Raw genomic sequence first — 922,746 nt, forward strand, 5'->3', positions numbered from 1 at the left:
TTTAGAATTTTTAATTTCTGAAGGCAATTGATCAAAGCCAATTCCTTTGGTAACCAATGGTTTTGGAACTTCGAATAAAGTTTCTGCAGTTGTTCTTCCGTACCAGTTTCCGCCTAGTCTAGAAACCAAATCCAGTTTCTTTTGGTCTAAATTTCCTTCTTCATTTAAAAACTCTTCTCTGATATGAATTTTTAAAACTTCACAGATGACTAAATTTCCAGCGCCACCTTCGTTTCCAAGTGGTTTTACTTCGATGACTTTACATTCAAAATTCACAGGTGATTCTGCAATGAGTGGCGGTTTTACCAACTCTGCTGGTTTTTTAGTTAATCCAGATTTAATAAATTCATCTGTACCCGTTTCATATTCTGTAGACGAAAGTGAAACTTGTTGAACCATATTAAAATTCACGTTTCCAATCACCACTTCTGGAACTTCTAGCACATTATGAAGCGTGTCTTTTGTAGAATTATCTAGAAATCTTCTGGCTGGAGAAAAAATCAGAATCGGTGGATTAGAACTGAATAAATTAAAAAAACTAAACGGCGAAAGATTCACATTTCCGTTTTTGTCTATGGTAGAAGCCAGTGCAATAGGTCTCGGAGCAACAGCCGTTTGCAAAATCATTTGCACTTGCATTGGTGACAATTCTGATGGATTAATTGTTTTCATTTCTATTAATTTCTATTTTAACACATTAGTCATATTAGAGTTTAGTTTTTTTGAAAATATTTAGAGCACATGAGATGAAAATCAAAGATTTTCATCTAGGTAAATTTTCAAAATTTCTACTAACAAAAGTTTCCGTTCCTTCGTTATATAAATTGTAAACATTAAAATTAACTAATATTGCTTTAGGAACTTGTAATAAGTTCATATAATTCATGGTTTGTGCCTTATGAATATTATGAATGTCATTCACGGATTTTAATTCTAATACGATTAAATTTTCAATTAAAAAATCACATTTTACTTTGCAATCTATTTGTTCTCCTTTATAATTAAAAGGAATTTCTAACTCTGATTTGAAACTGATATTTCTTAAAATAAATTCTTTTTCAAGGCATTTATGATATACTGCTTCATACAAACCGGGGCCTACTAATTTGTGAACTTCTATACAAGCACCAATAATGTTATAGGTGAGTTCGTTTATTATTTTTTGGGTTATTAGCATTTTAGTTTTTTTTAGTTTTTTTTCACTTTGAAAATATCGTTTTCAAAGCCTCATGTGTTCTACATATTCTCAATTATTTATGTATATCTGATGTGAATTATGTGATAAATTTTTCACTTTGTTAATGACACTTAAATGTAAATCATTTATTTTTTCATTTTGAAAATGAAGCTTCTAAAGCCTCATGTGTTCTAATTATTTTCAATCATTTTTCTTAATCTGATGTGACTTATGTGTTAAATTTTTTATTTTGCTGGCAAAACTTTTCCTCTTACTTCTCCGAAACCTACTCTTATTCCGTTTTTTTCAGAGAAACCTCTCATAATGATGGTGTCGTGGTCATTTATAAATTTTCTTTCGGTTCCATCTGAAAGTTTTAGAGGGTTTTGTCCGCGCCAAGTCAATTCTAGCATCGAACCAAAACTATTTTGTTCATTTCCAGAAATAGTTCCTGAAGCATATAAATCTCCAACTTCCACATTACAACCATTGATAGTGTGATGCGCCAACTGTTGCGCCATATTCCAGTACATGTATTTGTAATTGCTTTGGCAAATCAGGTTTTCTTCGCCGTTTTCTGGTTGCAAATACACTTCTAGGTTAATGTCGAAATTTTTATCTCCTTCAAATTTCAGATAATTTAAAACTTCAGGTTCTTGCTTAGGTGATGCAGTTCTAAAGGGTTCTAAAGCTTCTAAAGTCACCACCCAAGGTGAAATAGACGAACAGAAATTTTTCCCTAAAAACGGGCCAAGAGGAACATATTCCCAGCTCTGAATGTCTCTAGCGCTCCAATCGTTGAAAATCACCATTCCGAAAATCGCATCTTCGGCTTCTTGAGTAGAAATACTTTCGCCAATTTCTGTGTTTTTATTCAATACAAAAGCCATTTCTAGCTCAAAATCCAATTGTTTTGAAGCTCCAAAAATCGGTTTTTCTGCATCTGCAGGTTTCATTTGACCTTTTGGTCTGTGAAAATTAATTCCCGAAACCACGATAGACGAAGCGCGACCGTGATAACCTACTGGTAAATGTTTCCAGTTCGGGAGCAATGCATTTGCAGGGTCACGAAACATTTTTCCCACATTGGTAGCGTGTTCTATACTGCTGTAAAAATCAGTATAATTCTGTACGTGAAGTGGCATCATCATTTGTACTTTATCTAAATCATAGAAACATTCTTCTATGGTTTTTTCGTCATGAGAAAGCGATGAACCTTCTAATAAAAGTTCTTGAATTTTTAAACGAACAGCATTGGTTACTGGTTTTCCGAGTTCTATAAATTCATTGAGCGTGTAAGCTTCGAAAACGTTTTCATTTAAGCCTTCTATTTCGTCAAAAAATCCGTAATCGTATAAAGTAGCGAGGTCTATCACCATATCGCCAATTCTGGTACAACAAGCGATGTATTCTCTGTTAAAAACCGCTACGCCAAAAGGAATATTATGAATAGAAAAATCTGAATTTTGTGGATAATTTATAAAAGATTTCATGTCTTAAAATTTGTTTTAAAGATATAAAAAAGCCCGAAAACAAAAGAATTTCGGGCAATATTTCATTGTTTTTTTTATTTTACCAAAGCAGTGTCAATCCACTTTTCATTATTATTCATGTTGATTAAGAAAAGGATACCGTCTCTTTCTTGAATCATGAAATTGTACGTAAGCGGAATGCCAATTTTTTGACCTTCTAAAACGTCTGCTCTTACAGAAATGTAATTGTTATTTCTAATGAAATCACCAGAATACAGTTTGGTCGTTTTGCTCTGAGCAGAAGTATCGTTGATGAGCTCTACAATGTTTATATTTTTATCTGCTAAAAAACTTACAACGTATTTGTATACCAAAGTTCCTTTATTCTGAATGAGGACAAAGGTTTTGCCTTCTAAATTTACATTCAGTACTCTTTTTTCAACTTCTCTTTCACGTAAAAGTCGGTCAAGTCGAGCATTAATGTCTTCGTAGTCTCTAGTATTCGTTTTTTGAGCGAATGAAAAAGCGAATAAAAAGATGGTGAAAAATAAAATTATTTTTTTCATAATTTATAGGTTGCCTCTTCTGGCTTGTTCTCTTTCTAATGCTTCAAATAATGCTTTGAAATTACCAGCTCCGAAGCTTTGCGCGCCATGTCTTTCTATAATTTCGTAGAAAAGAGTAGGGCGGTCTTCTACAGGTTTTGTAAAAATTTGTAGAAGATAACCTTCTTCGTCACAGTCGATTAGGATTTCTAAGTCTTGAAGTTTTTTAATGTCTTCATCAATTGTTCCCACTCTTTCTGGAACCATTTCGTAGTAGGCTTCTGGTGGTGCTGAAAGGAATTCTACTCCTCTTGCTTTCAATTCTTTTACTGTTTTTATGATGTCTTTGGTCGCTACTGCAATGTGCTGAACTCCTTCTCCTTCGTAGAAATCTAGATATTCTTCTACCTGAGATTTTTTCTTCCCTTCTGCTGGTTCATTAATAGGAAATTTAGCAAATCCGTTTCCGTTGCTCATTACTTTTGACATGAGTGCAGAATATTCGGTGTTAATTTGCTTGTCGTCAAAACTTAAAATATTTACAAATCCCATTACTTCTTCATACCATTTTACTACAGGAATCATTCTGTCCCAACCTACATTTCCTACGCAATGGTCTACATAAAGCAATCCACAATCCGAAGGGTTATAATCAGATTCCCATTTTTCGTATCCTGGCATAAATGGCCCGTCGTAATTTTTTCTTTCGATGAACATGTGAACGGTTTCGCCGTAGGTATAAATTCCAGACATTTTTACTTCACCGAATTCATCTTTTAGCGTTTTGGGCTCCATGTAAGGTTTTGCACCACGATTTGTGGTTTCTTCAAATGCTTTGTACGCATCATCAACCCAAAGTGCAAGAATTTTTACTCCATCACCATGTTTTCTTTGGTGTTCACAAATCGGTGAGTCTGAAGATAAACCTGAGGTAAGAACCAATCTTATTTTTCCTTGTTGCACTACATAAGAAGCTCTATCTCTTATGCCAGTTTCTGGTCCTGCATAAGCTACGCTCTGAAAACCGAAAGCAGTTTTGTAATAATGGGCTGCTTGCTTAGCATTTCCTACATAAAATTCTATATAATCTGTTCCATTTATTGGAAGAAAATTCTCTGCCTGCGCTATTTTTTCTGCAAAAGTAAGTGTGCTCATTTTTCTCTTTTTATTTGGAGTTTGTTATGTGCCAAATTACAAATATTGTGTGATGCGCACAAAAAAAATCAACAAAACCTATCTTTTTGATAGGTTTTATTATGTTATAATGCGTGTGATTTAAATCGTTCGAAGCAGAATTTATCGAGCATTTCTCTGTCATCAGGATGAGCAATGTCAATGAGTAGTTTTGCGCGCTGTCTCATGTTTTTTCCATACAGATAAGCTACTCCATATTCTGTTACCACATAGTGAATATGACCTCTGGTTGTTACTACACCAGCTCCTTCTTTTAAGTAAGGAACAATTCTAGGAATTCCTTTTTTCGTTCTAGAAGTAAGGGCAATGATAGGTTTTCCACCTTCAGAAAGTGCAGCTCCACGAATAAAATCCATTTGTCCGCCAATTCCTGAATATTGATAAGTGCCAATAGAATCTGCACAAACTTGACCTGTTAAATCTACTTCTATAGCAGAATTGATGGCTACTAATTTTTTGTTTCTTCTAATGATGGATGGATTGTTTACATGAGTTACATCCATAAACTGGAAGGAAGGATTGTTGTCGATAAAATCGTATAATTTCTTTGTCCCAAAGCAAAACGCAGTAATGGTTTTGTTGAGATGTGTTCCTTTATATTTATTGTTTACTACGTCATTCGCAACTAAATCTATGATTCCGTCACTAATCATTTCCGTGTGTACACCTAAATCTTTGTGATTGTTAAGTGAACTTAGAACCGCATCTGGAATGGTACCAATTCCCATTTGAAGCGTAGATTTATCTTCTACCATTTCGGCAATGTATTTTCCGATGGTTCTTTCGTCATCAGAAACTTTCGCAGCGTAATCTACCGTTAATAAATCGGTTTCATGCCACACCATTTTATCAATTCTTTTCACATGAAGCATAGAATCTCCTAGCGTTCTTGGCATTTTAGGATTTACTTGTGCAATCACATATTTTGCAGAATCTACGGCACTTCTCGCTACATCTACAGAAGTTCCAAGGGAACAATAACCATGCTGATCTGGTGGTGAAACCTGAATAATAGCTACATCTAATGGAAGAATATTATTTTTAAATAAAATAGGAATTTCACTCAAAAAAACGGGAACAAAATCTCCTCTGTCACTGTTTACCGCTTCTCTTACTGGTGCCGAAACAAAAAGTGAGTTGATGTAAAAACTGTCTCTATATTCTGGTTTTGCAATTTCTACTTCACCTTGAACAGTGATAGAAACCACTTCTACATCTCTTAATCTATGGGCTTGTTTTGCTAATTCCGAAATCAAATAATTAGGAGTACAAGCACTCCCGTGAAAAAATATTCTTTGGTTGCTCTGGACTAGTGATAAGGCTTCTTCTGCCGTGACGTAATTATACATAATATAATCGTTTTTATGTTTCTAAACTTTTCAATTTTCTCTGTTTCCCAAAGTTACATTTTTATGAAGAATGTACAAGATGAGATTTATCAAATAAAGTTCTGATTTTTTGATAATATTGACCTGTTTTTGTGCTAAAGTGCATAAAAATAGGAATTTTTAACCCATAAAATTTTTAAATGTTTATTCGGGTTTTTTACTCTTGACTTCTGTCGTGTAAATAATTTTCTTCGGTGTCTAACCAACTGGTAGCGTAGGATTTATCTTCCACTTTCATCGCTTCTTCTGTAATTTTCAGTGGTCTGAAAGGATCTACCATTACCGCATATTCTTCGGTGAATTTTTTGCCAATGCTTCTTTCCATTGCGCCAGGATGAGGTCCGTGAACAATTCCGCCAGGATGAAGCGTGAAATCCATTAAGTCAATATGATTTCTGCTCATAAAATCTCCTTCAGTGTAGAAAAGAACCTCGTCTGAATCTATATTAGAATGATTATAAGGTGCAGGAATCGCTTGAGGATGATAATCGTACATTCTCGCCACAAAAGAACAAATCACAAAATTATGCGCTTCAAAATTCTGATGAATCGGTGGTGGTAAATGCACTCTTCCAGTAATCGGTTCAAAATTTTTGATATTAAATTTATAAGGATAGAAATAACCGTCCCAACCTACCACATCAAATGGATGCGTAGCGTAAATAAAATCCCAAATCAGGTTTTCCTTTTTTACTTTGATGAGAAATTCTCCTTTTTCGTCTTTGGGTTCTACAAAAGTGGGAGCGATAATATCTCTTTCGCAAAAAGGGGAATGTTCCAGCAATTGCCCGAACTCATTTCTGTATCTTTTTGGCGTATAAATCGGGGAATGTGCTTCTAAAAAGAAGAAGACATTTTCTGTAGTTTCTAACTCCACTTGATAAATCGTTCCTCTTGGAATGATAAGATAATCTCCTTTTTCGAAGTCTAAATTCCCTACAAAGGTTTTCAGTGTGCCTTTTCCTTCATGTACGAAAAGCAGTTCATCACATTCTGCATTTTTATAAAAATAATCAGTAGATTTTCTAGGCTTTGCCAATCCCATTTTTAAATCGTTGTTTAACAACAAAACTTTTCTACTTTCTAAATAATCATTTTCGGGAGTCACTTGTACACCTTTAAACATTCTCGGCGTGATGTTTCGGTCTACTGCAATTTTTGGAGTAACATCTTTTGGCGTTCCAATAGATTTAATCTGTGTAGGTCTGTGAATATGATACAGTAACGAAGAGATTCCGTGAAAACCTTCAGTCCCAAAAAGCTGTTCGTAATAGAAATTCCCTTCCTCGGATTTAAAAATGGTATGCCTTTTTTGCGGAATTTTTCCTAATGTGGTGTATCTCATTTCTACTGGTGTTCTGATTTTCCCAAATATAATAAAATTTAGAAATCTCACTCTATAAAAAACTCCCGATGGATTTCGGGAGGAGAAATGGTATTAGTTCAGTCGAAAAATTTAAGTGTTGATATAGTGGGTAAGATTTTCGATGACGTCTTTTTGGTGCAGTAAAACTTCGTCTAGAAGATCTTTTACAGAAATTAGACCGATGAGTGTTTCATTTTCTACCACAGGCAAATATCTCACATTGAGTTGAGCCATGATTTCCATGCATTTTTCGATGGGGTCATTCTTAGAAAGTTTTGGGAGGTCTGTTCTCATAATTTCTCTTACCGCAAGTTCCTTAGAACTTTTGTTGAGGAGCACAACTTGTCTTGCGTAATTTCTCTCCGAAAGAATGCCGAGATATCTAGTTCCATCCATTACAATAACAGAGCCTATGTTTTTGTCTGCCATTAATTTTAAAGCTTCGAAAACGGTTTTTTCAGGTTCGATGATGGCGAGTTCTCTTGATTTTCTATCAAGAATGTGTTTTATAGTTCTCATATTCATGTGGTTTTAGTGTGCTTCTAAAATTAATAAAATATTTTGAATATGAAATAGTTAGCGAAAAAAAATCTAAAATTTTTGAGAAAATATGAACCTGTGCGTACTTAAAATGATGGAAACTTATCTGCTATTGCGATGTACATAGCTTATTTTAACTTTTTGTAAAACGCAAAGAATTTTTAATGATTTTTTGGCAAGTTTAAGTGAGCAAGGTTGACGAATCAATTCGTTTTTTAAACGTAGGTTTAATCCAATTCGCTAGCGAATTTTACCTTTGTTTGCTTATTTTTTTACTTTAAAGTTTTAAAACCTTTGCGTTTCAAAAGGAAGAAATATTGATTTTTATTTAAGTCAAGGAAATTCCGCCCAGATTTCCGCTACTCATCATTAGGAAAGCAGCATTTGATTTTTCCAGATTTTGCCAAAAGTTTTTCAAATCATCCGCATTGGTAAAAACCTGTAAATTTTCCTTCCCGAAAGAATCTTTAATCAATTCAGGAGAAATGGGAGTCATATTTTTAATTTTCAAAGCTTCCAAATCATAGAAAACCACCGCTTCATCAAGTTGGGCTAAAGTATTTTTGTATTTTGGCAAAAACGCTGGATTGAGAGAAGAATAGGTGTGAAGTTCTAGAACTCCAACTTTCTTCATCGCGGGAAATTGTTCTGTAAAAGCGTCAACAGATGCTTTTACTTTGCTCGGAGCGTGTGCAAAATCTCTGTACAAAATCACATCATCATTTCTTTTTACCTTTTCTAAACGTTTCGATGCGCCAGAGAAACTCATCATAGCTTCGTAGAAATCTTCGTCTAGAATGCCCAATTGATTGCAAATAAGCCTTGCTCCTTCTAAATTCAGTAAATTGTGCTTTCCGAAAATTTTAAGCGGAATTTGCCCCATTTCTGTCTCTACGGAAGTTTTACCGTTTTTGGTTTCGTAGTTGGGTGTTTTGTAAGGCATTTTTCTGAAATAATTCTCCGCTTCGTCTACTAGTTTTACTACGGTTTCATCTTCTTCATTGTACACTAAAATTCCACCAGAAGTAATATTTTTAATGAAATTTCTGAAAGCGTCTACATATTCTTCCTCTGTTTTGAAAACATTGATATGATCCCAAGAAATCCCAGAAACCAAAGCGATATTCGGATGATAATGCAAGAATTTCGGACGAGAATCTATCGGCGAAGAAAGATATTCATCTCCTTCTAAGATGATGAAATCATTTTCCGAAGAAAGTTTAACCATGCAGTCAAAACCTTCTAACGGTGCTCCTACCATAAAATCTGTGTCAAAATGATGATATTGCAACGCATGAAGAACCATCGAAGTAATGGTAGTTTTCCCATGAGAACCTGCAATCACCACTCTGGTTTTTTCTTTGCTCTGCTCGTACAGAAATTCTGGATAAGAATAGATTTTAATGCCTAATTCTTGAGCTTTCAAGAGTTCAGGATTCTCTTTTTTGGCGTGCATTCCTAGAATGACTGCGTCTAGATTTTCAGAAATTTTCTCAGGAAACCAACCTAAATTTTCAGGAAGAAGTCCGTTTTTTTGCAATTGAGAAAGAGAAGGTTCAAAAATAGCATCATCTGAACCTGTGATTTGGTAACCTTTATTTTTGAGAGCTATGGCAAGATTGTGCATCGCAGCACCGCCAATTGCAATGAAATGAATGTTCATATTTCAATTAAAATTAAAAAGAGCCAAGTAAAAAGAGCCAAGTAAAATTTAATAAAATAAGTTTACTCGTCTTTTTTCTCTTGTTTTTTGCGCTCCTGATATTCTTTGTCATAATCGTGTAACACGTTATGTTCAGGTGTTTGCTCGATGGCGTGCATAATTTTGTTAAGAATATCTTCCGCCTTTTCGTTGTCGTAATCTATATCTAGTGGAGCTTTGAACTGCAGGGTAGGTTCTACACCTGTCACTTTTACTCTCAATCCTTTTTTGTCAAAAGCTCTACGGAAACCATTGATTTTGATAGGAATAACGATAGAACGTTGTTGCTGAACGAGTTTAGCCGTTCCTTTTCTACCTTGTGCAAAAGCAGAAGTAGTTCCTTGCGGAAAAGAAATTACCCAACCATTATCTAGCGCTTTCAGAATATTTTCTACTTCTTTTAAATCTACCATTCTGTTCACATTTTTTCCTTCGGCGCGCCAAGTTCTTTTTACGGTAACAGCTCCTGCCAATTTAAAAATTCTTGCCAAAATTCCTTTATTCATGGTTTCTTCTGCAGCTACGTAGTAGAAATCTACTTTTGGATTGAGCAGGTAAACAGGATTTTTGATGGTGTTCATATATCCGTTATTCACGGCACAGAAAACGTGGTACATTGCTGCTACATCAGCAAAATACGTTTGGTGATTGGATACGAATAACACATTGTTTTTCGGGAGGTTTACCAAATGCTCGGTTCCTGTGATTTTCAGTTTGTTGAACCCATTAAATCTTCTGTAGGAAATCATTCCCAAGATGAAGATGATAAATCTCTTTAAAAAGTAAATATTCCCGAAAGAATCTGTAAAAATGCTTTTCTTCGCCATTTTCAAGCAGCTATTAAGCTCGATTTTTATTAAACACAAATGATTTTTCTGCGCTATTAATTTTTAACCGAAAAAGTGACAAAAGCTATATTTGTTTTAAAGTTTCCTAAAATGAAAAAGATTAAACAATACTTTTTCTTCTTTTGAAAGACTTATTTTCAAGCTTTTCTTTTGTGGCTTTTGTGGTTTAAAAATTTTTTGATAATGAATTAAACATCAAAATGCAGATTGCAAATTTAAACATTTTTTAGCAACTCGTTCAATTCACTCAAAATCATAGAAGTGGCGCCCCAAATTTTGTGGTTTTGGAAATCAAAATAAGGAACTTTATATCCATTGGTTCGTGGCAATTCCATGGTTAAAGGTGGTTTTGGCAAATCTCGTATCACAGAAAGTGGAACTTCTAAAATTTCTTGAACTTCGGTTTGTTGGTGATTAAAATCTGGCCAAGTTTCGGTGTAAGACAGAAAAGCATACACGAAAAAATTACTTGGCGGGATATAAATAGGAGAGAGTTCTCTCACGATTTTGATTTGAGAAGTGGTAACGCCTATTTCTTCCCAAGTTTCACGGATGGCGGTTTCTGCAAAATCTGCATCGGTGTCATCTTTTTTACCACCAGGAAGCGAAATCTGACCAGAATGTCTGTCGTTCTCATTGTGCGTTCTGTGGATGAGCGGAAAGTGCCATTCTCCATTTTTGGGATAGAGTAAAATATTTACGGCGGCGTATTTAGGATTTTTGGCCAAAATTTCTTCTTGCGTGAGCAGAGAACGATAAGGTGGCGCATAATCTTTTTGCGCATCAAAACCGCCCAACTCTGCATCTTGCAACTGCTGTAATAGTATTTCTAAAGAATTTTGCATTGCTCAAAAATAGGGAATTTTTAGCAGAGCTTGTTTTAAAGGATTGTTAAATATTGATAAGATTTTCCCGAATCAAGTTAGGGTCTGAGTCGAGTTTCCTTTTACATTTGTTCGTGGTTTGTTCGTGATTTAGGGTACTTTTCCGTGGCTGATTCGAAGGAAACACGAACAAACCACGAACAAACCCAAAAGAAGAGTAGAAGAATTGACCGTTTTAGATGCAAAAAAATCCGCTGGTTGCGGATTTTTTTGAGTATTTGTTTTTTTTGTTATGGATTGTAAATTTTTATTTTCTGCTCATGCTTTATTGTTATGGGCACGAGCGTAGCGCTCGCGCCAGCGATGGGGCTTTCGTTGCTTATTATTCTTCTTCTTTTTCGTGGTAGTCGTCAAAATTTGCTTCTTCGTCATAATCCAAACTTGGATATTTGTCGTCAAAACGTGAATGCAGAACTAAATGAAGTCTCTTAAACAGAAAGCTCAAAAACTCTTTATCATCTTTGATGTCTACAGACAAACTTGTAATATGTTCTTTTTCATCTGTTGTTTTCTTTTTGTCTATACAGAGTAATGAAATATAATGATTTTCAGTTCCGTAAATTGAAAGTCCAATAACTTCAAACCTATTTAAGTCAAGTTTGAAATATTTTCCAAAACTTTCAAGACTATTTCCATATTTTGTACCTAGAAAATCCGAAATGTCTGCTGCTGCAGTTCCAACAAAGTCATTGTATTGTACGTCTGCTTTCATATTATTTTAATTGTCTTGTTATGTTTAAGAGTTTGTGGTAAAGTTTATCTTCCATTTCTTTTACTTCTTTGTATGCAGGAATTTTGTCCGTACTTACGTTCTCTTTCTTAGCTGCTTTTTCTAATTCTTTCAGGTCTTCTTTTACAAAGTCCCACGCTGCTTTTAAGTCAGCAATTGATAATTTTTCTATTTCCATTTTATTAAAATTTTCAAATTCTACGGTGTCTTGTTACAATGACGCACAACTCATAAATATGCACAATAATATTTCATAAATAACTGATTGTAAATATTTTATTAAGTAAAATCAAGTATAAAAATATTTAATTTGTGCAATGATGTTTCATGCTATTAATTTTCTACTAATTTAGAAAATAACTTTCAAAGAAAAATACGGAAAACCGTAAAATGTTAAAAATCATAAAATTATTTTCATCTTTTTTAAGAAAAGGTTTTTAACACCCCGTCTTTAACAAGTTAAAGACACCTCTCTAAAAGAGGGGAACCTGCGTATGTTTTAATGGTGAGCAGTTTATAAACAAAAAAATCGCTGCATTACTGCAACGATTTTATAATTTTTTAGAAATTTTCTTCCTCTCTAACTCTCCTCAAGGAGAGCACCGAAAATTTCATATTACTCATTAATTAGAGTAGCTTATGAGTTCTTTTTTGTCTGCATCGTAGAGTCTGTACTCCAGATATTTAAAAGAATCTCTTGGGATAATGGTAACCCATTTTTTGTACTTGATAAACCATTTCATTTGTTGGCTCATCAATCCTTTTGTAAGATATGCTTCTACAAACGGATGCGTGTGTAGGTATAATTTGCCCTTGTTTTTGGTAAAGAAATCTTTGATGGTTTCTTCCATGCGTTCTACCACAAAAATAGGAGCCAAGATTTCGCCGTCTTTGTTCGGGTTTTCTTCTTTGGTGTCTATTTGTTTTTCTGGTCTTACACGCTGTCTGGTGATTTGTATCAAACCAAATTTACTCGGCGGTAGGATTTTGTGCTTTGCTTTGTCGCGTTTCATTTCTTCGCGCAAGTGTTCGTAGAGCTCTTTTCTGTGGTCAGGATTTGGCATATCTATAAAATCTACCACAATAATTCCTCCCATGTCTCGCAGTCTGAGTTGTCTTGCAATTTCTGTAGCAGCCATTTTGTTCACGTTTAGGGCGTGTTCTTTATTGGCAGTGCCAGAAGAAATGTTGTTCCCCGAGTTCACGTCTACTACGTGCAGTGCTTCTGTGTGTTCTATCACGAGGTAAGCACCTTTAGAACTTGGGATGTTTACATGTTTTCCAAAAGATTGTTTCAGCTGTTTTTCTACATTGTAATATTCCAGAAGTGGAATGTGAGAATCATAAAATTGTACAATGTTTTTTCGTTCTGGAGCAATGACTTCAAGGTAATTTTTCATATCGTTTACCATCTGTTCATCGTCACAAATGATAGAAACGAAATCCTGATTGAAATTGTCTCTCAAAATAGCCGAAGCTTTGTCTTCTTCACTAAGAACTTTGGCAGGTGTTTTATTTTTTTGGATATTTTTGAAGCAAACGTTCCATTTATCAACCAATTGGTTCATGTCATTATGGAGTTCTGCAACTTTTTTTCCTTCTGCTACTGTTCTGATGATTACACCGAAACCTTCTGGCTTTATGCTTTCGATAAGCGTTTTGAGCCTTGCTTTTTCTTCGGTGCTTTTAACTTTTTTAGAGATAGAAACCTTATTATCAAAAGGGATGAGTACTAGAAATCTACCTGTTAAAGAAATCTGGGTAGAAATTCTGGGCCCTTTTGTAGAAATAGGTTCCTTGGTAATTTGCAATAAAACTTCGTCTTGAGCAGCCATCACTTTGTCTATAGTGCCGTGCTTGTCTATTTCTGGCTGAATTTGGAAGTTTTTAAGCGAAGAAGTTTGTTGTCTTTTGGATACCGTATCCTGTAAAAACTTGCGATAGGTAAGATACTGCGGACCGAGATCCTGATAATGCAAAAAAGCATCTTTCTCGTAACCTATATTTACGAAAGCAGCATTGAGATTAGGAGCTAATTTTTTAATTTTTCCCACAAAAATATCGCCTACTACAAAATCTGTATTCTGCTGTATCTCGTGGAGCTCGAATAATCTACCGTCTTCAATAAGGGCAATTTTAGAAGCATCATCTTCATAAGAGATTATTAATTCTTTCTTCATTTTCTAAAATTTCTTTTTAAAGTTTTTAATTAAAACAAAAATATAGTTAGTGCTCATTATAAAGATAAAAACACCAACTATATTATATTGTATCTAAACAGAAAAGATTATTTTTTCTTATGTCTGTTTGCTCTTCTTCTTTTCTTTCTTTTGTGGGTAGCCACCTTGTGTCTTTTTCTTTTCTTTCCGCTTGGCATAGTTAGAAATTTTTAAAAGTTAATATTTGAATTTTTTTTGAACCTAATTTATAAATTATTTTACAGCAACCTTAGTTTTAACTTTTTCTACGAAAGTTTTAGAAGGTTTGAAAGCTGGGATGTTGTGAGCAGGAATGTTGATAGCTGTATTTTTAGAAATATTTCTACCTGTTTTTGCTGCTCTGGTTTTGATTACGAAAGAACCGAAACCTCTTAAATATACGTTATCTCCATTATACATAGAAGTTCTGATTTCTTGCATAAAAGCTTCGATAACTTTTTGTGTATCATTTTTTTCTATTCCTAATTTGCTTGAGATGGTGTTTACCAATTCTGCCTTTGTCATTTCCTTTTTTGTTTTTATTTTTGGTGTGCAAATATAAAAAATATTTTTTGAAAAAGAAGAACAAATATACTGATTTTCTAAACATTGGTTTAAAACTCTTGAAATGGTATGATTTGAATGCGAGAGATTTACCTTGGCGAAAAACGAAGAATCCTTATCACATTTGGGTCTGCGAAATCGTTTTACAGCAGACTAGAGTAGAGCAAGGCAAGAATCATTACCTGAATTTTGTAGAAAGATTTCCTACGGTAGAATCATTATCCAGTGCAGAAATAGACGAAGTTTTACTCTATTGGAAAGGTTTAGGCTACTATTCCCGAGCGATTAATCTGCACAAAGCAGCACAACAAGTGATGGAAGATTTCGGAGGAACTTTTCCAGACTCCTTTTCTGAAATTTTAAAACTAAAAGGCGTAGGAAAATATACAGCAGCTGCGGTTTCTAGCATTTGTTTTGAGGAAAAAGTTCCTGCCATTGATGGAAATTTCTACCGAGTGTTGAGTAGAGTTTTTGCCGATGATTTTGATGTTTCCTCGCCAAAAGCGTATGCTTATTTCTATGAATTGGCTTTACTCATTATGCCTGAAGAAAATCCGGGGAACTTTAACCAAGCGATTATGGATTTGGGTTCAGAAATTTGTAAGCCTAAAAATCCACAATGTGAAATCTGTCCGATTCAGGAAAATTGTCTGGCCTACGAAACGGGAAAAGTGCTGGAATTTCCTGTGAAATCTAAAAAAGTAAAAGCGGTAGATTTAAAACTACACTATTATTATATAATGTATGAAGATAAATTCCTCATCAAACAACGAGATGATTCCTTTATTTGGAAGAAATTATATGATTTTCCAGAAAGTATTTCTCAGGAATTGGAAAATTTTGTCGTAGAGGAAAAAACAGTGTATCATAAACTTACGCACAAGAATCTTGAAATCAGTATTTCTAAAGTGATTTTACAGGATAAAACGAGTTTTGAAAAGTATGCTCAGAAGCATCAATTGCAGATTACAGATTACGAAAATTCTCATCAAAAGTCTTTTCCGAAACCTTTAGAAAATTATTTGAAGAAAACGTTTGAAAATTAAATCTTTAAACCTGGTTTTCGAGAGAATTCTTCCATAAAAAATTCTTACTTTTGCAGAATGTTTAAAAAATTAGCAGTCATTTTGTTAGCGTTTTCTGCATTGGCTTGTAGTGAAGAAGCAAAACCTAAACCCAAAGGTGAATTGCGTCTAGAATATCCACAGCCTCATTATCAAGCATTTACAAATCCATGTGCTTATACTTTTGAATATTCAGATTTTGCAGCAATAGCAGATGCTAAACAAGCATGTTGGTATAATTTGCGTTATCCCAAAATGAAAGCCAATGTTTTCATTACGTATTTTCAGGTGAAAAATGATTTTGATGCGCACGTAAAAGAAGTGGAAAAAATGGTTTACGGACATACCATTAAAGCTTCAGCTATCGAAACCAAGTCTTTTTCTTATCCTGAGAAAAAAGTTTATGGAAATGTGTATGAATTAAAGGGAGAAAGTGCTTCTAATATTCAGATTTTTATCACAGACAGTACCAGACATTTTGTAACAGCGAATTTATATTTTAATACAAGACCAAAACCAGATTCACTCGCACCTGCAGTAGATTATATTAAAAAAGACTTGCTGCACATGATTGATACTTTTCAGTGGAAGTAGTTTGAGTGGGAGAGTTGGAGAGTTGGAGAGAAAAAATAATATATAAAAACAATAAATAATATCTACATATGAAATTATTAGCAGTAGGAACTGTAGCATTTGATGCCATAGAAACGCCTTTTGGTAAAACTGATAAAATTTTAGGAGGAGCAGCTACTTATATAGGTTTAGCCGCTTCTGTAATGAAAACAGACGTGAGTTTGGTTTCGGTGATTGGTGGAGATTTTCCACAGCACTATTTAGATATGATGACTTCTAAAGGAATCAATATCGATGGAGTAGAAATGATTAAGGACGGGAAAACATTTTTCTGGAGTGGGAAATATCATAACGACCTTAATTCTAGAGATACTTTGGCTACAGAACTGAATGTTCTAGAAAATTTCGACCCAAAAATTCCAGAATCTGCAAAAGATGCCGAAGTTTTACTTTTAGGAAATCTGCATCCTGCTGTACAATTAGCCGTGTTAGATAGAATGGAAAAACGTCCACAATTGGTGATTTTAGATACCATGAACTTCTGGATGGATCTTACTTGGGATTTATTATTGGAGGTAATTGCTAAAACAGACGTTATTACCATTAATGATGAAGAAGCGCGTCAACTTTCTGGAGAATATTCTCTGGTAAAAGCAGCGCAAAAAATCCACGAAATGGGACCAGAATTCGTGATTATCAAAAAAGGAGAACACGGAGCATTGTTATTTAATGATGGAAAAATCTTTGCAATTCCAGCATTGCCATTAGAAGAAGTTTTTGATCCAACTGGAGCTGGAGATACTTTCGCAGGTGGTTTTGCAGCGTATTTGACTAAAAACCAAGAATTTACTTTCGAAGAAATGAAATCTGCATTAATTGTCGGTTCTGCAATGGCAAGTTTCACGGTAGAAAAATTCGGAACTCAACGTTTAGAAGAAGTTACCGAAGCCGAAATGATTGGCAGAATAAAACAATTTAAAGAACTCACCACTTTCGAAGTGAAACTTTAAAAACGTTTTGAAAACGCAGATTACCATGAATTTTCAACTTTTATTAAACGCAAAGTTTATAAAATTGAAATAAAATATCAAGAGAGCAAAGTTAGATTCGCTAGCGAATTGATAAAGCGAACGCTTAAAACGAATTTATTTGTATTCTTTGCTCCCTAAAATTGTTCATAGGATTAATAAAATCTTTGCGTTGTATAAAATTTAGATTGCAAAATAATTTTAAGAAATAATTAACTCCCTTTTAAATTTTATTTGAAAGGGATTTTTTTTAGCTTTGAGGCTGTAAATTTTTGGAAAGATGAACGTTAGGATTTCCAATTGCAATTGAAAATTGAAGAAAACATGAAAAAAACGTTAAGTTTAGTCCTCTTTTTAGCTTTTGTAAGCTATCAATCACAGTATCTTATTATAGGAAAAGACAGTATTTCTGTAGATAAATTCAAAACAGAAAATAAATATGGTTTAGAAAATTCTGGCATAGAAAATACCGTGAAAACGTATGTAGATTTTAAGTTGCTCCAGAATTTTGCTCTAGAAAAAAGAGCAGACACTTTAGGCTATTTCAAAAAAACAATGGCCGAAAAAGAGCAAGAACTTAGAGAAGAGAGCTTTTATCCTAAAGAAATCATGCAGTCTTCGCTTCAACAGTATTTTTCATCCAACTTGATTGAAAAGAAAATTCAGGTTTTCTATGTAGAAAAAACAGCTGACGATAAAAATGATTACAATCAAATCTATAATGACGTAAAATCGGGTAAAATTACCTTAGAAAAAGCGATTATAGATTACACTAAACAGAAACCAGAACCATTTTTTGTAAAATCTGGCAATGTAGATGTAGAACTGAATAGGCAACTAGAACTTTTGCAGCCTGGTCAGTTTACACAATTGGTCAATAGTGCTACAGTTGCGGCTTTTGCGAAGTTGGTAGACAGAAGACCTTCATTAGGTTACATTATTTTTGGAATGATTTCTTATCCTAAAAATGAGGAATCAGAAAAAATGAAATCTCAAATTTTTGAAGCGCTGAAATCTGGAAAAAAATTCGAAGAAGTAGCACAATTATACGGTTCTACAGAAGCTGAGAAGAAAAATGCAGGCGTAGTAATGGGTTCTCCAGTATTGCCAGACGCAGTTTATGAAGCTTTCAAAAATAAAAAGCAAGGAGAATACACCGAACCTATTTTAATAGGGGAAAAATATTTTGTGTTCAATTTGTATTCGGTGGTTCCTTATCAAAGTTCAGAAAAATACAATCCTATGTTCATTAGAGACATGATGGATTCGCCTTTTGCAGATGTGGCGTACAATAAATTGATAGAATCGTTGGTTAAATCTATAGATTACAAAGAATTCCCAGATTTCAAAAAAATTAAGAAATCATATCAGGATTATTTGGCTTTTAAAAATGATAAAGCAGTTTTGTATCAATTCAATAAAGATGTTTTCACTTTTGGTGATTTGAAAACGCTGTTGTCTGAAAATTTTAAAAATGCAGATAAATTAACGAAAGAACAATGGTCTGCTTTCCTTGATTCTAAAAGAGGAAATGATGTTTTTGCCGTTTATTCTAGAGATTTTGTCAAAAAACCAGAAATTAAAGAGCAATTGTTAAAAACTCAACAAAACTTATTGGCAGATTTTCTTTTCAGTGAGTGGATTGAAAAGGAACTCACCAACAAGCCAGAATTATTGGATGATTATTTCAAAAAAAATCAACAAAAGTATATTTGGGAAAAAAGAGCTGATGCAAGAGTGGCGATTTTAACCGATTTAAGCATAGAAAAAGACATCACCAAAGAAATTAAAGATGCTAAAAATTGGGATGCTCTCAATAAAAAATATTACGGGAAACTGAATGATAAGCAGCAACTCATGGTACATTTCGAAAAAGGTGAAATGTCTGAAAATGCAGAAGTTTTCCAAGTGAATAAAGTTCCTTTCGAAAAAGGGATTCAAAAAGTGAAACTGGGAGAGAGATTACTCATCATCGCTATTGATGGAATTTTACCGAGTTCACCCATGACCAAAGAAGAAGCCATGGAGGAATTAAGAGTAGATGTGAGAGAAGACATTTTAGCAAAAACGATTGCAGAACAACGTCAGAAAACAAAAATTGTAATAGAACCAAGTTTTAATGCTGAACTTGAGAAGAATTTTAAGAAATAATTATAATAAAAATTATAGGAAATCTCGCAGAGAATCATAATTTTGCAAATCAGTTAAAAATTTAACAATGATTAAAAACATGAAATATTTATTTGCATTGAGTTTTTTGGTAACCCTCATTTCTTTTAATGCAAATGCACAAGTGAAAAAAGGAGATTTAGTAGATGGAATTTCTGCAGTGGTAGGAGACGAAATCGTATTAGAGTCAGATATTTTAGAACAACAAAACTACGCTATTCAACAAGGTGCTGCACAAACCAATAAATGCGAATTTATGGAGCAGATTTTGAGCAATAAACTTTTGATTTATAAAGCGAAAAAAGATACTCTTATTCAAGACAGAACTGCTGCAATTAGAGCACAAGCTGGTGATAAATACAATCAGATTTTATCTCAGTTTCCATCAGAAAGAGCGATGCTAGATTCTTATAAATTCCGTTCTTCTTACGAAATGAAAAACGTGATTGAAAAAATGGATGTTGATAACTATTATGGTCAAGCTAAATATGCGCTAATCACCGATAAAGTAAACATCACACCAAATGAAGTAACCGATTTTTATAACGCTTTCAAATACCAATTGCCACAAGTAAAAGATGAGGTAGTGCTTTCTAAAATTGTAATGTTTCCTAAACTTACAGATGCGCACAAACAAGAAATCATTGATAAACTTAAAAAAATCAAACAAGATATTTTAAACGGAGAAACTTTCGAAAATAAAGCAAGAATCTATTCTGATGACCCAGGTTCAGCTGCAAATGGTGGTTTGTATACCAACATCGGAAGAGGAAAAATGGTGAAGATTTTCGAAGCTACTGCGCTTAATCTTCAAGAAGGAGAAATTTCTGATCCTGTAGAATCTGAATTTGGTTTCCATATCATTCAATTGGTGAAAAAATCTGGTAAATTGTACGATGCAAGACATATTCTTTTAAAAGCAGAACCAAATGCTGAAGAAATTGCCACTGCAAAAGCAGAAATGGAACAAATTAGAAAAGATATCCTTGAAGGAAAAACTACTTTCAAAGATGCTGCTTACAAGCATTCTGATGATAAAAATACCAAGTTTAATGCAGGGGTAATTCCAGCGGAAGATGGTTCAGACAGACAAGAAAAAATTAATCTTCCAGCAACTGTTGCTTATCAAATTGCAGGGGTAAATAAAGGAGATTTAACAGAAGTTTTCATGGATGAACTCAATCAGAAAAAAGCGGTAGTTTTAATGAAAGTGAATGACATTATTCCTGAACATTCTCTAGATATTGCTACAGATTTTGAAAGAATTAAAAGTTTTGCTCTAAACAAAAAGAAAAATGAAGTCTTAGAAAAATGGGTAAAAGAAAATCTAGCAGATACTTTTATCTCGTTAGACAACCGTTACAAAGATTGCCAGTTTAAAACCGATTGGAACAAAGCAGCAATCGTTAAATAATTTTAAAAATTTCCCACTATATCAATCCCGAAACTTTTCGGGATTTTTTATTTTAAATGGATTTAGATTTTAACAATAAAAATCGAAGATTTTTTTAAATGACCTCAGTTTCGAAGGCGTATAGAAATTCAAAATAAAATCCGTTAAAAATTCCTGCTGTTTGAACTCGTCAGTATGACGAGAGAGTTTCAGGGATTTTAGGATTTTATTTTTAATTTTAGCCGAAGAAAGTGAAGTCTTGATTTTGGGTTCTTTTCATCAAGGAAAAGAACATAATTAATTTTTAAAAATCTTATCTTTAAACAAAAAATTTCATGAACAGAATTACTCAACTTTTTAATATTAAATATCCCATTATTCAAGGAGGTATGATTTGGCATTCTGGCTATAAATTGGCTGCTGCGGTTTCTAATGCTGGTGGATTGGGTTTAATTGGTGCAGGAAGTATGTATCCAGATGTTTTAAGAGAGCATATTCAGAAATGTAAACTCGCTACGGATAAACCTTTTGGCGTAAATGTTCCGATGTTGTACCCTAATATTGAAGAGATTATTCAGATAATTTTAGAAGAAAAAGTCCCTATCGTTTTTACTTCTGCTGGAAATCCGAAAACGTATACTGAAATTTTAAAAAAAGAAGGAAGAAAAGTTGCACATGTAGTATCTTCTGTAAAATTTGCAAAAAAATGCCAAGAAGCAGGAGTAGACGCAGTTGTAGCAGAAGGATTTGAAGCGGGTGGACATAACGGAAGAGAAGAAACTACTACACTTTCTCTCATTCCGAATGTTCGTAGAAATATAGAAATTCCGCTCATTGCAGCTGGTGGAATTGCGGTAGGAAGCCAAATGAAAGCAGCGATGATTCTGGGAGCTGATGGTGTTCAAATTGGTTCTAGATTTGCCGCAACCGTAGAAGCAAGCGCTCATGAAAATTGGAAACAAAAAATTGTAGAAACTCAGGAAGGAGATACGCAATTGACTCTAAAAGAATTGGCGCCAGTTCGTCTCGTAAAGAATAAATTTTTCTATGAACTGGAAGAAATTTACAAAGAAGGAAAAGATATTGAAGCTTTGCAGGACAAACTCGGGAAGCGAAGAGCAAAACGTGGAATGTTCGAAGGAGATTTAGAAGAAGGCGAATTGGAAATTGGACAATCTTCTGCTTTAATCGATGAGATTTTAACGGTGGAACAAGTTTTTCAAAAATTATTGAAAGAGTTTGAGGAGGCGGATTTTTCTAAATTTTAAAAATTTTGATAGAAATAAAAAACGCTTTCAGGGTTTTAAACCCTAAAAGCGTTCGTCAAAACAAAGCCAGCGCTCCCAATTTGGGAGCGCTGGTTGTACAAAAAAATATGAAAACTCTGATTTATTATTTTTTATAATGCTCTAATGCTGCATGTAATTGCATAAAACCACCACCGTTAAAAAGGCCTTCTAAGCCGTTTTGAGCTAGAAATTGGCAAGCTTGTCCGCTTCTTCCTCCACTTCTACAGAAAATGATTTTTGGGCCTTTCATTTCCTTGATTTCGTCTAATCTTAAAGGAACAGTTGCTAAAGGTATATTTACAGCGCCTTCTATTGCGCCGTCCATTTGTAATTCTTCTGGTTGTCTTACGTCGATTAAGTGATATTCACCTGAATTTAAAATTTCTTCAAAAGTCATTTTTTATTTTTTTAATTATTATTCATTCATTTTTACAGGGCAAAAATAGAAAAAAACTTAACTTCGCACTGTAATTTATGTTACAGACTATAAATTATACCAAAATCATTGAATAAAAACGCAAAGTCGCTAGAAGAATTTATAAAAATAAAATCTTTTTAAGTCACTAGAAAATCATTGATTTTCCAAAATAAAACAAACGAAGTTTGTTAAAACTTTGCGTCTTAAAAACGTAAAAATAAAAAAAATATATTTGCGCCTTTGCGTTAAAAATTAATGAATTATTCTCAACTGATTAAGCAAAAAGCCGAAAAATTCGGGTTTCAATCTTGTGGAATTTCTAAAGCAGAATTTCTAGAAGAAGAAGCGCCACGTCTTGAAGCTTGGCTTAATAAAGGCTATCACGGCGAAATGAAATACATGGAAAATCATTTCGACAAAAGGTTGAACCCAATACTTTTGGTAGATGGTGCAAAATCAGTCATTTCGCTTTCTTATAATTATTTTCCTAAAGTAAAAATAGATGAAATCAATAATTTCAAAATTTCAAAATATGCTTACGGAGAAGATTACCATGAAGTCATCAAAGATATTTTAAAAGAAATGGTGACTGAACTGCAGGAAGAAATTGGTGAGTTTGGTTTCAGGGTTTTTGTAGATTCTGCTCCTGTTTTAGAAAAAGCTTGGGCTAGAAAATCTGGTTTAGGTTGGGTAGGGAAAAATGCGAATCTGATTACCAAAAAGCATGGTTCTTTCTATTTTTTAGCAGAAATTATTTGTGATTTAGAGCTAGACTATGATTTGGCGGTTACAGATCATTGTGGAAGTTGCAGAGCGTGTATAGATGCTTGTCCTACTCAAGCCATCGTTTCAGATAGAATAGTAGATGGCAGCAAGTGTATTTCTTATGCTACGATTGAGTTGAAAAACGAAATTCCAGATTATTTTAACGGAAAAATGGATGATTGGATGTTTGGCTGTGATGTTTGCCAAGATGTTTGTCCGTGGAACCGATTTTCTGCACCTACTTTACAAGAGAAATTTGCGCCTAATTTCCAAAAACTAAATTTTAGAAAAAACGAATGGAAGGAACTTACTCAAGAACTCTTTTCTGAAATTTTTAAAAAATCTGCGGTCAAAAGAACCAAGTTTTCTGGATTGATGCGTAATATTAACTTATTGAAGGATCATTCTTTGTAAGTTTTATAAAAATAAGAAATAAATTTTTACAAAGCTTTTTCGGAGCATTTACAATTTTAATTTTTCGTTTACCTTTATCTTCGAGAAAAAAATATCATGAAGAAATTCTTTAAAATTTTATTGAAAACCATTGTTTCTATTGTTGGATTGGTGGCTTTATATTTACTGTGTGCTTATTTATTGCCTTTTATAGAAATTCCAGCGGAAAAAACCAATGAGCCCAAAAATGTAGAAGCATATATTTTGACCAATGGAGTTCATACGGATTTGGTTTTCCCAGTGAAGTCAAAAGAAATAGACTGGAGTCAGAAATTTCCTTATGAAGATACGGTTGCCAAAGATTCTACTTTGAGATACATCGCTATTGGTTGGGGAGATAAAGGATTCTATCTGGATACGCCAGCTTGGGCAGATTTAAAATTTTCTACGGCTTTCAAAGCAGCTTTTTGGCTGGGAAATAGTGCGATTCATACTACTTTTTATAAAGAAATGAAACTAGGAGAGGATTGTAAGAAATTAGAGATGACTTCAGCGCAATATCAAAGGTTGATTAAGTTCATTGATGATGCTATGGATAAAAATGCTGAAGGAAATTACATCAACATCAAAACGAAAGCGGTTTACGGTAAAAATGATTCTTTTTACGAAGCAAAAGGCAGTTATAGTTTCTTATTTACCTGCAATACTTGGACGAATGAAGCTCTGAAAGTTTCTGGGCAAAAAGCTGCATTTTGGACGGCTTCTGATAAAGGAATATTTCAGCATTATCAGTATTAAATCCAATATTTTAGAATTGTCTATAAAAGAAAATTGATTTTTTGAAGAGAGCGTATCTCAATCAAAAAATCAATTCTTATAATTTTTCTGAATTCTTTTTGGTGGAAATTTAATTCTTACTTTAAATTTTTTCTGTGGTGTTTGTTTTTTGTGCATGGGATAAGTGATTTGTGTATTCTAAAATTAAGAAATAAATCATTTTCATGCACTTATATTAATAAAAATTAATATTTAGGGTTTCACTTTAAGGCTTACTGCTAAGTTTAAGTCGTCTTTTACACTTACCATTCCGCCAAATTTCTTAGGAGGAACAATGTCAAACTCGCTAAAACGAAGGGTTTTGTTTCCTACCAAAACCGAATCTTTAAGCGTGAGGTCTACAAAATATTTTTTGACTTTGTTCATCATTTTTACTTGTACATAAGCTTTGTAAGTGTTATGGTCTTTTTTGTCTAAAGATAAAAAAGTGATGTTAAGAAAAGGATATTTTTCTGCGTGAATAATATCTCTAAAATCATTGGTCATGATTCTGTTTTTACAATCGAAATCTTTTACGATAAGATTGATAGAAGTTTCTGCAAATTTGTTATTACTAGAATGGTTGAGTGATAGTGGAACAAGCTGATGGAAACTGTTATTTACACATTTAAAAGTATTGACATTGGTAGTGCCATTAATGCTTACGTAAGAAGTTTTTTCTTGTGCTGATACGTTGAGAGATAATAACAAAACCGCTGTTTTAAGCACTGTAGATAGCGTTTTCATTTTTATAATTTTTGAGTTGTTTTTATACTATAAAATTACGAAAAATTATAGTGGGAAATTTTTGATTTTTATCATTAAAAAAGGGGCAATAGATGCCCCTTTCTTTCATTTCTTCTATTTCGATTAGCGATTAGAATCCAATTGTAGCTTCGAAAACTAAACCATTGAATTTACCTCCGTAAAGAGCTGAAGTTGTACCCCAAGCTGCACTTTCGTTATATTTTTGGTTTACGTATTCTAATTTAGCTAAGATATTTTTAGTCATGAACCAACCACCTGCTAAGTTGAAACGGTCTATTTTTCTTTCAGCAGCACCGTCATAATCTTTACCACTTACAGTGTTATATTTAGTACCTACATAGAATTGTTCTTTTCCACCGAATCTGTAAAGTAATTCAGCTGCGATTTGGTTGTAAGAACCATCAGAATCTCTCTTAGTAGTTGCGTTTAAAGGTTTGTTACCAGAAACGTGTTCGTAAGTACCGAAGAATTCTAAACCTTGATATTTAACGAATGGGTTAATTTGGATAGCAGTCATTTCTTTGAAACCTGGGTCAAATCTACCAGTCAGGAAGTTAGAAGTTCCCATAGCATCAGCTGTAGTTAATAATACATAGTAGTATCTAGAACCAGCTCTGTCATCACCGAATAATTTACCGTTAGTATTTAAACCGTTAGTTTTGATCACTGAACCAGAAAGTCTGAATCTTAAATCTTCGCTAAGTTGTTTGTCATAAGCAAGTTTTCCGTAGATAGAAGGAGCGTTATCGTTAGTTCCTTTTACTGCAGTTTGGTTTAATTTACCGTTAGATGCACCAACCATACCCATGAATCCATTAGAGTAGTAGTAAACTTCCCCAAAAGCTTGAGTAGTGAAAGAATCCATAATGTTATTTTCTACGAAAGCATTGTTAATTGCTTTAGCATTGTCAGTTCTTCTGAAGTGAGAGTCACCGTAGTTAATGTCATCCATACCTATTTTGATTCTTGCATTTTTCATAAGACCACCTAGGAATCCTTGAGAAATGAAATCTAAGTTATCAATTTGAATGTAACCACCTTTTACCCAAGCTTCGTTGTGGTGTCTTGCAGAAAGATAAGTTCTTAAGTGCATTTTAATACCTTTAGCTAAATAAGCATTAAGGTCTAAGTTAGCAGTTGGTAAGTTGAAGTCAGCACCCATGTTTACAAGTGGAGCAGCAGTAGTTCCTTTTGTACTATGGTCTAGAGATTGGAATTGTAAAGCGAAATCACCACCTACAGATACTTTTACTCCATTGTATTCAGGAGCTTCTACTTTAGGGTCTTCGAATACGTTTCTAGTTGATTTTTCAGGTGCAAGATAATCTCTCATATCTGCTTCTTGTGCATAGAAAGCTGTGCTTGTTAATACAGTTGAAAGAACAGCGGCTTTAATCCATAAAGTTTTCATACTTTTTTTATTTAATTGTTATTCATATTTATTATTAGTTCGCTACGATATTTACGTTTACTGTAACAGCATCACCTGTAGTTACACCTAAGAAACCTGGAGTTTCCATACCGTATTCAGACATTTTTAAGCTTTCAGACCCAGTAATTTTATAAGAATTACCATTTTTTTCTACGTTTACAGTAATGTTAACGTTTTTAGTAACACCTGCGATTGTTAATTTACCAGCTACGTTGCTTTTTCCTACAGGTAAAGAAGCAGCAGTGAAAGTAATGTTAGGATTTGCATCTGCTTTTAAAGCTTTATAAGCTTTGTTGTCCATCATTTTACCTTTTTCACTTTTTAGGTTTTTACTAGCCATTACAAATTTTACATTAGTAATAGCATTACCATTTACAGTACCAGTGAATACTGCAGATGTAGAAGTCATTGTCCAATCGTGCATTGGAGATGTTCCGTTTACTGCCACTTTAAAAGATTTTCCAGTAACGCTTTGTGCATAAAATACAGCTACTGCTAAAAGGGAAAGTAAGATAAAAACGCGATTAATTGTTTTGGCTAAATTTTTCATATTTTTATTTTTTTTAAAATTTTATTATGAATTATTGAATTTTAACAATACAAAGATATGCTTATATTTTAAATAATTCCTAAAATTTTCTAAAATATTTACATGATATTTGTCAATTAGCTTATATTGTTATGAAATTCATAATAAAAAGAACTTTATATCTGATTATTATCATAAAATATGACATTGATATATATTAAATTAATAAAGAAACTAAAGGACCCTTAAGGATTATTTGAAAATTACCAATAAATAATGAATTATTACCAAAAAAAAAGAGAACTCTGTTAAAGAGTTCTCTTTTTGTACCCAGTGCCGGAATCGAACCGGCACATCTTTCGATACTAGAGTTTGAGTCTAGCGCGTCTACCAATTCCGCCAACTGGGCATTAAAAATTGGTGGTGCAAATATAGAATATTTTTATTTTAAAAAAAGAAAATTTCTAGAAAATATTTTCTTAAAACGCTATTTCTAGTCCATCATATGCAGGATGAACATTCTCTGGCGTCATCGCTTCTATCTCGTCATGGAAGCCAAATCTATTGCTAATATGAGTAAGATATGTAGTTTTGGGTTGTAGTTTTTCTACCAATTCTAGAATTTCAGGTAATATATAATGTGCAACATGTGGTTCATCTTTTCTTAAGCAGTTAATAATAAGAACATCTAAATTTTTCAATTTTTCTTGTTCTTCTTCCGAAATGAAACTGGCATCAGTAATATAAGCGAGGTTTTTGAACTTATAACCTAGAATTGGTAACTTATAATGTATTACTTGAATAGGAGTAATTTCTGTGTTTTCTATAATAAATGGTTTATTTCCTATTTCTGTGATTTCAAAACTCGGAGCGCCAGGATATTTGTCTTCTGTAAAAGCATACGGAAACCTATTTTGAATCTCTTTTCCTACTCTTGGCAAACAATAAATAGAAATATCTTTTCTTTTTTGGAAAATAATAGGGCGTAAATCATCTAAACCAATAACATGGTCATTATGTTCATGCGTAATTAATAAGGCGTCTAAATTGCTTTCTTGGTTGGTGAGCATTTGTTGACGAAAATCTGGACCACAATCAATAAGAATCTTTTTTCCATCATCATCCGTAATCATGACAGATGACCTTAGTCTTTTGTCTTTAGGATTAGTAGATAAGCAAACAGGATGAGTAGATCCAATCACGGGAATGCCTTGTGAAGTGCCAGTTCCTAGAAATTTCAACTTCATTTTTGGGTTTTTGTGAGATTTTGGTAAATTTACGCAAAATTTTATTCATGTCTGTAATTAAGCAATATCTTACTCCCAAGCAAAAGGCTTTAGCCATCAATTTAGACCCTAATATATATGGTACTTTTGCAGAAATTGGTGCGGGACAAGAGACGGTTCGTCATTTCTTTAGAGCGGGAGCTGCTTCTCAAACGATTGCAAAAGCAATGTCTGCTTATGATAAGGATTACAGTGATGCTATTTATGGTAAAGAAGATAAAAATAGATATGTAACCCAAAATAGACTGAAAAAAATGCTTCGTCATGAAGTAGGTCTTATCCAAGAGCGTTTAGATAAAGAAGAAAATGCACATCGTAAATTTTTCTCTTTTGCAAATACAGTAACTACCATTAATTATCAAAAAACCTTTTTAGGTCACGGTTGGGTAGGAATTATGTTTCAGGCGCAACCTGGTCAAGAGTACAGCGAAATTGTATTGCATGTAAAATTTAAAGAAAATGATGCTACACTTCAGCAAGAAACGCTAGGAAATCTTGGGGTAAACTTGGTTTATGGAGCATTTCATCTATATGACAATCCTAGAAGATTAATCAAAAGTTTGTATGATGATATTTCGGTGGATAAAATTGAAATAGACATGATTGATTTTCAGGGACCTGCTTTTCCTTATGTGGATAATCGATTGATGAGTCTTCAGTTGATTAAAAATTCTATGACAGAAGCGGTTATCTTCAATTCTGAGGGGAAAAACATGCTTCCAGCGGATTTATTGTATAGAAAAGATGTTTTTGCAGTAAGAGGAAGTTTCAGGCCAGTAACTTTGGTGAATGTAGATATGTTCGAAAACGGTCTAAAAATGTTCCTCAATGAAACAGAAGGAAAACCAGAAGATACCGTTATTCTTTTCGAAATTACAGTTTCTAATCTCAAAGCTTCCGGAAATTTAGACGAAAGAGATTTCTTAGATAGAGTAGATGTTTTGGCGAAATTGGGTTATACCGTGATGATTTCTAATTTCTCAGAATATTATAGATTAGTAGATTATTTCACTTCTTATAATGTAAGGTATACCGGAATTGCGATGGGAGTTAATAATTTATTGATGGTTTTTGATGAAGATTATTACAAACATCTTTCTGGTGGAATCTTAGAAGCATTTGGTAAGTTCTTCAAAAAAGATATGAGAGTATATCTGTATCCTTATAAAGATCCTAAAACACACGAATTGCTCACATCAGAAAACTTAAAAGTGAATGACAATCTTAAAGAATTGTATAAATATTTTAAACATAACAGAAGAATTGTAGATATTAAGGATTATAATCCAGAGCATTCTGAAATTTATTCTAGAGAAATTTTGCAGAAAATTTCGAATAGTGAATTAGGCTGGGAAGAGCAATTACCAGATGGAGTGGCGGCAATGATTAAAGAAAGAGGAATGTTCGGTTACAAAGAAGATATTACATTCGAAGAATATTAAAAATTTAAAAATTATGGAAATTAAAAAAAGACTTTCATCTATTATTGAAAGCCCAAGTCACAATACCACCGAAAAGTTAGAAAAAATCTGTCATCTTCTAGACCAAGAGTTTGATTATTTTAACTGGACGGGTTTTTATTTTAAAAATGGCGATAAGGAAGAATTGGTTTTAGGACCTTATGTTGGTGCAGTTACAGATCATACTGTAATTCCTTTTGGTAAAGGGATTTGTGGACAAGTTGCGGTTTCAAACGAAACTTTTGTAGTGCCAGATGTTTGGGAACAAGATAATTATTTGGCTTGTTCGCTAGAAACCAAAGCAGAAATTGTAGTTCCTATCATTAAAGATGGTGTAAATATTGGCCAAATAGATATAGATTCTCACAAAAAAGACCCTTTTACAGATGAGGATAGAGAATTGCTAGAATGGTTGTGTGCTGAATTGGCAAAGATTTTATAAAATTCTATCAATAGAAAATTATTCAGAAGCAGGAGTAGTCATATTCCTGCTTTTTAATTCAGTAATCATGTTTTTGATGACATTTGCGGTGCCTATTTTTATAGAATTTTCTGCACTGCCGAGTAATCTACCGCTTCCTTTATAAGTGTCATAAGAGTTTTCTATCACCAGTTCGCCGTCATTATTGTACATTTTCATGCTGATGATGACTTGATTAGAAAAAACGTATTTCCCAAGACCAACTTTAAAATATTTTACTTTCGGAACCAAGGCGATTTCTGCACCGTTATTTAGGCAAGATTCTTTGATCATATTCACATCTACGCTGTCATATTTAATGTTAGCATTATTGATGTGCATGATTTTGTAATTGCCGTAATTTTTCAATTCGTCAGAAACGGCACTATAAATAACATTATTGGTGGGTTCTTTTATTTCTTCGAAATTAGGATAAACTTCTGGGTCGAAATAGACAATTCTATCTACATGTTTTAGCTTAATAGAATGGTTAAGCTTCACCAAGGTGCTTCCTAAATTTTTGCAACTTATGATGATAAGGCTTGCCGCTAAACCACAGAATAGAATTTTTTTCATATCAAAAAGATGAGGCAAATTTACGCAGAATTTCAGTAAGTTATTTATAAAATTTAAGAATTTGTTAACATTATTACAGGAATGTCTTTAGAATCTAAGAATAAATTTTTCGGTTTAAAAATAAAGTTGTACTTTTGCACCTCGTTACATAATAATCATTAAATAATATTGGCATGTACTTAACATCAGAAAAAAAATCAGAAATCTTCGCTAAACACGGAGGAAACGCTGCAAACACAGGTTCTGCAGAAGGACAAATTGCTTTATTCACATTCAGAATTAACCATTTGTCTGGTCACTTAAAGAAAAACCACAAAGATTATGCTACAGAGAAATCTCTAGTTAAATTAGTAGGTAAAAGAAAAAGATTGTTAGATTATCTTAAGAAAACTGAAATTTCTCGTTATAGAGCAATTATTGCTGAACTAGGAATCAGAAAATAATCAGATACAAGAAAAACAAAAAAAGCAACTCAATTTTGAGTTGCTTTTTTTGTTAATTAGAGTGAGTTTACGCTCTACCTCTGGTAAATAAATTGATTATAGCAAGTAAAACTATTGAACCTACTGCTCCTGTAAGAATCTGACCAATTAATGCAGTTCCTAATACAGTTCCTAAAAGCCAATAGCCAATTGCACCTCCAATGATACCTACAATTATGTTTCCCACTAAGCCAAGGCTTCCACCTTTAAAAATTTGTGCTCCAAGCCATCCTGCTATAGCTCCAATAATTAATGTCCATAAAATTCCCATAATGTTTTGTTTTTAGTGTTAATATTAAGGCAAATGTATAGTATTATTTCCCTCAAAAAATTATTTATAAAAATGATATAAACAATTCTTGAAATTCTAAAAATCTAACTAATTTTAATGAAATTTTCTACTTTAATGTATGTGGCAATGAACTCAATATTTCAAAACCTTTTAAAACCTAATCAAACAAAATTCCGTATCTTTGCCATCGAAAATTTAAAGAGTTTAAATAATAACGCAATCAATACGGATTGCACAAGACAGTAAATTTTATGAATGCTCCAGAAGCAATTATTGAAAAATTTCAATTGAAAGACGGGAGAGAAGTCTCCATTGAAACAGGAAGATTAGCAAAACAAGCTAATGGTTCTGTAGTAGTAAAATGTGGCGGAACGATGCTCCTTGCAACAGTTGTAGCCAATAAAGACGCAAATCCAGGGGTAGATTTCTTACCTCTTACAGTAGATTACAGAGAAAAATTCTACGCGGGTGGTAAAATCCCAGGAAATTTCTTTAGAAGAGAAACCAAACCTTCTGATGATGAAGTTCTTACCATGAGATTAGTAGACAGAGTTCTTCGTCCGCTTTTCCCAGAAGATTTCCACGCAGAAGTTCAAGTAATGATTTCCCTCATTTCTTACGACAAAGAAGTAATGCCAGAAGCTTTAGCTGGTTTAGCTGCTTCAGCTGCTATTGCGATTACAGATATTCCTTTTAACGGGCCAATGTCTGAAGTAAGAGTAGTAAGAATTGATGGGCAACTTTCTATCAACCCAAGTATCGAAAATCTTAAAAAAGCAGATTTAGATATTATGGTAGGTGCTACCAAAGATTCTATCGTAATGGTAGAAGGTGAAATGAAAGAAATTTCTGAAGCAGAAATGCTAGAAGCGATTAAATACGCTCACGAAGAAATTAAAGTTCAAATCGAAGCACAAGAAAGATTAGCAGCCAGAATTCCTGCATCTCAAACCAAAAGAGAATACTGCCACGAAACGCACAATGAAGAAATTCGTGAGAAAGTTTGGGCAGAATGTTATGATAAAGTTTACAACGTAGCAAAAACTCCTTCTGCAAAAGAAGAAAGACACGAAAAATTTGCTGCAGTTTTAGAAGAATTCCTTTCTCAATATTCAGAAGAAGAAAGAGCAGACGTAGAACCATTTGCTAAAATTTACTACCACGATGTAGAAAAAGAAGCAATGCGTCAAATGATTCTAAACGAAGGAATCAGATTAGACGGTAGAGATCCTAAAACGATTCGTCCGATTTGGTCAGAAATCGATTATTTACCAGGAGCTCACGGTTCTGCAATCTTTACCAGAGGTGAAACGCAATCTCTTACAGCGGTAACTTTAGGTTCTGTGAAAGATGCCAACATGGTAGATTCTGTTGCCATTAATTACGACGAAAAATTCTTCCTACACTATAATTTCCCACCATTCTCAACAGGTGAAGCAAGACCTCTAAGAGGAACTTCAAGAAGAGAAGTTGGTCACGGAAACTTAGCTCAAAGAGCTTTAGCAGGAATGATTCCTCACGAAAATCCTTATACCATTAGAGTAGTTTCAGATATTTTAGAATCTAACGGTTCTTCTTCTATGGCTACAGTTTGTGCAGGAACTCTTGCATTAATGGATGCTGGTGTACAAATTACAAAACCAGTTTCTGGTATTGCTATGGGATTAATTACTGACCCGAAATCTGGTAAATTCACTGTACTTTCTGATATTTTAGGAGACGAAGATCACTTGGGTGATATGGACTTCAAAGTAACAGGTTCTGCAGACGGAATTACCGCTTGTCAAATGGATATCAAAATCCAAGGTTTAACCATGGACATCATGGAAACCGCTCTTAATCAAGCAAGAGAAGGTAGATTACATATTTTAGGAGAAATCCTTAAAACCATCGATAAACCAAGAGCAGATGTGAAACCTCACGCTCCGAAAATGGAAATTTTAGAAATTCCTAAAGATTTCATCGGTGCGGTAATTGGACCTGGTGGTAAAATTATCCAACAGCTTCAAAAAGATACAGATACTGTAATATCTATTGAAGAAATGGGCGAAATTGGTAGAATTGAAATCTCTGGAACTGACCGTGAGAAAATCAATGCTGCAATTGCTAGAATTAACGAAATTACTTTCGTGCCAGTGGTAGGAACAGTGTATAAAGGTAAAGTAGTAAAAGTAATGGATTTCGGTGCTTTCGTAGCGATTGCTAAAGGAACCGAAGGTTTACTACACATCTCAGAAATCGAATGGAAGAGACTTGATAAAGTTCCGTATGCAGAAGGTGATGAAGTAGAAGTGAAATTTATGGGTTATGATGATCGTAAGAAAATGAGACTTTCTAGAAAAGTTCTTTTACCAAGACCACCAAGACCAGAACAAAAGCCTAGAACTGAAGGAGAGGCTCCAAAACCAGAAGGAGAACAACCAACAGAACAAGCATAAAAATAGAAACTCTCGCAATTTTGCGGGAGTTTTTTTCTCACGTTTCCTTCACGCTATAATATTCTAAAAGTCTGTGAAGAAATTTTTTAAATCGTAGTTTTATAGTTCTCATATTTTTACTTTTTGGATGTTCAAAAATAGGGCTATCCTTTTTGTGATTCAATTACACTTTTGTGTGATTTTTTGATGAATTTTTTTAGAAAAATCTAAAAATGTTTTTCGGAGTGTATTCATAGATTGTCATTTTTATTTAGATTGTATTGATAATATTTAGTTAAATCTCTCAAAACATAAAAAATATTCTCATTTTTTGGTCGGTGATAAATCTCAAGCGTAAAATTTTCATGGTTTAGTCAAATTCTTGTATTTTTGAGAATAAACAAATTAAAAAATATGAGCTTTCCTACAGACTTAGAAATAGCGCAATCGGCAGATATTAAACATATTAGAGAAATTGCAGATAAAATCGGTATAGACCGAGAAGATTTAGAGTATTACGGGAAATACAAAGCGAAAATCCCTTTAAAATACATCAACGAAGAAAATATTAAGAAATCAAAATTGATTTTGGTTTCAGCGATTAATCCCACTCCAGCTGGTGAAGGTAAAACCACTGTTTCTGTTGGTTTATGTGACGGATTGAACAAAATCGGGAAAAAAGCCATCGCAGTTTTGCGTGAGCCAAGTTTAGGTCCAGTTTTCGGGATAAAAGGTGGAGCAGCAGGTGGTGGTTACGCACAAGTTATTCCGATGGTGGATATTAATCTGCATTTTACAGGAGATTTTTCGGCGGTAGAAAAAGCCAATAATTTACTTTCTGCATTGATTGATAATAATCTTCAAGATAAAAAAAGAAGCCTAAATATAGACCCTAGAACCATCGTTTGGAAACGTGTAATGGATATGAACGATAGAAGTCTTCGTCATATTGTAGTAGGTTTGGGCGGTTCTAATAACGGAATTACGCGTGAAGAAGGTTTCAATATTACACCAGCATCAGAAGTGATGGCGATTCTTTGTCTTTCTAAAGATTTCGAAGATTTAAAAAACAGATTAGGGAATATTTTCGTAGGCTATACTTTTGATAAAAAACCCATTTACGCCAGAGATTTGAATGCAGAAGGTGCTATGGCGATTTTATTAAAAGACGCTATTCGTCCGAATTTAGTACAGACTTTAGAAGGAAATCCTGCGATTCTTCATGGTGGGCCTTTCGCGAATATTGCGCAAGGAACCAATACGATTATCGCTACTAAAATGGGACTTTCTCTAGCAGATTTTGTGGTAACAGAAGCCGGTTTTGGAGCAGATTTAGGCGCAGAAAAATTCATGCACATCAAAGGATATTATGGAAATTTAAAACCAGATGCTTATGTTTTGGTGGCTACCATTAGAGCTTTAAGATATCACGGTGGTGCTAAAAAAGGCGAATACGAAAAACCGAATCTCGCAGCAGTAGAAAAAGGCATTGAAAACCTTAAAAAACATATTGAAAACGGCTTTAAATGGCAATTAAAACCAATTGTAGCGATTAATCATTTTGCTACAGATTCAGAAGAAGAAATCAATTTTGTAAAATCTGAATGCGAAAAACTAGGAGTGAAAGCCATTCTCGCAGATGAATTTACGATGGGTGGAGAAGGCATGAAAGCACTTGCAGAAGAAGTGGCGAGTTGTGCTTTTAATTGTGGTAATAATTTTAAACCTTTATATAGTGTAGAAGACTCTGTGGAGCACAAAATCGAAACAATTGCCAAAGAAGTTTATGGAGCAGACAGCGCTGTATTTTCTCAGAAAGCTAAAAATCAATTAAAATCCATTTATGAACTTGGACTGGATAAGCTACCGATTTGTATGGCAAAAACTCAAAAATCTTTAACTGATGATGAGAAAAAAATCGGAAGACCAACTGGTTTCAAAGTTACCGTTCGTGAATTTGAATTTGCAGCAGGAGCAGGATTCATTATCCCAATTTTAGGAGATATGATGAGAATGCCTGGTTTACCAAGTATTCCAGCAGCAGAAGGAATGAATATAGACAAAGATGGCGTCATTACTGGATTAAGCTAGTCTTTACACCATATAAAATAACAAACCGACTTTTTATAAAGTCGGTTTTTTTGTGAAATTCTGTAAATATTTATGGAAATTCTATAAAATATTTTCAATGGATTTGCAGAATCTTTGTATCAACAAAAAGCACCAATCACAAAATATAAAAACAAAATTATGAAAAATGTAAGATCAAAAATATTCACTGCGATTTTAGCTTATGTAGCTCCGATTGCTATTAATTATTTGATGAATAGATTTCTGAACAAGAAATCTAAACCGCAAGTAAAATCTACACTATAACACTATAGTTTCAACATAAATCAGTTTTCTCAATTATTTAATTTTTTAGCTCTCGAGATGTTATTTTGACTTTCGGGAGCTTTTTAGTGATAAAACTCAGATGTTTATTATTTGAATATTTCAGATAAAAACTGTAACTTTATGAAGTGAAAGATAATAACTTATAAAATGTAGGTGGTTTTTTTAAAGCCTCAATTTTATAACTATTTTCATAATTTTTAAGTTTTTATGTTAGACTTCGCTTGAGCCATTCAAGCGAAGTTTTTTATTGATAGAAGAAATTAAATATAGAAATTGAAATTTCTTAACATACATCAATGACTTCGTATCAGAAATAAGACTACTTTTGTCTCATTAAAAAATAAAAAGATTATGATTAAAAAAATTGCATTATCATTAGTACTAGTATCTGGACTAGCTTTTGGACAAGCTAAAAAAGTAGTTTCTTCTGACGTTCACTGGTGGGGTTATAAAATCGCTAAAACTGAAGCTTCTTCTCACGATGGAACGGTAAACGTGAAAAACGGAACTGTAGTTTTAAAGAAAAACGCTCTAGTTGGTGGTACTTTTGTATTAGATATGACTTCTATTAACGCTACTGATTTACAAGGTGAATATCAACAAAAATTAAACGGTCACCTTAAAAATGGCGACTTCTTCGAAGTTGATAAATATCCTACTGCTACTTTCAAAATCACTTCAGTGAAAAAAGGAGCTAATGGTAAAAGCATCGTTACAGGAAATCTTACTGCTAAAGGAAAAACAAACGCAGTTTCTTTCCCTGCTAAAATTTCAGTTAAAAACGGCGTAGTAACTTTAGAATCTGATAAATTTACTATCGATAGACAAAAATGGGACATAGCTTATAAATCTACTATGCAAGATGTAGTAGTAAAAGACGATATAGATTTGGTTGTTAAACTAACAGCGAAATAGTTTTTTTCAATTGTGTTTTTAGAGAATCCTAAAGAAAATTTCTTTAGGATTTTTTGTTTTTAATCTGTATATTTATACAGAATTACTAACCTAATAATCGTATGAAATTATATGTCATCAGTGGATTGGGAGCAAATGGAAGTATTTTTGAGTACATCCAGTTTCCTAAAAAGTTTACCGAAATTATCTACATCGATTGGGTAATCCCTAATTACAATGAAAGTTTTGAAAACTATGTAAATAGAATGGCCGAAAAAGTAGATGTGAGCGAAAAATTTTGTCTATTGGGTTATTCTTTTGGAGGAATTATGGTGCAAGAAATTCACAAACTGAAACCTGCAGAAAAAGTAGTGATTCTGGGAAGTATAAAGTCTGATAAAGAAATGTCTATTACCTTCCATTTGGCAAAAAGTTCTAGAATTTTTGCGAAACTTCCCGAAAGTTATTTCTCCGAAAAAACCATCAAATCTTATGCCTTTTTCAGAAAATTATTTGACCCCAATAATCCTAAACTTTGGCAATATTTCAAGGTGCAAAATCCTACTTATCTGAAATGGAGCATCAATAAAATCTTAGAATGGAAACATGAAGAGGATAAAAACGTTATCCAAATTTTAGCAGATAAGGACATTGTTTTTCCGGTAAAAAATTCTAAGCCCAATTATGTAATAAAAGGCGGAACACACCTTTTCCCTGTGACTAAAGCCAAGGAAGTTTCTAAAATTTTAGAAGAAGTTTTCAGCGAGTGATTATTTTTGGTTTTTCTGAGCTTTTTGTTTTTCCTTTTCTAATTTTTTAAAATAACCTCTGAAGAAAATATTATGTTTCAGCGCTTCCAGATTTTGGTTCAGTAAAACACTTGCCTGGTTCAGATTATTCATTGTAGAGTCTATATTTTTCACCAAATTGGCATCGTTAGAAAGGTAATTGATGGCGCCTTTTCCGTTTTTAGCATTGCTGATGGTTTCGTTTAGATTTTCTACAGTTTTATTGATATTTTGAGAAGATTCATCTAAGTGAGTTAGCGCTCTTCGCATTTTATTAGCAACAGCAGAATCTTTAAGAACCGCAACAATGTTTTCTTTGTCATTAATTCCTGCAAGAATTTTATTCACTTCATTAATGGTTCTCGTGGTTTCGTAGCTAGTTTTCTTAATGTTGGCAATACTGTTTTTAAGGTCAGAAATCCCATATTTCACGTCTTGACTTAGTGTTTTGTCATTCAGCAACATACTTAGCGTTCCTGTTCCGTTATTTATTTTTTCAGAAACTTCTAGAATATTAGCCGTAATTTGTTCAGCATTGTTATTGGTTTTGTTGAGGGTTTTGAGCAAATCTTCAGTAGTAAGTCTTTCTTCGACTTTTAGAATGTCTCCAGATTTAGCAAGTTCAGCATTTTCAGAATTTGGAGTGATATTGACAATCATATTTCCTACTAAACCATCAGAAGCAATACTTGCCACTGCATTTTTTTTGATGAATTTCATCGCACTTTTGTCGATATTCATTTCTACATTAATGAGCGTATCGTTGATGATTTCTATCCTCTTAACATAGCCCACATTAATTCCAGAAAAACGGACATTGTTCCCTTCTTGTAAGCCATTTACATTTTCGAAATGTGCTTTTAAGGTTTCGGTTTTTCCAAAAAATTGCTGTCTGTTTCCAATAAAATAAACAGCCATAATAAAAATGATGGTTCCGAGGATAACAAATATTCCGAGTCTTAATTTTTGAGCAACTGATTTTTCCATGTTTTTAAAAAACTTATTTAAAAAATGCTTTTACTTTTGGGTCTTGTGAAGTGGAAAGTTCGGCAAATGTTCCTTCTGCATAATTTTTTCCGTCAATCAGTAAAATCATTCTATTAGCAATAACTCTAGCACAGTCTACATCATGCGTAATGATGATCGATGAGGTTTTATATTTTTCTTGCACCGATTTCATGAGCAAGATAATTTCTTTAGAAGTAATCGGGTCTAAGCCAGTGGTTGGTTCATCATAAATGATGATTTTTGGTTTTAGAATAAGCGTTCTGGCAAGAGCAACTCTTCTTTTCATACCACCAGAAAGTTCATTCGGCATTAAATCAATTACATTTTTGAGTCCTACATTTTGCAGCGCTTCTTCTACCAAAGGCAAAGTATCTTTTACATTTCCAAACTTTGAAATATGTCTTCTGAGCGGAAATTCTAGATTTTCTCTCACCGTCATAGAATCATAAAGCGCACTTCCTTGAAATAAAAATCCAATGTCTGCTCTTATTTCGTCTAAAGCTTTCAGAGAAAGATGCTCTAATTTTTGGCTCATAATTTCAATTGTTCCGCTGTCTGGAATTTCTAACCCAATCAAACATTTTATCATCACCGATTTTCCAGAGCCAGATTTTCCCATAATCACCAAATTTTCTCCTTGATAAAGATTTAGGTTAAATCCGTCCAAAACTACATTGTCTCCATATTTTTTATAGAGATTTTCAATTTTGATTATCGGTTCATGTGCAGCATTAGGATTCATCTTATTCTATAAAAATATTGGTAATCAATACAGCGATAAAATCGATAACAAACAATAACATGGAGGAGTAAACCACCGCAGAATTGGCGGCAATTCCTACACCTCGTGTTCCTGATTTACATTGGTATCCTTTGAAACAACCTACCATTCCTATGGCAAAACCAAAGAAAAAAGTCTTGATGGTTGCAGGAAGCAAATCACTAAATTCTATATTGTCAAAAACTTGATTAAAATATTGTAAAAAAGAAACATCACCTTTCAGATTTTCTACCAAATAAGACCCGAAAATTGCGATAAAATCACTGTAAAAAACCAAAATCGGTAACATAGCAGTCGTCGCAAGAATTCTAGTCACCACCAAATATTTAAAAGGATTGGTTCCCGAAACTTCCATAGCGTCTATTTGTTCGGTTACGCGCATAGAACCTATTTCTGCACCTATTCCAGAGCCTATTTTTCCTGCACAAATCAGCCCAGTAATAATCGGCCCGATTTCTCTAATAATGGAAATACTCACCATGGAAGGCATCCAAGAAACAGCACCAAATTCCATTAAGGTAGGACGGGTTTGTAAAGTGAAAACCAAACCGATGATAAATCCCGTAACAGAAACTAGAAAAAGTGAGCGGTTACCAATGCTGTAACATTGTTTCAGGAATTCTTGAAATTCATAAGGCTTTTTATAAAATTCTTTTAAAAATCTTATGCTGAAATAGCTCATTTCGCCTATCTCTACGATGAAGTTTTTTAAAGATTGTACTATTTGATAAAAAACTTTCATAATAAACATTTAAGCTTCTATCAAATTTACTGAAATTTTTTGATTTATCCTTAAAATTCCTGTTAATTATTTGATAACAAAAAAAAACCGCAGTCATTTTTTATGACAGCGGAAAACTTTTTATTTTGCGACTTGTTTTTTTGGTGATTATTTTTTTCTTTTAAAATCTTCGTCTTTCATAACCATTTTATAAGCGAGCCATAATCCGAAAACCGATGCAATGATGAAGAAAAACATCGCTATAGAAATTCCAAAAATTTGAAAATTAGGAACTCTCATCAATAGAGATGAGCCAATAATTAATGCAGCAATAATAAGTGCGATGGAAATTCTATTGGCTACTTTCTGGAAGGCATCTGTAAATCGTTCTTCATCTATCGCATCTATTTTGAGCTGAAACTGATTCTGAGCTAAGTTTTCGGTGATTTTATTAAGTCTTTCCGGAAGATTTTCGGCTAATTTTTTGGTTTCTATCAATTGAGCAAAGAAATTTTCGGGTTGGGCTTCGTGAGCCATTTTTTTAACCATCATTTTCTCCAAAATCTGCTTCATACTTTCAGCCAAATCATATTGAGGAGCGAGAACCGCTACGATTTGGTCTAAATTCAATAAAATTTTTCCAAGAATATTCAGTTCTACCGCAATTCTAATTCCTTTTTCTGCGGCAATTTTATTCATTCTGATGAGCATTTTTCCCGTTTGCATTTCTGCGGCATTTCTGTTCTGAGAATCCAGTACAATTCGGTTGATTTCTTTTTTGAAACCAATAATATCCGCGTTTTTATCATCTTGACTGATTTCTAGAAGCACTTTAGAAACTTCTTCACCATTGTATTTGCTGATGGCAATGAGCAATTTCAAAATTTGTTCCTGCAAATTAGGACTGAATTTCGCCACCATTCCTAAATCCATTAAGGCAATTTTTCGGTCTTTGGTCAGGTGTACATTTCCTGGATGTGGATCTGCATGTGCAAAACCATCAAAAATAATTTGTTGAAGATAAGCTTCTACCAATTCATCAATGAGCACGGAAAAATCGGTTTCTGTTTTTTGAATTCCATGAACAGAAGTGATTTTTTGACCGTCCACGAAATCCATCGTCAGAATTTTAGAAGTAGAGTAGTCTAAAACAGGTTGAGGAATCACAATATGCTCAAATTTTTCTAGATTTTTGCCCAGAGCAATCAGATTTTGAGCTTCTCTGTTGTAATCTAGTTCGTGAATGAGAATATGTCTCATCTCGTCTAAAACATCGTTTATTCCGTATTTTTTGGCGGTTTTAGAATGTTTTACAGCAAGGTCTGACAATTCTTTCAGGGTGTCTAAATCTTCGAGGAAATTTTTACGAATTCCCGGTCTTTGAATTTTCACCGCGACTTCTTTTCCAGAGCGCAAAACCGCTTTGTGAACTTGCCCAATACTTGCCGAAGCCAATGGTTGGATGTCAAAACTTAAAAAAGCTTTGGAAATCTTCGTTCCTAATTCTTCTTCTACTATTTTTTGAATTTCAGAATACGGAATTTCCTCTACATCATCTTGTAGAGAAGCCAATGCCAATAAATAAGGTTCTGGCAATAAATCTGGTCTTGTAGAAAGAGTTTGCCCGATTTTTACATAAGTCGGCCCCATATTTTTAAGGTCTTCTACCAATTCTTCTGGCGAAGTGTAGCGATTAGACTCTTCAGAAAGTTCCTGATCTTCTGCCAATTCATCAAGCGCTTTGTCTGAAGCAGCTGATAAAATGTCGCTGTTTCTATATTTGAGCACCAAAGAAATAAATTTTTGGTATTTTTTTAGATTTTCGGGAATGATATTCATAGGAAATGAGTTGTTTTTTCAAGAGCAAATTAATTGAGAATAAGTGGCTTATCTGTTACAAAATTTGAAGGCGTATTTTCAAAATTTTAAGGATGAATAATTTTTTATGGTTTGCCTAATAATTTTATCTTTGTAAAAATCATTTATCATTAATCAATATGGAGAGTATTTCGGTTTTTGAAATCATAAAAGTAGGAATTGGGCCGTCTTCGTCTCATACAATGGGACCTTGGAATGCAGCGGAAATGTTTCTGAGTGAAATCAGAAGAAATCACCAGATTTCAGAGGTGGCAGAAGTGTATGTAGAGTTTTTTGGCTCTCTTGCCAAAACAGGAATTGGTCACGGAACAGACATTGCCGGAATGCTGGGTTTAAGCGGCGAAAATTTCAAAAAAATAGATACCGATAAAATAGATGCTAAAATTGCCGAAATCAAAAATTCTGGAAAATTGATTTTAGGAGCTGAAAAAGAAATTCCTTTTATTTATGGAAAACATTTGGTGTTGAATATGCAAAAATCACTAGATTTTCACCCCAATGGAATGATTTTCAAAGCGGTTTTTAACAACGGCGAAATTTTAGAAAAAGACTACTATTCTGTTGGTGGCGGTTTTGTGGCGACTCAAGAAGATAATTCTATAGAAAGTCACTGTATCAGAACACCTTACCCTTGTCATAAAGGCGAAGATATTTCAAAATATTGTGAAAAATTAGGCGTACAGAGACTTTCTGATTTGGTATACATCAATGAAGAAGCTTGGAGAACCAAAGAAGAAACGAGAAGTGAAGCACTTTACATTTGGCAACAAATTAAAGAATGTATTTACAAAGGCGTTAATAAAGAAGGTGTTTTACCAGGTGGACTTAATGTAACGAGAAGAGCTGCAGATTTCAATCGAAAATTATTAGGCGAAGACGTTATTTACAAAAATATAAACGAATGGTTTGCTGCGGTAAAAAATTCTCCTAAAGATTTCAATCAAATTACCCGTTGGATTTCGTGTTTTGCATTGGCTGTAAATGAAGAAAATGCCAGTTTTGGTAGAATTATCACGGCACCGACAAATGGAGCAAGTGGTGTAATTCCTGCGGTGCTCATGTATTCTCAAACCTTTACTGAATTCAATTCTGAAGAAGATATCATCAGATTTATTTTAGTAGCGGGAGAAATCGGTACGCTTTTCAAGAAAAATGCAACTATTTCTGCAGCAATGGGAGGTTGCCAAGCAGAAATCGGAGTTTCTTCGGCGATGGCGGCAGCTGGTTTAACAGAAATTTCGGGCGGAACTCCAGCTCAAGTAATGATGGCAGCAGAAATTGCAATGGAACATCACCTTGGTCTTACTTGCGACCCAATTGGTGGATTGGTGCAAATTCCATGTATTGAGAGAAATTCTATGGGCGCCATGAAAGCGATTACCGCTTGTCATATCGCGCTAGAAAGCGATCCTTCTAAAGCCAGAGTTTCTCTGGATGATGTCATCAAATCCATGTGGGAAACTGCGCTAGACATGAATTCTAAGTATAAGGAAACTTCTGAAGGTGGTTTAGCAGTTGCCGTGAACGTGGCAGAATGTTAATGAAATTTTGAGGAAGATAACTTCTATTTATTTTCTAAAAATTCTTAACTTGTGCCGTTGAATTTTTATCAATGGCTACCATTATCAAACCCAATATTGCTCCAGAATTGCTCTCACAACTTGACACAAAATTCGAGGAAGAGAAGCAAGTTATCGTGCACTGTGGTTTTCAGAATAATTATTTGATTGGAAATCTCGTAAGAATTTGGCGCACCACGTTCTTGGTAGATAAATTTACGGGACACAGAAGCCAACTTTTATTCTGGGAAAATATCTCGATGTTTCCTTACTGGACGGAAGTTCCGCCTGTGAAAGAATATTGGTTTACACTTATTTTTTCTGGATTGCCTAAAGATTGCAAACTCTTTGATTTCGTAGAAGAAATTCCGCAAGAAGGAGGTTTTCTGGTGACTGATATTGATAGAAATGAAAGCGATGTTTATACTATAAAATTAATTTAAATGAAGAAGATTTACCTACTTTTACTCTTAGTTTCAAGTTTTGCCTTTGGTCAAGGTCTTAAAAATAAAACCGATAAAAAACAATTTCCTGCAGAAATTCTAGAAATCGAAACCTTTCAAAAAGAACTTAATAAAGAATACAAAACAGAAGAAGAAACACCTTTGCGTGGTTCTAATTTCAAGAAATTCAAGTCTCATCCCTTTTTTCCTATTGATTTAAACTATCGTGTAAAAGCGAAATTGGTAAAAACTGAAAATGCGGTTCCTTTTGAAATTCCTACTTCGTCTGGAAGAACCAAAAAATACAGAGAATTCGGGAAAGCCTATTTCACGCTGAATGGAGTAGAACAAGTATTGACGGTTTATCAAAGTTTAGCTTTGTTAGATGACCCAGAATATCAGGATTATTTGTTCTTGCCTTTCAAAGATGAAACCAACGGAAAAGACACGTATGGTGGCGGAAGATATTTGGACTTAAGAATTCCTCAAAATGATGAATTGATTATTGATTTCAATAAAGCGTATCATCCGTTTTGTGCTTATAACGCTACCGATTACAGTTGCCCAATTGTTCCTCAGAATAACTGGTTGCAATTACCAATCGAAGCAGGTGTGAAATACCAAGATATTTGGTTTGAGCATTAATATTTTTAATAGGAAATAAATCTTAGAAATTTCAAAAAAAATTTGCTTATATACACAACAAAAAACACGCTCCAAAGCGTGTTTTCTAATATATATCTTAGCGTTCTTTGCGAAAAACCTTTGCGCCATTGCGTGAAAAAACATCACAAAGTTCACGAAGAAAAACACAGAGTTCACAGAAATTTTATGGCAAATATTTTAAAATTCAAATAAAATCTTAGCGCTCTTTGCGAAAAACCTTCGCGACTTTGCGTGAAAAAATCTATCTAACCACCACATTAATTTTATCCCAAAGAGCAGCATCAAAACCAGACAGTGCAAAATTAGGATTCTGCGGATCCGAAGCGTCGCCCATTCTGATGACCACCATATTTTTACTCGGAATTACATAAATTCTTTGGTCTTCGGCGCCCATTGCTGCAAACATACCTGCAGGAGCATTAGGAACTAAAGCTGTGGGATAAACCGTTTGCGAACCCGGAACCATATATTTGGATTTTCCATTGAGCCACCAAAGATAACCGTAAGAAGGATTGATATTTTGAGAAGTAGAAATGGCTTCGTTCAGATAAGTTTCATTGATGATTTGTTCGTTTTTCCATTTTCCTTTGTTCAGGAAAAGCAGTCCAAATCTCGCCATACTTCTGGTATTGCTATGATAAATGGTGAAAATAGTCCCGAAATTCCAGAAACCATCCATCCCGATTTTATTTTTCAGTTTAGCATTAAAATAATTCTCAAAAGTTTGGTTGCTAGAAGCTGCCACTACATCTATTAATTTCTGAAAAACATTGCTGTAAGACCATCTCGTTCCAGCATCTGCCAAATACGTGAGGTTAGATTTTATGACCCAATTGCTTTCGTCATTTAAGCCCGAAGTCATAGTAAGTAAATGTCTTGGCGTGATGAGGTTTTCTTTTTCCAGAGGTTCGCTTGTCCAGCCGTTTCCTAAATATTGAGAAACTTTATTGTTGATGTTCAGTAAACCTTCTTGTTGCGCAATTCCTGTGGTGGTAGAAACCAATGTTTTTCCTGCGCTGTTCCATGGCCAAGTTTCGGTAGCAGAATGCCCGTTGAAATATTCTTCCATCACAATTCTGCCGTTGACCAAAATCATAAAAGATTTAGAATGTTTTTCTGCCAAGAAATCTTTAAGCGGTTGCACTGCACTTTGGTTCCAACCGAGACTGGCGATAGATTTGGTTTCCCAATTGTTGTCTGTATTATTAGGGAAATACATTGTTTCTGTGGGAGTTGGCGTAGGTTCATCATTACTACTGCTACAACTTAAAAATGGGAGTAACACTAAAAGAGGTAGAAATTTTAAAATTTTCATCAACTGGTTTTAGCTCTTTGATGGGATTTTGGCGGGAAGGTTAAATTTTTTGTATAATAATGACTATTTCCATTTTTTAGTTAAAACAATAGTTTCATTATATGGTTTGTTTTCGTCTGGTAGTTTATCGATTTTCATCACTACAGGTAAATCAGCGGAGAGACCTGCCAAAATACAACCACCTTGAGGCAGAATTGATAAACTGTCAAAAGAAATTTTGTCTAAATAAGAAACAGTTCTTCCTATAGCTTCAATGTCTTTATTGTTTATTAATCTATGTAAAAAATAATTATGTAATTGAGAAATGATAGTATCTGAAATATCGAATGGTCTTTGACTTGATATTGTTAAAAATACACCAAATTTTCTTCCTTCTTTTATAATTTCTTCAAATGTTTCTAAACGATAATCTTTCCAAGTTTCACTTTCTCTAATTGAATTGCGGGATAGAATATTATGAGCTTCATCAACAATTATATTTAAATAGTTTTCTCTATCTAGATTATTTTTTTTAAAAAATTCGTAATAGTATTTGCAAATAACTAGTGGTATGATTTTTTTCATTTCAACATTCACATCGTTAAGATTTACCACAATTAAAGGTTTTTTATTAATGATTATTTTGTCTTCATTAGTTACAGCAAAGACTTTTGTTATTTCATTAAATTTTGATTCTAACCTATTGTATAATGGGCCTATATGTTCTTTTGAATAATATCCTTTTGTTATAACATCGAAATAATTGATAATTATTTGTAGTCTTATTTTTACAAAAGAATTCTGTTTAGACAGATCAATTACCAAGGATTGTACAATTTCTTTAAGTTTAAATAAAAACTCATTTGGCTTTTCACCATGTTTAATGTTTTCTAGTATCCAATTACCATAATCAGTTTTAAGACCACTTTTTAATCTATTTCTAACATCTTTTATATTTGGAAATACTGATGAGCTATTATTAAGTTTAAATAGTTCATCTAAAAAAAAGATATGAAAATCTTTATCCAAATTTCTACTTCCTTGAGTTAAAATAGTACTCAAAGTATTATAAATAAGAGCTTTAATTCCATTTTCTGTTTTTGTATGTTCAACTAAAGTTTTCTTAAAGAGTGAACTATTTAAAAATGGCTTTTGTGTTTGCTCAGTGGCTTTTAATAGTATTGACCAAAAGGTTAAATCATTAATTTCAGACTCAGGGATTGGAAATCTATCTTTGTCAGATTTTGAAGTGGAAAGAAAAAAGCGACTTTTTAATGCCTTTTCAACAATAATATTATCATTATCATTTTCAATAGCATATTCTCCATTAAAATCTATAAGAATAAATTTAGCATTTTTTTGAAAATTGGTATTTTCTTTATATTTATTAAGCAATTCATAATAAATTTTTGATAATGTATAAGATTTACCACTACCAGTATTCCCAAAAACACCAATATGACTTGCAAAAAGTTTATCAACACCTAGTTCAATTGGTGTATTTGTTTCGTTTAATAAATAACCAAGTTTAATTTTATCATCTTCTATTTTTGCAAAACTGTGAATACAATTAAATTCTAAATCATTTAATAAATAGCAATCATTTTCAATAAGTGGTAATTCTTTAAGACCTTGACGGAAAATACTGTTATCAATATATCCGACTAAAGTCACGTTTAAAAAACGCTTGATTTTATTATTTTTTGATGTGTAATTATTGTTTTCAAGGTTTTTATCTTCTGATATAAATTCTCCCTCTATTTTACCAATGATTTCATTATATCCTTTTGCTATTTTAACATAAGAACCGACAGACACGTTTTTTATTATTTTACCATCAAATATTAGGTGAGGTGCATTTTTATTTTTGTCAACTCTAACAAGTATGTTTTTTCCTTTTACCTCACTAACTGAACCTATTTTCAAAACTGATTCAGAAATAAAATTGTCGTTATTTATCTTGTTCTTCATCAGTTAATCTAGTTTTTATATTTTCTTTTTTAGAATTATTATCTTCTGATGCTTTAATCCTAATAGACAAATCAAGTTCTTCAGCAATTTTTAAAAAAACAGAATTAGCAACTTTTTTGAAATCATAACCTATGAATTCGGTATATAAATTTTTGTATTTTAGTTTTGTAAATAGATTTTCAATCTCTTTTTTTCCAGACTCATTAAAATTGAATACAATAACCAATAAAGTAGGATTTGAATTTAAAGCTCTTCTTGTAATTTCTCTTATATGTTCATCAGCAAATGAGAATCCTGTGACAAAAAGAACAGAATTTTCTCTTTCTAAAATATTTGAATACATTCTGATTTGCTCATAATACTCAAGCCTTAATGTCGTGTTTTCAAATTTTTCTTTAGTAGGATTAATCATTACAAGTTTATCATATTCTGTAACAAAATTTTCAAACAGTGTAATGTCAAAATCTTCAAATTTTTTACTAGAAACTTCTTTTTTTAATTCTGAGTAATTTTTGTGCTTAATTTTAATTTCTTTTTCATTATTCGATTCGGATATTAAAGAAATAATATGTTCTTTGGGTAATGTAATTTTATTTAAGATTTTTAATACATCACAATTCGGATTATATTTTATTTCTTTTTCATTGCTTTTATCCCAAGTTATAGAGCCGTGAAGTTTAAAAAGGTTAAAGAGTGGTAATTCAGAACTAATGTTGTATTGTGAGCTATTTTTAAAAAATGACTTTTGATAATTTGAAGTGTCAAATGTTTGACTAAATTTTCCACTAAAACCATCGTTAAATTCTAATCCTAATTTGTCTAAATTTTTATCAAAGAATAAATCCATATTAGTTGTAAAAATATTGACTTCTTTTGGAAGTAAATTATTTTTACGTTTAAGTACTATAATATTAAGTGCTTGTAGAAAATTTATATAGTTATTTAATGTTTCATTGAAATCTAGTAATTTTTCTTTGGATAACTCAAATTCGTTATCAATCAGTTTAGTATTACCCTTTATACATTTTTCATAATACCAAAATTTGATAGAAGCTTCTAAAACTTTATACCATTTTTGTGATTTATTTTCTTGAGTTTCATTTTCTAAATCGGTAAGAAGTTCTTCAATATTAGAAAGGGTATCTAAATAATTTCTTGAGGCTCCAGAGCCAATTAAAAAGTTGAAATGACTACTTTCTATAATTTTTAAAATTTTTTCATTATCCATTCTTGTGATTATTAATTCTTTACTAAATTAAAAAATAAACTCCACACTACATTAAGGAAAAACATAAAATGCTAAAAATCATCTAAATTTTTCTTAACACCCCGTCATTTCGATTCTCTGAATGCCACCCCTCTAAAAGAGGGGAGCCGCACTAAGAACATTACTTTATCATTTACCACAGCGTTTGTCATTCTGAAAGAATCTCTACATATAGTTGCGTTAAATTTAGATTCACTTTGTCGAACCACTTCGTTAGTTTTCTTACGGAAATCGAAGATTAGACGAAGTCAATGACAAAGTGTATTTTAAAAAGTTTTGAAAAGTAATTAAGAAAACGGAAAAGTGAAACATAGCCCAGATTGAGCATTTGTTTGAGCTCTTTTTAAATTTTTTGATGGATACCCTTTTTGCGTTTTAAACGCAGAAACCTAACAAAGTGGTTTGACGAAGTCAAAAGGTTTCTGCGATGGGAAAAATTTAAAAAAGCGAGTTGCGAAAGCTGGACTGAACGTCTAAGAAAACAAAAGCGTCTTGCTTCTAAACTTTCGCCAAAAACTCCTCAAAAATAGGAGAGATAGAAACGGTTCCGTCTGGTTGAATTTTATCCAGTTTTACCATTTCTATTTGGTTGATAGAACTCGCGTCAAAAGGTTTCTGAACGCGCACATAATTTTCGGTGAAGCCAAACATTTTTCCGTCTTTTTCTTCGTGTTCCCAAAGTACAGGCAAGGTTTTTCCTAATTGTGTTTGGTAAAATGCCATTTTCTTTTTCTCAGAAAGAATTCTGAGCATTTTGTTGCGTTTTTTACGTTCCGCAATCGGCACTACACCTTCCATTTCTACGGCTTCGGTATTTTCTCTTTCAGAATACGTGAAAACGTGTAAATACGTAATCGGCAGTTCGTTAATAAAATTATAGGTTTCTAAAAATTTCTCTTCTGTTTCTCCCGGAAATCCTACAACTACATCTACGCCAATTGCAGCATCGGGCATTACTTCTCTAATTTTAGAAACTCTGTCGCTGTACAATTTGGTAAGGTATCTTCGCTTCATTTTTTTGAGCAAATCATCGCTTCCACTTTGTAATGGAATATGAAAATGCGGTACAAAACTCTTGCTTTCTGCCACCAAATCTATGGTTTCGTCTTTTAGTAAATTCGGTTCTATGGAAGAAATTCTAATTCGTTCAATTCCCTCTACTTTATTGAGTTCTTTCACCAAATCTAGGAAAGTATGTTCGTGTTTTTTATTGCCAAATTCACCTTTTCCGTAGTCGCCAATGTTTACACCAGTCAAAACTATTTCTTTGATGTCTTTTTCGGCAATTTCTTTGGCATTTTTCACTACGTTTTCTACGGTGTCACTTCTAGAAATTCCTCTAGCCAATGGAATCGTGCAATAGGTACATTTATAATCGCAACCGTCTTGAACCTTCAAAAAAGCTCTGGTTCTGTCGCCAATAGAATAACTACCGATGAAAAAGTCTGTTTCTTCTATTTCGCAAGAGTGAACTTCGGCGTGCTGTTCAGATTTTTCTAAATCTTCGAGATAACTTAAAATATTGAATTTTTCTTTGGCGCCCAAAACCAAATCTACGCCTTCAATCGCAGAAATTTCTTCGGGTTTTAGTTGAGCATAACAACCAACTATCACCACCAAACCATCAGGATTGGCTTTCATCGCACGTTTTACATGAAGTTTACATTCCTTGTCAGCATTATCAGTTACAGAACAAGTATTGATGATATAAACATTCGCAGCATCGTCAAAACTTACTTTTTGGTAACCTGCACCAGTCAATTGTCTGGCAATAGTAGAGGTTTCCGCAAAGTTCAGTTTGCAACCCAGCGTGTGAAAAGCAGCGGTTTTTTTAGTGAAATTTTCCATAATAAATTGGGTGCAAATTTACGGAAAAAATATTTAGAATGAACTGAACAGAGGTTGAGAAGAAATTTTATCAAAATTAATTTCCCCATCCCTAAAAGTTGTAATTTTGATAAAATTTTAAAGATATTTTTCCAACCTTTAGGGTTGGGGAAAAGAAAAATTTCTTGGAAATGTTTTTTCATACAAAATCTAAAAACTAAAAATTTCCGAGTTTAGTGGCAATCAAAGTCGAATCAAAGTCGAGTCAAGTTCGGGTTTTGTTCGGAAAAAGTACCCGTTTTCCGAAGCAGACTCGACTGTGATTCGAACATGATTCGAACAAAAGTGGTTTTTTGGTTAAATTTTCGATGAAATGAGGTTTTAAAACAAAAAAAATCCACAAATTGTAGACTTGTGGATTTTTGGAAAGATAGTTTGAGTTTATATGGTTTTGTGTTTTGTTTTTATAGTTGATAAATTTTTTCAAAAGCTTCTTCTGGTAAATTCCAAGTGCAAGAAGGTGCTTTGTCATTAAGAACCGCCCATTTCTTATGTTCTAAGTCGAAAATTCTAACTCCACTTAGGTTCAGTTGGTTGGTTTTGTAAATATGTAAACTTACCGATAGCGTAGGTTTGTTGTTCACAATGCTGTGAATTCCGCCCATTTCTTCGGCAAAAGAAATGCCTTCTATCGCTACACCAGCGCCTTCATATTCTATAAAATCTTTGGTTTCTTTGTAATACACTTCTGTTAATTCACCTTTTAGGACTTTTATTTTTCCCTCGTAGTTTTTGTGGTCGTGAATCGCTGTTTTATTTTCAGCGCCCCATAACATGAGAATTGCTACTGCGTTTTCATTGTTAAAAACAGGGAATCTTTTATACGTTTTGGCAGGAACATCTAGTTCGTTGATTTTGAAAACTTGGTTGTAGTCTTCGAAACGGAATTCGAATAGTTTTTCTACAACGGTATTAAAGTCTGCCGAGACATTTTTTAAGTCTTCTAAAGTTTGGGCTAGGGGTTTAGTCATTGTTCTTTCCATAATTTTTACAAGCATGATTTTCAGTTGGTAAAATTATTAAAAACTGTGTTTTATGACACCGATTTTGAGATGATTTACATCATGCAAGATTGCTGATTTTATAAAAGAATTTATGATTTTTATCAAATTTTCTATTCTTAACATACATTCCGCTTCAGTTTTCTAAAAAAATAATACCTTTGCACCTGATTTTAAAGAAACGAAAAAATGGATTTTAAAAATTATCAGATGCCTTATAGCATCAACCCGAATTACAGCAAGAAAGTTGCGTATTTTTCGATGGAATTTGCCATTGATCAAGCATTGAAAATATACAGTGGAGGTTTAGGATTTTTGGCAGGTTCTCACATGAGAAGTGTTTATAATCTGAAGCAAGACACTGTCGGAATCGGTATTTTGTGGAAATTTGGTTATTATGACCAAGCTAGAAATCACGATCAAACGCTTAATCCAGTTTGGACTAAGAAAATGTACAGCTTCTTGGAAGATACAGGAATTAAATTCCAAATTGACATTCACGATGCACCAGTTTGGGTAAAAGTAATGTACCTGAACCCAGAAACGTTTAAAACTGCACCTATCTTTTTACTTTCTACAGATGTGCCAGAAAATGACCACGTTTCTAAAACCATCTGCTACAGATTATATGATGCGAATGAATCTACAAAATTGGCTCAATACATCCTTCTAGGAAAAGGAGGAGCTAAACTTTTAGACGAATTAAACCTAGAAAGAGAAGTATATCACTTAAACGAAGCGCACGGTTTACCAGCAGCATTCTATTTGTTGAAAAAATTCGGTGGAGATTTAGAAAAAGTAAAAGAAAGATTGGTTTTCACTACGCACACTCCAGAAGAAGCAGGAAACGAAAAACACAATGTACACACTTGTCACCAAATGTCTTATTTCTCTGGCTTAAGCTTAGAAGAAGTAAAGAAAATTGAAGGACAAGATAACGACCAATTTAACCACTCATTGTGTGCTTTGAGAATGGCAAGAATTGCGAATGGAGTTTCTCAGTTACACGGTGTAGTTTCTAACGAAATGTGGGGTAAATATCCAGGAATTTGCGAAATTAAAGCCATTACCAATGCACAAGATTTCAAATATTGGGCAGATAAACCACTCTATAACGCAAGAGAAGAAAGAGAAGACGAAGAATTCGATTTCAGAAAAAAACATCTTAAAAAGAGAACTTTCAGAATTGTAGCAGACCAATGTGGTAAATTGTTTGATTCTAAAGTATTCACCATGGTTTGGGCAAGAAGATTTGCAGGATACAAAAGAGCAGATTTGTTGCTTCAAGATAAAGAAAGATTCAGAAAATTATTGGAAAACAAAAAATATCCAGTGCAAATTATCTTTGCAGGAAAGCCTTATCCAGTAGATTATGCAGCGATTTCTACTTTCAATAATTTGGTAGAAGAAAGTAAAAATCATAAAAACATGGCGGTTCTTACAGGTTATGAATTGTCATTAAGTAAATCTCTAAAAAAAGGTTCTGATGTTTGGTTAAACAACCCAAGAGTTCCTAGAGAAGCTTCTGGTACTTCTGGTATGACGGCTTCTATGAACGCTTCTGTAAACCTTTCTACAGATGATGGTTGGATTCCAGAATTTGCAAAAAATGGTGTGAACTCTTTTGTGGTTCCAAAAGCAGATTATGCGAATATGAGCGTTTTCGATGTAGACAATTATGATATGAACCAATTGTATGACATCTTAGAAAACCAAATCTTACCAATGTACTACGAAAGACCAGATGAATGGAGACAAGTAGTGAAAAATGCAATGGATGATGTAAAAGAGCAGTTCAATTCTGATAGAATGGCTGATGAATATTACAAAATTATGTATAATAATTAATCCATATATTAATATTTTTTACGTCTGGGGCGCTTCCTTTGGAAGCGCCCCAGATTTTTTAGTACTATAATCATTTAGTATTATAAAAAATAATTTATCTTGTGACTATAAATTCAGTTTTCATAAACTGACCTTATCAGCGTATGTATTTTCATTTGTAGTTAGTATGATCACTTTATAAAAATCTAAAATAAATGGCTACCAGAAGAAAATTTTTGAAAAATGCAGGAATTTTATCTGCAATCTTGGCTTTGAATCCTTTAAAAGCCGAAGAAATTCTTCCAAAGAATAAAAAAATCAGAAAACCAGTCGTGCTTTCAACTTGGAGATTTGGTATTCAAGCCAATGAAGAAGCGTGGAAAGTCCTTTCAAAAGGAGGAAAAGCTTTGGATGCTGTAGAAAAAGGCGTAAGATTGGTAGAAGACGACCCGAATGAAAGAAGTGTAGGTTACGGAGGAAGACCAGACAGAGACGGAAGAGTTACGCTAGACGCTTGTATTATGGATGAAAAAGCGAATATTGGTTCGGTGGCGTCTTTAGAACATATCAAAAATCCAATTTCTGTAGCCAGAGCCGTGATGGAAAAAACGCCTCACGTCATGTTAGTTGGCGATGGAGCCTTGCAATTTGCGGTTTCTCAAGGTTTTGAAAAAATAAATTTGCTTACACCAGAATCTGAAAAAGAATGGAAAGATTGGCTCAAAACATCAGAATATAAACCTGTGGTAAATATAGAAAACCATGACACAATTGGTATGATTGCGCTTGATGAACACGGAAATCTTTCTGGAGCGTGCACAACTTCTGGAATGGCGTTTAAAATGCATGGTAGAGTGGGAGATTCACCAATAATTGGAGCGGGGCTTTTTGTAGATAATGAAGTGGGCGCTGCTACAGCAACTGGTCATGGTGAAGAAGTGATTAGAACTTGCGGTTCACATTTGGTGGTAGAACTAATGCGACAAGGAAAATCTCCTCAACAAGCGTGTGAAGAAGCAGTGAAGAGAATTTATAAGAATTTTGTGAATCAAAACCGTAATGTAAAAGACACTCAGATTGGTTTTATTGCCATCAATAAATTTGGTGAAACAGGTGCATTTTGTTTGCAAAAAGGCTTCAATTACGCGGTTCATACTCAAGAAAACAATGTTTTAATTGATGCCAAAAGTTTAATTTAAAATTTTTAAAAACGCAATCTTGAATCTAGGTTCTCGATTCTCAAATCTAAAAAATATATGTTAGAAATAGCTTGTTTTAATAAAGAATCTGCTGTTATCGCAGCAAAAGCTGGAGCGGATAGAATAGAGTTTTGTGCAGATTTTCATTTGGGCGGAACCACTCCTGATTTAGAAGATTTCAAAAATTTAAAAAAGGAAATAGATGTACCTATTTACGTGATGATTCGTCCGAGAGGTGGAAATTTTTTCTATTCAGATGAAGGCTTCAGTTTGATGAAACACCAATTGCAAAATTTTTATAACGCTGGAGCAGATGGTTTTGTTTTTGGAATTTTAGACCAAAATGATGAGGTAAACGAACAGCAATGCAAGGAACTTATCCAGTTTGCAAAAGGAAAACCATGTACTTTTCATCGAGCTTTTGATAGAACCAAGAATCTAGAAAAATCATTAGAAATGCTTATCAATTGTGGTTTTTCTACCGTTTTGACGTCTGGTGGAAAATCTAATGTAGAAGAAGGCAAAGAAATGCTCCAAAAATTAGTGGGAATTTCAGCGGGAAGAATAGACATTTTATGCGGAGGTGGTTTGCGTTCTTCTAACCTTGTTGAGATTAAAAATTTCACTCATGCCAAGAGCTTTCATTCGTCTGCAATTCTAGAAGGAGAAGTTGCCGATTTTCACGAAATAACAAGACTAAAATCATGTTTTTAGGACGTTTTCTATGAGGTTTAAATTGCTGAAAATCCGTACTTTTAGGGGAATTTTTTTCAAAGCAATTTTATTAAAATTAAACAACACAATATTTAAAATTTTCACACTATGAAATTTCCGCTTTATTTACCACAAATCGAAAATCCAGCAAACAATAACCTTTCAATTCTAGCAGCAGATGTAGGTGGAACCAAAACCAATATTGCACAATTTGTTTCGCAAAATGGCAAAATGGTTCTTCAGTTAGAAGAAACGTATACCACCAATCATCATAATTCTTTGACCGAAATTATTCTTGATTTTATAAAAAAAAATAATTTTGAGAAGCCAGATAGAATTTCTATTGGTGCTGCAGGTCCTGTAGTAAACGGAACTTGTCACACCACGAATATAAAATTTAAAATAGATGTAACAGAACTCAGTAGAGACCTACAAATAGATAAAGTCTATCTTATTAATGATTTAGAAGCTACGGCTTTTGGAATGACAGAGATGGATGATGAATTTATGGTGACCATGAGAAACGGAAATCCTTCTATCGGTGGTCATATTGCTATTTTGGCTCCAGGAACAGGTTTAGGTGAAGCTTGTCTTTTCTGGGACGGAAAATATTTAAGACCAATGCCTTCTGAAGGAGGCCACAGTGAATTTGCGCCGAGAACAGATGTAGAATTTGAATTGGTGAAATTTTTACAAAAAACCTACGGCGAAATCATCGTTTGGGAAAGATTGGTTTCTGGACCAGCTATTTACAAAATCTACGAATTTTTGAGAGATGTAAAAGGCTACGAAGAACAAGCTTGGCTTACCCAGAAATTAGCAGAAGCTAAAGATAAATCTGCCGTAATCAGTGAAACTGCAATGTCTGGATTATGTACCACTTGCGTTTTGGCTATGGAAATGCTGGTAGATTTTATGGCGAGAAGAGCCAATAATATGGTGCTGAATTATAAAGCAACCGGTGGATTAATTTTAGCAGGTGGAATTCCGCCAAGAATTTATAACTTTATCAACAAAGATAAAATAGAAGAAAGCTTCTTAAAATGTGACGAAATGGAACCGCTTTTAGCTGGAATTCCTATTTACTTAAACCTAAATAGCAAAACAGCATTATATGGAGCGGCATATTATGGAGCTTTTTCTGAATAATAACATTTAGAAAAATTTAAAAATTAAGGAATGAAGAAATTGTTTTTAACATTAGGTTTCTTGGGAATGATGCATTTTGGCTTTGCTCAAGAGATTACTCTAGAAAAAATCTATTCGGGTTACTACCGCGGCAAAAACATTGCAGGAATCGCTTCTCTTAAAAATGGAGAAAACTATGCCGTAATCGAAAGAGGCGGTATTGCAAAATATTCTTACAAAACCACTGAAAAAGTAGGCAATATTGTAGACGGAAGTTTTGAGAGTTATATTTTTTCTGATGATGAATCAAAAATTCTTTTGCAAAAAGAATCTGAGCCTATTTATAGACATTCATTTTTAGGGAAATTTGATGTTAAAGACCTTACTTCAGGAAAAATAATCAGTCTGAACAACGGAAATTTCGTTCAAGAGCCTAAATTTTCGCCAAATGGAAAATTAGTGGCTTATATTTCAGACAATAATTTATTTTATCAAGATTTAGAATCTGGAAAAATTACCCAAATTACCAATGATGGTAAGAAAAATTCAGTGATTAATGGATTGGGAGATTGGGTTTATGAAGAAGAATTCGGGCATGCAGATTTCTATCAGTGGAACAAAGGAAGTGACGCCATCATTTTTGTAAGATTTGATGAATCGCAAGTTCCAGAGATGAACATGCAGATGTATAATAAATCGCTTTATCCTACAGATTATCGTTTTAAATATCCAAAAGCTGGAGAGAAAAACTCAGAAGTTTCTGCGCATTTATATCAGGTAAATTCTGGTAAAACCATCCATTTAGATTTGGCAGGTTTCGAGAACTATTACATTCCTCAAGTTTTCAGTACTGCTAAAAATGATGAGGTAGCGATTGCCACTTCCAACAGACATCAGAATAAAGTAGAGATTTTAAAAATTAATACTGCTTCTGGAACCGTTTCTAAATTATTAACCGAAACAGACCAAGCTTGGATTGACACCGATAATCTTACGTTAGAATTTTTAGAAGATAATTCATTTTTATGGGCTTCAGAGAGAAGTGGTTTCAGACATCTGTATTGGTATGATGCGAAAGGAAAACTGAACAAACAAGTAACCAAAGGAAACTGGGAAATCACTGATTATTATGGTTTTAACCCAAAAACGAAAGAAGTTTTCTTACAAACAACCGAGAAAGGAAGCATCAATAAAGTGGTTTCTAAATTTAATATTTCATCAGGGAAATCTGTATTGCTTTCTCAAGCGGAAGGAAATAACAGAGCAGATTTTTCTAAAAATTTCCAATATTTTATTGAGACCAATTCTACTGCTAAAAAACCATTTACCTATACTTTAAAAGATGGAAACGGGAAATTTGTGAAAGAATTGCAGAATAATGATGCACTTTTAAGCAAATTAAATGCGGATAATTTGGTAACCAAAGAATTTATGATGATTCCGAATGAAGCAGGAGACCAAATGAATGCTTACATCATGAAACCGAAGGATTTTGACCCAAATAAAAAATATCCACTTTTCATGTTCCAATATTCAGGGCCAGGTTCTCAGCAAGTTTCTAATTCTTGGGATGGTGGAAACGGACTTTGGTTCAATCATTTGGTGCAGAAAGGATATATCGTAGTTTGTGTAGACGGTCGCGGAACAGGTTATAGAGGAACAAAATACAAAAAAGTAACCTATAAAAATCTAGGAAAATACGAAATAGAAGACCAAATTGCCGCTGCAAAATGGTTAGGAAATCAATCTTATATTGACAAGTCTAGAATTGGTATTTTCGGGTGGAGTTATGGTGGTTATATGGCAAGCTTAGCCATGACAAAAGGTGCTGATGTTTTCAAAGCAGGAATTGCAGTAGCGCCAGTTACCAATTGGAGATATTATGACAGCATTTACACCGAAAGATTCTTGCAAACGCCACAAGAAAATCCTGAAGGTTACGACCAGAATTCGCCTACAACTTTTGCGAAATTACTAAAAGGCAAATTCCTTTTGATTCACGGAACAGCTGATGACAACGTACATTTCCAAAATTCTATGGAATTTTCTGAAGCATTAATTCAAAACAATAAACAGTTTGAATTTATGGCATATCCAGACAAAAATCACGGAATTTATGGCGGACAAACAAGACCTCAATTGTATAAAAAAATGACTGATTTTATTTTGGAGAATTTGTAAAAAGTTGTACACTTAAAGATAAATTAAAACCGCAGAAGAAAATTTCTTTTGCGGTTTTTTATGGGCGTTTATCAATGTCTTGGTTTCCTTGGAAAACAGCATTTATACTAATTAATTTTCTATTTTCATCAACTTGATAGAAAATGATAAACGGATATTTTTTAAGAGGTAAACCTCTGAAATTTTTGTAATACCGTTGAAAAAAAGGATTTTGCTTGATTTTTTGTAGTGTTTGCTCATAATCTTTAACAAAATTTTGTGCAACTTTTAGAGAAGCTTCTTTTTTGTAATATGTAACCGCTTCTTTAATATGAGATTTTGCTAAAGACGAAATCCTAATTTTATAGTTCATATTCTTTCTTTAATTCAGCTAAAAATTCATCATGGTCTTGAAATTCAGAATCATCTAAATTTTCTTGACTGTCTAATATTTTTTTCTGATTTTCAGTGAGTTTGAACGTTTCTTCTTTTGATGAACTCTTACTTTCTTTGGAAATGTATTTCTCCTTCAAGAAATCAATATAGTCATTCACATTCCCTAAAAGTTCTTTGGGAAGTGTCTTTAGATTTTTTTCTAAATCTTTTATTGTGATTTCCATTTTTTTAGAATTTATTTTTATCAAAGTTAGAAAAATTTTTCATTCCATTTAAAAAACTTATTTTTGGGAAAAATAAATTTTATGAACAATAAACATCCAAAAGGTTTACCGTATTTGTTCTTCACAGAAATGTGGGAAAGATTCGGCTACTATTTAATTTTAGGAATTTTTGTATTATATCTTATCGAGCCAGAAGGAATGAGAGGAGGATTAGGTCTTCCTGATAAAATGGCAGATGATATCTTCGGGACTTACATTGCCCTTACTTATCTTACTCCATTTATTGGTGGTTTCTTAGCAGATAGAGTTTTAGGATACGTAAAGTCTATTTATTTGGGTGGTATTTTGATGGCTGCAGGTTACATTGGAATGGGCGTTTTCAAAGATTTACCACTTTTTTATACTTCTTTAGGATTAATTATTGTGGGAAATGGTTTCTTTAAGCCTACTATTTCTACACTTTTAGGAAATCTTTATTCAGACGAAAAATACAAAGCCAATAAAGATTCTGGTTATAACATTTTCTACATGGGAATTAATATCGGAGCATTCATCTGTAATATTATTGCAGCATTTATGCGTAATAAATTCGGTTGGGGAGAAGCATTTATCACCGCAGGAATCGGGATGTTGATAGGTTTAGTAGTTTTCACAGTAGGAATGAAACATTACAGACAAGCTGCAGAAATGAAGCCAGTACAAGAAGGAGATACCAAACTTTCTGAAATTTTGGTTAAAGTATTCTTACCTGCAATTATCGCGGGAGCAATCGGTTGGTTCTTACCAGGAGAAATCTTCGGAAGTGATAGTACAGATGCGTTTATTTTTGCATGTATTCCTGTTATTTATTTTTATGTTTCCCTTTATTTCAAAGCGAATCAGAAAGAAAAACCTGCAATTGGAGCATTGTTGTCTATCTTTTTAATTTCGATGTTTTTCTGGGCGGTTTTCAAGCAAAACGGAACGGCTTTAACACGTTGGGCAAACTATTATACCGATAGAAGTGTTCCTGCAAGTGTAGAAAAACCTTTGGAAGATATTTATATGGTTGACGGTAAAGATTTCAAAGACAAGGAAGTTTCTGTGTATGATGACCAATATCAAACTCAAAAAGATAAAGAAGGAAAAACTCTAAAAACACAAGGAAAAGATATTTATTTCAGAAATATTAAGCCTGAACAAAAAGCACAATTAGAGCAAAATCCTTCCCAGAAAGTGTTTTTATACAATACAGAATTATTCCAGTCCATTAATCCATTTTGGGTAATTGCGTTAACGCCAGTTATTGTAGCATTCTGGGCCATGCTCAGACGAAAAGGAAAAGAACCTTTAACGCCTACAAAAATTGTTTTGGGATTATTTATCTCGGCGCTCTCTTGTTTGGTGATGGTTCTCGCGGTTTATGCTGGTGATAATGGAGCCGTAAAAGTTTCACCGTGGTGGTTAGTCGCAAGTTATGGAGTGATTACGGTAGGGGAATTATGTTTATCACCGATGGGACTTTCTTTCGTGTCAAAACTTTCGCCAGCGAGAATCACCGCATTAATGATGGGTGGTTTCTTTTTGGCGAATTCTGTAGGGAATAAGCTCTCAGGAATTTTGGCAAGTACTTGGTACAGCTATGACAATAAGATGAATTATTTCTTGGTGAATTTTGCTTTACTCATCTTTGCGACTTTACTAGGAGCATCTATGCTAAAGCGTTTGAATAAAATTATGAAAGACCAAGGTCACTAATTAAGAAGATATAAGTCAGTACTTTTAGTGCTGACTTTTTTATTGACTAAACCAAAAAAAAACTATATTTGCTAGTCTTAACAAAAAATTAACAATAAAAATATGGATACAGCACAACAAAAAGGACATCCTAAAGGACTATACCTTTTATTCATGACTGAAATGTGGGAACGTTTCTCTTACTACGGTATGAGAGCAATTTTTATCTTATACATGACGAAAATGCTTCTTATGCCAGATTCTGATGCTTCTAATATCTACGGAAGTTATACAGGTTTGGTATACTTAACACCACTTTTGGGAGGTTATCTTTCTGATAGATTTTTAGGAAACAGAAGAAGTATAGAAATTGGAGGTATATTAATGGCTCTTGGTCAGTTTGCGATGTTTTTTAGTGCTTCTACTTCTGGTGGTGCTGCTATTTCATTAATGTGGGTAGGTCTTACTTTGCTCATCATTGGAAACGGTTTTTTCAAACCAAATATTTCTACAATGGTAGGTCAATTATATCCTCAAGGAGACAGAAGAGTAGATGCTGCATTTACCATTTTCTACATGGGAATTAACTTAGGAGCATTCTTCTCACCATTAATTTGTGGAACTTTAGCTGAAAAAATAGACTTCAAATGGGGCTTTTTAGCAGCTGGAATCGGGATGATTATCGGTTTGATCACTTTCGTAGCTCAAAAAAATAAACTTTTAGTAGATGCAGACAATAACCCTATTGGTATGCCTACTCAGAAATTTGGTGTAAAACAAGTAGGAATTGTAATTGCAGCAATAGCTCTTATTTTCTTCTTAATGAACTATAAAACCATGTTCAACAGCGAATTAGATATTATTGGATATTTAATTTACGGAGCGATGGTTGCAATGCCACTTATTATTTTAACAGATAAATCTCTTACAAAAGACGAGAGAGACAGAATTATGGTGATCTTCATTCTAGCGTTTTTCGTGATTTTCTTCTGGGGAGCATTTGAGCAAGCTGGAGCTTCGCTTACTATTTTTGCAGACAGACAAACAGATAGAACTTTATTCGGTTGGGAAATGCCAGCTTCTTACTTCCAATCAGTAAATCCATTAGCAATTATCCTTTTAGCACCATTATTTTCTTCACTTTGGTTAAGATTAGGGAATAGAGGTTTAGAACCTACTTCTCCTAAAAAAATGGCGATTGGTTTATCTTTAGTAGCTCTTGGTTATGTAGTAATTGCATTTGCAGTTTATGGTTTAGGAGCAATGGATAAAGTATCTATGTTCTGGTTAATCGGTCTTTATGTGATTCACACGATGGGGGAACTTTGTTTGTCACCAATTGGATTATCAATGGTTTCTAAACTTTCACCAGCAAGATTTTCATCATTATTGATGGGAACTTGGTTCCTAGCAAACGCTGCAGCGAATAAATTTGCAGGAACACTTTCAGCATTAATTCCTGGAGGCGGAGAAGGTGGAGAAGGCGCAGCTACTACCTCTTTCTTAGGTTTCCAAATTGCTAATTTATTTGATTTCTTCTTAGTATTCATCGTAATGTGTGGAGTTGCAGCAGCAGTTCTATTCGTGATGAGTAGATGGTTAGAAAAGAAGATGCACGGCGTAAATTAAAATTATCATAAAACTCACTAAAACCTCTGCAATGTCAGAGGTTTTTTTTATTTTCGTACTGCTTTGTCAAAGTTTAAAAATATTTGTCAAAGTTTTTAACAAGAAATACAATTAAAATGAATTTAACTCTCGAACAAATTCAAGATTTTAAAGGCAAATATCCTCGCCAGATTTGGTCACTCTTTTTCTCTGAAATGTGGGAACGTTTCTGCTTCTACGGAATGCGCGGAATGCTTGTGTTCTTCATGATTTCTCAACTTAATTTCGGAGACGAACAAGCCAATCTTCAATATGGAGCTACTCAAGCTTTTGTATATGCTTTTACTTTTGTGGGCGGACTTTTTGCAGATAAAATCCTTGGTTTCAGAAAATCTTTATTTTGGGGAGGTTTACTGATGATTGTTGGGAGTGTTATTTTATCCATAGATCCACACCAGTTTTTCTTTTTAGGAATTGCTTTTACCGTTGTAGGAACAGGATTTTTTAAACCCAATATTTCTACTATGGTAGGGAAACTTTATAAAGCGGGAGATTCTAGAACAGATGCAGGTTTCTCATTGTTTTATGCAGGAATCAACTTAGGCGCTTTATTGGGTGGTTATTTCTGTATCGCTATTGGTAAAGGCGAAATGTTTTCTAGTTTTATTCCAGAAGATAAAAGATGGAACGTAGCTTTCAGTTTGGCGGCTATTGTTATGGTGGTAAGTTTGGTGAATTTTATCTTTACTCAAAGAAGATTAGGACCTATCGGTTTACAGCCTCAAACATTAAATGCAGATGGAACTTTTTCACCTATGGCAAAATGGAAAGAATATGGAGTTTATGTCCTTTCTTTGGTTTTTGTACCAATAATTATGACGATGGTTTCTATAACCGAATACACAGATTTATTTATGTATATTGTAGGTCCATTGACGCTCATTTATCTTTTTTATGAAATGACAAAGGTTACACCAGCCGAAAGAAAAAAACTTTGGGCGGCTTTGGTTTTTATTATTTTCTCTATTCTTTTTTGGGGAATTTATGAACAGAGTGGAGGTTCTTTGAGCATTTTTGCTGCGAATAATCTGAACAAAGACTTACTAGGATTAGACCCGAATGGAGTGAACAATTCTGGAGGTGCATTTTTCATTATTTTCCTAGCTCCAATTATTGGTTTATTATGGATTTGGCTCAGTGAAAGAAAATTGGAACCCAATACTTTAATCAAATTTGGTTTAGGATTTATCTTTTTAGGATTAGGATATTATCTGCTTTTTGCGACTAAATTTTTCGCCAATCTTCAAGGGATAACATCATTAAATATTTTCACAATTGCTTTATTGGTCATTACTTTTGGTGAATTGTGTTTGTCGCCGATTGGTTTGTCTATTATGACGAAACTTTCTACTGAAAAGTTACAAGGAATGATGATGGGAATGTGGTTTTTGGCTTCAGCTTACGGACAATATGTTGCAGGAATTATTGGCGCAAACATGGCTTCAGCAAGAGAGGGTGCAACCAACTATGAAAAACTAATTACTTACACAGAAGGATATAAAGATTTAGGAATCTATGCTTTAGTAGCTGGTTTGGTACTGATTTTGATATCTCCTTTTGTGAAAAAATTAATGCAAGAGGTTCATTAACCACATAAAAACTACTGTATGAAAACTACTTTATCGATGTTTTTTCTTTGGGTGTTCAGTTTTTCCTTTTCACAAGTGAATTGGATGACGATGGAACAAGCGTTAACTGCTCAAAAAACCAATCCAAAAAAGATTCTCATCGATTTTTATGCAGATTGGTGTGGACCGTGTAAATTGATGGATAAACAAACCTATTCACATCCTATTATTTCTAAATACATCAATGAAAATTTTTACGCTGTAAAATTCAACGCAGAAGGCAATCAGACGGTTAATTTTTATGATAGGGTTTTTACCAATCCTGATTTTGCTAACAAGGCAAAAAGCAAAAATGCAATGCACCAGTTCGCGAAGTTTATGAATGTCAATGGATATCCAGCTCTGGTATTTTTAGACGAAAATGCTCAACCGATTACCAATTTGATGGGATTTTTCTCTGCCAAAGAATTAGAACCTTATATCACTTTGTTTTCTAAAGGCGAATATAAAAATATCAAAACCCGTGAACAATGGGAAAACTATCAGAAAAAATTTAAATCCAAGATTAAAGAGTAATTCGAGTTGTGATTTTTTGAAAAATATTTGCGAGGAATGAAATAATGAAGCAATCCACAGGATTTATCAATATTTTTATCAATAGCAACGGACTTTAGTCAGTTTTAGAAATCATAAAAATCAATTTGGCTTTAGCCAAAACATAATAAAAAGACTTTCATGATTGAAGGTCTTTTCTTTTTTAGTTTTGAACAAATTTCCTTAATTTCACATCGTAAAACTCACAGTTCACTGCGAAGCAAATTCACCATTGACATTAGACACTTCCATAGAATTTTTAAAAGGAATTGGTACAGAACGTGCCAAACTAATTGCTAATGTCTTAGATATTAGAACGGTGGAAGATTTTCTGCATTTTTTTCCGATAAGATATTTAGATAAATCGAAAGTCTATAAAATTGCAGATATCAAGGAAGATAATTTAGAAATTCAACTGAAAGGTCGGATTACAGAATTGCAGGAAATCACTTATGCTAAAGGGAAAAAACGACTTTCGGGGAAGTTTACAGACGGAACAGGAACACTGGATTTAGTTTGGTTTCAGTATTCTAATTGGATGAAAGAACAGATTCCCGTAAACCGAGAAATCTATATTTTTGGGAGAGTTCAGGAGTTTAACCATAGTTTTTCGATGCCGCATCCAGAAATTGAATTAGAAGATAAAAAATCGGCAGAAGAAAGACTCAGACCTATTTATCCAAGTTCAGAAAAATTGACGAAACGTGGATTAAACCAGAAGTTTTTTCAAACGGTTCAAGCTAACATCATTTCGCAGATTCCTCATTTGATAGAAGAGAATTTGCCAGTTTCCCTCATGAAATCTCTGAAATTGATGAGTCGTCAACAAGCATATCTCAACATCCATTTTCCACAAAATGCAGATTTTGCAAAACATGCAGACAGAAGATTAAAATTTGAAGAAGCATTCTTTTTCCAGTTGGGTTATGGTTTGAAGAAGAATTACAACAAAAGTTTTACGATTGGGAATCCTTTTCCGATAGTAGGCAAAAATTTCAATAATTTCTACGAAAATTTTCTTCCTTTTGAACTCACCAATGCCCAAAAAAGAGTGCTGAAAGAAATCAGAAATGATTTGAAAAAGCCTATTCAGATGAACCGATTATTGCAAGGAGATGTAGGTTCTGGTAAAACGATGGTGGCACTTTTAGCGATGCTTTTGGCGATGGATAATGGCTTCCAAAGTTGTATGATGGCGCCTACAGAAATTTTGGCAACGCAGCATTTTAATTCGATTGCAGATTTATTGAAGGAAACAGATGTTAAAGTAAGATTACTCACAGGTTCTACCAAAACCGCCGAAAGAAAAGTGATTCATGAAGAACTTTTAAACGGCGAACTTTCGATTTTAGTAGGAACTCATGCTGTTTTAGAAGATATTGTTCGGTTCAAAAATTTAGGATTGGCAATCATCGATGAGCAACATAGATTTGGAGTAGCACAACGTGCGAAACTTTGGGCTAAAAATAAAATTGCACCGCATATTTTGGTAATGACGGCTACACCTATTCCTAGAACTTTGGCAATGAGCTATTATTCTGATTTAGATGTTTCGGTAATTGATGAAATGCCTGTTGGTAGAAAACCAATTATCACAGCTCACCGAAGAGAAAAAGATAGAAATTCTGTCTATGGTTTTGCCAAAGAAGAAATTGCCAAAGGCAGACAAGTGTATTTTGTATATCCATTAATCGAGGAATCTGAAACGCTGGATTATAAAAATTTGATGGAAGGCTTTGAACATATTTCAGAAATTTTTCCGCTTCCAGATTATAATACCACCATGCTTCACGGGAAAATGAAACCCGATGAAAAAGATGCAGCCATGAATTATTTTGCCAAAGGAAAAGCAGATATTATGGTCGCAACTACCGTAATAGAAGTAGGTGTAAATGTTCCGAATGCTTCGGTAATGGTGATAGAAAGTGCCGAAAGATTTGGGCTATCACAGTTGCACCAGCTTCGTGGTAGAGTAGGAAGAGGAGCAGAACAAAGCTATTGTATTCTGATGACTGGCGATAAACTCTCCACAGAATCCAGAAAACGCATCAAAACCATGTGCGAAACCAATGACGGTTTTAAAATTTCTGAAGTAGACATGCAATTGCGCGGTCCTGGAGATATTCTGGGAACTCAACAAAGCGGAATGGTAGATTTTAAACGCCTAGATTTGGTAAATGATGGTAATATCATAAAAGCAGCAAAAGAAACCGTAGAACATTTGCTAAAAATAGACGGAAATCTACAGCTTCCGGAGCATCAAAGCCTTAGAAATTACTACGTTAAGCAGTATAAAGGCAAAAATAAATGGGGTAAAATCTCTTAATTTTTAATCAAAACTTAATAAAAATACCGATGAAATTTTCATCGGCATTTTTAAAAATTGAGTTGAAATGTTTTAAAATTTTATCCTATCACCGAAACGCCAATTAATTTACCGATTCCGAAAGTGATTGCTGCAGCCAATAATCCGAAAATAACTTGTCTGAAACCTGAATACCAAATGCTTTTTCCTGTGAAAAGAGTAATGGCAGAACCTATTAAAAATAAACCAACGGAACTAGAGATAGCACTCGCAATAATTGCTGGAGTTCCTCCTAAAAAGAAAAACGGGAAAAGAGGTAAAATTGCTCCAATTGCAAATAATACGAATGATGAAATTGCAGCTTCCATAGCAGAACCTTTCAGTTCTTCGGAGTTGATTCCTAATTCTTCTTTTACCAAAAATTGATGTGCAGAATTTTTGTCATTCATGAGTTCTATTGCCATTTGTGCGGCTTGATGAGCAGGAATTCCTTTCGCTCTGTAAATCAATTCTATTTCTTTTAATTCTCCTTCGGGATTTACTTCTAATTCATCCATTTCCAGAGACATCTGGTTTTCGTATAATTCTTTGGAACTCTGTACCGAAATCCATTCTCCTAATGCCATAGACAATGAACCTGCCAAAAGCCCAGCTAAACCTGCGAGCAGTACTTCTTTTTGTCCGCTACTTGCTCCTGCAACTCCCATAATTAATGAAAAGTTGGAAATTAAACCGTCATTTCCTCCTAAAACAGCTGCTCTAAGTGCATTTCCGCCAACAGAACGGTGTCTTTTTTCAAAACGAGAAAGTGCATTTCCACCGATTTTAGGATTATTTTGAAGAATATTTTCTAAAATTTTCACATGTGCTGTATCCGAAATAGATGCTTGAGTTTTAGTATTAACTCTGGCTTTTCCGATAGAGCTAGATAATGATTTTTCGGTATCCATTAAAACACCTAAAACATAATCATATCCTAGAATTCCTCCAATTTTTTTGAGAATTTTTGCTCTTGTAGAAGGTTTCGGCATGTCTTTTTCAGTGAGTCCTACTTTCTGTAAAAATGATACTGCGTGAGATTTTTCTATGGCGGACATTTGTGAGAAAATCTCTTTTACATTTTGGTCTTCTTCTTTCTCTGCTAATAAACCGTACAGAAAAGAAGCATCTACTTCGGTTTGGATGTTTTTTAAGTTCATTTTGTGGGTGTTTTGTGGTGTTATTCTTCTACATTTTTAAGTCCCATCAATAGATAATAAGCTCCTTTCGTTACAAATTTCTTGTTTTTTGCCTTTTCGTCAAGGTTCAAAATTTCTGTTCTCCCATTTTCCGAATTTCCTATGGTTATAGGAAACATTTTATAGGTTTTTGGTTGTACTTCTTCAAAAATATATTGTTTGCTTTCCCAAGTAACCACTGCATCGTCTGGAACAGTGTTACCGGTTTCAGTTTGGGTTTCTACTTCTGCATTCATGTAAGTTCCGGGAATTAAACTCTTATCATATTCTATAAAATGACAATGAATAATCACAGATTTGTCTGGCTGAAAATCTCTACCAATTAAAATAATATTAGCGGCGTATTTTTTATCAGGATTTTGATTGGTATAGGCAAAAACTCTTTGGTTCAAAGCAATTTTATTTAAATCTTTTTCAAAAACCTTTAATGCAAGATGAATATCTCCTGTGTTTACTACATCAAAAAGTCTTTCTGTAGGCGAAACATATTGTCCCATCTTCACATTTACACTAGAAATATAACCAGAAACTGGTGATGTAACTGCTACACTTCTTTTAATGTTCCCAGCGTTCAGATTATTCGGATTTATTCCAAGAGCTCTCAGTTTTTCGGCCATTCCTCTCATCAAAATATTTTGATTTTGAGCTTCAGTTTGTGCGAGTTGCATCGCTTTATCTGATGCGGCTTTGCTTTGATTTAATTCACTTTGTCTAGCATAATCTTTTTGTGCGTAACCTAAATTAGATTTTGCCAAAAGATAATCTTGCTGCAACTGAACAATCTGTGGATCTTCTAAAACAGCCAAAGTTTCACCTTTGTCTACATGCATTCCTGGCATATGACGAATAAAACGCACATAGCCACCACTTGGCGCAGAAACACTTGCTAAATTCTGTGGCGGAACATCTACAGCTCCGTTGAGGATTATTTTTGCTGAAATATCTTCGTATCCTAAATTTCCTGTTTCTATACCCGCATTTTTGATTTGGTTATCGTTCAGCGTAATTTGGTTTTCAGCGGCTACTACTTCAAATTCTTCTTTGGCAGTTTCTTCTTTTTTGCCACAAGAAAAGAGTAGAAGTGATATTGTTATAATTGAAATTATTTTTTTCATTTTTGATTCATTTTTTGCTTAAAAAATTAAAACTTACAATTGATTGAGGATTATTCTCCTCCAATCATTTTAGAAACAATTCCTTTTTTGTTGGTAAATTCTGCAATGGTAATTCCTACAAAGTGAAGGACGATGAATCCTGGCATCCAATAAATGGCTAGTTTGTGAATTTCTTCGGCTTTTTCTAGAATGTCTTCTCCGGCTAATTCAAATTTTAGCATCATACCAGTTGCAGCTTCTACCGCCACTAAAATGTAGAAAATAAAATAAATGGTTCCTTGGAATTTTTCTTTTCCAGAAGCCGTTTTAGAAAAAGGATTAGGAAATTTAATGCCTTTTACCAGCATATAAATTATCCTTAAAACAAAAGCAAAAACGAGTACATAAGCAAAGTTAACGTGCCACTCAAACATTGGATTGATAATGGATTTTGCAATAGCACGAACGCTTTCTTCTGGTAATTCTAAACCTTTAGCAGTAAGTTCGTTATTGATAGCAGCAGAAATGGTTTTTCTACCCATCCAATACATTCTTAAAAATCCAGTGGCTAATAATACTAACATTGAAATTGCGATAACCCAATGTATAATTCTATGTGTTGCGGTAAATTTTTTCATCTTTTAATTAATTTTCGCTTTTCAGCGCGTTGATTTCTATAATAATGTCATTGAGTTCTTTTAATCGATCTGTGTATTTGTTTTCAATTTCAAATGCTTGATTTACTAAAAGAGTCCATTCTAAATAATTGATTTCTCCGTTATAATACTGGTTATTGGCAGTTTTTAAAATGCTTTCGCTGTTTGCCAAACCTGTTTTTTGATAGTAAGAAATCTCATTCGTTAGTTTTTGATAAAGATTAAAGTTCTGTGTGTATTGATTTTTCAGTTTTAATGAACCCAGCTGATAATTATTTTCAGCGATTTGTTGGTTGATTTTCTGAGCTTCAATCACTGATTTTTGTGCAGAATTGAAAACAGGTAAACCTATTCCTACCATTCCAGAGTGAAACCTTGCCGAACGCTCATAGAATTTATTATCTGCACCATTTCCGTACATCGACATATTGTTGTACCCAATGTTAAAACTAGGAGTAAGCTTAGATTTTTCAGCTAAAAGTTTAGCGTTTTGAATGTTTTTTTCTTGCTCTAATTGTTTCAAAATAATTGGATTTCCTGAGAAATTTTCGCCAAGATTGTTAATGTCTAAAACAGCATATTTTTCTTTATCATTTTGGTAAAAAGTTCCATCATTGATGAGGAAATTAAATTTCTGCAAAGCAATTTCTCTGTCTTTTTCCAGTGCATTGAGTTGTAATTCTGCTTGACTTCTCAAGTTTTCGGCAGTCGCTTTTTCTAAGAGATTGCTTTCTCCTTTTTTCAGTCTGAGTTCTGCTCTTTTGTAATATTGAGAAAAGATACTGTCTGCTTTTTTGAGCAGTTTTTTCTTCTCGTCTAGATATTTTAACTCGTTGTAAATCAAAGAAATTTCTTTTTTGATTTGCCATTTATGAACATCCAATTGTAATGTAGAATTTTTATATTCTTCTGCTAAAACTTTCTTCTGACTGTTGTAAAATTTTGGCAATCTAATCGTTTGAGAAACCGAAAATTTATTGTCAACATAAGCTGAATTCATTTGCCCGATTTCTCCTGAAATCATCAATGGGTCAATAACGGTAGCAGAACGTTGCATTTTTTCTTGGTATTGTACCTTTAATGTTCCGTCTTTGATGGCTAAATTATTATCCAAAGCTTTATTGATGGCACTTTCTAGTGAAATAGGAGTTTGTGAAAACCCTATTCCAAAAATTAGAAAAGTGAATATTTTTAAAAATTTATCTTTCATTTTATTTGATTTATTTTTTACCACAGAGGTCACAGAGAAATTATTAGAGTTCACGGTGTTCTCCGTGAAATTCTTTGTGTCTCTGTGTTTAGATTTATAGTTGGTATCCATCTTCAGTATCTTCTATTTCTTGCAATTTTCTATTTTTTTCAGGGAAATGTGCCTCAAACCAAATGTACATTACTGGCAATAGATAAAGTGTAAGATAAGTGGCTAATAATAAACCACCAATTACAACTGTAGCGAGAGGTCTCTGCACTTCTGCACCTTCGCCAGTAGAAATTGCCATTGGCAAAAATCCTAAAGATGCTACAAAGGCAGTCATTAAAACAGGTCTTAATCTGGTTTTTCCACCGACAATCACTGCAGTTTTTAAATCTGGTTGTATTGTTTTTTGTCGGTTAAATTCCGAAATAAGAACAATGCCATTTAAAACCGCTACCCCAAATAATGCGATGAAACCAACTCCCGCAGAAATACTGAAATTCATATCTCTTAACCAAAGTGAGAGAATTCCTCCAATAGCGGAAAGTGGAATTGCAGAGAAGATGAGCAATCCGTATTTTACGGAATTAAACGCAAAATACAGCATCAATAAAATTAAAAATAAACTCACCGGAACTGCTATTGCTAAACGTGATTTTGCTTGTTGAAGATTTTCAAAAGTTCCACCATATTTTATGGAATAACCAGCAGGAAGTTTCAGTTGTTTTTCTACATTTTGTTGTAAATCTTCTACCGTAGATTGTATATCTCGGTTTCTTACATTGAAACCAACGATGATTCTTCGCTGAGCATTTTCACGCTGAATTTGGTTAATGCTTTCCTTTAATTCTACATTGGCAACTGTGCTAAGTGGAATTTCAATTCCAGAAGGAGTAGAGATGAGTAGATTATTGACATCGTCTACATTTTTTCTTTGGTTTCCATCTAAACGAACGACCAAATCAAATTTCTTTTCTCCTTCGAAAACAGATCCTGTAGCTTGTCCTGCAAAAGCAGTATTCACGATATTATTGACATCACTCACATTAAGCCCAAATTGTGACATGGCTTCACGTTTGTAAGTAATTACAATCTGTGGCATTCCGGAAACGGGTTCTACATAAATGTTTTGTGCGCCTTCAATTTTTTTGGAAATTTGACCTAATTTTTCAGCATAAACTTTTAAGGTGTCAAGATTTTCTCCAAAAATTTTACAAACTACGTCTTGTCTTGCTCCTGTCATTAATTCGTTAAATCTCATTGCAACAGGATATTGGAAAGAGTAGGTCACGCCAATCATATTTTTTTTCAGTTCGACAGACATTTTTTCTGAGAGTTCATCATAAGTTGTCGCAGAAGTCCATTCAGCACGAGGTTTTAAGATAATCATCATATCACTCGCGTCAATTGGCATAGGATCGGTTGGGATTTCAGAGCTTCCTGTTTTCCCTACAATTTTTTCAATTTCTGGGAATTTTTTCATTAAAATCTGAGAAGATTTTTGAACAGCATCTGTAGAAGTTTTCAGATTACTGCCTGGTAAAACTCTGGTGTCTACCGCAAAATCTCCTTCAGGAAGACTAGGAATAAATTCTCCTCCTAATCTGGTCATTATAAAAACGGCAAAGAAAAATACACCAACAATTCCGAAGAATATTAAGTTAGGAACTTTTAAAACTCTTTCTAATGATTTATCGTAGTTTTTCTCAATTTTTTCAATCATTTTATCCGAAATGGTCTTCTTATTGTTAATTTTTTTAGACAAAACAAGAGAACTCATCATCGGGATATAGGTTAAAGAAAGGATAAATGCTCCCAATAATGCAAAAATTACGGTTTGCGCCATCGGAATAAACATTTTGCCTTCTACGCCTTCTAAAGTGAGAATTGGTAAGTAAACGATAAGGATAATAATTTGTCCAAACACCGCCGAATTCATCATTTTGCTAGAAGAAGTATAGACTTCGTCATCCATCATGGTTTGAGAAATGCGTTGATTTTGATAAACTTTTAAATGTTGTAATCTATGCAAAACCGCTTCTACAATGATGACGGCTCCATCTACAATTAATCCGAAATCTAATGCGCCTAAACTCATTAAATTCCCCGAAACTCCAAAAATATTCATCATAATGATGGCAAAAAGCATGGAGAGCGGAATAACAGAAGCGACCAAAAATCCAGCACGCAGATTTCCTAGGAATAATACCAAAACGAAAACTACAATTAGTGCACCTTCTAAAAGGTTTTTCTCAACTGTTCCGATGGCATTATTTACCATTTTGGTTCGGTCTAAGAATGCATCTATTTTTACGCCTTCTGGTAAAGTTTTCTGGATTTCTTCTATTCTTGTTTTTACTTTTTTAATGACTTCGTTTGAGTTTTCTCCTTTCATCATCATCACCACAGCTCCTGCAACTTCTCCTTTTCCGTTGTAGGTCATTGCGCCGTATCTGATGGCTTTTCCGTATTGTACGGTTCCAATATTTTTAATCAAAATTGGAGTTCCGTCTTCTAAATTTTTAACTACAGTGTTCTCAATATCTGTAATTTTTCCCATTAATCCTTCGGTTCTGATAAATAGAACACTCGGACCTTTTTCTATATAAGCGCCACCAGTGTTTTGATTGTTTTTTTGTAATGCATCAAAAACTTCGGTCATGGTTACACCCATAGATTTCAGTTGAGAAGGATTTACAGCAACTTCATATTGCTTTAAATCTCCACCAAAACTCGCTACATCTGCAACTCCTTCTGTTCCTAATAATTGTCTACGAACTATCCAATCTTGAATGGTTCTGAGTTGCATCGCATTGTAACGGTGTTCATAACCTTTTTTCGGACGAACAACATATTGATAAATTTCTCCTAAACCTGTAGAAATCGGAGCCATAGAAGGCGTGCCTAAACTGGTAGGAATATCTTTTGAAACTTGCTGAAGCCTTTCTGCAACTTGTTGACGTGCCCAATGTAAATCTACTTCATCTTTAAAAACAATAGTGATTACAGAAAGTCCGAAACGCGAAAAACTACGCATTTGTTTAATTCCTGCAATGTTATTATTGGCTTGTTCTAGCGGAAAAGTGATGAATCTTTCTACATCTGGTGCTCCCAAACTTGGGGAAACGGTAATAATCTGTACCTGATTGTCTGTAATATCGGGTACCGCATCGATAGGTAATTTTCTTACCTCAAATATTCCATAAATGATTAATCCAAGCGTGAATAAAGCGATAATCAGTTTATTCTTGATGGAAAATTCTATGATTTTGTTAAGCATTTTAATTTAATTTATAGAGTGAAACGTCTCAAAACCAAATAGTAATGAGTTTTCTATACCAATAAATTAAATCAGCTCTGGCGGTTGAAAAAATGAAAGTAAATGTGGATTGATAAAACTTTCAGCGTAATGAAAGTTCTGGTTTTTTTCTTCAAAAAACTTTTTAGTTTGAGCTAAATTTAACTCAAAAGATTTAGGTAAATCTTGGATAGCAAAGCTAACGGAAGAAATTTCATGGGCTTTAAAAGGCAGTTTCATATCTTTTTCATAGTCACTGTCTTTTTGGCTACCGCTTAAATAATGAAGCACGATAAACCCAATAATACTGATGTTTTTATTTTCAGATTTATGTTCCTGATAATGTTCGATTAATGCAGGAATTTTCAATACTTCTTTTACCTCTGTAAAACTAAAGAGGTAAATTGTTAAGAGAAATATTGAAAAATGTCTTTTCATCTGAATATTTCACAAAGTTAGTGAAAAAATTAATAGAGAATGTCTATGACATGTTAAAGATATGATCATTTATGCATTCCATTCCATCAAGTAATCATTCATCACGAAGCCATTTCCAATGTCAAAGACACCTTCTTCATAGACTTTGAAGCCTTGAGAAAGATAAAAATGATAAGATGGATTTTCCTTGTTTACATTAAGAATAATTCTTTGGTCACCTATTTTTAGAATTTGATTTTTTAGAAATTGAATGGCTTCTTTTCCTAGACCTTTTCCTTTTCCTTCTTCGGTAATGTAGATTCTATGGAGTTTAGTAGTGTTTTCTTCATAATGATTTTCGAAGCCCATAATTCCATAGAAATTTTCTGCATCACCCAAAAGATAATAATGATAATTGGGATTATTAAATTGACGGATGATTTCTTCTTCCGAATACATTAAATCCAGCATAAAATCTATTTGTTCATGAGAAATAATTCCCGGATAGTGACTTCTCCAAGATTTTTGCGCTAAATCTTGAATTAAAGAAATGTCTTTTATAGTGGCTTTTTTTATCATTTTTTGAGTTCAGTAAAAAGTTGTTCTAATTCTTGATGCGGAATAGAAGTGTATTCGTTTTGATGAACTAATTTTTTGGCAAAATTTATTCTGTCATTCGTAATAGGATGAGTAGAAAGGATTTTAGGAATTTCTAGACCTTCTTTTTCTTTTAAAATCGAGAACAGTTCTTCTAAACCTTTTGGATTGATTTTATTTTTTCTAAGAATCTGATAACTTCCTGCATCAGAAGATTCTTCAAAATCTCTAGAATAAGATAGATTATTCAATTGATTGGCATTATCTGCAATAGTAGACATAATTCCGTTTACATCACCAGTTACAGCAGAAACAATAATGTAGCCAGAAATAGCTCTGGAAAGAATTTTGACGCTGTGTCTTTCTTTTACGTGAGTAGCTTCGTGACCAAGAAGTGCAGCTAACTGCTCATAATTAGAGATTTTATCTAAAATTCCTGAATGTACCAAGATGGTTCCGTTTGGCAAAGCATAAGCGTTGACTTCGCTGTCATTCACTACTTTGAAAGTCTGTTTTCTGGAAGTTTCAAAATCGATATTTGAAGCAAATTCTTGAAGGATTCTTGATTTTTTTTGATCAATTTCAAGAATACTTTCCATCTGGTTGTATTGAGAATCTCCTATTTTATTGTCAAATTCTACTGGCGTGATTTCGGTAACACGCTCACTCATCCAAGGAATCACAAAAACATAAAATAAAGCAATCGCAGCAACTACTGTAACGGTGGCAACTGCATAGAATTTAAATCCTAAATCTAGAATGTTTTGGTACCAAGAAATGTTTCGAGATTTTTTAGCAGATTGGTAAATAAGATTGATAACGTAAGGATTGTCTATTCTTAAACTCTCTGCATGATTCTCTTTTCTAGTAATGTAGAGTGTATCGCTATTTTTTTCAAAAGAAACTTCCTCGAAATTCCAATTGAGCTTTCGATTATTATAAAAAAAGGAAATTTTTTTTTCGGGCCATATTTCTAACTCTACGTCATAGGGTTTAGAAGTATGGCCGTCAAAATATTTACCATATGCTTTAGTAAAACTCATTTAGATTACTCCGCTTAAATCCATTACATCTAATGCTTCGTCTCCGAAAGCGTTTTTGTATTCTGCTTCAGTCTGTTGAATCGCATCTAAATCGATATCGCCATAAATCTGAAGTTTAGAAAACATAGTAGTTAAAGTTCTCACTTCTGCAAAAGCATAACCTAATCCTAACGTGAAAACAATAATAATTAAATTGATAATTAATAATTCAAAAATATCTCCTGCACTAAGGTGAGATTTGAATTTAACCTTTTTATCATTGTGATGAAGACTTAAATGGTCAAAATAAAAGTTAATGATGTCTCTTTGGAACCAAAAACTGTAAATTCCTAGTGTAATATAGGTTAAAATTATTCCTTTAAGATTAAGGAAAAAATAATCATCACCATTTGCATGATGTTTAAATGATGCGCTCCCAAATTTTACATTGCTCAAGGTATAATTTCTAAGGTGAATCGTCATCCAAGAACTGTAAATTCCGAAGGTAAGAATGGTCAAAAATAAATCTCTGAAATACATTTTTACCAAAGTGCTTCTGTCTCCTCTGTAACCGAATCTTATTCCTCTCCATGAAGTTCTAGACATTCTATATCTGTAAAATCCGTGAATAGCAAAAGGAATAATGCCTAAAATAAATGCATAGAATAAAAGAAGAATTATCACAGAAAGCGCAGCGTTTTGTGATTGTGCAGCAAATAAAAATGCTAAATACAGGAATAAAAACATTCCAAATACTTTAATAAAACCTACAAACATTTCTTTTCCTGTTCCAGAAAATTGAAATCGGTCATTTTCTAAGTAAGTGTTCGCGTACAAATATTTTAGGGTTCTTTCTTTTGCCCAAGGATAATATAATCCCAAAGTAATAACGGTCAATAGCCAGTTGACAACAACTACGCCAAAAAATTCGCTACCTTTTCCTCTGAAAGAAGAAGAGTAGTTTCTCATGTCAGTTTTCTCCATAAAAGTTTTCTTAGTTTATATAGTTATGATTGTTTTTTTATAAAAGTTGAGACGCGAAAAAATCGCGCCTCAATATAGTAAAAAATTGTTTTTCTGATTAAATTTTTGCCATTTCTGCTTTTATTTTTGCTTGTAAACCTTCAGAAGCAATAACTAGAGGCAATCTTAAGTAGTTTTTGATGATTCCTTTCTCTGCTAAAACGGTTTTAATTCCGCAAGGATTTCCTTCAGCAAAAATAAGTCTGGTGATTTCTACCAATTTGTTATGAATTTCATAAGCTTCTTTTACTTTTCCTTCGAAAGCAAGTTTTACCATTGTAGAAAATTCCTTAGGATAACCTTGTCCAATTACAGAAATTACACCATCTCCACCAGCTAAAGTTACTGGAAGTGTATATTCATCATCTCCAGAAACTAAAGAGAAATTTGCAGGTTTTTTTCTTAAAATATCAAAATATTGTAAGATGTTTGGTGCAGCTTCTTTTATCATAAAAAGATTAGGGAATTCATTCGCTAAACGCAATGTGGTAGAAGCCTCTATGTTTTGACCAGTTCTTCCTGGAACGTTATAAATAATGATTTGTTTTCCTGTAGAAGCTAGCATTTTGTAATGTTGATAAAGTCCTTCTTGGTTAGGTTTGTTATAGTAAGGAGATACCGATAAAACTGCATCGAAATCAGTTAAATCTGCTTCTTCAATTTGTTTTTTAACTTCTAGAGTATTGTTTCCACCGATTCCTAAAACCAATGGCAAACGTTTATTATTAATCTTTATAACGTGTTTTATAACTTCTTGTTTTTCTGTTGCAGAAAGAGTAGCAGCTTCTGCTGTGGTTCCTAGAACTACTAAATAATTGGTGCCATTTTCGATGTTGTATTCTACTAATCTCGTTAGCGAATCAAAATCTACTGATAAATCTTCGTTGAAAGGTGTTACTAATGCTACACCTACTCCTTTTAAGTTACTCATTGTTAAATTCTGTTATAAAAATTAATTTGTTCAAAATTAGTGAAAAATTTTTTTTCAGGAGCAAGAAGTTTACTAATTCTCATCACTTTTGGTCCCTCTTTTCGCTGCAATCTTTTAAAATTTTTTCACTCGGGTTTCATAAAATGAAAAAACCTGAAAATTTTAAAAGGATTTCGCTTCAAAAAGAGGCACGAGTTTCGCCGATTCCTTTAAAAATATAAAAAAACAAAGAGGCAATCGGGGCTATTTTTCACTCAAATTTCTTCGGTTCACGACCGCCAAAAAATCTATTCATAATAACAGATAATCAATTATATTTGCATTACAATTTTTATAAAATCATGAAAAATAAAATTTGGTTGTTGGCCATCGTTGCGCTCACTGCTTCTGCATGCAGAACTCCGCTTCAAGTGGCTCAAGTTCAACCGCAGAAAAATACTTCAATTACTTCTGAAATTGCAGAAAATCAGAATTTTGTATCCTATATCGCTCCATATAAAGCAGAGTTGGAGAAAAAAATGAATTCTAAAATTTCTTACACTTCTGTAGACCTTAATAAATCGGGAGATAATTCTAATTTAGGGAACCTTTTGGCAGATTTCACTTATGAAGGAGCAGAAGAATGGGGAAAAAAAAATGATATTGATGTAGATGCTGCAGTAATTAACATTGGCGGAATTCGTTCTACGATTGGTGCAGGAGATATTTTGACCAAACATGTTTTTGAAGTAATGCCTTTTGAAAATGAAGTGGTAATTGTAAAAATGAAGGGTAGTGATTTGAGAGGTTTATTTCAATATTATCTAGAAACACAGAAAAATAACCCTGTTTCTCATCTTTACATCGAAACAGAAAACGGTAAAATCAATCAAGCCTTAATCGATGGCGAAAATGTAGAAGATGAAAAGGTGTATTACATTGCTACGTCTGATTATCTTGCTTTGGGTGGTGATAATATGAAGTTTTTCAGCAAAGGAGAATTGATTTCTACAGGAATTAAATTAAGAGATTTATTTTTAGAATATTTCGAGAAAAATCCAGAAGTAAAAGCTAATAAAGACATTCGTTTAAATTTTAAAGGGAAAAACTAATGAACAGAAAAGAATTTTTAAAAACAGTAGGAGGCGGAACATTAGCACTTTCTTTAGCGCCTAATTTAGTTTTTGCCCGTCAAAAAAGTATTCTTGACAAAAATTCGGCTTATAAATTGACCGTTTTACATACTAATGACCAACACAGTAGAATAGAACCGTTTGATTCTAGTTATTCTAGAAATCCTAATCAGGGAGGTTTTGCAAGACGTGCTACCTTAATTCAGCAATTTAGAAGCCAAGAAAAAAACGTTCTGTTATTAGATGCAGGTGACATTTTTCAAGGAACACCATATTTTAATTTTTATGGAGGCGAACTAGAATTTAAATTAATGTCTATGATGGGTTATGATGCTGCAACTATGGGAAATCATGATTTCGATAATGGTTTAGAGGGCTTCTTGAAGGCTTTACCGAATGCTAAATTCCCTTTTATCACTTCTAATTACGATTTCAGCAATACCATTCTTGATGGAAAAACCGAAAAATATAAAATCTTCAAAAAAGATGGAATTAAAGTAGGACTTTTCGGAGTGGGAATAGAGTTAGACGGTTTGGTAGGCAAGAAACAATATCAGGAAACTAAATATTTGAATCCAGTAGAAATCGCACAGCATTATGCAGATTTTCTGAGAAAAGAAAAAGGTTGTGATTTGGTAATCTGTCTATCACATATTGGTTATGATTACCGAGATGATGCGGATAAAATTTCTGATAAAAAATTAGCAGCTCAAACGGATAATATTGATTTAATTTTAGGAGGTCACACTCATACTTTTTTACCAGAACCACAATCTTTTACCAATAAAAGTGGCAAAAACGTTTTGGTGAATCAAGTAGGTTGGGCTGGATTACTTCTAGGAAGAATAGATTTTTATTTTGACAAAAATAAGAGTTTACAAAATATTTCATGGAATAATCAAGTTATAGATGATAGCATTTTAGGTTAAAAATTGATGATGAAAAAAAATATATTAGTCTTTTTACTGCTCTTTTTGTATTTTTCAGTGTTTTCGCAAAACACCAATAGTAAGTGGAGCGATTTGTTCTCTTACAATAATGTTTTGGCTTTCAAAGAAAAAGACGGGAAAATCATTGCCGCAACTGAAAATGGAGTTTTTTATTACAACACCATTTCAGGAGAAATTACCAAACTTTCTAAAGCCAATGGTTTGCACGAAGTGAAAATTTCGGCTTTTGACTATGACGCAGCTACCAATACAGCTATCATAGGTTATAAATCTGGGAATTTAGATGTGGTAACTGCAGATGGTGTAACGTATGTGGTAGATATTCCGCTCTCACAAAGTTATACAGGAAGTAAAACGATTAATAATATTTCTATCAATGGAGACAAAGCCGTGATTTCTGTAGGTTATGGCGTTTCTATTTTTAACATCACCAAAAAAGAATTTGGGGATACTTGTTTCTTTTTCAATGGTACTTCTTACGAAAAAGTTTTAGAAGCCACCATAAAAGACAATACCATTTATGCAATTACAGAAAATAGCCTTAAATATCATCCGATTGATGTAACTTTTTCGGTGTACAGCAATTGGAATTCCGTAGCAGGAAATTATACCCAAATAGATTCTAAAACAACTTTGGTATTATCTAATAACAATACGGTGTATTATGGTAATGTGGGAAGTTTAAGTTCAATTCCGCAAAGTTTTACCAAAATTAAAGACATTAAAATTACCGATTCCCAAATTATTGTTGCAGACCAAACCAAAGTATACGCGTATACACTTACAGGAACTTTGCAAAAAACAATAGATATTGCAGAAGAAGTTAATACGGCTTTTGTTGTAAATAATCAAATTTATACAGGAACTAAACTTTCAGGAATTTATGACGAATCTAAAAACTCCTATAAACCAGATGGTCCATATTCTAACATTTCGTATAAAATTAGTCTTTTAGATAATCAATTGTGGGTTTCTACGGGAGGAAGAGATGGTTATAATACTCCGTTTTATACAGGTTTAGGGTATTATCATTTTGATGGTAATCAATGGAATTATCCTAATTATTTCAAAAGTTCTACTTTCGTTTGGAATATTTTAGATGTAGTTCCTAATCCTTCTAAACCTTCCGAAGTTTTCTTTGCCAATTATTCATTTAGAGCTGGAGAAAAAGGGATTTATAAAATGGATAATAATGTTTTTGTAAAAGCATATAACCAAACAGACGCTAATAACTTTTATAACAGACCTGCAGGTTGTGTTTTTGACGAAAATAATCAACTTTTTTGTTCGGTTGGTGCTTTACAAAATCAGAAATATACAGAAGGTGTCTATGTGTATGATAAATCTAATGATCAGTTTGTAATCAATTCTTTAGTTACTGCAGGAAGTACTCAAAAACCAATAATTAAAGAAGGCAAATTATTTATTCCATCTCCTTATTATAATCCGGGAGGTTTGATTATTTCTGATTATAAAAATACGCCGCTTAGTTTTTCAGATGATAAAACCATTTTGATTAATTCAAAAAATGGATTGGCAGCTTCTGGAACTGTTTCAGCTGCGATAGATAAAAATGATGACATTTGGGTAGGAACTAGACTTGGACTTAGAATTTTATCAAATGCTTCTAATGCAATTAATAATACTGATAATAAAGCAGAACCTATTGTTATTACTCAAAACGGAATTCCAGAAGAACTTTTTAAAGATTTGGTGATTCTTCAGGTAGAAGTAGATTCAGGGAATCAAAAATGGGTTTCTGTAGAAGGAGGAGGCGTATTTTACCTCAGTTCTAATGGCGAAAATACCATTTCGCATTTTACAAAAGTAAATTCTCCATTACCAAATGATATTGTTACAGATATAAAAGTTGACCCTAAAACCGGAAAAGTTTATTTTGTAACTTTTGATGGAATTGTGGTCTATCAAGGAGATGTAATCAATGTTTCTAGCGATTTTTCGGAGATAAAAGTTTATCCAAATCCAGTTGTTACAAGTCAATACCGAGGAAATGTAAAAATTTCAGGACTTGCCGAAAAAACCAATATTAGAATTACAGATGCAGCAGGAAACGTGGTGCATCAAGCAGTAGCAAGAGGCGGATATTACGAATGGAACCTCAATAATCAAAAAGGTATTAGAGTAGCCTCGGGAATTTATTTTGTCTTAATGACCAATGAAGATGGAACCGATAAAGCTACCGCGAAAATTGCAGTGGTAAATTAATGGATAAAAATACGGGTTTTTTACTCTCATATATTAAATACGGAGATTATGATGCCATTCTGCATTGTTATACATTAGAAAGCGGTTTTCAGTCGTTTTTCATGAGAGGAATATATTCTGCTAAAAACAAAAAGAAAGCTTTTCTCTCGCCACTTAATGAACTAGAAATTACCTTTTCAAGTCATCACGGCAACCTTCCAATGATTAAAAAGGTAGAACTGAATGAGAAGTTACCAGATGAGGTAAATGTTCATCAGAACGCGGTGATTTTTTTTCTTTCGGATTTTCTCAATCAAATTTTGAAGAATGAAAGTCAGCAAGTTGCTCTTTATCAAGAAATTAAGTTTTTCAAACAGAAAACTTTAGAGAAAAAGATGCATGCGCATTATTTTTTTCTGATTAGGATGCTTCAGTTTTTTGGGATTTCTCCATTGGTGTCCGAAGAAAAATTTTTAAATATTGAAAAGGGAGTTTTCCAAGAAGAAATTACTCAAAAAGAAGTAGATGAAGAACTGTCTTTTCTTTGGAAGAAAATTTTAAACCAAGAAATAGACGAAGATTTTATAATTGAAAAAAAATACAGAAAATCTTTATTAGATTCTATTTTACAATACTATAAAATGCACTTTCCAGAATTTTATTCGCCTAAGTCTTTGGCTGTAATTTTAGAAGTTTTTAAATAAAAAAAACGCCTAATTATAGACTGCACCCAAAAGTTTAGACAAAATTAAACAATATTCTCAAAGGAAAGAGTTCGGTACTGTACCGGACTCTTTCCTTTGAGATTGAGTCTTATTCTATCATTGTTGTAATAGTGAATGTACTTCACTATTTCGATCTTAAGTTCCTGAATGGAACCAAACTTTCTGGTATAAAACATTTCTGATTTTATCGTTCCAAAAAAGTTTTCTATCACCGCATTGTCCAAACAGTTTCCTTTTCGGGACATACTTTGAATAATACCTTTTTCTTTTAACAAGTTTTGGTAATGTTTCATTTGATATTGCCAACCTTGATCAGAATGTAGAATGATGTTTTGTGTAGATTTTACTTTTCTGAATGATTTCTTTAGCATTCTGATGATTTGGCTAAACACAGGTCTTTCAGATAAGTCAAAACTGACAATTTCACCATTAAATAAATCGATGATTGGAGATAGGTAAAGTTTATTACCCGATACATTAAACTCTGTAACATCGGTTGCCCATTTCTGATTAGGAGTGTCCGATTTGAAATTCCTCTGTAGAACATTGGGCGCAATTTTCCCTTGCTCTCCCTTGTAAGATTTATATTTCTTCACTCGGATAATACTCTTTAATCCTAATGTTTTCATAAGTCGTAAAACAGTTTTGTGATTAATCAAAATTCCTTTTTCTTTCAAAAGCAAAGTAATTCTTCTATAGCCCAACCTTCCTTTGTGACGATGATAAATCTGATTAATCATTTCTTTTATTTCCGCATATTTATCTTTCATTTGAAAGCGTTTTTGATAGTAATAAAAACTGCTTCTTGCCATCGATGTACAATGCAGCAGTACTGCTAAATCAAAGTCCTGCCTTAACTCTTCGATGGCTTTGGATTTTTCCTTTCCTGAATTAAGGCGTCTAACTTTTTTAAAATGGCGTTCTCGGCTTCTAAATAATAAATCCTCTCCAACAGTTTTTCCTCCCTTGTTAAGGGTTTGCCTGTTTTCTTTTTTTTTCGCTTGTAATTACTCATGGTTTTAGGTCTTCCTCTGGGTCTGTTTTCTAAACCTAAAATACCATTTTTTTTGTAATTACGCTGCCAACTAAGAATACTGGACTCCGCAGGAATATTAAACCTTCTCGACGCTTCTTTTAAACTTAAATTCTCTTTCTCAATTACTGATAAAATCTTTAATTTAAAATCTTTTGTGTAATGCGTATTGGAAAGCCGAACAAGTCCTGAAACTCCATAAAGTTCATAAAATTTTATCCATTTACGAACCAAGGAACCACAAACTCCAATGCGTTTTCCTAAATCGTCTGTTCCAATGTCCCCTTTGTGATATCTCTTTATAGCTTTTAATTTAAAGTCTACTGAATATTTACTTTTTCCCATAAAAAATACCCCTAAAAAGTGTCTAACTTTTTGGGGCAGTCCATTAGGCGGTTTTTTTATCGGGTTTCCGTTTTGTAAATTTGAAAATTGAAAACAAAACTTTTGTCTTTCATGCTTCCTAAATAAGGAAATGCGTCATCTCTAGCAAATGCGGCTCTTGAAGGTATGATAATTACACCTTGTAAATTATAGTTTTCACTATTTGGAATTTCACAGCTTTGGAAGTATTTTAAACCTTCTTGTAAACCCTCTATTTCATAGAAAGTTCTTGTGTAAGTCTTATTATAGGCAGTATTGTAAGCATTCAATACATCATCTTTAACATAATAATAAGATGGGTCGTATTCTGGATTTCCTGTTCCGCTAGTTACAGTATTTCTAAATGCAATTGGAGTTGAAAAACTTACAGTTCCTTTACTATCTTTTGTCGCAACATAGGTAGTTGTTTTTTGCAGAATAGATATTTTGTCTGTTGCGCCAATTGTTTTTCCATTAGTTGGAGTATATCTACTAATATAAACTACCCCAGAATTAAGTTTTATAACATTATAGTTAAATAGTGGCTTTTCATTATCATCCGCAGTAGAAGTGCTGCTAAAAGCTACTATGTTTCCTCTAGAATCAAAATAGTTATCTTTTAAAAATTTTTGGATAGCCTCGTCGTCATATGAGTTCTGTGTTTCTAGACTTACTTCTGGAGTTGTAGTGGTATTATCATCATCTTTTCTACATGAAGATAAGATAAGAGAAGTGAAAGTAAGAAACAAAAGTATTTTTTTCATAAGTTTTTTTATCCTTTAGATTTGTTTAATTAAATTGCTCGATATTTTCAATAACTGCAAAAGTATAAATAAATTATGAGAATTGATAAATTTTTATGGAGTATTAGGTTTTACAAAACAAGAAATATCGCAGCCGAAGAAATTAAGAAAAATAGAGTTTCTATAGGAGAAAATACCGTAAAATCTTCCAAAGAAGTAAAAGAAGGAGATATTATCAAGATAAGAAAAAATCAAATCGACTATAAAATTAAGGTTTTACAAATTCCCAAAAGTAGAATAGGAGCCAAATTAGTTACCCTTCATGTAGCAGACATGACCGAGAAAGAGCAATATGAATTGCTAAAACTCAGAAAAATGTCTCAGGATTATTATCGTACAAAAGGAGAAGGAAGACCAACCAAAAAAGACAGAAGAGATATGGATGATTTCTTAGAAACAGACCATGACGAAACTTCCATGACAGAAGATGATTGGGATTCTTTCTTTAAGGATGTAGTTGAAGAATAGTAGTGATTTCCTCTACTATTTCTTCTGGCGTTTTACGGTCGGTATCTACAACGTATTGTGCTTTATTGTAAAAAATATTTCTCTCAAAAAGATGCTTGGCGATAAATTCTGGTAAATCTTCATCACTTATTCTTGCAATAAGTGGTCTTTTTTCTTTTTGTTTAGATAATCTTTGAACCAGTGTGCCAATATTTGCTCTTAGATAAATGGTGATAGAATTATTATTAAGGATTTCCATGTTATTGTAGTAAACAGGAGTGCCACCACCTAGACTAATAATACAATTTTCCTGGGTAGCAAGTAGCTCTTCCAAAGTTTCTTTTTCTGACTTTCTAAAGTAGATTTCACCCTTTTTTTCAAAAATTTCAGGTATAGTCATGTTTTTTTTCTTAGAAATTTCTTTGTCGAGGTCAAAAATTTTAAAATTTATTTTTTCTCCCAATATTTTGGAAATGTGAGATTTACCGCTTCCCATATAGCCTACAAGTGAAATAATCATAATTTTATTTTGCACAAAGTTCTTAAAAAATTTTGAGAATTTAAAAAAAGGCGTATCTTTGCACCACTTTTTAACAGAGATGTTAAGGAGACCTGGTAGCTCAGCTGGTAGAGCAATACACTTTTAATGTATGGGTCCTGGGTTCGAATCCCAGCCAGGTCACAACAAAATTCCGTATACCCTTTACGGATTTTTTTTGCCTACGTGGTGAAATTGGTAGACACGCCATCTTGAGGGGGTGGTTTCCTAAGGATGTGCTGGTTCGAGTCCAGTCGTAGGCACGAAGAGCAAAAAATAAAAACTTAGAAATTTTTTTTAAATTTCAAAGACCTGGTAGCTCAGCTGGTAGAGCAATACACTTTTAATGTATGGGTCCTGGGTTCGAATCCCAGCCAGGTCACAATTTACGAAAGTAAATTTTTTTCATATTAATATTTTGTGATTTGGTGTTTAAAAGCCTTCAAGGTAACTTGAAGGCTTTTTATTTGTTTTTATCCTAAATGCATATTGTCTATTAATCTTACCGTGTCTGCATACGCTACTATAAATGCTCTGTATTTTTTATCTTCATCGATAGCATTTGCTTCTTTAAGTGTTTCTTCATCTGCAATGACAAAATACTCTAATTCGAAATTAGAATTTCTAAAAATATCAGTCACTTTTTGTTTAATTTCTTCCAGAGAAATCACTTTAAACCATTCTTTTACTTTTGTAAGTGTTTCGTAGATGATTGTTGCTTCTTTTCTTTGGGTTTCTGTAAGTCTTACATTTCTAGAACTCATGGCAAGTCCATCTTCTTCTCTTAAAGTGGGAACTCCGTGAATTTTTACGGGTAGTTTTGTTTTTTCTATCATTTTTTTGATAATGGCTAATTGCTGGTAATCTTTTTCGCCAAAGTAAGCATTGTGGGGTTGTACTTGTCTGAAAAGTTCTTCTACGATGGTTCCTACTCCGTCAAAATGACCTGGTCTGTATTTGCCTTCCATTTCGTTTTCGAGTCCGTCAAAATCATATTTTTTGCTGTTTAGTCCATCTGGATACATTTCTTCTACATTGGGAACGTAGACTGCATCTACACCTGCTTTTTCTAAAAGTTCTAAGTCTTTTTCTAAGGTTTTCGGGTACTTTTGAAAATCATCAGGATTGTTAAACTGGGTAGGGTTTACAAAAATGGAAGAAATAACCTCGTCGTTTTCTTTTTTAGCAGCTTTGTAAAGAGAAAGGTGACCTCGGTGAAGTGCGCCCATTGTTGGGGCAAATCCTATCTTTTTACCCATTTCTCTCTGTCTTTCAACATAATCAATCAGTGTTTTTTTGCTTTTCAGAACTTTCATAAAAATTGTATTTAGGGTAAAGTTATAAAAAATTGTTAATTAAAAGAAATTCGGTTATTTTTTTGTATTTTTGCATAATTAACCGTCTTTGTATAGAGAAGAAAAAAATATTATGCCGAATCAAAAGATTTTATACGTCACCACAGAGATGTTTCCATATCAGGAAGATAGTAATATGGCGATGATGGTGAACAAGATGGCACTGAAGATGCACCAAGAAGGCAATGACGTAAGAGTTTTTATGCCGAGATTTGGATTTATCAGCGAGAGAAAGTTTCAGTTGCATGAAGTGATTAGATTATCTGGGATGAATATCATTATCAATGATTTAGACCAGCCGTTAATCATAAAAGTAGCTTCTTTGCCAGGAGAAAGATTGCAGGTTTATTTCATAGATAATGAAGAGTATTTCAAGAGAAAACAATATTATCAGGATGAAGATAATCAACCGTTTGAAGATAATGATGAACGAGCAATTTTCTTTGCGAGAGGTGTGATAGAAACCATTAAAAAACTGAATTGGGTTCCAGATATTATCCATTTTAATGGATGGATGGCGTCATTTATCCCGATTTACCTTAAAAATTACTATAAGACAGATTCTTATTTTAACGATACTCAACTTGTACTTTCTGTGTACAATGAAAAAGATTTATCTCTAGGTGACAATATTACTGAAAAATTAAAGTTTGATAATATTGAAAACCTTAAAGCATTAGAAGAGCCTACCATCCAAAGTTTTGTAATAGAAAGCATGAATTTGGTAGATACTATTGTAAAAGGAGATGAATTTTTAGAAGAAAAACTAGACAAAGCCTTTGAAGAATCTAAAACACCTAAAAACGAATATGTAGACGGCGGTTCTATAAGCGAAATTTACTAATCACAAATCACATATAATTACTTAAATGATAAAAGAAATTCAGAATATCTTTAGGCTATTTTTTATTTTATTTTCGGGAGCTGCTATTACAGTAGCTTGTGAATCTGAGCCAGACGAATTAGGAATGCAATTTTTCCAAAACGGAACCGCTCAAGGAACAGAAGAAAGTTTCGATGTAGTAGCCTATAATGTTTATAATAATGATGCGCTAGAAGCAGATAATGATAAACTTTCAGAAGCTACTTTAGGTGCTTTTGATGAGCCTAATTTTGGGATGCAGAAATCATCGTATGTTACCCAAGTAAGATTATCTTCTTATGATCCAGATTTTGGAGCAAATGCTGTAGTAGATTCTGTAGTTTTACAGATGAAACCTCTTTACCAAACAGCAACCGATTCTGTGGTGACTAAAACTTATGAAGATTACATACACCCAGATAATATCGCTGCAAAAAAAGTAGTAACAAGTTATCCTATTAAAAAATACGGAAAAGCGAAAAGAAATTTTACCATCAACGTACATGAAGTTACCGATTTCTTATATTCTACAGAAACCAATTTTTATTCTAATCAACAAGTCAATACAGGAACTTTATTAGGAACCAAATCATTTGACGGATTCATTAGATCTATTAAAATTACTAAAGACTCTGATAATTCTGAATTATTCAGTAGAGATGCAGGATTAAGAATACCTTTAGATAAAGAATTTTTTCAATCTAAAATTATTGATAAAAAAGGGTCTTTTGAACTAAAAGATGTTGCAAGTTTTATTAGATATTTTAGAGGTTTAAAGCTTTCTGTTGTAGAAAATGATGGATATATTTTTAGTTTTAATCCTAATGAATTATCTGCTATTATCTATTATAAATATGATAAAACAGAGAATAGTACTACTACAAGAACTCAAGGAAATTACACCCTAGATTTAGGTTCATCTAATGTACATTTTAATCAAATTCAGTATAACAGAAGCAATACATTTGTTAATCACGTACCAAGTACTCCTAATACAAGTGGAGATGCTAAACTTTTCTTACAAGGAATGGGCGGTCCAGGTGCTGAAGTAGTTATTCCTGATGCCATTATTGCTAAGCTTAAAAATTTATATAAAAACGAAAAAGCAGGCTTACTTTCTGCTAAAATAAGATTGTATTCAGACGAAGTTTTATGGAATAATTCTTATGCTAAACCAGAAACGTTTGCTACTTTAGTAAAAACCATAGGTACAGATAATACGACTACATTTTCGTTTTTCCCAGATAAAGATATCTTTGCTTTTTCTGGAGTTTACAAAATGGTTAACGCAGTAGATTTAAATAAAAATCCTGCCTATTATGATATTGGTATTACTCAGTTTATTAAAAATATAGTAGAAAAAGAAGAAGCAAATAAACCAATTACTATCAATGTAGGTAGTTTCCAAACTTCATCTACTACTGGAGGGTTATTAGGAACAGATTATACGACTAAAGCGTATGCTCCTCAAAGAATTGTTTTAGTTGGAACAGATCCTAGCTTAGACGCTAACCCAAATCCTAGTAATACCAAATATGCTCAATTAAAAGTAATTTACTCAAAAAAATAATATAACTATGTGCGGAATTGTAGGTTATACAGGTTTTCAAGATGCTTATGATATTGTTATCAACGGCTTGAGAAGATTAGAATATAGAGGTTATGACAGTGCAGGAATTGTACTTGAAGATAAAAATAATAATTTTGAGGTTAAGAAAACTAAAGGGAAAGTTTCTGATTTAGTTGACATTTCTGAAAACTTAAAAGGAACTTCTCATATTGGGATGGGACATACAAGATGGGCTACTCACGGAGTTCCAAGCGATAGAAATTCCCACCCACATGTTTCTAACGATGGCAAAATTGCTCTTGTGCATAATGGTATTATCGAAAATTATGATACGATTAAGACCATGCTTATAGGCAAAGGTTTTACTTTTTTATCTGAAACCGATACAGAAGTTCTAGTTAATCTAATTCAATATATTTTAGATGCTCAAAATGTAGATTTTCCACAAGCAGTAAGATATGCTCTAAACGAAGTTTATGGAGCGTATGCAATTACCGTGATGCATCAGGACTATCCAGGTGTTTTAGTTGTAGGAAGATTAGGTTCACCATTAGCAATTGGTTTAGGAGATAAAGAATATTTTATTGCTTCAGATGCATCACCATTTGTAGAATTTACAAAAGAAGCAGTATATCTAGAAGATGGACATATGGCTACCATTTCTTTAGAAAAAGGAGTAGATATTAGAAGCATCAAAGAAAATGAAAAAATAGAACCAGCAATTCAAGAGCTTAAAGTAAGCTTAGAGCAAATAGAAAAAGGTGGTTATGAGCATTTCATGTTAAAAGAAATTTTCGAACAGCCAAAATCTATTCAAGATACATTAAGAGGTAGATTACTCGTAAATGAAGGCATTATAAAAATGGCTGGAATTTGGGATCACCTTGATAGAATTAATAAAGCAGAAAGAATCATCATCATTGCGTGTGGAACATCTTGGCATGCTGGTTTAATCGGAGAATATCTTATTGAAGAATTTGCAAGAATTCCTGTAGAAGTAGAATATGCTTCAGAATTTAGATACAGAAATCCCATCATTACCGAAAAAGATATCGTTGTAGCCATTTCTCAATCAGGAGAAACCGCAGACTCTATGGCAGCGATTAAATTGGCTAAAGAAAAAGGAGCATTCATCTATGGAATTTGTAATGTAGTAGATTCATCTATTGCAAGATTCTCAGATGCTGGTTCTTATACTCATGCTGGTCCAGAAATTGGAGTGGCTTCTACCAAAGCATTTACGGCTCAATTAACTATTTTATCACTTATCGCCCTTAAATTAGGCAAGCATAATGGTAATCTAAGTAATGCTGAATTCATGAGACTCATCACAGAGTTAGACAATATTCCTAAAAAAGTAGAAGAGGTTCTAAAATCTACACATGATTATGTGAAAGAAATTGCGCATGATTTTGTTAATTCTACTAATTTCTTATACTTAGGTAGAGGATTTAATTTCCCTGCAGCATTAGAAGGAGCACTTAAATTGAAAGAGATTTCTTATATCCATGCAGAAGGTTATCCAGCAGCAGAAATGAAACACGGACCTATCGCTTTAATAGACGAAAATATGCCAATTGTAATCATTGCTCCTAAAAAAGGTCATTATGATAAAATTGTAAGTAACGTTCAAGAAATTAAAGCAAGAAAAGGTAAGGTAATCGCTGTAGTAAATTACGGAGATGAGCAAGTTGCTTCTATGGCAGATTATGTAATAGAAATTCCAGAAACTTCAGAATGTTTCTCGCCAATAGTAGCATCTATTCCGTTGCAATTATTAGCTTACTACATTGCGGTTTACAGAGGTGCCAATGTAGACCAACCAAGAAATCTTGCGAAATCTGTAACAGTAGAATAAATTTTAATCAGATACAAAATATTTTACTTTAATTCTCGTTTAAAAAAAATCTTAAAGATTTGTTAAAAAAAAAATTAATTATATATTTACCGCTTTAAACTATAATAGTATAATGAAAAGAATGTTTCTTTTGATGCTTGCAGCATCTTTTGTGGTTTCATGTTCTAAAGGTGGAGGAAGAGCAAGCTCTGGAAAACCAGACTCTAGAGGAGAATTGGTGCCAAAAGAAAGTAAAAAATCTTTCGAGGCTCAAAGACCTTACGGTATGGTGGCCATTCCTGGTGGTTCTTTCGTAATGGGGCAGGCTGATGCAGACTTTACCGCAACACCAGAAAAAGCTCCTCTGAAAACCGTTACCGTTTCTTCATTTTTTATGGACGAAACAGAGGTAACCAATTCAGAATACAGACTCTTCGTAAACTATGTAAGAGACTCTATTGCAAGAACATTATTAGCAGAAGCTGCAGGTGATGATACCAATGAAGATGGAATAGGGAGATATGCTTTTTTAGCTAAAAAAGCGGGTGATGATGCAAACGCATATCAAAAATATTTAGAAGCTCAAGGTGATAGAGACGGGTACAATGATTCTAGAAAATTAGATTGGAGAGTGCCATTATACTGGAAAACTGGTCAATATCCTGACGAAAAATATGCAGAAGTAATGGAATCTCTTTACTTACCACCAGCTAAAAGAATTAACAACGAAAGACTTCTCGATACTCAGAAATTAAAATATTCTTACGAGTGGGAAGATATAGCAACTGCGGTAAAAGATAAAACAAGAAGTGCAAGCTATCTTAAAAAAGAAAGCATTGCTGTTTATCCAGATACAACAGTTTGGGTTAAAGATTTCAACTATGCATATAACGAACCTTTATTTGATAGATATTTTTGGCATAGAGCTTATAAAGATTATCCAGTAGTAGGAGTAACTTGGGATCAAGCAAGAGCTTTTTGTGATTATAAAACGAAAGCAAAAAGAGACTACGTAAAATCTGGTAAAAAAAGAGGAGACAATCCTATGAAATTTAGACTTCCAACAGAAGCAGAATGGGAATACGCAGCAAGAGGTGGTCTAGAAAATGCAACTTATCCTTGGGGTGGTCCTTATCTTACAGATGATAGAGGTTGTTATTTAGCAAACTTTAAACCGAAAAGAGGTAATTACATAGAAGATGAAAAGAAAGGGACTTATCCATATACAGCTCCAGTAAAAAGATTCCATAGAAATGGTTTTGGTCTATATGACATGGCTGGAAACGTTGCAGAATGGACGGAGTCTCCTTACAGCAACTCTACTTATCAATTCTCGTCAACTTTAAATCCTTACTTATCAAACCAAGCCTACAGAGAACTTAAAAAATCTGTAAGAGGAGGTTCTTGGAAAGATGTAGGTTACTTATTAATGACAGGCTATAGAGACTGGGAAAGAAAAGATTCTGCAAGAAGTTATATTGGTTTTAGAACTATTCAAGACGTTCCTGCAGGAACAGCTAGATTGAGAAGATCAAGCAAATAAAAAGTAAAAATTAAATTATCAAAAACTATTAAAAATCAAAGGTATGATTGGGAATCCGTTTAAAACTAAAGACACAACTTTAAATTTTATTTATTCAGCAGGTGCTGCTGTAGTAATCTTAGGAGCATTATTTAAGTTAAATCACTGGAATATTGGGCCATTAACTGGTACTTGGATTCTAGCAATCGGGTTAGGTGTAGAAGCTTTAATTTTCTTAATCTTCGCATTTGATGCACCAAAAGAAGAAGCTTCATATGCTTGGGAAAATGTTTATCCAGAATTATTAGATGCAGATGCTCAGCCAAAAGCTAGAAAAGTAGCTGCAGTAGAAACTTCTGACTTAGACGTTACCTTGTCAAATAAATTAGATAAAATGTTAGCTGATGCTAAACTAGATGTAGAATTATTCGAAAGACTAAAAACAGGAATTGATAAATTTTCTAGTTCTGTAGAGCAAATTAATTCTACGGTAGATGTATCACAAGCTACTACTAAATATAATGACCAATTGACTTTGGCTGCTAGTCACTTAGAAAGCATGAATGCATTATATGCACTACAATTAGAGCATGGTAAAGCACAAAGCGAAATGAGCAAAAAGTATGTAGAAGATATCCAAAAATCTGCAGACCAATCTCAGAAATTTAATGAAGAATTAGCAGGTCTTACATCTAATTTAAATAATCTTAATAGAGTTTACGGAGGTATGCTTTCTGCAATGAAAGCTTAATTTTCTTTCAATATTTTAATCAATAAAAATTTAAAAAAAAAGAATTAAAATGGCTAAAGGAAAACAAACACCTCGTCAGAAAATGATTAACTTGATGTATCTGGTTTTCATTGCGATGCTTGCAATGCAGATAGACCAAGAAATCATTAGATCATTTCAAGATACCAATCAATCTCTTACCGATTCTAGAACATTAGCAGAGAAAAAGAACGATATTTTTGAATTAACCCTTAAACAAAAAGCTGATAATTCACCAGAAACCTTTGGTTTGGCAAGTCAACAATACCAAGGAATGAAGAAAAATGCTGATGACTTAGTTGGTTTTATTGAAACAATAAAAGGACAATTAAAAACAGAAGCAGGTTTTGATGCTAACAAAAATGTAGAAGATAATTTTTCTTCTCTAAATAATACAGACGCTGTAACTAAAAAGTTCTTTAAGGGAGGAGATGCAGAGTTACCATCTAAAAATTCTGAAGAATTAAAAAATAAAATGGCTGCGCTTCAAAGCTATATCATTCAGAATTTTGGAAACAATAAAGATTTAGTTTCTGTAGTAGAGAGAGCTAAAAAAAGACTATCAACTGATGATGCTCCATACAAAAAACAGGGTAAAAACTGGTTACAGTATAAATTTTATAATCAGCCTTTAATTGCTGCTCTTTCTAATTTAGAGGTAATTCAGTCAGAAGCAAGAAACTTACAGTCAGATGCTCTTTCTTTAATGTTAAGAGAAAAAGTAGACGCAGATATTAAGTTTGATGCATTCGAAGCGGTAGTTGCTGCTCCAGATGTAATTATTCAAGGAGAACCAGCAGAAGCAAAAGTATTCATTGGTACTTATGATAGCAATTTACCAGGATTTGGTGTTGCTGGTGCAGATAGAACAGAAAACGGAATTGGTTATAAATCATTAGTTTCTTCTACTCCTGGTGAATATACTTTCAATGGTGTAGTTTCATTTAATGATGCTAATGGTAAAAAATTAGAATACAAATTCTCTCATCCATATAGAGTAGTTCCAGGTGCTAAAGAAGTAGCCTTCGAAAGTGGAGCTTTATTATCTGCTGATAAAATGAACGTTTTATACCGTGGTGTTCAGAACCCAATTTCTGGTTCTATCCTTGGTGCTGATAATAGCCAAACTACACTTACTGCAACTGGCGGAACAGTTACTAAAAAAGGTGGTGGATCTTGGATCATTACTCCAGGTTCAGGTAATACTACTACATTAACCATTTCAGGAAAAGGACCAAAAGGACAAACAATTTCTCAGAAATTTGAGTTCAGAATTAAAAATGTTCCAGCTCCTCAAGGACAAATTAGAGGTGAAAACGAGGTTACAATGCCAGCAACTTCTATTGCTAATCAAACAGTAGGTGCTGCTATCCCAGATTTCGATTTCCCTGTGTCATTCCAAGTAACAGGATTTAAATTTAAAGTTCCAGGAAAAGCTGCGATGTTTGTAAATGGTAACTCATTAAGCTCTGTAGCAGGTCTTACTAAGAACTTAAGATCAGGAGATATTTGTTACATTGCAGGTATTCAAGCAACTGCAACTGGTTTAGGAGGTCAAACGCTGAAAAAAATCAGTCCAGTTGTAATAAATGTTCAATAATTTAGTTATTAAGAATATACATATCATATCATTAAAATGAAAAAGATTTTAATTTTACTATTAGCATTAAGTGTTTTTTCTGTAGACGCGCAGACGAAGAGAAGAACTACGAAGAAGAGAACTGCTAAAAAAACTACAGTTGCTAAACAAGAAACTCCAGCTCCCGCAGTTGAAGCAGCTCCTGTTACTCCTAATGTTAATACTGAAGTTACAGCTACAGCACAACCAGAAGCTGATTTAGAGCCTATTAACTCATTATCTATATTAAATGCTAAGTCTCCTGCAGCTTTCAGAGTATACAGAGAGATTGGTACTATTAAGAAAGGTGATTCAGTTATTTCAGCTAGAAACAAGCCTATTAGCTATGGTTACATAGATGAAAAGGACGTGCTAAGAAGTATGGTGGTTTGGGAAATTATTGATATGAATGAAAAAATCAATCAGCCATTTTATCATAATGCTGACGGAATTGTTTCTCAAAATAAATCTTTATATCAATTGTTGATTGATAACATCATGAGTGGTGATATTAAAGAAGTGTATGATGATGAAATGTTCATGACTAAGTTGTCTCCTGAAGCAATTAAGCAAAGGTTATCAGTAACTAAAGAATCTGACTGGTTAATTGATAAAAGAAATGCTGGAGAAAAACTTACTCCAGAAGATATCAAAGCTGGAACAGACGTTATTGAAACTAAAACTGAAAGCGTAAAACTTCTTAAAGTTAAAGGAATGTGGTACGTAGACAGAAGAGATGGTCAAATGAAATACAGACTTCTAGGTATTGCTGCGATGGGACCAGATCCTACCATGATGGCAGAAAAAACTGCTGATGGTGTTTCTTTAGGTAACAAAGATGAATTAATTGATCTTTTCTGGGTATATTATCCAGATGCTAGAGAAGTTCTTGCTAACTCAGTAGTTTTCAATAGCAAAAACTTATCTTCAGATTTAACTTATGATGATATTCTTAATGCGAGAAGATTTTCTTCAATTATTTATAAATCAGACAATGGTTTAGGAACAGGAATCATTAAAGATTATATTCCTAATGATGCTGAAGAACAATTAGAAGAATCTGACAGAATTAAAAATCAAATTCTAGAAATGGAAAATGATATGTGGAATTATTAATCCAAATATCCTTATATAAACAAAAACCTAAGTATCTTTGCTTAGGTTTTTTTATTGACAATTTATGACGAAATCAGTAGAGTATATTATCGTAGGAGATGGTTATGCAGCAATTTTTTTAGCGCATCAATTCATTAAAAATAACAAATCATTTTTACTTTTTACCGAAGGCAAAAAAAGTGCATCAATGGTTTCTGCTGGAATGATAAATCCTGCAGTTCTCAAACGTTTTACCACATTTTGGTTGGCACAGGAACAAATCGATTCTCTTAAAAATACCATGACCGAAATTGAACAATATACAGGTCAAAATTATTTGATAGAAAAGCCTATTCTAAGAGTTTTTCATGACGAAAAAGAAAAAGAATTATGGCTGAAAAAATCAGATGACGAAAATTTAAAACCTTTCCTTTCCAAAGATTTTGTAAAACTTAATTCTGTCAAAAATCCATTTGAATGTGGAGTGGTGAATCAATCGGCTCGGTTAGATGTAAGTGGTTTTTTCTCAGATATGATGAACTTTTTAGAAAGTCAAAATTATCTTATCAAAGAAAAATTTGATTATCAGTTATTGAAACCAAATGATTCTACCTACAAAGATCTTTCGTTTAGAAAAATAATCTTTGCCGAAGGAATGGCGGTCAAAGAAAACCCATTTTTTGCTGAAATTCCAGTACATCAGAATAAAGGCCATCATTTAGAAGTTCAACTTTCTGTGCCTTTAGAAGATGGGTTTACGATTAAAAAGAAGCATTTTATTTTTCCATTGAACAACGGGAATTATTATTACGGTGGAACGTATGACCGTGAACAAATCCATCATAAAATAGACGATGTTGCTGTAGAAAAACTCACTAATGCTTTAGCAGAGTTTTATCCTCATGATTTTGAAGTAAAAGAGGTGAAATTTGGCTTTAGACCTACTGTTAAAGATAGAAGGCCGATTTTAGGAAATCATCCAGAATTTGGTAATTTATATGTATTTAACGGATTGGGAGCAAGAGGAATTCTCAATGGAAATTATTTCTCGATTAACCTATACCATCATTTAGAAAACGACGAAGAAATTCATCCAGAAGTAGATTTGAAAAGATTTCAATAAAAAAAAATCCGCAATAGTTTGCGGATTTTTTGCAGAGAAGAAGGGATTCGAACCCTCGATACAGTTACCCGTATACTACCTTTCCAGGGTAGCTCCTTCAACCACTCGGACACCTCTCTTTTTATCTGCTGGCAAAGGTAGAATTTATTCTTCAATTTCCGAAATTTCTCCACGCAGATTTTTCTTAAAATTTTCAGCAAAATCACCTGAGTAATTTGGATTATCAATTAAATGCATTGCTTTTGCCAAAGCACTTTCGGCAGTGATGTCATGACCGCTTATTGCGCCAATCTTTTTGAAAATATTACTGTTATTGTATTTTCCGATGCTTATTCCACCAGAAACACATTGAGAAATCACCACGATTTCAGTTCCGTTATTTCTGATTTTTTGAAGCACTTCTTCCGTTTTTTTATTGCTGAAAATCGTTCCAGAACCAAAAACTTGAAGAATTAAAACCTTGATTTTAGGAATTTGAGGTAAACTTTCTAAATTGATTCCAGGAAAAATTCTCCACAAAAGAATGCTGTCATTCAAATGTAAATCTACAGAAAAATCTTCTTGATGAGGCGTTCTGTAAAGCATGGTTTCTTCCACCTTCAAGTGAACACCAGATTCTCCTAAAATAGGGTAATTTGGACTGATAAATGCATCGAAATTCTCGGCAGAATATTTTAAACAGCGGTTTCCTCTCAATAGTTTATATTCGAAATAGAGCGCCACTTCTTGTACCACCGCTTCATCATTTTGATATAAACTCGCGTAATAAAGACTGGTAAGCAAATTTTCTTTGGCATCAGTTCTTAAATCCCCGATTGGTAATTGCGAACCCGTCAAAATCACAGGTTTTCTTAAATTTTTGAGCATGAAACTCAGTGCAGAAGCCGTGTAAGCCATCGTATCTGTTCCGTGAAGAATCAAAAATCCATCAAAAAGGTGATAATTTTCCTCAATCAGTTGAGCGATTTCCTTCCATTCTTCTGGTCCTACATCTGATGAATCCAAAGGTTCTGAAAACTGATGAACGCTTACTTCGCATTCCAGCAGATTCATCTCTGGGATTTTATTGAAAATATGATTGAAATCAAAAGCGCGAAGACTATTGGTTTCATAATCTTTCTCCATTCCGATGGTTCCGCCTGTGTATATGATGAGGACTTTTCTTTTCATGTAAAATTTTCTTTTTTGTAGAATTTTTCAGACTTTAAAGTTAAAAATTTAAAGTTAATTTCTAAAATATTTTGCAATTTTGCCAAATGATTCCTAAAAACAGACTTCAAGAAACTTTTGATTATCTAAAACAATTTCTTACTGATGAAAGATTGAGTAAAATAGAGCATTTTTCTCAGGAAAGTTCAGATTTTGTGCTTCCGGTGATGGAAGATGTGTATCAATTCCGTAATGCAGCAGCAATTGTAAGAAGTGTGGAAGCCTGCGGTTTTCATCACGTAGTTGCTTTGGAAGAAGAAAATGTTTAACCCAAATCTAAAGGTTACGAAAGGTGCAGAAACTTGGGTGAAAGTTGAAAAAATGCCTAATAATTTAGATTCTTTGAAGGAAATCAAAAACAGAGGTTATAAAATTTTGGCGGTTTCTCCAGAAAATAACGCGACCATGTTGCCTGATTACGAAGTGAAAGAACCGATTGCACTGGTTTTTGGGACAGAATTGGAAGGCGTTTCTGATGAAATTTTAGATTTTGCAGATGAAACTTTGGCCATTCCCATGTATGGTTTTACCAAAAGTTTTAACGTTTCGGTTGCCGCCGCAATTTGTATGTACGAATTGAAGCAAAAGCTTATGAAATCTGGAATTGATTATAAATTATCTGAAGAAAAATTACTAGAAATGAAAATCAGATGGACGGTAAATTCCATCAGAAGTGGCGAAGAACTTTTGGAAAGATTTTTGAAAGGTTAGTTCCACAGAGTACGCTGATGAAATATCAATAATTTTCCGCTAAAGAGAATTTGCTAAATCTGCTAATCAGCGAGAAAATTTTTAAAATTCACTTTTCTGAAAAAAATTGACTATTCACTTATTGACTTATAGTAATTCCACGCAGCTACGAAAATCCCTGCGGTTTCTGTTCTTAATCTTTGGTGCCCCAGTGAAACGGCTTTTATGCCTTTTTCGGCTAACATTTTAATTTCTTTTTCGGAAAAATCACCTTCTGGACCAATAAGGAAAGTAGGATTGGTCAATTCTGGAATGTCACTGAGGTTGATGCGTTCAAAAGCCACATCGCAATGTGCCACAAAAGTCATTTCCGGATTTACATTTTTAATAAAATCTGAAAGTTTTGTAACATCATTAATTTTTGGAAAGTGAAATCTTAAACTTTGTTTAGAGGCTGCAACAGCTTGTTTTCTGAGTTTGTCGATGTTCAGGTTTTTACGTTCTGTTTTTTCAGTATTCAGAATGGTAATCTCAGAAATACCCATTTCTGTTGCTTTTTCCACGAAAAATTCAATTCTGTCGATGTTTTTGGTAGGAGCAATCGCAATATGCAATTGTTTGGTAAGATTAGGGAAATATTCTTGAACTTCCGTAACGTTCAGACTGACTTTTTTCCCTTCAAAAACGAGGTTTCCTTTGGCGAGATTTCCTTTTCCGTCTGTCACAAAGATTTCTTCGCCTTCTTTCATGCGAAGAACTTTCACAATGTGCTGTTGCTCTTCGTCATTAATTTTTACATCTGGAATAATTTCGCCAAAGAAAAGTTTCATTTATTATTTTTTAAACAGTGAAACGATTTTTTTTACTAAAGTAATCACCAATACCATGATGACACCGCCTAAAATTCCAGCGCCAAATTCATTAACAATCGCAGGAGTAGGTAAATCTTCAATCAAATGATGTAAATATTCTACATTGTGTAGGAAAATTCCTCCAGCTACTAGAATTAAAGCAATGGTACCCACTACTCCTAAAATTTTAATTACCCAAGGCAACATATTGATAAGCAATTGACCAATGTTAAATAAAATTCCGCCTTCTTTTCTTGATTTTTTTTGCAGTTTGTAACCAGCGTCATCCATTCTTACAATTAAAGCTACAATTCCATAAACCCCAACTGTAGCGATGATTGAAACGACTGTAACTGTTAAAATTTGATTTAATAATGGTTGGTCTAATACAGAACCTAAAGCAATAATTACAATTTCTAAAGACAAAATAAAATCGGTGGTGATAGCAGATTTTACTTTTGCTTTTTCTGCAGCGATAGGATCATCCATCACATCTAAAGCTTCTTCGTGTTCTGTTTTGTGGTCATTCTTATGAAAGAAAAATTCTATAATTTTTTCGGCACCTTCATAAGCCAGATATAAACCACCAATCACTAAAATAATTTTGATGGCTGCAGGAAATAACCAGTTTAACCCAAAAATAATGGGTAAAATAATCAATTTGTTAAGAAATGAACCTTTGGTAATTGCCCAAAGTACAGGTAATTCTCTAGAAGAAAGGAAGCCTGTTGCTTTTTCGGCGTTTACGGCCAAGTCGTCTCCTAAAATCCCTGCGGTTTTTTTGGTTGCCAGTTTACTAGCAACTGCTACATCGTCCATCAATGCAGCGATATCATCTAATATTGCGAAAAATCCTGAAGCCATAATTGTTGAGTTATGAGTTAAAAGTTATGAGTTTGTTTAAAAATTTAAAATTACGATATATTATTATTTTTCATCATCCAACATCATTACATATCATATCTTGCAGTTGCGCTGGTTCTTAAATCTGTAAATTCTCCACGCTCGAATTTTAGTTTTGCTACCATGGCAATCATTGCTGCATTGTCTGTAGTGTATTCAAATTTTGGGATGTAAACGTTCCAGCCTAATTTTTCTACATTGTTCTGCATGGCTTCTCTCAAGCCAGAATTAGCAGAAACTCCACCTGCAATCGCTACTTCTTTTACATCGTAATCTTTAGCAGCTTTTTCTAATTTTTTCATCAGAACATCGATGATGGTTTTCTGAACAGAAGCGCAAAGATTTTCTACATTTTCTTGAATGAAATTTGGGTTTTCTTTCAACTGTTTTTGAAGGAAATATAAAACCGAAGTTTTAATTCCGCTGAATGAATAATCGTAGTTTTCGAGTTTAGGTTTTCCAAAAGTGAAAGCATCTGGATTTCCTAATTTAGCGAGTTTATCGATAATTGGACCTGCAGGATAATCTAATCCCATGATTTTTCCGATTTTGTCAAAAGCTTCACCAGCTGCATCATCAATGGTTTTCCCAATGATTTCCATATCAAAATAATCTTTCACCAAAACAATCATAGTGTGTCCTCCAGAAACGGTAAGACACAAAAATGGAAATTTTGGTGGCATCGGATTTGCATCTTCGATAAAGTGGCAAAGAATATGTGCCTGAAGATGGTTAACTTCAATCAATGGGACATCTAAACTCATCGCTAATGATTTGGCAAAAGAAGTTCCTACAAGTAGAGAACCTAAAAGTCCAGGTCCGCGAGTAAATCCTATGGCAGAAATATCTTTTTGTTGTATATTTGCTTTAGTGAAGGATTTTTCCACTACAGGAATAATGTTTTGTTGGTGGGCTCTAGAAGCCAATTCTGGAACTACGCCACCATATTCTTGGTGTACCGTTTGATTCGCTGCTATATTAGAAAGGATTTTATTTCCGTTAATAATGGCAGCAGAAGTATCATCACAAGAAGATTCTATTCCTAAAATAATTGGTTCATTCATAATTAATGGCAAATTTAGAAAATAATAACTCCGAAAACAACAAACCAATTTCAGAAAAAGTTGGTGAAAAAATAACTGATGTTGCAGAAGGCGTAAAACACACTATAGAACATCCTGTAGAAGCTGCCAAAGAAACTGTTGCTCAGGCTGTAGAAGATGTACAAAAGTTTTCTTGGTGGGCCAAATTGTTCCTTTGGTTTGCCGCAATTGCGTCTTTTTTATTTCTTACTTTTTTAATTATTATCAATCTTCCTGCAACTAAGGATCGTGCTGCAAATTATGCTTTAGGATTTTTGGAAGAAGACTTTGGAGTAAAAATTTCCAAAGAAAAAGTAGAAGTGAATATTCTGGGAGATGTTATCATTCATGGTCTTAGAATAAAAGACCACAGAAGTAATGATTTAATCTTTGCTAAGCAATTTAGAGCAGATTCTGACTGGTTATCAATCTTGAAAATTGGAAAATCTAGACAACTTGATTTCTCTACGTTGACGCTTTCTGAGGCAGATGTAAAAGTGGTGACTTATAAAGGTGATTCTATTGATAATTTTAACAGATTTATTACCAAATTTGATAGTGGAAAACCAAGTGATCCTAAAAAACCACCTTTCAAACTCAATTCTAGAGTTGTTATTTTAAATTCTAAAATTTCTATCATTAATCAAAATCATGATGGAGACGAAGGAAAATGGTTGCAAGCTGAAAATGTAAATCTTATTGCACCACATCTTAATATTTCTGGACCAGATATTTCTGCTAGAATTAATAATCTTAGTTTTAAGACCAAAAGATGGGGAAAAGTACACACTTTAGATACTTTTTCTACAGATTTCTCGATGTCTAAAGAATTTTTGAGTTTAAAGGATTTAACACTTTATACCGATCATTCGCTTTTACAAGGTGACCTTACTTTTCATTTAGACAAAGAAACCAAGTGGCAAGATTTCAATAATAAAGTGAATTGGGAAATGAAAATGAAGCGCGGAAGTGCTGTTTCAGGCTATGATATTTCCTATTTTGTTACTAAATGGGATAATTATACCGCCATCAATCTTTCGGGAGACATGAATGGACCGCTGAATAATTTCAGGCTCAATGATTTCCTTTTAACAGGCGAAAATGTAAATATTTACACGCCAAATACTAAGTTTAGAAATTTATTGAAAGGGAATTTTAATATTGTAACCAATAATATTTCTACCAATTTTACTTATCCTGCGCTTCGAGCGATGGTTCCGAGTTTCGTAGCCAATAAAATGAAGAATTTCGCAGATCCTTTCGGAAGAATTCAATACAAAGGTGCGGTAGATGTTACGCCAAAAAGAGTAATTGCCAAAGGAAATGCTATTACAACTATTGGTAGAGCAAATGCAGATATTGTTTTGTCTGATATTGACCAACAAAATCCTCGATATCTTGGTGTTTTAGACGTGAAAGATTTCAATACTTCTGCGATTACTAAAAACAATACGGTAGGTTTAATTTCGGGGAGATTTAATGTAGATGGAAGAGGTTTTGATGTTAATACCTTGACTTTAAGAACCAAATCTAATATTTCTAAAATTGATATCACAGGAAAAACCATTAACAATCTATATCTAGACGGAACGCTTGACAAAAAACAATATAACGGAATTATCACCATTAATGATGAAGAAGCAAAAGGAAAAATAACTGGAAAAATTGACTTTTCTACGCCAAGACTTTTTGCGGATATCAAAGGAAATATAGATTATCTTAATTTGAGTTATTTCGGAGTTCAAGGTAACGGAAAATCTGTTTTCAGTGGAAATATTGATGGGAAATTAGCTTTCAAAGATTTGAATGATATGAATCTTGATGCGCAACTCAATAATGTGATTTTCTATGCAGGTGACCAAAAAATAGACGTTCCGAATGGTAGCGTAAAAGCCTACTTCGAAAACGGAAATAGAATTGTAGATGCAGATATTCCGAATGTGGTAAAAGGAAACATTTCTGGAAAATATAATTTGGGAGATTTAGGAAAAATGTTCCAAAATGGTTTTGATAAAATTTTGGTCGGAAATCCACAAAGAAGATTGTACAAAGGTCAACAGTTTACCTATAATTTTGATGTGAGTCAAAAACTGGTGAATTATTTTGAGCCGAATTTAAAAATTCCTGAAGGTGCGAAAATTGACGGTTCGTATAACGGAAACACCAATGATTTAGTGCTGAATCTTAATTCGACTTCACTGAAATATATTTTGACTAAAAAACAAGAGATTTCTCAAGCAGACAGACTTTTGGCGCAAGCAAATCCAGAATATAAACTAGACGAAAACAAGGTGACCAAAGATTCTGCGATGATTAATAATATCACCATCAGAATCAATACAGCAAATCCTTCTGAACAAATTTTCGCCAATATTGGTAGGGTAGAATACAGCAAAAATGTATTAAAAGATGTAACACTTTTTGGGGAAAATGAGAATGATGAAAGATTGCATTTGATTGCTAATTTTAAACTTGGAACGCTAGAAGATGAGCAAAATGATGCCATGAAATCTTATGCCATTAATCTCAATCAAAGTGTAGATGCAAATGGAGATTATGTGGTGAAATTTAATCCAACAGAACTGAAGCTGAACAATTTTACTTGGAATGTAGACACCTCTCCAGAACTCAATCATAGCATAACTTATCGTAAAAAAACGGGAGATTTTCTTATTAAAAATCTTCGATTATATTCTGAGGACAGCGAATTATTTGTAAAGGAAGCGACTTATAAAGATGCCAAAGATTTCACCGCAGATATAGATGTGAAAAATGTAGAAATTTCTAAAATTTTAGATTTATTACCGAGCCAAAAAGGAAATCTTGACCTAAAAGGAATTGCCAATGGAAACATACAGTTGAAGATGAGCAAAACCAGCTTCGAACCTTTGGTTGATTTAAAAGTTAAAGATATTTTCTTAAGCGGAAAACAATTGGGAGATATGGTGATTTCTGCGAAAAATAGTGCTCAACCTAATATTTTTGACATTAATGCAAAAATCCTTTCTTCTGAATTTTTAGGAAAAAATCAATTAGAAGTTACGGGAACTATAGATAATAATACCACTTCTCCTACTTTAAATTTAACCGCAGATTTGCAAGAATTTAATCTTGGGTTTGTGCAAGCATTTGTGACTAATATATTCTCTAATTTCCGTGGGAAAGCAACTGGAGTTGTAGCGATTAACGGTCCGTTGAATGATATTAATTACGGCGGAGATGTTGCTTTAAAGGATTTTGGACTGAAAGTTAATTTTAATGGAGTAGATTATACTTTTGCTGATGCTACTGTCTTGTTGCAAAACGGAAACATTTTAGTTACTGAACCTGTGAAAATTAAGGATGGAAGAAATAATTCTTCGGGAACGCTTTCATTGGCGCAGATTAATTTGAGTAATCTTTCTAATATTGGAGCCAACGTCTTAATTACTTCGGATAATTTGATGCTTTTGGATACCAAACAAAGCGATTTTGATTTATTCTGGGGTAAAATTTATGGAAAAGGCGACTTGTATGTAGGTTTTGATAATGGGAAACTCAGTATTACTGCAGGTAAAGATACGCCAACAGATTCAGAGCCTTTCCAAATTTTGAATAACAGTATTTTCACTCTTAATAGTAATACCACTTCTTCTGTCGATGAGTTTAAAATGCTCAGATTCTTAAAAGAAGACAAAACAGGTGTGGTAAGTATTGATGAAGGAACGAAAAAAGGGGTAAATATGGATATTAACCTTCTTTTGAGTGTTGACAAAGGTTCTACTGTAAGTGTTTTGGTGGGAGATGATATCGGAGATATTGTGGTGAGAGGAGATTCAGATAAATTAAAATTTGTCATGAAACCAAATGGAAGAATTTCTCTTGATGGAACATATTCTGTGGAAAACGGAACGTATATTTCTAAAGCAATTCTAGAAAAAACCTTCCAAATTGATAAATTTAGTAGCATTTCTTGGGATGGAGATCCATTTAATCCGGCATTAAATATTACTGCAAATTATTACAGAACAGTTTCTAATGCTACAGAATATTTAGGCGTTGGTAATTTGCCGCCGATTAATGTAATGCTTCAAACAAAAATCACCCAAAATCTTAGAAATCCTAAAATTGAGTTTGATGTTCAAGCGCCAGATGTTTCTTCTCAGGTAAAAGAAGCTTTGACGGTAAGAATGAGCAATAATGACGAAAAAACGCTACAATTCGGTTCTGTATTGCTTCTCAATAATTTCAATACTTCTAATACAGGTGGATTTGGAAATATCAATATTGGGAATGTGGGTTCTGATTTGGGGTATAATTTGGTTTTAAAACAATTGGGCAACGTAATCAATACGATTAGTGAGCAGTTCCAAATTGACTTGAATTACATCAAAGGTGACCAAGCTTCTAATACAGCAGATAGAGCCAATATTGGCGGTAATTTTATTCTTTCGCCAAGAGTAACCTTAAAAACTGGTTTTGGAATTCCTGTTGCAAAAACCGAAAATACCTACGGAAATTATCTTTCTGGTGAAGGAATTATAGAATATGATGTGTCTAAGAAAAATGATGGTTCATTAATCCTTAGAGCTTATTCTAAGCCTTCTAACTTAGGTTTAGGAACTACGCTAAATTCTACAGCCAACCAAACCTATGGAGCGGGTGTAGTGTATAGTAAAAGCTTTAATAATCTGTTCAAAAAGAAAAATAAAGTGAAAGATTCTTTAAAGAATTCTAATAAAAATAAACCCGAAACCATTAAAATTGATTCTGCTAAGTAATAGATTTTTAGAAATTTTCTGATAAAAATCAATGTTTTTTTGTCAAAATAATATTTTATCATTTCAATTAAATTTCCTAAATTTGCAAAAAAAGATAGCAATTTTTATAAATTTAATAATCTAAAAATACTGGTATGAATTATCAATTAGATGAAATAGACAAAAAAATCTTAGATTTTTTAGTAGAAAATACAAGAATGCCTTTCACTGAAATCGCTAAACAGATGGATGTGTCTGCAGGTACTATTCACGTAAGAGTAAAGAAAATGGAAGATGCAGGAATTATCCTGGGTTCTTCTTTAAATATAGATTATGGTAAATTAGATTATCATTTTACTGCATTCATTGGAATTTTATTAACCAAATCTAACAGAACTCAAGAAGTTCTTAAAGAATTAGCGTCTATTCCAAATGTAGTAGAAGCAAGCGTAATTTCTGGTAAGTATAACATCTTCTGCAAGGTAAGAGCTAAAAATACAGAAGACGCTAAAAGAATCATTTATCAAATAGATGACATTCAAGATGTTATGAGAACTGAATCTATGATTTCTATGGAAGAGTTCCTAAGTGATAAAAATAGATTAATTAATGCTATTTCTGTTTAATAATTTATTATTTTCGCAAAGTATAAAGCTTTTGAATTTTCAAAAGCTTTTTTTATAAATTTAGAAAGAATGGAAGATAATTATTTTGACAATAATCCTCAAAAAACTACTTTTTTTTATGTTGCCATTTTCTTTATGGTAGCATTATCTTTTTTAGGAATAGGAGTAGATCTTACCGAGTATTTTCAGAAAACAGACATTAATATTCCAGTTTGGTATTTTTATTTGATTTTCGCAGTAGATATTATCGGACTTTTATCAATTGTGGGCATTTATTTTTATAGAAAAATAGGCGTAATCTTATTTCCAGTAGCAATTCTGTTTCATTTTTACTTGCATGAGTTTTATCTTTCTACCATGCTATATTCAGATTTGTTTACGCTGTTTTCTTATGTGGCATTAGGTTTATTGGCAATCATACCAAAATGGAATTTTTTCAAATAAGATAAAAAAATCCGAATAAATTGCTTAACTTTGATGTCGTAATGATGATTAAAATAACTAAAAATGTTTTCTAAAGCTTGCGAATACGCTATAAAATCGGTAATTTATATAGCACAAGAAGCTCTTGCTGGTAAAAAAACCAATGTAAAACAAATCGCTGAAGCTACAAACGCTCCAGAAGCTTTTGTTGCAAAAATTCTACAACCTCTTTCTAAGAAGGGGATATTGACGTCTAATAAAGGAAAACAAGGTGGTTTTTCGGTAGAATTAGACAAGATTGATAAGATTAAACTCATAGAAATTGTACTCGCAACAGATGGTCCAGATATTCTAACGAGATGTGCATTTGGTTTAGAAAAATGTACTTCAGAGAAACCATGTCCTTTTCACGATAAATTCAAAGGAATAAGGGAAGAATTAAGAGATTCTCTCAGTGAAATATCAGTCTATGATATGGCGCTTAAAACAGAACAAGGCATTGCCTTCTTAAAGAACTAGAGATAGTTCTTTTTTTTATTTCTAAAATTTAATTCGGATAAATTTGTCCTATTAAAATATTTTTGTATTTTTGTCTTGTCAAAAAAGAAAAAAATATGGAAATAAAAGACAAAACAATAGGCGGAATTGTAGCCGAAGATTTTAGAACAGCAGCTGTATTTAAAAAATACGGAATCGATTTTTGTTGCAAAGGAAATAGAAGTATAGAAGAAGTTTGTGCAGTGAAAAAGAAAAATCCAGAAGATATTTATGCAGATTTAGAAAGAGTAACGCAAAATGCAACTCAGAACATCGATTTTAAAGCTTGGGATTTAGATTTATTGTCAGATTATATCGAGAAAACGCACCACCGTTATGTAGAAGAAAAAACCATTTATTTGCTTCAGTTTTTAGATAAATTAAGAAGAGTAAAAGGCGATAGATATCCAGAGCTAATTGAAGTTCACGAATTGTTTAAACAATCTGCCGAAGATTTAGGAGCTCACATGAAAAAAGAAGAATTGGTATTATTTCCGTTCATTAGAAACATGGTAGAAGCAAAAAGAAGAGGCGTAGAATTACCAAAACCACATTTTGGAGCAGTAGAAAATCCAATTGAGATGATGAAACATGAACACGAAAATGAAGGAGATCGTTTCGAAAAAATAGCCCAACTTTTAAATCAATATACACCACCTGCAGATGCATGTAACACGCATCAGGTTACTTATAAAATGCTTCAGGAATTCGAAGAAAATTTACATACTCATATCCATTTAGAGAATAATATTCTGTTTCCAAAAGCAATTGAGTTGCAAAAAGAATTGCAAAATTAAATTCACTTTAATTGTTTTTTCAAAAAATAACCCTAGAAAAACTTCTAGGGTTATTTTATATGTTATGATAAGTTAAATTAAATTATCTTGCTAAAACTCTTTTTACCGCTTTTACTACAGCTTCTGCATCTATTTCGTATTTGTGCATTAATTCTGCTGGAGTTCCACTTTCTCCGAAAGTATCATTTACGGCAACAAACTCTTGTGGAGTTGGTTTTTTTCTAGATAACATTCCTGCTACAGATTCACCTAAACCACCTAAGTAATTGTGCTCTTCTGCAGTCACAATTTTACCCGTTTTTTCTACAGATTTTAGAATGATTTCTTCATCTAAAGGTTTGATGGTGTGAATGTTAATCACTTCACAAGAAATTCCTTCTTTTTCTAATTCTTCAGCAGCTAGAAGAGATTCCCAAACTAAATGTCCGGTTGCTACAATCGTAACATCTTTTCCTTCTTGTAGTAAAATTCCTTTACCAATTTCGAAAGGCATATCTTCTGGAATGAAAACAGGAACTACAGGTCTACCAAATCTTAAATAAACTGGACCTTCATATTCAGCCGCAGCTAGAGTAGCTTGTTTGGTTTGGTTATAGTCACAAGGATTGATAACTACCATTCCTGGTAACATTTTCATTTGACCGATATCTTCTAAAACTTGGTGAGTTGCACCATCTTCTCCTAAAGTTAAACCAGCGTGAGAAGCTGCAATTTTTACATTTTTATTAGAGTAAGCGATAGATTGACGAACTTGGTCTAAAACTCTAGAAGTTGCAAAATTAGCAAATGTTCCTGCGAAAGGAATTTTACCAGCAGTAGCTAAACCAGCAGCAATACCCATCATATTTGCTTCTGCAATACCTGTTTGTACAAATCTTTCTGGAGCTTTTTCTATGAATTTCTCCATTTTTAGAGAACCGATTAAGTCGGCACAAAGTGCTACTACATTTGGATTTTTGTCTGCTAATTCAGCTAAACCTGCTCCAAAACCACTTCTTGTATCTTTTTTTTCTGTGTATGTAAATTTCATGTGTATTAAATTTAGAAGAATTAATAATCTGCTTCGGTTTCTACATAAAGTTGAGAAAGTGCACTTTCTAACTGAGCATCATTCGGAGCTTTTCCGTGCCAAGAGTGAGATCCCATCATAAAATCTACACCTTGTCCCATTTCTGTATGAAGAATGATGGCGACTGGTTTTCCGTTTCCTGTTTTAGATTTTGCATGTTCTAAAACTGCAATTACCGCTTCTAAATCGTTACCGTTTTTCTCTTCTAAAACTTCCCAACCGAAAGCTCTTAATTTAGCATTTAAATCTCCTAGAGATAATACATCATCTGTATCACCATCGATTTGTCTTCCGTTATAATCTATTGTAGAAATTAAGTTGTCTACTTTTTTAGCAGCAGCAAACATTAATGCTTCCCAGATTTGTCCTTCTTGTAATTCTCCATCTCCATGAAGGGTATACACTAAAGATGAATCTCCATCTAATTTTTTAGCTAAAGCTACTCCTATTCCTACAGATAAACCTTGACCAAGAGAACCAGAACTCATTCTGATGCCTTCTAAATGTTCGTGTGTAGTTGGGTGACCTTGCAATCTAGAATTTAATTTTCTAAAAGTAGAAAGTTCAGAAATTGGGAAAAATCCGTTTCTTGCTAATGTAGAATAGAAAACGGGAGAAATGTGACCGTTAGAAAGGTAGAAATGATCTTCGCCTTTTCCTTCCATAGAGAAAGGGAGTTTGTAGTTCATCACTTTGCCATAAAGCGCTGTGAAATATTCTACACAGCCAAGACTTCCACCTGGGTGTCCTGAATTTACGGCGTGAACCATTCTTAAAATGTCTCTTCTGATTTGTGTTGCCTGAGCTTTTAACTCTTCAATAGATTTACTCATGATTTATAAAATAAGTTTTGCAAATTTACTAAATTTAAGGGGCATGAAAGAATTAAAAATGAAAAGATTTCTTACTTTTTGAAATAAAAAATTCGGCAATGATTTACCGAATTTTTTAAAATTTATTTCTTTCTGATGAGCCAAAGTCCTAAAAAGGTGATGATGCCGTTAATAATTAAGACTTCTATTCCTATTTGGTAGGCGTATTCTGCTTTTTCTAGATAAGTACTGAGTGCATAAGTGATGATGGGTGCCGCTAAACAAACCCAAAGTGTCAATTTATCTTTAATCTGATGTTTAGTCAGAATTCCAAATGCGAATAAGCCCAAAAGTGGACCATAAGTATATCCTGCGATTTTTAGAATTAAGCCAATGATGGATTTGTCATTGATAACTTTAAAAATAATAACCAAAATCAAGAAAATTAAAGTAAACGTTAGGTGAACTATTTTTCTGGTTTTAGAATTTTCAACTTCTGATTTTTGATTTCTGTTGATGCCTAAAATATCAATACAAAATGAAGAAGTAAGTGCTGTAATTGCACCATCTGCAGAAGGAAATAGCGCAGAAATAAGTCCAATAATGAAAACCACACCAATAATGGGCGACATTTTTTGGAACGCTAAAATAGGATATAAATCGTCTCCTTTTGCATCTACTCCAATTTGAGCAGCGTACATATAAAGAAGTCCGCCCATAAAAAGGAAAATGAAATTTACAATCACCATTACCACCGAAAAAGTGAACATGTTTTTCTGTGAATTTCCTAATTTTTCGATGGAAATATTTTTTTGCATCATTTCTTGGTCAAGACCTGTCATAGAAATGGTAATGAACATTCCTCCGAGAATTGATTTTAAGAAAAAATCTTTAGAATTAATATCTAAAACAAACATATTATCATAACCCAAACCTTGAAATTGAGTCCACGTTTCGCCAATTCCTAAATTCATTTTGGTAAGGATATAACCTACAGTAATAAGCAATGCTCCTAACATGAAAACGGTCTGCAAAGTGTCTGTCCAAACGATAGTTTTCACACCACCTTTAAAAGTATAAGCTAAAATCATTAATAAAATAGCGACAGAAATGGCAACAAAACTCCAAGAAATATCGGTAGCTTTCGTAATGTCATTATGGAAAATAAGTAAGTCTAAAATATTGATAACCAAATACAAACGAGCAGTGGCGCCTAAAGTTCTAGAAATAATGAAAAAAATAGCGCCAGTTTGGTAAGAATTAAACCCAAATCTTTCGTTGAGGTAAGTGTAAATAGAAGTGAGTTTCAGTTTATAATACAAAGGAAGTAAGACAAATGCCACTACAAAATATCCTAAAAAATAACCTAAAACTACTTGGAAATAAGTAAAACCACCTGTTCCTACCGTTCCAGGAACCGACACAAATGTTACTCCAGAAAGGGAAGTGCCAATCATTCCAAAAGCTACTAAAAGCCAGTTAGAATTTTTATTTCCTATAAAAAATGTTTGGTTATTTGCATTTCTAGAAGTGTAGTAAGAAACGCCAAGTAGCGCCAGAAAATAAACGGATAAAATTACTCCTACAAAAACTGGATTCATTGATTTGATTTTAAGTTGAGCAAATATAGTTTTTTTAGCGTTTTCAGAAAGTTATTTCAGGGAAAGATTTTAAGATTTCATATTATCGCCATCTCTGAAATGGAGTCTTCTAAAGACGAAACCAGATAAAATAGTGAGAATTCCCATCACCAAAAAAGTATATCGAAAAGCATTGTGAATGTTTCCTTTGATAAGTTGCGTATCACCTTCAAAAAGTTTTAAAATGATTAAACCAAATGCAATTCCAAATCCTATGGCAATTTGTTGATTTACAGAAATTAAAGAGTTTCCACTACTCGTGTGACTATCTCGTAAATCCGAAATAGAAATAGTATTCATAGAGGTAAATTGAATAGAATTAAAAAATCCTAAAACCAAAATTAAAGGTATAAACCAATAAATAGATGTGTTAATTCCTGGGATTGCCATTAAACAAATGAGTGTTCCAATAAGAAAAGTATTGAACATCAATGTTTTTCTGTAGCCAAAACGATTCAGGATTTTAATAACGGCAGATTTTCCAAACATGGCAGTGATTGCCATCGGAGCTACAATCCATCCAGAAACTACAGCAGATTGTCCGTAAGCAATTTGAATCATCAAAGGAATCAAAAGCGGAATTGAGCTTATGCCTAATCTGGTAGCTAGATTTCCTAAAAATCCCACTCTGAAGGTTCTTACCATGAATAATTCTAAGGGGAAAATAGGATTTTCTTCTTTTTTGGCGTGTCTGTAATAGAGATAAATAAAAATAAAACCCATTAAAAATACCAATAGAACAGGAGTTATATTTTTAGCATTACCCATCCATTCTAGTGATATAGAAAGCAACAAAGACGCTGCTGCAAAAAATAGAAAACCTTTAAAATCAAAATCTATGATTTTTGAAAAGTAATTTGGCATATATTTTACACTCAGCACAATTCCTAAAATTCCAATTGGTAGATTCATTAAAAATATCCAATGCCAAGAAAGATAATCTACCATATAACCTCCAATTAATGGACCGAGAACTGGGCCAATTAAAGCGGGGATAATGGCGAAATTCATCGCTTTCAATAATTCACTTTTGTCAAAAGTTTTGATAAGTGCTAATTTACCAACTGGTGTCATTAAACTTCCTCCAATTCCTTGTATGACTCTTGAAACAACCAAAACAGTTAAATTTGGGGAAAGTGAACACAAAAGAGAACCTAAACTGAATAGAATTAAAGAAATAATAAATACTTTTTTCGTCCCGAATTTATCTGCCAAAAATCCGCTAACAGGCATAAATAAGGCTAATGTCAAAACATAGCTGATAATAGCATTTTGCATATTGAGCGGTGACTCGTTCAAATCTTTTGCAATGGATGGTAGAGAAGTATTGAGAATCGTAGAATCTAGCATTTGCATAAAAATAGCAGTAGCCAATATTAATGGAAGAATTTTTTTGGTGGTTTCTATATTTTCAATCTGTGGTTTCATTACATCAAATTTACAAAAAATAAAACCTGCTAATTTGCAGGTTTTGATAGTTTATACTAATGGTTCTTGTTGGCTTAAACAATGAAAACTGCCTAATCCCCAAATAATTTCTGTGGAATCTATACCTACCACTTTTCTTTCTGGGAAACATTTTTGGATGATTTCTAAAGCTATTTCGTCTTTGCTACATCTATAAGTTGGTACAATAACATGCTTATTCGAGATGTAAAAATTAGCATAAGAAGCTGGCAATCTTTGGTCTTCCCAAATTACAGGATCTGGCATTGGCAACTCAATAATATTTAAAGGAGAGCCATCTAAAAGTTTCATTTCTTGCAATTCTCTGAGGTTGGTTTGCAGGATTTCGTAGTTTTCGTCTTCAGGATTATCTTCTACAACGGTTAAAACAGTGTTTTCATTCACAAAACGAACGGTGTCATCGATGTGTCCATCGGTATCATCACCAATAATTCCGTCACTTACCCAAAGAACTTGCTCTTGTCCGTAATAATTTTTAAGATATTCTTCAATTTCTTCTTTTGAAAGATGAGGATTTCTATTTTCATTCAAAAGACAAGATTTTGATGTCAAAATAGTGCCTTTTCCGTTAAATTCTACGCTTCCACCTTCCATTACGATTCCGGGATAAAAGACAGGAATGTCAAATTCTTTCCCGATTTTTGTAGGAATTACATCATCCAAATCAAACGGAGGATATTTATTTCCCCAAGCGTTATAACCCCAATCTACGATTGCTTTTTCTGGTTCGTTACCATTTTTATTAATCAAAAAAGCGGGACCGTGATCTCTGCACCATGCATCGTTGGTTTCGTGGAAATAGAATTCAATATTTTCGAGATTTGCACCAGCTTGCATGATACAATCCATCACAAATTTTCTCATTTCTTCGTCTTTTACATTAATTCTCACGAATTCGTCTTCGGAAAGAATTTTAATAAATTGACAGTAATAAGGATAAATTTCTTCTAATTTACCTGGCCAAGATTCTTCCTTATGAGGCCAAGAAAGCCAAGTAGCTTCGTGCTCTTCCCATTCTGCCGGAAAAACGTAGCCTTGTGATTTCGGGGTTTTTGTTAGATCAATCATTAGTCTTCGTCAATAAATCTTTTAACAATAGGTTGATAAGAATCTATTCTTCTGTCTCTCAAGAAAGGCCAGTGTTTACGGAAATAATCAGTTTGAGATAAATCTAATTCAGTAACTACTACTTCTTCTTGGTCGTGAGATGCGAGATACAATAATTTACCTTGAGCATTAGCAACGAAACTTCCGCCCCAGAATTTCATAGCACCATCTTGTTCAAAACCAACTCGGTTTACAGAAACTACAGGGACTCCATTTGCAACAGCGTGACTTCTTTGTATGGTTTGCCAAGCGTTATATTGGTCTGCGTTGGTTTCTTCGTCTTGGTCTGTTGCCCAACCAATTGCGGTAGGGTAAAAGAGGATATCAGCTCCCATCAATGCAGTGATTCTAGAAGCTTCTGGATACCACTGATCCCAACAAATTAAAACACCAATTTTCGCAAATTTGGTTTGAAAAACTTTATAACCTAAATCTCCAGGAGTGAAATAGAATTTTTCGTAAAAAGCAGGATCATCCGGAATGTGCATTTTTCTGTATTTCCCAAGATAAGTTCCGTCTGCGTCTAAAATTGCAGTGGTGTTGTGATACAAACCTTGCGCTCTTTTTTCGAAAAGCGAAGCAATAATTACCACGCCTAATTCTTTGGCAACAGCACTCAACGCATCTGTAGAAGGTCCAGGAATGGCTTCTGCTAAATCGAAATTGTCGTAATCTTCTACATCACAAAAATAAAGTGACGTGAAAAGTTCTTGTAAACAAACAATTTGAGCACCTTTTGCAGCAGCTTCTCTTATTTTTTCGATGGCTTTTTGCAGATTTTCGTTTTTATCTTTTACACAGGTCATTTGCACTGTGCCTACTTTTACTTTTGACATTTTTTGGAATTTTTAAATTTCTATTTTGATACAAATTCTATGCAAAAATATGATTTTTTTAATGCTTAATCAAATTATGGTTTTTAGTCTTACAAATTACAAAAAAGCCTGTTCAAATTTTATTGACAGACTTTCTTTTATTGTTTAAACTCATTAATCTCTTTCAATAGGATTGTTGTAATAATTTATTTTTTTTAGCAATCTTTCTTTGTATTCTTTGATAAAAGTTGGGTTTATTTCTGGATTTGCCACGTCAGCGCCTTGTAAAGGGTCTTTTTTATAATTGGTTTTAAGTTTTAGAAAATTTTCTTTAGATACTTTAATTGTTTTAATGTATTTTTCGTTGTGCGATTCTTGTTGGAAAGAACAATTTTCTTTGCAAAAATAATTTCCTTTCAATGTCCATGAATACTCTTTTTCTGAATCTTCAATTTTTACAATTAAACCTGGGAGTCCAAAGAATTTATATGGGCCATCATTGATGGGGATTTCGGTAGTAAACCAAGCATTCCATTTTCGTCCACCAAAATCTGTTGTGGCTTTTTGAGTGTTATAATTTTCTATTTTTTGATATTCGTTGCTAAGTATCCAATTAAAATTTATCTTTTCTACATAATTAAAATTCTGAACTTCTCCTATTACTTCTTTTTGTGTTACAATGCCATTTTCTTTAATAATTTTGACAGAGTTTTTAGGTGAATTATTGGAAAAGGTTTTCCAATCAAACAGTTCGAATTTAGAAGGGTTTTCGTTTGACGCAGTAATAATTGAATCATGAACAGCAAGTTCTTGGTTTAGATAAAGTGATTTGCCATCTTTAATATCAAGAACTGTAAGAAGTTTTTCAATTTTGCTAGAGTCTTTGTTTGGTTTATAGTTTAATTCATAATAAAATCTGTTGATTTGAGAAAATATTAAAATATTCAATAATAGAAAACTGAAAATAAAGGTTTTTTTCATGGCTTTGATTTTTCTATAAATTTAGTAAATTTTTTACATAAAAAAGTCTGCCCAAAAAATTTGGACAGACTTCTCTTCATATCAAATTTTGAATAACAATTTTTAATAAGAATCTTCATGAACGGAAATCACGGCTCTTCCGCTCGGATCATTCATTTTTTTGAAAGCTTCGTCCCATTCTAGCGCAATTGGTGTAGAACAAGCTACTGATGGAACGGAAGGAACGGTTAAAGCAGCGGTTTCACTTGGGAAATGCTCCTCAAAAATTGTTCTGTATCTGTATTCTTCTTTGTTTTGTGGAGTGTTTTGAGGAAAACGGAATTTTGCATTCGCCATCATTTCATCAGTCACTTCTTTTTCGGCAATTTCTTTTAAAGTGTCAATCCAGCTATAACCAACTCCGTCAGAAAACTGTTCTTTTTGTCTCCAAGCAATCGATTCTGGTAACAAATCTTCAAAAGCTTTTCTCAATAACCATTTTTCAATTTTGGGTTCGTGAGCAGTAACCATTTTATCCGCAGGATTTACGGTCATGGCAATATCCATAAATTCTTTGTCCAAGAAAGGAACTCTTCCTTCAATTCCCCAACTCATCAATGCTTTGTTGGCTCTCAAACAATCGTATAAGTGTAATTTCCCTAGTTTTCTTACCGTTTCATCATGGAATTCTTTAGCATTGGGAGCTTTGTGAAAATATAAATATCCACCAAAAAGTTCATCGCTTCCTTCACCAGAAAGTACCATTTTAATTCCCATTGATTTAATCACTCTCGCCATTAAATACATCGGTGTAGAAGCTCTTACTGTGGTTACATCATACGTTTCGAGGTGATAAATTACATCTTTTACTGCGTCTAAACCTTCTTGAACGGTAAAGTGGATTTCGTGGTGAACAGAGCCAATATGTTCCGCAGCTTTTTGTGCAGCCGCCAAATCTGGAGAACCTTCTAAACCTACTGCAAAACTGTGTAATCTAGGGTACCAAGCTTCTTGTTCGTCTCCACTTTCGATGCGTTTTTTTGCATATTTTGCCGCAATTGCAGAAATAATAGAAGAATCTAAACCTCCAGAAAGTAAAACTCCATAAGGAACATCACTCATCATTTGTCTGTGTACTGCATCTTCCAATCCTTTTCTAATGGCAGCAATGCTGGTTTCATTGTCTTTTACATCTTCAAAATCTTCCCAATCTCTTTTGTACCATTGTTGCAATTCTTGACCGTCTTTGCTGTATACAAAATGCCCTGGTAAAAAAGTTTCAATTTTATTACAAACGCCTTCTAAAGCTTTCAGTTCAGAAGCTACATAATAGTTTCCGTGTTTGTCCCAACCTTGATAAAGCGGACAAATTCCCATGTGATCTCTTGCGATTAAATAAATATCATTTTCAATGTCATAAAGTGAAAATGCAAAAATCCCGTTGAGTTTTTCAATAAAATCTTTGCCATATTTTCTATAAAGTGCCAAGATAACTTCACAATCAGACTGAGTAAGGAATTCATAATCAGGGAATTCTTTTCTGAGTTCTTGGTGGTTGTAGATTTCGCCATTTACTGCCAAAACTACTTTTCCGTCTTTTGTAAATAGAGGTTGTTTCCCAGAAGTTGGGTCTACGATTGCTAGTCTTTCGTGAGAAAATACGGTTTTTTCTGATTGGAAAATTCCGCTCCAATCTGGACCGCGGTGTCTAATTTTTTTAGACATTTCTAATATCTGAGGACGCAGAGCGTCTGTTTTTTGTTTCGCATCAAACAAGCATACAATTCCGCACATATCTTTTATAAATAATTTTAAAGTTGATTAAATGTTTACGTTTCGTATGCAAAAATAGATTTAAAGTTTATAAATAAAAATAAAATATTAAAATTGGTTAATTATTTTAACTAATTAAATTTAATTTAGAAATATTTTAATTTAAACGCTTGTTTTGAAACAAGGATGCGAATTTTTTTAAGTTGAAAAAATAAAAAAAGCAACCTTACATAAAGGTTGCTTTAGAAGCTATGTTTTGAAGTTTATTTAAACTCTCTCAATCAGCGCCATGTAAAATCCGTCAAAACCTGTACTTGGCATTACTTTTTCTTCTTTTACTAATTTGAAATCAGGATTGTTTTTCAAGAAATTTTCTACCTGTTCATTGTTTTCACTTGGCAAGATAGAACAAGTGGCGTAAACCATTTTTCCACCTTTTTTAATGATTTTAGAATAATCTTGAAGAATGGTTTCTTGCTCTTTTCTAATTCTATCGATGAAATCCTGGTCTATTTTCCATTTAGAATCTGGGTTTCTTTTCAAAACGCCTAAACCAGAACACGGTGCGTCTATCAAAAGTCTGTCTGCTTTTTCGTGAAGTCTTTTGATGACTTTATTATCTGTAATTTCTCTGGTTTCTATATTGTGAGCTCCCGCTCTTTTTGCTCTACGTTTAAGTTCGGCTAATTTCCAACCGTGAATATCCATAGCAATGATTTGACCTTTGTTTTCCATCAAAGCAGCAAGGTGAAGGGTTTTTCCGCCAGCTCCAGCACAAGCGTCTACTACACGCATTCCTGGTTTTACATCTAGAAATTCTCCAATTTTTTGCGAACCAGCATCTTGTACTTCAAAAAAGCCATCTTTAAAAGCCGAAGTTAGGAACACATTTTTCTTTTCTTCCAACTGCACTGCATTTTCGAAGCCTGGAACTTGAAAACTTTCTACATTTTCGTGTTTTAGTTCTTCGATTAAGTGTTTTGTTGAGGTTTTCAAAGAATTAGCACGCAAAATAGTTGGCGCTTGTTCATTTAGCGCAATCATTTCTTTTTCCCAGTTTTCACCAAGTTCTTTTTCTAAAGTTTCTACCAACCAATCTGGGATAGAATGTTCAAAAGCTTTAGTAGGAACGGTTCCTTTCTTTAATTTGGTAATAATATCCGCAACTTTTATCCCTTGAAATTCTTCGAATTTTTTATATTCTGTTTCGCTCCAAAGCAAATAGGCTAGTATAAGTCTATAAATGTTATTGGGTTTTGCGCCTTCTCCAATGTAATATTCTAGGCGTTTTTTCCAACGGATAATGTTGTAGAAAATTTCAGAAACTACTTTTCTGTCATCGCTTCCCCATTTTTTATGAGCTTTCAAAAGTCTTTCTATAACTTTATCTGCGTATTTATTTTTTTCGAAAAAAGTTTCTTGTAGTGCATCGTGAATACCGATGAGTAGATTTCTGTGGATTAATTGCATAGTTTCTGAATTGCTTTCGGCAGTCGGCTTTCTGCTTTCTGCTATTTCTTTGCAAAAATAAGGATAAAAAGCTAATTAACAATTATTGTATAACTTGTTGAAAATAATCTTTTCTTTTTGTTTTGATTGAATTTAGAATTGATTTCTGATTTATCTTTTAAAACGATTGAATCATTCTCTTTATTAATAATTATTTGATGAAAAGGAAAACTATCTTCACCGCCACCATAACCAATACTCCCAAATATTCTAAATGTTTCTTTAGGTTTAATAATAGCAGAATCTAGTTCTCTACCATAAATATTTTTGTCATATACTCTTATAGGTGGATTGGTATATATATAAATATCTTTTTCTGAATTATTACTTATGTAATATGCATAACCAGGATCACATGAAATAAAAGTGAATAATATGATAATAAAAATAAAGTATTTCATGATTAAAAATTTCTTTAAAATTAAGAATATTTTTTATATCAAATCAAAAACTTCTAGCATCCATTCTTCCATCTTCAATCAAATTAATATATTTGCCGAAAATCAAAATAAATGAGAAAACTACTATTAGGAACATTATTTTTACTGAGTTTAAGTATGAATGCTCAGGAAGATGACACGCAAAGAAGAAACATTATCAAAACCAATGTTACTGCATTTGCTTTTAAGAATTTTCAATTGAATTATGAAAGAGTTTTTACCAAAACATTTTCACTGTCTGTAAGTTATGGAATGATACCAGAAGGTAAATTGCCATTTTCTTCACTTTTACCCAATGATAGTGAGGTGAATTTAGAAGAAGTAGAACTCGGTGGAAGCAATGCTACTTTAGAAACCAGATTTTATTTAGGAAAAAAAGGTTATGGTCATGGTTTTTATTTAGCTCCTTATTATAGATATTCTACCTTCAAAGTTTCAAATTTTACAGAAACCATAGATGTGGAAATCAATGGAGTAGTGTATGATACCGTAGACGTTACTTTCAAAGGAAATTCTACAGCTCACAGTGCAGGTTTGTTAATCGGTGCGCAATGGTTTTTAGGCAAAAAAGATAATTTCGTTTTAGATGCATGGTTTTTAGGTGCTCATTATGGAACATCAACCGGAGATTTAGATGGTATTACAGATAGAACATTAACTTCAGTTGAGCAACAGCAAGTTCAGGATGAATTAGACAACTTAGATATTCCAGTGGTAAAATACAAAGCTACTGTAAATGCAAATGGTGCTAATCTAAAAGTAGACGGACCTTGGGCTGGTTTAAGAGCAGGGATTTCTTTAGGTTACAGATTTTAAAGTAACTTTGCAAAAAATAAAAAAATGAGTGAATTAATGCCTTGCCCAAAATGTGGAAGCGAATTTACCTACGAACAAGACAATCTTTTGGTTTGCAGTCAATGTTTCCACGAGTTCGATCCTGCAGAAGTAGGTGCAGAAGATAAAATTTTCGATAGCAACGGAAATGAATTGCAAAATGGTGATTCTGTGGTAGTTATTAAAGATTTACCAGTAAAAGGAGCGCCAAAACCTGTAAAAGCTGGAACTAAGGTGAAAAATATTAGATTAAGACCAGGTTCAGATCACAATATCGATTGTAAAATAGATGGTTTCGGAGCAATGGCATTGAAGTCTGAATTTGTGAAGAAAGCTTAAGAACATTTTAATTTGCACAAATTTTCTCGAATTACTCAAATTACTGATTTGGCAAAATTTGTATAATTCGAGGAAATTAGCACAATTTCTAAAAAAAAAGGAAAGATTTGGCAGGGTTCTTTTCTAAGACTTTGATTGTTCGTATGAAACGAATCTAATTTCAGTCCATCAAGGCAGAAAGAGAATTAACCAAAAATTTCCTTACGTTTTTCAGGGAAGACAAAATTAATAAATTTTCTAGAAATAAAATGAAATTTTAGTTGGATGTTCTAAACGATGAATTTTAAACTCAACTTTTACCTTTACCTAATCCTTAATCTCAACCTTAATATTTCCCTCCAATTTGTTTTCTGAATACATAACAAGCGGAATATTATGAACTAAAATCTTGTTCCAATAATGGTTTCCTGCAAATCTGCTTTCTACAATTTGAGCATCTAAACCATTTTCGGTGATTTTAATTTGATGCGGGAAGAAATAATTTTTAGAAACGTTGAGTACAGATTTTTCTTCTTCGGAAATGGTATTTACTTCGCCCAGAAGTTTTGCTACATAAGCATTATAAGGATTTCTGAAAGTTTCTTCAGCGTTGTCATTTTGAATCAATCTTCCTTCTTGTAGTACAATAATTTGGTCTGTCCAAGGAAGAATTTCTTGAATTTCGTGAGTAGAAATCATCACAGAAAGTTCATGTTCTTTAGCATAATTAAACAAACGCTCTCTCAATTCCATTTTTCTGGAATAATCCAAATTGCTGAAAGGTTCATCTAATAAAAGCAGTTTTGGCATTACAGAAAGCGCTCTCGCAATCGCAACTCGCTGTTGCTGACCACCACTTAAATTTTTTGGCAAAACATGAGCGTAATCTTCTAGTCCAACTACTTGTAAAAGTTCCTGAATTTTTTGCTTTTTCTCGGAAAGATTGGTGTTAGAAATAAATTTCCCAATATTTTCGGAAACAGTAAGATAAGGCATTAAATCATAATTTTGAGAAACCAACTTCATGCCGAGTTCTCCTGGAACAATGTTTCCTTTCGGTCCGAAAAGTCTTTCGTCTTCCAAATAAATTTCTCCGCTTTGCCAATCAAACAAACCGTAAATAATATTAAGAAGAGTAGATTTTCCACAGCCAGATTCGCCAGCCAAAGCAATAATTTTACCTTTTTCTACAGAAAGATTGATATTTCTGAAAAGTAAAGTTCCGGGTTTGTAACCGAAATATAAGTTTCTAACATTCAAAAGCATATACAAAAATAAGCATAATAAAAGAATTTTTGAAAATTTGAAGAGAAATTTCTTACTTTAGCAGAAGTAAAATGATAAAAAACAGTTAAAAATGAAAAAGAATTTATATAGCGTTTTTGGAGTTTTAGTCCTCTCTTTTTTAGTGATTTCTTGTGGTAAAGATAAACCTGTAACCAGCGAAGCCAATGAAGTTTTAACCGAAACTGACGGTGTGCTCTACAAAGTAGACACCATGAACAGTAGAATAGAGTGGAAAGGTTATAAAGTGCTAAAGTCTGATCAAACCACACATTTCGGAGAGATAAAATTTGAAAGTGGAGATGTTACTGTAAAAGATGGTAAACTGCAATCAGGAAAATTCGTGGCAGATATTACCACACTAGAAAATATAGATTTAAAAGATGACCAAGAAATGAAAGCTAAATTAGAAGGTCATCTGAAAAGTGGAGATTTCTTCGAGGTAGAAAAATTTCCTACCGCTTCTTATGAAATTACCAAAGTAACCAAAAATGCAGCTGGAGATTACAACACGCTTTTAGAAGGAAATCTTACGATTAAAGGCATCACAAAACCAGTTCAGTTTAAAGCAAATGTAACGGTAGCTGACGGAAATGTAAGCATTGCAAGTGAACCAACAGATATTAACAGAGAAGATTTCGGGTTGAAATTTGAACTTCCTCTAGAAAATGGTTTGCTAAACAAAGAAATTAATCTTCAGATTTTGGTAAAAGCTTTAGAAAGCAAGTAATTCTCAAGAGCCAAGTAAAAATAACCAAGTGAAAAAAATAGGAACTCGCAGTTTTGTGAGTTCTTTTTTTATGACTTAAGTTCGGGATTATTCTGTGATGGTTTTTGTGGTTAAAAATTAAAATCCGTATTTTTGCAATTCTATAAAACAAACCGATGTTAGATAAGATAGATGAGTTATTGAAAGAAGTGCAAGGTTTTACTTCTACTAACAAAGACGAAATTGAACAATTTCGTATCAAATTCAATGGGAAAAAGGGAATTTTAAATGATTTTTTCGAAAAATTTAAAGAAGTTCCGAATGAACAGAAAAAAGAATTTGGTCAAAAAATCAATACACTCAAACAAGCCGTGAATACTAAGTTAGAAGAGTTGAAAGAAGCTACTTCTAGCCAAATTATTATCGAAAAAGAAGACCTTACGAAACCTGCTTTTCCGTTGGAATTGGGTTCTCGTCATCCTATTAATTTAGTAAAAGGCAGAATTATTGAGATTTTTAAATCTATTGGTTTTGCAGTTTCTGATGGACCAGAAATAGAAGATGATTGGCACAATTTTACTGCGCTTAATTTACCAGAATATCATCCTGCAAGAGATATGCAAGATACATTCTTTATTGAGCAAAATCCAGATGTTTTATTAAGAACGCATACTTCATCGGTGCAAATTCGTCACATGGAAGAAAATCAGCCGCCAATTAGAATTCTTTCTCCGGGAAGAGTTTTCCGTAACGAAGCGATTTCTTCTCGTTCACACTGTATTTTCCACCAAATAGAAGGTTTATATATTGATGAAAACGTGAGTTTTGCAGATTTGAAACAAACTTTACAGTTTTTCACTACAGAACTTTTCGGAAAATCAAAAATCAGAATGAGACCTTCTTATTTTCCTTTTACAGAACCAAGTGCAGAAGTAGATGTTTATTGGGGATTGAATTCTGAAACCGATTACAGAATTACCAAAGGAACCGGTTGGTTAGAAATTATGGGTTGCGGAATGGTAGATCCTGCCGTTCTTAAAAATGTAAATATCGATGCGGATAAATACTCTGGTTACGCATTCGGAATGGGAATTGAGAGAATCGTAATGTTGCTTTATCAATTGGGAGACATCAGAATGTTTTTCGAAAATGATAAGAGAATGCTAGAGCAATTCGGGCATTTATAAATTAGAATTTATTATTGAAATTTTCAGAAATGATAAAAAGAAAGCGTTCAAAATTTTTTGAACGCTTTTTTATTTTTAAGATTTTTTGAACCAATTTTTTGCTCTGTTGTAGTCTAAGAAATAAGTAATTCTGAGCGAAATATTGTTAATCATAGGTTCGTTAAATAATCGGTCAAAATTATCTCTCATGCTTAATCTCGCTACATCTAAGAAATTTTGAGCTTGATTTCTATACAGTAAAGTCAGCTGTGAACCTGGCGCAAACCACCAACTGTAACGTAAATCCAAGTTCCATGAATTGAAGGTTCCATCTTTGTTTTCGGCGAAAGTAGTGTCTGGATTGAGTTCTCCATTATCTTTTAACGTGTAAAATTGTCTGTAAGCAACTTCCGAAAAATAATGACGGAAAGTAAGGTTAATCGCCATTTTTTCATTAAAAGTATATTGAGAAGAAACACTGTTTTCTACTGAATTTCTTAATCTTCGGCCAATGAAAATGTTCGTGGCATCTTTTCCTACAAATCCAGTTTCATTATTGAAATTAGCATAATTTAAAGTGTGGAAAATAGAGAAATGGTCATTAAATCGATATCGGGTATTGATTTCTGAAATGTACGTAATTCTCTTGTCTTCGTTATATTTATAAAATTCTACAAAACCACCGATTTTGAATTTTTTTCTTTCGTCTGTATTGGCAAAAACCCATGGATTATACATTGCCGGAATGAAAAGATATTTTCCGAAGGTTCTAGGTTCGTAAATGTCATTGGTTCCGATAGGTTTTACCATCAATCCTCCTCCGAAATTGAAAAACTTTTTATTGGTAATTTGTAAATTTTGGTGAATCACGAAATCTGCAAATAAATCGGTTTCTAATCTTCTGTTATTGTTTACTTTAATACTGTAATTCAATTGATTGATATTGCCTTTTGGTTGCAAATAACGGTAATTATAATTGGCGCTATAATTCACATAATTGGTTTGTCCAGTAAATCCAAGATCGTTAATGTCATAATTTTTATCTCTCAAGAAAACTTCTGCGCCGAATTGATGCCCTTTAATAATTTGGTTAAAACCAGCACTTCCTTCAAAACCGAATTTTTGTTTTTGATTTTCGAAAACCCAACTTCCCTCTGTAGAACCGAATACAGAAAATGTATTTTTCTTATTGGTTAAGTCAAGGAAAACTCCAGTTGCATTAGCATCTCTGAAATCTCCGCTTCTCATCACACTTGTATTGATGAGGGAAACCGAAGAATTTTCACGAAATCTTTGGTCTAAAACAAAGACATTGTAATTCGCCAAAGGTTCTGTTACTTCTTTTCTGATTTCGCCAGTGTTGATATTTCTGATGGAAGCTTCCGTTTTTTCGGTAATGGCATTGAAAAATCCAATTCCTAAGCCTTTTTTGGTTCTTCCTGAAATTTTAGTAGCGTTAAAAAGTTTTACTTTTTCTGGATTTTCTGCAAATTCTTCATCGGCTGCAAGTTGAGGAAACTTACTTGGGAAACCACCAATTCTTCTGGAATAAAACATATTTCCTTTGTTGAAAAGCTCTGTTCCTTCATTGAAAAACGATCGCTGTTCACTGAACTGTTGTTCAAATGGTCCTAAATTTAAAACGGTAGCATCAAAATTGGCTTGTCCAAAATCGGGAATTAAAGTGGTGTCTAGTGTAAAAGCGTCATTAATTCCATATTTCACGTCCATTCCGCCATTGATGTTGGTAGTGGTTTTTCCGTCAAAATAATTTACATAACTCGAAAAATAAGGAAGGAATGACAATCTGGTAGGCGTTTGTATATTTTCTACGCCGTTTAGAATTCCGTCATATAATAAGAAGCTTCCTTTTTGATTATTCACATGATTCCATGTATAAGCGGTTTGCAATCGATTAATTTGTCTGAAAAAATTAATTCCCCACTGTTGTTTCTCGCTTTTAGGAAATCTCATCTCGAAATATGGGATTTTCATCTCAACAGACCAACCGTTTTCTAAAATTTTCACGCCAGAATACCAAATTCCGTTCCATGAAAAATCTTCACCATTTTGATTGGTAATTTTGCTGTCTGCTTGTACACCTGCTGCAGTTACAAAGAGTTCTAAACTCTGCTGTTTATCATTATATCCATTAATAAAAAGTACGAAGAAATCATCATTTCCTATATTGTCTCTTTCGGTGAGTTCTTTCCCGATTTTAGAAGGTTCTTTATCATACATCATCGCAGAAACATAAATCCCAGTATCGTCATAAGCGACTTTTACTTCTGTTTTGAAATCAGGATTTTCAGCTTTGCCATTATTAGGTCTTAGTTCTATAAAATCATTGGCAATAGGTGCGTTTTTCCAAATTTCATCATCTAAAATTCCATCAATCTTTGGCGCTTTTTCTGCTCTTACCGCGTTGATGGTTTTCCGGGTAATGTTTTCGGTTTTTTCTTCTTGTGCCGAGGAAAAACCAACAAAAAGAAAAGTGAATAAGATGATGATTTGAACTTTCATGTATTTTTTATTTAAAGAAATTAGTTGCAAAAAATTTTCATTTGTTTCAATTAGAACAACTAATCTTTTAGTTTTATTACATTAAGTACAAAAAAATCCTACAAAAATTGTCGGATTTTATATTTCAAGAAATTTATTTAGAAAAATTCAAAGGATATTTTACGTTGGCATATCCGTCTAAACTTGCTTTGAGAGAACCTACTAAAAGTTCTGCTCTAATTTCTACGGGAACGTGGTTTTCGTCATTGGTGACCCACATCGTAACGCCTTCTTGAGATTTAAAAATTCTACCACTCATTACGTAAGGTTTGATTTTAAGGCAAGAAATATCTCCAAATTTGGTAGTTTTGTTTTCTACAGCAACCACTTTTAGCATAAAAGGATAAGACTCGTCATCAATCCAAACGTTCATTTTAATATTACTTCCTACTTTAAATTTAGATTTGTCCATGCTTCTAAGGTTGTAAAAAGAAGAAAGCATATCTTGAATTCCTCTCATAGTTTTAAAATTTTTAGAAGTTTGGTCTAATTTATTGGTTAGGGTAAGAGATTGATTATCATGGTTAAATTCGGTTTCATAATGTCTTCTGTAACCACCTTCCGAAACGTTTCTAACATAATAACTAGGCAATCCAGTAGCGATATTGATGTAACTTTCATACACATCATCCACTTTGAAGAAAGCTCTTACCGCACCAGTACTTTTCCCAATTCCTGTCACTCTGTAATGAGGTTTTCCTTTATAAGTAATTTGGTTGGTGGTAAGAGTTGCTGTTCCTGCATTTAAGAAACCATAATGTAATCTATAAGAGAGTTTTTCACCACTTTTGATATTGTCAATTTGTGAAAAAACAGTGATTGAAATTAATAAAAATATAAAATTGAATATTTTTTTCATAATCGATTTTTAAATATTTATTTCTTCGCAAATTCTTTGCCAAAATTTTAAAGCGGCAATTTTACGCATAATCAGTTGTGACAAATGTCATAAAAGTTACATAGGCCAAACCACAAAATTTGCTATATTTGCAAAAAATGAAAAGTTTTTATTCGTAATTCAAATTTACAATAAAAAATATATAAATGATAAATACAGATTTATTGATTATCGGAGCCGGACCAACCGGTCTTTTTGCTGTTTTTGAGGCAGGTTTACTTAAAATTAAATGTCACATCATAGATGCATTACCACAACCAGGTGGTCAATTGGCAGAACTTTATCCTAAGAAACCAATTTTTGATATTCCTGGCTATCCATCAGTGTTGGCAGGTGAATTGGTAGATAATTTAATGGAACAAATTAAACAGTTTGAGCCTGGATTTACCTTGGCAGAAACTGCAACTACTCTTAATAAATTAGAAGATGGAACGTTCGAAGTGATTACCAATAAAGGTACCGTTCACCGTGCAAAAGCTGTGGCAATTGCTGGTGGTTTAGGAACTTTCGAGCCGAGAAAACCTTTGATTGACAATATTGCAGACTACGAAGAAAAAGGAGTAGAATATTTTGTGAAAAATCCTGAACATTTCAGAGATAAAAATATTGTAATTGCTGGTGGTGGTGATTCTGCACTAGACTGGAGTATTTTCTTATCTAATGTGGCAAAATCTGTTACGCTTATTCACCGTAGAAATGAGTTTAGAGGTGCTCTTGACTCTGTAGAAAAGGTACAAGAACTTAAAAACGCAGGTAAAATTAACTTAATTACACCTGCAGAAGTAATTGGTCTAAAAGGTGATGGTCATATAGAAGCTATTACAGTAGATAAAGAAGGTGAAATTTACGATTTAGCAACCGATTATTTTATTCCGCTATTTGGATTAACTCCTAAATTAGGTGATATTGCGAATTGGGGATTAGAAATTGAGAAAAATGCGATTGTGGTAAATAACGCTTTGGATTATCAAACCAATATTGAAGGCGTTTATGCAATTGGCGACGTGAATACTTATCCAGGAAAATTAAAACTAATTTTGTGTGGTTTCCACGAAGCAACTTTGATGTGCCAAAGTGTCTACAATAGAATGAATCCTGGCAGAAAATATGTCTTGAAATATACTACTGTAAGTGGAGTAGATGGTTTTGACGGAACCAGAAAAGAAGCCGAAAAAGCAGTAGTGAAGAAGATAGACTAAATTTTTAGTATTTGGTACTGAGTATTTTGGTAGCTAGACTTTTTACCAATTACTAATTACCAACTACCAATTACCAAAATACAACTACTAAAATGTTAGACGTAAACATAAAAATTACAGATAGAAACGGAGTTACCCATGAAGTGGTAGCGCCAACAGATATGGCGATGAACTTGATGGAAATCGTGAAACTCTATGAATTAGCAGAAGAAGGAACCATTGGTGTTTGTGGAGGAATGGCAATGTGCGCATCTTGTCAATGCTATGTAAATAGTGATACTCCGCTTCCTGAAAAATCTGATGAAGAAGAAGCGATGCTTTCTGAAGCTTACAATGTAAAAGAAAATTCTAGATTAGGTTGTCAAATTCACATTACAGAACATTTAGAAGGTCTGGAAGTAGAGTTGGCTCCTTATGAATAAGGAAATTTAAAAAATAAAGTAAGAGCAAGTTATGACTTGTTCATCAAAAATAAAAAGACGCAACTTAGTTGCGTCTTTTTTATGGATAATTATTTGATGTTTAATTCTTTAAAGGAATATTTTTCAGAATTTCTTGTAAATATTTCCAGAATTTTTGAGTAGAAGGAATATTCGCTCTTTCGTCTGGAGAATGCGCTCCTCTAATCGTAGGACCGAAACTTACCATTTCCATTTTTGGATAATTCGCTCCAATAATTCCACATTCTAAACCAGCATGACAAGCAACAACGTGAGGTTTTGCCCCGAAATCTTTCTCGTAAATTTCTGTCATAATTTTAATGATTTCTGCACCTGGTTTTGGTTTCCAACCTGGATATGAACCCGAAAAGTCAACTTGCATTCCTGCTAGTTCAAAAACAGATTTCAGTTGTTCGGCAACAGCCATTTTGGTAGATTCTACCGAAGAACGAGTTAAGTTTAAGATTTTTAAACCACCGTTTTTCAATTCTACTCTTGCAATATTGTTAGAAGCTTCTACTAAATCTGCAACGTCTGGAGACATTCTGTATACACCATTGTGAGCAGATTTTAAAGCTAAAATAATTTTTTTAGAGTCTTCTACAGAAAGTCCGTTCTCTATATTTTCAGCGGTAGCGAAATTGATTTCTAAATCTTTTTCAACCGAAGCAAATTCTTCTAAAATATCAGATTTAAGGGTTTCTAATTTCTGTAAATATTCAGAAGTGTTATTTACAGCAACCAAAGCGTGAGCTTCTCTAGGAATAGCGTTTCTCAATCCGCCTCCGTCAATAGAAATCAATTGAATTTCGTTAGAAATTCCTGCATAAAGCAATCTTCCAAGAATTACATTAGAGTTGCCAAAACCTTTATGAATATCCATTCCAGAGTGACCTCCTTGTAAACCTTTGATTTCAATTTTTACAAAATTAGATGAAGTGGAAGTCAGATTATAGTTTGCAGAAGCCGTTACATCGATTCCACCAGCGCAACCTATATCTATTTCGTCATCTTCTTCTGTATCTAGATTTAATAAAATTTCTCCTGTCAATTGACCTGGTTTTAAACCAAGCGCACCCGTCATTCCCGTTTCTTCATCTATCGTAAAAAGAGCTTCAATCGCAGGATGAGCTATATCTGTACTTTCTAAAATGCTCATAATAGCTGCAACGCCAAGTCCATTGTCTGCACCTAAAGTGGTTCCTTTTGCTTTTACCCAATCTCCGTCTACATACATTTCGATTCCTTGTGTGTCAAAATCGAAATCTACATCATTGTTTTTCTGACAAACCATGTCAAGGTGAGATTGTAAAACCACGGTTTGACGGTTTTCCATTCCTGCGGTTGCTGGTTTTTTGATGATGACGTTTCCTACTTCGTCTACAGAAGTGGGTAAACCAAGATTTTCGCCAAAATTTTTAATAAAAGCGATAACTCTTTCTTCCTTTTTAGAAGGACGTGGAACGGCATTAAGCGCCGCAAAGTTTTTCCAAATATTTTGAGGTTCTAAATGGGTAATTGACATATAAAATGATTTCTTACAAAGATAATGAATCGTGAAAATGTAAACATAAAAAAACCTGCAAAATGCAGGCTTTTCTTTTATTTTTTAGCAAGTAAATCTACTTGTTCGTAAATTTTTTTCTTATATTGTTCTAATTCTTCGCCGTATTTTTCTAAAAATAATCGAGCGCTCATTCCATAAACTGCTTTGTTAATGGTAGTAAAGTCTTTTTCGTTTTGCTTCATCAGCGTTTCATAATCTTCTGAAGAAAGTTCTGCTTTCTTTGATTTAATGTATTTTCTGATGTCAAAATAATATTTGCTAATTTCTAAATCTGCTTCATTGTTTTTAAACGAAGCATCATTCATGGTAAAATAGCTTTGATAATTATCGCTATCTCTTTTTACATTGTTAGAAGAAGAATTTTGTTGCGCAAAAGAAAGCACAGAAACTATCATTGCGGAAAGTAATATTAGCTTTTTCATAATTTTTTGGATTTTATCAAAGATAATAAATATTTTTTGATTTGATGTTAACCTTTTGCTCTTTCTAATAAAACCATCATCATTAGGCTTAAAACCACTAAAGTTTCATCTTCATCTGCAATGTCATTGATTTGGTCTAACTGAAATTTTCTACCAAAAAATGAAGGCATTTTCTTCAAACGGTAAATTTCCTTCCCGTTATTATCATGAACGATATAAGTAGGATTGAAAAAATAACCTGTAAAAATTCCCAAAATTGGAATTTCGGTAAAGAATCCGTCTATAATTTTTACCCAAGCGTTTTCTTCCTGAACTTTATATTTTTGGTTGTCAAAAGCATCTAAAACAAAATATGTTGCCTTCCAAATAGAGCGCATTCCTTTTCTGGCGATTTTTCCTAAATTCTTTCCAGTGTGGTCTGTTATCGCATAACTTGCGTTAAAATCTATCCATTGATTAGCTCTTATTCTAAAGTTTTCCTGCGTTCTGCTTTCGTTATTGTAAACAACTACATCTTCTTTTAGTTTGAATAATTTTTGACGAACATAAGCCAAAGAATTTCCGTTTTTGTCAGAAATATTGAAATCACTCGCCAATGTAGAAATTTTGAATTTTAAAAATAGCGGATACTGAAGATTCTGCATAGAAATATATTTTGGATAAAGATAATTTTAAATTTTCAAATTTTCAGATTTTCAAATTAAAAAGTACATTTGTATAATGAATTTTCCCAGTAAAGTTTTAGAAAAAGCCGTAGAAGAAATTTCTAGTTTGCCCGGAATTGGTAAAAAATCTGCATTGAGACTTGCTTTGCATTTGCTTCGCGTTCCAGAATCTCAAGGAATGGCACTAGGTAAAGCCATCCAAAAATTGGTAACAGACATTAAATATTGTCAAGAATGTCATAATTTTTCAGATGAAGATATTTGCGAAATTTGCAGTAATCATAAGAGAAATGATGAGGTGCTCTGTATTGTAGAAGATGTAAGAGATGTCATGGCGATAGAAAATACAGCAAAATTTAATGGTAAATATTTGGTTTTGGGAGGTAAAATTTCTCCTATGGAAGGAATTGGGCCGCACCAGTTGAATATTTCTTCTATTGAAAGAAAACTGAATGAAGGAAAAGTAAAAGAATTGATTTTTGCGCTTTCTGCAACCATGGAAGGAGACACTACAGCGTATTATTTATACAAAAAATTCAAAGAGTTTCCGGTGACTTTTTCTACCATTGCTCGTGGAATTTCCGTAGGTGATGAACTAGAATATGCAGACGAAATTTCCCTAGGAAGAAGTATTGTGAACCGTTTGCCTTACAACGAGTCTAATTAATTATAAATTATTAATTCTGTGTCTTTTGGAAGCTGTTTTTTAAAATTTTTAAGAGACTCAAGTAAGTCATTTTTTAAATTACTATTTTGGGGAATATAAAAACTTACTTTGTTATCACCGAATACTTGATGATGTAGATTTTTTAATTCTGCAATTTTTACTCTAGTCTTCATTTTATCATTGGAAAACCAGCTGTCGTAAATTACCATTAAATCATAATTTACATGATTTAGATAGTATTTATATTGTTCTGGATTATTTTTCTTTAAAATTAAAATATTAGTAGAGCCTAGTCCCATTAAATCTATAATTTTTACATCTGAGAAGTAACAAATTGCACCAATATCATTTGCGATTACAGTTTTTATTTTTTTATTTTTTTGTAAAAACATCCCTATTTGTACTTGTTGACTGTAAATATTCTTTGCAGAAAATTCTAAATCTTTTTCAGATTGTAAAAATCTAGGTGTGAAGAGGGCAAAAATGAGTAATATAGTAGTTAAATAATATCTGTTTGTGTATTTTATTACGTTTTTTTTAAAAAATAATGGAACAGATACGATAATTAAAGTGAGGAGATACGACTCATATCTGTATAACCAATTAAATTTTGCAAATAATGAATGTAATATAATAGTAATGAATATTATTAAAAAAGTATCATTTTTTAATAATATATTATATGATTTTTTATAAAGTTCCTTTTTCGTTTTTTTATTAAGCGTAAAATTTAAAAATATAATAGTGATTAAAAACAATATAATTGAAATTATAATAATCTTCCCTATAATGCTGGTTTGCTGAAAAAAAACGAAAGGATTTAATGATAAGTTACCTTTAACTAATAAACTGTTTGGGAAAAAAAATCCACCTTTTTTTATGGAAAATAATCCAAAACTTATAACTGGGATTAATGATAATATTAAAATTGTGATGGCTTCTAAATTTCTTTTTTTTATCAATAGAAAAATTATTGCTGGAAATAATATAAATAAGCTTTCGTATCTAGAAATAATTAAAAAGAAGGATGAAAGATAAACAAGGTATAGATGGTTATTTTTTAAGTAATTACTTTCAATCCATTTAAATAAACTTAACCAAAAAATTGTGATAAAAAATATATGCAAAATATGTTCTAATCCCGTAACTGTTTGTATTTTTAATAAAACAATGAAATATAAGCCAGTAAATATAGATGCTAATACTATTGGTTCATCTTTGTAATATAAATAAATAATTATTAAAAATAAATTTGCAATGAATATGTTTAGATATAATGATACAAGTGGATTGTTCTCCCATAGATTCATTAAAATTGACAATAAAATGCTAAAAAATGGAGATGATGAAGTACTACTGAATTCATATCTAGTAATACCCCAAACTTCATGAAAACTAATGTTTTTAGCTATACTAAGATGGATGTAACTATCGTCTAAAGGATAATAGTAATCTCCAAATTTTTCTTTTAAAGCGTTTATGTAATTTATGACATCAAAATTGAAAATTACTATTGCAAGTATTAAGATAAAGAAGGATAAATGTATGTTTTTTTTCATTAGAGTATGAGTATAATACAAATGTAAATAAATTTAAAGTATGCTATATTTTTGTATCAAGGGTAGTTTTTGTATTTTAGTAAATAAATTTAGAGATGTATAATTGCTCCATAAAAAAAATAAATGTTTTATTATTAATTTATTTGTTTATAAATAGCTTATTTATAATAAAATATACTCCCAATTTTGAAATTTTTATATTAATTATCTACAATTTATTGATTTTTAATTTATTGTGTTTCTATGATAAAATAAACTTAAATGAAAAGATATTTGCATTTATCTTTTTCATGTTTATTATAGTTTTTTTTCTTTTTACTATTTATCTAAACTATTCTGTAGACGGTAATACTCTAAATGTAGATCGATGGTCAGCTCTGGAAAATGGAGCAAAAGCTCTAATTAATGGAGATTATCCGTATAATTTCTTAAGTCACATGCAGCATAAATCATCTAATTTGCCAATGCTGATGATTTTAGGATTGCCATTTTATCTTATTTTTGGGAGTGTAGGATACTTACAATCTTTTTGTTTTCTTCTTTTTGCCTTTTTAATCTATAAGATGTTTAAATCATACAAAGAAAGGTTATTAATACTTTTACTCATCGTATTATCTCCAAGTTATGTATATGAAGTATACACCAAAAGTGATATGATGTCTAATTTTATAATCTTGCTATTGGGAATGTATTTAATTTTGAGAAACCTAGAGCAAAAGAGTGCAAAAAAAATAATAATTTTAGGATTATTTTCTTCTATGCTATTCTTAACAAGAATATCTAGTGTGATTCCGTTACTCTTGGTTTTATTTTATCCATTCATAAGTTTTTCTTTAAAAAATAAATTAATTTTTATAATATCATCTCTTACAACTTCTATCATTATATTATATATAGGTTTTCATAATGCAAATAATTTTTCAGAAATTGTAAAAAATAATCCTTTTACAGTTCAGGCTACTAGGCAACCTTTATATATTACTCTAAGTTTTGTAATTTTATCTGTTCTATTATCTTTTAGGATTAAAGTTAAGTCACAATATTATAGTTTTTCTGGACTTTTATTGTTTATGATGATCTTCATTTTCTTTATTATAAGTTTATTAAATTATGGATTACAAAATGTTATCGCGAATTCCTATTTTGATATCAGTTACTTTAATATGTGTATGCCCTTTGTTATAGTGTCAATTGGGTTAATGTTTTTTAATAATAAAAGATTAAAATTGTGGTCTCTGTAATTATTCCTCTATATAACGCGGAAACTACCATTTTAGCAGCACTAGAATCGGTAAAGAATCAATATGGTAATTTTGATTTTGAAATTATAGTAGTGAATGATGGCTCTACAGATTCTAGTATATATAGAGTAAAGGAATTTATAGAAAAAAATCCAGAACTCAATATTCAGTTGATCCATCAGGAAAACAAAGGGGTTTCTTCTGCAAGAAATGCAGGGCTTCAATCTGCCAAGGGTGATTTTTTGGCTTTTTTAGATGCAGACGATGTTTGGCTTCCTCATAAAACTGCTGAACAATTAAAAATATTACAACAGCTTTCGTTAGATGCTGATTTTATTTCATGTAGAATTAATGATAACAAGTTGCTTTTTCCTTACTTTTCTAATAATAAATTAGTGAAAGTTACATTTAGAAAACTGCTCATTAGAAATGGAATTCCTACACCTACAGTAATTTTTAAAAGAAAAGTACTTTCTAACACAGGTCTTTTTGATGATAATCAGAAATTTGCTGAAGACCACAACTATTGGTTGAAAATTTCACTTCATAACAAAATGTATATATTAGACGAGAGTTTAGTGATTGCTGGAGGTGGAAAAAGAACTTTTGGTGTTTCTGGTTTATCAGCTAATTTGAAAAAAATGAAAAAAGGTTTTGCTAAAAATATTTTAGAGATGTATGAGGGTAATAGAATAAATGTAATAGAATATTTTTGTTTGAAATTTTTTTATGAAGCAAAATATTCGTTACTTTTAGTTAGACAATTTTTTTTTAATCTCAATAAATAATTCTATGAATATATTGATAACTGGTGGCGCTGGCTTTATTGGGAGTAATCTTAGTCTCAGACTTTTAGAAAAAGGTTATCAGGTAACCGTTTTAGATAATTTATTGCCTCAAGTGCATGGCGAAAATCCAGAAGAAGAATCTCCGCTATTTCAGAATATTTTAGGTAAAGTAAATTTTATAAAAGGAGATGTAACCAAAAAATCTGATTGGCAAAAAGTTCTTAATAATCAAGACGCAATTATACATTTAGCTGCATTAACAGGAACAGGACAATCTATGTATCAGATAGATAAATATACAGATGTTAATGTTTCTGGAACTGCAAAAATGTTAGATGTTTTAGTAAATGAGAGTCATCAAATTAAAAAAGTTATTCTAGCATCTTCTAGAGCAGTTTATGGTGAAGGAAAATATTTTCATAAAGATTTAGGAATTGTTTATCCGGAATCTAGAAAATTAGGTGATTTAGAAAATGCTGATTTTGAAGTAAAAAGTAACATGGGAGAAATCCTTACACCGCTTCCTACAGATGAATCATCCTCACTTCATCCTATTTCAGTGTACGGAATTACAAAACAAATTCAAGAGCAATTGGTGATGTCTGTCTGTAGTTCTGTCAATATTGATGCAGTGGCATTAAGATTTCAGAATGTATATGGTGCAGGTCAATCTTTACAAAATCCTTACACAGGAATTCTATCTATTTTTTCTAGTCAAATATTGAATGATGAAAACCTCAATATTTTTGAAGACGGAGAAGAATCTAGAGATTTTATTTACATAGATGATGCAGTAGAGGCCATTATCTTATCACTTGAAAATACGGATTTAAATAAAGAAATTTTTAACATCGGTACAGGAATCTCTACAACCGTTTTAGATGTGGCAAAAACTCTTAAAAAATATTATAAAAAAGATATTGAAATAAATATTTCGGGGCAATTTAGAATAGGAGATATAAGGCATAATTTTGCAGAGATTTCTTGGGCTCAAAAAAAATTAAATTTTTATCCAAAAATTTCATTTGAAGAAGGGATTAGAAAATTTACAACATGGGTTCTTAAACAAAAAAAAGGTAAAATAAATCTTAATCAATCATTGAATGAGATGAGAGAAAAAGGACTTTTAAAATGATTCAACTGAAGAATAAAAAAATACTTTTTGTTTCCGTAAGTTTTTTTAATTACGAAAAAGCTATTGTTTCTAAACTCGAAGAATTAGGAGCAATTGTAGATTTTTATGACGATAGACCATCTAATTCTCTAATTAATAAAGCTATTGTACGATTAAATAAGAAATTAATTTCTTCTAAAATTAATCATTATTATAAAAAAATTTTAAAAGAAATAAATCAAGAAAATTATGATTATTTTTTACTAATCAAAGGAGAAGCTACACCTCGTTTTTTTGTGAAAGAATTGAAAGCTCGTCTTCCTAAACTCAAAACAATTTATTATACTTTTGATTCATTTACTGAATATCCTCATCTCGTTTCACATTTAAATGATTTTGATGAAAATTTCACTTTTGATAGAAATGATGCTCATAAATATGGATTGCATTTTCGTCCCTTATTTTTTTTAGATGAATATTACAAGAAGAGAAAGGAAATAAAATCTCCAGAAATTGATATTGCATTTGTAGGGAGCGCACATACAGACCGATATATTATTGGAGAGAATGTAAGATGCATAGCAGAAAAACTTCAATTAAAAACTTTTTTTTATTATTATGCTATGGATAAGTTTGTTTTTAAGTTAAAGAAAATATTTGATAAGAATTTGCAATATTTCAATATAAAAAAACTGAGTTTTAAAACACTTTCTCATCAGCAAATCATTGAAATATATCAAAAAACAAAATCCGTCTTAGATATCAATAAACCCTTTCAAAATGGATTAACCATTAGAACTTTTGAAGTTTTAGCATTAGGTAAAAAACTCATTACCACAAATGCAGATGTAATAAATTATCCACTTTATCATCCACAAAATATTTTGATTATAAATAGAGAAAATATAATCTTAGAAAAATTTTTCTTTGAAACAGAATTCAAAGAAATTGAAAATGAAATTTTACAGAAAATGTCTTTAGAATCTTTTATAGAGTGTCTTTTTGTAAAAAATCAAGATGAATATTGGAACAATCAATAAAAAAGCGATTCAGAATTTCTGAATCGCTTTTTAAATATCGTAAATAATAAATTATTTCGTAGCAGTTGGTTTTTGAACCGGAGCTTGTGGAGCTGATTGAGCAGGAGCTTTAGCTTCTTTTTTCTCTGGAGCATTTACGTCTTTAATTTGTACGCTTGGTTTTGCAGTAAGCACTACGCTTAAGAAAATCAATGAAACAATGATAATCGCTAATACCCAAGTTGCTTTTTCCATAAAATCATTCGTTCTCTGTACGCCGAATTGTGCAGAAGAACCGCCAAACGTAGCAGATAAACCTCCACCTTTTGGGTTTTGTGCCATTACAATAATAACTAATAAAACACAAGCTATGATGATTAACACCATGAAAAGACTAAATATAGTACTCATCTTATATTAAAATTTTTGAGTTGCAAATGTAGTGATTATTTTTATAAAATTTGTAAAATATTATAAATTAATTTGTTGGTAAAGGTGCGCCAACTGGAATATCACATCTGTGACCGGGCTGTCCGTGTGCCGGATTCATTCCAGCTGCTATTGTTGTAGAACCAGCGTTGTTTTGTGGTGCAGCAATAGGAGCAGTAGTAGTGGTTTGATTATCAGTAGTTTTTACCGTTGTAGCTTCAACTTTTTTAGAATTTAATGGAGCGCCAACTGGAATATCACATCTGTGACCGGGCTGTCCGTGTGCAGGGTTCATACCAGCTGCTACTGTTGTGGAAGAGTTGTTGTTTTGTGGTATAGCTACAGGAGCAGTTTTAGTCGTTTGAATATCAGTGGTTTTTACCGTTGTAGCTTCTGCTTTTTTAGAATTTAATGGAGCGCCAACTGGGATGTCACATCTGTGATTTGGTTGTCCGTGTGGTGGATTCATTCCTGGAGCAGTTTGTTGTGGCTGGTTGACTGAATTGGTGGCAATAGGCGCAGAGTTGTTCATTGTGATAGGCGCAGAATTCTGAGCACTTGTCACATTTGAGGAATCAGAAGCACTTTTTTGCTCATAAGAAGCCAATTCAGGAGAAAGGGTTTCAGGAGTTTCATTTTTTTTCTGACAAGAAACCAAAGTGAGCGTTAGAATGACTAAATATATTTTTTTCATATTTTTATTTAAATCAAGACGTTAATATTAATTGGATAACTTTTAGTGGTAAATCTAAGTAAAATTTAGATTTATATTTTAGAAATTCTAGTGGTAGCGTTATTAATTGTTCAGCTCTGAATTTTGTAAATATATTTTTAGTAGAAGTACTAAAATATTTTGTAGTTTCTGTATTTTTTTTTGTATTCAGGATTTAGATTCAAGTAATTTAGAGAGTCTTTTTTTATTAAAAATTTAGCATTGATAAATTCCGTGATTATTTTTGAATTTGGTTTTGGCTCACAATTTTTTGAAGTCATTCTCATTTTATCATAATTTTCTGAAATATTTAAAGAAAAGTCATCAATTATTAGACATTCATTTGGTTGCAATGAGTTTAATGTCAAAGTATCGTTGTTTAAATCCCATATTCCTTCAGAATAACTCTCACTTAAATGTCCAGTTTCTGAATATTTAAATTCGTGATTAGCGTAAATACTCAAAATTGCATTTGAATATGGATATCGAATGACTTTCCAATCACGTATAAAATTTTCTTTTCTCTTAAATTCATCTTTGCTTTCTTTTGAGCAATTTATCAAAATTAGTAATAGAAAAATTAATGAATTTTTTTGAAACATTGTTGGTATAGTATTTCTGCTAACGGTTCGGCGGATTTGCGAAGTCCCGAGAAGGAAGTTTACTTCCGTTCTTGGGATTTTGCAAATTCACAGATGTGCGAAGTTCGCGTAGCGACGAGCAACATCTGCGGATGTAATCCGCCGAACCGATGTGGCAAAAGGAGCGGAGCGGATTTTGCCACATCACTCAAATATACGAAAGTATTTTTGATAGCCAAAAGCTTAATCAAAATCATCATGTCTTGTCCTGAAATAGCTATACACAAAAATAGAGTATATGCAATCAAAAGAAGAGAGATTTTTAGCTCGCGAGAGTAAACAGAGTCATTACGACAAACGATTAAAAAAACAAATTGTTCAAGAGGTAGAATCAGGATTACCGAGAAAGGAGGCGATTCGGCTCTATAATTTAGGCCAATCCACCTTAGATAGTTGGATGCGAGATTTTGGTTCGCCTAACTACCTAGAAAATTTGAAACGTCGAACGTACACAGGACTAGAAAAACGTACAATAGTTACAGCGATAGAACAAGGTCTATTAACGATACAAGAAGCCAAGATAGCCTATAACATAAAGACAGACAAAGTAATTCGTAATTGGATAACACAGTACAAATCAGAAAAAGTCGAACTTTGTATTGGAAATAGTTCTATAATGGGAAATAAAACCACACCTAGGAAAGAACCAGAAAAAGAGTCTTTGGAGAAAGCATTAAAAGAAGCGGAGCTTAAAATTAAAGCCCTCAATACGCTTATTGATGTAGCCGAAGAACAGCTCAAAATAGATATTAGAAAAAAGTCTGGTGCCAAGCAGTCATAACAATGAAAGAATTCTATCCTAAATTGGGAATAGGGTTCTTGTGTAGATTGTTTGGCAAAACAAGACATGCCTATTACGATGGGCTTTGGCGAAAAGAAAACAGTCTGATAAAAGAAGACATAATCCTTCAAGAAGTTCGTACTATTCGTCGGGATCTGCCACAAGTAGGGACCCGTAAACTACACTATATGCTTCAAAATCAACTAAAATCTCATGCCATCAGTTTTGGCAGAGACTATTTATTTGATTTATTGGCAGCGCATCAATTGTTGATTAGAAAACGGAAACGTAAAGTCATAACAACAGATTCAAGACATTGGATGCGAAAATACAGTAATCTCATCAAAGGAATGGTCATAAATCGGCCAGAACAAGTATGGGTAAGTGATATTACCTATATCCGATTAACCCATCAATGGGGCTATTTGAGTTTAATTACCGATGCCTATTCTCGAAAAATTATGGGCTACAGTTTTCGTCAAGACCTATCGGCAGAAGGATGTATTGATGCTTTGAAAATGGCACTTCATAATCGATTGTATCATCATCCTCTCATACATCATTCCGATAGAGGTTCGCAATACTGTTCCCAGAATTATGTAGATTTATTATTAAAAAATAATATTGCCATCAGTATGACAGAAAATGGTAATCCTTATGAAAACGCATTAGCAGAAAGAGTAAATGGCATTATAAAGAAAGAATTTAATCTTTATACAAGCGCATTAGGTTTTGAACAAACGAAGAGACAGGTGAATGCAAGCATTTTGTCATATAACCAACTCAGGCCTCATGCAAGTTGTGATTATTTAACCCCTCATCAAGCCCATCTAAAATCTGAACAATTAAAGAAAAGATGGAAAAAATACAATAAAAAATTTAATGATAAAAAAACAATGGTATAGTAAATTTAGGATTAAGAATTATATTTGTATAACTAAAATAGGATTTATTAAATAACCTGTATAGTTATTTTAGGACGACACATCACCCAACCCAAAGCAATGTCAAAGGAAAGTCAAAGGAATTTATAAGGAAAGGGTAATGAATTTCTGCTTGTACTTTTTTTGAAGAATTTTTCACAAAATAGCAGAAAAAATAAAATGACAAGACAAAAACAGAAACCACATTAGGGTTTGGTTTTACTCAAGTGGCAGTTTCGTTCGAGTTTTGTTCGCAAAAAGTACCCTTTTTCCGAAGCTGATTCGAACTTGATTCGAACAAGACTCGAACAAATGTCTAAAAAAGTACCTAAAAAGGAGCGAAAACCAAAAGATAATTTCTATTCCATGACCATTACTTTAATCAATTCCTCATTCTATTAAAATAATTTCCAACTCCCATCTTCCAAACTCCATCTTCCAACTCCCAACAAATTTTCATAAATTCGCAGCAGAAAAATTTGCAGTAAAATATGGATTATTTGAAAGGATTAAACGAACCTCAGTATGAAGCAGTTACCACTTTGCACGGACCACTCATGGTTTTGGCAGGAGCAGGTTCTGGTAAAACGAGAGTTCTTACGATGAGGATTGCACATTTAATTACCAACGGAATTGATCCTTTTAATATTTTGGCGCTTACTTTTACCAATAAAGCCGCCAAAGAAATGAAACTCCGTATTGCAAAAGTAGTAGGAGAAGGAAATGCTAAATCTCTTTGGATGGGCACTTTTCACTCGGTTTTTGCTAGAATTCTGAGAAGCGAAGCGCATTATCTCGGTTTTCCTTCTAATTTTACCATTTATGACACGCAAGATTCTCTCAATGTTCTCAAAAAAGTCTTGAAAGACCTCAATATTGACCAAGAATTATACAAACCAAAAAAAGTTCAAGCTAGAATTTCTAGCTATAAGAACAATCTCATCACAGTTCGTGCCTATCAGAATAATCCAGAATTAATCGAAGCAGACGAACGTGCAAATATGAAATACATTGGCAAAATCTACGAGAAATATGTAGAACAGTGTTTCAGAAATGGTGCGATGGATTTTGATGATTTACTCTTGAGAACCAACGAATTATTGACCAGATTTCCAGAAGTTTTAGCCAGATATCAAGATAGATTCAGGTATATTTTGGTAGATGAGTACCAAGATACCAACCATTCTCAATATTTAATTGTAAAAGCACTTTCTTCAAAATTTGAAAATATTTGTGTGGTAGGAGATGATGCGCAATCTATCTATTCTTTCCGTGGTGCGAATATTTATAATATTTTGAACTTCAAGAAAGATTATCCAGACGCCAAAACGGTTTCTCTAGAGCAAAACTACCGTTCTACGCAGAATATTGTCAACGCTGCGAATGTAGTGATTGCCAGAAACAAAGAACAGTTCAAGAAAAATGTATTCAGTGATAATGAAGTAGGCGATAAAATAAAGGTTTTCAGAGCGCTTTCAGATGCAGACGAAGCCAATTTTGTGGCGAATAACATTTGGGAACAGCACAACGCGAACCAAAGAAAATTTACAGATTTTGCGATTCTTTACAGAACCAATTCACAAACCAGAGCTTTCGAAGATGCGCTGAGACGTAAAAATATTCCGTACAGAGTTTATGGCGGTTTAAGTTTTTACCAAAGAAAAGAAATTAAGGATTTGGTAGCATATTTAAGACTTTTGGTCAACGAAAATGACAGCGAAGCTTTGCTTAGAGTTATCAATTATCCCACTCGTGGAATTGGAGAAACCACCCAGAATAAATTGATTGTTTTTGCAGATTCACAAAATGTGAGTTTGGCAAACGTTTTAGATAATTTAGGAATTTATGCACCACATTTGGGTTTTAACAATGGCGTGATTTCTAAATTGGCAGATTTTTGGAGCATGATTAAAGCCTTCCAAGTGATGCTAAAAACCGAAAATGTGTACACCGTTGCAATGGAAGTTGCCCAAAGAAGTGGTTTAATCAAGTTTTTGAAAGACGATCAAACTCCTGAAGGAATTTCCAGAGTAGAAAACGTGCAAGAACTCATGAACTCTATGCAAGGTTTCATAGAGGAGCAACAACAGTTGGAAGATGGAGACCCAAGTTTGTCGAGTTTCCTAGAAAACATTGCCCTTTCTACAGACCAAGACAAGAAATCTGAAAACGAAGACCAGGTTTCTTTGATGACGATTCACTTGTCAAAAGGATTGGAGTTTCCAGTGGTTCATTTGGTAGGTTTAGAAGAAAATTTGTTCCCAAGTTTTATGAGTTCTTCCACGCGTGAAGAATTGGAAGAAGAGCGAAGATTGTTCTACGTAGCTTTAACCAGAGCCGAAAAACAAGTGTTCTTTTCTTATGCCGTTTCCAGATTTCAATGGGGTAAAATTACCGATGCAGAACCTTCCAGATTCTTAAGCGAAGTTGATGAAGAATATATAGAATTCTTAAATCCAGTGGTAGAAAGCAGATTTGTAAATAAATCTGGGTTAAGTTCTGATATTTTCGGAGATAATTTTTCAGAACCGAGATTCTTCAAAAAAGCAGAAAAGAAAAAACTGCCAAGTTCTGATGAGCCAAAACCTTTACCTAAAAATTTAAAACCGGTTGCTTCAGCAAAAATCATCAACCCGAGCGGAAATTCTTCTCAAGATATTGAAGTAGGAGACAGAGTTCGTCATGATAGATTTGGAGTAGGAGAAGTAGTTTTTCTTGATGGAACTGACCCAGAAAATATTAAAGCTAAAGTAAAATTTGTAACAGAAGGAGAAAAAAATCTAATCCTAAAATTTGCAAAACTGACGAAAATATAAACGAAAAAAACGTGCAAATAAGCACGTTTTTATTTTAATAAGAATTTCTAATTGTTCTTTGCGAAAAATCTTCGAGTCTTTGCGTGAAATTCATAAACTTTATTTCACCAATTCTTCAAATAATCGTTCAAAAGTTTTGTCAAGATCTTTAGATTTTCCAGGATGAGGTCTTGAGGTTTGAATGACTGCGCTTCTTACTGCAGTGAGCCAACGAAAACGTTCAGGAATATCTAGCAAAGCTATTGGCCCACCTTCTTTTTCGCCTTTGGCAACTTTTTGAAAGTTTTCCAGATTTTTGAAAACTTCTTCGTAGTCTAATTTGCTGTGCATCAGTTGGAATTTATCTTTACAGAGATAAAATTCAACTCTTATGTATTTTTCTTTCTTAGAAAACATCACCAATCCTATGTTGAAAAATTCTTCTCTTTCAACCTTAGGAACAAGTCTTATGACTGCGTATTCGTAAATTTTATCCTCTTGCATTTTTGGCTTCGTTTAAAAAGATTTCTGAATGTTCTAATCTGGTTTTCAAGAAATTAAAATAAATTTCTCTTATTTCTTCTGGCGATTCATCGGCATCATTCCATTGCAACCAATCTTCAGGAATTAAATTCACAATCGTTCTGAAAACGTCATCATTTAAAACCGATTTTGCAAAGGCATCAGCTTCGTCTAATTGGCTGGCTTGAGGAAGCAAAACGTGGTCTTTTACATATTTGAAAGGTGTTTTCGCAGCGGTATCAAAATTTTGCCAAGAGTGATGGAAGTAGAAGGAAGCTCCATTATCAATCACCCAAAGTTCTTTGTGCCACCAAAGCAAATTAGTATTCTTAAAAGTACGGTCAATATTAGTAATAAACGCATCTAGCCAAACAATTTTGGAAGCCAAAAGTGCATCAATTTTCATACTTGGATCGTAGGCAATCGCTCCCGAAAGATAATGCAAACCTAAGTTAAGACCTTCGGAAAACTTCAATAAATCCTGAATTTCTTCATCGGCTTCTGTTCTCCCAAAATCAACATCGAGATTGGCAAAAACCAATTCTGGAATTTTCAATCCTAAAACTTCCGCAATTTTTCCGCCCAAAAGTTCAGAAATCAGCATTTTAACACCGTGACCAGCACCTCGAAATTTCAAAACGTATTTAAAATCATCATCCGCTTCTGCTAATGCAGGTAGACTTCCACCTTCACGAAGCGGAAGAATGTAACGCATTACCGTAACGTTCCTTAAATTCAAATCTTTCATTGAGCCAAAAATACGATTTATTTATAAAATTTGGATGAAAATACATCCAACTTTCAGCCCAAAAAACTTTTTACTGGGTTCTTTTTACTTGGCTCTTTTTATTACCTTTGTTTTATGACAAATTCTGACAAAAGACTTTTTCTCATCGATGCTTATGCGATGATTTTCCGCGGTTATTACGCCCTGATTAGAAATCCTAGATTAACTTCTAAAGGTTTTGATACGTCTGCTATTTTTGGATTTACCAATTCATTAATTGAGTTGATTAGAAGAGAAAAACCTACACATTTGGCTGTGGTTTTTGATGTAGGAAAAGAAAATGTGAGAACCGCAGATTTTACAGAATACAAAGCCAACAGAAGTGACACTCCAGAAGCGATAAAAAACGCAGTTCCATACATTCACAGGATTTTAGAAGCTATGCATATTCCAATTTTGGGAGTAGAAGGTTATGAAGCAGATGACGTGATAGGAACGATTGCCAATAAAGCCGAAAAAGAAGGGTACACCACGTTTATGGTAACGCCAGATAAGGATTTTGCGCAGTTGGTTACCGATAAAATTAAAATCTACAAACCGGGTTTAAAAGGTGGCGATGTAGAAATTTTAGGCGTGGAAGAAGTTAAAGCCAAATACGAAATTGAAGACCCAAAACAAGTCATCGATTTTCTGGCAATGATGGGAGATGCGGTGGATAATATTCCAGGATTGGAAGGAGTGGGCGAAAAAACTGCCATGAAATTTTTGAAAGAATTTGGCAGTATAGAAAATCTTTTGGCAAACACCGACCAGCTAAAAGGAAAACTCAAAGAAAAAGTTGAAAACTCTGCAGAAAGAGGGATTTTGTCTAAAAAATTGGCAACGATTATTTGTGACGTTCCCGTTGAATTTCACCAGGAGCAATACGATTTAGATATTCCAGATTTTGAAAAAGTTCGTGAGATTTTTGACGAAATAGAATTCAGAAGGTTGTATGAGAATTTGTATAGGGCTTTTCATGAGCAATCAGAAATCAGCAATCAGCAATCAGCGAATGAAAGTGATTCAAAACCAGTCTCGCAGAATGCGGAAAGCGGAAAGCAGAATGCTCTACAATTAGACCTTTTCGCAGATTTCGAAGCGCTAGAACAATCTACTTCTACTACGCTCAATATCGAAACTACGGATAAAATTTATCAATACATTGATACCGAAAAAGCTCAGAAAATTTTAGTCAAAAATCTTTTGGCACAAAAAGTAGTTTGTTTTGATACAGAAACGACTTCGCTTAATGAAATGGAAACCGAACTCATCGGGATGAGTTTTTGTTACAGAAAAGGATTGGCTTATTACATTCCGATTTCTGAAAACCAAGAAGAAGCGAAGAAAACGTTAGAAATTTTCCGTCCGTTTTTTGAGAAAAAAGAAATTTTAAAAATCGCTCATAATCTTAAATTTGATTATAAAGTTCTGAAGCATTACGGTGTGGAAGTAGAAGGAGCGATTTTTGACACGATGATTGCCCATTATCTTCTAAATCCAGACGGGAGACACGGAATGGATTATCTTTCAGAGATTTACCTCAATTATAAGCCTGTCTCTATTGAAAGTTTAATTGGCAAAAAGGGTAAAAACCAAGGAACTTTGCGTGATGTTTCGTTAGAAGAACAAACCAATTACGCTGCGGAAGATGCAGATGTAACGTTTCAACTCTACGAAATTTTTGCGCCTCAACTGAAAAAAGAAGGGGTAGAAGATTTGTTTTACCACATCGAAATGCCATTAATGCGCGTTTTAGCTAAAATGGAATTTGCGGGAATTTCTTTAGACGAAAGTTGGTTGATTCAAGAAAGTAAGGATTTAGAAAACGACTTGAAAAACCTTGAAACCAAAATTTTTGAACTCTGTGGCGAAGAATTTAACATGAATTCTCCGAAACAACTCGGTGAAATTTTATTCGAAAAGTTAAAACTAGACCCGAAAGCGAAAAAAACCAAAACCGGTCAATACGCTACTTCGGAAGATATTTTGCAGAAATTGGCTTCTAAACATGAAATTATACAATACATTTTAGAATACAGAACCTACCAAAAATTGAAATCAACGTATGTAGACGCATTGCCGAATCAGATTGACAAAGACACGAAAAGAGTACATACCAATTTCTCGCAAACTACTGCTGCTACAGGAAGATTGGCTTCTCTGAACCCAAATTTACAGAATATTCCGATTAGAACTTTACGTGGTCAACAAATTCGTGGTGCTTTCGTGGCAGATAAAGGAAACAAACTTATTTCTGCCGATTATTCTCAGATAGAATTGCGCTTGATTGCAGAAATTTCGGGTGAAGAAAACATGATTAAAGCCTTCCAAAATGGCGAAGATATTCACGCTTCTACTGCGGCAAAATTATTTAAAATCCCAATCGAAGAAGTAACAAAAACGCAGCGTTCACAAGCTAAAACTGTGAACTTTGGAATTATTTATGGTCAAGGTGCTTTTGCTTTGGCAGAGCAAACTGGACTTTCACGAACGGAAGCAAAACAACTCATCGATTCTTACTACGAAACCTATCCTAAATTGAAAGAATTTATGGCAGAACAAGTTGCGAAAGCCAGAAAATTAGGATATGTAGAAACAATTTTGGGCAGAAAACGCCATTTGCAAGACATCAATTCTAATAATTTTGTGGTAAAAGGTCACGCCGAAAGAAATGCTGTAAATGCACCGATTCAAGGTTCTGCTGCAGATATTATCAAATTGGCGATGATTAAAATTCAGGAAGTTCTGGAACAGGAACATCTGAAAACCAAAATGCTCTTGCAAGTGCATGACGAATTGGTTTTTGAAGCACCAGAAAATGAAGTAGAAACCGCCAAAAAACTGATTAAAGAAAATATGGAAAATGCCTACAAAACTGAAGTTCCTTTATTGGTGGAAGTTGGCGTGGGTGAAAATTGGTTGGAAGCGCATTGATTTTGAGAGGGAGAATGGTAGAGTTAGAGAATGGTAGAGTTAGAGAGTGGTAGAGTTGGAGAATTGGAGAAGTTGCTTTTCTAAAAAATCAAAATTTATTTTTAAAAAATTGCTTCGTAGAAGCAAAAGGTTTGTAGAAAAAATATAGAATTTGAAAGGAAGTTCCGTAGGAACGATAGATTTTTAAGATTTGGAATTTATTCCAAACATTAGAGTTTAAAAGATGTTTTTGCTTCGTAGAAGCAAAAGGTTTGTAGAAAAAAATGTAGATTTTGAAAGGAAGTTCCGTAGGAACGACAGATAATTTGAGGTTTTGAATTTATTCCAATAACAAGTATTAGTTTCAATAGGAACGGGCTTTAGCCCGTTTTAAAAATAAAAAAATCAATTGGCTTTAGCTAAAATTTAAAAATACCAAATACCAAATACCAAATACCAAAATACGAATTACTAATCAAAAAAATATGAAAACAGTTGTCCTTTACGAAACCGCACCAGATACAACTATGGAGAAAATGATGGAAGTTTTTCCTGCGCATCAAGCCAATGAAGAAATCTTTGTAAAAGCTGGAAAAATATTGGGAATTGGTCCGTTTGCAATTCCGGGAGAAGGAGCGATGGCGATTTTTACAGATAGAGAATCTGCTGAAGAATTTGTAAAAGGAGACCCTTTTGTAACCACAGGTTTGGTCTCGAAAGTAATTATTAAAGAATGGCATGACGAATTAATGTAATCCATGAAGTTTCTTATTGTAATTCCCGCTCACAACGAAGAAGAGAACATACTTCCGTGTTTAGAATCGCTGAAAAATCAGACGTTTCAGGATTTTAAATGCGTCATTGTGAACGATGGTTCTACGGATAAAACTCAAGAAATTGTAGAAAATTTTATTAAAAGTGTCACGCTGAGCGGAGTCGAAGCGTTAAGTTTCAAAGTTTTAAATTTAGAAAAATCCGAACATCAACCCGGCGCAAAAGTCGTGAGAACCTTCAATAAAGGTTTAGAAACCGAAAATTTAGAAAATTTTGATGTGGTTTGTAAATTCGATGCAGATATTATTTTCCCTGACAATTATTTAGAAAAAATCAACGAAGTTTACGAAAAAAATCCAAAAGCAGGAATGGTTTCTGGTTTGGTTTATATTAAAAAAGGCTTCGACTCCGCTCAGCCTGACAAAAAAGACTTTACAACTTCACAACTTCACGATTTTACCAATCAAAATGAATGGACTTTCGAAAACTTATCTTCCAAAAATCACGTTCGTGGTCCTATAAAGTCTTACCGAAAAGAACTTTTCCAGAAAATGAATGGATTGAGAGCGGTTCTCGGTTGGGATAATATAGATGTGATGCTTTGTAAAATGCACGGATTTGAAACAGTAACACTTCAAGAACTTTGGGTGAAACATCTTCGTCCAACTGCCTATAAATACAAATCTCAAAAAGCCCAAAAATTGGGAGAATATTTTTACAATATTGGGCTTAATTTTCCATTAGCTGCTATTTCTTCGGCAAAATCTTCTTTGAAAAATAAATCGATTTCTGAGTTTTTTATCACCATGAAATCTTTTTTAAATCAAAAAAATGAAAGGATTTTAACCAATGAAGAAATTGCATTTATCAGAAATTTGAGATGGAATGAAATGTTTAAAAAAATTATGAAATCATAAAATATGAAAAATCTACAAATACTCTTTTTACTATTCTTTGGATTGTTTTCCGCACAAAAAAAAGCAGATTTAATTGTTTACAATGCTAAAATTTATACGGTAAATCAAAACTTTGAGATTGCTGAAGTCATGGCGATTTCCAAAGGGAAAATTGTAGCAATTGGAGGAAAAGAAATTCTAAAAAATTATACCGCTACTCAAAAAATTGATGCTCAACAAAAGCCCATTTATCCGGGTTTTATAGATGCACATTGCCATTTTACAGGTTATGCAACAGACCGTTGGAAAAGTGATTTGGTTGGCACTAAATCTTGGGAAGAAATTGTAGAAAAAATCAAAAAATACAGTGAAACAGCTCCTAAATTTTGGTTGTACGGAAGAGGTTGGGATCAGAATGATTGGGCGGTAAAAGAATATCCAACCAAAGAAAAACTAGATGAATTGTTTCCTAATCGTCCGGTTTATCTAAAAAGAGTTGACGGTCACGCTGCAATCGCTAATCAAAAAGCCTTGGATTTGGCCAAAATTACAACCGAAACTAAAATTTTGGGTGGAGATATTGAACAAAAAAACGGAAAATTAACTGGGATTTTAGTTGATAATGCGATGGATTTGGTAGAAAAAGTGATTCCAGAGATTGAAGATGATTTGGCTATCAAATATTTCGGGGAGTTGCAAAAAGAATGCTTTGCTTTCGGTTTAACTTCGCTTCATGATTGCGGAATTTCTGAACATACTTTGTCGCTTTTAGAAAAATCTCAACAGCAGAAAGTGTTGAAAATGAATGTTTTTGCACTTTTAAGTGACAATCCTGATTATTACGAAAAATGGGCTAAAAAAGGTCGATACACGAAAGGAAAAATCACAGTTGGCGGTTTTAAAGTTTATGCAGATGGAGCTTTGGGAAGTAGAGGTGCGTGTTTGCTCAGCGATTATCACGATAAACCAAAGTGGAGAGGTTTTCTATTAAGCGAAAAATCTCATTTTGAAAATTTAGCTAAAAAATTGGTTAAGAGTGACTTGCAAATGTGTACTCACGCGATTGGTGATTCTGCCAACCGAGAAATTCTGAAAATTTATGGTGATGTTCTAAAAGGTAAAAACGATAAAAGATGGAGGATTGAACATGCACAAATTGTAAATCCTGCTGATTTTCAATATTTTGGAAAATACAATATTGTTCCGTCTGTTCAGCCAACTCATGCTACTTCAGACATGTATTGGGCGGAAGAAAGATTGGGAAGTGAACGTATAAAAACAGCGTATGCTTATCAAGATTTGTTGAAACAAAACGGTTGGGTTGCATTGGGAACTGATTTTCCTGTGGAAGACATCAATCCGTTTAAAACGTTTTTGGCTTCGGTTGCCAGAAAAGATGCGCAGAATTATCCTGAAAATGGTTTCCAAAAAGAAAATGCTTTAACCAGAGAACAAACCTTGCGCGGAATGACAATTTGGGCGGCAAAATCGGTGTTTCAAGAGAAAGAAAGAGGAAGTTTAGAAGTAGGAAAAAATGCAGATTTTATTATTTTGAACCAAGATTTAATGAATATTGATGAAAGAGATATTTTGAAAACTAAAGTTTGGGAGACTTGGGTTGATGGGAAACAAGTTTATTTTAATTTTGATATGGATAATATAATAGTGACAGATAAAAAGATAAAAAAACAAAGCTATTAATTTTTGAAAAAAATCGCTTACATAGAACTCGATACTCACGCAGAAATTGCGCTGAATTTTATGGAATTGATTCAAGATTCCAAAGCATTTTCTGTGGATTATTATTTCAGTGAAAAAATTCTGAGATTCTTCGGCTTCGCTCAGAATGACAAATTGCCTGAAAATATCAAAAAAGCAACTCCAGAAAATCTTATCCAACAACTATCAACCGACAACTATCAACTCATTATCATCGGAACAGTTCATCGCTATTTCAATGTTTTTGAGGAAGTTGCGGAGAAATTTAATACTTCTATTATTTGTCATAATTTGAATTTTGTGAAGGCTTCAAACTTTGATTTGTTGAGTTCTGTTTTCAAAGAAGATTTTCAATTTCGTTTGAAATTATTGTTGAAAGAAGGTTTGTTGAGGAAGTCAAAAGTTTATGAAAAAGCAAAAAATCTTTTGGTTTTAGACCGAGGCTTCGACTCCGCTCAGCCTGACAAATATAAATTCTTACCGATTTTTTACACCAAATTTTTAGAAAAACCTAAAAATGAAACTTATACTATTGTCATTCCAGGTGCGGTTTCACAAAAAAGAAGAGATTATGAAAAGGTATTGAAGTCAATTATAAAATTTCATTTTCCTTTCGAAATTATATTTTTAGGAAAAGCCTCTGGAAAAGAGTTAGAAATGCTTCAAGATTTTGAACAATCAAAACCAGAAAATATTTCAATAAAATATTTCAAAGAAAAAGTTCCACAAGATGTTTTTGATGATTATATGCAAAAAGCAGATGTTTTGTGGTGTTCGATTCAACAAGAAACGGAATTTTTCAGTCAAAAAGAAATCTATGGAATAACTAAAATGAGTGGAAACATTGGCGATGCTGTTAAATTCGGAAAATTGGCAGTTTTTCCAGAAGATTATCCTTCAAAATATTCTTTTATTATTCCAGAAAAAGGAAGTCTAGGAGATTTTCTATTTACCAAAAAAGATGTAGATTTTTCAGAATTTAGCAAAGAAAAAGTCCTACAAGAACTAGAAAAAACTATTTTTGCACTCTTATAATTCATTCATGAAATTCTATCAACTTCTCACAGAAGCGTCACAATATATCATTCCTCAGTTGTACAAACAGAGGTTTTTTAAGAAGCAGAATCAACTTTCTCGCGAAAATATTATTTCCAGAAAAGTAGAACCAGAATTGCTTTGGTTGACCGAATTTCTTCCGAAAGATGCCGTTTTTATAGATGTTGGCGCAAACGTGGGACATTTTATTTATCAATTAGAATATCATCTTTTTCCTCAAAATATTTATGCTTTTGAACCGAATAAATCTTTGAACAGAAGATTGAAAAGGCTATTTCCGAAGGTTAAATTGTTTTCGGTGGCTTTGTCAGACGAAAATACGGTGGCAGAATTTAAAATTCCAGTTTTGAAAGGTGAAAAACTGAATTCCAGAGGAACTTTGCAGACTGATTTCAGAGAAGAAAACGAAGAAAAAACCATTATTCAAAAGGTGAAAGTGGTAAAACTAGATGATTTTAACCCAATTCAAAAATTAGAAAAAGTAGATTTCATCAAAATAGATGTAGAAGGAAACGAGATGAAAACGCTTTTCGGAGCGAAGGAAACAATTTTGAAATTTAAACCAACGGTAATGGTAGAAATGGAACAGCGTCATCACCAAGAACCTGTTTGGAACTTGATTTCAGAAGTGGAAAATTGGGGTTTTGAAGCGCATTATTTAGAGAGAAATACTTTTGAATTGAAAAGACTGACAGAAGAGTTTATCAAATCTCAAAATGCTATCTTTGTAAAAGATTACGAAAATTACGTTAACAATATTATATTTATTCCTCAATCTTAACCTTTGCCTTAACCTGATTTATGAGCGTAGTAGCCAGACAAAGTTTTAAATATTCTATCATAGGATACCTTGGTTTTTTACTAGGAACTATTTCTGCTATTTTCATATTTCCGTTTGATATGGTTTTCTACGGAAAACTGCGTTTCGTTTTATCGGCTACTTTAATGTTGGTTCCTTTTGTGGTTTTCGGGTTGAGTTATTCTAATGTTTATTTTTTTGGGAAAGCCAAAGAAGAAGGGAAACATCAAAATCTTTTTAGCCTTTCTTTAGTTGGTGTTGGGATTAATTTCTTGATTTTTTTACTCGGATTTTTTGCTTTTTTCTATATTTTTTCTTCGTTTCAAGAAGATTCTGAGTTATGGGATATGAAACGATTGATTTTGCCAATGGTTTTGGTGATGTCGCTTTCCGCAGTTTTTAACCGATATATTTCTAATTTCAAAAGAATCGTTGTTCCGAATATTTTTGAAAATATTTTCCCAAAATTAGCCAATCTTGGAGCGTTTTGTCTGTTCTTTTTCTTAGGAACTTCTGAAAAAATCTCTTACGCATTTTTCTTAGGCGTTTTTGTGCTCGGATTGATTGGTTATGTTTTGTATACCAATAAATTAGAAAAAATAGAGCCAGATTTCAGTACAGATTTTGTTAAAAAAGACAAACTTTGGAAAGAAATCCTGAATTATAGTTTTTATGGATTTTTAGGAAATTTAGGAAGTTTCTTAGCACTGAATATTTCCAATTATATGATTGGGGAAAAGCTTTCTTTCGAAGAAAACGGAATTTACAGCACGGTTTTTTCGGTGGTGCAACTCATCAGCATTCCATCAATGGGATTGTATAATATTTCTGCGCCCATTATCAGTAAACATTTTGCTGATGACACCATTAAAGACCTTGATGTTTACTATAAAAAAACCTCACTGAGTTTGTTTTTTCTAGGTTTGGTGCTATTTTCTTGTATCGCAGTTGGTTATCCTTACCTCACGGATTTCATGCCAAAATCTGGAAAATTATTACTGGAAGCGCAACCGCTAGTTTGGGTAATTGGTTTTGCACTGTTGTTTGAATTGGCAACAGGTTTTAACAGTCACATTATTTCCATGTCAAAATTTTATCGATTTAATATTTATGTGATGTTGTTTTTGGCGGTTCTTACCACGAGTCTCAACTTTTATTTCATCAATAAAACCAGTTTAGGAATTCTGGGAATTTCTATTTCTTACGCCGTTTCATTGACGATATTTAACTTGACCAAAATTGCGTTCAACTACTATCAATTCAAGGTTTATCCTTTTACGATAGAGATGTTGTACAGCGTGATTTTAGCAACTTTAGCCATTTCTTTGGCGATTGTTTTGCCTAATTTTTCAAATAGTTTTTTGAATTTGGTATACAAACCAGCTTTGGTTCTCATCATTTTCTTTGTAGGGAATCACTTTATGAGAATTTATCCTTTAGATAAATTTTTAACCAAAGATTTTCTAAAGTCACTTTTTAAGTTTTAAAAAATCCCAAATCCCCAATCCCAAATCCCCAATCCCAAATCTAAAATCGTAAATATTCAGGGCAATCTTTTTCTGCCTCTACTTTTGCCAAAGCAAGAAAAAGCCGGGCTATCCATTACAATCTTTTTATAAATTTTCCCAGATTATTGTTTCACAAAAAATTTATAAAAAGGATTTTCATTACTATCCCTATTGCAAAAACATATACCATTTAACCAATTTTACTGATAAAATTCATAAAAAAAACGTAAATTTGCACATACTTAAATATTTATGGAAAGCGTAAAAATTCACGACAAGACTTTCGTTCCTTATCTTAAGCACAACGAGCTGCAAGAGGTTATCAAAGAATTAGCCCTTAAAGTTTACGAAGATTATAAAGACGAAGTTCCTGTTTTTGTAGGAGTTCTAAATGGGGTAATTATGTTTTTTTCAGATTTTCTGAAATATTATCCTGGCAAATGCGAAATTGCATTTTTACAAGTAAGTTCATACACTGGTACACAATCTACTGGTATCGTTTACAAAAAAATGGATTTAACTAAAGATGTAGAAGGCAGACATATTATCCTGATGGAAGATATTGTAGATACAGGTAATACTCTAGAAAGTCTATTCGAATATTTTAAAAATACGCAGCGTCCGAAATCGCTAAAAGTAGCTTCACTTTTAATGAAGCCAGAAGTTTTCAAAAACAGATTCCCGATAGATTACGTAGCCAAAGAAATTCCTAATAAATTCGTGTTGGGTTATGGATTAGATTATGATGAATTAGGAAGAAACTTACCAGATTTGTACCAATTAGAAGATGGTAGAATAAATCATTGATTGCAGTCAGCTTTCTGCAATCAGCAATCAGCAAAAAAAACTAATAATCAAAATGCGTGATTATAAAAAATATGATATTTGGAAATTGAGTCATTTATTGACTTTAGAAGTTTATAGAATAACTGAAAGTTTTCCAAAAGAAGAAATATTTGGGCTTACATCGCAGATTAGAAGAGCATCAAGTTCTATAGGAATAAATATAGTAGAAGGTTGTGGTAGAGGAAGTGATGAAGATTTTAAAAGATTTTTGAGAAATGCATCTGGTTCTGCATTTGAAGTAGAATATATACTTTTGCTCTCAAAAGATTTGAATTATATATCAGAAGATAAATTTTTAGAATTAACTCCAAAAGCAGAAGAATTAAAAATGAAAATCTCAAAACTAATTCTCAAAATTGAAGAAGATATCAATAAAAAGAAAAATAGATAAATAGTATTAACCAAAAAAAATTGGCATTGCAAAGCTGAAAGCTAAAAGCAGATTGCCGAATGCTAAAAATGATAAACATCGTTCTATTCGGTCCTCCAGGAAGTGGTAAAGGAACCCAAGCACAAAACCTAATTGAAAAATTTAACCTTAAACAAATTTCTACAGGTGATTTGTTCCGTTTTAACATGAAAAATGATACGGAATTAGGAAAATTGGCTAAATATTATATTGACAAAGGAGAATTGGTTCCAGACCAAGTAACCATTGATATGTTAGTAGATGAGCTTAAAAAACCTACAGATACTAATGGTTTTATTTTCGATGGTTTCCCAAGAACTTCTTACCAAACTGAAGTTTTAGACCAAATTGTAAAAGAACAATTAAATTCAGAAATTTCTGTATGTCTTTCACTTATCGTAGAAGATGAAATCTTAGTGCAAAGATTAGTAAAAAGAGGTGAAACTTCTGGCAGAGTAGATGATAGTGAAGAAAGCATCATCAGACACAGAATAGAAGAATATTATACTAAAACTGCTGAAGTAGCAGAGTTATATAAACAACAAGGCAAATATGTAGAAATTAATGGAGTAGGAGAAATCTCTGAAATCTCTGAAAAACTTTTTGCCGAAGTAGAAAAAATAAAATAGATTTTTAGGTAATAGGATTTAGGAAATAGCATTGAAATTTCAAAAAAACTAAATCCTAAATCCTAAACCCTAAATTCTTATAAAACATGAGCAATTTTGTAGATTACGTAAAAATACATTGTAAATCAGGTCACGGTGGTGCAGGTTCTGCGCACCTTCGTAGAGAAAAATACATTCCCAAAGGTGGACCTGATGGTGGCGATGGAGGAAGAGGAGGACATGTTATTATGAGAGGAAATGCTCAGGAATGGACATTGCTTCCACTTCGTTATACGCGTCATGTAAAGGCAGAACGCGGCGAAAATGGTGGTAAAAACCAATTGACTGGAGCTTATGGAGCAGATGTTTACATTAATGTTCCTATTGGTACCATTGCCAAAAATGAAGAAGGCGAGATTATTGGTGAAATCATGGAAGATGGTCAAGAAATCATCATCATGAAAGGAGGAATGGGAGGTCTTGGAAATGAACATTTTAAATCTTCTACCAATCAAACTCCGCGATATGCACAACCAGGAATGCCTGGAGAAGAAGGTTATGTGGTTTTTGAACTCAAAATTTTAGCAGATGTAGGATTGGTAGGCTTTCCAAATGCTGGAAAATCTACACTTTTAGCTGCTGTATCTGCGGCAAAACCAAAAATTGCAGATTACGCTTTTACTACATTGACTCCCAATTTAGGAATTGTAGAATACAGAAATTTCAAGTCTTTTGTAATGGCAGATATTCCCGGAATTATTGAAGGAGCTGCAGAAGGAAAAGGCCTTGGTCATAGATTTTTAAGACATATTGAGCGAAACTCTATCTTGCTTTTTATGATTCCTGCAGATTCTGAAGATCATTACAAAGAATATCAAATTCTACTGAACGAATTAGAAGAATACAATCCAGAATTAATAGATAAAGACATTATCGTTTCTATTTCTAAATCTGATTTGCTAGATGATGAATTGAAAAAAGAAATCGCCGCAGAGTTTCCAGAAAAACTGAAACCGCTTTTCTTTTCAGGAGTTACGCAAGAAGGTTTGGTAGAACTGAAAGATGTAATCTGGAAAAAATTACACGGATAAAAAATAAAGAAAGCGTTCATTTTTGAGCGCTTTTTTCATTTATTTCTAAAAGACTATCTTTGTCCCATTATTCGCGGCATTCTTTAGCCAAAGTAGAAGATACTTTTTCAAAAATCTGTAAATATTCACAGATTTTTTGAGCAAAAAATGTTGAAGTAAAATACTTCGCCCGCACACATTTTTAAAATTTAAACATTTGTTATTTACAGATTTACAATTGATTAAGCCTATCCTTGATGCGCTTACCCAAGAAGGTTATGAAAAACCAACACCTATTCAATCACAAGCGATTCCACATTTATTAGAAGGCAAAGACTTATTAGGAACAGCTCAAACAGGAACCGGAAAAACCGCAGCATTTGCCATTCCTATTTTGCAAAATCTTTATCATAAAAACACCAAAAACCATCAAATTAAGGCTTTAATTCTTACACCAACCAGAGAATTAGCGATTCAAATTGAAGAAAGTTTCAAAGCTTACGGAAGACATTTGCCGCTAAAAACTTTGGTGATTTTTGGAGGCGTAAAACAAGGCGCTCAAGAACAAGCGCTGAAAAAAGGTGTAGATATTTTGGTAGCCACTCCAGGAAGATTACTTGATTTCATTAATCAAGGCATTATTTCGCTCAAAAATTTAGAAATTTTTGTTTTGGATGAAGCAGATAGAATGCTCGATATGGGTTTTGTTCACGATGTGAAAAGAGTAGTGAAGTTGCTTCCGCCGAAAAGACAAACTTTGTTTTTCTCAGCGACTTTTCCTAAAGAAATTCAGGAATTGGCGAATTCTATGCTTCATAATCCTGTGAAAGTAGAAGTTGCGCCTGTTTCTTCAACTGCTGACACGATTAATCAATCGATTTATTTTGTAGAAAAAGACGACAAATTAGATTTGTTGACACACATTCTTCAAGACGAAAAGTTAGACCAAGTATTGGTTTTCGCCAGAACAAAACACGGTTCTGATAAAATCGCCAGAAAACTCCATAAAAGCAATATTTCTGCTGAAGCCATTCACGGAAATAAATCTCAAAACGCCAGACAAAACGCTTTAAGTAATTTTAAAAACAAGAAAACAAGAGTTTTGGTGGCGACTGATATTGCTGCAAGAGGAATTGACATTGACGATTTAAAATATGTGATTAATTTCGAGCTTTCAGACGTTTCTGAGACTTATGTTCACCGAATTGGTAGAACGGGAAGAGCGGGAACAGAAGGTACTTCTATTTCGTTTGTAGATGGTCTGGATTTAGTGAATTTAAGAAACACCGAAAAACTCATTGGTAAGAAAATTCCTGTGGTGAAAGATCACCCTTTTCATCCTGAAAAATTAGTTGAGCAAAAAAGAGATTCTAATAACAAACCTTTTGTTCCTAAACCTAAGCCTCAGAAAAAAGAAGACATTAACTTTAAAAAACCGAAAAAGAAGGTTTTCTATAGAAAGAAATAAAGTAAAAATGCCACGAATGCACTAATCTTTTATGCATTCGTGGTGTTTTAATTTTATAGAGTAGAAAAAATATTTGTGCATTTGTGGCAAAATCATCTCCCGAAAATACGATGTGCGTTTTCGGTAGTGATTCTATCAATTTCTGCAAAATCTTTATTGTAAATATTGACGAGTTTTCCAACGACCAAATCCAGGTAAGAACTTTCATTTCTTTTGCCACGGTGCGGAACTGGTGCCAAATAAGGCGAATCTGTTTCCAGAACAATTTTTTCTAAAGGAATTTCATGTAAAAATTGGTCGATTTTACCATTTTTAAACGTAACAACGCCACCAATTCCGAGAAGGAAATTTAAATCTATTGCATGTTTTGCTTGTTCTAAATTTCCAGAAAAACAATGGAAAATACCTCTTAATTTCGGGTGTTTTTTACGTTCTAAAACCTCGAAAGTTTCATCAAAACTTTCTCTGGTATGAATGACAATAGGTAAATCTCTTTCAATTGCCCAATCTATCTGTTTTTCAAAAGCTTTTATCTGAATGTCAAGCGTAGTTTTGTCCCAGTATAAATCAATTCCGATTTCACCAATGGCTGGGAAACTTCTTTGATTCAAATAATTTTCTACAATTTCTAATTCTTTTTCCCAAGTTTCTGGTTTTACATAACAAGGATGCAGCCCCATCATTGCGAAAATTTGATTGGGAAATTCTGCTTCTAATTGAAGCATTTTTTCATGAAATTCTGAATCGATGGCAGGAAGGTAAAACTCTGTTACGCCCTTATTAATGGCGCGTTTTATCATTTCTGTTCTGTCTTCATCAAATTCTTCTGAATATAAGTGTGTATGTGTGTCAATCATTATTTACAAATTTATTTGTATTCTGTCATTCTGAACGAAATAAAATGGAGTGAAGAATCTCTTGTTAATAGATTCTTCTGAACTTCGTTCGTAATCTTCATTTAAAGTTTCACTTTTTATTTGATTATGCTATGCTCTATTCAGAATGACAAACATGAATTTATATTTTCATTTTCATGAGTAAGTCTGTTTGTACGTCTTCTCCGAGAACAAAGTCATGTTTTCCGAAGATTTCAAAACCATTTTTTTTGTAAAATTTTATAGCTCTGTGGTTTTCTTCCCAAACACCAAGCCAAACATATTCTAAATTCTTTTCTCTTCCGATTTCTATGGCTTTGTCATAGAGAATTTGTCCGATTTTTTGACCTAAAAACGCTTTTAAAACATAAATTCTTTCAATTTCGAAATGGTTTTCTTCTAATTTTTCGGTTTGAGCATCTTTGAAATTCAGTTTTAAGTAACCCAAAATCTCACCATTATTTTCAGCGAAATAAAACTCAGAATTTGGTTTTTCTAACTCAGATTTTAGCTTTTTAATGCTCAGATTTTCATCCAAATATTTTTGCATGTCTTCTTCTGTATTCACTTCTTCAAAGGTTTCCTTGAAGGTTTGAATGCTGAGATTTCTAAGCGTTTCTAAATCGTCAATATTGATTTTTCTGATTTTCATATTTTAGGTTTTGGCTAAAGCCCGTTAGTATTGATATAAATTAAAATATCTTATGCTTCACTTTCTGTTGTTGAAGTGCTATTTTTTCTTTTAATTTTTCTAAAAATTCCAAATATTTTGGAGATTTTTCGTCATTTGGGCGGTGTTCTAGTGCTGCTTTTATTTTGTAGTTTTCAGTTATGAAATCTTTTACTTCTTCTGAAAAATAAGCATTCCCGAATTTTTCCCAAATGTACTGAATCGCTTGTTGATTAGGATGAATTAAGTCTTCTTTGTAAAATCTGTAATCACGCAAATCGTCCATCATGATTTCGTAAATCGGTAAATAATGACAGTTTTTGAAATGGGGAAGTGTTTCATGAAGCGCACAAATCAGCTTAGATTTACTTAATTGATTTTCGGTGATTCCATCTTTGGTATGTCGAACTGGTGAAACCGTAAATAGAATCTGAACGTCATTTTCGCAAATATCTTTCAGATTTTCTAGGGTTTCTGTGATGGAATTTTTCAATTCTTCATCAGTTAAAAGTCTTTTTAGAAAGAACTTTTGCGGAATTTTATGACAGTTCGCCACCAATTGATTTTTAGGCAAAAATTCATAGATAAATGAAGTTCCGTAGGTGATTATCACCCAATTGGTTTTTTGTAGAAATTGATTTCCTGTTTCTATGTTTTGATTGATTCTTTCTAGGGTTTTATGTGCATAAAAACTGTTGAAAGAAGTGTGATGATTCAGCGAAATGTACTCTTGATTATAGAGGATTAAATCTTCTTCCTTGTACTTTTTGCAATCGTGTAGATTTTGGATGGCGATATTCAACGAAAATGGGTTGAAAATCGTTCCAAAAGGATTGCAAAGCGTTTGCATTTGTCCGTTTTTGAGCAGTTGAGACATTTCTGCAGCAAAGCAAGAACCGACAGAAAAAATGCTGTCGGTTAAAAGGATTTTCTTTTCAGAAATAGGAATATGGACTTCTGTTCTGAATTTCATTTTAAGAGTTTCTTCTCAATAAATAATTAGCCAATTCCATGAAAGGTTTTTTCTTTTCTTCTGGTGCGTCTATTTTTTTTAAGAAATCGTGACCTATTTCGTTGTGTTTTTGAATCAGTCTAAGTACTTTTTCGTCTACTTTATTTCTTCTGAAAATTTTCTCTACGCTGTAGATTTTGTCTACATTTTCAGTTTTTTTAGAATACCAAAAATCGAGTTCTTTTTTCTCTGCTTCATTGGCATGTTCCATCGCAAGAAGATAAAGCACGGTTTTTTTGTTTTCATAAATATCACCAGCGTGTTTTTTACCGAATTGCTCTACATTACCGAAAACATCTAAATAATCATCCATAATTTGGAACGCAATACCAATGTGTTTTCCGAAATTATAAAGAAGTTCTGCGTCTTCTTTTTTAGCACCAGCAATGAGTGCTCCAATTTGGAATGAAGCGGCACTTAGAACTCCTGTTTTGTTGGTAATCATTTCTATGTAATCATCATAGGTTACGTTTTCCATCGTTTCGAAGTTCACATCCATTTGTTGACCTTCACAAAGAACAGCACCTGTTTCAGAGAAAATTTTAATACATTCTTTGAAAAGTTCTGGTTCTAAATCTTCAAAAAATTGGTAAGCTTTTATCAGTAATGCATCGCCAGAAAGGATGCCGATATTAATTCCGTGTAAAGTATGAATGGTAGGTTTTCCTCTTCTCAGTGGTGCTTCATCCATAATATCATCATGAATGAGTGTAAAATTATGGAAAAACTCTATGGCAAGAGCGGGTTTGATGGCTTTTTCAATATTTCCACCAAAAAGTTCGTTAGCCATAAGAACCATGATAGGTCTTAATCTTTTTCCGCCATGAGAAATGATGTAATTCATGGGTTCGTAAAGTTCGGTTGGCTTATTTTTGAAGGAGTGTTTTTCAATTGCTTTGGCAACTATTTCTTGATATCTGTCTATGAATTCCATACATGTTAATTTTTACAAAAATACAATTCTTAAGGTTTAAAAAAAAGAAAAACTACTTGTAAAGACAAGTAGTTTTAATATTATTTTAAAAATATTATTTTTTATAAAGCGATTACACCAAGATAGCATAATGCTGCAATAACTGCACTGATAGGAATAGTAATTATCCATGCCCAAAGTAAACTGATGGTAACTCCCCATCTTACTGCAGAAACTCTTTTGGTAAGTCCTACACCAATAATAGAACCTGTAATGGTGTGTGTAGTAGATACAGGAATACCAAGGTGATCGGTAAGGAATAAGGTAATAGCACCAGCTGTTTCAGCACTTACACCTTCTAATGGAGTCACTTTAGTAATTCTAGTACCCATGGTTTTTACAATTTTCCAACCACCACTCATTGTTCCTAAACCGATGGCCAAGAAAGATACAAATGGTACCCAAATGTAATCTGTGGTGAAGTGATTAAAACGATCAGCACTTTCCATAGTGGCATATACATCTGTACCACCAATCATATTTACGTGGTAATAAATAACTGCAGCACCTATGATTCCCATTACTTTTTGAGCGTCATTTAATCCGTGACCTAAACTGAAAAGTGCAGAAGAAAACAACTGCCATTTTTTAAATTGTTGATCAGCTTTGTGAGGATTAGATTTCTTAGAAAAATACACAATGATTAAAGTAATGATTACCGAAACAATCATCCCGATAATTGGTGCTAAGAAGATGAATAAAAAGATAGGAATTACCTTTTCATATTTAACCACATTCTGTGTAAAAAGTTCCGAAAAAGCAAGTTTTAATTTTTCAATGATGGTAAAGTCTGGATGAGCTAGAGCTACTGCATTGTAATCTAAAACTAAAGCATGCATAAGAGCAGCACCTAAGAAACCACCAATAAGTGTGTGTGATGATGATGAAGGAATACCAAACCACCAGGTTAATAAATTCCAAGCGATAGCCGCAATCAATCCTGAAAAAATTACTTCTAAGGTAATGTAATTTTCATTTACTGTTTTGGCGATGGTATTACCGATTTTAAATTCTCCGATGACGTATGCTGCAAAGAAAAATGCAACAAAATTCCAAAATGCAGCCCATAATACTGCCTGAAACGGCGATAATACTTTAGTAGAAACTATGGTTGCAATAGAATTCGCGGCATCGTGGAAACCGTTGATAAAATCAAAAATTAATGCAAGTGCAATAATGATGATTAATAGTAAGGGAAAATCCATTCTCTATAAATTTTTAAGGTTAATGAAAATAGATTTATGCGTATTTAATAACAATGTTTTCAATGGTATTGGCTACGTCTTCCGCTTTATCAGTTACGATTTCTAGATATTCTAAAACTGATTTTACTTTAATGATTTTGATAGGGTCATTGCTTTCAAAAACATCTACAATTCCTTGACTTAGTACATCATCTGCAATGTTTTCGAAAGAATTTATTTTGATGCAAGATTCTTTAACTTCTTTAGGATTTGCAAACTCTTTTAAGTTTTTAATTGCGTTTTGAATTTCTACACAAGATTTGTAAATCAATAAAGAAAGCTCTGAATATTGTTTTACTTCAGGGCTCTTGTATAAATAGATGTATTTAGCTGAAGCAAATAAATAATCTGCGATGTCATCTAAACCAGCTGCAAGATAATTAATATCTTCTCTGTCAAAAGGAGTGATGAAGTTTTCACCTAATTGCACAAAAATTTCGTGAGTAAGATCATCCATTTGATGTTCGTAATCACTCATTTTTTTTAACAAAGTATCATCATTGATGTCAAAATCTTTAATTCCTTCGTGAAATTCTTTTGACATGTCTATCAATTTATCTGCTACTTGTTCAAACAATACAAAGAAAATTTTGTCTTTTGGTTGAAATGCTCTGAAAATGTTTCCAATTCCCATTGTTTTATATTTAATTATAATTTGTTGCAAATTTCTGAAAAAAATGTGGTGCGAAGGTTACAGTTTTGTTAAGTTTTATTAACATTAACTTAATCTGCTACGTTGTAAGGTTCGTGATGCCCGAGTTTAGCTCTGTCTAAGGTGAAATTAAATGCTAAATACAAGAAATGTAAGCTTCTAAGGTTAGGACTAAGTTCTCTTTGCCACATATAGCCTAGATTGGTAGAAACGCTTGAATTAAATACATATCCTACACCTCCGAAAATTCTATTTCTCTTAAATAAATCTCCATTTGGACCAATGAAAAGCTCGTCAAAAGCATTCGCAAAAATGGTTTTTGGAGCCATTTTATCACTGTTAAGAGGCAGTGTTAATGCAGTTCTGAATCTGTATCTTTCGTCATTGGTGTTTACGTCTGTAATTGCGTTATGAAAGAAACGTTTTTCGAGACGTATTCTATTGTCAATCTTTAATTTATCTAAATTAATGGAATAAGTGTGCTGTAACCAAATTCTGAATTCTTCATTGGCAATTCTGCTTTCTTTGTAGGTTGCGTATCTTCCTAAACCTACGAAAAATTGGTTGCTTTTATCAAGATTATAACCTATTCCTCCTTTGATTTCGTAATAATCGGGTTTGCTAAAATCTTCTATCGAACGTTCTTGTAATTCTAAGTAAGCATTCCATTTTGGACTATGTTTGTAATTGAGTGAAACTACTGCAAAACCAGAAAGATGTTCTGAACTATTGGTTTGAGATTTTGCGAAAATAGCAAAAGTAAAAATGAAGATAATGCAAAATTTGCGTATCATTAGAATGCTTTTTTTGAGTGTTGCGAAGCTAATCATAATAAAGAAAATTAATGTTACGGTAATGTTAAATTAACATATAAAATAAATGTTTACCATAACTTTAAAAGTTTTATCTCTATACAAATGTACACAAAATAAAAAAACGCTACCGAAAAAGTAACGTTTTTATGTTATGTAAGAAAAAATTAGTTGGCCACTTCGGCGCGCATATCTTTTCCTTTGAATTTCTGTGTTTGTAAACCTTTTAGAACTTCGTCTTTAAAAGATTTTTCAACTTCGAAGAATGAGAATTTTTCTAGAATTTCTATATCACCTATGTCTGCACGTTTTTTAGATTTAGCCGTAGCTTTATTGATGATTTCTAGCATGTCCATTTTCTTTAGATTATCTCTTTTACCAAGGTTAAAGAAAAATCTGGTCATGTTTTCGTTTCTGCGTTTTGGTTTTCCACCTCTTTCTCTTCCTCCGTCTCTGTCCGAACGTCTTTCGCTTCTGTCTCCTCTGTCTCTGTCTCTTCCTCTTCCTCTATCACGGTCACGATCTCTTCTACTGCCTCTGTCATCTCTGTCATTAGATAATTTTTGGTCTGCCAAATCTTGTTTGTCTTTATAGAAAAGCGCTAAATCTCTTAGCTGAAGTTGAAGCAACTGGTGAACCAATTCTTCTTTAGAGAATGCAGATAAATCAGGGATAAGGCTGTCGTCAAAAGTGAAAAGCTCTTCGTGTTCTGTAAATAACTTTTCAAAAACACCTTCTACTTGAGCTTTGATGATCTCTTCACCCGTTGGAATTTTCTTCTCTACAATTTCAATTTTTGTAGAAAGTTTAATTTGTTTTAGTTTTCTAGATTCTTCAGGTTTAATTAAAGACATAGAAATACCATCTTTACCAGCTCTACCAGTTCTACCACTTCTATGTACGAAAACTTCTGGATCATCTGGAAGCGAGTAGTGAATAACGTGCGTAAGAGAATTTACATCTAAACCTCTAGCTGCTACGTCTGTTGCAACCAAAATGTCAATGTTTTTCAAACGGAATTTTTTCATTACCGTATCTCTCTGCGCTTGAGATAAATCACCGTGAAGTGCATCTGCTGCATAAGCATTTTGCATCAAGAAATCTGCAACTTCCTGAGTTTCCATTCTTGTTCTACAGAAAATAATAGAATATTGATTAGGATTAGCATCCAATAATCTTTTTAGAGCTTCTTTTTTCTGTCTGTAGCCTACCACATAATATTCGTGCTTAATGTTTTTCTTAACTTCATTAATAGAACCTACAGAAATTCTGTGTGGATTGGTCAAATAATTTTTGGTAATACGTTCTACCTCTTTGCTCATCGTAGCAGAGAAAAGTAACGTTTGTTTTTCAGAAGGAGTTTCGTTTAAAATAGTTTCCAAATCATCTTTGAAACCCATAGAAAGCATTTCATCAGCTTCGTCTAAAACGAGCCAATGGATTTCTGAAAAATCTAAAGCTTTTCTACCAATTAAATCAATTACACGTCCTGGAGTTCCTACAATAATCTGTGGTTTCTCACGAAGTGAACGAATTTGGTCTGTAATACTGCTTCCTCCATAAACTGCGGTAGTTTTTAGGTTAGGAAGGTATTTTGTATAGTTTTTAATGTCTTTGGTAATCTGAAGGCAAAGTTCACGAGTAGGGCAAAGCACTAATAACTGGATTTTACGACTTGCGTCGTCTATCATATCCAGAATCGGAAGCGAAAATGCTGCTGTTTTGCCTGTTCCTGTTGCCGCAAGTGCGATGAGATCGCGAGTATCCGAAAGGATAAAAGGAATAGTCTGTTTCTGGATTTCTGTCGGCTGTTCGTAGCCGAGTTCGCCAATTGCCTTCAATAAATCAGGACTTAAATTGGATTCCGTAAATAAATTCATTTAAAGATCGTCTATAATAATTAAGTTGCAAAGATAGTGATTTTATTTTTAATAAAAAAAATAGGGTTTTATTGGGGATTTTTTAATGTGCTTTGAATGTTGGGTGATGGATGATGGAAGAGGAAGAGTGTTGATAGAAATTAAAATTTTTGCTCTTTAAGAGCAAAAGGTTTGTAGAAAAATGATTTGTTGTTAAATTGAGCTCCGTAGGAGCGAAAGGTTTCTGAGAAATTCATTAATTTTGAAAAAATAAATTACAGTATGCAATCATCCACCCTTCAATTTCTTAGAAATTTAGAAAAGAATAACAATAGAGAATGGTTTAATGATAATAAAACGCTTTATCAAGAAGCGCAACAAGATGTGATTTCTTTTGTGGAGAAATTAATAGAAGAAATGGCGGATTTTGATGAAGAAATGGGAAAACTAGAGGCTAAAAAATCTGTTTTTAGAATTTATAGAGACACTAGGTTTTCTAAAGATAAAACACCTTATAAAACCAATTTCGGAGCGGGTTTAGGAATGGGTAAAGGCAATAAAATTTCAGGATATTATTTGCATATAGAACCCGGAAAATCTTTTTTGGCAGGTGGTGTTTATATGCCAGAACCATCAGTTTTAAAGACGATAAGACAAGAAATTTCTGCTTTTGGTGACGAGTTCAAAGCGATTTTAGAACAAGATGAATTCAGAAATTATTTTCGTGGATTAAGTGTAGAAGATAAACTGAAAAAAGTGCCTCAAGGTTTTGAAAAAGATGATAAAATGGCTGAATATTTAAAACTCAAGCATTTTATCGTAACGCATCCCGTCTCTGATGAGCAATTGCTCAGTGAAAATGCGGTTAAGGAATTTGCTAAAATTTTCAAAGCCATGAAGCCGCTCAATGATTTTTTACAAACGCCTTTTATATAAAGAAAAAGTCAGAGTTTATAAGCTCTGACTTTTTTTATTTTGATAACTCATCTATTGTTTTCTGAATTTCTGGATCTTCTGGAGAAATCGCATAATATTTAGCAATTCCAGATTTTTGATTGACAATTAAGTATCTCGGAATCCAGTTGAGGTCTATGTAATTATTAAAATCATTTTTCCAACCTACATGAAACCAATAATTTTCTTTTTGAGTCATTTCATGTTTTTCTAATCCCTTTTTCCAAGCTTCTTCGTTTCGGTCTAGAGAAAGGAAAATAAACTTTACATTCGGATTTTTATCTTCTAATTCCTTAGCTTTTGGCATTGCTTTTAGACAATCTCTACACCAACTTGCCCATAAATCGATTACAACAATTTTTCCTTTATTTTGGTCTAAAATTTTAGAAATACTGATGGTTTTACCATTAATATCGGTTACTTTTTGAGCCAAAGCTTCTTTAGAAAATTTGGTTTTCAAAACTTTTGGAACTTGTTGCGAGACTCCCCAAGCAAAGATAAGAAGCGCAAACAATAGGATAAACTTTTTCATATTTTTTAAAACAGAATTTTAATTATAACTTTTCATACAAAACTATGCCAAATTCTGAATCTATAGAAACTTTTCCGTTAGTAACTTTTGCAGTTTTTCCGCTATAAGCGTCTCTTAATCTCGTTCCGTTCTCGAAAATTCCTGCTACAGAAACTTCTTTTACGCCAGGATTTAAGTCTAAACCTACTAAAACTTTATCGTCTTTGTAAGTTCTGGTAAACCAATACGGTGAATTAGAAACCATCTGATGTTTTCCAGCACCTACTGCTGCGTGATTTCTACGGAACTGACCTAGTTTTTGCCAATGTGTTAATACTTTTTGGGTTTCAGGATTGTTTTTTACCTCGTCCCAATTCATATTGCTTCTTAGGTTGGCATCGCCAATTGCGCCTTCCACGATTAATTTTCTAGCGGTTTCGTCGCCGTAATAAACTTGCGAAATTCCTGGAGCGAGTAGAAGTTTTGTTCCCGCTTCGTAATTTCTTTTTCTTTCTTTGTCAAAAGGATCGCCGTCATCGTGAGAAGAAATATAGTTCATTACGGTGTTTCCAGAAAGGTCTGCGTGCAAAATTTGATCATAATTGCTGAATATTTCTTCATAAGATTTATTGGCATCTCCTTTGAAATCGAAATTAATTAAAGAATTCAATCCGTTTTGATAATAATTGACTTTTTTATCTCCAAAATCATACAATCTTTTCTGAGAAATTCCGTAACCATAAAGTTCTCCAATGGTGAAGAATGGTGAGTTGTCTAGAATTTTTTTAGGATTGTTCAATTTATATTCAGCAAAAGCAAGGTCGCAAACTTTTTTGAAATCTTTCCAAACGTCTTCATTGGTGTGTTTCAGGGTGTCTATTCTGTAACCATCAATTCCATATTTTACGATATAATCAGCAAGCCATTTCATAATGTAATATTTTGGCGCTCTCGGAAATCCAGTTTTCACGAAAAATACATTCAGTTCAGACATTTCTTTTTCGTAACGGCCTTCTTTTCTCCACTTTTGTTCTAACATTGGCGGAAGTCCTACATTTTCATCACTTTCAGTAATTACATCTGGTAAATTTTTAACCAAAGTACAAGCGGTAGTCATTTCATAAGAATTGTAAGTACATTGTGGTTCTGTTCTTACCCATTTATTAGGATATTCTGGGTCTACATAAGTAACAGGACCAGTGTGATTAATCACGGCGTCTAATACTATTTTTATTCCGTTTTGGTGTGCTTTTTCTACCAATTCTTTTAAATCTTCTTCAGTTCCAAAGTTTGGGTCAAGAGCGGTCCAATCTTTTGTCCAATATCCATGAAAAGCATAAGTAAGACCTGTTCCTTCATCAGTTGCGCCGTGAATTTGTTCTACAATTGGAGTGAGCCAAATCGCGTTAATTCCTAATTTATTGAAATAACCTTCATCTATTTTTTGAATAACACCTCTTATGTCGCCACCTTCGAAACCTCTTAAAACGGCTGCTTTTTCGGTTCTATTGAAATTAACATCGTTGTCAGGATTTCCATTGTTGAACCTGTCAGTTACTGCGAAATATACATTGGCTCCTTTCCAATCAAATGATGATGGAGTTGTGGTATTTTGTGATGCGCAGCTTGCTAAAAAAGCGAATGCGGAAGCTAAAACTATTTTTTTCATAAAGAATCTAATTATTTAAAATGAAAGCAATTTTAAGGCTAAATTTCTTTAACTCAAAAAAATGGCGGCATAAATTTAAGGAATATTCACGAAAAGCGGCTATCAAAAGGAATGAAATTTTTCATGTTGTAAATTCGTGAAAACTTAATTTGGCGATACGGTTTTTTACAATTACCTTTGTAAAAATCTAATAAAAAATTCTAAAAATTTATGTCAACTTACGTTGTTGTTGGTCTTCAATTTGGAGATGAAGGTAAAGGAAAAATTACCGATGTTCTTTCAGCTAAATCAGATTATGTAGTTCGTTTTCAAGGCGGTGACAATGCTGGTCACACTGTTTATGTAGGCGAAGATAAGTTTGTACTGCATTTGCTTCCTTCTGGAGTTTTACAATGCAAGGGAAAATGTATTATTGCGAATGGAGTAGTGGTAAATCCTAAAGCTTTTTTACGAGAAATAGGACAGCTAGAAGCTAAAGGTTATAAAACTGACCACGTTTTTATCAGTAGAAGAGCGCATGTAATTATGCCTTATCACATCATGCTCGATACTTACAGAGAAGAGGAATTGGGCGGAACGCAGATTGGAACGACCAAGAAAGGAATCGGACCTTGTTATGAAGACAAAATTGCAAGAGTAGGAATCAGAATGATTGACCTCTTGAATCCAGAAGTCTTGAAAGAAAAAATTGAGAAAAATCTTAAAATTAAAAACAATCTTTTCGAGAAATATTTTGGAAAACCAGCCATGAGTTTTGACGAAATTTACAATGAATTTTTAGAAATTGGAAAACAACTTCAAGATAGAATTGTAGATACAGAATTAGAATTGAACGAAGCGATTCGTGATAATAAAAATATCCTTTTCGAAGGAGCGCAAGCATTAATGCTTGATATAGATTTCGGTACTTATCCTTACGTAACTTCTTCATCGCCTTCTACAGGTGGAGTTTGTACAGGAGCAGGAGTTCCGCCAACTTCTTTGCAGAATTTAATTGGGGTTTCCAAAGCGTATACTACTAGAGTTGGTCACGGTCCTTTTCCTACAGAATTAGACAATGATTTAGGAGAGCACATCAGAAAAGTAGGTCATGAATACGGAGCAACTACAGGAAGACCAAGAAGAACGGGTTGGTTAGACTTAGTAGCGCTTAAACACGCTTGTATGATTAATGGTATCAATAATTTAGTGATTACTAAACTAGATGTTCTTACAGGAATTGATACTTTGAAAATCGCTACGCATTATAAAACTGAAGACGGAAAAATTATTGATTATTTCACTTCTTCTACTACAAAATTATACGATTACGAAGCAATTTATACCGATTTGCCAGGTTGGACAGAAGATATTACCACGGCTAGAACTTTTGATGAATTGCCAGAAAATGCTAAGAAATATATTGGTTTTATAGAGGAATATCTAGGAATTAATGTATACTTGGTTTCTGTAGGTCCAGAAAGAAGTCAAAATATTATAAGAAAAGAATTATTCTAATCATAATTTAAATAAAATATTGAAAATCACGCTTTTGGCGTGATTTTTTGTTTTAAAATTGTGTTATTTTCATTGAAAACAAATAAAACATTGAATTTTAAATAATTTTTTGGCAAGGTAATTGAATTACTCTAATTACTTTTTGCAAAAAGATAAAAAATTAATAATCGTGTTTGAAATTTGTTTAATCTAAAAAATCACACAATGAGCAAAAATTTCTTTACTTATGACCCGCATCAAGCGCTGAACGAAGTTGTTTTCGAGAAGAGAAACAAAGAATATGGAGCGTATGCTCTACGAAACGAAGCTAATGTCTTTCTAAAAAAGGCTTTATTTATAGGAGTTGGATTATTTGGTCTTTTAGCAATGACGCTCTTAGTTATTGCGAATTTAAAACCAAAAGCAATTGAAAATCCAGTTTTTGTAGATATAAATATTAAAGATCTTAATTTACCAGAAGATGTAGTAGAAAGACCAATACCTAGAGTTATTCCTCCGAAAGCTCCTGTTCAGGTAAAAACGCAGAGTTTAACTCCGCCTACTCCAACCAGAAACGCTGTAAAAGAGGAAACCATTAACCAAAAAGTAGATGATGCCGTAATTTCTACGACTACAACTCCAGGAGTTGCCGTTACCAACCCTAATCAACATGTAGCTACTGGAACAGAAAACGGAAAAGAGATTGTAAAAGAAACGCCTGCAAAACCTAATCCAAATGAAATTGTAAAGAATGTAGATGTAGAAGCAGATTTCATCGGTGGAGTTAATGCTTTTAGAACAAAAGTTTTACAAAATTTTGATTCTAGTGTCGTTGAAAATGAAACAGGTGAAGTGGTAAAAGCAGTGGTAACTTTTGTGGTAGAAAGAGACGGAACAATTTCTAATATTAAAGTTTCTGGAGAGAATACAGATTTTAATAAAGAAGCAGAAAAAACGATAAAAGGAATTAAAGGAAAATGGAATCCTGCAAAATTTCAAGGCGAAAATGTTCGTTCTTATTTTAGATTCCCTATTTCTATGCAGTTCGAATAATCATTTAGAATATTTAATTTCAAAATTGTATTAATCTATAGCAATTCATTTAATTATCCACATTTTCTAAAAATTGTGGATAATTTTTTTGTGCTTTAACCCTTTAATTCACAATAGTTTAATATTTTTGACAGTTATTAACATTCAACCGAATGACTATTTATTGTATTTTTGGAAACTAATTCATTTTTATGGGAAAAATTATTGGAGTTGCCAATCAGAAAGGAGGCGTAGGTAAAACCACTACTGCAGTGAATTTAGCAGCTGCGCTTGGCGTTTTAGAGAAAAAAGTTTTATTAATTGATGCAGATCCACAGGCTAATGCTACCTCAGGTTTAGGAATAGAAGAAGTAAATTATTCTACCTATAATTTATTGGAACACAGTGCAGATGTGAAAGATTGTATCCAAAAAACTTCATCTCCAAATTTAGACCTTGTACCTTCTCATATTGATTTGGTAGCAGCGGAAATTGAGTTAGTAGACCGTGACAAGAGAGAATATATGCTTAAAAAAGCATTAGAAGAGGTGAAATCTGAGTATGACTACATCATCATCGATTGTGCACCAAGTTTAGGTCTTATTACGGTAAATGCACTTACTGCTGCAGATTCTGTAATCATTCCAATTCAGTGTGAATATTTCGCACTAGAAGGTTTAGGCAAATTATTGAACACCGTGAAAAATGTTCAGAAAATTCACAATTATGATTTAGACATCGAAGGTTTATTACTTACCATGTACGATTCTAGATTAAGACTTTCTAATCAGGTGGTAGAAGAAGTAAATACGCATTTCCCAGAAATGGTTTTCGAAACGGTAATTTCTAGAAATGTAAGACTTTCTGAAGCGCCAAGTTTCGGAGAAAGCATCTTGATGTACGATGCCGAAAGCAAAGGTGCAATTCAATATATTCAATTGGCAGAAGAGGTACTTCTGAAAAACGAAAAATTACAAAAAGCATAACATTTTTAGAATTGAGAAGAAATTTTGTTTGTTCTCATGACTAATGACTTATCATACAATATGAAAGACAAAAAAAGAGCAATGGGACGTGGTTTGGGTGCTATTTTAAGTGCCGAAAGCAAAAGTAACATTAATTCTGCAACAGATACAGGAGCCGAAAAATTAGTAGGAAACATGGTAGAAGTAGCATTAGAAGATATTTATCCTAATGCAACTCAGCCAAGAACTTATTTTGATGAAACTGCCCTTAATGAATTGGCTCAATCGATAAAAAATCTTGGAGTCATTCAACCTATCACTTTAAGAAAAGATGGTGATAAATTTGAAATTATCTCTGGGGAAAGACGTTACAGAGCTTCTAAAATTGCTGGTCTTACTTCTATTCCTGCTTACATAAGATTGGTAAATGACCAAGAATTGCTAGAAATGGCTTTGGTAGAAAATATCCAGCGTGAAGATTTAGATGCAATAGAAGTAGCACTTACTTATCAAAGATTATTAGAAGAAATAGGTCTTACTCAAGAAAATTTAAGTTCTAGAGTAGGAAAAGAAAGAAGTACGATTACGAATTCTATTCGTTTGTTGAGGTTAAGTCCTGAGATTCAAAATGCGATTAGAAGCGGCGAGATTTCTGCAGGTCATGGTAGAGCAATCATCAGTGTAGAAGATGCCGAACTTCAACAAGAACTTTTCAAAAGAATCATCAAAGAAGGATTAAACGTAAGACAAGCTGAAAAAGCAGCTTCGGAATTTAAAAATCCTAAAAAATCTATCCAAAAAACAGAAAAAGAACTTCCGAATCATCTAAGAAAAGTAGAAAAATCATTAGCTGATGTTTTAGAAGTTGGGGTAGAAATAAAATCTTCAGGCAAAGGAAAAAAAGGGAAAATCATCCTTGATTTCAATAACGAAGATGAACTGAACAAAATCCTTTCACATTTTAATTAATGAGAGCAGTTTACTCCATCATATTATTGTTGTTCTTTGGGTTGTTTTTTTCTCAAGAAATTAAACCTTTTGACACCATCAAGACCGAAAAACAGGTAGTTGAGGAAATAGAAAAAGCCAACGTGAGCACCATTCAAAAATACAATCCTACAAAAGCAGGGTTGTATTCTGCTGTTTTTCCGGGCCTTGGTCAATATTACAACAAGAAATATTGGAAAATCCCAATTGTTTGGGGAGCTGTAGGAACTGGAGTAGGGATTATTGTGTATAATGATAAGCAATATCGCCGTTATAGAACAGCGTTTTTAGCGGAGTTAAATGGTCAACCTCACGAGTTTGATGATTTACCTTATGTAGACGCTACAGTTCTAGGAAATACACAAGACAGAGCCAAAAGACAAAGAGATTACGCCATCGCCATTACCGGAGTTTTATATATTTTAAATATTGTAGATGCGGTAGTAGATGCACACTTATACGACCAAAAGAAAGACCCAGATTTAGCCATTAAACCTACCATTATTTACGATGATTTAGGCGTAGCAAATGGTAAAGCTGGATTGTCTTTGAGTTTTAGATTTTAAAAATTAAAAAAATGAAAATAGCATTAGTAGGTTACGGAAAAATGGGCAAAATCATTGATGAAATTGCCACAAAAAGAGGACATGAAGTTGTAGCAAGATTAAATGAAACGCCTACCAAAGAAAATCTGAACAATCCAGATGTAGTGATAGAATTTTCTCAGCCAGAAGTAGCTTTTAGCAATATAAAGACCTGTTTAGAAAATAAAATTCCAGTAGTTTGTGGAACTACAGGTTGGCTAGAACAAAAACCTGCCATCGAAAAAATAGCCTTAGAAAACGAGACTGGATTTTTATACGGTTCTAATTTTAGTTTAGGTGTGAATCTTTTCTTTGCTTTAAATGAAAATTTAGCAAAATTGATGCAGAAATTCAGTGATGATTATACCTGTCAGCTCGAAGAAATTCATCATATTCATAAAAAAGATGCTCCAAGTGGAACTGCAATTTCTATTGCAGAAGGAATCTTCAAACATTCAGACTATAATTCATGGAAATTAGATGAAACTGAAGGGACATCTTTAGGAATTGAGGCAATTAGAGAAGGAGAAGTTCCGGGAACACATAGTGTTTACTATCGTTCGGAAGTAGACGAAATAGAAATAAAACATACTGCTTTCAATAGAAACGGATTTGCATTAGGTGCAGTAATTGCTGCAGAATGGTTGCCGGGAAAAGTTGGGAATTTTGGAATGAAAGAAGTTTTAGGACTTTAATCTGAGTTTAATTTACAGAGTTAAACCTTGAACCCTGAACTTTAATGTAACAAATCACGAATTGCATTACTAATTACACATCACATATTAATCATAGAAAATGGATTACATCTTACAATATTCTATTTTTATACTGATTTTATCAGTTTTATTGGGACTTTCGTCTTTTAAATTATATCAAAAAATGGGTTACAAAGGCTGGGAAGCTTTTGTTCCTTTTTATAATTACTACATCATTCAGAAAGAAGTAGGAGAACCAAAATGGTGGGTTATCTTGGCTTATTTGCCAATTGTAGGACCTATTATGATGACTGTTTTCCATTTGTTTTTGATGAAAAAATTTGGAAGAACTTCAGCGCTGGAACAAATTCTTACTGCGTTGCTTCCTTTTATTTATTTGGCGTATTCGTCTTATTTTCAGTTGAATAAAGTAGACAGATTTGCGGTAGATGATCCAAAAGCTAAAAAGGAATCTTTCTTAGGTTCTATCACTTTTGCTGTAGTTTTTGCTACGATTATTCACGCTTTTGTTACCCAACCATTTGCCATTCCTACAGGTTCTATGGAAAGAACTTTATTGGTAGGAGATTTCTTATTCGTAAACAAATGGAGCTATGGTTTTAGAATGCCAACAAGACCGGTTGCATTGCCATTTCTACAAGGAACTATTATGGATACTCAGAAAGATGGAAATCCTAAAAACGACCCAAAATCTTATGTAGATGCCATTAAATTGCCTTATTTTAGAATTGGTGAATTCAAAAAACCTAAGAAAAATGATATTGTAGTTTTCAATTATCCGGGAGATTCCGTGCATACAGCGATAGATAGAAAAGATCCTTATGTAAAACGTTGTGTAGCGGTAGGTGGAGATGTGGTAGTAATGAGAGCAGGGAATTTATACATTAATGGCAAACCAGAAGTTCAAATGGCAGATGCTGAAGTTCAGCGTTCTTACACCATTTATACACGTTCAGAAATAGATATCGATTATTTATGGAAAAATCTCGCCTATTTACCGATTACTGATGAAGGTGAAACCAAAGACGGATTGCATTATTATCAATTTCAAGGGTTGACTAAAGATTTATTGGCTCAAATTAAAGCCATTCCTGAATTTGTAAAGGCTGAAGAAGTTTTAGGCGAAAAAGGAAAAGGAGCAATTTCTTACTATCCAGTTTTAGACGAAAACGGTCAATATGTAAATGATGGAACAGGTCACGCTTTAATGTCTAAAAAAGTAGATGTTTCTCAATCTATTTTTCCGATTAATAAACCTTGGAACCAAGATTGGTACGGACCTCTCACTATTCCTAAAAAAGGAGATGTGATTACCATTACTCAAGAAAATTTACCAGAATATAAAAAACTGATCACAGAATTTGAAGGAAATATTTTAGAATTCAAAGGGGGTAAATTCTATATCAATGGTGCTCAAACTGATAAATATACCGTAAAACAAGACTACTATTTTATGATGGGAGATAATAGAGATGCTTCTCTAGATGCTCGTTTCTTTGGTTTTGTTCCAGAGACGCATATTGTAGGAAGCCCTATGTTTACTTGGCTTAGTTTACAAGGAACTTTTGACGAAGGTCCTAAAAAAGTAAGATGGGAAAGAATGTTCAAAGCAACAAACACTGGCGAAAAAGATAAAACTTCTTATTGGTGGGTTGCAGCTGCAATTTTAATCTTATTCTTCGGTTGGGAATTTTTTGTAAAACTTTTCAAAGGGAAAAATAAAGAAGAAGAGTAGAATTTTATAGAAATTTGAAAAATTGACATACCCTTTTTGCGTTCAAAACGCAGAAAGGGTTTTTTGATATAATCACATTTATTTTTTTAACTTTGGACACTCAATTTTAGAATGAAAATGAAAACGGTATTACCTATATTTTATTTGCCGCCAGTTTCTTGGTTTGCAGAATTTTTAAAAGAAGAAAACGAAATTCTTCTGGAGCAACATGAGAATTTCCCTAAACAAACCTATAGAAGCAGATGCAATATTTACGGTGCCAATGGTAAATTGGCGCTCATTTTGCCAATTCATCATAACGGAAAACGTGCGATGAAAGATTTAGAGCTTTCTTATGCTGAAGATTGGCAAAAACTCCACTGGAAATCCATTAAAATTGCTTACCAAAGTTCGCCTTATTTCGAGTATTATGAAGATAAGTTGAAGCAGGTTTTCTCGGTACAGCCTACATCTCTTATTGAATTTAATCTCAATGCTTTGAAAATCATTCTTCAAATTTTAAAAGTTGAAAAAGACTTTTCACTCACCACGGAATTCGAAAAAACACCAGATGCAGTAGATTTAAGAGAGCGTTTTTCAGCAAAAAAAGAGTCAGAATATCATTTGCCAGAATATTACCAAACGTTTAGCGATAAATTAGGATTTATCAAAGATTTATCAATACTAGACGTGGTTTGTAACATTGGTCCAGAATCTGCTACGTATATTAAAAAAGTAACTCAATCCATACAAAATATATCATAATGAAAAGAATAATCATTGCAGCTGCATTTTTAGCAGGATTTAATTTTGGGTTTTCGCAAGAAACCAAAACTGAAGATAAAGATTTGATGACTTGGTATCACAAAGATTTTTCTACAACAAATGTTTACGGAGTCAATACTCAAAACGCATATAAATTTTTTGAATCAAAAGGTCTAAAACCTAAAACAGTAGTGGTAGGTGTAATAGACAGTGGTGTGGAAGTAGACCATCCTGGTTTAATAAAAAATATGTGGAAAAACGTAAACGAAGTTCCTAATAATGGTAAAGATGATGATGGGAACGGTTACTTAGATGATGTTTACGGCTGGAACTTTATCGGGGGTAAAAATGGAGATGTAGAAATTGACAATTTAGAAGTAACAAGAGTTGTAAAACAATACAAACCCGTTTTTGAAGGGGCGAGTTCAGAAGTGAATAAAGCCAATCAAGCAAAAATGCCTACAGAATTTGAGATGTATCTTCGTGCAAAAGATATGTACAATAAAAAAAGTGTAGAAGCTAAACAGCAGTTTCAGTTTTATTCAGAATTTGCAAAAGTGATTCCTAGTGTAGCAGCTACTTTAAAAGGAAAAACACTGACTAAAGAAAATTTAGATTCTATTAAACCAACTACACAAGAAGAAGCTAGAAATCTTTCGATTTTAAGTCAAGTAGTAAATGATCCTACTATGGTTGGGAAATCTCAAGCAGAAGTAGAAGAATTTTTAAATAAAGAAATCAAAGGTGCTCTAGAATATTTCGAACCTCAAGCTACAAAACAGTATAACTTAGATTATGATCCTAGAGCAATTGTAGGAGATAATTATCAAGACAAAAAAGAGAAATTCTACGGAAATAACCATTACGAAGGTCCAGATGCACAACACGGAACTCACGTTGCAGGAATTATTGCAGGTTATCCTCAAGGAAATGAAGTGCAATACGGAGTTGCCTATAAAGTGGCAAAAATTATGACGGTAAGAGCGGTTCCAAACGGTGATGAACGTGATAAAGACATCGCAAATTCTATTCGTTATGCGGTAGATAATGGTGCTAAAGTCATTAATATGAGTTTTGGAAAGCCTGTTTCTCCTGAAAAAGAATTGGTGTGGGAAGCATTCCAATATGCTAAAGATAAAGGCGTTCTATTGGTAAAAGCTGCTGGAAACGAAAACGAAGATATTCAAGAAAATCCATATTTCCCTACTAATTTTAAATCTACTAAAGACGAGAAACCTTTCATTAACAACATGATTGTAGTAGGTGCAAGTACCAATAATAATGAATTTTTAAGAGCGGGATTCTCTAATTTTAATCAAAAAATGGTGAATGTTTTTGCGCCTGGTGATAAAATTTATTCTACCGTTCCAGATGGTAAATATGAATATTTACAAGGGACTTCTATGGCTTCTCCAGTTGTAGCGGGAGCTTCTGCAGTTTTATTGGCTTATATGCCTAATTTAAAACCAGAGCAAGTAATAGAATCTCTAGTAAAGTCGGTGAATAAGTCTGAGGTAAATGCAATGTTGCCAACCAATACCAACAATAGATTTGATTTAATTTCAGAATCTGGAGGAGTGATAGACTTATACAAAGCGGCACAATACGCTTATACACATTTCTACAAAGCGGCTCCTGCAAAACCAGTGAAAAAGGCGGTGCTTAAAAAGAAAAAAGTAGTTAGAAAAAAATAATTAATCATACTAATCAATTGAAAGGCTGTTTTTTACAGCCTTTTTTATTTGTTGAATTTTAAGAAAAGTTTATAAGATTATCATATTGGCACAGTTTTTACAATTAACTTCATAACTTTACATTTATAAATAACAACCAAATTTAAGATAAAGATGAAAAAAGTACTATTGACTCTAGCTTTCGGCTCATTATTTGCCGTTTCTTGCTCTTCTGTGAAAAAAGCAGAAAGTGCTCAAACTTCTAGAGCAGAATTTTTAAAAATGAAAGGTGATTGGGAAATTACCAGTGTAAATTATGATAAAGGATATCAAATAAAGCCTTTTGACGAAGGAGCAAATGCTCAGTGTTTTGTAGGAAGTCATTGGAGACTTATCCCGAATAATTATTCTGGAGCGTATACCATAAAAGGTGGTGGAAACTGTCCTACAGTAACTCAACCTATTAAATTTGAAGTAACCAGAGATAATGAATTTAAATTCAAGAAATTAGTAGCTGATACTAAAGCTAAAAATGTAACGGCTGGTTATATTTTACAAATCGAAAAACAAGACACAGACAACTTTACCTTGGTTCAAAGCGTTCCTTTTGAAGGAAATGTAATTAAAGTATATTACAATTTTGTAAGAACAGGAATGGAACAAAAATAACTTTTTAAAATTTAAAAAAATTATGAAACTAATCAATAAATCAAGCGTAGCAGCATTATTTTTATCATCAGCAATGGTGTTAACCAGCTGTGAAGCCATTCAGAATGCAAATAATACTCAAAAAGGTGCCGTAATTGGTACGGCTGCAGGTGCTGTTTTAGGCGCTGTAATCGGGAATAATGTAGGAAAAGGCGGTAACGCTCCTCAAGGTGCCGTATTAGGCGGTGTAGTTGGTGGAGTAGTTGGTGGAGTTATCGGTAATAAAATGGATAAACAAGCCAAAGAAATTAAAGAAGCTTTACCAGGAGCAGAAGTGGTGAGAGTTAATGAAGGAATTAAAGTAACCTTATCAGAAAATACAGTAAACTTTGATTTTGACTCTTCTAATCTTACTTCAGTTGCAAAAACCAACCTTAATAAATTAGCAGAAGTCCTTAAAAACAATCCTGATACCAATATCAATATTTACGGACATACGGATTCTAGAGGAACAGATGAATATAACCAAAGTTTATCTGAAAGAAGAGCAAATGCAGTAGTGAATTATTTAGTTTCTCTTGGGGTTGCAAAATCTAGATTATTTGCAATGGGAGTTGGTGAAAAAGAGCCAGTTGCAGACAACGCTACAGATGCTGGTAGAGCTAAAAACCGTAGAGTAGAGTTTGCCATTACTGCAAATGAAGAAATGATTAAAGATGCTCAACAAGAAGCCAAATAACATACATAAATCATAATCCACTTAAATCGCCTTGTTTGCAAGGCGATTTTTTATTTTTTTATTCTTAAATTTGTATAGTATAATAACTTTTGATGAGAAAATTTTTAAAACTTTTACGTGTAGAACAATGGGTAAAAAACCTTTTTGTTTTTACACCACTTTTCTTTTCGGGGAATGTTACACATGTAGATTTAACGCTAAAAAGTATTTTCGCTTTTTTAGTTTTTTCATTTACAGCTAGTTCTATTTATATATTAAACGATTACACAGACATAGAATCAGACAAAAAACATCCAGAAAAAAGCAAAAGACCATTAGCAAGTGGAGCGATTTCTAAAACCACAGCTAAAATTATTTTTGTACTTCTTATTTTATCTGTTGTTTTATTGGTTTTCTTTGGTGGAGATTATTTCCAGAGAAATCTTACCAAATTTTCTATCATCATTGCCTCTTATTTCTTCATGAATATTGCTTATACTTTTAAGCTAAAACATGTCGCCATTATAGATGTTTGCATTATTGCGTTAGGATTTGTGCTCAGAGTTTTAGCGGGAGGTTATGCTACAGGAATTGTCGTTTCACAATGGGCTATTTTATTAACCTTTGTTTTGGCTTTGGTTTTAGCGATTGGTAAAAGAAGAGGAGAGCTAATAAACGCCGAAATTTCTGGGAAAACTAGAAAAGCACTTGATGGCTATAACGTACAATTTGCAGATATTGCCCTTTCTATTTCGGTAACATTGGCAATTGTTTGTTATCTTATGTTTACCTTAACTCCTGAAGTTCAAGAAAAATTTGGGGTAAGAGTTTTTTATACTGTTTTGTTTGTAGTTTTTGCTTTTTTAAGGTATTTACAGCAAACTTTGGTGTATAATAAAACAGAATCACCTACTAAAATTGTCTACAAAGACAGATATATACAAATAACCATTCTCATTTGGTTAATAGCATTTTTGTTATTAATATATTTAAAAAAATGAAACCAGATTTCGTAAAAAATGTTTCTACTTGGGGCAATCATCCCATAGTAAACAAACTGTTCAAAGCCGAAGAAGACTACAGTAAAATCAGAGAATATCTTAGACAAAATAACGAAGTTATTGCGTATGGAAATGGCAGATGCTATGGAGATTCAGCCTTGGCTGAAGCCATGTTTTCTACAAAAAAATTAAATAAATTCATCAGTTTTGATCGTTTAAATGGCATTTTAGAATGCGAATCTGGAGTTTTGCTTTCTGAAATTTTAGAAATTACGGTTCCTCAAGGTTACTTTTTAGCCATCACGCCGGGAACTAAGTTTATTACGCTTGGTGGAGCAATTGCATCAAATATTCATGGGAAAAATCACCATGCAGAAGGAGCATTTTCCGAATGTGTGATTGAGTTTAAAATGATGGTAGAAGATGGCGAAATTATCACGTGTTCTAGAGAAGAAAATGCAGAGAAATTTTGGGCTACTTTCGGAGCAATGGGACTTACTGGAATTATTCTTTCTGCAAAAATTAAACTTAAAAATATAGAATCGGCTTATATTCGTCAAGAGTCAATTAAAGCTGAAAATCTAGACGAAATCTTACAACTTTTCGAAGAATCAGAAGACTGGACTTATACCGTAGCTTGGATAGATTGCTTGCAAAAAGGTAAAAACATCGGAAGAAGTATTCTAATGAGAGGGGAGTTTGCATTGAGAGCAGAATTGCCCCAAAAATGGCAAGAAAATCCATTGAGATTAAAGAAAAAATTAAGTCCTGCCATTCCGTTTTATTTTCCAAGTTTTGTGTTGAATAGTTTTTCCGTAAGAGCTTTTAACTTTTTGTATTTCAATAAACAAAGACAGAAAGTAGTTAAAAATTTCATAGACTACGAAACTTTTTTCTATCCTCTTGATGCGATTAATGACTGGAATAAAATCTATGGAAAAGGTGGTTTTATTCAATATCAAATGGTGATTCCAAAGGAAAAAGGAAAAGAAGGCATGAAAAAAATCCTAGAAACCATTGGTAGAAGTGGACAAGGTTCTTTTTTAGCAGTTCTTAAACTTTTTGGCAAAGGAAATCCAGAAGCGTATAATTCTTTCCCTTTTGAAGGCTATACACTCGCTTTAGACTTTAAAATCAACAGAGAATTAAGACAATTGGTAGATAATTTAGATAAAATTGTAGAAGATTTTGGCGGTAGAATTTACTTGACCAAAGACAGCATGAGTAAATCTTCACTCACCAATTATCTGAAAAATGTAGACAGTTCTAAATTTGTTTCGCTGCAAAGCAAAAGAATAAAAAGAGGTTCTTAATAAAAAAAACTAAATCATTCATAACTAATTCATTACATATGATTATTCTTGGTTCCACATCAGAAGTTGCACAAGCATTTGTAGAAAAAGCATTAACTGCTGGTGAAAAATTTCCTAAAATTTATCTGGTTACTTCTAGCCGAGAAACCACAGAACGTTTTGCGCAACATATCGATGTGAAATTTCTACAGCCATCAGAAATCATAGAATTGGATTTGACTCAAGAAATCAATTATTCTGTTTTTGAAAATATAGATTCAGATTTGCTTTTCTGTGCCACTGGTTATTTAGGTTTGGGAACCGAAGATGGTTTATATGATGATAAAAACACAGAGAAAATCATTGACATTAATTATGCAAAATTGGTTCCTGTAATCAATTATTTTGCTAAAAAAATGGAAAGCAAAAGAAGCGGAAACATTATCGCGCTTTCCTCTGTAGCTGGAGATAGAGGAAGACAAAGCAATTTCATCTACGGAAGCGCAAAAGCAGCTTTTACCGCTTATTTAAGTGGATTGAGAAATTATCTTTTTCCTCAAAAAGTTCATGTGATGACGGTAAAACCAGGTTTTATGGAGACCAAAATGACCGAAGGTTTACCACTGAATCCAAAACTTACCGCAACACCAAAACAAGCTGCAGAATGCATTTATAAAGCCTATAAAAAGCAAAAAAATATCGTTTATGTTTTGCCTATTTGGAGATTAATTATGCTCATCATCATTCATATTCCTGAGTTTATTTTTAAGAAATTGAAACTGTAATTTTCTATTCATATCTTGTCGTTTTACCAATGAAAAAACTATATCTATTTGATTTTGATGGAACACTTACCTACAAAGACACCATGTTTTTGTACTTGCATTTTTATAATGAAAAAAAATATTTTTGGAATTTTCTGAAACACATTCCGCTTTTTGTTTTGGTGAAATTACATTTGGCGAATGCAGAAAAAGTGAAAAAAAGTTTCATCAGTTCTATTCTAAAAGGGGAAAGAGAAGAAAAAATCAATAGAGTTTCTCAAGAGTTTCTCAATAAATTTTATCCGAAAATCATCAGAGAAAACGCTTTAGAATTTATCGAAAATATTGATAAAGAAAACACAGAAAGTTACTTAATAACCGCTTCTCTTGATATTTGGGTAAAACCTTTTGCCGAGAAAATGGGAATGAAACTTTTGGCTACAGAAGCTCGTTTCGAAAACGGAATTTTCACTGGGCATTTCAAAACCAGAAATAACAATGGTAAAGAAAAAGTAAACCGAATTAAAAAAGAAATAGAAGGCAAAAAGTACGATAAAATCATCGCTTTTGGGGATACTTCAGGAGATTTACCTATGCTTTCTCTCGCGCACGAATCTCATTACAGATTTTTTCATTAATTTCGTCGCATAAAATTCTAAAATTGAGAAATTAAGATTTTCTGTCTTAATGCTCACAAATATTTCCTAAAAATGACACAGATATATTTAGATAATGCTGCTACTACACCACTTTTAGACGAAGTGATAGATGCGATGGTAGTGGTTATGAAAAACAATTTCGGGAATCCTTCTTCTACACATACCCTTGGTCAAGAAGCCAAAACAATTATAGAAGAAACCCGTAGAAAAATTGCCAATGAACTCCATGTTTCCCCCGCAGAAATTATCTACACTTCTTGCGGAACGGAAGCTAATAATTTAATTCTGAAATCTGCGGTAGAAGATTTAAAAATCGAAAGAATCATCACTACAGAATTAGAACATAAATGTGTTGCAGAATCGGTAGAAAACCTCAAAAATTTTAAAAATGTAGAAGTAATTTACCTCAATATCAATGAAAAAGGAGATGTAGATATAGAGCAATTACAGCAGCTTTTGAAGTCTTCAGATAAAAAGACTTTGGTGTGTTTAATGCATGCCAATAATGAAATTGGCAATCTTTTAGACCTTGATAGAGTTGCGGATATTTGCAAAGAAAACGGAGCGTATTTCCATTCTGATACGGTACAAACGATGGCGCATTTACCTTTGGATTTTTCTAAAACTTTGGTAGATTTTGCCAGTTGTAGTGCTCACAAATTTCACGGGCCAAAAGGTGCAGGTTTTGCTTTCATCAGAAAATCTACGCACTTAAAAGCTCAAATTCATGGAGGAACTCAAGAGAGAAATTTAAGAGCTGGAACAGAAAACGTGGTAGGGATTGCAGGATTAGGAAAAGCATTTGAAATTGCGACTGACAATTTAGAGAAATTCTCTTCTCATATTCAAGAAATCAAGGATTACGCCATCCAAAGACTTTCAGAAAAAATTCCGGGAATTCTTTTTAATGGAAGAAGTGCAGAAAGTGATAAGAGTCTTTATACGGTATTAAGTGTGTCTTTGCCTTCACAAAATCCTTTGATTGGTCTGCAGTTAGATATGAAAGGAATTGCAGTTTCACAAGGAAGTGCATGTAGTTCTGGAGCAGCAAAACCATCATCTGTACTTTCTAAAATTTTAAGCGAAGAAACCCAGCAAAACACAACTCCGCTTAGAATATCTTTTTCTCATAAAACCATAAAAGAAGAAATAGATGCTTTAGTTAATGCATTGGTAGAAATCTTGCGATTATAGAAAAAGATAATGGTTCGCATAGACAATACTTTTAAAAATTTGGCAAGAATATTGTAAATTTGTAACCTGAAATCAATAAATAAATAGAAACAAATATTAAAGAATTATGGCAGTAGAATTAACAGACAGCAACTTTCAAGAATTGGTATTAAATTCAGATAAACCAGTATTAGTAGATTTTTGGGCAGCTTGGTGTGGACCATGTAGAATGCTTGGACCAATCATTGAAGAACTTCATGATGATTTCCAAGGAAAAGCGATAGTAGGAAAAGTAGATGTAGATAATAATCAACAAGTATCTATGGATTACGGAATCAGAAATATCCCTACTGTTTTGATTTTTAAGAACGGAGAAGTAGTAGATAAATTCGTAGGAGTAGCTCCTAAAGCGGCTATTGCAGAGAAATTAAATGCATACTTATAAAAATAATATAGTTGAAAATGAATGCTTTCCGTTTTGGAGAGCATTTTTTTTATAAAAATATTTGCAGTATTCAAGAAAAGTTGTAATTTTGCCATCACGAAAAAAGAGCAATGTTCTTTAATTAAAAGATCCGGTAGTTCAGTTGGTTAGAATGCCGCCCTGTCACGGCGGAGGTCGCGGGTTCGAGTCCCGTCCGGATCGCAAAAAGTTTATCAATTACTTTTCAAAAAATTGATCCGGTAGTTCAGTTGGTTAGAATGCCGCCCTGTCACGGCGGAGGTCGCGGGTTCGAGTCCCGTCCGGATCGCATAAAGCTTTACAAATTTTGTAAAGCTTTTTTTATTTTATTTCCGTTTCTTTTTTATCATTTCTAAAATTAATAATTTTATAAAAATTTTAAAATGAAACTGGTTCACATCAAAGAAATTGTAGTAAGCGACGAGCATTTAGACCAAAATAATCATGTGAATAATGTTCAATATGTGCATTGGGTAGAAGAAATGGCAAAAGAACATTGGGATATTTTAAAAAATAGTACTCCTTTTGCAGATGATTTTTGGGTGCTTTCTGACCATCATATCCAGTATAAGAAGCAGGTTTTTAAAGGTGAAGTACTTACACTGAAAACGTATCCCGAAAAACCAGAAGGAATAAGACAGCCTAGAAAAGTAGAGTTTTATAGAGGTGAAGAATTGGTGGTAGATTCTAGAACGTTTTGGGTCTTAATTGATAAAGGCACACAAAAGATAAAAAGAATTGAAAATGATTGGTTAGAGTTTTAAATTTTTTAGGAAATTTTCATTTTGGCTTCATTTTTTCATATCATTGTAATAGATTCAAAACCCAATAGATGTATTTTATTAGATTATCATTCTTTTTTTTCGTTATATTTTTATTAATTCAGTGTGATAAAAAATCTGCTGATGAGGTAAATGCTGAGCCAGAAAAATCTTCAGATTCTTTGAAAATTCTCGAAGAAAAGAAAAAAGAAGAAATTTCAATTTCTTATCATCCCGAAATTATCAATCATCAAGATTCGGCACTTGCGGAGTTTCAAAATAAGTATTCTGAAGAAGAAATTCATGCTATTTTAGCAATTAACAGGCTCGATTTTAAAAACAGATGGAGAGCAGATACTTTGGTAGTTCCAGATAAGATTGTGAAAGATTTTAATGTGTACAGTCCTTTTCCTAAATACGTTTCTGAGGCAAAAAATATTAATAAATTGGCTCTTTTTAGTTATCCAATTCACGCTTACGCGCTATATGAAAATGGAAATCTCATAAAATGGGGGCCAACGAGTATGGGGAAGAAATCTTCACCAACTAAAACTGGACTTGGATTTACCAATTGGAAGAAAAAAATAGCAATTAGTACTTCAAATTCTGAATGGAAATTAAGATGGAATTTCAATGTTTTTAATTTTCATGGGATTGGTTGGCATCAATACGATTTACCAGGTTATCACGCGTCTCATTCTTGTATGAGATTGTTAGAAGAAGATGCACTTTGGATGTATTCTTGGGGAGAACAATGGATTTTAGATGAAAAAGGAACCAAAATTTTAGCCAAAGGAACCCCTGTAATTATTTTTGGAGAACCAGATTTTAAATCAAAACCTTGGAAAGAATTATTGAAATCTTCAAAAGCAAATGATTATTCTGAAGCTCAGATTAATAATGAAATAAAACCTTTTTTAGAAGAAATTATGAAGCAACAAGATATTAGAAAAGAATATTTGCAGAGCAAAAGAGATTCTTTGTAAAAAAAAATCTTCCTGATTTAATAGAAATCAGGAAGAATGAATAATGGATATGTTGAAATATCTCTAAAATAGAGTAGTAGCTATTTGAATTCTTGCAAATTTGCTTGTAGGATTCCACATAGTAGTCATAGAAACAGGTAGTTTTTTATTAAATACCGTGATGTTTTTGCTAGCGGTAACCCCTACATTTACTACTTGGAAATTGTTTTCTCCGTTTCCGTATAGAGAGTAGTTTCCTTCTTTTCCGTTGAAGACAAATGCGCTTCCAACGAAACCATTTAAATTAACAGTTGAATTTTTAATGAATGGATAAGAAAGTTCTACATAAGTAGAGTATTTATTTTTATCATAGTCTCCATTGTCATTGTAAAGAGCATCTGCACTACCATATAATAAAACGTCTGCTTCAATTTTTAATGGAAATTTTTCGGGGAGTTGATAAGATGTTCTAAGGTCTATAATGTGTTTGGTTCTGCTTTTTGCGTATCCATAAATATCGTTTGCACCTAGATAAGCTTCTCTTCTAGAGTTGTATAAATCCCAAACGCCGATAGATAAATTATTCTTTTCATATTTTAAGAAATAGTTAATCTCTTTATAGTGGGTTCCATCTGCTTCGTTAGAGATAGAAGTTCCGCCCCATACGCCAAGTTTCAAAGATTTTTCTTTGTTAAGAGATAAACTTGCCATTGCAGAAACCATTGGTTTGTCTGAGATGATTAAGCCTCTCCAAAGGTGATTGGTTTGTATGCCAGCCGTAAATTCTAAAGGGCTTTGTTTTAAGCTGTCTGTCTGAGCGTAAGATATAAATGGAAGTATGAGTAATCCAATTTTTATAAATTTTTTCATTCTTTTTTTGATTTAATAAAGTTGAATAAAAACTATTGCAATGCAAGGTAAAGTAGTGCTGCTAATACTGCGCCTGTTAATGGTGCAATAACAGGAATCCATGCATATCCCCAATCGCTGCTGCCTTTTACAGGAAGAATAGAATGCATAATTCTAGGGCCTAAATCTCTTGCAGGGTTTATTGCATATCCAGTAGTCCCACCTAATGCTAAACCAATTACCCAAACGATAATAGAAACTGGTAATGCTCCTATAGTACCTAATCCTATTTTTGCGTCTCCTGTTACTTCTGTTGAAAAAGATGGACCTGCAATATAAAATACGGTAAATACTAAAACAAAAGTTCCTATAAGTTCTGAAATAAAATTAGAAAAAGTATTTCTGATGGCAGGGCCTGTACTGAAGCAAGCTAGTTTTCCTCCTTCATCTTCTGTAATTTTGAAATGGTCTTTGTAGAAAAGCCATACCAAAAATGCGCCTATCATTGCTCCAATCATTTCACCTGCTAAATAAGTAGGAACGCTTTCCCAAGGAAATAAACCTGCTGTTGCTAAGCCTATAGTAACTGCTGGATTAAGGTGTGCTCCGCTAATTGGGCCAGCGATGGTAACGCCTGCAAAAACTGCAAATGCCCAAACTGTGGTAATTACAATCCAACCAGAATTGTTTCCTTTTGTATCTTTAAGTACTACGTTTGCTACAACGCCGTTTCCTAAAAGAATAAGAATTGCTGTGCCGATGATTTCGGCTATAAATGGTGTCATAAATATAGGGTATTAAATTAGTTATTTTATTGGTTATTCTTCAATCCAATTTCTTGTTCTTTCCACCGCTTTATGCCAATAGTGCAATTCCTTTTCTACTTGTTCTTTATCTCTTTTTGGATAGAATTCTTTATCTACAATCCATTGATTTTGAATTTCTTCTATGTTTTTCCAGAAACCTACTGCTAAACCAGCAAGATAAGCTGCTCCCAATGCTGTAGTTTCTAATGTTTGAGGTCTAATAATTTTAAATCCGAATAAATCTGATTGAATTTGCATTAAAAGATTACTTGCAGAAGCGCCACCATCAACTCTTAATTCTACACTTTCTTCTTTTGCATCTGCTTCCATAGCTTTCACTACATCATATACTTGGAAAGCAATACCTTCTAATGTTGCTCTTGCGATGTGTGCATCTGTAGTTCCTCTGGTGATACCGAAAATTGCACCTCTGGCATATTGATCCCAATATGGAGCTCCAAGTCCTGTAAGAGCTGGTACAAAATATACGCCTCCGTTATCTTTTACGGTATCTGCTAAAGAGTTAACTCCTGGAGCTGTTTTTACTACTCTTGCTCCGTCTCTTAACCATTGAACTGCTGCTCCTCCTACAAAAACACTTCCTTCTAATGCGTAAGTAGTTTCTCCGTTAATTTTCCAAGCTACAGTTGTAAGTAAATTGTTTTCTGAGTAAACTGCTTTGTTTCCTGTGTTCATTAATAAGAAACAACCTGTTCCGTAAGTGTTTTTTACCATTCCTGGTTTTGTACACATTTGCCCAAATAATGCTGCTTGTTGGTCTCCTGCGATACCAGAAATCGGAATTTTTGTTGAAAATAGAGTAGTAGAGGTTTCTCCGTAGATTTCGCTACTTTGTTTTACTTCTGGTAAAATAGCTCTTGGGATGTCTAAAAGTTGTAATAATTCTTCGTCCCATTCCATTTTATGAATATTGAAAAGCATGGTTCTACTTGCGTTAGAAACGTCTGTAATAAACATTTTTCCTCTGGTAAGTTTCCAGACAAGCCAAGTATCTATTGTTCCGAAGCAAAGTTTTCCTTCTTCAGCTAATTTTCTAGCTCCTTCTACGTTGTCTAAAATCCATTTCAGTTTTGTGCCAGAAAAATAAGCATCTAAAATTAAACCTGTTTTTTCTTTAATTAATTGAGCTTTACCTTCACTTTTTAATTGGTCGCAATATTTTGCAGTACGTCTATCTTGCCAAACGATTGCGTTGTATATAGGTTCGCTGGTTTCTCTGTTCCAAACTACGGTAGTTTCTCTTTGGTTGGTAATTCCAATAGCTGCAATTTCTTTTCCAGAAACACCAGTTTTGGCGATTACTTCTGCGGCAACGGAGATTTGAGAAGACCAAATTTCGTTAGGGTCGTGTTCTACCCATCCTGGTTGAGGAAAGATTTGTTCGAAAGGTTTTTGAGATACTTCTACAATTTGACCGCTGTGGTCGAAAACGATAGCTCTAGAAGATGTGGTTCCTTGGTCTAAAGCTAGGATTAATTTGTCTTGCATGATGTTTATTTATTTTAGAAGTGTTACAATATTTCTAAATATGTGTATGGTATATTTCTGCAATATTTTTGAAACTTTCTATTTGGTTTTTTTGCCAAACTTCATCCTTTCCAAGTTCTTTAGCCATTACTTCGGCAACAATTGGAGCAATCCTTACAGCCTCTTTTTGGTTTAGAAGTAATAATCTTGTTCTTCTAGATAAAAAATCTTCAATGTTAATTGCCATTTCTTTTTTTACAGCCCAAACAATTTGCGCTTTAATAATGTTTTGTTCTTTGCTAATTATCTCATTTCCGTTTTCAATTTCTTTTGATAATTCTAATATTTTTTCTTTGTCTGTACCATAGTAATACATTGGATCTTTGTAATCTATGTCTTTTCTGTATCCATGAATTTTAAGATGTTCTGTATTGCTTTTTTTATGAGGAACTTTCATAATTTCTTCGGCTTTTTCTACTACATCTTCGCCCATTTTACGGTAAGTTGTCCATTTTCCACCAATAATACTTACCAATCCAGATTTTGAAGTGATTATTTTGTGGCTTCTAGATACTTCTTTGGTTTTAGCGCCTTCTTTGGTTGCCGCTAAAGGTCTTAAACCTGCGAAAACGCTCAAAATGTCTTTTCTTGTTGGTGCAGGATTCATATATCCTCTTGCTGTTTCTAAAATGAAATTAATCTCTTGCTCTGTTGGTTTTGGCTCTAGAGATTCTTGTTTTACAGGAGTGTCTGTAGTTCCTAAAATAATTTTATTGTGCCAAGGAACTGCAAAAAGAACTCTTCCGTCTGATGTTTTTGGAATCATGATTGCAGAATCTGTTGGACAGAATTTTTTATCAATCATAATATGCACACCTTGACTTGGGCTAATGGTTTTGTCGTCAGTTCCGTGATCCATTTTATTAATATCGTCTGCAAAAACTCCAGTTGCATTTACGATTACTTTCGTTTTCGTTTCAAATTCTTTACCGGTTTCGGTGTCTTGAAAGATTACTCCGTTCAATTTTCCGTTGGCGTCTTTTTTAAGTTTAATAACTTTAGCATAATTTAAAACTGTAGCACCGTTTTCAATAGCGGTTTGAGCCATGTTTAGGGCAAGTCTAGAATCGTCGAATTGTCCGTCGTGATAAAGAATTCCTCCTTTTAATCCTTCTTTTTTGATGGTTGGTAATCTTTTTATCGTTTCTGATTTGCTAATCGGAACAGATTTTCCTAAGCTGAGTTTACCAGCTAAAAGATCGTAAAATTTTAAACCAACTGTGTATAATAGTTTGTCCCTCCAAGTGTAAATTGGGATTACGAAAGAAAGATTTTTGGTAAGATGCGGTGCGTTTTGAAGTAATAATCCTCTTTCTTTACATGCTTCTCTTACTAGGTCTACATATCCTTGAGCTAAATATCTTACACCTCCGTGTACAAGTTTTGTACTTTTACTAGATGTAGATTTTGCAAAATCACTTTGTTCTAAAAGCAAAGTTTTATATCCTCTTGTTGCAGCTTCAATTGCTGTTCCTAAGCCTGTGGCTCCTCCTCCTATTATTACGAAGTCCCATGTTGTTTGGTTTTGGTCTTCGAAGTTCTTTAAAATTTCTGTTCGTAACATTTTATTAAATTTTCTTTTACAAATCTATAAAAAAGAAATAATACGAAACAATATGATTTTCGTTATATTTTGATTTTATTTGAAAATTCTTTTGGTTTGTTTTTGTTAAAATTATAAAAATTTTATTTAAATGCTTGACTTGTATACTTTTAAATGGTTGATTTGTTTTATTTTAATCTTTGAAATGAAACGAAAGTTGATAAAAGTCATAATAATATGTAATGTTTCGATTGAGAAACTATTTAATTTGTTTTGCTTTGTTAAGTTTGCTATATTTGAATGAATATTATTTTAGCTATGAATATCACACAAAGACATCAGGAAATTCTAGCTGTAATAAAACATGAGAAATATATTACAGTATCCGAAATATCTAAGCTACTTGGTGTATCAGAAGTTACCATTCGAAAGGATTTTAATTATCTGGAAGAGAAAAATTTAATATATAGACATCACGGTGGAGCTAGCCTCAATAATCCTTATGTGGTAGATTTGCCTGTAAGTCAAAAACAAAACATTAAGATTGAAGAAAAGAACCGAATTGCTGAGAAAGCTGTGGAGTTTATAGAAGATAATGATGTGGTGATTTTAGGCTCTGGAACTACCATCTATAATATGGTGAACTATATTTCTAAAGAAAAAAATATCACTGTTATTACTTCATCTTTGTTAATTGCTGCAAGATTATGCGAGTTTCATAATGTTACGATTATACAATTGGGCGGAAGTGTAAGATATTCTTCGCAATCTACAGTAGGACCAAATGCACAAGAAATGATGTTGCAATTTTCTGCAAATAAATTGTTCTTAGGAGTTGACGGGATTGATGAAGATTTTGGTGTTTCTACTTCTAATATTGAAGAAGCGTATCTAAATCAAATAATGATTAAAAATACTACCAAAACATTTTTGCTTTCGGATGAATCCAAATTTGGGAAAAAGGGTTTAGGTAGAATTTGCAGTCTGAAAGATGTAGATTGTCTTATTACCAATCAAAAAGTTGAAGAAAGTTTTGAAAGTGTTTTGAAAAAATTTGGAGTTAATATTATTGTTACAGATTAATAAATCCAATTTTTTATAAATCTTCAATTGTTTTTTCTGCAAAATTTTTGAGTTGTTCCATTTCGGTTTTTGCTTTTTTCTGACCGATTTTTGTGGCCAAAAAAGTAAGCAATAATAAAACCAATGCAAAGATAGAAAGATAAATTGCCCAAGGAAAATCTTGGCTGTTAATTTGTTTCGTTACAAACCAAATGGTGATAAAAAACATGAAAATAATAGAAAAAATGAAGTAAAGGAACATAAAAAAAGTCCAAACGGCTGCACTTGGACCAAAAGTTCCTCTGATAATGGTTTTTTCATCTTCGTTTTCTGCTCTGAGTGAAAGATAAGGTTTCCAAAATTCATTATGAGCGGTTTTTACCCAAATAGAAGCCACTTCTTTATTGGTGTTTCCTTGGATTTCAGTATTTTTTTGAAGTTCGGTTTTTAAATTCAATTCAAAATCCTCTTTACTCAAATCAGTTTCTAATTTGAATCGAGGTCTGGTTCTGATGGTATTGATTTTTTTATCCATTAATTTTCTTGATAAGGAATAGGGTCTTTTAGAATAAATTCTTTGATTAAAGTTAATGAATTTCTTAGAAGTTTTAGGGTAATTGTTTTTTCTTCTTCAGACATGAAAACCTCATTGATTTGTTGAAGAGTCATGTCAGAAGTCTTTTTACCATTGATTTCTATAAGTTTGTCTCCTTTTTTGATATCTGCTAAAAATCCCGGTGAGTTTTCTCTAACTCCAGCCACAGAATATTCTGGTTTCAACACAAATTTGTATTGAAATTCACTCGCGTCTTGAATTCTTATTGTAGTTCCTCTGTCGTTATTTGTAGATTCTGGAAGTTTTGGAAGTTCAACTTTTACCAAATCTTTTTCCCATTTCATGCCATCATGTTTGATATCTAAACCACTCATGTTAAATCTGAATGGTTCTTTGATGGATTTGTTTTTTTTGATGAAAAATAAGCCATTCTTATAGTCGAAACCAATAGTAAATCTTTTTAAAACATCTGCGCCGATAGAACCAATTCTTTCTTTTACGAAATTCATAGATTTTACCGATTCTTCGCTCGGCATTGCTACGATAGGTTCATTTAAAATATTATTTCCAAGTTTCAGCGCGTGGATTCTACTGCGTTTTCCATAGATGTCTCCATTAAATCCTCTTCCGAGAAAATCATCTATATTAGGTCTATTATAGTTGAAATTAGGAATTCTATTAGGGAAAAGCCACATTGCATCACTATTTCCTAAGTCAATGAGCATTTTTGCGGGAAAAAACTCCTTGGTTTGCTGTACTTCGGCAATGTGATACGGTTTTTGGGATTCTACACTTATAGGTAGTTTCTCAAATTTTCTGAAAGTTTTCTCAGAATAATATTTTCTATTGTAAACCGTAATAATATGCCTTTCGAAATCTATTTTTAGAGGATTATTTTTAAAAAAATGATAACCGATGATGCCATTTACAGGAATTCCTACGTGAGAAGAAAAATTGAAGTCTTCGTCTAAGATGATGTAAATTTCGTGACTGAAATCAATTAAAGTTTTATTGACTTCTACTTTGTTTTTCGTAGATTTTATGCCTTCTATATAACTGCTTCCGCCAAGTCCTGTAAATTTTATTTTTTCTACATTTTCGAAAACTACTTCTTTATTTTCTAAGCTAAAAAGTAAAGTTTCGGAAACGCCAGTGTCTAACAAAAAAGTAAGGTCTACATTATTGACTTTTAAATCCAGAAAAACTAAATTGTTAATTTGCCGAAAAGGAATGTTTACCTTTTTATTATCCTCTAATATCTGAAAGCCATCCTGAGCATTGATGGATAAAGAAAAAATCAGAAAAAGAAAAGATAAGATTTTCATAGTCTGAAATTACAAAGAATATTTTAATAAAATTCAAAATATTTTGCAGATACATAAAAAAACTCCTCAGAATTTCTGAGGAGTTGTAGTATAAATTAATTTTTAGTCTTCCATCTTTCGATTTCTAACTTCCAACTTTTTAGTATCTGTAGTATTCTGGTTTGAAAGGACCTTCTACTTCTACACCAATATATTTAGCTTGTTCTGGAGAAAGTGTTTCTAACTCTACGCCTAATTTTTTAAGGTGAAGTGCTGCTACTTTTTCATCTAAATGTTTTGGTAACATGTACACTTTGTTTTCGTAAGCTTCAGAATTTGTCCAAAGTTCAATTTGAGCTAAAGTTTGGTTGGTAAATGAGTTAGACATTACAAAACTTGGGTGACCAGTTGCACAACCAAGGTTTACCAATCTTCCTTCTGCTAAAATGATGATTTCTTTACCATCTACATTGTAAATATCTACTTGTGGTTTTACTTCAGTTTTTGTATTACCATAGTTATCGTTTAACCAAGCCATATCAATTTCGTTATCAAAGTGACCAATATTGCAAACGATGGTCTTATCTTTCATTTTTTTGAAATGTTCAGCTCTTACGATATTAAAGTTACCAGTAGTAGTGATTACAATATCAGCATTTTCGATTACAGTGTCTAATTTTTTCACTTCGTAACCTTCCATAGCTGCTTGTAAAGCACAGATTGGGTCAATTTCTGTAACCGTAACGATAGAACCAGCTCCTCTAAATGAAGCAGCAGTACCTTTACCTACATCTCCGAAACCACAAACTACCACTCTTTTACCAGCTAGCATTACGTCTGTAGCTCTTCTGATTGCATCTACAGCAGATTCTCTACAACCGTATTTGTTGTCGAATTTAGATTTAGTAACAGAATCGTTTACGTTAATTGCAGGCATTACTAGAGTTCCGTTTGCCATTCTTTCGTATAGTCTGTGAACACCAGTAGTTGTTTCTTCAGAAAGACCTTTGATTCCAGCAGTTAATTCTGGGAATTTGTCAAAAACCATATTGGTTAAGTCGCCACCATCATCTAAAATCATGTTTAATGGTTTTCTGTCTTCTCCAAAGAAAATGGTTTGTTCGATACACCAATCGAATTCTTCTGCATTCATTCCTTTCCATGCGTAAACTGGGATTCCAGCAGCAGCAATAGCAGCAGCAGCGTGATCTTGAGTAGAGAAAATATTACAAGAAGACCAAGTTACTTCTGCACCAAGGTGAACCAAAGTTTCGATGAGAACAGCAGTTTGAATAGTCATGTGAAGACAACCTGCAATTCTAGCGCCTTTTAATGGTTGAGAAGGGCCATATTCTTCTCTTAACGCCATTAAACCTGGCATTTCTGCTTCAGCCAATTGAATTTCTTTGCGTCCCCATTCTGCTAGGGAAATATCCTTAACTTTGTAAGGTAAATATTGAGTTTTAGTTTCCATTAATTGAAAAAATTTTTGCAAAAATACAATATATTTTTTTAAAAAATTTGAAATAATTACAGTTAAAATCTATCATAATCATCCATTAAAAACTCCACTACAGAAAAATCCATAGCAGAGTTTCGGTTGATAGAAAAAACAATATATTATTTCCAACCTCCGCCTAAACTTTTATAAATTTCGACTACAGAGGTGAGTTGGTTTTTCTGTGCTTCTACAAGTTCTATTTTAGCATCTAATAAATCTCTATTATTCATCAATACTTCTAGATAGTCTGCTCTAGAATTTTTGAAAAGAAGTTGAGCAATGTCTATAGATTTTTCTAATGCTTTACTTTCTTGGTTTTTTAATTCATAGTATTGATTAAGGTTTTTGATTTTTGACATTTTGGTAGAAACCTCTAGGTAAGCGTTCAGTATGGTTTTATCATATTCATACAATGCTTCTAGTTGTTTAGCATTGGCATACTGAAAATTGGCTTTAATTGCAGATTTATTAATCATTGGTCCTGCTAATTCACCAGCAAGGTGATAGGCTACTGATTCTGGAAATTTTACCAAATAATTTGGTTTAAAAGCTTCCAAACCTAGCGAAGCTGATATTCCCAAAGAAGGGTAGAACTCTTTACGAGCCACTTCTACATCTAATTTTGAAGCGGTAAGTTCATATTCTGCTTGTCTAATGTCTGGTCGATTTTCTAGCAATTGAGAAGGAATCCCTGTAAAAATTTGTTCAGGAAGTGGTGGCATCATATTTTCGGTAGAACGTTCAATATTTTGCGGAAATCTTCCCGTTAAAGCATTAATTATGTTTTCTTTTTCGGTAATGTCTTGTTTGATGACATATTCTTCGGCTTTTGATTTTGCTAATTCTGCCTCAAATTTTTTGACCGCTAGTTCGGTAGTTGCCGCTGCTTCTTTTTGAATTTTTGCTATTTCTAGTGCCTTTTCATTAATTTGAATATATTGATGAATAATATCTAACTGGCGGTCAAGAGCAATAAGTTCATAGTAATTGTTTGCAATTTCTGCAATTAAATTGGAGAGAATGAAATTTTTCCCTTCTACAGTAGACAGATAATGAGCTACAGCAGCATCTTTTTCGTCTCTCAATTTTTTCCAGATGTCTATTTCCCAACTTGCATTTAATCCGCCTTCATAATTAAATAATGGGTCTGGAATAGGGTGGTCTCCTTCCATATTGGTGCTTGCGTCACCAGCGCCTTCACTGGTATATCTTCCTGCTTTTTTTACGCCAATAGAGCCACCTGCATTTACAAAAGGAGAGAGTTTCCCTTTTTGATAAAGAACATTGCTTTTGGCCATTTCTATTTCTTGATATGTTTTCATCAGTTCTTGGTTATTAACAAGAGCTGTTTCTATCAATTTTTGAAGATTTACGTCGGTGAAAAATTCTTTCCAAGGAGTATTTCCTATGTTTTTCGTTTCATCATTACTAGATTGAGCGAAATTTTTAGGGAGATTTTCTTTCGTTTCATCTTTAATCACGGTAGGCATAGGTGCTTTACAACCTATTAATAATATGGTGAAAAAAGAAAGGCTTATGTTTTTATAAAATCGGTTCATTATTGTCAATTTCTTCGGTTAAAGGTTTTTCGTCTTCGTGTTCTGCCATTCTAAGTTTATCTGAAATCACTCCGAAAAGGTAATATAAACCTGGAATAATGATAAGTCCAAAAACGGTTCCTATTAGCATTCCTCCAGCAGCGGCTGTTCCTATGGTTCTATTTCCTATAGCTCCTGGTCCAGTTGCTATGGCTAGTGGAATAAGCCCAGCAATAAATGCAAATGAAGTCATCAAAATAGGTCTAAAACGTAAAGTAGCTGCTTGTATGGCTGCTTTGGCAATTTCTTCTCCAGCAGCTCTTCTTTGTACAGCAAATTCTACAATTAGTACTGCATTTTTCCCCAATAAACCTATGAGCATAATCATGGCAATCTGTGCATAAATATTATTTTCTAAACCAAATAATTCTAAGCACAAAAACGCTCCGAAAATCCCAATTGGTAAGGATAAAATAATTGGTAATGGTAAAACAAAGCTTTCGTATTGTGCGGATAATATGAGGTATACAAATCCTAAACAAACTAAGAAAATATAAACGGCTTCATTTCCTCGGCTTACTTCATCTTTAGAAATACCTGCCCAATCAATGTCAAAACCTCTAGGTAAAGTTTTTTCGGCCACTTCTTTTATGGCATTAATCGCTTCACCACTACTGTATCCTTCAGCGGGATTACCACTTACCTCAGAAGAATTGTAAAGATTATGACGAGTAATTTCAGACATTCCATATACTTTTTCTAAGTGCATAAAATCTGAATAAGGAACCATTTGGTCTTTGTCATTTTTAGTGTACAATTTGAGTAAATCTTGCGGCAATGCACGATATTGTGGCCCAGCTTGAACAATCACCTTGTAAGGTCTGTCAAATCTTATAAAACCTGTTTCGTAATTAGACCCAATAAGTGTAGAGAGATTATCCATGGCTTTTCCTACACTTACTCCTTTTTGTTCTGCCATATCATTATCTACTCTCATCATGTATTGAGGGAAACTTGCGGAATAAAAAGAAAAGGCATTGCCAACTTCTGGTCTTTTTTTAAGATCTTCTACGAATTGTTTGCTCACTTCTTCCATTTTATGATAATCACCACTGCCAGCTTTATCTAATAAACGAAGTTCAAAACCTCCTGCTGCTCCATAACCTGGGATAGAAGGTGGCTGAAAAAACTCAATATTAGCTCCTGGAATTTCTTTGGCAATCTCTTCTAACTGTTCTATGATTTCTGTAGCAGAATGTTTTCTATCACTCCAGTTTTTAAGATTAATTAAACAAGTCCCAGTATTAGAACCTGTTCCTTCGGTAAGGATTTCGTACCCGGCTAATGAAGAAACCGACTGTACACCTTCTATCTTTTCCGTTTTTTTCTGCAGGTCTAAAGCAATTTTATGCGTTCTCTCTAAGGTAGAGCCTGGCGGAGTTTGTACTATGGCGTAAATCATTCCTTGGTCTTCTCCAGGGATGAATCCAGAAGGAACTTTGTTACTCAAGAAAAATGTTCCCAAACAAAAAATCAATAATATCGGAAGAGTAAACATTTTCTTAGTCACAAATTTTTGAAGTAATCCTTCGTATTTATTTGCACCTCTGTTGAAGAAGTTATTAAATCGATCTAGAAAATTATTGACAGGTGTTTTCTTTCTTTTTTTTCCGTGATTATTTTTAAGAATTAAAGCACATAGAGCAGGGGTTAAAGTAAGAGCAACTAACCCAGATAGAATAATGGCGGAAACCATAGTAATGGAAAATTGTCTATAAAAAACACCTACAGGGCCAGACATAAAAGCAATAGGGATAAATACAGATGCCATTACCAAAGTGATGGCAATGATTGCACCGCTTATTTCGTGCATGGCTTCTTCAGTAGCTTTTAAAGGAGAGAGATTTTTTTCTTCCATCTTGGCATGTACTGCTTCTATTACTACTATGGCGTCGTCTACTACTACCCCAATTGCCATAACTAATGCAAATAATGAAATAAGATTTAAGGTAATCCCAAATGCAGACATTACTGCGAAAGCTCCAATTAATGAAACGGGCACGGCAAGTGTAGGGATAATGGTGGAGCGTAAATCTCCTAAGAATAAAAATACAACAATTGATACCAGAATAAACGCCTCGAAAAGAGTATGAATTACTTTTTCCATAGAAGCATCTAAAAATCTTGAAACATCATAACTTATTTCATAATGCATCCCTTTTGGGAAATCTTTTTTTTCTAATTTGGCCAAAAGTTCTTTTACATCTTTAATTACTTGACTCGCATTAGAGCCATAAGATTGCTTAATGGTAATTGCAGCAGAAGGTTTCCCGTTTAAGGTAGAGTAGATGTCGTACATCATGCTTCCAAATTCTACATCTGCTATGTCTTTTAACCTTACAAATTCTCCATTAGAATTCGCTTTTATAATAATGTTTTTGTATTCTTCTTCTTTGGTAAATCTACCCGGATATTTGATGACATATTCAAAACTTTGTGAGACTTTACCAGAACTTTCGCCAGTTCTTCCCGGAGAAGCTTCTAAACTTTGTTCGTTTAAGGCTTCCATTACTTCGTCAGCAGAGATGTTGTAAGCAGTCATTCTATCTGGCTTTAACCAAATTCTCATGGCGTACTGTCGGTCTCCTAAAATATCTGCAAAACCTACACCATCTATTCTTTTGAGTTCTGGAAGAATATTGATGTCAGCATAGTTGAACAAGAATTTTTGGTCTGCTTTCTTGTCATTACTATAAAGGTTTACATACATCAACATGTTGGGTTCTTCTCTGGTGATTTTCACCCCTTCTCTTACAACGATTGGCGGAAGTTTATTAACTGCAGACGAAACTCTGTTCTGTACATTTACTGCAGCAATATTAGGGTCTGTTCCTAGGTTAAAAACCAATTGTATAGAGCCTTCTCCGTCATTTCCAGCATCAGAAGTCATGTATTTTAAACCGGGAATTCCATTCAGAGATTGTTCTAATGGAATGATTACCGATTTTACCATTAATTCATTATTAGAACCAGGATATTCTACCGTAATATTTACTTTGGGTGGCGAAATAGATGGAAACTGCGTCACTGGCAATTCTATGAGAGCAAGCGCACCAAGAAACACTACAATCAATGAAATGACTATAGAGAGAACGGGTCTTCTTATATATTTATTAAACATAATTTTTCAAAGGATTTAAGAAATTAATTCGCTTTTATTTTTAAAGATTTAAAAACTTCTTGTGGGTTTACAAATTTTATTTGTACTTGTTGATTGTCTTTTACTTTTTGTACGCCTTCTAGCAAGAATTTTTCATTTTCTTGAAGTCCGTTTGAAACCACGTAAATATCTGGTAGTTCATGAGCAATCGTTATTTCTCTAGACTTTATTTTTCCGTTTTGGTCTACTACAAAGACATATGTTTTGTCTTGAATTTCGTAAGTTGCTTTTTGTGGAATCTCTAGAATATTCTCCAGAGGCAATGACATTTTTATTTTTCCTGTTTCTCCGTTTCTTAGTAATTGATTAGGGTTAGGGAACTTAGCACGGAAAGCTATATTTCCTGTCTCACTATCGAATTCACCTTCTATGTTTTGAATAAATCCCTTTTCTGGGAAAAGTTCTCCGTTTGCCATGACCAGATTCACTCCTTTGTCACCTCTTTCAGCAGCATGCATTTGATAGTTAAGATACTCTGGTTCAGAGAGATTGAAGTATGCGTAAATGCCAGAATTGTCTGATAATGAAGTAAGTAAATCTCCCTCATCTACCAAACTTCCTAATTTTAAAGGAATTCTATTGATAATCCCTGAAAATGGCGCTCTAATGGTGGTAAAAGATAATTTGGTTTGTGCCAGTCTTAATTCTGCTCTTGCTGCATCTAGTTTTGCTTTTGCCATTCTTTGTTCGTTTCTAGAAACTACATTATTTACCGATAGTTTAGTTGCATTTTCTAGTTCTATTATAGATTGGTCTACTTCGGCTTTTGCTTTCATCACTTCTGCCTGTAGAATTTGAGGCATAATTTGAAACATGGGTTGTCCTGCATGTACATATTGACCTTCGTCTACGTATATTTTTTGTAGAAATCCTTTTTCCTGAGCACGAATTTCAATGTTTTTAGCAGATTGAATTTTGGCTACATATTCTTTAGTAATATCTGTATTTGTTTTTAAAGGAATAGTAGCTGGATAAATGGAATTTTCTACTTTTTCTTCTTTTTTTTCTGAACAGCTTAATGCCAGAAATAATACCATTAGACTTGCTAATGATGTGATTTTTTTGATCATCATATGATTTGAAAATTTTTATGAAATTTAAAATGATAAAATGCACATAGTCAATGATTAATGACTTGTGTGTAAAGAATTTTTCTCTTAAAGAAGAGAAATTTTAAGAAAGGAAAAATGGAGGAATCAAATTCGCAGATTACGAACCAGAATGTAAATTTTAGATTGTAGAGTGAGTAAGATTTTGTTTCTTAATTCTATTTTCTTCCAAATAAAATCATTGGGAATATTAAAATTAAGATGATAAAGATTATCCGTTAGAGAAAAATCAGAGAAACTTCCAGTATGTGAAAGTTCTTCTTCATCTAGTTCAAAAATTACATTATCTAAATCTTGTAATTCATCTGAAATGCTGATGAAATTATTGTCTGCTGAATGTTTTTCTATGTTTTTGTGTGAAGAAATTTTCTCAGCAGAAAAAGTTTTAGGAGAAACATGAAGTTTTCCTCCTACTAATAAAAGCAGGAGAATATTGGTAATAAAAAATTTAGTCCAAGTCTTCACGTAGTATTTTTTCAAGGGACAAAATTACTATTATATTGAATAGTTAAATCATGATTAACAAAAATTAACATTCTTAAACTTTTAAATTAAATGTTTTAAAAAATTATAGAATTGAAATTATTTAGTAATTTTACCGTAAAATAAATATATGCCCTTCTATCATGATTATTCTGATGAAAATGCTGTAATTCTTTACTGGAAGTATAGTGATGACGATGAATTTAACGTAGAAGAACTCATAGAACCCGAAAATCTGGAAAAAGCCAAAGATTATCATCCCAAAAAGTTATTAGAACATTTGATGGTAAGAAAAATGCTCAAAATGCTACTTCCAGAGCACAAAATTCTCTATAAAACCATCGGCGAACCTTATCTCTGGCCAGATTCTGCACATATTTCTATCACGCATTCTTTTCCATTTGCTTCTCTAGCGGTTTCTAAAAATAGAGTAGGAATAGATTTAGAGAAAATAAGTTCTAAAATTCTAAGAATCAAAGATAAATTTCTACACGAATCAGAACATATTTGGACGCAGGACAGAGAAAATGAAGTAGATTTATTGACGATTATTTGGGTCATCAAAGAAAGTCTTTATAAAGTTCACTTGTCTAAATATTGGTCGTTAAAATCTCATTATCAGGTATTTCCTTTTGATGTCAATAACCTTTCTGAAATAAAATGCAGAGTTTTTGATGATTTTTTCAGTCATGATTTCACTGCAAAAGTTTTTAAGATAGAAGATTTTTATTTCGCCATCGTAGAAGAAAAACGAGATTTAGATAATTAATCAGTCACTTTTTCTGCAATTTTTCTTTGGTCACGAGCTTGATTATAAATCAGTTCCAGTAATTCTCTGATGTTTTTGAGCTCAGTAAGATGAGAAATATTTTTAGGATCTCGTCTGTCATAGAATTCATTTTCGGTGATTTCTTCTTTTCTTTTTTCTAAAAGTTCATTCACCAAATCTTCTGGCGTGAGTTTGCTTTCTGCAAAATCATCTTTTTTAATTTCTTGTTTTTGCAAAATAGCGATGGTACGTGAAAGTTCAGCATTAATCTTATTTTTCCAATTTTCGAAGTCTATTTCACGATAAACTGTATTTTTTTGTGCGTACTGAGAAAGAGATGCGCTGTAAGCGGTAAAAAGGTGAGAAGTGGTCACGAATTGGTGAACGTTTTCTAGATTTTTCTGTTGACCTTTTGGGTCAGAAAGCATTTTCTGGAAATTATCAGAAAGATTGGCCAAACTTACCACAGCGTGTTTCCGGCTGATTTTATAGTCTTGAATAGGAATGTGTTTTTGCTGAAGAATCTCAATGATATTATTCAAATATTTATGATTGGCAAGGATGTAATTCAGCATAAAAGTTCTATTTTTCTGATGTTCCCAAACGGGTAAAACCAAGTAAGAAACCAGAAATACAATGACTCCAGCAATTGCTGTGTCAATCAATCTTTCCATAAAAAGTTCTGAGAAATCTTCTGGTTTTAGAAAGTTGAACATCAAGAAAATATAAATCGTCATAAAGAAAACAGACCATGCATATTTATCTTTGAGCAAGCTGAAAGTGAGTACCAAACAGATTAAGAAAATCACAAATTGTGTAAGAGGATTGGTGATGAAATAAATCACAAACAATCCAGCAGCAGCACCGCCAATTGTTCCATATAATCTGAGGATATTTCGGTGTTTGGTAATGCTATAAGCTGGTCTCATAATCGCCAAAATGGTGATGAGAATCCAGAACGTTTTTTGAATATGAAAAATTTCAATTTTTGAAATGGCGTAACCCACTAATAATGCGGTAGTTATTCTTACGGCGTGTCTGAAATGATTGGATTTGATAGAGAAATTTTCTAGGAAAACTTTTGAGTTAAGTTTTTCATCTTTTTGTACAAATTTTTCTAAATCTAAGCCTGTAGAAAGGCTTTTTGCCAATTTAATATCTTGAGATTTTAAAAGATATATTTTTTGAGTTTCTTCTGAAATGGCAGAAATTCTGTGCATGATTTGTCTCAAAATCATGAAATCTTCTAGCGTTTCAGCGTTCAGGTGTTGATTTCTGAGTTGGTAATATTCTTCGTGTAAGGCATGAAGTTCTGCCGAAATATCAGTAATGGGAGTGGTTTTTAATCCACCTTGAATAGAAATCCCGATGTGAACCAATTCATTCGATAATAAATTGAGGTAATTGTGGATTTTTTCTAAAATATTTTTATTTCCAAAGGTATTTTGCAGTTTTCGGTAGTCGTTGGTTGAAGTGAGTAAAATCTCGTAAAGGTCAAGTGAATTGAGGAAAAGTTGAATCAATAATCTACTGGTAGAAGTAGATTCTCTTACGATTTGTCGGGTTTTGAAAACTACTTCTCTTGTCGCTTCTTGATGTTCTTTGATTCTGACTTGCAATGCAAAAATTTGCTTGTACAAAACATCGAAATCTGGCTTAGAATGGTAAAAATGAGCTTTTAATTTCAAATAATTACCGAGTTCTATGTAATTTTCGCCAATCATTTGTTCTGCCAGTTTATAAGGTTTGATAACTGTTACCAGCATGAAAACCAAGATGAACCAAATTCCACCTAAAGTAAAAACCAATGCATTATAAAACGCAGAATGAGCACCAGGAGCGCCATCTATAAAAATGGCTAAAACGACTAATGTGAGGGAACCAACTGCTGCTAAACGTTGTCCATAAACGCCTAACATGGTGAAAAACATCCCAAAAATGATAATTTCTAAAAAAATAAGCGGTGGGAAATCTTTCAACAATCCTGCAATGAGCGAGACAAAGAAATAAAATCCAGAGGCAACTATCAGTGCGTTCCTTCTTCGGTGAAAAGGACCTGTAGAATCCGTAAGTGCTAGGAAAAGGGTTCCGAGTGGAAATAAGAAAAATTCTTTTAGTAAACCTAAATACGCCAAAATAATACTAGGGATTACAACGGCTAAAGCAATTCTGGTTCCTGAGTAAATATATTGACTGGTGACAAATTTTTTAAGTTCCGAAGCATAATTCATTTTGCAAAGATAGCAATTGTCTCGTAAGTCTGAGATTCTGGAATATTACTAAACTCTGAATTTTTGTAAAAAAACACCGCGCCGAATTGAAAATTCGGCGCGGTGAAAAAAATATTTTATTCTTCTACTACTTCTGCATCTGGTGCATTTTTCTTTACAGATTCTATTCCGTTATCTCTTGCTGCTTCAGATTCGTAAAGTTCACTTGTTCCAATGATTTGCCCGTTTCCAGCTTTCAAGTTGAACATTGGCTTCCCATTACTACTTTCTTTTCGTTCATATTTTGCATCATCAGAAGCGTTCTTTTTCACAGATTCTACACCGTTTTCGCAAGCAGCTTTCGTGGTATAAACTTCGCTGGATAAAATTACTTGTCCGTTTCCAGCTTTTAGATCAAATTTAAAACCAGTTGCAGTGGTTTTTATTACAAATTTTCCCATAATGTTTTGAAATTTAGTGATAATCAAAGTTATAGAAAAATAAAAAAATCTCAATAAGAAATTGAGATTTTTTAAAATATTTAAGAAGTTTCTTTATTTAGTTGAAATTTTTCTTTTATACTTGATGAAAATTTTAAAATTAATTTTAATAATCTTCGTTGTTGTAAGATTCTTCGCCAATGTTCCAAGTAAGTCCGAATCTTAAAGTATTATCAAGAGCAGTATTTACTTTAGAAGTATTGATGAGGTAAGATAAATCTAGACCAAAAGAGTTGTAATTAAGACCTACACCTACAGTTGCGTATTGTCTTGCTCCTTGAATTTCACTCTCTCTGAAATAACCTGTTCTCACCGAAAAAGCATTGTCATAAGAATATTCTAAAGAGCCACTGTACATAATACTTTCTTTATTGCTGAAAGACTTACCAATTCCTTCTATTACACCCACATTTGGAACGTTACCTGTTTCGTCTGGACCAGGAACGAGTAATTTAGAAGCTTCTAGAGTTAAACCTACTTTGTTGACTTCGTCTAAAAATAAATCGTAACCAGCTCCTAATCTGAAAGTGGTGGGTAAATATGAACGTGAATTTTCGTCACCAGTGTAATCTAATCTTGGACCTAAATTTTGAATTGCCCAACCAGCTCTTACTCTTCCTTCATAATCACCAAAACTGGTGTGTTTGAAAGTTTGTAAATATCCAGAAACGTCTACTGCGAATGAATTTCCTGGTTTAAGTGTGCTTTCAGAACCAATTCCACCAGATAAATCAGAACGGATATATCTTCCTGTTACTGCCATAGAGTAGGTGTCTGATAATTTTAAAGCATAGGCTACATCTATTGCAAATTCATTAGGTTTTGCGGTTCCTTCATTTACCACTTCGCTTCCTACTAATCTGGTAAGGTCTACAGAGCCCATATTGAAATAATAAATACTTGCAGAAAGAGATGAACGGTCTTCTTCTCCTAACATAGTATTATAACCTAGATATAGTAAAAATACATCGTTGGTGAGTTTTCCCATCCATGGAGTATAACTTACGGCAGCAGAAGAGGTATTTCTACTAAACGGAAACTTAGAAGCGTTCCAAAATTGTGAAAAAGCATCTGCGCTTGTTGCTACACCTTGGTCTCCTAAACCTCCAGCTCTAGCATCTGGAGAAATCCTTAAAAAAGGAGCTCCTGTAAGCACAGGATAAGTATTTTGTGCCATCGCCAAACTTCCGATTCCAATACTTAGTCCTAAAAAGAGTTTTTTTGTTAATTTCATATTTGTTTTTTCTATTTTAAAATCACTAATTTTTCTACTAAAGAGGCAGTTCCTTTACATTTTTCTTGATTTTGACTCTTTACTAAAACTTTGTAAATATAAGTTCCTTTACCAACTGGAGCGCCAAAATCATCATTTCCGTCCCATTCTATAGCAGTTCTGTGTGTTCTATATCCTTCTAAAAATGGAGTAGAAGTCACTGTGGTGCTGAATGTTCGTACTAATTTTCCTGTGATGGTATAGACTTGAACATTTACATCTAAAACATCATCACAATTGTGTTCAAACTGTATATACGTTTTATTGGTAAAAGGATTCGGCCAATTTAGTAATTTTTTAACAACTAAATTTTCGGCTTCAGGGTCTCTTACTACAAAGTTTAACGTTTGAGTAGTCGAATTATTGTTAATGTCCCAAACTTTAAAGGTCAATTGGTGATTTCCAGGTTTTAAATTCTGGAAAGGATAGAGTACAGAGCCTTTCTGATAGTCTAAGAAAGAAGCGTTAATACAGCCATTTCCTGTTCCCGGAGTATAAAAATCGTTCAGAACAGTGGTATTGATAACTTCGCCGTCAAGAACTACGGTGATGTCATGACCAATTCCCGAACCTGTAGAGTTAATTCCTGTATTATCTGTTACACAAGCCAAAAGATTAGGATTAGAGTCGGTAATTCCTCCATCTACAAAATTGGTATTGTTTAAGTACAATTGAACTTTTGGAACTTCATTATCATTAATTCCGTTTGGATTAATATCTCCAACTTTTTGTGTTTTATTATTGAAAACATCAAAAACATTATTATCTGCATAAGCCAATATTCTACCGTCTCCCACAGTATAATTGATGTCTTTTGGCATATAGAATTCTACGGTGAAAGTTCCATTGGTAACCGTTCCAGAAGCTTTCACAATCGGGCTTCCTTCTTCGAAATAATTAAGAACTGGAGTTAAGTTTCCATCATTGTTGAGGGTTTTCTTGGCTAATTTTTTATCAAAAATATTGATGACTACTTTACCATTAAAAGTATTGTCAATCGCTCCTGATTGATTATTAACATGCCCCGTAATTTTCACAAAATCTAACGCTCTTAGTTGACCAACAACTGGTGAATCTATATTGTCTATGCTGATGAGATTTTTCGGTCTGCTGAGTTTAAGAGCGGGATCACCAAGAAGATTTATTTTCAAGTGGTTTGAATCTGTTCCGTATTCAGTTTTTGCTGCGATGAAAGCATCTCCTACTGATAAAAAGTCATTGTTGTATAGTTTAAAGAGATTTCTGGTGAACGTTTCTGTAAATAATCTTCCATAAACTACAGCAATTGCTCTAGAAGAAGTAATCATAGAATTGGCTCCACCTTGTGGTAATTTCATCAATTGTTCTCCTGCAGATGAAGTATTATGGTCATCCCAAAGTGTAAATTCACAAGTAATGGTACTGACTAAAGGAAATCTGCTGTAAGCGTTATTGTAATTATTAAAAGCTGCAATTTCTTGAGTGGTCAAAACTCTTTCTTGCGCCCAACCGTTAATTCCTCCATGTCCGAAATAATACACATATAAACTGTTGCTCATTGCATTCGTAATGGCTTGGTTTACTTGTGGAAATCTTTGTCCACCTGCTGTACTTTGACCAGGAAAAGCATCTAAGTATAATTTTTTGATATTATATTCTGGTTTGTCTGTATTTCCTTCAAAATTATTGACTAAAACTGTGTTCATCACATCATGGAAAGTTCCTTTGAGATAAGGATTCGTACTGGTGTCTACACGACTGTCTTGGTCATCATCTACCACGAAATTCATTTTTAGTCTCCAATCTCCAAAAGGCGAAGATTGTCCAGGAACTGCATTGTAATAAGAAAGCGTTTTATCAACTAAATTTTTTGCTTCAGCAATATTTTCTGCAGGAAGTCTTCCTACTGGAATATCTGGTAAAATAGCATAAATATAAGTGGTGTTTTGAGGAGTAGTCATCCCGAAATAGTCATCGGTTACAAATGAAGCTTCGTAGTTTTCACTATAATCACTTTGATAACTTGGGATATAGTTTTTATTATTGGTGGTAATATTTCTATAATCAAAAGTAGTATCTCCTAAGATAAGTACATATTTTAGTGTTCCAGCTGGAGTGTTTAGTTTGGTAATAAAATCTCTAATCGCCGTTAAGTCTTGTCCACCAGAAGAAAATTCATTGTAAATTTTCTTCACATCAGCTACTTCTACATGATAATTTTTTTGAGTTCTGTAGTAATTGGCAATTCTTTCGGCTTGTGGAGTGAAATCGCGAGTGGTAACGATGAGGTAGTCTACATTCCTCAAACCAGATAAGTCTTGATTGTCTACTTTTTCAACAAAAAGTGGCTCAAAAGACGCAGAATTTTTAAAAGCTACAAATTCATTGTTAAAATATGGAGAATTTGTAGTATATCCGAAAGAAAATTGCGCTCCTGAAGCTTTATTGACTATTTTTTTAGCGTTTGTAATGTCTGAAACATCCCAAATTTGCTCTACGTTTGTGGCGTTTTCTACCGTAAATCCGAAAGTCTCTCCAGAACCTGTAGGAATTTCAAAAACTCTGAAATTCATCTGTGCATCATTGTATACAAGGTCTTGTTTGTATTGAACTTCGGCATAATCCAGATAATAAGCAACCAAAGGATTAGAAGATTCTAAAGTATAATCTATTTTCAGGGTAGTTCCGCTTAGATTTGACGCAGAAGTTTCCCAAGGAATTTCTTTGATTTTGATTTCTGGGGAATTACTGACTGTAAAACTGCTGCTGTTTTGTCCATTGATGCTGTAAGTAATTTTGTCATTGGCAGCATTCTTCACATAAACCGAAGATTTTATTTTTACAGTATCAGTAGGTTTAATAGCGGTTCTGGTAGTAAAAGAAACCGATTTATTGGCATTAAAAGCATCTCCCACCCAAAGTCTACCAATATTCAAGAAATTGGTTTTTTCTTCATTGATAAATTGATAGTCGTCATAACGCGTGTAAACTTTGGAAGATGGCGCAATATCCGAAAGAGTTACTCTTTTCCCTTCTCCTTTGTCAAAATTAATGAAGTAATAAGAGAAATTTTCATAGATGTTTACACTGTTATCGCTAATGTGAGTGAGTCTGGTTTCGTTACGTTTATATCCACTTCCGTTATTTACATTGTAAAGATTATAACCATTTGGACCTTGAGCGTAGAAAAGTGCATAGTCATTTTCGTCCCATTTTCCATCTTCTTCACCGATAACTTGTATCGCGTTTTCTTGTAAAGCAGCATATCTGAAATCCTGATTGAATTCTGGCAATATTAAGCCACCATTTCCATATATTCTGAAATTTTTAGGATTAATACTCGATGGATTGATGCCATTATCTCTAAGGAATTTTGTTGTGATTTTGAAAACTCCAGACTTGTCGACTTTAATTTTATAGAAATTCCCAGATTTTAAAGGATTTTCGGTAGTGCCAATTAAATCAGAAGTTCTAGAAGTTCTTTGGTTATTAACCGTTTTTTTTACCAGTTCAAAAGAGGTTAATCTATAAAGAGTATTTTTATCTTTTTTAATGGTGGCAATCACTACATTGGTGAGAAATTGTCCGTTGATGGTTTGTTTTTGACTATTAGAGTATGCAATTTCTTTAGTGGAAACATTATCAGCAATTAAACCGTATACTTCTTTAGCTGGAATTTTTTCCCAAACTAAATTTTTAATATCATATTGAGAAGATTCCTTTTCTTTTTTAGAAAAAGTGAGATAAGGAACTCCATTAATTACAGAATAATTTTCGTTTTTAAAAAATGGAAGATTGTATTGGAAGGTTCCATAATCCATTATTTTGTTTCCTTCCCATTCTATCGTAGTTTTTTGACCGAATAAATGGCTAGTAAAAAGTACAAAAAGAAGTAGTAATAAATTTTTTTTCATAGTCTAAAATTGCGCTACAAAATAAACGAAAAAAACAAAATTTTCATATCAAACAATAAAATAAATTTTAATACGTTAAAAAAAACATAAAAATCTTACTTTTGATGTTTGATTAATAAAATAAATTATTTTTCTTTGTAGCTCGAAATTATCTAAAACAATTATGAAAAAACTAAAGTTTATTTCATTGCTTGCACTAGGCGCAACATTGCTTCTAACCAGCTGTGGTGGAGGCGGTAACGTAAAAAGTGGAGGCGGAACCAAAAAATTTACCAGCAAAACAGGTTGGAAGCCTAATGACACGAAAGGTTGGTTCTTTACTGGTAAAAAACAAAAACCAAAAGGATGGCCAGGAATGGTCTATGTAGACGGAGGTACTTTTACCATGGGGTTGGTAAAAGACGATGTAATGCATGATTGGAACAATACCCCAAGAAGAATGCAGGTAAGTGCATTTTTCATCGGTGAAACAGAAATCACTAACTATGAATATAGAGAATATGTAACTTGGCTTAAGTTTGTATTTCCTCCATCTGATCAAAGTTTTAAAAATATTTATACAGGTGCTTTACCAGACACATTAGTTTGGAATAACAAATTATCAAGAAATGATTACGCGGAAACTTATTTCCGTGCTCCTGAATATGATTACTATCCTGTAGTAGGAGTTTCTTGGCAGCAAGCTTCTAGATATTGTGATTGGTTAACGGATAGAACCAATGAAAGAGAGTTAATGAATCAAGGACTTATTGATAAAAGTTATTACGCTAATGATGGTAATAATCAAGGTCCGAATGCATTTAACTTAGACAAGTATAAAGCTAATGATCCAGAATTAGATGCTTATTTGAACAAACAAAGACAACAACAAAAATCTGGTATCAAAACTTCTAACGCAAGAATTCAAGCAGCAAATAGAAACGCAACCGCAGGTTTAGTAACTAAATTCCGTCTTCCTACAGAAGTAGAATGGGAATATGCAGCGCTTGGTTTACAAAAAAATAGAGAATACAACAACTACCTAGGAAAAGAACCTGAAATTGAAAAACTTCGCGGAACCAAAGGTAAAAACAGAGGAATGTACCTAGAAAACTTTAAACAAGGTAGAGGTGACTATTCTGGCGTTGGTGGTTGGAATAATGATGGTTCTCCTACAACTGCAGACGTGAGAGAATATCCATCTAATGATTTAGGAATTTATGGAATGTACGGTAACGTAGCAGAATGGACTGCGGATGTTTACAGACCAATTATAGACGAAGAAGCGAGCGATTTCAATTACTACAGAGGAAATATGCCACAGCAAACCGTGAAAAATGCTGATGGAACTTATAAAAAAGTTGATCCTAAAGATATGAAGTTCGAAAGATTAGCGGATGGTAGAGAAATCTACAAAGGCTTACCTGGAACTTATGAGAGAAAAACTGTAGAAGATCAAAGAAATTATAGAGATGGTGATTTCATGTCTTCATTAGAAGCTGGTTATGGAAAAGAAGTAGACAGTTCTATGGCAGAATACAATATGTATAATTCTCCTAAAACTCAATTCATTGTAGATGATAAAGGTAGAGTAATCTTGCAAAAAGATAATAAGCCTAGAACAACTAAAGTTTCTAATACGGTAAGAGTTGTAAAAGGTGGTTCTTGGATGGATACTGCATATTGGTTAGACCCAGGACAAAGAAGATTCAAAGAAGAATCTAAATCTTTCGGATGGATTGGTTTCCGTGTAGCACAAGATGCTAGAGATACCAACAATAAGAGAACGAAGAGATAAAATTTCTTTTAAATAATTTAAAATCCTTTCCTTTTTTGGAAAGGATTTTTTTATTTTTACCACATGAATATTACAGATTTTTATGCGCTTTATTTACAAGCCAATAAAGTAACCATAGACAGCAGAAAAGTTGAAAAAAACGATATATTTTTCGCTTTTTCTGGTGATAATTTCAATGCGGCTACTTTAGCTGAAACAGCTATGGATAATGGCGCTCTTGCAGTAATTGTAGAAGATGAAAATTTTGAAAATACCGCTAGAAATATATTTTATGTAAAATCTACTCTTGAATTTTTACAAGATTTAGCAAAACATCACAGAGCACAGTTGAGAATTCCTATTATTGCTTTAACAGGAAGTAATGGGAAAACTACGACCAAGGAAATCATTCATGCTGTTCTTTCGCAGAAATACAATACTCAATATACTTTTGGGAATCTCAATAATCATATTGGTGTTCCTTTAACCATTCTTTCCATAAAACCAGAGCACGAAATGGCGGTGGTAGAAATGGGTGCTAATCACCAAAAAGAAATTGAATTTTTATGCACCATTGCTCAACCTAATTTTGGATATATAACCAATTTCGGGAAGGCGCATTTAGAAGGTTTCGGAGGAGTAGAAGGTGTAATCAAAGGAAAATCTGAATTGTATGATTACCTTAAATCGAATAATCAATTTGTGGTAGTGAATGAAAACGATCCGATTCAAGTTGAAAAAACAGATGGATATGATTTGGTGATTCCTTTCGGAAGAAGAGATTCTGAGTTTTATTTCGAGAAATTTACAGAGAATAATTGCGTAGGAATTATTTATAATGAGGTAGAAGCACTTTCAAAACTTACAGGAGATTACAATTTTACCAATCTTTGTGCGGCTACCAGCTTAGGTTTGTATTTCGGTATTGATTTTAATTTAATCAAAAAAGCCATTGAAGAATACACACCAACCAACATGCGTTCGCAAATCGTGAAAAAAGGAGACAAAACCTTGGTTTTAGACACTTACAACGCGAATCCTAGTTCTATGAAAGTTTCTCTGGAAAATTTCAATGATTTTATTGGACCTAAAACCATCATCATTGGTGATATGTTAGAATTGGGCGAAGAAAGTGTAACAGAACATTCTCAAATTTTAGAATTGGCAAAATCCCTTAATTTTGATGAAATCATTACAGTTGGTCCACATTTTAAAGAAGTAAATACTTCTGGAGTGGCCTTTTTAACCACTCAAGATTTAATCAGTTATTTAAACGAAAATGAAGTTCATTCGCAGAACATATTGCTGAAAGCTTCACGAGGAATCGCACTCGAAAAAGCTTTGGAATTCATTAAATAGAAAAGAAAAGGTGGAAATTTAAATTTCCACCTTTTTTATATTGCAAAAACCTCGCTCAAAATCAGTTTGATGTTTTTAAAAGTATTGGGTAAAACTTCGTCGTTAATTTCGGTTTGCGTTTTCCATTCTACTTTTGTAATTCCTTCTTCGGTTTGAGGAATCGGTTCTTTTTGACCTACATAAGTCATTTTAAACCAATGCGTGGCTTTTAGAATTCTTTCCTCTTTTCCTTGTTTTTTTTCTTTGTAAATATGGAAAGTAGTATTCACAAATTCTTGTAAAATAAGCTCTGTAAGTCCAGTTTCTTCTTCTAATTCTCTTAGCGCAGCATTTTCTAGAGATTCTTCTGGCTCTATTTTACCTTTCGGTAAATCCCATCTTCCTAATCGGTGAATGAAAAGGATTTTATTTTCTTGGTTGAAAACAATTCCACCTGCTGCTTCCACAACTCGTAACATACCCGTCAATTCTTCCCAAATTTGCTCTAAATTCTCACCGTAAATATTAATTTCGGAGGTAGAAGTATTTTCGAGCAAATCTATGGCGATTTCCAAGGTGGTGGTTTCTTCATAAGGCAAGTTCTTCTCAATGGGAATTGGAGATTTACTGATGCTTAATCTTTTTTCATTGACAAAAACTTTATACATTTGTAATTATATTAATTTTTACAAAAATATTAAAAAAATGAATTTAGAAGGAAGAAAAGTTATAGTAAATAAATCTTCTGAGCAACTTTTTCAAATGCTTAAAAATCCTGAAGATTACAAACACTTAATGCCAGATAGTTTAACCAGTTTTGAGCACAGAGAAGATGGCTTTAAATTTGGTTTAAAAGGAATGCCAGAAGTTGCCCTTAAAATCGCTGAGTTGGTAGAAGGTCAGAAAGTAGTTTTGAAGTCTGCAAGTTCTTCATTGGATTTTTCACTTACAGGAAACATCTCTCCAGTAAACGAAAACCAAACAGAAGTTCAGTTATTATTCGATGGAAATTTTAATCCATTTATCAAAATGATGGTAGAAAAACCATTACAAAACTTCTTAAATGCACTTACAGACAAGTTAGAGCAATTATAAAAGCGTTTAAACGATAATTAAAAGGTTTTAGATTTCTTCTGAAACCTTTTTTTATACCAATATTCCGCTGCAATGATTCTCTGAACTTCCTGTTGCTGAACAAAGTACATTTACCTCATTTCTGATTCTTAAAACGCCCATAAAAGCAAAGATTAAAGCTTCTTTGAAGTTGATTATGTTTTCGTCTGGAACAATGAGTTCTGTATGAGATTTTTCTTGTATTTTTTCTAATAAATAAGTATTGAAAGTTCCGCCACCAGTTACTAAAACAGTTTTGAGCTGATTGTCATTAAAAACTTTGGCAATTTGTTCGGCAATATGTTCGGTAAAAGTAGCGATGATATTTTCAGGAGTTTCGTCTTTTAACAAAGGAAAAACCTCTGAGTTTACAAATTCCACACCGAGTGATTTTGGAGCTGATTTTTGATAAAAGGTTAAAGCATTCAATTGCTCTAAGATTTTGAAATTAATTGCGCCATTTCTGGCAAAATCACCGTTTTTATCATAGTTTTTGCCTAATTTTTCAGCAAAATAATTCAAAACTACATTGACTGGCGAAATATCAAAAGCAATTCTTTGATGGTTTTTCTGTAAAGAAATATTAGAAAATCCGCCCAAATTGAGACAAGCATCATATTGCGAAAATAAAAGTTCATCGCCGATGGGAACTAATGGAGCGCCATTTCCGCCCATTAAAACATCTTGACTTCTAAAATCGTAGATTACGGGCTTTTTGGTGATTAATTTTATGGCTCTTCCATCACCGATTTGTAAAGTGAATTTTCGTTGCGGTTGATGAAAAACAGTATGACCGTGAGAAGCGATAAAATCTAAATCAGTAATATTATTTTTGGAAATAAATTCTTTTGTTTTTTCGCCGAGATAGAAGCCATATTCTTTGTCTAACGCCAATAAATCTTCAGCCGAAAGTAGAATAGCATTTTGCAGCAGATTTTTCCATTCTGGATAGTAAGGAATGGTTTCGGTTTTTAGAATTTCAAATTCCCAATTGGTAATATTTTGGAATTTTGCATAGCAAATGTCTAAACCATCAAGGCTGGTTCCAGACATTAAACCAATGGCGAAATATGTTTTCATGAATTAGAATTAATAAACCACAAAAGATACAAAAGATTTCTAAGGAAAATTTCTTCAAAAGTAAAAAAAGTAAAATATAAACCTAAAACTTTATCTCTACCTCTACCTTTACCTCAATCTCAATTTCCAGAATTCGGCATTTTCTTCACATTGAAGTCTCCAGAATTGTTGTAGAAGGTATATTCAGAAAAATCGTCTTTTGCATTCATTCCATTTGCCGCTACAAAAATTGAACCGTCTTTATCTGTAATGAAAACGGTGTCTTTAGTGTACATTCTTTGTTTTGCTTTGTCCCAATAAATAGACTGCATGGCAAAAGTTTGTCCTTCGTTATTAATGACTTTTACATTTCCTCTGGCTTCGTAGAATTGTTTTTTGTCAATCATTTTGGCATATTTTGCCCAAAGTTTTCCTGGAGTTTTGGGTTTTTTTGAATCATAGAATTCCAGATAGAGTCCCTTTCTTACCACTACATAAGGAGTGTCTACAAATTCATATTCTTCTAGCAATGGTGCTTTAAAACGCACTTTTACCATTCCAGAATCTTTTTTTACAATGTCTGCATTGTAGATGATTCTAGAAGCGAAATTGGTGCTTTTTTTATCGTTTACTTTAGCCAAATCTTCTTCGCAAGAAGTCAAAGCAAAAAATATAGCCAAACCTGAAAAGGTGACTATATTTTTAAATAATATTCTTGAGAATTTTTTTTGCATTTTTATAGATTTAACTATAAAATTTATGAATAAGTGTATTGTTCGGTTTATTCGTAAACTCTTTTCTGGAACCATTTATCAGCAAAATTAATTCCAACTTTTACGTTGAAGAAATTCTGTTGGATAAGATTGTTTTCTAAAGTTCCTCTTCTACCAAATTCTAATCCTAAATCTATACCGCTCATTCTTACTGCATTTGATTTTTCGAAAGGTAAAGTAACTCCAGCAGTGATTCCGTATTGGTTAATATTGGTTCCGTTTACGTTTAGATTTCCTTTTTCATAGAAAGCACCATATCTATAAACTACACGGTTAAGATAGCTTCTGAAGTCATTATAATTTGGTAAATACCAACCACCTGCAGAAATTCTATAAGAATCTTGGTAAGAAAAAGGCTGACCTAAAAACATGGTAGTAGAACCTTTCTTATAATCGATTTGAGCAGAAGCAAACCATTTTGCATCATGACCATAACCAATCCCTAAAGAAGCTTCTGTAGGAATAAGATTTTTGTCTTCGCTGGTTTTCTTTTCTATTTCGGTAACGTTTAATTTTTGGTCTAGATAATAGTAATAAGTGCTGTTTAAGAACTGAGTTTTTACATTACCAGTGGTTCCAAATGTATAGGTAGCTCCTAAGGTAAGTTTTTTATCGTTTTTAAATTTTTTCTGATAGGTAGAACCTAGCGTAAAGTTGAAAGTTTTGATTTTATTAGAAGTTTCAAAACCATTAATCAGTTCAGCATTAGAATAAGCCAGTTCTTCTACATCTGATAATTTTCCGAAGTAGAAATTACTTCTTAAACCTACTGCAAATTCTTTGTTTACTTGATAACCAAAAGCTGCTTGAATAGTACTTAGCGTACCTTCACCATAAAAACGATTTGCTTTTACAGTACTGTCTGCAAGAATTTTAGAAGTGATAATATCATATCTTTTAGAACTGTACGGTTGATATCCTAATCCAAATTTCAATTTTTTAGAAATGGGGAAAGCAATAGAAATATTAGAAAGATAATTAGAATGTTTATTAGCGCTTAATCCATTAAAATCAGATTTTAAAGATTGGTTCTCATTGGTCATTTGAACCCTGAAAGAAGTAAGCTCTAGATTGGTGTTTGCAGCAGGGTTTTTAAAGTTAAAACTATTGTTGAAATCCCAAATGTAAGCAGTGTTTATGCCGCCCATTGAATTGGTTTCTACTGAGTTATCATATTTTACTTCGCCGATACCAAATGCTGCATAAGGAGAATTACCTAAACTTTGCGCTTCTACACTTAAACCAACAGCAATGAAAGGTAAAAGAAAAATTCTTTTTATCATTATCTTTTTTAATTAATGCGCAAATATCTTAATTATTACTGAAACGTGAAAGTTAATAAGCGTTAAATTTCACAGTATTAAAGACGAATAGAGTAGAAATTTTTATAAAATTAACTCAAAATCAAAAAAACTTGTAGCATCCGTCTTTTCACTTCCCGCCAAATTCTTATCTTTGAAACTATGAATTGGGAAGAAATTGTAGGACAAAAAAAAGTTATAGAAACGCTTAAAGATGCAATAGATAAAGAAAGAGTAGGGCATGCTCAGTTATTTATTGGCGAAGAAGGTTTCGGCGTTTTACCATTGGCTCTGGCTTATGCTAAAGAAATTCTCAAAAGAGAAAATGAACATGCCGCTTCTAAAGTAGAGCATCTCAATCACTTAGATTTACATTTTAGTTTTCCCGTTTTTACAGAAAAAAACAATTCTTTGAGTCAAAGATTGTTTGAGGATTTCAGAAATATGATTATAGAAAATCCTTACGCTTCCATTAATGATTGGAATGAAGTGTTAGACGCTCAAAACAAGCAATTGTTTATTTCTGCTGATGAAGTAGATGCTCTGAATCAGAAGTTTGCGCTAAAAAGTTTCGAAGGTGGAACTAAAATTCTCATTGTTTGGCGAGCCGATAAAATGAATGTGACAGCAGCCAATAAATTTTTAAAATTTCTAGAAGAGCCACCTAAAAAGACCATTATTTTGCTTCTTGCAGAAAAAATAGACACCATTTTACCTACTATTTTATCAAGATGTCAAGCCATAGAAGTCCCTAGAATAGATGACGAAAGTCTAGAACAAGGAATCAAAAATCAATTTGATGTTTCCGAAGAAAAAATAAAAGAAGTCATTCATCAAGTGCAAGGAAATTACAATACCGCGCTACAATTGCTTCAAAATGATTCTGCGAATGAAGAATTTGAGGAACTTTTTATCGATTGGGTGAGAAACGCTTTCATGGCGAAAAAGAAACCAGAAGTTTTGAGAAATATCGTTTTGTGGGGAAGAAATATCGCTTCTTGGAACCGAGAAAAACAGAAAAATTTCTTAGATTTTTGTTCTGAGATGTTCAGATTGGCATTATTGCAAAATTATGATGCAGAACATTTGGTTTACAAACGTTTATCTAAAAACGGATTCAACTGGGAAGCGTTTACCAATTTTATTCACGGAGCTAATATTGTAGATATTTTAGAAGAAATCTCCGATGCTGATTTGCATCTTTACAGAAATGCAAATGCCAAAATTGTTTGGACAGATTTAGGCATAAAATTAACCAGATACATTCACCGAAGTGCATAAAAAAAATCCCGAAATTTTTAGACTGCACCCAAAAGTTTAGACAAAATTAAACAATATTCTCAAAGGAAAGAGTTCGGTACTGTACCGGACTCTTTCCTTTGAGATTGAGTCTTATTCTATCATTGTTGTAATAGTGAATGTACTTCACTATTTCGATCTTAAGTTCCTGAATGGAACCAAACTTTCTGGTATAAAACATTTCTGATTTTATCGTTCCAAAAAAGTTTTCTATCACCGCATTGTCCAAACAGTTTCCTTTTCGGGACATACTTTGAATAATACCTTTTTCTTTTAACAAGTTTTGGTAATGTTTCATTTGATATTGCCAACCTTGATCAGAATGTAGAATGATGTTTTGTGTAGATTTTACTTTTCTGAATGATTTCTTTAGCATTCTGATGATTTGGCTAAACACAGGTCTTTCAGATAAGTCAAAACTGACAATTTCACCATTAAATAAATCGATGATTGGAGATAGGTAAAGTTTATTACCCGATACATTAAACTCTGTAACATCGGTTGCCCATTTCTGATTAGGAGTGTCCGATTTGAAATTCCTCTGTAGAACATTGGGCGCAATTTTCCCTTGCTCTCCCTTGTAAGATTTATATTTCTTCACTCGGATAATACTCTTTAATCCTAATGTTTTCATAAGTCGTAAAACAGTTTTGTGATTAATCAAAATTCCTTTTTCTTTCAAAAGCAAAGTAATTCTTCTATAGCCCAACCTTCCTTTGTGACGATGATAAATCTGCTTAATCATTTCTTTTATTTCCGCATATTTATCTTTCATTTGAAAGCGTTTTTGATAGTAATAAAAACTGCTTCTTGCCATCGATGTACAATGCAGCAGTACTGCTAAATCAAAGTCCTGCCTTAACTCTTCGATGGCTTTGGATTTTTCCTTTCCTGAATTAAGGCGTCTAACTTTTTTAAAATGGCGTTCTCGGCTTCTAAATAATAAATCCTCTCCAACAGTTTTTCCTCCCTTGTTAAGGGTTTGCCTGTTTTCTTTTTTTTTCGCTTGTAATTACTCATGGTTTTAGGTCTTCCTCTGGGTCTGTTTTCTAAACCTAAAATACCATTTTTTTTGTAATTACGCTGCCAACTAAGAATACTGGACTCCGCAGGAATATTAAACCTTCTCGACGCTTCTTTTAAACTTAAATTCTCTTTCTCAATTACTGATAAAATCTTTAATTTAAAATCTTTTGTGTAATGCGTATTGGAAAGCCGAACAAGTCCTGAAACTCCATAAAGTTCATAAAATTTTATCCATTTACGAACCAAGGAACCACAAACTCCAATGCGTTTTCCTAAATCGTCTGTTCCAATGTCCCCTTTGTGATATCTCTTTATAGCTTTTAATTTAAAGTCTACTGAATATTTACTTTTTCCCATAAAAAATGCCCCTAAAAAGTGTCTAACTTTTTGGGGCAGTCCATTTTCTCGGGATTTTATTTTTACTAAGCTGCTTTTTCTTTTTTAGCGGCACAACAAGATTTTTTGTCTTTGTTAGCTTCAGCTTTACAGTCTTTTTTGTCTTTAGAAGCGCATTCTTTCTTTTCTTTTGCGCTACATTCTTTTTTATCTTTTGCTGCGCAACAAGATTTTTTCGGTGTTTCTTGAGCCATTCCTAATGTAAATACTGATATGGCTAATACGGCGATGATTCTTTTCATATTTTTAGAAATTATTTTGTTGAATTTTATGCAATATTAGTAAAATTTGATAATATTTTAATAAAGTGATTTAAAAATCACCATTTTTTTCTTCTTACATATATAAAGGTGATAATCACGATGAGTCCCATCAAACCTAATGTGGCAAAATACCCATAAGGTTTTGTGATTTCTGGCATATACTCGAAATTCATGCCATAAACTCCTGCAATAAAAGTAATAGGCAAGAAATAAACCGAATAAATGGCGAGCATTTTCATGACCTGATTGGCTTTTTGGTCAGAGAGTGCCAGAAACATGCTCATTAAGTTATTGGTTTGTAGATGCAAATGGTCGAAATCACTAATGGCATCTTTATAACTGTCTTTCAAGTCCTTTATTTCTACAGAATCTAGAGGTAGTTTTTCAAAAGAACTCACCCAATCTGATGAAAGATTCAGCACTTTCAGATTGAGTCCTACTTTTCTTTTGAAACGATAAAGCCTTTTCAACTGTGCAGAATTAGAAACGTTTTTTAGAAAAACTTCATTTTCCATTTTATCTAATTGGTCTAGAAGAATCTCGTTTTCTTGTTCAAAGGAAATAAATATTTTTTGTCCTAAATGAAGTGCTAACTGATAAGGAGTTTTGAAATTTTCTGGGTGAATTGCTATTTCTTTCAAAAGGGATTTTATCGCATCGTTTTCTATTCTGTGTACCGTAAGAATGAGATTGTCTTTCAAGAAAATTCCTAATTTGGTACTTACATCACTTATGGTATTGAGGATGAGTCTTTCGGTAGAAGTATTTAATCTGGTCAGGAAAAATTTTAGATTGCCATTGTCTTCGAATTTTGGCAAGTGATTCGGGTCTATACAGTCTTCTAACCAATAGTGATTGATATCATATTTTTTAGAAATTTCGGCAATGTCTTCTTGCTTCATTTCTAAAATATCTATCCATTCATATTCTATGGTTTTGTGAAGTGTACTCTCTATCATGGTCTAATTGCGTTAATTTTATCAAATGTATAAATTTTTATAAATCTATAAAGACACATGAGTAAATAATTATTTATTAAACATTTTAATACATGATATTTATGACTCATGTTAATTATATGTTAAAAATAAAATCTTACTTTTGTACCCCACAAATTTTAAAAACTTTATGATTAAGAGTGTAATAAAAGGATATGGTTATTATGTTCCTGAGAATGTGGTAACTAATGACGATTTGTCTAAGTTGATGACTACTAATGATGAGTGGATTACGGAGAGAACAGGCATCAAAGAGCGCCGTCACAGAAAAAATAGAAATGACAGCGAAGAAACGACAGCGTTTTTAGCAAAAAAAGCAGCTGAAAAGGCTCTAGAAAAAGCAAATCTAACGGCTAAAGATTTAGATTTCATCGTTTTTGCAACTTTAAGTCCAGATTATTTCTTCCCAGGAAGTGGTGTAGTTTTACAAGAAATGCTAGGTTGTGATACCATCGGTGCATTAGATGTAAGAAACCAATGCTCAGGATTTGTTTATTCTATGAGTGTTGCAGATGCCTTTATCAAAGCGGGAACTTATAAAAATATATTAGTTGTAGGAGCTGAAGTTCATTCTTTTGGTTTAGATTTTACTGATGATGGTAGAGGTGTTTCTGTAATTTTCGGAGATGGAGCAGGAGCGATTATTCTTTCTGCAAGTGAAGACGAAAACGAAGAAGGTGTTTTAGCAGTAAACATGCACTCAGAAGGAAAATATGCTGAAGAATTAGCAGTTAAATTTCCAGGAACCAAACTAGGTTGGATGGATAGAGTTCTTTACGAGCCAGAAGCTGTAGAAAGACAAGATATTTATCCAGTGATGAATGGTAATTTCGTGTTTAAACATGCGGTTTCTAGATTCCCAGAAACCATGATGGAAGCCTTAACTAAAGCTGGAAAAACTCCAGAAGATTTAGATATGTTCATTCCACATCAAGCGAATTTGAGAATTGCTCAGTTTGTTCAACAAAAATTTGGTTTGCCAGACGAAAAAATATTCAATAATATTCACAAATACGGTAATACTACAGCTGCGTCTATTCCTATCGCATTGTGTGAAGCTCTAGATCAAGGAAAAATTAATAAAGGAGATTTGGTTCTTCTTTCAGCTTTCGGAAGTGGTTTCACTTGGGGAAGCGTACTTTTCAGATATTAATTTGATTAATCCATGATAATTAAGACCTTTCAGTATTTTCTGAAAGGTTTTTTTTGTAACTAAAGTGACAAAATCGAAAAATAATTACCCTCTTTTTATTAATTTTATATGATATTTATCAAAATTGATAAATGTCAGCAAATAATAAAGGAATTTATTATAAGGTAGTTTGTAATTTTGTTCCAGAAATTATAAGAGAAAAATAACAAATTAATATATTATGGCTACAACAGCAAAAAATGAAAAGTATGTATATTCCTTCGGAGGTGGTAAAGCCGATGGAAATGAGTCAATGAAGAATCTACTTGGTGGAAAAGGTGCTAATTTAGCAGAAATGGCAGGTCATAAAGATCTTAAACTACCTGTTCCTCCTGGTTTTACCATCACTACAGAAGTATGTACGTATTTCTACGATAATAAAAGACAATATCCTTCTACATTAGAAAAGCAAATAAAAGATGCACTTGCTCAAGTTGAAAAATTAATGGGCAAAAAATTCGGAGACGTTAAAAATCCTTTATTAATGTCTGTTCGTTCTGGTGCTAGAAAATCTATGCCAGGAATGATGGATACCGTTCTTAATATTGGTCTTAATGACGAAACTATCCAAGGTCTTATCGCAGAAAGCGGTGACGAAAGATTTGCTTACGATGCTTACAGAAGATTGGTAATGATGTATGCAGACGTAGTAATCGAAAAAGCAGGTGGTATGGAACCAGCAAAAGGTATTGGTATCCGTAAAATCATGGACGAAAGATTAGAAGAAGTTAAAAAAGAAAAAGGCGTAGAATTAGATACTGATCTTTCTGCTGATGATCTTAAAAAATTAGTAAAAGAATTCAAAGCTTTAACTAAAAAACACCTAAAACAAGACTTCCCTGAAACTCCATGGGATCAATTAATGGGAGGTGTAGGTGCTGTATTCGCTTCTTGGAACGGAAAACGTGCAATTGAGTACAGAAGAATCGAAAGAATTCCAGATGAATGGGGAACTGCTGTAAACGTACAAGCTATGGTATTCGGTAACATGGGTAATGACTCTTGTACTGGTGTAGCTTTCACTAGAAACCCAGGAAACGGTGAAAATAAATTCTATGGAGAATATTTAGTAAATGCTCAAGGAGAAGACGTAGTAGCAGGTATCAGAACTCCAGCTCCTATCAATCAATATTCTAAAAATGACCACAGTAAAAATTTAACTACTTTAGAGAAATTCATGCCAGAGCAATATAAAGAGCTTGATGAAATTCAACAAAGATTAGAAAAACACTACAAAGACATGCAAGATATAGAATTTACCATCGAAAAAGGTAAACTATACATGCTACAATGTAGAGTGGGTAAAAGAAATGGTGTATCTGCAGTAAAAATGGCTGCTGATATGTACAAAGAAGGAATGATTGATGCAGAAACTGCAATCCTTAGAGTAAATCCTAATCAGTTGGTAGAATTATTATTACCAATGTTCGACCCAGATATCGAAAAAACTCATAAAGTAATTGCTAAAGGTTTACCAGCTGGTCCTGGTGGTGCTGTAGGTAGAGTAGTATTCTCTTCAGAAGATGCTGTAGAATGGGCTTCTAAAGGAGAAAAAGTAATCCTAGTAAGAGAAGAAACTTCTCCAGAAGATGTAGATGGTATGCATAAATCTGAAGCAATTCTTACTACAAAAGGTGGTATGACTTCTCACGCAGCTTTAGTAGCTAGAGGTTGGGGTAAATGTTGTATCGTAGGATGTAGCGAAATCTCTATCCACGATAAAGAAAAATATTTTGTAACCAAAGACGGTAAAAAAATAAAAGAAGGAGATTGGGTATCTCTAAACGGTAGTAAAGGAACTGTTTACGAAGGTTCTTTACCATTAATTGATGTAGATTTAAATAAAAATCAATCTTACAAACAATTAATGACTTTAGTAGATAAATACAAAACAATGGGTGTAAGAACCAATGCTGATACACCTAAAGATGTAGAACAAGCAACTTATTTTGGAGCAGAAGGTGTTGGTCTTTTCAGAACTGAACACATGTTCTATGGTGAAGGTAGTGATAAACCATTATTCTTATTAAGAAAAATGATCATGAGTGACACCGAACAAGAGCGTAAGTCAGCACTTAATGAATTATTCACTTTCGTGAAGAGAGACATTAAAGCTACATTAGAAGTAATGAAAGGAAATCCAGTAACCATCAGATTACTAGACCCACCATTACACGAATTCGTACCTCACGATAAAGCAAAATTACAAGAGCTTTCTAAAGAGTTAGGTGTAAGCATGAGCATCTTAAACAGAAGAATTCTTGCATTACACGAAAACAACCCAATGCTTGGTCACAGAGGTGTACGTTTAGGAGTTTCTTATCCAGAAATTACCGAAATGCAAGTAAGAGCAATCTTCGAAGCAGCAGGTGAATTACAAAAAGAAGGCGTAAAAGCATTCCCAGAAATTATGATTCCTGTAACTTGCGGTAGACACGAACTTTCTCACCAAAAAGCAATCGTAGATAAAGTATACGACGAAACTTTAGAGAAATTAGGAGTTAAAAAAATTCCTTACCTATACGGAACCATGATTGAAATTCCTAGAGCAGCGCTTAAAGCAGATTCTATGGCAATGGTAGCAGACTTCTTCAGTTTTGGTACTAATGACTTAACTCAAATGTCTTTCGGTTTCTCTAGAGATGATATCGGTGGATTCTTACCTAAATATCTAGACCTTAAACTATTACCTGGAGATCCATTCGTATCTATTGACCAATCTGGTGTTGGTGAATTAATCAAAATCGGGGTAGAAAGAGGTAGAAAAACAAAACCTAACTTAAAAGTAGGTATTTGTGGTGAGCACGGTGGTGATGCAGAATCAGTGAAATTCTGTCATTCTATCGGTATGAATTATGTAAGTTGTTCTCCATTTAGAGTTCCTATCGCTAGATTAGCTGCTGCACAAGCTGCAATCGAAGATAAAAAATATGTGAAAACTTCATAACAATATTTATAATTAACAATGATAAGCCGCGTAGAATTTTCTATGCGGCTTCTCTTTTTACTAAATTTAAGAAACATTTAACCTCCTAAAACTTTGTACTCTCGTTTACTTGCAGTAAATTAGTGTGTTTATTTAACATTCCTAAAAACACTAAAATCACCATGACTTACCAAGTAGTGCCTCATTCTCTTTTTTCTGAATTTGATATCCATCTTTTCCGTGAAGGAAAACACTTTAAACTCTACGAAAAAATGGGTTCTCATAAAGTAGAAATAGACGGTAAAACAGGAATTTATTTTGCTGTTTGGGCGCCTAATGCTAAACAAGTTTCCGTAATTGGAGATTTCAATAATTGGGATTCTAGAGTTTCTGAACTTAAAATCCGTTGGGATGGTTCTGGGATTTGGGAAGGCTTTATAGAAGGCTTAGATTTTGGTGTGATTTACAAATATGGCATTCAAACATATAGCGGTGCCTATTTAGAAAAAGGCGATCCTTATGCTTTAAAGTGGCAACAAACCATTCAAGCTGCTTCTATTGTAGATACTACTTTCTACGAATGGAAAGACCAAGAATGGATGAAAAATCGCCATCAAAACAATTCTTTAGAATCTCCTATTTCGGTTTATGAAGTTCACTTGGCTTCTTGGATGAGAGGAACAGATGATCCTAATCGTTTTTTCACGTATAGAGAAATTGCAGAAAGACTAGTTCCTTATGTGAAGGAAATGAATTTTACACATGTAGAATTCATGCCTGTGATGGAATATCCTTTCGATCCAAGCTGGGGTTACCAAATTACAGGTTTCTACGCAGCGAGTTCTCGTTTTGGAACGCCACAAGATTTAATGTATTTAATAGAAGAATTACACAAAAATGAAATTGGCGTAATTCTCGATTGGGTTCCTTCTCATTTTCCGGGAGATGCCAATGGTTTGCATTATTTTGATGGAAGTTTCCTCTACGAACACGAAGACCCAAGAAAAGGATTCCACCCCGATTGGAAATCTCATATTTTCAACTACGGAAGAAACGAAGTAAAATCTTTCCTGATTTCTAATGCTTGTTTTTGGCTCGATAGATATCATGCAGATGGTTTACGTGTAGATGCAGTTCGTTCTATGCTAGAATTAGATTATTCTAGAGCAGATGGAGAATGGGAGCCAAATAAATATGGAGACAATAGAAATCTAGAAGCGATAGATTTCATCAAAGAGATGAATACAATTGTGTACAGAGAATTTCCAGATATACAAACGATTGCAGAAGACAGCAGTGATTTTCCTAAGGTTACCAAACCTATTTATGATGACGGATTAGGTTTCGGAATGAAATGGATGATGGGCTGGATGCATGATACTCTTGATTATTTCGAAGAAGATCCTATTGCTAGAAAATATCATCATCATAAACTGACTTTCAGTACTATGTACATGAATAATGAAAACTACATGTTGCCATTATCTCATGACGAAGTAGTACACGGAAAAAGCAGTTTGATTTTTAAAATGCAGGGTGACGAATGGCAGAAACATGCCAATTTGAGAGCATTGTACACGTATATGTACACGCATCCAGGTAATAAATTGCTTTTCATGGGTGGTGAATTCGGGCAAACTCACGAATGGGATTTTAGCCAAAGTTTAGATTGGCATCTTCTACAATATCCAATACATCAAGGATTGCAGAATTTTGTAAAAAATTTGAATACGGTTTTCAAATTCGAAAAAGCACTTTACGAAAATAATTTCAATCCATACGGTTTTGAATGGATTGAAGCAGATGATGCAGATAATTCTATCTATGTTTTTCTAAGAAAAGGAAAATCTGAAGATGAGGTGCTCATGTCTGTATTGAATCTTACTCCTAGAACTTTCGATTATAAAATTGGGATAGAAGAAGGAACAAAATGGAAAGTGATTCTCAATTCAGATGCTCCAGAATTTGGAGGAAGTGGAGTAGTTCCAGAAATCAAATGGTACGAAGAAACTCCATGGAATAATAAACTCAATTCTATGATTGTTACTTTGCCTCCGCTTTCAGGAATTATTTTAAAGCAAACGGAGAAAACTAAAAAGAACCAAGCAAAAAGCAAATAATAACTTATAATTTATAACTCATAACTCAAACTTAAGATGAAAGTCTTCCATTTAAGCGTAGAATGTTTTCCGGTAGCTAAAGTAGGCGGTTTAGCAGATGTAGTAGGTGCGCTTCCTAAATACCAAACTAAAATGGGAATTGATGCCAAAGTAGTAATGCCTTGGTATAATAAACCATTTGTAAACGAAAACGAATTCGAAGTAGTTTTTGATGGTTTTATTCATCAGATTCATCACATGTACCAAGTTTTGGTCATGAAAGAAAAACATAATGTTTTAGGATACGAATTGTATTTGGTGAAAATTCCTGGATTGCTAGATAGAGACCAAGTCTATGGTTATTTTGATGAAAGTCAACAGTTTATCGCGTTTCAGCATGCGGTTTTGCATTGGCTTTCTGCTATGGAAATTCGTCCAGATGTCTTGCATTGTCATGATTATCATACCGGTTTAGTTCCGTTTATGGTAGAGTATTGTCAGGATTTTGATTTTTTAAAAGGCGTAAAAACCATAGGAACCATTCATAATGGAGAATATCAAGGTACGATGGATTGGCAAATGTCTAATTATATGCCACGTTTTGACGCTTGGAAATGGGGACTGCTCGATTGGAACGGAAGAATTAATCCTTTGGCGACTATGATTAAGTGTTGTCATGAATTTACTGCAGTTTCTCAAGGTTATATGCATGAGTTGTTTGAAGATGCGCAAGGTTTGCAAGACTTAATCAGACAAGAACACAGAAAAGCACATGGAATAATCAATGGAATAGATACAGAAGTTTGGAATCCTATGACGGATATAATGCTCAACGATCATTATTCTAGAGAGAACTTTGAAGAAGGAAAAGAAAAAAATAAAAAATGGCTTTGTGAAGAATATGGTTTGAATCCAGAACTTCCGCTTTTTGCTTTTATTGGAAGATTTGCTGGCGAAAAAGGAGCAGATATGTTACCAGATATTGTAAGAAGAAGCATTTCTGAAACCGAAGGCGCTTTAAATATTCTCATTTTAGGTTCTGGAAATCCGCAAATAGAAAATACACTGAAACAACTTCAAGAGGAATTTCATGTGAATTTTGCGATGGATTTAGGATACAAAGAAGCTTTGTCACACAAGATTTACGCAGGTGCAGATTTCTTATTGATGCCTTCTCGAGTAGAACCTTGTGGATTGAATCAAATGTATGCCATGAGATACGGAACTATCCCAATTGTACGTTATACAGGTGGGTTAAAAGATACCGTAACAGACATTTCTTCAGGAGGTTATGGTTTAAATTATACTTTCCCAGGAACAGATGATGCTGTACATGCCATCAAAAGAGCGCTGTATTTATATGATGACAAAGAAGAAATGCAAAATTTACGAAAAACAATAATGAATTTGGACTTTTCTTGGCAGAAATCTGCTGAAAATTATGTAAATTTATATCGTAAAAAATGATTTATAAGAAGTTCTTTTTTTTAATAAATTTAATATTTTCAATTTTAGTATTTTCTCAAAAAATTACTGTTGCGAATTATTGTACCATAAAAAATGTTTCTTTAAATGATAGATTATCGAAATATTTGTGTATAAAATTTCTTCCTAATAATAAGTATGAAGAAATTTTTTCGATGGACGTTAGAATTATTATTTCAGGTGATTATAAATTGCAGAAAGATTTTCTTATTTTGAAGGAAAATGAAAAAGATAGTACAGTTTTTAAAATTGTAAAGATTGATAATTCAAAATTGATATTGAAAACTAATAAAAAAAGAATTGTACTTTATAGACAAAATTAAAATAAAACCACAAAATATATGAAACCAAGTGTTATATCTATTGTATTAGGAGGAGGTAGAGGTAGTAGATTATTTCCTCTTACAGATAAGCGTTCTAAGCCCGCAGTTCCCATCGCAGGGAAATACAGATTAGTAGACATTCCTATTTCTAATTGCCTTAATTCTGGCTTTAATAGAATTTTGGTGCTCACACAGTTTAATTCGGCATCGCTTAATTCTCATATCAAAAACACCTATCACTTTGATATTTTTAGCAAAGGTTTTGTAGATATTTTAGCAGCTGAACAAAGCACAGATAACGAAAATTGGTATCAAGGAACAGCAGACGCAGTAAGACAATCTATGCGTCATTTAGACAAATATGATTATGATTATATTCTCATTCTTTCTGGTGACCAATTGTACCAGATGGATTTCAAAGAAATGATAGATTTCCATATTGAAAATGGCGGAGACATCACCATTGCTACCATTCCTGTAAACAGTAAAGATGCTACTGGTTTTGGAATTTTAAAAGCCAATGACGAAAACCAAATCACTTCTTTCATAGAAAAACCATCTGCAGATTTATTGCCAGATTGGACTTCTGAAGTTTCTGATGATATGAAACAACAAGGTAGAGATTACCTCGCTTCTATGGGAATTTATGTCTTCAATAAAAAAGTTTTGAGAAAAATGTTTGAGGAAGACAAAGGAGATGACTTTGGCAAAGACCTCATTCCAAATGCAATCAATAACGGATATAATACGCTAAGTTACCAGTACGAAGGTTACTGGACAGATATAGGAACCATCGGTTCTTTCTTCGAAGCGAATATGGATTTAACCAATGAATTGCCAAAATTCAATATGTTTAGCAATTCACCTATTTATACAAGACCTAGAATGTTGCCACCTTCTAAAATCAATGGTTCTTTCGTAAATAAAGCCATTTTTGCAGACGGTTGTATTATCATGGCAGACAAAATAGAGCATTCACTCATTGGAAACAGAACCAGAATAGAAAAAGGTAGTACCGTCATTCGTTCTTATATCATGGGAGCAGATTACTATCAAAATACTGAAGACATGGCAGAAAATGATGCTAAAGGCATTCCAAACATTGGCGTAGGTAAATACTGTTACATAGAAAATGCTATTTTAGATAAAAATTGTCATATTGGGAATAACGTAAGAATTATCGGTAGCAAACATTTACCAGATGGAGATTTCAAAACGCATTCTATAAAAGACGGAATAATCGTGGTGAAAAAAGATGCCATCATAAAAGATGGAACAGTGATACCATAGAGTTTTTTTATTTTTAGGAAATCGGGCTTGTAATTTTTTTGCAAGCCCGATTTTTAATTCTAAATTTGCTCAACTAAAAATTAAACAAATGAAAAAAATCAAATTTTTATTCACCGTAATGGCTGTGTTCTTTATGAGCCAAGTTGTTTCTGCGCAAACCAGCGAATGGAAAGAAAAAACTGAATTTCATAAAGTGATGAGTCAAACATTTCATCCCGCGGAAGAAGGAAATTTTGCACCGATTAAAAGCAGAATAGATGAAATGGAAACCAAAGCAGTTGCTTTCAAAAACTCAGAAATTCCAGCAGATTTCGGTAATAAAGATGCCATTAAGAAATCTTTGAAAAAATTAGTAAAAGAAACGAAAGCTTTCAATAAAAAAATTAAGTCTGGAGCATCAGATGAAGCCCTTAAAAATGATTTTATGGCTCTTCATGATACATTTCACACGATTGTAGGTCTTTGCAAAGCAGAAGACGAGCACGAACATTAATCTATAATTATATGTAATGAGTAGTCTGCAAAAGATACAATTTGCTGATTACTCATTATTTTTTAACCTATATTATGCGTTGGTATAAATTTGTAATTTACATAAGTATCTTTTTGTTTTCGGTGTATGCCGTTTCTATGCTTTTTGTAGAAGAAAGCAAAAGTTTTACCATAGAAAAAGAAATTAATTATCCTATTGATAAGGTTTTTCCTCAGTTCAATAATTTGCAGAATTTCACGCAATGGAATGAATTTTTTGTTTCAAAAGAAGATTACACTTTCGCATATTATACACCTTATGAAGGACAAGGTTCTTCTTTGAATTATCAGAATAAGAAAAATGAATCTGATTATGGAGATTTTTTCATTCGTTATGAGAATCCTTTTTCTACGCTAAAATATCAATTGTTCGAAGGGAAAAACGTTAATCCATACAGTATTAATGTAAAATTTGTTCCACAAGGAAATAAAACCAAAGTCATTTGGTTTGTTCATACGCCTAGATTGCCATTTTTGAAACGTTCGCTTAATCTGCTTTCAGAAGATTTTGTAGCGGGAAATATAGACCAATCTATGGTAAATCTATCTCAACTCTTGAGTGGAAAAGTAGACAAAGAAATCTTACTTTCTAAAATTAAATATGATACACTCATGGTCGAAAAACAAAACGGTCAATTGCTTTTGGGAATCAATGTTTCGAGTGTGAATAAAAAAGGAGATTTAATTAAAAATATAGAACTGAATCACAATAAAGTCATCAGTTTGGTAACCAAAGATTTAGGTAAAAAGGAAGATGAATTTGGAGTTCCTGTTTTAATTACAGAGCCAGGAAGTTATAAAGACAAAGAGGTTTCTTATTTCTATGGAGTTCCCGTGAAAAAAAGAGAAGGACTTTCTGATAATAATTTCAATTTCCGCACTTTGAATGCTTCGGAAAACTATTACATGTATTACAAAGGGAGATATGAAAATAGAATAAAAGTGATTGCTCAACTCCTGCAAAAAGCTCAAAAAGACAGCATGAGAAATGGTCAGTTACAAGAAACTTTCATAGAAGCTCCGAATGCCAAAAAAGAAGTGACCATAAAAATTTCTTTGCCGGTTTATAGATAGTTCAAAATTCTCATTTTTAACTACTTTTTAACAAATTTTAATTTTATTTAACGATTTTTTAGATTGCATAGATTTTTATTATGTAAGCTATACCTTTTTACCATCTTTTTAAGTTCCTCAATTCGCTTTTTTTTAGTAATTTTGCCTGAACTATACTTCTAACAAAGAAAAAGGCGGAAAATGGACAGATTTTCATTTCTAAATGCAGCACACTCTCAATTTATTGAAGATTTATATCAGCAATATTTAAAGTACCCAGATTCTATAGAACCTTCGTGGAAATCATTTTTCCAAGGTTTTGATTTTGCACTAGCAAATTATAGTGATGATGAGGTTTCTATTACCCAATTAACTTCTAATGTAGTCGCTACTGGGAATATTCCAGAAAACATTGAAAAAGAATTCAAGGTAATCAATTTAATTAATGATTACAAAAGACGTGGTCACTTGTTTACCAAGACCAATCCAGTACGTGAACGTAGAACGTATTCTCCAGATTTATCGATAGAGAATTTTGGTTTATCTCCAGCAGATTTACAGACCAAATTTAATTCTGCTAAAGAAGCTGGACTAAATGGTGCAGCTACACTTCAAGATATCATCAATCATCTAGAAAAAGTTTATTGTGATTCTATCGGGGTAGAATATATGCACATTCAGAGTGTTGAAGAGAAAAAATTCATCAGAGAATGGATTAATGTGAATGAAAATCACCCAACTCTTTCTGCAGCTGAGAAAAAAGAGATTTTACATAAACTAAATCAGGCAGTAGCTTTCGAAAACTACTTGCACACGAAATTCGTAGGTCAAAAACGTTTCTCTCTAGAAGGTGGGGAATCATTAATTCCTGCGCTTGACCAATTAATTTCTCGTTCTTCTCTTCATGGAGTAGATGAGGTAATTCTTGGGATGGCTCACAGAGGTAGATTAAATGTTTTAACCAATATTTTCCAAAAATCTTACAAGCAGATTTTCTCAGAATTTGAAGGAAAAGAATTTGAAGAAGATGTATTCTCTGGTGACGTAAAATATCACTTGGGTTCATCTAAAAAAATAACTACAGCAGCTGGTGAAGAAGTAAGAATTAACTTAGTTCCTAATCCGTCTCACTTAGAAACCGTAGCTTCTTTGGTTGGCGGAATTTCTAGAGCTAAAATAGACCACACTTACCAAGGAAATGCTAAAAAAGTCTTGCCAATTGTTATCCATGGTGATGCTGCAATCGCAGGACAAGGAATTGTGTACGAAGTAGCACAAATGATGACGCTAGAAGGTTACAAAACGGGTGGTACAGTTCACATTGTAGTGAATAACCAAGTTGGTTTTACCACCAATTATTTAGATGCTCGTTCTTCTATTTACTGTACCGATATTGCTAAAGTGACTGATTCTCCAGTAATGCATGTAAATGCAGATGATGTAGAAGCAGTAGTTCACGCTATTAGATTTGCAGCAGATTACAGAGCACAGTTTGGTAAAGATGTATACATAGATTTATTAGGGTACAGAAAATATGGTCATAATGAAGGAGATGAACCAAGATTTACCCAACCTAGTTTATATAAATCTATTTCTAAACACCCTAATCCAAGAGAAATTTACAAGAAAAAACTTGTAGAAGAAGGAGTGGTTTCAGATGCTGTAATGTCTGAAATGGAAAAAGAATTTAAAAATTTACTAGACCAAAACTTTGATGAAGCTAAGGAAATCGAAAGAAATACCATGGCGATTTTCATGGAAGATGACTGGAAAAATTATGCTTCACTAGGAAAACTTCAGCAAGTTTTAGAAAATTATAATACTACTTATGATGTAGAAAAGCTAAGAGAATTAGCCGTTAAAATTTCTACATTACCAGCAGATAAAAAATTCATCAATAAAATTTCTAGATTATTCGAAGCCAGAGTGAAAATGGTAGAAAATAATGCTCTAGATTGGGCAATGGGTGAATTATTAGCTTACGGAACACTTCTTACTGAAGGCAGCACCATTAGAATTTCTGGGGAAGACGTAGAAAGAGGTACTTTCTCTCATAGACATGCAGTGGTAAAAACAGAAGATAATGAAGAAGAATACGTTCCATTAAAACAAGTTTCTGATAACAAATTTGATATTTACAACTCTCACCTTTCTGAATACGGTGTTTTAGGTTTTGACTACGGTTATGCGATGGCCTCTCCTAATACTTTGACGATTTGGGAAGCGCAGTTCGGAGATTTTGTAAATGGTGCTCAAATTGTTATTGACCAATATTTAGTTGCAGCAGAAGAAAAATGGAAAATTCAGAACGGTTTGGTAATGCTTTTACCTCACGGTTTCGAAGGACAAGGTGCAGAACACTCTTCGGCAAGATTAGAAAGATTCCTCAACTTATGTGCAAACGGAAACATTATTGTAGTGAATTGTACTACACCTGCCAATTATTTCCACTTGTTAAGACGCCAACAAAAATTCCCGTTCAGAAAACCGTTAGTGGTAATGACGCCTAAATCATTGCTTCGTCATCCAAGAGTAATTTCTACGGTTGAAGAATTAGCAAACGGAAGTTTCCAACCGGTAATTGATGATGCTACAGCTCAACCAGAAAAAGTAGAAAAATTAGTGTTCTGCTCTGGTAAATTGTACTATGAATTATTGGCGAAGAAAGAAGAATTAAATGATGACAAAGTTGCTTTGGTAAGAATTGAACAATTATATCCATTGAATCCAGAAATTATTCAAGGTATTTTCGATAAATATTCTAACAGAAAAGAATTTGTTTGGGCACAAGAAGAGCCAGAAAATATGGGAGCTTGGACGTATATGTTGCGTAATTTCCGTAACGAAAACATTCAAGTGATCGCTCCTGTTGCAAGTGGAACTCCAGCTCCAGGAACTCATAAGAAATTTGAGAAAAACCAAAAAGGAGTTATCAATAGAGTTTTCGGAGTAGCAGAAGAAAATGTAGATTTGGTAAGACCTATTACCACGGTAAATGACTAAATCATGAAAAAAATTATTTACATCTTATTATTGAGTTGGTCCATCGTTACTTTTGCACAATCAAATGTAAAAGTAATAGAAAATCAGTTCTTAGATTATAATCAATTGATTGTAAAAAAAGATTTTTCTAAAGCATTAGACCAATATGCTCATGAAGGATTTTTGAAATTTGTACCAAAAGAAACCATGGTGCTTATTTTTGATAAGATGTTTAATGATCCTAACATGAAATTTTCATTGGAAGTTCCTACCATTTTAAAAGTGGAAGAATATCCTCAGAAAATACAAAATGTATCTTATGCTAAAATTTTTTACTCTCAAAAAATGAGTGTAGAATTAGCAGATGTGGTAAATGCAAAAGATGCCGAAGAAAAACAAAAGAATATCAATCTTTATTTAGGTGCTTTTAAATCACAATTTGGTGATGGAAATGTAGTTTTCAACGAAAAAAACAATCAATTTGAGGTTATGTCATACAAAATGGCAGTTGCCAACTCTAATGAAGGTAAAAATTGGAAATTTACAGTAGCCGAAAAACAACAAGTAGAACTCTTAAAACAATTTCTTCCAGAAGAAATACTCACTGATTTAAAATAAAAAAATACATACAATGTCAATACTAGAAATGAAAGTTCCTTCTCCAGGAGAATCAATCACAGAAGTAGAAATAGCAACTTGGTTGGTAAAAGACGGAGATTATGTAGAAAAAGATCAAGCAATTGCTGAAGTAGATTCAGATAAAGCTACACTAGAACTTCCAGCAGAACAAGCAGGGATTATCAGCCTAAAAGCGGAAGAAGGAGAAGTAGTAAAAGTTGGTCAAGTCGTTTGTTTAATTGATATGAGCGGAGCTAAACCAGAAGGTGCAGCTGCACCAGTTGCAGAAGTTCCAAAAGCTGAAGAAGCTCCAAAAGTAGAGGCTCCAAAACCTGCTGCTGCTCCAGCTGCTACTTATGCTACCAATTCGCCATCTCCAGCTGCTAAAAAAATTCTTGACGAAAAAGGAATTGATGCTGCTGCAGTTTCAGGAACAGGTAGAGACGGAAGAATTACCAAGGAAGATGCGCTTAATGCAACTCCTGGTGTTCCAGCAATGGGTGTTTCTTCGGGTAACAGAGCTCAAACCACTACTAAACTTTCAGTTTTAAGAAGAAAATTGGCGGCAAGATTGGTTTCTGTGAAAAACGAAACAGCAATGTTAACGACTTTCAATGAAGTTGACATGTCAGAAATTTTCAGAATCAGAAAACAATACAAAGAAGAATTCGCTGCAAAACACGGAGTAGGTCTTGGATTTATGTCTTTCTTTACAAAAGCGGTAACCAGAGCTTTACAGATGTATCCAGATGTAAACGCAATGATTGATGGAGATTATAAAATCAACAACGAATTCTGTGACATTTCTATCGCGGTTTCTGGTCCTAAAGGTTTAATGGTTCCTGTATTAAGAAATGCAGAAAACCTTACTTTAAGAGGAGTAGAAGCTAGCATTAAAGAACTAGCAACCAAAGTAAGAGACGGTAAAATTACCATCGAAGAAATGACAGGCGGTACATTTACCATTACCAATGGTGGTGTTTTCGGTTCTATGCTTTCTACACCTATTATCAATCCACCTCAATCTGCAATTTTAGGAATGCACAACATTATTGAAAGACCAGTTGCGATAAATGGCAAAGTAGAAATCAGACCAATGATGTATTTAGCAGTTTCTTATGACCACAGAATTATTGATGGTAGAGAATCTGTAGGTTTCTTAGTTGCGGTAAAAGAAGCGCTAGACAATCCAGTAGAAATTCTAATGGGTGGCGACGAAAGAAAAGCGCTAGAACTTTAATTTCTTAGAAAATAAAGTCATAAATTTTAAGTATTTATGAAATAAATAACTCCCGCTGATTTTTCGGCGGGATTTTTGTTATCTTTATTTCATCATAAAATTTTAAAAATGTATTCTTCAATTACTCAAAACATCAAAGTTTCTGTAATCCCAGAATATGATGTGAAAAATTCCTTTCCTGCAGACAATCGTTTTGTTTTCAGATACAATATCGTCATAGAAAATCTAGGAAATGATGCAGTAAAACTCATGAAAAGAAGATGGCTGATTTATGATGTAAGTTTTGGTTTTACAGAAGTAATGGGAGATGGCGTAATCGGTATGACTCCAGAATTACAACCAGGAGAGTCTTTCAGCTACTTTTCTAATGTAATTTTACGCTCTGGAGTAGGAAATATGCAGGGAAACTACATTTTTAAAAATTTAGAAACTTTAGAAACTTTTGAGTCTGATATTCCTAAATTTAATTTGGTTTCAGAAGTCCTTTGCAATTAGTTTTAAAATAAAAATTCAAGTGAAGAAGTCGGAGCTGTTGTTCTGACTTTTTTATTTTAGAAATTATAAAACTTTCAAATTTTTGCTAAAAAGCGCTGATAATTCATCATTTTCGGTAATCAGAAGTCTTTCAAAAGCCAATAAAGAAAGCTTCGCACAAACTTCTGCATCAGCTCCAGCTCTGTGATGCGTAAATTGTATATCATGACAATTGGCGAGGTTTTTTAAACCATAGCTTGTCAAATTTTTCCAAGATTTTTTGGCAATCTGTATGCTGCAGAGATATTCTGTTTTAGGCTTGAAAATACCATAATAATCAAGGCAACTGCGCAAAACTCCTGCGTCAAAAGAAGCATTGTGAGCTATCATAAGATTTCCGTAGAGCAAATCTTCTATTTCGTACCAAATTTCGTCAAAAGTAGGAGCGTGAGCTACATCTTTTGGATGAATCCCATGAACATTGATGTTGTGTGGATTGAAATAAGGGAAACTCGGCGGTTTAATGAGCCAAGTTTTGGTTTCTACAATTTCAGAATTTTCTACCACGCAGATTCCCAATTCACACGCAGAGTTTCTCTCGTGAGTAGCCGTTTCGAAATCTAATGCAACAAAATTCATTTTTTAATAGTTTAAAATTCTAGAAATAATTTGATGATAAAATAATCTTCCACCCAACATCCATCATCCATCAACCATCAATTATAAAAAATGCTTAAAAATCAACCATTTAGTTTGGTAATAGTCTTTAATTTGATGTTTGCTTCTTAATTTTAGACTTTCGGCAAACATTCCATAAAAACCAAAATGTGCTTTAAGTACCGCAATTAAGTGAGGAAATCCATCTTTCATTCCGAAATAAATTCCTGCAATTCCGTCTAAAACCAATCTTAATGGAATAATCCAAAAAAGACTAGAAGTAGGCAAATTTTTAAGAAGCATGGTCAAATTGTTTCTAAAATTAAGAAACGTTTTTTGTGGAGATTGCTTGTTAAGTGTTCCACCACCAACATGAAAAACGGTAGATTTTCCGCAATAATAAATTTTTCTTCCCGCATTTTTGAGACGCCAACATAAGTCTATTTCTTCTTGATGGGCAAAAAATCTTTCGTCAAAACCTTTCATCTTCCAGAAATCCTCTCTTCTGATGAATAATGCACAACCAGTTGCCCAAAAAATTTCTGTTTCATCATCATATTGTCCCAAATCTTCTTCTATCGTTTCGAAAACTCTTCCTCTACAATACGGATAACCAAGATGATCAATCATTCCACCAGCTGCACCTGCAAATTCAAAATATTTAGAATTTTTAAAAGCCCTAATTTTAGGTTGAATAGCAGCAATATCAGGATTTTTCTCAAAAAGTTCTAGAATGGGTGTAATCCAATTTTCGGTCACTTCTACATCAGAATTTAGCAAACAATAGATTTCTTCATTTATATGTTGTAAACCTTCGTTGTAACCACCTGCAAAACCAGAGTTTTTAGCATTGATGATGATTTTTACCGTTGGGAAATATTTTTCTACAAAAGCAACGGAATCATCTGTAGAAGCGTTGTCTATTACATAAACCGTAGCTTCGTCAGAATATTCTAACACATTGGGTAAGAATTTTTCTAACCATTTTTTTCCGTTCCAGTTGAGTATTGCAATTGCTAAGGTTGGCATCATCATTTATTCGTCATAATGTTTTATAGCATCTTTGTACTTCCATCTTTTGTGGCTCCAAAGCCAGTTATCAGGATTTTTATTGATGGTTTTTTCTAAATTTTTATGAAATTTTTTCACCACTTCGTATGGTTCAAATTTATCGTTGTCTGGTAAAATTTCGTGATAAGTAACCTTGTAATGTCCTCTTTTTACTTTTTCCATTTCGCAATAGACAAAAGTTACATTCATTCTGCTAGAAAGTCTGTCGTAGCCGATAAAAGCAGGTGTTTTTTGATTTAGAAATTTCAATCCGAAATTTACCATAGAAATATGTGGCGTTTGGTCTGCTACAAACATGTAGGCAGAATTTCCGTCGTTAGGATTTCTAAGAATATGTTTCATTACATCATCCGCTTCTAGAGCTTCATTACCATATCTGCTTCTAATTTTTCTAATTTTTTCTTCCCAAAAAGGATTTTGCATTTTTCTGTAAATAGGGAAGCATTTTTCTTGAGGAATAATTGTTGCCAAAGAATTAAACCATTCCCAATTGAAAACATGACCAGAAAGCATCATCACATTTTTTTGTTTTTTTTGAGATTCAGAAAAAACTTCTAAGTTTATATGTTGAACTCTTTGGTGTAAAGATTCATCAGAAATTGTAAAAGCTTTGAGGGTTTCTACAATATAATCTGAAAAATTATGATAGAATTTTTTCGAGATTTTCTTTATTTCTTCGTCAGATTTTTCTGGGAAAGAATTTTTTATATTTTCAAAGACTACTTTTTTTCTGTATCCTGCAATGTAATATAGGATAAAGAATATAAAATCTGACAAAACATATAAGATTTTTAAAGGTAGTTTAGAAAAAAGTAAAACTATTTGGAATAATATTTGGTTCACAATTCAAAATTAATTTGCAAATTTACAAAATCATTAAACGTAATTGTATAAAAATGTAAGATATGAAAAGAATTGTGATGAATTTAGCTTTTGTAGGATTGCTTTTGCCGGCATTTTCTTTGGCACAAACTACTGCTGAAGCAGAAGCTGCAAAAATTGAAGCTAAAAAGAAAGCGGAAGAAGAAAAAGCTGCGTTGCCAAAACCTTACAACGAAACCGAAAATGCAGAAGCTAAAATTGCAGAATTGGTAAAAAAAGCCAAAAAAGAGAATAAAAACATCATGCTACAAGCAGGAGGAAACTGGTGTATTTGGTGTTTGAGATTTAATAATTTCGTGCAAACTACCCCAGAATTAAAGAATCTGGTAGACGAAAACTACATTTATTATCACCTCAATTATTCTCCGAAAAATAAAAACGAGAAGATTTTTGCACAATACGGAAATCCAGGTGAGAAATATGGCTATCCTGTTTTTATTGTTTTGGATAAAACGGGTAAAATGATTCACACGCAAGATTCTGCGGTTTTGGAAGAAGGAAAAAGCTACAGCTTAGACAAAGTAAAAGCATTCTTCGAAGCTTGGAAACCTAAAAAATAATAAAAAAGAGTTGAAATTTTTCAACTCTTTTTATTTGTAAATTCTTACAATAACTTTTTCAAAATATTGAGTTTAGCATCAGAATAAGGAGGGTATTTCAATTCTGGCTCCAAATAATTAGATTTTTTGAGGATTGCTTTTTGGTGAGAAAATGCAATAAACCCAAATTTTCCATGATAATGCCCGATTCCAGAATTTCCTACACCTCCAAAAGGAAGTCTGTCATTGCTCAAATGCATCAAAGTATCATTGATGCAGCCGCCTCCAAAACTCAATTTCTCGGTGAAAAGTTCTTGTTCTTTAGCATCATTGCTGAATAAATAAGCGGAAAGCGGTTTTTCACCTTCCACTACGGTTTGCATGGCAGTTTCTAGATTTTTATACGTCAAAATCGGTAAAATCGGTCCGAAAATTTCTTCTTGCATTACTGCATCATCCCAAGTTACGTGGTCTAAAACAGTAGGAGAGATGTATCTTTTTTCACGAATGGTTTCGCCTCCGAAAACCACTTTTTCGCGGTCAATCATCTTTTCTAATCGGTCAAAATTCCTCTCGTTGATGATTTTACAATAATGGTCTACGTTATCAGTATAGTTTCTTTTTTTGATTTCTTCGATCAGAACTTTTAAAAATTTTGCTTTAATATTTTCTGCAACATACAGATAATCAGGCGCTACGCAAGTTTGTCCCGCATTGATGAATTTTCCCCAAACAATTCTTCTTGCTGCAATGTTTAAATCAGCTTTTTCGGTCACAAAAGCTGGAGATTTTCCGCCCAATTCTAAAGTTACTGGCGTTAAATGTTCTGCAGCAGCTTTGTAAACGATTTTTCCAACTCGCGGACTTCCCGTGAAAAATATTTTGTCAAATCTTAGTTTTAAAATCGCTGTGGTTTCTTCTACACTACCTTCTACCACATATAAAAATTGAGCATCAAAATTTTCATTGATGAGTTTTGCCATGGCTTTCATCGTGTTTTCAGGAAGTTCGCTGGGTTTAATCATACAAGTGTTTCCAGCAGCAATTGCTGCAATAACTGGTGTTAAAGTCAATTGATAAGGATAATTCCATGCACCGATAACTAAACAGTTTCCAAGCGGTTCAAACACGATTTTGCTGCTTCCCAATTGGTTCACAATATTGGTAAGAACATTTTTGGGCTTGGCAAAAGATTTTAAATTTTTTAAGTAATAGTCGATGTCTTTATAAATAAAAGAAATTTCGGTTCCGAAAGTTTCAAATTCAGACTTGCCGAAATCTTGATAAATGGCATCATACAGTAATTTTTCATTGCTTTTTACTACTTTTTTCAGTTTTTGCAATTGTGCTTTTCTGAAATCTAAATCTTTGGTAGCTTGACTGTTAAAAAAAGTTTTCTGTTGTTGTAAAATATCAGCGTAATTCATTATTTTAGACATTGATTTTCACAAAGATAAAATAAACTGTAGATTTTTGATGCAATATTTTCTCGGTTTTCAAAAGACTTTATGTGAGAGATAATAGTTTTTAGAATTTTAAAGAAAACGAATGCTTTTCTGAAGTATCTTATCCCTTTGAATAAAAGAAAAATTAATTGATATGGATTTTAAAAATAAAAAAGTACTGATTACGGGTGGTTGCTCTGGAATTGGTAAAATCATGGCAAGAAAATCTTTGGAAAGAGGAGCCTCTAATTTGATTATTTGGGATATTAATGAAGAAGGTTTAGCCAAAACCAAAGAAGAATTTGCAAAATTTGGGAAAGAAATTTCTACGTATAAAGTAGATGTTTCTAACTTAGATGAAATCAAAATCGCTGCACAAAGAGTAAGAACAGAAGTGGGAAAAGTTGATATTCTCATTAACAATGCTGGAATTGTAGTAGGGAAATATTTCCATGAACACACCCACGAACAAATTCAGAAATCTCTATTAATTAATACGAATGCTTTAATGCACATTGCACTAGAATTTTTACCAGAAATGATGAAAGAAAACTCTGGAGCCATTTGTAATATCGCATCTTCAGCAGGATTGATTTCTAATCCTAAAATGTCTGTTTACGCAGCTTCGAAATGGGCAGTAAACGGTTGGAGTGATTCTTTACGATTAGAAATGCAACAACTAGGCAAGAATATTTCTGTTACTACAATTATGCCTTTTTACATCAACACAGGAATGTTTGACGGAGTGAAATCTAAATTACTTCCGATTCTAGAACCAGAACCAACTTCAGAAAGAATTATCAAAGCTATAGAAAAAGGAACTAAGATATTGGCAATGCCACTTCCTTATTGGTTTATCCGTTTTTCACAAGGAATTTTACCGATTCCAGCCTTCGATTGGGTGATGAAAAATGTCTTTGGAATTTATGATACCATGAAGGATTTTACGGGTAGAAAATAAATATGAAACGCAGGAAAAATTTCCTGCGTTTTTTTGTTAAAAGTTAATTAAATGTTAATTTTCTTTAAATAAATTGGTGCCAAAAGCATTATTATTGTATTTTTGGGCATCTAAAAAAAGTAAAAAAAGACCTTCGATGAATTCTTACAAAAATCCATTAGAAGAGCGCTATTCTAGTGAAGAAATGCTCTTCAATTTCTCACCTAATCAGAAATTTAAAACTTGGAGAAAACTGTGGATTGCGCTCGCAGAAATAGAAAAAGACCTCGGTTTAGACATTACCGATGAGCAAATTGCTCAGCTCAAAGAACATTCAGAAAACATAGATTTCGAAAAAGCAGCACACTACGAAAAGAAGTTTCGTCATGATGTGATGGCGCATGTTCATACTTACGGAGATGTTGCTCCATTAGCTAAACCAATCATTCATTTAGGTGCAACTTCGGCATTTGTAGGAGATAATACAGACCTTATTCAAATTAGAGATGGACTGCAAATTATCAGAAAACAATTGGTAAACGTCATCAAAAATCTTTCTGATTTTGCACTTCAATATAAAGATTTACCAACGCTTGGTTTCACACACTTTCAACCAGCACAGTTAACTACGGTTGGGAAACGTGCCACACTTTGGTTGCAATCTTTACTTCTGGATTTAGAGGAATTAGAATTTTTCCTTGAAACGCTTAGATTTAGAGGCGTAAAAGGAACTACAGGAACTGCAGCAAGCTTTTTAGAGCTTTTTAACGGAGATTATTCTAAAGTGAAACATTTGGACAAAGAATTGTCAAAACGTTTTGGTTTTGAGAAAGTTTTCGGAGTTTCTGGTCAAACTTATGATAGAAAAATTGATGCAAAAGTTTTGGCGTTATTGTCAAATATTGCACAATCTGCCCATAAATTCACCAACGATTTAAGACTTTTACAGAATTTAAAAGAAATAGAAGAACCTTTTGAGAAAAATCAAATCGGTTCATCTGCGATGGCTTACAAACGTAATCCGATGCGTTCTGAAAGAATTTCTGCATTAGCAAAATATGTGATGTCATTGCAAAATTCATCTGCAATGGTAGCCGCTACTCAATGGTTCGAAAGAACTTTAGATGATTCTGCGAATAAAAGATTAACGATTCCTCAAGCGTTTTTAGCAGTTGATGCTATTTTATTGATTTGGAATAACATTATGAATGGAATCGTAGTGTACGAAAACAGAATTCATAAACATATTATGGAAGAACTTCCGTTTATGGCGACAGAATACATCATCATGGAGGAAGTAAAAGCAGGTGGTGACCGACAGGAAATTCACGAAGTGATACGCGTTCATTCTATGGAAGCCTCGAAAAAGGTAAAAATGGAAGGCAAAGAAAACGACTTAATAGAAAGGATCATGAATGATGATTCCCTGAAATTAGACAAATCGAAATTGAAAGAGGTTCTAGACCCTAAAAATTTCATCGGCTTCGCACCTATCCAAACCGAGGAATTTGTTCAGCAAGAAATTCAACCTGTTTTGGAAAAATACGCCGACTTAATTGGCTTAGAATCAGAACTAAAAGTATAAATTTGTGCAGCGTTGTCGCTGCACTTTTTGTTTGAAAAGTAATAAATCTAATATTTAAATCTGACATCTGATGTCTCATAAAAAAAGAATTTTCGTAGAAAAAAGAGGAATTTTCGATGTAGAAAGTCCTAAAGTTTTAAATGAAATTAAATCTATTTTGCCAAACATTCAATCCGTGAAAGTCTTTAATATCTATGATATTTTTGGCTTAGACGAATTGGAATTTGAAAAAGTAGTCAATAATACTTTTGTCGATCCAGTGGTGGATATTTTGCATCATGAAAATCCTGCAAAAACCATTTATTTTGCAACAGAATTTCTTCCTGGTCAATATGATCAAAGAGCAGATTCTGCACAGCAATGCATCGCATTACTTACTGGAAATGAGAAGTCTACCGTGAGAAGTGGTAAACTGATTGAATTACAAGGAATCAATGAGGCTGATTTGTTTAAAATCAAAAATTTGCTTATCAATAAAGTTGAATCTCAAGAAAAAAATCTTGAAATTTTAGAAATTCCTGCGGAAGAAACTCCAGATAAAATTAAAATTTACGATGATTTTAATGATTTAACAACTCAACAACTTCAAGAGTTCTACAATAATCACGGTTTCGCCTTTGGTTTTGATGATTTACAGTTCATTCAAGACTATTTTAAATCAGAAAACAGAAATCCTACCGAAACCGAACTGAAAGTTCTCGATACGTATTGGAGCGACCATTGTCGTCATACAACTTTTGAAACGGAACTTACTGATATTCAGTTTGAAGGAAAGTTCAAGGAGACTTTAGGAAATATTTTTAATGATTATTTAGAAAAAAGAAAATTCTTGGGCAGAGAAGCTAAGCCTATTTCTTTTATGGATTTGGCTACAGTTTGCGCAAGATATTTCCATAAAACAGGAAAATTAGAAAATTTGGTGATTTCTGATGAAATCAACGCTTGCACGATAGAAATTGAAGCTGAATTTGACGGCAAAAAAGAACCTTGGTATTTACTTTTCAAAAACGAAACGCACAATCACCCGACAGAAATTGAACCTTTTGGTGGCGCTTCTACTTGTCTTGGTGGTGCAATTCGCGATCCTTTGTCTGGAAGAGCTTTTGTGTTCCAAGCGATGCGTTTAACTGGTGCTGCAGATGTTTTAGAGCCAATTTCTGAAACTTTACCTGGTAAATTACCACAAAGAACCATTTCTAAACAAGCGGCAAATGGTTATTCTTCTTATGGAAACCAAATTGGTTTGGCTACAACTCACGTTTCTGAAATTTATGACGAAGGTTATAAAGCGAAGAGAATGGAAGTTGGTTTCGTTACGGGTGCTGTTCCAAAAGATTGGGTGAGAAGAGAAAAGCCAGCAGTTGGCGATGTGGTAATTGTTTTGGGTGGAGCAACAGGAAGAGATGGAGTTGGCGGTGCAACGGGAAGTTCTAAAGAGCAAGACGAAACTTCAATTCATACCATGAGTTCTGAGGTGCAGAAAGGAAATGCGGTGGAAGAACGTAAAATTCAAAGATTGTTCAGAAATCCAGAAGTAACGAAGTTGATTAAAAAATCAAATGATTTTGGAGCGGGTGGAGTTTCCGTTGCGATTGGCGAAATTGCTGATTCACTGGAAATTAACCTCGATGTTTTACCTTTGAAATATGAAGGGTTAAATGGAACGGAACTCGCTATTTCGGAATCTCAAGAAAGAATGGCGGTAGTGATTGAAGCTCACGAAAAAGAAAAATTTATCAGATTCTGTGAAGCAGAAAATATAAAAGCCGTTGAAGTAGCAAAAGTTACCGATTCTGGAAGAATGCAAATGTTCTGGAACGGACAAAAAATTGTGGATTTAAGCAGAGCATTTCTCGATACAAGTGGTTGTAGCAAATATCAAAAGGCAAGGATTGCCCATTTACAGGGAATTAACTCAAATTCTATTGAGTTTAATGAAGAGAATTTCTACAAAATTTTAGCAGAAAAAAATACCGCTTCTCAAAAAGGATTAGTCGAAATGTTCGATTCTACGGTGGGAGCAACTACAGTTACGCTTCCTTTTGGAGGAAAATATCAAACTACCGAAGCTGAAGGTTGTGTACAAACTTTACCGATTCTCAATGCGGAAAATGTAGAAACAGTCTCTTTGGCAAGTTGGGGTTTTGATGCAGAAATTTCCAAGCAAAATTCTATGATTGGGGCAAGTTTAGCAGTGGTAGAATCTGTGGCTAAAATCGTAGCAATGGGCGGTAATTTTAGAAATATTAGATTGAGTTTTCAAGAATATTTTGAAAAATTAGGCAATAATTCAGAAAAATGGGGGAAACCTCTCGCTTCACTTTTGGGAGCTTATGATGCACAAATGAACCTTGGTTTAGCGGCAATTGGAGGCAAGGATTCTATGAGTGGAACGTACCAAGATATCAATGTTCCGCCAACCTTAATTTCCTTTGCTTGTGCTGATGGTAAAAAATTAAACACCATTTCTCCAGAGTTCAAAAAAGCGGGAAATTTTATCTATCATTTTCATCATCAAACTCAAGAAAATGGATTGCCTAATTATGAAACTTTAGTTGAAGTTTTTGATTATATTTACCAAGGAATTCAAGACAAAAAAATCGTTTCTGTGAAAACCATTAAAGATGGTGGAATAGCAGTTGCTGTTGCCAAAATGAGTTTTGGAAATCTTCTTGGTGCAGAAATTTCAGTTGAAGAAAAATTCTTACTCGAAAAAAATATTGGAGGTTTAATCATCGAATCTACAGAAAAATTAGACAGTGGTTTACTTCAATTAATAGGTGAGGTTAAAAATTTAGAAATACTCAAAATCAATGATTTAGAATTTAATATCAAAAAACTACTTGAAGTAAATTTTGGAACATTCGAAAATTTATTTCCAACTAGAGAAAAGGAAAGAATTCAAATTAATTTAGATGAAAATCTAAACGGAACAGAGAAAAAATCAATCAATATTATTTCTCATAAAATTGGAACACCAAGAGTTTTTGCTCCAATTTTCCCAGGAACCAATTGTGAGTACGAAACACAAAATGCTTTCAGAAAAGAAGGTGCATTAGTAGAGAGTTTACCACTGAAAAATTTAACTCATCAATTGCTTGATGAAAGTATAGAGGCTTGGGTAGAAAAAATTAAACAGTCGCAAATTCTAGTGTTTTCAGGAGGCTTTTCAGCAGGTGATGAACCAGACGGTTCGGCTAAATTTATTGTGAATGTTTTGAAGAATGAAAAAATGAAAAATGCAGTTCACGAATTGCTTTCCAGAGACGGAATGATTTTGGGAATTTGCAACGGTTTTCAGGCTTTGGTAAAATCTGGTTTGCTTCCTTACGGTGAAATCAGAGATTTAGATGAAACATCGCCAACTTTAGCGCACAATGCTATCGGAAGACATATTTCTCAGATGGTAGATGTAAAAGTCATCAATGATGATTCTCCTTGGTTAAAGGGAATGAAAGGCGAGGTTTATACCATCCCGATTTCTCACGGTGAAGGTAGATTCATGGCTTCGGAAGAAGTGCTGTTAGATTTATACAAAAAAGGTCAGATTGCTACGCAATATATCGACACAGATGGAAATGTAGCGCATGGAATGCCATTTAACCCTAATCAATCACTGTTCGGAATTGAAGGAATTACAAGCGAAAGTGGTAAGATTTTTGGAAGAATGGGACATCCTGAACGTTTTGCAGATGGTTTGTTCAAAAACATTCCTACCGCAAATTATCATAATATTTTCAGAAACGGAGTAGAATATTTTAGGTAAGGACAAGTCGAGACTTGTCTGAAAATCGCAGATTTTCAAATAATATTAAAGGAGAGTCGCGGAGCGACGAACGATTTTTTAAGGTTGGAATTTATTCCAACAAACAAGATAAATAATAAAAATCTCAATAAAATGAATAAAGGTGAAATGCTTTACGAAGGAAAAGCAAAACAAGTTTTCGCAACAGAAAATCCAGAAGAAGTAATCGTAAAATTCAAAGACGATGCCACAGCGTTTAATGCACAAAAACGTGGAAGTTTCGATTTGAAAGGCGAAATGAACAACGCTATTACGACACTTATTTTTGAATATTTACAAGAAAAAGGAATCCCAACTCATTTCATCAAACAATTGAATGAAAGAGAACAGTTGGTAAGAAAAGTGAGTATTATTCCTCTAGAAATGGTGGTAAGAAACTACGCTGCGGGAAGCATGGCACAAAGATTAGGAGTAGAAGAAGGAATTAAATCTCCAGTGACTATTTTTGACATTTGTTACAAAAAAGACGAATTGGGAGATCCTTTGATTAATGATTATCACGCCATTTTCTTGGGAGCTGCTACTAAAGAAGAGTTGGACGAAATGTATGCTTTAACTAACAAAATCAATGAGTTACTGAAAGAATTGTTCGATAAGATGAATATTATTTTGGTGGATTTTAAAATAGAATTAGGAAAAACATCTGATGGTAAAATTATTCTCGCGGACGAGATTTCTCCAGATACCTGCAGACTTTGGGATAAAGATACCATGAAAAAACTCGATAAAGATAGATTCAGACGTGATTTGGGCGAAGTAACCGAAGCGTACGTAGAAATCTATGAAAGATTGAAAAAAGCTCTAGGAAAGTAATTGGTATCTAGTATTTAGTAATTGGTATCTAGTAATTGGTATTTAGTATTAAGTTTTAAAAAATAAATTTTATGCACAATTATAAAAAACTGAATGTATGGATTTCATCAATTTCCCTTGTTAAAAATATATATAATTTAACCAGAAAATTTCCGAAGGAAGAAATGTTTGTTTTGACTCAACAATTAAGAAGAGCTGCAATTTCAATTCCTTCTAATATTGCTGAAGGTGCGGGTAGGAATTCAAACGCTCAGTTTAAGAATTTTTTACAAATTTCAATTGGTTCTTGTTTTGAAGTAGAAACTCAATTAATTATTTCAAAAGAATTAGAATACATTTCAGAAGAAGAACTAGAGACCATTTCTAAAGAATTAGATTCAATAATGAAAATGAATCATAATCTCCAAAAAACGTTGTAATGAAATTAGAATTTCAAAATTATTCAACTATATCCAAATATGCTTTTGAAAATCGTTATAATGATTTTCAAAATACCAAATACCAAATACCAAATACCAATTACCCATTTGATAAAATGGAAGAAGAATGCGGTATTTTTGGCTTGTATTCTGATAATGAAGTAGATACATTCTCGCTTTCGCAGTTCGGGTTGTTTGCTTTGCAGCATCGTGGACAAGAAGCTTGCGGTATTTCTGTTTCTTCTCAAGGTAAAATTATTACGGTAAAAGATGAAGGTTTGGTGTTGGATGTTTTTAAAACCATTCCAAATCCAGAAGCATTATTGGGAAATGCAGTGATTGGTCATACTCGTTATACCACAGCTGGAGATAAAAAAACCTATAATTTTCAGCCATTTTTTGCAAAAAATGAGTACGACCAAATTATTTTGTCGATTGCTCATAATGGTAATTTGACCAATGCGCAAGAACTCAAAGCAGAATTAGAAGCGGAAGGTGTAGTTTTTAAAGCAACTTCAGATTCTGAGGTGATATTGAGATTGATTCAGAAAAATCTGGATTTAGGATTGCGTGGTGCGATAAAAGCAACCATGGAAAAAATAGAAGGCGCTTATTCCGTTGTAGGAATGACTAGAAATAAATTTTTTGCCTTTAGAGATTTTCACGGAATTCGTCCTTTGGTTTTAGGAGCGATAGATGAAAAAACTTTCGTTTGTGCTTCTGAAACTTGTGCATTAGATGCAGTTGGAGCGCAGTATGTAAGAGATATTCTTCCTGGTGAAATTGTTTACACTTCTGAGCATCACGAAGGTTTACAGAGTTTCTTGGTTAAAGAAAATTGCGAAAGAAGAATCTGTGCTTTTGAATATATTTATTTTGCAAGACCTGATACTACTTTAGAAGGGATTAATGTACATGAAATCCGAGAAAAGTCTGGTGAAAAAATTTGGGAACAAGCTCCTGTAAAAGCAGATGTTGTGATTGGAGTTCCAGATTCAGGAGTTCCTGCTGCAATTGGCTATTCTAAAGCTTCTGGGATACCATTTAGACCAGTTTTAATTAAAAATAGATACATCGCAAGAAGTTTCATTGTTCCGTCTCAGGAATTGAGAGAAAGAGTAGTGAATTTGAAACTGAATCCTATAGTTGCTGAAATCAAAGGCAAGTCAGTGGTCATTATTGATGATTCTATTGTAAGAGGAACAACTTCTAAACGATTGGTGAAAATTTTAAGAGACAGTGGAGCGAAAGAAATTCATTTCAGAAGTGTTTCTCCGCCTATTATTGCACCATGTTTCTTAGGAATTGATACGCCGAAAAAAGATGATTTAATCGCCGCAAATATGTCTGTGGAAGAATTAAAAGATTATTTGGGAGTAGACAGTTTAGAATTTTTGAGCATTGATAATTTAAAAGTAATTTTAGGTTCTTCTGACCATTGTTTCGGTTGTTTTACAGAAAAATATCCAGTAAGCAAGCCAAAAGAAACGCATTTGTTTGATTAATCTTAAACATATAAGCAATAAAAAACTCGAGAATTTCTCGAGTTTTTTTGGTAAAGATAGGTTGTATGTATGAAAGTGTTAGTGTTCTAAAAGTTGAAATCAAGACCTACTTGCAAGTTATTATTCTTAGAATTGCTTAAGAAATAATCGGTTACGTTTCCATCTTTTCCAATTCCTGTTAAACCGAATGTATAACGAGCATTGATGCCTAAATTTTCATTGATTTTAAGTCCAGCGCCAACTCCAGCTCCTACATTAAATCGGTTTAAATAATCCATGTTAATGTTGGTAGAAGGTGTGATAATGGTGTTTAAACTTTGGTTTGCCGAAAGCATGTAGCTGAATTCTGGTCCAACTTCTAAATATAAATTACTTGGCAAATTATACTGTAACATAATTGGTAATGAAAGGTAATCTAGTTTAGTAGTTGTAGAAACTTGACCTATAATTCCTCCAAAATCATATAAATCTGTTTTTGCGCCCATTTGGTTGTACACCAATTCTGGTTTAATGCTGTAAGATTCTGTAATCGGGAAAGTAGCAGTTACACCTGCATATAATCCAGTTTTCATTTTCGTGTCTACTGCGGTAGAAGTATTAGAAATGTCTGATAAGTTAAGACCTGCTTTTACTCCAAATTGTTGAGCAAAAGAAAGTGAACTTGCTAAAACGGTTAATCCCAAAAATATTTTTTTCATAATCTTTTATTTTTCTTAATTAAATAATTGTTTAATGTTTTCATATTTCCAAAGAGCATGCCAAAAATTGAACTGAATTTTTAACTCGTTGATTTACAATACTAAAAAAGCCGAAGAATAATCTTCGGCTTTTATTTTTTTTCATCAAGTGTTCTTTATTAGAACTTTATATTTAAACCAACTTGAAAAGCGTTGTTTTTATTTTTCGCGTCAGCTGCTGGTCCTGATTCTTTAGTGATATCGCTGAAACCAGCTACATATCTTGCGTTTAGACCTACATTTTTAGAAATGTCAAATCCTAAACCTAAACCAACTCCCATGTTGAAACTATTGAAGTCTTCTTTATCCAATTCTGTTACTGTTGAAGAAGAACCGTCATCAAATTTTTGTTTAGCATTAACTAAAAATCCAAATTCTGGACCTGCTTCTAAGTAAAACTGTGGAGTAGCTTTATATTGGAACATTACTGGTACTGCTACATAATCTAAGTTAAGGGTAGAAGAATAAGTAGTTCCTAATACGGTAGAAGATACTTTAGAACCTAAATTGTTATATAAAACTTCTGGTTGAATGCTGAATGATTCTGATACTGGAACGTTCATAAATACACCTGCGTAGTAACCTACTTTTGATTTAGTGTCATCAAATCCTTCGTCTGAAATAGTTGAAACGTTCATACCTGCTTTTGCTCCGAATTGCTGTGCAAATGTCAATGAGCTTACTGCTACTGCAGCGGTTAAAAATAATTTTTTCATAATTTTAAATTTTTTGTTCTTATTAATTTCTAATTTCTAATTTTTAAGTTTTATGTTTTTGTCTTTGCAAAGTTTCAATTTTTTTAAAAGCTTCTTGTTATAAAATTTTAAACAATTGTTTCAAAATTTTTGCTCCACTCTTGTAAGCTTTATTAAAACTGAAAAGTTGTTCAGATTTCTAAGGCAAAGTTGTAGCATTTTTTAAAATTTTATTTTACAAAATTTTCATTGTTTTTTACAGAATTCCATAAAAAAAGTTTGGCCAAAGCCAAACTTTCAAATATGTTGCCAAATAACCTTTGGTTAATGGGTTTTGTTATGTTATGCATTGATGTTTCTGTAATACTCTAATGCTTGTTCTATATGCTCTTGACTTACTTTGTAATCATAGTTACATTTGCCTAAACCTTCTAGAATAGAGAAATTAATCTTTCCATGGTCATTCTTTTTGTCATTAAGCATCAACGAGATAATCTCTTCATTGCTAAATGCAGAAATCGAAATATATGGATAGTATTTTTGAATATTTTCAATAATGTGTTGTGCTTTTTCTGGAGAAATAAGATTTTCTAACTCCGAAATTTTCGTTTCGATAATCATTCCGAGCGCTACTGCTTCACCATGTGGAATTACGTGGTGTGTTTTCAGGCAAAGGCTTTCTACAGCGTGACCAATGGTGTGACCAAAATTTAATATTTTTCTAAGACTTTTTTCTTTGTAATCTTTTACCACCACATTTTCTTTAATCATCATAGAGTTTTCGATATGCGGAGCAATATTTTCGGGTGTAAGTTCTTCTATGGTAATGAGATCGTTCCAGTGAGAAACATCTGCAATTAAGCCATGTTTCAGCATTTCCGCAAAACCACTTCTTAATTCTACAAAGTCCAATGTTTTTAAAAATTCTGGATAAACCAAAATATGCTCTGCTTCTGCAAAAGTTCCTACAATATTTTTGAGATACTGATGATCTATTCCTGTTTTTCCTCCAATAGAAGCATCACACATCGCTAGAAGTGTAGTAGGAATATTGATGAAAGAAATTCCTCTCTTATAAGTAGAAGCTACGAAACCGCCCAAATCGGTAATCACACCACCTCCTAAATTGAGAAGTAATGATTTTCTATCCGCTTCAAAATCTGATAAAATCTCCCAAAGTTGTACCACCGTAGAAATATTTTTAGCATCTTCTCCTGATTCTATTTCTATAATTTCAAAGTGAACATCTGTATCTAGATTTCCTAAAAGTGTAGGAAGGCAATGTTGATGAGTGTTTTCGTCTACCAAAATAAAAATCTGACTTGGATTTTTATCTTTTATATAAGTATTAAGTGCCGAAAATTCTGAGTCTAAAATAGAAAGCATGCAAAAAATTTTTGCAAAAATAACAATAAAAAGCACACCAAAATTTTGGTGTGCCGTGATTTTTGTCTTGTATAACAAAATTATTGTATACAAATGTATAATTATTAGACCTGTAAAAATCATGAAATTTATATTTTAGTAATTGCATAACAATCATTAAATTTGGACGTCAAATAATTATATATGTCAATTTTCAACGATACTAAAATTGCTTTTGCTGAAAAGTCAACAGCGCAACTAGAAAAAGCCAAGTGGATGTTTACCGCTATTAAATATCCTAGCCTTACGAATGTGGGAATTAACGTTTTGAATTTCACCATTAAAAACAATTTTCCTTTTGTAACAGATTTGGTGAAAAATACCCTTTTTGAGCAATTCTGTGGTGGCGAAACTCGCGAACAAAGCATGAAAGTGGTAGATAAAATGTTTAAGCATCATGTAGGAAGCATTTTTGATTATGCCATCGAAGGAAAGGAAGAAGAAGCGGCTTTTGATACAACTTGCGAAGAAATTAAAGAAAACATAAAATTTGCGATAGGTAATCTCGCTATTCCTTTTGTGGTTTTTAAACCAACAGGTTTTGGTAGATTAGATCTTTATGCAGATGTTTCAGCGGGAAAAGAATTAACCAGTTCCGAGAAAGAAGAATGGAAACGTGTAAGAAACCGTTATGAAGAAGTTTGCAAAATGGCTTATGACAATAAGGTAATTCTGATGATTGATGCAGAAGAGTCTTGGATGCAAGATGCAGTAGACCATTTGGTAAACGAGATGATGGAGAAATACAACAAAGAGAAAGCCTATATCTGGAATACAATCCAAATGTACAGAACTGGAAGATTAGAATATTTGGCTCACGATTTAGAGCGTGCAAAATCTAAAAACTATTTCTTGGGGTATAAATTTGTTCGTGGTGCATACATGGAAAAAGAAAGAGAACGTGCTGCCGAAAAAAATTACCCAGACCCAATTCAGCCAACAAAAGAAGCGACGGATAATAATTATAATGCAGCAGTAGATTTTGTTTTAGAAAATTTAGATAGAGTAGCAGCATTTTTCGGTACACACAACGAGAAGTCTACAGAATTAGCCATTGATAAAATGAAAACGCTTGGTTTAGCGCATGATGACGAAAGATTACATTTTGGGCAACTCTACGGAATGAGCGATAATATCACGTATTGGCTCGGCGAAAACAAGTACAATGCTTGTAAATATTTACCTTACGGTCCGGTAAAAGATGTAGTGCCTTATCTTACCAGAAGAGCACAAGAAAACACTTCTGTGGCAGGACAAACAGGTCGTGAACTTTCATTGATTCAAAAAGAGTTAGAAAGAAGAAGAAAAGAAAAGTAATTTTTTCAGAAATTTTTCAAAATATCAATACAAGCGGATGTCACTTTAAGCGTAGTCGAAAAGTAGTCCGCTTTTTTTATGAATTTGGTTATCAGCTTTAGCTAAAACTTAATTCTCTTAATTCATTTATTAAATTTAAATTAAAGGAAACTTCGCGTTCTTTGCGTAAAAACTTTGCGACTTTGCGTGAAAAATCAATTCTAAAATCCGTATTTTTGTAAAAATCATCATCAAATCGTCAAATCAACACATCGCCGCATTGACTTTCGCACAAATTATTTTACCGCTTAATCTCAAAGGAACTTTTACCTACAAAGTTTCCGAAGAATTTTTGTCGAAAATCGAAGTAGGAATGCGTGTTTTGGTTCCTTTTGGAGGAAAGAAAATTTATACAGGAATTGTTGCAGAAATTCATCATAATGAACCTGAAACTTTTTTGCCAAAAGACATTCATTCATTGCTAGATGCAGAACCTATTGTTCCAAAACAACAATTAAAATTCTGGAATTGGCTTTCGGAATATTATCTCTGTAATATTGGCGAAATCTATCGTTTTGCGTTTCCAAGTTCTTTAAAATTAGAAAGTGAAACCTATCTGAAACGAAATCCGAATGAAGAAATAAATTGGGAAGTTCTAGACGCCAATGAAATCTACTTGTTGCAGGCTCTGGAAGTGAAAAGCCTCGTCAGTTTGTCTGAAATAGAAGCGTTTATTCCTAAAAAAGAAATCGTAAAAACAGTAAAAGCGCTCATCGACGAACAGCTGATTTTAATAGACGAAAAAATCTACGAAAAATACAAAGCCAAAGAAGTAGCTTATCTTAAAATTGATGAAAATATTCTCGGCAATCTGTCAGAAATTCTGCAAAGTTTAACCAAAGCCAAAAAACAAAAAGATTTGTTTTTAACGATTTTGGAGGTTCAACAAACACAAAATCAACCGCTGCGAAAGTCTCAATTTTTTGAAAATGGAGTTTTCAATGCTTCGCATTTAAGAGGTTTGGTGGAGAAAAATTTGGTACAGGAATATTATCTTCAGAAAGATAGAATCGAAACGTATGAAGGAGAAATAGAAAATCTGGAAAAACTTTCAGAAGTTCAAGAAAAAGCTTTGACAGAAATCAATGAAGGTTTCTGTGAAGGAAAAAATGTCTTGCTTCATGGCGTTACCAGTTCAGGGAAAACACATTTGTATCTGGAAAAAATAGAAGAAACCATAGCTAATGGAAAAAATGTGCTGTTTCTGCTTCCTGAAATTGCTTTGACCAAACAAATAATCCAAAGATTAGAAAAAAAATACGGAAAACAACTCGGTTTTTATCATCAAAAACTCACAGATTTCGAAAAAGTAGAAGTTTGGCGAAAAGTGAAGAATAATGAGATTAAAATCCTCATCGGAACCAGAAGTTCGCTGTTTCTACCGTTTCAGAATTTAGGCTTAATCATCATTGATGAAGAGCATGATGCTGCTTACAAACCTCGTGAAGTAAAACCGTTTTTTAATGCAAAAGATGCCGCTTTGGTTTTGGCAAATTATTATCAAGCGAAAGCGATTTTGGGTTCTGCAACGCCATCCGTAGAAAGTTATTACGCCGCCAAAAATGGTAAGTTAAAATATGTTTTCTTAGGAGAAAGATTTGGCGAAGTGGCTTTGCCAAAATATGAAATCATCAATTTCAAAGAAGCGCAAGAATCGAAGCTTTCAGTAGGTCATTTTTCCCAGTATTTAATTGATAAAATTTCTGAAAATTTAGAACATAAAAAGCAAACCATCATTCTGCACAACAGAAGAGGATACGCAAACGTGGTAGAATGCGAAAGTTGCGGTCATGTTACTTATTGCAGCAATTGTGATGTGGTGATGACCTATCATAAATCTACCAATGAGCTGAAATGCCATTACTGTGGTCACAAAGCGCAAAAACCTAAAATTTGTCCGAAATGTCAAAGTACAAATCTCAATACTCGTGGAATTGGTATAGAACAGATTGAAGAAGAAACGCAGAAAATTTTTAAGGAAGCACAAGTAGAGAGAATGGATGTAGACAGTATGCGTAAGAAATTTGCCTACGAAAAACTCTACGAAAAAATAGAATCTGGCGAAGCCGAAATCGTGGTAGGAACACAAATGATTTCTAAAGGTTTGGATTTTGATAATATAGAATTGGTGGCTATTCCTAAAGCAGATGCACTGTTGTATGTTCAGGATTTCAGAGCGGAAGAAAGAGCCTATCAATTGATTACGCAGGTTTCGGGAAGAGCAGGGAGAAACTCTGGGAAAGGTAAAATTTATATCCAGACTTATAATCCTTATCATCCACTCTTTGAATTGATTAAAGAAGAAAATTCTGCCAAAATTTATGAGCATTTCCTCAAAGAAAGAGAGCAATTTTTGTATCCACCTTTTGTGAAATTGGTTTTAATAGAGCTCAAACATAGAAAAGAAGAAAAATTGCAGAGAGCTTCTCAGTTTTTAAGTTCGGTTTTGCAAAAATATTTGCCTTTGCCATGTATTTTAGGACCAGAAAAAGCACCGATTGGTAAAATAAATCTCTTATATCAGTATCAAATTTTGCTCAAATTACCAAGAGGCAAAAAGTACCAAGAATACAAGGATTACTTGCTGAAATCTTTAGAGGAATTTCAAGAAATTACCGCTTATAAAAGCATTAAAATAGATACGTTTGTTGATTTTTAACAAATTTTAACAATTCTTGGGACAGTTTTAGCTATACAAGAAGAATAGGAAATGGCAATAATTTATAAATTTGTCCCGTTAGAATATTGAAAATCTGATTATTATAAAGTCTAAAATGAGAGAATTGAAAAGAATAGCTATTGCTGCAACTGTGCTTTTGCAAACCGCAGTTATTGCCCAAACTTCATCAGTTTCTTCTAATATATATACCGAAAAAAGTGGAATAGGAAGTGCTGGAATAGAAAAACCTGTGCTTTCTCCTAAAGAACAATTAGAAGAAAATATAGAAAAAATGAAAAAAGACCCTCTTTTGCGCAATGCAACTTGGGGTTTTGTAGTCTACGATACCAAAAAGAAAGAAGTCATCACCGGTTATAATGAAGACAAACCTTTGATTCCGGCTTCTACTACCAAATTGCTTTCTACCGATGCTTCCATGTCACTTTTGGGAGGAAGATTCAAATGGATTACTCAATTAGAATATTCTGGAACCATTGACGAAACGGGAACGCTTAACGGAAATCTTTTCGTGATTGGCAGTGGTGATCCTTCAATGGGTACAGGAAAAGCAGGAGCGTGGTCTTATTCTCAAATTATCAGCGATTATTTAGCTAAAATTTCTGAAGCAGGAATTAAAAAAATCAATGGAGATATTGTAGTGCAAACTGCTGTTTTTCAAGATGTAAGATTAGAATTGCCCGAAAAAATAGTTTGGCTAGAGCATAACAATTACTATTTACCAGTAGGAAATACCAATAACATCAACCCAAAAAACGAGAGAATTGCAGTAAAAGCAAAATCGGTTTTTGACACTTCAAAAAGATATTTTTACGTTTCTCCTTACATGCATAAAATGGCTTTCACCGAAAAATTTGAAGCCAATAATTTAATTACGACGATTCCTGCAGCTCCAGCTTTATTGGCCAATAATCTTAGAGCGAGTTTGATTAAAAATAGAATTCCTATTTCTGGAAAAGTCATCAATAGAGTGACTGACCCAAATCCTGAAGAAAGACAGTTTTTAGCGAAATATTCTTCGCCTACAATGGTGGATATTATTTACTTTACCAACCAAAAAAGTGATAATGCTTTAGCAGAATCTCTGTTGAAAACGGTAGGTTTTTACAAAACAGGAAATGTTTCTTTAGAATCGGGACGAGAAACCATCGTGAGACATTTAGAAGAAAAAAGATATGATTTTGATGGATTAGTTTTAGCGGATGGAAGTGGTTTGTCAAGAGCAAATAAAGTAAAACCGATTTCTCAGGTGAAGTTTTTGGCAGAGGTAATGAAAGAGAAATATTATGACGATTTCCTTAAATCTTTGCCTATAGCAGGAGAAACAGGAACACTGAGAAGAATGTTTAAATCTGGTAACAATTACGGTCAAATTTTCGCCAAAACAGGAACACTCAATGGGGTAAAATGTTTGGCAGGTTACATTAAAACTAGAGACGGAAGAATTCTTTCTTTTTCTTTGTTAATCAATGGTTATTTAGGTTCAGTAGACCAAATAAAAGCCAGAATGGAACAATTACTGGAACCTGTGATTGATTTGTAGTAAATATGAAGATTTTTCCCATCCTTTAGGATTTTGAAGGAATGAAAAATCTTAAAATTTCAAAGAAACCAACACTTAGAATATATTGAAAGCCTTCTTTTATGAGGGCTTTTTTTATTACATTTGTGAAAATCAAAAAATCTAAAAAATGATTTCAGAAAAATACCTTAAACACTTACAAAACGAGCTAGAAAATATCGAAAACGACGGATTGTACAAGCGTGAAAGAATTATTACGTCTCAGCAGTCTGCAGAAATTGTAGCCAATGGAAAATCATTATTGAATTTCTGTGCCAATAATTATTTGGGACTTTCTAATCACCCAGAAGTGATGAAAGCATCTCAAGACATGATTGCTTCTCACGGTTACGGAATGTCATCGGTACGTTTTATCTGCGGAACTCAGGATATTCATAAAGAATTAGAAGCGAAAATTTCTGAATTTTTAGGAACCGAAGATACCATTTTGTACGCAGCAGCTTTTGATGCAAATGGTGGGGTATTTGAACCGCTTTTTACAGAAGAAGATGCTATTATTTCAGACGAGTTGAACCACGCTTCTATTATTGATGGAGTTCGTCTTTGTAAAGCAGCGAGATACAGATATAAAAATAATAATATGGAAGATTTAGAAGCACAACTTATTGAAGCTTCTAAACAAAATCACCGTTTCAAAATCATCGTAACAGATGGAGTTTTCTCAATGGACGGAATCGTAGCAGATTTAAAAGGTGTTTGCGATTTAGCAGAGAAATATGATGCGTTGGTAATGGTTGATGATTCTCACGCAACAGGTTTCATTGGTAAAACAGGTCGTGGAACACATGAAGCCAATGAAGTGATGGGAAGAGTAGATATTATTACTTCTACCTTAGGAAAAGCTTTGGGTGGCGCTTTGGGAGGTTTTACTTCTGGTAAAAAAGAAATTATCGACATGCTTCGTCAGCGTTCGCGTCCGTATTTATTCTCAAATTCTCTAGCTCCAGGAATTGTAGGAGCAGCTTTGAAAGTTCTAGAAATGCTTTCTAAAGACACTTCATATCGTGATAAAGTCATGGAAAACGCAGAATATTTCCGTACGGAAATGAAAGCCAAAGGTTTTGATATTCCTGATGGTGATGCGGCGATTGTTCCGGTAATGTTATATGATGCGAAATTAGCGCAAACTTTTGCAGAAAAAATGATGGAAAACGGCGTTTATGTCATCGGTTTCTTCTACCCAGTTGTACCGAAAGGAAAAGCAAGAATTAGAGTTCAGCTTTCTGCGGGACATACCCGTGAACATTTAGATAAAGCCATTGCTGCTTTCGAAAAAGTAGGTAAAGAATTAGGCGTTATTTCTTAAAAATTTAGATTCTTTAAGAAAGTTGCGGAGCAACGAACGATACATAAGCATCGGAATTCATTCTGATGTAAAATATAAAAATCAATGAAAGCGGACTTTAGTCCGCTTTTTTGTTTTAAAAAATTCTTTGGCTTTAGCCTAAACTTAAATTTTCCTCTCGCAAATTGTGCAGATTTTGCTGATTATTATAATTTGCTAAATTTGAAAGAGTTTTCAATATTTACCGTTCCGTAGGAACGTAATGTGTGTAGAAAATCAGAAACAATAAAATGCGTTCAGTAAGAACGCTATGTTTTTCTATAGTCCGCTTTTTTGTTTTGAAAATTCCTTTGGCTTTAGCCTAAACTTAAATTTTTCTCTCGCAAATTGAGCAGATTTTGCTGATTATTATAATTTGCTAAATTTGAAAGAGTTTTCAATATTTACCGTTCCGTAGGAACGTAATGTGTGTAGAAAATCAGAAACAATAAAATGCGTTCAGTAAGAACGCTATGTTTTTCTATAGTCCGCTTTTTTGTTTTGAAAATTCCTTTGGCTTTAGCCTAAACTTAAATTTTTCTCTTGCTGATTTAACCGATTTAACAGATGATTAAAAATAAAATCTGCTTAATCTGCACAATCTGCGAGAGTTTTTTACTATTTAAAAAAGAGAAGTTTATCAATAGAATTGGAGTTTAAAAAATCCGCTTTTTTAGTTTCTTTTATTAAGATTAAATGGTTTTACTTTGGTAATGACCAATCCACTAATATAGTTTCGGTCTTGGTAAATCCAAACGCTTAAAAATTGAATATCAGGATTCTTTTCCGTTTTGGTGTTGAAAACATATAATTCCACAGGATCTGTTGTCAATGAAGTTTTATGGATATAAGCAGAATTAAAATCTTGCAATTCTATTTTTCCTAAATCGGTTTCGTTTTTTTGACAGATATAACTTAACTTTTCCTCTAAAAACATCTCAAATTTCTTCGCAACATTGAATCTCTCAAAAGAGGTAAAGTTTTTATTTTCACATTTATTGAGAAACTCTTGAATAAAATTTTTGGCAATGGTTTGTCTTTCTGTATTGATGTTTTTATCTGAAATTTTCTTGTAAAAATTTTGAGCATTAAGAAGTTGACTAAAAAATAAGGCAATAATGATGAGGTTTTTCATGGTAATTAGTTTTTTGTGAAAAAGTTTTTATTTTTTATAAAATATGATGCCACATCTCTTAATATGTTCTTTTACTTCTTCATTTTCAATGTTTTTATAAATCAATAAATCAAAAGTATAAGGTAATAATAAATTATCTAATTCAATATTGATTTGATTTAAAATTCTAAGATTTATGTTACCAAAAATCACCAAATCTATATCAGAGTTATTACGGTAATTTCCTTTGGCTCGTGAACCAAAAATAATAACTTTTTCTATCTCTTGATTTTGAGAAAAAATTTTATGAATATTTTCAATTTCGGTATCTAAAAGTCCAAATTTCATCATTAAAACAAATCTATTTGTTTATTTTGATCTAATTTTTCTTGCATTGTTTTCTTAAAATCTTCAAATGCATCATAATATTGATTAATGATTGCGGCATAGATTTCTTCTGCGGTTTCTTTGTCATACGTGTGAGAAGTTCTATTTCTGTTCTGTATCATTTCCATCCAAAGATGCCCATTTTTGATTAAATTCATTTTAAATGCTTCTCTGGTTGCATCTCTAGAGCCTCCTATTTCTGTATTTCCTTGATAATAGGCATAATCCTTCATTACGTTCCATGCTAACTCATGAGTATATTCAAAACGTTGGATTAATCCTTCTTTCATCATTTCATTTAATACTTCATCTAAATTATCTTCCTCATTTTGATAATCTTCTCTAATGTATTCTATTGATTGCTGAAGTTTTTCTAGCGCTTTTTTATAATTAGAAAAACGCTGAATCCATCTTATATCTCTTTCCATATTACAAATGTAATTAAAAATTTAAGTCTTATTCTTTTAAGAAACCATATTCATACACTTTTGGTTCTATTTTTTTGGCTAGAATTTTTAGAGCAGAACGTAGTTCTGCAATGAGTTTCATATACGTTTCATCACCACTTTTATTGTTCATCTTTCCTTTTTCGTTGCGTCCTTGGAAATGTTCTCTAATGTCATACAAACTAGCATTTACGTTATAAACACCCCGTCTTCCAACTGCGTTGGAATCCACCCCTCTGAAAGAGGGGAATTCTTGAGTGTGATAATATTTCCAAAGATTTCTACCCGCATCAAAAACAAGTTTAGCTTCTTCTGAAAATTGCAATTTTGTAGACAACCCTTTCAGAGTTTCAAACTCTGAAAGGGTTTCTTTTTGTGAAAATAAATCTACATTTTGATTTTCTATTTTAACTTTTCCATTGATAAAATCTGTCATAAAATTGCTTTCAAATTTACTTCTAGCGTTTACTTCTGCTTCGGTAAATGGAATCCAGTGGTTGGTTCCAAATTGTGATTGTATATTATTAGAAAACAAGGTAAAAGCAAGGCAATCATTTTGGAATTCTATGTCGGTTTTCCAACCATCATTTGGAAAAAGAAATTGGTCTCGGTCATTATACCAAGTTGGATTAATGGATTTTCTAACAGCATAATAAATAGAAGAAATATTTAAATTATCTTCATTAATTTTGAAATAAATTCCATGACGAGTTCCTTCTAAATTTTGTATTGAAATTACATTATTGTTTTGAAAATCTGGAGCATCACCCATTAAAACACCAATAAATTTTTTTTCTTTCTTTATTTTATAGATATTTAGCCATTGATTAATTTTTCCTTTAATATCGTCATATGAATATATATTTTTATTTTTGAAAAAATCTCCATTTCTTTCATATAAATCAGAAAAAATATAATTGAATTTTTCTTTTATTTCTAAATTCCAAAAAAAGAAACCAATTGGAAACTGACCTTTTACATTATCAAAAGAATCGGCGGGAACTTCAAAAATTTTTTCGAGCTTCGCTCGAAATACTTCTCGGAAATCCAAGAAGTTAGAAGATTGCAAATTTTTCAAAGTTGAAAAATTTGCAATCTTACAAGTAGGGATTTCTTGATATATTCTTATTAAAAATTGAGTAAATAATTCTTTACTTGCCTTACCTAAAATGTTTTTATATTTTATATAAGTTTTATTATCTGTAGAAGTTTTTGGTTTACTTTTACCAGTTCCAATTCTTTCTTTTACATTTCCTGCTTCCGCATAAGGAGGATTTATATACACCACCAATTTCTTGCGTTTTTCTTCGTCTGTAATAATGTTGTACAAATCATCGGGTAATTTTCCGCCTTTAGATTTTGGCAGAAATTCGTCATTCAAAAAATCAAACTGAAATACATAATCATGCAATAATATAGCGCCGTTTTCTATACGTTCGTGCATTGCATTTACATCAGATTGGTCTAGTGTAGAAGCAAAAATGTGGTATTTATTAGTAAGCCCAGCCAATAAATTTCCAGTTCCTGCAGCGCAGTCCCAAACATAATATTCTTCTTGCCAATCTTCTCCCAAAACTTCAGCAATGTATTTCTGCGACAGTTCCACCCAAATTCTTGGTGTAAAAAAAGCACCTTTTCTCTCTCTAATATCTTGCGGAACGAGTAAATCTTTTCTTTCTAAAATATAATTCTGAAATTCTTCAAGAGGCGGTCTTTTGTATTTTTTCCAAAATTGTTCGTAAGGTTTTTTATCCTTGAAAGGAATGGTAGCATTAAACAAAGATTTCAGATTTTCTTTGGCAATTTCATAATGCCCGTTTCTGAAAACTACAAAAAGATTTTCAGAAATTGGCGTATCATCTTCTATTACAGGAGTTCCTTTGTCATCTACAAATAAATCTGCTAAAAAAAAACTATTGTCTAAAATGTTTTGTTTTTTACCATCTTCCCAATTAAAATCTATATAAGGTTTTACTTGTTCTACCCAGCGTAAATAGATAGGGACAAAATTGTTTTTATTAATTAGAATTTTACCAGATTCTGTAGCCTTTGCAAGATTATTTTTAATGAAAAACTTGAGTTCTTTTTCATCTTTTAGAAAATCATACAAATAATCATTTTTGTCTAAAGATTTTTGTACATGTTCTCTAATAATTGCAAATTCTTTGGTGTTTTGATTGCTACTGGTAACATTCCAGTTAAAATCATTGAGCGAAAAAATGTTTAATACAGCGTTATAAGGAATAAAAGCAATCTTTTTGCCATCAAAAGCTCCTAAAAAAGCAGGAGGTAAAGTTTTGTCAAAAGTTTTAGCTTTACCAATGGTTAGAATTAATTGTGCAAACATAGCAATCACATCATAATCACCAGTTTTAGCTTCTGCCCAAAGTAAATTTATATCATCAAATAATTGAGTTTGTTTTGGGTTTTTATTTTTCGGAGTAATGCAGAAATCTATATTTCCTAAAATTTTGTAATCGTATTCTGAGAAAAAGTCGTCTCTTACTTTAATTTTAATTTCTTCTTCTCGGATATTTGCGTATTTCATTTGTTGATTATTATTTTTTAATGGTCAAATGCAATCACTTATTACAAGCGTTTTTGATTTTGAACATTAATAAAAGTGATTTCATGGTTTATAAAGTAATTCTTAAATCCAAATATACAAAAACACTCGCAATTTTTCCCTATTTTCGCCAACTCATAACTCAATCAAATGTTCAGCAAAGAAGAAGATGCTAAAATAAAAAAGGAATTTTGGACCAGTTTCGGGAAGTCGTTTCCGAGAAAATGGATTTTGTATGATACTAAAATCAAAGATTTCGCCTTTAAATTCTATTGTGATAACAAAAAAGCTGAGGTTTCTATAGACATAGAAATGAAAGATGAAATCTTCCGAAATGCTTATTATGAAAAGCTTTGGTCTTTAGAAGGAATTTTAGAAGATGAACTGAAATGCGAGGTGTATAAAGATGAATTCTACACCTTAGAAAACGGAAAAGTGATTTCCAGATTTTGGGTAGAAAAACATAGCGTTTCCATCTACAATAAAAACACTTGGCGAGAAATTTTCGAGTTTTTTGTCGAAAAAATGACCGCTTTTGAAATGGTGTATTATGAATATGAGGAGTTTATAAAAGATGTGTAAAAGAATCAAGTAAAAAGTAAAAAGAGCCAAGCGAAAGTACCCAAAGTATTCACATGGTTTTTAAGTTTTTAAAGTATATAAAGACGCTTCGTTTTTTTTAAACGAAGCGTCTTGTTTTATCTCAAAAAAATCTTTGCGACTTTTGTGAAAAACTATCACAAAGTTCTCAAAGGCATCACAAAGTTCACAAAATTAAGATTCTTGAGACGCTTTGCTTTTCAAAGCTCACTTTTAATTATTATACAAAAAACTCTACGAACTCTGTGTTAAATAAAATCTTTGCGAGCATTGCGTAAAAATCTTTGCGATTTTGCGAGAAATAATTCCGTGAAAATCTGTGTAATCTCTGAGAACTATTGCCCAAATTTCTTCTTTCTCAACCAGAAGAAAACTCCACCCAAAATTCCTAAAATTGCCAAAGGTGTCAATAAATTAAACCATTGCCAGTTTGTTTTTTCTTCGTCTATTCTTCTTCTGTCAAGCAAGCGAGATTCTATATTTCTGTTTCTTAATTCAATTAAATTAGAATCATCGAGAAGCCAATCTAAGCAATTTCTCAGAAATTGTTCGTTTCCGTAAAGTTGGTCGGTCAATAAATCTGCTCCCAAAGGTAAGTTTTGACCTTTCATCATTTGATTTCGGCCAACATCACCATCAGAAATAACAATCATTTTATTGTTTCCAGCAACTTCATTTTTAAAATTAGGGAAACCGTTTTTCTCACTTCTATTCGCATACGCAGAAGTAAATTTACCTTCTAAACTCACCGCAAAAATCTTAGGAGTTGTAGGTTTTTCCATTACAGAAAGACTGTCAAGATTCGCCATTTCTGATAGTTCTACATAATTAGGAACCGACTTAGTAGTGGTTCTTTCACTCGATTCGTAAAGCACTTGAGTTTTGATATTTTTTCTTCCTAACGTATCAATAGCCGTTGGGAATTCAAATTTTACAGGATTGATGTTTTTGGTAATCGGATTGTTGTTTTCATTAATTCCCAAAGGAAAATAAGGCCAAATTAAGTTGGTGTATTGAGGATTTCCTGCCACTTCGCCAACTTGCAATCTAATCAAAGCAGATTTTTGGAAATCTTTAATCAATGGCGCATTGATTCTCACGCCATAATTAAAGAAAAAATCAGTCATATTAATGTCGATAGGATAAGCCATGAGTTTTTTCTTGGTCATCAAAGTATCCATTTCTGCATTCACGGCGTCAATCATCCAAAGTGTTTTTCCTCCGTTCATAATGTATTGGTCTAGAATCACTTTTTCACCATCAGTAAAGGCTTTTCTAGGCTTTGCAATCACCAAAGCATCCATTCTTTCTAAATTCGGAAGATCTTCTAAAGTCAACTCTTTTTTGTTTACAGGAATTACAGGACCAGCATTGTAATTTTCGAGCGTCATGTCCATAAAACTACGGAATTCATCTACTCTTAATTCATCTTGATTCACCAAAACACCTACGTTTTTCTTTTGGTCTGCCACCAAAGATTTAATGGTAGATGCGAAGTTAAATTCCAGATTTTCAATGGATTTGGTTAACTGTTCCGCTGCATCTATTCCCATTTGATTGGTAATGAGCGAAATAGAAGTTCCGTAACCTTTATATTTAAGTGCTGCGTAAGGAAAAAGCACGATTTGAGAAACTTTTCCGTCTTTCATATCGGGCAACATAGAAGGTTGCATTCCCATTGCTTGAAGCGTGTCTTGAGACATTTTGGTCGCAATAGGATCTATGAATTTATAGTCTATTTTCGGATTGATTTTTCTGAATTCTTCCAAAAGAAACTGCGTTTCGTTCTGCAATTGCTTAAAACTTGCAGGAAAATCACCTTCCAGATAAACTTCTACAGTCAGTGGTTCTTTTACAGACTTCAGCGTTTCTACCGTAGCATCAGAAAGGGTGTAACGCTTTTCTTTAGTCAAATCAAAACGATGAGAAAATACCCCGAAAATCCCTAAAAATAGGATGATGGCTGGAATAATATATTTTAAATTTTGTTTCATTTTTTATTTTAAATTTTAAACCACAAAAGAGACAAAAGCTTTTGTTGCTTTTTAAGTTTTTCAAAAGTAAAAAAAAGGAGAATTTTCTTTTTTTACTTTTGGCTTGCTTTATTTTTCAATCAATTCTTTGGTTGCTTTTGCGGTTAAATAACTATTTCTTCTTCTCCACAAAAACCTTTGCCAAAAACAAACTCAATCCAATCACCAACAAGAAGTAAAATACATCTTGTGTATCAATCAAACCTCTTGTAAAGGCAATAAAATGATGATAAAAACCAAGATTTTGAAGCAAATAATCTGCGCCTCCCAACAACTTGAAATTGGCCAATTGTTCTATCCCAAAGTATAAAATGAAATTCAGGAAAACGCCCAATAAATAAGCCATAATTTGATTCGAGGAAAGTGAACTTGCCAAAATCCCAACCGCAGAAAATGCTGCAATGAGAAGAATAATCCCAAAATAGCTTCCCAATGTAGCTCCTAAGTCTAAATTTCCTGCGGGAACGCCTAAAACGTAAACAGAGTAGAGGTAAACCAATGAAGGGAGTAAACATAAAATCCCAACCAAAAATACCGCGAAAAACTTCCCAGAAACGATTTCTGAAATGCTTAATGGTTGAGAAAAAAGCCATTGCAATGTTCCGTTTTGTTGTTCTTCAGCAAAAGATTTCATGGCTAATGCTGGAATAATGAACAAAAACAACCATGGTGAAAGCGTGAAAAAGCTCTGCAAACTGGCTGTTCCGATTTCTAAAATATTGAAATCATTCTCGAAAAAAAATAAAAATAAGGCAGAAATCAAAGAAAATGCACCGACGATAATCCATGCACTCCAATTCCCGAAATAACTCCAAAGTTCTTTTTTAAATATTGCAAACATACTTTTGTCAATTTTTGCTTCTCAAGTCAATTTATTTTATAGTGAATTGCTTTGCGTTAATTTTTTAATTCACTTTTCACAGCGTAGCGAATTTACTTTTCACTTTTTTTCTTATTCACCAATTTTACCGTCATCATAATCACAAACACAATAACGAAAAATCCTGTAATTAATTGCCACCAATTTTCAATGGTCAAAGATTTTAAAATTACTGTGAAAACCACTAAAAATAGAAGAAATGTTGCAATTTCATTGGCTTGTCTTAATTTGAGATTGGCGGTTTTTAGTTCACCGTTTTGTAGGTTTTTTATTTCTAATACTTTTTTCCAAGACCAATAATGGTAGATGAAAAGTCCTATGAGAAAGGCTATTTTCAACTGAAACCAAGACATTTGTAAAAGTGTAGGGTTCATTAAAATTAAAATTGTTCCAAAAATGGTCATCAAAACAAACGCAGGAACCGTGATAATATTCCATAATCTTCTTGCCATAAAAACATATTGCTCACGTAAAATTTCTTTTTTAGGACTTTCGAAAGCATCAGTGTCTTTGTAATACACAAAAATTCTTACGAGATAAAAAATTCCCGCAAAATAACTCACCATAAAGATGATATGCAGCGCTTTTATGATTAAATAAGTCATGGTAATTTACGATTTACGATTTACGATTTATAATTTTTCTAACATCCAACATCTAACATCTAACATCTAACATCCAACATCTAACATCCATCATCTAACATCTAACATCCAACATCTAACATCCAACATCCATCATTCAAACTGTATATACACCTTATCACCCACTTTTAAACCAAAAAGTGAATTGGCACCATTGTTTTTTGTACCTTTATAAATGGTAATTTCCAGCAAATCTTGACCATTAAAAAGAGCAGAAGCTTTGCCATGATATTCGTTTTCTTTTTCCCAGTCGGTGACGATGTCTGTGTATTTACGGTTGATGTTTTTCAGTAAAATATTTCGAATGTTAATCTCAAAATTGTTGAAATTCACCATTGTTTTATCAAAAATTAATTTGCTGATGTTGGTTACACAATTCCCGAAATTGTCAATGTACATCACTTCGCCAATCAGCATTTTCTCAGGTTCATTAAAATAAGGTTTTGCAAAAGTAGTACACTTGTATTCCTTAATTTTTCTACCGATAAGTTCTGGCAAACCACCTTTGGTTAAATGTGCTGCAACGGGAACGAAAATATCTACACTGGCAAATTTCACTTCGTCGTCAAAACGATTATTGATGGTAATTTCATAAATGGCTTCTGGTTTTTGGTCAAAAAAAGTGAGGCTCATCAATCCATTGTCTGCTGTAATGAAATAATGCCCATCCATTTTTACTAAAAGATTTTTGCGGTCTTTGTGAAAAAAACTGTCCACGGAAACAATGTGTACACTCTCTTTAGGGAAATGCGCATAAGCATTTCTAAGAATATAAGCGGTTTGTATTAGATTATAAGCCCCAATTTCATGGGTGATATCAATAATTCTAGCATCGGGATTAAGCTGGAGAATGCTGCCTTTAATGGCTGAAACTCTGTGGTCTAGATTTCCATAATCTGATGTAAGGGTAATTATTGGCATTTTTAATAGTAAAAATTTGAAAAAACAAAGATATTGCTTATTTTTGGTAAGATAAAATTTTTAAAAATATAAACAATTTGTACGAAATCACTTACGAACTCACAGGAATAGACACTAAAACGTTTTATGGTGTTAACAATCAATATTTTAATTTATTGAAATCTTCTTTTCCTACGCTGAAAATTACGGGGAGAGACAATTTTATTTTTGCAATGGGTAATCAAGAAACGCTAGATGTACTCCAGCAGAAATTAGATGATATTGTGAGTTATATTTCCACCAATAATTCTATTGGACTCAAAGATTTAGAAAATATTCTCAAAATAAAAAGTGAGGAGGAAAAACAATTGGTTTTTGACCAAGATATCATTGTAAAGGGTGTAAATGGTAAAATCATCAAAGCGAAAACCACCAACCTTAAAAAATTGGTCAAAGAAAGTGAAAAGAAAGACATGGTTTTCGCCATCGGTCCTGCAGGAACAGGGAAAACTTATACCAGTGTAGCATTGGCAGTGAGAGCATTGAGAGATAAAGAAGTCAAAAGAATTATTTTAACCAGACCTGCAGTAGAAGCAGGGGAGAGTTTGGGATTTTTACCTGGCGACTTGAAAGAAAAACTCGATCCTTATTTACAACCGTTGTATGATGCGTTGAGAGATATGATTCCTCACGAAAAATTAGAAGGTTTTATCGAGCGCAAAGTGATAGAAGTGGCGCCACTAGCTTTTATGAGAGGAAGAACGTTAGATGAAGCTTTTGTCATTCTAGATGAAGCGCAGAATACCACACATTCTCAGATGAAAATGTTTCTAACGAGAATGGGCATGAATGCTAAATTCATTATCACTGGAGACCCAAGTCAGGTAGATTTGCCACCAAAACAACATTCTGGGCTAAAAGAAGCGATGAGAATTCTAAAAGGAGTTCATGAAATAGGTTTTGTACATCTTACCGAAGAAGATGTGGTAAGACACCCTGTAGTGAAAAAAATTATCTTGGCTTACAACGCCGAAGAAAAAAGACAAAGAGAAGAATAACAAATATTTACAGAAAAAATATAGATAGAAAAGCGAATTTTAATTCGCTTTTTTTTATTAATTTTTCTAAAAAGTGAAAATAATTCATAAAATTCTTGATGGTTTAGGTTATTTTTTTTAATTTTGTTTCTGTTAATTAAATACTAATAAATTATGAAAAAACTATTTTTAGTTGGTGCATTAGCACTTTTCGGAGCTATGAATGCTCAAAAATCATCAGAAGCAACTTCTAAAGGAAAATGGGTTATAGAAACTAATGCAGGGTCACCTTTACATTATTTAGGTGGGAGTACTGCTTTTAGTTTGACATCTGTAGATGGAGAGACAATTTGGAATGTAGGAGCAGAAGGAGGTTATTTTGTTGCCGATAATCTTGCTGTAAAGGCTGGTTTAGGTTTAGGTGATTTTGGTGAGGATAATCTTACAACTTATAGAGTAGGAGTTCAGTATTATGTTAATAGTAAATTTCCTCTTGCTGCGGATTTTACAGGTGCCAGTACTGGAGATGAAAGTATAAACTATTTTGGTGTTGAAGGTGGTTATGCTTGGTTCGTTGCTCCTAATGTTGCTCTTACCCCAAAATTGAGATATAATATTACATTAGATGATCAAAAAGCTCCAAGTTCTTTTCAAGGCTTAATCGGTTTTTCTTTATTTTTCTAAAAATCAAAAAAAACAAAACGCTCCGAAATTTTTGGAGCGTTTTTTTATATAAATATTTTTAAGACTATTTTCCGAAAAGTTTGCCGCCCATTCCTGGCATATTAGGCATTCCTTTACTCATCATTTGCATGAGTTGTTTTCCTTGAGGACCTTGCATCATCTTCATCATTTTGCTCATCTGTTCGAATTGTTTCATCAGTGCATTTACATCTTCTAATTTTCTACCAGCACCTTTAGCAATTCTTTTTTTACGGTTCATGTCAATCACAGAAGGTTTTCTCCTTTCTTCTGGAGTCATAGAATAAATAATGGCTTCTATGTGTTTGAAAGCGTCATCATTAATGTCTACATCTTTTATGGCTTTTCCTACACCTGGTAACATTCCCATTAAGTCTTTCATGTTACCCATTTTTTTGATTTGGTTAATCTGCGTTAAGAAATCATCAAAACCAAATTCATTTTTAGCGATTTTTTTATGAAGTTTTTTAGCTTCTTCTTCGTCAAATTGTTCTTGAGCTCTTTCTACTAAGGAAACTACGTCTCCCATTCCTAGAATTCTGTCTGCCATTCTTTCTGGGTAGAACAAGTCTAGAGCTTCCATTTTTTCGCCAGTAGAAATAAACTTAATAGGCTTATGAACTACAGAACGAACAGTAAGCGCAGCACCACCTCTGGTATCACCATCTAATTTGGTTAGAACTACACCGTTATAATCTAAAACATGGTTAAAGGCAAGAGCTGTATTTACGGCATCTTGTCCCGTCATGGCATCTACTACGAAAAGGGTTTCGGTAGGTTTTACGGCTTGGTGAACGTTTCTGATTTCGTTCATCATAGCTTCATCTATGGCAAGACGACCTGCAGTATCTATAATCACTACATCATGCTTGTTTTCTTTAGCAAACTGAATAGCGTTTTGAGAAATTTCTACAGGATTTTTATTTTCGATTTCTTTGTAAATGGTTACGCCTACTTGGTCTGCAAGAACCGTTAACTGGTCTATTGCAGCAGGTCTGTAAACATCACAAGCAACCAATAAAGGGTTTTTGCTTCTTTTTTGTTTTAAATAGTTGGCGAGTTTTCCAGAAAAAGTAGTTTTACCAGAACCTTGTAACCCGGCAATTAAAATAATGGTAGGTTTGTCAGAAAGATTGATGCCTTCCTGAGTAGTACCCATCAATTCTACCAATTCATCATGTACAATCTTGGTCATCAATTGCCCTGGAGTAATAGAGGTAAGCACGTTTTGTCCCAGTGCTTTGTCTTGAACTCTTTTGGTAAGGTCTTTGGCTACTTTGTAATTAACATCGGCATCTACTAGAGCACGGCGAATTTCTTTTACCGTCTCTGCTACGTTAATTTCTGTAATTTTTCCGCGGCCTTGAATGTTTTGTAAGGCTTTATCTAGCTTGTCCTGAAGACTATTAAACATAGTGAATGATTTTTTAAGATGTGCAAAAATAAGGAATTTTGTTGACTTGTTTCTCTAACTCCTAAAAGATTTGTAAACCAATAGAATAAAATTTATTGATTTTTACCTTTTGAAAAATCTAAATCAAGAGAAATACGTTTTTTAAAAAGAAAAACAAAAAAAAAACGACTTCCTAAGAAGTCGCTTTTGTGTATATAGAATACCAAAAAGAGATTATGCTAATTTTACTTGAATAGCGTTTAATCCTTTTTGTCCTTGTGTTACTTGGTACACAACTTTGTCATTTTCTTTAATTGTTCTAGTGCTTAAACCAGAAGAATGTACAAAAATGTCATCTCCTCCGTTGTTGGGAGTAATAAATCCGAAACCTTTTGTTTCGTTGTAAAATTTTACGGTGCCTTCTTGCATAGTAATGGGTTTTAAATAGACATTTTTTACAATGTCTTGGTTAATGGATTAAGAAGCAGTAAACCTAAGTTTCTTATTTCTTAACGGGTAATAGCGATTTTGCGCAATATATGGAGTAAAGAGAAATAGTTTTGAAATAGTATTCCAAAGATGATTTCTCGTTATTTTACCAATTCAATGTTGATTGCCGAAAATCCTTTCGCAGATCTTTCTTTCTCGAAAGATACTTTGTGCCCTTTTTTCAGGATTTCTCTTGCATTATTTTGGTGGAAAAACACATTTTCTTTTGAACGATCTTCGGTGATGAAACCGTAACCTTTTTCACTTAAGAAAGTGATGATTCCAGACTTTCTAGTTTCTTCTTCAGGAATAGGAGCAGCTCCTAATTGAATATCGTCTAGAGAAACCTCTTGTCTTTTTTCTGGCGGAGTAGTTGTAATTCTTCCGAACTCATCTACATAGGAAAACATATCTTCTAGTTCTTTTCCTTTGTTGTTGTTCGCTTTACGCTCTTCACGGCGCTGTGCTTTTTCTTTTTGTTTTTGAATTTTTTTCTTAAAGTTTTCTTTTTTTGAGAAAGAATCTGCCATAAATAATGTTCTGTTTGTTTTTTAATGAATGATGAAACCAATGAATATTGGTGTATTGCGTGCTATAAGAAATCTGCTAATTTTATAAACAGAGCGCTTATATCATAAGGATCAGGGGAACTTCGTCCAGGTTATTTTGCCTTGTTTTGCTTTCAGGGTTATGTGCATCTGTGAGGTGTTATTCTAAAAAGGGACGCTGAAAAAGCAAAAACTGAAAAAGAAATAAAAAAATATTCTAAACTGTAACAGATAGCAAAGGCAGTAACCTATTTTATAAATTATTCTACAAAGGTACACTAAATAAATGACGTGACCTAATGATGAGTTTTTGGGGGAGGATTTCACTGTGATTAGGGTTTGGGTTGAATCAAGTGGCAGTCAAAGTGCAGTTTTGTTCGGAAAAAGTACCGTTTTTCCGAAGCTAATTCGAACTTGATTCGAACAAGACTCGAAGGAAAGTGGAAAAAAGGAGTGTGAATGAGTGTTTTTTTTGGAGATAATAAGAGAGGGTGATGTCTAAATGAACAGCAACTGAGGTGCAATTATCCTGCCTTTATCCTACAATTATCGAGGAAGGGTGTAGTAAGGATGTGACAATTAAAAAAGTCCCACCGAAGCAGGACTATAGATTTTACATCTACGGCATATAGCCTTATTGTGATAAGATTAAAGATTAGAAATTTTAATCATACTACAAATATAAATAAAAATTTATTGTAAAAGATTATGGTTTTCCGTATTGTGCAAAATTTTCTTTTTGCTAATTTTATAAATTCATAAAATAAAACTAATACTTATGGCAAAAATTCTAGGATTAGACTTGGGAACGAACTCTATTGGGTGGGCGATTGTAGAAAAAAATAATAGTGATTTTACTTTAATAGATAAAGGCGTTAGAATATTTTCTGAAGGAGTTAAAACAGAAAAAGGGATAGAGCGTTCACGTGCTGCTGAACGTACAGGTTACAGAAGTGCAAGGAAAATAAAATATAGAAGAAAATTAAGAAAGTACGAAACTTTAAAAGTTCTTTCTAAAAATAGAATGTGTCCTTTACAAATAGAAGATGTAGAAGCTTGGAAAAAATCTGGGTTTAAAGACTACCCATTAATTCCTGAATTTTTACAGTGGTTAAGAACAAATGATCATGAAAATGTAAATCCTTATTTTTTTAGAGATAAAGCAAGTAGAGCAAAAGTTTCTTTGTGGGAATTAGGTCGAGCTTTTTATCATATTGCCCAAAGAAGAGGCTTTTTAAGTAATAGATTAGACCAGTCATCAGAAGGTGTTTTAGAAGAACATAATCCGCAGATACAAAGTTTAATTGAAGATTTAGAAGAAACGAGTACTATTTTGAATGAAGTAAGAGATTATTACATTAATCTAGGCTTGTTAGATGGGGTAAAAGGGGATTTCAAAAAGGAATTAGATGAAGGAGAAAAGAAATTGAAATCTTTATATAATACTTTAATCGCTATCATAAAAAAGAATGAGAATGATGTTCAAAAATGTAAGGATGAAATCATTAAAAGGCTCAATAAAAAAGAAGATTTAGGTAAAGTAAAAGGAAAAATAAAAGATATCTCTCAAGCAATGCTTGATGGTAATTTTAAAACATTAGGACAATATTTTTATAGCCTTTACAATAAGGGAAAAATAAGGAATCAATATACCTCTAGAGAAGAGCATTATTTACAAGAGTTTATAACTATTTGTAAAGTTCAGGGGATTAATGGGATTAATGATGAAGAGATTCTACCAGAAAAAAAATTCACCGGCTTAGCAAAAGATTTGTACAAAGCAATTTTCTTCCAAAGACCTCTTAAATCACAAAAAGGATTAATTGGTAAATGTTCTTTTGAAAAAAATAAATCAAGATGTGCCATTTCTCATCCTGATTTTGAAGAATACAGAATGTGGAATTATCTTAATACGATAAAGTTTGGCACTCAAAGTGATAAAAAGTTACGATTTTTAACCCAAGAAGAAAAGCTAAAGTTAATCCCTAAATTTTACAGAAAAAACGATTTTAATTTTGAGGTTTTAGCAAAAGAATTAATAGATAAAGGAGCAACGTTTGGCTTTTATAAATCTTCAAGAAAGAATGAATTTTTGTATTGGTTTAATTATAAACCTACCGATACTGTTTCTGCTTGCCAGTTTTCAGCATCTCTTAAAAACGCAATAGGTGAGGATTGGCAGACTAAAGTTTTTACTTATAAAACATTAAATTCTGAAAAGAAAGAAGTAATAAGAACTGTAGACTATAGAGATTTATGGCATCTTTTATCTGCATCAACTTCGGATATTTATTTGTATGAATATGCAAAAGAAAAATTGGGCTTAGAAGATAAAAGTGCAAAGACATTCAGTAAAATAAAGTTGAAAAAAGACTTTGCTAGCTTAAGTTTATCCGCCATAAATAAAATTTTACCATATATAAAAGAAGGTTTATTATATTCTCACGCTGTTTTTATGGCGAATATAGAAAAAGTGGTAGATGAGCATATATGGAAAGATGTAAAAGAAAGAACTATCATACAAAATGAAATTTCTAAAATAATTAAAAGTGATGTTTTTGAGAGAGAAGTAATAAATATAATCAACGGACTAATTAAAAATAGTAAAACAGAAGGGGAGAATTATGCTGAAGAATCTAAAAATATTTTTAAAACAGAATTTGATAATGCTATTGCTAAGATTTTTGAAAAGAATAATGATATTGAGTTTAATCAACCATTTCTAGATGATACTTATCTAAAATATGTAGAGGAACTGAAAAAATTTGATAAAGCAAGAAGTTTTTTACCCGTTCCAAGATTAGATGAAAAAGTAATTCAATTTTTATTAGGAAACAATAAAGATGGTATGGTTTATTGTTCGGATAAAAATAAAACTAAAAAACTATATCATCCTTCTGATATTGAAATTTTCAAAAAGAAAATCATTAAAGATGAGTTTGGAAATGAGAAAATGGTTTTAGGAAGTCCTCTCACTACATCAATTAAAAATCCTATGGCTATGAGAGCTTTACATCAATTGCGTAAAGTTCTTAATACGTTAATTTTAGAAGAACAGATTGATGAAAATACTAGAATTCACATAGAAATGGCTCGTGAATTAAATGATGCCAACAAAAGAAAGGGAATTCAGGATTATCAAAATGAGAACAAAAAATTCAGAGAAGATGCTATTAAAGAAATAAAGAAACTCTATTTCGAAGAATGTAAAAAAGAGGTTGAGCCTACAGAAGAAGATGTTCTTAGATATCAACTTTGGATAGAACAAGATAAAAAAGAAATTTATGAGCAAGGTAAGAGTATTAGAATTAGTGACATTATAGGAAGTAATCCTGCATATGACATAGAGCATACTGTACCAAGAAGTATTTCGCAAAATAATTCGTTGATGAATAAAACACTTTGTACTCCGCGTTTTAATAGAGAGATAAAAAAGCAGAAAATGCCAATTGAATTATCAAACTATGAAGAGATATTGCCACGCATTGAGCATTGGAAAAAAGAAGCGGAAGACCTTACAAGACAAATTGAATCTATTTCAAAATCTATAAAATCAGCATCAACCAAAGAAGCAAAAGACAAAAATATAAGAAGAAGACATTATCTTACTTTAAAACGTGATTATCTAAAAGGTAAATATGACCGTTTTATATGGGAAGAACCAAAAGTTGGTTTTAAAAACAGCCAGATTCCTGACACAGGAATTATTACCAAATATGCACAAGCGTATCTAAAATCTTATTTCAAAAGAGTAGAAAGCGTAAAAGGGGGTATGGTTGCCGAGTTCAGAAAGCAATGGGGAATACAAGAAAGTTACATAGATGAAAATGGTTTTAAACATTATAAGGAAAAGGACAGAAGTAAGCACACACATCACACTATTGATGCCATTACCATAGCTTGTATGACCAAAGATAAATATGATGTATTAGCACAAGCTTGGACTTCTGAAGATGAACAAGATAAGCAAAAAGCAAAAACTCTCATGTCAGAAGCCAAACCTTGGAAAACTTTTAAAGAAGATATTGAAAAAATAGAAGAAGAAATTTTGGTTTCTCATTTCACTCTAGATAATGTTAAAAAACAATCTAAAAAGATTGTGAGAGTTCGTGGTAAAAAACAATACGTAGCCGAAATAGAAAGAGATGTAAATGGAAAAGCCATGGCAAAAAAAGATGCTAATGGTAAAATTATTTACAAACTCAATGAAAAAGGAGAAAAAATACCAAGATTACAACAAGGAGATACCATAAGAGGTTCATTACACCAAGATAGCATTTATGGAGCGATTAAAAATCCTTTAAATCAAGAAGAAATAAAATACGTAATCCGCAAGGATTTAGAAAGTTTAAAAGCAAATGATGTAGATAATATTGTAGATGAAACAGTGAAGCAGAAAGTAAAAGAAGCTATAGAAAATAAGATTTTACTACTTTCTTCTAATGCACAGCAAAAAAATAAATTAGTAGATGATGTTTGGCTGAATAAAGAAAAACAAGTACCTATAAAAAAAGTAAGAATTTATGCCAATTCTGTAAAAAATCCTTTAGAAATAAAAGAGCAAAGTTTATTGTCTAAATCCAGAAAAGAGCATAAACAAAAAGTCTATGGACAGAATGATGAAAATTATGCCATGGCAATTTATGAATTAGATGGTAAGAGAGAATTTGAATTAATTAATAATTTTAATTTAGCTAAACTTATCAAGCAAAAAGAAGGTTTTTATCCTCTTAACAAAGAAAAAGAAGTAAAAGGAAAAAAAGTTTTATATCCAATAGCAAAAAGTAATTATAGAGATGTTGTTTTAAAACGAGGTCAACAAGTTGTCTTTTATGACAAAGAAGTGGAAAATCCAAAAGATATTTCAGAAGTTATTGATTTTAAAGGGAGAATCTATATAATTGAAGGTTTATCTATTCAAAGAATTGTAAGACCTTCAGGTAAAATAGACGAATATGGTGTTATAATGTTAAAATATTTCAAAGAAGCAAGAAAAGCAGATGAAATAAAAAAAGATAATTATAAACCCGATGGAGTTTTTAAATTAGGAGAAAATAGGCCAACAAGAAAAATGAATCATAGCCAATTTACAGCATTTGTAGAAGGCATTGATTTTAAAGTATTGCCAACTGGAAAGTTTGATAAAATTTAATTTTCTGGGAGTTCTTTGACATTAACGGATAATCATAAGCAACCAAACCACAACGGAGTTTCGGCGATAGCTCACTTCGTTGTGGTTTGATTAAAGATTAGAAAAAACGATATTGGAACAGTACGAACTGGACGCCGTTACCAAGTTGTGGTTTGATTAAAGATTAGAAAAAACGATATTAATTTATCAATACTCAATTAACCTTAAAGGTTGTGGTTTGATTAAAGATTAGAAAAAACGATATTAAGAGCTGATGAAGCAGGAAAGCTTTCCGTGTTGTGGTTTGATTAAAGATTAGAAAAAACGATATTAATTATAAAAAACTTCCATAGCCGGCTCCAGTTGTGGTTTGATTAAAGATTAGAAAAAACGATATTTTTGACAAGTTTCAAGGAAGTTCCGTTATCGTTGTGGTTTGATTAAAGATTAGAAAAAACGATATTAGTTGGCTCGCTACCTTCTAATAATCAATAGATTAATGATGAAATATCGTACATAAAAATGCTTCTTTTTTGCCTTGATACAGCAAGATTGAAGCATTTTTTGGTTTCTAATGTTGTGGTTTACAAACACCAAGTAATTATTTTTTATAGGAGTGTTTGTGAATCTCCCTTTGGTCGATTTGATTAAAGATTAGAAACCGAGGAACGAGGTTCGACGAAGTCAAAAAACGATATTAGTTGGCTCTCTACCTTCTAATAATCAATAGGTTAATGATGAAATATCGTACATAAAAATGCTTCTTTTTTGCCTTGATACAGCAAGATTGAAGCATTTTTTGGTTTCTAATGTTGTGGTTTACAAACACCAAGTAATTATTTTTTTATAGGAGTGTTTGTGAATCTCCCTTTGGTCGATTTGATTAAAGATTAGAAACCGAGGAACGAGGTTCGACGAAGTCAATTAAAGATATTAGTTGGCTCTCTACCTTCTAATAATCAATAGGTTAATGATGAAATATCGTGTATAAAAATGCTTCTTTTTTGCCTTGATACAGCAAGATTGAAGCATTTTTTGTTTTCTATGTGTTGAATTTTTAGTTTTTAATAATCAATAGAAACGGGCTTTAGCCCGTTTTGAAAATTAAAAGATCTAATGGCTTTAGCCAAAAGTTAAAAGATAATTTTTTTCTCTAAAATAGTTCTAATTGTACTGGCTGAGGTGATTTTGGTACTTCGGATTTTCCCCAGAAATTAATGATATTTCCGTATTGTTTATCGGTAATGCGCAGAATGCTTACTTTACCTAATGGTGGTAAGAGTTTATTAATTCTTTTTTCGTGTACATCTGCACTTTCGCTACTTGCACAGTGTCTTACATATACAGAATATTGCATCATGCTATATCCATCTTTTAGCAGATTATTTCTAAATCCAGAAGCGTTTTTTCTGTCTTTAGGAGTTTCGGTAGGTAAGTCAAAGAATACAAATAGCCACATAATTCGGTATCCGTTTAGTTCCATAATTTGGGATATTTTATTTTTTTTCGCTCGCCAGTGAAGCATTGCTGTAGAGAACTTGCTGTTTTTTGTAAGCCTACCATCATCGGACTTTTTTCATCTTCGAAATAGAGTGTTCTGGTTAAGATTTGTAGAAGTTCAGCCTTTAGTTTGGTATTGAGTTCTTCTTCATCATATTGGTTAATGATTTCAAAAACTTTTTCGTCTACCATAGGTCGAAATGGTTCCATAATGTCATCTGCCAAAGCAAAAGCATTGTATTTGCTTTTATGATGAATTCCTAAGGTATTGAGTAGTCCGCTTCCAGAGAGTGCTCTAGCTGTAGCAGCTCTTAGAATAGCATAGCCGTAGTTTAAGAAATTATTAGGATAATCTCCGAAACGTTCTCTTTTAAATTTTTTAAACGTGCTGTTTTCAAAGAACGCTTTCCAGTAAATATTGGCAGCTGTAGCTTCCATATTAGAAGTGTCTCCGCTCAAGACTTTGGAGGCGATGAAGTCAAAAGAATTTTTCTCACCTGTTATTTTTTCTAAAAGAATTCCTTGGTTGGTAATTTTTTCTATAATGGTTTGTTGCCACAGTTGTTTTTTTAATGGGACACTGGCTTCAATTTGGTTTTTGAAAATTTCTTGTTGAATGTGATGGCTATTCAGGTTAAGAAACATGCCATTAGGAAGATGGTTTTTGCCACAAATAATAACCGATGTGTTATTTTCTACTAATAAGTTCATTGCTGGCATACTCAGAAAAATTTCTGGATGGTCTATTACCAAGAATCCTATTTCTTCTATTGGGATAGAGCTTTCTCGTATTTCAGATTTTATAAGGAGTTGTAGATTTTTAGTAGTGATTGACGCTTTATTTTCTAAAAGGATGGTTTTTTTAATCATGGCAAATTTTTATAATAAATATACGAGGATTAGTCCAATTAAAATTATGGTTTTCCGTAATAGTACAAATCAGCTTTCCCCTGTAAGAAAAAATCATTCACAAAGCTTGTAAAAACTACAATTCCCAAAATAATTTCCCCACCAACCTGATCTGCTGTATCTTTGTAGAAAATACTAGAAATTGAATCTTAGAAAATTAGCCGATAAACAAAACATCTTTTTATTTTTATTGTTGGTAATGGTTTTAGCAGGAAAACTCATTCCTTACCAAGAATCTTACCATCAAATTTTTAACTTAGAACAATTCATCGATTGGGGAATTGCGGGAATTTTCCTTTTATATGGGCTAAAACTCAACTTGAAAGAAGTCCTGAAAGATGTCTCCAACTGGAAGTTGCATCTATTGGTTCAAGCGGGAACTTTCATTCTTTTTCCTGCATTGGTATTGGTTTTTTATCCAATTTTTAAAGATTCGCCATACTTCCAAAGTTGGCTTTCCGTATATTTTTTAGCGTGTTTGCCTTCTACCGTTTCTTCATCGGTAGTGATGGTGTCTATTGCCAAAGGAAATGTGACTTCTGCTATTTTTAATGCATCTATTTCTGGACTTATTGGCATTGTGATGACACCTTTGTTGATGGGGTTTTTCTTAAATGCTCAAGCTGCCGAAAGTCATCAGTCTGAAATTATCCAACAACTCTTACTCAAAGTTCTTTTGCCGATTATCTTGGGAATTCTGCTCAATCCAATATTTAAAAATTGGGTAACGAAATACAGTAAAATCATTGCAGAATTTGACCGTCTCATTATTTTACTCATCGTTTACGAAAGTTTTTCTAAAGCATTTATCGAGAATATTTTTTCTACCGTTCCTTCTCTGGTTTTTGTAGTGATTACACTTGCGGCAGTAGCGCTTTTTTTTATCGTATATGAGATTTTAAAACGCATTTCGCATCGATTAGGTTTCAGCAGGGAAGATGTGATTACCACTGCATTTTGTGGCTCCAAAAAATCTTTGGTTCATGGCAGTTTATTTGTGATGATACTAGGAATTCCCGAAGAACAAAAAGTTCTTTTCCTATTGCCGATTATGATTTACCACAGTTTCCAATTGTTCTATGTAAGTGCTCTCGCCAATAAAATCGCAAAAAGCAAAGTTTAAAACCAATAAACAATTTATAATACGAAATAACACTATTAAAAAACTAAAATTCATAACCACCATAACCACCATAACCACCATAACCATTATAACCACCGTAACCACTATAACCTTCCTTAAATTCCCTCATTTTCAAATTTTCAAATTCTCTTATTAAATTTTCTTAAAAAGCTTCTTTCAATGTTAAATCCTCAATCTCCCAAAGATGAGAGTTTTAGATGTTTTCACTCTTTTTCTTTTAATATTTTGGCAAAATAACATTCATTTTTGATTAAAATTTGGTTGACGAATAATTTAAAGAATGTTAAAAGCTTGTTAAAATACTTAACCGTTGCATTAGAATACTTTTGAGCTTAAAAAAAAGTAAAATGCAAAAACGAACACAGCAGATTATTTTATTAGCTGCTCTAGGTCTGGTAAGTGTAACCAACTTACAGGCGCAATCTAAGAAAGCAAAATTAGATTCCGTAAGAAACATAGACGAGGTAGTAGTAACTGCTTTGGGAATCAAAAGACAAGACAAATCCCTAGGCTATGTAGCAGAAAAAGTGTCATCAGAAGAGTTTGAAAAATCACAAAACAACAACTGGGCACAAGCGTTAGAAGGAAAAGTGGCAGGGCTTAAAATCCAAACAGCAGGTGCAGGTCCTCTAGGAAGCTCTAAAATCACCTTGAGAGGAAGTATTTCCATGAATTTGGATAACAATGAAGCGCTTATCGTAGTAGACGGAGTGCCATTGGGCGGAACCAATACAGGAACAGGAAACGCAGCGTATGGTGCAGGTTCTGGAGGAGATTTACCAGTAGATTACGGGAACAATTTTAACAGTATTAATCCAGATGACATCGAGAATGTAACGATTCTAAAAGGTGCTACTGCTTCTGCATTATATGGTTCTAGAGGTGCAAATGGAGCCATCATGATTACTACAAAATCAGGGAAAAATAAGAACGGAAAAATAAGAGTAACCCTTAATTCTTCTACAAGTTTTGACACCGTTTTGAAATGGCCAGATTGGCAATATGAATACGGTCAAGGAACATTGGCAAAAAATAAAGACGGTCAGTTTTACTATTCTTATGGCGCTTCAGCTGATGGAGTGAGTACAGGAGGAACCAGTAGTGCATTCGGACCTAAATTTGATGGACAATATTATTTTCAATATGACCCAACCGTAGAAGGACAAAGTTTAGAAAGACAATTGTGGAGACCTTATAAAGACAATGTTAAAGGTTTTTGGCAAATGGGAACGACTTATTCTAATAGCATCAGTATCGAAAGTTCTAATGATAAAACTTCTTTCCGTACTTCATTAAGCGCCGTAAACAATACATGGATGATGCCGAATACGGGCTTTGACAGATTCAATTATGCTTTGTCTTTTGACCATAAACTAAGCAAGAAGTTAAGAGTGGCCACTAAATTTGCCTATAACTACACCAAGAGTGATAATTTACCTTCTACAGGCTATAACAACCAATCGATTTCTTATTTCATGATTTTCCAGAATCCAAACGTTGATTTGGCTTGGTATGAACCGATTTGGAAAAAAGATAAGTATCAGGTAGACCAAATTCACCCTTTCAGTACCTTTATAGATAACCCTTATCTTATCGCTTATGAAATGCTGAATGGAGTAGACAAAAAATTAATCACTGGAAACATTACCGCTACTTATAATTTCAATAATAATTTTGAAATGATGCTAAGGTCTGGTATTGAAATCACAGACGAAGAAAGAACAACCAAGAGACCTTACAGTTCTGCCAATTACCTTCAAGGATACTATCGCGAACAATACATTAAAAATTCTGAGTATAATACAGACTTACTTTTTACGTATAAAAATAATTTTGGGAAATGGGGCGTTTCTGCTTCAGCAGGGGGGAATATCAGAGCAAATGAATATGTGCTGAATGATTACAGAGCCATCGGTCTTAGAGTTCCTGGGATTTATCAATTAACCAATGCGATTTCTCTAAATACAAGAATTGCTCAACCCAATGATAAAGAAACTAATAGTGTTTACGGTTTAGCGTCATTCAATTATGATAACCTTTGGTTTGTAGATTTCACCGCAAGAAACGACTGGAGCAGTACTTTACCAAAAGCCAATCGTTCTTATTTCTACCCATCGGTTGCTACTTCTTTAATTCTTTCAGATGTTTTGAAAATGAAATCGAAAAGCTGGAATTATTGGAAGTTGAGAGCTTCTTGGTCTCAAGTAGGAAACGATACACAACCGTACAAATTACAACAGTTTTATAATACCAGCGATTTTGTAGGTTCGGCAGAAAATATTGCCAATTTCCAAAACCCTAATCTGAAACCTGAAATGAACCAGAACATAGAAGCAGGGATGGATTTCAGTTTCTTCAAAAATAGATTAACGTATAACGTAACCGTTTATCAAAACAGCACCAAAGACCAAGTTGTAAACGTACCGTCTCTTATTGAAACAGGATATTCTACACGTACCATTAATGCTGGTGAAGTAAGAAATAGAGGAATAGAAATGACTTTGAATGCAATCCCCGTGAAAAATAAAAATTTCCAATGGAATGTTACCGCAAACTGGTCTATGAATAAAAACAGAATCATGTCTTTACCAGCAGAATTCCAAGGGGAACCATATACCATGGGAAGTGTAGGGGGAGTAGTATTCTTTAATGCAGTAGTTGGAGGTTCTCTAGGAGATATGTACGGATATAAATTACAGTACGCTCCAGATGGTCAAGTGATTTTTGGTAGCGATGGTCTTACTGCCAAATCTACAGAAATAGAATATGTAGGAAATGCCTATGCAAAATGGAGAGGAGGTTTACAAAACGCTTTTAAATACAAAAACTTTTCTTTAAGTTTCTCTTTTGACGGGCAATACGGAGGTAGAGTTTACTCACAGTCTCACCATAAAATGTCTGAGCAGGGAAAACTTACCCATACTTTGGTAGGTAGAGATAATCCAAACGGAACGATTGTAGGAGTAGGAGTGGTGCAAAACCCAGATGGATCTTTCTCTCAGAATACCAAAGCGGTAACCCTTACTTCTTATTATGCAGATTATTATAGAAGAGCCAATGTGGAAACCAACTCATTTGATGCGTCTTATCTGAAACTAAGAGAAGCCAATATCACATTCTATTTCCCTAAACAAATCGTGCAGTCGCTGAACATGTCAGACTTAAGTTTATCCTTATTTGGTAGAAACTTATGGATGTGGACCAAGTTCCCATTATTTGACCCAGAAGCAGCTACATTGAACGATTCATCAATTACTCCGGGAGTAGAAATAGGGCAACTTCCTACTGCCCGTACTGTAGGAATTCAACTTAATGCTAAATTCTAATCGACAACTATGAAAAATATATGGATAAAAGCAGTAGCGTTCTGCGTAATTTCTCTAGCCGCTCCTTCTTGCAGCAGGTCTTTTGAAGAAATCAATACCGATACCAGCAAGATTATAGAACCTACTCCTGCAAGCTTATTAGCTCCTATTCAATACAATATGGCTTCTAATGCCTATTTGAGAGCCAATGATTTCACTTTTGATATCATGCAGATTGCAATAGATTTTCCAGGAGAAGGAAACAATATTTCAAGATATTACGTTACCGAATCTACAGGAAACTCTTATTGGAATACCTCATACAAATGGCTCATGCAAATAAAACAAATGCAAGACTTGGCAGTTCAGCAAAACAATAAAAACTATCAGGCGATTTCGATGGTGATGAACGCTTGGTTATATTCTAACCTTACCGATACTTTTGGAGATATTCCGTTCTCTGAAGCTTCTAGAGTGGAAGAAGGCATCACTCAGCCAAAATTCGATAAGCAAAAAGACATTTACGTTAAATTATTAGATGATTTAAAAACTGCAAACGCTCTTTTTGTAATCAATACCACTTTAGCAGGACAAGATTTATTCTACAACGCGAATAATGATGTGAATGGAATCACGTATTGGAAAAAATTCTGTAACACGTTATCTTTAAGATTATTAACCAGAATTTTAAAGAAAAATGGAGAGATAGATGTCTATGCTAGAATCCAAGAAATAGTAAACAATCCTACCGTTTACCCCATCTTTCAGAGCAATGCTGAAAGTGCCTTGATGAACGTTACAGGCGTAGCGCCTATGCTTCCGCCATTGGCAAGACCTCAAGATTTTACTTCTTATAGAGCGGTAGGGGAGTTTTTTGTGAATACATTAAATGACAACAAAGACCCGAGAATGGCGCAGTTTTTCACGCAAGCCAAAAACTTAAGCAATAACCAAAATATCGGGTACAAAGGTGCTCCAGTTGCTTACATGAACGGAACTACGTTTACTTATCAGCCTTCAAACTTTAACCAGAATTTAGCTAAAGCTCCACTTAAAGTCTTGATTTTACCTTATGCAGAGTTGCAGTTCATTCTTTCGGAATTAGCATTCAGAGGAATCATCACTGGAAATGCTCAAACGTATTATGAAAATGGAGTAAAAGCAGCGATTGAACAATGGGGAGCTGTGGTACCAGCCAATTATTTTGCAAATCCTAAAGTGGCTTATGATGGAACTTTAGAAACAATTATGTTGCAGAAATATGTAGCGCTATTCTTTGTAGACCAGCAACAGTGGTTTGAGCATAAGAGAACAGGTTACCCAGTTTTACCCAACAATGGCGGATTGTTGAATGACGGTAAAATACCACAGAGATTATTATATCCTACGCAACCAAAAATATTGAACAGTGCCAATTATAATGCAGCAGTTCAATCATTAGGAGGAGATAATATCAACGTTAAAGATTGGTGGAATCAATAAAAATTTAAAAAAAGAATACATTTTTTACAAGCGATGATTAGCTTTGTAGAAGATTTGTAAAGATATTCAATATGAAAAAATTAATTCTTTTGGCCACTTTGGTAGGCGCTAATTTTTACCACTCACAGACTCAAGTGATTGCACACAGAGGTTTCTGGAAAACCAATCCTACAACTGCTGAAAATTCTATTGCAGCGCTTAAAAATGCTCAAAAATTGAAAGTGTATGGCAGTGAGTTCGATGTGAGAATGACCAAAGATGGCGTTCTGGTCATCAACCATGATGAACACATCAATGGAGTTGAAATTGCCACTTCAGATTTTAAAAGTTTGAAGAAACAGAAACTCTCAAACGGCGAAAATCTGCCTACTTTAGAAAAGTATTTGAAGCAAGGCAAAAAATCTGCGGTAAAACTTATCCTTGAGATTAAACCTGCAAAAACTCCAGAATTGGAAACCGAAATGGTAGAGAAAACGCTGGCAATGGTAGAAAAATTCCACTTGCAAAATCAGACGGAGTATATTTCTTTTAGTCTGCATATTGCCAAAGAATTAAAAAAGCAAAATCCTAAAGCCTTGGTGCAATATCTCGCAGGTGATCTTTCGCCACAAGAGATTAAAAATTTAGGAATTGATGGCGTAGATTATCATTATAATGTATTCTTAGAAAAACACCAAGATTGGATAGAACAAGCCAAAAATTTGGGCGTTATCACGAATGTGTGGACCGTAAATGACCCAGAAATCTATAAAAAATTGTATGATGCTGGTGTACAATTCGTAACCACCAATACACCAGATGTATTTTTAAATATCAATAAATCCAGAGAATAGCTTCATAACCATTGAATATACTCTCATAAAATTACAAATCAACAAATGAAACAATCATTTTTAATGCTTTTCTTGTGTGCTGCATTTTCTTTCGCACAGCAACAAGCAACAGGATATGTCTTCGAAGACGCCAACAAAAACGGAATCAAAGACCGTAAAGAAAAAGGAATTGCCAACGTTTCTGTTTCCAATGGAGTAGAAGTGGTAAAAACAGACGAAACAGGAAAATATGCTTTGCCTGTAGAAAACGACAATATTATTTTCGTCATCAAACCAGCCAATTATGCTACGCCGAAAAGCAACATGCAATTGCCTCAGTTCTACTACATTCATAAACCTGAAGGTTCGCCAAAAGATATGAAATATGCAGGAGTAAAACCTACAGGAAAATTGCCAAAAGAAATCAACTTTCCTTTATATGTACAAAAGGAAAACACACAATTCAAAGTATTGGTGTTTGGTGACCCTCAACCGTATGATGAAAAAGAAATTGATTATTTCAGAAGAGGTATTATCAATGAGGTGAAGAACAATAAGAAAGATGCGGTTTTTGGCATCAGTTTAGGAGATTTGGTAGGAGATGATTTGAGTTTACACCCGCTCTACATTGATGCGGTTAAAGAAATCGGTTTGCCTTGGTACAATGTGATGGGGAACCACGACATGAACTACGAAGCGAAAGAAGATAAATTATCAGACGAAACTTTCGAAGCGAATTTTGGCCCAAATAATTACGCTTTCAATTATGGGAATGTACACTTCATCGTTTTAGATGATATTTTGTATCCAGACCCAAGAGATGGGAAAAGTTACTGGGGTGGTTTCAGAAAAGACCAGTTGGATTTTGTAGAAAACGACTTGAAAAATGTAAATCCTAATCAATTGGTGGTGTTTTCATTCCATATTCAGTTGACGCCAGAAAATGATGGAGACAAACACTTTAGAATGGAAGACAGAAAAAGATTGTTTGAGATTTTAAAACCTTTCCAAAATGTATTGATGATGTCTGCACATACACACAAGCAAACCCAATTGTTCTACGGGAAAAAAGAAGGTTGGGAAGGCATCAAACCGATTCATGAATTCAATGCAGGAACCACTTCTGGAGACTGGTATTCTGGAACGGTAGATGAATTAGGCGTACCAAAATCGGTGATGAGAGACGGAACAGAAAGAGGGTATTCTTTTGTGAGTTTTAATGATAATCAGTACGAAATCACGTATAAAGTAGCAGGAAAACCAGAGGATTATCAAATCAATCTTTGGGTGCCTAAAGTAGTTCCTTTCAAAACGAAAAATGCAGCAAGAATTGTAGCCAATTTCTTTATGGGAAGCAAACAGGATAAGGTAGAATACAGAATAGATAATGGCGAATGGAAAGAAATGGATTATACAGAATCTATAGACCCAGATTACACCAATGATGTATTGAAATGGGATACTACACAAGAACTGTTCACAGGAAGAAGACCAAGTAATCCAGAAGCTTCTAAACACATTTGGACGGCTCCTTTTTCTAGAAAATTAGAATTAGGAACCCACGAAGTAGAAGTAAGAGCCAAAGACCGCTACGGAAAAACGTACACCACAAAATCTACTTTTGAAGTGAAAAACTCAACATTGATTCCATAAATGCTAAAAAAAACATTGTAAAAAGAAAAGCCAACGATAAGTTGGCTTTTCTTTTATGTTTTGAGGTTGTTATTTTGAGATTTTAAGGGAGTTGAGGAATGGTTAGCTATGTTAAATGCATATTGGTAAGGCATATTTTTGCTGTAATCCAAAGAGGAACTCCTTTTGTGAAAACTTACCAATTTATAACTAAAAAACTTATTTTTTTATTTGTTTTTTGTCATAGAATATCTTTACCGCTTATTTTAGCTACGCTTCCTTCGGTAGCCAGATTTCCGTAGAGCATTTGCAGATGTCCGTTTGCTTTAACGGGATTTTCTAAGGGAAGAAATACTTGCTGACCTTCGGTTAAATCCTGCACCGATTCTAAATTTTCGGCAATGGTTTTTCCGGTGACCGTTAAGCAATCGCCGTGAAGTAAATTATGTTTCAATAAATACTTCATCACTGCCGGAACACCGCCTGCTTCATGCAGATCTTCCATAAGGTATTTTCCGCTCGGTTTCAAATCTGCCAATACGGGAACACGGTTGCTAATTTTTTGGAAATCATCCAAACTAAGTTCTATATCTACCGAATTTGCCATAGCGATCAGGTGCATTACGGCATTGGTAGAACCGCCCAAAACGGTGACCATCGTCATAGCGTTTTCAAAGGCTTTTCGGGTCATAATGTCTTTGGGTTTGATGTCTTTTTCCATCAATACTTTAATAGCCTTTCCTGCATCAAAACATTCGATTTTTTTATTGCTGCTCAACGCAGGATTGGATGAACTGTAAGGTAAACTCATTCCTAAAGCTTCAATAGCTGATGCCATCGTGTTGGCAGTGTACATACCTCCACAAGCTCCTGCACCCGGACAAGCGTTTTTAATTACTCCATTGTAGTCTTCATCCGAAATCGTATTGCTGATTTTTTTACCCAAAGCTTCGAAAGCCGAAACGATATTGAGCGATTCGCCTTTCCATTTTCCGGAATAGATGGTTCCGCCATACACCATGATAGCAGGACGGTTTAATCTTCCCATAGCGATGATAGAACCCGGCATATTTTTATCGCATCCCACAATTGCTAAACTGCATCGTACCACTGTGCACTCACCACTGTTTCTATAGAATCTGCAATGATATCTCTTGAAACCAAAGAGAATCGCATTCCATCTGTTCCATTAGATATGCCATCACTTACGCCAATGGTATTGAATATCAAACCGACTAAATTTTCTTGCTGTACACCGGCTTTTACTTCTTTTGCCAAATCGTTGAGATGCATATTGCAGGGATTTACTTCGTAACCCATACTCACAATTCCCACTTGTGGTTTTTGCAAATCCTCTTCCGTTAATCCTATGGCATAAAGCATGGCTTGTGCTGCAGGTTGGGTTTCATCTTGCGTGATGATTTTGCTGTATTTGTTGAGTGTTTTCATTAGTTGAAAGGGTTTTGTTTTAATGGTTCTCTGACCAAAAGTGAATAGGCATTTTGAAGTTTTTTACCCAAGGAATCGTTCCAGTTTGTAGGAAATTGATAATCATCTACCGATGCTATTCCCACCACTTCGGCAGCTGTTCCACAGTAAAATGCGCTGTCGGCTTGGAACATATCTTCTTTGGTAAATTTACCTTGTTCTACCTCTAGATCTAATTCATCTGCTAATTCCAAAACCGTAGATCTGGTGATGCCTGGAAGGATATTTCCCAATTGCGGCGTGAATAATTTCCCATCTTTTTCAAAAAATAAATTCGCTCCCGGACCTTCGGCCAAGAAACCATCGCTATCCAAAAGTAAGGCTTCATCAAAACCTTTTTCTTTTGCTTCGGTAGTTGCCAAGATAGAATTGACATAATGACCGCAGATTTTTGCTTCGATATGGATGGATTTTGGATGCGGGCGACAATAGGAAGAAACAGTTAACCGCAGTAATTTTTCACCTAAATAAGCTCCCCAATCCCACACAGCGATCATCAGCGATACGCTCGTAGGTTTTGTCAAACTCATATTTGGCGCGCAATACACCAATGGTCGGATGTAGGCATTTTTTAAATTGTTTTTTTCCAGCAATTCGTAGGTGGCTTCAACTAATTCTTGCACCGTATAATTGAAAGGAATTTTCACCAGTTCGCATGATTTTTTTAGGCGCTCGTAATGTTCTTCGGCTTTAAAAACCTTGGTTCCGTGTTCTGTTTCATAAGAACGGATGCCTTCAAAAGCACCATAACCATAATGAAGGGTTTGACCATACAGATCGGTTGAAGATTCGGAGGCTTTTACAAATTTTCCGTCTAAATAAAGCACTGTTTCGTTGTTGAAATACATAGTTGTTTTGTTTTTTTTAATTGAGTTGATATTTGCTATTAAGGAATAAAAAAAGCCTTTCCCGAAAGTGAGAAAGGCTTACAATTTGGTATACAGCAGCATTCCTCACGGTGGCGAGCTAATAATAATGCTGATAATAATAGTATTGTTATATGATGTCATAATGATCTTGTATGTTATTGTTCCATAAAAAAAGCCTCCAGATTTCTCGGGAGGCTTTCAAATATATCTTTCGATTACATTAAAATTATTCCTCCCCGGAATGTGAAATCACACCCGAAATAATAATAGAAGAAATAATAATTGAATTGTACATTTTTTTATTTTAACGTCACAAACATAAGCATGTTTTTTTTTATGAGCAAATTTTTTATGCTTTTTTTGGGTAGGAATTAAAATCCGTAGTCAAGAATATAGTTATGGGTACCGTTGCGCAAAATTAAATGTGCTGTAAAAGCATTGGCTTGCGTGTCGGCTTGCAGCTCTTTTTATTTTGCAAAGTGTTGGCATTTTGTTTGGTAGTGTTTGTTGTTGAGTAGTGTTTTGGGGTTGCACCTAACGGTTCGGCGGATTTGTGAAGTCCCGAGAAGGAAGTTTGCTTCCGTTCTTGGGATTTAGCAAATTCACAGATGTGCGAAGTTCGCGTAGCGACGAGCAACATCTGCGAATGTAATCCGCCGAACCGATGTGGCAAAATCCCCGATTCGGCGTAGCCAAAGGAGCGGAGCGGATTTTGCCACATCGGAAAAAGTATTGGCGAAGTGCGGGCTTTCGAAGAACAAAAAGTTCAAGAAACACCAAACGTAGCGAATGCTTTTTCAATACTGCTAACTTACAAAAAAATGCAGAATTGAAAAACATGAGCGGATTAATATTACTGCTTTTCGATTTTGCACTTCTCCCCGTATTTTGCCAATACAATGTTATATGCAGCCTTTTTAGTTTTATTTATTTTCTTTAATATTTGCCAAAAGATTTGGAACAGCAAAACTTAAAGTAAGTCCCAAAATTGTAATTAGTAATCCTGATATCCAAGAATTTTGATTTTCCATTTCATTTTTTAAAGATTCTATTTCTGTTTTGTTGATTTCCCTTAAAGATTCATCACTTTTTTCTAATTGAGAAATGTCGTTATTCATATTAAGTAACGAAAGTGTTTTTTCAGGATTGTCTGAAATTCCTTTTTCAATAACTTCTATTCTATTTGTTAAATCTGCTATATCCGAATTTACAGGGTTATTCTTGGACGAACTTACATTTTGATTTGTTTTTTTGTCAATTTGATTTATTAATTTTTTCAAATTTTTTATTTCAGTTTTAATCGAATCACAATTGCAAGATGATGAAAAAGTTGGGGAGTTGTTTGTTTTTTTATTCAAATTTAGTGAGTAAACAACAGTAATTATTCCAACGACAAGACTTAAAATGGAAAGCATTGAGCTTAACCACACTCTTTTTTTTCTTTCTTTTAATTCTCCAATTTTAGATTTTTGGATTCTTTCTTTTTCAATTTTTTCTTCAGTTTTTTGCTGTGATACAAGGGTTTCATATCTTGGGAATTCATCATCTGGAATTAGTTTTAGGGCCCCATCTGTCAATTCGAAAATTTGAAAATCTTTTCCAAATCCAAAACTTAAAACTAAATAGACAGGTATATCTTCTTGTAAATTTGATAGAAAATCATCTTGATAATAGTTTATTTCATTAATTAAATCACTTTTTTCCCAAGTTGAAGATTTAAATTCAAATAAACATAAAAAATTGTCATTTTCTGTATCAATAACTAATAAATCAGGTCTGAATTTTGGGTGAATTTTAGAGGATTTGAATTCAAACAATAGACTATTTTCAGGATAACCTTTTGATAATAAAAATTCTTTAAAAATATTTAGAAATTGTTTTTCCATAAGCGATATAAGGTTGCAGATAACGGAAAAAGTATTGGCGAAGTGCGGGATAAATAGAACGAAAAGTTCAATTTAGACCAAACATAGCCAATATTTTTTCAATGGAACTAAGTTAACCAAAAATGTGGAATTGGACAATATTGGCGGCTAAAAATGTAGAGCAGTTCAACTTAGACTTTAACCCCGCATTTTGCCAATACAATGTTATCTGCCGTTTTTTTTATTTTTCAATTTTCACATCAATATTTAGCGCTGGTTGTGCAATAGTTTTTTTCAACCAAGGACCATAAAAATTTCGATAATAAACATTCTTAAACATTGCTCCGCTCAAATAGATCCATCCATCGAATCCATTCATTACTTGGATTGTTACAAAAAAATCCTGTTTGTTAATCCAAACATTTTTATCACTAACATCAAAAGAAAATGTTCCGTCTTTTATTTTATCTTTTGTTAATTCAATAGTTAAATTTTCGTTTAATAATGATATATCTGGAAGTCCGTCTTTTTTTGAATAAATATTGAAATTTATCAAAAGTGGTTTGTCAGTTTTCAAATCCACAATATTTAGATTAATTTTTTGCAATTTTATATTTTTGTTATTATTAAAATCTACACCAAATTCTTTTGATTTGTCTTCTTTGCTTCTTGCTGGATTAAAGCCAAATTGAACTTTTTTAGTTTTTGCATTTGTCCCCCAATTTTTTTCATAATATTTTTTGGGATTCAAAACCACTTCCTGAATTTCCACAACCTTTTCATTCAGAGAAATTGTATGATTTCCATCTATGAAGTTTTGTATTGATTGTGAAAAATTTATAAAACCACCAATTTGAACGGTTAAATTTTTGTTTCGGTCAATATTTGTCAAATCAATTGAATAATTGCCATTTTCATCAGCAATTGCTCCAAAATTTTCATTTTCAATTCCAATTCTTGCGAATGGAATTGGTTCGTTATTTTCTTTTGAAATAATTTTTCCATTAATTGTTTGTGCAGTAAGAATTCCGTAAAATAATATTGTGAAAATTCCAAAAGTTTGTTTCATTGACGTTGTTTTTTTAAAATGGCAGATCGGTTCGGCGGATTTGCGAAGTCCCGAGAAGGAAGTTTGCTTCCGTTCTTGGGATTTAGCAAATTCACAGATGTGCGAAGTTCGCGTAGCGACGAGCAACATCTGCGGATGTAATCCGCCGAACCGATGTGGCAAAAGGAGCGGAGCGGATTTTGCCACATCGGAAAAAGTATTTGCGAAGGGCGGGCTAAATTTAACTGAAAGTTCAATTTCGACCGAACGAAGCAAATTGCTTTTTCAGATTGTTAAATTACAAAAAAATACAATATGAAAAGCAAGTTGCGACTAAATGCATCGGGTTTTTCTATTATCTATTCAACCCCGCCTTTTGCAAATACCATGTTAGCAGAAGTTTTTTATTCAAATAGTTTATTAGAAAAATTAGAGATTTTATAATAACTTTTTTCAAGCAATTCAAATAAGTCATAGCTATAACTATTTAAAATAAAAGTTTTATTTTCTATAATTTCAAAGTCATATTCTGGAGAAATCTCTCCTTTTTTTATTATTTTGACATTTCCATCTAAAATATGAAAATCGTCTATAGATTTTCCATTGAAAGTACATCCTGTCATTTGAAAATTTAGTTTGTTGAAATTATTTGTTCCTTCTTTAAACCCAATTCCTGGAATATTCAGATTTGTAAGTATTTCTTCTTTTTTTATATTTGTTTCAATATCTAGACTTTTATTGTGTTTAGCTTCATTTGTTGCTTCACACATTGTCGTTAACCATTCATCATTACATTTATGAGGCTGTAATTCTTCAATGTACGAATAAATATGTGGAAATTTGTCTTCTAGTATACTAAAATTATTTTTCTGAATACTACGTCTAAATATTTCTTCTGACTTACCGTAAGGGAAATATACTTTGCTGTTTTGTAATAATTTTTCTCTATTAATATATTGTGCACAATATTCTAATGAACTTCTTAAGTTTTCTAAAATATTTTTTACAGTAATTTTTGAAACTATGGAATCCTTTTTTAGAGTAATAATCTGTTGTTTAGTATGCTCTAATAATTCTTTTACATCATCTCTATACATAATATGTTTATAAAATTTCTGCTAACGGAAAAAGTATTTGCGAAGGGCGGGCTAAATTTAACTGAAAGTTCAATTTCGACCAACCGAAGCGAATGCTTTTTCCGTGGAACTAAACTACGAAAAAATTGTGGAACGAAAAAGCAGGCGCGACTAAATGCAACTGGTAGTTCTATTAAATATTCAACCCCGCCTTTTGCAAATACTATGTTGTACGCAGTGTTTTTATTCAATTAGTTTTTTTAATTCAGTTGCTATTTCTTCAATGCTATAAATTGCTGTATTTAAAGCAACTTTATCTGCTAATGTTGGACTAAAAGATAGAACTTCATCTCTTGTCACGTTATGCCAAATTGGAAGTATGACTTTTACTCCATTCATTTCTCTTGCAACTAATCCATTTAATTCATATTCAGTCCAATTTTTTTTGAAAAAATCTCTTGATAAAACTACAATTCCATATTTTGATGATTTTAAACCTTCATCTATTTTTTTTCGTAGACTGTCTCCAATTTTCATTTGAAATTTATCGTACCAAATTTTTACATTCATTTTTTGTAAAGTTTCAGCAAGAGGTTGGACAAAAGTTTCTTTATCTTCTGTTGCGTGTGATATGAAAAAATCATATTCTTTACTTTCTTCAATTTTCATTTCTTGTTTGGCTGAATGAATTTGATTTACAAGAGTGGTTAATATTTCTTTTTGACTTGAAATGTCTGTTTGTAATTTTGATTGTAGTCTTTCTTGTTCTCGTTGAAAGTTCGCTTGATCTCTTTGAAATGCAAGTTGTTGTTTTTGAAAATTTTCTTGTTCTTTTTTTAGTTTATCTTTTTCTTTGTTTTCTTCTTTAGATAAATCTTGTTTAGCTCGAACTAAATTATTTGTTTTAGTTGCAATTTTTTTATGCAAATCGCTTTTTGCACTTTGAATTCTTAGAATATCAGATTGGTATCCTTGAATTTGTCTTTGTTTGCTTTGTAATGTAGAAGTACTTGTTGAGTTATTTATTGAACGATTTACAGAATCTATGTTTTTCTGTTTGTCAAATTCTTTTTTAGTCTCATCGGCTATTTTTTTCTGTAAATCAGCTATTTCTTTTTCGATTCGAACAACTTTGTCGTAGTATTGTTTTACACTCATTTTTTTCTAAAATTACGGCTAACGGAAAAAGTATTGGCGAAGTGCGGGCTTTCGAAGAACGAAAAGTTCAAGAAAGTTCGGACGTAGCGAATGCTTTTTCAATACTGCTAACTTACAAAAAATTGCAGAATTGAAAAGCATGAGCGGAATATTATTTCTGCTTTTCAATTTTGCACTTCTCCCCGCATTTTGCCAATACACTGTTAGCTGCAGGTGTTTTTAGAATTTATATTCTCGACTATTAATAAATGAAGAGTTATATGAATATAGATAAGCTAAAATAATAGTCAAAACTACATAGATAGTCAAAACTCCATAGCTTTTAGTTAAAATCAATGCAATTATTGAACTAAATAACATTATTCCATTAAACAGGTGAATTCTTCTAAAATGACTTGGAAGGATTGATTGCATTCCTTTAGAATATTCATTAATTATATTGAAGTCATCTTGTATAAATAATATTGCAAAATTAAGTATACTTAGATAAACTATTTTATATTCAATTATTACAAAGTATTCAGCAATTGCAATATTTAATATGTAAAATGCAATTTGTGCAAAATATAACGTTTCTCTATTTTCTATTTTTATGGATAGATAATAGTTACTAATATGTCTAATTGGAAAAAGTGCTAAACTTAAAAAGGGTAAAATCTTCCGTTCTAAAGTTTCTGTATAAATATATTTGAACAAATTCCAAAGAATCATCACTGAAGCAAGTCTGATAGGAAGTAGTCCCATAACATTTTCCTTATTAAACCACTCTGTTAATGATGTAATTCTAATGTTATAAACAGCATTAAAAATCGAAAAAAAGCCAAAAAAAACACCAATACAGATTATTATAGTGATGAAAAAATATGCAAAAAAAGAAATTTCAATAGTACGATAGTTTAGAAAATTACTGTTGATTTTGAGAAAAGCATTATTAAAAAGAAAGAAAATTACCAATGTTAAGATAAGTGAGAAATATACTCCCGTATTATAACTTTGGTTTATAACGTCTGATACATAATACCAATCAAAAATTCTTAAATTTCTTATAGTGAAATTATTATCAAGCTTTATTAAGAAAAAATAGATTAAAGCAAATATTGCATATGTATAACAGAATGCTAAAATTCTGTAGATTATGAAGGATAGAAAAGCAATGAATTGTATTAATCTACCATTACTATATTTGTTAAAAGAAAATTGATCTAATATATTTATAGAGTTTGATAATATTATTAAGAGGCTATAGATTATTACAGGTAGTAAGTAAATATGTATTTTTTCATATTGAATTATAAATACCTGTTGTGCATTTAGGAATTAAGAAAGAAAAAGATTGTCCATTTGATTAAAAAATCGTATATTTAGTTGATTACCAAGTCATTAAATATATGAACAATCTCATTCAAAATTACAATATTATTTTAAAAGAATTGACAAATACTTGTAAACATATAACTACAACCAAGCAAATTAGGCTTCCAAAAATGTCTGATTTGGAACTTGTGGCACTTAATGTTACTGCGGAATACATGTCAATTAACTCTGAATTACAGCTGTTTAGATGTATTTCAGGAACCGATTTGGACGGAAAAATTGAAAGAAGTGTCTATAATAAAAGAAAGAGAAAACTTTTACCTTACATTGAAAAGATCAGAGAAACTTTAAGCAACAATTTTTCGGATTTTACCGATGTATTTATTGTAGATTCAACGCCAATTGAAATATGCAAAATTAGTAGAGCAAATCGCTCGGCAATCTGCGCAACAGATGAAATTAAACCTTCTTTTGGATATTGTGCTGCACAGAAGTCAAGATATTTTGGTTATAAACTTCATGCAGTTTGCGACAAGAATGGAATCTTTCATTCTTTCGATTTTTCACCTGCAAACGTTCATGATGTTAATTACCTTAATGACATTAAAGAAAATTTTCAGAATTGCCTGTTAATAGGAGATAGAGGATATATCAGCAAAGAAATTCAAATGGATTTATTCAACTATTCTAGGATAAATCTTTCAGTCCCAATGCGCAAGAACCAGCATAATTTTGTGGAGTTTTCAAGAACAAAATCTAAAATCAGAAAACGTATTGAGACCAATATCTCGCAATTGTGCGGACAGTTCACAATCAACACCAACTTTGCAAAAACATTTCAAGGTTTAGCAACAAGAATAGTATCGAAAATAACTTCTTTTACGATGATTCAATACCTAAATTTCTTCGTATTTAAGAGAAGTTTGAACAAATTAAAAATTAATTTGTGCTAAATGCACAATAGGTTATAAATATATTTTTATCAAAAAATTGTTGATTTAAATCTGTAAAATCTGTTAATTTATTAACCGCCAAATAAATTAAAAAAGAGAAGGCTGTTAATTTTATTGTTTTAAAAACCATTTTTAAACTAAAGAGATGTCTAATGCGCTCTGCAAAACTTCCATAATTCATTAGGAATGTTTCATTGTAGATTTCAATTAGTAAAATAATTATACAGACAAAAAATAATAAATCTATGCCAAACATTTAGAGTTTTTAGTTTTTATACACTTGCAGCTAACGGAAAAGTATTGGCGAAGTGCGGGAAGAAGTGAACTGGAAGTTCAATTCAGACCAAACGGAGCCGATATTTTTTCCATGAAGTGAAATTACATAAAACTAACGAAATGGAAAAATAGCGGCGGCGAAAATATTACAAAATTTTATATGAAAACTTTCCCCCGCATTTTGCCAATACGATGTTAGCGGAAGTTTTTATTTTAAATCTCTATAAAAATTATTCATAAAATGCTTTTCATTGACCAATGATTTTAACCAATTTATTTCATTAATATTCTTTTCTCTGTGAGGATTTTTTGATTTGTAATAGCCAACTTTTTTTTCAAATTGTTCTTTTTCTATTTTCTCGAGAACTACACGAATATCTTCAGCAATCTGTTCATATTGATAAGCATATTCGTGTAAATTGAAAGTCTTTATATCCGTTATTATATATCTGTGTACAACTTTATTCCTTTTATTATATAATTCAAATAATTTGTCATACACAATTTGATTAATTATTTGAAGTTCTAAAGCTTTTTTATAAATCTGTTTTTCCATTATTGGTCTGTCAGATTCATCTTGAAACAAATATTCAAGCCTGAATAAATCAGTTTTTTCTGAAATTTGATATTTTAAAACTATGGCTAACCTTAAATAAGCATCAATTTGATTCGCATTTAATACAATTATTTCTATTGGAGATTTATTTTTAAATGCTTTATATTTTAAATCAAATGTTGCAGCTAAAGCCGCATTAAATTTTTCAAACCTAAAAAAATGTTTTGCTTGTAATCTGCTTTTGGGTTCAATACACATTAGTGAGCTTAGCACATTCTCAACTTTATCAATTTCTTTGTTTATATCTTTTTGATTTACTTTCTTTGGTTGGTAAATATATTTTGCCATAAAAAAATAATCTTGAACAGTTGTTGCCCAAGTTATAATTTTAAAATTGTCGTTATCTTCTAATATTCCTTTTTCAAATTTTAGATTATTCTGGAAATAATTATGGTTATTTTTAAATCCTTGATATTTATCTTTTTCTTTTTTATAGTAACTAAGTTGAAAGCAGCCTAATGAATTTTTAAAAGGTTCAAAGCTGAAAGGAGATTCATTTTTAAAGCCAAATATTTCATTTCTGTAATCCCAATCAATAGGAATTTGAATTTCGAAGACACCATCAGGAGCTGTAAAAATTTTCATAGTGTTTGTATAAAATTTCCGCTAACAGTTCGGCGGATTTGCGAAGTCCCGAGAAGGAAGTTTGCTTCCGTTCTTGGGATTTAGCAAATTCACAGATGTGCGAAGTTCGCGTAGCGACGAGCAACATCTGCAGATGTAATCCGCCGAACTGATGTGGCAAAAGGAGCGGAACGGATTTTGCCACATCGGGAAACGTATTGCTGAAGTGCGGGCTTTTACACCTGAAATTTCTACTAAAAACTGCACGAAGCAAAAAATGTTTTCCGCTGACTAAATTAATAAAAAAATGGAGGCGGAAACATTTTTTGCGACTAAATTTCACAAAATCTTCAACGCAAGAGCCTTCAATCCCGCATTTTAGCAATACGATGTTATGTGATGTGGCAATTTTCCATAATTTTTTATTCAGTTAGATTCAGTTTTCAGAAGTTTCATTCAGCAACATTTTCAAAATTCAGCGTCAGTTTTAAAACTCAAGCACGAATTTATTCACACAGTTAAAATTTCAGAACGCTAAAATTCAAAAATTTTTTCGGAAAGATTTTGCGTAGGATTTTCAGTCAGAATTTTTATTTTCAGGAAGTTTTTTCACACAGAATTTATTCCGCAGAGTTATTTTGACGCGTTAAATTGTTTTCACGCACATTTTCCGTTAGTGATATGGTGTCAGAAATCAGTTTTTTTAAGTCAAGTCCGCAATTTATTCAGTCAGTCAAGTTTGAAAATGAATTCAGACCTTGTTTTCACGCATTTTTGGTCTGGATTCAGTTTCTTTTTTATTCACTCAAAATCGTGGAGTTTATTTCGGAGCGTGATTTTTGATGCCATATCACATAACGGGAAACGGCTTTGCGAAGGAGCGGAAATAGAAGCACAAAAGTTCAGTTTAGCACTACCGTAGCGTAAGCCATTTTCTATTTGCTAAATTACAAAAAAAGGAAATAAAAATGGCTTATGCGGTGATATAATTACTGTCGTTGAATTTTGCACTTAACCCGCTCTTTTGCAAAACCGATGTTACCTGCTGGCGTTCTTTCGGTTTCATTTCGCCAATTTCAATATTCTATATGCCCCTCTTGCCACAACTACAAATACAATAGCTCCGATAATCAAATCGGGATAACTCGAGTTTAACCAATTGACCAAAATTCCCGCAACGATAACTCCCGAATTGATTATAACATCGTTTGACGTGAAAATCATCGAAGCCTGCATATGTGCTTCTTTGCTTTTGTTCTTTTGCAACAGGTAAAGACAAAGTACGTTTGCTATCAATGCCAAAACAGAAACAATAATCATTGTTTTGAAATCGGGCATCGCTTCTATTCCGATAAAACGTCTGATAACTTCAACAAAACCGATAACGGCTAACAGGATTTGAAAGTAACCTGCAAATTTGGCGATATTGTTTTTTCTTGCAATCGTACCCCCAACAGCAAACAAAGCCAATGCGTAAACGATGGTATCGGCAAGCATATCCAAGCTATCCGCTACCAATCCCATTGAGTTGGAAAAAATACCGAACAACATTTCCAATCCAAAGAAAACGAAATTGATAATCAATACCGTCCATAGTAGTTTCCGTTGGCTATTGCTTGTATCTGTTTCAACAACTGCGTTAGTTTCTTCGGTTGAAATCAGCGTTGTATTTAGGTTCAAGGTTTCCAAAGCCGAAAAAATCGGCTCTGGGTTTCCACTATGGTAAACATTTAGTTTTCTATTGGGAATATCAAATTCCAATGACTTTACCGTATCAAAGTTTTGCAGTTTCATACGGATTAATTGCTCCTCACTTGGGCAATCCATTTTTGTTATATTAAATATGGTTTTATTCATCTTCTTAAAGTCTAAATTTTATTCCCCCGTTAATTACAAATCCGTCCAATGGTGCATAGATGTCTTTAAAAACAGGGTTGGTTATTGTGCCTGTATAAATGTTGTTAAAACGGGTCTGCCTTGTATCAAGGAAATTTTCAAAGTTGATGTACAAAGAAAATCTTTCCCAAATTTTTTCAGCCATAAAGCCACACATCACATAGTCTTTACCTGTTGTTCCGTCATTGAGCTTTTGCGGACTAAAATAATAGGCTTCCAAACCAATCTTCCATTTATCCTCTATTTCATACATCAGTACAGAGTTAATGCGGTGTTTTGGTGTTAATGGATTTTCGGTATTTATTCCGTTTTCAATCAATCGGGTATGGGTAAAGGTGTAGCCCAAAAACAATTTAAAATCATCATAACCGATTTTGATATTGGTTTCTGTTCCTTTGGTATGAATGTAGCCCGATGAATTGATGAACTGATATGTATTTGTAGCTATATTTTGAAGCAACAAAGGATTATCCAAATAGGTGTAAAAGAATAAATGATTTATGCTGAATGTCCAATCATCGCCAATATTAATACGGTAATTGATGTCTGCATTTGCTCCGTAGCTCTTTTCTAATTTATTGGTATTATCGTCAATAGGCATTACATTTTGATATTGTATGCGTTCGCTTTCTTCCGTAAAAATGGTTGGTGTTTTGTAGCCAAATCCGCCTCCGATACGTGAAGTCAATCCGTTAGCAATCTGAAACAGTGCCGATATTCTTGGCAAAAAACAGCTCCGTAATCTATCACGTAATCCGTTCTTAAACCTGTTTCCAATTGAAGCCAATCCGTAGCCTTAAAAGAATTTTGAACGAAAGCCCCGAATGTGGTTTGGTTGTAATCTCTTAACGGAAATGCGGTCATCTGCTTTTCTTTAAAATTGTCCGTCCAAATATTAACGCCTGTTACCCATTCTGACTTTTCTTTGCTGTGGGTATAGCTTGCTTCCGTAAAAGTGGCTGTTTGCGTTCCCTCAAACTCGTAATTGGGAATAGCTGTATTGCGGTTAAAATAACTTACGCTGTTCTTTATCTGTACAAAACTGTTTTCGTTTACCGTATGGTCAAAAACAAATTGGGTAGAATAGCGTTGTGTTTTGTTTTCTTCAAAATATTGGTGTGTGTTATCGCCTTTGCCTTTGATGTAAAGCATATCGCCACCCAAACGGTTTTCAATGGTGGTGTTAATGCCGAAGTTCATTTTTGTTTTATCATTGAAGTAAACAAATAATTTAGGGTTCAGTACATACCTTTCAAATTGGGGAATGGCAGAAAGCCCAATTTGTGCAGGGTCGTAAGCTCCGTTGCGATTATGCGAAGCAAATATTGTCGTTCCGATTTTCTTAAACTTCTGTCCGTAAAAACCATTGATGTCTAAACCCCTGCCCGATGTTCCGTTTAAATGAAAACGCAAATCCCTTTCTTCCGTTGGTGTCTTGGAAATCAGATTTACCAAACCTGCTATTGCTCCACCACCGTACAGCGTAGATGTTGAACCTTTAATAACTTCAACCTGCTTTAAGTCAAGCGGTGGAATTTGCAACAAACCCAATCCGCTCGAAGCACCCGAATAAATAGGAAAACCGTCTTTTAAAATTTGCGTATATCGTCCGTCAAGCCCCTGAATACGAATACTTGCATTGGCACTTGTGGGCGATGTGGTTTGTACGTGGATGCCTGTGCTTTCTGCCAAAAGCATACGAATATCCCCTGCTTTCATATTGCCTTTTTCGTCTAACTCCTCACTTCCTATAAACTCAATACGTGTGGGGATATTTTGGATAGTTCTTGTACTTCTTGTTGATGAAATAACGATTTCTTCCAAATCTACCGATTGTTCATAAAGTAGGATTTCAATCGGAGCTGTATCTTCTAACGGAAAATTAAAGCTGTCGGTACGTTGGGCAAAACCGATATAACTAAATTGAATTTCTTGCAAACCGTTTGCAATACCTGTTAATATAATATGTCCGTTTTCATCGGAAATTGTGGCGATTGTAGTGCCTGTTACCTGTGCGGTTACGCCCATTAAAGGCTCTTTTTTTTCGCTGTCTTTAATTACAGCTTTGAACGTATTTTGTGCATATACACAAAGGTTGAGTGTCATAAAAAATGACACAAAGAGTATTTTTTTCATTGAAAAAATAATGCTTAGTATGAATAAATGAATGATAGCGGTGTGATACACCACCTACAATTAGTTTGTGCCGAAAGCACTACACATTAAGCAAGTTGAGGGGGATGCCAAATAGAATAAGGAAAGTCTGAAATAGGCGGTGTTGGCATTGTGCCTAATTTTCTTTGGGGTTCTTTTACTGAATGTTTAATCGAAAAATGAAAGTTGGTTAAAACAAATCCCGTACAGGTGTTGCAGTTAAAAAAAGGCGAACAGCAACTGCAATCTTCGTCTTGTTCGTTTTGTCCTTGCTCGGTGGTATGTTCCTGCATACATTTATCCTCAATAAAAGACGGTACGGCTGATAACAGCAATACATAAACGACTAATATTAAAGATATAAATTTCATTTTACAAAGTTAGGTAAAAATTGTTTCGTTATTTTTTGATTTTCCCGAAATGTCGTTTTTTAGCACGAACGTTGTTTTACGCTTGCAGGTAACGGACGGACGGGAAAGGGCTTGGCGAAGGCGGGGATAAGATAGACGGAAATTCCAACTAAACCCGAACCGAGCAAAAACCATTTTCGTTTTTTCAAAATTACAAAAAATAAAAAAACGAAATGGTTTTTTGCGGCTAAAAGTGCTGAAATCTTCTAAATGATAACTCTCAACCCCGCTTTTGCCAAACCCATGTTGTGCGCAGTATTTTTAGTTCGGCGACTTGGATTTAACTCGTTAAATTCAGGTCAGAGAATTAAAAATCAAGCACGACAATTTTTTTCACGCACGAAATCGAAAAGATTTTCAGAATTTTATTCGCGAATTTTAGAAAAGCATTCACGCAGAATTTATTCACGCCTTTAAGCGCAAATTTGTAAAAGTCAAGCACAATTTTTGATACTCAAATCCGTAAATTTTTCGTAAAGTTTTTTTCTGGATTTAGGAAAATCAGCGCAAAGAATTTCAGATTTCAGTCAGTTTTAGAAGTTTAAATTCAAGTCAAAATTTTGATTTTACAGACCGAAATTTCTAATGATAACTGCCCTTCAAAATATTGCGCACAACGACTCGGCGGCTTTGCGAAGTTTTCACAGGAAGCTTTGCTTCCATGAGAAAATTTTGCAAAAGCGCATGATGTGCGAAGTCCGCGAAGCGGAGAGCACATCAGGCGGTGTGAGCCGCCGAGTCGATGTGGTCGGAAGTAGCGGAGCGGATTTCGACCACATCGTTTTGCGGCTTGGCGAAGGTGGCGATTTAACCACAAATGTTCATACGAAGCACACACTTCAAATTTACGAAAAACTGTCATACGAAGCACTGAACCGCCACTTTTGCCAAACCGCTGTTAGTGGCTGGGCTTCTTTGTTTTCCGTCTGTCAGCAACATTTTTTGTCCTGCTGAATTGGTGGACAAGCAACACTTCCGTAGCTACAATAAACACAGCAGTCGCCTTGTTTTGGTTTTAGAACTTGTTTGCATTTTTCACATTCGTAAAAATATTGGCAAGCGTCTGTCGGCATTGTTTCTTCTTTCTTATGTCCGCAGTTGGGGCAAGTTATTGTTGATTGTAATTTGATTTCCATTTTAATTTTCTTTTTTGTCGGTTACAAAATATCCTGTTGAGTTTATTGCTTTTTCGATTTCAGAAATATTTGTTTTTGAGTTGTCAAATTCTATGATTGCATTTCCATTTTCATATGAAGCGTTTGAACTTATTATTCCTGTCAATTTATTTACTTCGTGATTTACGTGTTCTTCGCAACTCGCACAAGTCATTCCGCTAATCGTAAATTTTACTTTTTGAATATTGGATTTGTCCACTACTTTGATTTGCTTTTCTTTCTTTGGGTAGAAAATGCTTGAATAGTATGGAAAGGCAAGCATAACGATTGCAAATGCTGTTACAATTCCTAAAAACATTTTCGACTGAATGAATTTTGGTTTTTCTTCTGTCTCACAGTTGCAGTCAATTTGCTTTTTAGGTTTCAACTTTTGATACCAAGCAAAACCAAGAACCAAAATTGTCAAGCCGATAAAATACGGTCTGAAAGGTTCGAGCCAAGAAAAAGTAGAAGCAAGTCCGCTTGTTCCTGCTACTAAAGCCAAGACTGGAGTAATACAACACAATGAAGCTGCAATTGCTGTTAAAAGTCCTGCTCCGATTAGTTTTTTGTCTGTTTTCATAATGTTTCTAAAATTTTGTTTTCGTCAAGTATTTTAAAAAATGGTTTCAGCATTTTTTCATACTCTTTTGTCAATGAGTAAAAAATGGTTTGTGCTTCTCGTTCGGTTTCAATTAGTTTTCGGTCTTTGAGTTTTCGCAAGTGTTGTGAAATTGCCGAAATTGTCATACCAAGAATGTCGCTCATATCACAAACACAGAGTCGTTTTTCTTCATATAATAGAAAGAGAATTTTCAGTCTTACGTTGTTTCCCGCTAATTCAAGTCCGTTCGATAAATAGTCAAACGAGCCGTTGAGTTCTGAAACTCGGTTTTTACAGCGATTTATTTGTTTAATGTCCGCTTGTTGTCGTATGCAAGAATTGTTGTCCATATTGCAAAGATAGTTAATTTGTTTATTTAAGCAATTACTAAAATACAAAATATCAAAAAGAACCCGATTTGTCTGTCGGGTTGTGTCGTCATAGCCTTGCCACTAACGGTTCGGCGGATTTGCGAAGTCCCGAGAAGGAAGTTTGCTTCCGTTCTTGGGATTTAGCAAATTCACAGATGTGCGAAGTTCGCGTAGCGACGAGCAACATCTGCGGATGTAATCCGCCGAACCGATGTGGCAAAAGTAGCGGAGCGGATTTCGACCACATCGGGAAAGGGCTTGGCGAAGGCGGGGCTAAGAAATCCTAAATTTTCTATAATCACCAAACTAAGCAAAAACCATTTTCGTTTTTTCAAAATTACAAAAAATAAAAAAACGAAATGGTTTTTTGCGGCGAAAAGTGCTGAAATCTTCTAAATGATAACTCTCAACCCCGCTTTTGCCAAACCCATGTTGTGCGCAGTATTTTTAGTTCGGCGACTTGGATTTAACTCGTTAAATTCAGGTCAGAGAATTAAAAATCAAGCACGACAATTTTTTTCACGCACGAAATCGCAAAGATTTTCAGAATTTTATTCACGAATTTTAGAAAAGTATTCACGTAGACTTTATTCATGCAGTTAAGCGCAAAATTTGTAAAAGTCAAGCACAATTTTTACAATCCAGTGGAATTTTTGTAGATTGATTTTAATTATTTTGCGCATTTTTCAGTCAGCGTTTTGAAGAATTCAGCGCAATTTTTGATACTCAAATCCGTAAATTTTTCGCAAAGTTTTTTTCTGGATTTAGGAAAATCAGCGCAAAGAATTTCAGATTTCATTCAGTTTTAGAAGTTTAAATTCAAGTCAAAATTTTGATTTTTCAGACCGAAATTTCTTTTTGATACCGCGCTTCTAATATTGCGCACAACGGGAAACGCATTGGCGAAGTGGCGGATAAATTGGGCTAAAAGTTCAATTTAGCAGTGACGTAGACGATGTGTTTCCACAGAAGCTAAATTATTAAAAAAAGCTGAATGTGGAACACATTCGGCGGCTAAATATGCAGAAAGTTTCTATTTTGCACTTAACCCGCCATTTTGCCAATGCGATGTTATGCACAGTTTTTATTTTTTATTCTTTTTTGTACAAAATAGATTAAAGTCAATAAACTTATTAAGCCAAATAAAATTAATGGTAATTGTATTTTGTCTTTTTTTATTTTCTGATTTATGCAGTTAATATTAAGATATTCTTTTCCATCTTTAGTGATAGAAACTATGTTTTCAGTAGTTCTAATTCCCTTATTAGGGTCGATTTTGAATTCAATTTCTTGTCCAATAGTTATTTCTCTTTTGAAATTTTCAAAGTCAAAACATTCATAATATTCTGGTAATATTTTTAATAATCGGTTGTCATTTTGAAGCCTAATATTATAAGAAATACTCCATTTGTTTTTAGGTTTGAATCTTTCAATATGAATAATTTTTCCTTTTTCACTTTTGATTTCGGGCACATTGATATTCTGCTTAAATAGTGTAGAAACTAAAACAGTTAAAATTAAAATTACTCCAATTGAAATTCCGATAATTTGACTTATCCTTTGCATTAAAATAAAGTATGAAGTTTCTTACTCGCTTCTGTGGTAAAATTGTGCATAACGGGAAAGGGCTTGGCGAAGGCGGGGATAAGATAGACGGAAATTCCAACCAAACCCGAACCGAGCAAAAACCATTTTCGTTTTTTCAAAATTACAAAAAAATAAAAAAACGAAATGATTTTTTGCGGCGAAAAGTGCTGAAATCTTCTAAATGATAACTCTCCGCCCCGCTTTTGCCAAACCCATGTTATGTGCAGTTTTTTTTATAATGTTTGTTTTCCAACAATAAATTCATCCCAATATTTTTGTTCAGCCTTTTGTTCTTCAGTCATTTCTTCAAATTTTAAATCAGACATTCCACTAGGCGAATAAAATTTCCATTTCCAAGATGGCTTGTGTTTAATAAATAAATTTTGCTCTTTAAACTCGTCGTGAATATAAATTCCGCAAAAAAGCCTGACTATTAAAGCGATAATAATTATGAAAAATATAGTGAGTTTAAATTTCATACGTTTTTTATTTATGATTCCCTAGATCTTTTCAGACTTTTTTCCAACTTTTTGTTATTAAGTTCAGAATGATAAGAGGTGGAAAATAGTAAAAGATTCCAATAACAATATAGTAATATGAGGTTTCAATAGCGTCCTAAATAAAAAAATAAGAAGGAATTAAAGTAACTCAAAGTATCTTTGAGGTTGCACAACAAAAAAACCTTCTTATGGATTCAAAATTAACATTATTTTCCCAAATCATTTCAAAAATAAACCGAGGGATTTTCAAAAAAATAGTAGTTGAGAAGAAAACCGATTACCGAAATAAAGGATTTGATAGTTGGAACCACTTAGTTTCTATGCTTTTCTGTCATTTTGCCAAAAGCACTTCGGTTCGGGACATTTCCAACGGACTTCGCAGTGCCACAGGAAACCTGAATCATTTAGGGATAAAAACAGCACCTTCCAAATCTTCTATTAGCTACCAGAATGGAAAACGAGATGCAGATTTGTTTAAAGACGTGTATTTCAAACTATTAGAACAATTAGGACAGCACACGAAAGAAAGACGGATAAAACTCAAAATAAAAGTTCCTGTCTATTTATTAGATTCTACCCTTATTTCTCTATGCCTGTCTTTGTTCGATTGGGCAACATATCGAACTAAAAAAGGAGCCGTGAAAATGCATACCTTACTTGAATATGACGGGAAACTTCCTGTTTATGTGAATATTACCAAAGGAAGTGTTGCTGATAACAAGGGAGCGGAAAACATTCCTTTGGAAAAGGGAGCAGTCATTGTTGCAGACCGATTCTATAACGATTTTCCAATGCTCTCTATTTGGGACAGCAAAGGTGTTTTCTTCGTAATAAGACATAAAGAAAATCTGAAATTTGAAACTTTACAGGAACGAGAACTTCCACCAAAAGGAGCTCAAAGCATCCTAAAAGACGAAGAAATAGTACTCTCAAATCCTTTATCCAAAGAAAAATATCCAAAAAAATTAAGAAGAGTGGCTATTTGGGATAATGAAAACAAGCAAACCATTGAAATGATTTCCAATAATTTCTCTTGGGCTGCTTCTACCATAGCAGAATTATACAAGCAAAGATGGCAAATTGAGATCTTTTTTAGAGATATCAAGCAGTTGCTTCACATCAAAACCTTCATTGGAACTTCTGAAAATGCAGTGAAAATCCAAATTTGGACGGCACTTATCACTATTCTCATTCTGAAATACCTGAAATCCATCGCTAAATATAATTGGCAATTATCAAATCTGGTAGCTTTTATCCGATTGAATATTTTTGTTAAAATTAATCTTCAATTTTGGCTCGACAAACCATTTGAGCAACCGCCTGAAACCCCCAAAAACTATTATCAAGGGGTTCTTTTTTGAAATTAAATGTAAAGCTAAATGTAAAATAGGTATTTAGGCTGTTTCTATTTTTAATAATTTTTATTTAGGACAGTATTGATGAGGTTTCAATTATTGTTTCATATACAATATCGTTCCTATAATTTCTATCAAGAAGATATGCACATAAAAACAAAAGAAGTCCGATACTAACTTGAATTATTAGTGATTTATTTAATATTCTAACGACTTTTTTGAAAGTAAAATCGAAAAAAAGTCTGTTTTTCCATGCAATTGTCAAAACAGGAATTAGGAATAGTAAAATTGTTAGAATTATTGTTTGAAACATTCAAATCTTAATTTGTTAACGGGTCTTTGGATAAAATTGCACATAACGGTTCGGCGGATTTGCGAAGTCCCGAGAAGGAAGTTTGCTTCCGTTCTTGGGATTTAGCAAATTCACAGATGTGCGAAGTTCGCGTAGCGACGAGCAACATCTGCGGATGTAATCCGCCGAACCGATGTTGCAAAAGGAGCGGAGCGGATTTTGCCACATCGGACGTTTCGGGGCTTTGCGATGGTGGGGCAATCGAAGCACAAATCTTCAATTTTGCACAAAAGTTCAATCGAAGAACAACCGTTGAACTTTGCAGCTTCGCCCCACTATTGCAAAACCCTTGTCGTGCGATTGTGCTGTTTTCAATACTTATTTTTCCAAGTTTCAATTATATTTTTGTTCCAAAGTTTTTTTGCAAAATCTAAAAATACTTTTGGTCCATCAGAAAAGGCTTTGTCAATTTTATATTCTCCTCCCATATACATCTCATTTCCGTCATCATCAATTCCGTGCATAACTTTATTTTCACCTCTTATTGCAAATTTTTGCTGTCCCTCATACATTATGATTTTCATATCAGAAGGACTTACATCTCCGTGGCAAACAGTTTTATACATCAACCATATTTCAGCAACTCCATTATTGTCAAGGTCAGTTATTTGAAACGTATTATTAATAAATTCAGCAACAATATCAACAGGACAATCACTTATGTAGTCATAAACTTTCCAAGTTTGTTTAGCATTGTTGTTTTCTACAATAAAATGATAGGCAAAAATTTCTGCATCTCCTCCGTCATTTTCGTGTTTGAATTTTTTACTCTCATAAATACCTGTTTCAGTTGTAATGACAATGTTTTCTCCCAAGTTATCCGTCCACTTGATTGCATTTACAATTTTTCCCTCATATTTTATATCGTTAGGAAGTTCACTGACGTTAAGTATAATAGGGTTGATTTTTTTGATTTCAGAAGTCAAAACCGAGTTATCTTCTAATTTTTTTTCAGGTTCAGTCTGTTGGCGATTTTTGGTTTCGTTTCCACAAGATTGGAAAAGAAAAACTGCCAAAAGTATTATGATTAGTTGTTTCATTTTCTATCGTTTCAATTTTTGGACAGCTGTTAGTTAAGCATATCGCACAACGGTTCACGGCTTGGTGCAGTGCGGGATTTTTAGTACTACCGTACATATGAAGAACAAAAGTTTGATTACGTACAAATGCTGATACGAAGCACTTCGCCCCGCATTGCACCAAACCGATGTTGGCGGTTCGCCCTTTTTGTCTGTATGTTGTTTCCTCATTCATTTGTCAATGCCGTTTTTTGCACCTTTTTTGCCATTTTTTTATTCAAGTTGTTTTATAAATTGTATTGCTTTTTGTAAGTCAACGTAACAATAGTAGAAAATAGGTTTGTTGCCTAAATTTATTACCCCATAACGACAATCACCTTTTTGAATGGGTGTCAGTTCAATGTCGTAAGTGAAAGTGTATTTGATTTTATTTCTCACACGACCATTTTCAAGTTTGAAAATCTTATCAAAGATAACTTCATAAAAATAGGGTTTTGCAAGTTCCATAGAAATTCGACCAAACTCCTTTTCGGTTATCAAGTCTTCAATGTCTAAATATTCAAAATTGTTTTGTGGAATGGATAATGTTTGTGATAGATTGAGAAAGATGTTATGTAAAAACTTGTTGTTGAATTCAGGCAAAAATTCAGGGTTTAAACCTATGATTGGATTAAACTTGCTTCTAAATGAAATTGGTGAAGAATATATAATATAACTACTCATTTTCTGTAATGTAAAGTTCTTGTAGTTTCAAAAAATTTCGTTTGTAAACGGTAATTTTTGATTTGGTAAATAGTTGATTAACTCCTGTAACTTCTTCAAAGTCTTTTTCCTTGTCGTCAAAAAAATAAGGTATCCAAAATTCCGAAAAAGTCCAACTACCTAAATAATTTAATTGCAATGCAAGTTCATATACAAGTTGTTTTTTAATATCAAGATGTCTTTCTTCTGATAAATTTTTCGCACAACAACTTTCTTCTGTGATATATTTGTAATCTATTACGTCAAAATTAAATATACAAGGCTTTTTCTTCATTAAATCACGAACTCCTTTAAACTTAGAAAAATAATTGTTTACTCGTTCTAAAAATTCATTGGAATCTTCTGCTCTAATGAATTTATTCTTATCATCACTTGGATTGCTTCTATATCTTGGATTTTTATTTAGGAATTCATCGTAAAGAGCATCAAGTTCATAAAACTCATGATTTTGTTGTCTCGGGGATAATTTAAGGTTTTGATGTCCCATATAATTCCACGTAAATATGGAATAGATTTTTTCAAAATGCTCACGTCCAATAGTTCCATCAAAATTTGTGTAAACAAGGTCTGGTCGTAATTTTCGTCTCTTGTCAGTATGTGAATTTATTTGCAAATAAAAAGGGCTATCAAAGTCGTTAAAGGTTTCAATTACGCCTAATCTGTCTGCAAATAGTAATTGAGTTTCTATAAGTCTGTCCTGTGCATCTGCAAAACATAATTCTTCCCACAAAACCGCAAAGTTGGAAATGCCCCAAACATTACCTTCTTCATCATCAGGATTTTCATTTTCACCGTATAAAAATTTGTAAATCGCATCGTAGAAATGCCAATAATCGCTGTCTTTATATGGTGTTGTTCTGTCTATTTCATCTAAAACGTCTTTTAGAATAGCTATTGTTTCTTCAAAAGTTTCTTCTTCAAAGATTGAACTGTCGTGAGTTAAATACCTTTCTCTAAATTCATTTGAAAGTGTTCTTACTCTATTGCTTTCAATTGCTTCTTCTAATGCATGTTTTATTTCAGAATATATAAAGCAAAACATTTCTATAATTGTGGGACTATCTGTATCAATAATTTTCTTAGGAAATTCCATTTCGTCAACGAAAACTGTTTCTTCATCAACAAAAACGGCTTTGTGTAAATAACGATGAATTTTTGTATAATCAACTTCATTCGTCCGTGAGAGTTTGTTTTTGATTGTAAGAATTAGCAATTCGTTGTAAGCATCAAGAATTGCATCTAACATATTAAGTTTGGAATAAGAAATAGTTTCTCCGTCTTTACCTTCTAACGAATATCCGTTTTCTAATTCGCTAAATCCATCAAGCTGATTTTCGTCTGAAAGTTTCTTTTTTTCTTCAAAGAATTTTCGGTATGTTTTGTATGTTCTAAAAAACAAATTCTTTACAGCCGAATATTTATCGGCTGGGAATTGCTGAAACCCTTTTGGCAATTGAAATTCAAACTTGTCGGTTTCTTTGTTTTTCTTAATCCCAACAAATGTGTCTTGCCATTCTGACGATTTATATGAAAATGTAAGCTCTTTTAGGTTCAGCATCAGTTAGCTATTTTTTTCACGATTGCGGTATTAAACTCTTTGTAAAACCGTACAAAATCACCGAAAGTAACAAGTTCGTTTTTCGTAATCGGATTATTTACTCTAATTGGACTTGAATTTAATAATTCTAAAAGAGGTTTCTTTTCATTTGAAAACACACTATCCCACAAGAAAAACATTAGTTTGTTTCTTATGGCTTCGTGTTGGATTGTGTCACCTTTTATGAAATAGTAACCTATTTGCTTATCCTCAATTCTTCTGATTTTGTCTGAATGACTTTTGATAAAATTATTGGTTGTATCAACCATTTTTTTCCAAAGTTCTCTGTCAATAGGTCGTAATTGACTGTCTATGTCATTAAAATAGTTTGAAGCTGGCGGATTGATGTCAATAAATTCCCAATCCCAACGTCTTTTGAATGCACTATCCATAAAGTAAATAGAATTGTCTGACGTGTTCATTGTGCCAATTATTGAAAGGTTTGGCGGAAGTTTTACCTTTCTATTTACTAAGTCAAAATTGAGATAAGGTATTTTTTCTTGTAGCGACTTTAATTGTTTCAAACCATCGTGAGGTCGTAATTTGTATTCGTCAATTTCACCTTTATTGTCGTAAGTAAATTTTACGCCAATAAGTTCTAAGAGTTTTAGAAACTCAAGTTGAGTAATATTTATATCGTAGCTACTCCAACCATCATCTTCTCTGTCTAATAATTGAAAAACTGTACCAAAAATTGCAGCTGAATTTCCTCTGTTAATCTCGTCAATAACTAAAACAACATTTTGAATTTCTCCTGTTAGTTCTCCGTCTTTGTCGTATGCTTCGTGAATGTTCTTTAATGCTTTTGCTAACGCAATTAAAAAATGTCCCTCAAAAAATTTGTATTCAACTTTCCCATTGTCTTTTGTATGTGGCACTAATTTTCCTAAAAAGTCACCATATGTATATTCAGGGTGAAAAACAGTTTTGATTTTGTTTTCCGATGAAGTTATCTTTAGTTTTTGCGGAATTAATTCTTTGTCAACTTTGTGACTTTTTCCTGTTCCCGGACTACCGAAAAGAATTTTCTGAATATATGCCATCGCTTTGTTAAGTTAAATTTTATGTTTTAAATGTCTTTCTTTTGTTCGTTCATTGTCTTGTTGTTTCTTGTTAACCGTGTCGTCCGTAGGGTGACCGCCAACGGAAAAAGTATTTGCGAAGGGCGGGCTAAATTGGACGAAAAGTTCAATTTCGACCAACCGAAGCGAATGCTTTTTCCACGAAACTAAATTACTAAAAATATGTGAAGTGGAAAAGCAGGCGCGACTAAATGAATCGGGTATTTCTATTAAATATTCAACCCCGCCTTTTGCAAATACTATGTTATCTGCAGGCGTTTTTATTTTTCTGTGAATTTATCAATGTTTTTGTCAATATATTCTACAACGTGTTTATAATATTCTTTTTTAAATTCCTTGTCGTAATAATAATCTTCTAATTTTTCAGCCGACTTAATTTCGGCATATCCATCTGTGAATGCTTTCCATCTTTTTTCCCAAGACTTATTTTCATCATTAAAAATTTGCTTTCTTTTTCCATAACTGTCAGCATTTCCCATTAGTTCATTTAAGCATTTTTCATAATCATTTTTCAGTTTTGGAAGTTTTAATTCTTCAAAAGTTTCTAAAACAGCAAAAGCAAATTCAGGTTTGTTAAAAAAGAATTGGTTAACTCCGCCGTTGTCAACGTCTCCATTAAAAACCAACATACAATAAAAGACTTTTTGAGGCCGATTTAGTTTATTGAAAAAATCTTGATTAGGCATTTCCTCTCCTGCAATTTTTGGTAATTTATCAAAATATTCATACATATATTCCCAAAATCTATTATCATATTCATCGAAATTTTGCCAAGAATATTTTTTGTCTAAATTTTCTAGAAATTCTTTGTTATATTTTGGTGCATAAATTACTTCGGTTTGATTTCCATCATCTAAACTATAAAAAGCAACACTTTCATCACTTTTAACGTAGTTATTTACAATTTTTTTTCGCTGTCTTATAAAAAAAAAGTATTCCGATAATTATTGATGTTGTAATTGCAATAAAAATTATGGTTTTATTCATATTCTTTGTTTTAGTGAGGGTTCTGATACGCTTGCAGATAACGGAAAAAGTATTTGCGAAGGGCGGGCTAAATTGGACGAAAAGTTCAATTTCGACCAACCGAAGCGAATGCTTTTTTCGTGGAACTAAACTACAAAAAAATTGTGGAACGAAAAAGCAGGCGCGACTAAATGCAACTGGTAGTTCTATTATTCCTTCAACCCCGCCTTTTGCAAATACTATGTTATACGACGTTTTTCTTTTCCAAATTATTTATTTTTTCAGCAACTTTTAAACAGTTTTCGTAATTTCCGGAAAGACCAATTAATTCAGTTTCAATTTCGTAAAGTTTTTCTGCAATTTTAGCTGAATCAGATTTTGATTTTACAAGTTTGAGAATTAGTGGTGTATAACCTTGATATTCATCTCTTGGAGCATCATCGTTAATTCCAATTGGATCCCAATATTCCCATAAAATTTGGTCAATTTGTTGATAAAGATTTAGAAATTTTCCCTTGCTTCTAAATTTTTCTTTTAACTCATTTTTGTCAAGGTTATAATTTCCATTTTCAAGATAATCTTTCCATAATTGAACATTTTTTAGATTTATGTCGTATCCAATTTTTGAATTATCCCAATCGAAAATAACATTACTAATTTCATCTCCATTCCAATCAAAATATTCAGAAGCAATCAGTGAAAAAGCAATAGTAGTCAAATCTTCGCTGTCAAGTTTTCGAGTAATAAAATCATTACATAATTTTATCAAATGTTCTTTCTGAATTTCAAATTCTCCATCATTGATTTGTTGGATATAAACACTTGTTGTATCACATCCAGTTTTTGTTTGGCTATTTTTTACGTCAGATTTTAGCTCATCTATCGTAATTTTATTCTCAAAATATTCTTTTAATTTCTGTTCGGTCATTTTTGGTGAAATGTCGTATAACGGAAAAAGTATTTGCGAAGGGCGGGCTAAATTTAACTGCAAGTTCAATTTCGACCGAGCGAAGCAAATTGCTTTTTCAGATTACCAAATTACAAAAAAAAGTAATATGAAAAGCAAGTTGCGACTAAATGCATCGGGTAGTTCTTTTAAAGTTTCAACCCCGCCTTTTGCAAATACTATGTTAGCTGTAGTGCCTTTTTAGGATTTAATAAATTCATCTCTTATTGTTTTGAATTCTTCGAAGTCAGCTTTCAAGTCTGTCAAAGTTGGGTCATTATGAATTTCTTCTGGATTACTATGTCCTTTTATGAAACCACAGCATCTCTCAAATACTTCATTTAACTTGTCTTTGTGTTTATTTATTTTTTCACCATTCACTTTCATAAATGAGGTTAAAGCAACATTTTTTTGATACCTTTTAATTGTCCCTTGAAATATTTCTGTTTCAACACAAAGTTCAATCGCTGAACGCAAAAATCCATATCCGTCTTCTGCAACATCAACTTCTTGTCTGTCTTTTGGTGTGTTGTTTATTAGTGTGTTAATTTTTGAGATATAAGTGGTAGTTTTATTTAAGTCTTCAGCATCGGAAATAAAACCTGTTTCATCGTAGTTATTTTTTGAGCTATGAAATTTATATTGCAGTGAACTATAGCTTGGTTGTTTGCTAAAAAATAAGAAGCTATTAAATAATAAAACACTATGTGTAAATACTACCACTTGTCTTTCACTAGAAAGTTTAATAAGTCTTTTGGCAACATCATCAATAATGTTATGGTCTAAGCTATTAACGGGGTCGTCAAAAATTACAGGTGCTTTGATATTGTCTAGTTGTAATTCTGTTAAAAACTCTGAAAGTGCTATTGCTTTTTGTTCGCCTTCGCTTAAAATTTCTAAAAGTGAGTGTGAATTTATTCTGTGAGAAATTTTTGAATTACCCCTTGTTGTTCCAAAGTTCAAGTCAATTGATATATGCCCTTTCTTAAAGGATTTTAATTCTTTTTTAAAAATTGTATTAAAGTTTTGTTGAATTAACTCTTCTCTTGCTTCTGTTGTTTTCCTGCTAATTGAATTTGTATTGAAGCTATTATAGTTTGAATTTAAGGTTGCAATAGTCTTATGGTTTAAAATGCAGGTTCTAATTTCATTTATTTTTGTACTTAATAATTTTCTGTCTTTTAATTCCGCAATTTTCGCTTTTAGTTGTATTTCTTTTGTTGAAATATTTGAAAGCAAATCATTTTTTTGAATTAAACTAGCACTTAATTCAGTTTTCTTGTCAGTACAAAATTTAATGTATTTAGCGTAGTCTAAATTAAAAGGTGTTTCATTTGTTACTGTGTCAGATATATAAACTTGTTTTAGTTTTACTAATGTATTCTGAAATTCAATTAATTCACTAGGTTGAATAATAATTTTATTTTCATTGTCGAAACCAAATGTTGCTTGACTTAATGTAAAATTTGTGTCAATTTGAGAAATTAAATTTATTGCGTCTAATTTTTGCTGTTTTAGATTACTTAAATTTTCTTGAGTTTCGTCGTTTAAGAGTTTTCTATAATTTTTTAATAATTCGGTTGCAGGATTTTGAAGTGGCTGTAAGCAATAAACACAATTATTCCCATTTTCGGGATAGTTTCCCTTGTCAATTATTTTAATGTATGCTTCAGCTGATTTAATAAAATTGTCAAATTCTATTGATTGGTAGAATTCTATACCGTGAGTTTCTGCAATTTCTTTTATGCCTTTGTTTGCTTGGTTTTCAAGCTCATTTATTTTAATATTTCTTTCACTTAATATATTCCATTCATCTTGGTTTAAACTCTTTTGGATATTTTGGATTTTATTAATTATCGTTGTTAATTCAGAGATTGAAGCAGTTATGGTTTGAATATCTCTTTGAAGTATGGTTTTGTTTAAATTAGTTAATTCACTTTCTGAATCCTGTAGTTCTTTTTCTTGAATATTTGTAAAACTTGAAAGCTGATTTAATCTTTCTTCGGTCGAATTATTTGATAATGTTGATATAAATACTTGTTGTTGGGTTCCATTATTTAATAGGTTTGTCCAATTTAAAGTAGTTGGGTATTTTGCAATCTCAATATTAACTAGATTTTCAAGTTTATTCAATTCTGTAGTGATTAAATTGAATAAATGAAATCCTATAGGTGTTACAATTAATTGTCTATCATTAAGTGAAATTGAAACACAGTTATTATTGAAAACTGAAATATTTTCTAATTCTTGAATTGTATTTTTTCCGTTCCAATTAAATGTTTTAGCTATTGAGTTAGCTTTGAAATTTATTATAGCTGATTGTGGGACAGCTGTTTTTGAAATGTCAGAAAGTATATTATTGTAAGTATCATAACTAAATCCAAGTGTTTTTAAAATTCTACCATATCCTGTCTTTCCTGTCCCATTTTCTCCAAATACTACAGTTAAGTTTGGACTGAAATTTATAGTTTGATTTTTTGCAAGTCGATTAACCCCTGAAACATCTGAAAGTGATATTAATTCAATTTCTTGATTAGTTGGTGTATAATTAGGTTTTGCAATTGTAATCACTGGTAAACCACTTAATAAACTTATTGATTGGAGAAAATAATCAAAAATTGTTTTTGTATCAGTTTGAGAAAGTTCACCTTCTGTCGTAACAATTTTGCTTACCAATAATTCTGCCCAAGTACCTTTATTTTCAGTCCACTCCCAAAGGAAGTCTACAATTTCTTTTTTATTTATTGAGGTCGAACTCATTTTTTATTTTGTTTTTTGTCGAGTATTCAATTTTTACAGGGTTTCTTGTGGCATTACAGCTAACGGAAAACGGCTTTGCGATGTGGCGCCAAAGAATTTCCTGTTTTTCTATTTTTACCAAAATTACAAAATATTCTGACAAGTTCTAATAAAAACTTTCCGCGCCATATTGCAAAACCGATGTTGTGTGATGTGTCTTTTTGATTTTCCGTGTTTTTTGGTCATTTTTTGAGATTTTTTTAGAAGCTTTCTTAATTTTCAAACGAAAATTTACCTAAAATCTAAAATTTTTAAAATTCGTCTTCTCAAATTTTGCGAAAATTTAGCCGGCATTTTTTGTCAGCGTTAGTTTTGTTCACCAAGTTTGTAAAATTCAGCGCAAAGAATTTCTGTCAGCGTTATTTTTTGTCAGTTTCATTTTTCGGCGTAATTTTTTTTCACAGCGTTAAAATTTTCAGCCAATTTTTCCAAATATTTGTCAAATTTTACGCAGTTTTTATTCCGCATTTTAGGAACGTAAGAATTTAATTCCGTTGGAAGATATGTTACCGAAAATTTTGTTAATATTCAGATTTTGGCTTTTTATTTCAGTCCGTTTTAATAGAAAATGAATTCAGACCTTTTGCGTAAGGAGTTTTGGTCTGGATTCAGTTTCTTCCAAGATTCAAAAATTCAGAAATTTGTTTGTCAGCGAAATTTTTGGTGACATAGCACACAACGGGAAAGGGCTTTGCGAGGTGCGGGCTACTGCAACTGGAAGTGGAGAGGAGACCGAACGCTAGCAAAAACTTTTTCCATTTTTTAAAATTACGAAAAAACTAAAAAATGGAAAAGTTTTTTGCGGGTATTTTCTGAAAACTTTCTAAGATTTCATTCAACCCCGCATCTTGCAAAACCCATGTTACCTGCAGTATCTTTAAGGTATTTGATAATTATAGATTAGAGTTTTTAGTTTACTATTTTTAAAAATCATTTCGGCAGAAAACTCAAGTCCGTCATGTACAAACGGTTTTAGATTTCCAAATTCGTAATTATTTCGGTTCTCGTTCATTGTGAAAGTCCAATATAAAGTTTCATTTCCATTGTTAATTTTCGTTGAATCAGGTTTTCCATAAATTTTTTCCACGAATATTTTTGACATTCCGAGTTTAATTTTCTTGTCTGTTTGAATTTCAGTTGTTTCAATTGAATTTAAAGAATCTTCAACCATTATTTTATCTGCTTTCATAAGTTCAATCAGTTTTTTATTCTTTAAAGGTTCATCTGTCAAAATTAGCGTTGTAATTGAATAATCAGTGTAAGGAATGAAAAATAATTTTTGATTTTTAAATCTGAACCATTTTGAATTTTCTCCATTTGCAAATTTTTCAAAGTCTGTTTCAGATAAATGTATGAAATCAGGAAAGATAGTTTTTTCTGCAATCTTTATTTTATTTATTTTTGAAAGTTTTTCGGAATTAACCTGTTCACTCTTGTTGTTTTTTGAACAAGAAACAATGAAAAATATTGCTAAAACTCCTTTTATGACGGCTTTTGTCATGATATTGCAGGTAACGGTTCGGCGGATTTGCGAAGTCCCGAGAAGGAAGTTTGCTTCCGTTCTTGGGATTTAGCAAATTCACAGATGTGCGAAGTTCGCGTAGCGACGAGCAACATCTGCGGATGTAATCCGCCGAACCGATGTGGCAAAAGTAGCGGAGCGGATTTCGACCACATCGGTTCACGGCTTGGTTTTCGGCGGTGATTAGAAGCGGAAACCGAGTATAAACACAAAACTAAATTAATTAACAAATAGTGCTACTGATAACATTCGACACCGCTGAAACCAAACCGATGTTATCTGTAGCCGAAATTTCACAAAGATTATGAATTTAAAAACTGTGATTTTTGCAAGTGAAATAAAAGAATTTCAAAGTCAAGTTGGATTTTATAAGTTGGTAAAAGACATTTATTTAGCCAATGAAGATAGATGGATAAAATGTGGTGAAATTATTTTAATTAAAGATATTTTTTTAACAATTTCTGGATTTGATAACGGATATAATAATTATCAAATTAATATAAAAATAAAAATTTTTGATGGGGAAGAATTTGAACTGAAATTAACTGAAAATGAGATTAAAAATTACACAGATTTACAAAAAAGATTTAGGAGTAAATTTTTATCCATATAGTTTGGTTTCGGTTACAGATAACGGAAAGGGGCTTTGCGAGGTGCGGGCTACTGCAAACTGAAAGTCGGGAGGAGAACCAATCTCTAGCAAAAACTTTTTCCATTTTTTAAAATTACGAAAAAACTAAAAAATGGAAAAGTTTTTTGCGGGTATTTTCTACAAATTTTCTAAGATGTCCTTCAACCCCGCATCTTGCAAAACCCATGTTGTATGCAGTGCTTTTTATTTATTTGGATATTTAACGGCTTTATCAATTTCTATTGGATTATATTCCTTTTTCATTCTTTCTTGCGCCATTTTTGTCAATTCTTTAAATTGCTCTTTACTTGTAACTTTTACGCCATAAACTCTAAATTCTCCTTCAGCATTAGGATTATAACTTTCACGCATATCACGAAGTGGATCATTGAAAAATTCCAATTGTTTTTTTTGTATAAATTTTTCATTTGTTAAGATTGCTTTTTGACCTGCAAAATTTTCAAGAAATTCGTTGGTATTATAAGTTTTTTGAAGTTTCCAACTTTTCAACAAATTAAATGAAAAATTTTGTTTATCGTCATAAATTTCAAAAATCAATCCTGGAAGTCCGCGAAATTTATAAGGACCTTCATTTAAATTAATTTCGTTTGAAAACCACGCTGTCCAATTTCTACCGCCGAAAGTTGTTTTTGCTTTCTGAAGGTTATATTCTCCTGATTTTTTAGTTTCTTTTGTCAATTTCCAATTCATTTTGTCATTTGTTTCAAAGACAAAGAAACTGTCAAGTAATACATAATTCAAATTGTTGTAGGTATTTTTCTTTCTCTTAATCGCTGGAAAATTGCTATCCCAATTTGCACTATTAAAATTTCTCACTTTATTCAAAGAGTCCGTTTCAGCATATTCGTAAGAATAGAATTTTACTTCGTCTGGATTTACGTCCAAAGTCATATTTGTTTTTTCGTAGTTATTTATGGTTGAGTCTGGCTTATATTTAAACTCATAAATAAATCTGTGAGTTTGAGAAAAACAATAAATTGAGGTAAAAAGTAATGTTAAAAAAAGTGTTTTCTTCATTTTAAACGGTGTTTTTGGTAGCATTGCATACAACGTGCCGCGTATTGGCGATGGGCGGGATTTTTAGCACTGAACTTTAATCGAAGAACAGAAGTTGAATTTTGCACTTCCGTTGATACGAAGCCGTTCAGCCCGCCTATTGCCAATACGATGTTGTACGACGTAGTTATGTTTTGGGTTTTAGTCCAGCTAAATATTTTCGTATGTCATTTTCTAATTTATCCGGGTATTTGTACTCTAATTTTTTTGACAATTCAGTTCCTATTTCTGAAACTAAATCAGTCATTGAAAATAGAGCAGTCCAATTTTCCTTTATATCGCTCCCTGAAAATGTTTGTTCTGTTTTAGCCCACATTTCCTGGTTAAGATACTTTTTGAAAAGTCGTCCATATTTATTGGTCGTTATGTTCCAATTGTGTTCACTTGCAATGTGCCATTCAATTAAAGGAATTAAATATTCTGTGCGAATAACGGTTTCCGACATAAATTTCGCATAGAATATTTCATCTCTCACAAGACACTTTGCCACGTAAGTTGTGTCCCACCAAAAATCGTTTATTAGATTTTGAAACTCTTTTTCAGACGGTTTTTTGATAATGGAAATTTGATAAGTTGGTTTCAGCATTTGCTTTGTAATACCATCTTTATCAATTAAAATTTTATAACCAATATCCCAATCTTCTGGTAATTCTTTCTCTTGCGTTTCCTTTATAAATTTTGATTTGCTGTAAAGTTTAAAATCTACTTTCACACCGTCTTCATAAAGTAGCATTTTCATTGCGTGTTTATGGTTAAAACAACTTTCGTCTTCTTCAATCATAGCAATTGGATTTCCGAATTTAAGCGTCCAGCTTTTGTCTGAAATGTAATTTGTATTATCCTCAAAAACAAATTCAATGTCTAAATCACTAAATTCGTCAACAAGTGCTAAAGGATTTACAAGTGAACTTGTCAGAAGAAGAACTCTTACATCTTCGTTTTTCTCCGACCATTCTATAATTGTTCTTAACTTTTCTTCTCTGACTTTCATTTTGTTTGGTTCGGTTTTACTATGTCGTACAACGGAAAAGGGCTTTGGGAGGTGCGGGCTACTGCAACTGAAATTCGAGATGAAAACCGAACGCTAGCAAAAACTTTTTCCATTTTTTAAAATTACGAAAAAACTAAAAAATGGAAAAGTTTTTTGCGGGTATTTTCTAGAATATTTCTGAGATTTCCCTCAACCCCGCATCTTGCAAAGCCCATGTTATAGGCAGTTCTCTTTTATCAAATATTATTTTGGTGCTTTCATTATATCAGAAAATTTAAGTTTTTTTCGAATTTTCAAAATTTCATAAAGTTTATCTTCTGTCAATTCCGTAAGTGGAATCTCATAACTACTGTTTTTTAATAATTCTTTCAAATCTTTTTCATAAGAATCGTAAAGCTTCTTGTGTTTAGAAATTCCAGTATTTAAAAATTTCTTTAACTCTTCAATCTCTTCTATATTAGAGTGCTTTTCAAATAATTCTTTGTTTTTAAAAATTTCAAACTGTATTAACCTATTTCTAACCTTTCTTTCCTCATTAGTGGTTAAATATATAAGAGCATTTATCCATTGATTAAGGATTAGTTTTTGATTAATGTCAGCACAAATATTATAACACATTTTAAGCCACATTACAATTTCTTTTTTATAAGAAATTTCATAAACATTTTCTTTTAAATGCAAATTTTTTGTAATATACTCATCTCCAAATTGAGTAAGGTATATTATTCTAAAATTTTCTGGCGAAACATATTCTTTTAAGCAATATTCATAGTACCTTTCTAGCTGTTTCTCTTGATTTTTTGCATAAACTTTATTTTCAATCAGAATTGCTTTTTTAGAAGGTTTTTCTTGTTCTAATATAATATCAATTCTTCCTGATTCAATTTCTTCATTATATTTTTTTGTATCAATTTTAGCTTCAACTTTGACTTTATAACTGTCCAATGTAAATCCATCATCAAAAACTATTTGAACAAATTCTTTAAAAAATTCATTACTTTGAGAATGATAAATACTTTTCGGGTTTAATAAATCAGAAATTAGATTTGATTGAGTTTTTACTTCATTTTTTGTAAGTTTTAGAATTCTGAAAATATTGTAACCATCAAAATCTTTACAATCATAATTCTTTTGTATTTGTCTTATCTTAGAAATAAATTTTTTCATTTATGTGATGTTTTTAAGTAGAATTGCCTATAACGGGAAAGGGCTTTGCGAGGTGCGGGCTACTGCAACCGGAAGTGGAGAGGATAACCGAACGCTAGCAAAAACTTTTTCCATTTTTTAAAATTACGAAAAAACTAAAAAATGGAAAAGTTGTTTGCGGGTATTTTCTACAAATTTTCTGAGATTTACTTCAACCCCGCATCTTGCAAAACCCATGTTATCTGCAGGCATTTTTTAGTGTGTTGAAGATTTAGAGAAAAAGTTCATAACAAAAACACCTGCAACAATCAAAATAATTCCAATAATTGCTGGTAAATCCAAAGATTGTTTAAAGATAATTACTGAAATCAATGCAGTTAAGACAATTCCTAAACCTCCCCAAATCGCATAAGCAATTCCTAAAGGTATTGATTTTAATGCTTGAGAAAGGAAGAAAAAGCAAGCAATATATGCTATTATTGTTATTGTCGTGGGTAAAAGTTTTGAAAATCCGTCAGATGCTTTCATAAAACTTGAACCTAAAACTTCAAGAACAATCGCTAATGCTAAATATAAATATTTCATTGTTTGTTATTACTTTTTGTTAAGATAAAATTACTATAATTTAAATTCTTAGATAGTTTTTTTGTGAAATTCCTTCTATGAAATGGGTTTGGATATGCTTGCAGATAACGGAAAAAGTATTTGCGAAGGGCGGGCTAAATTGGACGAAAAGTTCAATTTCGACCAACCGAAGCGAATGCTTTTTTCGTGGAACTAAACTACAAAAAAATTGTGGAACGAAAAAGCAGGCGCGACTAAATGCAACTGGTAGTTCTATTATTCCTTCAACCCCGCCTTTTGCAAATACTATGTTATACGACGTTTTTCTTTTCCAAATTATTTATTTTTTCAGCAACTTTTAAACAGTTTTCGTAATTTCCGGAAAGACCAATTAATTCAGTTTCAATTTCGTAAAGTTTTTCTGCAATTTTAGCTGAATCAGATTTTGATTTTACAAGTTTGAGAATTAGTGGTGTATAACCTTGATATTCATCTCTTGGAGCATCATCGTTAATTCCAATTGGATCCCAATATTCCCATAAAATTTGGTCAATTTGTTGATAAAGATTTAGAAATTTTCCCTTGCTTCTAAATTTTTCTTTTAACTCATTTTTGTCAAGGTTATAATTTCCATTTTCAAGATAATCTTTCCATAATTGAACATTTTTTAGATTTATGTCGTATCCAATTTTTGAATTATCCCAATCGAAAATAACATTACTAATTTCATCTCCATTCCAATCAAAATATTCAGAAGCAATCAGTGAAAAAGCAATAGTAGTCAAATCTTCGCTGTCAAGTTTTCGAGTAATAAAATCATTACATAATTTTATCAAATGTTCTTTCTGAATTTCAAATTCTCCATCATTGATTTGTTGGATATAAACACTTGTTGTATCACATCCAGTTTTTGTTTGGCTATTTTTTACGTCAGATTTTAGCTCATCTATCGTAATTTTATTCTCAAAATATTCTTTTAATTTCTGTTCGGTCATTTTTGGTGAAATGTCGTATAACACTCAAATATACGAAAGTTTTGCGAAAGTGCAAATTTTTTGATAAATTTTGACTATATGCTATATATTCAGTGTTTTTTGTATATATTTGGTTTCGTATTTCGTATAGAGATTTATAGAATTTATTGCACTCTATTTTTTAATCTACACAAAATGCGAAGCCTGTAAAGATAAATAAATGGATTTTAATTTATACAAATTCAGTATAGGAGAACACTATTCTAAAAAAGTCATTTGGATTACTTTTCCCAAAGATTATACCTTGATTAAGGAACTTAGAGAGCGTTTCTCGTCTGTAAAGTGGAGCAGTACTCATAAAGCATGGTATTTGCCAGATTTACCATCTATACGTACTGCTTTACAAATTAATACTAGCGAAATAGGAGATGAACTTATAGCAAGTATAGCACCTAATAACCAAGAAGCTTTTTTGCGGTTTAGAAATCAATTAAAACTAAAAGCGTATAGTAAGAATACCATTAGAACCTACACTACAGAATTTGCGCATTTGCTTAGAACAATTAAGCATTACTCTGTAAATGAACTTACACAAGAGAGATTGAAAGATTATTTTCTATATTGTATTAAAAAAGAAAATATTAAAGAAAATCATCTCAATAGCAGAATTAATGCAATAAAGTTTTATTTCGAAAAAGTGTTGCACAGGGAAAAAATGTTTTTTGATATTCCACGTCCTAAAACACCAAAACGGCTTCCTAAAATGCTCACAAAATCAGAAATTAAAAAGATTTTCAAGCAAACATCTAATCCTAAACATCTCCTCATGCTCCAGCTTTCTTATGGAATGGGTTTAAGGGTTTCCGAAATTGTAAATCTTAAAATAGAGCATATTAATTCTGAGGATATGCTGGTTTTAATCGCTGGTGCAAAAGGAAAAAAAGATAGGTATACCAATTTGCCAGAGTCTATATTACCTCTATTGAGAACTTATTATAAAGAATACAAGCCAAAAGATTATCTTTTCGAAGGTCAATACGGTGGTGCATATTCGGTGAGAAGTGTACAGATGGTTTTTAAAAATGCACTCAAAAATGCTAAAATCAACAAAACCATTGGTATACACGGTTTGAGACACAGTTACGCCACTCATCTTATAGAAAGTGGGGCGGATATTAGATTTTTGCAAGAACTTTTGGGGCATAATTCTATTAAAACTACCCAAATCTATACCCATGTTACAGATGTTTCTAAATCAAAAATAAAAAGTCCTCTTGATTTTTTATAATTGTCTCCAAAAAAATTCCATTTTCAGCTCTCCCAAAGGAAAGTCAAAGGAAAGTCAAAGGAAAGTCAAAGGAAAGTATAACTAAAGGGTAGCCAATCATACATAAAATCTTCTTTTAAAATTATGAAAAGGGGAGTGCTAGTCTTTTTAATTCTATAAACATGACATTTGTCATATTTTTTGTCATTCCGCTCAGATTTATATAGTTTTACACCAAATTAAAAACAATGGCTCTACAAGACCAAAATACTCCGAAAACTCCTGAAGAACAGAAAGAAGAATACAAAAAAAATCCTATGCGCTTGTACGGAATTTATTCTTCCATCGTGTTTCAGATGTTGGCCATCATTGCTTTAGGATTTTGGGGCGGGAAGAAAATTAATGATTATCTAGAATTGCCCAATGATTTATTAACCGTTGCCATTGGTTTATCAGGATTAGGATTAGCCTTGTACAGTACCTTAAAACAATTAGAAAATATAAACAAATAATACGCATGAAACAGTCTACCTCTTGGTTATACATTGTTCTATTTATTTTGGTCTTTTTTTTACATTTTGCGATATGGCAACTTTATGTAAATGACTTTCAAGTGATATTTATTCGCTATTATCTTTTCTTAACTATTTTATTTATGATGGTCATTACCATTATGTCTATTGTCAAAAAGATTTATCCAGAGTATATCGGTTTTACTTTTATGGGGCTCATGCTCTTTAAGTTGAGTGTTATGTTCTTGGTAATGAATAAGTTACAATTATCCGAAGTGCCATATCACAAGTATCATTTTATACCGCCTTACTTGGTTTCTTTACTGTTAGAAACTTTGTTCGCAATCGGTTTATTGAAAGAACAAAAAAATAACTAATTCATACTTTGTTAATTTGTTTTTTTATCATATTTTTGCAAAACTTTTAAAATAACATAAATCAATGCTGAAAAGAGGAGTTTTATTAATCGGTTTTTTATCTACATTTTCACTTTCTTTAGCGCAACATCACGAAGCTGCAGCAGAAACTAAACCTGCTACAGAAACCAAAGTGGTAAGTGCCGAAGAAGCAGAAAAAGAACAAATAAAGAAAGAAAATAAGGAGTTTATAGACCATCACTTGTTAGATGCTCACAGCTTTGATATTATGGTGGAAAAGAAAGCAGACGGTACAGAACACCACATCGGTTTTCCACTTCCTGTTATTTTCTATGATGAAGCAAACGGTCTTCATGCATTCATGAGTTCAAAATTTCACCACGGTAAAGAATTGAAAGATGCTCATGGCAAAAAATACAACGTAGTAGAAAGCAAAGGTGCAAACTACGCTCTTTACCACGAAAAAATTGTAAAAACAGACGCTTCTGGTGCTATTACTTTAGATGACCACGGTCACGCTACCAATGCAAAAGTTTTAGACTTATCTATCACGAAAAGTGTTTTAATGATTCTATGTGCATCATTATTGATGATTGTAATTTTTGGTTCTATGGCTAGAAATTATAAGAAATCACCAATTCCTACAGGTGCAGGTAAATTATTCGAACCACTGGTAATCTTCATCAGAGATGAGATTGCGATTCCAAACATCGGACCGAAATATCACAAATATATTTCTTATTTATTGACTATTTTCTTCTTCATTTTATTCCTGAACGTATTTGGTTTATTACCTTTCGGGATTAATGTAACAGGGAATTTAGCCATTACAGCTGCTTTAGCAATTTTTACCTTCATCATTACACAGTTTACGGCAAACAGAAACTATTGGCAACACATCTTCTGGATGCCAGGTTTACCGTTCTTAATGAAATTGGTAATGATTCCTATCGAATTAATCGGGATGATTATTAAGCCGTTTGCATTGTTAATACGTCTCTTTGCAAACATGTCAGCAGGTCACATCGTAATTATGTCATTAATTGCAATGATTTATTACTTCCAAAATGTAATTGCAGGCGTTGCATTCCCATTCTTAACATTTGTATTGTATTTATTAGAGATATTAGTAGCATTCTTACAAGCGTATATCTTCACCATGCTTTCTGCGGTTTACTTCGGAATGGCTAATGAAGAACACCACCACGAAGAAGCTCATCACTAATAAGAACCAAGTGAAAAGAGCCAAGATAAAAGAGTTAAGAGCCAAGTAGAAAGTTATCATTTTGAACTCGTAACTCGGATCTCGAAACTCAAAACATAAAAGTAGAAACTAATTTTTAAAATTATATATTATGGAAATTCCAAAACTAGTAGGTGCAGGTTTAGTAGTAATCGGAGCAGGTTTAGGTATCGGTAAAATCGGTGCTGCTGCTTTAGAAGGTATGGCTCGTCAGCCAGAACAAGCTGGTAAATTACAAACTGCAATGCTTATTGCTGCTGCACTAGTTGAAGGTCTTGCATTTGCTGCATTATTTGCTGTAAACTAAGACTCAAAAAAATAGCACTCACCCGTAACGGTTGGTTACGGGAAGTGTTTTTAAAAATTAAATAAAAAAAATATATAAAAATCTTATGGGATTATTAGAGAATTTTTCGTCAGGTTTGTTCATCATTCAGTCAGTTATTTTCTTGATACTTCTTTTCGTGTTAGGAAAATTTGCATGGAAACCTATCCTTACTGCTTTAAATGAGAGAGAAGTTTCTATTCAAGACGCTATTAACCAAGCTAAATTGGCTAAAGAAGAAGTTGCAAATCTTAAAGCAGACAATGAGAGAATCATCCGCGAAGCTAAAGCTGAACGTGATGCCATCTTAAAAGAAGCAAGAGAGTTAAAAGACAAAATCGTAGGTGAAGCAAAAGACCTTGCAAAATCTGAAGGAGACAAAATGATTGAACAAGCAAAACAATCAATCAATGCTGAGAAAAATGCAGCGATGGCTGATATCAAAAATCAAATTGGTTCTCTTTCTGTAGAAATTGCAGAAACTATTCTAAAACAAAAATTAGATAATGCTGATGCTCACAACGCATTAGTTGAAAAAATCATTAATAAATCTAACTTAAATTAATATGCTAACCTCTAAAGTAGCGAAAAGATATGCACAAGGTTTACTAGACTTTACTCAAGAGTCTGGGAACACGGCTTCTATTTTTTCGGAAATGAAAGATGTAGTAAAGATTTTTAATGAATCTAAAGAATTAAAAAACTTCTTTGCTTCGCCAATCATTGACGCTAAAAAGAAAACCAAAGCAGCCTTAGAAATCTTTGCTCAGTTTTCACAATTAAGTAAGAATCTCATTACTTTGGTGATTAAACAAGGTAGAGAAAGTCATCTGCAGCATATAGCACAAGAGTTTATCAATAAAGTAGAAGACTTACAAGGCGTACAGAGAGTTACCTTAACCGTAGCTTCTGAACTGTCTCAGAAAAATGTAGAAGACATTGTAAAATCTTCATCTTTAGTAGACCATACTAAAAATTACGACCTAAATGTGGTAGTAAACCCTGAAATTATTGGCGGTTATATTTTAAGAGTAGGAGACCAACAGGTGGATACTTCTGTAAGAACTAAACTAAGCCAAGTGAAAAAAGAATTTCAATTAAATTAAGTTAAAAAACCATAAAATGGCAGAAATAAATCCGGCTGAAGTTTCAGCAATTTTAAAACAACAGTTAGCCAACTTTGATACACAAACAAATGTAGAAGAAGTGGGTACAGTATTACAAATTGGAGACGGTATCGCTCTAGTTTACGGTTTAGAAAACGTACAATACGGTGAATTGGTAAAATTCGAATCAGGAATTGAAGGTATTGTATTAAACCTTGCAGAAGACAATGTAGGTGTTGCACTTCTTGGAGAATCTAAAAGAGTAAAAGAAGGAGATACTGTAAGAAGAACCGAAAGAATCTCTTCTATTAAAGTAGGAGAAGGTCTTTTAGGAAGAGTAGTAGATACTCTAGGTAATCCTATCGATGGTAAAGGTCCTGTAACCGGAGATCTTTATGAAATGCCACTAGAAAGAAAAGCTCCAGGAGTAATTTTCCGTCAACCGGTAAATGAACCACTTCAGACAGGTATCGTAGCAATTGACTCTATGATTCCAATCGGAAGAGGACAAAGAGAGTTGATCATCGGAGATAGACAAACTGGTAAAACTACCGTTGCTATCGACACTATTTTGAACCAAAAAGAATTTTATGATGCTGGTGAGCCTGTATTTTGTATCTACGTTGCTGTAGGTCAAAAAGGTTCTACTGTAGCACAAATCGTAAAAACTTTAGAAGATAAAGGAGCTTTAGCTTATACCGTAGTGGTAGCAGCAAACGCTTCAGACCCTTCTCCAATGCAGGTATACGCACCAATGGCGGGAGCTGCAATCGGAGAATTTTTTAGAGACACTGGTAGACCAGCATTAATCGTTTATGATGATTTATCTAAACAAGCAGTAGCTTACCGTGAGCTTTCTCTATTATTAAGAAGACCACCAGGTCGTGAAGCATATCCTGGAGACGTTTTCTACCTTCACTCAAGATTATTAGAAAGAGCTGCTAAAGTAATTAAAGATGATACCATCGCTTCTCAAATGAACGATTTACCAGAATCATTAAAACCAATGGTAAAAGGAGGTGGTTCATTAACGGCTCTTCCAATCATCGAAACTCAAGCAGGTGACGTATCAGCATATATTCCTACCAACGTAATTTCTATTACAGACGGACAGATCTTCTTAGAGTCAGATTTATTCAACTCTGGGGTGAGACCAGCGATTAACGTAGGTATTTCTGTATCGAGAGTAGGTGGTAACGCTCAGATTAAGTCTATGAAAAAAGTTTCTGGTACATTGAAACTTGACCAAGCGCAGTACAAAGAATTAGAAGCTTTTGCTAAATTTGGTTCTGACTTAGATGCTGCTACTATGGCAGTTATCGCAAAAGGAGAAAGAAACGTAGAAATTCTTAAACAACCAGTAAACTCTCCACTACCTGTAGAATCACAAGTAGCGATGATTTACGCAGGAACTGAAAACTTATTAAGAAACGTTCCTGTAAGAAAAGTAAGAGAATTCCAAGTAGAATACGTAGACTTCTTAAAAAACAAACACCCAGAAGTAATGGCTGCTCTTAAATCTGGTAAGATTGATGACAGTTTAACAGGTGTTCTTAAGCAAGTAGCTACAGATTTAGCTTCTAAATATAACTAAAATTAGTTGATGGTTTTTGGTTGATAGTTGACGGAATTTTCTAAGACTAGCAACCAACAACCGACAACCAACAACTAAACTAAATATGGCAAATTTAAAAGAAATTAGAGGAAGAATAACTTCTATTTCATCTACAATGCAGATTACAAGTGCAATGAAAATGGTTTCGGCTGCGAAACTGAAAAAAGCACAAGATGCCATTGTAATGTTAAGACCTTATTCTGAAAAACTTCAAGAAATCATTCAGAATGTAAGCGCAAGCTCTGATTCTGATAACGTTTCTGCTTTTGCACAAAAGAGAGAGGTGAAAAAAGTACTATACATCGCTATTACTTCTAATAGAGGTTTGGCAGGTGCTTTTAACTCATCTATTATCAAAGAATTAAATCACAGAATTTCTAATTCTGCTGTAGAAGTAGAAGTGTTAACCATCGGGAAAAAAGTTTTTGATGCTGTAAAGAAAAACAGAACAGTATATGATAATCAAAGTGCCATCTTTGATCATGTGAGTTTTGAAAAAGTATCAAAAGTGACTTCTGCTGTGATGAAGGATTTCAGCCAAGGAAAATTTGATGAAGTACATCTAATTTATAATAAATTTTTAAATGCTGCTAATCAAGAAGTAAAAACTGAACAGCTATTACCAATATCAATGCCGGAAACTGATGGTAATGCAAACAGTGATTATATCTTTGAGCCCAACAGAAACGAGATTTTGGATAGCCTAATTCCTAAATCTATTAAAACGCAAGTGTACAAAGCAGTGCTAGATTCTATCGCATCTGAACATGGAGCGAGAATGACAGCGATGCACAAAGCGACTGATAACGCACAAGCACTTAAAAATGATTTGGTAATTTTCTATAACAAAGCGCGTCAAGCTGCGATTACCAATGAAATTTTAGAAATCGTTTCTGGTGCAGAAGCACTTAAAAATAGCTAAGAAATATTTCTTTTATACGATAAATGAAAGGGTGTCAACTCAGGTTGATGCCCTTTTTTATGAGGATGAATATAATAAGTTCATTTTATGAGTTCACTATAGACATTTAATTTTGTTTATAATGATTAACTTTACTTAGTTTTTCTTATCCAAAGGAAATTAGTTAAAAAGAATAAAACTAAAAATTAAAATACGTAATTAAGCGTATTGTATATCATGGGGTTTGGGTGTACTTTTGAACTGTAGATTTAAATAAAGCATTACACAAAAGTGTAATTGATTCATAAAATAAATCGTTTTAAATTTGCACCGTAATAACCCAAAACACAAATGATGATAAATTTTCTACTGCAGTAAAATTAAGGTTATTATGTAAACTGCAGTAGAAATTTTTTTTTACAACAGGAAGTAGTAATTTTCTTCATATTTCGATTTTTAGACCAAAAAAAGGGTGCGTTTACGCACTCTTTTTTATTAAACTTTTATATTAAAAATAATCATATATTTGCATAGATTAATCAATTCACAATTTTTTATAAATGGATTACGATAGTGTCGTCAAACTTCTTATTGCATTATTACTTGTATTATTAAACGGGTTTTTCGTAGCGGCGGAATTCTCCATCGTTAAGGTTCGTTATTCTCAGATTCAAATCAAGGCTGCCGAAGGAAACAAAATGGCGAAACAAGCCGAACACATCATCAAACATTTAGATGCTTATTTATCTGCTACACAATTAGGGATTACCTTAGCTTCATTAGCATTAGGTTGGGTAGGAGAAAGCGCTCTGGAACATGTTTTCCATGGGGTATTCTCTTATTTCAATATCAATATTGCACCTACTATGATTACGACAATTTCTGTAGTAACCAGTTTTTTAATCATTACCGTAATGCATATTGTTTTTGGGGAGTTAGTGCCTAAATCTATTGCCATTAGAAAATCAGAAGCCACTACCTTATTCATTTCTGCACCATTAAGATTATTCTACAATATTTTCAAACCATTTATTTGGTTAATGAATTTATTCTCAAATGCTTTTTTGAAATTAATAGGAATCCATCCTGCTTCCGAACATGATATTCACTCTACAGAAGAACTTCAATTGTTGGTAAAACAATCAGCTGATAGTGGAGAAATAGAAGAAGAAAACTACGAAATCATTAAAAATGCTTTTGATTTTACAGACCACACTGCAAAACAAGTGATGGTGCCTCGTCAAAATATTATTTCTATTGATATAGAAGATGATAAAGAAGAAATTCTAAAACAAATCATCGATTGTGGATATTCTAGAATTCCAGTGTTTCAAAACTCGATTGATAACATTATAGGACTTTTCTACACCAAGGAAATCATGAGAGAATACATCAAAAACAAAGACCTTGATTTAAAAGAGTTTTTGAGAGAAGCATTCTTCGTGGTAGGAAGTAAAAAGATTTCAGATTTATTAAATGTTTTCCAACAAAAGAAACAGCATTTAGCCATCGTTATCGATGAATTTGGAGGTACAGAAGGTATTCTTACTTTAGAAGATATTTTAGAAGAATTGGTAGGCGAAATCCAAGATGAAGAGGATGATGAAGATAAAATTGTAGACCAAGTAGGCGAAAACGTTTTCTGGGTAAAAGCAACTCAACCTTTAGAAGAAATTAACGAGTGTTTGCCGAAAGAATTATCAGAAGTTGGTGAATACAATACTTTAGCTGGATTTATCCTGCATCAATTAGAAGATATTCCAGAAGAAAATCAAGAGTTCGATATCGATGATTATCATTTCAAAATTTTGAAAATGAATAATAAGTCGGTAGAACTGGTAGAATTGGTCTACGAACCAAAAGATATTGTAGATGACTTAACCGAAGAAATTAGCGAAATCTAATTAATCTCAACCTTTACCTCAAAGTTAACTTCAATCAAAATGAAATTTTACGATAATCCTCAAAGAGAATATCAGGAAGAAGTAGCGCTTCTAGAACAGGAAGACGAAGTCTACAAATTAGTGCTGCATAATGATGATGTAAACACTTTTGATTTCGTAATAGAGTGTTTAATCGAAATTTGTAAACATACGCTAGAACAAGCCGAACAATGCACCATTTTGGTACATTACAAAGGCAAATGCACCGTGAAAACAGGTAGCATGGAACTTCTAAAACCCATGCACGAAAAATTAATTTCCAGAGGTCTTACTTCTGAGATTGTATAAATAAAAAAACTCGTTCCAAAATTTCGGAACGAGTTTTTTGTTATCAAATTTTCTTTAACCTAAAAACGAAATTTAATAGTTGTTCTATTTGTACAATTTTAATTTTTGAAATTGACAAGCTTATCAATTGCGTCGGGCTTTAGCCCGATGAAAAAGTAAAAAAAAATAAATGGCTTTAGCCAAAACCTAGATAAAATTTGGCTAAAGCCAATCTTGTATTGGATTAAAAAAAACGGGCTAAAGCCCGTTCCAATTGATATATTAAAGTGATGGATTTAATGGTATTTTGAATTAAGATTAGAATTTCACCTTAAAAACTTTCGTTTCCCCATTTCTAATCACGGTAACTTCTTTTTCGTCTCCAGCATTGAGTTTTGATAGACAATCCATATAAGAATAAACTTCTGTGATTTTGCAATCTCCAATTTGGGTAAGAATATCTCCAGACTGAATTCCTGCAAGTGCAGCAGGTCTGTTATCAGTAACACCGTCAATGTGCAAACCATCTTTAGAATCTGCATAACTTGGCATAATTCCCAGTGTTACTTTGTATTTTGGGACAGATTTGGTAGAAGTAGTTTTAGTCTTTGTAAACGGAATTTCAGATTTCTGAGAAAGTTCATTCGCAATACCAAATACATAATTGGTAATAGTTTTTACGCCATCGAAATTTATTTTATCACTGTCATCACTTGGTTTGTGATAGTCTGCATGCGTTCCCGTAAACAAGAATAAAACAGGAATATCTTTCAGATAGAAGCTGGTATGATCAGAAGGACCAATTCCAGATTCATCAAGTGTAATATTATAACCTGCAGGTTTCACTTTTTTTACCAAATCTGGGAAAATAGGAGAGGAACCTACACCTCCTACCGTAAGGTTTTTATCTTTGTCTAATCTTCCTACCATATCCATATTAATCATGGTCACTACATTAGGATATTGAGATTTTACATTTTCTGCAAATTTTTTAGAGCCAATCAGTCCGTCTTCTTCCGCTGAGAAAAGTGCAAAAACGTAATTTACTTTTTCCTGAGTCTTATTTTTGGCAAAAATTCTCGCCAATTCCATCACTGCCGAAACGCCAGAAGCATTATCATCTGCACCATTGTGAATTTGTCCGTCAGAATTCATCAGCGTTGATTGATGATGTTGGTTTAATCCTAAATGGTCGTAATGTGCGCCAATGACAATCGTTTTAGCGGCTTTATTGTCTAAATATCCTATCACGTTGGTTCCTTTACTTGGAGTAGAAGAATTTTCATCGTGTGGATTGAGTTTAATGGAATATTCAAACGGCTGTAAATGGGTTTTAAGACCTAATTTTTTAAAATATTTCTGAATATAATTGGCGGCTTTTTGCTCTCCTTCACTTCCTGCTAATCTGCCTTGTAATTCGTCACTGGCAAGAAAACTAAGATGATTTTTAAGTTGAGTTTCGTTTACATTTTCTGCTTCATCTGTGTCTACCCAATCTGCGATGAAAACATTGGTTTCTCTCGGTTTAGACTGATTTCTATTGCTGCTGAAAACCAATTTTTTCCCATCTTTAGAAAACATCGGGAACGCATTGAATTCACTTTCGTAGGTGATTTGTTTCAGATTTTTTCCTTCTAAATCTATGGTGTACAACTGGAAATCATAACCTCTCGTAGAATGATGATTACTGGAGAAAATAATTTTCTTATCATTTGGAGTGAAATATGGCGCCCAATTCGCTTTTCCAAGGTGTGTAATTTGTTTTAAATCTGTTCCATCAGCATTGATGGTGTAGATTTCCATATTGGTAGGAGCAACGAGATTTTGAGCCAAATAATCTTTGTATTCTTTAATTTCGGCAACGGTTTTTGGTCGAGAAGCACGGAATACAATTTTTTTAGAATCATGAGAAAAAAACGCACCACCATCATATCCTAAACCGAACGTAAGTTGTTTCAGATTTTTCCCGTCAATATCCATCGTCCAGAGTTCTAAATCGCCAGTTCTGGTAGAAGTGAAAACAATTTTTTTACCGTCTGGAGAAACCACCGCTTCTGCATCATAACCAGGAACATCTGTCAATTTTTTAACAATTTTACCGCTCAAATCTGCCATATAAATGTCAAATTCTGGATAAATAGCCCAAAGATATTTTCCGTCTTTAGAAACAGGCGGAGCTGGACAAGCGTTGCTCGCTTCATGCGTAGAAGCGTAGAGAATATGTTGGTTATCTGGCATAAAGAAAGAGCAAGTAGTTCTTCCTTTTCCTGTAGAAATTAATTGTAAATTATCAGATTTTTTAGAATAATCCTTCGATAAATCATAGGCGAAAATCTGGTCACATTCTGCTCCCAAATTTTTATTGGTGACTTGCATCGTCAGGAATTTTCCATTGGGCGAGAAATACGCTTCGGCATTATCTCCACCATCAGTCAATTGCTGAATGTTTCTAAGATTTCTTTCTTGTGAAAATAAGAAAACACTGTTAAGCAGTGCAAGAACGATTACATTTTTCTTCATATGCGTTTTTTTAGAAAGGATAACCAATCGAGAAGTTGAAAGTTGGCTTAAATGGTTTTATTTTGTCAAATACCCATCTTTCGCCTTTTGGCTGATTTGGGTCGTGTAATTTGTAGGCTAAATCTATTCTTACGGTAATGTAGGCTACATGCATTCTCAGACCGAAACCAGAACCCAATCCCATTTGAGAAATAAATTTATTGAACTTAAATTCATCGCCAATTCCTGAATCTTTGGTGCTCCAAATGTTTCCAGCATCTGCAAAAACGGCTCCTTCAAACATTTCATTAAATGGATATCTGTATTCTATGTTGGTGGTCAATTTTACGTTATCCATCATATAAGCTCTCACTTTTTGGTCGATTTGTGTATCGGCAGGACCTAATCCTCCAAAAGCAATCCAAGCTCTGATGTCATTACTTCCGCCATTGAAATACGAACGGATAAATGGCATGTTGCTAGAATTTCCATAAGGAATCCCTACACCAATAAATTGTCTTACAATAAACTGTGATTTGTTTTTGAAAGTGAAATATTTTCTCGCATCAATATCGAATTTCACAAACTGAGAAATCGGAATGCCGAAAATGGTTTTGCTATTCGTTAAAACCCCAGAATCCGTATTGTTTTTACTGAAAATACTCAATAAATTCCCAGCCAATTCTACTTTAGCATCCAAAAAGAATGGGTTTTGATAGCCTTTTTTCCCGATTTCATTATAGATATAATTGTAAGCCAAAGAATTGATGAGAACGTCTTGAGTTAATCGGTCTTTTTTAATGGTAGACTGTCTGAAATTGAGCAATAAATCTAAACCAGTTGGCGAAAGACTATTCGCAAAACCTGTATCATTAAGCAATAATCTAGATTTGGCTTCAGTGTCTAAATTAATAGCACCTGGATTATAGATATCATAGAGATTAAAAATTCCGTCTTTAATATCTCCTTCCGTTTTGAATAAATCATAATATTTATCCTTATTTCGAGTAAATGAAAACTGAGTGTTAAAAACAGATAATCGATGAGAAATCACTTCATTCACCGTGATAAAATAATTCAATCCAGCGTTCACGTTGATTCTGTCCATTCCAATATTATTCTGTACAGAAGCACCTAAATTCACTGTAGAAACAGGCGAATATTTGTTTGGGACGAATTTTTCGGTGTTAAAAGGCAAGAGCAATCTTGGGAAATTCAACCCAAATTGAAGGGAATATTCAGAAGCGTTAAACAACGCATTAGGATTTTTTTCATCGAAAACGGTACCAAAAGTTCCAGAAACACTTCCCGTAAAGTTTTCGGCGCCACCAAAAATATTTCTCGCCGTTAATTCTGCTGATGGCGAAAAGCCAAGATTCAAAATTTGAGAATAATGTAAATCGAGCGCCGTTTTAAAATTGTATTTCGGTAACGGAATGAGTTTGTATTTTACATTGATAATTGTATCATTCGGATTGCTGTATTTGTCTGGAGAAGCTTTATAACTGGCAATGCTGAAATTATTAAGCGCTAGGAAATTTCTTTTGGTAAGGTCTAGATTTTTTTGGTTGTAAATTTCACCTTTTTTAAGCGTAATAGGTCTCCAAAGTGCTTTAACCTTGTATTGGTCATCTATTCTTTTGATGATGGCATTTTCGTATTCTTTTACGTCTACATTGGCAGTGTCGGTAAGTTTTTCTAAATATTGAATTTCTACGTTACCTATAGTATACTGTTTATAAGGTGTTTTTAGCGTGTCTTTCAAAATATCCATGGTGAGTGGAACTTGCTTTCTGCTTTGCAAAGTGTCTGCCGTAAAATAAATTTCTCCACCATCTCTATTGAAGCTATAATAACCTTTTTCTTGCATGAGTTCGGTAATTCTTTTGACCTCGTCTTCTAATTTTTCTTGGTCTAGAATAGCTCCAGATTTTACTTTAGATTCTGTAATTTTTTGTTCGTAAATATTTCGGATGTTTTCGTAGGGAATATTGTAGTAATATCCGTTGATATAAGTAGGATCTTTGTACGTGATTTTGTAATTGGCTTGTGCTTTTTTTGCTGCAGAATCTAGTTTATGAGAAAAATCGACATGAGCGTCCCAGAATCCTTTATACACCAAGAATTTTTTAATAGAATTGGCACTGGTTTCGGTTTTTCCTTGCTCTAAAATAATAGGTGGTTTTCCTAAAGAATGCCAAACTCTGTTCCAAAACAAACTATTGCCCTTCAATTCTGGATGATTGTATTTCACATAAAGAGAATCTCTGAGTTTTTGATTTCTCATTTGTCTCGGAAACGTTTGATACTCGTTTAGAATGCTGTCATATTTCGCATTCGCCATGTTATAAATCCATAAACGAGTAGGGAACAAATAGAGGTCTTTTTTATTGGGTTTTTGACTGACAAAATTCGGGATTTCTTCATCGAAATCTTTTCGGTCTACATATTCAAAATTATTTTTGGTCAATAAATACTCACCATTCGGAACTTTCTTGGTACTGTTACAAGCGTAAAGAAACCAAACCAGGATTGCAAAAGATAAAAATATGTGGTATTTTTGAAAATATTTAAAAAAATGCTTACTGCTCATAAAATAAAAGTTTTTCAGTCTCTGGACAAAAAGAAGTTCAGACAAAAATACAATTTGTTTTTGGTTGAAGGTAACAAAATAATCCAAGAGTTGAAACATTCTTCTTACAAAATTCAAGAAATTTTTTCTATTCAACCCGAAGATTTATCCTTTCCCGAAACAGAAATTCATCCTATTACAGAACGTGAACTGAAGAAAATTAGTTTTCTGCAAACACCAAAAGATTCTGTAGCGGTAGTAGAATTGCCTTCTCCTGAAATGCTAGAGCAACAGAAAATACAGATTATTTTAGACGGAATTCAAGACCCGGGAAATCTGGGAACCATCATCAGATTGGCAGATTGGTTCGGAATTGAGCAGGTGATTTGCAGTCAAGACACTGTAGATGTGTACAATCCAAAAGTGATTCAGTCGACCAAAGGTTCTTTTGCTAGAATCAATGTGGTATATACCGATTTAACAGAATATTTGGCGAAAACAGACGCAGTAAATATCGGTACAGACATGGTGGGCGAAAATATTTATCACTTTGATTTTCCTGAGAAATTCAATCTTATATTAGGCAATGAAGGAAACGGAATGCGACCAGAAGTTGAAAAATTGGTTTCCCAAAACATTACCATTCCACGATTCGGACAAAAACAATCTACCGAAAGCCTCAATGTTTCGATGGCGACAGGAATCATTCTAGGGCAGATTTTTTCTAAAATTTAGAAATGAGGGATTAGGATTTAGAAATTAGTTTTGAGAAAAATGTTTATCTTTAAAAGCTAATTTTATGTCAACCTTTACCTCAACCTTTACCTCTTTTAATGCCAAAAATCGCCTTTTTCATCAATCCTACGATTAGGCATTTCAAGAAAATTGAAATCGACATTCAGCATCATTTTCTCAATCAAGACTATCAGTTTTTTATTTCAGAATATTCTGGGCATTTTTTAACCTTGCCAAAAAGAGCGGTGGAAGAAGGTTTTACCCATTTTATAGCAGTAGGTGGAGATGGAACACTGAATGAGATTGTGAATGGCTTAATAGAAGCGTTTCGTACAGAAAATGGCTATGATTGGGAAAGGATTTCTCAGATAAAAATTGGAATTTTACCATCAGGAAGTGGTAACGATTTTATCAAAAATCTAGGTTATACAACCATTGACGAATTGCAATCGCTTATTGCAAAAGATTCCTCTGCGCTTGTAGATGTGGGTTTTGCGGAATTTTTGAACCGAGAAAAACAAAAAGCAGAACGTTTTTTCATCAATGTTTCAGATGTAGGAATTGGGGGAGAAGTAGTCATCAGTAAAGAAAGATTGCCTTTGGTTTTTCCGGGCGATGTGAATTATTTCATCGCCATTATTTCTACTTTTTTAATGTACAAAAAGAAGACCATCAAGGTCACCGCCAAAGATTTTACGTGGCAAGGAAAAGTGCTGAATTATGTAGTAGCCAATGCCAAATATTTTGGGAATGCTATAGGAATTGCGCCTCATGCAGAGATTTCTGATGGCGAATTTGCTATTACCAATGTGGGAGACATCAGCTTGTTAGATTACTTCAAAAATATTGGAACGGCTAAAAAATGCAAAAAAATCAATCATCCACAAGTTTCTTATACTTCGGCTCAGGAAGTTTTCATTGAAAATGCAGATGGTCTAGCTTTAACCATTGATATGGACGGAGAATTCATCGGTTATGCACCGGTAAAATTCACTTGTCTCCAAGAAAAACTGCGTTTTTTGAAGTAAAAATTATTCTTTTACTGTTTTTCGTTCATCATCAGGATTGGGGGAATTTTCCTCGATTTTAATATCTTGTTTTTTGATGTAATGAATAACTTTGAACAAAATTTCAGATTTTAAACTGTTTCCGGGCGCGTTTACATCAGTCGTTTTGAACCAATAAGCACCACGCAATTTTATTTTTTCGCCATCTATTTCCTGTACATAAACACTTGCATGAGGATTTTTCTCTACTTCTTCAAACGAATTGATGATGTACAAAATATCCTTCATCACTTTTTCTAAATCTTCGGAATAATCTACATTAATGAAGAATTCACTTCTCAAAAGTTGGTTGTACGTGAAATTTTCAAGTGGATTTTTAAGAATAATAGAATTGGGAATGAAAACATCTTTTCCGTCAAGAGTTTTAATATTGGTTTCTCTGAGCGACATTTTTTTAACTCTGCCTCTCATGCCTTGTACTTCGATTAAATCGCCTATTCTAAAAGGTCTTCTAAACGCCATAAGAATACCTGCCAAGAAATTTTCGCCAATATCTTTTAAGGCAAAACCTACAATAAAAGTGGTGAGCGCAGTTCCTGCCAGAATTTTATCGGTAATGTTTCCGTAGCCCAAAATCCCCAAACAAACAATAATCAGAAAGATGGTAAGGATAAAAGAAACGATATTCACCAAGAAATCTGTTACGATAGAATCTTTTGATTTTTCGTCTATGAATTTAGTAACAACTTTTGAAAATAGTTTAATGGCGAAAATTCCCGCAATAAAAACCAAAATTGCCAACAAAATTGCAGGCAATTGACCAAGGAAATTTTCCCATGAATGTTGTATTGTACTGCTGAAATCTACAAATTCCTTTTCCATATTATAAAATTTCTTCTAGGCTTTTTAAAACTTCACGTTCTTCGTATTCTTCTAATTTTTCTCTTAAAAATTTTAAAACAAAGGGAGCCAAATAAATAAGCGCAATGCCGATTAATTTTTTCTTCCAACTGGTATGATAGAGGTTTTTCTTCGCAAAATTGGTCACTACGGCTGCCAATCCTATTTTGATGGCATTTTCGGCGATGCTTCCTACAACGTTTTGAGTATTGATACCTATTTTTTCTTCGCCGTATTGGTTAACTTTTGTTTTAATATAATTTTCGGAAACGCCACCTGTTGCAAAACTTAGAATTTCTGCGGGTTTTAGTTTTAATCGGTGTTCTCCGTTTTCGTCTGTCTTATCGACTAAAAATTGGTCGGTGAATCCATGAGTGATGGCACTTAAACTTTCTTTAGGATTTTTAAATGCTGCGATATCTTCTAACTCGGCAATTTCTTTTCTTAAAGTTTCCTTGCGTTTTCTTAAGTCTTCTAAGTTTTTCATGTCATGGAATTTTAATCGTTAAACAGCATTTCTATGGCCTTGTTGGTAATGATTTTTTTAATGTAATTTCTCATTAAAAAGACCAATAAAATGAGCAATAAATAGAATCCTGCAAGAATGAGGAAGCCATAAGCAAAGTTGTGGAGCCAATTTCCTAAGAATAAACCTAAACTCACGTTTAACAAAAAGATAAAGAAAATGGCAAGAACAGAGATAATCATTACAGGTACTGAAACTCCAATAATTTTAAGAGATTTCTCGGTAGCATCTAGCTTTACGAGTTCTATTTTTTTTTCTGCGTAATCTTTGATGAGGTCTATCATGGCAAATTTCTTTGTTTAAAGGTACAAAAAAAGGAACTTTTATGATAAGTTCCTTTATAAAATTTTATAAAAACTTTATAGATTATTTTAAAGCATCTAGCTCTGTTTCTACTTCTTTTACTACTCCCGAAGCTTTATTGGCTGCGGTATGTTTGTATTTTTCGTAGCTATCTTTTACGCTAGAAACTACTTTATCTAAATTTTCTTTTGCCTTGTCAGATAGATTTCCGTATTCCGACTTTACTTTTTCAGATACTTTATCGTATTCGTCTAAAGCTTGATCTTTCAAATCATTCGCTTTAGCTTTTAGTTTTTTTCTGGTTTCTTTACCTTCTTCTGGAGCGTAAAGCATTCCTAGAACTACACCTACTGCAGCACCTGCTAAAAGTCCTGCAATAATTCCTGCTGTATTTTTACCTTTTCCCATTTTGTAATAATTTAGTGTTAATAATTTATTTTCGTTTACCTCTTCATTCTCACAACTTCTATACCAAATATAAGGAAAATTTTCACAAATTTATGTTAAAATTGTATGAATAGATTCTATTTATTATTTCGAAATATGTGATAGAATCAATGCTATGGTTTCTTCTTTGTTCAGTAAAGTATTGTCTATCAAGATGGCGTCATCTGCTTTTTTTAGTGGAGCTACCGCTCTTTCGCTATCGATTTTATCTCTGGTTTTTAGGTTTTCGTAAACTTCTTCTCTAGAAATATCTACGCCAGAATGTTGCAGTTCTAGATGTCTTCTTTTGGCTCTTTCTTCTGGACTGGCGGTGATGAAAAATTTATAATCTGCATTAGGCAAAATAACGGTTCCTATGTCTCTTCCGTCCATAATTACACCACCTTTTTGAGCTAAATTTCGTTGAAAATCAAGTAAAAAAGCTCTCACTTCTGCCTGTTTTGCAACGAGGCTTACATGGTCAGAAACTCTAGGTTCACGAATTTCTTTATCAATGTTTTTGCCATTGAGGAAAAGCTCTAAAACGCCATTATTTAAAATAAATTCCAAATGAATTTGGTCAAATTTTTCAAAGAGTGACTTTATGTCTATTTCTTGGCTGTCATTAAGGCAGTTTTCTAATGCAAAGAAAGTAATTCCGCGATAGAGTGCACCTGTATCTATGTGAATAAGATCTAATTTTTTTGCTATTTTTTTAGAAATAGAACTTTTTCCGGTAGATGAAAATCCGTCAATAGCAATAACTGGTTTTTTGTTCATGCTACAAATTTCGTTAAAGTTTTTTGAATTTGAAAATTACTAAAAGAAAAACCTTTTATCTGGTTTCTGTATTTAGAGAAGAATAAAAGAGTTGGGATTTATGTTTTTGGGAAGTTTTTTTTAATGAGTTGTGGAATGTTTACTTATGTTAGATGTAGTGTTATTTTTTTTGCACATTTTTCATAACAAAATTAATCAATTCATTTTTCTCGATTTCTTTCATTGGTTTTAAGTCAAGGAGATATTCATAAGAGTCTTTTATGTTAAATTGTGAAAGAAAAGGCAATCATCTAAATAGTGAAAACTTTTAATTGCGTTCCAATTTACAGTAGTTTCAGTCAAATCAGTTTTAAAATTTAAAAAATCATCATTAATGCTAATTTTGCTTGATTTTAATTTCTCAATATTTTCAAAATATATTTTTTTCTGACTTCTATATTTAAAATAATGATTTCCAATATAAAAAAGAATTATTATTGAAATTGTTAATAGAACGTAAATTGTATTCTGATTAAATCGTGAAGATTTTTCAAATTCTGGATAGAAAAATAGAAGTTGTTGAAGACAAGTAATAATTATAAGTACTATACAGAAAAACAATAATTGGATATTTGTAAAAGATTTTTTCCATCTTGACTTCCAGTAAACTTTATTTTTCCTAAATATAGATTCAGATGTTTGATTTAATTCTAAGTTCATTCGGCGGTTTTTGTTAGGTGTAATTCTAATCTTTTAATCTATTTTTCAAATCCATTTCAGCTCCCAGAATTCTCTCGATTTCAATTTCTTGAAGGTTCAGAATACGATAGAAAATAATATGTTTATGAGCTAAAAATCCAAATATTTCTGAATCAATTTCTGGGTATTTCTTTCCAATATTCGGGTTTTCAGAAATCATCTCACAATAATGAATGATTTCGTTGTAATATTGGTCAGCTTGATTTTCAGACCAAAATTCAAAAGTATATTCATAAATTTTAGAAAGATCTTCTACTGCCTTATTCGTAAAGAAATATTTAGCCATTATTTTTCATTTTGGCTTTAAGTGATTCTAAATGAGTTTTAGGATTAAAATCTTTTGCAATTCCGCTTTCAATTCCTTCACGAATTGCATCTTTAAGAATTTGAACTTTATGTTCTTCTTCTTCTAATAATCTTAATCCAGCACGAATGACTTCGCTTGCGTTTTTATATCTTCCTTGAGCAACTTTTGAGTCAACAAATTCCTCAAAATAATTTCCCAAAGAAACAGAGGTGTTACGTCCCATTTTTCTTAATTTTTAAATTAATTAATTCAAAATTACCAAAAATTGGTAATATTTACAAATTTAACTCAGCAAATTTCTATTCGCATTTCAAAGTTTTGGTTATGAAAAAACAAACCTCGCTTAAAAATACTTAAACGAAGTTAAAATTTTATGTTTTAGAAAATTATTTTTTGAAAAATGGGAATGGTGGAATAGTTATGGCCGTTCCGCGCTTTAAATAACAGATGATCTAATGTGAAAAATTGGAGCATTACAATCTTCATCATCAAGGCTAATACTTTCCCATTCTTTCCCGGCGTCAAATTCTAATTCACAATATTCTAAATAACAAACATGAGCATTGAATATTTTCATCATTGAAATAACAGCAATTGGATATAAGACCATTTCGTCAAAATCATAGGCTAATTCAATTATACTTTCAGATTCATCATATAGATTAATAAATGTCTTAAACATTCTCCAAGATTTATCTTTACTTTCATCTAAATGATTGGTTCTTCCAATTTCTTCTTTAATTCTTTTATATAAAGATCTCCAATATTCTTCTAATTCGTTTTGCATTACTGGAATGAATTTAGATTTCTTTATACCAGCATCTACATAAATTTCAGACCAAATATACTCATCTGTTTCTGTATATATTTCATTATAACTATTATTTTCAATATAGTATTTTAAATACTCAGTTAGACTTTGATAACAACTTATCTCAAAGGCTCCCTCTTTAGTTTTAATGTATATAATATGATCTAATGCTTGTGCTTCATATTGTTTTCTTGAAAGGTTGCTATGTAATTCAAATGCTTTTAAAAAGGCCGAATAATTAGGGACATCATTACCGCTATTTCTATAGTCAAAGATAAATTCTTGAACGTTTTCAATATTATTATTAACGATAGACTTGACTTCTGTAACTAACTTATCAAAAGACCTAGCACTTTTGTTCATTTTTTCAAACCGGGAATGAATATATCTTTTAAATTCAAGTAGTGAATAATAATATTGGGATTCCCAGTTCAAGAATGATTCTTCTTCATCCCATTCATTTTTTTTTGGTTTATAAAATAAATTGAGTTCTATAGTATTCTTTCCATAACAAATGTTTATATGAATTGAGTCTGCTTTTTCGTGAGATTTACTATAATTTATTGTTAGTTCATCGTGACTTTTTTTTAAAGAAGGTAAATTAGTAATATTTAGTCGCTCATTATTTTGAAAATTGAATAATGTATTTGCTATTATTCCTTTTGATTCTTCATTCAAAATATTTTCAAGAGGAATATCTAGCTTCCAATTTTTAGTAGTTTTTGTAATGAACTTATTATTGTATTCCTGCCAGTAAATTTTATCTGAGCTACTTTCTTGAAGTATTATAAGTAATGGATAATTTTCAATAATAGCGTTCCAGTAATGATAGTGTCTTTCTGAAAAATAAAATGTCAAGAAGTTTCTCTTCCGTTGGAAATTGCTTTCTCCACCTTTGATTTGTAATCCGAAAATATTTACTTTACCATTTTCGTCCATTGGTGTTTCTACAATTGCATCAACTCCTAAATCAACTACGGGTTGTTCTCGAAAAATCCAACCAAATTCGGTGAAAAATTTCGCTGTATCGTATATGGCTTTTCTTTCGGTTCTAAAATGATTCAACTGTAAAATTTATTGTTTAAGTAAGCGATAATTTTTTAATAAATTTCAAATAACAGTTCGGCAAATTTGCGAACTTACTTAATCCAAATATACAAAAGTTTCCTTTCTATTCGTTTTCTAAAATCTAAAATAATCAACGTCTATTCCCAGAAAGTTCTACCAAATCCAGCATTAAGCCAATTTGGTTCACATTGTCGGCGTTGTGATAACGAACATGGGAATAATCAAACTTAAAAGAAGAGATTTTGATTCCAAAACCAAAACTCAATCCAGAGAAATTTCTTTGGTCCAGAACCGCAAGTTCGTTTCCGCGTTTTACATTATAACCCATTCTAATGTTGAAGGCTTGTTCAGGAAACAATTCGATTCCGCCAGAAAGATGGTCCATCAATTTTCTACCAAAACCAACTTCTTTTCCATTAATATCATACGATTGAGAAATATTGAATTGTTGCAAATCATGATAAGTAATGGTGTAAGCCAAAGGAAATTCTGGCAAAATTCTGGTGTAACCGATATCTGCTCGGAAAGGCAATTGTTCTTTGATTCCGTTGTAAGATTTGATTTGATAACCAAAATTTCTGAAAACCAAAGCTACCGTTTCTTTGGATTGTTCGTTGTGATAAGTCACTCCAGCATTGGCAGAAATGGCAGAAGAAGTATAATTGTCGATTTTAGAAGTCAGGTAATTCACATTGGCACCAATCGTGAAATCATCATCAAACTGATAGGCATAACCTACGCCAAGTGAAGCATCCATTGCAGAAAATTCGCCATTTACATTCCCGAATTCATCAGTTCTGGGGGTTTTTCCGAAGTCCAAAACTCTAGCATTGACGGAAATGAAATGTCCTGCCGTTAAATCTTTCACGTAATTAATGCTTCCTAAATGAGAACCCGCAATGTAAGAACCGTAATTAATCCCGATTCTATTGTCCATGTCTAGATTCATCAAAGCAGGATTGATGGCTGCAAAATTCACGTCATAATCACGTACAGAAACCGCATCACCACCTAAAACAGCTTGTCTGGCAGAAACGGGAACATTGAGAAAAGGATAAACCTTGGTTCCAGTTTGTGCAGAAGCCCATAATGCGAATAAACAGAAAGATGTGGTAAATAGTTTCTTCAAAATTTCAATTATAACTTTGCAAAAATAATTTATTTTACACTTTAACAAAAATTAAATGTGAAAACATAATTCTATTAACGAAATTCTTTACGATTCATTATATTTGCAGTAAATTTATTTTTTGCCTCAAATCTATACTTTTTGAGACACCATTTTTGATAAAAATATAACAATGAAATACAAAAGAGTTCTTTTAAAATTAAGCGGAGAAGCTTTAATGGGTAGCAGACAATACGGAATTGATAACGATCGATTGGTAGAATATGCTAAAGAAATTAAAAAAGTAGTAGATGCAGGCGTAGAATTAGCAATTGTAATAGGAGGAGGAAATATTTTCCGTGGAGTAGCAGGAGCAGCCAAAGGTATGGATAGAGTGCAAGGTGATTATATGGGAATGTTGGCTACCGTAATCAATGGGATGGCGTTACAAGGCGCATTAGAAGATCAAGGCATTAAAACCAGATTGCAATCTGCCATCGAAATGGACAAAGTAGCAGAGCCTTTCATCAAAAGAAGAGCAGTAAGACACTTGGAAAAAGGAAGAGTGGTGATTTTCGGAGCGGGAACAGGTAACCCGTATTTTACGACAGATACTGCTGCTACATTGAGAGCAATAGAAATAGGTGCAGATGTAATTCTGAAAGGAACGAGAGTAGATGGAATCTATGATTCTGACCCAGAAAAAAATGCTGATGCAGTAAAATTCAATTCGCTTTCTTACGACGAAGTTTTTGAGAAAGATTTAAAAGTAATGGACATGACTGCATTTACCCTAAGTAAAGAAAATAATTTACCCATCATTGTTTTTGACATGAATAAAGACGGGAATTTATTAAAAGTAGTCTTAGGCGAAGAAGTAGGAACTCTTGTGAATATATAATGTGTAACTTATCAAATTTTCAATATACAATGGAAGAATTAAACATGATTATGGATATGGTAAAGCAAGAAATGGATGCTGCAATTAAGCACCTTGATCACGCTTTCCAAAAAATTAGAGCAGGTAGAGCTTCTACGTCTATGGTTCAAGATGTTGTGGTAGAATATTACGGAGCAATGTCGCCTATCAATCAAGTTGCGAATGTATCTGTTCCAGATGCGATGACGATTTCTATTCAACCATGGGATAGATCAGCGATTAACGCCATTGAAAAAGCGATTATCAATTCTAACCTTGGTTTTGCGCCTTCTAACAATGGAGATACAATTATTCTAAACGTTCCGCCATTAACTGAAGAAAGACGTAGAGATTTGGCAAAACAAGCGAAAGCGGAAACCGAGCAGACCAAAGTAACCATCAGAAATGCTAGACAAGATGGTATGAAAGAACTTAAAAAATTAGATGGCGTTTCTGAAGACATCATCAAAGATACAGAAGCTAAAATCCAAGAACTGACAGACAAGTATGTGAAATTAGCAGACGAACATCTTAAAGCAAAAGAAACAGATATTTTCAAAATCTAATGCTATAAACATAAGCAAAACAAAAAACTCCAGAATTTTGGACTGCCCCCAAAAAGTTAGACACTTTTTAGGGGTATTTTTTATGGGAAAAAGTAAATATTCAGTAGACTTTAAATTAAAAGCTATAAAGAGATATCACAAAGGGGACATTGGAACAGACGATTTAGGAAAACGCATTGGAGTTTGTGGTTCCTTGGTTCGTAAATGGATAAAATTTTATGAACTTTATGGAGTTTCAGGACTTGTTCGGCTTTCCAATACGCATTACACAAAAGATTTTAAATTAAAGATTTTATCAGTAATTGAGAAAGAGAATTTAAGTTTAAAAGAAGCGTCGAGAAGGTTTAATATTCCTGCGGAGTCCAGTATTCTTAGTTGGCAGCGTAATTACAAAAAAAATGGTATTTTAGGTTTAGAAAACAGACCCAGAGGAAGACCTAAAACCATGAGTAATTACAAGCGAAAAAAAAAGAAAACAGGCAAACCCTTAACAAGGGAGGAAAAACTGTTGGAGAGGATTTATTATTTAGAAGCCGAGAACGCCATTTTAAAAAAGTTAGACGCCTTAATTCAGGAAAGGAAAAATCCAAAGCCATCGAAGAGTTAAGGCAGGACTTTGATTTAGCAGTACTGCTGCATTGTACATCGATGGCAAGAAGCAGTTTTTATTACTATCAAAAACGCTTTCAAATGAAAGATAAATATGCGGAAATAAAAGAAATGATTAATCAGATTTATCATCGTCACAAAGGAAGGTTGGGCTATAGAAGAATTACTTTGCTTTTGAAAGAAAAAGGAATTTTGATTAATCACAAAACTGTTTTACGACTTATGAAAACATTAGGATTAAAGAGTATTATCCGAGTGAAGAAATATAAATCTTACAAGGGAGAGCAAGGGAAAATTGCGCCCAATGTTCTACAGAGGAATTTCAAATCGGACACTCCTAATCAGAAATGGGCAACCGATGTTACAGAGTTTAATGTATCGGGTAATAAACTTTACCTATCTCCAATCATCGATTTATTTAATGGTGAAATTGTCAGTTTTGACTTATCTGAAAGACCTGTGTTTAGCCAAATCATCAGAATGCTAAAGAAATCATTCAGAAAAGTAAAATCTACACAAAACATCATTCTACATTCTGATCAAGGTTGGCAATATCAAATGAAACATTACCAAAACTTGTTAAAAGAAAAAGGTATTATTCAAAGTATGTCCCGAAAAGGAAACTGTTTGGACAATGCGGTGATAGAAAACTTTTTTGGAACGATAAAATCAGAAATGTTTTATACCAGAAAGTTTGGTTCCATTCAGGAACTTAAGATCGAAATAGTGAAGTACATTCACTATTACAACAATGATAGAATAAGACTCAATCTCAAAGGAAAGAGTCCGGTACAGTACCGAACTCTTTCCTTTGAGAATATTGTTTAATTTTGTCTAAACTTTTGGGTGCAGTCTATTTTCTGGAGTTTTTTTATTATAAAATCTTGAATCTCATATCTAGAATCTCATATCTAGAATCTCACATCTAGAATCTAGACCTATTGATACCTTTCATGCTCTCTTTCTTTCACAAACTTGCTCCAAAGAGGCTTGGTCAGTGCTTTGTATTTTTCTACATCGAAAACTTGAGAATCGGTAAGCGCTTTATACGTGAGCCAAACGCCAAAAGGAAATAAAACCAAATTAGAAAGCCAAGCTCCGAAATAAGGATTGAGTTTTCCTTTCCATGTAATATTTTCTACGGTCAAATTCATCACATAGAAGACAATAAAAATGATAATTGCAATCACCACAGGTAAACCTACACCTCCTTTTCTGATAATAGAACCCAAACTTGCGCCAATCATAAAGAAAATAAGACACGTCACGGAATAAGCAATAATCCCTTGCTGATACATGATAATCTTATTGTAATATTTTACAATATCTAAGATTTGGGTGTCCTTATTCTTTTTTTCGTTTTGTAGAAAAGAAATTTTAGTATAGGCTTGATAGAGAACTTCTAGTTTTTTATCTTCTTTTAATTTTTCTATCGCAAAAGGTTCTGTTGGTTTGGCAGGATTTTTAATTTTGTCGATGTAAGTCACATAATTATTGGTTTGTCCTACCATTTCAGAGTTAATGGAATTAAAACTAAAATCGTTTTCTTTCTTAACTTTTACAATCGTTTTATTAATCTCTTTATAATTTTGAAAACGGTAATCGTCTGTAATTTTTTCGTCTTCTATGGCTTTGTTGATGACATCACTCACATCAAAATGCTGAACCAGAGAATCAAATTTTACCGATTGACCAGGCTGTTTCAGTCGTTCTAAATAATTTTTATCTTGAATATTATCTTCGAAAATATAGCCATCATATAAAACCAATTTCAAATAATTTCTATTCGCAGCAGGTGTAAATTCACCTTTTTTAGCAATGATAGTTCTTTGGTCTTCATAAGCATTGGCCACTTTGTGCACAAAAACGCCTTCTAAATGTTCGCCGTTTTCCCCATAAATTTTGTCAAATTTTACTGTTGCTCCAGGCAATGAGTTGATGAATTGTCCCGCGGTAAAGTTGATGGCGGGTTTTGTAGCGGCAATATTGTACATCATGTTTTTGGCCTTCCTCTGAAAATCTGGAATCACATTATTCGAAAACACAAAAAGCATGATAGAAAGTAAAGAAACGATGGCAAATAAAGGCATCATAATTCTGGTGAGGGAAATTCCCGCAGATTTCATGGCGGCGAGTTCATAGCGTTCCCCGAAATCTCCAAAAGTCATAATGGAAGCCAAAAGAATCGTGAGTGGTAATACCATTTTGACAACGTTTACACTCAGATAAAACAAGAATTTTACAATTTCCCAATTGCTTAAGCCTTTTCCTGTAAACTGCGAAAGCTGAATCCATACAATATTCACCATAAAGATGAAAAACAGCACGCTGAAAATAAATAGAAACGGCCCGAAAAAGGTTTTTATAATATATTGATCGAGTTTCTTTAACATTTGCCAAAATTATGAAAAAGTCACAAAAGGAATGGCTTTTGTGACTTTAATTTAACTTATTTTTTGAAAATTATAATTCTGTAATGAGGTAATTCTTGTACTTGTTTTTATCAAAGCTAAAAGTAGAAGCACTTAAACTTTGGTTTTCTTTGTATTGATTTACGGTAATCACGGCTAAATCATTGCCTGATGAAGTCTGTATAATTTTAGCAATCTGCTTTTTAGGCGTATTGATGTACAAAACCACACTTTTTACTCCATTATCTTTTACAGGAACCATTTTGATGAGGTCTAGGCCGCCACTTTTTCCTGCATAAGTTACGGTGTAGCCTGTTTTGTATTCATCAAGATAATTGATAGGGGAAAGCGCTTTTTCTGAACCATTCGGTTGAGCAATTGTCACTTCTTGGTCTTCTTTAGAAATGTTGTACACTTTTTTTCCGTCAAAAATCTGCTCATTTCCCATAATATTGAGTTTATATTGAGAAGGAGTAGAGTAGAAGATTCCCGTTTCGGTTTTGCTCACTTTTCCAGTTCCCGTTCCGTAAGAAAACTTGAAGTACGTATTTTTCTTGGCTTTATAATTTTTAGAAACGGTTTCTAAAATAGTTTTGGCTTTAGCATCTACTTTTTGCGCAAATGAAAAGGTAAAACTTCCAACCAAAGCACTTGCTAATATAATCTTGTTAAAATATTTCATGTTTTTATTTTTAATGATTCTTGGTGTAGATTTCAAAAAGCGAGCCAAGTATTAGTATGGTTTTGATAAATTATCAATTTTAATACTTTTTAATTTTTTATAGGAAATTTTAAGAAAATCTTCGATATTATTTTCGATAACTTCAAAATTTTTTTCTTCTACTAAATAATCAATCCACTGTATTCTATCTTCAATATGATTGTAAGTCCACGCAACTAATGTCAAATTCCATTTTTTAGAATTTATACCATCTATTTCAAAATTTGGTTGAATTAAAATTGCTTTGTTTATGCCGTTTTCAATCCAATCAATTCTTCTTTCTTCAAAATAATTTTGAGGAAAAGGTCTGTCAATTGTTAATTGTGCAAAAATGTTTTTTGCGAAAATTTTTAAAGTTTTATCTATGTTTACAAAAATACTCATAATATAACATCCAGCATCCATCATCCCACTTCCAGCAAAATTACTTCCTCAATTCCTCCAAGAAACTTTCCAGAGAATTTAAATCAGAAATCATGACTTCTCTTGCTTTTGCACCGTTAAAACCTCCTACAATTCCTGCAGCTTCTAATTGATCCATAATTCTACCAGCTCTGTTATAGCCCAATTTTAATTGTCTCTGAAGCATAGAAGTAGAACCTTGTTGTGTAGAAACAATAATTCTCGCCGCTTCTTCGAAGAGTTGGTCTTTTTCATTCGGGTCAAAACTTCCCACTGTAGAAGTGGTTTCTTCCCCTGAATATTCCGGCAACATAAATGCAGAGGCGTAACCTTTTTGTTCGCCAATGTATTCTGCAATTTTTTCCACTTCTGGAGTATCTACAAATGCACATTGCAATCTCAATAAGTCATTTCCGTTAAAATACAACATGTCACCTTTTCCTATCAATTGTTCTGCACCTGTAGAATCTAAAATCGTTCTGGAATCTACAGAAGAAATAACTCTAAAGGCTGCTCTCGCTGGGAAATTGGCTTTAATCATCCCTGTAATCACGTTTACAGACGGTCTTTGCGTCGCTACAATCAAGTGAATTCCTACTGCTCTTGCCAATTGAGCTAATCTGGCAATTGGGAGTTCTACTTCTTTTCCTGCCGTCATGATAAGATCTGCAAATTCGTCTACCACAAGAACGATGTAAGGCATGTAACGGTGACCGTTTTCAGGATTCAATTTGCGCTCCGTGAATTTCTTATTGTATTCCTTAATATTTTTACAAAAAGCATTTTTCAGCAAATCATAACGCGTATCCATCTCTATACAAAGAGAATTCAACGTGTTAATCACTTTATGCGTATCCGTAATAATAGCGTCTTCACCATCTGGAAGTTTTGCCAAGTAATGTCTTTCAATTTTAGAATACAATGAAAGTTCTACTTTTTTAGGGTCTACCATCACAAATTTCAATTCTGATGGATGCTTTTTGTAAAGTAGGGAAGTAAGAATGGCGTTAATCCCAACAGATTTTCCCTGTCCAGTTGCTCCCGCCATCAATAAGTGAGGCATTTTGGCTAAATCTGCCACGAAAACTTCGTTAGAAATCGTTTTCCCGAAAACTACTGGCAAATCCATATCTGCATTTTGGAATTTCGGCGAAGAAATAACACTTCGCATAGAAACCATCGAAGGATTTTTACGCGGAACTTCTATTCCTATCGTTCCTTTTCCTGGCATCGGTGCGATAATTCTGATGCCAAGAGCAGATAAATTCAAGGCGATGTCATCTTGTAATTTTTTGATGGCAGCTACTCTGATTCCCGCTTCTGGAACGATTTCGTAAAGCGTAACCGTTGGACCGATGGTTGCTTTAATTTCTGCGATGCCTACGTTGAAGTTTTTCAGTAAGCCAACGATTTTATTTTTATTTTCTTCGAGTTCGTCTTTATTGATGGCGATTTCTTCGTTGCCATATTCTCTTAAAAGTTCAATTTTTGGCATTTGGAAATTCGCCAAATCCAATTTATGGTCATACAAACCGTGTTTGTCTACCAAATCCTTAGCTTTTCTTTCAGAATCGTCTAAATCTTCCTTCACTTCTTCAATGCTGAAAGCAATATTGTCTGCAGGCTTTTCTTCTTTTTGAAAACTAAAACCTGTAGGTTCTAAATCTTTTTTAACTGGAATATTGATGGGACTTTCAGCTACAACTGGCGGCGCTTCAAAACCTGTCTGGTTAGGCGTTTTAATGGTTTCAAAAGTTTCTGCTTTTGGAGCTTCAACTTCCGAAGTGACTTTTAGATTTTCAAAATGAGGTTCTTCTTTCAGTTCTTTGTCTGCTTCGAAATCTTCATCTGCATCATAATCTGGGGCAAATTTATCTTTAATAGAATCGATTTGATTTTTAATAGAACTCGGTCTTAGATTAAATTCTAAAACAAAATAAAGGATAATAGCCGCTAAAAGCGTCATCCACAATCCGAAATCACCAATAATAGAAGCCAAATATTCTTGAATTTCATTCCCGAAAACACCACTTAATGTTCCGTTTCCTTTGGTGATGGCGCCCATAAGAATAGGGAGCCAACAAAGGAAAAAGAGAGAGTGGGAAAGGGTTTTCCAGATTTTAAAATAGTTTTTCTTCAAGATTTGGAAACCTAAAACCATCATCAAAAAAGCCACAATGAAAGCAGCAATCCCGATACTGTCGAAAATAAAAATATTCCCGAGCCAATCTCCCACTTTTCCAAAAATATTAGAAGATTTAATGCTTTTATCCAACATTGCACCGGTCTGACTTTGGTTAGCCTTCCAGTTCAGTAAATAAGATGCAAAAGATAGTGCAAACACTACCGATAAAAACAAAAATAAAAGTCCGAAAAAAATTCTGGGTTTAGAGAGCGTCTTGCTTTCTTCTACCTCTTGTCTATTGTTAGATGCTAATTTTGCCATAATGTGATAACACGCAAAGGTAATATTTTATATGAAAAATGAAAACATTTGAAATCGTTTTTAATTCTAAAAATAGTAACTTTTTAGCTAGAAATAGCATTTAATTTTCTGATATTGAGGTCTTCAAATAGAAAATGAGGATTCGTCTTTTAAGAGATTGAATTTTTATACAGAGAAATCAAATGGTTCAATGCATCAAAGAAGTAAAAAAAGCAAAAATTTTATAAAAATTTTAACACTGTTATAGATAAAATCCAACTATCAAAATTCGCTAATTCAATTTATAGAATGTATTTTTGTGCAGTTTAAAAATCTATAATGAAAAAACTGATTAATATTCTGATTTCTACGAGAACAATGGCTGTTTTATTGTTCGTTTATGCTTTTGCAATGGCTTATGCCACTTTTGTAGAAAACGATTACGGAACACCCACTGCCAAAGCTTTAATCTATGAAGCAAAATGGTTCGAAGTAGTAATGATTTTACTTATCCTCAACTTTATTGGTAATATTAATAGATACAGACTTTGGAAAAGAGAAAAATGGCCGTTATTGGTGTTTCACTTGGCTTTTATCTTTATTTTTATTGGGGGTGCAATTACCCGTTACATCAGTTACGAAGGGCAAATGCACATCAGAGAAGGAGAAACTTCTAATGAAATTATTACTGATAAAAATTTCTTTAAAATTCAAATCGAAAGAGGAGGCGACCGTCTAAGCTATGCTGAAATTCCATACATGATGGCTTCTCAAGAACCACTCATTGCGAAAATTATTCCACACAGATTTAAGGCAAAGTATGATTTTAATGGGGAACTTGTTCAGGTAGAACAATTAGAATATATTCAGAGAAAAAAAGACAGTTTAGTTGTTAGCGATTCAGGAAAAGAATATCTTCATTTGGTTTCAACCAATGATAATGGAAGAGAAGATATTTATTTAGGTTCTGGTGATGTAAAAAGCATCAATGGATTCCTAGTTTCTTTCAACAAAGGAATAGAAGGTGCAGTAGAATTCAAACAGGAAAACGGAAACCTATTCATCAAAACACCTGTAGAAGCCAATTATATGACCATGGCAACTCAAGCGACTGGTGTGACCAAGAAAGATGAGTTTCAACCATTGGCTTTGAGAAGTCTTTATACCATCGAAAATTTAAAATTGGTAGTTCCAGAACCTTTGAAAAAAGGAAACCTAATTGCCTATTCTGGAGATAAAAAAAGAGACCAAAATGTTCCTGATATGTTAAAAGTTTTGGTAAAAGGTCCTAAAACAGAACAAACCATCGATTTGTCAGTAGAAAAGGGAAATCCCAACGCCTTTAAACAAATGACAATTGACGGATTAAACATCATTCTTGGGTTCGGACCGAAAGTGTATCAAACTCCATTTGCTTTGAAATTAGATGATTTTGTGATGGAAACTTACCCAGGAAGTGATTCTCCATCTGCGTATGAATCTCACGTTCAAATTGTAGACGAAGGCAAACAAACGCCTTATAAAATTTATATGAACCACGTTTTAAACCACAAAGGATACAGATTCTTCCAAGCGAGTTTTGATCCAGACAGACAAGGAACTGTACTGTCGGTAAACCACGATTTTTGGGGAACTTTGGTAACATATATTGGCTACGCATTCTTGTTTTTAGGATTATTTGTAGCACTTTTCTGGAAAGGAACACACTTTTGGAAACTGAACCAATCTCTAAAAGACATGGCGAAAAAGAAAGTAGCGATTTTCCTTTTATTGTTCTCAATGGTGGGGTTAAATGCTCAAGAGCATCAACATAAAGAAGGAGATGTACATGCTGAAGCTGCGCCAACTGCTCAACCGCAAAGTGTGCCTCAACAAATGGTTCATGCTGAAATTTCTAAAGAGCATGCTGATAAATTCGGGTATCTTCTCGTACAAGGTTTTGACGGAAGAATAGAACCGATGAATACTCAAGCATTAGATGTTTTGAGAAAATTAGCCAAAAAAGAAAAATGGGGAGAATTGAACGCGAACCAGTGGTTTTTGTCGATTAACATCAATCCGATGGCTTGGATGAATGATAAAATCATCAAAATAGGAACAAAAGGTGGCGAAGAATTAAAGAAAAAAACCAAAGCCAACGAAGATGGCTATACTTCTATGATGAATCTTTTCGTAACCGATGCGATGGGAATGCCGAAGTTCATTTTAGAAGAAGATTTCAATACGGCTTTTAGAAAAAAACCTGCGGAACAAAGCAATTATGATAAAGAAGTGATTTCTGTAAACGAAAGAGTACAAGTTTTCTACGGATTGCTTTCTGGACAATATTTTAGAGTTGTTCCTATTCAAAACGACCCTAATCATACGTGGAACTCTTGGCTAGATGCAGAGCAAAAAGCAGATCCACAAGCACAAAACGTGATTGCACCTTATTTCATCAGCGTAGTAGATGCTTCTAGAAATGGAGATTGGACAAAAGCAGACGAAGCGCTAACCAAAATTCAAGAATATCAAAAAACTTGGGGTAAAAATGTACTTCCTGATGAGAGCAAAGTGAGTCTTGAAGTTTTTATGAACAAAGCTAATCTAAACTTTTGGTTATTGATTTTCTATACCATGATTGGTGGTTTATTAATCGTTTTAGGATTTATAGAACTTTTCAAACCGAATAAAATATTACACAAAGTAATCAAATCTATCATTTACATCGGAGTAGTAGGGTATTTCCTTCACTTCTTAGGATTAATTGGTAGATGGTACATTTCTGGTCACGCTCCTTGGAGTAATGGTTACGAAGCCATTGTATTTATTTCTTGGGTGGGAATTTCAGCAGGTTTAATGCTGTATAGAAATGCGAATGCACTCATTCCAGCTGCAGGATTTATGGTGGCGGTAATCATGATGGGATTTGCGCATGGAGGTTCTCAATTAGACCCTCAAATCACACCATTAGTACCAGTATTGAAATCATATTGGTTAATTATTCACGTTGCGATTATTACCAGCAGTTATGGTTTCTTCGCTTTGTCGATGATTATTGCAGTGATTTCATTGTTTTTCTATATTATTTCAAGTAAAAATACATTTGATAAACACGATCATTCTACAATAAAAGAATTAACCATCGTTTCAGAAATGTCCCTAACCATTGGATTATTTGCATTAACTGTTGGGAATTTCTTAGGGGGAATTTGGGCAAATGAATCTTGGGGTAGATATTGGAGCTGGGATCCGAAAGAAACTTGGGCATTCATCTCTATCATTGTGTACGCATTTGTATTGCACATGAGATTGGTTCCAGGTTTGAGAGGGAAATATGCCTTCCACTTAATGACCATGTTCGCATTCTGCAGTATGGTAATGACCTATTTTGGAGTGAATTATTACCTTTCTGGATTGCATTCTTATGCAGCAGGAGATCCTATTCCTGTTCCAGCTTGGGTGTACATCAGTATTGGAGTAATGACGGCATTAGGATTAGGTGCTTATTACAAGTACAAAAAATTGACTGCAAAGTAATATAAAATTCAAACCTTTATCTTTAATTTTGATAAAGGTTTTTTAATAATAATTTTAATGGAAAAGAAATATAAAATTCAGAAAAATCCTTTTGTAGTGCCTACTACAGATGGTAAATTAATTCAAGAACATTGGGGAAATTCTACAGGGAATGCTCAGATTTCTATTGCACATATGGTTGCGCCACCACATTGGAGCGAACCGCATCAAACGCCAGAATTTGATGAATTTACCATCATTATGAGAGGAAAAAAACAGTTTGAAATAGATGGGGAAACAATAGTTTTAGAAGCTGGACAAAGCATTTTAATCCAAAAAGGGGCAAGAATTCGTTACAGCAACCCTTTCGAAGAAGAATGCGAATATTTAGCCATCTGTTTGCCTGCTTTCTCTATGGATTTGGTAAATAGAGAAGAATAAAATATTCAAAATTACACCCTTTAGGGAAGGGGAAAATGATTTTGAATATTTAGCCATTTGTTTGCCTGCTTTTTCTATGGATTTGGTGAATAGAGAAGGATAAAGTATTCAAAACTACGCTTTATAGAAAAGAGAAATAATTTTGAGAAAGATTTTTTATGGATAAAAGATATAAAAATTCACGAAAAATTAATTCTATTTATTGCATAATATTATATTTTTGTAAAAAAGTTAAAAATTTGATTTCATATACCATTTATCAAAATTCTGAAAGTGCAGAATGGGTGACCTTTGTTCATGGAGCAGGAGGAAGTTCCTCTATTTGGTTCAAACAAATTCGCGAATTTCAGAAGAAATTTAATGTCTTATTGCTCGATTTACGAGGACACGGAAGTTCTAATAAATTAAAGGCTAAGAAATACACCTTTCAATCCATTGCACATGATATTTTAGAAGTTATCGACCATCTTAAAATCAAAAGTTCTCATTTTGTGGGGATTTCTTTAGGTTCTATTGTGATTCGTCAGTTGGCAGAAATGCGTCCAGAACGTGTAAAATCTATGGTAATGGGAGGAGCCATCCTGAAAATGAATTTCCGTTCGCAGATTCTAATGAAAATCGGCAATATTTTTAAATACATTTTACCATATTTGGTTTTGTATCGTCTTTTTGCCTTCATTATTATGCCTAAGAAAAACCATAAGTCTTCTCGAAATCTCTTTATCAATGAGGCAAAGAAATTATACCAAAAAGAGTTCATTAAGTGGTTTAAATTGACCACAGAAATTAACCCAGTTCTGCGTTGGTTCAGACAAAAGGAACTGAATATTCCTACTTTTTATGTGATGGGAGAAGAGGATTATATGTTTTTGCCATCGGTGAAAGAAGTGGTAAAAAACCACGAAAAATCATCGAGTTTATTGGTGATAGAAAACTGCGGTCATGTAGTCAATGTAGATGCTCCACACGTTTTTAACAGCAAAGTGATACGATTTTTAGAATCCCTCAAAAGATCTTAAATTCATCCAACATCCATCACTTGTTTTAACTTTGTTAAAACATAGCGCCTTAAAAACATGAGAATAATAAAAGAATAAAATAGCGCCTTTGCGTTAAAAAATATCAATCTACAAAATTACTTTTGTAGATTTTTTTTATGGTCAAACTTCCAAAATACAGGATATTTTAAAAATAATTCTTATTTTTGACTTCATTTTTAGATAAAATTTATGAAGTCACTCGATAAATTAGATTACAAAATCCTCAATATTCTGCAAGAAGATAACACGATTGCCATCAAAGATTTGGCAGAAAGAATCGGTTTATCTTTTACACCCACTTACGAAAGAGTAAAGTCTCTCAAAAACAATGGAATTATCAAAAAATATGTAGCCATCGTAGATAGAGAAAAAGTAGGGTATGAACTGGTGGCGTATTGCAACGTAACCATCAAAAATAAATCAGTCGAAATTTTGAGAGATTTCGAGGAAAAACTCAATAAATGTCCTGAAATAGTAGAAGTAGTGAGTGTTTCTGGAGTGTATGATTACATGATTAAAATTGTAACCAAAAACATCAAAGAATACAATGATTTTGTAGAAAAAACATTTACCAATTATCCGCACATCGGAGATTATCACAGCAGTATTGTACTGTGTACGGTAAAAGAAGAAACCAAAATTTTCTTGTAAAATTTTTGAAATAAAAGATAGAAAGTCACATCATCACGATGTGACTTTTTTGATGGAATATGTTTTTGATGAATTTAAAATTCTAATCCTAAATTTTTAAGTTCGGTTTCTAAATTCATTTTTTCATTCACATGAACTGTAATGAAATCTAAACTTTTTGCCGTTTCGATGTTGTGGAAATTATCGTCAATAAAAACAGATTCTTCGGCTTTTATTTGATAACGGTCGAGGAGAACTTCCCAAATTTTAGGATTCGGTTTGATGAGTTTTTCTTCGCCAGAAACTACAATTTTTCCTTCAAAAACATTGAAGAATTCATAATTAGCCAAAGCGTAAGGGAAAAACTCTGCCGACCAATTCGTGAGCCCGAAAAGTTCATATTTTCCTTTTAATTTTTGTAAAACACTCACGTTTTCTGGAATGTCTGAACGCAACATGATGTGCCAGTTTTCATAATATGCCAATATCTCTTTTTCCCATTCTGGATGCTTAGAAATAAGCAAAGCATTGGCTTCGGCTACGCTTCTGCCTCGGTCTTGTTCCGCATTCCATTCATTGGTGGCAATATTTCCCAAGAAATATTCCATTTTTTCGTCGTCATTGAAATAATCTCTGAAAAAATAACGCGGGTCCCAATCCATAACCACACCGCCAAAATCAAAGATGATATTTTTGATATTCATGTTTTTCTTATTTTAAAATTCTACATTTTCGAAATGATAGTTTCCATTTTCAAATCTCGCAGCAATATGCTGTAAACCATTGCTCAAAATAATTTTTTCAGCACCAATCACCGAATTGTATCGGGCAATTTGCTCAAAAGTTTGTTCGGTAAGGGTAATGTGCGGTGCTTTGAGTTCTACCAAAATTTTAGGAGCTGTTTTTTCGGTAATCAAGAGGTCTATTCTCTTGATGGTTCCGTTTAATTCTAGTTTTTTTTCGAGAATTAATGCAGATTTTGCATACTTTTTTACCTGGGTGAAATAGTTTACGAAATGCTGTCTTACCCACTCTTCAGGAGTGAGAACCAACCAAGATTTCCTTACCATATCATAAATAAAAAACGTATCTTTGTCTCGCTTGATATCAAAAACAAAATCTTCTTTAAAATTTAATTTCGGCAGCTGCATTCAGATGAAAGAATTAGAACAGATTTTCAAACATATTAAAAATAGGGAATTTTTACCCATCTACTTTTTCCATGGCGAAGAAGCTTTTTTTATAGACGCAGCTGTAAAAGCATTAGAAAATGATGTGCTTACAGAAGACGAAAAAGCTTTTAACCAAACCGTAGTCTATGGCAAAGATACCAATTATAATGATATTTTGGCACTTTCTAGACAGTATCCTATGATGGGAGACAAGCAACTCATCATCGTAAAAGAAGCACAAGACTTAAAATTAAATGAAGACGAATCTAGAATTTTAGAAAACTACGCCACAAATCCTGTGGAATCTACCATTCTGGTCTTTGCACACAAGCATAAAAAAGTAGACAGCCGAAAAAAAGTGTTCAAAGTTCTAGACAAAGCAAATATGCTCTTTCACAGCGAACCTGTAAAAGATTATAACTTGGCGAAATGGATAGAAGACGAATCTAAAAGCCTTCAAATAAAACTAGCGCCAGGAATTGCTCAACTATTGGCAGATTACTTGGGAAATGACCTTTCTAGAATTTCCAATGAGCTCAATAAAATGAAATTGGTGCTAAAAGAAGGAGAAGTTTTAGACGGTAAACTCGTAGAAACGCACATTGGGATTTCTAAGGAATTTAATGTTTTTGAATTGCAAAAAGCACTCGGAAAAAAAGACAGCAATCAAGCCTTCAAAATTGCGTATTACATGGGAAAAAATCCCAAAACCAATCCTATTGTCATGACCATAGGAAATCTCTATAATTTTTTCAGCAATGTAGTGATGTATCATACCGTAGCGAATCAAGGCCAAAGTCTCATCGCATCAGCATTGGGTGTGAATCCATTTTTTGTGAAAGATTATGCAGAAGCGGCGAGAAATTATCCGTTGAAATTTTCGACCAGAGTTATCTCCGTTTTGAGGGAAATTGATTTAAAATCAAAAGGTCTAGGTGCGGTAAATATGGAGGAAAGTGAACTCTTAAAAGAAATGGTCTACAAAATTGTAAACATTGATAAAATCAAAAGCTAAAAATGATTAAAAATATCTGGAAACAAATCATTTTACTCATTCTTCGTTTACAAGGCGAAGCAGATACCAGTCGGTACAAAGTCATTAAAACCAAAAATAATATTTTGGTTTCTCTAAGAAACGAATTCAAAAATTTTTTACTCATCACCATCGGTGTATTTTCTGCAGGTTTTGGTTTCAAAGGATTTCTTTTGACCAATAAATTTATAGATGGTGGCGCAACTGGGATTTCGTTGTTGGTTTCTGCATTGACAGAAATTCCGATTTATTACTTAATTCCGCTCATCAACTTGCCTTTCATTATTATGGGGCACAAAACGGTGGGAATCAATTTTGCAGTAAAAACGGCGCTTGCAATTGGTGGATTGGCTTTGGTTTTAGCCAACGTAGACTTCCCAAATGTGACCAATGATAATATTTTAGTGGCGGTTTTTGGTGGTTTCTTTTTAGGAGCAGGAATCGGTTTGTCTATTAGAGGAGGTGCTGTAATTGACGGAACTGAAGTTTTAGCATTATATTTAAGTAAAAAATTAGGGACGACTATTGGAGACGTCATTATCATCATCAATGTAATGATTTTCTCTGCTGCAGCGTACTTTTTAGGCGTTGAGATCGCTTTGTATTCCATGATTACGTATTTGTCTGCTTCTAAAACACTCGATTTTATTGTAGAAGGAATTGAAGAATACATTGGGGTAACCATCGTTTCTTCAAAATGTGATGAGATTAAAGAAATGATTTACAATAAATTAGGAAGAGGAGTTACCGTTTATAATGGTAAAAAAGGTTTTGGAAAACGAGGAATGAAAGAAGACAATGATATTATTTTTACCGTGATTACTCGTTTAGAAGTGAGCAAACTGACCACGGAATTAGAGAAAATTGCGCCTACCGCATTCGTGGTGATGCACACGGTAAAAGATACCAAAGGTGGAATGATTAAGAAAAGACCATTGAAACATTAATTTCAACCTTTCATCATATAAAAATTTTCAAAATTGGAAAGTCAAATCAAAAATTGCTTTCATTGAAAAAATTCATCAGCGAATCATCATCAAAACAATAAAATTCACGAAATTTGCAACTCAAAAAATAACAACCCTTATATTCTATGGAAAATAATATATTAGATTGCGTGATTGTAGGTTCTGGACCATCTGGTTATACTGCTGCTATTTATGCAGCCAGAGCAGATTTAAAACCTGAATTATACACTGGTTTAGAGCCAGGAGGTCAGTTGACGACTACCACCGAAGTAGAAAACTTCCCAGGTTATCCAAACGGAATTACAGGTCCTGAAATGATGATGGATTTGCAAAAACAAGCCGAAAGATTCGAAACCAAAGTACACTATGAAATGATTACGAAAGTAGAATTTTCTAAAGAAGTAGGGGGTGTTCATAAACTTTGGGCAGGCGAAAAAGAAATTTTAGCAAAAACAGTGATTATTTCTACAGGAGCTACTGCAAAATATTTAGGTCTAGAAGATGAGAAAAAATATTCTGGAGGTGGAGTTTCTGCTTGTGCTACTTGCGACGGATTTTTCTATAGAGGCAAAGATGTAATCGTAGTAGGAGCAGGAGATACTGCAGCAGAAGAGGCTACTTATCTTTCTAAATTGTGTAACAAAGTAACCATGTTGGTAAGAAAAGACCATTTCAGAGCTTCTAAAGCAATGATTCATAAGGTAAACAATACACCTAATATCGAAGTGAAATTCAATCATGAATTAATTGCTATCGAAGGCGAAAACAGTTTAGTAGAAAGAGCAGTGGTCATCAATAACCAAACGCAAGAAACGTCTAAGATTGATGTTCACGGTATTTTCATCGCGATTGGTCACAAACCGAATACTGATGTTTTTGCGGGTCAAATTACCTTAGACGAAAACGGTTACATCATCACCGAAGGAAAATCTTCTAAAACCAATTTACCAGGCGTTTTTGCAGCAGGAGATGTACAAGACCACATCTACAGACAAGCGATTACAGCAGCAGGTTCTGGTTGTATGGCAGCCATAGATGCTGAACGTTATTTATCAGAATTAGAATAATTCTTTTGAAAACCTTAGTTTACATATTTTTAGGAGGCGGATTAGGGAGTGTAATGCGGTATTTGGTATCGTTTTACACTTCCAAATTCCTTTCTATTGGGAGTTTTCCTCTCGGAACATTCTTGGTAAACCTCATCGGATGCTTTTTAATAGGTCTTTTTTCGTCTTATTTTATTAAAGTAGACAATTCCCTTAAATTTCTATTGATTACGGGTTTTTGTGGTGGTTTTACCACGTTTTCTACTTTCGCAGCAGAAAACTATTCTTTATTACAAAATCAAAATTATATCGTGCTTATTTCTTATGTTTTATTGAGCATAATCTTAGGAATTATAGCAGTAATATTAGGTTTTCAGGCAGCAAGTAATTAATTTTTGATGTTGAAAATTAATGCGTTATAAAAAATGTAGAAAAATCTAAAAAAATAATTTTGTCATAATTTAAAAAGGTCCTATATTTGCACCACTGAAAACGAGATAATCGTTTCTGGAGAAATGGCAGAGTGGTCGATTGCGGCAGTCTTGAAAACTGTTGACTGTAACAGGTCCGGGGGTTCGAATCCCTCTTTCTCCGCTAAGTAAAATATAAATTTTACCAAAACCCTTTAAAATGTAAGTTTTAAAGGGTTTTTTGTTTTTAGTAATATCATAAATAACTAAAATAATTCAATCTGTAAGGGTGTAATTTAAGTTAAAAAAAATCAGAAAATTGTCTATCACTATCTGATAGTTTTCTGATAAATAAAAACATATCATAATATCTTCTTCCGATATTAAAGCAGATTGACAATTAAACTGGTACATTAAAGTGTAATAGTTTAAGATTTGAAAAAATCAATATCACTTGGATAGCCATCATTATTAGGCTTTTTCTATCTTTTTTGCTCAGATTAATTAAAATTTAAACGGTTCTAATAAATTCTAATTTAAAACTTTCATTTAAATCTAATCTTTTTTAAATTCGCTGAAAATTATTTCAATGATTTATCTTAAAATAAAAAAATATTGTTTTATTTTTTTTATTCTTGGAACTTTGTTTTCTTGTAAAAAAACTGATTCTCATCCTGATATTAATGAGAAACTTTTGCGAATATTAGATGATAAAATAAAGCACAAAAAATATTATGAAATTAAGAAAAAGAATCATATTCAAAAGTTAAAAAAAGAGGCTCTGCTATACAAAAATAATGATAGCATATCTTATCATCTTAATAATCTTATTGTAGAAGAATATCTAGGTTACCAATGTGATTCTGCATATATATATTCTGATAAGAATAAAGAAATAGCCATCAGGAATAATAACGAAATTTGGTTATATAAAAATTTATTACAAAGATCAGTATTACTATCTACCACTGGGTTATTTGTGGAATCGAAAGAAATTTTGGATCATATAAATCCTGAAGCTCTACCTTCACCATTAAGATTTTCTTATAATTCTGCTTATGAGTGCCTTTATTCTAATCTTTCTGATTACAGTGGAGGAGATAGTCCTTATAATAAAATTTACAAAAATAAATTGGCAGCTTATTATAATTCTGCATATAGAGCTTTAAAACCAAGTGACCCATTTTATTATCTTTTTTTAAGCCATAAAAATAGGATTGATAATAATTGGAAGCTTTCAGGTCAAAATATTGACGAATTTTTGAAAACTACAAAACCAGGGACTAGATTACATGCGATAGGGAGCTTTTGTAAGGCTGTAATAGATGGTAAACTTGGTAATATAGAATCTCAGGAAAGATGCTTGATATATTCTGCAATCTCTGATATAGAATCTTCTACTAAAGAAAATCGCTCTATGCAAGATTTAGCAAGTATTTTATACCAAAAAGGTGAGACTGTTAGGGCTTATAAATATATACAATCTTCTCTAGAAGATGCTAATTTTTATAATGCAAGGTTCAGAAATATACAAATAAGTAAAGTGCAGCCTATTATTGAAGAGACTTATCTTCAAACTATAAATACCCAAAATAAACAATTGAGATGGTCTATCTTTTTAATTAGTATTCTATTTGCAGGACTTGGTATTACAATGTATTTTATTTACAAACAACTTAAAATGATTGCTAAATCAAGAAATGAGCTTTCTAATACCAATTCTGTTTTAAAATCATTAAATAATAAATTAGATGAAGCCAATCATATAAAAGAGGAGTATATTGCATTTTTTATTAGACAAAACTCAAATTATTTAGAAAAATTTGAAAGATATAAAAAGCTAATTTCCATTAGATTATCCACAGGTCAGTTAGATAAATTATCAGCAATGGTTAATGATAAAAAAAATGAGGAAATGGATTTGAATGAATTATATCATAATTTTGACCAAGCATTTTTAAGAATATATCCAAATTTTGTAAATGAAGTAAACAAGCTTTTAAGAAAAGAAGATGTGTATAACTTAAAAGAGGGAACTCTTAATACAGAGCTTAGAATTTTTGCACTCATTAGACTTGGTATTAATGATACGAATCAAATCTCAGAGTTTTTAAGATATTCTTTACGAACAATTTACAATTATAGGAGTAAGGTAAAGGCTAAATCGGTGATTGAAAATGATGAATTTGAAGCTAAAATTATGCAAATAGGGTCTATTATTACATCATAGTGTTTACTTTTTTATATAAAGGTTTATTTTTTAAGTAATTGATTTTCAGTATTTTTATTTATTTTTTTTTATAAATTATTTACCTAAGGCTTACAATTCTAAATTGTGAGCTTTTTTCTTGCTTTAAGGGGAATAAATTAGCAACATAAAATTAACAGATGTTAATACTATTTTAACAATCTAAAACTAATTCTTTCACATTATGAGAAATCATTATATTTTTAAAATCATTAGTTGTATTATTCTTTTTTTATTTTCAGCTAATCATTCTTACAAATCTCAAAATCCTTACAAAGCACCTCTCTATTGGAATCCTTATGAATATCATATTACGAGAGAAATGGCAGGTGTTCAGGATAATTATCTTAGTGAACAAGCTTTATCTGATAACATTAATTGGCTAGAGCAAAACCTAAAATCTTATGGATATAATATGGTTTGTATGGACGGATGGGGTGATACAAGTCAAATTAATGAAAATGGCTACAGGAAAAGTCATTCATCTCATTGGCAGCATGATTATGCATGGTGGTCACAATATCTACAGAGTAAAGGTATGACGCTTGGAATGTATGAAAACCCTCTTTGGTTACATGTGGATGCTAATGATACTAACAAGAAAATTGTAGGAACTAATATTAACGTTTCATCTCTTCTTGATGCCAATGAAAATTCATTATGGTTCAAATGGGTGCAGGTGGATAGACAAGGAGCTGAAGAATATGTAAAAGGATATGTAAAATATTATGCTGATATGGGCATTAAATATTTGCGTGTAGATTTTCTTTCTTGGTTTGAGTCTGGATATGACAGAAATCTAGGAACAGTAGGCCCACAAAGAACAAAAGCTCAATATGAAAAAGCTTTAAGATGGATGCGTGAAGCCTGTGATGCAAACGGGGTATATTTGAGTTTAGTAATGCCGAATCTTTTTAATACAGCAGAATTAGAAAAACAATATGGTCATCTTTTTAGAATTAATGAGGATGCAGGCGAAGGTACTTGGTATAAATTTAGTGATAAAGACAGAGGTCATCGTTATACTACTTGGTCACAATATGCCAATGCATTTGATGGATTTATCTATTGGTCTCAGGTAACGGGAAGTAATAAAGTACAATTAGATGGAGACTTTCTTAGAATCAATACTTTTGCGAACGATACAGAAAAACGAAGTGTAATCTCATTGAATATTCTAGCTGGGGGTCCTGTTACAATTGCCGATCAATATGATACCATCGGGAATGACCTTTGGTTATACCAAAATACAGAATTATTAGAACTGAATACTGCAAAATTTGTAGGAAAACCATTAAGCAATGATCCAACCAATTCTAATAGCCAAATATGGAGAGGGCAATTGAGTAATGGAGATTGGATTATTGGTTTTTTTAATAGAGAAAATACGCCACAAGTACGTTCTATGGATTTTCTCAATCAGCTAGGTGTTTCTGGACAAGTGATGGTAAGAGATCTTTGGCAGCACTCTAATTTGGGTAAGATGAGTAATATTTCTCTAACAGTACCTCCGCACGGATGTGTTGTCTTAAAGTTAACAAAAAATTCTTCAGAATCATGTAATAGCCAAACAATTACTTTCCCAACAATTCAGAATAAAGATGCAAACGATTCTCCTTTTTCTCCATCAGCGACATCTTCCGCCGGTCTGCCTATAATCTACGAAGTTACTTCAGGACCTGCGAAAATTGTAAATAATCAAATCGAACTAACTGGAATTAATGGTATTGTTTATGTGCAAGCAAAACAATCAGGAGGTAATGGATATTGTGCTGCATTTCCACAATTACAGAGTTTCAATGTATCTGGTGGCCATTATTCCCAAATGTATGTAGGTGGTTCTTTTAATAATTGGAATCTTAAGCAAATGACTTCTGAAAATGGTATCTGGAAATTAAAGAACCAAGTGTTTTTGGCGGGAGATTATGAATTAAAATTTGCGAACACAAACAACTTCACTGGTCAGGATTGGGGTAATTCTAATGGATTAAATGGAACGGCTCAACAAACAACAGGAGGAGGGGCTAATATCGTTTTTACCATAACAAATCCAGGAACTTATACCATAGATTTTAATGATATTACCCTACAATATAATATTACATTTACGCCGAATCATCAGCTTAATATGTATGTAGGTGGTAGTTTTAATAATTGGGGACTTCAGCAGATGACTCTTCAAAATGATGAATGGACTAAAAATAATATACCTTTTTTAGTTGGGAATTACGAGCTAAAATTTGCTAATACATCTGATTGGTCAGGAAATGATTGGGGAGATGAAAATGGCCTTTCTGGTTTTGCCAAGTTAACTACTGGTGGTGGTGCAAATATCAAATTTAATATTGAAACTGCGGGTAACTATAATATTAAATTCAATGATATGACTTTGTATTATAAAATTTATGATGCTAGTACTCTTTCTGTTAATGACATATTAAAGAAAGGGGTGCAGATATATCCTAATCCAGCAGAAAACAGCTTTTTTATTTTGTCTGAAAAAGATGCAGTAAAAAGATATGAAATTTATGATATGAGTGGGAGGATGATAAAATCTGAAAATACTATTTGCACAAAATGCGATATCAATATTTCAGGTATTGCAAGAGGAAATTATATACTGAATGTTTATTTCGGTAATCAAATCGTGGGGCAAAAATTAATTATAAAATAAAAATCTCTCATAAATGAAACTAAACTATTTGAGTAGTACAATTGCAATTGCTGCTTTATATCTTTCTGGAAGCCTATATGCACAGAAATCTGATACATTGAAAGAAAAGACAATAGAAGAGGTAGTAGTAATTGGCTATGGAAAAGCAAAAGCAAAAGATTTAACAGGATCAGTTTCTTTAATTAATCTTAACAAAACAGGGAATCAACCAGTTGCCGATATTGGGCAAGCAATTCAAGGACGTGCATCAGGGGTAACTGTTATTAACTCAGGAGAACCTGGTAGTAACGTTACTTTCCGAATTCGTGGAACTGGAACTATACAGAATAACAATCCATTGATTGTGGTAGATGGGATGCCTTTAAATGGAGGCCTTAATCAGATTAATATGAGTGATGTAGAATCTATTAACATTCTTAAAGACGCTTCTTCTACCGCAATTTATGGTTCTAGAGGTGCTAATGGTGTTGTAATGATTACTACCAAAAGAGGTGCGAAAGGTGGTATTCTTAATTTTGATACTTTTACTGGAGTTCAGAGTGTGAGTAATATGATTAAGGTTTTGGATGCTTCGCAGTATGCACAACTTAATAATGAAATGCTTGCAAATGGCGGTTTGACGCCAAATCCTGAGTTTGCAAATCCATCTTCTCTAGGTGCTGGTACCAATTGGTTAGGAGCACTTTTTAATCCATCTATTCTTTCTAGTTATTCACTTTCTTATGGTGATAGGTCAGAGAAAAGTAATCTATATGTTTCTACTAGTTATTTTAATCAGAAGGGTGTTGTTCTTAATACCAATTATGACCGTTATATTGTTCAGATAAACGGGGATACAAAGCTAAAATCTTTCCTTAAGGTAGGAAATAGTGTAAAATTACAACACGATATTAAGAAAAATGGCTCTTATGACATCAAAGGAACTATTCTTTCTCTTCCTACAAGACCAATTTATGATGCTAATGGTAATTGGGCAGGACCAGGAAGTAATCCATTATTGTACGGAGATATAGATAATCCTATTGGTAAGGCTACAATTGTTGAAAACTCTACCAAAGGTTATAATATCCAAGGAAATATTTATGCAGAAGCAGAAATTATTAAGGATTTAAAATTCAAATCCTTAGGCGGTATTGAAACCAATATTTGGTATAATAGGACTTGGTCTCCTAAATACAGTTGGGGAGTAAAATCCCAAGAAAATTCTTATTTATTTGAAGGTTCTAATAGAAGTATAACTTTGCTTTGGGACAATACTCTTACTTATGACAAGACAATTGGTAAGCATCACATCAATGCGGTAGTTGGAAGCAGTGCGCAAAATAATAAATACAATTATTTGAGTGCATCGGTTCAAAAATTTGCTAGCGATAATACACAGCAAATTGATAATGGTATTTTACAACCTGTACAACACGGGAATGCTTCAGAATGGGCAATTATGTCATACTTGGGACGTGTGAACTATAATTTTGCAAATAAATACTATGTAACGGCTACTATACGTAGAGATGGATCTTCTAGATTCGGGATGGATAATAGATGGGGTTGGTTTCCTTCTGCTGCTTTGGCTTGGAGAATTTCTAATGAAAATTTCTTAAAAAATTCTAATGTAATTAATAATCTAAAACTAAGGCTAGGTTATGGTATTACAGGAAATCAAGAGATCGGTAACTATTCTTTTTCTTCTTCTTATAATACCTATCTGTACAATTTTAATAATTCTTATGTAAGTGCTGTTTTACCCACTGTTTTACCAAACCCAAATGTTAAGTGGGAAGGGCAGGAGCAATATAATGCTGGTTTTGATTTGGATCTTTTCAATAATAGAATCAGTTTAATTGTAGATGGCTATGTTAAAAATACTAATGATATGCTGGTTCCAATGTCTGTTCCCGTAACTTCCGGATATTCTGATGTTTACGTACCTTCGATCAATGCCGGTAAAATTCAAAATAAAGGTTTTGAAGTTACTTTATCTACTAAAAATATCATCAAAAATGATTTTAAGTGGTCTTCAGATGCTGTTTTTTCATATAATAAGAATAATGTAGTAAATATTAATAGTGATACTCCTATCATTACGGCAAGTGGAGGTTTTAATAGTGCCATAGGTCTCATTAAGGAGGGGTATCCTGTAAATGTTTTCTACGGATATATTACTGATGGTATATTTCAGAATCAAGATGAGGTAGATCGTCATGCCGTTCAGATGCCTGGATCAAATTCAGCTACCAGTACTGCACCAGGAGATATTAGATTTAAAGATCTTAATAATGACGGTGTTATCAATGATAAAGATCGTACAGTAATTGGAAATCCTAACCCAAAATTTACCTTCTCTTTAAACAATACCTTCAATTATAAGAATTTTGATTTAACTATATTCTTACAAGGAAGCTATGGTAATGATATTTTCAATGCCAACAGAATGTACACAGAGGCAATGTCTATTATTCAAAACCAAAGTACAGCAGTTCTAGGCAGATGGACAGGCGAGGGAACAAGTAACAATATTCCGAGAGCAATTTATGGTGATCCTAACCAGAACTCAAGAGTGAGTGACAGATATATAGAAGATGGTTCATACCTTAAAATTAAAAATATTAATCTAAGTTATACACTTCCAAAAGCCGTATTCGGACAAAATTTTAATTCTGTTAAAATATTTGTTTCGGCACAAAACCTTGTCACTTGGACGAAATATTCGGGTTTTGACCCCGAAGTTCCAGTAAATGGGATAGATAATGGGACTTATCCTATTACAAGAACAGTTTCTTTAGGTTTAAATATAGGATTTTAAATAATAATTACAATGAAAAAGATAAAAATTGCATTATATGCATTACTTACACTTACTATGGTAAATTGTAGTGATGATTTTCTAGATAAAACACAGCCAGATACTATTAATACAGGTAATTATCCTAAGACAGGAGAAGAACTTATCACTTTAGTTAATGGTGCTTATCAACCATTACAACGCCCGAAGCTTTATAACATGAGAATGTGGACCAGTGATATTTTTGCAGGCAACAGTATTGTAGGAGCTGGTGGTGGAGATGATGGGTTGGAAACTACACAACTTTCCAATTTTGTTACAAGTACAGATAATCAAGGTGTTTTAGACCTATGGAGAGGTCCTTGGCCAGGTATTCTTTCTTCAAATATAATTATTAAAACCGCACCTGCACTTAATATTGATGAAACCATTAAAAACAGATGTTTAGGTCAAGCCTATTTTTTGCGCGCTCATTATTACTTTATTCTAGTAAGGTTTTTTGGTGATGTTCCCTTGGTAACTGAACCACAAGACGTAAATGGAGATTTGTATCCAGCAAGAGCTCCTAAAACGGAAATTTATAAATTAATTATTTCAGATTTAGAAAAGGCAATTCAATTTTTGCCTACCAAACAGCAATATGGCGATAGTGATAAAGGCAGAGCTACTAAAGGTGCTGCTATTGGGGCATTAGCAAAAGTATATCTCACACTAGGGCAATGGCAAAAGGTAGTAGACCTTACAACACAGCTAGAAGGTATGGGATATGCATTAAATACAGACTATTCTGATAATTTCAATATAAATAAAGAAAACTCTGTAGAGTCTCTTTTCGAGGTACAATATGCTTCTGATGGTGGTTATGATTTTTGGAGTAACGAGAATCAAGCTTCTTGGACAAGTACCTTTATGGGACCACGCGGCGCTAATTTTGTCGCTGGAGGTTGGGGCTGGAATCAGCCTACCCAAGAATTTGTAAATAGTTATGAAGCAGGAGATAAGAGAAAAGAAAAAACTATTTTCTACGAAGGTTGCCCAAATTATGACGGCAAAGAATACAAAGCCAATTATTCTCTTACAGGATATAATGTTAAAAAATTTTTAGTGCCTTTATCAGCTTTTCCTTCATATGATAATAGTCCTCTTAATTTTCCAATTATGAGATATTCGGAAGTTTTATTGATGAAAGCAGAAGCTCTTAACGAACTAGGGCAAACTTCACTTGCAATCGTTCCATTGAATTTGGTGAGAGGAAGAGCTGGTTTAGCAGCTGTAACGTCAGGACTTTCACAAACTGCTTTTCGTGATAAAGTATTGCATGAAAGAAGAATGGAATTGGCATTTGAGGGACAAAGATGGTTTGATCTAATTCGTGTAAATGATGGTCAGTACGGATTGAATTTTCTTCACTCTATAGGAAAAACTAATGCATCAACTAAGCACCTTCTTCTTCCTATTCCTCAGATAGAAAGAGACAGAAACCCTAACCTTACTCAAAATCCTGGATATTAAAAAACACTATTATGAAAACAATCAATCATATAAAAAACTGGAAAAAATCAATTTTTTGGATTATTCCTATGTTGTTGTTGGGTATTATAGCATGTAGAGAAGAACTTAATCAAGAAAATTTTGAAACAAGTGAACTATCTGTAAAAACCTCAGAAATAACAAAACTTTTGCCCAATATGTACAATTCTAAATTTACATTTAGCTGGACTGCAGGCAATAATCAAGGAACTAACTCTGCCATTACATATAAACTTGAGTTAGATAAAAAAGAAAATAATTTTTCAAATCCTCAAACTTTTGAAATTGGCAAAAATATTTATTCTTATGATCTTCTTATAGGTGATCTTAATTCATTATTGATAAATAAATTTGGCGCAAATCCAGATAAATCTATTATAATGCAGGTTAGAATTACAGCTACTTTCGGAGATACTTCTGTAGAACCGCAGACTGCTATTACAGATTTTACACTTACTCCTTTTAAACCTTTTACAAATACTTTATATATAGTGGGTGATGCAACTCCAAATGGTTGGGATATCACCAAAGCAACAGCACTTACGAGGAGTTCTAGTAATCCTGCGGAATTTACCTACTACGGACAACTAAAGCAAGGGAATTTTAAATTTGCAGTAAATCAAAATAGCTGTTGGTGTCAAGATTTTTATAATAAAGATGCAAATGATGATACCAAAATAATTTACAATGAAGGCGGAAATGGGGTAGATTTACAATGGACAATTGATAATGCGAGTTTATATAAAATTACAGTAAATCTAATTACACAAAGCATTAAAATTGAAAAAATGAGTGGTCCCCAGTTTAATGATATTTGGATTGTAGGTGATGCATCCCCAAGCGGATGGGATGTTAATAATCCAGTTGCTTTCAAACAAGATCTTACAAACCCTTTTATTTTTACTTTAGAATGTAGCCTTAATGAAGGAAATTTTAAACTTTTGACTGGTACAAAAGGTGATTGGTGTGGTGAATGGTATCGTCCTTTGGTAGATAATCAGGATTTATCTGCTACAGGTGTAGAGCAAAACTCAGGCTGTACAAATGATAACAAATGGAAAGTTACATCAGCAAGTGCAGGCAGATATAAAATAACGCTTAATACTGCTAGTAATAGTATAAAATTTGAGCCTGTAAATATCTATTTGATTGGTGATGCTACTCCTAACGGCTGGAATATGGGAAGTCTTACTCCTATGCAGAAAAATGGTAGCGTTTATACTTGGACAGGTCAACTCAATCCTGGAGAATTTAAGTTTACTAAATTCAATTCCAATTGGTGTGATGGAACTGAGATAATAGCCGAAACAGCTAATCAGACTATTGCAAATACAGCTTTTAAATTAAGAGATAATTGTCAAGGAGATGATAATAAATGGAAAGTTTCAGCTTCTGGTACCTATACTATAACCTTAAATTTAGATACTAATTCGCTTGAAATTAAGTAGTTTTTCACACTTTATCGCATGGCTATCTTAGCCATGTGATTTTTTTAAATTAAAATTTTGATAATAATCATTTTGAAAATTAAATCATGAACAAAAGGTTATTTTATATACTTATAATATCGTTGTTCTCTTCAAAAATGCTATTTGCAACCGAATGTACATCTTATACCAAGAAAGGAAACCAGGTGACATTCAATGGCAAGGATGGTTCTAAACTTTCTTTGACAATGAATAGCAATTCTGTTATAAAAATATGGTTCGATAAATCAGGGAAATTAACTCGAACCAATCCTTCTTTTGCTGTGGTTAATGAGAAACTTGAAAATATTGGAGATATCGGTGTTAATGAAGAATCCTCAGCATACGAAATTTTTACCTCAAAACTTCGTATACGGATCAATAAAAATCCAATGCAGATTCAGATTTTTGATAAGTATCAGAAACTGATTTACAGCGATTTCAAAGACCAAGGGCACGTTTCCGATGCCAAAGGTGTAAAAGCCTGCAAGGTTCTTCGGAGTGATGAGCAGTTTTTCGGATTAGGTGAAAAAACTGGAACGCTTAACCGCAGAGGAAAAAATTACAAAATGTGGAATAGTGATCGCCCTTGTTATAGCGTTACCGAAGACCCGATTGCAAAGAGTATTCCGTTTTTTATGAGCAGTTACCGTTATGGAATTTTTCTGGATAATACTTATAAAACTGAATTCAAGTTTGGAACTGAATCGTCAGATTTTTACTCATTCGAAGCTCCAGATGGCGCATTTGTCTATTATTTTATTTATGGAAAAGATTACAAAGAGATTCAGCAACAATACATTGCACTGACTGGGCAGCCGATTATGCCTCCAAAATGGGCTTTGGGTTTTGCACAAAGTCGCGGACTTTATACAAAAGAGAATCAGGCATTAGAAGTTGCGGCAGAATTTCGTAAAAGAAAAATCCCGATTGATATTATTTATCAGGACATCGGTTGGACTCAAAACCTTCAAGATTTTGAATGGAGAAAAGGCAATTATACCAATCCAAAAGCAATGCTCAAAAAACTGAAGGATAATGGTTTTAAAATGATTGTTTCTCAAGATCCTGTTGTTTCTCAGAAGGATAATAAACAGTGGGCAGAAGCTGATAAGCTAGGGTATTTTGTGAAAGATGTCCGTACCAACAAGGCTTACGATATGCCGTGGCCGTGGGGCGGGAATTGTGGAGTAGTAGATTTTACCATTCCCGAAGTTGCCGACTGGTGGGGGAAATATCAACAAAAACCTATTGATGATGGAATCAGCGGTTTCTGGACAGATATGGGAGAACCAGCGTGGAGCAACGAAGAAGATACTGACCGCCTGAATATGAAACACCGCATCGGGATGCACGATGAAATTCACAATATTTATGGTTTGACCTGGGACAAAGTGGTAAAAGAGCAGTTTGAAAAAAGAAATCCCAATCAGCGTATTTTTCAGATGACACGTTCAGCTTATGCCGGATTGCAGCGTTATACATTTGGCTGGACTAATGATAGCGGAAGCGGAAGTGATGTTCTGGATGGCTGGGCGCAAATGGAAAATCAGGTTGCCGTTGGTATTTCCGCAGGTTTGGGAGGAATCCCGTTCTGGACAACCGATATTTCTGGCTATTGTGGTGATATAACAGATTATCCTGCAATGGCAGAACTCTATACAAGATGGATGCAGTTTGGTATATTTTGTCCATTAAGTAGAGCACATCATGAAGGAGATAATGCCGTAGAACCTTGGATGTTTGGCGAAGTGGCAGAGAAAAATACTAAAGCAGCGATAGAATTGAAATACAAGTTGTTCCCATATCTTTATACCTATTCCAGAAAGGCACACGACACCGGATTGCCAATTACCAGAGGCCTTTTTATGGAATATCCTAACGATGCGGAAGCAGCAAAAATCGATAATCAGTTTATTTTTGGGGAAGAATTATTAGTGGCTCCTGTTCTCAAAAAAGGCGAACGTGTAAAACGAGTTTACCTTCCTGAAGGTGAATGGATCGATTTTAACGATAAAAAAACCGAATATCTGGGTGGCGAAAAATTGCCTTACAAAGCACCGCTCAATACCATTCCGATTTTTGTGAAAAAAGGATCGATTATTCCGATGATGCCCATTATGCAATATATTGGCGAGAAGAGAGATTATCCTGTAACATTCCATATTTTTCCCAATTATGAAGATGAAAAAGCAAGTTTCACATTGTATGAAGATGAGGGCGAAAATCAGGATTATCTCAAAGGTATTTTTTCATTAACATACATCGTTTGTACCACCGTCTCCAGTGGTTTTAATATCGATATTTCACCTGAGGATAAAGGTTTTTATCAATCTGATAAAAGAAATTTTGTACTTAGCATCCTAACGGATAAAAAACCAACTTCGGTTTCCATCAACGGAAATGCGGCAACATTGGTTCCGTTAGAAAAATTAAATATCGATAATGATTTCTCACAACAATGGAGCTGGGATGAAAACGGAAAAAAATTGCTATTGAAAACACCGGATCAAAGAAAGAAAATAAATATTAAAATAAATAATTAATTAATAGAAAATGAAGAAGTTATTACTGCTAATTGCAATAAGTTTTACAAGCCTTGTTTTTGCTCAGAAACTACAGTCGCCAAACGGAAAATTCGTTATGAATTTTTCTGTTCAGAGTGGTGGCTATCCGTCCTATCAGTTAAATTATAAAGGAAAAGAGATTGTAAAACCCAGCAAACTTGGATTTGTGTTGACGACCAAAGATGCTCAGGCCAACGATCCCCGAAATTTTTTAAATAATAATTTTGAAGTTGTTGGCTCAAAAACAGCCTCTTTTGATGAAACCTGGAAGCCGGTTTGGGGCGAGGAAAAAAGCATCAGAAACCATTATAACGAGATTTTAATCAGTCTAAAGCAAAAAGGGACAGACCGCTTAGTGGATGTTCGTTTCCGTTTGTTTGATGACGGTTTGGGATTCCGTTATGAGTTTCCACAACAGAAAAATCTGGTTTATTTTACCATTAAAGAAGAAAAAACCCAGTTTGCAATGACAGGAGACCATACTGCCTATTGGATTCCAGGAGATTATGATACTCAGGAATACAATTATACAACATCCAAACTCTCCGAAATCCGAGGACTAATGGATAAAGCTTATCAAAAGGGGAATGCTTCTCAAACCTCATTTTCGCCAACTGGTGTTCAGACTTCATTGATGATAAAAACTGTGGATGGAATCTACATCAATATCCACGAGGCGGCTTTGATTGATTATTCTTGTATGCATTTGAATCTAGATGATAAAAATATGGTTTTCGAATCCTGGTTGACACCTGATTCTCACGGCGACAAAGGTAAAATGCAAGCGCCACGCCACACACCTTGGAGAACGATTATCGTGAGCGATGATGCCCGTAAGATCTTAGCATCTAGAATGACTTATAACCTGAATGACCCTAGCAAAATCACCGATACATCGTGGATTAAGCCAACCAAATATGTTGGAGTTTGGTGGGAAATGATTTCCGGCAAAAGCAGTTGGGCTTATACCGATGAGTTTCCCTCTGTACAATTAGGAATCACCGATTATGCCAAAGCTAAACCAAATGGAAAACACGGTGCTAATAACTCTAATGTGAGACGATATATTGATTTCGCTGCGAAAAACGGATTCGATGCTGTTTTGGTAGAGGGCTGGAATACTGGCTGGGAAGATTGGTTTGGGAACGATAAAGATTATGTTTTTGATTTCGTAACACCTTATCCAGACTTTGATATTGCTGCACTTAATACTTATGCCCATTCAAAAGGGGTAAAGCTCATTATGCATCACGAGACTTCTGGATCTATCAGAAACTACGAACGCCATATGGATGCAGCTTACAAACTGATGAACAAATACGGTTATGATGCCGTAAAAAGTGGTTATGTAGGGAACATTCTGCCGATTGGTGAAACGCATTACAGCCAATGGACTAATAATCATTATCAATATGCGATTGAAAAAGCAGCAGACTATAAAATTATGGTCAATGCTCACGAAGCTGTTCGCCCAACAGGTATAGCGAGAACGTATCCAAATCTTATCGGGAACGAAGCTGCAAGAGGAACAGAATATCAGGCTTTTGGTGGTGACAGAAACAACCCGAACCACGTAACAATCTTGCCTTTTACCAGATTAATTGGTGGACCTATGGACTACACACCCGGGATTTTCCAGATGGATGTTACCAATGGTTCCCACGTTAATGCGACTATCGCCAACCAATTGGCATTATATGTAACGATGTACAGCCCATTACAAATGGCAGCGGATTTCCCTGAAAATTACGAGAAGTTTGCGGACGCTTTCCAATTTATCAAAGATGTGGCGGTAGATTGGGATGAGAGCAAATACTTGGAAGCAGAACCAGGACAATACATTACCGTTGCCAGAAAAGCTAAAGGTTCTGACAAATGGTTTGTAGGAAATGTAGCCGGTTATACCCCATTTACATCAAAAATTTCTCTGGATTTCTTAGATGCCGGTAAACAATATATCGCAACCATTTATTCTGATGCAAAAGATGCGGATTACCTGAAAAATACGCAGGCTTATAACATCCGCAAAGTGGTGGTTACTAAAAAATCAAAATTGGAGCAGGTATCTGTTGCTGGTGGTGGTTATGCCATAAGTATAATACCTGTATTGAATAAGAATGAAACTAAAGGATTATTAAAATTATAATCTAAGGATTTAGTTTTCAATGATTAATTTGATTTAGCAACATTTATAGATATTTGGTATACAAATTTTTTTATTATGTTTTAATACCAATATAAAATTTTATATACAACGATAGAGAAAGTGCAAAAAAAACACTCGTGTCAGAGTGGTTGGACTTACTCTATCGTTGTATCACAGATGTCGCGGATTTGTAATCTGTGACCAGTAATAAGTGAAAACGCTAACTGTAAAAAGGTTAGCGTTTTTTGTTATAAAGATTTAAATACTGTTTCAATTCTGCGTGTAATATCATATCCATTACTTAACATTTACAAATGATAAAATCGACAAAATCTATCTACTTTAGTTCGTTTTGTTCCGAACTAATTGGTAAATTAGCGCCTCAATTCATTTCTAAATGAAAAATAGCCTACAAATAGAGCCTCAAGTATATCAAGAATTAGTAGATTTCTATGGTCAACTCTTTGATATGCCACCACTTTCTGCAAAAATTTACGCTTACCTTGCTTTCGACTTCGAAAGAAAAGGATTATGCTTTGATGATTTGGTAGAAACTTTCTGTGCGAGCAAAAGTTCAATATCTGCTAGCATTAATTTTTTGCTCAATGCAGAACTCATCAAATCACTCAATAAAATCGATGAAAGAAAGAGATATTTTCTCATCAACGAAAGCTTTATCAACATCAGATTCGAAGAAATTGTCATGCGCATGAAACGAGAAATCAAAATTTTAGACCAATTAAGTGAGTTTAGAAGAACTCAGGTCAATAATACCGAGTACGAAAAACGATACTCACTTTATAAATCCCTTTTAGAAAAAAACATTGCCAATATTCAGGAAACATTAGACAAATTATAAATTATGAAAAAATTGAATCATATGAAAAATATTTTTTTACTCCTCATCTTATCACTCCTATCGGTCATTTCTTGTAAAAAACAAGAAGAGAAAAAAGACGGACCAAAACCTTATCCCGTAATCAGTGTAGAAACCAGAAACGTAACAGGATATGATGTCTATCCTGCTGCGATAAAAGGAGTGGTAAATAATGATGTTCGTGCAAAAATTCAAGGATATATTACTCAGGTTTTAGTAGATGAAGGCCAATATGTAACCGCTGGTCAACCGCTGTTCAGACTAGAGACCAACATGCTAAGCGAAAATGCAGATGCTGCAAAATCTGGAATTACTGCGGCACAAGCCAATGTTTCTGCGGCGAGAGCAGCTGTAAATGCTGCGCAAGTAGAAGTAAATAAATTAAAACCTCTCGTTGAAAAAAATATCATCAGCAACGTACAATTGCAGACGGCTTTAGCAAATTTAGCAAGAGCACAAGCACAATTGTCACAAGCAGTGGCTTCTCAGCAACAAGCATCTGCCAATTATAAATCAGTACAAGCGAATATCAATTATTCCATCATCAGAGCGCCTATTTCAGGAATTGTAGGGAAACTGCCACTGAAAGTTGGAAGTTTAGTTGGCCCTTCGGATGCTACACCATTGACTACCATTTCAGATACCCGTTCTGTATATGCATATTTCTCAATGAATGAAAAAGAATATTTAGATTTCTTAGAAAAATCTTACGGAGCTACAGTGCCTGAGAAAATCAAAAATCTACCCAACGTAGAACTGGAATTAGCCAATGGAAGTATGTATCCAGAAAAAGGAAGAATAGAAGTGGTAACAGGTCAGATTGATCCAGCTACAGGAACCATTCAGTTCAGAGTAGGTTTTCCTAATCCTTCTAAATTACTCACCAACGGAAACAGTGGAGCCATCAGATTTCCTAAATTCTATGACAATACTCTAGTGGTTCCAGAAAGTGCTACCTATGAGCAACAAGGAATGGTTTACCTATTCAAAGTAGAAAAAGATACCGCTAAAAATACAGTTATTGAAGTTCAGGACAGAATTAATAACATGGTCATCATTAAATCTGGTGTAAACAAAGGTGACAAAGTAGTAGCTGCAGGAATTGGCGGACTAAAACCAGGAACGGCAATTATTCCGAAGCCTGCAAAATTTGATAGTATTGTACAATCTATAAAACCGCTTTTCTAATGATAAAGAATTTCATCAACAGACCGGTTTTATCAACCGTAATTTCTATTCTCATCGTTATTTTAGGGGTGCTGGGATTGATGGCTTTACCCGTGACTCAATATCCAGATATCGCACCGCCTACAGTAAGCGTATCGGCAAATTATACAGGAGCCAATGCAGAAACGGTGATGAAAAGTGTAGTAGTGCCGTTAGAAGAACAAATCAACGGGGTAGAAGGAATGAGTTATATTACTTCTTCTGCAGGAAATGATGGTTCGGCGAACATTCAGATATTTTTTAAACAAGGAGTAAACCCAGATATTGCTGCGGTAAACGTGCAGAATAGAGTAGCCAGAGCTACACCGCTTTTGCCAAGCGAAGTAACGCGTTCTGGAGTGGTAACACAAAAACAACAGACCAGTGCGCTTATGTACCTCTCTTTTTACTCAGAAAATAAAAAAATAGATGATGTTTATCTTCAAAATTATTTGAATATCAATGTCATTCCAAACATTAAAAGGATTAATGGAGTAGGTGATGCTAACGTAATGGGTGGGAAGAATTATTCCATGAGAATTTGGCTAGACCCAAATAAACTAGCTGCTTATGGATTGAATCCTACAGATGTTACCGCAGCGATAAACGAACAGAGTAGAGAAGCGGCAGCAGGTTCTATCGGTCAAAACAGTGGAAGTTCTTTTGAATACATCATCAAATACGTTGGGAAATACAACAGCAAAGAACAGTATGATAATATCATCATTAAGTCTTTAGGAAACGGACAAAACCTCATGCTGAAAGATGTGGCCAAAGTAGAATTGGCCGCACAATCTTATACAGGAAGAGGGGAAAACGGAAATTCTCCAGCCATCAGTATGGGGATTTTCCAAACGCCGGGTTCTAATGCACAAGACATCATTAATGACATCAAAGCTTATCTAAAAACAGCCGAAAGCGACTTCCCAGAAGGGATTCATTATACGGTGAACTTTGACACCAATGAATTTCTGGATGCCTCTATCGAAAAAGTAGTCCATACCTTAATTGAAGCGTTTATCTTGGTATTCATCGTGGTATTTATTTTCTTGCAAGATTTCCGTTCTACATTGATTCCGGCAATTGCAGTTCCCGTATCGATTATTGGAGCGTTTTTCTTCCTGAATCTTCTGGGATATTCTTTGAATTTATTGACGCTTTTTGCCTTGGTTTTAGCGATTGGTATTGTGGTAGATGACGCCATCGTAGTAGTAGAAGCAGTACACGCCAAAATGGAACACGGCATCAGCGATGCCAAAAAAGCAACCATAGAAGCCATGCACGAAATTACAGGAGCAATTATCTCGATTACTTTGGTAATGGCAGCCGTTTTCATTCCCGTGACTTTTATTGAAGGACCTACAGGTGTGTTCTATAAACAGTTTGGGATTACCTTAATCGTGGCGATTTTAATCTCAGCAATCAACGCATTAACATTGAGTCCAGTGTTGTGTTCTTTATTTTTGAAACCTCAACATCATGATAAAGAATACGAAGAAAAAACCACCATGGGAAAATTCTTCCACAGATTTAATGCAGGTTTCAAAGCATCTACAGATCGTTATGGGAGAGCATTTGTGTATCTCATTAGACACAAGAAAGTGACCGTTATTATTTTTGCCATTACCATGGGAATTTTATGGTGGGCAAATGCTTCCATGAAAAAAGGTTTCGTTCCGAATGAAGACCGCGGAATCATCTTTACAGATGTTCAACTTCCAGCAGGGGCTTCCATGGAAAGAACGTATAACGCATTGAAGGCAATTCAACAAAAAGCCTTACAAATTCCAGGAGTGAAAAACGTAACCATTTCTACAGGAAGAGGTTTCTTATCAGGAAACGGAAGCAATAATGGTTTGGCGTTCATCAGACTAAAACCTTTTGAAGAAAGAACCAGTGACGACGAAAAAATAGAAAACATCACCAAAAAACTCTTCGGAATGGCAGCTACCGTTCCAGATGCGAAAGTAGTGTTTTTCCAACCGCCTTCTGTTCCAGGTTTTGGAAGCAGTGCAGGTTTTGAAGCGGTTTTATTGGATAAATCGGGTGGTGATTATGCAGATTTAGACAAAGTGACGCAAGAATTCATCGGAAAACTCATAGAAAGACCCGAAATTGAATTTGCGCAGACTTCTTTTAACACCAAGTATCCTCAGTATCAAATGTCGATTAATGTTCCAGTTGCAGAGCAATCTGGCGTTTCGGTGACAGATATTTTGAATACCATGCAAGGTTACATCGGTGGAATTTATGCGGCAGATTTTACCAAATATGGAAAACAGTTTAGAGTGATGGTACAAGCTTTACCAGATGCCAGAAAATCTCCTGAAAGTTTAAATGCCTTGTACGTAAAAACCAAATCTGGAGTGATGGCGCCGATTTCTCAGTTTGTAACCTTAGAAAAAGCTTATGGCCCGCAATCAGTAAGCCGTTACAACTTATTCACTTCCGTGAAAATTACTGGGTCTAATGCACCGGGTTACAGTACCGGAGACGCAATTAGAGCAGTACAGGAAGTAGCAGATGGTGCACTCAACCAAAACTATGAAGTAGAATTTACAGGTTTGTCAAGAGAAGAATTAGCTTCTGGCTCTCAAACACTGTTGATATTCCTCTTAAGTTTGGTATTTGTGTATTTCATTTTAGCAGCGCAATATGAAAGTTATATCTTACCGCTAATTGTGATTATTTCCCTTCCATTAGGAGTGATGGGAGCGTTCTTAGGTCAAAAATTAGCAGGCTTAGAAAACAATATTTACTTCCAGATTGCCTTAATCATGTTGGTAGGTTTATTGGCGAAAAATGCCATTCTAATTGTAGAATTTGCAGTGCAAAGACGTCATCACGGTGAAACCTTAGTCATGTCTGCTATCAATGCAGCTAAAGCGAGATTAAGACCGATTTTAATGACTTCTTTTGCGTTTATTTTTGGTTTATTGCCTCTGATTTTCGCAACAGGAATTGGAGCCGTAGGAAACCGTTCGATTGCAACAGGAGCAGCCGTAGGTTTATTGATAGGTACATTTTTAGGATTGGTGGTAATTCCTGTATTATTCGTGATTTTCCAATATTTACAAGAAAAAATCACGCCGCCTAAAAAACTGGAAATAAATCTGTCTGAATAATTTAAAAACGTAGTTTATGAAAATAACAATCCATAAAATCATTCTTATATTTTTCGTGAGTTTTTTGGTGGTGTCTTGTCACACAAGACAGAATTACCAAAGAGCTAACGATGTGGTAGACGAAAAGCTTTTCAGAACAGATGCTTTGCCAAAAGATAGTCTAAGCATGGCAAATCTCTCTTGGAAAGAAATTTTTACCGATGCTGTTTTGCAAAATCACATCGCCAAAGCTTTAGAAAATAATCTAGACATAAGAATCGCTTTGCAAAATATTGCGAGTGCAGAAGCCTATCTAAAACAGTCAAAAGCAGCGTATCAACCTACCATTTCTGTAGGACCTGATTATTCTTTTAATACTTCTTCGCTGAATACGCAGTTTGGACAAATTGTGGGAGAAAGAAGATACATCAATCAATTTGATATTACGGCAAATCTAGGTTGGGAACTCGACCTTTGGGGAAAACTAAAAGGTCAAGAAAAAGCGCAATATGCAGCATATTTGAGTTCTGTTGCAGCGCATCAAAATGTAAAAAGCAATTTGGTGGCTTCTATTGCGACAGCGTATTATCAACTCTTAGCTTTTGATGAACAGAAGAAAATTTTCAGCAATACCATAGAAATTCGCAAAAAGAATTTAGAAACCACCAAAGCATTAAAAGAAGCCGGAATTGTTTCGGAAGTGGCGGTTCAACAAAGTGAAGCATTGGTGTATAACGCAGAAGCTTCTTTGGTGACTTTAGACGTTCAAATTCAGATGTTAGAAAATACCATTTCTTTGTTAATGGGTGAACCTTCTCACGAAATCGAAAGAACATCACTCAGTACCCAGAATTTTGCACTCAATACAGATGTAGGTTATCCAAGTGCACTTTTGGCGAATCGTCCTGATGTAAAACAGGCAGAATTTAACCTCATCAATGCTTTTGAACTCACCAATGCTGCGAAAGCACAATTTTACCCTAGTCTTAGAATCACAGGAAGTACAGGAGTACAATCGGTAGATATTGACAAGTTATTCAGTGCCAATTCTGTTTTTGCCAATGTTTTGGTAGGTTTGGCTCAACCGATTTTGAACAAAAGACAAATCAGAACCAATTACGAAGTAAGTCTTGCGAATCAGGAAAGAGCTTATCTAAATTTCAGAAAAACGATTCTCAATGCAGGTAATGAAGTTTCGGATGCGTTGAAAATGTATAATGCTCAAGACCAATTTATCGCTTTTAAGAAAAAAGAATTATCAGCGTATGATAAATCGGTAGAGTTTTCTCAGGAATTGGTGAATTACGGAATGGCGAATTATTTAGAAGTGTTGAATGCCAACGTAAATAAACTCAATGCCGAAATTAACATTGCCAATGCTCAATATACCAAATTACAAGCAGGAGTAGAATTATACCGCGCTTTAGGTGGCGGTTGGAGATAAGAAATTGTTTTGAAATTTTTGTTAAAAAGGCGTTCAATGCTATGTTGAGCGCTTTTTTATGCTGAAAATGAGAGGGTTTAGTCTTTTTTGAATTCAATGGTAAAGTCATTTAAAATTTTGTAAATTGCAGAAGGTAAAATATTTTTGCGATGAGTTTTATTATAGATCAAGAATTTAGTTTTAACACAAATGCTGAGTTAAAAAAATACAAAAAAGATGAGCTTATCCAAAGCGAAGGAAATTATTCGCATTCGTTTTATTATTTGGTAAAAGGAGAACTTTCTGTCTTTCACTTTACCGAAGAAGGTAAAGAATTTTTGCAACACAAAGTGTTTGACCAAAGTTTTTTCGGGGAGCCAGCGGTTCTGTTAGGGAGACCTTTTCCGGGAAATGTAGTGGTGACTTCAGAATGTGCAGAAGTTTACAAAATCAACAAAGATAATTTCCTCAATTATCTGAAACAAAAACCAGACTTACTCATAGAATTTACCAAGTCTATTGCCGAAAAATCCATTAGCAAAAGCAATTCTATTAAAAATATTGTTTTCCTGAATCCTGAGAACAGAATTTTCAGCCAACTCTGCGATTATAAAAAGCAAAAAAGCTGTGGCGAAGAAAAAATTCTGATAAACATCACCCGAAAAGAACTTTCGAACATGACGGGTCTCAGAACCGAAACCATCATCAGAACCGTAAAAAAAATGGAAAGAGATGGCAAGTTAGAAATCAGAAATGGTAAAATTTATTTCTAGCCGCTGTGATTACAGTCATAGAATGAGCGTTTTAATTTCTCTAATTTTAGGGCATGAAAAATCAAGCATTCTTACTTAAGTTTTCTATTTTCAGTTTTGTAATCGTTGCGATTTTAGGCGTATTGATGCGCTATAAAATTGCCTTTTCTTTGCCTTTTGTAGAACAAAAACATCTGCAAGAAGCGCATTCTCATTTTGCTTTTTACGGCTTCATCACTTCTTGCATTTACATTTTAGTAGCACAATATCTAAGCAAAACCGTAGAAGAAATTCAGATGAAAAAATACCAAATATTGATTGGGGTTAATTTTTTCGCTTCTTACGGAATGCTGTTGAGTTTTCTCTATGCAGGATATTATTGGTTGTCCATCATTTTTTCCACCATCGCTTTGCTGAATAGTTTTGTGTACTATTTTTTCTTGTACAGAGACCTTAAAAACCTTCAGGAAACCTCCAAAATTTGGTTTTTAGCGGCTTTTTTCTTTGCCGTATTGTCTTCATTAGGTGTTTTTACATTGAGTTATATGATGGCGAGTAAAAATGTGGTACAGGAATTATATTTAGCGTCTACCTATTTTTATCTGCATTTTCAGTACAACGGATTTTTTATTTTTTCATGTTTAGGTTTGCTCTTTTATCACCTGAAAGAAAAAGGAATTCTGATCAGTTCAAAAGAAAACAGAAATATATTTTGGTTGTTGTTTATAGGTTGTTTCGTAGGCTTTGGTTTATCGGTTTTATGGTTGAAACTGCCTGTTTGGATTTATCTAGTCATTGTTTTAGCAACACTTGCTCAAACTCATGGCGCTTTTGTGTTTTTTAAATGGATAAAAAATCAATGGCCAAAGATAAAAACCACTACCAATGCTTTACAGAGATTTGTTTTCATCTATGTAGGCTTTGCTTTTGCGGTGAAAATTTTATTGCAGTTGGGTTCTGTCATTCCAGCGGTTTCTCAATTTGCGTTTGGTTTTAGAAACGTGGTAATTGCGTATTTACACTTGATTTTATTGATGTGTGTTGCGACTTTTTTATTGAGTCAAGTCATTCAAAATTTTAAAACTAGCCCAAGATTAAATGCTGGATTAAAATATTTTCTATTGAGCGTTTTTCTAAATGAATTTTTATTGGGATTAATGGGCATTTTCTCGATAAAATATGTAGCGATTCCTTTTGCCAATGAATTTTTATTCGGAATCTCTGTACTCATTTTAATCTCCATTCTAATCATCTTCAACACCTTAAAGGAAAAAAACAATTAAACCCCCTTACTTTTTTATAAATCCAAAAAAGGCTCACTGAATTTCAGTAAGCCTTTTTGTTGTTTTTAGAATTTGGAAAACTGTAGTTTTTATCTCTGTGGCTGAACCTGTCGAAGCCACAACACAAATAAATCCGTTCAGAAAAAACATTTTAAAACACACGCTTCATCAATTCGCTAGCGAATTCCCACTTTGCTCTCTTAATAACATTGTTTTAAGTTTAAAACCTTTGCGTTTCAAAAAAAATTCAGAAGAAACCAAATAAAAAAAATCCCAAGTCTTATGACTCAGGAGTTTTAAAGAATATTTGAATAAAGGGAGAGAAAATAAACGCCGTTTTAGTCATAATGGAACCTGCATTTGGCAATTAAAATTTGTTCTTCCTCGTATTTATAGATTAATCGGTGTTCCTCATCAATTCTTCGTGACCAAAATCCAGAATATTTGTGTTTTAAAGGTTCGGGTTTTCCGATTCCTTCAAACGGATTTCTCGCAATATCTTTTAGAAGTTCATTAATTCTTTTTAGCTTCTTTTTGTCTGTTTTCTGCCAATAAAGATAATCTTCCCAAGATTCATCTACGAAAATGTACTTCATTATTCTTCAATTAATGGTTTTTCAAATGAATTGCCTTGGTTAAGTTTTTCAATGGCAGCATCTAATCGCTTTTCATTGATACGTGATGATAATTCGTGATTGGTAGCCATTAAAGAATTGTATTCTTCAAGAGAAATAACCACAATCCCCGAATCTTTTCCACGATTTATGATAAGAGTTTCAAAATTCTTCGCCACTCGATCTAAATAATTTTTGATGTCTTTTCTGAAATCAGAAATGCTAGTTACAATCATTTTTGTACTTTTATTCGTACAAATATATGTACAAATTTTCATATTTGAAAATATCAGAATGTTTTTTTGAAGTTTTGTGAATAAACACCGCAACCGCAAGAATCCTTTTGAGTGGTTTCAATTATTCCAAACTTTAAACTATCTCGCTCATTTGTGACCCTTGATATATATATAAATTTATACACACGCTTCATCAATTCGCTAGCGAATTCCCACTTTGCTTTCTTAAAAACATAAGAATTATAAAAAATCTTTGCGTTTCAAAAATAATTCAGATTCCTAATCGTGAGCAAAAAACATAACCTTGTCATTCTGAACGAAGCGCAGCATAGTGAAGAATCTCTTCAAAAAGCAAAATATTTCAACTTCACGTCTTCACAATTTCCAATGTTCCTCAGAGTCCTCAAAAGCGCCACCATTTCACCACATCTCCGAGAACTTTGTGATAGAAAATATACAATTTCCACAAAGCTTCATAGCGAATGAATTTCGCCAACTTTGCTTCCTTAAAAATATAAGAATAATAAAAAACCTTTGCGTTAAAAAAATTGCAAAAGATGCTATAAAAAAAAGACTTACTAAAAATCAGTAAGCCTTTTGTTGTGAAAAACCTAAGTAATAATTATTGTGGTAAAATAACGCCATCTACTACGTGTACAATTCCGTTAGAGGCAGGAACGGTAGCAATAATATTAACCGTTCCATTGATGGTAGGTTTGCCATTCACCATTTTAATAGTAATATTTTTACCGTCTACCATGCCTAAAGATTGACCGTCAGTCATTTGTTCTGTTTTAATCACTCCTACATAAGTGTGGTGTCCTAAAATATCACCCAATTTACTGTTGTTTTCAGGTTTTAATAAATCATCAACTGTTCCAGCAGGTAATTTATCAAAAGCAGCATTTACAGGCGCAAAAACAGTAAATGGACCTGCATTACTGAGAGAAGTAGTGAGTCCCGCTGCTTCTACTGCGGTAACAAGGGTAGAAAGATCTTTATTTCCTGCCGCTAATTTAACAATGGTAGGTGCAGAATCTTCGTCTACTACAGCTTCTTGACCACCAGCTACAGTTTCTGTAGAGGTTGAGGTTTCAGTGGTAGCCTCGGTTTTGTTGCAAGAGATAAGTCCTAGAGCAACACAAGAAAGGATTAGAAATGTCTTTTTCATATTTTTATAAAATTTTAAATAAAATTACGAGCAAACCCAGTCATGCTTTTATGATTGTAATCATAAAATAATGGCTTGAAAACGTGAGATTTATCAGAGAATTGAAAAGAGCTAAATTGATATAAAAAAAATCTTCCCAAAGAGGGAAGATTTACAAAAAAACACAAATGATGAAAATTATAAATCTTTCTTATTAAACTTGATATAAGAGAGCAGAAAAGGGACTGCAATCCAAATAAAGAGAATCACCATAGAAATTCCCATTCCGCCACCTGAACCAAAAATATCTTTAAAAACTGCTCCAGAATAGCCGAGCATCGCTGAAATATTGAGTTGCAAGAGCACGAAAATTCGAGCAAGACCAATAGGGTTTATTGCTGCCAATGTCGCCATGATTCCTTCAATGGGATAATCCGAAAATTGGAACATGAGAACCAATAAAATGCCGTCATAAATTATAGCGAAAAACAACCATACAAAAATCGAAATTCCTATTCCTTTAGCTCGGTCTCTACTTCCAATCGAAGACAACATAGCAAATGCCGTGAAAATAACCGAAAGCATTACTCCAATGATAATAAGCGAAAACCCTGTTTCTATAGAAGAATAAAGCAAAATAGGAACGCCACAACCAAGTAAATACGCCAGAATCAATGCAGAGGAAAGTCCGATAAAAATATTCAACCAAATTTTACCTCTTGCAATGGGTTGACTGAGCAATAATTCTATAAACTGACTGCTGTTATACACATAAATCGTAGAAAAAATAATGCTCACAAGTGGAACCACCAATAAAACGATATTGAGCAAACTCAACGTAGCTTTGGTATAATTGCTATCTAATCCCAATACTGACCATGAAATAACAAAGAGGAGTAGGGTATACAACAAGACGATTTTATTCTTTAAAATGTCGAAAAAGATGAATTTTGCGATATTGTTCATGGCTTCATTTCCTTTAAAATACTGATGATACTTTCTGAGATTTTTTCGGTTTTTCTTTCGGTCATTAATTCTTCTACAGATTGGTGAACAATGACTTTTCCTTCATTCATAAAAACAATTTCACTCACGATATCATCCAATTCGCTCAAGAGGTGAGAGGTGATAATGATGAGTTTTCCTTTGTTTTTTTCTTTGATGATTTTATTTTTTAAAATTTCAGAAGCGAGTGGGTCTAAACCTGCCGTAGGTTCATCTAAAATAATAATCCCAGGATTGAATAAAAAAGCCAAAACAGCACTTACTTTTTGGGTAGTTCCGCCAGAAAGCGTGCGCATTTTTTTGTCGAAGATACTTTCCAGTTCGAAAGCTTCTAAAAGTTCAGTATCCAATTCGTTTTCAGAGACTTTTCGGGTATCTTTAATCATCTGAATGGTTTGTGCGATGGTCATATTTTCAGGATATCGACCAATTTGTGGCATGTAACCAATATTTTTTCGGTAGAGATAATGTTCTTTTACGCTTTCATTATTGACCAAAATATCGCCATCTTCTACTACATTTAATCCGAGAATACATTTAATAAGGGTGGTTTTTCCGCAACCATTGGGACCAATGAGTGCAACAGAATGCCCATCATTAAAGCGAATATTCACCTGATTAAGCGCAGTGAACTTATTGAATTTTTTGGTTAAATTTTTTATTTCAATCATAACTTTTTATAAAAATAATTTTTAAAATCACAAAACGGTGCATCAATTCACCATTCACCATTCATCATTTCACTCCATCATCACATCACTTCATTAGCTTTCATCTGCGGCTTCTCATCTACAAAATTCTCAGGAGTAAGACTTGGAATTAAGCGTTCGGAACGATCTAATATCTCCACGAAAAAAGCTCGGTACAACAACATAATCATAGGATTTTGTTCAGAAAGCACGGAGTATAAACTCAAGGGATGAAATGGTACATCGCCAATTTGGTCTTTGTCTAGATCATAACCTTCGTATTTGTCCCAATGATTATTTTTAAAAATATTCATCACAAGACTTCCACTCGTGCTCACATCGAAAGTATTATTTTCGAAATTATTCTTCATGAGACGGTTTTCCATGCAATTGGCATTGAGTTTTATACCCCAACCGTTGTTTGAAAATTGATTGTTGTTAAGGTCAACTTTAGAAGTGCCATCCATAAAAATGGCAGCGGTGTTGTTATTAAAAATATTGTTTTTGATTTTACTGAACGTAAGGTCTTTGAGCAAAAGTCCATAAACGCCATCTCCCCAGTTATCGAGGAATTTATTTTTGTACATGCCTACATTTCGGCTGTACATTACAGCAACTCCAGCGTCATTATTCTTAAAAATATTTCCGGTGTAGACATTGTTATGCGCGAACATAAAGTGCAACCCATAACGTTTATTTTTTTCAGAAATATTTCTAAAAACAAAGGTGTTGTTGGCTTTTTCTAAGTAAATGCCGTCTTTGTGACCAGAAATATAATTGTTTTTGATCCAGATTTCTGCACTGGACCAAACGTGAACGCCATCACCGATTAATTCTTGAGATTTTCCTCTATTGGTGGTGATTTTATTGTTTTGAATCAAACATTGATACCCTCTCTGTATGGTTATCCCGAAGTAATTGTTCTCGAAAATATTATTTTTAATGGTGGAAAACTGACTGTCATATAATCGAACAGCTCCTATGTTTTTCACTTCGTCTTCCCCAGAATTGATGATTTTAAAACCTTGCAAAAGAATTTTATTCGCTCTTAGAGAAACAATTTCGTACTTCATTTGACCGTCCAAAACAGGTCTACCGATTCCAATCAGGGCAATAGATTTTTGGATGTTGATGTTTCCTTCTCTGTAATGTCCTTTTTGCACCAAAATCGTATCGCCATTTTGAGCTTGAGCAAGAGCAGAGTTAATGGTTTTATAAGCTTGATTTTTACCTACCACAAGCGTTTTTGCTGAATGATAAACAAAATTCAGGAGGAAGAAAAAAGATAATATTTTGGATAAATTTTTCAAAATGTTTCAAAAAAATAGGCTTTGCTAAAAATACTAAAATGAACTATTGGTATTGATTTTTTAAACGCAAAGCAATATAATATCAATATTATTATAGTGAGCAAAGTTTACGAATAAATTCGTTTAAAGCGTTCGCTTTATCAATTCGCTAGCGAATACCAACTTTGCTTGCTTAATGTTTTTATATTTTTTAATAAAAAAACTTTGCGTTTCAAAAACATAAAAATTAATCATTTTTATAATGAATTACAATAGAAAATACGGATTTTTCACAAAGCCTAAAAGCTATAAGTTAAAGTGAAATTTATTGTTCTAGGAAGCTCGCTCCTAATTTTTGAGCTTCTTCTTGGGCTTTGGTTTTGTCGATAAATGCAGCTACATTACCATTCATAGGGCTTTTTATGGCACCACCTGTGATTAGGGTTGCTTTTTCTAGTGGGAACAATTCATTGGTAATAAAATCTGGCACATACAATTTGGCTTGCCCTACCTGCTCAGCATTTTCGGTGGCATAACTTTGCATACAGTTTAGGTCATCGAATTTATAGATTCTGCCTTTTTCTGTAATAAGTTCTGTGGCGAATTTAGGGTCTTCTATTCCCATTTTGCAAAGTTCACACTGGTCTTTCCCGAAGTTTATTTTTTCTGGACCTTTCGGTGAACAAGAAAAAAATAGACCTAAAAAGATGATTCCTAGAATGTTAAATAAATTTTTCATTTTTACATTATTTATTAGAAGATTTTATTTCTAAATAAGATAAAACAACAAGGATAATTCCTACACCAAACATAATCCAGCCACCAATATCAGGATAAGAATACGCACCGAAGTTCAGAAGTTGTTTAAAGCCGAAAAGTGGTGGTTGGTAACTCATGCCCGGAACTACAATCGCTGCATTGGGATTAAGGTTATGACCGTAATCGTACTCCCAAAGATAGAAATCTACCATGAAAGCTACTCCAAATATAAGAAATAAAGCGGCAAAGAAATAAAGCCATTTCTTATTGTTGAGGAATACGGTGAGAAATGCCAAAGCGGCAAAGAATCCTAACGCATATGGTAAAATTTTAAATTCCCAAAAATCTTCCTGATGAATTTCTTTCATCCCGATGTAATGGTTCAGTCCATTGATAATTTCGTAGTCTCCTGTGATTTTGTTGGCATGGAGAAACATGCCCAATCCTTCTGGATATTGTGGAGCTTCTAGATAAATGGCCCATAAAGGAACGAAGATGCTGATGATTAATCCAATTCCGCTTGTAATAAGCAAAATTTTAGAGAGTTTGGATAATGAATTATTTTTCATTGTTTTTAGATTGTAATAAGAAGTTCTTATAGTGTGTAACTTTTGTTACAGAAGTAAAAAAGGGCAGTAGAAACCGCCCTTTTAGAAATTTATTTTGTGACTGCTGTTTTCACAGGGCTTTTAGCGTTATCCGCTTTATTATTGAGGCTGTAAGTAAGAGGAACATTGCTTCCTGCTGGAGAAACTCTTACGTATCCTTGCATTTCTTGGTGTAATGCAGAACAGAAGTCTGTACAATACATTGGGTACATTCCTGGTTTTTTAGGAACCCATTTTAGAGTAGAAGTTTCACCTGGCATAATCAATAATTCAGCATTTTGATTGCCTTTGATAGCGAATCCATGCGGTACATCCCAGTCTTGTTCTAAGTTGGTCACGTGGAAGTAAACTTCATCACCTACTTTGATACCTTCAATATTATCTGGAGCAAAGTGAGAACGGATAGAAGTCATATAAACATGTACTTTATTACCTTGTCTTACCACTTTAGATTCTGCTTCACCTTTAGTAGCATAAGGGTGTTTATTGTCTGCAATGTTGTAGAACTTCACCTGTTGGTCTTTGATCAGAGAAGCTGGAACAGCTTGTGCATAGTGTGGTTCACCAAAAGTAGGGAAGTCTAATAAGAGTTTCATCTTATCTCCACTAATGTCATACAACTGTGCAGATTGGGTTAATTCTGGACCTGTTGGTAAGAATCTGTCTTTTGTAATTTTATTATAAGCAACGAGATATTTACCGTAAGGTTTTTTAGTATCACCACCTACTACCATTAAGTGACCTACTGAGTAGAAAGTTGGTTGTCTGTCAAGAACTTTTAATGTTTTAATATCCCATTTCACCACTTCAGAAGAAACGAAGAATGAAGTATAAGCATTTCCTTTTCCGTCAAATTCTGTGTGTAATGGGCCTAAACCTGGTTTCTGAACTTCACCGTATAGAGTAGATTCATATTTTAAGATAGGAATACCATCATATTCACCTGCAAATTCTTTGTTTTCAATCGCTTTAAGCATTTTGCTGAAGCTGTGAACTGGGATAAGAGCGGCTAATTTACCAGAACCTACAATGTATTCACCAGTTGGGTCTACGTCACAACCGTGAGGTGATTTAGGAGTTGGCATGAAATAGCAAATATCTTTTAATTCTTTAGCAGAAAGTACAGTCACTTCTTGCTCCATTTTAGAGGTAGCAGTTTGAGTTTTTTCATCAAATTTATTGTGAGCATACTGCGTTTTTACTTTTCTACCTTTACCAGCTTTTAGATATTCTTCAGCTTTTTTCCAGTTTACCGCCATGATAAAGTCTTTATCATTTTGAGAAGCATTAACTTCTAATAAAGAATTCGCTTGTTCTGAATTATAGCAAGAGAAGAAGAACCAACCGTGAGATTTTCCTTTACCAGCGTGAGAAAGGTCAAAGTTTACACCCGGAGCTTCAATTTGGAATGATAAATTCATATCGCCAGTTTCTTTATTAACTCCGATGAAAGAAATCACTCCTTTGAAGTTTTCTTTGAAAGAATTAATAGGAACGTCTCCGTTCATGTCATCTGTAGGAACAGCAAAACGAGTACCTGCCACTACATATTCTGTATTTTCGGTAATAAATGGAGAAGAGTGGTTACCAGCAGAGTTCGGCAATTCTATAATTTCCTCAGTTCTGAAAGTTTTAAGGTTTACTCTTGCCACACGTGGAGTGTTATTCGCATTCGCAAAAATCCATCTTCCGTCTTGTTCACCATTCGTTTGAGATAATTCTAAGTGGTGTTGGTCATCCCAAGGAATAAAACCGTGTGAAGTTTCTAACATAGGCTTAGTTTCTTCACTGTAACCATACCCATTTTCTGGATTTACAGAGAAAATAGGAACTACTTTCAATAATCTACCGCTCGGTAAACCATAAACGTTCATTTGTCCGTTAAAACCACCACTCACGAAATTGTATACCTCATCATATTTTCCAGGAGCTACATATACTTTTTCTGCGGCGTCACCACTTACTGCGGTTTCTGTACCTTTGGGTTTACAACTGCCTAAAAATGCTAATGAAGCAAAGGCCGAAATACCAAATAACTGAATAATTTTCATATATTTATTTTTATAGTCTATCTAAATTATTTTGCACCGTCGATTTCTCTCATGTACTCTAGAATTTGTCTTGCTTCAGTTTCATTAAGCCCTTGGTTTGGCATTCTCACTAAACAAATTTCTAATTGTTTTTGTAATTCTGGGTCTACACTAATCATAGGATCTGGATTGCTGATGAAGTTCATAATCCAATGGGGAGTTTGTCTTGTAGTCACTCCTTTCCATCCCGGACCTACTAATTTTTCTTCTGTAGGTTTATGACAAGAAGTACATTTTACCTCTGCTACTTTCTTCCCTTCAGCAGCCATAGCAGCGTCAAATTTGCTCACATCTACGTTGCTTTCGTCATATTTACCTAAACCTCTTTTCGGATCGTATTGTCCTGATTCAGATGATGCACTAGTTTCCGTAGTAGTAGCAGATGTTTCTGTAGATGAGGTAGATGCAGAAGCGTCTGCAGGCTTGTCATTACCACAGGAAACCATCGCGAAAGCCATCATAGGAAGAACTAGAAATTTCAAATTTTTCATATATTTTTATTTTTAATATTAATTTGATAACAAATTTAATGTTGTTTAACACTTGGGATTTATGACTTGAGTCATAAGATAAACATGACTTTTATTAGCAAATTTGCACCTGTAAAACAGAAGAGCATTTTTGTGATTATTTTTAAAAATAATGACTGCTCATATAGTGGACTCATTTCTTTCAAAAAACAGTATTAAATCAATATGAAAAATAATTGGATAATCTTGGCAATGTTCGCTTTCTTGATTTCTTGTAACAAAGAATCATCGACCACAGAAAATTCGCCGGTGATAAGTGATAAAAATTCTAAAGAAGTTTCTTTAAAACAAGAGGCAAAAACATTGACCAATGATAAAGGAGAAAAAATAGTGGTAACGTATTTTGCCGAAGGAATCGACCTTGCGATGACCCTTAAAAAGAATGATGAAGAAGAACACAAATTGGTGGCAAAAGGAACAAATTCAAAAGGTGAACCTATTTTTACAGATGGTTTTTATGCTTGGGAACTGTCTGATGATGGAAATTCAGGAAGACTCACAGACAAGCAAGGAAATGTAAGTGTTTTCAAATAAATAGCTTTATTACGTTGTTTAAAAAATCCTCAAATTGATTTCAATTTGAGGATTTTGTTTTTGTTATAGAATGCGGAATCGGGAGTCAAGGTTGGAAAAAAGAAAATTATTGCCACAAATTATTTTATTAAACGTTTTTAAATAAAATGTAAAACGGAGGTAAAAACTGCCTCATAATTATGAATTGTGTTGCAAGATGTCCTAGGAAACCGCAAGCGTTAAGAAAATGAATAGCCTTTTCGTTAAAAAAAGTCTGCTGTTTAAGCTCGGCATTCTGCCGAGTGAGTTTCAGAGTTTTTAGAAAAGACTATTCATTTTTAGCTGAGGATTTCCAGACTTGAATTTTTGGTTCTTTTGGTTCAAGCCAAAAGAACATTCAAAAAAATCACCACTACAAACGAATCCCACTTTGCTGCGCAAAGTCTCCAGACTTTGAGTTCCAATGTTCCTCAGAGCATTCAAAAACGCCATCATTTCACCACATCTCCGTGAACTTTGTGATAGAATATATACAATTTCCACCTCGCTTCAGAGCGAATGAATTTCGCCAACTTAGCATACTTAAAAAAGTAATGAAAGAATAAAACTTTTGCGTTTAAAAAATAAAACAAAAGAGCATAAAAATAATTTTCATACACGGTGGCTGAGCGTAGTCGAAGCCACACCACAAATAACTACGTTCGGAAAAAACATTTTAAAACACACGCTTCGTCAATTCGCTAGCGAATTCCTACTTTGCTTCCTTAAAAACATAAGAATAATAAATAATCTTTGCGTTTCAAAAATAATTCTTCCACTGAAACAGATTCCTAATCGTGAGTAAAAAACAGAACCATGTCATTCTGAACGAAGCGTAGAGTAGTGAAGAATCTCCAATGTTCCTCAGAGCCCTCAAAAACACCATCATTTCACCTGCTCTCCGTGAACTTTGTGATAGAAAAAAGTCTGTTTAAATAACAATTCCCATAAAGCTTCAGAGCGAATGAATTTCGCCAACTTAGCTCACTTAAAAAGCAATTCAATAATAAAAACCTTTGCGTTTAAAAAATAAAACAAAAGAGCATAAAAATAATTTTCATACTTGGTGGCTGAGCATAAAAATAATTTTCATACACGGTGGCTGAGCCTGTCGAAGCCACACCACAAATAAATCCGTTTAAAACACACGCTTCATCAATTCGCTAGCGAATTCCTACTTTGCTTCCTTAAAAACATAAGAATAATAAATAATCTTTGCGTTTCAAAAATAATTTTCCCACTGAAACAGATTCCTAATCGCAAGTAAAAAACAGAACCATGTCATTCTGAACGAAGCGTAGAGTAGTGAAGAATCTCTTCATCAAGGAAAAAGTTTTTCTACACCTGCCAACCGAAAATTCGTGACCTTTCCAGAACATCTCCGATGTTCCTCAGAGCCCTCAAAAACGCTATCATTTCACCTGCTCTCCGTGAACTTTGTGATAGAAAAAAGTCTGTTTAAATGACAATTCCCATAAAGCTTCAGAGCGAATGAATTTCGCCAACTTAGCTCACTTAAAAAGCAATTCAATAATAAAAACCTTTGCGTTTAAAAATACCTCAATCTCAAAAATCTCTCATGTCTTTCAAACTAACCTTCTCAAATTTTCAGCAGCTTTCAAAATAGTTTCAGGCCTTTTACTGAAGCAGAATCTAATCACTCCCGTGTTTCTTTGGTCTTGGTAAAACGAACAAAGCGGTATCGTTGCAACATGGTACTCTTTCGTGAGCCAAATGCAGAACTCCTTATCAGGTAAATCAGAAATGTTCTCATAACTGGCAATCTGGAAATAACTTCCTTCTGATTTTTCCTTAAATGTAAAAGGCAAATCTTTAAATTGTGCTAAAAAGAAATCTCTTTTTTCCTGCAAATACTGTTGATTTTTTTCAGGATTAAAAACCTCTAAATATTTCGCCAAAGCATATTGAGCAGGAGTATTCACACTGAAACTGATGTACTGATGCACTTTTCTAAAAGCTTTGGTCAATTCTTCACAAGCCAAAACATACCCAACTTTCCAACCCGTGAGATGAAACATTTTCCCAAATGAAAAAATCGCAAAACTCCTATGTCTAAGTTCCGCATGATGAAAAATACTATAAAATTCAGCGTTATCAAAGGTAATCAAATCATACACTTCATCGGAGATAACGATAATCTCGGTGCCTTTAATGAGTTTATAGAGTTTTTCAAAATCTTCTTTTCTCCAAATTTTTCCCGTAGGATTATGTGGGGAATTGATGAGGATAGCTTTGGTTTTTTCTGTAATTGCTGCTTTTATTTTCTCAAAATCGGGTAAAAAATCTTCATTCAAAGAAACCAAAACAGGTTTTGCACCATTCATTTCAATCGAGGGAATATAGCTGTCATAAGCTGGTTCCAGCACTATCACTTCATCGCCAATTTCTAAAATCGCAGAAAGCGCGGTGTAAATTCCATAACTCGCTCCTGGTGTAATCGTAATTTCCGAAGCAGTAAAATCTATCGGATTTTTTCTGGCATGATTAAACGTGATGAGGTTCTCTATCAACGCAGGAAAACCAAAACTAGGAGCGTATTGATTAAAATTTTTATTCGTTCCTTCCGCAAGAAATTTTTTCAAAGCCTCATCGATATCATCATCAGGAAAACCTTGAGACAGATTCACCGCTCCAAATTGTTGGGCAAGTGCCGTCATTTCAGAAAAGATGGTAATTTCGGCTCCGTGATGTTTTATGGGTAATTTCATTTTGATAGTTTATTCAAAAATAATCTTTTTTCCCTTTGAAAAACCTCCTTTTTTACCAAAATCTCCATCAACTAAATCCCTCATCCTAAACTCATAACTCATAATTCATAACTCACAACTTACGCCTTCACGACTCATCAACTTTACGACTTTACACGCAACCCATATCATTTCAACAAGTCTCAGCTAAGGAACAAACAAATTTGAGTAATGTCACATAGTAGGTTATAGTATAGTTGTAGTATAGTTGAAGTATAGTAAAGGTACTGATGAAGAATGTTAATGACATATCTTCTTCATCTCAAAAGAAGGGGAGAGTCTATTATCAAATCACTAAGAAATACAGAAAAACAAAGATTAATCTTAGCTTTTGTAAGGGATTTTGGTATTTATTTCCTAAAAAAAAACTATTTTTACTTCATTAAAAATTATGATAAGATGAAATTGACAAGAATTTTTGTTCCAATAGTAGCATCACTGGTATTGTACAGTTGTGCTTCTAATAACCTATCCTACGAAGGAAAAGCTTTTAAAACCGCCTATGAATCCATCAAGGCAGATGAACTGAAGAAAAACCTAATGGTCATTGCTTCAGACGAGATGGAAGGCAGACAAACCGGCTCTGAAGGTCAAAAAAAAGCAGGCGTTTACATGATAGATTACTATAAAAACTTAGGCGTTTCTTATCCAAAAGCATTGGGAAATTATTATCAAAAAGTCCCAAAAGAAGCTCTAAAAAGCAGAAGAGGTGAGCTTCCTGATTCAGAAAACATACTGGCATTTATAGAAGGGACAGAAAAACCAGAAGAAATCATCGTGATTTCTGCACATTATGACCACGTTGGAACCAATAATGGAGTAGTGTACAATGGAGCAGATGACGACGGAAGTGGAACAGTTGCGGTAATGGAAATCGCAGATGCATTCCAACAAGCCAAGAAATCAGGAAAAGGTCCGAAACGTTCCATTCTTTTCTTACATGTAACAGGAGAAGAACACGGCTTATTGGGTTCTAAATATTATTCAGAGAATCCAGTATTTGATTTAAAGAACACTGTGGCAAACCTAAATATCGACATGATTGGTAGAAGTGATAAAGAAAACGAAGGCAAGAATTATGTCTACGTCATCGGTTCTGATATGCTTTCTACTGAATTAAAAAAAATAAATGTAGCAGCCAATAAAGCCACTCAAAATCTAGAACTCAATTATAAATATGATGATCCTAATGACCCAATGAGATTATATTACAGAAGTGACCATTATAATTTTGCGAAACACGGCATTCCTGTAGCGTTTTTCTTTGACGGAATTCACGAAGATTATCATCAACCAACAGATGATCCGGAGAAAATAGATTATACATTACTTCAAAAAAGAGCACAACTCGTTTTTGCAACCGCTTGGGAACTAGCCAATCGCAAGGAGAGAATTGTGGTAGATAAAAAGTAGTTATAGAATTGTAGAATGGGAGAGCGATAGAATTGTAGAGGTAATTTTTTAAGAATTTTTATTTTCTATGATTCCCCAATTCTACCATTCTCCCACTCAAAAAGTAGCCTCAACAGGAATCGAACCTGTATCTAAAGTTTAGGAAACTTCTATTCTATCCATTGAACTATGAGGCCAAAATATCATTCAAAAATATAAACAAATTTTCAATACCGACGGACTTTAGTCCGACATTTTTTTTGATTTTTATCAGTTGAAAATAAAAATAAAAGATTTTTTTCATTGACCTCAGTTTCGCAGGCGTTAAAAAATTGAAAATAAAATTCGTTAAAAAATTCCTGCTATTTGAAATTCGTCAGAATGACGAATGAGTTTCAGGGATTTTAGAATTTTATTTTCGATTTTAGCCGAAGAAAGTGAAGTCTTGATTTTTGGTTCTTTTCATCAAGGAAAAGAACATGTGTTAAAATGACATTAAAAGAACCCACTCTTTAGAAGCAGGTTCAGTAGATAAAGACATCTCATTTTTTTAGTTAAAGCCAAAAGAAAAGGGAAGCCGACGATGCTTCCCTTAAATTTTTATCTCAAATTTAATGATGATTTCTAGTGAATTGGATACAGAAAAATGCATAACTTTTATTTTTCTGATTTAAAATTACAAATTATTCTAAATCAATATATTAACGGAATGTTAATATTCACATGTTCTGCACATTTTTTTTGTTTATAAATATTGCTGTGCAAATTCTAATGCTCTTTTTTCAGTGTAAAAAGCATTGTTTTGATCCATAAATCCTACATGTCCACCAAAGTCAGGAATCTCTAAATGTAAGAAAGAGTTGACTAATGCTTCTTCTTTAGGAAAGCAACTTTCAGAAAGAAAACTATCATTTTTAGCATTGATAAGAAGTGTCGGAATTTTAATATTCTTTAAAAACTGCTTGGAACTGCATTTTTCATAATAATCAAAAGCATCTTTAAAACCATTAACCTTTGATGTGTAAACATCATCAAATTCCTTTAAATTTTTAATATTTTGAATTTCTGATTCAGTTAAAAATTCTGGAAATCTTTTGCACTTGATTAGTGTTTTCTTTTTTAAGGTTTTCAAGAAATTGTTAGCATACACAAGATTTCTTCTCGAGGTTAATTTGTACATAGAACCTTTCAAATCGATAGGTGTAGAAATAGCGATAATCGCTTTTATTTTCTCAGAAATGTTTCTGTTTTCACCAGCGTATTTTAAACACAAATTTCCACCAAGACTAAACCCTTTCAGAATGACTTTTTCATAGTTTTTAGAAAGCACCTTTTCTATCACTTCTTGCACATCATCTGTTCTTCCAGAATGGTAAGAATAATGAACTCTATTGCTTTCTCCGGAACAATCTCTGTGATTTACAGCACAACAATCAAAGCCGTTTTCATTGAAAATTTTGGCTGCTCCCAACATATAATGTCTTTGTGCGCTGCCTTCTAAACCATGAAATAAAATAACACAACGGTCAGTTTTTTCTTGGGCAAAACTCCAATCTAAATCCAGAAAATCGCCATCAGAAAGTTCTAGTCTTTCTCTTTGTTGAGTTACACCAGTAACTTTTCTAAACAAAGCACTGTAAATCGTAGAAAAATCTCCATTTCTGAAGATTTTTTTAGGTTGATATTCGGAAGGAAGAATAGGCATTTTATTACAATTTTTCAGCAACAAACTTCGCTGTTCTAGAGAATTTATCTTTTGCTAGATCTTCTGGAGTTCCTGCAAAGACAACTTCGCCACCGTGTTTTCCTGCATCTGGACCAATGTCTATAATATAATCAGCAGACTTAATAATATCTGGCTGATGTTCAATGACAATCACAGAATGTCCTAAACCAATTAATGCCTGAAGTGATTTCAAAAGTTTATTAATATCATGAAAATGCAATCCTGTACTTGGTTCATCGAAAACAAAAAGCGTTTTTTCTGTAGTCGAACCTTTTACCAAAAACGAAGCCAGTTTTACCCTTTGAGCTTCACCACCAGAAAGCGTAGAAGAACTTTGACCGAGTTGCAAATATCCTAAACCAACATCTTGAAGAGGTTTAAGTTTTGTCACAATTTTTTCTTCGTGGTTTTCAGAGAAAAATTCAAGTGCTTCATCTACAGTCATGTGTAAAATATCAGAAATATTTTTTTCATCATATTTTACTTCCAGAATTTCATCTTTGAAACGAGTTCCATGGCAATGTTCGCATTCCAACTCAATATCTGCCATAAACTGCATAGAAACCGTAATTACACCTTCTCCTTTGCATTCATCACATCTTCCACCATCTACGTTGAAAGAAAAATGTTTAGGTTTCAAACCTTGAACTTTTGCAGATTTTTGCTTCGCAAAAAGGTCTCTGATGTCATCGTAAGCTTTGAGATACGTTACAGGATTAGAACGAGACGATTTTCCGATTGGATTTTGGTCGATGAGTTCTATATTTTGAATCACTTTTTTAGGAAATTCCACCGAATCGTAATCGGCTTTTTTACCGCCCATTCCTAATTCAATTTGGATGGCATTCGTCAAAATTTCTTTCATTAAAGTAGATTTTCCACTTCCAGAAACTCCCGAAATTACGGTAAGAACTTCCAATGGAACATCTACATCTATGTTTTTAAGATTATTTTGTCTAGCTCCTTTTATTTTGATGAATTCTTTCGGTTTTCTTCTGGTTTTTGGAACTTCTATTTCTAATCTTCCCGTTAAATATTTCGAGGTCAAAGTATCTGCATCTTTCAATTCCTTGAAATTTCCTGCAAAAACCAATTCACCGCCTAAAAATCCAGCTTCTGGACCAATGTCTATAATATAATCCGCTGCTTTCATCACGTCTTCATCGTGTTCTACCACAATCACCGTATTTCCTAAATCACGAAGATTTTTAAGAACTTCAATTAAATTTTCGGTGTCTCTAGAATGCAGACCAATACTTGGTTCATCGAGGATATAAATACTTCCCACCAAAGAACTTCCGAGCGAAGTCGCGAGATTAATTCTCTGTGATTCACCACCAGAAAGCGTGTTAGAAGTTCTGTTTAAAGTCAAATATCCTAAACCAACTTTATTCAAAAATTCTAAACGAGTGTTGATTTCGTAGGTTAATCTTTTGGCGATTTCCGCATCATGTTGGTTGAGTTTCAGGTTTTTCATCAATGGTAACAATTCGTCCAAAGGAATTTCTACCAAAGATTGAATGTCATGACCATCAATTTTCACATATTCTGTTTCTGGACGAAGGCGTTTTCCTTCACAAGTTGGACAAAGTGTTTTTCCACGGTATCTGGAAAGCAAGACTCTGTACTGAATTTTGTACAAATTTTCTTCCAACATTTTGAAAAAGTTATCAATGCTCGGGAAGTTTTTGTTTTTATCGCCTCTCCAAAGATAATTTTTCTGCTCTTTTGTGAGTTGATGATAAGGCTTATGAATAGGGAAATCTTTTGCTTTTTTGATGAAATCTCTTTTCCATTCGCTCATGGTTTCACCACGCCAAGAAGCAACTGCATCTTCAAAAACGGATAAATTTTTATTAGGAATCACCAAATCTTCATCTATGCCGATGACTTTTCCGTAACCTTCACATTCCGGACAAGCGCCATAAGGATTATTAAAGCTAAAAAAATGAACATTGGGTTCGTTAAACGTAATGCCATCGAGTTCAAATTTATTTGAAAATTCTTTTACGTTTTCGGTTTCAATTTCTTTTAAAGAACAAGTTCCGTGACCTTCATAAAACGCCATCTGAACAGAATCTGCCAATCTTTGAAGAAAATGTTCATCATTATCATAAGAAAATCGGTCAATCACGAGATGAATTTCCATCGATTCTTCTGGAACGAAACCAAAACTTTCTAAATCTTCAATATTCGCAAGGTTTCCATTGATTTCTAATCTTGTAAAACCTGCAACTTTCAGTGTTTTTAGTTGTTCTTTGAATTTTTTGACTTCAAATAGAAGCGGCGCTCTCAGAAGAAAAGTTTTCCCTTCATTTTTTTCGATATAATCGATCACATCTGTCACCGAATCTTTTTTCACTTCGTCTCCAGAAATAGGAGAGTAGGTTCTGCCAACTCTGGCAAAAAGCAATTTCAGATAATCATAAATTTCGGTAGAAGTTCCTACAGTAGAACGAGGATTGCTAGAAATTACCTTCTGTTGAATGGCAATAGAAGGCGCTAAACCTTTGATATCATCAATTTTTGGTTTTTCTAATTTACCAAGAAACTGTCGCGCGTAAGAACTCAAAGATTCTACATAACGTCTCTGTCCTTCCGCATAAATAGTGTCAAAAGCAAGCGAAGATTTTCCGCTTCCTGAAACACCAGTAATCACGATGAGTTTGTTTTTCGGAATCAGTACATCTATGTTTTTGAGATTATTAAGATGTGCGTTTTTTACGAAAAGATGTTTTTTGATATCGATTTCTTGAGTTGTAGTCATAATGAATTGAAGAAGAGCAAAATTACGGAAAAATTACCAAATTTTGAAAGGAGAATTATGGATAAAACATGTAAACTTTAACATGAAATAATTTGAAAATTCAAAAAAAAATGCAATATTTGTAGTTCAAATTGTAATTAAAAAAAGTAATTATGAAAAAATTCATTAATCACCTAATTACACATTTGATGAAAATGAGATAGCTAGAGAATTTATCTAGTAACTATAAAGGACGCAGATATTTTTTGTGTCCTTTTTTATTGGTAAAAAATTTTAAGAATTTTAATTTTTTTACTCTAAATTTTTCATATAAATTTGGCCGATTTTTTATGAAAAATTAAAATATGAAAAAAACAATTTTAAGCGCAGCTCTGTTGGCACTTTTCGTAAGTGTTCATGCGCAAGAAAGAACAATTGATGAGGTAGAATTAACTGGTAAACTGGTGAATATGCCTTTCAAAAAATCTAATGTAAATATCACAGTTATTACAAAATCTGAAATTCAGAATAGTCCCGCTCAAAGCATTGAAGAAGTAATTGCCTATTATACGGGTGCAGATATCAGAAAACGTGGTGCAAATGGCGTTCAGACCGATATTTCTCTCAGAGGAAGTTCTTTTGAACAAGTTTTGGTTCTGGTGAATGGCGTGAGAATGAATGATGCGCAAACTGGTCACAATACCATGAATTTTCCGTTTGATTTGGCTTCTGTAGAAAAAATTGAAATCTTAAAAGGTCCTGCTGCAAGAAGATACGGACAAGGAGCTTATGCTGGTGTAGTAAATGTTGTAACTAAAGTTTCTGCAGAAAACAACCTAACAATTAATGGTGAAGTTGGGGATTTTTCTACGCATGGTTTCGGTGTTGCTGCGAATTTCGGGGGCGAAAAATTTAGAAATTTTATTCAGGTTAATAATACAGAATCAGATGGTTATCGATACAATACCGATTATAAAATTAAAAATATCTGGTATCAAAATCAATTTGATATAGAAAACGGAAAGGTAAAATTTCAAGCTGGAATTCAAGAAAAAAAGTTCGGAGCCAATGGTTTTTATGCTTCGCCAGCTTTCAAAGATCAATATGAAGAAGTGCAAACTTCTTTAGTGGCGGCTTCTCTAGAGAAAAATGTGAACGAAAATCTAGGTTTTGCAACGCGTTTGTATTGGAGAAGAACACAAGATATGTATTTATTCATCAGAAATAATCCTGCAGCGTACAGAAATATGCACATTGGGAATAATGTAGGAATTGATGCGAATGTAAATTACAAATCAGAACTCGGAATTACAGGATTGGGAGTAGATGTTAGAAAAGAATTTCTAGAAAGTAACCGATTAGGAAGCAGAGAAAGAACCGTAACCAATGCTTTTCTAGAGCATCATTTGTCGTTTTTTGATGAAAAATTAAACATTACTCCGGGAATTTCTTTCACGAGTTTTAGCAATGATAAAACCTATTTTTATCCAGGAATTGATGCAAGTTTTACCAACGGAAATTCTAAATTTTTCGGGAATTTTTCTAAAGTGAATAGAATACCTACTTACACCGATTTGTATTACGTAAGTCCTTCTGAACAAGGAAATGCGAATTTGGTTGCCGAAGAAGCATTAACAGGAGAGTTTGGTTATATTTTCAAAACCAATAAAACTTTGCTCAAAGCATCTGCGTTTTGGAGAAAATCTGATAACGCTATTGATTGGCAAAAAGCAACGCCAACTTCACCTTGGACTGCACAAAACATTGGAAAAATTGAAACCAAAGGTGTAGAATTAGAAGCAGATTATCAGTTCGCTTCATGGATTGGAACTTCTGTAGGTTATACGTATATAGATAATCAAAGATTAGCCAGCAACATTGTTTCGAGATATTCTTTAGACAATTTAAAGCATCAGTTTGTAGCGAAGTTGAGAAATAAATTCGGAAATTTTTCGAATGAATTGATTTACAGACATAATGATAGGGTTTCTCTAGGAAGTTATAATCTATTAGACAATAAATTAAACTACAATGCAAAACAGTTTAATATCTACGTTTTGGTGAATAACATTACGAATGTAAAATACACAGAAACTTCTCTGGTAGAAATGCCCGGAACGTGGTTTCATTTAGGTTTTACCTATCAATTTAAATTATAATGGTTAAATCCCGAGAAAAAATCTTTTTTCGGGATTTTTTTATAGAAAATGCCCATTAAAAAAGAAAAATTTCGTTACTTTTACCAAAGTAATAATCATTTTAAAAACCATGAAAAAACTTATTATTCTTTTCTTTTCCATCTTTTCATTGTTCTCTTATTCTCAAGAAGATTTTAAGAAAAAAATAGCGCAAGATGCTTGTAAATGCATTGGAGAAATAAAATTGGAGAAAAAATCTAAAGAAATGATGCAGATGCAATTAGGCTTGTGCTTTATAAAAGCATCAACTCCTTACAAAGATCAAATCAAAAAAGAATATGGTATTGATTTGTCAAAAGATATTTCGAATGAGTCTAAAATGGAAGAATTGGGCGAAAAATTGGGAATACTCATGGTTTCAGAATGTGCAGATACTTTTATCAATTTTGTAGACCAGTCTGGTTTTGCTGATGAATATGCTCAAGAATCTTCTACAGAAGTAAATTCAGCGGAATTTATGAATGGTGAAATCACCAAAATAGAAAAAGATACCTTCGTTATTTTTTATTTAAAAGGCGATAATGGTATTTTAACCAGATTTTATTGGATTTCTAATGTAGATTCTAATATAGAACTCGAAAAGAAATATCAAGATTTAGTAGGTAAAAAAGTAAATCTCACTTATTACTCTGCTGATATCTTTGACCATAAAATAAATGACTACAGAAAAGTCAATATTCTCTCAATGTTGAAAACTGAATAAAATTTAATGATTTTCGACTTTGTCTATTATTATCAAAATTGTATCTTTGTATACTTAATAATTTTTTAATTTATGAAATTTATAGTTGCAAGTGGCGAATTACAGAAAGCTCTTAACGTGGTAAGTGGTGTAATTTCTAGTTCGCAGTCAAGACCCATTTTAGAAAATTTTCTTTTTGAATTAGAAAATGAAATTCTAAAAATAACTGCTTCTGATGGCGAAACCACACTTATTACTTCTCTTGCTGTAAAATCTGATGATCAAGGCAAAATTGCTGTTCCTGCAAAAATTTTTCAAGATTTAATTAAAACTTTTGGAGACCAACCGCTTACTTTTTCAGTGAAAGATTCTGAGTCTGGTGAAGGTGGTCTTTTAGAAATTTTAGACGAGAAAGACAATTACGAAGTAGCGCTAGATAATGCAGAAGATTATCCAGAATTACCAGAATTTGATGCGTCACAAAAAGTTACGCTAGCTTCTGGAGTTCTTGCAGATGCGCTAAGCAATACCTTGTTTGCAACAAGCAACGATTCTCTAAGACCTGTGATGACGGGAGTTCTTTTCCAATTTACAGAAAAAGAAACCAATTTCGTGTCTACGGATTCTCACAGATTAGTGGTGTATAAAAGAACAGATGTTACCAATAAAGAAGCGGTAGAATTTATCATGCCGAAGAAACCTTTGTCTATTTTCAAAAATATTTTGTCAAATTCTAATGACGAAGTTACCATCGAGTTTAATGAAAATATGGCGAAATTCACTTTCGGAGAAAATATTTGGATTTGTAGACTAATAGACGGGAAATATCCTAATTATTCTGCAGTAATTCCTAAAGAAAATCCGAATGTTTTGACGGTAAACAGAAACTTATTGTTAAGTTCTATCAGAAGAGCAAGTATTTTATCAAACAAATCTACTAACCAAGTTAGATTTAAGCTTTCTGGTAATGTGTTACATCTTCATGCAGAAGATACAGAATACGCAAACAAAGCAGATATGAATATTCCTTGTGATTATAAAGGTGAAGACATCAACATTGGTTTCAGTTCTAAATTTTTAACAGAAATGTTATCTGTTTTAGGTTCAGAAGATATCACGATGAAAATGTCTCAACCAAACCGTCCAGGAATTGTAGAGCCAGTTGACGGTCTAGATGAAAACGAACACATCTTAATGCTTTCTATGCCAGTAATTGGAATGTAATATTTTTACAAGAGCCAAGTAAAAAGGCAAAAGTAAAAAGTTAAAATATCAATAGAGTCGTCCGAAATTTCGAGACGACTTTTTTATTGAATTATAATTTGGCTTTAGATGAAACCTAATTTGCAATTCTAAAATTTCCTAATCTCTCAAAAAATCACGATATTTGCAAACTTATAAAAGTTATTTGTTTTTTGATATCTCAAATCTCAAATCTCAAATCTCAAATCTTTTTAAAAAATGAAAATCTCAAACAATTGGTTAAAAGACTTTATCAAAACAGATTTAGCAACAGATAAAATTGGTGCTTTTCTTACCGATATTGGTCTTGAAGTAGAAGGAATAGAAAAATTTGAATCTGTAAAAGGCAGTTTAGAAGGAATCGTAGTAGGTAAAGTTTTGACTTGCGAACAACATCCTAATGCAGATAAACTCAAAAAAACTACTGTAGATATTGGTGGTGGCCAAATTTTAGAAATTGTTTGTGGCGCTCCTAATGTTGCTGCTGGTCAAACCGTTCCTGTTGCTGTAATTGGTACTAAAATCTATGCAAAAGACGGCAGTGCTTTCGAAATGAAAGAAGTAAAAATTCGTGGAGAAAAATCTCAAGGAATGATTTGTGCAGAAGATGAGTTAGGACTTTCAGACGATCACGGCGGAATTATGGTTCTAGACGAAGAAATCTACCAAGTAGGAGAACCTTTTGCAAAATATTTTAATTTAACCAATGATGAGGTTTACGAAATCGGCTTAACACCAAACAGAACAGACGCGATGTCTCACTATGGTGTAGCAAGAGATTTACATGCTTTTCTTTCAACCAATGGTTTAAAATCTGAATTCGAAAAAGTTTCTACAGCTTTAGTGAGTGCTGAAAGAGAACATGGTTTTGAACTGGAAGTAGAAGATGAAGCATTATGCCCAAGATATATTGGTGCTGTAATCGAAAATGTAAAAATTTCAGAATCTCCAGAATGGTTGAAAGACAGATTAAAAGCCATCGGACTTTCGCCAATTAATAATGTAGTAGACATTACCAATTATATTTTACATGGTTTTGGTCAGCCACTTCATGCTTTTGATGCAGATAAAATTGCTGGTAAAAAAGTAAAAGTAGGCGTAAATGATGCAGGAACTAAGTTTGTAACTCTTGATGGAGTAGAAAGAACGCTTAATGGTTCAGAAATCATGATTAAAGACGGAAACAACAAGCCAATGTGTATTGGTGGGGTTTTCGGAGGAAATGATAGTGGCGTTTCTGAATCTACAACCACAATTTTCTTAGAGTCTGCATATTTCAATCCAGTAGCGATTAGAAAAGCGGCTAAAGCTCATGGTTTAAATACAGATGCTTCTTTCCGTTTCGAACGTGGAGTAGACCCTAACAATACCAGAACTACAATTACTCATGCCATCAAAATGATTGAAGAAATCTCAGGTGGTAAAAAAGTAGGAAATCTTTTAGAATTTTATCCTAAAAAAATAGAAGACACTAAAGTTATTTTTAGATACTCTCAACTCGATAAAATTTTAGGAATTAAAATTCACAGAGAAAAAGTAAAAGAAATTTTAAAATCTCTAGAAATTTCTGTTCTTAATGACATTCCAGACGGTTTAGAATTGTCGGTTCCGGCTTACAGAGCAGATGTGACCAGAGAAATAGACGTGATAGAAGAAATTCTTAGAATTTACGGATATAATAAAGTAGATGCGCCTCAAAAAATAGCATTTACTCCAGTTAAACTAAGTGTAAATGACCAAGATGAACTAGAAAATTCTTGGGCAAGAACGCTTCAGAGCAATGGTTTCAATGAAGTGATGAACAATTCATTAACCAGCGTAAAAGACGAAACCAATGCTGTAAAACTCTTAAATCCTTTGAGTGGAGATTTAGCTTTTATGAGAAAATCTTTATTAGAAGGGCTTTTAGGAAATGCAGTTTACAATATCAACCGTAAAAATCCAGACATCAAATTCTTCGAATTGGGTAAAATTTATCACAAGTTCGAGAAATATGAGGAAAGAAAACAATTAGCATTGCTTACAACTGGTAGAACGTATGCAGAAAACTGGTTGATGCCAAAATCTGCCTCTGATTTTTACATGCTAAAAGCTTATGTGAAAGTACTTCTTGACCGATTAAATCTAGTTACAGAAGAAAAATCTTTAGAAGATGAAAGATTCGGTGATGCTTTAGAAATTACAGCAAATGGAAAAACTATTGCCAGATTAGGAAAAGTATCTCCTAAACTATTGAAAGAGTTTGATATAGACCAAGATTGCTTCTATGCAGAGATAGAATTAGAAACTTGTCAAGCGCTTAGAAAAACAGATAATTTCAAATTCGTAGATATTCCGAAATTCAACAAAATTAGAAGAGATTTAGCGCTATTGGTTGATAAAAATGTTTATTATGCAGATTTATATGCTTCGGCGAGAAAAAATAAATCTAAATTCTTGAAAAACATCAATCTATTTGATGTTTACGAAGGCAAAAACTTACCAGAAGGCAAGAAATCTTACGCGATGAGTTTCGAGTTGTTAAACGAGGAAAAAACCTTAGAAGACAAAGAAATTACAGAAGTGATGAACTCGCTGATTAAGAATTTCCAAAAAGAATTCAACGCAGAATTAAGATAATTTAGTAAAAATTTAAGTCGAGATGAGAATAGAAATCTCGACTTTTTTCTTACATTTGAATAATAAATATCTTCATATGAAAAAAATATTTTGGGCACTTTTGATTTCTACAACTGTGATTTCGTGTGCTACAATTTCTAAAATTGGTTCTAAACAAGAATCTGTAGCCAATACAAAATGGACTTTGGTAGATAATAATTTTTCAGGAGCGAAAGCACCTACTTTAGTGATAGAAGGAAAGAGAATTACAGGAAACGGAGGTTGCAATAACTATTTTTCTGATGTGGTGATTACCGCTTCAACTGGAACTTTTGATGTGGGAAATATCGGAGCTACTAAAATGGCTTGTGATAATATGATGACGGAGCAAAGTTATTTCACAGTGTTAGAACAAGTGAATAAATATGTAGTCAATGAAGGTTATTTAGAACTTTATAAAGATAATTTATTGCTATTGAAATTTAAGAAACAATAAAAAAATCCTCGAAAATTATTTCGAGGATTTTTTATGATTTAGTCTTCATCTTCTTCGTCATCATACTTAGCTAACTCTTCGTCGCACCATTTGAATGCTTGTTCTACTACTTGAGTAGCTTCGTTAGCGATGGTTTCTTCGTCGTCACCTTCTAGATCATCTAACCATTCTACCTCTTCTTCTTCTACGTTTAGGATGAATCTTGGGTATTCTGTGTGTACTACAAATAAATCTTCTGGAAATTCAGAATTATCTGCCATTAAAAATTTAGGGAGTTTCATATTTTTAGAATTTTAATTTCTTAAGTACAAAGTTAATGAAATTTATTTATTGAAATTTGTTTTTGTTCATTTTCACTTTAGATTCTATCTTAAATTTTGTTAAAACTTCTTTTTTCAAAGAATCTTCAGGCTTTTCGGTGATGTAAACTCTTGGGTTGATGGTACTGATGATTTCAGAAATTTTAGAACTGCTGAAATTTTCGTCTTTAATGGGGCGGTAATAGTAAATTTTACTGTCCATAAGATTTTCTTTAACCAAAAATTCCTTCATTAGTTTTCTGTTTTCCAAATAATTACCTCTGGAAAGCCAACTGAACACGAAACCTGTCATTAAACTTAAAAAAGCGATGGCAAAAACCAATTTTCCGAAAATTTGATGAAGTTTTTTGAAATAAATCAGCCATATTCCGAAAGTAAACGGCGCCAATAAACGATAATCTAAAGCATCTGTTTGATAAAAATATTGAATCAAAAACGAACAAATGATCCCGAAAACCGATAAGAAAACCATCATTTTTTCTGTTGCCGAAAGTTTATTTTTGATGAAAATAAAGGTAAAAAATGTGATATTCAAAAAGCCAATTCCGAGAATTCCTACATTCAGAATTCCACCATTAGGATTGAGAATATGTATGAAAGGATTGAAACTCGTTCCTATGGCTAAAAAGAACTCTTTTACGAGCAATGAAGTGGGTTTTAAGCCAATTTCTAAAAATTTATTGACGTAATTTTGGTTAAAAACATCAATAAAGAAGAATTTATAACCTGCAACAAAAGCCAATCCGATAATACTCGAAATGATGTAAATTTTTGCGAAACTTTTCTTGTAATTCAACACTCCGAAAGCAAATAATCCACCAATGAAAAACAAACCGCTATAACGAATGTTAAACAGCAAAATAACGGATAGACTCAATAAGAAAACGCTCAGAATTTTAGAATATTTCTCTAATAAAACATTTCTTGCCACATAGAAAAATACAAATAAAAAGGGCAGAAATAATGTTTCGCTAAGTGTAGCTGCAAACAAGGAAATCATAGAGAATAAAGCCCCAACTAAAAGACTTTCTCTCCAATAAAATTTCTTTTTCCTAGCGAAAAACACCATGAAAAGGTAACACAATATTCCCACAATTTTACTTGACCAAAATTCATCTGTAAACACAGTGAAAACCTTTATGAATAAAGGATAAAGCAGTGGAGCAGTAGTATTGTCGATTTCTGGAAAAACGTGCGCTTGTCTCATAAAACGGATAGAATCTGGCGTGACTCTTCCTTTTTCGTTGAGCAAAAAACGCAATACAATCATCACCAAAGTAATGATGAATACTGAGATTTTTAAATATTGTTCTTGAGTTCGGTTTCGCATAATAAAGTACTTCTCCTTAAGGAGAAGGATTTAGGTTGAGGTTATTTCGCAAACATTTTCGCTACTTTTTCTGCTTTTTTAGATTCTGAATAGTCATAGAAACCTTCTCCAGATTTCACGCCTAATTTTCCTGCAGTTACCATATTTACTAATAGTGGATTTGGAGCGTATTTAGGATTTTTGAATCCATCATACATAACATTGAGAATTGCCAGACAAACGTCTAATCCTATGAAATCTGCCAACTGAAGCGGTCCCATTGGATGAGCCATTCCTAATTTCATTACGGTGTCAATTTCTTCTACACCTGCAACTCCGTTATAAAGGGTTTCAATTGCTTCGTTAATCATTGGCATTAGAATTCTATTCGCCACAAAACCAGGATAATCGTTCACTTCTACAGGAACTTTTCCTAAAGTTTTAGACATCTCAAAAATGGCATCAAAAGTTTCTTTAGAAGTAGAATAACCTTTGATGATTTCTACCAATTTCATAATCGGAACAGGATTCATAAAATGCATTCCGATTACTTTTTCAGGACGCTTTGTAGCCGAAGCAATTTTAGTGATAGAAATAGATGAAGTATTGGTAGCGAGAATACAATTTTCTGGCGCCAATTCATCCATTTGTTGGAAAATTTTCAACTTCAAATCTTGGTTTTCTGTTGCAGCTTCTACGATTAAATCTGCGTTTCCGCAAGCGTCCGAAAGCGCTGTAAAAGTGGTAATATTTCCAAGAGTTTCAGTTTTTTGTTCTTCGGTAAGGTTACCTTTTGCAATAATTCTGTCTAAGTTGGTAGTAATGGTTTTAATTCCTCTATCTAATGCTTCCTGCGAAACATCTACCAAATTTACTTTAAAACCAGTTTGAGCAAAAGTATGGGCAATTCCGTTTCCCATGGTTCCAGCTCCGATTACAACGATGTTCTTCATATGTTTATTCAATATTTAAAATTCAAGATTTAATTTTATGCGTTTAGTTTGTCATTGACTTCGTCTAATCTTCGATTTCCGAAGGAATCTAAATTAAAAATGAGGTATTAATTTATAAAATCCTTTGTTATAGGTGTTCCAATCAATCCATTTGTTATTACAATTAAAAACCTCAATTGTTTCATTAATCTTATATTCTTTATTTCAACTGTTTGCATTTGACAGTCTATGTATCTCAGTTTCGTTATTTATCGTAATGTATGGATAGTAGATTTGTGTAAAATTATTTCTTAAAATTTGAATTTTTTCTTTTCTAAATTCAATTATTTTAGCGTTTTTTTTTCGTTGAAGAATTTCTTTTTCTTAAAAATCTACTTTTTTCAATAATCTGAAAAATAAAAATCAGAAGAATTATTACTATTATAAAATACATAAATTTTTAAATGAATTTAGATTCCTTCGGAATGACAAAAATAAGGGTAAACTTTACTTCCAATTAAAAAGAACCCTTTTTTTTCTTTTTTACTCAATCTAATTAAGAAATTTCTTTTATTTATTTTTAAAAACTCTCTCAAAAATCCCAAAAGTACACCCAGAACAAGTTTCAATTATGGCATTTCTTTGCTGGATATGGTTGTATATTTTTTCTTCTATAGGTTCTAGTTTAATCAAATTGTTTTTTAGTAAATATTGAATTTGATTATAACCCCACATTTGTTTTTCTAAATTAAATGATTTCATCCATTCTACATATTTTTCAGCATTTTCAGGATTTCTTAATTTTATTTCGTCGATTTTATTTGCTCTTGTCATTTCGTAACCGCAGCCATCACCATAAATTTGTTTATTAGTCAAATCGTTGATAAAATCAGTTAATGAAAAATTTGTTTTGTAAAAATCATTGTGAGAATTCATATAAATTTGAAATTCTGAACGAAATTTTCTTGATGAAAGTTTATCTTTTCCTGCATAAATAATTAAATTCCCAATAGGCATTTCATTGAGGTAAAATTGATGTATTTCAGCCTGTGGATATTTTAAAGTATTTTCACTGCGATAAACAAAAGTTATGTTGAAAATTAATTCTCTCAATCCAAATTCAACATCTCTGGAAACAGTTTGATTAAATTGTTTGATTTCAAAAATGTTTTCAAATTTTTCTGTTTTGATATTCTGAATTTTTGTGGAATCAGCACTAAAAATAAATTGTTCAAACTCTGATTTTACTTTTTCATAGTCAGAATTTTGACAAAATAAATTTGTGAAGACATTAATAAATAATATCAAAAATATTTTTCTCATAATAGTTTAGATTGACTTCGTCGAACCACTTCGTTAGGTTTCCTATGGAGTAACAAAATTGCGGTTAAAATTGTTTTCTAAAAATACTACTTTTCTAAATTCTCAAAAACCACTTTAGAAATATCCGAAATCATTTTACAATTCACTTCCCAAGTTTCCATAGAATCACTTACAAAAATAGCAATAGCATAGGTTTTTCCGTTGGGTAAAGTAATGATGGCAATATCATTTTCTGCACCAGTTAAACCTGCATTATTTTTCCCGGAAGAACCTGTTTTGTGTGCGACTTTTGCAGACTTTGGTAATTGTTCTACAATTTTATTTAAACCTGTAGAAGTTCTGTACATCACACCCAACAAAAATTCTGTAGATTTTTTAGACAAAATTTTGCCTTTATAAAAATCCTTCAACAATCTTGTGGCAGATTTCATGGTGGTGTAATTTTCGTATTGGTTTTTCCATGCACTTTGCATAATCTCTTCATTATAAACAATTTGCGTATCTTTTGCACCTTTATAAATCAGAAAATCATGAACTACTTTTGGTCCGCCAATCAATCGTAAAAGAACATCGCAACCAACATTGTCGCTCATTGCAACAGAATATTCTATCAATTCAGAAATGGGCATTTCAAAATTTCCTTCTGGATTTTTTTCTCGAATTGGGCTCCAAGTATTGGGTAAAAGTTCAGATTTTTTGATGAATACTTTTTGGTCAAGACTTAGTTTTCCTTGATCTACCAAGTCCAAAACCGCCAAAGCAATATGATATTTAAAAACACTTTGCATCGGAAGTTTTTTCTCCGCATTATTGTTGTTGTATTGAAATGGAAAATCTATTCCCAAAACAGAAACTGCAACTGTAGCTTTTTTTCCTTCGGTAATTTTAGAAATTTCTTTTTTCAGTTCGGCTTTTTGTGCGAAACAAAAGATTGAAATGAGTAGAAAAAGTATGGTGAGTTTTTTCATTTTAAAATTAAATGTGTTAGAATCGTCATTGCGAGGAACGAAGCAGTCTGTTTTAGAAAATCATTTAGATTCCTACGGAAATCGAAGATTCGACGGAGTCAATGACAAACTTTGTGTTTATTATTTTTGCAAACTTCCAGCTTCCAGCATCCAACTTCCAGCCAAATTACGAAATCAACTTCATAATCTCCAAGGCTACTTTTAGCGCTTCTGTTCCGTCTTCTAATGAAACTTCTACTTCACGGTTTTCATTAATCGCATCAGCAAAAGAATTCAGTTCGTCTAAAATTGCGTTATTCGGTTGAATGTTAGGATATTCAAATAAAATTTGAGATTTTTCGCCATCTGCATTTTCGATAATCATATCAAAATCGGTAGGATGTTCTGGCGCTTCTTTCATTCTGATGACTTCTGCTTTTTTCTCCAAGAAATCTACAGAAATATAAGCATCTTGTTGGAAAAATCTAGATTTTCTCATCGCTTTCATCGAAATTCTAGAAGTAGTCAAGTTCGCTACGCAACCGTTTTCAAATTCAATTCTGGCATTACAAATATCTGGTGTTTTAGAAACCACGCAAACTCCACTTGCGTGAATGTTTTTCACCTTAGATTTTACAATAGAAAGCAAAATATCCAAATCGTGAATCATCAAATCCAGAACCACCGAAACATCAGTTCCTCTAGGATTAAATTCTGCCAATCGGTGAATTTCGATGAACATAGGATTTTGGATGAAATCTTTGGTAGCGATAAACGCAGGATTGTATCTTTCTACGTGTCCTACTTGAGCTTTTATGCCGTTTTCTCTGCATTTATAGAGAATTTCTTCCGCTTGTTTCAGCGTTTGAGTTACTGGTTTTTCTATAAAAAAATGAAGCCCTTTTTCTATGGCTTTCATTGCGTAATCGTAATGATAAACTGTAGGCGTAACGATGTCTAACATGTCTATTTCCGCCAATAAATCATCAAAATTTTCAAAATATTTGTATCCGAACTCTGCTTCTAGTTTTTTTCCGTTTTCTACATCTTTGTCGTGAAAACCTACGAGTTCATATTTATCTGATTGATTAAGAAGTCTTAAGTGAATTTTTCCAAGGTGACCAGCACCTACTAAACCTGCCTTTAACATAGAAATTTTGTTTCTTCAAATTTAATTGATTAACGCAAAGTTCGCAAAGAATTTCTTTAAATAGTTTGAAAATATTTTTAGGTACGCAAAGATTCATCTAAGATGAATTGCAATGCACGCAAATTTATATAAATTCAGCGTTCATTTTGTATAGAAAATCTTTGATTTTCACCTTTGCGAACATTGCTGAGCGAAGCGACTTAAAAATTAAACGAAATCAAAAATAAATCTTTGCGTTTAAAAACTTTTCAAGTATTTTTGTGAAATGCAGGACTCATTTGTACATAAAGGAAAACGTAAAATTTTAGTAGAATATCTACGCGAAAAAATTGGAATTTCAGATGAAAATGTGTTAAAAGCCATTAACGAAGTTCCGCGTCATCTTTTTTTAGAAAGTGTTTTTGAGGATTTTGCTTATGAAGACAGAGCATTTCCTATTGCGGCCAATCAAACCATTTCGCATCCTTCTACAGTTGCCGAACAAACCGAATTGTTAGAAGTTCAGGAAAAGGAAAAAATTCTGGAAATTGGTACAGGTTGTGGGTATCAAACTGCGGTTTTGGTCACCATGAATGCTTTTGTTTACACGATAGAGAGACAAAAAGATTTACACGATTTTGCACAGAAAAAATTGCGTGAAATGCATCTTCGTCCGAAATTTCAAAGTTTTGGAGATGGATTTTTAGGTTTGCCTACTTTTGCGCCGTTTGATAAAATTTTGGTGACTTGTGGAGCAGAAATTCTTCCCATAGAATTGTTGAAACAACTGAAAATAGGTGGGAAAATGGTGATTCCTATGGGAAAAACAGACGAACAAATCCTCTATAGGTTTACCAAAATTTCTGAAAAGGAATTTGAAAAAGAAGAATTCGGAGCGTATAAATTCGTGCCGATGTTGCAGGATAGAAATAAATAAAAATGATGAAAACTTTTGAAGATATCGTTCATTACCGCCGTTCTGTAAGGCATTATCAAAATGTAGAAATTGATGCAGAAAAGGTGAAACATTGTATAGAATTGGCTACTTTATCGCCCAATTCTTCTAACATGCAATTGTGGGAATTTTACCACATTACAGAGCCAGAAATTTTGAAAAAATTGGCGGTTGCTTGTTTAAGTCAGGAAGCAGCAACTACTGCAAAACAAATGGTGGTTTTCGTGACGAGACAAGATTTGCACAGAAAAAGAGCCAAAAAAATGGCAGAACTAGAAACGCAAAACGTCTTGAAAAATACACCTCCCGAAAAACAAGAAAAACGCATTAAGCGTTGGCAAATGTATTACGGAAAAGTAATGCCGTTTTTGTATTCTAAATTTCTAGGAATTCTGGGAATTTTTAGAAAAATTTTAGTCAATGTGATTGGTGTTTTCAGACCAATTACCTATCAGGTTTCAGAAAATGATGCGAGAGTAGTAGTACATAAAACGTGTGCTTTGGCAGCGCAAACCTTCATGTTAGCGATGAGCAATGAAGGTTATGATACGTGTCCGATGGAAGGTTTTGACAGCAGAAGAGTGAAAAAGATTCTGAATTTACCTTTTGGTGCAGAAGTGAACATGATTGTTTCATGCGGAATAAGAGATGAAAAAGGAGTTTGGGGCGATAGAATGAGAGTGGATTTTGAAGAGGTTTATAAAAGATTATAAATTTTGATTTTAAATTGAAATTTTATCGTTGAATATTTTTAAGGTTTTGTTCCGTAGGAACAATATCTGTGTAGAAAATAATAATGTATTTAAGTGGCGTTCCGTAGGAACGCTATCTTTTTTATAGAAATTTGGTTTTTATTTTTCAATTTTAATATCTTTAAGAACTTATATTTTTAGAATAATTACATTTAAAATTTATAATTAAAAATCTAAATTAAAAATGAATTTCCAACAACAGATACAACAAGGAATTCCAACAGAATTGCCTCAACCAAAACCATACGAAACCCAAATTAATCACGCTCCGAAACGTAAAGAAATTCTCAATGAAGAAGAGAAAAAGTTAGCGCTAAAGAATGCTTTACGTTATTTCGAACCGAAATTTCACGCAGAATTGTTGCCAGAATTCAAGGAAGAATTGGAGAAATATGGCAGGGTTTACATGTATCGTTTTCGTCCAGATTACGAAATGTATGCAAGACCGATTTCAGAATATCCAGGGAAATCTTTAAAGGCGAAATCTATTATGCTCATGATTCAAAATAATTTGAGTTATGCAGTGGCGCAACATCCTCATGAATTGATAACTTACGGTGGAAATGGTGCGGTTTTCCAAAATTGGGCGCAATATCTTTTGACTATGAAATATTTGTCAGAAATGACAGATGAGCAAACGTTGGTGATGTATTCTGGTCATCCAATGGGATTATTTCCAAGTCATAAAGATGCTCCAAGAGTTGTAGTTACGAATGGAATGGTGATTCCTAATTATTCAAAACCAGATGATTGGGAAAAATTTAACGCACTGGGAGTTTCGCAGTACGGACAAATGACCGCAGGAAGTTATATGTACATTGGTCCACAAGGAATTGTGCACGGAACTACAATTACAGTTCTGAATGCTTTTAGAAAAATTAAAAAATCGCCAAAAGGTGGACTTTTTGTGACTTCTGGTTTAGGCGGAATGTCTGGAGCTCAACCAAAAGCAGGAAATATAGCAGGTTGTATCACGGTTTGTGCCGAAGTAAATCCTAAAATTACCAAAATTCGTCACGAACAAAAATGGGTTGATGAAATTCACGAAAACTTAGACGAATTGGTTGCTAGAGTGAGAAAAGCACAAGAAATCGAAGAAACTGTTTCTTTGGCTTATCTCGGAAATGTGGTAGAAGTTTGGGAAAAATTTGACCAAGAGAATTTAAAAATCGATATCGGTAGCGACCAAACTTCACTCCACAATCCTTGGGCTGGAGGTTATTATCCTGTTGGAATTTCTTTTGAAGATTCTAATAAGATGATGGCAGAGCAACCAGAATTATTCAAGGAAAAAGTTCAGAAAAGTTTAAGAAGACACGCAGCAGCAATCAATAAACACACTTCAAAAGGAACGTATTTCTTTGATTATGGAAACGCTTTTCTGCTTGAATGTTCCAGAGCAGGAGCCGATGTTTTAGCAGAAAACCCAACTTTGGGAAGAGAGTTTAAATTCCCAAGTTACGTTCAAGATATTATGGGACCGATGTGTTTTGATTATGGTTTCGGACCGTTTCGTTGGGTTTGTGCTTCAGGAAAACCTGAAGATTTACAAAAAACCGATGAAATCGCTTGTGAAGTATTAGAAGAATTGATGAAAAATTCTCCTGGGGAAATTCAGCAACAAATGCAAGACAACATTACTTCGATTAAAGGAGCGCAAGAAAATAAATTGGTAGTCGGTTCACAAGCCAGAATTTTGTACGCTGATGCAGAAGGAAGAATGAAAATTGCAGAAAAATTCAATCAAGCGATAAAAAATGGTGAAATAGGACCAGTGATTTTGGGAAGAGATCATCACGATGTTTCTGGAACGGATTCACCTTACAGAGAAACCTCTAATATTTATGACGGAAGCCGTTTTACAGCAGATATGGCGATTCATAATGTAATTGGTGATAGTTTCCGAGGTGCAACTTGGGTTTCTATTCACAATGGAGGTGGAGTTGGTTGGGGAGAAGTGATTAATGGCGGTTTCGGAATGTTATTGGATGGTTCTGAAGATGCCGACCGAAGATTAAAATCAATGCTTTTTTGGGATGTAAACAACGGAATTTCCCGCAGAAGTTGGGCAAGAAATGAAGGTGCAATCTTTGCGATAAAACGCGCAATGGAAGCAGAACCAAATTTGAAAGTTACTTTACCGAATTTTGTGGATGAAGATTTGTTTTCCTTGGAATAAATTCCAAGGTTGTAGAAATTGTTCGTCGCTTTTCGTCTCAATTCACAGCTAAGCGAACTATGAAATACACGTTCCGTAGGAACGTTATGTGTGTAAAAAATATTAACCATAATAAAAAGCGTTCCTTAGGAACGCAATGTAAAAAATGAATATTCATACACAATTTACATTTTATCATTTTTTTGATTTTATTCAATATTTTATTGATGAGAATTTAACATTTCTTAATGTAGAGTACTTAACTATAAGAAAATTAAAATATTAATCTCCCTTTTTTTCATAAGGGAGTTTTTTTATAAATAACAATTATAGTAAAATTCTATACTAAAAATAATTAATTAGATAAATAACTTACTAATTTAGCACTGTAATCAAAAAGTAATTATTATGAAAAATTTAATTAAAAAAATTGGTCTTGTTCTTTTAGGAACATTTGTTTTGACTTCTTGTTCTGATGACGATGATAATTATGACAAAAATGTATACAATATTGTAGCAAAAGATGCAGATTTCTCTAATCTAAAAGCGGCAATAGATAAAGCAGGTTTAGCAACTACTTTACAATCTAGTGGAACTTTTACTGTTTTTGCACCTTCTAATGCTGCTTTTACGGCTTTTCTTCAAGCAAATGGTTTTGCTTCTTTAGAACAAGTTCCAACTGCTACATTAAAAGAAATTTTATTAAACCACGTTCTTTCTACTGAAGTTAAAGCTGCGCAGGTTACTACAGGTTATGTTTCTACTTTGGCAAAAGGTGCTGCTTCTAGTTCTAGAAATTTAAGTATGTACATTAACACTTCTAATGGTGTTAAAATCAATGGCGTTTCAAACGTTACCAAAACAGATATTGACGCAACCAATGGTGTTATTCACAAAGTAGACGCGGTAATTGGTTTGCCAACTATCGTAACTCACGCTACTGCAAATCCTAATTTCACCACTTTAGTTGCCGCTTTAACCAGAAATGATATGCCGAATTTTGTAAGCATTCTAAGCGGAACAGCTAATTCACCATTCACTGTTTTTGCTCCTACTAATACTGCTTTTTCTGGATTGTTGACAGAACTTAATCTTTCAGGATTGAGTGCTATTCCACAAGCTACTTTAGAAAATACTTTGAAATATCACGTAGTAGCAGGTGCGAATGTAGCTTCTACAGATTTAACCAATAATATGATGGTTACTACCTTCCAAGGTGGAAAATTTACCATAACCACAACTGGTGGTGCAAAAATTACCGATGCCAAAAATAGAGTTTCTAATATTGTGGCTACGGATGTACAATGCTCTAATGGAATTATTCATGTGATTGACAAAGTCATTCTTCCATAATTTTATAGTTTTTATAATGGTTGTTTTTAAGGGGAAATGACGCTTTCTATAAGCGTCATTTCTATTTGTTATCGTGTTTTCTAAACAAATGTTTTATTTTTACTAAAAAATATATTTTGATGTATAAAAAATTAATTATCAGTTTATTTTTATTAGTGACCACCGTAGTTTTGGCACAAGTTGGGAGTGTTACCATTTCGGTTTTTGATGAATTTTCTAAAAAGCCACTTTCTGCTAACGTTTCTATTCAAGGAGGTAAAGATGAAATTTTCTTCGGGAATGGAAGTGTTTTAATTCCAGAAATACCTACAGGAAACTATAATTTCAGAATTTCAGCAGAAGGTTATGATGATGGCTTTCTGAATGATATCAACGTAGTTCCTAATCAGAATCTTACTTTTTCTATCGGATTAAATAAATCAGCAAAACAAATTCAGGAAGTTATTTTAACTAAAAAATTATACAAAACCACAGCAGAATCTCCTGTTTCTTTAAGGAATATTACTGCGGAAGAAATTCAGAAAAATGCAGGTTCTAACCGTGATGTTTCGAAAGCAATTCTAAGTTTTCCAGGAGTGGGAAGTACAGCAACTTTCAGAAATGACCTTTTTATCAGAGGAGGAAGTTCTGCAGAAAATAAATTTTATATCGATGGAATAGAAGTTCCCGTGATTAATCACTTCCAAACGCAAGGAGCAAGTGGTGGACCAAGAGGAATTATCACCGTAGATTTCATTAAAGATGTAGATTTTTATAGCGGTGCTTTTCCTGCAAAGAGAAATGGCGTTTTGTCTTCGCTTTTTGAATTTAATTTAAAACAAGCTAGAAAAGATAAACTCGGGTACAAAGCGATTGTAGGTCTTGATGATTTACAATTGATGATGGATGGACCTCTGAGCAAAGACCAATCATGGAGCGGACTTTTTTCTGTAAGAAAATCTAATCTTCAGTTGCTGTTCAAAGGAATTGGTTTGCCTTTTTTACCAAGTTATTATGATGCAACTTTCAAAGTGTCTAAAAAATATAAATCTGGTGACGAATTGTATTTCATAGGTTTAGGAGCAAAAGACCAATTTGAATATAATTTTGATGCTAAAAAAACACTTAATAATCTTACTTTGATAGACAGATTGCCGAATTCTCCACAGTGGAATTATACGATTGGAGCTGGTTATAGACATTTGGTGGAAAACGGAAACTGGTTATTTACTTTGAGCCGAAATATGCTGGATAACCAAGCGATTAAATATTACAGAAATATAGAAACTCCAGATAATTTATTGTACAATTATCAGTCTAGAGAAGCCGAAAATAAATTGAGAATTGATAGAAATTTCAGTTGGAATGATTATCAATTCAGTGCAGGAACCAATATTAATTTCGCAAAGTATACCAATGATTCTACCGCGAAACAAGTCAATCAAAATTCGGTAGATTTTGATGTGATAAACTCTGAATTAAACCTTGTTCAATACGGATTGTATTTACAAACTGCGAAGAAATTTTTCGAAAATAAAGTGCAAGTTTCTCTTGGTGCGAGATTAGATGCAAGCAATTATTCTGATTTAACCAATAATCCTTTAGAACAATTTTCTCCAAGATTTTCATTGAATTATAAATTTGCAGAAAATTGGGCGTTTAATTTTAATACAGGGATTTTCTATCAACTTCCAGCTTACACAAGTTTAGGACTGAAACTGAATGATGCTTTGGTGAATGAAAATTCTTTAAAATACATCAGAAATGCACATTTAGTGGGTGGTTTAGAATTTAATGGAAAAGACAATTTAAGAATTACCGTAGAAGGTTACTATAAAAAATATAAAAACTATCCTTTCTCACTCAGAAACCAAATTTCTCTAGCTAATTTAGGCGGAGGTTTCGGAGTGGTAGGAAACGAACCTGTGGATTCTAGAGGTTTCGGAGAAACGTATGGTTTTGAAATTTTAGCTCAAAAAAGAACGTTGAATAATTTCTACGGAATTGTAGCCTATACTTTTGGGAATTCTAAATTTTCTAATGCTAATGGAGATTTATTGCCTTCAAGTTGGGATTCTAAACATATCCTTTCTTTAACTACAGGAAAATATTTTAATAGAAATTGGAATGTAGGTGCAAGATTTAGATTACAATCTGGTTTACCAGAAACACCTTATGATTTAAACAGAAGTGCTTTGGTTAATATTTGGAACATTGCCAATGGTCCAGTTTCTAATTTTGCACAATTAAATACTTTGAGAGGAAATGTAGCGCATCAATTAGACATCAGAGCAGAAAAAAAATGGATTTTCAGCAAATGGCAGTTTACATTTTATGTAGATGTGGTAAATGTTTATGGTTCTAAAAACGCCAGCAATTTGCCAGTGGTAAATCTGCAAAGAGATGCTTCGGATAACGGAATTATTGCCAATCCTAATGCTCCACAAGATCAACAGTATTATTTGTTAGATGTAGGAGAGTCTGACAGAAATATGCCACTTCCTTATTTCGGATTTATATTTGAATTTTAAAAACTCAAACCTTCAAGGTTTTTAAAACCTTGAAGGTTTATTTTCCTTTGATTTCTTTCAGAATCCATTCTAATTCTACATCTTTTCGTTCCAGAATTTGTTGAAAAGTAGGTTTTATTTCTACATCTGGAGTTACACCCTTCATGGTATGAGTGAATTCTATATTGGGCTGAACCAAAAACAATCCAATCGGTAATTTTAGTTTAGAATGTGGCAGTTTTTGAGTGCTATAAATTCCAGCAACTGTTCCGTCATTGGCGCCACCGGTTTCTTCTCCTATAATCATGGCGCGCTTGTCGTTTTTTAATTTTGCAGAAATTATAGAAGATGCAGAAAAACTGCTTCCGTTGATGAGAACATAAATTTCCCCTTCGAAAGCATCTTTTTTAGGCTTTTTCGGGGTGAAAATGTTCTGAGATTTTAGATAATATTTGTCGTTTTTATGACGAACCATCAATAAACTGGTTAATTTAGATGGCAAATATCCCACAGCTGCGATCGGTTTCAGATAATTTGGAAAGTGCGAAAAATAATCAGCATGAGTAATGGAAGTTCTATTAGCTACCTCTAAATCATTGATGAATCTGAATTTATCTTTTGCTAAATAGCTGTACAAATTCGTAATTTCGGCAAGAGAACCACCCAAATTATCTCTGATGTCTAAGATGAGGTATTTAGATTTCGCTTTTTTTATTTCTCGAAAAGTTTCTCTGTAAAATTTTTGAGAATAAGTCCCTGAAAATGTTTTGATTTTAATGTACGCTATGCTGCTGTCTTTTTCTAAAAATTTCAAATTTCTGTTGAAACTTTTAGTCACAGGATTATAGTCTTTGGTTTTCTTTTCTTCTGTTGGTTTTTTATCGGTTTTTTCCTTCTTTTTATCTTCTTTTGATTTTTTTTCTCGGGTAACGAGTTTTTGGTCAAGAGTATATTCGGATTTTAAATCTATTTTCACGCTGTCCATTATTCCATATTCTACCGTGAAAAAAGTAGGAAATCTTCTCGCCATCGAATATTTTTGATAGGTGGTGTTATAACCATCACTGGTGATAAGTGGTTCGTATTTTTTAAGCAGTTTTTCTATTTCTATATTGTTAATGGCAATAATTTCTGAACCGTTTTTGATATTGGCAACTTTTTCTGGGTTGTCTTTTACATAGAGTTTGTCGTTTTCTACATAATAAGATAACCTTCCTAGAAGTCCTTTTTGTTCTTTGAGTTTTTTAATTTCCTTCTTGGTAAGTTTTTTCTCTGGTGGAACCAATCTTAAATGACCTTGTCTCACTTCAGCAACAACTGGTGCAAGTTTAAAATAAAATTCTAAAGGTTTTAACGGTTCATGAATGGTGTTTTTAACACTATCAAATTTATAATCTAATTTCTCTTTGGGAATATAAGTATATAGAGTAGGGTGAAGTTTCTGAAGTTTTATATAGGCGTAGTCTATATCTTTTTTTAGCTTTTCGCTGGAAATGGGCTTTTCAAGACGTTTATTGTATTTTTTTACTGAAATACAAGAATTTAGAGTGAAAATAAAGAGGAGGAATGCAATTTTTTTCATAAATTTATTTGTTCAAAAATAAGATTTTTTAAAAAGATTATCAATAGTTATAATTTATTGAAATTTTATTTTTGATTGTCAAAATCTATAACTTGAATTTTTTTAATGAATTGAAATTATACTTTACGAGACCATTAAACTTTTAATTTTGACAAAAAATAATCAATATGAGTACATCAGAGCAAGGGAAATGTCCATTTCCACATCATGAATTACCAAAAGAAAACAACCCTCATCAAGGAGAAACTATTCACAGTAAAAACGAAGAAAACCCAATTCCAGTGGCAGGAATGTCATTAGGAAATTCAGGGAAATGCCCTGTAATGCATGGTGCAAATACAGGCAGTGACCAATCAGTAATGAGTTGGTGGCCTAAAGCTTTAAATCTTGATATTCTTCATCAGCATGACAAGAAAACCAATCCTCTAGGAGAAGAATTCAATTATGCAGAAGAATTTAAGAAATTAGATTTAGAAGCCGTAAAAACAGATTTAAAAAATTTAATGACCGAAAGCCAAGATTGGTGGCCTGCAGATTGGGGACACTATGGCGGTTTAATGATCAGAATGGCTTGGCATTCTGCTGGAACGTATAGAATTGCAGACGGAAGAGGTGGAGCGAATACAGGAAATCAACGTTTTGCACCGCTTAATTCTTGGCCTGATAATGCTAACTTAGATAAAGCGAGAAGATTGCTTTGGCCAATCAAAAGAAAATACGGAAACAAGCTTTCTTGGGCAGACCTTATGATTCTAGCAGGAAACATGGCTTATGAATCAATGGGACTTAAAACCTTTGGATTTGCAGGTGGTAGAGAAGATATTTGGCATCCAGAAAAAGATATTTATTGGGGAAGCGAAAAAGAATGGTTAGCGCCAACTGGTAGCGAAGGTAGCCGTTATTCTGGAGAAAGAGATTTAGAAAATCCTTTAGCTGCAGTAATGATGGGATTAATTTATGTAAATCCAGAAGGTGTAGATGGAAACCCAGACCCTCTAAAAACCGCTAGAGATATGCGTATTACCTTCAAGAGAATGGCAATGAATGACGAGGAGACTGTAGCACTTACTGCAGGAGGTCACACTGTAGGAAAAGCTCACGGAAATGGTGATGCTTCTACATTAGGGCCAGATCCAGAAGAAGCAGGTTTAGAAAATCAAGGTTTTGGATGGATGAATCCTAAAGGTGCAGCTGGTAATACGGTAACTTCTGGTATTGAAGGAGCTTGGACTACTCATCCTACAAGATTTGACAATGAATATTTTGAATTATTGTTAAAGTATGATTGGCAATTAACCAAGAGTCCAGCTGGAGCTTGGCAATATGAACCAGTAAACATTGCTGAGGAAGATAAACCACTAGATGCGCATAATCCTAATGTTCGTAGAAATCCTATGATGACAGATGCAGATATGGCGCTAAAAGTAGACCCAGAATACAGAAAAATTTCTGAAAAATTCCACCAAGATCCAGCATATTTCCAAGAAGTATTTGCAAGAGCTTGGTTTAAATTAACTCACAGAGATTTAGGTCCTAAATCTAGATACTTAGGAGCAGATGTTCCTGCAGAAGATTTAATTTGGCAAGACCCAATTCCTACAGTAGATTACACGCTTTCTGATGCTGAAATCGAAGAATTAAAAACTAAACTTCTTAATTCTGGATTAACTAGAACAGAACTCATCAATACAGCTTGGGATTCTGCGAGAACTTTCCGTGGTTCTGATTTCAGAGGTGGAGCAAATGGTGCTAGAATTAGACTAGAGCCTATGAAAAACTGGGAAGGAAACGAACCGGCAAGATTAGAAAAAGTCTTAAATAAACTTACAGAAATTCAGTCAACTTTAGATAAAAAAGTAAGCATTGCAGATTTAATCGTTCTTGGAGGAAGTGCAGCAGTAGAACAAGCAGCTAAAGATGCAGGTTTTGATGTAAAAGTTCCATTTGCAGCAGGAAGAGGAGATGCTACACAAGAACAAACAGATGTAGAATCTTTCGAGGAGCTAGAACCATTACACGATGCATACAGAAACTGGTTGAAAAAAGATTATGTGGTAACTCCAGAAGAATTGATGCTAGATAAAACTCAATTACTTGGTCTTACAGCTCCAGAAATGACGGTATTAATTGGCGGTATGAGAGTTTTAGGAACCAATTACGGAGGAACTCAGCATGGTGTATTTACCGATAAAGTGGGAGTTTTGACTAATGATTTCTTTGTAAATCTTACAGACATGAACTTCAAATGGGAGCCAGTTTCAGAAAATCTATACAATATTGTAGATAGAAAATCTGGCGCTACTAAATTCACTGCAACAAGAGTAGATTTAGTGTTTGGCTCTAATTCTATCTTAAGATCTTATGCAGAAGTATATGCGCAAGATGACAACAAAGAGAAATTTGTAAATGATTTCATCAAAGTTTGGACGAAGGTCATGAATGCAGATAGATTTGATTTGAAATAAATTTTTTTGTTTTTTATTACTATTTAAACGGGCAATATTGCCCTTTTTTTTATTTTAGTACATTGGTGGAAAATTTTTTTGTAACATTTTTACAACTTCTTTACTAACTCCATAGAAACGCTAATTAATGAAAACTTTAGAATCAGAATTTTTAGAAAAAATAGAAAGTCATAAAGGAATGATTTTCAAAATTTCTAAAATGTACGTAGATGGTAAGGAAGATAGAGAAGATTTGTTTCAAGAAATCATTTATCAACTTTGGAAATCTTACCAAAACTTCGAAGGCAAAAGTCAGTTTTCTACATGGTTATACAGAGTAAGCATTAATACAGCACTTACTTTTCTTAACAAAGAAAAAAAGAAAACCGATAATGCTTCTTTAACCGAAAATATAGACGTACAAGACGAAAATTCTGACGAAAAAGAAACGCAATTAGAATTTTTTTATAAAGCAGTTCATGAACTCAATCCTGTAGAAAAAGCGCTGATTTTTTTATTTCTCGAAGGCCAAAGTCATAAAGAAATCGCCACCAATCTTGGGATTACAGAAGTTAACGCACGTGTAAAACTCAACCGAACCAAAGAAAAATTACAACAAATTATTAAAAATTACGGCTATGAATTTTGATAAATTACAAGAACAATGGCAAAAAGAAGAAGTTTCTACACCGGAAATTTCTCTAGAACATCAGCATAAAATAAACAATCCACTCCAGAAGATTAGGAAGAATATGAAAATGGAAATATGGTTAAATGTTTTTAGTCTAATTTTACTAATTCCTCTTTCAAAAGTTTTTAGTGAAAATCCTTTTTTAAGATGGACAATGATGATGGTGTTTTTTTTTATAATATTTTTTTTCACTTTTAAGTTTTATCTATTTTATATAAAAACAAAAGATTATTCAATTGATACATTAAATAATTTATTAGAGATTAAGTTTGAATTAAGAACTTTAAAAGAATTATATCAAGCTTACTATGTGAGTAGTATTCCTTTTTTTATGGGGATGTTATTTTTGTTTTTAGGTAAACATGATTTTTTTAAATATGAAGATCTTATAATGCACTATGCTCCGTTTATTGTCTTCTTTTCAATAGTAGCTTTAGTTATAGGAATTGGTGTATGGTGGTTTGAAAATTATTACGGAAAATACATCAATCAAATCGAAAATATTTTAAATGAACTAAAATAAAAAATAATGAAATCAATTTTTAAAGCAATCTATAATAATCAGGAAATTAGAGTAGAAAATTCATGGTTTGGCGGCGAAAAATTATTTGTAAATAATGAACTTCAAGATGAAACTGTAAATTATTACACGCCAGCAAGATTAACAGGCCATATCATTGAAAACGGCAACAAATTACCCATTAAAGCCAATTTATATTCCAGTGGAATTGGAGTGAAATGTAGTTTGTTTATTGATGATAAAAAAATTAAAACCCATAAAGTAAAATAACAAAATCCGAGAAGTTTTTCTCGGATTTTGTTTATAATTTAAAATCTAAATTTTAGAATTTTATAAAGAATCTACAATTGCATTTAATGTAGCAGAAGCTCTCATAGCTGCGTAAGTTTTTGTAGAATCTGGTTGATAATAACCACCAATGTCTTGCGATTTTCCTTGCGCTCCAATCAATTCTTCATTGATTTTTGCTTCGTTTTCTTGCATTGATTGAGCAATTGGAGCAAAAGTAGCCGCTAATTCAGCATCTGCAGTTTGGTTTGCCAAAGCTTCAGCCCAATACATAGCCAAGTAGAAGTGAGAACCTCTGTTGTCTATTCCGCCCACTTTTCTTGCAGGAGATTTATCTGTTGCTAAGAATTTAGCATTCGCTTCGTCAAGAGCATCAGCTAAAACTTGAGCTTTAGGATTATTTTGAGTCTGAGAAAGGTGCTCTAAACTCGCTTGTAAAGCTAAGAATTCACCTAGAGAATCCCATCTTAAATAACCTTCTTCTAAGAATTGTTGAATGTGTTTTGGTGCAGAACCACCAGCTCCAGTTTCAAATAAACCACCACCGTTCATCAATGGAACGATAGAAAGCATTTTAGCAGAAGTTCCAAGCTCTAAAATTGGGAACATGTCGGTTAAATAATCTCTTAAAACGTTTCCGGAAACCGAAATCGTGTCTTTGCCTTCTCTACCTCTTTTTAAAGTTTCGAGCATGGCATCTTTTACATCCATAATTCTGATGTCAAGACCCGTTAAATCGTAATTTTGAAGATATTTTTCTACTTTTTTGATGATTTGTGCATCGTGAGCTCTTCCTTTGTCTAACCAGAAAATAGCTGGAGTGTTAGAAAGTCTCGCTCTGTTTACCGCTAGTTTTACCCAATCTTGGATAGGAGCATCTTTGGTTTGGCACATTCTGAAAATATCACCATTCTGAACGTTTTGTTCTAAAAGGGTAGTTCCGTTTTCGTCTTCAATTTTTACCGTTCCTTCTCCAGAAATCTGGAAAGTTTTATCATGAGAACCGTATTCTTCAGCTTTTTGAGCCATTAAACCTACGTTTGGAACCGTTCCGAAAGTAGTTGGGTCTATTGCGCCGTTTTGTTTCATTTCTTCAACAATAGCATCATAGAAACCAGCATAAGTTCTGTCTGGAATAATACAAACGGTATCTTCTTCTTTTCCTTCTTTGTTCCACATTTTACCGCCACCTCTTACTAAAGCAGCCATAGAAGCATCTACAATTACATCTGAAGAGACGTGGAAATTGGTAATTCCTTTATCAGAATTTACCATCGCAATTCTTGGTCCGTTTTCAATCGTTTTTTCGATGTCTGCTTTTATTTCAGCTTCTTGAGCATGACCAGCAATTTTTTCGAAAAGGGTAGCTAAACCAAAGTTAGGATTAATGTCTAATTCATTGAAAGTTGCTGCATATTTTTCAAAAACATCTGCAAAATAAGTTTCTACAATCGCCCCGAAAATAATTGGGTCAGAAACCTTCATCATTGTTGCTTTCAAGTGGGCAGAAAGCAATACATTCTTTTCTTTTGCTTCTTTGATGGCTTCTTTTACAAAAGATTTTAATGCAGCAATATTCATCACAGAAGAATCGATTACTTCACCAGCTTTTAAAGGAGCAAAATCTTTTAAAACTTTAGATGAACCATCATTTCCGTAGAATACAATTCTGTATTTGCATTCGTTTTCTACAGTGGTAGAGTTTTCAGTACCGTAGAAATCTCCATTATTCATGTGAGCAACAGAAGTTTTAGAATCTGCAGTCCAAACTCCCATTCTGTGAGGATGTGCTTTTGCGTAGTTTTTAACAGCTTTAGGCGCTCTTCTGTCTGAGTTTCCTTCTCTTAGAACAGGATTTACAGCACTTCCTAAAACTTTAGCATATTTTTTATTGATAGCAGTTTCTTCTTCGGTTTTTGGTTCGGCAGGATAATTAGGTACTGCATAACCGTGTTTTTGTAATTCTGCAATCGCTTCTTCTAATTGCGGAACAGAAGCAGAAATATTCGGTAATTTAATGATATTAGCTTCTGGTTTAGTCGCTAATTCTCCTAATTCTGCAAGTGCGTCTGCAGTTTTTTGTTCTTCTGTTAAATATTCTGGGAAATTTGCCAAAATTCTTCCAGCCAAAGAAATGTCTCTAGATTCTACATTAATTCCAGCAGTAGAAGCATATTTTTGAATGATTGGTAATAATGAGTGAGTTGCCAACATTGGCGCTTCATCTGTATACGTATAGATGATTGTTGAATTGTTAGACATTATATTTCTGAGTTTTTAATTGTTTAAAATTAAGAAGTTAGCAAATTTAGTGTTTTTTATAGAAAATATGAAATACATGTATTTATAATTCCTTTTATTTATTATGGGTAAAAACTATATCTTTGACAAAGTATAAAAAATAAAAAAATGGCAAATATTACATTACAAGGAAACGAAATTCACACTTCAGGAAATTTACCAGAACTAGGAACTGTAGCACAAGATTTTACATTGGTTGCAGAAGATTTATCAGAAAAAACATTGTCTGATTTTGCTGGTAAAAAAGTAGTACTTAATATTTTTCCGAGTATCGATACAGGAGTTTGCGCAGCTTCTGCTAGAAAATTTAATGAAGAAGCATCTGCTTTAGATAATACAGTTGTGGTAAATGTTTCTAAAGATTTACCATTCGCTTTAGGTAGATTTTGTGCTTCAGAAGGACTTCAAAATGTAATGAATCTTTCTGACTACAGAGGAAACTTTGGCGAGACTTATGGTTTAACGATTGTTGACTCTCCGCTTAAAGGTTTGTTAAGTAGAGCAGTGGTGGTTTTAGACGAAAACGGAACTGTAAAATATACAGAGCAAGTTCCAGAAATAGCTCAAGAGCCTAATTATGCAGCAGCTTTAGAAGCTGTAAAATAAATTTAAATTTTTTGTGTAAGCGCACTTTTTAGTGCGCTTTTTTAATTTAAATGAATAAAATATGGAACCACTTATAGTAAATGCCACCATCAATGCACCAATAGAAAAGGTTTGGGCGTTTTTTACCGAAGCAGAACATATTGTGAATTGGAATTTTGCACACGAAAGTTGGCACTGTCCGAAAGCTGAAAACAACTTAGAAATTGGTGGCGAATTTTTCTATACAATGGCTGCTAAAGACAAATCAGCAAGTTTTGTTTTTCATGGGACTTATACGGAAATCATTCCGCTTCAAAAAATAGAATATCATATAGAAGACGGCAGAAAAGTAGAAGTGTTTTTTCATAAAATTGACGAAAATACTACTGAGGTTTTCGAACGCTTCGAGCCAGAAATGATTAATGCTTTGGAAATGCAAGAACAAGGATGGCAAAGCATTCTCAATCAATTTAAAAATTATACAGAAGGAAGCTCTTAGCGGTTTCCTTTTTCATAAAAACTTATTTTTATATTTTTGCTCCTCAATCATCAATCCATTGAAAGACTACTACTATTTTCTAGGAATAAAACCGAATGCTTCTTCTGAAGACATTAAAAAAGCGTATCGTAAACTTTCGCTGAAATATCACCCTGATAAAAACGAAAATGATGAGTTTTTTACAGACCGTTTCAGAGAAATAAAAGAAGCGTATGAAACTTTGATGGATGAAGATTCTAGAAAAGTTTATGACCAGAGATTTGGGAGTTTCCAAAGAAGTCAAAAATCAATGCTTCCTCCAAAAATTAAAAACTTTCACGCCGATAAAATTAGAGCACAAAAAGGCGACGAAATTACCATTCATTGGCAAACTTATGATGCAGATTTGGTGAAAATCACGCCATTTGGTTTAGAAAAGTCTCAAGGCGATAGAAAATTTAGAATTAAGGAGTTTGATAAAGAAGGTAAGTTTCAGATTATTCTTCATGCTACCAATACTTTATTGCATAAAACAGTAGTTCAAGGAATTACCATCACCGAAGTTTCTGGGGAAATAAAAACATCTATAAAAGAGGATGTTCCTGCTCAAAATTCTACGTCTGTACCACAAAAAAAGGAAGAGGTTAACGCTCGTTTTTATTATAAGTTATTGGCTATTATCCTTTTAGCAATAGCTCTGTACTTGGTTTTTCTTCAATAGTTTTCATAGAAAAATAGAATTTTACCATTCATAAAAAAATCCTTATTTTTACGAAACTTACAAAAAGTAAAAATAATACCTAAAATTTTTATGAACACACAGCAATTTGTGAACCGTCACATCAACTTCAATGAAGCTGATAAAAACGCTATGTTGCAAAAAATTGGCGTTTCTTCTGTAGAAGAATTAATTTCTCAAACTATTCCAGATGCAATTCGATTAGAAAATGAATTAGATATTTCTGCTCCTTTATCTGAGTACGAAATGCTTCAGCATTCTAAAGAGTTGGCTGCTAAAAATCTAGATTATGATACTTACATTGGTTTTGGTTATCATAACAGTATTTTGCCAAGTGTTATCCAGAGAAATATTTTAGAAAATCCTAGTTGGTACACCGCTTATACACCTTATCAAGCAGAAATTGCACAAGGTAGATTAGAAGCGTTGCTCAATTATCAAACATTAATTACCAATCTTACTGGTTTTCATTTAGCGAATGCTTCTCTATTAGATGAGGGAACTGCAGCTTCTGAAGCCATGAGTATGTTCTTTTCAAACAGAACAAAAGACCAGAAAAAAGCAGAAGCCAATAAGTTTTTTGTTTCTGATTTGGTTTTACCTCAAACCATTGCGGTTCTTAAAACCAAAGCTGATGGTTTAGGAATAGATATAATTGTTGGTAGTCATGAAAATTTTGAGCTTAATGCAGAATTTTTCGGAGCTATTTTACAATATCCGGGTAAAAATGGTGTTGTGATTGATTATACGGGGTTAATTTCAAATTATAAAGCATTGAATCTTCAAGTAGTAGTGGCTTGTGATCCGCTTGCTTTAGTGAAATTAAAATCACCTGCAGAAATGGGAGCTGATTGTGCAGTGGGAACTACGCAAAGATTTGGTATTCCATTAGGTTATGGTGGTCCTCACGCTGCGTTTTTTGCTTGTAAAGAAGAATATAAACGTGATATTCCGGGAAGAATTATTGGGGTAACTCAAGATGCATACGGAAAACGTGCTTTGAGAATGGCTTTGCAAACCAGAGAACAACACATTAAACGTGAAAAGGCAACTTCTAACATTTGTACAGCTCAAGTTTTATTAGCGGTAATGGCTTCTATGTATGCTGTTTATCACGGTAAAGCTGGTTTAGAATATATTGCAGACCAAATTCATTTTAAAACCAATGCTTTAAGAGATGCGCTATCTGCTTTAGGATATGATACGGTGAAAGAGCCAGTTTTTGATACGGTTAAAATCAGTATGTCTGAAGAAGAAAAAGATAAGTTAAAGAGATTAATGCTAGATCATAAAATCAATTTAAATTATTTTACTGAAGGTTTTGTAAGTATTTCTATCAATGAAACTACAACTACCGAAAAGATTGATAAAGTAGTGGCTGCTTTTGCACAATTTAAGCAAAAACAAGGTTTCAAATTAGAGCCAAAAGCGGTTTCTACACTTCCAGAAAATTTATTGAGAAAAGACGATATCTTAAAAGAAGAAGTTTTTAATAAATATCATACAGAGACAGAATTGATGCGTTATATTAAGCGTCTCGAAAGAAAAGATTTATCATTGACGCATTCTATGATTTCTCTAGGTTCTTGTACCATGAAACTGAATGCAGCTACAGAAATGATTCCACTTTCTTGGGAACATTGGGGCGCAATTCATCCGTTTGTGCCTATTAACCAAGCTGATGGTTATCAGAAATTAATCAAAACTTTAGAAAAAGATTTGGCTACGATTACAGGTTTTGCGGCAACTTCACTTCAACCAAATTCTGGAGCTCAAGGTGAATATGCTGGTTTGATGGTAATTAGAGCATATCAAAAATCTATCGGTCAAGGTCACAGAAATATTTGTTTAATTCCTCAATCTGCTCACGGAACCAATCCTGCTTCTGCGGTAATTGCAGGTCTTAAAGTAGTGGTGGTAAAAAATCTAGAAGGCGGACAAATAGATTTCGAAGATTTAAAAGCTAAAGTGGAAGAGCATAAAGATAATTTATCTGCTTTCATGATTACTTATCCATCTACTTATGGTTTCTTTGACGATAACGTAAAAGAAATTACAGACTTAATCCACGAAAATGGTGGTCAAGTTTACATGGATGGTGCAAATATGAATGCTCAAGTTGGCTTCACTTCACCAGGAAATATCGGTGCAGATGTTTGTCACTTAAATCTTCACAAAACTTTTGCAATTCCCCACGGTGGAGGTGGACCAGGAGTTGGACCAATTTGTGTAGCAAAACATTTAGTGCCTTTCTTGCCTCAAAATCCTAATATTCCAACAGGTGGAAGTCAAGGAATAGATGCTATTTCTTCTGCGCCTTATGGTTCTTCGTTGGTTCTTAATATTTCTTATGCGTATATTAAAATGTTAGGAGCAGTTGGTTTGAGAAATTCTACAGAATTTGCAATCATCAACGCAAACTATTTAAAAGAAGTTTTAGCAGAGCATTTCCCAATTTTATATGCAAATAAAAAAGGTAGAGTTGCTCACGAATGTATTGTAGATTTCCGTCAGTTTAAACCACTAGGAATTGAGGTGGCAGATGTTGCAAAACGTTTGATGGATTATGGTTTCCATGCTCCTACAGTTTCTTTCCCAGTTGCTGGAACGTTGATGATTGAGCCTACAGAATCAGAATCTAAAGCGGAATTAGACAGATTCGCTGAAGCTTTAATTGCTATCAAAGCAGAAATTGAAGAAATTGCAGAAGGAAAAGCAGATGCTCATAATAATGTATTAAAAAATGCTCCGCATACAGAACAAGTAGTGATTTCTGATGCTTGGGACAAGCCTTATTCTCGTGAAAAAGCAGCTTATCCGCTAGAATGGGTGAGAGAACATAAGTTCTTCGCTTCTGTATCTAGAGTAGATGAAGCTTTCGGAGATAGAAATTTGGTTTGTACTTGTGAGCCAATAGAAAGCTACATGTAAGATAAACGTAAATTTTACAGATATTTTAAATCGCTAAATTCATTTTTAGCGATTTTTTTTGTTTGTAGATGTCTTGTTTGTAAAATCTTCATAATCAATGGTTTTATATTAATGCGTTAAGATTAAAACAAATAAAAACTGTCAAATAAGATTATTTTAACAATAAATTATCTTTTAATTATTTAAAAATAAAGATAAAAAATCTTTTATTTGAACTTTATTTGTATATTTGCACTCTAAAACTATTTATTTAAATGGAATTTATCATTAGAAAAACAACCGCTGATGATTTTTGTTTTGCAGACGAGATTGTAAAAGAAATGGAAGAGTCTGCCAAAATTAGAGGAACTGGTATCGCTAAAAGATCTCCAGAATATATTAAGGAGAAGATGGAAAAAGGCGATGCGGTTATCGCAATCACACACAATGGAATTTGGGCAGGATTCTGCTATATCGAAACATGGACCAATGGTGACTATGCTTCTAATTCGGGATTGATTGTTTCGCCAAGGTATAGAAATATTGGTTTAGCAAGTAGAATTAAAGAATCTGTGTTTAATGTGACCAGAGAAAAATATCCAAATGCTAAATTATTTGGAATTACCACAGGTTTGGCGGTAATGAAAATTAATTCAAGGTTGGGTTATCATCCTGTTCCTTTTTCGGAACTTACGCAAGATGATCAGTTTTGGGATGGTTGCCAAAGTTGTGTCAATTATTCTATTTTACAAAGCAAAGGAAGGAAAAATTGCCTTTGCACGGGAATGTTGTTTGTTCCCCCAAAAGATAAAACGAAGAAAGATTTAAATTACTATTTGAATAATTTTTAGAAAAAAAGTAAAAATGAAAAAAGTTGTTTTAGCATTTAGCGGAGGTTTAGATACATCTTTTTGCTCAGTTTATTTGCAACAAGATTTAGGCTACGAAGTTCATGCAGTTACGGTAAATACAGGTGGTTTTAATGCAGATGAAGTAGAGAAGTTAAGGGAAAAAGCGATGCTACTTGGTGCTAAAACTTTTACGTGTCTAGATGTAGTGAAAGAATATTACGATTCTTGTATTCAATATCTGGTTTTCGGAAATGTTCTCAAAAATAATACTTATCCACTTTCTGTAAGTGCAGAACGTACCATTCAGGCGAAATCTTTAGCAGAATATGCGCTTAAAATCGGTGCAACAGCCATCGCTCACGGAAGTACAGGCGCAGGAAACGACCAAGTTCGTTTTGATGGGATTTTCAATATTGTTTGTCCGCAAATGGAAATCATCACGCCGATTCGTGATTTGAAACTTTCTCGCGAAGCGGAAATTCAATATTTAACAGAAAAGGGATTTTCAGGTGATTACACCAAATCAGTATATTCTATTAATCAAGGTCTTTGGGGAACTTCGGTTGGCGGAAAAGAAACGCTTACTTCTCATAGCAATTTGCCAGAAGAAGCCTATCCTTCTCAATTAAAGAAGCGAAATCCTGAAAAATTGACTTTAGAATTTGAAAAAGGACATTTAATTAAAATTAATGACCAAAAATTTTCTCATCCTTCCGAAGCGATTGTTAAATTGAATGAAATTGCTTCAGAATTTGCGATTGGTAGAGATACTCACGTTGGCGATACGATTATTGGGATTAAAGGTAGAGTAGGTTTCGAAGCAGCTGGTGCTATTTTAACGTTAAAGGCTCATCATTTGCTGGAAAAACACGTGCTTTCTAAATACCAATTGATGATTAAATCTCAAATGGCAGATTGGTACGGAACTTGGCTCCACGAAGCTCTTTTCTTAGACCCTGTGATGCGAGATATTGAAAAATTAATGGAAAACTCTCAGAAAAATGTTACAGGTAAAGTGTTTGTCACGCTTCTTCCTTATCGTTTTGAACTGAACGGAATTGAGTCTAAATATGATTTAATGACTTCTAAATTCGGAAGTTATGGAGAAATGAATAAATCTTGGAGCGGTGAAGACGTGAAAGGTTTTTCAAAAATTTACACCAATTATTTGTCGATTTATCATCAAGTAAACGCTGAAAATAATGATTAAAGCAGGAATTATTGGTGGAACTGGTTATACTGGTGGCGAACTGATTCGTTTGTTGCTCAATCATCCCAATGCAGAACTTTCGTTTGTGACGAGCTATTCTAATGTGGGAAAAAAAGTAACCGATTTACACCAAGATTTAATCGGAGAAATTGATTTAGAATTTATTGATAATTCTACCGATGCAGATGTTCTTTTTCTGGCTTTACCTCATAAAGAAAGTAAAATTTGGCTCGAAAATAATAACATTGGAAACGCAGTTGTCATAGATTTAGGAAACGATTTCAGAATTGGAGAAACGTATCAAGGAAATGCTTTTGTTTATGGACTTCCAGAATTGAATTCGACTCAATTGAAAGGGGCGAAATTGATTGCAAATCCTGGTTGTTTCGCTACTGCAATTCAATTAGGAATTATTCCAATTTTAGAAAATCAAGAGGTTTCGGAAATTTATACTACAGGAATTACTGGCGCAACTGGCGCTGGAAAATCACTTTCTGAAACCACGCATTTCAGTTGGAGACAAAATAATATTTCGGCGTATAAGACTTTAACGCATCAACATTTAGGCGAGATAAATTTTCAATTAAAAGACTTGAGTAAAGTGCCATTTTCGGTGCAATTTGTTCCATGGAGAGGAGATTTTGCGAGAGGAATTTTTGTGAGTTCTACATTCAAAACTTCACTTTCTTTAGAAGAATTGTTTGAATTGTATGAAAAATTCTACGAAGGACAAATGTTCACTACGGTTTCAAGAAAAGAAATCAATCTGAAACAAGTAGTCAACACCAATAAGTGCTTGATTAATATTGAAAAAAACGGAGATTTTGCAGTAGTGCATTCCGCTATTGATAATCTCTTGAAAGGCGCTTCAGGACAAGCTATTCATAATATGAATATATCTTTCGGGTTTCCCGAAAACGCAGGTTTGAAACTCAAATCTATCGCTTTTTAGCAATAAAAAGTAAAAATGAAAGGTACTTTGTCAAAGCTCTTTTAATTTAAAATTAATCTTTGACAAAGTTTTTAAAAATCGTAAATCAAACATCGTAAATCATAAATAAAAATGAAACTTTTTGATGTATATCCTCTAATAGACGTAACTCCAGCAAAAGCTGAGGGAAGCTATTTTTGGGACGAAAACGGAACAGAATATCTAGATTTATATGGCGGTCACGCCGTGATTTCCATCGGACATTCTCACCCAACGTATGTAAAATACATTACAGAACAACTCAACAATATCGGTTTTTATTCCAATTATGTGAAAATTCCGATTCAAAATCAAGTCGCTGAACAACTCACCAAGTTGTCTGGTTATGACGATTATACCCTTTTCCTTTGCAATTCTGGTGCTGAAGCCAATGAAAATGCCATTAAATTGGCTTCTTTCCACACCGGAAAAAAGAAAATTATTTATTTTTCTGGAGCTTTCCACGGAAGAACTGCAGCAGCTGTAGCTTGTACAGACAATCCGAAAATTGTAGCACCAGTCAATCAATCCGAAAATTTCATCAAGCTTCCTTTCAATGATTTGGAAGCTTTGGAAAATGAATTCAAAACCAATTCAGATATTGCTGGAGTTATCGTAGAAGGAATTCAAGGTGTTGGTGGTGTTCAAATTCCAACTACCGAATTTTTACAGAAAATTCATCAATTGTGTAATGAGAACAATGCAGTTTTCATCGCAGACGAAATTCAATCTGGTTTCGGAAGAAGCGGTAAATTTTTCGCGCATCAAAATGCTGGTGTGACTCCTGATATTATTGCTATGGCAAAAGGAATGGGAAATGGTTTTCCTGTTGCGGGAATTTTAATTTCTCCGAAGTTTAAAGCTTCCTACGGTTTACTCGGAACTACTTTTGGAGGGAATTTCCTAGCTTGTGCTGCTACCAAAGCGGTTTTAGAGGTGATTGAAAAAGAAAATCTATTGCAAAACGCTCAAGAAGTGGGAGATTACTTGGTTTCTTTGCTTCAAAATCAAAAAAATATCAAAGAAATTCGTTATCAAGGTTTGATGATTGGGATTGACTTGGCTTTTCCTTGCAACGAAGTAAGAACTCGATTGGTTAAAGAATACAAAATGTTGACAGGTAATGCTTCTACACCAAATACTTTGAGAGTTTTACCTGCTTTGAATGTGAAAAAAGAAGACGTGAAGAAATTTGCAGATGCTTTAATCCAAATTTTAAACGAATATTAGAATTTTAGATTTAAGATTTTGGATTTACAATTTTTGGATATTAAATTTCCATAAATCTCTAAAAATCTTTTTAATCTGCGGGAAACCATAAACACAAAGCTTAGCGAAGCATTTATGCCTTTGCTTTCTTAAAATAAAACATAAATTAATATTAAACCTTTGCGTTTAAAATAAATATAAAATGAAACAGTTTCTATCTATAAATGACGTAGAAAATCTTGAAAACCTCATTCAAGATGCTCTAGAATACAAAAAAAAACCCTTGAAGGACGAACATTTGGCTAAAGGAAAAACCTTAGGCTTAATCTTTATGAATTCTAGCCTCAGAACAAGGATGAGTACTCAAAAAGCGGCTGAAAATTTAGGTTTTAAAGTGATGACTTTCAATGCTGGACAAGATTTTTGGGCTTGGGAAACTGAAGATGGAGCAGTTATGAATGGCACTACTGTAGAACATATTAAAGATGCGGCTACGGTTATCGGACAGTATTGTGATGTTGTGGCAATCAGATGTTTTGCAGATTTAAAAAATAAAAAATCAGACACCGAAGAAAAGATTTTAACGCTTTTCCAAAAGTATCTCAATAAACCATTGATTTCTATGGAAGCGGCTACCAGACATCCTTTGCAGAGTTTGGCAGATACCATTACCATTAAAGAACAATGGAAGGAAACCAAAAAACCGAAAGTGGTTTTAACTTGGGGACCTCACATTAAACCAATTCCACACGCTGTTGCCAATTCTTTTGTAGAATGGATGAATGCACAAGATGTAGATTTTGTGATTACACATCCTGAAGGTTTAGATTTAGACCCAGCTTTTGTTGGCGATACTCAAGTGGCTAATAATCAAGAAGAAGCGTTGAAAGATGCTGATTTTGTGTATATTAAAAATTGGAGTTCATTTAATGATTACGGAAAAGTAGCAGAAGGTTATGATGATTGGATGCTTACCGAAGAAAAAATGAAAATCACCAATAACGGAAGACCAATGCATTGTTTGCCTGTCAGAAGAAATGTAGAAGTGAGTGATGAGGTTTTGGATTCTGAACAATCATTGATTTTTGAACAATCATACAACAGATTGTTCGCTGCACAAGCAGTTTTGAAAAATATTTTGTAATGTTTTTCTCGCTGATAAAGCAGATTTGGCAGATTAATAAAATTGTAAATATATCAGCTTAATCTGCTCAATCTGCGAGAGAATAAAAAAAAATAGAAGTGCAAAAACAAGAACTATACATCATCAAAATTGGTGGAAACGTAATAGACCATCCAGAAAAGTTAGGAGCTTTCTTGAAGGATTTTTCTGAAATTCAAAAACCAAAAATTCTAGTTCACGGTGGTGGAAAATTAGCCACCAAACTAGCCGAAAAACTAGAAATTCCACAGGAGTTTTTTGAAGGCAGAAGAATCACCAATGAGGAAACTAGAGATGTTGCGGTGATGGTTTATGCAGGTTTAATCAATAAAAATATTGTGGCTGCTTTACAGAAAAATGGTTTAGATTCTATAGGTTTTTCTGGAGCAGATGCCAATCTTATTCCAGCGCACAAAAGACCTGTGAAAACCATAGACTTCGGTTGGGTAGGAGATGTAGAAACCGAAAAAATTAACGCTAATTTTTTAGAAAAAGTAATTTCTGAGGATATTTGTCCTGTTTTTTGTGCCATTACACACGATGGAAAAGGTAATTTGCTCAATACCAATGCAGATACTATTGCGTCGAGTTTAGCAGTTGCTTTATCCGCACATTTTGAAGTAAATTTGGCGTATTGTTTTGAGAAAAACGGAGTTTTAGAGAATGTAGAAAATGAAAATTCAGTTATTGCTAAAATAACGCCAGAAACTTACATTCAACTCAAAGAAAAAAATATCGTCAATGACGGAATGATTCCAAAAATAGATAACGCTTTTGCAGCAATAGAAAAAGGCGTAAAATCCGTTTTTATCCTCAAAGAAACTTTTTTGAAGAAACTAATTAATGAAAACAACAGAACCAGTGGAACAGAAATCACCCAATAATTTTTTAGAACTTGGCGAAAACGCGGTTGAATTGCTCAAAAACCTCATTTCTATCCCTTCTTTCAGCAAAGAAGAAGACAAAACGGCTGATTTAATCGAGAAATATCTTCAAGAAAAAGGGGTAAAAACTCATCGTCAACAAAACAATGTTTGGGCTTTTAACCAAAATTTTTCTCCCGAAAAACCTACCATTTTGCTCAATTCTCACCACGATACGGTAAGACCTAATTCTGGTTATACTTTAGACCCTTTTACACCGATTGTTAAGGATGGTAAACTTTACGGTTTAGGCAGTAATGATGCAGGTGGAGCTTTGGTTTCTTTGATGGCGACTTTTTTATATTTTTATAATGCTAAAGATTTAAAATACAATTTCATTTACGCAGCAACTGCAGAAGAAGAAAATTCGGGTTTAGATGGAGTAGAATCGGTGCTTCCGCATTTCGGAAATTTAGAATTTGCAATTGTAGGCGAACCTACAGAAATGCAAATGGCAATTGCCGAAAAAGGCTTGATGGTGGTAGATTGTGAAGCTTCGGGAACTTCTTCTCACGCTGCTCATTTTAATGATGATAATGCCATTTACAACGCTTTGAAAGATATTGAATGGATTAAAAATTATCAGTTTCCGAATACTTCTGAAGTTTTAGGAGACGTAAAAATGACGGTTACGGTCATTAATGCGGGCAAATTGCATAATATGGTTCCTAATACGTGTACTTTTACCATAGATGTTAGAACTACAGACCAATACAGCAATAGAGAAGTGTTGCAAATTATCAGAGAAAATATAAAAAGTAAAGCAGAAGCTAGAAGTTTTAGGTTAAATTCTTCGTCTATTTCTGTGGAGCATCCTATTGTGAAGGCAGGTTTAGAATTGGGCAGAACTACTTACGGTTCGCCTACCACTTCAGACCAAGCTGTGATTCCGTTTCCGTCGCTTAAAATGGGACCAGGTTTGTCTTCTCGTTCTCATAGCAGTGACGAGTTTATTTATGTAGATGAAATTTTAGATGGTGTAAAAATTTACATTCAATTACTATCAAAAATAGTTTTTTAAAATAATTTGGGCAGCTTTTTCCGCCTTCCGCTCCCAATCTTTTTTTTGCCAAAGCTTTTCCAGCCGCAAAAAAAAGGATTTCCGCTCAAGTCGGGCTGCACCTTTCAACAATGGTAACTGAGAAAGTATTGTTGAAAAATATATAGTTATAAAATTATATTTAATTATAAAAACATTAAGTTTTTCATTAAGAAATTAAGTTTATTAAAAGAATATTTAAGGATATTTTATCTTTAATTCATCAATTTGCCAAAGGCAAAAACTTAATTGTCTTAATATCTTAATATAGTCTTAATGGTAAAAATTAAACTTTTAACTTAAATTTATTAATTTAAAAGTTAATAAGCCGCGAAGCGGCGAAATCAATAGCATAGGGCAAAGCATTATGAAAATGTTAAGATAACAAAATAGCCCTGAAAGGGCGAAATCGAAAGAAAAATTGTTAAAAATAAAACATATAAATTAATTTGTGTCTTTGCGTTTAAAAAATACAAAAATGAGCAAAAAACTTTGGCAAAAAAATAATTTATCCGAAAATCAGCATGCTGCTTTGGTAGAAAAATTTACCATTGGCAGAGATGCAGAATTTGATTTGCAACTCGCAAAATACGATGTTTTGGGCAATAAAGCACACGTTAAAATGCTTTCAACTATTGGTCTGATTGAAGAATCTGAATTGCCAAAAATTTTAGATGAATTAGATAATATTGCACTTCAAATAAAAGAAGGAAAATTTGTCATCGAAGAAGGAATAGAAGATGTGCACTCTCAAATAGAATTTCAACTGACGCAGAAATTAGGAGATATTGGTAAAAAAATTCACTCTGCGCGTTCTAGAAATGACCAAGTTTTGGTGGATATTAAACTCTTCCTCAAAAACGAAATTCTAGAAATTAAAGATTTGGTAAAAAATCTTTTCCAAACTTTACAAAAATTAAGCAATCAGCATCAAGATAAGCTCATTCCCGGTTATACACATTTTCAAATTGCGATGCCTTCCTCTTTTGGACTGTGGTTTGGAGCTTATGCAGAAGCTTTGATAGACGATTTAGAAATGCTTTTGGCGGCTTATAAAATCACCAATAAAAATCCTTTAGGTTCTGGCGCTGGTTATGGTTCTTCGTTCCCGATTAATCGTACTTTAACTACAGAATTACTGGAATTTGAAACACTGAATTACAACGTAGTTTATGCACAAATGACACGCGGAAAATCTGAAAAAACTTTGGCAATTGCCATTTCAGCTATTGCGCATACTTTGAGCAAATTAGCGTATGATGTTTGTTTGTACATGAATCAGAATTTCGGATTTATCACATTTCCAGATACTTTCACTACGGGAAGCAGCATTATGCCACATAAAAAAAATCCAGATATTTTTGAATTAATTCGTGGAAAATGCAATATTTTGCAAGGTATTCCTACGGAATTAACATTGTTGACCAATAATTTACCTTCTGGTTATCACCGAGAAATGCAATTGACCAAAGAAGTGCTTTTTCCTGCAATTAATACCATCAAAGATTGTCTTTACATTACGGAATATACCTTGAATCACATTCAAGTAAAAGATAATATTTTGGAAGACGAAAAGTATCAATACCTTTTCAGTGTGGAGAATGTAAATGATTTGGTTTTGAATGGAGTTTCGTTCCGTGATGCTTATGTGCAAGTTGGTCAAAGTATTGAAAATCAAAATTTTGAACCTCATAAAAATTTAAATCATAAGCACGAAGGAAGCATCGGAAATCTTTGCAACGAAGAAATTAAAGAAGAATTCTCAAAAGTTTTTGAGAAATTTAAATAGGATGGAGTGGAATAATTGAATTAAAAAAGCTTTAAACTGTATTGGTTTAAAGCTTATTTTTTTTAGACGAATTTTTCTCATTTTCCATATCCAGTTGATGTTCTTTTTCTAAGAGTTTATAAGTGTTTTCTCTTTTGATTTCGTTCAGAACAATACTGCTGTGATATTGATAAATATTTGGAGTATTTGCTAATACATTGGTAATGAAATTGTTATATGTATCAATGTTATTGGTGGCGATTTTCAACATATAGTCATAAGTTCCAGACAAACTGAGGACTTCTTGTACTTCATCATACTGTCTAATTTCTTGCTCAAATTCATCTAGCGATTGCTTCGATTGATTTCTAATCGTCACGTTACAGTAAGCCACTAAATCGATGCCTATTTTCTTACGATTGAGAATAGCAGCATATTTTTCTATAAAACCATTTTTTTCTAAATACTTAATTCTGTCGTAAGTTGGGGTAAAAGATAAGCCAATTTTCTCGCCGATTTCTTTTACCGAATAGTTAGAATTTCTTTGAAGTAAATCTAATATTTGTAAATCTTTTTGATCTAAATTTTGACTCATTAGCTTTATTTATAGTGGTTCAGAAACAAATATACACTAAATTTTTTAATTTTTTTAACAGAATTCTTACTCGTTGAAGTAAAACTTTAGCTTAAAAACATTTTCAGAAATTTTATTTTACTCTTTTTTTACATTATGTAAAATATTTTCTAAAAGGTCTATTTAGGTTTTCTGAATTTCGAGTAAATCTTGTTGATAATGAATGATTAAATGGTCTATTTTTTCGTGTAATTCTCTGATTTCTAGTTCACTTTTTAAATTGATTTTGTAATCTTTTTTGGCGCGTTCTCTATCTTTTTCTTCTTGTCGGTTTTGGCTCATCATAATCACAGGAGCCTGAATTGCCGCAATACAAGATAAAATTAAGTTCAATAAAATGAATGGATAAGGGTCAAAACCATGATTAGAAAGCCAAAAAACATTCAGTGAAATCCAAGCAACTAAAAAGGTCATGAAAAAGATAATAAATCCCCAACTTCCCCCGAATTCGGCTACTTTATCTGCCAATTTTTGACCAAAAGTAATTTCTTGCTCATCTTCTTCCACTTCTGTAGAAATCATGGTGTTTTTAGAAACAGATTGAATGACTTGTTTTTCTACTTCGGTTAGGTTTCCTAATTTTTTGTTGAGAAATTCAGAGATATATTTTTCTCGGTATTCGTTCATTTCTTCAATGCTCAAAAAACAACTTTTAGAAAAATTTGGATGCGTTTTATTGATAAAATGAAGCAAAGATTGTCTGATATTTTTAGCGGAAATTTTTTCGTTTTCAGGAAATTCTTTCCCAGATAAATCACTTCTGAAAGTACTCATATTGATTAAATTTTATGAAGTTTTTACTGTGCTTAAACACCAAAATAGAGATTGGTTTTTTTAGAAATTTTCCATTTTCCATTGATAAATTCTGCGCTAATGCTTCCTGAACCTTTTTGATCAGCATAATCTATATCATAAGTATTAGGATAGAATTTATTTTCAGAAATTTTGCTGTATTTTACACTGAAAAAATGGTCTAAAACATCTTCTTTAATAGGAATTTGTTCTTCGGTGTTATAAAAAAGGAATTTTCTATTTTTGGGATTGATTTGATTGAAATAATCACAGTCGGTCAAGACTTCTGTGAAACTGTAATGCGTTTTTGGCGAAGTTTCATCTACGATGGCTTCGTACATTGCAGAGAATTTAGAAGAAACAGATGCGTATCGAGGATTAGCATCCTCGAAATCATTGACTCCATCATCATCACTATCTTTTTGGGTTGGATTTAAACCAATGAATTGTTCAAACAAATCATTGTAACCATCTTGGTCACTGTCTTTTTTAATTTCAGCAAGTTGAATAGAAAATTCTACATTATCTTTTATCATTTCATATTTTGGCAAAATAGGAAAAGACGAAAGTCGAGTAACTTTCACGATGCTTCCGCTTAAATGAACAGCATTCTCACTCAAAAATGTGAAATTAGGTGCATTAAAATCGTAATTCACAAAAGCATTTTGGGTAAGTCCAAGAAAATAAGGTTTCGCTTTTTGATTTCCAGTTTTTTCGATGAGCCAAAGTCCGTATTTATTTTTGGCGAGTGCAAATTCTCTATTTCTTGCTAAATATTCAAATTCAGGAAGTTCTTCATAAAACTTTTTGAAATAGATTTTATATTCATTGGTTTTTACATACTCTTGTTGTTTTTTTATTTCAATTTCATTGTGTTTTAGAACATTTTCAAAGCTGTTTTTGTGTTCATTGGTTACAAAATGAATATGTTTCGGAAAATTCTGTAAAATATCTTCTTTTGATGGTTCTACATATTGCTTTTTGGGAGTTTCTTTACCCACTTTTACAATTTGGAAACAATTCTCTTCAATAGATTTCTGATTGAAAGTTTCTGGTTTTTTATCGCAAGAAATAATCGCCGCCAAGAATAAAAAATTTAAAAATTTCATAGCTAAATTTTTAGATATTAAATTTAAGACTTATTTTTGAATTAGATTATGATTCTAAACACAATTTTTACCAATCAGAGAACCGGAAATCACGTTCAGAACATTGTTTCACGTACAGATTTCCAGAGAGATTTTGACCGAATTATCTTTTCTTCGGCATTCAGAAGATTACAAAATAAAACTCAGGTTTTCCCGCTTCCAGGAAGTGTTTTCGTGCACAATCGTCTCACGCATTCGCTAGAAGTTTCTTCTGTGGGTAGAAGTTTGGGGAGTCTTGCAGGCGAATTTATCGTTCAAAATTTTGAAAACGAACTCACCGAAGATTCTAAAAATTTCTATCTCTATAATCTCAATAATGTGATTGCAGCGGCTTGTCTTTGTCATGACATTGGCAATCCAGCATTCGGACATTCTGGTGAAGATGCAATTGCTAGTTTTTTTGAAAAGAATGAATCAGAATTAAAGCCAAAATTCACTGAAAAAGAATGGGCAGATTTGGTAAATTTCGAAGGAAATGCCAATGCTATCAGAATTCTTACTCACAAACAAACGGGTAAAGACGAAGGTGGAACTCAGCTTACCTATACTACTTTGGCAAGTATTGCCAAATATCCTTGCGAAGCGATTGCTAAGAAAAAAGGTCACGTTAATCGCAAGAAATTTGGGTTTTTCCAAAGTGAAAAACAGACTTTTCTGAATATTGCGAATGCTACCAAAATGATGGTGGAAAGCGAAGAACCAACGATTTTTAAACGTCATCCTTTTGTTTGGCTAGTAGAAGCAGCAGACGATATTTGTTATAACATTATCGACATGGAAGATGCGCACCGATTGGGAATTATTTCTACTGCTGACTGCGAAAATCTTTTCATGGATTTGATAAAATCTGTCAACGAAAAAGATGCGAAAAGAAGTGCTGAAAAATTGCTTTTATTTTCGAATAAAAATGAGAGAATTTCTTATCTGAGAGCCAAAGTGATTAATGCACTCATCAATAAATCTACAGAATTATATCAACAACATTTCTCTGAAATTATAGACGGAACTTTAAATAAAGCTTTGCTAGATATTTTTAAATCTGAGAGTGAATCTTTTCAAGAAGTGGAACGTTTTTCTATCGAAAAAATATATGGTCACAGAAGTGTGGTAGAAATAGAAAATGCTGGTTACAACGTAATGTATGAACTTTTGAACCATTTTATTCCGCCGATTATTAAAGAAAAATCAGAGCGTAAAGGTTTTGAGAAAAAAGCATTACAATTGATTCCTTCACAATTTATCTATGAAGATGGAACGGTTTATGAGAAAGTTCTCGGAGTCCTGGATTTCGTTTCTGGAATGACGGACAATTTTGCAACAGATTTGTATAGAAAAATTAAAGGAATTGATATAGGAATGACGATGTAATTTTGTAAGAGCCAATTAAAAAGAGCCAGGAAAGAATTGTTAATAATGAATTCTCCAAGTTTTACAAATCAGCAAATTCACGATTTCACGACTTCACGACTTTATAATTTCACGAGTTTAGAAATATTTCGTAACTTTAAAGAACATTTCAAGACTTATTAGAAAATATATAAAAACAATAAACTATGGAAGTATTAGGCGTTTTAGTCTTTTTGGGACTCGTTATTTTATTCACTTCTTTTTTCACTGTAAAACAAGAAACAGCGGCAATTGTAGAGCGTTTTGGTAAATTTCAATCGGTAAGACAATCTGGTCTTCATCTTAAAATTCCTTTTGTAGATCAAATTGCAAAAAGAATGAATCTTAGAATTCAGCAGTTAGACGTGATGATTGATACCAAAACTTTGGATAATGTTTTCCTTAAAATGAAAGTTTCTGTGCAGTATCAAGTGATTAGAAATCAAGTTGGTGATGCGTATTATCGTTTAGAAAATCCTCAAGATCAAATTACATCTTATGTTTTTGACGTAGTAAGAGCCGAAGTTCCTAAACTAAAATTAGACGATGTTTTCGTGAAAAAAGATGACATTGCAATTGCGGTAAAAGGTGAGTTGCAAGAAGCGATGCAATCTTATGGTTATGATATCATTAAAGCATTGGTGACAGATATTGACCCAGATGAACAAGTGAAACATGCCATGAACAGAATTAATGCTGCTGAACGTGAAAAAACAGCTGCAGAATATGAATCTGAAGCGCAAAGAATTAGAATTGTAGCCGTTGCAAAGGCAGAAGCTGAATCTAAAAAATTACAAGGTCAAGGTATTGCAGACCAACGTAGAGAAATCGCAAAAGGTTTAGAAGAATCAGTAAGAATGCTGAATAATGTGAATATCGGTTCTCAAGAAGCATCTGCATTAATCGTGGTGACACAGCATTATGATACGCTACATTCTGTAGGTGCAAACAATAGAAGTAACTTGGTTTTATTGCCTAATTCTCCTACTGCTGCAAGCAATATGCTTAATGATATGATGGTAGCCATGACTGCGGCAAATAAATTAGAACAAGCAGATCAAGGAAAAATGCCACCTCCACCAAAACAACATAATCATTAATCATAAAAAATCCCGAGAAATAGACTGCACCCAAAAGTTTAGACAAAATTAAACAATATTCTCAAAGGAAAGAGTTCGGTACTGTACCGGACTCTTTCCTTTGAGATTGAGTCTTATTCTATCATTGTTGTAATAGTGAATGTACTTCACTATTTCGATCTTAAGTTCCTGAATGGAACCAAACTTTCTGGTATAAAACATTTCTGATTTTATCGTTCCAAAAAAGTTTTCTATCACCGCATTGTCCAAACAGTTTCCTTTTCGGGACATACTTTGAATAATACCTTTTTCTTTTAACAAGTTTTGGTAATGTTTCATTTGATATTGCCAACCTTGATCAGAATGTAGAATGATGTTCTGTGTAGATTTTACTTTTCTGAATGATTTCTTTAGCATTCTGATGATTTGGCTAAACACAGGTCTTTCAGATAAGTCAAAACTGACAATTTCACCATTAAATAAATCGATGATTGGAGATAGGTAAAGTTTATTACCCGATACATTAAACTCTGTAACATCGGTTGCCCATTTCTGATTAGGAGCGTCCGATTTGAAATTCCTCTGTAGAACATTGGGCGCAATTTTCCCTTGCTCTCCCTTGTAAGATTTATATTTCTTCACTCGGATAATACTCTTTAAACCTAATATTTTCATAAGTCGTAAAACAGTTTTGTGATTAATCAAAATTCCTTTTTCTTTCAAAAGCAAAGTAATTCTTCTATAGCCCAACCTTCCTTTGTGACGATGATAAATCTGCTTAATCATTTCTTTTATTTCCGCATATTTATCTTTCATTTGAAAGCGTTTTTGATAGTAATAAAAACTGCTTCTTGCCATCGATGTACAATGCAGTAGTACTGCTAAATCAAAGTCCTGCCTTAACTCTTCGATGGCTTTGGATTTTTCCTTTCCTGAATTAAGGCGTCTAACTTTTTTAAAATGGCGTTCTGGGCTTCTAAATAATAAATCCTCTCCAACAGTTCTTCCTCCCTTGTTAAGGGCTTGCCTGTTTTCTTTTTTTTTCGCTTGTAATTACTCATGGTTTTAGGTCTTCCTTTGGGTCTGTTTTCTAAACCTAAAATACCATTTTTTTTGTAATTACGCTGCCAACTAAGAATACTGGACTCCGCAGGAATATTAAACCTTCTCGACGCTTCTTTTAAACTTAAATTCTCTTTCTCAATTACTGATAAAATCTTTAATTTAAAATCTTTTGTGTAATGCGTATTGGAAAGCCGAACAAGTCCTGAAACTCCATAAAGTTCATAAAATTTTATCCATTTACGAACCAATGAACCACAAACTCCAATGCGTTTTCCTAAATCGTCTGTTCCAATATCCCCTTTGTGATATCTCTTTATAGCTTTTAATTTAAAGTCTAATGAATATTTACTTTTTCCCATAAAAAATACCCCTAAAAAGTGTCTAACTTTTTGGGGGCAGTCCAAAATTCTCGGGATTTTTTTGTTTTGCAGAGCCACGAAGTGGCGATGAGAAATAAGATAGGATTTTAATCCTATTTTTTAATCAAATAAATATTTCTCATCATAATCTACTTTATTCTTTCTTAAAATTTCTAAAATTTCATTTTCAAAATGATGTTGTTATTAATTTCTTTATTTTAAATAATTTGATTTTTTAAAAGTTAAAAATAAAATAAAAATAATATTTATAATTGGGATGAGAATTAAGATGGAGTATAATTTTGATAGCTTTAAATTATTTAATCTTCCAATTGAATTAATAATACTTAATAAACACATAAACATATAGAAGAATATTAAAATATGTATGTCATCATTTTTTAAAAGTTGTAATGAGTTTAGTTTGTTATTAAATAAGAGGATTATTAAAGCAATCACTGTTTGATTTATAAAAAATTCTATTCTATTAAAACTAAATTCTTTTATTTTATTTGTTAAATTACTATGTTTTTTTCCGTACATGAAATAAATTAATAATCCGCATAAAAACCATAATCCGAACCAAAACCAGTTGTTGTGCGTCATTCCTGTTAATAAATACAGACAAGAAGTTAAGCCTAATAATGGTATTAGAGAAAGGTTTTTGAGATAAGACAAAACTACTAAAGCTAAATTAATAATTAAAAAAATGATGATAGAAAGCCTAAATTCACCTTCATGCTCATCTGTAATGTTCCATAAATTATGGAAAAACTCTGGCTGCCAAAAATAGAAACCTACTAATCCACCGATAAATAATATAGGGAAAATATATTTAGCATTGATGTAAGGCAAGTGAAATCTACCTTTTAATTTTTCTTTTTGTGGCATCAATAAAATTCCTCCATTTACCAATACAAATGCGAAAATAGTTCCGATACTGGTAAAATCTAAAATAAAGGTTTTATCCGTAAATAAAATAGGTAAACCAACAGCAACTCCTGTAATAATAGTAGCGAAACTTGGAGTTTTATATTTTGGGTGAATTTCTGCAAATTTTTTCGGCATTAATCCATCTCTACTCATGCTCATCCAAATTCTTGGCTGTCCCATTTGGAAAACCAATAAAACCGTAGTAATCGCTACAATAGCGGTTACAGAAACCACAAATTCCATCCACGGAATATTTGCATTTTGAGCAGCGAAAATAAAAGACAATGGATCGCCGATTCCTTCAAATTTTCTGTAATCTACAATTCCTGTTAATACTAATGTCAAAACAATATAAATTGCGGTACTCAAAACCAAAGAAATAATCATTCCTTTTGGTAAAGTTTTTTCGGGATTTTTGGTTTCTTCAGAAAGTACGCTCAATGCATCAAAACCGATGTAAGCAAAGAAAACACCTGCTACAGCACTCATGACTCCTGTAAAACCATTGGGCATAAAAGATTTCACACCTTCATTGTTCGTAGGAACCCAATTTTCAGAATTAATGTAAAAAATCCCTACAGCAATAATTAAAAATATTACAGCTAACTTTAAGATAACCAATAAGTTATTGAAATTTCTACTTTCTTTAATCCCGATATAAACCAACCAAGTGATTAAAGCATTAATAATCAGAGCAGGAATATCTACGATAAATTTAATTCCAGCAATGATGGGAGCAGATTTCCATGCGTTTACCAATTCTTGATTTTGAGAACCTGCCATAAATGCTTTTTTGGCTTCTGTATAACTGGTACTCAAATAATCTGGAATTCCGAAACCTAATCTTTCTATAAAAGACGTAAAATAATCACTCCAAGAAAAAGCGACATAAATATTTCCAAAGGAATATTCCATAATCAGCGCCCAACCAATAATCCAAGCGATTAACTCGCCGAAACTGGCATAAGCATAAGTATATGCACTTCCTGCAGTAGGAATTCTACTGGCGAATTCCGCATAAGACATTGCCGTAAAAGCACATGCAATAGCACAAATAATATAGAGGGAAATTACACCAGGTCCGCCTCGGAAAATAGCCTCACCTAAACTACTGAAACTCCCAGCTCCAATGATGGCAGCTAAACCAAAAAATACAATGTCCCAAGTACCGAGAGCTCTAATCAGTTCAGATTTATGCTCTTTTCCAGTGTAATGTTTTCTTCTGAAAAGTTGATTCATTCTTGATTTTTAAAATAACAAAGTAACAAATGTAATTAAAAATCTGAAAAATGTAGATTTATTTGTCTTTTTTATCTCTTTTTTTAGATAAAAAATTTGATTCTTAATCCTTAAAAAACTTGCTTCTACAATAAGTTTTCTGTATTTTCGTTCTAATTATTACAATTCTAATTCATCAAAAATAATGAATCAAAGAAATAAAATTTTATTGCTATCGGCCATTTCATTATCTGGTCTTTCGATGGCTCAACAATCACAATTTTTCGCAGACAAAGAACAATATCGTTTTAACCTTGCCGAAAATCTTTATCAAAATAAAATCTACGCTGCTTCACAATACGAATTTTCTAGACAGTATTTTTTTAATCAAAATTTAGAAAATTCTAAGAAAGAAACTGCCCGTTTTTTCAGCAATGTTATCGGTGTAATTTTAGCTCAAAATCATGCAGAAGACGGTTTAGATGCTTTTATCAAAGATTATCCTAAATCTGCACTTTTTGCTCAGGCGAATTTGCCTTTAGCGGATTATTATTTGGCTAAAAAGGATTTTCCTAAGGCTTTAGAAACGCTTCAAAAAGTCAATCAATATCAATTAGATAAACAGGAAAACACACAGTATATCTTGAAATTGGGATATGCCAAATTCATGACGGGCGATTCTAATGGTGCAATTGATGCATTGGAAGAAGCGTATAAAAATGCCGAAGAAAAAGGTGATATTGCGTATATGCTGGGACATTTATACTATGCGAACCAACAAAACGAAAAGGCTTTTCAGTTTTTCGATGAAATTAAAAATAATGAAAAGTACGCCAAGTTGGTAAAACCGTATTATGTACAGTTGTATTTTAATGAAAAGGACTATGAAAAAGCCATTGTAGAAGGAAATGATTTGCTCCAAGAAGATATTTCTTCAGCTTATAAAGCAGAAGTTCACAAAATTATCGGCGAAAGTTATTTCATGCAAAAGCAATATGCAGAAGCGTATCCTCATTTAAAAGCGTATTTGCAAACCCAACAAAACCCTTCGGAAAGTGATTTGTATGAAATGGGATTTGTAGCGGCAAATCTTCAAAAATTTGATGAGGCGATTTCATATTACAATCAGTTGGTGAATTCTAATTCTGCGTTTTCCCAAAATGCTTATTATCAATTAGGTAACGCCTATTTAGAAGTTGGGAAAAAGCAAGAAGCTTTGGCTGCATTTCGTTCTGCGAAGGAAATGACTTATGATAAAAATGTCTCGAAATTAGCTCACGAACAATACGCCAAATTGAGTTATGACATCGGGAATCCGTTTGAAAGTCCGCAAATTGCTATTAAATCTTACCTCGAAAAATATGGTTATTCTAAAGAATTAGAGCAACTTTTGGTGAAATCTTATTTGTATTCTGGAGATTACAAAGGCACCATAAAAGCCATCGAAGAATTGACTGGAGTTGATTCTCAAACGGAAAAAATCTACCAAGAAGTGCTGTTTTTATACGGAACAGAACTCTTTAACAAAGGCGAACTAGACGCTGCAGAACAGAATTTCAAGAAAAGTTTAAAATACAATCTTAATAAAACCTTCAACTTAAGAGCGCAATATTGGTTGGCGCAGACTTATTATCAAAAAGGAGATTACGCCACTGCAATTTATGGTTTTGAAAAGTTGGATAGAAATGAAGAGGAGTTTCCAGAAAAGCGACAATTGAGCTATGATTTGGGTTATGCTTACTTCAAATCTAAAAATTTTCCAAAAGCTAAAGAATATTTCAAAGAATATCTGAAAAATCCCAAACCAGAGTTTAAATCTGATGCAGAATTGCGTTTAGCAGATACTTATTACGCAGGAAATGAACTGAATGAAGCGATTGCAATTTACAATAAAACAGAAGGTGCCAATGATTACACGCAGTTCCAAAAAGCAATGGCTATTGGTTTTAAAGGTGATACAGAAGCTAAAATCGTTGAATTAAAGAAATTGATTTCCAATTATAAAAACTCTGAATATCAAGATGATGCGTATTATGAATTGGGAACTTCTTATGCTTCGATTGATCAGTTTCAAAATTCTAGTGATGCGTTTTCTCAAGTGATAAAATTGAGCACTGATAAAGATTTGGTTGCCAATGCAGAAATCTACAGAGCGCAGAATTTCGAAGACTTAAACCAACCAGAAAAAGCTTTAGCTGAGTTGAAATCTCTCGGAAATAAATATAAAAATACAGCTTATGCAGAAAAAATTGTTGCCGCAGCAAAACCGATTTATTTGAAAAACGGAGACGCTTCTGGTTACGAATATTTTGCAAAAAACATGGGCGTAAATATTGCTCAAACTGATTTAGACGAAATCAATCTTTCTTTGGCTCAACAACAATTTGCGAAGAAAGAATACGCGAAAGCTATTCCGAATTACGAGAAGTTTTTAACCCAAAATCCAACGGGCGAAAAGTTCTATCAAGCACAATATGAATTGGGCGAAAGTTATTATCAAACCAAGAATTTTACGAAAGCCAAATTGGTTTTAGGGGAAATTGCCAATGCTCAAAATGATTACCAGGAAGATGCTCAAGTAAGAATTGCTCAGATTTTATTGAGTGAAAACAACAGTTCTGAAGCGAAAATTTATTTGGAAAATCTCGCCAACTCATCGAATGTGACGATTAAAAATTTCGCGAGTATAGAATTGATGAAGATTTATGCAGAAGAAAAGAATTTTTCACAAGCAGAAAAATTTGCGAATGAAGTCCTGAAATATTCCAAAAATTCAGCAGCAGTTTTAGAACAGGCGAAGGTTATTAAAGCCAGAAGTTTGATGAATCAAGGCAAAGATAAAGACGCACAAACTGCTTATGCTGCGTTAGAAAAATCTGCAAATACAGAAGTTGCAGCAGAAGCACTTTATGCAAAAGCGTTTTATCAAAATAAAGGAAAGGCTTTCAAATCTTCCAATGAAACCATCTTTAAACTAGCGAATAATTATGCTTCAGAAGAATTTTGGGGTGCAAAAGCTTTGGTGTTGATGGCAAGAAATTATTTGGCGCTGAAAGACAACTATCAAGCAAGTTATACTTGTGATCAAATCATAGAAAACTATCAAGATTTCCCAGAAATTGTTTCAGAAGCTAGGGAAGTGAAAGCGATGATTAAGTAATTTGATAATGAATTTAACTGTAAAGAAAATGAACAAAAACATAAAAATATTATCTCTCGTTTTGGTAGGAATTTCTCAGTTTTCTTTGGCTCAAATCAAAGAAGAAAGATTGATTCTCGACAGAAAACGTGAACCTGAAGTGAAGAAAATCGAAAAGAAAAAAACTTCGGTAGAAACAGAGAAAAATTATCCTCCGAAAGAAAAAGAGCAGGAACCTGTGGAATATAAAATTACCAATGTTCCGATGGTTTCAGATTTTAAAACATCTACGATTGAAGGAGAAGATATTTCCCCGAAATTCAATACAGACAGTCAGAGAAACTATTTTCAGGCAGGGTATGGCAATTATTCTAAATTTCTGGCAGACGGAAATATTTCTCATCAGTTAGACAAAAATACAGAAGTGGGAATAGACGTTCACGGAATCACTACGAATGGTTTAGAAAAAGAATACGATTGGAGTTCTAAGCAAAGTGATTTTAATGTGGCAGCGTTCATTACCTCGAATACAGAAAAAGGAAAAGCCAATATTTCCGCAGATTTTGGAAACCATAACTACAATTATTATGGTATTTACACCTTGAAACCAGCTGCGGATATTGATTTAAAGCAAAGTTACAATGAATTGAAAATCAATGGTTATTATGATTTTTTCAAAAACAATTGGATAAATGACATCCGATTTAAATCGTCTATGTTGGTAGACCATTTCGATGCGAAAGAAACTTCTGGTGAAGGTCAAATCAACTTTTCGAAATATGATTTGCCTCTTTTTTCGGCGCAAGACATGAAAATTAATGCAGATTTGGGCGTGAAATTATCGACTCAAACATCAACTTTTGAATTGCTGAACAAAAATGAATCCCAATTTTTGCTTTTTGCCATGACTCCGAAACTGTCTTTCTACAAAGGAAATTCTTATTTGGCAATTGGTTCAGATTTTTCTTTCATCAACGGAAAAAATGCGGATAAAAACACACCAGAAGCTAAAGCCAACAATTTCAGATGGTTTCCTTTTGCAGAAGTATTGTATGAAGCTACTGAACAATATAAATTTTACGCAGGAATAGATGGTGGTGTAAAAATGAATTCTTATTCGAGTTTATTGCAAGAAAATCCGTTTTTGGTATCAGATGTTGTGCTGAAACCTACAGAAACCAAATATCACTTCTATCTTGGTTTAAAAGGAGATGTAGAACAAACCTTTAAATATGATGTAAATGCGGGGTTCAGCGAACTTAGAAATGCGCAATTTTTCAAAGCGAATGATTTATTTGACTATGTAAACACGCTTAATCGTTCTGCTTATAATTTTGCGAATACTTTTTCAGCGATTTATGATGACGGAACATTGAGCGAGGTGAAAGGAAGTGTACAATATTTCCCGTTGCAAAATTTGGTTTTAGATGCAGAACTTCACTTCATGAAATTTAAATTAGACCATCTCAATGAGGTGTATTATAAACCAGTGGTTCAAACTACAATTGGCGCGAAATATTCATTGTTGGACAGAAAGTTAAATCTAGGTTTCAAAGGGATTTTTGTGTCAGAAAGGTCTACTAATTCTTTCAGTGTAGTGACTACATTTCCTGAGTTTTCAATTCAAGAAAAAACCAAAGAATCTTTGCCTTCTTATTTAGATGTAAACCTGAATGCTGATTATAAAATCAATAAAAACTTCACCGTTTTTATAATGGGAAACAACTTGTTGAATAAAAAATACGAACACTATTTAGGTTACAAAGTTCTTGGAGCACAAGTTTTGGGCGGTTTAAGGATTGCTTTTTAAAGGGAAACCATTATTTTTGCAATCTAAAATCTAAAATTATAAATAAAACAGGCCGCATAGTTTAATGGATAGAACTACGGATTTCGGCTCCGTCAGTGAGGGTTCGAATCCTTCTGTGGTCACTTTTTAATGCTTTTTGTGCATTGAATTTTTAAAATAAAGAAAATCAGTCATCTATATTTTAAAACGCAAAGATTTATTTTATAAAATTCTTTTTTAGTGAGCAAAGATTTCCCAATGAATTGGGATGATGAAGCGAACGATTCAAAAGTGAATTGATTCACTTACTTTGCTTTTTAATCTTTAACATACAGAATTACTGTACTTTGCGTTTTAGAAATATTTCTAATAGAGAACTGATTTTTGATATTTATTTAATCAATAGAAACGGACTTTAGTCCGTTTTTTTTATTTTTGGTAAGATAGTTGGCTTTAGCCAAAACCTGAAAATGAACTTTTTAGCAATTTAAACTGACAATTTTCATATGGAGAGTTGTCTTTTTTTTGTGTAACTTTAATGTATTAAAAAAATGTTCAACCATTTAATCTTAACAATATGGAAAATCATACATTAACTCACGAATTCCCAGAATATGTTCAAAAAATCGCAGAGCTGAAAGCTTCAGATGAAAAATTCTTAAAAATGTATGTGAACTACGAAGAAGTGAATGCACTGATTTCTCACTACGAAGAAGGCGAACAAAATCACACCACTGATGAGCATCTTACAGATTTAAGAAAGAAAAGAGTTCATCTGAAAGACGATATTTATAATTATTTACATCAGAATTAATTTCTGAAACTTTTACCGAAAAAATATAATTAAAGCGACTCAAAAGGTCGCTTTTTTATTTTAACTTAAATATTTAAAAGAAAAAGTTTCCCTCTTTCAAAGGGGTGGCATTCCGAATATCGGATTGACGTGGTGTTTTTATATTTTTTAAAAAAACACTAAAAGTGCATTTCTACTTGGCTTTTTTTACTTTTTAATTGGCTCTTTACAAAATCATCGTCAACTGTATCCTCTTTCTTGCTTCGTCTATTTCCAGAACTTTTACCTGAACGTGCTGATGCAATTTCACCACTTCATTTACATCAGATACAAAACCGTCTTTCAGTTGAGAAATATGCACCAAACCACTTTCTTTAATCCCTAAATCTACGAAACAACCAAAAGCGGTGATATTATTCACAATTCCGGGTAAAATCATTCCGATATGCAAATCTTTGATGGTTTTTACATTTCGGTCAAACTCGAAGACTTTAGCAGATTTTCTAGGATCTAATCCGGGTTTTAAGAGTTCTTTCAAAATATCTTTAATTCCTAAAATTCCAATATCTTCGGTAATATATTTTTCTGGATTAATTTGGTCAATTTTCTCTTTATTGGCAATCAATTCTTCAGTTTTTAAACCCAAATCTTTCGCCATTTGTTCTACAATTTTATAAGCTTCAGGATGAACTGCCGAATTATCCAAAGGATTTTTAGCATTTTTAATCCTTACAAAAGCTGCCGCTTGTTGATAAGCTTTTTCACCTAACCTTGGTACTTTTTTCAAATCTTTTCTGGACGTGAAAGCGCCATTTTCTGCTCTGTAATTCACAATGTTTTCTGCCATTTTTTCGCCAATTCCTGAAACGTAGGATAGGAGAGATTTACTTGCGGTATTCAGGTTGATTCCCACAGAGTTTACACAAAAAATCACGGTATTGTCTAGTTTTTCCTTGAGTTTAGTTTGATCTACATCATGTTGATATTGTCCAACTCCAATTGATTTTGGGTCTATTTTTACGAGTTCTGCTATAGGATCAGAAAGTCTTCTGCCAATAGAAACCGCACCACGAACCGTCACATCATAATTCGGGAATTCTTCTCTGGCAATTTTACTCGCAGAATACACAGAAGCGCCTGCTTCAGAAACCACAAAAACCTGCAAATCTCTGTCAAAACCAATTTTCTTGATAAACTGTTCCGTTTCTCTACTTGCCGTTCCGTTTCCTATGGAAATCGCTTCAATATTGCAAGAATTGACCAAAGATTTTATCTTTTTCATCGCCATTCCCGTTTCGTTTTGTGGAGCATGAGGAAAAATGGTTTCGTTGTGTAAAATATCGCCTTTTTCATCCAAACAAACCACTTTACAGCCTGTTCTGTAACCTGGGTCAATCGCCAAAATTCGTTTTTCACCAAGCGGAGCAGCCAATAATAATTGTTGAAGATTTTCTGCAAAAACGTCAATCGCTTTTTGGTCGGCTTTTTCTTTGGCTTCCTGCAAAGTTTCATTGGAAATGGCAGGTTCCAACAATCTTTTGTAAGCGTCTGCAATCGCCAATGCTATTTGTTGGGCGCACTCGTTTTGGCTTTTAATCACAGCATTTTCCAAGATTTCTAAGGCTTCTTCCTTTTCTACTGAAACCGAAACTTTTACAAAACCTTCGTTTTCAGCTCTTAGCATCGCTAGCAATCGGTGAGAAGGTGTTCTGTTCAAAGGTTCTTGCCAATCAAAATATTGAGAGAATTTCTGTGCGTCTTCTTCATCTTTTTTGTCCCGAAACTTCGGGACGACTTTGGCAGAAATCACCGCTTTTCTTTGGAAGAGTCTTCTCAGATTTTTACGGATGTAAAGGTTTTCATTGAGCCATTCTGCAATAATATCTCTTGCACCTTGCAATGCTTCGTCTTCATCGGCAACATCTTTGTTCAAATATTTGGAAGCGAGATATGCTACATCATCCGATTTTTGAGACATAATGATTTTTGCCAAAGGCTCTAATCCTTTTTCTCTTGCAGCATCAGCTTTGGTTTTCTTGCGTTTTTTATAAGGAAGATAAAGGTCTTCCAATTCCTGTAAGTCAAAGCTTTGATTGATTTTCTGTTGAAGTTCTGGCGTTAAAGCATTTTGTTCTTCTATTGATTTTAAGATGCTTTCTTTACGTTTTACAATTTCATCAAAACTTTTATTGAGTTTAAAAATGTTTTCGATGGCTACTTCATCCAGATTGCCTGTTTTGTCTTTTCGGTATCGGGCGATGAATGGAATGGTACAGTCTTCAGCAAGTAACTGAAGCGTGTTTTCTATGCTTTTGCTAGGAATGGGTAAACGTTCCTGAATGTATTTCTCTACGGTCATTCTCTCAATTTTCAGTGTGCTAAAATACGAGGTGTTTTTGGAATAATCAATTTTTGGGTGTCTTGTTTTGTCCACTTTTGACCAGTTTTGTCTGTGCTGCTTTTGGTTTTCTTCGAGAGTTCTTCGATAATTGTTCGGGTGTTCTTCGGAAAAAAAGATGTTTTTCCGAAGAACTGTAGAAGAAGAGTGGGAGAAGAGTAAAAGAATTGAAATAAATGATACATATAAAAATGAGTTAAATCTCATAGAATTAGAGCCTGTAATTAAATTACTAAATAGAGAATAATAAAAGATGGTTTTTATTTAAAATTTCTTAATTTTGAGAAAACTTACTATGAAACTTATAAACATAAAATTACAGATTGCGTTAATTACAAATGATGATGAATAAGTTTGGCTCAAAGTCGGGAGAATCTTTGCGCAGCGGGTGGGTTAGCTGAAACCAAGTAAGTGCATCGTACACAATTATCATCTAATATATTAGTTAATGTATTTGAAAAATTAAATAAAAAAATTAAATAAAAATGAAGTCACAAAAATTTTTTATTAAATACAAATGTATTATTAGATTATGTATGGCATTATTGATTGTTTCTAGTTGTAACCAGTTTGACAAATCTGACTCGAAAATTGCAATCAAAAAATATGTACAACGGACATTTTATCAACCTAAAACATATAATGCAATAAGATACTATCCACCAATGGAAATGAAAGTTTCTACTGATCCAAAAGACAGAAACAATTCTTCATTATCAGAAGACAAAAATAAAATTGTGGATGGTTGGGGAATTGCAGTTGATATAACTGCAATGACTCGTAATGGTGATGTAAGTAGTCAATCGGCCGCATTCTATCTTAATGCGAAGTGCGATAGTGTAATTTTCTCAGATGTCGCACCACAATTTTTGAAAGCAGATTCTTTAAGTATTTTTGGTTCAGTACGCTAATACTCCCCCCGCTGGTGCGAGCGTCTCGCTCGTACCCATAACAATAAAATATGAGCAGAAAATATAAATTTCACGAAAAAGATGGTGCTTATTTCATAAGCTTTGCTATCGTATTTTGGATAGACCTTTTTACGCGGATGGAGTATTTTGATATAGTAATATCCCCCCGCTGGTGCGAGCGTCTCGCTCGTACCCATAACAATAAAATATGAGCAGAAAATATAAATTTCACGAAAAAGATGGTGCTTATTTCATAAGCCCCGCTGGTGTGAGCGTCTCGCTCGTACCCATAACAATAAAATATGAGCAGAAAATATAAATTTCACGAAAAAGATGGTGCTTATCCCGCTGCGCAAAGTTTGCAACTTTGAGCAATGATAGAATATAAAAACTAATAACCAAGAAAACTTAAGTAAAAATAAGACCAGCTACACAAAGTCCCCCGCTGCGCAAAGTCTCCCGACTTTGAGCAACAATAAAAAATAAAAAAATGAAAGAAGGCTATACCATAAAAGACCAAGAAAAACCCCACTTTATTACCTGTACAGTAGTAGATTGGATAGATGTTTTTACAAGAAAGGTTTATAAAGATATAGTAGTTTCATCATTAGAATATTGCATAAAAGAAAAAGGGATGGTTTTGTATGGTTATGTGATAATGAGCAATCATATCCATTTAATAGTACAATCTAAAGAAGGTAGATTATCAGATTTAGTAAGAGATTTTAAAAAGTTTACCGCAAAAAATATTTTAGAAGCCATACAAACAGAACCAGAAAGTAGAAGAGAGTGGATGCAGGCTTTATTCAAAAAAGCAACAGAAAGCCATACAAGAAATAAAAATTACCAGTTTTGGCAATATGGCAATCACGCAGAAGAAATATATAGCTTACATTTTATGTGGGACAAGCTAAATTATATACACTTAAATCCAATAAGAGCAGGTATTGTAGAAAAAGCCCAACATTATATTTATTCATCAGCGAGTAATTATACAACGGGTAAAGGATTAGTAAATGTAGAATTGGCAGATAACCCAGTAATTAATACAAGCAAAACAAATGAATTTTGGAAATATAGTAATTATGATGAGTAGGTTTGGCTCAAAGTCAGGAGACTTTGCGCAGCGGGTGCTGATGGAAGTTATTCATTTTTCTTTAGAAGCGTAGCAACAGATGGACATACATTAGAAATGATCTATCATAGCCCTACTTCTAATATCAACTTAGCTACTTTAAAAACAATTTATCCATTAAATTTTTAAATATGAATTATTCAATCTTAAATCAGTATGGAATAACTTTCCAAAAACAAAATAATGGTAATATTAAAATTAAGGCAAACTCTAAGAGTTTAGATAATTTTTTCTATATGCTATGTAGAGATGAGCAGAAACTTAAAAGACTAATTTTTACACTTAACCAAGTTATAGCTAATGGGTATAATTCAATATCTGAACAAGATAAATATTGGGATATTGAAATTGGTTTACAAGTTTATACAGGAATAATACATAGTAATACTGAATTTGATTTATATTTTGAGAATGAAGAAAATGAAACTTATCCTTTAAATGATATAAAAGAAATTTTTTCATCTTTATTGGAACTTTTATCTTGAAAATTTCAAATATAATATTATCTAAATATGACAATTCAGTATTTACAGAAACTAAGAGATAATAATAAAATGGACGGTTTTACAGATGAAGGACTATCTTTATCCGAAATTGCTCAACTCGAGCAGTTATGTAACAACGGAAATCCATTCCCTCAAGTACTAAAAGAACTACTATTTTTAGCAGGAAATAGTTGTAATTATTTAGACTACAGTATTTATGACAGTCAACAAGAACTACAGAGTGAAGAAAGGTTAGAACTACAGGAATTATATGGGATTACAATTACAAGACCCTATTTTTTTGTGGATTTATCTTCAGTTGGTTTACCTGCATTTATTTTTCTAGATGAAGGAGATAATCCTCCTTTGAACCAGCTTGAAAACCACCCTACTCAAAGTAATTTTTATCGTAGAACTGGAGGAACCTTGCAAACATTAATTAACAGTAGAATTCAGAATTACTTAGAAGGATATAATCCTTTTTAATTATGACAATAGATTATTTACAAAAGCTAAGAGATATTCCAAGTGATGGAACAACAAATAGGGGCATTTCCCCGCTACGCAAAGTTTACAACTTTCAGCAATGATAAAAAGTAACAAATGAATTTTGCTAACAACACAATAAACCAAATACATTATACCCCCGCTGCGCAAAGTCTCCCGACTTTGAGCAACAATAAAAAATAAAAAAATGAAAGAAGGCTATACCATAAAAGACCAAGAAAAACCCCACTTTATTACCTGTACAGTAGTAGATTGGATAGATGTTTTTACAAGAAAGGTTTATAAAGATATAGTAGTTTCATCATTAGAATATTGCATAAAAGAAAAAGGGATGGTTTTGTATGGTTATGTGATAATGAGCAATCATATCCATTTAATAGTACAATCTAAAGAAGGTAGATTATCAGATTTAGTAAGAGATTTTAAAAAGTTTACCGCAAAAAATATTTTAGAAGCCATACAAACAGAACCAGAAAGTAGAAGAGAGTGGATGCAGGCTTTATTCAAAAAAGCAACAGAAAGCCATACAAGAAATAAAAATTACCAGTTTTGGCAATATGGCAATCACGCAGAAGAAATATATAGCTTACATTTTATGTGGGACAAGCTAAATTATATACACTTAAATCCAATAAGAGCAGGTATTGTAGAAAAAGCCCAACATTATATTTATTCATCAGCGAGTAATTATACAACAGGTAAAGGATTAGTAAATGTAGAATTGGCAGATAACCCAGTAATTAATACAAGCAAAACAAATGAATTTTGGAAATATAGTAATTATGATGAGTAGGTTTGGCTCAAAGTCAGGAGACTTTGCGCAGCGGGGTTCTAGTAATCTAAAAAAGCATAATAATTATATTGGAGATTTTAGGTTGTCTAGGGTTTTGTATGATGGAAACAAAGCAATAATTTTAGTTTTTAATACAACAAATAATAGTAGGAATATTTTATTTTTCAAAAAAAATAATGAAAAATGGGTATTGTTTTTAAAACGTGGAATACCAATTAGATATAAAAATCAAGAGGTTGTTTTCTGATAAAAAGTACTAATAATTTGAAGTCTATTATTTGAATTATAGATAGGTTTTAATTTTCATAAAACCACTTAAAGATTATTTAAATGAACAAAATTAATTTATAAATTTATCCCGCTGCGCAAAGTTTGCAACTTTGAGCAATGATAAAAGTAACAAATGAATTTTGGAAATATAGTAATTATGATGAGTAGGTTTGGCTCAAAGATGAGGATTTTTCGCAAAGGCATTTCTAGTCTAGAACAAAAACTATTTAATTTACCAGTTCTTAATTCATCATTTTATTCAAAATCTTAACCTACCCAAAGGAAAGTCAAAGGAAAGTCAAAGGAAAGTCAAAGGAAAGTATAAGTAAAGGGTAATGAATGTCTCTAAAATAGTTTTATAAATAATTGCTATTTACTTGATTGCTACTTGCTAGTTAAAGGCAGGATAGTTGCTTATTCAAAAAAATACTGTCAAAAATCACAAGATTATCTTTGTTAAAATAAATTATAAACAAAATTATAGTGGTAAATTTGAAGAAAATTTAAAAACAAAGATTTTATCAAAAAAATTGATAAAATACATAAGAAATTGATATTAAAATGAAAAGAGTATTAGTAGCAACAGGAGGTGGAGATTGCCCAGGATTAAATGCGGTAATGAGAGGGGTAGTAAAAAGAGCATCTCAAGAAAAAGATTGGGAAGTGGTAGGTAGCATCAATGCATTTGATGGAGTATTAAAAGAACCAACAGAAATTATGGTTTTAGATGATAAAACCGTAGCAGGAATTCATAAAGACGGCGGTACCATTATAGGAACTACCAACAAAGGAGGGCCTTTTGCTTGGCCTTACAAAAATAAAGATGGAGTTTGGGAAGCGGTTGACAGATCAGATGAAATGATTCGCAAACTGCAATATTTAGGCGTAGATGCCGTAATCAGTATTGGTGGTGATGGTTCGCAAAGAATTTCTCAACAATTATACGAAAAAGGACTCAACATTATCGGTGTTCCAAAAACCATTGATAATGATTTGTCTGCTACCGATTTTACTTTTGGTTTCCAAACGGCTGTGCAAATCGCAACAGAAGCGGTAGATAGATTGGTCACTACTGCTGCAAGTCACAACAGAGTTTTGGTGCTGGAAGTAATGGGTAGATATGCCGGTTGGATTGCTCTTCACGCTGCCATTGCTGGTGGTGCAGAGGTTTGTTTGATTCCAGAAATTCCTTATGACATCGAAAAAGTGGTAAAAAAACTCAATAGCAGATTCAATAAAGGAAAAGGAAATGCTATTGTAGTAATAGCAGAAGGGGCAATACCAAAAGGTGGAAGTTTACTTTCTGAAGTGAGTGATGAGGTAGGATATGAAAATGTAAGATTAGGAGGGGTGGCTCATAAATTGGTTCATGATTTGAAATCTATTGGTTTTGAAGCAGATATGCGCGAAACTGTTTTAGGACACTTACAAAGAGGAGGAACGCCAACTGCTTATGATAGAATTTTGGCAACTCAATTTGGGGTAAAAGCATTCGAAATGGTGCTCAACGAAGAATACGGAAAAATGGTTGCTTATCGCCATCCCAATATTATTTCGGTGCCTTTTAAAGAGGCGATAGACCGTCCAAATTTTGTAGATCCTAATTGCGATATGGTAAAAACCGCAAAAGGAGTAGGTATTAGTTTTGGGGATTAATTAAGATTTTATTTTATTAACTGAAATAAAAGCCAGCTTCATTTTCTTGAAGTTGGCTTTACTTTTTGAAAGGTTGAACGATTTTGAGGGTTTCTGATCTATAATCTATAATTTTCTCTTATATCGATTTATTCACCTCTTTCTTTAGATTTTATTCATCATCATAAATCATTTAGGCGGTTTTATTTTCTTAATTTTGCAGGTATTATAAATATAAAATTATGAATTTAAAAGGTAAAAATGCACTCATCACTGGTGGCGGAAGAGGTCTTGGGAAAGCAGTAGCTGTAGCTTTGGCAAATGAAGGCGTAAATGTAGGAATTACAGGTAGAAATGAAGAACATCTAAAATCTACCGTTGCAGAATTGGAGAAATTAGGAGTTAAAGCAGCGTATTCTGTTTTTGATGTGGAAGAAATGGCTCAGGTAGAGCAAGGAGTGGCTTCTATCGCTTCTCAATTGGGTGGAATAGACATTTTAATCAATAACGCTGGAGTAGGAGACTTTGGAAGTTTCGAAGATATGCCAGTAGAAACTTGGGAAAAAGTAATGAAGGTAAATCTTTTTGGCGTGTATTACGTAACAAAAGCAACTTTGCCTTATTTGAAGCAAAATAAAGAAGGAGATATCGTAAATGTAGCGTCAACTGCTGGTCTTAAAGGCGGTCCGAATATGTCTGCGTATTGTGCTTCTAAAGCAGCGGTAATTTCACTTTCTCAGTCTTTAATGGCAGAACTTAGAAAATTTAATATTAGAGTAATTACTTTAACGCCGAGTACTATTGCAACGGATATGAGTATAGAAGGTAAACTTACTGATGGCAACCCAGAAAAAGTGCTTCAGCCAGAAGATTTCGCAGAATGGGTGAGAGATATTTTGAAAATGAACAGAAGAGCAATGATTGCTAGTGCTTCTATTTTCTCTACCAATCCATAAGAATTTTATCTACCATATTTAAAAAATCCATCAAGAGCGATGGATTTTTTGGTTTCAATAGTTTACATTTGGAGTGAACAATTCTTTTGTTTGCAATTTAGAATGATAAAAATATGAGTGAGATTTTAAGACGTCAAATTGAGAAAATTACGCCATTAACTGACCAGGAGTTCGAGTATATTCTGTCTCATTTTACCTTGAAAAAATTTAAAAAGCATCAGATTTTAATTCAAGAAGGAGATACCGTACAAAATGATTATTTTGTGATGAATGGTTTGTTAAAAGCATCTTACCTTAATCAAGAAGGGAAAGAGCACATCATGCAATTTGCAATGGAAGATTGGTGGATTACCGATTATCAGGCGTATTTTAATCAAACGGAAGCTACTTTTACCATTGATGCATTAGAATCTACCGAAGTACTTACTTTGTCTCTCTATAACCGAGAGAAACTCTGTGCAGATATGCATAAAATAGAACATTTTTTCAGGAAAAAGTCTAATAATGGTTATATCGCACTCCAAAGAAGGATTTTGTCTTTGCTGAATAGCAATGCCAAAGAACGCTACGAACAATTTATTTCTCAATATCCTACACTTTTACAACGATTGCCCAAAACATTAATCGCTTCGTATTTAGGTGTTTCCAGAGAAACCTTGAGTCGGCTTTCGGTGTAATGTGATGTAGGTCACAAAAAAGTTGTGAGGTAGGTCCTGTTGTTTGTGGGGAGCTACATTTACCTTTGCACTATCAAATCATTAAAAAATCAATAGTAAAATGAATTACAACAAGTTTTTATCAAAGATAATTTTCTTAACGAGTTGTATTCTTTTTTTAGGAATCAACATGGTAAATGCACAAACAATAAAATCTAACAAAATGAGCAAAAAAGTATTATTCGTGGTTACGAGCCACGACAAATTAGGAAACACTGGTGAATCTACCGGGTATTATTTAGGTGAAGTTACGCATCCTTGGGCTGTATTAGTAGATGCTGGTTACGAAATAGATTTCGTGAGTCCAAAAGGTGGAAACCCTTCGTATTATGGAAATACTCCAGATGATAAGGTTAATGAAAGATTTTTAGCAGATGAATATTATCAAAATAAAATTCAGAACACCATGACGCCTTCAGAAGTAAATCCTGATGAATATGTGGGGATTCTTTATGCGGGAGGTCACGGTACGATGTGGGATTTTGCAGATAATGAAGAATTGGCAGTAATCGCACAAAAAATCTACGAAAAAAATGGAATCGTAAGTGCGGTTTGTCACGGTCCTGCTGGATTGGTGAACATTAAACTCAGCAATGGAAAATATTTGGTAGATGGCAAAAAAATCAATGCTTTTACCAACGAAGAAGAAGCTGCTGTGAAATTAGATGAAGTGGTTCCATTTAGATTAGAATCTAAATTAATAGAACGCGGAGCCAAGTTCGAAAAATCAGGTTTATGGCAAACACACGTTGCAGTAGACGAAAGAGTGGTAACAGGACAAAATCCTCAATCTGCTCATGCAGTTGGCGAAGCTGTTTTAGAAGAACTTAAAAAACTTCAATAATTGATAATAGAAAAGAGACTTATTCAGTCTCTTTTTTGTTTTTTTTTAGCGGTTGCTAGTTTTTTATGCTTTGCTTTTATGGGATTAGCATAATTCCACAAAATTTTAATTTTCCATTTTCTTTTATAAAAGTCAATAGCGCACCAGCACCTTCAAATCCTGTTTTAGAATCTGGTTTGGCTGTTTGAAAGCCTAGAGTATATTGTTGGTTTTCAGAATCATAATTGATTTTGCTTTTTCGTAAACTTTTATATTCTAAAAAAGGAATAATGTATTTTAAGTAGTTTGTAATTTGTTTGTTACTAATGTTAGATTCTAATAAATCAGTTTCACAAAGTGAACAATAAAAATTCTCACAAAAAAAATCAGAAATTTGAATTTCACTCAAACTTTTATTTTTGTAATTTTTTTGTATTGTTTTTACATTGCTTAAAATCTCCTTTTTAATTTGTATTAGGTTTTCTTGTGCTTGATATAAAAAACAGATTGAAAAACAGATTAGAAATAAAATTCGTTTTGTCATTTTTAGCAGTTTTTGATAGTAATGAGTATAAATCCAAATATACAAAAGTTTCAGAGAAGTATAATTTCGGAATCTAATATCTCTGCTTAATGTTAGTCTCGTGTCAGTCTCGTGTCAATCCCGTGTCAATCCCGTGTCAATCCCGTGTCAAACTAGTGTTATTAAAAAGCCGGTAAATGTTTTTATTTTTAAAGATTGTTGATGAATAAGATTTATATTTTTAAAATTTCTTACAATAAGTTTTCTAAAATCTAGAGTCTCAAAATGATTTCATTATCAATGTTTTAACGAATTGTTAATCTTGTATCTTCATACTTCCATCTTCCAATTTTTTTCACTACTTTTGCACCTTCAAAAAATATATATGCAAAATATCAGAAACATCGCAATTATTGCCCACGTAGACCACGGGAAAACCACATTAGTAGACAAAATTATCCATGCTACTAATGTTTTCAGAGATAATCAAGAATCTGGAGATTTAATTATGGATAATAACGATTTAGAAAGAGAAAGAGGAATTACCATTCTTTCTAAAAATATTTCGGTTACGTATAAAGATACTAAAATTAATGTAATCGACACTCCTGGTCACGCCGATTTCGGTGGTGAGGTAGAGCGTGTTCTTAAAATGGCAGATGGTGTTATTTTGTTGGTAGATGCTTTCGAAGGACCTATGCCACAAACTCGTTTCGTTTTGCATAAAGCTTTAGAATTAGGGCTTAAGCCTATTGTAGTTATCAATAAAGTAGACAAAGAAAACTGTCGTCCAGACGAAGTTCATGATAAAGTTTTTGATTTATTCTTTAACCTAGATGCTACCGAAGAACAGTTAGATTTCCCTACTTTCTATGGTTCTTCTAAGCAAGGTTGGTTCAATACTTCTTTAGAACCTACAGATAATATTTTACCAATTTTGGATGGGATTTTACAATATGTTCCAGCTCCAAAAGTAGAAGAAGGGAACTTACAAATGCAAGTAACTTCTCTAGATTATTCTTCATTTTTAGGAAGAATTGCAGTAGGTAAAGTAACCAGAGGTTCTATCAAAGAATCTCAGTGGATTGGTCTTGCACAAGAAAATGGCAATATCCTTAAAGGAAAAGTTAAAGAATTATATATTTTTGAAGGTTTAGGCAAGAAAAAAGTTACAGAAGTTCAAGCAGGTGATATTTGTGCAGTAGTAGGTTTTGATGCGTTCCAAATTGGAGATACTTTCGTAGATTTAGAAAATCCAGAACCATTGACTAGATTGTCTATTGACGAGCCTACGTTGAACATGACATTCTCTATCAACAATTCTCCTTTCTTTGGTAAAGACGGTAAATATGTAACTTCTAATCACTTGAAAGAAAGATTAGAAAAAGAATTAGAGAAAAACTTAGCATTAAGAGTTGAACAAACCGAAGATGCAAATACTTTCTTAGTTTTTGGTAGAGGTATTCTTCACTTATCTGTTTTAATTGAAACGATGAGAAGAGAAGGTTACGAGATGACGATTGGTCAGCCACAAGTAATTCTTCACGATGTAGATGGAGAAAGCCACGAACCATACGAAAGTTTAGTAGTAGATGTTCCAGAAGAATATGCTTCTAGAGTAATCGATTTAGCTACGCAAAGAAAAGGTGACCTTCACATTATGGAAACCAAAGGAGAAATGCAACACATGGAATTCGAGATTCCTTCAAGAGGTTTAATCGGGTTGCGTTCTCAAATGTTGACGGCAACTGCTGGTGAAGCGATTATGGCGCACAGATTTACAGATTATAAACCTTTCAAAGGAGCGATTCCGGGAAGAAATAATGGGGTTTTGATTTCTAAAACACAAGGTCCTTGTACAGAATATTCTATCGCGAAATTACAAGATAGAGGTAAGTTTTTTGTAGATCCGGGCGAAGAAATCTATGCAGGGATGATTATTGGTGAGCAAAACAAACCAGGAGACTTAGTCGTAAATATTGTAGAAGCAAAACAATTGAATAACATGCGTGCTGCTGGTAAAGATAAAGACGGAAACATTGCTCCAAAAATCTTATTTTCACTAGAAGAATGTATGGAATACATTCAAGCAGACGAATGTATTGAAGTTACTCCAAACTTCATCAGAATGCGTAAAAAAATCCTTTCTGAAGAAGATAGAAAACGTGCGGAAAGAAACGCGAAATAATTATATTTAAAAGTTCCTTTTTTTAAGGAACTTTTTTTGTAAAATTTGAATACAAACACAATGAAATACATCTTAAGAATTACTTGTTCCGATCAAAAAGGCTTAATTTATAAAATCTCGAATGTCCTTTTCGAGGAAGGTTTTAATGTAGAAAGAAATGACGAATTTGTAGATGCCGAAAAGAATCATTTCTTTATGAGAACAGAGTTTTCTGGCGATTGCAAAGTAGAAGAATTGAAAAATAAACTTCAAAATATTTTGCCAGAAGATGCCAAACTAGAATTGTCTCTTAAAAAAGTGAAAAATGTAGTAATTTTGGTGACTAAAGAACACCATTGTCTTTCGGATTTATTGATCAGAAATGAATTTAATGAAATGAATTTCAATGTTTTATCTGTTATTGGTAATTATGAATTGCTGAAAGATTTAACCCAAAAATTCAATGTTCCTTTTCATTACGTTCCCGCAGAAAATATTTCTAGAGAAGAACACCAACAAAAAATTGCAGAAATTCTAGAAAACTACGATTTTGATTATATCGTTTTGGCGAAGTTTATGAGAATTCTTACACCAGAATTTGTGAAAAAATTCAAACACAAAATTATCAACATTCATCATTCGTTTTTGCCAGCATTTATTGGTGCAAACCCATACAAACAAGCCCACGAAAGAGGTGTGAAAATGATTGGCGCCACTTCACATTTCGTAACCGATGATTTAGATGAAGGTCCAATTATTTATCAAGACATCATTAAAGTAAATCATTCTCAAAACGCAAAAGATTTAGCCAAACTTGGCAAAGAAGTAGAGAAAAAAGTTTTAGCAGAAGCTTTGAAATTGGTTTTCAATGACAAGGTTTTTATTGATGAAAATAAGACAGTGATTTTTGAGTAAATATTTTATTGTAAATTAAAGATTTATAGTAGCTGAATTAAAGATTTGAATATAATATTCAATTTAAAACGTTATCTTTGCAAACCTTTAAATTATTGGTTCAGAAAAACTTTGAACCTTAAACCTTAAACTTTGTACCTTATATATGAAATGTGGAATTGTAGGTTTACCAAACGTAGGTAAATCAACCTTATTTAACTGTTTAAGCAACGCCAAAGCACAATCTGCTAACTATCCGTTTTGTACAATCGAACCTAACTTAGGAACAGTTTCTGTACCAGATCCTCGTCTTTTTGAGTTAGAAAAATTGGTAAATCCAGAGCGTGTTTTACCAGCAGTAGTAGAGATTGTAGACATTGCAGGATTGGTAAAAGGCGCTTCTAAAGGGGAAGGTTTAGGAAACCAGTTTTTGGCAAATATCAGAGAATGTGAGGCAATTATTCACGTTTTAAGATGTTTTGATAATGGAAATATCGTTCACGTAGAAGGTTCTGTAGATCCAATGAGAGATAAAGAAATCATCGACATAGAACTTCAGTTAAAAGACCTTGAAACACTTGGTAAAGCAGTTGAAAAAGCTAAAAAATTCATTAAGTCTGGTAAAAAAGAAGATATTTTAACGTACGAAACGCTTCAGAATTTACAAAAATTTGTAGAAGATGGTAAAAATGTTAGAGAATTCCCTACAGATGATTTAACTCAATCTATTATTGATGAGGTTCATCTTTTAACCAAAAAGCCAGTACTTTACGTTTGTAACGTAGATGAAAATTCTATAAAAAACGGAAACGAATGGATTGCTAAAATCGAAGAAATGGCAGCTAAAGAAAATGCTGAAGTAGTAGTTTTAGCAGCACAAATCGAAGCTGATATCAATGAACTGGAAACTTTCGAAGAAAGACAAATGTTCTTAGAAGAATTAGGTCTTGAAGAACCAGGAGTAAACAGACTCATCAGAAAAGCATACGATTTACTGCACCTTCAAACGTATTTTACAGCGGGAGTTAAAGAAGTAAGAGCTTGGACAATTGGTAAAGGTTGGACTGCTCCACAAGCTGCTGGTGTAATTCACACTGATTTTGAAAAAGGATTCATTAGAGCAGAAGTTATCGGTTATGATGATTTCGTGAGCTATGGTTCTGAAGCGAAAGTAAAAGAAGCTGGAAAAATGAGAGTAGAAGGTAAAGAATACATCGTGAAAGATGGTGATGTAATGCATTTCCGTTTTAACGTGTAAATTTTTATAAAGAAAAACATAATTATATTAAATCGAGCAAAGTAATTTGCTCGATTTTTTTTGTAACGATTTCAATGGTTTCAAAACTAATTGTAAAAATAAAAAAATGAACAATCACGAAATAGACTACAAAATTCACGGAGAAGAATTGCAATGCGTTGAAATAGAATTAGATCCACAAGAAGCAGTGATTTCTGAACCCGGAAGTTTTATGATGATGACAGATGGTATCCAAATGGAAACTCTTTTTGGCGATGGAACAGAAACTGGTGGATTATTAGGAAAATTATTCTCTGCAGGGAAAAGATTGTTGACAGGAGAAAATCTTTTCATGACAGTTTATACCAATACTTCTTATCAGAAAAGACAAGTGACCTTTGCTGCGCCTTATTCTGGGAAAATTATTCCTCTAGATTTGTCTGATTTAGGTGGAAAAGTGATTTGTCAGAAAGACAGTTTTCTTTGTGCTGCAAAAGGTGTTTCTGTAGGGATAGAATTTCAAAGAAAATTAGGAACTGGCCTTTTCGGAGGAGAAGGTTTCATTATGCAGAAACTAGAAGGAGACGGAATGGCTTTTGTGCACAGTGGTGGTTATGTGGTAGAAAAAGTCTTACAACCCGGTGAAATTTTAAAAATCGATACAGGTTGTATTGTAGCGTTCACTCAAACTGTTTCTTACGATATTCAGTTTGTTGGCGGAATTAAAAATACCATTTTCGGTGGAGAAGGTTTATTCTTTGCACAATTACAAGGTCCAGGGAAAGTTTGGATTCAGACGCTTCCTATTAGCAGATTGGCAAGCAGAATTTTACAATATGCAGGTCCTTCTGGAAGAAGAGAAGAAGGAAGTGTGTTAGGAAAATTAGGAAATATGCTCGATGGAGACGGATTTTAATATTTAACTATTGATTTCAAAAATAAAAGCGAACTTTTTAAGGTTCGCTTTTTTATTTTAATCGCAATTTCCATCGATGTCACAAGAATCTCCAGAATTGATGAGTTGTAAACCTTTGTCACCGCTAGAAAACTCTTCCCAAGTTTTTTCTAACGCTTCTAAGAATAATTCGGGTTGTTGTGCACCAGAAATTCCATATTTGTCATTAAGCACAAAGAAAGGAACTGCATTAATTCCTAATTGTGCAGCCAATTGCATATCTTGTTTTACGAGATAACCTAATTCATCAGATTGTAAGGCGTTTTTAGCCTCATCTTCAGTGATTCCAATAGATTTTGCCAACTGAATCAATGTTTCCTCATCATCGATGTTTTTTCCGTCTAAAAACTGTGCTTCAAAAAGCGCTTCTTCCATTTCATTGGCTAAATTTTTAGTTTTTGACAACTGAATCAGCAAATGTGCTTTGTAAGAATTAGCTACTTTAGAATCATCAAAATTAAAGTCGATTCCCGCTTCTTTTCCAGCCATTGCTGCACCTTCATGCATGGCTTTTGCTCTTTCTATGGTAATTCCTTTCGCTTTCGCAAAATATTCATAAGGATTCACATCTGGCTGAGTTACCAATTGTGGGTCTAATTGAAAACTGTGCCAAGTGATTTCTAATTTTTCGGCGTAAGGAAATTTTTCTAATGCTTTTTCAAATTTCTTTTTTCCTACAAAGCAAAACGGACAACGAACGTCGCTCCAAATATTTATTTTCATAATTTTCCTAATTTGAGCTACAAATATAGTTTAGTTTAAACGCTATTGCATTGATGTATGATAAATTCTCACTAAAAAAACTTTTCCACAAAATTTCTTCCATAAATTTAGTTTCGTTAAATTTGTGAGTTATTGGTTTTAATTAACTTTCACGCGGTAAAGCAGGAAATATATGAGTGAGAATCTACAGGTAAATTATTCAGAAGAAAACATACGAACGCTCGATTGGCAGGAACACATTCGTCTTCGTCCTGGTATGTACATTGGGAAACTAGGAGACGGTTCTTCTGCAGATGATGGGATTTATATTTTATTAAAGGAAATCATTGATAACTCTATCGATGAATTCCGTATGAAATCTGGAAAAAGAATCGAAATTAAATTAGATGAAGGTAAAGTAACCATCAGAGACTTTGGTCGTGGTATTCCTTTAGGAAAAGTAGTAGATGCGGTTTCTAAAATGAATACGGGTGGTAAATATGATTCTAAAGCATTCAAAAAATCTGTAGGTCTTAATGGTGTAGGTACTAAAGCGGTAAATGCACTTTCAGATTATTTTAGAGTGCGCTCATTCCGTGATGGAAAAATGAAAGTGGCAGAGTTTTCTAAAGGAAATATCACCGAAAATCATCCTGAAACCGATACTTCAGACAGAAACGGAACCGAAATTTCTTTTATTCCTGATTACAGTATTTTCACGCATTTTAAATTCAGAAAAGAGTACATCGAAAGAATGCTTCGCAATTACGCGTATCTGAATCCAGGTCTTAAAATTATCTTTAACGGAGAAACGTATTACTCTGAAAACGGATTAAAAGACCTGTTGGAAGAAGAGTTAGAAGGCGAAATTCTTTATCCAATCGTTCACTTGAATGATGAAGACATAGAACTCGCGATTACCCATTCTGATAAATCACAAACCGAAACCTATTTCTCTTTCGTAAACGGACAAAACACTACACAAGGTGGAACGCACCTTAATGCTTTCCGTGAAGCGTATGTAAAAACGATTAGAGAATTTTTCAACAAAAACTTTGAAGCAGCAGATATTAGAAAATCTATTATTGCAGCTATTTCGATTAATGTAGAAGAACCTGTTTTTGAATCTCAAACCAAAACTAAACTCGGCTCTAACGATATTGGCCCAAATGGTCCTTCTGTAAGAACTTTTATTATTGATTTCTTAAAAAATAAACTCGATAATTTTTTACACAAAAATCCAGAAGTTGCCGAAGCAATTTTAAGAAAAATCATCATTTCTGAAAGAGAAAGAAAAGAACTTTCGGGAATTCAGAAACTGGCAAGAGAAAGAGCGAAAAAAGTTTCGCTTCACAATAAAAAATTGAGAGATTGTAGACAACACTACAATGACCAAAAAGCGTCTAGAAAATCTGAAACCATGATTTTCATTACTGAGGGGGATTCTGCTTCTGGTTCTATAACCAAATCAAGAGATGTAGAAACTCAAGCGGTGTTTTCATTGAAAGGAAAACCTTTGAACTGCTATGGTTTGACCAAGAAAATTGTGTATGAAAACGAAGAATTTAACCTTCTTCAAGCTGCGCTGAATATTGAAAATAGTTTAGAAGATTTACGATACAATCATGTTATCATTGCTACCGATGCCGATGTAGACGGAATGCACATTCGATTGTTGATGATTACGTTTTTCTTACAATTTTTCCCTGATTTAATTAAAAATGGACATTTGTATATTTTACAAACGCCACTTTTCAGGGTGAGAAATAAGAAAGAAACCAGATATTGCTATTCTGAAGAAGAACGATTGAAAGCACTGAATGAATTAGGCAAAAATCCAGAAATTACCCGTTTCAAAGGTTTGGGAGAAATTTCACCTGATGAATTTAAACATTTCATAGGGAAAGATATTCGTCTAGAACCAGTAGTCATTGGTAAAGACAGCACCATTAATGATTTGTTAGAGTTTTACATGGGTAAAAACACTCCAGACAGACAAACTTTCATTTTGGAAAACTTAGTGGTAGAAGATCCAGATATTGATAAAAAAGAGGTTCTGAACGACGCATCATAAAAACAATAAACTAAAAACCAACCAATGAGATTAAGCAATAGAAGTAGAATACCTATTTATAATTTTGTCCTTACATTAATTAATGTATTGATTGTGATAGGTTTAGCTGGTTTTATTTTAGAAAAGACCAGATTGGCAATGTTCGGTAACGAAAGTATATTATTTGTCCTGCTTCCTGTTTTATTGCTGATTCTTTTTTTGATGAGAGGCAGACAGATTTTCGAGTATGATAGTGATGGAGAAGCGGTAAATTTTAAAAATCGAAATATCATTCCTTTCCTTAGCAAAGAGATTAGAGATGAGTTTCCCAAGTATAAAATTCTCTCTTATGAAGTGGTAAATGCTATTTTTTTTAAAAAACTTTTTGTTAAAATAAAAAGCCGAAAAGAGCATCATCAAGCAATTATTTTGAAGTATGACATCTCATATCTTACGGATAAAGAAATAAAAGATTTAAAATTTTCTTTGAAAAAAATTATAAAGGCTAATAAAGAAGCAAACAGAGAAGGTAAAACGCAAGGTTAATAATGGAAGGACACGAGCACAAGGAAGAATCCTTAAAAAAAGTATCAGGTTTATACAAAGATTGGTTTCTAGATTACGCTTCTTACGTAATTTTAGACAGAGCCATTCCGTCTATTTATGATGGTTTTAAGCCAGTACAGCGTAGAATTATGCATTCTATGCGCGAATTAGAAGACGGTAGATATAATAAAGTTGCCAATATTGTAGGAAATACCATGAAATATCATCCTCATGGTGATGCTTCTATTACGGATGCAATGGTACAAATTGGTCAAAAAGAATTGCTCATTGATACCCAAGGAAACTGGGGAAATGTCTACACAGGAGATTCTGCTGCTGCAGCCAGATATATTGAAGCAAGATTGACTCCTTTTGCTTTGGAAGTGGTTTTCAACCCGAAAACTACAGAATGGAGCAAATCTTATGACGGTAGAAATAATGAACCGATTGACTTGCCTGTAAAATTCCCGTTGCTTTTGGCTCAAGGTGTAGAAGGTATTGGGGTAGGACTTTCTACCAAAATTATGCCTCATAATTTTAATGAATTATTGAGTGCATCTGTAGCTTATTTGAAAGGCAAAAAATTCGAACTCTATCCAGATTTTCAAACGGGAGGTTTATTAGATGTAAGCAATTATAATGATGGTCAACGTGGCGGAAAACTTCGTACCAGAGCCAGAATTATTCAAAAAGATAAAAATACACTTTGCATTACCGAGCTTCCTTTTTCTAAAAATACAGGAGATTTAATAGATTCTGTAATCAAAGCCAACGAAAAAGGGAAAATCAAAATCAAAAAAATTGAAGACAATACTTCTGATAAGGTAGAAATTAATATTCATTTAGCGAATGACGTTTCTCCAGATAAAACCATCGATGCGTTATACGCTTTCACCGATTGCGAAGTTTCTATTTCGCCGAATGCGTGTGTTATTGTAGGCGACAAACCAGAGTTTCTTTCGGTTTCTGAAATTCTAAGAAGAAATACAGACCACACTGTTTCTTTGCTGAAAAAAGAGTTGGAAATAGAACTCCACGAACTCGAAGAAAAGTGGCATTTTGCGAGTTTAGAGAGAATCTTCATTGAGAACGAAATTTACCAGGAAATTAAAGGTAAAAATTCTAAAGAAGAAGTCTATGAAGCAATTGATAAAGCGCTGAAACCTTTCATTAAAAAACTGATGAGAGCTATTACGGTGGAAGATATCATCAAGTTGACAGAACTTCCTTTCATGAGAATTTCTCGTTATGACAGAGATAAAGCCGAAGAAAATATCCTCGCTTTAGAAGGTAAAATGGAACAGGTGAAACATCACTTGGCGAATCTGATTGCTTATGCCATCGATTATTTTACCAATATTCAGAAAAAATACGGAAAAGACAAAGAGCGTAAAACAGAACTTAGAGTTTTTGATAACATCGATGCTACCAAAGTCGTTTTGGCTAACGAAAAATTCTATGTCAATAGAGAAGAAGGTTTCATAGGGACTTCGCTTAAAAAAGACGAATACGTTTTTGATTGTTCTGATATTGATGACATCATCACCTTCCAAAAAGACGGAACCATGAAAGTGGTAAAAGTAGAAGCCAAAACGTTCATCGGAAAAAATATTGTACACGTTGGCGTTTTCAAAAAAGGAGACAAACGTACCGTTTACAACATGATTTATCGTGAAGGAAAAGAAGGGCCTTACTACATGAAACGTTTTTCTGTAACGGGTGTTACCAGAAATACAGACTATAAATTGGCTTCAGACAAAAAAGGTTCAGAAATGTTGTATTTTTCTGCCAATCCAAATGGTGAAGCAGAGACGGTAACTGTTTTATTGAAACCAAATTCTAGAGTTAGAAAAAATAAAATTGAGATTGATTTCTCAGAATTAGCGATTAAAGGAAGAGATTCCAGAGGAAATCTCGTAACCAAATACGCCGTGAAGAAAGTCGATTTAAAAGAAGAAGGCGTTTCTACTTTGGCTCCTAGAAAAATTTGGTTTGATGATACGGTTCGTAGACTGAATGCAGACGGAAGAGGTACATTATTAGGCAGTTTCAAAGGTGATGACAAAATCTTAACCATAAATCAAAATGGTGAAGCCAAATTGGTGACTTTTGACTTGCTTAATCGTTTTGATGATGAATATTTAATTCTCGAAAAATGGAAGCCAGAACAGCCGATTACGTGTATCTATTTTGATGGCGAAAAAGGAATCTATTTTATCAAACGTTTCTTGCTGGAAAACACTACAAATGTTCAGCATTTTATGCCAAGTGAACATCTAAAATCTTTCGTAGAATTTGTGGGAACTTCTGATGGTTGTACTGCAGAAATTATCTTCCCGAAAGATAAATCAGGCAAAGAAAAAGAGCCAGAAATCATTAATATTGATGAATTTATCGCCGTGAAAGGTATTAAAGCCATCGGAAATCAGTTTATCAAAGAGAAAGTAAAATCTATTAACATCACTATTCCAGAACCTTTGGAAGAAGAAATTATTGTAGCAGAGGAATCTGAAAGTGAAGAAGCTAATGCAGATTCTGAAGTTAATGAAATTCCAGAAGAAGGTCAAATCGGAGATTTATTCTCCATTGATGAAAATAACGAATAATTAAAAAAGTATGCATCCAATATTATTAATAATCTTAGCCATAACTGTAATTATCAGTATTATGGGATTCCAAAATATTCAACTTTTTGAAAAATATAAGTTCAATGTTTCGGCGATACAATACAGAAAAGAATACATCAGATTGCTTTCTGCAGGTTTTCTTCATGCAGATTGGGGACATTTGTTTTTCAATATGTTGACGCTGTATTTCTTTGCACCAATCGTTTTATATGTATATGGTGTTTCAGGATTTTTGTTGGTTTATTTAGGGTCAATTGTTATTGGGAATTTATTTTCCTTGTATTTGTATAAAAGACAAAGTTGGTATTCGGCAATTGGAGCAAGTGGTGGTGTTTCTGGGATTTTATTTGCAGCAGTAGCTTATGCGCCTAACGAAATCGAAGTAAATTTCTTACCAGGTTATATTTTTGGAGCTTTGTATTTTGGATATTCGGTTTACATGATGCTTAATCCAAGACCGCATGATAATATTGGTCACGCTGCACATTTAGGTGGTGCTGCTTTTGGATTGGTTTATGCAGTTGCACTAGAACCAGAAATTGCCATGAATAATGCAGTTTATTTGCTTGTGATGTCCCTTCCTTTGATTTACATGAGCTACCAAGTTTTTGTGAAGAAGAAAATTGGGTAGATTCTAATTAAAGAATTCAAAAATAAAGAAATAGTAAGTCGGATTTTGTCCGACTTTTTTATTATAAATAATCTGCAAAATTTGCTTAATCAGCGAGAGAAATTACTTTCTTCCCATCACAAATCTATCGTTTCCAGATAAATCTTTTACCAATTCGCTTTCTGAGAGATTTTTGAATAATTCAAGCGTTTCATTTCCTAATTTTTGATTGATTTCAAGGAAAAATAAACCGTTTTCATTGAGATGATTTTCACAGTCTTTTGCAATTTTTCTGTAGAAAATAAGTGCATCAGAAGTTGGTGAGAATAGTGCAATATTGGGCTCAAAACCTTTTACAGAATCTTCGATTTCCGTATTTTCATCAATGCCAATGTAAGGAGGATTAGAGATGATTACATCATATTTTTCGGTCAAATCTGTATTCAGATAATTTGCTTTTAAAAATTTAATTTCAGTTTGATGAAAGTATGCATTTTTTTGCGCAATTTCAAGTGCTTTTTCAGAAATATCGATTGCTGAAATTTCTGTATCAGGGAAATGTTTTTTCAAAGTAATTGGGATAATTCCGCTTCCTGTTCCAACATCTAATAATTTTAGATTTTGGATTTTAGATTTTAGATTTTTAATTTTTGAAATCGCCAATTCTAGCAATTCTTCTGTTTCAGGACGAGGAATTAAGACGTTTTCATCTACAAAAAATCTATTTCCATAAAATTCGGTATATCCCAAAATCTGTTGATAAGGTTTTCCTTTTTTGAGTTCTTTAGTTACTTTTTCAAATTCCAAAGCCAGATTTTCTACTTTTCTTTCTTGAAAATCTTCTAAGAAATATCGGTAAAGAATTCTGCTTTCTTCTTTGGAATAAATAGTCGTTAAAGCTTCGGAAAACGCGTGGAAATAATCTTGAAATTGCATTTTACAAAATTATATAAATTATCCTAAATATTCTGTAATATGTTTCGGAGCTTAAACTCTGAAATTTGTCAAAAAATAAAAATAATGATTACTAGAATCAAAGAATTACCAGATAACATGGTAGGATTTTTAGCCACAGACGAAGTTTCAGCAAAAGATTTTATAGATGTAGTAATGCCAGAAGTAGAAAAATTTATCGAAAAGAAAGATAAGTTGAATTACATGTTGGTCATCGAAACAGATTTATCCAAATTTACAGCAGGAGCTTGGTTTCAAGATGCAATGTTGGGCGTAAAAACATTAACCAAATGGAACAGAGCAGCCATCGTTTATGATTCTGAAACAGTACAAGATTTTACAGAAATTTTTAGCAAAATTATGATTGGCGAGTTTAAAGGATTTGATAAAAAAGATTACGATACAGCCATAAAGTGGACTTCGGAACAAATTGACCTTTAATTTTTAACATCAAAAACTCTTGCTATGAACGAAAATAAAAATCCTCAAATTACCTTAACCAAAAGCAGTTCTGTTTCGGAAATTCTACTTGAAAACGACAACAATGCTAAAGAAATTTTTAAAAATTTAAAACAAAATCTCTACAACGTAGAGCATTGGAACTTGGTTAAAGACAAGGAACATTGTCATTTTCAACTCTGCAACAAGCATGGAGAAGAAAAAATGGGAAAAATAGAAAATGGCGACCTGATTAGAATCTGCGTTACCGATGAAAACCAGAAAACGACTTGCTATGATTGGTTTCAAATAAGAGATTTAGAAGAAACCAATTTTCCAGACGAACAAATCATTAGTTTTCATCTCAATCCGATGATGAGTTCTCAATTGGTCATTGAAAAAAAGAATAGAAGCAAAAAAAGATTGGCAATAAATTCTTTTTCAATTAGAAGACTGAGAAATAAAATTATTACAGAAATAGAAGAAACTAACGAAATGATTAATCTAGAAACGGTGAATTTTTATCACAAAATCAGAAATCTTTTCTTAGGATTTAATGGAGTTCTAAATATTAAAACGTATTAAACAACACAAATACATTATATCAATCACCAAATCACAAAATTTATGTCAACCCAAAATTTATTTCAAAAAGAAGCTATAGAAAAGCTTAAAGAGCTTTCAGAAAAAGCGAGAACGTGTATGTTTGTGACCGAATTAGACCAATTACCATCCAATTCTAGACCGATGAGTTTGCAAGAATGTGATGATGAAGGAAATCTTTGGTTTATTTCGAGCAAAGAAAGCAATAAAAATATGGAAATCGAAAGAGATCCTAGAGTTCAACTTTATTTTATGAATAATAGCGACAGCGAATATCTTTCTGTATTTGGCAAAGCGTTTATCTATGATGATAAATCTACAATAGAAGAAAAATGGAGTGCTTTTGCCAATGCTTGGTTTGATGGAAAAGATGACCCAAATGTTTCTATTCTGAGAATTGCACCTGAAGATGTTTATTATTGGGATACCAAAGCTGGTAAACTCGTTTCTTTATTGTCATTTGCTACTGCGATTGTTACTGGTAACAAAACCGATAACAGTGATGGAGTAGAAGGACAAATTTCAATCTAGAAGCACTCTACATATATCGAAGTCCGCAATTTATTGCGGGCTTTTTTTTACCATTCAATTAACTTTTCAGCGGTAATAATATATTTTTTAAAAGTAGAACTTTGCTTTTTCTCAAAATTGATGTCAAGTCCCGTAAATTGAGAAAATGCAGGCAAAATAATTTGATTTTCCGAGACTAAAAAGCAAGGAAATTTTAATTTTTGTCTGTTTTGTGCTATTAAGGTAACGCCTGGATGAATATGTCCCCCAATTTGTGGTTTTTGAAGGGAATCTAAAGATTCGTGAGAAAAAATAAGATTTTCGGTTTCATAAATTTCAGTTTCTTCCATTCCGAATTTTTCTGAAAATCTGTCGTGATTTCCTTTCACGAGCAACCATTTTATCGTGTTAAAATCCTCAAACCATTTTCTGAAAATTTCTATTTCAGAATTCAGTTCTGCGTGAAATAAATCGCCAACAATGATTATCTTTTTAGGTTCATAATGTTTGATTACTTTTTGGAGATTTTCTAAATCTTTTTCAATCACACCATTCGGTAAAGCAATTCCGTTTTTTCTGAAATGTGCGGTTTTTCCTAAATGTAAATCAGACAAAATCAAGGATTTTTCTTTGTCCCAAAAAATACTTCGGTATTGATTGAGCTTCAGCTGTTCACCAGCAAAATTTATAGAAATTTCAGAAATCATGTTGCAAAAATACGAGAAAAATTATCGAGAAAAACGATTTCTTTTTTTTGGAATTCCAGCGGTTTTCATTCTTTCGATTCTGGTCAATAAATCTTCACTAGAAAGCGATTGACGAAGACTGTCTACTTTTATAGGGAAACTCAGCGGTGTAAATTGGGTGGTTTTCTCGAATACAATTTTAGAAGCCGAAATTCTCTCAAAAGCTTCTCTTAACCGTACTTCTTCTAACTGGTTGTTAAAAACTTCGGTGTAAGCTTGTCTCAAAAGCAAATTATCTGGTTCGTAATCTTCCAATACCTTAAAAATAAGGTTTGACGAAGATTGAATGCTTTTAAATTTCTTTTTATTGCCGTAATAATTTTGTAAAACCAAGCCAGAAATCACCGCAATATCTCGAAATTTTCTTTTGGCCATTTCCGCAGCATTAATACTTGCCATTACATCTTGAATGAGATTTTCTTTGCTCAATATTTGTTGTAAATGCTTTTTTTCTAATGGAATTGGTTGGTCGCTGCTTAGTTCGAAACCGTAATCATTCATCGCCATGGTAAAAGAAATTGGGAAAATTTTAGAAATTCTGTACGCTACCAAAGCAGACATCACTTCGTGAACTAATCTTCCTTCAAATGGATACATAAAAAGGTGATTTCCGTATTTGTTTTCAATGAGTTCCACCAAAAATTCATCCGATTTCGGAATGTGAGAAACGCCTTCTTGGTCTAGAAGCAACGGTTGTAGAAATTTTAGTTCTTTTTCTTTAGGATTTGGTGAAAGAGAATCGTTCAGTTTTTCTCGTAAAAAATGAGACAAATAGGAAGTCATAGGTAATCTTCCACCTGCATAACTTGCCGCAATTCCGCGTTTTTTTGAGCTTAATTTTACCTGAACTTCTTGCTCTTTGATATTCACAATTTCTAAAACTCTTCCTGCTAAAATAAAAGCATCTCCTTTGTTCAAACGGGAAATAAAAAACTCTTCAATCATGCCAATGTAACCACCACCGAAAAATTTCACTTTCATCATTACATCACTTACAATCGCACCCAAATTCATACGATGAAGCATCGCAATTCTTCTGCTTTTGACTTTATAAATTCCGTCTTCTATGACTACTTTTTGGAATTCTTCATAACTTTTCAGTGATTTTCCACCAATGGTGATGAACTGCAAAATCCATTTCCATTCATCATCTGTCATTTCTCGAAAACAAAAGGTTTCTTTGACTTGTTTTTTGATTTCTTCTTCTCTAAAACCTTCACCAACTGCCAAAGTCACGAGAAATTGCACCAAAACATCAAAAGCTAAAACAACTGGCTCTCTTTTCTCGATTTGATTCTGTTTATGCGCTTCTTTCAACGCTGCCACTTCTATCAATTCCAAAGAATGAGTAGGAACGAAATAAATTTTAGAAGTTTCAAAAGGAGAGTGTCCGCTTCTTCCCGCTCTTTGTAAAAATCTTGCAACACCTTTACTGGAACCGATTTGAATCACGGTATCCACAGGTTTGAAATCTACGCCCAAATCCAAAGAAGAAGTAGAAACTACCGCTTTTAAATAACCCGAAGCTAAATTATCTTCAATCCAATTTCTGAGTTCAAAATCTATCGAACTGTGATGAATCGCAATTTGACCAGCTAAATTTGGATTGACTGCCAATAAATTTTGATACCAATTTTCCGCTTGATTTCTGGTGTTGGTAAAAATGAGAGTAGTCTTGCTTTGGTCGATAATCGGAAGAATTTTTTCTGTCATTTTGCTTCCCATGTGTCCAGCCCAAGGCAAAAGTTCTAATTCATCTGGCAAAACGGAAAGGATTTCTATTTTCTTTTTTTCTTTGGCGAGAACTATTTTTTTTGGAGTTTCATAAGGAACTAAAACGTTTAACGCTTCTTCTAAATTTCCGATGGTGGCTGTTAATCCCCAAATTTTCAAATTTTTAGAAATGCTTCGTAAATGCGAAAGTGCCAATTCTACCATCACGCCTCGTTTTGACGAGAGCAATTCGTGCCATTCATCTACAGCGACACATTGTAGATTTTCAAAAAATTTGGTTTTAGATTTTTGAGCGAGAAGTAAATGCAAACTTTCTGGAGTTACTACCAAAATTTCGGGCATATTTTTGGTCTGTTTTTGCTTTTCTGATGCAGAAATGTCGCCGTTTCTCACACCAACTGTCCAGTCTAATCCAATTTCATTTATAGCAGTTTGCATCGCTTTTGCAATGTCTTTGGAAAGCGAACGAAGTGGAGTGACCCAAAGCAATTGCAGCCCTTTTTTGAAATTTTCTGGATGATTGAGGAAATTATGGATAACAGCTAAAAATACCGAAAATGTTTTTCCAAAACCAGTTGGAGCCACTACCAATCCTGAGAAATTTTGAGCATACAAATCCCAAGTTTCCTCTTGAAAAGAAAACGGTTTTTGACCTTTTTCGTTCATCCAATTTTGGATGATTTGGTAACCTTGGGTTTTATTAATTTTCATTGAATTGCTTTGTACAAGTCTCGACTTGTCCCTACATTATTAAACTTTTTACGGTTTCTATGGTGTCTATTTCTTCTACGGTTTTGTCTTTTCGCCATCTTAAAATTCTTGGAAAACGCACTGCAACACCAGATTTATGTCGATTGCTGTAGCCAATTCCTTCAAAAGCAATTTCGAAAACCAATTCGGGTTTTACGGTTCTCACTGGTCCGAATTTTTCTAAAGAATTATTGCGGATAAATTTATTGATTTCCATAATTTCTTTATCTGTTAAACCAGAATATGCTTTGGCAATGGTGACGAGTTTTTCGCCGTCTTTTATCGCAAAAGTATAATCTGTATAATATGCGCTTCTTCTTCCAGAGCCTTTTTGCGCATAAATGAGTACCGCATCAATCGTGAGTGGAGCAACTTTCCATTTCCACCAATCACCTTTTTTTCTTCCCGCATGATAAATGGAATTTTTACTTTTCAACATTAATCCTTCTGAGTTGATTTCTCTAGATTTTTCACGAATTTCATGAAGTTCTTCCCAATTATTAAAATCGATAATTTCTGACAATCTGAGATTTGAAATTTGAGATTTAAAATTTTCAGCATTTTGAATGAGATTTTCTAATTTCTGTCTTCTAACTTCTAACTTTTCATTCCGTAAATCTTCAAAATCAAGTTCTAATAAATCATAAACGTACAAACCAACGGGAATTTCTTCCATCATTTTTTTAGAAACATTTTTTCGATTCAGACGTTTTTGCAAGTCATTAAAATTGAGAACTTGACCTTCTTTAATGGCTAGAATTTCTCCATCTAAAACGAAATTTCCAGAGATTTTTTTGATGTTTTCTACGAGTTCAGGAAATTGTTCTGTTACCAATTCTTCGCCACGACTCCAAATGAAGATTTCTTCATTTCTTTTGATGATTTGTCCACGAATTCCGTCCCATTTGTATTCTATTTGCCAATCTTTTGCTTCTCCCAGCTTTTCAAGTTCATTTTCTAATGGATAAGCCAGACAAAAAGGGTAGAGTTTTGATGCGTCTGTATTGATGTTTTCGCCATTAATCAATTCAGAAAATTGAGTTTCTTCTACTTTCCATTTTCCGATAATGGTATGCATTAAAGCGTTTTCATCAATTCCTGAATATTTTGAAAGTGCGTTCACCAACAATTTATGAGAAACGCCAATTCTGAAACTTCCGCCAATTAATTTGTTGAAAATTAATCGTTCTTGCATATCAAGGTTTTTCCAGGCATTTGTAACGAATTCTTTTTTTTCTTCATCGGTTTTATCATGTAACGCGATAATTTCTTTCATCCAAACGGAAAGTGATTGGTCAATAGAATTTTCAGAAGGCGGCAGTAAAAGTGCGATGGTTTCGCCTAAATCGCCTACAGAAGCGTAACTTTCTAAAAATAGCCATTCTGGAATTCCAGAAATTTCCATTGCCCAAAGTTTTAGAAAATTGGTTTTTACAGGTCTTTTTGGTCGTTTTCCTGTGAATAGTGCAATCAGCCACAATTTGTCTTCTTCTGTTGCGGTAGAAAAGTAATGTACCAACGCCGAAATTTTGTCGTTGGTCTTATTAGACGTTTCTAACGTAGAAAATAATTGTGAAAATTGCTTCATGTGTTACAATTCTGAATTTGAGTTTTCTTCTTGATTTCCGGGTTCTATATTGTCGTCTCCTTGTTCTTCTTCGCCAAATTTGGTTTTCACCACTTCGGCAGCAATTCCGATTTCATTTAAATATTTTGAGAAAATTTCGGTAGAACCATGAGTTACATATACTTTTTCGGCTTCTGTTGATTTTACCGTTTCTAATAATCCGTTCCAATCGGCGTGATCCGAAATCGCAAAACCGGCATCTGCAGATTTCCAGCGTCTTCTTCCTCTCACTTGCATCCAACCAGAACAAATTGCGGTAGCAGCATTTGGAATTTTTTTAATCATATTCGTTCCCAATAAAGCTGGCGGAACGATTACGATTTGATTTTCTAGTGCTTTTTTATCATCAATTTCTAAAAGTTGAGTTTCTGGTAAAATCAATCCAGTAGAAGTAATAGCCTCATTCAATCGATGAATAGAGGAATGTACATGAATGTTTGCGATTCCTTCTAAAGCTTTCATTAAACGTTGCGCTTTGCCTAGAGAATATCCAAAAAATACAGATGTTTTGTTCATTTTTTGGTTTTCTATCACCCAATTTTGAATTTCTTGGTTGATTTTTTCTACCGATTTCCACTGATAAATTGGCAATCCAAAAGTAGATTCAGTAACGAATTCATTGCATTTTAAAATTTCAAAAGGTGTAGAAATTCCATCATCTTGAATTTTATAATCTCCAGAAATTACCGTCACAAAACCTTTATATTCTAAACGGACTTGTGCAGAACCAACAATATGACCAGCAGGATGAAAACTTAATTTTAAACCGTTGATTTCTAGTGTTTCACCGTAAGCTAAACTTTGAACCGAAATGTCTTCGGAAATTCTTGATTTTAGGATGGGTTTAGTCTCGTGAGTACAAAGATATTCTTGCATTCCCCATCTTGCATGATCTGCGTGAGCATGCGTTATCACGGCTTTCTTTACAGGAAACCAAGGGTCTATGTAGAAATCTCCTTTCTTACAATAAATGCCTTCTCTGCGAAATTCTATCAGTTTCACGATTTTTAAAGTTAAAAAAAACCGATGTTGAAATCGGTTTTTTATGTGAAGTAAAAGTATAAATTATTTTGCTTTAGTATTCAGATTGGTATCTGCAATTTGAGTTAAATGTTCGTCACATTTTTTCTCTTCTTTTAAAGTGGCTAATAATAATTTTAAACTTTGTTTGTATCCTAATACTTTTGCAAATGCTGCGAGTGTACCATAAGAAGCAATTTCGTAATGTTCCATTTTTTGAGCTGCAGCAATGATTCCTGCATCACGTACTGCACCCATTTCAGTTTCTTCCATAATGCCTTTTCCTTCTTCTAATAAGCCTTTCATGGCATCACAAACAGCAGCTTGTGGTTTTTTTCCTAATTCTTTGAAACAGTCTTCAATTCTTTTAATTTGATTTTCTGTTTCTTTCATGTGGTCTTCTAAAGACTTTTTGAGTTCTGGAGAACTTGCATTTTTATGCATTTTCGGCATGTTTTTCAGGAGATTTTTCTCTGCCCAATACAAGTCTTTTAGTCCATCTTCAAATAAATCTGCTAAATCTTTTGCAGCGTCTTTTTTAGCAGGAACTTTTTCTGCTTTTACAGTTTTTACTGCATTAGTTTTAGGAGTTGAAGTTTTAGTTGTCGTCTTTTTTGTTTTTGTAAGAGTTGCCATACTTATCTTTTTTTAAATTAATAATTTGTGATTGTGATATGGCAAATTTCTATCTTTCCAGAGGACTTTTTCTTATATTTTATTTGAAAATTATTATAAAATTACCTTACAAAAACCAATTTTTGGTTTGTTGATAATTCTTCGTTAATCAAATAATTTTCATAGTTAAACGCTTTTACATCATTCAATGTTTTGGCATTGGTTTCAGCGCAAAATCTAGCGACTAAACCTCTCGCATGTTTGGTGTAAACTACGATGGTTTTCAGTTTTCCGTTCGGTTGAGTTTGGTAAAATTCAAAATCTACAACAGGATTGTTGAGTTTTTTTCTGTTGATGACTTTCCCGTATTCATTGCTTGCTAGATTGAGCAATAATTCATTTTTTTTGAGTTCTGCATTGATGTGCTCTGTGATTTTGTCACTCCAAAATTCGTACAGATTTTTATAGTTTTCGAATTCAAAATTTCTGCCCATTTCTAAACGGTAAAGCATTACTTTGTCTGATGGTTTTAATAATCCATACAAACCAGATAGAATTCTATGATTTTTTTGAAGATAATCCACAGCGTCTTTGCTTAAAGTTTTTGTATCAAGACCTCTGTAAACCTCTCCTGTAAAAGCAAAAAGAGCAGGAGCAGATTCTTTGGCAGTTGGTTTGGGTTTCCAAACTTGGTTTCTGTGCCAGTTTTCATCTGCTAATTTCGCGGAAATTTCCATTAATTCTGATAAATATTGTGGACTTTTTTCTTTGAGATAAGAATGAATTAAAGTCGCTTCTTCTATGAATTTTGGAGTGGTAGATTTCAAAAATTCTGTAGAATTTTCTACATTCATCAGTTTTGCTGGAGAAGTAATGATTTTCATGAAAATTTTAAATTAAAACTTTAATTTTTAGATTTTGAATGTTCAAAAATAAGACAAATTTTGATTTTTGCCGACTATTACTATCATAGACGAAAACTGCGCCCCGACTGAAGCGGAACTCTTTTTAAAATTTTTTGATTTTCCGAACTTTTTATATTGAACGAACTGAAAATTTTAAAAAAGTGGGAGCGGAAGGCGGAACTTGGCGCCCAAAGTCTTAGAATGAGATTTTACAGAATTCCTTTTCCTTCTCTCAGGATTTCTGGTTCTCCACTGGTTAAATCTACGATGGTAGAAGCTACGTTATCTCCGTAACCAGAATCGATGACAATGTCCACCAAATGGTCGTATTTCTCTGCAATGAGTTCTGGGTCGGTAGAATATTCTATGACTTCGTCATCATCTTTTATGGAAGTAGACGCGATGGGATGACCTAATTTTTCCACAATTAACTGCGGAATTGGGTGGTCTGGTACACGAATTCCGACTGTTTTTTTGCCTTTGTAAGCCAATGGTAAATTTTTATTGGCTTCTAAAATAAAGGTAAAAGGTCCTGGAATTTTAGATTTTAAAAGTCTGAAAGTAGACGTTTCTATAGGACGGGTAAATTCTGAAAGATGGCTGAGATTGTTACAAATAATAGAAAATTGCGCTTTGTCTAGTGTAGTATTTTTAAGACGAGCGAGTTTTTCCATGGCTTTTACATTGTAAATATCGCAACCCAACGCATAAACTGTGTCTGATGGATAAATAATCAATCCACCATCTTGCAGCGTTTTAATCACCTCATTCATGTAATTTTCTTGAGGATTATCTGGATATATTTTCAGGATTTTTGCCATACTCAAAGGTAAGAAATAAAAAAGAGAATCAAAAATTTTTGATTCTCTTCTTAAGCTTAGTAGCGAGAACAGGACTCGAACCTGTGACCTTCGGGTTATGAGCCCGACGAGCTACCTACTGCTCCATCTCGCGTTATTGTGTTGCAAAGATACGAATAAATTTTAAAATTGCAAATCTTAATTGAAAATTGAATTTAAGGAATTGAAAATGAGCTAGAAAAATTTTATTTCAAGTTTTTTAAAATAAGAAAAAGTAGGCTAATAGAGTAGTGAAAAACACATGAAAACCATTAAAAATCATTCAATATTATTATTTCAATCATTTTCTTTGTCTTAATTTAGCTGAAAATTTTACAATGAAAAAGTTTTTTCTGTTCAGTATTCTTTTACTTTTAGTAACTTGTAGAAATCAAGAAGAAAACAATCCTATAACTCCAGATCCTCCGTTATTTCAACAGGCTTATCAACCGCCTTATTTTCAAACAGATTCTCAAAAATTCATTTATGATATTGATGCTTTGCCCGAAATTACGGTAGAAGTTTCTCTTGTAGAATGGAATAAATTTTTGAATTATTACGACCAAAATCCTAATAATGAAGAATATGTAGCTGGAAAATTCACTTGGGTGAAAAACGGAACTACAGAAATTTTAGATAATATAGGATTAAGATTGAAAGGAAATACCAGCAGAAGAAGACCGGAAGGAAATCCCGGAGAAACGCATAATGCGACCAATCCAGATTGGCATCATGCAAGTTTTACCGTGAGTTTCAAGAAATATAATAAATCCCAACTCTTTCATAATTCTGAAAAAGTGGTGTTGAAATGGTTTAAAGATGATGCCATGTATGCCAGAGAAGTCTATTCTTATGATTTATTTGAGAAATTTGGAGTTTGGACTGCGCCACAATCCAGTTATTGTAAACTTACCATTAAAGTGACTGGAGATAACAAAGCCGCTTATTTTGGAGTTTATCAGTTGCAAGAACCTGTTGACGATGTTTATTTAGCCAATAGAAGTACATTTTTTTCTACGACTGGAAATTTATGGAAAGCAAATTGGGGAGCGAGTTTTAAAGATGCTTCCACTTCGAATATGGGAATTGAAGATGTGACTTTAACGTATACCAATACACCAATTTACGATTACAAAGGAAGTAAATCTAATTTGGAGACAGCCAAAACACAATTAGCAGATTTCATCACGAATGTTAATTCCAAAAATGGAGATGATTTTAAAACTTATATTTCACAAAAAATGGATGTCAATCTGTTTTTGAAAACCTACGCAGTAAATGTAATGGTAGGAATGTGGGACGATTATTGGAATAATTCTAATAATTTTTATTTCTATTTTGATGCTGCAGGAAAATTTTATTTCATTCCTTATGATTATGACAATACTTTGGGAACATCTCTTCTGATGACAGATTCTGGCATTCAGAATCCTTTAACTTGGGGAAAAAGCGACCAAAATCCTTTGGTTTCTAAAGTTCTATCTATCCCTGAATACAAAACACAATACGTAAAATATCTTAATGATTTGATTGACAAAAAATACGATTTATTTTATCTCGATTACAGTCAACAAAGAATTCAAAAGTGGCAAAATATGATTTTCGCACACGTTTCTAATGATACTGGAGAAGATATGACCATTACAGATGTTCCTGCATCTTGGGGAAATTGTGGTTTCTACAGATTAAGAGGCAATAGTTCTACCGATAATTATTTCGTGAGAAAGGCTGCAAGTATTCCCAAAAATTAATTTATTCTATTGTATTTCAGTTTGTTGTAAAAATTTAACAATATTTTAACTAATTTTTTAGTGATAAAAGAAAATCTTTTCTAAATTTGTATCACTAAATAATTAGTTATGATTTCTTTTTTGTTTAACTTGATTTTAGAAATAGTTAATTTCTTCTTATCAATAATGATGTAATGATTATGACAGCAAAAACACTTACAAAAGCAGAAGAACAAGTAATGCAATATCTTTGGGAGCTAGAAAAAGGTTTCTTAAAAGATATATTAGAGCTTTTTCCAGAACCGAAACCTCATACCAACACTGTTTCTACCATTTTAAAAATTTTGATGGAAAAAGAGTTTGTAGGGCATAATGTTCACGGAAGGCAACACGAATATTTCCCGCTTATTTCTAAAGAAACCTACAGCGGAAAATCCATAAAAAGTTTGGTTAAGAACTATTTTGAAGGTTCTTACAGAAACGCAGTTTCATTTTTGGTAGAAAAAAATGAGATGAGTGTAGAAGATTTAGAAATGCTTCTCAAAGAACTTAAAAAATAATGAGTAAGAAGTGTAACAGCTTCATTATTTGCAATTACTTATTAATCAACACTTAAAAACAAAAACTATGGAAACAATATTCCTGTATTTTGGAAAGATGATTTTAGTTTCGGCAGTGATGTCGGCATATTATCTTTTGTTTCTTCGCGACAAAACTTTTCACCATTATAACAGATTTTACCTTCTGGGAACGATGGTTTTAAGCCTTTTGTTACCGCTTTTGAAAGTAGAATATTTCACTATAGAAACCGATAGTAGAATTTTATTATTGCTGAATCAATTCAACCAAAATTCTTCTCAAGAAGTTGAAAACACTTTCAATTTTTGGGATTTTGGAGCTTTGATTTTGGGAATCGTTTCCTTTTTTCTTTTGGCTAAATTAACTTTAGGATTGGTGAAAATTCATCAACTCAAAAAAGAATTTCCGAAGGAAAGCATAGAAGGAATTACCTTTTATAACACCAATTTGCATGATGCTCCGTTTTCGTTTTTTAGAAATTTGTTTTGGAAAAAATCGATTCTGATCAACTCAGATTTAGGAAAACAAATCCTGAAACACGAAATGGTACACATAGAACAAAAACACAGTTTTGATAAACTGTTTGTCCAAATTATTCAATCGCTGTTTTGGTTTAATCCAATTTTTTACTTCATCAAAAAAGAAATCACCCTTATTCATGAATATTTGGCAGACAAAAAAGCTGTGAAAAACGCGGACACTAGAGCATTTGCGCAGATGCTTTTGGCAAGTAATTTCTCCGGAAATGTATTGCCAGCAACCAGTCCGTTTTTATCATCAAACCTTAAAAAACGACTAAAAATGCTTACACAAAAAAATACAAAATACAGTTATGCGCGTAGAATTTTGGCTTTGCCAATTCTTTTCGGAGTTTCCTTTGCGCTATTGGTAAATGCTAAAAATATTGAAATTAAAAAGCAAAATAAAGCCATAGAAATTGCAGTTCAGGAACTTAAAAAAGATACCGTTAAAGAAAAAGATGTGCAAAAACTGTTAGAAGCTCAACAAGCGAAAATTAATAAAGCTTCTGAAAAAATCAAAAAAGAGAACGAAAAAATAGCTACACTTAGCGAACAAACTCGTAAAAAATCTGAAGAGTTACAGAAAATTGCCAAAGAAAAAGGTGCAGATAGTTATGATTATGAGTTGAAAGCCAAAGAATTAGAAAGTCTTGGAAACGAAATTGATAGAATTGCTAATTCTGAAGCTTATCAGAATAATTGGAAAGAATTTGAGTTAAATTTTACTGAAATGGATAAGGTTTTTAATTCAGAAGAATTTAAAAATCAATTCAAAATGAATGAGGAAAAAATGAAGGAGCTTGAAAAGAAATTTAATTCTAAAGAATTTAAAGATAAAATCATCAGAATTCAGAAAGTGAGAACTCCTCAAATGATGGATGTAGAAGTTCCAGTTCCAATAACTCCACCTATAAGTATAGAAAAGTTAAAAAACAGCCCAAATTCTAATCTTACGAAAGAAGAAATCAAAAAATTAGATAAACTGTCAAAAGAAAGAGCCGAACTTTCAAAAAAACAAGCAGAACTGGCTAGAAAACAAGCAGAAATTGCCAAACAACAGGCAGAAATTTCTAGAAAATATGCTCAAAATAATCCTTGGGGGATTAGAACTCCAGAACCTAAAAGCGGAAAGATAATTATTATGTCTGATGCTAAATTTAAAGATGATAATGGTAATGTAAAAGGAAGAGTAATTAATAAAAATTCTGACGGAATTACTATTAGTTTTAGCGGTATTGAAAAGTCTAATTCAAGTATTTTTAATGATAATACCAAAATCTACATCAATGGTAAACTTTCTACCAAAGAAGAAATGGATAAATTAAATCCTAATGATATTGCTACGGTAAACGTAAATAAAAACGTGAATAATGGCAAAGAAGAAAGTGAAATAAGAATTCAAACCAAATAAAATTTCCTAATCAATCCTTCAAGGATACTAAATCCTTGAAGGATTTTAAAATTATAATATGAAAAAATTACTTTTTACTTTTTTATTGATTTCAGCATTCTTTTCGGCGCAGAACAGATTTATCTATGATTATAAATTTGTGACGGATTCTACCAACAAAGCGGATTTGAAATCAGAACTCATGTATCTGGATATTTCTGAGAAAGGCTCTAAGTTTTACAGCAGAGAAGTGTACGTTTCGGATTCTATAATGACGGCTGCTTTTGAGAAGCAAATAAAAGCGACAGGAAGTATGAATGTAGATATGAAAGCCATGTCTATGAGAAAAGGAAGTGTACGCTATAAAATTCATAAAAATTACCCTTCTTTCGAAACGTATTCATTAACCAGAAGCGGAATGGATGCTTATAAAGTTTGGGACAAAAGAAAAATTCAATGGAAAATTCTTCCAGAAAAACAAAAAATAGGAGAGTTCGAGGCACAAAAAGCGGTTACGGAATTTGCAGGAAGAAAATGGACGGCTTGGTTTACCGAGGAATTGCCTTTTCAAGATGGTCCTTATAAATTTAGAGGATTACCAGGATTGATTGTGAAGTTGGAAGATGCTACTCAATCTCACGTTTTTGAGCTAAAAGCAGTAGGAAAATATAAAGAGGAAATTCAAAAAGTTTCTGAATTTGTAGGTAATGATAAATATATAGAAGTTAATCAAGAACAATACAAAAAAATATTTCTAGAAGACCGAAATGATCCAGCAAAATCTATGAAAATGGCGATGGCAAATGGAGCAGTACTTCAGTTCAGAGACCAGAGTGGAAACGAAATTTCTGCATCGGAAATGATAAAAAGAAGAGAACAACAAGTCAAAGAAAATAACAAGCGAGACAACAATCTTTTAGAGTTAGACTTACTACAATAACAAATGAAAAATCCTGAAAATCTAAATTTTCAGGATTTTTTTTATGTTTAATTTTTAGCAAAAATTACATCATCTTTTTAGAATCTGCAATAAATTGAGCTAAACCGTTATCAGTTAAAGGATGTTTTAGCAATGATAAAATCGGAGCAAGAGGTGTAGTTACTACATCTGCACCAATTTTTGCACAGTTGATAATGTGCATAGAATGACGGATAGAAGCTGCTAGAATTTCAGTTTTGTAATCGTAGTTATCAAAAATAATTCTAATTTCTTCGATTAACGCTAATCCGTCTGTAGAAACATCATCTAATCTTCCTAAGAAAGGAGAAACGTAAGTAGCACCAGCTTTTGCAGCAAGAAGCGCTTGTCCAGCAGAGAAAATTAAAGTACAGTTGGTTTTAATTCCTTTATCTGTAAAATATTTTAATGCTTTAATTCCGTCTTTAATCATAGGAATTTTTACCACGATATTTGGGTGAATTGCCGCCAATTCTTCTCCTTCTTTTATCATTTCTTCGTAAGTAGTACTTAGAACTTCCGCAGAAATATCACCATCTACGATTTCGCAAATCGTTTTGTAGTGATTTTTAATTGCTTCAGCTCCAGAAATGCCTTCTTTCGCCATTAAACTTGGATTGGTCGTTACACCGTCTAGAATTCCTAAATCTTGTGCCTCTCTAATTTGGTCTAGATTAGCTGTATCAATAAAAAATTTCATGTTAAAATTATTTTTTGCAAAGATAAGGATTAGGGATTAGTTTTAAGGAATTAGTTTATAGTTTTTTTGGCGCACATTTCCAGCTTTCGCTACTCGCTTCCCAAAAAATCCAAACCAAAACCTTCGCTTTTTTTGGGAGAGCTCAAACATGCCGCTCAATCTGGGGCGCAATTTTGGTTTAATTTTCACATTTTTCACATAAATTTGCCGACTAATATTTAACATTTATAACTTATCACTCATCATTTATAACTCCATGAACGTTTTATTAGCTTCTACCTCTTCACTTTTTGGTGGGAAATATTTAGAATATATAAAAGAAGAAATTGCCGAATTATTCAGCGGAATAGACGAAATTATCTTTATTCCTTTTGCAAGACCAAGCGGAATTTCACATGAAGAATACACGCAAATTGCGAGAGATTTTTTTGAACAAATCCATATCAAAGTAAAAGGATTGCATGAATTCGAGGATAAAATGGCAGCGGTAAATGAAGCAAAAGGCTTTTTTACTGGCGGCGGAAATACTTTTCTCCTCGTGAAAACCTTACACGAAGAAAATTTAATGACCGTTTTAGCAGAAAATGTAAAATCTGGTAAACCGTATTTAGGAACTTCTGCAGGAAGCAATATTGCAGGCCTTAACATGAAAACTACGAACGATATGCCAATTGTATATCCGCCAAGTTTTGATTGTATGGGATTGGTTCCGTTTAATATCAATCCACATTATTTAGACCCAAATCCAGATTTGAAGCATAACGGAGAAACCAGAGAAACCCGAATTAAAGAATTCCTTACCCAAAATGAAGTGAAAGTAGTTGGTTTAAGAGAAGGAAACTGGATTAGAGTCCTTGGCGATAAAATTACAACAGAAGGAACACAACTAACTAGAATTTTTGAAAAAGGAAAAGAACCGTATGAATTGGAGAGTGGGAGCGAGTTGTAGAATGGGAGAGTTGTAGAATGGGAGAGAAAACGAGTGTTTTTTTTAATGGATAGAGTTTGTAGATTTTAAAAATTATTTATTCCGTAGGAATGTAATGTGTGTAGAATTTGCTAATTAATAAAAAAGCGTTCCGTAGGAACGCAATATTATAAGATTAATTTAAACAAAAAATTAATTAATATAAATCAAATTTTAGTCATCATTTTTGGTGAAATTTTTTTTTGATTTTTTTGAATGATTTTTGTCATCTCACTTTTTTATTTTTGTTTTTTTTGCTTATTCCTTCCAATTTTTTTGGATGAGTTCCATTAAAAAATCAGGACATCTAGACACTTTGTTGGTTGTAGCGTCTAAGAAAAATAGAGTAGTAGATGCTTCTGTGATTTTTTGTTTAGAATCATTATAAATTTCATATTCGAATTCTATTTTCACTCCCGGAACTTTTTTTACATAAGTGTGAATTTCTAAAATTTCGTCATAAAAAGCAGGTTTTAAATACTTGATTTTATACTCTGAAACCGGTAGCCAAATCCCGCGTTTTTCGATTTCATCGTATGAAATTCCAAGGATTCTAAACAGCTCAACTCTAGCAACTTCTAGGTATTCTGCATAGTTGCCATAGTAGACATATTTCATAGCGTCTGTTTCTCCGTAACGTACTCGTAATGTGTGAGTTGTGTGTATCATTTTAACTTTTCTTTAATACATACAAATATATTTTTAAAAAAGCAATACCCCAAAATTTTTTTAAGAAAAAATTATTTTTCATATTTGTCTTCCCGATAAAATTAATCAGAGAAAAATATTTAGCAGAGAAAAAAATGGATCAAAACTTAGGCTTGATTTGGGAGCGTTGTCTTAAATTTATGCGAGACAATTTGAGCGCTTCTGAGCATGAAGATGTAAAAAAACTAGAACACTCATTCGACTTATTGTTTGACAGGGTACAACCTGTGTCATTAATTAACCACAATCTTACATTGTTGGTTCCTTCTGACTTCTATAAAGAATATATAGAAGAAAATTACCTTTCTCTACTCTCTGCAGCTCTCAAAAAAAATATCGGAAAAGGAGTTAAATTGTGGTATTCTGTAATGGAAAATAAACCACAAGGATTAGAAAAACCCGCTACTCAAAATTATAAAGGGATTTCTGTACAAGCTCCGAAAGTTCAAGAGGTGCTTCCTACCACAGTTTCTAAAAGTTTAGTGAATCCTTTTGTAGTTCCAGGAATTAAAAAGGTAAACATAGATGCTAACCTTAACCCAAATTTATCATTTGATAATTTTGTAGAAGGCGAGAGCAATAAATTTGCATGTACCGTAGCAAAAACCATTGCTAAAAGACCTGGTGCAACTTCATTTAACCCATTATTTATTCATGGTGGAGTAGGTGTAGGAAAAACGCACTTAGCTCACGCAATTGGTTTAGATATTAAACAGAATCTTCCAGATAAAGTTGTTTTATATTTATCATCAGAAAAATTTATCCAGCAGTTTGTTTCTGCGGCAAAAGCTCAGAATAAAACAGATTTTGGTAATTTTTACCAAATGGTAGATGTTTTGATTATAGATGATATTCAATTCCTTTCTGGTAAAGCTGCAACTCAGGATATGTTCTTCCACATTTTTGATCATTTGCATCAAAACGGAAAACAAATTATCTTAACTTCTGATAAAGCTCCTGCGGATATTCAGGATATTCAAGAAAGAATTGTTTCTCGTTTTAAATGGGGATTAAGTGCAGAAGTAAAATCTCCAGATTTTGATACAAGAAAGAAAATTATCGTAGATAAACTTCACAGAGATGGTATTGTTTTAAAAGATGATATGGTAGATTTTTTAGCTGGAGAAGTGAAGTCTAACGTGAGAGAACTCATTGGAGTGATTAATTCTGTAATTGCACATTCTATGATTTCTAAATCAGATTTAAGTCTAGACTTATTAAAAGAAACCATTAACAAGATTGCGGCGAATCAAAAGAAAACCATCAATATTCCATACATTCAGGAAGTGGTTTGCGAATATTTCGGGATTCAAAGAGAGCAATTGCTTTCTAAAACCAGAAAAAGAGAAATTGCATTGCCTAGACAATTAGCGATGTATTTCGCAAAAGAATATACTAATGCTACTTTTACCAAAATTGGCGAAGAAATGGGAGGAAAAGACCATTCTACGGTAATGTATGCTTGTGAAACCATCAGAGATGTTTCTAAAATTGACAAAGAACTGAAGAAATATCTAAAAGAAATTAAAGATAAAATCTTTGAATAAAATTTAGGTCTTTGACCTATTGATAATAAAAATATTGAGGAATTTTTTAAATGTTAAGTTTGAAAAATTCCTTTTTTAATTAAATGACGACTTACTTATGAAAATTTTAATGGTTTGCCTCGGAAATATATGCAGAAGTCCATTAGCAGAAGGAATTTTGCGTTCTAAAATTTCAGAAAAACATACGGTTGCAAGTGCAGGAACGATTTCTTTTCATGAAGGAGAACATCCTGATAAACGTTCAACCAAAATTGCCAAAGAATATGGCGTAGATATTTCTCATCAAAGAGCTAATTACTTCACCGAAAAGCATTTAGAAGATTTTGATAAGATTTTTTGCATGGATTTAAAAAATTTAGAAGATGTATTGTCAAAAGCCAATTCTGAGGAACAAAGAAGTAAAGTTTTTTTGATTATGGAAGAAGCTGGCGTTTTATCTGATGAAAAAATAGAAGTTCCAGATCCGTATTATGGTGATATGAGTGATTTCGAAAAGGTATATCAAATGTTAGATCAAGCTTGTGAAGCGATAGCTGAAAAGTACAACTTGAAGTAAATTTTCTAAAAATTGATTACTTTTATCTCTAATTAAATTTTTTAAAAACATGTTGTTTCTAATCCCAGCTTATTTATCCGAAGAATCTCCGATAGACTATTTTGCGCCATCGATTAAAGAATATATTCTTAAAACCGATTATTTTTTCGTGGAAAACGAAAAAACAGCCAGAAAAGTCATCAAATTTTTTGCACCAGAAAAAAAACAAAGTGATTTAAAACTTTTTCTTTTGGATAAATATTCTGAATCTAATGATTTAAAAGAAGCACAAAAACTCATGAAATCTGGTCAGGATTTCGGATTGCTTTCTGAAGCAGGATTGCCTTGTATTGCAGATCCTGGAAATTTGATGGTAAAATGGTGTCATGAGAACAATATAAAAGTTATCCCAATTAATGGGCCGAGTTCTATCATTTTAGCTTTAATTTCGAGTGGTTTTAATGGTCAAGAATTTACCTTTCACGGATATTTGCCAATTGATAAGGAGCAAAAGAAAAAGCAGATTTTGTTTCTAGAAAATCAAGTTCAAAAGTCAGGATATTCTCAGATATTTATGGAAACTCCGTACAGAAACAATCAACTTTTGGAAGATTTAATTAAATTTCTCAATCCTAATACGAAACTTTGTATCGCAGCAAACATCAATCATCCAACCGAAGAATTTATCAAAACCTTAAAAATCTCTGATTGGAAAAATAAAAAACCGGAACTTCATAAAATTCCGGCGGTATTTGTTTTGGGAAAGTAGATTTATTTTTTCTTGTAAGTATAAGTGTATCCGTCGTTTACATCATCACTTAGAATCAATGTTTTTTCTTCATTGTTTACAATCATTTGGTCTGGTGCATTAGAAAAATCGATGTAAACTCTTTCGTAATGTTCTAAGTTAGAGACATTTTTATAAAGAGAAAATGTACCTTCATTGTTTACTGTGCCATTAGTAGTAATGGTGTATTTTTTATCAGAATCTAATTTCATAATAATGGTTTTTCCACTTGAAGCAGGTGTTTCTGTAGTGTTTCCAACTCCACCTATAGAAGAAACCCATTCCCATTCTCCAACTACTGGACTCACATCTGTATCGTCTTCACTTCTACAAGAAAAAACAGCCAAAACTGCGAATATTGCAAAGATTAAATTTTTCATATTTTTTATTTTCTACAAATTTAGGTATTATTTTCTATCAATTATATTGAATAATATCATATTGAGTTTCAGTTTTGGTATTCTTTTTTTTAAATTAATTCGTTATTAATAATTTACGATGAAGGTTTGTTATGAATTTAAAATTTTAGGACAATGTTAATATGGAATTCCGATTTTCTTTAATATAAAATGCAAAAGCCAAATTGGTCCAATCAATAAAAACTGTAAATCCTTTAAGAAACTCGGTTTTTTACCTTCAATTTTATGACCAATAAACTGAAAAATCCATGTGATAACGAAGATTGTTAAGTAAATAAAAACTGGTTTTTCAAAAATTTCATTAATTATTGAAGTGCAATAAAACATTAACAAAACTATAAAGAACATTATTATTCCTATAGTCTTAGATAATCTAAAATAGAATATTGTTAAAAATATTATTGACGATATAGAAATTAAACTTAGAAATAAATCACCAAAATTCAAATGAGTTATTGTCCATTCTGTGTATTGAGAAGTATTATTTAATGTTTTAGTTGTTGCTGATCTAGGAATAAGACTGATAAATCCTACTATGGTAAAGAAAATTAAAGGAACACAAATCCAATGAATGAATTTATTGGTTTGGTTTTGGTGACTTTCTGCGTATTCTGCGAACAGTTGGTCTATTTTTCTCATATTTTTTTAAATTTTACTAAAAGTAATAAATCCTTTCTAAAGTCAGAATATTTTTTGAAATTTTAAATTATGTGATTCCTAATTAATATTTTTGCAAAATGAAAGACTTAATGGGACGCGCGATTTGGGATTATTATTACCAAGAAAATTCTGAAGATTTACAAACCGAAACTTCTATTTCAGAACTGGATGATTTGCCAGTTTCTTATCTTTTCAGAGATTATCAAGAAATGAATGCTTTAGAAAAAAAAGCATTGGATTTGTCTTTTGGTAAGGTTCTAGATGTAGGTTCAGGAGCAGGTTCACATAGTCTTTATCTGCAAAATGAAAGAAAATTAGAAGTAACTGCACTAGATATTTCTCCGAAATCTATTGAAGTTTGTAAAGCAAGAGGTGTGAAAAATGCGATTTGTGAAGATTTGCTTCAATTTTCTGAAAAGAATTTTGATACCGTTTTGCTTTTGATGAATGGAACTGGGATTTTTCAAAGTTTAGAACACATTGACCAATACTTGCAAAAACTGAAAAGTTTAGTTGTTGAAAACGGACAAATTCTCATAGACAGTACGGATATTCTGTATATGTATGACCATGATGAAGATGGCGGAGTTTTGGTTCCTGCAACAGGTTATTACGGAGAATTAGACTATTATTTGCATTACAAAGGAGAATCTGAACTGCCAATGAAATGGTTGTATTTAGATTTTGATACCTTAGAAAATGCTGCGATTGCTAATGGTTTTAAAATTCAAAAAGTAAAACAACTAGAAGATTCTTATTTGGCTCAACTTACGTTAAAGTAAGGTTTATTCTACATTCCAAAGTAGAAAATTGATGATGTCAATTCTTTTTCTTTGGTTTTCATCAAATAAATCTTGGAAAATTTCAAAACGATAAGGAACCGTCAGTGCAAATTTATCTCGATTAATTTCGTCTGTGATTTTAGAAAGTTCTATATAGGTTTCGTTCGGAATTTGTTTGGTAATTTCTAGGAAAAGTTGGTTGTATTTTTGTTTTTCTTCGTCAGTGATTTTTTCGTCTGATAAAAGATTTCCTCTGTTGAAGAAGACAGCGTTGATATCTGGATAAGATTCACCTAAAGACTTTAGAGTAATGGCTTTGTAAAGTTCATCGTCATTAGAAATTTTATTAATTATTTTTAACTCATTATTAATTTTAGCAAAATAATTTATACTTAATTTTTTTAAGTTTTGTTTCAATTCATATGATAAATTTAGACTTTTTCTTTTGTTAAGATAATTTGCTTTTAACTTATATTTTTGTTGCTGATAAAAATTAATTCTTCTATCAGAATCATTTAACAATAAATTTTGAGCTTTAAAATTCCCCAATCCAAAAAATAAAAAGCAAAGTAGAAGTGATTTTAAAAGTTTCATGGTAATACATTTAACTTTGTCAAAGATTCCTTTGCTTCGCAAAAACTTTGACAAAGTGTGATATTCAAAAATAAAAAAGATTTCGGAAATATCTCCGAAATCTTTAATTATTTAATTGATTAATTTTTTATTATCCAATCTCAATTCCGTTTTCAACGGTTTCATCAGGTGTTACAAAACTCAATTTTCCATCAGGTTTGGTTGTTAAAAGCAACATTCCTTGAGATTCAATTCCACGGATTTTTCTAGGAGCCAAGTTCAACAAAATCATCACTTGTTTTCCTACCACTTCTTCTGGCGTAAAACTCTCTGCAATCCCAGAAACTACGGTTCTTACATCTACACCAGTATCTACTTTTAGTTTTAATAATTTATCTGCTTTTTCTACTTTTTCAGCTTCTAAAATAGTGGCAGTTCTTAAATCTATTTTGGTAAAATCGTCAAAAGTGATTTCTTCTTTCATAGGATTTGCGTTAGGATTGGTTTTTGCGTTAGATATTTTGGTGTTTTCTAATTTTTGAATTTGAAAATCAATGGTTTCATCTTCAATTTTTGAGAAAAGAAGAGAACTTTCATTGATTGTGTGTCCTGTTTTTACGAGAACTTTAGCATTTTCAACTTCTTGCCAAGAAATTTTCTCGGTATTGAACATTTTTAACAATTTTTCCGAAGAAAAAGGCATGAAAGGCTCGCATAACTGAGCTAAACCAACCGCAATTTGTGCTCCTACAAACAATGAATTTGCCGCTTTTTCAGGATTGTCTTTAATGGTTTTCCAAGGTTCTTCTGTTTGTAAATATTGATTTCCGAAACGTGCTAAATTCATTAAAGCTGAAAGAGCATTTCTAAATTCATATTTGCTTAAATATTCATTAATTTCTTTTGCAGCTTTAGAAATTTCAGAAAGTTCTTCTGCGTTTTCATTTCCTGCAGGAATCACTCCATCATAATATTTGTGAATGAGCACAGCAACTCTATTGATGAAATTTCCGAAAATTCCTACTAGTTCAGAGTTATTTTTGGTTTGGAAATCCTTCCATGTAAAGTTATTATCCTTAGTTTCTGGTGCAGATGAAAGCAATGCGTAACGCAAAACATCTTGTTGACCAGGGAATTCTTCTACATATTCGTGCGCCCAAACTGCCCAATTTCTAGAGGTAGAAATCTTGTCATTTTCAAGATTTAAAAATTCAAAAGCAGGAACATTAGTTGGCATAATGTATTTTCCGTGAGCCTTCATCATTGCAGGGAAAATAATACAGTGGAATACAATATTGTCTTTCCCGATAAAGTGAATTAAGTCTGAATCTTCAGATTGCCAATAATCTTCCCAGTTTTTGCCGTTTTTTGCAGCCCATTCTTTGGTGAAAGAAATGTAACCAATTGGCGCATCAAACCAAACGTAAAGCACTTTTCCTTCTGCATCAGGAAGTGGAACTTGTACGCCCCAATTTAAATCTCTGGTCATTGCACGTGGTTTCAAACCATCATTGAGCCAAGATTTTACTTGTCCGTAAACATTAGGTTTCCAATCGTCTTTATGACCTTCAAGAATCCATTCGTTTAAGAAATTTTCATATTCATTTAAAGGTAAATACCAGTTTTTGGTTTCTTTAAGTACAGGAACGTTTCCACTCAATGCAGATTTTGGGTTAATTAATTCTGAAGGAGAAAGGGTAGAACCACATTTTTCGCATTGGTCACCATAAGCTCCGTCATTTCCGCATTTTGGGCAAGTTCCTACAATATATCTATCGGCAAGAAATTCGCCAGCTTGTTCATCATAATATTGTTCTGAGATTTCTTCTGTAAATTTTCCGTTTTCGTACATTTTTAGGAAGAAATCTTGAGAAGTTTTTTTATGATTATCTGAAGAAGTTCTAGAATATTCATCAAATGAAATGCCTAAGTCTTCAAAAGATTTTTTTATGATTGCGTGATATTTATCTACAATATCTTGAGGAGTTACGCCTTCTTTTTTTGCTCTAATAGTAATAGGAATTCCGTGTTCATCTGAACCACAGATAAAAGCAACATCGCTTCCTAATCTTCTTTGGAAACGTGCGTAAACATCAGCAGGAATATATACTCCTGCCAAATGACCGATATGAACAGGACCGTTTGCATAGGGTAATGCAGCGGTAATCATTTTTCTCTTCTGCATGGAAAATTTTTTTGCAAAGATAAGGTTTTGTTTGCCTTTTTGGAAAATTTTGACTTCTTGGTTAATATTTTGGTGAAAATTTTCTTTATTAACATTTGCTTAACATATGAAATTGCTAAACATTCGTTTGAAATATTGTGAAATCTTATATTGTCTCATTAGTGAGATAATAGAAAAGAATTAATTGATTTACAATGTTTTAGCTTTTAATTCGTACAAAACAGACTGATTATTATCATAAATTATTAACAATTTTTATATAAATTTAATAAATATTCAAAAATTTCATAAATTGGCTGTGCCTAATTGTGATAGCAATTATGCGATGTGAAAAATGAATATTAATCCTTAAATTTTATTTTTGTGAGAAACTATAGTAAAGTTTTAAAAATTGCTCCAGCTTTTTTATTGGCAGGAACAATTATGCTAGAAGCTCAACAAAGAGATTCAATCAAACAAAAAGACATTGAACAAGTTGTGCTTATTGGTTACGGTAAACAAAAAAAATCTGACTTAACAGGGTCTATTACAGCCTTAAGTGAAAAAGATTTTAATAAGGGAGCAATTACAAGTGCGGAAGGTTTATTAAATGGTAGAACGTCTGGGGTTGTTGTAACTCAGTCTGGTACACCAGGTAATGATGCCGTAATTAGAGTAAGGGGCGGTTCTTCTCTATTAAGTAGTAATGATCCTTTAATTGTTATTGATGGTTTGCCAGTAGAAGGCGGATTGTCCTCAATTAACCCTAATGATATTGAATCTTTTTCAATATTAAAAGATGCTTCTTCCACAGCAATTTATGGTAACAGAGGTTCTAATGGTGTAATTTTAATTACTACAAAAAAAGGTTCTAAAAAGAAATTACAAGTTTCTTTTAATTCTTTTACTACTTATAATACATTAGCTAAAAATGTTGATGTGTATAATGGAGATCAGTTCAGGGAAATTATTAATACAATGGCTCCTGATAAAGCGAATTTATTGGGGACAGCTAATACAAATTGGCAAGATTTAATCTTTAGAAACACAGCTTCTTTCGATAGTAATTTGTCTTTAATGGGCAACTTATTTGATAAGATTCCATCTAGATTAAGTATTGGTCATACAGAAAATGAAGGTCTTCTTTTGACATCTAATTACAAAAGATCAACTGCTTCTTTTACTTTGAACCCAACTTTATTTGATAATCATTTAAAGCTTAATATTTCTGGTAATTATACTTATGCGTTTAGAACAAACGCTGATGAAGGTGCTATTGGTAGCGCAATATCTTATGACCCTACCCAAAGTCCTTATGATGCACAAACACCTTTTGCTGGTTATAGAGAATGGTATCAGCAAGATGGAGCTAAATACTTTTTCCGTGGTACATCAAACCCACTATCTCAGTTATTAGAGAGAAGAAATATTGGTAATCATCATAGATTTTATGGAAACATTAACTTAGATTACAAATTTCACTTTTTACCAGAGTTAAGATTAATTGTAAATGCAGGTATAGATAAACAAGAAGGTGATGGCAAAACAGAAATTAGTTCTTTTGCAAGAGCAGGTTACTGGAATGGTTTACCTGTAGGTAATTATACTGAAACAAACTATGATAATTTTAACAAAAATCTCAATACTCAATTAAACTATATTAAAAACTTTGGTAAACTAAGTTTTGATTTATTAGGAGGTTATGAGTATCAAAATTTTGATTATAAAAATTACAATTCTGCCAATCAATTATTATATGTACTAGATCCTAATAACAACGTTGCGGATACTTACACTGATCCAGGTGTTAACCTGCAAGCATTTTTTGGAAGATTAAATTTAGGATGGAATAATAACAGATATTTAGTAACTGTAAATTATAGAAGAGATGGTTCTTCTAGATTTTCTAAAGAAAATAGATGGGGTAACTTTGGAGGTGCAGCATTTGCCTGGAAGATGCATGAAGACTTATTTAAAGACAATAGTACTATTAATGAGCTGAAACTAAGATTAAGTGTTGGTGCTGTAGGTCAACAAGATATTGGTGGATATAAGATAGATTACTTTAAGCAGTATGATGTTTCTACCAATGCCTACTATCAATTTGGTACAGGAGCGAATACATATTACTTAATAGCAAGACCAAAAGGATACAATCAAAATCTAACTTGGGAATCTAGCACAAAATATAATGCTGGTTTAGATTTTTCATTATTTAGCAGAAGATTATCTGGAAATGTAGATGTTTATTTGGCAGATACTAAAGATTTATTATCCATAGTTGCGGAAGGAGCATTACAGAATTTAAGAGTCTTAGGTCCTAAAAACATTGGTTCTCTACAATCTAAAGGTTTAGATTTTAATTTAAACTATCAAATGTTTAAAAAAGAGAATTTTACTTTAGATGTTAACTACAACTTAAGTTATAATCATTTAGAAATTACAGAATTATTTACCGATAATATTCCACAAGGAGGAGTGGGACTTGGTGGTTATGTACAGACTCACAAAGTTGGTCTAGCTCCATTTTCTTATTGGGTATATCAACAGGTTTATGATAGTACAGGCAAGCCAATTGAAGGAGTGTATGTAGATAGAAATGGTGATGGTACAATAGACAGTTTTGATAAATATAATTACAAAAAACCTCAAGCAGACGTTACAATGGGCTTAATGATTGATGGTACATTTATGAAAAACTGGGATTACTCAATGGCTTGGAGAGCAAGTTTTGGTAACTATGTATATGATCAAGTAAATGCAGATAGAGCATACTTTTCAACAATTAATAATGTTGTAGATAATACCTTAGCAAATTCACCTTTAGATTTTGCAAAAACAGGATTTGCATTTGCTAATAAAGAAAGTGATTACTATATTAAAAATGCAAGCTATCTAAAATTAGATAATGTTACTTTAGGTTATACCATTAGGAATAACAACTTCATTGGTGATAGAACCTCTTTAAGAATATACGGAGGTGTGCAAAACGCATTAATTATAAGTGATTATAAAGGATTAGACCCAGAAGTCTTCAATAATGGTCTAGATGGAGTAATTTACCCTAGAGCTAGAATGTATATGCTTGGAGTAAACGTTAATTTTTAATTTAATCAATTTAAAATAATATGAAAAATATATTAACAAAAGTAAAATGGTTAGCATTTTCAGCATTATTATTTACCGCAGTTTCATGTTTAAATGATTTAGATGTTTCTTTGAAAGATGATGATTCTTTCTCGGTAGATAATTATTTTAACAATCCTGATAATCCAGAATTACCTTATAAACAGTTTTTAGCAAAAATTTATGGTGGGTTATCTTTATCTGGTCAAGCAGCTCCTACAGGAGATTCAGATTTACAATCATTAGTAGATGAAGGATTTTCTCAGTATTTAAGAGGTTACTGGCAGTTACAAGAGCTTACTACGGACGAAGCAATTATTGCTTGGGGAGAATCTGATAACCCAACAATTAAAGATTTAAACTTTAATACATGGAATGCAGATAATAAATTTAATGAAGCATTTTTTGCAAGAGTTTACTATCAGATATCTGTAGCAAACGAGTTCTTAAGAGAAACTACAGATGAAAAATTGAATTCAAGAAAAGTTTCAGAAGATCTTAAAGCTAAAATTAAAGTGATGAGAGCTGAAGCAAGATTTTTGAGAGCTTTATCTTATTATCATGCTATCGATCTTTATGGTAATTCTCCTTTTGCAACAGAAGAAAATGCTTTAGGTTCTGTACCAGTAATGAAAACCAGAGCAGAAATGTTTGATTATGTTTTAAATGAACTTAATACAATTGAAGCAGATCTTCCTGCTCCAAGAGCTAATGAATATGGTAGAGCTGATAAAGGAGCTTTGTGGATGTTAAAAGCAAAACTTTTAATTAACGCAAAAGTTTACACAGGTCAAGATAAAAGCACTGAAGCTTTAGCTGCTGTGAACAGTGTATTAGGTGCGGGCTACAGCTTGTCACTTGACAGAAATAATTTATTTGCGGCAGATAATGATGTTAACGGAGCTCAAAAAGAGATTATTTTTCCTGTAAGATATGATGGCGTTAAAACTAAATCTTATGGAGGTATGACTTATTTAATTCATGGAAGTACTAATGATGCAGTTGCTAAAACCCTAGGTATTGATTTTGGATGGCAAGGTTTCAGAGCTAGAAAAGAATTTATACAAACTATTGCAGGTGACCCACGTGTAAATGTTGTTTCTGGTACCGATTCTGAAGAAATTACAGACTATTTAAAATTTGCGCAAGGTAAAAAATTAATAAAATTTACTAATAAAACATCTGCAGGTGTATCAGGTCAAGATCCTACTTTCCCAGATACAGATTTTCCAATGTTTAGATTGGCAGATGTATACTTAATGTATGCAGAATTAGCGGTTGTAAATGGTAAAGGAGACAAAGCTACAGCTCTAAATTATATTAATGATTTAAGATTAAGAGCTGGCGCAAATCCAGTAACTCTATCTGCGCTTACTCCAGACTTTGTTTTATCGGAGAGAGCAAAAGAGCTTTATTGGGAAGGTCACAGAAGACAAGATTTAATAAGATTTGGAAAATATACTTCTGGTTATAACTGGCAATGGAAGGGCGGTTCATTGAATGGTTCTGCTATAGCTGATTATAGAGCTTTATTCCCAATTCCTACAAAAGAGATTAGTTCTAATTCTAATTTAATTCAAAATCCTGGTTATTAATCAGCTTTGACAAATATTATGTTATGAAAAAAAATATAATTAATAAAATTTTATTCGTTTTTATTGCAATATTTAGTTTTATTGCATGCGAAAATAGAGAGTTAATTACCGTGGATAATCAATCAGCGCCAATAATGCTAGATATATCTGCTGAAAAATTGGTGTTGGATGAAAATTTTCCAAGCAACCCTGGTTTAACTTTAAGTTGGGATGTTGCAACCTATACAGTTCCTACTGAAATAAAATATAAAATAGAAGTGTCTAAAGATGAGGCGTTCACTACTCCTTATACATTAGGTACAGTTGCAGGTTCTGTTAGAGCAACTACTTTTTCAGTAGAACAAATGAATCAGGCTGCTCAAGGAATTAATTTAGAGCCTAATGTCTCTGCTAAAATGTACATTAGAGTTTCTTCTTACTTAGGTACAGTAAGTGAAAATTTAGTAACTAAATCTAATGTTACCAGTTTAATGATTACACCATATGTATTAAAATATCCTGATTTTTATCTTGTAGGTGGTGCTACTTATGTTGGTTGGACCGCTGAGAATGCTCAGATTCTTCATAAAAAAGATAACTTATCTTATATCTATACATACTTAGAAAATAATCAACCCTTCAGATTTTTAGGTCAACAAAGTTGGAATCCTATTAATTATAGTGTTGATAAAGAAGGTACTAGAGCAAATTATAGATATTTCAAACAGCTTTCTGGTAACTTGCTTCAAGAAGGTGATGAAAACATGAAATTTACAGGCGATACAGGCATTTATAAAATAGTGATTGATGCAACTAAAAATATTCAGTCTTTAAATATTACCGCATCTCCTGTTTTAGGATATGATTTTCCTGAAGTTTATCTTGTTGGTACAATTAATGGATGGGATGCAGCAAACGCTATTGCTATGACTAAAGTTTCATCTGGAAAATTTGAATACACAATGAAATTAGATAATGGAGCTGCTTTTAAAGTTCTAGGTCAAAAAGATTGGAAAGAATTAGAATGGGGTAATATTTCTGGTTCAGGAAATTCAGGTTTCTTAGGTCCTAAAGGTGATAATGGAGAAATCAAATTTGATGGTGGTGGAAACACGTATAAAATTACAGTAGATATTAAAGCTGGAGTTTATACCATTGTTCAACAATAATTCAACAATAATTATGAAAAATATAATAAAATTTTTATCATTGGTTCTATTATTGCCGTTTGTTCTTCATTCTTGTAACAACGAGGATTATAGAGACTGGACAAAAGCAGAGCCTTCTTTTAAATTATATGATACGAGTTTAGGAAGCAATGTATTATATTCAACAATGGAGAATAATCCATTCAGACTTACTTGGGATAATTTAAACGCGGCATCATCTTATGATATTGTGTTTTCTAATTCAAGTGATTTTACAATTAAAGTAAAGTTAGGTACATCAAATAAAAATACTTTTACTACTACAATAGGTGCTCTTAATACAGCTTTATTGCAAGCTGGATATTCACCATATTCAATTAAAAAAGTCTATTTTAGAATAGAAGCAGGTTCTAATGTTTCTCTTCCTATTGCTTTTGATGTGCAACCTTATCCTGTAGAAGTACCTGTAATTACAGCACCTACGGCAGGTAGTGTAATTACTTTGGATGCAAACAATCCAACAGGTATTGCAAAAACCATTACTTGGAACGATTATTCTTACGGAATTGATGTAAAATATCTTGTAGAGGTTTCATTATCAGGAGCTAATAAATTTAAAGAATTAGGCACTGTTAATAATCTTAAACTTATTAATGTAACCAATTTTGATTTAGATAAACTTCTTCTAAGTGTTGGTGGTACAATTGGTGTACAAGGTAATTTTGATATCAGAGTATCTGCAATTACGAAATTAGTAGATCCAGAGATTATAAAATCTTCTGCAATTGTAACTTTCAAAGCAACTCCATATCAACTTTCATCATTTATTTATGCGCCTGGAGGCTATCAAGGTTGGAATCCTGAGACTGCAAACACGCTAGTTTCTGCTACAAGTAATGGTACGTATTTCGGATTTATTAATTTCCCTGCTGCTGGAACGGAGTTTAAATATACTCAAAACAGAAATTGGGATGTTAACTGGGGAGATAATGGTGCAGATGGTACCTTAGAACTAAACGGATCTAATTTACTTTCTCCTAGTGCAGGTTATTATAAAGTAACTGTTGATACTAATAGTTTAACACACTCAATGGTACCTTATTCAGTAGGCCTTGTTGGTGGTTTCAACAGTTGGGGAAGTAGTCCAGATGCACAAATGGAATGGGATGATTCTATCCTTAAATTCAAAATAGTAGTTACTTTACCTGCTGGTGAATTCAAATTTAGAGTGAACAGCGATTGGGGAGAAAATTACGGTGATGATGGTGCAGATGGAACACTTAATGCAGGTGGTTCTAACTTAAACATTACTTCAGCTGGAACTTATACCATTACATTTGATCCATTCAATATGGTTTATACTATAAATTAGGTGTAATATATCATACAATTTTATCATAAAAACTGTTGCTTTATAGCAGCAGTTTTTTTATATTTAATGTTTTTTTATTTTTTATTGAAAAATTCCTAAATAATTATAATACAAATATTTAAAGTATGAAATTGATTAAAACAAGTGCGCTTCTGGCTTTACTTTCTGTAGCAGGTATCAACGCACAGTCTCTAAAATCTCCAGACGGAAATTTCGAAATGAATTTCCAACTGAAAAATGGAGTCCCTTATTATCATCTGAATTATAAAGGAAAAACAGTCATAGAAGATTCTAAACTAGGTCTTCGATTGATTAAAGATAATACCATCGCTTTTGACAATGTCAATAAACTTCCAGATGGTAAAAATCTCAATTCTGACTTCGAAAAAATTGCAGAAAACAGAGATTCTAAAAACGAAAATTGGGCTCCTGTTCTTGGAGAAAAAAAATATTACACCAATCATTACAACGAACTTTCGGTTACATTGAATCAACCCAATGAAGACCGAAAAATCATCGTTAAATTCAGACTTTTTAATGATGGACTAGGTTTCAGATATGAGTTCCCTCAACAGAAAAATCTTAATTATTTCGTTGTAAAAGAAGAAGATACCGAATTTAATTTTCCTTATGATTTAAAATCTTGGTGGGTTCCTGCAGATTATGATACTCAGGAATATAGACCTACAACCAGTTTGGTTTCTCAGATTTCTACAAAATGGGAAAGCAGTTTTGATAGTAACGCCTCTCAAACTTTGGTTAAAAATGCAGTTCAATCGCCTCTTATGTTGAAAAAAGAGGTTTCTGGTAAAGAAAAACCACTGTATATAAACCTTGCAGAAGCTGCTGTAATCAATTATCCCGCTTCTCATCTTGAAGTAGATTCAGAAAATTTTGACTTCAAAACCCATCTTACTCCAGATGCTCAAGGTGCTAAAGGTTATATGCAAACACCTGCAGTAACACCATGGAGAACCGTAATCGTTTCAGAAAAAGCAGAAGAAGTACTAGATTCTAAAATGATTTTTAACTTAAATGAGCCAACGAAATACACGGATACTTCTTGGATTCATCCTGTGAAATATATTGGAGTTTGGTGGCAAATGTTCGTTCCAAACCGTGGAACTTGGAATTATACCAATATCGATAATGTACATCTTGGCGTTACAGATTATTCTAAAACGAAACCAAACGGAACACACGCTGCGAATAATGACAATGTTAAAAAATACATCGATTTCGCTTCTAAACATGGCTTTGATGCTGTTTTGGTAGAGGGTTGGAACGAAGGTTGGGAAGATTGGTTCGGAAAATCTAAAGAATTTGTTTTTGATTTTATTACACCATATCCAGATTTTGATATTAAAATGCTGAATGAATATGCTCATTCTAAAAATGTAAAACTCATCATGCATCATGAAACTTCTGCTTCAGCAACCAATTACGAAAGATGGCTTGACCCAGCTTTTAAATTGATGAAAGAACATGGTTATGATGCGGTGAAAACCGGTTACGTAGGAAATATTATTCCTAGAGGAGAACATCACTATTCTCAGTGGATGATTAACCATTATCAAAGAGTAGTAGACAAAGCTGCAGAATATAAAATCATGGTTAATTCTCACGAAAGTGTTCGTCCTAGTGGTTTAAGCAGAACTTATCCGAACTGGATTGCTGCAGAAGCTGCTCGTGGAACAGAATTCGAAGCGATGGGAGGAAACAATCCAGACCATACTACCATTTTGCCATTTACAAGATTTATGGGTGGACCAATGGATTACACTCCAGGAATTTTCCAAACACAATACAATTATTATGATGCTAACAGTAAAAATTTTGCCAATACTACTTTAGCTAAACAATTAGGATTATATGTGGTGATGTATTCTCCACTTCAGATGGCTTGTGATTTACCTGAAAACTACGAGAGACATTTAGATGCTTTTCAGTTCATTAAAGATGTAGCGGTAGATTGGGATGATACCAAAATTTTATCAGCAGAACCTGGTGATTATATTCACACCGCAAGAAAAGCGAAAGGTTCAGAAAATTGGTTTGTAGGAGGTGTTACAGACGAAAATGCTAGAGATTTCACTGTAGATTTTTCTTTCTTAGAAAAAGGAAAAAAATACGAAGCTACTATTTACGAAGATGGTAAAGATGCTGATTACGTAAAAAATCCGCAGGCTTATAACATTTACAAAAAAGTAGTAACCAATGGTTCTAAAATTAAGGTTCACCTTGCAAGAAGCGGTGGTTATGCTATTTCTTTAAAGCCTATTAAATAGAATCAATAGAGACGGGCTTTAGCCCGTCTAATAATAAAAAAATATAATTGGCTTTAGCCAAAACTTATCAAAAATGAAAAAACTAACATTTTTATTTCTGTTCATCACAACATTTTCCTTTGCTCAATTCCAAAGAGTAGAACCTGCTTTTTGGTGGAAAGGAATGAAGAATCCTGAACTTCAGATTTTGTTATATGGCAAAAATATTGCCCAACAAAACATAGAACTTTCAGATGGAATTCAGATTAAGGATTTAACGAAGGTAGAAAATCCTAATTATGTGTTTATCACCATTAATACTAATGAAATTAACACGCCTAAATTCAAAATTTTCCTTAAAAACGGTAAGAAAACCATCAGTACATATCAGTATGAATTGAAGGAGAGAACGCCAAATTCATCTGCACGTGAATCTTATACTTCTAAAGATGTTTTCTACCTAATTATGCCAGATCGTTTTGCCAATGGCGATGAAAAAAATGATTCTAGCAAGTCTCTCATCGAAAAAGCAAATAGAAAAAGTGAAGGAGGAAGACATGGTGGTGATTTAAGAGGAATTATCAATAATCTAGATTATCTTAAAAATCTTGGAGTGACTACACTTTGGCTTACTCCAGTTTGCGAAGACAATGAAAAAGCGTATACGTATCATGGTTATGCACAGACTGATTTGTACAAAATAGATGCGAGATACGGAACCAATGAAGAATACCGTGAACTTTCTACTGAACTCAAAAAAAGAGACATGAAATTAGTGAAAGATTACGTAACCAATCACTGGGGAGTTTCGCATTGGTTGATTCAGGATTTGCCTACTAAAGATTGGATTCACTGGTTTGAAGATGGGAAGAATGGTTTCAAACGTTCTAACTACAGAACCAATTCTCAAATGAATCCTTATGCTGCAGATGTCGATAAAAAAGTCGCTTTAGATGGTTGGTTTGATACCACAATGCCTGATCTTAACCAAAGTAATCCATTGGTTTTAAAATATTTAATTCAAAATGCAATTTGGTGGATAGAATATGCGCAGTTAGACGGTTATAGAGTAGATACTTATCCTTATAACGACAAAGATGGAATGGCAAAATGGTGTAAAGCGATTACAGATGAATATCCTAACTTCAATATTGTAGGCGAAACTTGGATGTATGACCCAGCTCAAATTGCTTTCTGGCAAAAAGATTCTAAAGTTGGCGAAATAGAGAATTACAATTCTAATTTGCCATCGGTAATGGATTTTATGTTGTATGAAAACCTTCCAAAAGCTTTACAGGAAGAGGAAAATTGGGACAAAGGAATGATTAGACTTTACAATTCTTTTGCCAGTGATTTCTTATTCCCAAATCCTAAAAACATGATGGTTTTCTTCGAAAATCATGATACTCCTAGAATCAATGAAATGTTCAACGGAAATCCTGCTTATTATAAATTGGCTTTAACAATTGTTTCTACCATTAGAGGAATTCCACAGTTATATTATGGTTCAGAAATAGGAATGCGTGGAGATAAAAACAAAGGAGATGCAGACATCAGAAGAGATTTCCCAGGAGGTTGGAAAGGTGATGCTCAAAATGCTTTTGTTTCTAGAACACCAGAGCAAAATGAGTTTTTTGATTATACCCAAAAATTATTAAACTGGAGAAAGTCTAAAGATGTTATCCACAATGGAAAAACCAAAAACTTTTCGCCAGAGAGAAATGTTTACGTTTATTTCCGTTATAATGATGAGGAAAAAGTAATGGTAGTCATCAACAGCAGTGATAAAGAACAAATCATCGAAATGAATAGATTCCAAGAAATGGTTCCTTCTAGTTTTACAGCAAAAGACGTAATGAAAGATGCTACGGTTCAAATTAAAAATTTGTTAACTATTCCTGCAAAATCTTCATTGATTTTAGAAATAAATAAGTAAATTCGTTAAAAATAAATAAAAACTATATTATATGAGTAATACACAGAAAAAACCACTCTTGTCTTTCTGGCAAATCTGGAACATAAGTTTTGGTTTTTTGGGAGTGCAAATTGGTTATTCTCTTCAGAATGCGAATACCAGTAGAATTCTTTCGGCAATCGGTGCAGATGTACATCATTTAAGCTATTTTTGGTTGGCAGCTCCTCTTGCAGGACTTTTTGTACAACCTATTGTAGGTCTTTCTAGTGATAAAACTTGGACGAGATTAGGTCGTAGAATTCCATTTATTTTAGGTGGAGCAATTGTTTCTGCGTTGGCAATGTTTTTTATGCCAAATTCTGAACATTTTGCACAATTATTTCCTGCCGTTTTCTTCGGAGCGATGATGCTACTTTTCATGGACGTTTCTTTTAATGTTACCATGCAACCATTCCGCGCTTTGGTAAGTGATATGGTAGACGAATCTCAAAGAAATAAAGGATATTCTATCCAAAGTTTTTTAATTAATGTAGGAGCGGTTTTCGGTTCACTTTTACCATTTTTATTAACATGGTGGGGAATTGCAAACGAACCAGAAGCTGGTCAAAAAGTTGCACCTACTGTAATTTGGTCTTTCTATATTGGTGGAGCAGTTTTATTGGCTTCGGTTTTATGGACTTCTTTTAGAACGAAAGAATATCCGCCAGAAGAATATGCGAAATACAATAATTTAGAAGAAAAAGAAAACGAAAATCCAGAAAAAGTAAGTTTCTTTACTTTGATTAAAAATGTACCAAACGCCATGAAACAATTGGCTGTTACACAGTTTTTTTCTTGGTTTGCATTGTTTTTAATGTGGGTTTACACTACACAAGGAATTGCTCAAAATATTTGGGGAACTACAGATGCTACCTCTAATGCTTTTAACGAAGCAGGAAACTGGACCGGTGTAATCTTTGCCGCTTATAGTGTTTTTGCTGCTTTATTCTCTTTAGTGATTACTCCATTAGCCGATAAATACGGAAGAAGAAATGTTTATGTTGTTTCTCTTATTTTAGGCGGACTTGGTTTATTATCCATGCTGTTTATTAAAGACAAAAACCTATTATTCTTACCAATGATTGGAGTAGGTATAGCTTGGGCAGCTATTTTAGCATTGCCTTATGCCATTTTATCTTCTAAACTTCCAGCAAAACAAACAGGAGTTTACATGGGAATTTTTAATGCCACCATTACTATTCCACAAATTGCTGCTGGTTTATTAGGTGGAGTTTTACTTTCTGCTTTAGGCGGAACAGCTATTAACATGGTTGCTTTAGCAGGAGTTTCTATGGCAGTTGCAGGGATTGCAGCACTTTTAGTCATTAAAGAATAATCTTCTCAAAATATTCACTTCATAATCCGTCAATTTTTGGCGGATTTTTTGTTTAAATTTATCTATTTTTGTGATTTTTAACAAAAATATAGTGAATTTAATACCTTTAAAATTGTAATTTTATTAAATGTATAATAAAATTTAAAAAAGGTTGTATAGTTAAAAAAAAGTGTATAAATTTGTCTCATTAAAATTGATATGAAAAATTACTTCAATATTATTATCACTCTTATTATTGTCATTATTGGATTACAGTAGTGAGAGATGGTATGTTGAATTTTATGAAATAATTATAGAAAAAATTTGAAGCCATCCTCCAAAAAAGGATGGTTTTTTTATGTCAGATAAAAAAAATTGAGAATCAATGAAAAAGTATGATGGAAGTGTATAAAGTTTAAAAATTCTAAAAACAAAATAAAGTTTTGAAGAAAATTAAAAAAATTATCAATAATAATTAACTAAAATTACCCAAACAAAATTAAAAATGTCTAACACAGAATTAAATAAATATTCAAAAACACTCACACAAGATCCTACGCAACCCGCTACTCAAGCTCAATACTACGGAATTGGCTTTACCGAAGAAGATTTTAGCAAAGCACAAGTTGGTATTGCAAGTATGGGCTACGACGGAAATACCTGCAATATGCACCTCAATGATTTAGCAGAAATCGTAAAAGATGGTGTGAAAAAAGAAAATTTAGTAGGCTTAATGTTCCACACCATCGGAATTAGTGATGGAATGACCAACGGAACAGACGGAATGCGTTATTCTTTGGTAAGTAGAGATATTATCGCAGATTCTATAGAGGCAGTTTGCGCAGGACAATATTACGACGGCGTAATTACCGTTCCTGGTTGTGACAAAAATATGCCTGGTTCTCTTATTGCAATGGCGCGTCTTAATCGACCTTCTATTATGGTTTATGGAGGAAGTATAGAAGCTGGACATTATAAAGGAGAAGATTTAAACATTGTTTCTGCTTTTGAAGCATTAGGAAATAAATTAGCAGGTAAACTTTCAGACGAAGATTATAAAGGAATCATTAAACATTCTTGTCCAAGTGCAGGAGCTTGTGGTGGAATGTACACAGCCAATACAATGGCATCTGCAATCGAAGCTTTAGGAATGAGCTTGCCTTACTCTTCATCTTATCCTGCGTTAAGTCAAGAAAAGAAAGACGAATGTTTTTACGCAGGACATTATATAAAAATTTTGTTAGAAAAAGACATCAAACCATCTGATATAATGACGCAAAAAGCATTCGAAAATGCTTTGAGAATAATTATTGTTTTGGGTGGAAGTACCAACGCTGTTCTTCACTTTTTAGCGATTGCTAAAAGTATTGGTGTGAAATTAACGATTGATGATTTCCAGAAAATGAGTGACGAAACGCCATTTTTAGCAGATCTTAAACCAAGTGGTAAATATCTGATGCCAGATTTACACAAAGTTGGCGGAGTTCCTGCGGTAATGAAATATCTATTAGATTTAGGTTTGCTTCACGGTGATTGTATGACGGTTACTGGTAAAACGATAGCAGAAAATTTAGCATTAGTCACTTCAATTATAGAAAGAGATCAAGACATCATCAGAGATATTAAAAACCCGATTAAAGAAACAGGGCACATCAGAATTATGTACGGAAATTTGGCAGAAAGAGGATGTGTTGCAAAAATTACAGGAAAAGAGGGTGATTATTTCAAAGGAACTGCGGTGGTTTTTGACGGAGAAAAACAATTCATCAAAGGAATTGAAGACAAAAAAATAAAAGCAGGAAATGTAGTCGTTATCAAAAATGAAGGGCCAAAAGGTGCTCCCGGAATGCCAGAAATGTTGAAGCCAACTTCTGCTTTAATGGGAACTGGTTTAGGTAAAGAAGTAGCACTCATTACCGATGGTAGATTCTCTGGTGGAACTCACGGTTTCGTTGTGGGGCATATTACTCCAGAAGCTTTTTTAGGCGGATTGATTGGTTTGGTGAAAGATGGAGACGAAATAGAAATTGATGCAGAAAAAAACACCATCAATTTATTGGTTTCTGAAGAAGAAATTGCAGCGAGAAAAGCGGCTTTCGTACAACCAGATTACAAAGTAAAATTCGGGGTTTTATACAAATATGCAAAATCTGTGGCAGATGCTTCAGAAGGTTGCGTTACTGATTTATAAATTTAATAAAAATTTCAAAAAAAATAAAATGAACACACTGGAATTAAAAGGAAACAAAGAACCTGATGAGCAGAAAACTCCAGTTGAAATTTCTGGTTCTCAAGCGGTTTTAGATGCAATGATTTCCGAAGGAGTAGATACTATTTTCGGTTATCCAGGAGGCGCAATTATGCCAATTTATGATGCATTGTATGATTATAATGACAGACTGAAACATATTTTGGTTCGTCACGAACAAGGTGCTATACACGCAGCTCAAGGGTATGCCAGAAGTTCTGGTAAAACGGGTGTTGTTTTTGCAACCAGCGGACCTGGTGCTACCAATTTAGTCACAGGTTTGGCAGATGCAATGATTGATAGTAACCCAATTGTTTGTATCACAGGACAGGTTTACGCTTCGCTTTTAGGAACAGATGCTTTCCAAGAAACAGATGTGATTAATATTACCACACCAGTTACCAAATGGAATTATCAGGTTACTGATGCTTCCGAAATTCCTGAAGCTATAGCAAAAGCTTTTCATATTGCAAGCACTGGTCGTCCTGGTCCAGTTTTAGTAGATATTACCAAAAATGCTCAATTGCAATTGTTTGAATATTTAGGATACAAAAAATGCAGTCACGTAAGAAGTTACAGGCCAGAACCAGAAATAAGAAAAGAATTTGTAGAGCAAGCTGCCGAATTAATTAATAATGCTAAAAAACCTTTTGTTCTTTTCGGGCAAGGGGTGATTTTAGGACAAGCAGAAGAAGAATTCAAAAAATTTATTGAAAAAATTAATGTTCCTGCTGCTGCAACTGTAATGGGATTAAGCGCATTGCCAACTGATCATAAATTGCACGTTGGTATGCTAGGAATGCACGGGAATTACGCTCCAAATGTAATGACTAATGAATGTGATGTTCTCATTGCCATCGGAATGCGTTTTGATGATCGTGTTACAGGTAGATTAGATAAATATGCTAAACAAGCTAAAGTTATTCACTTAGATATAGACCCTGCGGAAATTGATAAAAATGTGAAAACTACCGTTCCTGTTTGGGGAAATTGTAAAAAAACAATTCCTATGCTTACAGAATTGGTGAAAGAAGCAGATCATAGTGATTGGTTAAACAAATTCCGAGAATTAGAAAAAGAAGAAATTAGAGAAGTTATTCAAGACGAATTAAATCCAACGGGAGATATAATGACGATGGGAGAAGTTATTAAAACTTTGAATGAGCTTACCAACGGAGATGCCATTATCACTACTGATGTAGGACAACACCAAATGGTAGCTTGTAGATATGCTAAGTACAATAATTCTAAGTCTAGCGTAACTTCTGGAGGATTAGGAACAATGGGATTCGGACTTCCTGCTGCAATCGGAGCTTGGTACGGAGCGCCAGAAAAAACGGTAGTTGCTATTATTGGTGACGGCGGTTTCCAAATGACTTTACAAGAATTAGGAACCATTATGCAATTTGGTGCTAAGGTTAAAATTTTAATTCTTAACAATGAATTTTTAGGAATGGTAAGACAATGGCAACAATTATTCCACGATAAGAGATATTCTTTTGTAAATATTACCAGTCCAGATTTTGTGGCTTTAGCAAAAGCATATTACATAGACGGACAAAAAATTTCTGAAAGAAAAAATTTAAAATCTGCTCTAGAAGCAATGTTAAATCACGATGGAGCTTATCTGCTAGAAGTTATGGTAGGTAAAGAAAACAATGTTTTCCCAATGGTAGCACAAGGTTCATCAGTTTCTGAAATTCGTTTAAAATAATTATCAAAATGGAAAGAAAAGAATTCACCATCACATTATATACAGAAAATTCTATTGGTTTAATCGGAAGAATTTCTGGGATTTTTTCAAGAAGAAAAATTAATATCGAAAGTTTGAATACTTCGCCGTCTGAAGCAGAAGGAATTCACCGTTTTACTTTAGTCATCCACGAAACTGAAGAGGTAGTAATGAAAATTTGTCGTCAGTTAGAAAAACAAATCGATGTTTTGAAGGCATATTTTAATACAGATGACGAAATTGTTTGGCAAGAACAAGCTCTTTATAAAGTACCAACTAGCGTAGTAGCAGAAAAGGTTTATGTAGAGAGATTACTTCGTCAGTACGGTGCTTCTACCGTAGTAATTCGTGAAGATTATATTGTTTTTGAAACAGCAGGACATCGTGAAGAAATCGATAGATTGACTGAAGAACTCAATAAGTACGGATTGATAGAATTTGTACGTGGAGCTAGAATTGCCATCATTAAAAAAAGTGCAGGTTTCCACGAAAAATTATTAGAATTTGATAATAGAGAACCTTCTAGAGCTATTGTAGAAAACGAATATCTAGACCAAAGAGACGATGTTTTTACAATGTAAATTAGATTTCAGATTTACGATTTCAGATTTGAATTTTAATCAAACAATTTCAAACTAAATCAAACAATTCAAACAAACTCAAACAAACTCAAACTAAAATAAAAGTTTTAAACAAATTAAAAAATGGGAAATTATTTCAATACACTTTCACTTCGTGAACAATTATTACAATTAGGACAAGCAGAATTTCTAGATGGTTCAGAATTTTCTGACGGTGTAGAAGCGCTTAAAGGTAAAAAAATCGTAATTGTAGGTTGTGGCGCGCAAGGTCTTAACCAAGGACTTAACCTTAGAGACAGCGGTTTAGACGTTTCTTATGCGCTAAGAAAAGAAGCCATTGAAGAAAAAAGAAGCTCTTGGAAAAATGCTACCGATAATAATTTTAACGTAGGAACGTATGAAGAACTCATTCCAACTGCCGATTTGGTGATTAATTTAACACCAGATAAACAACATACTGCGGTTATCAATGCTGTACAACCTTTAATGAAACAAGGCGCAACTTTGTCATATTCTCACGGTTTCAATATTGTAGAAGAAGGAATGCAAATTCGTAAAGATTTAACCGTAATTATGGTAGCTCCTAAATCTCCTGGTTCTGAGGTTAGAGCAGAATATGTAAGAGGTTTTGGTGTTCCTACTTTAATTGCAGTTCACCCAGAAAATGATCCTCAAGGAAAAGGTTGGGCAGAAGCTAAAGCATATTGCGCAGGAACTGGCGGTCATAAAGCTGGAGTTCTTAAATCTTCTTTCGTTGCAGAAGTAAAATCAGATTTAATGGGAGAACAAACCATTCTTTGCGGATTATTGCAAACTGGTTCTATTCTTTCTTTTGATAAAATGGTAGAAAAAGGAATTGATGCTGGTTACGCTTCTAAATTGGTTCAATATGGTGTTGAGGTAATTACAGAAGCTCTTAAACACGGCGGTGTAAGCGGAATGTTCGATAGATTGAGCAATCCAGCAAAACTAAAAGCTTTTGAAGTTTCTGAAGAATTAAAAGACATTATGCGTCCATTGTTCCAAAAACATCAAGACGATATTATGTCTGGAGAATTTTCTAAAACAATGATGGAAGATTGGGCTAACGGAGATGCAAACCTTTTAAAATGGAGAGCCGAAACTGGCGAAACAGCTTTCGAAAAAACTCCAGCTGGTGATGTGAAAATTGCAGAACAAGAATATTTCGACAATTATACATTGATGGTGGCTTTCGTAAGAGCAGGTGTAGAATTGGCTTTCGAGACAATGGTAGATGCAGGCATAAAACCAGAATCTGCTTATTATGAATCTCTTCACGAAACGCCTCTTATTGCTAATACGATTGCTCGTAAAAAATTATTCGAAATGAATAGAGTAATTTCTGATACGGCAGAATATGGTTGTTATTTGTTCGATCAAGCTTGTAAACCTTTGTTGGGAGATTTTATGAAAACTGTGGAAACAGATTTAGTAGGTAAAAACTTCAACGAAGGAAAAGACGGTTCTGTAGATAATGTTACTTTGGTTGAGGTAAACGAAATCCTTAGAAATCACCCTGTAGAAGTAGTAGGTAAAAAATTGCGTAAAGCAATGACGGCTATGAAATCTATTAAAACGGTTTAAAACTATCAATTGGAACGGGATTTAACTCGTTTCAAAAATAAAAATATTGTCACTCTGAGCGAAGTCGAAGAGGAGTCAAAACTTAAAATTGAATGTCAACCACAATTTTAGAAATCCAAAACTTAAATTTTCAATACGGTAGCAATATCGTATTGAAAAATTTAAATTGGAAAATAAATAAAGGCGAAAATTGGCAAATTGGCGGGCCAAGTGGAACAGGTAAAACGACTATAGCCAAAATAATATCCGGAGAAATTAAAAATTTTGAAGGAAACATTAAAATCAATTTTGATGAAAATTCAGAATTAAAACAAAAAGTTGTTTACGTTGCTAATTGGTATCAATTCACCAATTTAGAAGGCGATAGAAATTTTTATTATCAGCAACGTTACAACAAATTTGCAAAAAACGACACACTCACGGTTTTTGCAGAACTCAATCATTTTGCTCAAAAAGAGCAACTTGATTTTAAAAATGTAGAAAAATATTTAGAAATTTTTGATTTTCAGAATTTCAAAGAACAGCAGTTGATTGAACTTTCGAGTGGTGAGCACAAAAAACTACAGTTGGTAAAAGCTTTTTGGTTGAAACCTCAAATTTTGATTATAGATCGGCCTTACACAGGTTTAGATGTGAAATCAAGAAAAAACTTAAACCAAATTTTTGAAAATTTAACTCAAGAAGGAATTACGCTTCTCTTGATTAACAATGATGATGAAGTCCCAAGTTGTATCAACCGTTTTGCAGAAATTAAAAATGGAAGTTTTTTAGAACTCACTCATCATTCAGAAATTACCAAAGGCGAAGAAAGAATTACTAAAGAATTGCCTTATTTTCTTCAAAAACCACCAAAAACCAATGCGAGGGAAATGGTAAAATTAGAAAATGTAAATGTTTCTTATGGAGAAAAAAAAGTGTTGAAAAACATCAATTGGCAACTTAACGAAGGTGAAAGATGGCTGTTGCAAGGACCAAATGGTTCTGGAAAATCGACTTTGCTCAGTTTGTTAAACGGAGATCATCCTCAAGCTTATGCTAATGAAATCTATCTTTTTGGCAAAAAAAGAGGTTCTGGCGAAAGTATTTGGGACATCAAAGAAAAAATAGGAATTATTTCTCCAGAATTACATTGGTATTTTGATTTGAATGCGAATGTAGCACAAACCATCGCTTCAGGTTTTTTTGATTCAATGAGTTTGTATCAAAAATTGAGTTTCGAGCAACAACAAAAATTAGAACAAATTCTTCATTTTTTTGATTTAAAAGATGATAAAAATAAAAAATTAAATACACTTTCTCTAGGGAAACAAAGATTGGCACTTTTGGCAAGAACCATCGTTAAAAATCCAGAATTATTGATTTTAGACGAACCTTGTCAAGGTTTAGATGTTCAGCAAACCAAATATTTCAATAGAGTAGTAGATGATTTATGCAAAAGTGGACACACGTTGATTTATGTAGGACATTTTGAGAGCCAACTTCCCGAAAGTCTCTCCCATAAATTAATTTTAGAAAAAGGAGAAATTAAAAATGAAAAATTTCAATGAAAGAATTATGATGAAAGAACAAACACCTTATTTAACGATAGATTCTATAAACACAGCAAGAGAAAAAATTTCCACAGCCGCGAAATTAACTCCGTTACAAGAGAGTTTCCGATTGTCTAAAGTTTTTGATGCCAATATTTCTTTGAAAAGAGAAGATCTGCAACCTGTTCGTTCGTATAAATTAAGAGGAGCTTATCATAAAATTAAAAGCCTTTTCGAACAAGGGAAAACCAATGGCGGAGTAGTTTGCGCAAGTGCAGGAAATCACGCTCAAGGTGTAGCATTTGCTTGTAATGAGCTTAAAATAAATGGCGTGATTTTTATGCCAATTACCACTCCAAAACAAAAATTAGAACAAGTAGAAATGTTTGGTGGTGATTTTGTGAAAATTAAATTGGTAGGAGATACTTTTGATGCTTCTAAAAATGCCGCAATTGATTATAGCGAAAAAAATGGAGCTGCATTTATTCATCCTTTTGATGATCCTCAGATTATTGAAGGGCAAGCTACTTTAGCAATGGAAATTTTAGAACAAACCAACGAAAAGATTGATTATATTTTTGTTCCAATTGGTGGTGGTGGTTTGTTGGCAGGTATTGTTACGGTGTTTTCGGTGCTTTCTCCTGATACTAAAATTATTGGCGTAGAACCAAAAGGTGCTGCTTCTATGAGAGCGTCTATTGATGCAGGTTACAACGTAGAATTACCGAAAATCGATAAATTTGTAGATGGAGCTGCGGTACAAAAAGTAGGAGATTTAACCTTTGAAATTTGTAAAGATTACATCAGCGATTGCATTAGTGTAGATGAAGGAAAAATCTGCGAAACCATTCTAGAAATGTACAACAAAGATGCAATTGTGCTAGAACCAGCTGGTGCTTTGTCTATTTCGGCTTTAGAGCAATATCAAGAAATGATCAAAGGTAAAAATGTGGTTTGCATCGTTAGTGGAAGTAATAATGACATTACCAGAATGGAAGAAATTAAAGAAAGAGCTTTGCTTTACAAAGGCGTGAAGCATTATTTCTTGGTTAAATTTCCGCAAAGACCAGGTTCTCTTAAAGAATTTGTTTTGGATGTTTTAGGTGAAAATGATGACATTGCTTTTTTTGAATATACCAAAAAAAATTCCAGAGAAACCGCTTTAGCAACCGTTGGTATCGAACTAGCAGATGCTTCAGATTTTGAAGGATTAATCCAAAGAATGAAAGAACGTGGTTATTTCGATACGTATTTGAATGATTCGCCTAATATTCTCAATATATTAGTATAAATTAAATCCAAATCCTTTTAGAATTTCTGAAAGGATTTTTTTAGCTATTTGAAATGGTTTGATATTGTTTGATATCGTTTGAATTTGTTTGATTTCGAACTTCCAACTTCCATCTTCTAACTTCTGACTTCCTTTCTTACCTTACATCAATGTAATCAGATTCTTACCACAGTATCTTTGTACTCGTAATCAGAATAATCGCGACGATTATTTAAATTAAATTTTTAAAATGAAAACAACAGTACATACCGCAGATAGCAGAGGATTTCAAAACCACGGTTGGTTGGTTGCTAATCACAGTTTTAGCTTTGCCAATTATTACAATCCAGAAAGAGTACATTTTGGCGTTCTTAGAGTGTTGAATGACGATTTTGTAAGCGCAGGAATGGGCTTCGGAACGCATCCTCATTCTAATATGGAAATTATTACCATTCCACTTTCAGGAGAATTGCATCACAAAGATTCTATGGGAAATTTTGGAGCGATTAAGAAAGGGGAAATCCAAGTAATGAGTGCAGGAACAGGAATTCAACACAGTGAATTTAACGGAAGTAAAGAACAACCCGTAACTTTATTGCAAATTTGGGTGATTCCTAATAAAATGGGAGTAGAGCCAAGATATGACCAATTAAAAATTTCTGACAATGCCATTGATAATGAATTTCAACAGATTATTTCTCCTAATCCTAATGATGAAGGAAGTTGGATTCACCAAGACGCTTGGTTTCACTTAGGAAATTTCACCGAAAAATCTTCTAGAACTTACCAAGTCAAAAAAGAAGGAAATGGAGTTTACGTTTTCGTTATTTCAGGAAGTGTAAAAATAGGCGAAACTATTCTTGGACAAAGAGATGCTTTAGGAATTACAGAAACAGAACATTTTGATTTAGAGATAGATAATGATTCTGAAATTTTATTGATAGAAGTTCCAATGAACTTGCCTAAAATCTAAGAAAAAATAATTTAAAACACCTAAAACACATGAAAATACTAGCATTTGCAGGAAGCAATTCTTCCACGTCTATCAATAGACAATTAGTTACGTTTGTAGCACAATTTTTTACTACTCACGAAGTAGAAATATTAGATTTAAACGATTTTGAAATGCCTATTTACAGTTCAGACCGTGAAAAAGCATCAGGAATTCCTAAATTGGCTTATGATTTTACAGAAAAAATTGATCAGTCAGACTTTCTTTTGGTTTCTTTAGCAGAACACAATGGTAATTTTTCGGTAGCCATTAAAAATATAATGGATTGGGTTTCTAGGATCCCCAATCGAAAAATTTTTGGTGAAAAGCAGATGTTTTTATTGGCTACTTCTCCGGGACAAAGAGGCGGTGCAAGTGTTTTAGAAATAGCAACCAAAAGATTCCCTTTTGATGGAGCTACCGTTGTAGAAACTTTCTCTTTACCTTTCTTTTATGAAAACTTTGACTCAGAAAAAGGAATTTTAAATAATGAACTTCAAAGAGCGCTTTTAGAGAAAGTAGAAAAAATTAAATCAGAATTTTTTTAAATTTATTTGTCTTTGTTCAATAAAAAATATAATTTTGCGAAATCAAATTCCAAACAAATTGAATATTAAATCGCAACATTTTGGCTCTTGTACATTCCAAGAAATTGGGAAGCTAAAATATGCAGCAAAATAATTGAGGCCGATAATCAGAACGATTGTCGGCTTTTTTTGTATCATTTGTTTTTGATTTTCAATGCGTTTGCAGTTTGAAATAAATCTAGTAAAAACCTGAATCTTGCAGGTGAAAGTCCTGCAAGTTATTCAGAAAAAAAAACAAAAAGAAAAATGAATAATACGTATAAATCAGCTGGCGTAGACAAAGAAGAAGGCTACAAAACCGTAGACAAAATAAAATCTGCAGTAGCCGAAACGCACAATAAAAATGTACTGAACAATCTAGGAAGTTTTGGAGCTTTCTATGAAATTGGTGGCTATAAAAATCCTGTTTTGGTTTCTGGAACTGATGGAGTAGGAACCAAATTAAAAATTGCACTAGATACCAAAAAATATGATTCTATTGGTGTAGATTGTTTCGCAATGTGTGCCAATGATATTCTGTGTCATGGTGCAAAGCCTTTATTTTTCTTAGATTATTTAGCTTGCGGAAAACTAGATGCAGATGTAGCAGCAGAAATTGTTCTAGGAATGGTAAATGCTTGCAAAGACAATGAGTGCGCATTAATTGGTGGCGAAACTGCAGAAATGCCAGGAATGTATCAACCAGGAGATTATGATGTGGCTGGTTTCTGCGTAGGAATTGTAGAAAAAGACCAAATTATTGATGGTTCTAAAATAAAAACGGGTGATAAAATCATCGCTTTACCAAGTTCTGGTTTTCACAGCAATGGTTTCTCATTGGTAAGAAAAATTTTCCCAAATTTTGAAGAAGAATTCGAAGGAAAACCTCTTTACGAAACACTTTTAGTTCCTACGAAACTCTATTACAAAGACGTTTTCAAACTGAAAGAAAATGTAGAAATTTCAGGAATTGCTCATATTACAGGTGGCGGTTTAATCGAAAACGTTCCAAGAATTATTCCAAATGGATTATGTGCGAAAATTGACACTTCTAAAATCCAAATTCCAAACGTAATGTTAGAATTAGAAAAACGTGGAAACATCGAAAGAATGGAGATGTTTGGTACTTTTAACATGGGAGTAGGAATGGTTGTAGTAGTAGATGAAAGTCTTGCCGAAAAAGCACTTTCTTTAATCGAAGACGCTTATTTAGTAGGCGAAATCGTAGAAAACGAAGAGAAAATTCAATTAATATAGAAACGAGATTTTAGATAAGAGATATCAGACAAAAATCTGAAATCTGAAATCTGAAATCTGAAATCTAACATGAAAAATATTACAGTTTTAGTTTCGGGTTCTGGTAGCAATTTACAGCGCATCATTGACTGTATTGATAATGGAGAAATTCCCAATACAAAAGTCAATTTGGTGGTTGCAGACAGAGATTGCTATGCTTTAGAAAGAGCCGAAAATCATCAAATTCCGAATCAACTTATCAAAAGAGGAAAAGATTTCTCTGAAAACTTAGAAAAACTTTTGCCCGAAAATACAGATTTGATTGTATTAGCTGGTTTTCTATCGATTCTAAGTAAAGAATTTTGCGAAAAATACAACGGAAAAATCATCAATATTCATCCTGCTTTATTGCCAAAATTCGGTGGAAAAGGAATGTGGGGACATCACGTTCACGAAGCGGTAATTGCAGCCCAAGAAAAAGAAAGTGGCGCAACTGTCCATTTTGTAACTTCTGGAATTGATGAAGGCGAAATTATTCTTCAAGGAAAATTTGAAATTGCAGAAAATGAAACTCCAGAAACTTTAGCACAGAAAGTGCATCAAATCGAGTACGAGATTTTCCCGAAAGCGATTGATTTGGTTTTAAATAAAAGAGTTCCATAGGAACGACATATTTTACAGAATTGGAATTCATTCCAATGATTTAATAAAAAAAGTATAAATAAAAATGAAAAAACGAGCATTAATCAGTGTCTCCAACAAAAGCAATCTTATTGATTTTGCCAAATTTTTAGAATCTAAAAATTACGAACTCATTTCTACGGGTGGAACCTTCAAACATCTTAAAGAAGCTGGACTTAACCCAATTCAGATTGATGAAGTGACCAATTTTCCTGAAATGTTAGACGGAAGAGTAAAAACCCTTCATCCAAAAGTTCATGGTGGACTTCTTGCGGTTCGTGATAATGAAGAACACATGAAAACCGTTCAGGAACATGGAATAGAACTGATTGATATGGTAATTGTAAACCTTTATCCGTTTTTCGAAAATGTAAATAAAGAAATTTCATTAGAAGAAAAAGTAGAATTCATCGATATTGGTGGACCATCAATGCTTCGTTCTGCAGCTAAAAATTTCGCTTCTGTGACTGTGGTTACCGATGTGGAAGATTATGCTAAAGTTCAACAAGAAATTTCTGAAAACGGGGATACTACAATTGAAACTCGTAAAAAATTGGCAGGTAAAGTTTTCAACTTAACTTCTGCTTATGATGCGGCAATTTCTCAAATGTTGTTGAATGAAGAATATCCTGAATATTTACAGGCTTCTTACCAAAAAGTTTCTGATTTAAGATATGGCGAAAATCCTCATCAATCTGCAGCGTATTACGTTTCTACCACTGAAAACGGTGCGATGAAAGATTTCGAGATTTTAGGAGGCAAAGAACTGTCTTTCAATAATTTGAGAGATATGGATTTATGTTGGAAAGTGGTGAATGAATTCAAAGATGAAATGGCTTGTTGTGCCGTAAAACATTCTACACCTTGTGGAGTTGCCATCGGAAATTCTGCTTTAGAAACGTATACCAAAACTTTCGAATGTGACCCGATTTCTATTTTCGGGGGAATCATCGGAATGAATTACAAAGTAGATGCTGCAACTGCGGAAGAATTGAATAAAACTTTCCTTGAAATTGTAATGGCAACTGATTTTGATGAAGAGGCGCTAGAAATTTTGAGAAAGAAGAAAAATCTTAGAATTATAAAAGTCAAAAATCCAGTTTCAGACAAAAAAACTTGGGTGAAAATAGATGGTGGAATTTTGGTTCAAGATGTAGATGACCAATTTTCTACAGATTTTAAAGTAGTTACAGAAATCCAACCAACAGAACAACAAGAAAAAGCACTTCTATTTGCTCAAAGAGTGGTGAAATATGTAAAATCAAACGCTATAGTAGTTTCAAACGGAATTCAAGCTTTCGGAATTGGAGGCGGTCAAGTGAATAGAATTTGGGCTACAGAACAAGCGATTTCTAGAGCTAAGGAAAAATTCAGCGGCGATTTAGTTTTGGCTTCAGATGCATTTTTCCCATTCAGAGATGTAGTAGATTTCTGTGCTAAAGAAGGAATTACAGCGATTGTACAACCTGGCGGTTCTGTAAAAGATGAAGATTCTATTGCAGCCGCTAATGAACATAAAATTCCAATGATGTTCACAGGAATGAGACATTTCCTACACTAATTAAAAATTGAAGAATTAAAAAATTAATTTTGACTTAAAATCAAACAAATTCGTAAATTTGATAAAATCAATATACCAAATACTAACATACCAAATACCAAATACAAAAAATGAAAGTATTAATAATAGGAAACGGAGGTAGAGAATCTGCTATTGCAAAAAAATTATCAGAAGATAAAAGAATCAGTCAAATGTTTTTTGCAAAAGGCAATGCTACAACAGAAAATTTAGGTAAAAACTTACCTTATGACAGTGTAGCAGAGTTAAGAGATTTTGCTCTTAGAGAAAAAATAGATTTCACATTCGTAGGTCCAGAATTACCTTTAGTTAATGGTATTGTAGACGAATTTCAGAAACATAATCTCAAAATTTTTGGTCCTACAAAACGTGCCGCAGATTTAGAAGGAAGCAAAGCTTTTTCTAAAAAATTTATGCAAGATTATGGTATCAGAACAGCCAAAGCTGCTATTTTTGATTCTTATGTAGAAGCAGACCAATATATCCAAAATCATTCTTATCCTTTGGTGATTAAAGCAAGTGGTTTAGCAAGCGGAAAAGGAGTAGTTATTTGTGAAGACAAAGAAACTGCGCATCACACTTTGCACCAATTCATGATTGAAAGAATTTATGGAGATGCTGGAATAAAAGTTGTCGTTGAAGAGTTTTTACAAGGTTTCGAAGCGTCTATTATTGCTTTTTGGAATGGCGAAAAAGCTTTTCCATGTGTTTCTGCCAAAGATTATAAGAAAGTAGGAAACGGAAATACTGGCGCAAATACTGGTGGAATGGGAACTGTAGCTCCAAGTCCAGAATTTACGGCAGAGCATTTAGCAGATTTTAATAAAAATATTTTAGAACCTACCGTTAAAGGAATTAAAGACAAAGCACTTGATTTTGTAGGGATTATATTTTTTGGCGTTTTGGTACAAGATAATCAATGTTATTTGTTAGAATATAACATGAGATTTGGCGATCCAGAAACGCAAGTCATCATGGCACTTTTAGAAAATAATTTGCTGGATGTTATCCATGACTGTATCGAAGGAAAAGATTTAGATTTACAGTTTTCAGACAAGAAGGCGATTTGTCTCGTGATGTGTTCTGGCGGTTATCCTGGGAATTTTGAAATCGGTTACGAAATCCAAGGTTTAGACAAGGTGAAACACAGTAATGTTCTCTTTGCAGGAGCAGAGCAAATTGCAGGAAAAGTGGTCACCAATTCTGGTAGAGTGCTAAATGTAGTTGCAACTGGCGATACTTACGAAGAAGCCCGCGAAAAAGTCTATGAAGATGCTAAAACACTTCATTTCGACTACGCATTTTACAGAGAAGATATCGGAAAATTTTAATAAAATGAGGGAATTTTCCCTCAATTTTTTTAGGAGCTAACCCTGCTTTTCGCACTCGCTTTTTTAGAAATTTTTGCCTGATAAATCATCTAGAAATTTCTAAAAAGAGCTCAGACAAATGCTTCAATCAGGGCTAGTTACGCTTAGAAATAATAAGTAATTTTTGTAAAATTTAAGATTGAGTTTTAGCTCAATTTTTAACTTTCAATTAAATAAAATGAATAAAGGAATCATCATTTTGGACTTCGGTTCACAATATAACCAATTGATTGGTAGGAGAATACGCGAAATGGAAGTATATTCGGAAATTCTACCTTTTAATACCTCTTTAGAAGAAATAAAATCCAAAAATCCTGCGGGAATTATCCTTTCTGGAGGTCCGAGTTCTGTAAATTCTCCAGATGCACATTTGGTAGAAAAAGAATTATTCGAATTGGGAATTCCAGTTTTGGGAATTTGCTACGGAATGCAACTTACAGCACATCTTTTGGGCGGAAACGTAAAAAAAGGTGAAAAAGGAGAATACGGAAAAGCAACTCTAGAAATCACGAAATCTAATCCGCTTTTTACAGGAGTAAGTAGATTTTCTACCGTTTGGATGAGCCATTTTGATGAAGTGGAAACTTTGCCAGAGAATTTTGAAATTTCAGCAAAGTCTGGAGTAATTGCAGGGATTTTTAACGAAAAGAAAAATATTTATTGTGTTCAGTTCCATCCAGAAGTTTCGCACAGTGAATTTGGAGCTAGAATGCTCGAAAACTTCGTTTTCCAGATTTGTAAAGCAGAAAAAAATTGGAAACTGACCAATTATATCGAAAAAACTGTTGCTGAAATCCGTGAAAAAGTAGGAAATGACAAGGTCATTCTTGGGCTTTCTGGTGGTGTAGATTCATCTGTAGCTGCGGTTTTGATTCATAAAGCTATTGGTGACCAGTTGCAATGTATTTTTGTAGATACTGGGCTTTTGCGTAAAGATGAAGGCAAAAAAGTAATGGAAAATTACGGAGAGCATTTCCATATGAATATTGATATGGTAGATGCTTCAGAAAGATTTTTGTCAAAATTAGCTGGAGTTTCAGACCCAGAAGAAAAACGAAAAATCATCGGTAGAGAATTCGTAGCCGTTTTCGATGAAGAATCTCACAAATTTGAAGGCGCTAAATTTTTAGCTCAAGGAACCATTTATCCAGATGTTATTGAATCTCAATCGGTAAAAGGTCCTTCTGCAGTGATTAAATCTCACCACAATGTAGGTGGATTGCCGGAAGAAATGAAACTTCAACTTCTAGAACCGCTTCGTGAATTATTTAAAGACGAAGTAAGAAAAGTTGGCGAAGAATTGGGAATTCCGCATCATTTGGTTTACAGACATCCATTTCCAGGACCAGGTTTAGGAATCAGAGTTTTAGGAGAAGTAGATGCCGAAAAAGTGAAAATATTACAAGAAGCAGATGATATTTTCATAGAAGAATTGTATAAAAATGATTTGTATGAAAAGGTTTCTCAGGCTTTTGTGGTGTTACTTCCCGTAAAATCTGTTGGAGTAATGGGAGACGAAAGAACGTATGAATACACCGCTGTAGTTCGCTCTGCGAATACTACAGATTTTATGACGGCAACTTTCAGTCATTTTCCTTGGGAATTTTTAGAAAATGTATCGAACAGAATTATCAATGAAGTGAAAGGAATCAATAGAGTCGCTTATGATATTTCGAGTAAACCACCAGCAACAATTGAGTGGGAATAAATTGTAATATAAGAAGATTACACTGATTGATAAATTAAAATCCTGTTGAAAAACTTCAACAGGATTTTATTTTTTAGTTTTTGCTTCCGCCACTGTCTTTTTCTACATTGGTTTTAGAATTTTCTTTTACTTTCTGGTTACCGAAACGTTTTACGAATGTAAGAGAAATGCCTCTTGCGTCCCAAATGTTAGAATTTCTGAAAGATCCTATTTCTGTAAAAGTGGTTCTGTCAAATTTTGGAGACATAAAGATGTTACTTAATCTCAAACTAGTTTCAATTTGTGATTTTGGAAAAATCTTTGTGGCTGAAATATTATGAAAAAGCATCGTGTTATTGGCAAAAGAATTTCCGCTATGCTGATTAAATATCCCTATCCAAGCATTAATGTTTATGTTTTTATTCAGCAAATTGGTGTAAGAAATGTTAGTAGAACCGCCGATATTACTAAAATAATTTTTCGCATTGATGATATTGTTTTTTGCATAAAAATCACTGTTATCTGTATAACTGTAATTAATACTCAGATTTACATTTAATTTGTTTTTTAGGAAGGTTTGGTTGGTGTTAAAATTAACATTATATTTTTTAACAGCGCCATTAAAATTAATAGGAATATCTATAGTTTTTCCATCATTTATATAAAAGGTGTTCCAGTAATCTTGATTAGAAAACATATAAGAAGTAGAAATATAATATTTTTTATAGAGACCAAATTTAAGTTCTACTCTGTTGCTTGGATTAGGTTGTAAATCCATATTTCCTTGGCTGTACGTTCCATTACTATTGGGCATTAAAAAAGGATTGAATTCTGCGTAATAAGGTCTCCAAATTCCTCTGTTGTAAAAACTGCTGATGTTAAAATTTTCTGTTAAAGTATATTTTAATAAAATATCAGGAAGCCAAGTTCCGTAAGAATTTGTTTTCTCAATACTTCCTACATTTTGTATTATTTTATAATGAATATATTCATATCTGAGTCCAATTCTGGTTTCTAATTTTTTGAAAAAAGTTTTGCTTACATTGGTATATACAGAATTTAGATTTTCTAGATATTGAAATCTATTGCTTTTAGAATGATCAAGATTCCAGTTGTTTTGGTTTAAAAGATAATAATCATTAGGAATTACATTGTTTTTAAAATCTATTTTACCACCCATTTCTAGATTAATTCCTGATTTTTCAAATGGTTGCGTGTAATCTAATTTTAGATAATAATTTCTGTTTTGGTTATCACTTACAATTTTACTTCCAGAAGAAATTGGAGCAATTTCTTGACTTAAAATAAATTCATTATTAGATTCTTCATTGTAATAATTGACCCCTAAATTAACATCAAAAATTTTATTTTTTACCTTGTCATAATATTTGTAAAAAACATTGCTGCCAATACTTTTATGGTCTCCGTTAGTGGATTGGTTTTGGGTAAAAGAGTTTTGAAAAACAGTATCTAAATAACTGCTGCCAACAGCAATAGCATTGTTGTTATATTTATACTGAAAGTATTCTAAAATTAAACCTATGTTGTTTTTGCTATCTAGTTCTAGCTCTGAAGTCGAAGAAAAAGTAGGAACTTTATTTAGATTATTACTATCTGTAATTACGTTTGTTAAAGATTTATTAGCATAAATATAGTTTTCATTTGTACTGCTGTACACATATTCTCCATTACTATAACCGCCTGATAAAGTTTGGGTAAAATTTTTCTTGTGATAATTAAGGTTAAAATTAGAATATTGTGAGTTCTTTTTATTCTGAGTATTGCTTAAAGAAACGCTTCCTTTTACACCTTCGTTTTCTAATTTTTTTAGAATAATATTAATTACAGAACCCGCACTTTCATATCTTGCAGAAGGATTTGTAATCACTTCTATTTTCATGAGATTATCTGCAGGAATGGTTTTTAAATATTCTTTTAGTTCTTTTCCAGTAAAAACAGATTTTCTATCATTAATGTAAACCGTTACATTTTCACCTTCAGATTTTAGCGTTTCGTCATTTTCAACACTAATTAAGGGAGTCATTTTTAAAACTTCCCAAGTTGTATTACCTGCCAAAATAGAGCTGTTTGCTACATTAAAAACGGTGCGGTCAACTTTATTTTCTACAGTAGGTTTTTTTCCGACCAAAACGACTTCTTTTATTTCTTTCTGTGTTGTACTGTCTTTTTTAGTTTGAGATAAAGTTAAAATAGTGCATAACATTCCTGATGTTACGAAGATTTTTTTCATGATTATTGGTTTATAGAATATTATTGAGCGGTGAAAATACCAAAATCAATGTTAGTATTTCTATCATTCTGTCTTTTTAATTTTATTTTAACACATATAGTATTTCTAAAATGATAATTTTAACAATTTTTATGTTACTTTTAGTTAAAATTTTTATTTTTGAAATAAACAAAACATAAATGATTATGAAAAAAATAGCTTCTATTTCGTTTTTTCTGATGGTTAATTTCTTGTTTTCTCAAACTTCTGAAGTGAAGATAGAAGGAGATTATAACGGAGATGGCAAAAAAGAATTTGCATACGCTACGGTTTCAGATTGTAGTGATGAATGCGAAGGGAATTGTATTACTACCATTCATTTTTCCGATGAAAAAATTAAACCGATTACCATCAAAAATGCTAAAAACGGCGATATCTATAACCTGAAAGATTTAAACAATGATGGCGCAGATGAAATAGGATTTTATCCGAATTGGTGTACCAGTTGTTGGCATTCTTTTTATGTCTATACTTTTAGAAATAATGAATCGAAATTCTTGGTAAAACCTATTCCTACGCATTGTTTGCAGTGGGAAGAAAATAAATTTCCGATTGAAAAAGATCCTCTGAAAAAAGGATTTGTAAGAATTACTTCAAGTGTTTGGAAAAATGATAAAATCAAAGTAGAAACCAAATCTGTGAAGCTCAAATAATGATTTTTGTCTTATTTTCTTAAATTATTTTCTGCTTAGCATAATTTAGTCCTTTTTGAATGATAATTTTGCATCTTCAAATTTAAATGATTGTTTAAAATTAATGAAGATGAAGAAAATTCTTTTATTCAGTTTTGTATTGTTCAGTTTGGCGATTTTTGCACAAAATGATTCTAAAAAAGACACCATTTCTAACTATTCTAAAATCTTAAGAAACACCAGTTTTAGCGGTTTGTTGCAGACCAGATATTTGGTTTCTCTCACAGAAAATGTAGATGTAAACGGTGTAAATATAGCAGACCAACAGAAATTAGTATCCAATAGTTTTAACGTAAGAAGAGCAAGATTTTTATTAAAATCTAAAATTAATGACCGTTTTGACTTGGGAATGATGCTTAATTTTGCGGAGTTTAACAGCAGTAACCTTACCGGAAAAGTCCTAGAACAAGCTTTTGTAAGATATTCTCATAATAAGCATCTCAAAATTCAATTAGGGCAGTTCCGTCCGTATTTTGGGATAGAAGACGAAATTCCGAGTGAGTTTATCAAGTCTGTAGATTTCTCAAATGGTTATTATTTATTGGGGAAAAACGGTTGGCAAAGTTTCCAAACTGGAATTGCTGTTTATGGTGATGTCAATAATGCTAAAAATCCTTTGAAATATTACATAGGAGCTACCAATGGAAATTCTCGTGGTTCTGAAATTGATAATGACCAAAGCAAACACGTTTATGCCAGATTAGAAAAGGATTTTAAAGAAAATTTAAAAATTGGAGTGAATGGCGGAATTGGCAGTTACATCAATCAATCAGGAAATGTAATCGGGGCAGATGTAGAAAAAACCTTTGCCATCAATCCGAAATGGAATCTAGAAATCATCTCAGAATACAAAGAAGGAAACAATTTTTCAGAATTTGGAGTTTCTAAGCTTTCGCCAAAACCAGAGCTGAAAGATTTTAGATTCAGAAGTTTTTATATCAATCCTATTATTCGATATAATCTGAATTCCCCAAGACTAAGAAGCATAGAATTCTCTAACCGATATGAATATCTAAATCCTAACTATCAATTAGAAGGCAATGTAAGAACTACTTTTACGCCAATGCTTACATTAGAATTCGCTGACCAATATTTTGCTTGTTTGCAAATAGGAGCCATGATTGATGATTACAAGAGAAATGTTCCACTTACTTCAGAATATGATCATACTACTATGTTCGTACAAGTTCAGGCGAGATTTTAGTGATAAAAAGCATTTTTTCTTTTCTAAGAAAACCCTTATTTTTAGAAAAATTTTTAAAATGAAAAAACTAATAATCTTATTAACTATTCTCAGCAATTCATTACTTTGGGCGCAATCGGAAGAAAATAATACCATCACTTTTAATTTTGAAAATACGTCTGTTGCTCTTCCTCAATCTAGTTTCTACAGTACTTTACAAATTTTAGATATTAGAAAGCAAAAAGAAGATGTAGGTTTTGTGAAATATGGAGGTCAAAATTCCAAGAAGAAACTATTGCTCTCTAAAACGATAGAAAATATTTTTAAAGATTATTTTAATCAATTGTTACCGCAAAATTCTGTTTCTAAAAATCTTACTTTTCTTTTGAGAGATTTCTATATTTCAGAAACGCCTAATCAAGCTAATTTTCTATTAAAAGGAGCATTTTTTGCTCAAGAAAATGAAACTTACCACTTAATCTCTAAAGTGGAAAAGAAAATATCATTTAATAGCACGGATAAACTCATATCACTTCAAAAACAAGTTAATAATTTGATTTCTACTGAAATCAAAACCGCTATGGAATCTAATAATTTTCTATTGGAAAGAACATTTACATTAAATGATATGATTTCTTATGACGACATAATGAAAAGTGAAATTCCATTGTATAGTAATAATAAATATCCAGACGGTATTTACAAAAGTTTCGAGTCTCTTAAGCATCTGAAGCCAGATTTTCCTATTCAGGAAATTGTTTTGTCGCCTTCAGGAATTAAAAAAATTAAATACAAGGACAATTCTGGAGAAATTGTCAATGCAAAACCTATTGCTTATGCTATTATTAAAGACAATAATATTTATATCAAGGGACTTAATTTCTACGGAGTAATCAAAGAAAAAAATAATTTTTACTTCGTAGGAGAAGTTATTCAAGGTCCTTCTTTTGGTGATGTACTTCTAGGTACTGCAATTGGTGGAGTAGGAGGCGGAATTGCTATGTCACAATCTACTACACTTACCTATAAATACAGAATAGATTACGAATCTGGTGAGTTTGTAAGAGATTAAAATTTTTGCTCTATTTTAAAAATCGTATTTTTGCCAAATGAAAGTATCATTTGCAGATTTTGATTTGCCAAAACAACTCAACAGCGCTTTAGAAAAATTAGGAATTTCTGAGCCTACTCCTATTCAGCTGAAATCTTTTTCCCCAATTATGTCTGGAAAAGACGTAATGGGAATTGCACAAACCGGAACCGGTAAAACATTAGCTTATCTTCTTCCAGTTCTTAAAACTTGGAAATACAATAAAAACGGAAGTCCAACTGTACTTATCCTTGTTCCTACGCGTGAATTAGTGGTGCAAGTTGCCGAAGTTGTAGAAAAACTGACAGAAGATATGTCAACTAGAGTTTTAGGCGTTTATGGAGGCGTAAATATCAATACTCAGAAACTTTTGGTTTACGAAGGTGTAGATATTTTGGTGGGAACTCCGGGAAGAGTAATGGATTTGATGAAAGATGCTGTTTTGAACTTGAAAGATCTAAAAAAACTGATTATCGATGAGTTTGATGAAATGCTTTCATTGGGTTTCAGAAGACAGTTAGAAGATATTTTCACGATGATGAGTGAGCGCAGACAGAACATTCTTTTCTCTGCAACGATGACGGATGATGTAGATGCCATGCTAGACGAATATTTCAAAAATCCTCAGGAAATTTCTTTAGCAAGAAGCGGAACTCCACTCGAAAAAATAGCTCAATCTGCTATTCCGGTGAAGAATTTTAATACCAAATTAAATCTATTAGTTCACTTGTTAAGAACGCAGGATGAATTTGAGAAAATTCTAATTTTTGCCAATAATAAGAGACACGCCGATTTAATTTTTAATAAAATAGACGAAGAATTTCCGGGAGAATTTGGGGTGATTCACTCGAATAAATCTCAAAATTTCAGATTGAGAACCATGAAATCTTTCTCAGACAATGAATTGAGAGGAATTATTACTACTGATGTTATGGCGAGAGGTCTTGATATTCCAGATGTTTCACACGTTTTTAACTTTGAAATTCCAGAAGTTCAGGAGCAATATATTCACAGAATTGGTAGAACGGGTAGAGCAGATAAAGACGGAATTGCGATTTCTTTTTACACGCCAAAAGAAGAAGAACGTTTCATAGAACTGGAAATGTTTATGAACAAGGAAGTGAAAAGAATAGAATTTCCAGAAGAAGTGAAGGTTTCTGAGGTGAAAATTGCTTCGGAAAAAGAAGTTGTAGTGATGAAAAATCCTGTTCAGTATAAGAAAATTGAACCGGGATCTGCTTTCCACGAGAAAAAAGATAAAAATAAAAAAGTGAATCTTGGTGGACCAAGCAAAAGAAAACCACCCAAAACCAAACCAGGAAACAGAGCTCAAGCAAAGGCAAAATCTATTGCAAAGAGAAAAAAGAAATAATAAAAAAACCGCTCCGAATTTCGGAGCGGTTTGTTATTTTAAATAAGGATACATCACTTTGGTCCAGATTTTATAGCCTTCAGGTTTCATGTGTAGCATGTCTTCTAAGTATAAATCTTTTCTAATGCTGCCATTTTCATCATTCATGCTTTCTGTGACGTCTATAAATTCTGCATTTTTCTTAGCATTCATGAAGTTTTGAATTTTTTTATTCACTTGCTTCATAGTCGGCCAAAATTGTTCTCTACTTGGTGAATATTTGATGGAAACGTAAGCGATGTTGGCATTTGGATAATGAGCTCTTACCGTTTTATAAAATTGTTTAAATCTTTTAAATACTTCTTTTGCAGAAGGTTTTTCGGCATGTGCAATGTCATTTTCGCCGCAATAGATGATCACTTGTTTTGGTTGATAAGGATTGAGTAAATCTTCGGCATAGTAATTTAGATTAAGCAATCTAGAACCTCCAAAAGCTCTATTGATAATGGTTTTATCAGGAAAATAATCTGCTGCGTCTTTCCACATGGTAAAAGATGAACTTCCTAAGAAAAGTATAGCATCTTTTGGTGGTGTTTTTTCTGAATCTAATTTTTTAAAATGTTGAATGTCGTCATAAAAATCTGCTTTTTGAGCAGCTAGAGAACCGAAAATGAATACAAAAAAGAGGAATGAAATTTTAAGAAAATTCTTCATGATAAAAATATTAGGATAAACTTTTCAAATTTTGGGAAACCTAAATTACTTATTGAGCAATTCTCTTATGAAATTCATCAGTTTATCAATATCATTTTTAGTTGTAGCAATTCCTACAGAAATTCTTGTTGCGCCACGCATTTTTCCTAAAAATTTAATCATGTCTTTATAATCACCTTGTTCGTGAGAAGAGTAGTAGGTTGCTAATTCATTGTCTGTTAGGCAATTATTAACTTCGTCAATACCGGGATTGCAGAAACAACCTGAACGCAACGAAATGTTATGTTGATTTGCCATTTCTTCTATTTGCTCGAATTCATAACGAATGCCTTCTTCGTTATAAAACCCTAAAATAATGGTTCCTCCAAGATTCTGATGGTCTTTTGGTCCGAAAATCTGAATTAATTTTCTACCATTATCGTGTAGTAAACTTTCTAAATTTTCGAATAGATATTTTCTGAGCGAAGCAACTCTTTCATTAATGCGCTGAATTCCTATATTTTCGATATAATCTAAACCAATTTTTACCGCAGGAATGTCTAAATAATTGAGCGTTCCATCTTCGAATCTCTCGTGGTTATTAATCAAAAAATGATGAATGGCATTTACCGAAACCAAACTTACGGTTCCACCTGCAAACCATGGTTTTTGTAGTTTTTTAAACTTTTCTTTATTTACCAAAAGGCAACCAATTCCTGTAGGATAACCAAAAATTTTATAAAAAGAAACACAAACAAAATCTGGTTTTACTTCCTTTAAGTCTAATTGATTCGTTGGTACAAATGCTGCTGCATCTAGTAAAACATCCCAACCTAAATCCTGTGCTTTTTTAATCCAAGACAAATCGTGTTTCACGCCAGAAACGTTTGACTGTGCAGGAAAAGCGAAGAGTTTATTTTCAAAATTTTCAGATTCTTGAAGTTTTTCCATCACGAAATTTTCGTCCATTCTTAAATCCTGATAATAGATAGGAGCGTACGTTACTTTTCCACCTTTTGATAGACAAAATTGACGAATTCCATTTACAGAATTATGGTTGTCTGCAAGAAGTAAAAAATGTGATTTTTCGTTGAAAGGATAAGATTCTCCTACAATTTTCAATGCATTAGAAGCGTTTTGGGTAAAAATGCAGTAATAATCTTCCGCATTGAAGTAGTCAATTACCTTTTGTCTTGCTTCTTCTACCAATTTTGTAGACAATTGAGAAGTAGGATTGGTAGAATGCGGATTGCCGAGAATATTATTAATCAGCAAATCTTGATGTTCCAAAATCTGTGATTTAGCATAGAGATTTCCTCCCGTAAAATCTAGATAAACTTGCTTGTGTGTATCTAAACGTTTGTATTCTACATTTCTCAGAATTTCGAAGAAATCATTGTGTGCTAAAACGGTCTTATTCTCTGCTAATGCATTCATTTTTACTTTTTTTCAAAAATAAAAAAAAAATCACAGAATTCTCTGTGATTTTGTGAAAGTTATTTTGAGCATATAATGAACGAGTTCATTAGTACGCCATTTCTACGATTTTTTTAGCATCTTCAGGTTTTACAATGCCTTTTTCGCCAATCGCTAACCAATTTCTCGCAATAAAAGCTTCTTGAATTTTTTCTGCTGTTCCTTGGTAGTCTTCAGTGTATTCAGATAATTTGGTTTTTATCCCTAAACTTTGGAAGAAAGCTTCCATTTTTTCTATTCCTTTCAGCGCTTTTTCTTCAGTAGTGCCTTCTGTTACATTCCAAACACGTTCTGCATATTGTGCTAATTTTTCTTTTTTAGCCTCAAAATTATAACGGTAATGAGAAGGTGCAATAATGGCTAAAGTTCTAGCATGGTCTATACCAAATTGAGCAGTTAATTCGTGACCAATTCCGTGAATTGCCCAGTCAGAAATGACTCCTTTTTGAATCAATCCATTTAAAGCCATGGTACAACTCCACATAAAATTAGCAGCTGAATCATAATCGAATTCTTCTTCCATCATTTTTGGAGCAATTTCTTGTAAAGTTTGTAAAATGCTTTCTGCAAAACGGTCTTGAAGTGTAGCAGAGGTTTTTACAGTCATATATTGCTCTAAAACGTGAGTGTAAGCATCTGTAATTCCGTTTGCAATTTGTTTTTTAGGAATTGAACGAATCACTTCTGGATCTAAAATAGAAAATTGAGGGAATAAGCCAGGACCTCCCATTCCTAATTTCTGACCGATTTCTCTTCTAGAAATTACTGCACCAGAATTCATTTCAGAGCCTGTTGCAGGAAGCGTAAGTACAGAAGCAAATGGCAAACCTTTTCCCTCTTCAGTTCTAATTCCATTTTTTAAAATATCCCAAGGTTCTCCTTCATAATTGGCTGCTGCAGAAAGGAATTTAACTCCATCAATTACAGAACCACCACCTACTGCTAACATGTAAGTGATGTTTTTTTCTTTGATAATTTTTAAAGCTTCTAATAAAACTTCGTATTCTGGGTTTGCAGGAATTCCACCAAATTCTTCCCAGTTGTAGCCTTCTAATGCTGCTTTTACTTGGTCGTAAACGCCATTGGTTTTAATGCTTCCGCCTCCGTAAAGTACTAATATTTTTTCTGTTTTCGGGATTTCTCTAGAAATTTTAGAAATTTCGCCTTTACCGAAAATAATTTTTGTAGGATTTTTAAATTCAAAATTTAACATATCAATAAATTTTTTCCCAAAATTACGAAATAAGATTCCGAAAGTGATGAAAATTAATAAAAATTTAAGATTGAAAATTTCAATTATATGCTATAAATAAAGAGTTTTTCATACCTTTGTTTCATGATTAATGAAGCCCGCTTAGAAAAATTTCGTCAGGTTGTAGAGAATAAATTTCAGATTTATAACAGCTTGTTTATGAGCCTTCCGTATGATAAAATGACCAACATCGGAATGCTTTTGCCGTTTCTTTATGAAGAAAGTAGAAATGGTTACGAAGAAGGAAAATCTCCAGAAGAAATTGTAGAAGAATTCTTCAAAAAACATACAGAAGTTACTACAGAAGAACAGAAGCAGGAACTGCTTTTTAAGATTATTCAATATATCGAAAGGCAAGTGGTACTTTTTGACAGTATAGAAGATGCAGCTTTTCAACAGTTGCATTCAGAAAGTGATGCTGGAACGGTAATGCAGTTGCATGAAAGAGCTTTGCAAGAACATAAATTAGGAAAAGTTCGCGAAAAGTTAGAAGATTTTGCCGTAAAAGTGGTTTTTACAGCGCATCCTACACAGTTTTATCCGAATGCTGTACAAAGAATTTTGCATGATTTGCGTTCTGCTATTTTAAAAGATGATATCAATGAAATAGACCTTTTGCTTCAGCAGTTAGGGAAAACTCCTTTTGTAAATAAAGAGCGACCAACTCCGCTAGATGAAGCATTAAGCATTATTTTCTACTTGAGATATGTGTATTATGATACAATTGGTGAATTGTATAAAAAACTGAAACAATCTTTCGGAAGTGAAGATTTTGAAATTCATCAAGACGTTTTTCAATTAGGTTTTTGGCCAGGAGGAGACAGAGATGGGAATCCTTTTGTGACGGCAGATGTTACGCTGAAGGTTGCCAATGAACTCAGAAATTCTATTCTCAAAAATTATTACAATCATTTAAAAGATTTAAGAAGAAGATTAAGTTTTAGAGGCGTTTCAGAAGTTTTAGAAAAATTGAGCAATGAATTGTACAATAACATTTTCAAAAACGAAAACTCTATTTCTAGCGAAACGATTTTAAAATATTTATCAGAAGCAGAACATATTCTGAAAACGCAACATAATGGACTTTTTACCAATATTTTGGTAGATTACAGAGACCGAGTTAAGATTTTTGGGACACACTTTGCAACTTTGGATATTCGTCAAGACAGTAGAATTCATCAAAAAGTGATAGATGAATTGGTTACGAAATATTCTAAACAAAAAGTTGCAGAACTTACCAATTCTGAAAAAGTAAATATCTTGATTTCTGAACATATTCTGGCTCTTCCTGATGATTTCGAAGATGAAATCATCCGAGAAACGCTGAAAAGTGTCATCAATGTTAAAGAAATTCAGGTAAAAAATGGCGAAAGAGGAATGCACCGTTACATTATTTCTAATTCTGATACCGTAGAAGATGTGATGAATGTTTTCGCTTTATTTAAAGTTTGTGGTTATGAAGATAAAGATATCAACATAGATATTGTTCCGCTTTTTGAAACCATGGAAGGTCTTGCGAATGCAGAAAAAGTGATGCAGGATTTATACAATGATGAAGTTTATCAAAAACATTTGGTGAAGAGAAAAAACGTGCAAACAATTATGCTCGGTTTTTCTGATGGAACCAAAGATGGTGGTTATTTAAAAGCCAATTGGGAAATTTATGCCACAAAAGAGAGACTTTCTAAAGTTTCTGAAGAGAATGATGTAAAAGTGATTTTCTTTGACGGTAGAGGAGGGCCTCCAGCTCGTGGTGGTGGTAAAACGCACCAGTTCTACGCAAGTCAAGGAAAAACAATTGCCAATAACAAAATAGAATTAACAATTCAAGGTCAAACCATTACTTCGGTTTTTGGAAACAAAGATCAAGCGAAATATAATTTTGAGCAACTTTTGACTGCTGGAATCGAGAATGAAGTTTTTAAAAATCACAAAAAAGATTTAACCGAGAAAGAAAGAACTTTAATTGAAGAATTGGCAGAATTGAGTTACGAAAAATATGTTGATTTAAAGGAAAATCCACTTTTTGTGCCTTACTTGCAAGAAATAAGTACGCTTCAATATTATGGGAAAACCAACATAGGAAGCAGACCTAGTAAACGTGGTGCAGGAAATGAATTGAAGTTTGAAGATTTAAGAGCCATCCCGTTTGTGGGAAGTTGGAGCCAATTAAAGCAAAATGTACCAGGATTTTTTGGTTTTGGAACTGCAATTAAAAAATTAAAAGACGAAGGCAGAATAGACGAAGTAAAAGATTTATTCAGAAATTCTGATTTCTTTAAAACTTTGGTGCTTAATTCTATGATGGCGATGAATAAATCTTATTTTCCTCTAACCTATTATATGAAAAATCATCCTAAATTTGGGGCGTTTTGGCAAGTTTTGTTCAGTGAGTATGAATTGTCTAAAGAAATGATGTTCGAAATTACAGGTTTCCATAGTTTGATGGAAGAAGAACCAGTAGGAAGAAAATCCGTGAAAATTAGAGAAAAAATAGTGCTTCCGTTGTTAAGTATTCAGCAGTATGCACTCATGAAATTACAGAAAAACGAAGGAGATAGAGTAACGCTCGAAAAATTAGTTACTCGTTCCCTCTTCGGTAACATTAATGCGAGTAGAAATTCGGCATAGAAGAGCCAAGTAAAAAGTAAGCCTTCAGAAAATCTGAAGGCTTTTTTAAGAGTTTGTTTTAATTATTCTTTGATGAATTTTTCTACAGTTTCAGAAGAAGAGGTTTTGATTTTTAAAAAATACAGTCCTTTTTCTAATTTCTCAATATTAATTTGATTGGTTTTTGATTCGAATAAAAATTGGCCTAAACTATTATAAACATATATTTTTTCAATTTTTTGAGTAGAAGAAATATTGATTTCTTGTTTTGCAGGATTAGGATATACAATTGCCTTATTTTGTGAATAAAACTCATTTGTTTTTAGGAAAGATGAAAGAACTTGCCCAAAATTTAAAATTCCATAACCTAGTTGGTCAGTATAATTAGGGTATAGAGATGCAGTTTGTCTCAAACTATTTTTCAATAATTCTCTGTTAGTAGAGTTTGGAATAGCTTGTAATAAACAAGCAATACCACCAGCAGAAAGTGGGGTAGCATAAGAAGTTCCATTTCCAGGATATGCACCATTATTATATGCAAAGTAGGTAGAAGTTGCTCTAGCAGAAGCATCTGGTTTAACTTTTCCTACAGAATTAGGTCCAAAAGAAGTAAAAACTGAAGGATTTCCTGTACTATCTACACCTCCAATAGTAAAAACTTTTTCGTTATCTGCAGGTGTTACAATGTATTTCCATGTTAAGTTCCCTTCATTTCCTGCAGCTACTACTACTATTATTCCTTTTTCTGAAGCAATTTGTGCACCTCTTGCAATAAATGAAGTGGTTCCATTCATTTGAGAATAAGAATAATCATAACGGCTGTCATCAAAAAAATCTGCATAACCTAAAGAGGTAGAAATAAGATCAACTCCCTTTCTGTCAGCTTCTTCTGCTGCTTGAATCCAATATAATTCTTCTTCAGGAATTTCTTCATCGCCCACTTCCGTTGCATATAAATAAAAGTCTGCATCTGGAGCTGCTCCCACAAAAGTCCCATCAAGATAACCTCCAATTATTCCTAAGCAATTGGTTCCGTGATTATTGAGAGAAGTGTTGTAAACATCTGTATTTTTTGAGATGAAATTATAAACGTGTTTAATTTGATTATTGCTTCTCATTCTAGCAAATGCAGAACCCGTATTTACTGTTGGAAATCCCGTGTCTATGACTGCAATGGAAACTCCAGTGCCTGTAAAACCTTGTACATGAAGTGTTCTCAAGTTTACTTGTTCTATTTGAGCTAAAGAATTTCCGTAATTGAAACTTATTTTAGAAGATAAATTTTTAGGGAATTTCTCTTTTTTAGAAATTTTTCCAGCAGAGTTGTTTTTTACAAAACTTTCTACTTTTAATACATAGGGTTCGGCTTGTAATTGTGCAATTTGAGTTGAAGTAGCATTCACGGCAACACCATTGAGCCATTTAGATTGATCATTAACTGTAAATCCCAAATTTTGTATATTCTGAATGTAAGAGCTTTCTATTGGAGCGTCTTGAGCAGTAATAGCTATTCCAAGGTTGGTTCTTCTGTCAATGGCTTTCTGCGTTAATTCTGAAAGAGGATTGGTTAAAAAATAAGATGCATTTGGTTTGTCTTTGAAGTAAACAAAAACCAATTCAGTTTGTGAAAAAGCAAAACTAAAAAAGAGTAGAAAGTATAATTGAATGATTTTTCTCATTTTTTCAAATTTATACGAATTTAAAATATTTTTGACAATATCTATTTTAAAAAAATTCACTTATTTTTCCTTACAATTTCCGTATTTTTGCTAAAATTTTTAGAAATGAAAAAAATCCAAATGGTTGACTTGCAAAGTCAGTATCAAAAAATAAAAAATGAAGTTGATGAAAAGGTGCTTAATGTAATGCAAAGTGCTATGTTTATCAATGGTCCAGAAGTTCAGAATTTTCAAAAAGAATTAGAAAATTATTTAGATATAGAACACGTAATTCCTTGTGCAAACGGAACAGATGCTTTGCAAATTGCGTTAATGGCGTTGCATTTAGAACCTGGTGATGAGGTAATTACCGCCGATTTCACTTTTGCAGCTACAGTAGAAGTAGTCCATCTTTTGAAATTAAAATCAGTTTTAGTAGATGTGGATTATGATACATTTAATATTGATATTGACAAGCTAAAAGCTGCCATTACTCCAAAAACTAAGGCGATAATTCCTGTTCATTTGTTCGGGCAATGTGCCAATATGGAAGCGGTTTTAGAAGTGGCAAAAGAACATAATTTGTACGTTATTGAAGACAATTGTCAAGGAATTGGTGCAGATTACAAATTTGCAGACGGAACTACCAAAAAATCTGGTACAATGGGAACTTTAGGAGTTACTTCTTTCTTTCCGTCTAAAAATCTAGGTTGCTATGGTGATGGTGGTGCTATTTTTACCAATGATGATGATTTGGCTTATAAAATCAGAGGAATTGTAAACCACGGAATGTACAAAAGATATTATCACGACGAAGTAGGTGTAAATTCTAGATTAGACAGCGTTCAAGCTGCGGTTCTAAGAGTGAAACTTCCGCTTTTGGATTCTTATAATGCTGCAAGAAGAAGTGCTGCAGATTATTATGACAAAGCTTTTGCAAATCATCCAAACATTTTAACACCGAAAAGAGCAGAAAACTCTACTCACGTTTTCCATCAATATACACTCAGAATTTTGAACGGAAAAAGAAACGAATTACAAGCATTCTTAGCCGAAAAAGAAATTCCAGCGATGATTTATTATCCAGTGGCTTTGAGAAAACAAAAAGCATATTACCAAGAGTCTAATGATGCGGATTTTGTAAATACTGATAAATTATTAGACCAAGTGATTTCTTTACCAATGCATACAGAATTAGAAGAGGAGCAATTGAAATTCATTACAGAATCTGTATTGGAGTTTATGAAATAAAATTTTTTGACTTTGTCAAAGATTCCTTTACTTCGCAAAAACTTTGACAAAGTAACAAACATAAATTTATGACAATACTCGTAACAGGTGGATTAGGATATATAGGTTCTCATACTGTGGTGGAACTTCTCAACAATAATTTTGAAGTAGTCATCATTGATGATTTATCCAATACCGAAAGATTTATTCTTAAAAATATAGAAGAAATCACTGGCAAAAAACCTATTTTCTATCCTTTTGATTTAAAAAGAAAGGAATTACTGAAACAAGTTTTTGATGCTCATCAAATCGAAGGTTGTATTCATTTTGCAGCATATAAAGCGGTGGGTGAATCTCAAGTAAAACCTATTGATTATTACGAAAATAATTTGTTTTCGCTGATAAATCTTTTGCAAGAAATGAAAGAAAGAAATATTTCTAATTTTATTTTTAGTTCAAGTTGTACGGTTTACGGACAAGCGGATACAATGCCAATCGACGAAAATACACCTCTGAAATTACCAGAATCTTCCTACGGGAAAACCAAACAAATGGGCGAAGAAATTCTGAAAGATTTTGCAATCGCTCATCAGAAAAAAGTCACTTTGTTGAGGTATTTTAATCCAATTGGAGCGCATCCATCTGCGAAATTAGGAGAATTGCCAATCGGAATTCCAAATAATTTGGTTCCTTATGTAATGCAAACTGCGGCGGGAATTCGTGAGAAACTTTCGGTTTGGGGAAATGATTATCCTACCGAAGATGGAACTGCAATCAGAGACTATATTTATGTAGTAGATTTGGCAAAAGCACATGTAAAAGCTTTGCAGAAGTTAATTTTTGAAAACTCTGAAACGGTTATAGACATTTATAATTTAGGAACAGGAAAAGGAAGTTCAGTTCTTGAAGTGGTTCATGCTTTTGAAAAAGCCAATGATGTAGCTGTTCCTTATCAAATTTGTGAAAGAAGAGCAGGAGATATTACCATTGCTTATGCAAACGCTGATAAAGCTGAAAAAGAACTCGGTTGGAAATCTGAAACTTCATTGGAAGAAGCACTCAGAACCGTTTGGCAATGGCAGAAATATTTAGAAACCAGAGAAATTTAAAAAACTATGAAAACTCAAAAAATAGGGATTACTTTTTCGTCATTTGATTTGCTTCATGCAGGTCATATCAAGATGTTAGAAGAAGCAAAAACGGTTTGCGATTATTTGATTGTTGGGCTGCAATTAGACCCAGCTTATGACAGACCTACTAAAAATAAACCTACTCAAACGGTTGTAGAACGCTATATTCAGCTAAAAGCAGTAAATGCAGTAGACGAAATCGTTCCCTATTACACAGAGCAGGATTTAGAAGATATTTTAAGGTCTTTTGTTATTGATGTGAGAATTATTGGTGATGAATATAAAGACAAAGATTTCACTGGAAGACAATATTGCGAAGAAAAAGGAATTGAAATTTATTACAATAAAAGAGACCACCGATTTTCTTCCACAGATTTAAGAAAAAGAATCTACGAAGCCGAAAAAGCGAAGTTAGATAAATAAAAAAATCCGAGAAATTTTTCTCGGATTTTGTTTTTATTACATTGGTGGCATTTGGTCATCGCCGCCATTGTCATTATTGTTAATGTCTTTTTTACGTTTTTGACTTTCTACTTTTTCTCCTTGTTTAAATCTGTATGAGAAAGAAAGTGCAAATTGTCTTGGTTGCCACTGCATGTAGTTTTCACGTGTAAATTCTGCAGTTCTTGTTACATTTCTCATTGCTCTGGTATTAAATATATCCTGAATGTTAAATGTAATTGTTCCATTTCCTTTTAAGACTGTTTTAGAAGCACCAAAGTTAATGGCATACATATCTCTTCTATCGGTACTTTTGGTGTTTTCTGCACCTCTGTAGAATCCTTGTAACTGAAAATTAAAGGTTTTGTCTACTTTAAAACTTGTAGTGATTCTAGACCTTACAGATAATCCGCTTCCTTCAAAAGACATTGGTTCTGATAAAATATTACTATCAAAATATATACCTTTATTAGTATATCCAAATAAATCAAAATTACCCATTAGTCTTAACCATTTGTTTGCTTCCCAATTGAAGTTAAGGTCTAATCCGTATCTGTCATTAGTTCCAAGGTTAATAGGTTTCGTGTTAAATACACCTTTGTCAGCAAATACAAGCATTTTAACATCATCTTCTGTATGTTTGAAATAAAGAGTAGGATTGATGGTTAATTTATTTTTTGAAATGCTGTATCCTAGTTCAAATGAATCTACATAAGAAGGATTTAAATCAATATTTCCTAAAAATATGTTTTGATTGTCAGAATAACTTGGATTAGGAATCATAAAGAAAGAACGAGGTCTATCTATTCTTTTAGAGTAGTTAACAAGAATTTGGTTGCTCTTGGTGATTTCATAACTTAAGAAAACACTTGGGAATAAATTATTATAACTCTTGTTTTTATCAATGTTATCTGTAGGAATAAGATTTTGATATTTAATATCGATATTAGAATATTCATTTCTAAGACCTAATTGATATCCTAGATTTCCAATTTTGCTTTTAAACTGTATGTATGCAGCATTAAAAGTTTCTTTATAATCTGCATCATAAGTATATTTAGGTAGGTAAGCAAAATTAGAATTTGCAGATAATCTTTCTTGAACATCATTAGAGTAATTATTAGAGTTAATATCTAATCTATAACCAGCTTCTAATTTAGATTTATCACCAATCGGAAGTTCATAATCTACTTTACCAATGACGTTTTTGTTAGTAGTATTTTGGTTAATTTTATCTTCTAAGACTAAAATGTTATTGTCTTTTTCGTCTACGTGAGTGTCATTTTCTGACTTATTTTTTTGTAGACTTAATGATAATGAAATGTTTTGTCCGTTGTTATCAAATTTATGATCCAATCCGAAGTCTCCTTGTAATGCAAGATTGTCATTATTTCCTCTATTCTCTCTTTTAGTAAAAGATTGAGTTCCATCTAAGAAATAATAATCGTAGTTAATATCTCCAGTATTTTCACTGTTAAATTTTCTAACTGTTCCCGACATGTTTACAGAAGTCTTCTCATTTATATCATAAATGAATCCTGTAGATGCATTATAGTTTTTATTTTTATTCTTAGTAACAGATTCTAAGTCAAAAGAAGTTCTGTCTTTAGGATCTACTGCATTGAAATAATTAGCCTTGTTTGTATTAGTGTTTTCAGATTCTCTATAACCACCACCACCATTTAGAAACCAAGTTAGGTTTCCTTTTCTAATGCTGAGATTAGTATTAAGATTGGTTTGTGGCAGATAACCTAGTGTACCTGTAACACTTCCGTTAAGACCAACTTTTTTATTCTTTTTTAAGATAATATTTAAAATTCCAGCTGTTCCACTTGCTTCAAATTTAGAAGAAGGATTGGTAATTACCTCAATTCTGTCTATTTGATCTGCGGGAATAGATTGTAATGCATTTGCGCCATCATCTATACCAAGTAAAGCAGAAGGTTTTCCATTAATCAAAAATCTTACATTAGAGCTTCCTCTCATAGAGACTGTTCCATCTGTATCTACAGAAATTGAAGGTACATTTTGCAAAACATCTTGAAGGTTTCCACCTTTGCTGATAATATCTTGGTTTACATCATACGTTCTTTTATCGAGCTCTATTTTGTAAGGTTTTGCAGTAGAAGTAAGGGTAACTCCTTCTATATCTTTGGTTTTAGCGTTGGTAACTTGTTGTTCAGATTCTATTTTGATATTTCCTAAATTAGGATTTTCCCCGATACTTTTGGTAACCACTAATTTTTTAAAATCTACTGCATCAATGGTGATTTCATAGTTTCCAGGAATAAGGTTGATGGTAAAGTTTCCTTTCTCATCGGTTAAGGTAGCATCGCTAAAAAGAGCAGCATTTTCTTTTACGGTTTTATTGCTAAAAAAGATAGAAGCATACGGAACGGCATTGTTTTGTGCATCTACAATTTTACCTGAAATTTGTTGTTTTTCTTGTGCAAAAGCTATTGCAGCAGCAGAAAGAACGAGTGTTAGACCTAGTGTTTTTTTGGTAATTAAATTTAGAATTTCTGTTTGAATCATCTTCATTAATTTTTGTGTTGTGAAGCTCAAGTTTTCGCTCCAGATTATTTTTTTAAATTTTTAATAAATAAAAAGATTTCTGTGAATTAGACGCAGAAATCTTAATTATGTTAAAATTAAAAAAGTTAAATTTTTGTTAATTTATTGAGTAATGTTTTTTGAATTGAGCCAATCTTGATAAGCTTTTGCATTCGCAGCGTGTTCTACATCATTGTCTGTAAATTTATGATAACCCATTCTTTTTGGGTCGGCACACATAAAAATGTAATTGTTATTTTCTGCGTTTAGAACAGCGTCTACAGAATTTTTGTCAACCACGCAAATTGGTCCCGGTGGAATTCCTTTTACTGCATAAGTATTGTAAGGAGAAGGGAAGGAAAGATGCTTGTAAAGCACTCTTTTAATATCTTGAGTAAAGTTATTTTCTTTGTTAATTGCATAAATTACAGTCGGGTCAGATTGTAGTTTCATTCCTTTTCTTACACGATTAAGGTATAATCCTGCGATGGTTTTTTGCTCGTCTGTTTTACCGCCAGATTCTTTGTAAACGATAGAAGCTAAAGCATAAATTTCTTCTCTAGAAAGGTTGAGTTTTCTCTCTTTGGCAAGTCTTTCTTCGTTCCAAAATTCTTGATATTGATTTTCGAATTTTTCAAAAAATTCCGCAGGTTTTACCGTCCAAAAGAATTGATAAGTATCTGCAAAGAAGTATTTTTTTAAATCTTCGGCGTTATTATAACCTTTAGAAACTGCTATTTTATTGAATTCTTTTACAAAAGTTAAAGAATCTGCTTCTGTTTTTCTAGAAACTCTTCCTATCATTTGATAAACATCATTGAAATCTCCAATTCTGAAACTGCTTTCTGTTTGGTTTCCAGCTTTAATCATGTTTACCAAGTCTGTGTTGTCCGTTCCAGACTCAATTTTATAACGACCGGGTTTAATTTTTTGGTCAAGATTTTTCTTTAATGCTACTTCTTTGAAACTTTCTTTATTTTTAAGATAAGGTGAAATAGAATCAAGCACTTGTTCGAAATTTGCACCCGTTGGAACAAGAATATAGCCTTCTTTTGCTACGTTCCCGAGTTTATATTTTTTCAAAAAATTAAATGCAAAGTATCCGCCAATCAAAAAAACGATTAGCCCAATAACAGCGATGATAGAACAACCTTTTTTCATAAATAATTATTGCTTTCTGCCTTCAGCTTTCAGCTTTTGGCATTTATTTTTAGTTAGCTGATTGCAGAATGCTGACAGCCGATTGCATTATAAATTGATTTTTCCTTTGAAAACTTGTTTTGCAGGACCTTCTAGCCAAACGTTTTTAAAACCGTTTTCTTTTTCTTCTGCATATACTTTTAGATTTCCGCCCAGAACTTTTACATCTACTTTGTCTACATGATTTTGAAGCATATATACCAGTGAACACGCAGTTACACCCGTTCCACAACTGTAGGTTTCGTCTTCTACACCACGTTCATAAGTTCTCACGAAGATTTTATTTTCATCCGTTTTTTCTACAAAATTTACATTAATGCCTTCTTGAGCGTATCTTTCAGAATTTCTGATAGAATTACCATTTTTGTAAACATCGAAATTTTCTAGATTTTCTACATATTTCACAAAATGAGGAGAACCCGTATTGAGTTCAAAATTTTCATCAATGTTTTTAATATTTTCTACATCTATCATTTTCAGTTTAACCGTTCCGAAATTCATTTCGGCTTCATGTAAACCATCGATAGCCATAAAAGTACATTTATCTTCGAAAATGTCTAAAAAATGAGCAAAAGCTACAATGCATCTTCCACCATTTCCACACATAGTAGATTCATTTCCGTCTGAATTGTAATACACCATTTTGAAATCTGTTTTGAAATCACCTTCTGCTGCATTTTCTAGTAAAATAAGTCCATCACCACCAATTCCGAAACGTCTGTCGCAGAGTTTTTTGATGATTTCTGTATCTTTTGGGAAACTTAAGTCCCGATTGTCTATCATTACAAAATCGTTTCCTGTTCCTTGATATTTATAAAAATCTAGTGTTGTCATTAATTTTTAAAATTGAAATAATGAATAAATTTGCAAATATATCTTAGATTATTAGAATTTTTACATTTTTTTGATTGATTTTTTCCATTCTAAATATCCTAAATAAGCCATTGCCGTAAAAACCAAATATTGCACCGAAGTAATTCCTAATCCTTTGTAGAGCATCATCGGAATGCAAATAAAATCACCGATGATCCAAAAAATCCAGTTTTCTATTTTTCTTTTTGCCATGAGCCACATTCCTACTAAAAATATAGAAGTGGTGAATACATCTAACCAATTTGCCCAATCGAGATGATGCAGTCCTAAATTTACATTTTCAGTAGAAAAATGATTGTCAATTGCTGGTTTATAATAATAAATAACGGTGACTAATACTAAACTGAAGACAAATAAAACTGTGGCAAAAATCCATTGTTTAAAGTTTGCCCACGAAACTTCTACGTGGATATTATCTTCTGAACTCGCTGACCAAAGAATCCAGCCATAAATGCTCATAATCGTATAATACACATTAATCATTGCATCTCCTAAAAGCCCAAAATTAAAGAGTATATAGACATAAAGAGCCGTAGAAATTATACCTGTAGGATAGACCCAAATATTTTTTTTGATGGAAAAATAAACACTCAGCAATCCGAAAATAGCTGCGGTTACTTCCAGAAAAATCTGAAAATTGGTGTAGGTTTCGTAAGGTTTGAAAAAAAGTTCGTACAAATTCATTGTTTCAAAGATAAAGATTTCGTTTAGAAAATAAGCGAGGAATTAAAAATTTAAAGATTCGCAAAAAAACAAATAAAAAAATGATAATCTTTCAAAGCTATTATTTGCGGAAATCTACCATCTCTGTTAAAAAATTGAATAAAAGTTCTTAATACTTCTAAAAAATTTATATTTTCGTGAATTCTAAAATGTAAAAAATTGATTTAATATGTCGAATATTTGGATTAAAAAGCCGATGGAAGCTTATGAGGCAGACATCAAAAAGAGTCAGCTGAAGAGAGTTCTCGGAAAATGGAGTTTAACAGCCATAGGAATTGGAGCCATTATTGGTGGTGGTATTTTTGTATTGACAGGAACTGGTGCATATTATAATGCAGGTCCAGCTCTTGCACTTTCTTTCGTAATTGCTGGGATTGCTTGTGTATTTGCAGCACTGTGTTACGCAGAATTTGCATCGATTCTACCCGTAGAAGGTTCTGCTTATGCTTACGCTTATGGAACAGTAGGAGAGATTTTCGCGTGGATTATTGGATGGGGATTGATACTAGAATACGCAATGGGTTCTATGACGGTGGCGGTTTCTTGGTCAGGATATTTTGGGAAATTACTCAAAATGTTTGGCTTGCATCTTCCAGCTTGGTTAACTACCGATCCTCAAACATATTTAGCAGCAGGAAATTCAGGTTTTTCCATGAATTTACCAGCGTTTATCATTGTTCTAGTAGTTATTTCTATATTATTGAGAGGAACTAAAGGTGCTGCAAAAGCGAATAATTTTATTGTAATGCTTAAAGTAGCTGCGATTATTTTCGTAATTGTAGCAGGTGCATTTTTCATTGATCCAGCTAACTGGACGCCTTTTATTCCAGAGCCAACTGTAATTACTGAAAACGGAGTTTCGCATAGTGCTTATGGTTATGCCGGAATTATAGCGGGAGCATCTGCCATTTTCTTTGCGTACGTAGGTTTTGATGCGGTTTCTACACAAGCTGGTGAAGCCATTAATCCTAAAAAAGATGTACCATTTGCTATTATTGCTTCTTTATTAATTTGTACTTTATTGTATATTTTAGTTTCATTGGTTTTAACAGGAATGATGCATTATTCAGATTTCAATCCACTAGGGAAATATCCAGATGCAATTAAAGCTCCAGTAGCTTATGCGTTTGATATTGCTGGTCAAGCTTGGGCAGGATACATCATCACAATTGCTGCTACAGTAGGTCTTATTTCTGTATTGATGGTAATGATTATGGGACAATCTAGAATTTTCTTAGGAATGTCTAAAGATGGTTTAATTCCTAGAACTTTCTCTAAAGTGAATGCAGAAACAGGTGTTCCAAGTAAAAACTTAATGATTCTTGGTGGAGTTATTTCTGTAGTTGCAGCTTTTACACCAATTAACGATTTAGCACACATGACAAGTTTCGGGACGCTTTTCGCGTTTACGATGGTTTGTGTTGCAGTTTGGGTTTTGAGAGTAAAACAACCTAATCTTCAAAGAAATTTTAGAGTTCCTGCATTGCCAGTAATTGCAACTTTAGGAATTTTAATTAATATTTATTTGATTATTAATTTAAGTATAGAAGCACAAACATATTCTGCAATTTGGTTGTTGTTTGGTTTTGTGATTTACTTCTTATACAGTAGAAAAAATTCTAAACTTCAAAATGGTGGTTTCGGTGAAACTTTCAAAGCGGAACAAGAGCCTTTAGAAGAAATAGAAATCGATATTGATAATAAAGATTAACAAATTTAAATCCCACTTTTGGTGGGATTTTTTATTTTTGTAAAAAAGTAAAAATGAAAAGATTAATATTCACCTTTTGTTTGCTAGCTCATGTTTTTTTGACGGCTCAAAGTCTAGAATTTTCGGCTTTAGCAGATAATTATAACATGAGTGTAAGAGCGATTCAGATTTGGCAAAATAAAGTGTATTACGCTGCTACAGATTCTAAATTTGGATATATTCATTTGAATGAACCCACGATTAGAAAGCAAATGAAATTATCAGATGCAAATCTTCAATTCAGAACTCTGGCACAAACAGATGATTTGTTTTACGTCGTAAACATTGAAAGTCCTGCGACTTTTTATAAAATTACCAAAAGTACTTTTACGGCAGAAGAAGTTTTTACCGATACCATAAAAACTGCATTTTATGATGCTTTCATGTTTGATGAAAAGGGAAGAGGATTGGCAATAAGTGACCCAAGAAAAGAAGGAAAACCTCATTTTAGAATTATTTCGAGCAAAAATTATAAAAACGAAGACGGAATTATGCCGAAATATCAAGAAGGTGAAGCGCATTTTGCAGCGAGTAATACCAATATTGCAATGAAAGGAAATACCGTTTGGATTGCAACAGGAGGAACGGTTTCTAGAATTTTTAAATTCAATTGGGATAAACCTTATTTTTGGAATGTTTACAATACGCCTTTTGTCAACGGGAAATCATCTACAGGAATTTATTCTATAGATTTCTTTGACGAAAAATTCGGGATTGCAGTTGGTGGTGATTATACCCAACAATCAGAAAATATTAACAATATCGCTACAACTTCAGATGGTGGCGAAACCTGGCAAATTCAAGCTTCTGGAAAAAATGGAGGATATAAAACATGTGTTAAAATTCGTCCGAAATCTAAAGGAAAAGACATTATTGCAGTGGGAGACCAGAATATAGAATTTTCTAGCGATTATGGAAAAACTTGGAAGACGATTTCACAAGAAAAAAATCTTTACGTTTGCGAATGGATAGATGAAAACAGTCTCGTTTTTGCAGGGAAAAATAGAATTTTAAAAGCAATTTTTAAATAGTTTCCCACAGATTTCACAGATTTTTGCAGAAGATATTCACAAAATTAATAAACGTTATCTAAGTTGTCTGTTAGAAATGACTAAATAAACCTTATTTTTGCAATTCTAAAATCTAAAATTTAGAATTTAAAATTTCCAAAAAATGAATTCTTTAATCGATAAATATAATATTCCGGGACCTAGATATACTTCTTATCCTACCGTTCCTTACTGGGATAATGATGGTTTTACTTCTGAACAATGGCAGAAAACTGTTATTCAGTCTTTTAACGAGAGTAATGCTCAAGAAGGAATTTCTATTTATATTCACCTTCCTTTTTGTGAGCAATTGTGTACTTTTTGTGCTTGTCATAAACGTATTACCAAACAACATTCTGTGGAAACACCTTATTTAGAAAGTGTTTTAAAAGAATGGAATCTTTATCTTAATCTTTTTGAAGAAAAACCAAAACTTAAAGAATTGCATCTCGGTGGTGGAACTCCTACGTTTTTCTCACCAGAAAATTTGAGAATTTTACTAGAAGGAATTTTTAGCACCGTAGAAATTGCCGAAAATCCTGAATTTTCTTTTGAAGGTCATCCAAACAACACTACAAAAGTACATTTGCAAACTTTGTATGATTTAGGCTTTAGAAGATGTAGTTTCGGAGTGCAAGATTATGATGAAAAAGTTCAGAAAGCCATCAATAGAATTCAGCCTTTCGAAAATGTGAAAAACGTTACAGAATGGGCTAGAGAAATTGGTTATAAAAGTGTTTCTCACGATTTGGTTTTTGGTTTGCCGCACCAAACTTGGGATGCAATGGAATTTACCATCAAAAAAACTTTGGAATTAAAACCAGATAGACTAGCGTTTTATTCTTACGCTCACGTTCCGTGGATAAAAGGAGTTGGTCAACGTGGTTTTGACGAAAATGATTTGCCAAGTGGCGAAGAAAAACGTAAACTCTACGAAAATGGCAAAAAACTGTTAGAAGAATTAGGTTATATAGAGGTTGGAATGGATCATTTTTCACTCGAAAAAGATGATTTGTACCAATCTTTAATTCATAAAAAACTCCACCGAAATTTCATGGGCTATACATCGAGTAATACTCAATTGATGGTCGGTTTAGGAATGTCTGCGATTTCGGATTCTTGGTATGCTTTTGCTCAAAATGAAAAAACGGTGGAAGAATATCAAAAAAGAGTAGAAGAGGGAATTATTCCTGTGGTGAAAGGACACATCTTAAACGAAGAAGATTTAAAATTAAGAAGACATATTCTCAATTTAATGTGTCAGTTAGAAACTACTTTTACACCAGAAAATTCTTTTGAAGAATTACCAGAAGCATTGAAAAAGCTACAAGAAATGCAAGAAGATGGTCTGGTAGAAATTTCAGAAAATACAGTGAAAATTACCGAAAAAGGTAGAGTTTTCACTAGAAATGTTGCCATGGCTTTTGATTTAAGAATGATGAGAAAAATGCCAGAAACCAGATTGTTTTCGATGACGGTTTAATCTGAAAAATCCATTAAAATATATTGAAAAGACGCAATGATTTGCGTCTTTTTTGTTTTGAAATTGATAAGATTTTTTTGAATTTGGGATTCCTTTGTCGCTTTATTACCTGAATTCTGTGAAATATCTTCAAAAATCATGTAAACAAAATTTTTATTTCAACTGATAATCATTATATTTGCCGACTATAATTTTAAATGTTGTAAACTATAAACAATGCAAGGAAAAGGACTTATTACGATTGTAGCGATTGTTCTTGGGCTTATTTGTATCAACGAGTTGTTGCCAACTTGGTATGCAAGTAAAATAGAAAACGAAGCCAAAGCTATTGCTGGTGAAGACGAAGCAAAATATAATAAAGAAATTGCGCGTCTATCTAAAGATACCATCCATTTAGGATTCACTCAGCTGAACTATCCTGAAGCTAAGCAGAAAGAAATGAAGCTTGGTTTGGACTTAAAAGGTGGTATTAACGTTCTATTAGAAATTAACCAAAGAGATTTAGTAAATGATTTAACCAATTATTCTACTAATCCTATCGTTATAGAAGCGCTAGACAGAACAGATCAAGTTCAGAAACAGTCTACAAAACCTTATATTGAAGATTTTTTCACTCAGTTTGACTTAGTTAATCAAGAGAAAAAAGCTGGTCTTAAATTGGCTAGCCCAGAAGTTTTTGGAACTCAAAAATTAAGTGGTCAAATTAAATTCAATACTACAGATGATCAAGTAAAATCTATTATTAGAAGTAAAATTGATGCTTCTGTAGGAACTGCATTTGAAGTAATTAGAACCAGAATTGATAAAATGGGAGCGGTACAACCAAACGTACAACGTGTTCCTGGTACTGGTAGAATTGCGGTAGAAATGCCAGGTATTAAAGATAAAGACAAAGTGAAAAAAATGCTTTCTACTTCTGCTAAATTGCAGTTCTGGGAAGTACAACAAATCAACGAAGTTGCTCCTTATTTAGAAACTCTATCTAAAATTGTTCCAGCAAAAGCAGATTCTCTTGGTGTTGCTAAAAACACTAATTTAATCAACATGCTTCAGTTGAATACATTGAGACAAGCAGGTGTAGGTAACATCAAGCTTTCTGATACTTCAGCAATGAACAAAATTCTGAATAGCGAAATTGCAATAAAACTGAGACCAGCAAATCTTAAATTTACTAAATTCATGTGGGCTTATAAACCAGATGCTGCTGATCCAGATAATTTAGTACTTTATGCTATCAGAGGTAATATCAATCAAAAAGCTCCAGTAGATGGTGCGGTAGAAACGGCTAGAATTAACTATGATAATCTTGGTAGAATTGTAGTAGACATGCAAATGGATACTGAAGGCACTAGAGACTGGAAAACACTTACTGAGAAAAACGTAGGAAAACCAGTTGCAGTAACTTTAGATAACATTGTTTACACTGCTCCAAATGTAAATGAGCCAATTCCTTCTGGTAGATCTCAGATTTCTGGAAGTTTTACTCAAGAAGAAGCTAAAGACCTTACAGACGTATTAAGCGCAGGTAAATTGCCAGCTTCTGCTAAAGTTGTTCAGGCTGATGTAGTAGGACCTTCTCTTGGTCAAGAATCTATTTCTGCAGGACTTTGGTCTTTCTTTATTGCATTCCTAATTATTGTAGTATATATTATTTTCTACTATGGTGGTGCTGGTGTTTATGCGATTATAGCAATGATATTTAACCTATTCTACCTTTTCGGAATTATGGATTCTATCAATGCTACACTTACTCTTCCTGGTATTGCTGGTATTGTATTAACCATGGCAATTGCGGTAGACACAAACGTAATCATCTATGAAAGAACGAAAGAAGAATTATTTGCAGGTAAATCTATTAAACAAGCATATACAGACGGTTTCAAACATGCACTTTCTGCAATTATAGATGGTCACCTTACTTCATTGCTAACAGCATTAGTATTATTTATCTTCGGAACAGGACCTATTAAAGGTTTTGCGGTAACTACAGGTATTGGTCTTATCATGACTTTCTTTACTTCTGTATTGTTATCTAGAGTGATGATTTTCCATAGATTAAATAAAGGAAAAGGACTTTCTGTTTGGACTCCAATTACTAAAAACTGGTTCAGAAATGTATGGATTGATTTCATTGGTAAAAGAAAATATGCTTACATTGTTTCTGCAATCCTTACTGTTGCGAGTTTATTCTCCATTTTTAACTACGGTTTCAAAACTGGGGTAGATTTCAAAGGAGGTAGAAGTTATGTAGTAAGATTTGATAAAGATGTTGAAGCTACTAAAGCTCACGAATCTCTTGCTAAATTATTCGTTTTAAATGGTGAATCTCAAGCAGTAGATGTTAAAACTTTTGGTAATGCAAACCAATTAAAAATTACAACTGACTATAAAATTGATGATGAATCCATAGAAGCAGACCAAGATATCGAGAAAAAACTATATGAAGGTCTAAAACCTTTCTTATCTCCAAATACTACATTTGCAGATTTCAAAGATGCTCATGGTGCAGAATTAGGAATTGTTTCTTCTTCAAAAGTAGGACCTACAGTAGCAGATGATATTAAAACTGGTGGTACTTATGCTGTATTAGCTTCTTTATTAGGAATTTTCATTTATATCTTATTCAGATTTAACAAATGGCAGTTCTCTTTAGGTGCGGTAGCAGCATTAGCTCACGATGCCATTATCATTCTTGGGGTATTCTCATTCTTTAAAAATATCATGCCTTTCAACATGGAGATTAACCAAGACTTTATCGCTGCGATTCTTACAGTACTCGGTTACTCGATAAATGATACCGTAATTGTATTCGACAGAATTAGAGAATATTTGAAAGAGAAAAAATCTCTTACTTTAGCGGGATTGTTTGATGACTCTATTTCTAGTACATTAGGTAGAACTTTCAATACCTCATTTACTGTTTTACTAGTAATTATGGCTATATTCTTCTTCGGAGGAGATAATTTAAAAGGATTTATGTTCGCATTATTCTTAGGTATTTTCTTCGGAACTTATTCATCTGTATTCATTGCATCTGCACTTGCATACGATTTCCTAAAAACAGGAAAAGAAGAAGCTCCACACGAAAGAACAACCACAGAAAAATAAATAGAAGCGCTCGAAAGAGCGCTTTTTTTATGAGATAAACTGATATATAAAAAGTTAAAAAATTTCTAGAAAATCGAAAAAGATGTATCTTCGCTTTCTGTATGAAAAATTCGAATAAAACAGCTGCGATTTGGTTTATATTTATCACCTTAATCATTGATATTACAGGTTGGGGAATTGTAATTCCTGTTGTGCCTAAATTAATTGAAGAATTGATTAATGGAGACGTAAGCGAAGCTTCTAAATATGGAGGTTGGCTTAGTTTTTTATATGCTTTCATGCAATTTCTTTTTGCACCAGTTTTAGGTAATTTGAGTGACAAGTATGGAAGAAGACCGGTTATTTTATTTTCACTTTTAGGATTTTCTATTAATTTTTTCATTCAAGCTTGGGCGCCAACTATTTTTTGGCTGTTTGTAGGTCGTATTTTTTCTGGAATTACGGGAGCAAGTATCACTACCGCTTCTGCTTATATAGCAGATATTTCAGATGATAGCAATCGTTCTAAAAACTTTGGAATGATAGGTGCGGCTTTTGGTTTAGGATTTATCATTGGACCTGTAATTGGCGGATTATTAGGACAATTCGGTTCTAGAGTGCCATTTTATGCAGCCGCTGTTTTATGTTTGGTGAATTTCGCTTACGGATATTTTATATTGCCAGAAAGTTTAGGAAAAGAGCATAGAAGACCTTTTGAATGGAAAAGAGCCAATCCAGTGGGTTCATTATTAAAAGTAAGAACACATCCTGAAATTTTAAAACTTTTTGTTGCTTGGTTTTTGGTGTATTTGGCGAGTCATGCGGTACAAACCAATTGGGCGTATTTTACGATGTACAAATTTGCTTGGGACGAAAAAACAGTAGGAATTTCTCTTGGAGTGATGGGGGCTTTTACCGCTTTTGTTCAAGGTTTTTTAATTAGAAAAGTTCATCCTAAATTGGGGAGTGAAAGAAGTATTTTATACGGAATTATGTTTTACTGTACCGGAATGTTGCTTTTTGCATTCGCTCAAAAAGAATGGATGATGTACGCTATTCTAGCCATTTATTGTTTAGGAGGAATTGCTGGGCCAGCTTTACAGTCGGTTATTTCATCTAAAGTTTCACCTAAGGAACAAGGTGATTTGCAAGGTGCTTTAACAAGTGTCATCAGCATTACGTCAATTATTGGACCGCTTCTGATGACTCAGATTTTCTATTTTTTCACTCATCCAGATGCTAAAATTAAACTTTTAACCTTTGAATTAAAGCCTCCATTTCAGTTTTCTGGAGCGCCATTTTTCCTAGGATTTGTGTTAATGGCAGTGAGTGCTTATTTTGTTTATTACGTTTTTCACAGAAAAAAGTAAATAATTATTAATTAATAATTTAAATTTGCAGAATGGAACTAAGTTTTGGAGAAATGCTGATGATTGCTTTGGTAATCGTCGTTTTATTTGGACCTAATAAAATCCCTGAAATTGCAAGAGGATTGGGACAAGGAGTGCGTAAAATGAAAGATGCGATGGAAGATGTAAAATCGGAAATCATGAAGGAAACAGATAATCCAGTCTCGGAAATAAAGCGTGAAATAGAAAAAGTAAAAAAAGCAGCTCAAGAATACGATCCTACCGAAAAAATAAAACAAGAATTAGATTTAAGAAAACAAATCGAAGGAAAATCTTCTGATGAATTGATTCAAGAATCTAAAGAAGAAATCAATAAATTAAGCGACGAATATCAAGGCCCCGTTTCAAGATAATGGAAGAAATTATTTTAGAAGACAAACAAGCCATGATTTTCCTAAACAATTTAGGAAGTTCTACTTTTGATCCGTTCTGGATTTTGGTTTCAGAAAAATGGTTCTGGATTCCGCTTTATGTTATTTTTTTATATTTTCTGTATAAAAATTTCAATAAAAAATCTCTGTTCTACATATTGCTTTTTGTAGCATTAGGAATTACAGCTTCTGACCAAGTCGCCAATATTTTTAAATTTGGTTTTGAGCGATTAAGACCTTGTCATGATCCATCATTAGAAGGTTTATTGAGAGAAGTAAAATGCGGTGGTAAGTTCGGGTTTTATTCTGCGCACTCATCTAATTCTTTTTTTGTAGCGACTTATCTTACCATACTTTTAGGCAAAAAAATAAAGCAATTGTCTTACTTTCTATTTGTTTGGGCAGCAATCGTTGCCTATAGTAGAGTATATCTCGGAATGCATTTTCCTGGAGATATTATCATAGGCGCAATGATGGGAATTCTTCTGGCTTTATTCTTTGGAACTTTAGCAAAAAAAGTCATCAGAAAATCAGAAGTTAGTACTCATAACTCATAACTTTAATCATTATGATACGGCTTTCCTTGTAGGATTTGGTCTGCTCGGTAAATCTGTTCTACAAAGAATAATCGAATCATCTGATGCGTGAAAGTCATTTTAGAAATGGAGATTTTTTCATTTGCTCTTTGATACATTTCTTCTGAAAAACCATAAGCTCCCCCACTAAAAAACAGATTTTTTTGATGGAATTGTTTTGATAAGAATCTAATTTTTGGGCAAATTCTCTACTGGTAAATTGTTTTCCTTTTTCGTCTAAAAGTACTACCAAATCTGTGTTTTCTATAATATTGAGAAATAATTTAGCTTCTTCTTTTTTAAGTAAATCAGGCGTGAGATTTCTGGCATTTTTAACATCTGGAATTTCTGTAATTTCAAAATTCCAATGTCTAGGAAGTCTTGTAAGATAGTAATTGATGAGATTTTTAATTTCTTTATCGTCAGTTTTGCCTATGCAGAGTAAATTAATTTTCATTCCTTATCTTTGTACAAATATAAAATAACGATTTTGAAACTTCCTACTTTCCTTAGAAAAATTCATCGTTTTTTAGATGGCATACATTTGCCCATGTTAGGCATTTCTCTTTGGGAAATGTTTGATATTTATGTAAAAGGAGTTTTTAAAAACCGATTGATTGCGAAAGCTTCTGCCATTTCGTGGAGTTTCTTTTTAAGTTTATTCCCGTTTTTATTGTTTTTGCTTTCCATTTTACCTTATTTACCGCATTATGACAAGCTTCAGTTTTATATTTTTGAAGTATTGATGCATAATGTATTTCCTGCGCACATGCATGCAGATGTTACGAATTACATTACCAAAAGTATCGTTCCGAATATGAAGAGCATCAGTAATTTCACGATTATTTTTGCTTTGATTTTTGCAACCAACGGAACTTTTTCTCTCATTGATGGATTTAATGACCACACCGAAGAAAAACGAACCGATGTTTATGAATATATTTTGTCTTTTTTCATCACGATTGGTTTTATTGCGATTATCTTTTTAGCGCTTTTCGGCGTGTATTATTCTGAGGTCGTCCTCAAACTTTTTACACCACAATATGATATTTCTTGGTTTGTAGATAATTTATCTAAAATCATTGGTTTTGTTTCCTTTCCATTGTTTTATTTCTTATTGTTGGCTTTGTTTTATTGGGTGGGAACAGCTAAGATTGCCAGATTTAGACAAGCGCTTCCTGGTGCATTTTTCACCACGATAGTATTTGTGATTACTACGTATTTCTTTGCGGTTTATGTAAGTAAATTTGCCAGATACAACGTTTTATATGGTTCTATTGGTTCGATTATTTTATTAATGGTTTGGGTGAATTTAAATGTGATTTTACTTCTTTTAGGAAATGAATTGAATATCGCCATCAGAAAACTCAGAATTGAGAAAATTTTGGCAGATGAAATGAAACATGAAGTAGAAGAATATCACCAAGAAATCGAAAATTTACCCGAAGCAAGTTCTGAACATACCATCAAATTAGATTCTGAGAAAAAATCATAAAAAAAAACTTCAGCAAATAAATTGCTGAAGCTCGAAACACAAGTGGAATAAAAATTTAATCCTTAAAATTTATATTCTACTCCTAAAGTTATATTTCTAGGTTTTGTGGTAAAACCGATGACATCTGTATAACTGGTATTCAATACGTTTCCTACGTTTAAGTAAGTATCTAGAGATTTGGTGATTTTCTGATTGATATTCAGGTTAAACAAATGAAACGCTTCTAATTCTACGTTTTTTGTGCTAAAATTACTGCTATCATAGTACGCATCATTTCTTTTTGAGGTAAATTGATAAGAAATATTGATTCTGTTATTTTTAATCGGTAAAATTTCTAAAAAAGCATTTGCTCTTTGTTTTGGCGAACGCAATCTTGTTGCAGGATTGTCTTTTTCAGCGAAAGAGAAATTACCACCTACATTTACTTTTTCATTGAAATGATATTGAACTCCTAATTCTACACCTTTTACTTTATTGCTGTCTACGTTTAAAAATTTCCCAGCATAAGTGTTGAAATCTACAATATTATACACGAAAACATCTTTTTCTTTTCTGCTGAAAACACTTGCATTCAACACAAAAGTTCTGTCTTTCTTTCCAAAACTGAAATCCAATTCATGCGAAGCATTGGTTTCTGGTTTTAAATCAAAATTTGGCAAAACATAAGGCAATGAACCGTAAGATTGATAAAGAGTAGGTGCTATAAATGCAGTAGCATAAGAATAGCCTATTTTTAGGAAATTATCGTCTAAATCTGTTAAAATAAATGGATTTACGCTGTAAACAAAGTGATTGTCGTACTTAGAATGATTGTTCAATCGTGCACCTAAATCCAAATGAAAAATTTGATAAGCTAAATTTGCATTGGCAAAAACATCAAAATTACTGATTTCGGTTTCGCCTAGAGTCAATACATTTTGCATGGAAGTTCCGCCCCAAGGTAAAGATTTAGAACCTAAATTCTGAGTTTCATACTGAATTCCCGCTACTAAATTGATATGCTCTGAAAATTGAGTCTGATTGTACAATTCTGCAAAAATATTTTGACCTTGATAGCTGTATTGGTCTTGATAGGTATTATTGTTGAGATTTCTCACGATTCTTTCATTCGCAGAAATTCTAGAATTAAAAGTGATGTTTCCTTTGTCGTATGAATATTGAGCATTGAGTCCGCTGAATTTTTGCGTGTCATTGCCTTTGTATTTTCCATCTTCAAAAGCACCATTGTCAAAATCATAATAATGATGTTGATAACCAGCGTTTACAGTTACATTGAAATTTTGAGTGCTGTAACCTACAGTAGCATTTGCATTTTGCTTTTCAAAACCATCTTTATCGAAATTTTCTCCAAGAGCTGCCGAAATTCCGTCTGATTTTTCATTAGAACCAGAGAATTGATAATTCCAATGATTGATTTTTCCTTGAGCGCTGATATTTTGCCCAAAAGTTCCGAAACTGCCAATTCTTGCTCCAATTCTTCCTTCTAAAGCTTGTTGAGAAGATTTTTTAGTTTTAATGTTAATCACAGAAACAGTAGCATTAGAACCATATAAAACCGAAGATGCTCCATTCAGAATTTCTATAGATTCTATATTTTCTGATGCAAAAAGTCTAAGGTCTGTAGCGGTATAATCATTTCCGGTAACGTCTTTTAACGGAATTCCATCTACTAAAATCAAAACGTTGGCTAGTTTTCCACCTCTAATTTTTAGAGATTTCGGTTCTGGACCATTGTTGAAGTTTCCAGTGATTTGATAACCAGAGACTTGGTTAAGGATTTCTGCTGCGTTTTGTCCTTTGAATTTTTCTAAATCTTTAGAAGTAAGGAGTTGAACATTTTTACCTGTTTTGTGAAGCTGCTGCTTAGCTTTTGTTGCAATGGTAACTTCTGGAATTAGTTTTTCTTCTTTTTCTTGAGCTGACAATTGTGAAATTCCCGTCACAAAGAGAATTCCTGCGAAGATTAAGTTTTTCTTCATTGTTAAATTTTAAAGTTAATGACTGCTATCAATAACTTTCTGGAAAAGAAATAAAGAAAAACCACAGAAGAACTGCATTTTTTACAGGATTTCTCTACTTTTCCTCCGAAAGTATTGATTATGAATGTTTTTGGCAGGTCTCCTGACTTTCGCATTTTTTGCACCTTCTCATCTTTTCAAATAAGATAATGGCTTTTTTGCAAAAAATTCCTTCGGTTTTCATCGAAGCACGATTTACAGTTGCGGGGACAGTTTCGGATTTTCACCGAATTCCCATTTTAATTCCGACAAACATCGGAAACCAAAAGCATTGCAAATGTACGTTTAAACCAGAAATTGTGAAAATTTTTGGTCTATATATTTCAAAAAAAATAGAAAACCCTAAGGTTTTCTATTTAGATTTTATAAAAAAGAAGCATCAAACGAGAACGGAAGTAAATCTTTAATCGAATCACATTTATAAACCGCTCCATCAATTCCAGAAAAATAAATTTCTATCGGCTCATTTTGCTTCGTCTCATATTCTAGTAAGCTCTGTCTGCATGCACCACAAGGTGGAGTGGCAGTAGTAAAAGTCTCTTCTCTAGATGGTCCACCAATAACGTATAATTTTTTAATTTTTACGTTCGGATAATTGGCACCTATATTAAAAACTGTGACTCTTTCTGCACATAAACCAGAAGGATAAGCTGCGTTTTCTTGGTTGTTACCGGTAACAATTTCTCCGTTTTCCAGAAGAACAGCGCAACCTACATTGAAATGAGAATAGGGAGCATAAGCGTTTTTTCTAGCATTGATAGCTGCTTCATGAAGGGTTTTCTCTATGTCTGAAAGTTCGTTTCTTTCTATTTGAGAAAATTTAATTCTTAATTCTTTTTCCATTTTAAAAAAATCGGAAAGTAAAATTACAAAAATTTTGTGAAACCAAAGAATTAATCGTGATTTTCTGCGTAAAAATGATAAATTTGGGCTCAAATTAATTTTATAAATATGAAACTTTTTACCCCAATTAAGTTTAGAAATTTAGAAATAAAAAACAGAGTAGTCATGGCGCCTATGTGTATGTATTCTGCAGAAAATGGCGTAGTGAATGATTTTCACTTGGTACATTATGCAACTCGCGCTTTTGGTGGAGTAGGATTAATCATTGCAGAAGCGACTGGTGTAGTTCCAGAAGGTAGAATTACGGATAAATGTGCCGGAATTTGGAATGATGAACAAGCTGAAGCATGGAAAAAAATCGTAGAATTCATCCATCAAAATACAGAAACCAAAATTGGGATTCAATTAGGTCATGCTGGTAGAAAAGCTTCTACTTGGAATGGCAAACAAACTTCTTTAGAAGAAAACGGTTGGATTACAGTTGCTCCTTCAGAAATTCCTTATCTAGAAGGTGAAAGAACACCTCATGCTTTGTCAAAATCTGAAATTTCAGAATTGGTAAACGCTTTTAAAGAAGCTGCAGTAAGAAGTGTGAAAGCAGGTTTTGATGTGATTGAAATTCATGCTGCACATGGTTATTTAATTTCTCAGTTTTTATCTCCTTTAAGTAATGTGAGAACTGACGAATACGGCGGAAGTTTAGAAAACCGAGCGAGAATTTTACTAGAAATTGTAGAGGCTGTGAATGAAGTTCTCAACGATAATGTTCCTTTGTTTGTAAGAATTTCTGCAACTGAATACGCTGAAAACGGTTGGAATGTAGAAGATTCCGTAGCGCTTTCTAAAATTTTGAAAGAAAAAGGTGTAGATTTAATTGATGTTTCTAGCGGTGGAAATATTTCTGGTGCTAAAATCAATGTTTTTTCTGGTTATCAAGTTCCTTTTTCTCATCAAATCAAGAAAGAAGCAGAAGTAAAAACTGGTGCAGTCGGCTTGATTACCAATGCAACTCAAGCCGAAGAAATTTTGCAAAAAGATGAAGCAGATGTAATTTTGTTAGCAAGAGAACTTCTGAGAAATCCATATTTTGTAGCAAAAAGTTCTTGGGAAAATAATGAAGTAAGTTTCTTCCCACCACAATACGAAAGAGGTAAGCCTTAGAACAAAAAAGGGGTTCTAAATTTTAGAAACCCTTTTTTATGCTTAAATATTTTCTTTATAATCAGAAATTGTGACTTTCTTTTTAGCTAAAAGTTTCAGTAAAAAGTAACCAGAAAATCCAGAAATAGCAGAAGCTACCAAAATCGCAAATTTAGCTTCGTCTTGTATTTCGGTGTGTCCTTTGTAAGAAAGCAACGCGATGAAAATAGACATGGTAAAACCAATTCCTGCTAATAAACCTGCACCAATCATTTGAGACCAATTGCTTTTTTTAGGTAAATCGCTTAGTTTTAATTTGATGGCAATGAAGGAAAAAAGATTGATTCCTACTACCTTTCCTAGAACTAAACCTAGAATAATTCCGTAGCCGAAATTGCTAAATAATCCCTCTATCATTCCGCTTTTAAACTGAATATTAGTATTCGCTAATGCGAAAATCGGCATGATGAAATAATTAACAGGTAAGTGTAATTTTTCTTCTAATTTTTCTAAAGGCGAGATTTCTGTAGTGCTTTCATTTGTAGGAATTGTAAATGCCAATAAAACCCCTGCGATAGTAGCATGAATGCCACTGTGATGCATAAAATGCCATAAAAATAATCCTGGAATGATGTAGAAAATATGTTTTTTAACTTTGAAAAAATTTAAAAGAATTAAAAGAAGTAAAACTGCACCACTCAAAGCTAAATATGTGAATTCTAATTTCTCTGTATAAAAAATCGCAATCACAACAATTGCTCCCAAATCGTCTACAATAGCTAGAGCAGTAAGGAAAATTTTAACAGAAGCGGGAACTCTTTTCCCCAGCATTGAAATAATAGCGAGAGAAAAGGCAATATCTGTTGCCATAGGAATTCCCCAACCATTTTGGTATTCTGTTCCGTAATTAAAAAATACGAAGATTAATGCAGGAACAACCATTCCACCAATTGCTGCAAAAATAGGAAGAGATGCGTTTTTAAGGCTAGAAAGTTCTCCTTCTATGAGTTCACGTTTAATTTCTAAACCTACCAATAAGAAGAAAATTGCCATTAAACCATCATTAATCCAAAGACTTGTAGAATAAGGTCCAATTGGATAATTTAACAGATTTTGAAAATCATCTCCTAAACTAGAGTTGGCAATCATTAATGAAACGATAACACAGATAATCAATAAATTTCCTGAAGATTGTGCTATTTGGAAAAATTTTTTAAAATAATTGGTAATCAGCATATTTATATTCTTTTTACTTGGGTTACACTCAGTACATTTCTGAGTTGTTTTAGTGTTTCTTCTAGTTGGCTTTTGTTTTTAACTTCTAGCGTGATGGTTCCTAAGAAAATACCGTCATTACTTTCGATAGAAATACTTTTCATATCAATATTCATGGCATTACTTATCACTTCAGTAATGTCATTAACCAATCCTTTTCTGTCGATTCCTTCGATTTGTATTCTCACTCTGCTGCTGTAACGTTGTTCATTAACCCATTTTGCAGGCATAACTCTATAATCGTAATTGGCTCTAAGGTTAATCGCATTAGGACAATTGTCATTATGAACTTTAATTCCGTCTGAAATCGTGATAAATCCAAAAATTTTATCCCCTGGAATTACGGTACAACATTTGGCAAAGCTATAATTCAGTTTTTCTTCATCTTTACCGAAAACGATTAAGTCTAAATCTGAGGTTGGACTTTCTTCGTGAGCAGTATTGATGTTGGATGATTTTCTAAATCTCTGGAAGAAATTTTTCAGAGCACTTTTAGAATCGGCATATTTTTTTAAATCTGTTGTATCATAAGTACCATCGTAGAATTTTAAAAATAAATCTTGAGAGGTTTTATGATTAAAAAATTTCTGAATATTATTCACTTCTTCCTCGGAAAAGTTAAGTTTTGCGTGTCTTAATTTTCTTTGGAAAATTTCTTTTCCTTCTGCAACTTGTCCGTTTTTTTCGGAGTTAAGCGCGGCTTTGATTCTAGATTTTGCTTTAGAAGTGATAACGATATCTAACCAATCTTGCTTTGGTTTTTGATTTTGAGAAGAAAGAATGTCTATTTGGTCACCGTTTTGCAAAACGTAAGAAATAGGAACCAGTTTTCCATTGATTTTTGCGCCTAAACATTTCATTCCCAAATCGGTGTGAACCGAAAACGCAAAATCCAGAGCTGTAGAACCCACTGGTAAAATTTTAATTTCTCCTTTTGGTGTGAAAACAAAAACTTCTTTGGAATAAAGGTTAAGTTTAATATTATCCAAAAGTTCAGTGGTAGAAAGGTTTTGTTGTTGTTCGATGACTTCTCTAATCTGAGAAACCCATTGTTCGAAGTTTCTATCGTCACTGTTTTGTTTGAAACCTTCTTTGTATTTATAATGGGCTGCAACACCTTTTTCAGCGATTTCGTCCATTCTTTCAGAACGAATTTGAACTTCAATCCATTTTTTGTCAGGACCTAAAACGGTCAAATGTAAACTTTCATAACCTGTAGAACGTGGATTGGTAATCCAGTCGCGCATTCTTTGTGGATTACTGTGGTATAAATCGGTAACGATGGAATAGATTTTCCAAGCGATGAATTTTTCGTTTTTAGCGTCTGATTTATAAATAATTCTAATTGCGTAATTGTCAAAAACCTCTTCAAAAGGTACGTTTTGCTTCAGCATTTTTCTATAAATAGAATTGATGGCTTTAGCTCTTCCTTTGATGGTAAAATTGAGATGCTCTTCTTTAAGTTGCTCCGAAACTTCTTTTTTGAACTCTTCTACATATTTCTCGCGATTATCTTTGGCAAGTTCTAATTTATTGGCAATGTCGTAATAAACATCTGGATTGTTGTATTTTAAAGATAAATCTTCAAGTTCTGATTTTATGTTATAAAGTCCTAATCTGTGAGCAAGAGGAGCGTAAATGTAAACCGTTTCTGAGGCGATTTTCTTTTGTTTATCATCTCTCATGCTTTCAAGAGTTCTCATATTGTGCAGTCTGTCTGCAATTTTGATGAGAATCACGCGGAAATCTTCGGAAAGCGTTAAAAGTAATTTTCTGTAATTTTCAGACTGAACCGAAATGTTTTGATGGTTCATTACCGAAATTTTAGTCAATCCGTTAACAATATTTGCTATTTTTTGACCAAAAATTTTCTTGATGTCTTCATAAGTATATTCAGAATCTTCAATCACGTCATGAAGCAATGCGCAAGCAATAGAAGTGGCTCCTAAACCGATTTCATTGGCAACAATTTTTGCCACTTCGATAGGGTGATAGATGTAAGGTTCGCCCGTTTTTCTTCTTTGGTCTTTGTGAGCGTCTAAAGCAATATCAAATGCTTTCCTGATGAGTTTATTCTGTTCTTCATCAAGAGTTCTGTACGTATTAGAGATTAAATCTTTATAGCGATACTGAATTTCTTTATTTTCTTTTTCTAAATCATAAACCATCTTTGAGCCTCTTTAATATTACGAAAATACAAAAAAAAGCTTTAAGATAAAAGCTTAACTGTAAATCCTAAAAAGAAAACCCGAAAATAAATTTCGGGCTTCGTATGAAAAATTAATTTGATATGAAGAATTATGTGTTTGAACTTACTTCAGAATTTATTCCTGTGCTCATTTCAGAATGAGAAGTTTTAATTTCTGGCATCGCGTAAATAAGCGCTTTTGCTTTTAGGGCAACTACTTTTTTAATGTAATCTAAATCTACTGCTTCTGCAAAATCTACTTCGGGTAATTCATAAGTGTTTACTACTTTGTTTTCTCTGAAAGCGTCTTTTGCTAATTGTAATTCAGTGTCATTATTAATCGCCACACTAGTTATCAAAGAATCTACAGCGGTAGCTTCTTGGTCTATGTCATCAGTGAATAGTTTGCTCCAAAAAGATTTTTCTACTGGTTTACTTTGGTTAAGGTAAACAATGTAATCAGAGTCTTTGAAACCTTTTTTTTCTAAACTTTCAGAAACTGCTTTTGCTTGGTCTTGGCTTCCGAAGAGCCCTACAATTGTGTATGACATAATTTTAAAAATTTTAGTCGGTTAATTATGATTTAAATATACGCTAAAAAAATGATAATAAAATGTTAAAAAATAAAAATTTAATATAAAATTGACAAAAATCATTTTTTATTTTATTAATTAAATAATTGTTTAATAAATTGACATTGCTAATAAATCATTTATTTCTTTGTTTTTTTAATTATTTAGGAGGAAGTAATCCATTTTATTTTCTTTATATTTGAAAAAACAATTATTCTTTATGAAGAAATTTTTTGCCTTTATAACGGTTTTTTGCTTGCAAATATTTTATTCACAGTCGGTTACACAGAATTTAGATAAAGCAGTTCAGTCACTTTTGGCGTCTTCTCCTATGTATTCTGGGAATCTTTCTTTTTATGTAGCAAATGAAAGCGGAAATTTTGTTTATGGATATCAAGGAAACAAAGGATTGTCTACCGCTTCTACCATGAAAATCTTTACAGCTGCAGCGGCTTTAGAGACTTTAGGAAAGAATTATCAATACAAAACTCAAATAGCCTTCGATAAAAATCTGTATATTTTTTCAAATGGAGATCCTACTTTGGGAAGTTGGCGATATGATGGTTATAAACCAGAACATTTTATTTCAAAAATCATAGAAACACTCAAGTCTAGAAATATCAAAGAAATTCCTGGAGATTTGGTTATAGATGATTCGTACTTTGATTTTCAAAAAATTCCTGGAGGATGGCCTTATAATGACATTGGGAATTATTACGGAGCTGGAGTTTGGGGCGTAAATTGGAGAGAAAACCAATTTGACATCAATACTTTTGGTAAAGATTTTAAAAATTTCAATATCAATTTAGAAGGTGTACATTTTGTGAATGATGCAAAAACAGAAGGAACTTCTGACAGAAGTATCATTTTTACGACTCCTTATAATGATGTGGCGCATGTAACGGGCACGCTTCCTGCAAAAAATATAACGATTTCTGGAGCTACACCTAATCCACCAAAACAATTGGCGCTAGAAATTGTGGCAGAATTAAATAAACAAAATATTGCTTTTAACGGAAAAATCATCATCAATTCTGAAAGATTAATTGAAGGTCAAAATCCTTTAGCATTTCCTAAAAATAAAGTGATTTTAGAATATTTGTCGCCTACTTTAGATAAAATGGTCTTTTGGTTTCTGAAAAAAAGCATCAATCTCTACGGGGAAACTTTTGTGAAAACTATGGCTAAAGAAAAAACAGGAAATTCATCTTTTGAAATTGGAATGAAATACCTTAAAAATTTCTGGAAACAACGTGGAATAGATGAGAGAATGATTAATTTTGTAGATGGAAGTGGATTGTCTCCGCAAAATTATGCTTCAACGAGAGCCGAAGTTTTAGCTTTGATTTGGGCAAAAAAACAACCTTGGTTTTCTGAATATTTTGAAGGATTTCCAGTGCAAGGAAATGGTATGAAAATGAAAAGCGGAAGTATAAAAGATTGCAGAGCTTTTGCAGGTTATCATACTTCTAAATCTGGTCAAAAATATGTTTTTGCAATTATTATGAATAATTATCAAGCCAATGATTTGAGTGATGCGCTGTATAAAGTTTTGAATCACTTGAAATAATTCTGAAAAATTAAATTTTAAATTATAAATTCTTGAGAAACAACTTTATTTCTAAGATAAACAACTGGTTTGTGTTTGTGCTATTAACGATAATAGTTGCAGGATTGGCTGTTTCTTCTAATTTCTTAATCAATCATCTTAGGAAAAAAGAAACCGACAGGATAAAATCGCTTGCTACTGCGGTAAAATATCTTCAAGACAATAATGTAGATTCTCGATTGAATGACTTGTCACTCAATGTTATCGACGAAAATAAAGACATTCCCATCATTATTACCGATAAAAATAGAAATCTGATTGAAAGTAAAAACATCGACGAAGAAATCTTAAACAATCCCGAAAAACTGAAACAGAAAATAGACGAAATGGATGATAAATATCCTCCATTTGAAATTCAGTTGCCCAATTTTAATAACCAATTCGTGTTTTACGACAACTCAGATTTACTCAATTATTTGCGTTATTATCCTTATGCATTAGGTTTGTTTATTGGCTTGTATCTTTTATTTTCTTTTTGGTTTTTGCGCACCATCAAAAAATCAGATGAATCCATGTTGTGGGCTGGTTTAGCTAAAGAAACTGCTCACCAAATCGGAACTCCGCTTTCTTCTATGATTGGTTGGGTAGAAGTGATGAAACTCGATGCCAATAGAAATGACGATGGTTTACGGGAAATCAATAAAGATATCAATCGTTTAAAAACCATTTCTGAGCGTTTTTCGAAAATTGGTTCGGTTCCAGAATTGAATGACTTGAATTTAAAGGAAACGGTTCAACAAAACTTTGATTATTTGAAATCTAGAATTTCCAGAAAAGTGAATTTTGAACTCAAAGTTCCCGCAAGAGAAATATTGATTCCTCACAATAGAATTTTGATGAGTTGGGTGATTGAAAACCTTGTGAAAAATGCGGTAGATGCGATGAGAGGAGAGGGAAAACTGGAAATTTCTCTTTATTCTAAAAATAATTACGTTTTAATAGATGTAAAAGATTCTGGCTCTGGAATGACCAATACGCAAATGAGAAGTGCTTTCAAGCCAGGTTATTCTACTAAAAAAAGAGGTTGGGGTCTCGGTTTGTCTTTGGCAAAACGTGTCATCAACGAATATCACAATGGTGACATCAAAATAGCAGAATCCGAAGTAGGAAAGGGAACTACTTTTAGAATTGTGCTGAAAGCGTAGAATTTTTGTTTCAAGTTTCGGGTTTCACGTTCCGAGTTTATTGTACTAATTTATAATTCCGTAGGAATTGAAGGTTTGTAGAAAATTTGCAAAAAGAAAATAAGTTCGGCTCCGTTAGGAGCCGAAGGTTTTAGAAATCATATCTAAAGGTAAAGAAATCATCTTTAAATTCATTAATAATTTTTAAATCAGTTTTCTTTTCATTAAGTATTTTTTCTATTTCTTCAGTTTTATGACTATAATGTCTCTTATTTAAAAATCCTACAGATTTAATTTTTTTATGTTTTATTATAGGATTTAAGTCACCGCTTTTAATATTGGTATTGACAAATCTAAAATCAATTAAATCTGGAAGGTTTTCTAAAAAATCAAGATTTTCTATTTCTCCGCAGTTATTTAATGAAAGTACTTTTAAATTTTTCAGTTCAATTAGCTCTGTTTTAAATGTAAATTTTTTTGATTGATTTACATGTAAAATTTGAAGACTATTTTTTAATTTAGAAATTCCAAAATCTGTTAACAATTTTGTGCAATAGTGTAAATCTAATCTTTTTATTGTTTGAATATTTTGAAATGTTTCAAAATTTTTTAAACTAGATGAATTTAATTCAAGATATTTAATGTTCTTATAATCTATTAAATCATTTAGATTTTTTTCTTTCATGTACCAAAAAATGAAATATTCGGAATTAAAAGGGTTATCATTGTTAGATAAAAGTTGATTTTTTTTATAATCCTTACTAAATAATAGATTATTTTCAATTTTATCAAACCAAATTGTATTGAATCTCCAATCCATGTCAAGTAGTTTTAAATCTTCACAAATTCCACAAAATAATTATCATTAAACTTCACCTCTTTTTTGTCTTTCAGTTTAATAGTTTGCCAATCTTTGGTTGGAGTTAGAGTTGTATTCTCTATTCTAATAGGCAAGTTGAAACCTTCTACAGTATTCGTCCATCTGTATTTTAACGTTTTTCCGTTTTGAGAAAATTCTAAAGTTGGAATTTGAGTAGTTCTTAAATATTGGTCAAAAACAGTGGAGAAATTTATTCCAGATTTTTCAGAAATATAATTTTCAATTTGCTGAGTAGTTACTGTTTGATGATAAAAATCTTTACCAATTCCTCTTAAAATTTGTCTGAATTTTTCATCATTATTTATCGCAGTTCTAATCGTGTGAAGCATGTTTGCACCTTTGTAATACATGTCACCACTTCCTTCGTTTCTTACACCGTATTTCCCGATAATAGGCTTGTCGTTTTCAATATTTTGTCTGATTCCTTTAATGTACAATTCTGCTTTTTCTATGTTCAAATAATTTTGAGTAAAAAGCGTTTCTGAGTAACAAGTAAAACCTTCATGAATCCACATGTCAGCTTGATCTTTTGCGGTGATGTTGTTCGCAAACCATTCGTGACCAGATTCATGAATAATGATGAAATCCCAATTTAATCCAACTCCAGTTCCAGATAAATCTCTACCAAGATAACCATTTAAATAATGATTTCCGTAAGCTACATTAGACTGATGTTCCATTCCTAAATAAGGCGTTTCTACCAATTTATAACCATCTTCATAGAAAGGATAAGCTCCAAACCAATATTCAAACGCTTGAAGCATGGGTTTTACCTGAGTAAATTGTTTTTTGGCTTTATCTAAATTGTAAGAAAGTACATAATAATCGCAATCAAGTTTACCTTTTTCGCCATCATAAATTTCAGAAAAATGTTCAAATTTCCCAATGGTAGGAACAATGCTGTAAAGATTGATAGGGTTTTTGACTTCCCAAGTGAAAACATTTTTGCCTTTTTCTACGGTTTGAGAGATTAATTTGCCGTTTCCAACTCCTATTAAATCTTTTGGCGTAATAATTTTCATTTCTATGCCTTCATCTGGCTCATCATTCCAAATGTCTTTTGAAGGTAACCAAAGGCTGGTTCCGTCTCCTTCTTGCGCTACAGAAATCCAAGGATTTCCTTGTTCATCTTTGGTGAAAACCCAACCACCATCCCAAGGTGCGTGTTTTGCGATTCTAGGATTCCCGAAATATTCTAAAATCATGTAATATCTTTCTCCTTTTTTGAAACTTTGTTGAGTTTCTATAAAAATGAAATCGTCTTCAGTTTTTACTTGGGTATAATTAAAATTTCCCATGAAATTTTTAGAATTCATAGGCTTTTGAAGGTCTAATTGAAACGTAGGGTTTTCTACATCTTTGGTAATTTCAAAGAAAATGGTGTTTTTCCCGCTGACTGATTGATCCTGAATATTAGGTTCTACACTGAGTTCATATTTTTTGACGTCCCAAAAATTTCTAAACGCCGTATCAGAACCTTTTAAAGTATCTTTTTTGGTGAAAGTTTGTGCAAAGCTGATTTGACTAAAAACTAAAAGAAATAAACCGATTTTTTTCATGAATAAAATATTTTCAATGTTTAAAAATAACAAAAACCACGCAAAATCGCGTGGTTTAGTGTATAAATTTATTAAATTTTTCTAGTGTCTAAGATCTAAATCTAACATACTATTTTCTTACAAAAGCAGCTACATCTTCTGCTGTTACAGGATTTCCGCCCAAAATGATTAAACGCTCTACTACGTTTCTCAGCTCACGAATGTTTCCTGTCCAAGAGAAATTTTGAAGTGCTTTTATCGCTTTATCATCAAATTTTCTAACTGCATTTCCTTGTTCATCTGCAATGATTTGAGCAAAATGTTCTACCAAAAGCGGAATGTCTTCCTTTCTAGCATCTAATGGTGGTACATAAATTTCTATCACAGAAAGTCTGTGATATAAATCTTCTCTGAATTTTCCGTCTTCTATTTCTTTTTGTAGATTTTTATTGGTTGCAGCAACCACTCTTACATCTACTTTTATTTCTTTGTCACTTCCTACTGGTGAAACTCTGCTTTCCTGAAGCGCACGAAGAACTTTGGCTTGTGCAACCAAACTCATGTCGCCAATTTCGTCAAGGAAAATAGTTCCTCCATTTGCTAATTCAAATTTACCTTGTTTGTCTTTTATAGCGCCTGTAAATGAACCTTTTACGTGACCGAAAAGCTCAGATTCTATTAATTCTGATGGAATTGCCGCACAGTTTACCTCAATCATTGGTCCTCTGCTTCTTTCACTTTGTGCATGAATAGAATGGGCTACCAGTTCTTTACCAGCACCATTTGGACCCGTAATGAGAACTCTTGCATCTGTAGCAGCTACTTTTTCAATCATATTTTGAATTTTAGAAAGCGCTTCAGAAGTACCAATCATTTGGTATTTTTTGTTGACTTTTTTCTTGAGTTGAGTATTCTCTTTTTGAAGAACTTTAGTGGTTTGAACCAAATTTTTACGGTCAAGAGCATTTCTTACGCTTGTAATCAATCTATTAATATCAATAGGTTTTGAAATAAAATCGTAAGCGCCATCTCTTAAAGAATTTACAGCAGTATCAATATCAGCATGGCCAGAAATCATGACAAAAGTAGTGTCTGGTTTTAATTGAAGTGCTTGTTTCAAAAGTTCTGTACCAGAAAGTTTTGGCATTTTTATATCTGAAATCACCAATGCAAAATCATCTTTTTCGATGAGTTTGTAGGCTTCTAAACCATCTTCTGCAACCAAAACTTCGTAATTGGTTAATTCATCTGATAAAATACTGTGCAGTACACCAGAAATTGCTTTTTCGTCTTCTACGATTAATACTTTTTGCATAAGGCAAATTTAACAAATAATATTGGAATTTAATTTTATAGAATTTTACATAAAGATTTCCAAATTTTATACCAAGATTAATAATTTCTCACTCCAAAAATGGCAGAACCTATTCTTACAGAAGTAGAACCACATTCTATTGCAAGTGCAAAATCGTCACTCATTCCCATAGAAAGTGTTTCGAGTTTTCTGAAGGTTGAAAGTTCATCGAATAGAGATTTTAGAACTAAAAACTCTGATTTAACTTGATTTTTGTTGTCTGTGAATGTTGCCATTCCCATCAAACCAAGAATTTCAATATTTGGGTATTGATGTTCTAAATAATTACTGAAAATTTCTTTGGCTTCAGCGATTTCAAGACCATATTTGGTTTCTTCTTCGGCGATTTTTACTTGAAGTAAAACTTTAATTTTTCTATTGTTTTTTACTGCTTCTTTGTTGATTTCTAATAATATTTTTTCAGAATCTACACTTTGTATGGTATCTATAAAAGGAGCAATATATTTTACTTTATTGGTTTGTAAATGACCAATTAAATGCCATTGAATATCAGCAGGAAGTTCGTTTACTTTGGTTAAAAGCTCTTGTACTTTATTTTCTCCGAAAACTTTTTGTCCGCAATCATAAACTTCTTGTATTTTTTCCACAGGATGAAATTTAGAAACAGCAACTAATTCTACGTTTGCTGGAATTTGGGCTTTTATTTTATGGTAATTTTCTTGAATAGACATGATTTTGAATTTCTTTTTCAAATTTATGAAGAAAATTTTGGTTTAGAAAATTATATATCGTAATATTACAATATGAAAATATAAAAATATGGGAATTTCTAAAACTGAGCATTTTACAGAAGAACAAAATGAAGTGGCAAAATTAATGAAAGCGCTTTCTCATCCTGCTAGAATTGCGATTGTAGAATATTTACTTTCTGTTGATACTTGTATTTGTAATGATATTGTAGACGAGATAAAATTGGCACAACCTACAGTTTCTCAACATCTTAAAGAACTGAAAAATGCAGGAATTATACAAGGGGAAATTGATGGAAAAGCGATTTGCTATTGTATTAATCCAGATACATTGAAGAAAATGGAGCATTTTATTTCTGAAATTTTCAGAAAAATAGAAAAACAGAAATCTTGTTGCTAATGTTCTTTTGATAACGAAAACGGAACTAGCCCTGATTGAGCGGTATGTTTGAGCTCTTTTTATTTTTTCAATGTGAGCGGAGTCGAAGAATCTAAAAATAAAAAAGCGAGTAGCGAAAGCAGGAAATAGCTTCAAAAAAAATATCTAAAATTTATCTTTAAAATTTAAAAAAATGAATTCTAACGAAGAAATCAAAGAAATGGTAAAGCAAAAATATGCAGAAATCGCTTTACAAAACCAAGATACTAACGCTTCATCTTGTTGTGGAAGCGGTGGTTGCAGTACAGAAGTGTACAATATAATGACGGATGATTATGATCATTTGGAAGGTTATAATCCTGATGCAGACCTAAAATTAGGTTGCGGTTTGCCAACAGAATTTGCCAAAATTAAAAAAGGCGATTACGTAGTAGATTTAGGAAGTGGAGCAGGAAATGATTGTTTCGTAGCGCGAGCAGAAACTGGCGAATCTGGAAAAGTGGTGGGAATAGATTTCACTCCTGAAATGATAGAAAAAGCTAGAAATAATGCAGATAAATTAGGTTTCAATAATGTAGAATTCCGTTTGGGAGACATTGAGAATATTCCTTTGATGAGCAATGTTGCCGATGTTGTGGTAAGCAATTGCGTGATGAATTTGGTTCCTAATAAACCAAAAGCTTTTGCAGAAGTTCAAAGAATTTTGAAACCAACTGGTCATTTTTCGATTTCTGATATTGTTTTGGTGGGAGATTTACCCGAAAAAATTAAAAATGCTGCAGAAATGTATGCTGGTTGTGTTGCTTCGGCAATTCAAATGGAAGATTATTTGAAAATTATCGAAAATTCTGGTTTCAAAAACATTACTTTACAGAAGAAAAAACCGATTATCGTTCCAGATGATATTCTAAAAAATTACCTGAACGAAGAAGAAATTCAGCAATATAAAGATTCTACCACCAGAATTTACAGCATCACTGTTTACGCAGAAAAAGTAGTGGGTTGTTGTACTCCAAATTCGGGTTGTTGTTAAATTATTTTTTTTAAATCCTTGAAGGATTGCTTACTTTAAACTATGGAAATAAATAAAAAGCAACATTGGGAAAATGTTTTCGCCACCAAAAAAGAAACAGAAGTAAGTTGGTATCAAGAGAAACCTGAAACTTCTCTACAATTTTTTGAAAGAAATAACATTCCAAAAACTGCCAAGATTTTAGAAATTGGTGGTGGAGATAGTTATTTGATTGATAATCTATTATTGCAAGATTATGAAAGTCTTACTTTACTTGATATTTCAGAAAATGCAATAGAAAGAATCAAGAAAAGACTAGGCGAAAAATCAGAAAAAGTACGTTTTGTAGTGTCTGATATTTTAGATTTTTCTTCAATAGAAAAGTTTGACGTGATACATGATAGAGCGAGTTTTCATTTTTTGACCAAAGATGAAGATATTCAGAAATATGCTACTTTGATGAATGATATTTTAAAAGAAAACGGACTGTATTTTGTGGGAACCTTTTCAGAATCAGGACCTCTAAAATGTAGCGGTTTAGAAATTACACAATACAGCAAAGAGAAGTTCTTGAAAATTTTCGGAAATGATTTTTCGCTGCTCCATAGTTTTGAAGAAGTTCATAAAACACCTTTTGAAACCACACAAAACTTTATTTTCTGCGAATTCCAAAAGAAAATGTAACTTTATGTAATGAAAAAGTCCAAATTCAAAATCCATAAAATGGATTGCCCTTCAGAAGAGCAAATCATCAGAATGAAGCTCCAGAATTTCAAATCGATTGAAGCTTTGGATTTTGATATTCCCAATCGGGAATTATTGGTTTTTCATCATGAAAATGAAGAAGAAATTTTCAAACAATTAGAAACACTAAATTTTGATACACAGCATATTTCTACAGAATTTACGCAAGAAAAACTCCAAGAACACAAAAATCAAACACAATTGCTTTGGAGTGTTTTAGGAATCAATTTTTTCTTTTTTTTGCTAGAAATTTTCTATGGTTTTTGGTCTAACTCTATGGGATTAGTTGCCGATAGTCTAGATATGTTGGCAGATAGTTTTGTGTATTTATTGGCTTTATTTGCAGTTGGAAAAGCCATTGAAAGAAAGAAAAATGTTGCCAAAATCAGCGGATATTTTCAGTTGATTTTGGCAATTTTAGGTTTAACAGAAGTTTTGCGAAGATTTTTTGTAAAAACAGAAGTTCCAGAATTTCAAATGATGATGCTTATTTCGTTTTTAGCATTATTAGGAAACGCAGCTTGTCTTTATCTTTTGCAAAAAAGTAAAAGCAAAGAAGCACATATTCAGGCGAGTGTAATCTTTACCAATAATGATGTGATGATCAATCTAGGAGTGATAATTGCTGGGGTTTTAGTCTATTTTACACATAGCAAAATGCCAGATTTAGCCATTGGAACTCTTATTTTTATCTTGGTGACGAGAGGCGCTTTTTCGATTTTAAAACTATCAAAATAAACACATGAACATAAAAATTAGAGAAATAATTTCTCAACTTTCCACGGAAAGGATTTCGGAGGAACGAAAAATAATCCTTCAACCTTTAATTGAATTTATCTCTTCTAAAATATCTAAAAATGAAGAAGTTAGATTAAATTTTATTTGTACTCATAATTCCAGAAGGAGCCATCTTTCACAGATTTGGGCACAAACAATGGCGAATTATTATCACATTGAAAATGTTTTTTGTTATTCTGGTGGAACAGAAGCGACAGCCATGTTCCCGAAAGTTGTAGAAACGCTTACAAATCAAGGTTTTGAAATTTTAAAATTATCAGAAACTGAAAATCCTGTTTATGCAGTAAAATTTGCCGAAAATGAACATGCGGTGATTTGTTTTTCTAAAAAATATAATGATGATTTTAACCCGAAATCAGCATTTGCCTCCATTCTCACGTGTGATTCTGCAGACGAAAATTGCCCGATTGTTTACGGTGCAGAAGCTAGAATTCCAATAAAGTACGAAGATCCTAAAAAATCTGATGGAACGCCTGAAATGAATGAAACATATTTCAACAGAAGTTTAGAAATTGCTACAGAAATGAAATTTGTCTTTGAAAATTTAAGAAAACCATAAAACAAACTCATAAAAATTAACATGAAACCCAAACTAAAATTTCTCGACAGATATTTAACATTATGGATTTTTTCAGCAATGATTTTTGGAGTTTTGCTCGGAAAATTTATTCCAGCAATTCCAGAAATCATCAATCAGTTTTCTAGTGGAACGACTAATATTCCATTAGCAATTGGTTTGATTTTGATGATGTTTCCACCTTTAGCTAAAGTAGATTATAGTCTTTTGCCTATGGCTTTTAAAGACCGTAAAACGATGGGAGTTTCTTTGTTGCTCAATTGGATTATTGGTCCGATTTTGATGTTCGTTTTGGCAATTATTTTCCTAAAAGACGAACCCAATTACATGGTTGGATTGATTTTGATTGGTTTAGCAAGATGTATTGCAATGGTGATTGTTTGGAATGATTTGGCTTCTGGAAATCGTGAATATGCCGCAATGTTAGTGGCGTTAAATAGCATTTTTCAAGTGTTTACGTACAGTTTTTACGCTTGGTTGTTTATTAATTTTTTACCTCAATATTTAGGTTTTGGAAATTTTGAAATTTCAGTTCCCATGAAAGATGTAGCAATAAGTGTTGCCATTTATTTGGGAATTCCTTTTGTTGCAGGTTTTTTGACAAGATATTTCTTGATTGCTCAAAAAGGAAAAGAGTGGTACAATAGAGTTTTCGTTCCGAAAATTTCGCCCATTACTTTGTATGCATTGTTGTTTACAATAGTGGTGATGTTCAGTTTAAAAGGCGATAAAATTGTAGAATTGCCTTTTGACGTGATTAAAATAGCGATTCCATTGGTGATTTATTTTGTTTTGATGTTTTTCACCAGTTTCTTTATCAATCGTAAATTAGGAATAGATTATGATAAAAACGCTTCGGTTTCTTTCACCGCTACTGGAAATAATTTTGAACTCGCGATTGCAGTTGCCATAGCCGTTTTTGGGATTCATTCTAAAGAAGCTTTTGCAGGAGTAATTGGACCACTCATAGAAGTTCCGGTGCTAATTTTATTGGTAAAAGCAAGTCTTTGGTTAAAGAAAAAATGGTATAAATAAAGCGAGAATAAATCTCGCTTTTTATTTTAATAATCGTTCTCTCAAAATCTTCATTCCTTCTGTAGCAGATGTTTTCAAGAAATTTTCGTGTTTGGTGAACTGGTTTTCTAAATGAGGATCAATTACATAAATTTCACAATTTTTTGGAACGTAATGAATCAATCCAGCAGCTGGATACACTTGCATAGAAGTTCCTATCACGATGAAAATATCCGCTTCTGAAGCAATTTCGGCAGCAATTTCCATTTCTGGAACCATTTCGCCAAACCAAACAATATGCGGACGAAGTTGGTTTCCAAATTCATCTATATCTCCCAAATTACAGTCATTTTCCCAATCATAAATTTTGGTTTCATCATTTACCGAACGTACTTTTTTAAGTTCACCATGAAGATGTAGCACTTTTGTAGAACCCGCTCTTTCGTGCAAATCATCTACATTTTGGGTGATGATATGTATATCAAAATATTGTTCTAATTCTGCAAGAATTTCGTGAGCGAGATTGGGTTTTACTTCTTTCAGTTGTCTTCGTCTCAAATTATAAAAATCTAAAACCAACTGAGGATTTCTGGCAAAACCTTCTGGCGAAGCTACATCTTCTATTCTGTGATTTTCCCAAAGTCCGTTAGAATCTCTAAACGTAGAAATTCCGCTTTCCGCAGAAATTCCTGCGCCAGATAAAACGACGAGTTTCTTTTTCATTAATTTATAGTTTTGCCACTAATACACGAATTTATGAAATATTTGTGCATTTGTTGCAATTTTAATTAAATTTTCAACTTCACATTATTCAATCTCAGAGAATTGGCAATCACCGAAACCGAAGAAAAACTCATAGCAGCAGCGGCAAACATTGGAGACAATAAAACGCCAAAAATAGGATAAAGCAAACCTGCAGCAATCGGAATTCCGAGGGTGTTGTATGCAAAAGCAAAAAACAAGTTTTCTTTTACATTTTTCATCATTTTTTCGCTCAAAATTTTAGATTTTGCAACACCAGAAATATCGCCTTTCAGTAAAGTAATTTCTGCAGAATTCATCGCGATATCGGTTCCTGTTCCCATGGCAATTCCTACATTAGCTTGTGCAAGAGCAGGAGCATCATTGATTCCATCGCCAGTCATGGCTACAATTTTTCCTTGAGTTTGGAGGTTTTTAACCTCGTTTATTTTGTCTTGAGGAAGACAATTCGCAAAATATTTTTTGATGCCCAAATTTTCTGCAACGTGTTTTGCAGTGGCTTCGTTGTCTCCCGTCATCATGATAACTTCAATGCCTTTATTTTTTAAAAATTGGATGGCAGATTTTGCATTTTCTTTGATTTTATCTTTAAAGCCAAAAACAGCAACAGCTTTTCCATCAATCGTTAAATATGAAACTGTATTTGCATCGTTTTCTAAAATTTGGGCTTTTTGAAGTAAATTTTCAGAAATTTCAAAGTTATTTTCTTTGAGATAATGAATATTTCCAAGGAACAATTTTTTACCATCAATTTCTCCTAAAATTCCTCTTCCTGAAATATTTTTGAAGTTTTTAACCTCTTTTAAATTGTCATTCTGAGCGGAAGCGAAGAATTTAGCTTTATCTAAAACAGCTTGTGAAAGTGGATGTTCAGAATTTTTATTGAGAGAAGCCGCAAATTGCATTGCTTCATTTTCCGGAATATTTTCTGTGAAAATTTGTGTCAAAGATGGCTTTCCTTCGGTTAAAGTTCCTGTTTTATCGGTGATAATTACGTTAACTTTTTCTAAATTTTCTAAAGCTTCTGCATTTTTAATCAAAATTCCGTTTCTCGCACCTTTTCCAATACCTACCATTACAGACATTGGCGTTGCCAAACCCAAAGTGCAAGGACAAGCCACAATGAGAACCGCCAAAGCATTAACCAAAGCAAAAATTGCCCGATTTTCTCCCCCGAAAAAGTACCAGAAAATGAAAGTTAATACTGAAATAGCAATCACAACGGGAACAAAAATTTTAGAAACTTTATCTGTGAGTTTTTGGATTGGCGCTTTGCTTCGACTTGCTGAGTTGACCATTTCAATAATTTGAGAAAGTAGCGTGTCTTTACCAATTTTCTCTGTTTTCATGAGGAAAACTTGGTTTCCGTTGATGGTTCCAGAAGTGACCTTGTCGCCTAATTTTTTTTCTGCAGGAATCGGTTCTCCAGTAATCATGCTTTCGTCAATGGTTGTGTTTCCTTCAATGATTTCGCCATCAACAGGGATTTTTTCTCCTGGTTTTACTTTAAGAATATCTCCAATCTTAACTTCTGAAATTGGAATATTTTTTTCTACATTATTCTGAATAAGATGTGCTTCTTTTGGCGAAAGATTCATCAACTCTTTAATCGCATTTCCTGTTTTTTGATGGGCTTTTGCTTCCAGCATTTGTCCAAAAATCACCAAAGTTAAAATCACAGCTACCGCTTCGAAATACAACGGAACTTCGTTATGGTTTTGCATGAATTCGTGAGGAATTAAACTCGGAAAAAATAATGCGAAAATGCTGTAAACGAAAGCTGCACTTGCTCCTAAACCAATTAATGAAAACATATTAAGATTCCAAGATTTAAAAGAAATCCAAGCTCTTTTGAATAAAAACCAACCTGTGAAAAACACAACTGGAAGCGTGAAAATCAATTGTAAAATCCCAGAAACTCTTGAACTAAAAGGAAACTCAAAAAACATTCCGCCCATTGATAAAATAAAAACGGGAAGCGTAAAAGCAACCGAAATCCAAAATTTCTTTTGCAGATTTTTATAGGTGTCATCTTCAGATTCATCGTCATTTCCTGTGATTTTTACCAAATCCATTCCGCAAACTGGGCAACCTACATTTTCGGGATAGGTTTTATCGCCTTCACAAAACATGGGACAATAATATTCACCCAATTTTTCTGAAAAAGTTTCCACATGATGTTCATGTTTAGTTTCGTGATGCTGCTGATGCATTCCTTTCTTGCGATTTTCTTCTTTTTCTTCAATCGGAACGCAGTACATATTGCAAACAGGGCAACGTTTTCCTTGCACGAAATAGACTTTATCGCCTTCACATTCCATCGGGCAATAATAAACCGAACTTGGCGAAACTCTATCTTGAGGTGGAATAAATTCTGTAGATTTTGGTTTTTCTGGGTCTTCTAAAACGTAGTTTCCTGCATTTTTGAGTTCAGAATTAAGTTTTTCTAAGTCAATTTCTTGTTCAGAAGATATTTCAACAAAATTTCCTGCGAGATTTACATCTGCTTTTATTCCTTCTAAATCATTTAAAGTAGAAGAAATTTTTTTCTGACAACCTTCGCAAGACATTCCTAGAACATTATATTTTTTGGTATTCATCTTTCTTAATTTTGATACAAATTTCAAAATTAATCAAATAAAAACCATTATCAAATCTTGGTAGAATGTTATGAAATTTAGATTTTAGTTTTTAACGCAAAGTCGCAAAGATTTTTTAATAAATTACTGCTTTTAAGTTCGCAAAGGCATTTTACTTCGTGGAAGTTTCTATTTTATTTCGCAAATTTATAAAGTAAAAACCTGATGTGCATTTGTAAAAAGAATTTAAATAATTGATTATCAATTAAAACGCAAGGGCGCAAAATTAAATTATTGGTCTTAAGCTAAATTAAGGTGCAAGAAAATCAAAGATTTTCATTTTTAACAAAGTTAAAAATTTGCGTCTTAAGAGCGTAAAGTTTTAAATATCAATAATTTGCGACTTTGTGTTAAAATATTCTCAAAATGTACAACAGGTAGTAAAAATAAATAGTGAACTAAATAAAATCAATCGGAAGTCTCTTTTTTTCTTTGAGTTCTTGAAATTGTGATGGCGAAAATCCTGTGATTTTTTTGAATTGTTGAGAAAGATGTTGAACCGTTTTATAACCTAATTTATCGGCAATCTGAGAAAGGGTAAGTTCGCGATATATCAAAAGTTCCTTTACTTTTTCAATTTTTTGAAGGATAAAATATTGTTCTAAAGTGATGTTTTCTGTTTGTGAAAAAACCTTAGAAATACTGCTGTATTCTTTGTTGAGTTGCTCGGAAAGGTATTTAGAAAGCAAGAAATCTTCATTAATATCAAGATTCTGAACTTTTTCTAAAATAAGTTTTTTGATGGTTTCGATTTGTTTCTGTGAAGCATCTTCTAGAATTTCAAAACCAATTTTTTTTAGATTTTCGTTGAGTTTTTCAAACTGATTTTTTGAAATTTCTGTAGAAATATCCACCCAACCCAAATTGACCGAAACGAAATCAATTTCAGAATTTCGGAAAACATCTTCTACCGCAGTAATACAGCGGTTACAAACCATATTTTTAATAAAAATTTGCATTTATCCTTTGCCTAATCGGTCTTCCACATATTCCACTTCGGTTTTTCCGTGGGGTTGTGGATTTCCATTTTCATCCAAAGATACAAAAACAATTTTGTCAATAGTAATAATAGTTTGGTGTGTCATTTTGTTTCTTACCTCGCAGCTAAGCGTAATAGAAGTTCTCCCGAAATTGATTACTTCAATCCCGATTTCTATAATATCTCCTTGTTTTGCAGAATTTACGAAATTAATCTCGGAAATATATTTGGTAACGGTTTTGGGATTTTCTAATTGAATAATAGAGTAGAGTGCAGCCTCTTCGTCTATCCATTGTAGTAATTTGCCTCCAAAAAGAGTATGGTTGGCGTTTAAGTCTTCTGGTTTAATCCATTTTCTAGTGTGATAATTCATCTTCATTAATTTTCAAAGCACAAAATTATGCTATAAATATGAACTGAGTGTGAATTTAAAATACTTTCTTTTCATTAATTGTATTGAGGGAAACTATAATTGTATAGATGTGAAGGTTCTGTTTTTACAAATAATTGCTTAAAAATTGACGAGATAATTTTAACTTTGATAAAAATTAAAATTATGGATTTTTCTAAAATTATTGTAGGGGTAATGCGATGGGGAATTTGGGGCGCTAATCATTCTGAATCTGGGGTTCAAAAACTAATTGAAACATCATTAGAAGAAGATTTATATACTTTTGACCATGCAGATATTTATGGAGGTTATACCACCGAAGAATTGTTTGGGAATGCTTTTTCGGAAATGAAAATTGACAGAGAAAAAATTCAGTTGATTACCAAATGTGGAATTTGTATGCCTTGTGAAAAGAAGAACTTTCCGTTGAAATACTATAATTATTCTAAAGAATATATTCTAAATCAGGTAGATGAGAGTTTGAAAAATCTAAAAACTGATTATATAGATTTGCTATTATTACACAGACCGTCTCCACTCATGAATCCTGAAGAAATAGCTGCTGCATTCGGAATTTTGAGAAGTTCTGGAAAAGTAAGAGATTTCGGGGTGAGTAATTTTTCTGTGACTCAGTTTGATTTAATTTCTAAATATTTTCCGCAATTGGTGACTAATCAAGTAGAAATTTCTTTGACGGAAACCAAAGCTTTTTATGATGGAACGATTGACCAAATGATGATGAAAAAGTTGCAACCTATGGCTTGGAGTGTGATGGGAAGTTATTTTGCGGAAGATTCTGAAAGAACAGCGAGAATAAAATCTGTTTTGGGTGATTTGTCTAAAAAATATAATGCAGACGAAGCACAACTATTGGTGGCGTTTCTTCTAAAACATCCTGCTAAAATTTTACCGATTATAGGAACATCTAAAGCGGAAAGCATAAAATCTCTTAGAAAATCTCTGGATATAAATTTAACAATAGAAGATTGGTTTAGCCTTTTAGAAGCCAGTTTGGGGCATAAAGTGCCTTAGAATTAGGTAGAGGTAAAGGTAAATGTAAAGGTTGAGTAGTTTTTTTGAGGTTGAGTGGTGTTTTATAACGTGAGTTTGCGTGAGTGCGAAGCGATTTGTCTGAGCTCTCCCGAAAATTTATTTTCGGGAAGCGAGTGAGCGTAGAACGACCTATTTCACAGGGGTTTAGGCTTTTGGGAATAGGGCACGCCAAAATAAAAATTGTTTATGTCATTTATTGTTGTATCTTGCGAAAGATTTCTTATAAATGTTTTTCAAAATAATGTTCATTCGTTTTTTGTCATCTTTTATAATTCAATCATTTAGGACAATTTTAATTTAATTTTTTTTAACAATGAACATTTTTGTTTCAAACATCAATTACGTAACTAAAGATTATCAGTTACAAGATTTATTTTCAGAATTTGGCGAAGTTACTTCGTGCAAAATTATTACAGACAAAGAAACAGGTAGAAGTAGAGGATTCGGATTCGTAGAAATGAGTGATGAAGAAGGTCAACAAGCAGTTGAAGCTCTTAACGGTAAAGAATTTAACGGAAAAGAACTTAATGTTTCTGAAGCGAAACCAAGAGAAGAAAAACCAAGAAGAAGTTTCGATAACAACAGAGGTGGTGGTTACGGAAACAGAGGTGGTTACGGAAATAACAGAGGTGGAAACGATAGAGGTGGAAGCCGTTGGTAAACAATCTTTTTTCAAAGAAAAAAATGAAGCGACTCAGGAATGAGTCGCTTTTTTATTGAGGTAAATAGGAATTATTTTTTCTTGACTAAAATGACCATGTCTCTCACAGAAATATTATCTTTTTTGTTGACTTTATTGTTGATGATTTCTGAAAAATATACTTTTAAATGATACTGGTGCAAATCAAATTCTGTAGAGATTTCTTCCAATGGAGTACTGAGTTGGTCTGCATTATCTTTTTCTAATTGTTTTTTGAGAAATGGAGTTAAATCATAAGATTTAGTAACTTTAGTAGGTGATTCTAAATCAATGATATATCCTGAGAAAATATAACCATCTTTAATTGGTTTTGTCTTTAGCATATAATCGTCTAATTGTTCTTCATTTTGAATATCAATATTGCTGAAAACAATAAGTTTTTCGTAGTTCTGAATATCATAATTTCTTTTGTTAGAAAATACACCTTGATAATCGCTTTTGTAAGCATTAACTTCTTTCGATTTAATGATGTTTTGGAAAGAAATTCTTATTTCTGAGTTCACCATATATCTTTCTTTTTCTAATATTTTTTTGAATTTAGAAAGATGAGTTTTTGGGATAAAACTCAGTAGAAATGCTTGTTGTTTTCTTTCGTTCAGAAATTGAAATTTATTTGCAACTTCAGTTGCTACTGAATCTTGAATCGCTTTTTCAAAATTAATTTTTCCTTTTTCTAAAAGTTGGTTTTTGGTTAGAATCTGTTGTAATTCTGTTTTTTGACTTCTTTTAGCGGTAGAAAAAGCATTAACATAAGGAAAAATCAATGCAAATACACCGAAGATAAACAGTGAAATCGGTACAAATTTAATGGTCGCTTTTTTGTAAAAAATAAAATAAAAAACTACTGTGGTAAGCCAAATTGCCAATAGCAAAACGAAATATCTCGGTTCTGTATAACCATATTCTAAAATTCTAGTAAAAATCGCTACAAAAAGTAAAACCAATAATGGAATAAGCGTGTAATAGAAAATTTTGGAGAAAACTTTTACCCAAGATTTTGCAGATTCTTCTTTCAGAGGATGAACCAAAAGCAATGCTAAAATTCCGACCACTGAATAAATTAAAATAAGATAAGAAACCCAGCCTCGTGGTAATTCCCAGTTAATCAATATTTTACCAGCGTAAAAATATAAAATGGTTACATAAATTAATAATAGCGGAATAAGAACAAACTGTGTGAAAAATTTCAGAATTTGAGGGTAGTTTCCGTCTTTTTCGAGTTGAAAAATTCCTTTGTCGTTAAAAATTAGAAAAATGAAAGTGCTTCCTGAAATGGCTAAAAATAGTATGGTTTTAGGGTAAAGATTGTTGTTAAAATTGAAGTCAAATAATTTGTCAACCGCCAAAATCGCTAAAACAACTCCCAAAACCAAAACGCCTGTGAAAACGGCGGTTAAAAAAATGTTAATGAATAAATTTTTATTGAATTGCCAAAAATTAAGTTCTGGTTTTTTATTCAAAAATCCTGAAAATGAAACGAATAAGTGTGATAAAATGACCAGCGCAAAAATCACGAAGCCATTTACTTCTGTAAATTGCTTTTCGGAGTTTGGTAAATAAAAATAAAACCAAACCAAAAATGCTGCTCCCAAAATTTCTAAAAGAAAACCTTTGCCAATTCTTTGAGAGAGCATTTTAATACCAAACATTAGCGAAATTCCCAAACATCCGGCAAAAGCTAATTTGGTTACTAAAAATTGATTGTCTTGATGGTCAATTTCTATTGCAACAACCGCAGAAATAGCTGCAATAAGCGCTGCGGTAAGAACCATAGGATATCTTAAAATAATATCATCGGTTTTTCCCCAGATTTCTTTAAATTTTGTAATCATGATGTATGCTTTGAAGTTGGAAAAAGGGTGTTCTATTTCATAAACTTCTCACATTTACATCCATTATCCAACAGAATTATTTTTTCTTTTTCTTTTTCTTCTTTTTGTCTTTTTCCTTTTCTTTTTCAGGCATAGATAGTTGAACCATCCCTTCGTTCATTAAGTCCACTAACAAAGCATTAGGATTATTATCGTAAAAATTTAGAATGAAGTTTTTTAACAGTGTTTTTTTATAATTTTCTTGAGTTACAGAGATTTCATATTTATGAATTCTTCCTTCAGAAGCAGGTTTTAGATAGTTTTTGGTAACCAAATTTTTCAAAAAAGTAGAAACGGTGTTTTGGTGTGGTTTTGGCTCTGGAAAAGCTAGCATAATGTCTTTAAGATAAGTAGGGCCAAGTTTCCAAATGATTTTCATGACTTGTTCTTCGCCAGAAGTCAAGGATTTAAGATTTTCCATATTCTTGAAATTGAGTTATAAATGTAGTGAAAAATTTAAGTTTATAGAAATGTCTGAATATTAAAATATAAGTAAGCTAAAGAAACCACTGTTGCGATAAATGCTCCCATTATCACTTCTTTCGGCGTGTGTCTTTTCAGAATAATTCTAGAAATGGCTACAAATGATGTAAGAACGAACCAAATAATGCCCAAAATAGGATTCAAAGAAAAGAATAGCGCTGTTACAAAAACATTAAAAGCGGTGTGCATAGAACTTTTGATGAAAAAATTACTGATGTGCATAATCAGCATGAGAATGAATAAAAAAACAATGATGAAAAGCAAATCTGTTCTTTGCTTTGTGAAATACAAAACCCCTGTATAAATTGCAATGACTATAAAATTAAATAGATAAAGGCCGTTTCTCTGTTTTCGGTCAGACACATCCATGTTGGTGTAGTTTCCTTTTTTTACATTCCAGCCAATCCATGAAAAAATAGGAATAACTACTAACGCAATCATCAATAAAATATTGAATAAAGATTCTTCCCAAGTCATTTTTACGTATGCAAAACAAATAAAGAAGATTAACAGTGAAAAAAGTGGATTGAGTAGGTTAGAAATTACTTTAGAAAGGAATACAACAGCAGAAAAATTTTTCTTAGACATGGATTTATAAATGTTTTTTCAAAAATATAATATTTAAAGAAACAAATATCATCATTATTTGTGACATAAGTTTTCTTATAAACAAAAGAATTTTACTATTTTTGCATATTATTCAGAAAAATGCTCTTTAAAGGCATTTTAAATTTTGAAAAATCAACAAATTAAAACTTATCAATGAAAGAGTTTTCTAAAGAAGTTTATTTGCAATGGTATGCAGATATGACAATGTGGAGAAGGTTTGAAGACAAATGCCGTTCTCTTTATCTAAAACAAAAAATTAGAGGTTTTTTACACTTATACAATGGCCAAGAAGCTATTCCTGCAGGATTTGTACACGCGATGGATCTTACTAAAGATGCTATGATTACAGCATACAGATGTCATGTTCATCCTATGGCAATGGGAGTAGACCCTAAGAGAATTATGGCTGAATTGTGCGGTAAAGCTACGGGAACTTCTAACGGACTAGGTGGTTCTATGCACATTTTCTCAAAAGAGCATAGATTCTACGGAGGTCACGGAATTGTAGGTGGTCAGATTCCATTAGGAGCTGGTATTGCATTTGCAGATAAGTATTTTGAAAGAGGTGGAGTTACCATTTGTTATTTTGGTGATGGAGCTGTAAGACAGGGTGCTTTACACGAAACTTTTAACATGGCAATGAACTGGAAACTTCCAGTAGTTTTCGTGGTAGAAAATAACCAATATGCAATGGGAACATCAGTTTCTAGAACTGCAAACCACGAAGATATCTACAAGTTAGGTTTAGGTTATGAAATGCCTTGTATGCCTGTAGATGCTATGGATCCAGAAAAAGTAGCAGAAGTAGCTTACGAAGCTGTGGAAAGAGCAAGAAGAGGAGACGGGCCTACTTTCATAGAAGCTAGAACTTACAGATTCAGAGGTCACTCTATGTCAGATGCTGAACCTTATAGAACTAAAGAAGAAGTAGCTCTTAAAAAAGAAGAAGACCCAATCGTTTTAGTTAAAAACAGAATTTTAGAAAACAAATGGGCTACTGAAGAAGAATTAGCAACTATCGAAGAAAAATCTAAAATGTTTGTAGAAGAATGTGAAGCTTTTGCAGAAGAATCTCCATATCCAAGTGCAGAAAAAGTTTATGAATATGTTTATTCTGAACCAAACTATCCATTCTTAGATAAATTAGAAAATTAATTTTAAATTCATTTGAAATTTGAAATTTGAGTTTGAAATTCTTTGAGTTTTAAATCTCGAATCTCGAATCTCGAATCTCAAATCAATATAAAAATTATGGCTGAAGTAATTACAATGCCCAGACTTTCTGATACAATGACCGAGGGAAAAGTATCAAAATGGCATAAAAAAGTAGGTGATACAGTAAAAGAAGGCGATGTTTTAGCCGAAATCGAAACAGATAAAGCCGTTCAAGATTTTGAATCAGAATTTAACGGTACTCTTTTATACATTGGTACAGAAGAAGGAAATAATTCTCCTGTAGATAGCGTTTTAGCAATTATAGGAAATGCCGGAGAAGATATTTCTGGTTTAGTTTCAGGAGGTAATTCTGCTCCTCAAACAGAAGAAAAGAAAGAAGAAGTTGCAGTTTCTGCACCAGAAGTTTCGGCTGTTTCAGCAGAAATTCCTGCAGGTGTAGAAGTAATTACTATGCCTAGACTTTCTGATACCATGACTGAAGGAAAAGTAGCTAAATGGCACAAAAATGTAGGAGATGATGTAAAAGAAGGGGATATTCTTGCAGAAATCGAAACAGATAAAGCGGTTCAAGATTTTGAATCAGAATTTAAAGGAACGCTTCTTTACCAAGGAGTTTCAGAAGGAAACGCAACAAATGTTGATGAAATTTTAGCCATTATTGGCCCTGCTGGAACAGATGTTTCTGCAATTGTTGCAGGTGGTGGAAAAGTTGCTGCTCCAGTTGCTACAGAAGCTCCAAAAACAGAATCTGTACCAGCAGTAAATGCTACAGTTTCTACTACAACTTCTACTGGCGGAAGAATTAATATCTCTCCTTTAGCTAAAAAAATGGCTTCAGAAAAAGGAATTGATATTTCAACCGTTAAAGGAAGTGGAGACAACGGAAGAATCGTTAAAAAAGATATTGAAAATTATCAACCAAGTGCAGCTCCAGTTCAGCAAACTGCTGCGGTTTCTACAAGTGTAGCTTCTGCTCCTGCTGCTCAAGTGGCTATGAATTTCGTAGCAGGTGAAACTACAGAAACCGTAAACTCTCAAGTAAGAAATGTAATCGCAAAAAGACTTTCTGAAAGTAAATTTACTGCGCCTCACTATTATTTAATGGTAGAAATCAATATGGATAAAGCTATCGAAGCTAGAAAAGAGTTGAATAGTTTACCAGATACTAAGGTTTCTTTCAATGATATGGTGATTAAAGCTACTGCTTTAGCATTGAGAAAACACCCACAAGTAAATTCTTCTTGGGCAGGTGATAAAATCATTCACCACGGAAATATCAACGTAGGTGTAGCAGTTGCAATTCCAGATGGTTTAGTAGTTCCAGTTCTTAAAAATGCAGATTATATGAATTATAATCAAATTTCTGCATCTGTAAAAGATATGGCTTCTAGAGCTAAATCAAAAGGTCTTAAAGCGAATGAAATGGAAGGTTCTACTTTCTCTATCTCTAACCTTGGTATGTTTGGAATCGAAACCTTTACTTCGATTATTAACCAACCGAATTCTTGTATTCTTTCAGTAGGTGCAATTATTGAAAAACCAGTGGTTAAAAACGGTCAAATCGTGGTAGGAAATACTATGAAACTTTCTTTAGCTTGTGACCATAGAGTAGTAGATGGCGCTACAGGTGCACAATTCTTACAAACTCTTAAAACTTATTTAGAAAGTCCGTTGACTATGTTACTGTAAAATTTTAAAATTTTATATATCTAAAATCCTTTCATTTTTGAAAGGATTTTTTTATTTTGGCGTATCTTGTTGTAAAATCCATTGCAATTCCCAAGTTATTTTATAAAAAGACCGTGCTTTTCGCTGCAAATTAAGGAACGAAATTCGCCAATTCCTTTCAAAATATTAAAAATATTATTGGCAATTCCTCATTCATTTACGCTCGCTTCGCTCGCGCCATTTCATTGCGGGATTTAAGCTACAATCACTTACGCGAAAGTATTTTTTTATTAAATCTTTCATTTTCATTTCTCTTTGAAATTATAAAAGCATCCATATTTTAAAAATTTTAAAAAATCTAAAATCTAAAATCTAAAATCTAAAATCAATTTACTATTTTTGAAGTATGATTAAAGCGAAAAATATTCACAAATCTTACGGTGATTTAGAAGTTCTAAAAGGAGTGGACTTAGAAATAAAAACAGGCGAAATTGTTTCCATTGTTGGAGAATCAGGAGCTGGTAAATCTACTTTGCTACACATTCTGGGAACTTTAGATTTGCCTTCTCATATAGATAAATACGGAACTGAATTAACAATTGGTGATCAATCATTCCTAAAAATGAATGACAGGGAAATTTCTAAATTTAGAAATGAAAACATAGGATTCGTATTTCAGCATCATCAGTTATTACCAGAATTTACAGCTTTAGAAAATGTTTTGATGCCAACGAGAATTTCTGGAAAAAACGAAAAAGAATCTATGGACAAAGCATTTCTTTTGTTCGAGGAATTACACATTGCACATAGAATTCAGCATAAACCAAAAGAACTTTCTGGTGGTGAAGCGCAACGTGTAGCTGTAGCCAGAGCTTTAATCAATTCTCCGAAAATTATTTTTGCAGACGAACCCACTGGGAATTTAGATTCCAAAAATGCAGATGCACTGCATCAACTTTTTTTTGATTTAAGAGACAGATATAATCAGACTTTTGTGATTGTAACACACAATAAAGAACTGGCAGAAAGTACCGATAGAAAATTAGTCATGAAAGACGGACTTATTTTATAAAAAAACAAGTCTTAACTCAACCTTTACCTTTACCTTAAGAAATGTCGATAAAATTCCTTTCTGAAGATGACAGACCAAGAGAAAAATTTCTTTTGAAGGGTAAATCTGCGCTTTCAGATTCAGAATTACTGGCGATTATTTTAGGAAGTGGAAATACAGAAGAATCTGCGGTAGAACTCGCTCAGAAAATTTTGAAAAGTGTAGATAATAATTGGCAGAATCTGAGTTTACTTTCCATAAAAGATTTGATGAAATTCAAAGGAATTGGAGAAGCAAAAGCCATTTCTATTGCTACAGCGCTGGAAATTGGCAGAAGAAAAGCATCGCAAGAAATTCCTGAAAAATTGATTATCAAAAGTTCGGAACAGGCTTTTAAAATACTTTTGCCACATCTTTCCGACCTCAGAACAGAAGAGTTTTGGGTAATTTTCTTGAACCAGAAAAATCAAGTGATTAAAAAAACTCAAATTTCAAAAGGCGGAATTTCTGCAACTCATGTAGATGTGAGAGTGCTCTTTAAAGAAGCTTTAGAAAATTTTTCCACGAATATTATAGTGGCGCATAATCATCCAACAGGTGTTCTAAGACCAAGCGAAGCAGACATTAGAATCACTAAAAATATTCAAAATGCTGGCGAAATTTTAGATATTAAATTGCTTGACCATATCATCATTGGCGAAAATTCATTTTACAGTTTCGCAGAAGCAGGTTTATTATGATAAAGCGACTGAAATATGAAGAAATAGATTGGCAGAAATATCAAAATTGTTTAGATAATTCTGAACAAAAAATATATTCTGCTGAAAAAAAATTTCTAGATGTTACTGCTAAAAATAATTGGGATATGCTCGTTTTTGATGATTATAAGGCGATAATGCCTGTCCCTTTTATTAAAAAATTAGGACTTAAAATAGTGGTAAATCCTAAGCTTACACAGCAACTTGGTGTTTTTTCTCATAAAGATTCTGTAGATATAAATGAGCTTTTTTTAGATTTTTTACAGAAAAATTATAAAGTCTGGTATTATGCTTTTAATGAAAAAAATAGTTTCAAAACTGAACTTAAAAGAAGAAAAAATTTTGTTTTAGAATCTGATTCTTACGAGAATATTAGAGATAAATACTCTCCAAAAAGAAAAAGAAAGCTAAGGTTAAATCCTGATGTAGCAGATTTTTCTGAAATTAAAGAAAATGTATATTTTGAAGATGCTAAAAAATTCATTGAAAATAACTTGCTTGGTGCAGAAAATATAAGAGATAAAAGTAGTTTTTTGGAGATTATTCAAAGATTTTATGAAAATAAGTTGATTGATTTTTATGGCTTTTATTTTAAAGGAAGATTGATAAATTTAATAGCAATTTATCAAGAAAAATATACATCAGTTTTATTAGGAACTTATAATTTAAAAGAATTAGTCAAATTTAATGGAGCATCAAATTTAATTGATTATGCTATTAAAAAAAATATAGAATTAAGAAATTTTGATTTTGAAGGAGGAGAATTACCAAACATGGAAGAGTATTTTAGAGGTTTCAGGGCTGCAGTAAAATCTTATCCTTATATAGAAAACTCTAAGATTCAGTTGCTTAAATCGTATTTTATTAGACAATAATTATTCCTATCTTTGCACCCTCAATTTTTCGTAAAATGAATTTTGAAAATATGCTTCCTTATGCTTTTGCATTAATCATTGCGCTCCCAATAATTTTTTTATTGAGACAATTTGTTTTTACTTATATCAATCTGAAAAACAAAGAGTTAAAACTTTTGGCGGTAAAAGCAAATGGAGATTTAAAAATGCAAGCCTACGAAAGAATGACGCTTTTTTTAGAAAGAATAAAACCATCGAATTTGGTGAATAAGTTTGATAAAGACTTAGCGATTCATGAGTTTATTTATCTTTTAGAAAAGAATATTACAGAAGAATTTGAGTATAACAGTTCTCAGCAATTGTATATTTCTAGAAATTCTTGGGAGAATGTTGTAGCATCTAAGAATAATGTGATTCAGTTGATGAGAAAAACTTACGAAAGTCTTAGTAATACTGCAAGTTTACAAGATTTCAAAACCATATTTTTAATGAATTATGTAAATGGCGAAGATTTTATAGCAAACACTATAGAAGATTTAAGAAGAGATGCCATTTTATTATCTTAACTTTGTAAAAATTAGAAACAAGTATAATTATGATTCCAAATTTTAAAGCACATCCGTGGCATGGAGTTTCTGCAGGAGATGATGCTCCAAATGTGGTAACTACTTTCATAGAAATAGTTCCAGCAGATACAATTAAGTATGAAGTAGACAAAAAAAGTGGATATTTAAAAGTAGACAGACCACAGAAATTTTCGAATATTATTCCAGCATTATACGGTTTTATTCCTAGAACGTATTGCCACGAAGAAGTTAAAAAATTAGCGATTAGAGAAGGAGCAGTAGATGTTTCAGAAGGAGACCACGATCCATTGGATATTTTAGTGTTAAGTTCACACAATATTCATTCTGGAGGTTTATTGATGGATGCGATTCCAGTTGGCGGTTTTAAAATGATTGACAAAGGTGAAGCAGATGATAAAATCGTAGCAGTAATGGTAGGAGATCAAGTGTATGGTCATATCAGAGATATTTCTGAATTACCACAAGCTGAAGTTTTCAGACTAAAACATTACTTCTTAACTTACAAAAATCTTCCTTACGAAGAAGCAACTTGTAGAATAGAAGAAATATACGGAGCTGAACATGCTAAAGAAGTAATTGTAGCTTCACAAAAAGACTATTCTGACAAATTTGGGGGAATTATGTAAAAACCGAAATTTGAGTAAATTTACAAAATCTAGCGAATATTCGCTAGATTTTTTTGTTTTATTTTCAGTACTTTACGATATAAATCATAACTTAAAAAATCTTAAATCTAAATTTGTTTTTTGTGTTATTGTTTTTACTATATTAGTCCCATCAATTGTTAACAAAAATTAATATTCTATGAATTTACTATTTTATTTAGTACCTCTTTTTGGTGTCATAGCCTTACTTTACACCTTCGTTCAAAGTTCTTGGGTAAGTAAGCAACCAGCAGGTAATGACAGAATGAAAACCATTAGTGGTCATATTGCAGATGGAGCGATGGCTTTTCTAAAAGCTGAATATCGTATCCTAACTTATTTTGTAATTGTGGTAGGTATATTATTGGGAATTATGGGATTTAGCAATGCTAATTCTCATTGGAGTATAGGAATAGCATTTGCTGTAGGAGCTGTTTTTTCGGCTACAGCAGGTTATATAGGAATGAAAATCGCTACGAAATCAAATGTAAGAACTGCAGAAGCAGCTAAAACTTCATTAGCTCAAGCGCTTAAAGTTTCTTTTACTGGAGGTTCTGTAATGGGAATGGGAGTTGCAGGTCTTGCTGTTTTAGGCTTAGGTTCTTTATTCTTAATTATTAAACAAATTTTCGCGCCAGAAGCCAGTGTAGACTCTCACGAAATGGAAAGAGCCATCGAAATATTGACTGGTTTTTCTTTGGGAGCAGAATCTATTGCTTTGTTTGCAAGAGTTGGTGGTGGTATTTATACCAAAGCAGCAGATGTAGGTGCAGATTTAGTAGGAAAAGTAGAAGCAGGTATTCCTGAAGATGATCCTAGAAATCCAGCTACCATTGCGGATAATGTAGGAGATAATGTGGGAGATGTTGCAGGAATGGGAGCAGATTTATTTGGCTCTTATGTGGCTACTGTTTTAGCAACAATGGTTTTGGGAAGAGAAACTTTATCGGTAGATAATTATGGCGGTTTCGCTCCAATTCTGTTACCAATGCTTATTGCAGGAACTGGAATTGTATTTTCTATTATAGGAACTTTCTTTGTTAAAATTTCTGACAAAACAGAAGATACTACTGCAAAAGTTCAAAAAGCATTAAACATTGGGAACTGGGGAAGTATTATTCTAACAGCGGTTGCTTCGTATTTTTTAGTGAATTTCATTCTTCCTGAAAATATGACATTAAGAGGTTTTGAGTTTACCAGAATGGGTGTTTTCGGAGCGATTATGGTAGGTTTAGTAGTGGGAACATTGATGTCTATCATTACTGAATATTACACAGCAATGGGAAAAAGACCTGTAACAAGTATTGTGAAACAATCTTCTACGGGACACGCAACTAATATTATTGGTGGACTTTCTGTAGGAATGGAATCCACATTATTACCTATGATTGTACTTTCTGCGGGAATTTGGGGTTCTTATCTTTGTGCAGGTTTATATGGAGTAGCTATTGCTGCTGCTGGAATGATGGCAACGACAGCCATGCAATTAGCGATTGATGCTTTCGGACCAATTGCAGACAATGCAGGTGGAATTGCAGAAATGAGTGAATTGCCAAAAAGTGTAAGAGAAAAAACAGATATTTTAGATGCTGTAGGAAACACTACTGCAGCTACTGGAAAAGGATTTGCTATTGCTTCAGCAGCACTTACAGCTTTAGCATTATTTGCAGCATTTGTAGGAATTGCAGGAATTGATGGCATCGATATTTATAAAGCAGATGTTCTGTCAGGGCTTTTTATTGGGGCAATGATTCCGTTTATTTTCTCATCATTAGCGATTAACGCAGTAGGAAAAGCGGCTATGGCAATGGTAGAAGAAGTAAGAAGACAGTTCAGAGAAATTCCAGGAATTTTAGAAGGAACTGGGCAACCAGAATATGATAAATGTGTTGCTATTTCTACGGATGCTTCTATCAAAAAAATGTTATTACCAGGTTCTATTGCTATTGTTACGCCATTATTAGTTGGTTTTATTTGGGGGCCTGAAGTTTTAGGAGGATTTTTAGCAGGAGCTACTGCAAGTGGAGTTTTACTGGGAATGTTTCAAAATAACGCTGGTGGAGCTTGGGATAATGCGAAAAAATCTTTTGAAAAAGGAGTAGATGTAAATGGTGAAACATATTACAAAGGTTCTGAAATGCACAAAGCTTCAGTAACAGGAGATACAGTAGGAGATCCGTTCAAAGATACTTCTGGACCTTCAATGAATATTTTGATTAAGTTAATGTCAATTGTTTCTTTGGTTATTGCACCTACATTAGCATCTATGTTTGCCGAAAAAATAGAAAAAGACAGACAACATAAAATTGAAACCATGATTTCAGCCTCTCAAAAGAAATCCGTTTCTATGACTAATTGTAATACAGAATGTATGAAAGAATGTTCCACTCAAGGAAAAAATTGTGAAACCGAACATTTCCAATGTTGTAAATAAAAATCTAACCGTCGTATTTTTTACGGCGGTTTTTTTTGAAAAACTTTGTCGTTTTAATTTTTAAAATTTCATTTATTTCCCTATTTTTGACCAATGGAAAATTTTATCGTATCCGCAAGAAAATATCGTCCGCAAGAGTTTGACACTGTTGTAGGGCAATCTCACGTTACAGATACCTTAGAACACGCCATAGAAAATAGTCAGTTGGCTCAAGCGTTGCTTTTCTGCGGACCTAGAGGTGTAGGAAAGACTACTTGTGCTAGGATTTTGGCTAGAAAAATCAACGAAAAAGATGGTTCTACCTCAGAAGACGGATTTGCGTATAATATCTTTGAATTAGATGCTGCTTCTAATAACTCAGTAGATGATATTAGAGATTTAACAGACCAAGTTCGTTTTGCTCCACAAGTTGGGAAATATAAAATTTATATTATAGACGAGGTTCACATGCTCTCTACAGCGGCATTTAATGCTTTTCTTAAAACCTTAGAAGAACCACCAGCTCACGCTATTTTTATTTTAGCAACTACCGAAAAACATAAGATTATTCCTACCATTTTATCAAGATGTCAGATTTATGATTTCAAAAGAATCACCATCGAAGATATACAGGAACATCTTAGAAAAATTGCCGAAAAAGAAGGCGTAAATTATGAAGATGATGCATTGTTCTTAATTGCTCAAAAAGCAGATGGAGCACTGAGAGATGCACTTTCTATCTTTGATAGACTTACCACTTTTACTCAAAAAAATATTACACTTGCTAAAGCTGCTGAAGTTCTCAATATTCTAGATTACGATCAATATTTGAAAATTGTAGATTTAGCAAAAGAAAATAACATTCCGGGAATTCTTACCGCTTTTAATGATATTGTTAAAAAAGGTTTTGACCCACATTTATTTATTGGTGGATTGGGAAGTCATTTCCGTGATTTAATGATGGCTCAGAATGCTTCTACACTTGCTCTAATAGAAGTAGGTGAGAACACGAAACAGAAGTTTTCTGAACAGAGCAAAAATTGGAGTGCACAGCAACTCATAGATGCTATAGAAATCTGTAATCATGCAGATATTAATTACAAAAATTCTAAAAATCCAAGATTAACGGTAGAAATCGCTTTGATGCAGTTGGCCAGTCTTACTGCTGCGAAAAGTGATGATAAAAAAAAAAGTTCTTAATTCTAGCACCACTTTTTCGTAAAAAGGAAACCGAAAAGCCAAAGGTAGCTCCAGAAAAACCACAAGAAACTTTACCGTCAACTAAAAAAACAGAAGAATCTGTTCCAAAAACCGTTCAAAAAATTACTGAACCCATTGTTAAGAAAACCATTGTTTCAGAATTTAGTATTCTTGCTACGCTCAATAAAAAAGAGGAAGAAGAAGTAGTTGTCACTCCTCAGAAAAAAGAAGAAGATTTACCAGACCATCACTTCACCGAAAAAGATTTACAAACAGAATGGCAAATTTTTCTAAATGATTTATTTATAAAAGACCAAGTCACTTATTTTGCCGTAAATACTGCAAAACTTCATAAAAAGGAAGAAAATGTTGTGGAGATTTTATATCCTTCAGATTTGGTAAAAACTGAGTTTGAGAAAATTCAAGCACAATTTTTCAATCATTTCAAGAGAAAAGTCAATAACTACAAAATAGAAGTTTCTTACCGAGAAGACAAAAAACTCATCAAAAAACAAGAAACGAAAAGAGATATTTTCCAGAAATATGTAGAAATTAATCCTGTTTTAAAAGATTTAGATGAATTGATGAAGTTAGATTTAAGTTAAAAATTCCATATCATGTTTAGACTATTAGATTTACACAAAGGAGAAGAAAACAAACAAAAAGTTTTAGAAAACGTAAAAGATAATATTTCTTTTTCTGGTTCTAATTTATGGATTCTAATGGCTGCTATTCTTGTAGCATCTGTAGGTCTTAATGTAAATTCTACAGCAGTGGTGATTGGAGCCATGCTTATTTCTCCTTTGATGGGACCTATTGTAGGCGCTGGTTTTGCACTTGGTGTTTTTGATTTTGAATTACTGAAAAAATCATTAAAAAATTTGCTTATTGCTACCATTGCGAGTTTATTAGTTTCTACCATCTATTTTTATATTAGTCCTTTCAAAGAAGCTCAATCAGAATTATTAGCCAGAACATCTCCCAATATTTATGACGTGCTAATTGCATTTTTTGGAGGTTTAGCTGGTGTTATTGCAATAACTAGAGTGGAAAAAGGAAATCCTATTCCTGGGGTTGCCATTGCTACAGCTCTTATGCCACCATTATGTACAGCAGGTTTTAGTTTGGCAACAGGTAATTTTAAGTTCTTTTTTGGAGCATTATTTCTTTATACAATTAATTGTGTTTTTATAGGGATTTCTACATTTTTAATTGTTAAATTTCTTAAATATCCATCGGTTAAATTTGTAGATTTAAAGGAGAGAAAAAGAGTGCAAAATTTGATAACTCTACTTTCTTTACTGGTTCTTTTGCCAAGTATTTATTTTGCCTATTCATTATATAAAGAACAGGAATTTAGGATTAAAGCAGACCAGTTTATTGAAAAAGAATTTATAGAAAAAGGTAATACTTTGGTTTACAAAAAAATAAATTTTTTAAGCAATCCTCGAAAAATAGAATTGGCTTTCTTAAAGAGAAATTTTACTCAAGATGAAATAAAAAAAATGAACCAAAGTCTTTCAGAAATTGGTCTAAATAATACCGAACTTATTATTAAAGCTAATAATTACCAAAATTTAGAAGTTTTAAAAGACGATATTCTTAATGAAATCAATAAAAATTCTGAAAGAGATAAAGAATTATTGGCTTTAAAAAGTCAAACTTCATCTTTAGAAGATAATATGCAGTTGCTTAAAGAAGCTCAAGTTTTGTTTCAAAATATTAATGCGATAAATGTTTCTGAACTCAGTTTTGCACAAGGTGATTCATTGGTTGAAAAACCTGTACTAATTTATCAATCATCAGAAAATCTTACAGATGAAGACCAAATAAAACTGAAAAAATGGATTGAGAAAAGACTCAATAAATCAAATGTAGAAGTGTATAAATAAATTTTAAAGCTTCAAATCATGTAAAAAAATATTCAATGAATTTTCATCACAAAAGATTGCTGGTTCCCATTCGGAAAAATTTTATTGTAAGAAATCTACTTTCTTATTTTAAAAACTTATACCAAAGAACCACTTATGCCAATTCTACCCTCAAAAAGCAGTTTCTACAGTTTTTACCCTTTTTATTGGCTTCTTTTATTACTGGTTTTGTAGCATTTTTGTACAGTAAAATATTCACTTTTTCAGAAAAATGGTCTCACGAAATTTTTCATCAGAATAAATTATATATTTTCATCATCACGCCTTTGAGTTTTTTCATTTCTTGGTTTTTTGTCAGAACTTTTGCTAAATATTCAGCAGGAAGCGGAATTCCGCAAGTCATGGCTTCAGTAGAATTGTCAAAACCAAATACACATCATCTTGTTAAAAGATTTTTGAGTTTAAGAATAATCATCATCAAAATTTTAGCAAGTGCCGTAAAAGTTTTTGGTGGAGGAATTGCAGGAAGAGAAGGTCCAACCATACAAATTGCGGGTTCTATTTTTGTGGAAATTCATAAAAGATTGCCAAAATGGTGGGTTCCAATTTCCGAAAAAAATGTAATGATTGCAGGAGCTGCTTCTGGTTTAGCCGCAGCTTTTAACACACCACTTGGCGGAATTATTTTTGCGATTGAAGAATTAGCCAAAACTCATATTAAGTATATTAAATCTCCACTTTTTGTAGCAGTTATCATCGCTGGTCTTACTGCGCAAGGTTTTGGTGGCAGTTACTTGTATCTAGGTTATCCTAAAACCAATTACTCTGGTTGGCTGGTTTTTGTAGGAATTTTTATTACGGCTATTGTCGCTGGATATTTTGGAAGTAAAATGTGTAGCATTATCATTGCAGTGATGAGTTTTTTTGAGAGATTTAAGAAAAACTATCAACAAGTTTTTATTGTTTTTTTCTGTGGATTTTTTGTGGCAACTTTCATCTATTTTTTCGGAACCGAAGTTATGGGTTCTGGGAAAGAATTAATGGAAAGACTGCTTTTCACCTCAGATAAATCGGTAGAATGGTATTTACCTTTTTTGAGAATGAATGGTTTAATTGCTACTTTCAGTTTTGGTGGAGCAGGAGGCGTTTTTGCCCCTTCATTAAGTTCTGGAGCAAGTTTTGGAGCGTTAATTGCTCAGTTGTTACAATTAACAGGAGATAATGCTAATTTATTGATTTTAATTGGGATGACTGCTTTTCTTACAGGAGTAACCAGAGCGCCATTTACCTCTGCAATTATTATTTTTGAAATGACAGACAGACATAGTATCATCTTTTTTCTACTGTTAGGAGCAGTTCTCGCTTCTTTGGTTTGTAATTTTGTAACCAAGAGAGCTTTTTATGATGTTCTGAAAGAAAAATACATCGAAAAGGTTCTAAATCAAGAAAATATTGAAAAAAAATAATAACAAATAGTCGTAATTTTCTATATTTGAAAAATATTTCAAAAAAGAACATAATTGAACACGCTTTTTGCGTGTTCTGTATTTTATAAAAGTTGTAAGAATCACGAAGTATGAATTTAAAAGATTTACAAAACGATTGGATTAATGAGTTCTCGAAACCATTAATTATAGCAGGACCTTGTAGTGCAGAATCAGAAGCACAAATGATGGAAACTGCACAAAGATTGAAAGATAGTGGCGCAGAAGTTCCCGTTTTTAGAGCAGGAATTTGGAAGCCAAGAACCAAACCAAATGGTTTCGAAGGAGTAGGAGTTATCGGTCTTAATTGGCTTAAAAAAGTAAAAGACGAGTTTGGTTTCAAAACAGCAACCGAAGTTGCTAATGCTCATCACGTTTATGCAGCTCTAGAAGCAGATGTAGATATTCTTTGGATTGGAGCGCGTTCTACGGTAAATCCTTTTACCGTTCAAGAAATTGCTGTTGCGTTAAAAGGAACCAATAAACCTGTTTTGGTTAAAAATCCGGTAAATCCAGATTTAGCACTTTGGATTGGTGCTTTAGAAAGACTTTTAGGTCAAGATGTGAAAAACTTAGGCGTTATTCACAGAGGATTTTCATCTTATCAAAAAACAAAATATAGAAATTTACCCAACTGGCAAATCGCATTAGATTTTAAACACCAATTTCCGAATATCCCAATGTTTGTAGACCCTTCTCACATTTGTGGTAGAAGAGATTTGCTTTCAGATGTTACTCAGGAAGCATTTAACGTAGGTTACGAAGGAGCGATGATAGAATCTCACTGCAATCCAGATGCAGCTTGGAGTGATGCCGCTCAACAAATTACGCCAGAAGTTTTGGCAGAAATGTTAGGAAATCTACAAATCAGAAACTCTGATATTTCTGGATTTGATGAAGAAATGGGCAAACACAGAGCTTTAATTTCTGATATTGACTTTCAATTAATAGAATTATTATCAAACAGAATGAAAATTTCTGAAAAAATTGGAGCGTTGAAGAAAGAGAATAATATCGCTATTTTCCAGCCAGACCGTTGGAAAGTGATTGCAGAATATGCCTCTGCAAGAGCCGAAGAATCTGGAATGGGCAAAGATTTTATAGAAAAAGTTTTCAAAGCGATTCATGAAGAATCCATTGAAGTTCAAAACAATATCATGATTGATAAATAACAAGAAAACACGCCGAAAAGCGTGTTTTTTTATTGTGAGAAGATTTCGTAAATTGCACAAAAGAAATTCGTTTTGAAAGGACTCATCACAAAATCTACAGGAAGTTGGTATCAAGTTTTAGATTTGGAAACTAGGCAAGTTTTCGAGGCGAGAATTCGTGGGAAATTTAAACTCATAAAAACCAGACTCACCAATCCTTTGGCTGTGGGTGATTTTGTAGAATTTCAATTGGAGAAAGATGATATTGCGTGGATTACCAAAATAGAACCTCGAAAAAATTATCTCATCAGAAAATCCGTGAATTTATCTAAAGAAGCACACATTATTGCGAGTAATCTCGATTTGGCGTGTATTATTTTCACCTTGCAATCTCCAGAAACGTCTTTAGGATTTTTAGACCGATTTTTAGCGTGTTGCGAAGCGTATAATATTCCAGTTCTCATCCTTTTTAACAAAATTGATTTATTGAATTTCGAAGAAGTGGAATTGGTTGAGGAATTACAAACCATGTACGAAAATTTAGGTTATCAAACGTTGCAAGTTTCTTCTGCTGAAAAACTGAATTTAGATAAACTTCAAGAAATTTTAAAAGATAAAACTTGCGTTTTCTTTGGTCATTCTGGAGCTGGAAAATCTACTTTGGCAAATGCACTTCAACCTGATTTGAAATTGAAAACCAACGAAATTTCTGAAACGCACAACAAAGGAAAGCACACTACTACTTTTGCTCAAATGCATTTTTGGCATTTTGGAGGTGCTGTAATAGACACACCTGGAGTTCGAGAATTTGCAATGATAGACGTAGAAAAAGAAGAAATTCAACATTATTTTCCGGAAATTTTTGAGAAAGGAAGAGAGTGTAAATTTCATAATTGTAAACACATCAACGAGCCAAAATGTGCTGTTTTAGAGGCTTTAGAAACGGGTGGAATTCTAGAAAGCAGATATATCACTTATCTTAAGTTGATGGAAGAAGCGGAGGAACAAAATCAAATGTAAAATTTGATGTTACCGTTCCATAGGAACGAAATGTGTGTAAAAAGTTGATTACAAATTTTTAGCGTTCCGTATGAACGAAATGTTTTTTATAATGAGTTTTCAATTAAATGTTTTCAGAAAATTTGGCCTGAAATTTGTTGAAAATCAGTATATTTATATAGAAAAAGTTTTTTTATTATCTTTGCAACACCAAACATAGAATAGATTAATGACCAACCCATTATTTTACGCTAAAATATTGCTTTTCGGAGAGTACGGAATCATAGAAGATTCTCAAGGATTAACCTTACCGTACAGTTTCTACAAAGGCACACTTAAATTCTCTGAAAATCAAACTGATTTCGAAAAAAAATCAAATGAATCTCTATCTAAATACGCTCAATATTTATCTGAATTAAATCTTCCAGAAGCTTTTAAAATTAATGTGGAAGCCTTCAAAAAAGATATCAAAAAAGGATTATTTTTTGATTCTAATATTCCGCAAGGTTATGGAGTAGGAAGTTCTGGAGCTTTAGTAGCAGCTATTTTCGAAAAATATTCTTTCATTAAATACAATCCTGAAGAAATTTCTAAAAATCAGTTAAAAGATTTGAAAAAAGTTTTCGGAGAATTAGAGTCTTATTTTCATGGTAAATCTTCGGGAATTGACCCATTGATTTGTTACATGAACCTTCCGATTCTCATTGAAAACAAAGAAAGTGTAGACAAAGTTTCTATTCCAAAAGAAGAAGCTGGAAAAGGTGCAATTTTCTTAATAGATTCTGGTTCTGTAGGCGAAACTGGACCGATGGTTCAAATTTTCTTCGAAAAATTGAAAAATGAAGGTTTCAGAAAAACTTTGAAAGAAGAATTCATTAAGTACAATAATGCTTGTATTGATACTTTCTTGAACAAAGAAATGACGCCGTTTTTCAAACACTTGAAAGACCTTTCTAAATGGGCTTATGTTCATTTTAAACCGATGATTCCTACCAATCTTTACAATGCTTGGAAAAAAGGTCTTGATACCAATGCTTATTACTTGAAACTCTGCGGAAGTGGAGGAGGAGGTTATATTCTTGGTTTTGCCAAAGATTACGAAAAAGCAGACAAAATGCTAGAAGGCTTCAATAAAGAAGTGATTTATAGATTTTAGTTTTTGTAAAGTTGATGATTTGTAAAGTCGTTTAAAAAATTCTTTATAGACTATAATTCTACGACTTACAAATTAACGACTTCACGACTTTACATTAAAATGAGTAACAATCCCATTCTTCATCGTTTATCTCAATTGGTGAGTTTGCTTTTAGGAGCAAGGATTTTTGTATTGGCATTGTTTACATTTACGTTGTATGTTTCTACCTTTTTTCTTTTTAACCAAGAAGAAAGTCTCAGAAAATTTGTTTTCGATTATAAAGTTCATGGAATTATTTTCTGTGCGATGCTGAGTATTGCAGCAGGCGGAATTATCAACCGCTTTTATGACAAAGAAAAAGATGAAGTAGAAAAGCCATTTAGAAGCAGATTACAAAGTTTTTTAAAGGAAAAATATTTCTTGTACAGTTATGTTATTCTCAATGTTTTTTCATTGGGGATTTCTGCGGTTCTTTCTTGGAGAATTTTTATATTTTTCTTGATTTATCAGTTTATCATTTGGTTTTACAGTCATAAACTGAGCAAAATGCTCATTATTAATAATCTTACTTTTGTGAGTTTAACATTGTATCCTTTTTTTGGATTATTGGTGTATTACAAGCATTTTTCGTACAAATTATTTTTAATGGCAGCGTTTTTATTTTTAATTATGTTGACCATTGATTTGATTAAAGATGTCTTGACGAGTAATGTAGATAGAGTTTTTGGCTATAATACAATTGCTAATGTTTTTGGGAAAAAAGTAAGTTATATCGTTATAGGATTTGTGATTTTTGCAAATGTTTTGGTGTCTATTCTGTTGCTTTTCTTCATCCCGAAAACCAATTATATGTTAGGTTACTTTTCATTAAGTATTCTTTTTTTCGTAATGATGAGTTTTCCTATTCTTACGTATCAAAAATCTAAATTATTCTGGGTGATTAATTTCTTTAGAATTTGGGTTTTTGTTGGCGTAATTTTCATGTTGATCAATGGCATTTTTGAAAGGTTTTAATCTTTATTAAATGCTTGAATTGCTTCTAAAGCGTTATTATTGAAATCCCAAAGTGCTTGATTTTCCCAAGTAGAGCCGTTAGTTGCTTGATTTCCTTTGAAGGCAACCCATTCTCCTCCCCAATAACAGAATCCAGAACCATTCGGAACTGATTTTACCAATGATTTGATGGCGAGAATATAATTTTTTTGACCAGAAGCAGTAGCGTCATAATCTGCAACCAATTGATTGCTTTGTCCCACCACATTATTGGTCCAATCATTCCAACTTAGTGTAAAAGGATAAGAGGTTTCTGCCAAAATGATTTTTTTGTTATACGTTTGGCTTAGTGTAGTGAGCTTGGTTTTTAAATCAGTTAAAGACGTTCCATGATATACAGGATAATAAGAAATGCCTATATAATCATAATTTAGATTTTTAACTTTATTAAAATACCAATCTGCTGAATTAGAAATTCCTGCAAAATGCAACATGATTTTAGTAGCACTATTGGCTGTTTTCACGCTTGAAATAGCAGTATTTGTTAATTCTAAATATTGTGTTTCATTGGTAGAAAGTTTTCCTTCTGGCCAAAGAAATCCATCATTGGTTTCATTTCCTATTTGTATAATTTCGGGTTTTATTTCGGTAACTACTTGTGTAGTGTAAACGCTTACCGCTGATTTTAAATCAGAAAAATTTAAATTTTGCCAAGCTACAGGTTTCGTTTGATTGCCTGGATCTGCCCAAGTATCAGAATAATGAACGGTGAGCCAAACTTTCATTCCGTGGGTTCTAACTTTAGTTGCCAGTTGTTTTACTTCAGATAAATTAGAGTGTCCGTTACTAGGATTATTCCAAAGACGAATTCTAATATAATTTACTCCAGCATTTTTTAAAGTAAGTAATGGCTCTTGCACAGTATTATTGTACTTAAAAGAAACTCCTGCTGCTTCTATTTCTGGTAAAAATGATAAATCTGCAGCTCTTATAAAACTATCTTCTGTAGGAATTGGAGTAGGAGTAGGTTCTGGATTATCGCCGCCAGAACTACAAGAAATAAGTGCTAATGTTAAAAAACAGAAAATTAACTTTTTCATTTTCTATGAAATTATAAATTGGAAGGTTGTATTTTGTTGGTATGTTTCGCCTTTTCTTAAAATAGCATTCGGGAAATCTTCGTGATTAGGAGCATCTGGAAAGACTTGAGTTTCAAAACAAATTCCGCTTTCTGTGTGATATTTTACCGATTCTTTATTTTGAAGTTCATCAGAAGTTTTTCCGCCTACGTAAATCTGTACCGCAGGTTGGTCTGTGTAAACCTTCATGGTTACACCATTTTTCACACTTTCTAAAATAGCTGCAGGTTCTGTATTGTTCTTTAAAACAAAACAATGGTCTATTCCAGCCACTACATTTTTAGAACTTCTGAAATCAAAAGCGTGGTTTTCCATAGGAATAAAATTTCCTGTAGGAATATTTTCTGCATCTAATTCTAAGAATTTTTCAGCGTTGATTTGTAATTTTTGATCAAGGGTATTTCCTGAAATTCCATCAAGGTTAAAATAAGCGTGATTGGTAAGGTTTAGAAGCGTGTCTTCTGTAGTAGTTGCTTTATATTTTATATTTAATTCGTTTTCGTCTGTTAAAGTATAGGCTACTTCTATGGTAACATCTCCAGGATAAAATTCGTTGGCTTTACTTACATAAGAGAAGGTAAGTGTATTGGTTTCTTCGTTGTAGTTTTCAAAATTCCAAGCGACGTTACTTAATTGGTATTTTCCGCCGTGTAAATGGTGTTTCCCGTGATTTTGGTCTAATTGAATGGTTTTTCCGTTCAGTTGAAATTGAGCGTTTTTAATTCTTCCTGCAAATCTTCCTACCACTGCATTAAAATATGGAGAAGCTCCCATTTCGAATGCTTTAATATATTCATCAATCGAATGAAATCCTAAAACCACGTCTATTTTACCATTTTTGGTAGGAACGTAGAGCGAAAGTAGTGTTGCACCATAATTAGTGAGGTATGCTTCTACACCATTTTTATTGGTAATTTTGTATAGTGATATATTATTTTTGACTGGTGTAATAATTACATTATTTTTAGAATGCATAGATATTTTTAAGATTTCAAAATTAAGTATTAGTTTGATTAAATTCTTTTTTTTGGTGAAAAATCATAATGATTTATGACAAAAATGTTAAAACTTATTTTTGTACCTTTGCAAAAATTTATTATTTATGAGCAGAGAAAGAAATTCAGGGAAAAGTAACAATAGAAATTCTGAGAGGAGACCTTCCTCACCTAAAAGCTCAAAACCTTCATTTGATAAACCAAAGAGAACCAGAGGAACTGACACTCCAAAAAGAGGTGGCGAGAAAACTTTTGATTCTAGAGAAAAATATGTAAAAGGTGATTTGAAATTAAGCAAAAAGCCTTTCAAAAAATTCGAAAAAGACGAAGACAAAGCAAAATCTTTCGTTCAAAAAAGACGTCTAGAAAAACTAGCGAAATCTGAGAACAAAGAAACCATTCGTTTAAATAAATACATTGCCAATTCTGGAATTTGTAGCAGAAGAGAAGCAGATGAATTAATTACTCAAGGTTTGGTAGAAGTTAATGGTAAAGTAATCACAGAATTAGGTTACCAAGTACAGAAAACAGATAGAGTAGTTTTTGACGGACAAGGAATTACACCAGAAAAACCAGTGTATGTTTTGTTAAATAAACCAAAAGGTTATATTTCTACAACCAAGGACGAAAAAATGCGCAAAACCGTAATGGATTTAGTGGCAAATGCTTCGCCATATCGTTTATTCCCTGTTGGTAGATTAGACAGAAGTACTACTGGAGTTATTCTATTGACGAATGATGGACACATGACTAAAAAATTGACGCATCCATCATTTAACATGAAAAAAATCTATCACGTAACGCTTGATAGAAAAATCTCTAAGGAAGATATGCAAGCTATTGCAGACGGAATTAGATTAGAGGAAGGGGTAGCAGAAGTAGATGCGATTTCTTACATCGATGGAAAACCTAAAAATGAGGTGGGAATAGAAATCCACATTGGTTGGAATAGAGTGGTTCGTAGAATTTTTCAGAAAATGGGCTACGAAGTAGAAGCGCTAGACAGAGTAATGTTTGCGGGACTTACCAAGAAAAATGTAAAACGAGGCTACTGGCGAATTCTTACAGATTTAGAAGTCAACAACCTGAAAATGTTGTAAGAAAATAAAGAAATTATAGAGCGTTTTATAACGCTCTTTTTTATTTTTTTGCGTTAAAAAAGTGAGAAAATCTTTACACAATCTTTCAGACGTAAACGAAATTATCAATAGAATACATCTTCTACATGAGAATTCTCCTAGAAAATGGGGAAGCATGACTGTTTCTCAAATGATGGTGCATTGTGCTAAAATTCTAGAAGTTCCCAATAAAAATTTACAACTGAGACATCCCCATTTTTTGATTCGGCTTATTGGTGTAGCAACCAAGTATGAACTCAGAATTTTCAATAACGGAATTCCTCATAATATGCCCACTTTCAAAGAAGTGATAGTGAACGAAACCTGTGATTTTTTAGAAAGTAAAAGATATTTATTGGCAACTTTAGATGAATATGTTTGGAATGCATCACAAAATAATTTACCCAAAACTCACCAATTATTCGGGAAAATGACGAAATTTGACTGGGGATTTTTAGAGTATAAACATCTTCATCATCATTTAAAACAATTTAATGTATGAGTATTTTTAACAATATATTTGGCGGAAATTCTAATGGCTCTTCTCTGAAAGAGTTTTGGAACGAAATACAGTCTTCAGAAGATTTAGAAGCCGCAGTAGAAGCATCAAAACTAGGAAAAGTAGTGATTTTCAAACATTCTACCAGATGCATGATTAGCAAAACAGTTCTTAGAAATTTTGAAAGACAAATAGAGTCAGAATCTGTTGACTTGCTAAAATTTTATTATTTAGATTTATTAAATCATCGAGATATTTCTAATGAAATTGCCCAAAAATTTTCGGTGGTTCATCAGAGTCCACAAATTGTAGTCATAGAAAACAGTCAAGTTATTCATCATGCTTCTCATGATAATATTGATTTAAGTCTTATCTTAGCATTATAAAACAAAAACAATTGGAAAATTTTCAATTTCAAATTTCTAGATTACTTGATGCTCCTATAGAAGTTGTACAGTTTTGTAGTGAGAAAATCAAAGTTAAAAATGTGCAAAAAGGCGAGTTTTTCTTACAACCCGGCGAAGTATGTAATGATACATTTTTTGTGAATAAAGGCTTACTAAGAATGTACAGTATTGACAAAAACGGAAAAGAACATATCTTGCATTTTGCTCCCGAAAACTGGATTTTAGTAGACCGAAGTAGTCTTTATCTTAATCAACCTTCAGATTATTACATAGATGCGGTAGAACCTTCAGAAGTTTTGGTGCTTTCGCCAGAATATTTTGATTTTTTAGCGGAAAATCAACCTTCAGTTATTGCAAAACAGAATGTTCTATTGCACAAACATGTAAGCAGTCTGCAGAGAAGGATTACCCAATTATTGGGAGCCACTGCAGAAGAAAGATATGTAGATTTTTTGAAGACTTATCCTAATATTTTTGAAAGAGTTCCGCAATGGATGGTGGCGTCTTACCTAGGGATTACCCCAGAAAGTTTGAGCCGTGTGAGAAAAGAATTGGTTCGGAAAAAATAATTTTCTATATTTATCAAAAAAACACAAATGGAATTTAGTAAATTGGTCAAAGGATTCGAAGTCTCTGAAGAAGGGCATAAAATCGGACATATCGAGTTTAATATTGTAAATGGAGTGATGAAAATTACTCATACAGAAGTAGATAAAGAACATTCTGGTAAGGGAATTGCCACAGAATTGGTGAAAATTGCTGTAGAATATGCAAGGCATAAAAACCTAAAAGTGAAACCACTTTGTTCTCTTGCTTCGCATGTATTGAAAAAGGATGATTACTCAGATATTTTAGAATAAAAAAAGGAACTTCAATTGAAGTTCCTTTAGTTTTTGATTATTTTTAGAAAACCATTTCAGGTACATTATCATCAATGATTAATTTTCCAGCAGTTGCTTTTTTAATATCGTCTACAGAAACTCCAGGAGCTCTTTCTAAGCAATGAAATGCGCCATCTTTAACTTCGTAAACGCCTAATTCTGTTACGATTTTTTTAATACATTTCACTCCAGTTAAAGGCAAAGTACATTCTGGTAAAAGTTTGCTTTCGCCATGTTTGTTCACTTGTTGCATGGCTACGATGATATTTTTCGCCGAAGCAACTAAATCCATTGCACCACCCATTCCTTTCACCATTTTTCCAGGAATTTTCCAATTGGCAATGTCTCCATTTTCAGAAACTTCCATTGCGCCAAGAATTGTTAAATCTACTTTTTGAGCTCTAATCATCCCAAAACTTGTTGCGCCATCAAAAATAGATGCACCTTTTAATAAAGTAACGGTTTGTTTTCCTGCATTAATAAGGTCTGCATCTTCTTCACCTTCATAGGGAAAAGGCCCCATTCCTAGAATTCCGTTTTCAGATTGTAACACTACATTAAAACCTTCAGGAATATAATTAGCCACCAAAGTTGGTATCCCAATTCCAAGATTTACATACGTGTTGTTTTTTATTTCTCTTGCAATTCTCATTGCAATTTGTTCTTTTGTTAAAGCCATATTTTAATATTTTAACACATGAGTCACATTATATTATAGATAAAATTGATGAAAACTAGAACATATAAGGTTTTGAAAATTAAAGATTTTCAACTAATGTATTCTTTAAAAATTCTTATTAGTTTTCAATTTTTTTAAAATCTAATGTGTTTATTATTTTTTTGGTCTTACAGTTCTCTGCTCAATTCGTTTTTCATAATTTTCGCCTTGGAAAATTCTATGAACATAAATTCCTGGAGTGTGAATTTGGTCTGGGTCTAGTTCGCCAGCTTCTACCAATTCTTCTACTTCGGCAATGGTAATTTTACCAGCCATCGCCATCATTGGATTAAAATTTCTAGCGGTAGAACGATAAATGAGATTTCCTGCAGTATCGCCTTTCCAAGCTTTTACAATAGCGAAATCTGCATCAAAAGCATATTCTAACAAATAATCTTTTCCATTAAAATTCCACACTTCTTTTCCTTCGGCAACTTCTGTTCCTACACCAGCTGGAGTAAAAATTGCGGGCATTCCGTAACCTGCTGCCATACAACGAGTTGCTAAAGTTCCTTGAGGAATCAACTCAACTTCTAATTCTCCAGAAAGCAATTGACGCTCAAATTCAGCATTTTCGCCAACGTAAGAAGAAATCATTTTCTTAATTTGCTTTTTTTGCAACAATAAACCCAATCCGAAATCATCTACACCAGCATTGTTAGAAATACAAGTAAGGTTTTTAACTCCTTTTTTTACGAGTTCGGCGATAGAATTTTCAGGAATTCCGCATAAACCGAAACCACCGAGCATAATGGTAGCGCCGTCTTGAATATCAGCACAAGCTTCTGTTACGTTTTTTACTGTTTTGTTAATCATTTGATTTTTCGTTTGCTCTAAAATACAAATTTTTTGAAATCTAAAATAAAAAACGCTTCCAAGTTCTAATCCCTTGAAAGCGTGATTTTATCATGAATTTTGGTTAAAAATATTTTAAACTCATGTTTGGTTTTATTTGAAGCAAAGTTTCATAAATGAGTTTAATAACATTGGCTACATCTTCTTTGGCAACCATTTCTACTGTAGTGTGCATGTATCTTAATGGTAGAGAAATCAGTGCAGAAGGAACACCTCCGTTAGAAAATGCGAAAGAATCTGTATCGGTTCCTGTTGCTCTGCTCAAAGCATTTCTCTGGAATGGAATTTTCTTTTTCTTAGCGGTATTTGTGATTAAATCTCTGATGATGTGATGAACAGAAGGAGCATACGCAATTACAGGTCCGTCTCCACATTTCATGTGACCTTCTTTTTTCTTCTCGATATGTGGAGTAGTGGTATCATGAGTAACGTCTGTAACGATAGCGATATTTGGTTTTATAGTTTGTGCAATCATCGTTGCTCCATATAAACCAACTTCTTCTTGCACAGAATTGGTGATGTATAATCCGAAAGGTAATTTCTTTTTGTTTTCTTTTAAAAGTCTAGCTACTTCTGCAATCATAAATCCGCCCATTCTGTTGTCTAGCGCTCTACAAACGAAATATCGGTCGTTGAGTTCAAAAAATTCATCTGGATAAGTAATCATGCAACCTACATAAATTCCTAATTTTTCTACTTCTTCTTTAGATATACAGCCGCAATCGATGAAAATATTTTCAATTTTCGGAACTGGTTCATGAGGATTTGCGCTTCTGGTGTGAATCGCTGGCCAACCGAAAACACCTTTTACAATGCCTTTTTCTCCGTGGATGTGTACCGTTTTAGAAGGCGCAATCATTTGGTCAGAACCTCCGTTTCTGATTACGTAAATCATTCCGTCATCAGAAATGTAATTTACGTACCAAGAAATTTCGTCGGCATGAGCTTCTATCACTACTTTGAATTCCGCTTCTGGATTGATGATTCCGTAGCAAGTTCCATAGTGGTCTACTCTTATTTCGTCTACATAAGGCTTGATATAATCTGCCCAAATTTTCTGTCCGTTCTGCTCAAAACCAGTTGGAGAAGCAGTGTTCAAATATTTTTCTAAAAATTTTAAAGATTTATTTTCAAATTTCATATAAAGGAACGATTTTTGTGATACTTAAAATTAAATTTTAATTCAGGTAAAAATAATGAAATTTCAGAACATTTTCACCATATTTCTTTTGTTGTTTAGCTTATCATTTCAGGCTCAACAAGATACTATAAAAATAGAATTGAAGGCACTAAAAGATGTTCCAAAAGAAAAACTTCAAAAAGATGATTTTGGGAATGTTTTTTATTACGACGAAAAGCAAAAAGCTAGAATTTACGAAATCAACGGAGAAAAAGTAGTGGTGATGGATGAGTTGCTTCTCATGCAGAGGCCGCATTTTAATAATCAACTTGACCGTAATTTCTATTATTTCCTCAATAAAAAATTGAATAGAGTTTATCCTTACTTTATTACTGCTCTAGAGCAATACAGAGATATACAAGACGAACTTTCTAAAATAGATGATGAGAAAAAAAGAGCTTACATCAGAAAAAGGCAAGAAGGGCTCGCCAATCAATATGAAACCCAATTAAGGGATTTGACCACTACAGAAGGTAGGATTTTTGCCAAATTAATGCACAGAGCTACTGGAAAAACTGTGTACGAAATCATAAAAGAATTACGTGGAAACTGGAGTGCTTTTTGGTGGAATGTAAAAGGAAATATTGCAGATGTAGACATTAAAGAACCTTATGATCCGCATGCTAATAGACAAGATGCTTTTGTAGAATCTCTTTTGTACTCTAACTGGAATTTAGGATATTTGCAGCCTTATGAAGGATACAGGGATTTTAAAATCAAAAAATAACATGAAATTTTTATTCAAACTATTATTTACGGTAAGTATTTTATATTCAGCAGAAGCTTACTCATGGGGAATTATTGGGCATAGAACCATCGCAGAAATTGCAGAAAATCATATTTCAAATAAATCTAAGCGTAAGCTTAAAAAGATTATAGGAAAACAAAATCTAGCTTATATTGCTAATTGGCCAGATTTCGTAAAATCTGATACGCTGAATACTTATAAAGAAACAGAAGTTTGGCATTATGTGAATGTAAAACCCAACCAGAATTTTACAGAATTTGAGAAATCTTTAAAAGAACTTAATACTCCCAATCTTTACAATCAAATTATTAAGCAAAAAGAAATTATCGCCAATAAAAATTCATCAAAAGAAGAAAAAATTGTAGCGCTTAAGTTTTTGGTTCATTTAATGGGAGATTTACACCAACCTATGCACGTAGGAAGAGCGGAAGATTTAGGAGGGAATTTAATCCAGTTAACTTTCAATAGAGACCAAACGAATTTACACAGTTTATGGGATACAAAATTGGTAGATTATCAAAGATATTCATATAAAGAGTTTGCTAAAGTGCTAGATTATAAATCTAAAGAGGAAATCCAAAAAATACAAAGCGGAACTCTTGAAAATTGGTTGTATGACAGTTACACGAAAGCCAATAAAATCTACACGCAGACTAAACCAAATGGTGTTTACAGTTATGATTATAATTATAAATTTTCAGGATTGTTAGAAGAACAATTATTAACAGGTGGATTAAGACTAGCTAAAGTTTTAGACGAAATCTTACAATAATTTTTCTTTCAGTTTCTGAAATACGATTTGATCAATAGGCAATTCTAATGGGTTTTCTTCATGTAAGGAAATCCATTTTATTTTTTCAATACTTTCATCTAAAATCTGCAATTCGTCTAGATTTAAAATATCTACCTTATAATATATAGTTAGCAATTGCTCGTTTTCTCTAAATCTAGAAACCAAAAAATCTTCTTGAGTGTAAAAATGTTCTACAACATTTATTTTTAGGTTAAGTTCTTCTGCAAATTCTCTGTGAAGGCATTCTAAGGTTCCTTCGCCAAATTCTAAACCGCCACCTGGTAATTTTATCAATTTTTGTCCGGCATAACCTTCATCTAGAGCCATTATTTCTTGATTTTCATTAATGTAAATGGCGTAAACTCTTATGTTGATTTTATCTATCATGTTTTATTTTTTTTTAATTTAATTGGCTCTTTTTACTTTTAACTTGGTTCTTTCAAAACGGCATTAATCATTTCGCGTTTTCCTTTTGGGCCTTCTAATTTAGTGACTTCAAAATTAAGTTCCTTCAGAATTCTTCTCACACTTCCTTTTGAAGAATAAGTAGTGAGTAGTCCACCATCTTTCATTTTGCTTTTTACGATTTCAAATAGCGGTTTTTCCCATAAGTCTGGCTGAACTTTTGCACCGAAACAATCATAATACACCAGGTTAATTGCAGGTAAATTTATCTCTTTTATCTTGAAAAAGTCCAAATTGTATTTAGTAAAGAAGAAGTTTGGCAAAATTTCATGTGTTTTATTCCAATCTAATTCATGGATTTTTTGATAAATTTCTTGTGCATTTTCGAAAGTAAAATGCTTTGCATAGTTCAATTCTACGATTTCTTCATTATTTACGGGATATTTTTCGAATGTGAAATAGTGAAAAACATGATTTTTATCATTTTTCAAATATTCATTAATTGTGACTAAAGCATTAAGACCTGTACCAAAACCCATCTCTAAAATGTTTATTTCGTAATCATAAACATTTTTTAATCCGTTTTTTATAAATACATGTTCTGCTTCTTGGATGGCTCCATTGTGAGAATGATAGCATTCATTTAAATCATTGATATACAATGTTTTGCTTCCATCTAACGTGGTTTTTATTTCTCTTTTCAAAGTATTTTTTGTCAAAAATAAATTAAAATTTTGATATTTAAAAAATTATATTAAATTTGTAGAAACTCAATTAAAATTTTTAAAATGATAATTCAAAAAACTTCAAACTCAAGAATTGGGGAATTTGACCCAGAAAACATTGGATTTGGTACAGCATTTATAGATCATATGATTGTATGTGAGTACGAAAATGGAAAATGGGGTGAAGTAAGGCTTATGCCATATGGTCCGCTACCTTTTACACCAGCAATGATGGGCGTAAATTATGGGCAAGCTTGTTTTGAAGGAATGAAGGCTTATAAAGATAAAGATGGTGAAGTGTATCTTTTCCGTCCTGAGAAAAATTTCGAAAGAATTAATAAGTCAGCAAAGCGTCTTGCAATGCCAGAAATCACCGAAGAAATGTTTATCGGTGGTCTTAAAGCATTAGTAGATATGGATAGAAATTGGATTCCTTATGGAGAAGGAAAATCACTATATATTAGACCTCTAATTTTTGCAACGGAAGAAGCTTTAAAAGCAAGAATTGCTAATAAATATATGTTTGCCATTGTTGCAACTCCAGTGCAAAGTTATTACACAGAGCCAGTTTCTGTTAAGATTTCTGATTTTTATTCTAGAGCTGCAAGTGGTGGTGTAGGTTCTGCTAAAGCTGCAGGAAATTACGCTGCTTCATTTTATCCTACAAAATTAGCTGCTGAAGAAGGTTATGAGCAAATCATCTGGACAGATGATGCTACTCACAAATATTTTGAAGAAAGTGGTACAATGAACGTTTTCGTAAGAATAAACGATACAATTTATACTCCACCAACTTCAGAGAAAATTCTAGATGGAGTTACTAGAGATAGTTTCCTTCAACTAGCAAAACATAGAGGAATTGACGTAAAAGTAGAGCCGGTAGAAGTAGCTAAAGTTCTAGAAGCGCATTCAAAAGAAGAGTTAATTGAAGTTTGGGGAGTAGGAACTGCTGTAGTAACTAGCGTTTTCAAAGCGATTGGTTACAAAGACCAAAAATTAACTTTACCAGAACTTTCAGAAGAAGAAAGTTTCGCTTTAACTCTTAAAAAAGCATTGGTGGATATTCAAACCAATAAAGCTGAAGATCCTTTTGGATGGAGAGTGAAAGTAGAAAAGCATATTTTAGAAACTGCTTAGAAATAAGACTTTAAATATTTTAAACCGAGGAAATCTTTTCTCGGTTTTTTCGTTGTTATTTATTGAGTAATTAGTATTTTCGCAGTCAATATGAAAAAGGTAGTTTTCATTTCATTATTATCACTTTTGTCTTGTGTTAAAAATTCACCAGCTCATCCTCCAGTTGGTGGTGTTTTGTCACAAGAAGACTTAAATGTATCTAAAAATAGAGCAAAAAATCTCAATTTATTAGAAAGAAAACAAATTCAAGATTGGATAAATCAACAAGATAAAAAATTCTATTCTACAGGACTAAATTATTGGACGGATATTAGTGATTCTGAATCTAGAACTAAGAAAAAAGATGGTGAATTGGTTTCGTATGAATATGATTTGTATGATTTTAACCAAGAAAAATTATATGAAAAGCCTAACCAAAATATAGATGCTCCATTAGGAAAATTCGAAGAATTAAAAGCGGTAGAAGATGCGGTGCGTTATATGAAAAAAGGAGAACAAGCTACACTTTTAGTACCTTCAGTTCTGGCTTTTGGAACTTATGGCGATGATGAAAAAATTCCAAATGACATGCCATTAATCATTAAAATTAAAATTTTATAAATCCATAAAATGAAAAAAATATTTTTATTAACTATTGCAATTATTACTTTAATTAATTGTACTCCAATTTATAAAAAAATGAATATAGACAAAGATTTTTACAACGGTCTTCAAGACGGTGTGTATGCTAAAATGGAAACTTCTAAAGGCGAATTGATTATCCAATTTTTTGATCAAGATGCGCCAGTTACAGTAGCTAATTTCGTAGGTCTTGCACAAGGAACTATTGAAAATAAAGCAAAAGCAAAAGGAGTTCCTTATTATGATGGAATTGTTTTTCACAGAGTAATAAAAAACTTTATGATTCAAGGAGGTGATCCTCAAGGAACAGGAATGGGAGATCCTGGTTATAAGTTTGATGATGAGAAAAACGACCTAAAACACGAAGGAAAAGGTTATCTTTCTATGGCAAATTCTGGACCTAACACAAATGGTTCTCAGTTTTTTATCACAGAAGTTCCTACGCCTTGGTTAGACGGAAGACATACTATTTTTGGTAAAGTAATTAAAGGAGAAGATGTAATTGATACGATTGCTAATTCTGAAACCGGTGCTCAAGATAGACCAAAAGAAGAAATTAAAATTGTAAAAGTGACTGTTTTCACTAAAGGTGATGCTTACGAAAAATATGATGCTGCTAAAATCTTCAATGAAGGGAAAGCGAAAATCCAAGAAAACAACAAAGCTTACATCGCTAAACAAGAAGCAGAAGCTGCTAAAAAATTAGAAGATTTAAAAGCTGGAATGACTAAAACTGCTTCTGGTTTACTATATAAAATCACAAAAACTAATCCAGAAGGTAAAGCTCCAAAAGCTGGAGACATGGTTTCTGTACACTACGCTGGTAAATTAACAAACGGACAAGAATTTGATAATTCTTTCAAAAGAGGTGAGCCAATTGAGATTCCAATCGGTGTTGGTCAAGTAATCAAAGGTTGGGATGAAGGAATCCAACTTCTAAAAGAAGGAGAAGCGGCTACTTTATTGATTCCATCTGAATTAGGTTACGGAACAAGAGGAGCAGGAGGTGTAATTCCACCAAATGCTTGGCTAATCTTCGATGTGGAATTGGTGAAAGTAAAATAATATTACTCCTAATATATTTAAGAAAAACGTGCTTTTTAGCGCGTTTTTTATTTTATTTATTAACTATTATTGAAAAAAATAGACAAAAGTCTTTTTATTTTAGACAAAAGTCTTATATTTGTGTAAATATTTATGAGATGAAAAAGAATAAATTTTATACGCAAGAAGAAAAAGAAGTGCAACTTGTACAAGAAACTACTGCTTTCTATGGTACTTCCGTAGGTTTTACTTCTATTGATGACAGAAGCGTCTTTGCTATTATAGATTCTATTAATAAAGGTATTTCTTTTACTGCTTTTGAAAATATTATAAAAAAATACAGTTTTACGCTCCAAAATTGGGCGGAGTTTTTACATATTTCTAATAAAACCTTATCTCGCTACCAAAAAGAATCAAAAACTTTTGATGCTTTACAGTCAGAGCGTATTATGCAAATAGAAATTTTACACAGTAAAGGCGAAGAAGTTTTCGGCAGTAGAGAGAATTTTTCTACTTGGCTAGAAACAGAAAACCTTGCTCTAGGAAACATTATACCAAGGGATTTACTTAAAAATTCTTTTGGCATAAATTTATTAATGGATGAATTAGTTAGAATTGAGCATGGTGTTTTAGCTTAAGATAGATACAGAAATGATTGTTTTTAGACTTTCAAAAGCACAATTTGCCAATGATTTATCTGGAAAAGGAGCTGAATTGGTTGGAGGAAGATGGAATAGTAGAGGAAATGCTATGCTGTATACTTCTCAAAGTATTGCGCTTTGTGTTACAGAAATTGCAGTTCACGTTCCACTTGGGATTTTACCAAAAGATTATCAATTGGTACATATTGAAGTTCCTGATGAAGATTTTTTAGAATTGAAAAGATTACCAAAAGGTTGGCAAACATTTCCGCACTCTAATTCTACTCAAATGTTAGGAGATAAATTTCTGAAAGAGCAGAAATTTTTGGTACTGAAAGTTCCTTCTGCGACAGTTCAAGGTGAATTTAATTATTTGGTGAATCCGAGACATAAAAATTTTAATCAAATTAAAATTTTGAAAATAGAAAGTTTTAGTTTTGATGAAAGGCTGTTTAGAAGATGATTATTGATAAATACCTTCTTTATATTTTAAAATTTGAGTTTTAAAAGATTTTAATACTTTTTCATTACAATCGCCAGTTTTTGAATTTTTACCAGTTAAGAATCTTTTCTCAATTTTTGTTCTTATTTTTAAATTTTTGAAACCATTTGTCTCTGATTTTTCAAAAGAAATATACCCTGTTTTTTCTTCAAATTCTCCATTGCAATTCAAATCCCATTCTCCATGATATTCATTTATCGGATAATCTAGAATTCTTTTAATACTGTCTTTTTTCTCATAAAATAATAAAAAATTTTGACTTGAATATGGGTTTGGTTGGCTATTATTTCTAAAATTTAATCTAATACCAAAAGCCTTTAAGTTTTGTTTGATTAAATAATTTGCTGTGTCAATTTCTGTTGAAGTTAAAGCTATTGCATCAGATGATATAGAGTTTATATCAATATATTTTTTTAAAATTTTTCCATTAATATCACAAATTATAATTATTAAATTGTAGTTAATAAGTCCAATGTTTTGATTATTAATGATTGGTAAACATAAAATATAATTTGCTGAATTTGGTATTTTTTTTTCAGAATAAACAGTTTCATCAAAATTTTCAATTTTAATTTTTAATGATTTTAGAACATTTTCTTTTCTTTGATTTTCTTGAGAATAACAAATTATTGATATAAAATATATTGCGAAGATGAAAATTTTTCTTAATATTTGGCGAGATTAATTTTTTTAAAATTTAAAAATGAATAACTTCGCTGAAATTACAAAATTTCTATGATTTTAAAAGAATTTACTTCAGAATTAGATAAACTATTTTCGCTGAAACAAGCTGAAGATTTTGATAATGTAGGTTTGCTTTGTGGTAATCCTGCCAGAGAAGTTTCGGGTGTTTTGGTTTGTCATGATGCGCTAGAAAACGTTGTAGATGAGGCTATTTCGAAGAATTGTAATGTGATTGTAACGTTTCACCCTATTATTTTTTCTGGGTTAAAATCCATCACTGGCAAAAACTATGTAGAACGCGCAGTTCTAAAAGCCATCGAAAATAAAATTGCGATTTACGCGATTCACACAGCTTTTGATAATGATTATTTCGGGGTGAATTATAGAATTTGTAATGAATTAGGCTTGAAAAATCAAAAAATTCTGATGCCAAAGTCAGAAAATCTTTTGCAATTGGTAGTTTATGTTCCGTCTGATTATTCAGAGAAGGTGAAAAATGCTTTATTTGAAGCAGGTGCAGGAAATATTGGTTTCTATGATGAATGCAGTTTTTCGGTGAAAGGAAATGGAACTTTCAGACCGATTGAAGGTTCTAATCCATTTTTGGGAACTTATAATGTGAGAGAAAATGCTGATGAAGAAATGATTTCTGTGATTTTTGAAGGTTTCAAAAAGAATCAGATTTTGTCTGCGATGAAATCTGCACATCCATATGAAGAAGTGGCGTATCAACTTTATGCTTTAGAAAATGATAATCAATACGTTGGCTTAGGAAGATACGGAGAATTAGAACAAGAAATGGCAGAAAAAGATTTCTTAAAATTCGTGAAAGAAAAATTCAATTTAGAAGTGATTCGTCATTCGGAGTTTTTGAATAAAAAAATCAAAAAAGTAGGCGTTTTAGGTGGAAGTGGAGCAAGTGGAATTTCGGCAGCAAAAGCTTCTGGATGTGATGCTTACTTAACGGGAGATGTAAAATACCACGATTTTTTCCAAAGCGAAAACCAAATGATCATCTGTGATATAGGACATTTCGAGTCAGAACAATTTGTTGCTGAGCAATTAGTTGAGATTTTGTCGGAAAAATTTCCTACATTTGCATTCTCAAAATCCACAGAAAAAACCAACCCTGTAAATTATTTCTTTTAAGATATGGCAAAAAAAACTGTAGAAATTTCAGTAGAAGAAAAATTAAGAGCCCTTTATGATTTACAAATCATAGACTCTAGATTAGACGAAATCCGCAATACAAGAGGTGAATTACCAATTGAGGTAGAAGATTTAGAAATCGAAATCGAAGGTCTTAACAAGAGAGCACAAAAATTCGAAAACGAAATTAAAGACTTAAATGATGACATTAATAACAAAAAAGAAGTTATTAATCATTCTAAATCTTTGATGGAGAAATATAAATCTCAACAAGACAACGTAAGAAATAATAAAGAATTCGAAGCGCTTGCTAAAGAAATAGAATTTCAGGATTTAGAAGTTCAGTTGGCTGAAAAGAAAATCAAAGAATTTACTGCAAAAATCGCTCACAAAAATGAACTTTTAGATGAGTTGAAAGGTAAAATCGGAGAGCTAGAAAATCACTTAAACTTCAAGAAAAACGAACTTGATGCTTTAATTTCTGAAACTCAAAAAGAAGAAGATTATTTATTAGAAAAATCTAAAGAATTTGCAGAAAAAATAGACGAAAGACTATTAGCTTCTTACAAAAGAATTAGAAATAATTCTGGAAACGGATTAGCAGTAGTAGGTCTAGAAAGAGGTGCGCCAAAAGGTTCATTCTTTACCATTCCGCCACAGAAACAAATGGAAATCGCTCAGCGTAAGAAAATTATCATCGATGAGCATTCTGGTAAAATCTTGGTAGACGATGAGTTGGTAATGGAAGAGAACGAAAAAATGGCTTCTATCATTAAATTCTAAAAATGTTAAATCAATATAAATTCCGTTCTTTTTGAGCGGAATTTTTTATTTTTGCCTAAAACTGATGATATGAAAGAATTTGCGAATGCCAAAATGGATAAATGGACTTTGTTTTACACCATTTTATACATTTTTTTCTCTATTGGAATGGTGGTTTTCATGTTCGAAACAGAAGAATCTAAATTCCCAATAATTTTGGTGGGCAGTATTCTCTCAGGAGCTTTTATTTTTACTTATTTCATGATTCCCAAAATCAGTTTGAGTGAAAATGCAATCCATGTAAAAAATGCTTTTGTTAATTTTAAAATTTCAATTCAAGATATTTCTTATGTTGAAAAAGTAGAAAAACTAGGATTAAACATCAGAACATTTGGAGCAGGAGGCGTTTTTGGTTATTTTGGCTATTTTAATGGCAATGATGTTTGGTACGTAACCAATATTTATAAAAAAGTAAAAATTACCATGAAATCTGGGAAAATCTATATGTTTTCACCAGAAAATACAGAAGATTTTATTCAACAAATCACAAACCTAAAATCTAAAATTTAAAGTTATAATGATACAATTACTTGATAAAATTCATCACAAAGATTCTAAAAATTTCTTTTTAATTGCTGGCCCTTGCGCTATTGAAGGCGAAGAAATGGCATTTGAAATTGCCGAAAAAATTGTTAATCTTTCAGATAAATATAAAATTCCTTACATTTTTAAAGGAAGTTTTAAAAAAGCCAACAGAAGCAGAGTAGACAGTTTCACAGGAATTGGTGACGAAAAAGCTTTAGAAATTATCAAAAAAGTAGGAGAGCATTTTAATATTCCTACTACTACAGATATTCACGAAAACGCTCATGCAGAACTCGCAGCTTCTTATGGAGTAGATGTTTTGCAAATTCCCGCGTTTTTGGTTCGTCAGACAGACTTGGTAGTAGCTGCAGCAAAAACTGGGAAAGCCGTAACTTTGAAAAAAGGACAATTTCTTTCACCAGAATCTATGAAATTTGCGGTACAAAAAGTATTAGATTCAGGAAATGATAAAGTAGCGATTATCGAGAGAGGAAATTCTTTCGGATATACAGATTTGGTAGTAGATTTCAGAGGAATTCCTACCATGCAACATTATGCGCCAGTGATTTTGGACGTTACGCACTCTCTTCAACAGCCTAATCAAAATTCAGGAGTAACAGGAGGAAGACCAGAATTGATAGAAACCATTGCCAAAGCTGGAATTGCAGTAGGAACAGACGGAATTTTCATTGAAACACATCCAGATCCTTCTTGTGCAAAATCAGACGGAGCGAATATGCTAAAACTGGATTTGCTCGATGATTTATTAGGAAAACTAACTCGAGTAAGAGAAGCAATCTTATAATATTGAACCAAGCAAAAATGCTTGGTTTTTTCTTTTGAAAAACACAAAAAATTCTTAAAATTTACCATTGAAATAATTCTTTATCAATTTGATTAAATTTTATAAATTTATCCTTTAAAATATAACCTTTTGAAAAAGCTCATATTATTCTTAGTTCTTACATTTCCAGTCTTTATTTTTTCACAAATTAATTTGAAAATTTTAGACGATAACGGAAGTCCAGTTGCTGATGTAAAAGTCACTTATAACAATCAAAACTTTACCACCAATGCGCAAGGTTTTGCTAAAATTCCTGTAGCTGAAACAGAACAAATATTGACGGCAGAAAAGGAATCTTATGTTTCTTTTACCAAGAAAATTAATCCTAAATTAAGATACCAAAACTTAAATGTTTTGATGGTACTTTCCATTAAAACCAAAGAAATTAAAGAGATTACCTTCCGGGGAAAAGGAAAACCAAAAAATACTGACCTAACTTCTCTTGAAATTTCTGCAAAACAAGCTCAGATTGTAGCTTCGCTTTCTGGTGGTGTAGAAGGTTTGATTAAGTCTTTACCTTCGGTAAATTCTAATGCAGAATTGTCATCGCAATACATGGTGAGAGGTGGTAATTATGATGAAAATTTAATTTACATCAATGATATTGAGATTTACAGACCATTTTTAGTGAGAAATTCTCTACAGGAAGGAATGAGTATCATCAATCCAGATATGGTTTCTATGATTAACTTTTCTGCAGGTGGTTTCGAAGCGAAATATGGTGATAAAATGAGTTCTGCGCTTAATATTTATTACAGACAACCTTCAAAAACTGAAATTTCTGGCGAAGCAAGTCTTATAGGTGGAAGATTGTCTCTAGGTTTAGCTTCTAAGAATAAAAAATTATCTGCTTTATTCTCAGGAAGATACAGAAACACCAATTTGGTTCTGAATACGTTAAATGAAGATACAGATTTTAATCCTCAATATTTTGATTTTCAATCGTATATCAATTATTACATCAATGATAAATGGTCGGTTTCATTTTTAGGATATTGGTCAAAAAATGACTATGAAATGATTCCAAATTACAAGGAAGTAGATTTTGGAACCGTACAACAGCCGATAAAATTATTGGTAGGCTATGAAGGAAAAGAAGATGATTCTTATAAAAACATGATGGGAACTGCTTCTATCACGTATAAACCAAGCAAAAAATTAAGTGTAACGCTAGATAATTTTGCTTACCAAAACAGAGAAAGAGAATATTATACCATTGCTTCAGGTTATTTATTGCAAACCTTTGATCCTGTGACTGGAGACCCGAATTCTAGTTATGATGCAGGAGGACAAATAGATCAGGCAAGAAATGATTTATTAGCAAGAACGTATGGAAGTCAATTAAGAGTAAAATTTTCTCCAAATGCGAATACAGATATAGAAGTAGGTGCAAAATTCGAGAAAGAAATGCTTAAAGACCTTACCAATGAATGGCAATTGGTAGATTCTTTAGGATACAGCACACCAAGAACTTATTTGAATCCAGGAGTTTTAGACGCGTCTGATTTAAAATTGAAATACAATATTTCTGGAAATAACGAAATCAACCCTTCGAGAATTTCTGGGTATGCACAATTTTCCAAAAAATTATTTTGGGGAGAAAACAGAGTTTTCATTAATGGTGGAGTAAGAGCGCAACAATGGAGTTTTAACAAAGAAACTTTAATTTCACCAAGAGCACAATTTGCGATAAAACCAGATTGGGATGCAGATATGCTTTTCAGAATTTCGGGAGGAGTTTATTATCAAGCGCCTTATTACAAAGAAATCAAAGATTTAGACGGAACATTTAATGAAAATATTAAAGCTCAAAAATCAATTCAACTTATCTTAGCAAATGATTATGAGTTCAAAATGGTTGACAGACCATTTAAATTGACCACAGAATTGTATTACAAAAAAATGAATGATTTAATTCCGTATTATATTGATAATGTTAGGATTAGATATTCAGGAAAAAATAATTCCGAAGGTTATGCTTATGGAGTTGATACCAGATTGTTCGGTGAATTTGTTCCCGGTGTAGATTCTTGGATTTCTGTAAGTTATGCCAGAGCAAAAGAAAATATTGATGGAAGAGGCTATATTGCAAGACCAACTGACCAAAGATTTAGATTTTCGATGTTTTATCAGGATTACATGCCGAAATTTCCAAGCATGAAAGTTAATCTTACTTTATTATTTGCAAGCGGTTTACCAAATGGAGCTTCATTATTTGCAGACCCTTATGAATACACCAAAACTTTACCTTCTTATAAACGAGTAGACATTGGTTTAGAAAAAGTTTTTATCGACCAAAAAGACAATAAAGCAACGGGTGATTTCTGGAGAAAATGCAAAGAATTATCATTAGGTGTACAAATTTTTAATGCTTTCAATATTAATAATACTATTGCTAATCAATGGATTACTGATGTTAATTCAAGTTATATTTATCCAGTTCCTGTAAGATTAACGGGTAGGTTTTTTAATGTGAAATTAAATTTCAAATTTTAATTCATTTTCTTCAAGATGAACTTTATTTAAAGAAGAAAATCAAAAAAACTGCAGAATTTTTTAAAAATATTGTTACTTTTGAAACTGTAAAAATTAATAAATGAGAAGAATAGTTAAAGTTTTAAGTCTTTTGTCTTTTATTTTCTTGGGAACTCAAGTTGCCAAAGCACAATTGTATGATGTGGCAATTGGTGGACAAGTAGATACAGGTGTAGGAGAGTCTTTAGTAGGAGTTTCTATAAAATATCAACCTTTTCAGTTTGTAGCCATAGAATTTTCTGGAAATTATGGAGGTGGATTTACAGCTTTACAAGTTATTCCTCAGTTTGTTTATACTATAAGCGAACAAACAGACGGACTTGCAATTTATGTAGGAGCTGGTCCATCATATATTACAGGTGGTCATCCTGCGAAAGTTAAAGCCTTTAATATTGTAGGAGTTGCAGGAGCAGAATTTGAATTGGTAGATTATCCTATTAGTTTCTTTGCAGATTGGAGACCAAGATTTTACCAAGAAGACCCAGGCTTTTATAATACTATGCAAATAGAAAAAGGTTTCGAACCAGGAAGATTTAGTTTCGGTTTAAGATATACTTTCTAACAATTTTATAAAAAATAAAAGTCTTGAAATTTTTCAAGACTTTTTTATTTTTAGTTGGACTGAGCTTTAATTCTTTTCTCAGAAAGATTTCTAAATCTTATCACCAAAAGCACCGCAGAAATGGTAAGTCCAATTCCCAGAGCTATCCACATTCCGAAAGCGCCCATCTTCATAGGAACCGTAAGATAATAACCTAATGGAATGGTGATGACCCAATAAGCGATAAAGGTAAGAATTGAAGGGATTTTCACGTCTTGTATTCCTCTAAGACAACCAAGTGCAGTCACCTGAATTCCGTCTGATAATTGAAATAATGCAGCAATAATCATCAATTGAGACGCCAATTCTACTACAGCAATGTCTTCTTTTTTAGTGAAAAATGTTGGTAAAACATCTTTTCCAAGAATAAAAACCAATCCGCACATTAACATAAAGATAAAAGCGATTTTTAAGTTGTTAAAACCGACTTTTTCTAGATTTATAAAGTCTTTTTCGCCTAATTTTCTTCCAATCATTACCGTAGAAGCTACACTGAATCCTACACAAAGATTAAATGTGAAACTCGCCATAGATAGCGCAATTTGATGTGCAGCAATGTCTTTGGCAGAAATCAATCCGCAGATAAAAGCGGCACCAGCAAAAGCCGTTACTTCAAAAAACAATTGCAATGCAGTAGGAAAGCCTAATCTGATTAGTTTTTCGAACATTTCTTTGGTGAAATCCTTTATTTTCAGAGAAAAATCTTTGATGTATCTTCTCGTTTTTTCTTCTTTAATCAAAACATAATACAAGAAAACCATCATGGCAACTCTTGCAATAAAAGTAGCCCAAGCTGAACCAGCAACTCCCATTTTAAAATGTTCTATAAAAACATAATTGAGGATAACATTAATAACATTCGCGAAAATCGTGGCTTTGGTTACTCCAATTGTAAAAGAAAGTCCTTCTGAAACTTCTCTCATCGTTTGAAAAATCATAAATGGAATGATACTTAAGGTTACGATGGAAAGAAAGGTAATGGTATCGGGTAAAATTTCTTTTGGCTGATTCAAATAAGGCATAAGTGGAATGATTCCAAAAATCAAAAGCATTAAAACAAAAGCCAAAATGATATTTACCACAAATCCATGTCGGAAAATGCTGTTAATTCTGTTGTGATCATGTTGAGAATGTGCTTCGGAAACTAATGGTGGAATCGCCAATGAAAAACCTAATCCAAAGATAAAAATAGAGAAAAACATAGCGTTTCCAAGAGAAACTGCTGCCAATGCTTTTGCGCCAAGAAGTTTCCCTACAATAATATTATCAAACAAGTTTACAGAAACTTGCCCTACTTGTGTAAGCATTACTGGGAGCGCAAGTTTTAAGGTTTCTTGCGTAAATTGTTTATTGAGAAATTTCATTTGTTAATTTTAATGGTTAAGACTTTCTTTTGGCCAATTCTTTTTGTTCTGCTTTTTGAATTTTTTTGTAAACATAAATGCTCATCAAAACACTAAATTCATACAAAACTAAAAGCGGAAATGCTGCAGCCAACATACTGAAAACATCTGCAGGAGTTACAATTGCGGCAACTACCATAATAACTACAATCGCGTGTCTTCTGTACGTTTTTAAAAATACAGGCGTCAAAATTCCTATCGTTGTCAAAAAATAAACGACTACTGGAAATAAGAAAACCAATCCCATTCCTAAAACCACTTGCAGGAATAGAGTAGTGTAATCTGACAAGTCAAATAATTGCGTGATAGAATCTGAAATGGTAAACAACATTCCAAAATTGATTGCTAATGGAAGGATAAGATAATAACCAACTAAAGCTCCTATTAGAAATAAAATCCACACAAAATTAATCACAAAAGAAGAATTTTTTCTTTCTTTAGGATGAAGTGCTGGACTGATGAATCTCCACAATTCCCAAATAATATAAGGAAGTGCCAAAACCATTCCTCCGAAAATAGAAACAGACATCATTACATCAAATTGTTGCAATAATTTTTTCTGTTGAACTTGAAATGTATCTGGCAAAACGAAACTTTCGTGGCCAAAAAATTCCTGAGAATAATGATTGATCACTCTAAAAGTAATAAAATCATTTTTGGTAGGTGCAAAAAACACATGATCCATTATCCAATTGATATTGAAACCTACAATTAGAGCTCCAATAATAATTGCGATAATACAACGAATAAGATGCGCTCTTAGTTCACCAACGTGCCCTAAAAAGGACATTTCTTTTTCTTCTGCCATATATTTAAGTTCCGAATTTTCGGATTTTATTTTTTATTATTTAAACTTACAGTCTAATTCTTTCTTATAAGAAATGTTTTTTTTCTTGATTCTTGGCTCTTGATTATTGTTTCTTCTAATTAATCCCTTCATCTAACAATCTATGTAAATCGATAATTCCGAAATAATTTCCATTATCAGTTACAATCAATTGACCGATATTGTTTTGTTTCAAAACAGTCATCGCTTCTTTTGCAAGTGCATTTTTGTCAACCGTTTTTGGGTTTGCAGACATTAAATCTTTTGCTAAAATTCCGGTAAGATTTTCAGTTTTTAGAAGCATTCTTCTTAAATCTCCATCGGTAATTACACCAACTATTTTTTCTTGGTCTGTTACCACCGTTATTCCATGCTTAGAACTTGAAATTGAAAAAATTACATCTTTTATACTAGAATTTACTTCAACTAAAGGTCTCTGTTCAGAAACGAATTGTTCTACTCTTGCCGTTAAGTTTTTTCCTAAACTTCCACCTGGGTGAAACTTTGCAAAATCTTGGTCTTTGAAATTATTCAGTTCCATTAAACAAACTGCTAAAGCATCACCAATTGCCATTTGAACCGTAGTAGAACTTGTGGGCGCTAATTTATTAGGGCAAGCTTCCACTTTTACCGAAGAATCTAAAACCACATCAGAAGCTTCTGCCAATTTAGATTTTAAATTTCCTGTCATCCCGATGAATGCCGAAGAATAATCTTTTAAAAATGGCAATAAATACACTACTTCTGGCGAATTTCCAGAGTTAGAGATGCAAAGCACCACATCATTTTTCTGAATTACGCCTAAATCTCCGTGAATTGCTTCTGCAGCGTGTAAAAACTGAGAAGGAGTTCCTGTAGAATTTAAAGTTGCTACAATTTTATTTCCTACGTGTGCAGATTTACCGATGCCTACTACAATCAGTTTTCCTGTAGAATTATTGATGATGTTTACCGCTTTTTCGAACTGTTCATCAATTCTATTTTTAAGCGATTCTAGCTCAGTAACTTCTACTGCAATAGCGTTTTTGGCGAGGCTAATAATGTCTATTTTTTCCAAAATACAATTTCTTAGATTTATTTATTTTTAAGAAGACAAAAATTAAGATTTTTTAAATTTTTAAAAATTTTCAAATCTCATTAAAAAGTTTTATCTTTGGTAAGATGCAAATTTAGTAAAACTTACTTGAACAGATGAAGACTAAACATGAAGATTTAACAAGTGCACTAAAAAAATATTTCGGATTTTCTACTTTTAAAGGAAGACAAGAAGAAATTATTTCCACCTTATTGAGTGGTAATGATGTTTTCGTATTAATGCCAACTGGCGGTGGTAAATCGTTGTGTTATCAACTTCCTGCACTTCTTTCAGAAGGAACTGCTATTGTAGTTTCTCCGCTGATTGCTTTAATGAAAAACCAAGTAGATGCCATTAATGGTATCTCTGCCGAGGAAGGAGTAGGTCATGTCCTGAATTCTTCTCTCAATAAAACCCAAACAAAACAAGTTTTTGATGACATCAAAAGCGGCAAAACCAAGTTGCTCTATGTAGCTCCAGAAAGTTTAGTAAAAGAAGAGTACCTTAATTTTTTAAAAGAAATAAAAATTTCTTTCGTGGCGATAGACGAAGCGCACTGTATTTCGGAATGGGGACATGATTTCCGACCAGAATACAGAAATCTCAAATTAATTATTGATAAAATTGCAAAAGTTCCTGTAATTGCATTGACTGCAACTGCTACACCAAAAGTTCAGGATGATATTCAGAAAACTCTAGGAATGAACAATGCATTGGTTTTTAAAGATAGTTTTAATAGACCTAATCTTTACTACGAAATTCGTCCTAAAGTAAATGTAGACAGAGAAATCGTAAAATTTATCAATCAACACAAAGGCAAATCAGGAATTGTTTATTGTCTCAGCCGAAGAAAAGTAGAGGAATTCTCTCAGTTATTGCAGGTAAATGGAATCAATGCATTGCCATATCACGCTGGTCTTGACCAAAAAACCAGAGTAGCTAATCAAGATAAATTCTTGATGGAAGAAGCAGATGTAATTGTTGCTACCATTGCTTTCGGAATGGGAATTGACAAGCCAGATGTAAGATTTGTCATTCATTATGATATTCCAAAATCGCTAGAAAGTTATTATCAAGAAACAGGTAGAGCTGGTAGAGATGGAGGAGAAGGTCATTGCCTTGCTTTTTATGATCCAAAAGACATTGAAAAATTAGAAAAATTCTTAGCTCAAAAACCAGTTTCTGAACGTGAAATCGGACTTCAACTTTTGAATGAAGTAGTAGGTTATGCCGAAACTTCTATGAGCAGAAGACAATATTTACTCTATTATTTCGGAGAAGAATTTGACCCAATCAATGGTGATGGTGCTAAAATGGATGATAATTCTGTAAACCCACCAAAACTGAAAGATGCTTCTAAAGATTTGAAAAAAGTCTTGGAAATCGTAAAAGATTTGGAAGAAAAATTCAGAACTAAAGATTTAATTTCGATTATTTCGGGAAAAGAATCTGCCACTACCAAAGCTTACAAATTAGAGAATTCTAAACATTTCGGGATTGGGAAATCTGAAAATGACAATTATTGGAAATCCATCATCAGACAAGCTACTGTACAAGGTTATTTGACTAAAGATATAGAAACTTACGGCGTTCTGAAACTTTCTGAGAAAGCTAAAAATTTCCTTTCTGGAAAAGAAACTCCAGAATTTATGATTGCCGAAGATAGAGAATATGATTTGGCAGCGATAGCAGATGCAGAGCAAGTTCAAGTACAAGCTGGAGGTGGTCTTGACCAAAATCTTTTCGCTCAGTTAAAAGAATTGAGAAAAAAAGTAGCCAAAAAACATGGCATTCCTCCTTATACGGTTTTTATGGATCCTAGTTTAGAAGATATGACTGTACAATATCCAATTACGGTAGACGAAATTGCAAAAGTTTACGGAGTTGGTGAAGGAAAAGCTAAAAAATACGGAAAAGAATTTGCAGAATTCATCGCGAAATATGTAGAAGATAACAACATTGAGAGAACTCAAGACATGGTACTAAAAACAGTTGCCAATAAGTCTTCTCATAAGGTTTTTATCATCCAAAATACCGACAAAAAAATAGATTTAGAAGACATTGCCAAAGCGAAACATCTGAGCATGGATGATTTGCTTTCTGAAATGGAATCTATTGTTTATCAAGGGACTAAACTCAATATAGATTATTACATAGAAGAAAATTTTGACGAAGATATTGTAGATGATTTTATGGATTTTATGAAAGAATCTGAAAGTGATTCTATGAAAGTTATTTTATCAGAATTTGGCGATGATTTGTCTGATGAAGAAGTGAGAATGCTTCGAATTAAGTTTATTTCTGATGTAGCAAATTAATAATTGAAAAATATCTAATTCCCACAGATTACACAGAAAACACAGATTAATTTCTGTGAAAATTTGTGAAATCTGTGGGAAAATAATTTATGAAAAAATCTATCCTTTTTATCCTTCCAGATCTTAATGCAGGTGGTGCAGAACGTATTGTGACGACCATTGCCAATCATTTGCCTAGAGAAAAATTCTCTCTGAGCATTTTATTGTTGAGAAAGGAAGGTTTGTATTTAGATTTTTTACAAAATGATGTAGAAATTATCGACATCAAAACACCAAGAATTAGAAATTCTCTAAAACCGATTTTACAACAAATTAAAAAAAGAAAACCAGACATCGTTTTCAGTGGTTTTGGGGAAGTAAATGCTTATTTATCATTATTTATTAAACTTTTTCCTAAAATTAAATTCATAGCCAGAGAAACCAATGTCGTTTCTCAACATGTTACCAGAAGAGAAATCAGATTTTTTTATAAATTTTATAATAACTATCAAAAAATCATTTGTCAGAGTGATGATATGATGAATGATTTGGTAGAAAATTTTAAGATTAAAAAAGAAAAAATCATTAAAATCAACAATCCTGTAGATTTCAGTTTTATAGAAGAAAAATTAGAAAATGCTACGAAGCCTGAAAGCTATCGAGAAGGTTATAAAAATATTGTCGCCATTGGAAATTTGTCTTCAAGAAAAGGTTTTGATAATTTATTGAAAGTATTTAATAATCTGAAAGATAATAATATTATATTACATATTTTAGGAGACGGTAAAGACAAAGAATTGCTTTATCTATTGAAGCAAGATTTAGGTTTAGAAAACGTGATTTTTCATGGAGTTCAAAAAAATCCTTATCCGTTCTTAAAGTTTGCAGATTTATTTGTGTTAAGTTCCAGATATGAAGGATTTCCGAATGTTTTGCTAGAAGCAGGAGCATGCGGAACGTATGCTTTAGCCAACAATTGCAAAGGTGGAATTAATGAAATTATTCAACCGAAAATCAACGGAGAAATTTCAGATATAGAAAATCATGAAGAATTTGCAACAAAAATTCTAGAAATTTTGAACGAAAATCACGATTCGGAAGCGATTAAAAATTCAATACAATCTAGATTTTCTAAAGAAATGATTTTAGAGAAATATTTTGAGGCTTTTGAAAGTATTGTTTCTCACAGATAACACAGATTTTCACAGAAAAATTTAACGAATGTTTAAAATCTTATAAATCTGTGCATCTAATAGAAATAAAATCAATTTGAAAAAAAATTAAGTATTAATTTAAAAATCATATCATTTTTTTTTATCAATTCAAATTTGTAAAATCTGTGCAATCTGTGAGAGAAAAATTCCGTATTTTAGCAAAAATTAAGTTTTAATAAAAAATAATATAAAATGTCACAATTTGATGTTACTGTAATTGGTTCTGGACCTGGAGGTTACGTAGCTGCATTAAGATGCGCACAATTAGGTTTCAAAACTGCTCTTATCGAGAAATATTCTACTTTGGGAGGAACTTGCTTAAATGTAGGTTGTATTCCGTCAAAAGCACTTTTAGACAGCTCAGAACATTTCGAAAATGCAAAACATAATTTTGCAAATCACGGAATTATTATCAACGAACCTCAAGCTGATTTGGCAAGAATGGTGGCTCGTAAAAACGAAGTAGTAGATCAAACTACCAAAGGAATTAATTTCTTGATGGACAAAAATAAAGTAACTGTTTTTGAAGGTTTGGGTAGTTTCGAATCTGCTACTCAAGTAAAAGTAACGAAAAATGATGGTTCTTCTGAAATTTTAGAAACCAAATATGCAATTGTTGCTACAGGTTCTAAACCATCTACTTTGCCTTTCATCACTATAGATAAAGAAAGAATTATCACTTCTACGGAAGCGTTGAATTTAAAAGAAATTCCAAAACATTTGGTAGTAATCGGTGGTGGTGTTATTGGTCTAGAATTAGGCTCTGTTTATTTGAGATTAGGTTCTCAGGTAACCGTTGTAGAATATATGGACAAAATTATTCCCACAATGGATGGCGCTTTGTCTAAAGAATTGACTAAAGTTCTTAAAAAACAAGGTATGAAATTCATGCTTTCAACTGGAGTTCAATCTGTAGAAAGAAACGGAGATTCTGTAAAAATTACAGCGAAAGACAAAAAAGGAGAAGAAGTAAGTGTAGAAGGAGATTATGTTTTAGTTTCTGTAGGTAGAAAACCTTACACAGAAGGTCTTGGCTTAGAAAAAGCTGGAGTAGAACTAGACGAAAGAGGAAGAGTAAAAGTAAACGACCATTTACAAACTAATGTTGCCAATATTTATGCAATCGGTGACGTAGTAAAAGGAGCTATGTTGGCTCACAAAGCGGAAGAAGAAGGCGTTTTCGTAGCTGAAACTTTAGCAGGTCAAAAACCACACATCAATTATAACTTAATTCCAGGAGTTGTTTACACTTGGCCAGAAGTTGCAGGAGTGGGTAAGACCGAAGAGCAATTAAAAGAAGAAGGAGCAGCTTATAAAGTAGGTTCTTTCCCAATGAGAGCTTTAGGAAGAAGCCGTGCTTCTGGAGATGTTGACGGATTAATTAAAATTTTGGCTGATGAAAAAACAGACGAAGTTTTAGGTGTTCACATGATTGGTGCAAGAGCTGCAGACTTAATTGCAGAAGCTGTAACTGCTATGGAATTCCGTGCTAGTGCAGAAGATATTTCTAGAATGTCTCATGCACATCCTACTTATGCAGAAGCGATTAAAGAAGCTGCATTAGACGCTACAGGAAAACGTGCGATTCACATGTAATTTTTGATTGAAAAATTTAAAAATTAAATAATTAAAGATAAAAGAGAAGTTTCGGCTTCTCTTTTTTATTTGGGCAGCAATTTCCTCGTTCCGCTCCCGCTTTTTTGTTTCGCTTCGCTACACAAAAAGAGCTCCGCTCAACTCGGGCTGCAATTCGGTTATCATTTAGAAAATTTCTGCAACTTTTTTTTGTACATTTGATTTTTATGTTTCTCGCAGATTGCGCAGATTTTGCAGATGATTGAAAATAAAAAATCTTTTGAATCAGCCAAATCAGCGAGAGAAAGTGAAAAATTCTAAAATATCACCATTTCAAAAAAATTAAAAATATGATTACAAAACCTATATTTCCATGTCTTTGGTACGATGGAAAAGCCAGAGAAGCTGCAGATTTTTATTGCCAAATTTTCCCTAATTCTAAAATCCTTTCGGATAATGGAATGGTCGTGAAATTTGAACTGAACGGAAGAGAATTCATGGGATTAAATGGCGGCCCGAATTTCAAATTTGATGAAGCCGTTTCTTTTTGCATAGAATGCGAAACACAAGAAGAAATAGATTACTATTGGGAAAATTTACTGAAAAATGGAGGAAACGAAAAAGTTTGCGGTTGGCTTACAGACCAGTTCGGAATGTGTTGGCAAGTCTATCCAAAGATTTTAGTTGATATGATGAATGACGCCGAAAAAGCACCAAAAGCAGTAGAAGCATTTCAGAAAATGATAAAATTTGATATACAAGCTTTACTTGATGCTGTGAAATAAAACCTTACCTTTGCAAAACTTACCAATTATCAATTATAAAAATGCAGTTAGGAAAAACTCAAACTTTAAAAATCGCAGAAAAAAACACCTCTGGACTTTTCTTAGAATCTCAAACCGGTGAAAGAGCTTTTTTGCCTAAAATTTTTGCAGACGAAAATGCAGAAATAGGTGATGAAATATCAGTTTTCGTGTATCAAGATGATTCTGCTTTGAAAGCTACTACAGAAATTCCGCTTTGCGAAGTAGGAGAGTTTGCAGTGATGACTTGCGTGCAATCTTTGCCAAGTGGCGCTTTTATGGACTGGGGAATTATCAAAGATTTATTTATTCCTTACAAGCAACAAAAAGGTAAAATTCTCGAAGGAAAACGTTATTTGGTGTACGTTTATGTAGATGATGTTTCAGACAGAATTACAGGAACCACTAAGTTTAAGAGAAATCAATCTTACGATAATGTTCCTTTCAAAAAAGGGGAAGAAGTAAATCTTATCATTGCAGGAGAATCAGAAATTGGTTTCAATGTAGTGGTAAATAAAAAATATTTGGGCTTAATTTACAGTTCGGATGTTTTCAAAAAATTATATCCGTTGTCTGAAGAAACAGGCTACATCAAAACCATCAGAGAAGACGGTAAAATAGATGTTACCCTTCAAAAACAAGGTTATGAAAACAATCATGATGAATTTCAACAAAAAATTCTTCAGAAATTAGAAGAAAATTACGGAATTCTCTATCTCTCAGACAAATCAGAACCAGAAGAAATAAAACAAGAACTGCAAATGAGTAAAAAGAATTTCAAAAAGGCAATTGGCGGTTTATACAAAGACCAAGTCATAGAAATTCTGGAAGACAAAATCAGACTCATCAACGAAGAATAAAACAAAAAGAGCAGAAATTTCTGCTCTTTTTTAGTTTCTATTTTTAATTAAAACATAACCTTGTAAAATTCGTCCGTCTGAAACTTTCAGAACATACCAATACGTTCCAGTTGGTAAAATTCTGCTATTAATTTGTCCGTTCCATTCAAAAGTACCATTAATTATTTTTTTCAAAACAGCAGTGCCAAATCTGTCTAAAATAGTGATTTCTGAGTTAAGATAATTTTCCATTCCTGTGATTTTCCAAGTGTCATTTATACCATCAGAATTAGGAGTGAAAGTATTCGGAATATCAAAAATGGTAAAATTCATTTCGCCAATAATACAGCCCAATTTTGTTTTTACATAAACCGTATAACTTCCATTATTTAAATTCGTAAATTCTGGGTTATTTTGCCAATTTGAATTATCTAAAGAATAAACGAAATCACCATTTGCCGAAAGTAAAACTTTCGCATCATTATTCGTGATTTCCACTTTTAAAATATTGGCTAAAATAGATTGATTGACTAGAGTAGAACTTGTATTTTTACAATCAGAATTATTGGTTACTTCTACGGTGTATTTGCCAACTTCTGAAACATTTAAAATCTGAGCATTAGAAATAGGAGTTGGGGTTCCTTCTTTTGTCCAAACATAAGATTTAAAGCCAGAACCAGCGTCTAAATTTACCGAAAGTCCTCTACAAAATTCTGCATTCACAGGAAGATTAACAACAGGTTTTGGATTGAGTTGAAGCTTTAATTGAACCATTTTCCAACAACCATCTGCACTTTTCACTTTTACATTGAAAATATTAAAACCAATGATGAGATTTGTATTGGCAAAATCAGCAATTGGATTGTTGTTTTGGTCATAATATTCAAAAATATAAGCTGAAGAACCTGTGATGATATTTTCTTGATATTTTCTTAAATCTTCGGTTTTAGAATTGGCGGTAGTATCATTGCAAAAGGTTAACTGATAATCATTTGCAGGAAGTGAATTGGCAGTTAAAGTGACTTTAATTTCTAGTTTTGGACTTTCGCAATTATTTAAAGTTTGTGTAACAAAATACGATGTATTGTTTTGAAGAACAGTTGTGTTAGACAAGACATTTCCTAAGTTATCATAAAACTTCAACGAAGTTCCTGTTACAGCCAAATCTTTAATCTGAGCATTTCTGGAATTACAAAAATCTTGATTTGTATTTCCTGTAGGAAGTGGAGTAGCATTTACTTTTACTTGAATAGAAATCTTATCACTTTCGCAACCATTAATGGTTTGTGAAGCGTAATAAGTAGTTCCATCAATCAATGGAGTTGCAGTATTTAAAACATTTCCAGAGTTATCATACCAAATAATATTATGGCCAGTTATCTGAATGTCTGAAATTTTTGGAGCATCAATCGCACAAAAAGTTTGTGACGAACTAGCAGTTGGTAAAGCAGGAGAAGTAATAATTACTTTTTGAGTTTGCGAGAAAGTATTTCCGTTTTCATCATCGTATTTCCAAGTGATGTTGTAAGTTCCGGGAATAGAATATTGCAAAGCATCTGTAGTAGTAGCCGTAATTTTACCAGAACAATTATCTGTTGCAGTAGGAATAGTAGAAACTACAGTATGACAGTCTCCTGTAATATCTGGTAAATTTGTAATATCTGGATTTGGAGGTGTTTTGTCTTCTACTTTAACTTCTACGGTATAAGTTCCGTCACAATCGCCAGTTCCAGAAATGGTACAAGAATATGTTCCAGAATTTGCAGAAGTAGCATTCGGTATAATTGGATTTTGGTCTGTAGAAGTGAAACCATTTGGTCCAGTCCAAGAATAAGAAGTTCCGCCAGAAGCTTCAAGTTTTATAGCTGTGTTTGGGCAAACTGGGGAGTTGGAAGTCACAAAAACATTATTGGTGCAATCTTGGAATTTACTAACAAAGTATGAAGTTCCATATTCTGGTTGTGTCATAAACACGCCAGAAGTAGCATTAACAGTTCGTCCTTCTCCAAAAAGATAGATAAAATTGTTTTTGTAATAAATACTGTAACTAGGTGTATAATAACTTCCCCAAATTAATGTACCGTTGGTATCAAATTTCGAGAAAAATCCGTTATGATTACCAATATCTTTATAATAAGCATTAGGAGTAGAAATATCTGTTGAGTTATGAGAAGTTCCAGATATGTAAACAGTTCCATTATTAGTTACATTTAGAGAAAGAACTACATCTTCATAACGTGTATTTGCACCATAATATGTTCCCCAAATTCTTTTTCCATTTTCATCAATTTTTGCTATAAAAATATCACTCTCATTTCCTCCAAAAACACTTTTATGAGAACCAGATGTAGCAATATTGGCATCTGCACTAGTATTTCCTGCTATGTAAATGTTTTTATTTCGATCTGTTCCAATCCCATATATAAAATTATTTTTATCATGAACGCCACTTACGGGAAACAAAAGATTTCCGCCATAATACGTTCCCCATTGTTTTTTAAAATTAGAATCAAATTTTATAATGAGTGAATTATAGTTACCAATTATATTTGGTTGATGAGTTCCTACAGTACCTTCATTAGAATTCCAAAAATTAGTAACCCAACCAGAAATAAAATAATTATTATCAATATCCACAGCTGTATGATAAACAGGTCCTATAAGATAACTCCCGTAAATATGATTTCCTGTTTTTGAAAATTTTGCAAAAAAACCATTATTCCAATTACCAAGGGAAGTAATATAACCATCCGTAGTAGCAATTCCGGTTTTGCTATTTGCCTTTCCGCCAATAAATAAATCTTCATTCATATCCAGACTTAGCGAGTAGATGTCGTCAAACCCATCATCTCCAAAATAAGTTCCCCAAATTCTTTGACCAGTATTATTAAATTTCATAATTATTCCTTCTCTAGTTGAGATAGAAGCAAATTGTTTATGAGATCCTGGAGTTGTTATATTGTTGGGAATTGTTCTTAAATCATCCGCAGCATTACCTACTATATAAATTTCTCCAGAGGAATTAATTTGAAAGTCATTAATAATACTAGAAAATGCACCACTTGTGTAGATTGTTGAAGGATTACCAATTAGAGTTGCCCAATTTCTACTTCCATCTGGATTGAATTTTGTTAAACTAGCATATTCATCTAAATAATATCCAGAAGATTGAAATGCACCAGTAGTTGCAAAATTATTTATATACCTTACACAAGTTGTTACAAAAATATTATTCTGGTAATCTGCTCTAATTTTTTTTATACGACTATAATAGGAATCTCCATAATAAAATGTCCCCCAAATCCTTGTAGGAACTGGGTCTATAACCACTGTTTTATCAAAAGAATCTTGTGGAGCAGCAAACCCGAAAACTCCGTTTTCCATTTCCCTGAACTGAACAGATAAATCTGTTTTTTTAGAAGGTTCTTCCATCCAAGAATGCGGTATGTTTTCTTGCATCTCTCCAAATCTTAGATTCATAGAGAGTTTTCCATCTTTGAGTTTGGTTTTTGCTCCTTTAAATTTGAGTTTAATGTCAGAAATTTTTCCTTTTGGATGGATGATGAAGTTATATTCTATGGTTTTAGCACTATCTTTTGGTTTGAAGAAAACCAAATCTATATTGGGATAGATGTTTTTATAAGTAATTTTTTGGTAACGGTGAACTTCTGTTACGCCTTCTGGTTTATGGGGAATGTTGTAGTAGTTTTCATAATCCGTAGATTTTCCTTCTGCTATGATTTCAGGGTTTTTATTGGCATTTAGAAAGTCTATGTCCACTCTATGAAACTTAAATTTATAGTCAAACTCATCTTTTGGTTTTCTATCAAGAGCAGTTAAAGAATTTTCGACTTTAGATTTTTTCTTTTTCGTTTTTTCTACTTCGTAAACGTCGTAAGAAAATCCTTCTTTTTTGATTTGAACATTTAGTCCACCAGAATTGAATAAATATTTAACTTTAGAATTGGCATTTCCCTTTTGGTCAATGATTTGACCTTTGTTTTCATAAAAATAAAAATCAGATTGCGATTGCAATTTTTGCTGAGAAAACACAGAAATAAAAAACGAAAATATAAAAAGAAAATAGATTTTTTTCATGGTTAATTTTAGACCTTCAAATCTACTAATTTTCCTCTTTTCTTACAATCAGAATAAAATCTTCTTCTAAAAATTTATACCCAAAATCATACACAAAATAATATTGAGCGCCGTTTTTATAGGTTTTAATATTGGTGAAATATTCGAAATCAAAACCAGCAACCGAAAGTTTATTTCTAGTAGTTTTGGCTTTGTTTTCTACAAAATTTTGTTCAGAGAGAATCTTGAAATTCTTGCGCAGTTTATTGTTAATATTGCGCATAAGGTTGGTTTGGTCTTTGTTCTGTTTATTGTTATAGGCATTTCTACAGGCATCACTGCAGAATTTCTTATCTATTCTGCCCATGATTTTTTCGCCACATTCTAGACAGTTTTGCATGGTATTAGTTTTTAGTAAAGATAAAAAAATCCGTTTGTAAACGGATAATATTTTTAAGAAAGATTTATTTCGATTTTTTTAAATACCGCAGTTTTAAAATAATTTATTACCTGCGCTTTCTTTTCATAAAAATTATGAAGATGAGGAATATTAATATTGCAAAAACTGAATAGAGAAAGATTTTGAGTAATCCATTTTGATGCATCAGTAAGTCTATATCTCGTTTTTGTCTTTCAGTCTGTTTATTTGGAACATTTCCTTCATAATTTAAGTCAAATATTACTTTATCCTCTTGATTCGCTTTTTCAACTTCTATTTCATGCTCTTTCTCTAGTTTTTCTAATAATTCTAAATCTTTTTGAGTTACTTCTGAAAAGGGTTTAGTTTTAAAACAATATTCTGAATAGATAAATCCTGTGTCAGGTTCTATGTAACCAAATATTAGATACTCTTTATTTTGGTCAAAAAATAAATCACAAGATCTTAGTTGAGAAGAAAATATAGTTGCCGAAGTATTTTCTAGATATAAACCATCATAATAATCAAGTTTATAAATTTTTCCTATTCTTACATTACTTAATTGATTCTGAAGCGTTTTAAAACCTGAAGGAACTTTTTTAATGTCATTTATTTTTCCAATAAAAACAATCTCAGCATATTTAAATGATTGCTTAATATCTAAGTCTTCGCATTTGCATCCAAAAATACTTATTGAAGTCATTATAAAACAAAGTGAAAATATTTTGATAATTGTTTTCATAGCAATTAGTTTTTAATAAAGATAAAAAAATCCGTTTGTAAAGGGATAATTTTTTTTGATTTTTAATATTCGATATAAATTAGAATGTTTCAGAGTTTGTTTTTGACCCAAAATTTTATCTTAAGTTATATTACATAAGTCTGTCTTAAAGTTTCAATTAATTCTCCAGTTTCTGTAATATTTTCGAAATGAAGATTTATATTTTCTCGAACTTTTGGATATTCATCAATAAATTCAAGATTCTCAATCTCACTTAAATTAAATTGATTCATTATATTTCTGAACTTCTCTTCATTATTTCCCCAATATTTTAGATATTTACTTTCATCTACATATATTTCTGTTAAATTCTCATTATCATGATAAATTAATCCCCAAATTAACAAAGTGTCATGAATTAACTCCGTTTTATAATCTTCTAAATATTTTAAAATTTCAAATTTATTTTCATAAAATCCGTAATTGATTTCAGAATCTATATATCCAAAAATTAAAGCACAGTTTTCTGGAAGAGTTTCTTCAGACAAAGTAATTATTAAACTCCAAAGCTGCGGATTATCAATATTTATTTCAGCATAAAATTCAAATGGTAAATCAATGTTGTCAGGATTGTCATCTTTAGGCTTAAAAACATAACCTGGAACAATATTCGCATTTTTGCTTTCTCTTAATCTTTCCAATACAGATGAATTCATAGGAAATTCATTTTCTTCTGGGAATCTTATTGTTTTTGGTAATACTAGCGTTGGTTTTGTCATAATTACTGATGAAAATCAAATATACACAATAATCACAAAAATTTAAAAAACATATAAATAATTGATTTTCAATTTTAAAAACTCATACAAACGACTACAAATGGATATAAATGACTAAATACCGACTAATATTTCGCTTTCGTCACAACTTTGCCACAGAGATTCGAGGGGAATACAGAACGACTCGTTTCTAACGTTTAATTTAAAATTTAGTATTATGTCTTTAAGAAACAAAGTGACGCTTATTGGTCACACCGGAAAAGAAGTAGAAATCGTAAATTTCGAAAAAGGAATGAAAGCTACAGTTTCATTAGCAACCAACGATTATTACACCAATTCTCTTGGCGAAAAAGTAGAAGAAACTCAATGGCACAATTTGGTTGCTTTTGGTAAAACGGCAGAGATTTTTCAAAAATACGTGCAAAAAGGAAAAGAAATTGCCATCGAAGGAAAACTTACCTACAGAACGTATGATGATAAAGACGGACAAAAACGCTACATCACCGAAATTAGAGTAGAAGAAGTCTTGCTTCTAGGAACTAAATAAAGGAGAACACACAAATGAAATTACAGCCTTGTCATTTTTTGGCAAGGCTTTTTTTTATTTGTAAAATTTTTGTCATTTTGAGCGCAACGAAGTGGAGTCGAAAAATCTTAATTGATTTTAATTAGATTAAGCTCTAGTCATTATATAAAATTTAAACGCAAAGACGCAAAATATTTTTTTTCAAATGATTGCGTTTTTAAGACGCAAAGTTTTCACAGACTTCGTCTGTATTAAAATTGAAAATCTTTGATTTTCTTGCGCCTTAAAAACAATTTTAATGAAAATTTTAATTGCGCCTTTGCGTATTTTGATATAAATGAATTATTTACAAAATTTTTGATAATATACTACGAGTTAGATTCTTCATTGCATAATGCTTCACAAAATTTCATTCAGAATGACAAAAAAAATTAGAAAAATTGTAAATATCAGCTTGATAAATTTGCCAAAGCAAATAAATCTTTGCTTACTTTCAATAGTCATAAAATTATAAAATCTTTGCGTTTTTTTGAAATCAAAATATTTAGAAAAAATTTTCACTATTTTTGAAATATGAAAATCAATATCAGACCTATTCAACCATCAGACAATGCTATTTTAGCCAAAATCATCAGAAGTTGTTTCCATGATTTCGAAGTAAAATGTACTGCAGGAACTGTTTACACAGATCCTACAACAGATGATTTGTATTCGCTTTTTCAAACGCCTAAATCTCAACTTTGGGTAGCAGAAGCAGAGGATAAAATCGTAGGTTGTTGCGGAATTTTTCCCACCGAAAATCTACCGAAAGGTTGTACAGAACTTGTGAAATTCTACATTTCTAATGAAGGAAGAGGAAAAGGAATTGGCAGATTATTATTAGAAAAAACCATAGAAACCGCTCAAGAATTGGGATATTCGCAGATATATTTAGAAAGCATTCCCGAGTTTTCTACCGCTGTTTCCATTTACGAAAAACAAGGTTTCCAATACCTGAATCAACCACTGGGAAATACAGGTCATGATGGTTGCAATCTTTGGATGCTGAAAGAAATGAGCAATGAACAATAAGCAATGAGTAATTGTTTTAAAATCGTTATTTTTGCATAAATTTTCAGATTACTTATTACTCATTACCAATTACTCATAAAAAATGAAGCCAAGTTTAGCGAAAGGAACCAGAGATTTTACAGCGCAGGAAGTTTACCGTAGAAAATATATTATCAATACTTTACAGAAGAATTTTGAACTCTTCGGATTCCAACCTTTGGAAACGCCAAGTTTTGAAAATTTATCAACTTTGACGGGGAAATACGGAGAAGAAGGAGACCGATTGATTTTTAAAATCCTCAATTCTGGAGACTATGCTGCGAAAACAAAAGACGAAGATTGGAATGCTAAAAACTCTCAAAAACTCATCGCTCAGATTTCAGAGAAAGCTTTAAGATATGATTTAACCGTTCCTTTTGCACGTTTTGTAGCCATGAATCAAGGAACGCTTACTTTTCCTTTTAAACGTTATCAGATTCAACCAGTTTGGAGAGCAGACAGACCTCAAAAAGGACGTTTCAGAGAGTTTTATCAGTGCGATGCAGATGTAGTTGGTTCAGAAAGTCTTTGGCAGGAAGTAGAATTGGTTCAATTGTATTTAAAGTCTTTCAAAGAATTACAAATTCCTGTAAAAATCCATATCAACAATCGTAAAATCCTTTCTGGATTAGCAGAATTTGCCAACATTTCTGAGCAATTGATTGATTTTACCGTGGCTTTGGATAAATTAGATAAAATCGGGAAAGATGGTGTAGTGAAAGAACTTCAAGAGAAAAATATTTCTGATGAAGCGATAGAAAAATTGTCTTTTCTTTTCGAAAATAAACCTCAATCTGAAGTTTTAGAAATTCTTAAAACCAATTTTGAAAATGTAGAAATAGGTAAAAATGGAGTAGAAGAACTGGAATTTGTTTTAGAAAACTGTAAAAATTTAGGAATTGAAGATGAATTGGTGTTCAACATCACTTTGGCGCGTGGTTTAGATTATTATACAGGTGCTATTTTCGAAGTGAAAGCGCAAGGTGTAGAAATGGGTTCTATTGGTGGTGGTGGTAGATACAACAACCTTACCGAAGTTTTCGGGGTGAAAAATGTTCCAGGAATTGGGATTTCTTTTGGCTTAGATAGAATTTATCTCGTGATAGAAGAACTGAATCTTTTCCCACAAAATTCTGAAAGAAAAATAGAATATCTTTTTGCCAATTATGGTGAAAAAGAAGCTGCAGAAGCCATGAAGGTTTTAGCAAAACTTCGTGAGAAGGGAATCGCTGCAGAAATCTATCCTGAAAGTGCCAAACTGAAAAAACAATTTACCTACGCCGAAAAGAAAGGCATAGAAAACCTTATTTTCCTTGGTGAACAAGAAATTGCGGAAGGAAATATCACCATTAAAAATTTAACTTCAGGTGAACAAAAAACAATGAAAATTGAAGAGTTCTTATCATAAAAAAAGCCATCGTAAAGATGGCTTTTTTGTTTATGCTTGTGGAGCGTTTTCTACTTTTTCTTCAACTACTTCTTTTGCTTCTTCCATTTTGGTTTCCGCTTGAGATTTTAAATCATTGAATTTTTCTTCGGCTTTGTCTTTTAATTCCTCAGCCTTAGATTTTAAATCATTACCGTATTTGGTAAGGTTGTCTTTTGCGTTATTCAATAGGTCCTTAACTTTTTGTTTTTCTTCAGGAGTTGCTTTTTTATATCTCCAAAAAGCTAGTGCTCCAAGACCTAAAAGTGCCAATAGTTTAGAACTGTTTTTCATAATTTTGGTATTTAGTGATTAATATTGTTTGGTTGTTGTGATTACAAAATTATTGTATTATCACCCATTAAAGTTACAAAATTAAATTAAAACGTTATAGTTTTTACGTATTTAATTTATCTTTGAACAAATTAAAAAACAATGGATTATATCAATATCAATAAAAATTCTTGGAACGCCAAAGTAGATTATCACCTAAAATCTGATTTCTATTTTGTAGAAGAATTTATTGCAGGACGAACTTCTCTTAATGAGCCAGAATTAGAACTTTTAGGAGATATTAAAGGAAAGAAAATTCTGCATTTGCAATGTCATTTTGGTCAAGATTCTATTTCTTTGGCGAGAATGGGAGCCGAAGTTACTGCAGTAGATTTATCAGACAAAGCCATTGTTGAAGCCAGAATATTGGCCGAAAAATGTGGAGTTGATGTCAAATTTATAGAATCTAATGTGTATGATTTACCAAATGTTTTAGAGGAGAAATTTGACATCGTTTTTACCAGTTATGGCGTGATTGGTTGGTTGCCAGATTTAGAAAAATGGGCAAAAGTGATTCAGCATTTTCTTAAACCCAATGGCGAATTCATCATGGTAGAGTTTCATCCTGTCATTTGGATGTTTGATGATGATTTTACCAAAATTGCTTATGATTACCAATCTACAGAATCCATTGTAGAAACCTACGAAGGAACTTATGCAGATAGAGAAGCCAATATTTCCCAAGAATATGTCATGTGGAATCATGCGCTTTCTGAAGTTTTTCAAAGTTTAATCAACCAAAATATAGAGATTAAACAATTTCTAGAATACGATTGGTCACCGTATGCATGTTTTAAACACACCGTAGAAGTAGAAAAAGGGAAGTATAGAATCAGTAAATTTGATAAAAAAGTGCCTTTAGTCTTCTCTATAAAGGCGATGAATAAGGAATTTTCAAATTAATGATTATTTTGTTTTGATTTTTACAAATATTTTCTATATTTGTTTCATAATCGATATGATTAATGAAAAACCTATGAAAAAATGTGCCTCTCGTGAAAGCGAGAGGTTTTTTTTGTGTTTTTATGCATCCTTACAAATGGTAATAATTATTCAGCAAGTGGTAGTTTTTACTGAACATGACAAATGACAGTAAGTATTTTAAAATCAGTAATATAACCCGTCGTAACTTTATGAAACAAAAAATAACTTTATGAAAAGAATTATTATTACTCTTGGTGTATTATGTTCAGGAGTTATGATGGCTCAAGTAGGTCATCTTATGCAAGGTATAGGTTCAGTAAATATGAGTATGGGTGGTGCAGCAACTGGTCAACCTATTGACATTAGCGGTGCGTTACAGTGGAATCCTGCGGGAATTACAGATTTTAATGGAAATACCGTTTCTGTAAATGCTGGTTTATTTATGTCTAACCCAGAAATATCTTCTTCTTATGGACCAATGTCTGGAGTGACTAAAGACGAAAAAGCCAACTCTATCATGCCTACTGTTGCAGTAACTTTTGGTAAAAATCCTCATCATAAATTTGGTATTTCTGTTTTCGGAGTGAGTGGTTTTGGTGTAGAATATCCAGAAAGCACCACCAATCCTATTCTCATGTCTCAACAATATGGTGGTTTTGGTAAAGTAGAATCTAATTATATGCTGATGCAAGTTGGTTTTGCTTATGCTTATAAATTCAATGAAAATTTCTCTATGGCCATACAGCCTAATGTAAATTATTCTGCTCTAAAAATTCATCCTAATCCATTGGCTAATCCAAGCATGACTGCAGGTTATCCTAATTCTGATAATGCTTCTGCAATTGGTTTTGGAGCACAAGTAGGTATGTATTACAAAACCAACAATGGTTTTAAACTCGGTTTATCTTATAAATCACCGGTATATTTTAATGAATTTAAATTTGAAAACACTTATCTAGACAATACTAAAGGAGAAAACAAATTTACGATGAATTACCCTGCGATTTATTCAGTAGGTGGTGGTTATTCTCATCGTTTATTTGATTTGGCTTTAGATTACAGATATGTAGACTATGCTAATACAGAAGGTTTCTTAGCCAACGGATGGAGCAATTATGGCGCTGTAAAAGGTTTCGGATGGGAAAGCATCGATGTAATTTCTGCCGGCATTCAAATCAAAGCCATTGAAAAAATGCCAATTAGATTAGGATATACTTACAGTTCTAATCCTATTAATCCAGAATTGACAATGTTCTCTGTTCCAGCTTCTGCTATCATTAGAGATGCATACGAAATAGGGGTAGGATATAAATTAAACGACAAATTCACCATCAATGCCAATTACCATTATGGAGCGAGTGATGGCAAAACTTCTGGAGCATTACTTAATCCTATGATGGCATCACCATCTAATCCTTATGGAGCAATTCCAGGAAGTACTGTGGCGTATGAAATGACCACTTCTATGGCTCAAATAGGAGTAGATTTCAAATTTTAAAAAATATATTAATTTGACTTGAACTCTCCACTATAAAAGGTGGAGAGTTTTTTGTACTTTTTATTCAATTAGTGGTAATATTTAGAGAAGTACATGTATTTCATTTTGAAATCTAATTAACAAATGATAACTTTGTCCTCAGAAAATGAACTTATTTTCTCTCCGAAAGGAGAAAACACAAATGATGAAAAGGAAACGCCTCTCAAAATACTTTGAGAGGCGTTTTTTATGATATTGAAATAATTCTTAACCTAAGAACGGATACTTGTAATCGGTAGGAGATAAGAAGTTTTCTTTGATACTTCTTGCAGAAACCCAACGAAGAAGATTCATTTTAGAACCTGCTTTGTCATTGGTTCCAGAAGCTCTCGCTCCACCAAAAGGTTGTTGACCAACTACAGCACCTGTCGGTTTATCATTGATGTAGAAGTTTCCAGCTGCATTTTCTAAGGCTTTAGTCGCCTCGTTAATCGCATATCTGTCTTGAGCAAATACAGCGCCTGTTAATGCATAAGGAGAAGTTTCATCTACTAATTGTAGCGTAGCTTTCCAATCTTGGTCTTCATATACATAAATGGTAAGAATTGGGCCAAAGATTTCTTCTTCCATACTTTCGTAGTGAGGATTTTTGGCTTGAATAACGGTAGGTTGTACAAACCAACCTTTGCTGTCATCACAACCACCACCGAAGATTACTTCTGCATCATTCGCATTTTGAGCTCTTTCGATGTAGCCTTTGCATTTTTCAAATGAAGCTTTATCAATTACCGCATTTACGAAATTAGAAGGATCTTCTGGACTTCCCATTTTAATTTCAGCCAATTGTTCTCCCATAATTCTTTTTACTTCTCCCCAAAGTGATTGCGGAACGTAAGCTCTAGAAGCAGCAGAACATTTTTGACCTTGATATTCGAAAGCACCTCTTACCAAAGCAGTAGCAACTTGACTAGGAACAGCAGAAGGATGGGCTACTACAAAGTCTTTACCGCCAGTTTCTCCTACAATTCTAGGGTAAGTTTTATATTTATGAATATTTTCGCCGATTTGTCTCCATAACGATTGGAAAACTTCTGTAGAACCTGTAAAATGGATTCCAGAGAAATCTGGGTGTTCTAGAATTTGCTTAGAAGTTTCTGCACCACCAGAGAAAACCATGTTGATAACACCTGCTGGTAAACCCGCTTCTATCAATACATCCATAATAACCTTAGCAGAATAAATCTGTGTAGCAGATGGTTTCCAAACCACTACATTTCCCATCATCGCCATAGAAGTTGGCAAGTTAAGAGAAATTGCGGTAAAGTTAAATGGCGTAATCGCATACGTAAAACCTTCTAATGGTCTATATTCTGCTCTGTTCCAGATACCTGCATCAGAAACCGGTTGTTCAGAATATAATTCCGTCATAAATTGCACGTTAAAACGTAAGAAATCTATCGCTTCACAAGCTGAATCTATTTCTGCCTGCATTGCATTTTTACTTTGACCAATCATCGTAGCAGCGTTGATTTTATCTCTGTAAGGACCAGCCAATAAATCAGCCGCTTTTAAGAAAATTGAAGCACGTTGCTCCCATGGTAAATTAGCCCATTCTGCTCTTGCTTTCAGACATGAATTGATGGCATCATCTACATGTTGTTTATTTCCTTTGTGGTAATATCCTAACGTGTGTTGATGATCTTGAGGAGAGTGTAGTGATACCTTTTCACCAGTTTTCACTTCTTTTCCGTCAATAACCATAGGGATTTCTACTTCTTCTGACCACATTTTTTGGTAAGTAGCAATCAGGGATTTAATTTCTGCAGAACCAGGAGCATAGCTTCTTACAGGTTCGTTTTTAGGAGTAGGAACTTGCGAAATTGCGAATGACATATACTTTTAAATTTTAGATTTTAATTTGTTGATGAAGATAAGAAACAGTTCTTATTCATATCCTACAAAAATACAATATAAACCTTCACCCACCAAAACACTTCGGTTACATTTTATGGAACTACTAGAAAATAAGTCTAATAGACAAATAAAATAAAAACATTTCCCACAATTCTATAATTTTGCTTCACTGATTTAACCGAAATTTGTAGTTAAATAAAGACAATGAAAATCATAAAAGGAATTGCCATCATGGCAGTAGTAGCCACCATTTTTACTTCATGTGTAGGAATTCCAGATGGAGTAACGGCGGTACAAAACTTTAACAAAGACAAATATCTAGGCAAATGGTATGAAATCGCTAGGTTTGATTTCCGTTTTGAAAGAAATTTAGACAATACTACAGCGCAATATTCTATCAATCCAGATGGAAGCATCAAAGTACTGAACCAAGGCTACAACTATGTAAAAAAAGAATGGGATTCTGCCGAAGGAAAAGCTAAATTTGTAGGCTCTGAATCTGAAGCGAGACTCAAAGTTTCTTTCTTTGGCCCATTTTATGGCGGATATAACGTAGTAGATATTGACGAAAATTATCAGAATGCTTTGATTTATGGTAATTCTACAGAATACATGTGGATTCTATCAAGAACGAAGACCATAGACGAAGCCACCAAAAAAAGATTCATTGAAAAAGCCAAAAAAGACGGTTTCGATGTTTCAAAACTCATCTGGGTAAATCACAACAAAGACTAAAAGTCATTTCAATAAAAAAAAACTCGAGACTAGAACTCGAGTTTTTCTTGACTTTAATATTAACCTCAACCTTTACCTCAACCTTTACCTCAACCTTTACCTCAACCTTTACCTTTACCTCAACCTTTACCTATCTCCCAAATCGATAATATTGGGCTAAAGTATTTTCTTTTTTTTGTAAAAGGTCAACGATAATTTTTCTTCCTTGTGCAGAAAAGGTAATTCCATTTCCACCAAAACCTAAGCAAAACAAACAGTTTTTGTATTCTGGAGATTCCCCAATATAAGGCAAACCATCTTTGGTGGTTCCGAAAATTCCACCCCAAGAAATATCTTCGATGAAGTCTAAATCGGGTAAGGTTTTCTTGAGTTTTTTAATGAGCATTTTGCTTTTTTCTTCTTTAATATTTTGTTGAAGTATGGTGTCTACATACACAGAATCTTCGCCGCCAACTAAAAATCTACCATCATCCGTAGTTCTCATATACAGATAAGGATCTTGCGTGTCCCAAATCAAAATCTTTTCTAGACGTTTATTATAGGTCTGCGTGGGTTCACTCACGGTTGCGTAAGTATAAATCAAATCGGCAACTTTTTCTTTGAGTAAATTCAAAGATTCAAAACCAGTGCAGAAAACTATTTTTTGAGCATTGATGGTATAATTTTCTTGAGTAATGACTTTCGGAAATTTACCTTGATCTTGAATGCTTTTAATTTCGGTTTGGTCAAAAACTTTCATCCCTCTTTTTACATTAAAAGCGATAAGTTCATGCGCCATTTGATATGCATCTACACTGGCTGCAGTATCACTTAGAATGCCACCCTGAGAAACAATACCATAAGTTTTTTTAATGGCATCTGGCTCTAACCATTTTACGCCCAGTTGATGTTTTTTTCTAATTTCAAATTCCTGATAAAGTTCTTTTGCAGCGGTTTTATTGTGCGCAATATAAAGGGATTTCTTCATTTGGAAACCACAATTTAATTTTTTGGTTTTCACCAATTGTTCTAAATCTTGAATAGCAGTGATGCCTTCTTGATAACAAAGTGCAGCAGCTTCTTCGCCAATTTTCTTTGCTAAATCTTTTAATGGTTCATCTATTTCGTATTGCAACATGCTGGTAGTAGCACTCGTGCTTCCTTGTCCGATGTCTCGTCTGTCGATGAGAGTTACTTCATAACCTGCATCCATTAATGCATCAGAAATTAGAGCGCCAGTAATACCGCCACCAATCACCAAAATTTCTGTTTTTATATTTTTTTGTAAAGTAGGATAGGTGTAGAGTAAGCCGTTTTTGAGCAGCCAAAAAGATTCAAAGGTTCTTAGTCTCATATCATTTGTGTTTAAGTGTTTGCAATGAGTTTATTTCTTTCCTCTTGAGAATAGCCAAAATATAACAACTACCACAAAGGCAATTAAGAAAAATCCCCAATACATTCCTGCTTTGAAAACGGTTTCTACCGCTTCACAACTCGTCAATAAGGTCAATAAAAATAAAGCTACGGTGGATAAGATATACTTTTTCATAGGGTAAAATTTTAGGTTAAACGAAATATTGTCTAAGTTGCCAAGCCATTTTTTCATGGTCTTGCATTAACCCGGTTAAAAAATCTGCGGTTCCTTTGTCTTCATATTTTTCTTCACAGTCGTCTATGGAAGTTCTGAGAGATTTTACAATACTCTCATGGTCTTGCAAAAGTTCTTTTGCCATTTCCAGAGGAGATGGGCATTTTCCGGGACTTTCTTTTAGCTTTGAGAGTTCTGCAAACTCTATAGTAGTACCTACTGCCATTCCGCCAAGCGTAGAGATGCGTTCGGCTACTTCATCAATGGCTTTTTCTATTGCCTCATACTGTTCTTCGAAGAGGCGGTGAAATTGCATGAAGTCTGGTCCTTTCAGATTCCAATGAAATTTTCTGAGTTTTAAGTATAACACATTGCCATCTGCTAAAACAACGTTTAGGTTATCACATACTTTCTTGAGGTTTGCGGCACTGATGCCGATGTCTACTTTCATAATGATTATATTTTGTATTGATATTGATACAAAAATAGAATACAATGAAGTTGAAGGAGTTATAATATCATGACCATTTGTTATAAGATTTAGAGGTCATCTGTATCGTATTGTTCCCCGACATCAAATACTTCTCACCGACATATTTCATACACTATCTATGCTTTATCTATGCTTTATCTAGGGAGAAGCGGGGGATATGTGTCGTCCTAAAATAACTATACAGGTTATTTAATAAATCCTATTTTAGTTATACAAATATAATTCTTAATCCTAAATTTACTATACCATTGTTTTTTTATCATTAAATTTTTTATTGTATTTTTTCCATCTTTTCTTTAATTGTTCAGATTTTAGATGGGCTTGATGAGGGGTTAAATAATCACAACTTGCATGAGGCCTGAGTTGGTTATATGACAAAATGCTTGCATTCACCTGTCTCTTCGTTTGTTCAAAACCTAATGCGCTTGTATAAAGATTAAATTCTTTCTTTATAATGCCATTTACTCTTTCTGCTAATGCGTTTTCATAAGGATTACCATTTTCTGTCATACTGATGGCAATATTATTTTTTAATAATAAATCTACATAATTCTGGGAACAGTATTGCGAACCTCTATCGGAATGATGTATGAGAGGATGATGATACAATCGATTATGAAGTGCCATTTTCAAAGCATCAATACATCCTTCTGCCGATAGGTCTTGACGAAAACTGTAGCCCATAATTTTTCGAGAATAGGCATCGGTAATTAAACTCAAATAGCCCCATTGATGGGTTAATCGGATATAGGTAATATCACTTACCCATACTTGTTCTGGCCGATTTATGACCATTCCTTTGATGAGATTACTGTATTTTCGCATCCAATGTCTTGAATCTGTTGTTATGACTTTACGTTTCCGTTTTCTAATCAACAATTGATGCGCTGCCAATAAATCAAATAAATAGTCTCTGCCAAAACTGATGGCATGAGATTTTAGTTGATTTTGAAGCATATAGTGTAGTTTACGGGTCCCTACTTGTGGCAGATCCCGACGAATAGTACGAACTTCTTGAAGGATTATGTCTTCTTTTATCAGACTGTTTTCTTTTCGCCAAAGCCCATCGTAATAGGCATGTCTTGTTTTGCCAAACAATCTACACAAGAACCCTATTCCCAATTTAGGATAGAATTCTTTCATTGTTATGACTGCTTGGCACCAGACTTTTTTCTAATATCTATTTTGAGCTGTTCTTCGGCTACATCAATAAGCGTATTGAGGGCTTTAATTTTAAGCTCCGCTTCTTTTAATGCTTTCTCCAAAGACTCTTTTTCTGGTTCTTTCCTAGGTGTGGTTTTATTTCCCATTATAGAACTATTTCCAATACAAAGTTCGACTTTTTCTGATTTGTACTGTGTTATCCAATTACGAATTACTTTGTCTGTCTTTATGTTATAGGCTATCTTGGCTTCTTGTATCGTTAATAGACCTTGTTCTATCGCTGTAACTATTGTACGTTTTTCTAGTCCTGTGTACGTTCGACGTTTCAAATTTTCTAGGTAGTTAGGCGAACCAAAATCTCGCATCCAACTATCTAAGGTGGATTGGCCTAAATTATAGAGCCGAATCGCCTCCTTTCTCGGTAATCCTGATTCTACCTCTTGAACAATTTGTTTTTTTAATCGTTTGTCGTAATGACTCTGTTTACTCTCGCGAGCTAAAAATCTCTCTTCTTTTGATTGCATATACTCTATTTTTGTGTATAGCTATTTCAGGACAAGACAATAGGTGATGTAGTGATGAAGTGATGAGGTTATGAGGTAAAGCGATTGTTTTATAAAAATTTTTTATAACACAAAGTTCACGGAGATTTTGTGAAATGATAGCGTTATTGAGCTCCCAAAGGAACATCAGAGATGTTCTAGAAAGCACACGGATTTTTAATGCAAAAAATGTTTAGAAAATAAAGTTGGTGGCTGAGCACAGACTGAAAGTCTGAGAACGAAGTTCACGAAGCCACTGTGTGTGGATTTTTTGTGTTTGTTTTTATATCACAAAGTCCACGGAGATTTTGTAAAATGATGGCGTTTTTGAGTTCCCAAAGGAACATCATAGATGTTCTAGAAAGCACACGGATTTTTAATGCAAAAAATGTTTAGAAAATAAAGTTGGTGGCTGAGCACAGACTGAAGGTCTGCGAACGAAGTTCACGAAGCCACAGATTCAAAGATAAACTTTGCCTGAGCCTGTCGAGGGCAACGTGCAATAAAAAATGTTGTGCCAGAATATAGTCGAAGGCATAAAGTAGATGAATTCTATTTTCTAATTTTTGAGATATTTTTAGAGAAAGAGGAGAGGTAAAGTAAATGTTGGGGTATTGAAAAAGGAAATGGAAGAAGTATTTTTATTCTTTAATTTTTAGAAATCAAGGAGTTAAAAGGCTGTGTTGATGGTCTATGAGGGCGATTGATAGATTGTATTTGGTTCGTTGGGAGATAATGATTACTTTTGCCGCCTATTATCAGGAACCTCTACGGGAGGTAGCAACCTGCAACAACAAGCAAGGTGCTAAAGCGATAAGCCAAACTTTTTGGAAAAAATGTTGTCTATCTTTTGTAAAGTTCCTGTGTTAAATTTTTAAATTTTATGAACCATACAAAAGCAAATTTTCTCAGTTTACTTCCTTTTTTAATTTTCGTAGGTACATTTTTAGGTGCCGGAATCGTTTTGCAAGATTTTTATGCCTTGCCATCGCCTATTGCCGTGAGTATCGGTATTATTGCCGCCTTTGCCATGTCTAGGTTGCCTCATCAAGAAAAAATCAAAACTTTCTTACACGGTTGTGGAGAATCCAGTGTACTCACCATGTGTATTATTTATCTTTTGGCAGGGGCTTTTTCTACCGTAGCACAAGTTTCGGGGAGTGTAGATGCGGTGGTGAATATCGGTTTAACCTATATCTCTGCAGATTATTATGCTCTAGGGATTTTCCTTTTGGCCTCATTTCTTTCCTTGTCTTCTGGAACCTCGGTTGGCGCTATTGTCGCATTAGGGCCTATCGCGATACAGTTGGCTCAAAAAAGTGGAGCAGACCTTAACCTGATTGGGGCAAGTCTTTTGGGTGGTGCCATGTTTGGCGACAATCTTTCGGTGATTTCTGATACTACCATTGCAGCAGCTCAAACGTTGGGCAGCAGCATGAAAGATAAGTTCAGAACCAATTTTTATTTGGCTGCCCCTGCAGTAGTATTGACGGTGGTGATCTTACTTTTTATAGGTTTCAGCAATCCTGTGGCGCCTATTACTTACACTCCAACTCCAATTTCTTGGGAACTTATTTTCCCCTATTTGGTGGTTTTGGTTTTAGCCTTTTTAGGGTTAGATGTATTTCTTGTTTTGGTGATTGGGATATTTTTAGCGGGAGCCATTGGTTTGTGGCAAGGCAACCTTACGTGGTTGAGTTTTGCCAAAGCCAGTTATGAAGGCTTCACGTCTATGACCGAAATTTTCCTATTGTCTTTGCTTACAGGTGGTTTGGCTGCCTTAGTAGAAAAAGCAGGGGGGATTCAATATTTATTGAATAAAATAGAAGCTAAGATTAGCTCAGCCAAATCTGCACAATTGGGAGCAGGTTTGATTACAGGTTTGGTAAATCTCTGTATTGCCAATAATACGGTGTCGATTTTAATCTCTGGGAAAGTGTTGAGACCTATTTCTGAACGTTTTGAAGTTCCTGCCCGAAAGATGGCTTCTGTGATTGATATTTTTGCGTGTATCGTTCAAGGGTTACTTCCTTATGGCGCTCAGGTTTTATTGATTATCGGATACAGTAAAAATAAAATCAATTATGTGGATATGCTCTCGCATTCTTATTATTTAGGGCTTTTATTGGTGATGGTATTGGGTTCTATGTTTTTGGGAAAGTCAAGGAATAAGGTGCCTTCGATAGGCTCAGGTATTTGTTGAGAAAAATTCTTTTCCCCGACCCTGCCTTCGACTACGCTCAGGCACCGTGGGTGGAATTTTTCTATTTGGTTTTGGAGTTTCTATAACACAAAGTTCACGGAGATTTTGTGAAATAATGCCGTTTTTGAGCTCCCAAAGGAACATCAGAGATGTTCTAGAGAGTGCACGGATTTTAATGCAATAGAAATAATGTGCCTTCGACTACGCTCAGGCACCGTGTAATGGAATAATTGGTGGCTGAGCTTGTCGAAGCCACAGCATCAACAAATAAACTCTGCTTTTCAGATTTAATGTTCTTTTGTCTTGAAACAAAAGAACCAAAAGTTCAAGTCTGGAAATCCTCAGCTAAAAATAAATAACCTTTTCTAAAAACTCTGAAACTCACTCGGCAGAATGCCGAGCTTAAACAGCAGACTTTTTTAACGAAAAGGTTATTCATTTTTTTTACGCTTGCGGTTTCCTAGGACATCAATTAAAATAGGTAATTTTTCAACGTCTATGTTCCTAGGTTAAAAGTTTTAATATCACAAAGTTCGCAGAGAGTTGTTGAAATGATAGCGTTTTTGAGTTCTCAAAGGAACATCGGAGATGTTCTATAGAGTGCACGGATTTTAATGCAATAGATATAAAACTTTATTATAATTTTTTTCACACCCTTACTTGTTGATAACTTTTATCGATGTTGTTTGCAAGTTTTTTTCATATTACCTATTATTGTACTATTAATTAATTAAAAAACTAATAATTATGCCTTATCAAATTAACATTAAATCGTTTTTATATTGTTATGTCCGACCAAAAAAGACACACCAAAAGCTTAAGCGAGCCGTTATTTTATGATAATGCGGACATGAAAAGGCTTTTTAATTTTAGCGACAAAACTTTGCAGCGCATGAGAAGCAATAAAAGTATTCCCTTTGTTAGAATAGGGAAGAAATACTTTTATCCTGTACAGTATTTTAAAAATCTTGCAGACCAAAGCTGCCAAGATTAGTCGCTCATTTACATCATCAGTTTTTCTATATCTGCAAAAAAGCATTTTTGCTTTAATATTTCTATTACTTATTTGCAGGAACTGGTGATTCACTCATTATTATCTTTCCCAGTAAATTTTTTTACTCTCAGTCACTCAACTGATTCTTGAACTGATGCCTAAAACTGTCTTTGGTGGCTGAGCCTGTCGATGGTGGCTGAGCCTGTCGAAGCCACAATATTTCACTTAGACTGGCTCAATGAGCCAAAGATTTCTGAACCGATGCCTGAGCTTGTCGAAGGCAGAAGGCAAAATTCATGGTATAAGAAAATGATTTTTTCCACTCCACTTGTCATTCCGTAGGAATCTAAATTATTTTTAAATCCAACATGAAAATTTTTCACCTTCGATGCTTTCGACAGGCTCAATCAACGACTTAGAAATATAATCGATGACTTAACTGCTACCAGAACCGATGCTTTTGCATAGTCGAAAGCAGAAGGCAGTTTTCTTTTACTCTTCTTTTGGTCTTCTTCGGAAAAAGTACCTTTTTTCCGAAGGAGTATGGGAGGATTCTCGAAGAACACTCGAAGGAATGTAAAACTTAGGTGGTCAAAAGTGGACATTTCTGGACAAAAAAAGACAAACAGAGACGAATTGGGATATTCTGAGTCATTGGCAGACTTTTATAGACAAAAAAGGTCAAAAATAGTCAAATAAAGACATGTAACTATAAGAATATCAATGTTTTAAAAATTTGTTTCTACTTTTGACCTGTATAACAAATAAATATAAATGCCATGGCAGAAATTAAAAAAGGAATCCTTGGTGGATTTTCCGGAAAAGTAGGGCCCGTAGTTGGAGCCAATTGGCGCGGTAAAGACATTATCCGCAGTACCCCAAAATCTTCTTCGAGACCGAAGACGGATAAGCAAATTTTGCAACAACTGAAGTTTAAAACTACTATCACGTTTTTGCACCCTTTGCGCAATATCCAAAATCGGTTTTTTGGAACAGATGCGGGAGCAAAATCTAAGGTAAACTTAGCTGCTTCTTATTTCATTAACAATGCAATAGAAATAGTAGATGGTTTACCCGCAGTAATCTATAATAAAGTGCTCATCACTAGAGGAGACCTTACAGGTTTTCAAAATGTGGAAGCACAAGCTGCAACAGGTGGCGTGATAAATCTCACTTGGGAAGATAATGGATTACAAGGCAACGCTTTAGCCACCGACAAAGTAAGTGTGGTATGTTATTTTGAGGCGGTCTCTGCATTTGAGATTTTTGAAGGTGTGGCGTTCCGCAGTGATGCAGAAGCCAGCATTACGCTCCACAGCTCCTATCAAGGTATGGAAGCGCAAGTCTACGCTTTTATCGCTAACGAAGCCGAAACACAAGCCTGCAACAGTGTCTATCTGGGCTTAGTAACCTTAGGGTAAGAGAATCCACTCGAAAGGGTGGATTTTTTATTTGTTATATTCTTGAATAAAATGAAGTTTTGTTTATATTTGATGAAAATTAAGTAGACGGAAATTAAACGATGATAGCAAAACCTTTTTTAAAATGGGCAGGAGGAAAGACGCAGTTGATAGAACAAATAAAAGATGGTCTTCCAAAAAGTATTAACAATAAAAAATTTACTTATATAGAACCATTTGTTGGAAGTGGTGCAGTTTTATTTTGGATGATTAATAACTTTCCAAAAATGGAAAAAGCTATTATTAATGATATTAATGAAGACTTGATTAACACCTATAAAACAATAGCTTCTAACCCTAAAGAATTAATTTCTGTCTTAGAAATTTTTCAAAATGAATATCATTCTTTTTTGAATGACGAAGAAAAGAAGAAAGAATATTTTTATGATAAAAGAATAATTTATAATGCTAGAAATGAAAATAACATTTATCAAGCTGCATTGTTTATTTTTTTAAATAGAACTTGTTTTAATGGATTGTATAGAGTTAATAGAAATAACGAATTCAATGTGCCAATAGGAAGTTATAAAAAACCGACAATTTGTGATAGTGACAATATTTTGGCAGTAAGTGAAGCGTTGCAAAAAGTGGAAATTTTAAGTGGAGATTATGAGCAAACTCTAGATTATGCTGCTAAAAATAGTTTTTTTTATTTTGATCCTCCTTATAAACCATTGAGTAATACTTCTAGTTTTAATTCTTATGCAAAAGATGAATTTAATGATGCTGAACAAATACGATTAAGAGATTTTTGTACTAAACTAGAACAAAAAGGGCATAAATGGATGTTGAGCAACTCAGATGTTAAAGGGAAAAATCCTGAAGATAACTTCTTTGATGAACTTTATGCAAAATTTAAAATTGAAAGAGTTAAAGCAAAAAGAATTATAAATGCCAACTCCGCAAAAAGAGGAGCATTAAATGAACTACTAATAACTAATTATAAACATGAACAAACTCACAACCTTGTTGAATCTTGAGAGTGATGATGAACTTTTTAAACTCATAACATCTACCTTTAAAGAAAAAATTACGCAATGGGATTATTTTGTAGACTGGAACAAAGTTTTTAGAAATATTACCCCTATTGAAAAAGAGCTTAATCTTCTTAATGTACTTATAGGAAAAGAAAATATAGAGGAAGAAGCTTTTGCGCTTATCAAAGAATATCCTCAGGTTCTTAGAGCTTTTCCTACGCTTATTGCCATTAGAGAAAATTCTATTGACATTCTTATAGAAACCAAAAATTTTATTTATAAAAGATTTTCTTTTACCAATAGTCTTCTCACTGATGAAGATTGCGAAGAAGCAGTAGAGTTTCTGATGAAATCTGGTATTGGAGAACTGTTAAGAGATAAAAAAATTAAAAATCTAGTAGATTACGCTACTGGTGTAGAAGTAGGTCTAGATAGTAATGGTAGAAAGAATAGAGGTGGTACGCTCATGGAAAGTTTGGTGGAGGATTTTGTGGCAGAAACTTGTAATGAACTGAATATTGGTTATATGGCACAAGCCACAGCAAGTAAAATAAAACGTGACTGGAACATTGATGTGAAGGTAGATAAATCTTCTAGAATTATAGATTTTGCAATTAACAAAAACGGGAAACTTTATTTTATAGAATGTAATTTTTATGGAGGTGGCGGTTCTAAACTGAAATCTACCGCAACAGAATATGTAGAAATGAATAAATTCTGGACAGAGCAAGGAATAGAATTTATCTGGATAACTGATGGTGCAGGTTGGAAAAGTACGCTGAAACCTTTAAGAGAATATTTTGATAAGACTGATTATTTATTGAATCTAGAGATGTTGAAGAAATATTTTTTAAACATTATTAAGAATTAATAATATGACCGCAGATATTCGAATTTCACTTCTTGGTAAACTTGTTAATCATGAAGAAGCACAAAAATTATTAAAGGAAAAAAGGAATGAGTATTTTTTTGAGACTATAAAACCTCATTTTCAAGAAGCCTACCTAAAAGATGGGTGGATAATTGAAAAAGAATTCAAAAATTCTATAAAAGTCAAGAAACCTAAATCTTTTGATGTTGCTTTTGAAGATGAAGTGTGGTCACTTTTTGCACTTATGGGTTATCGATTTTTAAACAGAGATAGAAAATTTAATTTACCCTATGACAAAAGTGAAATATCCTTAACAAAACAAATTGATGTTTTTGCTAAGGATGATGAAACCATACTAATTATTGAATGTAAATCTTCTGAAACTAATACTAGAGGAGATTTTAAAAAAGATTTGGAGAGTTACCAAGGGATAATGGACGGACTAAGAAAATCTTTACAACATTTATTTCCAAATGAAAAATTGAAATTTAAATTCATTCTTGCAACTAGAAATTTATCTATATCTGATGAAGATTTAGAGAGATTGAAAAATATTGGAGGACTCCATTTAAATGATGAAAATATAGAATATTTTTTTGAATTATATTCTCAGATTGGACAGGCAAGTAGATATCAATTTTTAGGAAATATATTTGATGGTCAAGATATTCCTCAAATGGAAAATAAGGTTCCTGCTGTCAGAGGGAAAATGGGAGGGCATACTTATTATTCTTTTTCAATAGAACCTGAAAAACTTTTGAAAATAGGGTATGTACTTCATAGAAATAGGGCAAATGTTAATATGATGCCAACCTATCAAAGATTAATAAAAAAATCAAGATTAAAATCAGTTGAAGATTTTATTGAAAATAATAATGGTTATTTTCCAAACTCAATAGTTATAAGTGTTGATGCAAAAAATTGTCAATTTGATCGCGCAGATACTCAAGTTAAAAGTACAATTTCTGATGTCGGAATATTGCATCTTCCAAAAAAATATAAGTCTGCGTATATAATTGATGGGCAGCATAGACTTTATGGATATTCAAACACAAGTTATAAAGATACTAATACGATACCAGTTGTAGCATTTGTAAATTTAAGTAGAGAAGAACAAGTTAAATTGTTTATGCAAATAAATGAGAATCAAAAAGCGGTATCAAAAGACTTAAAAGAAACGTTAAAAGCTGACTTATTATGGACTTCAGAGAGATATGATGAACAAATTGATGCCTTAACATCTAGAATTGCTATAACTTTAGGCGAAAGCAGAAATTCTCCTTTATATGGAAAAATTAATATCGGTCAAGATAAAGCAGAATTAACAATACAAAATATCAAATTAGCTCTCAAGCGAAGTAAATTTATTGGAAAAGTTTCTAAAAATAAAATTGAAGAACTTGGATTAGTATATAATGGTAATTTAGATTTTACTTTTGATTGGTTAAAAAATTTCTTTATAAAGTCATTAGATTATTTAGCAAGTAATATTGAAGAGGATTGGAAAAGTGATAAATCTTTAATAGTCAGTAATAATGGAATTTATGGAATAATTTTAATTCTTAGTGATGTATTATATCATTTAAAACAAAAAGATATAATAGAAATTAAAGCAAATAATATAAATACGGTGGTTAGTGAAATCCTAACATATATTGACCCAATTATTAATTATATCAAAACTATTGACTTTGAAGAATATGAATCTTTAAAAAAAGCATATGGTGCAGGTGGTCAAACAAAATTCTGGAGAGTTTTTCAAGAAAAAATAAGAGAGACTCATCAAAATTTTAACCCTGAGGGCTTAGATGAATATTTAAAAAAACAAGAAAGAGAATACAATGACAAAGCTTTTTCAATAATTAGAGAAATTGAAACCCATTTTAAAAAAGATTTTCGGTTAAAACTTGAAGAACATTTTGGTAAAAAATGGTTTGAAAAGGGAGTGCCACCAAAAATTGCAGATAAAGCAATCGTAGATGCCTTGACAAAAAACAGAAGTCTTGAAGATGATGAGGAAGAAGTAGAGCATTGGGACTGCTTAACTATAATAGCATACCGTGAAATTGCTTTAAAAAATTGGCAAACAATTTTTGAAAAAGAATATACAAAACCTGGAGAGGAAAAAATAAGTGGTGGTAAAGAGGAGAAAACCAAATGGATGGTTAAACTTGAGCATTTAAGAAATCAAAATGTACATTCTTACTATGTGAAAGAAGAAGAACTTTCATTTCTTGAAGAACTTAATGATTGGCTTATAAAAAAAGAATTAAAAAATAAGTTTCAAAAATAAATGCTTAAACCTTATTTCAAATCAGATGATAAAATGTTCTATCTTCTTCACGGAGATACAATGAAGCTATTATCACAATTTGAACATCAATTTGATATGGTTTTTGCAGATCCGCCTTACTTTCTTTCCAACAATGGTTTATCTATACAAAGTGGAAAAGTGGTTTCTGTTAATAAAGGCAATTGGGATAAATCTCACGGTTTTGATTATATTAATAATTTTAATAGAACTTGGTTGCAACTGATTCGTGAAAAATTAAAGGATGATGGTACTATTTGGATTAGTGGTACTTATCACAATATTTTTTCGGTGGGACAGATTTTGCAAGAATTAGGATTTAAGATATTAAATGTAATTACTTGGGAGAAAAACAATCCACCACCTAATTTTTCTTGCAGATATTTTACACATTCAGCAGAGCTTATTATTTGGGCAAGAAAAAGTGAGAAAATCCCACATTATTACAATTATGAACTGATGAAACAATTGAATGGAGACAAACAAATGAAAGATGTTTGGAAACTTCCTGCAATTGCTCGTTGGGAAAAAAGTTGTGGAAAACATCCCACTCAAAAACCTTTGTCTGTCTTAACTCGTATTATATTGGCTTCAACAAAACCAGGTGCTTGGATTTTAGATCCATTTGCTGGTAGTTCTACAACAGGCATTGCTGCCAATTTAGCCAATAGAAGATATTTAGGAATAGATTTAGAAAAAGAGTTCCTAGAAATCAGTAAAAATAGAAAATTGGAAATTCTAGATTCACAAGTTGCAGAAAATTACAGAAAAAAGATAAGCGGATTTGAGACTAAAAACCAATTAAAAGAATATTTATCAGCAGAGCCTCAACCAAAAGAAAAAGTGGCTTTAGGATATGTAAGAAGCAAAGATTTAGGTAAACTGAAAAAGACAAACACTTTTTATTTTCACGCAACAGATAAACAAGGTCATTTTATAGATTTCCCTTACGAAATAAATAATGCTAAAAAGCTCATCATCTATTCAGGAGGAAGAACTAAACCTTTTTATCTTACAAGTTATTGTGCAGAAATTGAAAGTATAAAAATTAAGCATAAATCTAAAATAGAAGGTAAAGAAAACTCAAAAACGGAATATTACTTTGAGGTGCAATTAAAAGAACAGTTTGTAGAAAATAATAACGTTAATTTAGATATTGATCTTAAAAAACTTATTAAACAATATTGCAAAGAAAATCAAATAAAGTCAGCAGACTATAAACCTATTTTATTAGATGAAGTTTTTGTATACAAGTAATTTCCTGTACATAAAAAATCTCTGAAATTGAGTAATCATTAAAATAATAACTAAAACTATATATCAATATGTCGAAACTTAATGTTGATCAAAAAACAATAATGCTACTTTTCTCAGATAAAAAATCTGATTTTCTAATTCCTGATTATCAAAGACCTTACGCATGGGAAGAAGGACAATGTCAAACTCTTTGGGATGACATTTTTTCTTTTGCTTTTCCAGACAATAACAGTGATAAATTTGATAGTAATGAAGAATACTTCTTGGGTTCAATTGTGACTTTTGAAAATGATAACAATAAAAAAGAAGTAATTGATGGGCAGCAACGTTTAACTACTCTAATGCTGCTATTACGAGCTTTCTATGCAAAATTTGGAAATATGCAAGATGAGAACTCTAAAAGTACTCGTGAAAGAATTGCACAATGCTTATGGAAAACAAATGAATTTGGACAACCTAATCTAAACATACTAAAAATTGATTCCGAGGTAGCAACTGATAATGACAAAGACGAGTTTTTGGAAATACTTAAAACGGGTATTGTAAACAAAGACCAAAAAAGCAACTATGCTAAGAACTATCGTTTTTTTCAAGAGAAAATAGATAATTTTTTAAGTGAATATCCTTCATATTTTGCATATTTACCAGCAAGGATTTTAGGCAATTGCATTCTTTTGCCGATTGAAGCAGAATCTCAAGACACTGCTTTGAGAATTTTTTCAACATTAAATGATAGAGGTCTACCATTATCAGATGCTGACATTTTTAAAGCACAATTTTACAAGCATTACTCAACAAAAAATCAAAAAGACAAATTCATTGAACAATGGAAAGAACTTGAAGAAATTACAGGTAGAATTTTCAAGCCATTAAACGGCACTCCAATGGACGAACTTTTCACAAGATATATGTATTTTATTCGTGCGAAACAAGGAATAAAATCAAGCACAACAGAAGCATTACGTAAGTTTTACGAAAAAGGTAAATACTCAATTCTCAAACAAGATGATACATTATCAAATCTCAAAATTCTAGTTGATTTTTGGCATGATGTTTACAATCAAAATCAAGAAAGATTTTCAACTAAGATTCTCAGAAAACTATTCATTCTTAATTCTGCACCAAATGGTATGTGGACCTATTTTTTGTCGGTATATTTTCTACAAAATAAAAATGAAAACAATCAACTGGAAGAAAATAAATTAGACGAATTCCTAAACAAAACAATTGCTTTTGTTTGGGCATTTGCATTTACTAATCCTGGTGTTAATGCATTGAGAACTCCTATTTATGCTGAGATGGTAAATATCGTAACAGATAAAACTGTCAATTTTGATGAACATAAATTTGACGAACATACTTTACGTACAGCAATGAATAATTTTGAGTTTAAAAATGGTAGACCAATTACTAGATCGATGCTTACGTGGTGGGCATTCAAAGATGACCAGCAAGAAATTCCTTTTCTCAATACGAATTTTGATATAGAGCATATTTTTGCAAGAAAACGTCAAGAAAATGACAAGTCATTAAGTAATACAAAGCTACTAGAGGCTCTGGGTAATAAATCTTTACTTGAAGACAAAATAAATATCAGAGCATCTGATTATAGATTTAGTGATAAAATTAAATATTATAAAGGTTTTACAACGGATAAAGGACAACATAAAGCGGGTTCAATTATTTCTGAATTGGTTAATATCGCAGATAATAAAACCGACTTTACAGAACAAGACATAATTAGCAGAAGCGAAAAAATAGTCAGTGAATTTATTGAATTTCTAAAAGAAAAAAAATTAATAAAAGAATATTAGCAATCGTATCTCGACACAAAGTCATTAACTTTAACTAATATATTAAAAGCACGGAATTACACTCCGTGCTTTTTCATTCGTTATATTTCATCCACAAAATATTGATAATCTGGCATTTCTTTTGTAAATTTAGGGTATCAATAAAATAAAAATTATATTGGTCTTTAATCTTAATGGCATGAACTGTTTTATAAGCTTTATTTGTCTTATCGGTGTGTTCTTGTTGGTTCAGTGCAATAAAAGCGCTGGAGAAGAGGAAGTGCATTATGATACGATTCAGCAGCAACAGAAAGCAGATACCGTCCAAAAAGATACGGTGGTGAAAAAAGAAATAAAGTATCATGCTTTTGTGGTTAAAAATAAAAATAAAGACTTTAAAACTTTAGAGAAAATGTATTCTCAAGAAGAACTGCATGCAATTTTAGCCATCAATCGATTGGATTATAAAAACAAATGGAGAGCCGATACCTTAGTGGTTCCAGACGTTTTGGAAAAAGATTTTACAGTGTACAGTCCTTTTCCTAAAAACGTTTCTGCGGCTAGAAACATTCAGAAATTAGCGATGTTCAGTTATTCCATTCATGCCTATGCCTTGTATGAAAAAGGGAGTCTCATCAAGTGGGGACCTACCAGTATGGGCAAAAAAGCAACGCCTACCAAAATGGGACTCACCTTTACCAATTGGAAGAAGGAAGTCGCCATCAGTACCGTGAATTCTGATTGGAAACTGAGATGGAACTTTAATTTGTATAATTATTTGGGCATCGGTTGGCATCAGTATGATTTGCCGGGGCATCATGCTTCACACTCTTGTGTTCGTTTGTTGGAAGAAGATGCCTACTTTATGTACACTTGGGCAGAACAATGGATTCTGAACAAAAAAGGGACAGTAGTCTTGGCTAAAGGTACACCTGTGATTATTTTTGGACCGCCGGTATTCAATAAAAAACCTTGGTTACAGCTCATCAAATCTCCTCATGCCAATGATTATACCGAGGCTGAAATCAACCATGAGATTCAACCGTTCTTACCAGAAATTCTGAAACAACAAAACATTAAAAGACAATATCTAGAACACGTTCCATAGTCATTTGCTTTTTCAATGTTAAGCATTAAAAGCATTTCATGTAGCATCAGAAGAAAATTTATATTAAGATTTAATCCGTCATTTTTATACATCAACAGAAGCTTTCTTGGCTTTTTTTGAAAGCATTTTAAGTTTTACTACCTTTGCAGTATGAATCAAGACACTATTTGTGCACTCGCCACTGCCAATGGAATTGGAGCGATAGGAATTATTAGAGTTTCTGGAGAACAAGCCATAGAAATCTGTGAAAAATGCTTTGACGGGAAAGCACTTACCCAACAGAAATCTCATACGGTACATTATGGTTTCATTAAAGATGGAGATGAAGTCATCGATGAAGTAATGGTTTCTATCTTTCTGGCTCCCAAATCTTTCACTACCGAAAATTCTGTGGAAATTTCTTTCCATGGTTCTCCACATATTGGCAAAAGAATTTTAGAAGTCTTGATTAAAAATGGTGCAAGAATGGCAAAAGCAGGTGAGTTTACCATGCGTGCATTTATGAACGGTAGAATAGACCTCAGTCAAGCCGAATCCATTGCAGACCTTATTGCTTCGGAGAATGAAGCTTCCAGAAAAGTGGCCCTTCAACAACTGAAAGGTGGCATTTCTCAGGAGATTTCTGTGTTGAGAAATGACTTGCTCAATTTTGTTTCACTCATTGAATTAGAATTAGATTTTGCGGAAGAAGATGTAGAATTTGCAGATAGAACTGCATTGGTACAACTGCTTCAAAAAATAGAAAGCAAACTGAAATCTTTGATTGACAGTTTCCAATACGGAAATGCCATTAAAAGTGGAGTTGCAGTAGCCATCATCGGAAAACCTAATGCAGGGAAATCTACTTTACTGAATGCCCTTTTAAAAGAAGAAAGAGCCATCGTTTCTGATATTGCTGGAACTACGCGTGATACGATAGAAGAAGTGTTGCATATTAAAGGAAATGCTTTTCGACTCATTGATACCGCAGGTTTGCGTGAAACGGAAGATGCCATAGAAGCGATAGGCGTGGTGAAAGCCAAAGAAAAAGTGGCTAAAGCTGATGTTTTGGTGTATTTGATTGATGTTGCGACTACCGATTTAAAAGACGACCTTGCGATGCTACAGGAATTGGCAAGAGAAGATTTGAAAATCATCATTTGTCTTACCAAAATTGATGAAGTAGACGAGGCTGATCAAAAAGCAAAAGCGATTGCCAAAACCCTTCAATCTGATATTCCTTCGCATGAGTTGTTACAAATTTCGGCTAAGGAAAATATTCATCTTCAGGATTTAAAAGATGAACTTTCTACCTATGTAGAACATCTAAAATCTGAAAGCAACGTAGTGATTACCAACCAAAGACACTACGAATCTCTTCAAAAATCTATTGACGCTGTTTATAAGGTAAAAGAAGCCATTACCCATCAAATTTCTACTGAATTATTAGCCTATGAGCTTAGAAATGCTCTGGAACATCTGGGCGAAATCTCAGGTGAATTTACCAACGATGAAGTATTGGGGAATATTTTTTCTAAGTTCTGTATCGGGAAGTAGGTTATATAGGTATGAGGTGATGAGGTTATGAAGGGATAGAGTGAAAATTTGCTTGTTTTCGGTTGAATAAAATGAAATGTCAAAGATTGCAACTTCTCGAGATCTGACATCTTAGACCAAATATCATATTCTAATAAATAACAAATACGAAGATAAAAATGATAGACTTTATTTTTGGGTTTTTCGGATTATTTATCAGACTTGCTTTTGTGTATAAGGTTGATTTAAAAAAAATGAATGCAAATAACTCTCCTGAAGAAAGTCATAAAAACACAATAGCAGGATTACTTTTGATACTTATCGTCAATATTATAGGAGTTATTCTTTTTTTTATAGAAAAATAAAGGCTCACTCTCTCAATTTTTAAGTTTGTTTAAGATGAGATTTATTTGACAAAAAAAATTGTGCCGTAAAAAAATCTAAATTGAAATAAATTTAATCATAACTAGAAAAATAAATCTAGATTTTTCTTACCTTTAAAAGAAAAAATGAAAGCCTTTTTATCTTTTGTAATCCTCCTTTCATTTTTGGTTTCTTGCCAAAATAAATCTTCTGAACAAGCATCAGAACGCATGAAAACAGATACTATTCTCCAAAAAAACGGTCAGGTTTTGAGTTATACCGTTTTTGATAAACAACTCTTTAAAATGAAGCGAGACCGCACTGTATATAGTGATGCTTACCAAAAAAGAATTGCTAAACTCGTAGAATATTATCTGGATAAAAATAACCAAACTGGTGTACAATTTCAACTTAAAAATCCTGAAGCGAAGCTGGGCTATTCTGTAGAAGAAACCGATTGGGAAGGCGTAGTTTATACCCAAATTGGCCTTTTTACAATGGGAAATACCAATATGAAAACTTTTCAATGGTTATTTTACAATGCAAAAACTCAAGAACTTTATGAATTTGACGTTCCTAAAAATACACCCATCTTATTTAAGTACCGATAATTTTCACCTTTTCTATTCGTAATCTGTATATATGAGGTTAATCAGTATATACTGCTCTAAAAATTAATGAAATACTGGTAAAAAAATGTATATTTAGGACTTGAAATTCATCTATTTTTAAGGGTAATTTCTCATTTGTGTTTTTCATACCAATTATCAATTATTTTAAAAATTAATCAACAAATTATCATGAAATGGCTCCATAAAAAGCTCACATAAATTTTTATTTCTATCATTATTGCAATGGAATTTTCTTCCATTTTTTTTCATCTAATAACCATTTTTATTTTTTATCACTTGAAATAAGTATTTTCTTATGAAGTATTTTTATTCTTTAGTCCTCTTTTTTTCTTTATTTGTTTCAAAAGAAACTTTTGCTCAAAATTCCCCAGAAATTTCTGTTCCTAAAATTTATGATGATGCGAATGGTGAAATCATTACCAATCCTCAACTCATCGAAAGTATTATTGCCAAAAGGAAAAGTGCAATGGCTCAAGCGCAAAAAAAAATCTCTAAAACTAGCGCAGCACAAACCGCAGTAGAAATGTGTTCTAACGGAGGATTTGAGCAGCATGAAACTACCGCAGGAAATACTCATCTTAAACATTTTTTATATACTACAGGTGATCAATCAGGACCTACAGAATGTAAAGCCATTACCAATGTTGCTGATCAAAACATCAATATTTTTGATCCTAACAACACTAATATTATGGCGACTACGGTTCCTGCTAATTATATCGACAAATATATAGGTGATATTAAAGCATTTGACCAATATGCGCTAAAAGTGAATTACTCTGATTCGTACAGCATGAGTTCTTCTGTACAAGGAAAAAGATATAAAACGAATAATGAAAATTTCTTAAAATTTAATTTTAAAGTTGTTTTACAAACGGTTTATGATAGTGGTCACAAAGATAATCAGCCTTTCTTTAAAGCTAGAGTTCTCAATAAAAATAGGGAAGTAGTAAGTGAATTTTGTTTAACTGGTGACGAGAAAAACTGTATTTACACCAAAATTCCAGACGGAGGAAGTAGCTATGTAACTTTATATACCGCCAATTGGCAGTCTGGTATGCTGGATATTTCCGCGATTCCTAATAATGAAGAATTCACCGTTGAGTTTATAGCTTCAAGATGTGGTTTGATGGGACATTTTGGATATGCTTATATCGATGATATTTGTTTTTTGCATTCTAATGAAAATGTACAAGGTACTGTAGAACTAGACCCTCTAAATAAAATCTGTCCTACCACTCCAGTAAGCGTTTGTGGATCTTATACCATTCCTAATTCGGGAGGAATAAGCGCTACAGTTAAAAAAATTACTTTAAATCTGTACGATTCAAGCAATAAAATCATCTATAGCTCCTCTGTTCCTAGTACACATGACCAAGTGAATAAGAAGTTTTGTTTTAATCTCAATGCCTCTGATTTCCCTAATGTTACCAGTGCTAATTATAATGTAGGCGCAGTAGTAGAATATGATATTTCTGGAACAACTTGTAGTGGTACTAACTTTGGCTCTGCCAGTGATCCAGATGCAAATCCTGGTTGGGATATTTCTTTTATGAACTGTAGCTCAGACTGTACTATTGATTTACAAAGCGCAAAAATATATCGATGTGATACCAATGGAGATGGTACGGAAATATTCAACTTAACGGATTTAGAGAGTAAATTGGTTTCCTCAAGTTCTGGGCTAAGTTTTAGCTACTTTAAAAATTACAATGATGCTTTTTCAAATATTAATAGTATAACCAATTACACCAGTTTTAATTCTCCTTCAGCTACTATCTATGTAAGAGTTAATAAGAGTGAGAGTTGTTTTAAAATCATTCATGCCAATGTAGAGGTTAAAAACCCTACCGTAAATATTTCTGGGATACTTAATGTTTGTTCAGGAAGTACTGTTCTTACTGCATCTGCAGGAAGTTCGTATCTATGGAGCACTGGCGAAAAGACTCAGAGCATTACGGTAAACGCTATTGGTACATATAGTGTTACGGTAACCGATTCGTATGGATGTGTCAATACGGGAAGCGTAGTGATAGAGACGTCTCAAACCGCAGTTTTGCCTACCTTAGAAGTGAAACAACCGAGCTGTAATAGTTCTACTGGTGAAATTAAAGTGACTTCACCTGCTTCTGAATACAGTTTTGACAATGGAGTTACTTGGGTTAAGAACAATACATGGTCTAATGTATCTCCCGGAACGTATAAAGTAAAAGTAAAAACAGTGAATGGCTGTATTTCTTACGCACAAGTCGTGACCATCGTTTTGCCTGCATCTACCTATCCCAATTACACCTATAAAAATCCTCTTTTTTGTGGAGATAAAGGAAGCATTACCATTACAACATCCGCTGCTTATTATAGTTTTGATGGTGGAGCAACTTGGGGAAGTAGTAACACACAAGATGGTCTAGATCCTGGTATTTATAAAATTATGACTAAGGATATCAATGGTTGTCTGTCTTACATTAATAATGTGTATATTAATGGGGTATCTTTAGGTTATCCACAATATAGTTTTGTAAGGCCTGCATGTACTACTAAAGGTTCTATTACTATAGAAAATCAAGGAGATTTATATACTTTTGATGGAGGTGCAACTTGGGTTACCAGCAATACTCTTAGCAATCTTTCTCCGGGAACCTATTCTATTGCGTTTAAAAATAATTTAGGATGTTTATCAGACTATCAATATGTTTATTTAAATGATTATTCTGATATGTATCCTGACTATGAAATTATACAACCTGTTTGTGGTACAGGAGGAAGTATTATTATCAATACGCCAGGAAAAGAATTTAGTTTTGATGGAGGTGTCACTTGGATTACCACCAATCAAAAAGATGATTTAAAACCAGGGAGCTATCAAATTCAAGTAAAAGATGAAAATGGCTGTTTGTCTCAAAAGAATTGGGCTTACATTAACACCCCATACTTAGATTATCCTCAGATAACTTTAGTTCAGCCTACTTGTACTACTAATGGAACTATTACCGTAAATACTTTAAATGATTTTTATAGTTTTGATGGAGGAGCCACTTGGACTACGGTTAATCAAAAAAGTTTACCTCCTGGTTCTTATCAAGTACTCGTTAAAAATAATTTAGGTTGTATTTCGCAAGAAAATAATGTTTATCTAGATAATCCAGTTATTCCATTAGCGGATTATACCGTAGTACAGCCTACCTGTGATACCAAAGGAAGTATCACAATCAATACAGTTGCTAAAGAATACAGTTTTGACGGTGGTAATACTTGGAGCAGCAGTAATACCATCAATAATATAAGTTCCAGTACCACTTATTCATTGCGTATAAAATCTGCAAATGGATGTATGTCTCAGATTGTATATATTTATATTAGTGAGTCCAAGTTACCTGTACCAGATTATGATGTTACTAATCCTAGCTGTGGGAATATTGGAAGTATAAAATTTAATACCGTTGCAGATTTTTACAGTATAGATAATGGGGCTAATTGGAGTAGTAATCCTGTTTTTAGTCCGCTCAAAGAAGGATATTACTATCTATTGATTAAAAATAAAAATGGATGTATATCTGAAACACAATATGTTTATTTAGATTCAAAAAATTCATACATGCCAAAAGTTACCGTTACCCAACCTTCTTGTGGGACTAATGGCAGCATTGTTATTAATACAGTTGCAGAGTTTTATAGTATTAATAGGGGTAACACTTGGGTTACAAGCAATACTTTTACCAATTTACAACCGGGCTATTATTATGTTCAGACCAAAGATAAAAACGATTGTATTTCTAATCAAAATATTGTTTATCTAAAAGAATTTTACTTGCCAGAACCTAAATTTACCTCTACGCAGCCCACTTGTGGAGTAGGTGGCAGTATTACCTTTACAACAACTTCGGATTTTTATAGTGTAGATGGTGGTAATACCTGGAGTACTTCTAATACTTTTACCAATCTAAAAGCAGGATATTATAACCCAAGAATAAAAAATAGTTTAGGATGTACCTCATATTATTCAAGTGTTTCCCTCAATGAGTTTTATTTAGATAGACCAGATTATTCTGTAGTGCAACCTACTTGTGGAAATACTGGTTCTATTACCATTGCTACTGTTGCAGACCAATATAGTTTTGATGGAGGAAATACTTGGACTACTAATCCTAAATTAACCGGACTTAAGAGTGGCTACTATAACATTGTTATCAAAAATGCTAAAGGCTGCACTTCTTATCCTTATGGCTTGTCTGTAAACATTAAAGAATATTTCTTACCAAAACCTTTAATAAAAGTAGTTCAGCCTAGTTGTGGTAAAAGTGGAAGTATCAGTATAGGGACTTCTGCTTCACAATATAGTTTTGATGGAGGAAAAACTTTTACAACGAATCCTATACTCACAGCGCCTACTCCTGGAGGTTATTCTATTGTTATCAAAAATGATTTAGGATGTGTATCTTATCCTTATTACGTATATATTCAAAAATATTTAACACAATCTCCAAGAGTAAGTGTAGTGCAACCTACTTGTAGCAATCCATACGGAACTATTTATGTAAACACTCCAGCAGACCAATACAGTTATGATAATGGAAAAACATGGACTACTGATAATACTAAGACCAATTTATCAGTTGGTACTTATTATATTTTAACTAAAAATGCACAAGGTTGTATATCTGATGCAACATATACTTATGTGAATACTCCGCCATCTATTCCTGCAGCTCCTTTAGTTACAGTGAAACAGCCTTCGGCTTGTGGTGTTACCGATGGAAGTATTACCATTAATACCACTGCTTCCAGCTATAGTTTTAACGATGGAGCCAGTTGGTCTTCCGTCAATACCAAAACCAATTTAGGAGCAGGAACTTATATCATTAAAATAAAATCAAATTCTTACAGTTGTGAATCTCTCACCACTGTAGTCAATTTAGATTCTGGAGTTCTTATTGCTGCACCTACATATACTGCAACACAGCCTACCTGTAGTGTTTCTACGGGAAGTATTGCCATTACTTCTGATGGTGACAGCTATAGTTTTGACAATGGCTTGAGTTATATCTATGGAAATACTAAAACAGATTTACTTCCCGGAACTTATTACATAAAATACAGAAGTAAAAACGGATGTACTTCTGAAGCCCAAAAAGTAATCATTCAGAAACCTTCAGATTTGCCAGCTCCACAGTATACAGTGGCTCAACCAGACTGTAGTAATCCTCTTGGAAGCATTACCATTACTACTTCTGGAGCGCTTTATAGTTTTGATAAAGGCGTTACTTTTTCTACTTCTAATGTGGCTAAAAATCTTGGCCCAGGAACGTATGATTTGATGATTAAAGATGCTGCAGGATGTATTTCTTTCATTTCTTCGGTAACGGTTATTGCTAAGCCCAATATAACAGAAACGCCAAAATTTATCGTTACTCATCCTACAGGATGTAGCTCTAATATGGGTTCCATTAAAATTACCACTACAGCTAATGAATATAGTTTTGATGATGGTAAAACTTGGGTAAACACTTCTTCCATGTCATTACCAAGTGGTAGTTATTATTTAAGAATAAAAATTGGTGCAGATTGTCCATCTGAAAAAGTTTTAGCAGTTATTAATGCTCCTTCAGATGCACCGAAGGCTCCAAAATATACGGTCAGTCAACCTTTGTCATGTATGAATGCATTTGGAAGCATTACGATTACCGATTCTGCTGCTGAATATAGTTTTGATGATGGAAAAACGTATTCTACCAATCCATCTTCAGGAAATTTAGCTCCTGGAACTTATTTGATTAAAGTAAAAAACGCCACAGGTTGCGAATCTAACGCAGTAACTGTTACAATTAATAAACCTACGGATTATCCGCCATTGCCAACAGTTAGTGTGCAACAAATAGATTGTTTAAATGCTAGTGCAAGTATTACCGTAACCAATTCTGGCGCAAAATTCAGTATTGACAATGGTCTCACTTGGCAAACTTCAAATATTTTTAAAAATCTGAGTCCTAACCAGTACAAAGTTTTAATTCAAAACAGTAAAGGTTGTATTTCGGAAGTGACAGAAGTGACCATTGATACCTTTGTAAATCCAACGCCAAAACCAACAGCACCATCAAAACAAGAATTTTGTATTCAAGATAATGCTAAAATTTCTAATCTTTTAGCTACCGGAAATCATCTTACTTGGTACGATTCTTTGACTGGAGGAAATGTTTTAAATGCGAATACTCTTTTAACTAATGGCAATACGTATTATGTTTCACAGAAAATAGGAGATTGTGAAGGAGAGAGAATTCCAGTTTCAGTAATTATTTTTCAAACTCCTGCGCCAAGTTCTGATGCTACTCAGACTTTCTGCATCAGTGAAAATGCCAACCTAAGTAAAATTACTATTACAGGAAATCAAATAAAATGGTACGATGCTGTTTCTGGCGGAAATCTACTGTCTAGTTCTACCGTTTTGGAAAATGCTAAAACTTATTATGCCACTCAAACGCTTAATAATTGTGAAAGTGTGAGCAGAACTCCTGTTACGGTGAGTCTAGTTACGTCTACTATTGTGGCCAATGATTATGTGGAAAAACTCTGTGACTTAGGAAATGACAAAAAAGAAGTCATCAATCTTACTCAATATGAATCTAAACTTTTGGCGAATACTTCTGGATATCAATTCAAATATTATAATGCCAAAATGCAAGTTATCTCTACGATTTCTACATATTCTATCGCTTTAGGAAATACCGATATCTATGTTAATATTTCTACTTCTAAAGGCTGTGATAAAATGGTGAAACTTTCATTCATTTTGAATGAAGTTCCAACGGTGGAATTACCGAAAGAAATAGAACTTTGCTCTGTTAATGACATCACTCTCGATGCAGGAAGTGGATATTCACAATACGAATGGACCTATAATGGTAAATTCTATAGTGACCAACAATGGATTAAGCCTACAAATACTGGAAATTATTCGGTAAAAGTTACCAATGCTTCAGGTTGTAGTTTTAGAACTTCTACTCAAATTATTTCCCCTGTGATTCCGAAAATTGCGACGATCAATATTACGAATGATACCGCGATTATCATCATGGAATCTAATAATGCTTATGAATATTCTTTAGATGGAATTCATTGGCAAAATAACAACCTATTCTCTAATTTAAATAATGGAGTACACTCTGTATATGTAAGAATTAAAGGTAAAATTTGCAGCATTACTCAAGGTTCTTTTACTATTTTTGATATTCCACACGTTATTACTCCTAATGGTGACCACGTGAATGATACATGGAAAATAGAGGGTATAGAGGTTTATAAAGGTTCTACTGTACAAGTATTTAATCGTCATGGTGAAATCGTGCTTCAAACCGTGATTGCCTCTTCATTTGAATGGAATGGGAAATTAGCAGGTAGACCTTTACCGACCGATAATTATTTCTATGTCATCAAACTATCAGATGGCAGAGTGCTCACAGGAAATTTATTGATTAAAAACCGAAATTAAAGATGAAAATCAAACAACTACAAAGCATTTTAGACCAGCAACCTTCTGTTTCTGGAAACACTTATTTTATCTTCATTGTTTGGGGAATATCTTGGCTGTTTGCACTGGTCTTTTTACTCTTGGGCATTGGACTTTTGCTCGAAAGTTTGCTTCATTATAAAATATTTTTAGATACAGTTGCCCAAAAATTACATCTTGTGCTTACTGATGAACAGCGCTGGAACATTTCTACGAGTTTGGGATGGCTCTCATTGATTCTCGCTTTTGTTTTTGGAGCGATGATTTATATCTGCAAAATGGTTTTGGTAAGAAATCACTTCATTATTTTATTAGAAGAATGGCTCATTTCTGAAATAAAAGAAGTAGAAATAAATCGTAAAATTTCAAAAAAATAACTAAATTTACTCTTATAAATACCAAATTATGAACACTATTATTAAACTAATTATTACCGCTGTTGCAGCTTTCGGAATTTCTAAACTGTTAAATCCTCATGTAGAAATCACTGATTTTACTTCTGCGCTTATTTTTGCAGTAGTTTTAGGTTTGCTTAACCTTATTGTAAAGCCTATTATTTCTTTATTCTCGTTGCCAATTACCATTCTTACATTAGGATTATTTTCTTTGGTAATTAATGCTATAATTGTTCTTATTGCAGATTATTTTATAGACGGAATTAATATTGATGGATTTTTATGGGCACTTATATTCAGTGTGGCTTTATCTATTGTCACTTCTGTTTTAGAAAGTATTTTTATCAGCAAAGAATAAATTCATTTCATTTTAAATATAATGCAAACCTCAAGAAATTGAGGTTTTTCTTTTGTCTAAAAATTTTGAAAATCCTCTTCAAAATTCTGTAAATATTTTTACCCTTGACTTTTACATCTTTACAAAAAATTAAAAACAACACCATCACCTTAAAAATATAAAGTCATGAGCAGAATATTATTTATTTTTTTATTTCTTATTTTCGGAAATTTGAGTGCTACCAATCCTGATGATCTTTTGGGAACTTGGATGAGCACAGATAATAGTGTAAAAGTAGAAGTATATAAAGTCAATCATCAATTTAAGGCCAAAGTTCTTTGGTTTAATCATCTTTTAAGCGAAAGCAAAACGCCCATGCATTTATCTTTGGACACGAACAATCCCAATCCTGCATTGAGAAACAGAAAAATTCTAGGCATGGAAATTTTAGATGGATTGCGCTATGATCCTCAGAAAAAAGAATGGGTTAATGGGAAAATTTATGACGCTTCTAGTGGAAGATATTGGAGTTCTTGTGCCAAGTTGCTCCAAAACGGAATCTTAAAAGTTCGCGGTTTCTGGAAGGTAGAATGGATAGGAAAATCTATATCTTTTAGAAAAGTATCTTAAAAAAAAGACCTCCTAAAATTGGAGGTCTTTTTTGATTTATGCTCTGTCGTATAATTTTTCGTAAAGGTTAAAGAATTTTTCTTTTACCGCTTTACGTTTTAATTTCATCGTTGGAGTAAGTAAACCATCTTCAATCGTCCAGAGCGTAGGAGTAAGCTCTATTTTCTTAATTTGCTCCCATTTTCCTAAAGTAGCATTCAGCAAATTAATATCTTTCATAATTCTTGCTTTTAGCTCAGGAGAATTCGCCATTTCTTCTGGAGTTTTGCCTATTTTAAGATGTTTTCTCTCTGCCCAAAGTTTTGCAAATGCATAGTCTGGTTGTACTAAAGCACACGGCATTTTTTCGCCGTCACCTACTACCATAATTTGTTCGATAAATTTAGAACCTTTCGCTAAATTTTCTAAAACCTGAGGCGCAACATATTTACCACCAGAAGTTTTGAACATTTCTTTTTTACGGTCTGTAATGTGTAAGAAACCTTCTGCATCTATATGACCGATGTCTCCCGTCATGAAGTAACCATCTTCTGTAAATGCTTCTTTGGTTTTTTCCTCGTCTTTATAATATCCTTGGAAAACAGAAGGTCCTTTTACGGTGATTTCTCCATCTGCTTGGATTTTTACATCTAAATTATCTAAAACGTGACCTACAGTTCCTATTTTCACTCTTTCGAAAGAGTTTACCGCAATTACTGGAGACGTTTCTGTAAGCCCGTAACCTTCTAAAATAGGAATTCCAGCACCGTGGAAACTTCTGTTCAGTTTGGTAGATAGGGCAGCAGAACCACTTACTAAAGTAATCATATTGCCTCCTAAACCTTCTCTCCATTTAGAGAACACCAATTTATCTGCAATTCTATGTTTTAAAGATTTAGGTTTCTTAATATCATAATTATCTAATAAAGATAATGCCCAATAGAAAATTTTGGTTTTCAAACCACCAGCTGCAGCTCCTTTGTCTACAATTTTATCATATACTTTCTCTACCAATCTTGGTACTACAGTCATGTAATGAGGTTTCACTTCTTTTACATTATCCCCAATTTTATCAATACTTTCTGCAAAGTGAATCGAAAAACCGTTGTACATAAATAGATAAGAAATCATTCTCTCAAAAATATGACAGATAGGTAAAAAGCTTAATACTTTAATATCTGTATATTCTAATTTCCAATTTCTAGGAATTCTATGGTCTGAAGCCAAAACATTTGCAACGATGTTTCTGTGCGTAAGCATTACACCTTTTGGTCTACCAGTAGTTCCAGAAGTGTAAATTAAAGTTGCTAAATCATCAGGTTGAATCGTTTTAGCAATGTCTTCTACTTCTTGTTGATTGTCTTCATTTTCTCCCAAATCGAGTACTTCCTTCCAGTTTGCAGCCCCAGGAATTTCGTCAAAGGTGAAAATTCCTTTCAAACTTTCTACTTGAGGTTTTACTTGAAGTAATTTTTCGTACAAATCTTTATCTGAAACAAAAACATATTTTATTTCCGCATTATTAAAGATATAGATATAATCTTCTACAGAAATGGTAGGATATACCGGAACATCTATTGCACCAATTTGCAAAATTCCTAAATCCATTACATGCCATTCTGTGCGGTTATTCGTAGAAATAAGACCAATTTTATCACCGGGCTTAATTCCTAACTTCAATAAACCTCTAGAAATTTTATTCCCTAGATTTACATACTCTTGTGTAGAAGTTTTCGTCCAAACTCCATTATATTTGGTCACCAATGCATCTTCCTTTGGGAACTTGTATAATGCATGATGAGCAAAGTCAAACAATCTTGTAATTGACATATTTTACGTTTTTTGATTTTTGTAAAAATAATACTTTTTCTTAATTCACAAATAGTTAATATCAATTTTCGTTAAAATCTCTAAAAAATGTATATTTACGCCAATTAATTTTAATACAAAAAATGGATTTTAATTTAACAGAAGAACAACTGATGATTCAGCAAGCAGCGAGAGATTTCGCGCAGACTGAACTTTTGCCTGGCGTAATAGAAAGAGATAACGAACAGAAGTTTCCTTATGAACAAGTAAAGAAAATGGGAGAACTAGGATTCCTAGGAATGATGGTTGAACCAAAATACGGTGGAGCAGGAATGGATAGTGTTTCTTATGTTTTGGCAATGGAAGAAATTGCTAAAGTAGACGCTTCTGCAGCTGTAGTAATGTCAGTAAACAATTCTTTGGTTTGTGCTGGTCTAGAAAAATTCGCTTCTGAAGAACAAAAACAAAAGTATTTAGTTCCTTTAGCAAAAGGTGAAGTCATCGGTGCATTTGCACTTTCTGAGCCAGAAGCTGGTTCTGATGCTACTTCTCAAAAAACAACTGCCATTGATATGGGAGACCATTATCTATTAAACGGTACTAAAAACTGGATTACCAATGGTGGAAACGCTCAATATTACATTGTGATTGCACAAACTGATGTGGAGAAAAAACACAAAGGAATCAATGCTTTCATCGTAGAAAAAGGTTGGGAAGGTTTCGTAATTGGTAAAAAAGAAGAAAAATTAGGGATCAGAGGTTCTGATACGCATTCATTAATGTTTACAGACGTAAAAGTTCCTAAGGAAAATAGAATCGGTGAAGATGGATTTGGTTTCAATTTCGCCATGGCTGTTTTGAATGGTGGTAGAATTGGTATTGCTTCTCAAGCATTAGGTATTGCTTCTGGAGCTTATGAATTGGCGCTAAAATATGCTAAAGAAAGAAAAGCTTTCGGTACAGAAATCATCAATCACCAAGCAATTGCTTTCAAATTAGCAGATATGCACGTGAATATTATGGCGGCAAGAATGCTTTGCTACAAAGCTGCTGCTGAAAAAGATGCAGGTCTAGATATTTCAGAATCTGGAGCAATGGCAAAACTATACGCTTCTCAAGTAGCAATGGATACTACCATTGAAGCAGTACAAGTTCACGGTGGTTACGGTTATGTAAAAGAATATCACGTAGAAAGAATGATGCGTGATGCTAAAATCACTCAGATATACGAAGGAACTTCTGAAATTCAGAAAATTGTAATTTCTAGAAGTATTGCTAAAAAATAATTAGCAAATTCTTTTTAAAATATGAAAGTCGGACAAGCAATTGTTCGACTTTATGTTTTCATATTTATCAAATTTTCATACATTTATTCAATGAAAAAATTAAGTCTTTTTGTCGTTTTGTTTTCTTTAAGTTTTTCAGCGCAAGTTCCCACGTTTACTGATGAAATTGCGTTTCAATTATCAGAAAAACCGGTGCATTGCATCAATCAAGAATACCCCAATAAAACCGCACATGTAATCAATAATGACATTGATGTAAAACTGACTCCCAAAGAATTGCATCCTAGCTTTTATGGCTGTTTTGATTGGCATTCATCAGTTCATGGACATTGGATGCTCGTAAAACTACTCAAAGACAAACCTTTTCTCAAAAATAAAGAAGAAATTGTAAAAATTTTGGAAGGTTCTTTTCAAGCCGAAAAAATAAAGACAGAAGCAGAATATTTCCATAAATATCAAGTGGCAAAAGGTTTTGAGAGAACTTACGGTTGGGCTTGGTTGCTTCAATTAGATGCAGAATTGGCCAATTGGGAAAATCCTCAAGCGAAAATTTGGCATCAAAATTTAAAACCTCTCACTTATGAAATCGTAAAATTGTGGAAAGAATATTTACCGAAACAAACGTATCCCAATAGAACAGGAGTTCATCCTAACACTGCTTTTGCGCTAAGTTTTGCCATAGATTGGGCAAGAACGGTTGGCGAAAAAGATTTTGAAAACCAACTCATCGAAAAAGCAAAATATTTCTATCTAAAAGATGAAAAAACGCCTGCTTATCTGGAACCAGACGGAAGTGATTTCTTCTCGCCAAGTTTAGAAATTGCAGATTTAATGACCAGAATTCTTCCGCAAGATGAATATGTTAAATGGTTCAACAAATTCTACGAAAAAAGAAGTATTGAGAATATTTCACAGATTCCTGTAATTTCGGATATTAATGATTATCAAACCGTTCACTTGGTTGGTTTAAGTTTTACTAGAAGTTGGTGCATGAAAAACATTGCTCAAGTTTTACCTAAAAATCATCGACACAAAAAACATTTCGAAGAAACTTCTGCCAAATTTTTAGAAAATGCATTGCCATTGGTTTTTAAAGGAAATTATGGTGGCGACCATTGGTTAGCTAGTTTTGCGGTGTATGCTTTGAGTAATAAATAATAAAAAATTATATATGATAACTATGAAAACAAAAAAACTATTCTCTCTTTTTTTATTTTTTACAGCCTTTTTAAATGCTCAAGAAAAATTAATTAATGGAACGTGGAATACAGTAACTGTATCAAATGAAATGTTCCAGATGAATGAAAATAAAGAATTTGAATTGACTAAAAAAGGTAAAATAATTCACAATTCTAAAGATGCAATTCTAAATTTAAAGCTAGGATATTCAGAAAATCAATTTGTTTTTGACGAAAACAATAATTTCTTCGTTAAATTATCTGAAAATTCAAATTTTTTTGTTTTCAAAGGAAAATATGAAGTTGATAAACAAAATAAAACAATAAATTTAACTCTTACTAATTCAGCAGGTAGTGAATTAAAAAAATATTTTAAGTACAGTTTTAATCCTGAAGATCAAAATTATATGAAATTAGATGTCTACTTCGGTGGAGAACCTACAAAATATTTATTAAAGAGAAACTAAAAAAATCCTTCAGAATTTTCTGAAGGATTTTAATTTTTAAATATTTTAATTCTTTAATTTTTCATTTCTCTTTCGGCATATATTTAGAAATATCGTCATCGTTTTTATTTTCCTCAGCATTGGTTGGTTCAGTGTTTTGAGGCGTTTCTGCTGATGGTTTTAATGCTTCCGCTGCTTTTATTTTTTCTCTTTCTAAGGCCAATTGTCTTTGGAATTCTTCTTCGCGTTTTTTCTTATTTCTTTTTGCCACGAAATACCAAACAATTCCGCCGATTAAAAATATTGGCCAAAACGGAATAAGTGCTAAAAATAATCCACCCAAAACCGCAAATCCTTTCATAAACGCATTAGAAGATTTATCCCCGAAAGTTTCATCTTTTTGTTTGTCATTCAGAATGTTTAAATCCTCTGCATTATTGGTTTCTGGAGTATTATCTACCAAAGTGAGTTCCACATCGCACATTTGGCTTCCTACATAATCATTGCCTTGCACTTCTGTATTTTTAGATTCTACATTTCCCAGACTGCTCATTTTATTCACCAATTCATTAAAATTACTCAATGGTACTTTTACGGTCAAATAATGTTTGGCAATTCCTTCATTTTCGGTATAATTTTCTGTGATAATATCTACATTGTAGGTGCTCAATTCTTGATTTAACAGGGCTTTTGCAGCAGCCAAATCTTCTACCGAAACTTGCAATCTCGTTGTTTTCGCAATAGGGTAGAGTTCACGCTGAGGAACTGGTTGACTCTGAACTTGATTTTGATTTTGAACCTCTTGTTCTGGTTGGGTTTGCGAATTGTTTTTAGAAGTTTGCTTCAAGATTTTATTGGCCGTTTCAGCAATGACTACAGCAGCGTTGTCGCCACTTTTTATGGCGTTATTGGCTGAATCAATCGCTTTTCTAATATCTTGTGCTTGTTGGCTTTTGTTATCTAATTTTTTAAATTCCCTGTTGAGGGAATCTATGTTTACATTTCCTTTTTTAATGGCGTCTTCTATGATTTCTTTATGCTTATTGATTTCTGGAAGGATTATTTTTCCTACCGTACTGTTAGAATCATTGACGATTTTAGAAATAGAATCGAGGGTTTGGTAACTTTCTTTTGCTTGGTTAAAAAGGCTATCTGCAGTTTTAAAGGAATCAGCCGTTTGTTGAATATCGGTTTTATTACAAGCCACCAATAATAGAGTAGCGGTAAAAAGACTAAAAATTGTTTTCTTCATTTTAATAGTTTTGTTGATGCCAAACTTAATACAAAAAATGTTCCCTAAAAATAGGTAAAAAATCGTATTAGTATTAAAATTTTGAAAATCAATGAATTGTAAAACAATTTGCAAAATTTTTACAAAAAAAATCTCCAAGTTTCCTTGAAGATTCATTTATAATCTAAAATTTATAATTTAAAATTATTTTGCGTGATTCCATTCACTGATGAAGTGTAATTTCACATTCGGGAATTTTTCTTGAGTCATGTGAATCGTGAAAGCAGAATCTGCTAAAAACACCAACTGACCATGATTATCTCTTGCCATAAAACGCTGTTTTAATCTTGCAAATTCTTTGAATTCATCAGATTTTTCGTCGGCTTCTATCCAACACGCTTTATGAATTCCAATTGGTTCATACGTACATTTTGCACCATATTCATGCTCCAACCTGTATTGAATAACTTCGTACTGAAGCGCACCCACTGTTCCAATAATTTTTCTGCCGTTCATTTCCAGTGTAAATAATTGCGCCACACCTTCATCCATTAATTGGTCAATACCTTTCGCCAATTGTTTAGCTTTTAATGGATCGTCATTATTAATATAACGGAAATGTTCTGGTGAGAAACTCGGAATGCCTTTGAACTGTAATTTTTCACCAGCAGTTAAAGTATCTCCAATTCTGAAACTTCCAGTATCGTGTAAACCTACAATATCTCCAGGGAAACTTTCGTCTACCACTTCTTTTTTGTCTGCAAAGAAAGCATTCGGCGAAGAAAACTTCATTTTTTTACCTTCTCTTACTAGAAGATAGTTTTCATTTCTCTTAAAAGTTCCAGAAACAATTTTCACGAAAGCCAATCTATCACGGTGTTTTGGATCCATATTGGCATGAATTTTAAAGACAAATCCTGTGAAATTTTTCTCCTCTGGTTTTACCAATCTAAGGTCAGATTCTTTGGGTTGAGGCATTGGTGCAATTTCTACAAAAGCATCCAACAATTCTCTTACCCCAAAATTATTCAGAGCTGAACCAAAAAACACGGGTTGTTGTTCACCAGTAAGATATTGTTCTCTATCGAATTCTGGATAAACTGATTCTATAAGTTCTAGTTCATCTCTTAAAGTAGCTGCAGCTTTTTCACCGATGATTTCATCTACTGAATTGTCATTGATATCATTGATGACGATGGTTTCGCCTACTTTTTGTTTCTTTTCTTCGAGAAACAACTGAATGTTTTTCTCCCAAATATTATAAATTCCTTGGAAATCACTTCCCATACCAATCGGAAGCGAAAGCGGAACTACTTTTAAGCCTAATTTTTGTTCAACTTCATCCAGCAAATCAAATGCATCTTTTCCTTCTCTATCTAGTTTGTTGATGAAAACCAACATAGGGATTTTACGCATTCTACAAACTTCTACGAGTTTCTCAGTTTGCTCTTCCACACCTTTTGCTACGTCTATTACTACAATTACAGAATCTACCGCAGTAAGCGTTCTGTACGTATCTTCCGCAAAATCTTTGTGACCGGGCGTATCGAGAATGTTGATTTTCTTTCCTTTATATTCAAATGCTAAAACCGAAGTTGCCACAGAAATCCCTCTTTGTCTTTCGATTTCCATAAAATCGGAAGTTGCTCCTTTTTTAATTTTATTCGATTTTACAGCACCTGCTTCCTGAATCGCTCCCCCGAAAAGAAGTAATTTCTCCGTCAAAGTAGTTTTTCCAGCATCTGGGTGAGAGATAATCCCGAAAGTTTTACGTTTTGATATTTCTTGTAATAAACTCATTTCTAAATTTTGAAGTTGCAAAAATCGTGATTTTTATCGAGATTTGAAAATGATAGATGTATTTCAACGCAAAGGCGCAAAATATATCTATGAATTGATTATGTTTTTAAGACGCGAAAAGACTTCGTCTTTATTTGTTTTGAAAATCTTTGATTTTCTTGCGTCTTATTTTCTTTCTATTTTTTAATATAAATATTGCGTCTTTGCGTTAAAAACTCTTTTGTAAAACAAATGATAGATGTATTTCAACGCAAAGGCTCAAAAAACTTTCAGCTTCCTACTTGTAGCTTCCCTCATTTTTCTATCTTTGAACAAAATAAGTTTTTAGAAATTTTTCTTTAGATTTTTTTGAACCCCATCAACTTATCATCCTTTATGAGTATAGACAATACAAAATACAGAAATTATATTTTTGATTTCAAAGCGGCGGCAGCTTTATTTGCTGGACTATTTATTGGCATCATGGTTTTAGGGTTGTATACGCTTTTTGCTTATTTTATTCTAAAGCAAGACTATTCAGAAATACAGAGCAGCATGGTATTTTTTATTGTCAGTTATCTCTGCACAGTGCTTTTTCCGATTATAGGTTTTGATGTTTTCGTGATGAAGAGTAAAGGAAAAAAGCTCAATTTTAACATGCAAACCAGACCTTTTCATGTTTATCTTATGATTTTTCCTATGATGCTGGGGATGATGTTGGTTTCTGAATTTTTAGTTTCAAGAATTCCTATTGAAGGAGAGTTTTTTGGTCCTTTGTACGATCAAATGTCTGATGCTTTTAGCACTATCGCTACAGATACTGCGGGAATTTATCTTCTTACGGTTCTTTTTGCGCCCTTTTTAGAAGAAATTCTCTTTAGAGGTATCATTCAAAAAGGATTGATTAATAAAGGTGTAAAACCAGCAAAAGCGATTATTTTTTCAGCTTTAGCCTTTGGAATTTTTCATCTTAATCCTTGGCAAACAGTCAATGCATTTTTATTAGGATTGGTTTTAGGCGTAGTTTATTACAAGACTAAATCCTTATTAATGCCCATATTATTGCATGCTTTTAATAATTTTATTTCTGCCTATTTATTACTGAATGGAAATTCAGAAAGCGTGACTGAAAACTTACATCTTCCTGAATATTACGGTCTTATAGTAGGAATTGTACTTTTTTCTGTTTCTTATTATTTATTCATGTACCGAAATAGAATTTATTACAGAGAATAAGCGCTAAAAATTTAAAAATTATAAATCTTATATTTAATATTACATAATGGAAATCCTCGTTGCCACGCACAACTTACACAAGAAAGAAGAAATTCAACAGATTTTAGGCGAAAAATACCACATTACTTCACTTACCGATTATCATATTCACGACGAAATTATTGAAGATGGAAATTCTTTCCATGAAAATGCTTTGATTAAAGCCAAATTCTGCTTCGAAAAAACTGGAAAACCCAGTTTAGGAGACGATTCTGGATTGGTGGTTCCTGCACTTGATGGAAGACCGGGAATCTATTCTGCACGTTACGCAGGAAATCATGATTTTGATAAAAATATGGCCAAAGTTCTTGAGGAAATGCAAGACAAAAATGATAGAGAAGCTTATTTCATCACCGTTTTATGCTTGTACAATGAACATGGAGCAGAATACTTTGAAGGTAGAGTTTATGGTGATTTAAGCACCGAAAGAAATGGAAACAAAGGTTTCGGTTATGACCCGATTTTCATTCCCAAAAATCACGAAATTTCTTTTGCAGATATGCCTGCAGAACAAAAAAATGCCATGAGTCACCGCAAAAATGCTTTAGATAAATTTCTTGCATTTTTAGAAAAATAATTTTTTTATAAAAAATATCCCACACCACAGATTTCACAGATTAATAAATAGTTTTCTACTTTTGATATTAGAATAATTTTCACGAAATTTGCAGACTTTAAACCTCTAAAAATCATCATTTAAGCATTTTGAGCACCTATTTAACAATTCTCGGCTATAACTCAGCAATTCCTACTGTGAAATCTGCGCCTACTGCGCAATTTCTAGAAATGGAAGAGCGTTGTTTCCTTATCGATTGTGGTGAAGGAACGCAAGTTCAATTGAGAAAAGCTAAAGCCAAATTTTCTAAAATTAATCACATTTTTATCTCGCATCTTCATGGCGACCATGTTTTTGGTTTGCCGGGATTAATTTCTAGTTTTAGACTTTTGGGTAGAGAAACTCTACTTCATGTGTACGGTCCAAAAGGCATTAAAGAAATGATGGAAACCATTTTTAGAATTACCGAAACACATCAAGGTTTCGAAGTGGTTTTCCATGAACTTTCTTCTAAAAAATCAGAAAAAGTTTTCGAGGACAATCGAGTAGAGGTTTTCACGATTCCATTAGACCATAGAATTTACTGTAACGGATATCTTTTTAGGGAAAAACCAAAAGAAAGACACCTCAATATGCAGGAAATTTCTAAATATCCTGAAATTGAAATCTGTGATTATCACAACCTAAAACGTGGCAAAGATATTCAGTTGAGTGATGGTTATATTCTCAAAAATGAAAATTTAACGAAACCTGCTGAACCTTCTGTTTCTTATGCTTTTTGTAGTGATACTCGATATTTAGAGAGCATTATTCCTATTATTAAAAATGTAGACGTGTTGTATCACGAAGCAACTTTTTTACATGATTTAAAGAAAATGGCAGATTACACAGGTCATACAACTGCTCTAGAAGCTGCGAAAATTGCCAGAAAAGCCAATGTTAAAAAATTAATTTTAGGTCATTTTTCTAATCGCTACAATGACTTGTCGGTTTTTCTAAATGAAGCTTGCGAAATTTTCCCTGAAACCTATCTTCCGGAGCAATTGGAAGCCGTTAAAATTTAAGATTTAAGATTTAAAATTTACGTTTTTTGATTTATCATTTTTATTTTGCAATTAGAGCTTCACTCAAGTCAGTCTGCAAAATTTAAAACATCAAACATCCATCATCCCACAAATTATGATGAACGAGCAAGAAATCTTTGAATTTCTCAATCAAAAAGCCGAACAATACAATCATCTAGATTTTATTGAATTAGACCCTATTTCTATTCCGCATCAGTTTTCTTTGAAACAAGACATAGAAATTTCAGGATTTTTCGCGGCTACAATCGCTTGGGGAAATAGAAAATCCATCATCACATCTGCTCAAAAAATCATCGATTTTATGGGAAATTCTCCTTACGATTTCGTGATGAATGCGAGCCAAAAAGATTTCAAAAAATTAGAAAACAAAGCCGTTCACAGAACTTTCTCGGCAGAAGATTTTCAACAGTTTATATTGAATTTAAAAAGTGTTTACACTGAATTTGAAAGTTTAGAAAACTTATTTCTTTTAAAAGAAAACGAAAAAAATTATTACCATGCTATTGAAAGATTTAGAACTCGTTTTTTAGGAGAAATTCCGCACAGAAGCCATAAACATGTGAGTTCTCCTTATAAAAATTCAGCTTCAAAAAGATTGGTCATGTTTCTGCGATGGATGGTTCGTCAAGATAAAAAAGGGGTAGATTTTGGCATTTGGAAAAACCTTTCTCCGCAATATTTGTCTATTCCATTAGATGTTCACACTGCGAATATTTCCAGAAAATTAGGAATTCTCACCAGAACTCAAAACGATTGGAAAGCCGTAGAAGAACTCGACCAAATCATCAGAAAATACAATCCACAAGATCCTGCTGTATACGATTATCCGCTTTTCGGAATTGGCGTTTCTAATGAGTTATTATAAAAAATATTTCCTAAATGTGGAGGAGTGCTTTTGCGATGGCAAAGTAGATTAAAACTCCTAAAATATCATTAGAAGTGGTGATAAACGGACCTGTAGCAATTGCGGGGTCTATTTTATTTTTCTCCAGAACAATAGGAACAATGGTTCCAATAATCGCCGCTACCATAATTACTGCTAAAAGAGAAATAGAAATGGTCACAGAAACCATCAAATCATTATGGTTAATCAATAAATTGAATCCAAAAATAATTAAAGAAAGTATCATTCCTGAAGCTGCAGAAACGCTTACTTCCTTGAATAAAGTTTTAAAAGTATCTTTTCCTAAAGTGTTATTTGCTAAACCTTGTACAATAATTGCCGAAGCTTGAACTCCAATATTTCCCGCAGTTGCCGCAATCAGCGGAACGAAAAACATCAATGCAGGAATGTCGTGCATCGCATTTTGATTGCTTTGCAATACTCTAGAACCAATTAAACCACCTACCATTCCAATGAATAGCCAAGGTAATCTTGCTTTGGTTAAATGAAAAATGGTATCACTAGAGTCAACGTCTTGAGAAATCCCCGATGCTAACTGGTAATCTTTTTCTGCTTCTTCGGTAATAAAGTCGATAACATCATCCACGGTAATTCTTCCGACTAATTTTCCTAATTTATCAACAACAGGAACTTCGAACAAGTCATATTTTTGCATGAAACGCGCAACTTCTTCAGCAGATTCCGTATCTTTAACATATTGAATTTTAGAGTTATAAACATCTGAAACTCGAGTAGAAGATGAAGTGGTTAATAATTTTTTAAGACTTAACAAACCCAGTAATTTTTCGGAATCATCTACTACATAAATAGAGTAAACTTCTTCCATTTCTTCGGCTTGTTTACGCATCTCTTTAACCGCAGAAATAATAGAAAGATTCTGATTTACTTTTACTAATTCGGTTGCCATCAAACCACCTGCTACATCTTCATCATAACGCAAAAGTTCTACAATATTCTGCGCGTGCTCCTCGTCATTTAAGTGCTGAATAATTTCATCTTGTTGATATTCAGGCAATTCTGCAATAATATCTGCAGCGTCATCCGAATCAATTTCGTTGATGATATTATCTGCAATTTCTTTGGTAGAGAAGTTTCTCAGGAATTTTTTACGCTCGTCTTCGTCTATGTAGAGTAGTACTTCTGCAGAGCGCTCATTATCCATTATTTCGTAAAGAAATTTTTGATCTTCTTCTTCTAGAATTTCAAAAATATTGGCAATATCTACCGCTTCTACTTCCGAAATGGCTTCAGAAACAGCTTTTACATTTCTTTCCTCAATGAGAAACTGTAAGGTGTGCGATATTTTTTGCTCTTCAATCACAGAAATTAATTGGAATAAAAAGTTAGAATTTTTGCAAAAATACAAAATAAGAGTTCAAAAATTCGCATTAATAATCATTAAAGTCAAATTTTAGTCGATTTTTAATCGTAATTTTGTCAAAAAATTAAGCAAAATGAAGTTTAGAGAACTTAAAACAGAAAATAGTACGATGCTCGATAAGATGGCAGATAGCGTTATCAGTTGGATTGGTTCTACCTCTTCATTGGTCTTTCACACTTTACTATTTATCACCAGTTTTTTACTTCCGCTATTTAAAGTGGTAGATTTCGAAGAAATGCTTTTGGTTCTCACTACGATTGTTTCTTTGGAAGCGATTTACTTGTCGATTTTCATTCAAATGTCTGTCAACAAAAGCAATAAACACATAGAAGTGATTAAAGAAGATGTAAACGAAATTCAGGAAGACATTGATGAAATCCAAGAAGACATCGATGAAATTCAGGAAGATATTGACGAAATTCAAGAAGACATCGACGAGATTGCTGATGATGAAGACGAAGATGAACACAAAGAAAAAGCTCAAAAAGTAATTCTCAAGAGCAATGTTTCTAATAACAAGCAAGAAATCAAGGAATTAAAAGCGAAAATTCACGATTTGCAAGCGAAATTAGAAGATTTGATACAGAAAGATTTTAATTAATTTTTAGCCGCTTTCCATTCTTGAGTAAAGTTGATAAAATCTTCTACACTCAGTTCTTCTGCACGTTTATCCATAAAAGCATGAGATTTTAACACTTCTGGAATATCTAGAGATTTCAGTGCATTGCTCAGTTTTTTTCTTCTTTGGCCAAAACCTGTTTTTACAATTTGCTTGAAAAGAATTTCATTGCCTTCCAAACCTTCTTTTCTGTTTCTGGTAAGTTTGATGACTCCAGATTTTACTTTTGGAGGCGGGTTGAATACGTTTTCGTGAACGGTAAACAGATATTTCACATCATAATACGCTTGAACCAAAACCGACAAAATGCCATAATCTTTGGTTTTGGGAACAGCAGCTGTACGTTCTGCCACTTCCTTTTGGAACATTCCAACCATTTCTGGAATCTGCTGATAATTTTCTATAATCTTAAAAAGAATCTGAGACGAAATATTGTAGGGAAAATTGCCAATTACCGCCACTTCTCCAGAGAAAACATCACTTAAATTAATTTTGAGAAAATCACCTGTAAAATGTTTATTTTCAAGTTTTTGATAATGTAATTTTAGGTATTCTATAGATTCTGTGTCTATTTCTGCAACGTAAGTTTCCGTAGGTTTTTCGAGGAGATATTTGGTTAAAACACCTGTTCCAGGACCTACTTCTAATACATATTGATATGGTTGAAAGTCAAGACCTTCTACAATTTTTTTGGCAATATTTTCATCAGTTAAAAAATGCTGACCAAGATGTTTTTTTGCTTTTACGTTCAAAATTTTTAAGATTTTTTAACACAGTTTTGTGTTTGTTCAGGGGCAAATTTCGGAGTTTTTTTTCTATTTTAGCAGAAAATTTTTTATTGATGGCAAAATTAGCAGAAGATTTAAACAAGAAAAGGCTCCGTTCTAGCAACATTACCGTATCGATTAGTATTGCATTGGTATTATTTTTAGTAGGACTTTTTGGGTTGATATTGATAAATGCTCAAAAATATTCGGATTATATCAAAGAGCAATTGGTGGTAGAAGCTTATTTTGATGACTATATAGACCCTAGAGATTCTGCGAAAGCAGAACAGTTGCAAAAATTAACTTACGAAAGAATAAAATTACAGCCTTTTGTTAAAAAAGCTAAATTTATTTCTAAGCAAGAAGCTACTGAACTTGCAAAAAAACAATTGGGTATTGAAACAGATGCTCTTTTTGAAGGAGATATTTTCCCACCATCTGTAGAAGTTACCTTGAAACCAGAATACGTAGATCCAGTAAAAATAAATGATGTTGTAAAAAAACTGAATGAAGTAGAAGGCGTAAAAGAAGTGAAAAACGATAGTAAATTAACGATTGAAGTTTACAATAACCTTAATAGAATTTTGACTTGGATTTTAGCATTTTCTATCTTATTCTTAATCGTAGCAATGGTGTTGATTAACAACTCTATTCGTTTAAAAATATTCTCTAAACGTTTCATTATCAAAACCATGCAATTGGTAGGTGCAAAACGCAGATTCATTTTAAAACCATTTGTAAAAGAAGCGGTAATCTTAGGAATTATCGGTGCTATTATTGGTTTAACAGCTTTATTTACAGGTTGGTATTTCTTTACGAGCGAAATCGGAACTCCATTTGTACAAGACACTAATCAATACATTTGGTTAGTCGCAATCGTTTTTGGTGTAGGTATTCTCATCACCGTCATCAGTACAGTTTTTGCAACTTGGAGATTCTTAGCATCTAGTGTAGATGATTTATATTACTCATAGAAAAATTATAAAATGTCTAAAAAACAAAATATAGAAAAGTCTGAACCACAGCACAATCCTTTTTATTTTGGCAAAAAAAACTATCAATTGATGTTGGTAGGATTGGCTTTAATTTTAGCAGGATTTCTTTTAATGCTCGGTCCAGATGCTAATACAGTCGACGGAAAACTAGATCCTAATGCTTGGAATGAAGACATTTTCTCCATCAGAAGAATCAGAATAGCGCCGCTTTTGGTGATTGCTGGATTTGTAGTTCAGGTTTTCGCGATTCTTAAAAGAAACAAATAAAAACATTTTAAAAACTAAAGAATTAAAAGATTTGAATTGGTATTTGAATCTTTTAATTTTTTTATCACAATACAGTTTATGGATTTAATCAGAGCAATTATTATTGCAATTGTAGAAGGACTTACCGAATATTTACCCGTTTCTTCTACTGCACACATGATTTTCACGAGTTCATTTTTTGGAATTCAAGAAGATGAATTTGTTAAAATGTTTCAAGTTTCTATTCAGTTTGGAGCTATTTTGGCGGTAGTCTTTTTGTATTGGAAGAAATTTTTTGATTTTAAAAACATCAAATTCTATTTGAAATTAGGAGTAGCCGTTTTACCAGCTTTGGTTCTAGGGAAATTATTTGATGATAAAATAGAAACGGTATTAGAAAAACCAATTCCCATCGCTGTAGTTCTGATTTTGGGTGGTGTCATTTTACTTTTTATCGACCAGATTTTCACCAAACATACGATAGATGACGAGAAAGATATTACTTTCAAAAAAGCATTAACAATTGGTTTTTGGCAATGTCTAGCGATGATGCCAGGAACGAGTAGAAGTGCGGCTTCTATTATTGGTGGAATGCAACAAAACCTTACCAGAAAAGCAGCTGCAGAGTTTTCATTCTTTTTGGCAGTTCCTACTATGTTAGCGGTTACCTTTTATTCAATTTTTGTAAAAGATTGGAATCACAATGGAATTGAGCAAAAAGGTTACGAAATGATATTTGCGACTCCAGAAAACACGATGAGTTTTTTCGTGGGGAATTTAGTAGCATTTGTAGTAGCGGTTATTGCGATTAAGTTTTTCATTGGTGTTTTGACCAAATACGGCTTCAAACCTTGGGGTTGGTACAGAATTATCGCAGGGATTTTATTGTTGATTTATTTTGGTTGGGTGAAGTAATTTCATTTTATACTTTTTACATTGAAAGCAGAAGATTTTTTAAACGGACAAGTACTTTTGGTGGACAAGCCTTTGGATTGGACCAGTTTTCAGGCTGTTAATAAATTGAAGTACAAACTCAAAAGAGAGTTCCATCTTCCTATAAAATTTAAAATCGGTCATGCTGGAACGCTGGATCCTAGAGCAACAGGCTTATTGATAGTCTGCACCGGAAAATTCACCAAGAAAATTCCAGAAATTCAAGATGCGCCAAAAGAATACATCGCCGAAATTAAAATTGGCGTACAAACCGAATCTTACGACACCGAAAAACCAGAAATACTTCATGCCGATTATTCACACATTACAGAAGATTTCATCAAAGAAACTTTGTCAACATTTGTAGGAGAAATTGAGCAAAAACCGCCTGTTTTTTCAGCGATAAAAATTGATGGAAACCGCGCTTATGATTTAGCAAGAGCTGGTCAAGAAGTAGAAATGAAATCTAGGAAAACGACCATTCATTATCTCAATAACATCGACATTCAACTTCCTTTTGTCACTTTTACCGTAGGTTGCAGCAAAGGAACTTACATCAGAAGTTTGGCTCACGATATTGGTCAAAGTTTAGGAGTTGGTGCTTATCTTACTCAACTCAGAAGAACCAAAATAGGAGAGTACCATGTAGAAAATGCACATGCAGAAATTTTGGAAAATGAGTTTAGATTTGAAAATTTCTAACCATGAAAAACTATTACTTTTTATTCATTTTTATTAGTTTTTTAGGATATTCACAACAAAAAGAAAATCTTAATCAAGGAATTTATTGGAGTACAGATGCGCAAGTTGCCTATGGATTAGCAAAAGCAGTTGCAGATATCGTGAATGAAGATAACAATGTAGATTTTAATGCCAATGCAGGAATCACTTCTGTTATTGGTTTTCAACCGATTCATAAAATAGGTTTAGGCGCTGGTTTTCGATACAATTACATTTATGATAATATCCATAATTTGTATTTCTTGGTTCAGCCAAAAATTTATTTAGACAATGCCGCAGATTCTGGATATATTTATCTCAATGCTGGATTTGCCCTTACTAAAAGTGATGTGAGAAAAGCCAGAGTATATACTTTAGGCATTGGTGACCAAAACCCCATCAATGTGAGAATGAATTATTATTACTCCTTTTTTCTGGAAAATCACAGCATGAATTTCGGAGATGGACTAAAAAGTAACTTTTATATTGGTTTAAATCTTGGAATTACTTTTCACTCCAATAAAGTGAGAGAAGAATAAAAAAATTAAAATTTGTGGAAACGCGCATCAATAAATATTTATCAGAAGTAGGTTTTTGTTCGAGAAGAGAAGCCGATAAACTTTTGGAACAAGGAAGAATTACCATCAATGGCAAAAAGCCAGAATTAGGAACTAAAGTTTCTGATGCTGATGAAATTTGCGTAGATGGCAAAAACATCAAAAAAACAGAAGAAAAACACGTTTATATCGCCTTTAATAAACCCATCGGAATTGTTTGCACCACAGATACCAAACGTGAAAAAAATAACATCGTAGATTACATCAATCACCCGAAAAGAATTTTCCCCATCGGTAGACTTGATAAACCTAGTGAAGGTCTTATTTTATTGACGTCTGACGGTGATATTGTGAATAAAATTTTACGCGCCAGAAACAACCACGAAAAAGAATACATTGTACGTGTAGACAAACCGATTACACCCAAATTTCTAGAAAAAATGCGCAATGGTGTTCCGATTTTAGACACCGTAACCAAAAAATGCGAAGTAGAACAAATCGATACTTTGCAGTTTAGAATTGTACTTACCCAAGGTTTAAACCGCCAAATCAGAAGAATGTGCGAATACCTAGGCTACGAAGTAAAAAAACTGAAGCGCATTAGAATTATGAACATCAAATTGGATTTACCCATAGGAAAATGGAGAGATTTAACCGATGCTGAAATGAAAGAACTGGCTCAACTTCTCCAAGATTCTAGTAAGACAGTGGATTAAAATTATTCTAAAATTTCTACCATAAGTTCTAATAATTCTTTTTTCAATTTGAAATAAAATTTGCTCATGGTTTCTTGGTATTTTCCTAGAGCTTTGTCTAAAATTTGTATTTCTGAATCGTTATACTTATTGTTTTCGAAGTAAATAAAATCTGCATCCACATATTCTCTTAGTACTTCTTGGTCTTCTTCTTCCATATACATGGCAAAAGCAGAAGATAAGAGCTCTGTAACTTTCTTTTTGAAAATCTTTTCTTTAGAAACCATTATGTTTCTGTTTCTCATAATCGTTTCGAAATCAAGCCTTTGAGACATGAAATTGATATATGGAACAAACTCTTGAAAAGCATTGTAATACTCATCAAAATCTTTATCTGTCTGTGTAAAACGATTTGCCAATTCAGAAAATTTTTCTTTTTGTTCAAGCGAAGCTTTATGCAAAAGATACTTTAAAATAGCATCATCATTTTCTTTGATTTTTTGGTCAACTTGTTCTTCTCTTTGTTTTAGAATTTTCAGGACTTTTGGTGTTTGACTTTTGGTGAATTTTGCACCGTCATAATCAAAGGTTTTCAATTTATACGTTCCATTTTGAATCATTTCTAAGACTTTAGCATCGTTTTCTAATGCATTTTTTTCAAAGACAAGGCTTACTTTTTCGTCTGAGAAAAAATCTTGAGCTATGACATCATCTACAGTAGAAGTTTCATTTTCAATATTTTCGAAAATTGGATTTTTAAAATCATAATAAGAATTAAATATCTTATGGAAGGACTTTTCATTCACTATGCTTTTATATTGCTCTCTGAATTCTTCCTCGGAAAGAAATTCTTCTGTATGCGTAAGCATATTATACTCGAAGAGTTTATTGGTAAATTTCTCTGCGTATTTATCAAAATGCTTCAAGATGTTTTTAGAAATCCTATTGTCTACATTTTCAGAAGGAATATTGAGTTTTTTGATGGCTTCAATTCTTTGTTTTATGGTTGGGTGAGAAGCCCATTGATCTTCAATTTGAAGCTTAGATTTATTATATCTTTCTATTTCATTAATATTGATATACGGCAAATCATTTTTAATTTCATGGTTATTTTCTTGAGCAAAATAATGCAACAAGGTAGTCTGATTTTGATAAATATTTTTGGTGTCGGCTTTTACGTTTTTGTCAAGGTAAAAATTCATCGCATTAGAAAGCGCCGATTCTGAAAGGTCTAATCTTAGAAGAGCAGAAGTTTTAACATCGGCACCTACCACATACGTAGCGATTGCATCTGCATTAAATTCCATCTGTCTGCTTAGCGACATGTGTTTCAGATATAAAAAATCATAAAACTTAGTCAACACCCATTGAATTCCTTCAATAATCCACGCTGCCAATCTTGTAAAAAGTGCAATGATAGCATGAGTACTCGCAAAACTTTCCATAGAATCTGCAAAACCTTTGTTATTGTACAGCATGTCGTAAATCATTTTATTGGCTTGATTTACATAGCTTCCTACCTTCATGCTTTTTTGAGAAAAATGTCCAAATTCATGTGCAAGAATCGCTTTTAATTCACTTACCGTAGTGGTATTGATTAAGCCCATTCCTATAGTAAGATTTTTTCTTACTGGGAAAAACATGCTCCAAAAAGGAGAGTTGTAGTTTACAAAAGCATTTACATCATTAGATAAAAACAGCTTTTTAGGTTGATCTGTTCCTACTTCTTGTACCACTTCATCTATTAATTTGAAAAGTTCAGGTTCTTGATTTCTTTTGATTTCGATAATGCGCTGGTATCATTTTTCTGAAAATTAAAAATAAATTTAACCAAGAAAATCAATATAAAAACAGCCATTCCTATTAGACCACCAGAAAGCAAAATAACCAAATAATTGAATCTAAAATTTGCAATGATTTCAAATACTAAATAGCCAATAGTAGCGACTAATGCTAGTGCCAAAGTTATTAATACTAAATAGACTAAAAAGAATAAAATGATGTAGAGAATGGCCGTGGTTACTTGTTTTTTATACTCAGAAGAGATAGGAGGTAATATTTTTTTGGACATTGGTGTAATGATTATTTTTTTGTTTTTTTATACTAAAGGAACATAAAATCAAATTCTAGAAAATATTTTTTTGAAAAAAGAGTAGAGTACTCTGAGGAATTAGGAGGAGTTTTCCATTTTTGAAAATTTTTAAGAAATCTTAAAAATAAGAAAGGAGAATTTCTAAGATCTCATGGTTATTGATTTACAGAGTAAAAATAATAAAAAAGTGGAAAATAAAAAAGACTGATGGCAAAACTTCTTTGCTTTTCTCAAAGCATTGTCGTTTCTGTCATCAGTCCGGAAACATTGCCTCTGCAACCTTTATTGCTTCAACTCCCGAAAAATGTTTAATTGCATCTTTTTAAATTCTATCCGCAGATATTTCTAAAAATTTTGCCATTTTTCATTAAAACATATTCCATTGCTCGGGCAATTTTATCAACTTGAATTTGGGTTGAGCTATTTTCTTGTCAAACACTTTCGTATTCTTCTGAAAAACAAAAAAAGTCTACGTTGACTATTTTTAAGTCTTACTTTAAGAATCTTAGTTTCTTTATCTCTTTGTTTCAAAATTCTTGTGAGAAAATTTTAAAAAACTATTTATTAATAAATTAAACTTTGTTCTTTTTTTGGTTTCAAAATCAAGTATGAAGAAACTTCACAACTTTCAATTTTCAACTTAAAAGTTTGACTTGTTTATTGATGTAAAGGTAGCGTAGAAATTTACTTTTTATAGACTAATTTGCTTTCTGTTTACTCACTTTAAGATATGATTTATGCACAATCATTTTCATCTAAAAGTCTTTATTGATGGAAGTTTACAATTTTATTCACAAAATAAACAATTAGTAAGCCTCATAAAAATGTATTAGTTTTTAATTTTCAATAGATTGAAAAGTTATCAATTACCAGATTACTCCATTCTTTTTACAGGCTCTAGATCTTTTAATTCTTCTTCAGTAAAAAGTCTGTAAATAATTTTAAAAGTTTTTCCCAATGGTGTTTCCAGAGAAAAACCGCCTGGTCCGAAACCTTCTGTAACATCTAACGTGAAATGCGAAAATTTCCAGTATTCAAATAAATCTCTATCAATCCAAAATTCAAAACCATCTACCAAACCAATCATAGCATCATTGGTTCTTACATAGAAACCTCCTTTTTCAAAACATTGAGGCTGGGTTCCTTCGCAGCAACCACCAGCTTGGTAAAACATTAAATCACCGTGTTTTTCTTTTAGCATTTTAATGACTTCCAACGCTTTTTCTGTTACGTCTAACCTTTTTACCATTTCTAAAAATTTTTAATAAAATTAAAAAAAGGAATGCTGATGAACAACATTCCTTAAAGTTTAAATCACAAGTGAACTAGAAAAATCCTAGTTTATTTTTGTTGTAAGAAATCAACATGTTTTTTGATTGTCTGTAATGATCAAGCATCATTTTGTGGTTTTCTCTACCAATACCAGATTGTTTGTAACCGCCAAAAGGTGCGCCAGCTGGATATGCGTGATATTGATTTACCCAAACTCTACCTGCTTTTATCGCTCTAGGAACTCTGTATAATTCATGTGCATCTCTCGTCCAAACTCCCGCTCCAAGTCCATACATAGTATCGTTCGCAATTTCTATCGCTTCTTCTGTAGATTTAAAAGTAGTTACTGCTAACACTGGCCCGAAAATCTCTTCTTGGAAGATTCTCATTTTGTTGTGCCCTTTAAAAATGGTTGGCTGAATGTAATATCCACCTTCTAAATCTCCACCTAGATGATTCACTTCTCCACCACAAAGCAATTCTGCACCTTCTTCTTTGCCTAATTTGATGTAAGAAAGGATTTTATCTTTTTGAATTTGTGAAGCTTGAGCACCCATCATTACGGTTGGGTCAAGAGGATTTCCTGTTTTGATGGCTTTAGTTCTTTCTACCACTCTTTCTAAGAATTTATCAGCAATTGATTCATGAACCAATAATCTAGAAGGACAAGTACAGATTTCACCTTGATTTAGAGCAAATAATACCGCTCCTTCAATGGCTTTGTCAAAAAATTCGTCATCTGCATCCATCACAGAAGGGAAGAAGATGTTAGGAGACTTACCTCCCAATTCTAAAGTCACAGGAATAATATTTTCTGTAGCATATTGCATTACCATTCTACCCGTAGCTGTAGAACCTGTAAACGCTGCTTTTGCCACTTTTGGATTGGTTACTAAAGTTCTTCCTAACTCCGCTCCGAAACCATTGACAATATTCACTACACCTGCAGGAAGTAAATCTTCAATTAGCTCCATTAAAACCATAATAGAAACAGGCGTACTTTCTGCTGGTTTCAGAACTACACAGTTTCCTGCAGCTAGAGCAGGAGCCAGTTTCCAAACTGCCATTAGAATAGGGAAGTTCCAAGGAATAATTTGTGCGATTACACCAATAGGTTCGTGTACGATGATAGAAACGGTGTCTTTGTCTAATTCAGAAATAGAACCTTCTTCAGCTCTTATTACACTAGCAAAATATCTAAAATGATCTACTGCCAAAGGTAAATCTGCCGCCAAAGTTTCTCTAATGGCTTTACCATTATCTACGGTTTCTACTGCAGCGATATAGGGTAGATTTTCCTCGATTCTATCTGCAATTTTATTCAAAATAATGCTGCGTTCTGTAGCAGAAGTTTCGCTCCATGTTTTGAAAGCTTCAGATGCAGCATCCACAGCCATTTCTATGTCTTGTTTCGCAGAGTGTGCAGCTTTTGCCATAACTTTTCCATCAAGTGGAGAAAGCACTTCGAAATACTGTCCTGTAGAAGGAGCAGTCCATTTTCCGTTAATGTAATTGTCGTATTTTTCTTTTAAAACCGGACGATTGATGTGTGTTGACATAATTTGTTGAATTTTTAATTTTCAGCCAAATTATCTTAAACATGACAAATGTCATGGTAAAATCGTCTCAAATGATAGTATAATAGTGTTTTGAAAATATTAATTACAATACTTTAATATAAACCTTGTTTGATTGAAAAATTATTATATATTTAGCCAAATTGATTATTTTATCAAAAATATCATTCATAGTTTATGATACAAGAAGACAAACATTTGCTCTACACCCCTGAATTAACAGGACATGAGCAATTACAAAATATAATAGAAAACAAGACTACATTTACTTTAAATAATTGTGAATTTTCTTTGTATGAAACGCACAAGAAGACAGAAGATGTTAAACTAAAGTTTAATGATTTGACTTTTACAGCGATGTTACGAGGGAGAAAGCACATGAAATTGGAAAATAAATCTGAGTATTTTGATTATTTTCCTGGTGAAACGGTTTTAGTTTCTCCCGGTGAAACAATGGTCATCGATTTTCCAGAGGCAGACGAAACTCCTTCACAATGTATTGCATTAAGTTTCAGTCCAGATTTTGTAGAAGAATCATTGCATTATCTCAATACCAAATTGATGAAAGTAGACGAAAGTACTTGTTGGCGAATTTCTAGCGAAGAATTTTATCTATTCAACAGCTTACCACTGGCTTCTGCAACCAATAATCTCATGAGAATTGCCATGGAAGATAATATGAATAAGGATATTATGGCAGATTTGGCACTGAAAGAATTATTGGTAAGACTGATGCAAACTCAAGCAGGAAAACTCATTGAAAACGATTACAAAACACTGAAAACTTCAAACCGATTGGCTTTTATCATAGATTATATTAAAAACAATCTGCATCAAAAATTAAGTATTGAACATTTGGCAAAATTGGCTTTCGTAAGTAAATCTAATTTTTTTAAACTTTTTAAATACGAACTTGGAACATCACCCAATGAATATATTCTTCAGCAAAGAATAAAACGTGCCAAAGAACTCCTCAAAGAAAACCAAAGCATCAAAGAAGTAGCTTTTGCCACTGGTTTCTCTGACACCAATCATCTCATCAAAACCTTTAAAACTTTTGAAGGTATTACTCCGAAAAATTATCAACGAAATTTATTTTCAGAATATAAAATCGTTTCTTAAATAAACAAAAACCGCTTCAAATTTTTGAAGCGGTTTTTAAGTATAGTTGAATTAACAAATTTTAATAAGAATTTTTTTCTACAAAATGCTTAGCAATTTTCTCAGTTAACGCGATTACGTTTGGCTGATTGGTGTACTTTGTAAATCTTCTAAGACCAGAAAGCATCATTCTTTGCTCATCACCTTCAGCGAAAGAAATAATTCCTTCTTTAGCAGCTGCAATTACAGCTTCTACTGCTTTGTAAAGGTTTAATTGAGCCATTGCTGCTTCTATAGAATCTGGACCGAAGTTTTTCTCCACTCTTAGAATTGCAGATTCTGCCATGTAAATTTGGTTTAAAATTTCTGAAGCATTGATTAACAAGTGTTGTTGCTTTTCAATCTCCATCATGTATTTCTGAAGAGCAGCACCAGAAACCATTAAGAATACTTTCTTAAGATTTGCGATGATTGCTTTTTCTTCCGACATAAATTCTGAATAATCAGGCGTTTCAAAAGAAGGAATGCCCATTAATTCTTTACCAACTGCCATTGCAGGAGACATTAAATCGATTTCGCCTTTGAAAGCTCTCTTCACCAACATTCCTACAGAAAGAAGTCTGTTGATTTCGTTAGTACCTTCATAAATTCTAGAAATTCTAGCATCTCTCCATGCTGCTTCCATTGGTGTATCTTCAGAGAATCCCATACCTCCAAAAATCTGAATTCCTTCATCTGCTGCTTTTTGAGCGATGTCTGAAACGTAAACTTTTAGGATAGAACATTCTACCGCGAATTCTTCCACACCTTTTAATTCTGCTTCTTGGTGAGACATTCCACCTGCAACTAAAGCATCAATTTTATCTTGAATATCTTGAGCCGCTCTATAAGATCCAGCTTCTGAAACGAAAGTAGCAGTAGCCATTTCCGCTAATTTTTTTCTAATAGCTCCAAAAGTAGAAATAGGAGTGTTGAATTGTTTTCTTTCGTTTGAATATTGAACAGAAAGGTTGAAAATTCTTCTTTGTGCATCTAAACAAGCAGCAGCTAATTTAATTCTACCTACGTTTAATGCGTTTAAAGCAATTTTGAAACCGTTGTTTCTTTCACCTAAAAGACATTCTACAGGAACTTTCATATCATTGAAGAAAACCTGACGAGTAGAAGAAGCTCTAATTCCTAATTTGTGCTCTTCTTCACCGAAAGTAAGGCTTTCAGGATTTTCTAGTTCGCTTCTGTTTACAACGAAACCAGTGATGTTTTTGTCATCATCAATTTTAGCAAAGAATGTGAATGTATCTGCAAAACCTGCGTTAGAAATCCACATTTTTTGACCGTTAATGATATAATGTTTACCATCTTCAGACAATTTAGCTCTTGTTTTCCCTGAATTTGCATCAGAACCAGCATCTGGCTCAGTTAAACAGTATGCTCCGAATTTTGTTCCAGCAGCTAAATCTGGTAAATATTTTTGTTTTTGAGCTTCCGTTCCGTATAATAGGATAGGAAGCGTACCAATACCTGTGTGTGCTCCATAAGCAGTTGCCAATGAACCAGTTGCGCCAGAAATGTAATCACAAGCAATCATAGTAGATACAAAACCAAGACCAAGACCTCCGTAATTTTCAGGAACTGCGATTCCTAAGAATCCCATTTCACCGATTTGTTTCATACACTCTTCAGTAAATGCGTAATCTTTTTTCTCGAAACGCTCTTTGTTAGGAACTACAACTTTGTCAATAAATTCTCTTGCAGAGTCGCGAAGCATTTTTTGTTCCTCAGAAAAATCTTCCATCGTGAAGATATTCTTAGCTTCTATTTCTTTTATTAGGAATTCTCCTCCTTTTAATGTGCTCATATTATTATTTTTTTAATTTTAAATTTTAGATTATAAATTTTAAATTTTTTGATTCTAAACTATAAATTTTCAGATGATGTTTTGATGATTTTAGTCAAAATATTGATAATACTTTCAATCTCTTTTAAATATAATTCAACATCTACTTGAACGAGATTAGAAGATTGATATAACTTTAACCAATATTTTGTTTCTCTTGCTTCTTTATTCGCAATAGAAAGTTTTGAAATAAAATCTTTTTTAGATTGAGCAGCAATTGCTTCTTCTACGTTTGCACCAATTGAAGTACCACAACGAAGAATTTGTTTAGGTAATATAAATTCATTTTGAGACTTACAATCTGAGTAAAATTGTATAATTTTTAGGGCAAAATCAAAAGTCTTTTTCTGAATTAAATTATCTTCTTTGAAACTCATTTCATCTAAAATTTATAATTTAAAATCTATAATTTTAAAGAAGTTCAATTACAGAAGCTGCGCCTTGTCCTGTACCTACACACATAGAAACCATTCCGTATTTCACACCTCTTAATTTCATTTCGTCAAGAAGTTGAACGGTTAATTTAGTTCCTGTACAACCAAGTGGATGACCAAGAGCAATTGCTCCACCATTTACATTTAAAATTTCTGGGTTTAAATCCAATTCTTTTTTAATCGCAACTGACTGAGAAGCAAATGCTTCGTTCAATTCAATTAAACCAATATCTTGAAGAGAAAGCCCAGCTTGTTTTAACGCTTTTGGAATGGCGTAAATTGGTCCAACCCCCATAATTCTTGGCTCTAAACCAACAGCTGCATAAGAAACTAATCTTGCAATTGGCTCAAGATTTAATTCTTTTACCATTTCTTCTGACATTACTACTACGAAAGCAGCACCATCAGACATTTGAGAAGAGTTCCCTGCGGTAACAGAACCTCCAGCTGCGAAAACTGGTCTTAATTTTGCCAAACCTTCGATAGAAGTATCTGTTCTAGGACCTTCGTCTACTGAGAAATCAAATTTTTTGGTTTGAACTTTTTGATTTTCATCCAAGAAATTATATTCTACAGGAATTGGAACGATTTGTTTTGCAAATTTTCCTTCAGCAATAGCTTTCAAAGCTTTTTGATGAGATTCAAAAGCAAATTGGTCTTGTTCTTCTCTTGTAATTTTATATTGCTTAGCAACTTCTTCTGCAGTATAACCCATTCCCCAATAATAATCTGGGTGAGATTTTGCATAATGACTTTCTGGAACTGGTTTATAACCGCCCATTGGAATGAAAGACATACTTTCTGCACCTCCTGCAATAATACAATCTGCCATTCCTGCTTGAATTTTAGCAGATGCAATCGCAATCGCTTCAGAACCAGATGCACAATATCTGTTTACGGTAACTCCAGGAACTTTATCGGTATTTAATCCCATTAACGAAATGAGACGAGCCACGTTTAAGCCTTGTTCTGCTTCTGGCATTGCATTACCAACGATTAAATCATCGATTCTATCTTTATCTAACTGTGGCAAATCTGCCATCAATTTTTCTATCACTTTTGCAGCCATTACATCTGGTCTGGTAAATCTTAAACTTCCTTTCGGAGCTTTACCCACCGCTGTTCTGTAACCTGCTACTATATATGCTGTTTTATTTGACATATTTTTTAAATTTTAAATTTTGATTTCGCCACTTAGTGGCTTTTTTATTTATGGCTTTTAATTTCATCGGACTTTACCCGATGCTATTTTATTTCGCCACTTCGTGGCTCAAAACTTGATTTTTAATATTTTTAGTTTCTTAGCGGTTTACCTTTTTGTAACATGAACTGAATTCTCTCTAGTGTTTTTCTTTCACCACATAATTGTAAGAAAGCTTCTCTTTCAAGATTCAATAAATATTGTTCTGTAACTACAGTTGGCTCAGAAAGATTACCACCTACCATTACATAAGCCAATTTATCTGCTATTTTCTTATCGTGTTCAGAAATGAAATTTCCTGTTACCATTTGATCTGTTCCTACAAAGAACATACCTAATGCACCTTGACCCAAAACTTTTACTTTCTGCTGAATTGGTTGAGTATAACCTTGTTCTGCCATTAATTTAGCTACTTTCTTCGCTTCAGCAATCTGACGGTTTTTGTTTACTACCACGATGTCTTTATGATTTTGAAGAATTCCCATATCATAAGCTTCGTGAGCAGAAGTTGCAACTTTACCCATTGCGATATTCATGAAAGCTTCACGCATTCTGTTGTTTTTCACATCATCAGCAGCAAATTCTTTAGAAGTTCTCAAAGCGAATTCTTTAGTACCACCACCTCCAGGAATTACACCAACTCCAGTTTCTACTAAACCAATGTAAGTTTCTGCAACAGCAACTACTTTATCAGCATGCATGGTCATTTCGCAACCACCACCTAAAGTTAATCCGTGAGGTGCAACCACAACAGGAACAGAAGAGTAGCGAACTCTCATCATCGATTTTTGGAAGTAAGCAATTGCCATGTTCAGATCATCCCAATCTTGTTCGATGGCCATCATCAGAATCATCGCTAAATTTGCTCCCACAGAGAAATTAGCACCTTGATTTCCGATTACTAAACCGTCGTATTCTTTTTCTGCTAAGTCAATCGCTCTGTTTAAACCATCTAGAACTTCACCACCTAGAGAATTCATTTTTGAACGAATTTCAAAGTTGATGATTCCGTCTCCTAAATCTTGGATTGCAGAACCAGAATTGCTCCACAATGTTTTATTTTTTCTAATATTGTCAAGAATAATGAAAGCTTCTTGACCAGGAATATTATTGTAATTTCCGGAATTTTTGTCGAAGAAAATGCTTTGACCTTCTTCATTTACTTTGTAGAAAGATTCTACTGATTTCACCCATTCTGAAACAGTGAAACCTGCTTCTGTAGCCAATTCAATACCTTTTTGAATACCTACAGCATCCCAAATTTCGAAAGGACCGTTTTCCCAACCGAAACCAGCTTTCATCGCATCGTCTACTTTGTAAAGCTCGTCTGAAATTTCAGGAATTTTGTGTGAAACGTAAGCGAACAATGCACCTAAAGATTTTCTGTATAATTTGCCTGCTTTGTCTTTACCGCCAATTAAAACTTTGAATCTATCAATTGGTTTATCAATATTTTTAGTGAGTTCAAGAGTAGCGAAATTTGCTTTTCCTTGATTTTCGTATTGATAAGAATCTAAATTAAGACCGTGAATTTCTGATTTTCCATCAGCATTTTTCACTTTTTTATAGAAACCTTGTTCCGTTTTAGAACCTAACCATTTGTTTTCCATCATCATATTGATATAATCTGGAAGAACAAAAGTTCCTTTGAATTGTTCATCTTCTACACCAGAAGCGTGAACTCCGTTTGCCACGTGAACCAAAGTATCTAAACCTACCACGTCTGCAGTTCTGAAAGTTGCAGATTTCGGTCTACCAATAACTGGACCTGTTAATTTATCTACTTCAGTTACATTAAGACCTATAGATTTTACATTGTGAAGTAAATTCATCATCGAGAAAACTCCAATTCTGTTCGCGATGAAGGCAGGAGTATCTTTTGCTAAAACAGTAGTTTTTCCTAAGAATTTAGCGCCATATTCCATGTAGAATTTCACGATTTCAGCATCGGTATCATTGGTAGGAATAATTTCTAAAAGCGGTAAATATCTTACCGGGTTAAAGAAGTGCGTTCCTGCAAAATATTTTTTGAAATCATCACTTCTTCCTTCTACCAACATATTAATAGGGATACCAGAAGTATTAGAAGACACCAAAGTTCCAGGTTTACGGAATTGTTCGATTTTTTCGTAAACAGACTTTTTAATGTCTAATCTTTCTACTACCACCTCGATAATCCAATCTGTATTTTTGATTTTTTGCAAATCGTCATCAAAATTTCCTACAGAGATTCTTTCTGCAAACTCTTTTTTATAAAGTAGAGCAGGGCTGGCTTTTACTAATTTAGCCAAACTTTCTGTAGCAATTCTGTTTCGTACTGCTTTGTCTTCTTTGGTAAGACCTTTTTTCTGTTCAGCTTCTGTTAATTCAAACGGAACAATATCAAGAAGGAGAACTTCTACGCCAATGTTTGCAAAGTGCGCAGCAATTCCGCTTCCCATAATTCCTGAACCAAGAACTGTAACGTGTTTAATTCGTCTTTTCATTATAAATATAGGTTTATTTTTTATTGTTCATATCATTAGCAATTTTCAAAATGTCTCCCATGACTTCTTTGAAAACAGCGAATTTTTCTGGGTCTATTTTTTCTACCACTTTTTTATTAAATCCTACTACTACCTCTTTTGAAAGGTTTCTAGATTTAAGTCCTTTGTCTGTAAGTTTAATAATTACTTCTCTTTTATCAGAAGTTGTTTTTTCTTTGTAGATATAACCATTATCTTCTAAAAGCTTAATTATTCTCGTCAAAGAAGTGGGTTCAATAGCCATTTTAGGTCCAAGATTGGTACTTCTTGTTCCTTCTTTAGGATCAATTTTAAGTAGTGTTAAAGCTTGTACAGCCGTAGAATTATGCATAGAAGCTTGTTCGGAGTACATTTTACTCACTGCCAACCAAACTGATTTAAGCATTAAGTCTACATTTTCTACTTTTTCTTTAGTCTTAGTTTCCATTTTTAAAAAATGTTATGCGTGCATAGCAAATATAAAAAAAATACTATGCGTGCATAGTATTTTTTATAACAAACAGATAACTTATTGATTATGTGACAATTAATTATTATGCAAAGAATAATAGAGCTAAATAGAAAATGAGAAATTTCAAACGAAAAACGCTGATTATAAGCAATTTCTAATTGATAACAGTATTTCGTCAATAGATTGACAAGAAAACCTATTATTTTGGTAAAATATCTCCCAAAATGCACCCTGAAATTCTATTATAAAACCAGAAAGGTCTCTTTTAAAGTTTTTTTGCAAAGCAGAGTATAACATTTCTTTTTCTAAAAAAGGAGCTATAATTTCAGGTGAAACAAACTCTTCATTGATGGTAAAAAGTCGAGGATTGGTCAATAAATTATTCTTCAAAAGAATGTCTTCCGCCAAACCTTCTTGGAGATTTTGGTCATTAATAAACCAAATTTTATCTGCAAATTCTTTAGCCAATCGCCAATCGTGAGAAGAAAAGAGGATGATTTTATTATGGTTTTTAGCCAAATCTCTCAGCAATTTTAAAATGATAATTTTATTTTCTTCGTCTAAATGAGTTGTAGGTTCATCTAAAATAATCATAGGAGAATTCTGTGCTAAAGCTCTCCCAATAAAGGCTTTTTGAAGATTTCCGTCTGATAATTTTTGAAGCAAAGTAGTTCTATATTCTTCTAATTTTAGTTGAGAAATAATATTGTTTACATCTTCCAAATGTTCTTTTTCAAGCTTGTAATAATAAGGAAGATGAATAAACTTACCAAGTGAAATTAAATCTTCGGTGGTGTAATTGGCAGGAATTTGAGATTTTGCAAAAACTACAGCAATTTGTTCGGCAATTTCTTTATCAGAAAGTTTTTTTACATTTTTGTTATTAATGAAAATATCTCCTTTTAAAGTTGGAATTTGATTGAGAATAGATTTAATTAAAGTAGTTTTTCCAACGCCGTTATTACCAATCAACAAGCAAACATCACCGAAATCCAATGAAGCATTAAACTCTGAAATGAGAGGTTTTTGGTAACCGATTGTTGTATTTTTTATGTGTAAAAACATTTTTTTAACGCAAAATATTGCTAATTACTTATTATTCATTGCTTATTTTTAAGTATCATCATCAAAATTACTGGCACTCCAAATAAACTCGTAATCACATTAATTGGAAATTGAGAAAGTTCTGAAATTACAGAAAAAAATTCCATTATTAAAACGCCTAAAATCATATTCAAAATCCACTGTTGCCACAATTTCGCAGGCGAATAAATCATTCTGCTAAAATGAGGAACTACGATTCCTATAAACAAAATTGGCCCTAAAAACGCCGTAACAGAAGCAGAAAGTAGGGAAGAAGCAATGATGACAAAATATTTCAGTTGCTCTAAATTTACACCTAAACTTTTAGCATATTGATTTCCTAAACTATTTCCGATGAGCGGTTTTATGCTTTTGAAACTTAAAAACAATCCCATTAATACTACAATGCATAGCACCCAAAGTTGATTTCTGGTCACTTGATTATTCGCACCAAAACTCCATAAAATATAGTTTTTCAGACTTTGATTTTCTGCATATAATTGTAAGATAGAAACCACTGCTCCAGCTAAAGCAGAAACCAAGAAACCAAAAATAATCAGATATGATTTATCTTGAAATTTTCTAGAAAAAATCAATAAAATACTCATCAGCAAAAGGCTTCCAAGAATTGCAGAAATACTGATGAAACCATTTTGCAAAAATTCTGGTAAAGTAAAATCTTGAGAAAAAAAGATATAAAAAGCTACGCTTAAACTCGCAACTGAAGTAATTCCAAGAACCGATGGTCCAGCTAATGGATTTTGAAAATATTCTTGTAAAAGAAAACCAGAAGTAGGAATAGAAACGCCTGCTAGAAACATCGCTAAAACACGATTCATTCTGAGTTCTGCAATTTGTGAATTCTGAGCATTCCCATCAATAAAATCTGCTAAACCCAGTTTTATAAACCCTATATTTAAATTGATGAGAATCGTAATCACCACCAATGAAAATAGGAAAATAAGAATGGTTTTGAAGGTTTTATTGTTCACAGATTTTATTTAAAAACTTCACAAATTTAATTTAAAAAAATCTATGAAAAAGAAAACTCTCGCTGATTTTGCAAATTTTGCAGATTTTTTTGAGTCTATTCATCTGCTTAATCAGCCCCATCTGCGAGAGAAATATTTTATTTAAAAGAATTCAGTTTTGCATCTAAATCTTCTTTACTCATCATTCCTACTGTTTCTATTTCTTTATCACCTTTTTTAATCACGGTAAAAGGAATAGAACCACCGTCCCAAGTCTTGGTAATAGTCGTGAAATAATCTGGTGCAATCATAGAAGCATCAAAAAGAACTACATTTTTTCTGATATTATATTCATCTGCAAAATCACTTACTGCAGTATTCCAATCTTCTTTAGCATCTACACTTACAAAAGTAAATTTTACTGGTTGCCCTTTTAATTCTTCCATTTTTTCTTTGAAATGCGGAATCTCTTTCATACAAGGTCCACACCAAGTTGCAAAGAAATTGGTTACATAAATGGTGTCATTTTTTTGTGGTGCAACCATTGCTTTTAATTGCTCTTGATTCACTTCAGGCAACGCACTTGCAGGATTTACAGCTGAACTATCTACTGTTTCAGTGGTTGTTTCTTCTGTTAATTGGTCTGGAGTTTCACTCTTTTTACAAGAAAATAGTGCGGTTAATATAAGTGTGGAAAAGATTAATTTTTTCATAAATATTAATTGTTTATTTTTGTTATGGAATTGATTATTGAGTCGATTTTACAAATATAATAAAATCAAAATGCTTCTTTTGATATATTTGTTACAAACGAATTTAGAATTATTTTATTGAGAATCCTTTTAGACATATTTAAAAAATTTTTCTTGTTGATAGAACTAGGATTTTTGCTGATGATATTGGCAAACTTCTGGGTATTTTCTCTCACCGAAGGAAGAACGTATACTAAAATTTCTAAAATTCCGCCAAGAGAAGTAGCTTTGGTTTTAGGAACTTCTCCAAAAACGATGGCAGGAAATGCCAATCCATATTTCATTTCTAGAATGGATGCTACTGCGCTGCTTTATCATCATGGAAAAATCAAAAAAATCATTGTAAGTGGCGAAAAAAGTAAAGGCTATAACGAACCAAAAGCCATGAAAAATTTCTTGATTTATCAAGGTGGCGTTCCCGAAAACATTATTCTAGAAGACCCAAAAGGTTTTAATACCCGCGAAAGCATTCTAAGATGCAAAAATGAATACCAACAAAAAAACGTAATCATTGTTTCACAAGGATTTCATAACCTTAGAGCTTTATTTTTTGCAAGAAACATTGGTATGAACGCATTAGGATTTGATGCCCAAGATGTTACTAAATACCAGAGTTATTACAGAAATCATCTTAGAGAATTTCTCGCAAGAGTACAAGCGGTAGTGTATTATATTTTCGGGATTTCAAATGAAGAAGAACATCTGAAAAAATAGGGTTTCAGACCAAAAAAGAACGCATCAATCAACCAATTATTTAGGAATTTAGCTAAATTTGTAAAAAATATATTTTTAATGTTAGTAATAGGTATTGCAGGTGGAACTGGTTCTGGTAAAACCACCGTAGTGAATAATATTTTGCAACAATTGAATGCAGAAGGCGTAAATGTACTTTCTCAAGACAATTATTACCATGATAATCACCAATTATCGCTCTCAGAAAGAGAAGCGCTGAATTATGACCACCCAAAATCGATAGATTTTGAATTATTGGTAAAACATGTAAAAGCGCTGAAAAGAGGAGAAAACATAGAACAGCCTTTGTATTCCTTCGTTACGCATTCTAGAACTGGAGATCACGTAACTGTAGAACCTAAAAACGTTTTAATTGTAGAAGGAATTCTGGTTTTGACCAATCAGGAACTTTTAAAGGAATTCGATCTTAAAGTATTTGTGCATGCAGATTCAGACGAAAGATTAATCAGAAGAATTAGACGTGATACACAAGAACGCGGTAGAGATTTACACGAAGTTCTTCACCGTTATCAAACTACGCTGAAACCAATGCACCAAGAGTTTATAGAGCCTTCTAAAAACGAAGCAGACCTTATTGTTCCTAACATGAGAAAAAATTCTGTAGCTATTGATTTTCTTTCTACAGTCATTAACAATTCTCTTAAAAAAGCCTATTAATGAAGGAACTAATTAAAGATATTCAGAAAAAATCTCCGAGTTGGCGTTTCGTGCAGAAATACCTTCTCAATAAATATTTTATTACCATTTTTCTTTTTTTGGTATGGATGATTTTTTTTGATTCCACATCTTGGTTAGTCATCAAAGATTTAAACAAAGAAATAGACAAATACGAAGAACAACTCTCGTATTACAAGTCAGAATATCATAAAAATGATGCTTTCTACAAAAAGCTCATGAATAACAAAGCAGAAAAAGAAAAGTTTGCGCGAGAAAATTATTTTATGAAAAAGAAAAATGAAGAAATTTTCATTCTCGTGGTAGACAGTTCTGCCATTAAGCAAAAAGAAGAAGAATAAATAAATTATCTTGAATTTCGAATGTCGAAAAACATTTGAACACAAAACAAAAAACCATACATTATGTTTGATCAAGTTACACTTCAGGATTGGGAAAATCTGGTCAAAAAACAATTGAAAACAGAAGATATTTATGCTGTTCTTACCAAAGAAAACTTGGAAGGTATTTCTGTAAAACCTTATTATGCCGACACTGATTTTGTCTTAAAAAACCTGCCAAAAGTAGAAGAATCTACGCATTTGATTGCTAAATATCAAGATAATTTAGAAGAACATGCTTATGCGTTTTTACTAGAGCATAATGTAGAACATTTGACCGAAAAAACGCTTTTCGTTGCCAATAAAGATTTGGCAGGACACATTTCTCTTGCAGATGATAATCAATATATTTCTTTGATAGATGTTTTTGAAAATCAAGAAATCAACACAAAATTAGCGGAGGAATTATTGTCTAAAAATTTTAAAAGAAATATTGCCGTAGATACCACTTTATACCAAAATGCTGGAGCTTCTATAACGCAACAATTGGCTTTAGCATTAGCAAAAGCAAAAGATTTGGCAGAAGTTTTCGGAGCTGAAATTTTAGAAAAATTGGTTTTCAAATTTGCAGTAGGCGGAAATTATTTCTTTGAAATTGCAAAAATCAGAGCATTTAAAATCCTTTTCAATCAACTTTCTAAAGAATTCGGACTAGACAGCATTCCTTACATTTTCACAGAAACTTCTCTTAGAAATAAAGCTAAAAACGACGAAGAAAATAACCTGATTCGTTCTACGCTAGAACTTTCCGCAGCCATGATTGCTGGTTCTGATGCGGTTTATAGCAATGATTTTAAGGTACAAAACTCTAATTCACTTTCAGAAGAAATTTCGTTTAAACAACAAATTGTTTTAGCATACGAAAGCATTATTAATGTTTTTGACGATGCTGCCAACGGAAGTTATTATATTGAAGAAATCACCCATCAATTCGCAGAAAACGCATGGAAATTATTCTTAGAAATCGAAAATTCTGGTGGTTTTGTAGAAAATTTAAAATCTGGAAAAATTGCTGAAATGATCTATCAACAGGCAATTGCAGAACAAAATTGGGTAGAAGAAGGTAAAATAAAACTCATTGGTGTAAATCTTTATCCAAAACTAGAAAAAACTAAATCTGTAGAACAACTTTATAATGCTCAGGAAATAAAACCAGTAAGATGGGCTGAAATGTTTGAGTAAAATTTCCCACAGATTTCACAGAATTATGAACGAAAATGAAATTAGTTTTTATATAAGAAAATCTATTTTTGAAATTTACAATGAACTTGGACCAGGTTTATTGGAAAAAGTTTATGAAAAAACTTTAGCATATGATTTAAAAAGTAAAGGTTTAGAAGTAAAAACACAAGTTCCAATTCCTATAAAATTTAAAGAATTAACTCTAGATTCAAGTTTTATTGCTGACATAATTGTTGAAGATAAGGTAATTATTGAAATAAAATCTATTGAAGAAATCTCAAATGTTCATCATAAACAACTCTTAACTTATCTAAAACTAACAAATTTAAAATTAGGAATTCTAGTCAATTTTAATACAGATTATATTGATAAGAATATTTACAGAAAAATAAACGGATATATTAAATAAAATCTGTGAAATCTGTGGGAAATAAAATACAATACTTTATTGATGCAAATCTACACGCGGATTTGCATTCTTTGTTATTGAAAAAATCTCCATTTCCAGAGGTTTCTATGCAAGAATTGGTTCAGCAGATTAAAGGTAGAAAAGTAGCTGAAAAAAAGTTCCCTTTTTTGAATCAAGAAAACATTATTTTTCCGCCCAATCTTAATCTAGAACAGGCTTCATCACAAGACACCGCAGACTTCAAAAAACAGTTTTTTAAAGGAAAAAAATTCATTGATTTAACTTGTGGTTTCGGAATTGATGCCTATTTTCTCTCCCAAAATTTTGAAGAAATTACTTTAATAGAGCAGAATACAGAGCTTTTAGATATTGTAAAACACAATTGGGAAGTTCTGGACAGAAAGGCGAATTTCATCAACCAAAAATTAGAAGATTTTCTCAAAAATAATAAAGAACATTTTGATTTAATTTATCTAGATCCTGCAAGAAGAGATAATCATAACAGAAAAGTATTTCTTTTGGAGGATTTGTCGCCTAATATTATTGAAATTCAAGAGCAATTAAGTGACATTTCACCTGAAATTTTAATAAAACTTTCACCGCTGATTGATATTCAGCATTTGGTTTATTCGCTCAAAAATATTTATAAAATATGGATTATTGCTGTTAAAAATGAAGTAAAAGAAGTTTTGGTTTATCTCAAGAAAACAGAAAATCAACCAGAAATTTCTTGCATCAATTTACAATCTTCGGAACCTGAATTTCACTTTAATTTAGATGATAAAAAACATTGTCAATCAGAATTTTCAGCTCCTAAAAAATACATTTACATTCCGAATAATTCGGTTTTGAAATCTGGAGCATTCAATTTAGTTTCAGAGAAATTTGGTTTGAGAAAATTACATCAGAACACGCACATTTATACTTCCGAAGAAAAAATAGAACATTTCCCAGGAAGAATTTTTGAAACCGAAGAAATCAATTCAAAAGCGATTAAAAAGGGTGAACAATTTAATATCATCACCAAAAATTTTCCCTTAAAACCTGAAGAAATCAAGAAAAAACACAAAATAAAAGACGGCGGAAACCATTATCTTATCGCGGTGAAATCTCTTTCTGGAAATCATTTCCTAGTAGGAAAACTTCTTGATTAAGAAAATTTTAAGTTTTTTTTGTGGTAAACTCAATATTTCTTACTTTTGGAAAAATTTATAAACGTAATAATTTAGATATGAAAAAATTGGTATTTGCTGTAGCTGCAGCGTCTTTTTTAGTTTCTTGTGGTTTACCTGAAGGAGGAAACAAGGGAGTTTTGAAAAAAACTGAAGATGTAGTAAGATATGACGATGAAAATGCTGAAGCGCCTACTTACAAAGAAAAAACGGACTCTGCTACTGTAAAACAACCAGCTGCTGCAGAAGTTAAAGTAGATAGCACTGCAAAAAAATAAGATATTTTCTCATACAAAATACATGTCTTGCGATTGCGAGACATTTTTTATATTTACTAAAATTTTAAAACAATGTCGGACACACAAAGTTATATCCAACAAAACAAGCAACGTTTTCTAGACGAATTGATAGAATTATTGAAGATTGCTTCTATTTCTGCAGACCCAGCTTACAATCAAGATGTGCTCAATTGTGCTGATGCTGTGGCAAAACACCTTGCCAATGCAGGAGCAGATCAAGTAGAAATCTGCGAAACCAAAGGTTATCCTGTAGTTTATGGTGAAAAAATCATCAATCCAGAATTACCAACCGTTTTGGTTTACGGTCACTATGATGTTCAACCTGCAGATCCATTAGAATTGTGGGAAAGCGGACCATTTGAACCCGTGGTTAAAAAGACAGAACTTCATCCAGAAGGTGCGATTTTTGCAAGAGGAAGTGCGGATGATAAAGGCCAATTCTTTATGCACGTAAAAGCTTTTGAAGCCATGATGAAAACCAATTCTTTACCTTGTAATATTAAATTCATTATTGAAGGAGAAGAAGAAGTAGGTTCTGTAAGTTTAGCTGGATTTTTAGAAGAAAATAAAGAAAAACTTTCTTGTGATGTCATTTTAATTTCAGACACGCATATTTATTCTAACGAACAACCAACTGTGACTACTGGTCTTAGAGGTTTAAGTTATATGGAAGTAGAAGTAGAAGGTCCGAACAGAGATTTACACTCAGGATTATATGGTGGCGCTGTTCCTAATCCAATTAATGTTTTAGCAGAAATGATTGCTAAACTTCATGATGAAGAAGGAAGAATTACCATCGATGGTTTTTATGATAATGTAGAAATCGTTTCTGCGGAAGACAGAGCAGAAATGAATAAATTAAAAGACAACCCAGAAGAATTCAAAAAATCAATTGGATTAAGTGGAGTAGAAGGCGAAACAGGTTATACTACCTTAGAAAGAACTTCTATCAGACCAACTCTTGATGTAAACGGAATTTGGGGAGGTTATACAGGTGAAGGCGCTAAAACCGTCATTCCGAGCAAAGCATTTGCTAAAATTTCTATGAGATTGGTTCCTTATCAAACAGACGAAGAAATTACTGAAAAATTCACGAAATATTTTGAAAAAATAGCTCCAGCTTCTGTGAAGGTAAAAGTTACACCTCATCACGGTGGAATGCCTTATGTTTTACAAAGCAACACTAAAGAATTCCAAGCGGCTAAAAAAGCGATGGAAAAAGCCTTTGGTAAAGAAGTACTACCATATAGAAGTGGCGGAAGTATTCCTATTACTTCTCTTTTTGAGAAAATTTTGGGAGCAAAATCAGTTTTAATGGGCTTCGGTTTAGATTCTGATGCGATTCACTCGCCAAACGAACACTACGGATTGTATAATTTCTACAAAGGAATAGAAAGTATTCCATATTTCTTTGAATTTTATACTCAACAATAAATTTTAAGTTAATCCTCAGTCGAAAAGATTGAGGATTTTTTATTTCTGGTTAAAATTTGAGAATTAACTCCACATTTTTGGGAAATAAAAAACCATTAATTTGTGGTAATTTTTAATGATTTCAAAAATTATTTCCGAAATAAAATCTCAAAATTTCCTTTGTTTCAGGCAATTATCGTATATTTATGCAATGAATATAAATAATTTTAGAGTATTATGCATGCATAATATTTTTTTATTTAAATTAGCAAACATTCAAATAAGAAAAATTGAACCTTATGAAATCGCCGTGATTAGCAAACAACAATACTAATGATAAATGAGCGATTGCATATGACCTTTAAAAAAACAATAAAAATCTACATATGAAAATATTAGTTTGTATTAGTAGTGTTCCAGATACTACTTCTAAAATTAACTTTACTGCAGATAAATCTGCTTTTGACAAAAACGGAATTCAGTGGGTAATTAATCCTTACGACGAATTTGCTCTTACAAAAGCTGTAAAATTACAAGAATCTCAAGGCGCTACTGTAACCATCGCTACTGTAGGTGACGCAGCTACTGAAGCTGTAATGAGAAAAGCTCTTGCTATTGGTGCAAATGACGCAATAAGAGTAAACGCTGAACCACAAGACAGTATTACCGTAGCTAAAGAATTGGCTAAAATTGCAGAAGAAGGTGGTTATGACTTGGTACTTTGCGGTAAAGAATCTATTGATTATAATGGTGCTGCTGTTCCAGCAATGATTGCTCAATTACTTAATAGATCTTTCGTAAACGCTTGCGTAGGTTTAGAAGTAAACGGTGCAGAAGCTACTGCTGTAAGAGAAATTGAAGGGGAAAAGAAACATTAACTGTAAAAATTCCTGCTGTAATCGCTGGTCAAAAAGGTATGGTAGAAGAAAAAGATCTTATCATTCCTAACATGAGAGGAATTATGTCTGCTAGAACTAAACCTTTAACCGTAAAAGAACCAACTGAAACAGATGTTAAAGTAAGTGCAGTATCTTTTGATGCTGTTCCAGCTAGAGCTCAAGTAAAACTAGTTTCTGCGGATAATCTAGACGAATTGGTAAGATTACTTCACGAAGAAGCAAAAGTTATTTAACAAATTATTAATCCATTTGAAATTTGAAATTTGAAATTCAAAAAATCTCAAATCTTAAATCTCAAATCTCAAATCTTTTTAAATTATGTCAATTTTTGTATATACCGAAAATATTTCAGGAGCATATAAAAAAGCGGCTCTAGAAGCTGTTTCTTACGCAAAAACAGTTGCAGATATGTCTGGAACTGATGTAGTAGCGGTAAGCATTAATCCTACAGATGCTGCAGATGTTCTTTACAAATACGGAGCTTCTAAAGTGGTTACTCTAAAAAGTGACGCACTTAAAAGTTTCAACCCAAAAGCTTATGCAGAAGCTCTCGCTACTGTAGTAGATGGAGTAGTAGTTTTCCCGCATTCTACAGATGCTAGTTCTGTAGCTCCTATGCTTGCTGTGATTAAAAACGCTTCATTATTAACCAATGTAGTTTCTGCTCCTGTTGCTGTTTCTCCATTCGAAGCGAAGAGAAAGTCTTTCTCTGGTAAAGCTTTTATGGATGCTAAAGCTCATGGCGAAAATGTAGTGGTTACTGTTTCTCAAAATTCTTTCGGAGTAAAAGAAAATCCAGTAGCTGGTTCTGAAGAAGTAAAAGAAGTTTCTGTTTCTGCAGAAGGTCTTACAGTAGTTAATCAAGAAAAATCTTCAGGAAAATTAGACCTTAAAGAAGCAGAAGTGGTAGTTTCTGCAGGTAGAGGAATGAAAGGCCCTGAAAACTGGGGAATGATCGAAGAATTAGCTAATGTTTTAGGTGCCGCTACCGCTTGTTCTAAACCAGTTTCTGATATCGGTTGGAGATCTCACTCAGAACACGTAGGACAAACCGGTAAAGCCATCGCTCCTAATTTATACATAGCAGTAGGTATTTCTGGTGCTATTCAGCATTTGGCTGGTGTAAACTCTTCTAAAACTATCGTAGTGATTAATAATGATGCAGAAGCACCATTCTTTAAATCTGCTGATTATGGAGTAGTAGGAGATGCTTTCCAAATTATTCCTGCGCTTACAGAAAAAATTAAAGCATTAAAAGGACACTAAAATATCATCCTTTTTAAAAATATCAATCCGAGATTTTTATCTCGGATTTTTTTGTCGTTGCAGAAGCCAAAATTTTTTATTTCTTTTGAAGAATAAATGAATTTCTCATTATATAAAAAGTAAAACCAATTTTATCATCAAAACTTGTGAAATAAATCATCTGAAGGCAGTGATAAAATTTTAAATATCAAATGTTAAATTTTAAAAATTAAAGTATATTTGTATTCATGGATTATAAACAACTAATCATACGCGGAATATCTTATAGCCAAACTCAATCTGGAGCTTACGCACTGCTTCTGGAACATGAAGAAACTGGCGTAAAACTACCTGTAGTAATTGGTAATTTTGAGGCTCAATCTATTTCTTTAGGTTTAGAAAAAGACTTGCGACCACCTCGTCCACTCACGCATGATTTATTTACCAAATTTGTAAATTCTACGCATTACACCCTAGAATCGGTAATTATTTATCAAATTATTGACGGCGTTTTCTTCTCTAATCTCAATTTTAAAAATACAGAAAACGGAGAAGAACTTATTTTAGATGCCAGAACTTCTGATGCTGTAGCAATGGCAGTACGTTTTGATGCTCCAATCTATACGACAGAACAAGTATTGAACGAAGCTGGAATTCTTCTAGAAATTGACAATAACAATGAATTACCAGAACCTGAAACTGCTTCAGAAAGTGAAACTTCTGACCTCAGAAAACTCAGCACAGAAGAATTACAAATTTTATTAGACGATGCTGTGAGAGAAGAAGATTATGATACCGCCATGGAAATCCAAGAAGAACTCAAAAGACGAAATAAAAAAATTGACTAGTGCTAAAAATTAAAATTAAATAATAAACTCTGAAAACACTCAACGGTCTAAAATACCGTAAAAGAAAAAATTACTACTTATGAATATTAAATTTAGATTGACACTGCTCAGTTTTCTACAATTTTTTGTTTGGGGAGCTTGGCTTACTACAATTGCTACTTATTGTTTAAGTACAAAGGGATGGACCTTCCCTCAGTTTGGTGCAATTTTCTCAACTCTAGGAATAGCATCGATTATAACTCCACCAATTGTAGGAATCTTAGTAGACAAATATATAAATTCAGAAAAATTGTATGGTATTCTTCATATCCTTTATGGAATCATGATGTTTTTTGTACCAGGAATTAATGATCCAGAACAGTTATATTGGATTATTTTAATCGCAATGTTCTTTTACATGCCTACTATTTCACTATCTTATTCTCTAATTTATAGAGTTTTATCTGACAATAATTCTGATGTAGTAACTAATTTTCCTAAAATTAGAGTATGGGGAACTGTTGGTTTTATCATTGCAATGTGGATTACTAATTTTACAAATTTTGATTATACTCAGTCTGACATATTGTCTTTCAACTTTATAAAGCTAGCTACACCTACACCTCTCCAATTCTATATCGCATCTGCTGGAGCAATTATTTTAGGTTTATATGCCTTCACATTGCCTAGTTGTCCTCCAGAAAATAACAAAAAAGATGCAAACGGAATTCTAGAAAAACTAGGATTAAATGCTTTTGTTTTGTTTAAAAACCCAAAAATGGCAAGTTTTTTTATTTTTTCTATGTTCTTAGGAGCTGCTTTGCAATTAACTAACATGTACGCAGATGTTTTTATTGACAGCTTCAAAAATATAGCCGCATATAAAGATAGTTTTGCAGTAAAATACAGTACCGTAATTGTATCTATCAGCCAAATTTCTGAAACATTATTTATACTTGCTATTCCATTTTTCCTAAAAAAATATGGTATTAAAAAAGTAATGTTAATGAGTATGCTCGCTTGGGTTCTAAGATTTGGACTATTTTCAGTAGGTTACCCAACTGGTTTCGGACTTTTTGCATTAATTTTATCTATGATTGTTTATGGAATGGCATTTGATTTCTTTAATATTTCTGGTTCTCTTTTCGTAGAAACTTCTACTGACTCTAAGCTTAGAGGTTCTGCACAAGGTTTATTCATGATGATGACAAACGGAATTGGAGCGATTATAGGAAGCAAAGCAAGTGGATTTATCATTGAAAAATACTTTATAAATACTGATGGCAGCACAAATTGGAGTGGAGCTTGGCTCACATTCTCTATTTATGCACTTGTTATTGCAATACTATTTGGTATTTTCTTTAAACACAAGCACAATCCAGAAGCAATAGGAAACGTATCTCATTAATCTAAATCATTGATTATAAACATAAAACACACTTTTTAAAAAGTGTGTTTTTTTTTGTACTTTGGCGAAAAGAATTTTAAAATTTAAATCTCTATTAAATATCATGAAAGAAGTATTTATCGTTTCAGCAGCAAGAACACCTATGGGAAGTTTTCTAGGAAGTTTATCTAGCATTCCTGCCCCTAAATTAGGTGCTATTGCCATTAAAGGAGCGTTAGACAAAATTAATCTTGACGCAAAACACGTTCAAGAAGTTTATATGGGTAATGTTTTACAAGCTGGAGAAGGACAAGCTCCTGCTCGTCAAGCTGCATTAGGCGCTGGTTTATCAAACGAAACACCTTCTACTACAATCAATAAAGTATGTGCTTCTGGGATGAAAGCCGTAATGATGGCTTCACAATCTATTAAATCTGGTGACCAAGACGTAATTGTAGCGGGTGGAATGGAAAACATGAGCCAAGTTCCGCATTATTACAGCGCGAGAAATGCTGTAAAACTGGGAGATGTAAAAATGCAAGACGGAATGTTAGTTGACGGTTTGACTGATGTTTACAACAAAATTCACATGGGAGTTTGTGCAGAAAAATGTGCTGCAGAATATGAATTCTCAAGAGAAGACCAAGACAACTTCGCGATTCAGTCTTATAAAAGAAGTGCAGAAGCTTGGGCTTCTGGTAAATTTAAAGAGGAAATCGTACCTGTAGAAATTCCACAGAGAAAAGGAGAACCTATTATTTTCGCAGAAGACGAAGAATATAAAAATGTAAATTTTGACAGAATTGGAACTTTGCCTACTGTTTTCCAAAAAGAAAATGGAACCGTAACTGCTGCGAATGCTTCTCCATTAAATGATGGTGCTTCTGCATTGGTTTTAATGTCAAAAGAAAAAATGGAAGAATTGGGCTTAAAACCTTTGGCAAAAATCGTTTCTTATGCAGATGCTGCTCACGAACCTGAATGGTTTACCACCGCTCCTTCAAAAGCATTACCTATCGCACTTAAAAAGGCTGGTTTAGAAGTTTCTGATATTGATTTCTTCGAGTTTAATGAAGCTTTTTCAGTAGTTGGTTTAGCCAACAATAAAATTTTAGGTTTAAACGAATCTAAGGTAAATGTAAATGGTGGTGCTGTTTCATTAGGACATCCACTAGGAAGTTCTGGTGCTAGAATTATCGTTACACTCATTAATGTTTTAAAACAAAACAATGGTAAATATGGCGCTGCTGCAATCTGTAATGGAGGTGGTGGTGCTTCTGCAATTGTGATTGAGAATTTATAATTTTCTCATCTTACAAATGATTAACCATTAAGATTTATTGATTTTTTAGTCAATTTCTTAATGGTTTTTTTATTTTTGTGTAATAATTCCCTTTTACGGAAAAAAACTATGAAACAAAATATCAAAAACAACCCTAAAATCATGAAAGCTTGGGCTTTCTACGATTGGGCGAATTCTGTTTATTCACTGGTAATTACCTCTACCATTTTTCCTATTTACTATTCTATTATTACTACTGCTTACGAAAAAAGCGAGTACGTAACCGAAACAGGAAAATGGATAAAAGTTCCTGTGAGGAATATGATTAATATTTTCGGTAAAGATTATCAACCAGATGCAGTTTATGGCTATTCGCTTACCATTTCGTTTTTGATTGTGGTCATTCTTTCGCCGATTTTATCATCTTTAGCAGACACCATTGGAAATAAAAAGTCTTTCTTGCAATTTTTTGCTTATTTAGGAGCAACTTCTTGTATGGGATTGGCGATGTTTACCAATATGAATAACGTTTTCTTAGGATTGATTTTCAGTATTACTGCGAGTGTAGGATTCTGGGGAAGTTTGGTTTTTTACAATTCATTCTTGCCGGATATTGCTACACCAGATAAACAAGATGCACTTTCCGCAAAAGGTTACGTTTATGGTTACATTGGTTCTGTAATTTTAGTGGTGATTTGTTTGGCTTTGATTATGTTTTTTGCGGACACTCCAAAAGAAGCTCTTTTATACACTAGAATTTCATTCTTATTCACGGGAGCTTGGTGGTTTGGATTTTCTCAATACACCTTCAAACATTTACCTCAATTTGGTGAAGTAAAAGACCAATTACCAAAAGATTTAGTATTGCTGAATCTAAAAAATATTTTCCAAAATCATAAAAGTAATGGTGGCTTTGTAGAAGTTCTGAAAGACAATATTATCTTCTACATTGAAATCGTTAAGGAAAGCTTTAGAGAATTGTATAAAGTTGGTGCACAATTATTTAGAACCGCTAATCTTAAGTATTTTTTAGCAAGTTTCTTCTTTTATAGTGTTGGAATGCAGACCATTTTCTTAATGGCCACATTATTTGGAAAGAGTGAAATCAACCTTGAACAAGGAAAACTGATCATGACCTTGTTAATCATTCAAATTGAAGCTATTATTGGTGCTATTTTCTTCTCGAGATTATCCAAAAGAATAGGCAATAAAAATGTGATTAGCATTACCATTATTTTATGGATTTTTGCTTGTCTTTCTGCTTATTTCCTCAAAAAAGAAAATCCAAATGTAGAGTATCAATTTTACGGAATTGCAGCCATCATCGGTTTGGTAATGGGCGGAATTCAGTCGATGTCTCGTTCTACCTACAGTAGACTTTTACCAAAAGATTCTATGGATAACACTACATATTTCAGCTTTTATGATGTATTAGAAAAGATAGCAATTATCCTAGGAACCTTCATCTTTGCACTATTAATCGACAATTATGATGCAATTAGGTTGTTCTTCTTACAAGAATGTTCATTCCAATTGCCTACCACTTCAGGAATGAGATTTGCAGCACTTTCTATGTCTGTTTTCTTTGCATTAGGATTGTTTTTCATTAGATTTTTGAAATTCAACAAAATATCAGACAAAGAAACTTTGTAAATCTTTAGATAATATATTCACAAGAACCTCAAATTTGAGGTTCTTTTTTTATGCGGAAATCTTACGATTGATAAACTTTTTCAGAGAATAATTCCGTATTTTTGTAAGTCTTGATTTTTTTGACGAGATTGACATTATGAGTACAGAAAAAGAATACATCGAAATATACGGAGCTAGAGAACACAATCTTAAAAACATCAATGTTAAAATACCTAGAAATGAATTGGTTACCATTACGGGACTTTCTGGTTCTGGGAAATCTTCTTTGGCTTTTGACACCATTTTTGCAGAAGGACAAAGACGTTACATCGAAACATTTTCTGCATATGCTCGTCAGTTTTTGGGCGGTTTAGAGCGTCCAGATGTAGATAAAATCGAAGGACTTTCTCCTGTAATTGCCATCGAACAAAAGACTACCAATAAAAACCCACGTTCTACAGTGGGTACCGTTACAGAATTGTATGATTTTTTACGTTTGCTTTTCGCTAGAGTTTCAGATGCTTATTCTTTGGAAACTGGTCAAAAAATGGTGAGCTACACAGAAGAACAAATTCTAGAAACCATCAAAGAAAATTATAAAGGCGAAAAAGTTTTGCTTCTCGCTCCAGTTGTGCGTTCCAGGAAAGGTCATTATCACGAACTTTTTGTGCAATTGGCGAAAAAAGGATATTCGCAAGCCAGAATTGATGGAGAATTACAAGATATAGAATATGATTTAAAGCTTGACCGTTACAAAACTCACGATATAGAAGTGGTAATAGACCGATGGATTATCGGCGAAAATGCTACGGAAAGCAGAATGGCAAAATCTCTGAAAACGGCTTTGCAAATGGGAGAAGGAGTAGTAATGGTTCAGAAATTAGGCGCAACAGACTATCAATATTTTTCTAAAAATTTGATGGATGCACACAGCGGAAATGCGTTGCCTATTCCAGAGCCAAACACGTTTTCTTTCAACTCACCAAAGGGAAGTTGCCCAACTTGTAAAGGTCTCGGAACCATCAAAAAAATCAATGAAGAATTTTTGGTAGAAAATCCTAATTTTTCTATCAATCAAGGCGCTTTATTACCTCTAGAAGTTTTGAAAGGAAACAAATGGCTTCTCACTCAAATTAAAAATATTTTAGAGATTTTCGGGCTAGGTTTAAATACTTCTTTCAATGAAATTCCTCGTGAAGCGGTAGATTATATTTACTACGGTTGCCAAAAAGAATTTACTGCAGATTTAAAATACGCGGGAATTTCTAAGAAAATAAAAATCAATTTTGAAGGGTTGGTTCCTTATCTCAGTCAAGTAATTGAAGATAAAGAAAACTACGACGCAGTAGTGCTTGAAAGACAATTTACCACCGAGGAAACTTGTCCAGAATGTAACGGAGCAAGACTTCAAAAAAGCAGTTTAGCTTTTAAAATTGATGGAAAAAACATTGCTGAAATCAATGCTTTGAGTTTGTTGGATTTGAAAGATTGGATTCAAGAAGTTAAAGAAAAATTCAGCGAAAAAAATAAAATCATTGCCAATGAAATTCTAAAAGAAATAGAAACCAGATTGCAGTTTTTATTAGACGTTGGTTTAGATTATTTAAGCTTGAGTAGAAGTTCTAGAACGCTTTCTGGTGGCGAATCTCAGAGAATTAGATTGGCTACACAAATTGGTTCCCAACTCGTAAATGTATTGTATATTTTAGATGAACCGAGCATTGGTTTGCATCAAAGAGACAATGAAAGACTCATCAATTCATTGAAAAATCTTCGTGATATTGGGAATTCTGTTCTCGTGGTAGAACATGATAAAGACATGATTTTAGAAGCCGATTACGTTCTAGATATCGGTCCTAGAGCCGGAAAACATGGCGGCGAAATTCTTTGGCAAGGAAAACCTAAAGATCTAATCAAAGCAAATACAATCACGGCAGATTATCTCACGGGCAAAAGAAGCATAGAAATCCCTAAAGAAAGAAGAAAAGGAAACGGAAAATTTCTAAAATTAAAAGGCGCAACAGGAAATAACCTGAAAAACGTAAACCTCGAAATTCCTTTAGGAAAATTGGTAGTGGTAACAGGAATTTCAGGAAGTGGAAAATCTTCTTTGATTAATGGAACGCTTTATCCAATTCTCAACAAACATTTTTACAGAGCGATTCAAGAACCTTTGCCTTACAAAAAATTTGAAGGCATTGAAAATATCGACAAAATTGTAGATGTAGACCAAACTCCGATTGGTAGAACGCCGCGTTCTAATCCTGCAACTTACACCGGAATGTTCACCGATATCAGAAATCTTTTTGCAGAATTGCCAGAATCTAAAATTCGTGGTTATAAAGCAGGAAGATTTTCTTTCAATGTAAAAGGTGGAAGATGCGAAACGTGTCAAGGTGGTGGTTTAAAAGTCATAGAAATGAACTTTTTGCCAGATGTTTACGTGCATTGCGAAACCTGTAACGGAAAACGCTTCAACAGAGAAACTTTGGAAGTTCGCTACAAAGGAAAATCAATTTCTGATGTTTTGGAAATGACGATTGATGAAGCTGTAGATTTCTTCCAACCGATTCCAAAAATTTATGCTAAAGTGAAGACTTTACAAGATGTTGGTTTGGGTTACATTACACTTGGTCAACAATCTACCACGTTAAGTGGAGGAGAAGCTCAACGTATAAAACTAGCAACAGAACTTGCCAAAAAACAAACAGGAAACACGCTTTATATTCTAGATGAACCTACAACAGGTTTGCACTTTGAAGATGTAAAAATCTTGATGGAAGCCATCAAGCAGTTGGTAGAATTAGGCAATTCTTTTATTATTATTGAACATAATTTAGATGTCATTAAATTAGCAGATCACATTATAGACATCGGTCCAGAAGGTGGAAAACACGGTGGCGAAATCATCGCAACGGGAACTCCTGAAGAATTGATAAAATCTAAAAAATCTTTGACGGCGAAGTTTTTGAAGAAGGAAATGGAATAATAACTAAAAACTAATAACCATAATGAGCGTTTGGACAGAATTTTTGCGAGATAAAAAATTTGAAATAAAAGATGATTATGGCATCTTTTTACACGAGTTTAAAACGCCAATGTTTTTTTCTACTGAAAAAGATTTAATGACCTATTTAGGTGATTCTGAATTAAAAGAAGTTCTATTTATAAAATTTAAAGAAGACGATAATTTTAAACTTTTTGGTTCAGAGAAAAGGCATCAAGATATCATTAATTCTACCCAAAAGAAAAAAAATATAAAATCTATTTTATGGGCTATTGTTGTATTGGTTGGTATTTTAGCTTATCAAAAATATTTCAAAAATAATGAAGACCCCAGAGATTTTAAACTTTGGATATTACTTGCTTCCATTGTACCAATAATTAATTTTGGTTTTGAATATTTCAGTTACAAAAAAAATAATTCAGAAAATTTTGATGGTTTTATAAATAACTCAATTTTTGTCTTTTGGCTGAATAAATCTTACAAAGCTAATTTAGCTTATATTTTACCTGTAATTCTTTCAATTTGTTTCGGATTCAAAGAAATTTTAGAGTTAGGAAAATCTACAAAATATAATTTAATAAATGATTGGGCTTTACTTAAATCTCAAGTTTTTCTCGGCGAATATTATAGAATAGTTAGCAATTTATTTGTTCATTCTAATATGCTTCATATAAGTGCAGTAGCCGGAGCTTTATTATTTCTTTCTAAACTTTTTTTAAGGTTTTACAATATTTATTTTTTAATATTCATATTTTTAATAACAGGAATTGTTGGAAGTTTTACAAGTATGATTTTTCATCCCGATGATATTTCATATGGTGCTTCTAGTTCAGTTTTGGGTATTTTAGGATTTTTAATTTCATTTATATTAAAATTTAGCAATATTATACCCAAAAATTTTATCAATGAAATGTTAACTTCTAGTATTTTGTTTATTGTATTTTTAGGAATTGTGGGTTTTAATTATATCGACAATACAGCTAATTTAGGAGGCTTTGTTGCAGGATTATTATTGGGTGCTACTCTTGATAATAGAAATTCAGTGGAAGCAAAAATTAAAGAATCGTTTTTAAAAATTAAAATTTAAACCAAATGCCACTACTTTTTTCCTACGGAACATTACAATTAGAACAAGTGCAATTAGAAACCTTTGGCAGATTGCTGAAAGGCGAAAAAGATATTTTAGAAGATTATCAATTAACGATGATAGAAATTACCGATCCTGAAGTTTTGAGGAAAAGCAATCAACAATTTCATCCGATAATTAGTTTTTCTGGTGATAAAAAAGACCAAGTAGAAGGTGTGCTTTTTGAAGTGACAGAAGAAGAAATTTTACTAGCTGATGAATATGAAGTAGATGATTATAAAAGAGTAGAAGTGACTTTTAAATCAGGAAAAAATGGATATATTTACATTGGAAAATAAAAATCTATGAATCCATTTTTAGATATTACACTTCGTTCTCTTGCAGTTTATGGTTTTATGATTCTCGGATTGAGGATTTTTGGTAAGAACCAACTTTCGCAGCTCAATGCGGGAGATATCATATTACTTTTATTGATTTCGAATGCTGTTCAAAATGCAATGGTAGGACAAGATACTTCTTTGCAAGGCGGTTTGGTTGCGGCTTTGGTTTTGTTTTTAACAAATTTTGGATTGAAAAAATTGATTTTTAAAAATTCTAAAATTAAAGATTTAATAGAAGCCGAACCAATCATTTTAGTAAAAGACGGAATTTTAGATAAAAATGCTTTAAATAAAAGCGAAATCACAATAGATGAATTAGAAGAATCTGTGCGTGAACACGGTGTAGAAAACATTTCAGAAGTAAAATTGGCTATTTTAGAAGTTGATGGAAATATAAGTATAGTTTCTTTTGATAAAAATAATCAGACTAATTTTACGAGACATAAAAAGAAAAAAAATATCCGTAGAAAACTTTAGATTTCTAATCAAACTCTTCAATCTTAATAAAATGAACTACGAATTAAGAGAAATGCTGCCAGAAGATGGAGCTCAGGTTTTACAAATTTTCAAACAGGAAATTGATGGCGGCAATGCTACTTTTGACAAAGAAGTTCCAAGTTGGGAAACTTGGGACAATAAATATTTCAAAGTGTGTAGATTGGTTTTGGTAAACGAAAATGGAGTAGTGCAAGGTTGGGCTGCCATTCAACCGGTTTCTGCAAGAGAATGCTTCAAAGGTGTTGCCGAAGTCAGCATTTATCTAGATAATTCAGTTCATGGAAAAGGATTTGGCGAAATGTTGCTCCATAAATTAGTAGAAGAAACCGAAGAACATCATTTTTGGACTTTACAATCTGGGATTTTTCCAGAAAATGTAGCGAGCATTAAAATTCACGAAAAATTAGGCTTCAGAATCATTGGAAGAAGAGAAAAAATCGCTGAAATGAACGGAATTTGGAGAGATGTAATTCTTTTAGAAAGAAGAAGCAAAAGCATATAATTTTTATAAAAAATCGGTTAAATTAAATATTCGTATTTTTGCAAAAAATTTAGACTATGCCTTTAAAAGCCGTACTGTTTGATATGGATGGAGTAATTGTAGATACGGAACCACTTCACCGAAAAGCATATTTCCAAACTTTCAAAGATTTAAAGATCAAAGTTTCAGAAGAATTTTATACTTCTCTTACAGGAACATCTACCAAAAAATCTACTCAGATGATTAAAGATGAGTTTAATTTAGATGTTTTGCCAGAAGAAATAGCTGCTTCTAAAAGAAAATATTTTAAACAATACTTTGATACAGACCCTGATTTTGATTTACTTCCTGGAGTGAGAGAATTGATTATCAATTACTACGAAAATAATATTAAGTTAGTTTTGGCTTCATCCGCAAGTATGAATACCATTAATTGGGTTTTTGATAAATTTGATATCGGCAAATACTTTATGGGAAAAATTAGTGGAGCAGATCTAGAAGAATCTAAACCTAATCCCGAAATTTTTATAAAAGCTGCAGAAATTGCAGTTGAACCTAAGGAAAATTGTATGGTAATAGAAGATTCTACCAACGGAATTATTGCTGCACACCGTGCAAGAATTTTCTGCGCTGCCTATAAAAGTGAACATTCTAAAATGCAGAAATATGATTTAGCAAAAATAACCATCACAGACTTTTCTGAATTAGAACCTCAAAAAATAGAGAATTATTTTAACTAAAAGCCAATATTTTAGACCGCCTCAAAAAGTTGGCTTTTATTTTATATTTTTTTTACCACATTTCTATTGAGATAGCTCGTATAATCTGGTACTTCTGCTACATATTCTGAATGCATAAACGGAGAAGAAAGAATAAAATCTGCTGTAGCAGCATCACAAGCCATAGGAATATTCCATACTACACATAATCTTAGGAGTGCCTTTACATTACTATCATGCGGTTGAGCTTCCATAGGATCCCAAAAGAAAATTACAATATCTATTTCGCCTTCTGCTATCATAGAACCTAATTGTTGATCACCACCAAGTGGACCGCTCATTACTCTTTTTACATTGACTCCAAGAAAATCAGAAATTAATTTCCCGGTTGTTCCTGTTGCTATTAATTGATGCTGAGAGAGTATTTCTCTATGCTTTTTTACCCAACTTAGCAATTCATCTTTTTTGTGATCGTGTGCTACCAAAGAATTCTTTTATTATTATTGAGCATAATTTAGACGTCATAAAATTAGCAGACCACATTATAGATATCGGTCCAGAAGGTGGAAAACACGGTGGCGAAATCATCGCAACGGGAACTCCTGAAGAATTGATAAAAAGCAAAAAATCTTTGACTGCTAAATTTTTAAAAAAGGAAATGGAATAAAATTTCATTTTCAACATTATAACACAATTTATCTTAAATAAAAATGAACTACCAAATCCGTGAAATGCTTCCAGATGATGGAACGAGAGTTTTAGAAATTTTCAAACAGGGAATTGATGGCGGCAATGCTACTTTTGACAAAGAAGTTCCAAGTTGGGAAACTTGGGACAATAAATATTTCAAAGTTTGTAGATTGATTCTAGAAGACGAAAATGGAGTAGTACAAGGTTGGGCTGCCATTCAACCTATTTCTGCAAGAGTTTGCTATAAAGGGGTAGCAGAAGTAAGCATTTATCTCGATAATTCAGTTCATGGAAAAGGTTTCGGCGAAATGTTGCTCCATAAATTAATAGAAGAAACCGAAGAACATCATTTTTGGACTTTACAATCTGGGATTTTTCCAGAAAATGTAGCGAGTATTAAAATTCATGAAAAATTAGGCTTCAGAATCATTGGAAGAAGAGAAAAAATCGCTGAAATGAACGGAATTTGGAGAGATGTAATTCTTTTAGAAAGAAGAACTCATAAATTCTAAAAACGTTAAAGTTTTCATAAGAAATAAGATTTTGGCAAAGCTTTTGTTTTAAAGAAAGTATCAACCCCAAAATCTTAAAGAAATGAAAAATATATTTAAAATATTCGGCGCTTTAGCACTCACAATAACTGTAGTTTCTTGTGGTTCTAGTAATGTTTACGGAGATAATGGAAGAGTTTACAGAGCTCCAGATGGTAGAGTTTACAGACAAGGCGAAATTTATAGAGCACCCAATGGTGATGTTTACCGAAATGGTGTTTTAATTAGAAGCGGTTCTTCTACGGTAATCATCGTAGATGACAGGCCGCAAAATTTACCTCCTGGACAAATGAAAAAAGTCTATGGAACCAAATCTGCTAAAGTTTTCGCGCCTGGTCAACAAAAAAATGATCGTTATTACTATGATGAACACGGCAAAAAAAGAAAAATGAAGCACAAAAAGAATCACCGATAAAAACAGAGATTAAATATTGATAATGAGAGCCCGAATTTTCGGGCTTTTTTTATGAAATTCCTTTTTCTATATTTCTATTTAAATATAATTTATAATCAGGAGTTTCCACTGCATATTCTGTATGCATGAAAGGCGAAGTTAAAATAAAATCTGCGGTAGATGCATCACATGCTACGATAATATTCCAAACGGCACAGATCCTTAAAAATGCCTTCACATCTGGATCATGAGGCTGTGCTTCCATAGGATCCCAAAAGAAAATAACGATATCTATTTTTCCTTCGGCAATCATTGCACCAAGTTGTTGATCTCCACCAAGTGGGCCACTCATTACTCTGTGAACAAGAACTCCCAATTCATTTTCTATCAATTTTCCCGTGGTTCCTGTAGCAATTAATTGATGTTGTTGAATCACTTCACTGTGTTTTTTCACCCATTCAAGTAATTCATCTTTTTTATGGTCGTGAGCAATAAGCGCTATAGTTTTTTGAGGAGAAAGCAACCTTACATTTTTAGTCATTTCATACATTTTTGAACAAGTAAATTTACAAAAAAAGCAGAACAAAATGTTCTGCTTTGGTATTAATTGTATTTTAATATTTTAGTTTTGGCTAAGATATTCAGCAGTTGCAGTTCTATTAGCATTCATTGCTGCTTTACCTTCTTGCCAGTTTGCTGGACAAACTTCTCCGTATTTTTGAACGTGAGTGTAAGCATCAATTAATCTTAAATATTCAGCTACGTTTCTTCCAAGAGGCATATCATTTACGCTTTCGTGGAAAACTTTTCCTTCTTCATCAATTAAATAAGTTGCTCTGTACGTTACGTTAGACCCAGAAAAAGTTTCGTTTCCTTCTTCATCATATTCGAAATCTTGGTCTACAATTCCTAAAATATTAGCCAATTGTCTGTGGGTATCAGCTAAAAGTGGATAAGTCACTCCTTCGATTCCTCCCATATTTTTTGGAGTAGATAACCATGCGAAGTGTACCTCGTTTGTATCACAAGAAGCACCAATAACCATAGTGTTTCTATTTCTAAATTCTTCTAAAGCAGCTTGAAAAGCGTGTAATTCTGTTGGACAAACAAAAGTAAAGTCTTTTGGATACCAAAATAATAAAACTTTTGATTGATTTTTTACTGCTTCTTCTAAAACGTTAATTCTTAAATTTTCTCCTGATTTAGAGATTGCGTCTACAGTTACATTTGGAAATTTTCTTCCTACTAATGCCATTTTTTTGTTGTTTTTTACTATTATATTTTCAGACTGCAAAATTAATCAATTTTAAAATTTTTAAAATGAGAAACCGATAATTTTTTTCTATGACTCCTAAAAAGCAAAAAATCTTCAGCTTTTGACTGAAGATTTTAAGGATATTTTCAAAAAATTTGTTAATGAATTTCTGCTTCTGTTAAAGCTTTTTTAATTCTATTCATCGCTTCTTTTAATTCTTCTTCAGAAGCGGCATAAGAGAATCTGATACAATTAGCATCACCAAAACTTACGCCTCCTACACAAGCTACATGTGCTTTTTCTAATAAAAACATCGCAAAATCATCAGAATTATTGATGAGAACACCGTCAAGAGTTTTTCCTAAATAATAAGAAATATCTGGGAAGAAATAAAAAGCCGCTTTTGGTAAATTTACTTTGAAACCAGGCACTTCTTTTAACAATTCATATACTAGATTTCTACGTTTTTCAAAACTTTCTACCATATAGTAGTAATCTTTCGGGTCGGTTTCTAATCCTACAATAGAAGCTCTTTGCGCTACCGTATTTGCACCACTGGTAACCTGACCTTGCAACTTATCACATGCGTCTGCTAACCATTCTGGACAAGCGCTATAACCAATTCTCCAACCAGTCATTGCAAAAGCTTTAGACATTCCATTAATTACAGCAGTTTGATTAAAAACTTGTGGAAATTCTGCAATAGAAATATGCTCTCCATCATAATTAATAAATTCGTAGATTTCATCAGAAATAATCACCACATCTGGATATTTCGCCATTACGTTTGCGATTTTTTCTAATTCTTCTCTGGTATAATAACTGCCTGATGGATTACATGGTGAACTATACAATACCGCTTTCGTTTTTGGAGTGATGGCAGCTTCTAATTGCTCTGCTGTCATCTTAAATTCAGTATCAATATTGGTTTCGATAAAAACAGAAACACCACCATTAATTTTTACCATTTCATCATAAGAAACCCAATACGGAGCGGGCAAAATTACTTCGTCTCCTTCATTTACCAAAGCTGCTAAAACATTGAAAATATTTTGTTTAGCTCCATTTGCTACACAGATTTGCGTCGGTTTATAGTCTAAATTGTTATCTCTTTTTAGCTTATTAACAATTGCTTTTCTTAGTTCTAAAAAACCCGGAACAGGAGAATAATGGCTATAATTTTCATTAATTGCATCAAACGCTGCCTTCTTTATATTATCTGGCACATCAAAATCTGGTTCTCCTAGTGTAAGCGAAATTACATCTATTCCTGCTGCTTTCATATCTCTCGCTTTGTTACTCATTACAAAGGTCTGAGAATAACTTAATCTGTTTAATCTGTCCGAAACTCTGCTCATTATCATTATTTAATTGGTACAAATATAGACTTTTTAACTAAATTTTCTAAAAAAAACAGATGAAAAATCCTTAATTTTGTACAAAATTTATAAAATGTCAGTTCAAATTATTAATAAATACTTTCCCAATCTATCTGAAGAGCAAAAATCTCAGTTTCAACAACTTGAAACGCTCTATAAAGACTGGAACGAAAAAATTAACGTGATTTCGAGAAAAGATATTGATGAATTCTACGAAAGACACGTTCTCCATTCATTGGGAATTGCAAAAATTATGGAATTTGCAGATGGAACCAAAGTTCTAGACATAGGAACTGGTGGTGGTTTCCCGGGAATTCCTTTGGCGATTTTATTTCCAAATGTAGAATTTACTTTGGTAGATTCTATTGGTAAAAAAATTACCGTAGTAAAAGGAGTTTCAGAAAGTCTTGGTCTGAAAAACGTAAAAGCTTACCACGAAAGAGCCGAAAAAATAAAAGACAAATTCCATTTTGTAGTGAGCAGAGCCGTTACACAAATGCCTGTTTTCTTGCGTTGGTTAAAAGGAAAATTCGAAAAAGAACAATTTAACCCAAAACACAACGGTGTATTATACTTAAAAGGTGGAGATTTAGGAGAAGAACTCGCTGGAATAAAATGTGAAATTTACGATCTGAAAGACCAATTCGAAGAAGAATTTTTTGACACTAAAAAAGTAGTATATTTATCCAAAGGAAATTTTAATTCATAAAAACTTAAATCAATGAAGAAAATTTTTAACCTCAGTTTAATCACTTTATTAGCTGGATTTTTCGCTGTTTCTTGTGATAGAAATGACGAAGATGAAATTCAAAATGTAGAATCTATCAAAATAGATAGTGTGAAAATTGCACAAGATACGATGGATGTTTTCACCATTCAAACCATCAAAACGTATTCTACTTATCCAAGTGCTTGTGAGGATTTTTTTGGATATGATTATATCAGAAACGGTTTAGAAAGAAATGTGGTAGCCTATTCTTACACCATTAACGGAACTTGTACTCAAGCAACAAGAGTTGGAGTGAATGGTTTCAACTTTAGACCAGAAGAAAAAGGTATTTACACTTTCAAATTTTGGAAAGGAAAAGACAGCAGCAACCAAAACATTTGGATTGAGAAAACAATTGTAGTAGAGTAGTATGAAGAAAACTTTCAGCCTTATTTTATTGTTTTGTTTTTTAACTGTTTTTTCTCAAAAATTAGTCTGGAAAGAAGGAACAAAACTTAATTGGAGCCTTTTTAAATCATCTGAAAACAAAATGAAAAGTGACAGCACCATTGTCAGTTATTCTTCTTGTGGACTAAGTTACACCGCTTTTAAAGATAAAGCCAATAATAAAATGAAGGTGAGAATAGATGCTACTTTTGACCCAAGAAAATCTTGGAAACATCCTATTAAAACCAAAAATCTCAATATTAATCACGAACAAGGCCATTTTGATATTGCCGAAATTTACGCTAGAAAACTGAGAAAAGAATTTCTAGAAAATGTAAAAACAGAGAAAGATTACCAATTGAAATTTAAGTTGATTTATCAAGTGATGTATGGTGAATTTCTCGATTATCAAAACTATTATGATAACATTACCAAACGAGGAACCAATGCAGAAAAACAAAATGAGCTAGATGCAGAAATTAAAGCTCAACTCAAAAAACTAGAACACTATAAAAACTAATGCTACACCAAAAATTTTTACAAAAAGTCATCTCAGAAATACTCGAAAAATCTTCGGATTTATCGGGTTTTTCATTTATAATTCCAGGAAAAAGACCTGTAGTTTTTATTAAAGAAATTTTAAAAGAAAAAAACTATAACGGGATTCTTCCAGAGTTTTTTACGATTGATGAAATGGTGCATAAAATCAGTCAAAAACAAGAAATCAAAGGCATTGCACTTTGGCTTTTTGCCTATCAAACCTATACTCAACTTTATCAAGATGAAGATCTTGCCACATTTTTAAAATGGTTCCCAACATTGCAAAAAGATTGGGATGATATGTTGAAATTCCATGGAAATGATAAAGAAATTCTGGAATGGATGCTTGCTGAAGAACGCATCAAAAACTGGGGCGAAAATCTGGGCGATGAAGAAGGCGCAAGAAAGAGAAATCTTAATTTTTGGAGAAAAATGAATGCTTTTCTTCCTTTTTTAAAAGAAAAATTAGAGGAACAGCAATTGGCTACTTCGGGAATGATTCATCTTTACACCAAAGAAAATTTAGAAAATTATTGTAAAAATTTCAATCTTAGAGCAGTTTTTATTGGTTTTAATGCATTTACTCCCGTTGAAGAAAAATTAGTTAGAACCCTTTTACAATGGGACAAAGCAGATATTTTCTTTCATGCAGATGAATACTATTTCCATGACGAAAGACAAGAAGCAGGGAAATTTCTCCGCGAATACAAAACTTGGAAAGAATTTAATGATTCTAGAGATTTCAACTGGATTGAAAATGAATTTTCTATAGACAAAAACATAAAGGTTTATGAGGTTTCAGGAAATATTGCTCAAACCAAAGTTTTGCCAGAAATTCTTTCAGAAATTCACACAGAAAATTCTGATTATCAGAATACTGCAGTAGTTTTATTAGATGAAAATTTGCTTCCTGCTGCATTAGATTCTCTTGCATCGGTTGAAAAACTGAACATTACAATGGGCTTTCCGTTGAAAAATTTGGCTTTTTCAAACGCGATGAAAAAACTGTTTCATCTTCATAAACAATTAGAAAAAAACGCTTCTTCATATTATTACAATGATATTTTACCGATTTTAGATGAACTTCCAAAGAATTTTAAAGACGAAAATATCATCAAAAACTTCATTGCAACCTTAGAAGAAAGAAACATTGTTTATATTTCTAAAAATCAATTAAGCGAATTATTGAACGGACTTTCTTTTTATAATTTGTTTGAAAAACAAGACGCTGAAACCTTACTCAATACTTTAATTCAGTTTTGTAAAAATTTAAAATACAGCGAAATAGATAATGTACAATATGAAAATATTTCTCATTTTGAGAAGAGTTTCGTCATCATCAAGAATCAACTTTCTCCATATCAATATCAAGTAAAAATCGAAACATTGGAAGTGTTGATTAATCAACTCATTAACTCTGAATCAATAGATTTTGTGGGAGAACCTTTAGAAGGTTTACAATTGATGGGACTTCTGGAAACACGATTGTTGAATTTTGAAAATATTATTCTTCTTTCTGCCAATGAAGGAAAATTACCGCTCGGAAATTCACAAAATACTTATCTTCCGTTTGATGTAAGAAAACAGTTTAATTTGCATACTTTCTTAGAAAATGATGGAATTTATGCCTATCACTTTTACCGATTTTTACAGAATGCCAAGAATATCTATTTGCTTTACAATGCTCTCGGTTCTGGCATAAATACAGGAGAAAAAACGAGATTCATTACCCAGATTGAAATGGAATCTCAGCATAAAATAGAGCATATCATCATCGAAAACACTTCTGAACCGATTAATCAAGAACCGATTACGATTGAAAAAACACCTTCAGTTCTTGAAAAATTAGAAGAATGGAAGCAGAAGGTTTCGCCGTCACATTTGGTAACCTATCTTTATAATCCTATTGATTTTTATTTGGATAAAATTCTCAACACCAGAGAAACCACAGAAATTGAAGAAGAGCTTTCTCAACGAAATTATGGAACTTTAGTTCATAATGCTTTAGAATATTTATACGAAAAAATAATAGGTAAAATATTAAAAGTTAATGATTTAGAAAATTTACTTCAACAAGTAGATGAATCAATTGACAAAGCCATTGAAAGACTCAAACATCAACCAGAATTCTACGAAAAAGGAATGAATTTCGTTCACAAACAAATTGCCAAAAGAGTAGTAGAATCTGTTTTGAATTATGATTTAGAGTTGGTTAAAAAAGGGAATGCGCTAGAAATTGTAGCTTTAGAAAGAAAAATTGAGAATATTGCTTTTAAAATTGATGACAATAATGAAGTAACTTTCTATGGATTCATTGACCGAATAGATATTCTCAACGGAACTTTAAGAATCATTGATTATAAAACTGCAAAGCCTAAAAACTTAAAAATCAAAATAGAAGAAGCTAAAATTGAAACACTTTTCTTTGAAGACAAATACAAACAAGCGATGCAATTGTGTATGTATCAATACTGTATTTCACAAATGGATGAGTTTAAAAATCGTGAAATAGAAACGGGAATATGGAGTTTTGCGGAAGTGAGTAACGGAGTACAGAACGTAGAATTTGTTAAAGGCAATTTTGAAGATTCTTTGGTTTCTGTGAAAAATTTAATTCTAGAAATTCTGAATCCAGAAGTTCCATTTACAGAAAAAGTTCATGAAAGTTGGAATTAAATTTCCCGCAGATTTCGCAGGTTTTATTCATCACTTTAGTCATTGATTCCATGAAATTTTCAATTTTCGAAGGAATCAAAACAATTTTGTAGAGATATCTAAAATTCTTTAAATTAAAGTTCTTAATCTGAAAATCATTATTTTACATTCTATGAAGGTTCCGAAGGAACCAAATATGTGTAGCAAACAAAGATTAAGAATTGTGGCGTTCCGTAGGAACGCAATGTAATAAAAAAGATAGCGTTCCTATGGAACGCAACTCCTACATATATTATTGAATTACACACATTACGTTCCTATGGAACGATAAATTTATTTATAAAATTTCTAAAAATTTTCCATATTTTTTTTAATCTCTGTTAAGAATTTCGAGGCAAGAGCACCATCTACAATTCTGTGATCATAGCTTAAAGACAAAGTCATCACCGATTGAGGCAATATTTTCTCTTCTTCGTTTTCTTCTATAATCCAAGCTCTTCTCAAAATATTTCCCAAAGCGAGAACTGCAACTTGTGGCCGAGAAATAATAGGCGTTCCGCATTCTGAACCGAACATTCCCGTGTTAGAAACCGTGAAAGTAGTATCTTGAATGTCATCTGGTTTTAGTTTTCCATTTTTGGCTCTGGTTCCGATTTCTGAAACTTGTTGAGCAATGTCTACAACCGATAAATTCTGTGCATTTTTAATATTCGGAACGATGAGATTACCATCAGGAAGTGCAGCTGCAAAACCTAAATTGATGTTTTTCTTTTCTAACAATTCTTCATTATTAAACCAAGAATTTAGAGTAGGATAGACCTTAATTGCATCTATCACGGCTTTCATAATCAAATGCGTATAGGTTAATTTAACCGCATTTTCTTGTAGAAATTTCTCCTTATTTTCTTCGCGATAAGCCACTAATTTCGTCACATTTACATCCATAAAAGTCGTAACATGAGGAATGCTTCGCCAAGATTTTTCCATATTTTCAGCGATGAGTTTACGAATTTTAGAAAGTGGCTCCAACGTTTCACCGAGTTCTACTTTGAGTTGAAGTTTTTCTTCAATAAATGGAGTAGAAGTATTTTGTTTTCTTGGTTTTAAGAAATTTTCTACATCTTGTTTTCTAATTCTTCCGTTTTCACCAGTTCCATTGATTTTCTGCAAATCTTCTAAACTCAATCCGTTTTCTGCAGCCATTTTTCTTACCACTGGAGAAAGAAAAGATACGAGTTCTGAGTTTCGAGGTGTGAGTTGAGTTTTGTCATTTTGAGCGGAATGTAATGGAGTCGAAAAATCTTTTAAAGATTCTTCATTACGCTTTGCTTCAATCAGAATGACACCCGAATTTTCTTCAACAGCATCATCCACTTCCATGGTACAAATAGGAGTTCCTACAGAAACTTCTTCGCCTTCTTTTACGAGAATTTCTTTGAGCGTTCCTTCGTATTCTGAGAAAATTTCAGAATCTACTTTGTCGGTTCCAATTACGGCAAAAAGTTCATCACGTTTGATAAAATCTCCCGGTTTTTTCAGCCATTCTACAATTTTGGCTTCGGTAGTAGATTCTCCTATTTTAGGTAATGGTATGTTGATGGTTTTCATATTTTAAACGCAAAGAGCGCAAAGAAATTTTTAAAATTCTTTATGTTTTTAAGTTCGCAAAGGCGTAAACTTATCAAAAGTTTTCGCGTGAGCGATTGCAGTGCAAATCCTTTTATTTTGTCAGTCTGAGCGGAGTCGAAGACTGGAAAAATAAAAGATTGCAACGGAAAGCGCGACTTTTTTGCATGGCAATAGCAGTGGAAAAAAGGCACGCCAAAATCAAAAAAAAACTTTGTCAAAGATTTAAAAGCTTTGACAAAGTATAATTTTTATGAAAATGCGTTGATTCCCGTAATATCAAGACCTGTGATGAGCAAGTGCACGTCTTCTGTACCTTCGTAAGTAATTACAGATTCTAAGTTGGCAGCGTGACGCATCATTGGGAATTCTCCCATAATTCCCATTCCACCAAGAATTTGACGAGATTCTCTTGCTATGTTAATTGCCATTCTCACGTTATTTCGTTTTGCCATAGAAATTTGAGCAGGAGTAGCTTTGTGGTCATTTTTCAAGGTTCCTAATCTCCAGCAAAGCAATTGAGCTTTTGTAATTTCTGTTAAAAATTCGGCTAATTTTTTCTGTTGAAGTTGGAAACTTGCAATTGGTTTTCCAAACTGTGTTCTTTCTTTAGAATACTGAACAGCAGTGCAATAGCAATCTATCGCAGCACCAATTACGCCCCACGAAATTCCGTAACGTGCTGAATTTAAACAAGAAAGAGGACCTTTAAGACCTTCTACTTTTGGTAAAAGATTTTCTTTAGGAACTTTTACGTTATTAAAAACCAATTCACCCGTTTTAGAAGCTCTCAAACTCCATTTATTGGTAGTTTCTGGAGTGGTAAAACCTTCGTAACCGCGTTCTACAATCATTCCGCGAACTTTTCCGTCTTCACCTTTTGCCCAAACTACAGCAAGATCACAAAGTGGAGCATTAGTAATCCACATTTTAGCACCGTTAAGCAAATAATGATCGCCCATATCTTTGTAATGCGTTTCCATTCCTCCTGGATTAGAACCGTGATTAGGCTCTGTTAAGCCAAATGCACCGATAAATTCACCAGAAGCCAATTTTGGAAGATATTTGCGTTTTTGTTCTTCTGAACCAAACTCGAAAATAGGAAACATTACCAAAGAACTCTGAACAGAAGCCGCAGAACGAACCGCTGAATCTCCTCGTTCTAACTCTTGCATAATTAATCCGTAAGAAATTTGGTCTAAACCAGCACCTCCATATTCTTCTGGAATATAAGGACCGAGAGCTCCAATTGCTCCTAATTCTTTCATGAGATTAGGAATGTCTTTATGATGTTGCGCTGCATCATCAATTTGAGGCATAATAAATGACTGAACCCAATCTCTTACAGAGTTTCTGATTAATATATGTTCTTCTGTAAGTAAATCATCAATTCCGAAATAATCTGGAATGCTATTTAAAGGATAGTATGACATTGCGTTTAAATTTTGCTAAAAATACGAGGATTTCGCATAGTATCAAAATACCCAATAGAAAAAGTAAACTGCAACTATTTGTAGAGAAAAAATTAAAAAATTCATCTAAAATAGAGTAGAATAGCATTAAAAATTACTAACATTATTTACATTTAACAGGCGATAAAACTCTTCCAGATTCAAAATCTACACTTTTATCATTCACAATAATCATAGTAGAATCGTTCTTTTGTTTCAAAGCAGTAATTCCTTCGTAAAGTTTATTGTCTTTGGTCAAAAAGCGAACATCTATTAACGAATGCATTCCCTCAGAAAACATGTCGTAAGTTAATTTTAAGGTATCACCAGATTTTATACCATATACTTTTCCATTAGAACCATCTTTTTCAAAATTATCGTAACTCATTTTTCCTTTTACAGAATCTGTAGGATAAAGAGTGTAAGAAAGGTGCAAAGAATCTTTGCCTACCACAGAAAGATAACAAAATTGCAAAGTATCTTTTTTCGGCTCAAAAGTTTCTGTATAATTCTGGTGAATGGTATCTTCAGGAATTATGGTATATGAAGATGTTTCTTTTTTGTTACAAGAAATAAAAGAAATGCTTATCAAAAGAATAACTACAAAATTTTTCATAATTTTTCTTGTAAAAGTATGGCGATAAACGATTTACAACTTTATAGAATTCTCATCAATGATTATAAACTTTCAATGGATTAAAAGAGATGAGAAGGTTAGGAAACTATAATTATATTGAAGTCGTAAAAAATACAATTTAACATAATATAAATTATAGGAATTAATTAGAATATTAAGTTTAATTGTTTATAATTGTTCTGAATGTCAAATTTATTCTTGGCTCAATGATTTTAGCATTCGTATAAAGCTTGTGTTTCCAATAGATTTGGGTTTCATCTTTCATGATGAGTAATGAGCCGTTCTCAAGCATTAGAAAAATTTCTTCTTTGCTAAAATTATGTTTGAAACCAAATTTTCTTTCCGCTCCGAAACTTACAGACGCAATTGCAGAATGTTTCAAAATTTCTTTTTCGTTATCAGAATGCCAACTCATCGCTTCTGAACCATTGTGATAATAGTTCAATAAACACGCATTAAATTTTTCGCCTGAGATTTGTTCCACCTTAGATTTTATTTCTAAAATAAATTTTAACCATTTCTCAGCGATTTTAGTTTTACCCGAATATTTATAAAAAATTCCTTCATCTCCTAAAAAAGCAACCTTTCTTTTGGTAATAATTTCTTTTCCAAAAATTTTAACTACATCATGTTGCCAATTGATTTCATTGAGCAATTTAACATAATATATTTCACTTTGTTCTTCCGTGAAAATTTTTCCATAATAATATACAGTGCCGTCTTTTGGTAAAAGATTATTCATTTTTTAGATGTTAGATTTCAGATTTCAGATGTGAGATTCTAGACTTTTTTTAAAATTACACATTTTTATCAAATTCAAGATTATTTCAAAAATAAAAAAAGACGCTTTTCAGCGTCTTTTAAAATCTATTTTTTTAAACATTTTTCTAAGAATTGGTCTTGTTCCCAAAGCAAATGTAAAATGTTTTCCTTAGCAACATAACCGTGAGCTTCTTTTGGTAAAATCACCATTCTTACAGGTGCTCCCAAGTTTTTCAACGCTTGGAAATAACGCTCTGTTTGCAATGTAAACGTACCAGGATTGTTATCTGCTTCACCATGAACCAAAAGCATTGGTTTTTTCATTTTATTGGCATTCATAAATGGTGACATTCCGTTGTAGATTTCTGGAACATCCCAATAATTACGCTGTTCACTTTGGAAACCAAAAGGTGTTAAAGTTCTGTTATAAGCGCCACTTCTCGCAATTCCACACGCAAAATCATTAGAATGCGTCAATAAATTAGCCGTCATAAAAGCTCCATAAGAATGTCCACCCACTGCTACTCTATTTCTATCGATATAACCTAATTGATCTACAGCATCAATTGCTGCTTTTCCATTCGCCACCAATTGCGGAATAAAAGTATCATTCGGTTCTGTAGTTCCTTCCCCAATAATTGGGAAACTTGCATCATCTAAAACCGCATAACCTTTAGTCACCCAATAAATAAACGAACCATAACTTGGGAAAGTAAATTCATTTGGATTGGCAGTGTTTTGTCCAGCCGTGGCTTTATCTTTAAATTCTTCTGGATACGCCCAAACTAAAAGTGGCAATTTTGGTTTCTTTTTGAAATCATAATTTGCTGGTAGATAAAGCGTTCCTTTCAGCTCTACTCCATCGTTTCTTTTGTATTTAATGACTTCTTTATGAATAGTAGAAATACTCGCAAAAGGATTTGCAAACTGAGTTACCGCTTCTGCTTTGTTGTTTTTAATATTTCTTACAAAATAATTAGAATACTGATTTTTAGACTGTTGCGTCACTAAAACCGTTCCTTTATTGGCATCAATAATGTCAATAATATCTTCTTTTACTTTTGGTGTTTTAGAAGTGTATAATCTTTTGGTTTGGAAGTTTTTAAAATCAAATTCATCGATGAAAGGAAACTGACCATCCTTGGTAAAACCATCACCAATTAAGTGCGCTTTTCCGTTTTTGATGGAAATTACGTATTGTCCGAATTCATTTTTATCGGTTTGGAAATTTCCTGGATCCGCATAAACATCTTGATAATTTCTTTCGGCAATTTCTTTATTTTCTCCAGTTTTTGGATTTAGGAAATATGTTTTTTGTGAACGAGTATCATACCAAGAATCCATTACAACAGCATTTTCTTCATTCCCGAATTGAATTCCTGCAAATCTTTGTTTGGTTTTCATTAAGGATTTTGGTTCAGCCGAAAAAGGTGCATCCCAAGTAAAAATTTCATCTCTAAATTCTGCTTTTTTACTTTGATCACCACCATCTAAAGCTTCTACAAAATATAAACTTGCAGGTTTATCTGCTCTCCAAGACATATTTCTTTTTCCTGTTCTAACTGATGAAAAACCTTTTGGCATAATTTCATTCAACGGAACATCATTTACGGTTTTTACTAAATTTCCTTGTAAATCAAAAACTTGAGCAGTCATCGGAAATCTAGAAAGCGGAACGATGTAAGAGAAAGGTTTTTTGATGGTAGAAATCATCACATAATTTCCGTCTGGCGAAAGTTGAATTCCTGCATAAATATCAGCAGATTTATAAGGAGTTTCTGCTCCATCAAGATTCATTTTTACCAATTCTGCTCTGGTTAAAGTCTCGAAATTGGCTTCATCCATAGGATTTTTTAACAAATCTTGATACGTTCTGTTTTGTGAAACTTTTCCGTCTGCATTAGAAACAATTGGTCCAGTTGGAAGATTTTTCTTTTCATTTAATAGAGCTGGTCTGTTTGCTGGAAGTTTTCTTACGATTAATTCCTGAGAATTTTTAAGCCAAACAAACGGAGAACCCAAATTGGCATTAAGATTATCACTTGAGATTTTCTTAGCTGTTCTGGTTTCTAAATCTAAAATCCAAAGTTCTACTCCTTTTTCTGTAGTATTGGTAAAGGCTAATTTCTTTTCGTCTGGAGACCAAGAAAGATTGGTAATTTTAGGATTTTGAGGCAATCCAATTACTTGTGTTTCTTGCTTTTCGTTGAATTTTCTAACTTTTAAATTACTAATATACGTAACAGAACTCGAAATATTGGTTACAGGATTAACACGCAAACCTGCCAATTTCATTTCTTCTTGGTTAAGGTCGTCTAACGTTTTATAAGTAGGTCTGTAAGAAAAAACCATCCAGTCTTTTTTGCTGTTCATAGAAACAGAAGGTGTTCTTTGGAAATCAGCGAGTTGAAGAATTTCGGCGGAAGGTTTTTGGTAGGTTAAATTTTCTTGCGAAAATCCACAAATGGATAAGGCAAGAAATAAAACAGAAATTTTGATAGATCTCATATTTTTCAAATTATAGATTATAAATTTTAGATTCTAAATCTTAATGATTAGTGACTTTATTGAGGGGAAAGTTACAATTTTTCCTGAAATTTCTGAAGATTTCTGCATTTGCGCTAACGATGGAAGCGGCATCCTTTTTCTTTAGATTTGGAAAATGCTTTGGAAAGAAAAAGATATAGCGGACAGCGTGTTAAAGCGCCAAAAAACACCCCGTCATTCAGAAAATCTGAATGCCACCCTTCTAAAAGAGGGGAACAAAAAAGACGCTAGAAGCGCCTTTGAATTTATTTTCGATTGATCATTCTGTCGATGGAAATACTTCCGGGACCTGCTACAAATATTAAAATGTAGTGGAATAAATAGAGCAATGCCATTTCTTGTTTGGCAAAAGGATCGTTTCCATGAACCACAAAAACCGCAACTAACATAGTGATAATGAGCGGAATAGAAACAAATCTCGTAAAAAGTCCTAAAATTAAGAAAAGTGAACAGAGAACTTCTGCAAGTACGGCTAAAATAAGAGATGTTTTGGTACCGATTCCGAAGAAATTAATGAAATCATGACTTCCTCCGAGAAGTTGCATAAGTTTCGGAAATCCATGAGTGAGCATTCCCAATCCTACAAAAATTCTAATGGCTAATAACGCCCAATCTAACAAGGTTTTGTTATAACCCGTTGTATTCAGATTCTTCATTTTCTCTTTTTATTTAGACTCTCAAAAATAAAAAATAAATTTGAATAAAACATATTTAATCATTTTGAGATAATGATTTTTTTATGGAAGCTAAAAAACTCAACCGAAATGATTGAGTTTTAATATTATCTGTAACCGAAATTTTTAAGGTCTCTTTCGTTTTTACGCCAGTCTTTTTTGACTTTTACAAAAAGATTAAGGTGAATTTTCTTAGAAAAGAATTTCTCTAAATCTATTCTGGCTTCTGTTCCCACTTTTTTGATGGCTTCACCTTTGTGACCGATGAGAATTCCTTTTTGGGTGTCTCTTTCTACGTAAATAATAGAGTCTATAAAGATAATTCCTTCTTTTTCTTTGAACATTTCTGTTACCACTTCTACAGAATATGGAATTTCTTTGTCGTAATTCAACAAGATTTTTTCTCTGATATTCTCATTTACGAAGAAACGTTCAGATTTATCTGTGTATTGGTCTTTGTCGTAGTAAGGTGGATTTTCTGGCAATAAAGCTTTTAATTTTGGCAAAATTAAATCGGTATTAAAACCTTCTAAAGCTGAAATCGGTAAAATTTCTGCTTTTTCAATTTTACTATGCCAATACTCTACTTTTTCGAGCATTGCTTCTTGGTTAGACGCATCTATCTTATTGAGTAAAATAAGGACTGGAACTGGAATTTTGTTCAGTTTATCTACCAAAAATTCATTCGGTTCTTCTTTATCCGTAACATCTACAATGAACAAGAAAACGTCTGCATCTTGTAAAGAATCTTTTACAAAATCCATCATTTTTTCCTGTAATTCGTATTTAGGTTCTAGAACTCCTGGAGTATCAGAAAATACGATTTGTAGGTCTTCTTCATTATAAATCCCGAAAATACGGTGTCTTGTTGTCTGTGCTTTTTGGGTAACAATCGCTAATTTCTCGCCCATCAATTGATTTAGCAATGTAGATTTTCCTGCGTTTGGTTTCCCGACTATGTTTACAAATCCTGCTTTGTGCATTTGTTTTACTTAAAATTAAAGGATTAAAAGATTTAAAATTTCTTTTTTGCAAAGGTAAGGAAAATAGAATTGGGAAATAATTAAAACGAAAAAATTGTCATTCCCGAGGAATTTTTGAAACATTGCGTTCCTACGGAACGAGAATTATTTAAAAATTTCGAAAATTTACAATTTATAAGAATTTGAAATTATTTCCTTACAACAGGCAAAATTTCGTTTACATTTAATCCGAATCTTTTTTGTTCTTGTTCCGAAAATTTTTGAGAATAGAAATTAATATCTACTGAAAATCCTACTGATTTTAACCTTTCAAAATAATCCATTCCATACCAACGAACATGATCGTATTGCCCGAAGTGTTTTTGTCTTTCTTTTGGGTCTGTAATGGTAAAATCTTCGTAGGTTTTTTCTAAAGAATTTTTCATGGGAACTTGCAAAATTCCCCAACCTCCTTTTTTCATCACTCTATAGAGTTCGCTCATCGCTTTTTTGTCATCTATAATGTGTTCTAGAACGTGATTGCAGAAAATGACATCAAAACTTTCATCTTCAAAAGGCAAATCTAGAATGTCTGCTTTTACATCTACAATCGGCGAAAACAAATCTGCAGAAGTATATTCTAAATTCTTCATTTTCTTGAATTTTCTCAAGAATTCTTGCTCTGGAGCAATGTGAAGCACTTTATAATTTTGAGTAAAAAAATCGGTTTCATTTTTTAGATACAACCACATTTGACGATGACGCTCTAAACTTAGAGTTCCGGGAGAAAGTGCATTTTCACGTTGTTTTCCGTAACCATAAGGTAAAAACTTACGGTAGGATTTCCCGTCAATCGGGTCGGTAAATTTATTTCCTTTGAAAAAAAGATAGATTAAAGGGCGAAGAAAAATGCTTAGGTTGATAAGCATTGGTCTTGGAATTTTATTCAATAAAAATGATGCGAGTTTCTTCATATAATTTCTAAACCAAATTTAAAAAAATATTTTTCATTTTTTAAAATAAATTTTGGAGGATCTATTCATAAAAAAAACGGACAAAAGCCCGTTTTAATTGATATTCATTTTTCTAAAAATCCATAGTAAATGGTTCTTCTTCATTACTGGTAATTCCTAATGCTTCGTAAATATATTTGAAGGTAGAAAGTAAAACTGGCTTTCCATTAATCACTGCTACATCATGTTCAAAATGTGCAGAAGGTGTTTTATCTAAAGAAGTTACTGTCCATCCATCTTTGTGGAATTTCACCTGATGCGTTCCCAGATTAACCATAGGTTCTATAGCGACAACTAAGCCGTCTTTGATGACTTTTCCGCTGCCTTTTCTTCCGTAATTAGGAACTTGAGGATCTTCGTGCATGGTTCTTCCCAAACCGTGACCTACCAATTCTCTTACCACTCCATAACCATGTTTTTCGCAGTGCGTTTGAATAGCGTTTGAAATGTCCCCTATTCTTTTTCCACGAACGCATTGTTCTATACCTTTGTAAAGTGATTCTTTGGTTACTTGAAGTAATTTTTTGGTTTCTGGTGCAACTTCTCCCACTTCGAATGAATAAGCATGGTCACCATAAAAACCGTTCATGTAAACACCACAATCTACAGAAAGAATGTCTCCTTCTTCCAACGGAATATCTTTTGGAATCCCATGAACTACCTCTTCATTGGGAGAAATACACAGGGAATTGGGGAAACCATACATTCCTAAAAATGCAGGTTCGCCACCATGATCTTTAATAAAATCATGAGCTAATTTATCTAAATGTAATGTGGTAACTCCTGGTTTAATTTCTGCTGCAATCATTCCTAATGTTTTAGAAACGAGCTGAGCACTTTCACGCATTAAACGGAGTTCTTCAATTGTTTTAAGTATAATCATTTTATTTAAAGAGCCATGGCAAAAGTAAAAAGAGCCATGTATTATTAATATTTATAGTTTAGTATTGTTTATAATGGAAGCTAAAATATTTTTAAGTTCTTTACTCTCCTGTATAAGAGATTCTAACTGTTCATTTTCTGACCTTTCTAAAGCTTTAATTACTCTTAACCAATAATTAGACTCTCTAGCTTCTCGAAGAGATATTCTTACTTTATTTTTAAAATCAGCTTTAGAAGATCCTGCTTGTGATTCTTCATAATTAGCACCAATTGAAGTAGACGATTTTGTTAACTGTAATTTTATTACATTATATTCAAAATCACGAGGTAAAGTTCTTAAGAAAATAATGCAGTTCACCCCAAATTTAAAAGTTCTATCTAACAGATTATTATTTTGCATACATTAGATTTTAAAACTTGTGTCTTTTTACTTTTTACTTGGATCTTTTACTTTTACCAAAATAAACCTCTTTTCTTTTCTTTTTTCATTTTAGAATAAGCTAAAACTTCGCCTCCTTCTACTCTGAATTCTATTCTTTCGGTGATGATGTTATAGATTTCTCCCCAACCAGGAAAACCGCCTAAGTTTCTATCATCTATAAATAAATCTGCATCTATTTTTCTGGATTGTGTTTCATCATCAAAGATTTCACCTTCGAAACTAGAGTTTACGGCGTAGAATTCTACTCCATTTTTTCTACAAAATTCTACGGCTTCTTCTAAAGACTTGCCGTGTCTATAAGTCCAAAGAATTAATCGATATCCTTCGGATTGTAATTTTTTTAGGGTTTCGAAAGCGAAAATTTTTGGTTTTCCAATGGATGGATAAGCATCTTCTACAATGGTTCCATCAAAGTCTATAGCGAGTTTTTTATTACTTAACATTCTACTGATTTAGTTTTTGCAAATATAAGAAATAAAAAAAGGCTAATAAAATAAGCCTTTTAGAAATATTAAATCCATTTATTTTTATAAGCCAGATTCATGACTTGACTTCTGGAATTAAGATGGAGTTTTTTATAAATATTATTCACGTGAGTTCTCACTGTATTAGGACTGATGAACAATTTATCTGCAATTTCGTGATGATTATACCCTTTTACCACTTCTCTTAGAATTTCCATTTCTCGGTCGCTTAATTGGTGGTCTATAATCGCATTCTGCATACTTGCAGTAGGTTTTGGCGTATCTCTAAGCAATTCCATTGCTCTTCTTGCAATGGCTGGACTCATAGGAATTCCATCAAACTGAACCACATTTTTCATGGCTTCTACTATGTTTATAGCTTTGTCTTCTTTGAGCAAATAACCACTGGCTCCAGCTTTAATGGCTTCGAAAATTTTATCATCATCTTCATAAATCGTTAAAACAATGTATTTAATTTCTGGAAATTTAATAGAAGCAGAAGCAATGGTAACAATACCATCTAGAATAGGCATTTCTAAATCCATCAATACCACTTGAGGATAATCTTCTTTGGGAAGACTTTCTAATTTTTCAAAAAAATCTTCTCCATTGGTGGCTTCGAATACTAAAAATACGTCTTGATAGGGCGCTAATTTTTCTTTAATCGTAATTCTATTGATTTGATTATCATCTACTATTGCTACTTTTATCATGGCTTTTTAATGGTTTTACAATATATTTTTTTTGTTGTTTAAAATCAATACTACAAATTACGTATTTTACATTTCGTAAAGTTCTATAGTAGTACCAGATGAATCTGAATAAATATTAAGCTTAAATCCTAACTCTCTTGCTCTTTCTTTCATATTGATTAACCCATTACCATCTCTAAGATTATCAGGATTAAATCCATGCCCATTATCTTTGATGTAAATGATGATCTTATTTTTTGAAATTACATTAATTTCTACTTTGTTAGCATGAGCATGTTTGTATACATTTTGAAGCGCTTCTTGAATTATTCTGAAAATCCCACTTCCTGTAGTTGCATCAAATTTTCTGTTATTTTCTATTTCTTCTTCAAAAATGATTTTTATATCATCTGTTTGTAAAAATTTAAGTGCATAACTTTTAAAATTATCATAAAGCGCGATAAGATTGGTATCTTTATTTCCTAAAACCCAAATGGTTTGTCTCAGAAGAGCGAGTATTTTTTCGGCATCTAATCTTACATCATCATACGTTACAGCAGTTCCAATAGTATTTTCTGAATTTTTAATTTTATCAATTTTAGAAATTAAACTGGTAACATAAGCCCCAATATTATCATGTAAATCTCTACTGATTCTTTTTCTTTCGTTTTCTAATTGATGTTTAACTCTGAGTTGATTTAATCTCTTGATGTACTTTTTCTTATTGATTTCGTTTACATAATTATATAAAAACAAACCAGCTAATAAAAGGGTAAAAACAATAAACCACCATCTTATATAGAAAGGTCCTAAAACGGTAAATTCTATTTTATTTGGCATCACCTTTTCATAGCCATCTTCATTTACAGATTTTATTTGTAAGGAGTATTTTCCTTCATCTATGTGAGAAAATTTAAGTGTTCTTGGTTCTTTAAAGGGTTTCCAAGCATCATCATTAATTTTATAGAATAAAGAAGTTTTTCCCAACAAATTTTTATCTACTGATGAAAATACAAATTGTATATCACGGTTATGGTCCTCAAAATAGATGTTGTCTTTAACATTAATTTCTTCTGCATCATGAAGAATTTTTGAAATTTCGGTGGATTTCACCATGGTATTCGGTACAATTTTATCTAAATCAATGACTGTAATTTTATTTTTAGATACTACCGTAAGTTTATGATTAGAAGCTGAATAATCTCCTTTTAAAATCAAATCTTCATGATTATCTAAAATTCTAATAGAACCTATAGGTTTTAAAATATTTTTGGTTTTCAACAATAAATCTTTGTCAGTCAACACCCAAATTCTATTTTTAACATCTCTAAAAATCAATCGTGTAAGATTCCCACTAAATCCTTCTTCTGCTTTAAAAGTTTTGACTATTTTATTGTCATACCATTGTGCAATTCCTTTTCTAGCACCAATATAGACAGTATCTGTATCTGCAAAAACGGTCGTTACAAAATTACTGTGTAACCCATTTTTTTTATTGATATGACTTATAAAATTAAGCTTTTCATCGAGGATAGAAAGACCAGATTCATAAGAAACCATACCATAACCTTGTTTAATTTTAAAAAGATTCTCAATATTATGGACTGCCCCCAAAAAGTTAGACACTTTTTAGGGGTATTTTTTATGGGAAAAAGTAAATATTCATTAGACTTTAAATTAAAAGCTATAAAGAGATATCACAAAGGGGATATTGGAACAGACGATTTAGGAAAACGCATTGGAGTTTGTGGTTCATTGGTTCGTAAATGGATAAAATTTTATGAACTTTATGGAGTTTCAGGACTTGTTCGGCTTTCCAATACGCATTACACAAAAGATTTTAAATTAAAGATTTTATCAGTAATTGAGAAAGAGAATTTAAGTTTAAAAGAAGCGTCGAGAAGGTTTAATATTCCTGCGGAGTCCAGTATTCTTAGTTGGCAGCGTAATTACAAAAAAAATGGTATTTTAGGTTTAGAAAACAGACCCAAAGGAAGACCTAAAACCATGAGTAATTACAAGCGAAAAAAAAAGAAAACAGGCAAGCCCTTAACAAGGGAGGAAGAACTGTTGGAGAGGATTTATTATTTAGAAGCCCAGAACGCCATTTTAAAAAAGTTAGACGCCTTAATTCAGGAAAGGAAAAATCCAAAGCCATCGAAGAGTTAAGGCAGGACTTTGATTTAGCAGTACTACTGCATTGTACATCGATGGCAAGAAGCAGTTTTTATTACTATCAAAAACGCTTTCAAATGAAAGATAAATATGCGGAAATAAAAGAAATGATTAAGCAGATTTATCATCGTCACAAAGGAAGGTTGGGCTATAGAAGAATTACTTTGCTTTTGAAAGAAAAAGGAATTTTGATTAATCACAAAACTGTTTTACGACTTATGAAAATATTAGGTTTAAAGAGTATTATCCGAGTGAAGAAATATAAATCTTACAAGGGAGAGCAAGGGAAAATTGCGCCCAATGTTCTACAGAGGAATTTCAAATCGGACGCTCCTAATCAGAAATGGGCAACCGATGTTACAGAGTTTAATGTATCGGGTAATAAACTTTACCTATCTCCAATCATCGATTTATTTAATGGTGAAATTGTCAGTTTTGACTTATCTGAAAGACCTGTGTTTAGCCAAATCATCAGAATGCTAAAGAAATCATTCAGAAAAGTAAAATCTACACAGAACATCATTCTACATTCTGATCAAGGTTGGCAATATCAAATGAAACATTACCAAAACTTGTTAAAAGAAAAAGGTATTATTCAAAGTATGTCCCGAAAAGGAAACTGTTTGGACAATGCGGTGATAGAAAACTTTTTTGGAACGATAAAATCAGAAATGTTTTATACCAGAAAGTTTGGTTCCATTCAGGAACTTAAGATCGAAATAGTGAAGTACATTCACTATTACAACAATGATAGAATAAGACTCAATCTCAAAGGAAAGAGTCCGGTACAGTACCGAACTCTTTCCTTTGAGAATATTGTTTAATTTTGTCTAAACTTTTGGGTGCAGTCTAATTATTAAAAGGTTTATTTTGATATTTAGTCACGGAATTTCCATTCTTTACAAAAAAACCGCCTCCATAAGTGGTGAAAATAATCTGACTGTTGAATTTTAAAATCTTAGAAACACCAGCAGTAAAAGGAAATAAATTTATGAATTGCAATTGATTGCCATTCATTTTATAGGTTTCTAATCCAGCAAAAGAACCTAAATAAAGAAAATCACCATCTAAATGGAAAGTAAGTGCATCTTTTCTAAGGAAAACTTTTGACAGTATTTTGTCATCTTGAATGACGTATAAAAAACCATCTGCAAAAATATATTGTTTATTTTGAAAAGTTAAAATCTGTCTCGCATTTATACTCTTATGATTGAAAGTTATTTTCGGGTTGTTATTACGAATGATAGAAATACCACCTCCAAGTGTAGAAATAATCACATCATTCTTAGAAGTTTTTAAGATATGATTAATGCTGTTATTTCCCAGTCCATTTTTTTCGGAAAGCGTATCTATAATTTTACCATTTTGCTTTATAAAAATGGTATTTTCTATTTTTTCTAATGTAAAACGATTAAGAACAATTTTATCATTTTGTAATAAAAAATCTCGATCAGCCAGTTTGATTTTTGAATTCTTTCCTTTAAGAAAAATACTATTTTGTTCAATGTGCAAAGGAATTAATGTCTTAACATTACTGATATCAATAGCATAAAACTTCTCCTGATTTGTTTTAGGATTTACTCCATTAATTAAGATATAATTGCTGTTATAATTAGAAATTTTGAAATCCCTCAATATCAAATTACCTAAACTTGGATATTTTACTGTAATCCTTCTTTTATTGGTGTCAAAATAATATAATCCTCTTTCTGAAAGATAAATCAACAATCCATTTTTTTTATCTGAAATCGCTTTATTAATGTAGTTTCCAGGCATTCCATTATCTACATCTAGCGTAATCCATTCTCCATCTTGATAGGTAGCAAGACCTTTATCTGTTCCTAACCAAATCACTCCATTTTGGTCTTCATTGGCATTAAAAACATAATTGCTAGGTAAGCCTTCTGTTTCGGTGATATTTTCAATAATTGAAGCCTCTTGAGAAAAAAGAAAGGAAGAAAATACAATAAGAAATAGGCCAACTACTTTTTTGTTTTTGGTAACAATAGATTTATAAAAAAAATTAGCCAACATATTGATCATTAGTTGGCTAAAGTTAATAAATTATTTTAAAAATTTGAAATTTTTAAGAGACTAAAACTTCTCCAGTCATAATTTCTGGAATTTCTACGCCCATTACTTTTAAAATAGATGGCGCTACATCTCCTAATTTACCTGGTTTCAGATTCCAATTTTGGTCTTTATCCATTACAATTAGCGGAACCAGATTAGTAGAGTGTTGCGTGTTAGGACTTCCATCAGGATTAATCATGTAATCAGAATTTCCGTGGTCTGCCAAAATGAAAACAGCATAACCATGTTCATAAGCTGTAGTTGCTACTGCTTCTATACATTTGTCTACCGCTTCGCAAGCTTTTACTGCTGCTTCGAAAACTCCAGTATGACCTACCATATCTGCATTAGCAAAATTTAAACAAATGAAATCTGCAGATTCTTTTTCTAATTCTGGTAAAATAGCATCTCTAATATCAAAAGCAGACATTTCTGGTTTTAAATCATAGGTAGCAACATCTTTTGGACTCGGACAAAGCAATCTTCTCTCTCCTACATATTCTTTTTCTCTACCTCCAGAAAAGAAGAAAGTAACGTGAGGATATTTCTCTGTTTCAGCAATTCTGATTTGAGTTCTACCTGCTCTTTCTAGAACTTCGCCCATTGTTTCTTGTAAAACTTCTTCATCAAAGATAACTTTTACATTTTGGAAACTTTCGTCATAATTGGTTAAAGTAACATAATAAAGATTCAATTTTTTCATTCCAAAATCTGGGAAGTCTTGTTGAGAAAGCACTTCTGTAATTTCTCTACCTCTGTCTGTTCTGAAATTGAAACAGAAAACCACATCATTTTCCTCAATTTTAGCAGTAGGAAGATTATTATTTTCTGAAACGATAATTGGTTTTAAAAACTCATCAGTAACTCCTTCTGCATAAGATTTTTCAATCGCTTCTACAGGATTTTTGGTGATTTCTCCTACTCCATTTACCATTGCATCATAAGCTAATTTCACACGCTCCCATCTCTTATCTCTATCCATTGCGAAATATCTTCCTACTACAGTTGCTAATTTCCCAGTAGAGATTTTCATGTGATTTTGTAAATCTTCTATGAAACCTTTTCCAGACATAGGATCACAGTCTCTACCGTCTGTAAATGCGTGTACGTAAACATTTTCTGTCAATCCAAATTCTTGAGCAGCAGTTAATAAACCTTTCAAGTGATTGATATGAGAGTGAACTCCACCATCTGAAACCAAACCGATAAAATGTACTTTTTTATGATTTAATTTCGCATATTCAAAAGCCATTTGAATTCCTGGCTCTAATCCTAGAGTATTTTTTTCTACCGCCATATTCAGTTTTACCAAATTTTGGTAAACTACTCGTCCCGCTCCTAGATTCATGTGTCCAACTTCAGAATTTCCCATTTGTCCAGCTGGTAAACCTACTGCAAGTCCAGAAGCTTCTAGCGTGGTATGTGGAAATTTTGTATAACAAGAATCTATAAAAGGTGTGTTTGCTTGGTAAATTGCAGACACTTTATTATCCGTTCCTAAACCCCATCCATCAAGAATGGCAAGTATTGCTTTTTTAGCCATTTTAGTATTTTTTTTAATGATGCAAATTTACGAAATTTCTAGGCATAGAATAATTCTTTTTAAAGGCGATATTTATCAGTATTTAAAATATTTTAAAGATTAGTTTTTCTGTTGTCAGTTAATTTGTAACTTTACACTCCTTTTTTTGAAAACAGTTATATGGATTTAAGAGACCAATTAAAAAACCTTTTCCCAGAACACGAGGAGCAAGATTTTGAAATGCCAGAAGAAAAATTTGAGCAGAAGAATCCTCTTATCTGTAAATTCGAAAAAAAAGGAAGAAATGGTAAGCCTGTAACTTTAATAGAAGGTTTCGAAGGAACAGAAGAAGAACTGAAACAAATTTCTAAAAAAATAAAAACCACTCTAGGAATTGGTGGCTCAGAGAAAGACGGAATCATCGTGATTCAAGGAGATAATCGTGATAAAATCATGAAAATTCTTCAAGATATGGGCTATAAAACCAAAAGAGTTGGAGGATAAATATGCAATCGGCAGTCGGCAATTAGCTTTCTGCAGAAAAAATAATTGTTAAACAATTTGGCTGAATGCAGAGTGCTGAAAGCCGAAAGCAAAAAATAAAATTATGTTGAATAAATTAGCTGCTTCAGAATTGGTTTTAAATCCAGACGGAAGCGTTTATCACCTTAATCTTCAACCAGAAGATATTGCAGAGAAAATTCTATTAGTAGGCGATCCAGACAGAGTGCCAAAAGTTTCTCAATATTTTGATACCATCGAAATTCAAAAAAATAAAAGAGAATTCTACACGCATACTGGAACTTTAAGAGGAGAAAGAATTACGGTAATGTCTACCGGAATCGGTACAGAAAACATCGATATCGTGATGAACGAACTGGATGCTTTGGTGAATATTGATTTAAAAGAAAAAGAATTCAAATCAGAACATACTGCGCTTCAATTATTCAGACTCGGAACTTGTGGTTCTGTAAATCCTGATGTGGAAGTAGATAACATGTTGGTTTCTCAAAACGTAGTTGGTTTAGATGGATTAATGCATTTTTACCAAGATTATGAGTTCGAAAATGAGTTTTCTAGAAATTTCATGGAAAAATTCCCATACGAAAGAATTAAGCCAATGCTTTATTTCTCTGAATGGACAGAATCTCAGTACGATTACTTCAAAGATGCTAAATACGTAGGAAATACTGCTACTTTCCCAGGTTTCTATGCTCCACAAGGAAGACAATTGCGTCTAAAAGCTGTAGATGATAAATTTTTAGAAACACTTAATGAATTAGGCGTTACTAATTTCGAAATGGAAACTTCTGCGATTTATGGTTTGTCTAAACTTTTAGGACACAAAGCAGTTACCATTAATAACGTTATTGCGAATAGAAGACGTGGAGAGTTTTCTGCAGACCATCATCAATCAGAAAAAAACATGATTGAATGGGTGTTAGAAAGAGTTATTATATAATTAAACATTTAACTTAAGAAATAAAAAAACCAGCTAATTTTTAGCTGGTTTTTTCATCATTTGTGTTTTCTGTATTTAGTAAAATATAGTCCTTGAATGTTTTTGCAAAGATTGTTATTTTTAATACTCTCTTACAAAATTTATGATACTCATCACCTACTCTACTTCATAAAAAACTGATTTACAAATTATTAATAAACACATAAGTATCTACTTCCTTAGGAATATTTAATTTATTTCTAATTCTATACTTCTTGTTTTGTACTGTTCGGATTGACGTAAAGGTGTAATTCGCGATGTCTTTAGAAGAGAAATTGAGTTTTAATAACGCACAAAATTGTATTTCAGAGATAGAGATTTTAGGATTAATCTCTAAAATATTTTTTTCAAATTCTGGATATAAATCCAAAAATCTAGGGTAAAATTGAGGACTATTTTGCTGTGCCAATTCTATTACTTCTGAGTGTAAATCACTTATTTTATTTTCTAAATTTTCTATCTTTTTCTCTTTTTCAACTAGTTGTAATTCTATAATGCTCTTCTCTTTTTTCTTTTTACTGATTTTTCTCAAAGTATAAAAAATGAAAATCAAAAAAGATAAAGCCACCATTCCTATGATGATGATTAAAAAAGTTTTATTTCTATTTTCTTTTATGGCTTCTTCAGATTGTGCTTTTACTTCGTCTACAAAAGTTTTTACTCCACTTAATTTTTCTTCATTTTCAATCTTTAAATTTTCTAGATAGCGAAGTTTATATTTCTCATATTCCTTCTCATTGCCTAGATTATTATAAGAATCTTGCAAAAGTTCATAGATAGAAGTCATGTAAAAACCATCTTGTACTTTTTCATTAAGCTCTTCTGCTTTTTTAAGGTACATTACTGCTTTTTGGTGATCTTTTTTTCGGTTATAGACCTCTCCTAAACCTGTATAATTGGCTACATTAATATTTTTAGCCTCTATTTTATCTTGAATTGCTAATGATTTTTTGAAATAATGAGCAGCAGAATCTAAATCTACAGAAAGAAATTTCAAGCCGATGTTTCCGTTACCTTTCGCAAGTTGATTTTTTCTTTCTTCCAAATTTTTAATTTTTTCGTATTCGGGAATTGTTTTTTTTACATAAATTACAGCTACATCATGTTTTAAAATATGAGTATATAAATCAGATTGAAACTGATAATTATTGGCTCTAATCAAATTCTTATCTGGAAACTCATTATCATCTATAAATTGTTCTGCTTCTTTCAGCTTTTTTTCCGACTCATCATGTACTTGTAAAAAATTTAAAGTAACTCCTAATCTATTTTTAGAAATGGCAATCAGTCTTATATTATTTGCCGCAATAGCTTTTTCTTCTAATTCTTTCGCGATTTTATAAGCTTTGTTGTATTCCGCTTTTGTAAAATAATAAAATGCTTTATTGTTCAGAACTTCTAATTGTGCATCTGCATTTTGCTGTAAAACAGCAGTTTTTTCTAGCGTTTTCAGTTCTTGGAAACCTCGTTCCATTTCGCTTTTCATCAACTTTTGGTTCTCTTTGATTTTCAATACCAAATCATTAGAATTTTGCCCAAAAGAAAATGAAAAAAAGAATAAAAAAATTAAAAAATAGCCTTTCATTAGATTTATTTAGATTTTCACTTTACAAAACAGTCTTCTACGTGATCATTCACCATTTCTGTGGCTTGCATATGTGCATAAACTACGGTAGAACCCATAAATTTAAAACCCCGTTTCTTTAAGTCTTTGGCAAGAGCATCAGAAATTTCGGTAGTTGCAGGAACTTCTTTCAAGGTTTTAGGACGATTGATAATCGGTTCATGATTTACAAAACCCCAAATATATTTACTGAAAGAACCAAATTCCTTTTGAACTTCGATAAATTTTTGAGCATTATTAATCGTGGCGAGAATTTTCAGCCTATTCCTTATAATTCCAGTATTTTGGATGAGTTCTTCAACTTTCTCCTCAGGATACTGTGCGATTTTTTGATAATCAAAATGATCAAAAGCCGCTCTGAAGTTCTCTCTTTTGGCTAAAATGGTGTACCAACTTAAACCAGCCTGAAAACTCTCTAAAATCAGAAATTCAAAAATTGTTTCATCATCATAAATAGGTTTTCCCCATTCTTCATCATGATAATTTCGATACAAATCGTCTTTTTCGCACCATGCACATCTTGTTATTTCCATATTATAGATAGTATTGATAATTAATATTTTACGTTAAAAAATTTAATAAAACTTTATCAATTGATTAACAAAATCTTTTGAAATTAGTATGTAAATTTGTAATGTAAATAATAAAAAACTAGGTAAAGATACAACCTTCCTAATAATAGTTATTCATAAAAAATCAAATTTTTGTTGCAAAGAACCTCTGAAAAATTCAGAGGTTCTTTATTTTTTAACGATATAACAAATCTTCATAATTCTGTAAGAACTGCCGTGTTTAATACTTCTACATTTGCTTTACTAACCAATCAAAATATATTATTATGGATACGAAGAAACCATTAGACAATGCTTCTGATAGATTAGAAGAAGCAAGAGACAGAACAGTTAACTCTGTAGAAAATACAGCAGAAAACATGTCAGAAAGAGCAGAAAATTTCGCAGATGATGTAAAAGATACTGCAGAAAATGCTTGGGAAAAAACCAAAGATGTTGCCAATGACATTTGGGAGAAAACCAAAGATGTCGCTGAAAACGTTAAGGATAAAACCGAAGACATGATAGACGATGTAAAAGACGAATACAGAGACAGAACCCATTAATTTTTATTCATCATTTTGATCTAGAATCCCGAATTTTTCGGGATTCTTTTATGCTATAAGCAATATTTTTATAAATTTGCCTAAAATAAATTATTATGTACGGATTACTTAAAGGTAAAAAAGGAATTATTTTCGGCGCGCTTAATGATCAATCTATCGCTTGGAAAGTAGCAGAACGTTGTCATGAAGAAGGTGCAGAATTTATCCTTTCAAACGCTCCTATAGCAATGAGAATGGGCGAAATAGATACTTTAGCACAAAAAACTAATTCAGAAGTAATTGGCGCAGATGCTACTTCTATGGAAGATTTAGGAAAACTTTTTGATGCAGCTATCGCTAAATTTGGTAAAATAGATTTCATCCTTCACTCTATAGGAATGTCTGTAAACGTAAGAAAAGGCAAACATTATACAGATATTAATTATGATTGGTTAGAAAAAGGTTGGGATGTTTCTGCAGTTTCTTTCCACAAAGTAATGAAAACCGCTTGGGAAAAAGATTGTATGAATGAGTGGGGTTCTATCCTAGCACTTACTTACATCGCTGCTCAAAGAACTTTCCCAGATTACAATGATATGGGAGATAACAAATCTTACCTAGAATCTATCGCAAGATCTTTCGGTTATTATTGGGGAGAGAAAAAAGTAAGAGTGAATACCATTTCTCAATCTCCTACCGTAACTACAGCAGGTTCTGGTGTAAAAGGTTTTGGCGGATTTATGGGATTTGCAGAAGATATGTCTCCTCTAGGAAACGCTACTGCACTAGATTGTGCTAATTATTGTGTAGCCATGTTCTCAGATCTTACCAGAAAGGTAACCATGCAAAATCTATTTAATGATGGTGGTTTCAGCAACACTGGAGTTTCTCAAAAAGTAGTAGATAAATACACTGGAGAATAAATTTACTCAATTCCCCTCTTTTAGAGGGGTGGCAAAATTTTTAATTAAAAATTTTGACGGGGTGTACTAAATACAAAATCCATTCAGCTCTTAGTTGAATGGATTTTTTTATGGCGCTTTAACACGCTGTCCGCTATATCTTTTTTAAATTTTCTCCAAACTTATTTTCCGAGGCAAAAAATTTAAAAAAGGATGCCGCTTCCATCGTTAGCGCGGTGAACGCAGATAAGAAAATTTAGTTATATTTGGAAAAAACTTCTCTACAATGAATTACCACAAAATTCTACTTTCTACCGCTATTTTAGCATTTTCTTTTCATCATGCGCAAAACCTTAAACTCAATACTACTTCTCCCGAAGAACGCTGGAAAGGTTATGAACAAAGAAAAAAATTAGAAGAAAATTCTATTCTCAAAAATTTAGAATTCAGAAATGTAGGTCCTACTACAATGAGTGGTAGAGTTACAGATATAGATGCCAATCCAGAAAATCCTACAGAATTTTATGTAGCGTTTGCTTCAGGTGGATTGTGGTATACTCAAAATAACGGAACCACTTTCACTCCTATTTTCGACAGAGAAGCCGTAATGACAATAGGCGACATTTACGTAGATTGGAAAACCAAAACCATTTTCATAGGAACTGGCGAAAACAACTCTTCTCGTTCTTCTTATTCAGGAATGGGCATTTATAAAAGTACAGATCAAGGAAAAACTTGGCAAAATCTAGGCTTAAAAGACACGCATCACATTGGCAGAATTGTAGTAAATCCCGAAAACAATAATGAAATTTGGGTTGCAGCAGTTGGTCATTTATATTCACCAAACGCAGAAAGAGGCGTTTTCAAAACCAATGACGGTGGTAAAACTTGGAAAAAAACGCTTTCGGCTGACCAAAATTCTGGAGCAATTGATTTAGCCATAAATCCACAAAACCCAAAAGAAGTTTATGCTACACTTTGGTACAAAGAACGTAAAGCTTGGAAATTTGTAGAAAGTGGCGCTTCATCTGGAATTTTTAAATCCAATGATGGTGGTGAATCTTGGCAAAAAATTTCAACCAAAGATTCTGGATTTCCAGCAGATGAAAATGTAGGAAGAATCGGACTTTCGATTTTCCCGAAAAATCCAAATATTATTTACGCGATTGTTGACAATCAAAAAACAAGACCTGCTTCAACTACAAAAGAAGAAAAAACTGAAAAATCTTTGGACAAAGCCAAAATGCAAAAAATCACCAAAGAAGAATTCTTGGCTTTAGATGATAAAACGGTTAATGAATACCTTGATGGAGAACGTTTCCCAGAAAGATACACCTCTGAAAACCTTAAAAAATCGCTTAGAGAAAATAAAATCACGGTAAAAGATATTTTCAACTATACACACAATGGAAATGATGATTTATTCAACATAGAAATTGAAGGTGCAGAAGTTTACCGTTCTGATGATGCAGGAAAATCTTGGAAAAAAACCAACGAAAAAAATCTAGACGGATTATATTACACTTATGGTTATTATTTCGGGCAAATTTGGGTTTCGCCAACCAATCCAGATAAGGTAATCATTGCAGGCGTTCCGATTTTGGTTTCAGAAAATGGCGGAAAATCATTCAAATCGATAGATTCTCCAAATGTTCACGCAGACCACCATTCTATTTGGTTTAATCCAAAAAATGACAATCATTTTATCAATGGAAATGACGGCGGAATCAATATTTCTTACGACAATGGGAATTCTTACATTCATTGCAATTCATTGCCGGTTTCACAGTTTTATTCGGTAGATTATGATTTAGAAAAACCTTACAATGTTTATGGAGGAATGCAAGATAATGGTGTTTGGTTTGGCCCATCAAGCAATAAATTTGATTATAAAAAAGGAAAATTTGACAATAGCGATAATTTCAAATTTCTATTAGGAGGAGACGGAATGCAAGTGCGAGTAGATTTCAGAGATAATGCAACTTTATACACAGGTTTTCAGTTTGGGAATTATTTTAGAATTAACAGAAAAACCAACGAAAGAAAATATCTAGAAGTTCCGAGAGAAATTGGCGAAAATCCACTTCGTTTCAATTGGGAAGCACCTTTCCAGATTTCTCGTCATAATCAAGACATCGTTTATTTTGGTTCGCAAAGCGTTTACAGAAGTATGGACAAAGGCGAAACTTGGCAAAAAATTTCTGGAGATTTAACTAGAAATACTAAGCAAGAAAATGTGCCTTATTCTACCCTTTCAACAATAGAAGAAAGTCCGAAAAAATTCGGATTAATCTATGCAGGAAGTGATGATGGATTGGTAAATGTAACCAAAGACGGTGAAAATTCTTGGCAAAAAATAGGCGACTTCCCAGGATTTTGGGTTTCTATGGTACAACCTTCTTCTTTCTCAGAATCTAGAGTTTATTTGAGTTTAAATGCATACAGAGAAGACGATTTCCGTGCATTGCTTTACATTTCTGATGATTTCGGGAAAACTTGGAAGAAAATTGGCGAAGATTTACCTTCAGAACCTATTAATGTCATCAGAGAAGATCACACCAACGAAAATCTATTGTATGTAGGAACTGATAATGGATTGTACATTTCTCTAGACCGAGGAAAAACATTTATGTCTGCCAATAATGCTACACTTCCAAACGTTGCTGTTCACGATTTAAAAGTTCATCACAGAGATAATGAATTGATTGTAGCAACTCACGGAAGAAGTATCTACATTGCCGATGTGAAGAAATTACAAAAATTAACACCAGAAAATCTAGCTAAAAATTTAATGGTTTATGATATAGAAAGTGTTAATTTCAAAGAAAATTGGGGTAAATCTTACAATAATTTCACGGAAATTGAAAAGCAGAATTTCCCAATAGAATTTTACACTAAAAATGCTGGAAACGTTATTGTCAAAATCATCAATGCTCAAAATGAAACCGTAAAAACTATTAATCAAACTGCTGACAAAGGATTTAATACCATCAGTTATGATTTAACGGTAAATGCAAGTGAAAAGTCTAAAAAAGCAGATGATGGCAATGTTTACATCACTCCAGGAAAATATACAGTAGAAATTTCTATCAATGGATTTACGGAAAAGAAATCGCTGGAAGTGAAAGAAAGACCTAAATCTAAAAGCAAAAGAGTAACCGAAGTTCCGCAAGGAACAATGTCTCCAGGAGAATTTAAAAAATGGAGAAAAGAAGTTGGTTTCAAAAAACAATTATAATTTAAAACGCAAAGAATTTTAAAAAAAATATCTCTTTTAGTGAGCAAAGCTTATTCCGTAAACGGAATTGATTAAGCGAACGCTTCAAGAGTGAATTTATTCACTTTCTTTGCTTTCTTAAAATTATTATAAAGTAATAAATAATCTCTGCGTTAAAAAGTTAACACAAAAAAAGTCCCGAAAATTTCGGGACTTTTCTATTATTTTACACTTGGAATTACGATGAGACTTTCGTTTCCTGAACTGTTTACCGCTTGTACTGCAAAGAAATAATTGTCTTTAGAATATGGCAGTTTCATAGAATTTTCTTTGGTGAAAAATTTCTTTTGCCAAGTAGAAGAATCGGTTTCACGCATAAGAACGTAATAACCTGCAACTTCTCCATTTTTTGGTTTTTCCCAATGAATGGTCGTGAAATTGGTCAATTCTTTTACATCCATTTTCACATTTTCTGGTTTAGAAGGAGATTTTGCCAAATTTGCCAAAACAGAAACATTTACCCCAACATTTTTCTTGAAATATTCAAAATCCATAAATTCTGGTAAATCTCCAAATTGTTTCCCGTTTTCTTTTCTAATATCTTGATGTTGATGGTCGTAATTTTCATTGAATTCAGTTAATCTTACCGCTGAAAAACCTTGGTTTACAAATGAAGTATGGTCGCCACCACGAAGAAATCTATCGTTTCTGTAAATGAGTTTCACTTCTAAATTATCTACATAACGCTCTCCAATTTCCTTAATGTATCTTGCCAACTGTCTGGCTTCTCCATCATTTTCTAAGCCTAAATTTCTAATTCCTTGCGCTTTTTTATCCAAATCAAATTGTGGTAAACCTTCAGAAAAAACTCTTAACTGATTGGCATTAATTAAATTGGTTTCGCTAGTTAAATTATTCCCAATCATATCATTATTCAGCAAAGCTTCTAATTGCCAATTTTCATTTTTTGCCTTTTCTGCAAGCATTTTAGCACCTAACAAACCTTGTTCTTCGCCAGAAAACGCCACAAAAACTATAGTTGCAGGAAATTTTGATTGGCTCAAAATTCTAGCAGATTCTATTACAGCACCTACTCCGCTTCCGTCATCATTGGCTCCAGGTGCGAAATCTTTGGCATTCATCACATCAGAAACTCTGGAATCAAGATGTCCGCCAATCATAAAAATTCTTTTATCATTGGGATCAGTTCCACGCAAAACAGCAATAGCATTTCCTAAATCTGTTGGCTGATTGATTCGTTTTCCATCTGGTTGAATGGTTTGATTTTGTAGGAAAACTTCCATTCTTCCATCAGCATTTTTAGCATAATTTCTAAATTTAGAAAGCACCCAATTTCTAGCAGCTCCAATTCCTTTTTTGGCATCAGTCGTAGAACTCATCGTATGACGAGTACCAAAACTTACTAATTTATTGATATGAGATTTTAGAGAATCTGCGCTTACTTGCGACACGTAATTCGCTATTTCTGCATCTCTGGAAACGGTTTTTTGCGCTGTGAAAGCAGCAGGAATAAGAAATAAAGAGAATATTAATTTTTTCATATTTATTGAATGAATTTGATGATTTTACTATTTCAATTTCAAAATTTCATTACAAAAATTATCTACTACTGCACCATAAGTAGCCCAAGAAGTGATAATCCTGATAGCAGATTTCTCTGAATCAATTTTTTTCCAAACATAAAAATCAAATTGCTCTGAAAGTTTCTCAATTTGAGAATTTTCTAAAATTGGGAAAATCTGATTGGTGTCTGTCTCGGCTAAAAAATCCGCCCCAATTTCTTGGAAAGCTTCTTTTATTTTTTCGGCTTGAAGATTGGCATGTTTGGCTAAATCCCAATATAAATCGTCTTTCATCAACTCTTGAAACTGAATTCCGAGTAATCTTCCTTTCGCGAGCATTGCCCCTTTTTGCTTGATATGAAACCCGAATTCTTCTTGCAGATTTTGTCTGTTTATAATGATTGCTTCACCTAATAAAGCTCCGTTTTTGGTTCCGCCAAGATAAAAAACATCTGTAAACTTCGCTACATCTTCTAGCGTTACATCATTGCTTTCTGCCGTTAAAGCGTGTCCTAATCTGGCACCATCCATAAATAAATATAGATTTTTTTCTTTGCAAAAATTTGATAAATCTTCCAATTCTTTTTTGGTATAAATCGTTCCAATTTCTGTAGAATTAGAAATATAAACCAACTTTTGTTTTAATTGATGAGGAACATTGGTATGAACATCTAACACTTTCTGAATATCTTCTGGTTTCAGTTTTCCATCGGAAGTTTCTACCCCATGAACTTTGTGACCTGTTGCTTCTATGGCTCCTGCCTCGTTGGTGAAAATATGACCAGTAGTTGCAGAAACTACACTTTCGTGAGGTCTTAGAATTGCTGAAATCACCAATAAATTCGCTTGAGTTCCTCCACTTACAAAATGAACTTTAGAATGTGGAGATTTAGATTTTTCTAGAATGAGTTTTTCTGCTTCTGCACAATAATCATCTAAACCATAACCATTTTGTTGAGAGGAATTGGTACGTAGTAACGCTTCTAAAATACTGGGATGACAACCTTCTGAATAGTCGTTTTTAAAAGAATATTTCATAGGACTAAATTAAGGAAAAAGTGCAAGATTGTTAAAACTTACAATATTAATTTTAAAATTAACATGTTCTTTTGTCTTGAAACAAAAGAACCAAAAATTCAAGACTGGAAACTCGGCTAAAATTTTAAATAATTTTCTAAAATTTCCAAAACTCGTCCCTAGCTTTTTCCTTACTTACTCAAACAGTGGAAATTTCTTTACAAAAATTTTTCAAAATTTTCAAACGCCTCCGTTTCCTAGGTCATAAAAATCGAAAAACTTAATTGAAAAAGTTTAATAAAATACGGAAACTGCGCCCCAGATTGAGCCATTGTTGGAGCTCATCTCAAAGAATAGGGAAATTAGGATTGGCTTTTGAGATAGCGACTGGCGAAAGCTGGAAATGGCGCCCGAATTATTTGCTTTTTCTATAAAATTTAGCTATTTTTTCATTATTTTCAATAAAGTGTGTAACCTTTTCGTTATAATGAACGTATAATAAGATATGAGACAGTTAAAAATTACAAAACAGGTTACCAATAGAGAAACCGCTTCCCTTGACAAATATTTGCAAGAAATTGGTAAAGTAGAACTCATCACAGCAGACGAAGAAGTAGAACTCGCTCAAAGAATCCGTAACGGAGATAGAGCTGCTCTAGAAAAGTTGATTAAAGCCAACTTGCGTTTCGTGGTGTCTGTATCAAAACAATATCAAAACCAAGGATTATCTCTTCCTGACCTTATTAATGAAGGAAACCTTGGCCTTATGAAAGCTGCTAAAAGATATGACGAAACCAGAGGTTTCAAATTTATTTCTTATGCAGTTTGGTGGATTAGACAATCTATCTTACAAGCTCTTGCAGAGCAATCTAGAATTGTAAGATTACCTTTGAACAAAATTGGTTCAATCAATAAAATCAACAAAGCTTACGCACACTTAGAACAAGAAAACGAAAGACCACCTTCACCAGAAGAATTGGCAGAAGTTCTAGATATGAGCGAAGAAGATATTAAAGAATCTATGAAAAACTCTGGTCGTCACTTATCTATGGACGCACCATTAGTAGAAGGAGAAGATTCTAACTTGTATGACGTTTTACGTTCTGGTGAATCTCCAAGTCCAGATAAAGACTTAATGCTAGAATCTCTACAAATCGAGATTGAAAGAGCTTTACAAACGCTTACGCCAAGAGAAGCAGATTTGGTAAGATTATATTTCGGATTAAACGGAAAACATCCTATGACTCTAGAAGAAATAGGTGAAACTTTCGACTTAACGAGAGAAAGAGTAAGACAGATTAAAGAAAAAGCAATTAAGAGATTGAAACACAACTCTAGAAGCAAAATCTTGAAGTCTTACCTTGGTAAATAAAAAATTCTTAAATTAGAGCAAAGTTTTCGGGCTTTGCTTTTTTTTATGATTAAAAGATTTACAAATAGTGAAATTCCTAAAACTCTTTATAAATATAGAGATTGGAGCAATAATTATCACCAAGATTTAATTAGAAAGAGAGAAATTTACATAACTAACCCTTCAGATTTCAATGATCCTTTTGAAAATATCCCAATTAGATGGGATTTAATATCTGAAGAAGAATGTGATAATCAGCATTATGAAATTTTCAAATATATTTTTAAAGACAAATCAGAACAAGAAATAAGAAAAATTGCTAAAGAAATTACCAATTCAAAAATTTTATTGCATCCCAGTAAATTGAGTATTGAAAATCCAAATCAAATTGAAGATTGGAATAATAAAATTGGAATTTTGTCTTTATCAGAAGAATGTGACAATATTTTAATGTGGTCTCATTATGCTAAAAATCACACTGGTTTTGTTTTAGGGTTTGATACTAATTTATTTTTGAATAATAGTGATTTTGATTATATTGAAAATGTAAAATATTGTACGGGATATCCTATTATTAAAAGTATTGGAGAAAACGATGATTTTTATAAAAAATTTTTTCATAAATCAAATGATTGGCAATATGAAAAAGAATGGAGATTATCTAAGAATCATATAAAGGATAGATTATATGTAATTCCAAAAGAAGCAATTACAGAACTGATTATTGGCTGTAAAATGAACAATAAAACAAAATCTGAAATTGTAGATATTGCTAAAAATAGTCTTGGATCAAATTTAAAAATTTATCAAGCAAAAAAAGACATTGAAAATTTTAAATTAAATATAAATCTTATTGAAAATTAATGAAAACAAAACTTATTGCACCTTCAGTTTTATCTGCAGATTTTGGGAATTTACAGCGTGATATAGAAATGATTAACGGCAGTCAAGCCGATTGGTTTCACGTAGACGTGATGGACGGAAGATTCGTTCCGAATATTTCTTTTGGTTTCCCAGTAATGAAAGCGATTCAGGAACACGCTAAAAAATTTGTAGATGTGCATCTTATGATTGTAGAGCCAGAAAAATATGTAGAAGAATTCATCAATTACGGCGCAGACTTGGTTTCTGTACATTATGAAGCGTGTACACATCTTCACAGAACCATTAATTTAATTCAAGATAAAGGTGCAAAAGCCGGTGTAGTCCTTAATCCTTCTACTCCAGTTTGGGTATTAGAAGATATTATTACCGAAGTAGATTTGGTTTTATTAATGAGCGTAAATCCTGGTTTTGGTGGACAAAAATTCATAGAAAACACTTACAAAAAAATCAGAGAAACCAAAGAATTGATTCTGGAGAATAATTCTACAGCGCTCATCGAAATAGACGGCGGCGTAAATACCGAAAACGCTCCAAAACTCTTCGAAGCAGGTGCAGATGTTTTGGTGGCAGGAAATGCTGTTTTTGCCAGTGAAAATCCAGAAAGAACAATTGAACTGTTAAAAGTTTAATTTCAAAAAAAAACTAATCACCATTATCATGAAAAATGAAAAATCTTTTTTCGAAACCATTATTGATGCTATTTCTTGGTTGAAAATAGTTGCATCACCAACTATTTTAGGAATTGGAATTGGCTTTGCGTGTCAATATTACTTGAATAGTGATTTCCTTTTTGGATTTTTTGTCATAGCAGGAATTGTTTTAGGAATTTATTGGGCTAATAAAGTTTCTAAGAAATATGGAGCAACAGATTTTATTTCAAAAGTAGATGCTTCACCAGACATAGATGAATATGTAAAAGATAAAAAATAAAAAGTTCGAGAAAATTCTCGAACTTTTTTTATAAATTTTGGGTAAAACTATTTGATTAGAAAATTTCTCTTCCAGAAAAATGGAATTGTGCTTCAATTAGAGCATTTTCATCAGAATCTGAACCATGAACTGCATTTTCGCCAACGCTTCTTGCAAACATCTTTCTAATGGTTCCTTCTGCCGCGTCTGCAGGATTGGTAGCACCGATTAGTTTTCTGAAATCTTCTACTGCATTTTCTTTTTCTAAAACCGCAGCTACGATTGGTCCAGAAGACATAAATTCTACTAATTCTCCGTAGAAAGGTCTTTCTGCATGCACTTCATAGAATTTTTTAGCATCTGCAACTGTTAATTGAGTTAATTTTAATGCTTTGAATGTAAATCCAGCTTCTGCAATTTTCCCTAAAATTGCTCCAATGTGCCCATCTGCAACTGCATCTGGCTTAATCATTGTAAATGTAATGTTACCTGACATAATTTTTTTTAAAATATTTTTTGCAAATGTAAGATTTTTTTGTACTTTTGCAAAGGAAACTTATTTCAAAGAGAGCCATTTTCTTTTGGCACGTTATTTGCAATATTAATAACGATTCTCATGTTTAATTTGAGTTTTCATGGTTATTAGTTTTTACCTCCAAGCAATTGGAGGTTTTTTTATGTAAAAATAAAATGTTAGATTTGAAAAATATTACATCTAACAACATGAATTCCCTTACCGAAGAAAACTATTTAAAAGCCATTTTCCATCTATTAGATTCTGAAAATCAGGTTACTGTAAATGAACTAAGCAAATTTTTACAAATCAAAATGCCTTCTGTAAACAGCATGATGAAAAAATTTGCAGATAAAAATTGGGTTATCTACGAGACTTATAAACCAATAAAAGTTACAGAATTGGGCAGAAAAGAAGCGGCAATAGTGGTAAGAAAACACCGATTAACAGAAATGTTTTTGGTTGAAAAAATGGGATTCGGTTGGGAAAATGTACACGAAATTGCAGAACAATTAGAACATGTTCACTCTGAAGATTTTTTTGACAAGATGGATGAAATCCTGAATTTTCCAAAAGTAGATCCTCATGGTGAACCTATTCCAGATAAAGATGGTATCATTATCACTCAAAATCTTAAAAAACTAAGTGAGTGTAAAATCAATGAAACGGTAATTCTTACTTCTGTGACTATTTCTACAGATGATTTCCTGAATTACCTCAACCAGAGAAATTTAGCTTTAGGTGCAGAAATTTTAATTAAAAATATAGAGAAATTTGATGGTTCTATGCAGATAGATTTTTCAGATAGAACAGAAGTTCTCAGCAAGATGGTTTGTGAGAAACTATTGGTAAAAAAATAAATCCCGAATTTTGGACTGCCCCCAAAAAGTTAGACACTTTTTAGGGGCATTTTTTATGGGAAAAAGTAAATATTCAGTAGACTTTAAATTAAAAGCTATAAAGAGATATCACAAAGGGGACATTGGAACAGACGATTTAGGAAAACGCATTGGAGTTTGTGGTTCCTTGGTTCGTAAATGGATAAAATTTTATGAACTTTATGGAGTTTCAGGACTTGTTCGGCTTTCCAATACGCATTACACAAAAGATTTTAAATTAAAGATTTTATCAGTAATTGAGAAAGAGAATTTAAGTTTAAAAGAAGCGTCGAGAAGGTTTAATATTCCTGCGGAGTCCAGTATTCTTAGTTGGCAGCGTAATTACAAAAAAAATGGTATTTTAGGTTTAGAAAACAGACCCAGAGGAAGACCTAAAACCATGAGTAATTACAAGCGAAAAAAAAAGAAAACAGGCAAACCCTTAACAAGGGAGGAAAAACTGTTGGAGAGGATTTATTATTTAGAAGCCGAGAACGCCATTTTAAAAAAGTTAGACGCCTTAATTCAGGAAAGGAAAAATCCAAAGCCATCGAAGAGTTAAGGCAGGACTTTGATTTAGCAGTACTGCTGCATTGTACATCGATGGCAAGAAGCAGTTTTTATTACTATCAAAAACGCTTTCAAATGAAAGATAAATATGCGGAAATAAAAGAAATGATTAATCAGATTTATCATCGTCACAAAGGAAGGTTGGGCTATAGAAGAATTACTTTGCTTTTGAAAGAAAAAGGAATTTTGATTAATCACAAAACTGTTTTACGACTTATGAAAACATTAGGATTAAAGAGTATTATCCGAGTGAAGAAATATAAATCTTACAAGGGAGAGCAAGGGAAAATTGCGCCCAATGTTCTACAGAGGAATTTCAAATCGGACACTCCTAATCAGAAATGGGCAACCGATGTTACAGAGTTTAATGTATCGGGTAATAAACTTTACCTATCTCCAATCATCGATTTATTTAATGGTGAAATTGTCAGTTTTGACTTATCTGAAAGACCTGTGTTTAGCCAAATCATCAGAATGCTAAAGAAATCATTCAGAAAAGTAAAATCTACACAAAACATCATTCTACATTCTGATCAAGGTTGGCAATATCAAATGAAACATTACCAAAACTTGTTAAAAGAAAAAGGTATTATTCAAAGTATGTCCCGAAAAGGAAACTGTTTGGACAATGCGGTGATAGAAAACTTTTTTGGAACGATAAAATCAGAAATGTTTTATACCAGAAAGTTTGGTTCCATTCAGGAACTTAAGATCGAAATAGTGAAGTACATTCACTATTACAACAATGATAGAATAAGACTCAATCTCAAAGGAAAGAGTCCGGTACAGTACCGAACTCTTTCCTTTGAGAATATTGTTTAATTTTGTCTAAACTTTTGGGTGCAGTCTATTTCTTCGGGATTTTATTTTTATGTATTGAAATATCAATTATTTTCCAGCTTTTAGAGCAGCTTCTACTGCTTTCATTTCTTGGAATTTAGCATCATTATGTGAAGTTTGATATAAACCTTTTAATAAAGATACAATTTCTAGATCTTTAGGATTAAGAGAATAAATTTTCTCTGCATAAGGAATAGCCTTGCTTAATTTAGCTCTTCTTTCACCTAATAATTTATTGAATACATCCATTTTTTTTGCTTTTCTAGCAGCGTCAATAGCTTCTATTGCTTTATCATCTCCATTTACATAGATATTGAATACCATACCTTGTAGAGCTTCTACATAGTTAGGGTCTATTTCTAAAGATTTTTTGAAATATCCTTCTGCTTCAGCTAATTTACTTGGATCTTTACTTGCTAAAACTCCTAAATTATACCAAGAAACTTTATCGTTAGGATTTTTGGCAACTTGGTCTTTTAAGTTAGCCATGAATTGATCCATTTTCCCTGATTTGTAGTAAACCGTACCTTGTTGTTCTGTTAATTTGCTACTTTTTGGAAATTTCACCAAACCTTTTTCAATCAATGCTAAAGCTGAGTCATAGTTTTGGTTTTCAATTTCTAAAGCTACAGCTGTTTCAAATAATTCTTGTTCAACACTTGGAGTGTTTTCTGTTTTAAAATCAGTATAATCTCCGGTTGCACCCATTTTCTTGTAAATTTCAAAAGTATTTTTATCAAGATTTTCTACCTGACCAGTCTTTTTATTTTTGGCTTTGTATTCAGTTTTTACACCGGTGTAACCTTCATTGATTAATTCATTATAAACTCTTGCAGCTTCTACATTTTTTTGACCTTGAGCATAAGATACACCAGCATAATATTTATATAGTTTATCTTCACTACCTGCTGCTGCTAAAAGATTATTTACTTCTAAGAATTTTTGACCTGCTAGTTCATGGTTTTTTGCGTTATAAGCAGCCATAGCTTCTTCATTAGCTTTAGTCAAAAGTGGATTGATCTTTGCTCCAAGATTTCCTACAAGTGTAGGTGCGTAAGTTTCTTCCTTAAGATTAGCCACTCCAGAAGCATCTGCTGCTTCTTTTCCTACATAATACACTTTTTGTTTTTCTGCATTTTTACCTACATAAATTTTAGTTTTGCCTAATGCAGAAATATGAGCTAAAACAGAAGCTCCTTCAGAAACTTTACCTGAATTTAAAAGTCCAAGACCTTTAGCATAATAATATTGTTCTAAAATGGTAGGCTCTAAAAGGTAAGTTTTTCCACCTAAAATTGCATCTGCAGCACCAATCTGTGTATTTGCTGTAGCAGTATCATTTGCTTCGATTGCTTTGAAAGCAGCTGAAATTTCTTTTTTTTGTCCAAATGAAAAACCACAGGCAATAACTGCTGCACTTAAAATTATTTTTTTCATAATGTAAAAATTAAATTTTTAAAAAAGGACAAGTTTATGGCTTGTCCTCAATATAATACTATTCTTCTTCGTTCTTATTTAATGTATCTTCTTGAGATTCAAGAGGAGCTTGATTCTGAGTTTCTTCGTCGTTATTCTCTACTGTCTCTTCAGTTTCTTCTTCTACTTCTTTGTCCATCATCACTTTTGCAACAGCAGCAATCTCATCATTATTTTTCAAGTTAATCATTCTTACTCCTTGAGTATTTCTACCCATTACTCTTAGGTCGTCCATTCCCATTCTGATGGCAACTCCAGATTTGTTGATAATCATCAAACCATCTTCATCTGTAACTGACTGAATCGCAATAAGATTTCCTGTTTTATCGGTAATATTAAGTGTGATTACTCCTTTTCCTCCTCTATTGGTAATTCTATAATCTTCTACTGCGGTACGTTTACCATATCCCTTCTCCGAAACGACCAATACCGTTTCATTCTCGATATCATTTACCACAATCATGCCAATTACTTCATCTCCATCAGATAAATCTACACCACGAACTCCAATAGAACTTCTACCAACTGCTCTTACTTTTTCTTCTGGGAACCTGATACATTTACCACCTTTAGTCGCAATCATGATTTCAGAAGTTCCTGTAGTTAATTTAGCTTCTAATAATTGGTCATCTTCTCTAATTTCAATAGCATTAATACCATTTACTCTAGGTCTAGAATATTGCTCAAGAGAAGTTTTCTTGATAATACCATTTTTAGTTACCATTACTACATACATAGAATTTACATAATCTACATCTTTTAGATCATTGGTTCTGATGTACGCTCTGATTTTATCATCTGGTTCTATGTTAATTAAATTCTGAACTGCTCTTCCTTTCGCTGTTTTAGAACCTTCAGGAATTTCGAAAACCCTTAACCAGAAACATTTTCCTTTTTCGGTAAAGAACATCATGTATTGGTGATTAGTCGCCGAAACAATGTATTCTAAGAAATCTGCATCTCTAGTGGTAGCGGCTTTATTACCAACTCCACCTCTACTTTGAACTTTATATTCAGAAAGTGGTGTTCTCTTAATGTAACCAGCATGAGAAATTGTAAGAACTACTTTTTCGTCTGGAATTAAGTCTTCGATAGACATTTCTCCACCTGAGTAATCTATTTCTGAACGTCTTTCGTCACCGTATTTTTCTTTAACTTCTAGCAATTCATCTTTGATGATTTGATATCTTCTAGGTTCGTTAGAAAGAATGTCTTCTAAATCTTTAATTAAAGCCATAATTTCTTCATATTCAGCTCTAATTTTGTCAAGCTCCATTCCTGTTAAACGAGCAAGACGTAAATCTAGAATCGCTTGAGCTTGAATTTCAGAAAGTTCAAATTCTGCAATTAATCCTTCTTTTGCTTCTTGTGGATTTGCAGAATGACGAATAATGGCAATGGCTTTATCAAGAGATTCTTGCGAACCAATTACCTTCATAAAACCTTCTAAAATATGCGCTCTTTCTTTCGCTTTTTTCAGCTCATATTCTGTTCTTCTCACAATCACTTCGTGACGGTGGTCTACGAAATGATGAATAATATCTTTAAGATTTAATTGTTCTGGTCTACCATGAACTAAAGCGATATTATTAACAGAGAAAGAAGTTTGTAAAGCAGTATATTTATACAATAAGTTAAGAACAACATTTGGAATCGCGTCATTCTTTAATTCATAAACTACCCTAAGACCGTTTCTGTCTGACTCGTCTCTAATTTCATAAATTCCAGGAATTTTTTCATCTTTTACCAATTCTGCAGTTCTGGCAATCATCTCTGCTTTATTCACTTGGTAAGGAATTTCGGTAACGATGATGGCATTTCTATTGCCTATTTCCTCAAAACTTACTTTAGCACGAAGAACAATTCTTCCTCTTCCTGTATGGAAAGCATCTCTTACCCCTTCATAACCATAAATAATACCACCAGTTGGGAAATCTGGAGCAATGATATGCTTCATCAATTCATCTATGGTGATTTCTCTATTGTCAATATAAGCACAGATAGCATCTACAGCTTCAGATAAATTGTGAGGCGCCATGTTGGTAGCCATACCTACAGCAATCCCCGAAGTTCCGTTTACTAAAAGATTAGGAATTTTGGTAGGAAGAACTTTTGGCTCAGTTAATGAATCATCAAAGTTATTCTGAAAATCTACCGTTTCTTTATCTAAATCAGAAAGAATTTCGTCTGAAATTTTCTTTAATCTCGCTTCGGTGTAACGCATTGCAGCTGGTGGATCTCCGTCCATAGAACCGAAGTTACCTTGACCATCTACTTGCGGATAACGCAAACTCCATGGTTGCGCCATTCTCACCATCGCATCATAAACTGAAGAATCTCCATGAGGGTGATATTTACCTAAAACATCCCCTACAATTCTTGCAGATTTTAAATATTTTCTGTTCGAAAAAACGCCCAAACCATACATCCCGTATAAAACTCTTCTGTGAACAGGTTTTAAGCCGTCTCTTACATCTGGTAACGCTCTGGAAACAATTACCGACATTGAGTAATCAATGTAAGAGGATTTCATTTCATCAACGATGTTGATAGGAATTAGTCTTTCTCCTTCTTTATGCATACTTTATATTTTAATTATTTGAAAATCAGACTTATAACAAAATAAACTGATTCCTAAATTTTTCAATTTTAAATAACGCACGAATATACGAAAAAATGCCGAAAAAAGTGATGGAAATTCACAATTTGTTATCCACAAATAAGCTAATATTTATCATTTTTTGAAAACAAAATAAACCGCCAAAACCAAACAGATAAAAGCCGCTAAATGATTCCATTTAAACGATTCATTTTTAAAGAAAAATACTGCAAATACGGTAAAAACAACCAGCGTAACTACTTCTTGTATAATTTTCAACTGAAACAAGGTAAAAGGACCTCCATTTTCTCTAAAACCAATTCTATTGGCAGGAACTTGAAAGATGTACTCAAACAAGGCAAATCCCCAACTGATTAGAATAACCGACCAAATAACAGATTTTTTCACCCAACCCCATTCTTGGAATTTGAGATGACCATACCAAGCAAACGTCATAAAAATATTAGAAATCAATAAAAGTAGAACGGTAAGAATTCCTTTTGTCATTTTTGAGTATTTTTGCAAAACAATTTCCAAAAATAAGAAAAATGAGCATTTTAAGCATAACATTCCACACCGTAGATAGCCAATTGCAGACTTGGGAACAGTATTTTGAGAATGAATTGATAACTTTAGTTGAAAACTTTATAGACGTAGAAAAATACATTCTTTCTGAAATAAATACCGAAATGCTTACCGAAGGCAAGAACACTAACCTCCTTCTCATCTTCGAAAGTAATGAAAAAAGACAAGAATTCACAGAAACTGAGCTCTACAACCTTTCTGAAATAATCGCCCGAAAATTCGGGGAAAATGTGATGATTTTCAAAACAGAATTAAACGAAAAAAAATCCAGATTTTAAATAATCTGGATTTTATTTTAGTTTTTATCAATATATAATATTAACATTTATACAACGCTCAAAAATTGCATCGTATCAATATTATCTGCATAAGTATTGAGACTAGGATTTTGCGCTTCCCCAAAGTTTACAGAATTTTCTATCCCCAATTCTGGTTTTGCTACCACACACTGAATATTTGATTCATTTTCCACGAGAAAAGCATGAACTTCTTCTACACTTTCGTATCTGCTGAAATTAAGCACAGAAAGCGGCGAAAATAGTGCGCTATCTTCTTTGAGCATTACAAAATTATTATCCCAAAAATTCTCTTGATTCAAGAGATAAACTGCTTTGTTATAATCATAGTTATTGGCATATTTATGATGATTAATTACGTCTTTGAAACCTAAAAAGTTTTCAAAAAGTCTGCTTAATTCATAATCTTTAGGGATAAGAAGTCTCGTTACATTTCTACAACCTAAACCAAAATATCTGAAAATATCTTCTGCCAATAATTGCAATTCTTCATCAGTTTCATCTCCTTTAATTACAGCCACAGAAGTTCTGTTTTTTCTAATAATAGACAAAGCATCTTTAAAATAATATTCTAAATATCTCGCTGTATTATTACTTCCTGTAGCAATTACCGCATCATATTCTGTCAATCTTTCTACGATTTGAAATTCTAAATTCCACTCAGAAAATTCACCCCATTTTTTCAAAAAGAAAGGCAAAAGAAGTCTGTCTTTAGAAGAAAGCTTAATCAACGGAATATGATTGCTTAGAATCACACACATCACATCATGAAAGCCTACTAAAGGAATATTCCCCGCCAAAATCAATCCTACTTTTTTAGATAGTTGAGAAACCTGATATTCTGCAAGCCAATTTTTTATATTTTCTTCGGTTAAAATATCTGCCCAATTTTTAAAACAAAACCTTATGTTTTCTTGAGTAAACCAAGGGTTTTCTACCTCGCTTCGTCTCATTAATGCAGCTAGTTCTTCCTCATCATGAGTATAATCAATTTCTGATTTTTGTAAAAATTGTTGAAGATAATGTCCTAATTTACTTAAACCCTGTATTTTGAGATCTTGTTTCATTTTATTTATTTAATCCTATTATTTTTGCACTTATTATTAAAAATTACCTCAAAAAAGATAAGTTTTACCATGCAAAACTTTTCCAAATCAACTGAAATTTACTAATTTTGTGCAAATTTAAAAAAAATACCTAGCAATGGCTATTATAATAACAGACGAATGTATTAATTGTGGAGCTTGCGAACCAGAATGCCCTAATAATGCGATTTATGAAGGAGCTGTAGATTGGAAAGCTTCGGACGGAACCAGTTTAAAAGGAACAGTAACTTTGAAATCAGGTTTAACAATGGATGCTAATGCGCCTCAAAGACCTGTAAGTGATGATGTTTACTACATTGTTCCAGATAAGTGCACCGAATGTAAAGGTTTCCACGAAGAACCACAATGCGCAGCGGTTTGTCCGGTAGACTGTTGTGTCCCAGATGACAACCATGTAGAAACAGACGCAGAACTTTTAGGTAAAAAAGCATTTTTACACGGCGAATAAAAATTAAAAAAATCCCGCTTCATTCTGCATGAGCGGGATTTTTAGTTTCAATAAATTTACAATCAATCTCAATAAAAATATGAAAAAACATAATTTCAGTGCAGGACCTTGCATTCTCCCTCAAGAAGTTTTCCAAAAATCAGCAGAAGCGATTTTAGACTTTAACGGAATGGGACTTTCAATTTTAGAAATATCTCACCGTAGCAAAGACTTTATCGCAGTAATGGATGAAGCCAGAGCCATCGTAAAAAGATTAATGAATCTTAATGATGACTACGAAGTATTATTTTTAGGTGGTGGCGCAAGTTTACAATTTGCGATGGTTCCTTTTAACTTGATGAAAGAAAACGGTAAAGCTGCTTATTTAGATTCTGGAAACTGGGCTGCTAATGCAATTAAAGAAGCCAAAAAATTAGGAGCAGTAGATGTAATCGGTTCTTCTAAGGAAGAAAATTACTCTTTCATTCCAAAAATTGAAGAAGTAGGTGCAGAATATGATTATTTCCACTGCACTTCTAACAATACCATTTATGGAACTCAAATCAAAGATTTTCCAAAAGCCAATACGTTAATGGTTTCTGACATGAGTTCGGATATTTTCTCTAGAATGATAGACTATTCTAAATTTGACCTAATCTATGCGGGTGCTCAAAAAAATATGGGACCAGCTGGAACGACTCTAGTGGTGGTAAAAAAAGAAATTCTAGGAAAATCAGGAAGAGTTATTCCTTCATACTTAGATTACGCTCAACATGTAGCGAAAGAATCTATGTTTAATACGCCGCCAGTTTTTGCAGTTTATGCTTCACTTCTTACCCTACAATGGTTAGAAAATAATGGCGGAATAGCTGCTGCAGAAGAAAGAAATATTGCTAAAGCGAAACTTCTTTACGATGAAATAGACAGAAATCCATTATTTGAATGTTTCTGCGTTCCAGAAGATAGAAGTTTAATGAATGTTTCATTCAAAATTACAGATGAATCTAAAAAAGAAGCTTTTGATAACGCTTGGAAAGCTGCTGGAATCAACGGATTAAATGGACACAGAAGTTTAGGTGGTTACAGAGCAAGTCTTTACAATGCATTACCAATAGAAAGCGTACAGGTTTTGGTAGATGTTATGAAATCTATTTAAAATCTAAAGAAAAATATGAAAATTTTAGCAAACGACGGTATTTCAACTTCGGGCGAGAATCTTTTAAAAGAAGCCGGACTAGAAATTTTAGACAATAGAGTTTCTCAGGAACACCTCATTCCTTTTATCAATGAAAATCAAGTTGAAGTTTTATTGGTTAAAAACGCTACACAAGTAACCAAAGAACTTATAGACGCTTGTCCAAGTTTGAAAATCATAGGAAAAGGTGGCGAATCAATGGATAATATAGATGTAGAATTCGCCAAATCAAAAGGAATTCATGTCATTAATACTCCAAACGCTTTTGCTAAATCAGTAGCCGAATTGGTTTTTGCGCATTTTCTGACTTTGATTAGATTTTTGCACGATTCTAATAGAAATATGCCTTTAGAAGGTGATACTAAATTTGCATTCCTCAAAAAATCTTACGAAAAAGCAACAGAACTTTCAGGCAAAACGCTAGGAATCATCGGTTTTGGTAACATCGGAAAAGAAGTTGCCAAAATAGGAATTGGTCTTGGAATGAAAATTATTTTCTACACCAGAAAACCTAAAACAGATACCGTTTCTTTAGAATTTTTTGATGGAAGAACTATGGATTTTGAATTCACTTCTATTCAAGATATGGAAACGTTTCTAAAAGAAGCAGATTTCATCAGCATCAATACATCAGAAACTAGTGAATACATTATAGATACGCCAGAATTTGAAATGATGAAAGATGGCGTTTTCATTGTAAATACTGCAAAAGGCGGTGTAATCAATGAAGTAACACTCATAGATTACATAGAAAATAAAAAAGTTGCAGGAGCTGCTCTAGATGTTTTCGAAACCGAACCAAAACCAGAAATTCAGATTCTGATGAATCCTTCGCTTTCGCTTTCTCCGCATGTTGGTGGAAGCACTTTAGAAGCCCAAGAAAGAATAGGAACAGAATTAGCACAACAAATTATTGACTTACAAAAACTTATATAATTTAAAAATTTATTATATTCGCAAAATTTAAAAAATTAAACTATATAAAACCTCAAATTAATTAAACGTAGAACATGCCAGTTTTTAAACCATTTAGAGGAGTTAGACCGCACCCTGATTATATTGATAAATTCCCAACTCATCCTTTGGATAATTTTACGCAGGAAGAAATCAATAAAAAAGCGACGGAAGACTCTTCTTACATACAGATGATTAAACCATATGTATGCAGCAAATCGAAAGATGTTGATAGAAATCTACGAAAAGTAAGAAGCAATTACGAAGAAATGTTGGGCGACAATAAACTTCTTCAAGACAGCTCTTCTTATTATTTGTATGAGCAAATTTTACCCAATAAATCTGTTTTCAGAGGCTTATTAGGATTAGCTAGTGTAGAAGATTTCTGGAACGGAAAAATCAAAAAACATGAATCTACCCTTACCTATAAAAAAGAAAAACTCGCTCATTTCTTAGAGAAAGTTTCACTTCAAGCAGAACCAGTTCTTCTTACCTATCAAGCTAATTCTAAGATAGAATTACTGATGAATCACGAAGAAAAAAATGTTCCCATCATTAATCATACAGACGAAACTGGAGTAAGACACAAAGTGTGGAGAATAGACAATCGTCTAAAACTTCAGCAATTTAAAGAAGTAATAGACCAAATTGATTCTTTTTATGTAGCAGATGGTCACCACAGAATAGCTTCTGCAGCTTTATATGCTCAAAAACACAAAGAAAAAAACAAAAGACATAATGGCAATGAACCTTATAATTTTGTTTTCAGCTTTATTGTTTCTAGTCAATCGATTAAAATTAATGACTATAACAGAGTTGTAAAAGATTTAAACGGAAATTCTGAAGAAGAATTTTTACAAAAACTATCAGAGAACTTCCTTATCCACGAAAAAGGTGAAAACGCTTACTATCCTTCACAGAAATTCCACATTTCTATGTATTTAGGCGGTAAATTTTATTCACTGCACGTAAAACATAATCTCAGAGATTTAGACCAAGGATTAGATAATGTAGACCATCATTTATTAGACAAATACATCTTCAAACCTATTCTCGGAATTAACGATTATGAGGAAGAAGAAAATAGCAAAATGAATTTTGTAAAAGGAAATTCTAATATTGAAGGCATCATCAAGCTTAAAGAACAAGTAGATTCTGGCGACTATTCTGTTGGCTTTGGATTGTTCCCAGTAAGTTTTAATGATATTACCAAACTGGCGAATCAGAATTTACAAATGCCTCCAAAATGTACTTACATAGAGCCAAAATTGGTTACTGCACTGTTAATGTACGACATGGATTGGTAATTTTTCTTGATTTATTACAAAAAAATAGTACTTTTAGATTTCCAAAAAGAAATCAGAACATGAAGAAACTACTTTACATACTTCCGCTCTTTTTGGGCGGATTTTTTTGGTCTCAAAATTTCAAACAAGATTCTCTTCAATTCAAGAAAATTTCAGACGAAATTTTGGTCAATGGTAAATCTTATGAAGACTTAAGAGAATTAACCAAAGATATTGGCAATAGATTATCCGGAAGCAGTAATTACGAAAAATCTGCAGACTGGGCGATGAAAAAACTGCTAGAAGCTGGTGCAGACCAAGTTTGGTTTCAACCTGTAATGGTAAACGTATGGACTCGTGGTGATGAATCTTTAAAATTAAGAGTAAATCACGGAAAATGGAAAGAAGTAAAAATGCTTTCTTTAGGCAATTCCGAGGGAACCAAAGGTAAAGATTTGGAAGGCGAAGTAATTTTAGTAAAAACTTTAGAAGATTTCGAAAAATTACCAGATTACGCTGTAAAAGATAAAATTGTGTTTTTCAACTGTGCCTTTAAACAAGAGTTTGTGGTAACCGGACAAGCTTATGGAGATGCTGGAAAATACAGAAGAGTTACTCCATCTGAAGTAGCAAAAAAAGGCGGAAAAGCGGTAATTATTCGTTCACTTACTTCTTCTTTTGACGATGTTCCTCACACTGGCTCTACTCGTTACGAAGATGGAATTCCTAAAATTCCTGCGATAGCCATCGGTGCAGAATCTGCGGATTATTTAGAAGAAATTTTACTCAAAAAACAAAAAGTTCAAGCCGTTCTCAATTCTAATTGCGGAATGAATGGACAAATGATGACCAAATCTGTCATTGGCGAAATCAAAGGAAAATCAGACGAAAAAGTAATTGTAGTGGGCGCACATCTTGATTCTTGGGATGTAGGGGAAGGCGCTCATGATGATGGTGCTGGAATTGTTCAAAGTATTGAAGTGCTGAGAACTTTCAAAAATTTAAAACTCAAAAATAATCATACCATAAGAGTTGTTTGTTTTGCCAATGAAGAAAATGGTGTAAGAGGCGGCAGAACGTACATGGAAACGGTAAAAAAATCTGAAGAACCACACATTTTTGCCCTAGAAAGTGACAGTGGAGGTTTTACACCGAGAAGTTTTAGCTTAGGAATGCATCCTGATAAAGCCAAATCTATGAAATCTTGGGAAAAACTTTTTAACCCATACGGAATTTATGAATTTGCAGGAGATCATTCTGGCGTAGACATAGAACCTCTGAGAGAACTTAAAATTCCTGCATCTGGATTGGTAACAGATTCACAAAGATATTTTGACATTCATCATACTCCAGAAGATACTTTCGAAAAAGTAAATCGCAGAGAATTATTGTTGGGAGCTGTGGTTATGACACAACTTATTTACATGGTTGATAAAAATTGGTAATGAAAAGACCTCCGTTTTACAAAAGTGTTTATTATGCTTTCAAAGGACTTTTTTGGATGCTAAAAACCGAAAGAAACTTTCAGTTAGAAGTTTTAGCACTTGTTATTAATTTATTTTTAATGGTTTATTTCCAATTAAACTCTACAGACGCTGTTTTAATTTTTATCGTTTGTTTTTTGGTTCTCATTGCAGAAATCATCAATACAGCCATTGAAAAAATTTGTGATTTCATAGAACCACATTTCAATGAAAAAATAGGTTTAATCAAAGATTTAGCAGCAGCAAGTGTAGTAACGGCTACTCTACTTTCCTTAATTACAGGAGTTTTAGTCTATTCGAAATATGTTTTTTAGAAAAAATTAAAAATTTTCGGGGAAAGTTTTTACGGCTTCGTCGTAACCCAATTTAAAGATTTCGTTCATTCTGGCTTTATTGCTCTCGAACATTCCATAATTGGATAATTCTTTGGGAGAGATAAACCAATCGCAATCTTTGAATTTATAGTTTTCTACACTATGACTCAGCAATTCATAAGCTCTGGTAGAAACTGCTTTGATACTATTGAGTTGTTTGCCTTCAATGTCTTGAAGTGGCGAAACATATACTCCAATTAGTTTTTCACATTTCTCTCTGATGAGATTTGAAGGAAAATTATTCAAAATTCCGCCATCACTCAACAACATTCCATCTTTTTGGAACGGACTGGTCAAACCTGGAACCGAACATGAAGCTATAATCGCATCAAGCAAATAAGTGTCTCCATCAAAAACATGCGTAACGCCTTGAACCAAATCAGTCGCAGTAATGAGCAATTCTAATTTTAAATCTTTAATCTTAATTTCTCCAATAATGGGTTTCAAGTACAATCTAAAAACTTCAGAATTGATAAATCCTGGTTTAGTAAGCGTAAAATGTTTCCAATTGAAAAAATAAACCGATTTAAAAAAATCTAAAATCTCATCAGGAGATTTTCCAAAAGAATACAATCCGCCAACAATTGCACCAGCACTGGTTCCTGAAATGACTTCTGGAAAAATATTTTTTTCTTCTAAAAATTTCAGTGCACCAGCTTCTGCAATTCCCTTAGTTCCACCACCTGAAAGTACTAACCCGATTTCTTTCTTCATATTATTATTAGTTTCATTTGTTAAAATTAAAAAAACCACAGCAAAAACTGTGGTTTTTTTGTATTTATTACATAAATATTAGATGTGAATCACTTCTCCGTAAGCTGCAGCTACAGCTTCCATAATTGCTTCAGAAACAGTTGGATGTGGGTGAATAGATTTGATAATTTCGTGACCAGTAGTTTCTAATTTTCTAGCAACCACCGCTTCTGCAACCATATCTGTAACACCGTCACCAATCATATGGCAACCTAACCATTCTCCGTATTTTGCATCAAAAATTACTTTGATGAAACCATCTGTATTACCATTTGCGGTAGCTTTACCAGATGCTGAAAGTGGGAATTTACCAACTTTAATTTCGTATCCTTTTTCTTTAGCTTGTTTTTCAGTTAAACCAACAGATGCAATTTCTGGATGACAGTAAGTACAACCAGGAATATTTCCGTAGTCAATTGTTTCTACGTGCATTCCTTTGATTTTCTCTACACAAGTAATTCCTTCTGCTGAAGCTACATGAGCCAAAGCTTGAGTAGGAATAATGTCACCAATTGCATAATAACCAGGAACAGAAGTTTGGTACCATTCATTTACCAAAACTCTACCCTTGTCTGTAGCAATTCCTACTTCTTCAAGTCCAATGTTTTCAATATTTGCAGCAATACCCACCGCTGAAAGTAGAATATCTGCTTCTAGTGTAATGTTTCCATCTTTGGTTTTCACATTGGCTTTAACACCATTTCCAGAAGTATCTACAGATTCTACAGATGCATTGGTCATGATATCAATACCAGATTTTTTAAGAGATTTTTCTAAATGTTTAGAAATTTCTTCATCTTCTACAGGAACAATATTTGGCATAAATTCTACAATCGTCACTTTAGTTCCCATTGTATTATAAAAATCTGCAAACTCTACTCCGATTGCTCCAGAACCTACTACAATCATAGATTTCGGTTGAGTAGGCAATGACAGAGCTTGTCTGTAACCAATTACTTTTACTCCATCTTGTGGAAGATTTGGCAATTCTCTAGAACGAGCTCCAGTTGCAATGATAATATGATTTGCCGAATATTCAGAAACTTTTCCTTCTTTATCTGTTACTGAAACTTTTTTGCCTTTTTGAACTTTGGCAGTTCCCATGATAACGTCAATTTTATTCTTCTTCATCAAGAAAGAAATTCCACCACTCATTTTAGTAGCAACTCCTCTACTTCTAGCAATTACATTAGGAAAATCAAAACTTCCCTCTACTTTATTAAGACCGTAATCTTCGGCGTGTTTTATATAGTTAAAGACTTGAGCAGACTTCAGTAATGCTTTGGTAGGAATACACCCCCAGTTTAAACAAATACCACCTAGATTTTCTTTTTCTATGATAGCAGTTTTAAAACCTAATTGTGATGCTCTAATTGCGGTTACGTAACCACCAGGTCCAGAACCTATAACAATAATATCGTAATTCATTTCGAGATTAAATTTTTGCGAATTTACGGAATTTTTCAGAAAATTCGGCTTTTACTATGATATAAATATGATTTTTTAAATAAAAAAACAACTCCTAATTAGAGTTGTTTCTTTATTTAACTTAATAAACTTCTTGTACTTTTATATTCGGGCAGTTTTTCTCTATCCAAGCGGCATCAAATTCTTTGATTTCTCTTCTTTGTCCTTTGTAAATGTAGTATTCATTAGGCGTTTCTGAGTTTCCATCAATCACTTTTGGCATTTTATTGATGATTTTTTCTTCTGGGCAATCTTGGATTTTTGCCACAGCACAACTCGAAAGAGTAAAAGCCGCAATGATAAAAAATAAAATTTTCATTTTTTAAATTTTTGGAAATTGAGAAGGGTTCGCTTCATGAAAAACTGCATATATTTTCTCAACCATATCATCTACAGAAGGTTTTGAGAAATAATCTCCATCACTTGCATAAGCTGGTCTGTGATCATTTGCTGCAATCGTTAACGGAGCCGAATCCAAATATCTGAATGCTTTTTGTTTTTCTACAATTTGCTGAAGAATAAATGCAGAGGTTCCGCCTTCTACGTCTTCGTCTATAATCACTAAACGATTGGTTTTCTTCACGCTTTCAGCAATTTCATGTGAAATATCAAATGGTATTAAAGACTGAATATCAATAACTTCCGCAGAAATTCCTAATTTTTCTAATTCTTCGGCAGCTTCCATTACCAATCTCCAAGTAGAACCATACGTTACTAGAGTAACATCTTTTCCTTCTTTAGTTACTTCTATTTTACCAACCGGAACGGTGAATTCACCTAAATTATCTGGTTGTTTTTCTTTTAATCTATAACCATTAAGACATTCTACAATAATTGCTGGTTCATCACTCTGAAGCATCGTGTTATAAAAACCTGCTGCTTTAGTTAAATTCCTAGGAACCAAAACATTCACCCCTTTTACTAGGTTAATAATTCCCGCCATTGGTGAACCAGAATGCCAAATTCCTTCTAATCTATGACCACGAGTTCTGATGATAACTGGAGCTTTTTGTCCACCTTTTGTTCTGTAATGAAGTGTTGCCAAATCATCACTAATTCCTTGTAAACAATACAAAATATAGTCTAAATACTGAATTTCTGCAATCGGACGAAGTCCACGCATCGCCATACCAATTCCTTGTCCCAAAATTGTAGCTTCTCTAATACCAGTATCTGCAACTCTTACTTTTCCGTATTTCTCTTGAAGTCCTTCTAAACCTTGGTTTACATCACCAATATTCCCTGCATCTTCACCGAAAACCAAAGTTTCAGGATATTTTTCAAAGATTTTATCAAAATTATTTCTTACCACTACTCTTCCATCTACCATTTCAGAATTTTCTGAGTAAACTGGTTTTACTTCTTTTACATTGGTAGATTTCCATTCAGATTCTGAATACAAGTGTGAAGAATAATTATCTTTTTCTTGCGCTAAAAGCTGTTGATATTTAGAAGCAAGCCATTGTCTTTCAGTAGATTGATGAGTTCTAGTCAAAAGCAAAACTTTTCTCATCAAACTGAATACATCCTTTTTAGCATAAGAAATCAATGCACCGAATTTTTGCAGTTCTGCTTCTACTTCGCTATTCTGAGATTTTAGATTCTCTACTAACGGAAGTACTTCATTTTTAAGAATTTCTATAGAATTTCTATAATTTTCCCAAGCTTTTTTCTGACCGTCTTTTGCAATTTTTTTCGCTTCTTTTTCTAAATTTTCAAGTTCTTCTACTGTTGCTAAAATTTCTTCTTTTCCTTCAATTTCTATAGAATAATTAAGAATCCATTCTTTAAATTTTTCTAAGCCGTCGAAATCTGCTTCCCATTTCAATCTATCTTCAGATTTATACCTTTCGTGAGAACCAGAAGTAGAGTGACCTTGTGGTTGAGTTACCTCTGTCACGTGAATTACCACAGGAACAGATTCTGTTCTTGCAAAATGTTCGGCTCTAGCATAAGCGTCTAGAAGTGCAGGATAATCCCAAGCTTTTACTTGAATAATTTCGCAACCTTCTGTTTTTCCTTCTTTTCTTTGGAAACCAGAAAGCATTTCTGCCATGTCTTCTTTTGCTCTTTGGTCATGAGTAGGAACAGAAATTCCGTAACCATCATCCCAAATTGATAAAATCATAGGAACTTGTAAAGCACAAGCAGCGTTCAAAGTTTCCCAGAAATGACCTTCTGCAGAAGACGCATCACCGATGGTTCCGAAAGCAACCTCGTTTCCATTATTGCTGAATTTCTCTGAACCGTGAAACTTAACTGATTTGTAAACCTTAGAAGCTTGAGCCAAACCTAGAAGTCTAGGCAGTTGTCCTGCAGTTGGAGAAATATCAGATGATATATTTTTAATTTGAGTTAAATCTTTCCAAGTTCCATCTTCATTTAAACTGCGTGTTGCAAAGTGACCATTCATTTGTCTACCAGCTGAAGCAGGTTCTCTTTCTACAGAAGTATCTGCATACAATTGTGCAAAGAAACTCTCTACTGATAAACCTCCAACTGCTAATGCGAAAGTTTGGTCTCTGTAATAGCCACTTCTAAAATCTCCATTTCTAAAAACTTTTGCCATGGCTAATTGTGGTAATTCTTTACCATCACCTACAATCCCGAACTTAGCTTTACCTGTTAAAACTTCTCTTCTTGCTATATAAGACATTTCACGAGAAATTCTACCTAGTTTATAGTCTGCTAATATTTGATTCTTAAAATCTTGAAAAGAAACTGTTTGTGTTTCGATATAAGTAGTTTGCATATCTTGGATAAGGATTTTTACAAAGATAATAAAATTATGGAATTGATAAAATAAATTGATTTTTTTGATTATTTTTCAATTACAAAACAAAACACAATATTTCTAGTGAAATACTGTGTTAAGCTCAACTTAATTAATATGAATGTATGAATAATTGTGATGATGTCTTTAAAAAATCTCCTCCGCTGCTCTGAGAACAAGCAGCGAAAGGAGAAAACACAAACGATGAAAAAAAATTTTATTTTACTTTTATTAGATTTATTTTAGCTGAATATTACTTATTAAGAAATCTTAATGCTTCTTCTTCATTATGTAAAACTACTGTAGTCTTATTTTCATTACTATTTCTTAATTTTCTTTTATTTTGTATAATTTCTAAAATCTCAATGTCATTTTTACTCAAAACATCATCAGATTTTTCTGAACTATTAGATTGTTTAAATGATAATACTGCGATTGAAGCCAATGCTAACAATATTGGTGTAAATTTTTTCATAACAGTAAATTTTTAAATTAATATTTTAAATTTCTTAAGATTAAAATATGTTTAAGAATATAAACAAAGTAAATCTTAGATATTCCTTTAAATTGTATTTTAAAATTTCTTTAAAAATCTCCTTCGCTGCTACGAAAACAAACAGCGAAAGGAGAAAACACAAACGATGAAAAAAAATTTTATTTTACTTTTTATAAATATTATTTTAAATCTTTCAAAAAATTTAAATAAAAAATTCTTCAAAAATCTCTTTCGCTGTTCTGAGAACAAACAGCGAAAAGAGAAAACACAAACGATGAAAAAAATTTTATCTTACTTTTTTATTAGATTTATTTATTTTGGTGGCTTAACCACATCATCAAATTCTGATAAACTTGATTGAGTATCTATGCTGAAAGTTTTTACAGACGCGGTATCTCTAATATTTCTATTTTTTTGAATAATCTTTAGAGTTGTAACATCTTCATTACTTAAAATATTATCATTTTGTCTACATGAAACAAATAAAACACTTAATACTCCAATAGAAAAAAGAACTGTTTTTTTCATAACTAATTTTTTTACAAATGTATCGTGAAAGTTTATCTACAAACAAATTTTTCAACTGTCATTTCATAAAGAATTACTGTTGTTTTATAAAAATTATGATAAATTTTAGAAAAAATAACAGTATTATTGTAAAATTAATTTTTGAAGTCAAAAAAAATAATTTGATTAAATTAATCAACTTGCTATGAATCAACGTTTTAATATAAAAATATTATTTTTTACAATTCTTTTTTTTTCAGTTAATACTTTTAGTCAAAATATTAATTTAGAAAGAATGGATAATGAAGAAATTGAAAAAATAATTGATAGTTTATATTATTCAAACCCAGATGAAGGAATTAAAATTGTTAAATTTTACATAAAGAAATCCAAAAAAGAAAACAGTAATGAATCCTTATATATAGCCTACAGATATGCTAGTAAATTTTATCCAGTTCCAATAAACTTTAAATATACTGACAGCGCTCTCATTGCAAGTAAAAGAACTGAAAATAAAACTTTAATTACTGACGCATATCTTAATAAAGGTGTTATTCTAATGGATGAGTCTTTATATCAGAAGGCGCTTGATAATATATTAATAGCAAATAAATACTCTTTAGAACTCAATGATAATTATATAATAAATAAAACCACATATTTTATTGCTCAAAATAAAATCTACCTCGGCTTACATGAAGATGCAAACAAAGAATTAGTAAATTGTTATAACTATTTTAAAGTTAATCTTAATAAAAAAGTATTAAACGAAGACTACAAAACATATTATATATTTTCTCTTATGAGTTTAATAGATTCTAATACAAGAATTGGAAAACATCAAGAAAATATATCTCTATTAGAGGAAGCATACGATTTTATTTATAAAAATAATTTTGAACATTTAAAACCATATTTTATTTCATCAGAAGGCACTGAAGCATTTTATAATGCAAACTATAATTTAGCAATTAAAAAACTTTCAGAAGCAATTAGATTATATAATGACCAATGGCCACATTTAAATGATATTTTTTACATTGGCCTTTCAAATTGGAAACTTGGGAAAAGAGATGTAGCAGTTAAATATTTTGAGGAAATTGATAAAGAATATGACAAGTCAAAAAAATTAAATCCTGAATTTAGACCAGCATATGAACTATTAATTAAGTATAATGACTCCATTGGTAATAGAGATAAGCAATTAAAATATATCAATACCTTAATGTCTCTTGATAAAAATTATGAAAAAAATTATAAGTACCTATTCTCTAAGATTAATAAAGAATATGATACTCATAAACTCATAAATGAAAAGAACAAAATTGAAAGTTCTCTAAAAAATCAAAGAACTATAATTAGTTCAATATTATTAATAACCATCCTTGCATCATTATTCTATTGGAATCGTTATAACTCTTTACAAAAAAAATATAAAGAAAAATTTGAAGAAATTATTTCACAGAAAAATATTTTAGAAAAAATAGAGACTCTTGCAGAAGTAGAATCAAAACAGGAAGATGATCTAAATCCAAAAACTCTTAACATAACTGACAAAATAAAAATTACCGCTCCAAAAAATTCTTCTGAACTAGAATTTTACAACAAAATACCTGGTCTCAATCCTATTTTAGTTCAAAATATTTTGCAACAACTAGAAAAATTCGAAGAAGAACTTAGGTTTACTGATAATCAGATGTCATTGAGACTTTTAAGTGAAGAATTTAACACCAATATACCTTATCTTTCTAAAATCATTAATGTGTACAAAGGAAAGAATTTTAACTATTATATTAATGATCTAAGAATCGACTACATTATAGAACTACTGAAAAATGATGCTACCTATTTAAACTATGATATCAAAAATCTAGCATCTCTAGCAGGCTTTACGAATGCGGTAAACTTCTCTGACAATTTCCAAAGAAAATTTGAGATTAAACCTTCATACTTCATTAAAATGATGAAGGAAAATATTAAAACACATTCTTAAAAACATCTAAATAAAAAAACTTCAACATTTTCATGTTGAAGTCCCCTTTGAAGAAGAACTTTACTATTCTAAATAGTAATGTTTTTTTTGGTCATTAAATCTTACCTCTTTTTATCGTGTTTTAAGATGAAACAAAACTACTCTTTTCATTATTTTCTTACTAAAAACTGAACTCGGAATTCATAAAAATCAACCGGGATTTTTTGAAAAAATATCATATTTCTTATTTCAATTTTTTGTTTTATCATTGTAGAAAAGTGAAAATTGAAAGCAAAAATCAATAACTACCTAATAATCAAAAACTTAGTTTTTATAATTCTATTTTTTCTCCAAATACCAACAAACGCTCAAGGAAAAAAAATAGAAAATTTATCTTTTTTACAATTAGAACATAAAATTGATAGTTTAGTTTATAACAATGCTAATGCATCGCCATTAATCCAATTTTACATCAAAAAATCCAAGAAAGAAAATAATTTAAAAGCATTAGTTTATGCCTACAGATATGCCAGTCAAAATCCTTCTGAAAAATATAAAGTCAAGTATTCTGATAGTGCTATATTAGTTGCTAAAAAAATAAATGATAATTCTATACTAGCAGAAGCATACATTAATAAATCTACTCTACTTATTGCAAAAAACCAACACGATGTTGCTTCTAATTATCTAATGCTTGCTAACAGAATTGCAGAAAAAACAAATGATAATTATTTAAAATATCAAACAATTTATTCTATTGCTCAAAATTATTTGTATTTAGGTCGATTATCTGATGCCAAAAAGGAATATGAAAAATGTGTAAATTTCTTTTCTGTAAATCTTGATAAATCGCAGACCTACGGGAAAAATTATGAAATGATGTTTATGTACTCTTTAATCAATTTGATTGACATCAACTCAAAATTAAATCAATTTTCTGATAATGAAATATTATTAAAAAAAGCTTTTCAATATATTAAAGAAAACAAATCTAATTTTTATTATGCATATTTTATTTCTTGCGAAGGAACCAACGCTTATTTTCTTAAAAATTATTTTTTGGCTATAGAAAAATTGAAGAAGGCTCAAACTTTATACCAAGATAGTTGGCCTCACTACACAGAAATTTTTTACATAGGAATGTCCTATTGGCAATTAGGAAACAAAAAAGAAGCCGTAAAATATTTTGAAAAATTAGATAAGGAATATTATATAGGAATAAATAGAAATCCTCAATATAGACCTGCTTACGAATTACTTATAGAATACTACGCTTCTAAAAATAACACAGATAAGCAACTCGAATACATTAACAAATTAATGTCTTTGGATAAATCTTATGAAAAGAACTACAAATATCTTTTTGCCAAAATTCATAAAGAATATGATACTCAAAAGCTTATTGAAGAGAAAAATAATATTGAAAACAGCTTAAAAATTCATCAATATCTCACGCTTTTTGTAATCATTATAAGTATAGTATTGATTTCTTTTTCTACTTATAAATATTTCCAAATACAAAGGAGATATAAAGAACGTTTTGAACAAATAATTTCACAAAAAAAAACAGAAATCGAGAAAATCCCAGATACAATTGTTGAAGAGGATAAAACTTTAACTCCAAAAATCGCGGGACTTAGTGAATCAACCATTACATATATTCTAGAACAGTTAGAAATTTTCGAAAAAGAACAACAATTTCTAGACTATAAAATCACTCAAAAATTACTCAGCGAAAAACTGGGAACCAATCCAACTTATCTATCTAAAATTATTAATGTTTATAAAGAGAAAAACTTTAGTAATTATCTCAATGACTTAAGGTTAGAATATGTTGTAGAATTGCTCAAAACAGAACATAAATACTTGAATAGAGACATCAAAGAATTGGCAAATATTGCAGGATTTACAAATGCTGAGGCATTTTCGGATAATTTCCAAAGAAAATTTGAGATTAAACCTTCGTACTTCATTAAAATGATGAAGGAAAATATTAAAACTTCCTCTCTATAACGTAATCAAGCATCAAATTAAGAGAATGTTTCGCGTCAGAATCAGGGAATTCTGCAAGGATATTTTTTGCTTTTTGCTGAAAATCTTTCATTACACCAATTGCATAATCCAGTCCACCAGATTTTTTCACAAATTCTATCAGCTCTTTTACGCGTTTTTGGTCGTTATTATATCTTTTTATAGTATTGAAATAGTACTTTCTATCAGCTTCATTCGCCGTTTTCAAAGTATGAATAAGCGGCAAAGTCATCTTTTGCTCTTTTATGTCAATCCCAACTGGTTTTCCAATAATATTTTTAGAAAGATAATCAAACAAATCGTCTTTGATTTGGAACGCCATTCCTGTATAAGTACCGAAATCTTGCATTTTTTTGGCTAAAACTTCATCAGCACCATTAGACAAAACGCCCACTTCGCAACAAGCTGCAATAAGTGTAGCCGTTTTTTGACGAATAATTTCATAGTAAACGTCTTCTGTAATGTCTAATTTTCTGGCTTTTTCTAATTGAAGCAACTCTCCTTCAGACATTTCTCTGATGGTTCTAGAAATAACAGCCAATAAATCAAAATCTTTATTATCTGTAGAAAGTAAAACCGATTTAGATAGTAAATAATCACCCACCAAAACCGCAATTTTATTTTTCCATAAAGCATTGATAGAAAAGAAATTACGACGTTTGAAACTTTCGTCTACTACGTCATCATGAACCAAAGTAGCAGTATGAATCAACTCAATCATAGAAGCGCCACGAAACGTCTTTTCATTTACATTTCCTACCAATTGAGCGGTAAGAAATACAAACATTGGTCGCATTTGCTTTCCTTTGGTGGTTACAATAAAACGAGTAACTTTATCAAGCAAAGGAACTCTGCTTTGCATAGATTCATAAAACTTTTGTTCAAAAAGTTTCATTTCTTCGTTAATCGGCTTCTTGATTTCTTCTACGATGTTTGACACGCTATAAATTGAATGATTATTGACAATAATTATAAATTCATACAAATATAATTAATTAAAACTATACTTACATAATCCGTTGAATGCAATAAAAAAATTATTTTAACTTTTCGAAAGGAATAAAATACAAACGCTGTTTTACACTGAAAATAAACTTAGAAAAATCTTCATTAGAAATATAAATTCCATCTTTATTCACTGCAATTCCTTCTACTTGCCCCACCGAAAGAAAAGAGCCTAACTTATACTTTTTCAATGGTTTAGAGAAAAATAATCCTTCAGAATTTCCCTCAAAAATCATCAAATACACTTTCGCTTTTCTAGTGTAACCTACCACATATAATTTCCCTTGAAAATAAGCAGCATCTGTAATGACAAATCCTGTATGAAAAGACTCCAAATTCACAATTGATTGATTTTCTGATTTTTGTAAGTCAATAGTATAATGAGAAATATTTTTAGAACTCCATTCTTTCGAAAAAACATGAACTTTTTCATTAAGGAAAATCATGGCTTCTGCATCAAAATTATGAGAAAGATATCGTATGGAAAAATCGTCTTGTGCAGAATAATTAAAGGAATTTTTAGAATAATTTCCCTGAAAATCAGTTTTATAAATAGCTAAATCTTTTCTACTTCCAGCATTATTCCCAAAATCGCCTATATAAAAATCTTCATCATCACTGGTAATCGCTTCCCAATCTTTATTCGGAAAATTAATTTTCAGTTTTGATAAAATTTTACCAGAAATTTTATCAATTTCAAAAATTTCATTGGTATTTCCGCCATCGTTTAAAGTATAGAGTTTATCTTTAAGAAAAGTAAGACCAGATGTTTCTTTCAAAGAATCTGATAACGTGGCAATTTTGTATTTCCTAAGAGCTAACTTTTCTGTTTTTTGAGAAAAAGAAAAAAGAAAACTAAAAAATAGAAAAACAAGAATGAATTTTTTCATAGAGTTTATTCTCCAGAATTTTTGTTGGCCAATTGTCCACAAGCTGCGTCAATATCTCCACCTCTACTTCTTCTCACCAAAGCTGTAATCCCCGCTTTTTCTAACTCACGAACATATTTTTCTTCGGCTTCTACACTTCTATGGTCGAATTTTCCTTCACCAATTGGATTATATTGAATCAAATTCACTTTACAAGGAACTTGTTTACAATATTTTATCAAAGCTTTTATATCTTCGTCGCCATCATTAATTCCTTTCCAAACACAATATTCAAAGGTGATTCTACTTCCAGTTTTATCATACCAATATTGCATCGCTTCCATAATTTCTGTTAACGGAAATTTTGTGGAAAAAGGCATAATTTCATTTCTTTTATGCTCTATTGCTGAGTGAAGAGAAAGCGCTAATTTGACTTTCAAATTTTCATCAGCAAGCATTTTCATCATTTTTGGAATTCCAGAAGTAGAAACGGTAATTCTTCGTGCAGACATTCCCAAACCGTCTTCTTGGGTAATTTTTCTGATGGCATCTACTACGTTTTTATAGTTCATCATAGGTTCTCCCATTCCCATAAAAACGATGTTTGACAAAGGTCTATCAAAATATAGTTTGCTCTGTTTATCAATCAAAGCAACTTGGTCTACAATTTCGGCAACTTCTAGATTTCTCATCCTTTTTAGTTTTGCCGTTGCACAAAATTCACAGTTCAAACTACAACCTACTTGCGAAGAAACACAAGCAGTAGTTCTAGATTCTGTAGGAATGAGAACAGATTCTACCAAAAGACCGTCATGAAGTTTTACTCCATTTTTGATGGTTCCATCTTTAGATTTTTGCAATAAATCCACAGAAATTGGATTGATGGTGAATTCTTGAGAAATTTTTTCTCTCAACTCTTTAGAAAGGTTGGTCATTTCATCTATAGAATGAAGATTTTTAGACCATAACCAATCATAAACCTGTTTCGCACGAAAAGGTTTTTCGCCAAGAGTGACAAAATATTCTTTGAGCTGTTCTAAACTTAATGTTCTGATATCTTTCATATAAAAAAGTCTCGCAGATTCAGCAAATTTAGCAGATTTTAATTCATCTGCAATATCAGCCAAATCTGCGAGAAAATTATTTTAAAATTAATCTTACAAAATCAACATTGCGTCTCCGTAAGAATAGAATTTATATTCATTTTTCACGGCTTCTTCATAAGCGTGCATGATAAAATCTGTTCCTGCAAAAGCTGCAATCATCATAATTAATGTAGATTTTGGCGTGTGGAAATTGGTAATCATAGCGTTTGCTACCCCAAAATCATAAGGTGGATAAATAAATTTATTGGTCCAACCTTGGTAAGCAGAAATCTTTTTGTTAGAAGAAACAGAAGTTTCTAATGCTCTCATTGTAGTAGTTCCTACAGCACAAATTCTTCTATTTTCATCAGCTGCTTTGTTGATAATATCAGCAGTTTTTTCGTCGATAATTGCTTCTTCACACTCCATTTTGTGCTTAGAAAGATCTTCTACTTCGATTGGGTTAAATGTTCCTAAACCTACGTGAAGTGTAACTTCTGCAAAGTTAATTCCTTTGATTTCTAGACGCTTCATTAAGTGCTTAGAAAAGTGTAAACCTGCAGTTGGAGCAGCTACTGCACCTTCTATTTTAGCATAAATCGTTTGGTAACGTTCTGCATCTTCTGGTTCTACTTCTCTTTTGATGTATTTAGGAAGTGGAGTTTCTCCCAATTCTTTTAATTTAGCACGAAATTCTTCATAAGAACCGTCAAATAAAAATCTTAGCGTTCTACCTCTAGATGTAGTATTATCAATTACTTCTGCAACCAAAGATTCATCTTCTGTAAAGAAAAGTTTGTTTCCAATTCTAATTTTACGAGCTGGATCTACTAATACGTCCCAAACTCTGGTTTCTTTATCAAGTTCTCTTAATAAGAAAACTTCGATTTTAGCACCAGTTTTTTCTTTATTTCCGTATAGTCTAGCTGGGAAAACTTTGGTATTGTTAAAGATAAATAAATCGTCTTCGTTAAAATAATCGATTACGTCTTTAAATAGTTTATGTTCAATGGTTTGTGTCTTTCTGTCAAGAACCATTAATCTTGCTTCGTCTCTGTGTTCTGAAGGGTGTTCTGCCAACAAATGTTCTGGCAAGTGAAAATTGAAATCAGATGTTTTCATAAAATTTACGGATTTTATTTAAATTTTTTAAGCCTGCAAATATACGATATGAAAACAGGGGTTGTCAAGTGTTTTGGGAAGTATTTTGAAAAAACACTAGTTAAATTTCAGATTAAGAGCTATTTCTTCACAGTCATCAAACTCAAATAGAAATTTATATCCATTTTTGTAATCTACTTCAGCATATAAAATCCAAAAATTATTTCCATTTAATCTTTCCTTTAAAGAATCGTATATTTTTTTATGAATAATTTGACCTAAATCCATAAACCTAATTTCAATCATTGGAGTTTTTGATTTATATAATTTAAATTTCACTTCTAAATTTGTTTTTTTAGAATCATCATTTACAAAACATTGAACTAGGAACTCATCTTCTGCTAATTCTTTTATTATTATTTTTCCAATTTCTTTTTCACTATAACTGTAATCAAAAGTTTTCTTATCTAAATAAGAATAATATGGTTTTTCACTGTTTATACGTTGTAAAGCAATAACCTCTTTTAAAGAATTATCAGTTATATAGTAATAAGAATCATCATTTCTTTGATTCATATAATAATTATTGTTGCTAGAATTAAAATAAATATAACTTTTCCATGAATTTTTATTTCCAATTTTTGGACTAATTCTAGTGGAATTACTAACACATTTTTTATCAAATTGATACTCTTGAGAAAAAACAAATAAAGAAAATAGTAAAACGAAAGAAAGAAATAATTTTTTCATGGTAAATAGTTTTTAATTTTTTGCCAAGATAATAATTTTTCTTCATACCTCAAACTTGCATGAGCAGGGCTTGTAGAAGGTAAAACAATAATTGGCAGATGAAATTCTTTTAGTAAAATTTTCTGTAAATTTTTGTAAGATTTTTGTCCGTTACAGAAAATAGCTTTTATATTTGGGAAATTCTGTAACAACTCTCCTATTTTGTTCGCTTCTTCATTTCTTATTTCAGAATCTAGACTACCTTTTCTTTCGCAAGTTTCTATTATGTCCCAAAGTGCAACGTGGTATTTTTCTAAAATTTTAATTCTTTCAGAGTAATCGGTAGTAAAATCTTCATTAAAAATTTCACAAATAATTTTCCAAAATTTGTTTTGAGGATGCGCGTAATATTGTTGCATTTCCAAAGATTTAACTCCTGGAATAGAGCCCAAAATCAGAATTTTTGATTCGTTATCAATGATTGGTGGAAATGAGGATATTTTTTGCATTTTAAAATAAGTTTCGGCTAAAGCCAACTCAAATATACAAAAAAAGAAAAACGGGCTAAAGCCCGTTTCTATTGATAAAATAAAAATCTATTTCTGATTTCTACAAAGTTTCTTTCAACCAATCGAAGAATTCTCTTTGCCAAACTAGACCGTTTTGAGGATGTAAAACCCAGTGGTTTTCATTAGGGAAATAAAGGAATTTGGTTTTCAGACCTTTCATTTTTGCTGCTTGAAAAGCTTCCTGACCTTGTTCATAACCTACTCTGAAATCCAGACCTCCTTGAATCACCATAATTGGCTTATTCCATTGGTCTACAAAATTGATTGGGTTAAAATCTGTATACGCTTTTGGTAAAGGTTTTTCCCAAGGCGAACCTAAATCCCAATTGGCAAACCATAATTCTTCGGTAGTTCCGTACCAAGATTTCATATCAAACAATCCGTCATGAGCAATAAACGTTTTGAATCTATTTTCGTGAACTCCTGCCAACATGAAAACGCTGTAACCACCGTAACTTGCGCCAACTGCAGCCATTCTATCACCATCTACATAAGGTAAAGTTTTTGCAAAATCTGCCGCTGCTAAATAATCTCTGATTGGTTGTCCTCCCCAATCTTTAGAAATATCTTCATTCCATTTGGTTCCCCAACCTGGCATTCCTCTTCTATTTGGCGCAACTACGATGTAATCATTTGCAGCCATTAAAGCGAAATTCCAACGCGTAGAGAAAAATTGAGTTAAAGCAGATTGCGGACCTCCTTGACAATATAAAAGTGTAGGATATTTCTTATTTGGGTCAAAATTCGGTGGATAATGGAACCAAACTCCCATTTCTTTACCATCTGAAGTTTTCACCATTTTCAGTTCAGATTTTCCTTGAGATAATTTAGCGTAAGTATCTTTATTTATAGAAGTTAGCTGTAACATACTTCCGTCTTTTACATTAACTTTAAATAAATCTGCATTATGATTAATATCTGTTCTGGTTACCAAAATATTTCCGCTTTGGAAGGCAATAATTTCATTCACATCAAAATTACCACCAGAAATTTGCTTCACTTTCCCATCTAAACCGATGTAGAAAAGCTGTTTTACACCTCTGTAAGCGGTAGAAAAATAAATATTTTTAGAATCTGGGCTCCATGCTACATCTCCCACTACACTTTCGTCCCAAGATTTAGTAAGAATTGTGATTTTTTTAGAAGCCAAATCCATCACTACAATGTCATTTTTGTCTGCTTCATAACCATCTCTCGCCATAGATTGCCAAAGCAAAGATTTTCCATCTGGCGAAAACTTAGGATTTACATCGTATCCCATCATTCCTTCTGTCCAGTTTTCGGTTTTACCAGAAGCTAAATCATAAGCATAAATATCTGTATTAGTGCTGGTTGCATAATCTTTACCCGATTTTTTCTTGCAAACGTATAAAACTTTAGAAGAATCTGGACTCCAAACGAAATCTTCGCTTCCACCATGAGGTTTTTGAGGAGCATCAAAAGGTAAATTTTCTAATAAATCTTTAGCTTTCGCAACATCTTCACCTAAATTGGCAACGAAAACGTGATTGTATTTCCCTTCGTTCCAAGCATCCCAATGCCTGTGATTAAGGTCTGTATAAATTTGAGCTGTCGTTTTAGGAAGGTCAGAATATTTGTCTTTTCCTAACAATTTTTCTACGTGAACCGACTTACTAAAAGCGATTTTTTTACCATCTGGAGAAATGTTAATATTGTCTGCATCGCCAATGGTATAAAATTCAGTCCAAGTCAATCCTCTGTCTTTAGAAATATAGATTTTATCACCTTCTGAAGCGTAAATTCCGTTTTTGTCCCACTGAATTAAAGATTTTTTACCGAAATCAACTTTAGAAGTTTGATTTTTTGACAAATCGTAGTAAAAGTGTTCTTTATTAGTCTTTTCAGTCTTCAAATCTACTTTTCCTACGCTGTAAAATAGCCCAGATTGAGATGGTTCTACTGCGGTAACCGAGAATTTATTAAGCGTCCAGAGAATTTCTGGCGTCATTACCTGTTGTGCTTTCATAAGGAAAGGTGCTGCTAGAGCGATAATTGTATGTTTTAGTTTCATTTTATAATGATTTTAGCGGTCTAAAATTACTTAAATTTATGGATAAATTTTCTTTGCCTCTTTCCTAAAGGATGAAAAATTTATTGACAATTTTTTCGATGGTGTTGATATTTCGGCTGGTTAGAATGTTTTTAAAAGATTTCTTTCCCAAAATCTTACCAAACTCACTGTCAAGGGTATTTCCTTTAGGAATTTTCCAATAAAAATTACCTTTGATTAATTTGGCTTCTTCCTGTTCTTGATGATTGGTTTTTAGAAATTCTTGCATCAAAAGATTTTCGTCTCCCGAATTACAAATAAAACTGTAAATATGTAGATTTTCGTCTTTCTCAAAAGGAGAATTTTCTAAAATCCCCTTCACTTCTTCATCAGTTTTTAAAAACAGAAATGCTTCGTAATGAAAATGCTCGGAAAGTGACTTTTCCAGTTTTTGTTTTAAATTTTCTGGAACTTCATCAGATTCAAATAAAATATTTCCTGTTGCCAAAACGCTAGAAACGTCTTTCATTCCTGCTTTTTTGAAAATATCACAGACTTCTGCCATTTTCATTGCAGTTCCGTTTACGTTTACGCCGCGTAAAAAAGCACAGTATTTCATAGGTTAATGCAAAGGTTGAGTTAATTATTTTCTTTCGTAGAGATTATAATCTGTTCCAGAAGGTTTTAATCTGTATATTTTTTCTAAAATTTTATTGTCAGAATTTAAGTGATTTTTAATTCTAAATTCCTTCAATAATTGATAGTTTTCTTGGTAAAAACTTCCATCTTTTCCTTCAAATAAATTTTTTGGAGCCAATAAATACTTTGGTTTTCTTTTTTCGACGGTGTTTTTCCAATAATTGGCTTTGTCTTTTTTGATTTCAGCTTGAATTTCTTTATCCACCAAACCTACTTCATCTATTGCCTTTAAACCTGAAAAAAATGGAATATAACCAGCTGGTTCTAACAAAATGTATTGATTTTTATCTTTTTCGTAGTCTTTTAGAAACAAACCAATGCTTCTTCTGTAATTCCACTCTCCGTTTCCTGTGGCGATAGAATGAACCGTTTGAAAAGCTGCCATCGGTAAAATATAGAAAATCAAAAGCAGAGAAATCCACCACAATTTATATGTTTTTTGCTCTAAAACAAATACCAAAATCACTGCAAAAAGCAAAATCTGTGGAACCCAATAATACCAATCAAAATAACTCCTTTGTGAAATAAAAATCAATTGTTTTGTCCAGCCAAAAAGGAAAATTATCCAGATGAAAAGGTTTTTACTTTCTCTCTTCGAAACGATATATAAAAACGCTAAAAGCTCAAAAAATAAAACCAAAATCGTGAAAGGATTAAAATCTCCTGGAAGTTTCAGCATTCCCCAGAAATTACCATAATTCATTAGGAAATATTTCCACTGGAGTGCCAAACTCATGTTTTTTGCATACGTCACACTTTTGGCAACAATGGTATTATTCACCAATTCACCGAAGTAAAACCAGTTGAAACTCATCAAAACGACAACTCCTAAAATTCCACCTAAAATGTAGAACCAACGAATTTTTTTATTCCAAATAATATCGGCCAAAAAGACAATTCCTAAGAAAATCACTGTATCTATTCTGGTGAAAAGAATAAGAATAGGGAAAAGAATTTGCGCCCAAATTTTATTTTGCTTGAACCCAAAATACAATAAAGCCATTTCTAGAAAGAACAGAATTCCGTATTCCATTCCGAGAATTGAAATTTTAATAGATGGTGGCAAAATGCCAAATAAGAAGATGAAAATAGCTTGATGTAAAGGATTTTCGAGGATTAATTTTGAAAGAAAGTAACTCCCTATCGTAAACAATAATGAATTGAAAATCAATAATGGATATATGAAGTTTTCTTTGCCAAAAATCAGATTAAAAATATAAGAAACAAACACATACAAATGTGTAGTAGAAGCAGAAATTTTAGTTTCTCCATTGAAACCAATTACACCGTAATCTAATAAATTTTGCGCTACTCTCCACGTGATAAAAGCATCTTCCTGAATATGATGCGTGAGCAAAAAAAGAAGTTTTACCAAAACGGTAAAAATTACTGCTAAAAGAGGAAATTTCGCGTACTTCTGTAAAGTTTCAGACATTTTTTCGTGTAAATTTTTACAAATATAGTTTTAAAAAAATCGCTGTCAAAGATTTTAGACTTTCAGTCATAAAAAAATCCGTCAGAATATTTCTAACGGATTTTATATAGAATTTTAATTAAAAAACTAGTTCGTAGCTTTCATCATTTGTCTGGTGATTTCTGCTTCTTTTTCTTTTGGATAAGTAGAATCATAAGGTTTCATCACTTCAAACAAATAAGAATAAAACGGTGTGATTTTTTGTACTTTTTCAGCTTCGTTGAAGGCTTTTTCTTTTCCTGCCATCTGTAAATCACTGATGAAATTTTTAAATCTCTTATCAATCGGTTCGATGGATTTTAACAAGTAATTGTAACCTTTATCTTTTTGACCGATTTTCTTATACGCATCAGAAACCGCTCCTGTTACCAATGAATACAAGATAGGTTGAGCATTCATCTGTTTTTTCACATATTTTTGTTCATATTTAGAAAGCGACAAATAATAGTCATATTCTTCGAAAATATCTCTTTTTAATTGCTCTGCCAATTTCAATCCTTTTTGTTCTTGACCTGCAACAATATATCCATAAACCATTGCACTTAGAGAACGAGGGTCGTTATATTTGGTAGAAGGAATTTCTCTGCTTGCCAAATCTAAAACTTCGATAGCTTTAGCTTTTTTACCTTCTAAAGTCAATGCTTCTGCGGCTCTACTTGCAGAACTTCTGTAACTTACGATATTCTGTGTACACGTTTCGTCCATGTGAACATTTAGATTTTTGAAATTGCCCCATTTGTAATTTTTGACAATTTTATATAAATCTTCAGCGTCTACTCTTCCCATTTCGCCATCTTCTCTTTCTTCTGTTTTAATAGGCACTAATCTATAACTGAATCCATCAAATTGAAGATATTCTTTCAAATAGAAAATGTTTTCGTCATCATAAATTCCACCCACTGAGAAATTGATAGGACGTTTCCAATCGAAATTCGCCAAAATATCCATCAAAATATAATTGGCTTTAAACATATTTCCTCTTCTGTAGTCTATGGTAATTTGGTCTACTGTATTCGGTAAATCTTTAGCAGAAATGATTCCAGATTTCACGGCATTTGCTTTATTTACAGGCAAAACAAATCTAGAAACAGGCAAGAAATTAAAACGCTCATATTTATCTTCTCCAAAAAGTAATTTTAAAATTTCATCTTTTTCTGGACTTCTTTTTCTCAAGAAATTTACGGCGTCTTTGATGTTCATAGAATCTTGAACCATATATTTTTTGTAAGGCTCAAATAAACTCTCTGGAACTCCTGCATCTACATTATTCTGAATAAAATTTTTCCAATCTTCTGCAGAAAGTAAAACCACTTGATCATTGGTTCCATCTCTGTATTCTTCGTGCGTAAGAACTGACGGAACTGGCATTGAATTGTATGTTCTGCGTTTTACTTGGTCTATATTCCAAGGTGTTCCTAGAAGCGTGAAATTCACCACTTTTACATCATCTCTGAATTGCTCCGTTTCTTGCAGTCCCCAAATTGGATACGTATCATTATCACCATAAACAAAGAAAATATCATCTTTTGGAAGGGATTTTAATGAAGAATAAGCAAAATCATAAGCTGCATAACGTTCACTTCTATCATGAGAATTATAGTTTTGGAAGCCCATCATCAATGGAACTCCTAATAAAACAATTCCAGTAACCCATGTAGCAGCATTTGATTTAATTTTTTCTTGTAAATACCAAAGAATTGCTGCAGCTCCAAAACCTATCCAAATCGCAAACGCATAGAAACTTCCTACCATTGCGTAATCTCTTTCTCTTGGTTCAAAAGGTTTTACACCGGTGTAGAAAATAATTCCAAAACTGGTTAACACGAATAAAGAAAGTAGCGCCCAGAATCTTCCAAAATCTTTGTTGAATTGGAAAAATGCTCCCAAAAGTCCTAAAATCAATGGTAAAAAGAAGAAATAAACCGTACTTTCATTTTTGAATTTTGCAGGCATATCTTTTTGACTTCCCCATTGCATTTCATCAATTACAGGAATACCAGAAACCCAGTTTCCATTGGTATTTTCCATGTGACCTTCTAAATCGTTCTGTCTTCCTACAAAATTCCACATGAGATATCTTACAAAATAATATCCAATTTGAAATTCTACAAAATACGTAAGATTCTGTGCCAATGTAGGTCTATGAACCTTGATTAAATCATATTCTCTGGCTTGTTTGTAATCATCAAGCGTGATGCTTCCGTCTTCAAATTTTTGTCTTAATTGGTCAAAAACTTCTTTAGCCTGAGGATTATCTGCAATATCTTGATTGTCATAATTGAATTCAAAATCTGGCGCTCCATACATAGAAATGTAATTGCTCATCACGGTTTCATCTTCATTGAACATTCTCGGCATAATGCTTACATGTTCTTTAGAATAAACGTAATTAAAACGCTCTCCTACAATATCATAACGACCGGTTTTTTCGTTTTTCTCATAAACATCACCAGTTTTCTGCGTTTTATAACTACCATCATCATTTTTTTCAATTCCATAATTGTCTAAATATGCAGTATAGTTTTGTCCGTAAGAAGTTGGCCAATCTCCGTATTGTTCACGATTGTAATAATCTAACATTCCGATGGCGTTATCTGGATCATTAAGGTTCATTGGCGGATTTGCATTCGCTCTAATCGGAATGACTAACCAACAAGAAAAACCAATAATCATGTAGATTACTGATAGTGCGATGGTTTGATATAATTTGCTTTTAGATTTTCTAGCATAAGAAATTCCTATATACATTAAAGCAAACAAAATGATAAATGCAACAATTGTTCCTGAATGGAAAGGTAAGCCTAATCCGTTCACAAAGAAAATTTCAGATTTACCGAAAAGACTCATGATAATTGGGAAAATCCCTTTGAAAACTACTGCTAAAATGAAAAGTGTCACCAAATTAGCGATGATAAAACTCTTCCAAGTAAATTCATAATTTCTAGCGTAATACACCAAACAAACTGCTGGAACTGCTAACATTACCATCATGTGAACTCCTACAGAAAGCCCTGTAATGAAGAAAATTAGAATGAGCCAACGTTCATTATCACTGTCATGATATTCGTTTTCCCATTTCGTAATGAGCCAAACCAAAAGTGCAATAAACATAGAAGACATAGAATAAACCTCTCCTTCTACCGCAGAAAACCAAAAAGTATCTGAAAAAGTAAAAGCTAAAGCACCAATGACACCAGCAAATAGAATGGCAATTTCGTCTGAAACGGTTACATCTTCGAAATCTTTATTCAAAAGTCTTCTTACGAAATGCGTAATCGTCCAAAATAAAAATAATATGGTGAATGCACTGAAAAGCGCAGACATAGCATTGATAATTATAGAATATTTAGAACCATCTCCGAAGCCAAAAATAGCTGCAACAGCACCCATTAATTGGAATAATGCAGCACCAGGAGCGTGAGTAACTTCTAATTTTACAGCAGATGAAATGTATTCTCCGCAATCCCAAAAACTAAAATTAGGTTCAATAGTAGATAAATAGGTGAAAAATGCAATGGCAAAAACCACCCAACCTAAAATGGTGTTCCATTTTTTGAAAGTCCAATTCTTCATAGAAATTTTTAAAAATTTACAATGTTGCGAAATTAAGTTTTTTTATTCTGATATTTTCTAAAACATAGATTTATTAAGAATATTTTAAGAAAAAAAATGAAAAAATAAATTTAAACATTTGTTTGGCTTAAAATTTGGTAAAGAATTGAACAAAAAACATGAAAAAAATCATTTCTATTTGCTTTCCTTTCAAAATGTTAGGACAAAATGATAAATTTATTTGATTTTTTTCTTATTTTTGCAAACGGTTTTTTAGAGAAAAATGAAGAAAATGACGAACGTTTTTGATAATATTCTCGGGTTAATTGGTAATACTCCAATGGTGAAACTTAATGAAGTAACTAAGGATATTCCAGCAAAAGTTTATGCTAAAATAGAATCTTTTAATCCGGGGCATTCTACTAAAGATAGAATCGCGCTTCATATTATAGAAGCTGCCGAAAGAAAAGGTCTTTTAACTCCTGGTGCTACTATCGTAGAAACCACTTCTGGAAATACGGGCTTTTCTATCGCTATGGTAAGTATTATAAAAGGATACAAATGTATTCTTTCTGTAAGTGATAAAACCAAGCCAGAAAAAATTGCTTATCTTAAAGCTTTGGGTGCTACTGTATACGTTTGTCCTGCTTCTGTTCCTGCAGATGATCCTCGCTCTTATTATGAAGTAGCGAAAAAAATTGCAGCAGAAACGCCAAATTCTATTTACATCAATCAATATTTTAACGAGCTGAATATAGACGCACACTATTCTTCTACTGGTCCAGAAATTTGGGAACAGACAGAAGGAAAAATCACTCATCTTTTTGCATGTACAGGAACTGGTGGAACACTTTCTGGTTCTGCTAAATTTTTAAAAGAAAAAAATCCTGATATCAAAATTATTGGTGTAGATGCAGATGGTTCTATCCTAAAAACCTATCACGAAACAGGTGAAATAGACCCTTCTGAAATTCATTCATACCAAATTGAAGGATTAGGAAAAAATCTTATTCCATCCGCTTTACTTTTTGACAGAATAGATCATTTTGTGAGAGTAAATGATGAAATGAGTGCTTATTGTACTAGAGAAATTGCTCTTAAAGAAGCGATTATGGGCGGTTATACTACTGGAGCTGTTTTACAAGCACTTAGACAATATGCAAATGCAAATCCTTTCTCAGAAAACGATTTAGTAGTCCTTATTTTCCCTGACCACGGTTCTAGATACATTACCAAAGTATACAGTGATAAATGGATGGAAGAACAAGGATTCATCAATAATTGTGTCCATAATTACGAAGAAGTTTTTAAAACAGAATACATTAAATAAAAATAGAATTCAGATGTCCTTCTTGGCATCTGATTTTTTTAAAATTTAAAATACAAATCTACAATATCATCGAAATGAAAGATATTTTTGAAAGAATTAAAGAAAATCCTGGTCCTCTAGGTCAATTTGCAGATTATGGTGAAGGTTATTTCATTTTCCCAAGATTAGAAGGCCCAATTGGCCCGAGAATGAAGTTCCAAGGAAAAGAAGTAATTTTTTGGAGTGCAAATGATTATTTAGGACTTTGTAATCACCCAGAAGTTCTAGAAGCTGACGCTAAAGCAGCTGCAGAATACGGAATGTTCTATCCGATGGGAGCTAGAGCAATGTCTGGTGAAACAGAACAACACTTACAATTAGAAAGAGAATTAGCTGATTTCGTAGGAAAAGAATCTGCTTATTTATTGAATTTTGGTTACCAAGGAATGTTATCTACAATTGATGCATTGGTTTCTAGACATGATGTAATTGTTTATGATTCTAATTCTCACGCTTGTATTGTAGATGGAGTTCGTCTTCACATGGGAAAAAGCTTCATGTTCCGTCATAATGACATGGATAGCTTCGAAAAAAATATTAAAAGAGCGACTAAAGTTGCAGAAGAAAACGGCGGCGGTATTTTAGTAATCACTGAAGGAGTTTTCGGGATGACTGGTCAACAAGGAAAACTTAAAGAAATTGCTGAATTCAAAAAACAATACAGTTTCCGTTTATTAGTAGATGATGCTCATGGTTTCGGTACTTTAGGAAAAACTGGAGCTGGAGCTGGAGAAGAGCAGGGTTGCCAAGACCAAATTGATGTGTACTTCTCTACTTTTGCTAAATCTATGGCTGGTTTCGGTGCATTTATCGCTGGAAACAAAGAAATCATCAGATACTTAAAATTCAATCTACGTTCTCAAATTTTCGCAAAATCATTGACGATGCCAATGGTAATAGGAGGTTTAAAAAGATTAGAACTTTTAAGAACAAGACCAGAAATCAAAGCTAAACTTTGGGAAAATGTAGAAAAACTCCAAAAAGGATTATTAGACAGAGGTTTCAACTTAGGAAACTCTAACACTTGTGTAACTCCTGTTTTCATGCAAGGAACACCAGTAGAAGCTACTCTTCTAGTTAAAGATTTAAGAGAAAATTTCGGAATTTTCACTTCTGTAGTAGTATATCCAGTAATACCAAAAGGAAGCATTCTATTAAGATTAATTCCTACAGCTTCTCACACAGATGCTGAAATCAATGAAACTCTTGCTGCTTTTGAAGCTATTCATGATAAATTAGTGAATGGTGTTTACAAAGAACAAGCAGAGAAACTTCTTGCTGAACAAGGTTTAGAATTTAAACCTTTATAAAAGTAAAAAATTAAAACTTATATAATCCGTGAGAAACTCTTCTGACGGATTTTTTTTATTCCAAAAATCTATAGGAAAATCATACCTTTGCAAAAATTCATTTTTTTGAAAGATTTACTGCTCATCACTCCTCCATTTACCCAACTCAATACGCCGTATCCTGCAACTGCGTACTTGAAAGGATTTCTTAATACCAAAAATATTTCGAGTTATCAAATCGATTTGGGAATTGAAGTTATCTTAGAAATTTTTTCCAAAAAAGGAGTTAGTGAAATTTTTAATGTAAAGCCTGCAAATTTATCTGAAAACGTTCAGAGAATTTTCGCGTTAAAAGAAGAATACATCAAAACCATAGATGAAGTTATAGCTTTTCTTCAAAACAAAAAACCAACACTTGCAAGGCAAATTTGCAGTATGAATTTCTTGCCAGAAGCATCCAGATTTAATCAGTTAGATGATATGGAATATGCTTTTGGAAACATGGGACTGCAAGACAAAGCAAAACATCTCGCTACCCTTTATTTAGAAGATTTATCAGATTACATCATAGAAAATGTTGATGAAAATTTTGGATTTAGCAGATATGCAGAACGACTGGGAAGAAGTGCTAATTCATTTGACGAATTGTATCAAAAACTTCAATCAGACAAAACTTTCGTAGATAACTTTACTCTTGAAATTTTAGATAAAAAACTTACCGTAACGCAGCCGAAACTGGTTTGTTTTTCCGTTCCGTTTCCTGGTAATTTGTATTCAGCGTTTAGATGCGCTCAACATATCAAAAATCATTATCCAAAGATTAAAACGGCTTTTGGTGGCGGTTTTGCCAATACAGAACTCCGAGATTTAAAAGACAAAAGAGTTTTTGAATTTTTTGATTTCATCACATTAGACGATGGTGAACTTCCGATAGAATTACTTTTTGAAAACGTTTGTCATTCTGAGCAGAGTGAAGAATCTTTATTCAAGCGAACCTTCCTCTTAGAAAACGGGGAAATTGTTTATAAAAATAACTCAGAAAGACACGATTATAAACAAGCCGAAATTGGGACGCCAGATTACACAGATTTACCTTTAGATCAATACATTTCCGTAATAGAAATCGCGAATCCTATGCACAGTTTGTGGAGCGATGGAAGATGGAATAAACTCACAATGGCTCATGGTTGTTATTGGGGAAAATGTACTTTTTGCGACATATCGCTCGATTATATCAAAATTTATGAGCCTATTGCTGCTAAAATTTTGGTAGACAGAATGGAAGAACTCATTGAAAAAACAATTGAAAACGGTTTCCACTTTGTAGATGAAGCAGCACCACCAGCTCTGATGCGAGAAGTGGCTCTTGAAATTTTGAGAAGAAAATTAGTTGTGACTTGGTGGACAAACATTCGATTTGAAAAAAGCTTTACACGAGATTTATGCTTTTTACTTAAACTTTCGGGTTGTGTAGCGGTTTCTGGCGGTCTAGAAGTAGCATCGGACAGATTATTGAAACTCATCAACAAAGGAGTTTCTGTTTCTCAAGTTGCCAAAGTCACCAGAAATTTCACAGAAGCAGGAATTATGGTTCACTCCTATTTAATGTACGGTTATCCTACACAAACCGAACAAGAAACCATCGATTCTTTGGAAATGGTTCGTCAAATGTTCGAAATGGGAATTTTACAAAGCGGATTTTGGCATCAGTTTGCCATGACCGCACATTCTCCTGTTGGGAAAAATCCTGAAGAATTTGGCGTAATTCCTCTCTTGAAAGAGATTACTTTTGCCAATAATGATGTGGAATTTCAAGATAAAACCGGAATCAACCACAGTAAATTTAGTTTCGGACTCAAAAAATCCCTATTCAATTACATGCACGGAATTTGTTTTGAAAATCCACTGCAAGAATGGTTTGATTTTAAAATTTCAAAAACCACTATTCATCCTGATTATATTCACGATTGTTTATTAGAAGAAGACCACTTTAGCACCAAACCTAACGCTAAAATCATTTGGACAAGTGTAAAACCGTTAGTTGAATTTTATACTAAAACCAAAAAAGGAAATTCTTGGGAAATGGCAACACTTACCTTCCATGAAAAGACCAATGTTTTTAGCATCAATTTAGAAAAAGAAAAAGCAGTTTGGCTTCTTGAAACCATTGATGAAATTTCTATTCATTCTAATAAAAACGTAACATTCAACCAGTTAAAAGCAAAATATGAGTTAGATTTTGATGATTTCGAATTGTTTTGGTATTCTAAGCCGATGCAAATTTTAAAAGAAAACGGAGTCATCTTAACCTTATAAAACAAAAAACTCGAGCAAAATTGCTCGAGTTTTTAATTTATTGTGAAGAATTTTAATCACAAAGGATTATTCCTTTATCATTACTAAATTCTACTACACCACTGTTGATAGAATAAGAAAAAACACTGTTCTTTTCGTTTTCTTTGGTAAAGAATTTTGCAAAATTTTCATTCTGAATTTCATTTGTGAAAATTCTTACTTTACCATTCACTAAAGAAGAAACAATAGCGGCGTGGTTTTTCATGATATGGAAATCACCATTTTTTCCAGGAAGAAGAACTGAATCTACTTCGCCATCAAAAACTACAAATTCCGGAGTTAATATTTTAATATTCATTTCTTTTCAAATTATAGATTATAGATTTTAAATTTTAAATTATTGAAATCAAATCTAAAATCTAAAATTTAACATTTAAAATTTATTAAGCGTTTTCAGCAAGCATTTTTTGACCTGCTTCGATAGCTTCTTCGATAGTTCCTTTCAAGTTGAAAGCAGCTTCTGGTAAGTGATCTAACTCACCATCGATGATCATGTTGAAACCTTTGATAGTATCTTTGATATCTACTAAAGCTCCTTTAAGACCTGTAAATTGCTCTGCAACGTGGAAAGGTTGAGATAAGAATCTCTGTACTTTTCTAGCTCTATATACTACTAATTTATCTTCTTCTGAAAGTTCTTCCATACCAAGAATTGCAATGATATCTTGAAGCGCTTTATATCTTTGAAGAATTTCTTTTACTCTCTGAGCTGTATCATAATGCTCATTTCCTAAAATTTCTGGAGTTAAGATTCTAGAAGTAGAAGCTAGTGGATCTACTGCTGGATAAATACCTAATGAAGCAATTTTTCTATCTAATACGGTAGTTGCATCTAAGTGAGCAAACGTAGTTGCTGGAGCCGGGTCAGTTAAGTCATCCGCAGGAACGTAGATTGCTTGTACAGAAGTAATAGAACCGTTTTTAGTAGAAGTAATTCTTTCTTGCATTGCTCCCATTTCAGAAGCAAGAGTTGGCTGGTAACCTACTGCAGAAGGCATACGTCCTAAAAGTGCAGATACCTCAGAACCCGCTTGTGTAAATCTAAAGATATTATCTACGAAGAATAATACGTCTCTACCTTGACCAGATTCACCACCATCTCTGAAATATTCAGCAACAGTAAGACCAGAAAGTGCTACTCTAGCTCTTGCACCAGGAGGTTCGTTCATTTGTCCGAAAACGAAGGTACATTTAGAATCTTTCATTTCTTCTAAATCTACTTTAGATAAATCCCATCCTCCTTCTTCCATAGAGTGCATGAAGCCTTCACCATATTTAATGATACCAGATTCTAACATCTCTCTAAGAAGGTCGTTTCCTTCTCTTGTTCTTTCACCTACACCAGCGAACACAGATAAACCACCGTGTCCTTTAGCAATATTATTGATTAATTCTTGAATTAATACTGTTTTTCCTACACCAGCACCACCGAATAAACCAATCTTACCACCTTTTGCATAAGGTTCGATAAGGTCGATTACTTTGATACCAGTAAATAAAACTTCAGCCGAAGTAGAAAGCTGATCGAAATGAGGAGCTTCTCTGTGGATTGGCAAACCGCCATCTTTAGATAAATTAGGAAGTCCGTCAATTGCATTACCTACTACGTTAAAAAGTCTTCCGTTTACACCATCACCTGTAGGCATGGTAATTTGGTTTCCTGTTGCTACAACTTCTTGCCCTCTTTGTAAACCGTCAGTAGCGTCCATTGAGATACATCTTACCATATCTTCACCAATGTGTTGTTCTACTTCTAATACAACAGTTTCTCCGTTTGATTTTTTAATTTCAAGAGCATCATAAATTTTTGGTAATTCTTCTACTTCTTGAAAAAGAACGTCTATAACTGGACCGATAATTTGTGAAATTTTCCCTTTAATTTGGTTTGCCATTGCTTTATTTTTTCTTGTGGTGCAAATATAGTGATTCTCTTCAAAATACATAATCAAAAATCAATATTTTTTTTCATCTTTGCACACAGAAAATGTAAGCGGTTTTGAAACTCATAGAAGATTTAAATTTTTATCACGAAAAATCTCCTAAAGTTCTTTCTTTAGGGATGTTTGACGGAGTTCATCTCGGTCATATTTCCATCATCAATCAATTGAAGGACAAGGCAAAAAAAAATAATTTAGAGACTTCTTTGCTCACCTTTTGGCCTCATCCTAGGAAAATTTTTAACCCAAATGACGACCTCAAACTGCTCAATAATTTAGAAGAAAAACTTTTTTTACTGAAACAGGCTGGAATTGACTCTTTATTTTTACAAAAATTTGATGAACATTTCAGAAACTTAACTGGAGAAGAATTTATCCGTGAAATTCTTATCAAAAAACTGAATGTAAAACACATTATCATAGGTCACGACCACGTTTTCGGGAAAAATAAATCTGGAAATTTCGAACTGCTTCAAAAGCTTTCTTCCGAATTAGATTTTACTGTAGAGCAATTACAAGCCATCAAAAATGAAGACGATTTCAATATCAGTTCTACTAAAATTAGAAATTGCTTAGGAAACGGAAACATCGTGGGCGCCAATAAAATGCTAGGTTATTCCTACACTCTTTCTGGAAAAATAATTGACGGAAAAAAACTAGGAAGAACAATTGGTTACCCTACTGCAAATCTAGAAATAGACGAGCTGAAACTTTTGCCTAAAAAAGGTGCTTACATTGTAGAAGTTTTCGTGAAAGACCAATTTTACAAAGGCATGATGAGCATTGGCACTAATCCTACTGTAAATGGTGATAAATTAACTGCAGAAGTGTACATTTTAGACTTCAATCAAGATATTTACGGCGAAGTTATTACGGTAAAATTCAGATATTTTTTACACGAAGAAATTAAATTCGAATCGCTAGAAAAACTCATCGAAAGATTAGATGAGGACAAAATTTTGACCGAAAATTTTAACTTTAGTTAAGAGTTAGAATCATATAAATTTTCAATCAGATTTTATAAAATTAGATTCTTAAGTTTCTATAGTTTTGTGAAAATCATAAAATAAAACTATGGAAGCAGAAATTATAATTTCTTTACTTACTCTTATCGCACTAGAAACCGTTCTAGGAATAGACAATGTTATTTTCATTTCTATTTTGGCGAATAAATTACCTGTAAACCAACAGAAAAAAGCCAGAAGAATCGGGCTTATTCTTGCCGGAGTGATGAGACTTGGTTTATTACTTTTGATTAGTCAAATTATGAAACTAGACCAAGATTTATTTACCGTTTTCGAAACGGGAATCTCAGGTAAAGATTTGATTTTAATTCTTGGAGGTTTATTCCTACTCTACAAAAGCACCGCAGAAATTTATCATAAAATGGAAGGCGAAGATGGCGATGTAACTAAAAATATGATTGTAACGAGTTTCGGACAAGTGATATTCCAAATTTTATTAATGGATTTGGTATTCTCTATTGATTCCATTATTACCGCAGTAGGAATGGTAAAAGAAGTTTGGGTAATGTATGTAGCGGTGATTGTAACGGTGATTATCATGCTTTTTGCAGCAGAACCTATCAGCAATTTCGTGAATAAACATCCTGCTTTTAAAATTTTAGCACTTTCATTCTTGCTATTGATTGGTTTCTCACTAATCGTGGAAGGTTTTGGCAAAGAAATTCCGAAAGGTTATATTTACTTTGCGATGGCATTCTCACTTTTGGTAGATATTATTCAAATGAAAACAACCAAAAAATCTGAACCTGTACATCTTCACGAACATTACAAAGAAGAAGAACAGCATCTTGATAAAGATGTTTTATAAAACAAAAAGCATTCAGAAAATTCTGAATGCTTTTTTTTATGAATTTAAAATTTCTAATTTTATTTTCTTCGTTAAACTTTCATACACCAATTGATATGAATCATCAATGAGTTTTTTAATGAATTCCTGCTTCAATCCTTCACAAATTACAGAATTCCAATGCGTCTTATTCATGTGATAAGCTCCTGAAATTTGGGAATATTGTTCTCGGAGTTCTTGGTTATAATCTGCAGTATTTTTTGCCGAAAAGACCAATGGTTGATTTTCTAAAGCCATTAATAGAAACATTTTACCACCTACTTTAAAGACTAAAGTAGTTTCATCAAACGGAAAACCTTCCGTAACTCCTTTTTTGTTGAGACAATATTCTCTTATTTCTTCGGCTAACATTTTAGTACTTGGTAGTTAGTATTTTGGTAATTAGACTTTTTTATTCTCAATTAAAACAAATTTACTAAATTTATACTCATAAAGATGTATACTAACTACTAATTACCAATTACTTAAAAATATGAAAGCTTTAATTATAGGAGCAACTGGCGCTACAGGAAAAGATTTGGTTCAAAAACTAAGTCAAGATAAAGATTTCGAAGAAATTCATGCTTTTGTAAGAAAACCTGTAGAATCTACTTCTGAAAAAGTAAAATATCATGTAGTAAATTTCGAAAAGCCAGAAGAATGGAAAGATTTGGTAAAAGGTGATGTCGCTTTTTCTTGCCTCGGAACTACCTTGAAAGACGCAGGAAGCAAGGAAGCACAGCGAAAAGTAGATTTTGATTATCAATTGCAATTTGCCAAAACTGCCAAAGAAAATGGCGTGGAAGATTTCGTTTTGATTTCTGCTTATGGAGCCAATCCCAATTCTAAAATTTTCTATTCTAGAATGAAGGGCGAATTAGAAGAAGAAGTAAAAAAGCTTCATTTTAATAAAATTACCATTTTCCAACCTGGAATGCTCGATCGAAAAAACACCGACAGAACTGGCGAAGTTTTAGGCGCTAGAATTATAAAATTTGCCAATAAATTTGGCGTTTTAGAATCTCAAAAACCATTGCCAACAGACATTTTAGCACAAGCTTTGGTGAATTCTTCTAAAATAAAATCTTACGGATATTCTAAAATAAAATTAGGCAGTATTTTCAGTTTTGCAGAAAAAGGAAAAGAATAGTTTTTGCCACGAATGCACAAATTTTATTATCTATTTCCCGCAGATTTCGCTGATTATGCAGATTTAAAATAAAAAACCGCAAAAATTACTTTGCGGTTAACTTTTATCTTTTGCCTTTATTCTTGATTCTTTATTTAAAATATTTCGTAATAGATTCAGAAGTAGGTTTCGTAGTACTTACAAAAGTATCAATCAACTCTCCTTTTTCATTGAGCAAAAATTTCTCGAAGTTCCAAAGAATAGTTGTGCTTTTTACTCCGTTTAGTTTTTTGTCTGTTAAAAATTTAAAAATGGGAGCAATATCTTTCCCTTTCACAGAAACTTTAGCCGCCATCGGAAAGGTAACTACGTAATTTTTTTTGCAAAAAGCACCGATTTCTTCATTGCTTCCTGGTTCTTGTCCACCAAAATTGTTTGCAGGAAAACCTACAATCACCAATTGGTCTTTGTACGTTTCGTACAACTTCTGTAAACCTTCATACTGTGGTGTAAAACCGCATTCTGACGCTGTATTTACAATCAAGATTTTCTTGCCTTTAAACTTAGAAAAATCAATGGTTTTACCATCTAAAGCTTTCACTTTAAGAGAATGAATAGATTTTGCTTGTTGCGCTTGTGAAGAGAAAAGTCCAAAAAATGCCATGAGAATAAATAATATTTTTTTCATTTTGATTTTATTTGATTTCAAATTTAGTCATAAAAAAACTGCAAAATCCAAAGAAATTGCAGTCATAGAAATTTTTTATCGTAAAGTTTTATTAGAACTTAAAAGTATTGGCAGGAAAGGCTTTGTTAACTTCAATTTTATAGAGAATCATCACGTAATCTCCTTCTTTTTTCGGCGTAGTTGCTTCAATTCTGAAAGGCATTACCAAATTATTCACTTTTTTGAAATCAGAATACACCAACGTTTCGTCTTTCTTTTCTTCTTTTAACAGTAAAAAGTTCTGAACATCAAAATAATAAACGGTTTTATTTACATTTTTGGTGAGTTCTACCTTATAACAGTCTCTTTCTCCTACTTTTTCTTTCCCAAGAACTTGTGCGGTAAAACCTTTGTTTTCATAATCGATAAAATCTGTGTCAAAGCTTTCTGGAACGTAATTTTTTTGAACCTGAAGTTTATTCACCACGTAATTCATCGCGTAACCATTTTTACCATCATAACCTTCGATTACATTTTCTTTATTCCCGATGAATACTACTGTTTTCGTAAGATTAGGTCTTTGCTGATAAATTCTCATAGGATATTCATCATTTACGCCTAGAATTACTTTTCCTTGTAGAATAATAGAATTCAGCAGTTTCCAGTTGGTTAAGCCTCCTGTTAACTCAATATTTTTATCAATAATTTGTTTAGCAGTTTGCGCCGAAAATATGGTGGTTACTAGAATTGTTACGATTAATAGTATCTTTTTCATTCAATCTTTTTTTCGAGATTCCAAATATATGATTTTGAAACGAAAACCAACTTAATTTTTCAAATTTTCAAATTAATTTTCTTCTTTTTGGACAAGTCACGACTTGTCCCTACTTAAAATTGCTTTCGCTTTTTCTAAATCTTCGGGAACATCTATTCCTACGCCAATGAAATCTGTTTCTATCATTTTGATTTTCATTCCGTTTTCCAGATAACGAATCGCTTCTATTTTTTCTGAAATTTCCAGCGGAGTCATCGCCAAGTTTGCAAATTTCAACAATGCTTCTTTCCTGAAAGCGTAAACACCAATATGCTTGTAGTACAAGTGTTCTACAGAGGTTTCTCTAGGATAAGGAATCACAGAACGACTGAAATACATCGCAAAATTCTGTAAATCTGTAATGACTTTTACATTATTCGGATTCTCGATTTCTTCCTTTTCCTTTAATCTGATTTTAAGCGAAGCCAATGAAATTTCTTTGTCAACATCATTTTTAAAAACTTGAATCAGTTGTTTCAAAGGTTCAGTTTTCAGGAAAGGTTCATCACCTTGAACATTGATGACAATATCGCAATCAATGTTTTGAACCGCTTCTGCTATTCTGTCGCTTCCTGTTTCATGTTCACCAGTCATTACTGCTTTTCCGCCGATTTTGGTAATTTCTTCAAAAATAATTTCAGAATCAGTCGCCACAAAAACCTTATCAAATAGAAGAGTTTCCAAAACGTTTTGATAAGTAGTAGCAATTACGGTTTTGTCGCCTAAAATCTGCATTAATTTCCCGGGAAATCTACTTGCAGCATAACGAGCTGGAATGACAGCGATAATTTTAAGCGTTTCGAGTTCCGAGTTTCTGGTTCCGAGATTATTCATTATTGAATTTGAAAATTTTATTTAAAAAATCTCGCTGATTGAGCTGATTTAGCAGATCAAAATCCTCTAAATTTGCTCAATCAGCGAGAGATAAATTTATTTTAATTTAGCTAAAGCATTTTCAAGTTTCGGGAACATTTTTTGTAAATCTTCTACAGAACAAGCTCCAACTGATGCTCTAAACCAAGGCATTTCTCTAGAATTTCCAAATGCTGAAAATGGAACTAAAGCTACTCCTGCTTTTTCAATAAGGTAGAAAACTAAATCGGTAGAATCTTTCAAAACCTTTCCGTCTTCAGTGGTTTTTCCTACATAATCCAATTTAATGGTCAAATACAAAGCACCCATTGGTTTAATGCTATCAACCGCGAAATTTTTAGATTTCATTTCTTGAATTCCTGCATGTAAAACTTCTAAACTGTGCGCAATTTTTCCTTTGAAATCATTCACAAATTCGTTTACAGCTGGTGTATTATCTAAAAATTCAGCTACTGCTTGTTGTTCTGGTTTTGGCGCCCAAGCTCCAACGTGTGTTAATAGTGCTTTCATTCTATCAATCACTTTAGTTGGTCCAAAACTCCATCCTACTCTAACACCAGTTGCTGCAAAACATTTAGAAGTTCCATCAATATAAATGGTGTAATCTCTAAGTTCTGGATAAAGAGAAACTGGATTAAAATGTTCTGAATCACCAAACGTAAGCATTGCATAAATTTGGTCGTACATTAAGTAAAGTGGCTTTTCGCCTTCTCCTCTTTTTTTATTTTCTGCAATTACCGCTTCGCAAATTTCTGAAAGTTGTTCTTTGGTAAACATGGTTCCAGTTGGGTTAAGCGGAGAACAAAGCGCCAATAAAACTGCACCTTCTAAATGTGGGGTAATTACATCAGCTGTTGGCAAAAAATTATCTTCTGGAGAAACTTCTAGTTCTACTGCATTGGCAGAAGTTAAGTAAGCGTAGTGGTTATTATTCCAAGAAGGAACGGCGTAAACTACTTTATCACCTTCGTCTACAATAGTTTTAAAAGTAGCGTAAATTAACGGTCTAGAACCACCAGAAACCAAAATATCATCTGGAGAATAATCTAAATCCCAACGAGATTTAATGTCTTTTACCACTGCTTTTCTTAATGAAAGCAAGCCATTTGCAGGAGGATAATTGGTTAAATTATCCGCGTAAGCTTTCTGAATATTTTGTTTTAATCCTGCAGGAATAGGATAAATGTTAGAATCTAAATCACCGATGGTAAGGTTGGCAATTTCAGCTCCTTGAGCTTTGAGTTCGTTTACTTGATTACCGATTTTAATAATTTCTGAACCGATAAGGTTTTGAGCGAGTTTTGAAACCACTTTTTATTAAGATTTTGTTGTTAATGATTTTTCAAATTTAAATAAAATAAAAAAGTTCACAAAAGATTAAAAACCTAAAGATTTGTTAAACTTCTGTGAACTTAAAAGCATTAGATTAAAATATTTATAGTTTTAAATCTTTTTTTACTTCATTGATTTTTTGTTCCAGAGAAGCTTGTTTAGCTTTGAAATCTGCTTCGTTTTCAATTTTATCTTTCACAGAAAAATAGAATTTAATCTTCGGCTCGGTTCCTGAAGGTCTGATACAAACTTTAGTTCCGTCTTCTGTGTAATAGATTAACACGTTAGATTTCGGAATATCATTCATTACTTTTCTCTCTCCTGTAATTACATTAAGACAAGTTTGTTCTTGGAAATCTTTTACTTCTAGAACTTTAGAACCTGCCAATTCTTTTACAGGATTTTCTCTGAAATCTACCATCATTTGAGCAATTTCTTCGGCACCAGTTCTTCCTTTTCTTACCACGTTCACCAAGCCTTCTTGATACATACCAATTTCTTTGTAGATATCAATCATGTACTGATACATGGTTTTTCCTTGAGCTTTGCAAACAGCTGCAATTTCGCAAGCCAATAAAATAGAACCACAACTGTCTTTATCTCTTACGAAATCTCCTGTCATAAATCCGAAAGATTCTTCGCCACCGCAAATGAATTTTTCTTGACCTTCTACATCACGAATCATTTTACCAATCCATTTGAAACCAGTTAATCCTACTTTGCAATCTACTCCGAATTTTTCTGCTACATCAAAGAAACAGTCAGACGTTACAATCGTAGAACCGATAAACTCTTTTCCTGTAATTTTACCAGCTTTTTTCCATTGGTCAAGAATGTAATACGTCAAAATCATATTGGTTTGGTTACCATTCAACAACTGAATTTCGCCATCTAGATTTCTAACCGCAATTCCTAATCTGTCGCCATCTGGATCACAACCGATAACGATATCACCATTGGTAATATTTGCTAAATCTACTGCCATTGTTAATGCAGCAGGTTCTTCAGGATTTGGAGATTCTACCGTTGGGAAATTTCCAGAAGGAATCATTTGCTCTTTAACCAAATCCACTTTCGTGAAACCTGCTTTTGATAAAGCTTTAGGAATCGTAGTATAAGTAGTACCGTGAATAGACGTGAAAACGATGTTTACATTATCTCTACCAATATTTTGGTACAATGAATTTTCCATACAAGTATCGATGTACACATCATCCTGTTCTTCGCCAATCCATTCGATTAAATCATCATTTCCGTTGAATTTAATTTCTTCGAATTTTGTAGCGTAAACTTCTTTGATGATATTTTCATCATTTGGTGGAACTACTTGTGCTCCATCATTCCAATATACTTTGTAACCGTTATATTCTGGTGGATTGTGAGAAGCCGTCAAAACGATTCCCGCATTACATTTTTTATCACGAACCGTAAAAGAAAGTTCTGGAGTTGGTCTGTGTTCTTTGAAAAGCAACACTTTAATTCCGTTTGCAGTAAGAACATCTGCACACATTTTCCCAAATTCCTTAGAATTATTTCTTACGTCATAAGCAATCGCTACTTTAATTTCCTCACCCGGAAATTGCTGATGAAGATAATTTGCCAAACCTTGAGTTGCTTGACCCAATGTATATTTATTGAGACGATTGGTTCCTACTCCCATAATTCCTCTCATTCCGCCAGTCCCGAATTCTAATTCTCTGTAAAAACTGTCTTCTAATTCTGGAGAATTGGTATCAATCCAATTCTGAACTGTTGCTCTGGTTTCTGCATCAAAAGTATCTGATAACCAAAGTTTTGCTTTTTCCAAAGTTGTCATATATTTAAATTTTTTGTTTTTTATAATTTTAATTTTCTGTCATTCTGAATGTAGTGAAACGGAATGAAGAATCTTTTAAAATAGATTCTTCGCTACACTTTGTTTCTCTAAGAATGACAAATCGTCAATGCTTATTTCAATTTTCTGTTTTCTACAGAAGCTTTGTCTTTTTTCGTCAATTTATTGAGCGGTTCTCCGTAGAAAATGAGTTTTGAGGTATTTTCTAGAGTTCCTTTCATTTCTTGGTCTATATTTAATCCTGCAGAAGCACCATTTTTACTAAGAATTTCTAAATTATCTACATAAAAATACGGCGCCATAATACTTGCAGAATCTGCTAATTTTAAATTCAAATTTTTAGTTTCTCCTAGAATATTGGCATTAGATTTCTCTGCCATTTCTATTTTGCTTTTCGGAGCAATTACCGCTCCCATAAATTTAGAGTTTCCTTTTAAATGAAGTGAAAATTCTGGTGTTTTTACTTGTCCAGAAACATTCATTTCTACTTTATCAGAAAGTGAAACCTCATTTAAATCGTTTTTACCGAAAATAGTGATATTGTAAAAATCTACTTGGTCTGTTTTTCGGTTTTCTTCGATGGTTAAAATTCCGTTTTCTACTTCTATATCTAGATTTTTGTAAACATTAGGATACGTTTCTACACTTACCAAATTCTGATTTCCTTTCGCAAAAAACACTTTGAAATCTCCTTTAAGATTCAATTTAGTGAAATTTTCTACCGTTACGTCTTTCACCTCTATTTCCCCTTTTGGAGAAATTTTAGAGCAAGAAATTATTCCTACCAGTATGAAAATTTTTAAAAAGTTAAATATTTTGTTCATTTGCAAAAATCATTAGTGAAACATAAACAACAGTTATTATAGTTGCAATAATTAATGGCTTCCAAATTTGTTTTTTTGGATGACTTTCTTCGTTAGGAATATATTTTGGAACAAAAAAATATGACAAAATACCACCTCCAATAAATCCGCATAAATAAGCTAGTGAACTTTTAGGATTTTCGGGAATTGACATTACAAAATATGTGAGAATGGTCAATAAAACAGAAACACCTAAAACAATATTAGCTTCTTTATCTTTTTTTAAATCTTTTAAATTAATATATAAAAGAATTCCTCCAAAAAGTGAACTCATAAAAACTGAAAAACCAAGAATAGCTTTTTTTGAATAAATTTTGGGTAAATTATTTTCCATAAAATTATAAAACTTGTTCAATATGATAATTCTTATGACCTCTACTTTGTCTGATAATGAGTTCACCTAAAAACCCTGCTACAAACAGTAATGTTCCCATAATCATCATCGTTAAAGCGATATAAAACCAAGGATTTTCGGCGATTAAATTTCCATAAACGTGATAATAATACACATCTACCAATTTGGTTGCACCCAACCAAAATGCTGAGAAAAACCCGAAAATAAACATTAAAGTTCCTACCGCTCCGAAGAAATGCATTGGTCTTCCTCCGAATTTGCTTACGAACCAAAGCGTGATTAAATCCAGAAAACCACGGATAAATCTTTCTGTCCCGAATTTAGAAGTTCCGTAAGGTCTGGCTTGATGTTGAACTGGTTTTTCGGTAATTTTTTTGAAACCTGCGTTTGCTGCCAAAACAGGAATCCATCGGTGTAAATCTCCGTAAACATCTACCGATTTCACCACTTGTTTTCTGTAAGCTTTCAAACCACAGTTAAAATCGTGTAATTCTACTCCAGAAAGATTTCTTGCCGCTGAATTGAACAATTTTGACGGAAGATTTTTGGTCATCACATTGTCAAAACGTTTTTTCTTCCAACCAGAAACCAAGTCGTATTTTTCGACTACAATTTTGTTATATAATTCAGGAATTTCTTCTGGAAAATCTTGCAAATCTGCATCCATTGTAATCACTACATCGCCTTGTACTTTCTCAAAAGCGGCATGTAACGCTTGAGATTTCCCATAGTTTCTAGAAAATTTAATGCCGTGAACATGATGATTTTCTTTGGATAAATTTTCTATAATTTGCCAAGAAGAATCTGTACTTCCATCATCTACGAACCAAATTTCGTAAGACAATTGGTTTTCTTGGCACACTTTATTTATTCTTGCATAAAGCTCGTGCAAAGATTCTTCTTCGTTTAATAAAGGAACTACAACGGATAGATTCATTAAAAATTATTTTATTTTTTTGAAAATTAATATCGCTAAAACGAACAGCAAAATTACAAAATATAAGCTTGTAAATAGACTTTTTATTACAGTAAATGTGCTGATTATTCTCACGCCTATTTCTGAGATTTTAGGATAAGAAGTGAGTAAATAAATAAGTCCGAAATTTTCTAAATAATCGAAAACTCCAGCAATTACAGGGAATAAAACCAAAAGAAACCAAGATTCTAATTTGCCAATTTTCTTAAGAAAGAAACTCAAAATCAGAATGTTACTCATCATAAACAAGAGAGGATATACGAAATCTAATGGCAACTGACGAAACAGATAAAAATTTCTGCCACTCTTCCCTAGATTTCCTAAAAGTTCTTTGGCATAAGTAAAACTGTAACCATTTGGTTTCATGTCAAAAATCTGTAAACCATTCGCAAAATCAGTCAATTTCGGAATCGTAAAAAAGATCATCGTAAAATAAACCACACTTGACAACACGAAAAAAGTAAGAACTTTTTTGCCCGTCAAATTTCTGGAAACAGTAGTTTTTAAACTCATTATTCTATAGTTTTATTTCTAAAGAAAGTTCCGAAGAATGTAGACAGAATAGTATAAAATACCAAAACTGCAGCGAAAAAATACGTGAAGTTTCTGAAGGTAAACATATCTTTATCTTTTACCATTTCTGGCGCAAAACTCTGCAATCTTTCTTGATATTTTTTGTCCAATTCTTCTTTATCTTCTTTTTTAGCTAAAATTTGTTTTGCCTTGTTATATTCATTGTCAAGCTCTGTTTTTTGACGCTCTACATATTGGTGATTCAGTAAATCTTTAGCATCTGTATCTCCATAATTCAGAAAGGCAAAAATGCTGAACATGGAAAGAAAACCACCAATAAACATCGGTTTAAAAGCTCTACCAAAAGCATCTCTAAATCCTATTTCTTTTACTTCTTTTTTGTAAGTAGTCACCGAAAAATAAGCACCCAAAGTATAAAGCGCAGGCATTAAAAATGCATTAAGAAGCATACTTGTGTTAAAATAATTGGTATTATAACCAAAAAAATACACTCCAAAGAACACTAACATGGTCGCTATAAATATCAGAAAACCAAATGTATAAACGTTTTTACTCATTTTATTTTTAAAAATTTTTCTCGAAAATACGAGATTAGATTTTGAATTTTAAATTAATTTAGTATTTTTGCACCGGCAAGTCCTAAACAACCAGCTCCTGAGAATCCTCCAGGGTGGGAACGCAGCAAAGGTAATCGGTCGTAGCGGTGTGATTTAGGTAGCTTGCCATTTTTTTATGTCTTTTTTTGAAATTTTTCAGAAAATTATACTTCAAATTCTTCTCCCAATTCTGGAATCGAAAACTCAATATTTCTCTCTGCAAACAATTGTTTCGCTGTATCGTGATTAATTTTTATTGGCTCGAAAGTATCAAAATGACAACCAATCACTCTTTTGGTTTTCAATAATTCCCCAGCTGCAAAACTCGCTTTTCTTGCACACATGGTATAATGTGAACCAATTGGAAGAACGGCTGCTGTAATTTCCCCGAAAAATCTTGGAAACAACTCCATATCTGCCATTACACCTGTATCTCCTGCAAAATACAAGTTTTTACCTTGGAATCTAAACATATAACCGCAAGGTTGACCGCCATAAGTTCCATCTGGAAAACTAGAAGTATGATGCGCAGGAACCATAGAAATTTTCAAATCATCGAACTTGGCAGAACCTCCAAAATTAATATCAATAGAATTAGGATGATTGAAATAACCACAAATTTCTGGTTGGCCAATTACCGTAGCATCTGGATGATGTTGCAATACTTCTCTTACATCTGCAATATGATCGCCATGAGCGTGAGTAATGAGCACATAATCAATTTTTTGCGCTGAAATATCAAAACCAGTTCTGTCTTTCTGAAAATTATAAAAAGGATCAGAAAGTATGTTTTTACCATTATAAGTGAACAAAAAACAGTTTTGCCCGAGGAATTTTATTTTCATGATTTTTTATCTAAAATAATTCAATCCAAAAGCTACTAAAACGCTCATCAACAAAGTAATGATTCCCACTTGTTTTAAGAATGGGTCTAATTCTTTTGGTTCTTTTACTTCCATCATTTTTCTGCGCAAAGCGGTCAAAGGAAATACGGTAATGAAGAAAATAAATGCATAATATTTTCCTTGTTCTTGTAAACCATTCATCATCATATAAATCAAAACCAAAATCGGTGGAAGCATCAAAATAACCATTTCATAGATCATCGCATTTTTAAAACCTAATCTTAATGCAAGGGTTTTTTTGCCTGATTTTTCGTCGTTTTCGATGTCTCTCATATTGTTGAGATTAAGAACTGCTGCACTCAATAAACCTATAGCCGAAGCTGGTAAAAGCATATCCCAATCAAAAGATTTGGTAAAAAGAAAATAACTTCCACACACCGAAACCAAACCAAAAAAAATAAAAACCATTAGATCTCCCAAACCAAGATAACCATAAGGTTTTTTGCCAACAGTATAACCAATTGCTGCTAAAATACACGCAACTCCCAATCCTATAAAAGTGTAAAATTCTTTAATAAAATCAGGAAAAAATGCTTTGTACAACAAAACTAAAGTTGCCACCAATGATAAAAAGGCAAACAAAAACATAGCGTTTCGCATTTGCTTTGCCGAAATTTTACCCGAAGCTACCGCACGTTGCTCTGCCTCTCCTATTCTATTTTGGTCGGTTCCTTTTACACCATCTCCATAATCATTGGCAAAATTTGACAAAACTTGATACAACAAAGTCACCAAAAGTGCCAAAGCAAAAATAGTCCAATCCCAAGTTTTTCCTTGTTCTAGGAGTTTCCATCTTGCAATGAAAGAACCCATAATAATTCCGCTCATCGAAAGCGGTAAAGTACGCAGACGAGCTGCTTTTATCCAATCTAACATATAAATTAGTATTTGGTATTTGGTATTTTAGTATTTAGTAAAAAATCAAATGAATCTAATTACTCTATACTACTTACAAAATACTTTTAAGAAATCCACTGATTTTCGCCGAAATCTGGTTTACGTTTTTCTAAAAATGCGTTTCTGCCTTCTTTGGCTTCTTCAGTCATATAAGCTAATCTGGTTGCTTCACCCGCGAAAACTTGTTGACCAACCATTCCGTCATCTGTTAAATTCATCGCAAATTTCAGCATTCTGATAGAAGTTGGAGATTTTGCTAAGATTTCCTGTGCCCATTGATAAGAAGTTTCTTCTAACTCAGCGTGAGGAATTACCGCATTTACCATTCCCATATCTTCCGCTTCTTTCGCAGAATAATTTCTTCCTAAAAAGAAAATTTCTCTAGCTTTTTTCTGACCTACCATTTTTGCTAAATATGCCGAACCGTAACCACCATCAAAACTAGTAACATCTGCATCGGTTTGTTTGAAAATTGCATGTTCTTCACTTGCCAAAGTCAAATCACAAACCACATGAAGTGAGTGACCACCACCAACTGCCCAACCGTTTACCACAGCAATCACTACTTTTGGCATGAAACGAATCAATCTTTGAACTTCTAAAATATTCAGACGATGTCTTCCATCATCACCTACATAACCTTGATGACCACGAGCTTTCTGGTCGCCACCACTACAAAAAGCGTGACCGCCATCTTTAGGACTTGGACCTTCACCTGTTAATAAAACCACACCAATGCTAGAATCTTCATAAGCATCATAAAAAGCATCATACAATTCTGAAGTGGTTTTAGGACGAAAAGCATTTCTTACTTCTGGTCTGTTGATAGCAATTCTCGCTACTCCATTGCACTTTTTGTACGTGATATCTTCGTATTCTTTAGCCGTTTTCCAATCTATATTCATATTTCAAAAAATTTGCTGGTAAAGATACTATTTTTGAAAAAAGGTTCAGAATAAAAATTTAGAAATATTAATGTGATATATGTTACATAATGATTATGAATTTAATAATTTTTAATACCATTCATTCACAATAATCACTTGTACATGAAATAAATCATTTTCAACTGTCAAAAAATAGGTTTATATTTGAAAATATTTAAAATTAATAAAATGATTATAGGTGTATTAAAAGAACCTTCTTTCGAAACAAGAGTTTCTTTACTTGCAGAATCTGCAGCAGCACTCATTAAAAAAGGAAATAAACTCATAGTAGAATCTGGTGCAGGTGATAAATCCTTTAATAATAACCAAGAATATGAAAAAGTAGGCGCAGAAATTAAATCTAGAGCCGAAGTATTAGAACAAGCAGACATTTTATTGTCTATTCATCCTCTTCAAGATGAAGATTTTCCTAAAATTAGTTCTAAAATTCTCTTAGGTGTTTATCAACCTTTATCTAACGGAGAAAACGTCATTAAATCTATTGAAAGAAAAATCACTACTTTTTCTCTAGATATGCTCCCAAGAACTACCAGAGCTCAAGCAATGGATGTTTTGAGTTCTCAAGCTAATATTGCAGGTTACAAAGCGGTTTTACTTGCTGCTAATTCTTACGGAAGATATTTCCCAATGTTTATGACCGCTGCAGGAAGCATTGCTCCCGCCAAAATGCTTATTTTAGGAGCTGGAGTGGCTGGTTTACAAGCCATTGCTACCGCAAAAAGATTAGGCGCTGTAGTAGAAGTTTTCGATACAAGACCTGCGGTAAAAGAAGAAGTAATGAGTCTTGGTGCTAAATTTGTAGAAGTGGAAGGCGCTGCAGATGCCAGTACAGCTGGTGGTTATGCAGTAGAACAAACCGAAGAATACAAACAAAAACAACAACAGAGAATTGCCGAAAGTGTGGCAAAATCTGATATTATCATCACTACAGCACAGATTCCTGGAAAAAAAGCTCCGATTTTAATTACCGAAGAAATGCTCAATTCTATGAGAAACGGCTCTGTAATTATAGATTTAGCAGCTTCTACTGGTGGTAATACTCCATTTACTAAAAATAACGAAACGGTAAATTATAACGGTGTTTCTATTATAGGAAATTCTTCTCTACAATCTACCATGCCTTCTGACGCAAGTAAATTGTACGGAAAAAATATTGTAAATTTCTTACAACTCATCATTGACAAAGAAGCAAACTTTAACCTCAACTGGGAAGACGATTTGGTAAAAGGCGCTTGTATTACCCACAATGGTGAAATTATTAACGATAGAGTAAAATCTATACTCTCTCCTTCAATGAATAACTAAAACAAAATTTTTATGAATATTATAGAGTGGATTTCTCAATATCAACAAATTATATACATTGTAATCTTGATGATTTTTGTAGGAATTGAAGTGATAGGACACGTACCAAGTGTTTTGCATACTCCATTAATGAGTGGCGCAAATGCCATTCACGGTGTGGTAATAATTGGAGCTATTATTGTAATGGGAAAAGCCGAACCAGACAATTATCTGGCATTAATTTTAGGTTTTTTGGGAGTAATTTTAGGAACATTAAACGTAGTTGGAGGTTTTGTGGTAACAGACCGAATGCTGGAAATGTTTAGTAAAAAGAAGAAAAAGTAAAAAGTCCGAAGTCGGAAGACGGAAGACGGAAGACGGAAGATGACAAAATGTAAAAACTTCATTCAAGGATTTTTACCTAACATTTATAATCAATTTCAACAATTAAATTTTAAACTTCGGACTTCAGACTTCAGACTTCCGACATCAAATAAAATCATGGAATTACTTACAATACTCTATTTAATAGGTTCTATTACCTTTATTCTAGGACTAAAAATGCTTTCGAATCCTAAAACTGCAAGAAAAGGAAACTTGATTGCAGCAGCCGGAATGACCATCGCTATATTAGGAACAATTTTTCTTTATCAGGACGATGAAGGCAAAAAATTAGGAAATTATGCTTGGATTTTTGGAGGAATCCTCATCGGAACAATAATTGGAGCTTTCGCAGCCAAAAAAGTGAAAATGACAGCAATGCCACAAATGGTAAGTATTTTCAACGGAATGGGAGGAGCTTGTGCAGCTTTAATTTCTTTGGTTGAATTCAATCACTTATCACACAATACTACTGGCGAAGTAAATTTAGGAACACTTTCTATTATCCTTTTAGGATTAATTATCGGTTCTGTATCATTTGCAGGAAGTATGATTGCTTGGGGAAAACTGAATGGAAATATTAAAAAAGATTTTGCTTTTCCTGGTCAACAATTTTTGAATATCGCTATTTTATTGGCTATTTTAGGATTATCAGTGTATTTGGCAATGACTTTCAGTCTAGAAAATGCATATTTATTCTATGTTATTTTTGGATTATCTACGCTTTACGGATTACTTTTCGTATTCCCAATTGGTGGTGCAGATATGCCTGTCGTTATTTCACTTTTGAACTCATTTACGGGAGTTGCCGCAGCTTGTGGAGGATTTCTATACGACAACAAAGTAATGCTTACTGGTGGTATTTTGGTAGGAGCTGCAGGAACTTTATTAACCATATTAATGTGTAACGCCATGAATCGTTCTTTATTAAATGTATTGATTGGTTCATTTGGAGGCGGTGCAAAATCTTCTGGCGGAACTTCTCCTTCTGGAAGAACAGTAAAAGAAATCACGTTGAGCGATACAGCAGTTCTCATGACTTACGCAAGCAAAGTAATGATTGTTCCAGGTTATGGTTTAGCAGTTGCTCAAGCTCAACACGCTTGTCATGAATTAGAAAAATTATTAGAAAGCAAAGGTGTAGATGTTTTCTACGCGATACACCCAGTTGCTGGTAGAATGCCGGGACACATGAACGTACTTTTGGCAGAAACCGATGTTCCTTATGAAAAATTAATGGAAATGGAACAAGCCAATGAAGAGTTCTCAACTGCAGATGTAGTGTTAATTCTAGGAGCAAATGACGTAGTAAACCCTGCTGCTAAAGAAGACACTTCCTCTCCTATTTACGGAATGCCTATTTTAGAAGTTGAATTGGCTAAAAACGTTATCGTAAACAAACGAAGCATGAAACCTGGTTACGCAGGAATTGAAAACGAATTATTCTACAGACCAAAAACTTCAATGCTTTTCGGAGATGCGAAAAAAGTATTGCAAGATTTAATCTCTGAGATTAAAAATCTGTAAAATTTTAGATTTTATTTTCCTCAAATCCTAAAGGAAGGAAAATCTGTAAAATTTAGAACTATAAAAACAAAAATCCTGTTCAGAATCTGAACAGGATTTTTTTATGATTAAATCAAAACTTCAACTCATAATTCATAACTCATAATTTATAACTTTTACAGCATTTCCTCTTCCAAGAATTCTCTGTCGTTAAAGTAAATTTCAAGTGTTGTATGATGTACATTGTAATGCTCTAATTCATGCTTCACTTTATCTTTCAACTTTTCAATTTCATTGTGAGAAAGTGATTTTTCAACTTGAAGATGAGCAGTCAATGCATTTTCAGTCGTACTCAATGCCCAAATATGAAGATGTTTAAAATCTTTCACCCCGTCAATTGCTAAAATTTCTTCTTTTAATTTATTGAAATCTACGCCTTCTGGAACTCCATCTAGAGCCAATTTAAGACTTTGGGTAAACAAACTCCACGTTCCGTAGAGAATCACCAAAGCAATAATAATACTCATCACTGCATCCAGCCAAAACCAGTCTGTATAAATAATCACCACTCCTGCAATTACCACACCCAAACTCACCAAAGCATCTGCAGCCATGTGTAAATAAGCGCCTTTAATATTGAGGTCTTTGTCTTTATCTTTCATGAAAAAATAAGCAGTCAACGCATTGATGATAATCCCAATAAACGCAACAATTGCCATTACTTTTCCTTGTAAAGGTTGAGGATTGTAAAATCTAAAAACCGCTTCAAAAATAATTCCGCCAACTGCCGCAAAAAGGATTAAAGCATTAAGCAAAGCCACCAAAACCGTCACTTTTTTGTAACCGTAAGTATAAGATTGTGTAGCCTTTGAATACATTAATTTAAAGGCAATGAGCGCCAAAATCAAACTCACTACATCACTGAGATTATGCCCCGCATCTGAAAGCAAAGCCAATGAATTCTGAGACCAACCAACCGCTGCTTCTATAATCACAAAAGCAGAATTAAGGAAAATCCCAATGTAAAAAGCGTTTCTTAGTTTTTTAGAGTTTAAATCTAGCGCTGGAACGTGACTATGACCGTGATCGTGAGAATGCGACATGAAAGATATTTTAGTCAAATTTCGGGAATTTTTTTGAGAATATTTGTGGTTTGTAATGTATATTTGTTTACTGACTGTAAAAAACTTTTCCAAAATTATGTCAAAACATATTAAGAAAATTAAACGAGATATTTTTTTAATAAAATATCGAAAACTACCGCTTCTTGAATACGAAAAAGAAACTGATTCTGATATTTTCTATTACCCTGAATGCAATTATATTTATTGGATAAAACTTGAAAAAGATAATCCCCAAAAATTAATAACTGAATTTATAAAATTACTTGATTTGTTTGAATTTAAAAAATTTATTTTTTTAGGTTCGATAAACAAACCTTGGATTTCCAAAATCACAAAAAAAAGAAAAGATTATAAGCCATTAATTAAAACACTAAAATATTTTTCTTACATAAAAGTAAACAATAAATTTAATGGTGGAATTGAAATCGACAAAGATTACATAAAAGATTTTTTGGAAAACTTTTATACAATAACAAGATGTGATAGTGGTTTTTTCGATTATTATTTTTCAGATATTAATCAGAATATTCTTTTCTATCTTCATTATAGTGGAGAGTTTAAAATACTACCACTAACAGATGATGTAAATGATAAATTTTTGGAAATAATAAAAAAAACAAATTTCGTAGACGCTCTACGAAATGAAAGCGATACAGACAGAATCTAAAAAAAATTATCATCCAATATTAACAAGCTAAGAGTATTATCAAAAATATTTAACTTTTTATTGCTTAATTTTTTTTTAATCAAAAATAACTTTCGGCTAAAGCCAAAAAATTTCAACATAAAAAAACGGGCTAAAGCCCGTTCCTATTGATAAATAATTTTAACTTAGACAAATATTTCTTTGCTTCGCAAAAACTTTGTCAAAGTCTTATTGACTCTCAGATTTCCTACTATTTATAATATAATACACTGGCAAACCAATTAAAATTAGAATCAATCCTGGCCAAGTGTAATTCGGTTTATAAATGAATAACAATACACAAAATGCAGTTCCTATCAACAGATAAATGATAGGAGTTACAGGATATAACCACGTTTTGTAGCTTCTTTCTGCATCTGGTTGTTTAATTCTCATGTAAATCACACCAAAAACGGTAATCATGTAAAACAACACAATCACAAAGGAAATCATATCCAATAAATCACCGTATTGTCCGCTCAAAGCGAGAAGTGAAGCCCAAATCCCTTGCATCCAAAGAGATTTTTCGGGAACGCCATTTTTATTATTTTCGATAGCAGATTTTAAGAAAAGTCCATCTTTTGCCATCGTCTGAAAAACTCTCGCTCCCGCCAAAACAATTCCGTTGACACAACCAAAAGTAGAAATCATCACGAGAACCGCCATAATAATCGTTCCTACACTTCCAAACATTTTTTCCGAAGCAGCAACTGCTACTCTATCATTCGCTGCAAATGCGATGGAATCTCTGTCTAAAGCATTCAGATAAACGAAATTCACCAACAAATAAAGCAACATCACCGAAATTGTACCTAAAACCATCGCTTTTACCACATTTTTCTGTGGATTTTCGATTTCACCAGAAACGAAAGTCACGTTTTCCCAAGCTACAGAACTAAAAACAGAACCTACCATTGCTGCAGCAATTCCTCCGAAAAGCGTAGCTTCAGAAATAGATTCCCAACCGAGTTTCAAATAATTTCCTTTGTCATCTTTGACCAAATTATTGAAAGAATCCCAACCGAAACTCATATTTCCGCTCCAAAAAGATTCTTTAACCAAAATAAATCCTAAAAAAATCAACCCTAAAAGCGCGACAATTTTAGAACCAGTAAAAATATTTTGAAGGAGTTTCCCGCTTTCTACACCTCGAGTATTGATGTAAGTGAGCAACAAAATCACCGCAATACCAAGGATTTGAATCCAAGTAATTTTAAATTCGCCACTTTGGAAAAGCGGAGCCGCATCATTGAGCGCAGGAAAAAGATACGCCGAAAATTTCCCAAAAGCTACCGCAACTGCTGCAATGGTACCTGTTTGAATCACGGTAAACATTCCCCAACCGTACAAAAATCCGAGTCTTTTTCCGAAAATTTCTGTAATGTAAGTGTATTGTCCACCTGCTTTTGGAAACATTGCCGAAAGTTCGCCATAGCTTAAAGCGGCTGCAACCGTCATAATTCCAGTAATAATCCACACGACGATGAGCCAATATCCAGAACCCAGATTTCTCATCATATCCGCAGAAACAATGAAAATTCCGCTTCCTATCATGGAACCCATCACGAGCATGGTTGCGTCCCAAAGTTTTAATTTTTTATTCATAAAGTTTTTTGTTTCGAGTTAAAAATTCAAAATTTACTTCCTTTAGGATTGAGGTAAATAAATTTTGAATTTTTTAAGACTATCAAAGATATTAGAAAATTAAAAAGCCACAAAAGTTTGTGGCTCATTGTTTATAAATTAAGTAAAATTATTTAGATTCCATCGGAAAGTCAAAATAAACGTCAACTTTTTTAATCTTCGGACTTCCGTCTTCCATCTTCCGACTCTTACCCACATTTAGAATTTCCACAATTTTTACAAATCAGACAACCTTCTTGATAAACGACTTGGTCAGAACCACAATTGCTACATTTATGTCCGTCAACTTCGGTTCCATCAGGAATATAGCGCTTTAAAGCTCTTGCAACTCCCGCTTTCCAAGTATTGATAGATTCAGAATCTAGCTCTAATCTGTTGATTAATTCTACCACGTTTTCAATTGGCATTCCGTGTCTTAAAGTTCCTGAAATCAGTTTCGCATAATTCCAGAATTCTGGATTAAACTTATGAGAAAGTCCTTCAATAGTGGTTTTATAACCTCTTAAATTCTTGAATTGGAAATCATATCTAGAAACGCCGTTTTCGTCTCTATTTTTAATGATTAAACCTTCATTTACCCAACGTGGAAGCATAATTCCCTCTTCATCATCTGCCAAACCTGTAAAAATTTCATAAGGTCTACCATTAACCAAACCTACAAAAGCAATCCATTTTTCTTTATTATTTTGGAATCTCACCACATCAGCTTCTAAAATTTGAGGTCTTTTTGTAGGGAAAGCTTCTAAAGATGAAGTAGTTTCTTCCTCATCTTTTTCTTCTTTTTTATCATCTGCAGAAACCAAAACTCCACTTCTAGAACCGTCTCTGTAAACCGTAACACCTTTGCAACCAACCTCCCAAGCTTTGATATAAAGTTGATTCACCAATTCTTCTGTAGCTTCATTCGGAATGTTAATAGTAACCGAAATAGAATGATCTACCCATTTTTGAATCGCACCTTGCATTTCAACTTTGCTGAGCCAATCAATATCATTAGAAGTGGCTTTGTAATAAGGAGATTTCTCGATTAAATCTTGAACTTCTTCGTTGGAATAATTTTTAGAAATATCATAGCCATTTACTTGCATCCAGGTTTTAAAATGATGATGAAAAACAATGTACTCTTCCCAAGAATCTCCAACTTCATCTACAAAATCCACTCTTACATCTTTATCATTAGGATTTACCTTTCTCCTACGCTTGTAAACAGGCAAAAATACAGGTTCAATTCCCGAAGTAGTCTGAGACATCAAACTGGTACTTCCAGTTGGCGCAATGGTTAATAAAGCGATATTTCTTCTGCCATATTTCACCATATCTTGATACAGACTTTCATCTGCTTCTTTTAATCTCAAAATGAAAGGATTATTCTTTTCTTTTTCTGCATCAAAAACTTCAAAAGCACCTCTTTCTTTCGCCATTTCTACCGAAGAACGATACGCAGAAAGCGCCAAAGTTTTATGAACTTCTACTGAAAAATCATTAGCTTCCTTACTTCCATATCTTAAATTTAAAGCCGCCAACATATCACCTTCTGCTGTAATTCCTACTCCTGTTCTTCTTCCTTGAAGGGTTTTCTTGCGGATTTTTTCCCAAAGTTGTCTTTCAGTATGTTTAATTTCTTCGTTTTCTGGGTCTTTTTCAATTTTTGCTAAAATTGCATCAATTTTCTCCATTTCCAAATCAATGATATCGTCCATCATTCTTTGTGCATAAGCTGCATGTTTTTTGAATAATTCAAAATTAAATTTTGCCTCTTTGGTAAATGGATTCTCTACATAAGAATATAAATTAATGGCAATCAATCGACAAGAATCATACGGACAAAGTGGGATTTCGCCACAAGGATTGGTAGAAACCGTTTCAAAACCTAAATCTGCATAACAATCTGGAATGGATTCTCTGATAATCGTATCCCAGAATAGAATTCCTGGTTCAGCAGATTTCCAAGCATTATGTACGATTTTTTTCCAAATTTCATCTGCAAAAATAGTCTTGGTATATTTAGGATTCTTGCTGTAAATAGGATATTTCTGTTGATATTCACTGTTAGTTTTTACCGCTTTCATGAATTTATCATCTATTTTCACAGAAATATTCGCTCCAGTAACTTTTCCTTGCTCTAATTTAGCATTGATAAAATCCTCAGAATCGGGATGATTTATCGACACAGAAAGCATTAATGCGCCTCTTCTTCCATCTTGAGCCACTTCTCTGGTAGAATTAGAATAACGCTCCATAAACGGCGCTAAACCTGTAGAAGTAAGCGCAGAATTCTTTACCGCAGAACCTTTTGGACGAATGTAAGACAAATCATGACCAACTCCACCTCTTCGTTTCATGAGTTGAACTTGCTCTTCGTCTATTTTCATAATGCTTCCGTAAGAATCACTATTGGTTCCGTTACCGATTACGAAACAGTTAGAAAGCGAAGCAATCTGGAAATTATTCCCAATTCCCGTCATCGGACTTCCTTGCGGAATGATATATTTAAAGTCTTTTATTAAATCAAAAATTTCTGCTTCGGAAAGCGGATTAGGATATTTTTTTTCTATTCTCGCAACCTCAGAAGCAATTCTTTGGTGCATATCATCAGGTGTTTTTTCATAAATATTCCCATCAGAATCTTTCAGTGCATATTTGGTTACCCAAACTCTGGCTGCTAAATCGTCTCCTTTGAAATAGTGTAAAGTTTCTTCATACGCTTGTTGGTTGGTTATTTTCTCCATGGTAGATAATTAATTTTTTGACACAATAAAATTAGACAAAAAATTAAATCCTCAATATTAATTTTTAAAATAAATTTTCGTTTTTGAAAACTTTTTGAAAATTTAAAAATATTAAAATACTTAAAATCAATTATTTAAATTAAAAAATTTGTAAACTTTTATGATATATATCAAGAAACAAGTTTTTTATAAAATAAAATTTGGAAATAAAAAAACCTAATAATTTCTCCAAAATTAATAGGCTAAATCTATAATATAGAGAATAAAATTGTTAATTTATTCTATAGTAAAGTTCTGAATTGCTTCTAGTTTAGGAAATTTGTTCTCGGAAATAAATTTCTTTCCTGTACAATCTATTTCTTTCCAACCTTTTTTTCTGTGCAGGTCTCCCACTTCTACTACAATCGGAACGAAAGATATTTCCTCTTCTCCTTCTTTAATCTCTTCTTTATACTGAACCGCAACATCTAATACACATTCAAAATCTGTATTAAGTTTCACATTTCTATAAATAACATCAAAATGCGATTCTTTGTTTTCTGGAATTTCGAAATATGTTTCGTAGCCATAAGTTTTTCTATCTAACAATCCAATACTAGAAAGCGCTGTATATAAAGCAATTGTGTAATATTTTCTAGTGCCGAAACGTTGATAATCATCAGGAAAATGACCGCCTTCAAATAAAATTACTGGAATTCCTGCTCTCATGAAATTATCACCAGTAGAAGTTGGGTAAAACTCATCAGAATACCTTGCAATCTGATTAGGAATTTGCATTCTCAATACATTATATATACTTGCGATAACCGCCATACTTTTTTTACGATTTTCGGTAACAGTTCTGTCATAATCTTCTGAAGGCGCTAAAAATGATAAAGTAGCGGGATTTTTACCATCTGTAGAAAAAATTGTTCTCTGTTCGTGCAAATTCAGTGCGTAATCATACTTTTTAGAAAATGCAATTTCTTTTAAGAGCTTCATTTCGCAGCTTGCATTCTGTAAATAGTCTCTATTCATGTCTATATCAAGAGAATTTCTGCGCGACCAAACCTTAGAACCATCCGGATTGAGCATAAAAATGAAATCTAAAGATATATTTTGGAATAACTTCTCTTTGAGTTGAGGTTGAAATTCTAAAGAATACCACAAATCCAACATACAATGAGTAGAATTACTCTCATTTCCGTGCATCTGGGACCAAGCCAAAATATTAATATCACCAGAACCATAAGAAAATTGATAAATAGGCTCACCTAGAGTAGAAGTACCCATTAAAGTAATGTAATCGCTGAGATTCTCTTGTAGAAAATTCTGAAGGCTTTTAGGCGAAATATAACGATTTGGGAAATTAGGGTTTTTCTGATACTGAAAAGTAGAATGCATAATGTGGATAAATTTTGACGACTCAAAAATACTATAAAAAGAATTAATCTCCTAATTAACATTTGTAAATTGTTTAAACAATAAAAAAAGACAGAATGTCTGTGGAAAAAATTGTTAATTACATTTTTATTAATTTAAAAATATAAAATAAACAAAATCAGTATTTTATAAACTTTATATAAAGTTAATTTATATATTTACTTTAATGCTTAAATCCTGTTAGTAAAGCCATTTGTAGAGTTATACCATTAAACATTTTTTATTGTTAATAAAGTTTTCGGATTTCATGCATTTACAAATGTAAAATATTGAAATTATCTTAATTATGGTTATCTTTGACCACTTAAAATTTTAAAATTTATGTCAAACGAGACTTTGTTTTTAATATCCTTTGTAGTATTCATCTTTTTCATATTAGCTTTAGACTTAGGACTATTGCACAAAAAATCAGACACCATCTCGCTGAAACAAGCTGGATTAATGAGTTTTTTTGTGGTTTGTCTATCTTTAGGCTTTTATTTTCTGTTAATTACTTATGGACACATGCTCCACGGAATTGATAGTATTGAGAAATTACAAACGGTGATCAATAAACATCACCATCCTATTACAGTAATTCCGAATGATTTAGAGCACAGTATTGCACTTTATAATCAGAATTTAGGATTAGAATATCTTACAGGTTATGTAGTAGAATATGCATTATCAGTAGATAATATATTTGTAATCGTGTTGGTATTTACAGCTTTCGGAGTGGCACAAAGAAATTATCACAGAGTTCTTTTTTGGGGCATTTTAGGCGCTATTGTTATGCGTTTCATCTTCATCTTCGTAGGCGCAGCTTTAATTGAGAAATTCAGCTGGATAATGTATGTATTTGGAGCATTTTTAGTGTTTACAGGTATCAAAATGTTTGTGGATAAAGATAAAGATGAGGAAATAGATACTCAGAACCACCCTGTTGTAAGATTTGCCAATAAATATTTTAAAGTTCATCCACATTTTGTAGGCAGTAAATTCTTTGTAACCATTGACGGAGTTAAGAAAATTACCCCATTATTTTTAGTTCTTATCATCATAGAATTTACCGATTTGATTTTTGCAGTAGATTCTATTCCTGCAATATTTTCGGTGACTAAAGATCCTTATATCGTCTTCTTTTCGAATATTTTTGCGATTATCGGACTTCGTTCTATGTTCTTCCTATTAGCAGGAATTATTGATAAGTTTAGATTCTTAAAAATAGGTTTAGCGGCATTACTCACATTTATTGGTTTAAAAATGTTAGGACATAGTTATCTAGAAGAATGGGGCTTTACTACTACGCATTCACTGTTAATCATTGTAAGTATTTTAGGAGCTAGTGTATTCTTCTCATTACTGTTTCCAGAGAAGAAAAAAGACAGGAAACTGAAATTTAATCCAGACGATGAAAAGCATCTTCATCATCACTAATAAAAATTTAAACTCTCAGTAATGAGAGTTTTTTTTGTGCTTTATTAGAAAAATATTTTAGAATTTTAATATTGTAAATTACATAAAATCTTTTACTCATGATGGTTTTAGTGATATTTATACAAATGTAAAATTGTAAATCTTTTCTTTGTTTACATTTGTATTTACCTATGTAAATTATAATTATTACATTTGTAACATGAATATAAATGACAGATTTACTAAAATTTTAGAATATTCTGGATTTACCGCATCAGAATTTGCAGACGAAATAGATGTTCAGCGTTCCAGTATTTCACATATCATTTCGGGGAGAAATAAACCTTCCCTAGAATTCATTGTCAAGATCAAAAACAGATTTCCAGAAATCAGTTGGGATTGGATCATTTTAGGTCAAGGAGCAATGCTACAAAATGATTCTGCTCTATCAACCAGCGAATCAAAAGTAAATCTAGAGGAAGAAAATTCTTCGCCTGATCTTTTTACATTAATTGATGAAGATTATAAAAATGAAATTTTTATTCAAGAAAATCTTCAAAAAGAAACGCCGCGAGAATCTAATACATCTTTCCCTACTCCAAAAAAAGAAAAAATAAGCGATTCTCAGCGATTAGAAGTTCAGGAAGACATTTCAGAAGTTCAAAATATTGTAAATCAATCAATTACAAATTCAACTTCAGAAAATAAGATTAAGAGAATTGTTTTCTTCTACGAAAACGGAAAATTTGAGGCTTTTGAACCATAGTTGATGTGATGATGTGATAATGTGACTGATGATGTGGTGAATAGAAATTAAAAATTCTTAGATTCACTAAAATAAAAAAGCATTCCAAAAATTTTTGGAATGCTTTTATTCTTTTTTCTAGAGAGGTGATTACTTTTTGTAAGCAGCATCTTTGATTCTTGCTCTCTTACCTCTAAGATCTCTGAAGTAGAAAATTCTAGATCTTCTAACTTTTCCTCTTCTATCAACTTCAATTTTTTGTAAAGCAGGCATGTTGATTGGAAAAACTCTTTCTACACCTACATCACCGCTCATTTTTCTGATGGTGAAAGTTTTAGTAGCACCTGTTCCTCTAAGTTGAATTACAACTCCTTTGAAGAACTGAGTTCTCGTTTTGTTACCTTCTTTAATTTCGTAATACACAGTAATGGTATCACCAGCTTTGAATTCTGGGAATTCTTTTTTAGCAATGTACTTGTCTTGTACGTACTTTAATAAATCCATTTTTTATAAAAATAATTTTTGGAAAGCTAAACAACGTTCACGGCTTTCGTCAGAGGTTGATTAACAGGTTGCAAAATTATTAATTTTCTTTGAAACAAGCAAATATCTTTTGCAATTTTTATTGATAAAAACTGAAATCAATGACAAGTAAATCAATGAGTTATAGGGTAAACATAAAAAACCGCCTCATTTATAAAATGAGACGGTTTAAAATTTATGAAATCTCAGGAAGATTATTTACCTTCTTCCATTCTTTTCTTTAATTCTGCTAAAGCATCGATATCACCAAGTGTAGATTTTTCTTCACCTGAAGAAGATGCAGCTGGCTTAGATTCCTTTGCAGCTTTTTTCTCTTCATCTCTGAAGATACCAGTGTGAGATACTACTACTCTTTTAAATTCTTTGTTGAACTCGATTACTTTGAAATCAGCAGTTTCACCTTTTTTGATTTTAGAACCATCTTCTTTTTCTAATAATCTAGAAGGAGCGAAAGCTTCTACTTCAGCATCTTCGAACTGAACTTGAGCACCTTTGTCGAAAACATCTGTAGTTTTTCCTGAGTGAACAGTTCCTTCAGCATATTTAGTTTCGAATTTATCCCAAGGATTTTCAGTCAATTGTTTGTGACCTAAAGAAAGTCTTCTAGCTTCAGTATCTAATTCTAGAACGATTACGTCTAGTTTATCACCTACAGCACAGAACTCAGATGGATGTTTGATTTTCTTAGTCCAAGAAAGATCAGAAATGTAGATTAAACCATCAATTCCTTCTTCTAATTCTACGAAAACACCAAAGTTAGTGAAGTTTCTTACAGTACCAACGTGTTGAGAACCAACTGGATATTTAGTTTGGATATCAGCCCAAGGATCTGTAGAAAGTTGTTTGATACCTAAAGAAATTTTTCTTTCTTCTCTATCTAAAGTAAGAACTTGTGCTTCTACTTCGTCACCAATTTTCACGAAATCACCTGCACTTCTTAAGTGAGTGCTCCAAGACATTTCAGAAACGTGAATTAATCCTTCTACACCTGGAGCTACTTCTACGAATGCACCATAGTCAGCAAGAACTACTACTTTTCCTTTTACTTTATCACCTACTTTTAAGTCAGCAGAAAGAGCATCCCAAGGATGAGCTTCTAATTGCTTCATACCTAATTGGATTCTAGTTTTCTCATCATCGAAATCAAGGATAACCACTTTTACTACTTGTCCGTCAGAAAGAATTTCTGATGGATGGTTAACTCTAGACCAAGAAAGATCTGTAATGTGGATAAGACCATCTACACCTCCTAAATCGATGAATACTCCGTAAGAAGTAATGTTTTTAACAGTTCCTTCAAGAACTTGTCCTTTTTCTAATTGAGCGATGATTTCTTTTTTCTGACCTTCAATATCAGCTTCGATTAACGCTTTGTGAGATACTACTACGTTTTTGAATTCTGGGTTGATTTTCACCACTTTGAATTCCATAGTTTTACCTACGAATTGATCGTAATCTTTGATTGGTTTAACATCAATTTGAGAACCTGGTAAGAATGCTTCGATACCGAAAACATCTACAATCATACCACCTTTAGTTCTAGATTTTACGTAACCATTTACGATTTCTCCAGACTCGTGATATTCATTTACTCTATCCCAAGCTTTAAGCGTTCTCGCTTTTTTGTGAGATAATTGTAATTGACCAGATTTATCTTCTCTTCTGTCTACCATTACTTCTACTTCATCACCTACTTGTAAACCTTGGTTGTAACGGAATTCGTTAAGAGAAATTACACCTTCTGATTTGAAATTGATATCTACAATCGCTTCTTTATCAGTTAATCTTACTACTTTACCGATGATTACATCAGTTTCAGAAAGATCATTAAGAGAACCTTTGTAGATTTCTTCTAAATCATTTTTTTCTTTTCTTGCATCAGCGTCAAGACCTGATTCAAAAGAATCCCAATCAAATTGTTCTGGTGCTACGTTTGCATTTAATAATGCTTCTTGGTTTGTCAATTCAGACATAATAAAAAAATTTGTATTCCTTCTTTTTTAGCTTTGGCATTATGTGGATTCTAAAAAATACGGAAGATGTTAATTACTAATGTTTTACTTCGCCAAAACTACTTCCACAAAAGTGGTGCAAAAATACAAACTTTTTACAAAATAGCAATGGCTTTTTCCGCTAATTTTCAAAGAATTATTCCGCCTAAAATATACTTAATCAAGGTATTATTTAATGCATTATCAATAAGTTTCTGATAAACCCAAACCTTTACCTTAAATTTGCCCAATGGAATTACAACCAATTTATGAAAAACTGCAGATTCAGGAAATGAATCAAATGCAGAAATCTACCTTTCAAGCATCTGAAAACGAACAAGATATCATTTTACTTTCCCCAACAGGTTCGGGAAAAACGCTAGCGTTTTTGTTTCCAGTACTTAGAAATTTACAAAAAGATATTTCGGGAATTCAAGCGATTATTCTGGTTCCGGCAAGAGAATTGGCACTGCAAATAGAACAAGTTTTCAAAAATATGGGAACCGATTTCAAGGTGACTATTTGTTATGGTGGTCACGATAAAAAAATTGAAATCAATAATCTTACCCAAGCTCCTGCTATTTTAATTGGAACACCAGGAAGAATTGCGTATCACCTCAAAAATAATAATTTCGAGCCGAAAACCATCAAAACTTTGGTTTTAGATGAATTTGACAAAGCTTTAGAATTGGGCTTTGAAGAAGATATGAATTTTATTATCAGTTCTTTAAAAAATATCTCTCAGCGTTTTCTTACTTCTGCCACTGCGATGGATAATATTCCGAAATTTGTAGGATTAGAAAATGAAAAGACTATCAACTTTTTAAAATTAGGCGAAGCAAAACCTAATATTCAGCTAAAAAAAGTGATGACGATTCCAGAAGAAAAACTGGAAACACTTTTTAAACTCATTTGCAAAATCGGGAACAAAAGAACACTTATTTTCTGCAATCACAGAGATGCAGTGGATAGAATTTCTGAACTTTTAAGAGAAAAAGGCATCGATAGAGAAACCTTTCACGGTGGTATGGAACAAGACGAAAGAGAACGCGCTTTGTTGAAATTTAGAAACGATTCTACCCGAATTTTAATTACTACCGATTTGGCTTCCAGAGGTTTAGACATTCCAGAAGTAGAATCTATCGTGCATTATCAATTACCACCAAAAGAAGACGCTTTCATCCACAGAAACGGAAGAACTGCAAGAATGCATGCTAAAGGTTTTGCTTATTTAATTATGACTGAGGAAGAAAATTTCCCTTTCATTAAAGGAAATACGCCAGAAGAAAACATTACTGAAAATTACAGAATTCCTGCAAAAACACCTTTCCAAACCATCTACATCAGTGCAGGAAAAAAAGATAAAGTCAACAAAGTAGATATTGTAGGTTACCTTATCAAAAAAGGAGAATTGTCTAAAGATGATATTGGCATCATTGAAGTAAAAGACACTACTTCTTACGTTGCAGTTGCCCGAAACAAAGTGAAAGATGTTCTGAAAAAACTTGCCAACGAAAAGCTAAAAGGCAAGAAAATAAAAATGGAAATTGCTTATTAAAATAAATGCCAAAGATAAATTTCTTTGGCATTTTTATTTCGTTTATTATTTAATTCCTGAAACATTCATTTTCAAGGTGTAAACTGATTTTGAAGCGGTTATAAACAGAGTAGAGAAATTTTCGCCACCGAAAGTTACATTTGCCGTCCAATTTTCTGGCACAGAAATATGATGAATTTGCACTCCATTTTTATTAAAAACCGTTACTCCTTTTCCAGTTAAATAAAGGTTTCCTCTATTATCTAAAGTCATTCCATCTGAACCTAAATTGCAAAATAATTTTTTATTTGTCAATTTCCCATCTCCTTGAATGTCATACACATAAGTTTTATGAGCATCAATATCAGAAACGTATAATTTTTTCAATTTCTGACTTCCTACAATTCCATTCGGTTGAGTGAAAGTATCTAATTTGGTAATTTTACCATCAGAATTTCTGTAATACAGATTTTTTTCAGGAATTTCTTGTTTAAAATTTTTCCAATAATCTCTTACATATAAAGGGTCTGTAAAGTAAATTCCGTTGTTTTCATCTACCCATAAATCATTAGGACCATTTAATCTTTTGCCTTCAAAACTGGTGGTTAACACTTCTGCTACTCCATCTTCGTTGATTTTCCAAATTTCTCCGTTTTCATCAGAACACGTCAATAAATTTCCTTTTTGGTCAAAAAAAGTTCCATTAGCTCTTCCTGTTTTATCTAGAAATTCTTCAATCTGATTGGTTTTCCAGTTCCAAACGTAAATTTTGTCATTGGGTTGATCTGTAAAATAAACATTTCCAAACGCATCAGAAGCAGGACCTTCTGTAAAACTAAATTGGCTGGAAATAAGCTCTATTTCTGCATTTTTTTGAACCAAATCGTTTGATATTATGGATTTTTTTGAAGAACAATTTACAATCAGTAAGAAAGCAAAGAAAAGTGCAGTGATTTTTTTAAACATGAGATTTAAATTTCTTGGCAAGTTACGATAGCGCTTTAAAACAAAAAAATTTCTATCTTTGAATTTCGATTTTATAGACTATGAAACTCAATTTACCAGACAAATTATACTATTCTATAGGAGAAGTTTCAAAAGCTTTCGGTGTAAATGCTTCCTTAATCAGATATTGGGAGCAAGAATTTCCTATTATAAAACCTAAGAAAAACAAAAAAGGAAACCGTTATTTTACTCCAGAAGACATCAAAAATCTTAAAATCATTTATCATCTCGTAAAAGAAAAGGGTTATACTTTAGACGGCGCCAGAATTGCACTTACTACCAATCAAAAAATCAATGAAACGGTAGAAGTTTTAGACCGTTTAGAATTTGTAAAATCTGAACTTTTGAAACTCAAAAATTCTTTATTAGATAGAGACGAAGCCGTTTAAAAATTTTATTTAGTTTTTTTCTAAAAATTCCTATATTTGGGTAAAACAAACACCATGAAACCCAAATTACCTTTTGAAATAAGAAAAAAACAATTCTATGCTCTCTCTTTACTCGGAATTTTCATTGTCATATTTCAATTAAGCTATCTTGTTTACAAAGGAAAACAAGAAACAAAATTCCCTGAAATTCATTTTACAAATAGCAATGAACCTCAACTTTTTCTTACAGAATTTGACCCAAATCAACTTAATGAAAAGCAATGGGAAAACTTAGGTTTTACTGCCAAACAAGTGAAAACTATTTTAAAATATAAGGAAATTGTTGGCGGTAATTTCACTTCTAAAGAGCAACTGAAAAAGTGCTATTCTATCTCCGAAGAAAAGTTTGCAGAACTAGAACCGTACATTCTTTTACCCGAAGATAATTCTAAAAATTCAAAGAAAAATTTTACAAAATTTGAGCATAAAGAGCTTCAAATTAAAGGTAAATTCAATCCAGACCTATATTCTCAAAAAGATTGGGAAAATCTTGGTTTTTCGGAGAAACAAGCTGCTGCAATCATTAAATACAAGCAATATTTAGGCGGAAGTTTTGTGAGTAAAGAAAAATTTAAAGAATGCTTCATCATCAGTCCTGAAAATTACCAAAAACTCTCTCCTTTCTTGCTTCTTCCAGAAAAAACACCCGAAAATTTTGAAAGAAAATACCAAAATATAGCTTCCGAAAAACCGAAAATTCAATATTTTGAATTTGACCCGAACAGTTTAGATACAAATGGTTGGCAAAAATTAGGTTTTAGCGAAAAACAGGCTTCAGTCATTGTAAATTATAGAGAGCGAAATCTGAAAGGTAGCTTCAAATCATTAGAAGATATTAAAAAATGCTTTGTGATTTCTGAAGAAAAATTTAATGAATTAAAACCTTACATTAAATTGAATTTGATTCAAAAAGCATCAGAAAATACAGCTCAAAACATTCCTGAAAAGGCCAAACCAACCACTGATTTCAGTAAAATAGATTTGAATAAAATAACGTTTCAGCAACTTATAGAATTTGGTTTTGATGAAAAATCTGCTGCAAGTTTCATTGGTTTTAGAAATAAACTGGGTGGTTTTATGAAAAGTAGTCATGTTTTAGAAACGTATAATATTGACAAAAATTTAGCGGAGAAACTTATTAATATCTCTCCGCTAAATAATATGAATGTTCAAAAGTTTAGTTTATTAGATGCTCCCGAAGATTGGTTGAAAAACCATCCTTATTTCAGATATTATGCCAATAAAATCATCTATTACAGAATTAGTTTCCCGAAAGAATCTACCATTTTTGAAAAAATGAAAGCAAAACCCGAAGATGAAGCTAAAATGCGATTGTATCTGAAATAATTACTCTGCAACTTGCGCGGTGAGAAATATTCTCGCCATCTCTTCATTTAAATTATTACAAGAAGTAGAAGCAGCGCCACCATAAGTAATATTAGAATAATTGTTAGACAATTTAGGTAAATTATAAGCATATACTTTTACTACATGACTTCCTACAGGCAGATTTTCAAAGACGCCAGAAACATTGAATTTTTTCCAAAGACAGGTTGCATTGGTAGAATATCCATAAAATTTTCTCACGACTTTTAATTCATTATCTACAAAAATACCTACTGCAAATTGATAAGATGATGCATTGGATGTATTATTAATCTGTGACATACCTTCTACGGTTACTAAATTCATATTAGTGGATTTAGTAATATTAATAGTTGTATAAACGTTTAAATCTGTCCAACCCGTAGTTCCAGAACCAATTGTAAAATTTGGAATAGAAGAAGGGAAATTGGTAATAGTAGTTTTCCCTGAAGAATTAGCAACAAAATTTTTAGTTACATCAATGACTTGTGCGGCGTCTTCTTGTTCATAAATTTTACTCCACTGAGAACCCGAATAGAAATTAAATTTACCTGTACTACTTTTATAAAAAGTCAAACTTTCTGTAGGTTGTGAAATCACATTTTCATTAGCAATTCTAGGCATCAAGAATCCCTTATCATTGTCTGCAATTTGTAAAACAGAGGAATTATCTGGTTCATTGTAAACAGATGAATTGGTAGTTATTAAAACTTGTGAAAAATTATAAATAGAGATAAATAATGCGATAAATAATAAATTTCTTTTCATGACTTAAAATTGATAGGGTTGATTAACAAAAATTGTACCGCTTAACTTAGCTTCATCATCTGAAATATTGGTACAGGATGCAGATGGATTTTTGCCTCCGAAGGTTATACTTAAACCATTTTCGGTAGAAGAAGTAGATCTATTTCTTATTGCAAATTTGAAAACATGTGAACCTACTGCTAGATTAGAAGCAGTAGCATAAATAGTAAATCCTCTATATGTACAAGATTGATCAAAATCTATAGAAATAGGTTTAATATCTACAAGTTTATCATCTATAAAAAAACCAAAACTCGTCACCGCTCTCCCACTAACATTTGCATTATTTGCATGCACCATTCCTGTAATGGTAATGAGCAGTTGATTATTTGCTCTATCAATAGTAATATTTTTAGTAAGATTGGAAATTACAGTCCATGAAGGATTTGCAGTTATGTTTTCACCTATTGTATGATTAGTATCTCCATAAAATTCATTATTAGATTTATAAAAAGTGTATTTATTTTGAGATATTGCAGAATAATATCTAGTATGATTTTTAAGATTATCTACGTTAGTATCACTTACAAAATAATCCCATCTAGTACCATTCCAAAAATAATAACCTTTTTTCCCTAGCAGATTATTATTGGTATTATATACAATTAGAGACTCCTTCGGATTATTAATTATAGAAGTGTCATTTTTACTGAGTAAATTAATATTTGGAAAACTAATTCCCATATTATTACTGTAAATCTCTAATGTAGATGATGGATCTGGAGTTTCAGTATTAATTCCTACTTGAGAAAATAATCCTAAGTAGAAAAATCCTGTGAGTAAAAAAGAGTATAGAGTTTTCATTTTTTTATTTTTCAGAAATTTGAATGTTTAGAATAGATTTATCCATACTACTATTGATATTATTACAAGAAGAAACTTTACTTCCATAAGTAATATACTCTGAAGAACTTCCAAAATTCACTCTACTTGTTGCATATAAAGCAATAGTATGATTTCCTGGCGTTAAATTATTAAGAGTAAAGAATACGTTATAATCATTAAACAAGCAATTTGCTGTTCCATAAATAATAAAGTTTTTCACCCCTGCTAGTTTTCCATCTACAAAAATTCCTATAGCATAAGAAATATAGGTTAAAGAATTACCGGTAGAATTTACTTGTATGATACCACTAGAACTAACTGCAAGATTATTATTAGCAGAAAACACGCTAAAATTCTTTGTTAAACCAGGAATTAATTGCCAATCATGTACAGATGGTAACTCTCCTATAGTATAAGAATTTGCACCATTATAAGAGGTATCCGTAAAAGAAGAAGTAGATACCGCACTTTCGGATCTTGTAATTCCTAATAATTTATAAATATTAGAAGAATCTATGATAGGATTCCATTTATTGTCTTTCCAATAATAAAATCCTTTCCCGGTGTTTATATTATTGTTATAAACAAGTAAAGAATTTGCTGGGTTTAATATAGGTAAAGAAATATTAAGGTCTGTAATATTAACATTAGGTAATAGAACACCTTTATTATTAGAGACGACCTTAAAAACTTCTGAAGGAGTGAACGTTTCTGTCCCTACTCCTACATGCTGTGCATTTACCATAGCAATAAAGAGTATTGCTACAGCAGAATATAGTTTTTTCATCATTTGTGTGTTTGTGATCAGACAAGAAATCTGATGGTGTAAATCTAATGCTTTTTTGAAAAATACACAATACGTAATTCAGCGTAATATAAAAAAGAATAGCTACAATAAATTGTAACTATTCTATAATCAAAACCAATAAAAACAATCTTTATTCTCCTTTATATAAGTCGAAAACTAAGATGTTCAAAACTTTTTTTAATAAGAATTTTAATATTACAAATATCTTTTTTAAATAGTAACTTATCAATACGTTGGATTACGTATTTTTTATAAACAATAAAAAAACCACCCAAAAAATGGATGGTTTTTAAATGATATTTTCAATGAATTATTTTTTTATAAACTTGTAAGAAACCCCGTCAATTGCTATAATATACACTCCGGCTTTATATGAAGAAACATCTATAAAATTTTCATTTACAAAAGCTTTTGGAATAATTTGTAAAAGTTTTCCTGAAATGTCATACACTTCTACTTTTGAAACTTTAGAAAGATTTTTACCTCTTATATAAAGCTTTTCAGAAACTGGATTTGGATAAATTGCAAATGCTAAATCTACTTTTTCAGGTTCATTTGCAGCTAAGAAACTTCCTAATCCTGTTGCATAATTCATTCCATATTCTGTCCATTCAGAAGCAGTAAATGTACTATTAGGATTATTTACATTCGTATTTCTGTAAAGTGATTTATTAGCATTCGTATTAGAAATCCCTCTTGAACCTACAGCATCTACCGTTTCAAATAACATTTCATAATTATTGGTAGAAACAGTTTTTATGGTTTTAGTACCGTAAGAAAGTTCTACATATTGACTTCCCGTAAAGGTTAATGGTGTAGAATTGGTAACAAATTTATATTGATTAACATCTACTCCTGCAAAATTAGATTTAGGATTAATAATCACAATACTTTCACCGTGAGCAATTTTCCCTTCTAATTGATAAGGATCTGATAAATAATAAGATGTAGAACCTTTAAATTCTATATTTAAATAATAGTTACCTAAATTCACATCGTGACCAGTAAGATTAGTAATTTCAATAGCGGTATTGTAAACATCAGAAGTACTACTAGTAGTTCCCTCAATGTATTTGGTAATCATTAAATCTTTAGCAAAATTATCTGATGACAAAGTAGTTGCAGAAATTTGATTGCTATCTGGAGAAAGTAGATACCCTTTATCATAAGCTTTTACAGTCACATTATATGCTGTAGAAGGAGATAATCTATCAATGGTAACCGAATTGGTTTTAGAATATTTTACATAAGTTCCATTTACATAAACTTTATATCCTAATACGTCTATATCTGAACTTGGTGTCCACGAAAGGGTAACAAAATTCTTGCCCAGTTGCGAAATCGACAAATTAGAAGGAGCTTGAGGAGCAACTGCATCTGGTGTTTCACTCCAAATCATATTTACCCATTCTGGATGGTCTATAAAAGGATTTCTTATTTTTTGAATAGAAAATACTGCATTATTTCTATCTCTTTCTTTTTGAGAAACAGGGTCTAATGCATTCCAATCCTTAAGCATAGTAATATACCAATCTTCAAAAGCTTTTTCTTCGCTTCCATCAAGAGGCATAGTAGATATTTGATGATTATAAAGGTTAAGATTTCCTTCGTATCTTACTGCAAAATACAATAAATATCTCGCCACATCTCCTTTGAATTCATCAATAGGTTCAAAAACAGTATTGGTATATCCTGGTGTAGTAGATTTCCCTAGTTTACTACCATTAGTAAATGTTATATTTTCGCCATTATTTCTAGCATAAGGAAAATTACTTCTTCTTTGGTTAATTCTAGCATCAGCAGGAATTAAATAATGCATATCAGAATACATAGGATACATTCCGTAATAAGTACTTTGAGGCATTCCATGTTCCTTATTCCAACCTTCACCTTCAGTTGTTGCAGAACTTATATTCTGTGTTAAATTATAATTATAACTGTCTGCTTCCGTTGGTTTTTCAGAATAAATATCTAAAACGGTATTATCATTTTCATAATATTTATCTAAATCTGTATAAGCATACAGTGGTCCTATTTGACTATAACTGTAAGAAAATATTTTTTGTGAAATAATTTCATGCACTTTACTTTTTAGTGCATAGCCAGTTAATCCTTCAGTTCCGTTATAATAACCAGCAGGAATCTGTGCACAATAACTTATTGGCACGATAAATAAAAATAGTAAAAACTTCTTCATTTCGATTTTATAGGGTCTACAAAGATACTACATTATTTAACATAATAAATAAGTAATAAGAGTTGAAACTGAATATCAAAAGGTTAAAAATTAGCATGATAAATATCTCTTTTTTTAAATTTGATTCAAAAAAATACTTTTACGCCTAAAGTTTTTCAATTATATTTGAGCAAACAAAAATTTATGAATACAGAAATATTAAATAATCTAAAAATGATAGCTGAAACTGCAAGAGATTTTGCAGAAGTAAACATTAGACCTCACATTATGGAATGGGACGAAAGCCAAACTTTCCCTGTAGATTTATTCCATAAATTAGGCGAAATGGGATTCATGGGAATCATCATTCCAGAAGAATACGGAGGTTCTGGATTAGGCTACCATGAATATGTTACCATTTTAGATGAAATTTCACAAGTAGATCCTTCTATTGGTCTTTCTGTAGCTGCTCATAATTCACTTTGCACCAATCATATCTATGAATTTGGAAACGAAGAACAAAGAAAAAAATGGTTGCCAAAATTAGCGAGTGGTCAAGTCATTGGAGCTTGGGGTTTAACCGAACATAATACAGGCTCTGATGCAGGAGGAATGTCTACCACTGCTATAAAAGATGGTGATGAATGGATAATAAATGGTGCTAAAAACTTCATCACCCATGCTATTTCTGGAGATATTGCTGTAGTAATGACCAGAACGGGCGAAAAAGGCGCTCCAAATAATTCTACTGCTTTCGTTCTAGAAAAAGGAATGCCTGGATTTACTTCTGGCAAAAAAGAAAATAAACTCGGAATGCGAGCTTCTGAAACTGCAGAATTGATTTTTGACAATGTAAGAATTCCAGATTCTCATAGATTAGGAGAAGTAGGTGATGGTTTTAAACAAGCTATGAAAATTCTTGATGGAGGTAGAATTTCTATTGCTGCTCTGAGTTTAGGAATTGCAAGAGGTGCATATAAAGCCGCTCTGAAATATGCTCAAGAAAGACATCAATTCGGAAAATCTATTTCTAGTTTCCAAGCAGTAAATTTCATGCTCGCTGATATGGCAACAGAAATTGACGCAGCAGAATTACTCATCCAAAGAGCATCAGAACTTAAAAATAATAAGCAAAAAATGACCAAAGAAGGCGCAATGGCAAAACTTTACGCATCAGAAGCTTGTGTTAGAATCGCGAACAACGCTCTTCAGATTTTTGGTGGCTATGGCTATACTAAAGACTTCCCTGCAGAAAAATACTACAGAGATTCTAAACTTTGTACCATAGGAGAAGGAACTTCTGAAATCCAAAGATTAGTAATTGGTAGAGAAATTACCAGATAAAAACATAAATTCAATGTATCAAGCCATACTTTTTAAGTATGGCTTTTTTATGAATTAAATTTAACACAAATATTAACTTTTTAAAAAATTATTAATTTAATTACTTGCTATTAATTGATATTTACTAGCTTTGTTGTCCTTTTTAAAAAATTAACTATGAAGAAGACACTACTATCTCTTTTTGCTCTTCTTTGTTTTACTTTAATTTTTGGACAAAAAGACAACTTGTGGACACCCGCAAAGAATCTAACCAACAAAGAAATTAAAGCAAACAAAAGATCAATTAGCACACCCACTCTGTTTAATCTAGATGTAGATAAACTGAAACAAATTATTTCGGAATCCCCTAGAAAAACAACCAAACTTTCAAAATCTGCGGTTACCATTTCGTTTCCCATTTCTGAAAGTGAATTTCAAAATTTCAGCATTTATAAAACTTCTAATTTTTCTCCAGAATTAGAAGCTCTACATCCAGAAATCACAACCTATTATGGTGAAAGCATTAATGGAAAATCTGCAAAAATTTACTTCAGCATTTCTCCTCTTGGACTTTCGTCTATGCAGTTAAGACTTGGCAAGGAAGCAGTTTTTGTAGAACCTTATGATAATAACAATTCTACTTATGTAGTATATAAAAAATCAGACAAAGGAATTTCAAAAAATAAATTTGAATGCACTACTTCTGCAAAAAGCTCTACCGATGGGCTAAATATGGGAAGAATCTTAAGTGCAGATGATGGCTTATTGAGAACTTATCGCTTAGCATTATCTTGTACTGGAGAATACACTCAATATTTTGGTGGAACTAAAGCTCTTGCTCTTGCTGCCATGAACAACACCATGACTAGAGTAAATGGTGTTTTCGAGAATGATTTTGCGATAAGATTAGTTCTTATTCCAGAACAGGAAAATATTATATTTACATCTTCATCTACAGACCCTTACTCTAATGCAACTGCTGGAGCAGATGGCGCTTGGAATACAGAATTAATGAATGTATTACATGGTACTACTTACGGAATTGGTGACAGTAAATTTGATATTGGTCACTTATTCGGAGCAAGTGGTGGTGGTGGAAATGCAGGATGTATCGGTTGCGTTTGTAATAACAGCACTACTTATGATGCTACTGAACAATGGTATTTGTATAAAGGTCAAGGATTTACTTCACCAGCAGACAATGTACCTTCTGGTGATAGTTTTGATATAGATTATGTTGCACACGAAATAGGACACCAATTTGGTGGAAACCACACTTTTACAGATTCTGAAGAATACACGATTGCTCAAGTAGAACCTGGAAGTGGCTCTACAATTATGGGATACGCAGGTATCACTACAGAAGATGTACAAGCGCATTCAGATCCTTATTTTCATGCTGTATCTATTCAACAAATTACAGAATATGTAAAAAGTACAAGTGGAAGCTGCTCGGTAAATACTCCTACTGGAAATAATGCTCCTACTGCAAATGCTGGAGCTGATTTTACCATTCCGAAAAGTACTCCTTTTATGCTAACAGGTAGTGCTTCTGACTCAAACGGAGATGCACTTACCTATACATGGGAACAGATGGATGTTCAAAACTCTACAATTTCTAACCCGTCGGCAACTAAAACTACTGGCCCAGCTTTTAGATCTTACAGTCCTACAACATCTCCTGTTAGATATTTCCCTAAAATGAGCTCCGTTCTAAATGGCGCAACTACAACTGCTGGTTTAGAACTTAACGTAGAAGTTCTACCATCTGTAAGCAGAACTTTAAAATTTAGATTTACAGCGAGAGATAATAAAGCTAATGGCGCAGGAAATGCTTACGATGACATGGTAGTCACTGTAAATTCTAGTTATGGTCCATTAACGGTAACCTCACAGAACGCTGCAGGGATTTCTTATCCTCAAGGTTCAAGTCAAAATGTAACTTGGAATGTAGCCAACACGAATACGCTTGCTGCAAATGTAGACATATTACTTTCTACAGACTCAGGAAACACTTGGTCTACTTTAATTACTGGAACTCCAAATGATGGTACACAAAGTGTTACCATTCCTAATATTACAAGTAATACCTGTAGATTTATGGTAAAAGCATCTGGAAATATTTTTTTCAATGTAAACACTGCTAACTTTTCTATTACTGCACCAGACACTGAAGTTCCTACAGCTCCTACATTATCTGCAAACAATACAACCTCTACTAAGACTACATTATCTTGGACAGGAGCTACTGACAACGTAGCATTGGCTAGTTATGACATTTACAAAGATGGAACTTTTGTTGCAAATTCTACCACTTCTCCTTACACAGTAACAGGATTATCTGCTTCTACAAGTTATGTTTTCACAGTAAAAGCAAAAGATGCTTCTAATAATATTTCTGTAAGCAGCAACGCTGTTACAGTTACGACACTAGCTCCAGATACAGAGGCTCCTACAGCTCCTTCACTGTCAGCTTCTGGAACTACAAATGTTTCTACAACTTTAACATTTACAGGAGCTACTGATAATATTGGCGTAACCGCTTATGAAATTTACAAAGATGGAGCGTTAATCGCTACCGTAAATAACTCACCTTACACAGTAAATGGACTTAGCGCATCTACTACTTATATTTTTACCGTAAAAGCAAAAGATGATGCAGGAAATGTTTCTCTATTAAGCAATGCAGTTTATGTAACCACTTTAGCTGCTCCTGCCGCTACAGAACTTTACATTTCAGAATATTACGAAGGTACAAGCAATAATAAAGTATTAGAAATTACCAATCCTACTCTTTCTGCAATTTCTTTAAGTGGATATTCTATCAAAAAGCAATCAAATGGATCTGGAGCTTGGAGTTTTGAGTTAAATTTATCAGGAACCATAAATCCTAAATCTACATTTTTACTTAAAAATTCTTTATCTTCATTATCTTCATGTACGTTTACAGCACAAAGCGTTGTAGGGGCTCCAATAGATTTCAACGGAGATGATCCAGTTGCTTTATTTAAAAATGGAACTTTAATAGACGTAGTAGGTACATTTAACGGAACTACTAATTTTGCAAAAGACACGGATTTAAGAAGAAATGTAATTATTCCCAATCCAGTATATACTCCATCAGAATGGGACGTTCTTGCTATTACAACTACAGTTCCTAATTGTGATAATCTTGGAATTGCAAATCCTGCAAGTGCACTAGGCGTGAAAGACACTACATTAAATCCTACAGATGTAGTGATTCTTCCAAATCCTGTAAAAGGAGATGTAATGATGGTGAAAAACGTTAAAAACAATTCTAACTACGAAATCATTGATTTCTCTGGAAAATTAGTTCAAAAAGGAAAACTTACAAATGACACCATTCATGTAAATGGTCTTCCAAAAGGCAATTATATCCTAAAAATAGAGCAAGTTTCTAAGATTTTCATCAAAGAATAAAATCATTCATTAAATTTAATCATAAAGGCAACTAAAATTTAGTTGCCTTTATTTATTTATCGATTTTAAATTATACTTTTGTCAAAAATTAAGAGAAAACTATGGATTTTAACATGCCTCATTTTGAACTTCCTTTTTTCACCAATTTGCTTATTCTGTTAGTGGTAGCAAAAGTTTTTGGTGAAATTTTTGAAAGATTCAAACAACCTGCTATGATTGGCGAAATTATAGCCGGAATTATTGTAGGTCCTTCACTTTTAAACATTGTTCACAGAACAGAAGACATCAAAGTCATTTCAGAATTGGGAATTTTCCTTTTAGTGATTATTGCCGGATTGGAAATCAACTTAGATGACATTTTAAAATCTTTAAAAGGCAGAAATATCATCATTTCATTGATGGCGTTTTTTGTACCAATTCTAAGTGGAATTGCCGTAGGTTATTATTTTGACAAAGACATCATGACCACCGTATTTATAGGATTATGCGTAGCCATCACTGCATTACCTGTAAGTATTAGAATTTTAATGGATTTAGGCAAAATCAACTCTTATATTGGTCAAAAAATCATATCGGTTGCCATTTTTGATGATGTCATTGCACTTACCATTTTAGGTCTTATTTTGAATATTAATGATAGTGAAATGACCCTTTCTAATGTAGTGAAAAATGCTTCAATTTCTCTATTAAAACTAACCATTTTTGTAGTGATTTTATTCGCTGCTTATTATTTAATTAAGAAATTGTCTAATCGAGAGAATTACTTCGAAAGACAATTGAATAAATTACTGCTTTTATTAAAAGGAAAAGAATCACTTTATGCTATATTTTTCGTTTTTGTACTTACTTTTTCTACCATTACAGAATCTTTAGGACTTCATTTTATCATCGGAGCATTTTTTGCAGCGATGCTCATCAGCGAAAATTTAGTAGGCAAAAAACATTTAGATTCCTTTCATAAAACAACAAATGGTTTAGCAATGGGATTTTTGGCGCCAATTTTCTTTGCAGGAATTGGCTTAGAATTTAATGTGACTTCTATTCAAAACATTGGACTTTTACTCACCGTAATTGCCGTTTCATATTTTTCTAAAATTTTTGGAGGCTATTTTGGAGGAAGAATGGCTGGTTTAGACAGCAAAAATTCACTTACACTTGGGATTGGTCTCAATGCAAGGGGAATCATGGAATTAGTGATTGCAAATATTGCTTACAAAGCAGGACTCATTAACGCTGAAGTATTCTCCATTCTAGTAATTATGGGAGTTCTCACCACTCTTTCTACTCCAATTATGCTTAAAAGAAGTTTTAAATTAATAGATAAAAAATCATAAAAATTAAATGGAAAAAATAGACAGTTTAAACCAAGTTGCAGAATTTCACAGAACTTTTAACGCACCTATTTTAGAAAATCCACAGATTCCTTCTGCAGAAAGATGCAACCTAAGAATAGCTTTACTTCAGGAAGAATTAAACGAACTGAAACAAGCCATTGAAGACCAAGACATCGTAGAAATTGCAGATGCACTTTGTGATTTACAATATGTACTTTCTGGCGCAGTTCTTGAATTTGGTTTAGGCGAAAAATTTGTAGATTTGTTTAATGAAGTACAGCGTTCTAACATGTCAAAAGCTTGTGAAACAGAAGAACAAGCCCAAGAAACCGTAGAATATTACACTTCAAGAGGAGAAGATGCTTATTACGAAAAATCTGGAGATAAATATAATGTACACAGAGTTTCAGACAATAAAGTTCTTAAAAATAAGTACTATTCTAGTGCAAATCTCAAAAGTATATTAGAAAAATAAACACATAATTTTGAAAAAAAATGAAAAAAATAATCACATTAATCATTTTAGGTATGGCACTTAATTCTTGCGCTCAAAAAGTAATCATCAATAGAGAAATTGATACTCCAGAATACGGAAAAATGCTTCTAGGAAACCAATCTTTAGACCAATTTCAAAAAGAACCTTATAAAGCTTGGTATGACGAAAATTACACCATCTATCCTATCGATAAAACCGCTCTTGAAGGTTTGAAAAAAGAAAAAATCAATTCATATAATATCATTGTATTTCTAGGAACTTGGTGCGGAGACAGCAAAAGAAATTTCCCTAGATTGATAAAAATTTTAGAAGAAACCAAATTCCCTGAAAGCAAACTCCAAATCATCGGGGTAAACAGACAGAAACAAGCTCCAGATGGTGAAGAAGTAAAATATAACATTACGCACGTTCCTACCATCATTCTAGAAAAATATGGCAAGGAAATTGGTAGAATAACTGAAGAACCAGAAACTGGTTTTATTGAAAAAGATTTATTGAACATTATCAAAAAATAATGAATTATATTAAACAAATCATTGGTTTTACCTTAGGTGTAATCCTTACTTTATTGCTCGTTTATTTTTTTAGAAACATTGGCAAAAATGATGACCAAGTTTCTACTGATTACTATGTGCTCACCAACCAAATTTCTAAAATGAATAAAATGGTGGTGATAGAACAAGATTTTTCAAACTTGCAAAAAACCAAAATCACCAATCAACTTTTCGGAATCAAAGGTTTACCTTCTAGTGAAAAAGAAATCGTGATTTTCACCAAAGCAAAAGCACAAGTAACTTATGATTTGAAGAAAATGAAAATCGAGGTAGATTCTACTGATAAAAAACTGATTATCAAAGAAATCCCAAATGCGGACATCAAGATTTTTACTGATGCAGAAATCACTTCGCTTGACGATTCATTTTTCGACCGTTTTTCCGAAGAAGATTTCAAAAGAATCACCAATAATGCTAGAAAAAACGCCGAAAAAACCGTTGACCAAACCAAACTGCGAAACGAAGGCAGAAAACAATTGCTACAAAACTTAAATGATATTTTCGTTCTTGCCAAAGCTTTGAAATACGAAGTGGTAGATGATACCAATACCTTTGATTTATCTAAATTATAATACCAAGACGCTTTAAAAGGCGTCTTTTTTATAATATTTCCTTGAAATTATGTAATCTTTTATCTTAATAATTGAGTGAATTTTGCTTTATAAAATTATGAATTATGAAAAAGCAAAATTTTACAAAAAAGGTGAAAAATAATGCCGAAAATACTAAGCAAAACCAAGATTTTCCTAATGTTCCGCAAACACCAAAATCCGAAGGGACTTCTCAAATTAATAAAAATCAAATAAAAAAAGGATCAGAAGCTAATCCTGACGGCAGAACAGAGAATACAGAAAAACACAAAAGCGAAGAATAAATCCTTCGCTCTTGCAACAAATAACAATAATTCTAAAGTCTTTCAATAATTAGACAATTGTAGATTTACCAAGTTTTACATTCTCAAAATTGTAATAAGAATTTTCTGAAAACTTAATATAATCTACTATAAAATCTCCTACCTCACTGGTAGAATAATTTTGTTCTTTATTCAGGTCTTCTGTCACATATCTATGATCAATGGCGTGTTCTACCGCTTCTCTCAATTTGTTTGCCGCCACATCTAATTTTAAATAATCTAATAACATTGCAGCGCTCAAAATAGATGCAATAGGATTGGCAATTCCTTTTCCTTTTGCCTGAGGATAAGACCCGTGAATTGGCTCGAAAAGGGCATTATCATTACCAATAGAAGCTGAAGGAAGCAAACCAATAGAACCACCAATTACACTGGCTTCATCAGAAATAATATCTCCAAACATATTTTCGGTAAGAATTACATCAAATTGTTTCGGATTAAGAATCATTTGCATAGCAGCATTATCTACAAACAAAAATTCTAATGTAACATCTGGATAATCTTTGGCAATATCTTGCACCACTTTTCTCCAAAGTCTAGAAGTGTCCAAAACATTAGCTTTATCTATCAAAGTTAATTTTTTTCTTCTTTTTTGAGCATCTTGAAATGCCAAATGTGCAATCTGAACAATTTCGTCTTTGTTGTATTTACAAATATCATACGCAAATTCTCCGTTTTCGTCTGTAAATTTTTCGCCAAAATAAATCCCGCTAATCAATTCTCTATAGATTTGAATATCTGTTCCATCTACAATTTCTTTTTTCAACGGACTTTTCTTGGTAATAGAAGAATACGTCTTAATCGGACGAATATTGGCAAAAAGTCCCAATTCTTTTCTTAATTTCAACAAACCTTGCTCTGGTCTCACCTTCGCATCAGGATTATTATCAAAATAAGGGTCACCAATTGCTCCAAAAAGTACAGCATCAGCATTTTTACAAACAGTTAAGGTTTCTTCTGGCAAAGGATTTCCTGTTTCAAAAATAGCTTCTGCTCCCATTTTAGCATATTCAAATTCAAATTTATATTGAAATGCTTGTGCAATTACATTCAAAACTTTTACACTTTCTGCGGTTACTTCTGGACCTATTCCATCACCAGGAAGAACTGCTATTTTATAACTATTGCTCATATACTTTTTGTGTTTCTTGTTCAAATTTTTCTATTTCTGCTTTCTTACTAATAAGGAAATCGATATCGTCATAACCATTCATCAGACAGATTTTTTTGTAAGCATCTAGCTCAAATGTTTCAGATTTTCCGTTAAAACTAATGCTTTGTTCTTCTACATTTACCGTAATTTCAGTTTCAGGATTTTCTGTAATGGTTGATAATAAATCTTTCAAAAATTCATCAGAAACTTTTACAGGAAGCAAACCATTATTGAGTGCATTTCCTCTAAAAATATCTGCGAAATAACTAGAAACCACTACTTTAAAACCATAATCCGTCAAAGCCCAAGCTGCGTGTTCTCTACTACTTCCACAACCGAAATTGTTTCCTGCAACTAATATTTCACCACTGTATTTTGGATTATTCAATACAAAATCTGAAATCGGTTCATTGGTTTGAGAATTATATCTCCAATCTCTGAAAAGATTATTTCCAAAGCCTTCTTTGTTGATACTTTTCAAAAATCTAGCAGGAATAATCTGATCGGTATCTATATTTTCAGCAGGCAAAGGCACTGCTTTTGATTGTAATAAAACTAATTTTTGCATAATTTAAAATTAATGTTCTCAGTTCAAAAATTGACTTAAGATTTATATAAAATTTGTGATTTTAATTGGTTTTCAATTGTTAAAACTTGATTTTTAATTCAAATTTTGATAACCTACAATTTTACCTTCTACAGCTACTTTTGCAGCAGTTAACGGACTTGCCAAAATGGTTCTAGCACCTTGTCCTTGTCTTCCCTCGAAATTTCTGTTTGAAGTAGAAACGCAATATTCACCTTCCGGAATTTTATCGTCATTCATCGCCAAACAAGCCGAACATCCCGGTTGACGAATTTGAAAACCTGCTTCATTAAAAATTTTATCCAAACCTTCTTCGTAAATCTGTTTTGCTACTTGTTGCGAACCTGGAACCAACCAAGCCGTAATATTTTCCGCTTTTTTCTTTCCTTTAACATAATCTGCAGCCGAACGGAAATCTTCAATTCTTGCATTGGTACAACTTCCAATAAAAACATAATTCACTTTAATTTCAGACGGTGATTGCCCTGCATTCAAGCCCATATATTTCAAAGCTTTTTCCTCAGATTCGTTTTGAGGAGTTGGCACAGATTGATTTACAGAAATTCCCATTCCAGGATTAGTTCCGTAAGTAATCATCGGTTGAATATCAGCTGCATCAAAAGTAAATTCTGCATCGAAAATAGCGCCTTCATCAGTTTTCAAAGTCTTCCAATAAGCCAGTTTCTCTTCCCATTCTTCACCTTTTGGTGCAAATTGTCTTCCTTTTACATAATTGAAAGTAGTTTCGTCTGGTGCAATCATTCCACCTCTAGCTCCCATTTCAATACTCATGTTACAAACCGTCATTCTGCCTTCCATTGACATATTTTCGAAAACTTCACCTGCATATTCACAGAAATACCCTGTTCCTGCATCTGTTCCTGTTTTAGAAATAATGTAAAGAATCACATCTTTTGGTTGAACTTCAGGATTGAGTTTTCCATTAACCGTAACTCTCATTGATTTTGGTTTGTTCAAAAGCAAACATTGACTTGCAAAAACCTGTGCAACTTGGCTTGTCCCGATTCCGAAAGCAATGCTACCAAAAGCACCGTGTGTAGAAGTATGACTGTCTCCACAAACTATGCTCATTCCTGGTTGTGTAACGCCTAATTCTGGAGCAATAATGTGTACAATTCCTTGATATTGATGTCCTAAACCGTACAATTCAATATTATTTTTTTTGCAATTTTCTGTCAATTGCTGAACTTGTGTTCTTGATAATTCATCACGAATTGGCAATTCTTGTTGTAAAGTTGGTACGTTGTGATCGGCAGTTGCAACAATTTGTTTTGTTCTAAAAATTTCGAGATCTCTAGATTCCAATTCTGCAAAAGCTTGCGGACTTGTTACCTCGTGGATCAAATGTTTGTCAATATAAATAATTTGTGGACCATTTGGAACGGTATCTACAACGTGAGCATCCCAAACTTTATCAAATAATGTTTTCATTTTATGTTGAAAGTTATTTTTTTAACTACAAAAGAGACAAAAGTTTTCTCAATTACAAAGAATTACAACAGAAAAAAGTTTAAAATTTTTGCTTTTTTTACTTTTGAAGTTCTTATTTGTCTAATATTTCTTTTGATCCTTTTGCGGTTATTTTTTTAATTATTAAATTCTTAAATCAAAAATCGTAATTTAAACCGTTTTTTGGCTAAAAGTAGCCATCATTACTTGTAAATCTTCGTTTACGACTTCTTTTTTGATATCAGCAATTTTCAAAAATTCTTGGTACAAATAATCCAACTCATTTTTAGTGACATCAAAGCCAATATTTTTAAATCTATAAGCCAAAGCAGAGCGTCCACTTCTTGCTGTTAAAACGATAGAAGATTCGTTTACGCCCACTTCTGCAGGATCGATAATTTCGTAGGTTTCACGGTTTTTAATGACACCATCTTGGTGAATCCCCGAACTGTGTGCGAAAGCATTAGCTCCTACAATTGCTTTGTTGGGCTGAACAGGCATTCCCATTAATTCCGAAACCATCAAACTCATTTCGTTCAACATTTTCGAGTTAACATCGGTATATAAATTTAAGTCTTTATGTTGCTTCAAAATCATTACCACTTCTTCTAAAGCTGTGTTTCCAGCTCTTTCTCCTAAACCATTGATGGTACATTCTATTTGGCGAGCTCCGTTTATAACTCCAGAAATAGAATTAGCGGTTGCTAAACCTAAATCATTATGACAATGACAAGAAAGCACCGCTTTTTCAATACCTTTTACGTTTTCTCGTAAATATTTCATTTTTGCGCCATATTGTTCTGGTAAACAATAACCTGTAGTATCAGGAATGTTAAGAACTGTAGCGCCTGCTTTTATAACTTCTTCGCAGACTTTTGCCAAAAATTCATTGTCTGTTCTTCCAGCATCTTCGGCATAAAATTCTACATCTTCTACGAAGGTTTTAGCATATTTCACTGCTTCCACAGCTCTTTCTAAAACGGCTTCTCTGGTAGAATTAAATTTGAATTTAATATGATTATCAGAAGTACCAATTCCTGTATGGATTCTTGGTTTTTTAGCAAATTTAAGAGCTTCAGCGGCAGTTTCTATATCTTTTTTGTTGGCTCTGGTTAAACCACAAACCGTTGCATTTCTTACAATTTTAGAAATTTCGGTAACCGAATAAAAATCTCCCGGACTAGAAATCGGGAAACCAGCTTCAATAATATCCACACCTAATTCGTCTAGCTTTTCGGCAATGACTAATTTTTGTTCGGTATTTAATTTGCATCCCGGGACTTGTTCCCCATCTCGCAATGTTGTATCAAAAATTTCAATCTTTTCGGGATTCATAATCAAGTTTTTTAACTAATTTTGAACAAAACTAATATTTGATTACATTTTTAAAATATTTAAAACCTAAAAATTACAATATTCAAGAATTCAATTTTAAACTTAAAAAATTGATTTACAACATTTTACTTATCAAAAATTTACAATGGCAGAATTGCAAAAAGACTTCTTATTTGTGCTGATAAAATCGCTTTCTACCTCAGAAAAGCGACAATTTAAGTTGTATGTAAACCGTCTCGGAATTAATGTAGATGCAAAATTTCTGCTCCTTTTTAATGAACTCGATAAAATGAATGAATATCAGGAAGAGATTATCATTCAGAAAAAAATTTCTACCAAACAACAACTTTCTAATCTAAAAGCACATCTTTACAAGCAAATTTTGGTAAGTCTTAGAATGAATCCTATTCATCAAAATAATAGAATTCAATTGCGAGAACAACTAGATTTCGCCAATATTCTTTACCAAAAAGGATTGCACAAACAAGCCTTGAAAATTCTAGATAAAGCCAAACAATCTGCCTTAGAATTAGACGAAAAAACTATTGCATCAGAAATCATTGAACTCGAAAAAGTAATTGAATCTCAGTTTATTACCCGAAGTATCGACGGACGAGCAGATGAACTTATTCAACAATCTTCGGAGGTAAGTTTGCAGAATCAATACGCCACACAATTGTCTAATCTTTCGCTAAAATTATACAGCGAAATGCTTACGCACGGTTATGTGAAAAATGATGAAGACAGAAAAAAAGTGATGCATATTTTTGATTCTCAAATCAAAAAAATAAAACTTGAAAAGCTGAATTTTACCGAAAAATTGTGGTATTACAAAGCTCACGTTTGGAAAAACCAATTGCTTCAAGATTACAAATACACCTTAAAATACGCCTATCATTGGGTAGATCTCTTCCATCAGAAACCTGAAATGATGTTCAATCATCCTGTTTGGTACATCAAAGGTTACAATTATTTATTGAAAATTCTTTTTTTGTACGGACAAGTTGATCGATTAGAAGAAAGTTTCAATAACTTCAAAAAAACGGTAAATTCTGAAAATTTTGTACAAAATGACAATCTTCAATCTCTGATTTTTTTGACACATTATAATTCTTTGATGAACATTCATTTCATTAAAGGAGAGTTTTTTGCGGGTACGAAACTAATTCCAGAAGTGGAGTTAAAAATGGAAAAATTCAAAGATAAAATAGATGAACATCATTATTTGATTCTTTATTTAAAGATGGCAGCTTTGCTTTTTGGTTCAAAAAAATACCCAGAATGTATTTCTTATGCGATGAAAATCATCAATTCTAAAGGAAATGTACAAGAAGATTTGCTTTTCCACACCAGAATTTTGGTTTTGATGGCAAAATTTGAATCTGGAATAGACGAAGATTACGACGAATTTGTAAAAGCTACTCAAAAATTCGTTCAGAAAATGAAATATTCTGATGAAATCCATCAAGTTATCATCGAGTTTTTTAAAAAATTAGACGGTTTACTTCCTTCAGAACAACAAACTATTTTCAAAAACTTTGAAAATCAGCTCAATACATTTTCAGAAAACGATTATTACAAACGTACGCTACTCTACATAGATATTCACGGTTGGGCAAAATCTAAAGTGAAAAATGTAGATGTGGTGGAAATTATCAAAGGAAAAGTGAAGAAAGGGTGAAAGTTGGAAATTAGAATTTAGAAGTTAGAAAATCAAACCATTTCAAACTATTTCAAACCACTTCAAACTAATTCAAACAAAATAAAACTACTTCAAACCATTTCAAACAACTTCAAAACAAATTACGTTACTTTCCTAAAAGTTTACTATTTTTGCACATTATTAAAATTAGGATTCCAAAATGATTAAAATTACTCTTCCAGACGGAAGCATTCGTGAGTTTGAAGGTGTAGTTACACCTCTAGAAGTTGCAAAATCTATCTCTGAAGGTTTGGCTAGAAACACTATTTCTGCTGTGGTAAACGGCAAACAAGTAGAAGTCACGACGCCAATTACAGAAGATGCTACGCTTACGTTGCTTACCTGGAATGATGATTTAGGAAAGAAAGCTTTTTGGCATTCTTCAGCACACATTTTGGCTCAATCTATTTTAGATTTTTATCCAAATGCTAAATTAACCATCGGTCCAGCAATTGAAAACGGATTTTATTATGATGTAGATTTCGGTGATGAATCTCTTTCTGAAAAAGATTTTGAAAAAATCGAGAAAAAAATGCTCGAAAACGCCAAAAAAGATGCGACTTTCAATCTTTATTCTGTTTCTAAAGCAGATGCACTGAAAGAATACGCAGACAATCCTTATAAAACTGAATTAATCGAAAATTTACAAGACGGCGAAATCACGTTCTGTACGCATGATAACTTTACAGACCTTTGTAGAGGTGGTCACATTCCAAGTACAGGAATTGTAAAAGCTGTAAAAATTCTTAATGCAGCGGGAGCATATTGGAGAGGAGACGAAAAAAATAAGCAATTGACTAGAGTTTACGGAATTTCTTTCCCTAAACAAAAAGAATTGACAGAATATCTAGAAAGATTAGAAGAAGCAAAAAGAAGAGACCACAGAAAACTAGGAAAAGAACTAGGAATCTTCGCTTTTTCTGAAAAAGTAGGTGCTGGTTTACCACTTTGGTTGCCAAAAGGAACTGCGCTAAGAAAAAAATTAGAAAATTTCCTTTCAGAAGCTCAGAAAAAAGGTGGTTATGAGTTTGTAATGACTCCTCATATTGGGAATATTGAATTGTACAAAACTTCTGGTCACTACGAAAAATATGGAGCAGATTCTTTCCAATCGATTAAAACTCCAAACGAAGGCGAAGAATTTTTCTTAAAACCAATGAACTGTCCGCATCACTGCGAGATTTATAAAACTTCTCAATGGTCTTATAAAGATTTACCTAAGAGATATGCAGAATTCGGAACGGTTTACAGATACGAGCAATCTGGTGAATTACACGGTTTAACCAGAGTAAGAGGTTTCACTCAAGATGACGCACACTTATTCTGTACACCAGACCAATTATTAAAAGAGTTTGAAGATGTAATTGACTTGGTTCTTTACGTTTTCAAAAGCTTAGGATTTGAAGATTTTGTGACTCAAGTTTCACTTAGAGACAAAGAAAACAGATCAAAATATATCGGTTCAGAAGAAAATTGGGAAAAAGCAGAAAATGCAATCATCACTGCTGCACAAAACAAAGGTCTTAAAACCATCGTAGAATACGGAGAAGCTGCATTCTACGGCCCTAAACTAGACTTTATGGTAAAAGATGCTTTAGGCAGAAGTTGGCAATTAGGAACCATTCAAGTAGATTACAATTTACCAGAGAGATTTGACCTTTGGTACACTGGTAATGACAATGAAAAACACAGACCCGTAATGATTCACAGAGCACCATTTGGTTCTATGGAACGTTTCATTGCAATTCTATTAGAAAACACTGCAGGAGATTTCCCACTATGGCTAAGTCCAGACCAATTTATCATTCTGCCTATTTCTGAAAAATATGTAGATTATGCTAAAAAAGTTTCACAATTATTAGAAAATCACGATATTAGCGGATTAATTGACGACAGAAACGAAAAAACAGGTAAGAAAATTCGTGATGCAGAATTGAAGAAAATTCCGTTTATGTTAGTGGTAGGAGAAAATGAAGAACAGAACGGCACCATTTCTGTAAGAAGACGTGGAGAAGGTGATTTAGGAGCGATGAAATTAGAAGATTTCGTAACCTATTTCAAAGAAGCAGCAAAAATCTAAGAAATTTTAGATTTAATTATAGAAGAATTTTGTTTTAATTTAAAATTCAAAATCTATAATTTAAAATTTTTAAAAAGAATTAACTTTAAAATTATACAACTATAGCACAGAAATTTAACAACAGAGGAAGAGGACCAATGCGTCGCCCTGTACAAGAAGACTTACATCAAATTAACGAAAAAATCCGTGCAAAGGAAGTTCGTTTAGTAGGAGATAATGTAGAACCAGGAGTGTATCCTTTAGCAAGAGCTATTGCAATTGCTCAGGAACAAGATCTTGATTTAGTCGTTATTTCAGATAAAGCAGAACCTTATATCTGTAGAGTTCTTGAATACAAAAAATTTCTTTACGAACAAAAGAAGAAACAAAAGGAACTCAAGGCTAAGCAAGTAAAAGTTGTAGTAAAAGAAATCAGATTCGGACCTCAAACAGATGATCATGATTTCGAGTTCAAGAAAAAACATGCCGAGAAATTTTTAGAAGAAGGCTCTAAATTGAAAACGTATGTTTTCTTCAAAGGACGTTCTATTATCTTCAAAGACCAAGGTGAAATCTTACTTCTAAGACTCGCTCAAGAGCTAGAACACGTAGGAAAAGTAGACCAAATGCCTAAACTAGAAGGTAAGAGAATGATTATGATGATGAGCCCTAAAAAAGCGGCAAAATAATCTTTAATTAAAAAACAATTATAAATCAAGGGATTTCTCCTCTGAAATCTCTTGATTATAGTATTGCAGAGTATTATAAATTTTTATAATTTTGCAAACTCATTGATAACAAATACATAAAAAGCAAAACAATGCCAAAATTAAAAACGAAATCAGGTGCTAAAAAGCGTTTTGCTCTTACTGGTACAGGTAAGATCAAAAGAAAAAATGCTTACAAAAGCCACATCTTAACTAAAAAAGAAACGAAGCAAAAGAGAAATCTTACGCAAACTTCTTACGTTGCTACTGTGGATGAGAAAAGCGTTCTTCGCCAATTAGCAATTAAGTAGTTTTTATAAATCAATATTCGGTTTATAAGAATTCCTAAAAAATTCATTAAAAGTTAACCCTGAAACGGTGCCTATAAGAGAACTTTAAACGCAGTTCCGCCCTTTTCAAAAAAACAAAAAATTTAAATTATGCCAAGATCAGTAAACGCTGTAGCGTCTAGAGCGCGCAGAAAAAAAGTTTTAAAGCAGGCTAAAGGTTTTTTCGGTAGAAGAAAAAATGTTTGGACTGTTGCTAAAAATGCCGTAGAAAAAGCAATGCAATATGCTTACCGCGGTAGAAAAGAGAAAAAAAGAAGCTTCAGAGGACTTTGGATTACCAGAATTAACGCTGGAACTAGAGAACACGGAATGTCTTACTCTCAATTTATGGGAGCTCTTAAAAAGAACAACATCGAGCTAAACAGAAAAGTTCTTGCAGACCTTGCAATGAATCATCCAGAAGCTTTCAAAGCTGTTGTAGATCAAGTAAAATAATGTAAAACAAATTTGTTATCAATAATAAATCCTAAACTTTTTTAGTTTAGGATTTTTTTATTTCAAAAACTTTTATAAATTTGTCCCAATGAAAATGAATAATAACAAAAATTGGTGGTGGCACTTATACTCTACGCTGAGTCTAAGTAATACTGCTATGCTTTGAATCTATACTACAATAAAATTCATTTCATGAGAAGACTTCAGCGATTATACCGTTGAAGTCTTTTTTTTATTTAAATCTTTAATTATGCTGACAACCAACAACCAACAACCCACAACTAAAATAAAAACCACCTCCAAATCATTGATGGGAGACCTTCATACAGCGATGGGAATTTACCTGAAACTCAGAGATAAATTCAGAGATACTATTCTACTGGAAAGTGCCGACCACAATGTAAATAACAACAGTTTTTCTTACATCGCCATCAACGCAATTGCAGGAGTAGAAATTAAAAATCTACAGGAAATGGAAGTGAAATTTCCATTAACCGCTCCAGAAAAACATCAAATCCCAGAGAATTTCAACATCACTGAATATTTAGAAAATTTTTCTAAAAGTTTTGACTGCGAAAAGGTGAAAAATCCAGTTGAAAAAATGGCTCAAGGTTTATTTGGTTATACCAGTTTTGATGCCGTACAGTTTTTTGAAACTATCCAATTCAAACCTCAAAGCAAGGAAGTAGAAATTCCCATTTTACGTTACCGATTTTATCAATATGTGATTGCTATTAATCATTTTAATGATGAAATGTTCCTCATCGAAAATAAAATTGATGGGCTAAAATCTAAAATTTCAGAAATTGAAAGCATCATTCAAAATAAAGACGTTGCACTCTATCCTTTTGAAAAAATAGACGAAGAAACTTCTAATTTAAGTGATGAAGAATACAGAGATTTGGTAGAATTGGCGAAGAAACATTGTTTCCGTGGAGATGTTTTCCAGTTGGTTTTGAGCAGAAGATTTGAACAAAAATTCAAAGGTGATGAGTTCAATGTTTACCGAGCTTTACGAAACATCAATCCTTCTCCTTACCTATTTTTCTTTGATTATGGCGATTACAAATTAATGGGTTCAAGTCCAGAAAGTCAGTTGATTATTCAAAATCACAAAGCCGTAATTCACCCAATTGCAGGAACTTTCCGCAGAACTGGCGATACTGAAAAAGACTTACTATCGGTAGAAACCCTAAAAAAAGACCCAAAAGAAAACGCAGAACATACCATGTTGGTAGATTTAGCCAGAAACGATTTAAGCAAATTAGGAAAAAACGTAACGGTGTCTAAACTGAAAGAAATTCAATTGTTTTCTCACGTTATTCACATGGTTTCAGAAGTTACCGCAGAATTAGACGAAAAAACCAATCCTTATGAAATGATTGCCACCACTTTTCCGCAAGGAACATTGAGTGGTGCTCCAAAATATAAAGCTCTTGAACTCATCGATGCTTACGAAAAATCTTCTCGTGGTTATTATGGCGGTTGTATAGGTTTTGTAGGTTTTGACGGAAGTTGCAACCAAGCCATTATGATTAGAACATTTTTGAGCAAAAATAATACGCTTTTCTATCAGGCTGGCGCTGGAATTGTAGCCAAATCTTCCGCAGAAAATGAGTTACAAGAAGTAAATAACAAACTAAATGCCTTGAAAATGGCAGTTAAAAAAGCAGAAAAATTATGAAAGTTTTAGTTTTCGATAATTACGATAGTTTTACCTACAATCTCGTTCAAATTGTAGAACAAATTTTGGGCAAAAAAGTAGATGTTTTCAGAAATGACGAAATTCCTTTGGAAGACATCAATCAATATGATAAAATCATCCTTTCTCCAGGACCAGGAATTCCCGAAGAAGCAGGAATTTTACTTGAAGTGATAAAAAAATATGCTCCAACCAAATCTATTTTTGGAGTTTGTTTGGGACAACAAGCAATCGCTGAAGCTTTTGGTGGAAGCCTCATCAATCTTTCTGAAATTTATCACGGAGTTGCAACCGAAGCAAAACAAGTAAAACCGCACAAAATTCTAGAAAATTTACCCGAAGTTTTAGAAGTTGGGCGCTATCATTCTTGGGCAGTAAATCCCGAAGATTTTCCTTCAGCATTAGAAATTACTTCTGTAGATAATTCTGGAATGATTATGAGCTTGAAACACAAAAAGTACGATGTTCACGCGGTTCAATATCATCCTGAAAGTATCTTAACTCCAAAAGGAAGACAGATTTTAGAGAATTTCTTAAAGTCAGAAGACGGAAGTCAAAAGTCAGAAGAATAAGTATAACCCTAAAAGCTTCCGACTTCGGACATCTGACTTCGGACTACAAATTATGAAACAAATATTACAATACCTTTTCAATCATCAAACTTTAACAAAAGCCGAAGCAAAGGCAATTATGATTGAAATTGCACAAAATAAATTCAACGAAACAGAAGTTTCTGCCTTTATCACTGTTTTTATGATGCGAAGCATTACGCTAGAAGAAATGCAAGGCTTTCGTGAAGCTTTGCTAGATTTGGCGGTGAAAGTAGATTTAGGAACGCACGATTTGGTAGATATTGTAGGAACTGGAGGCGATGGAAAAAACACCTTCAACATTTCAACTTTGGCTAGTTTTATTGTGGCCGGAACCGGACAAAAAGTGGCGAAACACGGCAATTACGGTGTTTCTGCGATTTCCGGTTCTTCTAATGTTTTGGAGGAATTGGGTTATCAATTCAAAAATAATCAAGAAGATTTAAAGAAAGATTTAGAAAAAGCCAACATCTGTTTTCTTCACGCTCCACTTTTTCACCCAGCATTAAAAACGGTTGCTCCTTTGAGAAAAGGTTTGGGTTTGAGAACGTTTTTCAATCTTTTAGGACCTTTGGTAAATCCTGCAAAACCGAAATTTTCTATGATTGGAGTTTACAGTTTAGAAATTGCTAGATTATATCAATATATTTTGCAGAAAAACAACGAAGATTTTATGTTGGTTCACGCTTTAGACGGTTACGACGAAATTTCTTTGACAGGTGACACTAAAATTTTCAATAAAAATGGCGAAGAAATTTTCTCTGCAACTGAATTAGGATTTAAAAATATTGAAGCTGAATCTATTTTCGGAGGAAATACTAAAGAAGAAGCTGCCAAAATTTTCAGAACTATTTTAGAAGGAAAAGGAACGTATGAACAAAATGCCGTAGTTCTTGCCAATGCTGCAAAAGCACTACAAAACACAGGAAAATTTGAAAATTACGAAGCAAGTTTATCCGCTGCAAAAGACAGTTTAGAAAGCGGAAAAGCTTTGGACTGTCTTATTAAACTAATTGAAAATTGAAAATTGAAAGTTGAAAATTAGAAAAATTGCGAACTCTGCAATTCATCTTTAGATGAATCTTTGCGAACTTAAAAATATTTTCAAAGTTGTAAAAAAAATCTTTGCGCTCTTTGCGTTTTAAAAAACATGAACATTTTAGATAAAATAATAGTTAGAAAAAAGGAAGAAATTGCTTTCTCTAAAAGTAAAATTTCTGTTGAAAAAATGAAAAATTCTGAATATTTTGGAAGAAAAACTTTTTCTTTGAAAGAATCGGTAAAAGCCAGAAACGGAATTATTGCTGAATTCAAGAGACAATCGCCTTCAAAAGGAATCATCAATGATAAAGTTGCGTCTTTAGAAATTGTAACGAAATATGAAGAATTCGGTGCAAGTGGAATTTCGATTTTAACTGATAAAGATTTTTTCGGAGGTAGTTTTGAAGATATTTTGAGCGTGAGAAATTCTGTGAATATCCCGATTTTAAGGAAAGATTTTATGGTAGATGAATACCAATTCTACGAAGCAAAATCTATTGGTGCAGATGTAGTTTTATTGATTGCAGCGTGTCTTTCGCCAACTCAAGTTCAAGAATTTACTGCTTTAGCACACGAACTAAATTTGGAGGTTTTGTTAGAAATTCACACCGAAGAAGAATTAGAGCATTTCAATTCTGAAATTGATTTGGTCGGCATCAACAACCGAAATTTGAAAGATTTCAAGGTAGATTTACAACATTCTGTCAACCTGAAAAACTTACTTCCAAAAGGAACTTTATCTGTCGCAGAAAGTGGAATTTACAATGTGGAAGATTTTAAATTTCTAAAAGAAAAAGGATTTGATGCTTTCTTGATGGGCGAATATTTTATGAAAAACGAAAATCCGGGAAACAAATTCAAAGAATTTGTTGATGTGATAAATTGATGATTTGGTAATGTGTTATTGTTATGATTATTAATTTTTCATCAATAGGAACGGGCTTTAGTACGTTTTAAAAATTAAAAAAATCAAATTGGCTTTAGCCAAAACTTAAATTATGAAACTAAAAGTTTGTGGACTTACAAAAATTAATCAAATTCAAGAATTAATTTCTTTGAACACCAATTTTTTAGGCTTTATTTTCTACGAAAAATCACCGAGATTCGTCCTGAATCATTTGAGTTTAGAAGAGATTTCAGAAATTAATCATCAAGGAAAAGTGGGCGTTTTTGTAAATGAAACGGTTGAAAAAATTGTGGAAATTTCAGAGAAATCCAATTTAAATTTCATCCAATTACATGGTGATGAAGATGAAGAATTTGTAAAAAAGTTAAGGCTAAGTTTGAGCAAAAATATTAAAATCATAAAAGTAATTAGAATTGGAAATGATTTTGAAAAATTCAAAAATGAAATTTCAAAAATCTCAAATCTCACACGAGGCGAAGCCGAACTGAGCGAAGCTAAATCTCAAATCTCAAATCTACTGTTCGACACAGACAGCAAAGCTTTTGGCGGAACTGGACAAACTTTTGATTGGCAAATTCTCAACGAAATAGAAATTCCAGTTCCTTATTTTTTGAGTGGTGGAATTTCTTTAGAAAACCTAGAAAATTTAAAAATTTTAAATCAAAAACCTTTAGTTTTAGATATCAACTCAAAATTTGAGACAGAACCCGGAAGTAAAGACCTAGAAAAAATAAAAACATTTAAATCATTACTGAAATGACAACATATAGAAATCCCGACGAAAACGGATATTACGGAGAATTTGGAGGGGCATTTGTTCCAGAAATGCTCTATCCAAACGTGGAAGAACTTCAACAAAATTATATAGAAATTATAGAATCCGAAGAGTTTAAAAAAGAACTCAACGATTTATTGAAAGATTATGTAGGAAGAGCTACTCCACTATATTTTGCGAAAAATTTAAGCGAAAAATATGGCACAAACGTTTACTTAAAACGGGAAGATTTAAATCACACTGGTGCGCATAAAATCAATAACGCTCTCGGACAAGTTCTTCTCGCCAAAAAACTAGGAAAAAAGAGAATTATCGCCGAAACTGGAGCTGGTCAACACGGTGTTGCAACAGCTACAGCTTGCGCTTTAATGAATCTGGAGTGCATCGTTTATATGGGCGAAATTGATATTGCGAGACAAGCTCCTAATGTTGCTAGAATGAAAATGCTAGGTGCAAAAGTTGTTCCTGCAACTTCAGGCTCAAAAACGCTGAAAGACGCTGTAAATGAAGCGTTAAGAGACTGGATTAACAATGCTACTACTACGCATTACATCATCGGAAGTGTAGTTGGTCCGCATCCTTTTCCTGATTTGGTGGCGAGATTCCAGAGTGTGATTTCTGAGGAAATTAAATGGCAATTGAAAGAGAAAATAGGAAGAGAAAACCCAGATTACGTCATCGCTTGTGTTGGTGGCGGCAGCAATGCAGCAGGAACTTTTTACCATTTTGTAGATGAACCTTCCGTTAAAATTATCGCAGCAGAAGCTGGCGGTTTTGGTGTAAATTCAGGAAAATCTGCAGCTACAACTTTCTTGGGAACAACAGGCGTTTTGCACGGTAGCAAAAGCATTGTGATGCAAACCAATGACGGACAAGTTATCGAGCCGCATTCTATTTCTGCGGGATTAGATTATCCAGGAATTGGGCCTTTTCATGCGAATCTATTTAAAAATAATCGTGCAGAATTTTTCAGCATTAATGATGACGAAGCGCTAGAATCTGCTTTTGAACTCACCAGATTAGAAGGCATCATTCCTGCTTTGGAAAGCTCTCACGCATTGCACGTTTTGAAAAAGAAAAACTTCCAAAAAGATGATGTGGTGGTGATTTGTTTAAGCGGAAGAGGCGATAAAGACATGGAAACTTACCTGAAAATAATTGATAAATAATATTTTTAGAGCGCCAAATTCCGCCTTCCGCTCCCAATCTTTTTTCGCCAACGCTTTTGCCATTGAAAAAAAAGGATTTCCGCTCAAGTCGGGGCGCAACTCAGAAAAAATTAGAAATTTTTGAATAAAAATTAAACTCAAGTATTGATAATGAGCCAAAAAATATATCAAATAGACGCTTTTGCAGACGCTTTATTTTCAGGAAATCCTGCAGCTGTTTGTCCGCTAGAAAATTGGTTAGATGCAGATATAATGCAAAAAATAGCCGCAGAAAATAATTTGGCAGAAACCGCTTTCACTGTTCCCGTAGAAAATGGTTTTGAAATCCGTTGGTTTACGCCAGAAGTTGAAGTAGATTTATGCGGTCACGCAACATTAGCTTCTGCTTACACATTGATGAATTTTGAAGGATTTTCAGGGGAAAAAATCAACTTCTTTTCTAGAAACAGCGGAACGCTAACTGTAACTAAAAACGGAGATTTTTTAACTTTAGATTTTCCAAAAGACAACTTACAAAAATTGGAAGATTTAGCTATTTTCGAGAAATGTTTTGCGTATCAACCTGTTGAAGTTTATCAAGGAAAAACAGATTATTTGTTAATCTTTGAAAACGAACATCAAATTCAAAATATAGAACCCAACATTCCTGAAATTGCAAAAATTAATGCAAGAGGAATTATTGTAAGTTCGATTTCAGAAAATTTTGACTTTGTATCTAGATTTTTTGGTCCAAATTGCGGTGTAAACGAAGATCCTGTTACAGGTTCTGCTCACACAACATTAACTCCTTTTTGGGCAGAAAAATTGGGTAAAACTAAACTTACTGCAAAACAAATTTCCAAACGTGGTGGCGTTTTAGAATGTGAACTCAAAAACGATAGAATTCTCATTGGTGGAAAGTGCAAAACCTATTTAAAAGGCGAAATATTTATCAAATAAAAAGATATTAAAATGAAAAAATTAAATATATATTTTACTGCGGGAATTCCCACTCTGGAAGATACTGCAGAAATTATGAAAACCATCCAGAATTCTGGTGCAGATATGATGGAAATCGGGATGCCATATTCTGATCCTGTTGCAGATGGTCCAGTTATTCAAGGAGCACACGAATTAGCACTTTCTAACGGAATGACCATCGCTCAACTTTTTTCTCAACTGAAATCGGTGAAAGATGAAATCAAAATTCCCGTGATTTTGATGGGCTACATTAACCCTGTTTTAAGTTTTGGTTTTGAAAAATTCTGTGAAGAATGTGCCAATTCTGGAGTTTCTGGACTGATTATTCCAGATTTACCTACCATTGAATTTGAAAAGAATTACCAACCTATTTTAGAGAAATATGGATTGAATTTTACCTTTTTGGTGACTCCAGAAACTTCGGAAGAACGCATTAAATATTTAGATTCTTTGAGTTCAGGTTTTTTATATGCTGTTTCTAGTTCATCTACCACAGGAAACGAAAAAAAGGAAGTTAAAAACGAAGAATATTTGAATAAATTAGCTTCTTTAAATTTGAAAAACGATGTATTGATAGGTTTTGGAATTAAGAACAAAACTGATTTTGAACAAGTTACAGAAAAATCACAAGGCGGAATTATAGGAACTGCCTTTGTGAAAATTCTCTTAGAAAATAAAGATTGGAAAGAAAAAGCGGAAGCTTTCATCAAATCTATTAAATAAAAAAAACAGAGCAAATTGCTCTGTTTTTTGTTAATGTCTTCCTCTCAAAACTTCTTCTATGTCTTGTAATTTGAAATTTTTAGCCTTCAATAAAATTAAAAAGTGATACAATAAATCTGCTGCTTCATTTTTGAACAAGTCATCATTGTCATCTTTCGCCTCAATAACCAATTCTACAGCTTCCTCTCCTACTTTTTGGGCTACTTTATTGATGCCTCTTTGATAGAGTTTTGAAGTATAAGAACCTTCTACATTTTCATCAATTCTTTGGTTGATAATCGCTTCTAATTCATACAGAAAACCTTTAGTATCTTTTTCTCCAAAACAACTGAAATTACCAGTATGACAAACCACATTTGTTGGTTTTACTTTGATGAGTAAAGTATCATCATCACAATCTTTTTCGATGCTTTTTACATATAAATAATTTTCAGAAGATTCACCTTTTAACCAAATTCTATCTTTGGTTCTGCTAAAAAAGTGAACCTTCCCCGTTTCTTCTGTTAATTTTAGAGCTTCTTCATTCATAAAACCGAGCATTAACACTTGTAATGTGGTTTCGTCTTGAATAATTACGGGAACTAATCCGTTTCCTTTTTCAAAATTTATCATTGAATTCATTTGTTTAATGTTGTTGAAAAAAAATTATAATTAATTATTTAAAAATCGTAGATCAAACATCGTAAATCTAAAATCTTATAGCAATATTTTGTTGTTTTAAAACTTGTTTTAAATCGTTGATATTAATTTCTCCAAAGTGGAAAATACTTGCTGCTAAAGCTCCTGTAGCTTTGGTTTCGTTAAAAACTTCAGTAAAATCTTTCATTTTTCCTGCACCTCCAGAAGCGATAATGGGAATATTGACGATTTGTGAAATTTCATTGAGCAATCTCACATCAAAACCTTGTTTTGTTCCATCAAAATCCATAGAAGTGAGTAAAATTTCGCCAGCTCCTAATTCTTCTACTTTTTTTGCCCAATCGTGGGTTTTATAGTCGGTTTTTATTCTTCCTCCGTTTACAAAAACGTAATCTTCGTCTCCAAATTGTTTAGAATCTATCGCCACAACTACACATTGACTCCCAAATTTATCTGCAAAAGTTTTAATTAAATCAGGATTTTTAACCGCAGAAGAATTGATGCTGATTTTATCTGCACCTGCTTTTAGAAGATTATCAACATCAGAAATTTCTGAAATTCCGCCACCAACAGTAAACGGAATATTGATTTCCTCAGCAATTTTTTCTACTAATTGCACCAAAGTTTTTCGGTTTTCGTGAGTTGCGGTAATATCTAGAAAAACCAGTTCATCTGCGCCTTCATCTACATATCTTTTTGCCAATTCTACAGGATTTCCTGCATCAATCAACCCCACAAAATTAACTCCTTTTACGGTTCTTCCGTCTTTTATATCCAAACAAGGAATGATTCTTTTCTTTAACATCTTTTAATTTAAGATTTACGATTTTTGATTTACGATTTATTATTTCTGGCTGACTTTATTGATGCAACAATAATCGCTAAAATTTCGTTGGCTTCACTTAATAATTTATGAATTAATTCTTTATGATTTACTGTTTTTTCAAGCAATATTTCAAGAAAAAAAATACATTCATCACATTCTTCTTCTACTATTTTGAGTTTATTGATAAAATCATTACTCGATTTTGCCCTAGAAACTACTCTATAATTTGCGCCAACAGACAATTCTGCTCTTCCTAACTGATTTTCAATTAATTTAAAAGTTTTAGAATTAGGTAAAATCTCTAACAATTCTAAAATATCCAAAGAAAACTTTTTGGTGCGATTTCTCAATTCTAAAGAATTCATAATGATTAGTTTTTAAAATTAAATTTAGTTGTTCATCTTCACAAATCAAAAATCTGAAATCGTCAATCGTAAATCTTCTAAAGAAATTCTTCCTTCATAAATCGCTTTACCAATGATGGTTCCAGCGCAACCAATTTCCTTCATTTTTTGCACATCTTCTATGTTCGAAATTCCACCACTTGCAATGAGTTCAATAGTTGAATTTTCTATAATTTCTTGATACAATGCTGTGGATGGACCTTGCAACATTCCGTCTTTTGAAATATCGGTACAAACCACTTCTTTGAAGCCTTTTTTCTGATATTCTTTGATGAAATCTACCACATCTGTTTCAGAATTTTCTAACCAACCCGAAGTTTTGATTTTTCGATCCAAACAATCTGCTCCCAAAATCAATTTTTCGGCTCCAAATTTTTCTAACCAAGCCAAACATAACTCAGGATTTACCACAGCAACACTTCCCAAAGTCACCTTTTTAGCACCGCTATCAAAAGCTTTTTGCAAATCTTCTTCAGAACGAATTCCACCTCCGAAATCAATGATGAGATTGGTCTTTTTAGCGATGTTTTCAATCACTTTTTGGTTGATAATTTTCTTTGCTTTTGCTCCGTCCAAGTCCACCAAATGTAAATATTGAATCCCGAAATCTTCAAATTCTTTGGCTACTTCAACAGGATTTTCGTTATATATTTTTTTGGTATCATAATCACCTTTAGAAAGTCTAACACACTTTCCGTCAATGATGTCTATTGCAGGAATAATTTTCATATTTTTTATTTACGAATTACGATTTATTAATCACGATTTGATTCATTTTAATCCAAAATCGGAAATCTAAAATCTTAAATTTAAAAAATTTTCTAATAGTTTAAAACCAGCATCTCCAGATTTTTCTGGGTGAAATTGAGCTGCATAGAAATTGTCTTTTTCCAAAGTAGCACTGAATGGAGTAATATAATTACAAACCGAGGTTGTACTTTCAACAATTTCCGCATAATAACTGTGTACAAAGTAAAAATTATCAATCTCAGAGATGTTTTCTAGCAATTTTCCTTTCATTTCCGAAACATTATTCCATCCCATGTGTGGAACGATGTCTGAATTAGGGAACAATTTCACTTCGCAATCAAAAATCCCAAGTGCTTTTGTATTGCCTTCTTCCGAAGCATTACACATCAGTTGCATTCCGAGACAAATTCCCAAAACTGGTTGTTTCAAATTCGGAATTATTGCATCTAAACCTCTTTCCTGAAGTTTTTTCATTGCCGAGGAAGCTTCTCCTACTCCTGGAAAAATCACTTTATCAGCGTTTTTTATCGTTTCGATGTTAGAAGTAATTACCGCTTCAAAGCCTAATTTTTTCAGTGCATTTTGAACGGATTTTACATTTCCTGCATCGTAGTCTATAATTGCTATCATTTTTTTTTACGAATTACGATTTGTGATTTACGATTCTTAGAATCTATATTTTTAAATTACAAAATTCAAAATCTAAAATCTAAAATTTAAAATTTAAAGAGTTCCTTTTGTACTTGGAAGGTTAAAATTTTGGTCGGTTTGAGCAACAGCATTTCTCAAAACTTTAGCAAAAGCTTTGAAAATGCTTTCTATTTTGTGGTGTTCATTTTCTCCTTCCACAGAAATATTCAAGTTACATTTTGCGCTGTCTGAAAATGATTTGAAGAAGTGATAAAACATTTCTGTAGGCAGTTCTCCAATTTTTTCACGCTTAAATTCTGCATTCCAAACCAACCAAGGTCTTCCACCGAAATCAATCGCCACTTGCGCCAAACAATCGTCCATTGGCAAGACAAAAGCATATCTTTCGATGCCTTTTTTGCTTCCTAAAGCTTGTAAAAAACAATCTCCCAGAACGATGGCAGTATCTTCAATCGTATGGTGTTCATCTACTTCTAAATCGCCATTTACTTTTACAAATAAATCAAAATTTCCGTGTTTTGAAATTTGCTCTAACATATGATCAAAGAACTTCAAACCTGTATCAATACTCGATTTTCCGCTTCCATCAAGATTTAATTCTACCGAAATATCTGTTTCTTTAGTTGTTCTTTTTACTTTCGCTTTTCTTGGAATTTGTTTAAGATATTGATAGATTTCGTCCCAACTTTTGGTGGTAAAAGTCGCTTCATTATTACTTTCATCAGAAATAAAAATAGATTTTGAACCTAAATTTTTCGCCAATTCCACATCTGTTTTTCTATCGCCAATCACAAAAGAATTTTCTAAATCGTAATTCCCAAAAATATACTTTTGAAGCATTCCCGTTCTTGGTTTTCTTTTGGGTGAATTTTCGTGTTCGAAGCTGTCATCTACACAAACTTCACTGAAAAAAATCCCTTCATTTTCGAAAGCTTTCATCATTTTTTCTTGCGGTTTGATGAAATCTTCATAAGGAAAACTCTCGGTTCCCAAACCGTCTTGATTGGTCACCATCACCAATTCGTAATCCAGTTCTTTAGCGATTTTGGCTAAATTCTGAAAAACTCTTGGGTAAAATTCCAGTTTTTCTAATGAATCCACCTGAAAATCAATGGGTGGTTCTATAATTAAAGTTCCGTCTCTATCGATGAATAATACTTTTTTCTTCATTTTAATTTTTATAATTTTTCAAAGTTTCTATTAATTTTTGATTTTCTTCTTTTGAGCCTACGTTTATTCTCAACGCATTTTCAATTTGAGGATGTCTCAGACTGGTCAAGATATTCTGAGCGAGCAAAAATTCATATATTTCTATTGGATTTTCTACTTTGATTAAGAAAAAATTGGCTTCTGTAGGATAGATTTTTTTCACAAAATCCAATTGATTCAGTTCAACTTTTAGAAACTCTCTTTCTGCTAAAATTTGTTCCAAATTTTCCTTAAAAACTTTTTCATCATTGAGTTGTTCCAAAGCTATTTTTTGACTTAAAGAATTCACGTTATAAGGCCCTTTTATGGTATTCATCAAAGTAGCGATTTCTGTAGAGGCTGCGCCAATTCCAATTCTCAAACCTGCCATTCCATAAGCTTTAGAAAGGGTTTGTAGAACAATAAGATTTGGATATTTTTCTAACCAAGAAATAGCTGATTTTCTAGAAGAAAATTCTATATAAGCTTCATCTAAAACCACAATCCCTGAGAAATTATCAATAAAGAACTCTAAATCATCCAGTTCATTTCCTGTTGGATTATTGGGTGAACAAAGAAATAAAACCTTCAAATTTTCATTCTGAATTTTTTGTAAAAAATCTTCTTTATTAATTTGAAAATTTTCATCTAATTCTAAAGCATTAACTTTATTATCATTGATTTTAGCATAAAAAGAATACATCACAAACGATGGATTCATGACCAAAATTTCATCTTTTTTGGGCTCACAAAAAGCTTTGATAATCAAGTCTATCAATTCATCACTTCCATTCCCGATGAAGAGATTCTTTGGGTTGATATTTTTAAGTTCACTTAATTTTTCCTTCAGTTTTTTTTGTGTAGAATCCGGATAACGATTGAACTCACCGAAAGGATTCTCATTGGCTTCTAAAAAAACAGGTGCTTCAAAATTTTGACTATCACGAAGCGAAGTATAAGGTTTTAGATTTTTAAGATTTTCTCTTACTAAATTTTCGAGTTTAAATTCCATTTTCTAATTTTTTTAAGCGTAATGTAACTGCATTTTTATGGGCAAAAAGTCCTTCTTCTGCTGCCATTTTTTCAATCGTTTTACCAAGATTCTGAATTCCTTTTTCGGAAATTTTTTGAATGGTAATTTTCTTTACAAAACTGTCTAAAGAAACGCCACTGTAAGCTCTTGCATTACCATTGGTAGGCAAAGTGTGATTGGTTCCACTGGCGTAATCTCCTGCACTTTCTGGCGTGTAATTCCCTAAGAAAATAGAACCTGCATTGGTAATTTCTGATAAAATATTTTCAGGATTTTCAATGGAAAGAATTAAGTGTTCTGGAGCATATTCATTGCTAAATTCAATACATTCTTCAATGGAATTTAAGAGGATGAAACTACTGTTTTCCAAAGCTTTCTCGGCGATATCTTTTCTAGGTAAATCTTGTAATTGAGACTCAGTTTCTTGTTTTACTTTTTCTAAAATTTCCTTAGAAATCGTCAAGAAAACCACCTGAGAATCTGCACCGTGCTCAGCCTGAGAAAGTAAATCAGCAGCTACAAAACTTGGATTAGCGGTTTCATCTGCGATGACCAAAACTTCACTCGGACCAGCTGGCATATCAATCGCAATTCCTAATTTTTGAGCAAAAATCTTAGCCTCGGTTACAAATTGATTTCCTGGCCCAAAAATTTTATAAACTTTCGGAACTGTTTCCGTTCCTAAACTCATGGCAGCAATGGCTTGAGCTCCACCCACTTTAAAAATTTTAGAAACTCCGCAAAGATTTGCCACATATAAAATAATAGGATTAATTTTTCCATTTTTTTGAGGCGGAGAACACAAAATAATCTCTTTACAACCCGCAATTTGTGCTGGAACCGCTAACATTAAAACTGTAGAAAAAAGTGGCGCTGTTCCACCCGGAATGTATAAACCTACTTTATCAATCGCTCTACTTTCACGCCAACAAACTACTCCTTCTGTTGTTTCTATTTGTTGAGGAATTTCTTTTTGAGACTGGTGGAATTTTTCAATATTAGATTTTGCAGTATTAATGGCAATTTTCAGTTCTTCATCTACCAAATTGATGGCTTCTTCAACTTCTTGCTGAGAAACTTCAATAGTTTCAAGAATCTGATTATCAAATTTTTCAGCGTAAAATTTCAATGCATTATCGCCTTTATTTTCTACTTTTTCGAAAATTCCTTTGATAAGATTTTCGATGTCATTTTTTTCAAAGACAGGTCTTTTGGTAAGACTGCTGAATGTATTTTTGGGAGGAAATTCTATTGTTTTCATTGTTTATTCGTAAAATCGTTAATCTGCAAAGATGTGAAAGTATAAATTACAAAATCATTTTTTCGATTGGGATGATGAGAATTCCTTCTGCGCCAGCTTTTTTGAGTTGGTCTATTACTTCCCAAAATCTTTTTTCTTCGATTACAGAGTGTAAACTGCTCCAACCTTCTTCTACCAAAGGTACAATGGTAGGACTTTTAAGAACGGGTAAAATGCTTGAAACTTCTTGAATTTTTTCATTAGGAACATTCATCAAGATGTATTTGGTGTTTTTAGATTTTAAAACGGCCTGAATTCTAAATAAAAGTCTCTCTAAAATTTCTAATTTTTCAGCAGAAAGATTTTTATTTTTCGCCAAAACTGCCTCAGATTTCAAGATGGTTACGGTTTCTCTCAATCCATTTTTAAAAAGAGTACTTCCTGAGCTTACAATATCACAAATTCCGTCTGCTAATCCCATGTTTGGAGCAATTTCCACGGAACCAGAAATTACGTGAATTTCTGCTTCAATATTGTTTTCGGATAAGAAATTTTTAACGGTATTTGGATAAGAAGTCGCTATTTTTTTGCCTTGAAAATACGTTACATCATCGGTTTCTACCTCTTTCGGGACCGCTAAAGAAACTCTACATTTAGAAAAGCCTAATTTCTGTACGATTTCGATGTTTTTTTGTTTCTCAATAAGTAAATTTTCGCCAACGATGGCTACATCTACCACTCCATCTTCTACGTATTGAGGAATATCTGAATTTCTAAGAAAATAGATTTCGATAGGGAAATTTTCTACTTGAACTTTTAATTGGTCTTTGCCATTGTCATAAGAAATTCCGCAATCTTTGAGAAGTTTAATAGAATCTTCGAAAAGTCTTCCGCTTTTTTGAACTGCAATTTTAAGTGAACTCATTTTTTGATTTTATTTTTTAAGCCTCGAGTTCTGCAGTAATGAAAAAGAAAAATCCGCCTGAAAAACTCAAGGCGGATTGTAAATATTTTTTAACTATAATACATGATTCATTATCAACTCGCCTTTAGATGAGATGATGATGATGATGGATTAAGTTTAAATTTTTCATTTTTTTTCTAATTCTTTTACAAATATAGAGATTTTTTTGAAAATGAAAATTAATTTTCAATTTTTTGAACGTAACAAATATCGTTCTGCGGAATTTTTGAATATTAGGCTAAAAAAGTATCTTTGTGACGAAATATAAAAATATGAAAGCGTCGGTAATTTTTAGTACCTATAATTCGGAAGAATGGCTAGAAAAAGTGATTTGGGGATTTAGCGTACAAACTACTAAAGATTTCGAAATTATTATTGCTGATGATGGCTCTAGAGAAGCCACAAAAAACTTGATTGAGAAATACAAAACTGAACTCGATATTCCTATTATTCATGTATGGCAAGAAGACAATGGTTTTCAGAAATCGCAGATTCTAAATAAAGCCATCCTTGCTTCTACTACGGATTATTTGATTTTTACCGATGGAGATTGTATTCCTAGAAAAGATTTTGTAGAAACTCACCTTAACAATAGAGAATCGGGAAGATTTTTATCGGGAGGTTATTTCATGTTGCCCATGAATATTTCAAAACTCATCAGCAAAGAAGATGTGCTTTCACAAAAGTGTTTTGATGTGAATTGGTTAACCCAAAATGGTTTGAAAAAATCTTTCAAAAACAATAAACTGTCTGCTAAAGCTTTCAAAGCGAAACTTCTCAATTTTTTAACCCCTACTAAACCTTCTTGGAATGGTCATAATGCTTCTGGCTGGAAAAAAGATTTGGTTAAAATCAATGGATTCAACCAAGAGATGCAATATGGTGGACAAGACCGAGAATTAGGAGAAAGGCTAGAAAATCTTGGAATTAAAGGAAAACAAATAAGATACAGCGCAATTTGCGTGCATCTAGACCATGCAAGAGGTTATGTAAATCCTGAAACATGGGCAAAAAACAATGCCATCAGAAAAAACACAAGAGACCAAAAACTGACTTGGACTGAAAAAGGAATCACCACCAATTTATAAGTATGAAATCGCCATAATTAGCAAACACAAACGCTAATGAAGAATCAGCGATTGCATATGACCTTAAAAAAACAATAAGTAACTACATATGAAAACAGCACTTATTATTTCTGTATATAAAAACACTGCCGATTTAGCCGTCGTTTTAAAATCTGTAGAGCAACAAAGTGTTTCTGACTTTATGACTGTGATTTCCGAGGATGGAAACAGTACAGAAATGGCTGATTTTGTAAAAAACTACAGTGGTAAATTAGATTTAATTCACTTAACTCAAGAAGATCTAGGTTGGCAAAAAAATAAAGCGCTCAACAATACCATTAGAACAATAGATGCTGATTACTTTATTTTTATAGATGGTGATTGCGTTTTACACCCAAATTTTATAGAAAATCACTTAAAATTTGCTCGAGAAGATAGAATTTTAGCGGGTAAAAGAATCAAGCTAGGTCCTAACTATTCTGACCAATTAAGAAATGCAAAAACGGTTTCTGAGTTTGCAAAAGTGATACTTCCTGAGATAAAATCCATCAAAAAAGATGGTGCAAAATTCTATGAAGAAGGAATTTATATTTCACCAAAATCTATATTTTCTTTCATTGCGTACCTTAGAAAAATGAGCCAAATAAAAGGTTGTAATTTTTCTTGTTACAAGTCAGCATTGGAAAAAATAAATGGTTTTAATGAAGATTATGTCTTGCCCGCAATTGGTGAAGATATTGACTTAACTTGGCGTTTTGAGGGAATGGGTTACCACTTGTATTCGCTTAGAAATTTTGCAGTACAATATCACCTTTATCACAAAGAAAATTGGAGTGACCAAAGTGTAAACGAAGCTATTATGAAAGAAAATCAAAGGCTAAAAAGATACGTTACGCTTAATGGATTGAAAAA

797 protein-coding genes, 11 tRNA genes, 1 other RNA gene, 8 pseudogenes, 1 CRISPR repeat array and 2 riboswitches (2 of these 820 running past the window's edge) are annotated in these 922,746 nt (G+C 32.9%); of the genes and pseudogenes, 450 read left to right on the plus strand and 367 right to left on the minus strand.

Translation table 11 applies throughout. The annotated features are described in order from the left end of the window. From EB819_RS01720 to EB819_RS01790, 15 genes are all read right to left on the minus strand, one after another. Nucleotides 1–672 carry the 5' portion of a flavin reductase family protein gene (locus tag EB819_RS01720; RefSeq protein ID WP_069797151.1) on the minus strand. The gene continues 153 nt to the left of window position 1, outside the view, so the window shows 672 of its 825 coding nt (coding positions 1–672); the start codon lies at nt 670–672; its stop codon lies off the left edge, out of view. Nucleotides 673–763: 91 nt separating this feature from the next. Further along, complete coding sequence (locus EB819_RS01725) at nt 764–1,177, minus strand: GxxExxY protein (protein ID WP_069797150.1); 414 nt, start codon at nt 1,175–1,177, stop codon at nt 764–766. A gap of 245 nt (nt 1,178–1,422) precedes the next feature. Further along, on the minus strand, nt 1,423–2,670 hold the full coding sequence (gene fahA / locus EB819_RS01730) for a fumarylacetoacetase (RefSeq protein WP_069797149.1): 1,248 nt from the start codon (nt 2,668–2,670) through the stop codon (nt 1,423–1,425). Between the two features lie 74 nt (nt 2,671–2,744). Next, nucleotides 2,745–3,215: a hypothetical protein gene (locus tag EB819_RS01735; protein ID WP_069797148.1), complete on the minus strand. Its 471-nt coding sequence runs from the start codon at nt 3,213–3,215 to the stop codon at nt 2,745–2,747. A gap of 3 nt (nt 3,216–3,218) precedes the next feature. Then, nucleotides 3,219–4,349 carry a 4-hydroxyphenylpyruvate dioxygenase gene (gene hppD, locus EB819_RS01740; RefSeq protein ID WP_124878644.1) on the minus strand — a complete coding sequence of 377 codons (1,131 nt, stop codon included), beginning with the start codon at nt 4,347–4,349 and terminating at the stop codon, nt 3,219–3,221. A gap of 104 nt (nt 4,350–4,453) precedes the next feature. Continuing rightward, a complete protein-coding gene (locus tag EB819_RS01745) occupies nt 4,454–5,737 on the minus strand; it encodes an acetyl-CoA hydrolase/transferase family protein (RefSeq protein WP_069797146.1) in 1,284 nt (427 codons plus the stop codon). A gap of 196 nt (nt 5,738–5,933) precedes the next feature. Further along, entirely contained in the window at nt 5,934–7,121 is a 1,188-nt protein-coding gene (locus tag EB819_RS01750; protein ID WP_069797145.1) for a homogentisate 1,2-dioxygenase, read from the minus strand. A gap of 111 nt (nt 7,122–7,232) precedes the next feature. Then, nucleotides 7,233–7,661, minus strand: coding sequence for a CBS domain-containing protein (locus tag EB819_RS01755; RefSeq protein WP_069797144.1), 429 nt, complete (start codon nt 7,659–7,661; stop codon nt 7,233–7,235). Between the two features lie 349 nt (nt 7,662–8,010). Continuing rightward, entirely contained in the window at nt 8,011–9,345 is a 1,335-nt protein-coding gene (locus tag EB819_RS01760) for a UDP-N-acetylmuramate--L-alanine ligase (protein ID WP_069797143.1), read from the minus strand. A gap of 62 nt (nt 9,346–9,407) precedes the next feature. Beyond that, on the minus strand, nt 9,408–10,211 hold the full coding sequence (locus EB819_RS01765) for a lysophospholipid acyltransferase family protein (RefSeq protein ID WP_069797142.1): 804 nt from the start codon (nt 10,209–10,211) through the stop codon (nt 9,408–9,410). Nucleotides 10,212–10,447: 236 nt separating this feature from the next. Further along, nucleotides 10,448–11,077: an NUDIX hydrolase gene (locus EB819_RS01770; RefSeq protein ID WP_069797141.1), complete on the minus strand. Its 630-nt coding sequence runs from the start codon at nt 11,075–11,077 to the stop codon at nt 10,448–10,450. Nucleotides 11,078–11,438: 361 nt separating this feature from the next. Then, nucleotides 11,439–11,828 carry a hypothetical protein gene (locus tag EB819_RS01775; protein WP_069797140.1) on the minus strand — a complete coding sequence of 130 codons (390 nt, stop codon included), beginning with the start codon at nt 11,826–11,828 and terminating at the stop codon, nt 11,439–11,441. A gap of 1 nt (nt 11,829) precedes the next feature. After that, nucleotides 11,830–12,024, minus strand: a complete 195-nt coding sequence (locus tag EB819_RS01780) for a hypothetical protein (RefSeq protein ID WP_069797139.1) — start codon at nt 12,022–12,024, stop codon at nt 11,830–11,832. Between the two features lie 445 nt (nt 12,025–12,469). Further along, a complete protein-coding gene (locus EB819_RS01785) occupies nt 12,470–14,026 on the minus strand; it encodes an Rne/Rng family ribonuclease (protein ID WP_069797138.1) in 1,557 nt (518 codons plus the stop codon). A gap of 252 nt (nt 14,027–14,278) precedes the next feature. Continuing rightward, on the minus strand, nt 14,279–14,569 hold the full coding sequence (locus EB819_RS01790; protein ID WP_069797137.1) for an HU family DNA-binding protein: 291 nt from the start codon (nt 14,567–14,569) through the stop codon (nt 14,279–14,281). A 47-nt stretch (nt 14,570–14,616) separates the two neighbouring features. On the opposite strand from EB819_RS01790, the gene mutY reads away from it, so the two are divergent. The 6 genes from mutY (at nt 14,617) to EB819_RS01820 (ending at nt 22,103) form a co-directional block, all read left to right on the plus strand. After that, nucleotides 14,617–15,654: an A/G-specific adenine glycosylase gene (gene mutY, locus EB819_RS01795; RefSeq protein ID WP_069797216.1), complete on the plus strand. Its 1,038-nt coding sequence runs from the start codon at nt 14,617–14,619 to the stop codon at nt 15,652–15,654. A 57-nt stretch (nt 15,655–15,711) separates the two neighbouring features. Beyond that, nucleotides 15,712–16,266 (plus strand): gliding motility lipoprotein GldD, encoded by a 555-nt coding sequence (gldD, locus tag EB819_RS01800; RefSeq protein WP_069797136.1) that lies wholly within the window; start codon nt 15,712–15,714, stop codon nt 16,264–16,266. A gap of 68 nt (nt 16,267–16,334) precedes the next feature. Further along, entirely contained in the window at nt 16,335–17,255 is a 921-nt protein-coding gene (locus tag EB819_RS01805; protein WP_069797135.1) for a PfkB family carbohydrate kinase, read from the plus strand. 342 nt (nt 17,256–17,597) lie between these two features. Then, nucleotides 17,598–19,424, plus strand: coding sequence for a hypothetical protein (locus tag EB819_RS01810; protein WP_069797215.1), 1,827 nt, complete (start codon nt 17,598–17,600; stop codon nt 19,422–19,424). A gap of 79 nt (nt 19,425–19,503) precedes the next feature. Next, nucleotides 19,504–20,856 (plus strand): peptidylprolyl isomerase, encoded by a 1,353-nt coding sequence (locus tag EB819_RS01815; protein WP_245993202.1) that lies wholly within the window; start codon nt 19,504–19,506, stop codon nt 20,854–20,856. Nucleotides 20,857–21,170: 314 nt separating this feature from the next. Continuing rightward, nucleotides 21,171–22,103 (plus strand): NAD(P)H-dependent flavin oxidoreductase, encoded by a 933-nt coding sequence (locus EB819_RS01820; protein WP_069797133.1) that lies wholly within the window; start codon nt 21,171–21,173, stop codon nt 22,101–22,103. Between the two features lie 124 nt (nt 22,104–22,227). On the opposite strand, the gene EB819_RS01825 is transcribed toward EB819_RS01820, so the two are convergent. Further along, the gene (locus tag EB819_RS01825) at nt 22,228–22,521 is read right to left on the minus strand and encodes a rhodanese-like domain-containing protein (RefSeq protein WP_069797132.1); all 294 of its coding nucleotides are present in this window, start codon (nt 22,519–22,521) and stop codon (nt 22,228–22,230) included. A 276-nt stretch (nt 22,522–22,797) separates the two neighbouring features. Between EB819_RS01825 and queG the strand changes: the two genes are divergently transcribed. Both queG and EB819_RS01835 read left to right on the plus strand, forming a co-directional pair. Beyond that, nucleotides 22,798–23,721: a tRNA epoxyqueuosine(34) reductase QueG gene (queG, locus tag EB819_RS01830; RefSeq protein WP_069797131.1), complete on the plus strand. Its 924-nt coding sequence runs from the start codon at nt 22,798–22,800 to the stop codon at nt 23,719–23,721. A gap of 96 nt (nt 23,722–23,817) precedes the next feature. Then, entirely contained in the window at nt 23,818–24,498 is a 681-nt protein-coding gene (locus EB819_RS01835) for a TIGR02117 family protein (protein ID WP_069797130.1), read from the plus strand. A gap of 231 nt (nt 24,499–24,729) precedes the next feature. On the opposite strand, the gene EB819_RS01840 is transcribed toward EB819_RS01835, so the two are convergent. From EB819_RS01840 to EB819_RS01860, 5 genes are all read right to left on the minus strand, one after another. After that, the gene (locus tag EB819_RS01840) at nt 24,730–25,263 is read right to left on the minus strand and encodes a hypothetical protein (RefSeq protein WP_069797129.1); all 534 of its coding nucleotides are present in this window, start codon (nt 25,261–25,263) and stop codon (nt 24,730–24,732) included. Between the two features lie 130 nt (nt 25,264–25,393). After that, the gene (locus EB819_RS01845; protein WP_069797128.1) at nt 25,394–26,695 is read right to left on the minus strand and encodes a hypothetical protein; all 1,302 of its coding nucleotides are present in this window, start codon (nt 26,693–26,695) and stop codon (nt 25,394–25,396) included. 34 nt (nt 26,696–26,729) lie between these two features. Beyond that, complete coding sequence (locus EB819_RS01850) at nt 26,730–27,266, minus strand: YceI family protein (RefSeq protein ID WP_069797127.1); 537 nt, start codon at nt 27,264–27,266, stop codon at nt 26,730–26,732. A 306-nt stretch (nt 27,267–27,572) separates the two neighbouring features. Next, nucleotides 27,573–27,654, minus strand: a tRNA-Leu gene (locus EB819_RS01855). Nucleotides 27,655–27,724: 70 nt separating this feature from the next. Then, entirely contained in the window at nt 27,725–28,492 is a 768-nt protein-coding gene (locus EB819_RS01860) for an MBL fold metallo-hydrolase (RefSeq protein WP_069797126.1), read from the minus strand. A gap of 47 nt (nt 28,493–28,539) precedes the next feature. On the opposite strand from EB819_RS01860, the gene EB819_RS01865 reads away from it, so the two are divergent. Both EB819_RS01865 and EB819_RS01870 read left to right on the plus strand, forming a co-directional pair. Further along, nucleotides 28,540–29,973, plus strand: coding sequence for a nicotinate-nucleotide adenylyltransferase (locus EB819_RS01865; RefSeq protein WP_069797125.1), 1,434 nt, complete (start codon nt 28,540–28,542; stop codon nt 29,971–29,973). Nucleotides 29,974–29,986: 13 nt separating this feature from the next. After that, entirely contained in the window at nt 29,987–30,433 is a 447-nt protein-coding gene (locus tag EB819_RS01870) for an XrtF-associated fRMsr-like GAF protein (protein WP_069797124.1), read from the plus strand. Nucleotides 30,434–30,451: 18 nt separating this feature from the next. Here EB819_RS01870 and EB819_RS01875 read toward each other — a convergent pair whose 3' ends face one another. Continuing rightward, complete coding sequence (locus EB819_RS01875) at nt 30,452–31,027, minus strand: pyruvate decarboxylase (protein WP_069797123.1); 576 nt, start codon at nt 31,025–31,027, stop codon at nt 30,452–30,454. Nucleotides 31,028–31,200: 173 nt separating this feature from the next. On the opposite strand from EB819_RS01875, the gene rpsO reads away from it, so the two are divergent. After that, nucleotides 31,201–31,470 carry a 30S ribosomal protein S15 gene (gene rpsO / locus EB819_RS01880; protein ID WP_069797122.1) on the plus strand — a complete coding sequence of 90 codons (270 nt, stop codon included), beginning with the start codon at nt 31,201–31,203 and terminating at the stop codon, nt 31,468–31,470. A 67-nt stretch (nt 31,471–31,537) separates the two neighbouring features. Here rpsO and EB819_RS01885 read toward each other — a convergent pair whose 3' ends face one another. Beyond that, nucleotides 31,538–31,780, minus strand: a complete 243-nt coding sequence (locus EB819_RS01885) for a GlsB/YeaQ/YmgE family stress response membrane protein (RefSeq protein ID WP_069797121.1) — start codon at nt 31,778–31,780, stop codon at nt 31,538–31,540. Between the two features lie 272 nt (nt 31,781–32,052). Here EB819_RS01885 and EB819_RS01890 point away from each other — a divergent pair, with 272 nt between their 5' ends. From EB819_RS01890 to EB819_RS01905, 5 genes are all read left to right on the plus strand, one after another. After that, nucleotides 32,053–34,239 (plus strand): polyribonucleotide nucleotidyltransferase, encoded by a 2,187-nt coding sequence (locus EB819_RS01890; protein WP_069797120.1) that lies wholly within the window; start codon nt 32,053–32,055, stop codon nt 34,237–34,239. A 393-nt stretch (nt 34,240–34,632) separates the two neighbouring features. Continuing rightward, nucleotides 34,633–36,309, plus strand: a complete 1,677-nt coding sequence (locus EB819_RS01895; protein WP_069797119.1) for a formate--tetrahydrofolate ligase — start codon at nt 34,633–34,635, stop codon at nt 36,307–36,309. Between the two features lie 159 nt (nt 36,310–36,468). Next, a complete protein-coding gene (locus EB819_RS12910; protein ID WP_260199801.1) occupies nt 36,469–36,594 on the plus strand; it encodes a hypothetical protein in 126 nt (41 codons plus the stop codon). Nucleotides 36,595–36,969: 375 nt separating this feature from the next. Continuing rightward, nucleotides 36,970–37,530, plus strand: a complete 561-nt coding sequence (locus tag EB819_RS01900; protein WP_069797214.1) for a YceI family protein — start codon at nt 36,970–36,972, stop codon at nt 37,528–37,530. A gap of 101 nt (nt 37,531–37,631) precedes the next feature. After that, a complete protein-coding gene (locus EB819_RS01905; protein ID WP_069797118.1) occupies nt 37,632–38,279 on the plus strand; it encodes a hypothetical protein in 648 nt (215 codons plus the stop codon). On the opposite strand, the gene EB819_RS01910 is transcribed toward EB819_RS01905, so the two are convergent. The 4 genes from EB819_RS01910 to EB819_RS01925 form a co-directional block, all read right to left on the minus strand. Then, nucleotides 38,280–39,284 carry an MlaD family protein gene (locus tag EB819_RS01910; protein WP_069797117.1) on the minus strand — a complete coding sequence of 335 codons (1,005 nt, stop codon included), beginning with the start codon at nt 39,282–39,284 and terminating at the stop codon, nt 38,280–38,282. Between the two features lie 13 nt (nt 39,285–39,297). Next, nucleotides 39,298–40,047, minus strand: a complete 750-nt coding sequence (locus EB819_RS01915) for an ABC transporter ATP-binding protein (protein WP_069797116.1) — start codon at nt 40,045–40,047, stop codon at nt 39,298–39,300. 1 nt (nt 40,048) lies between these two features. Beyond that, the gene (locus tag EB819_RS01920) at nt 40,049–40,828 is read right to left on the minus strand and encodes an MlaE family ABC transporter permease (RefSeq protein ID WP_069797115.1); all 780 of its coding nucleotides are present in this window, start codon (nt 40,826–40,828) and stop codon (nt 40,049–40,051) included. Nucleotides 40,829–40,975: 147 nt separating this feature from the next. Continuing rightward, nucleotides 40,976–42,646, minus strand: coding sequence for an ABC1 kinase family protein (locus EB819_RS01925; protein ID WP_069797114.1), 1,671 nt, complete (start codon nt 42,644–42,646; stop codon nt 40,976–40,978). Nucleotides 42,647–42,804: 158 nt separating this feature from the next. Here EB819_RS01925 and EB819_RS01930 point away from each other — a divergent pair, with 158 nt between their 5' ends. The 3 genes from EB819_RS01930 (at nt 42,805) to EB819_RS01940 (ending at nt 45,332) form a co-directional block, all read left to right on the plus strand. Then, the gene (locus tag EB819_RS01930; RefSeq protein ID WP_069797113.1) at nt 42,805–44,226 is read left to right on the plus strand and encodes an L-serine ammonia-lyase; all 1,422 of its coding nucleotides are present in this window, start codon (nt 42,805–42,807) and stop codon (nt 44,224–44,226) included. A 71-nt stretch (nt 44,227–44,297) separates the two neighbouring features. After that, nucleotides 44,298–44,687: a hypothetical protein gene (locus tag EB819_RS01935; protein ID WP_069797112.1), complete on the plus strand. Its 390-nt coding sequence runs from the start codon at nt 44,298–44,300 to the stop codon at nt 44,685–44,687. Further along, nucleotides 44,688–45,332, plus strand: coding sequence for a DUF1684 domain-containing protein (locus EB819_RS01940; protein WP_069797111.1), 645 nt, complete (start codon nt 44,688–44,690; stop codon nt 45,330–45,332). 262 nt (nt 45,333–45,594) lie between these two features. Here EB819_RS01940 and EB819_RS01945 read toward each other — a convergent pair whose 3' ends face one another. The 5 genes from EB819_RS01945 to EB819_RS01965 all read right to left on the minus strand — a co-directional run bounded on the left by EB819_RS01945 (nt 45,595) and on the right by EB819_RS01965 (nt 52,743). Next, entirely contained in the window at nt 45,595–46,668 is a 1,074-nt protein-coding gene (locus EB819_RS01945; protein WP_069797110.1) for a serine hydrolase domain-containing protein, read from the minus strand. A gap of 63 nt (nt 46,669–46,731) precedes the next feature. Further along, nucleotides 46,732–48,618, minus strand: coding sequence for an ATP-binding protein (locus EB819_RS01950; protein ID WP_069797109.1), 1,887 nt, complete (start codon nt 48,616–48,618; stop codon nt 46,732–46,734). After that, on the minus strand, nt 48,599–49,846 hold the full coding sequence (locus tag EB819_RS01955; RefSeq protein ID WP_069797108.1) for an SIR2 family protein: 1,248 nt from the start codon (nt 49,844–49,846) through the stop codon (nt 48,599–48,601). The genes EB819_RS01950 and EB819_RS01955 overlap by 20 nt, the downstream gene beginning before the upstream one ends. A gap of 537 nt (nt 49,847–50,383) precedes the next feature. Further along, entirely contained in the window at nt 50,384–51,733 is a 1,350-nt protein-coding gene (gene mtaB, locus EB819_RS01960) for a tRNA (N(6)-L-threonylcarbamoyladenosine(37)-C(2))-methylthiotransferase MtaB (RefSeq protein ID WP_069797107.1), read from the minus strand. A 443-nt stretch (nt 51,734–52,176) separates the two neighbouring features. After that, nucleotides 52,177–52,743 (minus strand): cysteine dioxygenase, encoded by a 567-nt coding sequence (locus EB819_RS01965; protein ID WP_158005943.1) that lies wholly within the window; start codon nt 52,741–52,743, stop codon nt 52,177–52,179. Nucleotides 52,744–52,962: 219 nt separating this feature from the next. Here EB819_RS01965 and glgP point away from each other — a divergent pair, with 219 nt between their 5' ends. From glgP to EB819_RS01990, 5 genes are all read left to right on the plus strand, one after another. Then, nucleotides 52,963–54,621, plus strand: a complete 1,659-nt coding sequence (glgP, locus tag EB819_RS01970; protein WP_069797105.1) for an alpha-glucan family phosphorylase — start codon at nt 52,963–52,965, stop codon at nt 54,619–54,621. Between the two features lie 194 nt (nt 54,622–54,815). After that, nucleotides 54,816–55,799: an isoaspartyl peptidase/L-asparaginase family protein gene (locus EB819_RS01975; protein WP_069797104.1), complete on the plus strand. Its 984-nt coding sequence runs from the start codon at nt 54,816–54,818 to the stop codon at nt 55,797–55,799. A 57-nt stretch (nt 55,800–55,856) separates the two neighbouring features. Continuing rightward, complete coding sequence (locus tag EB819_RS01980) at nt 55,857–56,513, plus strand: copper homeostasis protein CutC (protein WP_069797103.1); 657 nt, start codon at nt 55,857–55,859, stop codon at nt 56,511–56,513. Between the two features lie 108 nt (nt 56,514–56,621). Further along, on the plus strand, nt 56,622–57,662 hold the full coding sequence (gene glk / locus EB819_RS01985; RefSeq protein WP_069797102.1) for a glucokinase: 1,041 nt from the start codon (nt 56,622–56,624) through the stop codon (nt 57,660–57,662). Nucleotides 57,663–57,692: 30 nt separating this feature from the next. Continuing rightward, a complete protein-coding gene (locus tag EB819_RS01990; protein ID WP_069797101.1) occupies nt 57,693–59,822 on the plus strand; it encodes a S9 family peptidase in 2,130 nt (709 codons plus the stop codon). 58 nt (nt 59,823–59,880) lie between these two features. Here the strand turns inward: EB819_RS01990 and EB819_RS01995 are convergent, their stop codons facing one another. Both EB819_RS01995 and EB819_RS02000 read right to left on the minus strand, forming a co-directional pair. Next, the gene (locus tag EB819_RS01995; protein ID WP_069797100.1) at nt 59,881–60,174 is read right to left on the minus strand and encodes a type II toxin-antitoxin system RelE/ParE family toxin; all 294 of its coding nucleotides are present in this window, start codon (nt 60,172–60,174) and stop codon (nt 59,881–59,883) included. After that, on the minus strand, nt 60,164–60,421 hold the full coding sequence (locus EB819_RS02000) for a DUF2281 domain-containing protein (protein WP_069797099.1): 258 nt from the start codon (nt 60,419–60,421) through the stop codon (nt 60,164–60,166). The genes EB819_RS01995 and EB819_RS02000 overlap by 11 nt, the downstream gene beginning before the upstream one ends. An 81-nt stretch (nt 60,422–60,502) precedes the next feature. Here EB819_RS02000 and EB819_RS02005 point away from each other — a divergent pair, with 81 nt between their 5' ends. The 5 genes from EB819_RS02005 to recG all read left to right on the plus strand — a co-directional run bounded on the left by EB819_RS02005 (nt 60,503) and on the right by recG (nt 68,293). Then, nucleotides 60,503–62,158 carry a peptide MFS transporter gene (locus EB819_RS02005; RefSeq protein ID WP_069797098.1) on the plus strand — a complete coding sequence of 552 codons (1,656 nt, stop codon included), beginning with the start codon at nt 60,503–60,505 and terminating at the stop codon, nt 62,156–62,158. Nucleotides 62,159–62,260: 102 nt separating this feature from the next. Further along, the gene (locus EB819_RS02010; RefSeq protein WP_069797097.1) at nt 62,261–63,766 is read left to right on the plus strand and encodes a peptide MFS transporter; all 1,506 of its coding nucleotides are present in this window, start codon (nt 62,261–62,263) and stop codon (nt 63,764–63,766) included. Nucleotides 63,767–63,882: 116 nt separating this feature from the next. Further along, entirely contained in the window at nt 63,883–65,394 is a 1,512-nt protein-coding gene (locus EB819_RS02015) for a peptide MFS transporter (RefSeq protein WP_069797096.1), read from the plus strand. 18 nt (nt 65,395–65,412) lie between these two features. Beyond that, complete coding sequence (locus EB819_RS02020) at nt 65,413–65,949, plus strand: thioredoxin family protein (RefSeq protein ID WP_069797095.1); 537 nt, start codon at nt 65,413–65,415, stop codon at nt 65,947–65,949. Nucleotides 65,950–66,199: 250 nt separating this feature from the next. Further along, the gene (gene recG, locus EB819_RS02025) at nt 66,200–68,293 is read left to right on the plus strand and encodes an ATP-dependent DNA helicase RecG (protein WP_069797094.1); all 2,094 of its coding nucleotides are present in this window, start codon (nt 66,200–66,202) and stop codon (nt 68,291–68,293) included. Nucleotides 68,294–68,373: 80 nt separating this feature from the next. Here recG and EB819_RS02030 read toward each other — a convergent pair whose 3' ends face one another. From EB819_RS02030 to dapA, 10 genes are all read right to left on the minus strand, one after another. Further along, the gene (locus EB819_RS02030; protein ID WP_069797093.1) at nt 68,374–69,471 is read right to left on the minus strand and encodes a VIT1/CCC1 transporter family protein; all 1,098 of its coding nucleotides are present in this window, start codon (nt 69,469–69,471) and stop codon (nt 68,374–68,376) included. 20 nt (nt 69,472–69,491) lie between these two features. Continuing rightward, nucleotides 69,492–70,625, minus strand: a complete 1,134-nt coding sequence (locus EB819_RS02035; RefSeq protein WP_069797092.1) for an efflux RND transporter periplasmic adaptor subunit — start codon at nt 70,623–70,625, stop codon at nt 69,492–69,494. A gap of 50 nt (nt 70,626–70,675) precedes the next feature. Then, a complete protein-coding gene (locus tag EB819_RS02040; RefSeq protein ID WP_069797091.1) occupies nt 70,676–71,242 on the minus strand; it encodes a cytochrome b/b6 domain-containing protein in 567 nt (188 codons plus the stop codon). Between the two features lie 7 nt (nt 71,243–71,249). Further along, the gene (locus EB819_RS02045) at nt 71,250–72,470 is read right to left on the minus strand and encodes a TolC family protein (protein ID WP_069797213.1); all 1,221 of its coding nucleotides are present in this window, start codon (nt 72,468–72,470) and stop codon (nt 71,250–71,252) included. A gap of 94 nt (nt 72,471–72,564) precedes the next feature. Further along, on the minus strand, nt 72,565–75,735 hold the full coding sequence (locus tag EB819_RS02050; protein WP_069797090.1) for an efflux RND transporter permease subunit: 3,171 nt from the start codon (nt 75,733–75,735) through the stop codon (nt 72,565–72,567). A 66-nt stretch (nt 75,736–75,801) separates the two neighbouring features. Next, nucleotides 75,802–76,191, minus strand: coding sequence for a hypothetical protein (locus EB819_RS02055; RefSeq protein ID WP_069797089.1), 390 nt, complete (start codon nt 76,189–76,191; stop codon nt 75,802–75,804). 69 nt (nt 76,192–76,260) lie between these two features. Then, nucleotides 76,261–76,749 (minus strand): GNAT family N-acetyltransferase, encoded by a 489-nt coding sequence (locus tag EB819_RS02060; RefSeq protein ID WP_185097654.1) that lies wholly within the window; start codon nt 76,747–76,749, stop codon nt 76,261–76,263. Further along, complete coding sequence (locus EB819_RS02065; RefSeq protein ID WP_069797088.1) at nt 76,746–77,810, minus strand: M48 family metallopeptidase; 1,065 nt, start codon at nt 77,808–77,810, stop codon at nt 76,746–76,748. The genes EB819_RS02060 and EB819_RS02065 overlap by 4 nt, the downstream gene beginning before the upstream one ends. After that, the gene (locus EB819_RS02070) at nt 77,811–78,773 is read right to left on the minus strand and encodes a YjgN family protein (protein ID WP_069797087.1); all 963 of its coding nucleotides are present in this window, start codon (nt 78,771–78,773) and stop codon (nt 77,811–77,813) included. A gap of 97 nt (nt 78,774–78,870) precedes the next feature. Continuing rightward, on the minus strand, nt 78,871–79,743 hold the full coding sequence (dapA, locus tag EB819_RS02075) for a 4-hydroxy-tetrahydrodipicolinate synthase (RefSeq protein ID WP_069797086.1): 873 nt from the start codon (nt 79,741–79,743) through the stop codon (nt 78,871–78,873). Between the two features lie 341 nt (nt 79,744–80,084). On the opposite strand from dapA, the gene EB819_RS02080 reads away from it, so the two are divergent. The 4 genes from EB819_RS02080 to recO are packed head-to-tail and all read left to right on the plus strand — an operon-like array spanning nt 80,085 to nt 84,714. Next, entirely contained in the window at nt 80,085–80,834 is a 750-nt protein-coding gene (locus tag EB819_RS02080; RefSeq protein ID WP_069797085.1) for a 5'-nucleotidase C-terminal domain-containing protein, read from the plus strand. Then, nucleotides 80,834–81,784 (plus strand): bifunctional metallophosphatase/5'-nucleotidase, encoded by a 951-nt coding sequence (locus EB819_RS02085; protein WP_069797084.1) that lies wholly within the window; start codon nt 80,834–80,836, stop codon nt 81,782–81,784. The genes EB819_RS02080 and EB819_RS02085 overlap by 1 nt, the downstream gene beginning before the upstream one ends. Before the next feature lie 6 nt (nt 81,785–81,790). After that, nucleotides 81,791–84,031, plus strand: coding sequence for a type IX secretion system anionic LPS delivery protein PorZ (gene porZ / locus EB819_RS02090; RefSeq protein ID WP_245993204.1), 2,241 nt, complete (start codon nt 81,791–81,793; stop codon nt 84,029–84,031). Then, a complete protein-coding gene (gene recO, locus EB819_RS02095) occupies nt 84,031–84,714 on the plus strand; it encodes a DNA repair protein RecO (RefSeq protein ID WP_069797082.1) in 684 nt (227 codons plus the stop codon). Before porZ ends, recO begins: the two co-directional genes overlap by 1 nt. 44 nt (nt 84,715–84,758) lie before the next feature. On the opposite strand, the gene EB819_RS12995 is transcribed toward recO, so the two are convergent. Together EB819_RS12995 and EB819_RS02110 are read right to left on the minus strand one after the other, a co-directional pair. Beyond that, a protein-coding gene (locus EB819_RS12995; protein WP_394337960.1) for an IS3 family transposase occupies nt 84,759–86,113 on the minus strand; the annotation gives its coding sequence in 2 pieces (ribosomal slippage) (nt 84,759–85,639 and nt 85,639–86,113; 1,356 coding nt in all). A 56-nt stretch (nt 86,114–86,169) separates the two neighbouring features. Beyond that, nucleotides 86,170–86,895 (minus strand): hypothetical protein, encoded by a 726-nt coding sequence (locus EB819_RS02110; protein ID WP_069799450.1) that lies wholly within the window; start codon nt 86,893–86,895, stop codon nt 86,170–86,172. 75 nt (nt 86,896–86,970) lie between these two features. Here EB819_RS02110 and EB819_RS02115 point away from each other — a divergent pair, with 75 nt between their 5' ends. After that, on the plus strand, nt 86,971–87,402 hold the full coding sequence (locus EB819_RS02115; protein ID WP_069799448.1) for an RNA-binding S4 domain-containing protein: 432 nt from the start codon (nt 86,971–86,973) through the stop codon (nt 87,400–87,402). Here EB819_RS02115 and EB819_RS02120 read toward each other — a convergent pair. Continuing rightward, nucleotides 87,380–87,901, minus strand: a complete 522-nt coding sequence (locus EB819_RS02120) for a shikimate kinase (protein ID WP_069799446.1) — start codon at nt 87,899–87,901, stop codon at nt 87,380–87,382. The two genes, EB819_RS02115 and EB819_RS02120, sit on opposite strands and share 23 nt — an antisense overlap. A gap of 89 nt (nt 87,902–87,990) precedes the next feature. Between EB819_RS02120 and EB819_RS02125 the strand changes: the two genes are divergently transcribed. The 3 genes from EB819_RS02125 to EB819_RS02135 all read left to right on the plus strand — a co-directional run bounded on the left by EB819_RS02125 (nt 87,991) and on the right by EB819_RS02135 (nt 88,301). Next, a tRNA-Lys gene (locus tag EB819_RS02125) sits at nt 87,991–88,063 on the plus strand. Between the two features lie 36 nt (nt 88,064–88,099). Next, nucleotides 88,100–88,182, plus strand: a tRNA-Leu gene (locus tag EB819_RS02130). A 46-nt stretch (nt 88,183–88,228) separates the two neighbouring features. Beyond that, nucleotides 88,229–88,301: transfer RNA gene (locus EB819_RS02135), tRNA-Lys, on the plus strand. Nucleotides 88,302–88,392: 91 nt separating this feature from the next. On the opposite strand, the gene panC is transcribed toward EB819_RS02135, so the two are convergent. Continuing rightward, nucleotides 88,393–89,235, minus strand: coding sequence for a pantoate--beta-alanine ligase (panC, locus tag EB819_RS02140; protein WP_069799444.1), 843 nt, complete (start codon nt 89,233–89,235; stop codon nt 88,393–88,395). Between the two features lie 112 nt (nt 89,236–89,347). Here panC and EB819_RS02145 point away from each other — a divergent pair, with 112 nt between their 5' ends. The 8 genes from EB819_RS02145 to EB819_RS02180 all read left to right on the plus strand — a co-directional run bounded on the left by EB819_RS02145 (nt 89,348) and on the right by EB819_RS02180 (nt 99,670). Continuing rightward, the gene (locus tag EB819_RS02145; protein ID WP_069799454.1) at nt 89,348–90,118 is read left to right on the plus strand and encodes a glycogen/starch synthase; all 771 of its coding nucleotides are present in this window, start codon (nt 89,348–89,350) and stop codon (nt 90,116–90,118) included. Nucleotides 90,119–90,143: 25 nt separating this feature from the next. Then, nucleotides 90,144–91,706 carry a DUF4270 domain-containing protein gene (locus EB819_RS02150; protein WP_069799442.1) on the plus strand — a complete coding sequence of 521 codons (1,563 nt, stop codon included), beginning with the start codon at nt 90,144–90,146 and terminating at the stop codon, nt 91,704–91,706. Nucleotides 91,707–91,713: 7 nt separating this feature from the next. After that, complete coding sequence (gene glmS / locus EB819_RS02155) at nt 91,714–93,564, plus strand: glutamine--fructose-6-phosphate transaminase (isomerizing) (protein ID WP_069799440.1); 1,851 nt, start codon at nt 91,714–91,716, stop codon at nt 93,562–93,564. Between the two features lie 112 nt (nt 93,565–93,676). Beyond that, on the plus strand, nt 93,677–95,086 hold the full coding sequence (gene porK, locus EB819_RS02160; RefSeq protein ID WP_069799438.1) for a T9SS ring complex lipoprotein PorK/GldK: 1,410 nt from the start codon (nt 93,677–93,679) through the stop codon (nt 95,084–95,086). 43 nt (nt 95,087–95,129) lie between these two features. After that, nucleotides 95,130–95,816, plus strand: a complete 687-nt coding sequence (porL, locus tag EB819_RS02165) for a type IX secretion system motor protein PorL/GldL (protein WP_069799436.1) — start codon at nt 95,130–95,132, stop codon at nt 95,814–95,816. 49 nt (nt 95,817–95,865) lie between these two features. Then, nucleotides 95,866–97,434, plus strand: coding sequence for a type IX secretion system motor protein PorM/GldM (gene porM, locus EB819_RS02170; RefSeq protein WP_069799434.1), 1,569 nt, complete (start codon nt 95,866–95,868; stop codon nt 97,432–97,434). A gap of 36 nt (nt 97,435–97,470) precedes the next feature. Further along, complete coding sequence (gene porN, locus EB819_RS02175) at nt 97,471–98,568, plus strand: type IX secretion system ring subunit PorN/GldN (protein WP_083250182.1); 1,098 nt, start codon at nt 97,471–97,473, stop codon at nt 98,566–98,568. A gap of 64 nt (nt 98,569–98,632) precedes the next feature. Then, a complete protein-coding gene (locus tag EB819_RS02180; RefSeq protein WP_069799432.1) occupies nt 98,633–99,670 on the plus strand; it encodes an NAD(P)/FAD-dependent oxidoreductase in 1,038 nt (345 codons plus the stop codon). Nucleotides 99,671–99,702: 32 nt separating this feature from the next. On the opposite strand, the gene EB819_RS02185 is transcribed toward EB819_RS02180, so the two are convergent. Both EB819_RS02185 and EB819_RS02190 read right to left on the minus strand, forming a co-directional pair. Further along, a tRNA-Ser gene (locus tag EB819_RS02185) sits at nt 99,703–99,789 on the minus strand. Nucleotides 99,790–99,814: 25 nt separating this feature from the next. Continuing rightward, complete coding sequence (locus EB819_RS02190) at nt 99,815–100,840, minus strand: asparaginase (protein WP_069799430.1); 1,026 nt, start codon at nt 100,838–100,840, stop codon at nt 99,815–99,817. Nucleotides 100,841–100,926: 86 nt separating this feature from the next. Here EB819_RS02190 and EB819_RS02195 point away from each other — a divergent pair. Next, nucleotides 100,927–101,590: pseudogene (locus EB819_RS02195) on the plus strand (TrmH family RNA methyltransferase). 110 nt (nt 101,591–101,700) lie between these two features. Here EB819_RS02195 and EB819_RS02200 read toward each other — a convergent pair. From EB819_RS02200 to tsaD, 3 genes are all read right to left on the minus strand, one after another. After that, a complete protein-coding gene (locus tag EB819_RS02200; RefSeq protein ID WP_069799426.1) occupies nt 101,701–102,399 on the minus strand; it encodes an RsmE family RNA methyltransferase in 699 nt (232 codons plus the stop codon). Between the two features lie 3 nt (nt 102,400–102,402). Then, the gene (locus EB819_RS02205; protein WP_069799424.1) at nt 102,403–103,284 is read right to left on the minus strand and encodes a DUF808 domain-containing protein; all 882 of its coding nucleotides are present in this window, start codon (nt 103,282–103,284) and stop codon (nt 102,403–102,405) included. Nucleotides 103,285–103,370: 86 nt separating this feature from the next. After that, entirely contained in the window at nt 103,371–104,387 is a 1,017-nt protein-coding gene (gene tsaD / locus EB819_RS02210) for a tRNA (adenosine(37)-N6)-threonylcarbamoyltransferase complex transferase subunit TsaD (RefSeq protein WP_069799422.1), read from the minus strand. 5 nt (nt 104,388–104,392) lie between these two features. Here tsaD and EB819_RS02215 point away from each other — a divergent pair, with 5 nt between their 5' ends. The 5 genes from EB819_RS02215 (at nt 104,393) to ric (ending at nt 111,527) form a co-directional block, all read left to right on the plus strand. Continuing rightward, nucleotides 104,393–109,165, plus strand: coding sequence for a translocation/assembly module TamB domain-containing protein (locus EB819_RS02215; RefSeq protein ID WP_069799420.1), 4,773 nt, complete (start codon nt 104,393–104,395; stop codon nt 109,163–109,165). Nucleotides 109,166–109,299: 134 nt separating this feature from the next. Continuing rightward, the gene (locus EB819_RS02220; protein ID WP_069799418.1) at nt 109,300–109,770 is read left to right on the plus strand and encodes an Lrp/AsnC family transcriptional regulator; all 471 of its coding nucleotides are present in this window, start codon (nt 109,300–109,302) and stop codon (nt 109,768–109,770) included. A gap of 69 nt (nt 109,771–109,839) precedes the next feature. Continuing rightward, nucleotides 109,840–110,214 carry a hypothetical protein gene (locus tag EB819_RS02225; protein ID WP_069799416.1) on the plus strand — a complete coding sequence of 125 codons (375 nt, stop codon included), beginning with the start codon at nt 109,840–109,842 and terminating at the stop codon, nt 110,212–110,214. Nucleotides 110,215–110,277: 63 nt separating this feature from the next. Then, nucleotides 110,278–110,712 (plus strand): RrF2 family transcriptional regulator, encoded by a 435-nt coding sequence (locus EB819_RS02230; RefSeq protein WP_069799414.1) that lies wholly within the window; start codon nt 110,278–110,280, stop codon nt 110,710–110,712. A gap of 95 nt (nt 110,713–110,807) precedes the next feature. After that, on the plus strand, nt 110,808–111,527 hold the full coding sequence (gene ric, locus EB819_RS02235; RefSeq protein WP_069799412.1) for an iron-sulfur cluster repair di-iron protein: 720 nt from the start codon (nt 110,808–110,810) through the stop codon (nt 111,525–111,527). 82 nt (nt 111,528–111,609) lie between these two features. Here the strand turns inward: ric and EB819_RS02240 are convergent, their stop codons facing one another. From EB819_RS02240 to EB819_RS02285, 10 genes are all read right to left on the minus strand, one after another. Beyond that, nucleotides 111,610–112,557, minus strand: coding sequence for a transketolase family protein (locus EB819_RS02240; RefSeq protein WP_069799411.1), 948 nt, complete (start codon nt 112,555–112,557; stop codon nt 111,610–111,612). Nucleotides 112,558–112,577: 20 nt separating this feature from the next. Further along, nucleotides 112,578–113,429, minus strand: coding sequence for a transketolase (locus EB819_RS02245; protein WP_069799409.1), 852 nt, complete (start codon nt 113,427–113,429; stop codon nt 112,578–112,580). Nucleotides 113,430–113,551: 122 nt separating this feature from the next. Further along, the gene (locus tag EB819_RS02250) at nt 113,552–115,009 is read right to left on the minus strand and encodes a sodium:solute symporter (RefSeq protein ID WP_069799407.1); all 1,458 of its coding nucleotides are present in this window, start codon (nt 115,007–115,009) and stop codon (nt 113,552–113,554) included. A gap of 69 nt (nt 115,010–115,078) precedes the next feature. Then, nucleotides 115,079–116,476 carry an MFS transporter gene (locus tag EB819_RS02255; protein ID WP_069799405.1) on the minus strand — a complete coding sequence of 466 codons (1,398 nt, stop codon included), beginning with the start codon at nt 116,474–116,476 and terminating at the stop codon, nt 115,079–115,081. Nucleotides 116,477–116,527: 51 nt separating this feature from the next. After that, a complete protein-coding gene (locus EB819_RS02260) occupies nt 116,528–117,583 on the minus strand; it encodes an agmatine deiminase family protein (RefSeq protein WP_069799403.1) in 1,056 nt (351 codons plus the stop codon). Continuing rightward, a complete protein-coding gene (locus EB819_RS02265) occupies nt 117,583–118,458 on the minus strand; it encodes a carbon-nitrogen hydrolase (RefSeq protein WP_069799402.1) in 876 nt (291 codons plus the stop codon). The genes EB819_RS02260 and EB819_RS02265 overlap by 1 nt, the downstream gene beginning before the upstream one ends. A 153-nt stretch (nt 118,459–118,611) precedes the next feature. Further along, entirely contained in the window at nt 118,612–119,418 is an 807-nt protein-coding gene (locus EB819_RS02270) for a GLPGLI family protein (protein ID WP_069799400.1), read from the minus strand. 102 nt (nt 119,419–119,520) lie between these two features. After that, entirely contained in the window at nt 119,521–121,191 is a 1,671-nt protein-coding gene (gene asnB, locus EB819_RS02275; RefSeq protein ID WP_069799398.1) for an asparagine synthase B, read from the minus strand. Nucleotides 121,192–121,437: 246 nt separating this feature from the next. Then, a complete protein-coding gene (locus tag EB819_RS02280) occupies nt 121,438–122,640 on the minus strand; it encodes an RsmB/NOP family class I SAM-dependent RNA methyltransferase (protein ID WP_069799396.1) in 1,203 nt (400 codons plus the stop codon). 71 nt (nt 122,641–122,711) lie between these two features. Continuing rightward, nucleotides 122,712–123,080, minus strand: coding sequence for a hypothetical protein (locus tag EB819_RS02285; RefSeq protein WP_069799394.1), 369 nt, complete (start codon nt 123,078–123,080; stop codon nt 122,712–122,714). 111 nt (nt 123,081–123,191) lie between these two features. On the opposite strand from EB819_RS02285, the gene EB819_RS02290 reads away from it, so the two are divergent. Then, nucleotides 123,192–123,935, plus strand: coding sequence for a DUF3575 domain-containing protein (locus EB819_RS02290; protein WP_069799392.1), 744 nt, complete (start codon nt 123,192–123,194; stop codon nt 123,933–123,935). 24 nt (nt 123,936–123,959) lie between these two features. Then, nucleotides 123,960–124,292 carry a zinc ribbon domain-containing protein YjdM gene (locus tag EB819_RS02295; RefSeq protein ID WP_069799390.1) on the plus strand — a complete coding sequence of 111 codons (333 nt, stop codon included), beginning with the start codon at nt 123,960–123,962 and terminating at the stop codon, nt 124,290–124,292. A gap of 306 nt (nt 124,293–124,598) precedes the next feature. On the opposite strand, the gene EB819_RS02300 is transcribed toward EB819_RS02295, so the two are convergent. Further along, nucleotides 124,599–125,537 (minus strand): sulfate/molybdate ABC transporter ATP-binding protein, encoded by a 939-nt coding sequence (locus EB819_RS02300; protein WP_069799388.1) that lies wholly within the window; start codon nt 125,535–125,537, stop codon nt 124,599–124,601. A 91-nt stretch (nt 125,538–125,628) separates the two neighbouring features. Here EB819_RS02300 and EB819_RS02305 point away from each other — a divergent pair, with 91 nt between their 5' ends. Then, nucleotides 125,629–126,285: a YceI family protein gene (locus EB819_RS02305; protein WP_069799386.1), complete on the plus strand. Its 657-nt coding sequence runs from the start codon at nt 125,629–125,631 to the stop codon at nt 126,283–126,285. Between the two features lie 155 nt (nt 126,286–126,440). Further along, nucleotides 126,441–127,451, plus strand: coding sequence for a phenylalanine--tRNA ligase subunit alpha (gene pheS, locus EB819_RS02310; RefSeq protein WP_069799384.1), 1,011 nt, complete (start codon nt 126,441–126,443; stop codon nt 127,449–127,451). Nucleotides 127,452–127,526: 75 nt separating this feature from the next. On the opposite strand, the gene EB819_RS02315 is transcribed toward pheS, so the two are convergent. Next, the gene (locus EB819_RS02315; RefSeq protein ID WP_069799382.1) at nt 127,527–129,953 is read right to left on the minus strand and encodes a DUF5916 domain-containing protein; all 2,427 of its coding nucleotides are present in this window, start codon (nt 129,951–129,953) and stop codon (nt 127,527–127,529) included. Nucleotides 129,954–130,086: 133 nt separating this feature from the next. Then, complete coding sequence (locus EB819_RS02320; protein ID WP_069799379.1) at nt 130,087–130,851, minus strand: DUF3108 domain-containing protein; 765 nt, start codon at nt 130,849–130,851, stop codon at nt 130,087–130,089. 185 nt (nt 130,852–131,036) lie between these two features. Between EB819_RS02320 and EB819_RS02325 the strand changes: the two genes are divergently transcribed. Beyond that, nucleotides 131,037–132,089 carry an NAD(P)/FAD-dependent oxidoreductase gene (locus EB819_RS02325; RefSeq protein WP_069799377.1) on the plus strand — a complete coding sequence of 351 codons (1,053 nt, stop codon included), beginning with the start codon at nt 131,037–131,039 and terminating at the stop codon, nt 132,087–132,089. Nucleotides 132,090–132,181: 92 nt separating this feature from the next. Then, nucleotides 132,182–132,511, plus strand: coding sequence for a 2Fe-2S iron-sulfur cluster-binding protein (locus tag EB819_RS02330; RefSeq protein ID WP_069799375.1), 330 nt, complete (start codon nt 132,182–132,184; stop codon nt 132,509–132,511). A gap of 100 nt (nt 132,512–132,611) precedes the next feature. On the opposite strand, the gene EB819_RS02335 is transcribed toward EB819_RS02330, so the two are convergent. The 3 genes from EB819_RS02335 to EB819_RS02345 form a co-directional block, all read right to left on the minus strand. Further along, nucleotides 132,612–134,054: an aminoacyl-histidine dipeptidase gene (locus tag EB819_RS02335; RefSeq protein ID WP_069799373.1), complete on the minus strand. Its 1,443-nt coding sequence runs from the start codon at nt 134,052–134,054 to the stop codon at nt 132,612–132,614. A 77-nt stretch (nt 134,055–134,131) separates the two neighbouring features. Then, nucleotides 134,132–134,518 (minus strand): hypothetical protein, encoded by a 387-nt coding sequence (locus EB819_RS02340; protein ID WP_069799371.1) that lies wholly within the window; start codon nt 134,516–134,518, stop codon nt 134,132–134,134. 47 nt (nt 134,519–134,565) lie between these two features. After that, nucleotides 134,566–135,162, minus strand: coding sequence for an LURP-one-related family protein (locus tag EB819_RS02345; protein ID WP_185097661.1), 597 nt, complete (start codon nt 135,160–135,162; stop codon nt 134,566–134,568). A 76-nt stretch (nt 135,163–135,238) separates the two neighbouring features. Here EB819_RS02345 and recR point away from each other — a divergent pair, with 76 nt between their 5' ends. Beyond that, nucleotides 135,239–135,850: a recombination mediator RecR gene (recR, locus tag EB819_RS02350; protein WP_069799368.1), complete on the plus strand. Its 612-nt coding sequence runs from the start codon at nt 135,239–135,241 to the stop codon at nt 135,848–135,850. On the opposite strand, the gene EB819_RS02355 is transcribed toward recR, so the two are convergent. Continuing rightward, entirely contained in the window at nt 135,847–137,409 is a 1,563-nt protein-coding gene (locus tag EB819_RS02355) for a DUF8728 domain-containing protein (protein ID WP_069799366.1), read from the minus strand. The genes recR and EB819_RS02355 overlap by 4 nt on opposite strands. Nucleotides 137,410–137,699: 290 nt before the next feature. Here EB819_RS02355 and EB819_RS02360 point away from each other — a divergent pair, with 290 nt between their 5' ends. From EB819_RS02360 to EB819_RS02375, 4 genes are read left to right on the plus strand one after another with little or no spacing between them, the layout of a single operon-like run. Further along, nucleotides 137,700–138,650: a hypothetical protein gene (locus EB819_RS02360; protein ID WP_069799364.1), complete on the plus strand. Its 951-nt coding sequence runs from the start codon at nt 137,700–137,702 to the stop codon at nt 138,648–138,650. Continuing rightward, nucleotides 138,638–139,438, plus strand: a complete 801-nt coding sequence (locus tag EB819_RS02365) for a glycosyltransferase family 2 protein (protein ID WP_158005960.1) — start codon at nt 138,638–138,640, stop codon at nt 139,436–139,438. Before EB819_RS02360 ends, EB819_RS02365 begins: the two co-directional genes overlap by 13 nt. 4 nt (nt 139,439–139,442) lie before the next feature. Beyond that, nucleotides 139,443–140,573: an NAD-dependent epimerase/dehydratase family protein gene (locus EB819_RS02370; RefSeq protein WP_069799360.1), complete on the plus strand. Its 1,131-nt coding sequence runs from the start codon at nt 139,443–139,445 to the stop codon at nt 140,571–140,573. Continuing rightward, nucleotides 140,570–141,592, plus strand: coding sequence for a WaaS/CpsH family glycosyltransferase (locus EB819_RS02375; protein WP_069799358.1), 1,023 nt, complete (start codon nt 140,570–140,572; stop codon nt 141,590–141,592). The genes EB819_RS02370 and EB819_RS02375 overlap by 4 nt, the downstream gene beginning before the upstream one ends. 51 nt (nt 141,593–141,643) lie before the next feature. Here the strand turns inward: EB819_RS02375 and secG are convergent, their stop codons facing one another. The 3 genes from secG to EB819_RS02390 all read right to left on the minus strand — a co-directional run bounded on the left by secG (nt 141,644) and on the right by EB819_RS02390 (nt 143,314). Further along, a complete protein-coding gene (gene secG / locus EB819_RS02380) occupies nt 141,644–141,982 on the minus strand; it encodes a preprotein translocase subunit SecG (RefSeq protein WP_069799356.1) in 339 nt (112 codons plus the stop codon). A 67-nt stretch (nt 141,983–142,049) separates the two neighbouring features. Further along, on the minus strand, nt 142,050–142,694 hold the full coding sequence (locus EB819_RS02385) for a hypothetical protein (RefSeq protein ID WP_069799354.1): 645 nt from the start codon (nt 142,692–142,694) through the stop codon (nt 142,050–142,052). A 149-nt stretch (nt 142,695–142,843) separates the two neighbouring features. Further along, complete coding sequence (locus tag EB819_RS02390) at nt 142,844–143,314, minus strand: hypothetical protein (RefSeq protein ID WP_069799352.1); 471 nt, start codon at nt 143,312–143,314, stop codon at nt 142,844–142,846. A gap of 277 nt (nt 143,315–143,591) precedes the next feature. On the opposite strand from EB819_RS02390, the gene EB819_RS02395 reads away from it, so the two are divergent. The 3 genes from EB819_RS02395 (at nt 143,592) to EB819_RS02405 (ending at nt 147,873) form a co-directional block, all read left to right on the plus strand. Beyond that, nucleotides 143,592–144,134 carry a helix-turn-helix domain-containing protein gene (locus tag EB819_RS02395; protein ID WP_083250170.1) on the plus strand — a complete coding sequence of 181 codons (543 nt, stop codon included), beginning with the start codon at nt 143,592–143,594 and terminating at the stop codon, nt 144,132–144,134. A gap of 2 nt (nt 144,135–144,136) precedes the next feature. Beyond that, nucleotides 144,137–145,039 (plus strand): IS3 family transposase, encoded by a 903-nt coding sequence (locus EB819_RS02400; RefSeq protein ID WP_069798746.1) that lies wholly within the window; start codon nt 144,137–144,139, stop codon nt 145,037–145,039. A gap of 509 nt (nt 145,040–145,548) precedes the next feature. Next, the gene (locus EB819_RS02405; RefSeq protein ID WP_069797589.1) at nt 145,549–147,873 is read left to right on the plus strand and encodes an ATP-dependent helicase; all 2,325 of its coding nucleotides are present in this window, start codon (nt 145,549–145,551) and stop codon (nt 147,871–147,873) included. 99 nt (nt 147,874–147,972) lie between these two features. Here the strand turns inward: EB819_RS02405 and EB819_RS02410 are convergent, their stop codons facing one another. Continuing rightward, on the minus strand, nt 147,973–148,356 hold the full coding sequence (locus EB819_RS02410) for a DUF3037 domain-containing protein (protein WP_069797591.1): 384 nt from the start codon (nt 148,354–148,356) through the stop codon (nt 147,973–147,975). Then, entirely contained in the window at nt 148,343–149,122 is a 780-nt protein-coding gene (locus EB819_RS02415; protein WP_069797593.1) for a HipA family kinase, read from the minus strand. The genes EB819_RS02410 and EB819_RS02415 overlap by 14 nt, the downstream gene beginning before the upstream one ends. A gap of 114 nt (nt 149,123–149,236) precedes the next feature. Here EB819_RS02415 and polA point away from each other — a divergent pair, with 114 nt between their 5' ends. From polA to EB819_RS02475, 12 genes are all read left to right on the plus strand, one after another. Beyond that, nucleotides 149,237–152,077, plus strand: a complete 2,841-nt coding sequence (gene polA, locus EB819_RS02420) for a DNA polymerase I (RefSeq protein ID WP_069797594.1) — start codon at nt 149,237–149,239, stop codon at nt 152,075–152,077. A 464-nt stretch (nt 152,078–152,541) separates the two neighbouring features. Next, entirely contained in the window at nt 152,542–152,811 is a 270-nt protein-coding gene (locus tag EB819_RS02425; protein WP_069797596.1) for a YciI family protein, read from the plus strand. 3 nt (nt 152,812–152,814) lie between these two features. Further along, complete coding sequence (locus EB819_RS02430) at nt 152,815–153,747, plus strand: glycosyltransferase family 2 protein (RefSeq protein WP_069797598.1); 933 nt, start codon at nt 152,815–152,817, stop codon at nt 153,745–153,747. Nucleotides 153,748–153,750: 3 nt separating this feature from the next. Beyond that, the gene (locus EB819_RS02435) at nt 153,751–155,427 is read left to right on the plus strand and encodes an amidohydrolase (RefSeq protein ID WP_069797600.1); all 1,677 of its coding nucleotides are present in this window, start codon (nt 153,751–153,753) and stop codon (nt 155,425–155,427) included. Nucleotides 155,428–155,430: 3 nt separating this feature from the next. Continuing rightward, nucleotides 155,431–156,480 carry a hypothetical protein gene (locus EB819_RS02440; RefSeq protein WP_069797602.1) on the plus strand — a complete coding sequence of 350 codons (1,050 nt, stop codon included), beginning with the start codon at nt 155,431–155,433 and terminating at the stop codon, nt 156,478–156,480. 7 nt (nt 156,481–156,487) lie between these two features. Beyond that, complete coding sequence (locus EB819_RS02445; RefSeq protein WP_069797605.1) at nt 156,488–157,282, plus strand: FkbM family methyltransferase; 795 nt, start codon at nt 156,488–156,490, stop codon at nt 157,280–157,282. Between the two features lie 20 nt (nt 157,283–157,302). Further along, entirely contained in the window at nt 157,303–158,787 is a 1,485-nt protein-coding gene (locus EB819_RS02450) for a lipopolysaccharide biosynthesis protein (protein ID WP_069797607.1), read from the plus strand. Between the two features lie 273 nt (nt 158,788–159,060). Beyond that, nucleotides 159,061–159,615, plus strand: a complete 555-nt coding sequence (gene hpt, locus EB819_RS02455; protein ID WP_069797609.1) for a hypoxanthine phosphoribosyltransferase — start codon at nt 159,061–159,063, stop codon at nt 159,613–159,615. 52 nt (nt 159,616–159,667) lie between these two features. Next, nucleotides 159,668–160,045, plus strand: coding sequence for a four helix bundle protein (locus EB819_RS02460; protein ID WP_069797611.1), 378 nt, complete (start codon nt 159,668–159,670; stop codon nt 160,043–160,045). A gap of 68 nt (nt 160,046–160,113) precedes the next feature. After that, nucleotides 160,114–160,692, plus strand: a complete 579-nt coding sequence (locus tag EB819_RS02465) for an adenylate kinase (RefSeq protein WP_069797720.1) — start codon at nt 160,114–160,116, stop codon at nt 160,690–160,692. Between the two features lie 86 nt (nt 160,693–160,778). Continuing rightward, nucleotides 160,779–161,762, plus strand: coding sequence for a GTPase ObgE (gene obgE / locus EB819_RS02470; RefSeq protein ID WP_069797613.1), 984 nt, complete (start codon nt 160,779–160,781; stop codon nt 161,760–161,762). Nucleotides 161,763–161,958: 196 nt separating this feature from the next. Continuing rightward, on the plus strand, nt 161,959–163,209 hold the full coding sequence (locus EB819_RS02475; RefSeq protein ID WP_069797615.1) for a DEAD/DEAH box helicase: 1,251 nt from the start codon (nt 161,959–161,961) through the stop codon (nt 163,207–163,209). Between the two features lie 92 nt (nt 163,210–163,301). On the opposite strand, the gene EB819_RS02480 is transcribed toward EB819_RS02475, so the two are convergent. The 8 genes from EB819_RS02480 to EB819_RS02515 form a co-directional block, all read right to left on the minus strand. Beyond that, on the minus strand, nt 163,302–164,066 hold the full coding sequence (locus EB819_RS02480; protein ID WP_069797617.1) for a TatD family hydrolase: 765 nt from the start codon (nt 164,064–164,066) through the stop codon (nt 163,302–163,304). Nucleotides 164,067–164,226: 160 nt separating this feature from the next. Further along, nucleotides 164,227–164,736 carry a GNAT family N-acetyltransferase gene (locus EB819_RS02485; protein ID WP_069797619.1) on the minus strand — a complete coding sequence of 170 codons (510 nt, stop codon included), beginning with the start codon at nt 164,734–164,736 and terminating at the stop codon, nt 164,227–164,229. Between the two features lie 40 nt (nt 164,737–164,776). After that, nucleotides 164,777–165,727 carry a GSCFA domain-containing protein gene (locus tag EB819_RS02490; protein ID WP_069797621.1) on the minus strand — a complete coding sequence of 317 codons (951 nt, stop codon included), beginning with the start codon at nt 165,725–165,727 and terminating at the stop codon, nt 164,777–164,779. Between the two features lies 1 nt (nt 165,728). Beyond that, nucleotides 165,729–166,700 (minus strand): polyprenyl synthetase family protein, encoded by a 972-nt coding sequence (locus EB819_RS02495; protein ID WP_069797623.1) that lies wholly within the window; start codon nt 166,698–166,700, stop codon nt 165,729–165,731. A gap of 101 nt (nt 166,701–166,801) precedes the next feature. After that, nucleotides 166,802–167,944, minus strand: a complete 1,143-nt coding sequence (locus EB819_RS02500; protein WP_069797625.1) for an inorganic phosphate transporter — start codon at nt 167,942–167,944, stop codon at nt 166,802–166,804. Between the two features lie 34 nt (nt 167,945–167,978). Beyond that, nucleotides 167,979–168,617 (minus strand): DUF47 domain-containing protein, encoded by a 639-nt coding sequence (locus EB819_RS02505; protein ID WP_069797627.1) that lies wholly within the window; start codon nt 168,615–168,617, stop codon nt 167,979–167,981. A gap of 89 nt (nt 168,618–168,706) precedes the next feature. Further along, nucleotides 168,707–169,429, minus strand: a complete 723-nt coding sequence (locus EB819_RS02510) for a DUF2490 domain-containing protein (RefSeq protein ID WP_074650938.1) — start codon at nt 169,427–169,429, stop codon at nt 168,707–168,709. Between the two features lie 185 nt (nt 169,430–169,614). Further along, nucleotides 169,615–171,327: a DEAD/DEAH box helicase gene (locus EB819_RS02515; RefSeq protein ID WP_069797631.1), complete on the minus strand. Its 1,713-nt coding sequence runs from the start codon at nt 171,325–171,327 to the stop codon at nt 169,615–169,617. Nucleotides 171,328–171,588: 261 nt separating this feature from the next. Between EB819_RS02515 and EB819_RS02520 the strand changes: the two genes are divergently transcribed. Beyond that, entirely contained in the window at nt 171,589–172,242 is a 654-nt protein-coding gene (locus tag EB819_RS02520) for a DUF2461 domain-containing protein (RefSeq protein ID WP_069797633.1), read from the plus strand. A gap of 34 nt (nt 172,243–172,276) precedes the next feature. On the opposite strand, the gene EB819_RS02525 is transcribed toward EB819_RS02520, so the two are convergent. Both EB819_RS02525 and EB819_RS02530 read right to left on the minus strand, forming a co-directional pair. Next, entirely contained in the window at nt 172,277–172,792 is a 516-nt protein-coding gene (locus tag EB819_RS02525) for a TlpA family protein disulfide reductase (RefSeq protein ID WP_069797635.1), read from the minus strand. 22 nt (nt 172,793–172,814) lie between these two features. After that, on the minus strand, nt 172,815–174,440 hold the full coding sequence (locus EB819_RS02530; RefSeq protein ID WP_069797637.1) for an alpha-amylase family glycosyl hydrolase: 1,626 nt from the start codon (nt 174,438–174,440) through the stop codon (nt 172,815–172,817). Between the two features lie 210 nt (nt 174,441–174,650). Here EB819_RS02530 and EB819_RS02535 point away from each other — a divergent pair, with 210 nt between their 5' ends. The 21 genes from EB819_RS02535 (at nt 174,651) to EB819_RS02635 (ending at nt 192,817) form a co-directional block, all read left to right on the plus strand. Continuing rightward, the gene (locus EB819_RS02535; RefSeq protein ID WP_069797639.1) at nt 174,651–175,937 is read left to right on the plus strand and encodes an adenylosuccinate synthase; all 1,287 of its coding nucleotides are present in this window, start codon (nt 174,651–174,653) and stop codon (nt 175,935–175,937) included. Nucleotides 175,938–176,141: 204 nt separating this feature from the next. Then, nucleotides 176,142–176,969 carry an energy transducer TonB gene (locus EB819_RS02540; RefSeq protein ID WP_069797641.1) on the plus strand — a complete coding sequence of 276 codons (828 nt, stop codon included), beginning with the start codon at nt 176,142–176,144 and terminating at the stop codon, nt 176,967–176,969. A gap of 191 nt (nt 176,970–177,160) precedes the next feature. After that, on the plus strand, nt 177,161–177,934 hold the full coding sequence (locus tag EB819_RS02545) for a ParA family protein (protein WP_069797643.1): 774 nt from the start codon (nt 177,161–177,163) through the stop codon (nt 177,932–177,934). Between the two features lie 60 nt (nt 177,935–177,994). Continuing rightward, entirely contained in the window at nt 177,995–178,882 is an 888-nt protein-coding gene (locus EB819_RS02550) for a ParB/RepB/Spo0J family partition protein (RefSeq protein WP_069797645.1), read from the plus strand. Continuing rightward, on the plus strand, nt 178,882–179,466 hold the full coding sequence (locus EB819_RS02555; RefSeq protein WP_069797647.1) for a DUF5683 domain-containing protein: 585 nt from the start codon (nt 178,882–178,884) through the stop codon (nt 179,464–179,466). Before EB819_RS02550 ends, EB819_RS02555 begins: the two co-directional genes overlap by 1 nt. Nucleotides 179,467–179,477: 11 nt before the next feature. After that, on the plus strand, nt 179,478–180,179 hold the full coding sequence (dapB, locus tag EB819_RS02560) for a 4-hydroxy-tetrahydrodipicolinate reductase (protein ID WP_069797650.1): 702 nt from the start codon (nt 179,478–179,480) through the stop codon (nt 180,177–180,179). Nucleotides 180,180–180,279: 100 nt separating this feature from the next. Beyond that, the gene (gene lepB, locus EB819_RS02565) at nt 180,280–181,935 is read left to right on the plus strand and encodes a signal peptidase I (protein WP_069797653.1); all 1,656 of its coding nucleotides are present in this window, start codon (nt 180,280–180,282) and stop codon (nt 181,933–181,935) included. 111 nt (nt 181,936–182,046) lie between these two features. Then, complete coding sequence (locus EB819_RS02570; RefSeq protein WP_394337967.1) at nt 182,047–182,679, plus strand: WbqC family protein; 633 nt, start codon at nt 182,047–182,049, stop codon at nt 182,677–182,679. Continuing rightward, nucleotides 182,679–184,373, plus strand: coding sequence for a S8 family serine peptidase (locus EB819_RS02575; RefSeq protein WP_069797654.1), 1,695 nt, complete (start codon nt 182,679–182,681; stop codon nt 184,371–184,373). Before EB819_RS02570 ends, EB819_RS02575 begins: the two co-directional genes overlap by 1 nt. Before the next feature lie 153 nt (nt 184,374–184,526). Then, the gene (locus EB819_RS02580; protein WP_069797656.1) at nt 184,527–185,021 is read left to right on the plus strand and encodes a lipocalin family protein; all 495 of its coding nucleotides are present in this window, start codon (nt 184,527–184,529) and stop codon (nt 185,019–185,021) included. A gap of 22 nt (nt 185,022–185,043) precedes the next feature. Further along, a complete protein-coding gene (locus EB819_RS02585; protein ID WP_069797658.1) occupies nt 185,044–185,739 on the plus strand; it encodes a YiaD family glycine zipper/OmpA-like lipoprotein in 696 nt (231 codons plus the stop codon). Between the two features lie 92 nt (nt 185,740–185,831). After that, the gene (locus EB819_RS02590; RefSeq protein WP_069797660.1) at nt 185,832–186,719 is read left to right on the plus strand and encodes a decaprenyl-phosphate phosphoribosyltransferase; all 888 of its coding nucleotides are present in this window, start codon (nt 185,832–185,834) and stop codon (nt 186,717–186,719) included. Further along, a complete protein-coding gene (locus EB819_RS02595) occupies nt 186,716–188,032 on the plus strand; it encodes an FAD-binding oxidoreductase (RefSeq protein WP_069797662.1) in 1,317 nt (438 codons plus the stop codon). Before EB819_RS02590 ends, EB819_RS02595 begins: the two co-directional genes overlap by 4 nt. Nucleotides 188,033–188,070: 38 nt before the next feature. Then, a complete protein-coding gene (locus tag EB819_RS02600) occupies nt 188,071–188,796 on the plus strand; it encodes an SDR family NAD(P)-dependent oxidoreductase (protein ID WP_069797664.1) in 726 nt (241 codons plus the stop codon). 29 nt (nt 188,797–188,825) lie between these two features. Next, entirely contained in the window at nt 188,826–189,413 is a 588-nt protein-coding gene (locus EB819_RS02605; RefSeq protein WP_069797666.1) for an HAD-IB family hydrolase, read from the plus strand. A 72-nt stretch (nt 189,414–189,485) separates the two neighbouring features. Beyond that, entirely contained in the window at nt 189,486–190,628 is a 1,143-nt protein-coding gene (locus tag EB819_RS02610) for a cysteine desulfurase family protein (protein ID WP_069797668.1), read from the plus strand. A gap of 106 nt (nt 190,629–190,734) precedes the next feature. Continuing rightward, complete coding sequence (trxA, locus tag EB819_RS02615; protein WP_069797670.1) at nt 190,735–191,052, plus strand: thioredoxin; 318 nt, start codon at nt 190,735–190,737, stop codon at nt 191,050–191,052. Between the two features lie 127 nt (nt 191,053–191,179). After that, a tRNA-Asp gene (locus EB819_RS02620) sits at nt 191,180–191,253 on the plus strand. 32 nt (nt 191,254–191,285) lie between these two features. After that, a tRNA-Asp gene (locus EB819_RS02625) sits at nt 191,286–191,359 on the plus strand. A gap of 94 nt (nt 191,360–191,453) precedes the next feature. After that, on the plus strand, nt 191,454–191,834 hold the full coding sequence (locus EB819_RS02630; RefSeq protein WP_069797672.1) for an acyl-CoA thioesterase: 381 nt from the start codon (nt 191,454–191,456) through the stop codon (nt 191,832–191,834). 68 nt (nt 191,835–191,902) lie between these two features. Continuing rightward, complete coding sequence (locus tag EB819_RS02635) at nt 191,903–192,817, plus strand: L,D-transpeptidase (RefSeq protein ID WP_069797674.1); 915 nt, start codon at nt 191,903–191,905, stop codon at nt 192,815–192,817. Nucleotides 192,818–192,880: 63 nt separating this feature from the next. On the opposite strand, the gene EB819_RS02640 is transcribed toward EB819_RS02635, so the two are convergent. From EB819_RS02640 to EB819_RS02655, 4 genes are read right to left on the minus strand one after another with little or no spacing between them, the layout of a single operon-like run. Next, nucleotides 192,881–193,666: a hypothetical protein gene (locus tag EB819_RS02640; RefSeq protein ID WP_069797676.1), complete on the minus strand. Its 786-nt coding sequence runs from the start codon at nt 193,664–193,666 to the stop codon at nt 192,881–192,883. Nucleotides 193,667–193,698: 32 nt separating this feature from the next. After that, entirely contained in the window at nt 193,699–194,430 is a 732-nt protein-coding gene (locus EB819_RS02645; protein ID WP_069797678.1) for an MIP/aquaporin family protein, read from the minus strand. 33 nt (nt 194,431–194,463) lie between these two features. Next, nucleotides 194,464–195,960, minus strand: a complete 1,497-nt coding sequence (gene glpK / locus EB819_RS02650; protein WP_069797680.1) for a glycerol kinase GlpK — start codon at nt 195,958–195,960, stop codon at nt 194,464–194,466. A 34-nt stretch (nt 195,961–195,994) separates the two neighbouring features. Then, nucleotides 195,995–197,563, minus strand: coding sequence for a glycerol-3-phosphate dehydrogenase/oxidase (locus EB819_RS02655; protein ID WP_069797682.1), 1,569 nt, complete (start codon nt 197,561–197,563; stop codon nt 195,995–195,997). Nucleotides 197,564–197,860: 297 nt separating this feature from the next. On the opposite strand from EB819_RS02655, the gene EB819_RS02660 reads away from it, so the two are divergent. Next, nucleotides 197,861–198,625 carry a DeoR/GlpR family DNA-binding transcription regulator gene (locus EB819_RS02660; protein WP_069797724.1) on the plus strand — a complete coding sequence of 255 codons (765 nt, stop codon included), beginning with the start codon at nt 197,861–197,863 and terminating at the stop codon, nt 198,623–198,625. A 13-nt stretch (nt 198,626–198,638) separates the two neighbouring features. Here EB819_RS02660 and EB819_RS02665 read toward each other — a convergent pair whose 3' ends face one another. The 7 genes from EB819_RS02665 to EB819_RS02695 all read right to left on the minus strand — a co-directional run bounded on the left by EB819_RS02665 (nt 198,639) and on the right by EB819_RS02695 (nt 208,312). Beyond that, on the minus strand, nt 198,639–199,139 hold the full coding sequence (locus EB819_RS02665; RefSeq protein WP_069797684.1) for a hypothetical protein: 501 nt from the start codon (nt 199,137–199,139) through the stop codon (nt 198,639–198,641). After that, the gene (locus EB819_RS02670) at nt 199,139–200,485 is read right to left on the minus strand and encodes a PDZ domain-containing protein (protein WP_069797687.1); all 1,347 of its coding nucleotides are present in this window, start codon (nt 200,483–200,485) and stop codon (nt 199,139–199,141) included. The genes EB819_RS02665 and EB819_RS02670 overlap by 1 nt, the downstream gene beginning before the upstream one ends. A gap of 139 nt (nt 200,486–200,624) precedes the next feature. Next, a complete protein-coding gene (ahcY, locus tag EB819_RS02675; RefSeq protein WP_069797689.1) occupies nt 200,625–201,938 on the minus strand; it encodes an adenosylhomocysteinase in 1,314 nt (437 codons plus the stop codon). Between the two features lie 146 nt (nt 201,939–202,084). Then, complete coding sequence (locus EB819_RS02680; RefSeq protein WP_069797691.1) at nt 202,085–203,524, minus strand: TolC family protein; 1,440 nt, start codon at nt 203,522–203,524, stop codon at nt 202,085–202,087. Beyond that, entirely contained in the window at nt 203,508–206,684 is a 3,177-nt protein-coding gene (locus EB819_RS02685) for an efflux RND transporter permease subunit (RefSeq protein WP_069797693.1), read from the minus strand. The genes EB819_RS02680 and EB819_RS02685 overlap by 17 nt, the downstream gene beginning before the upstream one ends. Before the next feature lie 23 nt (nt 206,685–206,707). Beyond that, nucleotides 206,708–207,790, minus strand: coding sequence for an efflux RND transporter periplasmic adaptor subunit (locus tag EB819_RS02690; RefSeq protein ID WP_069797726.1), 1,083 nt, complete (start codon nt 207,788–207,790; stop codon nt 206,708–206,710). Between the two features lie 129 nt (nt 207,791–207,919). Continuing rightward, nucleotides 207,920–208,312, minus strand: coding sequence for a hypothetical protein (locus EB819_RS02695; protein ID WP_069797695.1), 393 nt, complete (start codon nt 208,310–208,312; stop codon nt 207,920–207,922). Nucleotides 208,313–208,445: 133 nt separating this feature from the next. Between EB819_RS02695 and EB819_RS02700 the strand changes: the two genes are divergently transcribed. Beyond that, on the plus strand, nt 208,446–209,084 hold the full coding sequence (locus tag EB819_RS02700) for a 4'-phosphopantetheinyl transferase superfamily protein (protein ID WP_069797697.1): 639 nt from the start codon (nt 208,446–208,448) through the stop codon (nt 209,082–209,084). Here the strand turns inward: EB819_RS02700 and EB819_RS02705 are convergent. The 4 genes from EB819_RS02705 to porU form a co-directional block, all read right to left on the minus strand. Beyond that, nucleotides 209,081–211,315, minus strand: a complete 2,235-nt coding sequence (locus tag EB819_RS02705) for an FUSC family protein (RefSeq protein WP_069797699.1) — start codon at nt 211,313–211,315, stop codon at nt 209,081–209,083. The two genes, EB819_RS02700 and EB819_RS02705, sit on opposite strands and share 4 nt — an antisense overlap. A 116-nt stretch (nt 211,316–211,431) precedes the next feature. Continuing rightward, nucleotides 211,432–211,755 (minus strand): YegP family protein, encoded by a 324-nt coding sequence (locus EB819_RS02710; protein WP_069797701.1) that lies wholly within the window; start codon nt 211,753–211,755, stop codon nt 211,432–211,434. Nucleotides 211,756–211,900: 145 nt separating this feature from the next. Further along, entirely contained in the window at nt 211,901–213,028 is a 1,128-nt protein-coding gene (gene porV, locus EB819_RS02715; protein WP_069797703.1) for a type IX secretion system outer membrane channel protein PorV, read from the minus strand. Nucleotides 213,029–213,039: 11 nt separating this feature from the next. Continuing rightward, nucleotides 213,040–216,960, minus strand: coding sequence for a type IX secretion system sortase PorU (porU, locus tag EB819_RS02720; RefSeq protein WP_069797706.1), 3,921 nt, complete (start codon nt 216,958–216,960; stop codon nt 213,040–213,042). A 163-nt stretch (nt 216,961–217,123) separates the two neighbouring features. Between porU and gldJ the strand changes: the two genes are divergently transcribed. Together gldJ and EB819_RS02730 are read left to right on the plus strand one after the other, a co-directional pair. Then, on the plus strand, nt 217,124–218,737 hold the full coding sequence (gene gldJ, locus EB819_RS02725; RefSeq protein WP_069797708.1) for a gliding motility lipoprotein GldJ: 1,614 nt from the start codon (nt 217,124–217,126) through the stop codon (nt 218,735–218,737). A gap of 63 nt (nt 218,738–218,800) precedes the next feature. Continuing rightward, nucleotides 218,801–220,075 carry a UDP-N-acetylmuramoyl-tripeptide--D-alanyl-D-alanine ligase gene (locus EB819_RS02730; RefSeq protein ID WP_069797710.1) on the plus strand — a complete coding sequence of 425 codons (1,275 nt, stop codon included), beginning with the start codon at nt 218,801–218,803 and terminating at the stop codon, nt 220,073–220,075. Between the two features lie 35 nt (nt 220,076–220,110). Here the strand turns inward: EB819_RS02730 and EB819_RS02735 are convergent, their stop codons facing one another. After that, nucleotides 220,111–220,722, minus strand: a complete 612-nt coding sequence (locus EB819_RS02735; protein ID WP_069797712.1) for an NUDIX hydrolase — start codon at nt 220,720–220,722, stop codon at nt 220,111–220,113. Between the two features lie 37 nt (nt 220,723–220,759). Here EB819_RS02735 and EB819_RS02740 point away from each other — a divergent pair, with 37 nt between their 5' ends. After that, nucleotides 220,760–221,149 (plus strand): SRPBCC domain-containing protein, encoded by a 390-nt coding sequence (locus tag EB819_RS02740; protein ID WP_069797728.1) that lies wholly within the window; start codon nt 220,760–220,762, stop codon nt 221,147–221,149. 51 nt (nt 221,150–221,200) lie between these two features. Here the strand turns inward: EB819_RS02740 and EB819_RS02745 are convergent, their stop codons facing one another. The 3 genes from EB819_RS02745 to EB819_RS02755 form a co-directional block, all read right to left on the minus strand. After that, a complete protein-coding gene (locus EB819_RS02745) occupies nt 221,201–222,247 on the minus strand; it encodes an anhydro-N-acetylmuramic acid kinase (protein ID WP_069797714.1) in 1,047 nt (348 codons plus the stop codon). Between the two features lie 119 nt (nt 222,248–222,366). Then, nucleotides 222,367–222,960, minus strand: coding sequence for an LptA/OstA family protein (lptC, locus tag EB819_RS02750; RefSeq protein ID WP_069797716.1), 594 nt, complete (start codon nt 222,958–222,960; stop codon nt 222,367–222,369). A 47-nt stretch (nt 222,961–223,007) separates the two neighbouring features. Beyond that, a complete protein-coding gene (locus EB819_RS02755; RefSeq protein ID WP_069797729.1) occupies nt 223,008–224,279 on the minus strand; it encodes a BamG family beta-barrel-assembly machinery protein in 1,272 nt (423 codons plus the stop codon). Between the two features lie 183 nt (nt 224,280–224,462). On the opposite strand from EB819_RS02755, the gene EB819_RS02760 reads away from it, so the two are divergent. Next, entirely contained in the window at nt 224,463–225,581 is a 1,119-nt protein-coding gene (locus tag EB819_RS02760; RefSeq protein WP_069797718.1) for a DNA polymerase III subunit, read from the plus strand. Nucleotides 225,582–225,627: 46 nt separating this feature from the next. Here EB819_RS02760 and EB819_RS02765 read toward each other — a convergent pair. The 3 genes from EB819_RS02765 to EB819_RS02775 all read right to left on the minus strand — a co-directional run bounded on the left by EB819_RS02765 (nt 225,628) and on the right by EB819_RS02775 (nt 228,243). Next, nucleotides 225,628–226,982, minus strand: a protein-coding gene (locus EB819_RS02765) for an IS3 family transposase (RefSeq protein WP_124878650.1) whose coding sequence is annotated in 2 segments (ribosomal slippage) — nt 225,628–226,508 and nt 226,508–226,982 — 1,356 coding nt in all. Because the reading frame shifts where the segments join, the coding sequence is not laid out codon by codon here. Between the two features lie 65 nt (nt 226,983–227,047). Then, nucleotides 227,048–227,263: a hypothetical protein gene (locus EB819_RS02770; protein ID WP_069797345.1), complete on the minus strand. Its 216-nt coding sequence runs from the start codon at nt 227,261–227,263 to the stop codon at nt 227,048–227,050. 77 nt (nt 227,264–227,340) lie between these two features. Beyond that, nucleotides 227,341–228,243, minus strand: coding sequence for a CorA family divalent cation transporter (locus EB819_RS02775; RefSeq protein ID WP_069797343.1), 903 nt, complete (start codon nt 228,241–228,243; stop codon nt 227,341–227,343). A gap of 169 nt (nt 228,244–228,412) precedes the next feature. Between EB819_RS02775 and EB819_RS02780 the strand changes: the two genes are divergently transcribed. The 12 genes from EB819_RS02780 to apaG all read left to right on the plus strand — a co-directional run bounded on the left by EB819_RS02780 (nt 228,413) and on the right by apaG (nt 244,516). Continuing rightward, nucleotides 228,413–229,435, plus strand: a complete 1,023-nt coding sequence (locus EB819_RS02780; protein WP_069797341.1) for a 3-oxoacyl-ACP synthase III family protein — start codon at nt 228,413–228,415, stop codon at nt 229,433–229,435. A gap of 220 nt (nt 229,436–229,655) precedes the next feature. Beyond that, on the plus strand, nt 229,656–232,421 hold the full coding sequence (gene ppdK, locus EB819_RS02785) for a pyruvate, phosphate dikinase (protein ID WP_069797339.1): 2,766 nt from the start codon (nt 229,656–229,658) through the stop codon (nt 232,419–232,421). A 161-nt stretch (nt 232,422–232,582) separates the two neighbouring features. After that, nucleotides 232,583–234,520 (plus strand): 1,4-alpha-glucan branching protein GlgB, encoded by a 1,938-nt coding sequence (glgB, locus tag EB819_RS02790; protein WP_069797357.1) that lies wholly within the window; start codon nt 232,583–232,585, stop codon nt 234,518–234,520. Between the two features lie 36 nt (nt 234,521–234,556). After that, nucleotides 234,557–235,966, plus strand: coding sequence for a glycogen synthase (locus EB819_RS02795; RefSeq protein WP_069797337.1), 1,410 nt, complete (start codon nt 234,557–234,559; stop codon nt 235,964–235,966). Beyond that, nucleotides 235,963–236,307: a hypothetical protein gene (locus tag EB819_RS02800; RefSeq protein ID WP_069797335.1), complete on the plus strand. Its 345-nt coding sequence runs from the start codon at nt 235,963–235,965 to the stop codon at nt 236,305–236,307. Before EB819_RS02795 ends, EB819_RS02800 begins: the two co-directional genes overlap by 4 nt. An 18-nt stretch (nt 236,308–236,325) precedes the next feature. Further along, a complete protein-coding gene (locus EB819_RS02805; RefSeq protein ID WP_069797333.1) occupies nt 236,326–237,597 on the plus strand; it encodes a glucose-1-phosphate adenylyltransferase in 1,272 nt (423 codons plus the stop codon). An 88-nt stretch (nt 237,598–237,685) separates the two neighbouring features. Then, on the plus strand, nt 237,686–238,090 hold the full coding sequence (locus EB819_RS02810; RefSeq protein ID WP_069797331.1) for a hypothetical protein: 405 nt from the start codon (nt 237,686–237,688) through the stop codon (nt 238,088–238,090). Nucleotides 238,091–238,164: 74 nt separating this feature from the next. Continuing rightward, nucleotides 238,165–239,202 carry an SRPBCC family protein gene (locus EB819_RS02815; RefSeq protein ID WP_069797329.1) on the plus strand — a complete coding sequence of 346 codons (1,038 nt, stop codon included), beginning with the start codon at nt 238,165–238,167 and terminating at the stop codon, nt 239,200–239,202. A 180-nt stretch (nt 239,203–239,382) separates the two neighbouring features. Next, on the plus strand, nt 239,383–242,184 hold the full coding sequence (locus EB819_RS02820) for a 2-oxoglutarate dehydrogenase E1 component (protein ID WP_069797327.1): 2,802 nt from the start codon (nt 239,383–239,385) through the stop codon (nt 242,182–242,184). 3 nt (nt 242,185–242,187) lie between these two features. Further along, on the plus strand, nt 242,188–242,781 hold the full coding sequence (locus EB819_RS02825) for a hypothetical protein (protein ID WP_069797325.1): 594 nt from the start codon (nt 242,188–242,190) through the stop codon (nt 242,779–242,781). 13 nt (nt 242,782–242,794) lie between these two features. Then, a complete protein-coding gene (gene odhB / locus EB819_RS02830; RefSeq protein ID WP_069797322.1) occupies nt 242,795–244,021 on the plus strand; it encodes a 2-oxoglutarate dehydrogenase complex dihydrolipoyllysine-residue succinyltransferase in 1,227 nt (408 codons plus the stop codon). Nucleotides 244,022–244,129: 108 nt separating this feature from the next. Continuing rightward, nucleotides 244,130–244,516 (plus strand): Co2+/Mg2+ efflux facilitator ApaG/CorD, encoded by a 387-nt coding sequence (gene apaG / locus EB819_RS02835; RefSeq protein ID WP_069797320.1) that lies wholly within the window; start codon nt 244,130–244,132, stop codon nt 244,514–244,516. Between the two features lie 63 nt (nt 244,517–244,579). On the opposite strand, the gene EB819_RS02840 is transcribed toward apaG, so the two are convergent. The 3 genes from EB819_RS02840 to EB819_RS02850 all read right to left on the minus strand — a co-directional run bounded on the left by EB819_RS02840 (nt 244,580) and on the right by EB819_RS02850 (nt 247,069). After that, entirely contained in the window at nt 244,580–245,134 is a 555-nt protein-coding gene (locus EB819_RS02840) for a 3'-5' exonuclease (RefSeq protein WP_069797318.1), read from the minus strand. 81 nt (nt 245,135–245,215) lie between these two features. Continuing rightward, entirely contained in the window at nt 245,216–246,184 is a 969-nt protein-coding gene (locus EB819_RS02845; RefSeq protein WP_394337971.1) for a glycosyltransferase family 2 protein, read from the minus strand. A gap of 3 nt (nt 246,185–246,187) precedes the next feature. Continuing rightward, complete coding sequence (locus tag EB819_RS02850; protein WP_069797316.1) at nt 246,188–247,069, minus strand: lysophospholipid acyltransferase family protein; 882 nt, start codon at nt 247,067–247,069, stop codon at nt 246,188–246,190. A 59-nt stretch (nt 247,070–247,128) separates the two neighbouring features. Here EB819_RS02850 and EB819_RS02855 point away from each other — a divergent pair, with 59 nt between their 5' ends. Next, entirely contained in the window at nt 247,129–247,665 is a 537-nt protein-coding gene (locus EB819_RS02855; RefSeq protein WP_069797315.1) for a thioredoxin family protein, read from the plus strand. A 44-nt stretch (nt 247,666–247,709) separates the two neighbouring features. Here EB819_RS02855 and EB819_RS02860 read toward each other — a convergent pair whose 3' ends face one another. Further along, a complete protein-coding gene (locus EB819_RS02860) occupies nt 247,710–249,071 on the minus strand; it encodes an aldehyde dehydrogenase (RefSeq protein WP_069797313.1) in 1,362 nt (453 codons plus the stop codon). 172 nt (nt 249,072–249,243) lie between these two features. Here EB819_RS02860 and EB819_RS02865 point away from each other — a divergent pair, with 172 nt between their 5' ends. From EB819_RS02865 to purF, 6 genes are all read left to right on the plus strand, one after another. Then, a complete protein-coding gene (locus tag EB819_RS02865; protein WP_069797311.1) occupies nt 249,244–250,050 on the plus strand; it encodes an SDR family oxidoreductase in 807 nt (268 codons plus the stop codon). Between the two features lie 136 nt (nt 250,051–250,186). After that, nucleotides 250,187–251,614 (plus strand): adenylosuccinate lyase, encoded by a 1,428-nt coding sequence (gene purB, locus EB819_RS02870; RefSeq protein WP_069797353.1) that lies wholly within the window; start codon nt 250,187–250,189, stop codon nt 251,612–251,614. A gap of 70 nt (nt 251,615–251,684) precedes the next feature. Continuing rightward, nucleotides 251,685–255,380, plus strand: a complete 3,696-nt coding sequence (locus EB819_RS02875) for a phosphoribosylformylglycinamidine synthase (protein WP_069797309.1) — start codon at nt 251,685–251,687, stop codon at nt 255,378–255,380. A gap of 132 nt (nt 255,381–255,512) precedes the next feature. Continuing rightward, entirely contained in the window at nt 255,513–256,232 is a 720-nt protein-coding gene (gene purC / locus EB819_RS02880; RefSeq protein ID WP_069797351.1) for a phosphoribosylaminoimidazolesuccinocarboxamide synthase, read from the plus strand. A gap of 71 nt (nt 256,233–256,303) precedes the next feature. Next, nucleotides 256,304–256,651: a four helix bundle protein gene (locus EB819_RS02885; RefSeq protein ID WP_069797306.1), complete on the plus strand. Its 348-nt coding sequence runs from the start codon at nt 256,304–256,306 to the stop codon at nt 256,649–256,651. After that, entirely contained in the window at nt 256,651–258,156 is a 1,506-nt protein-coding gene (gene purF, locus EB819_RS02890; protein WP_069797304.1) for an amidophosphoribosyltransferase, read from the plus strand. The genes EB819_RS02885 and purF overlap by 1 nt, the downstream gene beginning before the upstream one ends. A gap of 86 nt (nt 258,157–258,242) precedes the next feature. Here purF and EB819_RS02895 read toward each other — a convergent pair whose 3' ends face one another. From EB819_RS02895 to aroB, 3 genes are all read right to left on the minus strand, one after another. Continuing rightward, a complete protein-coding gene (locus EB819_RS02895) occupies nt 258,243–258,854 on the minus strand; it encodes a porin family protein (RefSeq protein ID WP_069797302.1) in 612 nt (203 codons plus the stop codon). A gap of 158 nt (nt 258,855–259,012) precedes the next feature. Further along, on the minus strand, nt 259,013–259,609 hold the full coding sequence (locus tag EB819_RS02900) for a porin family protein (protein WP_069797300.1): 597 nt from the start codon (nt 259,607–259,609) through the stop codon (nt 259,013–259,015). Nucleotides 259,610–259,930: 321 nt separating this feature from the next. Then, the gene (gene aroB, locus EB819_RS02905) at nt 259,931–260,974 is read right to left on the minus strand and encodes a 3-dehydroquinate synthase (RefSeq protein WP_069797349.1); all 1,044 of its coding nucleotides are present in this window, start codon (nt 260,972–260,974) and stop codon (nt 259,931–259,933) included. A gap of 183 nt (nt 260,975–261,157) precedes the next feature. Here aroB and EB819_RS02910 point away from each other — a divergent pair, with 183 nt between their 5' ends. From EB819_RS02910 to kbl, 4 genes are all read left to right on the plus strand, one after another. Next, nucleotides 261,158–262,330 (plus strand): proline dehydrogenase family protein, encoded by a 1,173-nt coding sequence (locus tag EB819_RS02910; protein WP_069797298.1) that lies wholly within the window; start codon nt 261,158–261,160, stop codon nt 262,328–262,330. Between the two features lie 259 nt (nt 262,331–262,589). Next, on the plus strand, nt 262,590–265,028 hold the full coding sequence (gene priA, locus EB819_RS02915) for a replication restart helicase PriA (protein ID WP_069797296.1): 2,439 nt from the start codon (nt 262,590–262,592) through the stop codon (nt 265,026–265,028). Between the two features lie 115 nt (nt 265,029–265,143). Beyond that, the gene (dacB, locus tag EB819_RS02920; RefSeq protein ID WP_069797294.1) at nt 265,144–266,589 is read left to right on the plus strand and encodes a D-alanyl-D-alanine carboxypeptidase/D-alanyl-D-alanine endopeptidase; all 1,446 of its coding nucleotides are present in this window, start codon (nt 265,144–265,146) and stop codon (nt 266,587–266,589) included. Nucleotides 266,590–266,737: 148 nt separating this feature from the next. Beyond that, a complete protein-coding gene (kbl, locus tag EB819_RS02925) occupies nt 266,738–267,934 on the plus strand; it encodes a glycine C-acetyltransferase (protein WP_069797293.1) in 1,197 nt (398 codons plus the stop codon). A gap of 691 nt (nt 267,935–268,625) precedes the next feature. On the opposite strand, the gene EB819_RS02930 is transcribed toward kbl, so the two are convergent. From EB819_RS02930 to EB819_RS02945, 4 genes are read right to left on the minus strand one after another with little or no spacing between them, the layout of a single operon-like run. Then, entirely contained in the window at nt 268,626–269,087 is a 462-nt protein-coding gene (locus EB819_RS02930; RefSeq protein WP_069797292.1) for a hypothetical protein, read from the minus strand. A 27-nt stretch (nt 269,088–269,114) separates the two neighbouring features. Continuing rightward, entirely contained in the window at nt 269,115–269,417 is a 303-nt protein-coding gene (locus tag EB819_RS02935; protein WP_069797291.1) for a nucleotidyltransferase domain-containing protein, read from the minus strand. Next, nucleotides 269,417–269,881, minus strand: a complete 465-nt coding sequence (locus tag EB819_RS02940; protein ID WP_069797290.1) for a nucleotidyltransferase substrate binding protein — start codon at nt 269,879–269,881, stop codon at nt 269,417–269,419. The genes EB819_RS02935 and EB819_RS02940 overlap by 1 nt, the downstream gene beginning before the upstream one ends. Nucleotides 269,882–269,909: 28 nt before the next feature. Then, entirely contained in the window at nt 269,910–272,447 is a 2,538-nt protein-coding gene (locus EB819_RS02945; protein ID WP_069797289.1) for a hypothetical protein, read from the minus strand. A 168-nt stretch (nt 272,448–272,615) separates the two neighbouring features. On the opposite strand from EB819_RS02945, the gene EB819_RS02950 reads away from it, so the two are divergent. Then, nucleotides 272,616–273,047 carry a DUF4268 domain-containing protein gene (locus tag EB819_RS02950; protein WP_069797288.1) on the plus strand — a complete coding sequence of 144 codons (432 nt, stop codon included), beginning with the start codon at nt 272,616–272,618 and terminating at the stop codon, nt 273,045–273,047. A 353-nt stretch (nt 273,048–273,400) separates the two neighbouring features. Here EB819_RS02950 and gldG read toward each other — a convergent pair whose 3' ends face one another. The 4 genes from gldG to EB819_RS02970 all read right to left on the minus strand — a co-directional run bounded on the left by gldG (nt 273,401) and on the right by EB819_RS02970 (nt 277,543). Then, nucleotides 273,401–275,059: a gliding motility-associated ABC transporter substrate-binding protein GldG gene (gene gldG / locus EB819_RS02955; RefSeq protein ID WP_069797287.1), complete on the minus strand. Its 1,659-nt coding sequence runs from the start codon at nt 275,057–275,059 to the stop codon at nt 273,401–273,403. 151 nt (nt 275,060–275,210) lie between these two features. Further along, nucleotides 275,211–275,939 carry an ABC transporter permease gene (locus EB819_RS02960; RefSeq protein ID WP_069797286.1) on the minus strand — a complete coding sequence of 243 codons (729 nt, stop codon included), beginning with the start codon at nt 275,937–275,939 and terminating at the stop codon, nt 275,211–275,213. Between the two features lie 92 nt (nt 275,940–276,031). Next, entirely contained in the window at nt 276,032–276,583 is a 552-nt protein-coding gene (locus EB819_RS02965; RefSeq protein WP_069797285.1) for a CopD family protein, read from the minus strand. Nucleotides 276,584–276,715: 132 nt separating this feature from the next. Further along, on the minus strand, nt 276,716–277,543 hold the full coding sequence (locus EB819_RS02970) for an SAM hydrolase/SAM-dependent halogenase family protein (protein WP_069797284.1): 828 nt from the start codon (nt 277,541–277,543) through the stop codon (nt 276,716–276,718). Between the two features lie 77 nt (nt 277,544–277,620). On the opposite strand from EB819_RS02970, the gene EB819_RS02975 reads away from it, so the two are divergent. Together EB819_RS02975 and EB819_RS02980 are read left to right on the plus strand one after the other, a co-directional pair. Then, nucleotides 277,621–278,580 carry a PhoH family protein gene (locus tag EB819_RS02975; protein ID WP_069797283.1) on the plus strand — a complete coding sequence of 320 codons (960 nt, stop codon included), beginning with the start codon at nt 277,621–277,623 and terminating at the stop codon, nt 278,578–278,580. 153 nt (nt 278,581–278,733) lie between these two features. Further along, entirely contained in the window at nt 278,734–279,243 is a 510-nt protein-coding gene (locus EB819_RS02980; RefSeq protein WP_069797282.1) for a hypothetical protein, read from the plus strand. Nucleotides 279,244–279,307: 64 nt separating this feature from the next. Here EB819_RS02980 and ffh read toward each other — a convergent pair whose 3' ends face one another. From ffh to EB819_RS02995, 3 genes are all read right to left on the minus strand, one after another. Then, nucleotides 279,308–280,675, minus strand: a complete 1,368-nt coding sequence (gene ffh, locus EB819_RS02985) for a signal recognition particle protein (RefSeq protein WP_069797281.1) — start codon at nt 280,673–280,675, stop codon at nt 279,308–279,310. Nucleotides 280,676–280,888: 213 nt separating this feature from the next. Further along, nucleotides 280,889–281,083 carry a cold-shock protein gene (locus EB819_RS02990; protein ID WP_069797280.1) on the minus strand — a complete coding sequence of 65 codons (195 nt, stop codon included), beginning with the start codon at nt 281,081–281,083 and terminating at the stop codon, nt 280,889–280,891. Nucleotides 281,084–281,244: 161 nt separating this feature from the next. Next, nucleotides 281,245–281,673 (minus strand): cold-shock protein, encoded by a 429-nt coding sequence (locus EB819_RS02995; protein WP_069797279.1) that lies wholly within the window; start codon nt 281,671–281,673, stop codon nt 281,245–281,247. Between the two features lie 796 nt (nt 281,674–282,469). On the opposite strand from EB819_RS02995, the gene cas9 reads away from it, so the two are divergent. Next, nucleotides 282,470–286,843: a type II CRISPR RNA-guided endonuclease Cas9 gene (cas9, locus tag EB819_RS03000; RefSeq protein WP_069797278.1), complete on the plus strand. Its 4,374-nt coding sequence runs from the start codon at nt 282,470–282,472 to the stop codon at nt 286,841–286,843. A gap of 78 nt (nt 286,844–286,921) precedes the next feature. Further along, a CRISPR array of direct repeats spans nt 286,922–287,286; the repeat unit is 36 nt; unit sequence GTTGTGGTTTGATTAAAGATTAGAAAAAACGATATT. 689 nt (nt 287,287–287,975) lie between these two features. Here the strand turns inward: cas9 and cas2 are convergent. Both cas2 and cas1 read right to left on the minus strand, forming a co-directional pair. Then, nucleotides 287,976–288,305, minus strand: a complete 330-nt coding sequence (gene cas2, locus EB819_RS03005) for a CRISPR-associated endonuclease Cas2 (RefSeq protein ID WP_069797277.1) — start codon at nt 288,303–288,305, stop codon at nt 287,976–287,978. Beyond that, the gene (gene cas1 / locus EB819_RS03010; protein ID WP_069797276.1) at nt 288,296–289,192 is read right to left on the minus strand and encodes a type II CRISPR-associated endonuclease Cas1; all 897 of its coding nucleotides are present in this window, start codon (nt 289,190–289,192) and stop codon (nt 288,296–288,298) included. The genes cas2 and cas1 overlap by 10 nt, the downstream gene beginning before the upstream one ends. A gap of 238 nt (nt 289,193–289,430) precedes the next feature. Between cas1 and EB819_RS03015 the strand changes: the two genes are divergently transcribed. From EB819_RS03015 to EB819_RS03035, 5 genes are all read left to right on the plus strand, one after another. Further along, the gene (locus EB819_RS03015) at nt 289,431–290,354 is read left to right on the plus strand and encodes a bile acid:sodium symporter (protein ID WP_069797347.1); all 924 of its coding nucleotides are present in this window, start codon (nt 289,431–289,433) and stop codon (nt 290,352–290,354) included. Nucleotides 290,355–290,722: 368 nt separating this feature from the next. Continuing rightward, the gene (locus EB819_RS03020; RefSeq protein ID WP_069797275.1) at nt 290,723–293,701 is read left to right on the plus strand and encodes a SusC/RagA family TonB-linked outer membrane protein; all 2,979 of its coding nucleotides are present in this window, start codon (nt 290,723–290,725) and stop codon (nt 293,699–293,701) included. Between the two features lie 9 nt (nt 293,702–293,710). Next, nucleotides 293,711–295,162, plus strand: coding sequence for a SusD/RagB family nutrient-binding outer membrane lipoprotein (locus EB819_RS03025; RefSeq protein ID WP_124878652.1), 1,452 nt, complete (start codon nt 293,711–293,713; stop codon nt 295,160–295,162). 71 nt (nt 295,163–295,233) lie between these two features. Beyond that, on the plus strand, nt 295,234–295,995 hold the full coding sequence (locus EB819_RS03030) for a glycerophosphodiester phosphodiesterase family protein (RefSeq protein ID WP_069797273.1): 762 nt from the start codon (nt 295,234–295,236) through the stop codon (nt 295,993–295,995). Between the two features lie 45 nt (nt 295,996–296,040). Then, nucleotides 296,041–297,627: a calcineurin-like phosphoesterase C-terminal domain-containing protein gene (locus tag EB819_RS03035; protein WP_069797272.1), complete on the plus strand. Its 1,587-nt coding sequence runs from the start codon at nt 296,041–296,043 to the stop codon at nt 297,625–297,627. A 229-nt stretch (nt 297,628–297,856) separates the two neighbouring features. On the opposite strand, the pseudogene ilvD (EB819_RS03040) reads toward EB819_RS03035, so the two are convergent. The 7 genes and pseudogenes from ilvD (EB819_RS03040) to EB819_RS03075 all read right to left on the minus strand — a co-directional run. Beyond that, nucleotides 297,857–299,055: pseudogene (gene ilvD, locus EB819_RS03040) on the minus strand (dihydroxy-acid dehydratase); the annotation flags it as partial. Continuing rightward, nucleotides 299,055–299,942, minus strand: coding sequence for a branched-chain amino acid transaminase (locus tag EB819_RS03045; protein WP_069797271.1), 888 nt, complete (start codon nt 299,940–299,942; stop codon nt 299,055–299,057). The gene EB819_RS03045 and the pseudogene ilvD (EB819_RS03040), both read right to left, overlap by 1 nt. 944 nt (nt 299,943–300,886) lie before the next feature. Next, nucleotides 300,887–301,849, minus strand: coding sequence for a hypothetical protein (locus EB819_RS03050; protein ID WP_069797269.1), 963 nt, complete (start codon nt 301,847–301,849; stop codon nt 300,887–300,889). Between the two features lie 220 nt (nt 301,850–302,069). Further along, nucleotides 302,070–302,897, minus strand: a complete 828-nt coding sequence (locus EB819_RS03055) for a carboxypeptidase-like regulatory domain-containing protein (RefSeq protein ID WP_069797268.1) — start codon at nt 302,895–302,897, stop codon at nt 302,070–302,072. Between the two features lie 383 nt (nt 302,898–303,280). Next, entirely contained in the window at nt 303,281–303,973 is a 693-nt protein-coding gene (locus tag EB819_RS03060) for a hypothetical protein (protein ID WP_069797266.1), read from the minus strand. Nucleotides 303,974–304,195: 222 nt separating this feature from the next. Further along, on the minus strand, nt 304,196–305,110 hold the full coding sequence (locus tag EB819_RS03070; RefSeq protein ID WP_069797264.1) for a toll/interleukin-1 receptor domain-containing protein: 915 nt from the start codon (nt 305,108–305,110) through the stop codon (nt 304,196–304,198). A gap of 219 nt (nt 305,111–305,329) precedes the next feature. Next, on the minus strand, nt 305,330–305,854 hold the full coding sequence (locus EB819_RS03075) for a hypothetical protein (RefSeq protein ID WP_124878656.1): 525 nt from the start codon (nt 305,852–305,854) through the stop codon (nt 305,330–305,332). A gap of 644 nt (nt 305,855–306,498) precedes the next feature. On the opposite strand from EB819_RS03075, the gene EB819_RS03080 reads away from it, so the two are divergent. Beyond that, nucleotides 306,499–307,377: an IS982 family transposase gene (locus EB819_RS03080; protein WP_069797575.1), complete on the plus strand. Its 879-nt coding sequence runs from the start codon at nt 306,499–306,501 to the stop codon at nt 307,375–307,377. A gap of 484 nt (nt 307,378–307,861) precedes the next feature. On the opposite strand, the gene EB819_RS03085 is transcribed toward EB819_RS03080, so the two are convergent. The 4 genes and pseudogenes from EB819_RS03085 to EB819_RS03100 form a co-directional block, all read right to left on the minus strand. Continuing rightward, nucleotides 307,862–308,854 carry a hypothetical protein gene (locus tag EB819_RS03085; RefSeq protein ID WP_069796436.1) on the minus strand — a complete coding sequence of 331 codons (993 nt, stop codon included), beginning with the start codon at nt 308,852–308,854 and terminating at the stop codon, nt 307,862–307,864. A gap of 1,041 nt (nt 308,855–309,895) precedes the next feature. Continuing rightward, nucleotides 309,896–310,690: a cation efflux transmembrane domain-containing protein gene (locus tag EB819_RS03090; RefSeq protein WP_069796428.1), complete on the minus strand. Its 795-nt coding sequence runs from the start codon at nt 310,688–310,690 to the stop codon at nt 309,896–309,898. A gap of 4 nt (nt 310,691–310,694) precedes the next feature. Beyond that, nucleotides 310,695–312,865, minus strand: a pseudogene (locus EB819_RS03095) (TonB-dependent receptor). 86 nt (nt 312,866–312,951) lie between these two features. Beyond that, nucleotides 312,952–313,254: a hypothetical protein gene (locus EB819_RS03100; protein ID WP_069796430.1), complete on the minus strand. Its 303-nt coding sequence runs from the start codon at nt 313,252–313,254 to the stop codon at nt 312,952–312,954. A 624-nt stretch (nt 313,255–313,878) separates the two neighbouring features. On the opposite strand from EB819_RS03100, the gene EB819_RS12735 reads away from it, so the two are divergent. Next, complete coding sequence (locus EB819_RS12735) at nt 313,879–314,247, plus strand: hypothetical protein (RefSeq protein WP_159429374.1); 369 nt, start codon at nt 313,879–313,881, stop codon at nt 314,245–314,247. Here EB819_RS12735 and EB819_RS12825 read toward each other — a convergent pair. The 5 genes from EB819_RS12825 to EB819_RS03125 all read right to left on the minus strand — a co-directional run bounded on the left by EB819_RS12825 (nt 314,223) and on the right by EB819_RS03125 (nt 317,488). Further along, nucleotides 314,223–314,429, minus strand: a complete 207-nt coding sequence (locus EB819_RS12825) for a GDCCVxC domain-containing (seleno)protein (RefSeq protein WP_069796431.1) — start codon at nt 314,427–314,429, stop codon at nt 314,223–314,225. The genes EB819_RS12735 and EB819_RS12825 overlap by 25 nt on opposite strands. Nucleotide 314,430: 1 nt before the next feature. After that, entirely contained in the window at nt 314,431–315,030 is a 600-nt protein-coding gene (gene merTP, locus EB819_RS03110; protein ID WP_069796434.1) for a mercuric transport protein MerTP, read from the minus strand. After that, nucleotides 315,027–315,401, minus strand: coding sequence for an ArsR/SmtB family transcription factor (locus EB819_RS03115; RefSeq protein ID WP_035679264.1), 375 nt, complete (start codon nt 315,399–315,401; stop codon nt 315,027–315,029). Before EB819_RS03115 ends, merTP begins: the two co-directional genes overlap by 4 nt. A 1,092-nt stretch (nt 315,402–316,493) precedes the next feature. Next, nucleotides 316,494–316,988 carry a hypothetical protein gene (locus EB819_RS03120; protein ID WP_069801002.1) on the minus strand — a complete coding sequence of 165 codons (495 nt, stop codon included), beginning with the start codon at nt 316,986–316,988 and terminating at the stop codon, nt 316,494–316,496. 254 nt (nt 316,989–317,242) lie between these two features. Then, nucleotides 317,243–317,488 carry a hypothetical protein gene (locus EB819_RS03125; protein ID WP_069798692.1) on the minus strand — a complete coding sequence of 82 codons (246 nt, stop codon included), beginning with the start codon at nt 317,486–317,488 and terminating at the stop codon, nt 317,243–317,245. Nucleotides 317,489–317,697: 209 nt separating this feature from the next. Between EB819_RS03125 and EB819_RS03130 the strand changes: the two genes are divergently transcribed. After that, nucleotides 317,698–318,870: an IS4 family transposase gene (locus tag EB819_RS03130; protein WP_069799101.1), complete on the plus strand. Its 1,173-nt coding sequence runs from the start codon at nt 317,698–317,700 to the stop codon at nt 318,868–318,870. A gap of 657 nt (nt 318,871–319,527) precedes the next feature. On the opposite strand, the gene EB819_RS03140 is transcribed toward EB819_RS03130, so the two are convergent. From EB819_RS03140 to EB819_RS03175, 8 genes are all read right to left on the minus strand, one after another. Further along, on the minus strand, nt 319,528–320,256 hold the full coding sequence (locus EB819_RS03140) for a M949_RS01915 family surface polysaccharide biosynthesis protein (RefSeq protein WP_069798680.1): 729 nt from the start codon (nt 320,254–320,256) through the stop codon (nt 319,528–319,530). A 252-nt stretch (nt 320,257–320,508) separates the two neighbouring features. Further along, a complete protein-coding gene (locus EB819_RS03145; protein ID WP_069798678.1) occupies nt 320,509–320,958 on the minus strand; it encodes a hypothetical protein in 450 nt (149 codons plus the stop codon). After that, nucleotides 320,951–322,555 carry a hypothetical protein gene (locus EB819_RS03150; RefSeq protein ID WP_069798676.1) on the minus strand — a complete coding sequence of 535 codons (1,605 nt, stop codon included), beginning with the start codon at nt 322,553–322,555 and terminating at the stop codon, nt 320,951–320,953. The genes EB819_RS03145 and EB819_RS03150 overlap by 8 nt, the downstream gene beginning before the upstream one ends. Continuing rightward, nucleotides 322,555–323,637 carry a restriction endonuclease gene (locus tag EB819_RS03155; protein ID WP_069798674.1) on the minus strand — a complete coding sequence of 361 codons (1,083 nt, stop codon included), beginning with the start codon at nt 323,635–323,637 and terminating at the stop codon, nt 322,555–322,557. Before EB819_RS03155 ends, EB819_RS03150 begins: the two co-directional genes overlap by 1 nt. 299 nt (nt 323,638–323,936) lie before the next feature. Further along, the gene (locus tag EB819_RS03160; RefSeq protein WP_069798672.1) at nt 323,937–324,407 is read right to left on the minus strand and encodes a DMP19 family protein; all 471 of its coding nucleotides are present in this window, start codon (nt 324,405–324,407) and stop codon (nt 323,937–323,939) included. Nucleotides 324,408–324,886: 479 nt separating this feature from the next. Beyond that, entirely contained in the window at nt 324,887–325,570 is a 684-nt protein-coding gene (locus EB819_RS03165; RefSeq protein WP_083331663.1) for a hypothetical protein, read from the minus strand. Between the two features lie 219 nt (nt 325,571–325,789). Next, entirely contained in the window at nt 325,790–328,348 is a 2,559-nt protein-coding gene (locus EB819_RS03170; RefSeq protein ID WP_069797995.1) for an AAA family ATPase, read from the minus strand. A gap of 916 nt (nt 328,349–329,264) precedes the next feature. After that, nucleotides 329,265–329,888 (minus strand): hypothetical protein, encoded by a 624-nt coding sequence (locus EB819_RS03175; RefSeq protein ID WP_069797993.1) that lies wholly within the window; start codon nt 329,886–329,888, stop codon nt 329,265–329,267. Nucleotides 329,889–330,213: 325 nt separating this feature from the next. Between EB819_RS03175 and EB819_RS03180 the strand changes: the two genes are divergently transcribed. Then, complete coding sequence (locus tag EB819_RS03180) at nt 330,214–330,522, plus strand: hypothetical protein (RefSeq protein WP_069797991.1); 309 nt, start codon at nt 330,214–330,216, stop codon at nt 330,520–330,522. A 222-nt stretch (nt 330,523–330,744) separates the two neighbouring features. Here EB819_RS03180 and EB819_RS03185 read toward each other — a convergent pair whose 3' ends face one another. The 5 genes from EB819_RS03185 to EB819_RS03205 all read right to left on the minus strand — a co-directional run bounded on the left by EB819_RS03185 (nt 330,745) and on the right by EB819_RS03205 (nt 335,313). Continuing rightward, nucleotides 330,745–331,602 (minus strand): GLPGLI family protein, encoded by an 858-nt coding sequence (locus EB819_RS03185; RefSeq protein ID WP_317126167.1) that lies wholly within the window; start codon nt 331,600–331,602, stop codon nt 330,745–330,747. Nucleotides 331,603–331,744: 142 nt separating this feature from the next. Further along, complete coding sequence (locus tag EB819_RS03190) at nt 331,745–332,608, minus strand: aminoglycoside 6-adenylyltransferase AadS (protein WP_003013318.1); 864 nt, start codon at nt 332,606–332,608, stop codon at nt 331,745–331,747. 243 nt (nt 332,609–332,851) lie between these two features. Next, complete coding sequence (locus tag EB819_RS03195; RefSeq protein WP_069798694.1) at nt 332,852–333,775, minus strand: PDDEXK-like family protein; 924 nt, start codon at nt 333,773–333,775, stop codon at nt 332,852–332,854. A gap of 234 nt (nt 333,776–334,009) precedes the next feature. After that, nucleotides 334,010–334,339 (minus strand): DMT family transporter, encoded by a 330-nt coding sequence (locus EB819_RS03200; RefSeq protein ID WP_024565581.1) that lies wholly within the window; start codon nt 334,337–334,339, stop codon nt 334,010–334,012. A gap of 290 nt (nt 334,340–334,629) precedes the next feature. Further along, a complete protein-coding gene (locus EB819_RS03205) occupies nt 334,630–335,313 on the minus strand; it encodes a hypothetical protein (RefSeq protein WP_083331663.1) in 684 nt (227 codons plus the stop codon). 199 nt (nt 335,314–335,512) lie between these two features. Here EB819_RS03205 and EB819_RS03210 point away from each other — a divergent pair, with 199 nt between their 5' ends. The 10 genes from EB819_RS03210 to EB819_RS03255 all read left to right on the plus strand — a co-directional run bounded on the left by EB819_RS03210 (nt 335,513) and on the right by EB819_RS03255 (nt 344,869). Next, nucleotides 335,513–336,580, plus strand: coding sequence for a tyrosine-type recombinase/integrase (locus tag EB819_RS03210; RefSeq protein ID WP_069796939.1), 1,068 nt, complete (start codon nt 335,513–335,515; stop codon nt 336,578–336,580). A 227-nt stretch (nt 336,581–336,807) separates the two neighbouring features. After that, nucleotides 336,808–337,071, plus strand: coding sequence for an AtpZ/AtpI family protein (locus EB819_RS03215; protein WP_069796937.1), 264 nt, complete (start codon nt 336,808–336,810; stop codon nt 337,069–337,071). A gap of 441 nt (nt 337,072–337,512) precedes the next feature. Further along, nucleotides 337,513–338,673: a F0F1 ATP synthase subunit A gene (gene atpB / locus EB819_RS03220; protein ID WP_069796935.1), complete on the plus strand. Its 1,161-nt coding sequence runs from the start codon at nt 337,513–337,515 to the stop codon at nt 338,671–338,673. Between the two features lie 130 nt (nt 338,674–338,803). Continuing rightward, nucleotides 338,804–338,998, plus strand: a complete 195-nt coding sequence (gene atpE / locus EB819_RS03225; protein WP_012782425.1) for an ATP synthase F0 subunit C — start codon at nt 338,804–338,806, stop codon at nt 338,996–338,998. Nucleotides 338,999–339,083: 85 nt separating this feature from the next. Then, nucleotides 339,084–339,581 carry a F0F1 ATP synthase subunit B gene (locus EB819_RS03230; RefSeq protein WP_069796933.1) on the plus strand — a complete coding sequence of 166 codons (498 nt, stop codon included), beginning with the start codon at nt 339,084–339,086 and terminating at the stop codon, nt 339,579–339,581. Nucleotide 339,582: 1 nt separating this feature from the next. Continuing rightward, the gene (gene atpH / locus EB819_RS03235; protein ID WP_069796930.1) at nt 339,583–340,122 is read left to right on the plus strand and encodes an ATP synthase F1 subunit delta; all 540 of its coding nucleotides are present in this window, start codon (nt 339,583–339,585) and stop codon (nt 340,120–340,122) included. A 16-nt stretch (nt 340,123–340,138) separates the two neighbouring features. Further along, nucleotides 340,139–341,716, plus strand: a complete 1,578-nt coding sequence (gene atpA / locus EB819_RS03240; RefSeq protein WP_069796929.1) for a F0F1 ATP synthase subunit alpha — start codon at nt 340,139–340,141, stop codon at nt 341,714–341,716. Nucleotides 341,717–341,801: 85 nt separating this feature from the next. After that, nucleotides 341,802–342,659, plus strand: coding sequence for an ATP synthase F1 subunit gamma (atpG, locus tag EB819_RS03245; RefSeq protein ID WP_069796926.1), 858 nt, complete (start codon nt 341,802–341,804; stop codon nt 342,657–342,659). A 539-nt stretch (nt 342,660–343,198) separates the two neighbouring features. After that, nucleotides 343,199–344,542 carry a hemolysin family protein gene (locus tag EB819_RS03250; RefSeq protein ID WP_069796924.1) on the plus strand — a complete coding sequence of 448 codons (1,344 nt, stop codon included), beginning with the start codon at nt 343,199–343,201 and terminating at the stop codon, nt 344,540–344,542. A 39-nt stretch (nt 344,543–344,581) separates the two neighbouring features. Continuing rightward, on the plus strand, nt 344,582–344,869 hold the full coding sequence (locus tag EB819_RS03255; RefSeq protein ID WP_069796922.1) for an ATP-dependent Clp protease adaptor ClpS: 288 nt from the start codon (nt 344,582–344,584) through the stop codon (nt 344,867–344,869). A 297-nt stretch (nt 344,870–345,166) separates the two neighbouring features. On the opposite strand, the gene EB819_RS03260 is transcribed toward EB819_RS03255, so the two are convergent. Together EB819_RS03260 and tamL are read right to left on the minus strand one after the other, a co-directional pair. Then, on the minus strand, nt 345,167–347,368 hold the full coding sequence (locus EB819_RS03260) for a M20/M25/M40 family metallo-hydrolase (protein ID WP_069796941.1): 2,202 nt from the start codon (nt 347,366–347,368) through the stop codon (nt 345,167–345,169). 10 nt (nt 347,369–347,378) lie between these two features. Further along, nucleotides 347,379–349,940, minus strand: a complete 2,562-nt coding sequence (gene tamL / locus EB819_RS03265) for a translocation and assembly module lipoprotein TamL (protein ID WP_069796920.1) — start codon at nt 349,938–349,940, stop codon at nt 347,379–347,381. On the opposite strand from tamL, the gene EB819_RS03270 reads away from it, so the two are divergent. Next, a complete protein-coding gene (locus EB819_RS03270) occupies nt 349,926–350,654 on the plus strand; it encodes a TrmH family RNA methyltransferase (RefSeq protein WP_069796918.1) in 729 nt (242 codons plus the stop codon). The two genes, tamL and EB819_RS03270, sit on opposite strands and share 15 nt — an antisense overlap. Nucleotides 350,655–350,752: 98 nt before the next feature. After that, on the plus strand, nt 350,753–351,682 hold the full coding sequence (locus EB819_RS03275) for a diacylglycerol/lipid kinase family protein (RefSeq protein ID WP_069796915.1): 930 nt from the start codon (nt 350,753–350,755) through the stop codon (nt 351,680–351,682). 3 nt (nt 351,683–351,685) lie between these two features. Here the strand turns inward: EB819_RS03275 and EB819_RS03280 are convergent, their stop codons facing one another. The 9 genes from EB819_RS03280 to porQ form a co-directional block, all read right to left on the minus strand. Continuing rightward, a complete protein-coding gene (locus tag EB819_RS03280) occupies nt 351,686–352,543 on the minus strand; it encodes a mechanosensitive ion channel family protein (protein WP_069796913.1) in 858 nt (285 codons plus the stop codon). A gap of 1 nt (nt 352,544) precedes the next feature. Continuing rightward, nucleotides 352,545–353,048 carry a hypothetical protein gene (locus tag EB819_RS03285; RefSeq protein WP_069796912.1) on the minus strand — a complete coding sequence of 168 codons (504 nt, stop codon included), beginning with the start codon at nt 353,046–353,048 and terminating at the stop codon, nt 352,545–352,547. Nucleotides 353,049–353,059: 11 nt separating this feature from the next. After that, complete coding sequence (locus EB819_RS03290) at nt 353,060–353,371, minus strand: phage holin family protein (protein ID WP_069796910.1); 312 nt, start codon at nt 353,369–353,371, stop codon at nt 353,060–353,062. Nucleotides 353,372–353,453: 82 nt separating this feature from the next. Next, a complete protein-coding gene (locus tag EB819_RS03295; RefSeq protein ID WP_069796908.1) occupies nt 353,454–353,798 on the minus strand; it encodes a YtxH domain-containing protein in 345 nt (114 codons plus the stop codon). A gap of 123 nt (nt 353,799–353,921) precedes the next feature. Beyond that, nucleotides 353,922–354,596 (minus strand): (d)CMP kinase, encoded by a 675-nt coding sequence (gene cmk, locus EB819_RS03300; RefSeq protein WP_069796906.1) that lies wholly within the window; start codon nt 354,594–354,596, stop codon nt 353,922–353,924. A 724-nt stretch (nt 354,597–355,320) separates the two neighbouring features. Continuing rightward, nucleotides 355,321–355,620, minus strand: a complete 300-nt coding sequence (locus tag EB819_RS03305; RefSeq protein ID WP_069796902.1) for a type II toxin-antitoxin system RelE/ParE family toxin — start codon at nt 355,618–355,620, stop codon at nt 355,321–355,323. Then, a complete protein-coding gene (locus EB819_RS03310) occupies nt 355,613–355,864 on the minus strand; it encodes a type II toxin-antitoxin system ParD family antitoxin (protein WP_069796900.1) in 252 nt (83 codons plus the stop codon). The genes EB819_RS03305 and EB819_RS03310 overlap by 8 nt, the downstream gene beginning before the upstream one ends. A 213-nt stretch (nt 355,865–356,077) precedes the next feature. Then, nucleotides 356,078–357,517 carry a DUF4365 domain-containing protein gene (locus tag EB819_RS03315; protein ID WP_069796898.1) on the minus strand — a complete coding sequence of 480 codons (1,440 nt, stop codon included), beginning with the start codon at nt 357,515–357,517 and terminating at the stop codon, nt 356,078–356,080. 133 nt (nt 357,518–357,650) lie between these two features. Next, nucleotides 357,651–358,649: a type IX secretion system protein PorQ gene (gene porQ, locus EB819_RS03320; RefSeq protein ID WP_069796896.1), complete on the minus strand. Its 999-nt coding sequence runs from the start codon at nt 358,647–358,649 to the stop codon at nt 357,651–357,653. A gap of 172 nt (nt 358,650–358,821) precedes the next feature. Here porQ and pyrH point away from each other — a divergent pair, with 172 nt between their 5' ends. From pyrH to EB819_RS13000, 3 genes are all read left to right on the plus strand, one after another. Beyond that, entirely contained in the window at nt 358,822–359,529 is a 708-nt protein-coding gene (pyrH, locus tag EB819_RS03325) for a UMP kinase (protein ID WP_069796895.1), read from the plus strand. A gap of 29 nt (nt 359,530–359,558) precedes the next feature. After that, complete coding sequence (gene frr / locus EB819_RS03330) at nt 359,559–360,113, plus strand: ribosome recycling factor (protein ID WP_069796893.1); 555 nt, start codon at nt 359,559–359,561, stop codon at nt 360,111–360,113. A gap of 82 nt (nt 360,114–360,195) precedes the next feature. Continuing rightward, nucleotides 360,196–361,550 (plus strand): IS3 family transposase gene (locus EB819_RS13000; RefSeq protein ID WP_394337960.1). Its coding sequence is split into 2 segments (ribosomal slippage): nt 360,196–360,670 and nt 360,670–361,550, totalling 1,356 coding nucleotides; the frame shifts between segments, so codons are not numbered across the junction. A gap of 110 nt (nt 361,551–361,660) precedes the next feature. Here the strand turns inward: EB819_RS13000 and EB819_RS03345 are convergent. The 4 genes from EB819_RS03345 to EB819_RS03360 form a co-directional block, all read right to left on the minus strand. Next, complete coding sequence (locus EB819_RS03345; RefSeq protein ID WP_069796489.1) at nt 361,661–363,115, minus strand: LptF/LptG family permease; 1,455 nt, start codon at nt 363,113–363,115, stop codon at nt 361,661–361,663. Between the two features lie 70 nt (nt 363,116–363,185). Further along, nucleotides 363,186–363,815 (minus strand): outer membrane lipoprotein periplasmic chaperone LolA1, encoded by a 630-nt coding sequence (locus tag EB819_RS03350; RefSeq protein ID WP_069796487.1) that lies wholly within the window; start codon nt 363,813–363,815, stop codon nt 363,186–363,188. A gap of 51 nt (nt 363,816–363,866) precedes the next feature. After that, nucleotides 363,867–364,238 (minus strand): hypothetical protein, encoded by a 372-nt coding sequence (locus EB819_RS03355; RefSeq protein WP_124878658.1) that lies wholly within the window; start codon nt 364,236–364,238, stop codon nt 363,867–363,869. Between the two features lie 40 nt (nt 364,239–364,278). Beyond that, nucleotides 364,279–366,702 carry an FtsK/SpoIIIE family DNA translocase gene (locus EB819_RS03360; RefSeq protein WP_069796483.1) on the minus strand — a complete coding sequence of 808 codons (2,424 nt, stop codon included), beginning with the start codon at nt 366,700–366,702 and terminating at the stop codon, nt 364,279–364,281. A 318-nt stretch (nt 366,703–367,020) separates the two neighbouring features. On the opposite strand from EB819_RS03360, the gene ccsB reads away from it, so the two are divergent. The 4 genes from ccsB to EB819_RS03380 all read left to right on the plus strand — a co-directional run bounded on the left by ccsB (nt 367,021) and on the right by EB819_RS03380 (nt 372,311). Then, entirely contained in the window at nt 367,021–370,200 is a 3,180-nt protein-coding gene (gene ccsB, locus EB819_RS03365) for a c-type cytochrome biogenesis protein CcsB (RefSeq protein ID WP_069796481.1), read from the plus strand. 57 nt (nt 370,201–370,257) lie between these two features. Continuing rightward, nucleotides 370,258–370,620 carry a cupin domain-containing protein gene (locus EB819_RS03370; RefSeq protein WP_069796479.1) on the plus strand — a complete coding sequence of 121 codons (363 nt, stop codon included), beginning with the start codon at nt 370,258–370,260 and terminating at the stop codon, nt 370,618–370,620. A 239-nt stretch (nt 370,621–370,859) separates the two neighbouring features. Beyond that, complete coding sequence (locus EB819_RS03375) at nt 370,860–371,639, plus strand: alpha/beta fold hydrolase (RefSeq protein WP_069796496.1); 780 nt, start codon at nt 370,860–370,862, stop codon at nt 371,637–371,639. A gap of 210 nt (nt 371,640–371,849) precedes the next feature. Beyond that, complete coding sequence (locus EB819_RS03380; RefSeq protein WP_069796477.1) at nt 371,850–372,311, plus strand: Lrp/AsnC family transcriptional regulator; 462 nt, start codon at nt 371,850–371,852, stop codon at nt 372,309–372,311. Nucleotides 372,312–372,385: 74 nt separating this feature from the next. Here the strand turns inward: EB819_RS03380 and EB819_RS03385 are convergent, their stop codons facing one another. Then, entirely contained in the window at nt 372,386–372,994 is a 609-nt protein-coding gene (locus tag EB819_RS03385) for an HAD family hydrolase (RefSeq protein WP_069796475.1), read from the minus strand. A gap of 12 nt (nt 372,995–373,006) precedes the next feature. Continuing rightward, nucleotides 373,007–373,441 carry a type I restriction enzyme HsdR N-terminal domain-containing protein gene (locus EB819_RS03390; RefSeq protein ID WP_069796474.1) on the minus strand — a complete coding sequence of 145 codons (435 nt, stop codon included), beginning with the start codon at nt 373,439–373,441 and terminating at the stop codon, nt 373,007–373,009. A 4-nt stretch (nt 373,442–373,445) separates the two neighbouring features. Between EB819_RS03390 and holA the strand changes: the two genes are divergently transcribed. From holA to EB819_RS12775, 18 genes are all read left to right on the plus strand, one after another. Beyond that, entirely contained in the window at nt 373,446–374,477 is a 1,032-nt protein-coding gene (gene holA / locus EB819_RS03395) for a DNA polymerase III subunit delta (RefSeq protein WP_069796473.1), read from the plus strand. Nucleotides 374,478–374,479: 2 nt separating this feature from the next. Next, complete coding sequence (locus tag EB819_RS03400; protein ID WP_083250113.1) at nt 374,480–375,442, plus strand: YitT family protein; 963 nt, start codon at nt 374,480–374,482, stop codon at nt 375,440–375,442. Nucleotides 375,443–375,588: 146 nt separating this feature from the next. Then, a complete protein-coding gene (trxB, locus tag EB819_RS03405; RefSeq protein ID WP_069796472.1) occupies nt 375,589–376,530 on the plus strand; it encodes a thioredoxin-disulfide reductase in 942 nt (313 codons plus the stop codon). 5 nt (nt 376,531–376,535) lie between these two features. Then, nucleotides 376,536–376,901, plus strand: a complete 366-nt coding sequence (gene crcB, locus EB819_RS03410) for a fluoride efflux transporter CrcB (RefSeq protein ID WP_069796471.1) — start codon at nt 376,536–376,538, stop codon at nt 376,899–376,901. Between the two features lie 117 nt (nt 376,902–377,018). Then, a tRNA-Ser gene (locus tag EB819_RS03415) sits at nt 377,019–377,103 on the plus strand. A gap of 405 nt (nt 377,104–377,508) precedes the next feature. Continuing rightward, entirely contained in the window at nt 377,509–379,149 is a 1,641-nt protein-coding gene (locus EB819_RS03420) for a SusR family glycan utilization regulator (protein ID WP_069796470.1), read from the plus strand. 202 nt (nt 379,150–379,351) lie between these two features. Beyond that, nucleotides 379,352–381,841 (plus strand): T9SS type A sorting domain-containing protein, encoded by a 2,490-nt coding sequence (locus EB819_RS03425; RefSeq protein ID WP_069796469.1) that lies wholly within the window; start codon nt 379,352–379,354, stop codon nt 381,839–381,841. Nucleotides 381,842–381,854: 13 nt separating this feature from the next. Next, nucleotides 381,855–384,644, plus strand: a complete 2,790-nt coding sequence (locus EB819_RS03430; RefSeq protein ID WP_083250112.1) for a SusC/RagA family TonB-linked outer membrane protein — start codon at nt 381,855–381,857, stop codon at nt 384,642–384,644. A gap of 12 nt (nt 384,645–384,656) precedes the next feature. Continuing rightward, complete coding sequence (locus EB819_RS03435) at nt 384,657–386,135, plus strand: RagB/SusD family nutrient uptake outer membrane protein (RefSeq protein WP_069796468.1); 1,479 nt, start codon at nt 384,657–384,659, stop codon at nt 386,133–386,135. Between the two features lie 11 nt (nt 386,136–386,146). Continuing rightward, nucleotides 386,147–387,601, plus strand: a complete 1,455-nt coding sequence (locus tag EB819_RS03440; protein WP_074650908.1) for a SusF/SusE family carbohydrate-binding protein — start codon at nt 386,147–386,149, stop codon at nt 387,599–387,601. A gap of 137 nt (nt 387,602–387,738) precedes the next feature. Further along, entirely contained in the window at nt 387,739–390,165 is a 2,427-nt protein-coding gene (locus EB819_RS03445) for a glycoside hydrolase family 31 protein (protein ID WP_245993210.1), read from the plus strand. A 10-nt stretch (nt 390,166–390,175) separates the two neighbouring features. Then, entirely contained in the window at nt 390,176–392,332 is a 2,157-nt protein-coding gene (locus tag EB819_RS03450) for a glycoside hydrolase family 97 protein (protein WP_069796465.1), read from the plus strand. Between the two features lie 397 nt (nt 392,333–392,729). Beyond that, nucleotides 392,730–393,191: a transcriptional regulator gene (locus tag EB819_RS03455; protein ID WP_069796464.1), complete on the plus strand. Its 462-nt coding sequence runs from the start codon at nt 392,730–392,732 to the stop codon at nt 393,189–393,191. A gap of 21 nt (nt 393,192–393,212) precedes the next feature. Beyond that, nucleotides 393,213–394,397: an efflux RND transporter periplasmic adaptor subunit gene (locus tag EB819_RS03460; RefSeq protein WP_069796491.1), complete on the plus strand. Its 1,185-nt coding sequence runs from the start codon at nt 393,213–393,215 to the stop codon at nt 394,395–394,397. Further along, nucleotides 394,397–397,540, plus strand: coding sequence for an efflux RND transporter permease subunit (locus EB819_RS03465; RefSeq protein ID WP_069796463.1), 3,144 nt, complete (start codon nt 394,397–394,399; stop codon nt 397,538–397,540). The genes EB819_RS03460 and EB819_RS03465 overlap by 1 nt, the downstream gene beginning before the upstream one ends. A 16-nt stretch (nt 397,541–397,556) precedes the next feature. Beyond that, nucleotides 397,557–398,963: a TolC family protein gene (locus EB819_RS03470; RefSeq protein WP_069796462.1), complete on the plus strand. Its 1,407-nt coding sequence runs from the start codon at nt 397,557–397,559 to the stop codon at nt 398,961–398,963. Between the two features lie 149 nt (nt 398,964–399,112). Beyond that, entirely contained in the window at nt 399,113–399,715 is a 603-nt protein-coding gene (locus tag EB819_RS03475) for a Crp/Fnr family transcriptional regulator (RefSeq protein ID WP_069796461.1), read from the plus strand. 53 nt (nt 399,716–399,768) lie between these two features. Beyond that, complete coding sequence (locus tag EB819_RS12775) at nt 399,769–400,977, plus strand: hypothetical protein (RefSeq protein ID WP_069796460.1); 1,209 nt, start codon at nt 399,769–399,771, stop codon at nt 400,975–400,977. Between the two features lie 338 nt (nt 400,978–401,315). Here the strand turns inward: EB819_RS12775 and EB819_RS03485 are convergent, their stop codons facing one another. From EB819_RS03485 to EB819_RS03530, 10 genes are all read right to left on the minus strand, one after another. Next, nucleotides 401,316–401,573 (minus strand): Txe/YoeB family addiction module toxin, encoded by a 258-nt coding sequence (locus EB819_RS03485; RefSeq protein ID WP_069796459.1) that lies wholly within the window; start codon nt 401,571–401,573, stop codon nt 401,316–401,318. Further along, on the minus strand, nt 401,573–401,827 hold the full coding sequence (locus tag EB819_RS03490) for a type II toxin-antitoxin system Phd/YefM family antitoxin (RefSeq protein WP_069796458.1): 255 nt from the start codon (nt 401,825–401,827) through the stop codon (nt 401,573–401,575). The genes EB819_RS03485 and EB819_RS03490 overlap by 1 nt, the downstream gene beginning before the upstream one ends. 622 nt (nt 401,828–402,449) lie before the next feature. Beyond that, complete coding sequence (locus EB819_RS03495) at nt 402,450–402,998, minus strand: fasciclin domain-containing protein (RefSeq protein ID WP_069796456.1); 549 nt, start codon at nt 402,996–402,998, stop codon at nt 402,450–402,452. 177 nt (nt 402,999–403,175) lie between these two features. Continuing rightward, the gene (locus tag EB819_RS03500; RefSeq protein WP_069796454.1) at nt 403,176–403,943 is read right to left on the minus strand and encodes an ABC transporter permease subunit; all 768 of its coding nucleotides are present in this window, start codon (nt 403,941–403,943) and stop codon (nt 403,176–403,178) included. Further along, entirely contained in the window at nt 403,940–404,653 is a 714-nt protein-coding gene (locus EB819_RS03505) for an ABC transporter ATP-binding protein (RefSeq protein WP_069796451.1), read from the minus strand. The genes EB819_RS03500 and EB819_RS03505 overlap by 4 nt, the downstream gene beginning before the upstream one ends. A gap of 80 nt (nt 404,654–404,733) precedes the next feature. Continuing rightward, nucleotides 404,734–405,909: a nitrous oxide reductase family maturation protein NosD gene (gene nosD, locus EB819_RS03510; RefSeq protein WP_245993212.1), complete on the minus strand. Its 1,176-nt coding sequence runs from the start codon at nt 405,907–405,909 to the stop codon at nt 404,734–404,736. A 376-nt stretch (nt 405,910–406,285) separates the two neighbouring features. Continuing rightward, nucleotides 406,286–406,699, minus strand: a complete 414-nt coding sequence (locus tag EB819_RS03515; protein WP_069796447.1) for a nitrous oxide reductase accessory protein NosL — start codon at nt 406,697–406,699, stop codon at nt 406,286–406,288. 7 nt (nt 406,700–406,706) lie between these two features. Next, nucleotides 406,707–407,288 carry a hypothetical protein gene (locus EB819_RS03520; protein WP_069796445.1) on the minus strand — a complete coding sequence of 194 codons (582 nt, stop codon included), beginning with the start codon at nt 407,286–407,288 and terminating at the stop codon, nt 406,707–406,709. Nucleotides 407,289–407,377: 89 nt separating this feature from the next. Then, nucleotides 407,378–409,378 (minus strand): Sec-dependent nitrous-oxide reductase, encoded by a 2,001-nt coding sequence (gene nosZ, locus EB819_RS03525; protein ID WP_069796443.1) that lies wholly within the window; start codon nt 409,376–409,378, stop codon nt 407,378–407,380. A gap of 26 nt (nt 409,379–409,404) precedes the next feature. Beyond that, nucleotides 409,405–409,908 carry a c-type cytochrome gene (locus tag EB819_RS03530; RefSeq protein ID WP_069796441.1) on the minus strand — a complete coding sequence of 168 codons (504 nt, stop codon included), beginning with the start codon at nt 409,906–409,908 and terminating at the stop codon, nt 409,405–409,407. Between the two features lie 204 nt (nt 409,909–410,112). On the opposite strand from EB819_RS03530, the gene EB819_RS03535 reads away from it, so the two are divergent. Continuing rightward, nucleotides 410,113–410,481, plus strand: coding sequence for a hypothetical protein (locus tag EB819_RS03535; protein ID WP_069796438.1), 369 nt, complete (start codon nt 410,113–410,115; stop codon nt 410,479–410,481). Nucleotides 410,482–412,085: 1,604 nt separating this feature from the next. On the opposite strand, the gene EB819_RS03540 is transcribed toward EB819_RS03535, so the two are convergent. Continuing rightward, entirely contained in the window at nt 412,086–413,228 is a 1,143-nt protein-coding gene (locus tag EB819_RS03540; protein WP_069796885.1) for a methionine aminotransferase, read from the minus strand. 438 nt (nt 413,229–413,666) lie between these two features. On the opposite strand from EB819_RS03540, the gene EB819_RS03545 reads away from it, so the two are divergent. Further along, nucleotides 413,667–414,680: a M28 family metallopeptidase gene (locus tag EB819_RS03545; RefSeq protein WP_074650917.1), complete on the plus strand. Its 1,014-nt coding sequence runs from the start codon at nt 413,667–413,669 to the stop codon at nt 414,678–414,680. 104 nt (nt 414,681–414,784) lie between these two features. On the opposite strand, the gene EB819_RS03550 is transcribed toward EB819_RS03545, so the two are convergent. From EB819_RS03550 to uvrA (EB819_RS03560), 3 genes are all read right to left on the minus strand, one after another. After that, nucleotides 414,785–414,856 (minus strand) — tRNA-Arg (locus EB819_RS03550). Nucleotides 414,857–415,404: 548 nt separating this feature from the next. After that, the gene (locus tag EB819_RS03555; RefSeq protein ID WP_069796883.1) at nt 415,405–416,364 is read right to left on the minus strand and encodes a YheT family hydrolase; all 960 of its coding nucleotides are present in this window, start codon (nt 416,362–416,364) and stop codon (nt 415,405–415,407) included. Between the two features lie 4 nt (nt 416,365–416,368). Beyond that, nucleotides 416,369–419,152: an excinuclease ABC subunit UvrA gene (gene uvrA / locus EB819_RS03560; RefSeq protein ID WP_069796881.1), complete on the minus strand. Its 2,784-nt coding sequence runs from the start codon at nt 419,150–419,152 to the stop codon at nt 416,369–416,371. A 344-nt stretch (nt 419,153–419,496) separates the two neighbouring features. Here uvrA (EB819_RS03560) and EB819_RS03565 point away from each other — a divergent pair, with 344 nt between their 5' ends. From EB819_RS03565 to EB819_RS03585, 5 genes are all read left to right on the plus strand, one after another. After that, a complete protein-coding gene (locus EB819_RS03565) occupies nt 419,497–421,290 on the plus strand; it encodes a TonB-dependent receptor plug domain-containing protein (protein ID WP_069796879.1) in 1,794 nt (597 codons plus the stop codon). A 109-nt stretch (nt 421,291–421,399) separates the two neighbouring features. Beyond that, a complete protein-coding gene (locus EB819_RS03570) occupies nt 421,400–422,032 on the plus strand; it encodes a hypothetical protein (protein ID WP_069796876.1) in 633 nt (210 codons plus the stop codon). A 72-nt stretch (nt 422,033–422,104) separates the two neighbouring features. Continuing rightward, on the plus strand, nt 422,105–423,235 hold the full coding sequence (gene dnaN / locus EB819_RS03575) for a DNA polymerase III subunit beta (RefSeq protein ID WP_069796875.1): 1,131 nt from the start codon (nt 422,105–422,107) through the stop codon (nt 423,233–423,235). Nucleotides 423,236–423,472: 237 nt separating this feature from the next. After that, entirely contained in the window at nt 423,473–425,872 is a 2,400-nt protein-coding gene (gene pheT / locus EB819_RS03580; protein ID WP_069796873.1) for a phenylalanine--tRNA ligase subunit beta, read from the plus strand. 76 nt (nt 425,873–425,948) lie between these two features. Further along, nucleotides 425,949–426,347, plus strand: a complete 399-nt coding sequence (locus tag EB819_RS03585; protein ID WP_069796871.1) for an META domain-containing protein — start codon at nt 425,949–425,951, stop codon at nt 426,345–426,347. A gap of 38 nt (nt 426,348–426,385) precedes the next feature. On the opposite strand, the gene EB819_RS03590 is transcribed toward EB819_RS03585, so the two are convergent. The 6 genes from EB819_RS03590 to EB819_RS03615 form a co-directional block, all read right to left on the minus strand. Further along, complete coding sequence (locus EB819_RS03590) at nt 426,386–426,628, minus strand: DUF8828 family protein (protein ID WP_069796870.1); 243 nt, start codon at nt 426,626–426,628, stop codon at nt 426,386–426,388. A gap of 46 nt (nt 426,629–426,674) precedes the next feature. Then, nucleotides 426,675–427,997 (minus strand): hypothetical protein, encoded by a 1,323-nt coding sequence (locus EB819_RS03595; RefSeq protein WP_069796868.1) that lies wholly within the window; start codon nt 427,995–427,997, stop codon nt 426,675–426,677. Between the two features lie 41 nt (nt 427,998–428,038). Then, nucleotides 428,039–428,929, minus strand: coding sequence for a 3-hydroxybutyryl-CoA dehydrogenase (locus EB819_RS03600; protein ID WP_069796866.1), 891 nt, complete (start codon nt 428,927–428,929; stop codon nt 428,039–428,041). Between the two features lie 549 nt (nt 428,930–429,478). Next, entirely contained in the window at nt 429,479–430,231 is a 753-nt protein-coding gene (locus EB819_RS03605) for a hypothetical protein (protein WP_069796863.1), read from the minus strand. 86 nt (nt 430,232–430,317) lie between these two features. Next, complete coding sequence (bla, locus tag EB819_RS03610; RefSeq protein WP_069796862.1) at nt 430,318–431,199, minus strand: class A beta-lactamase, subclass A2; 882 nt, start codon at nt 431,197–431,199, stop codon at nt 430,318–430,320. 166 nt (nt 431,200–431,365) lie between these two features. Beyond that, a complete protein-coding gene (locus EB819_RS03615) occupies nt 431,366–432,328 on the minus strand; it encodes a Gfo/Idh/MocA family protein (RefSeq protein WP_069796860.1) in 963 nt (320 codons plus the stop codon). Nucleotides 432,329–432,593: 265 nt separating this feature from the next. Between EB819_RS03615 and EB819_RS03620 the strand changes: the two genes are divergently transcribed. The 5 genes from EB819_RS03620 to EB819_RS03640 all read left to right on the plus strand — a co-directional run bounded on the left by EB819_RS03620 (nt 432,594) and on the right by EB819_RS03640 (nt 440,035). Further along, nucleotides 432,594–433,244, plus strand: coding sequence for a protein-L-isoaspartate(D-aspartate) O-methyltransferase (locus EB819_RS03620; protein WP_069796858.1), 651 nt, complete (start codon nt 432,594–432,596; stop codon nt 433,242–433,244). A gap of 2 nt (nt 433,245–433,246) precedes the next feature. Next, complete coding sequence (locus EB819_RS03625) at nt 433,247–433,975, plus strand: nitroreductase family protein (protein ID WP_245993214.1); 729 nt, start codon at nt 433,247–433,249, stop codon at nt 433,973–433,975. 223 nt (nt 433,976–434,198) lie between these two features. Beyond that, nucleotides 434,199–436,193, plus strand: a complete 1,995-nt coding sequence (locus tag EB819_RS03630; RefSeq protein ID WP_124878660.1) for a urocanate hydratase — start codon at nt 434,199–434,201, stop codon at nt 436,191–436,193. 387 nt (nt 436,194–436,580) lie between these two features. Continuing rightward, the gene (locus tag EB819_RS03635; RefSeq protein WP_069796854.1) at nt 436,581–437,525 is read left to right on the plus strand and encodes a fasciclin domain-containing protein; all 945 of its coding nucleotides are present in this window, start codon (nt 436,581–436,583) and stop codon (nt 437,523–437,525) included. A gap of 119 nt (nt 437,526–437,644) precedes the next feature. Beyond that, nucleotides 437,645–440,035 carry a TonB-dependent receptor gene (locus EB819_RS03640; protein ID WP_069796853.1) on the plus strand — a complete coding sequence of 797 codons (2,391 nt, stop codon included), beginning with the start codon at nt 437,645–437,647 and terminating at the stop codon, nt 440,033–440,035. A 37-nt stretch (nt 440,036–440,072) separates the two neighbouring features. Here EB819_RS03640 and EB819_RS03645 read toward each other — a convergent pair whose 3' ends face one another. Further along, nucleotides 440,073–441,596, minus strand: a complete 1,524-nt coding sequence (locus EB819_RS03645) for a S41 family peptidase (RefSeq protein ID WP_069796850.1) — start codon at nt 441,594–441,596, stop codon at nt 440,073–440,075. Nucleotides 441,597–441,886: 290 nt separating this feature from the next. On the opposite strand from EB819_RS03645, the gene katG reads away from it, so the two are divergent. The 4 genes from katG to EB819_RS03665 all read left to right on the plus strand — a co-directional run bounded on the left by katG (nt 441,887) and on the right by EB819_RS03665 (nt 445,521). Next, entirely contained in the window at nt 441,887–444,061 is a 2,175-nt protein-coding gene (gene katG, locus EB819_RS03650) for a catalase/peroxidase HPI (protein ID WP_069796887.1), read from the plus strand. Between the two features lie 127 nt (nt 444,062–444,188). Next, complete coding sequence (locus EB819_RS03655; protein ID WP_069796848.1) at nt 444,189–444,689, plus strand: RNA polymerase sigma factor; 501 nt, start codon at nt 444,189–444,191, stop codon at nt 444,687–444,689. Beyond that, entirely contained in the window at nt 444,679–445,254 is a 576-nt protein-coding gene (locus EB819_RS03660) for a hypothetical protein (protein WP_069796847.1), read from the plus strand. Before EB819_RS03655 ends, EB819_RS03660 begins: the two co-directional genes overlap by 11 nt. A 6-nt stretch (nt 445,255–445,260) precedes the next feature. Then, nucleotides 445,261–445,521 (plus strand): hypothetical protein, encoded by a 261-nt coding sequence (locus EB819_RS03665; protein WP_069796845.1) that lies wholly within the window; start codon nt 445,261–445,263, stop codon nt 445,519–445,521. Between the two features lie 60 nt (nt 445,522–445,581). Here the strand turns inward: EB819_RS03665 and EB819_RS03670 are convergent, their stop codons facing one another. Continuing rightward, nucleotides 445,582–447,801, minus strand: a complete 2,220-nt coding sequence (locus EB819_RS03670; RefSeq protein WP_069796843.1) for an NADP-dependent isocitrate dehydrogenase — start codon at nt 447,799–447,801, stop codon at nt 445,582–445,584. Nucleotides 447,802–447,948: 147 nt separating this feature from the next. Here EB819_RS03670 and tpx point away from each other — a divergent pair, with 147 nt between their 5' ends. From tpx to argH, 12 genes are all read left to right on the plus strand, one after another. After that, nucleotides 447,949–448,446, plus strand: coding sequence for a thiol peroxidase (gene tpx, locus EB819_RS03675; protein ID WP_069796840.1), 498 nt, complete (start codon nt 447,949–447,951; stop codon nt 448,444–448,446). A 61-nt stretch (nt 448,447–448,507) separates the two neighbouring features. Further along, nucleotides 448,508–448,924: an SRPBCC domain-containing protein gene (locus EB819_RS03680; RefSeq protein WP_069796838.1), complete on the plus strand. Its 417-nt coding sequence runs from the start codon at nt 448,508–448,510 to the stop codon at nt 448,922–448,924. Between the two features lie 58 nt (nt 448,925–448,982). Next, complete coding sequence (locus EB819_RS03685; protein WP_069796836.1) at nt 448,983–449,624, plus strand: J domain-containing protein; 642 nt, start codon at nt 448,983–448,985, stop codon at nt 449,622–449,624. Nucleotides 449,625–449,714: 90 nt separating this feature from the next. Continuing rightward, entirely contained in the window at nt 449,715–452,573 is a 2,859-nt protein-coding gene (gene gcvP, locus EB819_RS03690; protein ID WP_069796834.1) for an aminomethyl-transferring glycine dehydrogenase, read from the plus strand. 254 nt (nt 452,574–452,827) lie between these two features. After that, nucleotides 452,828–453,403, plus strand: a complete 576-nt coding sequence (locus EB819_RS03695) for an acetyltransferase (RefSeq protein ID WP_069796833.1) — start codon at nt 452,828–452,830, stop codon at nt 453,401–453,403. A gap of 13 nt (nt 453,404–453,416) precedes the next feature. Continuing rightward, nucleotides 453,417–454,613: an argininosuccinate synthase gene (argG, locus tag EB819_RS03700; RefSeq protein ID WP_069796831.1), complete on the plus strand. Its 1,197-nt coding sequence runs from the start codon at nt 453,417–453,419 to the stop codon at nt 454,611–454,613. Then, nucleotides 454,606–455,565: an N-acetyl-gamma-glutamyl-phosphate reductase gene (argC, locus tag EB819_RS03705; protein ID WP_069796829.1), complete on the plus strand. Its 960-nt coding sequence runs from the start codon at nt 454,606–454,608 to the stop codon at nt 455,563–455,565. Before argG ends, argC begins: the two co-directional genes overlap by 8 nt. Nucleotides 455,566–455,676: 111 nt before the next feature. Next, a complete protein-coding gene (locus EB819_RS03710) occupies nt 455,677–456,813 on the plus strand; it encodes an aspartate aminotransferase family protein (protein ID WP_069796827.1) in 1,137 nt (378 codons plus the stop codon). A gap of 181 nt (nt 456,814–456,994) precedes the next feature. Continuing rightward, entirely contained in the window at nt 456,995–457,936 is a 942-nt protein-coding gene (locus EB819_RS03715; RefSeq protein ID WP_069796825.1) for a Rossmann-fold NAD(P)-binding domain-containing protein, read from the plus strand. A gap of 98 nt (nt 457,937–458,034) precedes the next feature. Beyond that, nucleotides 458,035–458,838 carry an acetylglutamate kinase gene (gene argB / locus EB819_RS03720; protein ID WP_069796824.1) on the plus strand — a complete coding sequence of 268 codons (804 nt, stop codon included), beginning with the start codon at nt 458,035–458,037 and terminating at the stop codon, nt 458,836–458,838. Next, nucleotides 458,798–459,898 carry a M20 family metallo-hydrolase gene (locus EB819_RS03725; RefSeq protein ID WP_069796822.1) on the plus strand — a complete coding sequence of 367 codons (1,101 nt, stop codon included), beginning with the start codon at nt 458,798–458,800 and terminating at the stop codon, nt 459,896–459,898. The genes argB and EB819_RS03725 overlap by 41 nt, the downstream gene beginning before the upstream one ends. 496 nt (nt 459,899–460,394) lie before the next feature. Beyond that, entirely contained in the window at nt 460,395–461,705 is a 1,311-nt protein-coding gene (argH, locus tag EB819_RS03730; protein WP_069796821.1) for an argininosuccinate lyase, read from the plus strand. Nucleotides 461,706–461,751: 46 nt separating this feature from the next. Here the strand turns inward: argH and EB819_RS03735 are convergent, their stop codons facing one another. The 3 genes from EB819_RS03735 to EB819_RS03745 form a co-directional block, all read right to left on the minus strand. Further along, on the minus strand, nt 461,752–462,279 hold the full coding sequence (locus EB819_RS03735) for an Lrp/AsnC family transcriptional regulator (protein WP_069796819.1): 528 nt from the start codon (nt 462,277–462,279) through the stop codon (nt 461,752–461,754). Nucleotides 462,280–462,441: 162 nt separating this feature from the next. Next, a complete protein-coding gene (locus tag EB819_RS03740; protein WP_069796817.1) occupies nt 462,442–463,092 on the minus strand; it encodes a DUF1003 domain-containing protein in 651 nt (216 codons plus the stop codon). Between the two features lie 32 nt (nt 463,093–463,124). Then, the gene (locus EB819_RS03745; protein WP_069796815.1) at nt 463,125–464,219 is read right to left on the minus strand and encodes a hypothetical protein; all 1,095 of its coding nucleotides are present in this window, start codon (nt 464,217–464,219) and stop codon (nt 463,125–463,127) included. 48 nt (nt 464,220–464,267) lie between these two features. Between EB819_RS03745 and dgt the strand changes: the two genes are divergently transcribed. Further along, nucleotides 464,268–465,626 (plus strand): dGTP triphosphohydrolase, encoded by a 1,359-nt coding sequence (gene dgt / locus EB819_RS03750; protein WP_069796813.1) that lies wholly within the window; start codon nt 464,268–464,270, stop codon nt 465,624–465,626. Between the two features lie 185 nt (nt 465,627–465,811). Next, nucleotides 465,812–466,744 (plus strand): SPFH domain-containing protein, encoded by a 933-nt coding sequence (locus EB819_RS03755; protein ID WP_069796811.1) that lies wholly within the window; start codon nt 465,812–465,814, stop codon nt 466,742–466,744. Nucleotides 466,745–466,792: 48 nt separating this feature from the next. Here the strand turns inward: EB819_RS03755 and EB819_RS03760 are convergent. Next, nucleotides 466,793–468,147 (minus strand): IS3 family transposase gene (locus EB819_RS03760; protein ID WP_124878624.1). Its coding sequence is split into 2 segments (ribosomal slippage): nt 466,793–467,673 and nt 467,673–468,147, totalling 1,356 coding nucleotides; the frame shifts between segments, so codons are not numbered across the junction. 516 nt (nt 468,148–468,663) lie between these two features. Beyond that, nucleotides 468,664–470,319: pseudogene (locus tag EB819_RS03765) on the minus strand (APC family permease); the annotation flags it as partial. Nucleotides 470,320–470,503: 184 nt separating this feature from the next. Between EB819_RS03765 and EB819_RS03770 the strand changes: the two are divergent. The 4 genes from EB819_RS03770 (at nt 470,504) to EB819_RS03785 (ending at nt 476,040) form a co-directional block, all read left to right on the plus strand. Continuing rightward, nucleotides 470,504–473,458, plus strand: coding sequence for a tetratricopeptide repeat protein (locus EB819_RS03770; RefSeq protein WP_069798660.1), 2,955 nt, complete (start codon nt 470,504–470,506; stop codon nt 473,456–473,458). 28 nt (nt 473,459–473,486) lie between these two features. Further along, the gene (locus EB819_RS03775) at nt 473,487–475,247 is read left to right on the plus strand and encodes a TonB-dependent receptor (protein WP_069798670.1); all 1,761 of its coding nucleotides are present in this window, start codon (nt 473,487–473,489) and stop codon (nt 475,245–475,247) included. Nucleotides 475,248–475,297: 50 nt separating this feature from the next. Further along, nucleotides 475,298–475,369: transfer RNA gene (locus EB819_RS03780), tRNA-Arg, on the plus strand. A gap of 434 nt (nt 475,370–475,803) precedes the next feature. Beyond that, entirely contained in the window at nt 475,804–476,040 is a 237-nt protein-coding gene (locus tag EB819_RS03785) for an HP1242/YdcH family protein (RefSeq protein ID WP_069798662.1), read from the plus strand. A gap of 205 nt (nt 476,041–476,245) precedes the next feature. On the opposite strand, the gene EB819_RS03790 is transcribed toward EB819_RS03785, so the two are convergent. Further along, nucleotides 476,246–478,378 (minus strand): Tex family protein, encoded by a 2,133-nt coding sequence (locus EB819_RS03790; protein WP_069798664.1) that lies wholly within the window; start codon nt 478,376–478,378, stop codon nt 476,246–476,248. Between the two features lie 524 nt (nt 478,379–478,902). Here EB819_RS03790 and EB819_RS03795 point away from each other — a divergent pair. From EB819_RS03795 to EB819_RS03840, 9 genes are all read left to right on the plus strand, one after another. Further along, nucleotides 478,903–479,328, plus strand: a complete 426-nt coding sequence (locus EB819_RS03795) for a hypothetical protein (RefSeq protein WP_069798668.1) — start codon at nt 478,903–478,905, stop codon at nt 479,326–479,328. A 490-nt stretch (nt 479,329–479,818) separates the two neighbouring features. Further along, complete coding sequence (locus EB819_RS03805) at nt 479,819–480,424, plus strand: REP-associated tyrosine transposase (RefSeq protein WP_069797582.1); 606 nt, start codon at nt 479,819–479,821, stop codon at nt 480,422–480,424. A 170-nt stretch (nt 480,425–480,594) separates the two neighbouring features. Further along, a complete protein-coding gene (locus tag EB819_RS03810; protein WP_069797586.1) occupies nt 480,595–480,948 on the plus strand; it encodes a hypothetical protein in 354 nt (117 codons plus the stop codon). A gap of 27 nt (nt 480,949–480,975) precedes the next feature. Beyond that, nucleotides 480,976–481,434 (plus strand): hypothetical protein, encoded by a 459-nt coding sequence (locus EB819_RS03815; protein WP_069797584.1) that lies wholly within the window; start codon nt 480,976–480,978, stop codon nt 481,432–481,434. Between the two features lie 208 nt (nt 481,435–481,642). Beyond that, the gene (locus tag EB819_RS03820) at nt 481,643–482,248 is read left to right on the plus strand and encodes an REP-associated tyrosine transposase (RefSeq protein ID WP_069797582.1); all 606 of its coding nucleotides are present in this window, start codon (nt 481,643–481,645) and stop codon (nt 482,246–482,248) included. A gap of 831 nt (nt 482,249–483,079) precedes the next feature. Continuing rightward, nucleotides 483,080–484,174: a 6-phosphofructokinase gene (locus EB819_RS03825; protein WP_069797579.1), complete on the plus strand. Its 1,095-nt coding sequence runs from the start codon at nt 483,080–483,082 to the stop codon at nt 484,172–484,174. 221 nt (nt 484,175–484,395) lie between these two features. Then, nucleotides 484,396–485,109, plus strand: coding sequence for a 3-ketoacyl-ACP reductase (locus EB819_RS03830; protein WP_069797577.1), 714 nt, complete (start codon nt 484,396–484,398; stop codon nt 485,107–485,109). A 113-nt stretch (nt 485,110–485,222) separates the two neighbouring features. Continuing rightward, nucleotides 485,223–485,786 (plus strand): Crp/Fnr family transcriptional regulator, encoded by a 564-nt coding sequence (locus tag EB819_RS03835; protein WP_069797984.1) that lies wholly within the window; start codon nt 485,223–485,225, stop codon nt 485,784–485,786. A 202-nt stretch (nt 485,787–485,988) separates the two neighbouring features. Beyond that, entirely contained in the window at nt 485,989–486,669 is a 681-nt protein-coding gene (locus EB819_RS03840; protein WP_074650817.1) for a type 1 glutamine amidotransferase domain-containing protein, read from the plus strand. 76 nt (nt 486,670–486,745) lie between these two features. On the opposite strand, the gene EB819_RS03845 is transcribed toward EB819_RS03840, so the two are convergent. Next, the gene (locus EB819_RS03845; RefSeq protein ID WP_069798188.1) at nt 486,746–487,192 is read right to left on the minus strand and encodes a hypothetical protein; all 447 of its coding nucleotides are present in this window, start codon (nt 487,190–487,192) and stop codon (nt 486,746–486,748) included. Between the two features lie 364 nt (nt 487,193–487,556). Here EB819_RS03845 and typA point away from each other — a divergent pair, with 364 nt between their 5' ends. The 4 genes from typA (at nt 487,557) to EB819_RS03865 (ending at nt 492,385) form a co-directional block, all read left to right on the plus strand. After that, a complete protein-coding gene (gene typA / locus EB819_RS03850; RefSeq protein WP_069798190.1) occupies nt 487,557–489,359 on the plus strand; it encodes a translational GTPase TypA in 1,803 nt (600 codons plus the stop codon). Between the two features lie 60 nt (nt 489,360–489,419). Next, nucleotides 489,420–490,253: a formyltetrahydrofolate deformylase gene (gene purU, locus EB819_RS03855; protein WP_069798192.1), complete on the plus strand. Its 834-nt coding sequence runs from the start codon at nt 489,420–489,422 to the stop codon at nt 490,251–490,253. Between the two features lie 145 nt (nt 490,254–490,398). Further along, nucleotides 490,399–491,490 carry a redox-regulated ATPase YchF gene (gene ychF / locus EB819_RS03860; protein ID WP_069798194.1) on the plus strand — a complete coding sequence of 364 codons (1,092 nt, stop codon included), beginning with the start codon at nt 490,399–490,401 and terminating at the stop codon, nt 491,488–491,490. A gap of 106 nt (nt 491,491–491,596) precedes the next feature. After that, nucleotides 491,597–492,385 (plus strand): TIGR00266 family protein, encoded by a 789-nt coding sequence (locus EB819_RS03865; RefSeq protein ID WP_069798490.1) that lies wholly within the window; start codon nt 491,597–491,599, stop codon nt 492,383–492,385. A 57-nt stretch (nt 492,386–492,442) separates the two neighbouring features. Here the strand turns inward: EB819_RS03865 and EB819_RS03870 are convergent, their stop codons facing one another. After that, nucleotides 492,443–493,147 (minus strand): DsbA family oxidoreductase, encoded by a 705-nt coding sequence (locus tag EB819_RS03870; protein WP_069798196.1) that lies wholly within the window; start codon nt 493,145–493,147, stop codon nt 492,443–492,445. Nucleotides 493,148–493,319: 172 nt separating this feature from the next. Here EB819_RS03870 and EB819_RS03875 point away from each other — a divergent pair, with 172 nt between their 5' ends. From EB819_RS03875 to EB819_RS03890, 4 genes are read left to right on the plus strand one after another with little or no spacing between them, the layout of a single operon-like run. After that, a complete protein-coding gene (locus tag EB819_RS03875; RefSeq protein ID WP_069798198.1) occupies nt 493,320–495,200 on the plus strand; it encodes a DNA topoisomerase IV subunit B in 1,881 nt (626 codons plus the stop codon). Between the two features lie 24 nt (nt 495,201–495,224). Continuing rightward, entirely contained in the window at nt 495,225–495,725 is a 501-nt protein-coding gene (locus tag EB819_RS03880) for a hypothetical protein (protein ID WP_069798200.1), read from the plus strand. Between the two features lie 2 nt (nt 495,726–495,727). Beyond that, nucleotides 495,728–498,331 carry a DNA gyrase/topoisomerase IV subunit A gene (locus EB819_RS03885; RefSeq protein ID WP_069798202.1) on the plus strand — a complete coding sequence of 868 codons (2,604 nt, stop codon included), beginning with the start codon at nt 495,728–495,730 and terminating at the stop codon, nt 498,329–498,331. Between the two features lie 10 nt (nt 498,332–498,341). Further along, nucleotides 498,342–498,983 (plus strand): rhomboid family intramembrane serine protease, encoded by a 642-nt coding sequence (locus EB819_RS03890; RefSeq protein ID WP_069798204.1) that lies wholly within the window; start codon nt 498,342–498,344, stop codon nt 498,981–498,983. A gap of 102 nt (nt 498,984–499,085) precedes the next feature. On the opposite strand, the gene prmC is transcribed toward EB819_RS03890, so the two are convergent. Beyond that, nucleotides 499,086–499,898 carry a peptide chain release factor N(5)-glutamine methyltransferase gene (gene prmC, locus EB819_RS03895; protein ID WP_069798206.1) on the minus strand — a complete coding sequence of 271 codons (813 nt, stop codon included), beginning with the start codon at nt 499,896–499,898 and terminating at the stop codon, nt 499,086–499,088. 84 nt (nt 499,899–499,982) lie between these two features. Here prmC and EB819_RS03900 point away from each other — a divergent pair, with 84 nt between their 5' ends. Genes EB819_RS03900 through EB819_RS03910 form a run of 3 tightly spaced genes read left to right on the plus strand, consistent with a single transcriptional unit; the run spans nt 499,983 to nt 501,488 of the window. Next, entirely contained in the window at nt 499,983–500,357 is a 375-nt protein-coding gene (locus EB819_RS03900) for a SpoIIAA family protein (protein ID WP_069798208.1), read from the plus strand. A gap of 24 nt (nt 500,358–500,381) precedes the next feature. Further along, nucleotides 500,382–500,939, plus strand: coding sequence for a hypothetical protein (locus EB819_RS03905; protein ID WP_069798210.1), 558 nt, complete (start codon nt 500,382–500,384; stop codon nt 500,937–500,939). Between the two features lie 42 nt (nt 500,940–500,981). Further along, complete coding sequence (locus tag EB819_RS03910; RefSeq protein ID WP_069798212.1) at nt 500,982–501,488, plus strand: pyridoxamine 5'-phosphate oxidase family protein; 507 nt, start codon at nt 500,982–500,984, stop codon at nt 501,486–501,488. Nucleotides 501,489–501,535: 47 nt separating this feature from the next. Here the strand turns inward: EB819_RS03910 and pdeM are convergent, their stop codons facing one another. The 8 genes from pdeM to EB819_RS03950 form a co-directional block, all read right to left on the minus strand. Next, nucleotides 501,536–502,174, minus strand: coding sequence for a ligase-associated DNA damage response endonuclease PdeM (pdeM, locus tag EB819_RS03915; RefSeq protein WP_083250155.1), 639 nt, complete (start codon nt 502,172–502,174; stop codon nt 501,536–501,538). Between the two features lie 21 nt (nt 502,175–502,195). Continuing rightward, a complete protein-coding gene (locus tag EB819_RS03920; RefSeq protein WP_074650813.1) occupies nt 502,196–504,658 on the minus strand; it encodes a ligase-associated DNA damage response DEXH box helicase in 2,463 nt (820 codons plus the stop codon). A 31-nt stretch (nt 504,659–504,689) separates the two neighbouring features. Beyond that, nucleotides 504,690–506,285, minus strand: coding sequence for an ATP-dependent DNA ligase (locus EB819_RS03925; RefSeq protein ID WP_069798214.1), 1,596 nt, complete (start codon nt 506,283–506,285; stop codon nt 504,690–504,692). Nucleotides 506,286–506,288: 3 nt separating this feature from the next. Then, nucleotides 506,289–507,326, minus strand: coding sequence for a ligase-associated DNA damage response exonuclease (locus tag EB819_RS03930; RefSeq protein WP_069798216.1), 1,038 nt, complete (start codon nt 507,324–507,326; stop codon nt 506,289–506,291). 63 nt (nt 507,327–507,389) lie between these two features. After that, nucleotides 507,390–507,980, minus strand: a complete 591-nt coding sequence (locus EB819_RS03935) for a YciE/YciF ferroxidase family protein (protein WP_069798218.1) — start codon at nt 507,978–507,980, stop codon at nt 507,390–507,392. 101 nt (nt 507,981–508,081) lie between these two features. After that, on the minus strand, nt 508,082–508,843 hold the full coding sequence (locus EB819_RS03940) for a YaaA family protein (protein WP_069798220.1): 762 nt from the start codon (nt 508,841–508,843) through the stop codon (nt 508,082–508,084). 230 nt (nt 508,844–509,073) lie between these two features. Then, the gene (locus tag EB819_RS03945) at nt 509,074–509,685 is read right to left on the minus strand and encodes an L-threonylcarbamoyladenylate synthase (RefSeq protein ID WP_069798222.1); all 612 of its coding nucleotides are present in this window, start codon (nt 509,683–509,685) and stop codon (nt 509,074–509,076) included. Nucleotides 509,686–509,745: 60 nt separating this feature from the next. After that, nucleotides 509,746–509,818 (minus strand) — tRNA-Met (locus EB819_RS03950). 223 nt (nt 509,819–510,041) lie between these two features. On the opposite strand from EB819_RS03950, the gene EB819_RS03955 reads away from it, so the two are divergent. The 4 genes from EB819_RS03955 to EB819_RS03970 all read left to right on the plus strand — a co-directional run bounded on the left by EB819_RS03955 (nt 510,042) and on the right by EB819_RS03970 (nt 514,863). Beyond that, nucleotides 510,042–511,454 carry a CotH kinase family protein gene (locus EB819_RS03955; RefSeq protein WP_069798225.1) on the plus strand — a complete coding sequence of 471 codons (1,413 nt, stop codon included), beginning with the start codon at nt 510,042–510,044 and terminating at the stop codon, nt 511,452–511,454. A gap of 179 nt (nt 511,455–511,633) precedes the next feature. Beyond that, nucleotides 511,634–511,993: a BlaI/MecI/CopY family transcriptional regulator gene (locus tag EB819_RS03960; protein WP_069798227.1), complete on the plus strand. Its 360-nt coding sequence runs from the start codon at nt 511,634–511,636 to the stop codon at nt 511,991–511,993. 67 nt (nt 511,994–512,060) lie between these two features. Continuing rightward, entirely contained in the window at nt 512,061–513,944 is a 1,884-nt protein-coding gene (locus EB819_RS03965; RefSeq protein ID WP_069798228.1) for a M56 family metallopeptidase, read from the plus strand. A 58-nt stretch (nt 513,945–514,002) separates the two neighbouring features. Further along, the gene (locus tag EB819_RS03970) at nt 514,003–514,863 is read left to right on the plus strand and encodes a GLPGLI family protein (RefSeq protein ID WP_069798230.1); all 861 of its coding nucleotides are present in this window, start codon (nt 514,003–514,005) and stop codon (nt 514,861–514,863) included. Nucleotides 514,864–514,927: 64 nt separating this feature from the next. On the opposite strand, the gene fsa is transcribed toward EB819_RS03970, so the two are convergent. After that, nucleotides 514,928–515,581 carry a fructose-6-phosphate aldolase gene (gene fsa, locus EB819_RS03975; RefSeq protein ID WP_069798232.1) on the minus strand — a complete coding sequence of 218 codons (654 nt, stop codon included), beginning with the start codon at nt 515,579–515,581 and terminating at the stop codon, nt 514,928–514,930. 256 nt (nt 515,582–515,837) lie between these two features. On the opposite strand from fsa, the gene pepE reads away from it, so the two are divergent. Beyond that, nucleotides 515,838–516,530: a dipeptidase PepE gene (gene pepE, locus EB819_RS03980; protein ID WP_069798234.1), complete on the plus strand. Its 693-nt coding sequence runs from the start codon at nt 515,838–515,840 to the stop codon at nt 516,528–516,530. 276 nt (nt 516,531–516,806) lie between these two features. On the opposite strand, the gene EB819_RS03985 is transcribed toward pepE, so the two are convergent. Beyond that, the gene (locus tag EB819_RS03985) at nt 516,807–517,217 is read right to left on the minus strand and encodes an acyl-CoA thioesterase (protein WP_069798236.1); all 411 of its coding nucleotides are present in this window, start codon (nt 517,215–517,217) and stop codon (nt 516,807–516,809) included. Nucleotides 517,218–517,351: 134 nt separating this feature from the next. Between EB819_RS03985 and dnaA the strand changes: the two genes are divergently transcribed. The 3 genes from dnaA to EB819_RS04000 all read left to right on the plus strand — a co-directional run bounded on the left by dnaA (nt 517,352) and on the right by EB819_RS04000 (nt 520,107). Next, entirely contained in the window at nt 517,352–518,803 is a 1,452-nt protein-coding gene (gene dnaA, locus EB819_RS03990) for a chromosomal replication initiator protein DnaA (RefSeq protein WP_069798238.1), read from the plus strand. 97 nt (nt 518,804–518,900) lie between these two features. Continuing rightward, nucleotides 518,901–519,359 carry a low molecular weight protein-tyrosine-phosphatase gene (locus tag EB819_RS03995; RefSeq protein WP_069798241.1) on the plus strand — a complete coding sequence of 153 codons (459 nt, stop codon included), beginning with the start codon at nt 518,901–518,903 and terminating at the stop codon, nt 519,357–519,359. Between the two features lie 49 nt (nt 519,360–519,408). Beyond that, the gene (locus EB819_RS04000) at nt 519,409–520,107 is read left to right on the plus strand and encodes an SAM-dependent methyltransferase (protein WP_069798243.1); all 699 of its coding nucleotides are present in this window, start codon (nt 519,409–519,411) and stop codon (nt 520,105–520,107) included. Between the two features lie 2 nt (nt 520,108–520,109). Here EB819_RS04000 and EB819_RS04005 read toward each other — a convergent pair whose 3' ends face one another. Beyond that, complete coding sequence (locus tag EB819_RS04005; protein WP_069798245.1) at nt 520,110–520,505, minus strand: hypothetical protein; 396 nt, start codon at nt 520,503–520,505, stop codon at nt 520,110–520,112. Nucleotides 520,506–520,661: 156 nt separating this feature from the next. Beyond that, entirely contained in the window at nt 520,662–521,183 is a 522-nt protein-coding gene (locus EB819_RS04010) for an Mpo1 family 2-hydroxy fatty acid dioxygenase (RefSeq protein WP_069798247.1), read from the minus strand. 98 nt (nt 521,184–521,281) lie between these two features. Between EB819_RS04010 and EB819_RS04015 the strand changes: the two genes are divergently transcribed. Next, nucleotides 521,282–521,986 (plus strand): class I SAM-dependent methyltransferase, encoded by a 705-nt coding sequence (locus EB819_RS04015; protein WP_069798249.1) that lies wholly within the window; start codon nt 521,282–521,284, stop codon nt 521,984–521,986. Between the two features lie 3 nt (nt 521,987–521,989). On the opposite strand, the gene EB819_RS04020 is transcribed toward EB819_RS04015, so the two are convergent. Together EB819_RS04020 and metG are read right to left on the minus strand one after the other, a co-directional pair. Continuing rightward, a complete protein-coding gene (locus EB819_RS04020; protein WP_069798250.1) occupies nt 521,990–522,580 on the minus strand; it encodes a hypothetical protein in 591 nt (196 codons plus the stop codon). 130 nt (nt 522,581–522,710) lie between these two features. Next, nucleotides 522,711–524,744 (minus strand): methionine--tRNA ligase, encoded by a 2,034-nt coding sequence (gene metG / locus EB819_RS04025; RefSeq protein WP_069798252.1) that lies wholly within the window; start codon nt 524,742–524,744, stop codon nt 522,711–522,713. 363 nt (nt 524,745–525,107) lie between these two features. On the opposite strand from metG, the gene EB819_RS04030 reads away from it, so the two are divergent. From EB819_RS04030 to guaA, 20 genes are all read left to right on the plus strand, one after another. After that, on the plus strand, nt 525,108–527,831 hold the full coding sequence (locus tag EB819_RS04030) for a SusC/RagA family TonB-linked outer membrane protein (RefSeq protein WP_069798254.1): 2,724 nt from the start codon (nt 525,108–525,110) through the stop codon (nt 527,829–527,831). A gap of 20 nt (nt 527,832–527,851) precedes the next feature. After that, nucleotides 527,852–529,444: a RagB/SusD family nutrient uptake outer membrane protein gene (locus tag EB819_RS04035; protein WP_069798256.1), complete on the plus strand. Its 1,593-nt coding sequence runs from the start codon at nt 527,852–527,854 to the stop codon at nt 529,442–529,444. 134 nt (nt 529,445–529,578) lie between these two features. Beyond that, complete coding sequence (locus EB819_RS04040) at nt 529,579–530,592, plus strand: SusE domain-containing protein (RefSeq protein WP_158005953.1); 1,014 nt, start codon at nt 529,579–529,581, stop codon at nt 530,590–530,592. Nucleotides 530,593–530,605: 13 nt separating this feature from the next. After that, the gene (locus EB819_RS04045) at nt 530,606–531,943 is read left to right on the plus strand and encodes a SusE domain-containing protein (RefSeq protein WP_083250156.1); all 1,338 of its coding nucleotides are present in this window, start codon (nt 530,606–530,608) and stop codon (nt 531,941–531,943) included. A 125-nt stretch (nt 531,944–532,068) separates the two neighbouring features. Next, nucleotides 532,069–534,231 carry a glycoside hydrolase family 97 protein gene (locus EB819_RS04050; RefSeq protein ID WP_069798262.1) on the plus strand — a complete coding sequence of 721 codons (2,163 nt, stop codon included), beginning with the start codon at nt 532,069–532,071 and terminating at the stop codon, nt 534,229–534,231. 73 nt (nt 534,232–534,304) lie between these two features. Further along, nucleotides 534,305–536,146 (plus strand): glycoside hydrolase family 13 protein, encoded by a 1,842-nt coding sequence (locus tag EB819_RS04055; RefSeq protein ID WP_069798264.1) that lies wholly within the window; start codon nt 534,305–534,307, stop codon nt 536,144–536,146. A 31-nt stretch (nt 536,147–536,177) separates the two neighbouring features. Further along, complete coding sequence (locus tag EB819_RS04060) at nt 536,178–537,500, plus strand: MFS transporter (RefSeq protein ID WP_069798266.1); 1,323 nt, start codon at nt 536,178–536,180, stop codon at nt 537,498–537,500. Between the two features lie 484 nt (nt 537,501–537,984). After that, the gene (gene ilvD, locus EB819_RS04065) at nt 537,985–539,670 is read left to right on the plus strand and encodes a dihydroxy-acid dehydratase (RefSeq protein WP_069798268.1); all 1,686 of its coding nucleotides are present in this window, start codon (nt 537,985–537,987) and stop codon (nt 539,668–539,670) included. A gap of 28 nt (nt 539,671–539,698) precedes the next feature. Continuing rightward, nucleotides 539,699–541,441 (plus strand): biosynthetic-type acetolactate synthase large subunit, encoded by a 1,743-nt coding sequence (gene ilvB / locus EB819_RS04070; RefSeq protein ID WP_069798496.1) that lies wholly within the window; start codon nt 539,699–539,701, stop codon nt 541,439–541,441. An 8-nt stretch (nt 541,442–541,449) separates the two neighbouring features. Beyond that, nucleotides 541,450–542,040: an acetolactate synthase small subunit gene (gene ilvN, locus EB819_RS04075; RefSeq protein ID WP_069798270.1), complete on the plus strand. Its 591-nt coding sequence runs from the start codon at nt 541,450–541,452 to the stop codon at nt 542,038–542,040. Nucleotides 542,041–542,163: 123 nt separating this feature from the next. After that, nucleotides 542,164–543,645: a ketol-acid reductoisomerase gene (ilvC, locus tag EB819_RS04080; RefSeq protein ID WP_069798272.1), complete on the plus strand. Its 1,482-nt coding sequence runs from the start codon at nt 542,164–542,166 to the stop codon at nt 543,643–543,645. Between the two features lie 92 nt (nt 543,646–543,737). Next, entirely contained in the window at nt 543,738–545,192 is a 1,455-nt protein-coding gene (locus EB819_RS04085; RefSeq protein WP_069798274.1) for an ATP-binding cassette domain-containing protein, read from the plus strand. Beyond that, nucleotides 545,176–546,465 (plus strand): threonine ammonia-lyase IlvA, encoded by a 1,290-nt coding sequence (gene ilvA, locus EB819_RS04090; protein ID WP_245993219.1) that lies wholly within the window; start codon nt 545,176–545,178, stop codon nt 546,463–546,465. The genes EB819_RS04085 and ilvA overlap by 17 nt, the downstream gene beginning before the upstream one ends. 229 nt (nt 546,466–546,694) lie before the next feature. Then, nucleotides 546,695–547,417 (plus strand): pirin family protein, encoded by a 723-nt coding sequence (locus tag EB819_RS04095; RefSeq protein ID WP_069798276.1) that lies wholly within the window; start codon nt 546,695–546,697, stop codon nt 547,415–547,417. A 29-nt stretch (nt 547,418–547,446) separates the two neighbouring features. Further along, nucleotides 547,447–547,983, plus strand: a complete 537-nt coding sequence (locus EB819_RS04100; protein ID WP_069798278.1) for an NADPH-dependent FMN reductase — start codon at nt 547,447–547,449, stop codon at nt 547,981–547,983. Nucleotides 547,984–548,268: 285 nt separating this feature from the next. After that, nucleotides 548,269–549,258 carry a phosphoribosylformylglycinamidine cyclo-ligase gene (gene purM / locus EB819_RS04105; RefSeq protein WP_069798280.1) on the plus strand — a complete coding sequence of 330 codons (990 nt, stop codon included), beginning with the start codon at nt 548,269–548,271 and terminating at the stop codon, nt 549,256–549,258. Nucleotides 549,259–549,327: 69 nt separating this feature from the next. Continuing rightward, entirely contained in the window at nt 549,328–549,900 is a 573-nt protein-coding gene (gene purN / locus EB819_RS04110) for a phosphoribosylglycinamide formyltransferase (protein WP_069798282.1), read from the plus strand. Between the two features lie 64 nt (nt 549,901–549,964). Next, the gene (gene purH / locus EB819_RS04115; RefSeq protein WP_069798284.1) at nt 549,965–551,479 is read left to right on the plus strand and encodes a bifunctional phosphoribosylaminoimidazolecarboxamide formyltransferase/IMP cyclohydrolase; all 1,515 of its coding nucleotides are present in this window, start codon (nt 549,965–549,967) and stop codon (nt 551,477–551,479) included. Between the two features lie 110 nt (nt 551,480–551,589). Beyond that, nucleotides 551,590–552,828 carry a phosphoribosylamine--glycine ligase gene (purD, locus tag EB819_RS04120; RefSeq protein ID WP_069798286.1) on the plus strand — a complete coding sequence of 413 codons (1,239 nt, stop codon included), beginning with the start codon at nt 551,590–551,592 and terminating at the stop codon, nt 552,826–552,828. A 217-nt stretch (nt 552,829–553,045) separates the two neighbouring features. After that, nucleotides 553,046–554,575: a glutamine-hydrolyzing GMP synthase gene (gene guaA / locus EB819_RS04125; protein ID WP_069798288.1), complete on the plus strand. Its 1,530-nt coding sequence runs from the start codon at nt 553,046–553,048 to the stop codon at nt 554,573–554,575. A 73-nt stretch (nt 554,576–554,648) separates the two neighbouring features. On the opposite strand, the gene EB819_RS04130 is transcribed toward guaA, so the two are convergent. Further along, nucleotides 554,649–556,805, minus strand: a complete 2,157-nt coding sequence (locus EB819_RS04130; protein ID WP_069798290.1) for an outer membrane beta-barrel family protein — start codon at nt 556,803–556,805, stop codon at nt 554,649–554,651. Between the two features lie 185 nt (nt 556,806–556,990). Between EB819_RS04130 and EB819_RS04135 the strand changes: the two genes are divergently transcribed. The 4 genes from EB819_RS04135 to EB819_RS04150 all read left to right on the plus strand — a co-directional run bounded on the left by EB819_RS04135 (nt 556,991) and on the right by EB819_RS04150 (nt 561,181). After that, the gene (locus EB819_RS04135) at nt 556,991–557,497 is read left to right on the plus strand and encodes a hypothetical protein (RefSeq protein WP_245993221.1); all 507 of its coding nucleotides are present in this window, start codon (nt 556,991–556,993) and stop codon (nt 557,495–557,497) included. Between the two features lie 109 nt (nt 557,498–557,606). Further along, on the plus strand, nt 557,607–558,740 hold the full coding sequence (locus EB819_RS04140; protein WP_069798502.1) for a porin: 1,134 nt from the start codon (nt 557,607–557,609) through the stop codon (nt 558,738–558,740). A 58-nt stretch (nt 558,741–558,798) separates the two neighbouring features. Next, the gene (locus tag EB819_RS04145) at nt 558,799–559,791 is read left to right on the plus strand and encodes a hypothetical protein (RefSeq protein WP_069798292.1); all 993 of its coding nucleotides are present in this window, start codon (nt 558,799–558,801) and stop codon (nt 559,789–559,791) included. A 37-nt stretch (nt 559,792–559,828) separates the two neighbouring features. Then, nucleotides 559,829–561,181, plus strand: coding sequence for a DEAD/DEAH box helicase (locus tag EB819_RS04150; protein ID WP_069798295.1), 1,353 nt, complete (start codon nt 559,829–559,831; stop codon nt 561,179–561,181). A gap of 33 nt (nt 561,182–561,214) precedes the next feature. Here the strand turns inward: EB819_RS04150 and EB819_RS04155 are convergent, their stop codons facing one another. The 3 genes from EB819_RS04155 to EB819_RS04165 form a co-directional block, all read right to left on the minus strand. Next, a complete protein-coding gene (locus tag EB819_RS04155) occupies nt 561,215–561,874 on the minus strand; it encodes a GDSL-type esterase/lipase family protein (RefSeq protein ID WP_069798298.1) in 660 nt (219 codons plus the stop codon). A 45-nt stretch (nt 561,875–561,919) separates the two neighbouring features. Beyond that, a complete protein-coding gene (locus tag EB819_RS04160; RefSeq protein WP_069798299.1) occupies nt 561,920–563,290 on the minus strand; it encodes an aminotransferase class V-fold PLP-dependent enzyme in 1,371 nt (456 codons plus the stop codon). An 88-nt stretch (nt 563,291–563,378) separates the two neighbouring features. After that, nucleotides 563,379–564,542, minus strand: coding sequence for an iron-containing alcohol dehydrogenase (locus EB819_RS04165; RefSeq protein WP_069798301.1), 1,164 nt, complete (start codon nt 564,540–564,542; stop codon nt 563,379–563,381). A 123-nt stretch (nt 564,543–564,665) separates the two neighbouring features. Here EB819_RS04165 and EB819_RS04170 point away from each other — a divergent pair, with 123 nt between their 5' ends. Then, nucleotides 564,666–567,212, plus strand: coding sequence for a phosphoenolpyruvate carboxylase (locus tag EB819_RS04170; protein ID WP_069798302.1), 2,547 nt, complete (start codon nt 564,666–564,668; stop codon nt 567,210–567,212). Between the two features lie 62 nt (nt 567,213–567,274). On the opposite strand, the gene EB819_RS04175 is transcribed toward EB819_RS04170, so the two are convergent. Beyond that, nucleotides 567,275–568,870 (minus strand): S8/S53 family peptidase, encoded by a 1,596-nt coding sequence (locus EB819_RS04175; RefSeq protein WP_069798504.1) that lies wholly within the window; start codon nt 568,868–568,870, stop codon nt 567,275–567,277. A 105-nt stretch (nt 568,871–568,975) separates the two neighbouring features. Here EB819_RS04175 and EB819_RS04180 point away from each other — a divergent pair, with 105 nt between their 5' ends. The 3 genes from EB819_RS04180 to EB819_RS04190 all read left to right on the plus strand — a co-directional run bounded on the left by EB819_RS04180 (nt 568,976) and on the right by EB819_RS04190 (nt 571,632). After that, on the plus strand, nt 568,976–570,100 hold the full coding sequence (locus EB819_RS04180; protein WP_069798305.1) for a DegT/DnrJ/EryC1/StrS family aminotransferase: 1,125 nt from the start codon (nt 568,976–568,978) through the stop codon (nt 570,098–570,100). Nucleotides 570,101–570,168: 68 nt separating this feature from the next. Next, nucleotides 570,169–571,188, plus strand: coding sequence for a UDP-glucose 4-epimerase GalE (galE, locus tag EB819_RS04185; RefSeq protein ID WP_069798307.1), 1,020 nt, complete (start codon nt 570,169–570,171; stop codon nt 571,186–571,188). 6 nt (nt 571,189–571,194) lie between these two features. Further along, nucleotides 571,195–571,632 carry an adenylyltransferase/cytidyltransferase family protein gene (locus EB819_RS04190; RefSeq protein ID WP_069798309.1) on the plus strand — a complete coding sequence of 146 codons (438 nt, stop codon included), beginning with the start codon at nt 571,195–571,197 and terminating at the stop codon, nt 571,630–571,632. A gap of 36 nt (nt 571,633–571,668) precedes the next feature. On the opposite strand, the gene EB819_RS04195 is transcribed toward EB819_RS04190, so the two are convergent. The 4 genes from EB819_RS04195 to pnuC all read right to left on the minus strand — a co-directional run bounded on the left by EB819_RS04195 (nt 571,669) and on the right by pnuC (nt 576,960). Next, on the minus strand, nt 571,669–574,185 hold the full coding sequence (locus EB819_RS04195) for a TonB-dependent receptor domain-containing protein (protein WP_394337968.1): 2,517 nt from the start codon (nt 574,183–574,185) through the stop codon (nt 571,669–571,671). Nucleotides 574,186–574,326: 141 nt separating this feature from the next. Then, nucleotides 574,327–575,364, minus strand: coding sequence for an endolytic transglycosylase MltG (gene mltG, locus EB819_RS04200; protein WP_069798313.1), 1,038 nt, complete (start codon nt 575,362–575,364; stop codon nt 574,327–574,329). A gap of 87 nt (nt 575,365–575,451) precedes the next feature. After that, nucleotides 575,452–576,237, minus strand: coding sequence for a diaminopimelate epimerase (gene dapF / locus EB819_RS04205; RefSeq protein WP_069798315.1), 786 nt, complete (start codon nt 576,235–576,237; stop codon nt 575,452–575,454). A 60-nt stretch (nt 576,238–576,297) separates the two neighbouring features. Continuing rightward, the gene (gene pnuC, locus EB819_RS04210) at nt 576,298–576,960 is read right to left on the minus strand and encodes a nicotinamide riboside transporter PnuC (protein ID WP_069798317.1); all 663 of its coding nucleotides are present in this window, start codon (nt 576,958–576,960) and stop codon (nt 576,298–576,300) included. A 208-nt stretch (nt 576,961–577,168) separates the two neighbouring features. Between pnuC and EB819_RS04215 the strand changes: the two genes are divergently transcribed. From EB819_RS04215 to EB819_RS04245, 7 genes are all read left to right on the plus strand, one after another. Further along, nucleotides 577,169–578,710 carry an APC family permease gene (locus EB819_RS04215; RefSeq protein ID WP_069798319.1) on the plus strand — a complete coding sequence of 514 codons (1,542 nt, stop codon included), beginning with the start codon at nt 577,169–577,171 and terminating at the stop codon, nt 578,708–578,710. Nucleotides 578,711–578,763: 53 nt separating this feature from the next. Further along, on the plus strand, nt 578,764–579,780 hold the full coding sequence (locus EB819_RS04220) for a WD40/YVTN/BNR-like repeat-containing protein (protein ID WP_069798321.1): 1,017 nt from the start codon (nt 578,764–578,766) through the stop codon (nt 579,778–579,780). A gap of 142 nt (nt 579,781–579,922) precedes the next feature. Further along, nucleotides 579,923–581,281: an oxygen-independent coproporphyrinogen III oxidase gene (hemN, locus tag EB819_RS04225; RefSeq protein WP_069798322.1), complete on the plus strand. Its 1,359-nt coding sequence runs from the start codon at nt 579,923–579,925 to the stop codon at nt 581,279–581,281. Between the two features lie 216 nt (nt 581,282–581,497). Then, complete coding sequence (gene secD, locus EB819_RS04230) at nt 581,498–584,389, plus strand: protein translocase subunit SecD (RefSeq protein WP_069798323.1); 2,892 nt, start codon at nt 581,498–581,500, stop codon at nt 584,387–584,389. Nucleotides 584,390–584,490: 101 nt separating this feature from the next. After that, a complete protein-coding gene (locus EB819_RS04235; RefSeq protein WP_069798324.1) occupies nt 584,491–585,738 on the plus strand; it encodes a TCR/Tet family MFS transporter in 1,248 nt (415 codons plus the stop codon). Between the two features lie 32 nt (nt 585,739–585,770). Next, a complete protein-coding gene (locus tag EB819_RS04240) occupies nt 585,771–586,130 on the plus strand; it encodes a Sec-independent protein translocase subunit TatA/TatB (protein ID WP_069798325.1) in 360 nt (119 codons plus the stop codon). Continuing rightward, nucleotides 586,130–586,705, plus strand: a complete 576-nt coding sequence (locus EB819_RS04245; protein WP_069798326.1) for a phosphatase PAP2 family protein — start codon at nt 586,130–586,132, stop codon at nt 586,703–586,705. Before EB819_RS04240 ends, EB819_RS04245 begins: the two co-directional genes overlap by 1 nt. Nucleotides 586,706–586,707: 2 nt before the next feature. On the opposite strand, the pseudogene EB819_RS04250 reads toward EB819_RS04245, so the two are convergent. After that, nucleotides 586,708–587,180: pseudogene (locus tag EB819_RS04250) on the minus strand (23S rRNA (pseudouridine(1915)-N(3))-methyltransferase RlmH). Between the two features lie 93 nt (nt 587,181–587,273). Here EB819_RS04250 and EB819_RS04255 point away from each other — a divergent pair. Further along, nucleotides 587,274–588,218: a YihY/virulence factor BrkB family protein gene (locus EB819_RS04255; protein ID WP_185097644.1), complete on the plus strand. Its 945-nt coding sequence runs from the start codon at nt 587,274–587,276 to the stop codon at nt 588,216–588,218. A 62-nt stretch (nt 588,219–588,280) separates the two neighbouring features. Here the strand turns inward: EB819_RS04255 and EB819_RS04260 are convergent, their stop codons facing one another. Beyond that, nucleotides 588,281–590,197 carry a TonB-dependent receptor gene (locus tag EB819_RS04260; protein ID WP_069798330.1) on the minus strand — a complete coding sequence of 639 codons (1,917 nt, stop codon included), beginning with the start codon at nt 590,195–590,197 and terminating at the stop codon, nt 588,281–588,283. 115 nt (nt 590,198–590,312) lie between these two features. After that, nucleotides 590,313–590,518: riboswitch (cobalamin riboswitch) on the minus strand. A gap of 81 nt (nt 590,519–590,599) precedes the next feature. After that, on the minus strand, nt 590,600–591,079 hold the full coding sequence (gene cdd, locus EB819_RS04265; protein ID WP_069798332.1) for a cytidine deaminase: 480 nt from the start codon (nt 591,077–591,079) through the stop codon (nt 590,600–590,602). 108 nt (nt 591,080–591,187) lie between these two features. On the opposite strand from cdd, the gene namA reads away from it, so the two are divergent. Then, the gene (gene namA / locus EB819_RS04270; protein ID WP_069798334.1) at nt 591,188–592,240 is read left to right on the plus strand and encodes an NADPH dehydrogenase NamA; all 1,053 of its coding nucleotides are present in this window, start codon (nt 591,188–591,190) and stop codon (nt 592,238–592,240) included. Between the two features lie 42 nt (nt 592,241–592,282). Here namA and nhaA read toward each other — a convergent pair whose 3' ends face one another. From nhaA to EB819_RS04285, 3 genes are all read right to left on the minus strand, one after another. After that, the gene (gene nhaA / locus EB819_RS04275) at nt 592,283–593,455 is read right to left on the minus strand and encodes a Na+/H+ antiporter NhaA (protein WP_069798336.1); all 1,173 of its coding nucleotides are present in this window, start codon (nt 593,453–593,455) and stop codon (nt 592,283–592,285) included. A gap of 2 nt (nt 593,456–593,457) precedes the next feature. Next, on the minus strand, nt 593,458–595,662 hold the full coding sequence (locus EB819_RS04280; RefSeq protein ID WP_069798338.1) for a RelA/SpoT family protein: 2,205 nt from the start codon (nt 595,660–595,662) through the stop codon (nt 593,458–593,460). 130 nt (nt 595,663–595,792) lie between these two features. Next, complete coding sequence (locus tag EB819_RS04285) at nt 595,793–596,233, minus strand: hypothetical protein (protein WP_069798340.1); 441 nt, start codon at nt 596,231–596,233, stop codon at nt 595,793–595,795. A 241-nt stretch (nt 596,234–596,474) separates the two neighbouring features. Here EB819_RS04285 and dacB (EB819_RS04290) point away from each other — a divergent pair, with 241 nt between their 5' ends. Both dacB (EB819_RS04290) and EB819_RS04295 read left to right on the plus strand, forming a co-directional pair. After that, nucleotides 596,475–597,824: a D-alanyl-D-alanine carboxypeptidase/D-alanyl-D-alanine endopeptidase gene (dacB, locus tag EB819_RS04290; RefSeq protein ID WP_069798342.1), complete on the plus strand. Its 1,350-nt coding sequence runs from the start codon at nt 596,475–596,477 to the stop codon at nt 597,822–597,824. A 32-nt stretch (nt 597,825–597,856) separates the two neighbouring features. Next, nucleotides 597,857–599,008, plus strand: a complete 1,152-nt coding sequence (locus EB819_RS04295; RefSeq protein WP_069798344.1) for a sensor histidine kinase — start codon at nt 597,857–597,859, stop codon at nt 599,006–599,008. 130 nt (nt 599,009–599,138) lie between these two features. Here EB819_RS04295 and EB819_RS04300 read toward each other — a convergent pair whose 3' ends face one another. From EB819_RS04300 to EB819_RS04315, 4 genes are all read right to left on the minus strand, one after another. Further along, complete coding sequence (locus EB819_RS04300; RefSeq protein WP_069798346.1) at nt 599,139–599,807, minus strand: hypothetical protein; 669 nt, start codon at nt 599,805–599,807, stop codon at nt 599,139–599,141. Nucleotides 599,808–599,818: 11 nt separating this feature from the next. Beyond that, entirely contained in the window at nt 599,819–601,426 is a 1,608-nt protein-coding gene (locus EB819_RS04305; RefSeq protein WP_069798508.1) for a M1 family metallopeptidase, read from the minus strand. Between the two features lie 109 nt (nt 601,427–601,535). Further along, nucleotides 601,536–602,720, minus strand: a complete 1,185-nt coding sequence (locus EB819_RS04310) for a sigma-54-dependent transcriptional regulator (RefSeq protein WP_069798348.1) — start codon at nt 602,718–602,720, stop codon at nt 601,536–601,538. A 77-nt stretch (nt 602,721–602,797) separates the two neighbouring features. Beyond that, complete coding sequence (locus tag EB819_RS04315) at nt 602,798–603,451, minus strand: YggS family pyridoxal phosphate-dependent enzyme (protein ID WP_069798350.1); 654 nt, start codon at nt 603,449–603,451, stop codon at nt 602,798–602,800. A gap of 88 nt (nt 603,452–603,539) precedes the next feature. Between EB819_RS04315 and EB819_RS04320 the strand changes: the two genes are divergently transcribed. The 6 genes from EB819_RS04320 (at nt 603,540) to arsB (ending at nt 608,014) form a co-directional block, all read left to right on the plus strand. Then, complete coding sequence (locus EB819_RS04320) at nt 603,540–603,869, plus strand: ArsR/SmtB family transcription factor (RefSeq protein WP_069798352.1); 330 nt, start codon at nt 603,540–603,542, stop codon at nt 603,867–603,869. Between the two features lie 172 nt (nt 603,870–604,041). Beyond that, nucleotides 604,042–604,881, plus strand: a complete 840-nt coding sequence (locus EB819_RS04325) for an arsenite methyltransferase (RefSeq protein ID WP_069798354.1) — start codon at nt 604,042–604,044, stop codon at nt 604,879–604,881. A 42-nt stretch (nt 604,882–604,923) separates the two neighbouring features. Further along, entirely contained in the window at nt 604,924–605,544 is a 621-nt protein-coding gene (locus EB819_RS04330; RefSeq protein ID WP_069798356.1) for a class I SAM-dependent methyltransferase, read from the plus strand. A gap of 9 nt (nt 605,545–605,553) precedes the next feature. Continuing rightward, on the plus strand, nt 605,554–606,342 hold the full coding sequence (locus EB819_RS04335; protein ID WP_069798358.1) for a cation efflux transmembrane domain-containing protein: 789 nt from the start codon (nt 605,554–605,556) through the stop codon (nt 606,340–606,342). 196 nt (nt 606,343–606,538) lie between these two features. Further along, nucleotides 606,539–606,961 carry a low molecular weight phosphatase family protein gene (locus EB819_RS04340; RefSeq protein ID WP_317126171.1) on the plus strand — a complete coding sequence of 141 codons (423 nt, stop codon included), beginning with the start codon at nt 606,539–606,541 and terminating at the stop codon, nt 606,959–606,961. A 21-nt stretch (nt 606,962–606,982) separates the two neighbouring features. Beyond that, the gene (gene arsB / locus EB819_RS04345) at nt 606,983–608,014 is read left to right on the plus strand and encodes an ACR3 family arsenite efflux transporter (RefSeq protein WP_069798362.1); all 1,032 of its coding nucleotides are present in this window, start codon (nt 606,983–606,985) and stop codon (nt 608,012–608,014) included. A 21-nt stretch (nt 608,015–608,035) separates the two neighbouring features. Here the strand turns inward: arsB and EB819_RS04350 are convergent, their stop codons facing one another. The 4 genes from EB819_RS04350 to EB819_RS04365 form a co-directional block, all read right to left on the minus strand. After that, nucleotides 608,036–608,716, minus strand: coding sequence for an SIR2 family NAD-dependent protein deacylase (locus tag EB819_RS04350; protein WP_069798363.1), 681 nt, complete (start codon nt 608,714–608,716; stop codon nt 608,036–608,038). 65 nt (nt 608,717–608,781) lie between these two features. Next, nucleotides 608,782–611,355: a heavy metal translocating P-type ATPase gene (locus tag EB819_RS04355; protein ID WP_069798366.1), complete on the minus strand. Its 2,574-nt coding sequence runs from the start codon at nt 611,353–611,355 to the stop codon at nt 608,782–608,784. A 437-nt stretch (nt 611,356–611,792) separates the two neighbouring features. After that, nucleotides 611,793–612,353: a helix-turn-helix domain-containing protein gene (locus EB819_RS04360; protein WP_069798368.1), complete on the minus strand. Its 561-nt coding sequence runs from the start codon at nt 612,351–612,353 to the stop codon at nt 611,793–611,795. Then, nucleotides 612,354–612,746, minus strand: a complete 393-nt coding sequence (locus EB819_RS04365; RefSeq protein WP_069798370.1) for an acyl-CoA thioesterase — start codon at nt 612,744–612,746, stop codon at nt 612,354–612,356. A 183-nt stretch (nt 612,747–612,929) separates the two neighbouring features. On the opposite strand from EB819_RS04365, the gene EB819_RS04370 reads away from it, so the two are divergent. After that, complete coding sequence (locus EB819_RS04370) at nt 612,930–613,796, plus strand: aldo/keto reductase (RefSeq protein ID WP_069798371.1); 867 nt, start codon at nt 612,930–612,932, stop codon at nt 613,794–613,796. Nucleotides 613,797–614,130: 334 nt separating this feature from the next. Next, nucleotides 614,131–614,478, plus strand: coding sequence for an RNA-binding regulator (locus EB819_RS04375; protein WP_069798372.1), 348 nt, complete (start codon nt 614,131–614,133; stop codon nt 614,476–614,478). A 71-nt stretch (nt 614,479–614,549) separates the two neighbouring features. Here the strand turns inward: EB819_RS04375 and EB819_RS04380 are convergent, their stop codons facing one another. The 3 genes from EB819_RS04380 to EB819_RS04390 all read right to left on the minus strand — a co-directional run bounded on the left by EB819_RS04380 (nt 614,550) and on the right by EB819_RS04390 (nt 617,459). Next, nucleotides 614,550–616,349 carry a DUF4153 domain-containing protein gene (locus tag EB819_RS04380; RefSeq protein ID WP_069798374.1) on the minus strand — a complete coding sequence of 600 codons (1,800 nt, stop codon included), beginning with the start codon at nt 616,347–616,349 and terminating at the stop codon, nt 614,550–614,552. Between the two features lie 76 nt (nt 616,350–616,425). Next, nucleotides 616,426–616,809, minus strand: coding sequence for a BlaI/MecI/CopY family transcriptional regulator (locus EB819_RS04385; RefSeq protein ID WP_069798376.1), 384 nt, complete (start codon nt 616,807–616,809; stop codon nt 616,426–616,428). A 41-nt stretch (nt 616,810–616,850) separates the two neighbouring features. Beyond that, the gene (locus EB819_RS04390) at nt 616,851–617,459 is read right to left on the minus strand and encodes a phosphatase PAP2 family protein (RefSeq protein WP_069798378.1); all 609 of its coding nucleotides are present in this window, start codon (nt 617,457–617,459) and stop codon (nt 616,851–616,853) included. Nucleotides 617,460–617,633: 174 nt separating this feature from the next. On the opposite strand from EB819_RS04390, the gene pdhA reads away from it, so the two are divergent. The 16 genes from pdhA to EB819_RS04470 all read left to right on the plus strand — a co-directional run bounded on the left by pdhA (nt 617,634) and on the right by EB819_RS04470 (nt 635,485). After that, on the plus strand, nt 617,634–618,635 hold the full coding sequence (pdhA, locus tag EB819_RS04395) for a pyruvate dehydrogenase (acetyl-transferring) E1 component subunit alpha (RefSeq protein WP_069798380.1): 1,002 nt from the start codon (nt 617,634–617,636) through the stop codon (nt 618,633–618,635). A gap of 96 nt (nt 618,636–618,731) precedes the next feature. After that, nucleotides 618,732–620,345 carry a dihydrolipoyl dehydrogenase family protein gene (locus EB819_RS04400; protein ID WP_069798510.1) on the plus strand — a complete coding sequence of 538 codons (1,614 nt, stop codon included), beginning with the start codon at nt 618,732–618,734 and terminating at the stop codon, nt 620,343–620,345. A gap of 385 nt (nt 620,346–620,730) precedes the next feature. Beyond that, the gene (locus EB819_RS04405; RefSeq protein WP_069798382.1) at nt 620,731–621,396 is read left to right on the plus strand and encodes an ABC transporter ATP-binding protein; all 666 of its coding nucleotides are present in this window, start codon (nt 620,731–620,733) and stop codon (nt 621,394–621,396) included. A gap of 41 nt (nt 621,397–621,437) precedes the next feature. Continuing rightward, complete coding sequence (radC, locus tag EB819_RS04410; RefSeq protein WP_069798384.1) at nt 621,438–622,115, plus strand: RadC family protein; 678 nt, start codon at nt 621,438–621,440, stop codon at nt 622,113–622,115. Next, a complete protein-coding gene (locus tag EB819_RS04415) occupies nt 622,112–623,008 on the plus strand; it encodes a hypothetical protein (RefSeq protein ID WP_083250158.1) in 897 nt (298 codons plus the stop codon). Before radC ends, EB819_RS04415 begins: the two co-directional genes overlap by 4 nt. A 35-nt stretch (nt 623,009–623,043) precedes the next feature. Further along, nucleotides 623,044–623,553, plus strand: coding sequence for a DUF7935 family protein (locus EB819_RS04420; RefSeq protein ID WP_069798388.1), 510 nt, complete (start codon nt 623,044–623,046; stop codon nt 623,551–623,553). Between the two features lie 29 nt (nt 623,554–623,582). Beyond that, the gene (locus EB819_RS04425; RefSeq protein WP_069798390.1) at nt 623,583–624,200 is read left to right on the plus strand and encodes an inorganic pyrophosphatase; all 618 of its coding nucleotides are present in this window, start codon (nt 623,583–623,585) and stop codon (nt 624,198–624,200) included. Between the two features lie 178 nt (nt 624,201–624,378). Further along, nucleotides 624,379–626,652 carry a sodium-translocating pyrophosphatase gene (locus EB819_RS04430; RefSeq protein WP_083250159.1) on the plus strand — a complete coding sequence of 758 codons (2,274 nt, stop codon included), beginning with the start codon at nt 624,379–624,381 and terminating at the stop codon, nt 626,650–626,652. Nucleotides 626,653–626,745: 93 nt separating this feature from the next. Beyond that, complete coding sequence (gene dnaX / locus EB819_RS04435; protein WP_069798392.1) at nt 626,746–627,831, plus strand: DNA polymerase III subunit gamma/tau; 1,086 nt, start codon at nt 626,746–626,748, stop codon at nt 627,829–627,831. A 371-nt stretch (nt 627,832–628,202) separates the two neighbouring features. Beyond that, entirely contained in the window at nt 628,203–628,436 is a 234-nt protein-coding gene (locus EB819_RS04440) for a DUF8439 domain-containing protein (RefSeq protein WP_083250160.1), read from the plus strand. Nucleotides 628,437–628,448: 12 nt separating this feature from the next. After that, on the plus strand, nt 628,449–629,723 hold the full coding sequence (locus EB819_RS04445; protein WP_069798396.1) for a TIGR00341 family protein: 1,275 nt from the start codon (nt 628,449–628,451) through the stop codon (nt 629,721–629,723). A gap of 35 nt (nt 629,724–629,758) precedes the next feature. Then, on the plus strand, nt 629,759–631,168 hold the full coding sequence (locus EB819_RS04450; protein WP_245993224.1) for a chloride channel protein: 1,410 nt from the start codon (nt 629,759–629,761) through the stop codon (nt 631,166–631,168). A 110-nt stretch (nt 631,169–631,278) separates the two neighbouring features. Continuing rightward, nucleotides 631,279–632,358, plus strand: coding sequence for a chorismate mutase (locus tag EB819_RS04455; RefSeq protein WP_069798398.1), 1,080 nt, complete (start codon nt 631,279–631,281; stop codon nt 632,356–632,358). Nucleotides 632,359–632,430: 72 nt separating this feature from the next. Continuing rightward, nucleotides 632,431–633,357 carry a ribosome small subunit-dependent GTPase A gene (rsgA, locus tag EB819_RS04460; RefSeq protein WP_069798400.1) on the plus strand — a complete coding sequence of 309 codons (927 nt, stop codon included), beginning with the start codon at nt 632,431–632,433 and terminating at the stop codon, nt 633,355–633,357. A gap of 208 nt (nt 633,358–633,565) precedes the next feature. Further along, on the plus strand, nt 633,566–634,492 hold the full coding sequence (locus tag EB819_RS04465; RefSeq protein ID WP_069798402.1) for a mevalonate kinase family protein: 927 nt from the start codon (nt 633,566–633,568) through the stop codon (nt 634,490–634,492). 99 nt (nt 634,493–634,591) lie between these two features. Further along, complete coding sequence (locus tag EB819_RS04470) at nt 634,592–635,485, plus strand: UbiA family prenyltransferase (protein WP_069798403.1); 894 nt, start codon at nt 634,592–634,594, stop codon at nt 635,483–635,485. Here EB819_RS04470 and EB819_RS04475 read toward each other — a convergent pair. Together EB819_RS04475 and EB819_RS04480 are read right to left on the minus strand one after the other, a co-directional pair. After that, on the minus strand, nt 635,482–636,564 hold the full coding sequence (locus EB819_RS04475; RefSeq protein ID WP_069798406.1) for a glycoside hydrolase family 53 protein: 1,083 nt from the start codon (nt 636,562–636,564) through the stop codon (nt 635,482–635,484). The genes EB819_RS04470 and EB819_RS04475 overlap by 4 nt on opposite strands. 3 nt (nt 636,565–636,567) lie before the next feature. Further along, nucleotides 636,568–637,578, minus strand: coding sequence for an aldose epimerase family protein (locus EB819_RS04480; protein ID WP_069798408.1), 1,011 nt, complete (start codon nt 637,576–637,578; stop codon nt 636,568–636,570). Nucleotides 637,579–637,705: 127 nt separating this feature from the next. Here EB819_RS04480 and EB819_RS04485 point away from each other — a divergent pair, with 127 nt between their 5' ends. The 5 genes from EB819_RS04485 (at nt 637,706) to EB819_RS04505 (ending at nt 640,482) form a co-directional block, all read left to right on the plus strand. Then, a complete protein-coding gene (locus tag EB819_RS04485; protein WP_069798410.1) occupies nt 637,706–638,698 on the plus strand; it encodes a pseudouridine synthase in 993 nt (330 codons plus the stop codon). 61 nt (nt 638,699–638,759) lie between these two features. Next, a complete protein-coding gene (locus tag EB819_RS04490) occupies nt 638,760–639,218 on the plus strand; it encodes a DUF1569 domain-containing protein (RefSeq protein WP_124878663.1) in 459 nt (152 codons plus the stop codon). Further along, entirely contained in the window at nt 639,215–639,601 is a 387-nt protein-coding gene (gene ytxJ / locus EB819_RS04495) for a bacillithiol system redox-active protein YtxJ (RefSeq protein WP_083250161.1), read from the plus strand. Before EB819_RS04490 ends, ytxJ begins: the two co-directional genes overlap by 4 nt. 11 nt (nt 639,602–639,612) lie before the next feature. Further along, nucleotides 639,613–640,191: a Crp/Fnr family transcriptional regulator gene (locus tag EB819_RS04500; RefSeq protein WP_069798412.1), complete on the plus strand. Its 579-nt coding sequence runs from the start codon at nt 639,613–639,615 to the stop codon at nt 640,189–640,191. 27 nt (nt 640,192–640,218) lie between these two features. Beyond that, a complete protein-coding gene (locus tag EB819_RS04505) occupies nt 640,219–640,482 on the plus strand; it encodes a GNAT family N-acetyltransferase (protein WP_069798414.1) in 264 nt (87 codons plus the stop codon). A gap of 43 nt (nt 640,483–640,525) precedes the next feature. On the opposite strand, the gene EB819_RS04510 is transcribed toward EB819_RS04505, so the two are convergent. The 3 genes from EB819_RS04510 to EB819_RS04520 form a co-directional block, all read right to left on the minus strand. After that, nucleotides 640,526–641,182, minus strand: a complete 657-nt coding sequence (locus EB819_RS04510) for a 3-oxoacid CoA-transferase subunit B (protein ID WP_069798416.1) — start codon at nt 641,180–641,182, stop codon at nt 640,526–640,528. Between the two features lie 153 nt (nt 641,183–641,335). Beyond that, nucleotides 641,336–642,037: a CoA transferase subunit A gene (locus EB819_RS04515; RefSeq protein ID WP_069798417.1), complete on the minus strand. Its 702-nt coding sequence runs from the start codon at nt 642,035–642,037 to the stop codon at nt 641,336–641,338. A gap of 103 nt (nt 642,038–642,140) precedes the next feature. Next, the gene (locus EB819_RS04520) at nt 642,141–643,217 is read right to left on the minus strand and encodes a M28 family peptidase (RefSeq protein WP_069798419.1); all 1,077 of its coding nucleotides are present in this window, start codon (nt 643,215–643,217) and stop codon (nt 642,141–642,143) included. A 55-nt stretch (nt 643,218–643,272) separates the two neighbouring features. Between EB819_RS04520 and EB819_RS04525 the strand changes: the two genes are divergently transcribed. Together EB819_RS04525 and EB819_RS04530 are read left to right on the plus strand one after the other, a co-directional pair. Then, nucleotides 643,273–643,983 carry a DUF4294 domain-containing protein gene (locus tag EB819_RS04525; protein WP_069798421.1) on the plus strand — a complete coding sequence of 237 codons (711 nt, stop codon included), beginning with the start codon at nt 643,273–643,275 and terminating at the stop codon, nt 643,981–643,983. Nucleotide 643,984: 1 nt separating this feature from the next. Then, complete coding sequence (locus tag EB819_RS04530) at nt 643,985–644,776, plus strand: S1/P1 nuclease (protein ID WP_069798517.1); 792 nt, start codon at nt 643,985–643,987, stop codon at nt 644,774–644,776. Here EB819_RS04530 and EB819_RS04535 read toward each other — a convergent pair. Both EB819_RS04535 and mnmD read right to left on the minus strand, forming a co-directional pair. Beyond that, nucleotides 644,768–645,184 (minus strand): NUDIX hydrolase, encoded by a 417-nt coding sequence (locus EB819_RS04535; RefSeq protein WP_069798423.1) that lies wholly within the window; start codon nt 645,182–645,184, stop codon nt 644,768–644,770. The genes EB819_RS04530 and EB819_RS04535 overlap by 9 nt on opposite strands. A gap of 38 nt (nt 645,185–645,222) precedes the next feature. Beyond that, nucleotides 645,223–645,906 carry a tRNA (5-methylaminomethyl-2-thiouridine)(34)-methyltransferase MnmC2 gene (gene mnmD, locus EB819_RS04540; protein WP_069798519.1) on the minus strand — a complete coding sequence of 228 codons (684 nt, stop codon included), beginning with the start codon at nt 645,904–645,906 and terminating at the stop codon, nt 645,223–645,225. A gap of 84 nt (nt 645,907–645,990) precedes the next feature. On the opposite strand from mnmD, the gene EB819_RS04545 reads away from it, so the two are divergent. The 5 genes from EB819_RS04545 (at nt 645,991) to EB819_RS04565 (ending at nt 649,833) form a co-directional block, all read left to right on the plus strand. Continuing rightward, complete coding sequence (locus EB819_RS04545; RefSeq protein WP_069798425.1) at nt 645,991–647,064, plus strand: branched-chain amino acid aminotransferase; 1,074 nt, start codon at nt 645,991–645,993, stop codon at nt 647,062–647,064. Nucleotides 647,065–647,154: 90 nt separating this feature from the next. Continuing rightward, a complete protein-coding gene (locus tag EB819_RS04550) occupies nt 647,155–647,664 on the plus strand; it encodes an FKBP-type peptidyl-prolyl cis-trans isomerase (RefSeq protein WP_069798427.1) in 510 nt (169 codons plus the stop codon). A 78-nt stretch (nt 647,665–647,742) separates the two neighbouring features. After that, on the plus strand, nt 647,743–648,750 hold the full coding sequence (locus EB819_RS04555; protein WP_245993242.1) for a peptidylprolyl isomerase: 1,008 nt from the start codon (nt 647,743–647,745) through the stop codon (nt 648,748–648,750). 137 nt (nt 648,751–648,887) lie between these two features. After that, on the plus strand, nt 648,888–649,367 hold the full coding sequence (parS, locus tag EB819_RS04560) for an Xre family toxin-antitoxin system antitoxin (RefSeq protein WP_083250162.1): 480 nt from the start codon (nt 648,888–648,890) through the stop codon (nt 649,365–649,367). A gap of 13 nt (nt 649,368–649,380) precedes the next feature. After that, complete coding sequence (locus tag EB819_RS04565) at nt 649,381–649,833, plus strand: RES family NAD+ phosphorylase (RefSeq protein ID WP_069798431.1); 453 nt, start codon at nt 649,381–649,383, stop codon at nt 649,831–649,833. Here the strand turns inward: EB819_RS04565 and EB819_RS13055 are convergent, their stop codons facing one another. Then, nucleotides 649,834–650,544, minus strand: coding sequence for a PA3715 family protein (locus tag EB819_RS13055; RefSeq protein ID WP_449397376.1), 711 nt, complete (start codon nt 650,542–650,544; stop codon nt 649,834–649,836). A 63-nt stretch (nt 650,545–650,607) separates the two neighbouring features. Between EB819_RS13055 and EB819_RS04570 the strand changes: the two genes are divergently transcribed. The 6 genes from EB819_RS04570 to EB819_RS04595 all read left to right on the plus strand — a co-directional run bounded on the left by EB819_RS04570 (nt 650,608) and on the right by EB819_RS04595 (nt 656,993). Beyond that, on the plus strand, nt 650,608–651,705 hold the full coding sequence (locus tag EB819_RS04570; RefSeq protein WP_069798435.1) for a Nif3-like dinuclear metal center hexameric protein: 1,098 nt from the start codon (nt 650,608–650,610) through the stop codon (nt 651,703–651,705). A gap of 3 nt (nt 651,706–651,708) precedes the next feature. After that, a complete protein-coding gene (locus EB819_RS04575; protein WP_069798437.1) occupies nt 651,709–652,488 on the plus strand; it encodes a zinc ribbon domain-containing protein in 780 nt (259 codons plus the stop codon). Nucleotides 652,489–652,557: 69 nt separating this feature from the next. Continuing rightward, nucleotides 652,558–653,037 (plus strand): PH domain-containing protein, encoded by a 480-nt coding sequence (locus EB819_RS04580; RefSeq protein ID WP_069798439.1) that lies wholly within the window; start codon nt 652,558–652,560, stop codon nt 653,035–653,037. Nucleotides 653,038–653,044: 7 nt separating this feature from the next. Then, on the plus strand, nt 653,045–653,857 hold the full coding sequence (gene kdsA / locus EB819_RS04585) for a 3-deoxy-8-phosphooctulonate synthase (protein WP_069798441.1): 813 nt from the start codon (nt 653,045–653,047) through the stop codon (nt 653,855–653,857). A 396-nt stretch (nt 653,858–654,253) separates the two neighbouring features. Next, entirely contained in the window at nt 654,254–656,392 is a 2,139-nt protein-coding gene (locus EB819_RS04590; protein WP_069798523.1) for a TonB-dependent receptor plug domain-containing protein, read from the plus strand. Between the two features lie 100 nt (nt 656,393–656,492). Beyond that, on the plus strand, nt 656,493–656,993 hold the full coding sequence (locus tag EB819_RS04595; protein ID WP_069798443.1) for a hypothetical protein: 501 nt from the start codon (nt 656,493–656,495) through the stop codon (nt 656,991–656,993). Nucleotides 656,994–657,043: 50 nt separating this feature from the next. On the opposite strand, the gene EB819_RS04600 is transcribed toward EB819_RS04595, so the two are convergent. From EB819_RS04600 to EB819_RS04610, 3 genes are all read right to left on the minus strand, one after another. Next, a complete protein-coding gene (locus tag EB819_RS04600) occupies nt 657,044–658,396 on the minus strand; it encodes an MATE family efflux transporter (protein WP_069798445.1) in 1,353 nt (450 codons plus the stop codon). 16 nt (nt 658,397–658,412) lie between these two features. Beyond that, on the minus strand, nt 658,413–659,243 hold the full coding sequence (tatC, locus tag EB819_RS04605; RefSeq protein ID WP_069798447.1) for a twin-arginine translocase subunit TatC: 831 nt from the start codon (nt 659,241–659,243) through the stop codon (nt 658,413–658,415). 115 nt (nt 659,244–659,358) lie between these two features. Continuing rightward, nucleotides 659,359–660,318: a KpsF/GutQ family sugar-phosphate isomerase gene (locus tag EB819_RS04610; RefSeq protein WP_069798449.1), complete on the minus strand. Its 960-nt coding sequence runs from the start codon at nt 660,316–660,318 to the stop codon at nt 659,359–659,361. Nucleotides 660,319–660,452: 134 nt separating this feature from the next. Between EB819_RS04610 and recQ the strand changes: the two genes are divergently transcribed. The 5 genes from recQ (at nt 660,453) to EB819_RS04635 (ending at nt 667,085) form a co-directional block, all read left to right on the plus strand. After that, entirely contained in the window at nt 660,453–662,654 is a 2,202-nt protein-coding gene (recQ, locus tag EB819_RS04615; RefSeq protein ID WP_069798451.1) for a DNA helicase RecQ, read from the plus strand. Between the two features lie 89 nt (nt 662,655–662,743). Continuing rightward, nucleotides 662,744–663,826 carry a glycosyltransferase gene (locus EB819_RS04620; protein WP_069798453.1) on the plus strand — a complete coding sequence of 361 codons (1,083 nt, stop codon included), beginning with the start codon at nt 662,744–662,746 and terminating at the stop codon, nt 663,824–663,826. 213 nt (nt 663,827–664,039) lie between these two features. Next, nucleotides 664,040–665,443: a dihydrolipoyl dehydrogenase gene (lpdA, locus tag EB819_RS04625; RefSeq protein ID WP_069798455.1), complete on the plus strand. Its 1,404-nt coding sequence runs from the start codon at nt 664,040–664,042 to the stop codon at nt 665,441–665,443. 329 nt (nt 665,444–665,772) lie between these two features. Then, nucleotides 665,773–666,207: a VOC family protein gene (locus EB819_RS04630; protein ID WP_069798457.1), complete on the plus strand. Its 435-nt coding sequence runs from the start codon at nt 665,773–665,775 to the stop codon at nt 666,205–666,207. 41 nt (nt 666,208–666,248) lie between these two features. After that, nucleotides 666,249–667,085 carry a CvfB family protein gene (locus tag EB819_RS04635; protein WP_069798460.1) on the plus strand — a complete coding sequence of 279 codons (837 nt, stop codon included), beginning with the start codon at nt 666,249–666,251 and terminating at the stop codon, nt 667,083–667,085. A gap of 30 nt (nt 667,086–667,115) precedes the next feature. Here the strand turns inward: EB819_RS04635 and EB819_RS04640 are convergent, their stop codons facing one another. From EB819_RS04640 to EB819_RS04655, 4 genes are all read right to left on the minus strand, one after another. Further along, nucleotides 667,116–671,162, minus strand: coding sequence for a DUF7948 domain-containing protein (locus tag EB819_RS04640; RefSeq protein ID WP_069798462.1), 4,047 nt, complete (start codon nt 671,160–671,162; stop codon nt 667,116–667,118). A 25-nt stretch (nt 671,163–671,187) separates the two neighbouring features. Next, nucleotides 671,188–671,541 carry a DUF2116 family Zn-ribbon domain-containing protein gene (locus EB819_RS04645; RefSeq protein WP_069798464.1) on the minus strand — a complete coding sequence of 118 codons (354 nt, stop codon included), beginning with the start codon at nt 671,539–671,541 and terminating at the stop codon, nt 671,188–671,190. Nucleotides 671,542–671,647: 106 nt separating this feature from the next. Beyond that, nucleotides 671,648–672,301: a hypothetical protein gene (locus tag EB819_RS04650; protein WP_124878665.1), complete on the minus strand. Its 654-nt coding sequence runs from the start codon at nt 672,299–672,301 to the stop codon at nt 671,648–671,650. A 125-nt stretch (nt 672,302–672,426) separates the two neighbouring features. Further along, nucleotides 672,427–673,059, minus strand: coding sequence for a hypothetical protein (locus EB819_RS04655; RefSeq protein WP_069798468.1), 633 nt, complete (start codon nt 673,057–673,059; stop codon nt 672,427–672,429). A 217-nt stretch (nt 673,060–673,276) separates the two neighbouring features. Here EB819_RS04655 and EB819_RS04660 point away from each other — a divergent pair, with 217 nt between their 5' ends. From EB819_RS04660 to hisS, 3 genes are all read left to right on the plus strand, one after another. Next, the gene (locus EB819_RS04660) at nt 673,277–673,606 is read left to right on the plus strand and encodes a single-stranded DNA-binding protein (protein WP_069798470.1); all 330 of its coding nucleotides are present in this window, start codon (nt 673,277–673,279) and stop codon (nt 673,604–673,606) included. 552 nt (nt 673,607–674,158) lie between these two features. Beyond that, entirely contained in the window at nt 674,159–674,656 is a 498-nt protein-coding gene (locus EB819_RS04665) for a GNAT family N-acetyltransferase (RefSeq protein WP_069798473.1), read from the plus strand. An 82-nt stretch (nt 674,657–674,738) separates the two neighbouring features. Next, entirely contained in the window at nt 674,739–676,082 is a 1,344-nt protein-coding gene (gene hisS / locus EB819_RS04670) for a histidine--tRNA ligase (protein WP_069798475.1), read from the plus strand. A gap of 30 nt (nt 676,083–676,112) precedes the next feature. Here the strand turns inward: hisS and EB819_RS04675 are convergent, their stop codons facing one another. Then, complete coding sequence (locus tag EB819_RS04675; RefSeq protein WP_069798477.1) at nt 676,113–676,394, minus strand: YtxH domain-containing protein; 282 nt, start codon at nt 676,392–676,394, stop codon at nt 676,113–676,115. A gap of 141 nt (nt 676,395–676,535) precedes the next feature. Here EB819_RS04675 and EB819_RS04680 point away from each other — a divergent pair, with 141 nt between their 5' ends. Both EB819_RS04680 and EB819_RS04685 read left to right on the plus strand, forming a co-directional pair. Continuing rightward, nucleotides 676,536–677,336, plus strand: a complete 801-nt coding sequence (locus EB819_RS04680; protein ID WP_069798479.1) for a class I SAM-dependent methyltransferase — start codon at nt 676,536–676,538, stop codon at nt 677,334–677,336. 250 nt (nt 677,337–677,586) lie between these two features. Beyond that, nucleotides 677,587–678,855, plus strand: coding sequence for an OmpP1/FadL family transporter (locus EB819_RS04685; RefSeq protein ID WP_069798481.1), 1,269 nt, complete (start codon nt 677,587–677,589; stop codon nt 678,853–678,855). Between the two features lie 246 nt (nt 678,856–679,101). Here EB819_RS04685 and pruA read toward each other — a convergent pair whose 3' ends face one another. Beyond that, on the minus strand, nt 679,102–680,727 hold the full coding sequence (gene pruA / locus EB819_RS04690) for an L-glutamate gamma-semialdehyde dehydrogenase (RefSeq protein WP_069798483.1): 1,626 nt from the start codon (nt 680,725–680,727) through the stop codon (nt 679,102–679,104). A 225-nt stretch (nt 680,728–680,952) separates the two neighbouring features. Here pruA and EB819_RS04695 point away from each other — a divergent pair, with 225 nt between their 5' ends. Then, nucleotides 680,953–681,483: a lipocalin family protein gene (locus EB819_RS04695; protein WP_069798485.1), complete on the plus strand. Its 531-nt coding sequence runs from the start codon at nt 680,953–680,955 to the stop codon at nt 681,481–681,483. A gap of 130 nt (nt 681,484–681,613) precedes the next feature. Here EB819_RS04695 and EB819_RS04700 read toward each other — a convergent pair whose 3' ends face one another. The 5 genes from EB819_RS04700 to EB819_RS04720 form a co-directional block, all read right to left on the minus strand. Continuing rightward, a complete protein-coding gene (locus tag EB819_RS04700) occupies nt 681,614–682,816 on the minus strand; it encodes an NAD(P)/FAD-dependent oxidoreductase (RefSeq protein ID WP_069798486.1) in 1,203 nt (400 codons plus the stop codon). 30 nt (nt 682,817–682,846) lie between these two features. Continuing rightward, a complete protein-coding gene (locus tag EB819_RS04705) occupies nt 682,847–683,011 on the minus strand; it encodes a phosphatidate cytidylyltransferase (RefSeq protein ID WP_069798525.1) in 165 nt (54 codons plus the stop codon). 16 nt (nt 683,012–683,027) lie between these two features. After that, nucleotides 683,028–683,501 (minus strand): Dps family protein, encoded by a 474-nt coding sequence (locus EB819_RS04710; RefSeq protein ID WP_069798488.1) that lies wholly within the window; start codon nt 683,499–683,501, stop codon nt 683,028–683,030. Nucleotides 683,502–683,783: 282 nt separating this feature from the next. Then, nucleotides 683,784–684,686, minus strand: coding sequence for an IS3 family transposase (locus EB819_RS04715; protein ID WP_069798746.1), 903 nt, complete (start codon nt 684,684–684,686; stop codon nt 683,784–683,786). 2 nt (nt 684,687–684,688) lie between these two features. Beyond that, nucleotides 684,689–685,231 carry a helix-turn-helix domain-containing protein gene (locus EB819_RS04720; protein ID WP_083250170.1) on the minus strand — a complete coding sequence of 181 codons (543 nt, stop codon included), beginning with the start codon at nt 685,229–685,231 and terminating at the stop codon, nt 684,689–684,691. Nucleotides 685,232–685,999: 768 nt separating this feature from the next. Next, a riboswitch (SAM-I-IV-variant riboswitch) is annotated at nt 686,000–686,096 on the plus strand. Nucleotides 686,097–686,132: 36 nt separating this feature from the next. Between EB819_RS04720 and EB819_RS04725 the strand changes: the two genes are divergently transcribed. From EB819_RS04725 to EB819_RS04800, 16 genes and pseudogenes are all read left to right on the plus strand, one after another. Beyond that, nucleotides 686,133–687,452 (plus strand): Na+/H+ antiporter NhaC family protein, encoded by a 1,320-nt coding sequence (locus EB819_RS04725; protein ID WP_069798912.1) that lies wholly within the window; start codon nt 686,133–686,135, stop codon nt 687,450–687,452. Between the two features lie 850 nt (nt 687,453–688,302). Continuing rightward, nucleotides 688,303–688,446, plus strand: a complete 144-nt coding sequence (locus tag EB819_RS13005) for a helix-turn-helix domain-containing protein (protein ID WP_394337972.1) — start codon at nt 688,303–688,305, stop codon at nt 688,444–688,446. Nucleotides 688,447–689,225: 779 nt separating this feature from the next. Next, the gene (locus EB819_RS04735) at nt 689,226–689,867 is read left to right on the plus strand and encodes a DUF6266 family protein (protein WP_069798916.1); all 642 of its coding nucleotides are present in this window, start codon (nt 689,226–689,228) and stop codon (nt 689,865–689,867) included. A gap of 101 nt (nt 689,868–689,968) precedes the next feature. Next, on the plus strand, nt 689,969–690,886 hold the full coding sequence (locus EB819_RS04740) for a DNA adenine methylase (protein ID WP_069798918.1): 918 nt from the start codon (nt 689,969–689,971) through the stop codon (nt 690,884–690,886). Further along, nucleotides 690,855–691,754 (plus strand): type II restriction endonuclease, encoded by a 900-nt coding sequence (locus tag EB819_RS04745; RefSeq protein ID WP_069798920.1) that lies wholly within the window; start codon nt 690,855–690,857, stop codon nt 691,752–691,754. The genes EB819_RS04740 and EB819_RS04745 overlap by 32 nt, the downstream gene beginning before the upstream one ends. A 4-nt stretch (nt 691,755–691,758) precedes the next feature. After that, on the plus strand, nt 691,759–694,047 hold the full coding sequence (locus tag EB819_RS04750; protein ID WP_069798923.1) for a DGQHR domain-containing protein: 2,289 nt from the start codon (nt 691,759–691,761) through the stop codon (nt 694,045–694,047). Next, nucleotides 694,048–694,842, plus strand: a pseudogene (locus EB819_RS12835) (DNA-methyltransferase); the annotation flags it as partial. Between the two features lie 548 nt (nt 694,843–695,390). Beyond that, complete coding sequence (locus EB819_RS04760; RefSeq protein WP_069798925.1) at nt 695,391–697,136, plus strand: DUF262 domain-containing protein; 1,746 nt, start codon at nt 695,391–695,393, stop codon at nt 697,134–697,136. A gap of 178 nt (nt 697,137–697,314) precedes the next feature. Next, nucleotides 697,315–698,223, plus strand: coding sequence for a L,D-transpeptidase (locus EB819_RS04765; protein ID WP_124878667.1), 909 nt, complete (start codon nt 697,315–697,317; stop codon nt 698,221–698,223). Nucleotides 698,224–698,373: 150 nt separating this feature from the next. Further along, nucleotides 698,374–699,759 (plus strand): tRNA uridine-5-carboxymethylaminomethyl(34) synthesis GTPase MnmE, encoded by a 1,386-nt coding sequence (gene mnmE / locus EB819_RS04770; RefSeq protein ID WP_069798926.1) that lies wholly within the window; start codon nt 698,374–698,376, stop codon nt 699,757–699,759. Between the two features lie 158 nt (nt 699,760–699,917). Then, the gene (locus tag EB819_RS04775) at nt 699,918–700,103 is read left to right on the plus strand and encodes a hypothetical protein (protein ID WP_069798928.1); all 186 of its coding nucleotides are present in this window, start codon (nt 699,918–699,920) and stop codon (nt 700,101–700,103) included. Between the two features lie 144 nt (nt 700,104–700,247). Further along, a complete protein-coding gene (locus EB819_RS04780; protein ID WP_124878669.1) occupies nt 700,248–700,712 on the plus strand; it encodes a hypothetical protein in 465 nt (154 codons plus the stop codon). Between the two features lie 316 nt (nt 700,713–701,028). Continuing rightward, complete coding sequence (locus EB819_RS04785; RefSeq protein ID WP_069798932.1) at nt 701,029–708,216, plus strand: T9SS type B sorting domain-containing protein; 7,188 nt, start codon at nt 701,029–701,031, stop codon at nt 708,214–708,216. A 2-nt stretch (nt 708,217–708,218) separates the two neighbouring features. Then, nucleotides 708,219–708,611 carry a hypothetical protein gene (locus tag EB819_RS04790; RefSeq protein ID WP_069798934.1) on the plus strand — a complete coding sequence of 131 codons (393 nt, stop codon included), beginning with the start codon at nt 708,219–708,221 and terminating at the stop codon, nt 708,609–708,611. A gap of 28 nt (nt 708,612–708,639) precedes the next feature. Further along, nucleotides 708,640–708,987: a phage holin family protein gene (locus EB819_RS04795; protein ID WP_069798936.1), complete on the plus strand. Its 348-nt coding sequence runs from the start codon at nt 708,640–708,642 to the stop codon at nt 708,985–708,987. A 165-nt stretch (nt 708,988–709,152) separates the two neighbouring features. Further along, entirely contained in the window at nt 709,153–709,596 is a 444-nt protein-coding gene (locus tag EB819_RS04800) for a DUF2147 domain-containing protein (RefSeq protein ID WP_069798938.1), read from the plus strand. Nucleotides 709,597–709,632: 36 nt separating this feature from the next. Here the strand turns inward: EB819_RS04800 and EB819_RS04805 are convergent, their stop codons facing one another. Beyond that, nucleotides 709,633–711,405, minus strand: coding sequence for an AMP-dependent synthetase/ligase (locus EB819_RS04805; protein ID WP_069798940.1), 1,773 nt, complete (start codon nt 711,403–711,405; stop codon nt 709,633–709,635). Between the two features lie 122 nt (nt 711,406–711,527). Between EB819_RS04805 and EB819_RS04810 the strand changes: the two genes are divergently transcribed. The 3 genes from EB819_RS04810 (at nt 711,528) to EB819_RS04820 (ending at nt 714,315) form a co-directional block, all read left to right on the plus strand. Beyond that, nucleotides 711,528–712,670 (plus strand): acyl-CoA dehydrogenase, encoded by a 1,143-nt coding sequence (locus tag EB819_RS04810; RefSeq protein WP_069798942.1) that lies wholly within the window; start codon nt 711,528–711,530, stop codon nt 712,668–712,670. 90 nt (nt 712,671–712,760) lie between these two features. Then, nucleotides 712,761–713,828, plus strand: coding sequence for a DUF2891 domain-containing protein (locus EB819_RS04815; protein WP_069798944.1), 1,068 nt, complete (start codon nt 712,761–712,763; stop codon nt 713,826–713,828). Between the two features lie 22 nt (nt 713,829–713,850). After that, complete coding sequence (locus EB819_RS04820) at nt 713,851–714,315, plus strand: hypothetical protein (protein WP_069798946.1); 465 nt, start codon at nt 713,851–713,853, stop codon at nt 714,313–714,315. Nucleotides 714,316–714,376: 61 nt separating this feature from the next. Here EB819_RS04820 and EB819_RS04825 read toward each other — a convergent pair whose 3' ends face one another. Continuing rightward, entirely contained in the window at nt 714,377–715,546 is a 1,170-nt protein-coding gene (locus tag EB819_RS04825; RefSeq protein ID WP_158005956.1) for a DUF4349 domain-containing protein, read from the minus strand. A gap of 183 nt (nt 715,547–715,729) precedes the next feature. Then, nucleotides 715,730–717,325, minus strand: a complete 1,596-nt coding sequence (locus EB819_RS04830) for a peptide chain release factor 3 (protein WP_069798950.1) — start codon at nt 717,323–717,325, stop codon at nt 715,730–715,732. 375 nt (nt 717,326–717,700) lie between these two features. On the opposite strand from EB819_RS04830, the gene EB819_RS04835 reads away from it, so the two are divergent. The 4 genes from EB819_RS04835 to EB819_RS04850 all read left to right on the plus strand — a co-directional run bounded on the left by EB819_RS04835 (nt 717,701) and on the right by EB819_RS04850 (nt 721,085). Next, nucleotides 717,701–718,540 carry a CPBP family intramembrane glutamic endopeptidase gene (locus EB819_RS04835; protein WP_069798952.1) on the plus strand — a complete coding sequence of 280 codons (840 nt, stop codon included), beginning with the start codon at nt 717,701–717,703 and terminating at the stop codon, nt 718,538–718,540. Nucleotides 718,541–718,586: 46 nt separating this feature from the next. Then, on the plus strand, nt 718,587–719,156 hold the full coding sequence (gene rdgB / locus EB819_RS04840) for an RdgB/HAM1 family non-canonical purine NTP pyrophosphatase (RefSeq protein ID WP_069798954.1): 570 nt from the start codon (nt 718,587–718,589) through the stop codon (nt 719,154–719,156). 128 nt (nt 719,157–719,284) lie between these two features. Then, a complete protein-coding gene (locus tag EB819_RS04845) occupies nt 719,285–720,199 on the plus strand; it encodes a ribonuclease Z (protein WP_069798956.1) in 915 nt (304 codons plus the stop codon). A gap of 118 nt (nt 720,200–720,317) precedes the next feature. Beyond that, the gene (locus EB819_RS04850; protein WP_069799089.1) at nt 720,318–721,085 is read left to right on the plus strand and encodes a TIGR02757 family protein; all 768 of its coding nucleotides are present in this window, start codon (nt 720,318–720,320) and stop codon (nt 721,083–721,085) included. A gap of 10 nt (nt 721,086–721,095) precedes the next feature. On the opposite strand, the gene mgtE is transcribed toward EB819_RS04850, so the two are convergent. Then, nucleotides 721,096–722,445, minus strand: a complete 1,350-nt coding sequence (mgtE, locus tag EB819_RS04855) for a magnesium transporter (RefSeq protein WP_069798959.1) — start codon at nt 722,443–722,445, stop codon at nt 721,096–721,098. A gap of 133 nt (nt 722,446–722,578) precedes the next feature. On the opposite strand from mgtE, the gene EB819_RS04860 reads away from it, so the two are divergent. Next, complete coding sequence (locus tag EB819_RS04860; protein ID WP_069798961.1) at nt 722,579–723,106, plus strand: coiled-coil domain-containing protein; 528 nt, start codon at nt 722,579–722,581, stop codon at nt 723,104–723,106. On the opposite strand, the gene rsmA is transcribed toward EB819_RS04860, so the two are convergent. Next, nucleotides 723,103–723,876, minus strand: coding sequence for a 16S rRNA (adenine(1518)-N(6)/adenine(1519)-N(6))-dimethyltransferase RsmA (rsmA, locus tag EB819_RS04865; RefSeq protein WP_069798963.1), 774 nt, complete (start codon nt 723,874–723,876; stop codon nt 723,103–723,105). The two genes, EB819_RS04860 and rsmA, sit on opposite strands and share 4 nt — an antisense overlap. 89 nt (nt 723,877–723,965) lie before the next feature. On the opposite strand from rsmA, the gene EB819_RS04870 reads away from it, so the two are divergent. The 6 genes from EB819_RS04870 (at nt 723,966) to rluF (ending at nt 728,058) form a co-directional block, all read left to right on the plus strand. Beyond that, nucleotides 723,966–724,865 (plus strand): cell division protein FtsX, encoded by a 900-nt coding sequence (locus tag EB819_RS04870; protein ID WP_069799092.1) that lies wholly within the window; start codon nt 723,966–723,968, stop codon nt 724,863–724,865. Nucleotides 724,866–724,877: 12 nt separating this feature from the next. After that, on the plus strand, nt 724,878–725,153 hold the full coding sequence (locus EB819_RS04875; protein WP_069798965.1) for a DUF3098 domain-containing protein: 276 nt from the start codon (nt 724,878–724,880) through the stop codon (nt 725,151–725,153). A 78-nt stretch (nt 725,154–725,231) separates the two neighbouring features. Beyond that, nucleotides 725,232–726,047 (plus strand): undecaprenyl-diphosphate phosphatase, encoded by an 816-nt coding sequence (locus tag EB819_RS04880; protein ID WP_069798967.1) that lies wholly within the window; start codon nt 725,232–725,234, stop codon nt 726,045–726,047. Nucleotides 726,048–726,068: 21 nt separating this feature from the next. Further along, nucleotides 726,069–726,767, plus strand: coding sequence for a tRNA pseudouridine(55) synthase TruB (gene truB, locus EB819_RS04885; protein ID WP_069798969.1), 699 nt, complete (start codon nt 726,069–726,071; stop codon nt 726,765–726,767). A 2-nt stretch (nt 726,768–726,769) separates the two neighbouring features. Beyond that, nucleotides 726,770–727,324: a hypothetical protein gene (locus tag EB819_RS04890; protein WP_069798971.1), complete on the plus strand. Its 555-nt coding sequence runs from the start codon at nt 726,770–726,772 to the stop codon at nt 727,322–727,324. Between the two features lie 14 nt (nt 727,325–727,338). Continuing rightward, complete coding sequence (gene rluF, locus EB819_RS04895) at nt 727,339–728,058, plus strand: 23S rRNA pseudouridine(2604) synthase RluF (protein WP_069798972.1); 720 nt, start codon at nt 727,339–727,341, stop codon at nt 728,056–728,058. 2 nt (nt 728,059–728,060) lie between these two features. Here rluF and EB819_RS04900 read toward each other — a convergent pair whose 3' ends face one another. The 4 genes from EB819_RS04900 to EB819_RS04915 form a co-directional block, all read right to left on the minus strand. Next, entirely contained in the window at nt 728,061–729,773 is a 1,713-nt protein-coding gene (locus tag EB819_RS04900) for a M48 family metallopeptidase (RefSeq protein WP_158005957.1), read from the minus strand. 8 nt (nt 729,774–729,781) lie between these two features. Next, a complete protein-coding gene (locus EB819_RS04905; protein ID WP_083250176.1) occupies nt 729,782–730,108 on the minus strand; it encodes a hypothetical protein in 327 nt (108 codons plus the stop codon). Nucleotides 730,109–731,003: 895 nt separating this feature from the next. Continuing rightward, nucleotides 731,004–731,378 carry a DUF779 domain-containing protein gene (locus tag EB819_RS04910; protein ID WP_069798974.1) on the minus strand — a complete coding sequence of 125 codons (375 nt, stop codon included), beginning with the start codon at nt 731,376–731,378 and terminating at the stop codon, nt 731,004–731,006. 76 nt (nt 731,379–731,454) lie between these two features. Then, on the minus strand, nt 731,455–732,960 hold the full coding sequence (locus EB819_RS04915) for an aldehyde dehydrogenase family protein (protein WP_069798976.1): 1,506 nt from the start codon (nt 732,958–732,960) through the stop codon (nt 731,455–731,457). A 195-nt stretch (nt 732,961–733,155) separates the two neighbouring features. On the opposite strand from EB819_RS04915, the gene EB819_RS04920 reads away from it, so the two are divergent. Then, entirely contained in the window at nt 733,156–734,100 is a 945-nt protein-coding gene (locus tag EB819_RS04920; RefSeq protein ID WP_069798978.1) for an AraC family transcriptional regulator, read from the plus strand. A gap of 61 nt (nt 734,101–734,161) precedes the next feature. On the opposite strand, the gene EB819_RS04925 is transcribed toward EB819_RS04920, so the two are convergent. The 8 genes from EB819_RS04925 to EB819_RS04960 form a co-directional block, all read right to left on the minus strand. Beyond that, nucleotides 734,162–735,937 carry an acyl-CoA dehydrogenase FadE gene (locus EB819_RS04925; protein ID WP_069798980.1) on the minus strand — a complete coding sequence of 592 codons (1,776 nt, stop codon included), beginning with the start codon at nt 735,935–735,937 and terminating at the stop codon, nt 734,162–734,164. Nucleotides 735,938–735,996: 59 nt separating this feature from the next. Continuing rightward, a complete protein-coding gene (locus EB819_RS04930) occupies nt 735,997–736,353 on the minus strand; it encodes a four helix bundle protein (protein ID WP_069798982.1) in 357 nt (118 codons plus the stop codon). 34 nt (nt 736,354–736,387) lie between these two features. Then, nucleotides 736,388–737,572, minus strand: coding sequence for a thiolase family protein (locus EB819_RS04935; RefSeq protein ID WP_069798983.1), 1,185 nt, complete (start codon nt 737,570–737,572; stop codon nt 736,388–736,390). Between the two features lie 131 nt (nt 737,573–737,703). Next, entirely contained in the window at nt 737,704–740,097 is a 2,394-nt protein-coding gene (locus tag EB819_RS04940; RefSeq protein ID WP_069798985.1) for a 3-hydroxyacyl-CoA dehydrogenase/enoyl-CoA hydratase family protein, read from the minus strand. Nucleotides 740,098–740,110: 13 nt separating this feature from the next. Beyond that, nucleotides 740,111–740,563, minus strand: coding sequence for a MarR family winged helix-turn-helix transcriptional regulator (locus EB819_RS04945; RefSeq protein WP_069798987.1), 453 nt, complete (start codon nt 740,561–740,563; stop codon nt 740,111–740,113). Nucleotides 740,564–740,728: 165 nt separating this feature from the next. Continuing rightward, nucleotides 740,729–741,652, minus strand: coding sequence for an ABC transporter ATP-binding protein (locus EB819_RS04950; RefSeq protein WP_069798990.1), 924 nt, complete (start codon nt 741,650–741,652; stop codon nt 740,729–740,731). Nucleotides 741,653–741,687: 35 nt separating this feature from the next. Then, on the minus strand, nt 741,688–742,662 hold the full coding sequence (locus EB819_RS04955; RefSeq protein WP_069798991.1) for an iron chelate uptake ABC transporter family permease subunit: 975 nt from the start codon (nt 742,660–742,662) through the stop codon (nt 741,688–741,690). A gap of 137 nt (nt 742,663–742,799) precedes the next feature. Then, nucleotides 742,800–743,354 carry a TlpA family protein disulfide reductase gene (locus EB819_RS04960; RefSeq protein WP_069798993.1) on the minus strand — a complete coding sequence of 185 codons (555 nt, stop codon included), beginning with the start codon at nt 743,352–743,354 and terminating at the stop codon, nt 742,800–742,802. 117 nt (nt 743,355–743,471) lie between these two features. Here EB819_RS04960 and EB819_RS04965 point away from each other — a divergent pair, with 117 nt between their 5' ends. The 20 genes and pseudogenes from EB819_RS04965 (at nt 743,472) to EB819_RS05060 (ending at nt 763,141) form a co-directional block, all read left to right on the plus strand. After that, nucleotides 743,472–744,107: a SanA/YdcF family protein gene (locus EB819_RS04965; RefSeq protein WP_069798995.1), complete on the plus strand. Its 636-nt coding sequence runs from the start codon at nt 743,472–743,474 to the stop codon at nt 744,105–744,107. Between the two features lie 78 nt (nt 744,108–744,185). After that, nucleotides 744,186–744,803, plus strand: coding sequence for a uridine kinase (udk, locus tag EB819_RS04970; RefSeq protein ID WP_069798997.1), 618 nt, complete (start codon nt 744,186–744,188; stop codon nt 744,801–744,803). Next, nucleotides 744,803–745,162 (plus strand): FtsB family cell division protein, encoded by a 360-nt coding sequence (locus EB819_RS04975; RefSeq protein ID WP_069798999.1) that lies wholly within the window; start codon nt 744,803–744,805, stop codon nt 745,160–745,162. Before udk ends, EB819_RS04975 begins: the two co-directional genes overlap by 1 nt. 63 nt (nt 745,163–745,225) lie before the next feature. Then, a complete protein-coding gene (locus EB819_RS04980) occupies nt 745,226–746,383 on the plus strand; it encodes a methylmalonyl-CoA mutase family protein (protein WP_069799002.1) in 1,158 nt (385 codons plus the stop codon). A gap of 25 nt (nt 746,384–746,408) precedes the next feature. Continuing rightward, entirely contained in the window at nt 746,409–746,792 is a 384-nt protein-coding gene (locus tag EB819_RS04985) for a GxxExxY protein (protein WP_069799005.1), read from the plus strand. Between the two features lie 14 nt (nt 746,793–746,806). Next, a complete protein-coding gene (locus tag EB819_RS04990) occupies nt 746,807–747,946 on the plus strand; it encodes an RsmD family RNA methyltransferase (RefSeq protein WP_394337969.1) in 1,140 nt (379 codons plus the stop codon). Between the two features lie 77 nt (nt 747,947–748,023). Next, nucleotides 748,024–748,242 (plus strand): hypothetical protein, encoded by a 219-nt coding sequence (locus EB819_RS04995; RefSeq protein ID WP_069799010.1) that lies wholly within the window; start codon nt 748,024–748,026, stop codon nt 748,240–748,242. Nucleotides 748,243–748,314: 72 nt separating this feature from the next. Continuing rightward, nucleotides 748,315–749,697, plus strand: coding sequence for a dipeptidase (locus EB819_RS05000; RefSeq protein ID WP_069799013.1), 1,383 nt, complete (start codon nt 748,315–748,317; stop codon nt 749,695–749,697). Between the two features lie 365 nt (nt 749,698–750,062). Beyond that, nucleotides 750,063–750,808 (plus strand): annotated as a pseudogene (locus tag EB819_RS05005) (electron transfer flavoprotein subunit beta/FixA family protein). Nucleotides 750,809–750,893: 85 nt separating this feature from the next. After that, on the plus strand, nt 750,894–751,841 hold the full coding sequence (locus EB819_RS05010; RefSeq protein WP_069799018.1) for an electron transfer flavoprotein subunit alpha/FixB family protein: 948 nt from the start codon (nt 750,894–750,896) through the stop codon (nt 751,839–751,841). A 227-nt stretch (nt 751,842–752,068) separates the two neighbouring features. Further along, nucleotides 752,069–752,668, plus strand: coding sequence for a bifunctional nuclease family protein (locus EB819_RS05015; RefSeq protein WP_069799021.1), 600 nt, complete (start codon nt 752,069–752,071; stop codon nt 752,666–752,668). Nucleotides 752,669–752,747: 79 nt separating this feature from the next. Next, entirely contained in the window at nt 752,748–754,055 is a 1,308-nt protein-coding gene (locus tag EB819_RS05020; RefSeq protein ID WP_069799023.1) for a nucleoside permease, read from the plus strand. Between the two features lie 103 nt (nt 754,056–754,158). Next, entirely contained in the window at nt 754,159–755,337 is a 1,179-nt protein-coding gene (locus tag EB819_RS05025; RefSeq protein WP_069799095.1) for an acetyl-CoA C-acyltransferase, read from the plus strand. Nucleotides 755,338–755,445: 108 nt separating this feature from the next. Continuing rightward, complete coding sequence (locus tag EB819_RS05030; protein WP_069799026.1) at nt 755,446–756,969, plus strand: MFS transporter; 1,524 nt, start codon at nt 755,446–755,448, stop codon at nt 756,967–756,969. 136 nt (nt 756,970–757,105) lie between these two features. Next, nucleotides 757,106–759,937, plus strand: coding sequence for an excinuclease ABC subunit UvrA (uvrA, locus tag EB819_RS05035; protein WP_069799029.1), 2,832 nt, complete (start codon nt 757,106–757,108; stop codon nt 759,935–759,937). Between the two features lie 22 nt (nt 759,938–759,959). After that, entirely contained in the window at nt 759,960–761,042 is a 1,083-nt protein-coding gene (locus EB819_RS05040) for a rhomboid family intramembrane serine protease (RefSeq protein ID WP_069799031.1), read from the plus strand. 5 nt (nt 761,043–761,047) lie between these two features. Beyond that, complete coding sequence (locus EB819_RS05045; protein ID WP_069799033.1) at nt 761,048–761,380, plus strand: gamma-glutamylcyclotransferase family protein; 333 nt, start codon at nt 761,048–761,050, stop codon at nt 761,378–761,380. A gap of 6 nt (nt 761,381–761,386) precedes the next feature. Continuing rightward, on the plus strand, nt 761,387–761,899 hold the full coding sequence (locus EB819_RS05050; protein WP_069799035.1) for a DUF421 domain-containing protein: 513 nt from the start codon (nt 761,387–761,389) through the stop codon (nt 761,897–761,899). A gap of 31 nt (nt 761,900–761,930) precedes the next feature. Continuing rightward, entirely contained in the window at nt 761,931–762,422 is a 492-nt protein-coding gene (locus tag EB819_RS05055; RefSeq protein ID WP_069799037.1) for a GNAT family N-acetyltransferase, read from the plus strand. Between the two features lie 56 nt (nt 762,423–762,478). After that, nucleotides 762,479–763,141 carry an HAD family hydrolase gene (locus EB819_RS05060; protein WP_069799039.1) on the plus strand — a complete coding sequence of 221 codons (663 nt, stop codon included), beginning with the start codon at nt 762,479–762,481 and terminating at the stop codon, nt 763,139–763,141. Between the two features lie 41 nt (nt 763,142–763,182). Here the strand turns inward: EB819_RS05060 and EB819_RS05065 are convergent, their stop codons facing one another. Further along, nucleotides 763,183–763,605 carry a methylglyoxal synthase gene (locus tag EB819_RS05065; protein ID WP_069799041.1) on the minus strand — a complete coding sequence of 141 codons (423 nt, stop codon included), beginning with the start codon at nt 763,603–763,605 and terminating at the stop codon, nt 763,183–763,185. A 2-nt stretch (nt 763,606–763,607) separates the two neighbouring features. On the opposite strand from EB819_RS05065, the pseudogene EB819_RS05070 reads away from it, so the two are divergent. The 3 genes and pseudogenes from EB819_RS05070 to EB819_RS12795 all read left to right on the plus strand — a co-directional run. Beyond that, nucleotides 763,608–763,787: pseudogene (locus tag EB819_RS05070) on the plus strand (hypothetical protein); the annotation flags it as partial. Nucleotides 763,788–763,830: 43 nt separating this feature from the next. Then, entirely contained in the window at nt 763,831–764,322 is a 492-nt protein-coding gene (locus EB819_RS05075; RefSeq protein WP_069799045.1) for a GNAT family N-acetyltransferase, read from the plus strand. A gap of 82 nt (nt 764,323–764,404) precedes the next feature. After that, entirely contained in the window at nt 764,405–764,776 is a 372-nt protein-coding gene (locus EB819_RS12795) for a hypothetical protein (protein ID WP_083250177.1), read from the plus strand. A 49-nt stretch (nt 764,777–764,825) separates the two neighbouring features. On the opposite strand, the gene EB819_RS05085 is transcribed toward EB819_RS12795, so the two are convergent. The 3 genes from EB819_RS05085 to EB819_RS05095 all read right to left on the minus strand — a co-directional run bounded on the left by EB819_RS05085 (nt 764,826) and on the right by EB819_RS05095 (nt 767,368). Further along, a complete protein-coding gene (locus tag EB819_RS05085; RefSeq protein WP_069799099.1) occupies nt 764,826–765,296 on the minus strand; it encodes a methylglyoxal synthase in 471 nt (156 codons plus the stop codon). An 81-nt stretch (nt 765,297–765,377) separates the two neighbouring features. Then, the gene (locus EB819_RS05090) at nt 765,378–766,010 is read right to left on the minus strand and encodes a peroxiredoxin (protein WP_069799046.1); all 633 of its coding nucleotides are present in this window, start codon (nt 766,008–766,010) and stop codon (nt 765,378–765,380) included. Nucleotides 766,011–766,168: 158 nt separating this feature from the next. After that, nucleotides 766,169–767,368, minus strand: coding sequence for a pyridoxal phosphate-dependent aminotransferase (locus tag EB819_RS05095; RefSeq protein ID WP_069799048.1), 1,200 nt, complete (start codon nt 767,366–767,368; stop codon nt 766,169–766,171). Nucleotides 767,369–767,462: 94 nt separating this feature from the next. Here EB819_RS05095 and rsmG point away from each other — a divergent pair, with 94 nt between their 5' ends. The 4 genes from rsmG to EB819_RS05115 all read left to right on the plus strand — a co-directional run bounded on the left by rsmG (nt 767,463) and on the right by EB819_RS05115 (nt 771,761). Beyond that, nucleotides 767,463–768,098, plus strand: coding sequence for a 16S rRNA (guanine(527)-N(7))-methyltransferase RsmG (gene rsmG, locus EB819_RS05100; protein WP_069799050.1), 636 nt, complete (start codon nt 767,463–767,465; stop codon nt 768,096–768,098). A 12-nt stretch (nt 768,099–768,110) separates the two neighbouring features. Then, nucleotides 768,111–768,527 carry a hypothetical protein gene (locus tag EB819_RS05105; RefSeq protein ID WP_069799052.1) on the plus strand — a complete coding sequence of 139 codons (417 nt, stop codon included), beginning with the start codon at nt 768,111–768,113 and terminating at the stop codon, nt 768,525–768,527. A 121-nt stretch (nt 768,528–768,648) separates the two neighbouring features. Next, nucleotides 768,649–769,065 carry a DUF922 domain-containing protein gene (locus tag EB819_RS05110; RefSeq protein WP_124878671.1) on the plus strand — a complete coding sequence of 139 codons (417 nt, stop codon included), beginning with the start codon at nt 768,649–768,651 and terminating at the stop codon, nt 769,063–769,065. Then, entirely contained in the window at nt 769,065–771,761 is a 2,697-nt protein-coding gene (locus EB819_RS05115) for a PD-(D/E)XK nuclease family protein (protein WP_069799056.1), read from the plus strand. Before EB819_RS05110 ends, EB819_RS05115 begins: the two co-directional genes overlap by 1 nt. A gap of 327 nt (nt 771,762–772,088) precedes the next feature. Here EB819_RS05115 and EB819_RS05120 read toward each other — a convergent pair whose 3' ends face one another. From EB819_RS05120 to EB819_RS05180, 13 genes are all read right to left on the minus strand, one after another. After that, complete coding sequence (locus EB819_RS05120; protein WP_069799058.1) at nt 772,089–773,348, minus strand: dihydrolipoamide acetyltransferase family protein; 1,260 nt, start codon at nt 773,346–773,348, stop codon at nt 772,089–772,091. Nucleotides 773,349–773,617: 269 nt separating this feature from the next. Further along, nucleotides 773,618–774,799, minus strand: coding sequence for an acyl-CoA dehydrogenase family protein (locus EB819_RS05125; protein WP_069799059.1), 1,182 nt, complete (start codon nt 774,797–774,799; stop codon nt 773,618–773,620). A gap of 142 nt (nt 774,800–774,941) precedes the next feature. Next, the gene (locus EB819_RS05130) at nt 774,942–775,433 is read right to left on the minus strand and encodes a hypothetical protein (protein ID WP_069799061.1); all 492 of its coding nucleotides are present in this window, start codon (nt 775,431–775,433) and stop codon (nt 774,942–774,944) included. A 181-nt stretch (nt 775,434–775,614) separates the two neighbouring features. Continuing rightward, nucleotides 775,615–776,196: an alpha-ketoglutarate-dependent dioxygenase AlkB family protein gene (locus EB819_RS05135; RefSeq protein ID WP_069799063.1), complete on the minus strand. Its 582-nt coding sequence runs from the start codon at nt 776,194–776,196 to the stop codon at nt 775,615–775,617. Nucleotides 776,197–776,321: 125 nt separating this feature from the next. Continuing rightward, the gene (locus EB819_RS05140) at nt 776,322–778,724 is read right to left on the minus strand and encodes an alpha/beta hydrolase family protein (protein WP_069799066.1); all 2,403 of its coding nucleotides are present in this window, start codon (nt 778,722–778,724) and stop codon (nt 776,322–776,324) included. Nucleotides 778,725–779,008: 284 nt separating this feature from the next. Then, nucleotides 779,009–779,419 (minus strand): DoxX family protein, encoded by a 411-nt coding sequence (locus EB819_RS05145; RefSeq protein WP_069799068.1) that lies wholly within the window; start codon nt 779,417–779,419, stop codon nt 779,009–779,011. Between the two features lie 125 nt (nt 779,420–779,544). Next, nucleotides 779,545–780,420 (minus strand): GTPase Era, encoded by an 876-nt coding sequence (era, locus tag EB819_RS05150; RefSeq protein ID WP_069799070.1) that lies wholly within the window; start codon nt 780,418–780,420, stop codon nt 779,545–779,547. Nucleotides 780,421–780,608: 188 nt separating this feature from the next. After that, on the minus strand, nt 780,609–781,373 hold the full coding sequence (locus EB819_RS05155) for a class I SAM-dependent methyltransferase (protein WP_069799072.1): 765 nt from the start codon (nt 781,371–781,373) through the stop codon (nt 780,609–780,611). Nucleotides 781,374–781,485: 112 nt separating this feature from the next. Continuing rightward, nucleotides 781,486–782,295 (minus strand): type I methionyl aminopeptidase, encoded by an 810-nt coding sequence (map, locus tag EB819_RS05160; RefSeq protein WP_069799075.1) that lies wholly within the window; start codon nt 782,293–782,295, stop codon nt 781,486–781,488. Between the two features lie 51 nt (nt 782,296–782,346). Beyond that, nucleotides 782,347–782,694: a four helix bundle protein gene (locus EB819_RS05165; protein ID WP_069799077.1), complete on the minus strand. Its 348-nt coding sequence runs from the start codon at nt 782,692–782,694 to the stop codon at nt 782,347–782,349. 53 nt (nt 782,695–782,747) lie between these two features. Next, complete coding sequence (locus tag EB819_RS05170; RefSeq protein WP_069799079.1) at nt 782,748–783,179, minus strand: BT0820 family HAD-type phosphatase; 432 nt, start codon at nt 783,177–783,179, stop codon at nt 782,748–782,750. 68 nt (nt 783,180–783,247) lie between these two features. After that, nucleotides 783,248–783,913: a response regulator transcription factor gene (locus EB819_RS05175; RefSeq protein ID WP_069799082.1), complete on the minus strand. Its 666-nt coding sequence runs from the start codon at nt 783,911–783,913 to the stop codon at nt 783,248–783,250. 66 nt (nt 783,914–783,979) lie between these two features. Further along, on the minus strand, nt 783,980–785,506 hold the full coding sequence (locus EB819_RS05180) for a sensor histidine kinase (protein ID WP_124878673.1): 1,527 nt from the start codon (nt 785,504–785,506) through the stop codon (nt 783,980–783,982). Between the two features lie 30 nt (nt 785,507–785,536). On the opposite strand from EB819_RS05180, the gene EB819_RS05185 reads away from it, so the two are divergent. Further along, a protein-coding gene (locus EB819_RS05185) for an IS3 family transposase (RefSeq protein WP_124878624.1) occupies nt 785,537–786,891 on the plus strand; the annotation gives its coding sequence in 2 pieces (ribosomal slippage) (nt 785,537–786,011 and nt 786,011–786,891; 1,356 coding nt in all). Between the two features lie 25 nt (nt 786,892–786,916). Here the strand turns inward: EB819_RS05185 and EB819_RS05190 are convergent. Beyond that, nucleotides 786,917–788,101: a two-component regulator propeller domain-containing protein gene (locus EB819_RS05190; RefSeq protein ID WP_158005947.1), complete on the minus strand. Its 1,185-nt coding sequence runs from the start codon at nt 788,099–788,101 to the stop codon at nt 786,917–786,919. Between the two features lie 52 nt (nt 788,102–788,153). Then, nucleotides 788,154–789,683: a 2,3-bisphosphoglycerate-independent phosphoglycerate mutase gene (gene gpmI, locus EB819_RS05195; protein ID WP_069797525.1), complete on the minus strand. Its 1,530-nt coding sequence runs from the start codon at nt 789,681–789,683 to the stop codon at nt 788,154–788,156. Between the two features lie 159 nt (nt 789,684–789,842). On the opposite strand from gpmI, the gene EB819_RS05200 reads away from it, so the two are divergent. Beyond that, the gene (locus tag EB819_RS05200) at nt 789,843–790,166 is read left to right on the plus strand and encodes a translation initiation factor (protein WP_069797522.1); all 324 of its coding nucleotides are present in this window, start codon (nt 789,843–789,845) and stop codon (nt 790,164–790,166) included. 103 nt (nt 790,167–790,269) lie between these two features. Next, the gene (locus EB819_RS05205; protein WP_069797520.1) at nt 790,270–791,124 is read left to right on the plus strand and encodes a nucleoside phosphorylase; all 855 of its coding nucleotides are present in this window, start codon (nt 790,270–790,272) and stop codon (nt 791,122–791,124) included. Between the two features lie 181 nt (nt 791,125–791,305). Here the strand turns inward: EB819_RS05205 and EB819_RS05210 are convergent, their stop codons facing one another. Further along, entirely contained in the window at nt 791,306–792,649 is a 1,344-nt protein-coding gene (locus EB819_RS05210; protein ID WP_124878675.1) for a tetratricopeptide repeat protein, read from the minus strand. 116 nt (nt 792,650–792,765) lie between these two features. Beyond that, a complete protein-coding gene (locus EB819_RS05215) occupies nt 792,766–793,320 on the minus strand; it encodes a DNA-3-methyladenine glycosylase I (protein ID WP_069797516.1) in 555 nt (184 codons plus the stop codon). A gap of 305 nt (nt 793,321–793,625) precedes the next feature. Between EB819_RS05215 and EB819_RS05220 the strand changes: the two genes are divergently transcribed. The 3 genes from EB819_RS05220 (at nt 793,626) to EB819_RS05230 (ending at nt 798,023) form a co-directional block, all read left to right on the plus strand. Further along, entirely contained in the window at nt 793,626–793,904 is a 279-nt protein-coding gene (locus EB819_RS05220; RefSeq protein ID WP_069797514.1) for a YtxH domain-containing protein, read from the plus strand. Nucleotides 793,905–793,996: 92 nt separating this feature from the next. Beyond that, nucleotides 793,997–794,806, plus strand: coding sequence for an enoyl-ACP reductase FabI (locus EB819_RS05225; RefSeq protein ID WP_069797512.1), 810 nt, complete (start codon nt 793,997–793,999; stop codon nt 794,804–794,806). A gap of 265 nt (nt 794,807–795,071) precedes the next feature. After that, a complete protein-coding gene (locus tag EB819_RS05230; RefSeq protein ID WP_069797510.1) occupies nt 795,072–798,023 on the plus strand; it encodes a VPS10 domain-containing protein in 2,952 nt (983 codons plus the stop codon). 200 nt (nt 798,024–798,223) lie between these two features. Here the strand turns inward: EB819_RS05230 and EB819_RS05235 are convergent, their stop codons facing one another. Next, on the minus strand, nt 798,224–799,564 hold the full coding sequence (locus EB819_RS05235; protein WP_069797508.1) for a M28 family metallopeptidase: 1,341 nt from the start codon (nt 799,562–799,564) through the stop codon (nt 798,224–798,226). 27 nt (nt 799,565–799,591) lie between these two features. After that, entirely contained in the window at nt 799,592–800,623 is a 1,032-nt protein-coding gene (locus EB819_RS05240) for a threonine aldolase family protein (RefSeq protein WP_069797506.1), read from the minus strand. 484 nt (nt 800,624–801,107) lie between these two features. Here EB819_RS05240 and EB819_RS05245 point away from each other — a divergent pair, with 484 nt between their 5' ends. Genes EB819_RS05245 through EB819_RS05260 form a run of 4 tightly spaced genes read left to right on the plus strand, consistent with a single transcriptional unit; the run spans nt 801,108 to nt 803,768 of the window. Then, on the plus strand, nt 801,108–801,974 hold the full coding sequence (locus EB819_RS05245; RefSeq protein WP_069797503.1) for a sigma-70 family RNA polymerase sigma factor: 867 nt from the start codon (nt 801,108–801,110) through the stop codon (nt 801,972–801,974). A gap of 45 nt (nt 801,975–802,019) precedes the next feature. Beyond that, the gene (locus EB819_RS05250; protein ID WP_069797501.1) at nt 802,020–802,817 is read left to right on the plus strand and encodes a DUF2971 domain-containing protein; all 798 of its coding nucleotides are present in this window, start codon (nt 802,020–802,022) and stop codon (nt 802,815–802,817) included. After that, nucleotides 802,817–803,467, plus strand: a complete 651-nt coding sequence (gene rpe, locus EB819_RS05255) for a ribulose-phosphate 3-epimerase (protein WP_069797499.1) — start codon at nt 802,817–802,819, stop codon at nt 803,465–803,467. The genes EB819_RS05250 and rpe overlap by 1 nt, the downstream gene beginning before the upstream one ends. Before the next feature lie 28 nt (nt 803,468–803,495). Continuing rightward, nucleotides 803,496–803,768: a hypothetical protein gene (locus tag EB819_RS05260; protein WP_069797497.1), complete on the plus strand. Its 273-nt coding sequence runs from the start codon at nt 803,496–803,498 to the stop codon at nt 803,766–803,768. 55 nt (nt 803,769–803,823) lie between these two features. Here EB819_RS05260 and EB819_RS05265 read toward each other — a convergent pair whose 3' ends face one another. Next, the gene (locus tag EB819_RS05265) at nt 803,824–804,243 is read right to left on the minus strand and encodes a nucleoside-diphosphate kinase (RefSeq protein ID WP_069797495.1); all 420 of its coding nucleotides are present in this window, start codon (nt 804,241–804,243) and stop codon (nt 803,824–803,826) included. Between the two features lie 227 nt (nt 804,244–804,470). Here EB819_RS05265 and EB819_RS05270 point away from each other — a divergent pair, with 227 nt between their 5' ends. After that, nucleotides 804,471–805,121, plus strand: coding sequence for a metal-dependent transcriptional regulator (locus tag EB819_RS05270; RefSeq protein ID WP_069797529.1), 651 nt, complete (start codon nt 804,471–804,473; stop codon nt 805,119–805,121). Nucleotides 805,122–805,176: 55 nt separating this feature from the next. After that, a protein-coding gene (locus EB819_RS13010) for an IS3 family transposase (RefSeq protein ID WP_394337960.1) occupies nt 805,177–806,531 on the plus strand; the annotation gives its coding sequence in 2 pieces (ribosomal slippage) (nt 805,177–805,651 and nt 805,651–806,531; 1,356 coding nt in all). Between the two features lie 66 nt (nt 806,532–806,597). On the opposite strand, the gene EB819_RS05285 is transcribed toward EB819_RS13010, so the two are convergent. The 3 genes from EB819_RS05285 to EB819_RS05295 form a co-directional block, all read right to left on the minus strand. Further along, nucleotides 806,598–807,986, minus strand: coding sequence for a tetratricopeptide repeat protein (locus tag EB819_RS05285; protein ID WP_069799327.1), 1,389 nt, complete (start codon nt 807,984–807,986; stop codon nt 806,598–806,600). Between the two features lie 58 nt (nt 807,987–808,044). Beyond that, a complete protein-coding gene (gyrA, locus tag EB819_RS05290) occupies nt 808,045–810,606 on the minus strand; it encodes a DNA gyrase subunit A (protein ID WP_069799325.1) in 2,562 nt (853 codons plus the stop codon). A gap of 153 nt (nt 810,607–810,759) precedes the next feature. After that, a complete protein-coding gene (locus EB819_RS05295; RefSeq protein ID WP_069799323.1) occupies nt 810,760–811,131 on the minus strand; it encodes a DMT family protein in 372 nt (123 codons plus the stop codon). Nucleotides 811,132–811,172: 41 nt separating this feature from the next. On the opposite strand from EB819_RS05295, the gene EB819_RS05300 reads away from it, so the two are divergent. Further along, a complete protein-coding gene (locus tag EB819_RS05300; RefSeq protein WP_069799349.1) occupies nt 811,173–811,487 on the plus strand; it encodes a DUF4286 family protein in 315 nt (104 codons plus the stop codon). A 47-nt stretch (nt 811,488–811,534) separates the two neighbouring features. On the opposite strand, the gene EB819_RS05305 is transcribed toward EB819_RS05300, so the two are convergent. Beyond that, a complete protein-coding gene (locus EB819_RS05305) occupies nt 811,535–812,572 on the minus strand; it encodes an acyl-CoA reductase (protein WP_069799320.1) in 1,038 nt (345 codons plus the stop codon). 136 nt (nt 812,573–812,708) lie between these two features. Between EB819_RS05305 and EB819_RS05310 the strand changes: the two genes are divergently transcribed. The 6 genes from EB819_RS05310 (at nt 812,709) to EB819_RS05335 (ending at nt 818,271) form a co-directional block, all read left to right on the plus strand. After that, nucleotides 812,709–813,059 (plus strand): 4Fe-4S dicluster domain-containing protein, encoded by a 351-nt coding sequence (locus EB819_RS05310; RefSeq protein WP_069799317.1) that lies wholly within the window; start codon nt 812,709–812,711, stop codon nt 813,057–813,059. A gap of 79 nt (nt 813,060–813,138) precedes the next feature. Beyond that, the gene (gene serC / locus EB819_RS05315; RefSeq protein ID WP_069799314.1) at nt 813,139–814,194 is read left to right on the plus strand and encodes a 3-phosphoserine/phosphohydroxythreonine transaminase; all 1,056 of its coding nucleotides are present in this window, start codon (nt 813,139–813,141) and stop codon (nt 814,192–814,194) included. Nucleotides 814,195–814,209: 15 nt separating this feature from the next. Continuing rightward, nucleotides 814,210–815,169 (plus strand): D-2-hydroxyacid dehydrogenase, encoded by a 960-nt coding sequence (locus EB819_RS05320; RefSeq protein WP_069799312.1) that lies wholly within the window; start codon nt 814,210–814,212, stop codon nt 815,167–815,169. Between the two features lie 74 nt (nt 815,170–815,243). Continuing rightward, nucleotides 815,244–816,494, plus strand: a complete 1,251-nt coding sequence (locus EB819_RS05325) for a DUF1015 domain-containing protein (RefSeq protein ID WP_069799311.1) — start codon at nt 815,244–815,246, stop codon at nt 816,492–816,494. Nucleotides 816,495–816,553: 59 nt separating this feature from the next. Next, nucleotides 816,554–817,918 (plus strand): M20/M25/M40 family metallo-hydrolase, encoded by a 1,365-nt coding sequence (locus EB819_RS05330; protein WP_069799347.1) that lies wholly within the window; start codon nt 816,554–816,556, stop codon nt 817,916–817,918. Further along, nucleotides 817,918–818,271 (plus strand): diacylglycerol kinase family protein, encoded by a 354-nt coding sequence (locus EB819_RS05335; RefSeq protein WP_069799309.1) that lies wholly within the window; start codon nt 817,918–817,920, stop codon nt 818,269–818,271. Before EB819_RS05330 ends, EB819_RS05335 begins: the two co-directional genes overlap by 1 nt. A 6-nt stretch (nt 818,272–818,277) precedes the next feature. Here the strand turns inward: EB819_RS05335 and EB819_RS05340 are convergent, their stop codons facing one another. The 6 genes from EB819_RS05340 to EB819_RS05365 all read right to left on the minus strand — a co-directional run bounded on the left by EB819_RS05340 (nt 818,278) and on the right by EB819_RS05365 (nt 824,348). Next, nucleotides 818,278–819,045, minus strand: coding sequence for a patatin-like phospholipase family protein (locus tag EB819_RS05340; protein WP_069799307.1), 768 nt, complete (start codon nt 819,043–819,045; stop codon nt 818,278–818,280). A gap of 78 nt (nt 819,046–819,123) precedes the next feature. Next, nucleotides 819,124–820,512: a dihydrolipoyl dehydrogenase gene (gene lpdA / locus EB819_RS05345; protein WP_069799305.1), complete on the minus strand. Its 1,389-nt coding sequence runs from the start codon at nt 820,510–820,512 to the stop codon at nt 819,124–819,126. Nucleotides 820,513–820,633: 121 nt separating this feature from the next. Next, the gene (locus EB819_RS05350; protein ID WP_069799303.1) at nt 820,634–820,870 is read right to left on the minus strand and encodes a hypothetical protein; all 237 of its coding nucleotides are present in this window, start codon (nt 820,868–820,870) and stop codon (nt 820,634–820,636) included. 3 nt (nt 820,871–820,873) lie between these two features. Next, a complete protein-coding gene (locus EB819_RS05355) occupies nt 820,874–823,303 on the minus strand; it encodes an alpha-ketoacid dehydrogenase subunit alpha/beta (protein ID WP_069799300.1) in 2,430 nt (809 codons plus the stop codon). Between the two features lie 274 nt (nt 823,304–823,577). Continuing rightward, nucleotides 823,578–823,799, minus strand: coding sequence for a hypothetical protein (locus EB819_RS05360; RefSeq protein WP_069799297.1), 222 nt, complete (start codon nt 823,797–823,799; stop codon nt 823,578–823,580). Between the two features lie 333 nt (nt 823,800–824,132). Continuing rightward, nucleotides 824,133–824,348 (minus strand): hypothetical protein, encoded by a 216-nt coding sequence (locus EB819_RS05365; RefSeq protein ID WP_069799295.1) that lies wholly within the window; start codon nt 824,346–824,348, stop codon nt 824,133–824,135. Between the two features lie 274 nt (nt 824,349–824,622). On the opposite strand from EB819_RS05365, the gene EB819_RS05370 reads away from it, so the two are divergent. Together EB819_RS05370 and EB819_RS05375 are read left to right on the plus strand one after the other, a co-directional pair. Continuing rightward, entirely contained in the window at nt 824,623–826,320 is a 1,698-nt protein-coding gene (locus EB819_RS05370; protein ID WP_158005959.1) for a helix-turn-helix domain-containing protein, read from the plus strand. Nucleotides 826,321–826,584: 264 nt separating this feature from the next. Then, nucleotides 826,585–828,312, plus strand: coding sequence for a helix-turn-helix domain-containing protein (locus tag EB819_RS05375; RefSeq protein WP_069799291.1), 1,728 nt, complete (start codon nt 826,585–826,587; stop codon nt 828,310–828,312). Here the strand turns inward: EB819_RS05375 and EB819_RS05380 are convergent. From EB819_RS05380 to EB819_RS05425, 10 genes are all read right to left on the minus strand, one after another. Next, nucleotides 828,293–829,270 carry a polyprenyl synthetase family protein gene (locus EB819_RS05380; RefSeq protein WP_069799289.1) on the minus strand — a complete coding sequence of 326 codons (978 nt, stop codon included), beginning with the start codon at nt 829,268–829,270 and terminating at the stop codon, nt 828,293–828,295. The two genes, EB819_RS05375 and EB819_RS05380, sit on opposite strands and share 20 nt — an antisense overlap. A 97-nt stretch (nt 829,271–829,367) precedes the next feature. After that, nucleotides 829,368–830,225, minus strand: coding sequence for a hypothetical protein (locus EB819_RS05385; protein WP_069799287.1), 858 nt, complete (start codon nt 830,223–830,225; stop codon nt 829,368–829,370). Nucleotides 830,226–830,230: 5 nt separating this feature from the next. Further along, nucleotides 830,231–831,268 carry a dual-specificity RNA methyltransferase RlmN gene (rlmN, locus tag EB819_RS05390; protein ID WP_069799345.1) on the minus strand — a complete coding sequence of 346 codons (1,038 nt, stop codon included), beginning with the start codon at nt 831,266–831,268 and terminating at the stop codon, nt 830,231–830,233. A gap of 93 nt (nt 831,269–831,361) precedes the next feature. Next, nucleotides 831,362–832,411, minus strand: a complete 1,050-nt coding sequence (gene queA, locus EB819_RS05395; RefSeq protein WP_069799285.1) for a tRNA preQ1(34) S-adenosylmethionine ribosyltransferase-isomerase QueA — start codon at nt 832,409–832,411, stop codon at nt 831,362–831,364. 96 nt (nt 832,412–832,507) lie between these two features. Next, on the minus strand, nt 832,508–833,140 hold the full coding sequence (locus tag EB819_RS05400; RefSeq protein ID WP_069799283.1) for a hypothetical protein: 633 nt from the start codon (nt 833,138–833,140) through the stop codon (nt 832,508–832,510). Next, nucleotides 833,137–833,628 (minus strand): DNA-deoxyinosine glycosylase, encoded by a 492-nt coding sequence (locus EB819_RS05405; protein WP_069799343.1) that lies wholly within the window; start codon nt 833,626–833,628, stop codon nt 833,137–833,139. The genes EB819_RS05400 and EB819_RS05405 overlap by 4 nt, the downstream gene beginning before the upstream one ends. A 100-nt stretch (nt 833,629–833,728) precedes the next feature. After that, complete coding sequence (locus EB819_RS05410; RefSeq protein WP_069799281.1) at nt 833,729–835,720, minus strand: S9 family peptidase; 1,992 nt, start codon at nt 835,718–835,720, stop codon at nt 833,729–833,731. Between the two features lie 64 nt (nt 835,721–835,784). Next, nucleotides 835,785–836,318: a DUF1697 domain-containing protein gene (locus tag EB819_RS05415; RefSeq protein ID WP_069799278.1), complete on the minus strand. Its 534-nt coding sequence runs from the start codon at nt 836,316–836,318 to the stop codon at nt 835,785–835,787. Between the two features lie 24 nt (nt 836,319–836,342). After that, complete coding sequence (locus EB819_RS05420; protein ID WP_069799276.1) at nt 836,343–837,833, minus strand: DUF8728 domain-containing protein; 1,491 nt, start codon at nt 837,831–837,833, stop codon at nt 836,343–836,345. Nucleotides 837,834–837,959: 126 nt separating this feature from the next. After that, on the minus strand, nt 837,960–841,445 hold the full coding sequence (locus EB819_RS05425; protein ID WP_069799274.1) for a glycosyltransferase family 117 protein: 3,486 nt from the start codon (nt 841,443–841,445) through the stop codon (nt 837,960–837,962). A 271-nt stretch (nt 841,446–841,716) separates the two neighbouring features. On the opposite strand from EB819_RS05425, the gene EB819_RS05430 reads away from it, so the two are divergent. The 3 genes from EB819_RS05430 to EB819_RS05440 all read left to right on the plus strand — a co-directional run bounded on the left by EB819_RS05430 (nt 841,717) and on the right by EB819_RS05440 (nt 846,398). After that, a complete protein-coding gene (locus tag EB819_RS05430) occupies nt 841,717–842,754 on the plus strand; it encodes a PLP-dependent cysteine synthase family protein (RefSeq protein ID WP_069799271.1) in 1,038 nt (345 codons plus the stop codon). Nucleotides 842,755–842,828: 74 nt separating this feature from the next. Continuing rightward, nucleotides 842,829–844,103, plus strand: coding sequence for an aminotransferase class I/II-fold pyridoxal phosphate-dependent enzyme (locus tag EB819_RS05435; protein ID WP_069799269.1), 1,275 nt, complete (start codon nt 842,829–842,831; stop codon nt 844,101–844,103). Between the two features lie 105 nt (nt 844,104–844,208). Then, nucleotides 844,209–846,398: a B12-binding domain-containing radical SAM protein gene (locus EB819_RS05440; RefSeq protein WP_069799340.1), complete on the plus strand. Its 2,190-nt coding sequence runs from the start codon at nt 844,209–844,211 to the stop codon at nt 846,396–846,398. Between the two features lie 52 nt (nt 846,399–846,450). Here the strand turns inward: EB819_RS05440 and EB819_RS05445 are convergent, their stop codons facing one another. After that, the gene (locus tag EB819_RS05445; RefSeq protein ID WP_069799267.1) at nt 846,451–846,735 is read right to left on the minus strand and encodes a FoF1 ATP synthase subunit delta/epsilon; all 285 of its coding nucleotides are present in this window, start codon (nt 846,733–846,735) and stop codon (nt 846,451–846,453) included. An 85-nt stretch (nt 846,736–846,820) separates the two neighbouring features. Further along, on the minus strand, nt 846,821–848,329 hold the full coding sequence (gene atpD / locus EB819_RS05450; protein WP_069799338.1) for a F0F1 ATP synthase subunit beta: 1,509 nt from the start codon (nt 848,327–848,329) through the stop codon (nt 846,821–846,823). A gap of 104 nt (nt 848,330–848,433) precedes the next feature. On the opposite strand from atpD, the gene EB819_RS05455 reads away from it, so the two are divergent. Together EB819_RS05455 and EB819_RS05460 are read left to right on the plus strand one after the other, a co-directional pair. Further along, the gene (locus EB819_RS05455; protein ID WP_069799266.1) at nt 848,434–849,360 is read left to right on the plus strand and encodes a bifunctional riboflavin kinase/FAD synthetase; all 927 of its coding nucleotides are present in this window, start codon (nt 848,434–848,436) and stop codon (nt 849,358–849,360) included. Between the two features lie 88 nt (nt 849,361–849,448). Continuing rightward, the gene (locus tag EB819_RS05460; protein ID WP_069799264.1) at nt 849,449–850,207 is read left to right on the plus strand and encodes a TerC family protein; all 759 of its coding nucleotides are present in this window, start codon (nt 849,449–849,451) and stop codon (nt 850,205–850,207) included. Between the two features lie 36 nt (nt 850,208–850,243). Here EB819_RS05460 and EB819_RS05465 read toward each other — a convergent pair whose 3' ends face one another. Continuing rightward, nucleotides 850,244–850,597 carry an MmcQ/YjbR family DNA-binding protein gene (locus EB819_RS05465; RefSeq protein WP_069799262.1) on the minus strand — a complete coding sequence of 118 codons (354 nt, stop codon included), beginning with the start codon at nt 850,595–850,597 and terminating at the stop codon, nt 850,244–850,246. A 121-nt stretch (nt 850,598–850,718) separates the two neighbouring features. Between EB819_RS05465 and EB819_RS05470 the strand changes: the two genes are divergently transcribed. Beyond that, entirely contained in the window at nt 850,719–851,375 is a 657-nt protein-coding gene (locus EB819_RS05470; protein WP_069799260.1) for an NAD(P)H-binding protein, read from the plus strand. Between the two features lie 130 nt (nt 851,376–851,505). Here EB819_RS05470 and EB819_RS05475 read toward each other — a convergent pair whose 3' ends face one another. The 10 genes from EB819_RS05475 to EB819_RS05520 all read right to left on the minus strand — a co-directional run bounded on the left by EB819_RS05475 (nt 851,506) and on the right by EB819_RS05520 (nt 860,159). Then, nucleotides 851,506–852,042, minus strand: a complete 537-nt coding sequence (locus EB819_RS05475) for a glutathione peroxidase (RefSeq protein ID WP_069799336.1) — start codon at nt 852,040–852,042, stop codon at nt 851,506–851,508. 91 nt (nt 852,043–852,133) lie between these two features. Next, the gene (locus tag EB819_RS05480; RefSeq protein WP_069799257.1) at nt 852,134–852,796 is read right to left on the minus strand and encodes an outer membrane lipoprotein-sorting protein; all 663 of its coding nucleotides are present in this window, start codon (nt 852,794–852,796) and stop codon (nt 852,134–852,136) included. A 96-nt stretch (nt 852,797–852,892) separates the two neighbouring features. Beyond that, nucleotides 852,893–853,669, minus strand: coding sequence for a 3-deoxy-manno-octulosonate cytidylyltransferase (gene kdsB / locus EB819_RS05485; RefSeq protein WP_069799255.1), 777 nt, complete (start codon nt 853,667–853,669; stop codon nt 852,893–852,895). 96 nt (nt 853,670–853,765) lie between these two features. Beyond that, nucleotides 853,766–855,019, minus strand: coding sequence for a pyridoxal phosphate-dependent aminotransferase (locus EB819_RS05490; protein WP_069799253.1), 1,254 nt, complete (start codon nt 855,017–855,019; stop codon nt 853,766–853,768). A 124-nt stretch (nt 855,020–855,143) separates the two neighbouring features. Further along, entirely contained in the window at nt 855,144–856,856 is a 1,713-nt protein-coding gene (locus tag EB819_RS05495) for a phospho-sugar mutase (protein ID WP_069799251.1), read from the minus strand. A gap of 131 nt (nt 856,857–856,987) precedes the next feature. Beyond that, nucleotides 856,988–857,698, minus strand: coding sequence for a GIN domain-containing protein (locus EB819_RS05500; protein ID WP_245993228.1), 711 nt, complete (start codon nt 857,696–857,698; stop codon nt 856,988–856,990). Further along, nucleotides 857,682–858,071, minus strand: coding sequence for a hypothetical protein (locus tag EB819_RS05505; protein WP_069799246.1), 390 nt, complete (start codon nt 858,069–858,071; stop codon nt 857,682–857,684). Before EB819_RS05505 ends, EB819_RS05500 begins: the two co-directional genes overlap by 17 nt. Nucleotides 858,072–858,075: 4 nt before the next feature. Then, the gene (locus tag EB819_RS05510) at nt 858,076–859,029 is read right to left on the minus strand and encodes a glycosyltransferase family 2 protein (RefSeq protein WP_069799243.1); all 954 of its coding nucleotides are present in this window, start codon (nt 859,027–859,029) and stop codon (nt 858,076–858,078) included. 6 nt (nt 859,030–859,035) lie between these two features. Next, nucleotides 859,036–859,581 carry a hypothetical protein gene (locus EB819_RS05515; protein ID WP_069799240.1) on the minus strand — a complete coding sequence of 182 codons (546 nt, stop codon included), beginning with the start codon at nt 859,579–859,581 and terminating at the stop codon, nt 859,036–859,038. Then, nucleotides 859,581–860,159: a DUF4199 domain-containing protein gene (locus EB819_RS05520; RefSeq protein ID WP_069799238.1), complete on the minus strand. Its 579-nt coding sequence runs from the start codon at nt 860,157–860,159 to the stop codon at nt 859,581–859,583. Before EB819_RS05520 ends, EB819_RS05515 begins: the two co-directional genes overlap by 1 nt. A gap of 73 nt (nt 860,160–860,232) precedes the next feature. Between EB819_RS05520 and ffs the strand changes: the two genes are divergently transcribed. Then, nucleotides 860,233–860,330, plus strand: an RNA gene (gene ffs / locus EB819_RS05525) — signal recognition particle sRNA small type. Between the two features lie 32 nt (nt 860,331–860,362). Here ffs and EB819_RS05530 read toward each other — a convergent pair. The 3 genes from EB819_RS05530 to EB819_RS05540 all read right to left on the minus strand — a co-directional run bounded on the left by EB819_RS05530 (nt 860,363) and on the right by EB819_RS05540 (nt 862,905). Beyond that, nucleotides 860,363–861,043, minus strand: coding sequence for a metal-dependent hydrolase (locus tag EB819_RS05530; protein ID WP_069799235.1), 681 nt, complete (start codon nt 861,041–861,043; stop codon nt 860,363–860,365). Between the two features lie 6 nt (nt 861,044–861,049). Continuing rightward, nucleotides 861,050–861,979 (minus strand): 1,4-dihydroxy-2-naphthoate octaprenyltransferase, encoded by a 930-nt coding sequence (menA, locus tag EB819_RS05535; RefSeq protein ID WP_069799233.1) that lies wholly within the window; start codon nt 861,977–861,979, stop codon nt 861,050–861,052. 86 nt (nt 861,980–862,065) lie between these two features. Further along, a complete protein-coding gene (locus EB819_RS05540) occupies nt 862,066–862,905 on the minus strand; it encodes a 1,4-dihydroxy-2-naphthoyl-CoA synthase (RefSeq protein ID WP_069799231.1) in 840 nt (279 codons plus the stop codon). A 210-nt stretch (nt 862,906–863,115) separates the two neighbouring features. Between EB819_RS05540 and EB819_RS05545 the strand changes: the two genes are divergently transcribed. The 3 genes from EB819_RS05545 to EB819_RS05555 all read left to right on the plus strand — a co-directional run bounded on the left by EB819_RS05545 (nt 863,116) and on the right by EB819_RS05555 (nt 866,139). After that, nucleotides 863,116–864,252 (plus strand): Re/Si-specific NAD(P)(+) transhydrogenase subunit alpha, encoded by a 1,137-nt coding sequence (locus EB819_RS05545; RefSeq protein ID WP_069799229.1) that lies wholly within the window; start codon nt 863,116–863,118, stop codon nt 864,250–864,252. A gap of 12 nt (nt 864,253–864,264) precedes the next feature. Further along, nucleotides 864,265–864,576, plus strand: a complete 312-nt coding sequence (locus tag EB819_RS05550) for an NAD(P) transhydrogenase subunit alpha part 2 (RefSeq protein ID WP_069799227.1) — start codon at nt 864,265–864,267, stop codon at nt 864,574–864,576. Between the two features lie 156 nt (nt 864,577–864,732). After that, on the plus strand, nt 864,733–866,139 hold the full coding sequence (locus EB819_RS05555; RefSeq protein WP_069799225.1) for an NAD(P)(+) transhydrogenase (Re/Si-specific) subunit beta: 1,407 nt from the start codon (nt 864,733–864,735) through the stop codon (nt 866,137–866,139). Nucleotides 866,140–866,294: 155 nt separating this feature from the next. On the opposite strand, the gene EB819_RS05560 is transcribed toward EB819_RS05555, so the two are convergent. After that, complete coding sequence (locus EB819_RS05560) at nt 866,295–867,221, minus strand: cation diffusion facilitator family transporter (protein WP_069799223.1); 927 nt, start codon at nt 867,219–867,221, stop codon at nt 866,295–866,297. A gap of 97 nt (nt 867,222–867,318) precedes the next feature. Between EB819_RS05560 and EB819_RS05565 the strand changes: the two genes are divergently transcribed. Next, nucleotides 867,319–867,909 carry a hypothetical protein gene (locus EB819_RS05565; protein WP_124878677.1) on the plus strand — a complete coding sequence of 197 codons (591 nt, stop codon included), beginning with the start codon at nt 867,319–867,321 and terminating at the stop codon, nt 867,907–867,909. Between the two features lie 207 nt (nt 867,910–868,116). On the opposite strand, the gene EB819_RS05570 is transcribed toward EB819_RS05565, so the two are convergent. The 3 genes from EB819_RS05570 to EB819_RS05580 form a co-directional block, all read right to left on the minus strand. Then, on the minus strand, nt 868,117–869,532 hold the full coding sequence (locus EB819_RS05570; RefSeq protein ID WP_069799219.1) for an APC family permease: 1,416 nt from the start codon (nt 869,530–869,532) through the stop codon (nt 868,117–868,119). A gap of 227 nt (nt 869,533–869,759) precedes the next feature. Next, nucleotides 869,760–872,300, minus strand: coding sequence for an adenosylcobalamin-dependent ribonucleoside-diphosphate reductase (locus EB819_RS05575; protein WP_069799217.1), 2,541 nt, complete (start codon nt 872,298–872,300; stop codon nt 869,760–869,762). A gap of 276 nt (nt 872,301–872,576) precedes the next feature. Then, nucleotides 872,577–873,683 carry a M14 family zinc carboxypeptidase gene (locus EB819_RS05580; protein ID WP_069799216.1) on the minus strand — a complete coding sequence of 369 codons (1,107 nt, stop codon included), beginning with the start codon at nt 873,681–873,683 and terminating at the stop codon, nt 872,577–872,579. Nucleotides 873,684–874,043: 360 nt separating this feature from the next. Between EB819_RS05580 and EB819_RS05585 the strand changes: the two genes are divergently transcribed. Then, complete coding sequence (locus EB819_RS05585; RefSeq protein WP_069799214.1) at nt 874,044–875,138, plus strand: TerC/Alx family metal homeostasis membrane protein; 1,095 nt, start codon at nt 874,044–874,046, stop codon at nt 875,136–875,138. A gap of 148 nt (nt 875,139–875,286) precedes the next feature. Next, entirely contained in the window at nt 875,287–875,883 is a 597-nt protein-coding gene (locus tag EB819_RS05590; protein ID WP_317126172.1) for a helix-turn-helix domain-containing protein, read from the plus strand. 129 nt (nt 875,884–876,012) lie between these two features. Here the strand turns inward: EB819_RS05590 and rplS are convergent, their stop codons facing one another. Beyond that, nucleotides 876,013–876,366: a 50S ribosomal protein L19 gene (rplS, locus tag EB819_RS05595; RefSeq protein ID WP_069799210.1), complete on the minus strand. Its 354-nt coding sequence runs from the start codon at nt 876,364–876,366 to the stop codon at nt 876,013–876,015. A gap of 233 nt (nt 876,367–876,599) precedes the next feature. Then, the gene (gene rpsA / locus EB819_RS05600; protein ID WP_069799208.1) at nt 876,600–878,378 is read right to left on the minus strand and encodes a 30S ribosomal protein S1; all 1,779 of its coding nucleotides are present in this window, start codon (nt 878,376–878,378) and stop codon (nt 876,600–876,602) included. 268 nt (nt 878,379–878,646) lie between these two features. Between rpsA and EB819_RS05605 the strand changes: the two genes are divergently transcribed. Further along, nucleotides 878,647–879,954 carry a DEAD/DEAH box helicase gene (locus EB819_RS05605; protein ID WP_069799206.1) on the plus strand — a complete coding sequence of 436 codons (1,308 nt, stop codon included), beginning with the start codon at nt 878,647–878,649 and terminating at the stop codon, nt 879,952–879,954. A 45-nt stretch (nt 879,955–879,999) separates the two neighbouring features. Here the strand turns inward: EB819_RS05605 and EB819_RS05610 are convergent, their stop codons facing one another. After that, nucleotides 880,000–880,899, minus strand: a complete 900-nt coding sequence (locus EB819_RS05610) for an SMP-30/gluconolactonase/LRE family protein (RefSeq protein ID WP_069799333.1) — start codon at nt 880,897–880,899, stop codon at nt 880,000–880,002. Between the two features lie 80 nt (nt 880,900–880,979). Here EB819_RS05610 and EB819_RS05615 point away from each other — a divergent pair, with 80 nt between their 5' ends. Then, nucleotides 880,980–881,327, plus strand: coding sequence for a MerR family transcriptional regulator (locus EB819_RS05615; RefSeq protein WP_069799204.1), 348 nt, complete (start codon nt 880,980–880,982; stop codon nt 881,325–881,327). Between the two features lie 54 nt (nt 881,328–881,381). Then, the gene (locus tag EB819_RS05620; protein WP_069799202.1) at nt 881,382–882,713 is read left to right on the plus strand and encodes a ComEA family DNA-binding protein; all 1,332 of its coding nucleotides are present in this window, start codon (nt 881,382–881,384) and stop codon (nt 882,711–882,713) included. On the opposite strand, the gene EB819_RS05625 is transcribed toward EB819_RS05620, so the two are convergent. From EB819_RS05625 to EB819_RS05640, 4 genes are all read right to left on the minus strand, one after another. Beyond that, nucleotides 882,714–883,499, minus strand: coding sequence for a phage tail-like protein (locus tag EB819_RS05625; RefSeq protein ID WP_069799200.1), 786 nt, complete (start codon nt 883,497–883,499; stop codon nt 882,714–882,716). It lies immediately after the preceding gene. Nucleotides 883,500–883,502: 3 nt separating this feature from the next. Continuing rightward, entirely contained in the window at nt 883,503–884,342 is an 840-nt protein-coding gene (locus tag EB819_RS05630; RefSeq protein ID WP_069799198.1) for a phage tail-like protein, read from the minus strand. A 4-nt stretch (nt 884,343–884,346) separates the two neighbouring features. Further along, nucleotides 884,347–885,153 (minus strand): phage tail-like protein, encoded by an 807-nt coding sequence (locus EB819_RS05635; RefSeq protein WP_069799196.1) that lies wholly within the window; start codon nt 885,151–885,153, stop codon nt 884,347–884,349. Between the two features lie 328 nt (nt 885,154–885,481). Further along, on the minus strand, nt 885,482–887,368 hold the full coding sequence (locus tag EB819_RS05640) for an endonuclease (RefSeq protein WP_069799194.1): 1,887 nt from the start codon (nt 887,366–887,368) through the stop codon (nt 885,482–885,484). A gap of 183 nt (nt 887,369–887,551) precedes the next feature. On the opposite strand from EB819_RS05640, the gene EB819_RS05645 reads away from it, so the two are divergent. From EB819_RS05645 to EB819_RS05675, 7 genes are all read left to right on the plus strand, one after another. Then, nucleotides 887,552–888,691 (plus strand): acyl-CoA dehydrogenase family protein, encoded by a 1,140-nt coding sequence (locus EB819_RS05645; protein WP_069799331.1) that lies wholly within the window; start codon nt 887,552–887,554, stop codon nt 888,689–888,691. A gap of 156 nt (nt 888,692–888,847) precedes the next feature. Next, the gene (locus tag EB819_RS05650) at nt 888,848–892,111 is read left to right on the plus strand and encodes a reprolysin-like metallopeptidase (RefSeq protein ID WP_069799192.1); all 3,264 of its coding nucleotides are present in this window, start codon (nt 888,848–888,850) and stop codon (nt 892,109–892,111) included. 101 nt (nt 892,112–892,212) lie between these two features. Next, nucleotides 892,213–893,445 carry a cation:proton antiporter gene (locus tag EB819_RS05655; protein ID WP_083250179.1) on the plus strand — a complete coding sequence of 411 codons (1,233 nt, stop codon included), beginning with the start codon at nt 892,213–892,215 and terminating at the stop codon, nt 893,443–893,445. A 7-nt stretch (nt 893,446–893,452) separates the two neighbouring features. Next, nucleotides 893,453–893,920 carry a pyrophosphohydrolase domain-containing protein gene (locus EB819_RS05660; RefSeq protein WP_069799189.1) on the plus strand — a complete coding sequence of 156 codons (468 nt, stop codon included), beginning with the start codon at nt 893,453–893,455 and terminating at the stop codon, nt 893,918–893,920. Nucleotides 893,921–893,940: 20 nt separating this feature from the next. Beyond that, nucleotides 893,941–894,456 (plus strand): TlpA family protein disulfide reductase, encoded by a 516-nt coding sequence (locus EB819_RS05665; protein ID WP_069799187.1) that lies wholly within the window; start codon nt 893,941–893,943, stop codon nt 894,454–894,456. After that, nucleotides 894,456–895,067, plus strand: a complete 612-nt coding sequence (locus tag EB819_RS05670) for a DUF4230 domain-containing protein (RefSeq protein WP_069799184.1) — start codon at nt 894,456–894,458, stop codon at nt 895,065–895,067. Before EB819_RS05665 ends, EB819_RS05670 begins: the two co-directional genes overlap by 1 nt. 104 nt (nt 895,068–895,171) lie before the next feature. Next, a complete protein-coding gene (locus EB819_RS05675; protein WP_069799182.1) occupies nt 895,172–895,369 on the plus strand; it encodes a hypothetical protein in 198 nt (65 codons plus the stop codon). Between the two features lie 49 nt (nt 895,370–895,418). On the opposite strand, the gene leuB is transcribed toward EB819_RS05675, so the two are convergent. From leuB to EB819_RS05695, 4 genes are all read right to left on the minus strand, one after another. Beyond that, the gene (leuB, locus tag EB819_RS05680) at nt 895,419–896,540 is read right to left on the minus strand and encodes a 3-isopropylmalate dehydrogenase (RefSeq protein ID WP_069799180.1); all 1,122 of its coding nucleotides are present in this window, start codon (nt 896,538–896,540) and stop codon (nt 895,419–895,421) included. Further along, entirely contained in the window at nt 896,530–897,129 is a 600-nt protein-coding gene (gene leuD, locus EB819_RS05685) for a 3-isopropylmalate dehydratase small subunit (protein ID WP_069799177.1), read from the minus strand. The genes leuB and leuD overlap by 11 nt, the downstream gene beginning before the upstream one ends. 93 nt (nt 897,130–897,222) lie before the next feature. Beyond that, nucleotides 897,223–898,599: a 3-isopropylmalate dehydratase large subunit gene (gene leuC, locus EB819_RS05690; RefSeq protein WP_069799175.1), complete on the minus strand. Its 1,377-nt coding sequence runs from the start codon at nt 898,597–898,599 to the stop codon at nt 897,223–897,225. A 189-nt stretch (nt 898,600–898,788) separates the two neighbouring features. Next, nucleotides 898,789–899,952, minus strand: coding sequence for a 2-isopropylmalate synthase (locus tag EB819_RS05695; RefSeq protein ID WP_069799172.1), 1,164 nt, complete (start codon nt 899,950–899,952; stop codon nt 898,789–898,791). Between the two features lie 145 nt (nt 899,953–900,097). On the opposite strand from EB819_RS05695, the gene EB819_RS05700 reads away from it, so the two are divergent. From EB819_RS05700 to trpA, 13 genes are all read left to right on the plus strand, one after another. Continuing rightward, complete coding sequence (locus tag EB819_RS05700; protein ID WP_069799169.1) at nt 900,098–901,633, plus strand: hypothetical protein; 1,536 nt, start codon at nt 900,098–900,100, stop codon at nt 901,631–901,633. Nucleotides 901,634–901,814: 181 nt separating this feature from the next. Further along, nucleotides 901,815–903,734: a threonine--tRNA ligase gene (gene thrS / locus EB819_RS05705; RefSeq protein ID WP_069799167.1), complete on the plus strand. Its 1,920-nt coding sequence runs from the start codon at nt 901,815–901,817 to the stop codon at nt 903,732–903,734. Between the two features lie 137 nt (nt 903,735–903,871). Beyond that, a complete protein-coding gene (gene infC / locus EB819_RS05710; RefSeq protein WP_069799165.1) occupies nt 903,872–904,402 on the plus strand; it encodes a translation initiation factor IF-3 in 531 nt (176 codons plus the stop codon). A 131-nt stretch (nt 904,403–904,533) separates the two neighbouring features. Further along, nucleotides 904,534–904,731 (plus strand): 50S ribosomal protein L35, encoded by a 198-nt coding sequence (rpmI, locus tag EB819_RS05715; RefSeq protein WP_069799163.1) that lies wholly within the window; start codon nt 904,534–904,536, stop codon nt 904,729–904,731. 129 nt (nt 904,732–904,860) lie between these two features. After that, nucleotides 904,861–905,205, plus strand: coding sequence for a 50S ribosomal protein L20 (gene rplT, locus EB819_RS05720; RefSeq protein WP_069799160.1), 345 nt, complete (start codon nt 904,861–904,863; stop codon nt 905,203–905,205). Nucleotides 905,206–905,455: 250 nt separating this feature from the next. After that, nucleotides 905,456–906,889 (plus strand): anthranilate synthase component I family protein, encoded by a 1,434-nt coding sequence (locus EB819_RS05725; protein WP_069799159.1) that lies wholly within the window; start codon nt 905,456–905,458, stop codon nt 906,887–906,889. Beyond that, nucleotides 906,886–907,479: an anthranilate synthase component II gene (locus EB819_RS05730; RefSeq protein ID WP_069799157.1), complete on the plus strand. Its 594-nt coding sequence runs from the start codon at nt 906,886–906,888 to the stop codon at nt 907,477–907,479. Before EB819_RS05725 ends, EB819_RS05730 begins: the two co-directional genes overlap by 4 nt. A 52-nt stretch (nt 907,480–907,531) precedes the next feature. Next, the gene (gene trpD, locus EB819_RS05735) at nt 907,532–908,521 is read left to right on the plus strand and encodes an anthranilate phosphoribosyltransferase (RefSeq protein WP_069799155.1); all 990 of its coding nucleotides are present in this window, start codon (nt 907,532–907,534) and stop codon (nt 908,519–908,521) included. Nucleotides 908,522–908,647: 126 nt separating this feature from the next. Then, nucleotides 908,648–909,424: an indole-3-glycerol phosphate synthase TrpC gene (gene trpC, locus EB819_RS05740; RefSeq protein WP_069799153.1), complete on the plus strand. Its 777-nt coding sequence runs from the start codon at nt 908,648–908,650 to the stop codon at nt 909,422–909,424. Between the two features lie 112 nt (nt 909,425–909,536). Then, complete coding sequence (locus EB819_RS05745; protein ID WP_069799151.1) at nt 909,537–910,205, plus strand: phosphoribosylanthranilate isomerase; 669 nt, start codon at nt 909,537–909,539, stop codon at nt 910,203–910,205. Further along, nucleotides 910,202–911,389: a tryptophan synthase subunit beta gene (trpB, locus tag EB819_RS05750; RefSeq protein WP_069799149.1), complete on the plus strand. Its 1,188-nt coding sequence runs from the start codon at nt 910,202–910,204 to the stop codon at nt 911,387–911,389. The genes EB819_RS05745 and trpB overlap by 4 nt, the downstream gene beginning before the upstream one ends. Before the next feature lie 150 nt (nt 911,390–911,539). Next, a complete protein-coding gene (locus tag EB819_RS05755) occupies nt 911,540–912,328 on the plus strand; it encodes a PhzF family phenazine biosynthesis protein (protein WP_069799147.1) in 789 nt (262 codons plus the stop codon). 12 nt (nt 912,329–912,340) lie between these two features. Beyond that, nucleotides 912,341–913,072 (plus strand): tryptophan synthase subunit alpha, encoded by a 732-nt coding sequence (gene trpA, locus EB819_RS05760; RefSeq protein ID WP_069799145.1) that lies wholly within the window; start codon nt 912,341–912,343, stop codon nt 913,070–913,072. A 30-nt stretch (nt 913,073–913,102) separates the two neighbouring features. Here the strand turns inward: trpA and hisIE are convergent, their stop codons facing one another. From hisIE to hisG, 9 genes are all read right to left on the minus strand, one after another. Continuing rightward, nucleotides 913,103–913,693 (minus strand): bifunctional phosphoribosyl-AMP cyclohydrolase/phosphoribosyl-ATP diphosphatase HisIE, encoded by a 591-nt coding sequence (gene hisIE, locus EB819_RS05765; RefSeq protein WP_069799144.1) that lies wholly within the window; start codon nt 913,691–913,693, stop codon nt 913,103–913,105. 67 nt (nt 913,694–913,760) lie between these two features. Beyond that, the gene (gene hisF / locus EB819_RS05770) at nt 913,761–914,516 is read right to left on the minus strand and encodes an imidazole glycerol phosphate synthase subunit HisF (RefSeq protein ID WP_069799143.1); all 756 of its coding nucleotides are present in this window, start codon (nt 914,514–914,516) and stop codon (nt 913,761–913,763) included. A gap of 29 nt (nt 914,517–914,545) precedes the next feature. After that, nucleotides 914,546–914,902 (minus strand): four helix bundle protein, encoded by a 357-nt coding sequence (locus EB819_RS05775; protein WP_069799141.1) that lies wholly within the window; start codon nt 914,900–914,902, stop codon nt 914,546–914,548. Between the two features lie 45 nt (nt 914,903–914,947). Next, nucleotides 914,948–915,670, minus strand: coding sequence for a 1-(5-phosphoribosyl)-5-[(5-phosphoribosylamino)methylideneamino]imidazole-4-carboxamide isomerase (hisA, locus tag EB819_RS05780; RefSeq protein ID WP_069799139.1), 723 nt, complete (start codon nt 915,668–915,670; stop codon nt 914,948–914,950). Nucleotides 915,671–915,736: 66 nt separating this feature from the next. Then, a complete protein-coding gene (hisH, locus tag EB819_RS05785; protein WP_069799137.1) occupies nt 915,737–916,321 on the minus strand; it encodes an imidazole glycerol phosphate synthase subunit HisH in 585 nt (194 codons plus the stop codon). A 93-nt stretch (nt 916,322–916,414) separates the two neighbouring features. Continuing rightward, complete coding sequence (gene hisB, locus EB819_RS05790) at nt 916,415–917,512, minus strand: bifunctional histidinol-phosphatase/imidazoleglycerol-phosphate dehydratase HisB (RefSeq protein WP_069799135.1); 1,098 nt, start codon at nt 917,510–917,512, stop codon at nt 916,415–916,417. A 1-nt stretch (nt 917,513) separates the two neighbouring features. After that, on the minus strand, nt 917,514–918,542 hold the full coding sequence (hisC, locus tag EB819_RS05795; protein WP_069799133.1) for a histidinol-phosphate transaminase: 1,029 nt from the start codon (nt 918,540–918,542) through the stop codon (nt 917,514–917,516). After that, nucleotides 918,532–919,824, minus strand: a complete 1,293-nt coding sequence (gene hisD, locus EB819_RS05800) for a histidinol dehydrogenase (protein ID WP_069799131.1) — start codon at nt 919,822–919,824, stop codon at nt 918,532–918,534. The genes hisC and hisD overlap by 11 nt, the downstream gene beginning before the upstream one ends. 46 nt (nt 919,825–919,870) lie before the next feature. Then, nucleotides 919,871–920,728 (minus strand): ATP phosphoribosyltransferase, encoded by an 858-nt coding sequence (gene hisG / locus EB819_RS05805; RefSeq protein ID WP_069799130.1) that lies wholly within the window; start codon nt 920,726–920,728, stop codon nt 919,871–919,873. Nucleotides 920,729–921,039: 311 nt separating this feature from the next. Here hisG and EB819_RS05810 point away from each other — a divergent pair, with 311 nt between their 5' ends. After that, entirely contained in the window at nt 921,040–921,855 is an 816-nt protein-coding gene (locus EB819_RS05810) for a glycosyltransferase family 2 protein (protein ID WP_069799128.1), read from the plus strand. Nucleotides 921,856–921,943: 88 nt separating this feature from the next. After that, on the plus strand, nt 921,944–922,746 hold the 5' portion of the coding sequence (locus EB819_RS05815) for a glycosyltransferase (RefSeq protein WP_069799126.1). Its footprint extends 16 nt past the window's final position; only the first 803 of its 819 coding nucleotides appear in the window; it begins with the start codon at nt 921,944–921,946; the stop codon falls past the right edge of the window.

The organism is Cloacibacterium normanense (assembly GCF_003860565.1).
Taxonomy (GTDB): Bacteria; Bacteroidota; Bacteroidia; order Flavobacteriales; family Weeksellaceae; genus Cloacibacterium; species Cloacibacterium normanense.

Excerpts from the sequence above, each read along its gene's own strand:
- EB819_RS01725 (WP_069797150.1), bottom strand. The coding sequence starts at position 1,177 with ATGCTAATAACCCAAAAAATAATAAACGAACTCACCTATAACATTATT.
- fahA (WP_069797149.1), bottom strand. The coding sequence starts at position 2,670 with ATGAAATCTTTTATAAATTATCCACAAAATTCAGATTTTTCTATTCAT.
- EB819_RS01735 (WP_069797148.1), bottom strand. The coding sequence starts at position 3,215 with ATGAAAAAAATAATTTTATTTTTCACCATCTTTTTATTCGCTTTTTCA.
- hppD (WP_124878644.1), bottom strand. The coding sequence starts at position 4,349 with ATGAGCACACTTACTTTTGCAGAAAAAATAGCGCAGGCAGAGAATTTT.
- EB819_RS01745 (WP_069797146.1), bottom strand. The coding sequence starts at position 5,737 with ATGTATAATTACGTCACGGCAGAAGAAGCCTTATCACTAGTCCAGAGC.
- EB819_RS01750 (WP_069797145.1), bottom strand. The coding sequence starts at position 7,121 with ATGAGATACACCACATTAGGAAAAATTCCGCAAAAAAGGCATACCATT.
- EB819_RS01755 (WP_069797144.1), bottom strand. The coding sequence starts at position 7,661 with ATGAGAACTATAAAACACATTCTTGATAGAAAATCAAGAGAACTCGCC.
- EB819_RS01760 (WP_069797143.1), bottom strand. The coding sequence starts at position 9,345 with ATGAACATTCATTTCATTGCAATTGGCGGTGCTGCGATGCACAATCTT.
- EB819_RS01765 (WP_069797142.1), bottom strand. The coding sequence starts at position 10,211 with ATGGCGAAGAAAAGCATTTTTACAGATTCTTTCGGGAATATTTACTTT.
- EB819_RS01770 (WP_069797141.1), bottom strand. The coding sequence starts at position 11,077 with ATGCAAAATTCTTTAGAAATACTATTACAGCAGTTGCAAGATGCAGAG.
- EB819_RS01775 (WP_069797140.1), bottom strand. The coding sequence starts at position 11,828 with ATGAAAGCAGACGTACAATACAATGACTTTGTTGGAACTGCAGCAGCA.
- EB819_RS01780 (WP_069797139.1), bottom strand. The coding sequence starts at position 12,024 with ATGGAAATAGAAAAATTATCAATTGCTGACTTAAAAGCAGCGTGGGAC.
- EB819_RS01785 (WP_069797138.1), bottom strand. The coding sequence starts at position 14,026 with ATGAAGAAAGAATTAATAATCTCTTATGAAGATGATGCTTCTAAAATT.
- EB819_RS01790 (WP_069797137.1), bottom strand. The coding sequence starts at position 14,569 with ATGACAAAGGCAGAATTGGTAAACACCATCTCAAGCAAATTAGGAATA.
- gldD (WP_069797136.1), top strand. The coding sequence starts at position 15,712 with ATGTTTAAAAAATTAGCAGTCATTTTGTTAGCGTTTTCTGCATTGGCT.
- EB819_RS01805 (WP_069797135.1), top strand. The coding sequence starts at position 16,335 with ATGAAATTATTAGCAGTAGGAACTGTAGCATTTGATGCCATAGAAACG.
- EB819_RS01810 (WP_069797215.1), top strand. The coding sequence starts at position 17,598 with ATGAAAAAAACGTTAAGTTTAGTCCTCTTTTTAGCTTTTGTAAGCTAT.
- EB819_RS01815 (WP_245993202.1), top strand. The coding sequence starts at position 19,504 with ATGAAATATTTATTTGCATTGAGTTTTTTGGTAACCCTCATTTCTTTT.
- EB819_RS01820 (WP_069797133.1), top strand. The coding sequence starts at position 21,171 with ATGAACAGAATTACTCAACTTTTTAATATTAAATATCCCATTATTCAA.
- EB819_RS01825 (WP_069797132.1), bottom strand. The coding sequence starts at position 22,521 with ATGACTTTTGAAGAAATTTTAAATTCAGGTGAATATCACTTAATCGAC.
- queG (WP_069797131.1), top strand. The coding sequence starts at position 22,798 with ATGAATTATTCTCAACTGATTAAGCAAAAAGCCGAAAAATTCGGGTTT.
- EB819_RS01835 (WP_069797130.1), top strand. The coding sequence starts at position 23,818 with ATGAAGAAATTCTTTAAAATTTTATTGAAAACCATTGTTTCTATTGTT.
- EB819_RS01840 (WP_069797129.1), bottom strand. The coding sequence starts at position 25,263 with ATGAAAACGCTATCTACAGTGCTTAAAACAGCGGTTTTGTTATTATCT.
- EB819_RS01845 (WP_069797128.1), bottom strand. The coding sequence starts at position 26,695 with ATGAAAACTTTATGGATTAAAGCCGCTGTTCTTTCAACTGTATTAACA.
- EB819_RS01850 (WP_069797127.1), bottom strand. The coding sequence starts at position 27,266 with ATGAAAAATTTAGCCAAAACAATTAATCGCGTTTTTATCTTACTTTCC.
- EB819_RS01860 (WP_069797126.1), bottom strand. The coding sequence starts at position 28,492 with ATGAAGTTGAAATTTCTAGGAACTGGCACTTCACAAGGCATTCCCGTG.
- EB819_RS01865 (WP_069797125.1), top strand. The coding sequence starts at position 28,540 with ATGTCTGTAATTAAGCAATATCTTACTCCCAAGCAAAAGGCTTTAGCC.
- EB819_RS01870 (WP_069797124.1), top strand. The coding sequence starts at position 29,987 with ATGGAAATTAAAAAAAGACTTTCATCTATTATTGAAAGCCCAAGTCAC.
- EB819_RS01875 (WP_069797123.1), bottom strand. The coding sequence starts at position 31,027 with ATGAAAAAAATTCTATTCTGTGGTTTAGCGGCAAGCCTTATCATCATA.
- rpsO (WP_069797122.1), top strand. The coding sequence starts at position 31,201 with ATGTACTTAACATCAGAAAAAAAATCAGAAATCTTCGCTAAACACGGA.
- EB819_RS01885 (WP_069797121.1), bottom strand. The coding sequence starts at position 31,780 with ATGGGAATTTTATGGACATTAATTATTGGAGCTATAGCAGGATGGCTT.
- EB819_RS01890 (WP_069797120.1), top strand. The coding sequence starts at position 32,053 with ATGAATGCTCCAGAAGCAATTATTGAAAAATTTCAATTGAAAGACGGG.
- EB819_RS01895 (WP_069797119.1), top strand. The coding sequence starts at position 34,633 with ATGAGCTTTCCTACAGACTTAGAAATAGCGCAATCGGCAGATATTAAA.
- EB819_RS12910 (WP_260199801.1), top strand. The coding sequence starts at position 36,469 with ATGAAAAATGTAAGATCAAAAATATTCACTGCGATTTTAGCTTATGTA.
- EB819_RS01905 (WP_069797118.1), top strand. The coding sequence starts at position 37,632 with ATGAAATTATATGTCATCAGTGGATTGGGAGCAAATGGAAGTATTTTT.
- EB819_RS01910 (WP_069797117.1), bottom strand. The coding sequence starts at position 39,284 with ATGGAAAAATCAGTTGCTCAAAAATTAAGACTCGGAATATTTGTTATC.
- EB819_RS01915 (WP_069797116.1), bottom strand. The coding sequence starts at position 40,047 with ATGAATCCTAATGCTGCACATGAACCGATAATCAAAATTGAAAATCTC.
- EB819_RS01920 (WP_069797115.1), bottom strand. The coding sequence starts at position 40,828 with ATGAAAGTTTTTTATCAAATAGTACAATCTTTAAAAAACTTCATCGTA.
- EB819_RS01925 (WP_069797114.1), bottom strand. The coding sequence starts at position 42,646 with ATGAATATCATTCCCGAAAATCTAAAAAAATACCAAAAATTTATTTCT.
- EB819_RS01930 (WP_069797113.1), top strand. The coding sequence starts at position 42,805 with ATGGAGAGTATTTCGGTTTTTGAAATCATAAAAGTAGGAATTGGGCCG.
- EB819_RS01935 (WP_069797112.1), top strand. The coding sequence starts at position 44,298 with ATGGCTACCATTATCAAACCCAATATTGCTCCAGAATTGCTCTCACAA.
- EB819_RS01940 (WP_069797111.1), top strand. The coding sequence starts at position 44,688 with ATGAAGAAGATTTACCTACTTTTACTCTTAGTTTCAAGTTTTGCCTTT.
- EB819_RS01945 (WP_069797110.1), bottom strand. The coding sequence starts at position 46,668 with ATGAAAATTTTAAAATTTCTACCTCTTTTAGTGTTACTCCCATTTTTA.
- EB819_RS01950 (WP_069797109.1), bottom strand. The coding sequence starts at position 48,618 with ATGAAGAACAAGATAAATAACGACAATTTTATTTCTGAATCAGTTTTG.
- EB819_RS01955 (WP_069797108.1), bottom strand. The coding sequence starts at position 49,846 with ATGGATAATGAAAAAATTTTAAAAATTATAGAAAGTAGTCATTTCAAC.
- mtaB (WP_069797107.1), bottom strand. The coding sequence starts at position 51,733 with ATGGAAAATTTCACTAAAAAAACCGCTGCTTTTCACACGCTGGGTTGC.
- EB819_RS01965 (WP_158005943.1), bottom strand. The coding sequence starts at position 52,743 with ATGACTAAACCCCTAGCCCAAACTTTAGAAGACTTAAAAAATGTCTCG.
- glgP (WP_069797105.1), top strand. The coding sequence starts at position 52,963 with ATGGATTTTAAAAATTATCAGATGCCTTATAGCATCAACCCGAATTAC.
- EB819_RS01975 (WP_069797104.1), top strand. The coding sequence starts at position 54,816 with ATGGCTACCAGAAGAAAATTTTTGAAAAATGCAGGAATTTTATCTGCA.
- EB819_RS01980 (WP_069797103.1), top strand. The coding sequence starts at position 55,857 with ATGTTAGAAATAGCTTGTTTTAATAAAGAATCTGCTGTTATCGCAGCA.
- glk (WP_069797102.1), top strand. The coding sequence starts at position 56,622 with ATGAAATTTCCGCTTTATTTACCACAAATCGAAAATCCAGCAAACAAT.
- EB819_RS01990 (WP_069797101.1), top strand. The coding sequence starts at position 57,693 with ATGAAGAAATTGTTTTTAACATTAGGTTTCTTGGGAATGATGCATTTT.
- EB819_RS01995 (WP_069797100.1), bottom strand. The coding sequence starts at position 60,174 with ATGAACTATAAAATTAGGATTTCGTCTTTAGCAAAATCTCATATTAAA.
- EB819_RS02000 (WP_069797099.1), bottom strand. The coding sequence starts at position 60,421 with ATGGAAATCACAATAAAAGATTTAGAAAAAAATCTAAAGACACTTCCC.
- EB819_RS02005 (WP_069797098.1), top strand. The coding sequence starts at position 60,503 with ATGAACAATAAACATCCAAAAGGTTTACCGTATTTGTTCTTCACAGAA.
- EB819_RS02010 (WP_069797097.1), top strand. The coding sequence starts at position 62,261 with ATGGATACAGCACAACAAAAAGGACATCCTAAAGGACTATACCTTTTA.
- EB819_RS02015 (WP_069797096.1), top strand. The coding sequence starts at position 63,883 with ATGAATTTAACTCTCGAACAAATTCAAGATTTTAAAGGCAAATATCCT.
- EB819_RS02020 (WP_069797095.1), top strand. The coding sequence starts at position 65,413 with ATGAAAACTACTTTATCGATGTTTTTTCTTTGGGTGTTCAGTTTTTCC.
- EB819_RS02030 (WP_069797093.1), bottom strand. The coding sequence starts at position 69,471 with ATGAACTTAAAAAACATCCAAACCGAAGTAGATGCTTCTTTTCTGTAC.
- EB819_RS02035 (WP_069797092.1), bottom strand. The coding sequence starts at position 70,625 with ATGAAAAAAATAATTTCAATTATAACAATATCACTTCTACTCTTTTCT.
- EB819_RS02040 (WP_069797091.1), bottom strand. The coding sequence starts at position 71,242 with ATGAAAAAATTTACCGCAACACATAGAATTATACATTGGGTTATCGCA.
- EB819_RS02045 (WP_069797213.1), bottom strand. The coding sequence starts at position 72,470 with ATGAAAGATAAATTTTTAAAAATATTCACTTTTCTAATTTTTGGAATA.
- EB819_RS02050 (WP_069797090.1), bottom strand. The coding sequence starts at position 75,735 with ATGCTTAACAAAATCATAGAATTTTCCATCAAGAATAAACTGATTATC.
- EB819_RS02055 (WP_069797089.1), bottom strand. The coding sequence starts at position 76,191 with ATGAAAAGACATTTTTCAATATTTCTCTTAACAATTTACCTCTTTAGT.
- EB819_RS02060 (WP_185097654.1), bottom strand. The coding sequence starts at position 76,749 with ATGATAAAAAAAGCCACTATAAAAGACATTTCTTTAATTCAAGATTTA.
- EB819_RS02065 (WP_069797088.1), bottom strand. The coding sequence starts at position 77,810 with ATGAGTTTTACTAAAGCATATGGTAAATATTTTGACGGCCATACTTCT.
- EB819_RS02070 (WP_069797087.1), bottom strand. The coding sequence starts at position 78,773 with ATGGAGAAAACTGACATGAGAAACTACTCTTCTTCTTTCAGAGGAAAA.
- dapA (WP_069797086.1), bottom strand. The coding sequence starts at position 79,743 with ATGAGTAACTTAAAAGGAGTAGGTGTAGCATTAGTAACACCTTTCAAC.
- EB819_RS02080 (WP_069797085.1), top strand. The coding sequence starts at position 80,085 with ATGAAAAATAAAATTTGGTTGTTGGCCATCGTTGCGCTCACTGCTTCT.
- EB819_RS02085 (WP_069797084.1), top strand. The coding sequence starts at position 80,834 with ATGAACAGAAAAGAATTTTTAAAAACAGTAGGAGGCGGAACATTAGCA.
- porZ (WP_245993204.1), top strand. The coding sequence starts at position 81,791 with ATGATGAAAAAAAATATATTAGTCTTTTTACTGCTCTTTTTGTATTTT.
- recO (WP_069797082.1), top strand. The coding sequence starts at position 84,031 with ATGGATAAAAATACGGGTTTTTTACTCTCATATATTAAATACGGAGAT.
- EB819_RS02110 (WP_069799450.1), bottom strand. The coding sequence starts at position 86,895 with ATGAAAAAAATACTTTTGTTTCTTACTTTCACTTCTCTTATCTTATCT.
- EB819_RS02115 (WP_069799448.1), top strand. The coding sequence starts at position 86,971 with ATGAGAATTGATAAATTTTTATGGAGTATTAGGTTTTACAAAACAAGA.
- EB819_RS02120 (WP_069799446.1), bottom strand. The coding sequence starts at position 87,901 with ATGATTATTTCACTTGTAGGCTATATGGGAAGCGGTAAATCTCACATT.
- panC (WP_069799444.1), bottom strand. The coding sequence starts at position 89,235 with ATGAAAGTTCTGAAAAGCAAAAAAACACTGATTGATTATGTTGAAAGA.
- EB819_RS02145 (WP_069799454.1), top strand. The coding sequence starts at position 89,348 with ATGCCGAATCAAAAGATTTTATACGTCACCACAGAGATGTTTCCATAT.
- EB819_RS02150 (WP_069799442.1), top strand. The coding sequence starts at position 90,144 with ATGATAAAAGAAATTCAGAATATCTTTAGGCTATTTTTTATTTTATTT.
- glmS (WP_069799440.1), top strand. The coding sequence starts at position 91,714 with ATGTGCGGAATTGTAGGTTATACAGGTTTTCAAGATGCTTATGATATT.
- porK (WP_069799438.1), top strand. The coding sequence starts at position 93,677 with ATGAAAAGAATGTTTCTTTTGATGCTTGCAGCATCTTTTGTGGTTTCA.
- porL (WP_069799436.1), top strand. The coding sequence starts at position 95,130 with ATGATTGGGAATCCGTTTAAAACTAAAGACACAACTTTAAATTTTATT.
- porM (WP_069799434.1), top strand. The coding sequence starts at position 95,866 with ATGGCTAAAGGAAAACAAACACCTCGTCAGAAAATGATTAACTTGATG.
- porN (WP_083250182.1), top strand. The coding sequence starts at position 97,471 with ATGAAAAAGATTTTAATTTTACTATTAGCATTAAGTGTTTTTTCTGTA.
- EB819_RS02180 (WP_069799432.1), top strand. The coding sequence starts at position 98,633 with ATGACGAAATCAGTAGAGTATATTATCGTAGGAGATGGTTATGCAGCA.
- EB819_RS02190 (WP_069799430.1), bottom strand. The coding sequence starts at position 100,840 with ATGAAAAGAAAAGTCCTCATCATATACACAGGCGGAACCATCGGAATG.
- EB819_RS02200 (WP_069799426.1), bottom strand. The coding sequence starts at position 102,399 with ATGAAACTTTTCTTTGGCGAAATTATTCCAGATGTAAAAATTAATGAC.
- EB819_RS02205 (WP_069799424.1), bottom strand. The coding sequence starts at position 103,284 with ATGGCTTCAGGATTTTTCGCAATATTAGATGATATCGCTGCATTGATG.
- tsaD (WP_069799422.1), bottom strand. The coding sequence starts at position 104,387 with ATGAATGAACCAATTATTTTAGGAATAGAATCTTCTTGTGATGATACT.
- EB819_RS02215 (WP_069799420.1), top strand. The coding sequence starts at position 104,393 with ATGGCAAATTTAGAAAATAATAACTCCGAAAACAACAAACCAATTTCA.
- EB819_RS02220 (WP_069799418.1), top strand. The coding sequence starts at position 109,300 with ATGAATTATCAATTAGATGAAATAGACAAAAAAATCTTAGATTTTTTA.
- EB819_RS02225 (WP_069799416.1), top strand. The coding sequence starts at position 109,840 with ATGGAAGATAATTATTTTGACAATAATCCTCAAAAAACTACTTTTTTT.
- EB819_RS02230 (WP_069799414.1), top strand. The coding sequence starts at position 110,278 with ATGTTTTCTAAAGCTTGCGAATACGCTATAAAATCGGTAATTTATATA.
- ric (WP_069799412.1), top strand. The coding sequence starts at position 110,808 with ATGGAAATAAAAGACAAAACAATAGGCGGAATTGTAGCCGAAGATTTT.
- EB819_RS02240 (WP_069799411.1), bottom strand. The coding sequence starts at position 112,557 with ATGAAATTTACATACACAGAAAAAAAAGATACAAGAAGTGGTTTTGGA.
- EB819_RS02245 (WP_069799409.1), bottom strand. The coding sequence starts at position 113,429 with ATGAGTAAATCTATTGAAGAGTTAAAAGCTCAGGCAACACAAATCAGA.
- EB819_RS02250 (WP_069799407.1), bottom strand. The coding sequence starts at position 115,009 with ATGAATCCAGTTTTTGTAGGAGTAATTTTATCCGTTTATTTTCTGGCG.
- EB819_RS02255 (WP_069799405.1), bottom strand. The coding sequence starts at position 116,476 with ATGAAACCACAGATTGAAAATATAGAAACCACCAAAAAAATTCTTCCA.
- EB819_RS02260 (WP_069799403.1), bottom strand. The coding sequence starts at position 117,583 with ATGATTGATCTAACAAAAACCCCGAAATCACAAGGCTACGTTTTTCCG.
- EB819_RS02265 (WP_069799402.1), bottom strand. The coding sequence starts at position 118,458 with ATGTCAAAAGTAAAAGTAGGCACAGTGCAAATGACCTGTGTAAAAGAT.
- EB819_RS02270 (WP_069799400.1), bottom strand. The coding sequence starts at position 119,418 with ATGAAAAAAACCTTTATTTTCAGTTTTCTATTATTGAATATTTTAATA.
- asnB (WP_069799398.1), bottom strand. The coding sequence starts at position 121,191 with ATGTGCGGAATTGTATGCTTGTTTGATGCGAAACAAAAAACAGACGCT.
- EB819_RS02280 (WP_069799396.1), bottom strand. The coding sequence starts at position 122,640 with ATGCAATTAATCCACAGAAATCTACTCATCGGTATTCACGATGCACTA.
- EB819_RS02285 (WP_069799394.1), bottom strand. The coding sequence starts at position 123,080 with ATGAAATACTTTATTTTTATTATCATATTATTCACTTTTATTTCATGT.
- EB819_RS02290 (WP_069799392.1), top strand. The coding sequence starts at position 123,192 with ATGAGAAAACTACTATTAGGAACATTATTTTTACTGAGTTTAAGTATG.
- EB819_RS02295 (WP_069799390.1), top strand. The coding sequence starts at position 123,960 with ATGAGTGAATTAATGCCTTGCCCAAAATGTGGAAGCGAATTTACCTAC.
- EB819_RS02300 (WP_069799388.1), bottom strand. The coding sequence starts at position 125,537 with ATGCTTTTGAATGTTAGAAACTTATATTTCGGTTACAAACCCGGAACT.
- EB819_RS02305 (WP_069799386.1), top strand. The coding sequence starts at position 125,629 with ATGAAAAAGAATTTATATAGCGTTTTTGGAGTTTTAGTCCTCTCTTTT.
- pheS (WP_069799384.1), top strand. The coding sequence starts at position 126,441 with ATGTTAGATAAGATAGATGAGTTATTGAAAGAAGTGCAAGGTTTTACT.
- EB819_RS02315 (WP_069799382.1), bottom strand. The coding sequence starts at position 129,953 with ATGAAAGTTCAAATCATCATCTTATTCACTTTTCTTTTTGTTGGTTTT.
- EB819_RS02320 (WP_069799379.1), bottom strand. The coding sequence starts at position 130,851 with ATGAAAAAAATATTCAATTTTATATTTTTATTAATTTCAATCACTGTT.
- EB819_RS02325 (WP_069799377.1), top strand. The coding sequence starts at position 131,037 with ATGATAAATACAGATTTATTGATTATCGGAGCCGGACCAACCGGTCTT.
- EB819_RS02330 (WP_069799375.1), top strand. The coding sequence starts at position 132,182 with ATGTTAGACGTAAACATAAAAATTACAGATAGAAACGGAGTTACCCAT.
- EB819_RS02335 (WP_069799373.1), bottom strand. The coding sequence starts at position 134,054 with ATGTCAATTACCCATTTAGAACCTCAAAATATTTGGAAAAACTTTGCG.
- EB819_RS02340 (WP_069799371.1), bottom strand. The coding sequence starts at position 134,518 with ATGAAAAAGCTAATATTACTTTCCGCAATGATAGTTTCTGTGCTTTCT.
- EB819_RS02345 (WP_185097661.1), bottom strand. The coding sequence starts at position 135,162 with ATGCAGAATCTTCAGTATCCGCTATTTTTAAAATTCAAAATTTCTACA.
- recR (WP_069799368.1), top strand. The coding sequence starts at position 135,239 with ATGAATTTTCCCAGTAAAGTTTTAGAAAAAGCCGTAGAAGAAATTTCT.
- EB819_RS02355 (WP_069799366.1), bottom strand. The coding sequence starts at position 137,409 with ATGAAAAAAAACATACATTTATCCTTCTTTATCTTAATACTTGCAATA.
- EB819_RS02360 (WP_069799364.1), top strand. The coding sequence starts at position 137,700 with ATGTTTATTATAGTTTTTTTTCTTTTTACTATTTATCTAAACTATTCT.
- EB819_RS02370 (WP_069799360.1), top strand. The coding sequence starts at position 139,443 with ATGAATATATTGATAACTGGTGGCGCTGGCTTTATTGGGAGTAATCTT.
- EB819_RS02375 (WP_069799358.1), top strand. The coding sequence starts at position 140,570 with ATGATTCAACTGAAGAATAAAAAAATACTTTTTGTTTCCGTAAGTTTT.
- secG (WP_069799356.1), bottom strand. The coding sequence starts at position 141,982 with ATGAGTACTATATTTAGTCTTTTCATGGTGTTAATCATCATAGCTTGT.
- EB819_RS02385 (WP_069799354.1), bottom strand. The coding sequence starts at position 142,694 with ATGAAAAAAATATATTTAGTCATTCTAACGCTCACTTTGGTTTCTTGT.
- EB819_RS02390 (WP_069799352.1), bottom strand. The coding sequence starts at position 143,314 with ATGTTTCAAAAAAATTCATTAATTTTTCTATTACTAATTTTGATAAAT.
- EB819_RS02395 (WP_083250170.1), top strand. The coding sequence starts at position 143,592 with ATGCAATCAAAAGAAGAGAGATTTTTAGCTCGCGAGAGTAAACAGAGT.
- EB819_RS02400 (WP_069798746.1), top strand. The coding sequence starts at position 144,137 with ATGAAAGAATTCTATCCTAAATTGGGAATAGGGTTCTTGTGTAGATTG.
- EB819_RS02405 (WP_069797589.1), top strand. The coding sequence starts at position 145,549 with ATGGATTATTTGAAAGGATTAAACGAACCTCAGTATGAAGCAGTTACC.
- EB819_RS02410 (WP_069797591.1), bottom strand. The coding sequence starts at position 148,356 with ATGCAAGAGGATAAAATTTACGAATACGCAGTCATAAGACTTGTTCCT.
- EB819_RS02415 (WP_069797593.1), bottom strand. The coding sequence starts at position 149,122 with ATGAAAGATTTGAATTTAAGGAACGTTACGGTAATGCGTTACATTCTT.
- polA (WP_069797594.1), top strand. The coding sequence starts at position 149,237 with ATGACAAATTCTGACAAAAGACTTTTTCTCATCGATGCTTATGCGATG.
- EB819_RS02425 (WP_069797596.1), top strand. The coding sequence starts at position 152,542 with ATGAAAACAGTTGTCCTTTACGAAACCGCACCAGATACAACTATGGAG.
- EB819_RS02430 (WP_069797598.1), top strand. The coding sequence starts at position 152,815 with ATGAAGTTTCTTATTGTAATTCCCGCTCACAACGAAGAAGAGAACATA.
- EB819_RS02435 (WP_069797600.1), top strand. The coding sequence starts at position 153,751 with ATGAAAAATCTACAAATACTCTTTTTACTATTCTTTGGATTGTTTTCC.
- EB819_RS02445 (WP_069797605.1), top strand. The coding sequence starts at position 156,488 with ATGAAATTCTATCAACTTCTCACAGAAGCGTCACAATATATCATTCCT.
- EB819_RS02450 (WP_069797607.1), top strand. The coding sequence starts at position 157,303 with ATGAGCGTAGTAGCCAGACAAAGTTTTAAATATTCTATCATAGGATAC.
- hpt (WP_069797609.1), top strand. The coding sequence starts at position 159,061 with ATGGAAAGCGTAAAAATTCACGACAAGACTTTCGTTCCTTATCTTAAG.
- EB819_RS02460 (WP_069797611.1), top strand. The coding sequence starts at position 159,668 with ATGCGTGATTATAAAAAATATGATATTTGGAAATTGAGTCATTTATTG.
- EB819_RS02465 (WP_069797720.1), top strand. The coding sequence starts at position 160,114 with ATGATAAACATCGTTCTATTCGGTCCTCCAGGAAGTGGTAAAGGAACC.
- obgE (WP_069797613.1), top strand. The coding sequence starts at position 160,779 with ATGAGCAATTTTGTAGATTACGTAAAAATACATTGTAAATCAGGTCAC.
- EB819_RS02480 (WP_069797617.1), bottom strand. The coding sequence starts at position 164,066 with ATGATTGACACACATACACACTTATATTCAGAAGAATTTGATGAAGAC.
- EB819_RS02485 (WP_069797619.1), bottom strand. The coding sequence starts at position 164,736 with ATGAAAATCAGAAAAATCAATATTGACGATTTAGAAACGCTTAGAAAT.
- EB819_RS02490 (WP_069797621.1), bottom strand. The coding sequence starts at position 165,727 with ATGAAATTCAGAACAGAAGTCCATATTCCTATTTCTGAAAAGAAAATC.
- EB819_RS02495 (WP_069797623.1), bottom strand. The coding sequence starts at position 166,700 with ATGGAATTCATAGACAGATATCAAGAAATAGTTGCCAAAGCAATTGAA.
- EB819_RS02500 (WP_069797625.1), bottom strand. The coding sequence starts at position 167,944 with ATGGATTTTCCCTTACTATTAATCATCATTATTGCACTTGCATTAATT.
- EB819_RS02505 (WP_069797627.1), bottom strand. The coding sequence starts at position 168,617 with ATGGGAATTGGAAACATTTTCAGAGCATTTCAACCAAAAGACAAAATT.
- EB819_RS02510 (WP_074650938.1), bottom strand. The coding sequence starts at position 169,429 with ATGATACGCAAATTTTGCATTATCTTCATTTTTACTTTTGCTATTTTC.
- EB819_RS02515 (WP_069797631.1), bottom strand. The coding sequence starts at position 171,327 with ATGAATTTATTTACGGAATCCAATTTAAGTCCTGATTTATTGAAGGCA.
- EB819_RS02520 (WP_069797633.1), top strand. The coding sequence starts at position 171,589 with ATGCAATCATCCACCCTTCAATTTCTTAGAAATTTAGAAAAGAATAAC.
- EB819_RS02525 (WP_069797635.1), bottom strand. The coding sequence starts at position 172,792 with ATGAAAAAGTTTATCCTATTGTTTGCGCTTCTTATCTTTGCTTGGGGA.
- EB819_RS02530 (WP_069797637.1), bottom strand. The coding sequence starts at position 174,440 with ATGAAAAAAATAGTTTTAGCTTCCGCATTCGCTTTTTTAGCAAGCTGC.
- EB819_RS02535 (WP_069797639.1), top strand. The coding sequence starts at position 174,651 with ATGTCAACTTACGTTGTTGTTGGTCTTCAATTTGGAGATGAAGGTAAA.
- EB819_RS02540 (WP_069797641.1), top strand. The coding sequence starts at position 176,142 with ATGAGCAAAAATTTCTTTACTTATGACCCGCATCAAGCGCTGAACGAA.
- EB819_RS02545 (WP_069797643.1), top strand. The coding sequence starts at position 177,161 with ATGGGAAAAATTATTGGAGTTGCCAATCAGAAAGGAGGCGTAGGTAAA.
- EB819_RS02550 (WP_069797645.1), top strand. The coding sequence starts at position 177,995 with ATGAAAGACAAAAAAAGAGCAATGGGACGTGGTTTGGGTGCTATTTTA.
- EB819_RS02555 (WP_069797647.1), top strand. The coding sequence starts at position 178,882 with ATGAGAGCAGTTTACTCCATCATATTATTGTTGTTCTTTGGGTTGTTT.
- dapB (WP_069797650.1), top strand. The coding sequence starts at position 179,478 with ATGAAAATAGCATTAGTAGGTTACGGAAAAATGGGCAAAATCATTGAT.
- lepB (WP_069797653.1), top strand. The coding sequence starts at position 180,280 with ATGGATTACATCTTACAATATTCTATTTTTATACTGATTTTATCAGTT.
- EB819_RS02570 (WP_394337967.1), top strand. The coding sequence starts at position 182,047 with ATGAAAATGAAAACGGTATTACCTATATTTTATTTGCCGCCAGTTTCT.
- EB819_RS02575 (WP_069797654.1), top strand. The coding sequence starts at position 182,679 with ATGAAAAGAATAATCATTGCAGCTGCATTTTTAGCAGGATTTAATTTT.
- EB819_RS02580 (WP_069797656.1), top strand. The coding sequence starts at position 184,527 with ATGAAAAAAGTACTATTGACTCTAGCTTTCGGCTCATTATTTGCCGTT.
- EB819_RS02585 (WP_069797658.1), top strand. The coding sequence starts at position 185,044 with ATGAAACTAATCAATAAATCAAGCGTAGCAGCATTATTTTTATCATCA.
- EB819_RS02590 (WP_069797660.1), top strand. The coding sequence starts at position 185,832 with ATGAGAAAATTTTTAAAACTTTTACGTGTAGAACAATGGGTAAAAAAC.
- EB819_RS02595 (WP_069797662.1), top strand. The coding sequence starts at position 186,716 with ATGAAACCAGATTTCGTAAAAAATGTTTCTACTTGGGGCAATCATCCC.
- EB819_RS02600 (WP_069797664.1), top strand. The coding sequence starts at position 188,071 with ATGATTATTCTTGGTTCCACATCAGAAGTTGCACAAGCATTTGTAGAA.
- EB819_RS02605 (WP_069797666.1), top strand. The coding sequence starts at position 188,826 with ATGAAAAAACTATATCTATTTGATTTTGATGGAACACTTACCTACAAA.
- EB819_RS02610 (WP_069797668.1), top strand. The coding sequence starts at position 189,486 with ATGACACAGATATATTTAGATAATGCTGCTACTACACCACTTTTAGAC.
- trxA (WP_069797670.1), top strand. The coding sequence starts at position 190,735 with ATGGCAGTAGAATTAACAGACAGCAACTTTCAAGAATTGGTATTAAAT.
- EB819_RS02630 (WP_069797672.1), top strand. The coding sequence starts at position 191,454 with ATGAAACTGGTTCACATCAAAGAAATTGTAGTAAGCGACGAGCATTTA.
- EB819_RS02635 (WP_069797674.1), top strand. The coding sequence starts at position 191,903 with ATGTATTTTATTAGATTATCATTCTTTTTTTTCGTTATATTTTTATTA.
- EB819_RS02640 (WP_069797676.1), bottom strand. The coding sequence starts at position 193,666 with ATGAAAAAATTTATAAAAATTGGATTACTCATACTTCCATTTATATCT.
- EB819_RS02645 (WP_069797678.1), bottom strand. The coding sequence starts at position 194,430 with ATGACACCATTTATAGCCGAAATCATCGGCACAGCAATTCTTATTCTT.
- glpK (WP_069797680.1), bottom strand. The coding sequence starts at position 195,960 with ATGCAAGACAAATTAATCCTAGCTTTAGACCAAGGAACCACATCTTCT.
- EB819_RS02655 (WP_069797682.1), bottom strand. The coding sequence starts at position 197,563 with ATGTTACGAACAGAAATTTTAAAGAACTTCGAAGACCAAAACCAAACA.
- EB819_RS02660 (WP_069797724.1), top strand. The coding sequence starts at position 197,861 with ATGAATATCACACAAAGACATCAGGAAATTCTAGCTGTAATAAAACAT.
- EB819_RS02665 (WP_069797684.1), bottom strand. The coding sequence starts at position 199,139 with ATGGATAAAAAAATCAATACCATCAGAACCAGACCTCGATTCAAATTA.
- EB819_RS02670 (WP_069797687.1), bottom strand. The coding sequence starts at position 200,485 with ATGAAAATCTTATCTTTTCTTTTTCTGATTTTTTCTTTATCCATCAAT.
- ahcY (WP_069797689.1), bottom strand. The coding sequence starts at position 201,938 with ATGGAAACTAAAACTCAATATTTACCTTACAAAGTTAAGGATATTTCC.
- EB819_RS02680 (WP_069797691.1), bottom strand. The coding sequence starts at position 203,524 with ATGAACCGATTTTATAAAAACATAAGCCTTTCTTTTTTCACCATATTA.
- EB819_RS02685 (WP_069797693.1), bottom strand. The coding sequence starts at position 206,684 with ATGTTTAATAAATATATAAGAAGACCCGTTCTCTCTATAGTCATTTCA.
- EB819_RS02700 (WP_069797697.1), top strand. The coding sequence starts at position 208,446 with ATGCCCTTCTATCATGATTATTCTGATGAAAATGCTGTAATTCTTTAC.
- EB819_RS02705 (WP_069797699.1), bottom strand. The coding sequence starts at position 211,315 with ATGAATTATGCTTCGGAACTTAAAAAATTTGTCACCAGTCAATATATT.
- EB819_RS02710 (WP_069797701.1), bottom strand. The coding sequence starts at position 211,755 with ATGGGAAAATTTGTAATAAAAACCACTGCAACTGGTTTTAAATTTGAT.
- porV (WP_069797703.1), bottom strand. The coding sequence starts at position 213,028 with ATGAAATTAACAAAAAAACTCTTTTTAGGACTAAGTATTGGAATCGGA.
- porU (WP_069797706.1), bottom strand. The coding sequence starts at position 216,960 with ATGAAAAAAAATTTATTACTACTTCTTTTTGTACTTTTTACTAGCCAT.
- gldJ (WP_069797708.1), top strand. The coding sequence starts at position 217,124 with ATGAAAAAACTAAAGTTTATTTCATTGCTTGCACTAGGCGCAACATTG.
- EB819_RS02730 (WP_069797710.1), top strand. The coding sequence starts at position 218,801 with ATGAATATTACAGATTTTTATGCGCTTTATTTACAAGCCAATAAAGTA.
- EB819_RS02735 (WP_069797712.1), bottom strand. The coding sequence starts at position 220,722 with ATGTATAAAGTTTTTGTCAATGAAAAAAGATTAAGCATCAGTAAATCT.
- EB819_RS02740 (WP_069797728.1), top strand. The coding sequence starts at position 220,760 with ATGAATTTAGAAGGAAGAAAAGTTATAGTAAATAAATCTTCTGAGCAA.
- EB819_RS02745 (WP_069797714.1), bottom strand. The coding sequence starts at position 222,247 with ATGAAAACATATTTCGCCATTGGTTTAATGTCTGGAACCAGCCTTGAT.
- lptC (WP_069797716.1), bottom strand. The coding sequence starts at position 222,960 with ATGCAAAAAAAATTCTCAAGAATATTATTTAAAAATATAGTCACCTTT.
- EB819_RS02760 (WP_069797718.1), top strand. The coding sequence starts at position 224,463 with ATGAATTGGGAAGAAATTGTAGGACAAAAAAAAGTTATAGAAACGCTT.
- EB819_RS02770 (WP_069797345.1), bottom strand. The coding sequence starts at position 227,263 with ATGAAAAGAATCATCGCCGTATTAGCCATATCAGTATTTACATTAGGA.
- EB819_RS02775 (WP_069797343.1), bottom strand. The coding sequence starts at position 228,243 with ATGATAGAGAGTACACTTCACAAAACCATAGAATATGAATGGATAGAT.
- EB819_RS02780 (WP_069797341.1), top strand. The coding sequence starts at position 228,413 with ATGATTAAGAGTGTAATAAAAGGATATGGTTATTATGTTCCTGAGAAT.
- ppdK (WP_069797339.1), top strand. The coding sequence starts at position 229,656 with ATGGCTACAACAGCAAAAAATGAAAAGTATGTATATTCCTTCGGAGGT.
- glgB (WP_069797357.1), top strand. The coding sequence starts at position 232,583 with ATGACTTACCAAGTAGTGCCTCATTCTCTTTTTTCTGAATTTGATATC.
- EB819_RS02795 (WP_069797337.1), top strand. The coding sequence starts at position 234,557 with ATGAAAGTCTTCCATTTAAGCGTAGAATGTTTTCCGGTAGCTAAAGTA.
- EB819_RS02800 (WP_069797335.1), top strand. The coding sequence starts at position 235,963 with ATGATTTATAAGAAGTTCTTTTTTTTAATAAATTTAATATTTTCAATT.
- EB819_RS02805 (WP_069797333.1), top strand. The coding sequence starts at position 236,326 with ATGAAACCAAGTGTTATATCTATTGTATTAGGAGGAGGTAGAGGTAGT.
- EB819_RS02810 (WP_069797331.1), top strand. The coding sequence starts at position 237,686 with ATGAAAAAAATCAAATTTTTATTCACCGTAATGGCTGTGTTCTTTATG.
- EB819_RS02815 (WP_069797329.1), top strand. The coding sequence starts at position 238,165 with ATGCGTTGGTATAAATTTGTAATTTACATAAGTATCTTTTTGTTTTCG.
- EB819_RS02820 (WP_069797327.1), top strand. The coding sequence starts at position 239,383 with ATGGACAGATTTTCATTTCTAAATGCAGCACACTCTCAATTTATTGAA.
- EB819_RS02825 (WP_069797325.1), top strand. The coding sequence starts at position 242,188 with ATGAAAAAAATTATTTACATCTTATTATTGAGTTGGTCCATCGTTACT.
- odhB (WP_069797322.1), top strand. The coding sequence starts at position 242,795 with ATGTCAATACTAGAAATGAAAGTTCCTTCTCCAGGAGAATCAATCACA.
- apaG (WP_069797320.1), top strand. The coding sequence starts at position 244,130 with ATGTATTCTTCAATTACTCAAAACATCAAAGTTTCTGTAATCCCAGAA.
- EB819_RS02840 (WP_069797318.1), bottom strand. The coding sequence starts at position 245,134 with ATGAATTTTGTTGCATTAGATTTCGAAACGGCTACTCACGAGAGAAAC.
- EB819_RS02845 (WP_394337971.1), bottom strand. The coding sequence starts at position 246,184 with ATGATGCCAACCTTAGCAATTGCAATACTCAACTGGAACGGAAAAAAA.
- EB819_RS02855 (WP_069797315.1), top strand. The coding sequence starts at position 247,129 with ATGAAAAGAATTGTGATGAATTTAGCTTTTGTAGGATTGCTTTTGCCG.
- EB819_RS02860 (WP_069797313.1), bottom strand. The coding sequence starts at position 249,071 with ATGAATTACGCTGATATTTTACAACAACAGAAAACTTTTTTTAACAGT.
- EB819_RS02865 (WP_069797311.1), top strand. The coding sequence starts at position 249,244 with ATGGATTTTAAAAATAAAAAAGTACTGATTACGGGTGGTTGCTCTGGA.
- purB (WP_069797353.1), top strand. The coding sequence starts at position 250,187 with ATGAATTCTTACAAAAATCCATTAGAAGAGCGCTATTCTAGTGAAGAA.
- EB819_RS02875 (WP_069797309.1), top strand. The coding sequence starts at position 251,685 with ATGTCTCATAAAAAAAGAATTTTCGTAGAAAAAAGAGGAATTTTCGAT.
- purC (WP_069797351.1), top strand. The coding sequence starts at position 255,513 with ATGAATAAAGGTGAAATGCTTTACGAAGGAAAAGCAAAACAAGTTTTC.
- EB819_RS02885 (WP_069797306.1), top strand. The coding sequence starts at position 256,304 with ATGCACAATTATAAAAAACTGAATGTATGGATTTCATCAATTTCCCTT.
- purF (WP_069797304.1), top strand. The coding sequence starts at position 256,651 with ATGAAATTAGAATTTCAAAATTATTCAACTATATCCAAATATGCTTTT.
- EB819_RS02895 (WP_069797302.1), bottom strand. The coding sequence starts at position 258,854 with ATGAAAAAAATATTTTTGGGATTAACCGTTTTAGCAAGTTCACTTTCT.
- EB819_RS02900 (WP_069797300.1), bottom strand. The coding sequence starts at position 259,609 with ATGAAAAAATTATTTTTAACCGCTGCAGTAGCAGTAAGCTCATTGACA.
- aroB (WP_069797349.1), bottom strand. The coding sequence starts at position 260,974 with ATGCTTTCTATTTTAGACTCAGAATTTTCGGCACTTAATACTTATATA.
- EB819_RS02910 (WP_069797298.1), top strand. The coding sequence starts at position 261,158 with ATGTCAATTTTCAACGATACTAAAATTGCTTTTGCTGAAAAGTCAACA.
- dacB (WP_069797294.1), top strand. The coding sequence starts at position 265,144 with ATGAGAGAATTGAAAAGAATAGCTATTGCTGCAACTGTGCTTTTGCAA.
- kbl (WP_069797293.1), top strand. The coding sequence starts at position 266,738 with ATGATTTCAGAAAAATACCTTAAACACTTACAAAACGAGCTAGAAAAT.
- EB819_RS02930 (WP_069797292.1), bottom strand. The coding sequence starts at position 269,087 with ATGAAAAACCTCATCATTATTGCCTTATTTTTTAGTCAACTTCTTAAT.
- EB819_RS02935 (WP_069797291.1), bottom strand. The coding sequence starts at position 269,417 with ATGATGAAATTTGGACTTTTAGATACCGAAATTGAAAATATTCATAAA.
- EB819_RS02940 (WP_069797290.1), bottom strand. The coding sequence starts at position 269,881 with ATGGAAAGAGATATAAGATGGATTCAGCGTTTTTCTAATTATAAAAAA.
- EB819_RS02945 (WP_069797289.1), bottom strand. The coding sequence starts at position 272,447 with ATGAAATACGCAAATATCCGAGAAGAAGAAATTAAAATTAAAGTAAGA.
- EB819_RS02950 (WP_069797288.1), top strand. The coding sequence starts at position 272,616 with ATGTTCAGCAAAGAAGAAGATGCTAAAATAAAAAAGGAATTTTGGACC.
- gldG (WP_069797287.1), bottom strand. The coding sequence starts at position 275,059 with ATGAAACAAAATTTAAAATATATTATTCCAGCCATCATCCTATTTTTA.
- EB819_RS02960 (WP_069797286.1), bottom strand. The coding sequence starts at position 275,939 with ATGTTTGCAATATTTAAAAAAGAACTTTGGAGTTATTTCGGGAATTGG.
- EB819_RS02965 (WP_069797285.1), bottom strand. The coding sequence starts at position 276,583 with ATGACTTATTTAATCATAAAAGCGCTGCATATCATCTTTATGGTGAGT.
- EB819_RS02970 (WP_069797284.1), bottom strand. The coding sequence starts at position 277,543 with ATGCCAATAATTACCCTTACATCAGATTATGGAAATCTAGACCACAGA.
- EB819_RS02980 (WP_069797282.1), top strand. The coding sequence starts at position 278,734 with ATGAAAAAACTATTTTTAGTTGGTGCATTAGCACTTTTCGGAGCTATG.
- ffh (WP_069797281.1), bottom strand. The coding sequence starts at position 280,675 with ATGTTTAATAGTCTTCAGGACAAGCTAGATAAAGCCTTACAAAACATT.
- EB819_RS02990 (WP_069797280.1), bottom strand. The coding sequence starts at position 281,083 with ATGCAAGAAGGCACCGTAAAATTTTACAACGAAACAAAAGGTTTCGGA.
- EB819_RS02995 (WP_069797279.1), bottom strand. The coding sequence starts at position 281,673 with ATGGCAGATTCTTTCTCAAAAAAAGAAAACTTTAAGAAAAAAATTCAA.
- cas9 (WP_069797278.1), top strand. The coding sequence starts at position 282,470 with ATGGCAAAAATTCTAGGATTAGACTTGGGAACGAACTCTATTGGGTGG.
- cas2 (WP_069797277.1), bottom strand. The coding sequence starts at position 288,305 with ATGGAACTAAACGGATACCGAATTATGTGGCTATTTGTATTCTTTGAC.
- cas1 (WP_069797276.1), bottom strand. The coding sequence starts at position 289,192 with ATGATTAAAAAAACCATCCTTTTAGAAAATAAAGCGTCAATCACTACT.
- EB819_RS03015 (WP_069797347.1), top strand. The coding sequence starts at position 289,431 with ATGGTTTTAGCAGGAAAACTCATTCCTTACCAAGAATCTTACCATCAA.
- EB819_RS03020 (WP_069797275.1), top strand. The coding sequence starts at position 290,723 with ATGCAAAAACGAACACAGCAGATTATTTTATTAGCTGCTCTAGGTCTG.
- EB819_RS03025 (WP_124878652.1), top strand. The coding sequence starts at position 293,711 with ATGAAAAATATATGGATAAAAGCAGTAGCGTTCTGCGTAATTTCTCTA.
- EB819_RS03030 (WP_069797273.1), top strand. The coding sequence starts at position 295,234 with ATGAAAAAATTAATTCTTTTGGCCACTTTGGTAGGCGCTAATTTTTAC.
- EB819_RS03035 (WP_069797272.1), top strand. The coding sequence starts at position 296,041 with ATGAAACAATCATTTTTAATGCTTTTCTTGTGTGCTGCATTTTCTTTC.
- EB819_RS03045 (WP_069797271.1), bottom strand. The coding sequence starts at position 299,942 with ATGTATTTCAACAACGAAACAGTGCTTTATTTAGACGGAAAATTTGTA.
- EB819_RS03050 (WP_069797269.1), bottom strand. The coding sequence starts at position 301,849 with ATGGAAAAACAATTTCTAAATATTTTTAAAGAATTTTTATTATCAAAA.
- EB819_RS03055 (WP_069797268.1), bottom strand. The coding sequence starts at position 302,897 with ATGAAACAAACTTTTGGAATTTTCACAATATTATTTTACGGAATTCTT.
- EB819_RS03060 (WP_069797266.1), bottom strand. The coding sequence starts at position 303,973 with ATGTATAGAGATGATGTAAAAGAATTATTAGAGCATACTAAACAACAG.
- EB819_RS03070 (WP_069797264.1), bottom strand. The coding sequence starts at position 305,110 with ATGAGTGTAAAACAATACTACGACAAAGTTGTTCGAATCGAAAAAGAA.
- EB819_RS03075 (WP_124878656.1), bottom strand. The coding sequence starts at position 305,854 with ATGGGACTACTTCCTATCAGACTTGCTTCAGTGATGATTCTTTGGAAT.
- EB819_RS03080 (WP_069797575.1), top strand. The coding sequence starts at position 306,499 with ATGAACAATCTCATTCAAAATTACAATATTATTTTAAAAGAATTGACA.
- EB819_RS03085 (WP_069796436.1), bottom strand. The coding sequence starts at position 308,854 with ATGAAAATTTTTACAGCTCCTGATGGTGTCTTCGAAATTCAAATTCCT.
- EB819_RS03090 (WP_069796428.1), bottom strand. The coding sequence starts at position 310,690 with ATGAATAAAACCATATTTAATATAACAAAAATGGATTGCCCAAGTGAG.
- EB819_RS03100 (WP_069796430.1), bottom strand. The coding sequence starts at position 313,254 with ATGAAATTTATATCTTTAATATTAGTCGTTTATGTATTGCTGTTATCA.
- EB819_RS12735 (WP_159429374.1), top strand. The coding sequence starts at position 313,879 with ATGATAACTGCCCTTCAAAATATTGCGCACAACGACTCGGCGGCTTTG.
- EB819_RS12825 (WP_069796431.1), bottom strand. The coding sequence starts at position 314,429 with ATGGAAATCAAATTACAATCAACAATAACTTGCCCCAACTGCGGACAT.
- merTP (WP_069796434.1), bottom strand. The coding sequence starts at position 315,030 with ATGAAAACAGACAAAAAACTAATCGGAGCAGGACTTTTAACAGCAATT.
- EB819_RS03115 (WP_035679264.1), bottom strand. The coding sequence starts at position 315,401 with ATGGACAACAATTCTTGCATACGACAACAAGCGGACATTAAACAAATA.
- EB819_RS03120 (WP_069801002.1), bottom strand. The coding sequence starts at position 316,988 with ATGCAAAGGATAAGTCAAATTATCGGAATTTCAATTGGAGTAATTTTA.
- EB819_RS03125 (WP_069798692.1), bottom strand. The coding sequence starts at position 317,488 with ATGAAATTTAAACTCACTATATTTTTCATAATTATTATCGCTTTAATA.
- EB819_RS03130 (WP_069799101.1), top strand. The coding sequence starts at position 317,698 with ATGGATTCAAAATTAACATTATTTTCCCAAATCATTTCAAAAATAAAC.
- EB819_RS03140 (WP_069798680.1), bottom strand. The coding sequence starts at position 320,256 with ATGAAACAACTAATCATAATACTTTTGGCAGTTTTTCTTTTCCAATCT.
- EB819_RS03145 (WP_069798678.1), bottom strand. The coding sequence starts at position 320,958 with ATGAGTAGTTATATTATATATTCTTCACCAATTTCATTTAGAAGCAAG.
- EB819_RS03150 (WP_069798676.1), bottom strand. The coding sequence starts at position 322,555 with ATGCTGAACCTAAAAGAGCTTACATTTTCATATAAATCGTCAGAATGG.
- EB819_RS03155 (WP_069798674.1), bottom strand. The coding sequence starts at position 323,637 with ATGGCATATATTCAGAAAATTCTTTTCGGTAGTCCGGGAACAGGAAAA.
- EB819_RS03160 (WP_069798672.1), bottom strand. The coding sequence starts at position 324,407 with ATGTATGAATATTTTGATAAATTACCAAAAATTGCAGGAGAGGAAATG.
- EB819_RS03165 (WP_083331663.1), bottom strand. The coding sequence starts at position 325,570 with ATGACCGAACAGAAATTAAAAGAATATTTTGAGAATAAAATTACGATA.
- EB819_RS03170 (WP_069797995.1), bottom strand. The coding sequence starts at position 328,348 with ATGAGTTCGACCTCAATAAATAAAAAAGAAATTGTAGACTTCCTTTGG.
- EB819_RS03175 (WP_069797993.1), bottom strand. The coding sequence starts at position 329,888 with ATGACAAAAGCCGTCATAAAAGGAGTTTTAGCAATATTTTTCATTGTT.
- EB819_RS03180 (WP_069797991.1), top strand. The coding sequence starts at position 330,214 with ATGAATTTAAAAACTGTGATTTTTGCAAGTGAAATAAAAGAATTTCAA.
- EB819_RS03185 (WP_317126167.1), bottom strand. The coding sequence starts at position 331,602 with ATGCTACCAAAAACACCGTTTAAAATGAAGAAAACACTTTTTTTAACA.
- EB819_RS03190 (WP_003013318.1), bottom strand. The coding sequence starts at position 332,608 with ATGAAAGTCAGAGAAGAAAAGTTAAGAACAATTATAGAATGGTCGGAG.
- EB819_RS03195 (WP_069798694.1), bottom strand. The coding sequence starts at position 333,775 with ATGAAAAAATTTATTTCTAAGATAAGACAAATACAAAAGAATTATGAT.
- EB819_RS03200 (WP_024565581.1), bottom strand. The coding sequence starts at position 334,339 with ATGAAATATTTATATTTAGCATTAGCGATTGTTCTTGAAGTTTTAGGT.
- EB819_RS03205 (WP_083331663.1), bottom strand. The coding sequence starts at position 335,313 with ATGACCGAACAGAAATTAAAAGAATATTTTGAGAATAAAATTACGATA.
- EB819_RS03210 (WP_069796939.1), top strand. The coding sequence starts at position 335,513 with ATGGATTTTAATTTATACAAATTCAGTATAGGAGAACACTATTCTAAA.
- EB819_RS03215 (WP_069796937.1), top strand. The coding sequence starts at position 336,808 with ATGGCTCTACAAGACCAAAATACTCCGAAAACTCCTGAAGAACAGAAA.
- atpB (WP_069796935.1), top strand. The coding sequence starts at position 337,513 with ATGCTGAAAAGAGGAGTTTTATTAATCGGTTTTTTATCTACATTTTCA.
- atpE (WP_012782425.1), top strand. The coding sequence starts at position 338,804 with ATGGAAATTCCAAAACTAGTAGGTGCAGGTTTAGTAGTAATCGGAGCA.
- EB819_RS03230 (WP_069796933.1), top strand. The coding sequence starts at position 339,084 with ATGGGATTATTAGAGAATTTTTCGTCAGGTTTGTTCATCATTCAGTCA.
- atpH (WP_069796930.1), top strand. The coding sequence starts at position 339,583 with ATGCTAACCTCTAAAGTAGCGAAAAGATATGCACAAGGTTTACTAGAC.
- atpA (WP_069796929.1), top strand. The coding sequence starts at position 340,139 with ATGGCAGAAATAAATCCGGCTGAAGTTTCAGCAATTTTAAAACAACAG.
- atpG (WP_069796926.1), top strand. The coding sequence starts at position 341,802 with ATGGCAAATTTAAAAGAAATTAGAGGAAGAATAACTTCTATTTCATCT.
- EB819_RS03250 (WP_069796924.1), top strand. The coding sequence starts at position 343,199 with ATGGATTACGATAGTGTCGTCAAACTTCTTATTGCATTATTACTTGTA.
- EB819_RS03255 (WP_069796922.1), top strand. The coding sequence starts at position 344,582 with ATGAAATTTTACGATAATCCTCAAAGAGAATATCAGGAAGAAGTAGCG.
- EB819_RS03260 (WP_069796941.1), bottom strand. The coding sequence starts at position 347,368 with ATGAAGAAAAATGTAATCGTTCTTGCACTGCTTAACAGTGTTTTCTTA.
- EB819_RS03270 (WP_069796918.1), top strand. The coding sequence starts at position 349,926 with ATGCTTACTGCTCATAAAATAAAAGTTTTTCAGTCTCTGGACAAAAAG.
- tamL (WP_069796920.1), bottom strand. The coding sequence starts at position 349,940 with ATGAGCAGTAAGCATTTTTTTAAATATTTTCAAAAATACCACATATTT.
- EB819_RS03275 (WP_069796915.1), top strand. The coding sequence starts at position 350,753 with ATGCCAAAAATCGCCTTTTTCATCAATCCTACGATTAGGCATTTCAAG.
- EB819_RS03280 (WP_069796913.1), bottom strand. The coding sequence starts at position 352,543 with ATGGAAAAGGAATTTGTAGATTTCAGCAGTACAATACAACATTCATGG.
- EB819_RS03285 (WP_069796912.1), bottom strand. The coding sequence starts at position 353,048 with ATGAAAAACTTAGAAGACTTAAGAAAACGCAAGGAAACTTTAAGAAAA.
- EB819_RS03290 (WP_069796910.1), bottom strand. The coding sequence starts at position 353,371 with ATGATAGACCTCATCAAAGATTACGCAGAAAAAAAAATAGAACTCGTA.
- EB819_RS03295 (WP_069796908.1), bottom strand. The coding sequence starts at position 353,798 with ATGGGAAAAGGTAAAAATACAGCAGGAATTATTGCAGGACTTTTAGCA.
- cmk (WP_069796906.1), bottom strand. The coding sequence starts at position 354,596 with ATGAACAAAAAACCAGTTATTGCTATTGACGGATTTTCATCTACCGGA.
- EB819_RS03305 (WP_069796902.1), bottom strand. The coding sequence starts at position 355,620 with ATGGCTAAATATTTCTTTACGAATAAGGCAGTAGAAGATCTTTCTAAA.
- EB819_RS03310 (WP_069796900.1), bottom strand. The coding sequence starts at position 355,864 with ATGGGACGTAACACCTCTGTTTCTTTGGGAAATTATTTTGAGGAATTT.
- pyrH (WP_069796895.1), top strand. The coding sequence starts at position 358,822 with ATGAAATACAAAAGAGTTCTTTTAAAATTAAGCGGAGAAGCTTTAATG.
- frr (WP_069796893.1), top strand. The coding sequence starts at position 359,559 with ATGGAAGAATTAAACATGATTATGGATATGGTAAAGCAAGAAATGGAT.
- EB819_RS03345 (WP_069796489.1), bottom strand. The coding sequence starts at position 363,115 with ATGTTAAAGAAACTCGATCAATATATTATAAAAACCTTTTTCGGGCCG.
- EB819_RS03350 (WP_069796487.1), bottom strand. The coding sequence starts at position 363,815 with ATGAAATATTTTAACAAGATTATATTAGCAAGTGCTTTGGTTGGAAGT.
- EB819_RS03355 (WP_124878658.1), bottom strand. The coding sequence starts at position 364,238 with ATGAGTATTTTTGTAAACATAGATAAAACTTTAAAAATTTTCGCAAAA.
- EB819_RS03360 (WP_069796483.1), bottom strand. The coding sequence starts at position 366,702 with ATGGCAAAATTAGCATCTAACAATAGACAAGAGGTAGAAGAAAGCAAG.
- ccsB (WP_069796481.1), top strand. The coding sequence starts at position 367,021 with ATGAAAAAACTGATTAATATTCTGATTTCTACGAGAACAATGGCTGTT.
- EB819_RS03370 (WP_069796479.1), top strand. The coding sequence starts at position 370,258 with ATGGAAAAGAAATATAAAATTCAGAAAAATCCTTTTGTAGTGCCTACT.
- EB819_RS03380 (WP_069796477.1), top strand. The coding sequence starts at position 371,850 with ATGAAGTCACTCGATAAATTAGATTACAAAATCCTCAATATTCTGCAA.
- EB819_RS03385 (WP_069796475.1), bottom strand. The coding sequence starts at position 372,994 with ATGAATATCAAAAATATCATCTTTGATTTTGGCGGTGTGGTTATGGAT.
- EB819_RS03390 (WP_069796474.1), bottom strand. The coding sequence starts at position 373,441 with ATGCAGCTGCCGAAATTAAATTTTAAAGAAGATTTTGTTTTTGATATC.
- holA (WP_069796473.1), top strand. The coding sequence starts at position 373,446 with ATGAAAGAATTAGAACAGATTTTCAAACATATTAAAAATAGGGAATTT.
- EB819_RS03400 (WP_083250113.1), top strand. The coding sequence starts at position 374,480 with ATGATTAAAAATATCTGGAAACAAATCATTTTACTCATTCTTCGTTTA.
- trxB (WP_069796472.1), top strand. The coding sequence starts at position 375,589 with ATGGAAAATAATATATTAGATTGCGTGATTGTAGGTTCTGGACCATCT.
- EB819_RS03420 (WP_069796470.1), top strand. The coding sequence starts at position 377,509 with ATGATTTATCTTAAAATAAAAAAATATTGTTTTATTTTTTTTATTCTT.
- EB819_RS03425 (WP_069796469.1), top strand. The coding sequence starts at position 379,352 with ATGAGAAATCATTATATTTTTAAAATCATTAGTTGTATTATTCTTTTT.
- EB819_RS03430 (WP_083250112.1), top strand. The coding sequence starts at position 381,855 with ATGAAACTAAACTATTTGAGTAGTACAATTGCAATTGCTGCTTTATAT.
- EB819_RS03435 (WP_069796468.1), top strand. The coding sequence starts at position 384,657 with ATGAAAAAGATAAAAATTGCATTATATGCATTACTTACACTTACTATG.
- EB819_RS03440 (WP_074650908.1), top strand. The coding sequence starts at position 386,147 with ATGAAAACAATCAATCATATAAAAAACTGGAAAAAATCAATTTTTTGG.
- EB819_RS03445 (WP_245993210.1), top strand. The coding sequence starts at position 387,739 with ATGCTATTTGCAACCGAATGTACATCTTATACCAAGAAAGGAAACCAG.
- EB819_RS03450 (WP_069796465.1), top strand. The coding sequence starts at position 390,176 with ATGAAGAAGTTATTACTGCTAATTGCAATAAGTTTTACAAGCCTTGTT.
- EB819_RS03455 (WP_069796464.1), top strand. The coding sequence starts at position 392,730 with ATGAAAAATAGCCTACAAATAGAGCCTCAAGTATATCAAGAATTAGTA.
- EB819_RS03460 (WP_069796491.1), top strand. The coding sequence starts at position 393,213 with ATGAAAAATATTTTTTTACTCCTCATCTTATCACTCCTATCGGTCATT.
- EB819_RS03465 (WP_069796463.1), top strand. The coding sequence starts at position 394,397 with ATGATAAAGAATTTCATCAACAGACCGGTTTTATCAACCGTAATTTCT.
- EB819_RS03470 (WP_069796462.1), top strand. The coding sequence starts at position 397,557 with ATGAAAATAACAATCCATAAAATCATTCTTATATTTTTCGTGAGTTTT.
- EB819_RS03475 (WP_069796461.1), top strand. The coding sequence starts at position 399,113 with ATGAGTTTTATTATAGATCAAGAATTTAGTTTTAACACAAATGCTGAG.
- EB819_RS12775 (WP_069796460.1), top strand. The coding sequence starts at position 399,769 with ATGAAAAATCAAGCATTCTTACTTAAGTTTTCTATTTTCAGTTTTGTA.
- EB819_RS03485 (WP_069796459.1), bottom strand. The coding sequence starts at position 401,573 with ATGAAGTACATTTTCGTAGATGAATCTTGGGAAGATTATCTTTATTGG.
- EB819_RS03490 (WP_069796458.1), bottom strand. The coding sequence starts at position 401,827 with ATGATTGTAACTAGCATTTCTGATTTCAGAAAAGACATCAAAAATTAT.
- EB819_RS03495 (WP_069796456.1), bottom strand. The coding sequence starts at position 402,998 with ATGAAAAAGACATTTCTAATCCTTTCTTGTGTTGCTCTAGGACTTATC.
- EB819_RS03500 (WP_069796454.1), bottom strand. The coding sequence starts at position 403,943 with ATGAACAATATCGCAAAATTCATCTTTTTCGACATTTTAAAGAATAAA.
- EB819_RS03505 (WP_069796451.1), bottom strand. The coding sequence starts at position 404,653 with ATGATTGAAATAAAAAATTTAACCAAAAAATTCAATAAGTTCACTGCG.
- EB819_RS03515 (WP_069796447.1), bottom strand. The coding sequence starts at position 406,699 with ATGAAAAATTTATTTAACATTCTAGGAATCATCTTTTTAGGTCTATTT.
- EB819_RS03520 (WP_069796445.1), bottom strand. The coding sequence starts at position 407,288 with ATGAAAAATAATTCATTATCCAAACTCTCTAAAATTTTGCTTATTACA.
- nosZ (WP_069796443.1), bottom strand. The coding sequence starts at position 409,378 with ATGAAAATTATTCAGTTATTTGGTATTTCGGCCTTTGCTTCATTAGCA.
- EB819_RS03530 (WP_069796441.1), bottom strand. The coding sequence starts at position 409,908 with ATGAAAAATTTGAAATTTCTAGTTCTTCCTATGATGGCTTTCGCGATG.
- EB819_RS03535 (WP_069796438.1), top strand. The coding sequence starts at position 410,113 with ATGAAAAATAATTGGATAATCTTGGCAATGTTCGCTTTCTTGATTTCT.
- EB819_RS03540 (WP_069796885.1), bottom strand. The coding sequence starts at position 413,228 with ATGAAATTACCCATAAAACATCACGGAGCCGAAATTACCATCTTTTCT.
- EB819_RS03545 (WP_074650917.1), top strand. The coding sequence starts at position 413,667 with ATGAAATTGACAAGAATTTTTGTTCCAATAGTAGCATCACTGGTATTG.
- EB819_RS03555 (WP_069796883.1), bottom strand. The coding sequence starts at position 416,364 with ATGCCTATTCTTCCTTCCGAATATCAACCTAAAAAAATCTTCAGAAAT.
- uvrA (WP_069796881.1), bottom strand. The coding sequence starts at position 419,152 with ATGACTACAACTCAAGAAATCGATATCAAAAAACATCTTTTCGTAAAA.
- EB819_RS03565 (WP_069796879.1), top strand. The coding sequence starts at position 419,497 with ATGAAAAAAACAATTTTAAGCGCAGCTCTGTTGGCACTTTTCGTAAGT.
- EB819_RS03570 (WP_069796876.1), top strand. The coding sequence starts at position 421,400 with ATGAAAAAACTTATTATTCTTTTCTTTTCCATCTTTTCATTGTTCTCT.
- dnaN (WP_069796875.1), top strand. The coding sequence starts at position 422,105 with ATGAAATTTATAGTTGCAAGTGGCGAATTACAGAAAGCTCTTAACGTG.
- pheT (WP_069796873.1), top strand. The coding sequence starts at position 423,473 with ATGAAAATCTCAAACAATTGGTTAAAAGACTTTATCAAAACAGATTTA.
- EB819_RS03585 (WP_069796871.1), top strand. The coding sequence starts at position 425,949 with ATGAAAAAAATATTTTGGGCACTTTTGATTTCTACAACTGTGATTTCG.
- EB819_RS03590 (WP_069796870.1), bottom strand. The coding sequence starts at position 426,628 with ATGAAACTCCCTAAATTTTTAATGGCAGATAATTCTGAATTTCCAGAA.
- EB819_RS03595 (WP_069796868.1), bottom strand. The coding sequence starts at position 427,997 with ATGCGAAACCGAACTCAAGAACAATATTTAAAAATCTCAGTATTCATC.
- EB819_RS03600 (WP_069796866.1), bottom strand. The coding sequence starts at position 428,929 with ATGAAGAACATCGTTGTAATCGGAGCTGGAACCATGGGAAACGGAATT.
- EB819_RS03605 (WP_069796863.1), bottom strand. The coding sequence starts at position 430,231 with ATGAGAAAAATATTTTTGATATTATTTATTAATGTCTTCACAAATTTA.
- bla (WP_069796862.1), bottom strand. The coding sequence starts at position 431,199 with ATGAAAAAACTCACCATACTTTTTCTACTCATTTCAATCTTTTGTTTC.
- EB819_RS03615 (WP_069796860.1), bottom strand. The coding sequence starts at position 432,328 with ATGTTAAAGGCAGGTTTAGTAGGTGCTGGTCACCTTGGAAAAATTCAC.
- EB819_RS03620 (WP_069796858.1), top strand. The coding sequence starts at position 432,594 with ATGCAGGACTCATTTGTACATAAAGGAAAACGTAAAATTTTAGTAGAA.
- EB819_RS03625 (WP_245993214.1), top strand. The coding sequence starts at position 433,247 with ATGATGAAAACTTTTGAAGATATCGTTCATTACCGCCGTTCTGTAAGG.
- EB819_RS03630 (WP_124878660.1), top strand. The coding sequence starts at position 434,199 with ATGAATTTCCAACAACAGATACAACAAGGAATTCCAACAGAATTGCCT.
- EB819_RS03635 (WP_069796854.1), top strand. The coding sequence starts at position 436,581 with ATGAAAAATTTAATTAAAAAAATTGGTCTTGTTCTTTTAGGAACATTT.
- EB819_RS03640 (WP_069796853.1), top strand. The coding sequence starts at position 437,645 with ATGTATAAAAAATTAATTATCAGTTTATTTTTATTAGTGACCACCGTA.
- EB819_RS03645 (WP_069796850.1), bottom strand. The coding sequence starts at position 441,596 with ATGAAAAAAATTGCATTCCTCCTCTTTATTTTCACTCTAAATTCTTGT.
- katG (WP_069796887.1), top strand. The coding sequence starts at position 441,887 with ATGTCATTAGGAAATTCAGGGAAATGCCCTGTAATGCATGGTGCAAAT.
- EB819_RS03655 (WP_069796848.1), top strand. The coding sequence starts at position 444,189 with ATGAAAACTTTAGAATCAGAATTTTTAGAAAAAATAGAAAGTCATAAA.
- EB819_RS03660 (WP_069796847.1), top strand. The coding sequence starts at position 444,679 with ATGAATTTTGATAAATTACAAGAACAATGGCAAAAAGAAGAAGTTTCT.
- EB819_RS03665 (WP_069796845.1), top strand. The coding sequence starts at position 445,261 with ATGAAATCAATTTTTAAAGCAATCTATAATAATCAGGAAATTAGAGTA.
- EB819_RS03670 (WP_069796843.1), bottom strand. The coding sequence starts at position 447,801 with ATGTCTAACAATTCAACAATCATCTATACGTATACAGATGAAGCGCCA.
- tpx (WP_069796840.1), top strand. The coding sequence starts at position 447,949 with ATGGCAAATATTACATTACAAGGAAACGAAATTCACACTTCAGGAAAT.
- EB819_RS03680 (WP_069796838.1), top strand. The coding sequence starts at position 448,508 with ATGGAACCACTTATAGTAAATGCCACCATCAATGCACCAATAGAAAAG.
- gcvP (WP_069796834.1), top strand. The coding sequence starts at position 449,715 with ATGAACACACAGCAATTTGTGAACCGTCACATCAACTTCAATGAAGCT.
- EB819_RS03695 (WP_069796833.1), top strand. The coding sequence starts at position 452,828 with ATGGAATTTATCATTAGAAAAACAACCGCTGATGATTTTTGTTTTGCA.
- argG (WP_069796831.1), top strand. The coding sequence starts at position 453,417 with ATGAAAAAAGTTGTTTTAGCATTTAGCGGAGGTTTAGATACATCTTTT.
- argC (WP_069796829.1), top strand. The coding sequence starts at position 454,606 with ATGATTAAAGCAGGAATTATTGGTGGAACTGGTTATACTGGTGGCGAA.
- EB819_RS03710 (WP_069796827.1), top strand. The coding sequence starts at position 455,677 with ATGAAACTTTTTGATGTATATCCTCTAATAGACGTAACTCCAGCAAAA.
- EB819_RS03715 (WP_069796825.1), top strand. The coding sequence starts at position 456,995 with ATGAAACAGTTTCTATCTATAAATGACGTAGAAAATCTTGAAAACCTC.
- EB819_RS03725 (WP_069796822.1), top strand. The coding sequence starts at position 458,798 with ATGAAAACAACAGAACCAGTGGAACAGAAATCACCCAATAATTTTTTA.
- argH (WP_069796821.1), top strand. The coding sequence starts at position 460,395 with ATGAGCAAAAAACTTTGGCAAAAAAATAATTTATCCGAAAATCAGCAT.
- EB819_RS03735 (WP_069796819.1), bottom strand. The coding sequence starts at position 462,279 with ATGAGTCAAAATTTAGATCAAAAAGATTTACAAATATTAGATTTACTT.
- EB819_RS03740 (WP_069796817.1), bottom strand. The coding sequence starts at position 463,092 with ATGAGTACTTTCAGAAGTGATTTATCTGGGAAAGAATTTCCTGAAAAC.
- EB819_RS03745 (WP_069796815.1), bottom strand. The coding sequence starts at position 464,219 with ATGAAATTTTTAAATTTTTTATTCTTGGCGGCGATTATTTCTTGCGAT.
- dgt (WP_069796813.1), top strand. The coding sequence starts at position 464,268 with ATGATTCTAAACACAATTTTTACCAATCAGAGAACCGGAAATCACGTT.
- EB819_RS03755 (WP_069796811.1), top strand. The coding sequence starts at position 465,812 with ATGGAAGTATTAGGCGTTTTAGTCTTTTTGGGACTCGTTATTTTATTC.
- EB819_RS03770 (WP_069798660.1), top strand. The coding sequence starts at position 470,504 with ATGAATCAAAGAAATAAAATTTTATTGCTATCGGCCATTTCATTATCT.
- EB819_RS03775 (WP_069798670.1), top strand. The coding sequence starts at position 473,487 with ATGAACAAAAACATAAAAATATTATCTCTCGTTTTGGTAGGAATTTCT.
- EB819_RS03785 (WP_069798662.1), top strand. The coding sequence starts at position 475,804 with ATGGAAAATCATACATTAACTCACGAATTCCCAGAATATGTTCAAAAA.
- EB819_RS03790 (WP_069798664.1), bottom strand. The coding sequence starts at position 478,378 with ATGACCGTAGAGAAATACATTCAGGAACGTTTACCCATTCCTAGCAAA.
- EB819_RS03795 (WP_069798668.1), top strand. The coding sequence starts at position 478,903 with ATGAAGTCACAAAAATTTTTTATTAAATACAAATGTATTATTAGATTA.
- EB819_RS03805 (WP_069797582.1), top strand. The coding sequence starts at position 479,819 with ATGAAAGAAGGCTATACCATAAAAGACCAAGAAAAACCCCACTTTATT.
- EB819_RS03810 (WP_069797586.1), top strand. The coding sequence starts at position 480,595 with ATGAATTATTCAATCTTAAATCAGTATGGAATAACTTTCCAAAAACAA.
- EB819_RS03815 (WP_069797584.1), top strand. The coding sequence starts at position 480,976 with ATGACAATTCAGTATTTACAGAAACTAAGAGATAATAATAAAATGGAC.
- EB819_RS03820 (WP_069797582.1), top strand. The coding sequence starts at position 481,643 with ATGAAAGAAGGCTATACCATAAAAGACCAAGAAAAACCCCACTTTATT.
- EB819_RS03825 (WP_069797579.1), top strand. The coding sequence starts at position 483,080 with ATGAAAAGAGTATTAGTAGCAACAGGAGGTGGAGATTGCCCAGGATTA.
- EB819_RS03830 (WP_069797577.1), top strand. The coding sequence starts at position 484,396 with ATGAATTTAAAAGGTAAAAATGCACTCATCACTGGTGGCGGAAGAGGT.
- EB819_RS03835 (WP_069797984.1), top strand. The coding sequence starts at position 485,223 with ATGAGTGAGATTTTAAGACGTCAAATTGAGAAAATTACGCCATTAACT.
- EB819_RS03840 (WP_074650817.1), top strand. The coding sequence starts at position 485,989 with ATGAGCAAAAAAGTATTATTCGTGGTTACGAGCCACGACAAATTAGGA.
- EB819_RS03845 (WP_069798188.1), bottom strand. The coding sequence starts at position 487,192 with ATGACAAAACGAATTTTATTTCTAATCTGTTTTTCAATCTGTTTTTTA.
- typA (WP_069798190.1), top strand. The coding sequence starts at position 487,557 with ATGCAAAATATCAGAAACATCGCAATTATTGCCCACGTAGACCACGGG.
- purU (WP_069798192.1), top strand. The coding sequence starts at position 489,420 with ATGAAATACATCTTAAGAATTACTTGTTCCGATCAAAAAGGCTTAATT.
- ychF (WP_069798194.1), top strand. The coding sequence starts at position 490,399 with ATGAAATGTGGAATTGTAGGTTTACCAAACGTAGGTAAATCAACCTTA.
- EB819_RS03865 (WP_069798490.1), top strand. The coding sequence starts at position 491,597 with ATGAACAATCACGAAATAGACTACAAAATTCACGGAGAAGAATTGCAA.
- EB819_RS03870 (WP_069798196.1), bottom strand. The coding sequence starts at position 493,147 with ATGAAAATAAATATTTGGAGCGACGTTCGTTGTCCGTTTTGCTTTGTA.
- EB819_RS03875 (WP_069798198.1), top strand. The coding sequence starts at position 493,320 with ATGAGTGAGAATCTACAGGTAAATTATTCAGAAGAAAACATACGAACG.
- EB819_RS03880 (WP_069798200.1), top strand. The coding sequence starts at position 495,225 with ATGAGATTAAGCAATAGAAGTAGAATACCTATTTATAATTTTGTCCTT.
- EB819_RS03885 (WP_069798202.1), top strand. The coding sequence starts at position 495,728 with ATGGAAGGACACGAGCACAAGGAAGAATCCTTAAAAAAAGTATCAGGT.
- EB819_RS03890 (WP_069798204.1), top strand. The coding sequence starts at position 498,342 with ATGCATCCAATATTATTAATAATCTTAGCCATAACTGTAATTATCAGT.
- prmC (WP_069798206.1), bottom strand. The coding sequence starts at position 499,898 with ATGCAATTTCAAGATTATTTCCACGCGTTTTCCGAAGCTTTAACGACT.
- EB819_RS03900 (WP_069798208.1), top strand. The coding sequence starts at position 499,983 with ATGATTACTAGAATCAAAGAATTACCAGATAACATGGTAGGATTTTTA.
- EB819_RS03905 (WP_069798210.1), top strand. The coding sequence starts at position 500,382 with ATGAACGAAAATAAAAATCCTCAAATTACCTTAACCAAAAGCAGTTCT.
- EB819_RS03910 (WP_069798212.1), top strand. The coding sequence starts at position 500,982 with ATGTCAACCCAAAATTTATTTCAAAAAGAAGCTATAGAAAAGCTTAAA.
- pdeM (WP_083250155.1), bottom strand. The coding sequence starts at position 502,174 with ATGATTTCTGAAATTTCTATAAATTTTGCTGGTGAACAGCTGAAGCTC.
- EB819_RS03920 (WP_074650813.1), bottom strand. The coding sequence starts at position 504,658 with ATGAAAATTAATAAAACCCAAGGTTACCAAATCATCCAAAATTGGATG.
- EB819_RS03925 (WP_069798214.1), bottom strand. The coding sequence starts at position 506,285 with ATGAAGCAATTTTCACAATTATTTTCTACGTTAGAAACGTCTAATAAG.
- EB819_RS03935 (WP_069798218.1), bottom strand. The coding sequence starts at position 507,980 with ATGGCAACTCTTACAAAAACAAAAAAGACGACAACTAAAACTTCAACT.
- EB819_RS03940 (WP_069798220.1), bottom strand. The coding sequence starts at position 508,843 with ATGAAAATCATTACTTCTCCAGCAAAACTGATGAATGTAGAAAATTCT.
- EB819_RS03945 (WP_069798222.1), bottom strand. The coding sequence starts at position 509,685 with ATGGCAAAAATCCTGAAAATATATCCAGATAATCCTCAAGAAAATTAC.
- EB819_RS03955 (WP_069798225.1), top strand. The coding sequence starts at position 510,042 with ATGAAAAAGTTTTTTCTGTTCAGTATTCTTTTACTTTTAGTAACTTGT.
- EB819_RS03960 (WP_069798227.1), top strand. The coding sequence starts at position 511,634 with ATGACAGCAAAAACACTTACAAAAGCAGAAGAACAAGTAATGCAATAT.
- EB819_RS03965 (WP_069798228.1), top strand. The coding sequence starts at position 512,061 with ATGGAAACAATATTCCTGTATTTTGGAAAGATGATTTTAGTTTCGGCA.
- EB819_RS03970 (WP_069798230.1), top strand. The coding sequence starts at position 514,003 with ATGAAAAAATTACTTTTTACTTTTTTATTGATTTCAGCATTCTTTTCG.
- fsa (WP_069798232.1), bottom strand. The coding sequence starts at position 515,581 with ATGAAATTTTTTATTGATACAGCTAATCTAGACCAAATTAGAGAGGCA.
- pepE (WP_069798234.1), top strand. The coding sequence starts at position 515,838 with ATGAACGTTTTATTAGCTTCTACCTCTTCACTTTTTGGTGGGAAATAT.
- EB819_RS03985 (WP_069798236.1), bottom strand. The coding sequence starts at position 517,217 with ATGATACACACAACTCACACATTACGAGTACGTTACGGAGAAACAGAC.
- dnaA (WP_069798238.1), top strand. The coding sequence starts at position 517,352 with ATGGATCAAAACTTAGGCTTGATTTGGGAGCGTTGTCTTAAATTTATG.
- EB819_RS03995 (WP_069798241.1), top strand. The coding sequence starts at position 518,901 with ATGAAAATTTTAATGGTTTGCCTCGGAAATATATGCAGAAGTCCATTA.
- EB819_RS04000 (WP_069798243.1), top strand. The coding sequence starts at position 519,409 with ATGTTGTTTCTAATCCCAGCTTATTTATCCGAAGAATCTCCGATAGAC.
- EB819_RS04005 (WP_069798245.1), bottom strand. The coding sequence starts at position 520,505 with ATGAAAAATTTAATCTTTGCAATATTCGCAGTTTTGGCTGTTTTTTCT.
- EB819_RS04010 (WP_069798247.1), bottom strand. The coding sequence starts at position 521,183 with ATGAGAAAAATAGACCAACTGTTCGCAGAATACGCAGAAAGTCACCAA.
- EB819_RS04015 (WP_069798249.1), top strand. The coding sequence starts at position 521,282 with ATGAAAGACTTAATGGGACGCGCGATTTGGGATTATTATTACCAAGAA.
- EB819_RS04020 (WP_069798250.1), bottom strand. The coding sequence starts at position 522,580 with ATGAAACTTTTAAAATCACTTCTACTTTGCTTTTTATTTTTTGGATTG.
- metG (WP_069798252.1), bottom strand. The coding sequence starts at position 524,744 with ATGCAGAAGAGAAAAATGATTACCGCTGCATTACCCTATGCAAACGGT.
- EB819_RS04035 (WP_069798256.1), top strand. The coding sequence starts at position 527,852 with ATGAAAAATATATTAACAAAAGTAAAATGGTTAGCATTTTCAGCATTA.
- EB819_RS04040 (WP_158005953.1), top strand. The coding sequence starts at position 529,579 with ATGCTAGATATATCTGCTGAAAAATTGGTGTTGGATGAAAATTTTCCA.
- EB819_RS04045 (WP_083250156.1), top strand. The coding sequence starts at position 530,606 with ATGAAAAATATAATAAAATTTTTATCATTGGTTCTATTATTGCCGTTT.
- EB819_RS04050 (WP_069798262.1), top strand. The coding sequence starts at position 532,069 with ATGAAATTGATTAAAACAAGTGCGCTTCTGGCTTTACTTTCTGTAGCA.
- EB819_RS04055 (WP_069798264.1), top strand. The coding sequence starts at position 534,305 with ATGAAAAAACTAACATTTTTATTTCTGTTCATCACAACATTTTCCTTT.
- EB819_RS04060 (WP_069798266.1), top strand. The coding sequence starts at position 536,178 with ATGAGTAATACACAGAAAAAACCACTCTTGTCTTTCTGGCAAATCTGG.
- ilvD (WP_069798268.1), top strand. The coding sequence starts at position 537,985 with ATGTCTAACACAGAATTAAATAAATATTCAAAAACACTCACACAAGAT.
- ilvB (WP_069798496.1), top strand. The coding sequence starts at position 539,699 with ATGAACACACTGGAATTAAAAGGAAACAAAGAACCTGATGAGCAGAAA.
- ilvN (WP_069798270.1), top strand. The coding sequence starts at position 541,450 with ATGGAAAGAAAAGAATTCACCATCACATTATATACAGAAAATTCTATT.
- ilvC (WP_069798272.1), top strand. The coding sequence starts at position 542,164 with ATGGGAAATTATTTCAATACACTTTCACTTCGTGAACAATTATTACAA.
- EB819_RS04085 (WP_069798274.1), top strand. The coding sequence starts at position 543,738 with ATGTCAACCACAATTTTAGAAATCCAAAACTTAAATTTTCAATACGGT.
- ilvA (WP_245993219.1), top strand. The coding sequence starts at position 545,176 with ATGAAAAATTTCAATGAAAGAATTATGATGAAAGAACAAACACCTTAT.
- EB819_RS04095 (WP_069798276.1), top strand. The coding sequence starts at position 546,695 with ATGAAAACAACAGTACATACCGCAGATAGCAGAGGATTTCAAAACCAC.
- EB819_RS04100 (WP_069798278.1), top strand. The coding sequence starts at position 547,447 with ATGAAAATACTAGCATTTGCAGGAAGCAATTCTTCCACGTCTATCAAT.
- purM (WP_069798280.1), top strand. The coding sequence starts at position 548,269 with ATGAATAATACGTATAAATCAGCTGGCGTAGACAAAGAAGAAGGCTAC.
- purN (WP_069798282.1), top strand. The coding sequence starts at position 549,328 with ATGAAAAATATTACAGTTTTAGTTTCGGGTTCTGGTAGCAATTTACAG.
- purH (WP_069798284.1), top strand. The coding sequence starts at position 549,965 with ATGAAAAAACGAGCATTAATCAGTGTCTCCAACAAAAGCAATCTTATT.
- purD (WP_069798286.1), top strand. The coding sequence starts at position 551,590 with ATGAAAGTATTAATAATAGGAAACGGAGGTAGAGAATCTGCTATTGCA.
- guaA (WP_069798288.1), top strand. The coding sequence starts at position 553,046 with ATGAATAAAGGAATCATCATTTTGGACTTCGGTTCACAATATAACCAA.
- EB819_RS04130 (WP_069798290.1), bottom strand. The coding sequence starts at position 556,805 with ATGAAAAAAATCTTCGTAACATCAGGAATGTTATGCACTATTTTAACT.
- EB819_RS04135 (WP_245993221.1), top strand. The coding sequence starts at position 556,991 with ATGAAAAAAATAGCTTCTATTTCGTTTTTTCTGATGGTTAATTTCTTG.
- EB819_RS04140 (WP_069798502.1), top strand. The coding sequence starts at position 557,607 with ATGAAGAAAATTCTTTTATTCAGTTTTGTATTGTTCAGTTTGGCGATT.
- EB819_RS04145 (WP_069798292.1), top strand. The coding sequence starts at position 558,799 with ATGAAAAAACTAATAATCTTATTAACTATTCTCAGCAATTCATTACTT.
- EB819_RS04150 (WP_069798295.1), top strand. The coding sequence starts at position 559,829 with ATGAAAGTATCATTTGCAGATTTTGATTTGCCAAAACAACTCAACAGC.
- EB819_RS04155 (WP_069798298.1), bottom strand. The coding sequence starts at position 561,874 with ATGAAGAATTTTCTTAAAATTTCATTCCTCTTTTTTGTATTCATTTTC.
- EB819_RS04160 (WP_069798299.1), bottom strand. The coding sequence starts at position 563,290 with ATGAATGCATTAGCAGAGAATAAGACCGTTTTAGCACACAATGATTTC.
- EB819_RS04165 (WP_069798301.1), bottom strand. The coding sequence starts at position 564,542 with ATGTTAAATTTTGAATTTAAAAATCCTACAAAAATTATTTTCGGTAAA.
- EB819_RS04170 (WP_069798302.1), top strand. The coding sequence starts at position 564,666 with ATGATTAATGAAGCCCGCTTAGAAAAATTTCGTCAGGTTGTAGAGAAT.
- EB819_RS04175 (WP_069798504.1), bottom strand. The coding sequence starts at position 568,870 with ATGAGAAAAATCATTCAATTATACTTTCTACTCTTTTTTAGTTTTGCT.
- EB819_RS04180 (WP_069798305.1), top strand. The coding sequence starts at position 568,976 with ATGAAAAAAATCCAAATGGTTGACTTGCAAAGTCAGTATCAAAAAATA.
- galE (WP_069798307.1), top strand. The coding sequence starts at position 570,169 with ATGACAATACTCGTAACAGGTGGATTAGGATATATAGGTTCTCATACT.
- EB819_RS04190 (WP_069798309.1), top strand. The coding sequence starts at position 571,195 with ATGAAAACTCAAAAAATAGGGATTACTTTTTCGTCATTTGATTTGCTT.
- EB819_RS04195 (WP_394337968.1), bottom strand. The coding sequence starts at position 574,185 with ATGATTCAAACAGAAATTCTAAATTTAATTACCAAAAAAACACTAGGT.
- mltG (WP_069798313.1), bottom strand. The coding sequence starts at position 575,364 with ATGAAAAAAGGTTGTTCTATCATCGCTGTTATTGGGCTAATCGTTTTT.
- dapF (WP_069798315.1), bottom strand. The coding sequence starts at position 576,237 with ATGACAACACTAGATTTTTATAAATATCAAGGAACAGGAAACGATTTT.
- pnuC (WP_069798317.1), bottom strand. The coding sequence starts at position 576,960 with ATGAATTTGTACGAACTTTTTTTCAAACCTTACGAAACCTACACCAAT.
- EB819_RS04215 (WP_069798319.1), top strand. The coding sequence starts at position 577,169 with ATGTCGAATATTTGGATTAAAAAGCCGATGGAAGCTTATGAGGCAGAC.
- EB819_RS04220 (WP_069798321.1), top strand. The coding sequence starts at position 578,764 with ATGAAAAGATTAATATTCACCTTTTGTTTGCTAGCTCATGTTTTTTTG.
- hemN (WP_069798322.1), top strand. The coding sequence starts at position 579,923 with ATGAATTCTTTAATCGATAAATATAATATTCCGGGACCTAGATATACT.
- secD (WP_069798323.1), top strand. The coding sequence starts at position 581,498 with ATGCAAGGAAAAGGACTTATTACGATTGTAGCGATTGTTCTTGGGCTT.
- EB819_RS04235 (WP_069798324.1), top strand. The coding sequence starts at position 584,491 with ATGAAAAATTCGAATAAAACAGCTGCGATTTGGTTTATATTTATCACC.
- EB819_RS04240 (WP_069798325.1), top strand. The coding sequence starts at position 585,771 with ATGGAACTAAGTTTTGGAGAAATGCTGATGATTGCTTTGGTAATCGTC.
- EB819_RS04245 (WP_069798326.1), top strand. The coding sequence starts at position 586,130 with ATGGAAGAAATTATTTTAGAAGACAAACAAGCCATGATTTTCCTAAAC.
- EB819_RS04255 (WP_185097644.1), top strand. The coding sequence starts at position 587,274 with ATGTTAGGCATTTCTCTTTGGGAAATGTTTGATATTTATGTAAAAGGA.
- EB819_RS04260 (WP_069798330.1), bottom strand. The coding sequence starts at position 590,197 with ATGAAGAAAAACTTAATCTTCGCAGGAATTCTCTTTGTGACGGGAATT.
- cdd (WP_069798332.1), bottom strand. The coding sequence starts at position 591,079 with ATGGAAAAAGAATTAAGAATTAAATTTTCTCAAATAGAAAGAAACGAA.
- namA (WP_069798334.1), top strand. The coding sequence starts at position 591,188 with ATGAAACTTTTTACCCCAATTAAGTTTAGAAATTTAGAAATAAAAAAC.
- nhaA (WP_069798336.1), bottom strand. The coding sequence starts at position 593,455 with ATGCTGATTACCAATTATTTTAAAAAATTTTTCCAAATAGCACAATCT.
- EB819_RS04280 (WP_069798338.1), bottom strand. The coding sequence starts at position 595,662 with ATGGTTTATGATTTAGAAAAAGAAAATAAAGAAATTCAGTATCGCTAT.
- EB819_RS04285 (WP_069798340.1), bottom strand. The coding sequence starts at position 596,233 with ATGTCATACACAATTGTAGGGCTCTTCGGAAGCCAAGACCAAGCAAAA.
- dacB (WP_069798342.1), top strand. The coding sequence starts at position 596,475 with ATGAAGAAATTTTTTGCCTTTATAACGGTTTTTTGCTTGCAAATATTT.
- EB819_RS04300 (WP_069798346.1), bottom strand. The coding sequence starts at position 599,807 with ATGGATTGGAGATTCAATACAATTTGGTTTGATAAAATTGAAAATAAT.
- EB819_RS04305 (WP_069798508.1), bottom strand. The coding sequence starts at position 601,426 with ATGAAAAAAATCGGTTTATTTCTTTTAGTTTTTAGTCAAATCAGCTTT.
- EB819_RS04310 (WP_069798348.1), bottom strand. The coding sequence starts at position 602,720 with ATGCAAAAAGTATTAATCGTAGAAGACGAAAAAGCAATTTCTGGTGTA.
- EB819_RS04315 (WP_069798350.1), bottom strand. The coding sequence starts at position 603,451 with ATGTCTATTCAAGAAAATTACCATAAAATAAAAGCCCAAATTCCAGCA.
- EB819_RS04320 (WP_069798352.1), top strand. The coding sequence starts at position 603,540 with ATGGGAATTTCTAAAACTGAGCATTTTACAGAAGAACAAAATGAAGTG.
- EB819_RS04325 (WP_069798354.1), top strand. The coding sequence starts at position 604,042 with ATGAATTCTAACGAAGAAATCAAAGAAATGGTAAAGCAAAAATATGCA.
- EB819_RS04330 (WP_069798356.1), top strand. The coding sequence starts at position 604,924 with ATGGAAATAAATAAAAAGCAACATTGGGAAAATGTTTTCGCCACCAAA.
- EB819_RS04335 (WP_069798358.1), top strand. The coding sequence starts at position 605,554 with ATGAAAAAGTCCAAATTCAAAATCCATAAAATGGATTGCCCTTCAGAA.
- EB819_RS04340 (WP_317126171.1), top strand. The coding sequence starts at position 606,539 with ATGGCGAATTATTATCACATTGAAAATGTTTTTTGTTATTCTGGTGGA.
- arsB (WP_069798362.1), top strand. The coding sequence starts at position 606,983 with ATGAAACCCAAACTAAAATTTCTCGACAGATATTTAACATTATGGATT.
- EB819_RS04350 (WP_069798363.1), bottom strand. The coding sequence starts at position 608,716 with ATGAAAAAGAAACTCGTCGTTTTATCTGGCGCAGGAATTTCTGCGGAA.
- EB819_RS04355 (WP_069798366.1), bottom strand. The coding sequence starts at position 611,355 with ATGAATACCAAAAAATATAATGTTCTAGGAATGTCTTGCGAAGGTTGT.
- EB819_RS04360 (WP_069798368.1), bottom strand. The coding sequence starts at position 612,353 with ATGCAAATTTTTATTAAAAATATGGTTTGTAACCGCTGTATTACTGCG.
- EB819_RS04365 (WP_069798370.1), bottom strand. The coding sequence starts at position 612,746 with ATGAATTATCACACTAGAAAATGGATTAAACCAGAAGACTTAAACGCC.
- EB819_RS04370 (WP_069798371.1), top strand. The coding sequence starts at position 612,930 with ATGGATTTTTCTAAAATTATTGTAGGGGTAATGCGATGGGGAATTTGG.
- EB819_RS04375 (WP_069798372.1), top strand. The coding sequence starts at position 614,131 with ATGAACATTTTTGTTTCAAACATCAATTACGTAACTAAAGATTATCAG.
- EB819_RS04380 (WP_069798374.1), bottom strand. The coding sequence starts at position 616,349 with ATGATTACAAAATTTAAAGAAATCTGGGGAAAAACCGATGATATTATT.
- EB819_RS04385 (WP_069798376.1), bottom strand. The coding sequence starts at position 616,809 with ATGGAAAATCTTAAATCCTTGACTTCTGGCGAAGAACAAGTCATGAAA.
- EB819_RS04390 (WP_069798378.1), bottom strand. The coding sequence starts at position 617,459 with ATGTCTAAGAAAAATTTTTCTGCTGTTGTATTCCTTTCTAAAGTAATT.
- pdhA (WP_069798380.1), top strand. The coding sequence starts at position 617,634 with ATGAAAGAGTTTTCTAAAGAAGTTTATTTGCAATGGTATGCAGATATG.
- EB819_RS04400 (WP_069798510.1), top strand. The coding sequence starts at position 618,732 with ATGGCTGAAGTAATTACAATGCCCAGACTTTCTGATACAATGACCGAG.
- EB819_RS04405 (WP_069798382.1), top strand. The coding sequence starts at position 620,731 with ATGATTAAAGCGAAAAATATTCACAAATCTTACGGTGATTTAGAAGTT.
- radC (WP_069798384.1), top strand. The coding sequence starts at position 621,438 with ATGTCGATAAAATTCCTTTCTGAAGATGACAGACCAAGAGAAAAATTT.
- EB819_RS04415 (WP_083250158.1), top strand. The coding sequence starts at position 622,112 with ATGATAAAGCGACTGAAATATGAAGAAATAGATTGGCAGAAATATCAA.
- EB819_RS04420 (WP_069798388.1), top strand. The coding sequence starts at position 623,044 with ATGAATTTTGAAAATATGCTTCCTTATGCTTTTGCATTAATCATTGCG.
- EB819_RS04425 (WP_069798390.1), top strand. The coding sequence starts at position 623,583 with ATGATTCCAAATTTTAAAGCACATCCGTGGCATGGAGTTTCTGCAGGA.
- EB819_RS04430 (WP_083250159.1), top strand. The coding sequence starts at position 624,379 with ATGAATTTACTATTTTATTTAGTACCTCTTTTTGGTGTCATAGCCTTA.
- dnaX (WP_069798392.1), top strand. The coding sequence starts at position 626,746 with ATGGAAAATTTTATCGTATCCGCAAGAAAATATCGTCCGCAAGAGTTT.
- EB819_RS04445 (WP_069798396.1), top strand. The coding sequence starts at position 628,449 with ATGTTTAGACTATTAGATTTACACAAAGGAGAAGAAAACAAACAAAAA.
- EB819_RS04450 (WP_245993224.1), top strand. The coding sequence starts at position 629,759 with ATGAATTTTCATCACAAAAGATTGCTGGTTCCCATTCGGAAAAATTTT.
- EB819_RS04455 (WP_069798398.1), top strand. The coding sequence starts at position 631,279 with ATGAATTTAAAAGATTTACAAAACGATTGGATTAATGAGTTCTCGAAA.
- EB819_RS04465 (WP_069798402.1), top strand. The coding sequence starts at position 633,566 with ATGACCAACCCATTATTTTACGCTAAAATATTGCTTTTCGGAGAGTAC.
- EB819_RS04470 (WP_069798403.1), top strand. The coding sequence starts at position 634,592 with ATGAGTAACAATCCCATTCTTCATCGTTTATCTCAATTGGTGAGTTTG.
- EB819_RS04475 (WP_069798406.1), bottom strand. The coding sequence starts at position 636,564 with ATGAAAAAGTTAATTTTCTGTTTTTTAACATTAGCACTTATTTCTTGT.
- EB819_RS04480 (WP_069798408.1), bottom strand. The coding sequence starts at position 637,578 with ATGCATTCTAAAAATAATGTAATTATTACACCAGTCAAAAATAATATA.
- EB819_RS04485 (WP_069798410.1), top strand. The coding sequence starts at position 637,706 with ATGAGCAGAGAAAGAAATTCAGGGAAAAGTAACAATAGAAATTCTGAG.
- ytxJ (WP_083250161.1), top strand. The coding sequence starts at position 639,215 with ATGAGTATTTTTAACAATATATTTGGCGGAAATTCTAATGGCTCTTCT.
- EB819_RS04505 (WP_069798414.1), top strand. The coding sequence starts at position 640,219 with ATGGAATTTAGTAAATTGGTCAAAGGATTCGAAGTCTCTGAAGAAGGG.
- EB819_RS04510 (WP_069798416.1), bottom strand. The coding sequence starts at position 641,182 with ATGGCTTTAACAAAAGAACAAATTGCAATGAGAATTGCAAGAGAAATA.
- EB819_RS04515 (WP_069798417.1), bottom strand. The coding sequence starts at position 642,037 with ATGATTAACAAAACAGTAAAAAACGTAACAGAAGCTTGTGCTGATATT.
- EB819_RS04520 (WP_069798419.1), bottom strand. The coding sequence starts at position 643,217 with ATGAAATTTGAAAATAAATCTTTAAAATTTTTAGAAAAATATTTGAAC.
- EB819_RS04525 (WP_069798421.1), top strand. The coding sequence starts at position 643,273 with ATGAAATTTCAGAACATTTTCACCATATTTCTTTTGTTGTTTAGCTTA.
- EB819_RS04530 (WP_069798517.1), top strand. The coding sequence starts at position 643,985 with ATGAAATTTTTATTCAAACTATTATTTACGGTAAGTATTTTATATTCA.
- EB819_RS04535 (WP_069798423.1), bottom strand. The coding sequence starts at position 645,184 with ATGATAGATAAAATCAACATAAGAGTTTACGCCATTTACATTAATGAA.
- EB819_RS04545 (WP_069798425.1), top strand. The coding sequence starts at position 645,991 with ATGATAATTCAAAAAACTTCAAACTCAAGAATTGGGGAATTTGACCCA.
- EB819_RS04550 (WP_069798427.1), top strand. The coding sequence starts at position 647,155 with ATGAAAAAGGTAGTTTTCATTTCATTATTATCACTTTTGTCTTGTGTT.
- EB819_RS04555 (WP_245993242.1), top strand. The coding sequence starts at position 647,743 with ATGAATATAGACAAAGATTTTTACAACGGTCTTCAAGACGGTGTGTAT.
- parS (WP_083250162.1), top strand. The coding sequence starts at position 648,888 with ATGAAAAAGAATAAATTTTATACGCAAGAAGAAAAAGAAGTGCAACTT.
- EB819_RS04565 (WP_069798431.1), top strand. The coding sequence starts at position 649,381 with ATGATTGTTTTTAGACTTTCAAAAGCACAATTTGCCAATGATTTATCT.
- EB819_RS04570 (WP_069798435.1), top strand. The coding sequence starts at position 650,608 with ATGATTTTAAAAGAATTTACTTCAGAATTAGATAAACTATTTTCGCTG.
- EB819_RS04575 (WP_069798437.1), top strand. The coding sequence starts at position 651,709 with ATGGCAAAAAAAACTGTAGAAATTTCAGTAGAAGAAAAATTAAGAGCC.
- EB819_RS04580 (WP_069798439.1), top strand. The coding sequence starts at position 652,558 with ATGAAAGAATTTGCGAATGCCAAAATGGATAAATGGACTTTGTTTTAC.
- kdsA (WP_069798441.1), top strand. The coding sequence starts at position 653,045 with ATGATACAATTACTTGATAAAATTCATCACAAAGATTCTAAAAATTTC.
- EB819_RS04590 (WP_069798523.1), top strand. The coding sequence starts at position 654,254 with ATGGTACTTTCCATTAAAACCAAAGAAATTAAAGAGATTACCTTCCGG.
- EB819_RS04595 (WP_069798443.1), top strand. The coding sequence starts at position 656,493 with ATGAGAAGAATAGTTAAAGTTTTAAGTCTTTTGTCTTTTATTTTCTTG.
- EB819_RS04600 (WP_069798445.1), bottom strand. The coding sequence starts at position 658,396 with ATGAAATTTCTCAATAAACAATTTACGCAAGAAACCTTAAAACTTGCG.
- tatC (WP_069798447.1), bottom strand. The coding sequence starts at position 659,243 with ATGGCAGAAGAAAAAGAAATGTCCTTTTTAGGGCACGTTGGTGAACTA.
- recQ (WP_069798451.1), top strand. The coding sequence starts at position 660,453 with ATGAAGACTAAACATGAAGATTTAACAAGTGCACTAAAAAAATATTTC.
- EB819_RS04620 (WP_069798453.1), top strand. The coding sequence starts at position 662,744 with ATGAAAAAATCTATCCTTTTTATCCTTCCAGATCTTAATGCAGGTGGT.
- lpdA (WP_069798455.1), top strand. The coding sequence starts at position 664,040 with ATGTCACAATTTGATGTTACTGTAATTGGTTCTGGACCTGGAGGTTAC.
- EB819_RS04630 (WP_069798457.1), top strand. The coding sequence starts at position 665,773 with ATGATTACAAAACCTATATTTCCATGTCTTTGGTACGATGGAAAAGCC.
- EB819_RS04635 (WP_069798460.1), top strand. The coding sequence starts at position 666,249 with ATGCAGTTAGGAAAAACTCAAACTTTAAAAATCGCAGAAAAAAACACC.
- EB819_RS04640 (WP_069798462.1), bottom strand. The coding sequence starts at position 671,162 with ATGAAAAAAATCTATTTTCTTTTTATATTTTCGTTTTTTATTTCTGTG.
- EB819_RS04645 (WP_069798464.1), bottom strand. The coding sequence starts at position 671,541 with ATGCAAAACTGTCTAGAATGTGGCGAAAAAATCATGGGCAGAATAGAT.
- EB819_RS04650 (WP_124878665.1), bottom strand. The coding sequence starts at position 672,301 with ATGAAAACAATTATCAAAATATTTTCACTTTGTTTTATAATGACTTCA.
- EB819_RS04655 (WP_069798468.1), bottom strand. The coding sequence starts at position 673,059 with ATGACAAAACCAACGCTAGTATTACCAAAAACAATAAGATTCCCAGAA.
- EB819_RS04660 (WP_069798470.1), top strand. The coding sequence starts at position 673,277 with ATGTCTTTAAGAAACAAAGTGACGCTTATTGGTCACACCGGAAAAGAA.
- EB819_RS04665 (WP_069798473.1), top strand. The coding sequence starts at position 674,159 with ATGAAAATCAATATCAGACCTATTCAACCATCAGACAATGCTATTTTA.
- hisS (WP_069798475.1), top strand. The coding sequence starts at position 674,739 with ATGAAGCCAAGTTTAGCGAAAGGAACCAGAGATTTTACAGCGCAGGAA.
- EB819_RS04675 (WP_069798477.1), bottom strand. The coding sequence starts at position 676,394 with ATGAAAAACAGTTCTAAACTATTGGCACTTTTAGGTCTTGGAGCACTA.
- EB819_RS04680 (WP_069798479.1), top strand. The coding sequence starts at position 676,536 with ATGGATTATATCAATATCAATAAAAATTCTTGGAACGCCAAAGTAGAT.
- EB819_RS04685 (WP_069798481.1), top strand. The coding sequence starts at position 677,587 with ATGAAAAGAATTATTATTACTCTTGGTGTATTATGTTCAGGAGTTATG.
- pruA (WP_069798483.1), bottom strand. The coding sequence starts at position 680,727 with ATGTCATTCGCAATTTCGCAAGTTCCTACTCCTAAAAACGAACCTGTA.
- EB819_RS04695 (WP_069798485.1), top strand. The coding sequence starts at position 680,953 with ATGAAAATCATAAAAGGAATTGCCATCATGGCAGTAGTAGCCACCATT.
- EB819_RS04700 (WP_069798486.1), bottom strand. The coding sequence starts at position 682,816 with ATGAGACTAAGAACCTTTGAATCTTTTTGGCTGCTCAAAAACGGCTTA.
- EB819_RS04705 (WP_069798525.1), bottom strand. The coding sequence starts at position 683,011 with ATGAAAAAGTATATCTTATCCACCGTAGCTTTATTTTTATTGACCTTA.
- EB819_RS04710 (WP_069798488.1), bottom strand. The coding sequence starts at position 683,501 with ATGAAAGTAGACATCGGCATCAGTGCCGCAAACCTCAAGAAAGTATGT.
- EB819_RS04715 (WP_069798746.1), bottom strand. The coding sequence starts at position 684,686 with ATGAAAGAATTCTATCCTAAATTGGGAATAGGGTTCTTGTGTAGATTG.
- EB819_RS04720 (WP_083250170.1), bottom strand. The coding sequence starts at position 685,231 with ATGCAATCAAAAGAAGAGAGATTTTTAGCTCGCGAGAGTAAACAGAGT.
- EB819_RS04725 (WP_069798912.1), top strand. The coding sequence starts at position 686,133 with ATGAACCATACAAAAGCAAATTTTCTCAGTTTACTTCCTTTTTTAATT.
- EB819_RS13005 (WP_394337972.1), top strand. The coding sequence starts at position 688,303 with ATGAAAAGGCTTTTTAATTTTAGCGACAAAACTTTGCAGCGCATGAGA.
- EB819_RS04735 (WP_069798916.1), top strand. The coding sequence starts at position 689,226 with ATGGCAGAAATTAAAAAAGGAATCCTTGGTGGATTTTCCGGAAAAGTA.
- EB819_RS04740 (WP_069798918.1), top strand. The coding sequence starts at position 689,969 with ATGATAGCAAAACCTTTTTTAAAATGGGCAGGAGGAAAGACGCAGTTG.
- EB819_RS04745 (WP_069798920.1), top strand. The coding sequence starts at position 690,855 with ATGAACAAACTCACAACCTTGTTGAATCTTGAGAGTGATGATGAACTT.
- EB819_RS04750 (WP_069798923.1), top strand. The coding sequence starts at position 691,759 with ATGACCGCAGATATTCGAATTTCACTTCTTGGTAAACTTGTTAATCAT.
- EB819_RS04760 (WP_069798925.1), top strand. The coding sequence starts at position 695,391 with ATGTCGAAACTTAATGTTGATCAAAAAACAATAATGCTACTTTTCTCA.
- EB819_RS04765 (WP_124878667.1), top strand. The coding sequence starts at position 697,315 with ATGAACTGTTTTATAAGCTTTATTTGTCTTATCGGTGTGTTCTTGTTG.
- mnmE (WP_069798926.1), top strand. The coding sequence starts at position 698,374 with ATGAATCAAGACACTATTTGTGCACTCGCCACTGCCAATGGAATTGGA.
- EB819_RS04775 (WP_069798928.1), top strand. The coding sequence starts at position 699,918 with ATGATAGACTTTATTTTTGGGTTTTTCGGATTATTTATCAGACTTGCT.
- EB819_RS04780 (WP_124878669.1), top strand. The coding sequence starts at position 700,248 with ATGAAAGCCTTTTTATCTTTTGTAATCCTCCTTTCATTTTTGGTTTCT.
- EB819_RS04785 (WP_069798932.1), top strand. The coding sequence starts at position 701,029 with ATGAAGTATTTTTATTCTTTAGTCCTCTTTTTTTCTTTATTTGTTTCA.
- EB819_RS04790 (WP_069798934.1), top strand. The coding sequence starts at position 708,219 with ATGAAAATCAAACAACTACAAAGCATTTTAGACCAGCAACCTTCTGTT.
- EB819_RS04795 (WP_069798936.1), top strand. The coding sequence starts at position 708,640 with ATGAACACTATTATTAAACTAATTATTACCGCTGTTGCAGCTTTCGGA.
- EB819_RS04800 (WP_069798938.1), top strand. The coding sequence starts at position 709,153 with ATGAGCAGAATATTATTTATTTTTTTATTTCTTATTTTCGGAAATTTG.
- EB819_RS04805 (WP_069798940.1), bottom strand. The coding sequence starts at position 711,405 with ATGTCAATTACAAGATTGTTTGACTTTGCTCATCATGCATTATACAAG.
- EB819_RS04810 (WP_069798942.1), top strand. The coding sequence starts at position 711,528 with ATGGATTTTAATTTAACAGAAGAACAACTGATGATTCAGCAAGCAGCG.
- EB819_RS04815 (WP_069798944.1), top strand. The coding sequence starts at position 712,761 with ATGAAAAAATTAAGTCTTTTTGTCGTTTTGTTTTCTTTAAGTTTTTCA.
- EB819_RS04820 (WP_069798946.1), top strand. The coding sequence starts at position 713,851 with ATGAAAACAAAAAAACTATTCTCTCTTTTTTTATTTTTTACAGCCTTT.
- EB819_RS04825 (WP_158005956.1), bottom strand. The coding sequence starts at position 715,546 with ATGAAGAAAACAATTTTTAGTCTTTTTACCGCTACTCTATTATTGGTG.
- EB819_RS04830 (WP_069798950.1), bottom strand. The coding sequence starts at position 717,325 with ATGAGTTTATTACAAGAAATATCAAAACGTAAAACTTTCGGGATTATC.
- EB819_RS04835 (WP_069798952.1), top strand. The coding sequence starts at position 717,701 with ATGAGTATAGACAATACAAAATACAGAAATTATATTTTTGATTTCAAA.
- rdgB (WP_069798954.1), top strand. The coding sequence starts at position 718,587 with ATGGAAATCCTCGTTGCCACGCACAACTTACACAAGAAAGAAGAAATT.
- EB819_RS04850 (WP_069799089.1), top strand. The coding sequence starts at position 720,318 with ATGAACGAGCAAGAAATCTTTGAATTTCTCAATCAAAAAGCCGAACAA.
- EB819_RS04860 (WP_069798961.1), top strand. The coding sequence starts at position 722,579 with ATGAAGTTTAGAGAACTTAAAACAGAAAATAGTACGATGCTCGATAAG.
- EB819_RS04870 (WP_069799092.1), top strand. The coding sequence starts at position 723,966 with ATGGCAAAATTAGCAGAAGATTTAAACAAGAAAAGGCTCCGTTCTAGC.
- EB819_RS04875 (WP_069798965.1), top strand. The coding sequence starts at position 724,878 with ATGTCTAAAAAACAAAATATAGAAAAGTCTGAACCACAGCACAATCCT.
- EB819_RS04880 (WP_069798967.1), top strand. The coding sequence starts at position 725,232 with ATGGATTTAATCAGAGCAATTATTATTGCAATTGTAGAAGGACTTACC.
- EB819_RS04890 (WP_069798971.1), top strand. The coding sequence starts at position 726,770 with ATGAAAAACTATTACTTTTTATTCATTTTTATTAGTTTTTTAGGATAT.
- EB819_RS04905 (WP_083250176.1), bottom strand. The coding sequence starts at position 730,108 with ATGTCCAAAAAAATATTACCTCCTATCTCTTCTGAGTATAAAAAACAA.
- EB819_RS04910 (WP_069798974.1), bottom strand. The coding sequence starts at position 731,378 with ATGGTAAAAAGGTTAGACGTAACAGAAAAAGCGTTGGAAGTCATTAAA.
- EB819_RS04915 (WP_069798976.1), bottom strand. The coding sequence starts at position 732,960 with ATGTCAACACACATCAATCGTCCGGTTTTAAAAGAAAAATACGACAAT.
- EB819_RS04920 (WP_069798978.1), top strand. The coding sequence starts at position 733,156 with ATGATACAAGAAGACAAACATTTGCTCTACACCCCTGAATTAACAGGA.
- EB819_RS04925 (WP_069798980.1), bottom strand. The coding sequence starts at position 735,937 with ATGAGCACATTAAAAGGAGGAGAATTCCTAATAAAAGAAATAGAAGCT.
- EB819_RS04930 (WP_069798982.1), bottom strand. The coding sequence starts at position 736,353 with ATGAGTTTCAAAGAAGATAATTTAATTCAGAAAAAGACTTTTGATTTT.
- EB819_RS04935 (WP_069798983.1), bottom strand. The coding sequence starts at position 737,572 with ATGTCAAATAAAACAGCATATATAGTAGCAGGTTACAGAACAGCGGTG.
- EB819_RS04940 (WP_069798985.1), bottom strand. The coding sequence starts at position 740,097 with ATGAAAAGACGAATTAAACACGTTACAGTTCTTGGTTCAGGAATTATG.
- EB819_RS04945 (WP_069798987.1), bottom strand. The coding sequence starts at position 740,563 with ATGGAAACTAAGACTAAAGAAAAAGTAGAAAATGTAGACTTAATGCTT.
- EB819_RS04950 (WP_069798990.1), bottom strand. The coding sequence starts at position 741,652 with ATGTTTTTACACATAAAAAATACAACAATCGGTTACCAAAAACCTCTC.
- EB819_RS04960 (WP_069798993.1), bottom strand. The coding sequence starts at position 743,354 with ATGAAAAAATTAATCTTTTCCACACTTATATTAACCGCACTATTTTCT.
- udk (WP_069798997.1), top strand. The coding sequence starts at position 744,186 with ATGTTAGTAATAGGTATTGCAGGTGGAACTGGTTCTGGTAAAACCACC.
- EB819_RS04975 (WP_069798999.1), top strand. The coding sequence starts at position 744,803 with ATGAAGGAACTAATTAAAGATATTCAGAAAAAATCTCCGAGTTGGCGT.
- EB819_RS04980 (WP_069799002.1), top strand. The coding sequence starts at position 745,226 with ATGTTTGATCAAGTTACACTTCAGGATTGGGAAAATCTGGTCAAAAAA.
- EB819_RS04985 (WP_069799005.1), top strand. The coding sequence starts at position 746,409 with ATGAACGAAAATGAAATTAGTTTTTATATAAGAAAATCTATTTTTGAA.
- EB819_RS04995 (WP_069799010.1), top strand. The coding sequence starts at position 748,024 with ATGAAAAAATTGGTATTTGCTGTAGCTGCAGCGTCTTTTTTAGTTTCT.
- EB819_RS05000 (WP_069799013.1), top strand. The coding sequence starts at position 748,315 with ATGTCGGACACACAAAGTTATATCCAACAAAACAAGCAACGTTTTCTA.
- EB819_RS05010 (WP_069799018.1), top strand. The coding sequence starts at position 750,894 with ATGTCAATTTTTGTATATACCGAAAATATTTCAGGAGCATATAAAAAA.
- EB819_RS05015 (WP_069799021.1), top strand. The coding sequence starts at position 752,069 with ATGGATTATAAACAACTAATCATACGCGGAATATCTTATAGCCAAACT.
- EB819_RS05020 (WP_069799023.1), top strand. The coding sequence starts at position 752,748 with ATGAATATTAAATTTAGATTGACACTGCTCAGTTTTCTACAATTTTTT.
- EB819_RS05025 (WP_069799095.1), top strand. The coding sequence starts at position 754,159 with ATGAAAGAAGTATTTATCGTTTCAGCAGCAAGAACACCTATGGGAAGT.
- EB819_RS05030 (WP_069799026.1), top strand. The coding sequence starts at position 755,446 with ATGAAACAAAATATCAAAAACAACCCTAAAATCATGAAAGCTTGGGCT.
- uvrA (WP_069799029.1), top strand. The coding sequence starts at position 757,106 with ATGAGTACAGAAAAAGAATACATCGAAATATACGGAGCTAGAGAACAC.
- EB819_RS05040 (WP_069799031.1), top strand. The coding sequence starts at position 759,960 with ATGAGCGTTTGGACAGAATTTTTGCGAGATAAAAAATTTGAAATAAAA.
- EB819_RS05045 (WP_069799033.1), top strand. The coding sequence starts at position 761,048 with ATGCCACTACTTTTTTCCTACGGAACATTACAATTAGAACAAGTGCAA.
- EB819_RS05050 (WP_069799035.1), top strand. The coding sequence starts at position 761,387 with ATGAATCCATTTTTAGATATTACACTTCGTTCTCTTGCAGTTTATGGT.
- EB819_RS05055 (WP_069799037.1), top strand. The coding sequence starts at position 761,931 with ATGAACTACGAATTAAGAGAAATGCTGCCAGAAGATGGAGCTCAGGTT.
- EB819_RS05060 (WP_069799039.1), top strand. The coding sequence starts at position 762,479 with ATGCCTTTAAAAGCCGTACTGTTTGATATGGATGGAGTAATTGTAGAT.
- EB819_RS05075 (WP_069799045.1), top strand. The coding sequence starts at position 763,831 with ATGAACTACCAAATCCGTGAAATGCTTCCAGATGATGGAACGAGAGTT.
- EB819_RS12795 (WP_083250177.1), top strand. The coding sequence starts at position 764,405 with ATGAAAAATATATTTAAAATATTCGGCGCTTTAGCACTCACAATAACT.
- EB819_RS05085 (WP_069799099.1), bottom strand. The coding sequence starts at position 765,296 with ATGACTAAAAATGTAAGGTTGCTTTCTCCTCAAAAAACTATAGCGCTT.
- EB819_RS05090 (WP_069799046.1), bottom strand. The coding sequence starts at position 766,010 with ATGGCATTAGTAGGAAGAAAATTTCCAAATGTAACTGTAGACGCAATC.
- EB819_RS05095 (WP_069799048.1), bottom strand. The coding sequence starts at position 767,368 with ATGAGCAGAGTTTCGGACAGATTAAACAGATTAAGTTATTCTCAGACC.
- rsmG (WP_069799050.1), top strand. The coding sequence starts at position 767,463 with ATGTCAGTTCAAATTATTAATAAATACTTTCCCAATCTATCTGAAGAG.
- EB819_RS05105 (WP_069799052.1), top strand. The coding sequence starts at position 768,111 with ATGAAGAAAATTTTTAACCTCAGTTTAATCACTTTATTAGCTGGATTT.
- EB819_RS05110 (WP_124878671.1), top strand. The coding sequence starts at position 768,649 with ATGAAAAGTGACAGCACCATTGTCAGTTATTCTTCTTGTGGACTAAGT.
- EB819_RS05115 (WP_069799056.1), top strand. The coding sequence starts at position 769,065 with ATGCTACACCAAAAATTTTTACAAAAAGTCATCTCAGAAATACTCGAA.
- EB819_RS05120 (WP_069799058.1), bottom strand. The coding sequence starts at position 773,348 with ATGAAAACCATCAACATACCATTACCTAAAATAGGAGAATCTACTACC.
- EB819_RS05125 (WP_069799059.1), bottom strand. The coding sequence starts at position 774,799 with ATGTCATACTATCCTTTAAATAGCATTCCAGATTATTTCGGAATTGAT.
- EB819_RS05130 (WP_069799061.1), bottom strand. The coding sequence starts at position 775,433 with ATGAAAAATTTTGTAGTTATTCTTTTGATAAGCATTTCTTTTATTTCT.
- EB819_RS05135 (WP_069799063.1), bottom strand. The coding sequence starts at position 776,196 with ATGAATAATCTTTTACCAAAAGACGGCACTGTATATTATTATGGAAAA.
- EB819_RS05140 (WP_069799066.1), bottom strand. The coding sequence starts at position 778,724 with ATGAGATCTATCAAAATTTCTGTTTTATTTCTTGCCTTATCCATTTGT.
- EB819_RS05145 (WP_069799068.1), bottom strand. The coding sequence starts at position 779,419 with ATGAAGAATCTGAATACAACGGGTTATAACAAAACCTTGTTAGATTGG.
- era (WP_069799070.1), bottom strand. The coding sequence starts at position 780,420 with ATGCACAAAGCAGGATTTGTAAACATAGTCGGGAAACCAAACGCAGGA.
- EB819_RS05155 (WP_069799072.1), bottom strand. The coding sequence starts at position 781,373 with ATGAAGAAACTCGCATCATTTTTATTGAATAAAATTCCAAGACCAATG.
- map (WP_069799075.1), bottom strand. The coding sequence starts at position 782,295 with ATGATTATACTTAAAACAATTGAAGAACTCCGTTTAATGCGTGAAAGT.
- EB819_RS05165 (WP_069799077.1), bottom strand. The coding sequence starts at position 782,694 with ATGCAAAATAATAATCTGTTAGATAGAACTTTTAAATTTGGGGTGAAC.
- EB819_RS05170 (WP_069799079.1), bottom strand. The coding sequence starts at position 783,179 with ATGTTAAGTAATAAAAAACTCGCTATAGACTTTGATGGAACCATTGTA.
- EB819_RS05175 (WP_069799082.1), bottom strand. The coding sequence starts at position 783,913 with ATGATAAAAGTAGCAATAGTAGATGATAATCAAATCAATAGAATTACG.
- EB819_RS05190 (WP_158005947.1), bottom strand. The coding sequence starts at position 788,101 with ATGTTGGCTAATTTTTTTTATAAATCTATTGTTACCAAAAACAAAAAA.
- gpmI (WP_069797525.1), bottom strand. The coding sequence starts at position 789,683 with ATGGCTAAAAAAGCAATACTTGCCATTCTTGATGGATGGGGTTTAGGA.
- EB819_RS05200 (WP_069797522.1), top strand. The coding sequence starts at position 789,843 with ATGGATTTAAGAGACCAATTAAAAAACCTTTTCCCAGAACACGAGGAG.
- EB819_RS05205 (WP_069797520.1), top strand. The coding sequence starts at position 790,270 with ATGTTGAATAAATTAGCTGCTTCAGAATTGGTTTTAAATCCAGACGGA.
- EB819_RS05210 (WP_124878675.1), bottom strand. The coding sequence starts at position 792,649 with ATGAAAAGCGAAATGGAACGAGGTTTCCAAGAACTGAAAACGCTAGAA.
- EB819_RS05215 (WP_069797516.1), bottom strand. The coding sequence starts at position 793,320 with ATGGAAATAACAAGATGTGCATGGTGCGAAAAAGACGATTTGTATCGA.
- EB819_RS05220 (WP_069797514.1), top strand. The coding sequence starts at position 793,626 with ATGGATACGAAGAAACCATTAGACAATGCTTCTGATAGATTAGAAGAA.
- EB819_RS05230 (WP_069797510.1), top strand. The coding sequence starts at position 795,072 with ATGAATTACCACAAAATTCTACTTTCTACCGCTATTTTAGCATTTTCT.
- EB819_RS05235 (WP_069797508.1), bottom strand. The coding sequence starts at position 799,564 with ATGAAAAAATTAATATTCTCTTTATTTCTTATTCCTGCTGCTTTCACA.
- EB819_RS05240 (WP_069797506.1), bottom strand. The coding sequence starts at position 800,623 with ATGAAATATTCTTTTAAAAACGACTATTCAGAAGGTTGTCATCCCAGT.
- EB819_RS05245 (WP_069797503.1), top strand. The coding sequence starts at position 801,108 with ATGAGACAGTTAAAAATTACAAAACAGGTTACCAATAGAGAAACCGCT.
- EB819_RS05250 (WP_069797501.1), top strand. The coding sequence starts at position 802,020 with ATGATTAAAAGATTTACAAATAGTGAAATTCCTAAAACTCTTTATAAA.
- rpe (WP_069797499.1), top strand. The coding sequence starts at position 802,817 with ATGAAAACAAAACTTATTGCACCTTCAGTTTTATCTGCAGATTTTGGG.
- EB819_RS05260 (WP_069797497.1), top strand. The coding sequence starts at position 803,496 with ATGAAAAATGAAAAATCTTTTTTCGAAACCATTATTGATGCTATTTCT.
- EB819_RS05265 (WP_069797495.1), bottom strand. The coding sequence starts at position 804,243 with ATGTCAGGTAACATTACATTTACAATGATTAAGCCAGATGCAGTTGCA.
- EB819_RS05270 (WP_069797529.1), top strand. The coding sequence starts at position 804,471 with ATGAATTCCCTTACCGAAGAAAACTATTTAAAAGCCATTTTCCATCTA.
- EB819_RS05285 (WP_069799327.1), bottom strand. The coding sequence starts at position 807,986 with ATGAAAAAAATAATTTTAAGTGCAGCAGTTATTGCCTGTGGTTTTTCA.
- gyrA (WP_069799325.1), bottom strand. The coding sequence starts at position 810,606 with ATGCATAAAGAAGGAGAAAGACTAATTCCTATCAACATCGTTGATGAA.
- EB819_RS05295 (WP_069799323.1), bottom strand. The coding sequence starts at position 811,131 with ATGACAAAAGGAATTCTTACCGTTCTACTTTTATTGATTTCTAATATT.
- EB819_RS05300 (WP_069799349.1), top strand. The coding sequence starts at position 811,173 with ATGAGCATTTTAAGCATAACATTCCACACCGTAGATAGCCAATTGCAG.
- EB819_RS05305 (WP_069799320.1), bottom strand. The coding sequence starts at position 812,572 with ATGAAACAAGATCTCAAAATACAGGGTTTAAGTAAATTAGGACATTAT.
- EB819_RS05310 (WP_069799317.1), top strand. The coding sequence starts at position 812,709 with ATGGCTATTATAATAACAGACGAATGTATTAATTGTGGAGCTTGCGAA.
- serC (WP_069799314.1), top strand. The coding sequence starts at position 813,139 with ATGAAAAAACATAATTTCAGTGCAGGACCTTGCATTCTCCCTCAAGAA.
- EB819_RS05320 (WP_069799312.1), top strand. The coding sequence starts at position 814,210 with ATGAAAATTTTAGCAAACGACGGTATTTCAACTTCGGGCGAGAATCTT.
- EB819_RS05325 (WP_069799311.1), top strand. The coding sequence starts at position 815,244 with ATGCCAGTTTTTAAACCATTTAGAGGAGTTAGACCGCACCCTGATTAT.
- EB819_RS05330 (WP_069799347.1), top strand. The coding sequence starts at position 816,554 with ATGAAGAAACTACTTTACATACTTCCGCTCTTTTTGGGCGGATTTTTT.
- EB819_RS05335 (WP_069799309.1), top strand. The coding sequence starts at position 817,918 with ATGAAAAGACCTCCGTTTTACAAAAGTGTTTATTATGCTTTCAAAGGA.
- EB819_RS05340 (WP_069799307.1), bottom strand. The coding sequence starts at position 819,045 with ATGAAGAAAGAAATCGGGTTAGTACTTTCAGGTGGTGGAACTAAGGGA.
- lpdA (WP_069799305.1), bottom strand. The coding sequence starts at position 820,512 with ATGAATTACGATATTATTGTTATAGGTTCTGGACCTGGTGGTTACGTA.
- EB819_RS05350 (WP_069799303.1), bottom strand. The coding sequence starts at position 820,870 with ATGAAAATTTTATTTTTTATCATTGCGGCTTTTACTCTTTCGAGTTGT.
- EB819_RS05355 (WP_069799300.1), bottom strand. The coding sequence starts at position 823,303 with ATGCAAACTACTTATATCGAAACACAAACAGTTTCTTTTCAAGATTTT.
- EB819_RS05360 (WP_069799297.1), bottom strand. The coding sequence starts at position 823,799 with ATGAAAAAATTTACACCAATATTGTTAGCATTGGCTTCAATCGCAGTA.
- EB819_RS05365 (WP_069799295.1), bottom strand. The coding sequence starts at position 824,348 with ATGAAAAAAACAGTTCTTTTTTCTATTGGAGTATTAAGTGTTTTATTT.
- EB819_RS05370 (WP_158005959.1), top strand. The coding sequence starts at position 824,623 with ATGGATAATGAAGAAATTGAAAAAATAATTGATAGTTTATATTATTCA.
- EB819_RS05385 (WP_069799287.1), bottom strand. The coding sequence starts at position 830,225 with ATGAAAAAATTCATTCTTGTTTTTCTATTTTTTAGTTTTCTTTTTTCT.
- rlmN (WP_069799345.1), bottom strand. The coding sequence starts at position 831,268 with ATGAAAGATATCAGAACATTAAGTTTAGAACAGCTCAAAGAATATTTT.
- queA (WP_069799285.1), bottom strand. The coding sequence starts at position 832,411 with ATGAAAACATCTGATTTCAATTTTCACTTGCCAGAACATTTGTTGGCA.
- EB819_RS05400 (WP_069799283.1), bottom strand. The coding sequence starts at position 833,140 with ATGAAAAAATTATTTCTTTCTTTCGTTTTACTATTTTCTTTATTTGTT.
- EB819_RS05405 (WP_069799343.1), bottom strand. The coding sequence starts at position 833,628 with ATGCAAAAAATATCCTCATTTCCACCAATCATTGATAACGAATCAAAA.
- EB819_RS05410 (WP_069799281.1), bottom strand. The coding sequence starts at position 835,720 with ATGAAACTAAAACATACAATTATCGCTCTAGCAGCACCTTTCCTTATG.
- EB819_RS05415 (WP_069799278.1), bottom strand. The coding sequence starts at position 836,318 with ATGAAATACTGTGCTTTTTTACGCGGCGTAAACGTAAACGGAACTGCA.
- EB819_RS05420 (WP_069799276.1), bottom strand. The coding sequence starts at position 837,833 with ATGTCTGAAACTTTACAGAAGTACGCGAAATTTCCTCTTTTAGCAGTA.
- EB819_RS05425 (WP_069799274.1), bottom strand. The coding sequence starts at position 841,445 with ATGAAGAATTGGACTTTCAAAAAATGGAACACCATTTTAGGTTGGGTG.
- EB819_RS05430 (WP_069799271.1), top strand. The coding sequence starts at position 841,717 with ATGACGAACGTTTTTGATAATATTCTCGGGTTAATTGGTAATACTCCA.
- EB819_RS05435 (WP_069799269.1), top strand. The coding sequence starts at position 842,829 with ATGAAAGATATTTTTGAAAGAATTAAAGAAAATCCTGGTCCTCTAGGT.
- EB819_RS05445 (WP_069799267.1), bottom strand. The coding sequence starts at position 846,735 with ATGAATATTAAAATATTAACTCCGGAATTTGTAGTTTTTGATGGCGAA.
- atpD (WP_069799338.1), bottom strand. The coding sequence starts at position 848,329 with ATGGCAAACCAAATTAAAGGGAAAATTTCACAAATTATCGGTCCAGTT.
- EB819_RS05460 (WP_069799264.1), top strand. The coding sequence starts at position 849,449 with ATGGAAGCAGAAATTATAATTTCTTTACTTACTCTTATCGCACTAGAA.
- EB819_RS05465 (WP_069799262.1), bottom strand. The coding sequence starts at position 850,597 with ATGTTAGCCGAAGAAATAAGAGAATATTGTCTCAACAAAAAAGGAGTT.
- EB819_RS05470 (WP_069799260.1), top strand. The coding sequence starts at position 850,719 with ATGAAAGCTTTAATTATAGGAGCAACTGGCGCTACAGGAAAAGATTTG.
- EB819_RS05475 (WP_069799336.1), bottom strand. The coding sequence starts at position 852,042 with ATGAAAAAAATATTATTTATTCTCATGGCATTTTTTGGACTTTTCTCT.
- EB819_RS05480 (WP_069799257.1), bottom strand. The coding sequence starts at position 852,796 with ATGAAAAAGATACTATTAATCGTAACAATTCTAGTAACCACCATATTT.
- kdsB (WP_069799255.1), bottom strand. The coding sequence starts at position 853,669 with ATGAATAATCTCGGAACCAGAAACTCGGAACTCGAAACGCTTAAAATT.
- EB819_RS05495 (WP_069799251.1), bottom strand. The coding sequence starts at position 856,856 with ATGACAACTTTGGAAAAAGCAAAACTTTGGTTATCAGATACTTTTGAT.
- EB819_RS05500 (WP_245993228.1), bottom strand. The coding sequence starts at position 857,698 with ATGAACAAAATATTTAACTTTTTAAAAATTTTCATACTGGTAGGAATA.
- EB819_RS05505 (WP_069799246.1), bottom strand. The coding sequence starts at position 858,071 with ATGGAAAATAATTTACCCAAAATTTATTCAAAAAAAGCTATTCTTGGT.
- EB819_RS05510 (WP_069799243.1), bottom strand. The coding sequence starts at position 859,029 with ATGAATCTATCCGTTGTAGTTCCTTTATTAAACGAAGAAGAATCTTTG.
- EB819_RS05515 (WP_069799240.1), bottom strand. The coding sequence starts at position 859,581 with ATGAGTTTAAAAACTACTGTTTCCAGAAATTTGACGGGCAAAAAAGTT.
- EB819_RS05520 (WP_069799238.1), bottom strand. The coding sequence starts at position 860,159 with ATGAGTAAAAACGTTTATACATTTGGTTTTCTGATATTTATAGCGACC.
- EB819_RS05530 (WP_069799235.1), bottom strand. The coding sequence starts at position 861,043 with ATGAAAATAAAATTCCTCGGGCAAAACTGTTTTTTGTTCACTTATAAT.
- menA (WP_069799233.1), bottom strand. The coding sequence starts at position 861,979 with ATGTTAGATTGGATAAAAGCAGCTCGTCTGCGTACTTTACCGCTTTCG.
- EB819_RS05540 (WP_069799231.1), bottom strand. The coding sequence starts at position 862,905 with ATGAATATAGATTGGAAAACGGCTAAAGAATACGAAGATATCACGTAC.
- EB819_RS05545 (WP_069799229.1), top strand. The coding sequence starts at position 863,116 with ATGATTATAGGTGTATTAAAAGAACCTTCTTTCGAAACAAGAGTTTCT.
- EB819_RS05550 (WP_069799227.1), top strand. The coding sequence starts at position 864,265 with ATGAATATTATAGAGTGGATTTCTCAATATCAACAAATTATATACATT.
- EB819_RS05555 (WP_069799225.1), top strand. The coding sequence starts at position 864,733 with ATGGAATTACTTACAATACTCTATTTAATAGGTTCTATTACCTTTATT.
- EB819_RS05560 (WP_069799223.1), bottom strand. The coding sequence starts at position 867,221 with ATGTCGCATTCTCACGATCACGGTCATAGTCACGTTCCAGCGCTAGAT.
- EB819_RS05565 (WP_124878677.1), top strand. The coding sequence starts at position 867,319 with ATGTCAAAACATATTAAGAAAATTAAACGAGATATTTTTTTAATAAAA.
- EB819_RS05570 (WP_069799219.1), bottom strand. The coding sequence starts at position 869,532 with ATGAATAAAAAATTAAAACTTTGGGACGCAACCATGCTCGTGATGGGT.
- EB819_RS05575 (WP_069799217.1), bottom strand. The coding sequence starts at position 872,300 with ATGGAGAAAATAACCAACCAACAAGCGTATGAAGAAACTTTACACTAT.
- EB819_RS05580 (WP_069799216.1), bottom strand. The coding sequence starts at position 873,683 with ATGCATTCTACTTTTCAGTATCAGAAAAACCCTAATTTCCCAAATCGT.
- EB819_RS05585 (WP_069799214.1), top strand. The coding sequence starts at position 874,044 with ATGTCAAACGAGACTTTGTTTTTAATATCCTTTGTAGTATTCATCTTT.
- rplS (WP_069799210.1), bottom strand. The coding sequence starts at position 876,366 with ATGGATTTATTAAAGTACGTACAAGACAAGTACATTGCTAAAAAAGAA.
- rpsA (WP_069799208.1), bottom strand. The coding sequence starts at position 878,378 with ATGTCTGAATTGACAAACCAAGAAGCATTATTAAATGCAAACGTAGCA.
- EB819_RS05605 (WP_069799206.1), top strand. The coding sequence starts at position 878,647 with ATGGAATTACAACCAATTTATGAAAAACTGCAGATTCAGGAAATGAAT.
- EB819_RS05610 (WP_069799333.1), bottom strand. The coding sequence starts at position 880,899 with ATGTTTAAAAAAATCACTGCACTTTTCTTTGCTTTCTTACTGATTGTA.
- EB819_RS05615 (WP_069799204.1), top strand. The coding sequence starts at position 880,980 with ATGAAACTCAATTTACCAGACAAATTATACTATTCTATAGGAGAAGTT.
- EB819_RS05620 (WP_069799202.1), top strand. The coding sequence starts at position 881,382 with ATGAAACCCAAATTACCTTTTGAAATAAGAAAAAAACAATTCTATGCT.
- EB819_RS05625 (WP_069799200.1), bottom strand. The coding sequence starts at position 883,499 with ATGAAAAGAAATTTATTATTTATCGCATTATTTATCTCTATTTATAAT.
- EB819_RS05630 (WP_069799198.1), bottom strand. The coding sequence starts at position 884,342 with ATGAAAACTCTATACTCTTTTTTACTCACAGGATTTTTCTACTTAGGA.
- EB819_RS05635 (WP_069799196.1), bottom strand. The coding sequence starts at position 885,153 with ATGATGAAAAAACTATATTCTGCTGTAGCAATACTCTTTATTGCTATG.
- EB819_RS05640 (WP_069799194.1), bottom strand. The coding sequence starts at position 887,368 with ATGAAGAAGTTTTTACTATTTTTATTTATCGTGCCAATAAGTTATTGT.
- EB819_RS05645 (WP_069799331.1), top strand. The coding sequence starts at position 887,552 with ATGAATACAGAAATATTAAATAATCTAAAAATGATAGCTGAAACTGCA.
- EB819_RS05650 (WP_069799192.1), top strand. The coding sequence starts at position 888,848 with ATGAAGAAGACACTACTATCTCTTTTTGCTCTTCTTTGTTTTACTTTA.
- EB819_RS05655 (WP_083250179.1), top strand. The coding sequence starts at position 892,213 with ATGGATTTTAACATGCCTCATTTTGAACTTCCTTTTTTCACCAATTTG.
- EB819_RS05660 (WP_069799189.1), top strand. The coding sequence starts at position 893,453 with ATGGAAAAAATAGACAGTTTAAACCAAGTTGCAGAATTTCACAGAACT.
- EB819_RS05665 (WP_069799187.1), top strand. The coding sequence starts at position 893,941 with ATGAAAAAAATAATCACATTAATCATTTTAGGTATGGCACTTAATTCT.
- EB819_RS05670 (WP_069799184.1), top strand. The coding sequence starts at position 894,456 with ATGAATTATATTAAACAAATCATTGGTTTTACCTTAGGTGTAATCCTT.
- EB819_RS05675 (WP_069799182.1), top strand. The coding sequence starts at position 895,172 with ATGAAAAAGCAAAATTTTACAAAAAAGGTGAAAAATAATGCCGAAAAT.
- leuB (WP_069799180.1), bottom strand. The coding sequence starts at position 896,540 with ATGAGCAATAGTTATAAAATAGCAGTTCTTCCTGGTGATGGAATAGGT.
- leuD (WP_069799177.1), bottom strand. The coding sequence starts at position 897,129 with ATGCAAAAATTAGTTTTATTACAATCAAAAGCAGTGCCTTTGCCTGCT.
- leuC (WP_069799175.1), bottom strand. The coding sequence starts at position 898,599 with ATGAAAACATTATTTGATAAAGTTTGGGATGCTCACGTTGTAGATACC.
- EB819_RS05695 (WP_069799172.1), bottom strand. The coding sequence starts at position 899,952 with ATGAATCCCGAAAAGATTGAAATTTTTGATACAACATTGCGAGATGGG.
- EB819_RS05700 (WP_069799169.1), top strand. The coding sequence starts at position 900,098 with ATGGCAGAATTGCAAAAAGACTTCTTATTTGTGCTGATAAAATCGCTT.
- thrS (WP_069799167.1), top strand. The coding sequence starts at position 901,815 with ATGATTAAAATTACTCTTCCAGACGGAAGCATTCGTGAGTTTGAAGGT.
- infC (WP_069799165.1), top strand. The coding sequence starts at position 903,872 with ATGCGTCGCCCTGTACAAGAAGACTTACATCAAATTAACGAAAAAATC.
- rpmI (WP_069799163.1), top strand. The coding sequence starts at position 904,534 with ATGCCAAAATTAAAAACGAAATCAGGTGCTAAAAAGCGTTTTGCTCTT.
- rplT (WP_069799160.1), top strand. The coding sequence starts at position 904,861 with ATGCCAAGATCAGTAAACGCTGTAGCGTCTAGAGCGCGCAGAAAAAAA.
- EB819_RS05725 (WP_069799159.1), top strand. The coding sequence starts at position 905,456 with ATGCTGACAACCAACAACCAACAACCCACAACTAAAATAAAAACCACC.
- EB819_RS05730 (WP_069799157.1), top strand. The coding sequence starts at position 906,886 with ATGAAAGTTTTAGTTTTCGATAATTACGATAGTTTTACCTACAATCTC.
- trpD (WP_069799155.1), top strand. The coding sequence starts at position 907,532 with ATGAAACAAATATTACAATACCTTTTCAATCATCAAACTTTAACAAAA.
- trpC (WP_069799153.1), top strand. The coding sequence starts at position 908,648 with ATGAACATTTTAGATAAAATAATAGTTAGAAAAAAGGAAGAAATTGCT.
- EB819_RS05745 (WP_069799151.1), top strand. The coding sequence starts at position 909,537 with ATGAAACTAAAAGTTTGTGGACTTACAAAAATTAATCAAATTCAAGAA.
- trpB (WP_069799149.1), top strand. The coding sequence starts at position 910,202 with ATGACAACATATAGAAATCCCGACGAAAACGGATATTACGGAGAATTT.
- EB819_RS05755 (WP_069799147.1), top strand. The coding sequence starts at position 911,540 with ATGAGCCAAAAAATATATCAAATAGACGCTTTTGCAGACGCTTTATTT.
- trpA (WP_069799145.1), top strand. The coding sequence starts at position 912,341 with ATGAAAAAATTAAATATATATTTTACTGCGGGAATTCCCACTCTGGAA.
- hisIE (WP_069799144.1), bottom strand. The coding sequence starts at position 913,693 with ATGAATTCAATGATAAATTTTGAAAAAGGAAACGGATTAGTTCCCGTA.
- hisF (WP_069799143.1), bottom strand. The coding sequence starts at position 914,516 with ATGTTAAAGAAAAGAATCATTCCTTGTTTGGATATAAAAGACGGAAGA.
- EB819_RS05775 (WP_069799141.1), bottom strand. The coding sequence starts at position 914,902 with ATGAATTCTTTAGAATTGAGAAATCGCACCAAAAAGTTTTCTTTGGAT.
- hisA (WP_069799139.1), bottom strand. The coding sequence starts at position 915,670 with ATGAAAATTATTCCTGCAATAGACATCATTGACGGAAAGTGTGTTAGA.
- hisH (WP_069799137.1), bottom strand. The coding sequence starts at position 916,321 with ATGATAGCAATTATAGACTACGATGCAGGAAATGTAAAATCCGTTCAA.
- hisB (WP_069799135.1), bottom strand. The coding sequence starts at position 917,512 with ATGAAGAAAAAAGTATTATTCATCGATAGAGACGGAACTTTAATTATA.
- hisC (WP_069799133.1), bottom strand. The coding sequence starts at position 918,542 with ATGGAATTTAAACTCGAAAATTTAGTAAGAGAAAATCTTAAAAATCTA.
- hisD (WP_069799131.1), bottom strand. The coding sequence starts at position 919,824 with ATGAAAACAATAGAATTTCCTCCCAAAAATACATTCAGCAGTCTTACC.
- hisG (WP_069799130.1), bottom strand. The coding sequence starts at position 920,728 with ATGAGTTCACTTAAAATTGCAGTTCAAAAAAGCGGAAGACTTTTCGAA.
- EB819_RS05810 (WP_069799128.1), top strand. The coding sequence starts at position 921,040 with ATGAAAGCGTCGGTAATTTTTAGTACCTATAATTCGGAAGAATGGCTA.